The organism is Niabella beijingensis (assembly GCF_020034665.1).
GTDB lineage: Bacteria > Bacteroidota > Bacteroidia > Chitinophagales > Chitinophagaceae > Niabella > Niabella beijingensis.
The window spans coordinates 288,358-1,211,103 of sequence record NZ_JAIQDI010000002.1 but is presented as its reverse complement, the minus strand read 5'-3'; the positions used below and the strand labels follow the sequence as shown (position 1 = coordinate 1,211,103).

The window sequence follows — 922,746 nt, the reverse complement described above, 5'->3', positions numbered from 1 at the left end:
TCCTGAAATATAATAACGCACATGAAAGGTCAGCAACGCGATGGTGTTTAATGTACCGATCGGGGTAGTTGCCTGCTCCGGCGTTATGCCGGAGAGCAGCATTTTAAAATTGGTATTCGCGATCCAGGTCCCGTTCAGCATTACTTCCCGGAACCGGCCGGCGAGTTGAGAACCGTTTTCCATTCTGGGTCTGTTTTTTTATCCGCTAAAATACGCCGTTTTCTTCGTACCGGCTAAAGGCGCTGCTTTAAATACAACACAGTACGGTAGCGATCAGCAACGGATCATCATAATTTTCCGGAGGTGATTTCCTTACGCTCCCCGTTGATCCGTACCCATACTTTCTGTGGTATTTTAGAACGGATGCGGTAATGCGTAACCTTCCCTTCCTTCCAGTCGCAATCGACTTCATATCCCCCGCGGGCTCTAATTCCTTTAAAGGAGCCGTTGCTCCATACCCCCGGAATAGCCGGCAGCAGGCTGATCTCTCCGGCATGACTTTGCAGGAGCATCTCCGGAATCGCGGCGCTGATCCCGAAATTACCATCCAGCTGAAACGGCGGATGGTTGGCAAAAAAATTAGGTAGCAGGTTATAGGTGATCAGGCCGCGGATCATCATGGCTGCTTTTTCACCTTCGCCCAGCCGGGCCCAGAGCGCACACCGCCAGGGCCAGGTCCAGGAGCGGCGGCTGTCGCCGACAGTAGATGCCACCGTGAACGGCTTATTGATATTTTTACCATAGTTGCCGCTCCGGCTGCGCAACGTTACAATTGCGGCGGCTGCCAGCTCCGGCGTCTGTGTGGTGCTGATCTGTCGTCCCGGGTATACGGCAAAGAGGTGCGAGGTATGCCGGTGCTGATCATCCGGGTCATCCCGGTCGGTCTGCCATTCCTGCAACTGTCCCCATTTGCCGATCTTATTGGGTGCGAGGCGGCTTTGCAGTCCTGCTACTTTTCGCTGATAACCGGTATCCCGATTCAATGCTTTTGCAGCCTCCAGGTAATTCTGGAACAGGTCCCATACCAGCTGCTGATCGTGCATCACACCGTCTTCGCGTGGACCGTGCTCCGGCGACCAGCCATCCGGAACCACCAGACTTCCGTCCGGCTGCTGTTTGAGCCGGTCTTCCCAGAAATTGCAGAGCTCCTTCAGGATGGGATAAGCCGTTTCTTTCAGGTAGACCGGATCACGTGTAAAAGCCCAGTGTTCGTATACATGCTGTGCATACCAGGCGCTGGCGGGGATGTTCCATTCCCAGCCATTGCCTCCGAAAATACTCTGGCTGGTACGGGCCGTCCAGCCACGGGTCTTTTCCCCAAAAGCTTTTCGCGTGGCGATCCTGCAGGAAGGCGCCTGTGCTTTTATAAAATCGATCAGCGGCAGCTGGCACTCCGAAAGATTTGTGGTTTCAGCCGGCCAGTAGTTCATCTGGATATTGATATTGTTGTGATAGTCGCTGGCCCAGGGAGGATTGTTGCTGTTGTTCCAGAGCCCCTGCAAATTAGCCGGTAATCCGCCCGGGCGGGAACTGCTGATCAGCAGGTAGCGGCCATATTGGAACAGGAGTTCTTCGAGGTCGGGATCTGCAGTTCCTGAAGCGTACCGTTCCCTGCGCAGGTCTGCCGGCAGCCGGCGCAGCGAATCAGCCGAGGTCCCTATATCGATACGGGCCGCATCCGCCAGTTTGCCAAAATCGGCACTGTGCGCCCGTAATAATTGTGCATACCCTTTTTGTTGTGCCCGTAACAGCTCCTGTTCCAGGACCGGCAACGGGTCGGCGCCGCGCCAGCCTTTTTCATAATCGGGCTTATAATTTGTGCGGGCATTGATATAAAGTATCAGCACCCTGCAATTTTTAAATTGCAAGCTGCTGTCTTTTGCTGTAATGGAACCACCTTCATTCAGTGCTGTTACTTTTGCAGCATATTTCAGCTGATTGGGCATGATACCCGAAAACTGAACGCTATTGTTCTTTGCAACGGAATGCGCGCCCTGCGCAGCTTTCAGGGAAATACTTCCCGAGAGTTGTCCATTTTTTCCTGCTGTGTACCGGAATACCATGACCTGATCGGGATAGCTGGCAAAAGCTTCCAGTTGATACAGAACGCCTCTTGCCCGGAAAGAAGCATGGTACAGTCCTTTGTCGAGGTTCAGGCTTCGTTGATAGCCCTCTGCACCATCAGCCCGGTCAAATTCCAGGTTTAATTCTCCAAAATTCCGGTAAGCACCAAAACCATGATCACCGGTTTCATAGGCGCCGTCCCAGTTGTTATCGCCGCTCCAGAGACTCTGTTCATTAAACTGGATAACATCCGTGTTGATACCGTCCATCATCATGGCCCCCATCCTGCCGTTGCCGATGGGAAGCGCTTCCTGCTCCCATTTCCCTGCAGGCCGGTCATACCACAGCAGGTGCTCCTGCGCGGGCAGCGTTTTTCCCAGCAACAGAACAAGTAATAAAAAGGCCCCTTTTACAAATCGCATCATAGCATTCATTTTTTATTCGCCAGGCGCCAGTCCGTATGGATCGCGTTCTCCGGCATCTGGTTTATGATTATTAATGCATCCGCCTGGTGCGGTAATTGATTACCGTTTACGGATACCTCCGCACATCCGTCCAGTTCAACAGCAGCGCCGGTCCATTTGACCTGTGCTGATACAGGCCGGATCTTATTATGTTCAAATATCAGCCTGTCTACACTGCGTGCCTGTAACACCGCAGCGTTCCATGTCCGGAACCGGTTGCCGGTGATCCGGATATTGTGGTGAACATAACTGCCCGGCACCCGTTGATGATTTTCGGGAGCGATAGCTATCGCTCCGCTGTTACTGTTATAGCCACAGGCATCAAACAGGTTATTGCGGATCGTAACATCCCGTACCGCACCGGATTCGAACCAGCTGCTGGCATCATCAGCAATTAAAACGGGGAACATCCCGGTATGTGAAAATACATTATGCTCGATCTGTACTTTCCGCGGTGTGGTGATCAGCACCCCCCGGGTATTGGTCCGTTCGAACCTGCAGTTACGGATACACACTTCCGGCGTCCAGGTAAGGTTTTCCACACAGTGTCCCGTTGAAACACCTGCCGGCAGCGGCTCTTTCAGCTCCAGCAACATCTCCCTGCTATTCATTAAAACCGCCGTCTGCAGCGTTGCACCCCCCAGGGTCAGCAATGTTTTCGGATCAATAAAAGCAATACTGTCTCCCGCAAAAAAAGCCGGGAATCCATAGGTCTGGTGATGCATAAAACGTACGGTAAGTTTACGTCCGTCCCTGATCGCTGTTACCTGCAAATGGGTACCATGCACATTTACCGGATCGTCATGAGATCCCGAGCTGCGGCAGCTATCCAGCAGGATGCGGCCGCGGCAGCCTGAAAAATGAAAACAATCCGCAAAAGCGGCAATGATCCTGCCGGTCTCCGCCCGCGGCGCAACGGCCACCTTCCGGAAACGGAGGTCTTCTGAAAATTGCGAAACAATACCCAGCCCGTGCATATAGTGCATACCCACCTGGTACAGCTCCACATTCCTGCTTTGTTCTATAAATGCGCCGCAATTATCCCTGTAAGGATCCCGCACGGTGAGGATATCACCAACCTTGTAGGGAGGCTGTCCGAAATTGCCCTCAAAGAGAACCCGGCGGGAACCGGTCTGCCGTGCTTTGGCTTCCAGCAATGGTTGCAGGCTGCTGTACCGCAACTGTTCCGTTTTCGGATCGAAAAGGATGGTATGAAACGCATGCAGCACCCACCCTTCCCCGTAAAACCGCAGGCGTCCGCTATCGATGGAAAAACGGGAATCGGGATGCACTACGGCTTCTATACTTTTTTTACCCACCGACGCAATTGTCAGTTCACTCATGGTAGGACGTTCATAATCGAACCCGATGTTCCGGATGGTAATGTTCCGGCTGCGCAATACCACAAAGGAGATCATCTTGCCATGCAGCATTATGAGGCTGTTATTCCCCTCAATCACCAGATTACGGCAATCTTCAAGCAGGAAGGCAATGTTCTTTATTTTGCTGCTGGTATCATTTTCAGTACAATTTGATACATATAATTCCCGCCGGGCAGCCCCCTCCGGCCACACATCAATACGACCCGCAGGTAGTACCAACACGGATGCAGGGAGCCTGCGGCAAGCCTCCAGTGCGCGTCTGAGCCCCGGCGCTGCGTTCTGCCTGCTGTCTGCCACAACACCATAATCGGCAGCACGCACTATCACCGGATCCCGTGCCGGCAGCACGGAAACCGAACCTAAAAAGAACAGCAACAGCAGTCCGATGGAACGCATCCATGTATTTACTTCCCCTATCAAAATGCAGGTTCTTTCATAACAAACAATGCAACCGACAGAATCAATTATCTCCGTTTCAAACTTACTCTTATTTTACTGAATAACCATAGGCAGGTAATCACAGGTCTGTTTGTTTTACAGCAATGGCAGATTGCATGCTTTTTCTCAGCAGCGCTTCCCCCGTAAGAGAAGCACGGAATGATCATCATCCGGTCTGCTTACAAAATATAATAAGCATCACCCGACGGGGGCGCAGGGGGCCGCACCTCCTCCCCGATCTGCTGCCGGAGATTGACCTCGATGGTCTGACTGATGGTTGTCATCGGTGTATCCAGCGGACGGTTCTCAAAAGGATCCTGCATCAGGATGGCGGTCCGTTCGATCACGATAAAGATCATCGGGATACCTGCGGTAAGCAATGCTTTTATCATGGCATAATCATCGTCCAGGCTAAAAGGCAATAAGAGGGCGAAAACATAGATCAGAAAATGGATCAGCGTACCGTAGGAAGCGGGGAAAACGGTGTTCTTGATCCGCTCGCATTTTCCCATGGCATCGCACAGCCTTACCAGTGTCTGATCCAGTTGCACCTGCCGGAACTCGGTCAGCTTTCCTTCTTCCGATAACCGTCTCAGCTGGGCGCTGTGCCGCGACAAAAGACCATTGGGTACATTCGAATCGCGGATCTCCTGTTCAGTAGTATACTGCTGCACCCGCTCTGAAAATGGCAGTTTCCGGAGTGATTCACTCAGGGCATAGTTCCATATGATCTGGCGTTCCGCAAAGTTCCGGACCTCTGTTGCTTCGGCTGCCGGCAGGAATTGCTGCACCTGGCGGATCAGCGTTCTGGAGTCATTCACGATAGCCCCCCATACGATCCGGGCTTCCCACCAGCGGTCGTAGGACTGTGCGGTACGGAAAGCCAGCAGCAACGATATCGCCGTTCCTATGATCGCGATCAATGCCAGCGGGATTTCCAGTCCGTTGAAATAATGTCCGGTAGCAATAAGCCCTACAATAATGCTGAAAACGGTGATGGTCAGCAGATCCGATTTTATGGTTCGCACAAAATCCCAGATCGATATTCTTCCCTTGAGCAACATAAGATGGTTTTTAAAAATCTGCAACACAGCTTTACAAGCCTGCCGTAAATAAAATTAAATAAACCCGGTTTTATTTCAGCAGATTTTTTAAAAAATGTCACGCTTTTACCAGTCTTTTTTCAAGTTCCTCCAATGATACGCCCTTGGTCTCCGGCACGCTGGTATAGATCCATACCAGCTGCAACAACATCATAAATGCAAAGAAGGCAAAAATAGGCCAGGGATTGTCCCGGAAAATCCCGTGTTCCTCATCCAGGAATACGGGTGTAATGAGGGTAATGATGGCTGCAAATACCCAATGTACGCTGGCGCCGAAGGATTGGCCCATGGCCCGGATCCGGTTGGGAAAAACCTCTGCGATCAATACCCAGATCACGGCTCCCTGCCCGATGGCATGCGAAGCAATAAACAACAGCAGGAAAAACAACAGGAAGCCGGCGGATGCATGTGCGTAGAAGCCATAGGCCACCATTCCCAGGCTGATCACATAGCCCACCGAACCCAGCGCCAGTAAGGTTTTCCGGCCAACGCGGTCGATCAGGTACAGCCCTACAAATGTAAATACCAGGTTGGTACCCCCTATAGCAATGGAATTGTACAACGATTCCTTTGATGCCAGGCCGGCCCGCTCGAGAATTTCCGGCGCGTAATATAAAATAAAATTGATGCCCGACCATTGATTGAAGAAAGCCACAAAGAAGGCAAGGCCTATGATCCTGCGGTACCGGATATTGAAAAACCCTTTCCGGTCTGCCACCTGCGATCCGCCGGCAGCAGCTTTAATCGCTGCTATTTCTTCCGTCGCATCCGGTATGCCCAGCTGTTTCAGCACGTGCCGCGCGGCAGCATCATCCTTCCTGCGTATAATAAGCCAGCGCGGACTTTCAGGGATCATGAACACAAGAAGCGTATACAGCAGCGACGGTGCGGCCATCACCCCCAGCATCCAGCGCCAGTCATTAGCTCCCCCCACACCCTTTAGAAAATAATTGGAAAGGAATGCGAGCAGGATCCCGAAAACAATATTGAACTGATACATGGCCACCAGCCGGCCTCTTGTTTTGGGCGTGGAAATTTCTGAAACATAGGTGGGAGCTGCCACGGATGAAACACCGATACCGAGTCCGCCGATAAACCGGAAAAAAGAGAACGTATACGGATCCTGTGCCAGCGCAGAACCTACAGATGAAACGGTGAACAGGATACCGATCCATAGCAGTACCTTTTTCCGGCCATACCGTTCCGTTGGCAGGCCGCCAAAAACGGCACCGACAACGGTTCCCCACAATGCCATCGACATGATAAAAAAACCATGGAACCAGGGTGTGGTATGCCAAAGCTCTTTGATCGGGAGGTTGGCGCCGGATATCACTACCGTATCAAAGCCAAAAATAAAACCGGCAAGCGCTGCAATAAGCGAGATGCCAAAAAGATTTGCTTTTCCTTTTTCAGATACCGTTATTGTATCATTGTTCCTTGTTTGCATAAAAGGGCATTTATTTAAAATGGCTTGCGGACGGGTCCGGCTCAGTGGCTCAATGTTTCGTTATCGCCCTGAAGTTACAGGATTTATCCTGATTTCTGCCTCCCGTCGCAGCATTCAGCATCCGCATGTTCCGGTACCGCAATAACAGCGGCAACAAATACGCTTTTATACAAACAAATAGAGGTGTAACAGAAACGGGCATCAGCCGTCTCAATATTGCTTTAATGATGATATTGCAGGCCGGCATTGATCAGTATTCCGACATAAAGCGGCCCGTCTTTTCATCCAGGCGGATACAAAAAAGCAGGCCACGGATCTCCTCTTTCCCTGAAAGCGCAAAAGGCCAGTATTGCGAGTGCCGGAGGGCTTCGCTTTCGATCATGGCCGACACGCGGCGTTGCAACACGCCAATTGCCGCATCGCGTTTAGCAGCATCGGAGATCACCTCAAATGTTCCCCAGCACACAACACTTCTCCAATGCACCATGTCCCTGGCCACCTCTACCTGGAAACACACACGGGGATTGTTCCGGATCATGTGCAGTTTCATGCCTTCATAGGTGCGGCCGTAGATACAGCCGTCTTCATAGGCGTAACACATCGGAACCACATAGGTAACCCCATCAAAATGGCATCCGAGATGCCCCAGTATACCCTGATGCAATACATCATCAATTTCATTGCTGTTTAATGTATTCTCCATCTCATCTTTTTTAAAATGACTGCCTGGCCGCTCCGGAGGTATCCGCTGCACTACGCAGGGCTGTTTGCTTTTCCGGCTACGATAAAGTCCCCCGTTCTCCGAAGTCTTCTATTTCAGCAGAAAGGAGCATTACCGGCACCGGAGGAGCCGTTATGAACAGTCCCGAGATGCTTTTATGAAACAGACCATGCCGGCCCGCAAACAGCACCGGGAGATCCGGCTGATACAGCCTTACATATTCCTCCAGTCCGCCAACAGCACTGTCATTGGTTATGAAGCAGTAATCCCATTCAAAATCGCTCAATTGTCCGGCTGCTTCAACTGCCAGCGGTAATTCCTGCGAAACTCCGTCCGGATTGGAGGATATATATACCAGATCAAGCTTCGGGCCAAACAATTTCAGCCAGTTGCGAAGCAGTTTCCAGGGCATCGCTTCCGTGCCGAGCAGATCAATTGCGATGCCGGCCCGGTCCAGTCGATTCATTCCGCCTGCAGGAGGTATCACGATCACCGGTACCGGGCTGTGTTTTGCGATCGCAACCGCGTGTGTTCCGTACACCAGCCGCTCAAATGCCGTAACAAAATGGGAAGCAATGAATACGGCGACAGGTGCTTCATCGCTGCACTGCTTCAATCACGGTCCTGTTGTCAGTCCGCTTTTTCATTTCAGTCACAAGATCCTTTAGCAGCTCTTTGGACTGTTCTATCGAAACTTCATATACATCCGGCAGCAATTGGTATGCCGAAACGCCGGTATGTATGCTTACCGCATTGAAAATGAGCAGACGGGCTTTTATTTTTATAGCCAGGTCAACGGCAACGCCAACGGCATGGTTCGCCGCATCGGAGAAATCAGTAACTGCAATAAGAGTTCTTATTGTCGTCATTTTTTCAATTAAACTTCATTATTAATACTGGTTTTCAAAATTACAGATGCGGCATCGCCGCAAACAATGACGGAAACCGGTTGTACTGATGACACCGGTCATAAAACGCAGAACGCTTTTGCAACTGATTTGCAGGAGTTGCTTTTTATTTTAAAGCGGGATGTCTTGTCCCGGGGTCCCGGGTTGCCGGCGGCCGGCCCCATGGCAGAATGTTGGGGAGACCATTAGCCGTAGTGAACACCGCACTTTCATATACGGTGAAATCAGCACGGCTGCAAGATCCTTTTATATCGCCGCACAGAATAAGAGGAGTCGCTCTCAGAAGAGCCCCATAAGCCAGCATGTTGCCTGTGCGGATCGTTGCCTGCAAATGTTCTTATTGCCGGAAGAACTGTACCTGATCCATACTGCAGTAAGTATTGTTGCCATTGGTGCGCAATCCGATAGTGCATTGTCCGTTGCTGACCGCAATATCAGGAATAATGATCTTTTTCCAGGCAGATTCCAGGTTCAGTTGCTGTGTTTTCTCAGTACCTCCAAACCCCTTTGCATAAAGATAACTTCCTGTCATGGAAGTACTTCCTCTCACCCAGGCCGTAAATGTATAGGTACCGTTTGTTAGTCCGGTAATGGGTTGCTCGGTAAATACATTATAAGCGCTGTTCTTGTAATGTGTCAGCCGGTAATTGCCCGTGATACCGGATGATTCCGTATAATTGGCATCGGGATTGCTACCACCTGTCGTCCAGCCGTACGGAGCAGTGGCCGGCAGCGTATCCACCTCAAAACCCGGGTTCTTTGCCAGGGAAAAGCCATCCATCCCGACCGTAGGTCTTTTTGCAGCGGCATCAAAAATGCTTTTATTCACCGGCGGATGATCGTAGGCTTCCGGCTCCCAGTAAAAGACACCTAATCCGCAGCTTTCGGGCAATGCATCTACCTGCTGAATCAGGGTTTCTATCATCCTGCGGGCGCCCTCCGGTTTGTATTGGTAATAGCCGCATTCCGCTACCATGATATCTTTATGATAGGTTGCAGCCAGGGATTGCATAGTGGCATTGGAGTTGGCAAGCACGGTTTCAAAATTATCAAGACCCGGGTATACCGATAATCCCACAACATCAAAAACAGCTCCGTTCGCAAGCAGCCCGTTGAGCACGGAATCGCAGTTAGCATAATCGTAGCCTCTCGAAAAATGAACGATCACCTTTATCGTGGTATCAACTGCTTTAACCGCTTCATATCCCGCTTTGAACAGCCGGGCAAAGCCGGCCATATTACCGGAGGGAATCTTTCCGGCAGGCCAGAGCATGCCATAGTCCACTTCGTTGCCCACCTGCACATAGGCCGGAGTGACACCGTTTGCCTTTAATGTATTCAGGCAGGAAGTTGTATGTGCAGCAACAGCATCCTCCAGCTCACTGAGGGTATAGCTGCTCCAGGCCGCAGGGATATACTGCTGTTTGGGGTCTGCCCAGCTGTCGCTGTAATGAAAATCGATCATCAGTTTCATACCTGCATTTTTTGCCCGCACGGCCTTCAGCACTACATCATTGATGCCATTGTAATAATAGGGTCCGGCGGGATTTACCCAAACCCGCAACCGGATGGCATTTATTCCCCGTTCTTTCAGGAGCACAAACAAATCCTGGGAATCGGTCGCATTATAAAACATGCGCCCCTTGCGTTCCATCTCCGTCAGGAAGCCGACATCAGCACCTCTCAAAAAAGAGGAACGGTTATTGGTGGGCATTGCGATGGCCGTATTACCGACAGAGCTACCTTTTGAGATTCCGGCTGTATGCTGCAGCCGGTTGCTTTTATTACACGCCAAAAATAGTATCGGGAATAGGAACAGCAGCCCTGACTGCATCCGGGGTATGGTCTGAAGTATATTCATGACTTTATTGTTTTTAAGACTTCATCAAAAGATCATCCGTCACACCGGGCATGGGCCCGTCGTCTGTTTCTAAAAAGACGATCGTTCCCGCACATCATTTATTGCACTGTTATCCGTACGGGCCGGGTCACCAATTGTATCTGCTTTATATCTGCAAGACCTCCTTCAAAAACAGCATCGAACTGTCCCGTGGATTGATACTGATATCCGAACACCGAGCCGGATATATTCTCTGAAGCGTTCTTTAATGGCACACCCACATCCGGTGTCACTTTTGTTAAGTTCAAAGGGCCGATAAATACCCAGGCTTCCGCCGGGTCTGTTGCAAATGCCGCCGAGTTGGCTCCTGTTATCACCAGTTGGGTATTACTGATATTCCACCGGTAGTTGTTCAACGGCGTATAAGCTGCAAAGCCCGGACTGAACGTAGTTACACCATAGTTGGTAAAGGCCGTGGTGGCTGTATTCATATTGGCGATGATATAGCTGGTATTGTCCTCCAGCTCATTTGTAACTGTAAAAGCACTGATCGTCCATTTATTCTGAACCGAACCGGCTGCTGCCCGGTACTTAAACGCAAGGAACACCGGTTTGGCTGTATAATCCGACAGATCAATATCGCCCGAAGCGACCGGAGCACTGCCTCCCCCGGAAAGGGTGGCCCGGGAAGTGATATCCGTCCAGCTGGCTGCTGCCAGATTGGCCGTTGTAGCAGCAGTGTCGCCTTTTATTACTCCCCGAAAGTCTGAAGAGATCAGCAGTTGCAATGATTGTGGCTGGCTGCCATTCTCCCTTTTTGTACTGAAACGCAATAACGGTGTGCCCTCCGCACTGGTGCGTCCCTTGAAGGCATACCGGTGCCCTATCTCTCCTGAATAAAATACGAGTACATCCGGATTTTTATTAAAAACAAAGCGTGCGGTGTCATTAAGGGAAAGGACATTATTTTCCACCGTTACCGTAAAGTCCGTGTCCCCCGAACTCAATGTTTTTTTACAGGCCCACAAAAACAGCAGGCATACTAATGCGATCGGCAAACAAAACCTGTTCTTCATAACCATATTTTTTTACCAGCCGGGGTTTTGGCGGATGGCCTTGTTAATATTAATTTCCAGTGCGGGTATCGGCAACAGCAGGTATTTGGGAGAGGAAATGGCCGTAGTGTACCCCAATACCCAACGGGCCTTATTTGTGGCGGAGGCGTTGGAGGATTGTATTTCCGCCGCGGTAGCGGTAAGTACATCATAAAACACGCCCCAGCGGATCAAGTCCGGCTTCCGCAATCCTTCAAAGCAAAGCTCACGGGACCGTTCCTCCATGATAAACCGGCGAAAGTCTTGCTGCGAAAGGCCTCCGGGGGCATCGGCGGCGGCATCGGCTGCATGCACCGGAACCCCGTATCCCCTTCTCCTTACCTGGTTCAGCGCCTCATAACCTTCCGCAGTAGGGCCGCTGTTCACTTCATTGTCCGCCTCGGCCAGCATCAGTAATACATCTGCGTAGCGGACGATGGGAAAGTTCTGCCCCGTTCTGTATTGCTGCCGGATAAAGGATGTCGGCTCAAAATAACGGCGCCATTTTCCGCATTCGCGGTTGATGATATTAGCCGTGGTATAGGGTACCCGCGTAAGGGTGGAACCCGATGCCTGAAAGGTAAACGGCGCAATGGCCCAGTCCCTTCTCAGATCCCCGTTGCCATACAGGTTGTATAAGCTGATGGTGGTCCGCACACCTCCGGAGCCGTAGCCGGTATCAATATTGGTACAGGAGATCTGGTAAGTACCCAGGCGGCCGCCTTCAGCAAAAGCCGTATTCGCCTGGTTCATATTAAAATCAGCTTCCCACATACATTCCCCGATATCATAGATATCCTGGGCCTGGTTGATAAAGATCTGGCTGTATGCAGAGTTGGTGAGCCGTTCATCAAAATCCTCCAGCAGACGATGCTGCCCTGATACCACAACTTTCCTTGCCCATTCCAGTGCTTCCGCATACCTGGTTTTATCGTTCAGCGGATTGCCGGCCATGTACAAACAAACACGGGCCAGGGTGGCCTGTGCGGCGGTCTTCGACACATGACTGGAATTGCCAATGGTGGCGGCATCTTCCAGTTTTGCCTCCGCTTCGCGCATATCCTGGAGAACCTGCTCGTAGACCTGCTTTGCGGGAGTTGCCGGAAGGTCCACCGTGCTTACATTGGTAGTGGAATGCGTTTTTAATAAGACAGTACCGAAATTGGAGACCAGCAGGAAATGATAATACGCCCGCAGGAACAGGGCTTCCCCCAGGATGGCCTGCCGTTTGCTCTCATCCATCACCGGTTTCCCTATATTTTCGATCAGCAGGTTGGCACGTTCAATGCCTTTATAACAATCCTGCCACAAGCCGCTTATGTAGGGATTGGTATAATCAAACTGATAGAACATCGGTGCCGAAAAAGAATTGGAACTGTTGGGATAGAAAGACTCATCGGTACAGTTACCCAGCTGGAACCACAACGAACTGGCGTAAAGATATTCGGAACCCAGGGGGTCGTAAACGCCGGCCAGCGCAAATCTCAGGTCACTCTCACTATTATAGTAGTTCTGCGGCTCCACAAAGTCTGTAGGGGTCTTATCCAGGATCTTGCTGCAGGATGATAAAAACACACCTGCCAAACCAAGGAACAGTACCGGTAAAATTTTGTTGTTCATTTTTTTCGATTATAATGTTAGATCCAGTCCCAGAGTAATGGTCCTGGGGCGGGGATAAGCTGAATAATCCACACCCGGTGTAAGCACCGAATTAAAAATGCTCACCTCCGGATCCACGCCCGAATAGGAAGTCCAGGTAATCAGGTTCTGCGCGGCGCAATAAACCGTAAGTGATTTTATTCCAGCCCGGCTCAGAACCCGCACAGGAAGGGAGTAGCCCAGGCGCACCGTTTTCAGACGCAGATAAGATCCGTCTTCGATCACCCGCGAGTTGGTTCCTGTTGGCGTGGATGGCCCTGACCCGCCGAAGCCGCCGCGTGGGTTCAGCGAGCCGGTGTTCTCCGGGGACCAGCGGTCGGCATAACCGGCGAACTGGTTCAGGTTAGAACGGCCCAGTATATTTCCTTCAAATATGTACCGGTTGGCATTGATGATATCATTGCCATACGACCATTGAAAGAACAGGTTCAGATCAAAATTTTTATACGACAGCGTATTATTAAACCCGCCGGTATGTACAGGAAGCCCCCGGCCGATGACCGCATAGTCTTTGGCATCAACGACCAGGTCGCCGTTAATATCCTTAAACTTTATATCACCCGGCTGGATCGCCGTCCTGGTGTTTCCGTTGGTTGGCACATTATCCTTCAACACGTAATTCCCGGTAGTGGAGACGTCAAAATCACTGTACTGGTAAAGCCCGTCCCAGATGTACCCGTACATCATCCCCAGCTGGCCACCCACTCTTGAAATAAAGGCCGGGATGGCACTGAAATAACTATCGAAAGGTGCAGCCGAAAGAATGGATTCCTGGTTCTCAGTAAGACGAAGTATCTTACTCTGGTTGAACGAAATATTAAATGCAGACTCCCACTTAAAATCCTTCGTTTTTATATTAACGGTAGACAGGGTCAGCTCCAGTCCCTGGTTCTGTACGCTTCCTATATTACGGTTGGCAAAGCCATATCCCAGGGATAAGGGTACATTTGCATAGATAAGCAGGTCCCTGGTTTTTTTCCGGTACACCTCTGCTGTAAGCGAGATCCGGTTATTGAAAAATCCCAGGTCGACACCGAGATCGGTCTGTGCCGTGGTCTCCCATTTCAGTGAAGGATTGCCTACACTTTTCGGAATAGCCCCTGTAACCGTCTGGTTCCCGAAGGTATATCCTTGCGGATTGAAGGCCAGATCCATTACCGAGAGGTAATCAAATTCTCCTATACGGTTATTCCCCGTAAGTCCGTAGCTGGCGCGCAGCTTGCCTTCCGACAGGACCCGGCTGTCTTTCAGAAAGTCTTCATCCCTGAACCGCCATGCTATGGCACCGGAAGGAAAATAGCCCCAGCGGTGCTCCTTTGAAAATTTTGAGGAGCCGTCTGCTCTGTAAGAAAGCGTCAGCAGATAGCGGTCCCTGAATTTATAATCCGCACGGCCCAGGAACGATACCAGGCCCCACGCAGCCGAAAGCGCCCGTACAAATTGGGGCGTACCCTGGTCCAGTCCGCTCACGCCCAGCTGCGGATTTGGCAGATTGGTGGCGGCACTTCCGTGACTGGAAGACCGCCGCTCCGACTCGGTCATACCCGCCAGTATGGTCAACGCATGCTGCCGGTTAAAGTTCCGGGCATAGGTCAGGGTATTCTCATTGATCCAGGTGGTGTTTTGAGTATAATACACGCCACCGTTAACACCGTTCACCGACCCCAGCAGGCTGCGGGGATTGCCGTAAACCGTAAAGCTGTCGTTAAACTGATTGTTTCGTGTAAAAGTAGTATTGATACCTCCTGTTACTTTCAGTTTCAGCGAAGGCAGGATATTATAGGTAAGATACGCATTAAAAATACCATTCTGGCCCAGGTTCTCCCGAAGCATGTGTTGCTGGTTCAGCACCGGGTTGATGCGCAGGTCTATTGTAGGATCAATGAACTGGTCGAACAGTTCGCCGGTAAGATCGGTGGACCCGTCCAGTGAAAAATTCCGGTATCCGTAAACACTGAATAAGGTATAAGCCGTTGAACTGCTGCTCGACGGTCCGGATGGCGACATCCCGTTCTGATTGGTATAGGCATAATTAACATAAACGCCGCCGCTCAGCTTCCTGCTGAACTTCTGATCCACGGAAACCGATCCCTGGTAGCGCTTATAGCCCGAATTGATCATTACCCCCTGTTGCCCGAGAATGTTCCCGGAGATCGCATACTTTGTGGTGGTGTTGCCGCCTCTTACAGAAACCGAAGTATTGTGCATGCCTGCCGTCCGGAACAGTTCATCCTGCCAGTCGATTTCGGGTATCGTCCTGTAATCTTCCAGTTGTCTTCCGTTGGCCAGGTAGATACCGGCGGCATCTGAGGGGTTGCGTTCCAATTGATATTTTACAAACTCATAAGGGTCCATCAGCTGCATGCGGTTCACATCCTTTTGTATACCGTAGCTGGTACTCACCGATACAACCGGCGGGCCTGCAACACCTCTTTTTGTGGTGATGATGATCACCCCATTAGCGCCCCTTGATCCGTAGATGGCCGTGGCGGAAGCATCCTTTAACACCTCCAGGGAAACAATATCCTGAGGATTGATAACATTATTGTTCGGACCTTCGATCGGAAAGCCATCGATCACATAAAGCGGCGAGTTGTCCTGTGTAATGGAGTTGGCCCCCCTGATAGTGATATTGACCGCGGAGCCCGGCTGCCCGTCCACAGATGTTACATTCACACCCGCTACCCGCCCGGCAAGTGCTTCGTCAAATGACCGTACCGGTGCCTTGTTCATATCTTCGACAGAAGCCTTCCCCACAGAACCCGTCAGGTCTTTTTTTTCAACGGTCCCGTATCCGATCACCACAATATCCTTCATATCCGATACCTGCGGACGAAGCATGATATCCATCATCGTGCGGCCGCCGATACCCGTTTCACTCGTATTATACCCCACAAATGATACAACGAGCGTCCCCTTTCCATTGGTAATATCTTCCAGCTCAAAAGATCCCTGCTCATTGCTAGTTGTAACCCGGGCTGTGCCTTTCAGCTGTATGGTGGCGCCTCCCAGTGATGTCCCGGTGCTGTCTGTTACCCGGCCTTTAATGATGCGGCCCCGGCTGCTGTCCGGCACCGTCTGTGATCCTGAGGCAGCCGGGGTGGCTGGTCTTTTTTTCAGGGTGATCAGCTTCCCGCGGATCGTCCAGGTATAACCTGTGCCCAGCAGTTCTTTTAATACAGCGTCAACTGTAGCTTCTTTTATATTGACCGTTACGCGGGATTGATCATTTATCTGCTGATTGCTGTAAAAAAAATCAAATCCCGTTTTCGCGGTAATGCTATTGAGCACTGTCTTCAAAGAGGTATTCTTAAAATTTACTGATATGCGCCGGTCCGCATCCTGACCCGATGCCGTTCTTACAAAACAAATAACAGCAATAACAAACAGGAACCCCGGCAGTCTCAATCGTAAACAGGCGATCATTGGCAAACGTTTTATTCAGTTGTGCTTTAGACAATCATTTATAAAAAACGGGTGACAACACCCGCAGATTTTTTTTTAAAATATTTTTTACTTGTTGTGCTCCGTCATCACTATTTTTTGTAACATTGGTCCGGTTGCTGCGCCCTGCATACCCGTTCAAAAATAATACGCTGTGAACAGGAAAGAAATATTCAATGAAATATTCGCCCTTCATTACCGCACAATGGTAATGGAAGCATATTACCTGCTGAAAAATGAACAGGATGCAAAGGACGTAGTGCAGGAAGTATTTGTGGATCTGTGGGACCGGTACGATCTTTCACAGATCCAGTCGATAAGGTCTTACCTCAGCAAGGCCGTGCACAACCGCTGCCTCAACGTTATAAAGGCAGGTAAATCGCACCAGGAAAAATTTTTCGAATACGTATTCCACGCAAAAACAACAGGTCAGCCCGATTTACAGGAAAAGGAATACCTGGCCCTGGAGGAAGACCGCCTGCGTTCCTTAAAAAAGGTCATTGCCACGCTGCCGCCTAAAACGGCGACGATCTTTGACCTGTATTATATCCAGAGAAAAAGCCGGAAACAGGTAGCCTCAGAATTGGGGATAAGCATCAATACAGTAAAAACAGCATTAATAAGGGCATTAAAACAATTGAGAAAAAAAATACGCTGAAACTGTCAGCCGTTTCGGAAAAATATTGTCTAAATAAAAGCAATGGAATATAACATCAACGAAATAAAAAGCCTGATGATAGCGCGGCTGAACAACAGCATCGATCCGGATGATGATCTATTCCTGCAGCAACTGATCGAGCAGCAAAAGGATATCGGTAAATTATGGGATGAGCTCCGGCAGTTCTTTCAAAAAGAAGAAAGCCAGCAATTTCTCCGCAACATCAATACGGAAGCGGAATGGGAACAGCTTCAGCAGCGGATCAGGACCAGGAAAAAATCTGCCCTGGTGCGGTGGCTGCCTTATACCGCCGCCGCTGCTATTCTGCTTTTTATTTTTGTAAAATTTGTGTTTGTCAGCACCCCGCATCCGGACAGATCCGGACAGACAGCCGGCACACGGGCATCAAAAAAGATCCTGATGGAGTTCGACAATGGCGAAACCGTGAATCTTTCCGATCAGAAGAACGGCAGGGTTACTGCCAGCGGAACAGCACTGGATATCCGGGAGAACGGGCTGCAGATCAGTGGTGGGGCTTCGCAGCAATGGAGTAAAATAACCGTCCCCCCGGGACTCGACTACCAGGTAAGATTACCGGATAATACAACGGTATGGCTGAACGCAGCCAGTTCCCTGCGTTTTCCGGTAAAGTTCGAAGCCGGCCTGCGGGAAATAGAAATTGAAGGAGAAGCATATCTCGAAGTAGCCAAAGATGCCGCAAGACCGTTCGTAGTGCATACCGGCGGCGCCACGATACAGGTGCTGGGCACCGAATTCAATGTTAACAGCTATCACCCCGGCAGCCTGCGGGTAGCGCTGGTAACGGGAAAGGTCAGTTTACGTTCACCAAAAGAGACCCTGGAGCTGAAGCCCGGGTTTGAAGCCACGCTTTCCAACGGCTCCGGGTTCCGGATTGCAGCATTCGATGAGCGCCAGGTACTTTCCTGGATGAAAGGCCGGTATATTTTTTCCAACCTTCCCGTTTCAGAAATTGCGGACATCCTGCAACGCTGTTATGATATCCCGGTTGCTTTTGATAACAACACGGTAAAAGACAAACGGTTTACCGGACTTATCGATAAAAAAAAGCCCATCACCGTTTTTCTTGACAACCTTGCTTCCACCGGGGACCTGGGCTATTATTTCCAGGGCAGCACACTGCATTTTAAATGATCTTTCTGTAATGGTGTTTATAAAAAAGCCGCCGCACAGGCGCCTAATTCCGTGAAACAGATGAAGAATACGGATGTGCCGGAGCCGGATTATTCCGAACCACTGATATAGATTGTTACCAGATCAGGTCCGCGAGGGCTTCCGTACCGCTCAGATTCAGGATTGTAATGCTACAATACAGGCAGGAGAAGGATTCCAGCTTCTTTAAACCGCGGATGTCGACGGCCGTAAGCAGGTTATTGTCGGCTGAAAACTCCCGCAATGCCGGAAACCGGGTAAGATCCAGGCTACCGTTGAGCCTGTTTTTGCGGAGCAGCAGTGACTCAAGCTTTGGACAGTCACCGATCTTAAGATCTGAAATATTATTCTCTGCAAGGTTTATCACCTTTAGTTCCGGGTAATTTCGGATTTCCATCCGGGTTAGCTGGTTGTAACTGAGACTAAGTTCCGTAAGCTTCCGAAATGCTGTTATATCGATACCGGTCAGCTTATTGCCGATCAGCGACAGGTGTTCGAGATTGTGGCATCCCTGAATATTAAGTGTTTCTATGTCACTTCCTACAAGATACAGGCGTTTGAGGCTGGTCATTCCCTGCAGATCCACCTGCCGTATCTTGTTTTTATAGGTACCAAATTCTTCAAGATTCGTAAAATTCTTAATGCCCTCCATCGATGAAAAATCTGTTTCCTCCAGGTACAATCTGGTCACCTTCAATGCCTCTTCTTGCTGTATCTGGCCATCATTGTTGAGATCAACTTTCTTTTTAATAAGCGCCTGTTTGAAATCCGGATCCGGAAAGTCCAGGTTCTGCGCATTCATATGGAACGGGGTCAGCAAAAACAACAGACAGCCGGATAATATCTTGTATAATATAGTAGGATATTTTTAAAGCTTAACGTTTACGACCTGCCCCGCAGCGGTAATTTCAACAAAGGTCTTCGCCAGGTCATTGGTTTCATAAAACAACTTAAATTCCTCGTATATGGGCCGGGAATATGATGTAACGGCCTGTCCATATACATTATAACCAACAGAGGTCGAGGTTCCTACCTGGTTCCACATTTCCTTCATCCTGCCCTGGCGCACCATTGCCTGCAGGTAATACTTCCCGGGCTTCAGGTTTCGAAATTCAAAGCTGCCCTCCTTATCCGAAGCCTTTGAAAGCACCCGGCAGGAATAAGCTTCAGCCGTCATCATCGTCATCGTTTTTCCTTTCCTGTTCTTTTATCGCAGATCATACCATTCATTGAAATAAGGGGTGCAGGGAAAAAGGGTCACTACAATACCCAGATAGGTATTGTCCGGATTCTTTTTCTTCTTTGTTACCACGCCCTGTAATGTCGACGTTCCGTTATTGATCAGTCATGTGCCTGCCCTGCATTGAATGCAGCAGCCGGAAAAACGGGAGCGGGTCCTTCCTGAGCTTTTATAACAGTTCCCCGCAAAAGGATACAGGAAATCAGCAGCAACAGTGTTTTGCTTACCATAACGCTAAAGTTTCATGCAAAATTAAAACCTTCCATAGCCGGAGGTTCTGATGGGAAACCGGTATTTTTAGCCAACGAAGATTTTGGAATCCGGGAGGCTGCGGTATCGCCGGCTCCTGTATCCGAAAATAAATTTTCGCATTCCGGCAAAAAAATGCGTTATCGGGCAGGCGCTATCGGGATGCACTATCCGGGGTATAAACGGCAACACCCACCCTGCTGTCTGCACAGCCATAGTACAAAAACCATTTGTTCTTAAAATAGACAAGGCCTTCGATAAAAACGGTACCGGCCGGGTACTGGCCGCTTTTCTCGAAAGGTGCTTCAGGAATAAAGAACGGCTGATCCAGACGGCCGATCACCTTTGATGGATGGTTCAGGTCGAACAATACCTGTCCGGCCGCATAGGTGTTGGCCGTGTAATTGGTGTCCCGGTCATTGTTCCCTTTATTTTTACCGTTGTACAAAACTAAAATACCTTTTTCAGTAATAATTGCAGGTGGCCCGCATTCGGTCATGTCGCTGTCAAAATAACCTTTCCTGGGCTTTACCACCAGCTCCAGTCCTCCATTTTCACCCAGGGCAGGCTCCCAGTTGATCAGATCAGCAGATGTGGCAATATTTATAAACCGCTCGCCCCAGTACATCATATATTTACCATTCACCTTTGCGATTACCTGCCGGCCGTTTTCTATCCGGGTAACGATGGATGCTGATTTACTGAACAGGTCTTTAAACCGTCCATTGTGCGCTTTCAGGAACGCCGGGCCGTGCTTTGTCCAGGTGATCAGATCTTTGGAAGTGGCTACCGCAAGGCGCGCTACTTTCCTGTTCCATTGGGTATACAGCATTACATACAGGCCCTCTTTGGTAACCGCGATACGCGGATCTTCACAACCGCCCGGCCACTCATATTCCTTTTGTCCGTCTTCCGCGGGATAGAAAACCGGTACCGGTTCTTTCTTCATGCTGATACCATCACTGCTTTCTGCAATACCCAGGCGGGAGGTCCGCTTACCGATCCCTTTACCCGACCGGTCTTCTGCGCGATACAGCACATATATCTTATTATTTTTTACAGCAGCCGCCGGATTAAACACATCGCCTGCCTCCCAGGCCAGGTTTTGTTTGCTCATCGGATCAAAGAAAATGCTTTGCGTATCCGGTATTATAACAGGATTGATACCGGCCGGTCTCGCAAACGGACCCAGGGCCCAATCGGGAAGCGGAGGCTGCCCCGCCGAACCAATAGCAAAAGGGATACAAACGATCAGCAACAAAAAGCGTAAAATAATAGTTTGCATGCCCATGCTTTAAGAATTAAAAATTTCCGGGAACGGTATCGTTTAAAGATGAAACGGTCTTTACAGTCAGAATGCAAGTCCGTATCAGTGTCTCACGACCACCTCATTGGTGTTTAAAGCAGCTACCGAGAGTTGTTTCACCCTGTCCCATATTTTTTTCTGAACTTCAATCGTTATGATACGTGTTTCTTCAGGCAACAGGGAGAAGAAGTTATCTGAATAGTACACCGATGGCAATACCGCCCTTTTTCCATCCGTCAACCGGATCTGGGTGAAGAAGGAGATCTTATCGGAAGTGTTCTTTACACGCAGGTCTATGACTATGTTGTCATTGATCGCTCTTTTCTTTGCGCGGGCCGATAAAGATGCCCGGGGCAATTTGTTAATATCGGCAAATCCCGATACAGCCGGACCCGTCATTGTCCAAGCGCCTTTGTATTCATCTTTGGACCGCCAGTAAAAGGATGCTGCGATCTCCCTGCCGGAAGGAGACCTGAGTCGCAGCTTTATAAAATGCACCTGCGTGAGCGTGTCATCAAAATGCAGCTTCAGCGCATCCTTTACCAGGCCGTCTGCAGGAATATCCACTTTTTCAGAAAGGGAATAAACAAGTGCCGAATTTAAATCATAAACCGCCGCCTCCAGGGTACAACCGGGAAAGCTTTTCCTGTAATCATTATAAACAGAAACCGTATTCTTATAGTAATCAAATTGCGGATGCAGCGGAGCAAGGCCATTTTGAGCATAATAAAGGGCAGCAGTAGGACGAAGATACCAATCGTACATACGGCTCGCAGTCTGAGGCAACGGGCTGTTGTGATACCAAAACAGAAAACCGGAAGCAAACCGGTCGCCCCAGGAGAACTTATTGTAATTCCATACCTCGCAAATAGCCCTGTAATTCATAGCACCCACCAATTGGGCCTTCCGGGCATATTCATCAATAGAAGCGGATTTCCCAAACTGGTTTACCGCTTCGCGGTATTTTGTGTTCATATTATGGAATCCATTCCCGTCGAGATAATTCCATACCGAATCATTAACAGGCCACAGGTCTTTTTCGGGCATCATTTCCCGCAGGGATTCCGCCAGCGGCAGGCAGGGCGTTCCGTACTCGGGGTTGAAACCGTCTACCCGGCTACCTCTTGGAGATGCGGTATTTTCAAAATATTGCATCGGGTTCTCATACTTGTAAGGACTGCCGTCATGAATACCGCAACATTCTGATTGCTCCTGATAGCCGATCGTCGAATCCAGCTGGTGTATGATCGCTTTTGTTCCCGGCAGCTCTTTCGACTCATTAGAGGCTACGTAGTACGCTACCGAAGGATGGGAACGGATCCGGTTTATCGTAGCCTTCAGGTTTTTAAAATAAAGAGCGGTGTCCTGGGGGAAACGCGTGTCGCCTGTGATCCAGAACTCATTCCACACCAGCAATCCCAATTCATCACAAACATTATAGAATGCATCCGACTCTGCAATCCCCCCGGCCCAGAGCCGCACCAGGTTGAATCCTGCCTGTTTGGTGTAACGGAGCTCTGTCCGGGTCCGTTCTGCCGAACTGCGCAACATTGCTTCCGGCACCCAGTTTGTTCCTCTTATAAAAACGGGGTATCCGTTCACAATGAACCTTCGGGAGCTGTCCGGTGTATGTTGATCTGTCTGGATCTGCCGCACACCAAAACGGGTTGACAACCCGTGCGATATCGCTTTACCCTGTCTGAATTGCAATTGGATCGAATACAAATGCGGATCACCTTTATAAAGCGGCCACCATAATTTCGGATGTTTCATCCTGAGCTGAGGATAGTTTTCCGGCCGGAAAACAACCTGTCTGTTTTCCCCCGGCAGCAACTCAATATCGGTTTCAAACCTGATCGCGGTACCCGCTATAGCGCCGGTCAGCACGCCCTTCTGTTTCAGACCGGTCGTGTTCTTTACTTCCACGGATACCGTTTGCAGGGAATAACTGGTGTCCGGCAGCGGCAGCCGGGTCTGAACAAAAGGGTGCTGTAATTTTACATTTCCTGTAGCATATATTTCCACGTCCCTCCAGATACCGGTATTCCTGTCGCGGATCCCATCCGGAGCGGTAAAATCCCATCCTACAGCCATCAGCATGGTTACATTTTTTCCGATCGCACCATCCCCGCCGTTGTTATTCTCTCCCACGGCACCGGTCCGCGTTTTTCCATTCCGGTAAACGGCGCCTGGCACATCCACCGGCAATACATCTACTGCCAGTACATTCTTTCCTTTGCGGTTGACTATTTGTGTGATATCAAAGTCTCCTGCTTCAAACATACCGGCCATGGTTCCCAGCTTTTGTCCATTCATCCAGACATTGGCCCGGTAGTTAATGCCGTGTAGTTTCAGCCATATTTTTTTTTGACTGTATGCCTCCGGCAGCTCAAATTCCTTTCGGAACCAGTAGCGATAAAACCCGTTGCCCACATCCTGCAGATCGGGAATAAGATGGCGCGAACGCTTGTTGTTATCGCCAAAATAAGGATCAGGGTACACTTTATTATTCACAAGGCTGTTCAACACCGTTCCCGGAACGGTAGCCGGCAACCAGTTCTTCGCCTGAAAAGTAACAGAAGAAACAATCGCACCCGAAGGAACCGTATTTGTCTTTTGCATGTACCAGCCCGCTGCATTTTCATCATTCCTTAAGAAAAAAGACTGCGCGGCCGACGGCACCATTTCGAACTGAACATCCTGACCAGCACTGTACAGACAGTTCAATGCGGCAACGGCCGTTAATAATAAATAATTCACTTTAAACATCAGACAGATTGCATTCACTCAGACCGTGGTCAATAATTTATTCAGAAACCCGGGATAGCTGTTACGGTCATTCGAACCGTCCCCTCTTGTGATGCTGTCGCCAAAACAGACGATCTGCTCTCTGGGAAGATCATTGCAGACAATACAATCAAATACCGAAAGTGCTATAAACCGGTAGCCATTGGGCGTGGGATGGACCCCGTCGGTTTTGCCGGCATTCACTTCATTCTGGATCAAAGAGGCGGCGCTTGTTCCCACATTACCGATCGCCGTAAAGCGCTGCTCCATATCAAGAAGTACCGCTTTATGGTCGCCGGCCGTCTTTTTAATAATCGCATTCACTTGTTTTCTTCTGCCGGCGACGCCTTCCGGCTCATAAAACGATGCAGGATGCCGGGTGAGCAAATATGGTTCATACGCAGGTAAAATGGTCATTATTAGCAGCTGGCTTCCGGCGGATACGATACGACCGGCAATGACAGAAAGATTCCTTTCATATTCAGCGGCGGGTACATATTTAACGCTGTTCATATCATTCGTACCCGCCATTAAAATCGTAAGCTTCGGCCGGTGCGCCAGACAATCCTTCTCGATACGGTTGAGCAGATCGATCGTATTGTTTCCGCCGATACCGCTGTTAATGGCAGGTAAGGTTTCCGGTTTAGCAGTCCAATGTTCGCTTTCGTCCTGTTTTAATGCATTTGCATGCAAATAAGATCCGGCCATGATCCCTGTAACACAGGTAAGCCCCTTTCCTAAAAAACGCCTTCTGGAATTGACCATCTTAAAAACTATTTTAATGAATGAACGGGAGCCGATAATCCGGTACCGGCGGCCATTGCATCAGCTGAAGCCATTCTTAAAAGCGCCATTCATCCCCTTGAAATCCGAACGTTGATACCCGGATCGCACCAAAATATTGCACCATCTGACAGGCCCGCATGCCATGCACCATTTACTGCCCCAAAAAAGCGGCGGCACACCAAAGATAAGGAGCCTGTCCATGAAAATCACCCGCCATACGCGGCCGGTCATGATAATACTGCTTATCATTTTTCTTACCGGTACCTATGCACACTTCCGTTACGTTGTTGCGTTCATCAATATAAGGGATCATCGCCATCCATGCTTTTCGTGCAGCAGGGGCATACACATCGGCTGCCAGCCAGCCCTGCTGCACCCCGATTATAAACGCATAAGTGAACATCGCCGATCCGGACGTCTCCGGCCAGAAATCAGGTGCATCAATCAGCTGGTTCCACATGCCGTCGGATCGCTGATGTTTCTTCAGGCTTTCCATCATGGACAGATATCCTTCCAGGATACGCGGACGGTCTTTGTGGTCTTTAGGCAGGTCGCGCAGCAGGTCTGCCATGCCAACCGCCATCCAGCCGTCTCCCCGCGCCCAATAGTAAGGAACATCGGGAGCGTGATAGAAAAGACCGTTCGGACGTTGCAGCTCGTTTAAATAAAGCACCATTTCCTTTGCCGCCCGATCGATATATTTGGCATCACCGGTCACTTTATACGCCTGGCTCTGCACCACGGTGATCATATACATATCATCAATCCACATCCGTGTCTGCCAGGAATAGCCTTTGTCTGCCCAGGCTTTTTCTTCGCTGTTAGCGCCCGCAGGCAGCTCCCATTGTGTATCCGCATAAGCCAATCCCATATCGCGGTAGCGTTCATCCTTTGTTATCTGATACAATTGCAATGCAAGACTTCCGAACATATTGTAATCGACATGATTCATGGGAGGAAGCAATGCTTTTTCCTTTGTGAAAAAAGGTTCGAACCTGCGCTGCAAAAGCTGGATAAGCCGCTGGTCTTTTGTCGCCAGCGCATATTTAAGCGCACTATTCCAGGTACATACTTCCGCGTAGTGGATGTACCGCGCAGCATAGAGATCATGCCGGTCATCCACGAAATGATAGGCCAGGCGCTTGCCAGCCTCCCTCGGTGTAAATCCTTTAGGAAAATTTGTCAGAAGATTTTTTTGCGCGAACAACAACTGAAAAGAAAAAATGGTCAGCAACAATAAGAATACCTTTTTACACATACTACCTTTTTTTGTTTGACTATTTAAATATTAATTACCGGGTCATTACATCACTTAATGTGCATCCGCACCAGGATCATGTCTTACAATCTGAATAAAAACGATCGCAGACAAGCGCATCGGTTTGTACTACTACGGCATTCCTGTTACCAGGTTAAATAGCACAATCGTTCAAATTCTCTAAAATGCAAATTAAAAGAAGATCTCTTTTACCTTCTATTCAATCTTTTGTCGAATCATTCCATCTATTTACATTATTTCAGAGGATTCCCGTATAAATGTACCTTTAAATAAGCAGCCAGTATCCTGCCGCAGGACCTGGTTATAACGCCTGCGGCATTACCTCGATTCAGGGAAAAAGAGAGGAAATGTATGGATTCTTCTCCGGGGTGTCTCATAAGTACTTTATTGCAGGGAACAAAGTTAAAACAGGTATTCAGTAGCCCTCATAACGGATCGGATTTCGTTCTGATACCGATAACCGCCAGTGCCGCCAATATAATCAACACGGCCGCACTCCGGTAAATAATATCTAATGGGATCTGCGCGTCCCGCAACGCTCCTCCGAAATACAGTCCCAGGCCACCTACCAGCGTGCCGCAAAAATTCAGGATGCCGTACCCGGTAGCCCGATAACGGGCATCAACAATGATGCTTAAGATGGGCATTGTATTGGTATCGGTAAAGGATTTTGTAAACGCATAAATAACAAAACACCCCACCGCAACAGCCAGTACTGTTGTATAGCTCGCCAGAAATATTGCGGGCGCCGCAACAAAGAGTCCGATCGCCGGCACCCATATCCTGGCCCGCTTATTACGCCGGCTCCATTGATCCGCCAGTATACCACCTGTCAATACCCCAAATATCGCAGCGGTAAAAACGTAAGCGGTAGCATACAGACCGGCTTCCGTTTGAGACAGATGAAATTTTTCCTGAAAATAGGTGGGCAGCCACCCTACGACCAGCCATGCCATCACACTTACCAATGCGAAAAAAACGACTAAAAGCACATAGGATCGCTGCCGGAAAAGTGTTTTAAGGGTTTGCAGAAAGTTGTTCCGGGGTGCATCCCTGACCACCTCAGATTTTAATTCCCTCGGGGCATCCCTCAAAATAAAGAGCAGTAAAACGGTATACGCAACTCCGAAAATACCAAATGCAAAAAAGGCAGTATTCCAGCGATGATTTTCTGCGATCCAGCCGCCTAAAAAGCCCAGGCTCTGACCCGTCATAATCCCGGCCATGTGGATGCCCGTTGCCAGGGAACGGGTATTGCCCTTATGATAGTCCATTATCAGTGCCAGGGCTGCCGGGATATAACAGGCCTCGCTTAACCCCATTAATGCCCGTGTCAGCAGCAACTCATGAAATGAAGTAGCATAGGAAGTCATCCAGGTAACAAAAGACCAGATAAATAAACTTACAAGGATGACCTTACTCCGGCTAAACCGGTCTGCCAGGAACCCGGCAATGGGACTAAACAATCCATACACCCAAAGAAAGACGGCCGTCAGCAATCCAAACTCTGCATCCGTCATTGGTATTGCCGCCACGATGGAAGTACGCATCGTCGTGATCATCGTGCGGTCGATATAATTCAGCATCGCGATGATAAACAAAAGCCCAACAACCATCCAGGCTTTTCCCATATTATTCCGTATCTGTGTTGCCATTCTCTTATGAATCTGTTTATCCGGAGTGTTTCACATTCCCTGCAATTACAGGCCTGTCAATACTTCCGTTGCTGTCCCGATCGCTTGATCAATATCTTTTTCCGTATGCACCGCACTGATATACCAGAGCCCTCTTCCGATAATCCGGATATTGCGGTCATGCATCGCCGCTATAAAGCGGGATAATTTGGGCCGGTCCGTCTTTAGCGTATCCCGGTAATCCCGCATCCGTCCATCCCCGCCAAAAGCCGTTACAAACATAGGGCCCGGGCCGGCAACCACAAGGTTCTGTCCGGATTTCTCTGCAGCCTCCCTCAGGCCGGTCATCAGACGTTTCCCCAACGCAAACATTTTCGGATACGGGTCATCCCGCTCCAGGACCCGCAAGGTTGCCAGTGAAGCGGCTATCATAGGGCAGCTCGAGTTCATGGTACCGGCATGGATCACCATTGATTTTTCTATTTGTTCCATCCATTCGTATTTGCCTACAATAGCGCTTATGGGATAACCGCTGCCCATGGCCTTTGCAAAGACCGACAAGTCCGGAACCACATTATAATGCGACTGTGCTCCACCCAGCCCCAGCCGGAAGCCGGTGATCACTTCATCAAAAATCAATGCGATCCCATATTGATCACACAGGGCCCGCAGCCCTTCCAGAAAGCCGTTTATGGGTTCGATACAACCGTTATTACACATAACCGGTTCTGTTATAACAGCAGCGATCTCGTGGTGATGACGCCTGAGCTGCTCCGAAAGCAACTCCAGATCATTCCACGGACAAATAATAAATTCGTCCCTTGTATTCGGTGCCATCCCCTTTGACCACGGAAAAGCCACCGGCTCGTTCAAACTTCCCAAAGCATCCGGATCAGGTGCGGATATTCCCCAGGCCACATTATCCAGCCAGCCATGATAGTGCCCTTCAAATCGCAAAAATTTGTTTTTACCCGTCCTGGCCCTGGCTACCCGGAATGCAGTTTGTACCGCTTCGGATCCATCGAGGCAAAAACGGATCAGCCCGGCAGAAGGGATCAGCTCCGTTATTTTTTCCGCAAGTTCAATTTCCTGCAGGTGCTGGCCAGCATAAAGCTGCCCCTGAGCGGAATGGCGATTAACGGCTTCAAGGACTTCGGGGTGCGAATGTCCCAGGATCATAGGCCCCTGACTTAACGTAAAATCCAAATACTCATTATTATCTACATCTATAATGCGGCTGCCTTTGGCGGATGCATAGAACAATGCATGCGGATGATTGTATTTCCTGAATTCCGAAGAAACGCCGCCCGCGAGAACCTTTCCGGCGCGTTCCAATAGTTGTTTCGAATGCTGATATCGGGTCATTTTCTGGTTTTTACTGAACTATTAAAAAAAGCGAACAGGTTTATCATTCCTTACCTGAAATTTACCGTGAGCACCGTATTGGTACGTTTTCCCGGTTTGATTTCCCCGTTAATGATCCAAAATGATTTTTCATATTCAATAACGGGGGCCGTCAACCGCATTTCTGCTTTGGGAAGACGGCCGATCGTTTTCCATTTATCCTGTTTCGTATCATACAATAATATCTCTGAGATAAAGCCCGGATGTGTCAGCGGATCTTTGTGCTGAGCAGTAACATTATCCAGTCCGCCCGGGAAAATCACAAACCGGTTTTTAACCACCGGAGCCGGACCCGGTCCTGCAGCAAGCCCCCGGGGAAGTTTTTCAATTTTACTCCAATCACCTCCTGTCAGTTCGCCATTTTTAAAGACCGGTAAAAAACGGTAGCCGTCTTCCAGTACCTTTCGCTGAACCCCGCCCGCTGCGTCTATCAGTTGTATTCCGCTGAAAAGAAAAAAATCATTGCCAACACCGGCAGCCACTGCATTCATGCGTTCGGGTCCCGGCCAGGACGGCAATTGGATCCATTTATTCCGTTTCAGGTCCAGGGCCAAAAAAACAGCAACGGGACGTCCCTCCGGTGTAAGGGTTCCTCCTGCTACAAACAAAAAGTCTCCCGCAATGGCGCCGGCCATGTTTGCCAATGCAACCGGCATGGAGGCCATTGAGTCGAGATGGGCTGATCCATTTAAAACAGTGACCCTATACACTTCGCTGTAATGGGTTCCGGCATCGCTTCCCCCGATAAAAATCGCTTTTTGTTTGTAGGATACGGATACCCCATATGCCAGTTTCCGGGGAAGATGTACCGGGCTTTTTTCCCAGTGACCTGTCTTTTTGCTAAAGAGAAACAGCGCATCATACCAAACCTTGCGTCCTCCCTCCCAGGGCATTCCGTCCGGAAAATTTGCACCTCCTGCGGCCACTACAACATTGTTACTGACTCCTGCAAACATACCGGCAAATCCTTCTTTGTCCGGGACCGGGGGCCCCGGCCTGTATTCCGGTTTTACTTTTACCTGGGCCGGTACACTGCCTGTGCCCACTAACAGTACGGATAACATAAATATAAATCGTATTCTATTTTTCATATACCATCACCAGCTTGTCCAGCCGCCATCCACCAAAAGATTATGCCCGGTAATATAAGCGGCGGCATCGGAGGCCAGGAATACAACCGGTCCTTTGATATCCTCGTCATTGGCAAACCGCCCGAGCGGCGTCAGATTTTTATAATTCTTTACAAATGCTGTTTCTCCATAAGTTTCGCTAACACCCGGGCCATAACCGCCCGGACTGAGACAATTGCAACGGATATTAAATTTTCCGTAATAATTGGCGATCCATTTTGTGAAGCCCACCATGGCCCATTTATCGTACGTGTAATTAACCGGACTGCTCATTCCCGTTTCACCGTATACCGGGAAATTAGGTCCCACAGCCCCCTGTATCGATCCGATATTTATAATATTTCCGGAACGACGCTCACACATATGTGAAAGCACCGCTTTTGTTAACAACATAAGTCCGGTTGAATTTACGGCCTGGGCGTCTTCCCATTCAGCTTTTTGTACATCCTCCAGGTTCCTGAACCCCTCTCTTGAAACCGCGTTATTTACCAATACATCGATCTTTTTATAAACAGAGAGCAGCGTATCCACACACTCCTTTATGGAGCTTTCTTCTTTAAGATCCAGCGGTACGGCTCCTGCTTTCAGTCCCAGCTCTTTCAGCTGCTCCGCATAACGGATACATGCGTCAACATTTCTGGAGGCTATGATCACCTGTGCCCCGGCTTCCGCCAAAGCCCTTGACATTGGTTTTCCAAAAAGGCCGGTGCCGCCGGTAATGAGCACAACCTTACCTTCAAGACTAAACAACTGTTTCATTTTTATAATTTCCAGGTCCGGGGAATGAGTATATGTTCCGGAACATTCTTAAAAAAAATTTTCGCCTCATCCAAAATTTCATCAGGGATCCGCGGTGCATTCAGGAGCGCAATATTTTCCAGGAGTTGCTGCTTATTATCGGCACCCGCAACAATGCTCGTAACCGTTCTAAAATCCCGTACATAAGAAAAGCAAAACTGAGCCACACTCAATCCGCACCGCTTCGCATAAATGGCCAGCTGATCCAGGTAAAAAGCGGCCGGCCGCAGGTTTCCTGTGAGCGTTGCCGGGTGTTTAAGCAGCAATCCTTTTAAAAAGACACTCCGGGCAAATACCAATTTCCGTTCTTTTTCCAGCCGGCACCAAAACGGATCGTCTCCGGGCAGCCGCTGATCGAAAATATTAATGGGAATCTGCAGTACCTGTACTTCCGGAAGGAAGGCCAGCCACTGCAACTCGGGCAAATTATCAACAGAGATGCCGCCAAATCCGATCAGGTTCTCCTGCTTCAATGAAGCTAACAGCTGCGGGATCATTTCAGCCACAAGATCCCGGTCATAATCCGATACCATATGAAATAAGCAAAACGGCAACATGGGGAGGTTTAACTGAGCGCGCGATTCCAAAACACTGTTGCGTGCCTGTTCTTTGGCCAGGGAAAGATCGCCCAATGCTTCTTTTGTTATTTTGAACTTTGTTACAACCGCAGCCTGGCGTGGAAAAACTTCCGATAGCAGATCACCCAGCAGTGTTTCTGCCGTTCCGTATTCCCGGGCCGTATCAAAACAGGTGATCCCGTTTTCCAGTGCGGTATGGAGCAAGCTCAAGGCTATTCCTTCATCGGGCTGTTCCTGTCCGTTGAAAACACCATAGTTGAGCCCGAGTGAAACCGTACCAAGTGTCAGGCCGGGGATTTCATAATTACCGATTCGCTTAGGGATCATCTCCTGTGCATTTTTACAATTTTTATAATTCCGGGGCCCGGCTCCCCTGTTCCTCCGGTAACCAGCAAAAAATCATCATTCATAAAAACATTGGAGGTAAGGGTGATACCCGTATCATATTTACCGATACACTGGCCGCGGTCATTTAAAATCCATAAACAGGACATCCCGTAATGCGCGACCCAAAGATTGTGGAAGCAATCCAGCGCCAATCCATCCGGCAGGTTACCGTTCTTTTTCCCCGACGGGTTTGCCGGGAGGTCACAAAAGATCCCGGGACTATTCCAGGGCTTCCGCAGGTCGGTTACCAGGATGCGGTTCCGGTAGCTTTCCGCTATGTATAACCGGTGGGTGAAGGGATTGAGCGCTAAACCATTGGGATAGTCCAGGTTCCGGGCAATGATCCTCTTTGCTCCGAAACGATCGACATATCCCACAATCCCGCAATGCCGGACCGAGTCCGTAAAAAAGAACCCGCCATTATTGTCACTTACCAGGTCATTGGGGCAACAGATCTTATGATCGGAAATAAACCCGTTCATGACAACCTTATCCGGCCTCCCCTTTTTATCAAATCGCTTGATGCTTCCTTCCACACTGTCACAAACCAGATGTATCCCTTTCTCATTGATCATTTGCCCGTTCGGACAGGTTGTTTCAGCCCACACTGAAGTGTTGCCATTTTTGTCAATTCTCAGGAGCTGACCTCCTTTTAAATTTGTAACAAATAAATTACCTTCCTTATCTATTACCGGTCCTTCGGTATAAAAAGGCTGTGGAAGCACAAGCGTTCTTCCTTTAAACTCCTGGAAAATCTGATTTTTATACATCTCTGATCGCTTCAAATGGATATAGCGGTACACTCCTGTTTTTAAAACTAAACGTTGTGATGTCTGCGCAGGTTTCCCCAGGTGTATCCACCTGCAGGATCGTTGCACAGCTATCCTTAAAGGCTGCTATCGGGGCATTCACCCCTTTTGCGATAATCCAGTTCTGTTCTTCAAGTACAATACCCAAACTGGTTAACTGCCTGCTGCTAAAAGGGGGCACTTTAAGAGATGAAACAATAATTGTATTTTGATTCGCTGTTTTCAGGACCACCACCTTCCCCATGTTGAATGCCGACTGTCCTCCATGCCTTGGATCGGGTTCCGTAAAAAAGCCGTCCCCGCGGCTGATCAGCGTTACGGAATAAGGCGCTTCCCTGTTTAATGTATCTATATGCCCAAAAGAGAGCTCGAAACGGTCGCCCGTTTCAAACCGGGCAATAGCTTCCACTGTTGCAGCATGTGTAATGCAGATACAAGCCCGGGTTTGTCCCGCCGCTTCCAGCAGATCCATGAGGTACATACTTGTACCGGCAGCGCCCCCGCCAACATTATCCCCCATATCCAGCAGCAGTACCGGTTTCTTCAATGCACCGGCATCCGGCAAAACAGCCTGAAGCCGGAGCTTTTCACCCCGGAATTGCTGCAGGCGGCTAAAGAAACAGGATCTCAATTGTGTGATCAGTTGTTCCCAGTTACTATCTCCCTCCGTTATCAGTATTAATGACGTTCCCATCTCAGGAACATCCGCATAAGGGAAGCCCAGGATGATGCTTACATGCAATGCACCATGATCTGCGGCAGTTCGCTGCACTTCGCGGTAAAGGGAAAGGCAGGGCTCACAATTCGTATTTTGCTGTTCGATGCTTATTGAAAGCGGGAGCTGAATAAGACGTTGCCGGAATACGGTATTTTCAAAAAGCAGACGCTTCAGCAATTGAGCCGCCTTAATCCCTGTTGCCCGCTGATCCAGATGCGGGTTGGTGGCATAGGCAAAGAGTGCATTTGTTTTTTCGATCATTAAGAGGCTGACGTTGGCATGCGGATCCAGTGTTCCTACAATGGGCACTTCCGTACCCACCAACGCCCGCACGTAGGAAAGCCAGTCGCCATCCATATCCGGATAATCCTCGCAAACCCCTGCTCCGTGCGGCGCTACCAATACCCCGTCTACGGGCAGTACCTGTTGCAGCAATGCACCAAGTTCTGCTTTCAGACGCAGATAGGTTTCCGTTGTAACGGTTCCTCCCGGTGCGGCTTCCGCATACATAACCGGGATCAGCTCAATATGCGCATCATTCAATGCCTCAATAAACCCACCGATTTCGTGATGCGCATTCTTATAATGCGCAACAATATCCGCACCTTTTAATAAATGACCATTTACAAAATCGGCATAGACCGTGGGCCGTTTATTAAACGTATTGGATTCGTGATAAATACCTATTAAAGCGATCTTCTTCATTTTATTTATAGCGGGCTATCGCGTCTACTTCAAATTTTAACAAGGTTCCTAAACACCCGATCAATGTGGTTCTTGCGGGGAAAGGCGTTGTAAAATATTCCCGGTAAATCTTATTGAATTCGGTCAGATCCTTTTGGTCCGCTACATAGTTGCGCACCTGAATAACATCTTCCAGGGAAAGACCTGCCCCTTCAACAATACGTTTCAGATTATCAAAGGAACGCCGGCATTCGTCGCCGAAACTCCCGTTGATAATATTGCCCTCCAGATCCACGGAGGCCTGGCCCGAAATGAATAAAAAATCACCACTCCGGATGGCAGGCGAAAACGGCAAGTGACTTTGAGGAATCAGCTCCCCTGCTACAACTTCTTTCATTACTTAAAAATTTTAACTATCCAAAACACTGTTTTTAATATGCGAGATCGATTCAGCGGTCCTGTTAAAGTACTTACAGGTATCTCCTGAAAAGATGCGGTTTCCTGAAAGGGGATCTTTAAATCCATGTCCCGTAACCAAACAAACCACTTTGTCTGTCTGCCTGATGGTTCCGGAAATCAGCGCCTTTTTTAAGCCTGCCAGCGCCACAGCTCCCGCCGGTTCGCAATAAATACCCTCCAGCTGTGCCAGTTGTTTCTGACATTCATATACATCCGCGTCGGTAACCACTGCTCCTTTTATCTTTCCTGATCTGGCCTTTAAAATAATGCGGTTCCCGTCCAGTATATTGGGCACCTGCAGGCCGCTTATTGATGTGGTGCTCTTTGCCAGGCCTTGCGGCAACTGCAGGTCCGTTTCCAGCGCGCCGGCAATGGTGTCATTTCCTTCCGGCTGCACGCAAAAAACAGAAGGCCGGTAAAAGCCGGTATGCAGTTTTCTCCACTTTTCAAACCCCTTTATAACGGCAAGGGTAAGACCACCGCCTCCCGCAGGCACAAATACATGCTGCACCTGTGGAAGCGCTTCCGCTATTTCAAAAGCAATGGTTTCTACTCCCGACATACCAACGGGTGAATAACAATAGGCACTTATTTCAACATTGGTACGGAATTGCGTTGCCAGTTTCCGGAGCTGCTGCATTACATTCTCCGTTACCGACCGGGAGATCCCAAATTTTTTTATCATAAAGATATCCGCACCGTAAATGCCCATTTGCCTGATCTTGCCAGCCGGCGCGCCGTCTACAATGGACAAAAAGCACCGGATATCCGAAGCGGCCCCGTAAGCGGCCAAAGCAGCACCCGTATTGCCACTGGAGGTGGCGAGGAAGAAAGGCACTTTTCGCCGGTACAAATCAGAAACCGCCACGGCAGCGAACCGGTCTTTATAAGAACCCGTAGGGTTCAGTTGTTCCAGTTTAAAATAAAGTGCCTTCAGCCCCAGGAGATCACCAATATTGCGCGCCCTGATCAAAGGCGTATTCCCTTCGCCCAATGTGATCCGGTGCGCAGCGCCGATCTCCGGCAGCAAGGACTTATATTTCCAGATACCTTTCAAAACTCGTCTGGTTTTAAACGTTTTTTAACTGCATAAGAACTGAAATTCCGGGACAGTCCACCGTCCACCGTAACCGTGGTTCCGGTTAAATACGATGCAGCGGGCGTACTGATCAAAAAGATCAAATCGGCAATTTCCCCCGGTGCCGCAGGCCGGCCGAGTGGTGTTCGGTCGTTGATCTCTCTGCCGATCTCAGCACTTATATTTTGTTCCTGTTCATCTGTATAATCGTTACTCAGCGAAGTATTCACATTGCCCGGCCGGACCGCCACCACCCGGATCCCCCTGGAACCATATAACACCGCCAGTTCGTAAGTAAGACTTTCAAGTGCTCCTTTGCAGACCGTATAGGCCGGTGCATATCCCCCGGCCTGGCCGGCCATAATACTTGAAACGTTAATGATGACACAGCTTTTCCCGGAAGGGATAAGCGCATTGACTACAGTTCTCGACAGGAAGGCCGGGGCTGTAAGGTTGATCCGGATCGTTTTTTCCCAGTTCTCAAGAGTGATCGTATTCAGGGTTTCAATTGAACGCCAGGCGGCATTATTGACCAAAACATCTATCTGGCCCCATTTTAACATACAGGTAGTTACCACCTCCTGAATAAAACCCATATCCTGAAGATCGCCGGAAAATAAAACCAATTCGCGTCCGTACACCCGGATACAGGCAGCCGTTTCCTGTAATCCGTCACCATCCCAATCAACCAGTGCCAGGGCAAATCCCTCGCGGGCAAACTTTATCGCTGCTGCCCGGCCAATACCGCCCGCAGCTCCCGTTAATAATACAACACCAGCAACATCATTCATACCTGATCATTAAATTATTTTATTTTCAATATGCCTCCCAGGGACGCTCCCTTATTAACGCGTGGCTCCTTCCGGATAAACAGCACCAGTCCCGATGCATCCGCAAAAACAGGATGCACGGCCTGTTCCACCGGATCAAAGACAACACCCCATTCCTGTCCCTCCTCAACCATTGCACCTACCTTTACACCGGGAATGAAGATGCCGTCAAAGGCGCAGCGCATTTTCCCCTGTAAAAAACCACTATCCGGCTGATCATCCTCCACCCGGTACAACACTTCCCGATCGCCCCGCTTAAATACGCCCTCTTTGAGAACATTAAGGTGTGCTAACACACCCAGGCATCCTTTAACACAGGCATCAATAATCGAGCGGTCGACATTGTTTCCGCCTCCGTATTCCACATAGATGGCGGGTATGCCCTCATCTCTTGCAACAGATAATGTCCTGCCATCGGGTTGTGCATCTGTACCCCAGATCAGCGGAAGGTTAAATGCCGCCGCCATTAAACGCTGGGTTTCCAGGATCTCCTCATTCCGGTGAAGCATGTAACCACACAGGGGAAACAGTTCAAACAGGGCACCCCCGGTGTGCATATCAATAAGGTAATCACATTCCCGGATAGAGCCGGAAAGAACAAAGGCGGCAGCCTCGGTTTCGGAACCGTCCTGGTTTCCCGGACAGGTCCTTGCCAGGTCCAGTGAATCAATGCCTGTTCGCTTCCCCGCCTGGTAGGCGGATACATTGGCAATCGTGATAAGTGTCACCCTTCCCCTGCTTAAACTACCTTCGAGCAGCTTACGCAGTTCCATAACCGCGATCATGGGTTCATATTCATCACCATGAACGCCGGCCACGATCAATATATGGGGGCCTGCATGACCGCTTTGTATCTCGATGCTATGTTCACCAGTTTTTATTCTCATAATATTCCCCGCCACAGGTCGGGTCTTTTTCATTAAAAATTGAAAGCGACCGGAACAGCATCATTGCGATTTCACGGTGGCCCCGGCCATTGGGATGCAGCGGATCATTGAGCAGTTGATCCTCCTGCAGGCCCTTGTATTTTTTTGCCAGTTCCGTATTCCATTTGTCCCAGACATCCACCAACGTTACCGACGCTGACCCCGCTGTTTCCCGAAGGGCCTGAATATAGTTTCTAAGCGCCGCACGCTCCGGAGCTTTTGCTTCTACTATCGGATTGGGGCTCAGTAATACAGGCACTGCATTTATACCCCGTACCCTTTCCACCAGTGTTCTGATATTCCGTTGAAACAGTTCAACCGGTACATCTTTCTGTACCACGGCGTCATTCGTTCCCAGCATTATGAATACAGCCTGCGGTTTATACTGAAGCAGGCGCCATTCAATATCTTCGATCAGGTCCCTGCTGGTATTTCCGCTAACGGCAGTGTTGATAACGGCATCTCTTACCCTGCCCAATTCCCATCGTATCCTTTCGGAAAAGATCTCAACATAAGAACGCATCCCGTGCGTATGTTTTGCGCCCTGGGTAATGCTATCGCCCGTAAAGAGCCATTTATTAGGCGTGCCTGCTTTCAACAACAGCGCTATCTTTTCCTTGTCGTCTCCGCTTCCAAGCGCACTGTGCGGCATTGCCCCGCCTGTTTTCGCCAGCAGGGAAGCACCTGCAGTTACGGCACAAAGATTTCCAAGAAAGCGTCTGCGGTTCAACATATTTAAAACTTATATAAATCCGTCAGCGGGAAACGGGAAATATCAGTAACCGACAAATGTGTTTTTGTTTTCTGACTACCTGCGCAATAAGCCAGCAACACATTTTTTTTATAAAAGTGGATCGCCGTATAGCAATACCATCCGTCCGGATCTGCTTCCAGATTCTTAATATGAATCCAGGACTTTCCGTCGTCTTTTGAAACTGCTACGGTTAAAGGGGTCCGTTTCCCTTTAATAGCAGCCACTGACCCATCGTTGTTATTCCAAACCGCCAGCAGATCGCCTGTGGACGGGATCCGTTCAATCGTAGCCGGCGAAACGGGCGACTTCAGATTAAACGGAACAGCTGTGCTCCAGCCTGCCCCGCGGTCTTTTGAATAGGATACATATTGTGAACCTCCGCTGGCCCTTATATACATCATTACCCTCCCGTCCTTTAGCGCTACCAGCCCCGGTTCCTGGGTAATAATACCGGCCGGTGTCGGCACCTGCTGACCTGCCGTCCAGGTCCTGCCGTTATCATCGGAATAGTAGGCGAACAATGCTCCTTTTTCCAGCCATTTGGAATCAGACGGACTGGAATGTTTTGCCACCGCCAGCATCAGCCGGCCATCCGCCAACTGGATCACCCGGTCATTGTTCAGTACAAAATATCCCTGCTGATCTGTAATACAATCCACCGGTGCGCTCCATGTTTTGGCCTCATCATCCGAAAAGCGGACCACCGGTATACAATCAACTGTCGAGTTCTTTCTTAAATAAAATAAGGCGATCGTTCCGTTTTTCAAACGCAGCAGGGATACCGACATCACATTCATACCGCCTTCCCGGTCCACAATTTTTACATCCTGTGCGGTCCATGTTTTACCTCCGTCGGAAGAATACCTGCCCGCCAGGTAAGCGGGAGCATGATCACCGGAATTAATACCGGTATACCGGGAGTAAACAAATAAAATACGACCATCCTTCAGCGTCACAAAAGAGCCTTCGCTGTTCCGGGGATTGTCCTGTCCCGGAGGAAGTTTTAAAACAATATCATGAAGGGCACCGGTTGAGGAAGCGGACCTTTTACCGGAAGAACAGGCGGACAGCAGTATACAAAAAACCATTGCAGTTGCTGCAATCTGCCTGCCGGCGATAATGCCCTGTCCCGGTTTATTAAAAGAAAAACGGATCATATATTTTAGTTTGGTGAACAATTATTAATGACTGCACGATACCATGTTCTACACTGCGATTAAACCGGCAACCGAATCGATCCGGTCGGAAATAGCCCGTACCTCATCATCGCTCCATTCTTTTTGGTTGGTACCCAGGGGGGCTTTGGCAGGCCCGATATCAATTCCATACTTCAGCTGCATTGTTTTTCTGAAGAAGGTCCAGACATTTGGAAGAACATATAAAATGGCTTTTTGAAATTCAAGCATGAACGATTTGCCCAGCTCATAATCGCCATTCTTAAAGGACCGGAGTACTTTCTGACAGGCCGGTCCCCATAAATTATAAAAGGAGCCGATCGCCCCGGCCGCACCGCAAAGGCTTGCATGACACATCAGCTCGTCCGCCCCGCTGAATAATTGCAGACGGTCTCCGGCTTTCAGATGAATGGAGCTGATCTCCATCAATTGCCCCGTGGTCAGTTTCATCCCCGCAACATTCGGGATCGCTAATAACCGGTCGATAAAAAGTGAAATATCTCCCATCGTATTACTGCCCAACTGGTAGGGGAAAAAAGGCAGGTCCGTTGCGCCGGCAATTGCCCGGTAATGTTGTAATGCATTTTCAGCAGAACCAGTAAAATAGATAGGCCCTACGGAAGAAATGGCATCCGCCCCATGTGCTGCCGCATGCTGTGCCAGCCGTACCGACTCTGCAGTTGTAAGCGCACCCACCTGCACCATTACCGGCAGGCGGCCGGCAGTTATCCGGGTCACTTCCTTTAATACGGCCTTCCGTTGGTCCTCTGTAAACAACACGCCCTGTCCTGTAGAGCCCAGGATGTAAAGACCATCCTGTTCCTGCGCAATCAGTAATTCAGTTAATTTTCCCAGCTGCTCCATTTCGGGTGCGCCGGTTGCATCCGTCGGCGTAAACATTGCGGACCACAGGCCGCTAAATTGAAAATTCATACCTTATTTGTGTTATTAATTCAATACGAAGCGTATGGCAACGCCCTGTCATATCCATCCACAAGACCTTTCTGGTGCTGCAATCATTCTGTACGGCAATGGCATTAGAAAAAATATGTCGTACATATTTACAAACTTACTGTTCCCGTCCGAATCGCCCAAATAAATTTTTAAAATGTCTGACATATTTATTATTCCCTGTTTCTTTTTTATATTTGCCGCAAAAAAAGGAAGTGCCATGTCGCTGAATAAATTGAAACCGGTAGAAAATCTGACACAGGTAGACAAGATCGAAATGAGTTTGCAGGAGTTTCTGAGAGCCGAAAATTATCAACCCGGGGATGCGCTCCCGAAAGAAATCGAACTGGCAAAAGCAATGGGGGTAAGCCGGACCGCTATCCGCGAAGCGCTCTCCCGGTTCCGAACACTGGGGATCATCGAATCGCGAAAGAACCGGGGGATGATCATTGCCAAGCCCGACCTGTTCGTCAACATGGAGCGGGTACTGGATCCGCAGCTGCTGGACGACGAAACACTGAACGAGCTGTTTGAAATGCGGCTGGTTATTGAAGTGGGACTGGGAGACCTGTTATTCCAGCGGCGGCGTAATGCAGATTTCAAACAGCTGGAAGCCATTATCGAAAAAGAGAAAAAAGCTACATCAAAAATTGAGATCCTGAAATGTGATATTGAATTTCACTCTGCATTATACCGGCTTTCGGGCAATGATACGATATCGCGTTTTCAAAAAATATTATTGCCCATTTTTGACCATGTTTATTTAAAGCTGAAAGATGCTTCGATGCCCTATCCCAGTAACCTGGCAGGCGAGAAGAAACCGGTTACCCATCAGGACCTGCTTAAAACATTGAAGAAGGGAACCCTGGAACAATTCAGACGACAAATGCGGCAGCATTTGCTGGTGTACTTCAAAAAAGTAAGTTCTTAACAGCCGCGCCCTCACCGTTATCAGCGTGCGTACTTCGGAAGGTGTTGCTCCATCTGTTTTAAAAATAATGACTATCGCTGATTTTTAAAATACGCAGGGCCATTCACCTTCCTGATACGATATCCTTAAAAATGAATTAAAGCCCGGAAACAATGAAAGATATACGATTGCTCCCTTTCATATTCTTATGCCTGTGGATTCCATTCCGGTCGGCCGGACAACTACCAGCCGTGTTCGACAAAAATACCGGCAGCATTATTGAAAACGATACCTGGGTGCCCCCCGGAGCCCACCCCTTGAAAAACCTCCCGAATGCAGGTCCCTATATTCAACTACGCAACGGGGACCTGTTAACAGTCGACAGTAATTTCTGTTTGACAAGTGCTGATAAAGGGAAAACATGGAAGCATGCGGCCATCTTCACCACGCCTTCAGATTTTAAGATCGGTGGGGAGCATGTTCTACTGGAGACCCGCCGCGGCATCCTGATCCTGGCCTTCAGTAATTTACGGGAAGCATCACGTTTAGTATGGGATAGTGTTGCATTTGATTTTGATGAAGCTATTTTACCGACCTATGTAACCCGGAGTATGGACGGAGGGAACACCTAGGAAACGCCGCAAAAACTACACAACGCATGGACAGGTGCTAATCGTTCCATCATAGAAACGCAAAGCGGTAATATTGTATTCACCACCATGATGATGCGTCATAATCCCTGTCATCATACGGTACTGACCTATACGTCATTTAATGATGGGAAGGATTGGGTGCGCTCCAATATTATCGACCTGGGCGGGAAAGGTGATCACAGCGGTGTTACGGAATCCTGCATCGTTCAGCTAAAAGACGGCCGGCTCTGGCAGCTCATCCGCACCAACTAGGGTTGCTTATGGCAGGCATATTCAACAGATGAAGGACTGAACTGGACCGATATCGGAACCACTACAATTGATGCCAGTTCCGCTCCGCCACTGGTAAAACGCCTGGCCAGCGGGCGGCTGGTGCTTTTATGGAACAGAAGATTCCCCGCCGGCAAAAATACCTACCCGATGCGGGGAGGCAGCGGAAGCCGGTTTAGCGAAGCAGCGGTGGTCAATCACCGGGAGGAATTATCGATATGCTTTTCGGATGATGACGGGAAAAGCTGGACCGCCCCCCGGATCATTGCAAAAAACCTGCAATACCCCAATCAGGATAAAATGGCATCCTGGATTGCCTACCCGTTCGTTGTAGAACCAGCGCCGGGTCTCCTTTGGATCACCACCATGCAGGGAGGACTAAAAATCAGTATTAACGAGTCGGACTTTATCAACCAGGAAAAGGCGCCCTTTGGGAGATGAATGTTATACCTAAAAAGGACAACACAAATCCGCTAAAAACCGGAGGCTCGTATTGCGTTCAGGAACTCTCCTCCGGCACCCGCTGTTTTACCCGGAAATATCCCGCAGACCGGAACGGACCTAATCTATAAGCCGGTTAAAATGATTTTCCAGGTGACTGCGCATCCCGTTCCGGAATTCCTCTGGCGTGCCTTTTTCCAGAATTGAAATCAGTTGTTTATGGGAAACGAATTTCTTGGGACTTACATTCTGATTCACCAGGGAACTTTTCTGTACGTAATCAAAAACCGGAAGCAACAGGTTTTGAAAACGTTTCAGGGTATCGTTCTGGGAAATATCATAAAGCTTTCCATGAAATGCGATCTCATACGATGCATTAAACATAAAGCTTTTGGTGGATGAAGGCTCGTTCTTAACAATCTGCTTCAGGTCTTTGATATCATCCTCCGTTACCCTCCGGAACAACAGATCGGCCATACCAATCTCCAGTACCAGCCGGATCTCAAAGACTTCTTTCAACGTATCATCACTTAATACATAAGGATTCAGGCTCTTGGCAAGGTTGCTGAATATATCAGGACTCGTGATCACCGCTCCTTTTTTCTTTCTTGTATCGATCAGCCCCATTATCCGAAGGCGCATCAATGCCTCACGGATCACGGTACGGCTGACACCCAGACTGGTGGCTAAGTCCAGCTCCTTGGGGATACTGTCTCCTACTTTTAATTTCCGGTGATGCAGCAAATCGATAATATTGGCTTCCACCCGGTCTACCAGGCTGTAATTTTCAATTGATTTAAAAACGTTATCCACAGATACTTATTTGAATTAGCAAAATTATACTCTTGACGACAAAAACAAAATCTAAAAAAATTTGGCGGTTTAAAAATAAGCATTAATTTTATTATGTCTTACATAATACTAAAATAAAAATTTAAACCATCTATGCGTAGTGTTTGCCAGAAGACAATTTTATTGTTTTTAATTACGTTTACTGTTACCAGTGCCTTTGCGCAATCCCGCACTGTAAAAGGAAAAGTTGTAGATGAAACCAACGATGCCCCCCTGGAAGGAGCAACCATTTCTCTTAAAGGAACGGCCCGCACCGCCCTCACCAATGCAGAAGGCGACTTTGAGATCGCTGCAGATCAGGATCAGATCCTGGAAATAAGTTATGCCGGCTATGCCTCCACGGAATGGCGCGTTTCCGGAGCTATCCCTCCCGTTATTAAACTAAGCGCCGGGGCTGCATCGAAAATGGATGAAGTGGTAGTGGTAGGTTACGGTACACAAAGCAGGAGGAATGTTACCAGCGCCATTTCCAAACTGGATAATAAAGTACTGCAAACAGCACCCCGTTCAAACGTAGCCAGCGCACTTCAGGGAACCGTTCCCGGGCTGCAGGTGGTGAATGCTACCGGTCAGCCGGGCGCAACACCGATGGTGATGCTGAGAGGCGGTGCATCCATTAACAGCCCGGGCAGCCCTTTAGTGGTAGTGGATGGTGTGATCCGCGATTACAATGACATCCCGGCCCAGAATATCGAATCCATAGAATTACTGAAAGATGCCGCCGCAACAGCCATTTATGGAGCACGGGCAAATAATGGGGTTATCCTGGTTACCACCAAACAGGGCAAACAGGGCAAAGCAGAGGTTACTTACAAATATACCGGGGGATACAACAAACGCCGCGACCTGTACAATTATATGAATGCAAAAGATTTTATTTATTATAACAGGCTCGGCAACCTGAACTCCGGCAGGACCTTGACACAAACCAATCAAAGCAGGGGCTACGGGCTGTTTACCGACAGCGCCAATCTCTCGTCCTTCGACATACGCCAGTATAATTCCGGCACTGCCTATCTGCTCAGCAGGGGCTGGGATACCGTGGGAGATCCTTACGGAGGCACCATTATCTTTAAAGATCATTCAGGCGAAATAGAAGACATTGTTTTCCGCAATACGCACACCAACGACCATTACATCAATGTTATGGGCGGAAATGACCGCGGCAAATTCTTTGCGGCCTTCGATTATTACAATGAAGACGGCATCATCGTCGGATCGGATTATAAAAGATATTCGCTGGATCTGAACGGCTCTTACAAGATCAAACCCAACCTGGAGGTCACAGCGGGGTCTACTTTTTCAACATCGTCCCAGTACGGCGCTATTGCGGGTGATGTAAACACTCTCTACAGAAGTATGGCCATCTGGCCTACCTTCAACCCCTGGATCGACAGTGCCAAAACATTGCCGAATCCCGGCAACAGCGCGTCTGACGGAAATCCGCTTTACTGGCTGGAAAAAAACATCCGCAGCAATGAAGTGACCCGCATCACCGCCAATGCTTCGGTAAAGTGGGATATCATCAAAGACCTTTACCTGAAAGTAAGCGGATCCGGGTATTTATACCAGTCATTAAACGAAGGGTTTACCAAAGCCACCCAAACGTACGCAAACATTTTTCTTCCCCAGCCAACATACAGCAGCACGGCCCGGCCCTCCTACGCCACTCAAACCCGTTATTTTCAGCAACAATACAATGCCCTGCTCAACTATACCAAGAGCTTTGGAAAGCATACCATCAATCCCATGCTGGCCGCGGAATACTACGGGATCCGGAATTTTGATATGCAGGTTTCGGGAACAAAATCACCTACAGATGATATAACAACGGTAAATGCGGCCACCGCTTTTGCAGCCGGCGCCAATTATACCAACCGCTCCGAATACCGGATCATTTCCGCTTTCGGCCGCCTGAATTATGACTTTGACAACCGGTACCTGTTGCAACTGGTTTTTCGCCAGGACGGGGTTTCCAGTCTTGCAGCAGACCATCAGTTCGGTTTTTTCCCCGGTATGTCTGCCGGATGGAATGTTCATAATGAATCCTTCTTTGCGAACAGCGGCATCTCCAATGTCATCTCCACATTCAAGCCCCGCTTCAGTTATGGCGTCAACGGAAATGTTGCCGGTCTGGGCAGGTACGAGGTACAGGGTGTTTACAGCTCCCAGGGATTGTACAACGGCAATGCGGGGTTCTCTTACACCGGACTGGTAAACAGCAATCTTCGCTGGGAAAAAAGCAAGACCACGGATGTTGGGTTTGACCTGGGTCTTTTTAAAAACAGGGTCAATGTCTTATTTGACTATTATGTACGGAACACAAGCGACCTGCTGACACAGCTGGACCTGCCCAATTATACCGGCTTTAACAGTTTCAGAACCAACCTGGGTGAATTCCAGAACAAGGGATATGAGATTTCGGTTACTGCCAATATAGTGAACCGCCCCGGCGGATTGAAAGTAGATGTAGGTGCCAACGCATCATTTGTAAAAAACAAGATCACAAAATTACCTTACAATGGCAATGCCAACAACCGCCAGGGAGGCATGCAGGTGTATGACCCGACATCACAACAGGTGATCTGGGTGGGCGGCTACCAGGAAGGTGGTACCCTGGGAGAGATCTATGCCTTTAAACAGGTTTCCATCTTTAAGGATGAAGCGGAGATCGCGCAGGTGGCCAATAACAGGAAAGACCTGATCGCCGGCATCAGCGGACCGGGTGTTAACTACGGCACCGGCAAAATCACACCCGGCGATGTGAACTGGATGGATATTGACAGGAATGATACCATCGACTCCCGTGACCAGGTACGCGTCGGAAATATTTATCCGAAATGGACAGGCGGCTTCTGGGCATCCGCCAACTTCAAAGGATTTTCTGTTTATGGCAGATTTGAATTTGCGCTGGGACATACGATCTATAATGATCTGGTGGCACGTACCCTTGGAAATTACCAGGGAACGTTCAATTATTTCGATCTGCAAAAACAGGCATGGTCACCCACAAACACAGAAACAGACATTCCAAAAGTATATTATGCCGACCAGGTGGCTGCTCCGACCGGAAAGAAGAACTATACAAGAAGCAACAATGCCAACGTAGCATTGAACAGCAACAACTCCCGGTTTTATGAAAAAGGGGATTACCTGGCATTAAGAGAGATCACGCTCTCTTATGATTTTGACAGGGCCTTATTATCCAAAACACATTTTTTCACCGGTGCCCGGGTATTTTTATCAGGGAACAATCTTGTTTACTTTACAAAATTCACAGGACCATCACCCGAACCCCCGGTTACCCCCGGAACAAATACGATCACGGGTGTATACACTGGTACCTACCCCACTCCCAAATCTTATGCATTTGGTATTCAGTTAACATTTTAAATAAAGCGGCTATTTAATCTTTTGAATATGAAAAAAAATATTTTATCTGTAATAGGTGCCTGTTTTGTGCTGATTGCTTTCAACGCATGCAATAAAAAACTGGAGTTGTCGCCCGTAAGTTCCTATAGTGACGCCAGCTTCTGGAAATCGCCCGACCAGGTGGATGTATTCGTTTCCGGCATTCATATCAATCTGCGCGCCACCACCACCCAGCTGGTTACATTGGGTGAAATGAGAGCGGATATATTTGGAACGGACCCCGGCTCCGGAGCATCTTTTACCGGCGAATCCTCCCAGGGCCTGGAGCGGCTCTGGACCAATAACCTGGACCTGGACAACCCCGGTGTTTCGGGATATGGCAACTTCTATTTTAATATCAATCAGATCAATCTTTTGATCAGTAAGATCGAAACCGTTCCTTCTATGGTTCCGGCCACAAAGCAATACTACCTGGGGATCGCCTACGGCATGAGGGCCTTTTATTACTTCCATCTGCTGCGCTCCTGGGGCAAGGTAATCATTCAAACGGAGCCCACCGTGAATATAAATATCTCCGAGCTTGCGAAAGCAGCCTCCGGCGAGGATTCTGTAATGGCGTTGATCAAATCCGACATTGAAAGTTCGTTATCCAGTTACGGAACAGATTACTCCTTCAAAAATGATAAAGGGCTCTGGTCTAAGGCTGCCACCCTGATGTTAAAAGCAGAAGTCTATTTATGGACCAGCCATCGCGGAGGCGGAACTACCGATGCCACCACCGCAAAAAACGCACTTTCAGAGATCCAGACAAATATCCCCGCACTGGCGTTACTCCCCAATTATGCAAACGTATTTGCCTCTTCCAATAAGGCAAACAGTGAGATCATTTTTGCCTTAAAAAATAAACTGGATGAAGCACAGCTTCCTTTTGCCAACACCTTCTTTCCGCAATCAGGTCTGCTGGCCAATTTTTATGACTCACTGGGGAACCGGAAATTCAATGTAACCACGGACAATTGGGGCGGCCTTCTCCGGGCGCCTACCAAAATGGCGGCCTACCGGGCATTCAGCAACCAGGACTCCAGGAAATGGGCCAGCATACAGGGGGGCTATAATTTAGTGGGAGGCGTTTATCAGCTGGCCGGAGCATTCGCCAACAAATACCAGGGCGAACAAAATGCAGGGGTCCGCCAGTTCACCAATGATTTCCCCATTTATCGTTATGCGGATCTGCTGCTCTTGCTGGCTGAAGCCAAGGTGGCACTGGGGGAAAACCCGGCTACTGAAATCAATACGGTAAGAAGCAGGGCCTTTGGTGCCAACTATAATGCAGGTACGACCGGCTATCCCAATCAACCGGTTGATGCCGATCCCCGGGAGTCCATTCTTCAGGAGCGCTTCTATGAGTTTATCCTGGAGGGCAAAAGATGGTACGACCTCAGAAGAATGGGGGATGCATATGTTTATGCGTACACCAACATAGCGTCCACCGAATCTTATAAATTACTCTGGCCTGTAGACAGGAACACCCTGACCAACAACCGGCTCCTGACACAGACTCCCGGCTACAGCCAATATTAGAAGAATAAACCTATCTTACCAAACAAATGAATCATTCATACGAAAAACTTACGGGGCTGATAGCGGCCCCGTTTACACCGATGAAGGCATCGGGCGAACTAAACCTGGAACTGGTGCCCGCGTATTACCGGTTTCTCAAAAACAATGGTGTCTCCGGGGCCTTTATCAATGGCTCTACCGGCGAGGGTGCCTCTCAAAGTGTTGAAGAAAAAAAACAGGTCATGCAGGCCTGGGCCAACGCCACCAGGAACGATGCGGCATTCAAAGTGATCACGCTGGTAGGCGGCACTGCTCTCAATGATTGTGAGGAAATGGCCGCATATACCCAGCAGCTGGGCCTCTATGCCGTTTCATTCACCGCACCCTTCTATTTCAAACCGGCCGATGCAGCGGCCCTGGCGGCCTGCTGTAGAAGGGTAGCCGCGGCCGCACCGGCAACTGCATTTTATTACTATCATATTCCTGTGTTGACAGGTTGTAATATACCGATGTATGATCTGCTGCTTGCCGTGAACGGCTCCATCCCCAACTTTGCCGGCATCAAATACACCCACGAAGATTTTATGGACTTTCTTTCCTGTATGTATGTTGAGAACGGGCGGTATGATATGCTTTGGGGAAGAGATGAAAATATGCTTCCGGCACTGGCCCTGGGAAGCTCTGGTGCCGTGGGCAGTACCTATAATTATGCCGCGCCGCTCTACCACGATCTGATAGCCGCCTTTAAAAACGGGGCACTGGACAAAGCCAGGGAGCTGCAACAGAAAGCCATAGATATGATCCGGCTGCTGGGCAAATACGGAGGGATTGCCACCGGCAAAGCCTATATGAAACTGGCAGGGCTGGACTGTGGTGAATTCCGGTTACCCGTAAAGAATATGAGTGCCGCCTCATTTGAAGCCTTCCGGAAGGATGTGGATGCATTGGGATTTTCCGGTTTTTGTTCTAAATAATAATTTCCCGATGTATACATGACCAGGCTTTGTTTCTATATAATTTTTATCAGTTTATTTTCCTGTAAGCAACAACAACCCGAAGCCATCTGGAGTATAGCAGGAACCCTTCCCGCAACGGAGCAGGGGAAAAAGCCGCTGGGTTATGCCGGCCCTGTTACAGGAACAATCGGTGATCTGCTGATCGTTGGAGGTGGCGCTAATTTCCCCGACCGGATGCCCTGGCGGGGTGGTACCAAAAAATATTACAACCGGTTCTTTATTTTTAAAATAGCTCACAATCGCCTGGTTGATTCCGGTAATACTTCGCTGCTGCCTTTCAACCTGGCCTATGCGGCCTGCGTTACCATTCCGGAAGGTCTGTTTGCGGGAGGCGGCGAGAATGAAAACGGTCCCTCCGCAAAAACGTTCCTGATCAAAAATGTAAATGATACGCTTATCGTACAGCCCCTGCCCGATCTGCCTGTCGCTGTAACCAATGCGGCCGCCAGTGCTGTCGGACCGGTCATTTACCTGGCGGGAGGCGACAGGAGCAACGGGGTATCGGATCAATTTTACAAACTGGACCTTTCGGATACCACCGGGGGATGGAAAAAATTGCCTCCGCTCCCACACCCCGCCGCCAATGGCATTTTAGCAAGCGATCAGCAGGCTTTGTTCTATATCGGCGGAAGAAAAAAAGGGAGTGACGGGATCAGCCAATTATACAGGGAGGTCTATATGTTTCAGATCGCCGCCAACAAATGGACACCAAGAGCTCCTTTACCCTACGCACTTTCAGCAGGAACCGGTATGTTCACCGGCAAAAATGAGATCCTGCTGTTTGGCGGTGACAAGGGTGCGCGCTTTCATGAAACGGAAGAGATAATCCGGCAATCCGACAACGAGCACGACCCCCTAAAAAAGGATTCGCTGAACCAGCAAAAGATCAAACTCCAGGAAACGCATCCGGGGTTCAGCAATGAGCTGCTGGTCTATAATATTGAAAAAGATCAATGGGATAAAAGAGGAACAATTCCTTTTACAATACCTGTAACCACCACTGCCGTGCCTTATAAAAATACGGTCTTTATTCCTTCGGGAGAGATCCGGGCCGGAGTAAGAACGCCGGCGATTTTAAAATACAAATTTCCCAGCGCACTCTGAGACTATTAAAAAAACGAGCAATGTCTGAAAAAGTAACCGATATTCCGCAAAAACAGACAACCCCCGCATCCGGCAAAGCGGATCGTTACCGCTGGGTAGTTGTAGGGCTGCTGTGGTTCGTTGCTTTATTAAACTACCTCGACCGTCAAATGCTCTCCACCATGCGCGATTCCATGCAACACGATATAAAAGAACTGCAGAGCGCTGAAAACTTTGGGATACTCATGGCCGTATTTCTATGGATCTACGGTTTTATGAGTCCGGTATCCGGTATCATTGCCGATAAACTGAATAAAAAATGGCTGATCGTAGGGAGTCTGTTTGTCTGGTCTGCGGTCACCTATCTCATGGGACATGCCACCAGCTTTCATCAGCTTTATCTTCTGAGAGCCACCATGGGCGTAAGCGAAGCACTCTATATTCCGGCAGGCCTGGCGCTGATAACCGAGTATCATGAATCTAAAACAAGATCCCTTGCAATAGGCATTCACATGACCGGTTTATATATGGGGCAGGCGCTGGGAGGTTTCGGAGCTACCGTCGCAAGGAATTTTTCCTGGCAGCTGACCTTCCATTGGTTCGGCATCATCGGTATCGTTTATTCGGTCGTGCTGCTGATCTTTTTAAGATCAAAAAAGCAGTCGGCACAAGGAGACACAGCTTCCCTGTCAGGCAACAGGAAAAGACCTTCCTTATTAAAAGGACTAAACATCTTGTTCACCAATCTTGCTTTCTGGGTGGTCCTGTTTTATTTTGCGATCCCCAGTCTGCCGGGGTGGGCTGCAAAAAACTGGCTACCTACCTTATTTGCCCACAATCTTAACCTGGACATGCATACAGCAGGACCGCTGGCCACCATTACGATCGCGGTTTCTTCTTTTATCGGCGTGATCACAGGAGGCACCCTTTCCGACAGATGGGTCCAAAAAAATCTGAAAGGCCGTGTATATACCAGCGCCGCAGGTCTGAGCCTGACCATCCCGGCATTGTTATTACTCGGTTTCGGCAATTCGTTGTTCAGTATCCTTACCGCTACCTTTCTCTTTGGCGTAGGCTTTGGAATATTCGATGCCAACAACATGCCCATCCTTTGTCAGTTTGTTTCCGCCAAATACAGGGCCACTGCCTACGGGCTCATGAATATGACCGGTGTATTTGCCGGTGCTTTTGTTACCGACTTATTGGGAAAAGCAACGGATGCCGGCAATCTTGGAAAGGACTTCGCGCTCATGTCCGTAATCGTCCTGGTGGCGGTAGTAATACAACTGGCCGTCCTGAAACCACGAACAAATAATTTTTCCGATTCGTTTTATAACAGATGATCATGATCAAACAAAAATCCCCCGTACTTATCTTATGGGCTGCCCTGTTTTTCTGCGTTCCATTCTTTTGTTTTTCCCAGGAAATAAAAACAGGCGCTGAAGTTTTAAACTATACCATCCCTGTCCTGAAGCGGGCAAAGAACAACCCCATTCAAAGAATCAGGATTTACGTGCCGGACAAAGCGACCAGTACCAGACAACTGGTTATAACCACCGATCCCGCAAGTGCTGCCGCCATCGGGAAGATCGAAATCTTTACGACGGGCAGCGAACCCAAATTTTCTGACGAAATGCCGGTTACAGCCATTACCACTATTAAAGTAAAAAACACCATCCCGGTGCACATTTCATTAAAACCGGGGATCAATTATCTCTGGGTCAGTGTGCTGCTAAACGACAATACATTACCTGATAAAAAAATAGACCTGCAAACCGATGCGCTGTCGCTTTCAAACGGGAACACCCTGGCATTGCAACCCATCAACAGATCACAGCGGGGATGGTATACAGGTATCGCGCTCCGGCAACCGGGGGATGACAGCGTGCATACGTATCGCATACCCGGCATTACACAGACCGCCACCAACACGTTGATCGCTGTTTACGATATCCGTTACAAGCACAGCGGCGATCTTCCCGCGGATATTGATGTAGGCATGAGCAGGAGCACCGACAACGGCAAAACCTGGGAGCCCATGAAAGTGATCATGAAAATGGGCGGACCGGGCGATAACAGCGGCATCGGCGACCCTTCCATCCTTTTTGATCCCGTTACCAAAAAGATCTGGGTAGCTGCCTTATGGAGTAAAGGCAACCATTCCATTGCCGGCTCCGGGCCCGGGCTTTCCCCCGATGTTTCCGGTCAGTTTATTTTGGCATCCAGTGCTGATGACGGAAAAACATGGTCGGCCCCCATTAACATCACTGCCCAGGTCAAGAACCCCATCTGGCATCTTTATTTCCAGGGACCGGGGAACGGGATCGCGATGCAAAACGGAACACTGGTATTTCCTTCCCAGTATTGGGATGAAAGTAAAAACCCCGGTATGCCCCACGCTTCCATTATTTACAGCAACGACCATGGCAAAACCTGGAAATCCGGGATCGGTGCCAAATCCAATACCACAGAGGCCCAGGTGGTGGAAACAAAACCCGGCACACTAATGCTCAATATGCGCGACAACAGGGGCGGCTTCCGGAGCATTGCTACTACCAGGGACCTGGGCAGCAGCTGGCTGGAGCATCCCACTTCATTCAAAGCCCTGCAGGACCCTGTATGTATGGCATCCCTGATCAAAGCCCGGGTAAAAGTAAACGGGGCACTTAAAGAGGTATTGTTCTTCAGCAATATGAACAGCAGTGGTGTGCGCGACCATTTAACCATTAAAGCAAGCTTAGACCTGGGCGAAACCTGGCTCCCGGCCCATCAGTTACTTCTGGATGAAAGAAGGTCCTTTGGTTATTCTTCATTGGTAAAAGTGGATGAACATACTATTGGCATTTTATATGAAAGCACCGGAGGACTGAATTTTGTAACCGTTCCTGTTAAAGATATTATCAGGCAGTAAGACCGCACAGTATGAAGGCCAGGTACCACTTATTATGCGTTTTCCTATTCTTTGTTTGCGAAACCTTGCAGGCTCAGCCGGCAAAAGTGGCATGTATTGGCAATTCTGTAACCTTTGGCTGGGGCCTTGACAATCCGGATAAAGACTCCTACCCGGCACAGCTTCAGCAGCTGCTGGGTCACCATTATCAGGTGAAAAATTTCGGGCATAATGGTGCCACATTATTGAAGAAAGGCCACAACCCTTATTATAAAACACCCGCATTTCAACAGCTGCTTTTGTTCCGGCCGGACATCGCCATTATCCATCTGGGATTGAATGATACCGATCCCAGGAATTATCCCAGCTACCGTGACGAATTCATACCGGATTACAACTGGCTTATAGATACCTTGAAAAAACAAAATCCCCGGATGCAAATTTTCATTTGCAGGCTTACGCCCATTTTCACCGGGCATTCCCGGTTTCTTTCCAGCACCAGCGAATGGTATGCCGACCTGCAAAAAAGAATCGAACAAATAGCTGCAGTCAATCAACTGCCGTTAATCGATCTAAACGCTCCCCTTCATAACCGCCCGGACCTGTTCCCGGATGCGGCCACCCTGCATCCCAATGCGGCAGGTGCGGGCATTATCGCACAAACCGTTTACGACCATATCAGCGGGAACTTCGGAGGATTGAAATTACCGCTCTTATTTACAGACAATATGGTCCTGCAAAGGGATCGGTATGTAAAATTCTACGGAACCGCCAATGCCTTTCAAACAGTAAGCATCCGTTTCGGCAATCAGCAAAAAAACGCAAAGGCCGGATTTAATGGCAAATGGGAGATCACCTTTCCGGCAAGAACAGCCAGCGCTGTTCCCGAAACCATCCTGATCAAAAGTGAACACAATTCTATCCTATTAAAAAATGTATTGATAGGTGACGTATGGCTTTGTTCCGGTCAGTCGAATATGTATTTCTCCGTTAAAGAGTCCCTGGGCGGTGATAGTCTGGTGCGCGTTGCAGACAGCACCCGACCACTGCGTTTATTAAAGCTGAAGCCCTTTGCAGAAACCGATAATCGCTCCTGGACGGCAGCTGAACTCAGCAAAGCCAACCAGCTTGATTTTTTCTCCGGCAGCTGGCAACAGGACCGGTCAAAGGAAGCAGCCGCATTTTCAGCGATCGGTTATGTATTTGCACAAAAAATACAACAGGAAATGAATATTCCCATTGGCATTATTGAAATCGCCGTGGGCGGGTCACCACTGATTTCCTGGGTGAGCCGGAATACCCTTCAGGGCAATCCCTTGTTTGAGCCGGCATTTGATAACTGGCGGCGATCCGACTATATCATGCAGTGGTGCCGGGACCGGGCAGATATCAACCTCCGGAATACACAAAATAAATTGCAACGCCACCCCTACGAGCCTGCTTATAATTTTGAAGCCGCGATTGAAAAGCTGGCACCCTTTCCGGTAAAAGGCATATTGTGGTACCAGGGAGAAAGCGACGCAGACAACGCGGCACTATATGAAAAACTGTTTCCCGTATTTGTAGCCGACTGGCGGGCTGCCTGGAACCAAAACCTACCCTTTTACTATGTGCAGCTCTCCAGTATCAACCGGCCTTCCTGGAATTACTTCAGGGATGTTCAGCGAAAATTACTGAGTACGGTTCCCAATACCGGCATGGCGGTTTCCAGTGATCTGGGTGATCCTTCAGACGTTCATTATAAAAATAAAATCCCTGTGGGATTGCGTATGGCGAAGCTGGCACTGACCCGGACCTATCACCGCGCCGGATTGCCCGCGGGGCCACTCTTTCAATCCATGAAAAGAGTACACAACCAGGTGGAGATCCGTTTTCAGTATGCGGACGGTTTACAGACCAGCGACAACAGGGAAATTACCGGTTTTTGTATACTGACCAATAACGGTCATTTTGTACCGGCACACGCGCGTGTGCAGCAAAATAAGATCTGCATCAGACTCCCCGAACACCTGAAAGCAATAGCTATCGCTTACGGCTGGGAGCCTTTTACCCGGGCCAACCTGGTCAATAAGGACCAGCTGCCGGCCAGCACATTTTTGGAATATTTTAAATAGAACGATCATGAACACGCTGTACTTAAAAGAAATGGAGTCCTGGTATAAAAACCAGCTTTTAACCAATACCCTTCCGTTCTGGTTTCCCCGGTCGGTAGATATGGATTTTGGCGGATACCTGCTGATGCGCGACGCGGACGGATCACTTATAGATGATGACAAAGCCGTTTGGATCCAGGGGCGGGCTGCCTGGCTGCTCAGTACCCTGTATAATACCGTAGAAAAAAGAGAAGAATGGTTGCAGGGAGCGAAAGCCGGTATCGATTTTCTTTTAAACCATTGCTTTGACACCGACGGAAGAATGTTCTTTCATGTAACCCGTGAGGGACGGCCCCTTCGCAAGCGTCGCTATTTCTTTTCCGAGACCTTTGCAGTTATTGCCTTTGCAGCCTATGCAGCAGCCTCCGGCGATGAAACCATCGCAGCGAAAGCCCGCGAACTATTCGGCACCTGCATGCAATATGCATCCGGAGAAAAGCAACTGCCTTCCAAATTTACAGCTACGCGGCCTTCGAAAGGCATCGGAGTGCCCATGATCCTGATGAATACCGCACAGCAACTCAGGGAAATCATTGGGGACGAGCGTTGTGATACATATATTGATCAGTGCATCAAAGAAATTGAAGCCTGTTTTGTAAAGGATGGTATCCGTTGTGTAATGGAACAGGTGGCCCCCGATGGTTCCATTATCGATCATATCGACGGGAGGACCCTGAATCCCGGGCATGCCATTGAAGGAGCCTGGTTTATTTTACATGAGGCGGTCTACCGGAACAATGATCCGCAATTGATCCAACTGGGCTGCCGTATGCTGGATTATATGTGGGAACGGGGCTGGGATAAGGAATATGGCGGCATTTTCTATTTCAGGGATGTTTATGATAAGCCCGTACAGGAATACTGGCAGGACATGAAATTCTGGTGGCCGCACAATGAGGCCATCATTGCCACCTTGTTGGCATATATCATTACCGGCAATGAAAAATACCGGCAATGGCATGAGCTGGTGCATCGTTATGCCTATGATCATTTTTCAGACAAAGAGCATGGCGAATGGTTTGGTTATCTGCACCGGGACGGAAGCATCGCACAAACGGCCAAAGGCAATCTCTTTAAAGGGCCGTTCCACCTGCCCCGTCAGGAATGGTATTGCTATCGCTTACTCCATAACTATTTAAAAAAATGATACCCCGTTTGCTGTTCTTTTTCGTCATGACAGCCTTCGCTGCTGTGGTTGGGGCGCAGTCTTCTTTAGATATTATTCCCGGACCGCAGAAAGTCCGTATACATCAGGGAAGCCTGGAACCGCATCAGCTAAAATTCCTGCACGTTGGTACGGCAGATCGGAAGATGTTGCAGGCTTACATCCAAAAACAGTTTGCCAACAGGAACATAGTGTTGCACAATACAGGCTCCATGCAAAACGGAAAAGGGATCTACTTTATTGAAGACCGCACCCTTTTAAACAAAGAAGCATACCGGCTAAAGATTGACGCCGGGGGTGTAACCATTACTGCCGCATCAGCTCCCGGCTTTTTCTATGGAGTGCAAACACTTTTGCAACTGATGGACTTCAACCGCGCCCTTCCTTATTGTTCCATAGAGGATACACCGGCTTTCTCCTGGAGGGGTTACGTGGTGGACGTGGGCCGGAACTATCAGTCGGTGAACAAGCTAAAAGAACAGATCGATGTGATGGCCCGTTATAAACTGAATGTATTTCATTTCCACGCCACGGAGGATATTGCCTGGCGCTTTGAAAGTAAGAAATATCCGCAGTTGAACGCAGCTATTAATATGCTCCGCAATCCGGGAGCATTTTATGCTGAAGCTGATATAAAAGAGCTGATGCAGTATTGCAAAGAGCGGCAGATCCTGTTCCTCCCGGAAATAGACATGCCGGGCCACAGCGCTGCCTTTACGCGCGCATTCGGAACTACCATGCAGTCGGAAGCCGGAATAAAAATAGTAAAAGAGTTGCTGAGCGAATTTTTGGATACTTATCATCCCGAGTATTTTCATGTGGGCGGTGATGAAGTAAAGATCACCAACAACCATTTCCTGCCGGAGGTAACGACATTGCTGGAACAGAAAGGGGTTAAAACCGTAGGATGGAGCCCGGGCGGTAATATTGGCGACCATACCATTCGGCAGATGTGGATGCGTGAGCCATTGGATACCACAAAAGGATTTCAGTTTGTCGATTCCCGGCACCTGTACCTGAATCATATGGATCCGCTGGAAACGGTTACCACTATTTTTTACAGACAGATCGGAGATGTTCCCAGAGAAGACAAAAATATAAAAGGGGCACTACTTTGCCTTTGGCCAGACAGAAGACTGGAACAGGAAACGGATGCTTTTAAAATGAATGCTGTATACCCCGGATTGCTCTCCTTTGCAGAGCGCGTTTGGAAGGGAGGCGGAATTGAAAAATGGCAATCCAATATAGGTACACCCGGAGAAGAACGGGTAACCGCTTTCAGCAGGTTTGAGAATATTCTGCTTGCGCATAAACGGGTCTATTTCCCGGAAAAGGATTTTCCGTATGCAAAGCAACAGTCGATTGTCTGGGATCTTTACGGCCCCTACGATAACCGCGGCGATCTGTCAAAAAAATTCGAGCCGGAACTGTCCTCAGGCTGGTCATCAACACTTCATCCTGTTAAGCAAATTGTGGGCGGCACCATTATTTTAAGACATTGGTGGGCACCGTTAATAGAAGGAGCCATCGGGCACCCAAAGGATAGCACCACTATTTATGCCACCACTAAAATCTGGTGCGATAAAGCCGGGCCAAAAAAATTCTGGATCGGGTTCAATGATCTGTCCCGGTCACCCGCTACCGATAGTCCGCCTGTTGGTAAATGGGATGATAAGGAAAGCAGGGTTTGGGTAAACGGGCAACCCGTGGCACCACCACACTGGAAACGCGGCGGGGAAAAAGGCAACCCGGAAATACCCTTAATAGACGAAGGGTATTCCTACCGCCCGCCCACCGTCCTCTACTTAAAAAAAGGCTGGAACAAGGTATTAATTAAAGCCCCTGTAAGCACCCTTAGAGGAAAAAACTGGGAGAACCCGGTAAAATGGATGTTCACCTTTGTCCCTGCTCCTGCAAACCAATGAGCCGATCCATCTTTAAAAACACTTACCGGTATCCGCAGTAAACACACGGTTAGCTGTCTTCATCAATGCCTGGTATTGGAAGTATGCTGTTGTTCATCTTCGTTGACAGACAATCATTGCTCCTCTCCATTATTCTGATGCCGTCGTTTTCGAAGATACCGCCGGAAGTGCACCCTCTCAGTTTCGTGTCTTCTGCAAGTCGACCAGGGAAGGTGTTGCCGGGTACAATTGCAGCAGCAGTTTAGCGCCTGTACAACCTATCTGCTGGTGATCAGCCGCACGTATTGCTTTTATAAAGAAATAACAACGCGAACTCCTCTCTTTTCCGATTACAAAAATGTTCCATCCTATGTCGTCCCGGGCAGGATCCGGGCCGGTTTTTCCAGATTTCCGGGTTAACTCAACATTAAATAATCTTTAATTTTATTATTTTTTATTAATTTTTATTATTATAAAATGTTTAAAATCAATTTAATTAAATTACGAATAGTTTAAAAACATGACGGAACAGGATAGTTGGTGAGTCGTTTAAAGTAATTTTAGGATAAAGAACAACACAATTATGAGAAAACGATTCTACAATGCATGCCAAGGGCACAAGCTCTGCCACCTGGTTGTGACCCTCCTCCTGTTTACAAATTTTGCCTTCTCACAAGAGAAGACCAGTACTATCAAAGGGCGGATCACCGATCAGTCCGGGCCCCTGGCGGCAGCATCCGTTATCATTTCCGGTACGGGCGCCGGAACCAAAACAGATGCAAATGGTAATTATTCTTTCAATGTAGCTCCGGGCTCCTATAGCCTAAAAGTGTCATACACAGGTTTTCAGGATATGGAGCGAACAGTGACGGTAACGGCGGCTCAGTCGGTAACGATCGATTTCAATATGGCCGGCATTACCCAGATGGATGAAGTAGTGGTCAGTTATGGTAAGCAGTCGCGCCGGGAGATTACCGGCTCGGTGGCAACCGTGGAAGCAAAATCGCTGGAGGACATGCCGGTGATGCAGTTTGGCCAGCAGCTGCAGGGCAAGGTAGCAGGTGTGAACGTGATGCAGAGCAGCGGTCAGCCCGGCAGAGGGGTTTCCTTCCGGATACGGGGTGCCGCTTCGCTTACTACGGGCTATCAGCCCTTATTCGTGATCGATGGTATGCCGATCACAGGAAGTATCAACAATATTAACCCGGATGAAATCGAATCCTTCAGTATCCTGAAAGATGCTTCGGCAACAGCGTTGTATGGTTCGCGTGCAGCCAACGGCGTCGTCCTGATCACCACAAAGCATGCAAAAGCCGGCAGCAACAAGATCGACTTCAGCGCCAATTTTGGTTTGCAGAAACTGATGCAGAACCGCATTCCAAAGACCATGAACGGAACCGAATGGGCGCGGTTTATGCAGGAGCGTTTTGAGGATAAAGTAAAATATGAAAATTTCAATCCCGCCTTGATACCGGCGGAATACCAGGGCGATGTAACGCGTTATGGGAAAGGAACCGACTGGCACGACCTGCTGACAAGGACTGCACCCATCCAGAGCTACAGCGTGAGCCTGCTTTCAGCCAGGGAAAAATCATCGTCAGCAGTTATTGCGGGATACGAAGAACAGCAGGGCGTGGTGATTAATACCGGTTCCAAGCTGATTTCACTCCGGATAAACCACGATCTCACATTGAGCAATAATAAACTGAAGATCGGTTTCAACCTGGCACCCAGTTACCGGATGGACCACAACAACCGGCTTCCGTCGGATGGTATCGAAGGCTATTATGCAAAGATCCTGGAATCAAGTCCCATCTTAAGTCCTTATAACGACGACGGCAGTTACCGGATCGGCGCTTTTTCGCCCGGTATGACGTCCTATGTAAACCCCCTGGCCCGGGTAAAAGAAAGCCAGGATGATTACAAGACCACCCGCATCCTGGGTAATGCGTATGCGAATTATACCCTGTTACCGGGGCTGGTACTGAAGATGAACCTGGGTGTTGATAAAGGTGCGGAAACACGAAGCCAGTACCTGCCGCAGGTGGCGGTAAACACCTCCACTAACCTCCCCACACGGTCAACGGCGATCAGCTCATCCGTAGACAATTATTCCTATACCGGAGAGGCTTTTGTAAACTATCAGAAAACCTTTAAGGAAGATCATCATGTGGAAGCGCTGGCAGGTTACGCGGTACAGAAATTCAAGGAGGAAAGTAATTCCATTAATGCGACCGGCTTTCCTACAGACGAGGTCCGTTATATCAGCGCCGCCTCAGAGATCACTTCCGCTTCGAGTAATATGACGCAATACTCCATGCTGTCTGAAATCGGAAGACTGAATTATAATTATAAAAGAAAATACCTGTTGCAGGGATCGGTACGGCGCGACGGGTCTTCGCGATTTGGCACCGACCGCAAGTATGGCTGGTTTCCCGCGGTATCAGCCGGCTGGATCATCAGCGATGAGAAATTCATGGAACGCCTTCCGGTCATAAATTTCCTGAAGCTGCGGGCCAGCTATGGCATCACCGGCAATAATGATTTTGGGAACTTTACCGCCATCTCCTCGTTAAATAAGTACAACTATATCATTGACGGTGCACCGGTACAGGTACAAACGATCGGAACGCTCGGGAATCCGGAACTGGCCTGGGAGCGGAACAAACAACTGGATCTGGGCATCGACATTGAACTCCTGAATAACCGGATCGCATTTACCTATGGCTATTACCACAAGATGTCGGACGGTCTGATACAGAACAGAGCGATCCCAAGAGCTTCCGGGTTCGCCAATATCCAGTTCAATATCGGTCAGTTCGAATTCTGGGGACATGAATTAACGGTCACGACCCTGAATACCGTAGGCAAGCTGAAGTGGACAACCAATGCAAATGTTTCTTTCGAAAGAAACCTGATCAAAAATCTGGTCGATCCGGGCTATATCCGCAGAAATACGGGAATTTTATCCGATTACTACAGGAACCAGATCGGTCATCGTCTCGGAGAATTTTACGGATTTGTACACCTTGGTTTGTATAAAGACGAGGCGGACCTGGCCAATTCAGCGAAATACACCTCTGGCTCCAACTACTCCGCCGTGGGTACGCTGAAGATGAAGGACATCAACGGTGATGGCGTGATTGATGATGTGAACGACAGAACCTTCATCGGCGACCCTACCCCCGACTTTACTTTTGGTCTTACCAACAGCTTCAGCTATAAAAATTTTGACCTGAGCATTACGATGGCCGGACAAGTGGGCGGTGATATCCTGGCGGCAAGTAAATGGGCTTATTTAACCAATATGGATGGCTCCAGGGTGCCGCTGGCCGCTGTGGCGGACCGCTGGCGCTCACCGGAAAATCCCGGTTCAGGGGTGTATCCGCGAACCCTCATCAATACCACCGCGATCGGCCGCTCGGTAAACTCTCAATGGATCGAGGACGGCACCTACCTCACCGCAAAGAACATTGCCCTGGGATATCAGTTCAATCTTAAGAACAATATGGTGCTTAGAAATCTCCGGGTATATGCTTCCGTTCAGCAGGCATTTATCATCACGGGCTATTCCGGCTATAATCCTGAAATCTCCCTGTCGGGCGGCGATGCTGCCACCGGCCTTGGTGTGGATGAAAATGCCTACCCGGTACCAAGAACATTCTCCATTGGCTTCACCTCTACTTTTAAATAATACGAACATGAAAAAGACATATATATTACTTGTTTCCCTTACGCTGATCACAACCGCCTGCAAAAAAGATTTTATTTCTTTATTACCGGAAGACTCCTTACCCCAGGTAAACTTTTTTCAAACGGATGCGCAGTTGCAGTCGGCTGCAATTGCGGCCTATGTGCCCCTGCGCGATGTGCTGCTAAACGATTTTTTTGCATCGGAAATGCATGCGGACAATACCCACTACCAGCCCTCCCCCAATAACCGCGGATCGGCAAATGTATTCCGGGAAAGCGGGGCCGACTGGAACAACGACGGCACCAATGACTACATCAATGCCATCTATTTCCACAGCTATACCGGTATCTCCAGGGCCAATATTCTTATCGGGCGCATTCCGTTAGCAAAAAGCGCCACGGATGCCGGCAAACAAAAGGCAGATGGACAGGCCAAATTTATCCGGGCGCTCAATTACTACAAGCTGGTGCGCTTATTTGGTGACGTGCCCTTGTACCTTAAGGAAGTAACCAAGGCAGATGAAGCCTTTTTACCCCGTTCAGGTGCAGAGCAGGTATATACACAGATCATTGCGGACTGCAAGGATGCGATCGCAGAACTAAAGCCACCTTCGAAATTTCCGCAAACCGGGGAAGCCACCAAAGGCGCTGCAACGGTATTGCTGGCGGATGTATATGTCACCTTAAAAAGATACGAAGAGGCAGAAACCTTATTAAATACGCTGCCTGCAATGGGATATAAATTAACTGCCAGTTATGGCGATGCCTTCAAACCGGTCAATAAAAACAAAGAAGAATCCCTGTTTGATGTGCAGTATCAGACCCTCACCGGCAACGGCAGTCAGCCGAACACCTTCCCCAAATCCTTCCTTCCCAAAACGGCCAATACCACGCTGATCACAGGTGACCCCAAAACCTCTAGCAATACGGTCAGTACCGGCGGCTGGAACAAACCGGTACAGGACCTGATCGACAGCTATGAACCCGGCGACGCACGTCTTGAAGCCTCTATAGCTGTTGCGGAAGGCACTTATGATGACAGCTACGTGATGACATTGTCTGCGAATAAAAGCGTGGTAAACTACACGCCCGCTCCCGGAAAAGTGGGTCAGCCTTACATAAAAAAATACCTCGATCTTCCCTTCATTATAGAGGGCAGTTCCAGCTCCAACTGGCCGATCTACCGGTATGCAGAAGCGCTGCTATTACTGGCAGAGGCATTGAATGAACAGGGTAAGTCGCCCCTGGTTCCTTTAAATGCCGTAAGAAACCGGGCGGGGCTGGGCAATATTACAGAAACCGACAAAGAGGTATTGCGGGACATTATTTTTCATGAAAGAAGAGTGGAACTGGCTTTTGAAAACAAGCGTTTTAATGATTTGCAGCGCAATCCGAAAGGCCTGGCCATTATGCAGGCTTATGCCGCTAAGGCAAAAGCCACCTATCCTTTATTATCGCCAACTGCGTTCGATATTCAGTCTTATAAATTCCTGCTTCCGATTCCACAGCCGGAGCGCGGATTAAACCCTGATCTGACGCAAAACCCGGGATATCCCAATTAAACCGTTTTTTATTATCAGGGGTGCCATATCCCCTTTTTGCTCACCAGATATTTTTAAAATGTACAGAAAATTAAAGATTGCGTATTGCCTGGCGCTGGTATGTATTCCTTTTAAAAAACCTGCCGCCCAGGAAAAAGAGCTGACCATCAACTGGAATCAGGTCCTTACGGTTTCCAAAACCGTACCTACACTTCAGGTGGTCTACAACCCGATGTTGCGGGCCAATGCCCCGATACATAAAGCCGCCTTTGATGCTTTAAAAAATATGGGGGCCGATTATGTGCGTTATGTACCCTGGTTCCCCTACCCCAAAGCAGCCGTTGCAGCATTGAAAGCACCCACCACCACCGAGACCTTCTGGGATTTTCAATATGCAGATCCGCCCCTTGCTGATTTTATGGAGGCGACCAAAGGCCATCCACCTGTAATTAATTTCAGTACAATACCGGTATGGATGTTCAGAACACCTGCACCGGTGCAATACCCTGCCGATCCCGACCTCCCCTTTTGGGGATACAACCAGGGCAGGGAACTCCGTGATTCCACGGGCAAGGAAGTTGCCGGTTATTTTGCACGGATATTCAGCTGGTATACCAAAGGCGGTTTTACCGATGAGCTGGGCAGGTTTCATAAATCCGGGCACTATTATAAATTTCCTTACTGGGAAGTTTTAAACGAGCCCGACCTGGAGCACCGGATGTCGCCACAGTTGTACACCAGGATTTATGATGCGGTTGTTCTGGAACTAAAAAAAATAGCACCCGAAACAAAGTTCGTCGGCATTTCAGTCGCCCTGGAAACCGATCCGCAATGGTTCGAGTATTTCCTCAACCCGGCCAATCATCAACCAGGTGTTCCGCTGGATGGCATTTCCTATCATTTCTACGGACGTCCGGCTGCAGCTGATCAACGGATCGATAGCTACCAGTATTCTTTTTTTGATCAGGCCAATGGTTTTCTCGATCGGGTACGCTACATTGAAAATATCCGCAAGCGTCTGGCGCCAAATACGTTTACCCATATTAATGAAATCGGCACCATCCTGGAAAACAGGGATTATAAAGGCGTGATCCCCGACGAATACTGGAATCTGTCGGGCGCCCTGTTTGCCTATCTTTTTGTGGAGCTTAGTAAAATAGGTATTGATGTAGCCGGCGAATCACAGCTGGTAGGCTATCCCACCCAGTTTCCGGATGTAACGATGATCAACTGGAAAACCGGCAACCCCAATTCAAGATACTGGGTACTGAAGCTGATCAAAGATAATTTCGGACCGGGTGATACCCTTTGCGCCGCAAACGCGAATCATCCTGAAATTATGGCCCAGGCATTTATTACGGCAAGCGGTAAAAAACTGCTGCTCGTTAATAAAACGAATAAAGAGATCCACCTTAAACTTCCTGCAATGGAAGGTGCCACATTGCAAACGGTGGACGTGGATACCGGCGACCAGCCCATCGCTCATGCCACACTCAAGACCAATACCTTGCAGGTTAAACCTTTTGCTGTCACCGTAATTGAAATAAAAAAGTGACAGGGCAAGGCCGGCCTTAAGATGCACCTGCTGCCGGATGTAAAGCAGTGTATAACGATCTCATGTAATGCTTTTGCTTTTCGTATTAAAATTCATACTTAAACCACATCAACATGAACAAAACAAACTTAACGCTTAAACAGTTCCTGCTGTGTCTCGTTCTGACATGCATCTTTGCAGGATGCAAGAAGTATCAGTTGACAAGTCAGGAAGAAAAATCCCCTGCTCCCGGATCCGCATCAACCGGTAACCTGCCCTTGTCGCTGGCCAGCAACAATCCCTTCAAGGTCATGTCCTTTAACATCAAACACAATGGGGTGAATGATCCGCAGGATATTTTCCAGCGGCTCCCCTACATGGTCCAGATTATTCGAAGCAATTCGCCGGATATTTTTGGTCTGCAGGAATTTTCCGGCAATGCATTCCAACCGCGCTTCAGGGATTCTATCGCGCTGTTGGGTTACACCGGATATTTTGCCCGGAATGCTGCCGTAACCGTACCGAAGTCCATTTTCTTTAAGGTAAACCGTTTCAGTCTGCTCGACAGCGGTACGGTAATGCTGCCCAGCAATGAGGAGGTTGTCAACTCCGCTACCTGGGTGATCCTGCAGGACCAGATCACTTCCAAAAAATACTTTGTAACGAACAGCCACTGGTACTACAACGGCCAGGACATCCGGATCCAGGGGGCCAACACCTGGGTAGATGCCATTGAGCAGCACAACACACAAAATCTTCCGGAGATCGTATTTGGCGACTTAAATGCCGAACCCGGCTCCACCGAAATCGAAATCCTCAAAACCGGGCGCAGTGTGGTGGATGCGCTGAACGAGGAAGGCGACACCTACCATGGATGGGGCGATACCGGAATAAAAAAAATCGACTGGATAACCAGCACCAGGGACATGGCGTTTACGGGCTCCACCATTATCAAAACCAAGTTTGACGGTAACTGGGCCTCTGATCACTGGCCCATTATGACGACCTACATGCCTGCGCTGTTCGGCGCTGCCGTTACGGACAATGTTGGCATCAGCGGTAATGCAAGCACTGTATATTCCTTTGGAGACATTAACGGCGATGGCAAAAAGGATAAGATCTACTGGAACCCGACCTTCGACAGCGGCAATCCCCGGGTATATTTATCCAATGGGGATGGTACATTTGCCACACCGGTAGTTCCTCATTCTGCCGGTGCATCCACGCTGGCCACCACCAGATATTATTATGCCGATGTGAACGGTGACGGAAAGGATGACGAGATCGTCTGGGATCCCACTCAGAACTCCGGCCGCACAAAAGTATTCCTGGCTACTTCCAACGGGAATTTCAGTGCAACTGCCATAAACAACCCTGAAGGCACCAGTGGAAGCGCCGCCACGATATACAATTTTGCAGATGTGAACGGCGATGGAAAAGCGGATAAAATATACTGGAATGCCACATTTGACGGAGGCAATACCCGTGTTTACCTGGCTACATCCGGCGGTAATTTTAGTCCGACCGTGGTATCAGAAGCCACCGGCTCCAGTACAACAGCAGGCACTCAGTTCTGGTATGCCGATATAAACGGTGATGGCAAAGCGGATAAAGCGCTCTGGCATCCTTCGCTCAACTCCGGCAAGGTGATGGTATACCTTTCAGATGGCGATGGCAGCTTTACGGCCTCTCCGGCATTTAGCGACTCGGGAGCCTCCAGCGGCGTGGCTTCCACGGTATTTCATTTTGCGGATGTGAACGGCGACGGCAGGGCCGATAAAATATACTGGAGAAATAGCGCCTATTTAGGCAAGCCGAAAATCTACTATTCAGACACGGAATTTAAAGGTCCGATTTACTCGCTGAGGGGTACCTCCCAGAGTGTTAATACCGATCTGTTTTTCACGGATATCACAGGTGACGGAAAAGCGGATATGGTGCGCTGGAACTATGCAGAGTACAACGGGGAATTACGGAATTACCTTGCCAACTAAAATACGAAGGTTCTTCTGATAATAACGATGGGCCGGCGTTGAAACCGCACCGCTGTTTCAGCCGGTCCATTATTATTTATAGATAAATGCATATCTTTTATCCTGTCTTTGATAGCAACAAGGGGACGAGCTGAACACATTAACAATCAACAGCACATTTAAAAAATAAAAACGGAACAAATGAAACAATATTTTATAACGGGCTGTCTTATCGGGATCGCGGCAATCGGAAACCTCTCGGCCCAGTCCCCTGCTTTACGGGTATATAAAATGAATACCTTAAAACAGGCGCAGTCATTTTTTCATTATAAAGGAAAGAACAAACAGATCATCAGCGGTCACCGGGGTGGCATCACAAAAGGTTTTCCGGAGAACTCCATCGAGACATTTGAAAACACCCTGAAATATACGGAGGCCTTCTATGAAGTAGACCCGCGCATGACCAAAGACAGCGTGGTAGTGCTGTTGCATGATGCCACACTGGACCGGGTCACTACCGGCAAAGGGAACATCTCCGATCATACTTTTGCTGAATTGCAGCAGCTGCGTTTAAAAGACAGGGATGGGAATGTTACGGCTGCCCGGATCCCGACACTGATGGATGCCATTAAATGGAGTAAAGGCAAAACCATTCTCAACCTGGATAACAAGGGCGTGGCTTTTGAAACCATTGCTAAAATCATCCGGGAAAGCGGAAACCCGCTGGTGATGCTTACGATTCACAGTCCGGAACAGGCACGGTTCTACCTGGATCAGAACCCCGAAAGCATTTTCTCGGTACACATTCTTTCAAAAAAATCTTTTGATGCCTATGAAGCCGCAGGTATTCCCTGGAAAAATATGATCGCTTATATCGGTCCCAAATTCACTCCTGAAAACAGGGAGCTTTTGAAATTACTCCACGGCAAAGGCGTCATGTGTATGATCTCTGCTGCGCCCACAACAGATAAATTAACAGATGAAGCAGAACGTGCCGGCGGTTACCGTGCGATTTTTTCCGAAGGGGCTGATATCCTTGAATCGGACCTGCCGATAGAAGTAGCTGCTGCAATTAAGAAGAAATAGACGGTGTTGAGTGCCGGAACGGTCCTGTTCAACAGGCATCCGGCGGTTCTTCTTATCGCTATTGCTTTTGCAGTTCTTTTTGTTGTTTCTTTTCTTCTTTCCTCCGTTGTTTTTCCTGCCTTCTGAAATAACCCCGGAACAGGAAATTATGGCGTACCGCTTCCATATTTTCGTCCAGCTTGCCCGTACTGCTTTCCAGGTTCCGGATGGTCTGCTGCAATTGATGGGCTGTGGCGGAATCGCTGAGCAACACACCGGCAGGTGATTCATTGCTGCTGAGGCGTCCCTTTACATCCGTGCTTACCGACTGAAGATCGTGAGCCACCTGGCTTGCCTGGGTCGCTACTTCCTGTAATTGAGTGGCCGTATTTCTGAGTCTGCTGAATACGACAGTATCGCTTACCAGGTCGTTGGCCAGCACTCCGGGGGTTTGTAACCGGGCCGTATACCCGGTGAGGTCTTTTGTGAACTGCTGGGTATTGCCCGCCGTTTTGTTCAGGATGGCCAGGGTGCGGTCCAGCTGCTCGTAAACGGAAGAATCTTTCATCAACTTGCCCAGCGTGCCCCTTCCGGCGGCCAGGTTTTCCATAATAGATTTAAGATCGCCGGTGATCGTAACCAGGTTTTTATTGTTAACCTGAAGCGTATTCATGATCTCATCGGTACTGATGCTGGCTTCCACAAGGATCACATCGCCATCTTCAATGGGTGCGGTTTGGGCGGTTCCCCCATCCAGGGCAATGATCTTATTGCCCACCAGCCCGTCGGCGCTGATCCGGGCCTTTACATCTTTGTGAATAAACGGACGGGCATTCTTGTCAATATTCATCAGCACTTCGATCCGGCTGTGATCCACGAACGTGATCTTTTTGATCGTACCCACCTTTACACCTGAGTACCAGATATTATTGCCTTTTGAAAGGCCGCCCACATCATGAAAGATGGCTTTTACCTGTACGGACTGTATGAAGGCCTTCTTTTGCCCTCCTAAAAACAGGATGGCCGCGGCAAAAATGAGCAGTCCCAGGATGATAAAGATGCCTACGGTAGTCGCCCTTCTTGAATCAGTTGTTTTCATACATTATTGAATAAAGTTATACTCATAGAATTCGCGGATCAGCACTTCATCGGAGCTGAACACTTCATTAAAATTACCCTGCCGTATAAACCGTCCTTCTTTCAGTACGGCGATCGTATCGCCGGTCGCCTTGGCACAGGTGAGATCATGTGTGATAATAATGGAGCTGGTCCTGAACCGGTGCTGTACTTCATTGATCAGGTCATTGATCTCCGTGCAGGTAATAGGATCCAGACCGGCCGTGGGCTCATCATACAACATGATTGCGGGACGGAGTATGAGTGTGCGGCCGATGCCGATGCGCTTGCGTTGTCCGCCGGAAAGTTCCGCCGGCATCTGGTCGATGGTATGGGCGAGCCCGACCGCTTCCAGTACCATTTCGATGCGTTTATCACGCTCTTTACGGCCCATGCCCGGCTCATTCCGTTTCAGGGGAAAGGCCAGGTTTTCGCCCACCGTCATGCTGTCGTATAATGCCCCGTGCTGAAAGCAGAACCCTACTTTCAGCCGCAGGTCGCGCAATGCATGGGCGCCCAGTTCCGGCACTTCCTGCCCCAGCACACTTACCGTGCCGGCATCAGGGTACAGCAGCCCGACGATCACTTTTATCAGGACCGACTTGCCCGTTCCGGAACGGCCCAGCACCACGATATTCTCACCGCTGTGCAGATCCAGGTCCACCCCGCGCAACACCTGATTGCTGCCGAATGATTTATGCAATCCCCTGATGGAGATCACTGTTTCCTGCCTGTCGATATCGGGAATGAAAGATTTCATAGTTATCGTATCATATTCACCAGTTGAACAATAATCACCTCTTCTATAAAGATCAGGAACATGGAAATCACCACCGAAACATTGGCAGACTTACCAACGCCTTCCGTGCCCTGGGTGGCATGAAAGCCCTGGTAGCAGCTCACAATACCGATCGTAAACCCATACACCAGCGCTTTCACCAGCGAGGCGGCGAGGTCCAGGAACGAAATATTGGTAAACGCATTCTGTACAAACGTGTCCATGCTGGTCTGCTCGTTCAGGTGAATGTCTACAAAAGCACCAACAAGCGCAATAATCCCGTTATAACACATCAGCAGCGGCAGGCATACGGTGCAGGCCAGCACCCGTGTCATCACCAGGTACTTGAACGGGTTGATGGCCGAAACTTCCATGGCATCGATCTGCTCGGTAACTTTCATAGAAGCCAGCTCGGCGCCCATACTCGATCCTACACGACCGGCACAGATCAACGCCGTTACCAGCGGAGCCAGCGCCCGCACGATAGCGATCGATATCAGCGAAGGCAGCCAGGAAGTGGCCCCGAATTCAGCCAGGGAAGGACGCGATTGCTTGGTGAACACCAGCCCGGTGATAAAGCCGGTAAGACTGATCAGCGGCAGTGATCTGTTGCCGATATAAAAACACTGACGGATGAATTCCCTCGTTTCAAAAGGACGCCGGAACAGTTCCCGGAAAAACCGGCTGATGAAGCTGCATATTTCGTAAACAGTAATAAAGAAACTATCAATCGGTTTCGAAATAACTGGTTTATCTGATTGTTCAATAGGTTCCATTACCAGGTTTTAACTTTAACCAATTGCGGAACGCCTTCTCTCGTCAATACCATCATCCGGATATTTTTTTATCCGCTGCATCATTGGATACGAAATGGTAAAAGAACCAGACCATGGTACAGCCGTTTTCCGCTGAATAAATGCTGTTTTGGAGGTGAATTTAACATAACGAACGTCAAGAATAAAATTAATTCCCGGTTAATTTTTGCAGGTTTGTTAAAGTGTCGGGGATAAACGGTGGCATAAGGGTATTTTTGAGCTCCCCGTTCTACTTCCGATAGCACGATTGGATGTGGTTGTTTTCAGACGCGCTCAAAGCCGTTCTTAAACCAAATGACCGGAGGCATACGGATTCCGGAGGGGCGCAATCTTTTAAAAAGACGAACCGGCGCACAATAAATCCGTTACCGCAATGCAATTAAAACCCAACCTGCACCCCCACATTCATCACGCGCTGGTTCATATAGGCATCTCCTGCGGTATTGCTGGTTACTTCCGGGTCCTGCTGATACAGACTGTAATTGGTAAAGGTAAGCAGGTTATAGGCGCTCAGATATATTCTTGCATTATTGATCTTAAAAGGCAGCCATCTGCCGGGAAGCTGATACCCCATATCCACTGTTTTTAACCGGATATAATTTGCATCGATCAGCCAGAAATCAGACGGATATGCCGAGGGGCTGTTTACAGACGCCGAGTTGGTGGTCAGTCTTGGGAATTTTGCATCATCTGCACCGGGCGTCCACCTCAACTCATGTATCGGCTGAAATTGGCTCTGGAAGGGCTCTATACCGGTACCCGTAACGTAAAAGCTATAGTTGAACGAGCCCTGGAACAGGATATTCAAACTAAACCCTTTGTAGCTCCCTCCCAACGTCAGTCCCACCGTGGTATTCGGCAGATTGGGTTTACCAATAGGTCCCATGTCATTTTCATCGATTACATTATCCCCATTGAGATCTTTGTACTTCAGATCGCCCGGCTGCACGGGGATGAGCGGCCGGGGACTGTTATCAATGTCTGCCTGGTCCTTATAGAATCCAAGAAAGCTATAACCGAAGGTCTGCCCTATCGGGTGTCCTGTTTTCCGCAGCCAGGGAAATGCGGGAGTAGCTTCATCCTGGAAAAGGATCTTATTTTTTGCATAGGAGAACACACCTGTTACATTATATTGAAAATTCCCGATATGATTGCGATAGGCCAGCTGTCCGTCGAAGCCCGTGTTCTGCACTTTACCCATATTGAACCGTGCAGTTCCCACACCCAGGAGCTGGGATATGGATCCGCGTGAGATCAGCTGATCGTACCGTATATCCCGGAACCAGTCGACCGTCAGTGAAATCTTATCATCAAACATATTCAGGTCGATCCCAAAATCCAGTTTGCGGGCTTTTTCCCAGGTAACATTATCATTGCCCAGGTCACCCTCAAAAATGGAGGGATAGCCTATAGCGCTGCTTTCCCCGAAGGGATAGCCCCCGCCTTTCTCGTACTGCTGTACATACAGGTACCGGTTCCCCACCACAAAATCAGAACCTACCACCCCATAAGAGCCGCGGATCTTCAGCAGATTGATAAGATCTACATTAAAGAAGCGTTCTTTATTAATGTTCCAGCCCACACCAACCGCGGGGAAGAATCCATACCGCTTGCCCGATGTAAAGCGGTCGGAGCCATTATATCCCAGGTTGAAGTCCATCAGGTACTTCTGCCGGTAATCATACCCGATCTTAAAACTATATCCCTGGAATTTATTCGGGACCGCCGCATTTTTCTGATCGGTAGCACTCTGCCGGTTAAAAAGCAAGAGGGATGTAATGTGGTGGTCATTAATAATGCGATCGTAATTTAAGAAGGCCTGCAGGTTGAGGTTCTTGTTATAGTCGTTGGTCGTTCCCAAAAGGGTGTAACCCGACAACTGGTATTGCCCCCTGGGATCCAGGGTATAGCTGCCGTCTTCAGGATTATAATAATAGGACGGAGGAGAATACCCTTCCAGGAGCCCGCCCCGGAACAGATGACGGGAAGCCGATTCCGTACTGGCATAAGCCACACGTCCCGTAAAAGACAGTCCCCTGGTGATCATATCCAGTTTTTCCACTACACCGAAAAGTATATTCAGATCGGTCCTTTTATCCCTTGAGTAACCGCTGTTGGCCAAACGCGCGTTGAGCGTGGAGAGATTGCCCGGGTTGTACCGGTCGTAAGCATAACTGCCATTCGGGTTCAGGAAGGGTGCAGAGTAAGGTCTTATCTTTTTAAAATTATAGATCTCCCCTACGATATTCTGGGCATGGGGCTGGTTCAGATCACCAAACCGGGTGGTAACATCCAACCGCACGGATAAACTTTTCGAAGCCTTTATATCCAGGTTACTTCTGAAATTATACCTGCGGAAATAATAGTTATTATTCAGTTCATTCCGCGGATCGGAAAAATCTTTAAGTGCACCGTTTTGTACAAGTGCGCCGCCGGATACGAAATATTTCACGATGGCATTTCCGCCGGAGGCATCCACATTGGCGTTGGTTTGCAGGGAATAGGGTTTAAAAATGGCCTTATACCAATTCACATCGGGATGGCCATAAGGATCGTCCCCGGTCCTGAAATGCTCCAGGTCCGTCTGAGAGAAGGGGGGATTGAGCCCGTCGTTGGTATAGGCTTCGTTTTCGAGCAGCACACTATGATAGGCATCCAGGAATTTTAATTTTGTTACCGGGCTTTGCACACCGCCCTCCACCCTTGCATTTATTTTTGGTCTTCCCATAACGCCCCTTCTTGTTGTGACGATCAGCACGCCATTGGCGCCTTTGATACCATATACCGCCGTAGTGGAGGCATCCTTTAAAATGGTAATATTTTCTATTTCATTTACATTGATCTGCGCCAGCTGCTCATAGGTATATTCAATATCATCCACAATGATAAGCGGCTTATTGCCATCGGGGTTGAGCGAGCTGACACCCCTGATGAAAAAATCCGATGCATCCTTACCCGGCTGCCCGGAACGCTGCTGGGAAAAGAAGCCCGGCAGTTTCCCGGTAAGCGCATTCTGAACATTGGCTGTGGGAACGGTCCTGATCTCATCAGCCGATATGGCACTTGTGGCACCGGTATTGGTTACCCGCTTTTTGGTGCCGTACCCCACCACCACTACTTCATCCATCCCCTGGGATGTTGCCTGCATGGTAATTTCGAGCTCCTTCCCGCCTTCCGGCTTTATTTCGAGCGTTAAATAACCTACCAGACTAAAGACCAGTGTACGACTGCTATCTGCATTGATGGTGAACTTCCCGTCCTCATCGGTTGTGGTGCCGCCGGGAGCATCTTTTACGCCAACAGTAACCCCAACCAACGGCCCTGTATTGTCCCGCACCATTCCCGATATTTTTCTTTCCTGACCCCATAAAGCGGAACCAATAAACAAGAAGAAAATAAATATATATGTACGCTGCATAAAAAAGCTATTAACCAGTTTGTTCGATTTGTTTTTGCCGGCAGGTAGTTGTGCCATTTACCATCCCGGGTTTTGAATCATATTGGAATTTTTTACCACCTCATCATAAGGGATCGGATACAAATACTGCCGGTTTTTAAATACCGGTGTTAACACTTCCACCGTTGAGTAGGTCAGTCTTCCGGAAGAGCCCTTTACGATCGACAGTCCGTGCAGCGGTGTATTCGCCGCTGTTTCGGCGATCTTCCACCGTCGTATGTCCCAATACCGGTGCTCCTCAAAAGCAAGCTCTATCCTGCGTTCGTTCCGGATCGCCTGCCGCATCTCTTCTTTTGTCATACCGGCTTTCAATCCGTACCCGCTGTCCTCTCCGGCATCGATACCGGCACGCGCCCTTATATCTGTCAGCGCCTTATACACAGCAGCATCCGGACCGGAGAACTCGTTCTGTGCCTCCGCGAAATTCAGCAGTGCTTCCGCATAGCGGAAAAGGATAAAATCGTGAAACACATCCGAAAAGTTAGTTGTGGCTTCAAATGCCCCCATAAACTTTCGCATATAGTAACCCGTTCTTGTTTCAATGTTCAGGGTGCCCGGATGGCTTCTTCCTCCTTCGAATGTTTCAAGAACGGTATTCAGCCATTGATGACCGTTGTAAAAAATGCTCATTCCCAGTCGCGGATCCCTGCTGGCATAGGGATCACTTATATTGTAGCCCGAGCCCGCAGCATTGATAGCCATCCCGTTTTTCATGGGAAATGCGTCTACCAGTTCCTGGGTCGGACTGGTACGCCCGTTGGCCGTACCGGGTGAGTAACCCACCGGAGCATTATTTACCTCGATCCCTGTGCCCTTACTTTCTTCTTTTACAAATATGATCTCCCTGTTTGTTTTTCCTTCGGCGCCATCCACCGTAATAAAAATATCGGAGAACAAGCCGGGGAACAGTTCATATTCCTGCCGGTCAATCAATTCTTTTGCAGCAGCGGCAGCCAGCTTCCAGCGGTTGGCATCAAAGGCGGCATACCCGGTCTTGTCGTTGCCGGGTGCTGTATTCCCGCCGTTAAACAGCGGGCTTGCTGCGTATAATAACACGCGGGATTTTAATGCCAGGCAGGCGCCACGGGTAACCGAATGGTATTCTCCTGTTGCTTTGGTTTGAGCGATGGTACGCAAGCTGTCTTTTATCTGGTTGCATTCGTTCACAATATAGTTCACACAGTCCTCAAAAGAATTCCGGGGCAGTTCCACATCGTCGCCCAGCGCACCAACCCGGTTGCCCATCAGCGGTATACCACCATACCGTTTCAAAAGTTCAAAATACAGCAAGGCTCTTACAAAACGGGCCTCTGCTTTATAGGCACTTTTTTTAGGGAAACCCGGAGCCACCATTTTATTAAGCGGCACCACATCAATGTTATTAACAAAAATATTGGCCTTCCGGATACCGGCATAACAGTTAGCCCATACACTTTCGCTGGCAGGAAAGGAGGAGGACGTATATCCTCCCGTTGCCAGTTTGTACACATCACTGCTTCCTGTTTCCGATGAAATGGCATCATCTGTTGCCGCATCCAGCAGATCAGCGCTGATCCTGTTAAATCCTTTAGGCAGGGAACCGTAAATGCCGCTTAGATATTTTTCAGCATTCACACCCAGCGAATCGTCCTTATCAAAAATATATTCGATGGTATTGAGCTCCAGTGGCACTTTTTCAATATTCTTGGCACATGAACACAGCACCAGGATGCAGCCGGTCAATATTTTAGAGGAAATGCTCCTTATCATACAATTCTGTTTTAAAAGTGCCCTGATTTAAAATTTCACATTAATACCCATGTTATACACCCGCTGTATCGGGTACGCGCCATACAGTACTTCGGGATCTACCCGGTCATAAGCCGACCAGGTAAACAGATTTTGTGCGTTTACAAAAGCCGTGATACCTGCCACTTTAAACTTCGAGGTCCACTGGAAAGGGAATGTATATTGAAGGTTGATATTCCGGATGCGCCAGTAGTCTCCCGAATGCATCCAGAAGGTGCTGCTGCTTAGTGTGTAGGCATCTCCAGAGGAACCATTTGCTTTCAGCCGCGGATAGGTAGCTGTTGCGGCTGTTTCAGGTGTCCACCGGTTCAGCAGTTGTTCATAGATCTGACCGTACACCTGGCCATTGGCCCTTAGAATTTCCGTGTCCCAGCTGTCGATGTACAGGTTCCGGTTTTTTACTCCCTGGAACAGGATGCTGAAGCCGATCCCCTTATAATTGAACCCGGTAGTGAGTCCGTAATACAAAAGCGGTTTCGTGCTGCCAATTGCCGTTTCATCAAACTGATCGATCACGCCATCGCCGTTCAGGTCCCTGAACTTTATATCACCGGGATGTACTTCATAACCGGCGATCACGGCACCGGAGTTTACTTCGGCTTCTGTTTGAAACAATCCGTCGGCAATATAGCCGAACCGCTGGCCTACCGGCATTCCTGTTCTTACATTCCATGGATAGTCCCGTCGCTGCTCATCTGAAAACAGCACTTTTGTTTTTTCCAGGGAGCCGTTGGCCGTTACAAAATAATTGAAGGCCCTGATATGATTCTGAAAGGAAATGGCCAGTTCACCACCGGTATAAAGATTTTTCCCAATATTTTCAACCGGGTAACCGGCACCCAGTAATGCGATATTCTTCCCCCTGACCTGTAAAAGATCGGAATACACGTCCCTGTAATACTCCGCCGTAACAGACAGATGATTTTTAAACAATGCAATATCCAGCCCGGCATTCAGCTTATTGGCCTGCTCCCAGCTGATACGGGTGTTGGCCAGTCCGTTTTCGGCCAATGCCTGCTGTGCCCTTATATGATCAATTCCCGCAATACCGGTCTGGCTCTCGTTTGCCGCATAGGTCTGTCTCCAGATAAAGTATCCTGAATTGTCAATCCCGTTTCCTGTATGAGCAAACGTGGCTCTCAGTTTCAAAAGATCGATCCAGGCAGCACCATCTTTTATGAAACGTTCTTTAGCCATATTCCATCCCGCACCCGTCGCATAAAAAAGGCCGTACTGGTGACCCGGCGGATACCAGTCGTAGCCGCTGTAGTTAACCGCAGCTTCCAGCATATATTTTTGCTGGTAATCGTACTGGCCTTTTGCCATATAATTGGTTGCAGTGCCGGGCATATCAAAGTTGAGCGTGGTACGTCGTGTATCCGCCATCAGCGAACCGGTAAATGAATGACCGGACGGCAGCGCTTTTGAATAGCCGAGTTCTCCCTGCGCATACCAGTACCGGGCGTTTGAGATGGTATAAAAATCATTCCGCTGCGCATTCACATCACCGTAGCGGGCATAGGTGGTATCGCCGTTGTCGCTTACCTGCATCAGAAATACCGGCACCCGCATCCCCCTGTCGGTCAGGGTGGCTGATTGTACTGCGATATTGCCTTTTACCTTTGCCCACAATCCTTTTATCCATGCGTCAAAATTGTATTTCATATCCACATTGGCCATGATATCCCGGTCATTGTTCATCATATACCCGGATTCATCCAACATGGATTTCAGGTTGGTCTGAAAGGAATTATTCCCGCCATAGGATCCGTCCGGATTGTAAACAGGATAAGCATTGCCCGGAGTTCTCAATAAATTATCCAGGATAGCGCCCGTTGTTGCTCCCGGCTGATTCCCATCCTGTATGCGGCCAAACAACTGCACGCCGATACTGAAGTACCGGGTGACATCAATATCCACTTTCGAATTGATCAGATAGCGCTGAAGCTGCATTCTGGCGTCGGGGTTCTGTGTATTCAGCAATCCTTCCTGGTTGGTATAATTTAAGGAAACCATATACCTGGCCACTCCTCCTCCGCCGCCGAGGTTTAAATTATACCGGTACAGGGGAGCATTCTTTTTTAACACCAGGTCGTACCAGTTTACATCCGGGTATTGATAGGGATTGTTGCCATTTTTAAACCCTTCCAGATCGGTAACCGTATACAGGGTTTTCCTGCCCTCATTCGACAGGGCCTCATTCACCAGGTAGGCATAATCAAATGCACTTACCGGCTTCGGAAGTTTCAGGGGCTCCTGCGAGCCCACTTCAGCAGTAAAAGAAAGTTGGGGCGGTCCTGGTTTTGGTTTCTTTGTGGTTACCAGCAATACGCCGTTGGAGCTTCGCTGCCCCAGTGCAATGGCAGACAGGCCGTCTTTTAAAACCGAGATACTTTCGATGCTTTCGGGATCCAGTGAAAAAATATTCCGCTGGATGCCATCCACCACTACCACCGGGTTCTGGCCTCTCAATTTCAGCGACAGTTCATTATTATCACTAAAAGGCGCCAGTCCTGTTCTTGCCAGGGTTCCCGCCAGGTCTTTTGTAGAATTAGCGTCTGCAGTCCCCGAAAAGGTCCGGAACCCTCTTAGCTGTTCGGTATACAGTCCCGGTAATCTTCCGGTAAGCGCGTAGGGGTACAGTGTGGCAGGCGTTGTAGCTACCTGCGGGGTATAAACAGTGGCAACGGATGCAAGAGACAGATCCGCCTTCTTACTTTCATAGAGTACATCGATGCTGTCCGCGCGGGTTAAATAGCTTTTCCTTACCTGCATCACGATATTCATCTGACCGTGTTTTGGCTTATAATAAACCACATCGGTGCCTGCACCGGAAAAAACAAGCGAAGCCGCGGCTGCCGTTTTTATTTCAAACGATCCTTCCCCGTTACTCCATACAAAATTATCCGTTCCCTTTTCGCAGACCCTGATATCCGGAACAGGATGACCATATTCATCCACCACTTTACCTTTAAGCAGATGATCCGTTTGAGCAAAACCTATACAGCTTGTGATCAGGGCGATAAAAACAACAACAATTTTCTTTATAGAAGCATTGAACTGCCGCATAAATTTTTTCAGTTTATAGTGAGCACTTAAGATCAATTAAGACCAGCCGCTACTGGCACTTGAACGTAAACAGGAAGGGATCGGAAGGCAGTGTGCTTCCGCCATATCCCACTTTTTTTGTACCCGTGGCATCCGTTAAGAAATACTCCATGCGTTCCAGCGTCTGGTTTTCATTTAACCCAAAGAAAGAGCGGGGCCAGAAATCGAACCGGAACCGGTTAATACCGGGAGCAGGCTTAAATGCCGTTTTATCGCTGATCGCACACCGGTCTATTACCTGCCCGTCATTGGTATATCCTTTGGCGCAGATGTATATTTCAGATTCTGTGCTTAAGGGGGTTGTAATCAGATCCCCGTCGTAGGAAATGGTTTGTATATCATTGTCTGTGGCTTTGGCCAGCTCCATCATGGCCAGCTGCGGATTAACGAAATCCACCAGGTCGCCGGTACCATTAACCGTAAGGCGGGCATACCGGCCGTCGTGGAATTTATCGTTACCCGGCGGCTCCAGCCCGTTGTTTGTATTTCCAATAAAATACCCCAGGTTCACCAGCATGTTCTGCTCACCGGCCTTTGTAATAAACTTTACCGAATAATCGATACTGTTGTTAACATCGTATGTTTTTGTGGAGCGGAAAACAATCCATTCCATATCGTTCACAAGATTTCCCATCAGGGCATATCGTTTATCCTGCATCAACGCCACGGCCCAGGGCAATTGTGTTTTGGGCTCTTTTTCCGAAGCGGGCATCAGGCTCATTTTTTCATTATTAGCGCTCATCGCCGTGCAGGTATAAAATGCCGTTGTGTTTCGGGACGCATTCCAGGATTTGGGAACCAGTATGGCCACCACAAGGGTCTTGCCCGGGTTGGTTCCGGCTACATCCAGGTGCACATTTACAACCGTAGTCAGGTTGTCTCCGCCGTTTACGGTTTCCGGTTGCTCCACACTTGTGATATCCGCACTGCAGGCTACTATTAAGGCCAGCAGTACCAATACTGTCAGCAGCTTCCAGAAGTTCGCTTTTCCTAAAAATTTAATGTTCATATATACCAGCTTGAAAAGATTAGCGATTTATTGAACGGCCTCTAAAGAATACTGATAGGTGTTGGTAACACACCCCGGCGCGCCCTTTAAAATGATGCGCCGTACCCCATTCACTACCGGGTAATCAAATTCATTGGTAAAGGTTTCCGATGAGCCATTCTGTACAAAAGAAATATGTAAGGGATGGGCCACATCATCCAGCGACCAGGTACCGTTCTTAAACACCACAAAAGGAACCTGGTTTTCCATTGTATAGGTACCATCTTCATTGAACCGGATCGAAAACGGCGTAAAATCAAAATGCTCCGTTATATCCACTCCGTTTCTTACAACGCTTGCAATCTTCCAGGTTCCGACAACATTTTTACCGGCTTCCGGGTAGATCGCTGTTTGTTCCTTTTTACAGGAGTTGATAAAAAAGAACACCAGGATCAAACTCATTTTAAAAAAAAGCGATTTTGCAGATCTCATAGTAGTGCAATTGTTATTTACAGGAGATGAACAGACTTTTTTAGCGACCGGCCCGGTTATTGCCCGGAACTGCTCCAGTACGGGTTTTGTAATAATCGGGATGATTTTGCCACTTCGGCCTGGGGGATGGGGAACAGGTACATGGCATTCCTGAAATTCCGTTTGCGCACATCAAAGGTTTCAAAAACCGCAGGTACATTGGCGCGCCGGGTCACTTTCATGCCGTGCAGCTGCGTATTTTCAGTACTTCCGGCGATCAGCCACCTGCGCACATCCCAGAACCACTGCTCTTCAAATGCCAGCTCTATCCGCCGCTCATTGCGGATCACCGTCCTCATTTCGTCTTTGCTCATGCCCGCGGCCAGTCCGTACAGGTTGTCGTCCCCTGCTTCTATGCCGGCTCTTTTCCGCAGTTCCGTGATGGCGGTATATACTTCCTGGGTAGGACCATTAAATTCATTTTCCGCCTCGGCAAAATTCAAAAGCATTTCCGCAAAGCGGATCAGTGGCCAGCAGCGTTCCGTGCCGTGAATACAGTTGCCGGCGATGTCCGGTTTCAGCATCTTATTGACATAATAACCCGTTGTGGTACGTTTGAATACCGCATCGGCCCCTGCATCAACATAGAGCTTCAGCGCCTGCCCCATGATGGGCTGGATCCCGTCGGTGTATAAAACAATCAGGGAAGAATCATGCATGATCGTACCCTCCAGCCGCGGATCGCGGTTGTCGTAAGGCCGGTCCGGATTGTACCCCGACGAAGGACTGTTGATCATCTTTCCGTTTTTCATCGGGAACGCATCCACCAGTTCCTGGTAAGGGAATGCTCCTTTGCCGTCACCTCCCCGGGTAGGTGGCATCCAGCAGGTCTCGAACTCTTTAGCATCTTTTTGCATTTTTGCAAAAATGTATTCATTGTTTACCCGAAGGGTGAAGACGGTCCGGAACGGCGGTACCGTTAAACCGGATACCGTACTTGCAGTAGTATGCAATTGATAGGTCCCCAGCGATAACACGGTCTTTGCAGCATCGGCAGCCAGTTTCCACCGGTTCGCATCAGCGGTCCGATATCCCACCACGGTTCGCAACGGATCGGCCAGGGAAGTATTAAATGTATTCGCGCCATTAAACAACGGACTGGCCGCATAAAGCAATACGCGCGACTTTAATGCCAGACAGGCGCCTGCCCCGGCCCTGCCGTAATCAATCCCCTGTTGCCGCACCGGCAACACAGCTGCAGCAGCATCGCATTCAGCAACAATATAATTAACGCATTCCTCGAAGCTGTTCCGGTTGGCAGCTATATCGTCTTTATCTGTATAGATCGTGTCGCCCGCCAGGGGGACACCGCCATAATGCTTTAAAAGAATAAAATAATACCAGGCGCGCAAAAAGCGGGCCTCCGCGGCCGTTCTTTTTTGCAGATAGCTGTCAAAAGGCAGTGTTGGCGCGTGTTTTAAATACTGGTTAACAGCCCGTATCTGCTTGTAGCAGGTTTTCCAGGCGTCATCCGTAACCGTAGCAGGTGTTACTGAACCCGTGGCAAAGCCCACTGAGGTGGCAGCAACTCCCACCCGCGGAACGTCTGCTTCAGAAGAAGCGGCATCCAATCCTCCGTTATCCGAGAACCGGGTAGGACTGAAGCTAAACCCTACATCAGAATAGATATTATTCAGAAAACTCATCGCATAAGTGCTATCGCTAAAAACAGTCTGCTCATTCAGATTGGTTGTATTCGTTCCCTCCAGGAAACTGCTTCTTGAACAAGCTGCTGCCAGCATTACGGCAATCGCCGCAAGGCACAGTTTTGTCAATGGTTTTGTGTGATCATACCTTTCCATATAAAAGAATCGTTTATCTTTTCTTAATAATATAGTAACCCAACAATATTTCCACCCCCACCTCACCTCAATAATAATTTTGCTTTTTTAGGATTTCCGATAGCGGTGCTGTATAAGTAGCGTGACTACTAACAGGAACGGGCAGAGCGGCATCCGGCCCATATCCGTTCTGCTTATCACGGGCAAAACCCGCAGGCAGGTTGTTGTGAGCCGGAATAAATTTTATTTTCACGTTTTACCGAATAATTTTCAAGACCGTGTATCCTGATCTCTATTACCTGCTGCGCGATTTAACCGGCATAGAGTTGCAGTTCCTGCATCAGATCACTACATTCGGGCTATCCATCGCACTGTCCTTTCTCGCCGGCTCCCTGTTTTTAAGAAAAAGTTTCCGGGAAAAGGAAGCACTCGGGGTCTATAATCTTCCCGAAACACGGGTCAGGGCCGCTATTCCCGTCCGAATACGTCCGAGCGGCAACATCGGGAGCATTGCCTTACCAGCCACGGTGCTAGGGCTTATTTTTGGGAAACTGCTTTATATTCTTGAAAATTATGGCACCCGGGATATTCGTCCGGTGCTGTTTTCTTTTTCCGGGATCAATTTTTACGGCGCGCTGGCGGGCTGCGCGATTGCGGTCTGGATCTATTACCGGGGTAAGAACATCCGGCCCCTCTATGTTATTGATCCGATGGCTCCCGGGTTTATGATCGCTTATGCTATCGGGCGGTTGGGATGTCATGTTTCCGGTGATGGCGACTGGGGACTGATCAATACGGCTCCCAAACCTTTTGCCTGGCTGCCGGACGGGCTTTGGGCCTGTTATTATCCGCACAATCTTATTGGTAAAGGCGTGATCATGCGCCATTGCGACTGGGGAAATTATTGCTATCAGCTGCCTGATCCGGTATACCCCACTTCACTTTACGAAGCGCTTATCTGTTTCCTCTTGTTTCTGCTGCTCTGGGGCCTGAGAAACAGGATAACCGTACCAGGAAGCTTGATGGGGCTGTATCTTTTGCTGGCGGGGACGGAACGCTTCCTGATCGAAAGAATACGCATCAACCCCATTATACCGGGCCTGAACAGCACCCAGGCACAGCTTGTAAGTGGCGCACTGATAGTAATGGGCAGTATCCTGTTTATGCGCATCTTTTTCCGGAACGAAAAAACAAGCTGTTATTGACATTTTCCGTAACAGTTTTACAAGGTTGCACCAAGGATCAGGGCATCCTCTCCAAGCGCCGCCATATGCACGGGGATATCGATGCCCCTGCGCTTGAGTCCTGAAATGACACCCGGCATAAAATACCTGCCGGCCCTGGCAATATTACCGCCGACTACTATCATTTCAGGATGATCCATCATCACAAATTCGTATAAAAAAGAGACCAGATGCTCCGAAAACTCCTCAAAAACGGTCCTCACTTCAGCGGTTGAATCATGCAATGCTGCCAGCTCCTTTACATTAGCCACGTGCTGTCCGGTCCGCTCATGATACCGCTTTAAAAACCACCTGGTAGAAATATAATCTTCGGCAATGCTGTTCATAAAGGAGCGGCCCCAAAGATCCGCATCTGCCGCTTCACCGTTTTTATACCTGGAGGTTCCGAGGCCGGTTCCCAGCGTGATGCCAATTGCGAGCTTGCAGGCGTTCATGGTACCGGCAAGCACTTCACCTCTCAGAAAGCAGCCTGCATCATTTGCAATACGGATGCGCCGGGCGGGTATCCCTGTTGCATCATGCAGCAATTCTTTTATATTCAGTCCGTACAGCGATTCGTACTTATCATTCCCTTTCATAAGACAGACTCCTGCATCGTAATCGAACGGACCGGGCATGGCAATACCCAGTGTTTCAACCGGCTGAGCGGCCAGCTGCATCACATCTGAGAGTGCGTTCGTCCAGGCACCCACGATCTCCTCTGCCGATGCTTTTGAATCAACGCCTGTTCGTATAACGGAGCCTTCTATAATACGGGCTTTTTTTACATCCACCAGTGCCGCGGTTATATGAGAGCCGCCAATATCGGCACCCAATCTTATGCTGTCGTTCATACTGTTTAAAGTTCTGTATAAATCCCGTTTTATTTATAAGATAATTGCTGCGGTTTATCGCCCATGACCAGTTCCAGCCGGCCTCCTTTCATGATATCACGGTAATCGATATAACATTTATCATACGGGCGCCCATTGAGCCATATCTTTTGTATGTAGTGATTCCGTGCTGAATTATTTTTTGAAACGATCGAAAACAGCTTATGATCCGGCAGATGAATGTCCGATCGCGTGAACAGGGGGCTGGTTATTTCAAATCTTGTACTGCCGGGAGCTACCGGATGAATGCCGACAGCTGCCAGAACGTACCAGGCGCTCATCTGGCCTACGTCTTCATTGCCTACCAGTCCTTCAACCGCATTGTGATAAGCACTGTCACAAATGATACGCGTCCATTTCTGTGTAAGCCAGGGTGCCCCCAGCCGGTTAAACAGGAACGGAACATGATGCACCGGTTCATTTGCGTGATTATAATAACTGTTCCATCTAAAATCCGTTGGTGTTTTGTCAAAAAACTGCTCAAGATCGGCTATCACTTTTTTCCTGCCGCCCATTAGCGCCACCATGCCGTCCACATCATGCGGAACAAACCAGCCCTGTTGGTACGGATTGGTCTCAAACGTGCCGTACCAATCGGTGAGCCGGCCTTCTTCCGGCCAGGGCAGCCAGCTTCCGTCTGCATTACGCGGACGGAACCAGTGATGCGCCGTATCCCATATATTTTTATAGTTAAGCGACCGCTGATAATATTTTTGCGCGGCCTCCCGTTTGTTCAAACCGGTGGCCAGCTGCGCCAGGCACCAGTCAGCAAACGCATATTCCAGGGTCTTGGCAATACTGCCGGGATCATAGCCCCGCTGACCATTGCCAAATTTTTCGTTTGTGTTGACCGCATACTGATAGGCTTTCTGCACGTCGTAGTTACGGATACCTTTTACATACGCATCCGCCAGCACCACCACGGCCGGGTTCCCCAGCATACAGCCACTATAGGCATTCAGCAGCTCCCAACGCTCCAGGTAACTGCTGCCCGATTCATCAGCCAGTGTTACCAGCGAGTTGATCATATCATTCACCAGTCCGGGATTGATGATCGTTTGCAGCGGAAACTGGCTGCGGAACACATCCCAGCCGCTGAAAATACTGCGTTTTTTAAAACCGGCAGCCCGGTGCACCCTACCATCACCTCCGGTATAGTTTCCATCCACATCGGTCACAATACGGGGATCGATCATGGTATGATACAATGCCGTATAAAAAACGTGTTTTTGTTCTTCTGTAGCGCCACCGATCGCAACAACACTCAATGCATCGTTCCAGCGCCGCACCGCCTCCTGATGCAATTGATCAAAATTCCAGCCGCTGATCTCCGCTTCAAGATTTTTCCTTGCCCCATCCATACTCACAAAAGAGATACCGGCCTTCATAAGCACCTGCTCGCTGGCACTCGTTTCAAATTCCGTATAAAAGCCCAGGTGTTTCCCTTTCGCTTCCTGCCCCGTTGTACGCGGGGTTACTGCTGCCTGTGTCACCCATTGCTGATAGTGATCACTTTCAACAGCCTCCCGTCTGCGATCCGCAGTATCCGGGATATCGGCGCTCCATACACCAGCCTGCCTTAAGGGCTTGCTGAACTGTGCATAAAAATAAACGGTATAGTTTGCCTTGCCTTCACCATTGCCCCATCCGCCGCCGGCAGGCGTGCACTGCATCCAGCCGGCAATGGTATTTTCATTTACCATCTTTACATATTGCAAGGTGGAGGTTCCCCCTACTCTTCTTGCCAGGTCGATCTGTATCCGCGATTGTTTATGGGCCGGGAACGTGAACCGCAGCATCCCGCTGTGCGGGGCCGCCGTCATTTCGGCTTTAACAGCCGCATCGGTCAGCCGGACGGTATAGTATCCTGCCAAAGCCTGCTCACTTGTTTTATCAAAGCGGGAGCGGTAGCCGGTCCCGGGAGGGTCGCTTAATCGTCCGGCCGCTGTTTTTAACGGGCCGGTAGCCGGCATCACCAAAAAATTTCCCAGGTCGCCAAACCATCCGATGCCGCTCATTTGTGTAAATGCAAAGCCCTCTATACTTTCGTGCTCATAACTATACCCGGAACCATTATCGCCGCCGGTGATCGTATTCGGACTCACCTGAACCAGCCCATAAGGTGTCGTAGCTCCGGGAAACGTTTTACCCAGACCATGATAAATACCCGCCTTACCGGCACTGGTACTTGCACCGATGAACGGATTGACATAGGCTGCGGGTGATGTTGTCTGTGCGTAGCAGACGGACACCGCCAGAACAGCCAAAAACAAAGAATATATTTTCATCTATAGTTCGCGTATAAAGAAGCTATGTTTCTGAGGCTGGTTGATATGGTAGATTTCATCCACCAGCACATCCATCTGCTTCTGCCAGCCCTGCCGCACTTCGGGATACCGGGCTTTTAGATAGTTATCGAGATTGCCACGCACAAATCCTTCATTGAGGTGTGCATAAATAGTATCAAGGGTTGCCAGGTCATCTTTCATCAACAGCCCTCTGTCCATCAGGAAATCGTACTCCATCCACGCGTAATCCCTGAGCCGCCGCTCGATCTGCCAGCGTTCTTCATTCAGTTTTTTTACGGCCATCGCCTGCTCGTATTGCGGTGTCCTGCGCTGGGCTGCCAGGTTAATGCCGGCTTTCAGTTCCGCTCCGCTCCACTCGCCTATTTTCCGGCCGTCAATTTCCACCGCATACCGGTTGCCGGTCAAGCCGGTTATATGCAACATTTCCTGGTTGAGCTCCTTCATAAACGGGACCAGTTTCAATGCATCACTTTCCCTGCGCTGCATGGCGCCCCACTCTCCGGTGGCCACTGTATCTACCGGATAGGGTAAGGCCCTGGCCAGGTAATCGAAGGTGAACCCGCCCGGTTTTGATTGTATGTTTGTTATCTGACAATTGACCCCGTTTTCCACTTTTGATGCAGCAGCATTGATGGTAAAATCGGCCACTTCTTTACCTGCAAGACCCTGCGCTTTTAAAAACAGATAAGCCATCACCAGGTGGCCGTCCACTCCGGGATGGATCCGGTCGTTGCCGATGAGGGTATAGGTTGAATCTTTTTCCTGTTCGCGCAAATTGATCGCTGTCATTGGCCGGGTAAGGTCCAGGAATCCCCAACCACTCTTTTTCGCCACCGACTCCTGGAACCCGGCGATCCTGAGCATTGCATTGCTTTTACCAGGGAAGAGATTGTTTTTTCCGAATTTGCTCGTTTCATCGTACGGAGAACCGGCGATAAGGATCTTTTTAATATCCGGATGTTTTCTGAAAGAAGCATCCATCTGCAACAGGGCCTGGTAAGAGCGTTCTAATTTCTCCTTCGACTTGGTGGCGCTGTCCGATTGTAAAAATTCAAAATAGCCGGTATCATTCATACCAAATGTAAGGGCAATAACCGAAGGTTTTTTTGCATACACATCCGTCTCAAGGCGTTTGTTCATCTGCCCGGCAATTTCACCACCGATCCCCGCATTCAGGATGGTAATGGGCATGCCGGGAAAACGCGTCATATAATACAACCAGATATACTGGTGATAGCGCCCGCCATGGGTAATACTGTTTCCTACAAATACGACCCTGTCGCCTTTTTTAAAAACAGGGATGCCCTGGGCACCGGCGGAAAAACAACTAGCGGCAAAAAGTAAAAGCCATAAGTAATTCAGGAACTTCATCAAACTTTATTTTAAATGTATTATGCTACCGGATGATCTCTACAAGATACGTTATCATTTTAATGCGGCCGAAGTAAACGACGAAGCCGGCAGCCCGCTTCCGTTAAACAAGGTACCAGCAGAGGCCGCATAAAATGCATAGCGCACCCCTATCGGGTTTAAAACGGCATCGCTGCTCACCACCACCGTATTGCCTTCAACTACTGCTGTTGCCGGCTTCCATAAGCCATCAGCCCCCTGAAGTTCAAAGCCCTCCAGGGCTCCGGAACCCGCCTTAAGACCACTATCCGTATGAGTAAACGATACAACAACTTTATGCTCCTTCACTTCAAAATTTTTATAGAGCGGCCCGGAATAAACCGTTCCATTCATTTTATACGTTTCACCCAGCGCCCAAAGTGCCAGGCGTTTCCCCACTTCCGGTTTATCGGATGGATGGATATTATCGGTATTACCGATATCAAGTGTGACCGCCATACCCGTATGGGGCGACAGGGACAGTGTTCTCCGCTGTGCATCACGTAATTCAGCGGCCTGTGTGGTTTCGCCCCAGTATTTAAAGGGAGCGATCTGTACAAAATAAAAAGGGAAGTTACCCTGATCCCATTTCCGGCGCCAGTCGCCGATCATCAGCGGGAATAAAGTAGTATACTGTTTTGCCCTGCCCACATTGGATTCCCCCTGGTACCAGATGGCACCCTTTATGGCAAAAGGCACCAGCGGTGCGATCATGGCGTTATACAATACCGACGGTTGATTGGGCCAGGTATTTAATAACGGCTTTGGTTTTACAGCAGCCAGTTTATACTGCCATTCCCCGTTTAGTTTTATGCCGGATGCGGCAACCCCGCCGGCCGGGTACAATACCATTTGTTCCGCTTTTCCATACATACCACCGCTGCCCCCATCGTCGATGATTTTAACTGTAATCATATTATCTCCGGCCTTTACCAGTTTTCCGGGTATGGAATAATGCCTTTCGGCGGCCCAGGTAAAACCCTGCGTGGTACTGTCTACCGCCACTCCGTTAAAGTACATCACATCCCGGTCGTCAATCGGGCCCAGGTCCAGCCGGAGCGCTTTTCCGGCCCACTCACGGGGTATCATCACCCTGTGCTTAAACCATACAACACCATCGATATCCGGCAGCCCGGCATCTTCCCAAAACACCGGAAGTTTCATGGTCTTCCAGCCGGTCCCGTCTGCTGTGGTATACGCAGCCCCGTCATCATTCACTGCCTGCTGCCATTTAAGATCATTCCTACGATCCTGTTCTACGATAGCTGCCCTATTTTCACGAATAGAATCGATGGTGCCGAGCTCTTTATTAAAGTCGCCCATAGTGCGCAGTCCTGCCTCACTCGTCCAGGCTTCAGCCACCGTGCCGCCCCAACTGGTATGAATCAGCCCGACAGGCACTTTCAGTTTATTGTACAGCTCCTTTCCAAAAAAATAAGCGGTAGCACTAAAAGTGCGCACCGATGCCGGAGAACAGGCCGACCAGGTACCTTTCACATCTTCACGCGGAGCATAGGCAATGTCTTTTTCAACAGTGAACAACCGGATGGCAGGATAATTGGCCGCTGCTATCTCCTGTGCCGAATTCCTGACAGGGTCGGTAGTCCAGCCCTCCACGGGCATTTCCATATTCGACTGACCGGAGCAGATCCACACTTCGCCGATCAACACGCCCTGTAATCTTTTTTCCGTTCCGGCTTTAATACGTAATGTATAAGGGCCCCCGGCTCCGGGAGTGGGAAGCCGCAGCATCCATTTCCCGTCGTTACCGGCAACTGCCCGTATCACCTTATCCGACCAGCTTCCGCTCACTTCTACTTTTTGCCCGGGAGCTGCCCAGCCCCATACCGGCGCGCTGGTATTGCGCTGCAATACCATGCTGTCTGCAAACAACGCCGGCAGTTTTAACTGCGCCGCAATACGATTTCCCAATGACAGCAAAACAAAACAGAGCAAGAGTAGTCTTTTCATTAAAAAAATTTATACACCCACAGGATCGTTTTATAAAGACACCTGAAGGATCGTTTACCGCTATTATAAATTCTGAATTTCAATAGAGGTAGCGGCCTGCTGAACGTACTTATACCCGGTGGATCACATTTTCCGGTTCGCAGTACCGTATGGCAAATGCGATTCCCACCCGTTCTTTTTGCCAAGAGTCTTTAATAAAAACCGGATGAAACCAGTATTCAGATTCCTATTTACAGCGCTACTTATCATCACCACCGTTCTGCCGGTCCTGGCCGATGTAAAATTACCCGCTCTTTACCAAAGCAATATGGTATTGCAAAGAAATAAACCCTGTACCATTCGGGGAACCGCAGCCAACGGAGAAACCGTTTCCCTGGTATTCAACCATACCACCTACCGCACTAAAGCAACAAACGGGAAATGGGAAATAACCCTGCCAGCCCAACCGGCCGGCGGCCCCTACAACATCATAATCGAGGGTAACAACCGGATCGAGATGTCAAACCTGCTGTTTGGTGATATCTGGATCTGCAGCGGGCAAAGCAATATGCAGTTCAGCGTAAAAGAAGCCGATCCCCAGCCCGACACAGCAACCTATAACAATAATAACATACGGCTGTTTACCGTGGCAATCGGTGCTGATTTTGTGCCGCAGGACACCGTAAAGGGCGGTTCCTGGAAGATCGCCCGTGTAAAAGAGGTGCACGCTTTCAGTGCTGCAGGTTTTTTCTTTGGCAGCTACCTGCAACAGCACCTGGATGTCCCCATTGGTCTTATCAGTGTAAACCTTGGAGCTACGGCCATTGAGGAATGGATGAGCAATGAAGCGCTTCGCCCCTTTCCGCAATTTGCCGGCTTTTACGATACCTATCTTGCTCCGGGTAAAAGTATGAAAACAATAACCGCCGATTTCGAAAAAATAAGATCCTCCTGGGAGCAAGCTGGCTATCTGAAAGATGATCCCGGCCTGGTGCATCAATGGTATCTGCCGGATACCGATATCAGCGACTGGAAAACAATGAACCAGCCGTCTCACTGGGAAGACAATGAATTAAAAGATTATGACGGATCCGTATGGTTCCGAAAGAGCTACGATTCCTTCCCGAAGGATTTCCTGGGCAACACCACCATCAGCCTTGGGCAGGTAGACGATTATAACATCTGCTGGGTGAACGGAGTGAAAATCGGTGAAGGCTACGGCAATATGAATATGTATACCTATAAGATCCCGGACAGTTTACTTAAACCCAAAAACAACCTGGTGGTGGTTCGTGTATTTGATGCCGGGGGAAAAGGCGGTATGTATAATATGTTCTGGAACCCGTTTTTAGCGGGTGCCTGGAAGTATAAAAAGGGCGTACAGATCAGCCCATTAACATTTAAAAAACCGCTGGTCGCCAACCATTACATCTTTGGCACCCCCGCCATCCTGTACAATGCGAATATTGCCCCCCTTACACAATTCAACATCAAAGGATTTATATGGTACCAGGGGGAAGCCAATACGGGACGGGCCGCGGAATACAAACAGCTGTTACCAGCTATGATCACCGACTGGCGCAAACAATTCAATCAGGGGGACCTGCCTTTTTTACTCGTGCAACTACCCAATTTAGGCAAGGAGCCGGACCAGCCGGAAGAAAATGAATGGGCCGAACTGCGCGAGGCACAATCATCGGCCCTCACCCTGGCCCATACCGGTATGGCAGTGACCATTGATATCGGCGAGGCAGACAACCTGCATCCGCACAATAAACTGGAGGCAGGCCGGCGCCTGGGGATGACCGCCCTGAGTGAGGTTTATAATGCGGACAGTATCGCAACCAGCCCCCGCTATAAACACATGGAAATAACGGGCGACAGCATCGTGATCAGCTTTGATAAAAATATAGTTTGTAAAAACAAATACGGTTATATCCGGGGGTTTGCAATCGCCGGGGCCGACCGGATCTTTCACTGGGCAAAAGCCTGTTTAAAAGACGAACATTCCGTTGTTGTTTATCATCCCGCAGTAAAAGCACCCGAACAGGTAAGGTATCTATGGAGCGGTGAACCGGGGACCATCGATCTGTACAATAAAAACGGGCTGCCGGCAGCACCGTTCAGAACGGATCATTTCAAACTGACCACTGAAGGAAAAACGTATCGTTTTGAGCCATAGCATCGCTAAAGCCGGCTCATTATCTCAATAAGCAGGATGAGCACTCTCGATGGATGATCCGTACATTACGGGGCCTGGTTCCTGCCCCCGATCGAAAAACGCCTTAGCCCGAAGCCCTTCCCCCTCCAAGAGGAGGATAATGTAATTTTCTTCAATCCGTATAACGTTAGAACACTGTAAACTAGAGATGACTCATTATTCCGAGCGACCGGGGCGGCACCTTCAATGATAAGCATCCTACAATAAGATCAGAGCCTCCTCCCCGGTCGAAAAATCCCTTAGCCCGAAGCCCTTCCCCCTCCAAGAGGGGGATAATATAATTTCCTTCAATCCGTATAACATAAGAACGCTGCGAACTAAAAACCACTGCACTATCCCCCGCAGGCGGGGTGGAACCTTCATGATCAGAGTATCTCAAACCGAGATGGACAAACTACTGGTGCTTTTCGATCCACTCTACCAGAAAGGCATGCACATTGCTCATGTTGTTTAATACTTCATGATCTTCAAAACGCAATACCCTAAAGCCTGCTGCTTCCAGTTTTTGTTGACGAACAGCATCCCGCTCCAAAGCACCTTCCCAATGATGCGTAATGCCATCTACCTCAATGATCAGCATAAGTTCTATGCACATGAAATCAGCAACATAGTTAAGTACCGGCCGCTGCCGTCGAAAAGCATATCCGTTAAGCTGTCGGGCGCGTAGAATATACTTCCATAAGCAGGCTTCTGCCTTTGTCATACTTTTACGGAGCTTATTTGCATAGGGCTGCAGATACTTGTTGTAATGATGGTTGTCAAATTGGTGTTTCATATAACTATAAATATACTTAATCCAACCGGTTCATTAAAGTATTTCGGGTTGTTGATATACTTACTTTAAAAATACAAGAAGTATTCTCCAATATTATCTCCCGCTGGTGGGCTGAATAAACGACCTCAGTCGAAAAAAGCCAGGTCTGCGATCTTTCCATCCGCACAGATGATTGTGATCAGGAGCACCGGTACTGCCGCTAAAAATACCGGATCCGGAAAAAACCGAAGGCGGCGGGGGCGGTACCCTGCTGCTGCAATCCCGGCCTTGAGCTTCTGTCCCAGGGCGGCAAAAATCCGGAAATACCGGTACCATCCATGTCCACCGCTTTCCAGTTATGAGGATCATTGCTCCAATAAAAGCCGGATGGTTTTCCCTCCATTACGGTCATTTTAAGATAACAGGTAAGGGCGCCATTTATTTTAACGGTTCTTAAAACGCTGCGGACCTTATCTTTTACACACCAGACTTCCACGCTGTCATTTTTCACGCCGATACCTATGGCCTGGTCCGCATCGGCATAAACCGTTAACCCCTTCAGCGCGGGGTTACGGTTGAGAACAGCGGTTGTCATCTCATAGTCGGCATAAAAGGGCCTTATCGTCAATGCGGTACCCGTCCTGTTTTCCGGGCCGGGTGTTCCCGACAAATACAGCCACCCTTTTCCGGGCCGGCTCACAGGTTGCGTATGCCTGAAATCCCATTGCCACGCGGCATTCAGGGATGTACCGGAAAAATCATCCGAAAACCCTCTAACCGGCTCCCCTGGTACGGGATAAAAGGAAGGCCACCCCGTCTGTTCATCCCAACGCAACCGCGCCAGCATTCCCTGCCGGCCGGTATGCACATCCGTTATTTTATTGTACGCATGAAAAAGAAAATAGTCGGTTCCTTTCTTATCAGTCACAATCGTACCATGCCCCGTACATTTCCAGTCATCAAAAGCATCCAGCACAGGATTCCCTTCAAACGGGGTATAGGGTCCCTTCAGGGTTTTGGATCTTGCCACATTCACATGGTAACTGCAACGCAGGCCGCAACAATCACCTGCTGAGTAAAACAAATAGTAATAGTTATTACGCCGGACGATACACTGGCCCTCCATGCCCTTCTTCTTCTCACCCCGCAGCAGCATAAAAGGCGCGCCAACGGTCTTCAGACCGTCATCCGAAAGCTGATATCCCAGCAACTCGATCGGACGGTCATCCAGCCCATAGGCTTTAAAGGTAATATACCATTGTCCGTTTTCCTCCGCCACAAAGGCATCGATGGCCTCCTTACCAAATTCTACTACGATGCCCCTGTCCGTAAAACCTTTTTCAGGATCCTCAGACGTAGCCACACCGATACAGGAGATACCATCCGATTTTTTCCGTGCAGTATAATACACATAATAAATGCCGTTTCTGTACAATAATTCGGGCGCCCAGAAAGAAGACGAGGCCCAGTCCGGCGTTTTATTAAAAATATAGCCGGACTGTTTCCAGTGTATAAGATCCCCGGAAATGAACAGCGGGTAATGCGGTGCCCATTCCGATGAGGTACCTGTTGCATAATAGGTATTGCCAACCCGGATCACCGAGGGATCTGCAAAATCCCCGGGAATAACGGGATCAATGGTGTCTTTTGATGCCGGTAGCGGGCGCTCAGGAGGCTGTACCGGGCGGGCCGCAGCACAGGCCACAGCAAAAAAAACAACGAACAGAAAACAGGTAATACGCATAGCATAAAATTAAGGAACGGATGCCATAATTACGGTATCACTCAACTATTCTTCTGCTCCCAGGCAGTAATTGCCAGTTCCCGGCTTTCGCCTTCCGGCGGGCAGCGCTGATAACGACCGAATGTATAAACGGCACAACAGGAACCTGACTAATTGCCCAGCGACACCGAGTAAGGCCGGTCCGCTTTTGACACCCCTCTTTCCTTATTGGGTGTGGCGCCCATTTCGAGTTCTAAAATGCCGCCGTTCGTGATATCCGCATACCGGATCCAGTTTTTATGATAGGTTTTATTGTTCAGTTTTGCAGATTGGATGTATACGTTTTGTTCGCTGTTATTTTTTGCCTGTATCGTAAACTGTTTACCGTTTTCCAGGATAATGGTCGCCTTGCTGAAAACCGGGCTGCCGATAACATACTGATCTGTTCCGGGGCAAACCGCATACAATCCCAAGGCGCTCAGTACATACCAGGAAGAGGTCTCTCCCTGGTCTTCATCACCCGGGAACCCGCTGGGCGTCGCATTATATATTTTACGCATAATTTCCCGCAGCTGTTTTTGAGATTTCCAGGGCTGGCCCGAATAATTATAAAGGTAGGCGGCATGTTGCACGGGTTCATTGCCGTGCGCATACTGACCCAGCCCCTGTAACACCATTTCTTTCATTTCGTGTATCTCATGACCATAGGAACCATATTTTACGGTATTGGGAGCCGTGAAGAGGCTGTCCAGTTTTGCATTGAACCTGTCGGCACCGCCCATCAATTGAATAAGTCCGTTTATATCATGAAATACCGACCAGCTCCATTGCCAGGGATTTCCCTCGGTGAAGGGGTCACCCCACTCTACCGGGTCAAAATCCTTTGGCACCCAGTTGCCGTTTTTATCCCGGCCACGTACAAAGCCCACGGTTGTATCAAATACATTTTTGTAGTTGTACATCTGCCTTGCAAATACGTTCTCATAAAATTTGTTACCGGTAAGTTTTGCCAGCTGGTAAGCGCACCAATCATCATACGCGTACTCCAGGGATTTGGCGCCGCTTTCGGAAACCTCTTTATAGGGAATGTACCCCAGACTAAACCAATACGCGCTTCCCTCGCGGCCACTGGAACCACCCCAGGGTCCTTTGTTAGTTGCTTCGTGATAATAGGCGTCCAACGCTTTACCCGGGTCAAAATTCCGGATCCCTTTCACCCAGGCATCCGTTAATAATGATATGGCATGATTGCCGATCATAACACCCGACATACCGGGGTTCGACCAGGTAGGGAAAAATCCATACTGTTCCTGCGCATCCAGCAGCGATTGCATATAACGGCCCTGCATGGTCGGATGCAGAATATTGGTCAGCGGGAATTGCGCCCGGAAGGTATCCCAGAACCCGTTATCGGTATACATATATCCGTCATGAACTTTATCGTCATAAGGACTGAAATAATAGGGGGACCCATCTTCTTTTATATCATAAAATTTATGACTGAACAGGTTGGCGCGAAATACGCAGGAGTAAAAGGTCGCCTTATCCGCTTCACTGTCACCTTCCACCCGCACCCTTCCCAATAATTCGTTCCACACTTTATCCGCCGCCCGTTTTGTATCGTCAAACCCTGCATACCCGCCCAGCTCCTGCTTCAGGTTCAATGCCGCCTGTTCCTGGCTTATGTAAGAAGAAGACACCCTCACCTGTACCCGGGTACCCGGTCTGAATTGTACGAAGGCTCCTCCCTTTTGCCCGGAATCCAACAACGCCTTTTCCTGTATGTGCCGGCCTTCATCACTCCAGGTGCCATAGTTCACAAAAGGCTGGTCGAACTCAATAACAAAATGATTTTTAAAATTCCCGGGTATAAAAGTACCATTGGTCACATACCCGATCAGCTTCCGCTCCCCGGGAATGATCTTCACAAAGGAGAATTTGGTGTACCCGTCCAGAACAAGATAAGCCTCTCTTCCCTTTGGAAAAGAGAACCGCATGTGCGCGGCACGCTCGGTAGGCGTAATTTCCGTAACCACATTATTATCAAATTTCACTTTGTAATAGGACGGTTTCGCTGTTTCGTTTTCATGACGGAAAGCGGTTGCCCTTGCCTCCTCATTAACTTCCAGTTTGCCCGCCACCGGCATTAAGGAAAATACGCCATAGTCGCCCATCCAGGGACTGCATTGATGCACCTGCTGGAAACCGCGTATGGTAGTGGCCTTATAGGTATATTTCCAGCCATCGCCGTTTTTACCGGTCTGAGGTGACCAGGAATGAACGGGAAAAGGCAATGCAATAGTGGGATAAACATTCCCGTAAGACAAATCCCAGCTGGAGTTGGTTCCCTGAAGCGTGCTTACATAATCCACCAGCGGCCGCTGCGCGGGTGCCTGTAACGGAATACATATAATGAACAGCAAGCCCGGTATTATTTTTTTTATCATTTTTAATTAATTGAAAAATCGGCAACAGGTAAATTACTCTTTAAAAGGCGCAAGGCCTTGCTGATATGCTTCTCTACGGTGCTGATGGAAATTCCCATAAAGCCGGAAATATCTTTATAGGACAGTTCTTCGTTCCGGCTGAGCAGAAACGCTGTCCGGCATTTATCGGGCAGCATACTTATAGATAGTTCTATGTTTGATGTAAGATCTTTAAGTTCGCAATGGTAGTCGCAATGCTGCCCCGGGAACATGCTGCGGTGCGTATGTACCTGTTTGCGGTACGCATTGCGCACACCGGAAGAGCGAAACTCATTCAGGATCTTGAACTTCATCGATTTCATAAGGTAGGCCCGGAGGGATACCTGGATCTCGATCCGCAACCGCCGGTTGAACAGGCTGAGAAAAATTTCCTGAACAATATCCTCCGCCAATTGCCGGGATGTTACCATCCGTTCCGCCACCGAGATCAGGGGGTCCCGGTACCGGCGGTAAAGCTCGTCAAATGCACCGGTCTGGCCGTTCTGGAACATACGGAAAAGCGCTTCATCTGCCAAAACACTGTAAGTTTCTGATTTTATCATAGCAATCGTTATTTTTTGATATGCAATCGTTTCACAAAATGCTACTGCAATAATGAAAAACTTCTGACATAAAAAAGGTGATTTTTGTTCCATATATCTCCGTATTTGTACCACCCCGCAGTATTTGGCTGAAATGTCCCGTAAATTATTTATTTTGTCGTGTCACCGATCTGCGATCACCCCAATGAAAAAAAGGATACTGCTCATATTTGTTTTTATGCTTTTAAGAAGCACGGGCGGCTTTTCTCAATCCTTTTATTTTACCCACTACCAGGTAGACGACGGATTGTCGAACAATGCCGTTATCTGTATGATGCAGGATAAGCTGGGATTTATGTGGTTTGGCACGCGCGACGGATTGAACCGTTTTGACGGATTATCCTACAAGGTATTCCGGAATGATCCGCTGAACCCCAATACCATCGGGAGCAATGCGATCATGTGCCTGTCGGAAGATGCGCATAAAAAAATATGGGTAGGTACCGAGAAAGGGCTTTATATTTTTGATCAGCTTACTGAAAAATTCACACAGTTCCCGATGGCAGGCAACGGGGCCATACAGGCGCTCCGGGTAGCGGGCGACAAAGTATATTACATAACGCTTTATGTTCTTTACTGTTTTGATATCAAAACGAAAGCATTGAAAACCTATTCGTTTCCCAATGAGGTCACTGCGTTTACGCTGTTCAGGGACGGTAGCCTTTGGATAAGCTCCTCTGCCGGACAGGTAGCCCGGTACAATCCGGACGATGACCGGTTTGATAAGGTCTGTAATGTTTTTACCAGATCCCGGAACACCGTTTCCCAACGGATACAATCCATCTGCGAAGCCGGGGCAGGCAACATACTGGTAGGCACTTCCAACGAAGGCCTGAAACTGCTTGATACAAATAATGGCAGCTACAGGAACCTGCTCACTTATAATGCAGACAAAACAGATATTACGGTAATGGACATCCTGAACACGGAAAAAGACGAGTACTGGATCGCCACACAATCGGGCATTTATATCATGGATCTTAAAAGTAACAGATACAATTATATCAGCAAAAAACACGAGGATCCCTATTCGCTCTCCAACAATATCGTACAATCGCTGTTTAAAGACCGGCAGGGCGGTATCTGGGCCAGTACTTATTTCGGCGGGGTCAACTATTTTTCTACACGTCAAATGATCTTTAAAAAATATTTTCCTAAGAAAAGCGAAGCCTCTATCAGCGGATACGCGGTGGGGGAAATAAAAAGCGATAAAAACGGGAAGCTGTGGATCGCCACAGAGGACGCCGGGCTTAACCAGTTCAATCCTGCTACCGGGAGCTTTATCAACTTTAATCCGGCAGCAACAACAGGAAGCATCACCTACTCCAACGTCCAGTGCCTGCTGGTAAGCGGAGACTCGGTATGGGCCGGTACTTTTTTACATGGACTGGATCTTTTAAACCTGAAAGGGGAAAAGATACGGAACTACAATACGCTTAATTCTGATATCGGCAGCAATTTTTCAGATGCCCTGCTAAAAACCGCAACGGGCATTATTATCGCAGGTACTGATAAAGGCGTCTATACGTTTAACAGGACCCGGAATACTTTTGATCTTGTTAAAGCACTGCCCCAAACATTTTTCCGGGCATTGAGCGAAGACAGCACAGGAAATATATGGGCAGGCACCTACGGGAATGGTGTTTACAAATACGATTTCAAAACAAATAAAACGCAGCACTATCTGTTTTCACCGGGAACGAATAAAAGCGTGGCCAGCAATACGATCAATTATATTTTTTGCGGTGCGGATCATACCATCTGGTTTGCTACCGAAGGGGGCTTAGGCAAGCTCAATCCCCATACCGGTGCTTTGAATATTTATACCACGCAGCACAATCTTCCCGCCAATGTTATCTATGCGATCGTGGAGGATGACAAAAAAGATCTCTGGCTCAGCACCTCAAGAGGACTGGCCCGGTTTACCCCTTCCGGTAATAAGGTCAGGGTATTCTCCAAATCTGACGGCTTGCTGACAGACCAGTTCAACTACCGATCGGCTTATAAAGACAAGAGCGGCCATATCTATTTCGGAAGTATAAAGGGGATGATCAGCTTTCATCCCGATTCCATCCGGGATACCCGGTTGCCGGCCCCTGTATATATCACCGGGTTCCAGGTATACAACAAGGAGCTGCCCATTGATGCGCAGTCGCCGCTCCGCCAGTCTATTTTATTTACGCCGGGTATTACACTCGCATACAATCAGTCTTCTTTCAGCATTGATTTCGCTGCGCTGGATTACAGTTCGCCGCTTACCATGAAATATGCATACAAAATGGAAGGGCTGGATAAAACATGGAACATCCTGTCTACAAACCGGAAAGCCTACTTCACTGAACTGCTGCCCGGCAAATACACGTTTATTGTAAAAAACATCAGCGATACGGAACAGCAACCGGCCCATTACGCCCGGCTGAACATTGAAATACTGCCGCCACTCTGGCTGACCTGGGAGGCCTACCTGGTCTATATTGCGGGCATACTATTACTGACCTATTTCCTTATCATGTTTTTTATCAACAGATCTAGGGAACGCCATAAGAGAAGGATTGAAAAAATGGCCTTTGAAAAAGAAAAAGTGCACTATGAAGACAAAATAGATTTCTTTACCCATGTGGCGCACGAAATAAAAACACCGCTGACACTTATAAAAGGCCCGATGGAGAATATAATGGACGCAGTTGATACCCCCTCCTCCATTAAGCGGAACCTTGATCTGATGAACCGTAATACCGACCGGCTGATGCATCTTGCCAACCAGATCCTGGATTTCAGAAAGATCGAATTAAACGGGTTCCTTCTGAATTTTGTACAACTCAATATTTCGGAACTGCTTCAGGGAATTTATCAACGGTTCAAACCCATTGCAGACAGCAACCGTCTGCATTTCGGGCTGGATGCGGATGAGGGCATTTACGCATATGCCGACGAGGAAGCACTTATTAAAATATTCAGCAACCTGATCGACAATGCCGTAAAATACGCCGCAAGATCGGTAAGGATCACGTTAAAATACAGCGACCATAACCAGCGCTACAAAATGACGATAACAAATGACGGTTTTGTGATCCCGGCCGGAGACCGCGAAAAAATATTTGAAAGCTTCTACCGCGTCAAGGACACAGCGGCTCAATCCGGTACAGGGATCGGTCTTACCTTAAGCCGTACCCTTGCAGAAATGCACAATGGTACGCTGATACTGGATACGGAGGTACAGGAACAGAATCTGTTTATCCTTGAGTTACCGGTGAACCCCAATAATGGAAATTGATTTTTATGAAACCCGTAATATTATTAGTAGAAGACAACAGGGATATACTTGATTTTATCGAAAGCAACCTGGAAGACCAATATGAAGTAAAAAAGACGATCAACGGAAAAGACGCACTGGAGGTACTTCGCACAGAAATCGTGGATCTTATTGTCAGCGACGTTATGATGCCGGTAATGGACGGGTTCGAACTCTGCCGGATCATTAAGTCCGATGTAGAACTCAGCCACCTGCCCTGTGTACTGCTCACCGCGAAGAATACTTTACAGGCGCGCCTCCAGGGACTTGAGCTGGGCGCCGATGTATATATTGAAAAGCCCTTCTCACCCAAGCACCTGAAAATGCAGATATCCAGCCTGCTGGCCAACAGGGCTAAAATAAAAAACTACTTCGCCAACTCCCCCGTTGCACATCTCAAAACGATTGCGCACACAAAAGCCGACGAGCGTTTTCTGGAATCGGTAAATCTGATCATTGAAGAGCATTTACAGGAACCCGAACTGGACGTTGACCGGCTGGCCCGGTATATGAATATGAGCCGGACCACCTTCTACCGGAAAATAAATGCAATATCCAACCTTACACCCAACGATCTGATCAACCTGACCCGCCTGAAAAAAGCGGCCACTTTAATGAGCGACGGTTATAATATCAATGAGGTGTCGGATCGTGTGGGTTACAATTCGCCCAAGATATTCAGCAAGAATTTCGAAAAACAGTTTGGAATGATGCCTTCAGAATACATACAGGAGCACCTGAAAGGGAAAAAGTAACACTCTTTTTATGTACGGCTTCATTAATTTTTACGGATTATAAGGCACTGCTTTCAGAAAGTACTCCCCATCCGGCAGCAGCTTTTCATCAAATGTGATCCTGATATTCTTTGATTCCCCTTTAAGCAGGGTAAAGTAATTCTCATTCATTACGGCAGGCAGAATCCGCTCCCCGTCGCTTTTGCGGTAGGCCTGCACCTGTACCGAAAAAGCCACCGATCGTTTCGAATTACTGATGGAAGCGCTGATCACCGCCTTGCCCTCATTACGGGAAAGCGCCGAGCTTATTTTCAGTTTAGTTTTGGGCAGGCGGTTCAAAGCGGTATAATCATTGGGTTTGGTCCCCCTCCAGTAAAAGTTATCGCTGATCAGTTTCCCCGCAGTATCCGTTAACCGCAACTTAATAAAATGAACGGGCGACAAACCGGTCTCTGCTTTCTTATTGCTGTATACTTCCATTTCGTATAAAGAATATCCCCATTGCGTAGCCCGTTTGATGCCCTGCATTTTTACATACCGCGCTGTTACCGGTTTAAAACGAATGGTTTCCAGTCCGCCCTTTCCGTTTGTGGTGTGGTACACTTCCCGCCAGTCGGTGGTATCCGTAGCCACTAATAGCTTGTATGCCTTGCCATAAGCGGCCTCCCAGTTCAGCGTCACCGATGCCACTTCGGTAGGTGTTCCCAGGTCAATACAGATCCATTCATCATCATTGTATGCACTTGACCAGCGGCTGCCGGTGTTGTTATCGGCTACGCATAATGCCGGTTCAAACACACCAGGTGACGAGGATGCGGTTACTGCTTTCCGGTAGGCCAGGTTGTCCATCGTAAATTGAATGTTGAAAAAATGAGTGGAGGCATTCGATGGTGCATCCGACCGTAGACGTTCTGAATATTTTTTCTGCAGACTGCCGTCCATATTATATACTTCGGCAACGGCTGTAACATTACGGGCATCCGCAGATGAAGTATTGATAACATTTACAGCATTGTCTGCAGGATTCCATTGAATGTGCACCGGTTCGCAGGCCTTTTTCACCCCCCAGTACGCACCGTTCAGATCATAGTAATAATCATAGGTCTGCCATACAAAAGAAGGATAGGCCGACTGGCTCATCCAGGTCATCACACCGGAAGCATCATTCCACATGTGATGCTGCCAGCCTTCGTACAATGCCTTATTGGTTTCAATGTTCAGCAGCTGGGCCTTGCGGCAAAAGTCTTCAATACCCGTTGCAGTTCCGTAGTGCTCGTTGATACTTTTTTCATACCGGTCCGGACCGCCATTGGCCGCCGATTTTCCAAAAAAATGTTTATCCCACATATCGTTCCGCGGCCACCAGTCCTTTTCGGGCATAAATTTTTTAAAGCTTTCAAACGTGGTAAAAACGGCGGTACCGATCTCCGTACGGAATCCCCAACCGCTGTTGCCACCAAAACCACCAGGGTATTTTGTAAAATACCAATCCGGCTGAAAATTTGTCCAGGGGCCGCTTCCCGTCAATGCGCCGCTGTGCGAGTTGGGCTGATACCAGCGATCGCCCTTATCGAATGTATTGATATTCTCGCGCAGCCAGCCGTTCAACGGAGGCAACGGATCGCCTTCATTATCGCCGCACCAGACGGCAATACTTGCATGGTTGCGGAGGCGTTTGATTTTTTCCACGGCGTTTTTGTTAAATGCAAAAACATCTTCAGGGAGATTGGGATGTGAGTTCAGCCAGAAGTCATCCCAGACCATAATGCCATATTTATCACAGGCATCGTAAAACTCTTCATCGGTCACCGAACCGATCCAGTTGCGGATCATGTTCAGATGCATCTCTTTATGCAGTTTTACCTTCAGATCATATTCCGCTCCCCGGCAGCGCAGCAGGTATTCACTCATCCCCCAGTTCCCACCTTTTACAAAAACCCGTTCCCCGTTAACAGATAAATGAAATACGCCACCTGTCGTATCATAAGCATACTCGCGGATCCCGAACTTTATGTTCCTGCTGTCCAGCACAGTACCCTCCGAAATATATTTTATGGAACAGGTATACAAATGAGAGTCACCATAGCCATTCGGCCACCACAATTTTGGATCCTTAATGACCAGCTGTTTATACGCACCGGAATCAAAGGAAGCCATTATTGTGGCACCGGGAGCGACTTTAAAATCACGATGCAGCTCAATATTACCGGGCTGGATATTGATGATGCATTGTCCATTGATCTCTTTGGTACTTACGTTGCGAAGGGTTGTGGCCACAGACAGCACCCCCTGGTCTTTTGACGGTACCTGGGTCCTTATCCAGGGATCAACAATGGTAACACCACCCGTCACGGATAAAAATACATCATCGGTAATGCCGGACAGCAGGCCGGGTACCGAAGGCATCCAATCCCACCCATCGCTTGAAATATACGTTGGGCTTTGATGGTTGGGGATCGGCGTAGACGGATAGGTTACCAGTACGGCCAACACATTCTTTCCGCTCCGGTTCAGCAGTCGGGTGATATTAAAATGTCCGCGCTGCATAAACCCATCCAGCATACCCAGGCGATGCCCATTCAAAAACAGTTCTCCTTTGCGGTTAATTCCCTCAAAATTCAGCCATACCGTTTCTTCTTTGTTAAAGGACGGCGTATTGAATAGCGTGCGGTACCAGAAATTCCTGTTATATTTACGCTTGTCGACCTGGTAAATATTATCGCCGAAATTGGGATCTTTTTCTATTCCCGCTTCAACATAGGATGTAAAAACGGCTCCGGGAACAACGGCCGTTATCCAATCTTCAGCAGAATAATTTTCTGCAAAGAGCTGGATACTGTCCCGGCCGGTCTCATCCTGCGGCCGTAGTTTCCAGGATACAGCACCGCCATTGCTGTTTAGAGAAATTACCCGCTGAGCGGACAGGGTCCCAGTAACAACAACACAACAAACCATGAGTACAGTTCTCAACATTATTTTCCTGATTTGCTTAATAGTCACCCGAGCAAATATTTACCCCAACCATTATAGAGGAAAACTTTGGGAAAGGGTACTTAATAAACAACGGCAATCCTGTTGGGTCGTTGCCGGGTCATTAAAATCGTTGATATTTTGAGGTATTTATTGAAGTGTGCAATGGTTGTTTTAGCGGGTTTACTAGCCGTACAAAAGATCAGCGCCCAAACCAGTTATTTTGCGGACGGCTACCACGGAGGCATTTACGGTCATTACCCGCTCTGGGTCACCAAATTTATTGCAGACAATACAGACCGGGAGAAAGACTGGAGACTAAACCTGGAGATAGAGCCGGATACCTGGGATACAGTGGCATTAAAAGATCCGGAAAACTACGAACGCATAAAAAAAATAATCAATACCCCCTCGCAAAATGGCATCGCCGAATATGTAAACCCCACCTATGCGCAGAGTTATCTCTTTAACAGCTCCATTGAAAGCACGATCCGGCAATTTCAATATGGGATGGAAAAATTACGGCTGCACTTCCCCCTGATAACATTTACCACCTATTCTTCAGAAGAGCCCTGCTTCACCTCTGCCCTTCCCCAGATCCTGAAGTCGCTGGGCATCAAATACGCGGTGCTGAAAAATCCCAATACCTGCTGGGGTGGTTATGTAAAAGCTTATGGTGGACAATCACTGTACTGGACAGGACCGGATGGCTCCTCCATTCTTACCGTTCCGAGATACGGCTCAGAAGCGCTGGTGGAGAATTCGGCCTGGCAGACAACCGCCTGGAACCATTCCCTGGAATTCATCAACGCTGCCCGCAAACAGGGCATCACACACCCCGTGGGTATGTGCCTTCAGGACGCCGGATGGAGGAACGGCCCCTGGCTCAATCATCACAAATCCCCATCCACACACTATACCACCTGGCGCAATTATTTTAACCGAATAGCGCAACAACCTACCACAGAATACTGGCGTCTGAGCCAGGAAGACATCCGGGTAAGCCTGGTCTGGGGTGCACAGGTAGTACAGCGCATTGCACAACAGGTGCGTGCTGCCGAAAATAAAGTAACCGCAGCCGAAAAACAGGCAGCATTGGCCACCTTATACAACCAGGTACCCTACCCGCAAAAGGAATTGGACAACGCCTGGAAAAATATACTGCTGGCACAGCATCATGATTGCTGGATCGTTCCCTATAACCGGATGAACGGTATAACCTGGGCTGACCATGTAAAAGAATGGACCGGCCATGCAGGTGCTGTCGCCCAGGAGATCCTGCAACAATCGGTAACAAAAAAGGCATCGGGAAACACCCTCCCCGACTTCAATAGCCTGACCATTTATAATCCCACATCGTTTAACAGGGACGAAGTTGTTTCTTACTCGCTTCCTGATCCGCCTAAAGACGCTTTTATCATTGAAAGCGATGGAAAAAAGATCCCACACCAGCTCGTAAAAAATGATTCTGTCTGTACGCTCCTGTTCAGGGCCGCCGTTCCTGCATTGGGCAGCCGCGTTTATTCCCTTGCAGCTGCAAAAAAAGAAACCGTGCCTTCCAAAGGTGCATTCATCCGCCTTACACCGGATGGCGATTATTGTATGGAAACGGATCTGTACCGCCTGATCGTGGATGCAAAAAAGGGAAATATAAAGCAATTGACCGCAAAGCAGCTGAATGATAAAAACTTTATAACGGAAAGCGAAACCCGTTTTAATACCTTGCGGGGATTTTTCTTCAATGAAAATAAATTCGTCAGCAGCCTTGAGGAAAAGCCGGTAGTGACCCTGCTCGAAAACGGTCCCGTACAGATCCGGCTCCGGATCGAAGGAACCATTAACAACAACCGGTTTACCCAGATCGTGCAATTGCAGCAGGGTGAAAAAAAAATCGACCTGAGATTATATATCGACTACACAAAAAGAACGGGTATCGGGGATGATTACGGGCAGTACGGGGGGTATAAAGCCGAGGGAAAACAGAAGGCTTTTTACAACGACACCAGCAAACTGCTGGTGCGCTTTCCATTAAACCTGGAGCATCAGAAATTATACAAAGATGCACCGCTGGACGTTACAGAAAGCCGGCTATCCGGGACCTTTTATAACCGGTGGGATGAAATAAAAAACAATATCATTTTTAACTGGGTCGATATCACCGACACGATCAGCAATTATGGGATGGCATTACTCTCCGACCATGTGACCAGCTATTCCCACGGGCCCGGGTTTCCATTGTCGCTGACCGTGCAATATGCCGGTATTGGTTTATGGGGGAGAAATTATACGGTGAACGGGCCTACTGAAATACGGTATGCTTTATTGCCACACCGGGGCAACTGGCAGCATGCGCAGCTAAACAGGGAAACAGCAGTATGGAATGCGCCCCTGATCGTTCATAGCGGCCATAAGACCGGTGCAGCGCCTCCGTTCGTTAAACAGCTGGATCCGGGGCTCGAAATAACGGCATTGTATTATAAAGGTACCGACCTGTATGTAAGAATCACGAATACCGGTTCCCGGAAGCGCGATCACCAGGTCCGGCTGAACTGTCATGCAGACCAGTTGCATTTTGTTGAGCTAAATAACGAGATTACCGATTCAGTCAAACCCGACCCGGCAGCACCCGTCTCTTTTAATTGTACAATACCTTTGTTTGGATTTAAAACGATCCGGCTGACGGGGGCAAGGCCATAAAAAAATTTTGTATGATAACGAACAGATCCTTTTACCTAGTGCTGTTTTTATTATTTGCCTTTAACGCAGGCCGGGCGCAGGTAGCCGCTCCGCAGCGTCCCTGGAATGCCCGGTGGATCGCAGCCGGGAATGATGACGGTACGCAGTATGGTGTTTATTATTTCCGTAAAACCATTACCCTCGATCGGCAACCCCGTTCCTTTACCGTACACCTGTCGGCCGACAACCAGTATAAATTATACGTGAACGATTCGCTGGTTTCTGCAGGACCGGCAAGAGGTGATCTGGGCAACTGGTATTATGAGACCCTGGATCTTTCTCCCTACCTGAAAGCGGGCAAAAATATCATTGCAGCGATGGTGTATAACGAAGCCCAGTTCCGGCCTGAAGCCCAGGTAACACTAAGAACCGCTTTTATACTGCAGGGTGCCTCCGCCTCCGAAGAGGTGCTGAACACCGGCAAGACCTGGAAATGTACCAGGGACGCTGCTTTTATGCCGGTCCCGGGATTCTATTTTGCCGCAAGCAAGGGACAGCTGGTTGATATGAACAAAATAATCAGCGGTTGGACAACCATTCAGTACGATGATCATAAATGGGAGGCTGCTGCGGAGCTTTTTGAAGGGAAACCCAAAGGCCAGTCCGACGGATTTGCCTGGATGCTGATCCCTTCAGATATCCCCGCGCGGGAAAGAAGCTATCAACGGATCCCGGCACTAAGGAACGCCCAGGGAGTCACTGCTTCAAAGAATTTTCCGGCGGTCAAAAGCGACCAGGTGATCCCCGCCCACAGCACCGCTGTTTTCCTGCTTGACCAGTCGTTCCTGACCAATGCTTATCTGACCCTGATATTCAGCGGAGGGAAAAATGCCGGTATTTCCATCAGCTACGCCGAATCGCTATTCGATAATATCGCGAAGAACGGCATGCGTAAAAGTAACCGCAACGAAGTAACAGGGAAAGATTTCTCCGGCCGGAAAGACAGTATCCTTTCCAATGGTACCAACGGGCAAGTATTTACACCTCTTAATTTCAGAACCTTCCGTTATATACAATTGCTGGTCAGAACAGAAGCGGAGCCACTGGTGATCAACGATATTTATGGTCTATTTACCGGCTATCCGTTTAAACAGCACGCCACATTCAACAGCAGCAATAATGACTTTCAAAAGCTCCTGGACATTGGCTGGAGAACCTGCCGTTTAAATGCCTACGATACTTATACGGACTGTCCTTATTATGAACAACTGCAATATATCGGCGATACCCGGATACAGGCAATGGTATCTTATTATTACAGCGGGGATGACCGCCTGGCACGTCACGCGCTCAACCTGATAGACAATTCCCGTTTACCGGAGGGCGTTACCCTCAGCCGCTACCCCACGCACAGCACCCAGATCATTTCCACATTTTCGCTCTGGTACATCGGCATGTTGCATGATTACTGGTATTACCGCGATGACAGCATTTTTGTAAAAAACAAACTTGCCGGCACCAGGGCCATCCTTGATTTCTTCTCAAAATATCAAAGTACGGACGGATCCCTGACCAATACCCCCTACTGGACATTTGTGGACTGGGCCAATGGCAAAGACTGGTTTGTCGGCGCGCCACCCCGCGGACACGACGGCAGCTCATCGATCATCGATATGCAGCTTTTATGGGCCTATCAATGGGCGATGGAAATGGAAGCGCAGCTGGGGGCAAAATACTATGCCGATCTGTATCAGCAGAAAGCGGCCCGGTTAACGGCTGCCATTAAAGCCCGGTACTGGGATGCCGGGAAAGGCCTGTTCGCAGATACAAAGGATAAAAAACATTTTTCGCAACACGCGAATGCACTGGCCCTGCTAACGGGCATCGCAGAAAAAAAAGACATCCCGTCCATCTGCGATCAACTGTTGCACAACGATACGCTTACCCAATGCACCATTTATTTCAAATACTATCTCCACATGGCCCTGGTGAAAGGCGGGCAGGGGAATGACTATTTAAACTGGCTGGACGTTTGGTATAACAATATTAAAATGGGACTTACCACCTGGGCCGAAGTATCCGATCTTTCTACAACAAGATCCGACTGTCATGCCTGGGGCAGCAGTCCCAATATCGAGTTCTTCAGGACGATCCTTGGAATCGACAGTGACGGTCCCGGTTTCAACAAAATAAAAATACAACCCCACTTAGGCGACTTGAAGCATGTAAGCGGTGAAATACCTCATCCCAAAGGAAAAATAAAGGCCTCTTATCAGCTGGCCGGCAACAAGTGGACCATTACCATCACTATTCCTCCCGGTACCTCCGGCTCCTTCATCTGGAATGGGAAAACATATGCATTAAATAAAGAAACCACGAAGTTACAGCTGGACCAATAAAGAACAGATCCCTCAGAATGCCGCAATTATCCCGGGCCCTGGCGCTGCGATACAACCCTCAATCATGGGTCGTGCCGGACGCCTTCTGCTACCTTGAAAAGATGCAGCACCTGCGGAAATAAAGCATCCATGGTTTCTGCAGCTCCTCTGGCAGAGCCGGGAAGCGTTAGTACCAGCGTATTACCGATAAATCCGGCAATCCCCCGTGAAAGCATGGCATAAGGAGTACGTTGCTGACCGTAGCTACGGGCCGCCTCCATTATGCCGGGGATGGATCTTGTCAACAGCGGGGCGATGGCTTCGGGCGTTACATCTCTTGGTGAAAGTCCTGTACCTCCTGTAAACAAGATCAACCGGTATCCGTTGCCGGTATAATTTTTCGCGCATTCCTGTATGTGATCAAAATCATCCGGGATGATCTCATAGTCAACCAGGCCGGTCTTCCACTGCTTCAATTTTTCCACGATTACTTTCCCGCTGCGGTCCTCTTTTTTACCAGCAAATACAGAATCGGAGCAAACGATTACTGCCGTTCGGATCGTTTCGCCGGCAGTATCGGCAAAGTCAGTTTTACCCCCCCTTTTTTCTTCAAGCCGGATTGAGCTGATACTAATTGCTTTGTCGATGGGCTTCAGCATATCGTACATCGTCAATGCCGTAATTGAAGCCCCGTGCATGGCCTCTACTTCTACGCCGGTTTTATAGATGGTGTGCACCTCCACCTGTATATGAATATCCAGTCCTGAGATCCGGTAACCTATCGCCGCGAATTCTACGGGCAAAGGATGGCAATCTGGAATGACGTCACTGGTCTTTTTTATGGCCAGTAATCCCGCTGCGCGGGAAAATTCAAATACATCCCCTTTCGGAACTGCCCTGTTCCGGATCGCCCGGATGGTTTCCTCACCGGAGACAGTAAGTATTGCAATGGCAACTGCTTTTCTGAACGTACCGGATTTTTGAATAATATCGATCATTTGATTATTGATTTTGCTTCCACTGATGTGTCTCATCCCCGAACCATTCTTTTCCCCATACAGGAAGTTCCTTCTTGATACGTTCCACCATTTCATTACAGGCCGCAATAGCCGGTGCGCGGTGCTTTGAAGATGTAAAAACAAATAAACAGATTTCGCCTGCGGCCACATAGCCCAGGCTGTGGCAGACATGCATACAGATAAGATCGTATTTCTTAAAAAGATCTTCCCTGATCACGTGAATGGTATTTAAAGCCAGTTCTTCGTAAGCGGTATATTCAATACCGGTCACTGTTTTCTGCCCGACCGCATCACTTCTCACCTGTCCCAGAAAAATACCGTGCGCGCCGATATTCTTCCGGGTGCTGTGTTTCCGGATGCTTTCGCCAATAAAAGATGCCGGGATGGCCCCTTCTGTGAAAATATTTTTAACAATATGTCTATCCATTGATATTATTTTCCGGTTCCTGAAGCCAGGCCAGGATACCTCCTTTCAGGCTTCTGATCCGGCAGGCTGTCCCAAATTTCCTTTTGAGCAGACCGACAGCCGCGGTGCTGCGCTGACCCGATTGACAAAACACGACAACTTCACCTGCTTCCCGTATCATTACCTTGTTAATGCGGGAGACCGGTACGGACTGGTATTGAAACGCGGTGACTACCGGCGTTTCGCCGGGTTCCCTTACATCGATCACCTGTACATTTTCTGTCGCTAAAAGCTGATCAAACTCGAAAGGCGTTATTTCCTGCAGAGCGGGACAGGTAGCTTCGTAATGCCGTTGCTGAAAAGCAGCCGCATCCCGGGGTACCAGGTTCCGGGGTGCCTGCAGCGGCTCTATTGCTATTTCATGAAACTGTTGACTGAGGAACTGATAATTCAATATACAGTTCACCGATAAAACACCGATACCCGTTATCCATTTTATCGCTTCCCCGGCCATCATACATCCGATCATTGCCGGAAGAACGCCCAATACACCGGCCTCGTTGCAATTCGGAACGGCAAAAGCATCCGGCGGTTCGGGAAAGAGGTCGCGGTAATTGGCGCTGCGCGTGCCGCCGGAGACAGGGACATTCCAGACCGCCATCTGACCTTCATACTCCGATACGGCACCATAGATAAGAGGTTTATCCAACAACACGCAGGCATCATTTACAAGATACCGGGTCTCAAAATTATCGGAGCCATCAATAACAATATCAAATCGGCTGAATATATCGAGTGTGTTCAGCGCCGTTAACCGCTCTTCAAACGGTATCACGTGAATCAGCGGGTTTAATTTTTTCAGCCGTTCCGCAGCACAGATCGCTTTAGATTTTCCAATATCCTCAAAGCCATACAACACCTGCCGGTGCAGATTAGACAGGGAAACAACATCGTCGTCCACAATACCTATGCAACCCGCGCCTGCAGCACACAGGTATTGCAGCACAGGGCATCCGAGCCCTCCGCCCCCCACCACCAGCACACGTGCATCACACAGCCGTTGCTGGGCTTTTTCCCCAAAACCTTTTAAGATCAGCTGACGCTGATACCGTTCGTATACATTATTCCCTGACATGTTTATCCTCCTGAATACGGCGGCAGTAATGCTACAATGCTTCCATCCTGCAGGGTAGCATTATCCCGAATAATTTTTTTGTTAACGGCAATAACATATTTAAACTTTTTCAATGCAGGATACACGATATATAATTTTTCTTTCAGTGTATCTGTATCCGGCACAAAGTCCATCCGATCCGTTGCGCCGGCGATTTCAGAAAGCGGACCAAAAAAAAGCAACTGTATGGCCATTGGTTATATATGTTTAATAATGATCTTTTTAAGCCCTTTAACATAGCGTCTTCCTGAAGCTCGGTCCGACGGAGAGATCAATGCGATCCGGTCATTCAGCCGTTCGGGATCCTGTCCATCGTGGCGAATAATGAGCAGCACCTGATCACCGGTTGCTGTATTGAAGAGCTCGTTCCAGGAGAACACAACAGAGTACCCGTCTGAAGCCACACAAACAATATAATACCGGCTCAGTTCCTTCGGGGAAGGGCTGGTGATCATCATTGTACTCAGGATCCTTTTAAGAGGAACACCTGCAACCTTGTACAATACGGATTTACGAACCATTAAATGATTGTACACGGGGATACTGTCAACAAAAGAGAGCGGATATTTTTTCAAATCTGCCAGGGCCAGCACCTGCGATTGTTGTATATCACCCGATACGATTATCCTATCCGTCGGGACGATCCGGCCCTGCGCGCTGCAGAGCAGCCCTGCACAAAAAAGAATAAACAGCAAATAATATTTCATAACCTGTTGCTTATACAAACACGAGTTTAAGTGCCGCTACCGTCAATGCGGCCGACAAAATATATTTTAAAGTGGCCTGACCGAATTTAAGAGCGCCAAAATAGGCGCCGCAAAGCCCTCCAGCAAGGGCCGCTGCAATATATCCGTACAGAGCCGGCGTAACAGGCAGGCCGATGGTCATTTGCCCCGCCAGCCCCGAAACGGAGTTCACGAAAATAAACAAGGCGCTGACCGCCGCTGCCTGCTTCATATCGGCCCATCGTAGTAATAACAATAATGGCGAAAGCAGGATACCGCCGCCGATGCCGATCAGTCCGGAGAAAAAACCTATGGCTGCGCCGATCAGCAGCGCTAACGGTGTGCTGGCCCTTTTTTGTGCTGTTATCTGCACATTGCTGAAACAAAGGAACCGGATCACTGATACGACCAGCAATATTCCCAGTATACGCTTATACATACCTGCATCGATGGTGATCCTCCCTCCCAGGAAGGCCAGCGGAAACGACGTAAGGATAAAAGGCAGGAACAGCTTCCATCTGAAATGGCCTCCCCGGTAATATTGTATGAAGGAAGTAAGCGATACAAAAAGATTCAATATCAAGGCAGTTGGTTTCATTGTTTCAGGTGCAGCCCCCGAAATTGCCATCAATGCCAGGTAGCCGCTGGCGCCGCCATGTCCCACTGAGGCATATAAGAACGCTATACCAAAAAGCAAAAAGTAAAAATATTCCGTATGCATATAATTTTCAATTTATACTATAGCCCCGTTCACGAGGGCAATAAATGAATCTCCACCGGCTCACCTTTTTCACATTCATACTGGTCGGCTCCCAACACAATAAGACAGTTAGCTGTTGCAAAAGAACGCATCCTATAAGATTCCTGTGCCTCCAGGGACAACACAGTATGGCCGTTATAATATCCTTTTAAAAACTGAGTAAACGGGTGTGATTTGCAAATGCGTTCCGTTGCAGGCACCCGGATACTGTTTAACGATAAGGGCCGGCCTGTCTGGCCGGCGATCGCCGGCAGTACGTACTCATAAAAACAGGTTAGTGCCGCAGCGGGATTACCCGGCAGGCCGAACACAAGCCGCTCTTCTTTTTTACCAAAGAACAACGGCTTTCCCGGGCGCTGTTTTACTTTATGAAACAGCGTGATAACGTTACAGCTTTCAGCAGCCCTCAGTACAAAATCAAAATCGCCCACGCTTACTCCTCCGGTCAGCAGCACCAGGTCACCTGCAGCCAGCGCAGCACGGAGCAGCGCAGTCACCTCATCCAGCGTGTCATCAGCAAACCGTACCACCACACTCCTGATGCCTGCTGCCAGCAACGCTGCCGTCAACGCATAACTATTGGATTCATAAACCTGCCCCGGCTTTAACGGCTGCCCCGGCGGACAAAGCTCTTTTCCTGTAGCGATAATGATAACAGCCGGGTCGGGATATACCGGTATTTTATGACATCCTGCGGTTGCCAGAAAACCGGTAGCAGCAGGTGTAAGCAACACTCCTTTTTCCAGAACCGGCTGTCCGGATTGTATTTCAGCACCCAAGAGTCTGATATTAGCTCCCGGCTTTAACTGCAGATCTTCAATCCTTAACCGGTTCGCGCTCCTTATTGTTTTTTCCTGTGCCACAACGGTGTCGGCCCCTTTTGGAACAGCGGCACCTGTAAAAATCCGCGATGCCTGCCCCTGTTGCAATACCAGGCCTCCACCGCTTCCGGCCTGCAGCGTAGCAATAACCGTCAACCCTTCTTCATTCAGATCCCGGTAAGCGAACGCATATCCGTCCATAGCAGCTTGAGGAAAGCCGGGACTGTTCACGGATGCATAGAGTGTTTCCCCCAATACCTTCCCGGAAGCGTCTTTAAGATCGACTGTGACCGGAGGCAGGCGCGTCGTGTTCAGATGAATCGTATTCTTTGCTTCATTAACAGAGATCATAGTAAAAATTTATCCGCCTATGGCGATCATGCTTCTGTTGTGTAATGTTTCCGTTTTTAACTGGTGAAAATCATCAAACTGCCCGCCTAATGCCTTTGCTTTCTTATAAATGGTTTGTTCAATGAGCGGCACAATGGCCTCCCCATTGCGCAAAGGCGTTAAAAGATCCGTTTCGGATTGTGAGAATAAACAATTTTTCAACTTTCCATCCGCTGTCAGCCGTATGCGGTTGCAATCTCCGCAGAACGGTGCACTCATCGTGGTAATTACCGAAAAACTGCCCATATGTCCTGACACCTGGTAAGTTTCGGCCGTCTCATGTTTCGCGCGGGGTATTTTATCAAATACGAACTGCTTTGCAACAGTACCCAGGATCTCTTTAGAGGTAAATACCTTATCCCCGCTCCAGCGGTTCCCGTCAAAAGGCATGAATTCGATAAAACGTACCTGCACCGGTTCATCTTTCGTCCATGCCACAAAATCATTTATCTCCCCGTCATTCATCCCCTTAATGATCACCACATTTATTTTCACCTTCATGCCCCTGTGCAGCATCAGCCGTATATTACTCATCACCCGGTCAAAGACGTTCCTGCGCGTGATCATCCGGAATTTGTCGGCATCCAGTGTATCCAGGCTGATGTTCAGCGATGTAACACCTGCCTGCGGCAACGTATCCGCAAAATGATCCAGCAAAACACCATTCGTGGTGAGTGTAAGCGTAGCCGGCAAATCTCCCAGTGCCTGAATGATCAGGCCCGCATCTTTCCGCACCAGCGGCTCACCACCGGTAAGCCGCACTTTGTTAACACCCAGCTGCACAAAGAGCTGTGCCAGATGAATCACTTCGCCGGTCTGCATGATATTCTGTGCCGGCACAAAACCATCATACCCGTCGGGCATGCAATACACACAACGGAAATTACAATGATCCGTCAGGGAAATACGCAGGTAATTATGCACCCGGTTATATTGATCAGTAAGCATGCTTTTTATTTGTCGGTTCTTAAATGTATTTACACGAGTGGCCGGTATTATTTTGCAGGTTTTTCTTTCACCTGTACAAGTGCGGCTCTTTGGTCATCTTGTATTAAATTTGATTCATACACCAATAAAATCAGGTTTAAATGCTCGGAATTGTTTTATGCGGCGGCAAAAGCACGCGCATGGGCAGCGATAAAGGACTGCTGCAACTAAAAGCCCAGACATGGGCAAAGACTGCCGCCGCCAAATTTGAAGTAGTGCAGCTACCCGTTCGCATATCTGTAAATACCCGGCAACAGCCGGCATATGCCCGGCTATTTGAGCCGGGGATCTTAATTACGGACGATAGCCACCTTCCTGTAAAAGGGCCGCTGCTGGGCCTGCTGAGCGCACATCTTCGTTACCCGGACCATGACCTTTTTGTGCTGGCTTGCGATATGCCTCTGATAGACCCTTCATTACTCAAAGAACTTTATCAGGCTTTTGATCCACAAAAAGCCGATGCATTTATTTTTACTAATTCCGGCGCACCGGAACCGCTTTGCAGCATTTACACTGCACCGGCCCTGGGCCGGATACTGAACAAGGCACAAAAAAATGAGCTCCCTAAGTTCAGTCTGAAATACGTGCTGGAACAATTAAACACCTCCGCAATCCCCATCCGGGAAGACCAGAAATCCTGTTTCCGGAATTTCAACATATACACAGAACTAAACAACCTGTAACCCCAATGCCAGTTTGCTGACCAAAGTAAAATCCGATGGGCCCGATTCGCACAACGGACAGACAAAGGCCTCTGGCAATGCTTCAACAGTTGCGGCAACATTTCCGTCCCCGGTCGCGCTGCATGGGACATCACATACGGTAAGACAGTTTTTACACTGATATACCCACTCTTCTTTTTGTTCATACACCTCTTTTATCACATCCGGGGGATGAGACAGCATATGATTACTCCTGTTGCTTTTGTAGAAATTTAAAACCGAAACACGCAATGCCCTTCCCAACAGGAATTTCGGCCGGTTACGGCTGAACACAAACCCTGTCCGCTTGTTAGGATTATACTCATGTGCGCAAAGAATATCAAAAAGATAAAACAGGGCTTTTCCTTTCACCGAAAGGACCGGCCTGCGTTTCACCAGTATGCTGCTGAATACCTCGCTCTTATTCCTGGTTTTGATCCCGATGCAAAGTCCGAAAGTGCGGGTATCGCGATCATTCAGCTCTTTTACAAGATATTGTTTTAATCTTGTGGCAGCCGGGTTGTTGTCCTCAACCTGAAAATTCAATTCATTGGCAGCATGACGCATATTCAACGCGTGCACATTCAATAAGCCTGTCCAGCAGTGTTTATCCTTTTCTTCAATACCTTTTACAATGATCGTTTTCCAGGGCGTGGCGCAAAGCTGGCCAACTTTTGTCTCCAGGCAGATCCGGCACAGGTCCTTTAAGAAAAGGATCGGGAATAATTCATCCCGGCGGTACACGCCCAGCCAGTATTTATTATTATGCCGGTGCAACCCTTCATAATAAGGCAGGTTAAACTGCGGCAATAAGGCCGGATGATCGCTTTTTCTGGTGATATACGCTTCTTTTTTTATCCGGTCAAAAAGTGCTTCCCCACTGGCGTTGGGCTGATCGTAAAACAACCCTCCGTTGTTTAGAATCTGCTCCTCCAGCTCTTTCGACAATGCCGCAATATCATTGGTATAGACCAGCTCATCCCATTCGTACACGATATTTGTTTTGGGGAACCGGACAAACAAATGCCAGAAATGCGGGGAAGCTGCGGCGGCCACCCAGTTGATGTTACCCGTTAATGACGGGGTAAAACTCTGATTGCTGTCGCAGATGTTCACCTTGAGCCGCGGAACATGATCCATCTCATCAAAAATATCTTTGTACACCCCTTCGCTCAGCCAGGTTTGGGAAATAAAAATATCTTCCGCAGGATAGGAACTGATAATATTCGGAAAATCGTCCCGGTCAACTTCATAAATAAAACCGGTACTGCTCAATTGATCCGCAAGCATGGTGATCTGCTTTTTGGAACCGCTGATCAGGAGTTGCTGGCGCAGCCCGAAGCGTACCTGCCCGATGCCCGCCCTCCCGGCAACAGAGAGGATCTCATACAGATCACCCGGCGAAATGATACCACCGCGAAAATTAATTTTTATAGTAGCTGATGCGCTCATATAAGCTGGGGAGCTGGCAATACCGGCTGTTCTTTTTTAATGTTGATCGTCTTTTCCAGTATTTGTTTTACCTCCGGCCGGCAACTGCCGCAGCCCATGCCTGCACCCGTAAGCTGACAAAGCTGGAGATGCTCTTTACACCCCTCTTTAATCTTATTCACCAGATTGCCTTCGCCTACATTATTGCAGCTGCAAACCAGTTTACCAAGCACAGGGTCCTGCAACTTTCCGGATCTTAACAGCTGCAACCGTTTTTCGCTAAGCTCCGTTTTACTTTCAATCAAAGAGCGGTATTCCAAAAACTCGTTCTTATCGCCAATTAGAATGGCCCCCACCAGGCGGTCATTATGAATAATGCATTTTTTATAATAACGTTTTGCCTTATCAATAAACACCACTTCCTCATAAGCCGGATCATCCGGGCATTCCACCATCCCCAGTGAGCACAGATCGGTTCCGTGCATTTTCAGGATATTCATCAGCAGCGAGCCGGAATAATATTTTGCGATATCCCCGTTGAGATACCTTGCCACTGTTTCCGCCTGCTGCTCGGCAGCTGCGGTAATGCCGTAAAGCATTCCTTTAAATTCGGCTATTTCACCAATGGCAAAAATGTCCGGGTCATTGGTCTGCAAATAATCATCCACGATAACACCCCTGCTGCATAAAAGTCCGCATGCCCTGGCCAGCTCAATATTAGGCTGTGTGCCGATAGCGAATACAATGGCCTGGCATGAAATGGAACGCCCGCTTTTTAAACGGACCCCTGAGAGGGTATTACTGCCGGTAAAGCGCTCTATCTCGTCATTGAAATACAGTTCAACACCCTTGTCGGCAAGCTCTTCCTGCAGCAACTGGCTTCCCAGGGCATCCAGCTGGCGGTCCATTAAACGGGAGGAACGATGCAGCAGGATTACCTCCGCAGCTGCTTCGCGAAGAGCGGCCGCCAGTTCTACACCCAACAGACCACCCCCCACAATGATCACTTTTCCCCCGGAAGGATTTATATGATCCTTAAATGCATCGGCATCCGTTCTGCTGCGCATGGTAAAAATACCTTTCATAGCGGGAGCATCTTTCAGCAATGCCGCACGGCTCCCGGTAGCCAGGATAAGTATATCGTAGCGATGCAGCTGCCCGTTATTGTCGGTGACCGTTTTGGCTTCCCGGTCGATGGCCGCAATACCTGTCCCCCGGTGTAGTTTAACGCGATGCGCTTCTTCCTCTTTACCGGTCATTTTAACCAGGTTGTTCCATTGAAGCGCACCGGTAATATAATCGGGAAGCAATACGCGGTTGTAGAAGGGATGATCTTCTTTGCTGAACACCTCAATATCATCTCCGGTGTTGAACTGGCGGTAACTTTTTACAAAACCGCAGGCGCCTGCACCTGCACCGATGACAATGATCTTTTGCTTTGGCTTCCGGTAACGGTATACTTCTACCGCCGAAAATTTAAAATCGGGTTCTTTGCTTTTCGGATCTACCAGGTTATTTGTAAGGTTATTGGCCCTGTTGTTGTCTTTGCCCCGTATTTTGCCCCAATGCATTGGCAAAAAAACAACCCCTTTTTTGATCGCACCGGATAAGCGTGCCTTTACGCGCACATCACCGCGCCGGCTGATTATGCATACCAGGTCATCTTCTTCTATGCCACGCTGTGCTGCATCTTCGGGATGTATTTCCAGAAACGATTCGGAAATATGCTGTTTCAGCTTGTTCACCTTTCCTGTTTTGCTCATGGTATGCCATTGATCGCGAACACGGCCGGTGGTAAGGATAAGCGGATAGTTTGCTGATGGCATTTCCGACCGGTTGTCATCCGGGAACGAATGGATCACTGCACGCCGGGAGGTTGTATAAAATCTGCGGTCTTCAAAAAGCCGCGGGGTGCCTTGTTTTCCGGCCGCCGCTGCATGTACCGCAGTAAAGGGCCATTGCACACTGCGACGCTCTTTCAGCAGCTCATAATTCAAGGCGCTGATATCGATATGTGTTCCGGCAGTGAGCGCAACATGCTCATCGAAGATAGCAGCTGCATTGTCAAAATCAAAACCGGAAAATCCCATTTTACGCGCGAACCGGCAAAGTATCATAGCATCGGGCAGGGCCTCGCCCGGTGCTTCCATGATCTTGTTCAGATAACTGATGCGCCGTTCTGCATTCGTCATGGTACCTTCCTTCTCTGCCCAGGCTGCGGCTGGAAAAACAACATCTGCATATTGCAGTACCTCCGGTTTATTACTGATCTCCTGTACTACCACAAACTTCGCCTTTTTCAATGCGGCCTCCGCCCTGCGTGCATCCGGCAAACTAACGAGGGGATTGGTACAAAGGATCCAGATCGCTTTCAGGCGCCCGTCTTCAAGTGCATCAAACATTTCTGTAGCAGTAAGACCGGGTTTTCCGGAAATAAATCCGGGCGGAATATCCCAGAAATCTTCTACCTCCCGCCGGTGCTGCGCATTGAGCAGGTCACGGTGGGCAGGCAGCAGGTTACTCAATCCACCCACTTCGCGCCCTCCCATGGCATTGGGCTGTCCGGTAAGAGACAAAGGGCCGGAGCCGGATTTACCGATATGTCCGGTGATAAGGTGGAGATTGATAAGCGACAGATTCTTGTTCACACCCACCACGCTCTGATTGAGCCCCATTGTCCACATCGACATGAACCCGCGGGCGTTACCGATATGATCGGCTACCTGGCGGATCGCCTCTTGTTCGATGCCGCAGATCTGCGCCGCTTCGGCTATGGTCCTTGAAAAGACCTGCTCGCGATACCGTTCGTATCCCTCCGTATGGTTACAGACAAACCCCTGATCGATGTATTCTTTTTCAATCAGTGCCCTCCCAAGGGCGTGATGCAGCACAATATCCGTTCCGGGATTGAGCTGCAAATGTACGTCAGCAATAGAACAGGTTTGCGTTTGCCGGGGATCACTGACAATGATCCTGAGTCCGGGGTTCTTTTGTTTTGCAGCTTCCACTCTCCGCCATAAAACGGGATGACACCACGCGGGATTAGCACCTGCTACAAAAATAACATCGGCCAGCTCCAAATCTTCATAGCTCACCGGTACACTGTCTTCTCCCAGGCTCATTTTATATCCTGCTACCGCGCTGCTCATACACAAACGGGAATTTGTATCGATATTATTACTGCCGATATACCCTTTTACCAGTTTGTTTACAATGTAATACTCTTCTGTCAGACACTGACCGGATGCATAAAACCCTACCGAGTCCGGTCCGTATTTATGGATAAGAGTCTTAAATACCGCAGCGGTGCGCTCCAGGGCCGTATCCCAGGAAACCCGCTGCCGCTGATGGCCGCGATTGTATCGTATTTCCGGATATAATAACCGGTCGCTGTAATCATTTACCGTATACTGGAGGTTCATCCCCTTGCTGCAAAGCAAGCCTTTATTCACCGGATAATCTTTGTCTCCCTCCACCTGCAACCGCCCCAGCTTATCCTTATGCATCACAATGCCACATCCCACGCCGCAGTAGCAACAGGTACTCGTATTATTTTTAGGAATATTGATGGGAGGACGCATAGCAAACCCGGACTTATGAAACAACAGGATTTAAATTGGTGGCAGCGGATTCAGCCGTTTTCTGCTTGGCAAAACGCGTAAACAGAATAATGAACGATGCTGCTACGACCATAAACCCGATATAGCTGAATGCTGCCGTATAACTGATGGTTTTGCTTTTGAACAGGAAGCCGAACAACATACCGCCGACATTGCCTCCTGCACCCACAATGCCGCTGATCAGGCCAACATTTTTTACATTGATAAAAGGCGTCATGGCATAAGTAGCGCCGTTCACCATTTTCAGAAAAAGGGCAAAACCAATCATCGAAAGGATGGCCAGGGGCAGTGAACCAGCTTTGGCAAATAACACAAGCCCTATCCCCTCAAGAAACAGCATCGCAGCTAAAAAAAGGCCCTTTCCTCTCATGCCGTACTTACGGCCTATTCTATCCGCAAAAAGGCCACCCAGGGCCCGGGCAAAAAGGTTCATCATGCCAAATATACCCGCCCAGAAGCCGGCTGCAGACTGACTCAGGTTAAAATGCTGCGTAAAATGAAGTGCCGCTACATTATCAAAAGTGATCTCCATCCCAAAGCCCATCGCATAAGCCAGGCTGAGTGCCCAGATACGCCCGTCTTTTAACGCGCTGTAGTCAGTTTTACTACGCGGCACCGGCTGCCCCCGCTGCATTTCATCATAGTTACCCGCCGGGGTATCACTGGTAAAACGATAATACAAAAATGCCGCGATCAGCATCAGAACGCCGGGCAGGATCATAGCATAACGCCAGGCTTCCTGTTTGGTATAGCCCAAACCCACAATGACCGCAAATACCAGCGGCATCACCATATTGGTTACCCCGCCGCCGAGATTGCCCCAGCCACCTGCCACGGCATTGGCAGTGCCCTTGATATTAGGAGCAAACATAACGGAAGTATGAAACTGGGTGATCACAAAAGAAGCGCCTATAATGCTGATCGCCAGACGGAACAGCAGGAAGGAAGTATAGTCTTTTGCCAGGCCCACGCACATAACCGGAATGGCCCCAAGCAGCAATAGTGCGGTATAAGTTTTGCGGGGCCCCCAGGTATCACAAAGTTTGCCAATGACCAGACGGGCTATAATGGTTCCGGACACAGAAGCGATAACAATATTGCCGATCTGCGATTTGGTTAAATGCAGATCTTCCTTAATGGTAGGCATTAGCGGGGCCAGCCCGAACCATCCAAAAAAGCAGATAAAGAACGTAAACCAGGTGATATGGAACGTGCGCATTTGCACACCTTTCACGGAAAAGATATTCAGTTTGGTAAGCGGGGTCATAATTTATTGCATTCAACGGTTGGTGAATAAAAGAGGGCTGCAGTTTTTAAAGGAGAACCGTATCGGACCAACCGCCGTTTTTGCCGTGAATAACCGGAACCGGCGCACTGCCCGTTGTTAAACAGACATCCTGGTTTGCCGGAAATGCTGCGCTTACTTACTTTTAAAATTTGCATTATAAAGCATTTTATTTAAAAATAATGGCAGCGAAAGTTAATTTATATTTATATATAATATATATTTTTCAAGATTAAATATCTATAAAATTCATATAAAATATAAAATAATATAGTAAATATAATATTTTTATTCATTTTTTAATTATAAAAAGCAAGTATATATTACATATATTTTTTTATAATTTATTATTTTCCGTTACTTAATAAGACATAACCCTCTCCTCCTGTATATTGTCATAAGAATAATTTCGGCTATACCTGTGTTGGAAACAGGGGCGTATAGCAAGCAACTTTCCTGCGTGGCCACTTCAGCTTTTTATCCATGCCGGGGATTGGCTTGAACCATGATCTTCAGAAGTATCTTAAAGAGGCAGCATCATTACAGCACAGCACCATGTAAAACAGGTAAGACGGATCACTCCTTCCGCCGCTGAAATTTGTCAGGCAGCCACTCCCGGGGCCATTTGCAATGCCGTTCATTGATCTCCACGGATGAAAACAGAATTATTCCCGCTCTCTTTACAATCCTGACGCTCGGGTTCTGAAGGTTCATACAATTAATGCTGCATCTTGGTTTGTAAGAATGAAAGAAGGCCTTGCAAACATTGGTTTATTTCCTTAAAAGCCGGTGGGTATTCAAAAAAAGATTGCCTGCAACAACAGGCAATACCTATTAATCATTTCCGCCTATCATTCTCTGTTTGTGCGGTCCTGTGCTTTTTGATAAGGCCTGAATGGTGTCAAAAAATGCGCTGCCCCGGTGAAGGCACTTTTATTTTCGTTAAGCGCCGGTTTTCAATAAGACGGCATCGGCATCTTTACCCCAGTGTATTACTTCCTGATTGTATAAGGCCTGGTTCGCCAGGTGCACGCATATAGCTGTTTTTGCTCCCGTATAAACATTGGAGTCCGGTAATTTCCCGGAGCTTACGGCCTTGTAAAAATCCATTAATGCATACCAGGTACCATCCTTTGTAGGTGCCGGCAAAATGGGTGTCCCCCCTTCTTTATTCCATGCAATTTTTGAAGCGCCTGTTACCCCATCCACCACTTCGTTTTTGGAAACAGCATTTTTTTCCGGCAGAAAAACGCCCCGGTCGGTTAATAAAGAAATAGTGCCTTGGGTCCCCTTTATCTTAAACAGGTACCCATCAGAAGCGTTACCACAGGTTGCTCCAAAATTACCGATGATCCCTTCCTCCGGATAGCGGAACATCACCTGCACATTATCAAAGGTTTCACGGCCGTCTTTAAAAATATCAATGCCGCCCGCTGCCTGAACAGAGCTGGGATGCGTATCGAAAGCCCAGTTAATAAAATCGATCTGATGCGACAGGAGTTCCGCCACCAATCCACCGGAATATGCTTTGTACATCCGCCAGTTGATCTGACGCTCCAAAGAGGGATCAGGCACCGGCCGGCGCCAGTTTCCGTTCCTGTCCCACCGGCAGTCTATCTGGTTTACCCTGCCCAGTACTCCTTTACCGATCATCTCTTTTACTTTGTAGTAAAGCGGCGAATAGCGGTACTGGTGGCCGATTTGCACCACCTGCCGGGGCCGCTGTTTAGCTAATTCCACAAGCTGCAACGCCTGGGACATATCAAAGGTCATCGTTTTTTCGAGGTACAGGTGTTTGCCTGCCTGTAAACTGTCTGCCGCAACCGGATAGTGCAGATAAAGCGGCACAGCTATTACTACTGCGTCCACATTGTTATCTTCCAGCAGTTCCCGGTAATTTTTATATGCCCGGAATGTGCCGGTCTTTAACAGGCTGCGGGCACCCTCCAGCCGGAAATCAAGTATATCACATATTGCTGTAATGCGGAACTGATCCTTTAGTCCCTGGATGACGTGCATCATCCCCCTGCCCCTGTCGCCACAGCCGATAATGCCTATTTTTATAACAGCCCTCCGATTGCCGGCAAAAACATCCACATCACCAACCAGGGCGCTACCGGTCAACAAGCCTGCACCTTTTAAAAACGTCCTCCTTTTCATATAAACTCATTAATCTTTAAACCTGAAGGTTGACACTTCTGCCAGGCCCGGCTGTTTCTGACTGTCGTAGCCGGATTTTGGAACCAGCTTGAAGTAGCGGAATTGTTTGCGTTGCGGCAGATCAATAAACTGCCGCAGCAGGTTAACATCATTAAGCGTAAACAGCCCCAGGCTTTCCCAGTCGTTGTTGTCATTGCTAACGAGCAGCTCCAGTTCTTTTATTTTGCGGTCCCCGTCTTTCTGCGAAATGATAAACCCGTCCACGGCAGCGGTTTCTCCCATATCCACGGTTACCCAGTGATCGGGGTAATCCGTCGGATCCGCAGAATAGCGGGTGATCCATATCGTGGTCAGGTTATTGTCGATAATAGAAGGTGCGAGGCGGCCGTTAACGGGTTCTTCCGAGCTGACGCCGGCAATAGACCACTTGGCCTTGGAATGGATATAGCGCCACGGCTCTCCGGATGGCCGCTTTTGCAGCGTTGTCATACTTGTGGGAAGACCAAAATTGGGCGATCCGTCCGGGTTCCAGGTAAACCGCTGTATGCGCGGGCTGCGCCCGCCGGAAGCACCCTGATTGGCAACCGAACGCGCATGGTAGATGATCCAGTCTTCTTTACCGTCGGGCGATTTGAAAAAGCCGTTATGTCCCGGTCCGAAAACACCGCCTTCGGATCTCATGGAAAAAACAGGGTGTACTTTTTTTGACCAGTCCCCCGGGTTCATGGGATCACCATCCTCCTGCAATGTAAGCTGTCCGAGGCAATAGCCGTCCGACCAGTAACCGCTACCCGAATATATGAGGTATACGCGCCCCTGCGGGTTGATGAGTACCTGTGGTCCTTCATTGATGGGGTTGCCGTTTTTTTCCCATGCAAAATCGGGAGTTGAAATCATTACTTTTTCTCCGGCAATTGTCCAGGGATTGCTCATTTTTGCAATATAGATATTCTGTGGTGCCGCACCGGCATTTCCTCCGGACCAAATCATGTATCGTTGGCCCTGGTAATTGAGCAGCGTACCATCGATGGCCCACATATCGGTCGGATCAGACAGTTTTCCCTTAAATTCCCAATTGCCTTCCACCGGAGTTGCCGAAGTATTCTCCAGCACATACATGCGGTGATTGGCGTTGTCGCCGTCATCGGCTGCAAAGTAAAAATACCATTTGCCGTCGATCTCATGCAGCTCGGGGGCCCAGATATTTTTTGAGTACGACGTTCCGGCAGGCGGCGTCCATACCTCATACCTGCGCGCTGATGCCAGCTCCGATAAATTTTTAGTTTCCAGGATCACCAGTTTACTCCCCTGCGTGTATGTATAGTAGTAGGTGCCGTTTTTTTGTACCACCCAGGGATCGGGGCCGCCCGGCATCACCGGATTGCTGAACGTGCTGTCCAGGGTAAAATCCGACCACTCCCCTTTAGGCGCTTCCGGCTCCTGGGGCTTTTCGGGAATGGGGTCGTAATAAGGTTCTTTTGTTTTCTGGCAGGCGTTCGATAGTACTAAACAACCAAGCACATATACCATTATTATTGATCGTTTCATTTATGTATTTTTTCTGGATTTTAGTTTAACATCCGCCCTTACCAATCAATTGCCTGATCTTCATCCGGTATCAATATATTCCGTTGCCGCTCCATGGTCATCGTTCCCTCAGCCCTGTACCGCACCGGTATCCCAGGCATGGTGGTAATATCATCATATTTATACCGCAGGTTTACGGTGCAATATTGCTTCACCAGATATTTCTTGGTAGGGTCTACCGTTTGTGTAATCTTGTAGGTGGGCTGGCCCAGCATTTCAAAATGGATCGCATCGTTGGTCGCATATACATTTAAGGCGCCTACCTTATCGCCATTCGACTCTGTAACCGGTTCTAAAAATTCCATCACAATTTTATACTCGCCCCTTGCTTCTGATTTCTCTTCGGTTACACCCGCATAAAAAAATACCGATTTTTCATCTACCACCCATGAGGTGCGGGTGCTTGAAACCAGCGGATTCGTGGTTTGGCCGTCCAGATATACGTTCATTGAAGTAGCCGAGTAATTACCGGAATAATCGTTAAATGGTATCACGTTCAGCAACGCTTTCCGCCAGCCCTTGCGGTAGTTGGAAATATAGGAAGGATCATCTATTATGGTAAGCGGCAGCACATACCGTTCCACCAGGTCCAGGTTGTCAAATTTAAATTTTACCGGGTAGTTGACCGTACTCGATCCTTTGGGAATAAAACAGGTAGGCGAGGTCAGTTCAAAAAACTGGCCGGGCAGCTGCTTGAAATACAGATCGGTGCGGTGCTGGAATTTTTCCCGGTTGTAAATACCAAGCGTATCATTATCCACCCCTATTTTAACATTTATATCCTGGTGACTGGGCTGCGACCCGCTTATGATCACAGGCAGGTTATAGATCACTTCCCCGTTTTTGTTATACCTCAGGTATACCGGGGAGACGCCCTCGCTGTTCAACCGGGCTTTAAAAGAAATCATCTGTATATAAAGCTCATCTTTCCACTCATTATTACAGGCGCCGAACACAAGGCCCAATACCGCTATCATGATATATGTACGTAAACTTTTCATTCGTTTATTTTTTATGATCTGCTGCCCGTCTGGCCGGCAGCGCATCTTTTATAACAAAATCAAACCGTTTTTAAATTAATCAAATGACGGCCAGCCCGGTGCCTGGGTCAGACGTTTGTTTTTCTTCAGCTCATCCCAGTCAATGGGCCAGAAATACATTTTCTTTGAAAACGTGGTCTGCAAAAGCGGTACGCGTATCGGGGTATAAAAAAGGGTGGCCTGATCCTTGGTCATAAAAGTATTAAAGCCGTATATCTGCTCCGCTTCATCCACCGGCGCATCTTTCCAGCGCCGCAGGTCGTAGTAGCGCTGGTTTTCACCCAGCAGCTCCACCTGCCGCTCGCGCTTTATTTTTTTACGCAGTTCCTCTTTGCTGGCATATACGGAATTATCGTGGTTGGGTACACCTGCACGGATGCGTACCTGCCCGATTGCCTTTTTCATTTCATCGATGTTCCGGGATATAGCGTGGGTGGTACCACCGTTCCATGAAGGAATGTTGTAGGAGCTGCCCAGCTCGTTGAGTGCCTCGGCATACATAAGCAGGATGTCTGCGTAGCGAATAGCAAGATCCACTTTAGGGAAAATCTTGCCTCCATTGCCGCTGTTATTGTCTTTGGGATTCACAAATTTCATAATACCGATACCGGTAGGCAGCCAGGTATCACCGTTTATATAGCCATTAAATTCGCCGCGGTAATAAAAGATCTGCTGGTTGGTAACAGTCGGCAGGTTATTCACCGCGCTGGACATGGTCCAAAGCGCTCCGCTAAAAGCAACTGAAGCATAAAAACGCGGTTCGCGGTTGGCAAACTCTTTCCATACATTTACCAGCAGGGGTTTAAAATCATCTACTTCGCCGGCCTGTACAAACATGTCAGCGCCGTATTTGTTCCGTATTTCCTGCCGGTCAAAAGGCGTTCCGTCGTTCATGGAATAGGCATCGCTCTGCTTCAGGGTAAGACCGTGAGAATTGTAACCGCCCCCCGTCTTGGGCATCTGAAGTCTTGCTAACGCCATAACGCCCCCTTCGGAACTTATCTGGTTATCGCCCCTGGTAAATATCATTTCGGGATTTTCAGAAGCATAGAGTTCTCCGTTGAACAGGGACCTGTAGGATTCAAAAGGATCAATATCGGCCCAGCCATCAGGAAAATTTTTTTCGGAATAATCGGGATGGTAGGGAGGAACAATGGTGGCCGGATAATCCGTAGTTCCCCGGGTTTTAAGTGCAGCGGTGTACAGTTTGTAGGTGCCCAGGTCCATAACATCCTTACAGGCCGCTGCCGCTTTAGCCCATTTTCCCTCGTTGTATTGCTGGGAGATCAATGCTTCGCCCTTGTCATTGGTAAAATCCGCCATTTCTGCATTGCCGTTTGCCAGCGGGCTGGCCGCAAAGAGCAGCGCTTTGGCACGGGTAGCCAGCGCCGCACCACGTGTAGGACGGGCAATATTGCGGTTGTCGCGTTTTAATGGGAGGTCCTTCGCTGCCACTGCCATTTCATCGGCAATATAATTTGCCACTTCATCATACGTGTTGCGGGGATAGGACAGGTTATCATAGCTATCATCATAGTTTACTCCTTTATCAGGCATAATAGGCACGGGGCCATACTTGCGTAACAGCAGCCAGTACAGGTAAGCCCGTACAAACCGCGCCTGCGCCTTATAATCCGCTACCTCATTTGCAGTAAATGTGCCGCCATCGGCCATACTGTTAATCATTACCGATGCCTGGCGGATACCGCCATACGATTGCGACCAGGACTGCAGCCAGGTATAGTCGTACTCCCCGAATTTGAACCGCCGGTACCGGTCACCATTGCCGCCGCCGGATTCGTTAAAGTACATATCATCCGAATAATTGGTAATGTTATTACCTGTGTTCCCCATTTCGAGGTTATTATTCAGTAATGCGTTATAGGCATTGGCGAGCCACCGCTCGGTATAGTCTTTGCTGTTGAAGATACGCTCCTCACTCTGGCGGTCATCAAAGTAATGCTCCACGCTAAGGTACTTGCGGCAGGAGCCCAAACAAGCTATTACACCGGTCAGCAACAGGACTGTTATGATTTGTTTTTTCTTCATAGCCTTTATATTACAGGTTTAAGGTTAAACCAAATGTGAATGTTTTAGCCAGCGGGTAAGCCTGGCCGTTCGTGCTGTTCATTTCCGGATCCCACATCTTAAATTTGGAAAAAGTAAGCAGGTTGGTACCCAGGAAGTATACGCGCATTGTTTTTACCCCCATCCTGTTGGTGAAAACTTTGGGGAACGTGTACCCGGCATCTAACGTTTTTAGTCGCATGTACGAGCTTTCGCGCAGCCAGTAAGTGGAAGCCCGGTAATTGTTGGCACTGCCGCCATAACTCAGCCTGGGATAGGCAGCGTTGGGATTTTCGTTCTCACCCAGGATCCAGCGGTCGGATTCAACCACATCAGTAAGGATATTGCCCCAGTCGCCCTGACTGAAAGGGTACACGGTAAAGCCATTGATGAAGAACGAGGACTTGCCGGCTCCCTGAAACAGCACGCTGGCGTCAAAACCCTTCCAGCTGGCAGACAGACCAAAACCGTACACGAGGTTGGGATAACGGGTAGCGCCTACGGCCACGATGTCATTATCGTCAATCGTACCATCGCCGTTAATATCCTTGTATTTAATATCACCGGGTGCCACCCGTCCAAAATTTTGGGTAGGACTGTTCCGGATATCGTCGTAATCTTTAAAAAGTCCCAGTGCTACCAATCCCTTGTTCTGGTTTACCCTGAAACCTGCACGGGTCGTGTAGGGGTAGTTGCTGTACTGTTCGTCGGCTTCCAGTATTTCATTCTTGCTGTAGGTCATGGTACCGCGCGCGGTAAGATTGACTTTATTGATCTGCTGAGAAAATTTCAGTTGCCCGTCAAAGCCTTTGGATAAGGTAGAACCCACATTGGCGCGGGGATCCTGCCCCCTTAATCCCACAATGTCCGGGATGTACTGCCGTTCCATATAAATGCCGTCGCGTTGTTCATGAAAATAATCAAGAGCACCGCTGAACTTATCTCCAAAGAAAGAAAAGTCAAGTCCAAGATCATGCTTTGTAGACACTTCCCAGGTGATGGTGTTAGAAGCGATTCTGGAATAGGTAAGCCCGGAATAGGCGTTCCGGCTTTCGAGATCGCCCCAGTTGTACCCTCCGGCCGAATCGGTAAACGAAGCCAGATAGGGAAAGCGGATCGGCTGATTGTCGCTTCCTCCTATATAATCGTTCCCCACCCTTCCATAAGAATAGCGGATCTTGAACATGTCCATCCATTTCAGGTTATCCTGTATAAATTTTTCTTCGGCTACATTCCAGGCACCGGAAACAGCGGGAAACAACCCGAACTGATGTCCGGTGGCAAAGTTTTCGGAACCATTATAACCGAAGTTGATATCAAAGAAATAACGCGACTGGTAGCCATAGGTAAACCGGCCGGCCACACGCTGATTGCGGCGTTCTATACCCTGCATAATGTCGGTGCCATAGTTAGAGGTATTCACCTTTTTTTCCTGGGTATATTGCAATATCCCTCCCAGTGTGTGGCGTTGAATGGTTTTACTGTAGTGAAGTTCTCCCTGTAAGGTTTCAGCTCTGTCGCCGGAAGCGCTGGACCGCTGGGTAAGCAATTGCTCGTTAATGGTACGTTTTAACCGGAGATCCCCGTTCGATTCCCGCTGCCGTTCGGCGATCCAGCCTTCGGGCCATTTCATCCGGCGGATATAGTTTTTGTTGTTGTTATCATAACCAAACCGCCCTACAAAACGCAGGCCCGGGGCAATGAATTTAAGATTCTGTTCCAGTGTAACGTTCGTTTGTATTTTGTTCTCCCAGTTTTCAATATAACCCTGCTGGGTAATGAGCACCCAGGGATTTTGTTTTTCAGCACCGCCCCGCGAAGCCACTTTACCATTGGAATATTTAATGGGAATGGAGATCGGATTTTGCCCCATCAGCGAGGCCCATATCTCGTCATAGGTACCTCCGGGCAGGTTTTGCTTACCCAAAGAGCCACTCACGCCCACTCTTACAAGGGTTGTTTTGGTAAGGTTCATGTCTACATTGGCACGGTAATTCCATCGTTTATAGTTGGCATTGGTATTATAACTTCTCAGGTTCTCATCGGTTTCATACATACCACCCTCATTGATATAACTACCGGATACAAAGTAACGGGCCAGGGCACCGCCACCGTCAAAATTGAGCGAGGCACGTTGCGTAAAGGCTCCGGGCTTCAGGAACATATCCATCCAGCTGATGTCAGGAAACAGGTCCGGATCCAGCTGGTTCCGGATCAGGGTAAGGTCCTCAGGAGTATAAAAAGCTTCCTCGTTCCGGGTGATGCGCGCTTCATTCATAAGGCTGGCATAGGTATACCCGTCTACAAATTTGGGCGTAAATGTACGGGTATTGTAGGAGGCCTCGTACTTACCATTGATACTGACCTTATCCATTTTCCCTTTTTTGGTAGTGATCAGCACCACCCCGTTTGCCCCGCGGGAACCGTATATGGCTGTGGTGGAGGCATCTTTAAGCACGGTGAAGGTCTCAATGTCTTCGATGTTGATCTCGGTGAGACTTCTTTCAAAACCATCCACCAGCACAAGGGCCGATGTGCCTGCTCCAAAAGTAGAGATACCGCGTATCCAGAACTCGGAGGAGTTGCTGCCCGGCTGACCGCTCCCCTGCATCGCCAGCACCCCCGACACATTTCCCGCAAGTGCATTGGTAATGCTGGATGTGGGCGTTTTAAGCGTACTGAGGTCCACCGTGGTGATGGCACCGGTTACTGTTGCTTTTTTCTGAGCGCCCAATGCCGTTACCACTATTTCGTCCATCGCTTTTTGTTCCGAGGCCTTCAGCGTTACATCTATTTTCAAGGCATCGTTTATTAATACCTCCTGCTGTTCGTAGCCTACATACGAAAAAACAAGCCACTGGTATTTACTGGCCGCTATTGTGTATTCCCCTTTATTGTTGGTGCTGATACCCAGTCCGGGCTGGTCTTTTATGGCAACGGTTACACCCTGCATGGGCTCTTTCTGCTCATTAAGAACCGTACCGGTAACCGTAACAGCTATCCGGGTAGTATCCTGTGCATAGCTACCCGTAACGGCTCCGGCAATCGCTATCAGAATAAAAATAATTTTTCTCATTGATCGGTATTCAATAATCGCCTGGCCGAGCACCCAGGGCCTGATGTGCCTGGAGCAACAAAGCAATTGGTTAAAAATAAATGATGGTAAACAGTACTCTTTTATTCTACGGTTATGGTACGGATGCGCTTGTTGTCGCGCTCCGCGATGTAGAAAATTTTCCGCTCCGCGTCATAGTCGATCCCGGTGGGATCGGCAAAGCGGGCTTCCTTTCTCGGGTCGCCGTCTATATAGCCTTTTACGCTGCCGTCGGGCGTGGGACTGCCTTTGCCGGCAAAGGTGGTAACCACGCCGGCGGGCGAAAGTGTGCGAATGCTTTGGTTGTTCTGATCGCAGAAATAAAAATCGTATTCATCCGCCTGGCCGGCATAAGCCGGATTTTTTACAAACACCCCCTGGTATCCCCTGCCGATCCTTGCTGAAGTTCCGATGGCATCCACATCACCTCCTGTAGCGCTGCCGGCAAAGAGGATAGGCGGTTCCAGCTCCCGGGTCTCCCAATTGTAAATACTTTTGTAGATGCGGGTAAATGATACGATATAGGCATAGTTACCGGAGGGATGAAAGAAGATAAGCGAAGACTGGTTGGTACTGCCTCCTACCCTGAACAGTAATTTGGGAAGCAGCTCCCCGGTTGTCAGATCCGGGATGGCTTTCTTGATGCCGATACCCTGTAAGCCATTATAGAACATCTCATTCGTTACAGGATGGGGCGCAGCAGAGAAACAGGCGGGATCGTAAATATAAGGATGTACACGGCGATAGTTTTCCGAACGCAGCGTATACGCAATAGCTACCTTATTCCTGCTGGTAAGGTTTCCATTATCATCCGAAAGGAATAACGTGTCCTTATTGGAACTGAGCGTGGTGGTCTGCATTTTGGTGAAAGCTGCCTGCCCGTTGGTAATCAGGGTTGACACGGTTTGTCCGGTCAGATCCAGCCTCCTTACAGCACGATCCAGTTCGGTTACAAACAACACATTACTTTCCGGTTCGTAGGTTACCCATGCGGGGTAGGAAAACCGGGCATTTTCAAAATCGCCATCCACAATGGAAGAATTACCCAGCTCGTCTACATTACCTACCAGCGTACCCACGGTGGTGCTCTTGGTATAGGTGAACAGATCTGCGAATGTATGCTCCACGGGGGTGTTCCCATCTATGACCACCCGTACCTGCCCGGTACTGGTTTGGCCCGGAACCCAGCAGTAGATCTGCTTTCCATTGGCACCAACTACCTTAAGCTCCCGTTCACCGATATAAACATGTATTTTAGAAACATCGGTACCGAAATTGTCTCCATAAATATAAAGGCGTGTCCTTATCGCTCCCTGTTTCGGTGAAAAATCAGAAAATACCGTAGGCTTTCCGGGATCATAACTGTCCTTTCGGATCAGATCTTTGTCTTTACAGGCGTAAAAAAAACTGCCGAAAAACAGGAAAAAAATGAAAAGGCAGTCCGTTCTCTTTTGAAATCTCATAATGGCGTTATCTTGTTTTTATAAATTATTCTATGGCTGCCGCTGATCAGCAGCGACAATACGATATTTCTGAATCGTTCTCCCGTTCAGAGAAACAGTTCTTTCCCTCAGTAAGTCCTGAATAAAATTTAATTCACAAACAATGCGTCCGATGCGAAAAGCAAGCTATCTCAATTAATTTCATTACACCGGCAAAGGAATTAAATACACCCGATATATTTTGTTCAATGTTTTGTCGAATCGTACCAAAATAAGATGCCGTGCGCCTGGATGATTCTGCCGATACGGGCGTTCCCGTCACCGGCTTTACACACCAGCCCCATAGCCGCAGACCGTCAGCAACAATGGAAAGCGCCGGGAAATTGTTTAATTTTGAGATGCCATGTAATACGGATATAGGAAATGTAGCTATGTATTCGCGGATTTAGCAGAAAAATGAGTGGTCATGTAAGACCCCTGATTCCAAAAACAACAGACAATTAAAAAAGCAAATGATGAGAAAAGTAATTGCTGCAATCAATATGACCCTTGACGGATATTGCGATCATACGGCGATAACTCCAGATGAAGAGATTCACCAGCATTATGCCGATCTGTTAAGTAGCGGGGACATCATTCTCTATGGAAGGATCACTTACCAGCTTATGGAATACTGGCCAACGGTGGTAAAAGATCCTACCGGCAATAAGGCAATGGACGATTTTGCAGTGATCATGGACCGGCTTCCAAAAGTTGTTTTTTCCAAAACATTAAAAAGTATCGACTGGGAAAGTGCGGAACTGGCGGACCGGTCTCTCGAAGAAACGGTCTCCACACTCCGGCAACAGCCGGGCAGGAATATCCTGGTTGGCAGCCGGAGTGTGATCTTACAATTGCTGAAGTTGAACTTAGTTGATGAATTCCAGCTTTGTGTTCATCCGGTTGTAGCAGGAAGCGGCCTGCCGTTATTTGAAAATGTAACCGGCGGGCTGGCCTTTAAACTTTTAAAGACAAAATCCTTTGGTTCCGGCGCAGTGGTCTTCTATTATCTGCCTGTCCGCTAATAAGGAGACTTAACAGATCATGTCAATGTACAGCAAAGACACAGCATTTGCCGTTTTTACGAACACTGATTTTACGTTACAGGTAAAAAAAACAGGCCTGCCAAATTCATGATTTTACAAACACCTTTTCTTCTCTTAAGCGCTCCGGCAGATCCGGCCCGTTAACGAAAAAAAGAGTATTTTGCAGCATGGCCAGTCTTTATCTTACTTCTCTTAATTCCGGCAGCAATGGCAACTGTTATTATATCGGCAACGATGACGAAGCGGTATTGATAGATGCCGGCCTATCCTGCCGGGAAACAGAGAAAAGAATGTACCGGCTGGGACTGGCCATGAAGCATGTAAAAGCCATATTCATATCGCACGAACACAGCGACCATATCAAAGGCCTCGAAGTACTGTCCCGTAAACATCAGCTCCCCGTATACATCTCTCCGGGCACGCTGCGTCATACAGGCCTTAAGCTGGACCCCAACCTGGTACGGCCATTGTCAGCAGGAGTTCCCGTCCATATTGGCGCGCTCATGGTCAGTGCTTTCCTGAAACATCATGATGCTGCAGATCCGCATAGCTTTACCGTAGAGGATAATCATACCTGTATCGGCATTTTTACCGATATCGGGAAGGTCTGTGAGAATATCAGTACTCATTTTCAAAGATGCCATGCGGCTTTCCTGGAAGCCAACTACGATGAAGAGCTGTTGGAGAACGGCCGGTATCCCTATCACCTCAAAAAAAGAATCCGGGACGGCCGGGGACATTTATCCAATAAAGAAGCCCTTGATCTTTTTCTTTCCTGCAGGCCGGAACATATGAGCCACCTGCTGCTCTCCCACCTTTCTGCCGATAACAACAACCCAGACCTGGTCCGCGATCTTTTTCTGGATCAGGCAACAACCACTACTATTGTAATCGCCTCGCGGTACCGGGAAACGCCGGTTTATGCTGTTTCCGGAAATAAGGGAGCCTGTGCCAGTGTTCCACTCACTCCGGGACAGCTGACATTGTTTTAACAACGGTTCCGGATACAATCAGGAAAACATGTTACCGGTGATCGGAACCACCTTATTGGGATATTTGCATATAAATGAAATGATCAATTGCATGATATAGTGGGTGCCGGCATACCGGGTAAGACGATCCTTAATATCATCCGGCGAATAAATGTCCGCAGTATTATCGATATACCCCATCCCGTAAAAGTTCCCGTTTTCCACCCAAATACAGCTTTTTTCATCCCGGTTCCTTCCCTTGTCAACTATATAAAATGCCCCGGTATCTTCTCTCAGAAAAGAAAGCGCTTTTATCACTTTTTCATTATAAACTCCGGGAGGCTGATTGGCGGAGCAAAGCAAGTTATTTTTCTTATCAATAAGATGACACAGTTCACAATGCCGTAAACGGCATAAATCAGCGCATAATCCAAAACGCCTGCTCAGCTCGCTTAGTTTGTTCACCGCTCCCTGGCGCGTTGTAAATACCTGGACCGGCTGTTCGTTTTTCCCCAGCCCCGAAATCTTTAATCTGGTATAGCCCTCCGGGTCTTCCTGTACAAACAAGCCAAACTTTGGTTCATACTTTTTCAGTGCCTGGTTATACCTGGGGTAAATCCGTTTAATTTCCAGCGCTTCCAGTATGAAGGCCATCAGCTCGGTTCCGCAGGTTTCGTAGCTGATCGCCGTAATTTCTTTTATAAAATTCTGACGCTTCGGTCTTTGACCGCGCTGTTTAAAATGTTGTCCGACGCGCTTCTTTAAGTTCCTGGCCTTACCTACATAGACCGTCTCTCCCGCATCGTTGTGCAAATAATAAACGCCGGGGCCATCCGGCAGGGCATCGAAATCTTCCTTTATTCTATCCGGCACCGCTTGCTGCGCTTCGGCATCCCTTTCCAACATTATTAAAGCAACGTTGATTCCGTCCCATTGCAATAACTTTTGAAATAATGCTACAGTGGCATCTGCATCGCCGCCCGCCCTGTGTCTGTTATCCAGCTCAATACCCAGTGTGTTACATACGTTGCCAAGACTGTAAGAAGGCAAACCTGGCCTGATGGCTCTTGAAAGTTGTACCGTGCATAATTTGTTCGCCTTATAGCTGTACCCCGCACTTTCCAAATGATGTTTTACAAAAGAATAATCAAAGTTAACATTGTGCGCCACAAATATTCTGCCTTCAAGCATGGAAAAGACCTCTTTTGCAATGCCCTCAAAAACAGGACTGTCCTGCACCATCGCATCGTCAATACCGGTGAGCGATGTGATAAAGGCGGGTATCCGGTGCGCAGGCTTTACCAACGTTTCAAAGCAGTCAATAACCGTATTGCCGTCAAAAACGCGTATGGCAATTTCCGTGATGCTGCCCCCCGCCGTTGCCTTTCCCCCGGTGGTTTCTATATCAACTATTGCATATTCCATCTCCGTTTAGCCCTTTACTTTTGTAGCATCTTTTTTAATCCATGCATCCTTTTCCGCAATAGTTTGCAGTTAAGGCGCAGGAGGAATAAGCGATCCGCTAATTTACTTAGCAAATGTCGGCTAAACTTTTTAACATTCCCAAATCTGATCCGACTTTTAGATTCAACTCAGTTGAATTGATAGCTGACACCGGCGGCGGCATCAAATACTTTCGGGTATAAACCTACGGCGCAGTCTTGAAATTTAATCCGGATACCGGACGGTTGACATTGCTGAAAACGGGGCAGCTTACTTTGCTATTCTTTTTATCCGGTTAATCCCCGGGAACCATTCCATCGCCTTTCCAGCCCATGATATGCCCATCCTGTGCACTTACGCGGATGAGCCGGCCCTGCTTGTTATACACCAATTGAAGGCCATGCTCCTGTTCCCAGCCGCAGTCGCAGATTAATTGCAGATAAACCCCTTTATCTTCATAAGGTTCGCGACTTATATAAATTTCGGTGCATTCCACAAATTGCCATACTTCTTCCGGCGTTTTCATATTCCACAAGGCATCATCCTCCTCATCATAGCCAATCGCATCCAGAAAATCCATACAATTCCGGTATACATAACTGGTGGCCGATAAACGGTCGGTCGCGGTCTTTTTCAAAAAAACAGATAACAATTCATCTGCTTCTTCCAAAAAGGAAGCATCTTCATTTGGATTGAAATCCATGAACGTAATGGCTAACTGCCGGTTATCCCAAAAAGGAATTGCTACTTCTTCGGAGGTCCACCAGTCTTCAAAACCACCCTGCGCTAATGTGCCGATTATACCGGATTCCACGCTTGTCTGGGTAATCGGTACGCTTTTTTTCACTTCGGGCGGCTCGTTGGTGAGGCGTTCAAAGATTGCCGCTTTTTCGGGTTCGGTGCGTATTTCAAAATTATTGAGCTTTTTTGACAGTTCTGCAATATTCGTGGTGCGTGTCATTTCCCGGGCGCTGATGATAATAGCAAAGTTTGCAATGTTCTTGTCATAGGTCATGGAAATGTTCAGATAGTCAAATAACGGTAATTCAAAATAATTATAGCTATACATTGTATAATAGGCCAGGCATATCCTGTAATTGTCTGCAGGATGATTGGGATCATCCGGAGCGCAGTTAAGCTGCGGGTGGTATTTACGGATAATAAGCAAAACACTATCATCCCTGCTTATAGTTGCCAGGGGATATTCCTTCAAAAAAGAGCGTATCTTCTTAAACCTTTTAAATAAAAGATCCTCATTTGGTTTTTCAAGTTCCCATCCTGTCATGGCCTTCATTTTTAGTTTCGTTATTTTAATTACTGCCTCAAAACTGCCCGGCTCCTGCTATTATATCCAAAATCAACATACCGGCTAAAGTTTTATTGCTCATCGCAACATTGCATGCTCCAAAGATGAGCCGGAACAGGGCTTTTCTCCAAAAATCCGGCACCTACAAAGGGTCTACAAAATTGATTTATCCCGTCATACTATAGCTACAATGACAAGATACTGTATTATTCCCGGGGAGATAACGCACACTCCGCCCATTTCCCCGTACCTTCGCGACCTAATTTAAGAATGGAACATTTTTTTGAACTGCCCCTTACCTACCGGGGTGAGCCACTGACAGTGAAAGGACGCCTGGCAACCTTTGCCTACAGCTATAAAGTTTATATCATTGTGAATGGCCGGGAGCTCACCTTTGAAAAAGACGATGAAGGGCAATTCCGTGTTATAAGCGATCAGCAACAGCCGGAGATCGACCGGCAGTTACTCTCAACGATCATCGAGGCACTGAAAAATATTTCCGCCGGGTAAAACCAATAAACAGCCTTCAGCAATCCCCCAAAACCAGCACCCGGTATCCGGCAACCCGCTCCTTACCGGCGGCCATCGCCGTTATTCAGAGAATATGGGTACCAGGCCAGGATCGAATGTCCGGGATACACATTAAAATAAGACGGTACACTTTACAGATCCGTGTAGCAATTCCAAACGATAATTATAATTTTGACGTTTGTTGCGCCCGGGCTAATTTTACCGTTTTACTATATTGAACCTGCTTTATATAAAATTAATGACCATTAAACAACCGATTATGAAGTTGCCATCTCTGCTTGTTTTAAGCATCTTTTTACTGACTAGCTGCAGCAAACCCGCAACCCTGCCGGAGAAACCTAAATCAACAATCACCGTAAAAAAGAACGACATGGCCTGGGTGAGTGAAGGTGTTGCGGCAAATTATAATGTGGATGAGGACCGCGTCCATGTGATGTCCGGAAGGGATAATGAAACGTTTATGATTTCATTCAAAAAAGGCGGTATTCCTATTGATGGATTCATCCGGGATTTTTCAGCGAGTGTGTTCATTGCACCTTTTAAAGGAAGTGCGGCCATTTCCGAGTCGTACCGGCTTGATTCAACAAAACCCAATAAGCTCAAACTGCTTCTTTTTGAAAACCCGGAAAAACGTATTGCCTGTGATTTTGTTTTGTACTTTAAAAAAGAAGGCCCGGCATCAGAGGAAACGAATGTTTTCCAGGGACGGTTTGACGTCCGGTATGATATTTTTTCTTTAAAATAAATTCCACCCTCCGGCACCGGCAGGCCATGTACAACTTATAGCCTGCCGGAATCATCATGATTAAATACCAGAACAAAATCTTACCGGCCCAGGAGCAGCTCATCCAGATTTTGCATACACATTGTAAACCCTTCTTTAAAGCCCATTGCGATCATCGTTTCGATATCTTCAACACTATCATGCCGTAATACGACGCTTACTGTTGTAACGCCGTTTTCTTCTGTGAAACTGTTTGTCCAATGCGAGCGCGGCTTTAGCGTATTTTCCGTTCCATTTTCATCGCAGAATGCATCCAGCCAGGAAACGATTTTCTGCTGTTCTATTTTTTCGTAATCGGCCTTGCACCAAAGCGCTTCGTTTTCGGGGCTGATCATTGCATAGAGCCACATTCCCCCCTCTTTAAAGTCTAACGATTTGGTTTTGCTCCTGTAAGGCTTGGGGGCCCACCATTGATCAAGCAGCTCGGCAGTGGTCCAGGCCTGCCAAACCAGTTCAAGACCGGCATTAAATTCACGCTTTATCTGAATGGTCTTGTCTTCCCTGTTTACGGAAAAATCGAATAACAATGCTGTGTTCATTTTCGTTGTTTTTTAATTGTTGATAATACTTGGTCAAGTTGATTAAAACGGGTTTCCCAGATCTTCCGGTATTGATCTAACCACCGGTCAATTTCCTTCATTTTCTCAATTTCAAGAGAATAGTAAATCTCCCGGCCCTGGTGTTGCTGTTTTACCAGTTCACATTCCGTAAGAATGCGCAAATGTTTTGAAACTGCCTGCCGGGTAGCGTCAAAGTGTTCTGCAATGGCGTTGGGAGTCATTGCCTGCAATGCTATTAAGCCTATGATCGCCCGTCGTGTCGGGTCGGCTATGGCCTGAAAAATATCACGTCTCATTTTCTTCTCGTTAGTAAATTAAGAAACCAATTGGTTGCAAATATATACGCAACCTTTCGGTTTCACAAATTTTTAGCTGGCTTTTTTTTGCCGGCTGAAATCCACAACCGTTTCTTTCATTCAAACCAGCGGCCGGGCCCGGGCGTATTCAATGCAAAATGCGAAAACAGAGCAGGAAGCGGTTCCGGCTGGCGGTAATGAAAGATTCTCTTAATTTTTTGCAGAAGCGGTTGTCATTCTATTTATCGCCTGTTTTAAAAGCTGGTTAAACATATCCGGGTTTTCAAGCATCGGGTAATGTCCTGTTGAACCGATATTTAATAAATGATATTCAATTCCGTTTTTCCGAAAAGCCAGGGTGTCAGTGGGATGATAATCACTATTGATCAGGTACAGCGGTTTGTGAAGCTGTTTCAGTCTTTTCGAGAAGGGATATTTATCAAGATTTTCCAGGCAATTTACTGCAATTACCGGGTCGGCATCCATCATATCTTTCAACACCCTTTTTTGTATACCACTATCCGTAGAAGGTGAAAATAAATGCTTTCCTTCCCCGATCACACTCGGTTTAAAATTTTTTCTTATCTCCGCATACGCTTCCGTCCATTCTTTTTCCATTTGAGGCGTTAATATCAATCCCGTATTTTTTAAATTATCAACGCCAACGATACCGATAATCCGTTGGGGATAAGAAATAGCTGTTTCAACGATAATTGAGCCACTCATTGAATGGCCGATAAGAATTACATTTTTCAGATTCAATGCAGAGATGACCGCATTTACATCCTTTGCATAATCTTCAACGGTCCACGTGCTTCTGTTTTTACCTGATTGACCAAAACCAGGTAAGTCGATGGTGACTACCCGGTAATCTTCGGAGAACGCAGCAACCTGACTGGCCCAATAGCCCTGATTAATGCCCCACCCGTGAATAAAAAACAAAACGGTGTCCCCTGTTCCGTTATCACTGTAATCAATGTTTACGCCATTGTTGTATATCCGTTGGCTGGAACCGGGTCGCATTTTTGAATGGGGTTTATTATTTTCACAGGAATAGAGCAACATAAACAGCATACAATTGCCTGTCACTAAAAACCGAATGAATCGTTTCATTATAATAGCCGTTTATAAATTTTAACCGGCCGCATAGGACAACCGATAAAATATTCCTTTCAGATACAAAGTTATCCGGACTTTCGTAGACATCGACTTGTTCCGGGGAAAATAAAAAAGGGTTGCAAGTCTGTTACTTACAACCCTTTCGGTGTGCCCGGGACTGGATTCGAACCAGCACATCCTTGCGAACGCTGCCACCTGAAGACAGTGCGTCTACCAATTTCGCCACCCGGGCGGGGGTGCAAATATAGGTGAAAAATTGAAATACAAAGAAATAAATGCGGCACTTTTTTTAAAAAATCGAGATGGAATAAACGGCTGGGTGATCCCGGCGAGCTCCCCGCCACCGGCTCCGCCGCAAAAATATCGGTACGCTGCGATTGACGGGGATCACCGGGGCTGCTAATCCCTGTCATTGCAAATGCCCGCTGTTTCAATGTAGCTTGCCGTGAAAAGAACAAGTAAAAAAAGTTTAGAGCCGGCAATGCTTCCGCTGCCGGTGTTCAAAAGAAAATTGTATGAAAAAAATCCTTTTTGTTTGTAATACGCAGCATTACCCGCATGGCGCATTTGAATTTATAAAGCAGCTGCGGCAGCAGGAGTCCCTGTTTGTAAAAGGAATCTTTTTTACGCCTGCCACACCCTCCGGTACTGCTCCGCTGCCGGAAGACAACAGCCCTGAGCGTTTTGTGAACCAGTGTAAGAGTCATGATATCGATTACCGGGTGGTAGAGAAAAATGATGATGCATGGAGCAGGAGTTTTTGGGTGCGCGAAACGCATTATGCCGATCTCCTGGTATTCAGCCAGGAACTGCTGTATGCGGGCGCCGATAAGGTGCAACCGAATGCCTATATGCAGGAGCTGCTGCACTGGACCGGTTGTCCCGCGATTGCGGTCCGGGAAAACGGGCATCCACCGGAACAACTGATAGCGGCGTATGACGGAACCCGGCAGAGCATCGAAGCCCTGCGCAGTTTTTGTACTTTGTTTCCCCAATATAAAAAACTTCCGGCCCAGATCATCTATGTAAAAGATGAACCCAGCAACCGCATCCCGCACCGGCAACTGCTCGAAGAGTATGCAGCAGCACATTTTGCAACCCTGAAGATCCTGAAACTGCACTGGAGCTCCAAAAAGCATTTCACCACCTGGATCGAATGCTTTAAAAATCCGCTGCTGATCGCCGGTGCCTACGGCCGGCCGGCACTCTCTGTCGCATTCCGGAACAGTTTTGTGGAGACAACCATTCGCAATCAGCTGGCAACTGTCTTTATTGCACGCTGAATAAGCACCGGGTGATGACAATCAGGTAATCCGGTAATCCTTCTCATATGACCGGCCATTTAACATAGTTAATTTAGCCTCCGTATAAAAAATAAAACAATATGAATACAGATAAAACGGATAAAGCCGGCGGTATTGTGTACCCGGGTTGCTATGTCCCTGCCGTTCCGGTTGGGGAGCTTGCCGGTATTGCCGATACGGATTCCCGCGAAACCACCCTGCCCCGGGCGAACATTACTGAAATCCACAATGGTTATAAAGTGGAACTGGAAGCTCCCGGTATGGAAAAAGAACAATTCGTGATCCAGACCGACAAAAACATCCTGACCATTGCCGCCGTAAATACAACTGAGGTGCTTCCGGCTGATGCGCATTACTGCCTGCATGAGTTCGGCAGCCATTCTTTTCTCAGGAACATCGCGCTGCCACCGGATGCAAATACCACATTCATTCATGCGGCATACCATGCCGGCATCCTGACGATCCATTTGTGTAAAACCAAGGGAGAACAAGACCACACAAAAAACAGCATCCCGGTATACTAACGTTCTTATACCGGGCCGTGTCAGCGTTCACAGCCAAACCAATTGTTTCAGAACAAGCAGGATGCCCCTGTTTCATTAAGCCGTGTTCTCTCAGGAACAGGGCTTTTATTACTAAAAAAGAGGTTTTATAATGGAAGATCCGAAGTTGCAACAGATCCGGTATGAATATGACGCCTGGAAAAGGGCCGTGAGTTTTATCATGGAAGAATCGATCATAATGAAAAACCGTCTCGCCGAGGTGCTGAAAAAGGATTTTAACAGCAATTTGCTGGAAGGGATCGAGCTGCTTCAAAACAAACTCATACGAAACGATGAACGGATCGGCATCTTCAGGGATGATCTGAACCAGTTCGATGAACTGGCAACCGGTACACAGGGGAAACAAGATTTCCAGGAACTTGAAACAAGAGTGCGTCTCCTGCACGATCACCTGCTGCAGATCGAAAAACAATTTACCCGGTTAAAATCGGAATTCAATCATTATTTACTGGATCATATGGGGATGCCTCCCGTTTCAAACCGTCCGGGCTAAATCCCTTTTAGCGGACCGTTTCCCTGGGCAAAGAAAAATAAAATGTTGCCCCCGCACCATCGGCCGCAGTGGCCCATACCTTACCCCCGTAACGGGAGATGATCCGCTCCACCAGTGAAAGTCCGATGCCGTTGCCTTCAAACTCCTGATCGGAGTGCAGCCGCTGAAAAGCGCCAAACAATTTGTTGTAATACATCATATCAAAACCGCTGCCCTCGTCCTGGACAAAATAAGTCGTTTGTTGTGGTGTTTCCTCAAACCCTACCCGGATAACCGTCTTATCCTTTTTCCGGCTGTATTTGATGGCATTGCTCAGCAGATTGATCCATACATGTTTCATAAGCGTTGCATCCACGCCGGCATTCGGAAGTTCGTCCACTGAGAACTCAAAGACCCGTCCTTCCGGCTCCTGTTTGCGGAGCGCGTCAAAATATTCTTCCGCCATTTCTTTCATAGAGGTATCTCCCGGCCTCAGCTCTTTTTGAGATGTGGTAAAGAACACCAGCAGGTTATCGATCAGGTGGGTCATGTTCTTTACGCATTGCAGGATGAGGTCCGTCAGCTCCTGTCCTTCCCCATCCAGCCGATCCCGGTATTCCTCCTGCAGGATACCGGCCAATCCCTGGATCCCCGCCAGCGGCGACCGCAGATCGTGCGAAACCGAATACGCAAAAGCCTCCAGCTGTTTATTGGCCACTTCGAGTTCTGCAGTACGTAATTTTACCCGTTCCTCCAGTTCCGCGTAGATCTGTACATTCTCCATGGTCACCGCGGTGATATCGGCCAACGACTGCAGCAGCTGCGCTTCTTCCAGGGTGGCATGATGTGTATGCGCCCAGTAGTTCCCGATCGCACCGATCGGATCCATCGTGCGGATGGGAACCATTACAAGGCTCTTTACAAAAGTGGGACGGTAGGCTTCCGCCGGTATGCGGTCGTCCTGATAAATATCCGGAATGATCACGGCCTGTTTGTTGAGCATCGACCAGCCGCTGACACAGGTCTCGATAGGAAACCGGCTGCCTTTCCAGAGCGGACTGATGGCATCTTCATCCACATAAAAGCATTTGTCTTTATCCCGCAGCACAAAGGTGGCGCCATCGGCGCCTGTCAGCTCACGGGCGGCGGAACGTACAATACGCGTAACGGTTTCAAGATTGCGTGCCAGAGACAATTCCTGCACTGCATCCACCAACCGCTGCAGGCGTTTGTCGGGCGCTATTTCGGTGGCCGGCAAAGAAGGTGTCATTGGATGGATTTTATTAACGAATATAAATAAATAACCGGTTAACGGGATCATGAATTCCAAAGAACAGTTGTACGGAAAACTGTGGGGAAAACCCCTATTCATAATTAATCATTTACAACATATGCTTTCCATAGGCAGCAGCATACCGTTCTTCATTTTATGTTGCCAACCCGTCCTTTTTTACACAGGAGGGCTTAACTTTGACAGCATTCAACACTTAAATTTTATTCTATGCTTGCAGCTGATCAGACCGGTACCTGCTCCCGGCGTAATTTTTTACTTAAAGGCAGCATGGCCGCCCTGGGCGCTCTGGCAGCCCCTAAGATATTTGCCGGCAGCTATCTGCAGAAAAAGCCCGACTCAAAATTTTTTGGGGTGCAGATCGGGGTGATCACCTATTCCTTCCGTTCAATGCCCGGCACCCTTCAGGAGGTATTGCAGCATACCGTCAACTCCGGCATCAGTGCCGTGGAATTGATGGGTGATGCCGTAGAGCAATTTGCGGGATGTCCGGCAGATAAAAGCCAGATGGCTGCCTGGCGCGCCGCTGTTTCAATGGACAAGTTCAGCCAGGTAAAAAAAATGTTCCAGCAGGCCGGTATAAAAATATACGCGTACAAGCCCAATGCCCTGGGCGCCGGTAACACAGATGCCGAAATTGAGTACGCGATGCGTGCAGCAAAAGCATTAGGCGCCACTGCAGTAACAGTAGAGTTGCCCAAAGACCCGCAACAGACCGCACGACTGGGTAAACTGGGAGAAAAACACAAGATCTATGTCGGCTATCACGCGCATACCCAGGCCACAGACACCCTCTGGGATACAGCACTTGAGCAATCTCCTTATAACTCCATGAACCTGGACTGTGGACATTATATTGCTGTAGCAGGCCACAGCAGCGCCTCCTTACTGGCCCTGATGAAAAAGCGGCACGACCGCATCACCTCTATTCACCTGAAAGACCGGCAATCAGCAGCACATGGCGGGGAAAATCTTCCCTGGGGAGAAGGAGATACTCCAATCAGTGAAATCCTTACGCTGATCAAAGACAACAAATACAATATACCGGTGACCATTGAACTGGAATACAAAGTACCCGAAGGTTCGGATGCGGTACAGGAAGTAAAGAAATGCCTGGCCTTTGCCAAAAAAGCACTGGGCGCCTGATCTCTTGACTTTGCGGCAATTGCGGTCTTCAGCTATCAGATTATTGAGACTTGAGATTTGAGCCCCGATAGCTATCGGAATGAGATTTGAGAATCCTCATAGCTCAATATTCCACTTTGTAATCTTTTTTAACCGGCTGCCCGCTCCAGGCTTTTTTGCTGGTCCAGTCAGCAGCGGCATCCGTCCAGAAGCGGTTATCTGCCGGCAATCCCAAGGGCAGGAATCCCAGTGCGGCCATGTACAGGCTGCCGGTGGATGTATACTGATCTGCCATCGTGGGCTGATGCCCGTTAAAACCCAGCACCAGCCAGCCTTTTCCGTCAAAGTTCTGCGGACCATCATACATATCCTTTATAACAGCGGTAAGCGCGCAGCGTACCTGGGCCGGTGCTATGTGCTCCGGCAATTTTTCCATCAGTGCCACCTGGCCTAATGCCTGGAAGGCCGCAGTGCGGTAGGTAACGGAACGGCCAAATACCGGGTAGGTACCTTCGGGAGAAATGATGCGCTCCGAAAATTCAGAGTACCGGATCATCCGTTGTAAGGCCTGATCATAGTCCTCTTTCTGGGAGAATTTCTTTTCTGTGGTGATCGCCAGCAGGTCTACCAGCATCGGATGTATCACATAGGAATTGTAATAATCCATGCTGAACTTTTCTCCATCACTGTACCAGCTGTCGCCTACATACCATTCTTTCATTTTGTGCAGGGCATAATCAATACGGGACGGATCATACTGCTCTCCTATCTTCATCAGAAACCCTTCGGTCAGGCCGGCGAACAAGAGCCAGTTGTTATAGGCTCCTTTCCGGTTGCGCAGGGATTTGAATTCTTCGATGAACCGTTTTTTTGTCAGCGCATCCAGCGGCTCCCACAACGCTTTTGGCGCTCTTAAAAATGTTTGTGCCATATAGGCCGCATCCACAATCGGCTGGCCTTCCGTCCGGAAGTTCAGGTAATCCGGATTTCCGGGATCGACGGCATTTGCCAGCCCCTGCAGCAATTCCTTGCGCAGTTGTTTACGCAGTTTCCCTTCCGGCGTATCATCATCCGGCAAAGCCAGCCAGGGCGCCAGTCCCGCCGACAGCCGGCCCACTGCCTCCAGGTAGGTCACTTTTTTTACCGGCAGATAATATTCCGGTCCTGTCTCCAGCGGCATCTGTTGTTTTAATGTACCGGCTGCAAGATTGTGGACCACCGGGTAGGCGATCTTATACAGGGCCTTTACCCATTCTGCGCGGTCCTGCGCACCCGTGGTTGCCGCAGCTGCCAGTGTCAGTTTTGTGTTGCGGTTCTGCTGGGCATTAACTGGTAATATCACCACAATTGCCAGCAGCAGCAATCCGTATTTTCTGATCCGTTGTTTCATATTGTATCCTTATTTCTATTCTAAAAAATAGTTGCTTTACTATTATTCGCTGGTCAGCTTTTCGCCATGGGCCAGTTTCTTGTAGCGCAGCAGGGCTTCAAGAAAATAATAATCTGCATATACCAGCGGCACATCAATCTCTGCATTATGCGGAATGCTGCCTACACTGTGTTTTAAAATAAAATTACCATTGGTACCAGGTTCCGCCCTGTAAGCCGGACTGCCCAGAGAATGCAACGTGGCCTTCGCAAACTCCCGGTATCCGGCTGCTTTCCTGTCATTCACATACCCGCTAAGTTCCAGCAGGGCCGAAGCTGTAATGGCGGCAGCCGAGGCATCACGGTAAAGCGGTGTTACGTGCAGTGCATTCGACCGCACCCCGGGTGTATAACCGGTTTGTTTTACATTAAAATCCCAGTAGGGTATCTTATCTGCCGGCAGATTCTTATTATTGACGTAATAATCGGCCAGCCCTTCCGCTGTCTTTAAAAACTGCGGATCCTTTGTAAAACGATAGATCATCGTAAACCCGTAAATGGCCCAGGCCTGACCACGCGCCCAGGTAGAATTATCGGCATAGCCCTGTGCCGTTTCCCTTCCTTCCACCTTATCCGACGCCGTATCGTATGCGACCACATGATAGGTACTGTAATCCGGCCGTACCTGGTTCTTCATTGCATTTGTGGCATGCGCTACCGCAATATTTTTAAAGGAAGGATCCCCTGATGCTTCGGAGGCAAAGAATAATAATTCCAGGTTCATGAGGTTATCTACAATAACCGGGTAATAGTAGGTCTTATTCCCGTGCCAGGAAACAAAACGGTTCCAGGATTTGATGCTGCCCACCCTCGGGTCAAAGCGGGTGCATAACGAACGTGCCGCCTGTACCAGGATCTCCTTATAGGCATTGTTATGCGTCAGCCGGTAAGCATTCCCATAACTGCAGTACATCATAAAGCCCAGGTCGTGATGTTCGGTAAATTTTTTGAGCGGTTCCAGTTTTTCCGTCCAGCGGATCGCTTCATTTTTCAGCACCTCATTTTTTGAGTATTCATAGGCGTACCAGAGGCTGCCCGGGAAAAAACCAGGGGTCCAGTCGTACATGGATGTTGTTACCAGCGCGCCCTTCTTATCGATGGTACGGGGATAAGCACCTTTGGGTGCTGAAAAACCGATGTCTGCTTTATCCAGCAGGCGATTGAGCAGACCAGCTGCATGTGTCATGTTTTCATCCACGAACTGGTCGGGAGTTTCCGGAGCTGTGGTACGATGCTGTTTGCCTGCGGAGCAGGCGGTCAGCATCAGGAATAAAACCGCTGTGAGAATTTTTTGTTGATACATAGTTAAATAAAACAATTATTATTTGTTGAGAACAACGACCTCCCTGTTCCGCAAGCTAAGAAAGATAAGATAAAAATGAAAAAGCAATGGCTGCCCCCTCCACACTGAGCACCGGCAGCCATTGCCTGGCACATTTATTTAATAATAGCTTACCAATTGGGGTTCTGGGTAAGCGTATTGTTGCTGAGTCCGATCTGAGCGGTTGGTATCGGCCAGAGATAATCCCGGGCCGCATCGAATCTCCGCGTGGGGTTCCCTTTCTGATAAAGTACATAGCCATTCTCCAGGGGCGGTTTGGTGCTGCCGCCATAATTCACATTCTCAAAATATTTACGTTCCAGCAATGGTTTCGGAAGCTCGGTCTCTGCTGTTTTCCACCGGATCAGATCCCAGTAGCGGAAGCCTTCATAAGCCAGCTCTACAGACCGTTCCCTGCGGATCTCTTCCCGCATATTCAATCCATTGGTGGTTACAAAAGCATTTGTCAGCAATGGCAGCTTCGCCGGATTATTATTTGCGGCACGTTTACGCAACAGGTTGATCGAAAGGTTCAGATCAACGTCCGAAATGCTTCCGCCTAACTCATAAGTAGCTTCTGCATAATTAAGCAGTACTTCCGCATACCGGATTGCTATAAAGTCCAGGAACAGGTTCGGGCTTGCCAGGAAGTCGGCCTGACCCGTCCAGTATTTTTGCTGATGATAATAATAGGTATTACCATAGGTAGGGTTTCCTCCGGATATTGACGCATAGGGATCGCCAACTTTAAAAAGGGTCTGCACCAGCCGGGGATCCCTGTTCCGGTAATCCGTAAGCAAACCGGTTTCTATTCCATTGGAGTCCAGCGGTGATTTACCGGCAGGCAATCCGTCGGAATACAATGCCAGTGTTACAAAAGCCCGTGTAGCTGCGTTTCCGCCATCCGTAAGGAATGGCCGCATATAGCCTCCATTATTCGCAACAACATTGGAGATATCTTTACCATATAAACGTACCAATATATTCTCTTTATTGTTTGCATACGTTTCCCCCGGGTACCTGAATAGGTTCTGGAAACTCAGGTCCCCGTCTTTTGTGTACAGGCTGTGCCGGCCTTCCGACATCACGGTTTGTGCCGCTTCCTTGGCAATGGTAAAATGCCTTACGGGATCCTTGGCTCCTTTCAATTCCGGTTCGTCATGATATTTCTCCCAGCTGCCCTCATACAAAGCTACCCTTGATTTAAAAGCCAATACAGCGCTGCGCGTGATGCGGCCATATTCCATCCCGGCTTTTCCCTGTACCGAAGTACTTCCCGGAAGCTGATCTGCCTGCGGGCAAATCGCCATTGCAAAATCGAGATCGGCATAAACAGAGTCAATAACCGCCCGTCTGTCTGTTCGCGGAGTATATAGTACCTCATCCTCCCTTCCGGCAATGGTTCTACCGACATAGGGCACATCACCATATGCTCGCACCAAACGATAATAGGCCAGGGCCCTAAAAAACCGTGCCTGGGCTATACAGTAGGTTTTCATTGAACCATCAGGAACGTTTACCGCTTTTTCCAGGACATTATTGGCTGCACGGATAAATGCATAAGAATTGGTCCATTGTGCGTCATTGGCAGGAGCGGTACGCGAGCCTTCACTAATTGCATTGATCGTGGGTGTCCGGATATCCAGGGCAAAATCACTGTATAATTCTTCAGTTGCACTGTTGAAATCGGGTACGCTACTATAAAGATAATTTACCGCCATGATCAGATGACTGGAATCTTTCCAAAAGATATCATCGCTAATCCTGTAAGACGAATATTTATCTAGCTGTTTAACACAGCTGCTGATCATCACTCCAATGCTAAAAATAAATATGATGATCAGGTTGTTATTATTAAATAATGATTTCATTATTCCGTTCTTTTATTTTTTAAATTATTTCCCAGACCTTGGGTCCGAATTTTTAAAATCCGATATTCAGCCCGATAGCGTAACTGCGCCATAACGGATAACCAAAAGACACACGATCGGTGTTTTCAGGATCATAATAGTTGAACCACATCCCGGTTTTTTCCCAGAGATCCTGACCGGAAAAATAAATACGCACATCCCCCAGGTAGTTAAGCTTATGTACCGATTTATTCAGTGTATAGCCCACCTGCAGGTTTTTCAGACGGATATAGCTGGCGTCCTGTACCCAGTGTGAGGAGATCTGATCATTGATCCGGTCACCGAAACGTAATTTGGGAAATTTGGCATTGGGATTCTCCGGTGTCCAGTAATCCTGGTGAATGGCCCAGGGCATCCTCCAGCCATCGTAGTAGGCCATGGTGGCATAAGGATCCAACAAAATGCTTCGCTTTCCTACACCATTAAACAGGATCGATAAATCGAACCCTTTCCAATTAACTCCTGCATTAAAGCCAAAAACGTAACGAGAATTAGTATTACCCAGATAAGTAAGGTCACCATGATCCGCAGCTGTATTATTACCCGTGTTGATCTTTCCATCCCCATTCACATCTATCAATTTGATATCACCCACACCTGTGCCGGGGGTACGGACCGGATATCCTGTCAGTTCCTGATCATTATCAAAATATCCGTCTGCTTTATATCCAAAGATGGAATTGGTGGGCATTCCCAAAAGACTTTTATTGATCCCTGCAACGTAAGCGATCGATCCGTCATAACGGGTTACTTTATTTTTATCATCGCTCAGGTTGGCGGATATAAAGTAGCTCCCGTTCCGGAACTGGTCGCTCCAGTTCACCGAAACGCCCCATCCTTTCACCTTAATGGCAGCCAGGTTGGCCGCATTGGGAATAACACCCAAAAGGGCGGGAAGCTGCTGATCAACAAATACGTTGTTATTAGTTTTAATAAAGTAGTCGTAATGAATACGCAGTCTTCTTTTTAAAACCTCGAGATCAATACCCACATTCGCAGTTTGAATCACCTCCCATGCCTTGCCTTCGGCGGGCAAGTAGTTTTGATAAAAATAAGCAGAACGGGAATCGTTGAAAGGATAGTAACCCAGAGTCAGGAACGACTGAAAATCGTAATTATTGTCATTAGGATTAGCTGTTTGTGCGCCACCCGTCGTACCATAGGAAACGCCAAGTTTCAACTCATTGATCCAGGGCAATGCATTTTTAAACCACTCCTCTTCCGCTGCTCTCCAAAAAACATTGCCCGCATAAAAGGTCTGGAACTTATGACCTGGCGAAAGGCGGGAACTTCCATCGCGCCGGACTGTTCCTTCAAAATAATATTTATTATTAAAGTTATAAGAAAGTCGACCAAAATAAGATAACCAAGCATTTCCTGGGATACTATCCCCAACATTCCCGATATCAGCATTAGCCAGGCTGGTATAATTCAGCGTGGGAAAATCATTGAGCATTAAAGCACGTTGTATGGCCTGCAACCAATCAAATTGATGCGATTTGAACTCATAGCCTGCTAAGAGGTGAAAATTGTGATCATTGATCTTATATTCATAGTCTGCTGTGGTGTAAAAACTTTGATCAATGGTATAGGGTCTGCTTTTCTGATACGAATTCACCTGATTGATCGGAGTTCCAGCAATGGGCACCATGTTCTGATCTATAGACCACCGCGGAATGGTTTTATTGAATCGTACACGATCAGAAAGCACCAACCCCGGACTGTACACGGCTTTCAGGTCCAACCCTTTCAGGATTTGTTTAGCAGACAAACTGAATACTCCATTCACATTATACCTGTCTTCCATATCGTATCCACCGTCCTTAAGAATTGGATAAGCAGTGGATATCGTCCCGATACTCATATACTTTGTCTCATTTGTTCCGGGTGTAAATATAGGATTGCGCGACGCCCGGATAGAGTATACCTGGTACATTAACCCGCCATCACCAGTAATACCTAAGGAAGGTGCATCAATATTCTCTTTTGTTAGTGATAAACGGGTATCTAAACTAAATACATTGGAAAGCTTTGTATTATAATTGATCCGCGCATTAAATTTATCATATTTATCTGGTCCGAATTTAAATACACCCTGCTGATCAAGATACCCTATAGAAAACAGGTATGTTGATTTGTCCCCTCCGCCGCTTGCTGTAAGATTTATATTACGTTGCGGGCTTTGCTTGCGCATCAGCAGATCTTCCAGGTTATAATCATAATAAAAATCCCAGGCGTTGGTATTAGTATTCCATACGTCATTTATGTTCGGATCGTCAAACCATCCCAACTGCTCATCGGTAAAATCCCTGTTCTGGTTGCCGTTTAATTTAGCAATATTTTGCAACTCTGCCTGTTTTCGGGAGCTAATCAGCTCAGGTCTTGCGTAGGGCTTTCTCCAGGTATACATCATGTTCAGATCCACCTTGGCTTTTTGGTTGAGTCGGCCTCCCTTAGTAGTTACGAGGATCACACCGCCTCCTGCTTTGGCTCCATAAATAGATGCCGAAGCAGCATCCTCAAGCACTGAAATACTCTGAATGTCATTGGGGTTTAGTGCATTCAGGTCTCCCTCGATCCCGTCTATAATCACTAATGGGGCATTTTGTCCGCCCAGCGAAGTGATACCCCTGATCTGAGCCGTCCACCCTTCCCTTCCCGGTTGTCCGTTGGAACGGGTAATCACCAATCCTGGTGCAGCGCCCTGTAAAGCGCCCAGGGTATTGGTTACCGGACGGTCCTTCAGCACCCGCTGATCCACCGATAATACGGCTCCGCCCACATCGCGTCTGCTCCGGGAACCATACCCCACAACGACCACATCCGCCAGACTTGCAGTACTCGCATTCAGCTTGACGGCAAGGGGTGTTTGCGATCCGGCAGTAACCGTGGTGGTTTCATAATTAACAGCGGAGATCTCCAGCACGTCATCCGGCGAAGCGCTGAGCCGGAACCGGCCTTCGGCGTTGGTGGCCGTTCCCGCCCCGGAAGTCTTGTTAACAACAGATGCATTGGGTACAGGGGCATTGTTCGCATCGGTTACTGTACCCTGGATTTGTTTTGGCTGGGCACGCAGCAGCGATGGCGCCAGCAGGAGCAATAGAATGATCACCCAATAACTGCGGTGATGAAGCCGGCGGCTTGAATCCTTTAATGGCATAAGCACAAACTTTTTTAAATGATAAATGATGGCAGATGTAATGATTAATGGCAAGTACGCAAGCATTGTTCTCTCATATACATTTTCCCGGATGCAATATGTTGCACCCGGCTGGTAGCAGGGGATGAAAATCCTAAATGAATGGGGGTGTTTTTTTAAACACAGGCCCAACCAGTTGATAGTCAATAAAATATTTTTATTGATCAGAAGTCATTTCTATACTTATCTTTAAACCGTTTTTTCGAAACCGGACGTGAGAAATAAAAAGACTGTTGTGATCGGCAAGATTTATTCAAGGGAAATGAATGCCTCCGGCATATGGGCAAACGCATTGGCAGGTGTCATCTTCCTGTTTCTTGCCTCAGTCTGCCGGGCTCAGGCCCCGGCGTTCAGCCATCTTACATCAGAAAACGGACTGTCCAATAATTCCGTGCTGTCCATCGCACAGGACGGGCAGGGATTTATATGGCTGGGGACCTCCAACGGACTGAACCGCTATGACGGCTCACAGATAAAAATATACCTGGCCGAAGAAAATCAGCCAACCGGTCTTTATGCCAATAATATTATCGCGCTCTACCGCGACGCTGAAAAAGTGCTTTGGGTGGGTACCAGCAGCGGACTTAACCGGTACAATGATGAAACGGATAATTTCGAAAAGATCGTCCTGCCGGTCAGCTCCCCGGTTGCCATCAACTGCATTTTTGAAGACCGTCAGGGCCTGCTGTGGATCGGAACTTCAAAAGGGGTTTTCGCCCTCTCCCGGGGAGAACGGCAACAGGTGACCTGTTTTATTACTCCGGAAAAGCAGGATGTAGCAGGAACAATGGTCAAAACCATTTTTGAAGACCACGAAGGGACGATCTGGATCGGCTCCGCCAACCGGCTGGTCCGGATGTGGAAGACCGCGGGTCGCTATTTTTATGAGTCGTTCTTTCATAATAACACGGATCCGGGATCCCTGAGCAGCGACAATATTTCTACCATCTGCGAAGATGCGATGCATCATCTTTGGGTGGGCACGCAGAACTCCGGGGTAAATCTCTTTGAACCCGTGGCAAGAACATTTAAACGGTTCTCAAAAAACAACACTTCCCAGGGACTCATCCACAACAACGTGCGGACCCTTATGGTCAAAAATGACAGCACCCTTTGGATCGGAACACAGGAAGGATTGAGCATCCTGAACACTCACACCCAAAAAGTCATCTCCTTTCAAAATGAAGGCTCAAATCCTAAAAGCCTCAGTCAGAATTCAATATACAGTTTATATAAAGACGATAATGGTTCTGTATGGATCGGAACCTATTTTGGGGGCGCCAACCGCGCAGATGCATTTACAACCGGGTTCAGCGTCATTCAAAATGACGGCAGCCGGAATGCAATTGTCAATAATGTGGTAAGCAGTATACTGGAGGATCGTAATACCAACCTCTGGATCGGTACCGAAGGCGGTGGGCTGGTACTGTATAACCGGCAGAGCGGACAGTTCAGCGTTTTTAAAAACGACATCAATAATCCGGGAAGCATCGCCTCCAACCTGGTAAAAGTCGTTTATATTGATCAGCAGGGAACAGTCTGGTGCGGTACACACGGAGGCGGACTGAATGCACTGGACCCGGCAACCGGCACCTTCCGGCACTATTTGTACAAACCTGAGGATGTGGAAAGTTCGGGGCTGGAGATCATGTCGGTGCAGGAAGACGACCTGGGCCGGTTCTGGCTGGCTACCAACGCGGGGATCCGCCTTTTTAAAAAATCCGGGATCGACCTGGAGCCCATTCCGGTTGCAGGCATCGATGAAAAATTAAACCGGTTATCCCCAAATAAGGTCTATAAAGACCGGGACGGAACCATCTGGATGGGTGGTCTTTCCGGCCTTTTTACCGTAAAGGGCAACCAATTCAGCACCGTAAGCACCAGCCTGCCGGTGAATACCTTCCTGGAAGATGCTTCCGGCAATATCTGGGCAGGAGCCAGGAACGGAACCCTGATCTTCTACGACAAAAAAAAGCGGACACTGACCCCGTACAATATCCTCCCCGGACAATCCAGGAATATTGTCGGCATCCTGCAGGATAACCGCGGGTTGCTCTGGCTGAGCACCGACGAGGGACTGATAAGATTTGACCCTGCAACAAAAGCGGTACTGTCCTATAATGTTGCCGACGGACTGGCCGGCCGGGAATTCAATTACAATTCCTACCTCAAAGACAGCAGGGGTGAATTTTATTTTGGAGGATACCGGGGGATCACGCATTTCTTTCCGGACCGGATCGAAGTGAACCAGCATAAGGCTCCGCTGGTCTTTACCAATCTGCGGCTGAACAATAACGAAGTACGGATCGGTGCTTCTGACGGGCTGCTGCAGCGCAATATCAGTCATACCCGCCAGCTTATTTTCAACCACAACCAGAATCTCTTTACGATCAACTTTGCCCTGCTCAATTTTATAAAAAGTAATAAGAACCGGTATTCCTACAAACTTTCGGGGTTTGACAATGACTGGAAACAGGTACGCAATCCGGCTGCCACCTACACCAATCTGCCTCCGGGCGATTATACATTTTCTGTGCGCGGAGCTAATAATGACGGGTTGTGGACCGAACCGATCAACATGAAGATCACGGTGCTCCCTCCTTTCTGGCGTACCTGGTGGGCCTATCTTATTTATATAATGTGTCTGGCGGGTGTATTGTTCCTGGTGGCCCGTTTTTTCTTTCTCCGGGCCCTGCTGAAAAAAGAGGATGAACTCCACCGGATAAAACTTAATTTTTTCACCAATGTTTCCCATGAACTCCGGACCCATTTATCCCTGATCATGGCGCCGGTTGAAAAGCTTCTGGACATCAACCATCCCGACCCGTTCACCACACAACAGCTGACACAAATAAAGAAAAATTCCAACCGGCTGCTGAAACTGGTCAGCGAACTGATGGATTTCCGGAAAGCCGAATCCGAGCACCTCCGGCTACAGGTAAAACAACAGGACCTCCTGCCCTTTCTCCGGGAAATCTACTCCAGTTTTAATGAACTGTCACTGACCAAGAGCATTCATACCTCCTTTACACATGATACGGATACCGCCAACCTGTACTTTGATGAAAAGCAACTGGAAAAAGTATTCTTCAACCTGCTGGCTAATGCCTTTAAGTTTACTCCTGAAGGCGGGCGTATCACTCTGTCCGTTCGCCGTGGGGAAAATACTACGGAGATAGCCATAGCCGACACCGGAAGGGGCATTGCTTCCAGTTATTTAAGCAAACTGTTCACCAATTATTTCCAGGTAGCCGATCATGGAATGCAGAATACCGGGTACGGACTGGGACTGGCGCTTTCAAAAAAGATCACAGAACTGCACCACGGTACCATCCGTGTGGAAAGCACACCGGCAACACCAGACCGTGAAGGACATACCTGCTTTTTTGTAACATTGTTACACGGCAAAAAACATTTTGAAAAAGATTCCCATGTTACCATAGTTCATCAACAGCAGTCAAGCATCCCTGTTGACGAGTCACCTGTTGCAAAAGAAACCGCTGAGGCGGTTCCGTCATCCCTGCCGGCCAACAGACAGCATACCATTCTTATAATAGAGGATAACCCGGAACTGCGCGGGCTCATCCGGCAACACCTCGAAACCGGATATTTTATAGAGCAGGCGGCAGACGGGCTACAGGGATGGGAACTGGCTACAGAAAATATCCCGGACCTGATCATCAGTGATGTGATGATGCCCCATATCAGCGGTACCGAGCTCTGTACCCGGCTGAAGACCGATCCTCGCACCAGTCATATCCCTGTGATACTGCTTACGGCAAAAAGCACGCAGGCCGACCAGATCACCGGGCTGGAGCAGGGGGCAGATAGTTATATTACCAAACCTTTCAGTACAAAGATCCTGGAGCTGAATATCCGCAACCTGCTGGAAGCGCGCAGACGGCTGCAGCAGCGGACCATCAGGGAGTTTACATTGCGTTCTGCCCAGCCTCAGCCGGAGGAAACAGATGCGGTAAGGAGCAGGATCGATTCCGGTTTTTTAAACACCGTCATTGAGCTGATCGACGGCCACCTCGAAGATGCCGGTTTTGGGGTTGAAAAATTATCAAGGAAAGTGGGCATGAGCCCGCCTATTCTTTACAAGAAGCTAAGGGCACTCACCAATATGTCCGTAAATGAATTTATTAAAACACGCCGGTTTAAAAAAGCAGCGGAGCTGATCCTTCAAAAAGAGCTGACCATTAACGAAGTCTCTTTTGCTGTAGGATATGAGGACCGTAAATACTTCAGCCGTGAATTTAAAAAATACTTTGGAGTGGCTCCAAGTGATTTTAATCAACAGTCGCTGGAGCAGTACCCGGCCGGTAAAAAAGAACAGGACAACAGCAACGGACCTGACGGATTTAATACATAATCTTCTTTTGAATCCTGACAGTATAAATGATGTTAAAACAACCGGTGCAATCCCGCTGTTTTTAAGTATTTTTCCGGGAACCATTTTTCTTAATAAATGAGCCGTTTTAAAATACACCTGCTGACCACCTGTTTGCTTCTTACAGGCATCGCTTCCAGGGCGCAGCTGCTGCCGGAAATGTATTACAGTGACTCCGGCGTAATCGCAAAGCCGGTGGCCAAAGACCCCAAAGTGATTTATTTTAAGGGGAAATACCTGATGTATTATTCTGTGCCTGGCCGTGATAATAAGAACTGGAGTATTGGTATAGCCATTAGTGACGACCTGACACACTGGAAGAAAACCGGCAGTCTGGAACCAGGGGCCAGCTATGAAAAAAACGGACTTTGCGCTCCCGGAGCCCTTGTGAAGGATGGAAAAGTAAACCTGTTCTACCAGACCTATGGCAATGGGAAAAATGACGCGATCTGCCATGCGGTGTCGGAAGACGGCATTCATTTTACCCGGAACAGTACCAACCCTATTTTCAGGCCATCCGGAAACTGGACCTGCGGAAGGGCCATTGATGCGGAGGTGGTGGCATTTAAAAACAGGTACTTCCTGTATTTCGCTACCCGCGATCCTGATTATAAAATACAGATGCAGGGAGTTGCCGCAACCGCCTCGCTGAATACCAGTTTCAACAGAAACGAATGGACACAACTCACCGACAGCGCAATATTGAAACCAGAACTTCCCTGGGAGAAAAACTGCATAGAAGCAGCGTCCTGCGTGCAGCAGGGAAAATACCTGTATATGTTTTATGCGGGCGGCTATAATAACGAGCCCCAACAGATCGGCATCGCCCGCAGCGCCGACGGGATCCGCTGGCAGCGTTTATCCGACCGGCCTTTTTTACCTAATGGTGCACCGGGCTCCTGGAATGAAAGCGAATCGGGGCACCCGGATATTTTTAAAACAAAAGACCAACGTTATTATTTATTCTTCCAGGGCAACAATGATAAAGGACGCACCTGGCACCTGTCAAAAAAAGAAGTGCGATACCGCAATGGTTGGATACTGGATAAAGAATAAATAACGTTTTACAGTTTAATGGACCGGAAAGTACGCAAAAGGCCAACGGAAAACGGACAGTCCTAATACTACCCTTCCCTTGCGCCCCTTAGCGCCCTTGCGGTTAAACACTTCTCCTTTTATGTGTTTTCGGGACAGCGATACGTTGGGCTCCGTAAATGCCGGAGTGCCCGCTAAAATAGTAGGCCGTAAAACAAGCCACTGCAAAATACAGGACATTCTCTCCGCCAAATAATTCCACGCCCATTACCATACAGGCGATGGGCGTATTGGTAGCAGCAGCAAAGACAGCAATAAAACCAAGACCTGCAAAAAGATCCGGCGGTGCCCCGGTCAGTACGGCGATGGTATTTCCTAATGCTGCGCCAATGAAGAACAACGGCGTTACTTCACCACCTTTAAAGCCCGCGCTCAATGTAACAGCTGTGAACAACAGCTTCCACAGCCAGCTCCAGGTATCCACTCCACCCGCAGAAAAAGCGCTTACAATGCTGTTGTGCCCCCGGGGATTCACCACTCCCAGGCCCAGGTAATCAAAATTACCAAGTGCATAACTGCCGCCTATAATGAGCACCGCTCCTGCTACAGGGATCAGCCATTTCACGGGGACCAGTTTTACCCAGGCCTGTTTTAATAAATGCGTACAACGGGCAAATGCCATACCCGCCAGTCCGAAGGCAATACCAGCAGCGATTACCTTTAATAAAAGGAACAGGTCAAAGGAAAAACCGGGGATCCAGGTGGTTACTGTTTGGGAAAGCTGTGTACTGATGGTGTAATGCGTATGACTGATGCCATAACTGGTACAAACAATATGGGCCAGGACACTGGAAATAAGACAGGGAATAAGTGCATTGTATCTCATGCTGCCGATGAACAGCACTTCCATGGCAAATAACGCACCGGCTACCGGGGTACCAAACACAGCCCCAAAGCCCGCAGCCATTCCGCACATCAGTAGTATGCTGCGCTCCTCCCTGCTGATCCGGTACCATTTTGCAAAAAGATCGGCAATACTGCCCCCCATCTGCACTGCGGTGCCCTCTCTGCCGGCGGAGCCTCCAAACAGATGGGTAATGATCGTGCCGGCCAGCACCAGCGGGGTCATCCGGGCAGGCACACCTCCTCCCGGCTCATGGATCTCATCCATGATAAGATTATTGCCGGCTTCTGCATCTTTTCCAAAATAACGGTACAACAGCCAGATAAAGATCCCGGCCAGGGGCAACAGGAAAAGCAGCCATAAATGCTGCCACCGGGTATGCGTGGCCCAATCCAGCAGCCATAAGAACAATGCCACCAGTGATCCTACAACAAAAGAAAGGGGTACAAGACGAATGGTCCAGTGGGAGAGCTGGTAAAAGATTTTTCCCTGTTCTGTTTTAAACTGATACATCCTACAAATAGATTACTGGTGTAATAAAATATTACTATTTGTAGGCGCCATCAGATCCCGCCGGAGACGTGAACGGTTGGTTCAGGAAGACACCATTTCCTGTTTTATATACTGCAAATATAGGATTTATAGCGGAATTGAGATTTGAGGCTCTCACCCCGATAGCTATCGGGGTGAGATTTGAGATTCAGGACTTCGGCAATTGGCCGCCAGTTCTCGATATTCAGATGGAAGAGCTATTCACTATTCCTGCTCAATTATGGCTACTCCGTCGCAGCCACAGCCTCCTGTCCATACATCTGGTCTTTGTATTTTAACGAAGGCGAAGGAATAAAAGCCCCGATCCCCAGCGATTTCCATTTTTCATCGATCGCTTTAATAGTGGCATCATCTGCCACAATGATATTGGGCCAGTCCCGCTGAAAATTATCAAAGGCTTTGGTTTTGATGGTGCCATCCAGCCCGAGACAGCTATAGCCTTCTTTTGAAGTGGGCGCCAGTACATGATCGCGTACCGGGTCCAGGTTATTGCAAAAGCGCCATAACGCCAGGGCCAGGTCGGAAGCATTAACGGTATGCTCCACATAAAGGATCATTTTTATTTGTTCCATACCCGGCAATATTGCAATTTCCCGGTGCAGTTCTTTAATATGCCCCTTCCGGTTCTTTTTAACCGAAAGGATCAAAACAGGGATCTGTTCTTTTGTCAATCGATCATTAATACCCGTAATATCAGTAAAGCGCCCGGAGAGCAGACCGGCAAAATCAATTCCCGTTTGCAGCGTTGTCATTTTATAATCATCCTGTATTTCTTCTTCAAATTTCAAGGTGCCATCGATGCACATCTTTCCGCCAAAGCCCATTTTACTGCAACTGTGATCCAGCACATCCATCGGTCCCTGGCTGAATGATACGTCAGTAGCGGGATTCAGGTTCCTGAAGAGTTCACGGGCACCGGCTTTATAATCGCTTAGTTTCAGCGCACCTCCGTCAGCAGTTTGCGAAACCAGCACCAGGATCTTGTTAAACATCATCTGTCCTGCACCCCACATGGCATTCATCACTTTTTGTCCCTGCCCTGCATAGTCCTTATGAATTTTTGTAATCACCAGGTTATGAAATACTCCCTCCACAGGCATTTCCATGTCTTCGATTTCCGGCACCAGTGTCATTTTGATGGGCGCCAGGAAAATACGTTCGGTAGCCTTACCCAGCCAGGCATCTTCCTGCGGAGGAATACCCACGATGGTGGCAGGATATACCGGGTTCTTTTTATGCGTGATGGCAGTAATATGAAATTTGGGATACCAGTCCGGAAGTGAATAATAACCGGTATGATCACCAAAAGGCCCTTCCCACAACAACTCATCGGAAGGATCTACATAGCCTTCGATCACAAAATCCGCATCGGCGGGTACCTCTATCTCGGGTTGGGTGATACACTTTACCAGTTCCACCTTCTTCTTCCGCAGAAAACCGGCGAGCATATATTCGTCCACATTTTCGGGCAACGGTGCAGTTGCCGAATAAGCATAGGCCGGGTCCCCCCCCAGTGCTACTGCCACCGGCATTCTTTTATTCAGCTTTTTATATTCGTTAAAATGTTTTGCCGATACTTTATGCTTGTGCCAGTGCATGGCTGTAAGTTGAGGTCCGAATACCTGCATGCGATACATGCCCACATTGCGGATATGATTATTGGGGTCCTTTGTATTGATGACCGGAAGGGTAATAAAAGGTCCTCCATCCTGGGGCCAGCAGGTGATCACCGGTAATTTTGTAATATCCGGGTTGTCCGTAATGACCACTTCCTGGCAGGCGCCTCTGCCCTTTTTTACTTTTGGCATCCAGGATGCGAAGGCGCTCAGTTTGGGCAATAATCTGAGTTTATCGATAAGCCCTTCTTTTGGAGCAGACAACAATTTAAACAGGTGCTCGATATCGCGGGCCACATCATCCAGCTGATCCACACCCAGTGCCAGGCACATTCTTTTTTCGCTGCCATACGCGTTCATTAAAACCGGGAACTCATACCCGGTATTTTCAAACAGAATGGCCTTTCCACCTCCGGGTTCTTTGCTCATCCGGTCGGTGATCTCGGCCATTTCCAGTTTCGGGTCCACATAGCTTTTTATGCGAACCAGCTCTCCCGCTTTTTCAATTGCTTCAATAAATTCCTGTTGATTTTTATATGCCATTTGAGATTTCAGATTTGAGCCCCGATAGCCATCGGGGTGAGATTTGAGACTGCAGAACTTTTCACCACCCGCTATTCACTTTTCACCTGAAACAATCCTTTATATTCAATCCCCAGTCCCGGTTCATTATTATAAATAAGCCGGCCGTAATCATATTCCAGGCCGGTGGCCACATCTTCTTCCAGCAGCAGGGGTCCGTCCACATCCACATGGTCGATAAAGGGCGCCAGGTGTGCGATGGCCGCCGAGCCCACCGTACTTTCGTTCATACACCCCGTCATGATCTTCAGTCCTTTTTTCCTGGCATCCTGTATCATGCGTAATGCCGGTGTGATACCGCTGCATTTGGTGAGTTTAATATTGATCCCATGAAAATGGCCAACACATTTTTCAACATCCTGCTCAAACACACAGGATTCATCAGCATACAACGGCAGGGAGGACCGCTCATACAAAATACGCATGTCTTCCCAGTTGTCTTTTGCCAGCGGCTGTTCCACATACTCCACTCCCAGGGCTTCCAGCTCCGGTATCAGCTTCAGCGCAGTATCCAGGTCCCAGCCGGCATTGGCATCCACCCGCAACGGCACTTCGGTTGCGTCCCGCAGTGCCTTAACAATAGCAAGGTCATCTGCTGTACCTACCTTCACCTTATATACCGGCCAGGGCCGCTCTTTTAATTTGGCCACCATCTTCTCGGGCGTATCAATACCAATTGTAAAATCCGTCAGTGGGCTATTGGCCGGGTCTCCTTTCCAGATCTTATAAAGCGGCTTGCCAGACAGCTTCCCCCACAGATCCCAGGCGGCCATATCCAGTGCACATACCAGGAACGGATTCTTTGGCAGCAGGTGATGTAAAAAATGCCAGTACCGTTCCGGCTCTGTGAAAGCGAACCGTTCGATCATCTGTTTTTTTGCTTCCAGGTCCCGTATCATGTCCTCGACAGTTATATGATAATAGCTGATCGCCGGCGCCTCCCCATAGCCTTTGAGACCAAAATGCTCCAGCTCCACGATCAACGTAGGCTGGTGGGTTTTTGTTCCTTTTGAAATGGTAAAAGGATGTCTGAATTTTAAATCAAACGGGTAATACGTACACTTCACGCTTCAATTACCGGCATCCCCCGGCAGGGTTTTGGCAAATGTAAGACAAAGGAACTGAATCACTGCTTACCACAGGGCGCAAAGGGCCTCCCCTGCAGAGTTACTGCCACAGATGGCGGGCTGTTTCCTGATTTCAAACAGCTCGCAGCTGACACCTGCACCGTACTTGTTGTTTTGCGGGAAAAGCGGAAAGAAATCCGCGGCATATGGCACAAAATCACCGCTTTTTTTGTAAATTTAAAGAACTAAAAACGGTAGATTATGAAACGATTTTTGGTGGTCACCGATTTTTCTGATGCCGCAGGTCATGCAGTCGATTATGCCTGTAACCTTGCCAACCGGCTAAACGCAGCACACCTGTTCATATTGAACACCTACGAAAGCGTGCCGATCTATGATTCGGGCGAGGCCGGCTCACTTGCGCTGAGCATGCAGGAAGCCGATGCGCTGGAGGAAGGGCGGAATGAAGAACTGCAATTGCTCAAAGACCGGATCCGCAACCGGTTAAAGCCATCAACAGGGCTCACCACGATGATCATCAATGATGCACTGGCGCCTGCCGTCAACCAGGTTTGTGAAGACGAGGACGTTGATATCGTGATCATGGGTTTTAAACCAAAGGACGACCTGGAAACCTTTCTTGTAGGAGATAATGTACAAAGAGGCGTGGATAAGATCCGCTACCCGGTATTGCTGGTACCCAGGGATGCCTCCATTTCGATACCGGACAATATAATACTGGCCTCCGATTTTAAGGAGCCGCTCAGCAAATCGATACAGGTAAAGCTTCATAAATTTCTTGAGCGATTCAATGCGCGGGTAACAGCGGTACACCGGTGTCTGAAGAATGAGCTCAATGAAAAAGAAAGCAGACTGGCAAATGAACTGCAACTGGAACTACAGGATTATCATTTCCGGCTGCACCTGGCAAATAATGCAGAGGATCTGCCAACGATTGTAAATGATTATGCTAAAAAGGACAATGCATCCCTGATCATCTCCATTCATAAAATGCGCAGCTTCCTGGCCGGTTTGTTTCATAAAAGCGTCACCAAAAGCCTGGCATGGCGCAGTGAGGTTCCGGTACTGGTGCTGCATATGGAGTAAGCTGCAGGGCTTTTTGCCTGCTGATCTGCACCGATCTTTTCCATACCATATCCGCGTCATATGCGGGAATCCTGGTCTGACGCTTCTGCATCCTTTTGAGAACCGGGGTTCTGTCCTCCATCATCATCCGGTAACAGTTCCAGCCCGGTCAGGTATTTTCCGGGGATCTGCTTGCTCACCTTTGCCTCCAGGTTCCGGATGCGTTCGAAACGGCCGATGATCGTATTGCCTTTTTTTGTCCCCTCCTTTAAATGATTCATGGCATCGCGATGGGCTCTGGAAGCCTGTGTCAGCGCACCCTCCACCCGGTCCATTTCCTCCAGGAACAGCACAAATTTATTATAGAGTTCCCCGCACTGACGAAAGATCTCTTCCACGTTCTTCACCTGGTTCTCTTTCTGCCAGAGCAGTTTCACCACTTTCAGCGTTGCCACCAGCGTTGTGGGAGTGATCAGTACGATCTTCCTCTTCAATGCCTGTTCAAAAAGGTCGGGATGCTGGTTGAGGGCCAGTGTTAATGCGGATTCTACCGGCATAAAAAGAAACACATAATCCGGTGTGTTCAGTCCTGCCAACGTCTGGTAATTCTTATCCGCCAGCTTTTCGATATGATCCGTCACACTCCGGATATGCAGCCGGAGCTGCTCCTGTTTTGTTTTCAGATCTGCTGCATTAAAATAATTCACATAGGCAGTGAGCGACACCTTACTGTCGATGATGATATGTTTGCCATTAGGCAGTTTCAGTACAAAATCAGGACGCCGTATGTTTTCCTCTGCCGCATCCCGGTATACTTCCTCCCGGGTATAATCAATGTATTGCTGCAGCCCTTCTGCCTCCAGTATCATATTGAGCCGGTCCTCTCCCCAGTTGCCCTGCATCTTTACTTCCGACTTCAGCGCTGTAGCAAGATTTTTGGCGTCATCACTGAGCTGTACATTCAGCTGTTGTAATAACTCGATCTCTTTTTTCAGAGAGGTCAGTTCCTGTATATCTTCCTTACGGGTTGCTTCCACTTTTTCGCGGAACTGGTCGAGGTTTGTTCTCAGCGGCTCCAGGATGGTGCTCAGTTCCTTTTTATTTTCATCAAGAAATGTTTTCTTCTTTTCTTCCAGTACATCGGCAGCCAGTGTTTTAAACCGCTCATGTGAGAACTGGTGCAGTTTTTCGAGTTCTGTAGCAAACAGTTCCAGCTTTTCCTTCAGTCCTGCCTCTTTTTCTTTTAGCGTCACCAGCTCGCTGTTCAGCTGCAGGATCTGCCGGTCGCGTTCCTCTACTTCTCCTTTGGAAAATTTCTGTTCTGCCTCCCGGGTCAGGTTCAGCAATTCCTTCTGGTGTTGGTGCACAGCCCATTTTTCATCTTTCAGCTCTTCCTGCAATACACGTATATTTTCCTGCAACAGCTCCGCAGCCTCACGGGAGACATACTGCTGCTGTATTTCCTCCCGCGATAAGCGGGATGCGTTGGATTGCTCCAGCAGGCCGATCTTTTTTTGTAATTCTTCCGCAACTGATCGCGGTATTAAAGCCGCAGCAAGCAGCTTCCGCGCTACCAGGTAACCGATAGCAGCTCCAATGATGATTCCAGAGAGCAGGTATAAACTTTCCATAGCCAGATCCGTTCCTTTAATAAATCCTGTCGTATAAATTCAGGTACAAAAGTTCACCTTTTTTCTGAGATTCCGGCATCTAAAAACAGAATTTGCCTCCTGGCCTGCATCCGTACCCGGAACAGTGGCGGCGATCAGGACTTCAGCGGGTGACGTAAATAGATAATGACCAGGTTGAGCAGCAGAAAGGGCAGTTCGATCAATGCCCCTTTAACATTACTGTTGGTAAGCTGAATGCAGGTGATCAGCAATATTCCGGCCGCCATAATAAAATTGCCCCATACAAATGTTCGGGGAAAAAGGATCAGCAGCGCCGCCAGCAGGGTGATGATGCCGTTGATCTTTACACCCACCGGGCCAAAGCCGCCTTTACCAAAAAGCTCCAGCATTTCCGGTTTGCCGGAGTACATGGCATAGCCCTGCTTCAGTCCCATATACACGGCTGCCAGGATCAGGCATCCGTTTATCCATTTCCCTATCATATACTTGGTTTTAAAAACGACACGGTATATTAAATTTAAAGCAAATGCATTGAGGATCCAAAAATGATGCGGGTATATTATTCAGGGGAACCCGTGGCTTCCCCTGAACATTCATTGTATCCTGTACCAACGGAACCGGCATCAGCGCGTGGTATATCCGCCATTTGCAAAAATGGTCTGCCCTGTGATCCACCATCCGTCCGTTACAAGAAACTCCACCAGCGGTGCAATATCTTTGATATCGGTTAAACCTCCTAGTGCGGAAGCGGATTTATGATAGGCCACGGCATCCGGTGATTCCTGGCCATAGAAGAACGGTGTGTCCATCGGTCCGGGTGCAACGGCCGTAACAGAGATCCCGCGCCCGCCAAATTCTTTTGAAGCCATACGGGTAAAATGTTCTACCGGCGCCTTTGCTCCGGCATAAGTGGAATACAAGCCGGTATAAGCCGCCAGCAGCGAGGTTACAATGGTGCAGATCTTCCCGTGGTCATTCAGCTTCTTTCCGGCTTCCTGGATAAAGAAATAAGCGACTTTCGAATTAATATTGAACATGGTGTCGTACTCCGCTTCCGTGGTTTCGACGAATGGTTTTTTCAGTACCATACCCACGGTATTAACAGCAATATCAATACCACCAAACTGCTCTATCGTTGCATCAAACAAGCGGGTGATCTCGCCCACTTTTGTAAGATCGGCCTGGAACAGAAACCCCTCAGCCCCTGCCGCCTGCACGGCTTCCAGCGTTTTTTCACTGTCGGCTTTTGAAGCTTCACTGTTATAATGGATCGCCAGACGGGCGCCCGTTTTTGCAAAATCACGACTGAGCAGTCCTCCCAGGTTTTTTCCGCCACCAGCGATCAGCACTACTTTCCCTTTTAAATCTTTTTGTGTCATACGGTTGTTTTTTGTTTTTAAAATCAATCAACAACCAAAGGTCTGCCGCTTCCGGGGATCTGTTATGGTGAACTTTTCGGTTTTTTATCCTGATGTTGCCCACGGTAGGCGCCCGGGGTCATACCGGTAAATTTCCGGAAGAATTTTGAAAAATTAGAAGGGTCATAGGTAAGTTTCAGTGCAATGGCGGCCACGGACAGTTCCGTCTCGCGCAGCATTTTTTGTGCCTGCTCTACGATCTTTAAGTCATAAAAATGACAGGGGTGATTGCCGGTTGTTTTCTGAACCGTATCCGTAAGATGCCGGTGCGATACAAAAAGCAGGGCAGCGATCTCTGAAAGCTGCAGCATCGCCGGAGCATCTCCGTTTATTACCTGCTGCAGGTGTTCATCCAGCAGCCGGAAATATCGTTCTGTAATTTCATCTCCACGTTTTACAGTTGTTTGTTTCGTTCTCATTGTATTGTTATAACAAAGGTCTGCATTAAAAACGTATTACCGGCAGTTTTAGTATGTAATGACCGGGTTGGTCCCATTTTTATGCGGATTGATCCCATTTATGTAACCCCGTTGATCAATTGTTCTAATATTGTTCTTCAGGAATCAAAACCAATCATTCAATGCGTACAACAATTATCGGGCTACTGATTGCAGGCTGTCTTTCCTGCGGTGGTCATAACAGAGAGGAAGTAACAGTAAGCGAACGCAATGGAATGCTCCGTATCCGGATGCATATTGTCAAAAGCGGACGCACATTGGTCAATTATGATAAAAGCTTCCCGGCAGCAGCAATGCGTCAGACAGAGCGGAACGAACTGGTCAGTCATATCCTGGATTCTCTAAAACAGCGATACTAGCAGCATGTGACGGGGATTGTCAAAGTCCCATCCAGCGAAAAAAAGCCTCTTTGTAATGTGTTCCGATGGGCACCTCTTTCTTTTGCAGCAGAATGCGGTTGCCTTCAATACCGGTCACCTTGCTTTTATTGACGATATAGGAACGGTGCACCCGCATAAACAATACAGCAGGCAGCATGTTCTCCAGCAGTTTCAGATGGAGGCCTGCCAGCAGGGTTTTATCCTGCAAAAAGATCTTTGTAAAATCGCGCTGTGCTTCAAGATACAGCAAGGCATCAAAGTCCAGCCGCATATGCCGGTTGTCTACCTTTAAAAACAGGTGATCTGACACCATCGGTGCAGTGGCAGCAGGTTGCTCCTGTATGGTAACCACCGGTGCAGACAATAGTTCCTGCGCCCTGGCAACGGCCTGGGTAAAGCGCCCGAATGTGACCGGCTTCAGCAGATAATCCGCCACCCGGAGTTCAAAACCCTCCACAGCATAATGGCTGTAGGCAGTGGTCATGATGACTACCGGCGGCTGTTTCAGGGATCGCAGCAGTTCCAGTCCGCTAACACCCGGCATTTGTATATCCAGGAAGAGTACCTCAACGGACTCCTCCTGTAATGCCTTCCAGGCTTCCGTGGCATTGATGCATTCGCGCACCAACTTCCAGTCGGGGAAACGGGACAGGTGCTGTACCAGAATGTTCCTGGCCAGCGGTTCATCATCTACTACGATACAATGGATCATGTGCATTATTAATTTCGATCACAACGGTGTACATGTCTTTTTCATTATGGGTCACAAATGTATGATTCCAGCCGTAATAATGCTGCAACCGCCTGCGTATATTGTCTTGCCCGATACCGCCGCCCACCGCGGGCATCCGCATTTCACCGGTGGAGTTGGCAACAGAAATATACAAATAGTCCTGACGGAGCACCAGCTGCACCCAGATCCAGTTACCCGAGCCGGGTGTGTCCGGGCAGAATTTAAACGCATTTTCAAGAACAGGCATCAGTAATAACGGCGGGAAAAACAGCGAAGGATCATCTGCTTCAAAAGTAAAGTTGACCAGCGTATGATTCCGTCTTATTTTTTCCAGTTCGATATAATCCTGCAACAGGTGGATCTCTTTGCCCAGCGTGTTATCGGCAGTGTCACTATAAAGTGAATAGCGAAGGAAGCTCGCCATCTGCGCCACTGTGGCAGCAGACTTTTCCCTGTCCCCCTTCAGGATAAGACCATAGATATTGTTCAGCGTATTAAACAGGAAGTGCGGGGCGATCTGTGACCGGAGAAAATGCAGTTCCAGCTCTTTGTTTTCTTTTTCCAGTTTAACGGTGGTCAGCCGTTGCTTAAAGTAAGCCATTCCTATTTTTAGTCCGATGGGTATGGCTTGCTGCACAAGCAACTGGTACAAAAACCCCAGACTGATCAGGCGGGTAAGCACCATATGGAGCAGCCCCCGGTGGAGATAGTTATAATAATCCGGTTGCTTTACGCGCAGCTCTTCCCAGCAGGCCGGGCAAAGATTCAGAATACGAAGTTCCCAGATCGCATCCCCAAAAACAAAACATCCAAATAAAAGTAATGTCCATAAAACGCCCCGCCCGTATTTTTTTCGTGCAAAAAAGCGCGGCACGATCCAGTACATCATCGGATAAAAAACAAATGCCGCCCCTGCGATTATGCGCAAGGGATTTAAAAACATTGCAGGTGCTATTTTCAGGCCTGAGATCGATACCAGGTCATAGTAGAACTGTACCACATAAAATACCACCCAGAAAAGCAGATGTGCTGCTGTGCGCCGCAAGATTGTTTTTAAGAAAGGGGCAGGCAAAGTCCGGAATTTCATCTCATAAAATTCGCGATTAAAGTCCAGCAGTCAAACTTTATCGATCAACAGCTTCTTTGCGGCAACAAACCATCCTTTTAGGGCGACAAATAATCCGGCACCTGCTTTTTCTTTTTTATCCGGTGTTATCTGCCGTTGGCAGGCCGGTGGAGATCACCTGTCGATTTCGTTTTTATATACCCTGTTGTCCTTTCTATTTTACAGAAAAATTAAAGCTATGTTTACTTTTTTCAGAGCAGCTTACGAGAATCTTTCCCAAACAGGCTCCATCGTTGAAAGTTCCCCGCGGCTTGCCAGCCGTATGACACGGGTCATTGATTTCAGCCGGAAGGTGCATGTGGTTGAGCTGGGTGCCGGAACAGGCAGCATCACCCGGCACCTCCTGTCCCAAATCAATCCGGCATCGCGGCTAACTTCATTTGAGATCAATGCCCGGCTCTTTTACAAACTGCAACAGCTGCACCACCGGCAGTTTGTTGCTGTCAACGATGATGTGTGCTCCCTGCGGGAATATGTGTACAGCGGTACTGTGGACTATATCATCTCCGGGCTGCCGCTGGCCAATTTATCTCCGGAAGTAAAAGAACATATTCTTGATACCGTCTGTACGGTACTGAAGCCCGGGGGCTATTATATCCAGTTCCAGTATTCGCTTAATGACCGGGCGCTGCTGCGCCGTAAGTTCCCACTTGTGCAACTCGGTTTTGAGCCCATTAATATACCTCCTGCATTTATTTACTATGCACAGAAACAGTAACCGGGGGGTGCAATGGGCCAGGCAATTGCTCCGGTTTGGCTGGCTGGCCCTGATCATCGCCGGGTTCTTTTTTTATTTATTCAACCGGGAACTGTTCACACGGGAAACGATTGCCGCGCTCCTGCTTCAATACCGGCAGCAGGTCTGGCTCGTCTATTTTGGTATCTGTATCCTGCGGGGATTACTGCTGTTGCCCTCCACCCCTTTTCTTCTTGCCGGTATGCTGCTGTTTAAGGATACGCCCCTCCTGCTGTTCCTTGTATTTTTACTGACGGTCTTTATAGTATCCACGTTTATTTATTATGCCGCGGGTTATCTGAAAGGCAGCTTTTTTTCCGGAAAGAACACAGCAGCAAGACTGGAACGGATCAAAGAACAGCTGAACGGGAAACGGGGTTTCTGGCTGATCCTGGGCTGGGCCTTTACGCCATTTACTCCTACCGACCTGGTTTGTTATGCAGCCGGCCTGCTGCGGTTGCGGTTCTGGCAGTTTATACTGCCCCTTTTACTGGGTGAGGCCATCATCTGCGGGATCTATATTTACAATGGTGTGTTGCTGTTACCCTGAACCGCCTCAGATCGTCTCCTGTTTATTGATGCCCCCGGTAAGGTTCTCATTTCCTCCGTCAGTAAGCAGGATATTATCTTCGATCCGTACCCCACCGATTTCCATCCAGTATTCCAGCTCCTGCCAGTTGATATTATTTTTGTAACGGTTGCGAAGCTCCGCATCGTTAAGCAGGGCCGGGATAAAATAAAGCCCGGGCTCAACTGTAATGAGATGACCGGGCTCCAGCGCCAGGTCTACACGCAACCGGCTGCCGTAATAAGACCGGTTATCCCTGCGTTCTTCCTGGCCCGTATCTCTTACCCCCAACCCCACCAGGTGACCCACTCCATGCGGGAAAAACAGGCGGATCACTTCGGAGGACAGCAGCTCTTCCATTCCGCCTTTCAGGATGCCCAGTTCCAGCAATCCCGTGGTGAACGATTCAGCGGCATGCATATGTACCGCATGCCAGGGTGCCCCCGGCAGTGTCATTCCGATGCAGGACAGCTGTACTTTTAACACCAGCTCATATAACATTTTATGGCGACTGTCCATGCTATGTGATGACCCGAAAGTGCGGGTGATATCCACGCAGTAATCAAAAACAGCAGCACCTGCGTCGATCAGTACAAATTCGTTTTCGCCAATGGTACGCTGTGTAGGAAGCGCATGCAGGATGGCACTGTTTGAGCCGGCGCCCACGATCGTTTCATAGGGAACGGTATGCGCTCCGTTGCGAACAATCTCTGTTTCAAATAACAATTGCAATTCTTTTTCACAGATACCCGGCATCAATACCTGTTCCAGCTTCTCGTACCCCCGCTCTGCAATAGCTGCCACCTGCCGTATCAATGCGATCTCTGCAGCATCCTTTACCCTTTTTGTCTGATCCAGCAGCGTGCGGAGCTCGATGGTTTTGCCGGGAGCCAACGGTCTTCCGGTTTGTCCCAATTCGTATATCGCTGAATATTGCTGTGTCTGAAGATACCCTTCCAATTCCTGTAAGGGACGGCCCGGACTGATCACCAGCAGATCATTGCGCACTCCTTCCCAAACCGCCTCCTCTTTTGCCGGCTGTTTTTGAAATCCGGTCCATCCGGTATTTTTATTGTAACATAATACTTCGCCTTCCCGTCTCCTGCCCGTAAGCCAGTAGTAAGCGGGATGCGGAAGGAACGGATAGGTCTGGTCCAGACCTCCGGGCTTCTGTACAGGATCACCGGAGTATATCAAAACTGCTTCATCGTCATTAAGCACTGCATCCCATTTCAATGTCAGCCGCGCTCTTCGTTTTTCAATATCCTGTTGGGTAAAATACATATTACATAAATTTCGTTATCGGATAGTGTTTTTAACTGCATTCTGCACCGGCATTTGTTCAAAAAGGTTAGTACCGGCGAAGGCCCACCGGCCGCACTATTGCTAAGATACTGATTTTATCCGGGTCTCCGGCCCCGGATAAGGCAAACCTCTATTCCTGCAGCAGCTTATTTTGTTTATAAAAAAGATAAAATATTTGAACAGGCATGCTGCTCTTTTTTATTACTTTACAGGTATTAATACGCTGTACGCATTAGTTAAGATCAATCGGACCGGCTTTTTCCAGAGCTGGTATTTTATATATCCGGAAAACCCTGCTTATGAAACCCATACACTCATTTCATCTGCAGCACAACTGCCGGGGTTTATCCTGCCGGATACGGGAATCAAAAATACATCTAACGATTTATACATATGAACAGAACGACAACCATATTTTTTTTCTGCCTGCTGCTATCCGGGTCATTCCGGACAGTAAGCGCTCAAACCGATTTCTTTGTATCTCCCGCCGGCAATGACAATAACAGCGGTACCAGGCAGGCACCTTTTAAAACCCTCCACAAGGCAGTAGCACAGGCCGCAAACCAGAAAAAAGCAGCAACCGTTTTCCTGAACGGCGGCACCTATTATCTTGATTCCACCATCACGCTCCGTTCAGAAGCGGTTCAGGCGGCTTCACTTACCATTACCGCCTATAATAACGAGCCTGTAAACATCAGCGCCGGCCGGCAATTGGCACTGCACTGGGAACCCTACCGCAACGGGATCTACCGGGCAGCAGTTCCTGCAGGAGTTGTTTTCGAGCGGCTCTATGTAAATAACCAGCTGCAGGTACTGGCCCGGTATCCCAACTATGACAGTACGGCAAGGGTTTTTCATGGTACTGCTGCCGACGCCATCAGTCCGCAAAAAATAAAGCAATGGAAAAACCCCGTTGGTGGTTATGTACATGCATTGCATGGCCATGAATGGGGCGGTTTCCACTACCGGATTTCAGGAGTAAGATCAGACAATAGCCTGGAACTCGAGGGCGGATGGCAGAACAACCGTCCTGCACCGATGCACGGGCAATACCGTTTTGTCGAAAATATTTTTGAGGAACTGGATGCGCCCGGGGAATGGTTTCTTGATCGCGCAGGGCACCAGCTGTATTATTATCCGCCCCGGGGTATCCACCTGGCAACCGCCCGCATTGAAGTAGCACATTTAAAAAACAGCATTGAGCTCAAAGGCAGCGCTTCCCGCCCGGTGCGGAATATCCGGCTGGCGGGGCTGAATTTCCTTCATAATGAACGCAGCTTTATGGATACGCGCGAGCCCCTGGTACGCAGCGACTGGACCCTGTACCGGGGTGCTGCCGTGCTATTGGAAGGAACGGAATCCTGTTCAATAACAAATTGCAATTTTACGGGCATCGGCGGCAACGCCATTATGGTAAGCCGATATAATAAGAACGATACCATCAGCGGCTGTCATATCGCCGCTATCGGCGCCAGCGCGGTAAGCTTTATCGGCGATCCGGATGCATTGCGATCCCCCTCCTTTCGTTATGAAGATTTTGTCGGCTACGAACAGCTCGATAAGACACCCGGACCACGATCAGAAAACTATCCGCGCCAATGCCTGGTTACGGATAATTTGTTACATGACCTGGGCCAGATCGAAAAACAGGCCACCGGTGTTCAGATAGAAATGGCAGCCGCTATTACCGTAAGCCATAACAGCATCTACAATACCCCGCGCGCAGGCCTGAACATCGGGGACGGCGCCTTTGGCGGTCATGTACTGGAATACAATGATGTGTTCAACACGGTACTGGAAACGGGTGATCATGGTGCTTTTAATTCCTGGGGGCGCGATCGCTACTGGGCAGCCAACAGGAAGTATATGGACAGTCTTGTGGCGCTTCATCCGGAACTGATCCTGCTGGACGCACAGCAGCCGACCATCATCCGCAACAACCGCTTCCGCTGTGATCATGGATGGGATATCGACCTGGACGATGGTTCCTCTAATTATCATATTTACAATAATGTTTGTCTGAACGGGGGTATCAAACTCCGGGAAGGTTTTTACCGCACCGTGGAGAACAATATCTTGGTCAATAATTCTTTTCATCCGCATGTTTGGTTTAAGAACAGCGGGGATGCGTTTAAACACAATATCATTCTGAAAAAATATTTCCCGATACAGATCCGGTGGTGGGGCGATGCCATCGATTCGAACCTGTTCCCCGACAGTACTGCATTACGGCTGGCACAGCAAAACGGAACAGACAAGAACAGTATTTACGGACAGCCGATGTTTACAAACACGTCGGAAGGCAATTATACGGTGGCAACGGGCTCTCCGGCTTTCCGTATCGGGTTCAAAAATTTCCCGATGGAATTCGGGGTACAACAACCTGCGCTTCGAAAGCTGGCACTGCAACCTGCGATTCCTGTTTTAACAAACCCCGCAGCACCCGACAGCAAAGAAAGCAGTGTAACATTCCTTGGAGGGAAGATCAAATCAGTGGAAGGAATCGGCGACCGGTCGGCATATGGTCTTCCGGATGAGAGTGGTGTCATCGTGCTTGCTGCTGACCGCACCAGTCTGCTGGGCCGTTCCGGCATCCTGGAAAAAGATGTGATCCGCAGCGCAGCCGGTATGCCCGTTAAAGATGTACGACAACTGCTGGAAATCCTGGACAGCAATAACTGGAAAGGCCATTTCCCGGTATCCATCATCCGGAACCAGCAGTCACTCACAATGGAGCTAAAAACCCGGTAAGTTGTACCCGGTACACAATAAACGGTTATTTTGTTTATAAAATGGTTAAGATATTTGATCAAATACCCGCAGAACCTTTATTACTTTACAGTATTACAACAAGCAATTCGTTATCAAAAAGACCCATACCAGCTTTTTCCAAAGTCCGTATCGGGTTTTTTTAATATTTCCAGCCAGGCGATTCCCGGATCACCCAATGTTACAATTCTTCAATCCCCTCCGTGACCCGTTCGCCACTAAGACACTAAAACACGAAGAATCACAAAGATAAACCGGCGTACTGGTCGCGCAGCACAGAAAAACCTGGCGCTGCCACGTATACATTTATCTGTGACAATCCGTGTAATCGGTGAGAACAATCCTCAATCCACCCACCACCTGTTCGCCACTAAGACACTAAAACACGAAGAATCACAAGGATAAACCGGCGCACTGATCGCGCAGCACAGCAACACTGGCGCTGCCGCACATACATTTATCTGCGACAATCCGTGTAATCGGTGAGAACAATCCTCAATCCATCCACCACCTGTTCGCCACTAAGACACTAAAACACGAAGATTCACAAAGATAAACCGGCGCACTGATCGCGCGGCACAGCAACACTGACGTTGTTATATATACATTTATCTGTGACAATCCGTGTAACCGGTGAGCACTATACTCTATCTCCTCCACGATTCATGTTGATCTCCGGAGCCTTGGTGTTACCGGGTCCAAAGACACAAAGTCACTAAGCCACACAAAAACATTTCATACACCCCCTTTGTGGTTCTTTGAGCCTTAGAGCCTTCGTGGCATTTCGCCACCAGGACTGAGCAATAAGAAGCTCCAACAGTAAGCAGGAATTTTTAAAACCATTAAGCCATTAAGAATTTTCAGACGGCCTCTTAAATGCGCCTTAACTTTTTAATGGTTACTACCCGGCAGGTACACCACCGGGGCACTAAGCCACACAAAAACATTTCATACACCCCCTTCGTGGTTCTTTGAGCCTTAGAGCCTTCGTGGCATTTCGCCATCCATCTTATTTCACTACACCCGGCAGTTTCAGCACCAGCAGCTCCCCGGGTAATTCGCCCGGCCTGAATGCGGACAGATCGATCACACAATCCTTTCCGGTGTTCTTTACCGGAACCGGTTGATTATTGGCGAGCAGCACTGCATTTCCGTTTGCCGGCATGTTCAGCCCTTTTATCACCACCTTGCTCCTGTAATCCGGCAGGATACAAAACAGGTCCTTTCCTTTCTGTGTAAAAAAGAGCTCGATATGCGCCGCATCTGTCTTTGGTTTTACCAGCTGCGCTACACTGTATCCGGCCATATAACTCTTGTCACTTTTCTTGGGGATGTTGCTGCTGCTCCATTGATAAGGCTGACGAAAGGCTTTGGTGCCGTAGATCGCATCCCCATTCACTTTAAGCCAGTCACCGATCGCTGTAAGCCGCTGCTGCATGATCACAGGAATACGGCCATCTGCCGTTGGCCCGATATCCAGCAACAGGTTCCCCCCTCTTGACACAATGTCCACAAGCATCAGGATCAGCTCCCGGTCCGTTTTATAATCCGCCAGCTTTTCATTACGGTTGTACCCGTAAGAGTGACCGATCCCCTGGCTCTCTTCCCATACCCGGCTGGCATCCATTCCGCCGCCATATTCCGATGTGGTATAAGTAGCGCCGGTATTGTGTTCGCGGGTATTGCTGCCCCAGCGGTCATTGACCACCACATCCTTTGCCACCGGTGATTCGTTAAACAACCAGGCCAGGAATTCCGGACTGTGCCAGGCCGTATCCGGCATATCCCACTCCCCGTCTGCGAATATGAGTGAGGGCTTATACTTATTAACCAGGTCCTTTATTTGCGGAAGCATGTGCTCCGTTACATACCGTTTCCGGTCTTTCTGCCAGAGCGGGTTGAACCATTCGTACAAAGAATAATAATACCCCATTTTCAGACCCGCTTCCTTCACAGCACTGGTCAGGTCGCCCAGCAGATCGCGCTTAGGAGCGCCTGTAACTGCGTTCCAGGGCCGGCCCCAGTCGCGATCGGCTTCAGGACTGTTCCATAAACAATACCCCTCATGATGCTTTGAAGTAAGCACCACATAACGCGCTCCGGAGGCCTTAAAAACCGAAGCCCACTGCTGCGGGTCAAACAGCTCGGCTTTAAACATCGGTTCAAATTGTTCGTATTTAAAATCAGCACCGTAATTCTTATTATGAAAAGCAATAAAATCCTTTTTCTTCTCCGGCAGGCGGTACCAGTACCACTCTGCATAACTTTCACCGCTGTTGGGGATCACCGGTGCATAGGAAGGCACGGCATACAGTCCCCAATGAATAAAGATCCCGAATTTATCCTGCTGGAACCAGGCAGGAATCCCGCGTTTATTCAATGAGGCCCAGTTGGGCTCATAGTGCTGCGCGGGCAGGACATTGCTGATGATGATCAGCAGCAGTAATAAACTTATTTTTTTCATGCAATCAAATTTTAAAATGACAGAACCGGGAAATCAGCCGGAAGCCGGGTCTTTATCCCTGTTGAATTTTTTTCCGGTACCCTGCCGGTGTCGTCTGCTGGATCTGCCGGAAAAACTTATGAAAATTGGCCGTGGTATTATAACCACATTCATAACAGATCGTGGAAACGGCGTACTTTTCATCGTGCAGCAGCTCACAGGCATAGCCGATCCGGAGCTCGTTGAGAAATCGTGTGAACGACTTATTGGTGCGGCTTTTGAAAAAACGGCAAAAGGAATTGGTGGTCATATGACAAAGATCTGCCACTTCCTTGAGACTGATGTTCCGCTTAAAATTCTTGAGCAGGTACTGGTATACATTGTAGATCCGTCCCGCATCCTTTTCATCATACCGGTTATTGTAAAGTGTTGTCGCCAGCGGGTTCAGCTCGTCTGATGTGATCAGCAGGTCAATCACCTTTAAGAAACCGATGATCCTGGGAATGCCTTCTGTTTCCGCTATACCCGATAATATCCTTACCACTTTTTTACAGGTTTCCCCGTAAAACAAAATCCCTCTTCCCGATCTGGCGATCAGTTGCCTGAACCGGTCAAGGGTGCCTTCTTCGTCGGTAAGATGCGCCAGGAATCCCGGGTCAAAATAAATGGTCGTGGATTTCACAAAATCGTTCCGCGCATCGCTTCTCCAGATATGCGGAAGATTGGGTGCCATCAGTACCAGGTCGTTCTTTTTAAAATTGGATACGGAATCCCCGATGATCCGCGTTCCGAATCCTTTCTCCACCCAAACCAGTTCGCATAAATGATGAAAATGGAAGGGCGCGTCAAACTTTGACTTGGCCGTTTTCTTTACCTGGATCTTTCCGGACTTTGAAAAAATAATATCAACAAACTGTGGTTTCACCTGTAAACGGGAATTCTATTTAAATCAGTACCTACAAAAGCAAACCGTCTTCTGAACAAACGCAATCCATAACCCGGCAGCACTCCGTACCCTTCACTGCACATCAGCATCTTCATTTTCTACCGGCTCCGGGCGCTCCTCCTGAAATACGCATGCTCTCTTCAAAAATAGCCTACCGGCTCTTTTTATCCAACATTAATTCTTATCAATTATATAAACTATATTACCCTAATCAATCAATTACATTATCAATTCCTGTTTTCCGGACCTATAGCTGCCCCGGGAAAGCTGTGGGCGTCTTTAAAAGAATTGCCGTAAATTTAAATGGCAGATCGCTTCTGCCGGGAGTGCCGCGCCCCTAACAACCGGCTGCTATAAACACTGAATTATGGATTTGAGCAAGATCACCAACGAAAATGTACGCAATGCCATTGCCGCTTTACAGGCCGGAGATCCGTCCTGGTATTCCTTTTTCACCGGCAATCCGGTGATGACGGATGATGGAAATGCAGTAGACTTCAGGTCCTTTTTTTCCGGGGCACTGGGCAATGAAAAATTTCTCAGTATTGATACAGTGGAAAACGAAGGCAGGGATGTATATGGAAATTTTGAGGCGGGTCGGTGGGGCCGCTTCAGGGTCTTCTTTAAATTCCATCAGGATGCTGCCGGTAAATTCGACCGTCTGGATATTGGTCAGGCAAGATAAAACTCCCGACACCAGCTTTAACAGCAGACATATTATAAACAACTAAAAATGAAAAAAAACCTCCCGATCATTGCCCTGCACGGTATCATCCTGCTGGCGGCCTGTAATACCGGCAGCGCACCTGCAAAAACCGAAACCGCCCCGCAAACCACTGTGGCGGCAAAGGAAAGCACACCTGTTCCGTTTACAGTAGCATCCCATTATTTTGTAAAAAATGATTATACCGATGGCACACTGAGCAATGCCAGGATCAGCAGCCAGAAAGACTTTGATGCCATTTTTGGCCAGGCTGCGGTGATGGGTAAAGACGGTAGCCCCACGCCTGTCGATTTTACAAAACAATATGTAATTGCGGTTATCAACCCGGTATCCGACAGTGCAGTACTACTGGAAAATCCGGTACTGCAGGCAGACAACGGGCGGATCATTTTTTCCTACGAAGAAAAAAAGGGTGCAAAGCAAAGCTTCAGCACCCGTCCTTTTTTGCTGCTGATCGTGGATAACCAGTATAAAGGGGATGTGCTCACCATAAAAAGATAAAAAACCCGGAAACGGCAATTCCGCTTCCGGGCTGTACTGCCGTAAAGGCCCTTTTTTAGGGTACCAGCTTTTTATCGTATAACTGCTGGTGCAGCCGGAACATACGCTCCAAAGGATATTTGAGCACTTTACGGTCGTAGGTATACAATCCGTTTGTTTCCACCTCCACATCAGTGGTTTGTGTGTAAACAGCTGCTGAAAGTCCTCTTTTTATCAGATCCGGCAGCCGGTTGATGAATTCTTCATATTTATCGTAAAGCGCTGTCTGATCTTTAAAGCTCTGGTAGCCCCAGTTGCCGCTCGACACCCAGGTATGTCCTTCCACCGGCAGGCCGAGACCTCCGAACTCACCCAATACAAGGGCTTGTTTATCTCCATAGATGTCCGGGTCCGGCATCATGGGCGCGGGATAACGGTGCAGGTCCATGATATGACCGGGCAGCCCTTTTACATAATTACCACCACTTGCAGCGTTTACCAGGCGCGACGGATCATAGGCCATGGTCCACTCCACGATCTCTTTTGTTTTAAATTGTCCCCAGGCCTCATTAAAAGGCACCCAACAAACAATACTGGGATAATTGTGCAGGTGATCCATAATGGCCTTCCATTCTTTTTTATGAATGGCCTCCGATGCGGCCGTCCGTTCCTTGTCGAGCGGAAGCCCTGAAATAAATCCGGGATACTGATCCCATACGTTCCCGCCTCTGTCGCCACTCGGCATGTCCTGCCAAACAAGCACGCCCAGCTTATCGCAGTAATAATACCAACGTGCGGGTTCTACTTTGATGTGTTTGCGGATCATATTAAAACCGAGGGCGCGGGTCTGTTCGATGTCAAATTTCAACGCCGCATCGGTGGGAGCCGTATACAACCCATCGGGCCACCAACCCTGATCCAGCGGACCATATTGAAAAACAAATTCGTTATTGAGCAGCATCCGGAAGATGCCGTTCTTATCCTTTGCCACGGAAGATTTGCGCATGCCGAAATAGGAACCTGCCTGGTCGATGACCTTACCTTTCCGCAACACTGCGATCTTCAGATCATACAGAAACGGATGCTGTGGCGACCACAGTTTGGCATTGGGGACCGGCAGCCGGATCGTGTTTCCGTCCGTACCGGTTTGTGTGGCTACCTGGCTGGCCCCATCCCAAACTGAAACACGGATCTGATCTCCCGGCTGCAGCTGCTCCGTAACTACGGAAACAGCCAGTTCCTGTTTATCGATATCCGGCGTATGTTTTACCGAAGTGATATATGTTTCCGGAACATGCTCCAGCCATACGGTCTGCCAGATACCGGTAACAGGTGTATACCAGATACCATGCGGATTTTTCACCTGCTTTCCCGCAGGCTGGGGGCCCTCATCCGTAGGATCCCAGACACGTACAGCCACGGACTGTTTGGCTCCTTTCTTTAAAGCTTTTGTAATATCTACTGAAAAAGGATCATAACCACCTTCATGAGTGGCTACCTGTACTCCATTTATGTAAATCTGCGCTGCCCAGTCTACCGCGCCAAAATGCAGCAGCAGTCTTCCTTTGCGCATGGACGACGGTATGTCGATGATGCGGTTGTACCACAGCACACTGTCTTTTCCCACCGTTTTTCCAACACCGCTCAGCGACGATTCAACCGCATAGGGAACAAGGATCGAGCCTTCATAGCTAGCAGGAAGCTGGTCGGCGGCCGCTTTGGGAAGAATGGTATATTGCCAGAGCCCGTTCAGATTCTTCCAGTTATTCTCCCTTGTAAGCTGGGGACGCGGATATTCGGGCAGCGGATTTTCCGGATTAATTTTCTCAGACCACGGGCTGGCGATCTTTCCGCTAACAGGCTTCCACTGTGCATTTGCGCCTGCCGTCCCGAGGACCGCAGCAAACAAAAAGTACAAAATTCTCTTTTTCACTTGATTGTTGGTTGTTGTTTAAAATTATCGTTAATGTAATTGATATAGCTTCATCGCATCCCGGCAAACCGGTACCTTCAAAAATACGATTCCGGGATCAAAAAACACAGACAATCAGCGGCTTCCTGCTAATTTGTACAAGCAGGAGCATTTTAACAACACCGGGAATAAACAGTACTGCTTTTGTAAATGCATCCGGAACCGGATCCGGGTCATACCTGTTCTGTCCAGGTCAGCCGGTCAACATCAAACCCGAGTTCCCGGGCCCTCCGCAGGTAACGTTCCTCAATATGCCGGGGCAGGGTCTTCTTTCTTGACAGCAGCCAGAGATAATTCCTGTTCTTACCACAAACCAGCGCATACCGGTAATCCTCATCAATTGCAATAACATTATAGCCCGTGTAAAAAGGCCCAAAGAAAGAAACGGAGAGCTGGCCGGTACGCTCATTGTTAACAAACTTAGCTCTGCCTATGGACTGTTGCCATCTATGCCTGCGGTGATCAAAGCCGCGGTTCACCACCCGTAATGTTCCATCGTAGCGGAGGCTGTACTCGGCTCTCACATAGCTCAGATCTTCTTCATAGCGGAAATCAAGACGTGCAATTTCGTACCAGATCCCAAGATAGCGGTCTTTATCAAAATCCGTTACGGCTGTAACTCCTTTTGGTATGGTCCGGCGTCTGGCGATTGCAATCACGGCTGCTCCTGCGGTGAGCAGTCCAACGCCTCTTATTAGTTGTTTTTTTCGCATAGCTGTTGCCATTAAAGGATAGGAATAACGGGATGGGGCGTTCCCGGCGTTAATACCACTTCGCCTCAAAAGTTATGCCCGGAATCTTTAATAAAAAAGGACCGGTCATAAAAGATGATCCGGTCCTGATAAAATGAGTATCGTTAAAACGCCTGATTTAACTTTTTAATGCCCGTGTAGTGGTGGTGGCGCCCTCCAGTGAAAGATTGACCTGCTTGTTGGTTTTCCAGTTCCCCCTGGTAAAGTCAGGCACATTTATGGGCGAGGACCTTTTTGCAACAGAATGTTCGCTTACGATACCGGCGGCACTCCAGAGTGCAGCATCATATACATCCTGATCAAGCGGCAGCCCGTTGCGCAGGCAATCGATCAGTCGCCAGTCCATAATAAAATCCATCCCGCCATGACCGCCTACTTTTTTTGCCATTTCACCAATATGTTTTACCAATGCCGGTGTATATTTTTCTTCCAGTTTTTTCATTTCATCTTCCTTTACCCACTCATGCCCGAAAGCGATCTTTGCCGGCTCGGGCCATTTTTGTGCTACGCCCTTTGTACCGCTCAGCACATGAATACGTGAATACGGCCGGGGTGAAGTAACATCATGTTGCAGCATGATCGTCTTTCCCTTAGTGGTCCGGATGATGGAGGTATTCATATTGCCCCGAAAGTTCTTGTTGGTATATTTATTATAAAAGCTGTCCTCCCCTGCTTTCTTTACTGCCAGGTCGTGCATCTGAAAATCATTGGTACTCATTGAAATGAGGTAATCCATTTTATCCCCCCGGTTGATATTGAGACATTGGGCTATCGGTCCCAGACCATGGGTCGGATACAGATTGCCATTGCGCTTTGCGTTTTCTTCCAGGCGCCACATCTGATCGTACGAATTCTTTTCAAAGTTCATACTCAGCAAATCATGGATATATGCCCCTTCTGCATGCAGCAACTCGCCAAAAACACCTTGCTGTGCCATATTGAGGGTCATCATTTCAAAAAAATCATAGCAACAGTTCTCAAGCATCATACAATGCTTCTTGGTTTTCTCCGATGTTTCAACCAGTTGCCAGCACTGATCCAGCGTCACTGCTGCAGGCACCTCCACCGCCACATGCTTCCCCTGCTGCATGCCATATACCGCCATGGGTGTGTGAAGCGACCAGGGGGTGCAGATATAGAGCAGGTCTACATCATTGCTCCCGGCAAGTGCTTTCCAGCCTTCCTCTCCCGTATACTCCTTGGCCCTGGGCAATCCTGCCTTCTGCAATGTTTCCTGGGATCTTGCAATACGCTCGGGGCGGTGGTCACAGATCGCAACGATCTCCACTTCCGCGATATTTCTCATACGGGCGACAGCTCCGCTGCCTCTGTTGCCTACCCCGATAAAACCGATCCGGACCTTATCCAGTTTGGTGGCCCCGAAGCCGCTCATGTTAAAGGCAGCGGTGGTTTTCTCCAACGCATGCGCGTGTTGCATAGATGCATCGTCAACGGCAAATGCAGGGTCAATGGCAAGGGCTCCTGCTCCCACAGCAATGTTTTTAAGGAAACTCCTTCGGTTACTCATAATGGAAGTATTTTGTTATACTTATAAAAATACTCATTATAATACTATAACCCTTGTGCAAACGGTTGTTCAGCGGGCCTTACAGCGGCGTTTCCTGATTGAAAAACTCCTCCGGTAACCGTTGCTTTCAAACAATTGCTATTGTTTTTTCTTCCTGGTTCGTTTTTTTGATTCAGACACATCAAACAGTTTTTCCAGTTCCTGCATGGGTGTGGAAACGGGGCCTTTCATTTCCTCCTGCGGGTCCGTTTTATGCAATGTTTCTGCATCCGGTTTGATCGTTGACTGTTTTTTCCTTTCTTTCTTGCTTTTCATATCCTAAAATTAAAATGGAACGGTCAGGGCAGGGAAGGTACGCCATTTATCCGCTGACGCTCCAGGATGCTGTCCACGCCTCTGGCATATCCCAGGTGCTGTTTCAAGGCCGGCAGCTTCAATATAGCCCACCTCAGCAAGTCTGAATCTTTTCCCGCGCTGATGTATCTGTTAAAAACCTCAATGTTCTGCCGTTGCGAACGGATCATGGTTTTGATATAATCCTTGTCAAACCGATCTCCTGTTAAAGATTTCAATTGCTGATACCGTGCACCGGCAACAGCTGTATCCGGTAATGTAATTTGTTTGGAAGCGGCCATTCTCCTTAATTCGTTATTCGCAGTCTGTTGAGCTGCAGCCATACTGTTTCCAAACGCTTTTACCCGTGGTTCGCTGCCGTTCTTTTGCGCCAGTTCGCTCCACTTTATTTCCATCAGGCCTGATGCTATAGCATCCACAGCAAAACGGGCATCACGCTCCAGTGTAGCCGACACCACATCCGGGTTTCTTTTTTTAAACTTTGCTTCATTTGCCGCCACCGCTTTTTCTTTCTGATCATTGCGATGCGGCCCGCATGCCGGAATGACCAGTGTACAAATCATGCTTATCAAAACAATACCGGTAACGCTTCTGATCATTTTTCCCCGTATTTAGTATATTAACACATCTTTTAAAAGAGGAGCACTCAATCAGCGCTCCCCGTAGTTCCCGGTTCTTTAATGACTTAACTTTTAAACGTATGTATTACCGAAAACCGCTTCTGTCTATTCAGCGCAATCGCTGGGCCAAAAATGCATAACCGCGCTGCTCCGGATATTGAAAGCAGCATCAGAAAAAACAACCTCAAACTGTGGAATCTGTACCCCATCAAGGGTGCAGCAGGCGCTCTGTTTTATCCCTGCTTATCAACCCGAAACTATACCGGGTCCTCTCCTTGTTTCTCCTTGTTCTTGCGCAACCGGCGCATCGCCATCTTACATTTCAAAAGCGCGGAACAGACCGGGGAAAAGAACAGCATTCCCTGAGATCAGATTTTATATTTCCGGGAGAGATATTTGTTTGCCGTACTCACATAAAAAAATCCCGGCAATTGCTTGCCGGGATCACTTCTTGCTATCAAATGATTTATTTCACTTCTTCAAACGGAACGTCGGTCACATCATCCGCACCGCCTGCGTTACCACCGGCTGCCTGATCGCCTCCGGGCTGACCTGCGTTGGCCTGTGCACCTTCAGCGCCTTGTCCAGATTTATAGATATCCTCGCTGGCTGCGGTCCAGGCGGCATTCAGTTCTTCCATGGATTTATCAATACCAGCAATATCCTGTTGTTTATGCGCTTCTTTTAATTTTTCAACGGCGCCTTCAATCACGGATTTTTTATCTGCAGGGATCTTATCACCATATTCTTTCAGCTGCTTCTCGGTCTGGAACACCAGGCTGTCGGCCGCATTCAGCTTATCGATCTTTTCACGCTCTGCCTTATCCGTTGCTTCATTGGCTTTTGCCTCTGCTTTCATTTTTTCTACTTCATCCTTGCTTAAGCCGCTTCCCGCTTCGATATGGATCTTCTGTTCTTTACCGGTTCCTTTATCTTTTGCTGTTACATGCATGATACCGTTGGCATCGATGTCAAAGATCACTTCGATCTGCGGCACACCTCTCGGAGCCGGCGGAATCCCATCCAGGTTAAAGATCCCCAGGCTCTTGTTATCTTTTGCCATGGAGCGTTCACCCTGTAATACATGGATCTGTACCCCTGGCTGATTATCGCTTGCAGTAGAAAACACTTCTGATTTCTTTGTTGGGATCGTGGTGTTGGAAGGGATCAGTGTGGTCATTACACCGCCCATGGTTTCGATACCCAGGGAAAGCGGGGTAACATCCAGCAGCAGTACATCCTTTACCTCACCGGTCAGTACTGCACCCTGGATCGCTGCACCAACAGCTACCACTTCATCGGGGTTTACACCACGGTTCGGTTTTTTGCCAAAGAACTTTTCTACAATTTCCTGTACTTTAGGAATACGGGTGCTACCACCTACCAGGATCACTTCGTCGATCTCTGAAGGGTTCATACCGGCATCTTTCAACGCCGCTTCGCAGGGTTTTAAACAACGAGAGAAAAGGTTATCTGCCAGCTGCTCAAATTTAGCACGCGTCAGTTTTTTTACCAGGTGTTTCGGTACCCCATCCACTGCAGTAATATACGGCAGGTTGATCTCGGTTTCGCTGGAGGAAGATAATTCGATCTTTGCTTTCTCAGCAGCTTCCTTTAAGCGCTGTAATGCCATCGGGTCTTTTCTCAGGTCGATGGCTTCTTCGGATTTAAATTCTTCAGCCAGCCAGTCCATGATCACTTTATCAAAATCATCCCCCCCCAGGTGTGTGTCCCCGTTGGTGGATTTTACTTCGAATACCCCGTCGCCCAGCTCCAGGATGGAAATATCAAATGTACCACCACCCAGGTCAAATACGGCGATCTTATGATCTTTACCGCCTTTATCAAGGCCATATGCCAATGCGGCGGCGGTAGGCTCGTTCACAATACGGCGTACGTTCAGACCGGCAATTTCACCGGCTTCTTTGGTAGCCTGACGCTGTGCGTCGTTAAAATAAGCCGGCACGGTAATCACCGCTTCGTTTACTTCCTGGCCCAGGTAATCCTCGGCCGTTTTTTTCATTTTTTGTAATACCATCGCGGAAATCTCCTGCGGGGTATATAAACGTCCATCTATATCGATACGAACGGTATTATTGTCACCCTGTGCCACTTTGTAGCTCCAGTGGCTGATCTCTTCGGAAACCTCATCAAAACGGCGGCCCATAAAACGCTTTACAGACATGATTGTATTCTGGGGGTTGGTGATCGCCTGTCTTTTGGCAGGATCCCCCACTTTACGCTCGCCGTTCTTCAAAAATGCAACAACGGATGGGGTTGTACGGCGCCCTTCATCGTTGGCAATCACCACCGGCTCGTTACCTTCCATTACCGCAACGCAGCTGTTGGTAGTTCCTAAGTCAATACCAATAATTTTACCCATAATATTTAAATTTCTCCTTTTATTAAAAATTACCACAATTTGTGGCAGAAAATAGCTTTCAATGATTATGCCGCAGTAAATAAATATGCAAAAATGTCAGAAATCCCTGCAAAAAGCTGCCGGATGGCACCACTCTGCCATTTTACACATTCAGCTGCAAAAGTTTATAGAATAAACACCGGCGCGCACAGTTTAGGCCCTGCCGGTATTTTCATGCCGCCGATTTGCCTATTTTAGCACTTTATTTCTGGATATGAAGTCTATTTTTTTCCTTTTGTCGGCCTTCCTGCTAACCGCTACCGGTCAGGGACAAACGATCAATACCCCCGCACCGGTTCTATCGGCGCCGGAATATCCGTCGGCAACCATACCGGAGTCTGAATTAAATATCCCCGTGCGGATCGACCTGGCCCCTTTTTTTGCAATGGCCAACAAAAAAGTGGATACACTTTTTACCTCCCCCCGCTTTCCGGACGGCTGGGTGCAGCAGGGCTGCGATACCCGTTACAAATACAGCTTCCGGAGAGGCCCCCTGGAATTTACACTCCGGAATACCAACCTGGATATTTCCTTTACCGGTTATTACAAGATCGTAGGTTCCACAAGGGCCTGCGTAAACGGAAAGGCGATGACCCCATGGACGCCGGCCTGTCAGTGTGGCTTTGACGAGGGGGAGCGGAAAGTGAAGGTTGGGTTTTCCATTGCCATTTCCCTGTTGACCAATTATACCGTGAAAATGCAGGTCACCCGTAAAGAACCGGAACCCGTTGATAAATGTACCGTCTGCTTCTGGGGGCAGGATATTACCACCGTGATCATGGATGCCCTGAAAAAGGAGCTGGACGCATCAAAAGCCGACCTGGAAAAAAGCTACGGGCGGATCGATCTAAAACCGCGTTTTCAGACACTCTGGAACCAGCTGAACACGCCTTATAATGTAAATAATATGGGCTGGCTGCAGATCAATCCCCAAAAGATCCGCATCAACAGTTTACAAACCCTCAGCAATAACCAGTTGCAGATCAATGTAGGGCTGGCGGCCAAACCTGTGGTGCGGTTTGAAAAACCGGCCGCAGCAGTGACTCCGGTTCCGCATATCAGCAATTTCAGCCGGAACCGGGGCTTCCAGGTGTATGCAGACCTGGTAATGAATTATGACTCACTCAGCCGGATTCTTACCAGCCAGATCGCAGGAAAAGAATTCACCTTCAGCAAGGCCTTTATAAAAAAGCGGTTCATTTTCACGGAATGTAAACTCCTGGGCAGCCGGGACAACCGTCTGGTAATGCAGGTACGGTTCACAGGCACCAATGACGGTTATTTTTATGTGACGGGCAAACCCCTGTATTATGCAGACTCCAGGACACTGCAGGTAGCCGATGTCAGCTTTGATATCCGCTCGCGGGATGCCCTGTTAAAAACAGCAGACTGGCTGTTCTCTAAAAAGATCACCACGGAGATCGAAAAGATGGCGAAGTATGACCTGGGCGCGCTGCTGACAACTGCAACAAGCAATATGAATCAGCAGCTCAACCAGCAGTTCATGAAAGGCGTCAGTGGGACGGGAACCGTGAAAGACATCACCGTCGCCGGCATTTTTCCGCAATCCGACTGGCTGGCGGTACGCGCTTATTGCAGCGGGGATTTCCTGTTAAATGTAGCGGGACTGGAACTGAGCCTGTAAATTAATAGTAACTGAACACCGTGGTTGATCTGTACGTTGACGAAGGATTTACAACCACGCTCTTTATGGGCCAGCCTCTTTCGTTGAACTGATAGGTTATATCGTTCCAGGCGGGCATGGAAGAAGACTGCTGATCCGCAGAGTTCCTGTATTTCGATAAATAATTCCTGGAAGGAATATAATTCATCGGAAAAGGAAGAATCGTCAGTTCCTTATAAATCCTGAAGAGCGGATCAGAAATACTGCTATGGAGCGATTCCGTTACAAAAACAAAGTGCATCTCGTTGGGGGAAACAGGGCTGCTCAGGTAGTTTATTGCTTTGCTGACATTATCGCCTTCATATAAAAGACGTATAGCGGAAAGCATGGAACTCCCGTCATTAAACTGGTTTAAATAAACCACAGAGTCTACCCGGTTAACGCCGGACCTGAAAAACCTGGCATAGCGTACACCTGTCTGCAATCCTTCGCTTACGATCTGCCCATTGCTGTTCAGGGATTTGTCGTAAGAGCTGTCAAGATAAATTTCATCCACGGCATTATTTTTCCATTTATAGGAAAATCTCCTTATCCGCTGGTTGTATAAGGGGCCTCCCGATGGTGCGGCAGTAGAATCCCTCCATTCCATTCGTGACCAGCTCAGCCTGTTATTACCGTCATAAAAAAGATGATGGTCGTTCACCGCAATAAGCCGCTTATCGTCATACCGGAAGTTATAATCCGTGGTAACGGTGAATTCCTCCGGAGGACCATTCGGCAGTATGTCTGTGGTGGTAGTGTGTATGGACCTGATCAATGGGTCATCCGCAAAAGCATGTTCTTTGTTCTTATTACATGAAATTGACAGGAGCATTAAAAGCAGCGCGTAATAAAAAAAATTCTTCACAGTCATTAGTTTGGGGCAAAAATAGAACAACTTTCCTATTTATGCTTTTCTTCCAGGTAGGTAGGCTCCGGTACCTTTTTAAAGCTGAAATGCCGTTGTGCCAGATAACTTACCAATACCACCACAACGGTAGTACCGATCTGCGCAAAAACGGGATAGATGCCCCAGACCTCTACCATTATTTTAAGCAGTACATAATTGATGGTGAGATTAAATACACAGACCAGGAGGTAGCGGAACAACTGTACCCGGCCCCGGATCCTGCTGTCGTCAAATACCACATATTTCATCAGGAAAAAACCAACCAGGAAACTTACTATAAACGAGACCACGAGCGCTGCCACGTGCGACTTCAGCGCATAAAAACCAAAGTGGAAGTCCAGGCCCTTTAAAACGAACTTGTAAGTAATATAATACGATAGCAGTCCCAGAAAGGTATTGCCCGCTCCGGAAACCGCATACCGGAAGGTTTGCAGGGGCATGATCCGTTTAAAGGGAGGATAAAAAAAGTCGATCAGCGGGAGAATCCGGTCCCTTACACTATGTAGATGCTGCCTCATCGGCGGCGAAGATATTCTTTATTCCCATGATTTCTGCGCCTGTGTTCCTTATTTTTGCAGCAAATTTGTTAAGAATGAGCATTGTAGATACATTGAGGCCGATAGTTGCGGATGCATTAAAAGAATTGTATCAAAGGGATCTTGCACCTTCGTCGATCGCAATCAACAGCACCAAACCTGAGTTTGAGGGCGATTATACGGTTGTTTTGTTTTCTTTTATAAAAGAGCTGAAGAAGAAACCGGAAGAACTGGGTGCCGAGATCGGACAGCATCTGGCAAACCATCATCCGGACCTGATCCGTTCTTTCAATGTGATCAAGGGTTTTCTGAATCTGACCATTTCAGCCAACTTCTGGACCGGTTTTCTGAATAAAAATTATAATAATCCTTCACTGGGTAAGGAAGCGCAACAGCCTTCAAAGGTAATGGTGGAATACTCCTCTCCCAATACCAACAAACCGCTGCACCTGGGGCACCTGCGGAATAATTTCCTGGGCTGGTCGATTGCCGAGATCCTCAAAGCTACCGGCAGTGAGATCCAAAAGTGCTGCATCTCCAACGACCGCGGTATCCATATTTCAAAATCAATGGTGGCCTGGCAGCTCTATGGCAACGGCGCCACACCGGAGTCTACCGGCATCAAGGGCGATCACCTGGTGGGTGACTATTATGTATTGTTTGGCGTCAAACACAAAGAGCAGGTGGCGGAGCTCATGGAAAAAGGTATGAGCAAGGATGAGGCAGAAAAGAATGCGCCGGTTATGAAAGCGGCGCAACAGATGCTGGTGGACTGGGAGAAAGGAGATCCGGAAGTGATCGCACTCTGGAAAAAAATGAACGGCTGGGTATATGCGGGCTTTGACCAGACCTACAAACGCATCGGGACCGATTTCGACAAGATCTATTATGAAAGCGATACCTACCTGTTAGGAAAGCAATTTGTGGAAGAAGGATTGAAACAGGGCGTATTCTTCAAAAAGGAGGATGGCAGTGTGTGGATCGATCTTACCGCCGAAGGACTGGATGAGAAGCTGGTATTGCGCAAGGACGGAACGGCAGTTTATATTACCCAGGATCTCGGGCTGGCGGATGAAAAATACAAAGACTTTCCATACGATCAAAGCATCTATGTGATTGCCGATGAGCAGAACTATCATATGAAAGTACTGCAACTGATCCTGCAAAAACTCAATAAACCCTATGCCGGTGGTATCTACCATATGAGCTATGGCATGGTAGAGTTGCCCAGCGGGCGTATGAAGACCCGGGAAGGCACAGTAGTGGACGCCGATGACCTGCTGGATGAGCTGGTAAAGGTAGCCGCTGCAAAGACAGAAGAGCTGGGCAAGGTAAAAGACTTTACAGAAGAGGAATTAAAGGAATTGTATGATACGATTGCACTTGGTGCTTTGAAATTTTTCCTACTCCGGGTTGATCCGAAAAAAAGGATGGTCTTTAATCCCGAAGAAAGCATCGACTTCCAGGGGTTCACCGGCCCGTTCATTCAGTACACCCATGCGCGCATCCGCTCGATCCTGCGGAATGAGCCGCTGATGGCGGATGTAGCCGATCCGGACCAGCTGGAACCTCTGGAGAAAGAGCTGATCATCCTGCTGGAACAATTTCATACCCAGGTATTGCAGGCGGCCGGAGAACACAACCCTTCCCTGCTGGCCATCTACGCCTTTGGAGTTGCCAAATTATTCAACAGCTTTTATACGGCTCATTCCGTACGCAATGCCGAAACCCCGGAAAAGAAAAACCTGCGGTTAAAGATCTGTACGCTCACGGCCGCCACTATTGCCGCTTCCATGGCATTGCTGGGCATCCGGGTACCGGAAAGAATGTAAAAACGGGAAGCACCACCGGGGGCACTGAGATGCATAAAGAAAGGTCCTTTGCACCTTTGCGGTAAAAGGTCCGGCAAAGAACGATAAATTTGAGTGGTTCTCTTCAAAAGCCTTGCGACCCATTGCGTCTTTGCGGTAAAAAACCCAGCCGCCTGGAGTGCCAAAAACGCAAAGGGCGACGGTTAATTGTTAAAACTATTTAACGCCGCATTACAGCAATATTTTTTTGTAAACGGAGTCTCACAGGAAAAATATTCCCTATGCGCAATCAGCTGCTCCTTGCTACCCTGCCGGTGCTGTTTCTATGCTCCTGCTCCGGCAGCAAACTGCTTCCCGCAGAAGCCATTCATATGGATGCTGCTACCAGCCGTGATTATCCCTCCCGGTTTTATGATGACAATACCCAGATCCGCTATGACTTCCGGAATGATGAGCAGTACCTCTATGTGATCCTGGAAACGGACAACCCGGCAGCCAGGATGCGGATGCTGCGGGAAGGTGTGAAAGTCTATTTTCCCGCAACAGGATCAAAATCTGAAACCCGTTTTGTGGAATATCCCTTTCATCCGGATAATGAGAAAGCCGCCGTCGCATCCCGGGACCGGCCATCCCAGCCCGGTGCAGATGGACCTCCGGAAGCGCAGCGCCAGCGTACCGACGAACGGGACTATACTTCCTTTTACAAACAGGCCCGGATCAGCGATAACGGAAAAGCAAGACTGATTGATGTAGCCGGTAACCAACTTGATGTTATTCATTTTAAAGCGACGAATGATGCAGACGGTTTTTTCAGATACATTGTGTCGATCCCCAAAAACCAGCTGCTGATCAATAAAGACCATACCGTCATTGGTATCCGGATCCCTGAGATAAAACAACCCCGGGGTGCTTATGCCGGTCATGGTGAACCAACAACCCGTATGAGCGGCGGCGGCGGACGCGGTGGTATGCGGGGCGGAGGAATGCGCGGACAAGGCGGCATGCATGGTGGCCGTATGCACAACGGGGATGGTGATGCAAACAGGATCAATCACAGCAAGGAAGATGTAAGCGGAAAGGTAGACTGGTGGTATAAGATCGCACTCGCTTCCTGAAAGCTCCTGTGATCCTATAAAGCATCCGGTAGCTGAAGGCGGCTGCGGTTGTTATTACACATCATCTTTTTTATTTTCCTTTTAGGTGTACAGAGCTGCAATACCAGTAATAAAAGAAAAAGAACAAGGCACACTATACCAAAATACTTAAACCAAGAACCCACATTATTTTTATAATGAGCAGAAAGCACTGCATGGCCCGTTTTTATACTTTCAGCAATTGCATCAGCTCCTTTACACCTTCGGTAGCCGGCTTTTCAATGGTGTGCAGATTGGGAAGCTTTCGCACGGCAGGAATGGTTTTATCAATAATATATTTGGGCGCCTCATCGGGCACATAGTCGATCAACCCGGCTGCGGGATACACCAGCATGGACGTGCCGATGACCACAAAAATATCCGCAGCAGCAGCAAGTTGTGATGCGGGCGCGATCATCGGCACCGCTTCACCAAACCAAACAATATCCGGCCGCAGCTGGCCGCCATCGGGTGCTTTATCCCCCGGTCGGATGTCGCCCCGGATCTCATAAGAGGGCTTGTGTGAACGGTCGCTGCGCATTTTAAAGATCTCCCCGTGCAGGTGCAGCACATGAGTGGAGCCGCCCCGCTCATGCAGGTCATCAATGTTCTGTGTGATGATGTGCACTTCATAATCCGCTTCAAGTGCTGCCAGTCCGCAGTGCGCTGCATTGGGTTGTACCTCCGCTACATTCTTACGACGCATGTTGTAAAAATCCAGCACCAGTTCCGGGTTCTTTGCCCACCCTTCCGGCGATGCCACTTCCGCCACATCATACCCCTCCCACAGTCCGTCACTGTCGCGAAATGTTTTGATCCCGCTTTCCGCACTGATTCCCGCGCCGGTCAATACCACTAATTTCTTTTTTACCATATGTCAATTTTTCCCCTGCAAAATAACACCTCTTTCGGGAAAATTAAAAACGGTGAGGCCGGTACCTCACCGTTGTGATCCAAGCTCAGAGAACCGTATATTCAATCATTCAACGCGGTTTCATCACCGGGTAATGCTGCACTCTTTTTTACCAGTGTTATAAATTCCCCGCGGTAGCCGTTCTTGTCCCTCCCTGTTGCCCCTGAAGCCAGTGCGAGAACCTCTTTGTAGCTGGAATTTTGTTTGAACCCGGAGTTCCTCAGCAACAATCCGAATTCTGCCACGGCTGCAGCGAAACGGAAATTATCGGAGGTTTCATCGATCCCGGCTGCCCGGTCTGCAACCGGAACCGTAATGAGTTTGCTACGCGTTGCGTCCACATCTTTATACCGGAGCTTTACTGTAAACATTTCATCGGTGGCCGACATCCCTGCGCGTTTGGCCACAGGCTGGTATTTCAGTTCATCCACCGTTTTTTCAAATTCATTTTTCACGCCCGGAGGTATTACTTCGTAAAGAGCGGTAACCGTATGGCCGCTGCCTATTTCACCTGCATCTTTTTTATCATCATTAAAATCCTCCTTATTCAACATACGGTTTTCATAACCGATCAGCCGGTAGGCCTGTACCTTGGCCGGATTGAACTCCACCTGTATTTTTACATCCTTTGCTATTGCGAACAGTGTTCCTCCAAATTCATTTACGAGTACTTTTTGCGCTTCGCTGATATTATCAATGTAGGAGTGGTTCCCGTTTCCCTTATCTGCCAGTTGCTGCATTTTGCTATCCTGGTAATTTCCGGTCCCGAATCCAAGTACCGAAAGGAAAACGCCCGTCTTGCGCTTTTCTTCAATTAAGCGCACCAGTGCATCCTCGCTGCTTGTTCCAACATTAAAATCGCCGTCCGTTGCCAGCAGTATCCGGTTATTGCCTTTCTCAATAAAATTTTCTCTTGCTACCTGATAAGCCAGTTGTATCCCTTCCCCTCCCGCTGTGGATCCGCCTGCTTCCAGTTCCGCGATCGCTTCCCGTATCCGGGATTTGTTTTCCCCACTGGTCGAAGGCAACACCAGACCGGCATTCCCTGCATAAGCAACAATTGCTACCCGGTCATCCGGCCGCAGCTTATCCGTAAGCAGCAGCATCGATTTCTTCAGCAGCGGCAGTTTATCTTCATCCTGCATCGAGCCCGACACGTCGATGAGGAAAACAAGATTGGACGCCGGCAACGCTTCTTCAGGGATCTCCTTTCCCTTGACTCCAATATGAACGAGACGGTGCCGGGTATTCCAGGGGCATTCTGCAATTTCCGTGATCACATTGAAGGGCTCCCCGCTCTGAGGGGATGCATAATCATAATCAAAATAATTGACCAGTTCTTCTATCCGAACTGCACCCGCTGGCGGACGCGCTCCGCTATTAATAAACCGCCGTACGTTGCTGTAGGCAGCCTTGTCCACATCAACAGAAAAAGTTGATAACGGGTGTTCCTTTGCGGTTTGAAACTCATTCTCTGTAATAGCCACGTATCCTTCCGTATCAAATTTATTCTCTGCCGCAGTTACAGGTATCGTACTTATTTCCATCGCCGCAGTTTGACTCTCAGCAGGCCGGTTACGGGTGCTCTCACAGGCAAACAGTATCCAGGGCAATATTGCTATTGCAAAAAAAAGGCGTTTCATAAAAAATGTTTTAAATGTTTTTGGAGATCGCTTGTTGTTAATTTTTTATTATGACGTACGTGTTAATCCGATTCCATATGCAGCCAAATATTTGTGCTTTTAAACCTTAATACATAAAGCCATTAAAGGTAACCATCAGTCCTTTGTTAATTAATAGCAAAAGCCCCTGATCTACCAGGGGCTTTATTCCTGTTGCCCGCGTAACAGGAACACCGCATATCATGCGGTCATCAAGAGTCTGTTCTATACCGCTACCGTGGTGCCGGAAACCGGGGTACGTCTATTAAAATAATGCCGGTATTTTTCGCTTGTTTTCTGGGATTGCCGTTCGCCATTGATATAAAGTTCCCCCTCTCTGAACTGGATCCGGTTATTGGGTCCTCTTTCGATCAGTCCGTCCCGCTCCATTTCCTGGTAAGCGTCTTTCAACCGCTGCAATTGTCTGCGGGTATCTCTCAATTCATTATTGATGCCGGGACCCAGTTGCCGCATTTCAAGGTTCAGGTCCCGCTGCTGCAGCCGCAGGTCCCTGCAGGCTGCTTCCAGTTGTACTTTTAACTGATCCAGCTTTACATCCTTCAGTGCCATGTTGATCTCACATTTTAATTTCCCTGCATCTATATTTTTAACGGCTGCCATTGCACGGGATACATCATGGTCTATTTTTGCCCGGTCGATGCCGGCCATTGCCTTTTCAAGATCCCGGTTCAGTTGATCAAAATCGATCTTTTTTACCGCCGCCCTTGCCGCTGACTGGATCTTTACAAGATCAATCTTTGACAATGCGTCGCTTACCTGTTGCTGAATACGATCTGTATTTATTGTACATTCCGCATCGCCATGATTCCGGATCTGCTGATCCACATAGTTCAGGGCCTGGTCCAGCCGTCCGGTCTCAAATTCGGTGATTGCCGGCAAGGTATCTGTATCAAACGGAAAATTCGGGCTGGAAGTAACTGTTGAATGCGGCGCAAAGGACAACGCTGCAAAGCAGGCCGCGGGCAGCAGGGTCCACAAGGCTGCTTTTAAAATAAATCTCTTTTTCATTAGTTGGGTTTTAAGACAAGAAATTTTTAACGAAGTTCTTCGTAGCTAAAATACGAACAGATACGTAACAAGCGGTGTTAACGAAATGGTAATTTATTTAGGGAAGCTGTTTCCGTAAACGCCCAGCGGCAGCCGGAGAACAGGTGCCACTCCATAGCGGGCTGCCTCAGAGCAGGGTCAGTAATACCTGCCAGGCTTTCCCGGTCTCTCCCGACCGGATCAGCTGTTGTGCATATTGATGAACAGCCAGCCTGCGCTCCTCATTATTTTCCGGGTACGGCAGGGCCGCCAGCACGGCATCATTAAAATCCGGATCGCGGGCGGGCATCCCGGTACCGTTTGCCAGTATCCCGAGATCATTCCCGGTAAGTACGGTACTGTTCCGGATAACGCCCGGCAACGCGTCCATACCCATACCCAGCTGCGTATTGGGTTTTTCCACCTCAAAAAGATTGGTGGTATCCACCCGGCAGTACCAGTTACCACCCAGGCGCGCTACATGTTGCAGCTTCCGCTGATCAATCTTATTATTTCCGTCCAGCAGTGTCTCGTTAATGTGCAGCAGCAACACCTCACAGATCACCAGGTTGCCAGCCCCTCCCCCGCTGCCCAATGGCTTTACCTCCAGTACCCGGCATTCCATTTTGGCTTTGCTTTCTTTTACCAGGGGTGGCCGGATCAGCTGCGACTGCTCCGTGGTAAAGCCCGCTTTTATAAATTCATTGGCGTCCTTCGGGTATTCACAACTGGCAAGGGAAACCTGCTGTACCATATCATAATCGACGATATTAATCGCTACTTCCGGAACTTCCAGTACGTTCTGCAAGGTATGCTTGGTGGTATTGTCACGCACCCTTCGGGAAGGGCTGAAGATGACCACCGGTGGATTGGTAGAGAAAAGATTAAAAAAGCTGAAGGGACTCAGGTTTATATGACCCGCATGATCCATGGTACTTGCAAAACAAATGGGTCGCGGTGCGATGATATGCTGCAGGTAATGCTGTTTGTCGGGCCCGTTAAGTGTATTCGGATCGATGATCATTTTCCCGGCTGTTTTTTCTTCAATGCTAAGATACTGTATCCGGAAGCATCCCGTTCAAATGTATTTTCAAGAATGCCCAGTCCCTCCACTTCCATCCGCACCCTGTCACCGGGCTGCAGCCATTGTGCCTTGTATTCCGGGTCCTGCAGCTTCCCTGTTCCGTTCAGTTCCAGGAAGCAACCGGTACCCACGGTACCACTGCCGATCACATCGCCGGGATAGAGATCCGTTCCATAAGAAGCCCGCTCGATCAGCTCCGCAAAGGTCCAGTCCATATCGCCCAGGTTCCCCCGGCTTACCGGTGTCTCATTTACAAAACATTTCATTTCCAAATTCCAGTTTTTGCCCGTATGCCCGGGTTTTGGATCGGTCTCATAAGATGCCAGTTCATCCGGTGTTACGAGCCAGGGCCCGATCACGGTTGAAAAATCCTTACCCTTTGCCGGTCCGAGATTCAGCAACATCTCTTCCAGTTGCAGCGTCCGGGCGCTGACATCATTCATGATCATCAGCCCTCCGATAAAAGCATCCGCTTCCGATGCTTTTATGTTCCTTCCCTTTTTGCAGATCACGATCGCCACTTCCAGCTCAAAGTCCAGCTTTTCAAAATGATCCGGCATACATTGTACCATCCCCGGTCCCTGAATGCTGCGATGATTGGTAAAATAAAAAACGGGGTACTGGTCAAACTCGGGGATCATTGCCACACCGCGGTTCCTGCGCGCCGTGGCCACGTGCTGCCGGAAAGCATATCCGTCGCGACAGGAGACCGGGCGCGGTACGGGCGCAATGAGCTGTACTGCTGAAACAGGGACAGGGTTGTTGTTTCCGGGAGTTCCGGATAGGATAGCCGCTTCTTTTTTCTCCAGTTCCGGCCGGCAGGACTCCCAGTTATTCAACAGGTCATCCATTATGCCGGCATCATCCCAGCCCGGGAATGACAGCGGGTAGACCTGGTCGGCGATCAACAGACCTGCCTGTTCCTTCTGATGCCGGATGTATGAGATCAGTTTCATGATTGTTTTTATTTGTAGCTCCTATTATTATGCCAGTTCCATTTTCTTCCGCAACACCTCTTTTAAACGCTGCAAAAACGGTGCAATATCTTCCATGCGACAGGTGCCCACACTAAGGCGGTACCAGTTGTGTGCATGAGCGGTACCAAACACCCGGAACGGCAACAAGGCAATGCCGGCTTCATCCAGGAGGAAGGTCGTTACGTCCTGCGGGAGGTCAATGTTGACCGTGAGATAAATGGAGGCCTGTGGTGCGATGGCATCTATGGGTAGTCCTTCTTTTTTCAGCTCCTGTATGCCGTGGTAGATCCGATCCAGCCGTTGCTGAAGTGCTGTTTTAAATCCACTTAAATAAGCGGCAACCGCTGCTCCGTTATTTAAAAAAGCAGTAACGGCCTGTTGTTCGGCCATCGGCGCCCAGGCCCCCACATGATTCAGCATTGTTTTTATTTTGCTGATCACCGGTTCCGGTCCGTAGCACCAGCCCACACGCACACCCGTTGCCGCAAAGGCCTTGCTGATGGCATCGATATAAATGGTATAGGGCCGCAGTTGCGGGCAAACACTTACCGGACTTACATGTGGTTGTCTGCCATAATTGAGCAGGTAATAGATCTGGTCGTACAGGATGTACAATTTTTTTTCATCCGCACCCCGACGGGCGTTTTCTTCCACCACCATGGCTCCGATGGCCTTTAACTGCGCTGCAGAAAAGCCGGTACCCGTTGGATTCTGGGGCGAACAAAGCGCCAGCAGCGTGGCATCCTTTATATGAGGCCGTATTTCTTCAGCCGTAGGCATAAAGTTATTTTCCGGCTTTGTTTCTATAATACAGGGTACGGCTCCTGTCAGCTGTACATAAAAATGATTGTTCCAGGAGGGCACGGGATAGATCACCTTATCCCCGGGATCCACGATCATATTATAGGCAGCAAATAATAAGGGCCTGCCGCCGCTCCCGATCATGATCTCTGAGGGCGTATAGGAAAGTTCCTGCTGTTTTTCTACAAACGCTGCGATGGCCTTCCGCAGATCCTCATTGCCATCCGCTGCCGGGTAGTTGGTTTGTTTGTTCCGGTACGCTTTTACAATTTCATCTTCCAGCAACTGAGGTATGGGGAACAGCTGCGGGTCAAAATCACCTACCGTATAATTGAGCAGTTGTTCTCCTGCAGCCGCTCTTTTTTTTACAGCATTGCTGATGGCCAGAATGCCCGAAGGCGGCGTATGTGCTGCTAACCGCGATAACTTCATTGAAAATAAAATATAAGATTAAAAAATAAATGCATCAGCGCGGCATCTTACAAACCACGTCTCATTGCCTGCTTCTTACTGACACACCTTCCTGCCGCTTCTACAAATTCCCCCGCGCCTCCTGTTCCCGTTCCAGCGCCTCAAACAATGCTTTGAAATTCCCTTTGCCAAAACTCTTTGCCCCCTTACGTTGAATGATCTCAAAGAACAATGTCGGCCGGTCTTCCACCGGTTTTGAAAATATCTGCAGCAGGTATCCTTCTTCATCACGATCGATAAGGATCCCCAGTTCTTTCAGCGGCAGGAGGTCCTCATCGATCGTGCCAACCCGGTCTAAAACCGTATCGTAATAACTCGAAGGTATTTTCAGGAACTCCACACCCCGTTGTTGCAGGGCACTTACCGTTTCAATGATATTATTGGTAGCCAGTGCCACATGCTGCACTCCTTCCCCGTTATAAAAATCCAGGTATTCCTCTACCTGTGATTTCTTCTTGCCTTCGGCCGGCTCATTGATGGGAAATTTTACATACCCGTTGCCATTGCTCATCACCTTGCTCATAAGGGCGGAATATTCTGTGGAGATATCCTTATCATCAAATGAGAGGATATTGCAGAAACCCATTACCTCTTCATAAAATGCCACCCATTTATTCATCTGGTTCCACCCTACATTGCCTACACAGTGATCTACATAAAGCAGCCCGGTCTCGGAGGGATTGTATACTGTTTCCCATTTCTGGTAACCCGGCAAAAAAGCACCCTTATAATTGTTCCGTTCAATAAACAGGTGTATGGTATCTCCGTAGGTATGGATGCCACTCATGATCACCTCCCCCTGTGCGTCCTCCAGTTTTACGGGCTCCATATAACTTTCGCCCCCCTTTTTGTCGTTTGTATCCAGGCATCGGTGGCATCATCTACCCGGAGCGCCAGCATGCGCACCCCATCTCCGTGTTTGGCGATATGTGCTCCGATTGCATCACTGTTCTTTATGGGTGTGGTAAATACGAAAGTGAGTTTGTTCTGGCGGATGGCATAACTCGCTTTTTCCTTAACGCCGGTTTCCGGTCCGGCATACGCCAGCGACTGGAAGCCAAAGGCCGTTTTATAAAAATGGGCGGCCTGTTTGGCATTTCCCACATAAAACTCGATATAGTCGGTACCCTGCAAGGGAAGAAAATCAGCTGTAGCAGGCGCTGCAGCCACATTGCTTGTGTCAGGCATGATCAATTATTTTAAGGGTAAATAAAAAAGAAAAAGGGAACGGATCAGATGTCGCTTCGGTCGGTAGCCAATGCTTCTATCAACAAGACATAATTCACACGCTTGTCGGAAAAGATCTTATATGGGTAATCAGGTCTCAATCTTGAAAATAATAACAAATGTACGTTATTTTATAAATTGTGGTACCTTTATCCGGAATTATTTTTATGCCCTACTTCAGAAATTTCACCTACTGGAAGGATAAACGCCGGTGGAAATATTGTTTCCTGCTGGCCGCTCTTGCCATGGGCGCGGCCGTTTAGAATGTATCGCTTTTTGTTTATCGTTTGAAAGTACCCATTTTCAAATTCAGCATTCTAAATTCCAAATTCTAAATCCAGATTCACATGCCTCATTATTATACCCTGGGAAAAATTCCCCATAAGCGTCATACCCAGTTCCGCAAGCCGGATGGCGGACTGTACAGCGAACAGCTTTTTTCCACCGAGGGATTCAGCAATGACTATTCCCTTTTATATCATTGCCATCCGCCGACCCAGATCATCAAAACAGAACCGCAGCGGGATCTGAGTCCGCATATAGCCGAAGAAAAAATGCTGCAGCACAGAAGCTTCGAAGGATTTCATATAAGACCCGCAGCCGACTTTCTGGAAAGCCGCGTTCCCATTCTTGTGAACAACGACTGTCACCTGGTACTGGCAGCACCACAGCAGAGTATGGAAAATTATTTTTACAAAAACACCGATGGGGATGAACTGATCTTTGTGCATGAAGGCTCCGGTGTTGTAATGACCCAGTATGGCGCACTCCCTTTTGGTTACGGCGATTACATTGTTCTGCCAAGAGGAACCATTTACCAGATCCGTTTTAATGACGAACACAACCGGCTTTTTATCGTAGAATCCTTTACCCCGCTCCGCTTTCCGAAGCGCTATCTCAGCAAATACGGGCAGCTGATGGAACATGCACCCTATTGCGAGCGCGACATCCGTCCGCCGCAGCAACTGGAGACGATTGATGAGCAGGGTGACTTCCTGATCAGGGCCAAGAAAAGAGGGGTATTGTACGGACTGCATTACGGAACACATCCCTTTGATGTGATCGGCTGGGATGGCTGCTGTTATCCGTTTATTTTTTCCATCCACGATTTTGAACCCATTACCGGGAGGGTGCACCAGCCGCCGCCGGTGCACCAGACATTCGAGACCAGTGCCTTTGTGGTCTGCTCCTTTGTACCGCGGTTGTTCGATTATCATCCGCAGTCCATTCCGGCCCCTTATAACCATAGCAATATCGACAGCGATGAGGTTATTTACTACGTGGACGGCGACTTTATGAGCCGCAAAAATGTTACCCGGGGGATGATCACCCTGCACCCTGCCGGCATCCCGCATGGACCCCATCCAGGCGCTGTTGAAAAAAGTATCGGCGCAAAAGAAACAAGGGAACTGGCTGTAATGGTGGACACCTTTCATCCGCTGATGCTGACACAGGAAGCACTTCAAATCGAAAATCCGGGGTACATCATGAGCTGGGCGGAATAAATTGGCAGGTTAAAAGTAAATAGTGAAATGTGAGGGATGAAAACCAGTGGCTCATAAAATCCGCAATGGCCCTGATAAATTTTGAATAAAGATATCAACAGCTTTGCTAATACTACAAAATGCCTCACTTATTACCACTCACTTACCAAAGATCAAAACGGCCTGCTGTCTGCCGAAGGACCATAAATGGAAGGAACGGCAATGTCATTCAGCCGCAGGTAAACGGTGAGCTGGCCACGGTGATGTACGAGGTGGTTGATCGTGGATTCCAGACTTTCTTTTTTTGAAGATTGAAAAACGACCTGTCCATTGTTCTTCAGGTAAAAGGGTGCTTCCAGGTCGCCGTCCTTTACTTCCGCCAGCGCGGTTTTGGCACCTGCGATGTTCTCATCAAAGTGGGCCACCAACTCTTCATTATTCGTGGGATGGATGTGGGAAAATGTCGCAAAGTCGATCTCATTACTGCGGATCATGGTGGTGATCCATAATGGTATTTCCGCAACAAGCACCGCCAGATACCCCAGCTGCATCGACTTTTCATGCGGTTTCCAATCCGACAGGTTCATGGGAATGCGTTCCAGACATTCACGGGTAGCCCGCACTTCCATATCCAGCTCCCGGCTGAATGCCTGGGCAAATGTTGAATCGTTCATAGTAAATTGTATTTAAGATTTAAAAAGGCGCTTAAAGTTACTGTTTTCAGTTTATGATCCCGGAACCGTTCCCGGTAAAATTTCTATCTGCTTCAAAGTATGCAGTCCGTCATCGATCAGTTTTTTAAATCCGGGATGCTCTTCCTGACGCTGCAACAGCAGCTGCCTGATATGTTCCTGCAAAAGCGGGGTCTCCTTACGGTCTTTCAGGATCTCCAGTACCTCCAGCAAACAAAGCCAGTCTTCGGGGTATTGGTCTTCCAGTATCTTAACAAGATCCGCCAGCGGCGCCGTTCCGGTTTTTTCTTCCCGGATATTCCGCACCTGCTGATACAGTTCATGCAGCGTGCGCGTTTTCCCGCTGTAGACCGAACGCGGCATTTCCCTTGGCACTGTAGTGATCTGCTCATATGCATCCTTATCCGAAGCACCCGAAAATACAGATACGATCTCTGCGCCCACTGCCATATCATAGAACCCCCATTCGGGCTGGAACAACTGCCGGGCGGTGATCCTGTCGATGACCATACATGCTGAAAAACGGATCAACATTATTTTATTATTCCTGATCAGGATATCTTCAACCGTTCCGCGTACCTGTATACCGTTGCGAAACAGCAATTCGGCTGTGCTGCCGGTCTCGATGCCTGCATTCTTCAGGTCACCGGCTGTAAAATCTTCCAGCGGCAGATCATAATCGCGCAGTTTTCCTACAGGCGATCCAAACCCCTGCCCGTGCACGTTCTTATCATGCCCTTCCAATTGCCGGCCTTCAATGGCCAGTGCCGTAGGCCCGGCAGTGGTGATATAAGCGCCGTCGCCCACCCCGGATTCAACAAAAATACCGGACACCTGTAGTCCGGAACTATACACAGCAGTACACAACAACCCGCATGCAATGGCTTTCTCCAACCCGTACACACCTCCTTTCCTGTAAGCGAGTGTAGCTGCAAATGCATCCAGCACCTGCACCAGGTTTTGAAAATCGGGAGTTACAAACAGCTGCGGCTGCGGCTTTGTAATGTCGTAGGCATAATTAACGGCATCCAGCGTGTAGGCGATCTTTTTTACCTCCGGGCGCATACAGGAAACACTTTCCCCGATGGACGACAGCAGGCCGGCCCCGTAAATTTTATACGCTTCCGGTGTACCGATCAGACCATATTCCACCGTCCACCAGTGCAGCCGCGCCAGCAGCGCCATTTCTGAAGGTGCGCCCATATTCTGCTGAATGTATGCCAGCTCTTCTTCCGCCTGCTGAATGTCTTTTTCGGGCGTGCCTGCTAACTCTTTTAATACGGCCAGCCGACGGATCGCTTCAAACAGCTCCTGGTCTTTTTTTGTGAGCATTGCCTTTGTTCCTACTTCACCTGTGAATTGCAGGTAGGCCGCATATTCCGGTTCGCCGATGATCGGGGCATGACCCGCAGATTCATGAATGATATCGGGTGCCGGTGTATATTCGATATGTTCGATCTGCCGGATGTCTGCCGCAATGATCAGTACCCGGTAAGCCTGGAATTCCATAAATGCCTGCGAAGGAATAAACCCGTTTACTGTAACAGCCCCCCATCCGATCTTCTTGAGATGATCATTCATGGTTTGCAGGTCGGGAATATGTTCTATCGTAAGTCCCGCCTTCTTTAATCCCGGGATATAGGGATAATAGGCCACATCCTTCAGGTAATTGTAATTCTGCCGCATCACATACCGCCATACAGCATGATCCACCGCAGTATAATGCTCATAATGTTGCGCAACAATATATTGTTTTAAATGGTTGGGAAGCCGGTCTATGATGGGATTATTATAGTTGTTCATATTCCAAAGACACGCAATTTAAACAAACGAACGTAAGTTAACAAAAAATTACATGTTCTTTCTTCCAATGCTTCCGGCTGTGCGGACAGGATGTTTAGATCTTCTCCCCGCTCATTTTAAGGATGAGCTCCCATTCTTCGGGTTTTACGGTCTGTACCGACAATCGGCCCAGCCGCACCAGGTCCATATCCTTTAGCTGTGGTATTTCTTTTATTTCCGCCAGTGTTACCGGTTTTTTTAACGGTTTATGAGGTGCTACTTCCACAGCCACCCAGCGCTCATCCGTAGTAGTGGGATCCTGGAAGGCCTCTTTTACAATTTTTGCAATAGCCACAATCTCAACCCCTTCATTGCTGTGATAAAAAAAAGCAAGGTCGCCTTTCTTCATGGCGCGCAGGTTCAGTCTTGCAGCATAATTACGCACACCGTCCCAGACCGTTTTTTTGTCTTTTACCAATTGATCATAACTATATTTAAACGGTTCCGATTTTATCAGCCAGTATGCCATAAGAATAAGATTGAAAATTGAGATTTGAGATTTCTTAGTTGTATTTTTATTTTTATAAAAATAAAGAACAATCAGGAAACCGCAACATCAAATAAGCATCTGGGAACAGGAAGCATTTTATGCCTCCCAGGATATCGTTATCATTGGAGCGGGGTTCACAGGGATATGGACGGCGCTTTACCTGCAGCAAAAGTTTCCGTCAAAAAAAGTATTGGTTGTGGAACGCGGAGCTACCTCCGCCGGTGCCTCCCTTCGTAATGCCGGTTTTGCTTGTTTTGGAAGTCCTACCGAGATCCTCTCCGATATTGCACTGATGGGCAATGAGAAAGCAGTGCAGTTGCTCGCCATGCGTTTTGAAGGATTACGGATCATTCAAAAACTCTTTGCCAATGGCGCGATCGATTTTAACATCTGCAAGGGATATGAACTGCTGGATAATGAGCAGTGCCTTGACCGGCTCCGGACCCTCAACGAATGGCTGTATGAGATCACCGGTTCCCCTGAAACCTTTTCGCTTCAGGATGATCTGATTGCCCGCTTTGGTTTTGCCGGCATATCACATCTTGTTGAAAACCGTTTCGAGGGTAGCCTGCATCCGGGCAAGCTGTTAACCGAACTGCACCGGATGGCGGTTAAAGCAGGTGTGCGTTTTTTGTTCTGCACTGAAGTTCGTGAAGTAAAAGAAACCCCTTCCGGTATAAAGCTCACCATGACCAGCGGTCCCGCTCTCCTTACCGACCGGCTGGTATATTGTACCAACGCCTTCAGCAGCCGCTTGCTTCCAAAAATAGACCTGGTACCGGCAAGAGGCCAGGTATTATTGACCGCTCCCGTGTCGGGTCTGCAGTTCAACGGCACCTTTCACTACCAGGAAGGCTATTATTATTTCAGAAACCTTGATGACCGCATCCTGCTGGGTGGTGCACGCCATACATCGCTTCAGACGGAATATACACTGGATGAATTTACCACACTTCCGATACAGCAGGCATTGGAACACTTTTTATCAACCGTCGTCCTTCCCGGGCAGCGCCCGGAGATCACGCACCGCTGGGCGGGTATCATGGCAATGGGAACAGAAAAGATGCCCGTCATCGAGCAGCTGACCGACCGGAGTTTCTGTGCCCTCCGTATGAGCGGCATGGGTGTAGCCCTGGCACCGGTTGCCGGAAAAAAGATCGCGGAACTGATGTGACATACAATCATTATTAAACCATAAAACAGATCACAGGAATACACCATGCAATTTGGAAAAGTGAACAACCCCGGAGCCATTGATTTTTCATTGCCTGAAGATCATCCGGGAACCGCGAAAGTACTGGCAGCAAAAAAAAACAAAAAAGAATTTGAGGTATATGTAGGCTGTGCCAAATGGAACCGTACCGATCTCAAAGGCTTCTATCCGCCGGGAACAAAAGATGAACTGAAATATTATGCCACACAATTCAATGCCATTGAGCTCAATGCTACTTTTTATAAAATGCCCGACTGGAAACAGGTGGATACCTGGAAGAATAAAACACCACAGGGGTTCCGGTTCTTTCCCAAACTGACCAACACCATCACCCATTATAAACGGCTGATCGATGTAAAACAGGAGGTATCCGTTTTCTGCGATGCCGTCAGCAATTTTGAAGACCGGCTGGGAATGGCGTTCCTGCAATTGCACGACAACTTTAAACCGGTTCATTTCGACCGGCTGAAACAGGTACTGGAGGATTTTCCCAAAGGGATCCCCCTGGGTGTGGAGGTAAGAAATGAAGAATGGTTCTCCAGCAAGGCGGTCAACGATCAGTACTGCGCGCTGCTGGAAAAGCAGGGCATGACCAATATCCTTGTGGATACTGCCGGCAGACGGGATATGCTGCACATGCGGCTGACAGGCACTACTGCGTTCATACGTTATGTCGGGGCCAATCATCCCACCGACGTGGCCCGCCTGGATGCCTGGGTGCAGCGGATAAAAAAATGGAGAACAGAAGGATTGCAGCAATTGTACTTTTTTGTGCATCAGAATGTAGAGCTTGAATCGCCATTGCTGGCCGCACATTTTATCCGTTCGATGAACAGTACTTTCGGACTCAACCTGAAAATACCGGATAAAGCCGGAGAGCAGGGGGCGCTGTTTTAGCGCACTTCGAAGTAGAATACAACCGCAAGGGACCAGGGAACGCAAAGGCAGCTATAACCCCATCAAATCTTTGCGCCACTTTGCGCACTTCGCGGTAAAATATAACCGCAAAGAACGCCAGGGAACGCAAAAAACACACAACACATTCTTGCAATCATTGCACCGTAAATACTTATTCTGCCGGATCAAAAAGGACCAGCCGGTCGTTTGGAAGATCATATTCATACAGCCTGCCCTCCTCCTGGTCATAATACAACCATTGCAGGATATTGGAATGCCCCCCGGAAGTACTCGATATTCCTAAAACAATGTAGTTTTTATCATCCCGTTCCCGTTCCTCGATTGAATAGCTGAGGTCCTCATTGCTTTCAACAGCCAGGCGTACCAGTTTGTTCCCGGAACAGGCCAGGTAATATTCTGCTTCCAGGTAAAGCCGGCGCAGATAATCATTCGTGTACTCTTTGTCTCTGGGCCACCAGTATTTAAGCTCCTTTTTGTATTTTTTACGGAACAGGGCTACGGGTCCGTCTTTTGTCTTCTTTACCGCAAGCACCCATTTTGCCAGCTCCGGGCGCTCCCCGTCACCTGCAATATAGATCGTATCATTTTTCCAGGAAACCGCAATACTGTCACCCCGCAGCAGGTTCCGGCCGGTATTCCGGATTTTTCTCCCTGCAGGAGGATAACATTAAAACAATCAGGCAGGCGCCATAATAATTTTTCCTATTCATCTAAAAGAAATGCAGTATACACAACATTTTTGAAAGTACCAGAAACATAAAAGACCGGCCGCGTAGTGCCGGTCTTCTTTTATAACAATAGCCCTTACTGCGGTTGCAGCGCTTCAATATCCTTGAGCGCCCCGGTAAGTTCTTCGTCGGTAAACGAATGATTCACCAGCTTTCCGTCAAAATAATCCTGGTAAGCGGCCATATCCACAAATCCATGCCCGCACAAATTGAACAGGATATTCTTTTTCACCCCTTCTTCCTTTGCCCTGTTCACTTCTCGGATTACCTGGGCAATGCCGTGATTGGCCTCCGGCGCCGGCACGATGCCTTCTGCTTTTGCAAACAGCACACCGGCTTCAAAACATTCCAGCTGCTGGATGGCACTGGCTTCTATCAGACCGTCCTTCAATAGCTGGCTGCACAGTACGCTTGCTCCGTGATAACGCAGGCCCCCGGCATGTATGGCAGCAGGTGTAAAGGTATGTCCCAGTGTGAACATGGGCAGCAGCGGCGTATAGCCCTGTGTATCTCCAAAATCATACATAAATTTTCCTTTTGTCAGCTTCGGACAGGAAGCGGGTTCCACAGCAATGCAACGTACTTCCCTGCCTTCGATCTTATCCTTTATGAACGGGAACGACAGGCCGGCAAAATTAGAACCACCACCCAGCGGGGCAATGATCACATCCGGATAGTCACCGGTATATTCCAGCTGCTTTTTAGCCTCCTGGCCGATGATCGTCTGGTGCAGCAACACGTGGTTCAGTACCGACCCCAATGAATATTTTGTTTGCTCATCTCCTGCGGCGATCTCAATGGCCTCGGATATGGCAAGCCCCAGGCTTCCCGGTGTATCCGGGTTTGCTTCCAGCGCATTCCTTCCCGCCTGCGTATTGGTGCTGGGCGAAGGATATACCTTTGCGCCAAACGTGTTCATCAGAATTTTCCGATAGGGTTTCTGATTGAAACTGATACGCACCATATATACTTCACAATCGATCCCGAAGTGGCTGCAGGCAAAGCTTAGCGCCGTTCCCCATTGGCCCGCCCCGGTTTCGGTGATGATCCTTTTTACACCGGCCTTTTTATTATAGTAAGCCTGTGGGATCGCCGTATTGGGCTTATGCGATCCGCTGGGACTGGTGCCTTCGTATTTATAATAAATCCTGCAAGCCGTGTTCAATGCCTTTTCCAGCGCTGTGGCCCGTATCAACGGTGTTGGGCGCCAGATGCGGTACGCTTCCTGCACTTCCTCCGGGATATCGATATAGCGTTCTGCCGATACCTCCTGCAGGATCAGGTCCATCGGGAACAGCGGTGCCAGGTCTTCACCACTGATGGGCTGTTTGGTTCCGGGATGCAGTGGTGGTAATGGTTTGTTGGGCATGTCGGCCACAATATTATACCATTGGGTGGGCATGTCCTTTTCGTTCAAAAGAATCTTCTTTTCCATTGATCGTATTATTTTTTCGGTTGAATTAAGAAAGACTAATATAAGTCAGTTCGGCTATATAAACAATCGGATCCCGTACATAATATTGGGAACTTACGAGACCAGGACCGGGCGCCTCTTGCGTTAGGCTTTACTGCTTTCCCTGCCGGCGCGAAAATGCCACTCCTTCCATTCCATCAGTAGCCTTTACAGCAACCTGGAAGTAACATGTTCCGTGTCCGTGTCAAAAATCAAAAGGCCTTCCTCGTTATCCAGCTGCCCCGCCAGGCGCCCCTCTTTCGTCCAAACCGAACTTTTCCCGGCACTATTAAAATTGTCGCAATAACCAACACAGTTGGCCATTAGAACAGGTATGGAATAGTTCTTTGCCACTACGGGATAATGGAGCATCGCTTTATCAACTCCCTTTTGCGATTTTGCCACACTCGCCAGGTAAAGGTCAGCGCCAAGCGCTTTTGCAGTTGTTGCATGGTGCATCTGTAAACTTTCGAAACAAATTGCCGGAGCAATTTTTTGGTTGCCGGCTTCCAGAATCAGCTGGCCATCGCCATTTACAAAATAGGGCAATTCGTCTGTATGTAATTCCTGTTTAGAATAGACCTGTCTTGGTACATGGGGTTGGAAAATGATCATGCTGATGTGTATGCCTGCTCTTGCAACCGTTGGCATACCAATACCAATGGTTATTTTATTATTGTCACTTAGCAGCTGAAAATCATTGAACCGCTGGTCCTCCCGGTTTGTCGCCAGCTGTTCCGCCAGTTCAGGCTCGTACCCCGTAACAGAAAGCTCAGGAAAAAAAACGGCCGCTGCCTTATAATCTGCAGCAACCGCTATCGTCCTTTTATGTATTTCAATGTTTGCGGGGATATTCCCTTTAACGGATCTTACTTGTGCAACTGAGATATTCATTAAGGCGTTCCGTTGAATTACAATAATCCGGACAGGCAGTGTATCCTCAACTACCAGCCACTGGCCAGTACATCCGCCAGGTGCATGGTTTTTATGGAATATTTTTTATGATCGATGTACCCCTGTAAATGCATCAGGCAGGACAGGTCCGTACTGATCAGGTATTCCGCTCCTGTGGCTATGGCATTCTCCACTTTTTGTTCTCCCATATTAATGGATATGGAAGGAAATTTCACCGCAAAGGTTCCGCCAAAACCGCAGCAGGTCTCCACATCCTTCAGCTCGTTCAGCACCAATCCTTTTACATTGGACAATAGCGCCCGGGGCTCCGATTTGATCTTGCATTCACGAAGTCCCGCGCAGCTGTCATGATAAGTAGCATTGCCCCTGAGCATGGCACCGGTATCGGTTACTTTCAACACATGAATAAGAAATTCTGAAAACTCATAGATCCTTGCCCCCAATGCTTTTACTTCGTTATGCACGGAGGAGTTATCAAAAAGCGCCGGGTAATAATTCCGTACAAAGCCCACGCAGCTTGCGCTGGGGGCCACAATATAATCACTGCCTTTGAAATCGTTCAGGAATTTTGTACAGACCGCTTTCGACTCTTCCCGGAAACCGGCATTAAATGCTGGCTGCCCGCAACAGGTCTGACCGGCATTGTAGGATACGGTACAGCCAAATTTTTCCAGCACTTTTACCATATTGAATCCCGTTTCAGGATACAGCTGGTCCACAAAGCAAGGTATAAAAATCTGTACGTTCATTTTATTTTGTTTGAGCCGCCTCATAGGCATCTACCGTCATCTTATCCCCACTGATGGGCTCCGTTATTTTTATATCAAAGTTCTGCGGGTTCACGGTAAACAGGTAATAGGTCTCAAAACGGAATTCACCATTGTACCCTGCCCTAAAGTTAACTTCTTTATCAGAAACCGTATCGATCAAAAAAGCAATACCGTGTTTATGATCCGTAAGCGAATCGATATAGCGGTGGCTCTCCGCCACAAAAGGAATGTGTTTCAGACTGTCCACCACCTGTTCTTCTGTGGCAGCCTTTGGCACGGGAGCAACCGCAAGGGTATCCCGGCCGTCGCTGTTCGCAGTACTGTCGGCACCGGTGACCGGCTCAGCAACCGGTCCGTTACAGGAAACGGTCAGCAGCAGGACCAGCGCACCATATAAAAGACAATTTCTTTTCATCAGGAATGGATCATTTTGAGGGCCGTAATGGCTGCTTCGGCTCCCTTGTGCCCGTGTATACCGCCGATCCGCTCCCGGGCCTGCTCTTCCGTATTAACGGTCAGCACACCGAAAATGGTCGGCACCGGCAACAGCAGGTTCAGCTGCAATACCCCCTGGGTTACGGAATCGCATACATACTCGAAATGTGGTGTATCGCCTTTGATCACACAACCCAGCGCAATAAAGGCATCCGGGGCCGCCGCGGTCTCTTTATTCCGCTCCCAGTGCCGTTTTATGGCAAAGGGCAATTCTACAGCACCGGGAACCACAAGGGTCTGGTACCGGATCTTATACGTATCAAAGATCTTTTTGCAACCGGCTTCCAGCGCATCCACGATCGCTGCATTCCACTCTGTTTTCACTAAAATAACACAGGCATTCTCTTTCAGAATGCCCGTATCAATATTGTATAAAGAACTGTTTCCTGGTGTTGCCATTTTTAATTCACATTATAAACGCCCAGCTGCGCCAGGTACTTATCGGCGTCAAAGCCCGGCTGTGTACGCGGAAATTTTTCCTTTAATTCTTTGTAAAGACTGATCGCTTCATTTTTGTTATTCAGCACATGCTGTGCCAGGTAGGCCGCACTGAACAAGGCATCGGCAGAAGCCATCTGATCGGATTCAAATTCGTGTGCCGCTTTTTTATAGTTATCCAGCGCCTCAGCACCTTTTCCCATATCACCATAGGCATCTCCCAGCAATTTATAGGCACGCTGCTGGATCTGTTTTGAATCGGTCTTGAAATCTTTCAGATAACTGATGGCCTTGTCATTCTGATTTAATTTGACATAACAAACGCCGGCATAAAACTTAGCCAGGTTACCGGTAGGGGTACCGCTGTATTTTTTTGCAATCGTAATGAAACCCGGACTAACACCATCGCCATTCAATGCCAGGTTGAACGAATCCTTCCTGAAAAAGGATTCTGCTTTAAAACTCTTATCCAGCGCCTCTTCTATTTTCGGCTTTTGTACAAAAGCCTTATACAGCATATAACCTCCGCCCAGTACTACGATCAGGCCCAGAACGGCCGCTATTTTTTTACTGTGCTTTAACCAGAATACTCTTAAACCATCAACAGCGTTCGAATCTGCAATATGCTCGTTTACAGCTTCTTCATTTCGCTTATCTGCCATTTTTTTATATTGTTTTGTTAGTTTTAATCTACAATGAACGGATAATTCTGGTCCACGTACACATCTTTCAGCACTTCATCATCCGATGGGAAGGGGCTTTCTTCGGCAAAGGTTACAGAAGCAGCCACTACCTCGTCGCAGCGGGTATCGATCTCTTTCAGCTGTGGTTCCGTTGCCAGCTTGCTGTCCAGGATATTTTTGCGGAGCAGGTTGATCGGGTCTTTTGATTTGTACTCATCCACCTCTTCTTTGGTGCGGTATTTCTGGGGATCGCTGATGGAGTGCCCTTTATACCGGTAGGTCTTAATTTCCAGCAGGGTGGGTCCGCCTTTTTCGCGGGCGCGTTTTACCGCTTTAGCCACTGCATCATGAACAGTTTCAGGGTTCATTCCATCCACCACTTCCGAAGGCATTTCATAAGCGGCACCCAGTTTATAGATATCATGAATGTTGGAGGTCCGTTCAACGGATGTACCCATCGCGTAATTATTGTTCTCGCAGATATAGATCACCGGCAGTTTCCACAGCATGGCCAGGTTAAAGGACTCGTGTAAAATACCCTGGCGTGCGGCTCCATCGCCGAAGAAGCACAGCACTACATTTTCAGTCCCTTTATAGTTTTCTGCAAAGGCCAGCCCGGTACCGGTGCCGATCTGCGCACCCACAATACCGTGTCCGCCATAAAAATGCTGTTCTTTACCAAAAAAGTGCATGCTGCCACCCTTACCCTTGGCACAACCGGTGGCCTTGCCATAAAGCTCCGCCATACAGCTGTCCAGGGATACTCCTTTGGCAATAGCCAGCCCGTGATCCCGGTAAGCTGTAATAAAGATATCTTCGGGTTTGGTGGCGGTCATACAACCCGCAGCAATCGCTTCCTGCCCTACATAGGCATGGAAAAAACCACGGATCTTTCCCTCCATCTTATATTTCTCCTCGGCTGTAAGCTCAAATGTGCGAATCAGCTGCATCAATTCATACCAGTACAGGTAGGTCTCTTTTGAAAATTTTGTTGCCACGGCTAAAAATTTGAGTAGCAAAAGTAAGGGAAAATTTCTGATTTCTACCCTCTTACAGATACCACTCCGTCCTTTTTTGCCTTTTTTTTACACCCGTGGCAACGGTTTTTATTTTCCCGGCTGAAATGCAGGTGGCATCGGCCTTGCGTCGCACTCTTGTGCTGCAGTGCACGGGTCAGCAATTATCCTGTTCCCGCAGGTATCACCCGTTGAAGATCAGCCCCTCAGCCGCTCACCGGGGCAGTTCGGGCCTCCGCATCCGGTAAGGCACGCCATTAAGTGTATTTAGAAAGGCTACCAGTTGTGTTTTTTCCTCATCGGTCAGGTTCAGCGGCTTCACGAGGCGGTCCGTTTTGGGAAATAGGGGATCCGCCTTCTGCGCTTCCGTTTTCGGCAATTGCGGCATACCGCTGTTATAGATATTCACAATGCCCTCCAGACTGTGAAATAGTCCGTTGTGCATCCAGGGACGGGTATGATCCAGTTCCCGGAGCGATGGTGTCCGGAATTTACCCACATCTGCCCGGTCTTTGGTAATGTTGTAGCGTCCCAGGTCCTCATATTTTCGTTTGTAATAGGTAAGACCGATATTATGAAAACTGAAATCGGTAAGATAAGTTCCATTATGACAGTTCATGCAACGGGCCTTGGTGCGGAACAGGTGCAGCCCGGCGATCTCCTGGTCGTTCAGTTTTTTATAATTTCCCCGCATGAACGCATCAAAACGGGTGGAACGGCTTTTGATGGTTTGCTGAAAAGCGGCCAGGGCTTCCGAGATTTTTTTAAAACTTACGGCACCTTTTCCGAATGCCTTTTCAAACAGCGGCGGATAGCCGGGGATCTTTTCCAGTTTATCCGGCAGGGCGGGCACATCCATATTCATTTCGTGATGTGCACTCAGGGGCTCTACCATCTGTGCCTCAAAATCCTTGGCGCGTCCGTCCCAGAACAGTTTCGGCCAGATGGCCACATTCAGCAGACTCTGTGTATTGCGGTTGCCCTGCAGGTGGTCGTTACCCAGTGCCACAACCCTCCCATCCTGCCAGGAAAGATCGGGATCGTGACAGCTGCTGCAGGAGATCTGGCTGGAACCGGAGAGGCGGGGATCAAAAAACAACAGCATACCCAGCCGCGTTTTCGGGTCGGTCTCCACCAGCTGCCAGCTGCTGTCTCCGGGTATCGGCTCCAGCTCCTTCCACACCACACCGGAATCGATGGTAGGGTGAGGCCATTGGGAGACGGGTCGTTCATACAATAATCTTAATGAATCAGCAGGCGCACCGGCAGCCGCCTTTCCGGCGTGATTTTTATTCAGCCAGGAGCTGAGTCCCAGCCAGGTAAAAAAGATCGCGATCCCAAAAACAAAACGCATCGTAAATAAATTAAATAACAAACTAAAAACTAACCCCTGCCGTCAGCCAGAACTCATATGCCTGTCCTGAAAAAGTCTTAAACCGGTTCCGCTCTGCAGCTGTTTTAAAATATATCCCCAGCTTTGGCGCCACCGGGATATCATAACGTATAAAGCCCTTTAAACTCAATCCGTCTGCAGCATAGGACCTGTACATGTCGGTTAACATGGCATAAACCATGCTTTCCTCATTGACATCGGGCCAGCTATACCGGGCTTCCGTATTGTGCGTATACCTTCCCTGGATATTGATGGCAAAAGAACTTTTCCGAACAGATCTGAAATAATTCAGCCCGGCCCCCGGGATGATCTGACTGATCATTATTTTCCGCAAAGGTATTGCGTATTGATATTCATCATCCACCCAGTCGATCTGGCCGGTCACCGACCAGACAGCATTTGCTACTGCTCTTTCCAGTATGGCTTTTGCTCCCAGCCGGGTATAACCGCTGGAATACCGGGACGCCCGCCCGATCTCAACATAGCCGGTGCTGGTGTTTCTGTTGTCATAGATCCCTTCGTCGGCTCTGCGCCTTTTTGATGCACCGCTCACCTGAAATAAATAGTTGGAAGAACCTTTCCGCAGGATATATCCCACCGAGCCATCCAGCATGTATTCCGATACGGTGTTAATGGGCGTAAAAAAGATCCTTGTATTTAACCGCTTGTCGAGGTTCAACTGATGATAGGAGGCCGTCACCAAAAAACCCTTCTCCGTCTTTGTTACCCAGTTGATCGCCGCACCATATTGTGTTGCATTAAAAAATGCCTGCGTATTGGCACCCGTAAGCAACAGGTTATAAATACCCATACCAGCATCATGATAAATGGTAGCGCTGCCCAGTTCACTGCTAAAACCTACGGCGTTGTTCTGACGGTACGTAAAACCACCGATATCCAGCCCCAGCTGATAGTGGGTTGAAACCGGCATGGAAGCGGAAACCGTCAGGTCGATCTTTGATGTCAGGTCCTTTGTTCGGGGGTCCCGTGCCCGGAAAGCCTGTTCACCCCTGTACCCTGCGGAAACACCGAGTTCCATCCCCGAAAGCTGCCCGGCGAAACCACCGGAAAAAAAATAGGTCTCGGATTTAAGATCGCCGCCCGCCGTATCCACCATCGCAAGGGGATAGATCAGGTCGTAATCCAGGGTTTCATTATATTTTACATCCCGGAGGGTCTGATTATTGTAAAAAGCCCTACCCCACAAGGTCCTGTTTTTTTGGTTGGTGGTATAGCTGGCTGTGTGTACAAGAAAACCATTTCTGCCGCTGCCTTTCTGTGGCAGAAACTGGTCGTTCGCCGAATTGTGATAGGACACATCCAGTTGTGCAGCATTTTGCGTCCACTGCCATTTTTTCAGCGCCGGACCGGTATAATAACGAGACCTCGCTTCACTCCACTCCGAGTAGCGCTCCTTTACCGCATTTTGGATACTGTCGGTATTTTGAGCACGGCCATAGACCATGCTCAAAACAAATGCCGACAGCAGTACATATTGTATACCCGGGCGCATCTTATTTGAGTAATGACGCACGCGCATCTGCGGTAAAATCTTCTGTTGAATTATTATCATCCTTTAAAATAACACGGCCACCTTCGCCGGTTGACAATACTTTCCGGATAACGCTTTTTCCATACCGCTGCGGGTCCCCGTCAATCGCGCCGCAGTGCGACCATCCCATATCTATTGAAGGTGCCGTAACAATCCAGTTAAATTCAGCGGCCACACTAAGATTTACAGCATCCAAAATGGTATTGTTGTTGATGCGGTATACCTGCGCTGCCGTTTGTCCGCCTGCGGAATTGGTGTAAGATGCCGTGTACAGGTTATTTTGCTTAAACGCATCCAGCGATACATCCAGCTTTGCCAGTACATAGGATTTAAATCCGCGGTTGTGCATAGGTGTGCCATTTCCGAAAACGCGGATGGTATTGGGTACAGCAGGATTGTCTACATTCAGCGTAGGAATCAGATCCACTTCGAATTTTGCGTTGCTCAGATCCATCGAATTGCTGTTAAATTCCAAATGATTAATAGCATTTTCTGCAATAGTGAAGGAAGCACCCGGTTCAATGGGATAGGTCTTGCCGTTACCTGGTATCATATAAATACTGCTGCTGGTAAACGCATCCTTCATAACATCCGGAGTGTAATCCCTTTTTGTGGTTGTAAGAAAGTGAGATTCCGCAACGATAAGACTGTCTGCATACAACACTTTATCCGAATTATTGTGAATGATGATATACTTGTCTCCGTTATAAGTTTTGTCCTCCGGTGTCCGGGTGCCGGTGAAGAATATCTCCTGTATCACAAATCCTTCGGATGCATTTACCAGGAACAGGTCAAGGGCAACCGCCGCTTCAGTCGCCTCACGGATGACCACCTGGTCTTTAAATGCTTTTACATGCGCAGTAAGCGAGCTTCCGTCTTTATCATATTTAATAGCGCCGGTAAAGCTGAATTCATAAGAGCCGGGTGTAAGGTCCGCCGACATTTTCCCCTGGCTGAATGTGGAGATGACCGACTCCCTCCCTGAATTGATTTCTCTTATCTTAAGACTGCCGGAAGTAATCTCTGCATTTGTTACCCCTTCCGGATTGTTAAACGAGATGGCCGTTGGTGCTAATGGATTATAATTGGTGTCATCTTTTTTACATCCTGCTACCCATATACTGAAGAGGGAAAAGATAAACAGCCATTTTAAACTTTGTCGTTTCATCATTATTGTTTTTGATATTATTGATTTATAAGTTCAGATTCAATTCCATACCGAAGTAGGGCGAATTATCGATGCCCTTTCTTATGATGTACACCCCGTTCTCATTATAATAATTAGGCGTATACACAAACATCTTGTTTACAAACATGGAAAGCATTGCTTTTCCGTTCTTCAGCCCCTTGGAAACCTTGATGTTCGACTGCAGGTCGATGGGCACGGTATTTTTTTTGAAAATTTCCGGGCTATACTGCCTGTCCAGGAATTTTATATCGGGATCCCGCCGGATGCTTTCCTCGTTATAAACGTACTCCGTGCCGTTGATATCCAGGTAAGTGACCGGTGTACTTGACTTGTAGGCCATTTGTGAGCTGATGAACCACCGGGACTGAAAAGAGGCTGCAATGTACATATTCAATGTTTTTATGTACACGTCTGCGGTCAGGTTGGTATTAAACTGTTCATAGAACGTGCCGTTATCCTCTTCATACCGGCCCACATATTGCCGTATATTGCCATTGGTAATAACGCTGGTGCTGATGACATTATAGGAGGTCTGACTGTTGGAATAATTGGTCCGGAACCAGGCACCGTTCAGGGTAAAGCGTGTATTGATACCTCTGAAGCGCTTCGTGTTCAGCTGGTATTCTACGCCCTCTTTAACCAGTCCGCTTCCGTTAGAAGGTATCGTATATCCGTGGTATTCCTTTACATCCCTATAAGCAAAATCGCCTACTCCCGGCCTTGTAGTTAGGGTATCAGGGTTAATGGATGCGTTATCGTATTTTCTGTAGGCAAGCGCCTGGTATACGGAAGTCCCCCGGAAACCAGAGTTCATTTTCTCTTTAAAATAAGTTACCGATAACCGGTAGTGATCATAGTTCAGATCGGCATTCAACTCCCATTTATGGTTAATGGCAGGCTGAAGCTGATAATTGGTTGCATCAAAAATATAAGTAACAGCATTTGCCGTTCTGAAAGCGGGATTATTGTGATAGTAATTTAACTGGATCAGGTCTATATAGTTCTTAACAGGATACAGGTCATCAGTTGTCGGCAATTTTGTTAAAACGCCATAACCCGTGCCCAGTGTAATATACAGGCTCTTATCATTTACCAGGAGTGCCGGGAGCGTCCATTTGAAATTGATCCGGGGATCAAAAAATAATTTACCTGAAATCGCATACCGGCGGTTTATTCCGGGACTGCTGAATCCGCGCAGTCCTGCCGACAACATAAAATGATGGTTTTGCAAATTAACATCAGACACATTCTCAACATATGCAGATAACTGCTGCAGCGCCGGGATGTCCTTAAAGGCCCTGGGACGATCTGCCGACCCGGTCAATGGCCTGCTGACAACGTCAAGGGGGAAATTCAGATCATATACCTGCCCCCTCCCGAAATTTTTACTGTAGCGGTACTCACTGCCTATTTTAAGCCGGTGAAAAATACTTCCGGTATGATAATTCCCATTTATAATTAATTTTCCGGAACCGGTAACAGGCTTTCCTTCTACGATCAAATGACCAGCATAACCCGTTGTAAGAAATCCCGCATCATGCACCCCGGGTGCTGTAGTGTTTACCAGTACGGTTGCTGTCCGGGGCTGTATCCATTTTGTAAGATCGATCAGGTTATCGCTGTAACTTACATTGGCAGACAGTTCGGCCGATTTAATAAAACGTCTTTCTTTATAACGCAGCGAAAGCTTATTGTTGAATGCATACCTGTTATTGGTTGACTTGTATTTATCAATACCGGCCAGTGAATTATCCGGATCAGGCTTTTCATCATCTATATTATGAGAAAGATCAAACGCAGCGGCCCAGTTCAGCAGCCGGGTGCCCTTCTCCCAGTTTTTATCCGTCCGTATGGAAGCTGTGAGGCGTTTATAGTTCACAAAATTCTTTGTCGGATCTGAGACTGCATCCAGGAAATCAATATCGGTATTCAGGGACAATTTTCTGCGGGAAAAATAAAACCCCTTCCCTGCAGAAAATAATTTACCAAATCCATCCGCCTTTATTCTTGCGGTTAGAGGTTTTTCACCCTTTTTACGGGTGATCAGTACCGCGCCGCTGGTAAGATCACTGTATTCTACCGAAGGTATCCCCCGGATGACCTCTACTTTCTCGATCTGGTCGGTAGGAATGGTACGCATATCCACTCCTTTTCCCGTAATGTTTCTTGGCCCGTTGGCATCTGCGGTAGAGAACCCTTCTGTGGATTGCATGTCCGCATCAGTAATCAAAGGTGCTCCGTCAATATAAAATCCGGTACCCAGCGAGCTGATATCGGAAGCGTTGCTGTAGTTGCCATTCCTATCAATCGGGCTTTCCCGCAGCCGGATAGGATTTACTTCGGTAAGCCGGGGCGCTCTGGAACGACCGCCCGGTAACAGCTCCATGAGGTCTGCAAAACTGGAAGGCTGCAATACCCGCATCGCATCACGATCAATGATAGAGGCACTCGTAAGCCCCCTGGACTCCTGTGCGGTTACAAAAACCTCCTCCAGCTGCTTGGGATCACGTAAAAGCGTAATTGTTATATTCAGCCGCTCATTTGCGGCCACCTGGATCTTTTTCTTTTGAGTGACATAACCCGAATGCTGAAAGCTTATTTCATAGCTCCCCGGGGCAACCGTCAGGTTATAAGATCCGTTTTCCGCCGATAATACGGTCGGCTTCCTGTCACCCTTCAACTCTATAACAACATTTTGCAGCGCACCGCCGGAAGAATCCGTGATCATTCCGGTAATAGCGGCCGGAGCAGTTTGCTGGGCGTGTAAGAAGGTTGCAAAAAAAAGAAAACAGATTATACTAAAAAGTCCCTTACTCATTCGTTCATGCGCCTTGATCGCGTAGTTATTTTGCCGGGCAAAGCTATCATCCGTTTAATCAAATGATTTACGAAATCGGGAAATACCTGCAAAAAACAGAAAGATGCCGCAGTATTCAAAAAGCGTTAAAACACTTAACTTAGTGCCCGTTGTATCAATAAGATCGGAATAAATTTTCTTTTAGTTAATTATCAACCCATTAAGGCATATTGTTCCAGCTCAATTCCATAGCGCTCCTGCAGTTTAAAAACTATACCAACCGGAATTTTGTGTTCCCGGAAAAAGTGGTGGCCATCTGCGGGAAGAACGGTGTGGGCAAGACCAATATCCTGGATGCCATCCATTACCTCTGCTTTACTAAAAGCTATTTCAGCAGCAGCGATGCCGTAAATGTGCAGCAGGGTGCAAAAGGATTCCGCATCGACGGCAACTTTACACGCAACGGCAATGATGAAAACCTGGTCTGCATCCTGCGTGAAAATGGCAAAAAAGAGTTCTCTGTGAACGGGGAGCTCTATGACAAATTCTCCAAACACATCGGGCTTTATCCCTGTGTGGTGATCGCTCCGGATGATGCAGTGCTCATTACCGGGGGCAGCGAGGAGCGGCGCAGTTTTATCGATGCCCTGATCTCCCAGCTGGATCCGGAATATTTAAAACAGCTCATCCTTTATAACAAGCTGCTGCAGCAACGCAACAGTTTTCTGAAAACAGCAGCAGAACGCGGTGCCCTGGATGAATCCCTGCTGGCGGTACTGGATGAACAGCTGATCCCCGCAGGCAACTTTCTTTTCAACAAACGGAGGGATGCGATGGTAGCCTTTCTGCCAAAAGTAAAGCGTCTTTATACCGATATCGCCCGGCGCGAAGAGCCGCTCTCCCTTCTGTATGAGAGCCGTTTGCTGGAGGCTTCTTTTGAAGAACTGCTGCAGGCATCAAGGCAAAAGGATATTGCATTGCAACGCACCACGCTGGGCGTTCACCGGGATGATATTACCCTGCAACTGGGCAGCCAGCCGTTTAAAAACATTGCTTCCCAGGGCCAGCGGAAAAGCCTGCTCTTTGCCCTGAAATTAACCGAGCTGGAGGTATTGACCCAGGAGAAAAAATTCCCGCCATTATTATTGCTGGACGATGTTTTTGAAAAACTGGATGAGGACCGCATCAGCAACCTGCTGGCACAGGTATGCGGCGAAAAGGGCGGCCAGGTGTTCATCACCGATACCAACCGCGACCGCATCACACAACATATGGAAGCGATCCATACCCCCTTCCATCTTATTGAACTGTAAATATTAAAATTGGAAACACCAGGTTTTCCTTTTAATTTAGGACACGTGAACAAGGTTTCCCATTCAATCAGTTTAACATGACCGCTACAGCGCCGCTCCGTTTCCGCGCCCTTGATATTTTCCGGGGACTCACCATTTGTTTTATGATCATTGTGAATACAGGAGGGGCCAATCCCTTTTCCGAACTGCGGCATGCAAAATGGAACGGGTTCACGCTGACAGACCTGGTATTCCCCTCCTTCTTATTTGCCGTGGGCAACGCCATCAGTTTTTCAAAATCAAAATGGGATCAGCAATCCAACCGCGAAGTGCTTCCCCGGATACTCAAACGTACCCTGCTGCTGTTCCTGATCGGTTACCTCATGTACTGGCTTCCGTTTGTAAAAGTGGACCCGCAAAATAATATCCACTCCTTCCCCATCGGTGAAACCCGCATCTTTGGCGTATTACAGCGTATCGCACTCTGCTATGGCATCGGTGCGCTGATGATCCGTTTTCTTTCCACGCGTGGCATCTGGATCGCGGCGATCGGGCTGCTCCTCGGGTACTGGATCATCCTGCTCCTGTTCGGCGACTATACGGTCAGCGGTGCCGCCGGCACCCGGCTGGATGTACTCCTGCTTACCAATCATCATTTATACATCAAGGAACCGGGTCGTGCCTTTGACCCGGAAGGGATCCTGAGCACTCTTCCAGCAGTGGTGAACGTGCTCATCGGCTACCTGGCCGGCAGGCACATCAAAAAAGATCCTAAAAGCTATGAAATGCTGGCCCGGCTGGCTATTGAGGGTTTCCTGCTGTTGGCTGCCGGTTATTTATGGAACCTTGTTTTTCCTGTCAATAAAAAACTATGGACCAGCAGTTTTGTTTGTCTTACCACCGGTCTTGACTGTCTGATACTTGCCACCATACTGTATATAGTCGATTTTAAGGGGAAACAGACCGGGGCGAGATTCTTCGAAGTGTTCGGTATGAATGCGCTTTTTATTTACCTGTTCAGCGAGGTCGTTCCCATCCTGCTGTCGAGTTACCATACCCATGATGGCCGCACGCTTTTCAGCGCCTTGTTTGACGGAACCTTTGGCATGCTGGGATCCGGCCACCTCCCCTCACTTTTGTGGGCAGTAACATTTATGCTGATCTGCTGGCTGGTAGGATACCTGCTCTATCGCAGAAGGTTTTTTATCAAGCTCTGACCCTGCCCTCATCTGTAAAAAGGCTACCTTTGTACAAACAGATCTGTTGTGGCACAATATTCACTGGGAGAAGCATTAAATGAATTTCTGAACAAAAGCCGTATCAAAGGAGATATCCAGGCACTGCGCATCGACGGCGTGTGGGAAGAGATCATGGGCAAGACCGTGGCACGGTACACGGATAAGCTGCAGATCATTGGTGATAAACTGATCATATCCACAACGGTGGGACCCTTAAAAAATGAGCTGATCTATCAGCGGGAGAAGATCATACAACGCGTCAATGAGGCACTCGGACAAAAAGTGATCCGGGAAGTGCTTGTTAAATAAGGGGAAATCCTAAAATCTAAATACCAGACGCTAAATACTAAATTCTAAGCACTAAACTCTAACCCTCGGATCAAATACACCATACAGGATATCGGCAATGATGTTCATGACCACAAAGAAAGCGGCTGAGATCAGTACCGAGCCCATAACCACCGGATAATCGAGTTTTTCAAGTGCATCGACTGTCACCTTCCCGATCCCCTGCCAGCCAAAGATGTATTCCACAAAAAAAGCGCCTGCCAGCAATTCGGCAAACCAGCCGGTGACGGCAGTGATCACGGGGTTCAGCGCATTCTTCAGACCATGTTTCCATACCACTACTCTTTTGCTTAACCCCTTGGCATAGGCGGTCCGGATATAATCCTGATCCAGCACATCCAGCATTGCGCTTCTTGTTAACTGGGTGATGATCGCCAGGGGACGGATGCCCAATGTAATGGCCGGAAGGATGATGTTCTTTAACGAAAGCGTACGCTTTCCTGTTACTGCATCGATATCAAACCAGTTGCCCGTAATATGCAATCCCGTATAGGAAGTAAGCACAAATCCGAAAACATAGGCAATAACGATTCCCATAAAAAAAGAAGGTGCAGATATGCCGATGATACTCGAAAAAATAGCAGAAGTATCCAGCCAGGAGTTTTGCCGCACAGCAGCCGCCACCCCCAGGGGTATTCCCACAGCAATAGCCAGCGCCATTGCCGCAACCGCAAGCATGAGTGTGCCGGGCAGCGCTTCCATCAGCACAGCCCCCACTTCCCTTTTTGTCTGGTACGAACGGCGCAGGTAAGGCAGTTTTAACGCCAGTTTTTTTTCCCCGCCGATAAAAATGCCTTTCAGTTTTTTGGTCCGGATCTCTTCCCGGCTATGGAGCGCTATCGGCGAAACATCATTTACATATAACAGGAACTGCTTCCACCGGGGCTGATCAAGGTATAGCTCCTTCCGGATGTTCTCCTGTGTTTTTTTATCCCCCGTCTGCCCCATCACCAGGCGCGAGGGATCGCCGAAGCCCTGGAACAAAAAAAAGACAAGCATAACCACACCGGCCATCACCAGTATACCATAACCTGTTTTTTTTAGGATGAATTGTAACAATTACGCTATTTTAGGTGATCCGGATCAGCCGTTGCCGTATCCTGTTGTACCTGCGGTGCTACTGCAGGAAATGCAGACAACACCTTATTTGCGGTACCAAACTGTTTATAACTCCATTTGCCGGCCACGGTTCCCTTTTTCAGCAGATACAATGTAGGGTTGGTTCTTGCTGCCATACGGATCATCACCCGGTCGCCGCCCAGCACTTCCACATCTTTAAACGCAGTACCGGCGATTGCCTGCTTTACAGGATGCGCCATACTGCTGATGACGTAAACGGGCCATTGCCGTTGCCGTGCAGCGGCATAAACCGGTTCAAAGCCGGCTTTCCAGTCGGCTACCGGTCTTGATAAATCTTCAGCAAACAACAATAATATATGATCCGCATCCAGCAGTGCCTGGGTAACATTCGTGCCCATACCATTGATAAAATCAAACCCGCGGATCTCAGGAATATTGTTGGATCCCTCCTTCAGGATCTTATCATACCGGTTGATGAATTTATAAGTACTGTCGTTAAAATCATCCGGAAAATGATCGGAATTGAATTCGACCTGCTTGCCTTCCTTTTCATATACAAAGGTAATCTCCGTACTGTCGGGAATCGCATTCGCCGGTATCTTCAGTTTGTCCGGAATAAAACTTCCTTTTTTAAAAGGCAGGCAATCCAGTACCGGAAGGTATTTCAGCGTGTACCACTGAAAGCCAAAAGAAAGCACGGTTGCCAGAAGCATCAGGATGCCCGTTGCTTTTTTTGAAAACACCGGCCGGATGAAACGCTGGTTAAAAAACAAAAACAGGATCAGCACCAACAGCACAAGATCCTTTATAAAGGAGGTCTTTGAAGTGATCGGAATACAATCCCCGAAACAACCGCAGTTGGTAAACTTACCCGACAGGTAGGCATAGCCGGTAAGGAAGGTGAAAAACAGGATCAGCAATAACAGCAGCCACTGGATCAGCTTTCGCTGCCACCCCAGCAGCAAGGCTACGCCTGCAATGATCTCAAAAGCGATCATCAGCACAGACAGGGTCAATGTGATGCCGTTCAAAGCACTCATGCTCCATAGCTCGAAGAATTCCTGCATTTTATAACTGAGCCCGATAGGATCATTGGCCTTGATGAGGCCGGAGAAAATGAACAGTATGCCTACCAGGATTCTTGCGATGGTGACCAGTAGTTTCATATGGCATCTGGTTTACTGCTCTTCTTTTCGCCTTCCAGGATCAGCGCAAAAACAGCATAGTTAACAATATCATTGTAATTGGCATCAATCCCTTCACTGATCAGCGTTTTCTGATCATTCGCCAGTATCTGGCGGATCCGCTGCAGTTTCATCAGGATCAGGTCCACAAAGCTTTCCTGGCTCATACTGCGCCAGGCTTCGCCGTAGTCGTGATTTTTATCCAGCATGAGTTTTTTTGTGGTATCGATACACTGACTGTAGGCGGCTGCCACAGTGTTTTCCGGTAATTCTTCCGGTGCATCGGCAGGCAGTTCCAGTTGGATCAGGCCGATAACGGCATAGTTGATGATCCCCTTGAATTCGCCGGCGATATCATCGGCAACCTTCTGTACCTTCAGCTCCTGTATCGTACGGATACGTTGCGCTTTAATATAGATCTGGTCCACTATGGAAATCGTACGCAATACCCTCCAGGCCGTGCCATAGTCTTTGGTCTTTTTTAAAAACACGTCCTTACATTCGTTAATAACAGCGTCGTATTGTTCGTTTGTCTTACTCATATTCATTACATATAAACAGGCTGTTTAACCCGTTGATGACCGGAGCTGCCGCTTACCGTTTTTGTTTTCCTGTAAAGCTGCAGCAACATCTTATCTTTACGCTCAAAAATAACAAACAAATCGGGATGTTTACGCTTAATTGCAGGGGAAAGTTACTTTCGCTTCAAAGGCCGCTGGTAATGGGCATTTTGAATATTACCGGTGATTCATTTTATACAGCCAGTCGGCACCGGACCGGTGAAGGGCTGCTGCAAACGGCAGCAGCTATGCTGGATGCCGGGGCAGCCATCCTGGATATCGGTGGTCAAAGTACAAGACCCGGCGCCGGGATGCTTTCTGCGGAGGAAGAGGCTGCTGCCGTTATTCCCGCTATCAGTTCCATTCACCGGGCATTTCCTGAGGCCGTATTGTCTGTGGATACTTTTTATGCTTCAGTAGCTGCAAAGGCTGTGGCCGCCGGTGCTTCGATCGTTAATGACATCAGTGCAGGAGCAATAGACCCCGGGATGTTTGCAGTTGTTGCGGAGCTGAAAATACCCTATGTACTGATGCACATGCAGGGTCGGCCGGATACCATGCAGCACCATCCCGTTTATTCCGATCTGATACTGGAAATACTCGATTTCTTTATTGAAAAGATGGCGGCATTAAGAGCCGCCGGCGTCACCGATATCATCATTGATCCGGGGTTTGGTTTCGGCAAGACCCATCCGCATAATTTTGCGCTGTTAAAGGAGCTCCACCGGTTCTCTGTTCTGGATTGCCCGCTGCTCCTGGGGTTGAGCCGTAAAGGAACGATCTACAGGACACTGGGCATTACTGCTGAGCAGGCATTAAATGGCACCACGGTGTTGAATACCATCGGACTTATGAACGGTGCCGGCATACTGCGGGTGCATGATGTAAAAGAGGCAGCAGAAGCGGTATTGCTGACGGAGCAATGCCGTTAGCCGGAACTACGCATTTGTTTCGAGGATACCGGTAAGCTGTGCCGCCGGAATCACGCCGCTTTGCCGCCATACGATCTGGCCTTTCTTAAAGAGTATCAACGTGGGGACGCTCTGTACCTGATAAAAAGAAGCCGCACCCGGACTTTCATCGATATCCACTTTTATGATGGTTACTTTTTCACCGATCGTTGATTTTACTTCTTCGAGGATGGGTTTCATCATTTTGCAGGGCCCGCACCAGGATGCTGTAAAATCGACCAGGACCGGCTTATCGCCGTTAATAAGTGTTTGAAATGTAGCCGCCATATGCCTGTTGTTTATACAAAAATATCAACAATCCTGCCATTCCCCGTATAAAAAAGCTGTATCAGAAGTCTTCATTAATGATGATTCAACTTTTGATACAGCTTCCTGCGCATCACGCAATGCCTGTGTTTATTTCTTTCCTTTCGCTTTTGCAGAGTCTGCTGCAGGTGCTTCCTGTGGCATTACCACCGGGCCCTGCTGCTGTTGCGGAGTGTTACCCACATGGGTAATTTCAACCTCAAAATACAATGCATCATATGCTTTAAAAGGCGCATTGGGAGGCACACCCTGTGTGTATGCCAGGAAACCGGGAATATAGATCACACCCTTTCCGCCTTCCTTAAATTGTTTTAATCCATCCTCAAATCCCGGGATCGCACCTCCTGACCCCACCTCAGCGGTCATTGTATTCGCATCAAATACCTTATTATCTTTCACCGTTTTGCCGGTATACTTCAGTGTTACCGACTTTCCGTCCGTTACCTGTGTACCTGTTCCCGGAGTTTCAATTTTTACAAATGTTCCCAGGGGTGATTTTACGGCAGTGATGTTCTTGTTTTTCAGATATGCTTCCATATCCCTGATCTGCTTATCCTTGCCGCCGCCCTTTTCAAACGCGTCGACTATCGCTTTCTGTTCTGCGTCCTTTCTTTTCCGGAAAGCTTCCTCCTCTTTCTGATAGTCCAGCTGTGCCAGGCTGTCCTTTTTAAACACATTCAGCACTTTAAAAGTGAACAGGAGCTTGTCGCCTCTTTTAAAGAACGGCGGCAACTGGGCCTCCTGGGCAATCCCCTTTTTTATCAGGGAATCCACAAACATTACCACTATGGCACTGTCTCCTTTCCGGAGGAACCGGTATATCTCATCCGGTGCATACACCTGCTGACCGGGCATCGACTGTATCTCCTGGACCTTTGTAAAAAAGGGCATCTCCCCATAGCTCTGTCCCAGAAGGGTGTCCTTCGAGCCCATAAGACGAATGGACTGCTCCATTTTCAGCACATCTCCTATTGCGGTGGAATCCTTGCTTCCCGCCTCATAGATCTTATACTTAAGTCCGCTGGAAGTTGTTTTGTAATCCGCATTCTTACAGGCGGCGAAGGCTGCTGCTGCAAACAACAAAAGCCCCATTGTTTTTAATTGTTTCATTTTTAACTGTTTCCTGATTTAATTTTTATCCTGCTTTGCATGCAGCCGGGGAGCTGCATGCATTCCAAGCGCTGTTTAAAAACAACGAATTTATCTTATGTGACGTATACTTCCAAATGCAGCTTGTTATTTTCAAAAATAAGCATCCGGACCAATTTCTTCCGGAAGCCGCCACAGGCGGAGATCCGGCGCCCCGGAAGAAGTACCTTACAGGTTCCGGCGTTCAAAGGCATTGACCGATATTCATAAAAAATGGCCGTCCTGCTGGGGACGGCCATCCGATATTTTAGATTACCGGTTATTTCTTTGTATCTTTTTGAGGCTGTTCCTGGGGCATAACAGGAGGTGCCTGTGGCTGCGGCATGTTGTCGCTTACATCAGTAATTTCCACTTCAAAATACAATGGCTCATACTCTTTGAACGGAGAACCCGGAGGAGGTGTTTTGCCATACGCCAGAAAACCTGGGATATAGATCACGCCTTTCCCGCCTTTTTTAAATTGCTTCAGACCATCTTCAAAACCGGGAATGCTTCCCTGCTGGCCAATGGGCACTGTAAAACTGCTTGACTGGAATGTGCTGTCTGTTAATAAATGTTTGCCATTATATTTTACAGTAACGAACTTGCCATTTGCAATAGGTGCTCCGTCGCCCGGGGCATCGATTTTTACAAATGTTCCCAGCGCTGTTTTCGTAGCCGTGATATTCTTCTTCTTCAGGTACTCTTCAACTGCTGCAATTTGTTTTTGTTTGCCGCCTGACTTTTCAAAAGCGATGGAATCTGCTTTTTGCTTTGCCTCTTCCCGCTTCTGATATGCTTCCATTTCTTTTTGACGGTCGAGCATGGCCAGACTGTCATTTTTAAATACCTCCAGCACTTTAAAGGTGAAAATGAATTTATCGCCTTTTTTCATAAACGGCGGCAGCTGGGCTTCCTGGGCCAGTCCTTTTTTAATCAGGGAATCCACGAACATGATGATCACTGCGCTGTCGCCTTTTTTTAATTTTGGCAATATTTCAATCGGGCTATAATCCCCCTGCCCCGGCGGAACCGTTTGCAGCGGCATATATTCCGGCATTGTTTCATAAGAATTATACAGTGTGGTATCCTTTGTTCCGGACACTTTCTGGGTAACATTAAATTTCAACACCTCGCCGATTTTTACGGAGTCCTTACTACCGCCTTCATAAATCTTATACTTAAGCCCGCTGGCTGTTGTCTTAAATTCGGTATTGTTGCAAGCTGTAAAAGCCGCGGCTGCAAATACAACCAGGCCCAACGTTTTTAATTGTTTCATTTTTATTTTTTGTATTATTTTTTTATCGTAATAAATGCTCGTTCTCCTTCAGGACAATTTTGAATTGATTCACTGTTTCCTGCAAGGAGTTTTTGGAACCGCCACCTGAGGCATTAAAATGCCCGCCGCCGTTAAAATATTTCCGTGCAAATGTATTACAGTCAAAATCATCTTTGCTGCGGAAGCTCCATTTACGTTCCTCATCCCGGTCGATCACCAGTGCCGCCAGTTTAATTCCCTGAACCGAAAGCGGGAAATTAACCAGCCCTTCAGTATCACCTGTTTTGATTTCATATTTTAACAGGTCATATTTCGGAATGGCAATAAGCGCCGTATTATATTCATAAAAGAACTCCAGCCGGTGCAAGAACACATGGCCCATAAAACGCAACCGGTTTTCCAGGAAATTATCAAACAACAGACTGTGGATCGTGGTATGCCGGATCCCCAGCTCCATCAAATGCGCCGCCATCCGGTGCACGGCCGGTGTTGTAGCGTCAAACCGGAAGGATCCCGTATCGGCGATGACACCTGCATAAAGACAGGCCCCGATGGCAGTATCAAGCATGCTTTCATCTCCTGCGGCTACAATAAAATCGTAAACCATTTCACAGGTAGAGCTTTTAAGCATATTGCTGACCCCATAGTCAAAAGACGCCACATCGGGTTCCCGGTGGTGATCGATCAGCACCTTCACACATTTCGCCTGGTACAGGTCCTGCTCAAAATGTTTGGTCCGGTGAAAAATATTAAAGTCCAGGCAAAACAGGATCGCCGCATCAGTAAGGAGCTGTTGTACCCGTTCTTTCTCCTTATCGTAATTCAATACATCTTCCGCTCCCGGCATCCAGTTCAGCCAGGGAGCCCAGTTGGTGGGTGACACCACGGTAACAGTATGCCCCAGTTTTTTCAGGTATCCGCAGAGGGCCAATGAGGACCCCATAGCATCTGCATCCGGCTTCTGATGCATGGTAATCATCACTTTAGCCGGCTGTTTGAGCAACGGGAATATGTCTGTTACGGGTTTCAACGAGGCGCAAAAATAGGTAAATCTGTCATTTGGAGTCGATTAATTTTCCTAAATTTGCCGGCCAAATTAAATTAAAATCTAAAATGAGTAATCGTACTTTCACCATGATCAAGCCTGATGCAATGAAAAACGGGCATGCCGGCCTTATCATCGACCGTTTTATCAAAGAAGGCTATAAAATTGTTGCATTAAAACTCACCCGCCTTTCAGCAGAAAAAGCCGGGGAATTCTATGCAGTTCATAAAGAGCGCCCTTTTTACGGAGAGCTTGTACAGTTTATGAGCAGTGGCCCCATTGTAGCGGCGATTCTTGAAAAAGACAACGCGGTGGCTGCCTTCCGGGAACTTATCGGCGCTACAGATCCTTCAAAAGCGGCTGAAGGCACCATTCGTAAGCTGTATGCCACCTCTCTGGGTGAAAATGCGGTTCATGGAAGCGACAGCGACGAAAATGCAGCGATTGAGGGAGCTTTCTTCTTCAGCGGCCTGGAAAGGGTTTTGTAGTTTTGAACGCACAGAATATAGAAATAATAAAGCCGGTTTCAGAAACCGGCTTTATTATTTTAGATCATTGTTCTTACCGCGTCTCTCCTCTCCAATTCACACTGGAAGAAAAGGAGGCATTCTGTGACAATGTTCTGTGCTGCACAGGACGGTAAACGGCTGTTTGCTCTTCCTCCTGTGCCTGATGATTTGCTAAAAATAGCAAGGACGGCACCGAGGTGAGGAAAATCAGCATCAAGATAGATAAGAAACGTTTCATAAAACCGGTTTTTAATATAGTTAACGTGGACTAAGAGGGCTCGACAACAAAGTAATTAAAAAATTCATTCTTGTCAGGGGTTTGCTTTATTATTCTTTTATTAAGTTCTTTAAACGTGATCTCGCTTTATTAAATACATTACGGCCGAGATCCACACCTTTCCGTAATTCTTTCTGCTGCTCTCCCGGGAGATGGATAAAATCCTGACACTCCGTACTGCAACAGCCATCAAACCGGGTCTTACATGCTTCACACTGGATGAACAACAGGTGACAGGCATCATTGGCACAGTTTGCATGTGTGTCCGCCGGTTTGCCGCATTGATGACAATGAGCAATGACCTCATCCGTCACCCGTTCTCCGAGGCGCTGATCAAATACAAAATTCTTGCCATGAAATTTATTAGACAGGTTTTCTGTCTTTACCTCGTTCACATAATTAATGATCCCGCCTTCCAGGTGGTATACATTTTTGAAACCTCTATGCAACATATAAGCAGAAGCCTTTTCGCACCGGATACCTCCTGTACAGTACATAATGATATTTTTATCGATATGTTCCTGCATCATATCCACCGCCATGGGCAGCTGATCCCGGAAGGTATCGCTGGGTATCTCCAGGGCATTTTCAAAATGCCCCACTTCATATTCATAATGATTCCTCATGTCGATTACGATCGTATCCGGATCATTTGTTAATCTGTTAAATTCACTGGCATTAACATATCTTCCTTTCCGCGACATATCAAAATCAGCATCATCAATGCCATCGGCAACGATCTTCTCCCGCACTTTTACATCCAGCACATAAAACGATTTGCCGTCATCATCCACTGCAATGTTCAGCCTCAGGTTCTTTAATGCCGGCGTATCGTCCAAGACGCCCCGCAGCAGTTCAAGGTTGTCTGAGGGTACACTTATCTGGGCATTGATCCCCTCCGCAGCAATATAAATACGTCCCAGCACTCCTACAGCAGATAAGCTTTTATAAAGGCCGTTCCTGTAAGAAACAGGATCGTCAATTTTGAAATAGCAGTAAAAAGAAACCGTTGTACGCGGTGTTTCATCCATTAAAATGCGTTCTTTCAGTTCTTTGCGAGATATACGGTTGTGTAATGCCATTGCCTTTTGAAATTTGAATCATGCTATCCATGATAATTAACATTTTATTAATTGGGCAGTTGCAGGCTGCACCAAATTTCAGCGCGAAAATACACTTTTTAATACAAACTGCCAAGTAATTGGATCTCATCGCATTACCAATCCACAATTTTATAATTACAGGAGGCGGCCCAGACCCGGGGAAAATAAAACTAAAAAAATAGTTGTTAAACTAAGATATTAGTTTTAAATTGCTTTAAACTCAGTTTTCATGAAACAACTTACAAAAGCCGAAGAACAGATCATGCAGGCCCTGTGGCAGCAGGGACCTATGTTTTTAAGAGAGATCCTGGAGCTGTTGCCGTTGCCCAAACCCCATCAAAACACCGTTGCCACTATTTTAAAGATCCTGGTAGAAAAAGAATTTGTAACTGTAAATGTATTTGGCAGACAACATCAGTATGTGCCCGCAGTCAGCAAGGAAGAATACTCAAAAAAAACCATGAAGCAAATGGTAAAAGGGTACTTCGATGGCTCGTTCAGCAACGTGGTGTCATTTATGGTAAAAGAAAACAACCTGAGCATTGAAGAACTGGAAGCCCTGCTGCAGCAGATCAAAAACAAGCAACAATCAAAAAAATAATATCATGGTAACCTATCTGCTTCAGGTGATCTGTTGTTCCGGTATCCTGTATGGTTATTATCATTTCTTTTTAAGGAATGAGCGGTTTCATCAGTATAACCGCTTCTATTTACTGGCCGCAGTGCTGTTAAGTATCACTCTTCCCCTGCTCAGGATCCGGCTCTCGCTGGAAGGAAATAATGTTATAACACAAAGCCTGGGAAAAATATACCTGTCAGAAGAACCGGCCGCAGCGGCGACCACACCAGTAAGGCAGATCGACTGGGCATTGCTTTCAGGCTGGGTGGCCCTCACTATAGGTGCGTTCTTCTTCATCCGCTTTGTAGCAGGCATTATCAAAGTGGTTCAAATCAAACGGCAGGGACAACAGGAGCAACTGGGACGGATCACCTTTATAAAAACCATTCACCCTTACGCTCCATTTTCCTTTTTCAACTGGCTGTTCTGGAACAAAAATCATAACCCCGGGTCTGATGAAGGGAAACAGATCCTGCGGCATGAAATGTATCATATTCATAAGCGGCATACGCTTGACCTCTTATTTGTAGAACTGCTGCTGTGCCTCTATTGGATCAACCCGTTTTTTTACCTGTACCGGAAAGAGGTAAAAATGATCCAGGAGTTCCTGGCAGACCGGTATGCAGCGAAGGAAACCGATCCATTGAATTACGCAGGCATCCTTGTTACCAGCGCCATTCAACAAAAACAATTACTGCTTACCAATCCGTTTTTTAATAACCAACTAAAAAGAAGAATTGCTATGCTTACAAAAAACAACAAAACCGCTTACCAGTACCTGCGGAAAATAATGGTATTACCACTTTCTGTTCTTGTATTTTGTTTGTTTGCATTTACCTATCATGCTGCAGGTTCCTTACCCGAAGCCATGAATGATATCCGGTCAACACTTTTTCCGGCTCCTTCCGAAACCATCAGGTATTCCCCCGGTAACGATTCCCTGTATGTTTTTAATGGCACTCCTATATCAAAAGAAAAATTCTTCGATATTCCAACATCCGATATAAAACAGGTGATCGTACTTGATGAAAAAAAAGCAGCAAAAATTTATGGCGAAAAGGGCAGCAATGGAGCAGTCATCGTTATTGGAAAAAATTACAAAGATGTCAAATCGGACCCGGCATTGGAATTAATAAAAAGGAAGAACAATCTTCCTGATTCCAAAGTTCCCGCTTCCGAAATTGCAGTGGTGGCTTATACAAGCGGGCCTTCAGCCCGGCAACCGGTAAAAGTGGACCCGGAATTAAGCGCATTAAAAATCGGTGGGAACAACTATTTTACTACAACCGAACAGCCTGCAACCTATAATGGGAACTGGGCACGCTTCCTTGCCAGTAATGTTCGCGGGGATGTGCCCGTTATCAACAATGCCGCCCCCGGCAGCTACAGAACGGCCTACCAATTTGTTGTGGAAGCCGATGGCAGCACCAGCAATATCCGGCCACTGACGGCGATTGGATACGGAATGGAAGAAGAAGGTGTAAGGATCCTGAAGAAGTCTGGCGCCTGGACTGCGGCGATCCAGAATGGCCGGAAAGTAAGAACCGCCCACATACAGTATATCCATTTTCAGGTTGTACCCGCTGCCGCCGCTCCGGCGATCACCCCGGCTCCGGATACGATCCCAAAAAATGTACCGCGCGAGCCGGAGATCTTTACAAAGGTGGAACAGGAAGCGAAGTATACCGGCGACTGGGTTCACTTTCTCAGTACCAATCTCCGGGGTGATGTTCCCGTTAAGAACGGCGCAAAACCCGGAAATTATCAGGCGTTGATTCAGTTTATAGTGGATACGGAAGGAAATGTGAGCAATGTAAAAGTTATAAAAGAACCCGGATATGGAATGGGCGAAGAAGCGGCACGGGTAATCAGCTCCTCGGGAAAATGGATACCCGCCAGGCAAAATAAACGCGTGGTAAAAGCTTACCGGAAGCAACCGATCACTTTTCAGGTTGCAGCAAATTAAACAAGCAGCCGGATGTCAATATCCGCAACCGGTCGTTTCATCATGGCTTATTATTATTATTAACATAATACTATTTCCAATTATGCACACCTTTATAATCTACCTGTTCCAAATGGTTCTTTGCTCCGGTTTACTTTATCTGTTCTATGCATTGTTCTTAAAGAACAGGAAGACATATCAGTTTAACCGGTTTTATCTACTGGGAGCCCTCCTGCTTAGCCTGCTGGTACCTTTTATTAAAATCCCCTATTATGTTTCGCTTACAAATAATTCAGGGATCGGGATGCAAACACTGGTTAGGTACAATGCATTGATGCTTGCGGAAATAGCAGTACCGGCCCGTTCTGGCGCCTTGAATTGGGAACGCATTTTACTTTTTCTTATAGCAGGCATTTCCCTTTTACTCGTTGCAAAAACGCTCTTTGCCATCAGAAACCTGGTACGGATGCGCCTGCAAAATATTTCCGAAAAAAAATATGGCGTAACGTTCATTGCCACACCAGATAAAACGGCTCCCTTTTCTTTCTTTCGCTGGCTCTTCTGGAATCCTCAGAAACAACAGAACCCGGTAACTGCTGAAAGTATTTTACAGCATGAACTCTGTCATATCCGGCAACTGCACAGTATGGATGTGCTGATCGCTGAATTTATTGCTGCCGCCGCCTGGATGAATCCTTTTTACTGGATCATGAAGAATGAATTAAAGGCGGTACATGAGTTTGCTGCCGACGATTATGCCGCAAAGCAGGCAGGTAACCTCACCTATACAGAGCACCTGATAACGGAGGCTATCTTTCAAAAACAACTGCAACTTGTAAACCCATTTTTTAACGATCAATTCAAAAGAAGACTTGCTATGTTAACTCAAAAAACCAACTCATCAAAAGGCCGCTACAACAAATGGATCGCGATCCCGCTTTTTATTGCCACCGCTATTTTCTTTGTTATCAGCTGCCAGAAGAAAGATGTATTCAACGAACAGGGGAACAACTCCCCTTCACCCTCCCTGCAACAAACCGTAAAGAATCCTGAAATCGACGCCCGTTATTCCGGCGACTGGGCACGGTTTCTTCAAACAAATTTAAGAGGAGATATACCCGTAGAAAATGGAGCGGGACCGGGCAATTACCAGGTGATCGCCCAGTTTGTTGTGGATGTTGACGGAACAGTAAGTAATGTAAAGATACTCAAAGACCCGGGCTATGGCATGGGTTCCGAAACCGTAAGAGTGATTGCCGCCTCCGGCAGGTGGACCCCGGCAATGCAGAACGGAAAACCGGTTAAAGCTTACCGGAAACAACCGATCACCTTCCAGGTTACAGAGGGCTGATGGTAAAAGACCCCGTCTCAGGTTGGGCCTGCAGTAGTCTTTTAGCGCTGGCTTCTGTTATAACACTATTTTGCGGCTGCAGCTCTTCCAATTTCATCCGGCACAAGCGCAGAATCGCTATTCAACAAGAATTCCCTAAAAGATTCTTTTTTGATACCATTACAAATACAGCATTTAATAAAGTATACGGGTTCAAATACATTAGCAAAAAATCTTTGACCGAGTTGAAAAAGACGGCTTTTTTTCAACAATTAAGTATCCATAAAGATAATTTAATACCGGTATATGCCGCAACAAAATGCAGTGAGGAAAGACTTCCGGAATATATATTAGTGTTTAGAATCAAACACAACCTTCCAATTATCGACTATCTTTCAACGCACTTTCAAAAAATTGATTTATACAGGCAGCTGGGGGGTTTTAAGCGCAACTCAAAACGGTCCATTCAAACATATTACGCACACGATTCAATAAATAAGTGGATCGCATCAGCTGCATTGGTTCGACCTAATACAAATGACATATCCTTTCTTGTGCTCGGATTTTTACCTTATTCAAATAATTCTGTGATCATAAAAGAACAGATAGAATACGCCAGGAATCTCCATAGGAAAGGTTTGGATTATTATGCTATATATGGGTCGAATAAGCACGGATTGGATACGCTGCTGCAAAATAGGGGGTTTGAAAAAATAACCTATATCATAAATTCAATTAATAACACTGACCAATTTGTTTACCATGACTATTTTGAGATTGCCGACAAAGCATTTAAAAAAAACGGAGGCCTTTTTTATTATGAACCCGTGAATGTTTTAAAAAACTGGGATAACAATGAACTGGAAACCAGTGAAGATGTTTATTCACATAGTTATTATAAACGAAGCCTATCAACCTATTTATCTTTTTTAGGTTTACACAAAGAAGCTGCAGAAGACACGTCTATTAAAAAAATGTCATGCCCGGAAGGGTATTCTGTTACTCCAGCGGGTAAATATGTTCTTGATAAAATAGGCGATAGCAGGATTATTGTATTCAATGAACTTGGTTTTGATGTAAGAAATCGCGCCTTCCTTTTTCACTTATTAGACTCACTGAAAAAAAGAGGGTTTACACATCTAGCTGTTGAAGATCTGAATAAAAAATTCCGGGCCAGCCGGATGCACACAGCATCCGGCTTTTATATCCGGGAACCGGTTTTCCATAGCCTGGTTAAATATGCGAACAATATCGGGTTAAAAGTGATCAGCTATGATTTTTGCAGCGATTGCCTTTTTGGCGAACGAAATAAAGCGGCGGCTAAAGAACTTTTAAATAGGGTTAACTTAAAAAGAAGACATAAGCTAATTGTACTTTGCGAAATTGGGAATATCAGAAAATCGAAAAAAGAAGCAGCCCCAAATACGTTGGTAGATTATCTTCAATATTATTCGCGCTATGAACCTTTTACTGTTGCCCAAGCTATAGAAAGATGGTTCTATTTAAAAGACACCACCATCAGCTACTACTATGTTTTACGTTCTGGTATAAATAACGATAGTTATCATCCTATAAATTCGTCGGCAAATGTGAGCGTCTTTGCGCCGACTACAGTACAATATTTCGATTACGACTTCTATTATCAAAACAGATTACTACCATTCAATAAATTTACTTTTCCATATGTTTCTGTAGATTCAGCGACAAAAAAAGAGGTCATCTTGTATCTATATAAAAACAAGAAAAGAAATGGTCCTAATACACCTTTACCCTTGTTTGTTAAACAACTGGAAAATAAATCTCAGGATGTAACCCTGTATTCCATATATAAAGGAAAATTTTACATTGAAATCCGGGACAACACGAATCGTCTTTTACTGACCAAAGAGTTCATTCCAAAACCGGAATAATCCGGCTTATAGTGTGCTTTGAAAGGTTGATGCTGTTGAAATTCATTTATTGGCGTCCTTATGATTTTTTTTGCCGCGTTCTTGTTTAATTCCTCGTCATAGTGCCGGTTGTAATTGCAAACCCGCCTCATTTTGCCCAAAACCGTTGTATAGTTAACCCCCGCAATAAAATTTGAATAGACTTTTAAAATGATTCGGTATAGAAAAACTTTTTATTGCTCCATAAGCTTATTACAGACAGAGCGTCCGCTTCTATATTTGACACCTATCCGATAACAGAGGAGCAATATTCTTCATTTTATCAACCTTGCCTTCGGTTGTCTTAAATAACAGGCGCTGAGCGCAGCCAGCCCGGTAACGAGTCCTCCGATAAGTCCGGTGATTACGGCCAGCAGCACCGGACTTTTCTCGATACCCAGCAACAACCCGATCCTGCCGGCCAGGATGCCGTCATTTGCCGCATTGATCCGCAGAGCGAGCACCAGCCAAAGCAGGAAAACGGCAACGAATCCCGACCAAAAAGCAGCAGCTGCCCGTTGGGGGATCAATAATGCTATTACAAATCCGACAACGGCGATCATCCACCAGGGGAAATAGCTGCCGCAGACATAGGACAGTAACACGATAGCAATAACAGTGATAAAGAATTTCATATAGGCGATTACTTTTGAGCAAAACTCATTTTCCATTTAACACGGGCATCCGCTTCTTCCCCGCTGTTCATCAACCACAGCTGGTAGTATTTTCCGGAGGCCCAGGTGTCGATAGCATTATCATAAAAACGGCTGCCGGGGTTCCCGCTTTGTCCGCCCGGGTACACGCCGTACGCTTCCGTAGGTGTACTCAGCTGCACTACCATACGCCAGCTGGGACCATGACTTTTTTTAACCGCATTGATGATATTGCCCCAGCCCCCCACATTTAATCCTGTATGGGCAAAAGGCAGTAAGGCTTCTTTCAGCAGGTGGTATACACTTACATCCTTAAACTTTGCCCATCCTGCTTTTTCTTCTTTTTCCAGTTGTGTTATCAGGTTTGCTGTTTTATTCAATGCATCCGTCACCTGCATCCGTATGGTTTCCTTTCCGGGTGTGCGTATGTCATCCACATAGCCCATGACGGTCGAGTCCTTCTTCAGCAATTCCATAAGGGTCTGTTCAGCCGGCAGTTCTACCTTGAAGCCAGCGCGGACCAGCTCGTCCCCCCAGATGTTCACAGACAGTGAATCCATCCACACCTGGTATATCGTCTGCCCTACAGATTCCGGACCGGCAAAACGGTTCCAGCTTTTTACCTGCTCAAAACATTTTCTTGCAGGGGCAGACAATCCCGTCTCATCTGTATATTTTAAAAGCAACGGTACCATATCACTGGCCATAATATTAAAATAATTGTTTTGCAGCTCCATCATGTTCTGTGTGGTGATATTATTCATGGAGCTCAGGTAATGATCGATCGCACTTGCCCTGGGATTGATATAGGCGCCGGGTATATAATACGGGTATGAGGCATCCGCAGGCCGCTGGTTGGCGCTGAAAAGATATCCCCTGTCCGGATTTACTGCATGCGGATTTTCGGCCTGCGGAATAAACGCCTGCCAGTCGTAACTGCTGTCGGTACCGGGCATTACATACATGCCCTGATTCTCCCACCGGTTGGGGAATTTTCCCTGCTGCCAGAGCGCGATGGTTCCGGCTTTTGAGGCAAATGCAAAGTTTTGTCCGGGACATTCAAAGAAGCGGATAGCAGTTACATAATCGTCGTAGTTCTTTGCCCGGTTAAGCAGGTAAAAGGTATTCCCATCATCACCGGTATGATGCGCAGCCCATTTAACGGCAAGCCCGTTATTTTTTGTAAGAGTATCCCGGAATGACTCATCGTACATCACTGGTCCGAACACCGTATAGGATACCGTGTCGTATACTACCGGCGCGCCTTTTACCTTAATGGTCTCTATCCGCAGTTGTGCGGGCTTCCACTGGTTATTGAACCAGTATTCACTTCGCTGGCGGTCCTTGAACCGGATCGAATAATAATCCTTTACATCCCGCTGGGCATTGGTAACGCCCCAGGCGATACTGTCATTAAAACCAATGATCACATACGGGCTTCCCGGCAGAGTGGCCCCATAGGTTTTACCCTGGGGGGTGCTCAGTTGCATCTCGTACCAGATAGAAGGCAGCGAGAGCTCAAGATGCGGATCATTGGCCAGGATCGGAACTTTATTCACCGTTTTATTTCCGGCCACCACCCAGTTATTACTCCCGTTATCCCGGTCGGGCGTGTATTGTTCAAAAGCTGTCACCGGGGGTGTATCCCTGAAATAAGCGGCAGCTGCTCCGGCGGGTATTTTTGCTGTAAACCCCGGTTTTACAAAAGCAGTTCCCGGCGGAACGATGGGCTTTAACGAGTCCGGCACCTGGGGGTACAGCGCGTTGAGTTGCGTGGTGGAAAACAGCTGGTGCAACCGCGTAGTGGCCAGGTCCTTTTCTGTTCCCGAAGCCAGCATCTTTGCCATCATTTTTAACAGCAAAGCGGTCCTCAGGTTGGTCCATTCTTCCGGCTCAAAATTCAGGATCTTATATTCAAGCGGCAGGCTGCTTTGTGTAAGCGTATGGATATAGGCATTGATCCCTGCGGTATACGCAGCATACACGGCGCGGGCACGGGCATCTTTTTCCATTGCCTGAAGCGAATACTCGGCGGCAAACTTCATTCCCAGTCGCCGCTGCTCGCGGTCGTAGCCGATCGCTTTCGGACCAGCGATTTCACTCACCCGCCCTTCGGCAGCCCGGGTCTGAAGGTCCATCTGGAACAACCGGAACTTTGCATGGAGGTATCCCTGTACAAAATAGAGGTCCTCATCGTTCTCTGCGAACACATGAGGCACCAGCCGCTCATCAAAATAGACCTCGGCCCTGCCCTTCAGTTCGGGAAAAGACAGCATACCGTTAAAGCTGGCAGCTGTATCCTCCGCATTTTGCCAGAAGCCGGTCTGCGGACTCAGGAATTTTCCTACCGGCATCGGCACTTTATCGCCCAATGGCCGGTTCAGCAAGAATACCAGCAATATCGTGGCAGCAGCAGTTACTAAAAAAGGAATCACTCTCATAAATTAGACCTTGTACCAGCAAGTTAACGATTAAACGGCAATCTGAAAACTGCAGATCAAAAAACCCGCAGGGCATTGCTCCGGGTATCCGGTCTCAGCCGTTGCGGCCCTTGTTCTTTCCGGATGGTTGTTCATCCATCTTTGTTTTTTTTCTTCCCGATTCGATAAGGGCCTTTTGCAACAGGTATTCGATCTGTCCGTTAACACTCCGGAACTCGTCCGCTGCCCATTTTTCCATCAGGCTGTAGACGGCCTGGTCCATACGTAATATAAAACTCTTCTTCTCCTTCAATGTTTCTTTTTTACTGGTACAGGGTACCGGCATTTAAAACGGGGGTGGCCGCCTTTTCTCCGCACAATACCACCATCAGGTTACTCACCATTGCCGCCTTCCGTTCATCATCCAGCTCCACGATATTTTCGGCCGACAGCTTTTTTAATGCGAGATCCACCATCCCCACAGCGCCCTCAACAATTTTGATCCGTGCTGCCACAATTGCAGCGGCCTGCTGGCGCTGTAACATTGCACCCGCTATTTCCGGTGCATAGGCCAGGTGGCTGATCCGCGCCTCCTGGATAAGGATACCCGCAGGTTCCAGCCGATCCGCCAGTTCCTGTTCCAGGATCTTGTTCACCCGCTCGCCCCCGTCCCGCAGGGTGATCTCCGCCTGTTCATCTTCCATACTGTCGTAAGAAAAACTTACGGCAAGATGGCGGATGGCCGCTTCGCTTTGGGTGCGCACATAATCGATGTAATTTGCCACCTGGTAGGCCGCCTTATAGGTGTCGCCTACCCGCCACACGATCACCGCTCCGATCTCGATCGGATTTCCCATTTTATCATTCACCTTCAGGGTTTGTCCCTGGAAGTTCTGATACCGCAGGCTGATCTGGTAGCTGCTGTAAAGCGGGTTTACAAAGAACAACCCGTTCTCTTTAACGGAGCCTACATATTTTCCGAAAAAATTCAATACCCTTGAGTGGTTCGGCTGGATGATCATCAACCCTTTAAAAAAGAACACACCGAGCAATACCAGCAAAACACCCCCAATGATATAGGGTATCTGATGACCGGAAGTTGCAAAAAGATAGATGCCACCCCCGATGACTGCAATCGCAATGACCAGTGCCACATAACCGGACATAGGTCTTAAAATTTTTTCCATGGTATTAATTTGATATTAAAATGATATCATAAATATACAAAGAAAAAACAGCTCCTGCCAAATTTATTTCCGGCAGCTCGTTTACCGCTTTTTCAGCAGGGGAACAAGACGGCCGGCAATGATCCGGTTGCCCTTGTCGGAAGGATGCAGTCCGTCGTAGGTAAGATCCGCAGCTTCCGGCGGATAGGGATAATCATCGGTTTCCGGGTTGAACGGTATTCCGTGGAAATAGGGATAGGTATAGTTTTGATAGCGGCCGGTAGCCGGGTTGCGGAGGCGTTTGAAGTGAACCAGCTCTTTTTGTCCCAGTTCCGGATCGTTGTAAAGGTCAACTACATCGAGTTTTGCCGTATGACCGATGGTGGCCACTGCGGCCGCAACCTGTGCCAGGGACTGATCGTTTTTCTCCCGGTAAGAACCCCAGGCATTATTGTGCATATTGCCGATGTACACAAAGTCGGTGCGGCGCAGAGGCGTGATGAGTAGGATGCGCGCATGATTGCTGGTTTTCCGGAGTTTGTCGATAATGATCCGGAAGGATCCGAAAACCGTCCGGTTACCAGTATTCTTTTTATAGTCTGCCAATGTTCCTACCGGCCGGCCCTGCCACCAGTCGTTGGTGCCGAGGAATACGGTGTACACATCCGCCGGCGGAATGTGCAGGGAGTCAAATGCTCCGGCGATCTGCGCTGCGGTCCAGCCGTTATATCCCTTATTGACGTACTGTACATCGGGCAGCAGTTCCGTTACCTGTGTAAGATATCCTTTGGTAACACGGTTGCCCGTCTCCGGCAGGTGATCATTGAGATAGGTGATGCTGTCTCCGATGGCTACCCAGGTCAGCTTTTTTTTATTATAGCTGAAGAGCAGGGGCAACAGTAATAAGGCAACAAGTACGCGTTTCATCGTCATTAAGGTATGGCTTCAAATAAAAAGACCTGTGTTTTTTCCTCCCTGCTGAAATTATTGTCTGCAATAAGGATGACGGAATAATGGCCGTTTGCCAGTTTCGGGCCAAAAGTGATGCCCTCCACATTGTCAATATAACGGTTCAGATCGTTCATATTCAACAGCAGCTTTTTGGAAGCGGGGCGGTAATTCCGGTCCAGGTGCAGGCCGCTCCTGCCGGATACATCCGTGGCATCCTTCAGGGTCGCTTCGTAGATCTTGATCGTGCAATAGGAATTGCCCATAGAAAATGAACGCTCCATTACCAGCAGGCGGTGGTCATCCAGTGGCAGGATCTCAGAGATACCATTTACCCGGAAAGCGCTGTCGGGATGCGGCTTACGTGCCACGGCATCCAGCAGGTAAGCATACTGGGCCACCGGCTTTCCCGTAGCTACGTTGTATTTTAAAATACGGACGGGAGCGCCGGGATAATCCACGTCTGCCCTTGGCCCGTCTTCGTAAAGGGGCTCTTCCACACTGGCAAAAAGGATCCGGTAATCCGCTGCAAAACCCAGGCCTTCGAAAACACCGTTCACCCGCGGCCCCTGCTCACTGGTTTGTACATGCAGATTCGAAGGCAGGGAAAAGCTATCGAGATAATTACCATTAAGATCCATTTTCCAGATCCAGGGGTCCTTGATATTGATCCCTCCATTCCGTTGTGCCCGGTCGCCTTCGCTCGACCAGATGAGGCTGTTCGTCGCTGCATTAAAACGGATCGACTCCGGATCGGCGGCTTCCTGCGCGCCTTCTTTCAGGGAGGGGAAGCGTTTTCCGCCCGGCATTTTTAATGACTGTACACCGGTAAAAATAACGGTATCGATCCTGTTTTCCGCAATGCGGATCCGGGCAGTATAAAACCGCGACGGTGAAGTGGCCGACCGTTCGTCACTGATGATAAAGTACCGGTCATTCCGCCGGTCGTAGTCAATTCCGGATAAGCCTCCCACCCAGGTATTTTCATATTTCAGGTCAAAGGGGATCTCGTATTCATCCAGGAATTTCAGCTGGGAAACCGTTGCCGGACCGGCACCTGTTGCCGCCGGGGAAACACTTTTCTGCTGCACTGCGCAGCCAAAAGCCCCAAAAAGGAGCAATGACAGAATTTTAAACTTCATATCTTTAAACACGCTGCAAAGCTAAAGTTTTTGATCACGCAAAACCACTGTATGAAGTTAAACAATCTCCGCCCGGTGATCTATGTCCCCGAAATAAAAACAACACTTGATTATTACCGGGAGCACCTTGGATTTGAGACCCGTTGTAATGAAACCGCCAGCTGGGGATATGCCTTTAAAGATGCTGTGGAGATTATGTTCAGCATTCCCAATGCGCACCTGCCTTTTACAGCTACTGCATTCACCGGCTCACTTTATATCAATACCGATGATGTAAACGCCTGGTGGGCACTGCTGAAAGAAAAATGTACGATCGTGTATCCGGTGGAAACATTCAGTTATGGCATGCGTGAATTTGCGGTACGGGATCTTAATGGCATCATCCTGCAGTTCGGGCAGGAGACCTAATAAAAGCCTGGTCCGGAACAACCGGAATGGTTTTATAAAAATGTTACAAGCCTGTAAGCCGGATTCTGTCCCCTGCAGAAGCAGGGTGGTTATCATTTATCTGTTCAAAGAGTTACCTCAATGAATCCATCTACCTACCCTTCCTGCCATTCCGCCAAAGGCGGGATAGTAAACGAGCCGCTCACCTTTTAAAACAATTGTTTTAAAAAGCAGGATTTACATGGTATTTCAGCATACAAGGTTTACCCGTATTTAACATTACTGCCAAATACCGTGAGCTCTTACCTCACGTTTTCACCCTCATCCCGCTTTTGGCAGGACAGTTATTTTCTGTGGCACTATCTATTTCCGCGGAGCGGAATCCGGCTGTTCACCGGTGTATTGCTCTGTGCTGTCCAGACTTTCCTCCTTCAAAATGAAGGCGATAACCCGGCTTGTAACGCAGCAAAGGTACACAAATCATTCGTTCCGGGTTTCAAAACTGCTGTGATCGGGAATGAGGATCAAGATTTGAGAATTGAGATTTGTGTCTTAATGAGACTCAATATTTAAAATGCACTTCCGTTGCACCATATCCATAAGAGGGATGGTACTGGTTTACAAAATAATTCACTTCTTTTTTCAGCCGCAGGGCATCGTGTATCTCATCACGCAGCTTGCCGGTTCCCACACCATGGATAATGGTAAGCGTGGGCTGCATATGCGTCACGGCGAGATTATAAAATTTCTCAAAGGTGTCCAGCTGCAGGGTAAGCATCTCAAAATTGCTCATGTGGGAAGCATCATCCGTCAGCTTCTCAATATGAAGGTCTACCACGCTCCGTGCGGGCTCCAGGTGCTTGCGGGCTTCTTTGGCATTATAAACTTTGAATTTATTGCTCAGCTTATTCAAGGAGAGCTCCATCGGGTCTTCCTCCGGGGCTTTATCGGGGTAAACATCAAATAATTTATAGGAAAAGGTTGCCAGATTTTTCTGGCGCAGCTCCTCGATCCTGGCAAAAAGCTGTTTGGGCTTGATCTTTATCGTCGTTTCAAAATGTGTCGCCTTTGTTTTTTGTGGTTGTACCAGCGAAAATTCAAATTCAAAAGAAGGGCTGTCGCTCATATCCGCAAAAGGAACATCATGAATATAAAAATTCTGAAATGACTGAACCGTATTTTTTAATTCAAATTCGGGCGCACCAAAAAAGCCGAGACCATACTTAAATTCATAGGCGGTTCGTGTATTGTTGACCAGGTGCACCTTCAACAGTTCTACCACTTCATCACCAAACTCATCGGTATCCGAAACCGGCAGGAAATTGAGCCATACCCCATCCTCCTTTTTGGGCACCGGCGCAGGTTTTTCCTTACGCAGGTCGTCCACATGCTGGCGGGGCCTGGGTTGTGCTGTTTTCTTTTTCTGACTGAAATTACGGAAATAGGGAAAATCGATCTGATCCAGGTAAACCGGAAATTTAACACCCCTTACATCCACCATCACCATTTTATCATTTATAAAATCAACGATGGTACCTTCTTCGTCCGAATGAAGGATCAATACTTTATCACCTAACTGATATTTCACAAGCAAATATACAACGCCGCCGGGTAATGCGCCACGGTACGGGTACAATTATATCATACGGATCTGCTGCCGGACGGCACGCCGCGGCCCTGCCTTGCCAGATTGCTGTTCCGGTAACCGTATAAGAAGTAAATCACCAGTCCTATTGCCATCCAGACAAAGAACCAGAGCCAGCTGATTGCAGGGATCTCGATGAGCAGATACAGACAGGATAATACCCCCATTACAGGAATAAAGGAATACTTGTGGATGACCGTTTTTACGGTGATGACCGTAGCAATTACAAGAAACAGCAGGAACAGGATCTCCTGGTACCCCTCATTACCGATATTCGCAAAGGATTGAACGGCACGGTCGCGGAACAGGTAGATGAATAAGACCAGCAACAGGGGAATAATATACCGGCCGCTGATATAAGGAATTTTAAACTTGCCGGGCTCCTTACGGATCGGTGGCAGGATCAGCAGTCCCCCGCAAACCAGGATGAAAGCGAACAGGGTTCCGATGCTTGTCAGATCCGTCATCAGGCTGCTCTCCAGGAACAAAGCGCCCAGTCCTACGATAACACCGGTGAGTAACGTTGAAAAAGAAGGTGTTTTGTACCGGGGATGGATCTTCTGAAAGACCTTTGGCAACAAGCCGTCACGGCTCATGCTCATCCAGATTCTTGGCTGTCCGATCTGGAAGACCAATAATACCGAAGTGGTAGCGACCACTGCACTTATGGATACGATCTTTTCCACCCATGGAGCTCTTTTTTCAAACACGAAGGCCAGGGGATCCGAAACATTTTTAAAGGATGAATAATTTTCGATACCGGTCAGTATCAAAGCGATCGCGATATACAGCACAGTACAGATCAGCAGGGAATAGATCATACTTCGAGGAAGATCCCGCTGCGGATTCCTGCATTCCTCTGCTGTTGTAGATATCGCATCAAATCCGATATAGGCATAGAACACAGCGGAAACACCCTTCAGCACTCCCTCAAAACGATTGGGGAGAAAGGGCGTCCAGTTATTGGTATCGACAAAAAATGCGCCCACAATGATAATGAAGATGATCACACCTATCTTGAACATCACCATAAAATTGGCGGACTGCTTGCTTTCTTTTATGCCGATATAAGCCAGCCAGGTAATCAGTGCTGTAATGATAAATGCGGGCAGGTTCAGGAACACCGGCATGCTGCCGATCCGGGGAGCCTCCCTGTAGGCGTCGATAGCGAACTGGTAGTTTTTCAACTGATCGGTTGTCAGCTGCCCTGCATTTTCAGCCAGGGCTTTCGTTGCCGTATTATAGGCATTTATTGCTGTCTCCGGATCCACCAGCAACCAGTCGGGCAGATGAATATGGAACACGTGCACCAGCAGGTTATTAAAATACCCGCTCCAGGAGATGGCGACCACAATATTGCCGATCGCATATTCCAGGATAAGCGCCCATCCGATCACCCAGGCTACAATTTCCCCGAAACTTACGTAGGAATAGGTATAGGCACTACCGGACACCGGCACCCTGCTGGCAAATTCAGCATAACACAATGCCGAAAAACCGCAGGTGATCGCAGTGATAACAAATAAAAGGGATACACCCGGACCTCCATGATAAGCTGCACTACCAATAGTAGAAAAAATACCCGCTCCAACCACTGCAGCAATTCCCAGAAAGGTGAGGTCTTTTACAGTCAGTATCTTATTAAGGCCGTGCTCCTGTTCTTTTGGCTCAGCAATAATATTTTCTATCTTTTTTTTCCGAAAGATTGAGCCCCCCATCGAAGATGAATTTTAGTGAAAATATTATAAAATGGCGGATTTTTGTAATTTATTCAACTAATTCTCCCGTTTTACCAATTTCTCGGCCAGTTCTTTCAGCGGCGTTTTTCTTTTGGAAACGACGGCCATGTCATCAAAATGCTGCAACGCTTCATTGAGGAACTGGTGTTTCAGTTCAATTGCCCAGCCATCGATCCTGCAGTCGCGGTAAATCTGAAGCACGCGGTCCACCTTATCGGGTGCATTACCCGCCAGCAGCTGATCCAGTTCTGTTCTCTGCGCGCCTTTTGCTTCCTGCAGGGTCTTGATCAGTAAAAAGGTCTTTTTGTTGGCCAGGATATCACCGCCTGCCTGTTTACCGAATTTTTTTGGATCTCCAAAAGCGTCCAGGTAATCATCCTGTACCTGGAATGCCAGTCCGATCTTCTTTCCGGCCTGGTACAAAAGATCAAGATTCCCGTAGCTGCCGCCACCCAGGATCCCGCCCATCTGCAGGCTTGCAGCCAGCAGTACGGACGTTTTACTCGTGATCATGTTTAAATATTCGTCCAGCGTCACTTCATTCCGTTGTTCATAATCCATATCCAGTTGCTGGCCTTCGCACACTTCCACTGCTGTATGGTTAAATAATTCCAGGATCCGCTGTACCAGGGAAAGATCGATCTGCGATATATACTCATATGCCCGGATCATCATCACATCCCCTGCAAGGATCGCGGTACTTTCATTATATTTTGTATGTACGGTCTGTTTGCCGCGACGCAGTGGTGCCTTGTCCATGATATCATCATGGATCAATGTAAAATTATGAAACAGCTCGATAGCGGTGGCCACATTCCAGGCATCCGGATGAATTTCTCCGAACAATTCATTTGCCATCAGACAAAGTACGGGGCGTAACCGTTTTCCACCCATTGATAAAAAATAGTTATTGGGTTCATACAAGGTGTGCGGTTCCTGCGGAAAATGTGTTTTTTCAAATGTCTCGGAAAACAATGCCGATAGTTCTTCGAATGTATGCATGGCTCAAAAATAATGGTTCTTCTTCAAAAAAGCAGCTTTTAAGCGTCCGCAATGAAGGAACGATCGCCTTTCCGAAATCAGCACACCGCCGGAACCGGGTGGTATGCATCCGGTACAGCAGCCGCCGCCGCATTAGCCACAGGATCAAACAGCATAGCCGTGCAAAAACAATTTTTAAACTGTGCCTTCCTGAGGTCTTTATAGTGCACACAACTTTTACATTTACCCCAGAAAACCAAATCCTGTACAATTTCCGAATACGCAACCGGCGACAGCCCCAATCGCGTATTGATCTTCATGGTAGCCAGCGTGCTGGTAATTCCAAAGATCTTCGCCATTGGATATTTTAGTCTTGTGAGCTCAAATATTTTTTCCTTCATAAGGGTTGCGATCCCTTTTCTTCTCCATGATGGCGGTACGATGAGGCCATTGTGCGAAACGAATGAGCCGTTTGCCCATGGTTCCATATAAATAAACCCGGCCCATTTGCCATCGCCGGTAACAGCAACAACCGCCTTTCCTTCCACTATCTTTTCTTTTATTAACCCGGGACTTCTTTTTGAGATGCCCGTGCCTCTTGCTTTTGCCGAGGCCTCCATTTCATTCGCAATAGCCGTGGCAAATGAAAGATCCTTTTCTGTCGCTAACCTTACGACAACATTACTATTTTCCATTATAACTGGTTTAAATTGATGAATCCTGCTCTAAAGATCAGGAAGATCCAAAGGGTACCGTTTTTATATTCCCGGTTTATAGTGTTGCTGTATGTATAAAGAATATAAGGTGATCGGCATTTTGGCGCTAAGAAGATTCCATTCCATGGTATCGCATTTATTCCGCATACCGGAAAAGGACAGGACAAAAACATTTTCAATTGCATTTTTTACAAGGGTATCGCCTTTCTCATAGATCTTCTCTACCATCCGCATGCATTTTATTACAACCGGCAGCTGGTGCATGGAAAGCATCCTGCTTGCAAAAGCCGACAGGATTTGCATGATCTGGATCGCGTCCCCGAATTTCCGGGTGGTTTCCAGCTCATGACATATTGCAGGTAATTCATCTTCGATGATTGCGGGAATTTCGTATTGATTCATAATTGATGTATTTATGGGGAATATCGGCCAAAATCTGTTCCACCCTTCACCAATTGATACAACCAGCTAACAAACAAAATATTACGGCTGGCCGGGGCATTTTCGATACCGCACAAACCACCTCAAAATGAAAAAACCATTTCATTTTGAAATGGTTTTTTAAGGCGCTTGTCCGATGGTCCGGAAGCCGAATGCGTCAGCTTTTATTTTTTCGTTTTTTTACGATTTTCGTTTTTGCCGGTTCAGTCGCTGCAGCAGGCTTTACCCAATGATAATCGAGGTACCGCTTTTCCAGGTTAGCGGCCACTACCTGTATACGCACTTTATCACCCATTGTGAACCGCGTGCCGGTACGCATGCCAATGATGGCATAATCCGCTTCGGAATGTTTGAAGGTATCATATTCTGCCAGACTGGTCATACCTACCATACCTTCACACAGATGATCGACCGTCTCCGCCCAGAATCCGAATTTTGAAACTCCACTGATGATCGCATCAAACTCTTCCCCTACAAACTGCTGCATGTACTCTACCTGTTTGTATTTATTGGCACTGCGCTCCGCTTCCATGGCGGCACGCTCCCGCTCACTGCAGTGTTTGCATTTCTCCTCAAGTTTCTTATCAATTTTTGCCTTATCCTCCAGTATCTCCAGCAGGATCCGGTGCACCATAATATCCGGATAACGGCGTATCGGTGATGTAAAATGACAGTAGTTCTCAAACCCCAGTCCGTAATGCCCGATATTGGAGGAGGTATATTTTGCTTTTGCCATGGTGCGGATCCCCAGTTGCTGCAGTACCGCCTCTTCGGGGCGTCCTTTAATATCCTTTAATAGTTTGTCAAAGGATGCGGCGATCGTCTCCGCACTTGAAATATCGAACCGGTACCCGAACTTATTTGCAAAGGCAACAAAGGGCAGCAGTTTTTCTTCATCCGGCGTATCGTGTATCCGGTAAGGGAAAGGCAGCGTTTTATTATTGATCTTCACTTTTGATGCGGCTTCCGCTACATATTTGTTAGCCAGCAGCATCAGTTCTTCGATCAGCTGATGGGCTTCCTTGCTTACTTTCAGCATGATGCCCGTGGGCACGCCGTTCTCATCCAGTTTGAAACGCACTTCTGTGGAATTGAAATTAATGGCCCCTTCATCAAAACGGCCCTGGCGCAGGCGCTGCGAAAGCTTGTTCACAATCGAAATCACCTCGGCATGATCGCCCTGTCCTGTTTCAATGATCGCCTGGGCTTCCTCATAAGTAAACCTTCTTTTGGAACGAATCACCGTTTTTCCCAGCCAGTATTGTTTTACTTCGGCTTTTTCATTCAATTGAAAGATGGCGGAGAATGTAAGTTTATCTTCATCGGGCCGTAATGAGCAAAGGACATTGGAAATATGTTCGGGCAGCATCGGGTTCACCCGGTCTGGCAGGTAAACCGATGTGGCCCGCAGATAAGCCTCTTCATCCAGTGCGGTTCCCGGAACTACGTAATGACTCACATCTGCGATGTGGACACCCACTTCATAGTTGCCGTTCTTGAGCACCCGGAAGGAAATGGCATCATCAAAATCTTTGGCATCTTCCGGGTCGATTGTGAATGTAAGGATGTTGCGGATATCTTTCCGCATGGCCAGGTCTTCTTTTGTGATCGCATTGGGGATACGGTTGGCCACCTCCATGGCTTCATCCGGGAAAAAAAGCGGAAACCCTTTTTCAAGCAGGGTCTCTTTCATGGCAATATCGCCGCTGCGGGCTTCATCCAGTATTGAAACGATGGATCCCACGGGTCGTTTGTCTTCTTTTTCCCATTGCAGCATCTTGGCCACTACCTTTTGTCCGTTCTGCGCCCCGTTCAGTTCTTCTTCCGGGATATAAATATCCGGCAGTCCTTTTTCTTTATCGCCCAGTACAAAACCAAATCCCCGGTTCAGCTGAAGCGTGCCGATAAACTCGGTACGGCTGCGCTGCACCACTTCCATGATCTTGCCTTTCAGCTTTGCATCATAACCGGAGGTAAGCTTTACCCGCACCACATCGCCGTCCATGGCATTGCGCAGGTCTTCCGGCCGTATCATCACATCTTCTTCCAGCCCCGGAACGATCACAAACCCCCTTCCCGATTTTGTTACTTCAAGTGTTCCTTTCAATAATTGTTCATTACCGGAAGAGGATTTGCTTTTTTTCTTCTTAATTTTTTTTACCATAGGAAACCCTATTGTTTTTCAATGTTTTGAATATAATCTTTGATCAAGGTATCAAATTTTTTGCTCCCGTCCAATAAAAAGAGGTGCTGCACCGGCAGGGCATAAAGCGCCACAGCGGTCAGCTGTTCTTTAAATTTCATCAGCCGGGTACTGTCTTTTTCTGTTGTAATAACTGCAGCGGTTCCCGGCGGAAAAGCCGTATAGGCCCGGATCAGCCGGTTGATGTCTTCCTGTTTGAAATCATGATGATCGTCAAAATAAAATTCACGGATCGGCTTGCGGTATAGTTCCAGTGCAGCTTTTAACGGCCGGGGGTTGGCAATGCCGGTTACCAGGAACAACCTTTGGATCCCCTCGGAAGACCAGGCTTTATTATCAAAAACGGGATACAGGTTGCCGTATTCCAGTGCAGCAAAAAAAACGGATTGCGTCCTCAGCGGGTTGATCTGTTCTTCGATCGCACGGGCCTCTGCCGGTGTAAGTGCCGGCGGGCACTTGGTGACAACGATACAATCCGCTTTCTTATAATGTGATTTCAGATCCCTTAACTGGCCGGCGGGCAGGTAATAGTCCCCGGGGAACAGGTTGTAATGTGCCGTAAGTAAAATATTGAAGCCCGCCCGTACCGCCCGGTGCTGAAAGGCATCGTCCAGCAGGATAACCTCCGGCCGTTCTGCCTGGAGCAGTGTTTCGATCGCAGTGGTCCGTTCTTCCCCAACCGCCACTGTTATGTCGGGAAACTTTGTGTGGAACTGCATGGGCTCGTCCCCGATCGTTGCTGCCGTATCACTACCGGCTGCGATCCTTACTCCACGGGTCTTCCGGCCGTATCCCCTGCTTACTGTAGCGATCCTGTATTCTTTTTTTAACAGCCGCACCAGGTATTCCACCATCGGGGATTTACCGGTGCCTCCAACAGCGAGGTTGCCTACACAAATGACAGGAAGCGGATAAGCCGTGCTTTTCTTTAACCCGGAATCATACAAAAAGCTGAAAATACGAACGCCTGCAACATAAAGCCATGAGATGGGTACCAGTAATTTGTTCTTTTTTGTGATGACGTTCTTAAAACTCATAAATCCTTTGCGGCGTGATACAATAATTTAAAGGTACATCAAATTTATCGGTATCTGTGATCCGGTCCACCGGTTCAAAATAACTTAATCCGATGATCGCTGCGTCCGGCCGCAGTTCTTTCAGGTATCGGTCGTATACGCCTTTTCCGTATCCGACCCGGTACCCGTGCGTGTCAAAGCACAACAGAGGCACCAGTACAAGGTCCAGTTCCCGCGGCGGTATTACCGTGCCGTTCTGCGGTTCGCTGATCCCGAATTCATTCACCTGAAACACGGTCGTTTCATTTGTCAGGAAGGCTTCCATGAGAGAAGTTGCGGGGTCATAGACCGGGTAGGCCACAGCGATACCCGGATTCCGGAATTCAAGATATCCCAGCAGCGCATCCGTGCTGATCTCTTTCCGGCGCTCAATGGCCGCATAACTGAATGCTGTATGCACAGGCGGTAATGCCAGTTGTTGAAACTGGATCAGCAGCAGATCATCCCATATGGTTTGCTGCTTTACGGTTATTTCGGCCCGTTTTTGCAGAAAGGCCGCCCTGGCTTCCGATTTTAGCATTGGTAAAATTACTAAAATCCGTTGAGGCAACCATCCCCTCCTCCTGCCGGGAGGTCATTGATTGATAAAAACAGAGAAAATAGTGGTGCCGTAGTTTTTTTCAAAGCTGTATTTTTCGAACTGCTTATAATCATTCCGGGGCGTGTGTTCCAGCACAAACCAGCCGTTCGGGTTCAGCAGTTGTTTTCCGACAATGATCTTAGGCAGTTCATCAATGGAGGTAAGCGCATAAGGCGGGCCTGCAAAAATAAAATCATAGGTAGTGCTGCAGGTCTCCAGATACCGGAAGACATCCATTTTGATGCACTTTATATTATCGATGTTCAGACCAGCTGCGGTCTTCTTTATAAAATCAAACATCGCATTGTCCTTCTCTACGATCGTCAGATCTGCAGCGCCCCGGCTTGCCAGCTCATAGCTGATGCTTCCTGTTCCGCCAAACAGGTCCAGGGTCTTTATCTCCTCAAAATCAATACGGTGCTGTAATACATTGAACAGGCCTTCCTTTGCAACATCCGTTGTGGGTCTTGTATAGGGCATTTTAGCAGGTGGGTTGATCTTTCTTCCTCCCAGCATGCCGGCTATAATTCGCATAGTGCCACCTGTTTTAGGGTCGTAAAATAATGCGCCGGAAAATCCATAGCCGCCTCATCCGTCCAGCCGGCATTCATCAGCCGGATGTTGAGGAAATAATCATACAGCATCTTATAAAGGCGGGAATCCGCATCTACCAGGCCGGAAACATTCAACTGCACCTCTGTTTGTGCCAACTGGTATACTTCCGCGATCTTCAACAGATAAAACAATACATCTTCCGGTGCCCTGTAGGTATAGTGCTGTGCCAGTATCAGGCTGCCGTCTTTTACTGCAACCACTGAAAAACTGTTATCCACGATATTTACCTCTAGAACCGCAGCAACTTTATCGGCCAGCGCTTCCGTGATGCGGATCTTTTGAAGGTGCCAGTAAGAAGCTCCGGGGATATACTGGATGCATTGATTCAGCAATGTAAAAGGAACGGAATAATTCAGTGCGATATCGCTCCCTATCCATTCATTCAGAATATGATCCTGCGGGTCTCCGCCGGCCAGGTGCAGCAGGGCGCTGTTATCACCCTGGTTCAGTTCTCCGGGCAGTAACGTGTACGCCGGAAAATCAAAAGCAATGATCTTTTTCTGGAACGGATGTCCGATCTCCGGGATACCGGCCAGCAGCTCCCGCAATCCGGACCCCGTTGTATTGAACCATTTCAATGTGCTCAGCTTTGCACCCAGTGCATCACAGATCGCGTAAGCAAAATAGCCCGGTCCGGTCTGAACCGCAAGCACACTGTTTGCTTCATCTACAAAATAGGTTCCGTTTATTTCAAATCTTGCCTGCACTTACTTTCTTATTAGGGAAGCAAACGTACATAAAATTTTTCATTCGCGTCCGGTGTTGCGGTGCATGGGGTGCCTAACATTTTAAGCGGATCACCGGTAATGCAGCACCGGGTATCTGTTTTTTCGCAGATACCACAGAGCGACACAAAAAAATCCAGGCATCAGCAAACAGGCCCGTGCGATTCCCCTCACGAGTTACCGCTGCGCCACCGGATCAGGGATAGAGCAGGTATTTTTTACGCAATGCTTTGTACTGCGACAATCCGGGCTCCCAGCTCTTGCGGATCGTTGCTTCCGAGGCACCTGCAATGATCTGTTCTTTAAAGTCATATACACCGGCCAGCTTATTGATATCTCCCATCTGGTTGCTTTGTGCCCGGTCAAAGAACCTTGCCGGCGCCGGGTAGGCCTTGTATAGATCGATCATCCACTGAATATTGATTTCCCGTTTGCGGATCAGTTCCGACATATCATATGTTCTCAGATCCAATCCGTAACAGGGCTGATCCTTATGCAGCGGCGTAGCGCTCATCCCTTTAATACTCACAGGAGTAAAAGAGAAATCGTATTTCCCTTTCAGCGCAGGCGCACCCAGTACGGTAAAGGGATAACGGGTGCCACGTCCCTGGCTGATGATGGTGCCTTCAAATAAACAAAGCGAAGGATACAGCAGGATGCTTTGCTGCGTATTCAGGTTGGGCGATGGAGCAACCGGCAACTCATAAGGCATATCGTGCGTGTAATTGGCCACCGGAATGATCCTGATCTTTGCTTTTATTTTGCCCGGCAGCCAGCCTTCGCCATTGATCATCTGTGCCAGTTCACCGATGGTAAGGCCATGGGCGATGGGGATGGGATAGGCGCCGATACCGGATTTGAGCCGCATATCCAGCACCGGTCCATCCACCAGGTAGCCGTTGGGATTGGGGCGGTCGAGGATCAGCAACTCTTTATTATTCTCGGCACAGGCTTCCATAATGCGCCCCATTACATTGATATACGTATAAAAACGGGTGCCCACATCCTGTACATCAAAAATCATGATATCCACATCTGCCAGGTCTTCTTTTGAAGGCTTGCTTTTTTTGCCATAGAGGGAAATAACAGGGATGCCGGTTTTCGCATCCACTGCATCGCCTACAGCAGCGCCGGCATCCGCATCGCCGCGGAAGCCATGCTCGGGTCCAAATGCTTTTACGATCTTCACGCCACGCTCCAGCAAACTGTCCACAAGATGTTTATTGCCGATCCGGGTGGTCGGGTTTGCCAGTATCCCCACACGTTTTCCTTCCAGGTAAGGGAGGTATTTTTCCGTTTGATCAGCACCCGTACGGATGGTGGCTTCCCGGTTTGCAGGTTCCGGTTTCGCGGGTACGCGCGCTGTGGCACAGGAACAACATACGATAACCAGCAGCAGGTTCAATAAAATAAGTTTCATGCTTTAATTTTTTTAAACGGACAACAGCTAAAATACGGTGAAATTAAGAACCTGCTGCTCCGGCGGGCCGGATTTATATTTTATAGAATACATTACAGACCGGTATAGCCGCGTCCCATATGGCATCGCCAGGGTAGCTCAAACCCGCAATACTAACACCCGTTATCATGACAGAAAAATCCCCTACATTTGTTGAAAACAAAGAAACATGTTACCCAAGGAAGTATATATCATTGCCGCGGTCCGTACCCCTCTGAGCAGTTTTGGGGGCTCCCTGAAGGAGCTGACAGCAACACAACTCGGCGCTATTGCCATAAAAAACGCACTCGCAAAAGCGGGGGTGGATGCCGGACAGGTGGATGATGTCATTATGGGATCCGTATTACAGGCCAACCTGGGACAGGCGCCCGCCCGGCAGGCCGCAAAATTTGCCGGTTTGCCGGATAAGGTTAATTGTACCACTATCAATAAGGTTTGTGCCAGCGGTATGAAAGCCATTGCCGGCGCGGTTCAATCCATAGCGCTGGGTGATGCGGATATAGTTGTTGCAGGCGGCATGGAGAGCATGAGCAATGTTCCTTTTTACCTGGATAAAATGCGCTGGGGAAATAAGTACGGGGATATCAATGCCATTGACGGACTGGCAAAGGATGGACTTACGGATGTATATGATGGACAGGCGATGGGCATGGCTGCCGAGCTCTGTGCTGCTGAATGTCATATCTCCCGGGAAGAACAGGACGCTTTTGCCATTGAAAGCTATCATCGCAGCCAGGCCGCCTGGGAATCAGGGAAATTCAATGATGAGGTGGTACCCGTAGAGATCCCTTCAAAAAAAGGCGATCCGGTTATCGTTTCAAAAGACGAAGAACCGTTCAATGTTAAGTTTGATAAGATCGCTTCACTGAAACCCGCTTTCAAAAAAGAGGGCACCGTTACAGCGGCCAATGCCAGTACCATGAATGACGGCGCTGCTGCACTGGTTTTAATGAGCAGGGAAAAAGCCGATGCCCTGGGCCTTCGCCCGGTTGCAAAAGTGCTGGCCTATGCCGATGCCGAACAGGCTCCGGAATGGTTTACCACTACCCCTTCACTTGCCGTTCCCAGGGCGGTGGAAAAAGCCGGGTTAAAGATGACGGATATTAACTTCTGGGAATTAAATGAAGCATTCAGCGTTGTTGGTATTGAAAATACAAAGCGTATGAAACTTGACCCTGCTACGGTAAATGTAAACGGCGGCGCCGTTTCCATAGGCCATCCGCTGGGAGCGAGCGGTGCGCGCATTATTGTTACCCTTATTCATGTACTGAAACAACAGAACGCCCGCTACGGCGCCGCAGGTATCTGCAATGGCGGCGGTGGGGCCAGTGCTATGGTGATCGAAAACTGCTGACCGGTTATGACAGCTCCAACCCTTCCCACAGGTATCAGTATCCGGACCAGGTTTGCGGATACCGATCCTGAAGCCATTCTGAAACTGCATCAGGAGGTTTATGCCAGCGAATATGGCTATGGTCCTGCTTTTTTTCATTATGTGGAAGAAGGGCTGGAAGAATTCAGCCGGCGTTTTGATCCGGCCTCGGACGGATGCTGGCTCTGTGAGCACAACGGTACTATTGTTGGTTCGCTTATCCTGATGCACCGGGAGCCGCATGTTTATCAATTGCGTTTTTTTGTTTTGTCGCCGGCATTCCGCGGCAAAGGACTGGGTCATGTCCTCCTCCGGCAGGGTTTTGATTTTTTAAGCGCACAAAATGCCCGCGCTGTTTTTTTATGGACCACTGCTGAACAGCATACCGCAGCAGCGCTGTACAGAAAATACGGATTTATATTAACCGCCGAAAAGGAGACGGTCAGCATGGGGAAAACACTGAAAGAACAGAAATATGAACGCCGGCTTTCCTGAGTTAGTGCTGCGCCCGCCGGATCGCTTTAATGATCTTTACAGCATGCTCCCTTGAGTTCTCGATAAAAAGCCGGTGGGTATTCATGCCGCCGCAGATCACCCCCGCCAGGTAAATCCCTTTCACACTGGATTCGTGGGTATCCGGATCCAGTACCGGGCATTGCACTTCATCATCACTCAGCTTAATACCGGTCTGTTTTAAAAACTGAAGATTGGGCTGGTAGCCGGTGGCGGCAATCACAAAATCATTTTTTATTGTTACTGTTCCCTCCGGGGTATCAATATCCACCGCATCGGTTCTGATTTCTCTTATGGTGGAATTGAAGTATGCTTTTATAGCCCCTTCTTTGATCCGGTTTTCAATATCCGGCCGTACCCAGTATTTTACGCGGGTACCAATTTCCGGGCCGCGCACTACCATCGTCACCCGCGCTCCTTTCCGCCAGGTTTCAAGGGCCGCGTCCACACCGGAGTTCATGGCTCCGACGACGATCACATCCTGGAAGGCATAAAAATGCGGATCCTTATAATAATGGGTCACTTTCGGCAATTCTTCCCCCGGCACATTAAGCAGGTAAGGAATGTCGTAAAAACCGGTAGCAATAATAATATGATCAGCGGTATAGGTCTCCCGCGTTGTTACCACTTCAAAAAGATCCACGGTCCGGGTCACCTGCTGCACGGTCTCAAACAGCCGTATGTTAAGATGGAACGAGCTGGTTACCCTCCGGTAATATTCCAGGGCTTCGTTCCGGGTCGGTTTGGGATTATTGGAAACAAAAGGCACCCCTCCTATTTCCAGCCGCTCGGATGTGGAAAAAAAAGTCATATTCACCGGGTAGTTGTAAAGGGAATTCACCAGACTGCCCTTTTCCAAAATCACATAATCCATTCCCGCCTTTTGGGCTTCAAGAGCGCAGGCCAGTCCAATGGGGCCACCGCCTATAATAATGATCGAAAAATGCTGCATCCTGCAAATTTCCAGTATCGGGTTTCAAATCCCAAATTTATATCGGCGAAGAAAGCCCCCGCTGCAGCGTTGTCTTATTGATGGATGCCTTCCTCCTTCAGTGCAATGCCCTCCCGCTCTGTTTGTATCGTGGTATGCCGTATCCCGTACTGCCCGCCCAGTAAGCGTTGCGCCTCCTGTAATACTTCCATGGCGTCTGCATCTTTTTGATATACCAGGTGAACGGTCAGCACGGGCATCCCGGAAGTGATGGTCCACACATGCAGATCATGCACGGCAATCACGCCCGCCAACTGCAACAGATCGCTCCGCAATTGTTCGATCTTTATATCTTTCGGAGTGCCTTCCAGCAAAACCCCTACCGATTCTTTTAATAACCCCCAGGTACGCGGCAGGATAAACAACCCGATACCTGCAGAGAGGATCGGATCAATATAATACCACCCGGTAAACAACATGATGGCACCGCCGGCAATCACTGCAACAGAAGTGAGCATGTCTGACAACACCTCAAAATACGCACCTTTCATATTCAGGCTCTCCTTCGAATCTTTCCGGAGGATATAGAGTCCCGCAAGGTTTACTATTAATCCCACCACGGCGATCAGCATCATCATTCCGCCTTCCACTTTGGGCGGATCCTGAAACCGCTGGTAGGCTTCGTAAAGGATATACAGGGATATCCCGATCAGTACCACGGCATTGGTCAGCGCTGCCAGGATCTCGGCCCGGTAATAGCCATAAGTGCGTCCGGGTGTTGGTGAACGTTCTCCGTAACGGATGGCCAGCAGCGCCAGCACAAGGCCGCCGGCATCTGTGAGCATATGACCGGCATCTGCCCAAAGGGCCAGGCTTTTGGTGAGAATACCACCGATCACCTCGGCTGCAAGATAAACGCCGGTGATGATCAAAACCAGTATCAGCTTTTTCTTATGCCTGCTTCCGGCAGACCGCTCCACTTCATGCACATGTGCCATCGGGAAACCTTTTTATGATTGAAAATTAACAAATTCTTCCGGGCCGGCAATCGGCCGTCTGAAAGAACTTTAAACCATCAGGCGAAACAATCCTTCTTTGGTATTCTGGCACTTCTCACTTAAATTTGCCACTCTTAAAATGACAATTTACTAAATATGGCAAGGAGTATAGCTTTCAGGGAAGCCCTCAGAGAGGCAATGAACGAAGAAATGAGAAGAGACGACCGTGTGTTTCTCATGGGTGAGGAAGTGGCCGAGTACAATGGTGCTTACAAAGTGAGCCAGGGAATGCTGGCCGAATTTGGTGAAAAAAGGGTGATCGACACCCCTATTTCCGAATTGGGTTTTGCAGCCGTTGGCGTAGGTGCTGCTCAAAGCGGCCTCCGTCCGATCGTGGAATTCATGACCTGGAACTTTGCGGTTCTTGCCTTAGATCAAATTTTAAATACTGCCTCTAAAATGCTGGCAATGAGTGGCGGACAGTTATCATGTCCTATTGTTTTCAGAGGTGGGAACGGCTCTGCCGGACAATTGGGTGCACAACACTCTACCGCTTTTGAATCGCTGTATGCAAATATCCCCGGTATTAAAGTAGTTTCTCCAAGTAACCCATACGACGCTAAAGGGCTTTTAAAGCAAGCCATCCGCTACGAAGAAGACCCGGTGATGTTTATGGAAAGTGAAACCATGTATGGTGATAAAATGGAGGTTCCGGAAGAAGAATACTACATTGAGCTGGGCAAGGCGGATATAAAAAAAGCAGGAACGGATGTAACCATTATTTCGTTTAATAAAATGATGAAAGTGGCACTCGGTGCTGCTGCAGAGCTGGAAAAAGAAGGGATCAGTGCCGAGGTGATCGACCTGAGGACCATCCGCCCGCTGGATATGGATACCATCCTCGCCAGTGTGCGTAAAACAAACCGGCTGGTGATCGTGGAAGAACAATGGCCGTTCGCTTCCGTATCTTCCGAGATCTCTTACCGGGTACAAAAGGATGCGTTCGACTTCCTGGATGCTCCGATCCGCAGGATCACCGCAGCCGATGCACCGCTGCACTATGCGCCGAACCTGGTTGCTGCCGCTTTACCCGATGTGCCCAGGACCGTAAAACTGGTGAAAGAAGTAATGTACCTGAAGAAATAGGATCCGGGTCTTCCGAATAGTATTTTTGAAGAGCCGCTCATTTTATTTCTCAACATAAACTAAAATAACTCCGTGCCGAAAAGTAAAACCAACGATAATCAACAGGAGATCCTGATTATTGATGATGAAGCGTCCATCAGAAAAACGCTTTCAGAGATCCTTTCGTTTGAGGGATATAGGGTAACTGAGGCCGTTGACGGAGAGGAAGGACTCAAACTGTTTTCAGAAAAGGCCTTCAATGCAGTTCTCTGCGATATCAAAATGCCGAAGATGGACGGCATCGAGTTCCTGGAAAAAGCAAGTGCTGCTGCCCCCGACATCCCCGTTATTATGATCTCCGGACATGGCAACATCGAAACAGCGGTGGAAGCGGTTAAAAAGGGCGCTTATGATTTCATTTCAAAACCCCCGGACCTGAACCGCCTGCTGATCACCATCCGTAATGCACTGGAACGCACGACCCTGGTTACCGAAACCAAAGTGCTGCGGAAAAAAGTATCCAAGGTCCAGGAAATTGTGGGTACTTCTGCTCCTATCCAGAAGATAAAAGAGACCATCAACAAAGTGGCACCCACCGAGGCAAGAGTGCTGGTAACCGGTGCCAACGGTGTGGGTAAAGAACTGGTGGCACGATGGATCCATGAATTAAGCAACCGCTCCAACAGTCCCCTGGTAGAGGTGAACTGCGCTGCAATACCAACCGAACTGATTGAATCTGAATTATTCGGACACGAAAAGGGATCTTTTACTTCAGCTATAAAACAACGTATCGGGAAATTTGAACAGGCCAATGGCGGTACGCTGTTCCTGGACGAGATCGGGGATATGAGCCTGAATGCCCAGGCAAAAGTTCTAAGGGCCCTACAGGAAGGAAAGATCACCCGGGTAGGCGCAGACAAGGATATCAATGTAGATGTACGGGTGATTGCTGCAACCAATAAAGACCTGCTGCAGGAAGTGGAAGATAAAAATTTCCGGCTGGATCTGTACCACCGGCTTAGCGTGATCCTTATCAACGTGCCTTCACTGAACGACCGCAGGGATGATATCCCGCTCCTTGTTGACCAGTTCCTGGATGATATCTGTAAAGACTACGGTATTGCCAAAAAAGGCATCGACGGCGGTGCTATCGAGCTGCTGCAGCAATACAACTGGACGGGCAACATCCGTGAGCTCCGGAACGTAGTAGAGCGCCTGGTAATTCTGAGCGGCAAAACCATCTCAGCGCCGGACGTGCAGAATTACGTATCGATAAATTAATTCATACAGTATACCCTTCTTCCCGATTCCTGTTATTGCGGGCTAAGTGATATCCGGTACCATTCGTCAAATTGTTTACCAATTGCCTGGTAGGAATAACGTTCCGCGGCCTTTTCAGCCAGCTGATCGGGGAAATACATATAATCCGCGTACATACGCTCAATTGCAGCCACCAGCCCTTCCTCATCGCCGGCGGTTACCAGGATCCCGTCTGAGGCATCGACAAGCTCGGCAATCCCCCCCACATCCGTTGCAATTACCGGCACTCCGCAGCAAAGGGCTTCGCCGATCACACAGGGTGAATTCTCAGCATGACTGAAAATGAGCAATGCATTGCTTTTCCGCAGTTCTTCCCCTACCTGTTCATAGGAAACGGTCCCTTCCGACAGCACCTGCGGATATTCGCGCCGCAGCTGTGCTTTAAGCGCCTCGGTCAGGCCGAGTAATTTAAGAGAATACACCAGCGGATCCAGCTTCAGGAAGGCGTTAATGATCCCCTGTACATTCTTAACAGAAGCCCCTGTTGAAATATGCAGCAGGTCAAAGCTGTTTCCTGTTTTTGGAGGTCCTGCAAAAAATAACCGGGTATTTACTACGTTGGGAATAACTGTATATTCTACGGGCCATACCCATTCCCGAAGCCGGACACCAAGGTACCGGCTTACGGAATGTACTGCAGCAGCGTTCTTCAGTGTATCCCTGATCACCTGCCGGAACCAAAACGGCCGCTGCCGGTAATTGTTTTCTACCTGTGTGTTATATCCGCCCCAATGCTCTGTTACTACATACGGGATCCCATACTTTTTTTTGATCCACTGCGCAATTAATCCTGATTTAAACGGAATATGCACATGAACCAGGTCCGGTTTTCCGTTGGTGCTGATGTAGCGCGTGACCGCTTTTTTATAAAGATGGTACCAGTAAAAATAGGACCGCAGTTTCCCGGCAATACCCGGCCTTTTAGGATAATAGATGTGTTCCTCGATAAGGTGCGGGTATCCGGGATTTTCCCGTAATACAGAAGTGACGCCCTTCCCTTCCGGATCGGGCGTCACTTTAATAACATGAATCTGATTGTATAAAGAAGCTGCCTGCGCATGGCGCTGTACAAAATCCCCTTCAAAAGGAGCTACTTTATTGGGGTACCAGCTGCAAAGCCAAAGCACCTTCAGCATTTGTTCCCTGCTTATTTTAAGGATTTGATGATCTCCACAAAATCCACGGCAACCAGTGATGCGCCGCCTACCAGGCCACCATCCACATCCGGACAGCTGAACAGCTCTTTTGCATTACCGGCTTTTACACTGCCTCCGTAAAGAATGGAAATATCCTCTGCTGCTTCCTGGCCATATTGTTTTGCGATTACAGAACGCAGGTAAGCATGTATTTCCTGTGCCTGCTCTGTAGTTGCGGTCTTCCCGGTACCGATCGCCCAGATGGGTTCATAAGCGATCACCACATTCTTCAGGTCTTCGGCTGATAAATGGAACAATGATTCCCGGAGCTGTTTTTCCACATATTCATTTTGCGTACCGGCTTCGCGTACACTCAGTGGTTCACCACAGCAGAAAATGGGCTTCAAGCCTGCACCCAGCAAGAGATCCAGCTTTTCGGAAATTTCCAGGTTGGTCTCGTTAAAATATTCCCGGCGCTCGCTGTGACCAATGATGCAATACTTGATGTTCAGCGACTGCAGCATGTCTACAGAAACCTCCCCGGTATAAGCTCCCGATTTTTTATTGGAGCAGTTCTGTGCGGCCACATAAAAGTTCTTTAACGTATTTACTTTTTCATTTGCCGTCATCAGGTAAGGAAACGGAATACCAAAGATCACTACCTGGTTTTCGGTTGTTTCGATGTTCTCGTCCAGAATATCTTTTAGCAATTGCTGCCCTTCTACATACGTTAAATTCATCTTCCAGTTAGCCGCTGCTATTTGCTGTCTCATGATTTCTTTGTTTTTGTTGATTATAAATATGGGTAATTAAATTTCGTTCGGTATCCGTAAGTACCTGCTTCTTTGTCTGCATCCACCGCTCCAGGTGGGCAAGCGCGTTTTCCAGGTCGTAGGCAATCGCTGTATCATAGCCCCAGGAAAAGGAAGGGATCCATTTCGGGGTCAATCCGTTTCCAAAAATATTGGAGCAGATCCCCGTAACCGTTCCGGTATTAAAAGAGCTGTTGATCGCTGCGCGGGAATAATCGCCCATCAGCACGCCGCACTTGGTTCCTGCTTTCACCGCCCCGGTGGGAAGTTCGATGCGGATGCGACCTGCGGTATTCTTCATATTGCTGGTAGTGGTTCCCCCGCCAAGGTTGCACCAGTGACCGATCACCGAGTCCCCCACATATCCGTCGTGCCCTTTGTTCGAGAAGGGGAAGAACACGCTGTTCTTGATCTCTCCGCCCACCGTACAATCATGGCCGATGGTGGTTCCCCCGTAGATCTTCGAGCCCATTTTTACCACGGCATTTTCACCGATAAAAACCGGTCCCCGGATGCAGGTACCTTCCATAACGAGTGCGTTCTTTGAAATATACACCGGGCCTTCTTCGGCATTGATGATGGAAAAACGCACATCCGCCCCTTCCTCAATAAACACCGCTGCTTCATTGGTACAACGGTTGCCCTCACGCAGTGGCGCCGAGCGGCGCCCCGCTGTAAGCAGGGAAAAATCAAACTGGAGGAGGGCCACATTTCTTTCAAAGATATCCCAGCTGTATTCCAGGAAGGAGGCCGTCCCTGCCGGTACCGCCGCACCGCCGTCGAATACCGTATCCATGGAGCCATAACCCGCTACGGCCCCGTTCTCAAACTGCAACGACGCTCCCGGGGAAAGGGTATTGAGAAGGGACACCACGGCTTCTGATGGTACGAGATGGGCGGGAATGTGCCAGCAGGCATTGGGGTCACTTTTTAAAGCGGTTGCCGCAATCAGCTCCCAGCGCCGCCGGTTGGTGAGCATGCCGGCGGGCATTTCCTCTACCGCAGTAGTAAGACTAAAAGGGAAAAGAAGCTCCGCCCTGTACTGCTTATGGGTGAAAATGACTGCACGCATAAATTGAGGTGTCTAAGATAAACAGAAACAAGGGTAAAACAAAACCCCGGATGACCGGGGTTTATAAAAATCGTAGAAAAGCACCAGATTATTTCTTCGCGTATTTTCTTTTGAATTTATCAATACGGCCCGCAGTATCCACCAGCATGTTTTTACCGGTAAAGAAGGGGTGAGAAGTGCTTGAAATTTCCAGTTTTATTACAGGATATTCGTTGCCGTCTTCCCACTGGACCGTTTCCTTTGAATTTGCTGTAGAGCGGCTTAAAAAGGTATCGCCGTTACTCATGTCTTTAAAAACCACCAGACGGTAATTTTCAGGATGGAGACCTTGTTTCATAACTATATGATTTTTAAGGTTGTACGGATTTTGCCGTACAGTTATTAATAATTTTGAGGTGCGAAGGTACAAAAAATAATCAATCAACGGCAAAAACCAGGATAAAGACATCTGATTGATGCGAATCAGGGGCCAAAAAATAACAATTATGCATAACCAGGTATTCCTGACCCATTAAGATCATTAAAAACAGCGCCTCGATCATTCTCAGGGTTTTATCCGGTATAAAAAAGCCAGAGTGGATGCACAGCACCGTTGGCTCAGCACATAATGGGCCCTGCTGATGACACGCGCTGCTCAATTTATACAACAAAATCGAGGCGATACCGCTTACTGCAATCCAGGTGCGGCTGCCCGGAAGATCTGCCGGCAGGTTTAGTTCCGCATATTTTCCACCTGCAGGGGCACACCCAGCTCCCAGCCTTTTGAGGCCTGGATAACGGCCTGCAGGTCGTCGATCTTTTTGCCCGTAACCCGCACCACATCCTCATGGATCGACACCTGTACCTTTAACCCCGCATCCTTGATCAGTTTTACTATTTTTTTGGCATCTTCCTGGCGGATCCCGTTACGTACTTCGATGTCTTTTTTCCAGGCCTTTCCTACCTGGCTACCCTCCTTGCCCAGGTCGAACGCTTCCGGCGCGATCCCCTGCTTGTGTGCCCGGCTCACCAGCACATCCAGCAATTGTTTCATCTTCATATCATCATCGGTTTCCACCTGGATTTTGAAGTTCTTCTTATCGAGTTCGATTACAACGTGTGACCCTTTAAAGTCAAAACGGTTGGTGATTTCTTTTTTAACCACATTCACTGCATTATCCAGTGCCTGCGCATCTACTTTACTGGCAAAATCAAATGAAGGCATATTAAATTCTGTTATAGATTCTGATGATTAAATAAATGATCCCTCTAAAGTTACTAAGAAAATAATGATCCGGTTCTTTTTACATTATCCCTGCGGCAGTTCCCAATCCGTGCGGAGCTGTCTGTGATAGTCGGTATCCGCCGGGCCATTGTACAAACCTGCATCCGCCCGTTGCCGGAAAGCTTCATAAATACTGACCGCGCAGGCCACGCTGATGTTTAGCGACTGAATGATTCCCACCTGGGGAATTACAAAATTTCCGTCTGCAAGCGCGCGGATCTCATCGCTTACACCCTCGCGCTCATTCCCAAAAACCAATGCTACCCGCCGGGTAAGATCCAGCTGATACAGATTTGCCGCATCAGAGCTGAGGTGTGTGGTAAATACGCAATCGTACCTGCTTTTCAAATCCGAAAAACAGGCTACGGCATTATCATACTGATGGATCGACAGCCATTTGGCAGCACTGGAGCTGCTTTTTGCACCCCATTTTTTGTGCCGCGGGATCTTTGTATTCAAAATATACACATCCTGTATACCCACCGCATCGCAACTGCGCATTACAGCCGATATATTGTGCGGGTCAAAAACATTTTCCAGCACAACGGCCAGTCCTTCCTGGCGTTTACGGATCACCTGTTCCAGTTTTTCCTTTCGCTCGTTGGTCATTTGAACAGCTTTTGTGAACGGCAAATGTAACCACAAATTGCGGACACAATGGTGACATTCTGTTATAAACCGGGTCCCGCAACAAAACAAAACATCGAATTTCTTAATAATAATTTAAAGCCGGCGGTTATTGAAACTCCGATTATTCCCCGTAATTCTGCCGATAAAGTATTATTATTGTGGATATTCACTCAAAAGTTATGCAGAAGGTTATACCCAGAGACATCAGCTGGCTGGCGTTTAACGGCCGTGTGCTCCAGGAAGCTGCGGATCCCACCGTACCGCTGAATGAACGCATTAAGTTTCTGGGGATCTTTTCCAATAACCGTGATGAGTTCTTCCGTGTCCGGATCGCTTCGCTGAAACGCATGCTGCGGATTGAATCAAAGCTGAACATGCACCCGGAAAAGAACCCTCAAAAGATCCTCGACCAGATCCACCGCCTGATGACCGACCAGCAGGAAGAATTTGAAAGGGTATGGAAAAACGTTCAGCGCAGTCTTAACCGGAATAAGATCTACCTGAGGACGGAGACCCAGCTTACTGTTACCCAGAAAAAATTCATCCGGGATTTTTATGAAACGGAGATCAGTCCGAATATCATTCCCCTGATGATCGAGAATATCAAAAAATTTCCGGCGCTGCGGGATAAATCCATTTTCCTGGGTGTGGTGATGCGCAAGAGTTTTAACCGGCAGGACCGCAAATATGCCATCATTGAAGTTCCGGTTACTGCGGTGGGCCGTTTTATTGAGCTTCCCTCCCGCGCCAGTCAGCACGATATCATGCTGCTGGAGGATGCCATTATTTTTAACCTCCCGCATATTTTCCGGTTTCTCGGGTATGATGAGTTCAGTGCTCATATTTTTAAATTCACTAGGGATGCGGAGCTGGATATTGATACCGCAGACAATACATCCATCATCCAGAAACTGGAAACCGGACTTAAGAACCGGAAGAAAGGCATTCCGGTCCGCTTTACCTACGATGAGCGCATGGATGCCGATCTGCTGCAGTATCTTATTACGCGTATGGGTTTTGGAAAGCTGGATGCCATCAGTCCTGCGGGCGCCATTCATAACTTCCGGCATTTTATCGATTTCCCGTCAAAAGTATTCAAACATGTAAGCCGGCGGAAAGAACCATTCGACCATCCGCTGCTGCTGGACCAGCGCATTTCGGACGTGATCATGCACCGGGATGTATTGCTGAGTTATCCCTATCATAATTTTACGCCCATCATCGACCTCATCCGGGAAGCGGCTTTCGATCCGGATGTGGTTTCCATAAAGATCACCTGTTACCGTCTGGCCGCCCAGTCAAAGATCATCAATGCGCTGATCAACGCCGTACGCAACGGCAAGGAAGTAACCGTCATGCTGGAGCTGAAGGCCCGGTTTGATGAAGAAGCAAACCTTGAATGGAAGCAGCGCCTGGAAGATGTAGGTGCTACTGTGCTCACAGGATTTCAGAATATGAAGGTGCATGCAAAATTGTGCATCATCAAAAAAAAGAAGGGCCCCAGAACGGAATATTACGGATTTGTAAGTACCGGCAACCTGAATGAAAAAACAGCCCGCATCTATGCCGATCATTGCCTGCTGACCTCCAATAAAAAAATAATGGCCGATGTGAACCGGATCTTTGCATACCTGGAAAAGCCAAAGACCAATGAGCTTTCATTACAGCAATGCACTACCATTATTCCCAGCCCGCACCTTATCCGCAGCTTCCTCGTAAAGCTGATCGGCCATGAGATCCTGATGGCCCGCAAAGGCAAAAAAGCGGAGATCATCATCAAAATGAATTCGCTTTCAGATATCGATATGATCCAGAAGCTCTATGAAGCCGCACGGGCAGGCGTGGTGGTAAAGCTGATCGTACGGGGTATCTTCTGCATGCTCTCACAAAATAAGAAATTCAAACATAAGGTAACAGCCATCAGTATTGTGGACGAATACCTGGAGCATGCGCGCGTCTTTGTTTTCCACAACGGCGGCAAGCCCCGCGTATTCCTGTCTTCCGCCGACTGGATGCTGCGGAACATCGAGCACCGGATCGAAGCCACCTGCCCTGTTACTGATCCCCAGCTGAAAAATGAACTCATCGATATCTTAAACATCCAGCTCAGTGATAATGTAAAAGCGCGGGTACTCGACAATGAACTTAAAAATAAATATGTACATTCGGCGTCTAAAAAGATACGATCCCAGGAAGAGATCTATCATTACCTGATCAATAAAAAATATTCATAGTTGAAATTAGCGGCTATAGATATAGGCAGTAACGCGGCCCGCTTACTGATTACGGATGTCCGGGTGATAAAAAAGAACAGGCCTGAGTTCATAAAGTCCAACCTCATCCGTGTACCGCTGCGACTGGGATTTGATGTTTTTGAAAGCGGCGCGATCTCCCCTCAAAAAGAAATACACGTCATCAGCACGATGAAAGCTTACCGGTACCTGCTCGACGTTTATGAGGTAGCGCATGTGAAAGCCTGTGCCACTTCCGCTATGCGGGACGCCCGGAACGGACAGCAGATCATACAACAGATAAAGGCAGAAACAGGACTGGAAATAGAGATCATTTCGGGCGACCGCGAAGCGGCCCTGATCTATGAAAGTCATGTCGCGGAAAACCTTACGGCCGGAGGCGCTTACCTGTACATTGATGTAGGTGGCGGCAGCACGGAACTGACCTGTTTTATAGATGGCGCAATGACCTTTAAGCGTTCGTTTAACATCGGCACCATACGGCTGCTCAAGCAACAGGTGGACGAGCCCCAATGGGAAGAAATGAAGACCTATATCCGGAGCAATACCAAGAACATAAAAAACATTTCCGGTATCGGCTCGGGGGGCAATATCAACAAGGTCTTTTCCCTTTCAAAACGCAAAGAGGGACGTCCGCTTTCACTTGACCTGCTCCGCGATTATTATAAGGAGTTCAACAGCATGACACTCAGCGAACGGATGAGTTATTACAAACTACGGGAAGACCGGGCGGATGTAATTGTACCGGCCTTACTGATCTATATCAATGTGCTGAAATGGGCGGGCGCAGAAGAGATCCTCGTGCCAAAAATAGGACTGGCCGACGGGCTGATCCAGAGTTTATATGCGGACATCAGTCAGGAACTATAAGCCGTCAGCCGGCAGCGGTCAGCACAATAAAAGTTTTATCTTTACTACAAGGTTCATCACCATCAACCAATAAGTTATGTCCATCAATAAAGAAGTAAAAAGAGTTACTACCAATACCCTTGCAAAAATGAAGGCAGCGGGAGAAAAAATCAGTATGCTCACTGCCTATGATTTTTCGTTTGCCCGTATCATCGACGGTGCCGGCATTGATGTGATCCTGGTTGGAGATTCCGCATCGAACGTCATGGCCGGTCACGAAACAACCTTGCCCATCACACTGGACCAGATGGTCTATCATGCACAATCCGTTATCAGAGGAGCAAAGCGCTGCCTGGTAGTGGTAGACCTTCCCTTTGGTGCTTATCAATCCAATTCTGAAATAGCCCTGGCTTCAGCCATTCGGATCATGAAGGAAACAGGTGCCCATGCAGTAAAGCTGGAAGGCGGAGCGGAAGTAGTCGATTCGGTTAAGAAAATCGTTTCGGCCGGCATTCCTGTGATGGGGCACCTGGGTCTTACCCCCCAGTCCATTTATAAATTCGGCACCTATGCCGTGCGGGCCAAGGAAGATGAAGAAGCCAATAAATTAAGGGAGGATGTACAGCTGTTGCAGGAAGCAGGCTGCTTCTCAATTGTGCTGGAAAAGATCCCGGCGCTGCTGGCAAAAGAGGTCACAGAAAGTCTTTATATCCCTACCATAGGCATTGGAGCCGGAAAATACTGCGATGGCCAGGTATTGGTAATGCACGATATGCTGGGCATCAACACCGAATTCAAGCCAAAATTCCTGCGGCAATACCTGAATGTTTTTGAACAGGCTACAACTGCCGTTCAGCATTATATTTCTGATGTACAGTCGGGTAATTTTCCGAACGAGCAGGAGCAGTATTAAAAATGCAACCTGTAGCAGATGAAATTTTCAATGCTACAGGTTACATTCCTTCTTTCCGCCTTCACCGCTAAAACTTATACCGCAGCGATGCTCTGAAACTCCGCCCTACCAAAGGGCGTGCGATAAAGGAAGTAGCACCGGCATCATTGCTTTGAAACTCTCCCTGGCGGGGATTTCCCTCCGTAAGTCCCAGGGAATTGCCCAGGTTATCGATAAGTCCGAAAAGCGAGATCCTGTTGTTCAGTTTCACCTCAGCATTGATATCGATCTTTGTATAGCTTGGCAGGGATACCGAATTGGCTACATCCACATAGCGTTGTCCTACATATTCGATAACGGTTTGCAAACGCACTTTGTCTCCAAAAAAATTAAACCCGGGGATGACCCGCAGTGCTGCTGCAGGTACCCGGATAAGCTGATTGTCATTATAATTGATCAGCTTTCCGGAATTATCCGTGTACACATATCCCTTGTACCGGCCGCGCTGTAAAGTGGCCGTTGCAGAAATATCGAACCACTTTACCGGAAAATAGCCGCCTTCCAGCTCCAGGCCAAAGGTCTGGGTATTCGCATACAGGTTTTCCTGGGTCTGGTTTCCATCCGGATTAAACACATAATTGGTAAAACCCACATTATTGTACTTGGTCCAAAATCCCGTAGCATACAACGAAAGCACCGGGCTGCTGTACTTATACCCCACTTCTCCCAGCTGCATGGTTTGGGTAACGGGCTTTGCAGTGGCATTGGTTACATAAGCGCCCAGGCCGGGGATGCGCGCTGCTGAGGTGTACCGGGCAAAGGCGCCCATATTATTTGAAAACTGATAATTGGCCCCTGCAGTCCAGGTAGTAAAATTAAAGCCATGATCATAACTTTGGAAGATCCCGTTGCCGGTTAACACATTCGACGTTGCGAAGGTTCCCAGATTGACGCTCTTGCTTTGCTCCACTACTCCTTTGGTTTGTGCGTTTTCCCAGCGCAATCCGGCATCAATACGAAAAGCGGGAGTGATCTGCCATTCATCACTGACATAAACGGCATTGGTGGTCTGCTCTCCGTGTGCGTCGGCCCATTCATACCCATACCGGTAAATGCCATTATCTGTAAATGTCCGCAGCACTTTTCCATTGGCGTCCATGGCTACCAGGTTCAGCAGCCTTGCGTTATTCTGAACATCCAGCAATGCCACGGAAGAATACCGGGTAAAATCTTCGTCGAAGTGAGAATAGTAGTACCCAAAATTGAAATCGTGTTTTGACGATCCTGTAATAAATACGCGCGAAAGATGCAGATCGTTTGCGACTTCGGTCAGCGGCAGCGTAAGCCCCCGGATGCCGCCAAGAATTACGAGGCCATTGCCGTTCTCATTTGCATTATTAAAGGATGCACCGGTACTTACGTACTGTAGTCCCAGGCGCTGCGCACCCGGAACAGTAGCGAGCAGTGCCGACTGGCCCGACAGCATCGAATCCGCCGTGAGTAATGTATTTGGGTACACCCCGTTGCGCTGGGTATGTGTATTGTCGTAGCGAAGGGTATTTTTTAAGATCCACTTGTCAAAAATTTCGGTTTTAAACTTCGCCGTAACCTGGCTTCTTTGCACGGAAGTTCCCACGGTATTATCAAAGCGGTACAGGCTCCCGTCGCCCTGGATCATATTGACCCGTTGTGTTTCCGGGCCGGCAATGGTACCATAGTTGCCGTTAATTCCCGGAACGGCCACTATTTTGCCGTTCTGACGCGTCATCGGAATTCCGAGATAAAAAATCACATTATCATCCAGCCGTTTAAAATCAACATCGAAAGATGATTTTTCCCATTTTTTACCGATGGAAACCCTGAATTGTCCGCCATGGTTGCCACTGAAGCCCGGATCGCGCACACCCGCGCCCGCCCGGTAAAAGCCACCGGCTGAAAGCTTCCACCCATCACCAATGGGGGCTCCTACCCAAAAATCACCCCGGTAAAAATTCTGGCTTCCCAGCGCCAGTTTAAAACTACCCTCAGTTTTATCGCCAACGGCGCGTGGAATATAGTTGACCGCACCCGCCGGTGCATTGGAATAGAACACAGAAGAAGGTCCGCCCCGAACGACTTCGATAGACTGAATGGTCTCATCCAGCCGGAAGACCTGGTCGGCATTTAAATAACCAAGGGACGGATCGTGTTGCACAGGTACTCCGTCTTCGAGCAATTGTATGGATCCATAACCATCTACCGGAACACCTCTTGCACGTACATTACCACTTCCCTCACCACCCGATGATTCCACCCAAAAACCCGGCACTGATTTCAACGCCTCGGTGACGCTTGTAGGGGCCTGCAGGCTCAGCGCGTTGTACCCTATGGAGGTAACAGAATAGCTCGTCTCCAGTTTGGTACGGTTCTGGGCACCGGCACGTCCGGTTACGATCACCTCCTTCAGATCATTCGTGGTTGATCGTAATTGAATCACCAAAGGCTCATTGGAGCCGGCATTGATGTCATACCTGGAAATTGTCTGGGTCTGAAAGCCCACATGAGAAACAACAAATGAATATGTATTCCCCACGGCCAGGTTGTCGTATGTAAAAACACCAGCGGTATCGGTTTGTGTGGTAACCGTCTGGGAAGTGCTTTTATTCTTTGCCAAAACAGTAGCATTGGCTACCGGGTTGCCGTTTTCATCCATTACCCGGCCTTTTATTTCTTTGTTATTCTGTGCAGCTCCGGCAACGTGAATGTGAGCACATACTACCAATAATAAAAAATGCAGGAATTGCCTGATTTTGATAGCTGATCGAATCATAAGTTCGGTTTAAAGTGAATGATAACGTTTAGACCCCTGTTAAAGTATCGGGTACTGCGGTTTATCCGGATCCATTTACGAAACGCAAATATCCAAAAACTTCAAAACAGTAATATTTCCTTATTATTAATTTTCCCGGGAAGACCGTCGTTACACCGCTGCATTTTTTTATTACCCCTCAGGGAGCAATAACTTATACGCTTTTCAGAACAACACTTTAAAGAACCAGATGCCCACTTGATCTTCGATTTGGCAAACTGCCTGCAACCGTATTTTTTTCACCGGCAATTTATTATCTAAAAATAACCATACTTAATCGAAAAAGCAAATTTGCCGGAGACAAAGAAAGGATGGCTGTCATTATTATTTTCTCCCGCAGATGGGCAGGATTTTCACAGTGCTTTACCGGGATATTCCGGAGAAAAACAGCAGCCATAAACCCAGTAACCCATCATGGATCAGCAAATGCCGGGCCTTTATTTTAGGAAAGAAGACCAATTAAAATGGAGGCATCTAAATGCCTCCATTGCTTCTTTACTATTTTATATTTCTCATTTTACCACAACGCCTTCCAGGTCATAATCGTATGCCTTTTCAATTTTCACATTATAAAATTCTCCGATTTTCAACGGAGCAGTTCCGGTAATGATCACTTCATTGTCCACTTCAACACTGTCAAATTCGGTACGGCCGATATAACGCCCTGCCTCTTTTTTATCGATCAGGGTCTTAAAGGTTTTTCCAATCTTTTCCTGGTTCAGTTCATAGGAGATCTCCTGCTGAAATTCCATAACCTCCTGCGCCCGGCGCTCCTTTTCTTCCTGGGATATCGTGTCTGCCAGTTTAAACGCCGAAGTATCTTCTTCATGAGAATAGGTAAAAATACCCACCCGATCGAAGCGCTCTTTCGCCAGGAACTGTTTCAGTTCTTCTATATCATCCGGTGTTTCTCCCGGGAAACCGGCGATCAGTGTGGTACGCAAACAAATACCGGGAACCTTTTCCCGGATCGCGCTTACCAGCTCTTCCATTTCGGTACGGGTGATCTGCCGCTTCATCGCCTGGAGCATATTGTCAGCCGCATGTTGCAACGGCATATCCAGGTAATTACAGATATTATCGCGCTGCCGCATTACGTCCAGGATCTCCAGCGGGAATTTGGTGGGATACGCATAGTGCAGCCGGATCCATTCCAGTCCGGGGATATCCGCCAGCCGGTTGAGCAGATCCGGCAACGTGCGCTTTTTATAGATGTCCAGCCCGTAATAGGTAAGCTCCTGTGCAATAAGCATGATCTCCTTCACACCTTTTTTCACCAGCCCTTCTGCTTCGGCTACCACCTGTTCTATGGTTTTACTTACATGTTTACCCCGCATAAGCGGAATGGCACAAAAAGAACAGGTACGGTTGCATCCCTCGGATATTTTAAGGTAAGCATAATGTTTGGGGGTGGCCAGCAGGCGCTCACCCAGCAGCTCTGTTTTATAATCGGCTTCAAATTGTTTAAGGATCAGCGGCAGCTCCATTGTTCCAAAGAACGCATCCACTTCGGGGATCTCCGTTTCAAGATTGTTCCTGTAGCGTTCGCTCAAACAACCGGTAACATATACCTTATCCAGCCGGCCGCGTTTTTTAAATTCCACCTGCTCCAGGATTGTATTGATGCTTTCTTCCTTTGCCTTGTCAATAAAGCCACAGGTATTTACCACCACGATATTGTGATCAAATTTTTTATTCTCGTGCACCACATCAATAGCATTGGCCTGTAACTGACCGCTCAGCACTTCGCTGTCCACCATGTTCTTACTGCAGCCCAGGGTGATGATGTTTACTTTATCTTTCTTTAATGTTCTTGCTTTCAAACCGGAATTTTGATTTTAGAAGCTGCAAAGGTACAACATGCTGCTGAAATGGGCCGATAATCCCCTTGCAGCAACCCGGGCCGCTGCCGGGTGCTGAAAAAACAACCTAAAAGCCGGGATTTCAACCTCCTGGATCAGATTACCGTTCCCAAATCGGCCGGGGCAACGGCCGGAACTGCTTCAGCGGCAACGGGTCTTTCCTTATATCTTTGCACACATGAAATGGAAACCGGTCCTCTTTTTTTTGTTAGCCTGCTGTGCGGTTGCCTGTAAAACCAGGCCGGAACCGGCTGTAAGCTCCGGAGTATCCGATTCGCTGGCTGCTTCCCGGAAAGCGGTGCTGCATGCCATCCATTATGATCTTGAATTTAATATCCCGGCACAAAAACAAGCGCCGATCGCTGCAAAAGAAACCATCTCTTTTAATTATACCGGAACTAAAACACAAACCCTTTATCTCGATTTTAAAGAGAATGCAGGCGCATTGAAAAAGCTTGCCGTCAATGGCAAAGAGGTGCCGCTCCGTTTCCGCAATGAGCACCTCCTTATCGGCCCCGGCGATCTGAAAAAAGGCCGGAACAGCATCCGGATCGAGTTTACGGCGGGCAACAGCGCGTTGAACCGGCGCGATGATTTTCTGTATACACTTTTTGTACCGGACAGGGCACGGACGGTCTTCCCCTGCTTTGACCAGCCGGATCTGAAGGCTGTTTTTAATCTGACCCTCACTGTTCCTGCAGACTGGGTAGCTATTGCCAATGGCAGGTTGCAGGACTCCGCCATTTCCGGCACGGGTAAGACCCTGCGTTTTGCCCCATCGGATACCATCAGCACCTATCTTTTTTCTTTTGCTGCGGGCAGGTTCCAGGTTGCTAAAGAAAAATGGCGGAATGATTCCATTGAATTTTTCTACCGCGAGACCGACCGGGAAAAAGTTGCCGCCAGCAGGGATGCGATCTTTGATCTGTATAAAAAGATGGTGGTCTTTAATGAACAGTGGATCGGTATTGCCTACCCTTTTCAGAAGCATGGCTTTGTTGCCATTCCCGATTTCCAGTTTGGCGGGATGGAGCATCCGGGGGCGATATTACTCCAGGCTTCCACGCTGTTCCTGACAAAAGATGCCACCGAAGGGCAGCTCAACAGCCGTGCACAGCTGCTGGCCCACGAAGTGGCGCATATGTGGTTTGGAGACCTGGTGACCATGGATTGGTTCTCTGATGTATGGATGAAAGAGGTCTTTGCCAACTTTATGGCCGACAAGGCGAACTCCGTTCCGGGTCATGAAGAGGGATTCGCTCTTAAATTCCTGACGGATCATCTGCCTCCGGCCTATGCGGTCGACCGTACCACCGGTGCCAATCCCATCCGGCAGCCGCTGGATAATCTTGAAAATGCGGGAACATTATACGGCAGCATCATTTATCATAAGTCACCGGTGATGATGCGGCAGCTTGAGGAAGTGATGGGCACGGCCGATTTTCAGAAAGGAGTACGGGAATATTTAAAAACGTATGCGTATAAGAATGCTTCCTGGCCGGATCTGATCCGGATCCTGGACCGCCATACACCAACTGATCTGCAGGCCTGGAATGCCGTTTGGGTAAACGAGCCGGGAAGACCGGTATTCGATTATAAAACAGATTATGATACCGCGACCAGCCAGATTACCGGCTTTACTGTTTTTCAAAAGCCCGAATCCGGCACCAGCCGGGTCTGGCCGCAGCGTTTTGACATCAGCTTTTATTATAAAGGGCTGGTACGTACCATAACGCTCCAGGACAGCCTGGCAGCGCAGCAGGTGCCTCGTGCGGCCGAACGTAAACGTCCGTTGTTCATCCAGTTCAATGCCTCCGGGAAGGGCTACGGTGTGTGGCCGGTAGACACTGCCATGCAGGCACATCTTTTTTCCATCGATAATTATGTAAGCCGCGCCTCCGCCTATATTTCACTGTATGAGAACATGCTGAACGGCCGCTACAATACGCCTGAACAGCTGCTCCGGCTTTTTGCATCCGGTCTGAACAAGGAAACAGTGGAGCTGAACCTGCGGCTGCTGACGGCCTACACCGGATCCATCTACTGGAACTTTATGTCGCGGCAGCAGCGCGGACAGTGGACCACTCAACTCGAGAACAGCATATGGGATGCCCTTCAGCAGCAAAAGAATCCCAACAATAAAAAGATCCTCTTCGGGTGTTATCAGAACGTATTCGGAACGGAAGCGGCCACCTCCAGGCTTTACGGGATCTGGTACAGCCAGGATCCACCATCATCCGTGGTATTAAAAGAAGAAGACTATACCGGTCTGGCGTTTGCACTCGCCTTAAGAAGCAGGAACGGAGACCATATACTGAACCAGCAGTTGCAGCGTATCAAGGATCCCGACCGCATCAAACGGTTCCGCATCATCCTGCCCGCCTTGTCGTGGAACGCGGCAGTCCGCGACCAGTTCTTCAACGGCCTGCAGAAAAAGGAAAACCGTTCCAACGAATCTGCGGCAGGAATGGCGCTCTCCTATCTGCATCATCCGCTCCGGCAGCCCTCTGCCGAAAAGTACCTCCAAAAAACACTGGAATTGCTGCCGGAGATCCAGCAGACCGGCGACATCTTTTTCCCGGGGAACTGGCTGCAGTCGAGCTTTGGCAGTTATCAGTCGGCATCGGCCTATCACATCGTCACCACCTTTTTAAAGCAGCAATCCCTATCGCCCAGTCTGAAAGCAAAAGTGCTGCAAAGCACCGATCAGCTGAGAAGGGCGCAATCGCTCATTCGTTAAAATCAGCAGTGTCTTTCTGATTCCGGCTGATAAGTAGTACCTTTAATCCCCCCTGAGGGAAGCGGTTAAACAAGAATGGATATGAAGGAAAAGAAGTTTCAGTTCTCATATAAGGTAGTAGCAGACGCCACCGGACTGGCGGAAGCCGATGCCGCATTATTGCAGCTGGCCCGTAAAACCACCAAAAAGGCCTATGCCCCTTATTCAAAATTTAATGTGGCCTGTGCGGCAAAACTGGCCAATGGAAAAACGGTGGTGGGTTCCAACCAGGAGAACGCTTCCTATCCCGTCGGCATCTGCGCAGAACGGGCCTTACTGGCCACTGTCGGCACCCAATATACGGATGAACCGATCCTGACACTGGCAGTCACCTATCATTCGCTCAACGGCGATAGCAGCCATCCTATCTCTCCCTGTGGCATGTGCCGCCAGGCCTTATCTGAATATGAAAAACGGTCCGGCACACCCATCCGTCTTTTATTATCCGGCATGGAAGGGCCGGTCTATATCATCAGCACGATCAAAGACCTGCTGCCACTGGCGTTCAGTGAAGAAGACCTGGGCTGAAAGCAGGATCGGGGAAATAATTCCAAACAGACCGGTTTGCAAACTACTAGAAATCGCGCTCCAGCGCCACACCGATCTTTCCGGTAAATCCTTCTATGGGAACCGTAAGTTTGTATAAGCTCATTCTGATCCGAGAGATCTCCGGGAAAGTCTCTTTTAATGTCTCAGCCAGTTCGGTAAGAAATGTTTCCAGCAGTTCCCGGGGGCGTTGCATCTCATCCTTTACCAGTGCATACACGGAAGCATAGTTGAGGGTTTCATTAAGGTGTGCAATAATGCCTTCGTTTTTTGGAAAGGAAATTTCCACGTTCATTTCAAATGCATTCCCTGTTTTTCGTTCCTCCTTGTATAAGCCATGGTAGGCAAAAAAACGGAGCTGTTCCAGGTGGATCGTGATCAGTTGCGCCATCAGAAAACCTTAAACGGGTTTGGAAATAAAATATTTAATGCCGGGAAGCCGTTATTCAGAACAGCAGCCCGGCACTATTTTTAAAACTATCAGCGGTTAATGGATCCCTTTTTCTCCCAGGTAGCGTTCTGCATCCAGTGCGGCCATACAACCGCTGCCGGCAGCTGTAACCGCCTGCCGGTAGATCTTATCCTGTACATCACCTGAAGCAAAAACCCCTTCTACATTGGTTTTGGAGGTACCCGGGATGGTCTTTATATAGCCGGCTTCATCCATATCCAGAAAATCTTTAAAGATCGCAGAATTGGGCTCATGCCCGATCGCCACAAAAAACCCGCTCACCGGAATTTCCTGCGTGGCACCGGTCTGGTTATTCTTTACCCGTACCCCGCTCACCGTCTTATCCCCCAGCACTTCTTCGGTTTCTGTATTAAAGTACACGATGATATTGGGCGTTTTAAAAACCCGGTCCTGCATTACTTTTGAGGCCCGCATCTCGCTTTTGCGCACCAGCATGTGCACGGTGGTACAAAGCTTTGAGAGGTACAGGGCTTCTTCAGCAGCCGTATCCCCGGCGCCTACAATCGCCACCTCCTTACCACGGAAGAAGAAGCCATCACAAACGGCACAGGCACTCACCCCAAAGCCATTCAGGCGCTCTTCGCTGGACAGGCCCAGCCATTTGGCCGAGGCCCCGGTTGAGATGATAACGGCATCGGCCTCGATCAGTTTTTCATCGTCGATCCAGACCTTATGCGGAAGACCTGAAAAATCAACTTTAGTAGCGATCCCGAAACGGATATCCGCTCCCATTCTTTTTGCCTGTTTTTCAAAGTCGATCATCATTTCCGGCCCCTGGATCCCGTCCGGATAACCGGGGTAGTTTTCCACTTCAGTAGTAATGGTCAGCTGTCCTCCCGGTTGGATCCCCTGGTATAAAACGGGACTGAGATTAGCGCGGGAGGCATAAACTGCCGCCGTATACCCCGCCGGTCCCGAACCTATAATTAAACATTTAACTCTTTCTGCTCCTGTTTCCTGTGTCATATAAACGATTTGAATAATTACAAAAATAGCGGGAAAAGGTTTACCCGGATAAACGGCTTCCCCACATTCCGCGGGCGGGATGTGGATATTTCGGCAGGGCCGGATTCGTTCGCCGGCGAAGCTGCCGGAACAGGTGCAACCACCTGCGCCGGGTCCCGGTCATTGCCGGCATTAAGGGTTCAGAAAAGGAAGGAACATCATGTAAAAGGTCTTTTTATATGCCACCATTGCTTTTTTTTCCGACAGCCGTTCCGTCAGTTCGTTATTTGAAAGCCAGAAGTCGGCCACGATAAAAAGCTGCTTCACCAGGGCCGGCCAGATCTTATCCGGAAGATCCTGCCGGAACACCCCGCTCCGGATCATCCGCCGGAAGATCCGGATAAACTCCCGGGTCCTGCGTTGGGTCAGGCCATGGTAATGCTCCCGGATCCATGGAATACGCCAGGCGATCTCCACAAAATGCAGGAACAGGAACCGGTAGCGGAACACCAGCCGGAAGGAACGGACCGACAGTTCCCCGATCGTATCCATATCCACCGTTTCCAGGGCTGCTGTTTTTTGCAGCTCGGCATCAAATGCTTCCGCCAGTTTCCCGTAAAGCGACCGGATGATATCATCCGTATGCTTGAAATGATAATGGAGGTTGCCCGGACTTATGTTAAGATGTGCCGCTATATGCCGTGTCGTAATGGTGCGGATGCCCTGCTGGTTGTACAATGCAAGGGCAGCCTGCAATATTTTTTCCCTGGTATCCATAGTCAAAAATAGAACATTTGTTCTAAACAGAGATAAATTAGTACATTTGTTCTAAATTTTCATCTACTTATGGAGCAGACAACCCGGCCGGAAGAACAAAAATCGTTTTACAGAAAGCTACGGGAAAGCATTCTCCCGGTGAAGCCGGCAGACAATACACTGATAAAACTGGGGAAGAACGCGGGCTTTATCGTATTTTTTGCGCTATTGCTGATCGTATCTGCAGCGATGCTGATCGCAGTTGCATTTGCATTATAAATGTACGTCTATGAATAGCGTATGGTACTGCTACGGACTGCTTTGGCTGCTGGTGCATCTTTTCAGGAGCCGGGGCCATCCGCTTCCTTTTGTAAATGGTCAGCTCACTGATTTTCTATTTATACCGGTCGTTGCCCCGGTGGCGCTCAGCATCATCCGGCGATATGTAGTGCATAACGGTAGTTACAATTTTCCTTTGTGGCAGCTGCTGATCACAGCAGGCTATGTTTCGGTGGTCTTTGAGGGCATCCTGCCGCATTACCTCCCCGCTTATACTGCCGATGCCGGCGATGTGGCGGCCTATTTCCTGGGCAGCCTGTACTACTATTATGTGCACCAGCGCTGTTTTTTATCCGGCAGAAAGTTTTCTGTTATTTAACCGGGGACCGCTCCTCTTTCATCTTTTTCTCATAGGCACGGGTCAGTTCCTCCAGTGCCTGGTCAAAGCCCGCCTTGTCGGCAAAAGCAGCCGGGTTGTAGTTACCGTGTGGCGGATGCTTTTTTTCCAGGTCGAACTGACTGGCATGCGCAGCCACCCAGAGATCAAAACGGCAATCCTTTAATGCCTTCAGTGTATGCGCATAGTCGGCCGCTATCCCGGGGTAAGCAGGGATATCAGCAAACTTTTTTTCCGTAACGATCGATGGCATATTGGCGATCAGTACCCGGTACCTTTTCCCCTTGTCTTTTACATCCAGGAGAAAGCTGCTCGATCCCTTTGTATGCCCCGGATGATGCAGCAGCTGCAACCGGGCATCCCCCAGCACAATGGAATCGCCGTCATACAACAGCCGGTTGGGTTTTACGGGTTCAAAGAGCGCTGTGTCGCTGCCAAACGCATAATCCGACCTGCCGCCGTCAGCAAGTACCGGGGCATCTGCTGCATTCACCATCAGTTGCGCGCCCGTCAGGCGCTTCAGGGCCGCCATGGCACCCACATGATCGTAATGGACCTGCGAGGTCAATAATATTTTTGTATCCTGCAACCGGAAGCCCAATGTTTCGATGCTCTTTTTGATCAGGGCAACAGATCCGCGCAGCCCGGTATTGATCAGGATATTTCCTTTGCAGGTGGTGACCAGGTAGCAGGCCAGATCGCGCGTACCTACATAATACAGGTTGCCGGCGATCCGGAACGGCGGGTAAGGCTCCGACCAGTTTGCCGGAACATCGTCAGGCTCCCGCACCTGTTGTGCACCGACAGGTACCCTTGCGATCAACAGTACTAAGAATAGAATGCCGGTCTGTAATAAAGCCGCTTTTTTGTTTTTCATATTTTCATACCAGGATTTGTCCTAAACGATCAAAAAGCAGGCCGTTAATCAAATGTCGTTTCAGCCTGCTTTCTGTTGTATTATTTCCGCGCGATCAGTGCAGCCGGTCAGTCCGCAAATTTTTTCCGGAGGGCATCCAGGCTTGACTGAAAGCTGTTCTTCGCTGCAGATGCCTTTGGCTGCTGTTGCCGGGCTCCGGATGTTCTTGTTCTTCCTTCTCCGGAATTTTCATCCTTCATGCTCAGGGAGATCCGCTTGCGGGCCTCATCCACCTCCAGTACTGTTACCATTACCTTCTGATTGAGCTTCACAACGGTATTCGGATCGCTGACAAATTTGTTGGCCAGGTGCGACACATGCACCAGTCCATCCTGTTTTACCCCCACATCCACAAAGGCGCCGAAGTTGGTAATATTGGTTACGATACCTGGTACTTTCATGCCTGGTTTCAGATCCCCGATAGCCGCCAGTCCTTCCGCAAAGCGGAATTCTTCGATCCCTTCCCGCGGATCACGCCCGGGCTTCTCCAGCTCCTTCAAAATATCCTCGATCGTATATTGTCCCGCTGTTTCCGTAACAAAGTCCCGTGCCTTTATGGTTTTGCGCAGCTCTGGTTTTGAGATCAGCTCCTGAACGGAGCAATGCAGGTTACCGGCCATCGTTTCCACTACTGCATAACTTTCCGGGTGCACTGCTGAATTATCCAGCGGATTGATCGCATTGGGTATCCGCAGGAACCCCGCACATTGCTCATAGGCTTTGGGCCCCAGCATCGAAACCTTCAGCAGCTCTGCCCTGCTTTTAAAAGCACCATTCTTCGTACGGTATTCCACAATGTTCTTCGCTGTGGTAGCAGTCAATCCCGAAACATACATCAGCAAATGCTTACTGGCGGTATTCACATCCACACCCACATAGTTCACACAGCTTTGCACCACCTGGTCCAGACTGTCTTTTAAACGGTTCTGATTGACATCATGCTGATACTGGCCCACGCCGATGCTTTTGGCATCGATCTTAACGAGCTCACTCAGCGGGTCCAGCAGGCGGCGACCGATGCTGATGGCGCCGCGCACCGTAACATCCTCATCCGGGAATTCTTCACGTGCCACTTCGCTGGCGGAGTAGATGGAAGCGCCGCTTTCATTTACCATAAACACGGAAACCGGCTTTCCGAAATCAATCCCCCGCACCAGCTTTTCCGTTTCCTTACTGGCCGTTCCGTTTCCGTAACCGATGGCTTCAATATCATACTGGCGTACCAGCCGCTTCAGCGCTTCTGCAGCTCCCTGCCAGTCATTCTGGGGCGCATGCGGAAATATGGTCTCGTACTTCAGAAAAACGCCGCTTTCATCCAGGCATACCACTTTACAGCCTGTACGGAAACCGGGATCAATGGCCAGCACACGTTTATGTCCGAGCGGCGATGCCAGTAAGAGCTGCCGCAGGTTTTCGGCAAAAACATGGATGGCCTCCTCGTCGGCACTGGTCTTACTGTTCATCCGGAACTCCGTTTCAATAGCCGGCTTCAGCAAACGGACATAAGCGTCTTCGATCGCCAGGGCCACCTGGTCGGCAGCCGGACCGGAAGCCGTAATGATCTCTTTTTTCAGTCCTCCGATCGCCGAGTCCTTTTCAATGGAAATATCCATGATCAGGAAACCTTCTTTTTCACCACGGCGGATCGCGAGGATCCGGTGGGAGGGACATTTGGAAAGTGGTTCTTTAAAATCAAAATAATCACGGTATTTCTGGGCGTCTGCCTCTTCTTTTTTTGATGTAAGTACTCTTGCGGATACCCCGGCGGAGTCTGCGAACATCGAACGGACAAGCGTACGGGCCTGTTCACTTTCGGCAACGCGCTCCGCAATGATATCTCTTGCGCCCTGCAGGGCGGCAGCGGTATCGTTTACCTGGTCGTTGAGGTAGGACGCGGCCACTTCTTCCGGTATCACCGCTCCCTGGGCGAACAACAGATCGGCCAGGGGTTCCAGTCCTTTTTCAATAGCCACCGAAGCCTTTGTTTTACGTTTCGGTTTGTAAGGCAGATAGATGTCTTCCAGCTCTGTGGCGCTGATACCGTCCTCGATCCTTTTCTTCAGCTCCGGTGTTAATTTACCGGCCGCTTCAATGGTTTTCAGCACGGTTTCCTTGCGCTTCTCCAGTTCATCATAATACCGGATCTTGTCGATCACCTGCCCTACCTGCACTTCATCCATATTACCTGTTGCCTCTTTCCGGTAGCGGCTGATAAAAGGTATGGTGGCGCCTTCGGCATGCAATTGTTCCACGTTGCCGACCTGTTTTACCGGAAGATTCAGGTCTATGGCAATCTGTTGTATATATTTTACTTCCATTTTTTAATCTGTTGGGGTGCAAATGTAAGCGGCGGCGCGGTAGAAACAAAGCATGTGCATAACAATTCCCTTTCGGAAAGAGCAGCCCTTATCATCGCTCCTTCCAAACGCCGTTTCGCTGAAACTGTTAAGAAAGCGTAAATAAAAAACATTCGCTTTAAAATAGTTTGGCGGTTCCATAGCCGTGCAATATATTTGTCTACAAATTTAGTAGACTATTTATAACGCCTTTGCCACAGCCGGCGAAGTGGCTGTCCCGGGGCAGCCGGTGTTTTTACTCTGTTTGAGGTGAGTCAAATTAAAAACACTTAAAGTAAATGAAAATGGCTACATATACCATTGCGATCAATGTGCCCAAAGCAGCGGACATTCTCCTTGCCCAATTGGTAAGGCTGCTGAAAGAAGCAGCATATACGCGGGAGGTTGACCGCTCTTCCGGTGAGATATCAGCCGATCATAAAAGCATCCGCTGGAATATAGAAGGAACGGTGAGCTTCCACGACATCCACAGTTTTGTCGATAACATCACCAAACACATACAACAGGCCTACAGTTATTCGATCACTCATCAGGGAGCCTCCCGATACCTGAACTAAACGGGATACATCATGCAGCTGAATTTTATTGCACTGGCCGTGCCTCTATTCCTGTTTTTTATGGCCCTGGAATACCGGTATGCGCTGAAAAAGAACAAAGAAGTATTTCACTGGAAAGAGTCCATTGCCAATTTAAACGTGGGTATCGCAGAACGCCTTTGTGACCTGCTTACCTCGGGTTCTTTTTATATTGTCTTTTCCTGGATCCACAGCAATTTCGGGCTTTTTGATATTAAGCCCACCCTGCTGAACTGGATCCTGCTTTTTCTTGCCACAGACCTGGTATGGTACTGGTACCACCGCTTCGGGCATGTGGTCAATTTATTCTGGAGTGCACATGTAGTACATCATCAGAGTGATGATTTTAACTACACGGTATCGGCCCGCATTACGGTGTTCCAATCCGTACTGCGCGGGCTTTTCTGGAGCATTCTGCCGCTGATCGGTTTTCCCCCGGACATGACCACCATCCTGTTACTGATCCATGGGGCTTATCCTTTTTTTACGCATACGCAGATGATCGGCAAACTCGGCTGGATCGAATATGTATTTGTAACGCCCTCCCATCATCGCGTTCATCACAGCAGCAACCCGGAGTACCTCGATAAAAATTACGGGGATGTACTGATCATATGGGACAAATTTTTCGGCACCTTTAAAGCGGAAGCTGCAACGCCGGTTTATGGTCTTACAAAACCCCTCAACAGCCATAGCTTTCTCTGGCAGCATTTTCATTTTTTACTGGAACTGTCTGTTGCCGTAAAAAGAGAAAAAGGATGGCGGCGTAAACTGAAACTGCTTTTTGGGAAACCCAATGCTGTGGATGCATCCATACGTCCAGTGCTGGAACGCAAGCTGCAGCGTAAAAGCATACCGATGGAGCCTTCGGTGCGGCTGCTGCGGACCATTTCCCTGCAAACCACTTTTACATTGACGATCCTGTTCTTTACCATCCTGTTCTCCCATTACCTGCAGCCCCTGCAACTGGGCATTACGGCAATATTTATCTTTCTCAGTGTGATCGCCACGGGTGCCATGCTGGAACAAAAGCAATGGGTATTCCCGCTTGAATATTTCCGTATCGTACTACTTTGTCTTTTTCTATACATTACCTTTCCCAATAAATATGTGGCCGCCGGCTGTACCAACCTGCTGCTGATCCTGCTGCTGTTTTACCAGAGTTTAAAAGCCCGTTATTATTCGCTGTACCCGGCGCACTGATTTTTTGATCCGGATCATCATTCTGATCTTATACAACCTTTGCACGATGCTGCCGGTCTGCATTGCAGGTATTCGTTGATTTATGTAAAAGCAATCTTTTGCGCATCCTGTTGTTGCAAAAGCAGTATCAACTCCGTATAACCATTAAAATCAGAGTTATGAAAAGAATTCAATTGGCAGGTTTTGTATGTTTCATGATGGCATTCGTGTCCTGCAGCACTACCAAAAAATCAGTAAGTTCCATGAAAACCAACGAAGAAGCGCATCAGCAGTTACAGCATTTCCCGAAGGAAAAAAAGGGATACAAACGGTATGTGATTGAGCTTCCGGCACAAAAAGAGGAAGCCGCTGATCTGAAACTGGAGCTCATCGCCGGTAAAGTGATGCCGGCAGATTGCAATACCCGCTCCCTGAACGGACGCATGGAAGAAAAAGAACTGAAAGGATGGGGCTATAATTATTACGAATTTTCAACGAACGGGACGGTTGTATCAACTATGATGGCCTGTCCGGACAGCAAAAAAACCGAAAAATTTATCGCAGCCCGCTCTGAACTCATCCGCTACAACAGCAAGTTGCCGGTAGTGGTCTTTGTTCCGGAGGGGTATACCCTGAAATACCGGATCTGGAATGCCGGCAATGCCGCAGAAGCACCGGTGAATTAAATGAATATCCAATAACGATAAAAAAGGACCCTGCGGCACGGTCCTTTTTTATCGTGCAGGTAAGATCTTTCATCAAAACAAGCCTCTTAAACAGGCGCAGTGCGGCACTGATCTTCTACAAAGTACCTGATACTATTCCCGGTGCGCAGCACCTTTATTGTTTGTCACTGTTACTTACTTTAATGATCAGCGCTGCGTTGCAGCTTTTAATAGCCTCTTAAACAGGCGCAGCGCGCCGCTCATCCGTGTAACCCCGGGTACAGGACTCCCTTTCCAGCCGCAGCGCGGCGCTGATCTCCTGCAAAGCACCTGATACTATTCCCGGTGCGCAGCACCTTTATTGTTTGTCACTGTTACTTACTTTAATGATCAGCGCTGCGTTGCAGCTTTTAATAGCAAAATAAACAGGCGCAGCGCGCCGCTCATCCGTGTAATCCCGGGTACAGGACTCCCTTTCCAGCCGCAGCGCGGCGCTGATCTCCTGCAAAGCACCTGACGCTATTTCCGGTACGCAGCACCTTTACTGTTTGTCACTGTTACTTACTTTAATGACCAGTGCTGCGCTGCAGCTTTTAATAGCAAATGAACAGGCGCAGTGCGCCGCTCATCCGTGTAACCCCGGGTACAGAACTCCCTTTCCAGCCGCAGCGTGGTGCTGATCTCCAACAAAGCACCTGACGCTATTTCCGGTACGCAGCACCTTTACTGTTTGTCGCTGTTACTTACTTTAATGATCAGTGCTGCGTTGCAGCTTTTAATAGCAAATGAACGTCAGGCTTTCTGTAACACCCGGTTTTCAATAATCATGATCTATTGCGGAAAGCGGATGATACCGCTACCGGTATGGATCTCCAGGCTTTGCTGGTCAGCTGCTTCCACCCTTCCGATCACCTGCGCCTCCACACCGAAGGACTGCGCCACTCCGATCAGGGTCCCGGCATCCTTCTCATTTGTATAAATTTCCATACGGGTACCCATATTGAACACCTGGTACATTTCCCCGGCATCCGCCCCGCTGGCCTTTTGGATGATATCAAAAATTGCCGGTGACGCAAACAGGTTGTCTTTGATAATTTTCACCTGGTCCGGTACATATTTCAGGCATTTGGTCTGCCCGCCGCCGCTGCAATGAATAAGCCCGTTGATCGACTCAAAATGCTCCTGCAGCAATACCTTCAGCACCGGGGCAAAAGTGCGGGTGGGACTCAGCAATAATTTCCCGATGGTAGTGCCAGTTCCGTTTATTTCGATCGGATCGGTGATACCATGCGGTCCGATGTAGACCACTTCATCCTGCAATCCGGGTTCAAAGGTCTCGGGATATTTTTTTGCATAGTCTTTTTTCAATACATCATGCCGCGCACTGGTGAGCCCGTTACTGGCCAGTCCGCTGTTGTATTCTGTTTCGTATCGGGCCTGCCCGGATGATGCCAGGCCTACTATTACATTGCCGGCTTGTATTTTCTCGTTGGTGATCAGTTTATTCTTCGGCCAGCGGGCGGTCATGGTGCCGTTTACGGCAATGGTGCGTACCACATCCCCCACATCTGCTGTTTCACCGCCCATATAGGTAATATGAATACCAAAGTCCCGCATGGTATCAAAAAAGGCCTGGCTGCCATTGATCACTTCTACCAGCACTTCAGCAGGGATAACGGTCTTATTACGGTCGATCGTGGAGGAAAAGGCCAGTTGATCATAAATCCCCACACATAGAAGATCATCCAGGTTCATTACAATGGCATCCTGTGCAATACCGCTCCAGATGCTGGCATCACCGGTCTCTTTCCAGTACAGGTAGGCCAGGATGCTCTTTGTTCCGGCCCCGTCCGCATGCATTACATTCACCCAATCCGGGTCTCCCACCAGCACATCCGGGTAAATTTTACAAAAAGCTTTCTCATAAAGGCCTTTATCCAGCTTTTCGGTGGCGGCATGTACCTCCTCCTTCTGCGCAGAAACACCTCTTTTGGAATACAACGACATTGCTTAATCCTGTTTGATAGGCCGCTAAGATAGGCAGGATTTTAGATTTGGGATTTCGGATTTCGGATTTATTTTTGTGCTTTATGCAAATTCACAGGAATATTGAGGCGTTACCGGGTTTTAGGAACGCCGTCATTACCATCGGCACCTTCGATGGTGTGCACGAGGGGCACCGGAAAGTGATCCGCCAGCTGACCACACAGGCCAGGGCCGTAGACGGGGAATCTGTCATCATTACCTTCCACCCCCATCCGAGAAAGGTGGTCAACTCGTCCATACTGGGACTGCGCCTGATCAATACCCTTGCAGAACGCATCGAACTGCTGGAAGCGCTGGGCATCGATCACTTGGTGATCATTCCGTTCACCGAAGTGTTTGCCAACCAGCTTCCGGAAGACTATCTCTGCGATTTTCTGATCGAGAAATTCAAACCGCACACCATCATTATCGGATACGATCACCGCTTTGGCCGTGACCGGACGGGCGATTATAAACTACTTGAATCCCTGCAGCAGAAGTACGGGTACGCCCTGCAGGAAATACCCAAGCACATCCTGGACAATATTTCGATCAGCTCCACTAAAATAAGAGCGGCCATATTAAAAGGCGATACCGCCACTACCAATCACCTGCTGGGGTATGAATTCTTTTTTGAAGGAGAAGTGGTACATGGCGACAAACTGGGGCGGGAATTGGGTTATCCTACTGCCAATTTAAAGATCCTGGATGAAGAAAAGATCATACCCGGGAATGGCATCTATGCGGTGTATACTTCCCTTCCGGGATATCCCCGCCGTTTCAAAGGCATGATGAGCATCGGGCTGCGCCCCACTGTTAACGGCACCAAACGCACGGTGGAGGTGAATATCTTTGATTTCGACAGCTCGATCTACGGACAAACGCTGCGGGTATATGTAAAACAATTCCTGCGTGAAGAAGTAAAATTTGATTCCCTGGAAGCGTTGGTAAAACAAATTGACCAGGACAAAACAGACAGTCTTGCTATATTGTAAAATCGCCTCAAATTGAAACACGCCGCTTTTTTCTGCATGGGTCTGTTCTTGTTGCTGTCGCTTGCCGGCACCGCCCAGGACACACCTGCTGCTATTGCACAACGCCTTAAACCGAAGGGTTCCGGGATCGTACATGATGTGATCCGCCAGGAAAATCTCTGGGGTTTTAAAAATGTGCTCATCGCTTTTTATGAAACACGTTATACCGATAGCAGCACTAACCCGCCGGGGCAGCACCGGCAATATGTGGAAGCCTTCTTGCTGATCCCCGTCAACGGAAGCTATAAGAAAATACGGATTGATAAATACGAGGACGATAATGTGGATACCCGGATCGAGAGCGTTTTTTTGCCAATGCAGATAAGGACGAAGCGAAGGAACTCCTGATCATTTCCAGTGTAACACACCAGTTACGTTATCTCTATGAAGGAACGGAATACACTACCTCCGTATACGACGATATCAAGCGCCCTGCTATCCCTGAAACGCTGCGGCAGATGAAGATCGGCTCCCGGCTGAGTGGCGGCTTTGAGGGCTTTTCCGATGCGGACGGCCGTTCCAAAGCCAGGTTTAAAACAGCCGCCGATATAAAAAAAGAACTGAAGCGGCTGGGGTACTGATCACCGCGTTGAAGGCTTTTGATAGTTCCTCATTTTTATTTCCGCAGTGCTCCGTTTCTATTTCCAGTCTTCAAGCGGCAATACCGTGTTGCTGATCTTTTTTCTGTTTTTTACCGGCACCAGGTTTACTGCAAACCGGCTGCTGCTGTTGGCTGGCAGGGTCGTTTCAAAACCCACCAGTACCGTTCCCGGGTTGGGTGCGTCGTAATCATTAACAGGAGCCGTGCTCCAGGTTTTAATAACAACAGGACTGTCTGATACGATCTTCAGCAGCAACTCCTTTCCTTCCTTTTTCAGCAACACTTCCGATGCCGAACGTACCGTTACAGTAGCCGGTGTCAACATACGCCATTGCATTTTAGCCGCTTTGTTCCCCGTGGTCACTTCATCCTGTATCAGGGCGTATGCCTGATCCTTCAATGCCACACCCCGTACTGTTTTCTTCACCTGCCCGCTATACACAGCAGACAGATCGGAGATGGCAAAACTGAATCCCGGCCGGTTCGAATAACGGTCGATCGTGGTAACGCCCTCCATCTGTTGCAGGCTGTCATCAAACGTAAGCGTGCTGTGCGCAAAATTGGTATACCGAAAAACCTTCCAGCGTTCTGAATTTTGCGTGCGTTGCCAGATGTTCAGCCCTTTTGATTCCAGCGATTCATAGTTTTGCATACCCAGGTCCATGGCCCAGCGGATACCATCCGCTTCAAATAGAAATGATCCTTCATCCATATGCGCATGGTTCGCAAACGGAGTGCCCGCCTTAAACCCGAGGAACAATGCATCCGGATCCGTCCAGCTGGTGCGCATCATCACTACCGGACTTACGCCTTTTCCTTCCCAGAACAACTGCGTTGGCGCGCTGATACCGGTTTGCGAAAGCGTTCTGCCCCATACCAGCATCGCTGGCAGAAAACGGTTATAGGCCAATCCTTTGGCGCTCCTGTGCAGGTATTGGAACTCATTCCAGGCCAGTGACGGCCGTTGCAGTTTCTGTGCGAACCAGAACATGGCTCCGTTGGGTTCAGCGCCCGGGCCGGAATCAGCATAATTAAACGGCAATCCACCGGGTGTGATCATCTGCTGAAAATAATCCGCCGTTTTCATAAACCCCGGCGAGCGGCTCAGGCCCGCATCAGTTCCGGTTAAACGCTCCAGCGCATCCAGGAAAAAGACATTATAGGTTGTTCCGTAACTCCAGTATCCGTATCCCTCCGGGTAAGCGCCGTCCGGGGCATATTGTTTCATGGGGATCTTAATGGATGCGATCGCACGGCTGATAATCGGAGCGCATTGTTCAGGCGCCGACTCAAAAATGGCAAAAGCTCCGTAAGAGATCCCGGCATTGCAGACCTGGTTCCAGTTGTTTTCCACTTTCAGCCAGTAGTTATACCGGGTATCCGTAGAGGTGCGGATGCCTTTATCAAGGATCGCCGTACTTATTTTTTTTCTTGTATCAGCATCCAGTACATCGTACAGCCAGTCGTACCCGATCGCCGCCGCCATGGTCATCTCTGCCACATCCAGGTAATGCGTGGGGTTCCAGTCGTCAAAAGCAGCAATAGTCCGCAACTGTTGTTGGGCCGCATCCAGGTATTTCCGGTCGCCGGTCATCCGCCACGAATAAGACAGGAAAAAGATCCGGCGGATCGCCTCCCGCGATACCGAAAGCAGCCGCTTCCCGATCTTTTTGTGCTCCAGCGGCGCTGCCGTGCAGAGTGCGTCCGATGTCTGCAGTATGAGCCGGTGCAGTTTTTCAAAGTCGGCATTTTGCCGGATGGTATTCTTTAGTTGTCCCTCCTCTTCTTTTGAAAGCAGCAGGCGCGGATGCGGTTTTGCAGCCACGGCCTCAAAGGGCGCCTGGGAAAAAGCCGTCGTATTTAATAATAATAATAACAGGAAGTACATACTACGCGCCATCGTTTTCATAACTCAAGTTTATGAAATAAAAATACTTAAGTAATTATGATTATTGCCGGAACTTTTTATTTTTCTTATTTTGCCGGCTGATCTTTAATTCTTTAAACTTCTGTAATGAACTATTCCTTTAAACTGGCCGCCATTGCCGTGCTGATCGCCTGCTCCTTAAGCGCCGCTGCGCAAAAAGACATGCGAATGTTAATAAAAAATGACGAAGCCTTCGCGGCAAGCCAGTACAAGCTTCTTATGAAAAATGTTCCGGCCGGTAAAATGCCCCAGAACTACGATCCCGCCAAAGACCAGTTGGTTGTTTCCGGCACGGACTGGTGGACGAGTGGTTTTTACCCGGGGGCATTGTGGCTCATTTATAAAGCGACCAACGACACTGCAATACTTGCAGAGGCAAAACGAAAACTGATTGTTGAGGAAAAGATAAAATACTATACCGGCAATCATGATATTGGTTTTATGATCTTCTGCAGTTTTGGAAATGCGTATGCCATAACCAAAGATCCCGGATACAAAGAAGTGATCCTGACAGCAGCCGAAACCGCTACCAAGCGGTACCGGCCGGGAATGCAGGCGATACAATCCTGGAATAAAAGCACCAAATTCAATGCACCGGTGATCATTGATAATATGATGAACCTGGAATTACTGGAATGGGCTTCCCGCAACGGGGGCAGTAAGCGGCTGGCCGGGATTGCGGAAAACCATGCCAACACTACTTTAAAAAACCATTTCCGCCCGGATGGCAGCAGCTATCACGCGGTAGATTACGACACGGCAACAGGTGCAGTAATAAAGAAAGTGACCCACCAGGGTTATGCGGATGAATCGGCATGGGCGCGTGGTCAGGCCTGGGGACTGTACGGCTATACAATGATGTACCGTTTTACAAAAAAAACGGAATACCTGGCACAAGCTCATAAGATCGCAGGCTTTATCCTTACACATCCCAATCTGCCTGCCGACAAAGTGCCCTATTGGGATTTCAATGCTCCGGATATCCCGGCTGCCCCGCGTGATGTATCCGCCGGCGCGGTCATTGCCTCCGCGTTGCTGGAGCTGGCACAGTACAGCAACAAAGAACAGAAAGCTGTTTATACTTCAAATGCAGCAGATATGATCCGGTCAATGTCTACTACCTATAAATCGCAGCCTGGCGGCAGCAAAGGCTTTATCCTTACGCAAAGTGTAGGACACCTGCCCGGCAAATCGGAGGTGAACGTATCCCTTTCCTATGCCGATTACTACTACCTGGAGGCACTGGACCGCTATAAGTCCTGGGTATTGAAATAGCGGTATAACGCATCCGGTATCCCAAACAGAAAGGAGCCCGTACGATGCGGGTCTCAATGAATACCGCGCCGCAGTGCGGCGGTAATTTCGTACACCGGCCTGTATAAATCCGGCGCGTCGACCGGTGCGCTGCACCTTCTTTGTCTGTTCTTATTTCTTACTCAACGGTCAGCGCAGTGCCGCAGCCTTTAATAATAAAGATCAACCTGACGCTTAGCGGGCGGTGCCGAAGATCCGGTCAGGATAACTATAAAAATATTTGTCATCGCCGCATTGATCTGGCATTACAAATAAGAAGACCGGCGCCATCAAAGCGTGTCTGATGCTGCCGGTCTTCCTTACAGGTTTAATCCATTATGTCTAAACGAGCTTGCGCACGCCTTCCGCAATTACAGAAGAGAAGACCCCGGGCTTATACCCGATCTTTTCTTCATACGCTGCCGTAACTTTTTCTGCAAAATCATCGAACTGATCCTGCTTGATTAATGCAATGGCGCAGCCGCCAAAACCGGCACCGGTCATGCGCGCGCCGATACAACCATCATAGGTTCTGCAAAAATCAACAATGGCATCCAGCTCCGGCCCCGACACTTCATACAGCTGCTGCAATGAATCATGCGAAGCATACATCAGCTGACCGAAACCTGCAATATCACCGGTTGTCAGCGCTTCCCGGGCTTTTTTAACCCGGTCGTTCTCGGAGATCACATGCAGTGCCCTTTTCCGCAGCACAGGATCCGCTACCAGCGCTTCTTCCTGCTGAAAGGTTTCCAGCGGTATATCGCAGAGGTGCTGCGCCTGTATTTTTTCCTGCAGTTGTTTTAATACCGTCCGGCATTCATTGAACCGTTCGTTGTACTTGGATTCTACCAGTTTCCTGGGCTTATTGCTGTTGATGATGGCCAGTACATAATCTCCTATTTCAAAAGGCAGGTACTCATAGTCCAATGTATCCGTATTCAGCAATACGGCATGCGCTTCCTTACCCATCGCCACAGCAAACTGATCCATGATACCACTGTTCAGTCCCATAAAATCATTCTCCACACGTTTTCCCAGCACGGCAAGGTCCACGCGGGAAAGGCCTCCGTTAAACAGTTCATTCAACGCAAATGCCGTCAGTACCTCAATGGATGCACTGGAAGACAACCCAGACCCGATGGGGAGGTTACCCGAAAAAAGAAAATCCAGGCCGGTAAGTGTTATATCTTTTTTCTGAAACTCCTGTATAACGCCCAGGGGATAATTAAACCACTCCGGTCCTGTTTTCTGATAGCCTTCAGGATTTAAAGCGATGTCGGCTGATTCAGGAAAATCCAGCGCCCTGAAGCGGAACACGCCCTCATCATTCGCTGTAACCAGTAAGGTTGTTCCCAGTGAAATGGCACAGGGCATTACCTGCCCGCCATTATAATCAATGTGCTCTCCGATCAGATTCACCCTTCCCGGGCAGAAGAAAACATGGCTTGCCTGCTTGTTGTAATTTTTTTCAAATTCTTTTTGTAAATCCCCAATGGTCATAACAATTACATTATTTTTATCAAAAATTGAACCCCTCATGATTGAAATAACTGAGCAGCTTGCCACACAGCATCCCAATGGAAAAGATGTCTATATATTTACGCTGAAAAACGGTTCCGGTACAGAAGTTATCCTTACGAATTACGGCGCCATTATCATGTCGATAAAAGTACGGAAATCGGATGGAACTTTTAATGATATTGTTTTAGGATTTGATACACCACAGGAATACTGGTCGGAACGATACCTTCAGAATTATCCTTATTATGGCGCCGCTATCGGCCGTTATGCCAACCGCATCAGCCCGGAATTGATCACGATCGGTGCAGCCGACTACACCTTAAATACGGTGGCTCCGGGTTATCAGCTGCATGGCGGCAAAGAAGGCTTTGACAAAAAAGTATGGGATAAAATTTCTGCCGGGGATGGCCGCGTGGTATTGCAATACATCAGTCCGGATGGTGAGGAAGGTTTTCCGGGCAACCTGACTGTCCAGATCATTTTTTCGCTGAATGAAGAAAATGAATTCAGCTATGAATACAAGGCCACCACCGATCAGCCCACTGCGGTGAACCTTACCCATCACAGTTATTTTAATCTGAACAATGGCAAGGGACGTATCGATAATCAGCATTTGTGCATACATGCCTCGCATTACCTGGAGCAGGACGCCAATTATTGCACCACGGGAAAACTGCTGCCTGTGACGGGTACCCGCAATGATTTCAGCACTTACCAGGAAACCGGGAATATCAGCGATCCGGAACAGGGCATCGATATCAGCTACCCGCTGGACCATCCCGGCATCGAGCAGGTTGCGGCTGAAGCCTGGTGCGATGAGGAAGATGTTAAACTGGAAGTGTATACCACCGCACCGCTGGTACACCTGTACAACAGTTACGGCTCACCGGAAATCAAAGGAAAAGGCGGACAGCAGTATACTGCTTTTTCCGGGTTCTGCTTTGAAACACAGGTACACCCCAATGCAATTAACATAGCATCCTTTCCCAATACGATTTTGGAGCCCGGTGCCGTTTCTTATACTAAAACGATCTATAAGCTGACAACGAAATAAAAAAGCGGTCCCGGCTCCCATAGAGGAACCAGGACCGCTTTCTTTTTACAGCCCTTTTACAGGGTCGCCATGTCAATTACAAAACGGTACTTCACATCGCTTTTTAACACACGCTCGTAAGCGGTATTTACATCTTTGATATCGATCAGTTCGATATCACTGACGATATCATGTGCGGCACAATAGTCCAGCATTTCCTGTGTTTCCGGGATCCCTCCGATGGAAGACGCGGTCAGCACCCGGTTCCCCCGCATTAAGCTGTTGCCGGTGATCCGGAGGGGTTCCGGCGGCAATCCCACACAAATATGCGCTCCGTCTGTTTTCAGCATCTGCAGGTACATATCATAATCGTGGGGGGCGGAAACCGTATCAATGATAAAGTCGAAATAACGATCCAGGCTTTTGACCTGTTCCGGATCCTTCGTCAGCACGAATTTGTGGGCCCCAAGGCGTTTGGCATCCGCTTCTTTTGAAGGCGATGTGCTCAGCATCGTCACCTCGGCACCAAAAGAAACGGCAAATTTCACTGCCATATGCCCGAGACCTCCCAGCCCCAGTACGCCCACTTTATGTCCTTTTCCTATTTTCCATTTACGCAGGGGTGAATAGGTGGTAATGCCGGCACAAAGCAAAGGCGCCACCGCTTTAAGATCCAGTTTATCGGAGACGTGCAATACAAAATGCTGATCACACACGATCTTATCGGAGTATCCTCCGTAAGTCACCGTTTTTTTATCCTTCTCCAGTGAGTTATAGGTCCACACCGTTTGTTTGTTATCGCAGAATTGCTCTTTCCCGCTCTGGCAGCTGTCGCAATGCTGGCAGGAATTCACCATGCAGCCGATACCGGCGAGGTCGCCTGCTTTGAAACGCGAAACATTTGTACCAACCGCAGTAATACGTCCCACGATCTCATGACCGGGAACGATGGGGTAAATAGCCGGCCCCCATTCGCTTCTTACCTGGTGGATGTCCGAATGGCAAATGCCACAATATAAAATATCAAACAATACATCATCGGCGCCCAGCTCCCGGCGCTCAAAATCCCAGGGCTTCAGCGCATCTGTTTTGCTGTGGGCCGCATATCCTTTTGCATTTATCATGTTTTTAAAATTTATCAGAAGTGAATATCTTGTTTTACATCTGTTAAGGTCTGCCCGCCGTAGCAGGTCCTGGTCTCAGGGTTTATAAAACATAAAGGTAACAGGAATTCAGATTCCGGTAGCCGGTGCCGGAAAATTCGTAAGCCGCTGAACTGCTGAAAAATTTTCCCGGGCGATATGTCTACCGGCTGAAATAATCCATTTCTTCCTTCAGGTCGAGGAACGGGTATTGCTCCATCAGGCGTTTCGCTTTTTCATACTGGGCCTGCAGGAACTGCTGATGCGCCTTTGTTTGAGGATGAAAGGGTTTATGTCTTCTTGCGATCATCAGTGGCCGCAGTTCTTTCATCAACTGGCGGGAGGCCGTATCAATACAGCTTTCTGTAAACTTTTCCAGTACAAACTCCGTGGCTGGATAGTTGGGATGCGCCAGGTCCACATCGTAGAACCGGTAGTCCCTTAATACATCGATCACCAATTCGTAAGCAGGAAAATAAAACAACCCTTCAAATTTCTGCACCATATGATGCACCGCCTCGATCAGCCGGGCCTTGCTCCGGTTATTGGCCACCACACCATCCCGGAGGTGCCTTACAGGACTGATGGTAAACAGGATCCCTGCCCGGGGATTAAAGATCCGCAACCGGTGGTAAAGATTATCCAGCAATGCCACCGTCTCCTCGATCTCCAGCATTTTTTTATCAAACCACTGCCCGGGCGCGCGGTGACAGTTCGCCACCCTTAATCCTGAAAGTGCTGCCTGCGGGTTATTCCCGTTGAGCCGGTACGAAAAGGAAGACCCCAGTGTAATGATCACCCAGTTTGTATGTTTCAGGAAAACATGCGCCGCTTCCAGCGACCGGTTCATCTGCTCCAGTACCACATCGCTGTCGGTTCCGGAAAAACGGGAGTGATGATGCCAGGATTGCCACACTTCATTCAGATAAAACAGGTCATCTGTTGTATAGGGCTTATTCTCGATGTACCGCACCAGGCTGTGATAGACACTGGCAGGATCGAACAGGATACCGTGCGGGTTCTGAAGCACCTCAAACTTGTGTTCTGCCAGCGCATTCCCGATATGTTCCGTAAAACAGGAACCGATCAGCAACAACTTATTCCCATACCGGATCGGCGGCAACAGGGTTTCCATTTGTATGGGAGCTATAAAATCCATTCCGCAAATATCCGGAATTTACAGTTATGGTTACCGGCGTGGTTGGCCGCATTGTTGTCGGTTTTCTCCCTGTTTTCCGCCCCCCGGTTGCGCCGGGAGGTGCTGTATCTTTTGGGAACCGGAAGAAAGGCCGTTTTATTGCCGGGCTTTAGCTAATTTTATCACATGTCGTATCACAAACACCTTTCAAAGGACAAAATATTAAAGAAGCTCATCAAAGACCAGGGGCTGCATACCCTCCAGCTGCAGCAGAATATCCTGCTCCATCTGTGCGGGTCCATTATGGGACAGCAGCTGAGTACCAAGGTTGCGGCCGTTCTGCGCAGCAGGTTTCTTGAGTTGTTCAAAGGCAAAAAGCCGACGGCAAAAACCATTCTTCTTATCCCTCATGATACATTGCGTTCGATCGGATTATCAAACGCAAAAGCGGAATATATAAAAAACGTTTGCCGCTTTTTTCTGGAGCACAAGCTCACTGATGCCAGGATCCACCGTATGCCGGATGAAGCCTTTATCGCGCTTATCACTCAAATAAAAGGTGTGGGTAAGTGGACTGCAGAAATGCTGCTGATGTTTTCGCTGGGCCGTGAGGATGTATTTTCCATTGGAGACCTGGGCCTGCAAAAGGCCATCAGCGAACTCTATGCATTGCCCAATACCAATAAAAAAGAATTCGAAAGCCGGGTACTGGCCATCACGCAACAATGGAGCCCGTACAGGACCTATGCGTGTATCCATCTCTGGCGTTACCTGGATGCCACACCCGGTTAACAGATCAGCGTGACAGGTTGTGCTGTACTACGCCTTTATACTGCCCTTCTGATGATCCCACCGGAGGGCTTTCTGTTTCAGGTAACTTTCATAACAAAGCAGCGAAGCAGCCGATGCCTGTACCCCGAAACGTGTATCCGCAACGGTCTTCCCGCCATTCTGTACAGTGGTTAAAAAATTAACGAAATGATCATGATGGGCACCTTTGGAGCCTTTCGGCACATTGAATTCATACTCGTTATCCGATAGTCTGACCGGCACACCACTCCATTCCTTCACCGCATCCAGCTTTGATGGGTCGGTCTTTCCAGTTGTCTTCAGCACCACTTTATCCCAGCCTACCGTCAATACCCCTTCCGCACCTTTGATCGTAAAATCGGTACTGCCCCATTTTTTGGATACGCCATCTGCAAGATTCGCAGATAGCGAAAGGGTGAATGCCCCTTTTTTATCGCGACCGGGATAGTCGAGGTATCCCAGTAATACATCCGGTGTATCCCGCGACCCGTTGGTATAATAACGGATGCCACCGGTGCCATACACTTTTTCCGGGCCTTCCGCATTCATGATAAAATGAGCGCTGGCAATGACATGAACAAAAAGATCCCCTGCCACACCCGTGCCGTAATCGCTCCAGTTCCGCCATTGTAAAAAGCGCTGCGCATCAAATGCCCGTTTGGGCGCATTGCCCAGGAAACGGTTCCACCAGATGGATTGTTCATTGGCCTCAGGAGGCGTTACAAAGGGCCGCAACGCCTGAGGCGCGGCGGTAAACTGCCCTTCTATGGTATTCACCGTTCCTGTAAGTCCGGCTTCCACCATTGCTTTTGCCAGCTTATTGCCCCAGGATGACATGCCCTGGCTTCCCATTTGAAAGACACGGCCTGCTTGCTGCTGTGCTTCCGTCAATGCCCGGCCTTCCTGCAGCGAATGGATCACCGGTTTTTCGCAATACACATCTTTACCGGCCTTCATTGCCTCTATTGCGATCCGCTGATGCCAGTGATCCGGCGTTCCGATGATCACCGCATCAATGTCTTTACGGTCGAGGATCTCCCGGTATTCTTTTGTAAACACCACGTCCTTTCCGGACTGCTGCCGCAGGGCATCCAGATTGCGGTCGTAAATATCACATATACCCGCAAGTGTTGCCATGCCAGTAGATAATGCTGTGCGCAGATCACTTGAACCCATCCTTCCCTTACCAATAACGGCAAGCCGTACCTGGTCTTTTTGGGGATTGATTCCTGTTACATTTTTTCCAAAGGAAAATTTCGGAACTGCGGATACGGCTATGGCTCCCATAAAAGCATCCCGGATAAACTTTTTGCGGCTGGGCATAAGATGAAGAGGGTTTAATAGATGAAAAATTGCAGATCGAAAAAAAGCTGTCTCCCATGTTTCTGCAAACACAGGAGACAGCTCCCTGTATAAAATTATCCCTTGGGTTCTGCGGGCAGATCTGTTACGGGCAGGTCCTTATTCTTCGGATCTTCCCCTTTCAGATAGCTGGGCAGGTTCAGTCCCGCCATATTAAAAAGATCGTTCAGCGGTGGTACCGATTTCATCAGTCCCTGAACGAAATTAGCAGTAGAGCCATTTCCGTTCTCACTGTTGCCGCCATCCCAAACGGTCACCTTATCGATCTTGATATTCTTCACGGCTTCCACCTGTGTGCGCACCAGGTCCGGTAATTTCTCCAGCAGCAGCAACTGGAAGGCATTGGTAGAATCACCGCCTGCGGCCCGCACTACCTTATCATATCCTTCTGCCTGTTTGGTAAGGATCTCCAGCAACCCTTTTGCTTCTGCTTCCATTTTTGCAAAGATCGCATCCGCCTCTCCCTTTGCGTTCAGACGGATCCGTTCTGCATCCGCCTCTGCATCAATGATGACCTTTTGTTTTGCGATCTGCGCCGGTATCACCACGTTCGCATTCTGGGTGGAGCGCTCTCTTTCCGCACGCGCCTGTTCCGCCTTTTGTTCGGCCAGGTACGATTCTTCCAGCGCCTTTGCCGACTGCACTTTTTCTGCGGTCACCGCGATCTTCAGCGCTTCGGCTTCTTTTTCGCGACGCAGCGCGTCGGAATTGGCAATGGTGATCTTTGCGTCGTTCTCCCCTTTTACCGCCAGGGAGTTGGCCATGGAAGTCGCGATCCGGGCATCCCGTTCTGCTTCAGCCTTCCCAATGGCTTCGTCCTTTCCGGCTGAAGCGATACTGATCTCTTTATCTTTTTGTGTAATGGCAATTTTTACATCACGATCGCGGGTAGTTTCCGCGATCTGGGTGTCCTTTTCCCGGTCGGCGATGGCCTTACCGGTTTCCCCGATCTTTGTTTGCTCTGCCACGCTAACAATGGCTTCATTGATCGCTTTCGCTGCGGCTTCCTTACCCAGCGCTTCGATATAACCGGATTCATCACGGATATCCGTAACGTTTACGTTGATCAGTTTGAGGCCGATCTTCTTCAGCTCTGTATCTACGTTCTTCGAAATGTTGTCAAGGAATTTATCCCGGTCGGAGTTGATCTCCTCGATGGTCATTGTAGCGATCACCAGGCGCAGCTGTCCGAAAAGGATATCTTTGGAAAGTTCCTGTATCTGGTCAGGGCTCAGTCCCAGCAGGCGTTCTGCCGCATTACCCATACTGTCGGGTTCTGTGGAGATCGCGATCGTGAACCGGCAGGGTACATCCACGCGGATGTTCTGGCGCGACAGTGCATTGGTAAGGTTGGCTTCGATGGAAATGGGTTTCAGATCCAGGTAAGCAAAATCCTGTATCACCGGCCAGATAAAGGCCCCGCCTCCGTGTACACAGCGTGCCGAGCTGCCGCCTGTTTTACCGTAAATCACAAGGATCTTGTCGGAAGGGCAGCGCTTATACCGGGAAATAAGTGAGACGATCGTAACAAAGAGAATCAGTGCTCCTACAAGGATCAGAATAAAAGGTCCGTCAAAATTCATGAGTGGTTGTTTTTTTATTAGATTTTAGTTACAATTAATATACGGTCTTCGATATCCAGCACCTTTACCCGCGTACCTGACAACAGGCGTTCTCCATCCGTAACAGCAGCTAATTCATGACTGGTATTGTTATAGCTGATCTGGATCTTTCCCACGCCGCTCCGGTTTTCAGGGATGGGCAGATATACGGCGCCGGACTTACCGATGAGGCTTTCTGCCTTAAATGTATTGTCTTCCGTAAGTTTGAGCAACTGGCGGATGACAAAGAAAAACAGCAGCACAAAAAACAGACCCACTATCACAGCAAGGGCGATCAGCAATCCCTTACTATCGATCGACCGGAAAAAGGCCACGCCGGTCCAGCCGAAGCCCATCAGGAAATTGATCAGGTTTCTCAGGGAAAACATCTGAAACGGCGCATCGGCACCGGTAAGATCCCCGTCGAAATCCGCGTTGATACCATCAGCTCCATGCCCTCCAGCAAAGGTCAGAATGGTCTGTATCAGAAAAATAATACTGGTAATTATGGCTACCCACCAGAAACCCTGGAGCAGGCCAGGCATTCCTTCAAAAAATGCATTCATATTTTAAATAGATTAGGTACAGCGTTGTAATATATTATCATCATCAGCAGTAAACTATTCCCTACAAATATATTAAACTGCAGCCTTTTTTCCAACTTCCGGAAGCGGAAACATCAGGCGACGGAACAAGCGCCGTCAGGAGCCGCTATGGCCGGTTGAAACAGATAGGACGGTTCATCCTTCCAGTTTCAGCAGCCGCCGGATATTGCCCGAACGCAGTAACTCCTTATCGGCCGCTGTAGCTTCAGAAGCACTAAGACTTTCGATCCGCAATAAGCCCGTCAGATAATCCAGAATGGGGGCATGAGTGCCAAAAGCAAATTTTTCCGGTCCGAAATTCTTCAGCAGCACATCCATGTACTGCAGACTTCTTCCAGAGGTATCAAAAATAAAATCAGCCGCTTTTAAAACAGTCATTTCCTCGGGACCGAGTGCCATTCCCGTTGCAATATTTAAAAACAGATAACGGGCATCGGGTACCCGTTTTACAATGGGAATAAATTCCTTTAATGTCCATTCTTTTTCCAGGTCCATCCACGACCGTTGCCGGGAGTCTACCATCCGCAGGGGAAAGGCTACCGGCACTCCCAGGTCTCTTGCCCGTTGCACCAGCTCGATCACGGGTGGCTCTGTGATATCATAATCATGATAGTGCGGATATAAGCGCACCCCCCGCATGCCCATTTTCTTTACGCAGATCTCAAGGTCCTCTTTCCAGGTCGCATATACCGGATTAATGATGGCAAACGGAAGCAGCCGTTTGCCAAAACGATGGTCCGACCGGATCTCATCATACAACTCTTCATTGGCCACCTGTGTATTTTTATAAAAGATACCGTTAAGATTGCTCACCAGTGACAGCGCTACGCCGAACTGATCCATCCGTTGCAGCAAAGCCTTACAGGTATTGTGTTGCAGTTGTTTAAAGGGCCAGTGCCCTATATAGGCATTACAGTCGATCAACATGATATCCTCCTTTTTTCAGTATCGTATTGTAGTTTTCAAAAAACAGTTTCCGTTTCTGCGCATCTGTCAGGCCGGAACACAGGACCTTGCCAATGCTCTGGTAAAACATATTATCCGACCCGAACAGCAGCCGGTCGATGCCCACTTCCTTCACGGCAAAATCGATCATATGTTCTTCATTGTTGCTTCCTGAGGTATCCAGGTATACATTCGGACTGTGCCGTAATATTTTGCAGGCATATTCCCAGTCGGTACCGCCGCCGATATGGGCATACTGGAACAGGGCCTCCGGGTATCTTTTTGCAACATCCGCAAAATCTTCCGGAAGCGAGGCCTGTGGTCGTATGCCTTTATCATATTTCATCCGGTAACCGGCGACCCCCAATGTGGCTTCTGCATGCATGAGAATGATCATCTTCAGATCGATCATCTTTTCGATCACCGGATAAAAAAGCGGGTTGTTGATCTTTACCTGGTGATAGACCTTTAATCCCACCATACCCCGGTCCACACTTCTCTTTATCTCCTCCAGCGACTCTTTTGCGTGTTCCGGGTTGAGGGTGAACATTCCGGTCAGTTTATCCGGATATTTTTTTACACACTGATATACAATATCGTTGGAGCGGCGGAACTCGTCGGGCGTCCCTTTTCCCGAATCGATACCTGCAGTTACCGGCCGGGAAATGAACATCCGGGTAAATCCCAGTCGCTCAAAAAAACGCACGTTGTCCTCGGGGCCGGCCTTTCCCAGGTAAACATGTACATGTGCATCCAGCTTGGGGTACTTCATCACCTCCTGCATCAGGTCGAATCCTTTGCTGACGCCGGCGGGCGTACCCGGCCCGTCTCCCACTGCCGCCGGAGACCCGAACGGCAGGACAATCCCGGCCATGGACGCGGCAGTCGTTTTCATGAATTTTCTTCTGTTGAAATATTCCATAGTACTGTTTTAAAACACATTTAAAAGATCCGGTCTGCCTCCCCATAATGCCCCGTTGCCGGAAACCTTGAGCTGCTGCCCGTTATTTATCTGGTTCCCGGGCAGGACCGGGCCAGGATTTCATTGTTGCTTTATTTTACTCCCAGCCGGCGCAGTACCTGCCGGAGCGCTGAAACAATCGTTTCCTCCACATCTTCACGGAAGGGGCCCGGCATTCCGTAATAGATCAGGTTTTCATTGGCCTCATAGCCCCCTTCCTTCAATATCTTTTTGGTAGGGATATATCCCATTACATGATTGCAGTAACCGGATACAAACAGGTTTTCGCGCGGATACATTTCCTTTAGCCTCAGCGCATAGTCTACCACCACCTCACCACCCAATGAAATAAAGGTCAGGTCTTTTCCAAACCGCAATACCTGCACAGGATACCAGTAGCGGGTCACCTCCCATCCTCTGTTATAGGCCTGAAGCATCAGCCGGGCGCGGCGTTGTTCAAAAATGGTCCCCTTTTCCAATTCTTCCTTGTACTTCCGTACATCAAAGGGCACAAATGAGAGCGGAATGGTACGCATCGCCGATTTCACGGTATTGCCCACCGGCCGCATGGTGTGCGCCAGCACCGCTTTAACAGCACCGGATAATTCGCGTCCGTGTTGTTCTGCAAGCGCAACCGTACCTCTCGGCTGCGGATTCTGGTCCCCCGCACACCCGGTAAAAAAAAGCGCCGTAGCCCCCGGATACGCCTGTTCCAGGTCCAGCTGGGCAAACCCGGCATAATCGCCGCTGATCCGGTAGTTGTCTCCGCCCATTGTGGTATTATGACAGGCATAGCCGAATAAGATCGCCCGCACAACACCTGATGTATTTGTTACTTTCAGCACCGGTACATCGTGGTCCTTATTTCCTCCGGGATTTTTGCCGTTGATTATTTTCCCGTTCACCGGCTGTCTTCTGTTCATTGCAAACGCTGCCGTACCGTGTCCCGTACTTAACCGGGCAGGGAGCAGGTTGTCCATCGCCATTTCCACGGCGCCCGTGATCTGCCGGATGAGGAATTTTTTATAGGCTGCAAATGCCCCGATGGCGGAGGAATCAAAATCGCCGATCATTTCCAGGGACGGCCATATCATGGGCCCTGAATGCGTATGAGACGCATTGAACACCAGATCCGATTCCCTGAATCCATAGCGCTCGCCAAGTGTGCTTACCAGCATGGTATGTATCTCCGGCGTAAGCCCTAAAACATCTGTGGTCACAAACGCCACTTTATTCCCGGTATCCGTTTCAATCACCAGTGCCTTTGTCCACAGATCGTGAATTTTTTCCACAGCAGGTTTGCTGCGTGCCGCATAACCGGTAAGCCAGTAGGGCATTTCGGGCGTAATGACCTTACGTCCCACGCCGGCTTTTACTGTTTGTGCAGCAACACCGGTATTGGTAACTACCTGCAGCAATAGCACCAGGAAAAACGTTCTCATCGCTGTTTATTTTATTGTTGTTCCAGCCCTTCCGGGATAAATACCGGTTTTTAATCCATCTGTCCCGGCTTCAGGTTCCTGCAAACAGGGGATTGCGAAAGCGGATCAGGTCGGTCACCTGTTTGCCATTGCGGTTGATACGCGCCAGGGTATAGATATTCCCGTCCCCGGCCACAGCAATCGAATTCACGTACAACGGACGTTCTCCGTTCTCATAAAATACCGGCCCATGATCGGTGTAATGACCCGATAAAAGATGATAGGTAACCAGGTGCAGGTTCTCCACCCCCCGCGCAGCGCCCTTGGTAACCGATGCCGCACCCCGCAACAGCCGGCCGTTCTCATACACCGGTCCTCCTGTTAAATAATAGATGGTTTCTTGATCGGGTCCGAGTGTAAACCCCAGGTAGCCATAGCTGAACTGATCGAACATGCCGCTGCGCTGCGATGGTACTGAGGTCAGGCGGTCGTGCAGCTGTACCTGTTTAAGCGCCGGATCAAATGAAAAAAGGTATCCCGAGTTTCCATGGATCCCGTATGCTACCTGATGCTCCGGATGCCAGAATATCTTGCGCCAGTTATAGGACATGCTGCCGGGTTGCCGGTAATCATACTGCCCGAAATAATCTTTTTTCAGGTCCGCCTCCCCGACAGACCACATACGATCTGCAACTGCATCATAACAGCAGATATCGCCCTCCGCAGTGGAGTAATAGACCCTGCCATCGCGCGGATCTATAAACAATGACCGGCATAAAGAACGGAAATCATCACCGGGCATACCTTTCTCACCGGATGCATTCACCCGTCCCTTGTTGAGCAGCCTGCCCGTTTTTACCCGATAGAAAATAAAATTACCGGCAGGCCAGGTAATGCAAAAGATGTGCTCCCGCAGCGGATCCATTACCATCGATACGACGCCCTCCCCATCCGGCATTGTTGCCAGTACCGTTGTTTCATTACTGCTCATATCATAAGCCAGTATATGCCCGCCGGGGTACCGCTCGTAGCCGGGAGGCGGATGCTGTGGCAGCCGGTCCATTCCGTCTATTAGTTCATAATAACCCACATGCGTTGAAAAATAAAGTTTGTCTCCGGATTCATAGAACGCTACATGGCTTTTGCCCTGAGCAATGGCCTGGCCTTGTCCTTCCCCGCATAATTCCGTCAGGTCACCGATCAGCCGGATATCGTCTTCCCTGGGATTGTATACATAGAACCGTCCCCCGGCATCATATTGCTGCGACGATAATACGTAATAAATATTTCCGTCACTGCCTTCAGAAAGGGCATTATACGTATCGTGTGCATCTTCAAATCCGGAATCATAGATCCTTGCTGTAATGGGCGCGCTGCTGGTTGCCCCACTCCTTTCCTCACGATCTGCCGCTGCTGTTGTCTTTCTCATTTCCGCTGGTTGATTGTTCCTGTTGTTACTGGGTTTGAATAAATATCAGTGTCCTTTGCTGCACCCGGAGGGCATTCCCGGCCCGGGCTGCAATGAGCTTATGATGGTGTAAAAGCAGTTGTCAGCAGCAAAGTACAGGCGGGTTCTGATGCTTACACTATTGCCGGCCGGCAGGAGCTGCCGGTGCCGCTGTTGCTGCATCCGTTAAAAAAAGCCCGCGGACGGACGTCGCATCCCGTTCTTTCCGCTGAAAAAAGCTCTGTGTCGCATCATTTACGTGTACGTACACAAATTGAAATTAAAGAAATCTGAATAAAATAAAAAATAATAAACCTAACTCCATTGGTCTTGCACCGGACCGAAGCAAAGCACACTGCTGCATGGTATTCAAATAAGGATACGTAACCGGAACTACTCCGTAAGAAGAGAAGAGCATATGCCCGTCCCCGGCGGCAGTCACCTCACATACCCCCTTGGCCGCGCCACACAGGGCGGAACAGCAACAGGTGACGCAAAACGGGTCGGCTAATTGAAACTACCTGAAAACAGGTATTTTTTAAGTGATTGATTCTGTTAGCTTTGCAAAAAAATTGAATTATGAAATTGAAACTGACATTCGTTGCAGTCAGCGTTTTTGCCGCCACTGCGATCTTTGCCCAAAGCGACTACAAACAATCGATCGGACTACGTCTTGGAAGTGGTTATTACGATATCGCCTCAGCTGCTTACAAAACGTTCCTTACCGATGCGGCCGCACTCGAAATCGACCTGGGCATCCGTCCTTACAGTGCCGGATCGTACAAATGGACCAATGTGTCCGCTTCTGCTGCCTATCAGCATCACTTCGATATAAAACCTGTTGCGGGATTGAAATGGTTTGTGGGCGGCGGTCTTGTGGCTTCCAATTCCTTTTCCAATTTCGACGACCGGAAGGGATTTAACCTGGGGCTTTATCCTACTGCGGGGGCCGATTATAAATTCAAAAATATACCGCTTGCGGTTTCCGCCGATGTGCGTCCCACATTTCATGTTGTGGAAGCCTACGATTACTACAACGGTTTTTATCCGAACGCCGGTATTTCGGCCCGGTATACATTCTGACAGATCTAATACGTGTTCAACCAGGCCATACCTGCAGGATCAGGTATGGCTTATTTTTTACCCTGCCGCTGCTTCCGGAACCAATGATTTTAACAGCCGCATCCCATATTTATCCCGCATCCATACTTTTTTGTACAAATAAAAACCTACCTTTGCAGGATGAGTATGGAAACAGATCAATTATTGCACAACAATGTAGACACAGAACCAGATGTTATTGAAAATCATGTAAATAGCGAGTACAAATATGGTTTTGTTACAGATATTGAAATGGAGGCCGCGCCCAAAGGGCTGGATGAAAATACCATTCGCTTTATCTCTGCTAAAAAAAATGAACCGGAATGGATGCTGGAATGGCGTCTGAAAGCCTTTGCCCAATGGCAGAAAATGAAACCCCCGCATTGGGCCAACCTTACCTACCCTACCATCGATTTTCAGGACATTATCTACTATGCCGCACCCAAACAAAAGATAAAACCCAACAGTCTGGATGAAGTAGACCCGGAACTGATCAAAACTTTTGAAAAGCTGGGGATTTCCCTTGAAGAACAGAAACGTCTTACCGGGGTAGCGGTAGATGCCGTGATCGACAGTGTGTCGATCGGTACTTCATTTAAAGAACAGCTGGCCGAGCTGGGTATTATTTTTTGCTCCATCAGTGAAGCCATCCAGGAACATCCGGAACTGGTACGCCAATACCTGGCCTCTGTAGTGCCTGTTACCGATAATTTCTATGCAGCGCTGAATTCCGCAGTATTCAGCGACGGATCCTTCTGCTATATTCCGAAAGGTGTACGCTGTCCTATGGAGCTCTCCACTTATTTCCGTATCAATGCGGAAAACACCGGGCAGTTTGAACGGACCCTTATCGTGGCAGAAGAAGGCGCCTATGTGAGCTACCTTGAAGGATGTACCGCTCCCATGCGTGACGAGAACCAGTTGCACGCCGCTATTGTGGAGATCGTGGCAATGGATCATGCCGAAGTAAAATATTCCACCGTACAGAACTGGTACCCGGGTGATAAGGAGGGAAAAGGCGGGATCTACAATTTCGTAACCAAACGCGGCATCTGCAAAGGTGCGCATTCAAAAATATCGTGGACGCAGGTAGAGACCGGCTCTTCGATCACCTGGAAATACCCCAGCGTTATTTTGCAGGGAGATCACTCGGTGGGCGAATTTTATTCCGTGGCCGTTACCAATAATTTTCAGCAGGCGGATACAGGTACCAAGATGCTTCACATCGGCAAGAATACAAAAAGCAGGATCGTATCCAAAGGGATTTCCGCGGGTCAGAGCCAGAACAGCTACCGTGGCCTGGTGCGTGTCGGAAAAAATGCCTCCAATGCCCGTAATTTTTCCCAGTGCGACTCACTGCTGCTGGGCGACAAATGCGGTGCACATACGTTTCCCTATATTGAAGTAAAAAACAATACAGGTGTTGTTGAGCATGAAGCCACTACCTCCAAGATCGGCGAAGACCAGATCTTCTATTGCAACCAGCGGGGTATCGACACCGAAAAGGCTGTGGCACTTATCATCAACGGTTTTGCAAAAGAAGTCATGAACCAGCTTCCGATGGAATTTGCGGTAGAGGCGCAAAAGCTGCTGGCCATTAGTCTGGAAGGTAGCGTGGGGTAGACAGTTCAAGGTTTAAGGTTTAAAGTTTAAGGTTGATCGGCCGTATAATGTGATCAGTTCCTCAGTTAAACTTCTATACGCTTTGTTATATCACGCATTTGATCTGTAAGATATAACCGCGGTTTTTTAAACGAAGCAGGAATAGACACCAAACTTTAAACATAAAAACAAGAACATGCCTACCGTAAAACACTTTGAAGATCTTGAAATCTGGCAGGAAGCACGCAGGCTCGCAAAAGAGATCCACACGATTTCAGTTGAAACGGATCTCAAAAATGAATACCGGCTGAAAGATCAGATTAAGGCAGCGATCGGATCCTTAATGGATAATGTGGCGGAGGGGTTTGAGAGAAACGGAAACGGAGAATTTCGCCATTTTCTATCAATAGCAGAGGGATCGCTGGGTGAAACACGGTCACAGCTCTATCGAATATTTGATTTTGGATATATCAATGAAGGAAAATTTCTTCAACTGAAATCAGCGCTTGAAAGCTTAAGCGGTAGAATAAATGCTTTTATTAATTATTTAAATAAAACCACATTTAAGGGAACAAAGTATCAATAAAGGTCTAAGCCTTGAACATTGAACCTTAAACGTTAAACAAGTTGACATGTTAGAGATAAAAGGCCTGCGCGCAGGCATTGAAGGAAGAGAAATTTTAAAAGGGATTGACCTGAATATTCAACCGGGCGAAGTACATGCCATTATGGGGCCCAATGGTTCCGGGAAAAGTACCCTGGCATCCGTACTCGCAGGGAAAGAAGACTACGAAGTAACCGGAGGTGCTGTAACCTTTGAGGGAAAAGACCTCCTGGAACTGGCTCCGGAAGAAAGAGCCGGTGAAGGCATTTTCCTGAGCTTCCAGTACCCGGTGGAAATACCGGGTCTGAGCACCACTAATTTTATGAAGACCGCCGTCAACGAGGTCAGGAAATACCGCGGACAGGGAGAACTGGATGCCGTTTCCTTCCTCAAAAAAATGAAAGAAAAAATGGCCCTTGTTGAGATCGACCAGTCGATGCTGAGCCGTTCACTCAACGAAGGATTCTCCGGTGGCGAGAAAAAAAGAAATGAGATCTTCCAGATGGCCATGCTGGAACCCCGGCTGGCGATCCTTGATGAGACAGACTCCGGGCTGGATATCGATGCCATCCGCATTGTGGCTAATGGCGTGAACAAGCTCCGCACTCCGAAAAACGGCATCCTCGTAATTACCCACTACCAGCGCCTGCTGGATTATATCGTTCCTGATTTTGTACACGTACTGTATAACGGACGTATCGTAAAGTCGGGCACCAAGGAACTGGCCTACGAACTGGAAGAAAGAGGATACGATTTTATCAAAAGTGAATTAGCATAAATAATGCTGATGCGGAAATCTGGAATTTGAAAATGGGCACGGAGTATTCCTTTATTGATAATTGGATACCATCCGTACATTTTTAAATTCCCAGGTTCTCAAATTCTCAAATTAAACAATGGATACAATAACATATTTTAAAGAGCGTTTTGAACATTTACAGCAGGAGCAACCTGATTCCCGGCTGAAGTCCTTGCGGGACGGGGCTTTTGGCGAGTTTCAGCAAAAAGGGATTCCTACTGTAAAACACGAAGAGTGGAAATACACCAGGATCAACGATTTCTTTAATAAGGATTATCATTTTACAACAGACCTGAAAGAACAGCAGTTCCGCGCTGCTGAGCTTCAGCCGTTCCTGTTGCCGGGTCATGAGAACGCGAACGTGATCATTTTTATCAACGGACATTATCACGCAGAACACTCGGTACTGCGCTCGGAAGAACTGGAGATCATTCCGCTGAACGAAGCGGCACATAACAACTATGCACCTATTGTAGAGAAACACCTGGGGCATAGTGCCGATTACCACCGGGACGGCATCAATGCCCTGAATACCGCCTTCATACAGGAAGGCGTGTTTGTTCACATCCGGAAAGGAAAGACCGTAAATCATCCGGTATATATTTATAACATAACGGATGCACGAAGCGGCAATATCTTCGCACAACCCAGGGCCCTGGTGCATATCGGGGAGAACGCGCAGGTGGAGATCCTCGAAACGTTTGTCACCCTTGGTGCAGACGAAAGTTTTACCAACCAGGTCTTCGAGATCGCGGTGGAAGAAGATGCGGTGCTGAACCTGTACAAGATCCAGAATGATGCGGCCAATTCTACGATTGTAAGCACTACCCATGTGCACCAGGTGGGAAAAAGCGTCACCAACGTGGTGACGATCTCCCTGAGCGGCGGGCTGGTACGCAACAACCTGAATATGGTGATGTCGGCACCTTATTGTGAAGCGAATCTCTCCGGGCTGTACCTCCAGAACGGACAGACACATGTAGACAATCATACCGTGGTGGACAACCGGCAGCCCAACTGTCTGAGCAACGAATTATACAAGGGGATCATGAACGGGCATTCGACCGGTGTATTCAACGGTAAGATATTTGTGCGTCAGATCGCCCAGAAAACCAATGCCTATCAGACAAACAGGAACATCCTGCTGTCTGAAAATGCTTCGGTAAATACAAAACCGCAGCTGGAAATATTTGCAGATGATGTAAAATGCTCCCATGGCTGTACGGTGGGCCGCCTGGACGAAGAGGCACTCTTCTACCTGAAAGCCCGCGGCATCTCCGATGCCACGGCACGTGCTCTTTTATTGCATGGATTTGCACTCGACGTACTGGAAAAAATAGGATCGGAACCCGTACGCAATTATGTAAATGCGCTGGTGACAGCTAACCTGAAGCTGGGCTAAACAGCGCATCCGCCGGGCCCCTGTTATTTTTCCCGCCCGGTAATCACATTAAAAACACAGGGTAATGAGTAATGAAACAATGACAGCAGCTAAAGATAACAAGACACTGGATATCGCAGCCATCCGGGAGGATTTCCCTATCCTCCGGCGGCAGGTAAAAGGGCATCCGCTGGTGTATTTCGACAACGCAGCAACATCACAGAAACCACGTGAGGTCATCGATGCACTGGTCTATTATTACACCCATCTCAATGCCAATGTACATCGCGGTATCCATTCGCTGGCGGAAGAAGCTACAGCTGCTTTTGAAGCCACGCGCGATGCGATCCGTGCTTTTATAAATGCGGCGCACCGCGAAGAGATCATTTATACAAAAGGTACTACCGAAGGGATCAACCTGGTAGCCTATACCTGGGGAAGAAAAAACCTGAAAGCGGGCGATGAAGTGATCATATCCGGCATGGAGCACCATTCCAACATCGTTCCCTGGCAGATCGTTTGTGAAGAGCAAAAAGCTGTTTTAAAAGTGATCCCGGTCAACGACCAGGGAGAGCTGATACTGGATGAATATGCAAAACTGCTTTCTGAAAAAACAAAGATGGTGGCAGTGGTGCATGTTTCCAATGCGCTCGGAACGGTAAATCCTGTAAAGGAGATCATCCGCCAGGCACATGACAAAGGCGCGCTGACACTGATCGACGGAGCCCAGTCCTCCCTGCACCTCGATATCGATGTACAGGACCTGGATTGTGATTTTTTTGTACTGTCCGCACATAAGATGCTGGGACCTACCGGAGCCGGTGCGCTGTATGGTAAAAAAGAGTTGCTGGAAGCCATGCCGGTATTTCTTGGCGGCGGAGAGATGATCAAAGAAGTGACGTTTGAAAAAACGACCTATAATGAACTTCCCTACAAGTTTGAAGCCGGTACACCGAATATCGCTGATTTTGTGGCATTCAAACCTGCGATCGATTATATCAACCGCCTGGGAAAAGCAAACATCCGCAGACATGAAGAAGAATTGCTGGATTATGCAACCTGGAACATAAAAGAGATCCCCGGTGTAAAGATCATCGGAGAAGCACGGGAGAAAGCCAGCGTGCTGTCATTTGTGATTGACGGTGTACACCCGCAGGATGTTGGGATTTTATTGGACAACAAAGGGATCGCAGTGCGTACCGGACATCACTGTGCCGAACCGCTGATGAACCGTTTTTGTATACCCGGGACGATCCGCGCTTCGTTTGCCGTTTACAATACAACCGAAGAGATCGACCGGCTGATGGATGGATTAAAAAAAGCCATCAAATTATTAGCTTAACTGATAACCGTGTATTAGATGAGTGAAACAAGACCCATATCTGAAATCGAAGAAGAAATTATAGAAGAGTTCGCGCTCTTTGATTCCTGGGATGATAAGTACGAATACATTATCGACCTTGGGAAAAAATTGCAGCCGCTGGATGCTGTTCATAAAAAAGACGCGAATAAAGTAAAAGGGTGCCAGTCTACCGTATGGCTGGTAGCCGATTATAAGAACGGCAAAGTGACCTACCAGGCGGAAAGTGATGCAGTTATCGTAAAGGGGCTGATCAGCATGCTGATCCGTGTTCTTTCCGGTCACACGCCGGATGAGATACTGGACGCCGACATGGACTTTATCAATAAGATCGGCATGACCAGTCACCTGGCTCAAACCCGCTCCAACGGCCTGCGGGCAATGGTAAAACAGATGAAGCACTATGCCCTGGCGTTTAAAAGTTTAAAGTTCGATGTTTAAAATCCAATGGTGAAGATGAAGCTTCAACTATTAAACCTCAAACAAAAATATGGAACCCGATACAATTGAAGAAAAAGTAATTAAGGAGCTCCAAACAGTGTTTGATCCCGAGCTGCCGGTCAATATTTACGAGCTGGGCCTGATCTATAAGATCGAAGTACTGGAAAATAATTATGTGAAAGTACTGATGACACTTACAGCGCCCTCCTGCCCTGCGGCCCAGACATTGCCCGTGGAAGTAGATCAAAAGATCCGCTCCATAGATGGTGTAAGCGATGTGGAGGTTACCATAACCTGGGACCCGGCCTGGGATAAGAGCATGATGAGCGAAGCCGCCCAGCTGGAACTCGGCTTTTTATAAACAAACAGAAAATCCTGAACAATACAGTATAATGAAAATTACCGCACAGGAAGAATATGGTTTAAGAATCCTGATCCGCCTGGCCTCCTGCAAGGATGAGGAAGGATTAAGTATACCACAGCTCAGCGAAGCTGAGGGCCTCACCACCCATTATGCCGCCAAGATCGCGCGTACCCTTCGTATGGCAAACTTTATCCGCAGTACCCCGGGCAATAAGGGCGGATATATCCTGGCCCGCCCGGCCGGCGAAGTGGTTATTAAGGAGGTGCTGGAAGCCCTGGGTGGGGTACTTTTTGATACCAGCTTTTGTGGTGCGCACAAGGGAAATATGCGTTTTTGTACCAATTCCGTCGATTGCTCAGCCCGGTCGCTGTGGCAGATATTGCAGCTGACCATCGATAAACTGCTGGTGCAGATCACCCTGAGCGACCTGATTGCAAAAGAAGAAGAATCCGCAGTAAAATTCAATACGCTTGTCCGTCAGAACCCTGTTTTATGATTTTTTAAATATTTTTTCAATAATAATAAATAAAATATTTATAATCAAACAATTGAATGAATTTTATTTTTTCATGAATACGGTTACCTTTTTAAAATTCCGGTATTAATACCAAATTATAATTTTAAATTAAAAAAACAAACAATGAAAAAATTATTTGCAATTGCTTTGATCGCGGTTTCTTTTGCAGCTTGTAACAGCTCTGAAACAAAAACTGAAGAAACTACAACGGCTCCTGATACAGCAACAGTAACTCCGGCTCCGACTCCTGACACAGCAACTGTTCCTCCTGCAGTAGACACAGCATCTAAAACACCTGCAGTTGATACTGCAACTAAGAAATAATTTAGTTATTCTTTTTTAGCAAAAAGGTTATTAATAACGCCGTCCCGATTTGATCGGGACGGTTTTTTTATTTACAATCCTGGGGGAATCTATATAATAAAAAAGCGGCTGAAAATTCAGCCGCTTTTGAAAAGACCCTCTTTATTAATTATTTCAGGCTTTTGTAAAGTGTATCGTATTTTTTCTCCAGGGCGCTGTATTTTGTTTTATTGGCACCTGTAGCATCCTGCCCAACAAAGAAATAATATTGGGCCAGGTTTCCGGAAATTACGCGGTACTGGCGTTTCTGCACGTTATCCAGCTGTCCGACCTTGCCCAGCATATCCGCAGCTTTTTCAAAATTTTCCGCAGCCAGGGCGTATTCCGCTACATAGGCCTTTTTGGCATCTGCATATTTTTGCTTGTCGGCTGCTGTAGCTTTCGCACCTTTATTGTCCATTTCCTTCTCAGCATTCCGCATTCCTTCTTCCAGTAAGCTTGCCTTCGACATAAAATGATCGCCCATTAATAAGGTCGGCTGCAGCTCATTCGGGTTGATGGAACCCGCCTTCTTTAAGGCATTCAGCATCTTTGTTTCCAGTTCTGCTGCATTTGCAGGCTGAGCCTCGCCTTCTTTCGGGCGGTTCAGCTTTTCAAAAATTGCTTCTCCCAGTGCCAGGTTGGCCTTATAATCTTCCGGAGAAGCCGCAACGATCTTTTCCAGGTTGGCTACCTTTTCTTCAAAGCTGTTGCTGCCGCCGATCGCAAAATCCAGTTTATTATAGTTGAAGAATTCGCTTTGCGGGTAAAGTTCTTTTCCCAGCTTGCGGTACTTTTCGAAATTTGCATCATCATTTTTACCGGCGTAATAGCGTACCAGGCTTTGATACACCTGCTCATAATTCTGACCGGTGATCTTCAGGTCCGCCAGGCGGGTATTGTATTTCACTGCTTCATCCACATGCTTATTGGTTTCTGCAAGCACACCCGCGTAATAATTGGCATTGGTATCAATAGGACCGGGCAGGTTGATCTTTTTCTCGATCAGGAGGTCCGACAGGTCCACTACATTCTTAAATTTTGCATAGGCTGCTTCATAATTCTTGGCATTGATATCTGCCACCCCGCTGTTAAAGTACGCAGCATACAGCTGGAAGGGCGTGTTTTTGTATACGGGGTCTTCCAGCAACTTCATGGTCGGGTCCTGCTCTTTAAACTTATTGAAGGCGGCGAACCCCTCATCCCGGTTCTTTTCGGCTTCCGCAACTTTTGAAGTATCTACTGCATTGTTAGCCAGAAGTGTGGATTGTATAAGATACCCTTCCGGCTTGGTATAAAACTTTTCATTGGTCGACTCTTTGTCAAAAGCTTTCTGGGCATCCGCTATTTTACCAATCGCCAATGAGGTCTTGATCGCTTCGTATTTTTGGGCATGTGCTGCTGTTCCCAACAGTACAATAGAAGCAAAAAGCGTAATTTTCTTCATCATATTCTTTTTTAAGTTTTTTTTGAGGTTCTGAATGGTTAAAAATGCTACCGTTCTTTGTAAACAATAAACACGGCAATTTTCGTTCCGAAATGATAACGCGGCACCATTAATTTTCTGATGGCGCTTCCCCATTATTTTTTTCTTCCTCCGGTGGTGCAGGCAAATCGTCCCCTGAAGTTACATCTTTTTCCGCGATCTGCTCACCGTTCGCTTCAGCAGCAGGGTCTCCCTCCTCGTCATTTCCTTCCGTAATTTCCTGCTCATCCACCTGACTGATGGCCGCGATCTGGTCGTCTTCCTCCAGACGGATCAGTTTAACCCCCTGGGTAGCCCTTCCCAGCTCGCTGATATCGCGTACCCGCATCCGGATGGTAATACCGCTTTTACAGGTGATCAGCAGATCCTGTGTCTCATCCACATCCAGCAAGCCTACCAGCGATCCTGTCTTCTCTGTTACATTAATGGTTTTAACCCCCTTGCCGCCGCGATTGGTAAAGCGGTATTCATCCACCTTGGTACGTTTTCCATAACCGTTTTCGCTTACTACCAGTACCGATTTGGGGTTTTCCGCCTCCAGGCAGATCATTCCCACCACTTCGTCGTTTTCATCATCTACTTCAATACCGGCCACACCGATAGCACCCCGCCCGGTAGCACGCACTTTCTCTTCCGAAAAACGGATGGCACGACCGCTTTTTACAGCCATCATGATCTCCGACTTTCCGTTGGTGAGACGGGCCTCCAGCAGGCGATCTCCTTCATTGATGGTAATGGCATTTACACCGGTCTGGCGCGGACGGCTGAAATCTTCAAGCGCCGTTTTCTTAATGATCCCTTTCTGTGTACACAGAACAATATTATGCGCATTTATAAATTCCTCGTTCTTGAGGTCCTTTACATCTATGATCGCCCGGATCTTGTCATCCGGAGGCAACTGCATCAGGTTCTGGATCGCACGCCCTTTCCCTGTTTTTTCTCCTTCGGGGATCTCATATACATTCAGCCAGTAGCACCTTCCCTTCTCCGTAAAGAACAGCAGGGTATGATGCGTGGATGCTACAAACAGGTGCTCGATAAAGTCCTCATCCCGGGTCTTTCCGCCCATTACGCCTCTTCCGCCCCGGCGCTGTGCCCGGAACTCATCTACAGGAGTCCGTTTGATATATCCCAGATGCGAGATCGTGATAACCACATCTTCTTCCTTTATAAGGTCTTTTATAGACACCTCGTCGTTCAGATAGGTGATCTCCGTTTTACGGGCATCCCCATACTTTTCTTTTATTTCAAGCAGTTCGGTAGTGATAATACTGTAACGGAGCGGTTCGTTTGCGAGTATATCCTTCAGATGTGTGATCAGCTTCATCAGCTCATCGTATTCCTCTTTGATCTTCTCCCGTTCCATTCCTGTAAGCCGCTGCAAACGCAGTTCCAGTATGGCCTTGGCCTGGATCTCGTCGATACCCCAACCCGCGTTGATCAGGTTGTCCTTGGCCACTTCCGGTGTGGGTGAATTCCGGATCAGGCGGATCACTTCATCCAGGTGGTCCAGCGCGATCAGGTACCCCTGTAAGATATGTGCCCGTTTTTCGGCCTCCTTCAGCTCAAATTTGGTACGCCGTACCACCACTTCATGACGGAAGGCCACAAACTCACTGATCAGGTCTTTCAGGTTCAGGATCTTTGGCCGGCCGTGCGCAATAGCTACGTTATTGATACCGTAGGAAGTTTGCAGGTCGGTATTTTTATACAGTTGGTTGATCACCACATTGGCGATCGCATCCCGCTTCAGATCAACAACGATCCGGGTCCCTTCTTTTTTATTGGATTCATTGTTCACATGAGCAATACCGTCGATGATCTTATTGTTCACCAGGTCACCAATGCGACTGGTAAGCGCATCACGGTTTACCTGATACGGAACTTCTGAGATCACCAGTTGTTCACGGCCGCTGGGCTTGGTATCTACACGTACTTTTCCCCGCAGTACCACCCTTCCCCGGCCGGTATGCATCCCTGCTTTAATCCCTTCCATGCCATAGATGATGCCGCCGGTCGGAAAATCCGGAGCCTTTACATGCTGCATCAGTTCATCAATGGTAATTTCCCTGTTTTCGATATAAGCAATACAGCCATCAATCACCTCGGAAAGATTGTGCGGCATCACGTTAGTGGCCATCCCAACGGCAATACCGCTGGAGCCGTTTACCAGCAATTGCGGGATCCGCGTAGGCAGCACAACAGGCTCCTCCCTGGAGTCATCATAGTTGGGCTGAAAGTCGACCGTTTCCTTTTCAATATCATCCAGCATGTGCTCGGCAATGCTTTCCAGTTTTACCTCGGTATAACGCATCGCCGCCGGACCATCACCATCCTGTGTACCAAAGTTACCCTGTCCGTTTACCATTGTATAGCGCATGCTCCATTCCTGTGCCATACGCACCATTGCATCATACACGGAACTGTCACCATGCGGGTGGTACTTACCCAGTACTTCCCCCACCACCAATGCCGATTTTCTGTGAGGCCGGTTGGATCTCAGGTTCAGCTCATTCATTGCGTACAGGATGCGCCGGTGTACCGGCTTCAAACCATCTCTTACATCCGGTAAGGCACGGCCCACGATCACCGACATCGAATAATCGATATAGGCCGTTTTCATTTGCTCTTCGATATTTACGGGGATAATGCGGTTGCTGTCCTGTGTCGCTTGCGGGTCTAAATTTTCTTCCATCTAATAGATTCTAAATCATTCTGAATAATGCAAAATGCACTATATGCAAATTTAACTTTTCCCCTCCGTATTTACGACTCCTGACCCCTGTTTTTTAGGAGAGTTTTCCACTATTTTCCGGGTTGATACGTGTATAAAAAAACGGATGCGCAACACCTCAAATGTTCAATGATCTGCAGGTGAAAAACAGGGTGTTCCGGAAGGGCAGGCATTAAAAAAGCTGCCTGGTATACAGACAGCTTTTTTAATGCATTGTTCCTGCTTTATTTCAGGCCAAAGGCTTTTTTTACTTTGGGTACATAGTCCAGTTTTTCCCAGGTAAAAAGCTCCACTTTTTTGGTCACTTTCTTCCCGTCCGGGGCAACAAAAACTTTTTCCACCACCTGGTTCTCTCTTCCCATATGCCCGTAGGCGGCTGTTTCGCTGTAGATGGGATTTCTCAGCTTTAAGCGCTGCTCGATAAAATAAGGCCGCATGTCAAAAAGCTTTTCCACGGCCTGGCTGATCTGACCATCGGTAAGATCCACTTTTGCTGTGCCATAGGTATTCACATTGATGCTGGTGGGCTGGGCCACACCGATAGCATAGGAAACCTGAACCAGTACCTCATCACACAATCCGGCTGCTACCAGGTTTTTTGCGATATGACGGGTGGCATATGCTGCCGAGCGGTCTACCTTGCTGGGGTCCTTTCCGCTGAATGCGCCCCCGCCATGCGCACCTTTACCGCCATAGGTATCCACGATGATCTTACGCCCGGTAAGACCGGTATCTCCATGCGGACCACCGATCACAAAATTACCGGTGGGATTGATATGATATTTGATCTTATTATTAAACAGGTGCTTGTACTGGGGGTATTTCTTGATCACACGGGGGATCAGGATCTCTTTCATATCCTTTGCGATCCGGGCCTGCATCTTCGCTTCTGTATCAAAATCATCATGCTGGGTGGAAATAACGATCGCATCAATACGAACGGGTTTGTTGTTATCATCGTATTCCAGTGTTACCTGGCTTTTAGAGTCCGGACGCAGATACTGTACCTTTTTATTCTCGCGACGGAGGGCCGCCAGTTCGATCAGCAATGTATGCGCCAGGTCCAGCGCCAGCGGCATGTAATTGGCGGTCTCATTGGTAGCATACCCAAACATCATCCCCTGATCTCCGGCTCCCTGGTCTTCCTTTTTTTTACGTTCCACTCCCTGGTTAATATCGGAGGATTGTTCATGAATGGCGGATAACACGCCACAGGAGCGGGCTTCAAACATGTATTCACTCTTGGTATACCCGATCTTGCTCACTACCCCACGGGCGATCTCCTGTACATCCAGGTATGCTTTGGATTTTACTTCTCCCGCCAGAACCACCTGTCCTGTTGTTACAAGGGTTTCACAGGCTACCTTCGACTGCGGATCAAATGCGAGAAAATTATCAATGAGTGCATCAGAAATCTGGTCTGCTACTTTATCCGGGTGTCCCTCAGAAACACTTTCAGAAGTAAATAAATAAGGCATAAACGATTTGGGTTATTAAGAAATAATTAAAATTTACGGGTGCAAATATAGCACCCGTTCGTATTTAAATAAAATATAAACTGCCGATCAGGGCTTTGAGTAAACAATCCGCAGTTTCATCTTTTGAGAAGAATTATTCCCTCCTGCGATCCTGGCCCGGCCTACGCCTGCCAGTCCGAAAAAGGTGCTCGACTGCGGAACACGGAACAGACTGGTTCCGGTTATAGCATCCCGGTCGCCCAGCGGAAGCCATACTCCTGCCGGAGCATACAACCTGAAGTTGTATAAAGGCACCACTTTGTTTACCGTCTTGCCATCCCACCCGATATTTTCCAGGCTTTGTACATAGCTGGTAAGGTTAAAACGCCATTGGCGAACGATATTCTGGGACGGATCCTTTTTAAAGTAATAGGTCTGGTCGGTATTTGCATTGTTCACACTATAAAAACTGGGGAAGTTGGTGATCGCATACCCTCCGGAATAAGTGATCCCGAATACATAGGGAACCATTTTAAACTGCTTGGTGGCGGTGTCCATCACATCCAGGAATACGTTACGCGGAGCACCAAACATGGAGTCGGATACATCATAAACCGATTCCATCTGCAATTCCGCTAAATGAATAACGGACCGGGGGAAGGTGGCCAGCCCCGGTATCTTTAAGGTAGCAAAGGTTCCGGGGGTATTATCAATGTAAACGAATGCATCCTCTGTTTCATCCCCGCTTGTAGTTTGGATTTCAGTGCCGTTGTAATCTCTTACAATATTGTTTGCACTGGCATTCGCATTTCCCACGGTCGTCTGCGAAACAAAATTAAAAATGCTGGTGGAAGTGTCGATATCGCCGGCAGTGGTCTTGTTCTCGTAGCGATAATAGACCTGCAGCTGTGCATTGTTCAATGTAAGTCCCAGCAACCCGTTACCGGCGCCGGCCGATTCCAGTGCAAAACCTTTGAACCGGGTGCGGAATACCGAATCAGTCGAATACCCGTCATTGGCCCCTGTAGAGTCGTATTCCATCAGACGCTGTCCAAAAGCCGCATCCAGCCTGATCCGCAGCTGGTGGGCCACTTTCAGGGTATCCGGTGTTCCGTTCTGAAAATCAATCACGGATATCGAGTCGCTCAACGTACGCGGAACCAGGGTTTTAGACCCCAGCAGCCCCGTCGTGGTAAGATTTTTTGAAAGCAGGTAAGATGTATCTCCTTTAAAGTCGTTCGATTGTTCGATCTCTGAAACATTGATGGTCTGGGCCGTGAGGGTGTCCCCGTAGTTAAAGGCATGGTTGATCACCAGCACCACAGAATCCAGTGTCAGTTTTGATGGCACATTCTTAAAGGGGGTCTTCGTTCCAGGGCTCACCTGAAAATAAAGCCTGGCATTGGTCTTTCCGAAAATAGGATCACTATTGATCACACCCAGCAGCTGCGGGTAGGTAAAGCCGGAGCGGAAACTGTCGTTTGCTGCTGTGAACATACCGTTGTACGCATGCACTTCAAGCGTGGTATCAAATGTATGGATATTGTCCACTTCGGGGATCAGCCCCTGCCCCAATTCTGTAGCCATGTTGATCTTACTGCAGGAAACAATAAATCCGATGGCCAGGACCAGAAAACAGCATGCAAGAAAATGCCTTTTTTTCACAAAAAATATTGAATTTAATAAGCGTGATAGATTCATTAGCTCGCAAGATCGTGATAGAGTTGTAAATACTCTGTTAAATCAGAATCTTCCTTGAACAATAAGGTCTTTTTACCCCGCACTTTCGAGAATTCCGTCACCAGCTTTTTGTCCACATCCGGAGAGCCGAAAGTGATGGCATCCGAAAATGTGGCTCCGCCTCTCATGAGTGCTGTATTGGTGCCGTCCTTGTAAACCTCCAGGTCCTTTTCCTTCAGTGACGGGTGGATGAGCGCCTTTTGTATAAAGCCTTTGCCCAGCTTTTCTTTAAAAGTGGTCTCCCCTATTGTATACACGATTTTGCTGTGGGCAAAAACAGGTTCTTTTTTATAAACGGTCTTCAGATAGGCCGGGATCAGCCCGGTCATCCAGCCGCTGCAATGAATGATATCAGGCGACCAGCCGAATTTCTTTACGGTTTCCAGGGCACCTTTACAATAAAACACCGTCCTCAGGTCATTGTCCTCAAACCACTGGTCGTTTTCATCATGGAAAAGCGTTTTCCGTTTGAATAATTCTTCGTTTTCCAGAAAATATACCTGTAAACGTGCACTGGGAAGCGATGCCACCTTTATCTGCAAAGGCATATCATCATTATCCACAGTAACATTGATACCGGAAAGCCGTACCACTTCATGCAGACGGTGCCGGCGTTCATTAATACTGCCAAAACGGGGCATGATGCAACGGACTTCAAAAGAATTATCGTTGGCCTTTATCGCAAGTTTGTTAACTGTTTCAGAGAATTCTGTCAATTCAAGATAGGGTGACATTTCATTGGCTATAAATAAAATTCTTTTCTTTGTTGACATGTTTTACAAACTTTAAAGGGTGCAAAGGTACATTATTATGCGGAAACAGGCCTATAAATTGGTGCGAATATTCTATTTTGCACTATGATATTGTTTAAAAAGAAGCGTGATATTCAGGAGTTTATTGCCGGTTATCACCAGAAAAATCAGCAGGTTGGCTTTGTGCCCACCATGGGTGCTTTGCACCAGGGACACCTCCAGCTGCTGCAGGCAGCACGCCGGCATTCAGACCTCACGGTCTGCAGCATCTTTGTCAATCCCACACAGTTTAATGATAAAAAAGACCTCGAAAAATATCCCCGCACCATTGAAAAAGACCTGGAGCTGCTGGAGCACCAGGGATGTGATGTGGTCTTTTACCCGGAGGTGGAGGAGATCTATCCCGAAGGGACGGGACAGGGTTCCCCTTATGATCTTGGAGAACTGGAATTCATCCTGGAAGGCCGGTACCGCCCCGGGCATTTCCAGGGAGTGGCGGATGTGGTCAGCCGTTTGTTTGATTGCGTCCGTCCGGATCAGGTTTTTTTCGGACAAAAGGACCTGCAGCAATGCAGCGTTATTGCACACCTGATCGCAACAACTCCCGACTTCCGTCATATCCGGATGCACCAGGTGCCTACCCTCCGGGAGGCCAGCGGACTGGCAATGAGCAGCCGCAATGCCCGGTTAACGCCGGAGCAACTGCAAGCGGCCCCCGCCATTTATCATACCCTGTTGCATCTTAAAGAACATCTGGTGCCGGGTGACCTCACCGGATTGTTGCAACAGGCTGCGGAACGCCTGGCACATGCGGGTTTCAGGACCGACTATGTTACGATCGCTGAAACAGATACGCTTAAAGAATGCACCCGGTGGGACGGGCAAACGCCTGTATCCGGATTAATTGCTGCCTATCTCGGGGAAGTACGACTGATCGATAATATGCCGCTGAACTGAGCTGTCAGCCATCAGCAGGCAACTTTTCACGCGATTTCATCTTGAGAATTGAGATTTGAGCATTCAGCCGTCAGCAGAAACCTTTTCACTATTCACTTTTCACCATTCCCTCAAAACAATCAAACATTCGTAAGCATGCCCTTTCAGAATTAGGTCAGCTGGTAAATTTCGGATAATTTTGCCGCTTAAACAGAGAGAACATGGCGAAAGTTGTATTAAAAAGAGTGAAGGGCGATTATGGTTTTGATACCGTTAATGAGAATGGAACTGTTATTAAGCTGGACTCCAATCCTGAAATGGGCGGAACCGAGTACGGTGCGCGCCCCATGCAGGTTTTGCTAAATGCCCTGGCCGGCTGTGCAAGCATTGATGTGATCAGTATACTGAAGAAGCAGCGCCAGGAGATCAAAAACTATACGGTAACCGTAACCGGTGAAAGAGAAGCAGGTGTGGAGCCTTCGTTGTGGAAGGATATTGAGCTGGTGTTTGAAATAACCGGTAATGTGGATGAAGGCAAGGCGCAGCGGGCAGTTGAAATCTCCATGAATAAATACTGTTCCGTTGCAATAACCCTTACCAGGGCCGGTGCAGCCATTCATACAAAAGTGATCATTCACAACGCATAATTTTTTTACATTTCTTAGTTTTGCAATCCCGTTCACACCTCCCCTTCTGACCGGGCAGGGAGCAACAGGCTTTATATTTTAGAATCCGATTCATGAGCAACAGAAAATTACATCCGTCCACCCTGGCGGTACGCGCACAAATGGAGCGCAGTCAGCAAATGGAACATTCCGCACCACTGTACCTTACCAGCAGCTTTGCTTTTAACACAGCAGAAGATATGCGGGCGGCCTTTGCCGACGAAACCGATGCCAATATCTATAGCCGCTACAGTAATCCCAATGTGGATGAGTTTGCCGGCAAGATGGCATTGCTGGAAAAAGCAGAAGCGGGGTTTGCCGTAGCAAGTGGTATGGCGGCCGTGTCGATGTCGTTTTTTGCCTTGCTGAAATCGGGAGATCACCTGCTTTGCTGCCGCTCGATGTTTGGCGGTACCAATACCGTTGTTACAAAATTCCTGTCGCGTTTTGGCATCGAATACACACTTGTTCCGGCCAACGATATAGCAGCCTGGGAAGCCGCTATACGTCCGAATACAAAGATGATCTATCTCGAAACACCTACCAATCCCCAGCTGGAGCTGATAGACCTGGAAGCCGTGGGCCAACTGGCACGCAGGCACGGCATCATTTACAGCGTGGATAACTGTTTTGCCACCCCCGTATTGCAGACCCCGGTCGACTTTGGAGCCGACCTCGTGATCCATTCCGCCACCAAATGGCTGGATGGCCAGGGACGCGTACTTGGAGGTGTGGTAGTAGGCAAAAAAGAGCTCATCCAGGATATTTACCTTTTCTGTCGCAATATGGGGCCGGCGCTGTCGCCCTTTAATGCCTGGGTACTTTCCAAAAGCCTGGAAACCCTTGAAGTGCGCATTCAGCGGCATTGTGAAAATGCACTGGCTGTTGCCAGCCATTTTGAGAACCATCCCAAACTGAAATGGGTCAAATACCCTTTCCTGCCTTCACATCCGCAATATGAGATCGCCAAAAAACAGATGACGGCCGGCGGTGGCATTGTTTGTTTTGAACTGAGCGGAGGACTGGAAAGCGGACGCAAATTCATGGACGCGCTTGAAATACTGTCGCTGACACCGAATCTGGGAGATGCCCGGAGCATTGCCTCGCATCCCGCCAGCACCACGCATTCCAAGGTTCCCCCGGAAGATCAGCTGGCCGTGGGCATTACCCCGGGATTAATAAGGATCTCAGTAGGACTTGAGCATGTGGACGATATTATTTATGATATTGAACAGGCACTGGAGAAAGCGTAAGACGAACTGAAATTGAGAATCGAGACCCGAGATTTCGGCAATCAGCTGTCAGCGTTCAGCCGTTAGCTGAGACCTTTTGCTACTCACTTTTTACCTGATCGGATCCTGAGAACTGGAATTGAGAATTCAGCGATCAGCACCTACATCATTATCTTCACCACCATCTCTTTTAACAGTGCTGCATCGTCGATCCTGGATGCATTGATCCCTATACTTTTCAGATTGTATTGATGCAGCAGCAGCAGGATCCTTTCCACACCTTCATAGCCATAGGTCTTTGAGGCCTGTGCATATCCCTTAAAAAAGAAGCTGTTCACACCAATTTGTTTTGCGATGGCATCATCCGCCCCGGAGGCGCCGAAGATCATAAAAACCTTGCTGAAGAAGGAATACAGGGAAGGCAATATCAGCTGGATGGGTGCCGCTTTGGGATTATCCCCAAAATACTGGATCACGCGTACGGCCCTCGCAAGATCCCGGGCGGCTATGGCCGTCTGCAGCTCAAAGATGTTAAAATCCTTACTGATCCCTACAAAGTTCTCTACGTCTTCTTCTGTAATAGCGGTGCGTGTTTTTAGGTTGATCAGTATCTTCTGGATCTCGTTCTCGATCCTTGCCAGATCATTTCCAATATGATCCACCAGCAGCATGGTGGCTTTGGGCGAAATCGTGTAGCCCAGTTTTGTTACATAGCTGTTCACCCATTCGGGCAGGGCACTGTCGTATATTTTTTTTGTGGTCAGGAACTCGGAGCGTTCCTTTACCAGTTTTGCAAACTTTGTACGGGCGTCCAGCTTTTTTTCCTTATAGGCCACGATAAAGATCGTTGAAGTGAGGGGCTGGTTAAAATAAGCTTCCAGTTTCTCAATCTCCTTCAGCTGTTGTGCTTCCTTAAGGATCACCACCTGTTTATCAGAGAACATCGGGTACTTTCTGCAGGCATTTACAATGTCCGCCCATGCAGCGTCCCGTCCGTAAAATATCGCCAGGTTAAAAGAGGCCTCGCTTTCAGTCAGTATATGCTGTTCTGCATAACCTACCAGCTGGTCGATGTAATAGTCCTCCTCCCCTTCCAGCCAATAAATTGGTTTATATGTTTTTTTCTTCCACTCCCCGATAATTTTTTCCACGCTCATAATCCGCAAGATAGGATTTTTAACAATTTGTAAATATTATATAAATACGCATATGTCCCGGGCAAAAAAGTCGTTTGGCATAATTTGTGTTTAGATTCGTAATTGATACGAAACACATACCTATATTTTTTATATATAAGTGCCGATAAAATTTGATTCATACACTAAAAAAACTATTTAAATTTTGATGATTATGGCAAATACGAATTACCCTTCCGCTTCTTCTCAAACAACTGGTTCCCCTTCACGCAACCCGAATAATAACACAGGCAGGAATGTGTTGATCGGCTTATTGGTTGCCGCACTGCTGGGCACCTGGGGATATATCCTCTGGAGCAAAAATGCGCCCGGCGGATCAGGCACTGCAGAACCCAGCAACACAGAGGTTGCCACTGCAATGTCGGAATCTGATTCCTTAAGACAAATGTTCAACCTTGCTGAAATGCGCCTGGATTCCATTACAGGGGCCAATAACAGTCTGCAGGGTGAAAAGACCGCATTACAGAAAGAAATTGATGACCGTAAATCTGAAATCAGCCGGATCCTCAATGACAAGAAAGCTACCGCTTCTGATCTTCAGAGAGCGCGCCACCTGATCGGTGAATTAAATGGTCAGATCGGTCGCCTGGAATCACAGGTAGCACAGCTGAAAGGAGAAAATATGGAGCTTACAGCAAAGAATACCCATCTTACAGCAGAGAAGGATATTCTCAGCCAGAACCTGGACACCAGATCCAAGGAAAATGATGAGCTCGCCAGCACCGTAGACGTTGGAAGTACGCTCTCTGCATCTGGCATGTCCATCACTCCTCTGAAAGAAAAGAAAAACGGAAAGGAAAAACAAACGGCTTTTGCACGCCGGGTAGATATGCTGCGGGTAGCCTTTAATGTGGAAAACAGGATCACTACTTCCGGACCCGCTGATCTTTATGTAGTGGTAACCGATCCCAAGGGCCAGGTAGTTCAGAACACACAGCTGTCTTCCGGCTCCATGACCACCCGTCAGGATGGTGACCGTAATTTCACCGCCAAAGTACCGGTTGAGTACGAGCAGGGAACACGCAAGGGTGTATCTTTCCCGATCCGCAACCCTGATGGATTTACGCATGGCGACTATAAAATTGAAGTATACCATAACGGATTTAAAATCGGCGAAGGTATCCGCAATCTAAGAAAAGGAATATTCGGATAGTCCGTTCTCTTAAAAGTCAAGTTAAAATTGTCAAAAGCTGTTCATTAAATGAACAGCTTTTGTTTTATCCGCCTGTGCTGTTTACGTCCGGTTAATCCCGCAATCCAGACAGGATACTGCTTCCCCCTGCCTCCGGTATGGTACAAATCATTAAAAGTGTTAGGTTATTTCTAATTATCATTTCCCGGTCTAAAATATACATTCATAAAGCGGTTAGTTTTGTCTGCCAGTAGCAGCAGGGACGCAGGCAGGCAACCTGCATAAGGCGGGTGGTCGCTCCGCAACCGGGATTTCTCCCTTCCAATGCGAAATGGTTAATTTTTAAACGATTAAGCTATGGGAAGGGACCAGGGCAGACCACCGCAGCTCCGCTCCGTTACCGGTCATCGGGAAGCTCCGGCAGGCTTCGTTTCTGTTGCGGTTTCCCCGGCCTTGCGGACGCTTATACTGTTAAACGGCGAGCCTGTTTTTTAGTAAGCTTTGGCACGATAATAGCAAAGCTTAGTGTAGGACAACTGGTTGTAAATTGGAGCACGGTTACACAAACGAACAACGACCATTTTGATAGTAAGTTTTAAAAGATGGAACGTATTTGTAAATACAGATACTGTGCAACCAAAGGCTGAAACGGAAATTCCGACGGCACACTAAACTGCAGTTTTAGTAAAATGCAGACAGCATTGCTTTGCTGGTTGGTTTTTCCCTGTTAGCCGCTGTTATTGGGTATTCATTTTTAATCACCGTATCAGGCTGCTGCCGGCATTCCCTTTTATCTGGACCTGGACACTTCTTTGTGTTCTGCCAGTAATGAAATGCCGGGGCTACGGGGCCAATCAATTGGCAGGCCATTCATTCAGCATTGTACAGATCGGGATCAGACGTAAACGACGTGATCAGAGACCGTATGGGCTGTTTAGGGATAATTGTGCCTGGCAAAGCATTAAAATTGGAGCGGTTCACCAGACAACAACCATTTTTATCGCAAGCAATTTTAAATCTATCGGGTACCTCCGAGGTAGCCCGAAATAGAAAACGCGTCAAAAAATATGAAATCCAAAGGTCTGTACCCCAAACTGGAATTGAATACGTTTCAGGAAACCCCTGAAATGAAGGATAGTGTTATTTATCACCGGTTTGACGGGGCAAGCAGCATCGAAAAACCGCATTCCCACGATTTTTTTGTACTCCTGCTTTTTGAAAAAGGCAGCGGCATTCATTCCATCGATTTTATTGATCATAAAGTAAACAGTTCGCAGATCCATATTCTTTTCCCGGGGCAGATCCATAAATGGGATCTGGGAACGGAAACGCTTGGTCATAAGCTGATCATCGGAAAACACCTGTTCGAACGGGCCGCCGCATCCGTTTCCTTTTCAGTTGCCCGGTACAACCAGCATTCAGTCATCAACCTGGAGCCGGAGGTATTCCGGAAAGTGGTGGCAGAATTCCTGCTGATCCAGAAAGAGCTTGGTGCCCAACCGGTCTTCTGGGATGTGATCAGCCTCCGGTGCAGCCTGATCGCCACGATGGTCCATCACCAGGCAGAACGGGTTTTTGAAGATATGATCCAGTTGCGCAATAACCCGGTGCTGTATCATTTTCACAATCTTGTAGAACAGCATTTCAGGGAACACAAATCGGTCTCTTTTTATGCCGAACAATTAAACGTGACCCCCAATTATCTGTCCATCCTCTGTAAGAAAAAATTCAGGATGCCGGCAATCGCGCTGATCCAGCAGCGGGTCATCCTGGAAGCAAAAAAGCTCATTCATGCCTCCGATATATCAGTTAAAGAGATCGCTTTTGAGCTGGGATTCCGCGAACTGGCACATTTCTCGTTCTTTTTCAAATCAAAAACCGGGCTGTCGCCGCGGCAATACCAGAACCAGCTGCAATAACAACTCCACTGCCGGCCTGAAGAGGTCTTGTTCTTCCATTTTTCAGCGTCTGTTCCCAAAAACTGCTCCGGGAAATGTCTTTACCAGAATGGTATGAAAACAAAAAAGTCCCAAAAGGGACTTCTTTTCCATCTACCTCTTAACTTAAATGGAGGGTTTTCCTGGTTAGTATTTGTGTTTGTGATGTGCGTAATTATTCGTTTAAGCCTGCCAGTCAGCAGTTTTTAAACGGCTTCAAAAATAATGCAGTGCGCAGCAAAGAAGTTACAAATATCCACCAAACACTTATAATAATCGAAACAACTCAGCGGGATACATGTTCATTCCGGTTATTACCCGGCAATTTTCCTGCCAGGAGGGCGATCGTTAAAAAAAAAATTTGGATTAAAAGAAAAATAGACTAATTTAGTCTATAAATTTAGTAGACTAATAAACTTCATGGTTCATCCTCATAAACATAACAATCCCGGTCTTTTCCTGTATTCCCGCAGAAAGCTCCTGTCTGTTGCCGGTTGTTGTTGTTGACCCCTCCTGTTGCCTGCCACCGGAATACTCCGGTATTGCTCCCCGCATCTGTTGCATTTGCATCACTATTATCATATAAAATAAAAAACAAATGAATATACCAATACAATCCTTTGTCTTTACAGGTCAGATCCATTCACTGCACCGCGCCTATTTTGCAAAAACCGGTGTACTCCATTTCAAAAACTTTGTTTCCAACAGTACTGTCACCCAGTTTTTACAGGAAGTGCGGGAAGTGGAGAACTACCTTATCCGACATCATATCACCAGGGTAAACGGGATTCCGCTTAAATACGGCACTGATACCGACGGCCGCCCGATCATCCAGCGGATCGCTTTTGCCTCTCAATTCAGCCCGGTGCTGAGTAATTTTCTGAAAAGTGATGCCCTTGGTGCCCTAACCACATTGCTGGCGCCCTATGAAGCCCGCATCGGCGAAACAGAAAAAGACGGCCTGGTAGTGAACCATTATGTTAATGCTGAAGACAGCAACTTTTCAAAACTGGGTTGGCATACAGATAGTCCCCGGGACCTGTTCCTGGGCTCGCGTATACGGCCGATGCTCAATGTAGGGCTGCACCTGGACGACTGCCCTTATGAAAATGGAGGGTTACGCGTGCTGCCCGGTACGCATAATAAAGGATTGTGGACATTGCTGTTCCGGAAAAGATACTTTATAGATCATACTCCCGACAAAAGAGAAGCAGGTTTTGCCATCGACGCCGGCGACCTTACCATTCATGACGGCCGGCTCTGGCACCGGGTACAACAAGCGCCTTTTACCGGAGAGAAAAGCCGGAGACGGGTCATGTACATACCCGTCATCACAGGCGCCTACCGGCCCAAGCACGCGGCAAGTGCCACGCCCTTTTATCACCAGATCGCCGGGATAAAGCTGTTCACAAAAAGAAAACAAAAAAAAGTATCCACACCGGCTTTGCCGCTGGTACCGGAAATAAACGGGTAACCTGTGATCGGGATCCCGCATTATTCCTGAAAAACCGTTTTTTAAACCCTGCAAATAACCAGATATTTATGGCATATGCATTAATAACCGGAGCTGCAAAAGGCATCGGACGCGCACTCGCGGAAGAACTGGCCTCAAGAGGATACCAGCTGATCCTGGCAGACCGTGACAAAGAACAGCTGGAAGCCACTACCGCCCGGCTGATAAGAGATTATGAGATCGTGGTAAGAGCGATCACCCTTGACCTTTCAGATAGGAACGCCGCTGAATACATTTACCGGCAAACCACTTATTATCATCCCCATCTGCAGATCGTGATCAATAATGCCGGCTATGGCCTGAACGGGGATTTTGAAAAACTGGGACTGGAGCAACAGCTGAACATTATTGATGTGAACGTAAAAGCCCAGCTGCGCATCGCACATTGGTTCCTGCCGGTTTTAAAAGCCCGGCCCAGCGCCTACCTGTTAAATGTTGGAAGTACTACCAGTTATCAGTCGGTACCTTATCTTTCAATTTACGCGGCTTCCAAGGCCTTTGTGTTATCGTTTACGCGCAGTCTGCGGCAGGAGCTGAAAGGGTCTCCGGTCTCTGTAAGCTGCCTCAGCCCCGGCAGCACGGATACAGATTTTGTGAACCGGGCGGGCATGCAGCTTCACACCCGGAAGATCGCCGACCGTTTTAACATGAGCCCGCAGCGGGTAGCACGGATCGCTGTACGGGGATTGTTTAAAAAACGGGCGGAGATCATCCCCGGCTTTATCAACCAGCTCAATGCAGTACTGCCAAAATTCTTTCCGAAGACCGTTACGGAGCGGATCGCCGCAAACATCTACCGGCCAAGGGTTTCACCGGATCCTGCTCCTGTTTCCACACCTGTACTAACTTCCCCATAAATACCTGTCGAGGTTCAATGCAACAGGGGGCATCAATAAGACACCCCCTGTTTTCATATCGGGAATATTGTTGATTAAAAGCTCAAGGGCAGTAATATCTGGTCGATCTTATGCAATGTTCCATTCAAATAGTACTGGTCGCTTGATCCGTTGGGCTCCGGTGTGGGGTTATACATAACATGGGCGGCTGTTGGATTAACCGCTCCTTTCACCGTGAGGGCGGTGGCCACCCCTCCGTTAAAGGTGGCTTTAACTTTTAGTTTGGGCGCCGCTGCCCCCAGGGCAAGACTCAGCAATGTGGGTATTTCTGTTTCTGCAGCCGGAAAATGACTCAGGAACACCGTGCTTCCCAGTATATGATAAGCCAGCAGTCCTTTTACCTTTTCGGCAGTAAGTACAGGGTATAAAAGCGGGTTACTGAATACCGCTGCAGATCCCACCAGCTCCTGTGTTTTCCCCGGAGCCTGGGTGTCTGCTATAACCTTAGCCACCGCGTCCGGGGCTCCCTGCGATTTGGCCTCTGCATAAATAGCGGCATGTACCGCCGGGTAGGCCAGCACATACAACGTAGCTTTAAATACATCATCCGTTGGTGCAAACAGGGTGATGCTGGGGCCGAAAGAAGACAACAAGGTAACCATCGACTTTGCGGGGTTCTTTTTATCGTCGGCCGTAAGTCCGCTGTCGGCGCGTTCCACTGCGGCTTTTAAGTAGGTCAGATCCGGTGCCTCGCTGATGCGCTGCCACAATAGCCGTGTAGGAGGCATTACCACTGCTGCCGTGCCGTAATAGCCGCCATTTCCGGCAGCCACCCGGGCGGATGCTACCGGCACATTATTAACATAATTGACGCCATTGTTCTTTGCCAGGAAAACAGACAGCCGCGCCAGAGCGCTCAGATTGGGAGCCGGGTTGATCATGGATGGATATTGCAGATTGAACGATCCTCCGGCCAGTGCCGACAAATCCAAACTCTGTGGAATGGTATTGTATTTCACCAGTCCATTGGCCGTGGCTACCGGGAAAGCAGCGCTTTGAATGAAACCGGCCACCACAGCATCCGGGGCGTTTGACGGAACCTGTCCGCCGGTTAGGAAACTCACTGCTGTTTTCACCGCCGGATTGGTTGGTACAAACAGGGTAAGCATGCGTTTTTTATCATTCAGCGTGTCGGCATAGCCCGATTTCTTAATTACTTCACTGAACAGGCTGTAATTCGCATCGGCTGCAATAGCGGCCGCCAGTCCGGGCTGGCTGCTTGTATCTGCCGGCTCCGGCTCGGGAAACTGCTGCACATCTTTATTACAGGAAAAAGTTACTATCATCACCAAAAGCACCAGAAAGCTATAGATCGTTTTTGATTTTATGTATTTCATAAACCGGTTTTTAATAATTAAAACACGTTATACCCAAAGCTGATGTAGTACAATCCGCCTACGCGTGCATTGCCGATGGCATTCACATAATATTCATTCAGCAGGTTGTTGGCACCGATCTTGATCATCGATTTGGTTTCGGGGAGTTTGAAGCTCACCTGTGCATCCACTACATTGATTCCGGGCACCTGCCCGTTGGCAAAGTCACCGTTGTAATAGAATGTGTCCTGCCAGCGATAAGTAATGCTGAATCCAAACCGGTTTTTAGGTCCGAACCCCGTGTTGGCCACACCGATATTGAAACGGTATTTCGGTGCGTTGAAGAACGATACAAATCCCGCCGGCAGGTCGCTCAGATTATCGGAGGAAACATTTGCATTCGCCGTAAAATTGCCATAGAAGCGGTAATCCAGTCCCAGCCCGAAGCCATAGGTCTTTACCCCTTCATCGATATTTGTAGGCACCGAATAAATATTTCCGTTTGCAGTATCTGATTGTGTTACCGGGGCCCCGGTTTTATTCTGAACCAGTAAACTGCGGGTGAGAAAATCCTTATACTGACCGTAGTAACCATATACATCGATCATGAGGCGATTATCCGCCAGTAATCCTTTATACCCCAATTCAAATGTAGACACACTTTCCGGTTTATATTTTACATAGTCATACTCCACCAGCTGGTTATCATCCCTCAGGTTATTCAGGTAATACACTTTATTTTCCCTGAACTTATAAAAATCCCAGAACTCGCTCTGTCCGCCAATGAGCCGGGTATTGCCGCCCACATTCAGGTTGATCCATTGCTGCTGTGTGGATGGAAAGCGGTAGGCCGTCTGAAAGCTCAGGCGGATGTTGTTGTTCTCGGCAACTTTGACCACTGCCGTGGCCCTCGGGGTAAAACGACCCTTGAAGTTCTCATTCTTATCATAACGCCCGGCAAGGGTTAGCTTTACAATATCCCCCAGGTTACGGCTGGCCTGGATATAAGCCCCCATTTCATTAATGGGAATGGTTCCGGTCGAATCCGCGAACAAGGTCCCTTCGGAATTCAATACATACCGTTTATAATTACCGCCCACCAGCAGATCCACCACTTTTCCGGTAATATGCGAAAAATTATACTGGCCTTCCAGACTGTACAGATCCGTTTTATCAACAAAAAGTCCGCCTCCTTTTGAAATAGGAATTGCTCTTACACTATCAAACATCCTTTTCCATTCTGCACTGCCCGCTTCCGGCCGGCCCTGGTCGGCAAATGCACGGGCAGCGGCATGCGCGTCATTATCAGACATACCGGCCATCTTACTGGCAAGGAATGTCTGCGAATACTGCGAATACCAACCCGTGGCCCCGCCACTGGCTTTCCAGGCCTCATTCGTCAGCCTTGTGGTTACTGTGGCATTAAACGATTCGCCGGCGTTCTCCTGTGTTGTCCAGCCGCGTAAAAACCAGTTCTTATTTACCAGTTCCAGTTTGTACTGACCCATTTTGAGGTTCTTCAGCGAGTAGCGGTCGCTGCCGGTATATACGGTATTACCAGTTCCGAAATTACCGGCGAGGATCGCTTCCGTGTTAGGTGTGATCTTATAATGCAATGCAGCGCTCACCTTAAAATTCTTTGTGGTCGGATCAATAATATCAGCCTCCTGGTACCCTGTTCTGGAAACCCAGATCGGGCTTCCGGATAAGGAATTGATCAATCCCTGAAGAAAAGGTGCCTGCTGGCCAATTCCCGGAAATACATCTTTAACCAAGTTCACTGTTGTTTCATCTCCATATACATTGATGCCATCGTAGTTGGGATCTGAGGCCCTGGTTCCCGCTTTCGGAACACCATCCGTCCCGATCCGCGCATAGTTCCTGTCATCCTGCGCTACCCAGTCTTTGGCCGAAGTGTATTCCGCAGCGATCTTATAGGCGAACTTATCCGACACTTTGTGTCCCCAGCGGAGGGCATAGTTATTAAAGATCGATGCATCACGGGCCGCATCGTCCAGGTGCATCACACCTTCTTTTATTTCTGCTGAAAGTCCCTGGTATTTAAACGGGTTTTTGCTGTTGATCACCAGTGTTCCGTTCATCCCGCCAGGGCCGTATAAAACAGAAGAGGCGCCGGGCAGCAGTTCCATACTTTCCACGTCCAGCTGTGTGGTCCCGATCACCGAGCCTACTGAAAAATTCAGACCGGGCGCCTGGTTGTCCATACCATCCACGATCTGGTTAAAGCGCAGGTTACCGCTTCCCATAAACCCCCGGGTGGTGGGCGTTTTAAACGTAAGCGAAGCGGTTACCACATCCACTCCTTTCAGATTGGCTACAATATCATAATAGCTAGCAGCAGGTGCATTTGTGATCGCGGCACTGTTTACCCGCTCTACGGTAACGGGCGACTCGATAAGCCGTTCCGCCACACGGCTCGCAGAGACCACTACCTCCTGCCCCAGTTCAGTTTTTGGCACCAGGGACAGGGTCACGGGTTCCGGCCCGGTTACGGTGATCTCCTGTGTTTCATAGCCCACAGAAGAAATCACCAGTTTTACAGGATAGCTGGCTGCTTTTATTTCAAAGCTGCCGCTGGGTCTGGAATAAGCGCCTGTTGTACTTCCCGCAACAACAACCGAGGCCGCGTTCACGCCCTCCCCGGTTTCGCTGTTCTTTACGGTTCCTGTAACGGTGACCGTCGTTTGGGCATCGCCCTCCGCCGCGGTAAATAAAAGGAGGAATAGAGTGGCTAATAAGCAAATCGCAGGTCTCATAAATTTCTAAGGTTTTGTGATTTGAATGTTAAAATAACACTTGTTAGTGGGAAATAAAAATTTAATTATTAACAGATTCGGTCGTAATGGATTTTTTTTCAGCCCGTTGGTGGTTAATACCTAAACCCTGATTATTTTCGCAGCATGTCAACGTTTAATTTTCCGGGTCAGACCGCTTTCTATAAGGGTAAAGTAAGGGATGTTTATACCATCCAGGACGAATTGCTGGTAATGATCGCATCCGACCGCATTTCTGCTTTTGATGTCATCCTTCCCCGCCCCATTCCCTTTAAGGGTCAGGTATTGAACCAGATCGCTGCCTTTATGCTCAATGCCACAAAAGATATCTGTGCCAACTGGCTGCAAAAAAAGCCGGCGCCCAATGCCTCTATCGGTATTAAATGTATCCCGTTTAAAATTGAAATGGTGGTACGGGGCCATCTCACTGGTCATGCCTGGCGTACTTATCAGTCCGGAAAAAGAACACTTTGCGGCATACCGTTACCCGAGGGTATGAAGGAAAATGAAGCCTTCCCTGCGCCCATCATTACGCCCAGTACAAAAGCGGATGAAGGACATGATGAGGATATCAGTAAAGAAGAGATCATCCGGCAGGGACTGACCACCCGGGACGAATGGGAGGAGCTGGAGCGGCTGGCACTCCTGTTGTTCAAACGGGGACAGGAACTGGCAGCAAAACAGGGACTGATCCTGGTAGATACCAAATACGAATTCGGGAAAAAAGAGAACAAGATCATCCTGATGGATGAGATCCATACACCGGACAGTTCGCGCTATTTTTATGCCGATGGTTTTGAAGAGCGGCTGGCTGCCGGTGAAAAACAAAAGCAACTGAGTAAGGAATTTGTAAGAGAATGGCTGATCGCCAATAATTTTATGGGCAAGGAAGGACAGGCCGTGCCCGAAATGAGCGACGAATGGATCCAGACCATCTCCAACCGGTATATTGAATTGTATGAAAAAGTGATCGGGGAAGCGTTTAAACCGGAAGTGCTCGGGGATGAGGAATTGTATGAGCGGATTGTAAAAGCATTAAATCTCTAGCGAAATAAAACTGTCTATATTCTATTACAACTGAGAAAATAATGAACAGCACAGAGCTTCTCACTGAGAACTCTGCGCTGTTATATCAAAAAACCATTTTCTCCTTTGCTGCCGCTAATAAGGAGGAGTTCCCAGATCTGCTCCTGCTACTATTCCTTCCCTAGAAAAAAAGCTCGGGTCCCTGGTAGTTGGAACAAAAATTCTTATTTTAGTTTCATCAAATCTATAAAAACTGATTGTTGCCGGGCTACGAATCCACCTTGCTGTAATAGTAGCAGATTGATCTTCCATTAAATAGACTCTTCCGTTAAATTCATCCCGTTCTAAATAAAATACGTGCCGTCTGGAGACCATACCAATATCAGCTCCTAAAGGAGAAAAAGACGCATTTGAATTTGTATGATATAATGACTGATCCACAGCAGGTTTTGAAAAAAGCGCATAGTCATCTGTCAGATTAGTCGTATTATTTCTGGCAATAATCCTCCTGTAAACACTATCAATCCCAACAAAAATCTCCCCAGTTATGTCATTCCTAATGAAGGCCCCTTCTGTGTAAGTCGCTGGAGGTGGGCCATTATTACCATCCGGAGGTGTTACCCCAGGAATATAGGTAATAAAAGCCCCGCCAGCTTCAATTGGCGCTGCGGTAACATTATTACTATGCCAACATGCATAATACATACGTAAAATAATATGCCCACCGACCTTTCCTGCAGGTATTGAAAAAGTTTTATTAATCTGAGTAAGATAATTGTCAAATTGCGAAGTTTGAATGTTTTCGACTTGCGATAAAGCAAGCTCTCCACTACCATCTTTGTAAAATATCTGATAGTTCAGGACTCCAAAAGTCTCATATTCCCTTCCATTCGAATTAAATTGCCGCGTAACATTTAAACTATAGTTTACCGTGGTTGCAACACTATTAGAAACAGGTATCTTATAGTCAGGAGTCGACGGAGTTATCGTAAATTTCGTTATTGTTGGAAATGCAAAAGCAAAAGAGGTAGAAAATAGCAGCACTATTAATAATAAGGTATTCTTTTTCATACAGATATTAGTTTTCATGAGTTAGTTTATAAATATTTGCTTCGTCATACTGTTCTTGAATTTTCTCAATCTTCATTCTAAAAATTGTACCGGGGACATAAAATTCATTCGTAGTTTGATCAATCTCAATTGAAGATTGTGCAACTCCCAAAACATCTGACAGATATTTTGTTAATTGAACAGTATCTGCAGGCGCTTCACCGGCTAACGCATCTCTGTGGGTGTTAGATTTAGTACAATTCGAAAAAGCAGAAATAGCTACAATCAGAAGCAGCTTAGTAATTGTTTTTTTCATAAATGATTCTTTTAGGTTAAATAATCTGCTAAAAGAGGTCTGTACCTGATGGTGCTTTTAATATTTGATAGAACATTCTTTGGGCTTGTAATATTTCAGTCATTCATATCATTAGCATCATACAGCCTTTAGCTCAACAAATATATACATTTATTTTACAATTTAACCAACAAAAAACCGCCCTCGCGGGCGGCTCATGTATAGGGAACGGACTAAAAAAATCTATTTAGTTATTTGAACGTCCAATTTTCTTGGTGTATTTTGTTTTGATGAAATAAATACCTTGTTTTGCTTTGTTGCGCTTGATGCATTAGAACCAAAACAATAGTAATCCAGGGCATCTGTTGCGTCAGTGGCAGTCTGTATCCCATCTTCAATAACTCTTATTGAAATCTTGTTGGGAGCACGAGAATTATTACGCACTATTCTATATTGATTGCTACGATAGAAGTCCCCATATAATTCATCTCCATTCTCCGGTAATTCATCATTATACCTGCTTTCAATAATGGCATAAGTATTATCGTTCGAAAACTGGACAATGCTATAAGGATATCCTTTGTTATATCCTGTAACGTAAGCATACTCATCATTCGTATTATTGTCATCGCGCCAGTGGTCCCGTTTTGAACAACTCGCCAATACAACGGTAGCTAATACTGCTACGATTGAAAATGTAAGAATCCGTTTCATGGTAGTTCGATTTAATTGTTTTTAAATTTTCTGATCGCTTGTTCCTTTGATATATAGAAGATTTATTGCGCGCTAAAATTGCACCGCGATTGTTAAAAAACAGATAAAACAAAAGGAACGCTGCTTCCGATTTATACCGTTCAAACCTTTAACTTGTTGTACCTTTGCTTTTTAAATTCAAGCATGAAAACAATCCTGGCATCCCTGTTCCTCTTAAGCCTTACAGGTACCGCCCGCACCAGCTGGGGTCAGTACCTGGTAGCCGGCACTTATACCAATAACAATAGTTCCAGCAAGGGTATTTATATTTATGATTTCGATCAACAAAACGGAACACTGACCGAAGTAAGTATGACCCCGGCTGTGAACCCTTCCTACCAGGTGGTTTCAAAAAACCAGCGTTTTGTTTATTCCGTAAATGAAACGGCCAACGGCGGCATCAGTGCTTTTTCATTCGATAAAAAAACCGGAAAGCTGACCCTGTTGAATACCGTGGAAAGCAAGGGCGATGATCCCTGTTACCTGGAAATTGACCGTAGCGGCAAATGGCTGTTTGCCTCTAATTATTCCAGCGGCAGCTTTTCCATTTACCGCATCAATAAAGACGGATCACTGGGCGGCCTGTCACAGGTTGTGACTCACGAAGGCAGCGGGCCGGACACTGCCCGCCAGCAGGCACCACATGTGCACAGCACCACGGTTTCTCCCAACAACCGTTTTGTATTTGTATGCGACCTCGGAACGGATAAAATTGTCACCTACCCTTTTAAGGCAACAACGGGTAAGGTGGATACGGCCAACGCATTCTTCACCAGCACTGCGCCAGGCGCGGGTCCCCGTCATATGGTCATCGCCCGGAGTAAAAAATTTGTTTACAATGTGGATGAAATGGGCGGCACGGTGAATACCTATACGCTAAAAAACGGAAGGCTGCAGCACCTGCATACAACAGATGCCCTGAAAGCAGAAAAAGGAAAAGCCGCCGGTGCGGATATCCATCTTTCGCCCGACAATAAATTCCTGTATGTCTCACAACGCAGCAACAGTACCATTGAAGTCTACCAGATCGATCCCGCAACCGGCATCCCGGCATTTGTGGGCAGTCAGTCCACCAACGGAGACTTTCCCCGGAATTTCACCATCGACCCTTCCGGGCGCTGGCTGATCGCTGCCAACCAGAAAAGCGACAACATCACTGTTTTCAAACTCAACCCTGCTACCGGGTTGCCGGAACCCTCCGGGCATGAAGTAAAAACAGGCATCCCCGTATCATTAAAATGGATCTTAAAATAACAGCATGAAATACGCATTTTTATTCCTGTCTGCCGTTCTCCTGTTCGTCACTTCCCGGGCCCAGACAACGGTGCTGCCGGTTCAGCAATTCAGCAAGGCACTCTCCGCACCGGCTGAAAAAACAATACTGGATGTACGCACCCCTGATGAATATACTTCCGGTCATATTGCCGGTTCGGTGAACATCAACTGGAACGACAGCAGTTTTGGTGAAAAAGCACAGCTGCTGCCAACGAACCTGCCGGTATATGTATATTGCCTCAGCGGGGGCCGTAGCGCCAAAGCTGCCGCTTATTTACGCGGGCAGGGCTTTAAACAGGTTTATGAAATGGAAGGTGGTATGATGAAATGGCGCGCCGCAAAATTGCCGGAAGAAAAAGCAGCAGCGGGCAAAGAAGGACTTACCAAAGCTAACTTTGAAAAAGCGTTGAATACCGATAAGATCGTACTGGTTGATTTTTATGCCGAGTGGTGTGGTCCCTGCAAAAAAATGGAGCCCTACCTTAAAGAAATCGCCCGTGAAAAACAAGCTACGGTAACAGTGCTGCGGATCGATGTCGATAAGAACCAGGAACTGGCTGATGCACTGAAAATAGATGCATTGCCGGTGCTCCACATTTATAAAAAGGGCGCACTGCAATGGTCGCACCTGGGCTATATTACAAAAGACAATGTAGTGGCTAATTTGAAATAACGGCTGGTTCCGTCAGTACCAGGTTCCGGATATCCCCGAACCGCATCAGCGATTCCGTAAAGCGGTGTTTGGGTATACCGATATCCATCACACAAAACAATTGCAGTTCCTGTTTGATGATGGTGCAGTCGAATTGTTTTATCACGTTCATTACTTCATTAAGCTGGGTATAATCAAACTGAAGGTGACAGGTCTTCAACACCGGTTTACGCACTACAGGCGTCACCTGCAACGCCATGGCTGCAGCTGATTTGTAAGCATTGATCAGTCCCGGCACTCCCAATAGTGTGCCTCCGAAATAACGGACCACCACCACCAGCACATTTGTGACCTGCCGGCTGTCGATCTGTCCAAGTATCGGTCTTCCTGCTGTACCCGAAGGTTCTCCGGCATCGCTCACCCGGAAGGTATTGCCGTCTGTTCCCAGGCGGTAAGCAAAACAGTGATGGTTGGCTTTGGGATGTTCTTTTTTCACAGCAGCCAGTATCTTTTTAAAATCGTCGGCATCCTTAAGCGGATAAGCGATCGCGATAAAGCGGCTTCCCCTGTCTTTAAATTCTGCCTGTCCGCTTGCTTCAATGGTCTGATAGTAATTTCCCTGATCCATTTTAAATTATAAACTGGTTACTCATATTCTTATAAATCGCTATTTCATCGGATCCGGAAACGGTGGTTTGCAGCAGTGCCTGGCGCTGCAACCGGGGTGCCTGAAGCCCGCTGCCGGCAATCATCCCGGTATTGGTGATCACCCGCGCCTCATCCCAAAGGTCGCTGTCGATAAAGGATTGAAGCAGGCGACGGCCGCCCTCCACAAAAACACTCTGAACCTGCCGTTCAAACAACAGGTCCAGCATTCCCCCGATGAGGTCCGGGTCTTCCACGCGGATCCATTCCGCCTGCGCTTCTTTTTTTGCCTGTTCCCGGTTAAAGACCCATACAGGATCCCCGGAATGAAAGAGTTGCAGTTCTCCCGGCAGCTTACCTGAAGCCGATACAATGATCTTCAGCGGCGGGTTTCCAAACCAGTAGCGGTTATCCAGCAACGGATCATCTTTTACCGCCGTGGCCGCCCCTACCAGGATCGCCGCTTCCTCCGAGCGCCACCGGTGCACCAGCCGGTCGGTCACCGGGTTGGTGATCTTCAACCGTTCCGCTCCTTCCGAAGCCATTATCCCGTCCCTGGTCTGCGCCCATTTCAGAATAATATACGGCCGTTTCAGTCCGTGAAAAGTAAAGAACCGTTTGTTCAGCGCTATGGCTTTCCCGTCAGCGATCTGCTCTATGACCTCCACACCGGCGTTCCGCAGTTTTTCAATTCCCTTGCCATTGACCGCTTCAAAACTATCGCGGCAGCCTATCACCACCCGCGGGATCTTATGCCGGATGATCAGGTCAGCACAGGGCGGCGTTTTACCATAATGCGCACAGGGCTCCAGCGATACATAAAGGGTCGCCTTTGCGATCAGCTCCGGATGGAGCCGGAGTGCATTATTAATGCAATGTACTTCCGCATGCGCTTCCCCGTACCGCTGATGATACCCTTCCCCTATGATGGCATCTTCATGAACGAGTATGGCACCCACCATCGGGTTAGGCGCTACATGGCCCGCTCCCAGCTGTGCCAGCTGAAAACAACGTTCCATATAAATACCCTGTATCCCTGTACCCATTTTTGCAAAAGTAAAAGAATTAAGTTTGCAGCATGTCTTTAAAAAATACAGAAAAAAGCTTTGTACAGGATCTCGGGGAGCTTTACCCTGAGAGTGAAGCACGGCAGATCTGGTACATGACCGTGGAAAACCTTACGGGCATTGATTTACGGGCAGGTGGCAGGCAACCGTTCAACCCCGACCCCTGTATGCTGAAGATGCTGCAGGATATAAAAAAAAGACTGCTAAAGGCCGAACCCATCCAGTATATTCTCAATGAGGCCTGGTTTTACGATATCTCGTTTTTTGTGAACCGGCACGTACTCATCCCCAGGCCGGAAACAGAAGAGCTGGTTGCCCTGATCATCCGCGACCACCAGGACAGACCGGAGGTCCGTATACTGGATGTGGGCACCGGAAGCGGCTGTATCCCGGTTATTTTAAAGCGGAAGCTGCCGGCCGCAACGGTTACCGCCTGCGATATCAGTGCTGATGCCTTAGCCGTTGCCCATAGGAATGCGGCAAAATACCGGCAGGAGATCGATTTTATTGAACTGGATTTTTTAAACACCGGCAACCGCTCGCGCCTGCCGCAGGTGGATGTGCTGGTCAGCAATCCGCCTTATATCCCGCTTGCAGACAAAGCGGCCATGCATAAGAATGTAGTGGAATACGAACCTTCCCTTGCGCTGTTTGTTCCGGATGCAGATCCCTTATTATTTTACCGGGAAATAGCGGAAGCAGCAAAAACCCTTTTGGCGCCGGATGGCAGGATCTACCTGGAGGTACATGAGCGCCTGGCAGCAGATACGCTTCAGCTTTTTGAGACAAACGGATACCGGTCTTCAATCAAAACAGATATGCAGGGCAAGCAGCGGTTTGTGCTGGCCGGGTTCGCAGGCAATGGATCCTGACTTTATCCCGCACAATCTAGTTTTCTTTTTTAAGCGCGTCTGTTCCCGAAGGCCGCATCATCATCCCTTGAAATTGCTTCATGGTATGCTCCATGCCCTCGGTGCTTCCGTCCAGGAAAATAACGTTCCCCTTTCCGTATTCGGCGAAGTTTTTGATCGCTTCGGTCCACATGCTGAATAAAATAAAATTGGTATCCAGGTTGGCCTGGCGCAGTTCCACTGCGGCCGACGACACCCCTTTTGCCACCTCTTCCCGGAACAGGGCGATCCCCTGTCCTCTCAGCCGGGCTGCTTCCCGCTCTGCTTCCGCGCTGATCTTGATCGCATTTCCCTCGGCCTCGGCCGATTTGGTCTTGGTGATCAGCAATGCCTGGCCCTCATTCTCCGCAGCAGCTTTCAGGTTATTACTGGCCACCACCTTGCTCATGGAATCCAGGATCATTTTATCAAAGGTGATGTCGTTGATCTGCAGATCCAGGAGGTGATAGCCCCACTCTTCTTCCAGGGTATGATCAATTTCTACTTTCACGTACTGTACGATCTCGCGGCGCAGCCCCAGCACCTCGGCCTGTTTTTTGGTCGCAACAAAAGCACGGATATTGCCTTCAATGGTCCGCACCAATGCCTGCATCAGGTTCCGCTCATCAATGAATTTAAACGCCACCTTTTTCACGGTTTCCTCCAATTCGTTCTGCACCGCGTATAACAACATACTTTTGAAATACACATTCGCCTGATCCTGGGTCACTGCCTGGAACTCCAGCTCCACCGACCGGTTCTGTACAGACACCTTCCGGTATACCCTTTCAATAAATGGGATCTTTATATTCAAGCCCGGTCTTACCACACGGCGGTATTTTCCAAACATGGTGATCACCCCTATATAGCCCTGGTTGATGGTAAACAATCCGCTGAGCACTACCAGCAAAAGCACCAGCACCCACCAAAAGTTTGCAATGATTTCCATAACAATAATTATTTTTATAAAGGTAAGGATTAACCTATATGTGAGATAATGCTTTTTGCCTCCCCGGTCCGGGAGGAAACCTTTTAAAAGCCCGGCATTATGCGTACAAGGAACAGTTTAAAATTCAGACAACTCTTCATCATCACCTGCGGGTGGCTGATCGTTGGCTTTTTTATCACGCTTTACGACTACCTTATCCTTCATTCGGCCCTTTCAGCGGGACCCGCGGCGCACTATACATTTACCACAGCGCTCGTCCGGAATCTGATCGGCGGTTTTGTAGGCGCTTTGCTCGGAGGCAGTCTGCTGGTGTTCTTTATTAATGTCAGGTACCAGGACAAACCTTACGGCTATACACTGGCGGCGGTTTGTATTTCTTTTCCTGTTATCATCATGCTGGTTACGGTTGTTGTTGCCGTTATACAGGTACCGTTACAGACGGGCCAACCGCTGGGTCATCCGGAAAGCAGGCTTGCCCTCCGGCAATTTTTCAACGACCCCACGCCGTTGAAAAATGCGTTGGTATGGTCTTTTATTGTAGGCATTACCCAGCTGCTGCTGCAGATCAATTATAAGTTCGGACAAAATAATTTCTGGAACATCATCCGTGGCAAATACAATACACCGAAGAAAGAGCAGCGTATTTTCATGTTTCTCGATATCAATGCATCCACTACTATTGCCGAACAGCTGGGCAATGAGCGCTATCATGCGCTGCTGAAGGATTTCTTTGCCGATCTTACCCCACCCATTCTCGACAGTCAGGGCATGATCTATCAGTATGTGGGCGATGAAATCGTGATCGCCTGGAATTATGAAGAGGGATTAAAAAATGCCCGGTGTCTGAAATGCTTTTATGACATGAAAAATCACCTGCGGAAAAAGGAACCGCACTACCTGAAAAAATATGGCCTGCTGCCCTCGTTTAAAGCCGGTATACACTGCGGCAATGTTATTGCCGGGGAAGTTGGGGTTTATAAACGGGACATCACTTACTCGGGTGATGTACTGAATACCACCTCACGGATCCTGAATAAATGCAGCGAGCTGCAGGAAGAATTTATAGCATCCGCTGACGTGTTGCTTCGGATACCCGCAGCTGCCCAGTTTATTACCAAACCACTGGGGGCACTGTTGCTGAGAGGAAAGGAGCAACGGCTTTTATTAAATGCACTGATGCATCCTTAATGCGCCGTTTTCTCTTCCCATACCTGCACCAGATTGATTAAGGTTTCCACCGATTTTTGCATATCCTGGATGCTGACATATTCCTGTTTGCCGTGGAAGGCCATTTCCCCGGTAAAAATATCCGGAAAAGGCACTCCCATAAAAGACAGCCGCGAACCGTCTGTGCCTCCGCGTGCACTGCTCTTTTTAAACGCAACTCCACTCCGCTCCATCGCAATTTTCACATACTCCCCTACCTCCGGATGCTGATCCACGATCTCCTTCATATTCCGGTATTGCTCCCTGCTCTCAAATTCATATCGGCTGCCGGAGTACCTGCCTGCAGCCTGCTTTGCGAATTGCTCCAGCCGGGCTTCATGCAGTTTCAGCCGGGAGGTATCAAAATCCCTGATGATAAAGCTGACTGTGGCTTTTTCAGCAGTGCCCTCCATATGAACCGGGTGCACAAAGCCTTCCCGGTCTTCCGTGGTCTCGGGACTAAAGCCATCCCGCGGCAAAAGATCCAGGAAAGTTCCCGCGATCTTGATCGCATTGATCAGTTTATCCTTGGCATAGCCCGGGTGGATGCTGTTTCCCAAAAAAGTAACGGTTACGCCATTCGCGCTGAATGTTTCATCGGTATAGCTGCCCCGTTCTCCGCCATCCAGTGTGTACCCGAAATCCGCGCCCAGCTTTTTCAGATCCACATGATCCACGCCCCGTCCGATCTCTTCATCCGGGGTGAACAGGATGCGGATGGTGCCGTGCTTTACTTCCGGATGTGTTACCAGGTAGTTGGCCAGGTCCATAATGATGGCGACGCCCGCTTTGTCATCGGCTCCGAGAAGTGTGGTACCGGAAGCCGTAATGATATCTTCCCCTTTTTTGGTTTTCAGGTAAGGATGGTCACCGGGCCGTATGATCTGTTCCGGATCATCCGGCAGCACCATATCCTTTCCATCGTAATTGTAGTGCACAACAGGTTTTACTCCGGTTCCCGGGCAATCTGATGATGTATCCACATGACTGCAAAAGCAGATCACCGGTACCTTTTTTTGTGAATTGGCCGGTATCGTGGCATACACATAACCAAATTTATCCAGTTCAACATATTCTATCCCAATCTTCTTAAGCTCTTTTACCAGAATTTTACTTAATGTTTTTTGCTTGCTTGTGGAAGGCACAGTATCCGACAGGGGATCGCTTTGGGTATCAACAGTGACATAGCGCAGAAAGCGTTCGGCAACGGTAAAATCATAAGTTGTGTCCATCTTTTTTATCTTTATTTTAAAATATCATACCGGCTCACAATTGCAGCAGTAGTAATATTTTACAAAGTATCATCAAAATAAAAACTTAACTATAAAAGCAGCTCCTGAAAGCTGCTTTTTACAAAATTTATTTACCAGACAAAATTAAGGCATAATGATCAGCGGACTGCCGCCTTCGATCTCAACCAGCTCCAGGTCGAATACCAGGTCCTTGCCCGCCAGGGGATGGTTGGCATCCAGAACGATCTTATCATCTGTAATTTCTTTTACAGTAACCTGGAATTGCTGTCCCTGCGGATCGCTCATCACCAATGGCATGCCCACTTCAACTTCCATATCCTGCGGCAGGCGGTCTTTCGGCATCTCAATGATCATGTCAGGGTTCACCGGGCCATAGGCTTCTTCAGCCGGTATGGTAATGGTCTTTTTATCCCCAACAGCCATCCCGGTAACACCATCATCAAACCCTTTGATAACCATGCCGCTTCCGATCTCAAACGGCAGCGGATCCCGGCCTTCTGAAGAATCGAAGGTTTCTCCGGTAGTCAGTTTGCCGTGATAGTGCACTTTTACCTTATCGCCTTTTTTTGCTTGTTGCATTGAATGAATTTAATAATGAATAATCTTATTTGCGGGCAAGGTAACCATTTTTAGGCAGACCCCACAATTTGAAATCCTTCCCAAATCCGGGCAAATGCGTTACCGGGAAGGAAAGCCGGGGCTTTTCATCACCTCTTCTATCTGCAGTGTGTGCCGTTCGCTGTGTGCTGCCAGCAGCAGCAAGCCCTGGAAGACATCAATCGTTCCGGCGGGTGTTGGCATAAAATGCTCCTTTAGCGGATCAGTTGTGCCTTTCAGGTATTGTATGGTGGAGTCTCTTCTTTCAACAAAAGCTTTCAGCGCAGCCGCTGCATCCGGGAACTGGTCTTTGGGTTGCAGCATTTCGGGGGCCTGTGCTTTTTTTGTCCGGTCGGTAACACCGGCGATCAGCTGTTCATTCGTAGGCGCTGTTTCCGGCTTTTTCAGGGTATCGCTCTTTAAAGAAAGCATGCACCACTGCCACAGGCCATCCTCCGCCAAAGCGATGTGTTCGATGCACTGCGTGATCGACCAGCGGGAGCTGTCCGGTTTAAAGGCCAGTTGTGCCGAGGTCAGTTGCCCCACATCTTTCAATAGCCGCTCTTTTGTTTTTATATAATAATCTACAGCAAATTTCCTGTCCTTGGGAGAAAGGTCCGTTGTTACGGGAGTAAGAAAGCTGCTCGCCATTACTACGAGCAGACAAAGTACCAGCTGTTTCATAAAATAGAATTTTAGTTGGTTAAAATTACACCGATATTTTTATTATCGGGATGAAATATCCGGATCCCGGGCCGGCGCCTGTTACCTTCTGTAAATAGCACAGGGATCCGTTTTTAAAAACAGGTTATTCCGCAAACAAGCTACCATGTTCGATTACATCATTATTTTTGCGGGATGATATTTAATGAACAGGCAAGAAATTTACGTATCGTGTTTATGGGAACACCGGAGTTCGCGGTGGCCAGTCTGGATGCCCTTGCCCGGGCCGGGGCTACCATTGCAGGGGTTATTACTGCTCCGGACAAGCCCGCAGGCCGGGGGATGGAATTGCAGCAAAGTGCGGTAAAAAAATATGCGCTGGATAAAGGCTGGAAGATCCTACAGCCGGAAAAGCTGAAACACCCTGATTTCCTGCAGGAGCTCGGGGAACTGAAGGCCGATCTTCAGATCTGCGTCGCATTCCGGATGCTTCCCGAGATCGTGTGGAATATGCCGCCCATGGGCACCATCAACCTGCATGGTTCATTGCTGCCCCAGTACCGGGGTGCCGCGCCCATCAACTGGGCAGTGATCAATGGCGAAAAGGAAACGGGGGTCACTACCTTCAAACTACAGCACGAGATCGATACCGGCAATATCCTGCTGCAGGCCCGCTTCCCGGTTTCGGAAACCGATACTGCGGGTACCGTTCATGATACCATGAAAGCAATCGGTGCAGACCTGCTCGTAGAAACGGTGCAGCGCCTGGCGGATGGATCAATTACAGAAATACCCCAGCAGCTCCCCGAAGGAAGCGCGATACACCATGCGCCAAAGATCTTCACCGAAACCTGTCTGATCGATTTTAACCGGCCGGTAACGGCCATCTACAACCTGGTACGCGGTCTTTCCCCTTATCCGGGTGCGTTCACCTATCTGAATGGTAAAAAACTAAAGGTCTTCACTGCTATCAAACATATGGAGGATCCGGATATCAGGCCCGGCAGCTATCATACAGATGGAAAAACATTCCTGCGTTTTGCCTGCACGGATGGTTATCTTGAAATAAAGGAGCTGCAACTGGAAGGGAAAAAACGCATGCAGATCGCCGATTTCCTTAGAGGGTATCAGTTCGTATGAAATTTGAAGCGCGATACCCGAACCATCCATTACTGAAAAAATACATTCAGTATTATTATTTTGTAAAAACGGACAGCCCGGCACACTACAGTCGTTATTATTCTTTTCCGAATACCACAATGCCGGTTAACATTCACAGGAATGTGACGGTATCAATTGAAAAAGAAAAAGTACAGATCAGGGAAAGCGCTGCAGCGGGTATTACTGCTATTGTTAACGGTATGCGGGAGGCCCCGCTGCAGGTGGAGTGGAACGGGAATATTGACAAACTGACTATTGCTTTTAAACCCGCCGGCCTCAACGCATTTATAAATGAACCACTGCAGCATGCCGTACGGGGCTTTACGAATATTTTTACCGGATGGGATTCATTACCGGAATACCAGGTTTTTCTTCAAAAATTGTATACCACCGCAGACATAAACAAACGCACTCAGACCACAGAAGATTTTTTGCTGGATATCTGTCGTCCATATGAGAAAGAGCCGTTGTTGTATACCGCCATTGATATACTGGGTGACTTCACTAATGAAAAAACCATCAGTGAAACAGCGGCTGTTTTAAATATCGCAGAACGAAGCTTTAACCGTCTGTTCAAAAACTATGTGGGCATTGCACCTGTAGGATACAGAAAAATAGCCCGTTTCCGTCAATCATTGGAAAATAAAGTAATAAAGGAAAAATTCAAACGGCTTACCGACATCAGTTATGAAAGCAACTACTATGATCAGGCCTATTATATAAAAATGTACAAAAAACTGACCGGTAAAAGTCCCAAAAACCTTTATAAAGCCATCGCCAAACTGGCCGATGACAATGTCATCTTTGAATTCCTTGAAAAGACTATCGATTTTGGCTGAAAAGTACAATTTAAAAATACGAAAACATACGTATTTTGTTGTTAAAATCGCCAGAATGAAAATATTATCTGCATTGCTGCTGGTACTCATGACCGGAAGCAGCCCGGCCCAAGCAACAGTAAACTCTGCAACGGACAGTATCGTTATTGCTTACCGGAAAGATACCCTGCATTCATCACTTCTTAACGAAGACCGGACGATCAAAGTGTATTTGCCCCCCAACTTTAAGAAGAATGAAAAATATCCCGTCCTCTATGTGCTGGATGAAAGCTGGATGTTTGAACCAACAGTACAGGAGGTAAGAAAACTGACAAGCTTTAATATCATACCTCCATCCATAGTGGTAGGGATCAGCAGTCCGGACCGCGGAAAAGATGTCAGTCTTAATTTTAAGATCGGTGCGTTCAGCGAGACCAGTAAAAAATTTTCAGCATACATTGTTACTGAATTACGGGAGTTTATAACACAGCATTATGCGGCCTCCGGCTTCAATATACTGGTGGGCCATTCTGACGGTGCCAGCTTTGCCCAAAAAGTACTCACCACCTATCCTGCTGCTTTCCGCGGCGTCATTTGCCTGAGTCAAAATCTGTTTGGAGATCAGTTGGGCGAATTCAGGGACTTCATGAACCAGCAATTTACCAGTAATATTTATTATTATGTTGCTTCAGGAACCCGGGATGCTACATCCAGGATCCGGTCGGGGCAGGCGCTGGACAGCCTGTTCCGCCTGAATCACAACGCCCATTTAAAAACAAAACAGGAATTGTTTGAGGCGGAACATTTTGGTGTGGGAGGTATTGGCCTTTCGGGCGGCATTACATTCGTATTTTCGGATTATTATCAGCCAAACGACTGGAACCGGCCATTGATCGATTCATTAAAAAAGACCGGGGCTGATCCTGAAAAAATCATCGAACTTTATACTTCGGCGGTGGCCGATATTTATAATGTGGATGTGAAACCCTCCCGCTCCGGAGTACTCAGCCTTGCCTTTGCGATCATCACTAATAAGGAACAGGCTGCAAATTATCTGAACTATATGTCAAAATTGCCGCCAGAGAATGACCAGTTCAACTCATCAGCCGCCCAGTTGTATGAAAGGATCCATGAATACAACATCGCCCTTGAATACTGGGTAAAATACCTGACCGATCCCCATACCTATAAGGGGCATTTCTTTTATTTCAGAAGACCGATTGAGTTACTGGCTTACAAAATGAACGATGGTACACGGGCCATTGATTTTGCAAAAAAATGGGAAAAACAGGCACCTGTACTACAACTTTCATTCAGTTATTTTATTGCAAAAATTGCCGCAGACAAAAATATCCGGAAAAAAGAGGGGCTCAATGCCATAGAATATTTTATTAACAACTATGATCCATCCCGCACGCAATATTCGTTGGAGGAAGGTAAAAAACTGCTGGAACAGCTGAAGCAATAGACAGATTGGCCGAAAACTACAATTTCAAACTGTACGAAAACAGGTATTTCGTTGTTCAAACCTACACATGAAACCGATCCTGTTTTTAACCGCCTTTTTTGCAACATCATTTGTAAAAGCGCAGACCATTGTTACCAGAAGCATTTATGCCTCTGAACTGAACGATAGCATCCGTTACCGCGTATGGCTTCCGGAACGTTTTGATAAGAATGCAAAACATACCGCCATTTACACCGTTGAGGACACAGAAGACGGCATCCTGTTTGGCTGTGCCTCTTTTGCAATGAAACAAAAAAGCATCCCCGGCACCATCGTTGTTGGCATCATCAGCGGAAGAAAACTTATCGATTTTAATTTTTTAACCGGCAAACCCAATCCAAAAGGGATGACCTTTTTAAAGGAATGGACCACCCGGATCATTCCCGACGTGGAAAAAGAATTCGGGGCATCGGTATACAAAGCCTTTATGGGCCATTCCTACAGCGCCGTTTACGGGAATTACCTGATGCTTCACCATCCCGGACTGTTTAAGGGTTATATATTGTTCGCTCCCGAACGGTACTGGAACGACGAGACCAAACCGGTTTATTCCATCTCCGATTCCATTGCCCGGTACTATAACAACAATAAGGCTTTTGTATATCTGGCCGTGGGAGCAGAGGATATAAAAAGAAGAAAGGACTATGTAAGTGAAATCGCCGATAAAGTAAAGATACTGGACAGTACCCGGTTTATTTTTAAATCAGAGATAGCAGCAGGTTCGCACCACATGAGCATCGTACCGAACAAAATGGAGGCGGCGCTCTGGCATATTTTCAACTCTGTCACCAATTTCCAGGACAGGGACAGTGTGGTAAATGCGCTCGAATATTTTAACGAAGTGCAGAAAGACCTGAATGATGTATTCGGTATTGACATCCCGAAATACCCCGAAACCTCGTGGTATTTTTATAAACTGGCTGCAAAAAACCGCGACGAAAAAGCGTTCAACACATTCAGCAATTATTTCCCGTTTCAAAAAATGCTGGGCGGTGCCGGTCTGGATTATTGCAATATCGCGTCTGTTTGTCTTGCCGAGGGATGGAAAAGCAAGGCAGAAGCCCTGTATCAGCAAGCGATCAAACAAGCTGCTGAAGATGAACAAACAAAACCGGCCGTACAAAACCAGTACAATATTGAAATGGCCTCCCGTAACCTGGCGTTCAAGATCTATACCGCCGACCCGGATAAAGCATGGAACATACTGCTTCATGCCGCGAAAACAATAAAATACATCGGTAATTATTTCAATGCAGGTAGATTCGGGGTCGAAAAAAAGCTGCATTTGGAAGCAGGCATCTCCTACCTGAAAAAATGCCTTGACATGAAAGACAGCGAAGAATTTATACAATACGAAGAACGAATCTATCAATACCTGGCACAGGGCTATTTTCTTCAGGATAATAAAAAGAAAGCCCTTGAGTTTGCAGAAAAGACAGTGGCATTGAATCCTGGCAACGATCCGGCCAGATATATTTTATTCAAATACGGTAAGGCTCCCGGCTAACACTGGCCAAAAGAAATGCAATTTCAGGAGATTATTTTAATTTACAGGACGTCCAATAATAATTATAAATATGAAAAAACGGTACTGTTTCATTGCCACATTGTTGATCTGCATTTCCACCGCTGCTCAGGAAAAAACATACAATGCCGCATTGGCAAACGAATTAGCGGCAATGGTAAAAACCGACCAGATAGCCGCTAAGCCTCCGGCAGGCGCTTACAAGGATCTGGATAAGGCAGACTGGCAGCATTTTAAAGACAGTGTTTTCCAAACCCACAAAAAGCGGTTGGCGGTAATCTACCGCGATCACGGCTATCCGGGCTATGATCTTGTCGGCAAAGAGGGCGCATTCAATTTTTGGCTTATGGTACAACATTGTGATTTTGATCCGGCCTTTCAGCAACAGGTACTGGAGGGAATGCGGCAGCAGGTAGATAAAAAGAACGCGCCGGCTGATAAATACGGCTGGCTGACAGACCGCGTAAATCTCAATACCGGGAAGCCCCAAATCTACGGATCCCAGGTAACGTATAACACGGACAGTTGCCAGGCTTATCCTAAAAATTTATACGACAGCGTTCATGTTAACAAACGAAGGGCCCTACTGGGCATGGAGCCATTGGAAGCCTATCTCAATGCTATGTCTGAAATACACTTTGAAATGAACCGGGAATCCTATATGAAACAAGGCATTACCGGTCCAAAACGATATCCGCAAAACAAACAATAAAACCACAACTGAAACAATATGTTCCCTCATACTCCGGATTTTTAAGCTTTTATAAATTCCGGCTGATATTTTTAGCACAAAGTTTGTGTCATTAGGGAAATAAAGCCCTGATATGAAAAAGACATATACCCTCCTCCTCTCATTTTATATTGTTGCAGCGCTTATTGTTTTTGCGTTTGTAAGACTGAGCCCTGATCATCCCGACGGAACACCCGGCCTGGGCAGTACCACCCTCATTTTCTTTATGGTCTTTATCGGACTTCTTGTGCTGATCAATATCATCAAAGGGTTTACCGTCGGGAAAAATTTTTTCCTGGTTGCCCTCATCCACAGCATTGTACTCTTTATTACTTACTGGATCTTTCTGCGGCCCTGATGCCCTTACTGCAACAGTTCCGAAGCACAAACGCCCCGCAAAGCAGGGCGTTCATGAATTATTTAATGTGACGTTCTTTAATGGGTTACCACCACATCAAAATCGCCGGCATTGATGCGTAATGCTGTTGCAGCCGCATCGCTGATACGTGCCGCCGGTCCTTTTTTCTGTTTCAGGCTTTTTATATCACCCAGCACTTTGGCATACACGGAAGTGTTGGCATTGGGATTGGACAGCTTTACAATTGTGCCGGAGGGGATCCCGTCGATCAGCATGTAGTATTTCCCGTCATCCCAGCCTTTGTCTGTTTTAAACACCCCTGCATGTACCGACCGGTCTTTTGTAGCAGCCGCCCCCGTTTGTGTATCATATGCGGTTTTAAAATAGCCGCTCTCATCAAAACCTACAGCAGGCGGCGCTGTTTCAGCAACCGGGGCAGAAGAGACCGGCGCTTCAGTTTTTGTGCGGGGTTGTTTTTTGGATTCCGTTTTGGCAACAGCAGTTTCTTCAGGCGCGGCTTCCGCAACATTGTTGCTGCCTACCGGCCCTAAAAAGCGGGAAGCGATATACCCCGTAACACCTTCACCGGTGCGGACTGCAGCCCATTCGCTATTTACATCACGGGTTACCGTAACGATTTCATTGCTTTCTGCCCTGCCCACTACCGGTTCATTGGTTCCCGGACCTTTGCGGATGTTGATGCCGGTTCCTGTAATCGCCATTTGTTTTTCTGCCCGGGCTGCAGGCTGTTCTTTTTTAGCCACCGGCGGCGCCGGTTCAACGGAAGGATCAACAAGATACTGGCTGGCAGCATAGCCTTCGGTACCATCGCCTGTACGTACAACGGACCATTCGTCATTTACCCGGCGGATCAAAGTAAGCAGTTCATCCTTCTGTGCCTGCCCTACCACCGGCTGATCCGTGCCCGGACCTTTGCGGATATTTATATAGGTATCTGTTGCTGCCTTTACTTTTTTACCGGAGTTTTTTGCTGCTGCCGTTTTTGGAACTTCGCGCGTTTCAGTTACTGCACGATCTGCTGTTTCAAGAAACTGGGAAGCCATATAGCCCTTTTTTCCATCAGCAGTGCGGATCGCAGTCCATTCATCATTTATCCGGCGCGTTACAGTAACCACTTCATCTTTTTCCAGCCGGCCCACCACCGGCTGGTCGGTGCCCGGTCCCTTACGGATATTTACAGCTGAAGATACAGTTACTTTCGTGCCCGCCTTCAGATCGCTACCGCTTTTAGCAGTACTTTTCTCTTCTTCGGGCTGGGAAGCTGCCGGCTCAAGGAACTGAGCAGCCATATAGCCTTTTTTTCCGTCAGCTGTGCGGATCTCGGCCCACTCGCTGTTTACACGGCGTGTAACGGTAACCACTTCGTCCTTCTGAACCGTGCCTACTACCGCCTTATCGGTACCGGCACCCTTGCGGATGTTCACGGCCGAGGTTGCGGTAACTTTTTTACCGGCTTTAATATCAGCTCCTGAATTTGTGGCAGCGGTCTCTTTTTTATCCTCTTCTTTTTTTGCTGCATTATCGGTCATATAACCCACCAGCAGGTCCTGTCCCTTTGAAACCACGTCTTTCCGCAGTTTATTCCAGGACTTCAGGGTTTTGATGTCAACCCGGTTAAATTTCCTGCTGATCGTGGTCAGGTTATCCTTTGCACCGGCTTCATAATACACCGGAATCCCTTTTCTTGATTTTGTATTCAGGTTGGCAGCGGTAACCGGCACCCGGATCAGCTGGCCAATCCGTATATCCTGATTGGTTTTCAATCCGTTGGCCCTGGCAAGTGTTGAAAGGGAAATGCCGTACTTATTGCTTAGATACAATAACGACTCCCCGGAGGTAACTTTATGCTCAACAACAGTACCTTTGGAAGTAACTACTGCAGTCAGTCTTTTTTGCGCCTGGGCGGTTCCCAGTAGTAGAATTAATCCTGCCGTAACAATAAACGATTTCATGAGTTTCAAATATATCTTATAAAAAATCCTTACTAATTCACGAATTTACAATAATATTTAGAACTAAACAGCTTTAGAATTTGTTAACTAAATCATTGTACAGGATGAGTGTATATTTTGAAAACTGTACTTTTGCACCCCTATGTTTATTGAAGTTTTTAAATCCAAGATCCACAGAGCCGTGGTCACAGAGGCCTTTCTCAATTATATGGGCAGCATCACCATCGATGAAGCGCTGATGGAAGCGGCCAATCTCCTTGAGAATGAAAAGGTTCAGGTAGTAAATGTCAATAATGGCGAACGTCTGGAAACCTATGTGATCAAGGGCAAAAGAGGCTCCGGCACCATTTGCCTCAACGGACCTGCTGCACGCAAGGCCCAGGTAGGTGACCCGGTCATCATTATCTCCTATGCCATGATGAGCGTTGAAGAAGCCAAAAAACACCAGCCAACCATTGTTTTCCCCAAAGAAGGGAATAAACTGTAAACAAGGCCGTTATTCGCCAGGGCTGCTGCGTGTGCGCGACGGTAATTGTTGCAGGGCTTAGCCCTGATGAAAGATGAGTTTTGTATTTCCCAACCAGAAATAGTCGCCGTCCTTTAATGCCACTTCCGTTCTGTCGGAAAGACGTATGGAATTCTTTTCTGTATTGAAAAAGGTCCCGTTCTTACTCGGAGCCTTGTCCTGGAGAAAATAGGTATACTCCCCGTCGGTGTTGCGCCGGCGTAAAACCTGGCAATGATTTTTAGAGATGAACCGGTCGGATGTCCGGATGCTGAAATCGGCCGGCATGCCCGGCTGATCATTCCATCTGCCAACGGTAACCAGGTCCTTATTCAGAAAAAAGTGCTGTCCTTCGGTAAGGATATTGGGGGCTACTTCCAGGTAGGCTCCGGCGTTCTTTACCGGACCCGCGGGGTCAATATCGATCACTTCCGCTTCTTCCTCCGGGATCTCGATCTTACCATCCAGTCCGTCGTAAAAGAACCGGGCCAGCTCCCTGCCTGTTCTGAAACGCTTCAACGGATCCTTTTCCAGGCACCGGAGCACCAGCAGCTCCAGCCACGCAGGAATGTCGCAGCTATCCGGCCGCTGTCCCTCTCTCTGCTCCAGGGCTTCGATCCGTTTTTCACAGATATCCGGCACCGGAGCGCTTTTATGTTTTTCTTCCAGCGCGATCATTTCATTGGCCTGCTTATAATCCTTTACCGGAAACGGGACGCCGCCGGTCAGCAATTCATAAATCACGATCCCCAGACTGTAAATATCCGACGGCGTATCCACCAGTTGACCACGCCATTTCTCCGGGGCCTTGTACTCGGCCATGCCGTCTTCCTTCTTACTGTGCCTAACGGCATCAGGATCCACAAAAGACAAACCGAAATCGATAAGCACGTAGCGGTAGGATCCGTCCTCAATTTTGGAGCGGATGATATTCTTGGGGTTGATATCGTTATGGATAATGGCATTGCGGTTGATGATCACCGAATCGGAAACCCGGTGCCGGGGCGATGCGCCATAAGTATGGTAATGGTGGCAATAGCTGAGTGCAGCAGCCATCTGGGCGATCACATCCAGCGCGTCATCCACAGAAAAAGGGCCTTCGCGTTGCAGTACGGTTTCCAGTGTTTCGCCGTCCACAAACTCCATCTCAAGCGAGGGTTTATTATCCAGTATGTATTCTTCGTAGATCTTTACAATATGCGGATGATCCAGCCGCTTCAGGATCTCTACCTCATTCTTAAAATCCCGGTATTCTTTGGCGTCCTCGTTTTCCAGCACAAAATCCAGCTGTTTCAGCGCCACCACGTGTTCCGGGTCATCTTTGCTCCGCGCCTTGAATACGGCAGAAAAACCTCCGTGACCGATCACCTTCAGAATATCATATTTCGATGCCAGTTCCAGCATGTTCCTTTTTATTGGGTTAACAGAAAAAATTCCAGTACGATCTTATCATTAAAGCAAATGCTGTCTCCGTCCTTCAAAACATGCGGCACCGCTGCATTGCCCAGACTGATCCCCGAAAAATCATCCAGCGATGCATTAAAGATCTTGATCTTATGCGAGGGGTTGTTCAGGAATTTTGAGCGGTAAATCTTATAGGCCCCGATCTCTTTGTCGAAGACGATCATGGCATGCGAGCGGCTGATAAAATTGTTGATCTTGTATTGTTCTTCGTTTTGCTCTTCGATCCCCACAAATGCGATGTCGTTGTGAATTTTAGGACCGTTCTCAATTTTGGGATCCTTACCCCTCCCGATAAAATAATGCTTGCCCGAGGGTTCCAGGATATACTCCTGCTCCCAGGTGATGCCTTCAGTGGCCACTACGCGGGCTTTCAGTTTCCTCAGTGATTCCCCCGGTGTCAGCACTTCCACCCCTATCCCTTCTGTAATGGCCGTAACACGGGCGGTGTCGGGCGATTCATGGATCACTTCCACGCTCAGGGGCTCCAGGTACTGGATGCCCCGTGACCGGAATTCGCGCTTGATGCGGCTGATGAACTGCGGGTCTTTAACGAGGCTCATCAGGCCCACATTCTCAATCGCATTGTCCTTATACGCAGAATGAAATACCAGGCCGGAAATTTTTGTAGCGCTGTAACCCAGCATCCGCACCGTATTGCTGATGGCACCCAGGGTGATCTCCTTTAACGCTTCGATATTATCCACCCGTGGCGACGACGGCGCAGCAGGCGGTACCACCGGTACCACTTTTTTTCCGGAAGCCTCTTCCGCGGCCCTTGCCTTTTTTTCCACCTCACCAAAAGAAGGATCATCGGCGTTCAGCTTTTCCGAAAACTGTTCAAATTTTTTCTTAAACCAATTCATATTACTGGATTCAATGTTAATTATTATTTCAGCTACCGGCGGATAACTAAGGGCTGACAGCTAATTGCTGACAGCTAAAAATACCCGGCCGATTTTAATTGTTTCAATAGTTCAACCGCCAGTGTTTTTGCGTATTCCGAATTTCCGATCTCTTCGATCCGTATGGTAAAAGCCACCGGGGCCCTTAGCTTCGGCGAAGCTACAAAAAATGTATACCAGGAGTCCGTGACCCGTTTCAGCGCGGTTTTCCCGTCTGCCTTCCGGATCAGTTTATCGCGTTCGGGACTACCCGTTTTCCCATGTACCGTCAACCCCGAAGCGGCAGATACCTTAGCGGATTGCTCTTTCATAAATTCACCGATGAGTGGCGCGATCCGGGGCTCACTGGTAATGGACTGTTCCTTTTGCAGTGACAATTTGTTATTCCAGCTTTGAAACAGGAAACGGGAGGGTTGCAGCACGCCGCTATCGGCTATTACACCAGACATACGCGCCAGGTGCAGCGGTGTTGCAGCCAGCTCGCCCTGCCCCCAGGCCAGGTCGGAATACGGCGACTGCAGCCGTCTCCGTGTATTCATCAGCCGCTGGCTGTTAAAAATACTCTTACCTTTTGCAACAAATGTTCCCCACTCTTTGAAATAACGCTCGCTGTCGTAATCCTCCGGCCGCTGAAAATGAAAGCCACCCCGGTTCAGGATATTCATCCCCAAAGCATCATACAGGTTAAAAAGGGAAGTCTGCAAATTCTTATCGTTGGCCAGTTTGATAAAATAAACATTGCTGGAGCGGACGATGGCCGTACGCATATCCACATTCATGTTCACCGGCTCACCCTGATGGATCACCTCTGCGGGATAAATAAAATAACTGAACTGTGAGGCTGCAGTGCCATACTGGTTCATGGCAGCAGTGGCATCAATGATTTTCACCGTTGATCCCGGCCTGGAATTGAAAGTGATCCCCAGGTCCTGGGGCACGACCACCCGGTCCTGGAACAGTTGCCGGAAGATCGTACGGTAATCGGAAGGGTCGATATTGCTGATCAGCTTCAGATCCTTGTAGGAAGGTGCCGGATTGGACGCTGAGGCGAGCACATCACCGGTTGCTGCATTCAGCGCAACCACAGAAGTCCGGAACGGACCGGATGCCGCGGTATTCTGGATCACCGCATTGATCTTCTGGTTCAGCACCACGTCCAGCGACAGGCGGATGTCCTTATCCTTATTATTCTGCAGCTCTACCCATTTGCCATTTTTACCCTCCTTCAGAATCGGCGCCAATGCGCTGTAATCATATTTCACCAGCTCCGATTCCTTTTCGGTAACCGGCAGGAACCGGGCTTCCCGGTAGCGGTCGGATGTTTTCTGCGATGTGGTATAGGTAACATCAAATCCTTTCAGCAGGGTGTAATGGCGGTATTCGGCCGCATAACCCGCTTCTTCTTCGTTTGCGATCTCTTTATTGTAGTCGCCCAGCCAGAACAGCAGGTCCGCCCCGAACGGATAATACCGGTGCTGCTCCCGTTTCAGTTGTTCGGCATACAGAACCGGGTTGGCCCCCAGAGGAATGAGCTTGTTCTTAAACTGGTCAAAAGTCGCTTTGCTGGAAGTGGCCAGCAATACCCCGTTCTTATCATAAATATTGCCCGAGCGGATCTCGCGTAGGAAGATACCGATGCGTGGATTATAACTGTATTGCCAGGCACCTTTACGGTTCAGCACCAGGGACGGTTTTGTAATATATTCATCCGATTTATACTGGTACCAGAACAGGGTGCCGGTATAAAAAATCAGCACGGCAAAAAAGCTCAGGATCGCATAGGCATTCACATTATCAAAGTTCTTTTTCACGTATTCCATTTCCAGCGCATCCCCCCTTTCATGCGACAGTATCAGCACCAGAATAAAAGCAGCCAGCGTTATGATGATACCCGCATTCCCCTTACTGAGGAACGGAACTGAGATCCCTGTAAGCGGGATCAATCCCAGGGTACCTGCCGTGATCAGGAAAAACTGCAGCACAGTGGCAATAGCGATACCCGCCACAAGGTAGAAAAGAAACGGCTTTCCCGTTCTGCGCGCTGCGAGCAGGGAGCGATAGGTCAGTAATCCGAATGCCAGGAAAAGGGCGATCAGTGCTGTGATCCCCAACTCCTCCCCGATGCTTTCCAGGATCATATCCGTATGATAAGCGGGCATTACACTGGAATAACCCTGCCCCAGGCCCTGTCCGAAAAATCCTCCGGCATTCAGCGACCAGATCCCGTGCGCCACCTGATCCCCGCCAATGAGCTTATTCTCCCAGATATTCCGGAACATTCCGTTACGGTCGGCCAGCCGCTGTGTAAACTCAAATGGCAGGGTGGCCAGCAGGATAAAGGAAGAGATGATCAGAATGATAAAAAACACCGATTCGTACCGCTTTTTGAAAAAGGCGAATGCCAGTGTTCCCACGCAGGCTAGTGTGGCCAGGCCGGGAAGAAAATCATGCCGGGCATCATTGATGAACCGGGAAGTGATCGTCAGCAGCACCACATAGCTAACAGCAGCCAGCACCATTGCAAAGAATTCTTCTTTTGCAAATGAATAGAAGAACAGAAAGGTGAGACAAAGCACGATCGCAGGCCCCAGATCCCCCAGGGCCGCATAAACCGCCAGCAGGAAAACGAACAGCAGCAGCATCTTCAGGTTATTGCGCGTCAGCCAGCGGTTGTCCGGGATATTCCTGAAGTAATCGGAATTCACCGCGAAGTAAGCCGCAAAAAAAACGATCATTAAGAATTTGGACAATTCGCTTACCTGGAACCCGAACAGGTTCACTTTCACACCACTCCCTTCCGGACCGGTACCGATAAAGGCCAGCAGCAACATCAGTGCGATAGACAACAGCATCCAGGAATAGCCGCGGGGCGCTTTTAACCCGCCCGCCCCGGGCAGTAACGCATACACGGGATCGAACCACCGGGAATGATAAAAACGCATCACGGCCCTGTCCTTTAAAAAGAACAATACAACCGCTGCAAACAATAATACACCGGCTGCACATTTTGCCATACCGCTTCCGTGGATAATATCGCGCAGCGGGTCCTGCATGCTGTAAAGTGCCATGATCCCCGTACCCGAAAGGAAAAACAGCAACGGCAGGATGAACTGATCGCTCCGGTAATTCTTTAGCCACAGAATAAAGTGAAAGGCCCAGAACGCCAGCACGAATAATACCAGATTGGTGATGTATTCTTTCTTAAAATCGGCTGGCGTACGCACGGTAAAGATCTTGTCATTTTTGATCTGCCGGAACTCCGTCCGGTCCAGCAGCCTTATCAGATGCGGCTTTCCCGAAAAGTTGAAGGTCTGATCATTATCCATTGCTGCGATGCCTTTGGCGCCACCGAAATCATATCCGGGCTTCATGGCCGTTACCCGGTAGTTGCTGTGTTCTTTCAGGTTATAGAATTCATAGGCGCCGTTCTCATTTGTCCGGGCCAGGAACTCTGCCGGTGCATCAGCGGCTTTTGTACTCAGGGTATCATAATAATTGGAAGGAAAGATCTCCGTAAGTTTTACCAGCACTCCTTTTGCGGCACCTCCTTCGCTGCTGTCGGAGACGCCCAGGCGGACCTTGCCATGAATGGACAGTCTTGTTTTTGTGTTCTGAACGGCCACTTCATCCGGATAGGCTACCGGGTTTTTCAATTCCTGATCATACAGGGCACTGTCCATATCCAGTTGCGTAATGGCATTTAAAAAACGGAGTTTACCCGAAGGACTGGAAGTATTCAGAAAATCCGTTGCAGGGATCATCAGGCTGTTTTTGTTCAATGCCCCCAGGTTGGGCAGCACCCTTTCCTTTTCAACAAGCGTTTTGATCTTTCCCGCAATAAAACGGATATACGCCTCATCCGTAAAATAGCCACCTTTTGCAAAGAGCTGCTGCAGGGTAGCCGCCTGAACCGGCGCAGCCAGGTTGATCACTTTACCGCTTTCATACCCATAGTCCGTATTGATAAAATCCGCCTTCCTGTTCTGGTAATATTGAAATGCCATAATGCCCAGCAGCAGGGTGGCACCGAGTAAAAGAATACGTTCGGTTCTCCGGGGATATAAAACTATTTTTTTCTTCATGTGCTAGTAGCCTTGCAATGCATTCCGCCGGATACTGTCGCGATAGATCGTATCCGTTGCATTGATTAAAGTATCCAGATGTTGTAAATGGGCGCTGTCCGTCAGGGGCAGACTGTCCGGCCGTATCCCGGTAGTGTCCGGTAGTACCGCAGGCGGTGTCTCCTGCCCGCTAAAGAACGACCCTGTTCCCGGCCAGTTAGCCAGAAATCCAACGACGAACGCGATGATAACCGGAAGCACCGCTATTTTTTTTTTGGAGGAGCGCGTATTTATTTCAGTCATAATTTCATCAGATGAAGGTGGGGCTTCAGTAATCGGAACTTCGATCGCTGTTTTTGATCCTTTCTTACGCCCCGGCTTTTTCGGGGCAGCATAGGAAGCCAGTACTACGGTAATATTATCTTTTCCTCCCAGTTCATTGGCGGCATCGATCAGCTGCTGCGTTTTTTGCTGTAAGGTACCGGGGGCTGACAGCAACTGTACCATCTGTGCCTGTGTAACCAGGTCTGTTAATCCGTCGGAACAAAACAGCGCAATATCTCCGGGCAGAAAACTGTGTTCAATGCTGTCGAAATAATTATCAGAGTCATCCGCATCAAGGAAAAGTTCCCCGGCCATTTTGCTGATCTCATTTCTGCGCGGATGTTGCATCGCCTCTGCCTCGGTAAGATATCCGCTGTCTTCTTTCATTCCCACAGCAGAATGATCGCGGGTTATTTTCAGCATGTTCCCGTTACGGAATACATACCCCCGGCTGTCGCCCACATGCGCCACATACATCATTTCCTTATCGGCATCCAGCACAGCAACCGACATCACACAACTCATACGGTTCAGTGCTTCATTGGTTCTTCGTTGCTCAACGATCCGGTTGTTGGCGGCAATAGCTGCTTCTTTCAGCAGCTGCAGCGGTGCGCCAAAACTGAAATTCTGCAAATAATGTTCGATGGTCTCTTTTGCGATCGCTGCTGCTTCCGCCCCGCCCTCGTAGCCGCCCACACCGTCAATGGCGCCGATGAGCGCACGCGCGGGTGCATTCCAGAGCGCCGAAAGCGCAATGAAGTTATCTTCATTCTCCTCCCGTCTGCGTCCTACATCTGTTTGCCCGTATAAAACGATCTTCCTGCTCATGATTTCGTTTTAGATTGTAACAGAAATACCAGGACAATAAATACCAGCATTGCACTACCCAGCATACGCTATTTATTTTTGTTGCGCCATGATTTAAACCGTCCCTTTAAAATCCAGCTGAAAAATTCCACAGACAATGGTGGATTCATTCTTCAGCGGGTGCCATACGGGATTTTCACCTACCCTGCTCAGCTCCAGCTTTTGCTCGTTTACAAATGCGTCGGCAAACAGCGCGATGTAGAATGCCCGGGCAGCTTCTTCATATTTGATCATCACATGTTCTTTCTGCAGGCTTCCGCTCGGTTCATTGATACACAGCAAGGTTGCCGTACTGGTCATCCCGTCGATCTCCTTGGTGATCTTCAGTTGTTTTTCACGCATGGGGAAACTGTACCGTTGTTTGTTCAGCACAAACTGGATCGTAGCCAGCTTATCCGCCGGCGCACTGTTCCGCGAACCCGCGGGAGCCGCCTGCTGCGTGGTAAAATCGCCCAGGAATTCCCGGCGGAACTTTACCCGGAAATGTCCTTTGGAAAGGATATCAATGTTTGCAAAAGTGGTGGGGTTCAGATCATATTTTGAATACTTGGAATGTTTGCTGCTTACCGATACCTTAATGTGTTCGGATGAGAGCTCCGACCAGGATTTCTCAGAAGTCGGTGTGCTCACTACCTGGATCGTCCCCGGTTCAATTTCACTGTTATCAACCCCCCGTTCTGCGGGACAATACTGGAAATCCCAGAAGCTGCCGATCGGTTCATAGCGGGGATACTGCTCTTTGCGCTGATTGATATAATCATAAAATTCGTCGAGGATCCCCTCGGTAATGCCCGCCAGTCGCAGCTCTGCGTGCCGGTAATCCTCCGGCCGCATGAGGATGAGGTAGCTGCAGTCGTACATCATCCGCCGGTTAAAGGATTCCCGCTCCACCGTCTCTTTAAAGGAAACCAGTACCTGATCTACCAGCGCCTGATTGGTCAGCCGCAGTTCCTCTTCTTCTTCCTCATCCGGCAATAACCACTTTTTTAATCTGTCAAACATATTTTCAATTTGAAATTTATTATTTTAACCCTCTCTTCCCCCGGTACGTTCATCCGGCTGTTCCTTTTATAATTTTTCGATCCTGCGCTCCACAATCCGGGTAATCTTCATATCGCTATCAAAAACCATTGAAACATCAATATTGTAGGGGATCCAGTCATCTCCTTCATTCTGTTTTATCTTGTACAGCATGCTAAAGTCTACATAAGTATTCCCGTTCGGATTAAAGGTGAACACATAGGAAGAGCTGGTGATATCCGCTTCTGTGAAGCGCCATTTTCCATGATAGGCCGCACATTCTTTTTGTATCCGGGTCAGCACTTCATTCGACCGGTTATAGTATTGCTGCACGGTATCCCGGAAGAAACGCGACAAACTGCCGCAATCCTGCCGCATCCGGTAGTAATCGTTGATCTGGTTTTTAAGCGTTGCTTTCTTCATCCCAAGGTCTTCGCTGGTGACCACCTGCGTTGAGGTCATGGTGTCATTTTTTGCGTCCGTGGTATCCGCCGGCATTTCTTCAGCCGGTTGTTTGGGCGCCTGTTTACGGGAAGACGGACGGGTTACCGGCTTCTCCACCGGAGGCTTCTTCTCCCCGTTAACACCGAAAAGGGACAGGATCTCTTCTTTGTTCAATGCAAAAACGACGAGCCCCGCAACGATAAAAAACACCAGGAAAATATATCCGAAACGATTGGATCCTGTCCGTTGGGCAGGATGTGTCGATAACGGCGGGTAGATGGTCTCGATGGGTTGCGGCGGCACAGGGGTAAAGACGATCGTTTCATCTGCTTTTGTAGCCTGTGCATCGATCCGGCGCAGCTCCTTGCGGTCTTCAGGGTTCTTTGCCAGGTACAGCGCCAGCAACCCCTTCCAGGGCTCCGGAAGCACGCTGGTATCAATATTTTTACGTACGATGTTCTCCTGGATCTCAAAATCCGATATCCTGGAAGCATCATAAGGAGCATTACCGCTGACAAGATGATAGAAGGTAACGGCCAGTGAGTAGATATCCGTTTTATAGGTAAGCGTCTTTACGTCATATACCTGCTCCGGGCTCATATACATCAGTGTTCCCATGCGGGAGCCGGTTTGTGTTACCGTCACATTATCCCGGAGCTTGGCAATTCCAAAATCAAGTATTTTGATTTTACCCTCTTCTGTAAGAAAAAGATTGGACGGTTTGATATCCCGGTGAATGATATTTTTCCGGTGCGTGTACTGGAGCGCATCCACCAGATCGTTCCACCACTGGACCAGTTGCAGGTTGGAAAATTTTTCCCCGTCTTTCATCCGTTGCGAGAGGTCCTTCCCTTCGAGGTATTCCATGAGCATACAGGGGCACCCGTCCACCGTGGAATAATCATAGATATTGCGGATATGCGGATGATTCAGGTGTACCATCAGCTTCGCCTCGTTTTCAAAGCGGCTTACGATCTCCGGCATTTCGCAAAAACGTTGTTGCAGCACTTTTACCGCTGCTGGCTTTTGCAGGTAATTTTCTGCATACCAGATAGCGGCCATGCCTCCTTCCCCTAATTTGTACTTTAGTTTATAGCCGTTAATGGTCGTATTCTCCATTCCTTATATACTTGCTTGATCTGCCAACAATTTTTCTCCGGATATGCTTTCTGTCTTCTGTATCCAAACTTACTCCAAATATTTGGAACTGCCATACCCCTGATTAATACCCTTTTGGCTGTATTGTAACCTGTAAAGTAACAGCTCCCGGAGCCGGAATCTCTTAAAATTGGGATAAAACCGGCGAACGGCGGTTTAAAAACGGTCAATGCCGGTTCTGGTGCATTCACAGATCTGTGTTAATTTGCACTGACATGATTTCAAAGCCCTTACTCGATCAGCTGAAATTCCCGGTAACGGAGCAGGAGGTCATTCAAAGCGGACCGGTCAATCGGTGTCACCGCATTGCATCCGGCACCTCCAGCTATTTCCTCAAAGTGAACAACGCTTCCGGCTGTCCGATGCTGTTTGAAAAGGAATACAACGCGCTGAAAGCGCTCTCCGGCCGGAATGCCCTCAGGGTCCCGGAGCCACTGAAATGGGGCATTGCCGGTGAAGAGCAATACCTGCTTCTTGAGTGGATGGACACCGCTGCTCCCTTACCAAAAAGCTGGGAATTACTGGGCAGTGGTCTTGCACGTATCCACCGGGAAGGGGCGCCATATTTTGGTTTTTTTGAAGACAATTACCTGTCGGTGTGGCCGCAGGAAAACACAGTGACAGTCACATGGCCGGAGTTTTACGGCAACCACCGCATCCTGCCGCTCATCCGGGAGCTTTATCACTCCGGGATACTGACAAAAGCAGACAGTACCCTGGCAGAACGCTTTTGCAGGCGACTGCCGGAGCTGTTTCCTGATGAGCAGCCGGCGCTGTTGCACGGCGATCTGTGGAGCGGAAATATTCTCTTTACGATGCGTGGCGAGCCGGTTGTTGTTGACCCCGCCGTTTATTACGGGCACCGCGAAATGGATATTGGTATGACGCTCCTGTTCGGCGGATTTACGCAGGACTTCTACAGCTCTTATGAAGCGGTCTATCCGTTATCGTCCGGCTGGCGGCAGCGTTTGCCCTTCAGTCAGCTTTATCCCCTGCTGATCCATGCCTTCCTGTTCGGCGGAAATTATGTATCGTCGGTCCGGGCGGTGCTAAATCGATTTAGGTAATTCGTAAGATCAGCTGTTATTCCGCTGCAAATGGCAACTTCTTTTTGATATTTTTATACAAACAACTGTTATAGTTTAATAATCTTTAAATAACAGCAAACAGAACAGAATAAAAATCAATTTCACTTATATTTGCGCACTTAAGTTTAATAATAATTGTATATGGAGAAAAGTATCGTAATTCTGGCCGGCGGTGGTCCTGCCCCTGGTATTAACACAGTGATCGGCTCTGTAGCCAAAATCTTTTTAAAAGACGGCTACCGGGTCATTGGTCTGCACGACGGGTACAAAAACCTTTTCAATGGTAAAGGCCTGACCACTGATATTGATTTTAAGCTGGCAGACGACATTTTCAGCCGCGGAGGTTCTTTTCTCCGTATGAGCCGTTATAAACCAAAAGACGATGAATTCACCAGTGAATTTTTCGAAAAGAACAATATTAAATTACTGGTAACCATTGGTGGTGACGATACGGCATCTACAGCCAACCGTATCGCAAACTTCCTCACCAGCAAAAACGTGCCGGTTAAAAATATCCACGTTCCCAAAACCATTGACAACGACCTTCCGCTGCCTTACGGCCAGCCTACCTTTGGCTACCAGAGCGCAAGAGAAGAAGGTGTAAAACTGGGTAAGACCATTTATGAAGATGCCCGCACCTCCGGTAACTGGTTTGTGGTATCCGCAATGGGACGTGAGGCCGGTCACCTGGCCTTCGGTATTGGGGTAGCCTGTCATTATCCCATGATCGTGATCCCGGAAATGTTCAACAAAACAAAGCTCACGCTGGATAAGATCACCAAACTGATCGTGTCTTCCATTGTAAAAAGAAATATCCTGGGCATCCCGTATGGTGTTGCCGTGGTGAGTGAGGGGGTTTTCCACTTTATGAGCGATGATGATATCAAAGCCTCCGGCATCCAGTTCACGTATGATGACCACGGACATCCGGAGCTGGGCAATGTAAGTAAAGCACATATTTACAATATCCTGTTGCAGAATGAACTGAAAAAACTGAATATAGCGGTAAAAAGCCGTCCGGTGGAACTGGGCTACGAACTGCGTTGCCTGGCGCCTACCGCTTATGACCTGGAATATTGCACGTTCCTGGGTATTGGTGTTAAAAAGCTGTTTGACCAGGATATCACCGGCGCTGTTGTTACAGCAGATGCCACCGGTACTGTTAAACCGCTTTACCTGAAGGATGTAGCAGATGAGAAAGGGAAAGTGAAGCCCCGCCTGATCGACATGCAAAGCGCTGATGCGCAGACCGTATTTGCCGATGCACTTCACTACCTGACGGATGCCGACAAAGAAGCGGCGAAGCAGTACCTGCAGCACCCGGATGAATACCTGTTCAATAATATCCTGGAGTGGAACTAAAATAAAACCGGATTGATATTAAAACCGCCTTTAGTGTGCGGTTTTTTGTTTTAATTTGTAGATTCCGGTTTTGTTTGCCTGCTCCCGTTTTGAAATAATTGTCGGATATTTGCAGGTTTAATTTAACGCAAGCGTATTAATAAAGTTAAAATGACAGAAACTCAAAAAGTTCGAAAGAAAACATTGGTGGCTGCAGTTCCCAAGGACACTGATCACAGCTTTAACCGTACAAAAATAGTAGCGACCGTAGGTCCGGCATGCAATACTTACGAAAAACTGCTGGACCTGGTAAACGCCGGTGTAAACGTTTTCCGTTTAAATTTCTCCCATGGCGTACATGAGGAGAAGATACAGATCATCAATTACATCCGGGAGATCAACCGGAAAGAGAAAACAACGGTGGCCATCCTGGGTGATTTACAGGGCCCCAAGCTCCGTGTGGGTGAGATGGAAGGCGGCGGCGTGATTGTTGAGCCGGGCGACACCTTCATTTTTACCAATAAAAAAATGGTGGGCACCAAGGAAAAAATCTATATCTCCTACCCCAATTTCCACAAGGATGTAAAAGTGGGAAACAAAATAATGATCGATGACGGGAAACTGGAAGTGATCGTTCGAAAAATACTGTCCAACAATGATGTGAAAGTGGAGGTAATACTGGGCGGCTTTTTATCATCCAAAAAAGGAGTAAACCTGCCTGATACAAAAATTTCGCTCCCCGCTTTAACACCCAAAGATCTGGAAGATCTCAACCTGATCATCAAGGAACAGCTGGGCTGGGTGGCGCTTTCCTTCGTGCGCCAGGTGGAGGACATTAAACAGCTCCGCAAAATACTGGACAAACACAAGAGCAAGACCAAGATCATCGCGAAAATCGAAATGCCGGAAGCAATTCCCAATATCCGGGAGATCATCCATGCATCCGATGGTATCATGATCGCCCGCGGCGACCTGGGTGTGGAACTTCCCGTTGAGAAAGTTCCCCTGATCCAGAAAAGCATCATCCGCAAGTGCATTCACCGTGCCAAACCCGTGATCGTTGCCACACAGATGATGGAAAGCATGATCGACCGTTCAAAGCCCAACCGCAGCGAAATCACCGATGTGGCCAATGCGGTGCTTGAAGGTACCGATGCGGTAATGCTGAGTGCCGAAACCGCAAGCGGAAAACATCCGACACTGGTAGTGCAGACCATGCGCAAGATCATCCTGGAGATCGAAAAAACAGAATACCATTACGATCTCTCCAACGAGCTGCAGCCACAACCGCATTCTCCTTCCCTTTCCAGCGATGCGATCTGTTACAATGCCTGTAACCTGGCCAAGGATACAAGGGCCGATGCATTGATCGGGATGACGCAGAGTGGTTATACCGGCTTTATGCTGAGCAGCTACCGTCCGAAAGTTCCGCTGTATGTATTTACAAAAAATCATGCCCTCATCAATCAGCTCAGCCTGAGCTGGGGCATCCGTGCCTTTTTCTATGATGACGACCAGCACGATCTGGATACCATTTTCGCAGACCAGATCAATATCCTGAAAAAGAACGGCTTCCTGAAACGGGGTGATACGGCTGTAAGTACGGGCAGTACGCCGGTGCATCTGAAGCTGCATACCAATACGATAAAAGTTACAGAAGTACCATAAATAAAAAAGCCTCCGGATGGAGGCTTTTTTATTTTCTTCATCTATACAGTAACCCACTAGTAAACCAACCGGGTCTTAATCGTATGCTTGACATCATTGAGAATAGATGCGGCCTTTTTCGAAACACCTTTTTCCACATCCAGCACCACATAGCCGATCTCGTCGTTTGTTTTCAGGTACTGACCGGTGATATTGATATTGTTGTTGGACAACAGGGTATTGATCTCGGAAAGTACCCCCGGTTTGTTATAATGGATGTGCAGGATCCGGTGTACGCCTTCCTGCGAGGGCAGTGCCAGTGCAGGAACGGTATGTGATCCGTTTGAAATCCCCTTTTCAACAAAATTGAACAGCTTTGTGCTTACATCCACGCCAATATTCTCCTGCGCCTCTTCGGTGCTTCCCCCGATATGCGGCGTTAAAATAACATTGGGAAGGTGCTGCATCGGGCTGGTGAATTGATCCCCGTTCTTCTCCGGTTCCCAGGGAAATACATCCAGTGCCGCTCCGCTGATATGCCCTTCTTTAATAGCCTTGCTCAGGTCATCCAGGTCTACCACCTCGCCGCGTGCATAATTGATAAGGATGGCATTCTTTTTAAAATATTTCAGGTTATTTTTTGTGATCAGGTTTTTCGTCTGGGGCGTATCCGGCACGTGCAGCGTCACCACATCCGATTTCTGCAACAGGTCTTTCAGCGTTTTGGCATCTTTTGCATTTCCCAGCGGGAGTTTTATTTCTATATCATAGAACAGCACTTTCATACCCATGGCCTCCGCCAGCACGCTTACCTGGGAGCCGATATTTCCGTAACCGATAATACCCAGCGTTTTTCCGCGCAGCTCATAGCTGTTCTTTGAATCTTTCATCCACACCCCTTCATGCGCCGCCATGATCTTGTCCGGCAACCGGCGGATCAGCATCACCGCATTTGCGATCACCAGCTCCGCAACCGAACGGGTATTGCTGTAAGGCGCATTAAATACCACTACTCCTTTTTCGGTAGCTGCTGCCAGGTCCACCTGGTTCACTCCGATACAAAAACACCCGATGGCCTGCAGCTTTTCTGCGGCATCCAGTACTTTTTTGGTAATATGTGTTTTGGAACGGATTCCAAGAATATGAACGTTCTTGATCTCTTTGATCAGCTCTTCTTCCGAAAGAGCTTTTGTTAATTTCTCTACTTTCGAATACCCCTCATCCTTAAACCGTTGTACCGCGAGGTCGCTTATATTTTCCAGGAACAATATCCGGATCTTCTCTTTGGGATAGCTCGTCTCTTTTTTATTTGTCATACGGGCAAATATCCAAATAAGTTAACAAAAATTAAAATTTTATAGTGATTAGTTTCGGTCAGGTGCAGATAAGGTTAAATTTGCCACTTTAAAAATCTTTGTACCTTGAGAAGAGCTATAGTTATCATCGCATGGATATCATTAACGATTGGTTGTAAGTCGAAAACGCAGGCCCAGAAAGAAAAAGCAGCTGCCGAAGCATCGGATCCGGCTGCTTACAACGCCGCGCAAATGACGGCTGAAGAAAAAGAACGGTATCAAAAAATACTCAGTGCCTTCTTTGATTCTGCATTGATCCGTCGCGGGTTTAACGGAGGGATCCTTGTAGCAAAAGGAGGTAATATATTGTATGAATCCTACCACGGATATAAAGACCCGAATAAAAAAGCGGATACGATTGACGCTGGCACCCAGTTTCATCTTGCATCTACCAGCAAGCCTTTCACTGCGGTGACCGTGTTGCGGTTAATACAGGATTCAAAAATAGGACTACAGGACCCTGTGACCCGGTATTTCCCCGCTTTTCCCTATCCTGCTGTTACGGTAGAACAATTGCTCTCCCATAGAAGTGGACTGCCCAATTATCTTTCCGTAATGGAGGATAAGACCAAATGGGACCCGAAGCAGATGGTCTCCAATGATGATGTGCTGCAGTTCCTCGAACAATACAAACCGGTACCTATGTTCAAAGCCGGCACCCGCTTTGCCTACTGCAATACCAATTTTGTAATGCTGGCACTGATCGTGGAAAAAGTTACCGGTAAAAAGTTTCCCCAGTATGTAAAGGAAACCATTTTTGATCCGCTGCAGATGACGCACACCTTTATTTATACGCCGGCAGACAGCGGCAAAGTGGTCATGTCTTATAAACCTTCCGGTGCCTTATGGGTGAACGACCAGTTTGACAACACCTATGGTGATAAGAATGTGTACAGCACACCGGAAGATATGTTTAAATGGGACCGGGCACTGTACAACCCGGCTTTTATACGCCAGTCGCTGCTGGATTCCGCGTATCAGCCGCACAGTCATGAAAAGCCCTCTATTCACAATTACGGCCTGGGCTGGCGCATGCTGAACCTGCCCAACGGCAAAAATGTGATCTATCACAATGGCAAGTGGCACGGGTTCACTCCGGCTTTTGGCCGGCTGCTTGATGAGCAGGCAGTGATCGTCATCCTGGGCAATAAAATGAATTCCAACATGTACAATATGGCCCGGAAAGCCTATGATTTTTTTGGCGACTATATGCAAAACAAGGTAGGCGGCAGTGAAGAAGAAGGCGATGCCAGAACCGCAGCAGCGGCGGCGGCTGCTGCTCCGGCACGGGAAGTACGGCCCGCGCCCAAAACAGCCCCAAGGGCCCCTGTAAGATCCGGCCGGACCGCGACTAAAACCACTTTAAAGAAACCGGTAGCAAAGACGCCTGTTAAAAAGACCACAGCATCAAAAAAAACAACCCCACCGGCCAAAAAGAAGACAAAAAAATAAGGCCCCCACGCTTCAGGAGCTCAGCGGCAAAAACCTGAACAGGAAAACGGAAACCTTCCTATCTTCGCGCCCTTATGAAGTATCACGATGAGATCATGCACCGGCGCACCTTTGCGATCATCAGTCACCCGGATGCCGGTAAGACCACGCTTACAGAAAAATTTCTTTTATTCGGCGGCGCCATCCAGGTGGCCGGAGCTGTTAAAAGCAATAAAATAAAAAAATCAGCCACTTCCGATTTTATGGAAATCGAGCGGCAGCGGGGTATCTCTGTAGCTACCTCCGTAATGAGTTTTGAATACAATGATATCCTGATCAACCTGCTGGATACACCGGGTCACAAAGACTTTGCCGAAGATACGTTCCGGACCCTCACCGCGGTGGACAGTGTGATCCTCGTGGTTGACAGTGTGAATGGCGTGGAAGAGCAAACACGTCGCCTGATGGAGGTTTGCCGCATGCGCGACACACCGGTGATCGTGTTCATCAATAAAATGGACCGTGACGGAAAGAACCGGTTTGATCTTCTTGAAGAAATTGAAAAAGAGCTGAATATTTCCCTGCACCCCATGACCTGGCCCATCAACAGCGGTAAGGACTTTAAAGGGGTGTATAATCTTTATGACAAAAACATCCGCTTGTTCACCGCCAATACAAAGGCTGACGAAGAAGATACGCTGGCCATTTCCGACATCAACGATCCCATACTGGATACCCGGCTGGGCGCTACCGATGCGGCTGTTTTAAGGGAAGATGTGGAACTGGTGGACGGAGTGAACGGGGAATTGAATGTAGCCGATTATCTGGCAGCAAAAGTATCGCCGGTATTCTTCGGAAGTGCCATCAACAATTTCGGTGTAAAGGAAATGCTGGATACATTTATCCGGATAGCGCCGCCGCCCCAGAGCCGGGAAACGACCGCACGTAAGATAGATGTGGAAGAAGATAAACTGAGCGGTTTTATTTTTAAGATCCACGCCAACCTGGATCCCAAGCACCGCGACCGTATCGCCTTCTTCCGGGTTTGTTCCGGCCGGTTCGAACGCAACAAATACTTTCATCATGTGCGCCTGGATAAGGATGTCCGCTTCAGCAACCCCTACTCTTTTATGGCGCGGGATAAAAGCATCATCCAGGATGCCTATGCCGGTGATGTGGTGGGCCTGTTCGACACCGGTAACTTTAAGATCGGCGATACCCTGACCGAGGGCGAGGACTTTTACTTTACAGGTATCCCCTCTTTCTCTCCCGAGATTTTCAAAGAGGTCATCAACAAAGACCCGATGAAAACCAAACAACTGGAAAAAGGATTGTTACAACTGACCGACGAGGGTGTGGCCCAGCTCTTTACCCAGTTTGGCGGCACAAAAAAAATCGTGGGTTGTGTGGGCGAGCTCCAGTTTGAAGTGATCCAGTACCGTCTTTTACACGAATACGGTGCCTCTGTGGAGTTTCGTGCGCTGCCTTTTTATAAAGCCTGCTGGCTTACAAGCAAGGATCCTCAAAAGCTGGATGACTTCGGCAAATTCAAACTGGCCAATACCGGCGAAGATAAAGACGGGAACATGGTTTATCTGGCACAAAGCGAGTGGTTCCTGAACACGGAAATCAACAACAACCCGGATATCGAGTTCCATTTCAGCAGTGAGATCCACCAGTGATCCATGTATTGTGCGGGTTATATTTCTCCTGCTGATTGGCACTGACCGGTTTCTTTGATTGGTGCTGCTGATTTCCTTTCCGTATTTTATCTGTGCCGCCTGCGGATTTTTCCTGCTGATGCATCTGTTGCGTTGCCAGCAAGCGTTTTTTTTATTATCTTTCTTCTAAAAATCATACGCATGCGCATTTTCAGATTTCTGATTCCGGCATTGATCCCGGTTTTACATATATCCGCTCAGAACACCAGCGTCTTCAATACGGCAACTGTTGAAAAAACGATCCGTTTTCTGGCTTCGGACGAGATGAAAGGCCGGGCGGTCTTTTCGCCCGAGATTGATAAAGCAGCCGGTTTTATTGCTGCCTCCTTTAAGAAAAGCGGGCTGCAACCATTGCAGGACGATTCCTTTTTACAATCCTTTGCCGTTTATAGCGCCGCGTTCAGAGGACTTTCCGCGCGCATCGACCAGAAAGATATTTCCAAAGACAATGTGATCGTCATCACAGGGGAGCCGGAACTGGCAGTAACAGAAAAATCCGGTTACAGCATCAGCACCATCGCCGCAGGCAGTTCCCTTTTCCGGGAAGCTTCCGAAGCGGTCGGCAAGGGCACCAACACCATTGTATTGGTAGACGAAAGTTTCGCAGCAGACTTTAAACGGCTGGTATTCTTTAAAAGGAACTTCTTTAAGCGCACCGGATCTGTCATTTTTATCCTGGGAAAGCCGGCAATGCAGACCTATTCCATAAAAGCATCGCATAGCATCAAAGAACATAAGCTTGCAAATGTAGCGGGCATTCTGCCGGGCAAATCAAAAAAAGACGAATACGTGATCTTTTCCGCGCACTATGATCACATTGGTACCGGCAAACCGGAGAACGGTGACTCCATTTATAATGGTGCCAATGACGACGCCTCCGGAACAACAGCAGTAATGATGCTGGCCGATTATTTTGCTTCTTTAAAAAACAATGAGCGTTCGATCATTTTTGTAACCTTCACTGCTGAAGAATCCGGCGGCTTCGGGTCACAGCACTTCAGCAGGCAGCTGGACCCCTCCAAAATAGCAGCGATGCTGAACATAGAAATGATCGGCACCGACAGTAAATGGGGCAAGAACTCCGCTTACATTACCGGTTTCGAGAAATCATCCCTGGGCACCATCCTTCAGAAAAATCTGGCGGGGAGTGGCTTTGAATTCCATCCGGACCCCTATCCTGACCAGCAATTATTCTATCGCTCTGATAACGCCACCCTGGCCAAACTGGGTGTTCCGGCGCATACCATCTCCACTTCAAAAATGGACAATGAGCCGCATTATCACCAACCCAGCGACGCCGTGGAAACACTGGACCTGACCAATATGACAGAAATTATCCGGTCCATTGGAATCAGCGCGCAATCCGTTATTGCGGGTGAGGACACACCCAGCCGGGTTACGGAAAATTAAATCAGCCAATAGTTTCAGCCACTAACATGCTCTGATATGAGAACGATCCTGTGCGCCATGGCGCTTTTTATCCTCCTTCCCGTTTGCAGTACCGGCCAAAGCAGGCAATTTGAAGATCTTTTACAAAAAGCATCGATCCGTTTTACAAGACCCAATGGGTTTGACACTACTGCTGTTTTATCCAAAACGGGCGTGGCTTATCAATATGCATTGAAACACAAAACAAAACAGATAGAAATAAGATACTACGTCAACCTGTTAAAAGAACGGGCAGAAACGTACCGGAAGATCAGGATCAGCACACCCCCCGGGAAAAACCCCGCTACCCCGGATCCCAATGAGGAATACCGCCTGACATTCTCGCTGCTGAACCTCAATACTGCTGCCGACCCGGTACGGCCCTATTTCAATAAGGTTTACTCAAAAGAAAAAGTCACCAGAGAATTTAATGCAGACTGGGGCGCAACCATGGGCTATGCACCTGCTCCGGACTTTGCCAAAGCATATTCTTTTTGTATCCTTATCGGTTTGCATAAAGCCGACTGCGCGGATGTCTATATTTTCTATCTGTTCAATAAAACGGAAGTTTTTGATGACCTGCCCATGGCCGATCTTTATGCATTGCGGTTCAGCGATTAAAAAAATTTATGCAATCGGATCCCTAACTGCATCTTTATTCAAACAGCAGTTATGAAAATACAAATACCCGTTCCCTGCCACGAAAACTGGGACACCATGGTACCCCAGGAAAAAGGCCGTTACTGCAGCAGTTGTTGCAAAACCGTGGTTGATTTCACCCATATGACAACCGATGACATAGCTGCCTATCTCATTCGGCATCAGTCACAAAAAATATGCGGGAGGCTTACCGAAGCGCAACTGGCAAAAGAATATGATACCGACATTTATCGCGCGGCAACACATATAGCCCATTCGGAATGGTCCTTAATGAAAAAAATCGCTGCTGTTTTTGTATTGTTCTTTGCGTTATCATACACCGGAAATGCGCAGATCGGCGAAAAAGATTCATCGCAGGTTGCGGTTATCACCGGTACCAAATTGGAGGGAAAAATAACTTTGAAAAAAGATTCAATTGTACTCTCCGAACCCATCCCGCCTCAGAACCAGGAGCAATGCCTTGAAGGATTCGTGGGCGGATTGGTTATAACAGAACAAAAAAAGACAACAAAAAGAAAATTAAAACAGATCCAAAAACAGCAACGGAAACAACAGCGTGCCGCGGGCAGGCTGGCCGGAGAAGTCGTTATCTTGGGCGGAGCCTTTCAGACAGAATGACCTCCTTGGTGCCTATTTTTTCATTCTGAAGAATAGTAACCTTTATTTTAATACTTTGCCACGATCCCCGTATAATTATGCGGAGTGATCTGGCGAAGCTCTTTTTTAAGACCGGCCGATATTTTTAATCCCTTTATGAATTCATGGATCGCATTCTTTGTAATGCCTTCCTTGCCTCTTGTAAGCGCTTTCAGAGCCTCATAAGGGTTCGGATACTTTTCCCGGCGGAGGATGGTCTGGATGGCTTCCGCCACCACCGCCCAGTTGTCTTCCAGATCCTGTTTCAGTTTAGCTTCATTGAGCACCAGTTTGCCCAGTCCTTTCTCAATGCTCTTTATGGCGATGATAGTGTGGGCCACGGGTACGCCGATATTGCGCAGCACCGTACTGTCGGTAAGGTCGCGCTGCAGACGGCTCACCGGCAATTTGGCAGAAAGGTGCTCCAGCAGTGCATTTGCAATACCCAGGTTCCCTTCCGCATTTTCAAAGTCGATCGGGTTCACTTTATGGGGCATCGCCGATGAACCAACCTCGCCGGCTTTGGTACGCTGCTTAAAATAATCCATACTGATATAGGTCCAGATATCACGGCAAAGATCCAGCAGAATGGTGTTCAGGCGTTTGATCGCATCAAAATGAGCAGCCAGGTTATCATAGTGCTCGATCTGGGTGGTATACTGCATCCGCTGCAGTCCCAGCACTTCATCCACGAATTCGTTCCCGAACTTCACCCAGTCAGTTTTCGGATAAGCCACATGATGCGCATTGAAGTTACCGGTAGCACCACCAAACTTAGCGGCAAAAGGAATATAGGAAAACAGCTGTACCTGGTGATCGAGGCGTTCCACAAAAACCATAAACTCCTTACCCAATTTAGTGGGAGATGCCGGCTGCCCGTGGGTCTTGGCCAACATGGAAATATCCTTCCACTGTTTTGCCAGTTCCCGCAGCTGCAGCTGAAGGTTTGCATATGCCGGCACCAGCTCCTGCTCCAGGCTGCTTTTCCACAGCATCGGAATCGCGGTATTGTTTACATCCTGTGAGGTCAGACCAAAATGGATCCACTCTTTTGCCTCCCGTGCATCGGTCTTGTCCAGTTCTGCTTTCAGGAAATATTCCACTGCCTTTACATCATGGTTGGTGGTTCTTTCGATCTCTTTTATGGCCTTTGCCTCATCTGTCCCGAAATTTTCGATCACGGATCGCAGGTGCTTTTTAGCGGAGGCTGATAATTTCAGGAACTTTTTTTCCGCCAGAAAAAAAAGATATTCGATCTCCACGATCACACGGTATTTAATAAGGGCATACTCACTGTAATATTCCTGCAACTGCTGCACTTGTTTATGATAACGGCCGTCCACCGGCGAAATTGCTGTTAAAGACATACTTAAAGTTTAAAGTTCAAGGTTTAAGGTTTATTGTTGAAGTTTAAACCCTAAACAAACTAAATTTGCACAAAAATAAAGGATTCAGCGTGGAAGAAAAGATAAGAGTCGGAATAATTAATTACCTGAATACAAGACCTCTTTTATACGGTTTACAATTCCCTCCGATAACTGAAAAAATTGAGCTTATTGAAGATGTACCCGCGAAACTGGCGGAGTTGTTGATTAACGGGCAGATCGATGTGGGACTGGTCCCTGTAGCCATCACACAGAAACTGTCGCACTATTCTATTAATGGCAATTATTGCATCGGAGCTATCGGCGATGTGGCTTCGGTTTGTGTATTCAGCCAGGTTCCCCTGGAAAAAGTGGAGAAGATCTACCTCGATTATCAAAGCCGGTCTTCAGTGGCCCTGTGCCGGTGGCTCATTAAGAACCACTGGAAGATAACACCCGAAATCGTGGATGCACGCAATGAATCTTATCTTGAAGAGATAAAGGGTACTACCGCCGGTCTGGTGATCGGCGATCGTGCCCTGCAGCAACGGCCGCGGTTCGAATATATTTATGATCTTGCCGGTGAATGGAAGCAGGCTACCGGGCTACCGTTTGTATTTGCGGCATGGGTAAGTACCCGGAAGCTGCCGGATGCTTTTATTACTGAATTTGATAAAGCCAATGCCTACGGACTCGCCCACCTGGATGAGGTGATCGCAAAAATTCCGGAAGGGATCTATGATCTTAAAAAATATTACTCGCAGGATCTGAGCTATACGCTTGATGAGGAAAAACGCAAGGGCCTGGCGCTATTTTTAAAGATCCTTTCCGATATTTCTTAGGTTTCTGGAACTATCAGAACAAAAGGTCTAATATAAACAGATACAGTAATCATTCCGGTATTATGCTAATATTCTCGGGGGTTCTGGCTGGTATGTCTTATCCTTGCAATAATTATCACATCTTCCATTATCAGGTATGCTATGCGATAATGGCGTAGTTCAAAAGCGCGGTAGTTTCCCATATTATTGTTTTTATATTTATCCGGGGCGTGTATTTCAGGCCGTACAGACAATTCACTGATCTTTTGAAGTATTTCTCTTTTTACCTTGGTTGCATTTTGTACAGAATCCCGGCGGATAGAGCGGATTGCTTCACTAAAATACAGGATTGCTTATCCCATTTGATCTCCCGCTTTTTCATCACCATTCCTTTGCCATCTTTTCTACTTCTTCCTGTGTATCAAAAGCCCCGGATTTGACACGGGCAACAGCTTCATCTATTTCCTTATTATATTCTTCGATGCTAATATGGTCATCGGTGACCTGACGCCCCTTTAAAAAAGTTTTTAGCATTTGCACTACAGACCTTTTTTCCGCCTCATTCAACTGGGTGAAATAATTGAACATTGCCTGATCTAATACATTTGCCATAACAACTATTTTCTACAAATTTAACTTAAAAAATGAAAATACCTTTACGACTCAAAATCAGCCCCTTACAACAACGCAACAAGATTATTTTTATCCTGGCAGAATCCCTGCAACAATCATTACTTCTCTGGGAAGCTGTTTTATACAAAGAGCATAGCAATCCTACCGGACCAGCTCCAGCTGTACCGGCCCCAGCAATCCGGAAGACATGTACGAAGATTCCGGTTTAAACGTATTTACATTGCTCCAGGTGCGGCGTTCGGCTTCCGGTAATTTACTGTCGCCGATCATCCGGTTCACCCATGTATTTACTACTTCGATCTCCAGTTTATTTTCGCCTGTTATTACGGCTTCCGTAGCATCCACGGTGTAAGGTGCGGTCCATACCGTTCCCAGGTCTTTACCATTCAGCCGCACCCTTGCCATAGCCACCACTTTATTCAGATTCAGGAATACTTTTTTACCGGCAAGGGGCTTCAGCTGAAAACTCGTCTTATACACCGCCGTTCCGGAATAATTCCGGATCCGGTCATCCGGATGCATGCTCCAATCCTGCAACTGTTCAAACACCACCGGTTCAACCGGTCCGCGGCCGGCCGTATCAAACGAAACCACCCAGGAACTTTTTACCGGTATTGTTTCGTAAGGCCGGGGGAAATTCTCACCGGTTGCTGGCGGCAATGTCTCGTTCTTATGAAACACCACAAACCCGCTCTGGAACCGGTCCAGCCGCAGCGGTATTTTTATGCCGCCGGGTTGTTGTGTATGATCCGTTAATTTAAGTTTTCTGCCGGTTACCGCATCATAAAAATAGGGCTGGCCTTTGCCGTCACGGAAGAGCGGTGCAAAATCAACCAGCGTATCGGTCTGGTTGGAAATAAAATAAAGTTCCTTATCCGCCAGGGAGCGGTGTGTATAGGCGATCTGGCCGGGTCTGCCGCTCACAAAATCCGGTGCTGTCCGGATCTGACCGAGCGCCTCCTCCATGGTAAGACCATTCATGATCTTTCCTTTTCCGAATGCGGCCACTTTGCGGTGTACCCCGTCAGCATTGGCCCAGAGCGCTGCAGCCAAGGCCTGTACACGCTGATCGGCAGCAGGAAAGTTTTGCAGACTGGGGGATCGCAACGGACGGGGACCCAGCACCACGGCTCCGGCTTTCACCAGTTCGGTAATCTTCTGGAGCAACTCCGGGCGCATGGTTTCAAGATGCGGCAATACCAGCATCCGGTAGCTCATACCATCCGGCAACACCAGCTTTCCATCTTTTACACTGAGTCTTTGTTCGATTACTTCCGCATTGATGTAATCGAACTGAAACCCATCGGGCAATTTCGGATCAGTAATACCGGTCATCTTTGGTGCATCTTCGCCTATAAAATAAGCCACATCATTCACCGGTTTTCCCTGCTGCAACATGTAGTTACAACGGTGAATGTATTTTATAAATGCCTGCCCCTGTCCGAACCAGGTATTGTGCCGGTTAAACTCCGTGCCAAACCAGGCGTTGATGCCCGGAAGCCGTTCATCCGGCTGTTGTATATATACATGAAAGATCGTGTTGTTGATCCCTTCGGTGAAGGACCAGTCGCCGCGCCGCTTGAGCAATGCCGGATAACGTGCATAGGGCTGGCCCGCCGCTGTAAAAGATTCTCCGGAAACACTTGTTTTACCATAGATATGAGCCGCCGAAGAAGCCGCCCTGCATTCTATTCCTCCCAGATCACCTTCTGCCCAGAACTCACCGCCTACTTCATCGCTTTGTCCGCCATACATAAGAAACTCGGAAGGGAACCCCCAATGTCCGTAGTTCTCCAGCCACAGGCTTAATCCCTGGCCATGGCAGGCATCTCGCAATCCGCCCACATAATCGTACGCCACCTTGTCCGCTACCAGCCGGCGCATATCCCAGAGAAACCGGTCGCTTTGCTCCCTGCTGCCAACAACCCTTCCGGTAAGTACCGGCAACCATTTCAACGGGTCATAACCATATTTTTTTCTGAAGGAGGCTGCAAAATCATCCGTCCAGTTTTGCGAGCCGGTCTCATAACTGTCGGCCACCACATACTTAAATGCTTTCTGATCTTTTTGGGGAATGCGACTCCGGATCTTCCCGATAAATGCATTAAAGTGTTCCGCAATTGCAGTACGGCTCATTTTATCAACGTCGTATCCCCTGCCCTCCGGTGTGGCAGGCGCATTGGTAACACCGGTGGGCACCATCCCAAAACGCACGATCACCCATTTGCCCGGAGGGACTTTCCAGCTCAATTTTCCTGAAGGGCTCGTCATCGCGGTAAGGTCTATCACTTTGGAAGGCGCGATCCGTGCGGCAGCATCCGTTACAGGCGCCTGGGATGCCCACTGGTATTCGTTCCATAGCGGCAGTGGTGTCTGAAACATCTTTGCCAGCTGTTTTTCCTCAATACGCTCCATAGCCGCAGCGCCGGTTAGCCGGATCTCCGAAAATCCGGCCTTACCCCTTATATGATCCAGCACGATCCGGTAGTCCTTCGCCTGCTGTTCCGGGAAAGTGATCACCACCGGGGCCCAGGGCCGGAAGCCTACATTTAATGCCGGGTTTGTCCGGTTATAAGAAAATGATTTCACCGTCCTGTATCCCGCTGCTGTTCTGACCTGCAAGGTAATGTCAGCAGCAAAAGCGCTTCCCTGTCCGCAGAGGATCAGCGACCGTGCCGTAAATACCTTATCCCCACTGATATCAATATGAACCGGCTGTTCCACTTTATCCGGGAAACCGGCAACAGTTGCGGTATCCCCGTCAAATGCTCGGCGGATCTCCACACTGTCGATATTGACCGTTACACTCTTTAATACCTTCGACAACTCCTGCCCCTCATAAGCCGGCTGTGGAAAAGCCATTACAGCCACCTGTTGAAAAAGCGGTACCGGAGAAAAGGATTTTGTCACGGTTCCCGGTCCTTCAACCAGCAGTTCCTGAGCATCCAGGTAGCGCATGCTTTGCTGCTCTTTGATCCAGGGTCCGCCGCTCTGGCTCCAGCCGGGACTGTTAAAAAAACCAATATCAACGCCGTGTTCGGCGCCGGCTTTTACTGCGGCCAGCGTGGCATTCCACCAGCCATCCGAGAACAGCCGCGCGCTTCCCTGTTTTAATGATAATTCACTCTCCGGGAATCCGACATTCCCGACAAAGGCCCTGCCAATGCCGGCAGCCGCCATTGCCTGAATGTCCTTCTTAATTCCTTCTTCAGAAATGTTGTCACTGATCCAGTAATAATAACATCCCGGCCGGTAAACAAGGGGCGGTTCTTTAAACGCAAGCGCAGCAGTCTGCTGTGCTATACCGGATCCGGCAATTAATAAAACAAGTCCGCTTAAAAATAATTTTCGCAACATGGGCAAAGCATTGTAATCATTAAGACCAACTGTATGTTCGGCAAACAGCTTTGTATAAAGGGCGAATATAGGTCTTCGTTTCAGATCAGCTGTCATGTACCGTCATGGCGAAAGTGGTCATGCATGACAGTACATGATAGTGGATTCTTTCTGATATGCTATCTTGTCGATTCATTCTGACCCCGAGTTCTAAAACGATTGATATGTGCCGGAATATTTACGCGATACTTTTCCTGACCGTTGCAGTTTGTTTTTGTTGCACCCTGAATGCACAGCAAAAGAACAATGTGCTGGAACAACTAAAAACACAATTCATCACGCCGCCGGATTCTGCAAAGCCGGGTGTGTACTGGTATTTTATGGATGGGAACCTGTCGGCGAGCGGGATCCGGGAAGATCTGAAGGCCATGAAAGAAGCCGGTATCGGGCATGTGATATTCCTTGAGGTAAACGTAGGTGTGCCCAGGGGCAGGATCGATTTTCTCAGCAAGGAATGGTTATTACTTTTTAAACAGATCGAACAGGAGGCAGAAAAACAGGGCATTGCCATCACACTCGGTATCGGACCGGGCTGGGCAGGAAGCGGCGGTCCCTGGGTGGCACCGGAATATTCTATGCAGCACCTGGTAAGCAGCAGTACTACTGTTACTGCACACGATAAAGATCCGGTAACATTGCCCGTGCCGGCGCCCAAAGCTCCGTTTTTTGGTGAGGGTGCTTTGACACCCGAGCTGACCAGGATACGCAATGATTTTTACAGGGACGTAGCTGTACTCGCATTTCCGGCTCCATCTCAGGAAGACAGTATCAAAGACGTGGATTACCGTGCGCTTTACTACCGGGCACCCTTTAGCTCGGCCAAAGGTGTTCCCGCTTTTTATCCGCCGGTAACAGGCGAACCGGGTGTTAAAAAAAATGCCATTCAAAAAACAGCGGTCGTTGACATTACAGACCACCTGGCAGCCGATGGAAAACTCAACTGGAAACCGCAATCCGGCGTCTGGACCGTCATGCGTTTTGGAGTACGGAATAACGGTGCCGGAACAAGACCTGCACCCCGCCCCGGGCTGGGCTTTGAGGCGGATAAATTTGATACCACTGCCATTAACCAACACCTGGACTTTTATGTGGGCAAGATCCTGGAACAGATCGGCCACTCCGGCAAACAAAAGAAAGGCGGGCTAAAATTTCTTCATATCGACAGCTGGGAAATGGGTGCACAGAACTGGACCAAAAATTTCCGGCAGGAATTCATTAACCGCAGAGGATATGATCCCCTCCCCTATTACCCCGTATACGCCGGCAGGATCGTTGGCAGCAAAGAGATCAGTGACCGCTTCATGTGGGATCTTCGGAAAACCGCCATGGACCTGGTTTTGGAGCATCACGCACAGCAGGTAAAAAAGTATGCCTATCGCAACGGACTTCGTTTGTCCATAGAGCCGTATGATATGAACCCTACTGCAGATCTTGAACTGGGGGCCGTTGCCGATATTCCTATGTGTGAATTCTGGAGTAAAGGTTTTGGATTCAATACCCAATTCAGTTGTGTGGAGGCCTCCTCACTTGGTCATGTACAGGGAAAGCCGGTGATCGGGGCCGAGGCATTTACAGCACAGAACAATGAAGGCTGGAAACAATATCCGGGGTCAATGAAAAACCAGGGTGATTGGGCCTTCGCGGCGGGCGTTAATAAATTCTTCTACCATACCTATCAGAGTCAACCTCTTCCGGACTCTTTAAAACCGGGTATGACCATGGGACCCTATGGGATCCAATGGAACCGTAACCAGACCTGGTGGCCCATGGCAGGCGGCTATCATCAGTATATTGCGCGTTGTTCTTACCTGCTGCAACAGGGCAATACGGTAGCCGATATCCTGTACCTTACCCCGGAAGAAGCACCTTTTGTATTTACAGCACCTGCCTCGGCATTGAGAGGCGATGCTGATCTCCTGGACCGTCGGGAATATAACTTCGACGCCTGCCCTCCGGGACTGATCGGAAAAGCAAGTGTCAAAAACGGAAAGATCTGCTTTCCCGGTGGTGCCTCTTACCAGTTGCTGGTGCTGCCCCGCTATCCGGCCATGTCAGCAGCATTGCTTCAAAAAATAGCTGAGCTTGTGGCCCAGGGTGCAACTGTTGTAGGGCCGCCTCCGCAAAAAGCCCCGGGCCTTTCAGGCTATCCGGAAAGCGATGCGGCCATCCGCAAAATGGCGGCAACCCTCTGGGGCCCTTCGCTTCAGCAGGAAACCGTTACAACACACCCCTACGGAAAAGGTTATATCATATGGGGTAAAGCGCTTGAAGACCAGATGGATCAGTTGTACTGCAATTACAATGCACTGGCCGGTATCCTGAAGTCAAAAAAGGTTAGTGAGAATTTCAGCAGCGACCAGCCCCTGCGTTATACCCAGCGGCAGCTCCCCGGAACAGATCTGTTTTTTATCTCCAATACAACGACCGACACGCTTACGGCCGGATGCCGGTTCCGGACCACAAAGAAGTACGCAGAGCTTTGGGAACCGCTGAGCGGAACCTTCAGATCTCTTGGACCACTTCGCAGGGAAGGGCAGCAGGTCATGCTGAATATAACATTCGCTTCATTTCAAAGTTATTTCGTGGTATTCTCCGATACTCCTTCCGGTCAGCGGCCGGAAGGCAGCGGCAGGAGTATACAACAGACAGATACCCTTTCGGGAAGCTGGACCGTGACCTTTGATCCGAAATGGGGAGGCCCCGCCCGGACCGCATTCAGCCAGCTTTCCGATTGGAAAGACAATAACGACCCCGGCATCAGGTATTATTCCGGCATTGCTGTGTACCGGAAAACATTCGATGCCCCAATGGCATCAGATAAAAATGCGCAGATAAGTCTTGACCTCGGAAATGTAAAACAACTGGCAAGGGTGCGCCTGAACGGGCATGACCTTGGCATATTGTGGACCGCACCCTGGCGGGTTTCAGTCGGTCCATGGCTTAGGGAAACCAACAACCAGCTTGAGATCACCGTTGCCAACCTGTGGATCAACCGGTTGATCGGGGATCAGCAATTTGCAGACGATGGCGTCAAAGACAGCAAATGGCCATCATGGCTGCTTGAAGGCAAGCCCCGGACCAGCAAACGGTATACATTCACCACTTTTAATCCTTATAAAAAAGACGACCCGCTGATCAGTTCCGGCCTCCTGGGCCCTGTAACCCTGATAAGGGAACAGTAAATAAAGCGGGGCTATAAAAGAAATTTTTTCTTGAAGTGATTGGGAGAATAGCCCGTCTTTGCCTTAAAGATCTTGGAAAAGGAATAGGCCGATTCAAAGCCCAGCTCATCTGCAATTTGTTTGACAGAATCGCCGGAGTTCAGCAGCAAAGCCTTGGCCTTGTTCAGCTTCAGCTGCAAAAAATATTGATGCGGAGACATGCCGGTATATAATTTAAACGCCTTGCGAAACAGGGAATAACTGATACAAAAATCACCGGACAGTTTTTCAAACGACAGGTAAGAATTAATATTCGAATGCATAATAGACATTGCCTGGTTGATCACCTCTTCGTGTTTATTCTTTTTATCAAAACTCAGTTGTTTGGACAGAGAAAATATTTTTCCAAACAAATGCAGCAGCATTCCCGATACCAGTTGCTGATAACCGGTCTTCTCCGACCGCGTATGTTCAATCATATCGGTGAATAAATTAATGACCGACTCATTGGTTCCCAGATAATAAGCAGGTGTTTCCTTCGGAAAAAAATGATGATTGTATATATTCTGAAGGATATTCCCTTTACATCCGATCCAGTATTCTTCCCAGCCCGTGTCCTCATTGGGTTTGAACCGATGCCATTCATAAGGATACAATATCAGCAATGTACCTGATTTCACCGGCATAAGCGGGCAACTCTTTGATTCAAAGACCCCTTCCCCGTTCAATATATAGATCAACTGGAACTCATCAAAAATGCGCCCGTCCTCCCATTTAAAATAATGATGTGAAGGGTGATCGCCTGGGGGATAAAGCTGGGACTTTGAGATCTTTGTACATCCTACATTCACTACATACAACCCCCAGCTTTTATCCACTTTACTAATCGGCAGGTATTTATAATAGTTGTTCATGCGTTCTCAAATTTATCAAAAAATACACGTCAAAGATCATTTTTGATATTGACTTTAGTTGCCGTGCAGCTGATTTTTGTACTGCATTCTTCAATGCCTTGCCGTTCATTCATCTTTTAAACCTACCAGGATTATGAATCACTTTTTCAAACTCAGACCAACTATGTGGTTGCGTGCCCTCCTGCTGACCTGTTCTTTTATTACCGGTGCCTTCAGTTGCCTTCAGGCGCAGAACAACACTTTGTCAGGAACTGTTGTCAATGCCGCTACCAAGCAACCTGTTGAAGGTGCTTCAGTAAGTATAAAAAATTCTTCAACAGGCGTGCTTACAAATGCACAGGGCGCTTTTAGCATCAGTGCTGCTCCGGGCACTGTACTGGAGATTTCCTATATCGGATATGAAACACAGACCATAACTGCAGAAAACAACATCACGGTAGCGCTGAAACCTTCCGCAGCAAAGGATCTGGGCGAAGTAGTGGTAGTTGGATACGGCACGCAGCGGCGAAGGGATATTACCGGGTCGGTAGCAACCGTTAACCTCGCGGCTACAAAGGATGTGCCCGCAACAAACCCGGGAAGGTTGCTGGTGGGACAGGTGCCCGGTGTAACAGCAAAACAGCTCACCGGCCGGCCGGGACAACAATTTGAAGTGGTGGTACGGGGCCTCAGCAGCCTGGGCGCCGGCAGTCAGCCGCTTTATGTGATCGACGGATTCCCTATCGGAAATTCAATGGACTACGGCATCAGCGCCAATGATATCGGGAACATCACCATCTTAAAAGATGCCGTGTCTTCCGCCATTTACGGAGCACGCGGCTCCAACGGTGTTGTGCTGATCACCACCAAAGCCGCCAAAACAGGTACAAAATCAATGGATTTTTCCGCCACCTACGGCATACAATCTGTCCCGGAATCCTGGCGGACCAAGGTGCTCAACGGTCAGCAATTTGCTCAATTCAAAAAAGACATTTTTGTAGACAACCAACGTTATTTTAATAATCACGATCCCTCCATCGATGAGATACCCGCAGACTTCCGGTATCCCGAACAGACAAAAATCTCCACGAACTGGTTCAACGAAATATTACATAACAATGCACCTTTTAAAAACTTTAACCTGACTTACAGCGACGGACAGGGTGATACCAAATCGTTGCTGTCAGTGGGATATTTTAAACAGGATGGTGTATTAAAGAATACGGACTTTGAACAATTTTCCGCTCATACCAATATCGAAGGAAAACTCAATGACTTTATAAGAACAGGGCTGAATATAACCGGTTTTTATGCCATCAACAATGTAGGCCCTGTTACAGAAGGGCGTTCCAGTCTCGTGGGAAGCACCCTCTTACTGGATCCACGCGAGCCCGTTTACAATGAGGACGGCAGCTATAATGCCTATATCGGAGGGCACGATGGCATCTTTGGCTACCCTAATCCGGTTCAGCTGCTGCAGGAACAATTGAACGTAGTTCGGGTGGGTCAGGTGCTTACCAATGCATTTGCAGAAGCAAAATTTTTAAAACATTTTACTTTTAAAACCTCTTTAAATGCACTGCTACGCTACTCCGAACAGAAACAATTCCGGCCATCCACACTCGCAGCTGAAAACGCCGCGCCTCCCCGCCCCGCTACCGAAAGCGACAATGCGTTCAGTACGGTAAACTATTCTGCCGATCAGCTCCTTTCCTATGATAATAATTTTGGCTCCAGCCGGCTGAATGTGCTGGCCGGTTACACGGCACAAACCGAAACAGTGAGGGGACTGTCAGGCACCGGATCCGATTTTCCTAATGATCTGACACCATTTTTAGACGCCGCTGCAATCAAATCAGCATCATCTTCAGAATACGGATGGGGACTAAATGCTTTTTTTGGCCGCGTAAACTATGTTTTTAATGAGAAATATCTGTTATCAGCCACCTTCCGGAGGGAAGGCAGCTCCCGCTTTGGAGCGGACAATCGCTATGGTAATTTCCCTGCCGTATCCGTGGGCTGGCGGCTGTTCAACGAGAACTTTATACCCAAACCCACCTGGCTGGATGACCTGAAATTAAGGGCCAGCTGGGGTGTCACCGGAAATAACAATATCGGCAATTATAACAGCCTTTCCTTCATGACAAAAAATGATTATATACTCGGCAACAGTCTTGCCCGCGGGTATACTGTTAGCGGACTTCCCAACCCCGACCTTGGCTGGGAGACTTCTAAACAACTGGATATCGGTCTGGACCTGCTTACATTTGGAAACAAGTTTTCATTTACTGCCGAATACTATAGAAAAATAACATCCGATATGCTGTTACCGGTACAGGTTCCCGCTATTTCAGGATTTATCTCTTATCTCGCAAACGTTGGCAAGGTACAAAATACCGGATTAGAATTTATTGCTTCGTACAATTCAAATATCGGTGCAGTCGGCTTCCGGTCGAATCTTAATGTTTCTATGAACCGGAATAAAGTATTGGAGATACGCGGGGAAAATGACCAGATACTCAACGGCACATTTTACGGAGCCTATAGCATTTCAAGAGTGGGCCGCCCCATTGGTATGTTCTACGGCTACCAGGTACTGGGCATCTTTAATAACCAGGCAGAGATCGATGCCGCACCCAAGCAGGACGGGGCAGTACCCGGTGTGTACCGCTATTATGATGGTGATGGTGATGGCACCATCTCTTACGATACCAAGGACATGGTGGAGATCGGCAATCCCTGGCCCAAAATGAATTATGGTCTGACTCTTGGAGCAGATTACAAAAATTTTGATTTTACTGTTCTGCTCAACGGTGCTACCGGTTTCAATGTGTACCGGGAAATTGAAAAATCCATCATGAATATGGACGGTGTATTCAACGTTTCTGACGGGGCCCTGCAACGCTGGCGTTCCGAACAGAACCCGGGTAACGGGAAATACGCCGGTACGCTAAACTATAAGTGGCAGCGGGAATCCAACTCCCGGTACATTTACAAGGGAGATTATCTCTGGATCAAAAACATCAGCCTTGGCTACACATTTAACAAACCGGATTTCTTTTTTAAGACACTGAGGCTCTACGGAAGTATTGACAATTTCCTGCTTTTCACAAAATATCCGGGGGCTAATCCGGAAGCCTCTGTAACCGGGGGCGGTATTTACCCGGGGGTGGATGATGAGACCTACCCGCTTTCAAGAACCTTCACTTTCGGATTAAGATTCAACTTTTAAAACTCTGTACAATGAAAAACGAAATGGCAAGATTATTCATCGCCGGGCTGATCATTTTATCCGTTTGCTCCTGCAGGAAGAATTACCTGGAAAAAACCGATCCGACTAAAATCAATCAGGAATTATTCTACACAGATCATACGCAGGTAGAACAGGCCATCAACGGATGTTACAGCCTTTTGCAATCGATAGGCAATACGCAATGGCTGTTCAACGAAATGGTTTCAGATAATACTACTTTTGATTTCAATCCGGATGACCGCGGGCAGGCCGACAAAATTGAATCTTATGAAACCTGGACCTATACAGCGGTAAATGGCAATATCACTGACTGGTACAATTTGCATTACAACGCTATCTACAATATAAACAACACCCTGTTCCGGATGCAAAAGGCGGAGCTTACCGACTCACTGAAGAACGTGGATGAAGGGCAGCTGAAATTCCTCCGGGCCTATCTTTATTTTGAACTGGTGCAATATTTTGGCGATGTTGTCCTGATTACCCAACCCCTGGCCAAACCATCTGAGGCCTGGAATTATTCCCGTAAGCCACAAGACAGTATTTACGCACAGATCGAAAGCGACCTGAAGGCGGCCGCAAACGGGCTTCCGATAAGTTACGCCGCGTCCCATCTGGGCAGGGCAACAAAAGGCGCTGCGTTAACCCTGCTGGGAAAGATGTTTCTTACCCGTAAAAAATATGCTGAGGCCGTCAGCACCCTGAACCAGGTGCTTGCACTGGGCTATGAACTGGTACCGGAATATGCCGACGTATTTGATCCCGTTAAAAAAAATGGTCCTGAATCTGTCTTTGAGATCCAGTACAAAGGAGGCACCGACGACAACGGGGAATGGAGCAGTTTTATTTATACCTTCGGACCCCGGCTTTCGAAAGGGGCCGTAACAGGATTTGATCAAAGCAATCCCTCCGGATGGAATATTCCTACCAATGATCTCATTCAGGCATACGAAGGCAATGACAAGCGGAAGGGCGCATCTGTGGGTCTTGATTTCAAAAGCCCGAAAACGGGACTGGTAGTGCCCTATATCAAAAAATATCAGCATGCACATTCGGTAATAGGTCGTACGGAAGATAACTGGCCGGTGCTGCGTTATGCCGATGTATTGCTGATGCTGGCGGAAGCCATCAATGAGCAGGAGGGTCCGACCGCCGATGCCTACAAATACCTGAACCAGGTACGGCAGCGGGCCGGACTGGCCAATGCTTCCGGACTGGGGCAGACCGCTTTCCGGGAAAAAGTACTGCATGAACGGCGTATGGAACTGGCTTTTGAAAACTGGCGCTGGTTTGATCTGAAACGTACGATGACGGTACCGGAACTGACGGCCTTCCTGAATGCCTACGGAGCAAAGGAAAAAGCCAACCCTACGATACCCCGCCAGGGCATCCCCTCCTCCGCCAGCGACTATAAATTTGAATCCTTCAGGGCACTCTACCCCATACCCAACAATGAGCTGATCATTAATAAGGACCTTGGACAAAATCCCGGTTACTAAGTAAAACTAAAATCATGTATCGGATCTTCTCTTGTATTGCCTGTATAAGTCTTTCTCTTGCCGCGATAAACGGCATCGCCCAGGAAGCGGACACGCTTGAAGTCGACTGGAATCAATCGTTCATGACTTCAAAGACCACGCCGACCCTGCAGGTGGTGGAAAACCCGATGGTACGGCCGGGCTCTCCCATTCATCAGCAAACATTCAAAGCCCTTAAAGATCTCGGAGCCGATTATGTCCGTTATGTGCCCTGGTTCCCTTATCCCAAAATGGCCGTTGCCGCATTAAAACCACCGGACAGTCAGCGAACATACTGGGACTTCACCTATCTCGACAGTACCATGAAAGCCATCATGGAGGCGACAGATGGGCATTCAGTGGTCATTAACTTCAGTACCACTCCTGCATGGATGTGGAAAACGCCACAGCCCGTAGTTTATCCCGAAGATCCCTACAGCGTTTCATGGGATTATAATCAGGGACGGGAGTTGCGCGACAGCACCGGGCAGGAACTGGCCGGTTATTATGCGCGGCTGCTGAGCTGGTACACAAAAGGCGGCTTCACAGATGAGCGCGGAACGTTTCATAAATCGGGACACTTCTATAAGATCCCCTACTGGGAAGTACTGAACGAACCGGACCTGGAGCATGCGATCTCACCTGAACTGTATACAAAGATCTATGACAGAATCGTTGTTGAACTGAAGAAGATCTCCCCTCATACCAAATTCATCGGACTTTCTCTTGCCCATGTCACCAACCCCGCATACTTTGAATATTTTCTGAACCGCGACAATCACCGGTTCGGCATTGTACCCGAAGGGATCTCTTATCATCATTACTCCACTCCTTCTTTTCCCGATCAGGATCTTGACGGTTATCAGTATGCTTTTTTTGAAAAAGCTGATGCCTTTATGGACAAAGTCCGTTATATCGAAAATATACGGAAAAGGCTGGCGCCGCAGGTATTTACCACCATTAATGAGATCGGCAGCATCCTGCGTTCGCCACAGGTGATCAAGCCCATCCCTGCCGCTTACTGGAATCTCTCCGGAGCGGTCTATGCCTACCTGTTCCTGCAGCTTACCAAAACCGGTATCGATGTGGCCGGGGAATCGCAGCTGGTGGGTTACCCCACACAGTTTCCGGATGTAAGCATGATGAACTGGGAAACAGGAAACCCGAACGCAAGGTATTGGGTGTTGAAAATGATCCATGATCACCTGGGGAGCGGAGACCAGCTGATGACTACAGGGTTTAAAAACAACCGATCCGATGGTATAGCGGCACAGGCTTATCAAACCGCAAAAGGCCGGCGCATCCTGTTGATCAATACCCGCAACACGACCACAATGGTGCGGCTTCCGGATGTTGCAAAAAATCAAACATGTAATACCGTTGATGGCCGGAGCGCCGACCAGCCACCCTTTCAGACAAAACTAAACAGCCCCGTAATAACAATGGCCCCCTTTGCCGTTTGTATCGTTCAGCTGGAGTAGACCAAAAGCAGGTGTGATCCGCTGCTCCGGAAATAATTACCCCGAACTCCTGTAAACTCTGAATTAATTTGTATTTTCAACACTCATTGTTTAACAGGATTTCCTCAACACTGCTACCGGGATGCTTAACTGTACGGATTGCCTTCCTGCAGTGTTTAAATCTCTTAACCAGGCAATCAATAGTAACGTTTAAAAGAAAAAATGATCATAAAAATACTGGCCCTTGTTTTTAACAGGCATCAACAATCAAACAGCCCTTTTTCGATCTTCCGGCTTGCATTTTTCCTGCTCCTCTTACCGGCCGGCGCTCCTGCCCAATCGCTGATGAAACCGGCGCCCCCTGTCCCTTTCTCCACTGTCAGCCGCAACTTTTCCAATCCGGGGAAGGAATTCCGGACAGCACCATTATGGGTGTGGAATACGAAGGTTACCACAGGAATCATCGATTCCATGTTGCAGGAGTTCAAAGCCAATGCCTTTGGTGGTGTATTCATACATCCCCGCCCCGGTCTGATAACTGAATACCTCAGCGACGAATGGCTGTCACTGTATAAACATGCTGTTCAGAAAGCGGCCGAGCTGGACATGCATGTATGGATCTATGATGAGAATTCTTACCCGACGGGGTTCGCAGGAGGTCTTGTTCCTGACCAGATGCCGGAGTCTTACAACCAGGGGCAAATGCTCCAGTTATTTCAATCCGATACCATTCCGCAGGACAGGAACTCCTATTTTATCTGTTTAAAAAAAGAAGGAAACCGGTTTACCGATATTACGGCGCAGGCGCCGCAGTCCGCCGGCAAAAAAGGAAATTATTACCTGTTCCGCAAACAGAGCTACTCCAACCAGGCCGGTATGGTAGGGCCTCCCAATTACCCACTCGTAGACCTGATGGTAAAAGGGGTTACCGAAAAATTTATCGACGTTACCTTCACAAAATATAAAAAAGCTTTTGGTGATGCCTTTGGCAAAACGGTTCCCGGAACCTTCTCGGATGAGCCCAGCATTCCCACGCATGGCAGCATGACCACGCGTTGGACACCTGATCTTTTTTCCGCTTTCAAAGAAAAATGGGGATATGATCTTATTCCGTATCTGCCGGCACTCTTTGAAGAAACCGGCGATTGGCAGAAGATACGGCATAATTACCAGGAAACCCTGCTGCAGTTATTTATCGACCGCTGGTCGAAACCCATGCAGGCTTTTACTCAAAAAAATAAATTAAAATGGACTGGGCACTACTGGGAACACGGCTGGCCCGATCCGGGGGAAGGGCCTGATAATATGGCCATGTATGCCTGGCATGATCAGCCGGGTATTGATATGTTGTTCAACCAGTTCAATGAATCCAGTCCCAATGCACAGTTTGGGAATATCCGTTCTGTAAAAGAGCTTTCCAGCGTAGCCAACCAGCTGGGTAAGGAACGCACGCTTTGCGAAACTTATGGCGGAGCCGGGTGGGATCTCACTTTTAAAGACATGAAACGGTTGGGTGACTGGCAGGCCGCGCTGGGTGTGAATTTCATGAATCAGCATCTTTCCTGGATGAGCATGGCAGGAGCCCGTAAATATGATTATCCGACAACCTTCTCTTATCAGAATTCCTGGTGGCCTTATTACAAACCACTCAATGAATATTTTGCGCGACTTTCCTACGCACTTTCGCGCGGCATTCAAAAAAATACAGTGCTGATACTTGAACCGACCTCTACCGCCTGGATGTATCACAGCCGCGTTAAAAGCAATGAGCGTTTTTTCGCGACCGGCAACCGGTTCCAGGCCTTCATTACCCAGCTGGAAAAAGCGCAGGCCGAATATGACCTTGGTTCTGAAAACATCATCAAAGATCATGGTTCTGTTGACAAGAACCTGTTCCGGATCGGGAATGCGGCCTATACGACCGTAGTCGTTCCTCCCGGTATGGAAAATATAAATAAGCAGACCTATCTCCTGCTGAAACAATTTGTTGCCAATGGCGGAAAGCTGGTGTTGTTTAACCCGCTGAACCGCCTGGACGGAGCGGAAATGAAACCCGACGGGCATCTTGCCGGTAAGCAGGGAGTGATTTCCTATACAGCACTTGATCCCGCCACAATGGAGCAGGTGTTCCGGTCTGCAGATTTCCGCATCCGTATGACGACTCCCGTTACGGCGGACGGCAGTCTTCTGCATCACCGGCGTGTGATCAGTGATGGGCAGCTCCTGTTCTTATCCAATGCCAACCTTGCAAAAACCGCGGCAGGCGATGTGGAGGTCAAAGGCAATAAGCAGGTACTCATCATGGACCTGAGTACAGGTAGTATTTTAAAATACCCTCAAACCCGGCAACAGGGGAATACCCGTTTTGCATTTGATATCCCGCCCGCCGGCAGTGCGTTATTCTTTATTGCAGACAGGGAACAAAATATAAAAGGCACTTATTACAGTCCGCAGAGATCCAATGAGATTACCGGCAGTGCCATAGCAGTGCAGCGCCCGGCTGAAAATACCTGGATGATCGATTTTTGTGATCTGCAGATCAACGGGAACAAAAAAAAGGACATCCACGTAAAAGATGCCACCCAGCTGGCCTTCCAGGGAAATGGATTTCCCCGTGATCCCTGGGATCACCAGATGCAGTTCAAAACTGACTTTGTGCAACGGGATACTTTTTCCCGGGGCTCCGGTTTTACGGTATCCTATCATTTTTCTGTTGACGATAATGTAGCCACCCGCAGTTTCAGGGCAGCGATCGAGCAGGGGCACTTATGGAGCGACATCCGCATCAACGGTCAGCAGATAACACCAGGCAACGATTGGTGGCTCGACCGGTCGTTCTCGGTTCTGCAGATCGGCCCCTATCTCAAACCGGGCGAAAACGCCCTGTCCCTTACTATCGACCCCATGAGCATTTATGCAGAAATCGGTCCGCTCTTCCTGCTGGGGGATTTCAATCTGGCAGCAGCGGCCAAAGGATGGAAGATTGTTGCGCCACAAGCGCTTACCACCGGAAGCTGGCGGCAACAGGGATTGCCGATGTACGGGCATACGGTCGTTTATAAAAAAGAATACCTTATTGATGCACCGAAAGGCCGTTACACGCTGCAGCTCGATTCATTAAAAGGTTCGCTGGCGGCCATTACAGTAAACGGAAAGAATGCCGGTATCATATATGCCGCGCCCTACTTGCTCGACATTTCCGCATTGGTAAAAAAAGGGAAGAATACCATCGGCGTAAAAGTAGTGGGCAGTTTGCGCAACCTTATGGGGCCGCACTATAAATCCTATCGCCCGGGATATACCGGGCCCGACAGCTGGAATGGCGTTACCGAATACCCTGCAGGTAATAACTACATCCTGTTTGATTACGGGCTCAATGACATTCAATTATTCCGTGATGGACCACATTAAACTGGAATTCATTTTAACCGATTATAATTAAAAGCACATGCAACCAACTGTTTTAAAAATTGGATTATTTGGTATCGGCCTCGATGCATACTGGGAGCAGTTCGAAGGGCTGCAGCAACGACTGGAAAGTTACCTGGGTATTGTTGAAACACGCATAGCCGCGATCCACGGGGAGGTGGTCAATGCCGGGCTGGTGGATACCGTTGATAAAGCCTTTGCAGCAGGCAGTCTTTTCCGCAGAGAGGAAGTAGATCTTATCTTTCTTTATGTAACCACCTATGCCCTTTCATCCACCGTGTTGCCGGCCGTGCAGCGGACAAAGGTGCCGGTGATCATTTTAAATCTTGCTCCGGGGTCGCATATCGACTACACGACGTTTAACGCGATGGATGACCGTACCAGGATGACCGGCGAATGGCTGGCCTGGTGTTCCGCCTGCCCGGTGCCGGAAATCGCCAATGTATTTAAACGTACCGGTATTCCCTTTCACCAGATAACAGGCAGGTTACAGGAGGAAGATCCTTGCTGGAATGAGATACGGGAATGGGTACAGGCCGCAAAAGTGGCACATACGATGGCCAATAACCGTCTCGGCTGCCTGGGACATTATTACAGCGGCATGCTGGATATCTACACCGACCTTACCCAGCAGTACGCCGCTTTTGGCGGGCATATGGAATTACTGGAAGTGGATGAGCTTTCAGCCCTGCGGAAAGACGTTTCTGAAAAAGAGATCTCGGAACGGGTTGCTTTATTCAAGGAGCTGTTTGAAGTGCAGGCAGACTGCCTTGAAACCGAATTGCAGCGTGCTGCCCGGACATCGGTAGCCCTGGACCGGTTAGTGGCCCGGTATAAGCTCGGATCCATGGCCTATTATTATAAAGGGACCGGCAATATGGATAATGAAGACACCATGAGCTCCATCATCCTGGGCAATTCCCTGCTCACGGCCAATGGAGTTCCCGTAGCAGGGGAATATGAGATCAAAAATGCCCAGGCCATGAAGATCATGGACAGCTTTGATGCGGGAGGATCTTTTACTGAATACTATGCAATGGATTTTGAAGACGACGTGGTATTAATGGGGCATGATGGTCCCGGTCACCTCGCAATCGCCGAAGGTAAAACAAAGGTCCGTCCGCTGGTGGTCTATCACGGAAAAGTAGGTAAAGGGCTTTCTGTTGAGATGAGTGTAAAACACGGCCCGGTCACCTTGCTGTCCGTGGTTGAAACAAAGGAAGGCCGGCTGCTGCTGCTGGTAGCAGAAGCGGAATCAGTGCCCGGCCCTATTTTACAGATCGGTAATACCAACAGCCGCTATCGTTTTCCTTCCGGAGCAAGAAACTTTATCAATAGCTGGAATTCCTACGGACCCGCACACCATTGCGCCATAGGTATCGGACATATTGCATCAAAAATTGAAAAGCTGGGGAAACTGCTGGATGTTAAAGTTGTGCTTGTGGCCACTTAGAGCAGGGCCTCTGGTTATAAGTTCTATTGTAACGATGTAATAGGTTGTTTACCCATTCTGTCCGATAAAAAATCTTTCCGTGCCCTTAAAACAGCATTCAAAACTTTTAATTTTTGCGATCCATACAGAAAATTATTTTTGAGCCGGTTATATAGATCTTTTTTAAGGAATGCTACCTCCCGGGGAAAGTCCTTCTTATATATTTTCGAGATGTACAAAAAATTCCGGTACATATAATAAAGCCGGAAAGGAGGATGTAATGCCCTATTGGTTTGACGCATATTTTTCAATGACCGGACGGAGTGTGTTGTCCCCAGATTATGATTCAGATAGATGGCTGTAAACCGGATCGATTCAAATCCTTGTCTACCGGCCCGAAAACAATATTCATGATCCACATCATCGATAAACAGTCGCTCATCAAATCCTCCTATAGACTTTACCAATCCCAAATTAATCATACTACCGGATGTAATCAGCAATCTTGATCGTTCAAATTCTGTTGATGGGGTCTGTGGCGTCTTCCCCGTTTCAATCCCGAACATGGCAACAGTTTCCCGTTGTTTAAAATTTAAAATATTGGAAATATATTGCTGAAACTGATCCTCATCAAAACAGGAATCCTGGTCCATTGTAAGCAGCCATTCAAACCCCTCATTCACTACTATGTCCAGCACCTGGTTAAGCCTTGTAGCGATACCTCTATTAACTCCGTCAGCAATAAGGGTAATCCTGGAGTCTTTTACGATTTCGGAATCAAAAGAAAATGAAGGTTCGCTGTTATCAACAATATAAAGTCGGTCTACATAATTCAAATAAGAACTAATATTACTTAAAAATTCTTTTCCGGGAAAGTAGGTTATCACAACTGCAACAAGTTTCATATTCTTTTGTTATTCGTCAAAAATATCAATTCATTTCAACTTAATGACATTATTTTGCAGCTATGAATTTCACAGAATCGCTCATCACCAAGGTCTCCTATCTAAAAAACCCCTTCAAAAGGGGAACAATTAACTATGCAAAAACCTTTAAAAATCAAATTGGTATAGAAATAGGCGGACCAAGCAGTTCCTTTGGATTAAAATCATTCTTTCCGGTTTACTTATATGCAAAGCGGATTGACGGAGTGAACTTTAGCAGCAATACGATTTGGGAGGGTCAAATAAAAGAGGGCCAAACCTATAAATATGAGCAAAACAAACCAGCCGCCCATCAATACATTGATGAAGCTGCGGAACTATCTTCCGTCCCTAATGAATCCTATGATTTTTTACTTTCCTGTCACAGCTTGGAACATGTAGCCAATCCTATTAAGGCAGTTAAAAGATGGAATGAGGTGTTAAAAACGAAAGGCCGGCTATGTCTGGTATTGCCCGACAAGCGATATACGTTTGATCATAACCGCCCCTATACAACTTTTGAACATCTGCTTGCGGATTTCGGGCAAAGGATAACGGAACGAGATGACACGCACTTTGAAGAAGTGATTCGGCTACATGATCTATCAATGGATCAGGCGCAATCAAAAGAAGAACTAATCGACCGTATCCAGAACAATTATATTAATCGCTGTATGCATCATCACGTTTTTTCCTTTGAATCGGTAACCCAAATGCTTGAATATTGCGGTTTTAAAACGGTTCTTAATAAGGAATTTAAACCATTTCATCTATTTATACTTGCAGAAAAAACAAGCTGAGACCATGTATTGAAAAGACGGTAAAATACAGATCGGTGTACCCAAAAATAACTGTTGTAAATATAGCTTTTAAATAGATCCCCCCGCTCCTGTTAAAACACTGTTCTTTTTCATGATCGTTTCCTGAAACGAAGCATCAGTCTTTTTAGCTGACCGGTAATGGATTTTTTTTGTCCAAACACCGCATAATTACCAATAGTTATTGTTTCATAACCTTTAAAAAGATTACGAGGTTCCTTAACTGTCTTTTTCAAATAGACCACCACAGCATTGTGATAATGAATACCCCAAACAGATGATGTGATTTTATTGAACATCTCCTGCTGTTGTCCTTTTTTAGCAAACCATCCATGAAGATTATCAATATGTCGTTTACTAAACTCAATAAATGTGCCGGCACGCCTTAAACCACCCCCGAAGTTCTTATAATAAGAGGTTTGCAGGTCTTCGCACATATAAATTCCATCACTTTTTACATGATCGAAAAGTACATTAAAAGTTGTAACCTGTTGCTTCATGGTATGCCCGCCATCATCTAACAGAATGTCGATAGGAGGAATGGATTTTTTTACAGACTCCAAAAAAACCGGATCTTCCTGCGAACCAATAAATATCTTCACATTCTCACTTTCGAATTTTTTACATTCGGGATTTACATCAATACCATATATTTTAATCTTATCCCCAAAATATTGCTGCCAGAACTGAAGAGAGCCGCCGTGTGCAACGCCGATCTCAAGAAACACCAATTCCTTATTTCTATAGGGAGAAAAATAATAATCGTAAATGTCGATATAACTATCCCACTTATTTAAAAGAGGGCCTGAGTAATTTTCAAATATTTGCTGAATACTTTCCATAAACTTTTAAGAGGGTTTATCTATTACAAATATAGGTTTAATGGTGTAATTAATAAGAATCCAGAGGCCGCTCTTATTTGCACCGGCGATACAAAGCCAAAAGCTTTTTGATAAAAAAAGAATACATTTGCTCATTTACAATAAGCATGCGACCTCTGATTTCTATTTGCATACCATCATACGAAAATGTGGCGCTTGTTAAAAGACTGCTTGACAGCATCGTGTCCCAAACATTTAAGGACTACGAGGTTATTATTACGGATGATAGCCGCTCCAATGCAGTAGAAATACTCAGCCATACCTATAAATCCTCGATTCCAGGCCTGACATATTTCAAAAATGCCGAACCGTTGGGGTCTCCCGCCAACTGGAACAAAGCAATCAGACAGGCCAACGGACAATGGATTAAACTCATGCATCACGACGACTTCTTTACAAGACCGGATGCATTAGCCCTTTTCGCACAAAAGACCCAGGAACCGCTGTCGGGCGACTTCATATTCAGCAACTACATCTCTTTCTCGGCGTATGCTGAAACACCTCACCGGGTAACATCCCTGGAAACAATCTTACTCCGCAAATCCCCCTTAAACCTCTTCAAGCGGAACTTTATCGGCCCACCCAGCACCACGCTGATCCGGAACAATAATACCAGCTGGTATGATGAGCGGGTAAAATGGGTGGTTGATTTTGAATTTTATATCAACTATTTGTCTACGACAACATTTACATATATCGCCGAAAGCCTTATTGGTATAGGCGTACATGAAGCACAAATCACAGCCAGCGTATTTCGCAAAAAAGGAACAGAAATCCCAGAAAACTTCTACCTGTTGGAAAAATTAGGTGCCCGAATATTGAGCAATATCTTCGTATATGATTATTACTGGAGGTCATTCAGAAATCTCAAGATACGATCGATAGCCGATCTTGCACCATACACAACAATAGAAACCATTCCTAAAAAAATGTTGCGGCTGATGAAATTCCAGTTTGCAATCCCCTTATCTGTATTAAAAATCGGGCCAATATCAAAGTGTCTTATGGCGTTTTCCTATTGTTTCCGTTAGCCGGCTCCGGCGCTACAACAGTAACTTTTTATACGCCGCATCAAATACCTCTTTGCTAAAATGTTTCCGCGTATAATCATATGCATTCTCTCCTATTCTTCTTCTTTCTTCCGGATGGCGGCTCAACCACTCCAATAACCGGGCACCTTCTGCAACAATACCTGTCTCGGTTACTTCGGTAATCAATAATCCGTTTTCTTTATCATTGATGTAATCCGGAATGCCATCCACATTTGTAGATAATACCACCTTTCCCCTGGCCATCATATCCATAACCACCAATGGAAGTCCTTCATAGGCCGAGGTCAGGATCAGCACATCAGCCTGCTGGTATACTTTGTGCAACGCAGCAGGATCGGTGATCTGTCCATACAAAGTGCTATACGTCTTCACGTCCTGGGGAACGATCGTTTCCACATCTCCCGCAAACGAAAAATGGACTGCTTCTTCTTTCTCATGCATGACCTTTGCGATGGCCGCAATGAGGTGTACCCGTTTTTGAGGTGCGCCCCGTCCTACAAATAATACCTGCAGGGGAAGTGCTGTATTCATCGGCTGTAATAGCGGTATGTCAATTTTGTTATCAATAAAAAGTAGCCGGTCATAATATTTTTGAGGCAAATTGCTTTCGGCGTATTGCCGTTCTGCATCCCGCCTGATCTTAGGCGTACTGAAGATCCGTTGATCTATATCGTCAATAAAACCCAGCGAAAAGGGAAACCAGGTATTTAAATGGCAAAGCTCTATCCGCCGCGTTCCCTGCTTTACATGCGGTATGATCTTATAAAAAAAAAGCGACTCTCCTCCAAATACAACGGGTTGCTCCGCTTTGTTGATCCAGGTGGCCAGCACGCCCCTGAAAAAAAAGTTTACAAAATGATACCCTTTATAATCAATATAGCGGTGCAGGTCAAGAATGCGTACCCCCTCCTGCTGAAACATCGGCAGGAACTTATTATTTTTAGGCTTCTTGCTAAAAATGATTAAAGGTTTTTCTTTAGCAATACATTCGGTGATCTCTGCATTCACTTTTATAGACCCCCCGATATCGGCACTGGGGAAAAATAAAAAATGCCGGTGCTTTGTTTTCAACTTAAAAACATAACCGGCTACCCTGCCCAGCAATACAAACGGGAACATGAGTGCCAGCTCAATATATTTCTTTCGTACTGCTGCCTGATACTTGCTCATCCAAAATATTTTTGTAACAGCCGGGGCAGATAATCCGGCCCAAAATCGATCTGAAGCTGCTCGATGACAGGTGCAATTGCAGATACATCAATATTAAATGATGTACCTCTTTCCACCAGGGTATAATTTCCTTCCTGTTGCAAAAAACGCTCGATCTCCTTTACAATAGTTAATACATTGTAATTTTCTTTGTTCGCAATAGCTATGATCTGATTCGGATGCCATCCCCCTTTCAGGATCTGCTCAACAAGTGCAAAAACATCATCAATATCGATCAGGTTACGGAAAGCATGCATCCAAACATCAAAATTGGTATTACTGCGTATATGATTGATGTAATAGTTAACGATAGTGTTTGGATTATCAGAGCGGCCCACTACGTTTGAAACACGGAAAACAGTATACCGTTCCGTCATTTTGCTGATATAATCCTCTACCTGTAATTTATGCCGGACGTAACGACCGTTCTGCTCCGAAGGATCAAAAATGCTGCAGGTACTAAAGTAAACAAAATGTTTTTCTTTATTATCGGTAATGGTTTTTTGCAATAGTTCCATTTCTCTTAAATAGTCCGCCTCACGCTGGCTTTTTGAGTTGGAGACTCCCGATGCAAACACCAGAAAATCATCCTGTTGCCGGTAAACAGAAAAACGTTTTGCGATCATACCAGTTCCTACAATCATATCTTCATTTTTTCAATTGAATCCATCGCCCGCTGTGCAATTTTATCCCAGCGAAAATAATCATAAAAGGCCTCCGGCATTGTTTCCATCCTGCCGTTTAAAACAGCAACCATTTCCGCAACAAATTCCTGGTCATTTCTGTCCGGAACCACCCGGAGGTGCGTGCCGGTAAGTGCTTCAGGCACCCCAAAAGCACCTTTTTTATAAGACACCGCAGGTGTGTTGCTCCCTAACGCTTCAACCAATTTGGTTTTTATACCTCCGCCTTCTGCCACCGGGTTAATAAACAAATCCGCCGCTGAAAAATAAAGCTGAATGTCTTCCACAAATCCCCGGAACAGGATATCATTTTCCTCCTGTTCGCTTATTTCCTGTAAAAGAGACGCAGGGAGCCCCTTTCCGCAGATCAGAATCTTATAAGGCTTCCGGAACTGTTGTCGCAGTAGAGGATTTATAGATCTCAAAATAGTGATCACAGCTTCCAGATTTGGCGGGTAGCTGAGGGTGCCATTGAAGAGCACCAGATTGGTAGCTGTGTCAATGCCTAGCTCATTGCATAAAAAATGCTTGGCCTCCCGCTTTGTTTCGGGAGCTACAGGAGCAAGTTCTATGCCATAAGGAACAACGGTACATTTTTCCGGCAGTAGCAGATAATTCTGCAATGCAAAACTGCGATCTTCCGGGGTGATAAAAAAACTCAGGTCAGCCAGCTGGTGTATCTTTCTTTCATAATAAAACAACAACTTCCACCACCACTTTTTAAGATCCCGGAAACGAAAGGCCTCAATATTATGGGAATGAACAATCAACTTTATGCCTGCAAACCGCTGCAACAGTATGCCCAGCCAACCATAATACGGATGTTCCAGAATAAGATAGCGGATTCCCTGCTTTTTTAACAGCCGGCGAAGTTGAAAAAAAAGTAGCAGATTTACATACCGGAATCGGTTTTTACTACTCCCCAAAACGGGAATCGTTTTGTAAATAGTATTTAATTTCCAGTTCTCTGTAACGGTAAAACAGGTCAGCTCCCCATATGCGGCCAGGTGGCTGGAAAAATAATAAACCCCTTTTTCCCCACCCGTTACCGGGGGAACGATCTTATAAGGAACCAAAGAAGCTATCTTTATCAAACCGTTACCTTATTTTTCGTTTTACGGTCCAGCCACCATTGCATTCCAAAACCACCCAGCACCAGGATTACGATCAGGACAGAGCTTACATAAGAAATGGTAATCCCCTTTTTAACAGTGGCCGGTTCAAAATCGAAATTCACTGTATGTTTTCCTGCAGGCACCAATAATCCGCGCATAAAATAGTTCGCTTTAATTATGGGAGTTTCCTTACCATCAACGGTAGCTCTCCATCCTGCCGGATAATACACTTCGCTAAATACTGCAAACTGGGGTGTATTGCTTGTGCTGGTATACTCAATAGCGTCATTGGTGTATTTAACCAGTGTAATTTTAGCAGTTGTATCTGTTTGAACTGTACCGATAGAAGATACTGCGGCTTGTGGTACTATTGCAGTATCTTTCAACTGTGTGTTGCCCACTGCCTGCAGTTCCCTCGCCGCATCCGCCTCCGGCTTTAACCCTTTCACAAACCAGGCAGCGCCATAGGCTCCGGGGTTGGGGATCGTTGCAACCTGTCCTTGTTGATTCTGGGTAATGATATAGCGCGTATCCAGTGCATTCAGCAACTCCTGCGGCGGTTGTCCGGTACCAAAATACCGTTCAATAATATCCTGGTAGATACGCAGTTTTGCAGGGTGATACCCGAGGATGGAGCGGTGGAAATAGGCAGCATGATTGCTGTTGAATCCATTGGCCACGTCAAACACCCTGAAATGCGGGTCCTTATCCTTAAGGATCTGTTCATCGGCAGCTGTCTTTACAAAATTTTCTGCTTCCGCAGTTTCTTTCGGGACATAGTTCTCATCTGTAAGATATTTTTTATCAACTGCCCAAAGATCGATAAAAACAACCAGCAACAATATTCCTGTGGCCAATGCCGGCTTCAGGGTACCTTTTACAAACAGGTACAGTATTCCCGCCAATACCCCGGCAAATAAAACGGTTCTGAACAACTGCCCCAGGAACAGGGATTGCCGGGCTGATTTAAGACCGCCGATTAAAATCATCTTGATCTGATCGGGCAATTCCCCTGTCAGCAGTTCATCATATCCGGATGTGTAGGATTGTCCGATATAAACAAGCCCGATCACTACGATAAGTCCGCCCAGCACATACAGGACCCTTTTAAAATTCTGCTGCAGCAATTGTTTACCATCAGCTGAAAAGAAAAGCTGTTGTACTGTAACCACAGCCATCACTACCAGGGTGAGCTGCGGGATGACCAATGCCATCGATGGTGCGCGAAATTTATTATAAAGTGGCAGGTTGTGCAATAATATCAGGTTAAAATCGCTGAAATAACTACCCCAGCTCATAACTATGCCCAGTACTGTGGCTACCAGCAGCCCCCATTTCAATGGTCCTTTTACTATTGCAAAACCGATCAAAGCCAGCAAACAGATAATGGCGCCCACATAAGGAGGCCCGGAGTTGGATTCCCCGGGTTTAGCCATGCCACCCCAATAGCCGGGAAGCTGGCCCACCATCTGGGGAGCTGCGGAATTAAGCTGCGGAATATTCAGGGCTGTAAGGCGTTCAATAATGCTTTCCTGAGCCTTCTCTTTTAAAGGTTCCGCACTGCTTCCCCCGTATGCATTCGGCATTAGCATTACAAGCGGCTCGGGCATTTTCATACTGTAGGAAAATGCGTAATCTTCATCCAGCCCTTTTGTATTGGCGGCTGTCACCTGGTCGCCTTTTATCTCCACCGATTTTCCTCCGCGCATCGTAAACTCCGTATATTCTTTTGTTGCAGCATAACTCTGATAGTACGATCCAAGTCCGGCCAGCGCGGCAACGGTACTCAACACAAAGACAAATATGATATGCTTAAAGTCCTTTTCCCTGACCCATCGTACCAGATAAAACAGGATAATAAAGGCCGCAATGATGAAAAAATAATAATTAATCTGCGGGTGGTTCGACATCAGCTCCTGGTAAGCTCCCAACGTCGCCACCGCCAGCCCGATCCAGTAGCGTTTGTTAAAGATCAGCAGCAATCCTGCCAGCAGCAACGGCATAAACCCGATGGCATACATTTTTGTTTCATGACCGGCCGAGAGGATCACGGGATTATAGGTAGAAAATCCATAAGCCAGCGCCCCAAAAACAGCCACCACCGGGTTCAATCCCATCGCCAGCGCCAGTATATAAAAACAGATGCAGGCAATAAAAAAGAAATTTGCGGGATTGGGTAATCCCAATCCAAAAACCTTGATCAGATTCGGCAGTACCGATTTCCCTTCCATATAGATCTGATAATTGGGCATACCACTGAAAAGACCGGTATTCCAAAGCGGAGCTGTCCCCGTTTTTGCTTTTACATCCAAAGCATTCTGCGCGGCGCCCTTCCACCCTACAATATCATGTTGATTCAACACATTTCCTTCCAGCACCGGCTTGCAGAATATAAGTGATACCACTACAAAAACGACAACAGCGATCACATGCGGCACCAGCTGCTTTACCCAATTATTTTTCATGCGTTCCATTTAATTGTTTAGGGTTTACTGCTTATCATTCATCGCACAACCGGTAAGGCTTTCCAGCCGGAAAACCAGGGAAGTGCTGAACTTCAAACATTAAACCCTTTAAGTTTGGGCAAAATAATGCTATTTTACAAGAAATTAGCTTATGCGTTGGTTAATATTTTTGTCCCGGGTGGCCTTTATTTGCGGCATTATGGTCATTTTGGCGTTCACCCTGTTGTTTGTTGAGTGGAACAAGGGAGAAACCGTGAGCTCCACCATTATTACGTCCGGATATGCACTCGGACTGGTCTTTATACCGCTTATCAACCTGATCTACCTGGTCTGCTGGATCACCGGTAAGAAGCCCGGCAGCGTGGTACCGCGGTGGCTCCTGCTTTTCAATATCGCCTGCCTCTTTCTTATTTTTGCATACATTTTTTATATTAATGATCCATACTATCACCAAAAATAAACCAACCCGCCTCTACATCCTGCTGGGTTGCTTTTTTGTAGCCAATGCCATTGTTGCCGAAGTAGTGGGGGTAAAGATCTTCTCCCTGGAGAAAACGATCGGTATAACGCCATTTAACCTCAACCTTTTCGGTAATTCCTTTTCCTTTAATCTTACGGCGGGGGTGCTTCTGTGGCCCGTGGTATTTATTATGACCGATATCATCAACGAATACTACGGGATGAAAGGCGTCCGTTTCCTCTCCTATCTGGCGGCAGCATTGATCGGATATACCTTTATTATGTTCCAGGGGGCTATTTTCTTAACACCCGCCGACTTCTGGGTGTCCAATTTCACTCAAAACAATGTTCCCAATGCGGATCATGCGTACCGGGTGGTGCTCGGACAGGGATCCTGGATCATTATCGGGTCGCTTGGCGCCTTTTTGCTGGGGCAGATCCTCGATGTGGCCGTTTTTCACCGGATCAAAAAAGCCACAGGCGAAAAGGCCATCTGGCTGAGAGCCACCGGTTCCACGCTGATCTCGCAGCTTGTAGACAGCTTCCTGGTGCTTTTTATCGCCTTTTATGTCGGCCCCAGGGTATCCGCCAACCAGGGGGCGCCCTGGAGCCTGGTACTGGTGCTCAGCATTTGTGTGGGCAACTACATTTATAAGTTCATTGTAGCAGTGATTATGACCCCCGTGATCTATTGGGTGCACAACGCCATCGAAAAATACCTGGGACATGAAACAGCAGCCGAAATGAAGCGACAGGCAATGAGCGATTAGCAGGAAAAGCCTCCGTTAATATTTTACGGCTATTTCTTTCATCTATTCAACTTTTCAACTTAACTTTGCGTGATTTTTTAATTCCCAAAAAAGATAAATGACAGCTACTCCTGCGATTTTACTGCTAGAAGACGGAACCGTATGTACCGGCAAAGCTTTTGGTGCCATCGGCACCACCACCGGTGAAATTTGTTTCAATACCGGTATGACCGGATACCAGGAAGTTTTTACCGATCCCAGCTATTACGGTCAGATCGTGATCATGAATGCCGTACATGTCGGGAATTATGGGGTGATTGATGAAGATGTGGAGTCGGACAGTGTAAAAATTCTGGGGGTCATTGCCAAAAACCTGAACGAGAATTATTCCCGCAGACGGGCAGTTGGTTCACTTGATGAGTACCTGAAAAAGAACAATATCGTCTCCATCCATGATGTGGATACCCGGGCACTGGTGACCCATATCCGCACAAAAGGCGCGATGAACTGTATCATTTCTTCTGAGATCTTTGATATTGACGCGCTGAAAAAACGCCTGGCGGAGGTACCGTCGATGGACGGACTGGAGCTGGCCTCCAAAGTAAGCACCCAAGAGGTCTATGAATCCGGTGACCCGCAGGCAGGCATCCGCATTGCGGTAATGGATTACGGAATTAAACGCAATATCGTTAAATGCATGACCGATCGCGGCGCTTTTGTAAAAGTATTCCCTGCCAAAACACCCCTGGAAGAAGTAAAAGCCTTTAACCCCGATGGCTATTTTATTTCCAATGGCCCCGGCGATCCCGCTGCTATGAACTATGCGGTGGAACAGTTGAAACAGATACTGGAGGAAGGCAAGCCGATGTTCGGCATCTGCCTGGGACACCAGCTGCTGGCACTGGCCAATGGTATTTCTACTTTTAAAATGCACCACGGCCACCGCGGATTGAATCATCCGGTAAAAAATTTAATTACAGGCAGATCAGAAATAACCACTCAGAATCATGGATTTGGCGTAGATCCCGAATCGGTCAAACAGTCGGAACTGGTGGAGATCACACATGTGAACCTGAACGACCGGTCTATTGAAGGCATACGGGTCAAAGGAAAGCCTGCGTTCTCAGTACAATACCACCCCGAAAGCACACCCGGCCCCTACGACTCGAGATACCTGTTTGACGAATTTATCAATCTCATCAAGCAATCAATAAATAATTAAACAGAGCGCTCCGGAAACGGAGCGTTTTTATTGTGCGGTGGCACCCGTCAGTGTATTACCATCCGTCGCCTTCAGCCGGAAGAAGATCAGTCCCGCAACTGCGGTTATGGCACCCATTGTCAGGAAAGAATACCGGAATACCGTCACCGGATCGCCGGACCTGATCCACGAAGCACTGCTGTATTTTGATAAGAGATAGGCGCTCACCGATACTCCAAGGCTCATGGAAAGCTGCTGCATTACCAGCAGCAGACTGTTGCCCGTGCTGGCGTTTTCATTATTGAGATCAGACAGGGCCAGCGTGTTCATTGTAGCCATCTGGATAGAGTTTACCGCACCAAAAAGCACCAGGTAAGGGATCAGCAATGGCAGGGGCGTATGCGCATCCGGGATCGAAAAAAGCGCGATGACCGCAGCGATGAGCATGGTATTAACAATAAGGGTTTTCTTGTAACCAAACCGTCTTACAACAGGCACCACCCAGGGTTTTACCATAATGGTGGTAATGGCGGACGGGATCAGCATCATACCGGAGACCATCGCCGTGTGCCCGAACCCTACCTGGAAAAGCAGCGGCAGCAGCAACGGCATTCCTCCGATCCCCAGCCGGGTGAGCAGGTTTCCGAAAACACCGATGCGCAGGGTGCGGATGCGGATCAGGTGCAGGTCGATCAACGGATACCGCAGTTTTTTGAAATGCCGGTAATAAGCATGCATTAAAACGATCCCTAACACGGCGACGCCTATGAGGTACCAACCCTCCACGATCTTTTCGGAACCCAGCTCGATGGCCACCGTGATACAGATCAGCGAGCCGCCAAATAAAATCATCCCCACCGTATCAAAAGGTTTGCCCCTGTAAATATAATTGGGCATCACTTTCCAGGCGAAGGTCATCCCCAGGATCCCCACAGGGATATTAATCAGAAAGATCCAGTGCCAGCTCGCTACATCCACCAGCCATCCTCCCAGTGTAGGACCGATAATAGGCCCTACCAGACCGGGGATCGTAATGAAATTGATCACCCCCAGCAGTTTGTCTTTTGAATAGGTATAAAGTATGGCCAGCCGGGCCACCGGCACCATCATGGAAGCCCCAACCGCCTGTACCACCCGGGAGAGGATCAATACGGTCAGACTGGTGGAAAGCGCACTGAACAATGAGCCGAGGGTGAACAGTCCCACCGCCCAGATAAAGATCTTCCGGGAGCCAAAATGATCCGACATCCAGCCGCTCAGCGGGATCAGCAGCGCCAGGATCAGCACATAGCTTACAATGATGGACTGCATGGTTAACGGCGAACGGTGCAGGTCTGCGGCAATCGAAGGCAAGGCTGTATTGAGAATGGTTCCGTCCAGCGACTGCATAAAAATAGCCAGCGCTGCGATCCAGGGCAGGTATCGGTAAACCACCGGTGAATTTTCAATTGCCAAAATATACCAGTTTTAAATACAATAAGAAACGCTCAGGGCTGCAATTGCTGCTGCACCCACTGACCGTCCTTTTGTTCATAAAGGTTACGGTGGTGCAAACGGGTTTCTGAAAAACGCATCAGCTCTATCCGTGCCGGTGTTATGGCATAACCACCCCATCCTTCAGGACGTGCCACCTGTCTGTGTTTGCCGGCTGCCAGCGCTTCCCGAAGTGCTTCGTGCATTTTATCGTAATCCCCCAGCGGTGCGCCCTGCCTGCTGATCACGGATACAAGCTGGGCCGCTGTATCCCGTTCAGCAAAATAAACTGCGGCCTCCTCCGGATCTATGGGTACGGCAACACCCTGCACCCGCACCTGCTTTGCACTGCAGGGCCACCAGAATGCCAGCGCCACTTTATTATCAACCGCGATCTCCTGTCCTTTCCGGGAGTCTGTCAGACCGGTAATAATAAAAGCTCCGTTCTTTATTTCTTTCAGTGAAACAAACCGGCTGTTCGGAAAGTTATCCAAACCTAAGGTGGTCAAACAACAGGCCCCCGGTAATGCTGCCCCGGACAGCGTTTTTTCTTCCAGGTACCATTCCTTAAAAAGTTCCAGCGGATCCATGATTTTTTTTTATCAAATCTTTAATTCTCCCAGCCGCTGCAAGGCATACAACATGCAGGTCACATGCATCGACTGGATGAACGTATTCTTACGAAACATTTCCTTAAACTGCTCCATCGGCACCAGCGTTACGCGGATCTCCTCATTTTCGTCCAACTCCTGCTCACTGGTCTTCCTTCCTCCTGTTGCCAGGAACATATGCATCCAGTTATTATTGGTGGATGGATTGGCGCAGGTCTTCCCCAGGTATTCAAGCCCGGCAAATTCGTAGCCGGTCTCTTCTTTTAGCTCCCGTTTTATAGCCGCCTCCAGGCTTGCATCCGAATCATCCACACAACCGCCGGGAATTTCATAATGGGTCTCCCCGATACCGTGACGGTACTGGGCTTCCAGTATTACCTGGCCGTCTTCTGTAAGTGCAAAGGCGGTCACCCATGTCGGAAATTCATATACATAATAAGGATCCACTATTTTCCCAAGGGGCGTTTCGCACCGGTCCTTGCGTACGGTAAACCAAAGGTCCTTGAATAAATATTCGGAAGACAGGGTCTTCCAGTTCATTGCTGCCATTTTTGTTGCTCCCTTAAATAATTGATTTGTGCCACATGGTGTTTGCCATGCCAGGCATATTGTTGTAAATAGTAGGCCAGCGACTGTGGTTGCGGTGCATCCGGACGAACGACTTTCCGGGCCCACTGTGCTTCACCAAGGTCCCGGATGGTAGCATACCATCTTGCATGCAGGGCATACAGAAGCGTAATGGATGTATTGACCGGCAGATTTTTTACATCATCCAGCAGGGCCCAGGCCTGTTCATCGTAAGGCCGGATCACCGGTTGGACTTCGGTCAGGCCCAATTTAAACCGGGTGTAGGCGTTTATATGACTGTCTGCAACATGATGCACCAGCTGATGCACGGTCCATCCCCCTTCCCGGTACGGCGTCTGAAGCTGCGCCTCATCCAGGTTGGTGATGGCGGCTTCCAGCATATTTGGTAAAAAGCGGATAGCACCGAGGCATTCCTGCTTTACCGCATCGGAAAAAACACGTTCCTTAAAAGGGCCTATTGGGTATTGGTTCTCGATCATCTGCCGGCTTCTGTTAAATGTTTATAAGAAACAATTAATGTACCTGTAACAGTTCCACTTCAAAAAGCAGTGTGGCGCCGCCGGGAATATCACCGCCTGCCCCCCTGTCGCCGTAAGCCAGGTCTGAAGGGATCCACAGCCGCCAGTGACTTCCTTCTTTCATCAGCGGAATAGTAAGCTGCCATCCTTTGATCAGGGCTTTGAGCGGCGCGGTGAATGGCTGGTTTCTTTTAAAAGAACTGTCAAACTCTGTTCCGTCGAGCAGGGCACCCCGGTAATGCGCCGTCACAGTTTGCTCCACTGCAGGCTGCTTTCCGGTGCCCTCCTTGAGTACTTCGTACTGGATACCTTCCGGAAGTGTCTGTACACCTTCCCTGTTCCCATTTTCTTCCAAAAACTTTTTTCCGGCCTCTTTCTGGGCCTCGATTTTGTTGCTCATAAATGCTTTTAATTTATCCTGTAAACCCATAATATATTTCGTGCTGTTTGAAAATAAATAGTGTCAAAGTTAACCAATCCGGCATAAAACATACCGCACAAAAGACGGGTGGTCTTTTCCTTTATCCTTCTCGGAGGTGTTTGCCGGTAAGATGAATAAACACATCTTCGAGATTGGCCTTCTTCACTTCTTTGGGGCGTTCGAACCCGGTAGCCACCAGGTTATCGATCAGCTGATCGGGTGTATCAAGGGCCACAATCTGCCCGGAGTCAATGATGGCGATCCGGTCACAGAGGTACTCGGCTTCATCCATATAATGTGTGGTAATGATAACCGTAGTACCGGCCCTGTTGATCTCACGGATCAGCTCCCATAAATTTCTTCGTGCCTGCGGATCAAGACCTGTGGTCGGTTCATCCAGGAATACTACCCGCGGCTTATTGATCAGCGTAGTGGCTACCGAGAACCGCTGTTTTTGTCCGCCGCTAAGGTCTTTGAACTTCGCCCTTGCCTTGTCCTCAAGATTCACGGTTTTCAGCAACTCCAGTGCCTGTACCTTTTCGTTGTACAATCCTGCAAACAGGTCCACCAGTTGTACCAGGTTCAGACCGGGATAATAGCCGCTGGCCTGAAGCTGTACACCGATAATGCCCTTGATCTGGTCGGGCTCCCGGTCCAGGTCGTAGCCCGCCACCGTTACCGTGCCGCTTGTCTTCGGGCGCAACGTTTCAATGATCTCCAGGGTGGTGGATTTTCCGGCGCCATTCGGGCCCAGCAATCCGAAGATCTCTCCCTCCCGTACCTCAAATGAAATACCTTTTACTGCCCGGAACTGGTCATAATCCTTTATCAGGTTCTCAACGGAAATAATGGGGATTGTCATGCGCTAAAACTACAAATAAGTTATCAATTGCCCTGCGGGATTATTTTTCAGGAGGCTCCTGTGTTTATAAAAAAAGGGCGACCTTCGCCGCAAAACAAAAAGCGATGAAGGTTTATAAATTCGGGGGAGCTTCGGTAAACAGTGCGGAACGGGTCTCCAATGTAGCAACGATTCTGGAACGGTTCCCGGATGACGACCTTGTGATCGTGATCTCCGCAATGGGCAAAACCACCAATGCCCTGGAGAAAGTCGCCCACGCTTATTATGAAGAAAAAAAAGAAGAAGCTCTCGGACTTTTCGATGAAATAAAAAAACAACATCTTACTATAGCAAAATACCTGCTGGTAACCCATTACCTGGCCTGCGAAGCACGGCTAAAAGATTTTTTTACAGAGGTGGAATGGATGCTGCATGATGCACCGGTGCGGGAATTCGACTACTACTATGACCAGATCGTGAGTGTGGGCGAGCTGCTGGCCACCTGTATTGTAAGCTTTTACCTTTCCGAGCGCGGTATCCGGAACCAGTGGATGGATGTACGCGACATTTTCCGCACCGATGATAATTTCAGGGACGCAAATATCAATTGGGAATTTACACAACAGCAGGTAGACCGCCAGATCCTTCCGCTGATCAAAGAAAAAAAATGGGTGGTCACCCAGGGATTTATCGGCGCTACGGACGAGAACGAAAGCACTACGCTCGGGCGTGAAGGCAGCGATTATTCGGCAGCCCTTTTTGCGAGCATGCTCCATGCAGAAAGCCTTACGATATGGAAGGACGTTGAAAGCGTGATGAGCGCTGATCCCAAAATGATACCGGATGCACTTCCCATCCATTCGCTCAGCTATAACGAAGTGATCGAAATGGCCTACTATGGCGCGCAGGTGATCCACCCCAAAACGATCAAACCCCTGCAGAATAAAAACATCCCGTTATATGTAAAATGTTTCCTGGACGCAGATCTCCCGGGAACGGTTATCCATGACAACATCAGCAAGGATCTGCCGCCTATTATTGTTATCAAAGAGAACCAGGTAATGATGGAATTAAAAACAAAGGATTTTTCATTTGTGGGGGATGCACATGCCTACCAGCTCTATCAGTGGTTCAATGAGCATTCACTGCGTCCCACTCTGACACAGAACGGAGCCATCAGTCTGATTTTTGCTTTTGATAACTGGGAGGAAAAGATCAGCAGGTTCTCATCCGCAGCTGCTGAAGTATTCGATGTGCACGTTACGCCCGGGCTGACGCTTACCACGATCCGTCATTACAATAAAAATGCGTTGGATCAATATGTCGGGGAGAAAGAGGTGCTGGTCAAACAACAGACCCTTAAAAATTTCCGGGCCCTGCACCGATAAAAGGCACCCACCGGCTATTCACCATTGACGCTGATGGTCTGGACCATTTTCTTTGCAACCGGTTTTTCCCTTAAAATGGCCGGCGACCAGGCAGGCATTTTTTCCAGCTTTGACAAGAGCACCTTATCAAAATAGTCGTCAACGCCTCCTTTCAGTATTTTAAAGTTCACCGGGCTGCCATCCTTGTCTACAATGAATTCCAGCTGCACGTAGGCATGGGTAACGCTATCGGGCAGCTCTTTTACCATCTCCGAACCTACCTGTTTCAGATAGCCGGCAAATGCAGCAGCACCACCGGGATATTCCGGCCATTTGGCAACTGCGTCCGCCACAAAATCGACATTCCGGTGACTGGGAACAAAATTGGATTTGGGCCGCTGTTTCGGCAGGAAGCGCGGCGACAGGGCTGGTGCGTCATTCACCACATATTCACCATTGTCCTTCGTCATGATCACCGGCAGCTGCTTGTGTTGTTCAAAATACTCAAAGGCCTCTTCCAGTTTTATGTTCAGTGTCTTGTAGGAAGGATCGCTCTCCAGCATTTTATTAAGGTATTCATAACTTCTTTTAACGCTGTAGTTGATCGGGAAAATATGTACCGGTATATAATCAAGCCCGGAGCTTTTGGCACTGGCCGTAAGGATATAGAGCTCGTCGATCTGGTCATTTTTAATGGGGATACACCCCACTGTTGCACAGCCGCCGTGAATAAAAATATCACCACCGGGTTTTGCCTGGTCCGCAAGGATGCGGTCGGATGCATTCGGATAATTCAATCCCAGTGATAAATAATAATTGCTGTTGGGGTTGAACTCATTGATATAATAGAATCCCTCAGGCACCTGGTAATCCCCTTCAAACCGCTTCGGCCCCAGGGAGCCGGCTAATGCGCATACTTTATAGATCTTAAAAAGCTTGTATTCCTCCTGTACTGAGTTTTTTACCCAAACTTCCAGCTGGCTGTCGTATTTGAAAGAACGGAGGTAAACATATTTTGCCGGCCAGGTCAGCCCTTTTAATTTGAACAGATTTTTAAGATACTCCCCTTTTCGCTGGAACGACTCTTTGGGGCGCGGGAAGCTCGTTTGCGCATCAAAAAAAGCCCCGTAGGATACTGCGGGTGTGTACGAATTCTGTGCGGAACTGAATATAGAGAATGCAAAAATGCCTGCTATTACAAAGTACCCCTTTTTTCCTGTCAGTTTTAAAGCCATTTTAAATCAATAATAATTCGCCGGATGAATAAATTGCCGTTTGAACCGGCTGTATTAAAACACCCGTACAAACTTCTGATAAAAACGAAAAAGGACGACGGATATTTCAATAAAGCCTTACAAATTATCTACAAATTTAGCTTTTATATGTTAAAAAATATGTAATACATGAATCACTATTGAATTTCATTCACTTGGAGCGTTCATAAATTTACCTGCCTGGATTATTTGCGGGTTATTCCAAAATCTTAATTTTGAAACCCAAATGATTGATCTACGCTCAGATACGGTAACCCGCCCTTCCCCCGGCATGTTGCAGGCCATGCTGCAGGCTGAAACAGGCGATGATGTATTTAGAGAAGACCCCACTGTAAATGAACTGGAGGCCCGTTGTGCAGCACTGTTTGGAATGGAGGCCGCACTTTTTTGCTCCAGCGGTACCCAGACCAACCAGATCGCTATTAAATGTCATACCCAGCCGGGAGATGAAGTGATCTGTGAGGCCAACGCACATATCTACCTTTATGAAGCCGGGGGCATTTCTTTTAACTCCGGTGCTTCGGTGCGGTTACTTCCGGGCGACAGGGGCCGTATCAACGCCACACAGGTAGCGGCAGCCATAAATCCGGATGATGTGCATAAAGCCGTGAGCCGGCTGGTATGTATCGAGAACACCAGCAACCGGGGTGGAGGAAGCTGTTACAGCTTTGAAGCGCTGCTAGCCATAAGAGCGGTCTGTGATGCCAATGCACTGGGCTTTCACCTGGATGGCGCCCGGTTATTTAATGCGCTGGTTGCCCGGGACGAGACCCCGCAGCAGTATGGAAATTTATTCGACAGTATTTCCGTTTGTTTTTCAAAAAGCCTGGGATGCCCGGTTGGCAGTGTGCTGCTGGGAACACGGCCATTCATCGCAAAGGCCCGCCGTATCAGAAAGCTACTCGGTGGTGGTATGCGCCAGGCCGGTATCCTGGCGGCGGCAGGGCTCTATGCCCTGGAGCACCATATTAACAAACTGAAAACGGACCATATCCACGCGGCAGTAATTGCCGGAGCCCTGCAGCATTGCTCCTTTGTGGAAAACATCCTGCCTGTAGAAACAAATATCATTATTTTTGAAACCAGGGGAATTTCAGCCCCGGACCTGGCAGCCCGGCTCCGGAAAGAAAACATCCTTTGCAATGCGACCGGTCCCGACAGCATACGTTTTGTGCTGCACCTCGATATCACGGAAGCAATGGTGCATCAGGTTGTAAAAGCCCTTCACTCCATTAAAAAAAACGACTAAAGAACTTTATATGTTACCAACCCAAAATCCCGTAAAAACAAAGGCCTGGAAAAAACTGGCGGCGCATGCCGCAACATTGCAACAGCTACACCTGCGCGATCTGTTTGCTGCAGATGAAAACCGTTTTGAAAAATATTCCCTCCGGCAGGGCGATATTCTTTTTGATTATTCCAAGAACCGGATCAATGACAAGACCCTGCAACTACTGATGGAGCTTGCAAAGGAGACCCGGGTCAAGGAGGGTATCAACGCGCTCTTCTCCGGGGAAGCTATCAATCAGACAGAACAACGTTCGGTGCTACATATTGCACTCCGTTATTTTGGGAAAGCAGCCATCAACAGCAACGGGAAAAACGTACTGCCGCAGGTACGCAAGGTTCAGCAGAAAATGAAACGCTTCTGCGAAGCGGTGCATACCGGAAGCCATTTGGGATACACCGGCAAAAAGATCAGATCGATCGTAAACATCGGTATCGGAGGAAGCGACCTCGGCCCCTTTATGGTTACGGAGGCACTGAAGCCTTATACCGTTAAAGGAATGGAGGCGTATTTTGTTTCCAATGTGGATGGCACACAGATCACGGAAGTACTGAAAAAAGTAAACCCGGAAACAACCCTCTTCCTGATCGCATCAAAAACATTCACTACCCAGGAAACCATGACCAATGCTCATACTGCCCGGGATTGGTTTTTGAAAAAGGCAAAGGATGAAAAACAGGTGTCTAAACATTTTGCAGCCCTCAGCACCAATGCAACCGCTGTAAAGCAATTCGGTATCGACACCAATAATATGTTTGAATTCTGGGACTGGGTCGGCGGCCGCTACTCGCTTTGGTCTGCCATTGGCCTGTCCATTGCATTAACCATCGGGTATGATAACTTTGAAACGCTTCTGAAAGGGGCCTATAATATCGATGAGCATTTTAAAAGCGCGCCCTTCGAAAAAAACATCCCGGTGATCATGGCACTGGCAGGACTGTGGTACACCAACTTCTTCGGGGCGCAAACCGAAGCCATCCTCCCCTACGACCAGTACCTGCACCGGTTTCCCGCCTATTTTCAGCAGGGTAATATGGAAAGCAACGGAAAGAGTGTGGACCGCAAGGGGAAAAGGGTCACTTATGCCACAGGACCGGTGATATGGGGCGAACCCGGCACCAATGGCCAGCATGCATTTTACCAGTTGCTGCATCAGGGTACACCGCTGATCCCCTGCGATTTTATTGCACCGGCCCAAACACATAATCCGGTAGGCGATCACCATCTCAAATTATTGAGCAACTTCTTTGCACAGACGGAAGCCCTGATGAACGGAAAGACCCTTAAGGAAGTAAAGGAAGAATTAAAAAGATTAGGACTGTCAAAGGCCGAAACCGACCGGCTGGCGCCCTTCAAGGTTTTTGAAGGCAACAAGCCCACCAATTCATTCCTGGTGAAAAAAATAACACCGTTCACCCTGGGGCAACTCATCGCACTGTATGAACACAAGATCTTTGTACAGGGCGTGATCTGGGATATTTACAGCTTTGACCAATGGGGCGTGGAACTGGGTAAACAGCTGGCCAATAAGATCCTGCCGGCACTTGAAAACAACGATCCGGTTTCGGGGCACGACAGCAGTACATCAGGTCTGATCAACGCCTACAAAGAAATGCGCAGCTGATTGACACACAATCCTGTTTAATGAATATGCGACCCGGCTTCCGAGGCAGTTTTATGCCCAAAACCGGCTGGCTGACCATAAAAAAAGGTTATATTTGTCGGTTAAATACCCTGTATTTAAGAATTGGTGATATATGAAAAAAATTGAGTTAGAAATTGTGGCCTTATCACACAGCATCACGCAAACCCATTCCTATGCCGTGGTGCTGGGCGAAGTGAATGGCCTGCGGCGGCTGCCGATCGTTATCGGCGGATTTGAAGCCCAGGCCATTGCAGTAGCACTGGAAAAGATGAACCCCAGCAGACCCCTGACTCATGACCTGATGAAAAACTTCCTGGTAGCCTTCAACATCGACCTGCATGAGATCATTATTTCAGACCTGCAGGAAGGCATTTTCTTCAGCAAGCTCATTTGTTCTTCCGAACACGATACGGTGGAGATCGACAGCCGTACTTCAGATGCCATTGCACTGGCGGTCCGGTTCGGCTGTCCGATCTACACCTACGAGCATATCCTGGAAACAGCAGGGATTGTAATGGATGAAAAAGGCGAACCGAAACCCACCCGTGAAGAAGCAGTGGGCGCCACCACCAGTGAGCCCGGCAGGGACGACCTGAAAAGTCTGAGCCTGGAAGAGCTGAATACCCTGCTCAATGAGGTGCTCGAGAATGAGGACTATATCCGGGCCATTGCCATACGGGACGAAATCAACAGCCGAACAAAAAAATAACCGCCCTCTTACCGTGGTATTCTTTTCCAATTGCAAAGTTAATCTGGGGCTGCACATCACTTCCAAAAGGCCGGATGGATTTCATGATCTTGAAACCGTATTTTATCCACTTCCGCTTTTTGATGTGCTTGAATTACTTCCCTCCGGAAAAGAAACGACGCTCACGCTTTACGGGCTGCCCATCCCCGGCAACCCTGAAAGTAATATTGTTTTAAAGGCCTGGCAATTGCTGAAGAACGAGCGGCCGGATCTTCCCCCTGTGCAATTCCATCTTTTAAAGAACATACCCGCAGGTGCCGGTCTTGGTGCCGGAAGCGCCAACGGAGCAACCACCCTGCTGGCATTGAACCGGTTCTTCGACCTGCAATTATCGCAAAAACAATTACTAAAATATGCCCTGCAACTGGGCAGCGACTGTCCTTTTTTTATTATCAACCAGCCCTGCCATGCCACCGGCCGCGGGGAGGAACTAAGCCCTGTATCACTTGACCTCTCTGCATATACAATGGTCATTGTAAACCCGAAACAACATATCAGCACCCCATGGGCGTTCAGCCGGGTCCGTCCCGCCCCTCCGGCACGCTCATTGAAAGAGCTGCCGGCAACCCCGCTTTCAGAATGGGAGGATCTTGTTACAAACGATTTTGAGCCCGTGGTTTTTGAGGCATACCCCGAAGTCAGTGCGATCAAACAACAGCTAAAAACCCTGGGTGCCGCCTTTGCCGCCATGACAGGCACCGGCAGCACGGTCTTTGCACTCTTTCAGGAAGCCCCGGCGGCCCTCCCCTTTCCGGAACATTATTTTATAAAGACGCTTTCATTGAAATAGTCCGCTCTTTTATCGGAGGCGGTTTGATTGTTTTTTTGTATCTTGCGGCTATGCTTATAGCTGGTATCCGACAAATTTCTTTTTTGCGACAGCATCTTGATCTGTTGAACCACTGACATTTCTGTCGTGCCTGAACAGGCCTATCCCGGATATAACTTTAATCTTACCACTCTTACGTTTCACTTTTCATTTCTTACTTTTTAATTTTCTGTCTATGTCTGCAATTGCCCAAAATACAGCCAGCTATTTTATGGAGCTTGAAGAAGCTTATGGTGCCCACAATTATCATCCGCTTCCCGTGGTACTATCAAAAGGGGAGGGTGTTTTTGTATGGGATGTTGAAGGAAAGAGGTATTATGATTTCTTAAGCGGCTACTCGGCCGTAAACCAGGGACATTGCCATCCGCGCATCGTTGCTGCCTTTACAGAGCAGGCGCAGCGCCTTACGCTCACCAGCCGTGCATTCTATAATGACAAGCTGGGTGATTTTGAACAATACATCACCAATTTATTGGGATACGACAAGGTACTCCCCATGAATACCGGTGTAGAAGCTGTGGAAACCGGCATCAAACTTTGCAGGAAATGGGCTTATGAAGTAAAAGGTATTCCTGAAAATGAGGCGGTCATCATTGTATGCGAGCAGAACTTTCATGGCAGAACCACTACGGTGATCTCCTTCAGCAGCGATCCGTCGTCTACCAAAAATTTTGGTCCGTTCACCGGTGGTTTCTTAAGGATCCCGTACAATGATCTTTCAGCTTTGAAAGAAGCATTGAAGCAGAAAAATATTGCGGGCTTCCTGGTAGAACCCATACAGGGCGAAGCCGGTGTTATTGTTCCGGATGAAGGATACCTTGCTGCTGCCAAGCAGCTTTGTGAAGCGGCTCACGTATTGTTCATTGCCGATGAGATCCAGACAGGGCTTTGCAGGACCGGTCATCTGCTGGCCTGCGATGCCGAAAATGTGAGACCCGACATCGTGCTGCTGGGTAAGGCCCTCAGCGGGGGCATGATGCCCGTAAGCGCCGTGCTGGCCGATGATGAGATCATGCTTACCATCAAACCCGGGGAGCATGGCTCTACTTATGGCGGGAACCCGCTGGCAGCAGTAACGGCCATCGCTTCGCTGCAGGTACTCATTGATGAAGACATGGCAGCAAATGCGCTGGAACTGGGCGCTTATTTCCGCGAAGCCCTTCTTAAAACAGCTTCCCCGCTGATCCGAACGGTGCGTGGGAAAGGCTTGCTGAACGCGATCGAGATCATTTCAAAAGACCCCGATGCCGCCTGGAAACTTTGCCTCGACATGAAGGAGAAAGGCCTCCTGGCCAAACCAACACATGGAGATAAGATCCGTTTCGCCCCGCCGCTCTGCATCACAAAGGAACAACTGGACGAATGTATCGGTATTATCAGCAATTCATTAAATTGCCTGAATGAATAAAACAGCAGCAACTTATTTTTCCGCTTTTTTGATCGGGCTTATAGATGGTATGATCATTCCGCTTACCATCTTCTGTTTTCTTTCCGGCCTGGGAAAACCCGCTGATCTTGTCTGGAATTATACAGGGTATGCCGCGCTCCTTACAGCAACCTTACTGGCGGTGGGCGGTTTTTTTACGCGGCGGGAAGAATTATCGCATACGCATGATAAACGCATTTTAAACGTGTACCGGGGTCTGGATGTGGCCGACCATATAAAGGAAGACCTCATAAAAGATGCGCAACGGGAAAGTGATGAATGGAAAAGCGACTGGAAGCAAAATGCCGCGCCTGTAGAGCCGTTGCGTCCCTTTGGCTATGCAGCCACCATTTTTACAGGATATATTGCAGGTGGTATACTGGTACTGGCAAACGCAAACAGGTTTGTGCTTCCGCACTACAGCTTTTTCTTGGTCCCGGCTGGTCTGCTGATCATTGCCGGCTTTATAAAATACCGGTTATTCGGCCGTCCTGTATGGGGAGGGGTTATTCTTACCGCCGGTGCCGGTATCCTGGCCGCTGCCGGTGCCTACTGGATAGGTGCGCTCATCTGAATTCAGGAATCGGTTTCCGCGTTTTCTTCCTTTAGTTCCATTTTTGGAAACAGGATGGTAAGCATCAGTATGATCGAAGCCAGCAAAACAAGGTAGAGTCCCAGCTGCCGCTCCGGGCAGTCGCCTGCCTCACAGCGGCCAAAAAGAATAAAATTCCGGATCGCCCAGGCCAGGTTCAGCACACCAAACAAGAGATTCAGCCGCTTTGCCCACAAACGCGCGATAAATGTAAGCACCAGGACCGCACCGGTTACAATAAAATGATTATAGGCAGGTTTGCCATAACGGGTACCAGTGGTATCCACTCCTGACAATGTAAGCCCCATGGAGGGAATCTGCGACCAGGGCATAAAACAGGCGATCGTTAACACAATTGCAGCTATTAAGGCCAGCCATTGGGAGCGACTTAAGATTTTCATCCTGCAAATAAAAAACAATCATACCTATAAAACAAGAGCGCTCCCTGAAAAGGAGCACTCTTAAAATTTTATAGGATAGATCACAAATGGTCGGTATAATAATCAGATCAGAACTACGCTAAACTGTTGGAATCCTTCAACCGGTTGCCATCTGTATAATTGTTTGTAAATATTATGCCAAAGTTTTGCCAAAAAGGAAAAAAGGGCATAAACAACTCATTTTCAGCATATAAAAATAATCCCACCTCACCCCTTCCGGCTGACAGTCCTGTTAAAAATAAGAAGTCTCGTCCTAACAGCTAAATCTGGCCGGAAAACGTACAAAAAAAATCTATCTTGCAGGTATAAAACGATGTCATTCTTTATCATAGAACCTGTTGAGTAAAATCGTTGGCATACCTGCTGCCGCTGAAATAAGCGATGCGGAGCTCCTGGATCAGTTCAAGCGGAACGACGACCAGGAAGCGCTGGCGCGTTTATACCTGAGATACAGCGATCTGCTGTATGGAGTGTGCCTGAAATACCTGGAAGATGCTGAAAATGCGCGGGATGCAGTGATGAATATCTATCATGAACTGCGGGAAAAGCTGCCCCGCCATGAGGTACAGAACTTTAAAAGCTGGGTGTATGTACTGGCCAAAAATCATTGCCTGATGATTCTCCGGGCTGCCAAAAAAAATATAACGGTAAATTTGGATACCCAGGTTGTGCAATCGGGCGATTTTTCGCATCTGGATGATATCATCGAAAAAGAAGAAGCCTTCAAAAAGCTTGAAAAGTGTATGGAAGCACTGCCGGATGAACAGGAAAAGACCATCCGGCTGTTCTACTATGAGAACAGGTGCTACAATGAAATAGCGGAAAGTACCGGGCTGGAATGGAACAAAGTGCGCAGCCTTATCCAGAATGGCCGGAGAAATTTAAAAAATTGTATGGACAAAAATGCTAACTGATCCTACATATCAGTATACAGTTGAAGACATTCAGCGTTATCACAGCGGAAGCATGTCCGCTGCGGAAATGCATGAGATGGAAAAAGCGGCGCTCAGTGACCCGATGCTTGCGGATGCGCTGGACGGTTACCGCAATGTAAGACCGGCTGTAGCAGCAACACATTTAAATGAGATCCGCAGCCTTGTCAGCGGGCAACAGAACACTCCTGCTGCAACTGCTCCGGTAGTTCCGCTGCGTCCGGCAGCCACGAAATGGTGGAGAGGACTTGCGGCAGCAGCCGTGATTGGCGTAATGGCGGTAAGCGCCTGGCTCTTTATGAAACCGGGTAAACAGGAAGGGCTCGCCCCCGTGGCCTTTACACCCCAGCCTTCCGTTACTACCCAATCAGTACCGCCTGCCGGGGATACTGCCCCCACCTCTTTATCGCCGGATAACAGGGATATCGCCGTACTGAATAAAAAAGAAGTAAGGACCGGCACGGCCCGTGTTCCGGCTCCTGTTGTTGCGGAGCCACAGGTACCTGCTGAACAAATGACACTGGCCCTGGATTCTTCCGTCACCGCTGATGCCCGCGACCAGCAGCAGACTGTAATTGCGGCTGCACCAGTGGCTGCAGAGGTTATGCCCGGGCCAAAAACAGAAAAACAGCGGCTGATGATCCGGGGTGTAACCACCCTCCCTGCCACACAAGCTGCGCCAGAAGCCAACGGCTTTTTGATGACCCGCACTACTGAAAACTACTTTATCGGGAAAGTGGTTGATTCCAGTGGTGCTCCCATCCAGGGAGTAACCATCACTACACCCGCCAACTACTCCACACTCTCTAATGTCGATGGCAGCTTCCGCTTACCGGCGAAGGACTCTGTAGGTTCTGCAGAATTTGCAGCCGTCGGGTACGAGAAAAAAATAACGCAACTGCTCGCTGGTAAAGTAGCCGGTATACAGCTCAGCCCTTCCGGCGACCATGTGAATGATGTAGTGGTGGTGGGTTACGGTACCCGGAAGAAAAAGGCGCTTACCGGTACGGTAAGCAGTTATAAAGTAGATACCCTTCCCTACAAGGAGTCGCCTTATCCACAGGGCGGATGGGACAGTTTTTACAGCAACCTGAACACGGAAATGGGTGTAAACAGAAGCAATGCCACAAAAGACCTGCACCTCCGGTTCACGGTGGAAAACGGGTTACCCGAAAAATTCACGGTCATAAAAGCACCGGATGAAGCTACAGCGCAAAAAGCCATCTCCATCATTAAGAAAGGACCAAAATGGAAGACCAGCAAACGGAAAAAGAAGGTGGATGTAAAGATGAAAGTGGATTAATAAAACTGGGAAGAGATGCTGCAGCTGTTTCAGATTCCGGTATAAAGAAATGCCTTTCACATGAACATCCACACCCTGCACGTCTTCTTTTTATCAATAACGCTCCTCTTTATTCAAACAGGGATCGGGGCACAACAACCGGCAGCTTTGCAACCGCCCAACATTATTTTTATCATCGGCGATGATATCAACTGGGATGACCTGGGAAGCTATGGCAACAAACAGATCAGGACACCGAACCTCGACCGGATGGCAGCCGATGGTATGCGCTTTGACAATTTCTTTGTAACCGCCAGCTCCTGCAGCCCCAGCCGGACCAGCATCCTGACCGGAAGATACCCGCATAATACAGGCGCGGCAGAATTGCATACACCACTCCCGGCTGGCCTGACCTATTTTCCGGAGCAATTGCGCAGCGCAGGATACTACACGGCCCTGCTGGGCAAATGGCATGAAGGCCCCGCTACCGCACGCGCATACGACAGTGTTATCAGCGGTGCACGCCGCAACGGTTCCGGCGGCGAACAACAATGGCTGAAGATGATCAGCACCTGTAAGTCGACCGGCAAACCCTTCTTCCTTTGGCTGGCCACCTTTGATGCCCACCGCGAATGGTCGCCGGACTCCGAATTTACCATAACCCATGATCCCCGGAAAGACATCCGGGTACCACCCACACTTATTGATGACAGCGCCACCCGCCGCGACCTTGCTTCCTACTATAATGAGATCGGAAGGATCGATGCGTACCTGGGCAAGCTCCGGGCAACGCTGGAACGGGAAGGACTGGCACAGAATACCATCATCATTTTTACCGCCGATAACGGCCGTCCTTTCCCGGGCAGCAAAACCCGGTTACAGGACAGGGGACTAAAGGAGCCTTTCCTTCTTTACTGGCCGGGCCACGCTCAACGGGGGGCCGTCAGCGATGCCCTTATCAGCAGCATTGACATTGCACCCACCCTGCTCGAGATTGCAGGTATCCAACCGGCGCCCTCCATACAGGGAACGAGTTTCCTGCCCTTGCTCAAACAGCCCGGAAGTCCGTTCAGGAGCTATATCTTCGGTGAGCACAACTGGCACGACTATGAAGCCTATGAGCGGTCGGTACGGACGAAGGATTTTCTTTACATCTACAACGCCCGCCCGCAGTTCGACAATGGCGGTCCTATTGATGCCAATCAAAGCCCCTCCGCCTACTCCCTTAAACAACATTCAGACAAGCTGACCCTGCTCCAGCAGGATGCCTTACAAAAGCCACGTCCCCGGGAGGAGTTCTTTGTAATGGCAGGGGATCCGCTCCAGATAAAGAATGAGATCGGCAACCCCGCATACCAACGGGAAATTGATTCCTTACGGAATAAATTAAAACAATGGCAGAAAGAAACCGGTGACACGGAACCGGCGCAGCTTACACCCGACTGGTATCACCGCGCAACAGGCCAAGCATTGCCGCAAAAGAACAAGCGGGGGGAAATGCCCGGTGCTGCTGCCAATGCTATACAGAACAATAATAAAGGGCCCTTTTAAAGGCCCTTTGCAATTTTTTTTTAAAAATAACAGGTTTAATTCGCAGGAGTGATCACGATCTTCCTGAACTCGATGGGTCCGTGATCGCCCTGGATATAAATAGGTCCGGGTGCACCTTCATCACTGTCCAGTGCTCCTCCGGTTATGCCGGGTATCTCCTGGTTGCTGATCACTGTTTTACCATTCACTACTACTGTAACCATTCTTCCGATCAGTGTTACATCATAGCTCTGCCATTGATCAGGCCCCTTTGCATTGATCTCGCTTGGCGTTAAAAATCCGTAGATCCCGCTGAACAGCACGCTGGACGGATGTGCGTCTTTTGGACTGTCTTCTATCTGGGTTTCATAGCGGCCTCTCAGGTAAACACCACTGTTGCTGCCTTTATGATAGCGGAATTCCACATGCAGTTTGAAATCAGTGAATTTCTGATCGGAGATCAGATTGGCACCGGAATGCGGACTCGTCAGCACACCACTCTTTACTATCCACTGATTCTCTGCTCCCACAGCTTTCCAGCCGGTCAGATCCTTTCCGTTGAACAGGTTAATGGATTTACCCCAAACCGGTGCTGCGGTTCTTTTCAAAAGCGGCGCCTTTACCCCTTTCCAGTTGTATTTTTTTCCTTCACTGGTAACCACTGTGCCTTCGATCCCTCCGTTATTCAATGTTCCCTCGATCACAAAATCCTGATCCCCCTCTTCCCATTGCGGCGGGATCGTAAAGCTGAATTTACCATTATCAAAATTAACCTTGGCCACCGGACGGGCACTTCCTGTTATCCCGACAAAATACCCTACCAGCGTTCTGGTGCCGGAAAGTTTTACTTCCAGCCAGGACGGCGAAGGTTTTCCGTCTACGTCTACCGTAATATCCCACCGGCCGATCAGGTCTTTCGCATCTGCCACATGGGCCTGCACAGCGGATAATGGTTTCCCGGAAACCGGACTGCCATAAACGGAGGCCGCAGCCAGCAAACAATTCACTCCAAAAACAAGAAAACGTTTACGCATAAAACTGATTTATGATTTAATAATGCTTTTTTACAACCGGCACCACCCAATAGCGATTCACACGGCTCAACAAGACCGGAAGATAAGATTTATTTTGTTCCCGGCCATTTCCATTCCATAAACGGCAAGGACCGCTTCTATTTCCCGTTTCCCGGATAGGCCGCAAAACTGTCGAAGATCTTTTTCAGCGCGGCAGCCTTTTCCTGCTGCACTTCAATAAGATTCACCCGCTCGGAGGGGTCTTCTTCCAGGTCGAACAATTCCTTTACCGCCGGAATGGTTTGACCGGTAACCGGATGTTCCCAGGACGGGGCTTCCCGGTACTTCCAACGCCCCTGCTTCACGGCTTCCGGTCTACCATGGTTCACAATAAATATCGGGCGATGTTCAAAATGTCCTGAAGCTGTTTGTTCCTGCAACAGCCCGCTGATGTCCTGGCCATCCAGCTCCCGGCCCTCCGGCAATGCAGCGCCCGTCCACCGGGCAAGTGTCGGCAGTACATCTACATTGCTGATTGCATCCTGCAGCCGGTAGCCGGCGGGGATCCTGTTCTTCCAGTAGACGATAAACGGAACACGCGCGCCGCCTTCATACGATTGGGCTTTGGAGCCTCTGAAGATCCCGGCTGCGCCGGCATGGGAACGACGGGTCACCCCGTCTTTTTCCATCCGTGCGGGGTATTCGCTCCAGGGCCCGTTGTCACTTGAGAAAATAAAGATGGTATTGTCTGCCATATTCATTTTTTCCAGCGTCTTCCAAACAGCCGCCAGTCCTTCATCCACCTCCGCTATTACTTTTCCAAGCGGGCCACCCGTCTTATCCTTTAGCGAAGCGGACGCCGCCGCAAAGGCAACCGGCAAATGCGGCAGGTTATGTGCCAGGTATAAAAAGAAGGGCCTTCCCTGCTGCTGCTGTTCTATAAAATGAATGGCTTCCTTTGTGTACAGGCCTGTCAGCAGTGAATCCGCAGGGCGCTCCAGTTCGGACCGGGTGTTCCTGAATAATTTAATCACGGTATCCGTTTTTACATATGGCGCCCGGTAATCATGACTGTAAAGGATCCCGTAGAATGAATCAAATCCCTGGCCATTGGGCTTATTGTAATCCTTCTGATCCCCGAGATGCCACTTGCCTACCATTCCCGTGTTGTACCCTGCCTTTTTAAGCATCTCGGCAAGGGTCACCTCATCTGCAGGCAACCCCAGGCGGGATCCCGGTGCGATGGGATCCGGAAGGTTGTACCGCGAAGCATAGCGACCCGTCAGCAGTGATGCACGTGAAGGGGTACAGGACGGGCTGGTAACAACATAATTGGTAGCCAGCAAGCCACCCGCGGCCATTTTATCCAGGAACGGCGTTTGTATCACCGGGTTGCCGTAACAACCCAGATCGGAATATCCGAGATCATCTGCCAATACAAAAATGATATTGGGACGTTGCTGTGCCCGCACCGCAAAAGCAGCGAGCCATAAGAACAGGAAAAGATATAAGCGTTTCATTTTATTTAATTCTCAATAATACAAGAGGGATTCAAGTTGGCTTCCGCCGATGGTTCAGGCACGGAACGATTCGCTGTCATTCAGTCTGAGCACTGCATCCAGCACGGCACTTTCGATTCGTTTATGACGCCGGTTACTCGAATCAATCGCATAAAGATCGATCTTATATTTCACAAAATCCTTTCCTACTTCGGCGATCCGGATCACAACTTCGCCACCGGGACTCAGGTCCTGTATCTCTTTCAGCGATGGGGCAAGCCGGCTGCTCAATACCTCCACATTCATTCGTTCAGCAAGCGGCAGTTCAAAACGTACAGTGATCTTATTGGATAACTGTGCCGATTTATTAATCACCGTAGCAGTAATCACCAGATTATTGGGCACCAGTACAATGTCTTCTTCATCATTCAGTACGACGATGTTCGCAAAAGTAATGTCGATGATCTTGCCCGAATGCTCGCCAATGCGGATGTGATCACCGATGGAATACTGCTCCGAGAACATAACGATCAGTCCGCTGATCATATTGGTGATGTATTCCCTGAAAATAACAGCGATCGCCATCGCCACGATCGTCATACTGGTAATAAACTCCAGGGGATTGATGCCAAACGCGATCAGCAATGCGATCACCGCAAATATGGCATTCAATATTGCCGCCAGACGATTGATACCCAAAACAAAATTGCCGCGTACTTTCTGCGAGGCATGACGCCGGTTGTAAAAGGAAACGATAGTAAAACGTCCGATGGAAATGATCACACTGGCAGTAAGAAACGTGTTCAAACCATAAGCCAGTTGCTGCAGGTATGCATGCTTTTTATAAAAGTCCTCAAAGAGCGGAAATGAAAAACTCAGCAGGACCCATGCGATCGCCCTTAAAATAAAAGATACCGGCACTGCTTTTTTACGTTGCTCCATCCAGAGGCATTTTTGTGGCAAACTAAACATTTTACCGGAATTTAAAAACTGTTTCAGAAACATATGTTTCCTGCTGCTTATTGCCCCATGATTACTGCTTCATGTTATTCACCGGTGTGGATTTAATTTTTTGTCCTGAAGCAAACAGGTAATTATCTTTGAGCGAATGGATGATAGAAAAGAAGTCAATGCATTGCTCAATCTGATTGACGATCCTGACAACGAGATTTACGAAGCGGTCAGCAATCGCATCATCACCTATGGGCTTCCGATGATCCCCAACCTGGAACATCTCTGGGAAACAACGGAAGACAAGGAGGTGCAGGAACGTATCGAATTACTGATACACCGCCTGTACTTTTCAGGATTGGAGGCAGACTTCAGACAGTGGGATGAAGCGGGCCATCATGAACTGATGCCGGCATTGCTGCTGATCGCCAAATTCCTGTATCCTGAATTGCAGGCCGCCAAAGTGCTGCACCATGTGGAGCGGCTTCGCAGAAACATCTGGCTGGAGATTAACAACTACCTCACGCCCCTGGAACAGGTGCATATCATTAACAGCATCATCTATAACTATATCGGCATTAAAGGCAATACCAACAATACAGACCGTCCCAACGAATACCTGCTTCCGCAGGTGCTGGAATCAAAAAAAGGCAACCAGACAGGCATCGGCTCGCTTTATCTGTTACTTGTTGAAATGCTGGACATACCGGTGCGCCTTATGCGGATCCCCCATCAGTTTGTGCTGGGGTATTGTAAACCCGGCCTGGGCGATGCCACGGGGAATCATGATGTTGATTTTTTTATAGAGCCTTCTCTGGGACAGGTTTTTACACATACAGACCTTCAGCACTACCTCACAAAGATCTCCGTGGAAAGCGGCCCGGAATTGTTGCGGCCCCAGTCGAACCGCGAAGTGATCAAAAGGATACTGATGGATTTCAGGGAATGTTTTAACAATACTGATGAAAAAATCCGGTATACGGAACTGGGTGCCCTGATCCGGCTATTGGATTAGTATTCAAAAAGATAGTAACCCCCCTTTTTACCCCGCCCCTTTTTTTCATTTTCCGGAGGCAACTTCTGCCTTTATTTTCGGGTCTATCCTGTTCAGGAAATCCGTATCATGAAAAAATATTCAAAATATCTTGTACTCCTGTTGCTGACAACAGGTATTCTTTTCACGGGTGCTTTACAGGCCCAGACAGATTCTGCTGCACAAAAAAACAGGGTTGGCGCAACAAATGCTGTTGCAGACAGCAGTAAGACACAGCAGGAGCTGGAAGAAAGTCTGGCAAAAGCCGCCGCGGCAGCAGAAAAAGCGGCAGGAAAGATCAGGGTCATTGTAGAGAATAAAGCAGACAAGCTGGCAAAGACCAGCCAGCCCTACATTGAAAGCCTCGCCACATCCACCGCACGCCTGATCGAAAAGCTCGCCGGCGAACTCGAAAAAATGGTCGGCGACAGTACTTCCCAAAAGCATTGACGGCTATCTCGCCGGGTGACATTCCATTATTTCGAGTCCTGCTGTTTCTCCGGAAAATGCAGGGCTTATGTAGGGGACACCCAGGTTCAGACCGCGCAATACCATAAGGATGGCCACCCCGGCAATAAAAAAAGGAACCGCTTTTTTCAGACGGCTTCTAAGGGGAAGGGAAAGCCGATGCCCGGTAAGCATCAGTAACGCCATCAAAGGAAGGGTCCCCAGTCCGAAGGCCGTCATCAGCAACCCCGCCTGTACCGGCCCCCCGGAGAGTAAGGCAGTGGTAACAGCCATGTATACCAGCCCGCAAGGCAACAGTCCGTTCAGCATACCGATCACCAAAAACATTGCAGTATGATTTTTACGCATCAGGAAACGGGCGAGCGTCTGTTTTATATACAACTGCACTCCGCTGAAAAATGTAACCTGCGGCAGATAACGGCTGCAAAGGAGCAGCACTAACAGCAGCACTCCCAGCGCAATGGAAAAGAATTGCTGATAGCCCGTAAACAGCAGCCGGCGGCCCGCCCAGCCCAGCACCAGTCCCATGGTAAAATAAGTCACTGTTCTTCCCAGGTTATAAAACAGGATAGAAAGTAACCGGGCTGCACGCGTACCGCCCTGTAATGGCAGCGACAGCGCCAATGGTCCGCACATGCCCACGCAGTGCAAACTACCGGCCATCCCGATGCCCCACCCCGCAAGTAGCGCTTCCCACATCTTTATGGTATTTTAAAAGATTGTTCGTGATAATAAGCATTCCCATTGTCTTCCCAGGCCATCCGTACCTTATACCATCCCGGCACAAACAGGGTCCGGGGCAAAGTATACAGTTGCTTTCCTCCCTGTTCCATTACAATGCTGCGATCTGCCGCACTTCCGGAAAGCCGTAAAAACTCGATCTTCCCCGAATCCAGCTTCCGCACCGCATCTTCGGGGAAATAAATCCAGATACCTCCCGAAGAATCCCTGATCTGTACCTGCCCCTGCAACGCCGCCAGGCGCTTTTTGCCGTCGATCACCTGCTGATATTTTAATTCCTTATTGTAATAGTCCGCATCAATGGTTTCGTTGGTCTGCCGCATGGCCAGCTGCACCATGAAGATCATGCCTGCAAGAAAAAGTACGAGCGCGATAATAATTCTGTATCCCCAATTCATAATGTGTTAAATAAAAGGTCCTAAAAATTTCGATTTTATAGTACTGATCCTTTTCCCGTTTACGTACACTCCGATAAGAATCGTGGTTGACCGCGCCTTGACCGCTGCTGCCGGAAGGGTAATAAAAAAAGTGCTGTGGGTCAGGCTTTCCGGTTTTAAAAACGGGTGCTGCACATCCACCATCCGCACGCTTCCGGGCATTCCGCCTTCCACTTTAAACAGGAAGGACACCTCCTTCCGTGTTTTGTTGATCAGCTTAGCCTGAAAAAGATTCGACAAGGAATCCGTTCCTACCTCCTGATACAATTGCCCTTTCACCCTTGAGATGGAAGTGTCGATCGGCTTCCTGGAAAAGACCAGTATTGCCATGATCACCGTCAGCACCAGCAATGCGGCAGTATAGAACCGCATCCTACTGTTGAACCGGAACGGACGCTTTTTTGAGATCTGGTGCTCCGAAGCCATGCGGATCAGTCCTTCCTGCCGGCCGATCTTCAGCATTACCGAGTTGCAGGCATCGATGCAGGCCGTACACCCCACACATTCCATTTGCACCCCGTTGCGGATATCAATACCCGTGGGGCAAACATGCACACATAATTTACAGTCGACACAGTCCCCGCCGGAGGCCGCTGCTTTTTTATTGAGTTTCCCCCTGGGCTCTCCGCGATTATAATCATAGGATACCTGCATGGTGTCTTTGTCAAACAATACCCCCTGAAGCCGCCCGTAAGGGCAAACCGTGGTACAAACGATATCCCGTACAAATGCAAAAACAAAATAAAAGAGACCGGTAAAGAAGAGAAGGCCGGCAAAGAGCGGAAGGTTTTCTGTAACCGGGGCGTTTACCAGCTGCCACACTTTTTCCACACCAATGATATAGGAAAGAAAGGTATGTGCAATAAGGAATGATACCAGCAAAAAGATACTGTGCTTGACGGCCTTCCTGAAAACTACCGCACGGCCCAGAGGCGCTGCATTCCGTTTCCGCTGCTGCGATGGTGAGCCCTCGATCCACCATTCGATCCTGCGGAAAACGAATTCCATAAATACGGTTTGCGGACAGACCCAGCCACAGAAAACGCGTCCGTATATCACCGTGAACAACGCAATAAAGACAATGGCCAGGATCATAGCCACGGCAAATATGAAAAAATCATCCGGCCAGAATATTTTCCCAAACAGGATAAAACGCGCCTCGGGGAAATTCAGTTCCACTGCCGGCATGCCATTCAGTTTAATAAAGGGCAGGGCAAAAAACAAAACCAGGTAAGCCGCAGACAACCATTTCCGGCAGCGGTACAGGCGCCCTTCCGGCTGAAGCGCATATACCCAGTTGCGCTTTCCCTTTTCATTTACATTGCTGTGCCGGTCCCGGAAATCATTACTCACTTTCTGCGGACCAACAATACCTGTTTCCATCTTCGTTGTTTTACATGATCTGTTACTGTTGGGCATCAGCTGCGACAGGCGGTTGCTTTACCGCCGAACTGTCTGCTGTTGCCGGCACTTCTTTATATAATTCGCCCTGCGGTTCTTTGGCCCCGGCCGGATTGGTGCCATGGATCGACTTTATATAACTGGCGATCTCCGCTATCTGTGTGGCGGAAAAAACATCCTTCCAGCTCATCATCCCCTTTTCCACCACCCCCAGTTTAATGGTCTTAAATACATCACCGATAGCACCTCCGTGCAACCAGTAATCATCGGTAAGGTTGGGCCCAACGCCCCCCTGGCCGGCGGTGCCATGACAGGCCGTGCAATTATTTACAAACAGCTGTTTCCCCGCCTCGATACCGGCCGCATCGGCCATTACCACATTGTTTTCATTTACGGCATCGCCTTTTGATTTAAGGTAGGCCGCTACTTTCAGATTGCCCTTTGTTACGGCGATCTCATATTCCTGATACTGGTTGGGTGCTGCATGAAGCACATGATACCGCCACAGGTAACCGATACCGAATACAATCGATGCGAGAAAGGCGATGGTAAACCACGGAGGGGTTGCATTGTCCAGCTCCCGGATGCCATCATAGCTGTGGCCCACATCCAGCTGCGCCTCTTCTTCAACCGGCTTAAATTTATTCGCCCGGCTCCACCAGGTACGCAGTCCCTTATGTTTCTCCTTACGCACTGCCGTCCTGTTCCGCCGCAACTCCTCAATGCCCGTAAAAAACCGGATCCAGTAGATAAATGCAAAGATCACCAGCAGCTCCAGCCCGGTCACCCCCAGCAGGATATAACGCAGGATGTGAGCCTCTGTAAAAGGATGCGGGATCGCAGGCATTGCATCTTCCTGTGCAAAGGCCCGCATGCCACCCAGCACCGCCAGCAGTAAAAGCAGCGACTTTAAATTATTCCCGGTGCGTTCCTTTTCCTTTTTCCGTTCTTTATATACATCCATGGACGCCCGTAATGTAAAACCCAACATACCGATGATCAGCAGTAAAAAAACGATCACTACGATCAGTACCGTATTTACATCCAGCACCAGGCGTGGTGTTTGTGCCGCCTGTTCCCGGGCACCTGCTAAAAGGGAGCTCCCGGCACCCGGTATAACGAGGGCCATCTTTTTTTTGATCTGTTTTATCTCTTTCATTGCGGCGTTATTAATTTTCATCCAGGGGTAACTTTTCCATTTCACTGATGCGTTCCTTGCTGGTCTTCATTGCATACAGCACCACTATTACAAACATCGAGGTAAACAGTATCAGCGATACAACGGGATAAATGCTTACCCCGCTTATTTTTTCCAGGTAGTTGATAAACTTCATAGCAAAAAATTATTCGGTTTTTTGTTCTCCTTTAATATCTTTTCCCAACCGCTGCAGGTAAGCGATCAGTGCCACAACCTGTTTATCGCTGCCGATACTGATCTTTTCTTTTTTCAGCCGGGCGGTGATCTCGGCAGCCTGTTGCTTCAGGTCATTTACTGCGTTAGCCTCATACCCTTCCGGGTAAGGAACACCCAGTTTGCGCATCGCATGGATCTTTGAGTTGGTAGTACCAATATCGATCGGCTTCTCAAACAGCCAGGGATAGGGAGGCATCACGGATCCGGGAGCCATGGAAGCCGGCTCCAGCATATGATTGAAATGCCAGCTGTCGGGATATTTTCCGCCTACCCGTGCCAGGTCTGGTCCGGTGCGCTTACTGCCCCATAGATGTGGATGATCATAAACCGATTCTCCGGCTTTTGAATATTCTCCGTACCGGGCCACTTCGTACCGGAACGGCCGGATCATCTGTGTATGACAGTTGTTACACCCTTCCTGGATATAGACATCCCGTCCCTGCAATTCCAGTGGTGTGTAGGGTTTTACGCTGGAGATCGTCGGCACATTTTCCTTAACGAGGAAGGTGGGCACCATTTCTATTAATCCGCCGATGGCCACCACGATAAAACTCAGCACGAGCAGCATTACCGGTTTCCGTTCGATCCGGGAATGCCAGTGTGCGGCAGCGGGTGCCCTATACCGTTTGGTGAGCGGAGGAGCGCTGGTTTCCTCGCTTTTTACAAAGCGCCCCTGTCTGGCCGTTTTAATGAGGTTATACACCATCAGCAATACACCGATCAGGTATACCGATCCTCCGATCGCCCGTAATGCATAGAAAGGCACCATTGATTGCACCACATCGATAAACTGGTACTGCAGCTGCCCTTCCGGGGTAAAGGCGGTCATCATAAAATAAGTTCTGAAAGCAGCCCAGTACATGGGTATGGCATACAGAACGATGCCAAAAGTTCCGATCAGGAAATGCGTACCGGCCAGCCGGGTGGAGTAAAGTTTTGTATTGAACAGTTTCGGGATCAGCCAGTACATCATCCCGAATGTCAGGAAGCCGTTCCAGCCCAGGGCACCGATGTGTACATGTGCTACCGTCCAGTCGCTGTAATGGGAGATCGCATTTACATTCTTCAGGGAAAGCATGGGTCCTTCAAACGTGGCCATCCCGTAACAGATCACCGCCACTACCATAAATTTCAGCACCGGGTCTTCCCGCACTTTATCCCAGGCGCCTCTCAGCGTAAACAAACCGTTCAGCATTCCTCCCCAGCTGGGCAGGAGCAGCATCAAAGAAAGCGCCGTACCCAATGACTGTGCCCATTCCGGAAGGGCCGTATACAATAAATGGTGCGGGCCGGCCCAGATATAAATAAAGATCAGGCTCCAGAAATGGATAATGCTCAGCCGGTAGGAATAAATCGGGCGGTTAGCAGCTTTGGGAAGAAAATAATACATCATGCCCAGAAACGGAGTGGTCAGAAAAAAGGCAACGGCATTATGCCCGTACCACCACTGCACCAGGGCATCCTGTACCCCCGCATACCAGGAATAACTTTTAAAAAACGAAACGGGCAGCTCAAATGAATTAACGATATGCAGCATCGCTACCGTAACCCAGGATGCCAGGTAGAACCAGATAGCCACATACAAATGGCGCTCCCGGCGTGTAAGAATGGTACCCATCATATTGATCCCGAACATCACCCAGATCACCGTAATGGCAATATCCAGCTGCCACTCCAGCTCCGCATATTCCTTACTGGTGGTGTATCCCATCAGCAGTGATACCGCCGCTGCCACAATGATCAGCTGCCATCCCCAGAAATGGATGCGGCTGAGCGCGTTGCTCCACATGGGCGTTTTCAGCAACCGCGGCATGGAATAATACACAGCAGTAAAAATAGCGTTCCCCACAAAAGCGAAAATCACCGCATTGGTATGTACCGGCCGCACTCTTCCGAATGTCGTATACTCCATATTAAAATTCATCACCGGGAAAGCTAGCTGAAATGCAGCCAGTACGCCCATCAGCATTCCGATCACCCCCCAGCTGATCGTTGCGACGGCAAACAACCGGGGGATCCGGTTATCATAACTAAACTTCTGAACTTCCATACATTTTGGTTATTTATTATGTTGATTGTTTTTTTCGTCGAACAAGATCCGGTTGGGTGGCGCATACGCATCATCAAACTGTCCGTCCTTTATACTCCAGATCAGCGCGACCAGGAAAAGGGCCGCTATAAAAAGACTGATGACCGCTGTGATAATAAGAATGTTCATTAACGCTGTAAAGATCTGATCAACGGTGCTGGTGAACGTTGATCCGGCGCAGGTCATTACATGATATTAATCAGTATCCTGCCGTTTTAGTTTTCGTCCATACCATTCCGTCATAAAAAATGTGAGCAGGATGATACTTACAGAGCTTGCCGGCATAAGAATGGCGGCCACTACGGGTGTCAGCTTTCCCTGAAGGGCAAAGAACAGCCCGATGACATTATAGATAACGGAATACATAAAACTGATCCGGATCACCATTCCCGCTTTAGCGGCAAACCGGAGCAGGGCATCCAGCTGTGTAAGCGCCGGTGCCCGGATGATGGCATCGGAGGCCGGGGTAAAGCTGTTTCCGCCTTCCATCACCGCTATGCCCATATCTGCCCGGCGGAGTGCAGCACCGTCGTTTAATCCGTCTCCGGCCATCAGTACTTTTTGCTGCCGTTCTTCCTGCAGCATTTTTATATACCGGTATTTGTCCTCCGGCGACTGATCGAAACACAATACGGCCGAAGGTCCTGTTATTTCCCGCAGGCGGTGATAGCTTGCATTGTTGTCACCGCTGAGGACGGACAGGAGCTTATCCTTCTGGATCCGTTTTGCAAATGACCGGAACCCGCTCCTGTACCTGTTCTCCAGCTCATAAAATCCGGGGATGCTATGATCGATCTTTATATATACACGCGCATTTTCCGTACCCGTTTGTGTTCCCGCTGCACCAACAAACAGGTAACTGCCGATCTTTACATGATGATCATCCAGCCATCCTTCGATCCCCAGCCCCGGCAGATTCTTAAAGCTGTCCACAGCAATGGATCCCTCCACATCTGTTTCAGCAAGAACTGCCCTGCTCAGCGGGTGTGTTGAGTGTTTCAGCAGCGAAGCCATCAGCAGTTTTTCACCGGCATTCAGACTGCTGCCCTGGTAAATCACCTTAAAGTTCTTATTCAGGGTGATGGTTCCCGTCTTGTCCAGTACCACATGGTCTACTGCCGCCATCTTATCGATAACGGCAGCATTCTTCAGGAACAATCCTGACCGTTTCAGGATACGGATCACATTGCCGTTGGTAAATGTGGCCGCCAGCAGCAGGGCACAGGGACAGGCCACGATCAGTGTTGTTGTAAGCGTATTCCACATCAATACGGTTTCGCCCTTCAGCAGCCAGAACAGCGCTCCGGCCAGGGTAAGCAGCAGCACGCATAATGTAAATCCATTGGCCGCCCTGTATAAAAAACGGTGCTCCCCCTCCCGTTCTTCTGTTTCATCCCGGTTCCAGAGATGGGTAAGATAGCCCTGGTCCGACCTTTTCATTACCATAAGTTCCAGGCGCTCCCCGATCTGTTTTCCCCCCGCATAAATAAGCGCCCCCGGGTCAACAGGCCGGGGCAGGCTCTCACCCGTTACAAAACTGTAATCGATCAGGGCCTTTCCTTTTATGAGAAGGGAATCCGCCGGTATGATCTCCTGGTCATAGACCTCAATAATATCTTTTTCCTTCAGCGCGCTGATCAGTACGGAGTCCATACCATCCGCGTGTTTTACGTTCACTGCAACCGGAAAAAAGGAACGGTAATCCCTGTCAAACACCAGGAACTGCTGACTCTTATCCTGTGCCCACCGGCCAATAAGCATAAAGAAAACGATCCCGCTCATGCTATCGAAATAGGTGTTGCCATTCAGGAAAAACAGGTTGTATAAACTTCGTAAAAATGTGAGCAGGATGGCCAGGACAATAGAAGTATCGATCGTCAGACGCCTGTTCCGGATGCCTTGCCAGGCATTGACAAAAAACTCACGTGCACTATAAAAGAACACGGGAAGTGCCAGCAGCAATCCGATATACCGGAACGCTGTTCCTACCTGATCGTGGAGGAATCCTGCTACTGAAAAATACTCGGGGAGACTCAGCATCATGATATTGGCAAAACAAAATCCGGCGATGCTCATTTGCATGATACGACCGGACGGCTGTCGCTGCGGCCTGCTGCTGCCTTCCGGCGAGAGGTAGGGTTCATAGCCGATATCGGTAAGCGTTTCCACGATCTGCCTCAGGGAAACCTGTGATGGATCAAATACCACGGATACTTCTTTTGCCGGAAAATTCACCCGTGCAGACAGCACCCCATCTTGCAGCTGGTGCAGGTTTTCCAGCAGCCATAAACAGCTGCTGCAATGCATCTGAGGCACGGATAAGGTAAGGTGGGTCTGTTTTCCGTCCGAAAAAGAGACCATCGCTTCAATCATTTCTGTTTTATCCAAAAATGCAAACCGCTCCTTTCCCGCACGACATGCCTGCGGCTGCCCCGGATGCCGGTTCAGCTCATAATAGGTACACAGCTGGTGCTGATTCAATATCTCATAAACCATTTTACAGCCCGGGCAGCAGAAGCTCTTGTCTTCTATTGTTTGTTGTGTATCCGGACAGGGGTCCCCGCAATGATAACAGGTTGTTTTTGTTTCGATCATTTCCGGTGCTGTTTTCCTTATTCACCGGCAAAGGTCACTACACGGCCGCTTCCGGGGCATGCGCGTCATCAGGCACAGGAATGATCTTTATCATATCAACGCGGTATTACAACTGCAGATTGGCGGTACGGGTCAGCTTTTCTTCATTCAGCAGTTTTATTTTTTTACCGCTGAGGCAGATCAGTTTATCGTGATTGAATTCAGAAAGGATCCGGATCGCACTTTCGGTAGAGGTACCTACATAGTCCGCCAGCTCGGTCCGGGATAATTGTATGTTTAATGTGGTGCCATCACTTTCCAGTCCATAGGTCGCTTTGAGAAAAAGCAGTGCTTCAGCCATCCGCTCCCGGACATTCTTCTGCGACATTGAAACAATAAGTTCTTCAGCATTTCGCAGGTCCGCACTGATCTTTTGAAATACGGCGCTGCAAAAATCAGGATTGGAATGTACAAAATGTAAAAAACACTCTTTTTCAATATAGCAATATTCCACATCCTCCAGCGCAGTGGCGGTACAATGATAACGGTCATTGGAAAGCAGTGAGCGGTACCCTATGATATCACCGGTATTTGCAAGCCGGAGGATCTGTTCTTTTCCATCCAACCCGGTTGCGCTCAGTTTTATCTTGCCCCGGCCGATACAAAATAAACCACGGGGCGTACCACTTTCGGCAAAGATCACCTGCCCTTTTTTTGCGAAACTGCAGGTTTTATTCTTTTCCAGGTCGGTCAGCTCCTCCTCTTTCAGTCTGGAAAAAAAGGAGTGCTGATGCATGGTGCATGCCTGGCAGCTATGGGGGGTAAAACGGGCCATTGCGCCGCAAAGATATCCAATACCGGTGGAACAAATGAAATCCATTGTAAAAAGAAACCGGCTGGCGGTTCAAGAAATTGTTAAAATCGATTCGAGGAGGAGTTTCATACGAAAAAAATCGTAAATTGCCTGTAAATCGGATGTTATATGCTTGAGAATAAGTCAATAAAGCCTACGGAAAGTGAATTGGAAATTTTGCAGGTACTTTGGGAAAAAGGAAATGCAACAGTAAGGGAAGTGCACGAAAGCCTGCTTACCTTTAAAGATGTGGGGTATACCACCACGCTTAAGCTGATGCAGATCATGAATGAGAAAGGCCTGGTGAAACGGAACGACTCCTTCCGGACCCATATCTATAAGGCGGCTGTTAATAAAGAAGTGACACAGCAGTATATGCTCAACAAGTTTGTGAGCAACCTGTTTGGCGGCTCTTCATCACAGCTGGTGATGCAGGCGCTGGGTAACGGAAAGGTGACACCTGAAGAATTGAATGAAATCCAGCTGATGATCGACCAACTCAAACAGAAAGACTAAATCATGCAAGGAGAATTATACCATTTATTTACTGCTTTGGGAAACGCGTTGTTCAGCAGCGTGTGGCAGCTGGGAATTATCTGGCTGCTGATAACCCTGTACACTTTTCTCCGCCCTTCCTCTGACGCCACCAATGGAATGATCCGGTTCGCGGGCCTGTTGGCCGGGTTTGTACTGTTCATTATCACGTTTGTGCTGTCGCTGAGTACTCCCCAATCCGAAAGCAGTGTTTTAAAATGGATGCTGAACCGGGAATGGATACAACCCCTGTTAAATTATGGGGCCATGCTCTACCTGGTGCTGTTCCTTTTTCCGCTGCGCAATATTATCCGGAGCTCATTACAACTCCGGCAGCTTCGCAACAGCGATACCGGAAGGGTTCCCGGCGCGCTGAAACTTTTTATGCTGGATGCTGCGGGCTATCTGAATATCAAAAGAAAAGTGCGGTTATTTACTTCGGCGCTGGTGGCCTCCCCCCTGACCATCGGCTTTTTAAAACCCGTGATCCTGCTGCCGGCAGCTATTGTAAACCAGCTCACGCCCCAGCAGCTGGAAGCGATTATTTTACACGAGCTGGCACATATTAAACGCAATGATTACCTGATCAATCTTATCACACAGATCATCCTGACACTTCTTTATTTCAATCCGTTTGCGCGGCTGCTCGTAAAGGCCCAGGAGCTCGACCGGGAAAAGTCTGCAGACCGGTGGGTATTGCGCTTTGAATACGGACAATACATGTACGCGTCCACCCTGCTGCAGCTGGCCAAAAACCAGCTGCCCGGAAATGGCTTTGCCCTTCAGGCATTGGGAAAGGAAAGCCAGCTGGGCAACCGGGTACAGGCAATTATGGGAGCCCCTGTTAAAAATGCCCTGTCTTTTAAAAAGATCGGCATGCTCGCCGGGGCCCTGCTGCTTTCGCTGGGGGTTTGTCTTACCCATCGTACGGCACCGCTGCCTGAGGCCGCATCCGGAAGTTTCAGCTATGCAACCGCCATCAATGAACCTGGTGTTCCACGTCCGGTATTTGCCGCAGCTCGGGAGACCGACAGTGAACAACTGAAATATGAGATCACTCCCATCCCGGCCATCGAAAAACCGGATAGTAAACAGGGTGACGATATCGTTTACCTGAAGATCTGCGAAGATGCCAATGGTAAAATCAAACCACCGGCACCTCCGGCAGCGCCTTCACCTTCTGCCAAAGTTGATGCCGCTCCTGCACCATCGTCAATGATGTTGTTCGCCGACCATCCGACGATCGTTATTCCGGTATTGGATAATGCGGCGGAGGAAAAGATCCGGCGTTCTATCGATGCGTTCAAAAAACTGGTGACAGCACTCAGCTGGAAGCAGCTGGAGAACAGTCTTGCTGAAACCGTTACTGAAGAACAGAAAAAAGCATTGAAGAATAAATTAAGCGCGTTGGTAGACCGGATCAACTGGGAAGAAAATGCCAATATGCTCCGCAGCTCTTACGAGGACATCGACTGGGATAAAACTACAGACCAGCTGAAGGCAGGAATGAATGCCCTGTTCGCCAGTGCCGACCAGTATAATAAAGCGGTAGCACAACAAAAAGCCGAACAGCAGTATCATAAAATTACCGATAGTGCCGCTGTGGCTGCAAAAGCAAATGCGCTACCCACAGCACCCCTGCGGACAGCACCAAACGACAGCGCCCGTAAAAAAGTAGTTGACCTGTAATCCCCCTTTTTTTACTTCATTTTATTGGTTATCTTTATCTTCAATTCATGTAGCAATATGAGGATAACCGCTGATAACCGTTTCAGAAAATTAATCGTAATAGGCGACCGCCTGCTCATCCAGCCCATAAAGGGGAATGAACGTACAGAAAGCGGATTGTACCTGCCACCCGGTGTTCAGGAAAAAGAGAAAGTGCAGCAGGGATATGTTATCAAGGCTGGTCCGGGGTATGCCATTCCCGTCCCTGTAGAAGAGGAGCCCTGGAAATCGGAAGAAGACCAGGTGAAGTATGTACCCCTCCAGGCACGCGAAGGTGATCTTGCAATTTTTCTTGTGAGTGGTGCCACAGAGGTAATGTACGAAGGTGAAAGGTATTTTATCGTTCCGCAAGGCGCCATTTTAATGCTGGAGCGCGAAGAAGAGCTCTAATCTAAAACACGCGATATGAAAGGATTTCACACGAATATCGAAAATGACACAAGGGCCAATGCCGCCTTCAGAAAAGTCTTGTACACCGGCAGGCAGCTGCAGCTTGTGCTGATGACCCTGCAACCTGGTGAAGAGATCGGTGCTGAGGTGCATCCGGAAAATGATCAGTTCTTCCGTTTTGAGGAAGGTTCCGGCCGCTGCCTCATCGACGACACCGAGTACACTGTAAGCGATGGCAGTGCTGTTGTGATCCCCGCTGGCTCCCGGCATAACGTGATCAACACCGGCAGCACGGAGCTCAAGATGTATACCATCTATGCACCGCCTCATCATAAGGACGGCATTGTAAGAAACACCAAAAAAGAAGCCGAAGAAAACGAGGAGGAATATGATGGCAACCCGACCGAGCAGTCCTGAACAGCGCCGGGGCCTTAAGGCTGTGATCGTTTCACCATTTTAGCCCTGATTATCTTCACATTCCGGATCGGACGATCCCTGTCCTTTCCTTTGCTGGTAGCCACCGCAGCTATTTTATCCAGTACATCATACCCCCTGATCAGCTGGCCAAAGACCGTGTAATTCTGGTCCAGATGCGGGGTTCCTCCTGCTGTTGTGTAAACCTGGCGGTAAAGTGCCGGTATCTTCCTGCCGTTTAACCGTTTTTGTTCCAGTGTATCCAGTCCGCCGCTGGTCCATACTTTTCCCTGTACAATATAGAACTGGCTGCCGCTGCTGGCTTTCTCCGGATTTACATCATCGCCTTCCCTTGCTGCGGCCAGCGCGCCCTTCCTGTGGAAAAGTGTGGTATCAAACTCTGCGGGTATCATATAATCCGGACCGCCCTCGCCCAGTGGCAATCCACCCGGAGCATTCCGGCTGTCGGGATCCCCGGACTGAATCATAAAACCGCGTATCACACGATGAAACAAAACGCCTTTGTAATAACCTGTTTTCACAAGCTTTATAAAGTTATCCCGGTGACGGGGTGTCTGGTCACTCAGCCGCAGCTGCATGTTTCCATAGCTGGTGATCAGCAGCACATCTTTCCGGTGATCTGCTTTTGTAACCCTTCCGGGAGAACAGGCGCAAAGTAATATAAAGAAAGCGAGTACCGTAAACACGACCGGTCCGCTTATTTTCCCGGTGTGCGGGAATGCGGTGCGGCCCCATCCGGGAACCAGTCGTATGCTACCGGCATTGTTGCGGAACAGCTGCACGTATATTATTTTGCGCGTTTCTTCAGATCTTCCACCTTGATCGACATTTGCCGTCCCACTTCCTGCTTCCCCTTATAGCTTATAATACGGAGCTGCTGGGCATCTTTGGGGATCTCCAGGGGCTCGTTGTATTTCGGATAAAAACGGTCCGGTGCCGAATTATCAAAGCTGGTATAGAGATCCAGTCCGTCTATTTCCGGGGTCAGTGTTACAAAATAATCGGTGCCCTTTTTGGTAACAGTAACAGCAGGGTCATAGATCGCCGGGGAATATTTGATCTCCGCAGCATCAAACCGTTTGAAGAAGGATTCGGTCTTGGCAGCAAATTTTTTCCAGTCTTTTTTCGCAAGGGGCGACCAAACAGATTCTGCGATCGCCAGTCCGCGGGGCCAGGTCATGTATTCCGCCTGGCGCATGGTATATACATTCTCGGTCCATAAGTTGGCCTGCCCGCCCAGGATGTATTTAGCATTGGCTCCTTCAGGTATGGGATTGAATTTGTAGGTCTGCGACAGGCGCAACGATGCATAAATAGGTACTTCAGTGCTTACATCGCCCTGCATATAATCGATATAAGCATATTGGGTGGGGCTCATTACCACATAATGTTTCGATTTTGAAGCTTCGATACCATACTGCTCTCCGCGCCAGCTCATCAGTGCGGCAGTGGGAGAAATACCTCCTTCCAGGATCTCATCCCAGCCCATCATTTTTTTCCCTTTGGACTTAACGATCTTTTCAAGACGCTTTTCAAAGTATGCCTGTACCTGCGGGATGGTCTTTAATTTTTCCCGTTTCATCAAAGCCTGCACCTGGGCACTTTTCTCCCAGAAATTATGCGGAGCCTCATCTCCGCCCACATGAATGTACGGGAAGGGGAAAAGCTGCGCCACTTCCGTCATTACCTTATCCATAAACCCATACACTTTTTCATTGGCCGGACAAAGGGTATTATCAATCAGCGCTATGGGCGGTGCGCCGTGCGACCAGTCCATTATGGGTTCGCCGGACCGCACCTGGTATTTGTCGGCCCCTTCGGTACACGAAAGCTCCGGATAGGAAGCGATCGCTGCCAGACTGTGCCCCGGAACATCGATCTCCGGCACAATGTTTATAAAACGCTCTTTTGCATATTGCACCAGGTCCCGGATATCCTCATGTGTGTAATAGCCTCCGTATGTTTTAGGCTCATCGGGTGTGGGAGGCGTAAAGGTATTGAATGCCCCTACCTTATTCACGCGCCATGCGCCCACCTCCGTCAGCCTGGGCAGGCTCTTTATCTGCAAGCGCCAGCCTTCATCATCTGTAAGATGAAAATGAAACATGTTGTATTTAAACCGGGACATGTTGTCGATATACTTTTTTACTTCCGCTACTGTAAAAAAATGCCGTGACACATCCAGCATCAATCCCCGCCATCCTACTTTCGGATAGTCGATGATCTCAACCGCAGGTGCCTGGATGCGGACATCATGAACCTGTTCCACGCTCTCGATTTCCGGAGGCAATAATTGCAGAAAGGTTTGCACGCCATAAAACAGGCCGGCAGGTTTGTTGGCACTGATGACTACTTTCTCCGGTGTAACAGATAAAGCATATCCTTCATCGCCCAGCCGGCTCTCTGTTCTTTTATTAAGTACCAGGTTCAGCACAGCACCCGAGCTGCCCCGCTGCTCCTGAACAGTAGCACCCGTGTTGGCTATTTTATCCTTCAGCAACGAAACAGTGGATCCGAGCGCTGCTTTCTCAGGAATACCGATGGTTACATACTGTGGTAACACAAAAACACCCTGCTTTACCGTCAGGGAAACCGGTTCCGGTATCAGTGCAGGAGCCGTAACCGTTTCCTGTGCAGTAGCGGAAAGAAAAAGGAATGCGGCAAAAATCGCCAGGATCCGTTTCGTCATATTGGTCGTATTATTAGGGATGGTTAAAATGCTAATATAAAAAATAAGGAAGACAACAGCATCAAAAATAATCAGTTTCTGTTCTGCATCGCCTCAAATCCGGCGGACGCTGTATCTGCCACTGTTCCGTCCTTTTTTAAATAAATGAAATAACATTCCAGTCCTTGGTGTTTTTCTAAAAAATCAAATGCTCTTTTTAGCGGCAGCCCCATAAACACGTTGTCATAGGCATCCGCTGTGATGCCATCTTTTGCCCACACGGTTACACTGATCATTTCGTTATTCAGCGTATAACCGGTACGCGGGTCAATAAGATGTGATATTTTTTTATTACCGCTCTGGTAAAAATTACGGTATTTACCGGAGGTGGTAACCGCCCCTTCTTTTACAAAAACTGTTTTTATCAGCACAGGAGTTTCTTCATTTTCTTTTTCCGACGGGCTTTCCACGCCTATTTTCATTACCTCTCCCGAAGGCTGCTTCCTGCCTTTTACGCGGATCTCGCCACCTACCTCAACAAGGTAATTTTCAACGCCCCTTGCATCCAGAAAACCGGCGATCACATCCACCGTATAGCCTTGCGCGATGCCATTGACATCAATTGTCAGCCGCGGATCTTTTTTCAGCAGGCTGTCGCCTTGAAAATAAAGTTTTTTATATCCTACGTATTTCAGCACTTCCTTTACCTCTTCCGCCCGCGGCTCCGGCTTCGTTCTGCCCGCAGGGCCAAATCCCCAAAGTTTTACCAGCGGCATCACGGTAATATCAAAGATCCCTCCGGAGGTGGCCGACACCTCCTGCGCCTTCAGCACCACTTTCTTTAAATGCAGATCCGGGACCAGTCCTCTTTGTTCCTGGTTAAACCGGGTAATCAGTGAGTACGGTTTATAAACCGACAACGAACTGTCCAGTGAATGAAAGATGCTGTCTGCCTGCTCCCTTGTCAGGCTGCTGTCTGTCGCATAATAGGTGATATGGTAAGTAGTTCCCTGGGCAAACCCGTTGACATGAAACGGTTTGAGGGAAGGCTGTTTTCCAAAATTCGCAAGCCCGAAAATCAGCAAACCGCCACCCAGCAAGCAACCGCTTTTTTGTAAAAATCTCCGCATAACGCTCAAAGATACGGCAGAAAGCGGAAGAGTAGTCCATTTTAAGTGATGCATTCAGGGCAAACGCATCAACTGATCCGGCCACTAATTGTTGTGGTGATGGGCGTAAGCCCCAAAGTCGCGAAAGCACAAAGATGCGCGAAAGTTGTTCTTTGAATTGCTTGGTACCTCAGGCGCCGGTTCACGCATTTATGAAATGCTGACTACAAAAACATGGGGGCGCTGAAAAACGGATTGATGTTGTACGGCTCAATATCTCGCATTTTTCAACGCATCACATGCCGCGGTTATTCAACAATGGCCACTTTAATAACAGTGCTGAGTCCGTGGTACGTTGCATGAAGTTCCGTGTACCCTGCACTGGTTCCAGCTGTAAAGGTCGTTCCGGCAATGGTTCCCGAACCATTCGCTTCTGTTAGCGTTACGCCGCTGATATCGGACGCAACGATATGTCCGTATTGATTCAGTCCGTAGAACCGGGGGGTAACTGTGCCATTTGGTTTTACGCGTACGGAGTACAGATCGGCAACCAGTTTCACCACCGCCGCATCAGCAGGTGCATTGGATACCGCGAACAGGCCATTGCCGGCATTGGGAGCCGTGGTGGTATTGTCCGGGAGATTCATCAATCCGGTATTGTTATATCCCGCACCTTTCGCATACATGGTGCTGTAACTTCCTCCGTTAAAGTTTACTGCATTATAAGCTCCTGCCAGTTTCATAATATCGGCCAGATCGGTACGCGAAGCGCCTACAGAAACGTCGGCTATAGCACCTTCGACCACACAATAGATAATTTTTGATTTATCCTGCGAAGCTCCGACAGCCGTTCTTGCTGATCTTGTGGCATCCCCGTTCAATGGCATACCATCCCGCAGCACCTGAAAGTCTCCTGAAATCAGCTGCTCCGCCTTCACTCCGTCAACATTACTTATAAAAGCCGTGATCTTTAAAATATCACCAATCTCTCCGTTGCGCAGGTATAAGGTATCCTGTATATCGTGTCCTGAAAGTACTGCGCCTCCTGCGGGGATTACCATTGAACCCATATTGCTGGCCCTTGTTGTTTTTGACAGCACCTTAACGGGCACATCTACATAATCGCCCCAGTTGCCATTTACCGGCACCACTCCCAATTCCGTTCCGAACACATTGGTACCGGTATTCTTTCCCCGGTAGCTATTATAGAAAACAAGATCATCTGCTCCTCTTCCGTTATTTATCACCCGGAAACTTTGCCTTTTCCCATCCGCCATTGTAACCCAGTTATTGAACATGATCCGGTCAAAGTAAATGGTATTGTCATTGAAAAATACAGGAGCATAGGTTTGAATCGAGCTATTGCTATTGGTGATCACACCATCCACCACGCTGGCATTGGTGATGCGTCCGAAATTGACATTGCCAGCTGTATTATTAAACAGATCGCCATTGATACCTGCAAAATAGTTTTTTCCCGCTACCGACTTGCGGTTGGCCATCGCAATAACTGTTTCCACATCCAGCACCGAATCTTTTGCCAATACGGTTTTAAAAGAAAGATTAGGGTTATTCGCATCAATGATCATTAAATGAACTCTCAGCGGATTTATGCTATCCTTATCCCGAAGATCAAGCCGCATGTAGTCGGTGCCCGGTCCTACTCTATAAAAGGAAGTAGTATCAATATCATAATAACTGGCTCCTATTTTATACCCTTCTCTTTCCGATGGTATTGCATAGGTGAATAATAATTTATTGGATTGCAGTTCACCGCCCCGCACCACCATTACAAAAGCACTTCCTGTACCATCGGGAACAACAAAGCTCATTTCCGTTCCGGATTTTGTCAGCGGAGCCACAGAAGTATTTCCAAAAAAAAGATTATCGGCAGCTGTAAAACTACCGGTGACCACAACAGTGTCTCCGGCATTTGCGATCGGCTTGCTAAGGACCGTCAACCGGGGGGCTTCTCCGTCAACGATATCCGTGTTTGTTGACACAAAATCCTTATTGCAGGACAGAAGCCAAATGAAAGCAATCACTAAAACTGGTTGTATCTTAAATTTCCTCATTGGTCGTTATTTTGAACTATAAAGCCGTGTAGAATCCGTTTACATCAAAGTCCCGGTACTGTATGATATCCCCGTTGGGTTTTACCCCGATCATATCCTTAAAGTTTACTGAAAACAATCTCAGGTAACTGAAGAACCCTTCTCCTACCACCCATCTGTTTGCTTCAACGGCAGAACTTGTCGCATTCATTGTATATACTTTAAGCCCGGTATTGGAATTGGTTATGATATCTTTCCCGATAATCAATTGCTGTTTATATAAGTCGGGATTCCAGCCTCCGTTAATATTCGTCCGGGCAGGATTCACACCACTGGCATTTAAACCGTTGAACCAATACAGGCCGTTATTTGTCCAGACGCCATACCAGTACCCGTTGGGTCCGCTCCAGAATGACTCCCTGAAGCCGGGAGTGGAATAGTCGGTGGATTTATAGACCAGCCAGGGCGCACCAATTTCCACATTAGGTGGCTCTGTTACCGTCCAGCTCACAATGTGATTTACAAAAGGCCCGCTGTTATAGATCCCGATCAGTTTAGAATAATACCTGTTAAAGATCAGTGATATTACATTTGAGAAACCAGAACCGATTTTAACCGGCGTTCCCAGTACGTCCCTTTCGCCAAGCGGATAGCGCCATAAGTTCCCCTCCGCATCGCGTACCAGTATATCATCAAAGAAATCTACAATCCTGGTACGGGGATCTGCAGCCTGGCGAATATTACCAATCACCCGTCCTACCGGTTGTACCGTTGCCTTGAATATAAAATAAGCGATCTGGCGTTCCCCATCGATCTCAAAATCACTTTCCCCCGTGTTAAAACGAACCGGAAGCAAATATTGGTCTCCCTTGGTCAGGTTCGGCAGATAGACCCGTATCGGTAAGGTGCCTGTGGAGCTGTTCCCTTTCTTTATAACAGTATCTGTTACCAGCTGATAACTGACAGCTGGTAACAGTTTATAGCTGGTACCTTTGTTCTTGTTATATGCATCAACATAATCCTGTCCCAGTGCTTCAAACCTGACAGCGATATCCTGTGAAGCAAGGACATTTCCGCCGATAGCTACATTGTAAATGGCAAAGCTGGTATCGGTTTTTTTTGCATTTACATATAACTGATAGTTGATATTGCCATTACCAGTAAGCGACGACTGTACCAGATAGAGCTTGTTGTATGTCTGAAGCGCGCCTTTGTCTTCGGGCAGGTTTTCCTTTGTACAGGAGGATCCCAGACCTGCAAGCATCAAGATTACAAATGATAGTTTCAAACCTGATTTTATCTTCAACATAAGTATCTATTATTAAGATGATAGTGGATTATTTTGTTAAAAACTCCAGTTCAAAACGATCCAGCCACGATGATCCGTTCGACAAGGTTGAGGGTTTGGCAACAGACAGCCAATACAGTAAAATGGCGGCAACATCTTCATTCCTCGGTATTATAACAGGATTCAGTTTTGTTATATCCTGACTGGAAAATCCTGCATAATGCGCGATAAAAAATCCGGGTATCTTTACCGCAGCACTGTCCCAGTTCTTTGTTGTAAGCAACGTGTCGCTTACCTGGGTAGTTGTGATCAGTGTCAGCCATTTTTCATCTTTATACCCCGGCCTGCTTTTAAGTGCTGTCATAATATCCCCCACATAGCTGTCCACGTTTTTAATTGCCGCCTCATATGCTGTTCCCGGGGCATAGCCAAATGCAGCCCCGGCTTGCTGTACAGAAGAAAACCGCGCACAAACAACATCTGCATTATCAGACTTCAACAGGTTTGCCACCTTTGTCTTTGTATCCGCATCATTCGTAGCGATCAGCTTTTTGTCGGCATCGGCAAACAGGGTATTTACCAGGTTAGGCCAATCAGCAACTGCTGCTATTTTTTTACCCGGGTACACATCATGAACATATCGGAAAGCCGTGAGGTTTAATGGCACCGGGATGGTATTGGTTGTATCCACCGGTACTGCATAGAAGGTACTGTCCCACATCCTTGTTTCAAAATTACCGGTATACATCGATCCCCAGGCGGAGGTATTGTTTATCGGCAGATTCACATTTGTGGTAAAGGAGTACTTTGCATTGGCAAGAAGCCCCTGGATCGACGGTGGCTTTACCGCCTGTAGTACTTCTGCGTTAAGTCCGTCTATATTTATCAGCAGCAACTTCCGCTGATTGGACACTCCACGTATCGTCGAATCCTTTTTATATTCCTCTATCAACAGACCGGGATCCGGAAATTTTTTACAACTATACAGCCCCCCCATACATAGCATAATGACGGCGGCACCAACGATATAAGATTTCATGAGCATTTTTATCATCATAGTCAATTAATTATTGTCCTTCTCCTGATCCATCCTCCGGCGGCGGCGGCGGATACGTAGGTGTTTGAGTGGGCAGGCCACTGAGCACCCCGAACTCTGCGGTTGAAATAGTATTGGTGGCAGAGGTCACAAACGGTTCTTTTACTTCAAACCGCACATACCGCGCTCCTATATATCGTTTATTGGAAGCAAAGTCCGCCTTATTGATTGTAGCGCCTCCGACATCCCACCCGGTGCTGCTATAGGCTTCGACCCAGGTGGCATTATCCCAACTCACGTAGACCTTGATATTCTTGGGGCGGAGAGTCGAAGGTCCGTTTACATAATAGAAGCCGCCGATATCCGCAATACTTCCCAAATCAAATGTAACCGTATGTGGTGTATGGTTTTCCCTGGTCTGCCATAATGTGTTAATATCCCCGTCTATCAGTTTTGAAGCATACAGCGGCCCGGTAGTCGATTCCTGGCAGCAGAAGCCGATTACCGACCATCCCGCACGCTCCAGTTCACGCGGTTTCGGCATGGCCGAATCCCTGATTCCTGTTTTTGTAATGGGATTATAGTCGAAGATCGTCTTTGTCAGGTAAGGAAATCTTTTTTCTATAGAATCCTTGATATTGGTAGAGACGGGAATGGCCCAGGCCCTGAAAAACGCAGACAGATCTGTTTGTGCATATTCACTGGCCAGGGTAAAGAAATAATTCATTTTTTGCTGTTCCGACAATCCACCCAGGTTATAATGGCGGGCGTTGTACTCAATATAGCCCATCATTCCGTATCCATAGTACTCAAATAACTGGATAAAAGGAAGTAATTTGATCAGATCACCATTTGTTCTTGCAGTAACATCCTTGCTGAAGTTGGAAGTAAAAAGCTTGTTCTGCCGGGTATACAGGAGCCCTGTATCTACCGCCAGCCGCATTCCGGGATGCAAATTGGCAATGCTGAATCCCCGTCGGTTCGCCATTTTTGCGGAGAATAAATTCCCGGCTGTCGCATTTAAGGTACTGAATAGCCAAAAATAAGTACTGTTGTTTCTCCCGATCTCGGATATTGTTCTCCATGCCCCCTTTGTAATCAGGTTTTCATAATTGGCGATCTCATTGGTGAATAAATTTTCATCCATTTGCACCACAACAGGAAAAGCATTGTGCGCATAGGCAAGACGTGGCTGTGCATCCATGATCACCCGGATCGGATGGTTGGGCATCCTGTTCAATGAATCAATGGAATGATCTTCCAGTCCTTTCCATTTGTAAATGTCTTCTTCTATAATTCGGTCCCATTCCTCCATCAGCGCGGTCGGGCTCTCAATGGGATGCTTATCCAAGAATAGTTTGGGCAATTCAAAAATGATCCGCTTCCCTCGCAGCTGGAACCAGGGAACACTCGAATTTTTAACCTGTGCCTTCCAATCTGCATCATTCGATACACCTAAAATAAAATCGGGGGATTTCACGGCTCCGGATACTTTTACCGATAGGGTACCCAATTCCTTTACGGTACCATTTGTCCGCAGATACAGCATACCGCCATAAAGATTCCGGATCACATTCTTTCCCGGCTGCAGCGCCAGCTGGTTAAAAATAACGGGATCTCTTTTGGTTGCCGGTACTCCGTCCAGGTTGTCGGTCCAACCGCCGATTACCGCTACAATTCCATTCACGCCCTGGGGAACTTCAATCGTAACAGGCTCGCCGGTGGGAGCATACAACCCGGTACTATACCAGGGTTGCGGAGCAGAACTGATCCGGATATCTGAAGCCGGTACATACCGTTCCGAAAAGTCGACGGTCACATTTACATTGTTCAAGCGCGGCTCTGCGTCTCCAACGAGTCCGGGAAAATTACGGGCAGCATAGATCTTTGAAAGATTTATGCCCATTGAGTCCGATTGCCCTCCCGGCATATTGGCTTTTTCCTGTCCGCCCTCATAGCCATCGGCAAAATTGTACCCGTATTTGTTACAGGCGGCCAACCCCGTTAAAATCAGTACCGCAAAAAGTGACAAATATTTATATCCTTTTTTCATAATTGCTGGTTTTTATTTTGGCTCTATTCCGATCCGGATAATATTCCCCACTGTTTCATTATCAAACAAACTAAAACGTCCCACCAGAAGCAACGCTTTTTTCGTTCCGGATTTGGTTTCAAGCATATCAGTAATTGTCCCGTTCAACGCGCCCGTGTTATTCATATTCTCCGCCATTGTTCCATCGGCATTCAGGATCATAAAGTTCTGCCGGGTGATAAAAGCGCTTCCCCCGGGGTTTTTATATTTGGCAAAGTTTCCGCCGATCACGACCCTTCCGTCGTTTAACTGCCCCGCATAGGTTACCAGGTTACCGGCTGAGGCGGAGTTGGGCAATAATTCGCCCATTGTAAAGGAATTATAAGTGGTGCCATCTTCATTGAGCATAACCAACCCATTCGGGGTCGACTGCCCGTTAAATTGTGTGAAGATACCCACCACCAACAGCTTTCTTGTTGTGGCATTATAGGTAATCCTGTTGATCGCGCCATTAGCCTGGGCCTTGAAACCGGGATCGGGCTGGCCATTGCGATCCAGCATAAAAATGCGCTGCACCGGTACATTGTTGAATGCTGTAAAGCCTCCTACAACAATGATCTTGCCGCTGGGACCATTTCCATCTCTTATCTGCACCGCATCGGTAACGATATTATTAGCGCCCGTATACAACTGTCCTCTGGTGATATCATAGTTAAAAGTGGTATCCAGATTACCATCCTGATCCGTTGCAACAATATTCGGTACATAGGTATTTTGACGGGTCACATTGAAATAGGTAGACAGATCATATAAATTTTTCCGGTGGTACTTGAAATTACCGATACTGATAATTCGCTGGTCTTTATCCAGGAATGCCTTTATAACCCCAATATCCGTTCCTCCGATAAAAGCAGGCAATGTATCCACATTATACTGTGTTTCCAGCGGGTTGGGATTATAGACATTTTGAATGACAGAGTCCATCCCGCCATTGGGATACATCCTTGTCATATTATTTACGCCGTCCCGGTTATTATACAGACTGAATCCTCCGTATACCAGGTATCCCGGAAATCGCGTCAACGGCAGCAGGCCCATAACACTTCCGTCGGTACCCGCCCCTTTTGCAAAATCATTTTTAATGGTACCGGTCCTGGGATCCAGTTTCAGCAGAAAGCTTCTGCTGGAAGTAATATTTGCGCCCCCCGAGATAGACGTATAGCCGGTTTCACCATTGAAACTGGTGAACGACCCCATTATATAGATGCTTTCTGCAGCACCAATGGATTCCAGATAAACCCGGTTTATCGTACTGTTGGCGTTGGTTCCGGAACCCATAATAGGTTTGCCCTGCTGATCAGTGCCCAAATTATTAAAGGTGGAATCGATCCAGACATCACCCCTGACTTTAAATTGCGGGCCATAGAACATCCGGTCCTTTACAACGATGGCGGCGGCTCCCGAGGATGCGTTGTCCGGAACAACAATGGTGATCGTACTGTCGGACGGCGACATCTTCTCGATCTTTGCCTCTATCCCATTCAATAAAAACTGGACATCCCCCGGCTGGAGCAACAAAAGTGAATCGACCCCCGCGATCTTGAAGGTCACTAAAGTACCAGCTGTTCCTGAAGACGGAACCGGAATACTTCCGGAGAATTTCACAAATGTCTTTACCGCCGGTTTATAGGCGCCGGAGAAACTCTGATCATTTTTCCGGGTACAATACGCGCAAAGCAGCATCACTGATACCAGGCTACATATCAGACCTGTTTTATTTGTCTTTAAATTCATGTCCTTATTCTCAATTAGATTTAGTTAAAGCCATAATATCTTGCAAGCTGCCATGCATCTCCCGGATCAAAGCCAAAATAATGAGACGCATATTGGAGCACATGAACCATTCCGTTCCTGGGTTTTATATTACAGGTGGCCACCCGGCCCAGTATCCAGGAATTATAGGGCGCCGCTTCATTCGGCACGTAAGATATATTCAGATAACGCAGCCCCTGGTACTTGATCCCCCTTGCATCTGTAAAAACAGCGCCGATATTCATTACCCGTCCTCCCATGGAACGCGAAAACTCACCGGGAAAAGCCTGTTTGTTATCTAAGTCCAGTTGCGGGTAATCTTCCAGTCCCTTTATGCTTTTGAACATATAGCTTTTCAATAGCGCACCCCAGACTTCCTTTTTTACATCGGAGAGGACTTCTATCGTATCCTGTCCAAATCCTTTCAGATTGGCATTAAAATAATCAATGGTAAGATGGATACTTGAATCCGCGGGAGCGAAAAAAGTAAGACTGCTGTCCCTGAAATAGGATTCCATCCCTGCCAGTTTTATGACCTGCACCAGCGTATCAAATATTACCGGGTTGGATTCCAGGTACTCCATCACAGTGCCATTGAACTCGGATTTGCTTAAACCAGAGTCATAGTAATATTTTTTCTGACAGGCTGTGGCCATTAGCAGCAGCAGCAGAAAAGCGCTGATCAATGTATAGTTTAATTTTCTTTTCATAGTCTTTAATTTACATCCAGAATAAATTCGGTTTTACTTTGGGGTTGCTTAACATTACATTCTGATGAATCGGATAGGTCCAGGCTCCGCTCAAAAACTCCTCATAAGTAATCGGGAACGGCGTGTATTGCCCGCTCAGGATCCGTTTGGTGCGTACCAGATCATAGAAGGTGGAGCTTTCTCCCATTAATTCCCGCTCGCGCTCCCACCAGATCGCATCACTCAGCAGCTGACCAAACTGGTTGGTCTCCATTCCGGTAAACAATTCAGCACCTGCTCTTGTCCGGATCACGTTTACATCAGCTACCGCTTCTGCGTAACGTCCCAGGCGTTCCAATGCCTCAGCTCTGAGCAGATAGGCATCCACATAACGGAAAAGGATCTTTGCATCATTGGGGTTCTCCGTTTCCTGCTGCGTAGCGAAGGTGTTCAGGAATTTTTTAAATACAAACTGGCCGGTGGCATTGTACATCGTCGGTTGCTCAAACCAAAGATCAATGCGTTTATCATTTTGTCCGTTATTTTCGGAAGCGTATAATTGCTGCAGGTAAGGCGTTGAGTAGTACAGATAGGTGGAGGTCACATTCTTCTTGTATGGCGTCCGCAATACGATATCGGCAATGGTCGCCATCAGGCCGAAGGTTTCTCCATAGTTATAGTCCTGCCCTATTTCAAAAAGACTTTCTTTGGATGTTCCCTTGAAAATCTCTTTATAATTATCCAGTGGCAGCAATTCATAGGCACCGCCGTTCTGACCGATCAATTCATCCCCCAGGTTCACCGTTTCCTGGAAATAGGCTTTTTCATTGGCCTCATCGAAACCGGCCATCCACATGTTCATTTCCATCATCAGCGCCAGTGCCCCGCCCCTCATCGCTCTTACACCACGCATGGTAGGATCCGCATATGTCCAGGGCAGATCGTTCTTGGTCTCCTTCAACAGGGCAATGCAATTTTTAAACACTTCGATCTGGTTCATCCGCTCATGCGGTGTTTCATCAGAAGGATCCGTAATATACGGCACATCGCCCCAATGACGGACCATCAAAAAGTAAGTCAGGCTTCTTATAAAGATGGCTTCGGCCTTGTAGCGTTTCCGCTCTTCTTCAGTAATATCCGTTATATCCTTGCTGTCAATGTTCGCCAGTATGGTATTGGTACTGGTGATGATCCGGTACATATAGCCCCAGTCCGACATATTCTTAAATCCAAACTGATTGATGCTCTGGTCGAAATTACCATAATCCCCCGCCCAGCCGGCCGTTTCAGTCAGGAGGTTTTTAATGCGGTTATTATTCAGGTTGGAGATATAGGTCCTTGCCGTTCCCAGCGAGGACGGGATCCATGCACTGCAACGATAGTCTGCAAGGGCCAGCAGGGAATAGCCATCCATGCAGGTATAATTCCTCAGCAATATGTAAGAACCTGTAATAAATTTTTCCACATCATCCCTGCTTTTCCAGAAATTATTTCCGGACATGGAATCTACGGGGTTTACATTGAGAAATTTTTTACAACCTGTGCCGGTAATCAGACCTGCAACTACTGCAATGATCAATAAATACTTTCTATAGCGCATGCGTTGAATTTTATAATGTAACATTTAAACCAATTGAAAACTTTTTGGGATTGGGATAGCCGTCGGGATGATCCCTTCCAAGATCTGATACATTCTCCGGGTTGGGACCCGAATAGTTGGAAAGTATCAGCACATTGTACCCGGTGAAATATACCCGTGCTGTTTTAACGCTGATCCGGGAAAGCAGCTCTTTTGGAAATGCATAGCTCAGCGTAACCACATTGAACTTAAAATAAGACCCGTCTTCCATAAACAAGGTTTGATTATAGCGGTACGCATCTATCCTTGAATTATGGATATAAGAGTAGGGATTCGGGTAAGTGGCGATATCTCCGGGCTGCTGCCAGTAGTCGTATGCTTCGATCGGGGGCAGTGAATTGGCGTTGCTGGTGGGCGTATAAAAGTAACGGAACCGTTTTGCCAGCGGCGTATTCAACACATCCCTGAAGAATGTATAAGAACATTGAATAGACAGGGACCAGTTCTTATAAGACAGGTTGTTGATCACCCCCCCGGTCAGTTTTGGCTGCGGATCACCCACAGCTACCCGGTCATTATTATCGATCACGTAATCCCCGTTCAGATCAGCAAAAATGGGATCTCCGCCCTTCAAATATTCCGATCCCACCCGCTGCGGCAGGCCGGTGAGCGGATCCACCGGAACGTCTGCATCGGTAGCATAAACGCCCTTCGTATTGAATACGAGATTTGTTAACGCATTTCTTCCCAGCCGGTATAAGATAGGCAGGTTCAAGAGATCGTTGGGGTTTACAACAATTTGCCGGGAATCTTTCGGCAAATGCGTAAGCACATTCTTATTATACGCACCGTTAACCATCAGGTTCCAGGTAAAATTTTTGGTTTGAACGGGTTTAAAACGCAGCGACAGTTCGTGTCCGTAGTTCACCATACTTACATCATTCGTAGGTTTTGTTGAATACCCGGACTCTTTTACTATAGAGATGCTTCTCCGGATATTTTCCACGGTCCGGTAGTAGGCATCATATTCAAGTGATACCCTTCCTTTGAAGAAACTTGCTTCCAGCCCTCCGTTCCAGCTGATCGATGTATTGGGCAGGAAGTAGGCATTGGGGGCCGATTCGAAATTCAGCCCAACAGATGGCTGCCCCATATAGGTTCCGCCGGGATAGTATTTCCCATAAATATCGAAGACGCTTCCCTGAGGAACGATGTTCCGGCCCCAGCTGCCGCGAAGCGAGGCAAAATCCACCCAGTTAACATCCTGCATAAAACCCTCTTTATAAAGGTTCCATTTCAATCCGATGGAAGGATTGTGCCGATACCCGGAAAGCGGTCCGTTTGTCGAGGTCCCGTCAATCCGGTAGTTAAGATCCACCACATATTTTTGTTCATAGGCATAAGTAAACGCCGCACCATACCCGAATGTCCTCCTGTTATACGGTGTTCCGTTTGCACCAAACCTTGAGTTGGAAAGATTGTACCCGATCGGACCGGAGATCACATCACTCGGAGCACCGTAAAGCGCCATTCCATTGCTCCGGATCATATCCGCGATCAGGTCCGTGAAAGCATAGGTTTGAATATAATGCTTCTCTTCATTAAATGCCTTGGTATAGGTCAGCACGTTACGGTTGTAATAATTATTGGTGATCCTTGAAAATGTATTGTATTGCGCCAGCGGATTAGCCCCCGTTGTCAGATAATAACTGCTTCCGCTGTTTAACCACGACGGATAAAAAGTATTGCTGTTGGAATGCGAATAGGAATGGCTTCCTTCTGTGTGGAACCGTAAATTTTTATGCATCATTACATCCATCTGAACATTTGAAAGGATGGTGCTGGCCTTATTGTCCTCTTCAATCTGAAAGGCTGCCAGGGCCGCATTATTTTCCGTATAGATGTCCGGCGGTGGTAAATTGGTAGAAGCCATTCCACTGGTAGCCACACCGGTTTGGAGCAGTCCTATCCCGCTTCCGTTATTACGTACCGTGTTGTTCGCATTGATATTTGCCACCAGCTTTATCTTTTTTGACTTGGGTTCATAGATCGTATTCATACCCAGCGTATACCTCGACATCCCGGTATTCTCTATGATCCCTTTTTCGTTATAATAGCCGAGGTTGATCTTGTAATTAAAGCTCGGATCTCCCCCTCTTATACTCATATTATGATTCTGGTTGAAGCTGTTCCTGAAGAAATAGGATTGCCAGTTCGTCGAGTTATTTATATACGGATTCAGACTGTCTGAAAGATACGGAAGGCCGTTCACCATTGCCCATCCCGCATGTTCAGAGAGGTATTCATTGTACCGGATGATCTGGTCGATCTTTGTTTCCCGTTCGATACGGCCCCCATAAATATCCCTTAACGAAGGCACCGTACTCAGAAAGAAATTCGTGGTGTAATTGATCTCCGGTTTACCCGAGCGTCCCTTTTTTGTATTGATGATCCACACACCATAGGCGCCACGCGAACCGTAAACGGATATTGCTGCAGCATCTTTTAAGATCTGTATATCCTCAATATCTTCCGCAGGTATCAGGGTTAAGGGACTTACCCCCGCACCCGCCGTAGCAAAACCATATTCATAGTCAGTGTTGGGATCGATGGGGACACCGTCAATAATGATCAGGGGCTGGGTGGAAGCCAGATAGGCATCGTTACCGGAACCGGAAACCTCAACAGAGCTCAGCCCTCTTTGAAATATGGAACTCCGTGCACCGGGCATACCACTTGTCGTCTGGATATTTACCCCCGGCACCTTCCCCTGCAAGAGGTCGGCGAGGTTGGCAGCCGGCACATCCTTAATATCATCGGAGGTGATCACAACAGATGATCCGGTTGACAACACCTTGCTTTTTTTTGCGAATCCCACAACAACCACATCATTCATGGAACTTTTTGCATCGTCCGAAACCAGGTAAATCACCAGGTCATTTTCGTCTCCTCCCGGTTTATACGTTTGCTTTTTATAATCCACATAGGAGAAGTTCAGGGTCTCCGTCCGGGCCATTATTATCGCAAATTGCCCCAGTGAATCGGTATGGGTGCCTCTGTTGCCCACCACTACAGATACGCCCTCTATGGGTTGCTGCGTTTTATCATCAAATACCTTTCCCCGTATTTCAACCTGCTGTGCATGCAGCACCTGCATTGAAAAACAAAAAAACATAAGAAAGAACCCCGTCAGTATCCTCATAACATTTCGTTTATAATTCTATATAAGCAGATTAATCGTTGGTAAATTTGGGTGATGTATTCTTAAAGTGAAAAGCGATCTCCCAGTCTCCTTTCTGATAAATGGCGAAATTAAATCCGAGGGTCGCCGTTACCCCAAAGCCCCCGGGCCCGAGCCGGTAATAGGAAAACTGAACATTCGCCCGGTTACCCGCACTGTTCGTATAGGTTGTGGGAATCTGAACCAGCGGTATCGGGTAGGCAACAGTGTACTTCACCTCGGTATCCGTCAGTTTCATATCAAACCCGTGTACCAGTTTATCCCATTTTGTCTGGTTGAACAGCTTGGGATTGATGGGTGAATAGGAAGAATCGAGAAATTTGAAGGTGAGCGAATTGCCGCTGCCACCGGTCAGTTTATTAAAATAGACGTCCACTTCCCCTACAGACATGCTTACATTGTCCCTGCTCCTCACAAAATTAGTCAGTGAAATACCGCTGGTACCGGAGGTCAGCGCAGGGCTGGAGGCCATGCCGGTATTCAGGTTATAATTATGCGGATCGTGTGGTACCGGTTTGTAAGGCATAAAACGCAGGTTATAAAAATACCGGGTAGCGCCGCTGTTGGAAACCTTCACATCAAACACATAGCCAGAGTCCGGCCGTGTTATCAGTTTGGAGGAATTCACATCTCCCCAAACAACGATATCGCCGGAACTTTTCCGCACTTCAAGAATGCGATGGTTCTCAATCGTGCGTTTTGCTTCTATTTCGGCAATGGATTTTTCAAAGCCGGTGTATGCACCTGCCCCGGTCGTCTTCCAGACGGTTACCGGATAGATATCCTGGGTGAGCTCGGGGGCTGGTTCCCCGTTAAATCTGCGAAGATTGAGTACCTCAAATTCCATCGGCAGGGTCGACTCTCCAAAACTAAACGCGCCTCTTGCGATATAATTTCTTCCTAATATCGGAGAAAAGTTCGTTGTAAGGTAGGTTGCAGCAGGGTCGATCGCATTCCGGTCATCAGGAAGCAGCTTTTTACACGACTCTGCTGACACCAGACCCAGCACCAATAAACCTGCTAAAAAAAATCTATTCATAATTTATTGCATAATTAATAGTTCATCCAAATCTCATCCAGGTTGGAATAAGGCCGGTCCGTATAAAGCCTTCCTGAAAACACCTGATTTACTGTAAAGCGGAAATAACGCGCGGTGATCTTTCGATCTAAATTGAAGCGTTTAGGAATCATGATCGTTGAGGCATCCGGCGGGTAAAAAAAGCGGAACCTGGTCCAGCTCGAAGAATCCGACAGGTTCGCCCCATCCGGCGCAAATTCTATATTAAAGTCAACCGGAGAACCGTCATGCCCGCCATCACCCCTGCACTTTATTGTAAGCCCTCCGATGGTGGTCATGCTCTTCATATCCACCGTGAAAAATATCGGCAATGGCGGAGGATTAGAAGTAAGCGTATGCCAGCGGGTATCGTAGTCGTTATCCAGGGCATGAAAAACAGTGCCGCCCCAGGTGCCCAGGTATTGCGAATGCCAGGCAATAGGAACCCAGCCGCCCCGGTCGATGGTGGGATCCAGCAGTTTCTGTGTAAAGCTGGCAAAGCCAAACTCATGATTCTGGGTTAACACATGCACCAGTGCATTGCTGGTTTGAACAGCGGCTATAGTGCTGGTTAAAGCCGATTTCCAATAGCGGCGAAAAATAGAATTATTCATATCGCTCAACTCTATTACTTTGGGGCCGTCTTTTGTTGCGCCCACCGCATTTTGTTGCACCGCCATCAAATTCATCTGGTAGCCCAGCAGGGAATGGGTCGGAAACCCGCTGGTCGATTTTGCCAGCTCATCATAGTTATATACGCTGTCAAAAATGTAACGGGTGATCAGATCTTCGAGCGCCTCATAATGATACATACCGGAATCCGGTCGGTTCAGATTATAAGCTGCAGGTTTAAAATAAAGCGGAACGCTGTCCTGTTTTGCACGCTCCCGGTTAAAATTCTTCTGCGCCAGTTCAAATGCAGTATTAGGTATTGCAAATAGGGTCATTGCTCCGGGCGAAGAGAGCTTTTGAACCAGGTCGGGATAACGGCGGATCACAATCACCATTGAATCATAAATCCCTTTCTGGCTTTCCAGATATTCCAACACCGTGCCATTGAATTGAACAGTGGCTGTAATCGTTGCATTATAATAAGGACCTTTTGCCTTGTTGCAGGAAGAGACCGCTGCTATCAGCAACAACAGGGTACCTAAGAAAAATAACTGTCTTTTCATAATATCTACAATTATCGCTTCCAATAAGAATTTTGTTCAATCAATGGATTTTTGCTGATGATCTCTTCATCAATGGGCCAGTAAATGCCCCCTTCATCTATCAGTTTGTTAAACGCAGGGTTGTTCCTTGCAATACGGTTATACCGTACCTGGTCGTACCACCATCCGCCTTCACCGGCCAGTTCAATACGCCGTTCGCGGAAAATATTATATAAAAGGCCGCCTTCCATACTGGCTTCTGTCGGCTTAAGCTTATACCCTGGTCTTGTCTGGCTGTTGGTATCTTCCCAGTATCCGGGAGTGTTCCGGATCTCACGCACAGAGTTCAATGTTTTATAGGCATCCGCAAATTGCCCGAGCATCAGCTGTGCCTCGGCCATCAGCAGACGGTTATCTTCAAAGCGGAAAATAGGAATGGCGGAGCCAAAGATGGAAAAGGTGTTTGAGCCGGTGGCGATATTCTTAAACTTCGCAAAAATGGGGATCGTTCCGTAATAGTTGGTAAAGTAAATATCTTCATAGTTACTAAACTCCGGCTGATAGGGATGCCGGAAATCCCCGTTATAGTAAAACCATCGGGCAATCGTGTCCCGCGGTACATAGATATCAGGCTTGGCCCTAACCACATAAGGACTGGCAAGGGTCAGTGATTCCAGATGTCCTACCCCGCTCGGACCGGACTCCCTGTTGGCCATGTTATAAGGGAATGAGATGATCTGGTAGCAGAGTGAGCCCTTCACCCCGTTGCTGTAAAAGATGCTGTTTCTTCCGGCGAGATAGGCCCGGGCGTTTGAAGAGCTCACATATCCTGTACGGGCGGCAGCGGGATTAGAATTGATCTCCGTTGTAACAGCCAGACAGGATTGATAGTCTCCCTTCCACGCATACATATGAGCAAGTAATCCCAGACACTGGTAGTATCCCCAGAAAGCGTTCCCCCAGCTGCTCCAGCTCTGTCCGTAATAACTCCCGTCATAATTCAGTTTGGATTTATCATCGCCGCCATATTCAGTGGGCAAACTATCCCGGTACAACCTCAGTTCATTGATACAAAAATCCATTACCTGGTCTTGCGGGGTACGGGCCACCTGGTTGGTTTCCCCGTTCTTCGAAGCAGCGGTGATCAGGGGCACATCTCCCCAGATCCGCACCATATAAAAATAAAGGAAGGAACGCAGCATATGGGCCTGTGCAACATCCACAGTGCAGTTCAGATCGGAATACCGGAGGTCCTGTTTGCAGCTCTCTGCATTTTCAATAAAGGTATTACAGGCATCAACAGCTGCATAAAAGCGGCGCCAGTTGGTGAGCTGTTTGATCTGCGGGAACCCTTTGTTCAGTTCGTTCTTAATAATCGCATCCAGGTAGTTCCCGCTGGAGGTGGCTACGAAATCCCCTTTCCGGAGATCACCGTACATCCAGTGCGCATTATTTTCAGCCAGTGCAGCACGGGAAAGTCCGTATATCGCAACAAGGCCGTTCCGGGCATCATCATACGATTTCCACATAACCTCCGAAGATTGAGCAGACGAAGATTGTGTGTCCAGCTTCTTGTTGCAACCAAGCGCAACAAGCAATACTGCCAGGGAGAAACAAAAGACGGAATATTTAAAATAGTTCTTACGCATAACTTAAACCTTGTTTATTTAAAAGTCCAGTTTCAAACCAATAATGAAAGATTTCGGAATGGGCAGCGCCCTTCCATTATAATACCCCATATAATCCACCTGCTCCGGATCGCCTCCGGAAAAAGAAGAAATGGTAAACAGATTGGAAGCGGTTACATATAAAAGCGCTTTATTAAACTTTGCCTTATCCAGGAAGTTGAGCCCTGCCAGATCATATCCAAGTGATACATTCCGCAATTTCAGGTAGCCGGCATTTTCCAGAAACAGATCCTGATCCACGCGGTAAGGGATCGTACTACTCCAGGGGTTGTATAGCGGATAGTCATTATAATCAAAGGTCTTTTGCCAGAAAGTCACTTCCTTTACATAACTGATATCCCTGGAATTTTCGTTGTTTACAAAATCCAGTTTATTAGAGGTAGAACGGTTCAGCAGCTGCTGCCCCAATGCCAGGTAGAACTGAAAATCAAGCGTGAATCTTTTATAGGTCACATTACTTCCCAATCCGCCGATATATACCGGCAGCGCATTTCCTTTAAGCACCTTATCATTTACATCAATATTGCCGTCGCCGTTATTATCCGCCCACAAGGCATCGCCGGGAGAGAAACTGATCAGACCGCTAAAAGTTAACGGATTATAACTTCCATCCGGATTCAGCTTTCCCCTGGGAATATCTGCTTCGGAATTGATGATCCCTTTATTCTCATATACCCAGTAGGCATCCACCGGCTTACCGATCTCGATCTTTTTGCTGCCATAAACCAGTGAAGTAAGCCCATAAGGCAATTGCAGCAATTTATTTTTATTCCAGCTGAAATTACCGAACAGGTTCCAGCCGAAATCTTTCCTGTCCTTTACTAATGCCGCATTGAATGTCAGGTTCAGACCACTGTTCTGCACCGTCATCCCCTGTACATACTTATAGGAAAAACCGTTTTCAGCAGGCATGCTTGTGGGCACCAGCAGATTCTTATTCTTATTATTATAGTAATCCAGTCCCAACAAAATCCGGTTCTGGTATAACCCGATCTCTGTTCCGATGTTGGTACGCACACTGAACGGCCAGTTGTAATATTCGTTTACCCAGCCAAAGGAATAGGGTTGTGAAAGGCCCGCCAGCCCGGCGTAGCTACCCAGGGTGGGTTCATCCGAGTAACCCAGGTCCACGCGGTACTGAGGCCCGATCTTGAAGCGGTTATCGGCCAGCAGGTTACCAAACTGTCCCCAGGATCCTTTCAATACGAACGTACTCAATACATCACTTTTCAACAGTTCGTGCACATTGAAGCGGGCACTTGCTACCGGGGTAAACAGCCAGCGGGAATATTCGGAAAAATTAGAATAGCCGTCATAACGTCCTACAAAGTCAAGGTCAAGCAGCTTTTTATACGAGTACCCGATGCGCCCGTACATGGAAGAAAGATTCGCTTTGGTCTTATCGGTAAACGGATATCCGAAAATATCATTACGGTTTAAAAACTTCGTATTATCATCCAGATAGATCTCCTTGATCTTAATAAAATCATTCGGACTGTTATAGGCAAGAACATAATCATACTTTACAAAATCAGATATGAAGCTTTGTCCGGCTTCCAGGCGGATCTTCTGGGCGTTATTATTAAACGGCAGTGTATATTTGATCGTATTGAGTACGGAAAACCGCTGGTTAAACCCGGTATACGTCGACAGGAAATTGTTGTTATCCATCAGTTCCTTACCATAGAATACATCCCGCAGCGATTCCTCGTAGTCAACCGCCAGGCGGGTATTCAGTTCCAGCTCATCAAATTTTGCGCGCACCCCGAAAGATCCGAAAAAGGAGTTATTGATATTGTCATCTACTGAGCCCTCGTATTTCCTCAGGAAGCTGTTATAGGAAGCTGCGTTGGGCGCCAGTGGGTTGGCCAGATCCGGAACAAATCTTGTTTCGGCGAAACGGTCTCTTAAACTCCGGTTACGGTCCCGGTCCATCCGCGTGGCGTTTACGTTCCCGCTGATGGTCAGCCATTTTGCGGGCAACATGTTAATACCAAAAACAATATTGTAGCGGTTGAGTGAAGTAGCGTCAAAATTCTGATCCTTTGTTTTGCTGATGTTAAACATAAAGTTGGCCCTGTCCATACCCCCCAGCAGCCCTACACCGATATAGTGTACCGGTTTTGACTTGTAATACACATCCGTCCAGTCGGAAGGACCGTAAAAATTCGGATCCAGTGTATTGGCCACATACAATGGTTTGTTCTGTATCTGATCCAGGGTGGCATACTTCTGATAGTACCGGTCGCGGAATTCATTTTCATACTGGCTGTTTACATTATATACCGCCGGTCGTTTCAGCACTCCGAAATACGTATCCACATTTATTTTCCGGTAGCCTGACTGCGCATTTTTGGTGGTGATCCAGATCGCACCGTTCGCTGCGAGTGGTCCCAGTACAGCCAGATCGGAGGGCGTTTTCAATACTTCGATTCTTTCGATATTGTTCACATCAATGGTCGATAAAAAGTTGGTACCGGAACCGATCCTGTTAAAATCGTAACGCTGGATATTATAGGTCAGCGCATTTTCCTGTACCAGCGGCACACCGTTCACAAAAACAGCCGGCTGCTGTGCGATCAGATCCTGCTTATTAAACACGGGCATGTTAAGCCCTCTGATAAACATAAATTGCTCGGCACCCGGTTCACCGCTTTCTTCATTCACGTATAAACCGGCAGCATTTCCTTTCAGGTATTGTTGCACACTGATGAACGGCGTCTTTTTTATCCCGTCCAAATGCACCAGGGTCAATACGGAAGAGGTATCGCTCAGGCCCGGATGATTGGACCGTTCCAATTCCTCATTGAATTGCCGGCTGGCATCCGCCTTTAAAATTGAATCCTGCTTATCAGCGTCGGAAAGTGAGTCAACCTGGGCCATACCATTGAAAGTGGAAGTGGCTCCCAAAAGCAAAAAAACAATCAATTGCCACCTGCAATGCATAAACAGCTTTTTTAATTGCATACTAAACAGTTAATCAATTCTGAAAAATTTCTATTATATGAATTCTCTTTTATACATACTCCGGCCTCCCCCGGCAGGAAGCACTCCTCCGGGAAAGATTACAACAAAGCCGGCCATTCGTATTTAAGGTTTTTGCAAATGCAGTACGAACCGTTGCCCAATACACCAAAGAAAACTATCTCAAGAACAACCAACGAAGTCCGTACACGGAAAGCAATTTGTCAATAATCTCGGGTTCTGTCTGTTAATTCCAGTCTTTTCCTTCATAAATTTCCTTTTTAAAACATTTAAAAAGGTTTATTTTATTTAATGGATTCCAAATATATAAGACAACATCGGATATAACAAAACTTATTTAAAGTTTTTTATAATATTTTTTTTGTTAAAACAGAATTAATAAATCCTTAATGTTTAATTAAAACAACAATGTATTCAATAAGTTATTTGCAAAAAATATAACATAACAATCTGATACTTTTTTAAAAAAATAAAATAACAAAACAGGTATAAATTTCTTGAGCCGGGGAATCCGGTTGCTCAATCGTTTTTCATTGCAACAGGTAGCGCCCATTCCGGTACGATTGTACGGCCGGCAATAAAAAAAGGAGCGCTGCTGGCGCCCCTTTGCATATTACAACAATTGTATGATCCTTATTTCGCGGAAAATTTATAATACGAAACTGTATGATACGCTGCACCCGGCTTTAATTCCACGCTCGGAAAAGCAGGCTGATTGGGAGAATCCGGAAAATGTTGGGTCTCCGCACAGAAGGCACCCCGGTGGATGTCCTTTGCACCGGATTTCAATGTATTTTTTCCTTCATTAAAATTACCGCTGTAGAACTGCAGCCCGGGCTCCTGTGTATAGATGTCCATTACAATGCCGGACAGGTCACCGGTAAAAGTAGCCGCATGGGTCAGCCCGTAATCGCCCTTGGTACCATTGAGCACATAGTTATGATCATACCCCTTTCCATATTTCAACTGGGTATTGTCTTCACCGATACGGGCGCCGATGGCCACCGGTTTTGTAAAATCAAAGGGCGTTCCGGTCACGGGGTCCAGTTTACCGGTCGGGATCAGGGTTGCATCTACCGGTGTGTATTTATCGGCATAGATCTGCGCGGTGTGTTTCAGGATATCCCCACTGCCTTCACCATTAAGATTAAAATAAGCATGGTTGGTAAGGTTCACCACCGTGTTCTTGCTGGTCTGTGCACTGTAGTCCATCTTTAACGCATTGTCCGCTGTGATGCTGTAGATCACTTTTACTTTCAGTTCCCCCGGAAAACCTTCTTCCATATCCGGACTGGTATAACTTAATTCCAGCGTGCTGTCGTTGGGCTGCGCGGCATCCCATACCACGTACTGGAAGCCCTTTTTACCGCCATGCAGACTGTTGGGGCCGTTATTGGCCGCCAGCGTATATTCCTTGCCATCGAGCTTGAAACGCGCATGGGCGATCCGGTTGCCGTACCGGCCGATGGTTGCGCCCAGATAAGCTTCTGTTGCTTTCTGATAGCCTTCCACGCTGCCCATGCCGATCACCACATCTGTTGGTTTCCCGGATTTATCCGGAACCCAAAGCCCTACAATGCGGCCGCCAAAGCTGGTGATGGCCACCCGCATGCCGTTATTATTTTTTAGCGTATACAAACCGGTTTTCTTTCCATCGATGGTCGCTTCAAAGTTTGCCGGATTCAGGGCAGATATACTGTCTGCACCCGCTACTGCTGTTGAATCCGGAGCACCTTGTTCCCCAGCCTTGTTTTCGGGGCTTTTGCAGGAAAACATTCCTGCGGCCAAAAGTGAAAAAGTTGCCACTTTAAAAGTCTGATTCATGTTTATCATTTTTCAATTTTAATGTTTAATCTCGTTAAAATTACAACGCTTTATGTTTACGGAACCACGGGAAAAGCTACGATCCTCAGGCGGGTAAAACCATAAGGGATCAGGGTGAGCGGATACGCTCCTGCTGCTACCGTTCCTTTATAAATGCCTTCGCGGTCGGATACCGGCTGATCGGCAACCCTTCCTTTTTCCGCGTGCCATGCAGGAATGCGTTTGCCCGTGGCGGTGATGGTAACCGGCGCCTGGTCCTGCACCCATCTAAAATTATGCTTCAGCGGTTCTACGGTCACTTTCAGTCCGGAAGGATCATCAACGATCTTTTTTAGTAATCCATAATTCCAGGGATCCGTAGTGGTGAGCGTCTCGTACATACCTTCGGAAGCTTCTGTGCCCGTAGCAGCTTTTTCATTTAATTTAAGTGCATATACCAGCGGACCGCGTTCTATGGCTCTTGAATTACGTCCCCAGTTGCTGACCTGAACCGTCATTGGCAGCCGGAGCCGGACCACATCCCCTTCTTTCCAGGTCCGGTGCAGGGTAACCAACCCCTGTTGTGTCACCGGGGTTTGTATTTCGTTGTTCACCCATAGTTCGGGCTTTTGACACCAGGAGGGAATGCGTAGTAAAAAAGGGAATACCACCGCGGTGCCGGTCTTTATTTCAAAAAGGATCTCGTCATTAAATGGGTAGGTTGTTCTCTCTGCAATCGTTACGGGAATGGATCCGATGGTTGTTGTCAGTTCACTGGGACCATATACGAGTGCCGCAATGCCGTTGCTGCCGGACCGGTGCCAGAGGTTCCTTACAAATTTGGGCCAGCCCTGATGCATATTTGCCAGGCAGCAGCTGTATCCGCTGCGGGCACCAAATACATTGTTCATTTGCCGGTCGAAAGGCAGCGAGAAATCGTACACGCCACGATCTACTTCCACCTGGTTGGCGATCTGGAAATATTGCTTCCTGTTAAAATCAGCAGTTGTCTGTGGCGGAAAAGCATTAAAGGTCATGCGTTCCAGTGCATCCGCAAACTGCAGCTCACCGGTAATGGACAATGCTTCTTCCATCGAGAACATTGTTTCCACTATTGCGCACAGCTCCGTTCCCTGCGTGGGCAGGTTCCCATGAAGATCTTCATCCGCCGAAAAAATGCCGTTCGGCAATCCGTGCAGCAGCATAATATCTTTCCAGCCGGTATTCAGTATATCTATATATTTTCTATTACCGGTCCGCTCATAATTCAGCGCAGGTTCTTTGATCGCCATTCCCACATTTACGCCGTGCCGCGTCATCCAGCTTTTATTATTCTGAAATGCGGCCGCATTCATTACCCAGTCGCGCCCGCCGAACATAGAGCTCCACGGCAACGACTGATCGCGGACCATCGCCGCCAATTTTAACAGGAAGGGTTCTTTGGTAATGCTGTAAAGCCATTGCACCACCAGCATATTTTCAGAACCCCGGGAAACCGCCCATTCGGTCCATTTGGAAAGCGGTGCCTTTTTCAGTGCGGCTTCCTGGTAACGGAAATAACGCAACATAAATGGCACTACCCGTTTATCTTTTGTAGCACTGTAATATTGCTGCAGCACCTTAAGCATGACCATCTTCGGCCACCAGTCTTCTCCTTTATCAGCAACCGCAACCGTTACCGGTTTTCCCGTCTCCCGTTCGTATTTTGTAAGCGGGCCAAAATATCCCGAAGGCCGCTGATGGTCTAAGGTCCAGTTGATATACTTTACTACTTTTTCTTTCAATGGAGCATCGTTCAGCAGATAGGCTGCAGGGACCGCTCCATCCAGCCAGTACGGCGTCTCTTCCCATCCGTCTCCTTTACCACCCAGCCAGCCATTGTCATTTTTGATTTTATCGTGGGTTTCGTCTAAATGCCCCGTCGAATTCGCTGCAACGGTCTTCAGCTGATCCATCAGCCATCCTTCGGGCTTTACGGCACCGATGTCAAACGGTGTGAACACCCGGGGCACATACCGGATCGCTTCCGTAAGATGGGGCTGTTCCTGGGCAGCAGCCGCCGGGGCTAAAAACAATAATAAGATGCTGTAAGATTTAAGCAGGCGCATGAACAATCATTAAGAATCAAATATACAATACATCACCATTGTAGCAGACCTACAAAATACCGCTTTTTTCGATTCGTCCAAAGCGGATTTTTATATCATGCCCTCCTCCTGCTCTTTTTCTTGATGTTACAATACCGACCGTATGTTCGTCAAACTGGTACATTCCCTGCCAAAGTGTTTGGGTCCAGTCGGTTTCAAAAGGCACCTGAAGTACCCAGGGCATGGGTTGTTTTTTCCAGGTAAGTCCGTAATCATTGCTTACCGTGACCACTCCCAGGTTAGAGGACAACAGCAGGTTCCCATCCGCAAGAGACAGTACATAGGGGGCAGCCTTTTGTTCGGGGGCTTTTGTACCCAGTCCTTCCGCCCAATGCAGGCCATCAGCACTTGTTTTATAATAGATGCCGCAATCTTCCGGTCCGCACACTTCGTAAACAGCAATGTACTTCCCGTTCTGCATGCGGTCTACTACCGGCATACCGGGTCTCGATTTCGGATGTCCCGGTGTATGTGCCACCCAGATCTCTTTTCCCCAGGTCTTTCCAGAATCCTCCGATACTTTCTGCGCAATGGTCTGACTATAAGAAGGCGACTCCGTTACATGTTTTTCATTGGCATACATGACCGCCAGCCGGCCATCTTTTAAAAAATAAAAATGGGGTTCATAAATGCCCTTATCCGGTTTTCCGAGCGTGCCGGGTGCTCCCTCGTTTGCATCGATGATGCTTAACCGCTGCCAGTTCCTTCCGTCGTCGCTGCTTTTATATACGGGCAGCCGGTACGATTCCTGCCAGCGGACGGAGCGCCCGGCCAGCAATACTGATCCATCAGGCAACTGGATCATTTGTGCATTATCCAGGTCCCTTCCCGGATCGGTGATCCAGCTGACCGACTTCCATGTTCTTCCGTTATCCCTGCTTTCCGCAACTTCCAGTTCCAGCCCGCCTCCGGACTCCTGGCGGTAACCTTTATTCCGCAATACGGTGTACGCCGCCAGCCAATTGCCATTCGCAAGTTTTAAAAGACGCGGGTACTGGGCGCCATAACCCGGCAGCTGGTCCGCCGCCGCATTCTTAGTATACCCGGTACTGATGGTCACACTATCTGTCCAGCGGATGGAAATAGCCGGTGGTTGTTCTTTTACAACAACCGGCCATCCATCCCTGTATATTATACGGTCGATATACATCACCCTGCCGTATCTTTTTTTATCAAACGCTTCCCTGGGAATGGCATGATAGGCGATCCATTTTTTCCCGTTGTTGTCTTTGATAACCGAGTTGTGCCCGGGTGCGACGATATGTGCATCGCTTTCCAGGATCACGCTGCTTTTATTGGCGGCCACTTCGGCCAGCCGGGTGTAGGGGCCGGTGATATTTTTTGAGCGTGCCACCATTACGGCATAATGGGCTTCAATACCGCAACAGTTATCCCCGGAATAATAGATATAATAGTAACCATCGTTGTAGTCAATCCAGGCACCTTCCACCAGCCTCCCGTAATCCTTATCGGCGCCCGCCTGAATCACTGCTTTTGCAGCCGACCCCTTTTTAAATGCTGTCATGGATGGATCCATTTCACGGATCTGGAGCGGCTGGAAACCGGACCCCCAGATCATATAAAACTTTCCTGAGCGCGGATCTTTGATCACCATCGGATCAATGGCTTCAAATTCCGGACGCACGATCAATGGCTTGCCGGAATCTTTAAAAGGCCCCTCGGGATGGTCTGAAAAAGCAATGCCGATGGCCTTTCCGGCTGTCGTATCCACGGTTTCTGCGGAATAGAATAACGCATATTTTTTGAGTTGCGCATTGTACAACACATGGGGAGCCCAAAAATCCTTGTATCCCCATACGGGCTGCCCGGGCAGCGCATCACCAATGATCTTCCACTCCTTCAGGTCGTCCGAAACAGCCACCTGGATGTGAAGAAATTTTCCGGCAGGATCTGAATTCGTGGCATAGGCATAATACTTACCGTTGGCTGCAATGACCGTGGGATCCGGAAAATCCGTATGGATCACGGCCGGGGACTGGGCGCTGGCCTGTAGCTGAAGCAGGGCTGCAAAAAGATAAAGGGCTTTTTTCATCTTATTTTTTTTTCGATGGAGCGGATAAAGGATTGCCGGTAGGCAGCGGGCGGCCAAAATCAGGAGTGCCGTCCTTCCGCCAAGTGAACCGCTGTGCCCGGGGCGAGCGGTGTCCGCCACATCCCTGTCCCGGCTGAGGGTTGGCATGATAAAGGATCCAGTCCTCCTTTCCATCCGGGGATTTAAAAAAGGAATTGTGACCAGCCGCATACACACCGTTCTCGGGAGCTGCTTTAAATACCGGTTCCGGGCTCTTCACCCAGTTATCCTGGTTCAGCAGGTTTTTATTGTCTTTCAGTGTCAGCATACCCAGCGTATAGTTTTCCGTCCAGCAACCGCTTGCGGAATATACAATAAAGATCCGGTCGTTCCGGATCAGGAACTGGGGGCCTTCGTTTACAAATACATGATCCGGCGTCTCGCCTTTAAGGTATCCGTATTTTTCCCATTTATATTCGGGCTCTGAGATCAGTACGCGCTCGCCTTCGATCGTCCAGGGGTCGCTCATTTTTGCAATGTAGATGTTCTGCTGACCATTCGCATCACCGGCCCAGCCTGACCAGATCATATACAGCTGTCCTTTATACTCAAACACATCCCCGTCAATGGCCCATTTATCGGAAGGATCTGCTACTTTTCCTTTAAATACCCATTCGCCCTGCATCGGGTCGGGAGAACTGTTCTCGATCACGTACATCCGGTGGTTATGGTTATTGCCATTATCCGCAGCAAAATACATATACCATTTTCCCCTCAGAAAGAGGATCTCAGGGGCCCATAATTCTTTGGAGTAAGCGGTATTGCGGGGCGGTGTCCAGACGATCTTTTGTTCCGCGTCCTTCAGATCGGAAAGATCTTTTGTTTTCCATAACACCAGCTTATTCTGAGCTGTATGTGTATAATAGTAGTACCCATCTTTATAAAAGCTATACGGATCTGCCCCCGAGGGCAGCAACGGATTGGTAAACGAGCTTACGGCAGAAGTAGTTTTGGAACCGGAGCACCCGGCAAATACCATCGCAAAAAATAAAAAATAAAAAAGTCGGATCATTTCTGAAGATTTAAAAATCGGAATGTTTTGGGATCGGCAGTTATCATCGAATTATTTTTTCCGGGAAGCGTCAGCTGTATGATCGCTGTTTTCCGGGGTCCCACCTGTGATGCGGAAGCATGGGTATGCAACACATATTGCCAGTTGCCCTTTTTATCTTTAAAAAGATCTCCGTGACCGGTACCATTAAAGCCCGTAAGGGATCTTGAAATAAGCGGATTGCCGGCCTCTTTTTTCCAGGGCCCTGTGGGTGCGGCACTGGTGGCAACTCCTATCGCATAGTCGGGGTTACGAAAATCATTTGCAGCATACAGCATATAATAACGGTTCTTTATTTTAAACACCGTCGGGCCTTCCGTAACACCCCATTTGGCACTGGCGGTATTTTCCCAGGAGGCTGCAGCATGCAGGCATTCCTGCGCTGTTTCTTCTTTAATACTGCTCAATGTTTCGTCCATTTCTGCAACAAAGATCCGGTTGCCTTCCTGCAACCGCACATGGTACAGATAGATCTTACCCTTATCAAAGAAGACAAAGGGATCGATCATCCGCACGGGTGCCTGGAGCGGCTTTAATTCCTTTTGCCTGAACGGACCCAGGGGATTATCGGCTACTGCAATTGCAATATGTTCATTTGCCGTATACGCCATATAGAACCGGCCTTTATACATAAATACCTGCGGCGCCCAGAAGCCGCGATCGCCAAATGCCTGGCCGGGGCTAAGTACTTGCCCGGCATTTTTCCACGACATCAGGTCCGCGGAAGTATAGGCCGTAAACCCTTTATCGGCATTATGTCCGTTTGTTCCATATAAGTAATAGATTCCCTTGTAATAAAAAATCGTGGGATCCGCTACCAGCGGGTTCTTTGCTTCGGCTGCCTGGGCTTCGGCTTTTAAAGCGAACCCCAGTGATAAGATCAATATGCTCAAAAAAAACCGGTACACGTCGTTGCAGGTTTAATGGTTAAAATAAGGAGCGGACATTTATGACCATCAGCTTTCCGTCCTGTTCTTTCACAGCCCGGATCCCCGTTCATGATAAACACAAACGGGGATCCTTTCTGTCTGTTTTTTCAACAATATAAATCTAATTTTATTGTTTGCCGGTCATGGTTTTTATGAAATCAACCTCTTCCTGTTTATAGGGAGTACCATCTTTCCGGAAAATATCATGGAACCAAAGCGGCGGCTCGCCGGTATATGTTTTTGTCCAGCTATCCCAGGGATAAATGGTCTGGGACTTACCATCCACAAAACCCCAGTTGATCATGGCCACCTTATTTTCCTTGCCGATCGGCAGGGAGCTCTGGAAGGTGCTCTTATTGGGGCGCGCCATGTATTCGGTACACCAGAGTGGCTTGTTATAGCGCTTTAACTCATTGATCTTTTTACGAAGCGTTACCGAGTCATCATAGCAATGGAAGGATACGATGTCCGATTCTTCGAGTTGTAACCGTTCGATGGGTTTCAGGGTACTGTCCGACTCCCAGTTGCCGGCCCATACACCCGAGGTCAGCGGCTGTGAAGGATTGGCACTTCTCGCCCATTCAAATGTTTTTTTCAGCAATGGTAGCACCAGTTCTACTTTATTAGGTATCTCCACCTTCTGATAGGAAGACCCTGTCATATTATCCGGTTCGTTCCATACATCCCAGGCAATGATGCGCTGATCGTTGGCGAATTTACCTACAATTGATTTTACATAATGCTCCAATGCGGGGTATTGCGTCGAATCCTTCAGCACGGCCTGACCGGGGCTCTGTGCCCAGCCGGAATTATGTGTAAAGGGCTTCGGGTCCCGTTGCTTTCCTGCTTTGGGAAAGGGATCCCAGCAGGAATCAAAAATGGTGAACAGTATTTTTATTTTATGCCGGTCGGCTATTTCAAGGAATTTATTTATCCGGTCATAAAAACCCTGTTCGTCATTTTTAAAAACCAGGTCGTGCAGGTACACCCGCATCACATTCATACCGATAGACGCCGCAAGCGCCAGCTCTTTGTCGATTGTAGCCGTATCAAAGGTTTCAGCCTGCCACATTTCCAGCTGGTTAATGGCGGTACTGGGCAAAAAATTGGCCCCTACATACCAGGGTTGTTTTGCATTCCAGTCGTTGGCCTGCTGCGCCGTCCATATTTCCCGGGTGGTGTTGGTGGCGGTAGCCGAGTCCCCGCCTTCGCTTTTCCCAGCACCGGGTGTGTTGCAGGAAGTTGCTAACAATGCCGCGACGGCCAGCACCATTGTGCCTTTCATAAAATTCCTAATGTTCAACTTTTTCATTATGCGTTATGTTTTTTTATACTTGTTTATCGGGCAAATCCGGGTGATGTATTAATAACCCGGGTTCTGTTTTAAATTGGGATTATTCAGTACTTCTGTTTGCGGCAATGGCAAACGGATATGCTTTCCAATGGTAAAGTTTTTAAAATCCGGATCCCGCTGTGCTACCACATCCAGCTTTTGCTGTGTTTCCAGGTCACCCCAGCGTTTCAGATCTGCCCAGCGCACACTCTCTCCGCAAAGTTCCAGTGCCCGCTCCATTTTCAGCCGGTCGCGGAAATTATCTTTGTTTAACACTGCGGTAGGATGGGCTGTTGCCAGCGGTGCCATTTTTGAACGTTCCCTTACCTGGTTCACATACTGGACTGCATCGGATGTTTGTCCCAGCTCATTCAGCACTTCCGCATACATCAGTAAAATATCGGCATAACGTACCAGCCGGTTGTTCACTTCTGAATAATAATCTTCATTGGTCCGGTAATAATCCCTGGAATATTTCTTAAACCAGGCTTCGTCCTGCCCCCACTCTCCCTGCTCCCAGGTTTTACCATATACCTTATCCCCAAAATCCTTCTCCAGGTCGGGATAAAACAGTGAATAGCGCAGCCGGGGATCGATTTTGCCGTCTGTTGTTTTTTCTTTCTTAAATTCCTGCACCAGCCAGAACCGGGCCTGCCCGTCCGACCAGCCGATACCACGGGGTGCAAAGAACTGTGTACGGTTGCTTCCCATATTGGCGTTCACCCCATCGCCTTCTCCTGTTTTATTGGCATCGGAGAACTGGATCTCAAAAACAGACTCTTCATTGTTCTCATCGGTGGCCCTGAAGTTCTCTTTAAAATCAACCAAACTATACTTTCCCTGACCTGCTCCCGTAAAAAAATAATCCAGTGCTGTTTTGGCTTCGGTCCATTTATGCTGCTGCATATAAGCACGTGCCAGGAAGGCATTTACGGCGCCTTTGGTGGGCCGCCCTACATTGGCGTCATCCCAGATTACCGGGAGATCCGGCAAGGCTTCTGTCAGGTCTTTCTCCACCAGGGCCCACACTTCGGCCAGTGTACCCGCAGGGGGCGTGTAGCCCGGGTCATCCACGTGCGGATCAGTCATAATCGGCATATTTTCCCAGAGGAGCGCGCCATAATAATAATAGAGTGCACGGAAAAATTTTGCCTGGGCAAGAATGGTTTTTTTCTTTGCTTCATCGGCAAACGGGATATCCGGAACAAATTTCAGTACCTGGTTGGCGCGGAAAATAGCTTTGTAGGTATCCTTCCAGGTATTGCCATTGCCTTCAAAAAAATTATAATTCACATAATTAAAACGTGTCCAGTCCGCCAGCTCCACCCAGGGACTTTTGCTCATGCCTTCATCAGAGGTAAGGTCGAGCCGGAAATAGATCCAGCGGTTCCAGCCACCGTTCTGATAGAACATCGCATAAATGGCATTTACTGCCTTTTGTGCATCATCTTCCGTTTTCCAGAACTGGGTAACCGGCATGGCATTGGGATTTAACTGATCCAATACAGACTTGCTGCAGGAGCTTAGTAAAAGGGCCATCGATATAAACAAGAAACTCTTTTTCATCGGAATATTTTTAAGTTGTTGCCGGCATGCGGTGCGGCCGGATTTTCACTTTAACTAAATTGCCTAAAAACCAAAATTTAATCCAACAGTATACATTTTCAGATTCGGGTAGGCTCCGAAATCATAGCCTCTCTCATAAATGTTGGTATTATTAAACTCAGGATCCAATCCTGTATATTTTGTAATAGTGATCAGGTTCTGTCCGGAAACAGATATCTGGGCATTGGCAAACCCGATCTTTGACAACCATTCCTTGGGTAGATCATAAGAAAGGCTGATCAGTTTCAATCGCACAAAAGAGCCATTCTCCAGCCAGCGGTCAATATCCCCTCTTGAGTTCAGTGAGGAAGCATATAAGGCTCTCGGCACATCGGTGTTGGGGTTTTCGGGGGTCCAGGGCTGTATCCCTTTCCGATAGTTGGCATTATCGGAGAATCCATCCATTGCGATACGCGGCCCGTTCACCACCTTGGCCCCAAATGATCCAAACCAGTCCATGTTTACAGAAAATCCTTTATACGCCCCGTTGAGGTTCAGTCCGGTTTCAAATTTTGGCCAGGCATGTCCCATAACCACTTTATCGCTGTTGGTGATCTGGCCGTCATCGTCCATATCCACAAAACGCAGATCGCCCGGCTTTGAATTCGGCTGGATTACTTTACCCTCCGAATTCTTATGATTGTTCACTTCCTCCTGGGTCTGGAAGATCCCGTCTGTTTTCAGCAGGTACCATAAGCCCAGCGGCTGTCCCACTGTAGTACGGGTCATTCCTGTAAACAGATCATTGCCCTGGTAACCCAGTTTCAGCACCTTATTACGTACGCTTGTAAAATTCAGTGTACCTCCGTATTTAAATTCATGTGTCTGATCCTGGTAAGAGACCGAAAGTTCAATACCACTGTTTTGCAGTGAAAGTGCATTCACCAGCGGGTTACCGCCATCATTCCCTGTTGTCATTAAGATGGGAGCTCCATAAAGCACATCTCTTGTTTTTGCTACGAAGTAGTCTCCTGTTAATGACAATTTATTATTCAGGAAAGAAACATCAAATCCATAGTTCTGCTGTTCCAGGGTTTCCCAGCGAAGATCAGGATTGGTCAGCTGCACCTGGGTGCCGACATGTTCCACATGCTGGTCTTTCCCCATAGCGATGGTGGGGAAAGTATTGATCACTGCGAAGGGATCATAATATCCGATATTGGAACTACCCAGTGTACCATAGTTAGCTCTTATTTTCAGATCGCTGATCCAGGGCACCTGGAAGAACTTCTCCCCGCTAACGCGCCATGCTGCGGATACAGAGGGGAAATAACCTGTTTTATAACCAGTCCCTAATCTCGATGTTCCGTCATAACGCAATACTCCATTGATAAGGTAGCGGTTATCATACGCATATTCCACCCGTCCGAAATAAGAGATCAGATCGGCTTCCTGGCGGTAACCGCCCAATTGTCCGCCATCTCCCTGATCGAGTACGTCATAATAGCGGCCGGACGCGTCCCGAACTATATTCCGCTTTGAACCCCATATCTGCGCATAGGTTTGTTTTTGGAACGACTGTCCTAAAATAGCAGAGATATCATGCTTTCCGAATTGCTTTTTAAAGCTCAGTGTATTTTCTATCAATTTATTTTCATAAGAGGCCCTGTTCTCATTGGCAATGGAAGGATCATAGGATTGGTTCAATGTCCAGAACCCGTCCTTCTTCAGGTATTTATAATGATCGCGGCTGGTTTCATAACCCAGGTTCAGCCTGTATTTCAGGAAGGAGGTAAATTTCAATTCGCTCCAGAGGTTGCCTCTTACACGGAAATTTTCAACACCTGAGTTCACTATATTTGCAATGGCCAGCGGATTGGTACCAAAGGTCCTGGCTTTCCGCTCATCACCATAACCATATCCGCCCGGGTGACTGTCATCATATACCGGTATAGTGGGCAGGAGGCGGTAAACATCTACTACCGGGTTGCCCTGCATATCGGATACATCTGCGTTGCTGATGGCCAGGTTTTCGCCGATACTAAAGATCCCTTTTGTACCCTGTGTATTGACCCGCAGGTTATAACGATTGAAGTCAGTACCGATCACCGTTCCTTTATTTCCGAAATAGCCTCCGGAAACATAATAAGAGCCATTGTTTCCGCCGCCGGAGAAGCTCATGTTCAGGTCCTTTACAGCGCCGGGGCGGAATGCCACATCCTGCCAGTCGGTATTTACGCTGCTGTCCAGCTGCTGCCGGGCAACACCGGCATTGTCATACGCCTGATAATTCAGCTTCATAAAGTCCGGCGTTTCCATCAGGTCGTACTGTGGCATCTTCTGCACTGTATAGCGTGCTGAAGCCTGTATCTTCATCGGTCCGTCCTTCCCCTGTTTCGTGGTAATGATGATCACCCCATTCGCTGCCCTCGAACCATAAATGGCCGCCGCAGAGGCATCTTTTAAGATCTGGATCGACTGGATGTCAAAACTGTTAAAATCGCGGTTGGCATCTGTGATCAATCCGTCGATTACATACAAAGGATTTGTTCCCGTAAGGTTCTTTGCGCCACGGATCTGTATAAGTGCTTCAGAACCCGGACGACCACCACCTCTTACACGGATACCTGTAGCCAGTCCCTGCAGGGCTTCTGCTACTGTGGTGGACTGGCGTCTTAATACATCGGCGGATTTTACAACAGAAACCGCTCCCGTCAGGTCTTTCTTTAACTGGGTACCATACCCCACCACCACTACTTCATTCAGGTCGGTGGCAGATGCTTTTAATACCACGTCAACGGAAGGCTGGTCTCTTACAGCTACCTCCTGCGTCGCATAGCCTACGCTGGTGATCACCAGCACGGCATTTGCAGGCACTCCTATCTGGTAGGTTCCGTTTTCCCCGGTTACCGTTGCAGTGGTGGTGCCTTTAACAGATACACTGGCACCCACCAGCGCCGTTCCCCGCTCGTCCGTTACCGTACCCGAAACGGTCTTCTGCTCCTGGGCGTACACCGTACTCAGCAGGGAAAACAGAAAGATGAAAAAGGGCACACAACGTCCATAACGGAACAGGCCCAATGGCTTTTTGAATCGATCATTCATATAGCATAAAATTTAACAATCAGCGTTCTTCCAAAAATAGTATTCCACACACCTGATTCCTTAATATTTTGTCTCATTCTTTCATCAAATTGTATCAATTCACTTCACTGGGTATCTACCGTACTGATCGCAATCATAAAGAAATGCATGCTGCTTAAAAAATGTACCCGTACTGATTCCGCTGTTACATTTACTTATATTTGACTATAAAAACCGGTTGCATTTGAAGGGTTGGATCATACATGTTTTTTCAGCTGTTGCATTTATATTCTGTGTACAGAGCGTTTGTGCGCAACAATACTATTTTGAACGCTTCCAGGTAGAGAAAGGATTATCCAATAATACAGCCACCTGCGTGATCCAGGATAAAAAGGGATTTATCTGGGCTGGTACCAAAGACGGACTGAACCGCTTTGACGGCTACAGTTTTAAGGTATTCCGCAACACACCGGGAGACAGCAGCAGTCTCGGAAATAATTCGGTATGGCAATTGCACGAAGGACGCGAAGGAACCATCTGGGTCGGCACCGAACATGGCATCTATGCGTATCACCCGGAAGATGAGACTTTTACTTTCCTGCAACATACCCCCAAACAACTGGTGCGGGCCATTGATGAAGATGCTGCAGGCAACCTGTGGTTTATCATCAATTTTAAATTATACCGGTACTCCCGGCAAACCGGAAGAATCACCCGTTTTCTGAACAATGAACTGGATCTCTGCACCACCCTCACTATTTCAAAGGCCAATGAATTATGGGTAGGCCTGTTATCGGGTTCTGTCGGCCGCTACGACAGCGCCAGCGGGCGATTCTCTTTTTTTTCCCTTTTTCAACACTCGCCCCCGCCGGTCTCTCCCTGGCTGGAACGGATCTATGATACAGGCGAAGGATATTTTCTTGTAGGAACAGCAACCCAGGGCATCAAGAAATTTTATACAGCGTCGCATACTTATGAAGACCTGCTGACCTACAATACCGACAACACACAGATCTATGCGCGTGATTTTGTGCAATCGAAAGAAGGCGAATACTGGGTTGCAACAGAAAGCGGCATCTATATTTACAACGCCCGCACCGGCAGGTTTACCAACCTGAAGAAACATTACCAGAATCCCTATGCACTTACCGATAATGCCGTGTACTCCTTTTGTAAAGACCGGGAAGGCGGCATCTGGATCGGGACCTATTTCGGCGGGCTGAATTACTACCCTAAAGAAAACCCGCCGTTTGAAAAATATTTCCCCGGCGCCGGTGCAGGATCGATCCGGGGCAATGCGGTACGGGAGATCACCGCCGATGATTCGGGTCATCTCTGGATCGGCACAGAAGATGCCGGGCTCAACAAATTCGATCCGGCAACCGGAACATTCATTAATTTCAAACCTACCGGAAAACCTTCGGGCATCGCCCACACCAATATTCACGGGCTGCTGCATGATGGCAACCGGCTCTGGATCGGAACATTTGAACATGGTCTGGATGTTATGGATCTCCGCACCGGCAACGTGATTCATCACTTTACGGCCGGACCCGGTCCCAATGATCTGAAAAGTAATTTCATACACAGTCTTTATAAGACCTCCGACAACCGGATATGGGCCGGTACTTCCAACGGGATCTACATCTATAATGAAAAAAAAGGCAATTTTACTGCGCCCGGCTATTTTCCCCGGGGAGGCTTTTACTCCGGTATCCTTGAGGCAAGCGACGGAACGATCTGGGCGGGCACCTTCCAGGACGGACTGCACTACTATAATCCGCGGAAAAAGATTTACGGTCAGCTGCAACTGCTGTATCAGAACAAGGACCGCCTGTCCGAGAACAGGGTCACCTATATTCATGAGGCCTCCGATCATACATTATGGATCGCCACTGAAGATGGCTTATTCAATATTGATCCTGTTACACGAAAGGTGGTCACGTATTCAACTGCTACAGGTTTTCCGAGCAATCTTATTTATACGGTTGCAGAAGACCCGCTGCGCCGGCATTGGGTCACCACATCAAGAGGCCTGGTGCTGCTGGATCCGGAAGGCGGGGTATTAAGGACCTTTACAAAAACGAGCGGACTCCTGGGAGACCAGTTCAATTATTCTTCGGCATTCAAAGACCGGAACGGACGGCTCTATTACGGAAGCGTAAAAGGAATGATCAGCTTTGATCCGGCGAAGCTCACTACAGATACATATACGCCTCCTGTATATATCACCAACTTCTCGGTATTCAACGCGCCGCTATCCATTGCGCCAAAGAAAGGCCCGTTGTTCCGGTCATTGCTCATCACGCCGCGGATCACGCTCGCCTATCCGCAGTCAACCTTCAATATCGATTTTGCAGCAATCAATTTTACCGCACCGGATAATGTGGAGTACGCCTATAAACTGGAAGGGCTGGATGAAGAATGGAACTATATCAAAACCAACAGAAGCGTTTACTTTACCAACCTGCCTCCGGGTTCATATGTTTTTAAAGTACGTTCCACCAACAGCAGCGGCCGTTGGCAGAATAATGAGCGCAGTCTCCGCATCCTGATCCGTCCCCCGTTATGGAGAACCCCGCTGGCGTATATGATCTATCTTTTATTGCTGATCATTATTGCGTACATTTCCGTCCGGACCTATCGCAGCAATATAGCCGCCAAACAAAAAAGAAAAATGCAGTTGTACGCCGTACAAAAAGAAAAGGAACTCATCGAATCAAAGATCGATTTCTTTACCAAAGTGGCACACGAGATCCGCACGCCACTGACACTGATCAAAGCGCCGCTGGAAAAAATCACCAAACTGCTAACCCCCACCCCGCAGACAGAAAAATACCTCCGCAGTATGAACAGGAATACGGAACGCCTGCTGGAACTGAGCAACCAGCTGCTCGATTTCCGGAAAGCGGAATCCGAGCAGGTTTCATTAAATTTTGTGAACACCGATATTACCGAGCTGCTGGCGGCCATCTGGAGCAATTTTCAACCCACGGCAGAAGAGCATGCTATTTCTTTTGAACTGGATATCCCTTCTGAAACATTCGAAGCCGCTATTGATCCGGAGGCTTTTAAAAAGATCGTCAGCAACCTGCTGGATAATGCACTCAAGTATTGCAACAGCAAGGTCAGCGTCAGTCTTTTACATCTGAAGGAGGCACAGCAATTCCTGATCCAGATCAGCAATGACGGCCCCCCGATACCGGAAAAGGACCGGCCCCGGATCTTTGACCTGTTCTTCCGTTCGCAGTTTACCGAAAGCATCTCCGGCGCAGGGATCGGCCTGGCGCTCGCCAAATCACTTATCGACCTTCATGGAGGTCTTATCCGTTTGGCCCCGATGGAAAATTTGGTTACTTTCGAAGTCCTGTTCCCTATCCGTCCGGCACAGGCATAAACCAATGTTTTTATCTTGAACAGCAAAGAGCTATTTACAGAAGACCTGTCGAAATTTACAATACTGATTGTAGATGACAATGAAGATATTCTTGACTTTCTACGGGACGATCTGGAAGAGCGGTATACCGTACTTACAGCAACCAGCGGTAATGAAGCACTGCTGCAACTTGAAGAGCAGATCGTTCACCTGATCATCAGTGATATTATGATGCCGGGCATGGATGGCCTGGAATTTTGTGATTATATAAAATCAAATTTCGAGCTTAGCCATATCCCCATTGTATTGCTGACGGCAAAAAATTCTTTGCAGTCAAAGATCGAGGGGCTTGACGCCGGCGCAGACGCCTATATTGAAAAACCATTCTCTCCCGAACACCTGAATGCACAGGTTGCCAGCTTGCTCAATAACCGGATGAAACTGAAAGATTATTTTGCGAACTCACCGCTCACGCATATCAGAACGATGGCGCATACCAGGATGGACGAGCAATTCCTGGAAAAACTGCAGCAGCTGATCGAATCCAATCTCTCCAACACCCTTCTGGACGTAGAGTTTCTGGCACAGCAGCTGAATATGAGCCGCCCTACCCTGTACCGCAAGATCAAATCGATCTCTGATCTCTCGCCTAATGAAATGATCAACCTTACCCGGCTGAAAAAAGCAGCTGCCATGATCAGCGAGGGCCACCACCGGATGAATGAGATTGCAGAAACCGTCGGCTACAGCTCGCTGACCCAGTTTGGAAGGAATTTTCATAAACAGTTCGGAATGACCCCAACCGACTATATTAAAAAGATGGGGCACTAGCCAGCTGTCCTGCGGATCGTGCCGCTATGAAGCCCGTGCTCCAGGCATTCTGAAAATTGTAGCCGCCGGTGATACCGTCCACATCGATCACTTCTCCTGTAAAGAACAGACCCGGTATTTTCCGGCTCATCATTGTTTGTGGTTCCACTTCCGCCAGCGTAATTCCTCCCGCCGTTACAAATTCTTCTTTATAGGTGGTCTTCCCTTTTACCGGCAACTCAAAAGCCAGCAGGTTCCGGATCAGCAGGTTTTGATTTTTTGAAGGCAGGTCTGCCCAGCGCCGGTGCTCATCGATTCCGGACCGGGTCAGCAGAAACAGCCAGAGACGGCCGGGAAGCTCCAGCGGATTTTTATTCCCTATTTTTTGTGCAGCTTTTTCCGAACGCCATGTTACGAACCGTTCCCTCAGCTCCGTTTCCGAAAGCTCCGGCAGCCAGTTGATGATTGCGGTGAACGTCCATTCCTGCCCCGCAAGGTCCCTGGCGGCCCAGGCGCTCAAACGTAATACGGCAGGGCCGCTGATCCCCCAATGTGTTACCAGCAACGCTCCGCGCTGGTGGAGCTTTGTACCTGCAACAGCAACCCGCGCCTCCGTAACGCTTACCCCCATCAACTCCGTTAACGGATGTTGCGGACTGTTAAAGGTGAACAACGAAGGTACCGGAACAGCAATAGTATGTCCCAGATTACGCAGCCATTCAAATTGCTCTGCCTTCGGAAAACCGCCGCAGGCCACACATACATAATCACTATGAAAAACCGTTCCTTTTGCTGTTTCAATTTCAAATCCTGCCGCTGTTTTCCGGATGCCGGTCACGGCTTCCTGCATGCGGATCGTTACACCGTAGCGGCCGGCTTCGTTTAGCAGGCAGTCAATAATCGTTTGTGACGAATCGGATACCGGGAACATACGTCCATCGGCCTCGGTCTTCAGCTGCACGCCACGTTCCTCAAACCAGTTGATCGTATCGCTGGTAAAAAATTCATGAAATATCTTTTTTACAAAATTGCCGCCCCGCGGGTAGCGCCGTGCCATCTCAGCAATATCGAAACAGGCATGGGTAACGTTACAACGCCCGCCGCCGCTCACTTTCACCTTCGACAGCAGCTTCGCGCTCTTTTCAAGGATCACTACACGTAAATCCGGGTACAACCGTGCCGCATTTACCGCACAAAAAAATCCGGATGCACCACCTCCGATTATATACAACGTTTTTGCCAACCGTCTTTTTATTTTTTTACGGATGCTAAAATAATATATTATCTTTACCTGCTCCGATCTATTTCCTCCTCCCCTTCTATCTTATTTTATAACACCATCCGCTTAAAATTTTATATGAGCCTGTTAAAGAAAATACTGTTACTACAGCTCCTGTTTGCCGGTATGCAGCTGAGCAGCCAACCGGTTTCGTTCCCGGTACTGCGCTCCATCCGCGTATATAAAAAAAGTATCCGGGAAAAACCGGACAATGAAATGACCGAGCTCAGAACACTTGCACCCGGTCTGGTGTATGACCTCAGGTATGCGACCACCAATAATTTTATGCACCGGCTGATGTATCCTTCCCATACCCGCAGCACCTTTATGAGAAAACCTGCGGCGGTGGCGCTGGCCGCGGTTGAAGCAACATTGAAACAGGAAGGTCTGGGATTGAAGATATTTGATGCCTACCGCCCGTTTGCTGTCACCAAAAAATTCTGGGAGCTGGTGCCCGATGAGCGCTATGCTGCCAATCCCGCAAAGGGAAGCAATCACAACCGTGGTACGGCGGTGGACCTTACGCTTATCGATCTGAAAACCGGGAAGGAATTACCGATGGGCACCGGCTTCGATAATTTTACGGACAGCGCACATCATAGTTTCACCAACCTGCCGCAGCAGGTGTTGCAGAACCGGGTCCGTCTGCGGTCAGTTATGGAACAGAACGGATTCAAACCGCTGAGTTCAGAATGGTGGCACTATACCTATGGCAATGGTTCATTTGATGTGCTCGACCTTTCATTTGATCAGCTTAATAAAATGGGAAAATGAACAGCGACCGTTTTTTTGTGATCACCGGCGGACCTGGTTCAGGAAAGACCACATTACTGAATGCATTGCAGACAGCCGGCTTTACCGTTGTTCCGGAAGTGGCGAGAGCCATCATACAGGAGCAGGTTGATGCCGGCGGAACGGCGCTTCCCTGGGGCAACCGGCCGCTATATATACAGCTGATGCTGGACCGCTCCGTGAAAAGTTATCAGGAAACCGTTGAAAAGGCAGCGGCCGTTCCCGGCTCGGTTTTTCTTTTCGACCGGGGCATTCCCGATGCGCTCTGCTACGCCCGAATGACCGGTACGGAACTACCCGGGGATCTGGAACAAACGGGCCGGACCTACCGGTATAACCGTTCGGTTTTTATACTCCCTCCATGGAAAGCGATCTACAGAACTGATGAGGAACGTAAACAGGATTGGGAAGAAGCGGTATACACTTATACCTGTCTCGAACAGACCTACAGGCATCAGGGCTACCATATCATTGTGGTTCCCGAAGGCTCCATACCCCGACGGCTGGAATTTATGCTGCAGCAACTCCGGTCATTCAGCTGACCGTCGTTTTACCAGGGATAACCCATTGCAGGAAGCTGCTGATTCCCCATACCAGCAAGGCGCCGATAGCATTGAGCCACAGAAAACCCAGTGAAATGACCTTATATTCATTCAGAAAAAACAGCACCACTACAATGGCTTCTGCGATCAGCGCCGCCCAGAACACGGCATTCCCTTTCACCCGCCGGGAATAAAATGCCACCAGGAAAATACCGAGTATCGTACCATAAAAAAGCGAACCGAGTACATTCACCACTTCAATCAGACTATTGCCCCAGTTGGAGACGAACATGGCAACGGCAATACAGAAGATGCCCCATAAAAGCGTATACAATTTTGAAACACGGTACTCTTTCTCCTGTGCTGTATGTTTTATGCGGAACCTTTTATGAAAATCGATCATCGTACTCGACGCCAGCGAATTCAGCGCCGCTGCAATACTTCCCCAACTGGCCAGGAAAATGATCGCGATGATCAGGCCCACCAGTCCGGCCGGTAAATAATCTACTACAAAATGCAGGAAAATATAATTGGTATCATTGTCTGCGCCGCCGTTCTTTTTCACCAGTCCTTTGATCTGTGAACGCACGGTCTCTGTTTCCTTCTGCAACTCCTGCAACTGGCCGAAGGCTGTTTCGCGCTGACCGGGATAGAGTGCCAGTGCCGCGTCCTTCCGCTGCTGGATCGATTGCAGCTCCTGCTGCAACTGGTGTAGGGAGTCCTTATAAACCGACTGTTCCAGCCGGTTCAATTCAAACTCATTGAAGAAAGCCGGGGCTTTGTTGAACTGGTAAAACGCAAATACAAGTACTCCGAGCAGCAGGATAAAGAACTGCATCGGGATCTTTACGATGCCGTTCATCAGCAGCCCCAGCCTGCTTTCGGTCAGACTCCGGGCAGTAAGGTAGCGCCCTACCTGCGACTGATCGGTACCAAAATAAGAAAGCAGCAGGAAAAAGCCCCCGATCATTCCGCTGAAGATATTATAACGGTCGCCCCAGTCAAACTTACCATCGGTGATACCGGAGGTCACTATATTCATTTTCCCCAGCTTACCGCCTACCCGAAGGGCATCCGTAAACCCGATACCCGGGGGCAGGTCCTTTACAATAAAATACCCCGCCACAGCCATAGCGCCCATAATGATCAGGAACTGGAAGGTTTGTGTATATGCCACTGCACGTGCACCACCGGTTACGGTATAAATGATCAGCAGTCCGCCCATGAACAGGTTGGTGAGATAAATATTCCAGCCCAACAATACGGAAAGAATGATCGATGGCGCATAAATACTGATGCCGGTTGATAAGCCACGTTGCAAAAGAAAAAGGAAGGAGGTAAACGTACGTGTTTTCAGATCAAACCGGTGTTCCAGGTATTCGTAGGCTGTAAACACCTTCAGCCGGCTGAACACCGGAACAAAAGAGATACAGATAACAATGGCTGCCAGCGGTAGTCCGAAATAATACTGGATAAAACGCATCCCGTCCGTATAGGCCTGGCCCGGGGCTGCAAGGAATGTGATGGCACTGGCCTGCGTACCCATGATACTTAAGAGAATCAGGTACCAGGGCATGCTGCGGTTGGAAAGAAAATAGCCATCCAGATCGCGCGTAGTACGGCTTTTATAGATCCCGTAAAGGATGATACCCGTCAATGTTACAATCAGTACAACCCAATCCAGTGACTTCATGAGAAGGTTTTAGTGATCTGGTAAAAACAGGCAATCAAAATAAAAAGCACGGCAATCACAAGAATATACCAGCGGGACCAGGATCCCAGCAGCGGTGCCCGTTCTGTTTCCTGTATGTTGTTTTTTTCACTCATCTTTCACAGGGTTTGCCGGCAGCAGCGCTCAGCACCTGCGTTTCCGGCAAATGTTACAGAGAACAATCAACTAAAAATACCAGGACTCCTCCTGTTTTCAACAACTTATCGTTTTGCCCGCAGGCTGTTCATAAATACGATCCCGAGCCCAATGATCAATCCGAGCATAAGACCCAGCCGTATCTTCTTTATAAGGGTTCCAACCACCAATCCGATCACAATGGCAACAATAAAGGCCATTTCTCCCCTGCGGACCCCCATAAATTCTTTTTTCTTATCTGTCATTTGCACTTGTTGAAAGCTGCGAATTTAATGCAATAATATTTGCAAATAAACGGATCGCTCCCGGAACCGCTGCCGGCAGTTGCCGGAAAAAGGCGATACCGCAATACGTAAAATATCCTTTCCCGTATTTACCGGTAACCAGGGCTCCGGTATCTTCCTGTTCACCCGGATCCTTCATGGCAAATACCGGCTTCAGCTGTGCATCCCAGTCCGCTGCATGATACGTGCTCCGCTCCTGCACCCATCCTTCAAAATCTTCCTGTGTAATCTTATTCGGATAATTGAGCACCGGCATGACAGGATCGGTGAAACGGACGCGGGCTTTTTCATCTGTGATCCGGTTTCTCGAAATAGCGAAACTGTAGGGGCCGATCTTCGCTTTTACAGGACCGATATTGTTATTGGTATTGTATTGTACGATCAGGTTTCCCCCGTTACGAATATAAGCCATTAATTTATCATAGGACTCGTTCAGCCATTCATGGATATTATAAGCACGTACACCGCTGATGATCGCATCAAAACCGGAAAGGTCGGACCCCGTCAGCCTGCTGCGGTCGAGTAATACCACCTCGTATCCCATAGCGGTCAGTACTTCCGGCACTTTATCACCGGCACCCGGGATGTACCCGATCCTTTTACCCGCCGTTTTCAGGTCGATGTTCAGCAGTTTTACCGAATCGGTAAAGAAATAATTAATGTAAGGAATGTGATCGTAGTGGATCGATTTCAGCGCCTGCGCATATTTCTTCTCCGGTTTTGTCTGATCCCAGACGGTTCCGTACACCGAAGTTACGGGCTGCGTCAGCTGCTGGTTGGTAACGGGTATCTGTACCCCCGCACCGGTATCCGCCACGGCAGCGGCGGCTGTTCCGGGAAGCCCTGCCAGACCAACACCCAGCTGCCCCGGGAGCGGTTTATTGATAACCGGTTGCAGTTTTAATTGCTTTGTCCCTGTTGTTCCTTTCTGAAACAATACCAGCTTGGGTGATAGCTGTACCGTAACTTTTGGTGCAATGACAACCGGTTCATAAAGTTCTCCTTTTACCGGGTCGGTAAAATTATAACGTACCGGCTCTGTAAGAGTAAATGGCATACCCTCTATCGTAACAGCTATTTCCGCAGTGTAGGCGGGCAACGCATCCGGGATGCCTATCTGCTGCTGATCCGGCACAGTATAGTTGGCCGCAGCCATTGTTTCGCGCAGCCAGTAGGGCTGGCTCAATGGCACATCATCGGGGATGGCTACCGTTACGGTCTGGTTTACATTGCGGTTCTTTTCCAGCGGCAGGTCCAGGGATACATGATCATTTCCCACCTTGATGCCCTTGAGCTGTACCCGGGCAGCCGAGCGGTTGATAATAGCGGTAGTGAATTTTACCGTTTCTCCCGGGAACAACATCTGTACAGCGCTGGTGGCTTTTATAAACAACCCACAGCACTGGCGGATCAGCTCCTGCACTTCCTCCAGCTTTTTACGTTTCCAGTAAGAATCCGGAAGTTTCCCGATCTGCTGATAAAGGGCTGCCAGCGGTTTCACAGCAGCGGCAGGATTTACAACAGAAAACTGCGTTTCGATCTTTTTGATCGCTTCGCTGATCGTCGTTCCCTCCGGCCCTACGCGGGCCCAGGTAAGATCAACATCATCCATAAGGTCCGTTGCAGGTGCATCGCCGCCGGTCGTTTTAAAATACTCCCAGCTTTCCCCGCGGGTTCCCGCGGAACCGAAGCCCTGGCTTTTATGCTGACTTCTGCTCAGTGCCGCGATCTCTCCATAGCTTTTTCCAAGCGGTGCATTATAGGCCCCTGCATCCATCTTGAACTGAGAGGGAGCCGTTGTGTTATTTCCACCAAAATTAAAGGTGTTCCAAAGAATGCGTTTCGCCTGCCAGGGCTTTACATATTTTAACTGCTCCGGGAACTGACCGGGGTCGGCAGCCAGTTTGAACGCCTCGTTGGCCAGGATGGCCGACGCGGTATGATGCCCATGACCGCCCTCTCCCGTTGTCGGGAACCGGGTAATGATCACATCCGGCTGAAATTTACGGATCACCCACACCACATCGCTCAGAACCAGTGCGCGGTTCCAGATCGTAAAGGTTTCTTCGGGGTTTTTTGAAAATCCGAAGTCAAAAGCACGTGTAAAAAACTGTTCCCCGCCGTCGATACGCCGGGCCGCCAGCAGTTCCTGGGTGCGGATCAGCCCCAGCTCAATGCCCTGCTCCTCACCGATCAGGTTCTGTCCGCCGTCTCCTCTTGTGAGCGAGAGATAACCCGTGCGGTAAAATTTCTCATTGGCCAGGTAGGTGATCAGCCGGGTGTTCTCATCATCCGGATGAGCAGCCAGGTACAGCACACTTCCCAGCACATTCAGCTTGCGGATGCCCTGCAATATTTCTGCACCGGACCAGCTCCGGGGGGCCTGCGCCATCGCACTGCTGCCAAGGCAGGCAATAAAAAAAAGATACAGAAAACGCTTCATCGTACGAATATACAATTCATCGATCATAGTTGTGAACCATGCATCACATTCCTCCAACAACACGCCGTCGGGAAACCGGAAACTTTTTTTACCTTCCGCTAAATTTTAAGCATGAACTACCGTAAACTGATTTGGGCGCTCTTTTTGTTTTTATCCGGAAGCAGGATAACTGCTGCCCAGAACGGCTTCGATTACAGTATCCGGAAAACGGCCACTGCTTCCAAAGGCGCTGTCGTATCTGCCCATCCGCTCGCCAGCGAGGCCGGACTGGAAATGCTGAAAAAAGGAGGCAACGCGGTGGATGCTGCTATTGCCACGCAATGGGCGCTGGCCGTAGTATACCCCGGAGCCGGCAATATCGGCGGCGGCGGCTTTATGGTAGCCCGCATGGCGGATAATAAAAAAATTGCACTGGACTATCGCGAAATGGCTCCTGCTGCGGCACACCGGGATATGTACCTCGACAGTGCTGGCAATGCCATTGCGGAAAAAAGTCTGAACGGACATCTTGCCGGCGGTGTTCCGGGAACAGTGGCCGGGCTTTTTGCTGCACATAAATACGCGCGGCTGCCGATGAAGGTACTGATACAACCCGCAATCCTGCTTGCCGAGCAGGGCTTTAAGATCACTGCGGGTGAGGCAAGAGGACTGAACAACAACCAGGATGACTTTAAAAGATACAGTAGCCTTCCTTCGGCTTTTGTAAAAGAAACATCCTGGAAGGAGGGCGATACCCTGGTACAAAAGGAGCTTGCAGCTACATTAATGCGGATCCGCGATGAGGGCCAGAAAGGATTTTATGAAGGCGAAACGGCCCGACTGATCGTGGAGGAAATGAAACGGGGGAACGGCATCATTACAAAAGAAGACCTTAAAAATTATACCGCCCGCTTCCGCACCCCTCTGGAGTTCGATTACCGTGGTCATCATATCATCAGCATGCCCATGCCCAGCAGCGGAGGTCTCCTGCTCAACCAGATGCTCAAAATGACAGAACCCTTCAATATCGGTGCCATGGGCTTTTCAACGCCGGCATCCGTACAGCTGATGACAGAGGTGGAACGGCGTGCCTTTGCAGACCGTGCCCGGTATATGGGCGATGATGACTTTTTTAAGGTACCGGTGGAGCAGCTCAGAAGCGCGGCATACCTGAAACAGCGCATGAGCGATTACAGACCCGGTAAGGCAGGCAGCAGCAGTGTTACAAAGCCCGGAATGATCCCCGGGTACGAAAGCGAGGAGACCACGCATCTCAGTGTGCTGGACGGCGAGGGCAATGCCGTTGCCGTAACCACCACCCTGAATAATAGTTATGGCAGCCGGACGGTGATCGGTGGTGCCGGCTTTATCCTCAATGATGAAATGGACGACTTCAGCGCCAAACCCGGCTCCCCCAATATGTTTGGTGCAGTGGGGGGCAAAGCCAATGCTATTGCACCGGGAAAGCGGATGCTGAGTGCCATGTCTCCCACAGTTGTATTAAAGAACAATAAACCTTTTCTTGTACTGGGCACACCCGGCGGCACCACCATCCCTACCTCCGTTTTTCAAACGATCATCGATATACTGGACTTTAACCTGTCTGTCACTGATGCTGTAAACCGGCCCAAATTCCACCACCAGTGGTTGCCGGACCGTATCGATATTGAAAGCGGCTTCCCCGATACTACCGCAAAAGCACTTGAAAAAATGGGATATAAATTATACGAGCGTAAACAAATCGGGCGCACAGAGGTTATTAAAGTACGCCCCGACGGAAAAATGGAAGCTGTAGCCGACCGGAGAGGCGACGACTCAGCAGCAGGATTCTGATATAATTGCAGGCATCAAATTCTAAATCTCAAGTCTGAAATCTCAACTCTCAAAAAAGCCAAACCATTCCCGATGAAGGATCGGGCTGTTTTTGTCTGCTTAATTACTGATGCTTATGATCTTACCTATTATACCCTTTCGCAAAAGTTATCATATAGAAAAAAATGTCGCGTATTTTTTTGGCAACAACAAGATGGAGGATATTTTATTTGGTTCTATTCAATTTGATAAACTAAACCTATGCACAGATGTAAAAGAACAGGATCCACTTACAGTGGAATTCAGAAATATAAAAAACTGGTTGAATGAGGTACCCGCGACAACATACTCAATAACAATAGATGCCACATTTCTAAAAACCACTCCCGGCACAAAAATAAATATCGTATTAAAAACAAATCCATTCCTCTATTATTTTTATTCGATATTCGGAGCCGGACTCATTTATCTATCGATTACAGAAAAGCCCTATTTGTTTTCAGTACTATTGCTTTTCGCTGTGGCTATGTACGATATTTTTTCGAAGAAAATGTTTCTCAGTCGGTTCGAAGAGATAGTAAATGCCGCCGCTTAATTTTTTCTTTTATAAATTTGAAGACCCATTCAATAAACTATGAAAGAAGATCTCTTTATAAAAAGCGCTATTCAGCAGTTTAAGGATTATAAAGCCCTTGCTGAAAGAACATTTGCACAATTAAACGAAGCCGATTTCCATTTCCAGCCGGACACGGCCAATAATAACCTGGCGGTGAACATCACCCATCTGCATGGCAACATGCGCAGCCGCTGGACCAACTTCCTCACCGAAGACGGTGAAAAGGAATGGCGCAGCCGGGATGCAGAGTTTGAAGAACAGCACCTGGACCATACAGCGCTGCTGCGGCTTTGGGAGGAAGGCTGGAAATGCCTGCTGGGCGCGCTGGAATCACTGCGGCCGGAGGACCTTGAAAAAACCGTCACCATCCGTACAAAGCCATTGACAGTTATTGAAGCGATACACCGGCAGCTGGCGCACTACTCCTATCACGTAGGCCAGATCGTATTTATCGGTAAACACATCCGGAAAGACCAATGGCAGGACCTGTCAATAGCAAAAGGACAATCGGCAGCATACAACGATCAAATGAAAACGGAAATAAAATAAAATGGCAGAAGATCTTATCATCAGTAAAGGCTCAAAAGAAGCACAGTACCAATCATTGATCCCGCAGATCCGCGCACTGACCGAAGGAGAACCGGACCTGATCGCCAATCTTTCCAATATTGCCGCCGCGTTGAAAGAACAGTTCAGCTGGTGGTGGGTCGGCTTCTATCTTGTAAAGAACGAAGAGCTGGTGCTGGGGCCGTTCCAGGGACCGGTAGCCTGCACCCGTATTAAAAAAGGACGCGGCGTCTGTGGTACCGCCTGGCAGCAGGCTGCAACGGTCATCGTGCCGGACGTGGAACAGTTTCCGGGCCATATCGCCTGCAGCAGCGCTTCAAGATCAGAGATCGTTGTGCCGGTGATCCGCAACGGAGCAGTTGTGGCGGTGCTGGATGCCGACAGCGAGCAGCAGGGTCATTTTGACACCATTGATCAGCAACACCTCGAAACAATAGTGCAGCAACTGCATTTTTAATAACAGGTACCTCATGAAAAAAATTGTTGTCACCGGAAAAGTACAGGGTGTATTCTTCAGAAAAACGGCAAAGCAAGAGGCGGACCGGCTACATCTTTACGGTTCCGTGGAGAACCAGGACGACGGCTCGGTACTGATCCATGTCACGGGCAACTCCGGTGCCCTGCAGCAATTCATCAACTGGTGCGGCAAAGGCCCCCGGGATGCAGTAATAACAAATATTAATATAACCGATATCCCTGAAACAGAGACGTATACAAGCTTTGAGGTCCTTCGTTGATCAATATTAACAAAAAACGCGTTGTCCGCCCCGGTTATTTTCCCTATATTTGAACTGGCCTATCAGTTCATCAAATGCATACCTTCTGGTGTGTTCAATCGTTTAGCAAACCGTTCCGTTAACTACAAAGGTCATAACGGTTTACTGAAAACATCAAATTTCAAACAATGAATACAAAGAAGCTCATCATCAAAGGCAAAACCCTTCATCCGGCATTTCAAAAAACACTTCAGCTGAAAGCAGAGGAACTGGATATTACCGGCATACTTAAAGCCAACGACAACACAGCAACCCTGGTTACCACCGGTGTCAAAGATCATCTTGAAGATTATATCACCTGGTGTGAAGCAGCGGTGAAGGAGCAGGGAGCAGAACTTATTGAAACCAGCGACCTGGCCTTCAAGGCATACTATAATTTTTCGCTCACATAATTTTTTCACAGTTCGGACGATATTGTGTAAGTTGCTTGTTATTTAATTCAATGTTCATATACATGAAAAAGCAACTTTATCTTGCGTTTGCGGCCCTCTATGCAAGCAATCTTTTATGCGCCCAGGATGGCGACCCGAAAATTACCGAAGTATGGAACCCCGAGCCCCGTATAGTAACGCCGGGTGCAACAAGCGCCGATCCCCCCTCTGATGCGGTCGTTTTATTCGATGGCTCCGGTTTATCTGCATGGGAACGTGCAGACGGCAGCGGACCTGCAACATGGAAAGTAGGTGATAAAGCACTCACCGTAGTAAAAGGAGCCGGTGCTATCCGTACCAAACAATCCTTCGGCGACTGCCAGCTGCATGTGGAATGGCGCGCTCCTGCTGAAGTAAAAGGAGATGGACAGGGACGCGGAAACAGCGGTATCTTTTTAATGAGTAATTATGAACTGCAGGTGCTCGACAGTTACAAGAACCGCACTTACAGCAATGGCCAGGCCGGAAGCATTTACAAGCAACTGATGCCGCTTGCCAATGCATCACGCAAACCGGGAGAATGGCAGACCTATGATATCATTTTTACAGCACCCCGGTTTAACAAGGACAGCACAGTAAAATCACAGGGACGCATCACGGTAATCCATAATGGTGTGCTGGTACAGAATAACGCAGCCATTTTAGGTGCCACCCAATACATCGGCATTCCCCAGAATATTTTTCATAAAGAAAAAGAGCCCATCATACTCCAGGATCATGGTAATCCCGTAAGCTTCCGGAACATCTGGATCCGCGAACTGGAATAACTATTTTGCCGCAGCATCACAGGCAATCAATAAAAGGGCTGATCCGGATCAGCCCTTTTATTTTTGGACGTAAATGCGATGTGCTGTAATAACAGATCGGTTGTAAATAAGATTGTCAGTCGTTTAATGAGGCGTATACTTCTGCCGGAAGGAACGGACTTGCATCCCCATTGTTCTTGATGATATCCCGGACAATGGTGGACGCCACAGACGTGTATTTGGGTTCTCCCGTAAGGAAGATCGTTTCAATCGTATGATCCAGCGCGCGGTTGGCATCGGCGATTGTTTTTTCATATTCAAAATCGCTCACATAACGGATGCCTCTTAATATAAAACGGGCACCGATCTCCCTGCAGAAATTTACGGTAAGCCCTTCATAGATCGCGCCTTCGATACGTGTATTATCCGGGTAGATCGCCCGGATCCAGCTCAGTCTTTTTTCTGCGCTGAACATCGGGCTTTTGGAAGTATTGATACCAATGCCCACAATGATCTTGTCGAACAGCGGCAACGCCCTGTTAATAATGTCCACATGCCCCAGGGTAATGGGATCAAAGGTTCCGGGGAATAAGCAGATCTTTGACATAGCGCCAGGTTAAGTACTACAAAATGTTTATTGATTTTTATTTGAAAGCAGATAGAGCACCGCCATTCTCACCGCCACGCCGTTTTCCACCTGCTGCAGGATGATCGATTGTCCGCTGTCGGCCACATCACTATCCAGCTCCACGCCCCTGTTGATCGGGCCGGGGTGCATGATCACGATGTCTTTCTTCAGACTTGCCAGTAATTTTCTGCTGATACCATAAGACAGGTTATATTCCCGCAGCGAGGAGAACAACACCTGGTTCTGCCGCTCCAGCTGGATGCGCAGCACATTGGCCACATCGCACCAGTTCAGTGTTTCCTGTAAATTATAATTCACCGTTACTCCAAAAGCCTCCTCAATATATTTCGGCACCAATGTGGGCGGACCGCACACGGTTACCTTTGCGCCCATTTTGGTAAGCAGGTACATATTGCTCATAGCTACCCGGCTGTGCATGATATCCCCGATGATGGCCACCTTCGTCCCGCTGAGCGTTCCGATCTTTTCACGGATGGAAAACGCGTCCAGCAGTCCCTGGGTAGGATGTTCATTGATGCCATCACCGGCGTTGACGATCGCTGCCGGTATATGCCGGGCGAGGAAATGAGGCGCGCCCGTGGCACTGTGCCGCATGACCACCATATCCACTTTCATGGAGAGGATATTATTCACGGTGTCCAGCAGGGTCTCTCCCTTGGATACGGATGAGCCCGATGCTGTAAAATTGATCGTATCCGCCGAAAGACGCTTCTCCGCCAGCTCAAAGGAGATGCGGGTCCTTGTAGAGTTTTCGTAAAACAGGTTTACGATCGTAACATCCCTCAGGGACGGTACCTTTTTCACCGGCCGCTGTAAAACTTCTTTGAACTGAACTGCTGTATCTAGGAAAAGGGAAATATCACCTTTAGTAAGATCTTTAATACCCAATAAATGTTTGGTGGAAAGCTTCATTAAAGGACAAAGATAAGGGGAATCTGCAGAATATTAAAAACACAACCAGACCCATCCGCGGATCCCGCAACCGGGATAAAATAAAAGAGCGGAAGACCGGACTCGAACCGGCTACCTGCAGCTTGGGAAGCTGCCGCTCTACCAGGTGAGCTACTTCCGCTTTTAATGGCGGCTATAAATATACGCTGTATCCTGATAAAATAAAAAACACCGGGCTATTTTTTATACCGAATGGAACAGGAACCGCGCAGTGTGGCGCCGTTCTGTTTCATTCAGAAAAAAGTGGTGAAAGACAGTTTCAACAGTTGTTTTACTGTTTATTCTCCGGACGGGTCCCTGTCTGCATTGCAAAATCAATGAGCCATGGACAAACAGTTTTACCGTCTTCCGGCCAGATACCTGTCCGCTGTACGGTTATCCCCAGAGGTTGGTGGTATAAGCACCCTGAGCTATAAGGTCATTCAGCTGTTTCTGAACCGCAGGAGCATCTTCCTTATAAGTAACCCCAAACCAGGGTGCGTCTGTTTTAATGACCTTCACCACTCCGCCTTCTTTAATAAAATGATCCACTACGGCGGGGATCAGGAATTCGGACTTCGGTACATTGATATTTTCTTTGATGAAAAGTTTAAATTGCTCTTCATACCATTTATAAATGGAAGGATGGAAACACCAGAAATTCATGGACACCGTTGTATCTTTTGAAAGTTCCCGGGGCTCCTGGCCGTCATCGGCGATCACCACAGCACCCTGCTCCGCAATATTGTAACGTTCCACCACGCTCTCGAGGTTGCCGTTCGCATCCAGTCCGCAAACACCGCGGTTTACGGTTCCATGATCCGACAGCGTGTTCATCAGGTTATACCCTACCACTGCGTAGGTCTTTTCATCGGCACCGGCCGTTAAAAATCCGAACGCCTTTTTAAAGGAGTCCGCTCCGTAAAAATCATCCGCGTTGATCACCGCAAAGGGTTCCTTCACCACATTCTGTGTGCTTAAAACCGCGTGGCCTGTTCCCCAGGGTTTGGTACGCTCAGCGGGTATTTCCGCACCATCCAGGTACATATCCAGTTCCTGGAAGGCAAACTCATAATTTACTTTCCCATCGAGTTTGGAAGCAAACAATTCGCGGAAATTGGACTCGAACTGCTTACGGATCAAAAACACAATTTTTCCAAATCCGGCGCTGATGGCATCAGCAATGGAATAATCCATAATGGTTTCTCCGGAAGGCCCGAACGCCTCCACCTGTTTCATGCTTCCGTAACGGGATGCCATACCGGCTGCTAAGATCACTAACGTTGGTTTCATTCAATTTTTTTTTACGACTTCTGCCTGATTGATATATTTTACTTAACGAGATTTCAAAAATAGGTAAATTAGCCAACTCATAAAAGCGATGGAACCGATCCGTGAAGATTTAGCTGTTTTGGAAGCCGTGCCCTGGATGGGGAACGGAAACACTTCGGTAGATGTGCTCCGGCTCGACAGGATCCATCCGCAGGTGAGCGGTAATAAGTGGTACAAACTGCGCTATTACCTGGAAGCTGCCCAACAGGAAGGAAAGGCCATTGTTACTTTCGGGGGGGCCTATTCCAACCACATCCTCGCAACCGCTGCTGCCTGCAACTTAACAGGCCTGCGCTGCGCCGGTATTATCCGCGGCGAAGCGCCTTCCGGATACGCGCCAACCCTTGCAGATGCTGCATCCCTGGGCATGGAACTGCATTTTATCTCACGGCAGGATTATAAAGAAAAGATCCTGCCCCAGGCAGTAAACAACGCCGGATGGCTGGTAATACCTGAAGGTGGTTATGGCACAACGGGCATGCAGGGCGCCGCCACCATTCCCGTTCCTGCCGGTATGTACGACCAGATCTGCTGTGCCACAGGAACGGGCACCATGCTGGCCGGGCTGATGCAGCGGGCCGTTGCCCCGGCAGGCATTTCCGGGTTCAGTGTGCTGAAAAATCATAAAAGCTTAACACAGGAGATTGCGGCACTCTATCCCCGGTATCCCGGAAAATGCAGGATCTACCCTGATTTTCATTTTGGCGGCTATGCAAAATATAATGCCACCCTCCTTCGTTTTATGAATGAATTATATGACCGGACGGGCATCCCTACCGACTTTGTATATACCGCCAAATTGTTCTACGGCGTAAAAGCAGTACTGGAAAAGGATTTCAGTGATTGCAGAAAACTGCTGGTCATTCACAGCGGGGGGCTGCAGGGAAACCGGTCGCTGCCAAAAGGAACGTTAATTTTTTAACGGATATGCAGGGCAGCATTATCTTTGTTTGAATCAACAACAGCAGATACAGCGCACAGGATATGAAAAAAATAGCTTTGTTACTCTTGATCGGACTTGCAGTCGGTAATTTCTCTTACAGCCAGGAAGACCTCCCCAAAGATTTTTCGGTATTCAAGGTGGGGAAACGCGTAGTGGTTTCCTGGACCCACAACTTTCCTTCCGTAAAGATGATCTCCGTTCAGCGGTCGTACGACAGCAGCAGGTATTTTCAATCCATCGGCTCCCCTCCGGATCCGAATCTTAAGGATAACGGGGTTTCCGACCCCAACCCGCCCGGCGACAGCATGTACTACCGCGTATATGTGCTCCTGGACGGCGGAAAATACGCCATGACAAAAGCCAAACGTCCAATGGTTGATACTTCCGGCGTAGCCGGCGCTTACAGCGATGTGAATACCAACAACAATCCTGCCGCCCAGACCAATGATTTTCTTCCTGCGGGATTTGTACAGTCGAAATATATTTTTACCACCCCGGACCGGTATGTGCGGGTAGAACTTCCGATGGACTCCCGGAAATACGACATTAAATTTTTTAGTGAGACCAATCAGCCGCTGTTTGAATTGAAAAACGTAAAGGAGAAACGGTTTAAGCTGGATCGCTCTTATTTTTACAAAGCCGGCTATATCAATTTTGAGCTGTATGCAGACGGAAAGGTTCTGGAAAAATACCGGCTGTACCTTCCAAAAGATTTTTAGCGGGCGCCCGTTTAAAACTGACCCGGCTGCTGAACCGGTGATCCGTGGTATGCAGGGCCGGAATTAACATTTCCCTACTGCCATACTGTCATACAAACAGGAGATTTACCTATCTTTGCGATTTTATAATAATGAGCAGTATGTTAGATGTAGCAACAACAAAGGTGCTTGATGAGACGCGTCAGGGAGAGCAGTTTGCGCCCTTTACGAATGACCCTAACAGCTATGCAAAGCGTTTTTACATAGAAAGTTATGGCTGCCAGATGAACTTTGCCGACAGTGAAGTGGTGGCAGCTATTTTAAATAAGGAAGGATTTGGCGCCACCCGGAATGTGGAGGAAGCAGATCTTATTTTTATCAACACCTGTTCCATTCGGGAAAAAGCGGAACAGACGGTTCGTAAACGGCTCTCCGATTTTAAAAGGCTGAAAGCCGGCCGGCCCGGCACCCTTATCGGTGTGCTGGGCTGCATGGCGGAACGCCTCAAATCCAAATTCCTGGAAGAAGAGAAACTGGTGGATATTGTTGTAGGACCCGATGCCTACCGCAGTTTACCCCGCCTGGTGGATGAAGCCAACGACGGACAAAAAAGTGTGAATGTGCTTTTGAGCCGTGAAGAGACTTATGCGGATATTGCGCCCGTACGGCTCAACAGCAATGGTGTCAGCGCTTTTGTAAGCATTATGCGGGGGTGTAACAATATGTGTTCTTTCTGTGTGGTGCCGTTCACGAGAGGAAGAGAGCGCAGCCGGGATGCGGAAAGCATCATCAATGAATGTAAAGATCTTTTTGAAAAAGGATATAAAGAGGTGACCCTGCTGGGACAGAACGTGGATTCTTACCACTACATCCCCAAAGACGGGACCGAAGCCGATGCGATCAGTTTTGCCAGCCTGCTGGAACAGGTCGCACTGATTTCCCCCGAATTGAGAGTACGGTTTTCCACCTCCCACCCTAAAGACATTACCGATGACGTATTGCATACGATGGCAGCACATGAAAATATCTGCAAATGCATCCACCTGCCCGTTCAAAGCGGCTCCACGCGCATATTACAGCTGATGAACCGTACCTATACCCGTGAATGGTATATGAAAAAGGTGGACCGGATCCGCGAGATCCTGCCCGATTGCAGCATCACCTCCGATATCATTGCAGGTTTTTGTACGGAAACCGATCAGGATCACCAGGACACGCTATCCATTATGGATTACAGCAACTATGTGTACGGGTATATGTTCTATTACAGCGAGCGCCCGGGCACACTGGCCCAGCGCCGTTACCAGGACGATATTCCCCTGGAAATAAAAAAGCAGCGGCTGCAGGAGATCATTGAAAAACAAAATCAGCTGTCGCTGGCGGACTATAAAAAAGATATCGGGGCCACCTATAAAGTGCTGATCGATGGCGACAGCAAGCGCAGCAGTGCGCAGTGGGTGGGCCGGACCTCTCAGAACAAAGTAGTGATCTTTCCCAAACCGGAGGAAAGCACCCATCAAAAGGGCGATTATGTTTTTGTGCAGATCAATGACTGTACACAGGCCACGCTGTTTGGTACGATCGTATAACCAGCCGGCCGGTATCCGGCATGGCCCCAAATTATTAAACCCGGCAGGTTCCGGAAAATGCAGCAGCATCTCCTCTGGAACAATACGCCGGGAGTGCTGACAATAAAAAAGAATTGTAAATAAATGGAGCTACAATCAATAAAAAACCGCTTTAACATCATTGGCAATTCACCCGAATTGAACTATGCCTTGCAGGTAGCGGTGCAGGTGGCCAACACCGACCTTACCGTGCTGATCATCGGGGACAGCGGTGTGGGAAAAGAGGCCTTTTCCTCTATCATACACTCCCTTTCGGCCCGTAAGCACAACCCGTTTATCGCGGTGAACTGTGGCGCCATACCGGAAGGCACGATTGATTCCGAACTGTTCGGACATGAAAAAGGCTCCTTTACCGGCGCAGTGGATGCCCGGAAAGGTTATTTTGAAACGGTGAACGGCGGTACGATCTTTCTCGATGAGATCGGCGAAATGCCGCTGGGCACGCAGGCCCGTTTGCTGCGGGTGCTGGAAGCGGGGGAATACATCCGCGTGGGATCCAGCAAAGTTCAGAAAACAGATGTCCGGGTGATCGCTGCCACAAACAAGGACCTGCTCAAACTGGTAGAACAAAATAAATTCAGGGAAGATCTTTATTACCGGTTAAGCACCGTGCCCATACGGGTGCCTTCCCTTTCCGCCCGGAAGGAAGATATCGTATTATTGTTCCGGAAATTCGCAGCAGACTTTGCGGATAAGTACAAGACCCAGTCGGTGCAGCTGGATGAGGAGGCAAAAAACCTGTTGCTGGAATATCCCTGGCCGGGAAATATCCGGGAACTGAAAAATATTGCCGAACAGATCTCTGTCTTATCCGAAAACAAGCAGATCTCTGCAAAGGCGCTCAGCCGGTATCTTCAGCCCTATTCCAATAACCGGCTGCCGGCACTTAGTTCCACCCAGAAACAGAGCGAATTTCAGAACGAAAGGGAGATTCTTTACAAGCTTTTCTTTGACATGAAGAAAGATGTCAATGAGCTCAAGCGCATGTTCCTGGAAGTGCTGCAGAATCCTTCGGTGGCCGCCCAGAATCCTGCATTGATCAATGAGCTCAAGGACCTGAATAATGGTCATGACTCCAGCTACCTGCCGGCACCCGTGGCCAGCTACCAGCCGGTTCAGCTAAGCATGCCGCAGCCGTCCGCAGCATCGGTGATCGTTGACAATGCCATTGACGAACACGAGGAAGTGGATGAAAGCCTGAACATCATGGAAAAAGAAAAAGAGCTGATCATTAAAGCGCTGAAAAAGCACAAAGGAAAACGCAAGGACGCATCGCTTGATCTGGGCATCAGCGAGCGCACGCTTTACAGAAAACTTAAGGAATATGATATTGAAGAACTATAAAGGCTTTTTTGCATCGCTGGTAGTGGCCGCAATAGTTGTACTGGCTTTTGCACAAAGCGGCTGCGGTGTTTACAAATTTAAAGATGTAAGCATCCCGGATTCCATCAGCGTGGTCCGCATAGGGATCATCCAGAACAAGGCATCCTATGTAAACCCGCAACTGGCACCGGAGCTGACCGAGCGCCTGAAACAAAAGGTGGTCAGCCAGACCCGGCTGAAACAAACCAATGGAGATGATGGCGACTGGGATATCAACTGTACCATTACCTCCTACTCCTTTGCTACTTCAGGGGTTTCCAACCAGCGGGCCAATACCAACCGTCTGAATGTGGGTGTTCATATCGAAGTAAGGGACAATCATTCCCAGAAAACAAATAAATATGATGTAACACGCAGCTTCGACTACGATGGCACACTGGCCCTGCAACAGGCGGAACAGGGGCTTAAGTCGGAGATGCTGCGAAGCCTTTCTGATGATATCTTTAACCGGATCTTCTCCAACTGGTAGCGCCGGAAGCATAAAAAACAGAACCGGGGTAGCGCAATTATTCTCCGGTAACAACGATCAGTACGATGCCCGCCCTTATCGGTTACGGGGCGGCCCGCAACAAGAAACAAACGTATGAATCATTTTATCAACAACATCGCTTATGCGGTGTTTCCCCACCAGCAGTCCCTGCCGGAAGCCGATCTGGAGGCCCTGGCGCAAAAATATCCCTATGCCCCTGCCCTTCAGTTATTACTGGCAGCGCGGCTGAAAGAAAACGGCGACAGCCGCTTTGACGCACAATGGCAAAAGACCCTGCTTTATTTCCAGGATCCGCTGTTGCTCCAATACCAGTTCTTCGCCGGCAGTAAACCTTCCTCCGCTGTTGTGAAGGCACCGGAAGCTATGGAAACCCCGGAGGAAGCGGTTGCCGCAACGGAATCAGCAGAAGTGCCTGTAATTCCCGGGCTGAAGCTGGAACCAATGGACCCGGCAAAAGCCGACCTGCTGTTTACGCCTTACTACACCGTAGATTATTTTGCTTCCCAGGGCATTAACCTGCAGGACGAAGCAGCCGCGGGCGAGGGCGACCGGTTTGGAAATCAGCTAAAAAGCTTTACCTCCTGGCTCAGGGAAATGCGCCGGCTGCCGGATGCAACGGCGGGTATCCGGCTCAGCGCCAATAACGAGGCGGTGATCGAAAAAATGGCGGAAAAATCATTGGATGGCGAGAACGAAGAAACCGCGGCCATGGCTGAAGTATGGGCCAAACAGGGCAATAAGGCCAAGGCCATTGAGATCTACCAAAAATTAAGTTTGCTAAATCCCTCTAAAAGAGCTTATTTTGCAGCGAAAATCGAACATTTAAAGAAATAGATTCCATGTTAACAACACTTTTTGTAATACTCATTATACTGGCTTGTGTGATCTTAAGCTTTATCGTATTGATCCAGAACCCCAAAGGAGGCGGTCTTGCCGGTACTTTCGGTGGTGTAAGTAGCCAGTTCATGGGCGTGAAACAAACCAATGACGTGCTGGAAAAAGGCACCTGGATCTTTGCGGCCATTATCGGTCTTTTATGCCTGTTTTCCACGTTCTTTATATCCGGTACCAAATCCGGCGGTACTAACAACGGAAGATTACAGGATGTAGGCACACAACCGGTACAGCAGGCACAACCCCAGGCAGCACCCGCCGTTCCTTTTAACAACGGCGCGCAACAACCGGGCACACAAACAGCACCGGTTCAGACAGCTCCCCTGCCAAAAGCAGATTCAGGAAAATAAGAACAGAATTCTGATAATAATAAGATCCCGGAACGGCAATGCGATTCCGGGATTTTTTAATGCCCCGGGTGGTGCAACAGAAGGACATCTGTCTGGTTGCGCAGGGGCATTAACAGAGGTCTTATGTCGTATTCGGGACACTAAATATAACCGCCTGCAGGCAGGATGTATTCATGTTTTATAGTCTGTCAGATAACAGGCGGCACTCAACGGCCAAACAACAGATAGGCGATCACCAGGGTGATCAGTACATTAAACAGTTGTGCAATTAAAAAGGCCCACAACGGTTTGCGGCTGTTATTCCGGAAAAGATCAGCAAACCTCGTTTCGAGCCCGATACTGGTGAACGCCAGTGCGAACCACAGGCCCTGCAAACTTTTAAGACCATTCTTTACGGCCGCATTGGTTTCAGGTGTCACCATAAAGGAAAAGAGCAGGGAGGCTCCCATAAAACCAAGGATGAATTTTGGAAAACGTTGCCAGATCACCCCCAGGGTAGGCTTTTCCTGTTTTCCTGCCGCGGGGCTTTTGGAATAGGTCCAGTAAACCGAAATGGCGAAGGCCGCCAGCCCCAGCAATACATTCTGCGAAAATTTGACAATGGTACTTATCTTAAGTGCTTCCTCTCCTACCAGCGAACCGGAGGCAACCACCGCTCCGGAGGTATCAATGCTGCCTCCGAGCCAGGCACCGGTTACCTGCTCCGGAAAATTAAAATAATTAGCGATGACCGGCATAAAGATCATCATCGGCACTGCGGTCACCAACACCATGGAGATCACATAGGATAATTTCTTCGAATCTCCTTTGATAGCCCCTGAAGTGGCGATAGCAGCAGAGACCCCGCAAATGGAAACCGCACTGGAGATCATCATTGTCAGATCATCATCCACTTTCAGTTTGCGGCACAGCCAGAAAGCAAAATACCAGACCGACAATACGACAACGAGTGCCTGCACCAGCCCCAGTCCTCCTGCTTTCATCACATCCGAAAAAATAACGGAACATCCCAGCAGGACCAGCCCGATTTTTACATACAACTCCGCATTGAGTACCTCCCGGAACCACTCCGGAAGTTTAAAGCAGTTACCGATGATCAATCCCAGGGCAAGACTGAAGATCACCGCTTCCAGATTAAGATCTTTCATCACCTTATTGCCCGCCAGCACCAGCGCCAGTTGTGTAATCACAAAAACGACGATAAATACGGGTATTGTTGTTTTCACCGGTTTTCCCGTAAGCCATGCGGCCAGGACTGCCACAGGGAACACGATCAGCAATTGCGTTCCTATAGCCAGCAGGTTCCCTGCTGAAAAGACAGATGTGGTCAGCTCGGTGCCGTTGTTCCAGGAATAGGCCGGAACAGGAATGATCAAACCGGAAAGCGCCAGCGCAATAAGTGCTCCGCCCAGCATCACGATCGCCCAGTCTTCCTGCATCAGCGGTTGTTTTGTTTTCTCCATCATGTAATATCTATTGATCTTTAAACTTCATTCCGAGGTTGTACATAACAAAGGCCCATATGTCGGCAGCCTCATCAATCACCTTGCTGGTGGGTTTTCCCGCACCATGTCCCGCATTGGTCTCCACCCGGATCAATACCGGGTTGCTGCCCTTATGGTATTCCTGCAGCCGTGCCGCATACTTGAAAGAATGTGCCGGTACCACGCGGTCATCATGATCACCGGTGGTGATCAGTGTAGCGGGATAGCTGACTCCTTTTTTCAGGTTATGATACGGGGAATATTTGTACAGGTAAGGAAAATACTGTGCAGAATCAGCGCTGCCGTATTCTACCGTCCATCCCCATCCCACCGTAAATTTCTGAAAGCGCAGCATGTCCAGTACTCCTACCTGGGGGATGGCTACTTTAAACAGATCGGGGCGCTGGGTCATTACCGCGCCTACCAGCAGTCCGCCGTTGCTTCCGCCGCGTACCGCAATTTTATTTTTGCCGGTATATTTTGCTGCGATCAGGTGTTCGGCCGCTCCAATGAAATCATTGAATACATTTTGTTTGTTAAGCAGCATTCCTGCTTTATGCCAGGCCTCGCCATATTCGCTTCCACCCCTGAGGTTCACTACTACATAAATCCCCCCCTGCTCTACAAAAAAAGCATTGCTGACGCTGAAACCGGGTGTCATGGGAATATTAAACCCTCCGTAACCATAGAGCAGTACGGGGTTATTACCGTCCTTTTTCAATCCTTTTTTATACGTAAGAAACATGGGCACCTGTGCGCCATCCTTGCTTTTAAAAAACACCTGTTCTGTTACAATATCATCTGTTTTCAGGTTCAGCTCGGTCTTCTTATACAGCGTTGATCTTCCGGTGGCGATGTCGTATTCATATATAGCGGGGGGGGTGGCAAATGAAGTATACGTGTAGTAAAAGGTCTTATCCTCCTTATCGGCCCCAAAGCCGCCCGCGGTACCGATTCCCGGCAGTTCCACGTCGCGGATACGGTTTCCTTCAAAATCATACTGCACAATTTTCGACGCGGCATCTTTCAGATAACTGGCAAACAGACTGCCTCCTGCGGTGCCAACACCCTGTAAGGCTTCCTTCTGTTCCGGTATCACCGTTTTCCAGTTCTGGCGTCCGGGTTGTTTCGGATCCACCGCCACTACACGGTAGTTGGGTGCCTCGTAATTGGTATTCAGCAACAGCAGGTCGCCTTTATTTTCAATAACCGAGGATTCGGTATCAAATCCTAGTACCAGTAAGGAAAAGTTTTGCTGGCCGGCGTCGTTAAGATCCCGGTACCAGAGCTCGCTGCCGCTTGTGCCTTCTGTTACATACAGGATAAGGAACCGCTCGTCTTCTGTGAGTCCCACTCCGAAATAACGCAGCGGGTGTTCTTTATCCTGATAGATGATCACATCTTCCTTCTGGCTGGTACCCAGCTTGTGATAAAAGACTTTCTGGAATTCATTTTTCTTACTCAGCTTTGATTGTTCATCCGGTTCGTCATAAGCGCTGTAATAAAAACCTTCATTGCCTTTCCAGGCAACACCACCGAATTTGGTCCAGTTGATCTTATCCGGCAGCAATGCTTTTGTTTCGGTATTCATTACAAAGATCTCACTCCAGTCGCTGCCCGCTTTTGAAACGGAATAGGTACACAGCTTTCCATCCTTTGTGAACGACAGTCCGCTCAGAGCGGCAATACCTTCGCTGCTCAATGTATTGGGATCGATAAAAACCTCCGGGGTGGCCGCAAGTGACGGCGTCCGGTACAGTACCGACTGGTTCTGCAGCCCGTCATTTTTATAAAAATAATAGTAGTCGCCTTTTTTAAACGGGGCGCCGTATTTCGGGTAATTCCAAAGGGATTCCAGCCGGCTTTTGATCTTCGAACGATACGGTATGGTTGCGAGATACCCGTTGGTCACTTTATTCTGCTCGGCCACCCACGCCTTGGTTGCCGCGCTGTTGTCGTCTTCCAGCCAGCGGTACGGATCTGCTACTTTGGTTCCGAAATAATCATCCGTAACCACTTCCTTATGGGTTACCGGGTAGTTTAGCTGTGCCGCACTGTTCATAGCAATTAATACAAATGATACACAAAAAGCCTTCTTCATATAAGCTCATTTGCATAAAGATAACATTTAGAGGTAATAGTCGCTTAGTTTTTAGCTCAGGCTGAGGAACGGAGATCAGGCAAATGACAAACGTCCCTTTAATATTGATTTACATGTTAATATATATTTCTTCCTTCTCCGGCTCCATTTTTAATGATTTTGCAGTAACTTCAAAAGATCATCTGTTTGTTTTTTGTTATTCCGATCATTATCAAAGACATTCTTTATGGCGCAACTCACCGAACCCATGTTTAGCATCAATGGCAACCTCATTAAACAATTCACCTCTTTTTCGCTTAACCAATGCATATCCGACCATCACTATTTTTCGCTGGTAGTGCCAGCAACTTCCATTGACGGCACGGGAGGACTTTTTACTTCATCGCAGGATATGATTGGCAGCACCTTTGGTGCCCGGATCTCCGGCCTTGGATTAGGGGGAAATGTCCTGTTCAACGGCATCATTACCAGTGTGGAAACATCCCGGTTTGCCGGTCATCATGGAGACGTGATTATTATGGGTTATAGTCCCACAATTGTACTGGACAGTGGTCCTCATTGCAAAAGCTGGGAGAAAAAGACCATTAAAAGTATTTCTGAAGACGTGTTGAAATTTTTCCCGCAAAACCTGCTGGAAGCCAAAGTACAGCCGCTTTACAGCGAGGAGCTGGGTTATACGGTACAATATAGAGAGTCTGCATGGAAGTTCCTGCAGCGGATCACCGGCAGCTATGGCGAGTGGCTGTTCTGGGACGGGCGTAACCTGGTGGTGGGTCCTCCGCAAACCAACACTAAAGTGGCATTGGTCTATGGCAGCACGTTAAGCCGCTTCAATGTAACGCTGCAGGCAAGACCCACAGCAATGCAATACATAAGCTGGGACTATCAGAACAGCCAGGTATATACCAGCCAGCCACAGGGTGTTGAACAAAAAGCCGGGCTGAACCCCTGGGGCGAAAAGGTATTTCAAAGAGCCCGGTCCGTTTACGGTACCCAACCCAAACAATGGAATTACCGGCATGCTAATAATAAAAAACAGCAGGACGATCTGGCTACAATGCGCAGTGCCGTGGAAAGCAGCAAAATGGTCCGTTTTACAGGACAGAGTGGTCATCCGGGCATTGTACTGGGCGGAACGATCGAAGTAAGTGGTAATAATGTATACAGTGCTGGTACGGAGGGCTACGGCGAGTACCTGGTCACTGCAGTGAACCATCATGTAGATGCCATGGGAAATTACGAAAACGATTTTACAGCTATCCCCGCCAGCATCAATGTACCACCGGTAACCATCCCTGACGATCCCGTGTGCGAAACACAGAGTGCTATTGTTACGAACAATCACGATCCGCAGGGTCTGGGACGGGTGCAGGTAAAAATGCACTGGATGAACGGGGCTGAAAAAACCCCCTGGATCCGGGTAACCACGCCACATGCCGGTGGCGGAAAAGGGCATTTTTTTATTCCGGAAATTGGTGAAGAAGTAGTGGTAGGTTTTGAAGGTGACAGCGCTACCAAACCATATGTGATAGGTGCCGTTTATCATCAGCAGGCGGATAATAATTTCAGCAATGCAGGCAATGATGTAAAAGCGATACAGACACGCTGCGGAACAAAAATTATTATGAACGATGCAGAGGGTTCCGTATTTGTTGAGGATCCCAGTGGCAATACCTGGTTTATGGATGGTAAAGGAAATATTAAAGTAAATGCACCGAATGATATGGAAATAGCCGTTGGTAAAAACTTTAATATTACTGTGGGTGAAAATATGACCACCTCAATCGGTAAAAATGAACAGCTGTCTGTTGGCAATGATAAGAATGTGACCATCTCAAAAAACTATACGCAGTTTTCAGAAAATAAAAATGTAACGGTCAGTAAAAACAAAACAGAACACACCGGGGATACCTACCACCATGTAGCCGGCACATCGGACATACAAACTTCAAAAGGTGATTTGAAATTGCGTGGTTCCGGCCTGGCGGTATTCCAGGGAGGAAAGGACGTAAAAATAAGTAAAGGCTGATTTTTATTGAATATCTATGGCAGAAAAGAACTTAAATACGCCTGTTGTTACCGGAAGCCCGTCACCCGCCGCTACAGATGGCATACCCGGCAGTGCCCACCAGGAAAAGCTTGCGCAAAAACGCGCAGCAAAACAGCAGCAGCAACAAACAGACAGCCCCAATGAACAGCGGGAAATGGTGATCCACGGTGCGGAACTAAAATGCCCTTATGCTCAGGGAGCGGGTAAAATAAAAGTAACCTCCAACGAAATTTTATTGCAGGATCAGTTATTTGCCACAGAAGGTGATCATAACAACATGGTGAACCTGCAGTTTGAAGGTATCTGCGGGCATCCCAAGTTTAACGGGCAGACAAAACCGCCCTGCAAAACTGTTATCAGGCTCTCCTCCTGGTATAATTTGGGGACCTCACTTGTACAGGAACAAAAAGTGCTTATCAAAGCATCCTGTATTGATTGTGACCCCGTGCCCAATGCGGCTACCGCCGGTGCTATTCCCAAAGCCCAGCCACTAAATACAGCTGATGACTGTACTACCATTGTGAGTGCTTACTGGGCGGCGGATCAAACCGGCACACTCCGTACAACGGTACTGCCCTATAAGGAAGATGACCGCACATTTATTTTTATCAATTTTGTACCCTCCGCTATTGGGAAAAATTATCACCTAAAGATTGTTGCCAGTCATACCTTATCCGATGAGGTCATTTTTGAAACTACGAAGCCGGTGCTCTATGAAAAGACCTCCTTTTCTTTTTCCCTGACCGGTGAGCTGTTTGCGAAAGGCGGTGACCCGGTGGTGGAATTGTATTTTAAAATAAAAGTTGCTGATTGCACAGAAAAGGAGTACTGTAAAGAGACCGGGCTGCGCTTAAAAGTTCATTTGGTTCGCTACATTCCCCGCATTATGAAAGCAAAAAAATGGGAAAAGGGATTTTTATTACAGGAAAAATGGTTTAATGGTATTGCAAGTGACCGGCCGGGAAATAAAGCAGATTCAGGAAAGATTATTTCAATGGACTGGGTACTGGGCTTTCCAAGAGCAAGGGCTGTTTATGATCAGATGATCAATGGAAAAATATGGATGAACCCAGCAGGGAAAAAGGCGCTGACCGCAGAAATACGGCGAATGGAGCTAAAACTGCCAACAGCAATGGTTTATACAGTACCTTTTGGAACACTTGCTTTAAATCCTGAATCAACAAATAAGAAGGGGCAAAAATGTCCGGCCATTGATCTGCATCATTTTCAGGAGCGGGCATTTCATGAAAACTACAATGTGCCCGATACGGCGTTGGATGACATGTATGCAGCACTTGCAAATTTTGTGTTCCGGATGGCAGCAACAGGCGTCATACTCATGAACGCGAATGGATACACGATTCAGATTAAAGAGGTAGGTATTTACGTAAGAGACTCCTTTGATTTTATTGATGCCGCTGCAGAAATCCTAAGTCCTTCTACATGGAGAAGTCAGCCCTTGGGATACTGGAGCACCTCAAAAAATGATGTTTCTGTAAATGCTAAGGACAGCTCGTACAAATACATTACCAACAGCAGTTATCAGCAATACAGGAAGGATGTAAAAAAAGGCAGCGATTTTTTAGTTTACAGTGATGTAAAAAGAATAGCAGTTGACGACCGCTTTGACGTTTCTGCCGGGGAATTAACCAATCTTTTTTCAATCCCTGCTTTGATTAAGTAGTATGAAAGCATTATTTATAACCATCATTTTAGCAGTACTGGCCGTATTTTATTTTGCTGTGGCAGATGAGGCGTTTCGTTTCCACGGTGCCGACCTTTTTTTATGGGGTGGTGCTGAACAGTCCTTTCTGTACTTAACAGGAGCACTGATTATCCTGGCGACCCTGCTTGTCGCTGGCGATTCGATTATAAAAAAGCGAAGGGTAAGACAAGCCATGGGGGTAATGCTTGTGCTGTTTTTGCTATTTTCCCTTTATCAGTATATCCGGGCAGTCAAGATACTCTCCCTGGCTCCTGAGCTAATAGCAGTGGAACACCCGGACATCTATGATAAACAATTTCCTCCGGTACTGTATCAAATGGCTTCCTGGGGGATTTCACTGGCATTATTGATTTATTTTCTGGTAAAGACTGCAGGCAGGAAATAGGTTCCGGGTACAAAATGTAAATGTATGGGCGAAATTATAAAAGATGTGGTACAACAGGCAGCGGATCAAAACATACCCGTGTCCGACTCCGGGAAGGACGCTTATGCAGCCAATCCCAATCAGAAAACCTATGATCAGGTACACCAGACCGATCATTTGATCGATGTGGTGGATGTTTTTTTTGGCGATCGTAACCCACGGATGAAAACCGAAAAAAAGCAGGAAACCTACCCAGTAAAAAGTGGAGGTAAAATACCCGATGTTTTAAAGAACTTTAAGAAAGAAGGGCGCTCAAATTTCACCACGGTACCCGATCACCAGAACCCATTAAAACCGGGAGAAAAAGTGCAGGTTTTCTGGGAAGAAACCACGCAGGAAAAAGACGAAAGTGGTCAGCCGGCCTTTGACTATATTAAAAAGACAAGCGGAGATCTTGGTTGCGAAACCTGGCTGGTGGCCAAGGTCAACGGCGATAAGGGCGTTTTAAAAGTAACCATTCATGAAGACAACGGCACCGCTACAGATGCAGTACTGGCAAGCCCCGCTCCTTTTCTGGAGGCCGGCAAAGAAAAGACAACGGCACTCTTTAAAATAAACGGCACGGTTACATACGCGGTAAAAATAGCAGTGCGCCCCAAAGAAGACAACGACTTTTTAGAACTCGAAAAAAAAATTGCAGAACGGAAAGACAAGCTGGTACCGCTCTACTTAAAAGCCGAGGTAACGGATACGGATTACGAGATAAAATTTCCAGACAACAACCCGGAGTTTTACACAGCAGCCTCCGGAAGATATAAAGCCAAATATTGCCAGTGCTGTATCTATAAAATTGAAAACAATTTATTACAGGGACCAAACGTCATTCATACAAAAACAGGCAGCAAAGTCGTTTCCGCCGGGACCATGCAGAAGGTGATTGCCATTATAATGCATCGTACTTCCGGGTGGAGTACAGAGGGAGCCGTACAATCCAGCAAAGGCACCACGTTTTATGTAGATGGTGCTAAAGGCAATGATGGAGAAATATACCAGTCCATGAGCCTGGACAAAGCGCCCTCCCATATCTTAAGCTCAAAATCGAGACTGGCCCACCTGGAAGTACAGTCCGAGAACTCGGTTGGCATTGAAGTGGCCGGCTGGCCTTATATCTATAATGAAAAAAAGGAACTGGTAAATACGCTCAATAATAAAGTATCGGATGGGAGTACCGTATACATGGATAAAGGATATGCTTATGAAGGTAAGGGTGAGGCCACCTATTATTGGGAGAAACTTACGGATAAACAAGTAACATCACTGGTGTGCCTCGTAAAAGCTTTGTTGAAAAAATACGATTTAACGGTTAATGACATTTATCCCCACGATGAGATCCAGAGTAAAAACAGAGGAGAAGGGCGTTATGTTATGGATATAATTTTACCTCACTTAAATCAATAATGTAGGAATGCGGAATTATTTGTTTCTAATCTTCATGCTCTGCGCAATTAATGCAGGCGGGCAAACCAATAAAGAAGCAGCCTTCAAACGGGCGGCATTGAAGATCATTACGCTTTATAATAAAAAAGACACAAAAGCGATTAATCAATACATCCATAAGAGCACCGGAGTTTTTATATTGGGTTCTTTAGGAGCAACATCGGTATTTCAATTGCAGGACAGCCTGTGTTTAAGTGCGGCCTGTACCAATACAGAACAGGAACGGTATGTGTATCAAAAAATGATGCGGGAGCAAAAATATAAAAAACTGCCTTCAGCAATCAGCAATTCAGAAAAACCTGTTTTTGAGTGCGAAACCATTTACCGGCAGGGATTGTTCCGGATGCTAAAGACCGCACCGGTTATTTCTTCCACGATCGAAACCTCTATCCGGGTTAATAAAAATGTTCCGGGTGAGTCACTTGAAGAACAGGAATTGCAAAAGCTAAAAACGCAGCTCCGGCTGGCAAAAGATCTTGAAAAAAAAATGCGTGTTGTGGTCTTTACTACTAAGGAAAAGACCTTTTGGGGAGGCACTTTTATATTTGGTATGAATTATATTGACGGAAAATGGTGCCTAACCCTGCTGGATTTTCTATCAAACGACTGTAGTGTCTAATATATTTTGGTATGGAGCTGAAATTATATCCTGAACTGGTTGAGCTGGCATTAAACTTTTCAGAACGGAATCAGTTCTATGTATTGCGCATTGATGAAAGGGCAGTGTTAAACGACGTATTGCATCGCAATGAAAAGCTCAGCTATTTTCATGCAACCATCCAGGGAAGCCCGTATGGGGATTTCCGCTATCATATCGAGTTTTTTGACAGAAGTTTAAAGAACAGGGACTGGTCAGCCTCCGAAAAAGAATTTCTTCTGCAAATAGACCAGATACAGGATGAGTTATGGATCAATACCACTCGCTTTGCAGAAGTATTGGAAATAGAAAATCTCAAAAGCCTGGATTCCCGTGCCCGGCAAATCGTTAATAAACTGGCAAAGAATTATATTGGCGAAACTGCAGCACGTACCTTTAACCACCTGAAAATCTTTTACAGGCAGCCGCAGTGGGTTATTACAGACATAAACAGGTATGAGCAGCTGGGCCTTTTATTCTCCAAATTTTACGGGAACATCCTGGAAGAGGTCAATAAAAAACATCTTGTACGGTTTATCAATCTTATGCCGAATACGTTAATCCAGGTGCAGGAATCGGTACAGTCCTTCAGGGTGCAGTATGAGGCGGGTTGTACAGAGGTATTGTTCAAGGGCATTTTGGATGCGGCTTTTTTACAGCGTGCACAGCTGGAACGGCAGATGAAAGCAACTGCACTTGCATTTGAGCCTACGGATCAGCCGTTGCTGGATCAGTATACCGGTAACATCTGGTATCACAATCAAACAGGAATGGTGCAAAAAGCAGCATTACAAATTCAGTTCTCTTTTGGAAAAAATTATCAAAAGCAAATAGTTTACACGCTGGATGCTATTTGTGCAGATGAGGTTCCATAAAATAGCAATCTATGGCAGGAGCAACAATTACAATTACCAATACAGGGCAAACAGCATCGCCGAATACCCTTACACCACATGCGGGAGTGACCAGGCGGATCAAAGATGCCTATTTTGCAGTAAAGAAAGTTACAGAGGATGGGGCTACCCTGACTTTTTCACGGATAGATGAAAGCCATCCTCAGACAATTCATGACAATACAAACCTCCCCTACGACCTGCCATTGGGAAAAACGGTTTATTTGGTAATAGAAACAGAAAATATAAGGACTGCAACCGTGAATGTCCAAATAAAGCCAACTGACCAGAACCTCAGCGGGGCTACGGAGGCGCTTGGATTGATGCAGGGCCGGGCTGATGGAAGTTTTGCCGCCACTACCACCCTTTCTGCCACCGTTGGCAATTTTGATATTTTAAACAACCGGGACGGAAGTCACGCCCATTATACGAACCTGGAATCAGCACATGCAGATAAAGCGATCATAAAAGTACAGATACGACCTTCTACCCGGCGGGAGTTTGACGAATGGAGCAACCGCTTGGGAACAGCAACTGCCGGTGTACAGTTACATATTGAATGCGCCAATAAACAACCCTGTGCCATTAAAAACGAAGGCACAGAGCAATCGGAGCCTGGTGTATTTTTAAACGAGACAGGGAAGGCAATACGCATTGCCAACCGGAATATTTTCGAGAGCTATCACGGTGATAATCAGTACAATTTTTTACCGGTGCAGCAGGATGTGCGGAAACGCGTTGCCCAGGTGAAAAATCATAACACCGATAACGCCATTTTTTATTATTATGATCAGAATGACAGTCAGCATACGATTGCCGAACGTACGATTACAAATGCAGCGCCCAAACACCGGGATCGCGGGAGAATACCCGCCGAAGCACAACGGGGCGCACTAACAAGGACCATCTCTTACACAGCAAATCGTACCGCCGGGGAAAATATTGATGCAACGGAACTATTAATATATGAGAACGGAACCTTGGGTAAGGGTACCGCAGGCGACATCTGGTATTCCGGACAGGGCGATACAATACGACTTTTGGATATGGATATCCTGGCAACTGCGGGCACGGGCGCCCAGATCTTTGAAGCTTTAAATTATAACCGGGAGGGTACACTAATACGGTTTGGCTTTCAGCATACCCGCAGACGGTATATTAAGCCGGAACTCTTTGCCGGCTTCTTAGGTGCTTTAGCAGAGTTTCGTCAAAAAGGGCATACGCATTATATCGTTTCACAAGGTTTTTCTTATGAAGATGGTTCCTGCTATCCCAGTGCTGAACACGTAAACGGCCTTGCCGGTGATCTGAACCTGCTCACTTATACGGGCGACGGGAATAATACCAGATTGCAAAATGCAGATTTCGACTATGACAAAATGGTCATACTACGGAACATACTATATGATTTTGGCTTTACACGCGCACGATCTGAGAGTTTTTCAAACAGATTAAATCAATCGGAACAGGACAACATCCCGGTTATCCTGCCCCATTCTACAAATACAACCACTCCCCGGCACAACAATCATTTGCATATCTTTGATTTTGTAATTATCAACGATATTTATGAATAAGCTCCTCTGCCTCTTTATTGCAATCATTGGCCTGGTGCGTTGCATATATGCGCAGCAATCTGTTAAGGAACGATCCCTGGAGCAGGAACTGGAAATCCATTCCAAAAAGGTACAACTTCCTTATGGAACAGCCGCACTTAAAAAGGTTCATTTTCCAGTTCAATGGTATTGCGGGGGAGGCTATTTGGAAACGTCCTTACGAAAAGCCGGTTTATCCGATAAAGACAGCATCCGTTTCAGCAAACCCTATTTTGACATGATTGCTTTTAATAAAGATGCAGATCAGGATACGACTCTCTCTACCTTAACGATTCCGCAGGTGTTGGATAGCATTCCCGGAAAAGGCCGGGCGTACGGGTTCATACAGCTGCCCAGAATAAATGGTTTTAGTATTTTTGGAATATTGGTGCGCCAGGATGATCGTTTTTTCAATCCATACTATATTACGGTAAAGGGGGATAAGATCTGTGATACGCTAACGGCATATGAAAGCTCGGCCACGGCTGTTCAAAGCAATAAAATTATTTTTGTAGACAAAGACGGCAGCTTTTATACACGCACATTTACAAACATTGATGGCTACGAGGTGCACAACGGGCCTCTGGAACGCTATACGATTAACAATTCAGGGAAATTTCAGCGCCGCCGGTGACCGGCTATAACTCATTAGGTCTCCGGGATACTTCAGCAACCGGATGCTCTTTTTTTACCCAGAATTCCACAAGCACTCCCTGACCAGGGGTTGTGGTGATCTTGATCTCCGCGTTCATTTTCTGTGCTCGCGCTTTTATATTCTTTACCCCATTCCGGTCCGTCAATTTATCCGGATCAAACCCGATCCCGTTATCTTTTATAGCAAAAGAGATCACCGTTTCCTCATCCCGGGCAATAACGGAAGCCTCCGTGCATTGTGAATATTTGACCAGGTTATTGACCGATTCCTTTACGATCAGGAACACATTCCTCCTGGTATCCATCGGCAGGGGAATCTCGGAGATCGCATCCGGAAAATCGACCACGAACCGGATACCTTTTGATTCGAACATCGGCACCGCATATTCTCTTATATGCTGGCAAAGATTGCTGAACTTATCATTGGAAGGCTTCACCAGCCAGATGATATCATCCAGCGCATCCAGTGTGTCCTTGGCATTGGCTTCTATCTTGGACAGCAATGCTTCCTTATCGGTACCTGATTTCCGCAGCAATTCGCTGAAGATATGAATGCTGCTGAGACTGGATCCCATATCGTCATGCAGGTCGGAGGCGATCTGGGAGCGGATCTCCAGCTCCTGGCTGAGGCGCTTGTTGCGTTCCAGCAGGCGGTACCGCAGGTAGTAAAGGATCCCCGATGTTAAGATGAGCAGGAAAAGGATCAGGGCGCCAAACAGAAAGATCCGGTCATTCTTCCGCGTCGTTTCCAGAAAAGTGATCCGTGACTGTTCTTTCTCGGTATCATAAATAGCTTCCATCTGCCGTACATGCCGGTTATTGCTTTCCGTTACAATACTATCGCTGTATTGCTTAAACAATTTACTGTACAGAAGTGCAGAATCCATATGGCCGGTGGTCTCATTAAGTTTCATCAATCCTTCATAAGCACTTTTGATCTCGGTCATTGTGCCGATCCCACGGGCGATCTCCAGCGCTTTAAAAAACATTTCCCGGGAGTTGCCGTAGCGTTGCAGCGAGAGGTAGGCGTTCCCCAGGTTATTGTAGTTATTGGCGCTGTACAATCCGTCTCCCAGGGTATCGGTGATGTGCTTGGCACGTTCAAACAATACCAGGGCATCCGCAATCCTGTTTTGTTTCCGCAGTACATTCCCGATAGAATTATAACAGATGGCGATCCCTTTATGATTGCTGATCTTTTCGTTATAGAATAAGGACTCTTTATAATATTTGTCGGCCGAGTCCAGTCTGCCAATAAACTCATAAGCCTCCCCTATGTTGTTATAGTTCATGGCCATGCCCAGCATGTTGTTGGCCTTCTGCGCGATGGGCAGGCTTTTCCGGAAATACGTGATCGCATCGTTATAGTTTCCCAGCACAATATGAATGTTACCGATACTGTTCAGGGAAACGCTGGCACTGTAATCATCCCCCACTTTCTCCGCAAGCCGCAGAGCCTCCATATGATAAGTGAGGGCCTTGCCGTTTTCATCCAGTCTTCTGTAAACAACCCCTATATTATTGGTCGCGTGGATCTCAGTTTTAATATCCCCCAGTTTGCGCGCCAGGCTTCTGCTGTCTCTATGATTCGCCAGTGCCAGCGCATACCTTGAGAAATCACGGTTATAAACGCCATAGGCATCCAGCAGGCGGGCCTCTGCCTCCGGATAGCTGATCCTTTTTATCAGTTCAAATCCTGCTTTGAAGAGCGTGTCCATCAGGTTGTTCTTCCGGTTGCGCAGGGTAAAAGCGATAATGGAATCCATTTTTGCCTTACCATCCGGAAGACGCAGTACTGCCGCAGCCTCCATCCGTACCGGCTGGCCGGATTGCGGAAATACCTTACCTGCCGGCACAAACAACAGCCCGGCTACTAAAAGCAAACCATAGGAAAGGACGATTTTCATAAAATAGTAATGGGAATGCAGACCAACTTTTTCTCAAATCCGGCACTTAAAATTACTAAAATACAGAGAGAATCCCGGCAAAAATCATAAGCTGCAACGGCCGTCTGCTAATAACAGAATCGCGGGCGGTTTAATCTTATAAAAAAAGGACGCATTCATAGCGTCCTTTTTAATAGGGTTATACCAGCTCTTTTATTTCAGTAATGCCAGTGCCTTCTTAATGCGGCTCCAGCCTTCCTCGATCTTCTCCAGGCTGTTCGCAAATGAGAAGCGCACGCAGTTAGGCTCTCCGAAAGCAGCACCCATTACCGAAGATACATGCGCCTTGTTGAGGAGGTACATACAAAGGTCTGCTGAGTCCTTAATGGTAGTTTCTCCGTCAGATGTTCCATAGTAGGCTGTCATATCCGGGAAAATATAGAAGGCGCCATCAGGTTCCGTACAGGTGATGCCCGGTATATCGCTGATCAGTTCCATTACGCGTTGTTTCCGGCGTGTAAACTCTTTTGTCATCTCAATGGATGGTGCCAGATCTGCAGTGAGGGCGGTTACCGTTGCTTTTTGTGCGATCGTGTTCGTTCCGCTGGTGATCTGTCCCTGCAGTTTCTCCATTCCTTTTGCGATCTCAACCGTAGAAGCAGTGTACCCGATACGCCAGCCGGTCATCGCAAATCCTTTTGCCAGTCCGTTCACCACAATTACGCGGTCTTTGATGGCATCAAACTGGGCAATGCTCTCATGCTTTCCCACATAGTTGATATATTCATAGATCTCATCAGAAATGATATAGATCTGCGGATGCTTTTTAAACACTTCTACCAGGCTGGCCAGTTCTTCCTTACTGTACACCGCGCCGGAAGGATTGCAGGGGGAAGAGAACAGGAAGGCCTTTGTATTGGGTGTGACCGCCTTTTCCAGGTCGGCTGCAGTTATCTTCAGTTTCTGTTCCACCGTGGTACGGATCTCCACTACCTTGCCGCGGGCGATTTTTACGAGCTCGGAATAGGTTACCCAGTAGGGTGTCGGGATGATCACTTCCTCACCATCGTCTACCAAAGCCAGGATCACATTGGCCAGGCTTTGTTTGGCACCGGTGGAGATAACGATCTGCTCCGGCTTGTAATCCAGGTTATTGTCTCTCTTCAGCTTGGTACAAACTGCTTCGCGGGCATCCGGGAAGCCGGCTACGGGAGAATAGTGGCTCCAGTTATCATTGATGGCCTTTATTGCGGCGTCCTTGATATGCTGGGGCGTATCAAAATCAGGTTCACCCAGGCTCAGGTCGATCACATCGATTCCCTGGGCCCTCAGTTCGCGGCCTAATTTGGCCATTTTCAGCGTTTCCGGTTCACTAAAACGCTGTAAAAGAGAAGATAAAGACATTTTAAACGTTTATGGATTAATTTTAAACAAATTCACGCAAATTTAGGGGTTACAAAGACAGCTTCGAACTCAAAATCTCAAAAAATCGAAATATTCTATAAAAACAGCCATTAAGCAAAAATTTCTACAGCAGAAAAACCGTTTATAAAACCAAATCCACTATATGTCTATAAACCTTATCTTTGCCCCCTTTAAATTTAAAGAGGAACCAAAGATTAAATAACAAATACGTATGCAACTCAAAGGACTGGTTAGATTTTTTACAATCTTACTTATTATCTACTCACTCTACCAGCTGTCATTTACATGGTTTGTCCGCAACCACGAAAAGAAATTGGAGAAAATTGCGCACAATTATGTAAATGCAAATTACCAGACCGCTGCCCAAAAATACCCCTCCAATAAGGATTCTCAGGAGGTGTACCAGGAAAAGCTGACCCAGTTTTACAACGATCGCCTGACCCGCTTAAAAGACAGCACCAAAGATGAAACCATCACCTACGGGATTACCGGTGCCATCAGCTATCAGAAAGCGAAAGAAGAAGAGCTGAACCTGGGTCTTGACCTGCAGGGTGGTATGAACGTTACGATGGAAGTAGAGATGAGCGGATTGCTGCAAACGCTTGCCAACAATTCAAAAGAGCCCAACTTTTTAAAGGCATTGGAAAATGCCGATAAACGCAAAGGAAACAGCGATGCCAACTTTATTACCCTCTTTGTTGAAGAATTTAAAAAGCTGAGTCCGAATACCCCGCTGGCTTCCCTGTTCGCTACGGCCAACCGCGAAAGCCTGAAAGTGACCGACAACGACGCCAAGGTAACACGGTTCCTTCAGGACCAGGCCAAGGCTGCCTTTGACAATACTGCCCGGCTGATCACTACGCGTATTGACAAATTTGGTGTGGCCCAGCCCAGCATTAACCCCGACCCTGCCAAACAGATCATCTCTGTTGAATTGCCCGGTGTTCAGGATAAAGAGCGGGTGCGCAAGAACCTTCAGGCCTCTGCCAACCTGCAGTTCTGGGAAGTATACAATATTTCAGAGTTATGGCCCAATCTTCAGAAAGCAGATGAGATCTATTTTGCACAGCAATCCGGCAAAGCTGCCAAAGACAGCAGTGCCCAAAAGGATTCTGCGGCTGTAGCCGCTGCTCCAAAGGCAGATTCAGCCGCTGTGGCCACTACAGATACCGCTAAAAAATTACAGGACCAGTTAAAAGAACTGGCCAGCAAGGACAAGAACACCCCTAAAGCAGATGCTGCCAACAATCAGCAGGAAGAACTGAAGAAACACATATGGGGTTTACTGGTACCAGCTGTTGACCAGCAGGGAAATCTTGCTGACTATGGAATTATCGGACAGGTAAATATTAAAGATACCGCCGAAGTACGCGCCATGCTTACCGCGCCGGCACTGAAATCGCAGTTCCCTTCAGAGATCGCATGGATGTACGGCACTCCTGAAAAAGTAGGCAATAAGAAAAGCAATATGGTGGCGCTTTATGCGATCAAAACCTATGGACGCGACAAGGCCAAACTGGAAGGCGAGCACGTGACCAATGCCGGTGCTGATTACGACCAGGCCGGTAAGACCAATGTATCACTTGAGATGGATGCCATAGGAAGCCGCATCTGGGCAGATATGACCCGGGCCAATAAAGGCCGTCACATCGCCATTGTGGTAGATAACCAGGTCTATTCCGCGCCGGTGGTGAATGATGCTATTGAAGGCGGCCGGTCCAGTATCTCCGGCAGCTTCAGCGCAGAAGAAGCAAAGGACCTTGCCAATATTCTTAAGATCGGTAAACTCCCGGCACCTGCCAAGATCGTATCCGATGAGACCGTTGGTCCCACCCTTGGGGAAGCAGCGATTAAAGGTGGATTGATGTCCTTTACCATCTCCTTTGCAGTGATATTCATCTTAATGCTCATCTACTATAATACCAGCGGATGGGTAGCAAATATTGCATTGATCCTGAACCTGCTGTTTACGGTGGGGGTACTGGCCGGTCTGGGAGCCACACTGACCGCACCGGGTATCGCCGGTCTGGTGCTTACCATCGGTATGGCCGTGGACAGTAACGTAATCATTTACGAACGGATCAAGGAAGAGCTTACCAAGGGCAAGAGTTATATATCGGCGATCAATGACGGTTATAACCGGTCGCTGGCACCCGTGCTGGATGGCCACGTAACCACGCTGATCACCGCGTTCATACTTTATTACTTCGGGTTAGGACCGGTGAAAGGTTTTGCGACCACACAGATCCTCGGTCTGCTGCTGTCTCTGTTCTGCGGGATCCTGGTAAGCCGCTGGGTAACCGACTGGTTCACCAACAAGAATCATCACCTGAAATACTTTACAAGCCTCAGCCGCAGTATTTTCAAACACAGTGCGTTTAAGTTCATCGAATTCAGAAAAGTGGCCTATGCCATCTCAGTAGTGATCCTGCTGTTATCGATCGGCACCATCTTCCATGGTTTTGACTATGGTGTGGAATTCAACGGGGGACGCTCTTACCGGGTTGACTTTGGTAAAAAAGTGGATGTAGAAAAAGTACGGGATGATGTACAGGCGGCTTTTGATAATGAGAATCCCTTTATCAAAACAGTAGGTGATGCCAGCGCGCTGGATATTACGACCTCCTACCTCATTACCGACCCGAATACAACAAAGGCAGACTCTGTTGTAGTGCACAAGCTGTACAGCGGATTAAAGAACCATCTGCCGCAGGGCACTACATTTGAACAGTTCGATACGCAGTACAAACTAGGGACCAAGAAAGTGCTGCCCACGATCTCTGATGATTTAAAGAGAGGTGCTGTTACAGCAACCGTGCTGGCAATACTGGCCATCTTTGTTTATATCTTCCTGCGTTTCCGCGACTGGAGGTATTCACTGGGTACCATCTTCTCCCTGCTGCACGATGCACTGGTAACGCTGATCGTATTCTCTTATGCAAGGGATTGGGTACCCTTCCCGCTGGAGATCGACCAGCACTTTATCGCTGCCATCCTTACGGTGATCGGTTTCTCCATGAACGATACCGTGGTGGTGTTTGACCGGATCCGTGAAGACGGAAAACTGTATCCGAACCTGGATCAGAAGACCCTGGTGAACAAAGCGATCAATGATACCCTCAGCCGTACCATTATGACCTCGTTCACTGTATTCGTTACCGTCCTGATCCTTTTCATATTTGGCGGAGAAGCAGTAAGGGGCTTTGCCTTCGCAATGCTGATCGGGGTGGTTACCGGGGTATACTCCTCCATCTTTGTGGCGGCGCCGGTACTGGTAGATCTGAGAGGCGGTTTGAAAAGAAGCAAATCGGCTGCCGTTAAAGTTCAGCCGGAATCGCACTAGAACAATAAGATCATTTATATTAAAAGCCGTATCAGTAACTGATGCGGCTTTTTTCATGCCCGGTGTGCCGATGCGTACACGTTTCTATTGTAACCACATTGTAATAAAAACCAAACTGTGTTTTTTTTCCCGATCCCGTAAATGATTCCCTGCTTTGTAAAATAGATTTGCGCCGTTTAAAACAAGTCTACAATGAAGCAAAAACATTCCCTGTTATTTTTTTGTTCGCTTTTTATTACCACCTTGCTCGCCGCACAATCCGGAAAGGTAAAAGGCACTATTACCACTTCAGACGGTAAGCCGGCACAATATATAACGATAGCCATCGAAGGCACCCAATCCCGTTCAATGAGTGATGAGGACGGGCATTATGAAATAAGAAATATCAGGCCCGGTACCTGGACCCTGGAAGTATCAGCTGTTGAAACTGCCACCCAGCGCAGGACCGTTACCATTGCAACAAATGAAACATACACAGAAGATTTTATCATCAATGAAACCGCCCAGCAACTGGATGCCGTATTTGTTAACGCGCACAAAGGTACCGAACATGCTTCGGTAAGCCTGCGTTTGAAAACGCCGTTGCTGGAAACGCCTCAAAACATACAGGTGGTAGATCAGCCGGCCCTGATTCAGCAGCAGGTGATCAGCATGAGCGACGGACTGGTAAGGAATGTGAGCGGTGCCACACGCGTGGAGCACTGGGGCGATCTTTATGCCAATATCACCGCACGTGGTTCGCAGATACAGGCATTCCGGAACGGCTTTAATGTGGTAGCCTCCTACTGGGGTCCGCTTACGGAAGATATGAGCTTTGTGGACCGGGTCGAATTTGTAAAAGGCCCCGCCGGGTTTATGCTGGCCAACGGCGATCCCAGCGGCCTGTATAATATCGTTACCAAAAAACCAACCGGCGTTACAAAAGGAGCAGTCAACCTCACCCTCGGAAGCTTTGATCTGTACCGGGGCAGCCTGGACCTGGACGGGGCCCTGAGCAAGGACAAAAAATTACTATACCGCCTCAATATCGCTGCACAGAATAAAGGCTCGCACCGCGATTTTGAATACAACAACCGGTATGTCATTGCCCCCGTACTCTCCTACCAGCTGGATGACAAAACCAAACTGACCCTGGAGTATAACGGGCAGTTTGCAAAAATGACGGAGGTCGGCTCCTACTATGTATTCTCAAAGTTTGGATACGGAACCTATCCCATCAACTTCACCCTTACCAACCCCGGCCTGCCGCCAACGAAGATCAACGACCAGAGCGGTTACCTCACCTTCGAACATGCCTTTAATACCAACTGGAAGATCACTGCACAGGGCGCCTATTTCAACTACAACCAGGCGGGGATGAGTTCCTGGCCCTCCATGATGGACTCCGCTACGGGTCACCTGATCCGCAACATCGGCCTCTGGGATGCCAAAAGCAATATGGTCCTCGGCCAGGTATTCCTGAACGGGGAATTCCGCACCGGTTCTGTCCGCCACCGGATCCTTGCAGGCGTGGATGCCGCCAATAAAAAGTATTATGCAGACTGGGGGCAGTCGCACGACCTGGATTCTGTGGGCGCCCTGTTTGACCCCGAAAATCCCGACTATGGCGTTCCGGTAAACGGGTACCCGGTCTTCGACCGCAGCAAACCCATCGAAGAACGGGCCATCGCTGCCGGAGGCATCCAGACACAGCGCTATTCCAGCGTTTATGTGCAGGATGAGCTGGCTTTTTTCAGCGACCGCTTAAGGCTCACGCTTGCCGGCCGTTATACGGATGTAAGCCAGATCTATGGCACCGGTACCGACTTCTCAACGGCCAAACATTTCACCCCCAGGATTGGCCTGAGCTATTCGATCGATAAAACCCTCTCCGTATATGGTTTATACGATCAGGCCTTTATTCCCCAGACCGGAACACTTACCGGCGGAGGGGAAATAAAACCGGTTACCGGTAACAATATCGAACTCGGCATCAAGAAGAACTGGTTCCATAACCGCTGGCTGACCACGCTGTCCGTATACCGCATACTAAAACAAAACGAGCTTACTGCGGACCCGGATAACCCCAATCCCAACCAGCCCACCAGCATTGTGCTGGGAGAAAAAGTGGCCAGGGGTGTCGAATTTGATGTAAGGGGCACGATCCTTCCCGGCTTTACGGCCACCGCCAACTACGCCTTTACCGAAGGCCTGATCACGGAGGTAGCACCCGGCGCCGCGAGCGCGTATACCGTAGGCGAGATCGTTCCCGGTTATGCAAAACACACTTCCAATGCCTGGCTTTCTTATGAATTACAGAAAGGAGCATTACAGGGATTAGGGATATCAGGAGGGTTTACCTCGCTTATCGACCGGCACACCGGGTGGTCTACCCAGGGGCAACAGCTGCCGGACTATTTTAAACTGGATGGGGGATTGTTTTACACCCGGAACCGGTACCGTTTTACACTCAATGTATTTAATATTCTTAACAGTTACCTGTACACCGGTTCCTATTATGATCTGCCTTCCGTTTATGGCGACTGGAGCTCGGTAAAACCCGCCTATTATTACCAGACCGAACCGCCCCGCAATGTCCGGTTCAGTGTCAGCTACCGCTTTTAGCACATTAGTTTGCCACAGCAACTGCCGCCCTTGCCCCTGAGGTGCAGGCGGCAGTTTTATATTTATGCTTCCCGCTCCTTTCCTATCTTTGACCTTCTTAACGGTTCTTCAAAACAAATGATATGAAAAAAAGCCTTCTTGCCCTGCTCATTTTTTTTAGCCTTTCCGCCGCGGCCCAGTCCGGAAAAGGACTGCAACTGATCGACCGGCCGGAACAGAAACAGGTAGACATTGTATACAACGGCCGGTTGCTCACAGCCTACTGTTATACAGACAGCATCGCCAAGCCTTTCCTCTATCCTGTAAACACACCCGGAGGGATCACCGTAACAAGAGGATTCCCGGTAAAACCGCTGCCCGGTGAGCCTACAGACCATCCGCATCATGTCGGCATCTGGATGAACTATGAATCGGTGAACGGTATTGATTTCTGGAACAATTCTTCTGCCATACCCGCATCCCGGAAAGATCATTATGGCACCATCCTTCACAAAAAAATCCTGAGCCAGAGCGCCGCAAAAAACAAGGCCACACTGGCGGTTACAGCCACCTGGGTCAATCATTCAGGAGAAGCCTTCCTGGATGAAACCACCGGTTATTCTTTTGAGGTCATCCACAACCGGTTCTACATTACCCGTACCACTACCCTTACCGCACTGGATAAGCCGGTAGTGTTTAAAGATGTAAAGGATGGCTTCTTTGCCATCCGGCTTGCCAAAGAACTCGAGATGCCTTCGGCCGAAGCAAAGTCCTTTACCGACAACCAGGGGCAGGTAACAAAAGTGGAAGCTTCCGGATCCGGCATCCCAACGGGGATGTACTATGCCTCCAATGGCAAAAAAGGTGATTCCGTATGGAGCAGCCAGGGTACCTGGGCGATGCTTAAAGGCAAAAAGGAAGGCGCCCCCATCACCATTGCGCTATTTGATCACCCTTCCAACACGGGCTACCCTACCTACTGGCATGCGCGTGGCTATGGCCTCTTCGCCCTCAATCCCCTGGGCCGTTCGGTCTTCAGCAATGGTACAGACTCACTGAACCTGGTATTGCAACCCGGTCAGTCCAGGAAATTCACCTACCGCATTGTCATTACGCAGGAGGATCTGTCGGTCTCCGATGCGGCACAGATGGAAGCAGCATTTAAGCGCATGCATTATTAAGATCAGGGAGCCGGCTCAAACTGGAAGAGCTGTGCGTCGCTGCCGTTCCAGGACCAGGACCTGATATCCGCACCCGGCGTGGGATCGCCGTTGGCCAGGTCCATCACATTACCGCTGGCTTTCGCTACAATACGATACCAGCCGCCGCCGGCATCCTCGATCCGCCAAAGCTGACAATCATTATTCAGCTGATCCCATACCTGTATATTGGTGCCAACTGCCAGTTTGCAGGCATCTAGATCCAGCGACTTGTGAGCAGGTTGTTGGGAAATGATCTTATAAAAGCCGTTACCCTGGTAGGTCAGTGCCCAGCGCTGCCCGTTGCAGTTGGTCCGGGTCCAGGTCCTTACATCACCATTCCCCGTGCCACAGGCCGGAATATCCAGGTAAAGCCCCTGTCCTGAAGTAGTGGTCACTTTCGATTTGATGGCATAAGTGCCATTCGCAACGGGATTGGGACTGGTGCAGGGAGCCGCGCCTGTAATGCCGATAACGCCCGATGTGGTAATGTTCACCGGCATGATATTTCCCGCAGCGTCAAAGAACATCCGGTCGATCGCCACCTGGCGCTCATCCACATTGGAACTGGTTCTGCGGTGATAAATAAAATAGTATTCACTGCTGCAGCCGGGCCGCGTAAGAACGGCATTATGACCAGGCCCCAGGATATTACCGCTGGGTGCTGTAATGCGTCCTTTAACCGTCCAGGGCCCCATTGGTGAGGCAGATGTGGCATATTCCACGTGATAATCGCTGTTGCGGTAATCATTTACCGAATACATCATATAATAAGTTCCGTTGCGTTTGATGACATAGGGCGCTTCAAAATAGTTGGAAGGTTTGGTATTGCTCCGGGTACCGGTCAATGATATCATGTCGCTGTTCAGCTTCTGGATATTCAACGTGGTATTTCCCCAGTAGAGGTAGGCCTGCCCGTCGGTATCAATAAAGGCCATCGGGTCGATGGGATCGGTACCCAGGCCTGTGGCCAGCGGTGCGCCGATATCCGTAAAGGGCCCGGTAGGACTGGATCCCACTGCTACGCCGATCTTTTTGCTGGCCGTAAAATAAAAATAGTACTGACCATTCCGGGCCACCACGCAGGGCGCCCATCCGTCGGCATGCGACCAGCTGACGGTGTTCAGGTTAAAGACCACTCCTTCATCCATCCAATTGAGCAGGTCTGCAGACGACCAGGCGTGGAACTCATTCACCGTTGGACCACTGGCCGTGGTATAAATATAATAGCGTCCGTTGGCATACAGGATATCCGGGTCCGCCGTAAAGGGCGGCAATATGGGGTTGCCGCTCATCAGGTCCAGGGCGGCCAACGCAACGCTGCCGGATAAAGCCCGCTCGGCTGCAGGGTCGGAACCGGTGCTTCCTGCATCCGTATGCTGACGCGAGCAGGAATAAAAAAACAGGGAGGCGATCAGCAGGGCTGACAAGACGGGGCGTGTCTGTTTTTTCATATATGGTGATTTAATCGTTTAAGCAAATCTGCTAATACAAGATACAACTAAAATAGGATAGTTGCATGTTCCCGGAGCGGTGATTCTCTTTTATTTTTGACCGGTACGGTATACACCGCAGCGGACCCGGCTGCCGAAAATACCCCCAACGGCTCTTTGCCTATGAATAAAATGTGATATCTTCGGCCTGGAAAATTGTCAATTTAAACTGTGCTGTTTAACACGCTAATCGGTTTCCGTTTTTATTAAAAAAAAATACGCAAATGAAAAAAAGGTTGATGACTGCCTGTCTGACGACAGGATTACTGGTTGCTTCCGGCGCGGTCAGCGCGCAGAAAGTGGAATTCACGGAATACAAGCTGGACAACGGGCTCCATGTGATCCTGCACCAGGATAAGTCGGCGCCTGTTGTGGCGGTCTCGGTCATGTATCATGTCGGTTCAAAAAATGAAGTAAAGGGACGCACCGGCTTTGCCCATTTCTTTGAGCATCTTTTATTTGAAGGTTCTCCCAATATCCGGCGCGGGGAATTCATGAAATATGTGTCCGCAAACGGCGGACAAAATAATGCCAATACCTCGTTTGACCGCACATTTTATTACGAGGTATTCCCTTCGAACCAGCTGGAACTGGGACTCTGGCTGGAAAGCGAGCGCATGCTGCATCCCATCATCAATGACACCGGCGTGAATATACAACGGGAAGTGGTAAAGGAAGAACGGCGGCTGCGTTATGATAATACGCCCTATGGAGGCCTGCTGGCCGAAGTAGCCAAGCGGTTGTTCAAAAACACGGTATACGAATGGATGCCCATCGGGTCTATGGAAGACCTGAACCAGGCGAAGCTGGATGAATTCATTGCCTTCTTCAAAAAGAACTATATTCCCGGCAATGCGGCGCTGGTCATTTCCGGCGATATCGACATTCCAAAAACCAAAAGTCTTGTGCAGGCTTATTTCGGAGAAGTTCCCAAAGGCACACCGGTGGTGCAGCCGGGTGAAATGATCCAGCCACTGACAGCTTCTGTTGTCGATACAGCCTACGACGCCAATATCCAGATCCCCGCATTGCTGGTGGGCTACCGTTCGGCACCGCTGAAATCAAAAGAAGCAAAAACATTCAGCCTCATCTCCTCCATCCTTTCGGGTGGCGGCAGCTCCCGCCTGCGCAAAAAAATGGTGGATGAAAAGAAGGAAGCCCTGGAGATCGAAGCCTTCAACCTCTCGCTGGAGAACGGCGGTGGTTATATTGTATTTGCCCTTCCGAATGGCGCAACACCCCTGAATACGCTGCTACAGGATATTGATTCGGAGATCAAAGACCTTCAAACCAATCTGATCAGCGAGAAGGAATACCAGAAACTGATCAACCAGGCCGAAAATGATTTTGTAGGACAGAATACCACCAACCTGGGGGTCGTTAATAACCTGGCCGATGCCTATACCTTCCAGGGAAATACCAATGCGATCAATACAGAGCTGGACGAGATAAAAGCCATTACCCGGGAGGACATCCGCGAAGTAGCCCGGAAATACCTGGGAGAAAATCAACGGCTGATCCTGTATTATCTGCCTAAAAAATAAATGTAGGATCATCTCTATCTCATTCACTATTGATTTTTCACCTGACCTCTCACAATCTACAACAAATGAAAAAATATATACTGATAGCAGCCGTCGCACTTACTGCCCAAGCTGCCGTCGCACAAAAAATAGACCGGACCCATGCCCCGAAAGCCGGGCCGGCACCCGTTATTAAGATAAATGATCCGGCTACTTTTACGTTACCCAACGGCATTACGGTGCTGGTAGTGGAAAACAAAAAAGTGCCTAAAATATCAGCCACCTACTCCATCGATGCCGGCCCTATTACCGAAGGCAGCCAGGCCGGTGTAACAGAGCTGATGGGAGCCATGCTGAATGAAGGAACGCAAAAACAGACAAAGGCGCAGTTTGATGAAGCGGTGGATCAGATGGGTGCTGATGTTTCACTGAATGCAGCTGGCGGCAGTGTCTCCGCCCTGAACCGGTATTTTGAAAAAGCCTTTGAGCTCTTTGCAGAAGCGTTACAGCAACCGGCCTTCCCCCAGGAGTCCTTTGATAAATTAAAATCACAGACCATTACGGGCTTAAAGGCCCAGGAAAAGGATGCCAAGGCAATTGCAGGCCGGGTGACCAATGCGCTGTTATACGGCAGGACCCACCCGAAAGGAGAGTTTGAAACGGAAGCAAGTGTAAATGCACTTTCCCTTGAAGATGTAAAGAACGCCTATAAAAAATACATCACGCCCTCCCGTGGTTACCTGGTATTTGTAGGCGATATAACACCGGCAAAAGCCAGAACCCTTGCGGAGAAAGCATTTGGCAGCTGGAAAGGCGCACCGCTTTCCTGGCCGGAGCTTGCCCTGGTGAACAATCCTGCCAAAACAGAGATCAACCTGGTAGATGTTCCTAATGCCGTGCAATCTGTGATCACCGTTACCAACCTGATCTCATTGCCCCTGAGTAACCCCGATTATTTTCCGGTCATCCTAGCCAACAACATCCTGGGTGGTGGCGCCGAGGCCCGGCTCTTTAAAAACCTCCGCGAAAAACGCGGCTTTACCTACGGCGCTTATTCCCGTGTTGGCAACGGGCGCACACAGGCCGCCTTTTCGGAAAGTGCCTCCGTACGCAATGCCGTAACCGACAGCGCGGTTACCGAGTTCCTGAATGAGATCAAACACATCCGTACCGAGAAGGTATCGGATGAGGAACTGAAAAATGCCAAGGCGCTCTACAACGGACAGTTCGCCCTGGGTACCGAAAACCCTGCCACCATTGCCACTTACGCCCTGAATGTTCTTACCAATAAACTACCAAAAGATTTCTACCGGACCTACCTGCAAAAGATCAACGCGGTAACCGCCGACGATATCCTGCGTGTGGCCAAAAAATATTTCAATTATGACAATACCCGTATCATTGTAACAGGAAAGGCCGGTGAGGTGAAAGCGGGTCTTTTAAAACTGGGCTACCCCGTAAAGGAATACGACCGTTTTGCCGATCCTGCTGCCAGCACGTCAACAGCGCCGGTTACAGGAGTTAAAGCGGAGGATGTTATCAACCACTATATTACCGCAACCGGCGGAGCGGAAGAATGGAAAAAGATCACTTCGATCCTGGCCACCGGTACCATGAGCATCCAGGGAATGAACCTGGACGTTACATTAAAAAGCATGGCGCCGAACCTTTCACTGATGCAAATGAATATGGGCGGCAATACCGTGATGAAACGGGTGTTTGACGGTAAGGCAGGATACAGCATGCAGATGGGACAAAAAAAAGAACTGAGCGCTGATGAAGTGGCAGAAGCAGATGAGAACAGCATCATCCCGCAGCTGCAATACACCGGTGCAAACTATAAACTGGAATTGCTGGGAATGGAAAAAACAGAGGGAAAGGATGCCTACAAAATAAAAGTGACCAAACCCACGGGGAAGTCCGCACTGGAATTTTATGACGTCACCTCCGGCTTGCTGTTAAAACAGGACAACACCGTTACAACGGATGGCCAGGAGATCAGTCAGTCTGTGGTCACTTCCGATTACAAAAAGGTGGGCCAGATCCTTTATCCATCCACACTCGCCACAACCGTGCAAACACCGGCGGGCAACCAGGAATTTACGATCAGCCTGAAAGAGGTAAAACTCAATGAGGGGGTTGCCTCGGACGATTTTAAATAACCATTGTATTCATAATAAAAGCGGTCCTGTATGGTACAGGACCGCTTTTTATACCTGTTACCGGGTAACCCCGCGCTCCTGTTTATTATTCCTGCCGGGCGGTGGTTTTCTTCTTCTCTTTTTTCTTTGGATATTCTCCATTAAAAGAACATTGCAGCGCCCCAAGCCGGGATCCGCAGCCTTCCACTTCTTCCAGCGCAACACCATTATTTGAAAAGGTGAACTTGATCACACAGGGATCTCCTCCCTGGCGGTATTCCGCTACTGTAGGGGATACAAATACACCATCCCCTTTCAGTTCTCCCACGCATTCCTTATTGTTTTTCTCCAGGTGGATAAAAAACCGGAAACGTCCCTCCCGCTGCCCATCCCGTATGGAGATCAGGTTCATCTTCCGGTCGCTGTAATCGGCAGCATACTTTTGCTTGCGCGGAAGGGTATCGATCGGGTTGATCAGCTCGGTAAACCCGTCTCCAAGGCTATCCGTCATAATCAGCGAAAAATTCTTTGCCGCCTGATTGAACACAAATACATCATGACCGCTGATTTCGATACCATTGGGCAGCCGCTGGGTAAGGTCCTTGCTGATATTCAGCCGCTGATCGATCGTCATGGAGATCGAAACATCTGTATTACGGGTAAGTTTTATCACCGGCAGTCCGGCAATAAACTGTTTCTGCTTATCATGGGCCGTAATGAGTAACACTTTGCGTTCCTTGCTCACCCCTCTTGTGAGCAGGTAGAACTCCCCTCCCTTACCTGCCTGAACAGCGCCTACGGGATAATAGCCGGGTTGGACGCCAGGGCCAAAAACCTTTTGGGTGACAGAGTCCGGAATGAACTGGTGCAGGATCTCCGGGGCGATACGCGCCGAATCGTTTTCAGTTGCGGGGAAAGAAGTGTCGGCATAGGTAAAGGGGAGCTGCAGTGCCGGGTAAACCTCTATAAACTCCTCCACATTTACCGCATCGCCGCCGGTCATCTTCTTCTTTTTCTTCTGTCCGCACGCAACCAGGACAACCGCAGCCAATAGCAGTAACCAGTAACAAGATTTACACATACATAGAATTATTTCAACAAAATAAACAAAATCCGGGGCATATTTATAAAAATAAATTCCGATTGTTCTATTATTTTTTTTAGATTTGTCTAAATTTTTATTTAGATGACATTAAATCTTTCGCCCACGGAAGAGAATTATATAAAGGCCGTTTACCACCTCGAACGGGAGGGGCAGACGGTTACCACCAATCATCTTTCTGAATTCCTGAAAACGGCGGCAGCATCGGTTACTGATATGCTCAAAAAACTGAAGCAGAAGAAACTGGTTCATTACAGGGCCTATTACGGCTGTAATCTTACAGACAACGGGCGCAAGCAGGCGCTGATGATCATCCGGCGGCACCGGCTCTGGGAATATTTTCTTTCAAAAAAACTCGGGTTCAGCTGGAACGAGGTGCACGATATTGCAGAGGAACTGGAGCATGTAGGCAGCACCAGCCTGATCAACAAACTGGATGCCTTCCTCGGGTACCCCCGTTTTGATCCGCATGGCGATCCGATCCCAGACGAGGAAGGGCATATTATCAAAACGCAGCACCGGCTGCTGTCGGAAGTGCCCGCGCATACGCCGGTGGAGGTGGTACAGATCGGAGATCAGTCGGCCACCATCCTGGAGATCCTGAGCGAAAAGAACATACGGATCGGCACACTTATCGAGATCCGCAAACGTTTCAGCTATGACCAGTCGCTGGAGATCAGGGCGGGCAGCAAACACATCACTCAAATTTCAAAAGAATTATCCCGGAACATTTTAGTAAAGGATCATGAATAAGCATCATTCTGACATATCGCTGAGCGAAGTACATCAATCTGTTGATACTACTGTTGCCAACAAACCCAAATGGCGGCGCATCCTCTCCTTCTTCGGTCCGGCCTACCTTGTAAGTGTGGGCTATATGGACCCCGGCAACTGGGCCACAGATCTGGCAGGCGGCAGCCAGTTCGGCTATAGCCTGCTGTGGGTGCTGCTGATGAGCAACCTCATGGCCCTGCTGCTTCAGAGCCTCTCTGCCCGGCTGGGTATTGTACGGCATAAAGACCTGGCGCAGGCCAACCGGGAGACCTACCCGCGGGGGGTTAATTTCATCCTTTACCTGCTGGCGGAAATTGCCATCGCAGCAACGGATCTTGCCGAAGTGCTGGGTATGGCGATCGGTCTTCAGCTATTAACCGGTATGCCCCTGATGTATGGTGTGCTCATTACCGTGCTGGACACCTTCCTGCTGATGTTGTTGCAACGGTTTGGAATGCGGAAACTGGAAGCATTTGTTATTGGCCTGATCTTTATCATCGGTATGTCGTTCCTGGTACAGATCATCATTGCGGCCCCCGATGCCCGGGAAATGGCCACGGGTTTTGTGCCCCGCATTCAGAACGATGCTGCATTGTATATCGCTATCGGTATCATCGGAGCCACGGTAATGCCCCACAATCTTTACCTGCACTCAGCCCTGGTACAGACCCGGAAATTCAAGAATACGGATGATGGTATAAAAAAAGCATTGAAATACAATTTCTGGGACAGTGCCATAGCCCTCAATTTGGCGTTCCTCGTAAATGCCGCTATCCTGGTACTGGCAGCAACCATTTTCTTTAAAACCGGCAGAACCGATGTTGCCGAGATCCGCCAGGCATACGAGCTGCTGCCCAGTCACCTGGGCAGCGAGTTTGCCTCCAAGCTGTTTGCAGTGGCATTGATCGCAGCCGGGCAAAGCAGTACCGTAACCGGTACACTCGCCGGTCAGATCATCATGGAAGGGTATTTGAAATTACGGATCAATCCGCTGGTACGCCGGCTGCTCACCCGGCTGATCGCCATTGTTCCCGCCATACTGGTGATCGGTATTTATGGAGAAGATGAAGTGGATCAGTTGCTCATTTTCAGCCAGGTGGTGCTAAGCATGCAGCTGGGCTTTGCCATCATCCCCCTTATCCATTTTGTCAGCGACCGGGCAACAATGGGGAAGTTTACCATCCGGCCCCTTACCAAATTCTTTGCATGGCTGATCACCGCCGTACTTATTTATCTGAACGGGCGCATGGTCACCGATTCAATCTTTGGTTATTTTGCCTCTACCTCTTCCTGGGGATGGAAACTGCTGATCCTTCTTGCAGGCACAGGGATCCTGATCCTGCTGGGCTACACCATTTTTTACCCGCTCAGCCAAAGAAAACAAAAGAGCAGTTCCTCCCCCGTGCACCCGGAACTTGCCCCGCTTGATCTTACCGGAAAAAGCAATGACCACCGTACAATTGCCGTTGCCGTGGACTTTGGTAAAACCGACAGCGCCCTTATTACACAGGCATTACAACAGGGAAGCATGCATACGAAATTTGTTCTGATCCATGTGGTGGAAAGTGTGGCGGCACGGTTTAATAACAAAGAGATCAAGGACAGTGAATCTCAAACGGACAAAGCCTATCTGGAAGGGTATGCGCAACAGATCCGCAAAAAAGGTTATACCGTGGTTTGGGAACTGGGATATGGCATCCCCTCAAGAGAGATCCCGAAGATCGTGACCGGCCAGGAAGCAGACCTGCTGGTAATGGGAGCGCACGGACACAAGGGATTGAAGGATTTTATCTATGGCAGTACCATCAATAATGTGCGGCACCGGCTGCAGATACCTATTCTGATCATCGGAAAGGAGAATGCCTGACGGTTACCGCTATCCGCGTATCTGGTTGATAAAATTTTCGAAAACGTTCAGTTGTCCCTTCAGGCTGACAAATACGATAATAAAAACGATACCGAAAATAGCGCCCCATAAGTGTGCACCGTGATTGATGCGGCCTCCGCCCTGGCGATCCAGGTAAGCAGATATGATGAGGTACAATCCGCCAAAGATCCACCCGGGAATATCCACCGGGAAAAAGATAAACCGGATGGGCATTGCCGGGTACAATAAGATGCCGGCAAAGATCACGGAAGAAACAGCACCGGAAGCACCCAGGCTTCTGAAATGATAGTCATCCTTATGTTTGAAATAATCCGGTATGCTGGCGATAATAAGTCCACCGATATACAGGCCCGCAAAGTACAAAGGGGCATCCGCTCCAAAGACACGTTGATCAGGGAAAAAATAGGTTTCCAATGCCATCCCAAAAGAATAGAGTGCGATCATATTAAATGCCAGGTGCATCAGATCGGCATGGATCAGTCCATGCGTAATAAAGCGGTAGTATTGATTGTTCCTGGAAATGGCAGGACCAAAAAAAATAAAATTGTCGATCACTTTTGAATTGCTGAATCCCCAAAGGGAAACGGCTACAGTAATAATGGTAATGATAAGCGTAACGGTAATTTCCATTGGCTAAAAATAGCGACTATTTCTGATTTGCGATGAATGATCCGGCATTTATTCAGGAATGGTGGTATTTTTCATTCCGGATGATGGTACAGGCACGGTACACCTGCTCTGCCAGGATCAGTCGCACCAGCTGATGCGGGAACACCAGCTGGGACAGGCTCCACAAGGTATTGGCCCTCCGCTGTACCGTTTCATCCAATCCGTAAGCGCCCCCGATCAGAAAGATAATGCGCCGAGTGCCGGCATTGGCGCGGCTTTGCAGAAAACCAGCCAGCCCTTCGGAAGTCATCTGCCGGCCGCCTTCGTCGAGTGCTACCAGGTAATCTTCCTTTGCGATCTTTGGCAGGATCACCGTGGCCTCCTTTTTCTTTTGTTCCTGGGCACTGAGATGTGCCGCTTCTTTGGGTACCGGTATCAGCTCCCACTCGAGTTTAAAATAATTTTCGATACGGCCGGAAAACCCTTCCACCCCTTCCTTCACATAGGTATCGTGTTGCTTTCCCAACGCCCAAAAAACGATTTTCATGTAAAACGTGTTTTATAAATGAGGATGCCCGTTAAAAAATTCTACCAGATTTCCCAAGGATCATACCAAATTATCTGCATACAAAAAAAGGAATTACAAAAAAATGTAACTCCTTGATTTTAAGTGACCCCGTCAGGATTCAAACCTGAAACCTTTTGATCCGTAGTCAAATGCTCTATTCAGTTGAGCTACGGGGCCGTTTTGTGGGTGGCAAAGATAGGTTTTTCTTTCATTTCAGCCAAAAGACCTCAAAAAAACTTTACAAACCCGGTACTGGCGGCTTTGCCCGTAAAAAAACAAAGACCCTGCATAGCCAATACCGTAACCGCTACAATCTGTCCAGAAACCGGCAGATAATACCCGCAGCAAGCTCCGGCACCGGACTGCCCGGCTCATTGGTAAGCGCCTCACCGATAAATGAACCATGATTGCCGGGAAGCAGTGCCAGTCGGGCGCCGGGGATCATCCGGCTCATCTGGACAAGATGTTCATTCGTGATCACGTCCTGATCTCCGGCCATCAACAAAGCCGGTGCTTTTATCGACTTCAGCTCTTCCTCCGGCCGGTCGGTAAACGCCAGGCGACGCGCACGGTCTTTATGAAACATGTTCAGCAGACCTGCACTATCGGGATTAACATCCAGGTACGCTTGCTTCAACGCAGCCGGCATGTCATCAAATGTTGCACCTTCCAGTCCCTCGAAAAAACCGGGGATCATTCCGTCTCTTTTATAATTACCGGAAATGACCACGATCTTATTCACCAGGTCCGGATAGCGGATGGCCAGCTCCAATGTGGTACAGGCCCCATCGCTAAACCCGGCAATATTGGCACAGTTAACACCCAAAGATCGCAGCAACCCGGCCACATCCGCTGCGTCCTGTTCAAATGATTCCGGTGTGTCACGGTCGCCCGTTCGCCCATGTGCCTGCAGTTCCATTGCAATGGTTTGATAACGGCCTTCAAACAGTGGCAATAACCTGCCCCAGTTCGATGGAATAGTTGAGCCCCCGCCATGGATCAGTACCAGGGGAATACCCTGGGGATCTCCGGCTGTTTCAACATATATCCGGATCCCGTTTATCTGCACATACCTGCCGTTTCCGTTTTGTTGTACCTGTTGCGCTGTGGTCATTATTTATTATTTGAGATTTATCATGTGCTGAGCAAAACATTGCTGCTGTAAAAATAAATAGCGGGCTGTTGTTGTTAAAGATACAAACACGACAATTATAGCTGCGAAAGCGGCAATATTCCCGGAAAACAGTACCGTCGTCATCTGCCTGTTCTCCGCTACACCCACGCATCGGACAAGGACCGTTTTCCAGCACCTTACTGTCTCCTGTTATTGCCCCCTGCCCTCTTTTTTTTACAGAAATCTTTATAACTGTTATAATATTTCTAACTATCCTCCCGGAGTTAAAAATTATTATACTGAAAGTGGTTACTTTCGTCAACATAGAAAAATCAAAAAAAATCTTGCTGACTCTGCTCCGGGCAGGCTTTCCGTTGCAAAGCTCCCGGACGAAAAGGCCTGATAACTGAATTAATGAACGTGTTAAGACTGTTACGGACTAGTACCTTCTGTTTCATTAAACAGCTAACTAGTAAAGTGTAACAAGTGCAGCATCTTTTTGGGAATGGTCTACTATTGAAAATAACGTTTGGTGAACCATCGCTGCCATAACAGTCCATGACCTGTAAATAACTCTGAGTATTCTTGTTGTCTGAAGTTGGGGCTACCTGAGAGCGCCCGGGGGATCTTATGCATGCCCAACTGGTAACTTACAATAAAGCAAGGAGCTTTCTCCGGGTAAATAGTTCTGGGCATACTGCAAAATGCTTAAGGCTATTGGATCTCTGTTGAAGTCAGTAAGCAGCCCGGCCGCCCGTGGCCCATTCAACTTTGTCGCAACAAACGTATATAAAAAATGAAGTCGAACAATCAGTATCCGCTGGTACGGTTTAATGATCTAAAAACTGATTCAGAGATAAACAATCATGTCATTTACCGGTTGCTGGCGGGTATCAATCATCTCGACCATCCACATACACATGATTTTTTTGTATTTCTGTTATTCGAAGATGGCAGCGGAACGCATACAATCGACTTTTCCGATCACCCTGTACGCCCTTTTCAGATCCACATGCTTTTTCCGCATCAGGTTCACGGTTGGGACCTTGGAATAAATACCCGCTGTCACAAGCTGATCATTTCCCGAAGTCTTTTTGAAACCTTTTCTTCCTCTATACAATTTGCTTTCTCAAGATACAATCGTTATCCGGTGATCGATCTCGACCCGGTCATATTCAAAAAAATCGCTGCAGAGTTTTCGCTTATCTGCAAAGACCTGGACACCATTCCTATGTTCTGGGATGTTATCAGTCTGCGCTGCAGCCTGATCGCAACACTTATCAACCGGCATGTAAAAAGCACGTCTGAGCGCACAGAGTTAAGGGCCAATTCTGTATTGTCCAGGTTTCACCTGCTAATCGAAAAACATTTTCAAAGTCATAAATCAGTATCCTTTTATGCGGAGCAACTGAATGTGACTCCGAACTATCTTACAATTTTATGCAAGAAAAATTTTAAAGAGTCCGCCTTATCGATGATTCAGCAGCGGGTGGTACTTGAAGCAAAACGCCTGATGCATTCTTCCGAGTTATCAATAAAAGAAATCGCATTTGAACTGGGTTTTCAGGAGATCGCGCATTTCTCTTTTTTCTTTAAATCCAAGACAGGGCTCTCCCCCCGCCAGTACAGGACCTGGCTGTAGAGCCTGTTTTCAGGGTATAAAAAAAAGTCCCCCAAAAGGGGGTCTTTTTTTCTGTTTACCTTCTGCTGTAAACAGAACGCCTTCTTAAGTATCAGCATCATTTGTGAGTCTGCTGACCCTGTTACCTATAGCATTCACCATAGTATCCTGCAAATGTAGTGGTGCTGCAATTATCTTAATTACTCTTTTCCTTACAATACTTGCAAAAATCATCACACAAAATTGAAATGGCGGTGACTCCTGCGCCGGCCATATACAAAAACAGTCTACACCTTCTAGCCTTCTGAAGAATCCGGTACCGCAACACTTGTATGCACCTGTGGTTTATAGCCTGCTTTAAAAGTATTTACCGTTGAACGTGGTGTAAGCAAAGTCATGATTTGCTCATCAGCCACCCCGCCTCCGTTTTCATATCCCGAAGAAGTCCATTTATAAAGTCGTTTTTTCCAAAGCAAAAAAGGAACATTATCCAGTAGTATAAAGGTTCCATCCGGCAGAGAGGCCGCTTTTTCTTTAAAGGTAATTTTCGAGCCACGCGGATCCATCCGTTCTTCATGAAGGATAAAATCGATTTGCTGTATTGATGTCCGTTCGGTAAATCCATAACCCGGGTTACCTTTCAGCCAGTATCGTCTGAACCGTATATGATCCTGCCGCCGGCATTCAAAGCAGGGACGGTGTCCGGCAGCAAAAGCGGTAGCCTCATCCAGGAAAAAGAGTTCGGTATACTGCCCTTCCGTCATCACATTCCGTTTTCTTCCCTTGAATTCCAGCAGGCAGATCAGCCATGCTTTTAACCTGAATGGCCGCACAATTTGCTGATGCGCATCATGGATGCATCCCCGATTCCCCATCCATTGCCCCCGCGCTTCTGTACGGATCAGGTGGCCCAGGGGATCAACACGATTCTGTAACATTATGAATTATTTAAGTGATCACAGATGGTTGTCTGTAAAAAAATATGACTTTTCTAAAGTAAAATTTCCTGGTCACCGTCTACTATAGAAACAACAGTTTTAAAATTATAAAAAAAGAAAAAATGAAACACAAATTCTTATTTATTCTTCCGCGTCTGGCAGGGCTTACCTTGTTGGTGGGAGTTGCAGCACTGGTGCTTTTCCTTCTTTTCAAACTACTGATCCTTGCGGTCGTGATTGGCGTAGTGGTTGCCATTGCAGGTAAGATCCTGTCAAAGGCAAGGCAGCGCTGGGCTGCAGAGCACCAGCTGTCCTGGGCGGAACAGCCTCATTTCAAACCACTGAATGGTCCGGCCCCGTTCCAGGCAAATGAAAAAGATCAGCAGGCCGGGCTTGCGATCATACCAATCAGTTAATCTTCATTTTATCAAACACAAAAACAACAACTATGTTTACCAGTCAATCCATTGGTGGCAATACACCACACACAAACTTTGATGCACGTTTCAGACAGCAAGGCTGTTCCTTTGGCAAAAAATTCGGCGGACGTTTTGGGGGCAGGCATCCCTGGATGCACAAACTGCAGCAATTCATGAATGATTCAAGGCCTGCAAATATTGAAGAAACAGATAACACCTTTATCATTTCCCTGTATGCGGCCGGTCTTCAAAAGGAGCAGTTTAAAATTTCCCTGAACGAAGAAGTGCTTACCATCCGGTACGCCGCTCCGGAAGACACTGCAGCATCCCGGTACATTTACCAGGAATACCAGCCCGCTTCATTTGAACGCTCCTTCCAGCTAAGCAATAAGGTGCTGACAAATGAGATCCAGGCAATCTATACCGACGGCGTTTTAAAGGTAACCCTGCAGAAAAACCCGGAGACCAACAAACCCGCACAGGAAGTGCCGATCAGTTAACGGTTATTTCTTTATAGCAGGTGGCTGTTTCAAAACTTTTTGAAGCAGCCACCTTTTTTTATGTTGATGTGAACAAAGTGATCACAAGCCGGCGTATTGCCATACGGCGGTCATCACTTCCGTTCAAAACGCATCACCGCAATATCACCCATGATGAAATGAAGTGTACCATCCACCACATCAAACCGGTTCACTGTTTTTAATGTATTAAAGAACGTAGCTTCACCGGTACCTTCGCATGCCATTTTTGTACTGGCCGGATCCTTGAATTGTATTGAATTACCATCTATAGTGAAAGCAATATTATAATTATTGCAGCTACTGTTCCCGCTTGCACTTGTTTGTGGCAGCTGAAAAGTGATGGTCGGCCGTTTACGGGGATAAAGGCCCTCAAAGGCAATCCTGGGACCGGAGATATAATTCAGTTCCCAGGTACCGTTCAGTGCATTATTTTCTGTTCCTCCCCCGGCATAACGGAAACGCGCAAGTGGCGCCATACGGGCCTTATTCAGCGAAAGCGTATCACCACTTATTGTATAATTATCGGCAGCTTCGAGGGCTTTTGTCAACCCTTGTTCCATCTCCATGTGGTCACAGGCCATCAGGGTGGACATACCCATTTTAAAGCGAACCCTGCCGTTATCCCGCAGCTCGTAAGTTCCCCCCAGGCCATTGCATCCGGCCGATGCGGAAAAACGCTGATCTGCTTCCGCCAGTTGTAAGAACGGTTCTTTATCATTTATTTTATCCTGCACCGGTTTTCCCGCCAGTTCTATCAGCTTCCATTTTTTTTCAGTGATCCTGGGCGCAGCAGCGGTGCTGTCTTCCGGCTGATTGCCCGAAGATGACTGCTTTGGAGAATTGCAGGCCCACAACAGCAATGCGTTGCACAGTAGCGGAAGGAAGAAATGCTTTCTCATGGTAATTGGTTTAAGGAAGTGAAGAATCATAAATACAGCACAAAGATAAATCAATTCTGTTCCCAGAATGACAGGTTTTATAACCGGCATCCGGGCAGGTGTATAAACAAGAAAAGGCCGCCCGTATTGAGGCAGCCTGCCGGTTAGCAACGGCGTTTTTAACAGGTTTAGTCCAGAGCGCCACGATGGCTGCCGGACAGTAGCAATAATTCCTGCACCTGTATTTCGGTAATGTATCTTTTTTGCCCGTTCTTATCATCGTATTGGCGGTTGACCAGTTTTCCCTCTATAGCGATTTCCTTTCCTTTTTCCAGGTACCGCGCAGCTATATCTGCCAGCTTTCCCCAAACAACCAGGTTGTGCCATTGGGTTTCGGTGATCTTTTCTCCTTTTGTGTTCTTATAACTTTCATTGGTGGCGATACTGAAGCGGACCATCCGTCTTCCTGCAGTGGTTGCTTTTACCTCCGGTGCATTGCCCAAATGCCCGATCAGCTGCACTTTGTTTCTTAATGTGTACATGATTGTTGTTTTGTGCCTTGCGGCGATGATCAATGTTTGGAATTCCGGTTGAACCAACAGCGCTATCGGATCAACATCTCAAAAATGCAGCTTTCGAAAAGCGATACCCGGTTTATAAGCGTTTACTTACGTAAGTAAACGCTTATAAGTACTTATAAACACTTATAACGATATTTTTTTGTATATTGTAATGGGAAAATCAACAAAATATGCCAACCGCCAACGTTTCTGAGAAACACTGTCTTTCCTGCCGGAAACCCATAAAAGGGCGATCCGATAAAAAATTCTGCGACGATTTTTGCAGGAACCATTACAATAATTCAATAAAAGACGGACCGGAACAGCTGATCCGGAATATCAATGCAGCACTCCGAAGGAACCGCAGGATCCTTCTACAGCAACTGGATGCTTCCAAAAGAACGATCACCGTAGACCGGGATGATTTACGGCTGGCAGGGTTCCAGTTCAAATACTTTACCGATCAGCACAAGACAGAAAAAGGGAAAACCTATTATTACTGTTATGATTATGGTTATCTGATACTGGAAAACGGCCGGTTTCTTGTGGTAAGAAAACAACGGGATTGATGTTCCGGATTCCGGCAGCGGGATTGATGCTGTATAACTGATCGCTAAAATTTACGGCTGCCTTTTACCTGCATCTGCAGGGTATAAATGCTGGTACCGGCCGTCATAAAAAGCAGGTTGTGGTTTTTACCGCCGAAACAGACATTGGCGGTCCATTTTTCGGGGATCGGAATGTGCGCGATACAGTTTCCTTCAGGATCGAATACCGTAATGCCATTGCCGCTCAGGTACAGGTTCCCCCGGTCATCCAGCGTGATGCCGTCTGCTCCCCGGGGTACAAAAACGGTCTTGTCCGATAAACTGCCATCCTTATTAATGGAAAACCGGTAGGTCTTGTTATCTTTTATATCCGCAACAAACAGCAACCTGCCGTCAGGGGAACCGACGATCCCGTTGGGTTTTACCAGTTCGTCCGAAGCCACAACCGGTTGTCTTGCTCCTTTTGGCAGGTAGTATACCTTCTGCTCCTGAATTTCCTGTCCTGTCCGGGTCCAGTACTTCCGCTGATAATACGGATCCGTAAAATAAATACCTCCTTTAGGATCCAGCCACAGATCGTTGGGGCCATTCAATTTCTTCCCACCTACATCTTTTAAAAGTACTGTTACTTTTTTTCCCGGTGTAATGGACCAGAGCTCGTTCTGTTCATCCGCACAGGCAATAAGATTTCCCCGGGCGTCCATATCCAGGCCATTGGCACGGCCGGCGGCCGAAAGGAATTCGGTGAATGTCCCGTCCAGGTTATAGCGCCATATTTTGTTATTGGGCTGATCCGTAAAGTAAATAGTTCCTTTGCGGTCTGCAACGGGGCCTTCCGTAAAAGAAAACTGTGTACTTATCTTTACAGGAACAGCAGCTTTCTGAATGATACCCAGTGAATCAAACGGGGCATCAGCAACCTGCTGTGCATGCGCCATTTCCGCCACAAAAAGCAGCACTCCAAACAATAAATAGTTCATATTTTTTTATTCCCCGGTCCCGGGCCGGCCTGTATACTACTGATATTCTTTTTATCAAAAACCCTCCTTAACGATCCTTGCCGGATCTACATGCAGCCGGTTCAGCTGTTGCTCCACGGCATCCATCATAGGCGGAGGGCCACACAAATAGATATAGGTCTCCGCTCCGGGCAGCAGGCGTTTCAGCAATGTTTCAGAAATAACACCCTGTTCATAGCCCGGGAGCTGTTCTTCCGAAAGCACATTAATAAACTGCGCTCCCAGGAGTCCGCGCAACTCGGCTTCATGAATAATATCTTTTTTGCCTTTATTGGCAAAGACCAGGCGGTTTGCTCCCACGCGGCCTTCTTTTTTTAATTGCCTCAGAATTGCCAGGAAAGGCGTAATGCCCGCGCCACCTGCGATAAAGACGCCTTCTCCTTTATAAGCGATCTCGCCGAATATATCGTTCAGCAACAATCCGTCCCCTGGTTGCAGCTCCAGTAACTGTGCCGTAACCCCTTTCCGCTCGGGATAGGTCTTTATCGTAAACTCCAGATGACCCTCATCGGGTAACGAGGTAAACGTAAACGGGCGGCCTTCCTCCCGCCACCCATCTTTGTCAATGAACACTTCGGTAGCCTGTCCGGGGCTGTACACCAGGCCCTCCGGCTTATCTACCTGTATACCCAGTACATTATGGGTCACCTGCTCGATCGATCTTATTTTGACGGGATATTTCATGGCAAAAGTTTAAACGGTTGCATAAAAGTTGCACTTCTAAGTTACAACAATTTGCGCATCCCTTACAGATCAGCTGCACCCCCACACACAGACCCATCTTCTAAAGCAGGTGCTGTTGCTGCATCCATTCTTTCAGCGCAGCCATCCAGTTCTGATCCGAGGTTTTGTTATGCATGCCGAACCCGTGACCCCCTTTATCATAGTAAAAGATGCGTGCCTGCACCTTATTGTTCAGCAGGGCATCATAGTATTGCTGACTGTTCTGCCAGGGAACGGTTTTATCATCCTTGGCGTGTACAAGAAAGGCAGGAGGTGTTTTCTTATCCACCTGCAGTTCATTAGAATATTTCTGAATGGTGGCAGCGGCAGGCGTCTTCCCGATAAGCCGCTCCCTGCTCCCCCGGTGCCCCAGGCTGTCGCTGAAGCTGATCACCGGATAGATCAGTACTGAAAAGTCCGGCCGCAGTGAAACCTTCCCCGGATTACTGATCACAACATCCTTGTAGTGGGTAGAAAGCGTGGAGGCCAGATGTCCGCCGGCAGAGAACCCCATGATTCCTACTTTATGCGGGTTTATATCATATTCTTTTGCATGTTCGCGTACCCATTGCATCGCGCGCTCGGCATCCTGTAAAGGCCCTATCGATTTATCCGTCATGGTACGATCGTCCGGTAAACGGTATTTCAGCACAAAAGCAGTTACCCCCCATTCATTAAAGGCTTTGGCCACATCCACGCCTTCATGACTGATGGCGAGGATCGAATACCCCCCTCCGGGACATATGACCACAGCCGGCCCGTTCTTCTGCTTTCCCGCTGCCGGCTGGTATACGGTAATGGTAGGAACCGATACGTTATTGATACGGGTGATACCATCTGTCCCGGTTACCGACTGCTCCAGGTTCTCCGCCTGCCTGCTGTTCGGAACTGACTGGTACAAGGGAAATATTTCCTGTGCATGTGTTGTTGTACTCATCATAAAAAATGCAGCTAAACCAATCGTTAATCGTTTCATATGTATTCTTTAAAAATTGATGTCATCACATATATCTGATTAAAAACCAAATCAATATCATTTTTTTTATCTAAATATTATTCTTCAAAATAATCCCTTGCAACAGACCAGAAAGCATCGAGCGCGGTTAAGTGTTGTTTGAAAAAGGAAATGATCTCCGGCCAATCCTTCCTGTCAAAAATAGTAACATTTTCCAGCTGAATCAGGATCCTTGATAAGGGCAGTCCTGTTTCATCATATACTTCCCGCTGCCATTGCCATACCTCCGGCATCATATCATTGAAGACCGGTTTTAAAGAAACCAGCTTTTCAAATGCAGCGCTTCTTTCTTCGGTATCGGAGTGGGTGAGTTCGATGGCAATGGTTGCAGCTTTTTTTGTTACATCCGTTCTGAAATAAATGCTCTTAACACCGGTTTTATAATTGATCCAGTTGATCTTCCGGCCTTCCGCATTCAGTACCGGTTTCAGGTAGGTACCCAATGAGGTCCAGAATTCCTTTTTTATCAGCGCTGCCTCATTTTTACTATACATACCGCTTACAATCTTAAGGCATTCAATTATTTGAAACCCTGTTTCTGTAATTTTTAAACAGACTTTGCCACCGCAGGTTCAGTACTCCCAGGATACCTTCTTTTAAGATCCCCTTACTCATTTTCGACTGGCCTTCTGTACGGTCCTGGAAAATGATCGGCACCTCTTTGATCTTAAAGCCCAGCTTCCAAGTGGCATATTTCATTTCGATCTGGAAGGCATATCCTACAAAACTGATGTTATCAAAATTGATCGCCCGCAGCACTTTTGCGGTATAGCACATAAAACCGGCCGTAGGGTCTTTTACCGGCATCCAGGTGATGATGCGTGTGTACAATGATCCTCCTTTGGAAATGAATACCCGGTCTGCCGGCCAGTTCACAATGCCGCCACCTTTTACATACCGGCTCCCGATCGCCAGGTCGGCACCCGCAACGCATGCCTGGTGCAGCCGGATCAGGTCATTCGGGTTATGGGAAAAATCAGCATCCATTTCAAATATGAATGCATAACCCCGGGCCAGGCCCCATTTAAACCCATGTATATAGGCGGTCCCCAGCCCCAGTTTCCCCCTCCGTTCTTCCAGGAAGAGCCGGCCTTCATATTGCTCCTGCAGGGTTTTAACAATAGCAGCTGTTCCATCCGGTGATCCGTCGTCCACTATAAGCACATGAAAATCACCTTCCAGGTCCATAACGGCCTTTATGATCCTGGCGACGTTCTCCTTTTCATTGTAAGTGGGTATAATGACTACTTTATCCACTGTATCCATTCATTCAGTAAATAACGCTTCTTGATTAAAGAGCTTAGCGTTTAATTTTTTTTCAGCTTGCTGCGCGTAAAGATCTCAGTCAGCTTCTGTTTGGTATGTTGCGGAAAGTCGCCCTTCATCATCCAGTCGTAATACTGGGGTTCGGCCCTTAACACATCCGCAACTGCTTTTCCTTTGTATTTCCCGAAATTGAAAACCTCCACGCCGTTGTCCATAATAAAGCGACGTGCAAAATCCACAATAACTTCTTCACCGATGGCTTTATTGATAGATTCTATTGTAACTCCCAGTTCCGGATAACGCGTGATCTGCGCCAGCAATACCTCATGTGTGGCAGAAGCATCCGCTTCGGCCGAATGGGCTCCCTCCAGTATCTTATCGCAATAAAAACGATAAGCAGCTGAAAGGGTGCGCTGTTCCATTTTATGAAAAATATTCTGTACATCCACCAGCTTACGGCCCCGCATATCAAAATCAACACCCACCCGTAAAAATTCTTCAACCAGCAGTGGTACGTCAAAACGATTGGAATTATACCCCGCCAGGTCGCAGCCATCCAGTACCTGTTTCAGTTCCTGGGCTACCTGTGCAAAGGTCGGTGCGTCCTTCACCATCTCATCGGTGATCCCGTGTATATCGGAATTGGCCTGAGGGATTGGCATTTCCGGATTGATCAGTTTTCTTTTGACATTCCGCGTTCCATCCGGCAAAATTTTTACAATGGCGATTTCTACGATCCGGTCGGTGCCCAGGTTCACACCTGTGGTTTCCAGGTCAATAAAAGCAAGGGGCTTGGTAAGTTGTAACATGTATCCTTTTTAAAACTTTAAAGATAGGGCATTTTCCCCTGTAGGTGCGATTCTCCGCTCAAAAATTTCTATCAAAAAAATGGGAAATCATAAAATTCGTATATATTTGCACCGCAAAGAAACAAAGCGGTTTGTTTTGAATGTATGCAAAACCAATACAGCAGTGTTTCTCCGGCAACAACAACGAGAACAGTACGAATGAAAGTTTTAGCACATATCCATCATCATGTAACAGACTTACCCGTGTAGGCCCGGTGGTGATATGTATCAATTTATAGAAAAAGGCTTACAAATTTTGTAAGCCTTTTTTATTTAAAAAATAAAAACATGCAGGAAAAATTAAGAATTGCGGTCCAGAAATCAGGCCGGCTCAGCGAAGATTCCCTAAAGCTCTTGAAAGAATGCGGTATCGGTGTGCCCAACGGTAACAATCAGTTAAAGATCAATGCAGAAAATTTTGAAGCCGAGATCTTATTCCTCCGGGACGATGATATCCCTGAATACGTGCAGGATGGCGTGGCCGATATCGGGTTTGTAGGCGAAAATGTGGTACTGGAGAAAAACAAGGCCACGGACATTGTGGAGCGGCTGGGATATGGCAAATGCCGTCTTTCCATTGCCCTGCCAAAGACCCGGAAGAAATTGGCGATAAAGGATCTCGACGGCATGAAGATCGCCACCAGCTACCCGTTCATCTTAAATAAATGGCTCCGCCAGAATAAACTAAAAGCCGATATCCATGTCATCAGCGGATCGGTCGAGATCGCTCCGCGCATCGGGCTTGCAGATGCCATCTGCGACCTGGTAAGCTCCGGCAGCACCCTGTTCAGCAATGAGCTTTACGAATTTGAGACCATCCTGAAATCAGAAGCTGTTCTTATTTCCGGTAAGAAACTGAGCCCCGCCCGCAAAGAGCTGCTGGACAAATTATTGTTCCGGATCCGTTCGGTACGGAAAGCAAAATTCAATAAATATGTTATGCTGAACGCGCCTAATAAAAGTATTGAAAAGATCTGCGCCTACCTGCCCGGCATCAACAGCCCTACCATTGTGCCGCTGGCCAAAAAAGACTGGAGTTCCATTCATTCTGTTATCAGTGAATCCGATTTCTGGAATGTGATCGAGAACCTGAAAGCTGCAGGTGCCGAAGGGATCCTGATCATCCCGATCGAGAAAATGATTGAATAAGCTTTGAATGGTGGCAAGGGAAAGTAAAAAGGGAAAAAGAATGAAGTATTAAATATATTTCAGCCGGTTCTTTGCATCTCACTTCTCAACGCAACATAAAACCACAAACAGTGAAACTTTATAAATATCCTCATCGCGACCTCTGGTCAGAAATCTGCGCACGGCCGGTCCAGGACGACAGGAAGATCATTCCGGCGGTGACCGGCATATTGTCTGCGGTGCAAAAACAGGGCGATGCTGCGCTCCGCAGCTTTAGCAGGAAATTTGATGGTGTCGAGCTCGGGTCCATCGAAATGACCGCCACAGAAATAAAGGCGGCCGCCCAACAACTCTCTCCGCAGCTAAAAGCGGCATTGAAGCAGGCAAAAAATAATATCGAAGCCTTTCATCGCTCCCAGAAAGAAGCGTCAAAAAAGATCACCCCGATGCAGGGCATCACCTGCTGGCGCGAAAGCAGGCCGATAGAGAAGATTGGTCTTTACATCCCGGGAGGATCCGCTCCCTTGTTCTCCACGGTACTGATGCTGGGGCTTCCCGCCCGCATCGCCGGATGTAAAGAGGTGGTGCTGTGTACTCCCTGCAACAAAGAACAACAGGTACACCCGGCCATCCGCTACGCCGCTGCCTTATGCGGTATTCAAAAAATATTCAAGATCGGAGGCGCGCAGGCCATCGCCGCCATGGCCTATGGCACGGAAAGCGTACCGCAGGTCTTCAAGATCTTCGGACCGGGCAACCAGTATGTGACCACGGCCAAACAGCTGGTGCAGAACCGGGTAGCCATCGATATGCCCGCCGGGCCATCCGAAGTACTGGTGATCGCAGACGGAACAGCGGATCCCCACTTTGTGGCAGCCGACCTGCTGGCGCAGGCAGAGCACGGTCCGGATTCCCAGGTGGTCTGCATTACAACGCAGGCCCGTATGGTAAAAAAGATCGAAGCAGCGGTAGCAGCCCAGCTGAAGGTATTGCCCCGGAAAGACATTGCCGCAAAAGCGCTGGAGCACTCGCGCATCGTGGTGACAAAAAACCTCAATGAAGCAATTGCGCTATCCAATTTCTATGCCCCGGAGCACCTGATCCTGGCCTGCAAAACCGGCAACGCGTTATTAAAAAGCATCACGGCAGCCGGGTCGGTCTTTATCGGCAATCATTCACCGGAAAGCGTGGGCGACTATGCCAGCGGTACCAATCACACATTGCCGACCAACGGCTATGCAACAGCATACAGCGGTGTATCGCTGGACAGTTTCTATAAAAAGATCACCTTCCAGCAACTTACGGCAAAGGGGTTAAAAACTATTGCCGCCACCGTAACCACGATGGCGGAGGCCGAGGGGCTGCAGGCCCACAGCAATGCCGTCAAAATAAGAATGACGAAATAACTGGCGGCCATCAGCCATCAGCAATAAGAAACAAGAAAGCAATATGGAGTTTAATTTAGACTATTTGGTACGGGAGAACATCAGGAACCTTGCCCCCTACTCCACCGCCCGTCACGAGTTCAGCGGTGCGGCCAGCGTGATGCTGGATGCCAATGAAAATGCGATCGGTTCGCCGGTGACGCTCGACATCAACGAACAGCACGAACTGCTCAACCGCTATCCCGACCCGGTGCAAACAAAACTGAAAAACCGCATCAGCGAAATCAAAGGCCTTCCGGTTGAGAACATCTTTACCGGTAATGGCAGCGATGAGGCCATCGATGTATTGATCCGCATTTTTTGTGAGCCGGGCTTCGATAACATCATCACCCTGCCGCCCACCTATGGCATGTACAGTGTTGCGGCTGCCATCAACAATGTAAAAGTAAAAGAAGTCCCCCTGAACGCCGACTTCCAGATGGATATACAGGCCATTGCCGATGCCGTGGATGAATATACCAAAATCATTTTCATTTGTTCGCCGAACAATCCCAGCGGCAACAGCATTATCCGCCAGGACATCGAGGTGATCCTGAATAATTTTGACGGCATAGTAGTGGTGGACGAAGCCTATATTAATTATGCCCGCCAGAAAACGCTTTCGCTTCAGCTGGCCGATCACCCCAACCTGGTAGTGCTGCAAACCCTTTCCAAAGCATGGGGACTGGCCGCATTGCGCCTGGGATTGGCATTTGCCGGGAAGGAGATCATCCGGTTAATGAACAACGTAAAGTATCCCTACAATATTAATATTGCCACGCAGGAACTCGCCTTGCAGGGATTACAGAACATCGACAAAGTAAATGCCTGGATCCGCGATTGCATTGAGCAGCGCAGCTGGCTGGAAAATGAATTGAACCAGTTACCTTGCACACAAAAAATATATCCCTCGGATGCCAACTTTTTACTGGTGAAAATGACGGGCGCCGATGCTATTTTTAAATACCTGCAACAAAATGGGATCATCGTGCGTAACCGCAGCAGTGTTCCGGGATGTGCAGACTGCCTTCGGATCACCGTTGGCACCGAAAACGAGAATCGTATTTTAATTGATACCTTAAAGGCCTATGAAGTTTTAAAAACCTCATAAGTCTGCAAACAAACAAGAATGAAAAAAGTATTATTCATAGACCGGGACGGAACATTGATTTACGAAGCGCCCCCCACTTACCAGCTGGATTCTATCGATAAGGTAACCTTTTATCCCGGGATGTTCACCTGGCTGGGAAAGATCGCAAAGGAAATGGATTTTGAACTGGTGATGGTCACCAACCAGGATGGCCTGGGCACGGAACAATTTCCCGAAGCGACCTTCTGGCCTACCCAGCACCTGGTCATGCGCAACCTGGAGGCAGATGGCATCCGGTTCAGCGAAGTATTCATTGATAAAACCTATCCGGAAGAAAATGCACCCACCCGCAAACCAGGCACCGGTATGCTTACAAAATACATCAGCAACCCGGATTATGATCTTGCCGGCTCCTATGTGATCGGTGACCGGATCACTGACATTCAGCTCGCAAAGAACCTGGGTTGTAAAGGGATCTGGCTGGCGCAGGATGAGGCGCTCGGCGCAGCAGAGATCTCTGATACGGTAAAGGACCTGGAATCCACCATTGCGTTGAAGACCACGAGCTGGCAGGACATTTATGCGCTGCTGCAGCTCAAGACCCGTGTGGTGGAACATGAACGCAATACTAACGAAACAAAAATAAAGATCAGCATCAACCTGGATGGTACAGGGCAATGTTCCATTAACACCGGACTGGGCTTTTTTGATCATATGCTCCATCAGCTGGGCCGGCATAGCGGTATGGACCTTGGTATTGTCACCAACGGCGATCTGCATATCGACGAACACCATACCATCGAAGACACGGCGATTGCGCTGGGGGAAGCGCTGGGACTTGCATTGGGCAATAAGGCCGGCATTGAACGTTATGGATTCTGTCTTCCGATGGATGATGCCCTGGTGCAGGTGGCGCTGGATTTTGGCGGCCGTCCCTGGCTGGTATGGGATGCCTCGTTCAAACGGGAACGGATCGGCGAAATGCCCACCGAAATGTTCTATCACTTTTTCAAATCGCTGAGCGACGCGGCAAAAATGAATCTGAACATAAAGGCGGAGGGCGAGAACGAGCATCATAAAATTGAGGCCATTTTTAAAGCGCTGGCAAAGGCCGTTAAAATGGCGATAAAACGAACCCCGGGCAATGACCAGCTGCCCAGCACCAAAGGAATGTTGTAATGCTGTTCAAGGCTGAACTTAAAACCTTATACAGCAAACTTTAAGCCTTGAACTTTAGAACCTGAAACAAAAAATGGACACTGTTATCATAAAATACAACGCCGGTAATATTCAATCGGTATTATTTGCGCTTGAGCGGATTGGTGTGGCGGCAACCGTTACCGACGATCCGGAAGCCATCCGTTCGGCGGATAAGCTCATCTTCCCCGGGGTAGGCGAAGCCAGCACCGCGATGAGCTATCTGAAGGAACGGAAACTGGACCAGCTGATCCGGGAAGCCCGTCAGCCGTTGCTGGGGATTTGTCTGGGGATGCAGTTGCTGTGTGCGCATAGTGAAGAGAACGATACTCCCTGCCTGGGGATCTTCGATGTGGCAGTGAAAAAATTCATCAGTTCCGATCTGAAGATCCCGCAGATGGGCTGGAACCGCATCAGCACAATAGAAAATCCGTTATTTAAAAATATTCCGGAGGATGCATGGTGCTATTTTGTACATAGCTATTATGCCGTGGTAAACCCTGCCACCATTGCTACTACGCGTTATGCTACTGATTTTAGCAGTGCCATTCACCGGGATAATTTTTATGGGGTGCAGTTCCACCCGGAAAAAAGCGCGGAGGCAGGAGAACAAATTTTAAAAAATTTTTTAGCAGTATAAATGGAAATCATACCCGCAATAGACATCATTGAAGGAAAGGCCGTACGATTAAGTAAAGGCGATTACAACCAGAAAAAAGTGTACAATGAACACCCGCTGGAAGTGGCGGCGCAGTTTGAAGATGCCGGTCTCAAACGCCTTCACCTGGTAGACCTCGACGGCGCAAAAGCAGGCGCTGTGCGAAACTGGAAGGTACTGGAGACCATTGCCGGAAAGACAAAGCTCACCATCGATTTCAGCGGAGGCATCTCCAGCGAAAAGGATGTCCGGATCACTTTTGACTCCGGGGCAGCTTATGCGGCCATCGGCAGCATGGCCGTTAAGAAGCCGGTGGTATTCCAGGATTGGCTGACCGCCTTTGGTGTGGAGCGGTTCATACTGGGCGCAGATGTACTGGATGAAAAAATAATGATCAAAGGCTGGACGGAAGCCACCGATATCAACATCCTGAATTTCCTGAAACATTACCGGACAAAAGGTATTCAGCAATTCTTCTGTACCGATATCAGCAGGGACGGTCTTCTGCAGGGCAGCTCCAATGATCTTTATAAAAAAATACTGGATGAAGTAAATGACCTGAAACTGATCGCCAGTGGTGGTGTCAGCAGCGTACAGGACCTGGAAACCTTACAGGCCATCGGCTGCCATGGAGCTATTGTAGGAAAGGCGATTTATGAAAACAGGATCAGCTTAAAGGAACTGGCGCAATTCAGTGATTAATTATTTCCGGGACCGGTCTTATTGCCGGAGATCTCAACTCTCAATTCTCAAATCTAAACTCTCGCCCCCAATCATGCTCGCAAAAAGAATCATACCCTGCCTCGACATAAAAGACGGACGTACGGTAAAAGGCACCAACTTCATACAGTTAAGAGATGCCGGAGATCCCGTGGAACTGGCCATGCGTTATTGTACGGAAGGAGCCGATGAACTGGTGTTTCTCGACATTACGGCAACCGTTGATAAACGAAAGACCTTATCAGAACTGGTGCGTAAAATTGCCACACACATCAATATTCCCTTCACCGTTGGTGGCGGTATCAATACCGTGGAAGACGTATCTGTTCTCATGGAAAATGGTGCCGATAAGATTTCCGTTAATACATCAGCGGTAAGGAACCCGCAGCTCGTAAGCGACCTCGCCCGGAACTTCGGCAGTCAGTGTGTGGTGGTGGCTATCGATATAAAATTATTTGATGGCGTCTGGAAAGTGGTCACCCACGGCGGAAGAAATGCGACGGATCTGATCGCCACAGAATGGGCCAAAACGGTAACCGGCCTCGGCGCGGGTGAGATCCTCCTCACCTCGATGGAAAACGATGGCACAAAGAACGGATTTGCGATCGATATTACCCGGGAGATCAGCCAGGCCCTGCCGATACCCGTTATTGCTTCCGGAGGAGCCGGTACCATGCCGCATTTTAAGGAGGTATTTGAAGAAGGCGCTGCAGACGCCGCACTGGCCGCCAGTATTTTTCATTTCCGCGAGATCGGGATCGGTACACTAAAAAATTATTTACGGGAAAACGACATCCCCGTCCGGCTGTAACATTCATCGGACCAGTTTTGCTTATCTTTTCACAACAACTTTTCACTATAAACTTTTCACTAATGACCCCCGATTTTTCAAAATACACCGATGGGCTGATGCCAACGATCATCCAGGATGCTTCCACGAAGCAGGTATTAATGCTGGGATTTATGAACGCCGCAGCACTGGAAAAAACCCGGCAGGAAGGAAAGGTAACCTTCTATTCCCGCAGTAAGCAACGGCTGTGGACCAAAGGTGAAACCTCCGCCAACTTTCTCCTGGTAAAGGAGATCCTGGTAGATTGTGATGCAGACACCCTGCTTATCAAGGCCGATCCGCAGGGTCCTACCTGCCATACAGGCACCATCAGCTGTTTTGGTACGGCGAATGATGTTTTTTCGCTGCAGGTGCTGGAGAATATTATCCGGGACAGAAAAAACAACCCCACGGAAAAATCCTATACCGCATCACTTTTTGCAAAAGGCATCAATAAGATCGCACAAAAAGTAGGTGAAGAAGCCGTGGAGATCGTGATCGAGGCCAAGGATGATAACCGTGAATTGTTCCTGGGAGAAGCCGCCGATCTGATGTTCCACTACCTGGTATTATTACAGGTAAAGGGATACGGATTAGAGGATGTGCTGGAAGTACTGGAGGCAAGACATAAAAAATGAGACCGGAGAATTGAGATCCGGGATCGAAATTTACCTTTCAGCCATGAAATAACTCTTTCTCAATGCGACTGCATAAATTAAGTAAATATTAACAAGTAAAATAACAACTGTTACCGGTTACTTTACGAAGTTCAGTGTACCAATATTAAATTTGTGTATTGAATAAGCGCTATCGATACCTGGTTATACTAGCAGTATCCTTGTTAATGCCATTTGCTTTTGAGATCACTGCACTTGCGCAGACAACAGATACGGTACGCATTCCCCCGATGCCTTCCATGCAGGAGATCATGAAGGACTGGGGGCCGCGGGATTCTACAAAGATCGCTGCGATCTGGTACGGCACGGATTACAATTCATTTAAGATGATGCCCTATGCCGAAGAGGAGAATATCTGGATCTCGAAGCTCCCGCCTGCACAACTGGAAAAGGTAAAAAAAGAATGGAGCCGGCTGCGGAACGCCGTCTATGTATGTTACCCTTACGCCAGGATCGCCGGTGCTACCATCAACCAGATCAGCCAGCAGCTACAGGAAGTTAAAGATAAAAAAGCCCGTAAAGCCATTATCAAATCCCGCGAAAAGGAGTTAAAAAAACAGTTTTCCGACCCCCTTTCCAACCTCTCCGTATACCAGGGCAAAGTGTTGATGAAACTGATCTACCGCCAGACCGGCGATGATTGCTATGAGATCATCAAAGAGTATAAAGGTGGAGTGAACGCACGTGTGTACCAGACAGTTGCCTTTTTTTATGGCAGTAACCTGAAACAGGACTATGATATCCGGAATGATCAGTTCGACCGCCAGATCGAGGATTTTGTACAGGAGATCAATGCCACCTGGTATAATAATCCTTACCGTTAACTCCCGCGCCGTGTACAACCCAACAGCCATCTCAAAAGCACCTGCTCCCGCTAACCGGTTGATACGCCGGGCACGCAGCAGAGTGCTTAAAACAGGGCCGGATACCCCCATTCCGGCAGCCGATAAAATATCTGTAATACTGACTGGCAATCAACCAAAAATGACGGGTTTATCCCTATTTTTGTCATCATTGAAAAAAAGACGCTTTTTAACATGAATTTCAGAAAAGTAAACAACCTTACCGGATGGGTGGTTTTTGCCATTGCTACCCTTACTTATTCACTGACCAGGGAAGCCCGCGGCTCGCTTTGGGATTGTGGTGAATTTGTTGCTACGGCCTATAAATTACAGATGGCCCACCCTCCCGGCGCTCCGATGTTCAGCCTCCTGGGCCGGTTGTTTATCTTATTCTTTGGTGATAAACCACAAACAGCAGCCAATGCGGTGAACTTTATGAGCGCACTGGTAAGTGCCGCCACTATTTTGTTCCTGTTCTGGACCATCACCCATTTTGCACGGAAGATGTTTGTAAGATCCGGAGAAGCACTGACAGGTCAGCAGATCTTTACCGTTATGGCCGCGGGAGCCGTTGGTGCCTTAGCCTATACCTTTACCGATTCTTTCTGGTACAGCGCCGTGGAAGGTGAAGTGTATGCCCTCTCGTCTTTTTTCACCGGTCTTGTTTTCTGGGCAATGCTGAAATGGGAACATGCCGATGAGCTGGCAGGAACTGATGAAAACGCAAGGGCACGCAGCGACCGGTGGATCGTTTTCCTGTTCTTTATGATGGGACTGTCGATCGGTGTGCACCTGCTCAACCTCCTTACCATACCAGCAATTGTAATGATCTATTATTACCGGCGGTATACCCCTTCTGTAAAAGGAGCCATCGGGGCATTCCTCATCGGTTGTATCATTACGGGTATCATACAGGTGGCCATCATCCAGTACAGTATGAAAGCGGCCGGGTTGTTTGATATTATGTTTGTGAACAGCTTTGGAATGCCTTTCTTCTCCGGGTTTACCGTCTACTTCTTGCTGATCGCCCTGCTGGTAATTGTTGGTCTGCGTTTCAAAACAGGAGTATCCAAAACGGTGATCATCGTCTGGACTACCGCCTTCTTCCTGCTGGCATTTTTACCCTTTGCCTTTGGCAGTACGCTGGCTGCACTGAAGATCATCCTGCTGCTTATCGTAGGCGCTGTGCTCGGATATTTCATCCGGCCTACGGCACTGAAGATTATTAAACTGTTCCTCTGGTGTTTTGCCTTTATGATGCTGGGATACTTCATGTATTTTACCAACATTATCCGCAGCAGTGCCAACCCGGCCATCGATATGAACAATGTCGACAATCCGATCAACCTTGTTTATTACCTCAGCCGTGAGCAATACGGTACCCAGCCCCTGTTTTACGGGGCGCACTATGCAGCCCAGGTTCCGGAAGATATCAACCAGGAAGACCCCTATGTTCTGGGCGAAGAAACCTATGTAAAAGGCAGCGACAAATACATCCCTATCGGACGTAAAAGAGAGTACAATTACAATGGAAATGTGAAGCAGCTCTTTGTGCGGGTATGGGATTCGAGCAACGATCAGCAACATGCTGATTTTTATGCCGACTGGCTGGGACTTGCCAAACCGGATCCCAACACCGGCCAGGGTTCCTATGGGGCACCCAGTTACGCAGACAACATCAACTGGTTTATGAGTTACCAGACCAGCTTTATGTACCTGCGCTATTTTATGTGGAACTTTTCCGGTAAACAAAATGACCTGCAGGGTTATGGCAATAAAAGGGACGGAAACTGGATCTCCGGTATTTCTTTAATGGATAATGCCCGTCTCGGTGATCAGAACCAGATGCCGGAAAGCATTAAACACAACAAGGCACACAACGTCTTCTTTATGCTGCCTTTTGTTTTGGGGATCATCGGTTTTGTATACCAGTTCCTGAAAAACCGGAAAGACTGGGTGGTGACCTTCCTCCTGTTCTTCTTTACGGGTATGGCCATTGTGCTGTACCTCAATCAGCCGGGTAATCAGCCGCGTGAACGGGATTACGCCTATGTGGGCTCCTTTTACGCCTTTGCCGTCTGGATCGGTCTTTCGGTGGTGGCATTGCTGCGATCCGCACTGGAAAAAGAAGATAAAGAGGCGTTTCAGAAGCTGCTTGTTTATGGTGCTTCCGGAACCTTCCTGATTACCGCGCTGAGTACGATTGTTAATACCACCTTTAGCGGTATCATTATCGCCGGTCTTACGGCAGCAGTGATCTATGCTGCGGTATTGTATATCGTCACCTTTGCGGCAAGGGCCCTCTCTTCCGGGGGTTCCAATATCCGGCCGGCCAATATCCTTGTAACCCTGCTTTGCCTCGCCGTTCCGGGCCTTATGGCACAGCAGGAATGGAACGACCACGACAGAAGCGAAAAGACCATGGCTCCGGACCTTGCAAAGGATTACCTGGAAAGTTGTGCGCCCAATGCGATCTTATTCACCTTTGGTGATAATGACACGTATCCCCTCTGGTATGCGCAGGAGGTGGAAAACGTACGGCCGGATATACGGATCATCAATACCAGCCTGCTGGGCATCGACTGGTACATCAACCAGCTCCGGTATAAAATAAATGATGCCGATTCTGTAGATGTGATCCTGAGCCCGGAGCAGATAGAAGGACACAACCGGGAATACCTCCGGTTTGCTGCGCCCCAGCCCGGCCAGAACATCGACGTCAATAACTTTTATCCTTTATACGATGTGATCAAAACCTTTATCGGCGCCCGTGCAGAAGACCCGGACACGAAACGGGATGTTGGTTCTACCAACCTGCCGTTCCGTAAATTCTTCGTACCGGTAAACAAGGACCTGGTCCGCAAAAACGGAACCGCCAACCCGGCCGACAGTGTAATGGATCAGATCGCTATCGAGATCCCTCCTTCGAGAGGCGGTATCCAGCGCAATGACCTGATGATCCTCAGCATCATTGCCTCCAACCAATGGAACCGCCCGATCTATTTTACTGCCCCCTACGGAGAGCTGGGTTTTGGACAGTACCTGAGAAAAGACGGACTGACCTATCGTCTCGTGCCTTTTAATGTAAAAACGCCACAGGCGAACTGGGTAGTAGACCAGGCCTACCGCCAGATGCGGGCAGGTGGTACCTCCATCCGCGACAACAACCAGGATGTGATGGCAAAGAACCTCCTGACCAAATTTGAGTTCGGCGGAGCCAATAAGAAAGGAGTCTATTTTGATGAAGTAAACCGGCAATACCTCCTCAATATCCGCAGCATCTTTGCAGAGGCCGCCGGTAACCTGGCAGACGCCGGCAAAAAAGAGGAAGCTGTTAAATTACTGGATAAGGCGGAGGCGGGCATCCTGCCGGAAAACCTGCCCTATGCCATGACCAGCCGCTACAATCAGCACAACCAGACCGGGTTGATGTACGCAGAAGCTTATTACAAAGCCGGGAAACTGGATATGGCGCGCAAAGTGATCGCCGCTGTCAAAAAAGATGTTGCCGATCAGCGGAAATATTACAATTACCTCAAAACAGACAAACCTGAATATTACCAGGGAATGGCGAATATTGAAGAACCGCTCAATGAGATCACAGAAGCGGCTGCAGAAGCAATTGAGGCCCATTACGATCCTTTGAAGAAAGGAGAAAAAAGCCCTGTTCAGGAACTGCCGGCCGGCGATGCGGCCAAAGCCGCCGACAGCAGCGGAAAAAATCCGGACACATCAAAAAAATAAACGATCTGTATACCTGTTATCCCCTCCCTGCGGAGGGGATTTTTTTGCCGCAACATTTTGCAGCCCGGAGTGTTATTAATACGGCAAGTCAATAAACCAGCCCTTTTCCCGGGCTTCCGGCAGCACCGTATTGTTTTTAGAAAAATAGTTTTACATTTAGTATATGAGAGGTATCCAATTCTCCGGGTTTACCGCTGATGATCAGGGTAAATCCCCGTTTGAAAAAATGCTCGGCCTTTTCATGCAGTTACTTACTTATACCAGTGGGGATGCCGCAGAGGCGCTTCAGTGGCTGAATGAACTTGATAAAGAGTACCAGCTGGGTAACGATGACTACGGAATGGGCGATTTTATCGAAGACCTGAAACAAAAGGGATATATAACAGAAGACCATCAAAAAGGTGAAATAAAGATCACTCCGAAAACAGAACAGGGCATCCGGAAAAAGAGCCTGGAAGAGATCTTCGGAAAGTTGAAAAAAGCCGGGACAGGCGATCACAAAACATTCAAGCCGGGACAGGGTGATGAGCTCAATCCCGAAACCCGGCCCTTCCGTTTCGGGGATCTCCTGGAGCAGATCGATTTTACAGCGTCCATCCGTAATGCACAGATCAATCACGGCATCGATGCCTTTCACATCCGGGAAGATGACCTGAGCATCCGTGAAACCGATTTCAAAACACAGACCTCCACCGTGTTGATGATCGATATCTCCCATTCCATGATCCTTTATGGGGAAGACCGGATCACACCTGCAAAAAAAGTAGCGATGGCGCTGAGTGAACTGATCACGACCCGCTATCCGAAAGACACGCTGGATATTGTTGTGTTTGGCAACGACGCCTGGCCGGTAGAAATAAAGGACCTCCCCTATTTACAGGTGGGCCCTTATCATACCAATACCGTAGCAGGACTGGAACTGGCCATGGACCTGCTGCGCAGAAGAAAAAACCCCAACAAGCAAATCTTTATGATCACGGATGGCAAGCCTACCTGTCTGAAGGTGGGGAAACGGTATTATAAAAACAGTTTTGGGTTAGACCGGAAAGTGGTCAACCGCTGTATGAACCTGGCCGCCGCTTGTAAAAAATTAAAGATCCCGATCACCACTTTTATGATCGCAACAGACCCCTACCTGCAACGCTTTGTTCAGGAATTTACAGAGATGAATCACGGCAAAGCATATTTTGCCTCCCTCGATAATCTCGGGAGCTTTATCTTTAAAGATTTTGAAAGCGGCAGGTCCAAGACCGTATTCTGACACCAACAGCCGCACCTGTCTTCCCGGCCTGTATGTCATTCCATCATTCACGCAATATATTTTACTTAAGATATTTCACTAAATACATCTCACCAGAAACATTTCACTCAAAACCTTCCACTCGTGATTAAAACTTTAGGCGAATTAAAAGCATCCGGATATCAACCAAAATCCATCAAAGAAGAGATCAGACAAAATTTAATAAAAAAACTAAAAACAGGCGAACGCTCCTTTCCCGGCATCGTTGGCTATGAAGACTCGGTTATACCTGAAACAGAGCGTGCCCTGCTGAGCAAGCATAACATCCTTTTCCTGGGATTGCGCGGACAGGCCAAGACACGGATGGCCCGCCAGATGATCTCCCTGCTGGATGAATACATCCCCGTGGTGGAAGGAAGCGATCTGAACGACGACCCCCTCAATCCCATCTCCAAGTATGCACGGGACCTGATCGCTGAACAAGGAGGTGCCACACCTATTGCATGGCTGGGCAGGGACCAGCGCTATGGTGAAAAGCTGGCCACCCCGGATGTAAGTGTGGCGGATCTTATCGGCGATATCGACCCCATAAAAGCAGCCAATCTCAAGCTGAGTTTTGATGACGAGCGGGTACTGCATTACGGCATCATACCCCGAAGCAACCGGGGTATCTTTGTGATCAACGAGTTGCCCGACCTCCAGGCCCGCATCCAGGTTTCGCTGTTCAACATTCTTGAAGAAGGCGATATACAGATCCGGGGATTTAAACTGCGGCTCCCCCTGGATATCTTATTCGTCTTTACCGCAAATCCCGAAGATTATACCAACCGGGGATCGATCGTAACGCCGTTAAAGGACCGTATACAAAGCCAGATCCTCACCCACTACCCCAAAACGCTGGAGCATGCGCTGGAAATCACCGAACAGGAAGCCGCGATCCATGAAATGCAAAAAGATACTGTAAAGATCAGTGATCTTGTAAAAAGACTGATCGAGCAGGTAGCTTTTGAAGCCCGCAACAGCGAACTGGTGGATAAAAAAAGCGGTGTCAGTGCGCGCCTTACCATCTCCGCCTTCGAAAATGCTGTCAGCACGGCTGAACGCCGCGCACTTGTCAACAATGAACCGGTTACACTGATCTGGATATCGGATCTCGCCGGCATCATCCCCTCCATTACAGGCAAGGTGGAACTGGTCTATGAAGGCGAACAGGAAGGTCCTTTCCAGGTGGCGATGAACCTCGTGGACAAAGCCATCCGGTCGCAGTTCATACAATATTTCCCCAATCCCGAGCAGTTGAACAAAAGAAGGAATACGGGCAAGCCTTCGGCACAACAGAAAGCCGAAGAAAATCCCTACAAACCTGTCATCAACTGGTTCGACAGCGGCAACCAGCTGCACATCGACTTCAATACAACAGATGCCGGTAAGATACAGCAGCTCTACCAGGTAGACGGTCTGTATCCGTTGGTTAAAAAACAGTTCCCCGGTGCCAACGAAACACAGGCGGCACTGTTAATGGAATTTGTCCTGCACGGTCTGTCGTCCTACTCCCTGATCAGCAAAAAACTTTTTGAGACCCGGGTGGAATTTAAAGATCTGTTCGGCAGTATGCTGGGCGCATCGGCAGCAGACGAGTATGAAGACTACGGCTTCGAAGAAGATGAATAAGAGATCCGGTTGCCTGCAGACAGCAGCACCGGCCCCGCCGGAAAATAAGCCCGTGTTTATTTCGGTGCAAACAGCTTTGCAATATCGTGGCACTGTATTGCGGATGGTTCTCCGTTCTGCCCAACTCAGGACGGTTCCTGCCACCTGAAATCAGCAGCAAGGGGCATCGCGGCGTAGGCATCTGCCACTTCGGGCGGAGGAGCTGTCAGCTTGCGTTTATTCGTATCCATCCAGGCGCCTTCCAGGTGGAGCACAGCAGCCAGTACCTGGTCTCCCTTGTAGATGCGGTGCTGTACGGCCCAGCGGCTGAAATCACGCCGGGAGGCTGTTAGTTCCAGATCAATAAAAACGGCATCTTCAAGGCGGATCTCCTTTTTAAAAACGGCTTCTTCCCTGAAGAGTACAGGACCGACCTGCAATTCCATCATACGCGTGGCCGTTAACCCCTGCCCGGAAAGAAAAAGGATCCGGCAATAAGCACCCCAATCATAATAAACACTGTGCCTTAAATGACCATTCTGATCCAGGTCCGACCAGCGGATCTGTAATTCTTTGATAAATCGTTCCATAGTTGATGGGATAACCCCTTTTTAGCATTATTAACAAACTTACACCATCCCGATAACCAAATTTATAAAAAGGGGCATTATATTTACCGTTTCAACGCAAAGGAAACAATTACAGCGATAAATTAAAAATGATGAAGTACATTCTTACAATCGGCATTCTGGGTGTGGGCAGCATGTCTCTTTTTGGCCAGGCAAAAGCAAAGCCCAAGCCCCTTCCCGCAAAAAAGCCGGTAACCACTGCAACCACTACCACTGCCCCCGTTTTAAAAACGCTGGCCGACTCTGCCAGCTATGCCATTGGTGTAAATGTGGCACAGTCCATGAAAAAAGACCTGGGCGACCTGAACACGGCCATTCTTATGGATGCCATGAAACAGACCTTTGACGGAAAAAAACCGCTGATGCCGGAAGATACGCTGATGCGTGTAATGATGTCCTATTCAGAAAAAGCCAAAGAAGCGCAATCGCAGGAGGTAATAAAAAAAGGGACCGACTTCCTCGAAAAGAACAAGACCCAGCAGGGGGTTACAACAACGGCCAGCGGGTTACAATACCTTGTATTGAAAGAAGGCACGGGTGAAAAACCTGCCGCAAATGATACCGCTATCTGCCATTACAAAGGCGCGTTGCTTGACGGAACCGAGTTTGACAACTCCTACGACCGCGGCGAACCGCTTACCATACCTGTTTCAGCCGTTATCAAAGGATGGACCGAAGGCCTCCAGTTAATGAGCAAAGGCTCCAAATACAAATTTTTTATCCCTTACGAGCTGGGATATGGCCTGCGGGGCGCACCGCCTACCATCCCCGGCGGAAGTGTACTCGTTTTTGAAGTGGAACTGCTCGATGTAAAAAAAGGCAGCTAGTCCGTAAAGATCGTTTATTAAATAAGCCGCTCCAAAGAGCGGCTTTATCATAGAAAACCAAAACCCTCCGGTTTTCAGTTAAGAGGAGATATATTGTTTTGCCGGTCCGCTGCCTTACAACACATTACAACAATCGTGAACAGCGTTCCTATCATTACATACCGTTTAAAATAAGGATCCCAGTCATCAGCCTTCCCGCGGGAGCCTGTTATCCGCATCATAAGATCCTGATACAGTTCGTATCATTTCCGCGAACCATTACTTCTTTTTCAAAACACATGGAATCAACCCCAAAAACAGCGAGCTGGCATGTCAGTTTCAGGCATCCCCGCTTTCTCATTTATAATTCAATTCGAATGACGTTACTTGTTAACGACATATTAAAGTTAACATTTTAAACGAATAAAATAAAAATTATAAATTGCCTTCGGGATACTTAATCAAAAAATAACCGGAAACAGCCACCGTATACCCCAAAAAAGAGCGCCCTCTTCTTTTTTATCGGTCCGGGGAGCCATAAATGCAGGCTGCAGGGCTAAAAAATGATCTGGTGCGTTTCCTTGATCACGCCCATTACAAACACACTCTGCACATGACCCAGGTTCTCCACCTGACTCAGCCGGTTCACATGAAAATCGTAAAACCCCGCCATATCCTTTGCCATTACTTTCAGCATAAAGTCATACTCTCCTGAAATGCTGTAGCATTCCACCACTTCATTCAACCCGTTAATGGCCTGGATGAACTTCAAGCCGGCCTTTTTATCGTGTTGCTTCAGCGAAACATAACAGATCACCATCAAGCCCTTATTCAGCTTTTGGGCATCCAGGAGGGTCGCATATTGCTTGATGATACCGCTCTCTTCCAGTCGCCGGATCCGCTCGTGTACCGGCGTGGGACTTAAATGGATCTTTGCGGCGATGTCCTTTACCGACATCCGGGCATTGCCCTGTAACAGCTTCAGGATCTCCAGATCCTTCTGATCAAGATCTGCAGGCAATACAGGGATAGCCGATTCTGCTGTTTGAATGGTACGTTTCATTTCTTTATGGTATATAATACTATAAATCTAGCATTAAATAGTGAAAAAGACTTATTATATAGGATTTTACGTAGTATTTTTTACTAAATCCTACCTTTGGGCATTAAAAAAACATATACATATGTCCGCTGAAACAAAATCCCAGATCGACTTTGATCTGAAATACAAAGTTGCCGACATCAGCCTGGCTGATTGGGGACGTAAAGAAATAAGACTGGCAGAAGCAGAAATGCCGGGTCTGATGAGCATCCGTAAAGAGTATGCAGGTGCACAGCCGTTAAAAGGTGCACGTGTTGCCGGCTGTTTACACATGACCATCCAAACGGCTGTACTCATTGAAACACTGGTGGCCCTGGGTGCCGAAGTAAAATGGAGCTCCTGTAATATCTTCTCCACACAGGATCATGCGGCTGCGGCTATTGCTGCTGCAGGGATCGGTGTATTTGCCTGGAAGGGACAGAGCCAGCAGGAAGCAGACTGGTGTATTGAGCAGACCCTCTTTTTTGGTGGTGCCGACCGTCCGCTGAATATGATCCTCGACGATGGTGGCGACCTTACCAATATGGTACTGGACACCTATCCGGAACTGGTGCAGCATGTAAAAGGAATCAGTGAAGAAACCACAACCGGCGTTCACCGCTTGTATGAAAGGGTAACAAAAGGCACCCTTCCCATGCCCGCCATCAATGTGAATGACTCTGTTACCAAATCCAAATTTGATAATAAATATGGTTGTAAAGAATCACTGGTGGATGCGATCCGCCGTGCCACAGATGTAATGCTGGCCGGTAAGGTAGCAGTAGTAGGTGGCTATGGTGATGTGGGTAAAGGATCTGCAGCATCCCTCAGCGGAGCCGGTTGCCGGGTGATCGTTACGGAGATTGATCCGATCTGTGCACTTCAGGCTGCAATGGACGGCTATGAGGTGAAAAAAATGATCGATGCCGTTAAAGAAGCGGATATTGTTGTTACAGCAAGCGGATGCCGCGACCTGATCACAGGCGAGCACTTCAAAGCCATGAAAGATAAAGCCATCGTTTGTAACATCGGGCATTTCGATATTGAGATCGATGTGGCCTGGCTGAATGAGAACTATGGTCAGACCAAAGACACCATCAAACCCCAGGTGGATCTTTACAATATCGATGGAAAAGACATCATCCTCCTGGCTGAAGGACGCCTGGTGAACCTGGGATGTGCTACCGGCCACCCCAGCTTTGTGATGAGCAACTCTTTCTCCAACCAGACGCTGGCACAGATCGAACTGTGGACCAATCACGATCAGTACGAGAACAACGTATACGTACTTCCGAAGCACCTGGATGAGAAGGTTGCAAGACTTCACCTGGCCAAGATCGGAGTAGAACTGGATACACTGACTCCTGCGCAGTCTGCCTATCTCGGCATTCCTGCTGAGGGACCGTTCAAACCCGAACTGTACCGGTATTAATCAGCATATAACTATTTTTCAAAAACGCATCCTATCCGGATGCGTTTTTTTATTTCCGTTGCCGGCCGCAGCCTATCACAATTAACATTTGTTTGTGCCCGCCATTTGCCACAAGACATTGCGCCTGCCATAAAAAACTGTAATTTTCAATTGAAATAAAGCAACCATCATTCCGTCTACTTATGAAACTGAAAATACAACTCATTGCTTTGTTGGCCGTCACCTGTTTCTGCAGCCGTCCGCTCTTTCAGCGTCATTATAAACCCGTTAACATTACAGGAAAGAATATCTCATTTATGCTTTCCTGTTCAGGAACACAAATAGCTTTCATCAACTAAATCCTTTATTATGCTCAAAACAACAACAGCCCTGCTCTTCCTGCTTGCAGTATCTGCCTGCAGCAAGGATGCCTTTAAACGGTATGAGAAACGGATCATCGGCGACTGGCAGGTGGAAGAGATCAAAAGCTATGGGTTCGGCTCCCTCCGCATCGATTTCGGAGAAGGTGACTATCGTTTTTCCGAGGACCGTTCGTTCTCTTTTACAGGAAGAACCGGAACCGAATACCGGGGAAAATGGGAGATACGGAAATACTGGGAAGGCGGTAACTGTGATGATTGCAGTTCCGACCGCATCCGCACACTGATGATCAGTGCTGTGAACGATCAATCAGGCGAGTTAAAGTCAGATTACTTCAACGACATTCAATTCACCGGCACCGATCGCTTCAACGCCACAATGGCCAATGGTTCGCGCACCAGGGTTTTCAAGTTCCGGCGGAAGTAATCCTTTACTTCCCTGCGATCATTGTCCCCTATTCCCGCGATCCCTCTGCCCCGTCGTCCGGTTTATCCATTGCACAATTCCGGCTTCCGGAACAACTGCTTCCGTATCAGCAAAAAGCGGTCTTCCAAAGCAGGAACGGGGGTCACCAAATGATCCGCCTCAGACCGGCGTTGGAATACCGTTTCTTTTCCGGTGTTAAAATAAGGATGCCCAGCCAGAAAACCTGTCTTTTATACCAATACTGCATGGTTTTTGTTTTTATTTTGTATACTTTTTTAAATGGTAAACAGCAGCGAAGCCGGTTACCGGTTAAAGAAACGGCTCCGTCATAAACGCTGATTTACAAAAACGAAATCATATGAGAGCAATATGGACAGGAGCCATTGGCTTTGGCCTCGTAAACATTCCCATCAAACTTTATACGGCTACCGAAGAAAGCAGTCTGGACCTTGATATGCTGGACAAAAAGGATCTCAGCAATATCCGGTTCAAAAGAATTAATGAAAAAAGCGGAAAAGAAGTTGCCTGGGAGAACATTGTAAAAGGATACAATTACGATGGTAAATACATCGTACTGGAGAGCGCTGATTTTGAAAAGGCCAGCCCGGAAAAATCGCAGCTACTCTCGATTGACCAGTTTGTAAAGAGCGAAGAGATCGACAGTATCTATTTTGAAGCCCCTTATTATACCGAACCACAGAAAGGCGGTGAATCAGCCTACAGCCTGTTAAGAGATGCCTTAAAAAAAACGGCGATGGCTGGGGTGGGTACCTTTGTTATGCGGAACAAAGAAGTGCTGGGCATCCTGCGTCCTTATGAAGACCTGTTGTTGTTTCAGCGGATCCGCTATGAACAGGATATCAGGAGCCCCGAAGACCTGAAGCTCCCTAAAAGAACGGTAAAGCCGGCAGAAATGAAAATGGCTGTGGCTTTGATCACACAGCTATCCCAATCATTTGACATTTCGGCGTATAAAGACAACTACAGGGCAGCGCTGATGAAGATCATTGAAGCCAAGGCCAAAGGCAAAAAGACCGCACCGGCAAAAATGCATGTGGCTTACAGTAAAACAAGAGACCTCATGGAACAGCTGAAAGCCAGTCTTTCCGCTACCAAAAAGAAAAAAGCATCCTGATCACTATATGTCAACATTAAAACGCTATAAGGAAAAACGGGATTTTAAACAGACCAGGGAGCCATCCGGGAAGGTAAAAAAAGATAGCCGGACGCGGCTGCGTTTTGTGGTGCAACGGCATTCGGCCCGGCGGCTGCATTATGATTTCCGGCTGGAACTGGAAGGTGTGCTAAAGAGCTGGGCAGTACCTAAAGGGCCGTCCCTCAATCCGGAAGATAAACGGCTGGCCTTGATGGTAGAGGATCATCCGTTTGAATACCGGGACTTCGAAGGCATCATCCCCAAAGGCAATTATGGGGCGGGCACGGTGGAGATCTGGGACCAGGGATATTATGAAGCAGATGATCTTCCTTCCGGCAAAAAAGAAACCGCTGTGTTGCTGGCCGGATTAAAGTCGGGCACCTTAAAATTCACCCTCCACGGGCGCAAACTGAAGGGCTCTTTTGCATTGGTGAAGATGAAAAACAACCCGGAAGAAAACAACTGGCTGTTGATCAAACATAAGGATGCGCAGGCCGTTTCCGGGCCTTATAATGCGGAGGATTACGTAAAAAAAAAGCCCGCTCCTGAAGCGATAGTAAAGGAACGCAGGCCGTCCAAAGCATCCACCGGCATCAACGGGCATAAGCAGGCTTTGCCGGAGCAGGGAAAAAAATTCACGCATTATGTAAAACCAATGCTGGCCACTCCTTTTTCAAAACCATTCACGGATCCCGGCTGGGTCTTTGAAATTAAATGGGATGGCTACCGGGCAATTGCTGAAACGGGGAAAACATTCCGGTTCTATTCCCGCAACGGGCTCAATTTCGCGGCTACCTACCCGCAGATCACTGCCGGTCTGCAACAACAGGGAGAAAATATGATCCTGGATGGAGAAATAGTGGCTTTTAATGAAAAAGGTATACCCGACTTTCAGACACTGCAGCACTTCCGGGACAAACCCGGTGTACCGCTGGTGTACCAGGTATTTGATCTGTTGTATCTCAACGGGCACAGTACCCGCTCTCTCCCTCTTTTGCAACGCAAGGAATTACTAAAGGACGCTCTGACCGAAACGCCTTTTATACAGTACTGCGACCATGTAACAAAGGAGGGTACCGCTTTTTTCAAGGTGATCCAAAAACGTAATATGGAGGGTATTATCGCAAAGCTTGCAGACAGTACGTACACCGAGGGAAAAAGAACCAGGAACTGGCTCAAAATAAAACACCACAATACGGAAGAAGCCATCATTACGGGTTACACAGAACCCCGGGGTTCCAGAAAAAAGCTGGGCGCGCTTATTCTCGGCCGGTATCAGAAAAACAAGCTGGTATACTCCGGGCATACAGGTACCGGCTTTGATGATAAGACCCTGCAGGAAGTGTACAGCAGGCTGCAGCCCCTGATCACGAAGAAGGCCCCGTTTGAAATTCCTCCCAAAACAAATATGCCCGCCACCTGGGTACGGCCGGTACTCGTTTGCCAGATCAGGTATTCGGAGCGGACCAAGGATCATATATTCCGTCATCCGGTATTTCTGGGACTGCGGGAAGACAAGGCCGCTGCAGAAGTCGTTATTTCTCAAAATGAAGAAACCATGGCAAAGACAACAACAGTAACGAAGAAACGCCCGGCTCGCCGTGCAGCAACAACGGCCGCGCCGGAAAAAGAAAAACTGGTAAAAATAAACGGGCAGGAAGTAAAGCTTACCAATCAGCAAAAGATCTACTGGCCGGAGGAAGGCTATACAAAAGGCGACCTGATCGATTATTACAATAAAATATCCCGTGTGATCCTGCCTTATCTCAAAAACCGCCCGGAAAGTATGAACCGTTTTCCCAACGGAATAGAAGGCGAAAGCTTTTATCAAAAAGAGGCCGGGGAAGCCATTCCCGACTGGATAGCCACCACGAAGGTATTTTCCGAGAGCAACCGGAAAAACATCAATTATGTGGTTTGTAACGACCGGGCTTCGCTGCTGTACCTTGCCAACCTGGGCTGTATCGAGCTCAATCCCTGGAACAGCACGATACAGCAACCGGATGCCCCCTCCTACATGATCATCGACATCGATCCTTCAGAAGGCAACAGTTTCGAACAGGTTATCGATACCGCACTGGCCACCAAACAGGTACTGGATGAATGTGGTGCGGCTGCCTATTGCAAAACATCCGGTGCATCAGGGTTGCATGTTTATATTCCGATGAATGGTAAATACAGCTATGAAGAGGTCAGGGAATTTGCACACCTGGTCGCATTGCATGTGGTGGACCTGTTGCCCGGCAGTACCACGCTGGAACGGAACCTGAAGAAGCGGGGTTCTAAAAAGATCTATGTGGATTATCTGCAGAACCGGAAAGGACAAACCATTGCCAGTGCCTATAGTGTACGCCCTAAAAAAGGAGCAACGGTATCCACGCCCCTGGAGTGGACGGAGGTAAAAAAAGGACTGCATCCATCCCAGTTCACCCTGCAAACCCTGCCTAAACGCCTGGAAAAAACCGGGGATCTTTTTAAACCGGTACTGGGAAAAGGAGTGGATATACTCCGGTGCATTAAAAAATTGGGTTAGCCGGCTGTAGTTCCCAGAACAGTAATAAATGAAACAGAAAATCATGAACGATCAAATCTCCATCGAAGTACTTAATGACCTCATCGAAATCAACAATGACCGTATGGCTGACTATGAAAAGGCCATTGCGTTGCTGGATGAGGACAGCAGCAGCGACCTGAAGCTGCTGTTCCGCACCATGGTCAATAACAGCCGCGATTACAATACGGAACTCCAGCGGGAGATCACCCTGATGGGCGGCGCACCGGACTATGGCACCAGCGGAAAAGGGAATTTATACCGCCTCTGGCTCAGCATCAAAGCGGCCTTTGGCGATGACGACCGGAAGGCCATCCTGAGCTATTGTGAAAAAAGCGAGGATCATACGCAGCAGGTTTATGAAAAAGCACTGGAGGTACCCGGTCTTACGGTAATGGCGCATACCCTGATTACCAAACAACAGGCCGCACTGGCAGAATCGCACAGCCAGATAGAAGCGCTAAGGAATATCCAGCAACATTAAGCAGCCGGGCAGCAGGCATAGATCTCCCTTCGCAGATGATACGATGCCTTCTGCGCAGCCTGCTGAAACATTCCGCCTATTCGTCTACACGAAAGGAGACCTTACAGATCAGGCCATAACTACTTACAGCGCCTTCTTTCACGTGCACTTTCATTTCCTTGATATAAACCGAGTCGATATTTCTTATGGTTTTCGACACTTCGGTTACGGCGCTTTGCACGGCATCTTCAAAACTTTTGGGAGACGCCGCGATCACTTCGATCACTTTTACGATTGGCATAAAAAAAAATTTAATTCAGCAATCCGTGTGTTGCAGTTGAACCCCATCTCCGGGTTGATCCGGCAACACCTCTGAAAAACTATTGAAAAAGAATGCCACATTTTCCGGCAGGCGACACTAACACTGCCGCAGGCAGTGGGGATGTTTTACTACAAACCGGTGGAAAAACCGCAACAACCAGGATCCCGTTTGTATGGCAGTACCTGCTGTAAAAACCGCTGTATCCTAAAACCCGCCTGACGGGGCGCCTGCTGTGATCCTGACAGAAGGTTGGCACAAATTTTTAACCTTATTAAGAAAAGCAGCGTTCCTGTATGTTTTATACCGGATCCTGTTCAACGATCCCTGTGATCTTAAAAATTAAAAATGATGAAAACAATTTATATCAGTTTTATAGCGCTCCTGTTTATTGCCGCATGCACGGGTACTCCCAAAAATCCCGTCGCCCGGGCAGACTCTATTAATAAGGTCAAACAGGACAGTAATGCCGCAGGTATTATCAGCACCGCAGACAGTACCAGCGCCGCTTTCCTGGTGCGGATCGCCAACGCAGCACTGAAAGGAATGGACCAGTCCGTATTGGCCGAAGGCAAGGCTACCATTCCCACAATAAAAGAATTTTCGGGGACCGAGCAGAAGGTCTGTGAAGAACTGAACCTGGCTGCCACACAGCTGGCAGCACAAAAGAATGTAGCCATCCCTACAGTGAGCAATGACAGGAAACCCGGAAATTTAGCGGCATTACAGGGCAGCAGTTTTGACAAGGCTTATATCAATGCATCCATTGACGGATACAAAAATATACTTGATGAATTTGAAGCAGCAGTAAAAATGGCTGACGATACGGACATAAGAGAATTCGCGGACAGGAGGATCCCGATGCTCCGGCAACACCTGGATAGTGCGAAAAGTATAAAAACAAAATACTGGAAGTAGTTCGGCAGCCATCCGCAAACAGCCCGTTGTGTGGAATAATATCCACATAACGGGTAACAGATACCCCTTACCGGGATATTATTTTTTAAACCATGAAGCGGCAGGGCTTCGCAAACCTTAGTATCATTTATGCGCAGTAGCGGAAATTCCATTAAGAACAGGGGGTTGCTCAGCGATCTGATAAAAATCAATGCCGACCGGATCAGGATCTATGAAAATATAAAGGAACTCTGCACCGGTAATTATCTCGCCGAATTTTTTGAGGAGCTGATCGCTGAAGGTTGTTCCTTCATTACCGTCTTAAGGCGATGCATTGAGCAGGAGGCCCCGGAGCATGCCAGTGCTTTTGTAAAAGGCTATTTATACAATATCTGGACAAGTCTCAGGTATACCTATCGCTGCAGTGGCGCACTGACCCTGCTGGCCGCCTGTGAGTATAGTGAAAATGCCGCACTGCGGGCATACGAGATCGTTCTTACAGAATATGAGATCAGCGAAGAACTGGAAACATTGTTACAGCAGCAACAGGAAAAGATCCAGAATACCCGTGACCGGATCAAACGGATCCGCAGTTTTATCGGCGAGCAGCCGCCCTGTTAAGCAGGCCCCCACTTCTTATTCATAGGGTTTTAGTTTATTATAAAGGGTCTTGCGGTCGATATTTAAAACCTCTGCCGCCTTCTTTTTATTGAAATTCACTTTTTGCAGTACCGACATGATCGTCTGGTATTCCGCCCGTCCGGCGGCCTTCTTTAAAAGATCAGTGGTTGCCCCCTGTTCACCCGCTACTTCCGGCTCTGTTTCCCTGATCTCATGTGGCAGAACCGTGCGATCCACGGTAGCGCGCTCCGGTGTCAGCAGGATCGCCCGCCGGATCATATTTTTCAGTTCCCGGAGGTTACCCGGCCATGCATAGTTCTGGAATAATTCATATACTTCTTCATTAAATCCGTCAACAGTCTTTTCATTCTCCTCACAGCATTTTTGCAGAAAAAAATCGGCCAGCGGGCGGATGTCTTCCCTGCGCTCCCGCAACGGAGGCAGGTCTATGGAGAATTCGTTGAGCCGGTGATAGAGATCTTCCCGGAATTTCCCGTTCTGACAGGCCTGCCGGAGGTCTTCATTGGAGGCCACAATGATCCGGACATCGGTCAGCAACTCTTTGTTACTGCCGATCCGCTTAAACTTCCGCTCCTGGATCACGCGCAACAATGCGGCCTGTATCTCCGGTGACAGGTTGCCGATCTCGTCCAGGAACAAAGTCCCTCCGTTCGCCAGTTCAAAATGTCCTTCCTTATCCTGTATGGCCCCGGTAAAAGAACCTTTTATATGACCAAACAATTCGCTGCCGGCCAGCTCCCGCGAAAGCGTACCGCAATCCAGCGCCACAAAAGGTCCGGATGCACGCTGGCTGCGCCGGTGAATGGACCGGGCAATCACTTCTTTACCGGTACCGCTTTCCCCGTAAAGGATCACACTGTACCTCGTGGCAGCCACCACTTCCACCTGGCGGTACAACTGAAGGGTAGGCAGCGATTTCCCGATGTAACAATCCTCACCATCGTCCGTAACAGCCGTTCTTCCGGTGGTCGGCGCATCATCGGGATCCCGCTCCGGCCGGTTTACGATCCTGTTCAAAATACTGAGCACCTCTTCCGGAATAAGCGGTTTCGAGATATAGTCAAAGGCTCCCAGCTTAATGACTTCCACAGCCGGTTTCACTTCTGAATAACCGGTAATAACCAATATAGCGGCCTGATCATCGTACTGCCTCAACGCTCTTACCAGATCTACCCCATCCATATCACCCAGGCGATAATCAGCAATGACCGCATCATATTTGTCTGCCTTATATTTAGTCAGACCCTTATTTCCTGAATATGCGGTCTCCACCTCATATCCGTTTTTTGAAAGAAAGCGTGACAATAAATGACACAGGTCGATATCGTCATCAATAATGAGGAGTTTAGTGGACATAATGAATGTAATTAACCAGTACGTTTAATAATTATCTTACAGCGCAAATCGTGCCGGTTTTTACCTGAACTTTTTTAAGCCGGGAAATTTGCTGTTTGGCAAAATAATTGTCGCGATTTTTTAGTGACCCGTAACAATGCTTTACATACACAGGCTCCGTACCTTTCCGACCGGATATCAAAGGCTTTAGTCGTTGATGACGAAGCGGATATCTACTTCCTTATCGGAAATATACTAAAACAACGGGATATTCAGACTGTTTCAGCGGCATCGATATCAGAAGCCTTCGATGTCCTGAAAAAAAACCCTGATATCGATCTTATTTTCCTGGACAACCGGCTTCCGGACGGACTGGGGTATCAATTTATTGGCAGTTTTAAAAAGCTCACGGCGGCCCCTATCATAATGATAACCGCTTATGACACCAGTTACGACCGGAAAATGGCAGTCAGCAATGGTGCCGATGATTTTATAGGAAAACCCTTTACCCGAAAGGAGATCCTTGCGATCATCGATAAAAGACAACATTCCCCACGCTGAACATTACAGGACATTCAATGAAATAACAAACAAACTACCCTTGCCGGGCTCACTGCTCACCTTGATATTGCCCTTATGATTTAATACAATGTTCTGCGAGTTCGTCAGACCAAGCCCGTTTCCTTTCTTCTTCATTGTAAAATAAGGTTCAAACAAATTCTGCAGGGTAGCCTCATCCATCCCGCTTCCATTGTCGCGGACTTCCACAATGCAGCGGTCGCCGTCGCGTTTTGTGGTCAGCTCCAGTATCCCCGCTCCTTCGCGCATGGCCTCAATGGCGTTTACGATAATATTCAGGAATGCCAGCCTGATACGTTCCTTATCCACCATTACATCACATACTTTATCCGAATAATTTTTTACCACTTCGATCTTCCGCAGCACCAGCCGGTCCCGCGCCATTGCCAGGCTTTCATCCAGCAATTGGTTGAGGTCCGCCTGCTGTTTATCCAGCTGCATGAATTTTGTGGCATTCAGCAGATCAGATACCATCTGTCCGATGCGGGTAGAGTTACGTTCTATCATACCCAGCAGGAGCTGGCCATCCGGGTCCTGCCGGATACAGGCAAGGTCCTGTAGCTGTTCTGTGGCCAGCGAAATATTGGTGAGCGGGTTCCTTACCTCATGCGCTACCACGCGCGCCACCCGCCCGATGGTCGCCAGTTTTTCCATTCCTTTTAATTCCTTGAGCGTGGTGTTCTTATCCTGTAATTGTTTTACATTCTCCTCCAGTTCATTCCGGTAAACATCTGCGGTTTTGTCGGCCTTTCTCTTCTGCCGGTACTGGCTGTTAAACGTCAGTACCGCATAAACCACCGCTATAGCCGCCATAAAAAGGGAGAGTATCGTCAGCGTTTCTGTGCTGTTGTAAAACCTGTCGAGCCGGGTCATGCGTTTCCGCATCAGTGGTTCTTCCCTCGCGGTCATATCCTGGATCTGCGTATATATATTGTTCGCCTGTCCGAGAACAGAAGCCCTCCCCTTAATAAGCGCTGTCGCCAGTTGCGCCATCCGCTCTTCGGTCATTGTCTGCAGGACGGATTCACTTTGTGCCTGCTGGCTGTTATATTGTGTCTGCCGGCGCACCTCCTGATGTAATTGATGCAGGTTTGCCCTTGTGGTATGGAAAGTGGCCAATGCCTTTTCGTTTTTATTCAGCAGGTATTCCCGTACGTTGGTTTCGGCCTCGCTTACAGCCATTTTGATCGCTCCCAGCTTGTTGATAAGGATATAGCTGTTTACCACGCGTTCCTTCTCGGTCTGCAGCCGGCGGTTGGTAGATAAAATAAGGATATAAGAAGTTAGCAGCAGCAGGGAAGACAATACATAGCCGATCCGGATTTTATTTAAGGATTTAATCATACCTTTTGGGCTTTTGTTGTCAGGAAATGCTGTCATTTGCTTTCACAGACACAGAAAATAACGGCCCGGGACCCGTAAAACCGGAATAATACTTCGAGCCGGTCAATTACACCTGTGCGCTATCCATTCCTGTGCTTTGACAGCACGCGAAACAAGAACACAAGAATTACGCCAACAAGGATAAAAAGACCTGTGGTAAAGAGCCCGGGCCGCACACTGGCAAAAAATGTTTGTCATTGAAGCGGGAATCAGGGCTACACCCGGGAAAATAAACCTCAAAAAAGTCGTCCCCCTGTTTTTAAATTGCCCATTCTTTTTGCTATCAATCCCTTATTTATTTGTCACCCGCATTCGATCCACATCCAATGCAGCAACTTGCAGGGAAACAGCAAAATGGGCCACCGCCTGTACAAAAGCCTTATGCGTAATTGTCGTCTTAAATTTCCTGACCGGGAAAACGGCGTCCGGCTCCGGTGCTTCGTCTTCCCTGCCATGATCGGCATAAAGGGTAACGCCCCAGCCCTCTTCTTCAAGAAAAAAACGGAGACTTACGGGCAGATACAACTTCCGGATCGTAATTAGCAAAAAGAGCCGTCAGAAATGCAGCAGCGTTGTTTACAAAGTCTATCGCAACAAGGCCTGTAAGCTCATGTGCCGCGGTTTCAAAAGATTGTGTTTTCATTTTACAGGGCCGTTTAAGGGGATTACAAAAAGCCCCCGGCATTGCCGGGGACAAAATTCCTTCTTCCTCCGCTGGCATTATCCAGTTCAGGTACAACGGGTTTTTATTCTCGGCGTATATCTTTCGATATGTAACACTCCCCGGAAGAAAACTTTTATTTATAAAATGAAATTATGATGCCAACGAACAGCACCGGTACTCATCAGCGGTAAAGGCGTTCACCTGTTAATCGTTACAAAACAACATCAAAAACAGCAATTTAAAGAAAGAAGAAATTTAAACCACGGAACAATCCTGATCCGGAAAGCCTTTGCCCGCCGCCGTTCCTGTTCCATCCATCTACATGAAGCGGGCATAATTTCCACACGCTGCCCATTTGACCGGCCTGTTGTTTTATGAAAAAGCCTGCCGTAACCGGGAAGGAATTTTTTCTGATTTACGAAGGTACCACAGCATGAAAAACAATGCTGTAAGCGCGCCCATTGCAACCATAACCTTCCGGCGTATATGTGGCGCTGCAGACGGAAGTTGTTTCCGGGTACGGCCGATATTCTTTACAAAGGCCGAAATTCCCTTATCAGAATACACTCCGTAAGCATCCAGCAGGGTACCCTTTGTACCGTCTTCCGTCTGCAGCAGGTAAAGAATAGAACTATCGCCGGGATCACTCTCCCCTTCAAACCGGTAGAAATTACGGATCATTACTTCCTCCGGCTGATAATAACGTTCGGCATCCTTAAAAAAAAGCCCTCCGCTGCTTACAAAAAAATCTTTGCTGTACCCCGAATGGACTGCTTTGTTCAGACACTCCGAAATCGTATTCATCTTTTCTGATGAGGTTTCTTTTTCCATTGTTTAACGCTTTTTAATACCCGTACAAAAATGCTGCCGCAACTATCTGCGGATCAGCTGCTGTTGAAGGCCGCTGCGGATCAGCGTTTTAACAATTCTGTCAGCTTCAGTGCGTTTTTCACGGCATATCCTTCCTGATCGTTATCAAAATATACATAAACATCCAACCCGTTGTTTCATCCAGCTTCTGCAGCTGTGTGTCCATTTTTTTAACATTGCTGTAGCATAGCATAACTTCCTTCATATCCGCCGCCTGGGCCATGTAAACAAATGTAGATAAAATCTGCTGTAGGAACCAGCGGCGAAAGATGACCGTTGAGGTGGTAAAAGCTGTTGTTGATCTCCACCATTCTGAACCATTGCTGGTAAAAAGCAAGAAATTCCGGTTCCTTAACCGCTTCGGGATAGAAACGATGTTTCCAGTGTTTGTAATGCCCGCCGGAAGTGCCAATATAACTTTGTCCTTTACGCATGTATTTTTAGAGCCAGCCGCAAATATCCGACCAGGACAAAAAGGGTGCGGATCAGCCCCGACAATTCCGGGCAGGGTTGTTACTGTAATGTCTTACGGCAAACAGGAAAAACAAATTGCAACAGATACCTGACGACTGAGTTTATCACAAACTGCAGCAATAGGGATATACAATCGCCGGAAAGCAATGGTTCCTCTGCCCTAAAATATGCGACAGGATATTTCCCGGTGCTTTGCCCAAATCACAACCGCTTTACACTGCCGGATCCGGTTACGGACGCATTCACCTCAGGAGTGCCGGCATACCGTATGTCGCCGCTGCCGGTTATGGTCGCATCCAGTTTACGCCGCACCCATACCCTGGCATCCCCGGACCCTGTTAGCTTAACAATGGCATCCTCCGTTTCCAGCTGTTGTGCATTATAATCTCCGCTGCCGGTAACGGATACCTCCTGGCGTCCGCTGTTGCCACTGTTTATCGTAATATTTCCGTTTCCGCTGATGCGCGCTTTAAGAGAGGAGGTACCGAGTTCTGAAATGGTGATATCCCCGGAGCCGGAAAGATCAAGTGTCAGGGCATCAGCATCGATCGGATCAACAGCCGTAAAATTACCGGATCCTGTAAGTGTTATACCGTCCAGCTCCGGTGCCGTCACATAAACCGTTACACTGCCTCTTTTCAGGCTGATATTGGAAGGCGTTCGTAATATGAGCCGGTCGCCAATCACTTCAGCAATGACATACTGCTGTATATTTTCGGCTGCCAGTACTTCTACTTTAATATCAGGACTTTTCCGGTATTCCACATGGGCGCTGAAAGTGGTTTCGATTTTTCTGAATCGGGATACATTCCGGTTTTCCCGTATGGCCGGACCATCTGGATATACTTTTTTACAACCTGATGTCAGGATCATGACCAGGAGAGAGAAGATCAAAATAAAAAATGGTTTCATGTGCATTGATTATAGAATTAGTTGAACAAAAAATTTACAGACGGACGTTCAGTCCTGCTATTGCTCCGGGCGTAATAACAAAGGAGGAGCCCTGGCGGTGCGATTTCCAGATATAGCTTCCGGAGAACAGTTTTGAATCGCCGTACGCATTGGCATACAGCGCTGGCCCTGCCGTTAGTTCCAGTGCCTTCGTGAGTTTCCATCCCAGCAGGGTCCGCAGTGATTCTGTGTGTTTAAAGTAGGTAAAGTCGGTCCTTCCCAGCATTACCAGTTCCGCGTTCACCCGTACCCTCCGGGCAATGGGTATGTGATAGCCCAATCCGGCTTCGCCCTGGGGTATTGTTCGTTTGTTTTCCCTGGCAAGACCGATCCCGACAATACCATAGGTTTTATTACTGCCGGTACGCAGTACCACGCTCACAGAAGCATCATCATACACCTGAATGCCGAGTTGCTTTTCACCCTGCCTGATGATATTGACGATTCCTATGGGATAAGCTGAACTGTCCGCGATGTTCACCAGTCCTGCCAACTGTATCCCTTTAACCGTGCCTGCCTTGTTTATCAGGCCGGCGATCTGGCTGCCGCCATTCCGTGTTATATTTATCAGTCCTGCCAGCTGCAATTCACTATAACGGTTCGAATTACCGATACCTGCGATCTGTGCAAAACCATTCCCTGAATTATGATTGTACAAGCCTGCCAGCTGCAGCCCCCTGCCGTTACGTGCGATATTTACCAGGCCTGCAACAGCCAGACCTTTATCCGAACCCTGTACTTCATTTACCAGACCACTTATCATAACGCCCCGGTTACTTCCAAAGAGTTTGGTATAAAGTCCTGCAACAGCCAGGCCTTTGTTGTCGCGGTTTACACCCTGTAACGCATGCAGGGCAAAAACCGGACTTGCGTTCCGCGCCTGGGCCCCTTGCGTGCTCAGCGGTGTAACCAGTCCCAGGTGAATGCGTTCCCCGATCCCATCCTGTGCGGTGCTCTTCAGTGCCGCCAGCAACAGCAATGCACATAGTAGTTGTTTCTTTTTCATGTCTTTAATGTATACCTGTAATACACATTAAAGCGGCGTCCCCCCTATACGCTCAGAAAATATTTATGCCTACCGTCCAGCCCAGGTACAATACGTCTTTACTACCCGGATTAATGGCAAGCATATTCCGGTTCAACGCATCCTGAACAGATGCTGCATCCTCCTTACCCGGCATCGGGTACTGCAATCTTGGTCCCGCAAACAACTGCAGCTTCGGGCGCAGCTGGTACAGCAGCAATGGCTGGAAAGAAAGATTGGTATAATTAAGATCGATGCGGTCGGCGGATGTATAGAAAAGGTTAACCAGCTCGGCGGCCATTTTGATTTTCTTTTTTAGCACCCATTCGCTTCCCAGTCCATATCCAAATGAATAATAATGTTCGCCGCCCGGTGCAAAGGTCACTCCACCCTGGACAACATTATACAGGGTATAACTACCCGACCGGTAGGCCACATTCAGCTGATTGTTCTCCTGCCAGGAAACGGACAATGCATGCTTACCGTTCCGGTGATAGTTTACCGGTCCGATGGCCACGCCCCTAAGCGTGTCAGCGAGGTTTACCAGCCCCAGCTGCAATCCCTTTATTTTCGATGCCCGGTTCACCAGCCCGGAAAGCTGAACTCCTTCGGAAACCGTGCCCGCCACATTCACCAATCCGGCGAGTTGCAGACCGGTGCTGCTGTCGCGTACCCTGTTCATCAAACCTGCAATCTGAAGCCCGTTAAAAGCAGATGTACCATTGTACCAGCCGGCGACCTGCACACCGCCTGTATGCTGTTGCGCCGTGTTCACCAGTCCTCCGATCTGCACGCCCTGCATGCTGTCACCCACATAATTATACATACCCCCAACCTGCACGCCGTTCACACCACCCCCGACAATATTGGCCAGTCCTCCGATCTGTACAGAATGGACATGTTTTTGCACGATATTGAACAATCCTCCTATTTCCACGGCATCCACCTGGGCGGCATAGCCTCCCAGCACATTAAACGAAAAATTATTTTCCTGCTGGCCCTTGAGGACATTCTTTGTAGCAATGCCCGGAAGCACCCCCAGCTGGAACTTCCGCTGATAAAAATAATTTTTCAGGTTGATGCTGCTTAATTTTTGCCGGGAGCCGATCAGCCGGCGGGCCAGCCAGTGCCGCTGCACCGTATTCAGGCGGATCTCAGGAGCTTCTGTAATGTGCGGGGTGAGTGCTATATTCAATTCCCGGTCGCTGTTGTTGTCTGCGCTGAAAACAGTATCCTCGTATGAAATACGGCTGGCCGTAATAAGCAGTTGATCGGACCGGGGCACTTTTAAGGAGAAGAAGCCTTCCTGGTCAGACATGGTACCGATCTGAAGTTCCGGCACATAAACGCTTACATAAGCCACTGGTGTCTGATCACTGTTGTCAACAAAACGGCCACGCACTTCAACAGCTGCCTGTTCTTTTTTCCGGATGATCACCTTATTGTTCTGAACAATGTATTGATACTCGTTGTCCAGGATCTGGTTCAGGATCTCTTTTACCGGTTTGTCTGCTGCGGTAAAAGAGATCTTTTTCTGATTCCGGATGAACTGGTTATCATAGGAGAAATAGAATCCGGCCCGGGCCTCGATCTGCCTCAGGGCATCGTACATCGTTATATTCCGGAAATCGACAGAGATCACCTTTTGAAGGCCATCGGTTTGCGCGCATACGCCGGTAGCAAAAAAGAATACAAGAAAAATAAAAAAAAAGGGCTTCAAAAAAAATTATTTGGTGATGATATAATGGTTTCCGTTCCTGCTCCAGGAGGCATTGATGGTCAGCGCTATATTCTGTACCACCTGTTCCGGGGTCTCATAGGAAAGGTAGGTACTGGTGATCCTTTTCCCTGCAATGCCCGCACCCAGCTGCAGGTCGATGTAATACACTTCCTTCAGGATCCTGGCGAGGCTGTCGATACGCATGTCCTTACATTGTATCGTTTGTGATTTCAATACTGCATCAATATCCGCTTCCATATCTTCAAGCAGCAACCGCCGGCTGTGCAGATCCCTTATGATCTTCTGATGCGCGGTTGCCGTAACCGTTTGCCCGCCATAACGGGCCTCTACCCTGCCGGTGTGAACAAATACCGTATACCTGTCCGCCCGTTGCTGAATGGTGAACGAGGTCCCCAGTACCTGCACTTCCATATCATCATTATGGATAATAAATGGCTTCTCCGGGTTTCGGGCTATGTCAAAATAGGCGTCCCCTTTTAAGGTTACCGTCCTGGAATCCTTATTGAAGTCTTTTTCCACCTGTAAACCACCCTGCGGATAAAGCGCCACCCGGCTGCCGTCTTTCAAAGTAATTGTTTCCAGGTTATCCTTCGCTATGTACGCTGCCGGTTCCGGGCGGCTGATGCGCAACAGCAGCAGACCCAATATGAGCACCAGGGCCGCTGCCGCACTTATCTGTGCCCAGTGCAGCCGCAGCAACCGGGGTTTAGAGGCCCGTCCGGTCATTTGCGCCCCGGCGATCTGCTGCTGAAGCCGTTCCCAGGCCTGTTCTTTATTGTAATAAAGGTACTGCCGGTCCGTTTTTGCGGCCTGCCACACGCGGATCACTTCTTCATACATCTTCTCATTTCGGATATCTGCGCGAAGCCATTGTTCCACTGCCTTGATCCGGGAAGCATCCAGCCGCTGCTCATAATAGGCGATCAATTGATGTTCCATGTTCTATAAATTAAAGAGTGGATAAATAATCAGCAGGATCAGGCTCACCAGGTATCCTGCCAGCCCGCTCCGCAAAAACTTCAATGCCTTTGTCATCTGGTTCTCCACGGTCTTTACGGAGATCTCCAGTTTTTCCGCCACTTCTTTGTAACTGAGCCCCAGTTGCCGGCACATATAAAAGACCATGGCGCATTTTTCAGGAAGCCGGCTCACCAGCTCCTGTATCTTATTCTGCAACTCTTTTTCTTCTGCCCGGAAGTGGTGCGTCGTTCCCTCACCTGCGGCCAGAACGGATTGTGCATGGGCCACCCGTACATTCTTATGTTTTAAATGATTAAAGCATTCATTGCGCACCGCTGTGTACAGATAGGCCCTCACAGACCCCATCCGAACAGTATCCCGTGTCTGCCATAACCGGATAAAAATATTCTGCACAATGTCCTCCACATATACCTCCGACCGCAGGATCGAACAGGCATAGCCATACAATTCCTCATAATGAAGATCAAAAACACGTTTGTATTGCGCACTGTCAAAGGCCATCCGGGCGTAAATATAGTATTGCTTTTAACAATACAACTCAAAAAAGCGTTACCCCTACGCCTCCGTAAAAAAAATCCGGAATAATGTATACCGGCTTAACCGGCAGTCATGAAAACAGCAGCGCCTCCGGCGGATCGCCTTACAGAAAGGCCGGTACCGCGGTACGATCAGGCAGAAAGCAGATCTGCTTTATCTCCGAGGCATTCGAAGCCGCAGACAGACTTGTCTTTTACAGCTACTTTTACCCGGACATAAAAATCATCCAGTTTGTATAAAGAATACGTATATGCTTCTTCCTTTGTTTCTGCAACAAGCTCCGCCCTCCAGAGCGCATTCAGCTGCTCCAGCTCGTCACAGGATAAAAATTCATTCAGGGTCATAAGTACAGATTTGAGTTAGTTTACAAAAAGCAGTATTGCCCAACGCCTCCTAACCATCGCCTGCAAACTTACATTTCCCTGAAGAACCAACGAATATAATTTATCATAATACAACATATATTGCTGTTCTTTATGCCCGAACAGGCTTAAAAACAACAATAACAGGGCATGGGGATACACTGGATCGATCCATTTACGATCCCCCGCTCATTGGCCGGAAGGCGGGAATACAAGCCTGTCCCGGCCGGAAAGCCAGGCAATCACACCGGTGGTTAAAAGCAGAAAGCTCAAAATACCCGTGCAGGTCCGGTAAAAGTGGAACCGGGCCCATTTTGCCCGCAACACCGTCCAGTCATCTGGAACGGTGGTGTTTGTCCATGTTTTTATCCGGTTATCGATCGGCACTTCCACCATCACAGTGATCAGTAACGTGCACACCATAAAAATGAGTGCCCCGGTAAACAGTAGAAGGGGGCCGCGGGTTTTCAGGGTTGCGAGGCACAGCAAGAGCAGCATAAGCAACGCAAGCGGCATCAGTACACGCATCGGTATGCCAACATTGGCAATGATGGCCTTACCTATATTTATGAAATTATCTGCGGGAAAACTGTCAATACTGCGCGTTAAAGTAAACCAGGTTCCCCAGAAGACGCCGGTCACCAGCATTACCAGGAGGAGACTGATACCGCACAGGAGCTTCTTTTTCATGAATTATCTTTTAGGGTCCTTCATTGCAAAGTGGGGATTTTTTTCCGCACTCCGGTTTGATATAATACTGCCGGCATGCGGAAGCCGTCCGCCGGCCGGTTAGTGGTGCTGCTTGAAATACTGGATCTCCCGTTCGTGGTTTTTGGCCGCCGCCAGTGTATCAAAAGTACCCAGGTTCCGTCGCCGGTTTGTTTTTTTATCCGGCATCCGGGAGTACAGGCGGTATTTTCCGGATTTTAATTTGCGTATCATCTTCTTTATTTTTCAGATCATGTATTCATTGCTGTTCTTTTCCGCGTGCGCGCCGCCTTTTTTGCAGCCCGCGAACGGTCCGCAGCCGTCCGCTTCCGTGCGGCAGCCTTTGCCTGCCGGGACAACGCTTCATGTGAGGCTGCGGTCTCCGGCTCTTTTTTCAGCGCTTTTTCACGCGCTGCTGATCGGGTGGCAGAAACCGGCTCATGTGCCTGTCCTTTTTTATAGGACCCTTCGGCGCTCTTTCTTGTTTTTTCAGCAACTGTGCCTTTTTCCGGTGGCTTCAGGTCTACTCCTGCCCGCCGGGCCTTCGACAAACCGATGGCGATGGCCTGCCTGGCAGATCGGGCACCATGCCTTCCCTTACGGATGCTTTTGATCTCTTCCTCTACAAACGCACCAGCCTGGGTGGATGGCGATTTCCCCTGTTTTTTTGCCATCCCTGCTTTTGTAATTGTACTCTTTAACGGCATAAAAAATCATTTTGTTGATATCATTAAGCGCCGCAATAAACAAGCCGGAATTACCGATAGGCCGGGGCGATCCTCATTGCATGGATCAAAAGTCAACACCGGACAGTCGCGATTGGCCTGATCTTGGCTGTTTGTAAGCGGAAGGCCCGCTGCAGACGTTTCAAAAGATCTGCGGGAAAAGGATCAGTACCGGGTTGTTGTATCATCCGGTTTTTTAACAAAGAGATCCTGCCATTTGACATTACTTCGTAAATGCAATTTTTATGACTACCACTATCGATGGTGAAGTATTGAATGACCTGCTTCACATCAACAAAGATCGCATCGCCGGCTATGAACGGGCGATCGCTGAGTTAAAAGAGGGTACTGAAGATGCTGACTTAATACGCCTGTTTCAAAACTATATTGACAACAGCAACATTTTTGTTGCCGAACTGGCAGATGCCCTCAAAAAAATGGAAGCGCCCGTCACCGAAAGGACCACTGGAATGGGCAAGATCTATGTTGCGTGGATGGAGATCAAAGCGTTCTTTACCGGCAACGACCGACAGACCATCCTGAACAGTTGTGAAGCGGTTGAAGATGCTGTGAAAAAAGCATATGAGAGTGCATTGAACCAGCCGGGATTATTCCCCGACAATTTTTCATTAATCAAAGATCAGAACAGTAAATTACTAACTGCTCATCATCAGATAAAAAGGCTGCGGGATGCTTAGAAAGGACATTCCTGTGACAAACGATGTTGGCCGTTCTGATAATACTCCATAAAACGCGGTCCTGCAGGCCTTTTCAGTCATTCGCAAAACAAAAAACCTGGCTTCCGTGCAATTGTCTGATACAGCAGCACCGGCTTCTTTCTTTTACATACAACCGCCGCTGCACCTAACCCTTAACCGCCATTTTTTGCGCTTCAACATCCGTTAAAAATAAAAAAATGCGATAACGTTTTCGACTGTTGCAGTCTGCGTTTGCGTGCCCTGCCAGGCATTGCAAAAGAATAATGCCCCTTTATTTTTAATTCAGTTATCTATATTTGATCCCGATAACGATTGCATTAAGCCAGCATCTATCTGTTTTAGTGCTCACATATTTTTCTGAAAACTAAATGTATGGAGAAAGTACATTGTTCTGCCGTATACCGGAGTTATATCCCTATGCGTAAGCGGATCACCCCATTCCTCTTAACTGCGGTACTCATTGCCGGTAAACCTGCCACAGTCGCAGCAATTACCAAAGTAAGCGCCCCCATCACAGCATCGAGACCAGCGCTTCACTCCGGCCACCGGATGACAGCCCTGCCGGTAACCGGGAAGATCGTTGATGCCGAAGGTAAACCCCTGGCAAATGTAAATGTGACGGAAAAAGGCACCAACAACGGTACCATTACCAATGCTGAAGGAAATTTTTCACTGAACGTGAAGGATGAAACAGCAGTACTGGTGGTATCAAGTGTCGGATACATCACACAGGAGCTTCCGGTAAAAGACGGAAATTTTTCCAATATCATGTTGCAGGTAAGCGACAGCTCTATGGATGATGTAGTGGTAGTGGCCTTCGGCAAGCAGAAGAAACGAGAAGTGGTAGGTTCCGTAACTACTATCAACCCTTCTGAATTGAAGATCCCTTCCAGTAACCTGACTACCGCACTCGCAGGCCGTGTAGCAGGCATCATTGCCTATCAGCGCAGCGGTGAACCGGGACAGGACAATGCCGATTTCTTCATCCGCGGTGTTACCACTTTCGGATACAAAAGAGATCCTTTGATACTGATCGACGGACTGGAAGTATCAACAACCGATCTGGCCCGCCTACAGCCGGACGATATCGCCAGCTTTAGTGTAATGAAAGATGCTACTGCTACCTCCCTGTACGGAAGCCGGGCTGCGAACGGAGTGATCCTGATCAGCACAAAGGAAGGAAAGGAAGGAAAGGCCTCGGTCACCATCCGGGTTGAAAACTCTTTTTCCCAGCCCACCAAAAATGTAGAACTGGCAGATCCGATCACGTATATGCAGTTGCATAATGAGGCCGTACTTACGCGGGACCCGCTAGGCAAAGTACCTTACTCGCAACAGAAGATTGACAATACCATCGCAGGCACCAATCCGCTAATGTTCCCTACTACGGACTGGAGATCTGCACTCTTCAAAGACTATGCGATGAACCAGCGGGCCAATCTGAATGTAAATGGGGGCGGAAAAATTGCGCGGTATTTTGTGGCAGGCTCTGTCAATCGCGATAACGGTGTGTTGCGCGTGGATCCTAAAAATAACTTTAATAACAACATCAAATTAACCAGTTATTATCTGCGTTCCAACGTCAATGTAAACCTTACTAAAAGCACCGAGCTCATTGTCCGTATGTCGGGCAACTTTGATGATTACACGGGACCGCTCACAGAAGGTACCGGGTTATACCGACAGGTGATGCGTACGAATCCTGTTTATTTTCCGGCCTACTATCCCGCAGACGCAGATCACCTTCATACCAAGCACATTCTTTTTGGTAACTATGACGATGGAAGCGGCAGTTATTTGTTAAACCCATACGCGGAGATGGTACGGGGATACAAGAACTACTCCCGTTCTATGATGTCCGCCCAAATGGAACTCAAGCAGCAACTCTCTTTTATTACGCCCGGGCTCCAGGCGCGCTTACTGATGAACGTAACAAGAAATACTTTTTTTGAAGTACGCAGGGCCTATAAGCCTTTCTGGTACCAGGCAAACTCCTATGATAATACAACCAATGAGTACAAACTGACCTTGCTGAATGAGGACGATGGTACCGAATATCTTGACTACAATCCAAGCGACCGCACTGTTAATTCAAAGTTTTACATGGAAGGAGCGATGAGTTATAACCGCACTTTTTCCAATGTACACAACCTGAGTGGTATGATGGTATTTATGCTGCGTAATGAATTGACCGGGCAGATCTCATCCCTCCAGGCCTCCCTGCCGTTCAGGAACATTGGTCTTGCCGGGCGCGCCACCTATGGTTATGATAACCGGTATTTCGCCGAACTGAATTTTGGATACAATGCATCGGAACGCTTCCACATCAATAACCGCTGGGGATTCTTCCCTTCTGCAGGGGTAGCATGGTCCGTATCGAATGAAGCGTTCTGGGCGCCTTTGAAAGAAGCCATCTCCAATCTGAAACTGAGGGGTACTTATGGTCTTACCGGGAACGATGCCATCGGCGCCCCGCAGGACCGTTTTCTTTACCTGTCGGAAGTAAATATGACGGATGCCGGCCATGGTGCTGTTTTCGGTACCAATAACGGTTACCGCAGAGACGGTATATCATTGGTGCGGTATGCCGATCCCAACATCACCTGGGAGACCGCCACCAAAACAAATTTAGGTCTGGAAATGACCTTATTCAGAAAATGGAATTTACAGGTTGACGTATTTAAAGAACACCGTACGGGCATATTAATGACACGCACGGCAACTCCCGCCACAATGGGGCTTACAGCGCAACCCAAAGCCAATATAGGCCAGGCTACCGGAAGAGGGATCGATGGATCGCTGGACTATAACCAGTCTTTTAGTAACAGCCTTTGGATACAGGGAAGGGTAAACTTTACCTATGCTACCAGCAAGTTTCTCCGTTACGAAGAACCATTCTATGACGAAGCCCCCTGGAAACGGCATGTAGGCTATCCGATCAGCCAGCAATGGGGTTACATTGCAGAGCGGTTGTTCGTAGATGATTATGAAGCCGCCAAGTCGCCCCGCCAGTTTGGCGAATACGGCGGCGGAGACATCAAGTATTATGATGTCAACAAAGACGGAGTCATTACCAGCCTGGACCAGGTACCCATCGGTTACCCCACTACTCCGGAGATCACTTATGGATTTGGAGCTTCAGCCGGTTATAAAGGCTTCGACTTTTCTCTCTTTTTCCAGGGACTGGGACGGGAATCATTCTGGATCGATTACAATGCCACGGCGCCTTTCATGCAATACACTTATGACGGAGAAACGCTGCTGGGACAACCGACCAATCAGTTACTGAAAGCCTATGCAGACAGTTACTGGTCGGAAAGCAATCAGAACCTGTATGCCACCTGGCCGCGGTTAACCACTACTGCCACCGGAACCGATAACAACAATGAGCGGAACACCTGGTTCATGCGTAATGGTGCTTTCCTGAGGTTAAAACAGGTAGAGCTGGGATATACGCTGAGCGCGCCGCTTGCGAGAAAAATGCATTTAAAGAATCTTCGCTGTTACCTTACCGGAACCAACCTGTTTTCTTTCAGTTCCTTTAAGATGTGGGATGTGGAAATGGCAGGAAACGGGCTGGGATATCCCATCCAGCGGGTGCTGAACATCGGGTTGCAGGCTTCTTTTTAAAAAATGAATTCTAAATATTAAAACAATGAAACTGTTCTACCGGGCTGTTATTCTGGCCCTGATCATTTCATCCGCAGGTTGCAAAAAATTCCTGGATATCGTACCGGATAATGTGGCCACTATCGATTATGCGTTTCAGTTGCGCACCACTGCGGAACGTTATCTGTTTACCTGTTACTCCTATCTTCCCGCATTGGGTGCGTTTGAGTCTAATCCTGCAAATGGCGCGGGCGATGAATTCTGGCTGGTGCCTACCAGTGGTTCCAACGCCTGGAAGATTGCCCGGGGCGGACAAAACAAGACCAATTCTTACATGAATTTCTGGCAGGGCAACAATGGAGGAAAAGATCTTTTTGAAGGCATCCGGGTCTGTAATATTTTCCTGGACAATGTTGGCAACGTCCCCGATCTGCGTCCGGGAGAGCTGGAACGCTGGACCGCTGAAGCGAAATTCCTGAAAGCGTATTTTCATTATTATCTTTTTCGCATGTACGGTCCTATTGCTTTGATAAAGGAGAATGTGCCTGTTGATGCGCCTGCATCTGAAGTCTACCCCGCAAGGGCTCCCGTGGATTCCTGTATCAACTATATGGTTCAGCTGCTGGATGAATCCATCCCCGATCTTCCGCAGCGCATCGATAACGAAGTAGCTGAGCTGGGTCGTATCACCAAAGCGATCGGTTTAAGTGTAAAAGCGGAAGTACTGGTTACCGCTGCCAGTCCTTTATTCAACGGCAATTCTGATTACAACGGATTTAAGGATCCGGAGGGAACAGTGCTGTTCAACAGTACTGCAGACAACGGAAAATGGCAGCGCGCTTTGACCGCCTGCCAGGAAGCTGTTGACTATTGCGAATCACTGGGGCATAAACTTTATACGTTTGCCCCCGATTTCTTTCAGTATAAAATTTCTGATGAAACGCGGATCGGCATGAATATCCGCAACGCCGTCGCCGAAAAATGGAATGCCGAGATCATCTGGGGAAACACCAACAGTATGGCCGGATCCATCCAGGCACAGGCTACCCCCCGGGGTCTTGATCCCTCCAAAAGCGCCAACTCCGGAACCCAGGGCAATATTGCGCCACCACTGAAAATAGCGGAAATGTTCTATACTAAAAACGGGATACCCATCGATGAGGACGCCAGCTATGATTATGCTTCACGGTTTAAATTACGTTTGGGCACATCCGCGACACGTTACTATATACAGGAAGGTTATGTCACGGCCCAATTGAATTTCGACCGCGAGCCGCGTTTTTATGCTTCACTCGGATTTGATGGCGGCGTATGGTATGGTCAGGGATTCTTCGATGATGCGAAGGACATGCTTTTTGTTTCCTCGAAGAAAGGACAACCTGCGGCTGCACAAAACCAAGCCTCTTATTCGGTCACCGGATACTGGCCTAAAAAACTCGTAAATTTCAATAATGTGATCGGAACCGGGAATACCTACACCGTCGAATCCTACCCCTGGCCGATGATCCGCCTGGCCAGTCTTTATCTGTACCTGGCCGAAGCCCTGAACGAGGTCAACGGTCCCACAGACCAGGTATACCATTATCTGAACCTGGTGCGTGAGCGCGCCGGTGTACCTGATGTGCAGGATGCCTGGGCCAACTATGCAAAAAATCCAACCAAATACACGCAGAAGGACGGGCTTCGGGAAATTATCCAGCGCGAACGCCTGATCGAAATGGCTTTTGAAGGGCAACGTTTTTGGGATCTGCGGCGCTGGAAGCTGGCTACCCAATACCTGAACCAACCGGTTACCGGCTGGGATCTGGAGCAGGAAGATGCAACTGCTTACTACCGGGAGAAAGTGATTTTTAATCAGACATTCACCACCCGTGATTATCTGTGGCCGCTGCCTGAAGGGGAACTGTTAAGCAATAAACGCATCAACCAAAACCCCGGATGGTAATTCAAGAATACTATTTTAATACAAATAACCATGCAGCAACGAATACATTTACTTTTCTTAATAGTGGCATTCACCATCCTGGGCTGTGAGCGGGATGCGTTGAAGGACCCATTGGATGCAGGCGATGGCGCACCTGCAAGAGTAACCAATGTTAAAGTGGAGAATGTTCCGGGAGGAGCCGTGATCTCTTATGATGTTCCGGACGACAGCCGGTTATTGTACGTAAAAGCGGTGTACGATATCCGCGAAGGCGTTACCCAGGAAATCAAGTCTTCCTACTACAACAAAACACTGAAAGTGGAAGGGTTCCCTGACACAAAAGAGTATGCGGTAAAGCTGTATTCGGTAAGTCGCGGAGAGCAGGTTTCCGAACCCGTGGAGACGGTGATCCATCCTTTGGAACCGCCGATTAAAAACACGTTCCGTTCTCTAAAAATGGAAGAAACATTTGGCGGCGTTCGGTTGACATTTGATAACCCCGTATCCGCCAATCTGGTAATGACGGTCATTGCCGAAGATTCGGTAGGGCAAATGAAAGAGGCCCTCACCTATTATACAAAAAGCATCGGAGGGTCTTTTGCTGTACGCGGGTTTGATCCTGTAAAACGGCGTTTTGGAGTATACATCCGCGACCGGTGGAACAACCGGTCGGATACTTTATTCGGGGAATACACTCCCTGGCTGGAGAAGCTGCTCGATCGTACAAAAATAAAAGCACTGAACCTTATAACCGATCAGAATGCACAACACTGCTGCGGTGTGGGGTTGAGTGATCTGTGGGACGGCGTATTCAATGGCGGAAATGTTTTCCATACCAAACCGGGAACCGGCCTGCCCCAGTGGTTCAGTTTTGACCTGGGTGTTAAGGCCAAGATCAGCCGTTTTAAATTCTATCACAGGAGAAGCACCGGCCAGGGTGCCTCCGATGGTGCTTACAACGGTGGTGATCCAAAAGTGTTTGAACTGTGGGGTTCTGACCAACCGGTAAATGACGGTACCTGGGATTCCTGGTTTAAGATCGGGGACTTTACCTCGCTTAAGCCTTCCGGTTTGCCGCTTGGAACGGTTACCGAAGAAGATTTCAACTATGCGGTCGTAAACGGGGAAGAATTCGATTTTCCGCCGGATGCACCGCCGGTGCGTTATCTCCGCTGGAAAACCAACAGAGTGTGGGGTGCACTGGATCATATATATATGGCGGAGCTTACTTTTTGGGGTGATTATTAACCCGCTTTTAATCCATGTAAAAATTGAAGTAAATGAAACTTTTAAGAATTGGAATAGCAGTATGCAGTGTGTTATTGCTTTGCACCTGCGATAAGATGGATGCCACCTACAAAGACTTTATTAAAGACGGATCAATCGTATATACCGGCAGTCCCGATTCCATTGAAGTGCTCCCCGGAAGAAATCGGATCAGTCTCCGTATTCATCAATCCGACCTGAGCGCTAACCGCGCGGTCGTATATTGGGATAACATGACCGACTCAGCGGCATTTCAGACCGGCAAACCGGTGGAAGAGCTCTATTTCCCGTCCATGACCGAAGGCATTTATTCTTTTGACCTGTATCTGTACGACAAAGCAGGTAATAAATCCGTGAAGTCATCAGTGGTGGGCCGCGTTTACGGAGCAGCCTATGAAAAGGGACTGCTTCCTACTGCCATAACCAGTGCAGTATACCTGAACGAAGAAGTTACACTTGCATGGGGAAGCCGGGAAGAGACCGTATTGGGCAACGAACTGGAATATACCGACAGTGCCGGTACCGGGCATCAGCTGTACATCGATAACACAACAGACACAACGGTATTGAGTGATTTCGGGGGGAACAAAACCTTCCGCTACCGGACCCTGTACAAACCCGATTCGCTGTCGCTGGACACCTTTAAAACCGATTATACTCCGCTGCTGGCACAAGGACCACCGGTTGAATATCCTAAAAACGGATGGGTACCCACCATGGAAGACTATGATGTACCAACAAACCGGTCTCCCGCTAACGCCATCGACAACAGTACATCAACCATCTGGCATATGAGTAAAGCCACCGGCTATCCGCATCAAATCACAGTTGACATGGGCGCGGTACAAGAAGTACATGGTTTCACCTATAATCAGCGTACTCCGCTGGATGGAGCGGTAAAACTGGTGGAAATATTCGTAAGCGATGACGGAGCGGTATGGCGGTCGCTGGGACCTTATACCTTCGCCAACAACGCCGCAAAGCAATACCTCGATCTGATCGCACCTGCAACATTCCGTCATTTCCGTATTGTAATAAAATCTGATTATAAAAGCGGCACAGCTACTGCATTGGCGGAGCTTGGAGTATATAAAAGATAAGCTCCGGCAGGAAAGACCGTCCATCAAGGAAAGCTGTAGTAAGAACTACAGCTTTCCTTTTTTTTATACTTGCAGGTATTTTCCCGGGGCCGGTCATCCATCTTCAAAAAGAATATGATATTTTTACAGGAACAACGATCCCGGAGGTGACACTATTCAAAAGCCTTCATTCAGCACCTGCGGTGCCCGGCCGGAATGGCGGCATCGCAGACATAACACAATTCAGTCACTTACAGGGAAGCGCGATGACATATTTAAAAACAACGGTATCATATGATAAAAAGATGGCTCCAACCCTGCTTGTTTCTTTTAGTATTCCTGTCAGCCAATGGCCAGGAGCAGCCGCAAACCAAAAATATCAGCACCTATTTTACCGCCGATAAAAAATACCTGGTGCTGCCGGTAAAAAATGATGCCCCCAAACGGAACCTGGAGCTCTGGATAGACGGCGTTAACACGCGGTTCTGGGATATGGAATTGGCTGAAGGGCTGCCGGACTGGTATGCATATATGCGCATTGACCAATGGAAAGGCAAAGCCATCGAACTGCGGGTGGATAAAGTAGCCGCCTCTTCAACTATATTTAACCCCGTACTGCAAAGTGATAAAGACAGCAATACAAATGAATACCGGGAAAAGCTGCGGCCCCAGTTTCATTTTTCGCCCAAACGCGGCTGGACCAATGATCCCAACGGAATGGTTTACTTCAACGGGGAGTACCACCTCTTTTTTCAGCACAACCCCTACGGACGCAACTGGGGCAATATGACCTGGGGACACGCCGTAAGCAAAGACCTGATCCACTGGAACGAACTGGACGATGCCATTCATCCCGACCAGGGCGGGCCGGTGTTCAGTGGCGGCGCCGTAGTGGATAAAAACAATACCAGCGGATTGGGGGAAAACGGGAAGCCCGCAATGGTTCTCTTTCATACAGGTGCCCGGGGCTGGGGACAATACATGAGCTGGAGCACCGATGGGCGCAGGTTCCGGAATTATGGCAAGGCTGTGGTACCGCGCATTAACAAGGACAACCGCGATCCCAAAGTGATCTGGTATGAGCCGACAAAGAAATGGATCATGGTTGTGTGGGTGGAACGTGGCAACAACGAACAACACAGCATGCAGTTCCTCACTTCACCGGATCTGAAGAACTGGACGCCCGCCAGCATCACCTATGGCGGTGCGGGCAATGACCGGTATCTTTTTGAATGCCCCGAGTTCTATGAATTGCCGGTACAGGGCATGAACGGTGTAAAAAAATGGGTGCTTACGGGCGCCAATACCCAATATGCCATCGGCAGTTTTGACGGCACCCGTTTCACTGAAGAAGAAAAAAGGCTGCAAAACCAATACGGGCGCGACTTCTATGCACCGCAAACCTTTAGCGATGAACCTTCCGGCCGCCGGATCGAGATCGGCTGGTGGCGTACGAATACTGTAAAAGATCAGATGCCGTTCAACCAGTCGATGAGCCTGCCCATGGAGCACCGGCTGGTAAAAACACCGGACGGGATCCGGCTGACCCGGATGCCGGTAAAGGAACTGGAACAATTGAGAATAAAAGCATACAAGCAGGGCAACAGTACCCTGAAAGAAATGGGCCCCGATCCCTTAAAAGACATTGCTGTTGAACTGGCGGAGATCCGGATGGAACTGGCACCCGGCAAGGCAAAAGAGATCCGCCTGAATGTCCGCGGCGTACCTCTGATCTATGATGTGACCCGGCAGGAGCTAGTAGCCGACGGTGTAAAAGCCCCGGCAGCACTGCAAAACGGAAAACTCAGCCTGCTGGTTTATGCCGACCGGACAGGACTGGAAGTATTTGTTAATAACGGACTCGTATTTATGCCGGTCAACATAAACATCGACGGCAGTAACCGTTCGCTTTCATTATCCGCAAAAGGAGGATCCGCTAAGGTTTCGGGGCTGGAAGTATATGAACTGAAAAGCATCTGGGAGTAAGGTTTTCGGCCTTCAGCTGTCAGCGGCTCATCATGTAAAATAGTACGGCCAGCCAATGGGCAAACTTTCCCGTTTTTTATCCTGTATTGCCGGTTCAGATTCCCGATCGGTAAGAATAATTTTATTGATCTTTTTTGCCTTTTTTATAAATTCGGGGCATAAACCAAAGCCGGGGCACCGAAAGCAGGTACCGAGAATCAACCGTCATAGCCGGCGGAATGCGTTACTCAACGGACCGGTAGAAGATCATTGGTGATAAAATATTAAACAACGCCTTAATGCATAGTATCCTCCCCTTTCTGCTGGCCATGGTAGTAGCAGTGGTCCTTTTGGAAATGCTGGCAACAAAGCTCCGGATTGCTTATCCGATCTTACTGGTTGTAGCGGGCCTGCTGGTGAGCTTTATCCCGGGATTACCGGTTGTGAAAGTCAACCCGGATCTGATCTTTTTCATTTTGCTTCCGCCCTTGCTTTGTGAAGCAGCATGGTCCGTTTCTTTCAAGGAAATGAAAAAGTGGTGGCGCATCATCAGCAGTTTTGCTTTCCTGGTGGTATTTTTTACTGCATTGTCGGTAGCAGTAGTGGCCAACTATTTTATACCCGGCTTTACGATCGCATTGGGTTTTTTACTGGGCGGCATCGTGTCGCCTCCCGATGCCGTCAGCATAGGAGCCATCACCAAATTTGTAAAGATCCCCAAATCCACCGCGGCCATCCTGGAAGGCGAAAGCCTGCTGAATGACGCCTCTTCACTGATCATCTTCCGTTTTGCGCTCGTTGCCGTGGGCACCGGCCAGTTCATCTGGCATGAAGCGGCTTTCAGCTTTTTATGGATGATCACAGGAGGCATCGGCATCGGGCTGGCGCTGGGATGGGTCTTCATGCAGGCGCACAAGCGGCTGCCTACGGATGCTCCTTCCGATATTGCCTTTACACTTATTGAACCTTATTTTCTGTATTGGGTGGCAGAGCAGGTGCACAGTTCCGGGGTTTTGGCCGTCGTAAGCGGCGGTCTGCTGATGTCTACCCACCGCTTCTCGTTTCTCAACAGCACCAGCCGGATAAAAGGGTACAGCGTGTGGGAAAGCTTTATTTTCATACTCAACGGGATTGTATTCCTCATCATCGGACTTGAGCTTCCGGAGATCGTGCAAGGATTGCGTTCAAAAGGTATTTCGCTGCATACAGCCATCGGTTATGGCGTACTGGTGACCGCCGTACTGATACTTGCCCGGGTCATCAGCTCCTATGCGGCTCTGATAGCAACGCTTATCTTCCGGCCGAGCGTGGCGCCCCGTGTATCCTCCAGGAACAGGCGCTGGCTGATCCCCGTTTTCCTGGGGTGGACCGGCATGCGCGGTGTTGTATCGCTGGCAGCTGCCCTGGCCATACCGGTAACATTGAACAACGGCATGGCCTTTCCTCACCGCGATCTTATCCTCTTCATCACTTTTGTTGTGATACTGCTTACACTCGTGGTGCAGGGGTTAACGCTGCCTTATGTGATAAAACACGGGCGCATGTTTGAAAACTTTCCGGAAGAACCGCGGGAAACGGCCAAGCAGCAATTAAAACACGGATTACGGCAGCATACCTATCAATTCCTTCAGGGCAAATACGACCAGGACCAGCAGGAACTGGCGGGAACGAGAAACATGCTGCAGCACTGGGAAGCCAAACTGAAGGCATCCGATGATGAACGCATGAGTCACCCTGCAAGGATCATCTTCCTGGAAATGCTCGAAAGTCAGCGCCGGTACCTGACGGAATTAAACAAAGATCCGGCCTTTGATGAAGCCATCATCCGTGAACAGCTCTTCCTGATCGACCTGGAGGAAGAACGGATAAAGATGTTGTACCAGTAAGCGGATTGCGGTCAAGATTGTTTGCACGATCATCAGGACCCAAAGCCCCGTAAGCCACAGATTATGCAACTTACTTAAATGATATTTCTTTTATCCTGTCGCAAAACACCTGCATTTTGACTTTTTTATACAGCTTCTCCGGAAGCAGCAGGTGTTATTTTTGTATTGCAAACAAGAAATAATTTCATCTTTAAAAACAAAATAAAATGAGCAAGCAGATCTTTATCAATCTTCCGGTACAGGACCTTCAGAAATCAATGGACTTCTATACTGCTATCGGCTTTACCAACAACCCGCAGTTCACAGATGACAAAGGAGCCTGTATGGTGCTGACAGATGCTATTTTTGTGATGCTGCTGACACATGAGCATTTCAGGGATTTTTCGTCCAAAGAGATCGCAGACACACGGAAAACCGTTGCTGCCATTAATGCCATTACCGTCGAAAGCGCAGCGGCCGTTAACGAGATAGCCGACAAGGCTATTGCCGCAGGAGGCAATCAATATGCCGATCCCAAGGACTACGGGTTCATGCAGCAACGGTGCTTTGAAGACCTGGACGGTCACAACTGGGAAGTGATCTACATGGACATGACCAAATTTCCCCAGGGATAATACCACCGCTGAGACGCCGGCAATAAAGCCAGCGTTCTGCACCAGTTTTCTCCCCCTCACGAAGAAACAGGATGCATGTCCTGCTCTTCAGCTCCAGCACTGTCATTTATTTGTACCTGGCAGTGCCGTTGTAATTATTATTTTCTTTAGTTGTATTACTTGTGCTCTGCTATATCCAATGCATTAAAAATCATTAAGAAGTTAAGAACTATTAAGTTCCTCAATGTCCCTTAATCCCTTGATGGTTCAACAACTATTCCCGCGAACTACCTGTCATGATCCATGCTTTAAAAACCATTAAGGAGTTAAGAACTATTAAGCCCCTCAATGACCCTTAACTCCTTAATGGTTCAACAACTATTCCTGCGGACTGCCGGTCATGATCCACGCATTCTAGAACATTAAGAAGTTAAGAACTATTAAGTTCCTCAATATCCCTTAATCCCTTAATGGTTCAACAACTATTCCCACGGACTGCCGGTCATGATCCATGCTTTAAAAACCATTAAGGAGTTAAGAACTATTAAGTTCCTCAATGTCCCTTAATCCCTTAATGGTTCAACAACTATTCCTGCGAACTGCCGGTCATGATCCATGCATTCAAAACCTTTGAAAAGTTAAGAAATAGTAAACCCTCAATGTTCCTTAGGCCCTTAATGGTTCCCCATCATTTCAAACACACTGACCAAATAACACGTAACAAAAAAATCTTTGCCTCCGGGCCGTCTGTATCAAATAAATACTCCAATTTTGCCCGCAACCATCAACTCAAAGTTATCATGAAAGCGAACGCATTAAGAGAGAACAGACGCTCCTTTTTAAAAGGAGGCCTGGCCATTGGCGGAATGGCCATTCTAAATCCTCAAAAAGCCATTGCGGCGGCTACAACATCCGAAGAATCATTCCGGATCATTGCAGGGCCCTATCTTCAGACAAATTTCGGCAACAGCATCTCCATTCTCTGGATCACGAATAAGGAAGCTGCGAGCTGGGTGGAGTATGGTCCGGCAGCAGATCAGCTTACATCAAAGGTTCTTGGTAAAAGCGAACTGGGTTTTAAACCCGCAGGACGACTCAACTGTATCACACTCACCGGTCTGAAACCCGGTGCTACCTATCATTACCGGATCGTTTCAAAAGAGATAAAAGATTTTCAGCCTTACAAACTTACCTATGGCGAAGAGGTACAGGGAGCCACCGAACAATTCGTAAACCCCGACCCCGATAAGGACACGGTTTCTTTTGTAATGCTCAACGATATCCACGACCGCCCCAAATCCATTCCGCACCTGCTGAACCTGGACAAGGGCGCCTCCCGTGATTTTGTATTTTTCAACGGGGATGTTTTTGATTATCAAACAGACGAACAGCAGATCATCGAGCATATGCTGCAACCCTGTATCGATCTTTTTGCAAAACAGCTGCCTTTTGTTTATGTAAGAGGCAATCATGAAACAAGGGGAAAATTTGCACGTGAATTTTCTTCTTATTTTCATCATGTAGCTTACACGGCCTTTTCACTGGGACCGGTGCGCTTTGTGATACTGGATACCGGTGAAGACAAGGAAGACACACACCCTGTATATGCCGGTATTGTTGACTTTGACGGCTACCGCGAAGAACAGGCCCGTTGGCTGGAACAGGAGGTCAGCAGTAAAGCTTTTAAAAGCGCGCCGTTCCGCGTAGTGATGATGCACATTCCGCCCCGCTATTCCGGCGACTGGCATGGCGCCACACATTGTACCAAACTTTTTGAACCGCTGTTTAACAAAGGGAAGGTAGACCTGGTGCTGAGCGGACATACCCACCGGTATAAAGTACACGGGCCCGACAAACAGGCCAACCATTACCCCATTATCATCGGTGGCGGCCCCAAAGAAGGTACCCGTACCATCACGCGTGTCAACGCCACAAAAAAACAACTCAATGTAAGTATGCTCGATGATTCCGGCAAGGAAGTGGGCCGCTACCAGGTGAACAGGAAATAATCTTTAAACGACTATAAAGACCCGAAGCCATATGAAGGTGTTTGCCTTGTGCTGTCTGCGTATTCATTGCCTCCGATGATCCTTTGAAAAAAGGCTCGCAGATGACGCAGATTTACACAGAAAACATGCTACTGACACTAACGGTCTGTAGTAATTCCGTAGTACGTGAGAACTGATCGCTGCCGTAATGATATATCCTGTCAATAACGATGCACGGCGTATTCATTGACCCTTTACCGATATACAACTTCAGGATCGCATAACCGGTGGTGTTCAGGCAGAAAGTTCTTTCCGGTACCGCTTTTTGTATTCAAACGGGGTAAGTCCGGTAACCTTTTTAAAATGCCGGTAAAAATTAGATACGTTATTAAAGCCGCATTCATAGCAGATCATGGCTATGGGGTGGCGGTCTTCAATGATCATCCTGCAGGTATGACTGATCCGTACTTCGGTCAGAAAATCCAGGTAGGTCTTGCTGGTTACGGTTTTAAAATAACGGCAGAAGGAGGTCACACTGAGATTACTGACCGCTGCAGCCTCTTCCAGTGAGATCTCCCGTTTAAAATTGGCAAGTGTGAATACCAGTACATTGTTCAGCCGGGCCGATTCATGTTCATTGGGCTTGTAGAAGGCATGCGCCGAAGCAATAGTGGTAAACTCCTCCTGCTCGCTGATCACCTGTAAGATCTGCAGGAGGATCAGTACCCGTTCAAACCGCGTGGCTTTTACAGAGCGGTACATCAGGTCTTTGATCTGTTCGGCCGAATCGCCGTGAAAAAGCAATCCCTTTTTTGCCAGCTCAAAAACCCGGGGCACCAGGTATGCTTCGGGCAATTCAAAGAATTCCCGGCCGAGGCATTTTGCAGAGAACTGGATCACGATGGCTTCCACCCAGGAATCATCCATTATTTCACCTGCTCCGTTCTCTTTCCCGCGCCATGCATGCGGCAGGTTCTCTCCCAAAAGGATCACCTCCCCTTCTTTAAAGTGCGAAACATTATCTCCGATCAGCCGGATGCCTTCCCCCCTGATGGTAAAATGCAGTTCCAGCTCAGGATGATAGTGCAACGGTCTGCCGAAATTAGGAGCCCGGTCGTGTCGTATCGAAAAAGAATCCTGTATAGGAACCGGTACTTTGTGAAAATGAAGCTTCATAAACTGCTATCGTTAAGTATAAAAAAACAGTCACCCACCCTACAGCTCTTTTATACAAAATTGTCCCGGTAAAACAGCTGTACCTTTCATACGCACTGTAACGAATTTATGCCTAGTTTCCTAAAAAGACAAGTTTTCAGCCATAAAAAAGAAATATCTTTTATCGCTTTATCTTCCTAAATGAAATGATAAGATCGTATAACAAAATGACAATAAAATGGAAAAAACAACGCGCCGTATGACCGAAATTTGCAGCTTGCAACTACGGAACGGTATCACTGCAATATTCCAATTGTACAGGCACTGCTTCCCATCCATCACCTGGTCCGTGTATCATTCTTAAGATAGTAGAGAAATCCGTCTTCCGCTCCCACCAGCAGATCGCGCACCCCGTCTTTGTCCCAGTCGACCGTAGTGGGACTGGTATCATGACCTGCCAGCACCAGTTTTGCCACGGGGCCTTTATCCGCAAAGCGGACCATCCCCTGCCGGGTTCCTTCATTTTTTAAGAAAGAGACATTAACGCTGTTCACCAGCAGGTCCGGCCTGCCATCCCCATCCCAGTCGGCGATGGTAAATTTGCGCCGGCCGCTTTGTCCGAACCGGCCTTTGTTCAGCTGCAGCAGCCCCATACGGGCGGCGTTACTATCGAGGACATGATTATGGTTGAAAACCGCGCCGTTGGTTCCCTCAAAAATATGCCGGCCGGGTTTTAACAGCAGTTGATGGCCTTTTTTAAACCGTTCGAAATACGCCAGGTAACCGGCAGTATCCAGCATAACCAGGTCTGCAAGTCCGTCTCCGTTCCAGTCGGTAACAAATGGTGTGGTACGCCACTGGGTCACCAGCATCTCTTTCTGTGGTGTCCACCAGATCCATGATGGTTTGGGTACACCGGAAGACAGCGGCCATTGTACCTGCACGGGCTGTTCCTTTGCCAGCCGCGGCTGTGTTGCGGTTCCGACATTTTTATACCAGACCACCTTGCCCCATATAGAATTTACGATGATATCCTTCAGCCCGTCCCCGTCCCAATCCGCTACGGACAGGGTCGTGTATCCCCATTTGGCTTCGGCAGGTCCCTGTATGGAACCATTATTACCGGCCTGTATCCGGATCGTCTTTCCTTCGCTTTTTAAGTGTACAGGTCTTGCCCAGCGTGGCATTCCGTCAAACCGGCCCAGGTTTTCGATAAAACCAATATAACCGGCGGAGTTACCGCAGATCAGGTCCTCATCTCCATCACCATCCCAGTCTACACTAAAGGGGGTTACCAGTGCGCCGAATTTTACATCCCCTGCCTCCTGCTGAAAATAATATGGCGATTTGAACACCGGCATCCCGTTCTTTACCCTGCCCGTGTGCTCCACGAGCGCTACACGGCCGTCTTCATCACCGATCACCAGGTCGGTGAATCCATCCTTGTTCCAGTCCACCGCCACCGGCACGATCATCTCAAGGTCCATAGCGATAAAACCGGATTCATTCTTCAGATACCGGCCCGCGGCATATACCGGATGTGCTCTTGTGCCTGTATTTTCAAAATAGGTGAGCTTATCGAGGAACTCCCCGCAAATAAGATCAAGGTCCCCGTCACCATCAAAGTCGGCCATATTTGGAGTGGGAGCGCCGTACACATCCAAGTCGCTACCGTTCACCTGTAAGCGTCCTTTGTTTATATAATCACCATTTACATTCTCTATGAGGTACACAAAGCCGTGCAGGGGCCCTCTCGTCCATTCTCCTTTGCTGTTAAATGCATTGTCCCAGCCGTAATCGCCCCAGTCATCCACACCAATCAAAATATCGTCATCTCCATCGTTATCATAATCCACCAGCTTCCACTGATTGAAACGGTTGTTTCCCGTGTTTGCCTTCAGCACTTCTTTTGCGGAAAACAGGGGTTTCTTATCTCTTTCAAACCGGTTTAAAAAACCGGTCAGTTCCGCTCCGGGAATCAGGAACCTTGGCGTACCGTTTACATAAGAAACCTGTATATCTTTAATGGATTTATTCAGCCATTTCGGTGGTGCGAACACGGGTATGGCAGCCCCGCTGGTATTTTCAAACAGGTAGATCCCGTTGTAGGGCTTGCCCTGACTGGATACCAGCAGGTCCATATCGCCGTCCCCATCGTAATCCACCGGCAGCGGCCATCCCCAGAGCCCCACACCCAGGTCTGTGACCAGCCCGGGGTTGTTATACTTCAGCAACTGAAGGTCGGTATTGCTGTTTTGCTGAGCTGCGGCACTGCCTGTCATCATGCTCATGACCATCGCAAAAAAACAGCGCACCTGTTTTCTCCATACCTGTACTGATCTTGTTTTTTTATTCATTTTATCTTATTGAAAGACGCCCCTCTTTACTCCCGCCCGATGGCTCTAAATGCAAAATACACTCCTTATTGTTTTTTCCGGCCGATATCTTTTGTTGTCAGGGCAACCGCATCTGAATTAACAAAAAGAAGCTTTGTCCCGATCCTGTTATGCCTTTACAGGAAACCGTCCGGTAACCGGAATGTGAGAACGGCATAAGCACTGCCACAGGCCTGACCAGAAGATTATCTTCTCATACAATTTTATTGTGCGCGGACGAGCACACCCGGGATCTTTTCTGCCAGGTCCCGGAACCGGAGTTCCAGCTTTTCCACGTCCTCTTTTATAGCATAAGACACCTGGCTGTTTCCCGATTCCCTGGTATAAACAGAAATATTCATTCCATTTTTCCACAGATAATATTTAGCCGCCTTGGGATAATTCCGGTGCATCACATCCATTTCATCAATAAAAAACTGCTGCACCAGTTGTACTTCCTTTTTTAATGAAGCGTTGTCATAGTGTTTACACAACCATACCACTAGCTCCGGGAAAAAATTTCCCTGGATACAGGAAAGCCCTGCAGATCCGGATCTCAAGGATGCTACCGCGTGTACCATATAAGCGTCGTACAATCCGAAGGAAGGCTTCCCGGCACAAAGCCGGTTCTTTTCCCGCACCTGTTCAATGTTCAGGCAGGTATCTTTATGATAAATGACCCTGCCGGTATTCACCAGCTTTCCCAATAGTTGTGGCGATATGATCCTTTTATAGGGGACAGGGCATTCATAAAAGCCCAGAGGGATATTACCGGTCAGTGAAAGCAGCCGGCCGATCGCATCTTCCAGTACTGTATCGGAGGCCGCTTCTTCGGCCAGCAATCCGGTAAGCACAATCACCGCCTGTACGCCGGTATCATATACCCGTTTTATAAAATCCGCCTGCTCTTTTAACGTGCGTCCGAAATTACCTGCGGCTACCACCGGAACCTGTCCCCCGGCGGCTTTCATTACCCGGCTGATCACCTTCAGCTTTTCGGCATCCGTAAGTTCAAACAGTTCACTGGAAAGACAATTGGCAAACAGGCCTTTTGCTCCTGAACGCAGGTAAAATTCGGTGATACGGTCCAACCCTTCAAAATCAACAGCCCCGTTCTCCTTAAAGGGGGTGAGCATTACGGGCACAAACCCCTTTTCTTTCTTTGTCATTATGATTCGTTTTATTATTATCAACAGTTGCAACAGACAGCCTGTAACGGCTGCTTGTAAACACCGGTTCTTCCGGCTTTGTACGGCAATAGCTCATCCGTCCTGCCCTCCGGATCGGGATGGCAGGTAATAATATCCATGCGATTTATATTATGTTACAGGCAGCCTTTTTTTCTGAAACCTGGTGAACAGCAGGCCGGCGAGGAAGATCACCAATGTTCCCACTACAATGATCATATTGGCATGCAGCGTGCTCTTCACATAATGGTATTCCTCCGGGATCCAGGCAGAAAAGGTCATCCAAAGGATCACAATAATACCGGTGAGCGTAGCAGCCAGCGCCGCGGTGTTGCCGGTCTTTTTGCTGATGATCCCCAGCAGGAACAACCCCAGCATCCCCCCGGCAAAAATGCCCGAAAGCTGCCACCAGATATCCAGCACACTTTTTACTCCGATCATCAGTACCCCGGCGATCATTCCGAGGAGTCCGAATACCACCGTTGCGATATGAAGCAGACGCAGCCCCTGTTTTTCATTCACGGTTCTTTTAAAATATCGTTTGTAAATATCTTCAGCAAACACCGTAGCAGAAGCATTCATGCCTGAACTGATCGTGCTCATACCGGCCGACAGGATCGCAGAAATGATCAGCCCAACAAGCCCGGTGGGTATCATCGTCACCATAAAATGCGGCATTACCTTATCGCCGTAATCGCCGGGAGCCAGCTGCGTCGCCATGGAATTGATCTCTGCCGCTGAGGCGCTTTGTCCCAGCCGCTCCGCCGCCACCTGCAACTTCACTGCACTCAGCAATTCCGGGTTCAGCTGGTAATAGGCATACAGACAGGTACCGATAATAAAGAACAGCAATGATGCGGGAATATAGATCCACACACAAAGCCATATCGACTTTGCCGCTTCTTTTTTTGAAGTGGCTGTGTGGTAACGTTGCACATAGTTCTGATCCATTCCGAAATTGTTCAGATTGATAAAGAACCCGTATAACAGTACCACCAGGAAGCCGGAACTGGTGAAGTCAAGATCCAGCTTGCCCATACTGAATTTGTGCTCCGTTTTTCCGATGTCCAGGATCGCTGCTGCACCGCCGTCTACATTTGAGATCACCAGGTATACAATAAGTAACGCGCCCAGTGTTTTCAGGATCCCCTGCACCACTTCGGTCCAGATCACGGCCTCTATACCCCCCATCACGGTATACAGGATGATACAACTACCGGTAATGAGCATGATGATCTGCATATTAAACCCGGTAAGCGCCTGAAGTGTGAGTGACAATCCAAAAAATATCGATCCCATCCGGGCGATCTGCGTCAGTAAAAAACAGATGACCGCATAAGTGCGTGCCCAGGGACCAAAGCGTTTCTCAAGATTGGTATAGGCCGATACCTCTCCTATGTTCCGGTAGAACGGTACAAAATATTTTGCGGCTACCCAGGCAGCAAGCGGCATGGACAGGCTGAATGCAAAGGCATTCCAGTTGCTCCCGAACGCTTTTCCCGGAACTCCAAGGAATGTATTGCTGCTTAAAAAGGTGGCATAAATCGAAAGCCCGACCGCCCAGCCGGGAATACGGCCGGAGGCTGTTGTGAACTGATCGGCATTTTTGTTCTTTCTTGAAAACAGGTATCCCACCACCACCATGGCAACCAGGTAAAGCAGGATCACACTAAGATCAATCAAAGGCAATTTCTTCATCTGTAAATTTTATCATTCATTGGGAAGCGTTTCCGTTCTGGGTGTAAAAATATCACTGAGGGAGCAGGAAACAATTTAAATATTTGCCCATTTTTTGTACGATCCTATCCCTCTTTTGGGGCTTACAGTTTCCGGATGCCTGCTTCCTGCACAGAGCGGCCTGGACAGTCACAGAACAATTCATACCTCCGCCAACATTATAGCTGCCGGCAACTATAACAGCCGGTGCTCCCATATAAGCAGATGAACAACAATAAAAGCTTTTGAAAATTGCATGCAGCCTGGTATTGAACGCAGCAGGCCATCCGCATTTTAGCGGGAGACCTCTATGATCCCATTAGAAACAAGGTCCTCAACAAAACAGTCGACGGATTCAAACCGGATGGTTGTATTTGCATACAGGGCTTTACGCTCTGAATAACTCTTCATGAAAAGGTCCACATTCTTAAGATAAGTTGTGTCATAGTCATGTTTCATCATCCATTTTACAATATCCGAATTTGTCCGCGCATTCATAAGAACCGTGTTCCGGTTCACAAATCTCACTTTCATGCATACTAGAATTTAAGAAGGCGTTACAAATTTAATGCAAGATTCTGATCTGTTATTAAAGAATCTATTAAATAAATTGAAATTTTTTCAAAAAAAAACGTCTCCCTTTAGAGGAGACGTTGTATAAACGATTCATTGTTCTGTGTTTCTTAGTTTTAAATATTATCAGTGGCTTTTGTTTATAATCCGCTTAAAAATACCGGTTGCATGGCTTATTCCCACCCGGGATTCTCTGTTACCAGGGGTTCCAGGCTGCGGATTGTTTGTCCGACCGGGAACAGCAGCAGGTATTTATCCCCCTCTTTGCCCTGCAATGAAGGCACCATATTGAATACCTGATTGAAACGTATCAGGTCCCACCAGCGCTTACCTTCCGTACAAAATTCTAACAAACGTTCTTTAAGTATGGCAGCGTCATTGGCTTCTTTAGATCCGTTTACGAACAGATGTGTGGCCGCGTCCGCGCCATAGGCGCGCTGCCGCACCTGGTTGATCTCGGCGGAAGGATCCTGTCCCAGCGCATTCTTTGCTTCTGCAATAAGAAGCAGTACATCAGCCAGGCGGTATAAGATCACATCTGTTAAAAAATACCGGGTCCCTCCGTCCACCACACCCCGACCTTTCATGGTAAGCGCACTGATGAACTTATTGGAGTTATCATACAACTCATAGAACGTGGCATTCCGGCGCTGGTCGTCAGAGGTGAACAGATTCCGCACCGGTTCCCGTATCTGCATCACACTGCCGTTTCCGCCCTGGGCCCCGATCACCGTTTGCGCCGCGGCCGGCAGATTGGAAAAGTTGATCAGGTACATATTGGTAAAGTAATTATTGGGGGCCTGGTCCAGCAGCTGAAACCGCACCGCCATCAATACTTCTTTATTTGTTTTATTGGTATAACTGAAAATATCTCCATAATTCGGCAATAGCTGTACATCACTGCTCTTTGCATCAGTGAGCGCCGTTAAAGCCGTATTAAAATCGGCGGCACCTCCACTTCTCAGTTTACCGGTCCACAGGTATACTTCTCCCTTCAGTGCATTGGCTGCAGCTTTGTTCCAGTAAGACCGGGTCGCATCAATCGTATTATCCGGATACAATGCCAGGGCCTTTTCAAGATCATCTTTAATAAGCTGAAAAACCTCGTCCTCTCCGGATCGCGCCACCTGTATCGTTTGGGGATCATATTTTTCTGTAGGTTCCGTACGGATGGGCACACCGCCCCAGGTACGCACGAGTGAGAAATAAATAAAGGCACGCATGGTATAGGCCTGTGCCAGCACATTGTTTTTGGCCGCATCCGAAGAGAACGTGATATCCGGTGTATATTTCAACAGGAGATTCGCCGTATTCACCACGGTATAAAGACTCATCCAGTTCGGCCCGGGGTTGGTCACATTCAGGGTATTATTATAATACCGGTCGAAGGTCAGCGTGCCTGCCGCCGCTGATGTAAGGATATCGCTGCGGCCCTCGCCCATAAAATACAGATCACCGGAAGCCGGTATCCGGAGCTGAAAATACATCCCACGGAGCACGCCCAAAACATCATCCTGTGTTTTGAAAAAAGTGGCGGTGGTTATAATGCTCACCGGCTCCGTTTCGATTCCCTTTCGACAGGAATTGAATAAAAGGATACAGCCCATTATTAAAAAGAGGATTTTTTTATTGTTCATCATACTGTTTTTTAAATTAAAAGGTAGCGCTGATTCCAAGGGTATAGGTCCTGGTAACGGGATAGTGGCCGTTGTCCTGTCCCCCGTCCTCCGGATTGATGCCCGTAAAGGCAGTGAAGTAATACAGGTTGTTACCGGAGAAGAACACCTTCAGATTGCTCAGATGGATCTTATTGATATACCTGGGGAAGGTATAGCTGACCGCTATCTGCCGCAGGCAAAGAAAGTCGCCTTTTTCATAATAGAAGTTATTCCCTCGGAAAATATTCGACGGCTGATCCTGCCATACATAACGCGGCGTCATGGTCACATCACCCGGCTTCTTCCACATATTATCGATATAGCTTTGCAGCGGCAATGCGTCACCCTGGGCCTGTGCATTGGCAAATGCTGCAGGATAATTATAAATGGTATTGCCGGTGGTAAAGTCCGTGCGGATGTTTAGCCCGATACCCTTATAGGTAAAGTAATTATTAAATCCACCGGTCCAGGAAGGATACGGGTTACCGATATAAACGCGGTCCCGGCTGTCAATGACCCCATTCCCATCCGTGTCCTGCCAGATCGCATCACCGCCGCGTTTGAATTTATTGGCATTGGTGGGCACATTATCAGGTATCGCTTTTGCCGCTTCTTCATCGGTTGCATAGACTCCAATCTGTTTATAGGTAAACATATCCCCGATGCGTCCCCCTTCCTGCAGCCCGCCCAGATAGGCATAATCACCGATGGAAGGATCCCAAACATATTCGCCTCCTACCCGGTTGCGGGGAATACCGTTATCCGGTAATTTCAGGATCTTCCTTGTTGTATGCGCTGCATTGAATGAAACATTCCATCTGAATTCAGAGGAAGGCGGGAGCACGTTTCCGTTCAGTTCTATTTCAAATCCTTTATTCTGAAGGCTTCCCAAATTGGTGAAGATACTGGCGAACCCGGTAGATGCCGGCAGGCTTACCGTCGTCAGCAGGTTGTCGGTTTTCCGGTTATAATAATCAACAATAATACTGGCCCGGCCGTTAAAGAAACCGATATCGGCACCGATATCGACGGTCTTGGAACGCTCCCACTGCAGGTCCTGGTTGGGAAGATCCGCGGCCCTGATGATGGACTGACCGCCATACAGACCGCCGGTAGTGATATAGCTTCCATAGGGCTGAAAATCGCCCAGGCCGGAGATATTACCGTTCACTCCATAGCTGGCGCGCAATTTCAACTGCAGTACTTTGGCGATACCCTCAAAGAATTTTTCACGGTCTACATTCCAGCCCGCGGATACGCCGGGGAAAAAACCGAACTTATTATTTTCGCCGAGATTGGAAGCTCCGTCGTACCGCGCATTGATCGACAGCAGGTATTTGCCTTCATAGTCATAATTGATCCGTGAGAACAGACTCTGGATGGCAAGATCAGAGATCGTACTGTTCACTGCTGTTGGCAATGCCGCACTATTCAGCGTTGGGATCAGGTCTGTGGCTGCATTCTGACCGGTTGCCGAAAAAAATGTATTTCTTCTGAAGTAGTGAGAAAATCCTCCTTTTACTTCCAGGTTATGTTTTCCACCGAAGATATGTTTGTAGGTCAACACCCCGTCGGCCTGGTATTGTGTATTCCTTGTAATGCTGGAGGAAGTGTTCCTTGTGGTCACCATCGGACCGATCCCGTTCAGCAATGCTGCCGGTTGAAAACTATAGCTGGGTGCGATATCTTTATTTAAAGAAAGCAAGGGTTCAAAGGATAATTCCCTGGTGATGTCCCATTTCGCTCCCAGCAGATAGGTGGATGTTTCAAACTCCGAATTACCCTTCGGTGCATAAGCTCCTTTGAAAAAATAATCGGGATTACCGATGGACTGGTTTTGTCCGGGTGCAATCGTTCCGTCTTCAAACTGGTATTTTGCCGTACCGGGAAGTGAGGCGGAACGGTAAAAAACATTGGCCAGACTCGATATGGTCTTGCTGTTGCGGTTGATGTACTGTACGCCGCCGTTGATCCGCAGGTTATCAAAGATGCGGTAGCTGCCATTGAAATTAAAACTAAGCCGGTTGTAGTCGGTAATCGTTGCCGTTCCTTCCGAACGTGTATACCCCAGTCCTGTGTAGAAACTGCCCCTGTCGTTGCCACCCGACGCTTCGAGGTAGTGATCGTAAGTATACGCGTTCCGGTAGATCAGGTCCTGGTAATTGGTATCATCATAGATCAGTGTCTTTGTAGGGTCGATCGGGTCCGGCATACTCTTCCATCCTTGTTTCAGTTTGTATTCATTCTCGGGTGTCAGGTACATGACGGTATACGGCGTTTTATCGGTAAGATCGTTCCCTGTACCCGAGGCATTTGCCAGTCCGAGCCGGGTAATGAGACTGGGCGTATATGCTGCCGCGGCCTGTGTACCCAACCGGTTATAATAAATGTAATCCTCCGCATTTGCGTATTTCAGCAAACGGGTGGGCTCTCCGAAGGATCCGTTAAAGGAATAGCCGATCGATGTACGGTTGGCCTTACCTGTTTTGGTAGTTACAATGATCACACCATTTGATCCGCGCGCACCATAGATGGCCGTTGATGCTGCGTCCTTCAGTACCTGTACCGATTCGATCGAAAGCGCATTGACATCGTTCAGTCCGTTCGGACGTATCACGCCGTCCACGATGTACAGCGGGGCTGCTCCGTTGGGGTTATTGATGGAGGTGCCTCCCCTCAAAATGATCCGCGGCGCCGCTCCCGGTTGGCCTCCTCCGGTGGATTGTACCTGGAGCCCCGGTATATTTCCTTCAAGTGCCGCGCCCACATTGGTAAACGTGGCATTCTGCAGTACTTTATTGTCCAGCTTGGCCACTGCGGTGGTAAGCTTTTCCCGCGACTGGGAACCGTATCCGATCACCACCACTTCTTCCAACCGGGATACCTGTTCCTCCATCGTTACATCAATGATACTTCTGCCGGCCACAGGAACTTCCTGTGCCATATATCCTGTACCGGTGAACAGCAGCGTATCTTCTTTACCGGATACCGTTATGGAATACTTTCCATTGCTGCCGCTCATCGCAGAACGCGTTGTCCCTTTTTCCGTTACCGTGATCCCGGGAAGGGAGATACCTCTCCCATCCTTTACAGTACCTGTTACCTGCGAAAAAGCCGTCCCGGAAAACGCAAATGCAACGATTCCCAGCAGTACGGAGATCCTCCATTTTTTTCCGGTACCAACCCGCCGGTACACCATTCGATAAAATACAGTCATAATGCACTTTTTTTTAAACCGTTATTGATAGTGAAAATTACAGTTTAAACATCCTGCATTATGATACGATCCTGTTGCTTTTTTGTATTTTCTTTTAAGGGGTCATTAACAGCGGATCCTAATTGCTCCGCACCTGAATTACCATCCGGTTGTTTTACTTATAAACCGGATGAGGCTTTGCGCCATCGCTTCATGCTCTTTTATCAGTGGATGGCCCGGAGTGCCTTTATAGGGAAAGAAATGGGTGTATATTTTCTTATCTGCAAGTGTGGCAACCGCCTCCTGCACATACCCGGGCCAGGGTGAACCGGGACGGGTAATGCCCATATTACCCAGCACACAAACAATATGCGCAGCGGGATAATGTCTTCGTAAACTGCGGATAAAACCGGCATAGGCGCGGATGATCGCATCAGCTGACGGCGGGTTGTTTCCAAACCAGCGGCGAAACGCTTCGCTTTCCGGGTTGCCGATCACGGCTTCATCGTTCTGCAATAAATTCACCACCACCACATCCGGCTGGTACAATGAAAAATCCCAGCGGACCGCCGGCTCAAAAGGATTGATCCGGTTATAAATCTCCGGCATCCGCTCCTTCCGGAACCCAGATAGCAGCCCGATGCCGCTCTCTGCGATACAACGGTATCTTGCATTAAAATGCCTAGCCGTGACGGCAGCATAGGACCGGTAATTGTTTTCGTAAATACCGGCACCCGAATCGCTGCCGGAGCTGTCTTCCACCGCATGGCCACAAGTAACGGAGTTCCCATAAAACTCCATCTTCCGCTTTGAGCGCGGCGGATTCTTTAGCAGCATCCCGCCCGGTGCCAACTGTACCGCATAAAATTTTGTATACCCGCGGTTGTATTCCCTGTTGATCTGCGTACGTTTAAAAAGTAGTATATGATGTTTTCCCGGTGCCAGGTCTTTCGCCAGTATATAGTTTTTTTTTACGCTATCAATCCGGATCTTTTTGATGGCAGCAGTGTCACCATCCACGATTATATTAAAATAATTCTGACCACTGTAGTCCTTTAATACAGCGCTGATACCCGTACCGGTGAAGGTCATCTCCATGCTGGTACCCGACCAGCAAAGCGTGGCGGCCTGCGGATCACTTTCATCAATGCGGCCTTCATACCGGATGCGCGGATCATTAAAGGGCACAACAACGGCGCCGGCTTCTTTTTTTACCTGAATTTTATTATTCATAGTACAACCGGAAAACAGGAACACCGCAGGCAGCAACAGAACTGTGCGAAAATAACAGCGCTCCCGGTTATCCTGATCCCTCATCGGTTGCCGTTTCATTTTAAATCAGGCGGTTACCGTTTCGAAAAACTCCGGAAGCAGGTCGCGGCAATGATCCCGTACCCTCAGCGCCTCTTCTTCTGTAACGCTGCTGTAGGGCCACCGCAGCCGCAAAGGCATTGCAGCCCAGCCGGTGATCCAGGCCAGTAATTTATCAACAGCCTGGTTGGAATATTTTTCTTCTTTGATCAGCGGAACGATATGCTTTTCCATAAACTGCCGGATGCGCACTTCAAACAACAAGGCTTTTTCCATATCTGTTTTCATGTCTTCATACCAGCTCCGGGCTATGGCCGGGTGCAGACATGCAACATTTGAATAGGACCCGTGAGCACCCTGCCGGATGCCGGTGGCAAGATGATGTCCCGGTATAAACACAGAGAAATCCTGAAGGGCACTCATGGCCGTATACCATTGCGCATCACCGCCGGCTGTTTTACAACCTACCAGCGGGATCCCCTCCTTTAAGATCGCAGCGTAATCCGAAGGACTCAGTATCACTTTTGCATGTGGCGGGTTATACAATACTATCCCGATATCTTCCGCAGCATTGCAAACCCCTTCCAGGAATTTAAGTATCTCCCGGCGGGATGGCGGAAACCAATCGGAGAGGATCACCTGTATGGCACCGGGTTTCAGCGGCCGTATCCGCTTAATGCGTTCCAGGGTTTGTTTGGGTCCTGTGTGGCTGCATCCGATCTGAAAAGGCATTTCTGCTGCGTTGCACGCATCGGCAAGCAGTTGGCTGATCAGCTCAAATTCTTCCTCTGTCTGGTTATAAAATTCGCCCGCCGTTCCATTGGAGTAAATGCCATTTACTTTTGCGGCGATCAACGTTTGTATTTCAGACGACAGCAGTTCCTGATCAATGCTGTCATCGTTCCCTATCGGTAGCAACAGCGTACCCCAGGTTCCTACGATTTCATTTGCTTTTAATGGTTGCATCTGTTTATGATTAATTATACCCGCTCCAAAAGAATGGGATAGGTTTGTCCTGAATTCCACTGGCACACATACACATTTTCATTTTCATCCACACATACATCATGCGGGTGAATAAATACCGCTTCTTCTTTATATTGCGGTTCCAGTTTTCCGTTCCTGTATACCGGCAGTGATCCTCCCGGCGTAGACACCACGCGGTCATTTACATCAAGGATGGTAATATAGCCGGAGCCAAAGAAGGTGTTGGATCCGGACCGGAACACCGCTGCATACAGGAACTGTTCTTTTATAACCGGTCTGCAAACAAAAGATCCCGGCAAGTAAATCGTTTCCCGGTATTGTCCGTCCAAGGTAAACCGTTTAAAGGCATTGTGATTTCTCGAAGTGATCAGCAGGCTGGAACCACCCTTCCGGGTATCAATGGTGATCCCGTGCGCACAATCGAACTGGTCTTCCTGATGTCCCCGCCCGCCCCAGTGCCGGATATAGTTTCCCCTGCTGTCGTACTGGATAACATACTGCAAGCCGTACCCGTCCGTAATGTAAATATCGCCATTGGGTGCTACCGCAGATTCTGTGGGTAAGAACTCCGCGGCCTGCCGGTACACGCCCGCTTCCTCCGGATAACCGATTACCAACAGCACGCGTCCGTTCAGATCCGTTTTTATCACCTGGTGCCGCTCAATATCGCAGATATAAAGCCGCTGCGTGCCATTTTCATCATGGATCGTAAGACCGTGGGCACCGGGATACTCCTGCCCCCAGTAACCGAGGATGTTCCCGTCTTTGTTATAGATAAGTATGTTATTGGCGGTATCGTTGGTGAGCAGGAAGATGCGCCCCCTGGCATCTATAACCATTTCATGACAATCCTTTACGGGACAGGTTCCCGTGGCCGGTGTTCCCCAGTTTTCCCGTACCTGATAGCGGTGATAGTAATGCCCGGTAATCATCGTTGAAATACCTTTTAGTTTATTGCTTCTGCCAGGAGCACCTGACTTTCAAAAGAATTCTTTACCGGCCACTGGATGCCCGCATCCATTAAAAAGCTGCCGGAGTACACGGCTCCGTCGTCATCTGTTATTCCCAGCTTGCGGATGCGGTACTGTTTGGCGGGGTCCAGCCCTTTTAATTTTAACACGGTCGATCCGTTGTCGATGTACTGCGCTCCTTTCAGATCAGCCGTCTTTGAATAACCTCCGGATACATACACCGCGAGATTATAACAGAACACGGCAGCCGCATTTTTGTCCCCGCTGTTGTATTGTAATGCACAGCGGTTGTGCACATACGGTGATACCAGCCGGTACAAAATACCCTGCTGTACCAGCGGACGGATGCGCTTATACGTTTCAATTTTGCGCTTCGCCAGTGCGCGTTCTGCTGCCGTCCATTTCCGGATATCGTACCCGATGCCCAGCACACCACTCATCGCCACATCGAATTTATACGATAAGGGCGGATTCAGCTGCACCTGGTTGGCGATGCCTTCGATCACCCAGGACACCATAGTGTTGGCAGGCAATGCGGCCAGGTATCCATATTGAATGAATAGCCGGTCTACTGCCGTACTGTTGTCGCTGGTCCAGGCCTGATCCATCCGCGACAGCATTCCCAGATCCACACGTCCGCCGCCGCTGGCACAACTTTCAAACAGCACATCCGGGAACTCCTTCCGCAATGCATCCACCAGCCGGTAAACATTACGGATGAAGCGGATCCGCACTTCAAGCTGCATTTCGGGCGCAGCCGCCGCCCAGCCCGGATCCGAAAGATACGTATTCTGATCCCATTTTATAAAATCGATCTTGTTTTCACGAAGCAGTTTGCTCAGCGACCGGTACAAATACTGGTATACATCTTCTCGCGCCAGGTTCAGGAATACACGTCCCGGCACCTGCCTGCGGCCGGGGAATTGCAGGACCCAGTCCGGGTGTTTTTTATACAGCGCGGTTTTCAACACCACGCTTTCCGGCTCTACCCAGATCCCGAATTTCATGCCCAGGGCATGTACTTTATCGATCATCGGCTGTAACCCGTTCGGAAATTTCTGAGGGTCCACTTCCCAGTCGCCCAATCCTTCATCGCCTTTATTCCGGTTCATAAACCAGCCGTCATCCATACAAAACAGTTCCACTCCCATATCCGCGGCGATCTTCGCCATTGCCACCTGCTCTTCTTCTTTCAAATGATACGTAGTGGCATACCAGCTGTTGAACAATACGGGTCGCAGTAATTTCCGGTGGGTTTCGGGCAGAATGGTTTCTCTGATATAGGCCGCATTTTGCCGGGCAGCACCCTCTTCACCCCCTACAGTAAACCCCATTGAAAATTTCGGGGTGGCAAAAGATGTTCCCGGTTTTAATGTCCACTCAGTATCCCAGAAATTGATCCCCCCCAGTATCTGCAACGCCGAGTTATAGGTGCGTTCCACCTGGTTGTCGAAGATCAGTTTCCAGTTACCGCTGTAATGTACAGCGCCAAACCAGGCCGGCCCCAGATCTGCCGCTGCAGCCGTTTTGGGGCGTACCAGGAACCAGGGCATATTCCGGTTTGATTTGAACAATTTGTTCTCGATGATCTTTACGCCCGGTGTAAGCGTGGAGCGGAAGGGTTTGAACTCTGCCAGCTCCATTCCTGAGAGCTGGGTCAGCTCATATTCATCCGGAGGAAGGAACAGGCTTCCGGATAACAGGTTCTGTATTCTTATATCCCCTTTCTTTGCGGTGTTGGTCACTTCGATCCATTTTTCCAGGATATCATATTCTTCCAGCACCCGTATATATTCCGTCACCTGCAGGGGATACCTGCGGTCTTTTTCAACGAGTTTCAATACCGGCCGGCCTTCCAGGGTGATCGCTTCCCCCGATACATATTCCAGATCGGCATCCCGCACATGATCATTAAAGACCACTTCCAGCAGCGGTGTCTTTGTGGGATAACCGCCCCGTACCGGCAGTTCCTCCACTCCCTGGGTCCAGACCGCCGATCTTTTTTTATAACCGGCCTGCGCCAGCGGTCCGTAATAAACAGGATAGATTCTTTTATCGGCAGTTATCAGCAGCTGATAGGCCGAAGACCTCGTACGCAGGAGCCATCCCCCGTCGGGACCATCGATCTTTTCGATCGCCTGTTGTCCTGCAGCAGCAAGTGTGACGCAGGATACGGTCATCCAGAGCAGGCATTCGTACATTCGCTTACGGATCTGTTTCCGATTCATTAACGCATTATTTTTTGTTTCAACTATTTTTTATACCACGCGGATCCACACCGGTTCAGGAAAATTACCGGCCGGTAAATACAATCCGGTGCTGCTGCAAATCAGATCACCGCTACAACCGGTTATTGCTTCCGGATGGTTACCGTGCGGCCATAGGTATAACGCCCTCCCTTGTATCCCCACCAGCCCCAGTCGTACACCACAAATAGTTTATTCTCTTCTTTGGTTTCCTCTACCGCCATATAATGCGTGGTGGGAATGCCTGAGGTAAGCTGTTGTACATTACTCCAGGTATCGCCTCCGTCGCTGCTTACAGCAATGTAATTTCCGTTCCAGGGATGATCAAACTTCTGCCAGCAGGCTTTTGCCGGTATGCGTATCCCAAATGCGGCCACCAGTAGTCCGCTGCGCAATACACAGAGATCCGGGTCCACTACTGCCCCGATGATCTCGATCGCATTCTCCGGAACCGGAATGCCTTTTCGCTTTATGTCCTTAAACAGATCCCGCCATTTTTCAGTAGCATATACATCCCGGTCTGCAAACATAATGGGCTCCGGCCGGCTCCAGGTTTTCCCTTCATTATCGGAATAGGCTTTAAACAGTTCCCTGCCCGTACGCATAAAACAGATCAGGCGGCCCGCATATTTCCCCTTGTTCACCCGGTTAAGTACCGGTTCGCCAAAACCTTCGGTTTGCGCCTGGGGCATAGTGGTGATCGCTGAAACATATTTCCAGTGCCTTCCTTTGTTGGACGACCGGAAGATCATTACTCTTGTTTTTATCATGCGCACCTCATAATCAGATGGGCTTTTATCTCCTTTCTGCCATCCGTAAATAGTGGTCATCAGGTCCCCGTTGGGCAGCTCAATGATCCTCCGGTGCAGCCGCATGGCTATGTGCGGACGGCCGCCATCATCAGAAGATGCATAAAAATTGGCGTCCGGTATATCAAACGTAACGGTTACCGGCCCCTTGATGGTCTTCATATCATCTGTAGAATAAAACAGCAGTGATTCTCCTGTATCCGGCTTGCTGCCCGGTGTTACATAGGTTTCCAGCCCCAGGATGGTTCCGTCTTTCAGCTGGATGATCCCGCCCTCGATATTGATATCATTTTTACCAGGAAGCAGGGGAACTTTCTCCCAGGTAGCGCCCATATCCCTCGACACCACGGTATCCACTGCAAAAGGATAATAGATCCGCTTCTGCGGCAACGGTTTGTTATGATTCTGGGATTGCACCACAATGGTATTCCTCTGCGTGATCAGCATGGAAGGTTGCAGTCCGTCATCGAGCACCATCCGTTCCTCCCCGTATTCAAATTTCAGGCGGTTATCACTAAGGACGGTAAGCGGCGTATTACGCGCCAGTTCCCAATGCTCCCGTGCCACCTGTTGCTTACCCGGAAACAGGCTGGTATTGACAAAAGGAATCCCGGCCATTATGACTCCTGTCTGTCTTAAAAATCTTCTTCTGGATGGATGCTGATTCATGTTTTTGATCTTGTTTGTATGTATAATGATATTTCAACCGATAATTTTTTATCATCTGTGCCACCTTATATTTTCTGCAACTCCAGGATTTCCTGCCCGTATACCGGCAGCACCAGCCGGAGTGCTCCGCTGATCAGTTGCCGGCCGGAGAACCGCCCCAGCGTATTTATCTGTTTTCATTTTTTACGGGCGTCACTGGTTTTGTTATAGAGATATTCCGGGTAGTGCCAACGCATTTCGGTTGCAACCTTCATTGTATCATTTTCCTGCGTTAACTTCGCTAGCTTATCCGGAAACCGGAGCGGATCATCCGTATCCTGCTGCCACCGGAAAAGAGCCGCTGTCAGTCGCTCTTTAATCGCAGTATAGCGTACATCTGCGGAAAGATCATGAAACTCAAAGGGATCCTTTTCCAGGTCGTATAGCTGGAACTTTGACGGCCGGATCCAATCATGGTATGCCTGCCGGATGGAATCGGGCGCGCTTTTCAGCTCCTCCCGTGTCGGCGAGCCGGCCACGGCGTCGGTGCGCGGCTTTTTACTATTGCGTGTGTATTGCACCGCCACTTCATTTTCACGGCCATCATCAAGCAACGAACAGATCAGCTTATAGCGCCTGTCCCTAACTGCCCTGCGGGGATAATACATCCCGATCTGGTCTGCATTCTTTTCCGTGAAAAGATATTCCCTGTAAGGCCCGGCCGGCCGGGCAAATAAGGGCACCAGGCTTTTTCCTGTAAGATTTTCAGCAGCAGGCAACCCTGCCAGTTCAAGAATTGTCGGCACGATGTCTACAGATGATACCAGGGCCTTTGATTCAATGCCCTTCTTTATCCGCCCGGGCCACACCGCCATAAGCGGCACTTTATTGGAGGCTTCATAAATATCAAATTTTCCGCGGGCCATTTCATCACCATGATCCGAAAGGAAGATGATCAGTGTGTTTGCCGCTTTTCCCGAAGTGTTTAATTTTTCCATCAGTTCCCCTACGCATTCATCCAGCCGCAACATACAATTATAAATGCTCTTTGTATAGTTCCGGATCCGTTCGTTGTCAAAACCGATATAGGGAAAGGAACGCACCTGATCTGCAGTAACCGGCTGCTGCGGACGGCCTTCCACCACATCCTGGTACGGCCAGTGGGTATCCGGAAAATTCACCATCAGAAAGAACGGAGTATCCGCCGCCTGCATGAACCGCTCTGCATATGCAGCGTAGCGTTCCAGGCCTTTCTTATTGTAGTTCGGATCGGAGATCGGATGATCATCAATAGGAAAAAGCGATGCCGGTTCCAGATGCAGCTTGCCGATCATACCCGTACGGTACCCCGCCTGCTTTAACAATGCGTAGACCGTCTGAACCGGCCCTACAAAATGAAAGCCATGTGTGGTCAGCCCCAGGTGTCCGCTCTGATGGGGATACAAACCGGTAAGGATACTGCTGCGTGAAGGACTGCATACGGATTCGGTAACATAAGCATTCCGGAACAGGATACCCTGCTGCGCCACCCGGTCGAGGTTCGGAGTGCGGATATTGGTGTCGCCGTAACAGGATAAATGCGGACCATGGTCTTCCGACACGATCAGCAGGATATTGGGACGCGTAGAATATTGCCCGCTTCCGGAAAACGGACAGCACACTGCCAGCATTAATGCCATGCCCGGCAGATAATACCGCTCCTTTATTGCTTGTATGTACCGGCTGATGATCACGGGTTCTGTTATTGTTTAGGGTTCAGCAGATACCGGTCTAAAAACACCCAGGTACGTGCATAGGAATCCATACAACTGGTATGGGGCAGCTCCGGATAGAACTGGTATTCTTTTTTGCTTTTTATTTTATCATACACGTCTTTGACCGTTGATGCCGGGCACAACAGATCTTTACCCCCTGCACTTATGAACGCCGGCACCTGAATGGCATCCGCCAGTACATAGGGATCAAAATAATCCAGCGTGCGGAATGCTTTTTCGTTATTGGCGCCCGCGCGGTCCAGCAGGGTCTTTGCCAGCGACGGAAGGGTTGCCGCCTTTCTCAGATGGCATAAGAACGGCACATGCGCCACCACGGTTTTTATACGCGGATCCAACGCCGTTACCGCGAGGGAGATACCCCCGGCCTGACTGGTACCTACCATCGCGATCCGGGTGGTATCAATATCCGGCCGGGTTACCACATAGTCGATCATCCGGATGATGTCCATATAAGCGCCCTGGTAATAATAGCCCCGGGGCGTGGCAAGAGCGGTACTCAGCTTATCGCTGTTTATGGTGAAGTAATTACCCGAAATGCCCTGCCCCCTGGGGTATACCTGCAGTACCGCATATCCCCGCTGGCATTCGCTCAGCTGCACCCCCTGTCCGTTGCCGCTGTACCCGCAGGTGGTCACCAGAACGGGCCAGGGCCGGGCGCTGGCTTCTCCCCGGACCGGTATGGATAAATATCCTGCAACCGTCACATTGTCCAGGCTTTTTACGGTAATAAAAAACTTTTTATAGGGCAATGCTTCGTTCACAGGCACCACGGCTGCTTCCTGCGGAATGGCGGCCAGTTGCTCCCTTGTCTTTTTCCAGAACAGCTGCACATCCGCAGGGATGCTGTTTTCGTACGGGAGCGCCGGCTGCGCGTAGCCGCTGTTTCCTCCTGTAACAATGCAAAGCAGGAAATAACCCCGTATGATGATCAGGAACGGTTTCATAAATCTGTATTTTCTATCAGTTTCCCTGAAGCGCATCTGCGGAAAGTTCATTTAATAATGGCCGCCGGTCACGGAAGCGCTGTACATTCTCAAAGAAGATATTCCATACGCGTTCCAGGAAATGCGGACTGGCGCTGGATCCTGAGATATGAGGTGTAAGGATCACATTGTCCATCTCCCACAAAGGATGCTCCGGCGGAAGCGGATAATAGTAATGCGTGTCCAGGGCCGCCCCCGCAAACCATTGTTCCCGGAGCGCGCGGATAAGTGCCGCTTCCCGGATCAGCGGTCCCCGGGCAGGGTTCAATAAAAAAGCCGAAGGCTTTAATAATCGCAGTTCCGCTTCGCCTACAATTCCTTCGGTACCGGCCGTTTGAGGAATGGCCATGATCAAAAAATCAATGGCGCTCAAAAACAGATCCTTTTCCTCCATAGTAAACGTGCGGTCGGGCAGCAGGCCTTCTGGGTCGCCGGTGCCCGGAACATGCCAGGTGTTGATCCTGGGTTTCAGTCCTCCCCGGGTTAATACGAACACCGAGAGTCCCATTGCTTTCGCCAGGCGCGCCGTTTCGCGGCCGATACCGCCATAGCCCCACAAGCCTATCACTTTCCCCCGGATCTCTTCCTGAAAACGGGCCGAGCGGTTCCAGATCTTTTGCCGCTGGTTTTGCTGCATGCCTTTCATATTTCTTGCCAGCTGCACCATCATGGCGATATTCCATTCTGCAATGGGCACATCAAATACGCCGAGTGCATTGCAACAGCGCACACCGCGCGGCACAAAACCCTGGCCAATAAGTTGAGTATAACCTGCAGATGCGATCTGTATCAGCTGCAGCTGTTTCATTTCCGCATGGTTGGAAGGCGGCACGGTGCAAAGCAGCAGGTCAACGTCCCGGATCATATCCACAGGAAGCTCCCGCGCTTCTGTTGCCGGGTCAAGCACCACTACCTCCACTCCTTCCAGCGCGTGCAACCGGTTCAGCAGCGGTTCATATACGGGCAGATCGATCAGAATTTTCATATATCGGTCCAGTTAAGTGGTGAGTATTTTTCCCGGTACACTATTAAATTCCCCACTCCCCGGAACGAACGGAAAACGTGCAATGGTTGCATCCGTCAGTTCTATTCCCAGGCCGGGCTTTTCGGGGGGAAGCACATAGCCCTCTTTTATACAGAGACTATCCCGGATCAGCTCGCTGTGCAACGGACCATAAGCAGGAGCTACTTCCAGCATTACGGTATTGGAACAGGCGAAACCGCAATGAATGTTCTGCATTTGCGCAGCCCCGGCGCCCCAGGCATGGGGCGCAATACTTTTATTCTTTGCAGAAAGACGCGCTGCAATTTCCATGAACGGCCCCAACCCGGATACAAAGGCGGCATCCGGCTGCCCGATATGGAAGCAATCCATATCGGTAAACGTCTGCCATTCGCTGGCGGCAGTAAGGCATTCGCCTCCGGCAATACGTGTTTTTGTATTGCGGCACAGTTCCGCATACCAGTCGGGCCGCGTATAATGCAACGGTTCTTCCAGAAAGAACAGCTCCTCCGGCTCCACGGCCTTCGCCACTGCCAAGGCGGTCTCCAGGTTCCAGGTAGCCGCCGTATGATTACCCATATGTGCGTCCAGCATCAGCCACAGCTCTTTTCCAAACCGTTCACGTATAAAACGGAGTTTGGCGGCTTCAAACGCTGCCGCGGCTTCGGGCTCACCGGAAATTTCGGAACCGCGGTCCTTGTAATACGCGCCGGCTCCCACTTTCACTCCTTTAAATCCCAGCGAGCAATAGTAGTCAATTTTCCCTGCGAGTTTATCCAACGGATAATTGCTGGGGCCTCCTGTTGCATAACAGGGAAGCTTTTCATGTTGTTTTGTCTCCCGGAAATCTTTTTTATATTCTTCCTGCAGCAACCGGTATACCGGCACACCGGCCTCCTTGCCTTTGAGATCCCAAAGCGCCGCCTCTATACCGGTAAGAGCAATAGCGCCCAACCCCACCCTGCACCAGAAATTGCCGCAATGATACATCCGCTGCCACAGCGTGCGGATATCGCCGGCATCTGCACCGATCAAAATGGGTTTAAAAAAATCCACCATGGCCGGTATCGATTCCGGGAAAAAATAACCGCCATACGTTTCACCAATACCAACGAGTCCTTCCGTTGTTTCTATTTTTATAAATGCAGCACTGCGCAGTTTGCGTGCTTCGGACAGGTAGGGATCCAGGGTACAGGGCCCCGTAAGCAAAACAGTGGTAACCTCTTTTATTTTCATGCAACTACTTAATCTCGTTAAACGGCATTATCGTCATCTTCAAAAGTACTTCAACCGGCTTCAGCATGCTGATACTTTTTGATATTGTAATAGTATTTTCTTTTAGCGGAGTTCCGGAAAAAACAGCCTTTCTTACGGGTCATCATAACAAAAACGAGCATGATCCTTATAAAGCCAGCTACACATCTTCCAAAAAATTCATACCCAGCTTTATACAGTTTCCGCACGCATCCCTCCGTAAATGCGTCAGGGTTTCATTTATCAGCAGCCGCCTTCTTATCGTATGAATTTGGCAATTTTACAACAGGATGCCGTACCTTCGGATCTATTAACGAGACAGCCATTGATAGCGCATCAGCGTTACCATCAAGACGATAGAAATTATTGATTCAGCGTTGCCTGAAATAAGGAAAAATGGGCTCAGAAATCAATACGGATATGGGGTTCAGAAAAAAGATCCGCCTAAAATCATGGTGCAACTGTCCATTGGCGTTTTGTAGTTTAAAGAAGCCTTAATATTGAGTTAACAGGAGGATTTTACCTTCATCAATGAATGAATAAGTTGAGATGCCATCCAAACTGATATATCAAATTAACATACGACTGAGCAATGGTGACCACGAGGCTTTTTTGGAAATCTATGAACGTTACTCGACGCTGCTCTATAATTTTATCAAGAAGTATATCCAGGACCAGGACACTGTTGCCGATATGGTCCACGACACCTTTTACAATCTGTGGAGATCAAGGGAACGCGTCAAACCTGAATATCCTGTAAAAAACTACTTATATCGCATTGCCCGTAATGTGGTGTTCAAAGAATTAAAGAAACAGGCAAGAACGGCGGATGCGCTGGCCGATTTACAGCGCCGGGAGACCTTACGTGTTGCCGCCGCGCCGACCGAGCAACCGGCGGGCATCTACAACGCCCTGTACGAGCAGGCATTGGCGCAGCTTCCGCCTCAACGTAAACGGATCTTTCAACTTTGCAGGGAAGAAGGATTAAGTCATAAGGAAATCGCCCGGTTCCTGGAAATCTCACCGAATACGGTAAAAGAACACATGTCCCTGGCCATGAAATCGATGAAAGATTACCTGGCCAGGGAGCATGATATTGTTATGAAACTCCTTGTTCTTTCTGTGTGCATGGGTGTCTAACCCGTCAGCGTCCCGCCTGCTAAAAGTAAAACGGGCTATTTAACGGTAAAAGTTGCCTGCACCGGGAAATGATCCGATTCTTTATTCGCCCAATCGTAAACACTGTATAATTTGACGGTGAACGCGTTCAGCGGGGCATAGATCAGATAATCGATCGTCCGGTTGGGATTCGTAGTGGAAAAGGTAGGCTGCGTACAGTCCCCGTTCAGACAGCCCAATGAGAAATAGCCGCGGAGCATTCCGATCGTATTGGAAGCGGGTAAAGCATTGAAATCGGCCCCCACAATAACCGGCTTGTCAAAAGTCCTGACAAGTGCCACAAAATCCTGTGCCTGCCGGAGACGGTTGCGTTCGTCGCTCAGATGGTCAAAATGGGTGCTGATAAAATAGAACGGTTTGCCATCCTTTTCCACCAGGATCCGGGCAACAGATCTCCGTTCTCCCCCAAGGGCAGGATCGACCTCCAGGTTGTAGGCTTTTTTTTCTTTCACCGGCAGTTTAGACAACACCGCATCACCATACTCTCCACCATACGTATCGATTGCCTTGGCAAAAAAATAGTCCATATCCGTAAGCCGGGCCAGCTCCCTGGCGATATCGCCGTTCTTCGCATTGCGTGTGGTGAATTTATCCACCTCCTGCAATGCAACCAGTTCCGGGTTTGCCCGTTTAATGACATCGGCAATGGCCTGCAGATCGGGGATACCGCCGCTGCGCGCGCCGTAAATATTATAGGTCATTGTCTTTACAGTAACTTCTTTTTGCTCCGGCGGATCCACTTCCGGAGCTTCCTTTTTTTCTTTGCTGCAGGCGCATAAAAAGAAAAAAAGGACATACATATATTTTTTTCCAGTCATAGTCATTGTTCGATCATTCCATCCAGGGCATCATGCCCCCCGTTTATCAAAATGCTTCTATTTCCGCAACAGCCGTGGTTTCGCCGCCGGTGGCGCTGCTTAAGACCGTCACCTTCGTATAACGACCGGTGACACTTTTCTCAAAATACATCGTTGCCGCCGTTTCATCAGAAGACGCCGCTATTGTAAAAATACCGGCCGTGCTCCAGCTGGTGCCATCTTCACTTGTTTCGATCTGTACATTCTTTGGGAACAGATACGCAAAAGAAGCACCCCGGCGTCCGTAAAGCTTAATGCCATGCAGGGTATGGTTTGTTTGCATATCGATTGTTACATAATGAGGGTGCCCCGGGCGCCAGCCATTGACCCGCCGGTAGGTAGACAGCCAGCAGGTGTTCACATCACCGTCGATGCAATAAGGAGCACGGCCGCCAATGGCATCGTAGTCATCATCCGAATAATCCGCTATTTCCCAGTCAGTAACCGGATAAGGTGTAAAGGGATTGGTTTCATAAAATCCGTTCACAATAAAATAAGCGGTTTTCATCCCCGGTGCTACTGAAAGATCGGCACTGACCGTTTTAATACTGACAGGAATGAGATAGGACCGGGTGCCGCCAAGCTTCAGCGGGTTGATCTCCAATGCTACCGAATTACTCCCGTTTTTTCCCGAAGGGATCTGTACCTGGTCACCACTCAGCCGGTAGCTTCCTGCCGGCGGCAGCTCGTAGCTGGTATTGTTTTGCTCATTGTATGCAGCAATCACTGTTTCATCGATCGTCAGGGTGATATCGATGGCGGCATCCAGCTCCGCAGGACCTCCATACCCTACTCCAAGAGGGGAACGAACCCATTCATCTTTGATCGGGAGGCTTTTTGTTACCGCCCCGTTGCCCGCAAGCGGCATAAACACGTGCGCATAGGTGGCGGGGTCACCCACCTCAAACGCGGGTTTCTTACAATATTGCAGCAACAGGCATATTGCCAATAAACCAACGGCGGTTAAGAACCGGGGCGTTGTTATGATTTTATTTGTCATTGTATCATTTCATTAAATGGATAATAAAGATTACCAGCCGGGATTCTGCACCAGGTTGGGATTTCGCTGAACTTCAGTTTGCGGAATGGGAAAAAAATAGAAACTTTTCCTGAAAACCCTTGTTTCAAACCGGGTCCTCTTAAAAAAGTTAAGGTCCGAATTTGAAGTACCTCCTTCTACGTTCATTCCATAGAAAGCTCCTGCATCGGTTTGTTCCGCAATTTTCCAGCGTCGCGTATCGAAGTACCGAAGTTGTTCCATGGTTAGTTCAATACGCCGTTCTGTACGGATCTGCCGGCGCAACTCCGCCTGATCCAAACCCGCCAATGCCGGCAACCCGCCACGTTCACGCACCTGGTTCAGATATTTCAGCACATCGGGATGAGACGGCTGCGCTTCGTTGAGCGCTTCCACGTAGTTCAGCAGTATTTCTGCATACCGCATCATCACAAAAGGCCGGGCAACATTGTTCTGCGTGGGATGGTAGGTTGGTGAAATATTTTTCCGGAAAATATAACCGGTTTCCGAATAATCATGTGAGCCTCCTTTGCCCGATTCCCCGGTATAGTACAGTTCTATTTCCCGTACCCCCAGGCTGGAAGTGGTGTTGATCCAGTCGCTGCCGCTATAGGTAACAGTGGCGTAAAAGCGGGGTTCCCGGTTGATATACATATTGAACGTATTTTTAGAGCGTGTTGATCCCGGGGCGCGGTAACTGGAAAAACCTGTCTCCGAATAACCGCTGGCGCTGTTGATAACCGGGCTGCCATCACTGTTGTACCGCAGGACCGGGCTCTCGCCGTTTGCCATCCTGTAGGCATCAATCAATTGCTGTGTGGGCCCCATCGATGCATAACCATTGGCTAACCGGGGCGTGGACGACCGCTGGTAACTGCTCAGGTTATTCTTGTCCCGGGCCAGGATCCATTCAATGTTCCAGGAGTCGAGGAACGCATCCCTGTAAGAAAGATAGGGATCCAGCACCCCATTGGTATATTTTTTATAAAGTCCCAACTTCCCCGATGTTTCGGCATAGTCGATGACCGCTTTTGCCGCTTCTGCAGCCCTCGCCCATTTGCTCACATCATACGTGGTATTGATGAGGGCCTTGCCATCATGGTTCTTAAAGCCGGCATACTCGGTATTTCCGTTTACCAACGGACTGGCGGCATACAGCAGCAGTTTGCTTTTTATTGCCTTGCAAAGCAGTTTGCTGGCACGGCCCATATCATTTTCCAGTACGGCATCGCCATTGTAATAATGTTCAACATCCAGATCCGTTTCCGCCTGATTCAATTCCGCGATAATATACTCCACACATTCATCATAGGATGACCGGGCCATTTGCATAGCAGGATCGGTCAGGGGCAGATCCGGGTCAATTTCTTCGTCACCCAGAATAATGAACGGGCCATATTGTTTCAGGAGCTCGGAATAAAAGAAGGCTCTCAGAAACCGGGCCTCTGCCTTTCTTCGTTTGATCAGCGCAGCACCCTCACGCTCTTTCAGTATTTCCTGGTTGCCATCAATGTGATTGATGAAGGTAGTGGCCGTACGAATGCCTTTATAATAGTGATCCCAAAAATTCCAGTAGTTGGAAGAAGCATTCCAGTTGCCCAGGTTTACCCGGTAGGGTGCGTTCCGCTGCGACACATCGCAATCATCTGACAAAACATCCCAGGGCGTATCATTGGTACGGTGTGCTTCATCCCGTATATAATTATAGGTATTGGCCAGCCATGCCTCGGAAAGATCGCGTCGGTTAAAGACCTCTTCTACGGTCAACATGTCGTCAGGTACCTGGTCCAGGAATTTTTTTGAGCAGCCGGCGCTCAATGCAGCGATACCTGCTATCATCAGGATTTTTAAAAGATAATTATATAGTGAGCTCATATTTGTAATGCTTAAAAATTAACGTTGATGCCAACAGAATAGGTTTTTAAATTGGGGTACCGTGTGCCGCGGCCGTCGCCCAGCTCCACGTCCCAGAACCGGAACGGACTCCAGGTAACCAGGTTGTATCCGGCAAAGAAGATGCTGGCGCCGGACAGGCCAGCCGGTTTAATGAGCCGCTCCGGCAGCTTATACGACGCCTGCAGGTCCTTTAAACGCAGGTAACGGCCATTCTTCAGCCACCAGGTGCTGGTATTATAATTCCCGTTAGGGCTGCCGTCGGACAAACGGGGATAAAAAGCATCCTGCCGGGGATTGTCGATGGTCCAGCGGTCTTCAATATTACTCAGCAGGTTTCCCCTGCTCATAGAAACCGAGAAGGGCATCAGTCCTTCGCCATTCATCAGGATGTCTACATTGCCCACACCCTGGAAAAGGGAGGATACTGAAAAATTTCCGTAGGAAACCGAAAGGCCAAATCCATAAACGAGTTCGGGAATAGTGCCGTATCCGATGGGTATTTTATCGAAGTCATCTATTTTCCCGTCGCCGTTCACATCCTGGAACCGGATGTCTCCGGGCTTCACCAGGCCCGGGTGCAGCGGGCCATTGGCGATCTCATCTTCCGATTCGAACAGGCCGAGCGCATTCAGTCCCCAGCGTTGTCCTACTTTATGCCCGCGCTGGTCCAGCCAGGGATATAACGGAGCGGGTTGGTCATTTTCAATAATATTATTCCGGTTATAGGTCAGGTTGCCCAGCACCTGGAAAGAGAAATCACCGATCTTTTTTGAATAGGTAAGCGAACCGTCGAATCCTTTATTTTCGATGATACCCAGGTTCCCGTAAGGTGCTTTTTGCAGTCCTACGTAGCCGGGAACATTGCCCCGCCGGAGGAAGATCCCTTCGCGGCGTTCCTTAAATAAATCAAACTGGAAAATGAGGGCATTGTTCCTTGTTTGGAGATCGATACCCAGGTTGGTTTTAATGGCCGTTTCCCAGGTAACATTAACGCCATATTCTCCTATATTGTAACCCGGGAACGTATTGTTTCTGCCCTTTCCGAATTCGTACCCCGTGGTACCTTCAACTGTCGAGATATAGGCAAAGCGGCGGTCGCCCTCAATATTACTGTTGCCTACCTTACCATGCGAGAACCGAATCTTGGCCAGGGGCAGGTGCTCCTTCAGATCACCAAAAAAGGGCTCTTCGCTGACAACCCAGGCCAGGCCCACAGAGGGAAAGAAGCCGAACCGGCTTTCAGGCGCAAAGTTTTCGGATCCGTTATAGCCGAAATTGAATTCCCCGAAATAACGGCTGTCGTAGTTATAGGTAGCACGGCCGGAAAGCCCCAGGTAGCGGTAAGGAAGCGAGTTGATAAAATTAGTTGCCTGTGCATCCAGCCGGTCGCTTTTATTAAACAACAACATCCCTGTTGTATTATGTTTGCTGAAAGAGCGGTTATAGTTCAGGGCTGCTTCAACATACATGGTCCGTTCCCCGATGCTGTTGCGGCTGAAACTTAAGAAGCGCTCTCCCACATAGGTTTGTTCGTATTGCATTTCTCCGTTCTCATCCCTTCCCGTGGCGAGAAATGTATCGGGCCGTTTTGTTCTCCGCATGCTGGTGTAGTTGTACACATCAAACGAAAACATCGCTGTGGCAGACAATCCTTTTGTGATAAACGGCAGGTCATGGGTTGCCCGTAAATTTGAAAAAAGCTGGTTGCGCCACTGGTTGGCATAACCCGTCTGGGTAAGCATGGCATACGGATTTTGCAGCGACCCGGCCCGTTGATCGGGTACTGTGCCATTTTCAAACATCGGGGGATGCACAACCGGTGTCATAAACCAGGCCCCTTCAAAAATATCGGCCTGTGCGGTTGCGGGGTAGTTGGCGTTGGCAAGATACCCCTGGATCCCCAATTCTATCTTTGCAAGCTGAGATGGCTTAACAGTAAGGTTGGAGGTAAGATTATAACGTTTGTAACCCACCTGCTGATTGTACTTTACCAGGTCATCCTGTTTGTACAATCCCTTTTCATCAAAATAGCTGATCCCTACATAATAGGTTGTCAGGTCGGATCCTCCATTGATATTGAGGTTACCGCGCCGCTGGTACCCGTGTCTGTTGAACAGGGTGGCCATCCAATCAACATTCGGGTAAAGATAAGGATCTTCCCCACCGGCTGTTTTCTGAATCCGCTCTTCACTGTAGAGGGGGTTCGCACCACGGTTGGTCAATGCTTCGTTGGACATCTGCATATAAGTGATCCCATCTGCGAACTCCGGAAGTTTGGTGAACTCGGTAATGCCTTCATAATACCGGAAGTTAAATTTCGGACGCCCGGTACGCCCGCTTTTTGTTTTGATGATCACCACCCCATTAGCACCCCGTACCCCGTAAACCGCGGTTGCGGAGGCGTCTTTCAGGACGGTGAAACTCTCAATATCTTCCGGATCAACATTCGCCATTTTGCGTGGTGTGCCGTCTACCAGCACCAGTGGTGCGCTCAGTCCCTGGCTGAAGGTGGAGATACCGCGGATCCAGATGCTGGCATCATCAAACCCCGGCTCCCCGGTACGTTGTACGGAAACCACACCTGCAATACGTCCGGATAACGCATTGGAAAGGTTGGCGACCGGGATCTGAAGATCTTTTGCTTTTACAGTCGACTGCGCCCCTACAAGGCTTATCTTTTTCTGTGTTCCGAAACCTACTACCACTACTTCATCCAGGCCCTTTTCTGTAAGCTCCATTGTTACCTGTAACGAGCGCTGGGCGCCCACCACCACTTCTACCGGTTTGTAGGATACGATCTGGAATACGAGCGTTGCTGAAGAAGGCACCACCAGTACAAACTTCCCGTTGATATCGGTGGTGGTTCCGGTGCCCGGTTTATCTTTTACAAAAACAGAAACACCGGCCAGGGGCTCTCCCGCCCTGTTAACGACGGTACCGGTGATTTCGCGATCCTGTGAAAAGGCCGGCCGGCCCGGCGTTTGGCGGCGTATGATACGGACAAAGTCGTGTCGCAACTCAAAAGTCATGTTGTGGTTTTTTAACAGGTCGGCCAGTATAACTTTTGCCGGCTTTGTGGCCGTATAGTTCACCCGGGCTTTCAGAAAAACTTCATTGTTATTGTAAGCCAGCGGTATCTGGTAGTCGGTCTGTAATTTCTCAAGCGCCTGCTGCAGACTGATATTACTGAAATTAACATGAATGGTCCGCTCCAGCTCCTTTTGTCCGTAGCTGCTATTGCTGGCAAGAACGATACAGGTGGTAAAAAGAAACGCCCATAGCATAAACGAAATGCGCATAATCTGTTTGAGGTTTTGGATAGAGTAAGTAAGTCTTTTTTTTCGCATCTTTGCATTGTTAATAAAGGTGATACTTTGTTAATACGTCAGCGTGTCTCAGGAAGTTTCTCAGGCCGACTGAAGACACGATCAAACATCGCCGGAAGTGCCTTGGCACTTCTGGTTTTTTTTGGGGGATGGTTTATTCATTCAGGATCTTCCATACATTGCTTTTTTTATCTTTTATCAATTTTCCGTTGGTTATTTCGCTTAGTGTTTTTACTACCTGCTCTGCATCCTTATTTCTGAAAGTAATGGTGATCCGGGCATTGGAAAGCCCGGGACTTACATAAATGGAATCGCCATAAAAACGATAGGCTTTTTCAGCAACCTGACGCAGCGGTTCATTCAGGTATACCAGCTCATTGTCGTGCCAGTTTTTGGTATTAAAACTGAAGACGGTCCAGGTGTTTCCTGTTAGCCGGGCCTTTTGCCCCTTTTCAAGGATCGCCTTATTAAAACTGATCTGATCAATTTGTTGCTGGAAACCCTGCTGGTTTGTACGGATATGCTCCAGCCGGGATTGGAACTGAACCCCATCAAGCGCGAACACATTCACCTTCCCTGTATTCACCTCTACGGTCTTTTCGATCCTGGAATCAATATTGAACGATGTGCCTACAACCCGCGTTACAAAATCTGAAGCGGCTACGTAAAACGGCCGGGTGGTATCCTTTGCTATTTCAAAAAAGCCTTCACCTTGCAGCTTCACAACCCGCATATTCTCCAGATCTTCCAGGGGATATTGAAGTATTGAATTTCCATTCAGTAGAATCGAGCTTCCGTCGCTCAATGTTACCTTTTTACGTTCTCCATGCTTTGTTTCAACTGTTTGCCAGGTGATACCGGGAGAAGCAGCCTCCCGTTTTTTATAAAGCAGCAGAACACCGGCCATTATAAGAGCCGCGGCCACGACAGCAACAGCCGGCCATAATCTTCTCCGTTTCTCCGACGAAGGCTTTACGGTTTGCAGCTCATGCAGCAGGCGCGCTTTTACCTGCTCCTGCCGGGGAAATACCGGCAACTCCTCCTGCTGCAGTTCCAGCTCCCTGAAGACCTGCTGCATATCCGACAATAGTTCTTTCGCAGCGTCGGTTTCTGACAACAGCTGTTTTAACCTGGAAAGCTCCCCTGCATCGATCCGTTTTGCCTTTAACTTTTCGATCAGCCGTAACAGTTCTTTATTTTCCATCTATCATAGTATATCCGCAAAATGACCGATGGTAGGGGTCGGCTAAATTATTTTTTTAACAAACAGGCATATATCAGGCGGGGTGTAGCCCGAAAAGCAAAATCCCTGTCATCATAAAAGACAAGGGCGCTCCTGTTCCCGCCGCTCAGAATCGCGGGCAGCATACTAAAGATCAGCACATTAAATAATAAGACTGAAAATCATATAAACAAACAGCAATTTTGAGGCAAGGATCCGGTAAACCCAGGCAGTATCATTCCTGCTGCAGTGCTTTGGTAATGTATTGAGGTACTTTTACCGGAGCTTTCAGACCATAGCCCATCAGTTTCCATGTATTTCGTGCGTACATATTACCCATATAGAGGGGCTGTGGCAGCCAGACCCGGTAAAAGTTCGAATCGTTCCATTGATTGCCGGCAGAAGCATAGTCGCACATAATGATCTTTTTTTCCCGGTGAATATGAAACACCGGGCGATCTGTAAAGGGCACTTCAAAGGCCATCCGGATATTTTTATCCGGCACCGCTACTGCTTTCAGATCAATATATACGTCCCTTTTACGGCTGTCAAAATCATGTACGGGACCTATGAACCGGTATTTCGGATTATTGGGGAATAGTTCAAAATGGCGGGAGTCGGGGATCAGCCATATGGCAGTATCCTGTTCCTGTACCAGGCGGTTGTCCAAAGCCAGTACCACCGGACCACGTACCACGGCCTGTTCTGTGCCGCCCGGGGCATGTACAATGCGGCCGCGGATGTCCAGTTCCAGTTCAACCTGATCCCCTGCTTCCAGGTACGGTTGAGAACAGCATATGCGCCAGCTTCGACGTGAACGGCCCGGCCATTTATTTTTAGTTTTGTCTTTTTGCTCCAGGCTGGTATACGCAGTGCCAACTGTAAGGTGGCCGGTTGTGACGTATGAACCGTAAACCGTACAAGACCCGATACCGGATAATCCGTCTCTTCTTTGATTTGTATCAACTGTCCGTTCGGCATACGATGGTCAATGGAGCCAGCATTGTAGAGGTTGATCGTAAGTCCGCCGCCGGGGGTTTTCATCGCGGCCCATTCCGGTGTGATCAGCAGGCCTCTGGGCCCGCTGGAGACACAGCAGCTGATATCGCAACCCTGTACACGGCTGGGCATCCGTTGTCCGTTCAGCTGGGAATGATAGGCCCACCATTCGCCCCTGGGCATCATGGCACCCAGCAGCCCGTTGTACAACGACGTTTCCATGTTATTGGCCCAGTGCGGATCGCCGGTAAGACGCAGCAGCTGATAACAAAGTTTCATCCAGGTAACTGTTGCGCAGGTTTCGTTAGGCTGCTCCAGCGTACCTGTTTGCGATAACGCGCCATTGTACCACATTTCATGATTGGATACCGTTCCGGTGATCATCAGTTCATAACGCTCAACCGCACGGGCAAACCGGATACAGGCTTCCAGATAGCGCCGGTGACCGGTGGCCCGGTAAAGCTCGCATAATCCTTCGAAGTCGGACATGAGTGTGTACGCATGGCGTACCTCGTACTGCACCGGCAGCAAACCGGCTTCCGCATTTTCGATCAACCGCAGCCCTTTCGGGGAATATTTTCCGGGCCTGCTCCAGGATGCCACAATATATTTACTGTATTGCAGGTATTTGCTGTCGCCCGTATATTCATACAACAGCACCATTGGTTCCAGGATAGAAAAGTTCACCCCTCCTTTATGAAAAGGCGGGCCATATGCTTCGAGGCTAATTTTCCCCGGTCCGGTTTTATTCAGCAGATAGCCGGCACTTTTCTGCGCCGCCCCGAGATACTGCCGGTTACCGGTTACTTCATACTGAGCGATCAGTCCGAGCAGCACATATTTCTGTATCCAGATGTCCCATACTGTAAATGCGTCTCCGGCATTATAGGTAGAAATATATCCGTTCTCAGAAGGTGTCCGGATCAACTCATCCATCGCCACACGGGCTTTCTCTTTTAATGCAGGATTGGACTGGTACCGGCAGGCCAGCGCTGCTGCTGCCGCCCACTTGCCAATGAACTCACCCCAATAGCCACCCGGATCAAGGTTCCTGGTTTTAAATATCCGGAGGAAAGGGCCTGCAGGCTGCAGCTGAACGCGGTTCCGGATGCACAATTCAATTTTCTCACCGAGATACCCGCGGATATTCACTGCTTCCGCAGTCAATGGCTGAAGCCGGTTTTTAACAGCAGTCACACGATGGACCTGCTGTGCACCTGCACCAAAAACAGTCAGTAAAAAAACAACCATTATAGCGAAAGCTGCAAAAAGATCATTACTGAGATACCGCGTGGTACCCCGCAACAGCTGCAACAGGCGAAAATTATTTTTCATTTTTTTCAAACCGTTCTTCATGCAATCGTTGCTGGTAGGCTGCTTTAGCCTCCAGGTCTTCTTTTGCAGAGGCTCCGAAATAAATAAACCCCAGTGCCTTCCTGGAGCGGGCACTTCCATTCGGATCGGTACGGTGAATGGTCATGGCATCATGAACCAGCAAATCTCCCGCCTTTGCCGGGAAAAACACTTCTTCTGTTTTATCCTGTTCCGAATAATCGGTGATGCCCTGGGAAAACCCCAGTGTTTGTGTACGTCCGTGCGGGCGCATGGGTTTTAAATGCGATCCTTTTATATAGCGTACGCAACCATTGGTTTCATCGGCAGGTTCCAGCGCCAGCCACATTGTAATGGCCTTTACCGGCTTCAGCATAAAATAATATCCATCCTGGTGCGGTGGTGTTGCCTTGCCGATGTGCGCAGGCTTATTGAAGTATTCGATATTTTTCGGAACCGCCGTATCGTCCAGCAATACGGCAGCCAGTTCCTCAAACCGGCTCCCTTCCAGCATTTTTTCAAAAAAAGGACTGTAGCGGTGCATATCCTGGAGTTGTTTCAGTGTGGCAGGGTCGCTCTTATCTTCGTAAAAAACATAACCGGGCGGCATTCCGGGAACCTGCTGTGCGATAAAGGTGTTGAGCTCCTCTCTGATCCTGGTGATCTCCTCCTCGCTCAAAAAGGCAGGAAGGAAGGCATATCCGTCGTGGTCATACGCTTTTTTTACAGAGGCATAATCTGTTGTATTCATAATGCAATTTTTTGATATCAGATAAATTCAAATTTAGACCAGCCTGAACGGTATATGCAGTACTATTTTTTGTACTATTAATATTTTTATACTTTGAGGGAGCGGTGAGATTTGAGAATTGAGATCTCAGATTTGAGAGTTGAGACGGTACCTGCTGCTTCACTGTCAAATCCCGGCTTTCAGCTGGCAGCGGTCAGCTATCAGACCTGAGGCAGCACTGCAGGTCTCGACGCCCGGCTCCCGGTTCTCAGATCTTAACTTCCAACTATCAGACTCCGGCATTGAGAGTCCTGTCCGGTTTTTTCAGGACACGGCAATTAAAGCAGACTGCTGCCATCTCAAATCTCAGTTCCCAATTCCGGAGTCTCTCACATCCATTCCTTTGAAATATAATACCACAATCGAAAAAAAAAGTAACAAGATTGTTATCTTGTAGGAACTATCTTCGGTCCGATGATTATCAATAACGATCTAAAGCAGCATATCAAACCCCTGCGTGGCGCCTGGCTTACTGTTCTTCTTTTATTTGTCGTCGGCTTTTTGAATTATCTCGACCGCATCATGCTGACCACCATGCGCGGCTCCATCGTTGAAGCCATTCCCATGACCGATGCACAGTTCGGATTGCTGACCTCTGTTTTTTTATGGGTATACGGATTGCTGAGTCCTTATGCAGGATACCTTGCCGACCGGTTCAGCCGCAGCAGGGTAATCATTGTCAGTCTTTTTATCTGGTCGGCTGTAACCTGGCTCACTGCTCATGCACAAAATTTTGAACAATTGCTGGCCACCCGCGCATTGATGGGGATCAGCGAGGCCTGTTATATCCCCGCTGCACTGGCGCTGATCTCCGACTATCACCGCGGCAATACCCGCTCACTGGCCACCGGTGTTCATAACGGCGGCATCATGATCGGCCAGTCGATGGGATTCCTGGGGGGATGGATCGCAGAGAATCATCACTGGAGCGATGCCTTCACCGTTTTTGGCGCATTCGGGATCCTCTACGCAGTGGTTATGTTTTTTACATTAAAAGATACTCCCGACCGCAGAAGCACGACACCTGACGATCGGGGGAGCGCCGCGCAGAAGATCAGCTTCCTCGATGGCATCAACGTGCTTTTTAAAGGCCGCAATTTTATCCTGCTGGTCATTTTCTGGGGACTGCTGGGCGTTGTGGGATGGATGATCGTAGGCTGGCTGCCCACTTATTATAAAGAGCACTTCAATCTTTCGCAAACCATGGCAGGCGTCTATGCCACCTGGTATGTCTACCCTTTTAGCTTTGTCGGAGTTATTTTAGGCGGTATCCTGGCAGACCGCTGGCACCGGAAAAACAACTATGCGCGCATCCTGCTTCCTGCCGTGGGTTTACTGATCGCAGCGCCTGCAGCATTTATAGCTGGCTCCACCAGCATAATGGCCCTTGCCATCGGAGGCTTTATGGTATACGCACTTACCCGTACGTTTACGGATACCAACCTCATGCCCATTCTTTGTATGGTCTCGGACGAAAAATACCGGGCTACGGGCTATGGCATACTGAATATGTTCGCCTGTATTGTAGGCGGACTGGGCATTTACGCCGGAGGTATTCTAAGGGATGCTTCGGTAAACACCCAGGTATTATTTAAAATAGCAGGTATCACTATGATCCTTTGTGCCCTGCTGCTGTTTATGATCAAAGGTTTCTACGCACGTACCCGTTCCTCATCAAATTAAAGTCAATGAAGGTTTTTATTACTATTTGCCTGCTTGCCATTCTTAATAATTCCTGTATGCCATCCTGTACCATCGACCAACCATTAAAAGACCAGGCGCTGCATGAACTGCGCGCCGTATTAAAAAACAATACCCTGTGGGTGAAGGTCCACGCGGCTGAATACCTTATCTGGCTGCAGCAGGACATTCGCGAAGTGGAACAGGCCTACCAGGCAGAATACGCGTCGTATCAGCAGGAGCCGAAATACCGCATCGGTATTTCAAGAGTACTGTATCAGACAGCCTCGGATCCGGAAAAGAAAAAACAATGGCTGAACAACGTGCTCAGCATTTTCGGGGATACCACGGCCCCCGACCGCATCCACGCAGCAGAAACACTTGCCAAGCTGAAGACCTCCCCGGTGCAGCAGTACCCGGATGCCACCGATGCTGCACTGGAAGATACCAGCCGCATCCTTCAGACCTATACGTTATGGGCCACTTCTTATACTTCAAAAGAACTGGAGGAAAAGAACAAGCGCCGGTTTATCGAAATGGCATTTAGTGACGAAGATTCCATCATCCGGAAAATAAGTGCGTATGTATTGCTAAAATCAAAGGACCTGAACCCGGGCGAATGGCATTCATTTGCAGAAAGGGCCATGAAAGAACCCGTTTCCGGCGGATTACGCAACAACCTGCTGTATACGGCTTTTGTAACGTATACCGGAGGCAATGAAGAACTGTTCAAAAAAATAAAAACGAAAATGCAGGATCACTGGGAGCAATTCAACGCCAGTCAGCGGATCGAACTGGCACAGGCACTGGCAGAACAGGGCACCTGCGAGCACCTTCTCATTCTTTCTGCATACCTGAACAATGAACACAATAATGGTCTTTATGACGCACAAAGCCCCGCCGGCGCTGATGTACGCGCTGCCGCCGCTTATGCGATCCTTAGAATCGCGGCGCGCGAGGCAGAATAATGATTACCTTAATAGCCGGGATTACCCCGGCGCTGTACAAGTAGTCTCTTCTAGGATAGAGTGGAGACAACCGGAAGGCGTAGCAGTCACCGACGCCGTTAACAACAATATCAATTCAGTATAAAATACAGATACGCAATGAGAGCAAGCAGGGTATTACAAAAACTAAGAAGCGGCGGTTTTGCCAGCTGTATCAAGATAAACATCTCAAACGCGCAGGTGGCTGAAATAGCCGCGCGCTGCGGGTTTGACTGTATCTGGGTAGATCAGGAACATTGTACTCCGGGATGGGACGTACTCAACAGTCAGGTATGGGCCACCAAGGCATATGATGCCGACCTGATGGTACGGGTGCCGCGGGGCAGCTACAGCGATCTCATCAAGCCCCTTGAGATGGATGCCACCGGCATCATGGTGCCGCATATTATGAACCTTGAAGATGCAAAAAATGTAGTGTACATGACCCGCTTTCACCCACTGGGCCGCCGGCCGATCGATGGAGGAAATGCAGATGGCGCCTATACCAATATGGACTTTGGCACTTACCTGGAAACAGCAAACCGGGAACGGTTCGTGGTCCTGCAGATCGAAGACCCCGAACCACTGGAGGAACTGGAAGCCATTGCCGCACTTGAAGGCTACGACATGCTGTTCTTTGGTCCGGGTGATTTCAGTCAGGGCATTGGTGCTCCCGGCGATTTCAATCATCCGGAATTACTGAAAGCAAGAACGCGTGTGGCCGAACTGGCACGGAAACACGGAAAATTTGCGGGCACTACGGGCGGCATCGACCATGTTGATAAATTCCGCAAGATGGGTTACCAGTTTGTAAGTGTGGGCGCAGATGTGGTAGGGCTCTCCTCCTATTTCAAAACACTTGCCGGTAAATTCAACGCCACTGCTGTAAGCGAAGAAAAAGGAAACGAAGCCTATAAGTAACAGAAGCCGTTTTTACACTTACAATTGTTCAGACCATCGAGAAGTGCGGCCGCGTTCGATCCTTTATCACTATGCTTCTATTTTTTATCCACTGTCACCTCGCGTACTTTGATGGCTTTGCGGACAGCCCCTCCGGTTGCCTGATAATGAAAATCGGAATAAATGATCAGGAACTTGTCTGGTCCCGTGGGCAGCAATCCCGTATACCCGCAGGAAACCTGCGCGGAACCACCATTCAGTTCTTTTCTGAAATCATTATCATGCGGCAGCATTTCAAAGGCCCGCGACCACTGCATGCCCCTGGCATCGGTTGAAAACCGCAGCTGTACTCCGGGGCGGCCGGAAGCCAGTACCAGCACACCATTCGAAAGTTTCAGCAGTCGCGGCAACACACCTGCCGGGGTGATGACGCGGGGCTTCGACCAGGTTTTTCCCTGATCTTTTGAATAACTGCCATACATCGGACCAATACCCGCACCATCCGTGGTACGGAGCACGCACAGGAAGGTACCATCCCTCAATATCTCAAAAGCAGGCTCTGTAAAACCCATCCTTTTTGCGGAAACCGAATCACCCGCAGCATCCAGCCGGAACGGGATCCTCCCCAGGATGCTCCAGTGATGGCCGTTGTCTGTGGAGCGGTAGAAGAACGCTCCGGAACGGGGATCGGTCACTCCGTTTTCATCAATCAAAAAGCCGGGATAGATGCCGGCAACCAGCGCACCATCTTTTGCCACTTTTATATCGCCCCACCAGACAATCGGCACCAGTCCTGCCAGACTGTAACGTGCTGCCTGCGGGTCATCCAGGGTCGCTTTTTCCACTTCCCATTTTGATCCTCCTTTTTTCAATCGTTTAAAACAAACACCCTGTCTGCTTTCCGGAAGTTCGTGCAACCGATAAAAAGTAAGATTTGATTTGCGGTAATTCTCATGGCCGATCCCCACCGGTTCCAGCAGCTGCAGCTCTTTTACGGGAACCGGTTTGGGTGTGTAGATGGCAAGGCGGTCTCCATTCGGCAGCAGCACTGCATTACCCGGCTCTTCCGTCGGTTCACTCCGCCAGCTCATTCCACCATCGGTAGAAACTGCCGTGCCCTGCGTATCTGTGCCGTAAGCCTCTATTGCATCATTAGCGAGGTTCCATTTAGCAACAATGGCACCTCCGGCGGTACGATCGATATTGGGGAACTGAAAAAAGCCCCATTTCTCCGGCTTTGATGCCACGGAAATTACTACCGGTGCTTTCATACGGATATTGAGTACTGTTTTTCCCGGCTGAAGATAGCGGAATGCCGCAGCATCATAAGCTGCAATACCTTCCTGTAATCCCCTTCCGGATCGGAAAGAGGGATCTTTAATAGTGATGAGCGCAGCCGGCTGCTGTGCCCGGCCCGAAAGGGCAAGCCCTGACAGGAATAAAAAAAGAAAGATTTGCATGTTAACTGTTTTCAGGATCATTCTGTTTTATTTTACACCGGTACCGGTTTTATTGTAATTCGGCTGTAATGGTCTGCGCCAGCGACAGAATCATATTATTGTCTTTATCCGCGTTGCTTTTATCAACGGGTTTCCGTGCATCCGCTATCCATGCCAGCACACGGGTCTGGGTACGTGCCTTCATCACTACTCCAGTGGCAGCATTTACCCATTGTTCCCTTTTAAACAACAGCTTTCCTCCGCGTTCATTGTAATACCGGTAGGCGGTTAACCGTTTTTTATCCACGGCGGTTGAGGTCAGCAGGTCGGGCACACCGATATCCAGATCTTTCAGCCACAGTTCCTCCGCCGTACGCAGCAGCCTGCATCTGATACCGTTCACCATTTCATCCTGCACATAAGTAACCGGTAGCTCCAGTTGCCGCACGGGAGGGAGATCCGTTCCCTGGAAAGCAGGTATACGCAGCGTTTCCAGGCTTTCCCATCGATCACCGGGCTGTAACCCATCCACCGGCAGTAACGCGATCAGTGAAGCAATATCAGGTGCCAGCCAGCCGGCAGTTGTACCGTTTGTTTTAATATCTGTTGCTTTTCCCTGTCTGCTGGCTATAAAGCGCACCGATTCTCCGGCAGCGGCCACAGTGCTGTCGAACCAGCTGAACTTCCCGATACGGGCTTCAAGCGCTGCCGCCTTTTGCCCGTTAAGCCCATTGCTTATCAACGAAACGGTTGCCGTTCCTTCCAGGTAAGGCATACCCGTTTTTTCACGCGGATGGAACAGCCGGTAAACTGGTTTAGGCAATGCCGAAAGTGAGTTGGCTACCGGTATGGCCTGCAATCCGGCAACCGTTATCTTATAGTTAAATGCCGCATCTTTGTTATACCGTGCCGGGTGTACCTCACGATCCGGTTTTAGGTAGCGGAACAACTGCTTTAATATCCGCTCATTCTCCGCCCAGGGGCGCGACATATTTCCGGTCCAGGAGCCAATGTCCCCTACCAGGATCACTTTCCCCTTTCCCGGTCGTACCTGCACGATGCCCGCACCGCGCACATGACGGTCGGGATAACCGGCATCAGAAGCCACTTCCATAAGCACTTCCGGCTTAACAGCCCCCGGCAGTATTTTCAGGGTACAGCCCGCGCCATAATGAAATACCGGTACATCATAAAAATAGGGATGGGCATTTCCAATGGGCACATCGGAATAATGCGTGTCATCAAAATTCCAGGCCAGGCCAAAAGCATTCACCAGTTTTTTGAGCTGTATGCTTTCGAAATCCTCGGCAGATCTGTCGGGCGTAGTGGCGTTGATCATAATCATCAGGCTTCCGCCACGGTTTACAAAATCAATAAGCGTTGCGATCTCTTTATCTGAAACGGCCGGTACTTCCGGTACTACTTTGGGATTATCGGGATTGAGGATCAGCACCGCCTCCTGATCAGCCAATACTTCCTGGGTAAAGGGCTGCCGCCCGATCGTAATCTGGTGCTCATCGCCCAGTGCTGTAAACACCGGGTCAAAAGTATTGGAGTGTACAAAATCATTCCAGGCATACCGCCCTGCTCCGGCGATCCAGCTGCCGGTAACGAGGTGATTGCCTACCCTGGTATTGGGCAATGAATGATGATAATAATCAAACCAGATCCGCAGGGGTTTATGAGGCGCTGCACTGTAAACAAAAGTGCCCGTGTTATCCGCAGGCTGTGCGAAAACACCCGTTGCGCCAAGGACAGCAGCAAGCGTCAGCAACCAGTAAAGAGAATAATTAGCGTTATAAAAAGGTTTTATCATATTTCAGTTTTAAGGATTGATGGCAACCATGGCTAAGGAAGCAGCATCTGTCCGATAATATTTACGATACCGTTGGTAGTAACGATATTCCGGGAAAGCACATTGATGCCGTTGCTGTTGGAGCCACCCTGAACAGCATAGCCCGTACTGCTTACACCGGTGCCGCTATAAAATACGGTGACCGGCGTATAACGCAAATTCCCGTCGGCGGGGTTTACGGCGGAGAGTAATGTAGGTACTGTACTGTTACTGGATACGGAGATATTATTAATACGGCCGTTCACAAAACTATAGCGCAATATCCGCGAAAGTGTTTCAGGAGTTGCCGCTTTTAACGATTCGGTTGTAGGATACCCGGCCAGGCGAAAGCCGTTGTTGTTAAGCGCAAAAACTGTATAACTGCTGTCGTTCTGTGTCAGCAGTCCGCTGAAGTTGATCCCTCCGGTAGTTCCTGCCGCCTCCACGGCAGCATAAAAATAACTGAGGCTTGTATCCGATTGAATGCGTTGCAGGGAATTCATGACGATCGGTTTGGGAAGCAGCCGGCCCACGCTATGGATTACTCCCCTGCCGGCCGTCATATTTGAAGCGCCGCCTCCCAGAAGAACGCCTTCTGCATATCCCATACTTCCCAGCCAGGGGTTGGTCCGGTACACATCGAAATAAACCGGAACGCCGTTCAATGCAGCAAGCGGCGTCCTTATTGCAAAGTCCGGCATCAGCTTCCGGTGCTCCAGCAGGTGATAACTCAGTATCTTCGACAAGCTGTCTGCGCTCAATGCCTGTACCGCTGCTACATTTGCCAGCCCTGCATCTGTAAATGCGGCGTTGGTAGGTGCAAACAACGTATAGGCAGCTTCCGGATCGCTCAGCAATACTCGGTAGTTGGTACTGCCTTCGCTGGCCTTTATAATAGCGGCTATTAAAACTGAAAACGGCGCGCCGTTATAGGCATTCAGCCGTTCAAAGATCGAGGACCTGCTGAATAAAAGTGTATTGATCACATTCAGACTGCCGTTCGTTACTTTTATATTACTCCGCATTACATCCCCTCCGTTCAGGTACACATTATCCCCCGTCTTTTGCACCAGCAGCGGAAACCCGCTGGCCGCATTAAGGATCTGCCCGTTATTCTGTACCATAATATCGGTGTTACCGGGCAGCAGGTGATTTTTGACCAGCCATACCACCGAATCCCTGGGCATGTTATACAGCATGGCAGTTGTGATCCCCGCTCCGGAGAAGGCAGCATTTGTGGGAGCGAACAATGCATAGTTACCGCTTTTCAGTTCTTCCGCCATACCGGCCTGATCCACGGCATATTTAAATACCGAAAAGCTGGCTTTATCGTCTGTTATTACCTGATAAAGGTTTACGGCACCGGGTACTGTTTCGTAGCTTCCCTTTTTTGTACAGGACGTAAAAAAAACAGCAATGAGGCATAAATAAAGAAACTGTTTTACAGGAACAGGATTCATGATATGGAGTTTAAATAATCAGGCACAGGCCAAAAAATATGTTTACTGAACAGTTATTTTAATACGTTTCACAATGTTCTTTTCATCCCAGCGGTTTACATTCGTTGCCACAAATACCACCTCATAGATGCCGGGCCTTGCATATCCGGGGAAGGTATATTCTTTCTGAATCGTAGTATTGCTCAATTTCACATTTGTCCCCAGGTCCGGTTTGATACGATCCAGGAAAACAGGCTGTGAAATAAGCCAGTCCTCGGTTTCAGGAAAATCAGCATTACCACCCCACATCAGTGAGGAGGTGGCATAAATAAACCAGGTACGCAGCGAATCCTTTACCATTACAGTACCCCACGACATATTACCGGCCGCTACATTTACTCTCGAGCCGTCTGGCAGCAGGTTGTCCACGGAATAATTCCGCAGGTACCAGGCGCGTCTTGTGGCCTCATTTTGTGCCTCATGATACCGGAATGCCAGGTAAATGGCCGAATCCCGTCCCTCTGCATTTTTTGAAGCGATACCTGAAAGATCTACAAAACCCGAAGCCGTATATTCTGAATTGATACCGGTAGACCACTGTGCTTTGTCAGTGAGATTGATCCAGGTAGCGGCGGCTACGTCCTTTACCGATAAAATGCCGTTATAATCCCTGGATGCAAAAAGCTGCATGGTGCTGTCGGCCACTCCCGGGTTATTTCCAAACTGACGCAGCGACTCGAAGGAGAACTGCGGTGTGCCATTGCTTATAGTGATCCGCTGCCGGTTCTCATAAATACGTGAAGAGTCCCCCGCCCAAAAAGTGATGGCATCGGCACCTCCCGTAAAAGTGAACGTGATGGAATCGCCTACACCAACCGTTGTATTGCTTGCAACCACATCAAAAACCGGTGGCGGCACATCCACTCCTTTCTTACAGGACGCACATACCAGCAATAAAATAGCAGCCTGCAGGTATCGTTGTTTTCTTTTCATTGTAATCTTTTTTAGAATCCGGGGTTTTGTGTACACAATGAATTTTGCTGTAGTTCTATTACCGGCACCGGCCACAGTGTGTCTCTCGGCTGATAATTATTCACAATCGTTGTTATAAAATTCTTCCTTGTCGCATTTACTGCGGGTTGTGATGCATCGTTTACATCATTCTTCATTTTTTGCAGGGTCTGCTCATACAATCCCCAGCGTATCAGGTCATGCCGGCGCAATCCCTGATAAGCAAGCTCCATCAGGCGTTCGTTCTGTACGGCCTGTAAGAATGCCGCCTGGTCCAGGTTAGCGGCCAGGTCTGCTTCCTCCGGATCACCGGCCCCTGCCTGAAGTTTTCCCCAGGCGCGCCTCCGTACCTGGTTGATGCAGGAATAGGCCAGTGGTGTAGGGCCTCCACTGACGGCATTCTCTGCCTCGGCAATCATTAATAAAACATCCGAGTACCTCAGAAAGGGCCAGTTGACCGGTGTTGATTGAGTGATATGCGGAGGCAGGGAATAATTCAACCGGTACAGTCCCATATTCCGTTCATAGATCTGGGTAGCGGACCAGTTCGTACGCGCACCATTGCCGGAGTTATTCCCGTAAGAATACGGGCAGATCACCCAATCACGCCGCTGATCTTTTGCCTGGTACATATTATACAGGATCCTCGTCGGGAAAACCTGGCCAACCATTACACCTGTATCCGGCACGTTGCTTACAGGACCATCCAGGTAGCCCAGATGACATCCCAGCGGTGTTCCGGCAGTTGCAACATTATTATCCAGTTCCCACAGACTTTCTTTGGGATCGTATTTGTCAGCGATATAATTGATAAAGACCTGCTGAAAGCTGGGATTCAGTTCATGCAGACCGGAGTTCATTACCTTTTGCGCCCATTTGTTCGCCTCCTGGTATTTTGAGGCATCATGCAGCGGCGCCCCGGCCATGGTAAGGCATACCCTTGCCAGCATTCCCTGAACCGTGGATCTGGAGGGATAACCAGCCCCGCCATAACCCGGTACATCAGCAGCCGGAACCATTTTTTCCGCGGTCTCCATATCTTTCAGGATCTGCGCGTACACGGCCGCAACGGGGCTTCGTGCAAGTGCTTTATCCGCAGGACCTGCGGTAGGTGCCAGACGGAGCGGCACCGCCCCCCATTCGTCTGCCAGTATAAAATAATAAAAACCGCGCAGGAACAGGGCCACCCCGATGATGGGTGCTTTGCTTGCCGAATCCAGTGAGGATTTCTGCATCTGGTCCAGCAGGAAATTACACCGCTGAATGGCCTGATAACAGTTGGTCCATCTGCTGGCAAGATTTACATCAGTAGCATCGCTCAGCAAGGTAGCCGGTGAATACACCACATTTACAATAGTGGTAACGCCGTCCTCCGTATTCGCAATGCCCCGGGCCTGCCACCAGCCGCTGAACATCCATTGTGACCGGAGATTGAGCATACAACCGTTCAACGCCTGCCGGGCCAGTTGTACAGAAGAGTAATCCATATTAGGCGTCAGAAAATCATTCGACCGGGTGTCAAGGAATTTCTTACATCCTGTCATAAAGAACTGCAGTATTACCAGGACAACGATTATTATTTTTTTCATGTTCTTAATTAATCAGGTTATTAAGCCTACTGTTTTTCCGCTAGAATGAAAGGTCTATGCCCGCAACAGCTGTAAATGGCCGGGGATAGGTAGAGTAATCAAAACCGGGAGTAAGTGCGGATGAAAAAGCCGACACTTCCGGATCATATCCCTTGTATCCAGTCAGCGTAAAAATGTTGTTTGTTGCAATGTAGATCCTGAGATTGCTGATCTTATACCGCGACAACATTTTCTGAGGCAGGGAATAGCCGAGGTTCACCGTTTTCAACCGCACAAAGGAGGCATCCTCCACGAACTGGGAGACATAATATTTATTGGTAGCCTGTCCCAGGGCCGGGATATCGGTGTCCTGGTTCGTCGGGCTCCAACGGTCCATGAATTCCCGGAATACATTCTGATAGGGCATGATACTGCCCCGGTTCTGGATTCCCAGACCGGTAGAGAACCACATACGGTTGGCGTTGATAACATTGGTGCCGTATGACCACTGGAAGAACAGGTTGAGGTCAAAATTCTTCCAGCGCAGATTATTGCTCCATCCGCCATAGTTTCCCGGATAGCCATTACCGATAATGGTCTGGTCATTTTCATTGATGATCCCATCGTGATTGATATCCACGAATTTCATTCCGCCGGGCGCCGCGCTCCCCAGCGTATTTCTTGCCACTCCGGGCTTTAGTACATAGGAGCCGTTCGGCATCCGGTCAAAATCGCTGTATTGATAAAGGCCATCGGAAACCAGTCCGTATATCTGCCCAAGCGGTCCGCCGATCTTGGCAATATAGGCCGGAATGGGGCTGTAGTTGGCGTCCCAGTTAATGGTGCTGGTAATGCCGTCCTGTGTGGGGTCGCTCAGTTTGTTCAACCGGTTGCGGTTAAAACTGATATTAAAATTGGAGCTGTAAGAAAATTGTGCTGTTTTAATAAGCTGCGCATTAAGTGTTACTTCCAATCCGCGGTTGGAGATACTTGCAATATTGACAATAGAGCTGGTAAAGCCCATATTGGGCGGTAAAAGGGTTTGATAGAGTAGATTGTCCGTTCGCCGGTTATACAGATCCACGGTCAGGTTGAGTTTGTTTTCAAAAAAACCGAGGTCCAGACCCAGGTCCATTTGCTTGTTCACCTCCCATTTCAGATCCGGATTGGAGAGTGTCGTCTGAAGGATGCTCGAAGGCTGGTTGGAACCATTCAGGGAAAGGGGGCCACCTGTAACGCTGATCTGTGAATACGTTGCAAAATCGCTTACACGGTTGTTGCCTGTGGTTCCATAGGAAAAACGGATATTGCCATCGGAAAGAATCTTGTTCTTCGGAATAAATTTCTCATTGGTAAATTTCCATTTCACTGCTCCCGATGGGAAATAACCCCAGCGATTGGCTCCTACAAATTTGGAAGATCCGTCGGTACGGAAATTGAATGTAAGATAATATTTACTGCCATAATTATAAGCGCCGCTGACAATGCCGGATGCCATGGTATTATAGCTTACTGAAGCTACCGGCGGCAGGCGTACCTGTCCTGCATCGATGCCGCTTACACCCAGCAGATCGGTTGATAACTGTATACCCGTATACCCTGCCCCCCGGGACTCCACACGCTGGATATCCGTACCCAGTACTATATTGACACGATGCAGTTTATTAAAGGTCTTATCAAATGTAAGCAGATTGGTATTATTATAATAATCATACCGGTAGTTCACCACGCTTCCGTTTATCCCATTGGTATTACTGGGGATCTGCACCCCGGCCTGGGTATTGGGTCCGTTAAACTGATCTGCCCTTACAAAACGGTTATTGGCACTTCCTCTTAAGGTCAGTTTTAAAAACGGTGCAATCTTATAGTCCAGGAAAAGATTGGTAATGATATTATTGCTGATATTATTACGCACCTGGTTTTTCAGGTTGAGCAGCGGGTTGATCCGGTAGTCGGTTAGACTTCCATCCGGATCCTGGATCAACCCCAGCAACTGCTCGCTGCCCACCGTGGAAATGGGCGGATAAGAATATACATTGTAAAAAACAGCGTTCACCTGGCCACTCTGGGGATCGGTGCCTTTGATCAGGTTATTGGTGTAAGTAACAGTACCGCCCACTTTAAGACGTTTACCCACCTGCTGTTCCAATGATATTTTGCCCTGGTACCGGCGGAAAGAAGAGCCGATCATAACGCCATCCTGTGTAAAATAGTTGCCGGAAATGGAATACAATGTTCCGTTGGTGCCTCCCGTAAGACTGAGGGAATGATTTTGCTGCGCGCCGGTGCGAAATAGCTCTTTTTGCCAGTCGACACCCTGCACATGCCGGTAATCTTCCAGAACCTTGCCTCCTGATAAAAAAGCATTTCCCTGGTTATTGTAAGTGCTTACATCGGCCTGCAGTTGTACAAACTCAAACGCGTTCAGCAGTTTCATGTATTTTAGCACCTCACTGACCCCGTAGCTGCCGTTGTAAGTAATTTTCGGAAGTCCGCGTACGCCTTTTTTTGTTGTGATAACAATAACGCCGTTGGATCCTTTGGCGCCGTACAAAGCAGTGGCAGAAGCGTCTTTTAACACGGAGATGCTTTCGATGTTCTGCGGATCAATCATATTATTATCGGGGCTTTCTATCGCAAAGCCGTCGATCACGAATAGCGGAGCATTGGCCTGACTGATGGAGCTGACCCCGCGAATGATGATATCAATACCTGAACCCGGACGCCCGCTTTGGGAAGATACCTGTACTCCTGCAACCCGGCCTGCAAGAGCCTGTTCAAAAGAAGGCACCGGCGCCTTCTGAAGCTCTTCCATATTTACAGTACCAATAGCGCTGGTGAGGTCCTTCCGCAAGGTTGCCGTATACCCCGTTACCACCACTTCATTCATATTCGAAGAGTCCGGCTGCAGCAACACATTAATTGCATTACGGTTATTGATCTGCTGCACCTGACTTTTATACCCTACTGAAGAAAACTCCAGCACACCTGATCCGTCCGGAACGGTCAGCTGATACCGGCCGTCCTGATCGGAGACGGTACCGCGGTTCCCGCCCTTCAGCTGAACACTAACACCTGAAACGGTAAGCCCTTCCGTATTGGTGATCACCCCGGTGATCTTCTGCGCCTGCGCAATCCCATTAAGTGATGAGACTATCAAAATCAGCAATACAATACACCGGCCTGCCGCAACAAGGCAGCATCGATTAAAAACCATAAGCATTATTTTATTTTTACAGACAACCAATTATTGTTGCCATAAGGATGCACTTTGCATTCCTTTCTCACGCATTTTTGAAAATTGCTGCGGACCTGATGCGCCTGCAGACAGCAGTTATCTTTTCTCGTATTCACCGCACATGCTGAAGCATTACAGTATTACAGGCACTTTCACACGCTCATCGGGCAGATAAAAACAATTTTTTCACCGACGCGACTTCTTCAAATGGCAGTATCAAAGCTACTCCGTCCGGAGCTACATCATTAGTACTATTTTACAGGATCTGCTAAATTTTATGCGTTCTGCTGATGCAGCCGGCTACGTGGTATGATCTATTTCGCATCCGGTTTCCAAAAGGTGCCTCCTATAAAGTACTTACCAAAAAGATTGAAATAATATACGGTAAGTACTTTTCCGTCCTTCAGCTCTAGCGATTCAGGATAACCAACATCCCAGTTGATAAAATCGTTCCGGATCTGAACTTCCGTTGCGATATCCCAGGTGCGGCCGTTATCACTGCTGAAGCAGGCCCGGATACCGCCGGGCTGTGTATGACGCCCCTCGCGGATCCCATAGGTTGCCATAATGCGGCCATCCTTCAGTTCCACCAGGTCTACCGGGTGTCCGATCATATCCGTCTTCCACACCGGCACCCAGGTTTTACCGTTATCATCCGAATAGGTCATGTAGATCGCGCCTTCCGTTGCACCGTTCCGCAACGCCGCAATGATCCTTCCAGATCGGGTACGTACGATACCCGGTTCTACAAAACCTTTATGCGTACCACCGGGATCACCGGCAATCGTACTTACATATTTCCAGTGCTTTCCTTTGTCAGCTGACCGTATCAATACCGATCCGATATTTTTACTGTCTCCGTCAATACCGTATCCGATCACTCCCATTACCATAGAACCATCCGGCAGCTCCACCGGTGCATCCGTGGGTCCTTCCAATCCTTTAAAAGGCATATCTTTCAGATCAATAAAATGCGGTGCCGACCAGGTATTCCCGTTATCTGTGGACGTAATGATGTGCGCTCCCAGCCGCGGCCGGTTCAATTCGGGCAGTTTTTCTTTACCGTCCCAGTTGTAGATCCCGTCTGCTTTATAGAGATCATTGTAAAAAACACCCAGTACAATGGTGCCGTCTTTTAACTGGATGCCGCACCCTTCCCGCTCGTCAAGATCTTTAACAGCGCTTACTACCTGCCGGCCACCCCAGGTTTTTCCGTCATCTTTGGAACGCAGCATTACAATATCACCATCATTGGCAAAATGCTCGGTGGCTTCGCGTGTAAACAACAGGAGCTCCCCGTTCTGAAGCCGGATCAGATCGGCAGGATGCTCGTGCCGGTAACCGTTGGTATAAATGATTTGGTGTTCAAACCCGCTGCGTCCCAGCATTTCACTGTAGAGCTGGGTGGCCAGTATATGTGTTTGTTCGTTCAGCAGGTTCACATCCTTACGCAGTACTTCAACCTGGGAGGACAAGGAGGCTACAGTGGGTTTTTCCAGCACGTTCCGGTATTTTTTTATCATGAACCACCCATGCTCCCATGTCTTGAACGGCTGCTGCTGTACCTCAAGCACGACGGACTTCCCGGCTTCAACCGCCGAAGCCGGAACTGTTAACTGATAGATCCCGCTGTTTCCGTTCAGCTCAAATTGCCGGTGGGCGCTGGTATAAGGGAACTCTGTTCTCCGGGAAAGGTATTTTAATTCGTAGCCTCCTTCTTCCCATATAAAATCGCGTGTGGCGCCAATAAAAAATGTAAGGGCATAATGGCCGTTCACCAGCAGCTTTAACCGCGGCCCTTCTGAAAATGCTGCGGGTACCACCGCACTCGCTCCGATAAATGAAAAAGTGGTTCTTTTCTTTTCCGGAACGACCGCTGTACGCCAGGAAAGCCGGTTATCGCGCAGCTGACTTTCCGACCACCATCCCGCCGTCATATAGCCGGGGGTGGTTCCGCGAAAATCTCTTACAGGACGCGCACGGTTGGCGTCATAATGAAATACCACTGTATCAAATCCCTCTACCTGTTGCAGATCACTTTGTGCAGCTGAAGGCGGCACCAGGTAAAGCATCGCTGCAATAAGCAGCCCTTTTTTAGTCAACAATCGTTTCATCGCCGGGTTACTATTTGGTTTGTATTAAAAAAGTAAATCTAACCCGGTATTTTTTTTATTGCTGATATTATCGTATCGATTAATACTATTTTATTATGAAAGTAAATGACCGTGCAGGTGCTTTAACCGGTGGGCACGGCATTAGCGCCAGACCGTTTTAATATTCACAAACTCTTTGATACCAAAGCTGCCCAGCTCGCGCCCATAGCCGGATTGATTGATCCCCCCAAAGGGCACCCGCGGATCTGATTTGACAAACGTATTTACAAAACAGGCGCCGGCCTGTAAGGCTTCACGCGCAATGCGTTCGCCTTTTTTTATATCCTTTGTGAATACAGCGGCGCCTAACCCGAAACTGGTGTCATTGGCAATTTCTATAGCATGTGCTTCGTTACGTGCGGTGATCACACAGGCAACGGGACCAAAGAGTTCTTCCTGATAGCCGGTCATTCCTTTTTTGACACCTGTTAAGATCGTTGGCGTATAAAAAGCATGCCGCCCTTTGAATGCAGGAATCGTTCCGCCCAGGATGCAAACAGCACCTTCTTCTACATTTCTCAATACCTGCTGGTGCAATTCATCCCTCAGATCGGCACGGGACATCGGCCCCAGGGCTGTAGCGGGGTCCATAGGATCACCCAGCTGCCTGTTGCTCATTTTTTCTTTAAACAACCGGATGAATTCTTTTTCCACCTTCCTTACAACAATAAATCGCTTGGCAGCAATACAACTTTGCCCGTTATTGATCAGCCGGCTCTGTGCGCAAATGGTTGCCGCCAGCTCCAGGTCGGCATCTTCCAGGATCACATACGGATCACTGCCCCCGAGTTCAAGTACGGTCTTCTTTATCTGCCCACCAGCCTGCGCTGCCACCTGTTTTCCGGCTTCCGTGCTGCCCGTAAGCGTTACCGCTTTTACCAGCGGATGTTCAATAATTCCTTTTACAGACCTGCTGCCCACCAGCAGGGTCTGGAATACCCCTTTCGGAAAACCCGCCTTCAGCAGCACCTGCTCTATCGACAGCGCACAACCGGGTACGTTTGAAGCATGCTTCAGTAAACCGGTATTACCTGCCATCAGCGCCGGAGCGATAAAGCGGAAACACTGCCAGTAAGGAAAATTCCAGGGCATTACCGCCAGCACCACCCCTACCGGTTGATACGTAACAAAACTATTACGGGCGTCGGTCTTTATTTTTTCATCTTTTAAGAAGGCAGCACCATTTTTCGCATAATACTCACATACAGATGCACATTTTTCGATTTCCGCCACGCCATCTTTCAACGGCTTTCCCATTTCCTGTGCCATTAATACGGCCAGCGTTTTCTTTTGCTGCTGTAATACAGCAGCAGCTTTCAGTAGCAACCGTCCGCGTTCTTCAAAAGACGTGTTGCGCCATTTCAGCCATGCTTGGTGGCCTGCTTTAATTTTTCCGGCCACTGCAGCTGCCGTTTCTTCTTTATATTTCTTGATGATTTTCCCGTTCAGGGGATTGATCGATTGTATAGACATGTGCTGTTTTTTTTATGCATTGAGGCCGCCATCCATCAGGATATTTTCACCGTTGATATAGGCCCCGGCTTCGGAGGCCAGTAACACCATCAGGCCTTTTATATCATCATTGTTGGCCATCCTTCCCAAAGGTACTTTTTTTGTATAATTTTTCAGGAACTGTTCCGGCTGGTGATTAAACAATCCCCCGGGACTTACACAATTTACCCTTACATTTTTCCCGGCCATCATACGTGCCCAGTAACGCGTAAGATTGATCAGTCCGGCATTATGAAAATAATAATCCGGTGGCGGGCTTTGTGTCATCGACGTTCCTTCATAATTGGACAGATCCGGTCCGAACATCCCCATCATGGAAGCAATATTAACAATACTCCCGCCGCCGCTGGCGACAATAAGTGCTGTCATTTCCCGCATCAGGTCCACCATACCGGTAGCATTCACACGCATGGATTCCGCAAAGGTTTCCATAGGCGCGTCGTAAGTCGCCATGGGTCGGGCTACTGCATTGTTTACAAACACATGTAAAGCACCAAATTGTTTTTCAATCGCAATTTTCAGTGCCTTTATGGATGCCGGATCTCCCTGATCAAGCGGCAGCGCATGTACATCCAGTCCTCTTTCCTTTAGTTCCTGTACAAACGCTTCGTTGGTACTGAGATTGCGTGAAGCTGTGATGACCTTTCCGTCCGCTTCTGCCAGTCCTTCCACAATACATCGGCCATAGTTGCCGGCACCCCCGGTAACCAGAATGATCTTTTTCTTTAAGCTGAACAATTCTTTTATATGCATAATCAGTCCGTCATTATTTTAATACCGCCGCCGGCACGACTTTCCTGCGCGGCGATCAATATGTTCATAATCCGTTTTGTTTCTTCAAACGCGATCCGCGGGCGGCCCTCTTCAACAGACCGCACAAACTCGATGATATTATCGCGGAACATGGCATAGGAGTTTTTTATCTCCGCCATGCGCCAACCATTCTTACCAAATACCGATACCTGGAACGTTGGCGCAATATCCATAAATAAGTGCAGGGTGGCTTTGGATCCGTTTACGAATTCCAGGGTCACGATCTCCCTGCCTGCATCTCCTGTGTTGAGGACGGAACGGACACGGATTTCACCAATAACAGCAAACACGGCTTCCAGCATGTGCACCCCATACTTTATCCAGTCCTTTTTGCCAACAGCCGTGATCAGTTGTACCGGACCAAGATGGGGAAGTTCCTGGCGCAGCGCCCTGCATTCCCCCGCATAGCGCATAGAGGAGCACGACATAAAAAAACGCCCTTTTCCGGCCTGGGTGGCAAACCAATCCAGATCGGCGGCTGTAGCCGCCAGGGGCTTATCAATAAATAAAGGCACTCCCGCCTCAAGGAAGGGTGCCGCCATTGCCACATGCTGCTCCGGATCATCCCGGCAAAGAAGCACTGCATCTACCTTACCGGCCATCTCCTCCAGGGAACCTGCAATGTGTTCGATACCTGCCGCCTGTGCAATACTGGTGGCAATTTCCCGCTCCTGGGCCCATACATGGGTAACACGTGCCTGCGGAAGTCCGAGTGTTTCTTTATTGGCCTGCAGATAAGCCGCCACTGCGGGATAACCGATCCTTGTGATTTCAGCTGCATCAAACTGTCCGTTCACAATGGCAGACCAGGAATAAGGGTGTGCATTCCCTTCACTCATTCCGATCATTCCTAATTTAATCATCGTTTTATAATTTAAAGCGGCGTTCTTACAGAGCACACCGGTCATTTTATCCCGGTTATTTTAACCATCCCTGAACACTCCAGTGATGCAGGTTCAAAAAAGCAGGGTCTTTAAATGCTGCCCGCTGCGCCCGTTCAACCAGCTCCGGCTTCAGCGCATTTCCGGCTACTGCATCCAGGGCTTCCCGAAGGTATTCCGTCCTGTCGATCCCCACAAGTACAGAAGATATCTGGGGAAAAGACAACACAAATTTAGTGGCCAGCTGTGCCAGGCTTAATCCGGCAGCACGGGTCAGCGATCCATAGGAGTCAATATGCTCCTCCACGGCCTTCAGTGCGGGATGCAGCTGCGGCCTCCTGTTACTTAATAACCCTTTTAATAAAACAGAACGGATGACAATCCCCATCCCCTGCTGTTCCAGCCGTTCAAACAAAACAGACTGCCGTTGATCCATTAAATTAAAGGGCACCTGTACCACATCCCAGCCGCCGCTGTTGATCACGGCTGCCGTTTCCTGTGGAGTATAGGTGGATACCCCTGTGGCGCGGATCATCCCTTCCTTCTTATACTGTTCAAATAGTTTCTTTATCCCGGCATGCCGGATGATCTCGGTATCACTATCGTGCAGCATCAGCACATCCACATAGCCGGTTTGCAACGCTTCAAGACTGCCCATCAGCGATTGTTCGATGGCTGCTGTCAGTGCAGATTCACCCGGCAATGTGCCATCCTTCAGTCTCAGATGGGCGCATTTTGTTGCAATCACCACTTCCTCACGCCGCTCCCGGAATGCGTGCCCCAGCAATGCTTCGCTTTTTCCATACTCCCGGGCCGTATCAAAAAAATTAATCCCCCGATCCAGCGCATCCCTTAACAGCCGGATGGCTACCTCTTCCGGGAGCAGCTGCGATTCATCCTCAACCCCTATCCCGTAAGGAAGTCCCAGTGCTACCGTTCCGAAAGCTACCTCAGCCACCTCGATACCGGTATTGCCTAATTTTCGTTTTTTCATTTTCTGAAAGATACTTCATTCATCTGTCAACCAGGATCCCTGCACATCAAAAACTGATGCAAACATCCCGGCTCCCGCCGCTGCCACCATTGCAGCGCCCCTGCAGGCGGCCTCATTATTTTTATTCCGGTAAAAGCGGCGCCGGATCACCATTTCCTTAATCGTGCCCCACAGTGCGCTCTTCGCACCTCCCCCGGTTGAAAACACCGCACTGCTTTCCTGGGCTGTGTCTACTTTAGCAATGAGCTTTTTCAAACTGACTGCGGCCGATTCCATAATAGCCCGTATATAATACCCGTGATGAAAATGTTCCTGCGGGTTTAAGAACCCCTTTTTATCAGGATACAGGTTCGCACAGGGCAAAGCCTTAAGTCCTTCGCATCCTGCAGGAACGGTTGCTGCCAGTTCCAAGAGCTCTTCCAAGCTGTATGACGCGGCATAGGTCTCCCGGTACCATTCCAGCGCACCCGCCCCGTTTCGGTCGAAACACATTTTGAAATAAGCCCCTTGTTCCAGTGCCGGTGCCATGCACACTTCCTTTAACCGTTTTTTATTACGACTGTACAATACCGCGGCGATAACGGTTCCAGTTGATTCGCTGAGTTGAGCTTTTGTGCCGGTCCCGATACCAACAGCAGCCATATGATGATCCAAGCCGCCTGCAATGATACGAACACCGGATGGGAGCAGCAGCGGATTCCCCGGCCGGAGTGAGCCGCTATCCGTACCTACAGGACAAAGTGAAGAAAGTTGCGTCTCCTGGATCCCGGATGCAGCAAGGGCTTCCGGCCACCAGGTTTGTTGCTCCAGGTCCATCAATCCCAGTAACGATGCGGTACTCGTATCTATCAGCCGGCTCCCCGTTAAACAAAACATAAAATAATCCGGGAGGGTGAATAACATTGCTGCTTTACTCCACAGTTCAGGAGCATTTTCCTGGAACCATCTGCATTTACTGATACAGAAGCCGGATCCAAAGGGTATGCCGATACCGGTGACCTCCTGCCATTTTTCTTCTTTTGCAAATCGGGCCAGCGATCCATCCGCCGGTACCCGTTCGTCGGTCCAGAGGATCAGTGGCGTGAGTGGTTTCCCGCCGCTATCGGACAATAAAAAAGTATTGGCCTGCGAAGAATAAGCGATCGCCGCCAGTGTACTGCGACCGGCACCTGCCTCTTCAAAGGCACTGTTGATGCACTGGCGCAGCGATCGCCAGAAATCCGCGACCGTTAATTCCACCTGTGCACCCTGTATATATTTGGGTACCGTTGTTCTGCCTGAACCTACCAGTATGCCTTTTTCATCAAAAAGGCCGGCTTTAAAATAACTGGTTCCCATATCAATTCCCAGGAGTAACATATTATTCCAATGTCTTGATCAGTTCTTTTGTCCTTGTCACCAGCAATGCACCGCTGGATGCATCAAAAATGGCATTGGAGGCTTCATATACCCCCGCCGCTGCCGCATCCGCAGTAACAATATAACCCTGCAGTTCTCCGTTCACCAGAGTTATAACTGCAGCGTTCGGAAAATCTTCTTTTATTTCAAGGCCATATTCCACAAAGATCTCTCCCGGCCAGCCAATGAGCAGCAACGGCCCGATCTTAAAAATGAGAATTTCCGCTACCTCATTTTTCTGGTAGGACGACTCCAGTTTTCCTCCGGCGGCCAGCAGGGATAAATGCGCCATTTCTTTTGCACCGAACCAGTTTACTTCGGCAGAACGCACCTCCTGTACAGGCCTTCCTTCGGCAATGGCAGTATCCAGCACCTTCCTGCAAACCGTTACATATAATGCGGCATCCTCCTGCGAAGGGAACCGCTTGCGTATCAAAGTCACTTTATCCTGCAGCAACTTCAGTCCGATGGCTTCTTCGTACCGGGCCGTACGGGCACTTCTTGAGATGGCAGCCGCCAGGATGCCAGCCAGCCGCGCCGCTTCATCAAACGAATTAGAGCTGGTTACATGCCGCGGACTCTGATTTCCCGCTGTTCCCAGCTGAAACAGGAATACCGTTTCCGGGGAAAAATACTGCTGCTGTAACAACATCCGGGTGAGGCCGGGAAAATCGCCGCTGATCAGTGTCGAATCTTCATGCAGTACTGTTGGGTGCATACTGCAAACGACCATACAGGCAGTTACGAAGTCATCGGTTTTCCTGCGCACCAGCAGCACCGGTGCATTCAGATCAGCAGCAGCTTTCGGGTGGTGCCGGTTGGTACCGATGCCGGTTACATCCGCAATCCCAAACCCCACAACTGCGGCTTCCGCCGTCCGGATGGCCTGTCCTGCTGCCACGGGCAACTGCTTTTCTAAAAATGCAAGGTACTCCCGGTCGACAGGCTCTAACAACGCGTCGTGCGACCCCGCAATAAAAGTAACGGTGGCCGGACCGGAGTGCGTATGCGTGGCCGTTAGCATAATATGGCTTTGCGGTATGCCATATTGCTCCTGAAGGATGTTGCGTATCCGCGCCGCCGTTTCTTTTCCAATATAGATCAGGTCACAGGAAATAAAAAGCAGGGCAGTTCCTCCGGTTTCAATATAAAGCGCACTTGCCAGCAACTGATCATGCACACCGCTGCTTTTTCTTTCAACAAAAGGATAACCCGCCAGCTGCACTGATTGTTGCGGAGTAATATCTATGGCAAACGCCCCGGCTTTTATCATTGGAGAGTGGGGATTTGAGATTTGAGATTCGAGATTCGAGATTCGAGAATTGAGAATTGAGAAACGGGATTTGAGACTTGAGCCGTCTGCTTTTGCATGGGGTCAGCCCCTGTTTCACTGCTGATTGCTAATATCCCTTATTCCAGTCGGGTTCAATATCCATGGCGGCGGTCTCTGATACCAGCACATCGGTTCTGAGGGTTTGTAAGATGGATTCGGGGATCAGGGGTGTTACCGGACCGTGTAGTACAAGCCGGGTCATCAGTCGCTGCCAGGAGGTGGTAGTACCATGTACGGTGATGGAGTGGGTATCTACACGGTGTTTGGCCCGGATCACTTCTTTAGGACCGATAGTGGCGGCCTTTGGCGGTACAGCGGAAAGATCACCGCTTTTACCAAAGCTGCCGTGGAGGGAATTTTGCGCCAGTGTAAAAGGACTCAGGGTTACAATACGGGCACTCATCTCTTTCCAATCTTCCGGACTTCCGGCAAACTCAGGCGCATCGGGTTCTATAAATGCAAGGTGCCCCGTCCATCCTGGTCCGCTGTAGCACACATCTGCCCCGCCCAGATCTTCGATCATCTTTCCGTAATCACTGATGTTTTTATCTGTGAATCCCACAAACTGCTCCTTCGGAGGACGCAGCGCCGGGTCGATGCGATCGTAAAAATAATGGAACATTGCATGCGTGAATCCGTATTCCCATCCGGCTGGTGCGATCCTTCCATTTTCATCCGCGTATTCGTCCATTGCAAAGGCATAAATATTTTTACAGCTGACCTTGTTTGCATTGATCAGTCGTACCACATGCCGGTAAGAAGGACAGGGATTGGGTAGTATCAGTACCAGTTTCTGATTTTGCTGTGCCGCCTGCCAGATCCGTGTAAACAGGTCCGTCACCCACACAAATTCGACATCCGCATCGGGATAAACATGAATGCGGAAATCAGGATTGGAATGTTTTTCCATATCGGCTCTTTTAATAGCCCGTACCTTTTCGATCACCGCCTTATCTTTAAAGGGCACCCATTGCGATGCTTCAAACTGAAAGTCGTTCATAACTATATCATTTTACGTTTCACTTTTTACTTTTCACCTTTAGCTCTTCACTGTCTTTTAAAAACCGCTGTTGTCCCGAAACCCAGGACTGCAGCACATTGTATTCCGGATCCAGTACTACCAGATCGGCATCATAACCTGCAGTGATTTTTCCTTTTCGATCTGCCACACCCAATACCTTTGCGGGATTGCTGCTGGCCATCTTAACCGCCTGATGTAATTCAATGCCAAGATACCGCATCGCATTCCGCACAGCCTGATCCATGGTCAGTCCGCTGCCTGCAAGGGTATTGTCGGCCGTTTTACGCACCGGAGCTCCTTTATAAGCGATCTCCACTTCCCCGTTCTCACCAAAAATAAACCGGCCTGCATGCAAACCGGCTCCTATATTGGAGTCCGTGATCAGACAAACGGATCCCGGGCCATTGGATTTGCAGGCCAATGCCATTTTTACCGCGATCGGATCGACATGGACACCGTCCAGTATAAAGTCAACGCTGATCTGTTCATCAGCAAGGATGGCCTCAACGATCCCGCAGGGACGTACCCCCGGCTCCGTAACAGGCGGACAGGGAAACACGTCGTAAAAATGGGTGGCATGAGATGCCCCTAAAGCAATAGCGGCTTTTGTCTGCTCTACATTTGCCGCCGTGTGCGTCATAAACACCGGTGTATTATCCGCTGCCATTAACGGAATGATGTCCGCGATATCATCGAGGTCCGGAGAGATACTGAATACCGGACGGTAAGGTTTTGCCGCCTCAATCAATGCCTTAACCCGCCGGGGATCTGCCTTTGCTACCGTGTTCGCTACCAGGGAGCCCGTCAGCTTTATAAACGGTCCTTCAAGATGAAACCCCAGGATATTCGCCCCTGCAGATTGAACCGCAGCAAGTGTTTTCAGAAATGCGGTATCCTCTCCTTCCCTGCGGGGACATACCGTTGGTAAAAAACTTGTAATGCCATATTGAAGGATGAGCTGCGCAATCTGTTGCAGATCGCCCGGACCATTATCGATCAGGTATTCATGGATCCCGTGCATATGAAGGTCGATAAAACCGGGTACAACAAATGCGTCGCCCACATCGATCAGCGCTCCTGTTTCCTGTTCCCCATCCATCTGCGTATCTACCGAAAGGATTACACCGTTTTCAAACCGTACCACTGCTTTCTGAAAGCCGGTATCGGTCATTATATTTCCCTTCAGGCAGATCGTTTTTTTTGTTTGTAGTCCGGATATGGCTTGCATCTGTTATATTTTTACACGTATCCAAATTGTTTTTCAACGGCATATATGGCATCTTCGATCATATCGATGCCTTTCATGGCATAGGCTTCATCCATAATAAGCGGTGGCGACATTCTGAGGATATGCCCGGCCGGTATCCAGGCCAGGCCGCGCTGAAAGGCCTTCTGATACACCAGCGTGCCGGCTTCGGCAAAAGGCTCTTTTGTTGTTTTGTCTTTAACCAGTTCTATTCCCAGCAGGAACCCCTTGCCCTTCACATCGCCAATGATCGGATGCGCTGCTTTCATTTTTTCCAGCCGCTTCATAATGGCAGCCCCTACTGTTCGTACATTTTCCAGTAATCCTTCTTCCTCTATTACTTCAATGGATGCCAGTGCTGCTGCGCAGGCCATAGGATTACCACCATAACTGGAAGAAGCCGAAATACTTTCCAGCGCTTCGCCATACTCCTCTTTTAATACCATCGCTGTCACAGGGAATCCGTTCCCAAAAGATTTGCCCAGGGTAACGATATCCGGCTGCACGTTCCAGTGGTTCATACAGAGGTATTCACCGGTTCTTCCCATGCCGGCCAGCACTTCATCATCAAACAAAAGGATCTTCTTCTTTTCACAAAATGCTTTTAGCTTCGGGAAAAAATCATCCGGCGGAAATATAGAACCCGCCCAGCCCTGGGCCGGTTCCAGTACGAAGGCCGCTACATTGCCAACGGTGCTTTCAGTAATAAACTGATCATAGAACTCAATATATTTATCGGTATCGATCGTGCCGTCCGGTTTTGTCCATAACGGGCGATAGGGATCGGGACGCGGCACCATATAAAAACCGGGCGCGCGCGTGGGACCATAACTGAACACATCTCCCCGTATCATCTGGGCACAGCTTACCGCCGCCATACTTTTTCCATGAAAGTCGCGATATCCCGAAACAAACTCATGTTTGCCGGTAATAGCACGGGCAGCACGGATGGCCGCTTCTACCGCAGAGGCGCCATCGCTGTACAGCTGAATGGCATTCAAATTGCCGGGTAATACATCCGCCATTTTTTCCAGCAGCTTCTCCTTAACGGGTGTGGTAAAATCGTGTGCATTCATCAGTTTTTTTGCCCAGTAGGCGATTGCTTCTGATATCTTTGGATGACAGTGCCCCAGTGAGGTAACATAGATACCGGAAGAAAAATCAAGGTACCGGTTCCCGTCCACATCTGTTAGCGTAACGCCATACCCTTCTTCAAAACACACAGGAAAAAGTTTCACCTGGCTGCTGAGGCCTTTCATATAGCGGGCAGCGCGTGTATGCATTTCTTTTGACCGCGGCCCCGGTGTTTCAGTAATCAGCTGCGGAACACCCGCAGCGCTCTCTTTCCACCAGTCTTTGTTTACTGTTAATTGTTGCTGATCTAATTGTTCCATAAAGTTGTTATTTCCAGATCCGGTAACCGGATATTTCCGGTTTCAAATTTGCCCCATAAATTCCGGTTTGATGCCACAGGTTCTACCGAATCATGATACTAATTTTTATTTTTCATTTTCTGTCTGCTGCAAATAAAAAAGCAATGGAGGCCGTCTTCCGGCTGAGTGTTAACTGATGCCGCAGACCGGGCAACATAACAACGATAGTGCCTGTGAAAAGATCATTCAAATGGTTTCAGCCATTGCAAAAAAACCGTATCATCAAAGGCCGCCGCCCGCAGTGCCTGGTCCAGGTGCATCACCGTACGGGCACCAACCAGTACCCGGTCGGTATGCGGGTGCTGCAATGCCCATGCCAGCGCCCATTGTATCTGCCGGTATCTTTGTCCGCCTGCCGCGTTATACAGTTTTTGGAACTGCGCCCTGCTTTCATCTGTAAAATAAACAGCCTGGTGCCCGGGCACGAGATTAAAACGCGACCCTTCTTCAACCGAGCTGCTGTGTTTTCCCGTAAGAAAACCTGCACCCAGCGGACTATAGGTAATGATTGCAAGCTGATGGTTCCGGCATACGGAAAGCAAGGGTGCATCCAGATCTGACACTGCAAGATTATGGTTGTTTTGTATTGCTGTTATTTTAGGCAACTGCAGGGTTTCCTGCGTGGTGAGCAGCCGGTCCAGCTGGGCTCCGTTAAAGTTACTGGCGCCAGTGGCCTTAACAGTCCCCTGCTGCATCAGGTCCGCCAGCGCGGTTAAAGTGTCCACATATAATACAGACGGATGCCAGTTGTGAAAAAAAAGCAGATCGATGGATTCCCGCTGCAGACGCCGGAGACTTTCGGCAACGCGCTGCCGGAGTGTAGCAGCATCATAAGGTGGTAATAATTTTGTAGCAATCGTTACCTGCTGCGCACGGGAGGGATGCGCCTGCAGCCAATCGCCGATAATGGTTTCGGAAGCACCCTGCCCGTATGCAGCCGCCGTGTCAAAGAAAAAGATCCCGGCAGCTGTTGCATGATCCATGATCCGGAACGATTGTGCCGCATCGATTTCCCTTCCAAAGGTAACCGTACCCAACCCGATCTTTTGCTGCGAAATGATATTCATGATTTACCAGGCAGTCCACCCCCCGTCCACCAATATGTTCTGCCCTGTAATATAGGAGGCGGCCTCTGAAATTAAGAAAGCAACAGTTCCTGCAATCTCATGTCCTTTGCCTACGCGGCCCATAGGCGTTTTTTCCGACAGGCGTTTGATGAATTCCGGATGCGCTTCCTGCACCCGGGGATTGGGGAACGGACCGGGAGAGATACAATTACAACGTACATTTCTTCTTCCCCAATGCACAGCCAGATAGCGGGTCATCTGGATAATAGCCGCTTTGCCCGCTCCGTATTCAACCGGGTTCTTATTCATCCCCAGCTCTTCATATACCGCAGGATAGGGCGCCACATTGCCATACATACTGGAAAAAAGAACAATGCTTCCCCTTTGCTGCGCTGCCATATGCGTACCTGCCGCCCGCGCCAGCAGAAAAGTATTGGTAATGGCTTTATTAACATTATTGAAATCGGCTGCAGTGAGGTCTTCCATTATTTTGGAGGTCGATGCGAAGGACAGATCCACCAGTCCGTGAGGTGTTCCTCTTTCTGCCACCTGTTTTTCAACAAAGGCTTTTACGGCGGCTTCTTCGCCGGTATTGATATCAGCAGGAGTGACGGTTGCTTCCATTCCGCTGGCAGCTGCAAGCTGCGCGGCACGCCCGTTCAGGTCACAACAAAGTACGGTTGCACCTGCCTTACTCAGCAAGGTCACTGTGGGCTGGCCCAGGTATCCTGCACCACCGATCACCCAGATATCTTTCCCTTTCAGGCTTAAAATAGTTTCCGGTAATTCCATTTTTATTATTTTATGCACTTTTTAAAACAGCCATACATGCTTCGACTGTATAATTTTCGTGCACCATACCCATCAGGGCCCTGGTAATGCGATCGGGGAATGCATGCTGAATGATATTGCGGCCATATACGATACCTGCGATTCCCTGATCCAGTAATATCCTCGTGCGCTTCAGGATGGTTTCATCAGCAGCCTTTCCGCCGCCGCGTACCAGTACCGGTACCCGGCCCGCTGTTTCAATTACCTTGTGATATTGCTCCAGGTCATCACAGGGATCCGCTTTAATGATATCGGCACCCAGCTCCACTGCCTGCCGCACCAGCGGCACAATTTTATCCAGATCGCCATCGACCATATATCCCCCGGCCTCACTGTTGGGGCGGAACACCAGCGGCTCCACCATCATGGGCATTGCATAATGGTCTGCGGCTACTTTCAGTTTCAGGATATTGTCAATACACTGCGCCGTCACTTCCGGTGCACCGGGGATGCTGAACAGATTTACACACATACAAACCGCATCGGCCCGCACCGCCTGCAATACCGGTTCTTCGATCATTTTACTGAATGCCGTTGCCGGCAGTTCCCTGCCATATACATTGGCCACATCTGTCCGCAACACCAGTGCCGGCTTGCCTTTCCCGGGGATCTGCTGCAGGTGATGCAGTTGTCCGGCAGTAAGCTGTATGGCATCCGGTGCCGCTGCCACCACCGTTTCAACGGCCTCCTGCATCCGTTCTATTCCTTTCAGAAATCCTGCTTCATTAAAAAAACCATGATCGATCGCTACATCAAAACATTTTCCCGAGGCGGGGTTCATCAGGCGATTCAGGCGATATTGTTTCATCTGTTTTATAAGTTTAAAACCGCACGGCATCCCGGTCTGTTTTTAGAAACTATAAGGGTTGCCGCTGAATGCTTATTTTAAAAGATCCTTCAATGGGATACGGACAAAATAGATCTTTGTTTTTCCCGTGTGCGAAGAATAATAACTGGTCCAGAGTTCATTCCCTTTTATCAGCATCCCCGGGTAGCTGCAATCACCGCCACTCTCCAGTACCTGTGTCTTCAGCAGCCGGCCCTCAAGATCGGTAACAAGTATCCCTGTTTTTGCCCCTCCGGGCAGGTACAACCGGGTTCCCACGATCAGTTTTTTCTGATCCGGTGTAAAAATAAATTCCGGCCCTCCCAAACGATAATCCAGCTTCCGGTATTTAAAAGAAGTAAAAGGAGCTGTGCCGGTAGCCAGTATGCCCATTTTATCATCCTGTTCCCTCCGGATCAGGATGTACATCGTTCCTTTTTTATCAAACCGGATCGTGGATTCATTGGGCATTCCATCCACATCCAGGCTGGCTACCCGGGTAAATGTTTTCCCGTCTGTTGTTTTCACCAGTACAGCCGCTCTTCCGCTGCCATAATCGATTCCATAACCGGTTCCCTTGTACCAGGTAAGCCGCCAGATCCAGTTATGACCGCTGTTCTCCAATATGGCCTTTTCCGGTGTGGTGAATTTCATATCCGGTCCCATAAAGGCCACATGCGGATACATCCCCAGCAACTGTGAGGGCTTTTTTGTGGTATCATATACAGAACCGCCCATCAGGCACAACATACGCCCATCGGGCATTACCGATATCTTCTGATCCCTGAGATCGATGCCTTCTTTCTGAATCAGTACAAAGGATTCCCAGTTCTTTCCATCCCTGGTGCGGATGATACGGCCTACTCCGTTGGAACCGGGAACATGTGCTGATCCTTCACGGAAACTACAGTATACATATCCTTTGTAGGACAGCAGATCCGTAAACGCATTGTGCGGAGCCCCGTCCCATATCTCCGTTCCGGGCAATGCAGAAGCGGGAACCTCCGCAGGAAACTGCGCCGGACAAAGCTGCGCTGAAAATAAAAATCCGGCAAGTGCAATCAATTTCTTCATTTGTTGTTGTTTTAAGATCCAATAGTATCATTTTATGTCGTCCAGATAATGGTGTTGCTTCATCAGCTGTATCCAGCGGTCGTAACCCTTTTTGGTCAGATGTACACCATCAAAACTCAGCTCTTTTATCAGCTGCCCCGTTCCGTCATCGAAGAGCGCATACAGATCGATCAGCGTGGCACCTGATGCCGCTGCCAGGCGGCGGAGGGCCTTATTGACAAAACGGATGTGTTCCTCTTTATTGTAATGGCTGGATAACTTTTTGAAAGAACTGTTTGTCGGTAACAGGGTTTGCAGAAAAATTTTTGTCCGGGGCGACTGCTCCCGGATCCGCGCCAGTATCCGTTGCTGGTTACGGATCACGATGCTGTCCGGGATCCCGCGCGCAATATCATTGATACCGATCAGTATAAAAATTTTTACAGGCCGCCCTTCCAGGATATCATCCAGACGTTCCAGCACTCCATTGGTAATATCACCTGGGATACCCCTGTTTTTAATGCCCGGCACCCCCAGTGTCTCGTTAAACAGCCCCCAGAAGGTAATACTATTCCCCAGGAACACGATATCAGTTGTATCTGCTTTTTCAGAACGGTAAAGATCCCGGAGCAACGGATAGATCTCCGGCCGGTAGGTGGTATCCCAGCTTTGCCCCTGACCATACGCGCGGTATCCCAGGAGGAGCAGTAAAATAAAGGAACCCGGCGTAAAATACTTCCGTATTGCTGGCATCAGTCAAAAGTACTGGACCATTCAGGGATTACATAATATTATCTGATTGACTACTGATACTTTTTTTTACCAATTAAAATGAACTGGTACTATTTTACTTAAATTTATAATAGAATAATATCAGCCTTAATTCTTCAAGTATGAAAGCGATTGAACAACGTCTGCCACAGGACTATGACAAATCATTTATTGTATTCAGGGAAAGCGGCCAGTTCTTTCCCTGTCCCTGGCATTACCATCCCGAATTTGAACTGGTGCTGATCACCAGCAGTACTGGCCGGCGGATGGTGGGCGACCATATCGGCTATTTTGATAAGGATGACCTTGTTTTTATGGGACCGGGGCTTCAGCATGTATGGCTGAACGACGAGACCTATGTAAAGGGAGAAGCCAGAGAGCCTGCCGATGGGATCGTGATCCAGTTTGTGGAAAAATTCCTGGGAGAAAAATTTATGGAGATCCCGGAAATGGAGAACCTGAAAAAAATGTTCCAGCTGGCTGCCCATGGGATGGTCATTCACGGTGTGACCCGGAACCGGATCAATATCATTATGAAGCGAATGCCGGAAATGACCGGCCTGGAGCGGTTGTCCGCGCTCTTCAATATCTTTCACCTGTTGGCCAACACCCGGGAATACGAATTACTGGCCAGTCCGGGATATGTACAAAAAGGATGCTGGAACGGATCTGACCGTTCGGCAAAGATCACCGAATATATCATGCGCAATTTCGACAGTGATATTTCGCTTCCGGAGATTGCGGCAAGGTCGAATATGGCCATTACCACTTTCTGTAATTTTTTTAAAGAGAATTACCGGACCACATTTGTCGAATACCTCAATACGGTAAGAGTAGGATATGCCTGCAAGCTGATCGCTGAAAAAAATAAGAATGTGGTGGAGATCGCCTACGAATGCGGCTTTAAGAACCTGGCCAATTTTAACCGGCAGTTTAAGAAGATCAAAAAAATGACACCCACCGATTACCGCAGAACGGTTGATGCAACAGCGTAACCGCTGGTCCCAGTTCCCGGTCCGTTTATATTTTTTTGTACAACTGTTCCAGCCGGGTTCTGATTTCCGGCTCCGCCCCCGCTTCAAGTTTACTGGTGCGGCAGCGCCAGGTTTCATACCCGCCTGCTTCCATTTCATGCGGAGGCGGCACATATCCAATATTGCCGTTTGCCAGGCAAATCGTAAAATAGGGAGTGGATGAAAACCGTTCCTTCAGCCATAATCCTGTTTCTGCAAAAAACTCCCCGGGCAGCGCGCTGATCCGTCCGCTGCCAATACGGATGGCCTGAAGATACACCGGGCAATGATCGGGCTCAGCTGCTAAAAGCAGTTGCTCCCGCGCATAGATTTGTTTTACCTGTTGCGGCCCAGGATGTTTATCGGTGTCGAACTGTGCTTCCCGAAGCCATTCCTGTGCCATCTCCAGTTCCGCGGCTGCCGGTTTGCGTACCGGCCACTCAAACAGGGTGGTTTCAATTGCCAGGGCCGCCGCTGTTTCCCACTCCAGCTGCGGGATACATTCGGTGATGCGGGTGGCCAGTGCCGTTCCGATCAGTTTGCTTTTTTCAAAGGCCCCGCCGGGATAACGCCCCGGGCTTAAAAAATCCCAGATATTTACATTACCGCTGGTACCGTTAGACATGAGCGCTACAAAATCGGAACCCGCACCCAGCTGTTCTTTCAGACAGCGGGCAAAATGACCGAAATAGTCTGCTGAGATCAGCTCGCGCGAAAAATCGCCTACATAATGTAATGAATAATTCGCCAATACGGCCAGCCATGTTCCTTCCAGGGATCGAATCGCAAGGAAAGCCAGTTCCGGATCTGTAGCGCCCGCACGTGCTGTGATCTTGTCTTCATTTCCGAAAGGATTGGTAACTACGGTATCGCTTCCGTTTCCAAAAGGATCAAAAGGTACAAAACCACTTTTCATATGATACCGTCTGCAAACTACATGCTCCGGTACCATTGCCGATCCATAAGCCACCTGGCAGGGTGTGAGGTGTGCACAGGCGGCTGTTACCACCTGAACCAGCGCAGCGGCAAGTGCGGCGCTATAAGTTGCATCAACCTCAGACAGGAAAATACCGGTAACCGTTCCTCCTGAATGAATATGTGTGGCGGCGATCAGCTGGTGCCGGGCCTCAATGCCGGTTGCGGCTTCGATCTGCTGTTTTACAGGATCCAGGAATTCATAGGTAAGTGAACAGATATCTACCATCACCAACGCCAGCCGAATACTACCGGATTGCAATACGATCGCTTTGGCATACAGCGGATCCATAACAGCCTGCGCACGGTGCGGGAAAAAATCTCCGTTAATTACAGAACCAATTGGCGGAGTGATATCTGTTGTTGCGGTACCGGCCGATAGTATCTTGTCGTTCATTATTTATTAAACACCTGATTTATTAAAACAAGTTAGTGGCGTTCCCCTTATCTTTCTCAGATGAAAAGCAGCTTGCTGCCGGTGCTATTTTTCTACGCAATCATAATACAATCTTGCAACAGCACCTGCTGTGAGGCGGCTTTTTTTAATTTTACGCCAAGCATTGCTTCCCCCTTCAATAGCGACTAAGATAATCGAATTTAAGTGGTGATTCAAAAAAATATTTCAGCTTTTTATGACCGCGTCTTTTAATGAGATCCTCCTGAAATCCCCCGCCGGGGCAACAACTGTAAAGCCCGTGCCCCTGACAGCAATCGGATGGGATGCCATCCAACAATTGCCCGCCCTGCTGCAGCAATTTGGTAACGGTCCCGCCCTCATCATCGCCGATCCGGCGCTGGTTACCCTTCCTATCATCCGCCCGGTACTGCAGCTCCTGGATCAACAGCAGATCGCCTATACGATTTACAGCGATCTTGTTCCGGAGCCCACTGTGGAAACAGGACAAAAGGCGATCGACTTTGGCAGAAGTGGTAATTTCAAACTCGTTATCGGATTCGGCGGCGGCAGTGCGCTGGACATGGCAAAGCTTGTGGCCGTGTTCATTCAGAATCCCGGACCGGTAAGCGCCTACCTGAATCTTACCGGAACAAAAAAAATTGAACACCGCGGATTACCCAAGATACTTATACCCACTACCTCCGGCACCGGAACCGAGGTTACCAATATTTCCGTGCTGGCACTGGAGCGTACTAAAGATGTGGTGGTGCACGATTACCTGCTGGCGGATGCTGCTATCGTTGACCCCGTTTTCACGCTCTCAGTTCCGCCCAGGGTTACCGCCGCCACCGGCGCAGATGCCTTAACACATGCCATAGAAGCTTTTATTTCTGTAAATGCAACGCCTTATTCGGATGGACTGGCATTGCAGGCCATCCGTTTGATCGGCAGTACGCTCCGGCAGGCTGTTACAGACGGCAGCAACCGTGAGGCCCGCACCGCAATGGCCTATGGCAGCTATCTTGCCGGCATGGCATTTTTTAATGCCGGTGTGGGTGCGATCCACGCACTGGCCTATCCGCTTGGCGGACAGTTCCATCTGGCACACGGGGAATCCAATGCGGTACTGATCCCTTATGTGCTGGGGTATATTCTTCCTTCCTGTGCAGCACGCCTGGCCGTGGTATATGAGGCACTGGGATTTTCTGAAGCAACGATCAGCATGCAGGAGGCCGCCGAAAAATGCATCCGTGTGCTGGCCGCATTAACCAGGGATATCGGGATCCCGGAAACGCTGGCGGGTTTTCAGATCCCCGAAGCAGCAACAGCTGCACTTGCAGCGGATGGCATCCTCCAAAAAAGACTGCTGGCAAGATGTCCCATGGAGCTTTCAGAAGAACAGGTGCACGAAATTTATGCCCGTGCCTTTACGGGTATTTATCTGCACTGACCGTTCCTGCATCTCACGCAGTTTTCCGTCCCGCTTTTTCCTGCTTCAGCCGCAGTTTATTGCCCCAGCCGGAGATGCCCAGCAACATGGCTTCAGCAGAGCGGCCCAAAGCGGTCAGTTCGTATTCCACACGGGGCGGCACTTCTGCATAAACGATCCGGTTTACCAGACCGTGCGCTTCCAGCTCGCGCAGCTGGGCCACCAGCATCCGCTCGGATACACCGGGAATGGATTTCAGCAATTCATTATACCGCATCTTTCCCTCCAGCAGACTGAAAAGGATGGCCGGTTTCCAGCGGCCGCCGATCATCGAAAGCGCATATACCACGCCGCAGTTGCGCACGAGGTTATCTTCATTGATGGAATTGGTTGAATTTGCTTTTCGCATCCTTACTTACTATTTTGTTAGTACTTAATAATTAAGTCAGTACTGGCAAAAATAAACATTCACTTTTAGTTTTGCTGCATAAAATTGAATCCAATGAGTAAACTGAAGAACAAAGTAGCCCTTGTTACCGGCGGCAGCCGTGGCATCGGGGCCGCAATTGCAAAAAAGCTGGCGCATGAAGGGGCTCTTGTAGTCATCACTTATCATGCCGCTGCAGCGAAGGCTGCGGAAGTGGTTCGGGATATTGAAGCAGCGGGCGGCCGGGCCATGGCGGTACAGGCCGATAACGCCGACCCGCTGGCCGTACAGGAAGCAGTAAAGAAAATCGCAGCACAGCACGGCCAACTGGATATCCTGGTAAACAATGCGGGCATTGCATTTTATGATGCCTTTACCAATTTCACCATCGCTGATTTTGACCGGATCACAGCGGTAAATATCCGCGCCGTATTTGCGGCCTCACAGGCGGTCGTTTCCTGTTTTAAAAACGGCGGCCGTATCATTACCATCGGCTCCTGCCAGGCCGAACGGATGCCGGTGCCCGGCGGGGCACTCTACGCCATGAGCAAGAGTGCATTGATCGGGCTTACAAAGGGAATGGCCCGGGACCTGGGGCCGCAGGGCATCACCGTAAATTTGGTTCATCCCGGACCGATCGATACCGACATGAATCCGGCAGCTGGTCCGCATGCAGACGGGCAGCGTGCGCTGATGGCCTTATCCCAATTTGGGAGCGCCGCTGATGTAGCGGCCCTGGTGGCCCACCTCGCCGGACCGGAAGGAGGCTATATTACCGGGGCAGGATTTACCATTGACGGCGGCACGAACTGTTGATGGTCATAATAAAAAAGCGGGTGCGCAAATGACACCCGCTTTTATGACTTCCTCTGGTTGATGTGACCTGATCCCGGTTACTTTCGACCTACTCCTGCACCGGAACATCATCTATAAAAACTTCAAAATCGTCGAACCAGGCCTTGCCTGGTACCGGTCATTTTGCATCCGAATGCAACCGACTGCACGTTCCCGGTAATGGGAAGCTCAATTGAGTATTTCTTCCATTCCGAATTTCCTTTCGGACTCTGATCGTCGCTGTTCTTATCAGAAATAATGGTACCGACCCCATTGAGCTGCATCCAGATACTGGCCACCCCATTTCCAAGATTCTCTGTTTTAATATGGGCGGTGATGCGTATTGTCTTTTTTCCGCTCACCATGTTTTGCGTCAGCAAGGTGTTGCACAAGCCACTCCCCCTGTCGGCGGGTGCTTCGGGCCGGGGTGTAATAAGCACGGATCCGAATCCGGAATGTCCGGTCAGACTGGGAAGCACCAGGTACTGGCCTTTTGTGTTCTGTGGTCCCCAGCTGATCAGCCTGCCTCCGACATCAAACAATTCAAAACCATAGTTACGAATGATTTTTTGCGACCAGCCCTGTAACGCAAGGCTCCCGCAGAAGACAAGAAGCAGCAGTTCCTTTTTTTTCATAAGAGGTTTAATTTTCAGTTCAGAATGATAAAGACAGCTAATATAAATAATAAATATATAAATGCGTCTTGATCCCGTTTATCACTCAATAGCGCCTGTCATTCAAAACCGCCCTCTAAGCCCCTCATTTCGAAGGATATAATTTAGTTCACCTAAAGATGTATTTTTTGCTGCCGCTTTTGTATCTTCGCCGCTATGCCTTTCCGGATAAATTAAAAAAAACTGAAGGGTATTGAAGTTTAATGAAATTGTAGACGCTTTTTCTGAAAAGAAAAGTAAAAAATGAAATTTAATGAATTCCGAAATATTTTTTTATATCCTGGGCGGCCTGGTGGTGGGCGTCCTCATCGGTAAATTGATCTTTGCAAAAAATACAAAGCAAAAAATCGAAGAAGCGGAGTTACACTCCAAAAACATCATAAAAGAAGCCGAGTTAAAGGCAGAAACCATCCGCAAGGAAAAGGAACTGGAAGCCAAGGAACGCTTTGTTTCCCTGAAATCTGCACACGACAAAGAAGTAAATGACCGTAACCGGAAACTGGCGGAATCAGAAAACCGTATTAAACAGAAAGAGCAATCGCTCAGCCAGAAAGAGGCCAATACGGATAAACAGGTTAAAGAAAATGATGCCATCAAGGATAACCTGAACCGCCAGATCGAAGTGGTGAATAAAAAACGTACCGAGCTGGAAAAACACCAGGAAGAGCACATCCGCCGCCTGGAGAAAATTGCCGCACTGTCTGCTGAAGAAGCGAAAAGCCAGCTGGTGGAAAGTCTGAAAAACGAAGCCCAGACCCAGGCGATCGGTCTCCAGCAGGAAATCATTGATGAGGCAAAGCAAAAAGCCAACAAGGAAGCCCGCAAAATCATTATACAAACCATCCAGCGTACCGCTGCCGAACAGGCCATAGAAAATTCCATCACCGTATTCAACCTGGAAAGTGATGAAGTAAAAGGCCAGATCATCGGACGTGAGGGAAGAAATATCCGTGCCCTAGAAGCCGCTACCGGCGTAGATCTTATTGTAGACGATACGCCTGAAGCCATCCTGCTTTCCTGCTTCGACCCCCTGCGTCGTGAAATTGCGCGGTTGAGCTTGCAACGCCTGGTTACCGACGGGCGGATCCACCCTGCGCGTATTGAAGAAGTGGTGGAAAAAACCCGGAAACAGATCGAAGAACAGGTAATGGAGATTGGTGAGCGCACCGTGATCGACCTGGGCATTCATGGATTACATAAAGAACTCGTAAGAATGGTCGGCCGTATGCGTTACCGCTCTTCTTACGGACAAAACCTGCTGATGCACAGCCGCGAAACAGCCAACCTTTGCGCCATCATGGCTTCTGAACTGGGACTGAATCCCAAACTGGCAAAACGCGCGGGATTGCTGCACGATATCGGTAAAGTACCTGATGAGGAATCAGAACTCAGCCACGCATTGCTGGGTGCAAAACTGGCGGAAAAATATGGTGAGAACCCTGCTGTGGTAAATGCCATTGCAGCCCACCACGATGAGGTGGAAATGCAGTATGTGATCTCCCCCATTGTACAGGCCTGCGATGCCATCAGCGGCGCCCGTCCCGGTGCCCGCAGGGAGATCATGCAGCAGTACCTGCAACGCATCAAAGACCTGGAAAACCTGGCTACCAGCTACCCGGGTGTGGAGAAAGCCTATGCAATACAGGCCGGTCGTGAATTGCGTGTGATTGTAGAGTCCGATAAGGTTTCCGATCAGGACAGTGATAAGCTTTCTTTTGAGATCGCGCAAAAGATCCAGACCGAAATGACCTTCCCCGGTCAGATCAAGGTAACGGTGATCCGCGAAAAACGCGCGGTGAACGTGGCACGGTAATTACAAAAAAAAGATTTATAAAGCCTCCCGGCGGGAGGCTTTTTTTATTCCATCAGCTGCGCTCAGGGAATATCCAGCTGACTGTTTAATGTGCTCGCAATCTTCCGGCCCGTCTTTTCCAGGTTCGTGCGGGTAAGCCGGATGGCTTCCTCCAATGGCAGCGGTTGTTCGTTAATCGGTAATAGCCAGTCAAAATATTCATTTAAAGCAGTGTCTTCTTCTTCCGGCACCTTCCCCGCCACACCAATCACAGGGATGCCATACCGTTTTGCCATCCTCGCCACGCCATAAGGCGCTTTTCCTTCCAGGGTCTGGTGGTCAATCGCGCCCTCTCCGGTAATCACCCACCCGGCATCTTTGAGCAAGGCTTCAAAACCGGTCCTGCTTAAGAAGTAATCGATTCCATTTACTGCTTTAGCATTAAAGAACGCCATACATGTAGCAGCTACGCCTCCTGCTGCACCACTATAGGTCAGCTGGTTTATATCAGTTCCTGTAACCCGTTCTGTGATCCGTCGCAACTGTTTGAGTCCCGACTCCAGTAACCGGACCTCATCTGGTCCTGCTCCTTTTTGTGGTCCAAATACAGCAGCAGCGCCCTTTGCACCCAATAAATGATTTTTAACATCACAGAGTATGGTGAAGGTTGTGGCATTCAATCGCGGGTCACTGTGCTGCCTGTCAATACCCCGGAGTGACACCAAGTCCGCAGGAAGCTGCTGCAGGGGTTCTTTCTTTTCATTCAAAAAAACAACTCCGAGCTCTTTTAAAAGTCCGGAGCCGCCATCCACAGTTGCACTTCCGCCGATGCAAAATAAAATTTCTGCTGCCCCCCTGTCGAGCGCCGCTTTGATCAATTGTCCGCAACCCGCCGTGGTAGCGCGCAACGGATCATATTCTTTTGGATCCAGCAGGCGCAGACCGGAAGCATCGGCCAGCTCGATCACCGCGGTCTTTGTTGCGGCGATCCATCCGAAAGACGCTGTAATGCTTCTTCCCAATGGATCGGCAACCGTGGCTGCGATCACTTCCGCTCCCAGGCAATGATTCAGCAGGGCGCCTGTGCCATCCCCGCCGTCGCCTACCGGATGACAAACACAATCTCCTTTATAGCCGCCCTGCAACAATCCCTGTCTGATAGCAGCGGCCACTTCATCTGCCGGGAGGCTGTTCTTAAACGCATTTGGCGCTATAACCACTTTCATTTATAAAATGATTAAAGACAATAAATACACAAACAATAAACCCACAACCGCCATGCAAACCGTAGCCGTACTGTATACCTGCAGCACCGGTTTCAATTCCTGGCCTGAAAAATTAGTGATCACCCAGAAATAGGCGTCATTTACATGCGAAACTGCCATAGAACCCGCGCCCATGGCCAGTACGGCGATCACCCGACCGTTTTCGGAGTCCAGCTGCAGCCCCGGCAGAAACGGCAGCACAATGGATGCAGCGGTAAGAATGGCCACTGTGGACGAACCCTGTGCCGTTTTAAGCACAAGCGCTACCAGGAATGGGAAAAGCAGTCCCAATGTGTTGATATGCTCCAACCCGGAAAGATAGTCCTGTAGTTTCAGTGCCTGGATCACCATGCCAAAGGCGCCACCGGCACCGATAATAACCAATATACCACCCGCCTTTTCCAGCCCGTGCTGTACCAGCTGATGCAGTTGGCCTTTATTCCACTTTGATGGAATCATCAGCGCCAGGACCAATCCGATGGAAAGCGCTATCGCCGGGTCCCCGACGATCAGCACCTGCTCAAGCGTTCCGTTCCCGGTATGCATCAGGCTAAACACAACAGCCCGCAGGGCGATCAGCAGTACCGGTACTACAACCGGAACAAAGGAAAGCAGGGCAGCCGGCAGCTGTGCCGGCTCCTCTGAGATCAACGGTTCATTATCGGCAGCAGGTCCGGCCGGAAACTTTCTGCCCCGCCATACCGCCCAGTAATAACCGGCCAGCATGGCGGGAACGGCGGCCAGCAAGCCGTATAAAATAACCCGGCCCGGGTCTGCATTCAGAGCACCAACCGCAGCCGTAACACCCGGATGCGGCGGTATAAAACAATGCACGGCATAAAGCCCGGTGGCCATCGCCGTGCTCATAACGGCTACGGGCACCGCCGTCTTGCGTATCATGGATTGATTCAATCCGTTCAAAACGATATAACCCGAATCACAAAAAATCGGAAGTCCTACGATAAAGCCGGTCAGACTTATCGCAAAAACAGACCGCCTGCTTCCCACCCATTTTATGATCGCATTGGCCATTGCTGTTGTGGCCCCGTTCGCCTGCAACACCATTCCCAGCACGGTTCCGATGGCAATGATAAATCCGAGTGAGCTCATGATCTTACCAAAGCCTTCCTTCATCGTTGTAAGAATCATCATGGCATCCAGTCCTCCGACAGCACCGGTTACAAAACAGGCTGCGGACAGGGAAAAGAAAGGATGAACCTTATACTTCGTACTCAAAATAATGATCAGCCCGATACCGGACAGGATCGCCAGCAATAATAGAAAAGCGGAAGTGGCATGCATCGCTCAATTTACAATTAAAAGATAATATAGCATGCAGAATATCGGAACCGGGGGTTGAGAAGTGAGATTTGGAAATTGAGATTTGAGAATTCAGTCATCAGCTTTCGGCCCGTATCAACCGGAATGTGAAACCCGTAATTTAAAACTTAAGATCACATTTTATTTCTCACTTTTCACTTCTCAAATCTCACATCTCATATTTTACATTTCCTTGTAATAAACAATCGTTAAACCGGTTTGCTGTTTAAATGTCTCCATTTACTTTTGAGTCCTTATTAAAAATTGACAATAACCTTTTAAAAACTGAATTATGAAGACAAAACTGCTCATGGTAACACTGTTGCTGGCCGGTCACTTTTGCGCAACTGCTCAAATTAAAAAAGGATCCACATTGATCGGAGGGAACCTGTCGTTTAATACCATAAAAAACGATACTGCCGGAAAAATGAACGGAGGGACTTTTAGTATAAAAGCAGGCCGTGCTTTTTCTGAAAATGTGGTGTGGGGCGTTTTTGGAATTCTCGGATATTCCAATATCAAAGCTTCCGGCAGCACTTCCTACAGCAAAAGCCACACCTACGGCGGGGGTTTATTTAACCGGCTGTACAAGCCCCTGGGAAAGGACTTTTACCTTTATGGAGAGACCTCTTTGTTTTATGCACATATGGCCACTTCGCCTGATTTTGTAGGCGCCAGACCTACATCGGACCAGACGAGCCTCGGATTTACTCCCGGCATTTCTTATCAGGTGCTTGACTGGGCACATTTAGAACTCTCACTCCCCAACATTGTTACGGCAAACTATATGGTAAACCGGATGGTTATAGGAGACTCCCGGCAAAGGAATACCAATTTTGGCGCAAGCACCAGTCTGAACGGAAGCACTGCTGATCTTTTAGCGCTTGGCTTCAACATCCTGTTCTGATGCCAGATCGGCTATGCCGGCACAAGGCACCTATTTGTGCATCTCATTACTTATCCCATTTAAAAAACTGAATTATGAAAAAAGAATTATTCATTACCGCCCTTGCACTTTTTTGTTTCCATATCATTTCAACAGCACAGGCCGACAAAGGCACGAACCTGATCGGCGGAAATATTTACTTTAACAACAACCAGTACGAGTCCTCCGGCAGCGGACGTATCGGAACATTTCAGCTTAAAGCGGGTCACGCATTCACCTCCGGGGTAATATGGGGAGTGCAGGGAGGCTACTTATTTTTAAAACAAAAAAACCGGGATGGTGAAGCAACTTCGGAGCAATCGGGTTTCTCTGCTGGTGTATTCAACCGGCTTTATAAATCCTTGGGTAACGACTTCTCTTTATTTGGAGAATCCTCACTGGGTTATAGCAGCTCCGATTTAAAGATGCCGTCAAATAGTGCCCATACCCGTCAGAATGTTGTGGGTCTGGGCTTTACTCCCGGACTGTCTTACAAAGTCCTCGACTGGGCAAATATCGAACTGATGCTGCCCAATATCCTTGCAGTGAGCTATGCAAAAAACAGTACAAAAAATAACGATACCTCAACAAAAACAGAAGAAACCTTTTCAGCAAAAACCAGTTTAAGCGGCAGCCCGCTCAACACACTCGGTGTCGGATTCAGTGTTATGTTTTAGCAGGACAGCAGTTGGTTTACTATAACTTAATCTTCCATTTCCATAACCTTAGCCTTACCTTTGCTCCTGATTTATGAAGGAGCAAAGGTTTATCCGTTTATTGATTCTAGGTTTACTGTCTGCTATCGGCCCTTTTTCCATCGACATGTACCTTCCCGGCTTTCCGGATATAGCAAAAGACCTGCATACAGATGTCAGCAAGGTGTCACTCACCCTCTCCGGTTTTTTTGTTGGTATCTCTGTAGGGCAATTATTATATGGTCCGTTGCTGGACAAATACGGCCGTAAACGACCATTATACATCGGCATGGCACTGTACATACTGGCTTCGTTCGGCTGTGTGTTTGCCACTTCCATTGAAATGCTGATCGGGCTGCGTTTTCTGCAGGCGATCGGCGGTTGTGTAGGTATGGTGGCTTCCCGGGCCATCGTGAGGGACCTCTTTGATGTAACTGAAAATGCCAAAATATTTTCCCTGCTTATGCTGGTAGTAGGCGTCTCTCCTATCATTGCCCCCACGCTCGGCGGCTATCTGGCAGCTGCCTTTGGATGGCAGTCCATATTTATGGTATTGGGAACCATAGGTGCGGTTATTCTTGGTATGGTCATTTTTCTGTTGCCGGAATCGAAAAAGCCCGACCCGCATTATTCGTTGTATCCAAGATCCATCCTGGGTAAGTTCGGAACCGTGTTTAAGGAGCAGCAGTTTGTTACCTACGCCCTTGCGGGATCCTTTACGGCCGCTGGGCTGTATGCTTATATCGCAGGATCCCCGCATGTATTTATGGAGCTCTTCGGCGTAAGCGAGCAGGTGTACGGCTGGATCTTTACCATTGTTGCGGCCGGGCTGGTGGCTGCCACACAGATCAATGCCCGCATTTTGCGTGTCCGCACAAGTGAATACATCATTCCACGGGCGGTCAGTTTCCAGACCCTGGCCGGTCTGCTGCTTTTTGCGGGGTTTGCCCTGAACTGGTGGGGACTATACAGCAGTATCATACTTTGCTGCATCTTCCTGGCCTGCCAGGGATTTACGTTTCCGAATGCATCTGCCCTGGCCATCGCACCGTTCCGGGAAAACGCCGGCAGCGCCTCAGCCCTGCTGGGCTGTATTCAGATGGCGGTGGGCGCCCTGAGCACCGTATTGGTCAGTATTTTCCATAATGAAACTGCCGTACCCATGGGCGGCATTATGGCATTCTGTGCATTTACAGCGCTCTGCATCCTTCTTTTTGGCAGAAAGGCGATAAAGAAGCGGAAGGATTCTATTGAAAGTCAGACAGTTGACATGTTAAAGCGGCTGTAAACCGCGGCAATAGCAATATCCTGTCTTTTTTTTGGAAAATAGTGATTTCCTTGCTACCTTTGCATCCCGGTAATAAAAAATCGGGATTTAAAATTCAGAGTTATGAGCAGCGCTATAGATTTCGTACACGAACAACTGACTTCCAAAAAGACGTTCCCTGCTTTCAAAGCCGGTGATAATATCACTGTCAACTATAAGATCATTGAAGGAAACAAAGAGCGGATCCAGTCTTTTAAAGGAGATGTGATAAAAAAACAGGGAAAAGGCAGCACTGCTACTTTTACTGTAAGAAAGATCTCCGATGGTATCGGTGTTGAGCGGTTGTTCCCCTTCACCTCTCCCAATATTGACTCTATCGTTTTAAACAAAGTAGGCCAGGTGCGCCGTGCCAAGCTGTTCTATCAGAGAGAGCGTTTTGGTAAAAGTGCCCGCATCCGTGAAAAACGTATGGCCGTTGCTACTGAAGGCAAAAAGAAACAAGCACAGGCATAATACTGCTGCTGTACTGATATTTTCAGGGAAGTCCCGCAAATGCGGGACTTTTCTTTTGAAACAGAAAATACGCTCCATCCGGCGGATTACACGATTGTTTATCATGGACATAGACCTGCGATTGCCGCGCCGGCTTTATCTCGACAGCCCGATCAGATTCCCATAAGCGTCTTTTAACCAGATAAACCGAATTTGCGCCACCGATAAAAATTATCAAAAATCTCCTGCCATTTTCAAAACAATTGTGGTTTTTTGGCGTAATAATTTTAGGAATTCTTCAATCTTATATTTCACCGTTCAGATTACGATACAAAGTGTATATTTGAACTTTAATTTTTACAAATCATGGCAAATTTTCAATTATTGGGTGCGTTGGGTACAAACGAGATCATTATCATAATGGTTATTGTGCTGTTGTTATTCGGAGGCCGTAAAATCCCTGAATTAATGAGAGGACTGGGTAAAGGGGTGCGTGAATTTAACGATGCGAAGGATAATGTAAAGCGGGAGATCGAGGAAAGCGCCAATACCATTTCATCCGAGCCTAAAAGACCCGCTTCCACTCAGGAATAAGACCCGGTTTATTTTTATTTTTTACATCTGACTACAAAAGCTGTTTTCTTTTGCAGGATTTTATTTCTATTGCCCGGTACCAAACCCAGCTGCTGAACGGGGAAACTACCTGTAAGGCCACGGTTGCGCACTACCTGGAAAAGATCGAAGCCCATCAACATCTCAACGCATTTATTGAGGTATATGCCGCAGAGGCACTGCAACGTGCAGAAGAACTGGATGCAATGACTGCCCCCCAGGGAAAGCTGCATGGTGTTATCGTAGCCCTGAAGGACGTGATCTGCCATAAAGACCATGCAGTAACAGCCGCTTCAAAGATCCTGGAAGGATTTACCGCCGTTTTTTCTGCAACTGCCGTGGAACGGCTGCTGGAAGCAGGTGCCATTATCATCGGCCGTGTCAACTGTGATGAATTTGCCATGGGTTCCACCAATGAGCATTCTGTTTATGGCAAAGTGCTGAATGCTGCCGACGAAACCCGTATCCCGGGGGGCTCCTCCGGCGGCTCCGCAGTGGCAGTACAGGCCGGCCTTAGTATGGTATCACTGGGCAGTGACACCGGCGGATCGGTACGTCAGCCTGCTGACTTCTGTGGTATCATCGGGTTAAAACCTACCTACGGGCGTGTATCCCGTTACGGGCTGATTGCCTATGCTTCTTCTTTTGATCAGATCGGCATCTTTGCACGCACCATACCCGACACAGCGCTGGTGCTGGAAGTAATTGCCGGTGCAGATGATTTCGACAGCACCGTGTCGCAACAGCCGGTACCCGCTTATTCGGCAGCGCTGAAAAAGGATGCGACCTACAGGATCGCTTATTTTCCTGAAGCGCTGGAGCACGAAAGCCTGGATCCGGAAATAAGTGCAGCCCTCAAAGACCAGCTGGGAAAATGGGAAGCTGCCGGGCATACCGTCACCCCAGTTCATTTTGATCTGCTGGATTATATCGTTCCCACCTACTATGTCCTCACCACAGCCGAAGCCTCTTCTAACCTGTCGCGCTTTGATGGTGTCAAATATGGCTACCGTTCCCCCGAAGCCGCCCGCGAAGAACTGGATGGTTTTTATAAAAAGAACCGTTCAGAAGGGTTTGGCAAGGAAGTAAAACGAAGGATCCTTCTTGGCAACTTTGTCCTCAGCTCCGGTTACTATGATGCCTACTTTACCCAGGCCCAAAAGGTAAGAAGAATTTTAACAAATAATTTACAACTGATTTTCAAGGAGTTCGACTTTATCTGCCTGCCAACGGCTCCTTCTGTGGCTTTTAAGATCGGTGAAAAGGCCCAGGATCCGATCGCCATGTATATTGCTGATATCTACACCGTTATGGCTAACCTTACGGGTATCCCCGCCATTTCACTTCCTCTTTTCACCCATCCAACCCACCAGATGCCTTTCGGCGTCCAGTTAATGGCAGCTCCTTTTAATGAGCTATCTTTGCTCTCTTTTAGCAACAATAATTTAGCTACGGAATCGTTATTTTAAAGCTTACACTCCAGACTGCGTTTTTTATAAACTATTAATTATTAAAACACGACAGAAAAATAATGACCAGAAATAAGTTGACTGTTTTCATCGGCAGCACCCTGGTGTCCCTGTGTACCCTTACGGCTGCACATGCACAGCTGAGCCCTGTAAAAGAAACAGCCGCTGCACCGGCTGCTCCCGAAGAGCAACTGGTTAAAGCTGATCCGAAAGCAGGCTTTAAAGATCTTTTTGAAAAAGCGGAGCTCAAAACGGCTACATTCAAAGGCATCAAAACCGAACATTTAAATCCCAAAGCGATCAGCTTTGTTAAAGACTATATCGACCGGAATGCACGGGAACTGAATGAACTCAAAACATGGGCCCGCCCCTATTTTGACATGATGGATGATGTACTTTCCCAGAACGGTATTCCCAAAGAATTAAAATACCTGGCGGTGATCGAATCACACCTGCGTGCCAACCTGGTTTCCTGGGCCGGAGCCGTGGGGCCCTGGCAATTTATGCCGGGAACAGCACGCGGACTGGGACTGAACGTTTCACGCGGAAGGGATGAGCGGACCGATTATCTGAAAAGCACCAGGGCTGCCAGCAAATACCTGAATTATCTCTTTAATATCTATAACGACTGGCTGCTGGTTGTAGCAGCGTATAACTGCGGACCGGGCCGTGTAAATTCGGCAATCAACAAAGCGGGAAGCAATGATTTCTGGGACCTCCAGTATTACCTGCCTGCGGAAAGCCGCAACCATGTAAAAAAATTCATTGCCACCCATTACATCATGGAAGGCCAGGGTGGCGTAACCACCGTTTCACGCGAGCAGGCGCTGGCAATGATGAAGACGGTTAAGGACGAGTCCACGCAGCAGAATGTGAAGGTACAGACCATCAGCGGACGCTTTAATTCCAAAGCCATTGCCAAATACCTCGACATGAGCGTAACAGACTTCAATAAGCTGAACCCCAGTCTCGACAAAGTACTGGCATCCAACTCCACTTATCAGTTGAAACTTCCGGAAGAAAAAGTAGATCTTTTCCTGGAAAAGAAAAATGAAATGCTGAATGAGTCCATCCAGATGCTGATCAACCCGGAATACAGAAATTAAAAATAAAAACGGTTCGATAAAAAAGACTGTCCGGACAGGGCGGTCTTTTTTTATGAAAAAACATTAACATTCCTTAGCAACAGAATTCGATAATTTCGGTGGCACTTGAATGATAACTGCATGCTGGAATGTACACATATTGTAAAGCGCTATCACCGGCAGCTTATACTCGACAGCTCCTCCCTTCAGCTCACAAAGGGTATCTACTGGATACAGGGAGCGAACGGTACGGGTAAAACAACCTTTTTAAAAATGGCGGCGGCGCTGATCCCCTTCGACGGCGATATCCGGCTGAACGGCATTTCGCAAAAAGCTGCGCCCTTCGCCTACCGGCAACAGGTCAGCTGGGCCGAGGCGGAACCGTTGTATCCGGATTTTTTAACCGGGTCGGAACTGATCGCATTATACCGGAAGGTCCGGAAAGCAACGCCTGCCGATACAGAAGCGCTTGTTCACCTTTTTGATGCCGGCACTTATCTTCCCGGTAAAGTGGGCACCTATTCCGCAGGAATGCTAAAAAAGCTGTCTTTAATACTGGCCTTCACAGGCCCGGCAGACCTGGTTTTGCTGGATGAGCCTTTTATCACTTTAGATACAGCTGCCTGCCGGCGGCTGGAGCAACTGATCCTTGAACGGCACCGGGAAACCGGCACCACATTTATCCTGAGCTCGCACCAGGAACCGGGGCAGCTGCTGTTGCCCCGGATGCGCATTTTAACGGTACAGAACAAAACCATAACCCATTGAAGCCCGTGTTCCGTATATTTTATAAGTCGTTCGTAAAACCCTTTTACAGGGAGAACGCAGCTACTTTTGTTTTCGTTTTCACCCTGTTCTTTTTCATTATCGGAACCGTAGATGGCGCCGGGCTTTTCCGTTATCATTACGGGCTTATAAAAGCGCTCTTAAGCATCAAACCGTTCTTTGCTGCGGCATTGGTACTGTGGACCCTTTATGCCCGCAAATGTGCTGTTTTTATAAGCCAGCACCTGCAGCAGCCCGCCTATCAGTTTATGACCATTTTCAAAAACCGGTCGTGGTACAGCCGCTATTCCCTTTTCTTTTTTACCAACTTTATCCTGCTGCTGCCTATGACCTTTTATATTCTTTTGGTCATAACGGAAGGGGTTTTCCTGCACCTGTACCCAGCCACCTTTATTGTCATTCTTTTTATTACAGCACTGTGCCTGCTGCTGCCGGCCTGGCATGTCTGGCTGCTGGAGCACCCGGAGCGAAAGGTCTTCCTGCTCCATACGCGACTGACGGATAAGCTCCCCGGCACCGCTTTCCGGTACGCAGCGATCCTTATCCGATCGGTTTTCAAGACCCAAAAATTAGCATGGACGGGTGTCAAGCTATATACATGTACCTTTCTGTACTTTGTATTGAAGAATAACGAGACCGGTCAGGACGATCTCCGGTTTACTTTTTTGCTTTTCAGCTTTGGTGTACTGGCTAATGGTGTATTTATCAACCGTCTCAGAAGATATGAAGATCAGTATTTATCCTTCTACAGAGGGTTGCCTGTGCGGCTCACGGAACGCTTTCTCGTATATGCAGGCTGCTGTATGGTACTCCTGATGCCGGACCTCGTATTGTTGCAGCTGCTTTCCCCGGTCTTTATCAGCCATAGTAATGCCGTTGCATTCGGGCTGTATGCGGTTTCGGCGCCACTGCTGCTGGTGAGTATCAGTTTTATAAAACAAATGGCACTCCGGCATTTCATAAAAATACTGCTGCTGCTTTTCTTTGCCGGCTATGCCCTGATGATGACCGCGGGCATGCTGTCTGTGAGCCTCCTGTTTATCTTACTCGCCATCCCTCTTTTTGCAGCCGCTTATTACAGATCCGAACCGTCGGCGTCCTGATGTTCTTTTCCTCAGCACCTTTTTCGTCGCAACAATTCCGGACTTGGTCTACACAGCAATATTATCGCAGCCCGGGCGGTCTACTTTTGTTTTGCAATGCTACTTGAACGCTTACTGTGAGAGTAGTTTTTACGAACCCCTAAAAACAAAAGTTATGTTTATTACACTTTTCATCATCAGCCGTTTGCTCCTGATCGCCTGTTTTGTACTGGTCATCGGATATATTTTCGGATCCTTTGCCACCAATAAAACGCTTTCCACCCTTGCCCGGGTAGCTGCAATACTGTTACTGGTCGGCTTTATTGCGTCAAACATTTTCTTTTTCCGGTTCAGGAACGGCAATGCCGGTTTCCACAACAGGCATTGCTGGCAGCAGCACCAAACCGATTCGGTTACCTATAAAGGAAACCCGCTCCCCTAACCCGTACCAGTGATCCGTTTCCGGACCGGAAGCTCCGACAGCTTCCGGTCCGGGAAAAAGAACAGGGGCTCCAGAATAAGGGTATCCTGCAGGATCTATAAAAGTCATCCCGTGAAGTACCTGATCCGCCTGGCAAACCGGTTGTATCACCGCCACCTGATCCGGCAGTTCCGGATGCGCTTCCGGAACTGTCATAAGCGGCTCCGTTCGCAACACTGGTAGCGGGAGGGGTAACCTTTCATTTGAAGGCCGGCGACAGTCCGGGATACAACCAGGGGAAAGTCATTTAAAAATTTGTAGCTTTAATCGTTGTCTGCAGACGGCTCTTCCGGCATGATCATCAAAAAACAACATATCAACGGGGCACTTCATGTGCTGATCTGGAGCGCTCTTTTACTGCTCCCCTATTTCATTGGTGATGCCGGTAACGGATACCAGGTAGGGCTTTTGCCCGGGGTGCTTTTTACCGCATTTGGTGTCATTCACCTGCTGTTGTTTTATACAAATGCGTTCTACCTGGTTCCGTCATTTCTCACAAAAAGGCGCTGGCCGCTTTATATCCTTTTTGCGATATGCCTTACCGGGATGTCCTTTGCATTGAAGTTCTGTATCCTGCGCACCTGGTACCCGGAGTTATTACAGAACCCCAGCATCTACCGCTTTTCTTTTGCACCTTCTGTGGGCATATTGTTCATCAGTATCGTTTTCCGGAAAGTTATTGACCGGATCCGGTTTGAACGGAAGCAACGGGAAAAGGAAGCGACCATGCTTATGACCGAACTGAAATTCCTCCGTTCCCAGATCAGTCCGCATTTTCTTTTTAATGTAATGACCAACCTGGTAGCACTGGCAAGGAAACGGTCCGAACAGCTGGAACCGGCACTGATCACACTTGCCGAGTTTATGCGCTACATCGTATACGATACACAAGGCCAGAAAGTAAAACTGGAAAGCGAAACGGAACACCTGAAAAGCTATATCTCATTACAACGGATGCGCTTTGGCGCTGATCTGCAGATCGACGACCATATTGAAGCCGCAGACGGACACCACGTGATCGAGCCCATGCTGCTGATCCCGTTTGTTGAAAATGCATTTAAACACAGCGCCGTGCAGGAAGCCGCTGCATTTATAAAGATCCGGCTCGAGCTTATAAAGAACATCCTGTATTTTGAAGTGTGGAACAGTATTCCGGTACAGCAGGCCGGCACAAACGATGCGCATTCCGGGGTAGGATTAAAAAATGTAATTTCCCGGCTGGAGCTGTTGTATCCCGGAAAGCACGAATTAAAGATCAACCGGGAGGATAATATATTTCATGTTTGTTTAAAACTTGACCTGGTATGATCCGAACCATAATTGTAGACGATGAGCCCCTCATCCGCGAACTGTTGCTGGATAATCTGAACCAGATCCCTTTTATTGAAGTAGTGCGCACGTGTAAGAATGCACTGGAGCTGTCGCAGTACCTGCAGACCGATTCCATTGATCTATTGTTTATGGATATCCAGATGCCCGGGATCAGCGGCATCCAGTTCCTCAGCGCCCTGGAGCATCCCCCGATGGTCATTATGGTTACGGCATATGAAAAATATGCGCTGCAGGGATTTGAGCTGAATGTGGTCGACTATATTCTGAAACCTTTCAGCTTCGAGCGGATCTTAAAGGCCTGTAACCGCGCACTGGAACTGCACCAGTTAAAAAAAACAAAATCTCCCGGCGGGGAACCACCCGCACAGCACCTGTTTGTAAATGTGGAATACACACTGGTAAAAGTAACGATCGCGGCCATTACCTATATCGAAGGACTGAAGGACTATATAAAGATCCATCTGGATACTGATCCCAAACCGGTCCTTACAAGAATGACCATAAAATCAATGGAAGAAAAACTGCCCGGCGGGGCTTTTGCCCGGACACATAAATCCTACCTGGTTGCCCTCGATAAAATAACCGTCATAAAAAGAGACCTGATCTACATCGGCTCCACAGAGCTTCCGCTCAGCGAATCTTACCGGGAAGCTTTTCTGCAGGCGGTAAAGCGGCTTGAAGGAAATCGTTACTAAAAGAAATATCATTCAATAATGACTGCAGGCTGTACGGCAGGTCGCTCATTTAGCCCTTGCCTTCCAGCACCGCCCGGATAGCGGCAGCTTTTAACAGGCACTCTTCCCATTCCTGTTCCGGATCGCTGTAGATGGTGATCCCCGATCCTACCTTATAGGAAAGGTACCCGGAGGAGGCATTGTACATGATACTCCGGATGACCACATTAAAATCAAAATCGCCGTCGGGCCGGATATATCCGACGGCCCCGGAAAAAATGCCCCGGGCCGATTTCTCATACTGATCGATCAGCTGCTGCACACGCACCTTGGGAGCACCGGTCATGGAGCCCATGGGGAATGTAGCCGCCAAGATCCCGCTCATGTCAACCGATGCGTTCACTTTTCCCGAAATCGTGGAGATCATCTGATGTACCTGCGGAAAACTGTAAATACCAAATAACTCATCTACTTTAACGCTGCTTTCCTCACAAATACGCGAAAGATCATTACGAACCAGGTCCACGATCATTACATTTTCCGCCCGGTCCTTCTTGCTTTCAAAAAGCTGCCGTTGTTCCGCTTCCAGGTCGCCGGCGGTTACTGCGTTTCTTTTAAGTGTACCCTTGATCGGCTGACTGATGAGCAAAGGGCCTTCTTTTTTTAAAAACCGTTCAGGGCTGGCACAGATCAGCCACTGATCTTTTAGCCGGTATAAGCCGGAGAAGGGGTTGGGAGAGTAACGGGAGAGCCGCCGGTACACGTCGAACGGATCAATAGCCGCTGCTTCCGCAAAAAAGCCGATGCAATAATTGATCTCATAGCAATCACCACGATGCAGGTGCTCCTGAAGCCGTCGTATGGTTTCCAGGTATTCCTCCCGGCTGACTTCCGAACGGACAGGCTGCTGCAGCTGTGTCCGCTCCGGATCCGGCACCTCCGTATTCATCAGTGCAGCATATAACTGTTCCGGCCGGGGGCCCTGTATCCAAAGACGGTCCTTCCGGGCAATGATCAGCCATTCGGGTTCAAAGAAAAAAGCCTCCGGAAACAAACGCTTTCCGGGATCCTGTTCTTTTTGTCCGCTGCCGCCCCCGGGCAGTTCATAATTCCAGTGCCCGAAGAGCCATCTTCCGCCATCTTTTAAAAACCGGTCGAATACCGTAAGCGGATCCGATGCTGTAAGCTGCAGGGCATTGCGGATGCCGGCGCCTGCAAGAAATTCGATATCCTGCCCCGGCATACTGCAGGAATCCAGAAAACAAAAAGTGTTAAACTGTTTCAACCAGTTTAACACTTTTGCCTTTACTAAGACGGTGTCATATAACGGAAAATCGACCCCTGCTGTCAGTTCATTATCCAATGCGTTGTATTAAAATCACGTTGACCTTATCTGAAGTCATCGTCGTCGTCAAAATCATCATCGTTATTCCCAAACAGGTCATCAAATTCTTCATCCGGCTTAAAATCCTCCTCGTCCTCATCATAGGATTTCTTACCCTTGCCATCACTGGATTTTGACTTGGACTTCGGAATATCGAATTCTTCAAAATCCTTATCCCAGTCTTCCTCTTCTTCAACTTTTTCCCATTCGTCATCCTCTTCAAAATCGTCATCATCCTCATCATCATCGTCCTTTGAAGCCTTTCCTTTTTTACTCTTCGGAGCTTCGTCATCTTCTTCGTAAAGATCATCATCTTCTTCTAATTCGTCCTCTTTCTTTTTCGCCTTTGAGGAAGCCTTGTCTGCAGGCGCATTCCCTGCGCTTGTCTTCTTGTCTGTTCCCGTTGACTTATTTGATTTTGCCATAACCTAAATAAAAACTATAATTGAAAGTGTAAATTTTAATCGAAGTTTTTAATTCTCCAAATTTTTAAACTGATTTTTTACGAATCAAACAGTGATCAGCTGCTCCCGCTCCGGACCATTGGAAATGTACTTTACCGGCACGCCGAGATATTCATTGATAAAGTTAATATAGTTTTTCATTTTCTCCGGCAGGGTATCAAAAGACGACGCTTTTGAGATGTCGGTATGCCAGCCATCAAATGCTTCAAATTTAGGCTGGAACGGTACCAGGTCCAGGCGCAGCGGCACTTCCCTTATCTCTTTTCCGTCAACAGTATAGGCGCTGCAGACTTCCAGTTTTTCAAAATGATCCAGTACATCCGCCTTGGTCATTACCAGCTGGGTAACCCCATTGATCATACAGGCGAAATTCAGTGCCACCAGGTCGATCCAGCCACAGCGGCGGGGACGGCCGGTAACAGCGCCGTATTCCTTACCGATATCGCGCAGCCGCTGACCGTCTTCATTTTCAAGCTCCGACGGGAACGGACCACTTCCCACGCGGGTACAGTACGCCTTGGTGATACCGATCACTTCTTTTATATATTGCGGTGCTACGCCCAATCCGCTGCACACGCCGGCAGATATGGTATTGGAAGAGGTTACAAACGGGAAGGTGCCGAAATCCACATCCAGCATGCTGCCCTGGGCACCTTCTGCCAGTACTTTTTTGCCTTCCTTCAGCAGTTTGTTGATAAAATATTCCCCATTTACAATGTTCAGTGTTTTCAGAAAATCGATGGCCCTGAAAAAGTCGGCCTCATCCTGGCTGATGTCTTCATCAAAGCCGTAAGAGTTCAGCATCACATAATGCTTCTCTTTTAACGCTTCATACATGTTCCTGAAATCGGGATTCAGGATATCGCCTACCCGTAATGCGTTCCTTCCGGTTTTATCCATATAGGCAGGACTGATCCCTTTTAAAGTGGAGCCGATCTTGCTGTTTCCCTTTGCCTGCTCGGAAGCCTTGTCCAGCGCACGGTGTGTGGGAATGATCAGATTCGTCCGCTCGGAGACATAAAGGTTCTTTTTAAGATCTCCTTCAAATTTTGTAAGCTGCTCGCATTCTTTTTCCAATGAGATCGGATCCAGGACCACACCGTTCCCGATCAGGTTGATCTTCCCTTCATTAAAGATCCCGGAAGGGATCTGGCGGAGCACCAGCTTTTCACCATTCCTGTAAAGCGTGTGGCCGGCATTGGGCCCGCCCTGAAAACGTGCAACGACATCATAGTCCTTTGCAAAAAAATCTACAATTTTGCCTTTACCTTCATCGCCCCATTGCAGACCCAGAATAACATCTATCATTATGAACTTTTTATTAACGATTCTTAAAGCTACAAAAATAGAGGATTGGAGGATGAAAAATTGAAAAGTTTGAAAGTTTAAAACCTCGTTATTCTTTTCGTTCCGCTTGCCTGCTTCCGGCAGACCCTGTCATGGATAACAGGGGATCCCTTCCGGTGTTCGGCCCTCAGGAAAAGCTAATAGCTGTTAGCGGCAGTTACTTTTGCGCGGCGGCATTTCCGGGGAGATCCTCCGTGTCATAGCGCTCTACCGATTCAATCCCGCTGAGGTCCTTCAGCCGGTTCACCAGCTCATCCAGCTCTTCCTTATCGTGCACATATACTTTGATATTCCCCTCGAACAGGCCTTCAGATGCTTCGATGGTAAGTGCCGCAATATTTATTTTCAGCTCTGCGGAGATGAGGCTGGTGATCTTGCTTACCACGCCCACGTCATCCATACCGATGATCCGAACACCGGTGAGGAAGGAGATCTCCTTGTTCTTGGCCCACTTGGTTTTTACGATCCGGTGGCCGTAGTTGGCCAGCAGCTTGGGCGCGTTCGGGCAGTTGGTGCGGTGTATCGCCAGTCCTTTCCCCGTGGTGATAAAACCAAAAACGTCATCCCCCGGAATGGGTTTGCAGCAATTGGCCAGGTGGTACATGATCTTATCACTGCTCTCGCCAAAGATGATCAGTTCGGTATCCTGTTTATTACTGCTGGATGCCGGTGTATGACTTTCGATCTTGTTTTCCTGTACGATCTTGACGGGCCGCGGATATTCGATCCGGTCCCCGATCACCTTGAACTCTTTTAATTCCCGGAGGTCGATATTCTTGATGGCTACCTGGTAGAACAGTTCCAGGTTGGAATGCAGTTTATAAAACTGAACCAGCTCATCGAGGTTGGCCTGTTGCATGGACACTCCCATGCCTTCCAGCTTCCGCTGGATGGTATAGCGGCCCTCATCCGCCACTTTTTTCTTTTCCTCTTTCAGCGCTTCTTTTACCTTGGCTTTGGCCTTGGCCGTAACAACAAATGACAGCCAGTCTTCGGAGGGGGTTTGCTTGTTACTGGTGATGATCTCCACCTGGTCACCACTCCGCAGTTTATAGCTGATGGGGACCAGTTTATGATTGACCTTTGCCCCGATGGTTTTGGCCCCGATGGCGGTATGGATGGCAAAGGCAAAATCCAGCGCCGTACTGCCTACCGGCAGCATTTTAATATCGCCTTTAGGAGTGTAAATATAGATCTCTTCCGTAAGGAAGCTCATTTTGAAATCCTGCAGGAAATCGACACTATCGGCATCCTGGTTGTACAGCACTTCGCGGATCTGCTGGAACCATTTGTCGAACCGGTTCTCATTAGCGCTGCCCTCCTTGTATTTCCAGTGAGCCGCCAGTCCTTTCTCGGCAATCTCGTTCATCCGTTTTGTACGGATCTGCACTTCCACCCATTTTCCGCGGGGGCCCATTACCGTAGTGTGCAGCGCCTCATATCCGTTCGACTTCGGATTGCTTACCCAGTCGCGCAGCCGTTCGATCGAAGGGGTATATTCATCGGTGATCAGGGAATACACCTTCCAGCAATCCTCTTTCTCCCGCTCGGGCGGCGAGTTCAGGATGATTCGGATGGCAAAAAGATCATACACTTCCTCAAACGTCACGCCCTTTTTTTTCATTTTGTTCCAGATGGAATGGATGTTTTTCGGGCGGCCGTATATTTCAAAATCAAATGTATTTTTCTCCAGCTTTTCCTTGATGGGCTTTATAAACTCATTGATATAACGGGTCCGGTCGCGTCTGGTTTCGGCCAGCTTCTTGGCAATCTCTTTATAGGTATCCGGCTCCAGGTATTTCATGGCCAGATCTTCCAGCTCCGTTTTAATGCTGTACAATCCCATCCGGTGGGCCAGCGGCGCAAAAATATAAACGGTCTCCGAAGCGATCTTCAGTTGCTTTTCCCGCTTCATGCTGTCCAGCGTCCGCATGTTGTTCAGGCGGTCGGCGAGCTTTATCAGGATCACCCTCGGGTCATCCGTAAGGGTAAGAAGGATCTTCTTAAAATTTTCCGCCTGTTGTGAGGCAGAAGAGTCAATAACATTGGATATTTTGGTCAGTCCGTCCACAATGCGCGCGATCTCCGATCCGAACTCCCGTTCAATATCCTGCAACGTTATATCCGTATCTTCCACCGTATCGTGCAGCAGCGCACAAACCGTGGAGCGCACGCCGAGGCCGATCTCTTCCACACAGATCTTTGCCACTGCAATCGGATGCAGAATATAAGGTTCACCGCTTTTGCGGCGCATACTGCTGTGCGCATCCGCGGCCATTTCAAAAGCCCGGCGGAGAATGTCCTTATCTCCCGGCTTTATTTTATCTTTAAGGGCACGCAGTAAGGAACGGTATTCCCTTAAAATCAGTTTTTTCTCCTGCTCTTCGTTAAGACTATATTTAGGTTTTTGCTCTACGGTTTTCATGTAATATTAGGCACACTCCTCTTCCTTTTATTGCTTTGAACATGCATTCCTCCCGCTAAAATTACAGATTTTTCCATCGGGCACCTTTTTTATGTGATAAAGTGCTGGTTCTTACAGGGTTTCAATGGCCGGTAACTCCTGTTATAAACCGGCTTTTACAACGCCGACAAAAAATCCGGATTGTTGCCGGAAAATCTGATTTTTTAAGCGAGAATGTACTACATTTGCAGCCCGAAATAAAGTTCTTATCCGGATGTGGTGAAATTGGTAGACACGTCAGACTTAGGATCTGATGCCGCAAGGTGTGGGGGTTCGAGTCCCTTCATCCGGACTTCACAAGTTTGAGGTTTGAGGTTTAAAGTTTAAAGTTGATAACCTTAGACTTTGGGCTTTTAAACATTAAACAAACAAATGGCTACGATTACACAAGAAAAAATTGGCCCTCTTCACGAAAAACTCAGCGTAAAGCTGGAAAAAGCCGACTATTTGCCCGGATTTGAGAAATCACTGAAAGAGTACAGCAAGAAAGCCAATATCCCCGGCTTCCGCCCCGGAAAAGTCCCCGCAGGTTTAATAAAGAAAATGTACGGACCTTCTCTTTTTATGGATGAGGTGTTGCGTTCCATTGATAAAGAGGTACTGGGTTACCTGGACACGAACAAAGTGAACATCTTCGCCCAGCCGCTGCCGCTGGAAAACGATATGTCCAGACTGGATGCCAACAATCCCGGTGATTACGACTTTCATTTTGAGATCGGTTTAAAGCCGGATTTTAAAATGCTGGATCTGGCGAAAACCGATATCACCGGCTATAACATCGATATCACCGATGAGATGATAAACGAAGAAGTAGAGCGGCTTCAGAACCGGTATGGCAACATGACCGACAAGGAAACCGTTGAGGCGGACGACAATGTAGTGAACGTAACATTTACCGAAACCGATGCCGAAGGCAATGAGATCGAGAACGGTATCAAAAAGGACAATTCCTTACTGGTAAAATATTTCGCACCGGCGGTACGCAAGGAACTGAACGGCAAAAAAACCGGAGACAGCATCCAGATCCAGCTGGGAACGGCTTTTGAAGAGAAGGAACTGGATTTTATTGCCCAGGACCTGGGATTGAATAAAGAGGAAGCTGCCACAAAAGACAAGACCTTTAAACTGGAGATCACAAAAGTTGGTCTGCTGGAAAAAAGAGCACTGGATGAAGCTTTCTTTACCCAGCTCTATCCCGCCGGAGATGTAACTACAGAAGAAGCATTCAGAACCAAGGTAAAAGATGAGATCTATAACTACTGGGCAGCGCAAAGCCGCAACCAGATCCACGACCAGCTGTTTCACAAACTGGTGGATGATACCAAGATCGAATTCCCTGAGGCCTTCCTTAAGAATTGGCTGACAACACAGAACAACCAGCCCCAGGAAGGCGGCGAGCCACAGCCGGCCAAAACCCCGGAACAGATCGAAGCAGAGATGCCTTCTTTCCTGAACCAGCTGAAATGGACCCTTATCACCGAAAAAATCGTTACCGACAACGGGATCCAGGTGGCACCGGATGAGATCAGGGATTTTGCCCGTCAGCAACTCTTCCAGTACATGGGAGGTGCAATGGGCATGACCGACGACCAGCCCTGGGTAAATGATTATATCGGCCGTATGATGAAGGACCGGAAATATGTAGAGGATGCTTACAACCGCCTGCAATCGCAGAAGGTATTTGAATGGGCAGAAACAAAAATAAAACCCAAGGCAACCACCATCAGTGTTGAAGATTTTTCTAAAATGGTAAGTGAGCACCAGCATCACCACCATTAATCGAAATAGATCTGTGTATCAGAACCGCCCCATCCGGGCGGTTTTTTTGTTTATTGTATATTTTGAGGCTGCCGGGAAGTCACCCGTCCCGATGATTCCTGGCGCGGACCACATTAAGATCCGGCGGACCCGCCGTGGCAGCAAGGATCCCCTTTCTGACCTTGCTTACTTTATCATTTATCTTCAGGATATTGACGACATCGATACTGCCCCGGGAACTGGCAACCGGCCGGCATCAGCCGTTACAGGGTTGCGTTGTTTATTTTCGAATCCGGGTTCAGTACATAGGTCAGCACCGTTTCATCTTCCAGCAGTTCCACCACCCGGAACCCCCGGTAGGCCGTACCCCAGTCGCCCCCCACATGCGCATCAAAAACAAAAGGGATCTCCCCTTTTTTCTTGATGCCGTCCTCGTCATGATCATGTCCGTTAAAAACAGCCCGCACATTCTTATACCGCTTTAGCAACGCCAGGAATTCGGGGCAGTCGATCCCGTGTGTGGTCAGTTTGGCAGGGTTGATATGAACGATCACAAAAATATTCTTTGCCCGTTTGTGCGCTTCCAGCCGCTCCTCCATCCATTTCAGATCGGGGCAGATGTATTCCCCTTTTTCGTTGGAAGTGGTGCCGGCAAGGAATGCCGTTCCGTTTACCGTAAAGTCATAGTTTACCGGCCGGTTCCAGATGCGTTCCCAATGCTCCGGGGTCACCATATCATGGTTTCCGGGCGTTACATAATACTTCATCTTCAATTGCCCGATGCGATCTTTAACGGCCGGATAATGTACGGGGTCATTGTGCACGATATCACCATTGAGCATACAGAAATCAAAGGGGTTGCCGGCATGCTCTTCATTGATGCGTGCAACAGCCTTCTTTATATAATTGTCATAATCGGTGCCGGGCTGTCCGTAATGAATGTCGGAGGCAATGGCAAACCGGACCCGTTTTTTCTTTTTCATCAGTGCATCCATCTGCTCTCCTGCGCGGGCGATATTCCCGTTTGCCAGTAATAAAAAGGCCGGAGTGGCCCATTTCAAAAACTCCTTGCGTTTCATGCTTTATTGTTTTATAGCCGCTTGTATAAAGATATTATTATTTACCGTCAAAATAAAAACGGGCTTCCGTTCAAAGCTATCCGTTCCATATTACCTGGAGCTTAAGCCTGCGTTAAGAAATGTACTGTTGTCCTGTTGCGTCCTCCACAAGGAGGATCCTTTCAGTGTTCTGGCAGCATTTCCCGGGTCTTAAAAATGTCCGACTGACGTTTTCGCCCTCCAAACCGGTCAAACTGACATTAAAAATCACTATTTTGTAAATGGAGAAATATTTGATTACTTTTAAAACCGGTACCGTGATCCTGAATCACTGTACGGACAACAGATAATTTGAACAGTTAACCAGTAACTTAAATAAATTATGACTTATAACTCGGAATTTGAAAAATATGCGGTGAAGCACAGGGGCCTTTCCAGCAACACCCTGCACAGCTACGGCAATCACCTCGTGACTGCATTAACGCCGAATATTATTGAAGAGCGGCCCATGAATGTGGCCGTAATGGATGTGTACAGCCGGTTGATGATGGACCGTATCATTTTTCTGGGCTACCCTATCAATGATGAAGTAGCCAATATCGTAACGGCACAGCTGCTGTTCCTGGACAGTACCGACCGGGTGCGCGACATCAATATGTACATCAACAGCCCCGGCGGCAGCGTTTATGCCGGACTGGGCGTTTATGATACCATGCAGTATGTAACTCCTGATGTGGCTACCATCTGTATCGGTATGGCAGCTTCTATGTCCTGCGTATTGCTGGGCGCCGGCACACATGGGAAACGGGCCGCCTTAAAACACGCCCGGATCATGATGCACCAGCCCAGCGGTGGCATCGGGGGACAGGCCAGTGATATCGAGATCACCGTAAACGAGATCCGCAAATTGAAAAAAGAGCTGTACGAGATCGTAAATAACCATACAGAGAAACCGATCGACCAGATCGAAAAGGACTTTGAGCGCGACAAATGGATGACCGCAACAGAAGCCAAGGATTATGGTTTTATTGACGAAGTATTGCTGGTAAATAAGAAAAAGAAAAGAGCATAACGATTCCCTCTCCGTTTAAACTTATATTATGATATCAAATTTAAATTCAGATAAATGGCTCGATCCTGTCCGCTTCGATGGCGAGGAAGAGGAGCCGAAAGAAAATGCAGATAAAAGAGACGACCTGATGATGCTGAACAAACGCCTGGAGCAATTGTTCTTCGAAAAAAGGGCTGTATACCTCTGGGGTGTGGTGGATGACAAAAGCGCCCGTGAAGTAACTACAAAGTTGTTGCTGCTGGAGGCCGACAAGCCGGGAGAAGAGATCAAATTTTACATCAACAGTCCCGGCGGTGTGGTAACAAGCGGGATGGTGATCTATGATACCATGAAGATGATCAAAAGTCCGGTAAGTACCATTTGTATGGGCTTGGCAGCTTCCATGGGCAGTATCCTGCTGAGCGGCGGGAAAAAAGGCAGGCGGTTTATCTATCCGCATGGAGAGGTGATGATCCACCAGCCTTCGCTCGGTGGCTTTATACGCGGTGTAAGTTCCGATCTTGAGATACAGGCCCGGCAAACGCAACGGGTGAAGCTTATCGGGGCCCAGATACTGGCAGACAACTGCGGCAAGACCGTTGAGGAGATCATGCGTGATTTTGACCGCGATTACTGGATGGATGCAAAAGAGGCCATTACCTACGGAATTGCAGATAAAATTGTAGATCAGCTGTAAACAAATACACTAAACTACTAATACAATCTTAAAAAACGGAAAATCGCTGTGATTGCAGCGATTTTTTTTAACTTTGTGGTTTAATTCTTAATATTTTCGACTATGCCGGATAATGTGTTAAAATGTTCATTTTGCGGAAGAAGCCGGGACGAAGTAGAGATACTGATTGCCGGACAGGATGGGCATATCTGCGAGAACTGCGTGGAACACGCGCAGGAAATCATTAACCAGGAGCTTCATTTCCGTGAAGACACGCGGAGTGTCAGCGGATTCAACCAGTCCATACGGAAGCCGGTAGAAATAAAGGCCTTCCTGGACGAATATGTGATCGGTCAGAACGATGCCAAAAAAGTACTGGCAGTGGCGGTTTACAATCACTATAAACGGTTAAAACAAAAGAACAGGGAGATCGATGGTCACAATGATGTTGAAATTGAAAAAAGCAATATCATCATGGTGGGTGAAACCGGTACCGGGAAAACCCTCCTAGCCAGAAGCATTGCCAAAATGCTGAATGTTCCGTTCGCTATTGTGGATGCTACCGTATTTACAGAAGCAGGTTATGTGGGTGAAGATGTGGAAAGCATCCTGACCCGTTTATTACAGGTATGTAATTATGATGTGGAAGCCGCAGAACGCGGTATCGTTTACATCGATGAGCTGGATAAAGTGGCGCGTAAAAGCGATAATCCCAGCATTACCCGTGATGTAAGCGGCGAGGGTGTGCAGCAGGGCCTGCTGAAGCTGCTGGAAGGCACCGATGTGCTGGTACCACCACAGGGCGGCCGTAAGCATCCGGATCAGAAACTGATAAAAGTAAACACCCAGAATATTCTCTTTATCTGCGGCGGGGCTTTTGATGGCGTGGATAAGATCATTGCCCGCAGGGTGCAGACCAATACCATCGGGTTTAATGTAGATAAGGAAGAACAGGAGGATATGAAAAAGAACCTGCTGCGTTTTGTAAATGCGCAGGACCTGAAAACCTTCGGACTGATCCCCGAATTACTGGGGCGTTTACCGGTGGTGACCCATCTTGATCCCCTGGATGCCACCACGTTGCGGGCGATCCTTACCGAGCCGAAAAATGCGCTGATGAAACAGTATAAAAAACTGTTTGAACTGGAGGGCATTGAACTGGAAGTAGAGCCGGCCGTTCTGGATTTTATGGTAGACAAGGCGGTTGAGTACAAGCTGGGTGCCCGTGGTCTGCGGAGCATCTGCGAAAGCATCCTTACCGACGCCATGTATGAACTGCCATCGGCCACTGAAACCCGGTTCGTACTTACAAGGGATTATGCACGGCGTAAATTTGAAAAGAGCAAAATGGGGCTGGTAAAGGCGGCGTGACAGCCTGACGGTTCCGGATCCTATCACAACATCTAAAAACTATTATATGCAGGAATTAATCGACAAACTGAAAGCCGAGGTGAACCTCAGCGATGAACAGGCCCATAAAGCACTGGAGGCTGTTAAGAATTACATCGTGGAAAAATTCCCGATGCTGGAAGGCGCTGTGGCCAATCTTTTCGGCAAAGAATAATATTTCATTACCTGATTGATAAAACAGGCTACGGCCTGTTTTTTTATTGCCGGAAACGTTCTGCCCGTCAATCAGTTCTTATAAAATTTGTAGTTCTCACGGGTAATGATATCAATAGGCATAAACAGCTGCTTTTCCACCGGCTCCCTTCTTATCAGTTTATTATACAAAGCCAGGATCCCGCGATAGGCCTGCTCCCGGGGCTTCTGGGAGATCAGGAAATCGATGGTGCCGCTTTCGAGATAACTGATATTTTTATCGATCAGGTCATAGCCGATCAGGCGAATGTTCTTTATGTTTTCTTCCTCAAGAAAGCGGGCCACATAAAATACACGGGAATTGGTAACAAAGATCAGGTTGATCTTCTCCTTCTTCAATACAGCGCCGAGCACTTTTTTTATCGAAGCATAATCGGTCTTCTGGATATCCGTTTTCAGGATCTTCTCCTTTTTACGCCCGTTGAAGTAGGACCTGAAGCCGTCCTCTTTGTTCAAAAGGTAGTAATAGCTGTCCGGGCTCCTGGAAATATTGATCACCAGGTAATTGTTTCCTTCCTTGCAAAGAAAGTCCGCCAGCTGGCCACCGAGATAACCGCTCTGAAAAAGATGAGGTCCGATATAACTTAAGTTTCCCTGTCCCGGTACATCGGAGTTGATGTATACATAAGGGATGTTCTTTGCACTCAGTTGCTGCGAGAATGTTTCGGCATCCTTTACGAAATGCGGCGCCATCAGCACACCATCTGCTTTGTTCCGGAGGATCTTTTTTGCCTGATCCAGGAAGCTCCGGTTATCATTCAGATCAAAAAAATAACGATCTACCGTAATACCAAACTGACGTACTTCATTTTCGCCCTGTTCAATCCCATCCAGCGGCCCCTGCCAGTACGTGGTTTCTTTTGAAACATACGGTATGAGTGTGGCCAGTTTCAGCGTCTTCCGGGAAGCCAGTGTACGCGCCAGTATATTCGGCTGGTAATTGTATTTTTTAATGATCGCTTTTATCTTCTTTTCGGTAGCAGGCGATACGCCGGGCCGGTTATGCAATACGCGGTCTACCGTGGCAATAGACACGTTGGTCATTCGTGCAATTTCTTTAACACCTATACGTCCTGCTGGCTTCATCCGACTTAGATTTTACCTTCAAATATAGTGTTAATTTATATTACAAAAAGTCTTCCTCCTGTTGTTCTTATCCGTTTTTAGCGGGCCTTGCAGCGCCGTTCTTTTACGCTTTTTTTATCTGGTCGGCATTTTTATAAATACGTTCGATGGCACCGGCAATCAGTTCCATATCTGCTGCAGATCCCAGCAGCATGTTCTGGGTGATCCATACCGCCTCTTTGCACAGCGCTTCATTTTGAGGGCATTGGTTCTGAGCCATGTAGGTCTTATACGCAACCAGGTTCCCGGCATACATGCTCCGGAAGTTCTTCGACTCCAGCGCATCCCTGATAAAGGGCTGGGTATTCAGCGGTGTATAGCCGGAAGAAACCGGAACACCCTCCGCACTCAGCGCTTTTATAAAAGCGTCCCGCGACAGTCCTTTAAACTGATCCTGCTGGTAACGGAATGCAAAAAGCAGGTAAGCCGCCTGTGTTACATTGTCGTACAACCGGTGCGGAACAATGCCCGGGATATTCCCCAGCCGCTTTCTGAGATAAACGGCATTTTCATTGCGGATACGGGTCTGCGCTTCCAGCCGTTTCAGCTGTACCAGCCCGATGGCGGCCTGGTACTCCGCCATCCGCGTTTTCCCGCCGATGCGTACGCTTCCGCTGGCCACTGCGCCGGGTGCCACGCCATAAGGGAAGCCCAGATTATGATAGGAAAAACAACGGTCCATCAGATCGTCATCGTCGGAAACAATGGCGCCGCCCTCTCCTATGGCCAGGTTCTTTGATGTCTGAAAACTAAAGCATCCTGCATGTCCGATGGTACCGGCCTTTTTGCCGCCGATCTCAGCCAGGTGTGCCTGGCAGGCATCTTCCAGCACCAGCAGGTTGCGTTTTTTGGCAATCGCCATGATCCGGTCCATGTCGGCCGGCATCCCCAATATGTGTACCGGGAGGATCAGTTTGGTGCGTGGTGTGATCTTTTCCTCGATCTTAACCGGATCGATCTGGTAGGTGTGCGGATCAATATCAGCAAACACCGGGATCGCTCCGTTTACGAGTACGGCCTGTATGGTGGCCACAAATGTATAGGGCGGTACAATCACTTCATCACCTGCGCCAACACCAAGCTGGTTCAATGCCACGATCAGGGCGTTGGTGCCGTTCACGGTGGACAAACAACGTTTGGCACCAAGCAACCGGGCATACTCTTCCTCAAACCGGGCCACCAGTTTGGCCCTCGACCACACTCCGCTGCGCAGCGCCTCCAGCACCAGCGGTTCATCGGTCTCCGGGATCCATACCGGCCATTTCACCCAATTATCCTTTGTCATTAACGGCGTGCCGCCCAACAGGGCAGGTGTACCTGACAGCTGTAGTGCAGGTGCCGCCCCTGTAGCCAGGGCTTCCATTCCGATGAACGCACCTGCTGCGCCCAGGGATGTCTTTTTTATAAAAGCTCTCCGCGAAAAGTTTGAACTCATATGCTGGTATTTATTTGTGCAAAGAAGTGCGGACCACAGATTGTTTACGTACCCGAAAATACAACATCCGCAACAGAAACGAAAACAATTTTGCGGCCGGGTACCGCCATTGAGGCCGGCTGCTGCACCGAACCTGGTAACGTCTGAAGGACTGCCGGCAACGCCCGCTGCTTTCCTTTTCGCAGTATCCGCACGCGCCCGGGCGGGGTTAATACAGCGCTCCGCGATTTCATTCCGGAGAAGCCGGTCTGCTCCGGTGACTCCATATACCGGGTTTAACGTGTACGTACACATAAATCCGGTATACTTGAAAAACAACCGATCACTTCATCAGCATCCACGATGGCGGCACTCGTCCTGGAGCAGGAGCAGCACTGACCGAAAAAAAGTTTGCAACACATTGAAGCTGCAACAACCGTAAGGGAACCGTTTCCTTTTTATAAAATACCGCGCGCATCATTTTTTAGTTCAGCAGTTTTTTAATCGCGTTCAGCATCACCTGCTCCACATCTGCGGTCACTGCCGAGGCCATACCCGGCTCATAACCTCCTTCGGTATAGGCCGCCGCCGTGCAGATGTATCCGGGGGCATAATCGCCATAACCCGCCACTGTAACAAAAAGATCGGTCCGCATTTTTTTGGCGGCCAGCTGGTACTCCACAAAAGGTTCTCCCGGTAAATGAACAATACGTGCCTTGCCAATGACCAGACAGCTGAAATCGATCTTCCTTCCGGCTTTTAACCGCTGACTCCACACCAGTTTTGAGGCGTTATTGGCGATAAAAACAGCCGGCTGTGTGTGAAGCAGCGTCCGGATGCTGTCAAGTCCCGGTTTTGCAGGCAGCGTTACAGGGAACACTTTCCATTGTATCTCTTTTGCAGTCACCGGTATTTTTACGGTTTGCTCCCAGGCCTGCTTCATTCCTTCCTCCAGCCGCTGGGCCAGCAGGTAGCGGTTCTCGTGACGGCCGTCGTTGTATTTTCCTGCGGTGATATTGCCTCCCGCTCCGTTGAAATGCAGCAGTAAGGCGTCGGGCAGTGCCAACTGGCGGAAAAACCGTGCCACCCCGGGGATATCCGGGTTAGCGATCCCTGTCCGGTAATAACTTTGCGGGTGCGTGGCGTAGTAGGAAAGTACTGCCAGCGGCAGGTCATTATGCCAAAAACTGATCAGCGACAGTTCGGGATCGATCAGTCCCTGCGGCGCAGCACGCGCAACCGGATCTTTTGTAGCTGAGGTACGCGTAAACAGTACCTTACCATCATTTCCCAGCACGCGCCGGTTCGATGCCACATCCCTTACTTCCGCCTTTCCCAGGCCGTAATGTGTCACCACCCGTGCTTTTCCCAGGGCATTCCTTATTGCAGTGGTCAGCCGCTCCAGTACCTGCCGCTGAAAACTGCTTTCAAAGCCATACAGTTTCAATCCTTCTTTTTTAAGCAGCAGTTCTGCACCAAAATCACAGGCAGGCGCATCATGCTGATGCAGGGTATGTACCGCTACGCGCTCCCTGGTGGTACCTGCAGCGGCAGCCAGGGTCTCCCGGAAGGCATCATTCCCCTCATTTGCGATGCCGATCCAATCCACCGCGCAGAGAACGATCGGTTCGCCGGCACCCAGCAATACAATACCTTTCGCCCGTAAACCCAGCTCCCAGGTATTCACCAGCGAATCGTAGGCCAGCCAGGATCCCTCCGGAGGAGTTGCATCCACATCAAATACGGCGATCCGCAGTTCCTCCCCCCGGCAGGGGATCCCGCGTTCTGCATGCAGTTGCCCAACGGGCGTACAGAAAAACAACAGCAGCCATCCATACCTGCAAAAAGAACGGATCATACTTTTATTGATTTCAGCTGATCGCGATGCTCCCACACCTTTGCCAGCGCATTGATGATATTGTCCATTGATGACTGATCCGCCGTTAACGGCCCTGAACCCGGTATCAGCAACATCCGGTCGGCAACCGCATCACAGGCCGGCAGGTGTTTTGTTTGCTCTTTGTATTCTTTCAATCGTTTTTCACCATACATTTTTTTATACACCTCCAGCCCGCAGATAAAATTCACCCAGTCGTATTTATGCAGCCCGCTCTGGATGTACGGACCAATCGGAATTCCTTCGGCCTGAACGGCCTTTATAAACTGCGCGCGGGATGCACCCTTCCACTCTTCCGGTCGGAACGCCATGGCATAGAGATAGTAAGAACATTCCTCGGTACCGGGATAGAGCTTTTGAGGGGCTACTCCGCTATACCCTTTTAATTTTTCGGTGAGGTATTTCCCGTTCCTGTTGCGTGTTTCATGCCGTTGTAAGTGGGTACGCATCTGGGAAAGCAGCAACGATGCGGCAAATTCATTCATCCGGTATTTGGGACCGATCCGCGGATGTGTTCCCCGTTTATCACTTCCGTGATTCATTACCGTATAGAGTGTATCGGCAAGCGCTTCATTGTCCGTCAGACAGGCACCGCCCTCACCACTGGCCATCACTTTCGACGACTGAAAACTCAGACATCCCACATCACCAAAGGTGCCGATGCGTTTTCCATCGATTTTTGCCAGGTGCGCCTGGCAGGCATCTTCGATCAGCAGCAGTTTGTGCTGCCGTGCCATCTGAACAAAGGCGCGGATATCCGCCGGTGCTCCCATCATGTGTACCGGCAGCAATGCCCTGGTATTATTGTTGATCTTTTTCTCCACATCTTTAGCATCCAGCTGGAATGAATCCGGATCCAGGTCTGCCAGTACCGGAAGTGCCCTGCTGGTAATAACGCCGGAGATGGTCCCCATATCTGTATAAGGCGAAGTGATCACTTCATCGCCGCACTCGATATTCAGCGCATGTACCGCTGTGGAGATCGCCTGGGTACCCGAACCTGTGGCCACTACATATTTAATATCGTGAAAAGGGGCGAACTCCCGCTCGAACCGGGCCACCTTGCTGCTGTTGCGGTTGTCGATCCGGCTCCACCAGCCGCTTTTAGCGGTTTCCGTCATTGATTGTACCAGCTCTTCATCGGTGTATGGCCATGCCGGCCAGGGACGTTTATCGCGCACAGGAGCACCGCCGAGAGCAGCCAGTGTTCCGCTGTTTTTTGTTTGTGCCAGCACCGGGAATGACCCGGCCAAAACACCGGCAACAGAAGCAGCCGCTGTATTTCCGATAAAGCGGCGCCTGTTCATTTTCTTTTTATTCATGGCTTATACGTTTTACATTGTTGACACAACCGTAATCCTCTTCCCGCTTCACGATCTTCCGCCGCGCCGGCACAAATTATACCACCTGCTTCTTTTTTATTACCGCATCACAGCCCGGTTCCGTCGCTGCACACCCGGTACAGCGCAGCGCTACTGTTTTTTGAAATCGATCTTTACCAGGTCTTCTATTTCCTTTCCGTTATGAAGAAAACGGGCCAGGGTATAAATATTCCCGTCGTTTCCCACCGCAATTGAATTGACATAGGTAGGACGTCCGCCATCTTTATAAAATACAGGTCCGTGATCTTTGTATACGCCCTCCTTAATATTGTAGGTCACCACATGCAGGTTCTCCAGCCCTTTAGCTGCTCCCATATTGATCTTGTCCGCACCGGCAACGCGGCGCCCGTTTTCATATACCGGTCCGCCGGTAAGATAGTAAATGACGCCATCCTTTATTTTAAAACCCAGGTATCCATAGCTGAACTGATCGAACATCCCGCTCTTCCGGGAAGGCATGGAATTGATCCGCTCCACCAGCTCCACCTTTTTTTCCCTGGGATCAAATGTGAACAGATAGCCGGAATTTCCATGCACTCCGTAAGCCTTATGCTCCGGTCCGTACCAGTAGATCTTTCGCCAGTTGTATCCCATGCTGCCCGCATCTTTGGGATCGTATTTACCAAAATAATCGAGACGCAGGTTCACATCCTCCAGTTTGCGGGGCTTGCCTCCCTCAGGATGATAGGCATAGATATCCCCTTCGGCAGTGGAGTAGTAGACATTGCCGTCATCCGGATCCACAAAAATCGAACGGCAGATCACGCGGAAGTCATCGCCCACCTGCGACTCTCCCTTTCCGGTTACCGGCCCCAGGTTCTTAAGTACTTTATGGTTGAGGTCATAATCGATCAGCAGTCCCTTTGGCCACGTAAGGCCATACAGATGCCCACGTTTTTCATCCATTGTCATGGTTAAGATCCCGTCCCCTTCCGGGGCCAGCGCCATGCTTTCAATAGCACCGGTTTTCATATCATAAGAAACAAAATGCCCGCCGGGGTATCGTTTATATCCGTCGGGGGCATGCACCGGCATTTGTTCAGAGCCGTTGATCATTTCATAGTACCCGGCATGGGTTGCAAAATAAAGTTTGTTGTTGTGCTCGTAAAACTCCACATGACTCTTACCCTGAGCCACATAATGCTGCTCTTTTTCCCCCAGTGCCTGGGAAAGGTCTGCGATAAACCGGGTGGAATCCGTTGCCGGATCATATACATAGAACTGTCCTCCCACGTCATAACGGGTGGAAGACAATACGTAATAGATCCGGCCATCGCTTGCAACAGATATTGCATTGTAGGTATCATGTGCATCGGGAAACCCCGAATAATAATGACGGGCCGTAAGTGAATCGCCAACCTTCGTGTCCTGTTGTTTTCCGGATACGGGGGTCCGGTCTTCTCCGGGCCTGCAGCAGGCAAATGACCACAATAAAGCTGTTGCGATTCCCAGGCCAAGTTTTGTTTTTAAAGCATGCATTGTTAATTCTTTTCTCATTTTTCAAGCATCACCAGGCCACCATCCCTGTAAATATAAAAAAGCTTTTATTAAAAACGTGTACGTTACCGTAAATTATTCAAAAAGAGCTCCGGGTCATCCCTGCCTGCGCTTCGTCTCCATTCTGAATTTGTAATTCATCAATCATCCGCACGCTGCTTTCCGGTTCTCTTTCCCGGAAACGATAACAGCAACAATTCCACAGTGTCCTGGCTAAAGCAAAAAACAGCCGGAAATCGTTTTTTCCGGTTACGTTACCGAAATTACCGAATCAGCGCCAAAAGATCAAAACTAATCACCGGGACTGGCGGAACACCCCTTCCCCAAGAAGCTTCCGGCCATTGAACCTGCAGGGACAGCCCTGTATCACCGCAGTATTTCCCCTGCCTGGTGGGCAGTTCTCCTGCTTTTATTTGCAGGACTTTTTTATTATCTTTCAATAAAGAAACAGCACAGGAAAAAACTCATCCTGTTGAAAAGACAACAAAGAGGGACGCAGGGTAAAAGACAGGAACACCTGCAATGATATACAGGAAGCTTTTGCCGGCAGTAACGACAACGGTGCTGGTACTGTACGTATTATAAAAAAGGGCTTATGGCAACCACAATACCTGAAGTGGACACTTATATTTCTGCGGCACCGCTTTTTGCACAGCCCGTTCTGTTGCATATCCGGAGGATCGTTCACAAGGCCGGAAAAGATATACAGGAAACGATCAAATGGTCCTGCCCTCACTTTGATTATAAAGGCAGGATCCTCTGCAGCATGGCCGCTTTTAAGCAGCATGCCTCGTTTAATTTCCGGCTGGGCAAAGAGATCTTGGTGCTGAAACCCTATCTCGTATTGGAGGGCACTCATAAAGCAATGGGGCAGCTGGGGCGGCTTACCAAAGTAAAAGATCTTCCGCCGGACAAGGTATTGCTACAGGCATTAAAAGAGGCCATGGTATTGATTGATGCGGGTACTTCCCTGAAGCAAACACCTGCAGGGAAAGCAGCAGCAATAGCTGTGCCCGGTTATTTTCAAAAAGCCCTGGCAAAAAATAAAACGGCAAAGGCTGTTTTTGAAAAGTTTGCGCCTTCCCACCGGAATGAATACCTGCAATGGATCATCGACGCCAAAACGGAAGCCACCCGTGAAAAGCGCATTGCTACCGCCCTGGAATGGATCGCCGAAGGCAAAAGCCGTAACTGGAAATACGAGCGCAGATAACTCTACAGAGCCGGTCAGCGGTCTTCGATCTTTATCCTCCGCAGTTCCAGCAGGTTCAGCGCGTTAGGCTGATAGCCTTTAATATTGGGCTGTACCAGCTGGATCACTTTATCATACCAAAGTGGTACCACGGGGGCATCATCTATGGCCAGCTGGTCGGCCTTCCTGTACAGGATATAGCGCAGGGAATCATTGGTCTCTTTTATTGCTGCTTCAAAAGCCGCATCAAAAGCCGGGTTCTTATAACGGGTATAATTGGGCGGTGCCGGGTTTTTTGAATAGAACACCGACAGATAATTTTCCGCATCCGGATAGTCAGCGATCCACCCACCGCGGAAAAAGGCAGCGCGGGAGCTTGCCGTCATTTCAAACAAAAGCGCTTTCTGCACCACCTCCACCTGTATCTTCATCCCGATCCCTTCCAGCTGCTTTGCAATAAAATTGGCGAAATCCGCATAAACGGAAATGGTGAGCAGCTTTATAACAGGCATTCCCCTTCCATTGGGAAACCCTGCTTCCTTTAATAAAACGGCCGCCTTCTCCGGATCATACCGGTATCCCTTTACGATCGAATCATTAAAGGAAGGAAGGCCTTTCGGAACAAAACCCGATTCTGCAGGTGTCCCCAATGAATTGCGCAGGTACAGGATCATCTTGTGCCGGTCGAAGCCGTAATTGATCGCCTGCCGTACTTTTTTAAACCGGAGCGGAGAATGTTTTACCAGTTCGTTTGAAGAATTCACCAGTATACCCAGGTATTCGATATTGAGATAAGGATTTGTTTTTAATACCAGCTTCCCCTCCCACTCTTTTTTCAGCGTGCCTTTTTTTGTAAGTACCTCATCTTTAAAACTCGGATCCAGTTCGTTTACAAAATCCAGGTGCCCCTGGCGCAGCAGCAGGAACTCTGTGGCACGGCTGTCTTTAAAACTGATCTTTATTCCGTCGATATACGGCAGCCGGTTGCCCGCGCTGTCGGTTTCAAAATAGTCGGGGTTCTTTTTAAACACCAGTCCCTGTCCTTCTTCCCAGGCAACGAACTGGAAAGGACCCGTACCCACCGGATGACTTCTGAAATCCACCCCATAGTGCTTCACCGCTTCCGGTGCCACCACAGAGCAATACTGCATGGACAGGATCCCCAGAACCGGCTGGTACGGACGTAATAGTTTTAGCCGGAATACAGAATCATTCAAGGCAGTAAACGGCCGCAGGGTATCTGCCTTTCCGTTAAAGATCCATGCCCCGGGACTTGCCACTGCCGGATCCAGTATGCGGTTCAGACTGAAGACCACATCCGATGCTATCATTTTCCGGCCCCGGGACCCGGGAAAAACGGGATCGTCGTGAAAACGCACATCCTGTCTTAAATAAAAAGTATAGGTAAGTTTATCATCCGAGATTTCCCAGTGTGTTGCCAGTGAAGGTTTGATATTGAGACTGTCATCCACTTCCACCAGGGTATTGAACAACTGGTGGGCCGGCCACATGGTAGACTGGTTTTTTGCAAAGGCGGGATCCAGCGAAGCAATACCGGTGTACTCATTGTACCGGAATATTTTCCGCTGGTCACCGGTCTTATCACTGCAGCCTGCTACACAAATACAAAGAAATAGTAAAAAGGATAACCGGTAATGATATTGTCGCGTCATTTTCATCTTGAACGTTTAAATTTACAATTCAAACCAGTTCGGTAATGATTTTTGCGAAAAATATTATTAAAACAGCCTGCTGCCTGTTGCTGATCACCGGTAACTTACAGGCACAGCTTTTAAATCATCAGGAAAAAACAACCCGGCAGGACAGTCTCAGGGGCAGCTACGGAGCCGGCAGGGACTGGTGGAATGTGCTCCGTTATGAGATTCAGCTCAAGGTAAATATAGCGCAGCAGTCGGTCAGCGGATACAATGATATCACTTATACCGTTATAAAAAATTCGGGAGGTCCGTTACAGATCGATCTCCAGCAGCCGATGGAGATCGAAAAGGTGGAGGACCGGGATACCCGCAGGTCCATTCCTTTTAAAAGAGAGGGCAATGTATTCTGGCTGAACACCGGCAAGGCCGTTGTCAATAAAACAAAGACGCTGCGGGTGTATTTCCGGGGGAATCCCATTGTTGCCCAAACGCCCCCCTGGGATGGGGGCTGGATCTTCACAAAGGATTCCCTGAACCGCCCCTGGATCAGCACGGCCACCCAGGGTATCGGTGCCAGCACCTGGCTCCCCTGTAAAGATCACCAGGCCGATGAGCCGGACAAAGGCATAACCGTTACCATCAACGTGCCGGATGAGCTTACAGCGGTAAGCAATGGGCGCCTGACCTCCAAAACAGCGAACGGAGATGGCACCACTGCCTGGAAATGGACGGTGACCCAGCCCATTAACACCTACCTGATCACGCCTTATATCGGTCACTACGTAAACTTTAATGATACCCTGCAGGGAGAAAAAGGAACGCTGGATATCGGCTACTGGGTGCTGGATTATAACCTGCCCAGGGCCCGGAAACATTTTGAGATTGTAAAACCCATGCTGCATTGTTTCGAGTACTGGATGGGGCCTTACCCGTTTTATGAGGACAGTTATAAACTGGTGGATGCGCCTCATCTTGGAATGGAGCACCAGAGCGGAGTTGCATATGGCAACAGATACCTGAATGGTTACCTGGGCAACGACCGGTCCGGAACCGGATGGGGCAGCGACTGGGATTTTATCATTGTACATGAAAGCGGGCATGAATGGTTTGCCAATAATATTACCACCAGGGATATTGCCGATATGTGGGTACACGAGGCCTTTACCACCTATTCGGAGACCCTCTTTGTACAATGCCGCCACGGGCTGCAAGCCGCAAATGCTTATGTTGCCGGCCAGCGGAAAAACATCCGTAACGACAAACCGATCACCGGCCCCTATGGAGTAAATAAGGAAGGCAGCAGTGATATGTATGATAAAGGTGCCAGCATGATCCACATCATCCGGCAACTGATAAACGACGACAGCAAGTTCCGCAACCTGCTGCGGGGCCTCAACAGGGATTTTTACCACCAGACAGTAACAGGAAAGCAGATCGAAAATTACATCCTGCAAAAAACCGGAAAGCCCCTTCAAAAGATCTTTGATCAGTACCTGCGCAGCACTTCCATTCCCGTGCTTACCTATTCGCTCAGCAGCGGCAAGGTGCGGTATAAATGGACCAATTGCGTACCGGGCTTTAATATGCCGGTGCAGCTGGCAAACGGACAATGGCTTAACCCCGGAATGCAATACCGGGAAGCGCCGCTGAATATTCTAAAAAACGACACGCTTGATATAAGTCCCAATTTCTATATCAGGGTGGAAAAAGCTTCTTAATCCGGTTCCATGAGTGTACAAATCAGGAAACACAGTATTATTTCGTCTGTTGTCATTTATTTTGGCTTTCTTATTGGCGCGCTTAATAATTTCTTTTTTACAAAAGACGGTTTTTTCACAGGTACAGAATACGGACTGACAAGCGGTTTCTTTGTACCGGCCGCTACCTTTATGATGTCGTTTGCCTGTTTGGGAATGCCTTCCTACATCTATAAATTCTATCCCTACTATAACGACCGGCTTCCTCCCAAAAAAAATGATATGCTGACGATCAGCCTGATTGCCGGTGCTATCGGGTTTCTGATGGTACTTGCTATTGGAATCGGTTTTAAATGGCTGTTTGAGCAGAAGTTTTCCTCGGAGTCTCCGATGGCAGTCGATTTTTATTACTGGATGTTCCCTTTCGGGTTTGGTCTTACGATCTTTTCCATACTGGAAGCCTACACCTGGAACCTTAGAAAGTCGATTCTTACCAATTTCTTGAGGGAAGTATTATTCCGGCTGGTTACCACCGCCCTTATCTGCCTTTTTATTTTTAAGATCATCCCGAGCTTTGCCAGCTTTATAAAACTGTACTCTTTCGGCTATATTTTTATTGCACTGGTGCTGTTGATTTATCTCATTATAAAAAAGAAAATTTTCCTCACGTTTAAAATCAGCTCGGTTACAAAAAAATTTTCAAAAAACATTCTTCGTTTCCTGCTCTTTGTTTATCCCGGATCCCTGATCCTTAACCTTTCCATGGTTTTTGACTCATTTGTCATTTCCTCTGTTTCCAAACAAGGATTGCAGGGACTGGCCATTTATACCTTTGCACAATACCTTACCAGTCTCATACAGGCGCCCCAGCGCGGCATCCAGGCTTCTGCAACGCCTTTTATTGCACAGGCGTGGAAAGACAAAAATATCCGTCAGATACAAAGTATCTATCAGCGTTCCTCTATCAATATGCTGATTTTTGCCTGCCTCCTTTTTGTGCTGGTGTGGGCAAATTTCAGTGAAGCTATAAAAACATTGGGACTGCAAGCGGAACTGATAAGTGGCGTAAACGTATTCCTGCTGCTGGGAATTACCAAGATCATCGACCTTGGCACCGGGGTGAATGCCTCTATCATCGGAACATCTAAGTACTGGAAATTTGAACTCACCAGCGGCATCATATTGTTATTGCTGATGCTTCCGCTAAACTATTATCTGGCAAAAAAAATGGACATCTTCGGCCCGGCACTGGCCAACCTGATCTCAGTGATGATTTACAACGGAGTCCGGATCCTGTTCCTCTGGAGGAAATTCCGGTTGTTCCCGTTTACGATAAGATCCTTATACACCATTATTTTGAGCGCAACTGTTTACATTATTTCCTGGCTGTTGTTCCGGAACCTGCACGGCTTTGCCGGGTTATTTGCGCGCAGCATTTTTATACTGGCAGCGGTGATAGGTGGTGTTTACTGGCTGAAACTCACACCGGACCTGCAACCGGTGCTGGAGTCGCTCCGGAAACGGATCAAGCGGCGTTAAGCGGGATACCGGAATTGAGCTGCGGTTGTTTTATAGAAAATGCCCCCTTTCCCGAAGAACCGTATGCGTCAGGATAAGAAGCCTTTATCCGGCAGCGGCTCCTTTACAATTTATTAAATAAAAACGGGTGCAGCGCTCTAACTGCAAACATTAGCTTGATGCACATGCAGTCACCGGGCCTGCCTAACAAAGGAACTTTTTGATCAATCCCATACTGAAAATGGAGCACCGGGTATTCACGGGCTGTTGGGACAATCTTCCCTCCAGGCAGCCACAATAAAAAAGTGCCTCCCGCGGGGGAAGCACTTCTTAGTTATTGAAAGTAGCCGATATTAATTACTTGCACCGGAAGAGCCATCGTTGTTATGCGCCAGGTACTCGCTGTTACCGGCTTCAACACGGCCTGCGCCGATAAAACGCGATATATAATACGTCTCATACAGATCACTGATCGTTACCCCCTTGCTGGTGGAAGCATGAACAAATTTGTTATTGCCCAGGTACATTCCCACATGAGAAACACCGCCTGTTGTATTAAAGAACACCAGGTCCCCCTCTTTCAGTTCCGTCGCTGAAATCTTACGGGCCTTTCCATACTGTTCCCGCGCTGTCCTGGGAAGTTCAATGCCGTAAGCTCCCCGGTACATTTCCCGGGTAAAGGCGCTGCAGTCAATACCATATTTACTGGTTCCGCCATACTGGTAACGCGTACCATACCAGTCATCCATGGTTTCCAGCAGGTCGTTATTGATAATTGAATTGGGTAATACATTTAAGATCGCGGCATATTTTTTCTGCAGTTCAGAAGCTGGTGCTGTCCGCGGCAGCAGGATCGCTGCATGCACGGCCTTTACATCCTTAACCTCGCTGGAAGCGATCGTTTTTTCAATACGCTCCATGCGTGTATCGGATTTCGAATTCCTGGGAGAGATCGTTACCTGCTCCATATAAGCATTTGAGGGAGCTGGTTCTTTTTGAGCAGCGTTTTGTTCCTTGCCGGATTCATTCCTGTTTGAAGCAAAAAATTTAGAAGCGGTCGAGCAGCTAGCCATCAGAACCATCACACTAAATCCAGTCAATATATGTCTCAAAATGCTGTTTTTAAACTTTTTACCAAATACAAGAATCTAAACTATGATGTTCTTAAATTCCAGTTTACAATTATAGTTAAACGCGGATAAAACCGGTTTATTGCCCGTAATACACATTTTTTAAAAATATATTTATAAAACTTTCATTATAAATAAAATTTAATACATACAGCAAACCGTTGCAGCCTTGCAAACAATCACTTGTTAGTTTTAAAACCAAACCCTGAGCCTGATTGTTTTAGTGACAGGGTGTGCATAAATTTATCCCTGTTCTTTTACTGTTTTTATGCATTTTAGCAGCCGGAAGCCACACACTACGTTGTGGGCCTGACCCGGTATACCTGTTAAACCTGTTTGGCGGAAGGTAAAAAGATACAACATGAAATTCTCGCATTTACACGTACATACACAATATTCCCTGCTGGATGGAGCGGCCCCCATCGGCTCCCTTTATAAAAAAGCCATTGCAGACGGTATGCCCGCCCTGGCGATCAGTGATCACGGAAATATGTTCGGGGTATTCCAGTTTGTGGCGGAAGCATACAAGCACCTGGATGAAAACGGGAAACCAAAAGTAAAACCCGTTGTCGGTTGTGAATTCTACCTCGTAGAAAACCGGCATGAAAAGACCTTTACAAAGGAAAAGAAGGATAAACGCTATCATCAGATCCTCCTGGCCAAGAACGAGCAGGGATACCGGAATCTTACCAAACTTACTTCTCTCGGGTTTATAGAAGGATTATATGGTAAATATCCGCGTATCGATAAGGAACTGATCCTGCAATACCACGAAGGACTGATCGCCACCACCTGTTGTCTGGGGGCCTCCGTTCCCCAGGCGATCCTGCGCAAAGGAGAAGCAGAAGCGGAACAGGAATTTAAATGGTGGCTGGATCTTTTCGGAGAGGACTTTTATGTGGAGCTCCAGCGTCATGGCATCGGTGACCAGGAAAAGGTAAACGAGGTTCTGATCCGCTTTGCGGCAAAATATAAGGTACCCATCATTGCCAGCAACGATTCTCATTATGTAGAGCAGGACGATTTTAATGCGCACGATATCCTGCTTTGTATCAATACGGGTGAAAAGCAGTCCACACCAGCATTCCGGGGCGACTTTGCCGACGATGATGTAAACATGAAAAACATGCGCTTCGCCTTTGCCAACGATCAGTTCTATTTTAAGAACACGGAGGAAATGAGCAAGCTGTTCCATGATATCCCGGAAGCCATTGACAATACCAACGCTATTGTTGATAAAATTGAGCTGCTGGACCTGAAGCGCAGTATCCTGCTGCCCAACTTCCCCATACCCGGTGATTTCCGGCTTCATACCGAAGATGAAAAAACGGACAAAGGGGTCGTTTCTGCCGATTCACTCAACCAGTGGGAATACCTCCGGCACCTGACCTACGAAGGAGCACAACAACGGTATGGAGTGATGCCCGACAGTACCAAAGAACGCATCGACTTTGAATTGTTCACCATCAAAACCATGGGGTTTGCCGGGTACTTCCTGATCGTAAGTGATTTTATCAAAGCAGGCCGCGACAGCGGTGTGTTCATCGGACCCGGCCGGGGCTCCGCCGCGGGTTCTGTGGTGGCATATTGTATCGGTATCACCAATATCGATCCCATAAAGTACAATCTCCTGTTTGAGCGTTTCCTCAACCCCGACCGTAAATCGATGCCGGATATCGATACCGACTTCGATGATGAAGGCCGCCAGCGGGTGATCGACTATGTGGTTCAAAAATATGGCAAGAACCAGGTGGCACAGATCATTACCTATGGTACCATGGCCGCCAAAATGAGTATCAAAGATGTGGCACGGGTAATGGATCTCCCGCTACCGGACTCCAACGCCCTGGCAAAACTGGTTCCGGAAAAGCCCGGCATCTCGTTAAAACGGGTATTGCATGCGCCTCTTTCGCCAAAAGCCGGTGAAAAATCGCTGATCGAAAAAGAAGGGCTGGGTGCCGATGATATTGAGAATGTAAAACGCATCCGCGATATCTATAACGGCGATGACCTTCAGGCCAAGGTATTGCATGAAGCAGAGATCCTGGAAGGATCGGTACGTAATACCGGCATCCACGCGGCGGGGATCATCATTGCCCCCAGGGACCTTACCGAACTGATACCAGTGAGCACCGCCAGGGACTCCGATCTCTGGGTGACCCAGATCGAAGGCAGTGTGATCGAAGAAGCCGGTGTTATCAAAATGGACTTCCTGGGGTTAAAGACCCTTACCATCATAAAGGATGCGCTAAAACTCATCAGGCAAAACCACAATCTTGACATTGTCATTGACGATATACCGCTGGATGATGAAAAGACCTATGAGCTTTATCAGAAAGGCGAAACCAATGCCACCTTCCAATTTGAAAGTGCGGGTATGCAAAAATACCTGCGGGAACTGAAACCCGACCGCTTTGATGACCTCATTGCCATGAACGCCCTGTACCGGCCGGGTCCGCTGGCTTATATCCCCGATTATATCGAACGGAAGCACGGCCGCCAGGAAGTAGCCTTTGACCTTCCGGAAATGGAAGACGATCTGAAGGATACCTATGGTATTACCGTATACCAGGAGCAGGTGATGCTGCTGAGCCAGAAACTGGCGGGCTTTAGCAAGGGGGATGCCGACGTACTGCGGAAGGCCATGGGTAAAAAGCAAAAAGCGGTGCTGGATAAAATGAAAAAACAGTTTGTGGACGGAGCCGTACAGAAGGGGCATCCGCAGGACAAACTGGATAAGATATGGACCGACTGGGAGGCTTTTGCGCAATACGCGTTCAACAAATCGCATGCTACCTGTTACGCTTTCGTGGCCTACCAGACCGCCTATCTCAAAGCCCACTACCCCAGCGAGTACATGGCGGGCGTACTGAACAACGCCGGTTCACTGGAAAAGATCACTTTCTTTATGGAAGAGTGTAAACGTATGGGACTGCCGGTACTTGGTCCGGATATCAATGAATCCCAGAAAGGATTTGCGGTAAACAAAAAGGGCGAGATCCGCTTTGGTCTGGGTGGATTAAAAGGCGTGGGTGAAGCCGCAGTGGAAAGTCTGATCCTGGAACGGGATGAGAACGGGGCGTATACCTCTATCTTCGATATGATCAAGCGCGTGAACCAGCGCACCGTAAATAAGAAAACACTGGAAAGCCTGGCCTATGCCGGCGCCTTTGATTGTTTTACAGACCTGCACCGTGCCCAGTATTTTTATGTTCCCCAGGGGGATATGACCAATGGTCTAGAAAAGATCGTCAAATACGGGCAGGTGTGCCAGGCCCAGGCACAAACCTCTACCAATACCCTCTTTGGTGATCTTGCAGAAGTGATGGAGGTCCAGGTACCGAAAATACCGGACTGTACACCCTGGCCGCTGGTTGTACAACTCGATCATGAAAAACTGGTAACGGGTATCTTTATCAGCGGGCATCCGCTGGATGACTACCGGTTTGAAATGGAACATTACGGTATCTCCAAGATCTCTTATATCAACGAATACAAAACACAGGAAAAAGAAAAGATCAGTTCGGCCGCTAATTTTAAGATCATGGGACTGGTATCGGATGCACAGCACCGGATCTCCAGGACGGGAAATAAATTCGGAAGTTTTATTATTGAAGACTACAGCGGAAAGCTGGACCTGGTGCTATTTTCAGAGGATTATATGAAATACGCCCCGATGCTGCAACTGGGCGCCACCGTATATATGACCGGTTACTTCAAGCAACGCTTCAACGGGGATTTTGATTTCAAAATTTCATCGATCTGTCTGGCAGAGAGCGTAATGAAGAACCAGACCAAAAATCTGAAAATAGAATTGCCCGTGGAAGAGGTCACAAAGGAGGCCGTGGAATTCATTCATACCAATCTGAAAGAACATAAAGGGCCCAGTACCTTAAAGCTTTCCATAAAAGACCCTGCAGAGGACATTACGGTTGATCTGCTGACGCGGGGCAAGGGCTTTGAAATGAACCAGGAACTGATCGCATACCTGGCACAGCAACCCAACTGGAATGTGGCAGTGGAACTGAATTAGGATTATAGGAACCGCCACCATACAGACATAAAAAACATTAAGGCATTAAGGATTCATTAAGCATTAAAAAACTTAACGACCCTTAACTCCTTAATGGTTCAACTACAGGGTAACCCCATCATACAAATGCAAAAAACCATTAAGGCATTAAGGATTCATTAAGCATCAAAAACTTAACGACCCTTAACTCCTTAATGGTTAAAACTACCGGGTAACCCCATCATACAAATACTAAAAACATTAAGGCATTCAGGAGCCATTAAGCATTAAAAAACTTAACGACCCTTAACTCCTTAATGGTTCAAACTACCGGGTAACCCCATCATACAAATACAAAAAACATTAAGGCATTCAGGAGCCATTAAGCACCAAAAAACTTAACGTCCCTTCACTCCTTAATGGTTCAACTACCGGGTAACCCCATCATACAAATACTAAAAACATTAAGGCATTCAGGAGCCATTAAGCATTAAAAAAACTTAACGACCCTTAACTCCTTAATGGTTAAAAAAAACCATTACAGTTCCCCCTTAAGGTAATACCCTGTATAACTTTCTTTGCATTTCACCAGCGCTTCCGGTGTTCCTTCAAACAGGATCTCTCCACCACCATCCCCTCCTTCAGGTCCCAGGTCGATGATATGGTCCGCTACCTTGATCACATCCATATTGTGTTCGATTACCAGCACCGTGTTGCCCTTATCCACCAGCTTGTTCAGCACCTGCAACAGATGTTTGATGTCTTCAAAATGCAAACCCGTGGTGGGTTCATCCAGGATATAAAATGTTTTACCGGTATCTTTTTTGGACAGCTCCGTGCTCAGCTTCACCCGCTGGGCCTCGCCCCCGCTGAGGGTTACAGCGCTTTGCCCCAGGGTGATATAGCCCAGACCCACATCCTGCAGGGTCTTTATTTTCCGGTAAATGGACGGCACTGCCTGAAAAAATTCCACGGCATCATCCACGGTCATATCCAGCACATCCGAAATGGATTTTCCCTTATACCGGATCTCCAGGGTTTCACGGTTGTACCGTTTGCCATTGCATTTCTCGCAGGGCACATACACATCGGGCAGAAAGTTCATTTCGATCACCCGCATTCCGCCGCCTTCACACACATCACAGCGGCCGGTCTTTACGTTAAACGAGAACCGTCCGGCATTATATCCGCGGATCTTTGCTTCCGGAACAGCTGCAAACAGCGTGCGGATATCTGTAAAGAAACCACAGTAGGTGGCCGGGTTGCTTCGCGGTGTACGTCCGATGGGTGACTGATCGATCTCCACTACTTTGTCAACATGCTCCAATCCCTTTATCGATTTGTATTCCATGGGCGCTTTCTTGGAATGATAAGCATGCTGCGACAGGATCGGATACAATGTTTCATTGATCAGGGTCGATTTGCCGCTGCCGCTTACACCCGTTACCACGATCATCTTCCCCAGGGGAAATACCACGCTCACATTTTTAAGGTTATTACCTGCAGCACCTTTCAGCTCCAGCTTTTTCCCGTTGCCCTTGCGACGCTCAGCGGGTGTTTCGATCTTCAAATGACCATTAAGGTACCCGGCAGTGATCGTGTCCAGTTTCAGGATCTCTTTAGGAGCACCCTTGGCCACCACACGGCCGCCATGATAGCCCGCCTTGGGACCGATATCGATCAGGTAATCCGCCGCCAGCATAATGTCTTTATCATGCTCCACCACCAGCACGCTGTTGCCGATATCGCGCAGGTTCTGCAATGAGGTGATAAGACGGTGATTGTCCCGCTGGTGCAGCCCGATGGACGGTTCATCCAGGATATAGGTGATCCCCTGCAGTTGTGAGCCGATCTGGGTTGCCAGGCGGATACGCTGCGATTCGCCCCCGCTCAGCGTACGCGAAGGCCGGTACAGCGTCAGGTAGGTAAGACCCACATCCAGCAGGAATTGCAGCCGTTCCCGGATCTCTTTTAAAATATCCTTTGCGATCGCATTTTGTTTTTTTGACAACCGTGTTTCGATCCCTTTCAGCCAGTCGCCCAGTTTATCCAGGTTCAGATTGCTCAGCTCGGCAATATTTTTCTTATCTACTTTAAACCACAGGCTTTCTTTTTTCAGCCGTGCTCCATCACAGGAAGGACAGGCTTTCAGCATCATAAACTGTTCCACCCATTCCCGCAACCACTCTGAGGTTTGTGTTGAAAAGAACCAGCGTTTCAGCATGGGAATAATACCTTCATAACTCCCCGTATAAAGATCCGGGATCGAGTCGTCTGAGCCATCGAGATCGAGCGCGCGGTTAGCATCGCCGTCTCCGTAAAGCAACAGGTCCAGCTGTGCCGCAGGCAGCTCGCTGATCGGCTTGGCCAGACTGATCTTATGTTTTTTTGCAAAGCCTACCACCTGCTGGTACACACTGGCATTGCGTTCTTCACCCAGAGGTGCGATTCCGCCTTCACTGATGCTCCGCTTCCGGTCGGGCAGCACTGCATCCATATCGATGGCATAAGCGGTCCCGATCCCCTTGCAATAGGGACAGGCTCCGTAAGGCGAGTTAAAGGAGAATGAATTCGGAGAAGGTTCTTCATAGCTGATGCCGGTGTCCTCACACATCAGCTGTTTGCTGTATTGTACCGGTGTAGCGGTCTGGTCTACCAGCAGGAACATCAGTTCTTTTCCCAGCTTCAGCGCAGCCTGCACGCTCTGACTGAGCCTTGCCCTGGATGCCGGGTTTACCTCCAGCCGGTCCACCACTATTTCGATATCGTGTATCTTATAACGGTCTACCTGCATCTTGGCAGTAATATCTTTTATTTCACCGTCCACCCGCACTTTCAGGAATCCTTTTTTACGGATATCCTCGAACAATTCCCGGTAATGCCCCTTACGTCCGCGTACTACCGGGGCAAGGAGGTTTATCTTCTGATTCCGGAACCGCCCGTAGATATTTTCAACGATCTCCTCCTCACTCCATTTCACCATCCGTTTCCCGGTATTATAGGAATAGGCCTCTCCCACCCGTGCAAACAGCAGGCGGAAAAAATCATACACTTCCGTGATGGTTCCCACCGTAGAGCGGGGATTCTTATTGGTGGTCTTCTGTTCAATGGAAATAACGGGCGATAAACCCGTGATCTTATCCACATCCGGCCGCTCCATATCGCCGATAAACTGACGGGCATAGGCCCCGAAGGTTTCCATATAACGGCGTTGCCCCTCGGAATAGATGGTATCAAAGGCGAGGGAGGATTTTCCGCTGCCGCTGATCCCTGTAATCACTACCAATTCGTTTTTGGGAATGTCGATGTCAATATTCTTCAAATTGTGCACCCGGGCCCCGGACACTTCAATTACTTCATTTTCAGGTTTCAATTGTATATGATATTTGGAATGATGCTAAAAATAGACTACAAATATACTAACCCGTTGCCCAGCCTCAAAACACCTTATAAATCATAAGCAAAAATTAAAATATATATTTTTCGGGGCAAACACCCGGTTTGGCATAATAATTTCAGTAGACAGGGTAATTTGAATCACTTTTTAAATTAAACGTATTTATGAAAAAGAGGTCGTTCTTTACATTCTTCCTGGCAATTGCTATCACTATGGTAACATTTGCCCAAACAGCATCTACTCCTGAAGTACCTAAAAACTATAAACCACAGCCCAAAGAATTATTACCCATGCCGGATTCCATGACCGAAAATGAGATCTTTCCGGTGCTGGGAACATTTGACGTAACCGATCCAAAAGGTACCACATCCCATTTAACAATAACCAGGGATACAGAAAATAAAGGAATTGTATGGGTTAGCGGACTTCTCCAGGGCAAATTTAAAGCGCTGATCAAGGATGCACCTGCAACTTATAAGATCCCTGTGCAAAAGACCCTGGCCAATGATGATGCAGCTGATGCAGCAATGGAAGTAACCGATGAGGCTACAGACAAAAAGACCAAAAGCAAAGTGGTAAGCGGCCGTTCCATCCAGGAAGGTACCCTGATATATGATAAAGATGCCAATGCCATCTACATCAACATCGGAAACAAGTACAACGAGGAGGAGCCGACGGCTGTATTTCCTGAAATGACCGCACCGGCCGAAGACGTGGCTATGGCGGCAGATAGCACCGCTGTGATCGCTGATGCGGCTCAGAAACCCAAAAAAGCCCCTAAAAAACCGGTGATCAAAGGCACCACCTACACCGGAACAAAAACAGATGTGGCGGCTCAGCCTGCCGAAGCGGCACCTGCTGAACCTGCACCTACGGAAGCAGCACCGGAACAAAATTAATCCGGATCAATTAAAAATGTTAAAATCAAAGGGTTGTCCTGTTTCAGGCAACCCTTTTTCGTGTAAACAGGTCTTTAACTGCGTACTGCCAGATTTTCAAAATACGTTTTGGCATATTATTTGGCAAAGCATGAATATCAAAAGAATATAAAATGAAACAACTGAGAAATTTATCAATGGCAATCGCATTAACCGGTTTAACCCTTGCTGGTTGCGACTCCATGAACCGGACTCAAAAAGGGGCGATCATCGGTACAGGTGGTGGCGCTGCAATGGGAGCTGTAATCGGTAAGGCCGCGGGTAACGCAGGTCTTGGTGCCATTATCGGTGCTGCCGTGGGCGGCGTAACAGGTACCATCATCGGAAAGAAAATGGACAAACAGGCGGAGGAAATCAAACAACAGGTACCAGGCGCAAAAGTGGAGCGTGTGGGTGAAGGTATCACTGTCGAATTCAACAGTGCAGTGTTGTTCGGTTTCGACCAGTCGTCCCTGTCAGGTGCTGCCCAGAACACATTAAATGATCTGATCACCATTTTAAATAAGTACCCGGATACGGACCTGGAGATCCAGGGACACACCGACAATACCGGTACGGCCAAATACAACCAGGCCCTGTCTGAAAGAAGAGCCTCAAGCGTTGCCAATTATCTGGGATCCCACAGTATCTCGCTGGAGCGTATGACCACCAAAGGTTATGGTTTTAGTGTTCCGAAATATTCCAACGATACCCCGGATGGCCGGGCACAGAACCGTCGTGTGGAATTCATTATTTCTGCAAACGAAAAAATGAAAGCCGACGCAGAAACAGAAGCAAAGAAAGGATAATAATATCCTCGTATAAATTCATTCATTAAACCTCTATTTTTTATGAAAAAAATAACGACAAAAAGTAAAAATAAGCAAAACGGCGAAGTTCGCTAAAAAACAGTGGTTTATAACACGTGGGTCTAAAATTGGAAGTCTCTGTACTTAGGTTTTTGGGCTTGAAAAGACAAGGTTAGGTTACTAAATCGTTACTGGTTACACCCTAACCAACCCTAATATAACTGATTATATTTCAGTCTTTTGCACTTCTTTTCATCTTTCCTTGTAACTCATTGAAATTTAATTTTAAACATTAAACAATTGAGTTATGGAACAGGCGAAAAGGTCAACGTTTAAGCTGCTTTTCTATCTAAAGAAAAACGAGCCGAAGAAGAACGGCGCAGTTGCAATTATGGGGCGCATCACCATTGATGGAACCCCTGCATCATTCAGCACCAAGCTGGAAATTCACCCCGACCATTGGGATTTGAAGTATGGACGTGTGTTAGGCAGGAGCAATCAGGCTGTAACCCTGAATGGCAAGCTGGATAAAATACGGACACGTATAGATAAGATTTACGAGGACATGATGAAAGACGAGGGCTTTGCTACCGCCGATAAGGTAAAGCTAACGTTTCTCGGTGTCGGGGTAATGGATGACGCTATCCTAAAGGTCTTCAAACAAGAGAACAAGGATTTTGAAAAAATGGTGGAGAAAGGCGAAAGGTCGGCAAGCACATACGCCAAGTACAAAAAAGTTTACGAACACCTTACGGAGTTCATCAAACTACGCTACCATCGGGAGGATATGGCTTTCCGGGAATTGAAGTCTGACTTTATCCGTGAGTTTGACTTCTTTTTGAGGATAGACAAGGAATGTACCCATAATACGGTTTGGGTTTATACAATGCCAGTTATCGCATTGGCTAAACTGGCGGTCAAATGTAAGCTGATACGTGATAATCCTTTTGAGGATTACGAAATCAGCATGGAGGAAACCGACCGTAGCTATCTCTTAAAAGAGGATGTAGAAAAGCTCATGCTTTTAAAGCCGTCTAAAAGTAAATATGAACTTGTAAAAGACCTCTTTATTTTCAGTTGCTTCACAGGACTTTCCTATATTGATATTAAAAAGCTGAAATGGAGTAATATTCAAAATTTCTTTGACGGGCATCAATGGATTATTAGCCGGAGGAAAAAATCCGACGTTGCTTCCAATGTCCGGCTTATGGAAATCCCTAAACGCATCATTGAAAAGTACAGAGGTGTTACCCGTAACGATTTTATATTTCCCGTTCCATCCAATTCAACCTGTAATGTCCACGTAAGAAAACTTATGGAGGAAGCAGGTATTGTTACCGAACAAAAAATATCGTTCCACACAGCCCGTCATACATTTGCTACGATGTTCTTAACCGAGGGTGTACCTCTTGAAAGCCTTAGCAAAATGATGGGACACAAGCATATTACCACCACGCAGATTTACGCTAAAATCACCAGCCAAAAAATCAGTAAGGATATGGATTTGGTTTCTCCAAAATTTGCAGCTATGGAAAACGCATTTGTTGCCATGCAAGCGGAGGCTGCTACGCAGGAGGAAACAGTTACCAATGTCAAAGTAATTGTTGATGAACAGGAGTTGGAATATGCCGTGTAACGTTTGCAGCTTTATCATTTAACCAAGAGCAGGATTTAATAATCCTGCTTTTTTTATGCCCTTTGTTTTGGGTTTATCTCCGCTATTATTTTCCAAAATCCAAGTGGCTTCCAAAGCCACGCACATCTAAAAATGGAGTTTAGAAATCCAATGTGATGGGAATGAAATTTCAATCCCATTTAGAACCTTTTACCAATGCAATCTTCATTACTTCCACGCATTTTTTTTACCCAATGAGCCTGTATGCGTTTTGTCCCGTTGTCAAGAGCAAAGGTTGGACGTGTTCTTAACGGAGGCAAAAGGTCATGCAAGTTTGAAAAAAAATCTCCACCCGTTGGGTAAGTATTTTTTCCCAAAACCTTGTGCCTCCTAAACACTAACCTCAACTGCTCGTGAAACGAAACATAGCATACTCCGGCTCCTTAAACGAATAAAAAAAATGTCAGGTATGAAGATTAACAGCATTGGAAAAGGTAACGAAACGAAACAGCACCTCCCCACCATACCGAATAAATCTCAAAAAAATTCAATTCAAACAATCACTAAAAAAGTAAAAAATCATGGCACACAATCTTAATTTCAACAGCAGAACCGGACGTTATTCATTCTTTAGCGTAAAGGAAAAAGCATGGCACAACTTAGGGCAAATCATCGAGGAATACCCAACAAGTGCGGAAGCCATCAAACATGCAGGGCTTGACTATGAGGTCGTAAAAAGTCCGTTGTTTACCACAGGCTCAAACATCATCGAAACCGCACAGGGCATCGAGATAGCAGACAGCCAGTTACACGTACCTAACTACTTCGCCAATATCAGAACCGATAACAATGCAGTATTAGGCGTAGTGGGCAAAGACTACCATATCGTACAGAACCGGGAAGCCTTTAATTTCTTTGATGCAATCGTAGGCGGTGGTGATGGTATCTTATACGAGACAGCAGGAGCATTAGGACAGGGCGAACGTATTTTCATTACTGCAAAGCTGCCTGACTATATCCGTGTAGGCAACGGGGATGATGTAACCGAAAAATACATTTTCTTGACTACTTCGCATGACGGTAGCGGAAGTATTACCGCAGCGTTTACACCTATTCGCATCGTTTGCCAAAACACCTTAAACGCATCACTCCGCACCATGAGCAATGTGGTACGCATTAAGCACACAGCAGGCGCAAAACAACGCCTTGACAACGCTCACAAGGTAATGGGATTAGCGAACACCCTAAGCAATCAGTTAGAGGGCATTTTCAACCAATGGGCAAAAGTTCAGGTATCGGACAGGGAAGTTAGAAAGCTGATACAGCTTGCGCTTTGCCCAAATAAGGAAACGCTTGACCTAATTAAAAAGGGTGCTGAAGATGATGTTTCTACCGTGTTTAAAAATATCGTAGATGATGCCTTGGCATACGCTATGACCAGCGACACGCAACAGATGAACACCACTAAAGGCACATTGTTCGGGGCGTACAATGCTGTTACAGGCTACTTTCAGAATGTAAGAAACTACAAAGACGATGAAGCCAAATTACAAAGCATTGTAATGGGTGGTACTGCACAGCTAAAGACCCAAAAAGCCTTTGACCTGTGTACCTCATTCGAGAAAATCGGAGCAGACGTATTTCAACTTAATTAATTAACCAAAGGCGACTGCCTGCAATGGTGGTCGCCTTTAAAAAAATCAATACAATGAGAGCATTAAAAGAAATGAACAACGTAGAACGGGCGTATTTGCTGGCAAAGCTATTCCCCGACACCCTAAAAGAATTGACCGTTTTTGTACAAGAGGAAACGGAACGTTTCAGAGCGCAGGAGGAATATATGCGCAGTATTTGGGCAGACAAGACCCTGATAACCGCAGATTTTTGGTTTGGCTTAGTAGGCAATACCGAACAGATATTAAAGCGGTACAACGTAATGCTACACCGCAGCTTGCGGGTATTTTCCGACCAGCTTTTTGACGGCTACAATGCGATATTCCTTACAAACTGCCTGATAGAATATGCAGAGAGGGAAAATTGCGGCAGCAAGTTAAAAGAGGCAATACACCTGCTTTTTGGACATGAAAAAATGATTGTAACAGACATAAACAAATAAGACATGAAAAATAAAATCTCATTCAGCATTGAAACCCTGCTATTTGGTATAGAAAACCCTAAAGGTGCTATTGAGCAGGTATTGTTTGCCAAAATGATGGCAGAACACGAGGGTATGCCCTATTGCAACCGCCTTGCAAAGTTGACTTTTACAGACCCTACCGTTAACAAGGCTTTACCCGGTGCGGTTCCTTTAGATGAAACGCTTATAATCGGCTATGAGGGTTGGAGCGATAACACACTGCATCTATGTATAAGAAGCGGGAGAAGCGCATGTAAAATTGCAACAGGCAGTTTTCCAAATCGTGAAATAGAAATATATAACGATTACCGACACGCAATCATATTGCAAAAACTTTCCGACAAGGATATAAAGGAAATTTTCAACCATGTATGGGATAACATGGAGTTGATACAACCAAACCCAAAACCCCTTAAAGAAGATTGGGAATAAAAACCACAGACGACCGTCTGCAATGACGGTTGCCTTAATAATCCAAAAGCAATGGGAAAACCGTACACACCTGAAAGACTGGCTTCTATTCGCAGGATGCGAAAGGCAAGACGGCTATACAAGAAAGAGCCGCTATTTGCCTACGATATTCTTAGCAAGGAACACCCAAGTTATACTCCTGATGATTTTTGGGAAGACCTACGGTATCGTACAAAGCCGAAGCGCAGAAAAGCCAAATCGCCGCTAATCAGATATGGGAGGTTTAGGCGCATGGAACAGCTTAACGAAATGTACAGGGCAACCGAAAATACCGACTACGCTTTAAAGGCTCAACAGTTGCGTAGAAATATGACGAAACCATATAGGATGCTACTAAAAGTTGAGGGTAAGGTATGGGAGTACAGTTTTTCGGCATTGATACGGATTGAAGAAATAGAACGGTTATCAAAAGAATTGTCCGGGTGTAAGACTTTAAACGATGTTGAGGCACATATAGAACAATTCAGGAAGACCGCTCATATAGGTTAAACAAATAATAATAAAACGATGAAACGTAGAAACGACAAATACAACAATCATTTATTGAAGTCCTATGAGACGGTTATGGACTTCGCTTTCAGGAAAATGGTATATGCCACCAGCGTGTACAGTGCCATTGAAAAAGGTAAAATCATTCCTGACGTGGTAGGTACTTCTAAAACGGTAATGATTGACCTAAGAAAGTACGGAGCCTATAAATTTCAGGTACGCAATCCTGATAAATCGGCGATGATACGCTGGTATCTAAGCGTAGGCTATGAAATAAAAGAGAAGAAAGCACAACGAAAAGCACAAGCAATACTTAATCAAAAAATCAAAGACAATGAAAATAAGAAATAACAAAGGGCAATGGATTGAGGTTACAGACCTTAATAAAGCCATTCGGCAGGCAGGTTGGTACAAAACATACCAGCACAACCCGCCCGTAGAAAGCGACAAAGAACGGCAGGCATATTGGGCAGATATGCACGAGAAATTAAAAGCATTAAAAACAAAAAAGTTTACCCAAGTTGGGTAGTTTTCTTCATGCACCCGATATTTATAAATTGTATTTTTGTTTATAGCGGAGCGGATATTGTACTAAATTTTAAACGGTAGAATTATGGCATCATCATTAGTTATAGGAATAATATTTTTGGTAGCAGGCTTAGGTTTGCGTTATTGGATTAACCGCAGGAGATTTTACAGGCGTAGCCCCACCGGAGCAGAGGGGTTTTCCAGTTATGAAAAAAAAGTAGCCATTAAATTTGTCGAAAAAGTTGGCAAATGGGTGGCGTATGCCTTAATTATTTTCGGGCTGTTATCCTTATGGGTGTATTCCCGTGAGAAAAAGGAAATAGCTGCCAAAAACATAGAGGTTCAGAAACCACAATAAAGAAATAAACATACAATCTTATAACGGTACAGGTCTATACAGGCTTGTACCGTTTTCTTTTGCGCCAAACCTTACCACTCAAAGCCAAACACACACCCAAATAAGATACGCCTTAATACCTTTCCTAATTTCCATTTCTGACGTGAAAAAAGTGAGGAAAGGAATATGGAAGTAATTGCGATACCGAAGTCTGTTCTAAAGGAAATGACCGCAGAACTGGACGAACTGTTACAGCTTGCCACCAACGCAAGCGAAGCCTATATAGGCATTTTTAATGAAGAACGTTGGCTCGATAATCAGGAGGTGTGCCTAATGCTCGGCATTTCCAAACGCACCCTGCAATCCTATAAAGACAAAGGGCTATTGCCTTTTTCAAAATTGAACCGGAAGAATTATTACAAATTCTCGGACGTACAGCATTTGCTTGCTTCCGATGCTGAAACCGAAAACAAATGAGTATGGAACTTTTTGATAGCGATGCAGAGGAAATCGCCTACTATAAAAGCAAGTTTGAGGAATTGCGCAACCGCTTGGAACTGATACTAAAAAACTACCGTCCTGTAATGAACGGAGAAGTTTATTTATCGGGCGAAGACCTGTGCAAGCTGTTACATATCAGCAAGCGCACATTGCAACAATACCGGGATGACAATATCCTACCATTCATTCAGATAGGTGGTAAGATAATTTATAAGGAAAGTGATATTCTGGCGATTTTGGAGCAGAACTATACCAGCACTAAAGTTTAAACACTTCGTGGGTCGGGTTTGATTGGCATCATGGCACAACGATGTACCTCTATTGCCGGACATCCGTAATCAACAACAACTTTGCCCTCGATAAGATATAACCCTTTCCCACGGAGCGGGGATTTATGCAGGCTTTGCGGAAAGTGTATCGTGTCTATAAAGTCTCCGTCTATATCTATGAAAGTACCGAATTTCATAATTGTTCCGGTCTTTGTCCGCACCGTTTTGTGTGTTACCAAATGGGCAACAACCCTGACAACCTGCCCACGAAAGGAAGCTAATGTTTTTGCCGAAGCATTCCCCCGATAATCGGACTTGGCAAGGTCAAAAATACTACCCGAAACAGGAAACCCCATTAGCTCAATTTCATCATACAGATTTTCTAAGTCATCCGTTACGAACACGGGCAATTGCGGCTTTTCGGCACTATTAAAAAACAGTTGACCAACCTGCGTATTATGGGCAGCCCTGCTTTTGTTCAGTAGCAAATGAGCCTCCCAAAGCAATTCTTTTTTACCTGCTCCCAAAAAGCGGAACGCACCGCAACGTATAAGGATTATAATCTGCTCCAATCCTGCACCCGTTCGCAAATTAAAGTTTTCCAAACTCAAATATTCCCCGTTACGTTTCCGTTCTTCGGGGATAAGCTGCGCCAGTTCGCTTTCGAGGTTCAACAGGCAGTCAAATCCCAAATAAATATCGCTCCCCACAATGGAGGTATCAAACGCACTTTTGTTCACACAGGGCAAACAGATATTTCCCCCTGCTTTCTTTACCTCATTGATATAAACCTCCCGTGAATAAAAACCGCCGTAATTATTCAACACGCTTACCATAAATTCAAGCGGGTAGTAAGTCTTCAGGAACAAACTTTGATAGCTTTCTACCGCAAAGGATGCACTATGAGCCTTGTTGAAGCTGTACCCGGCGAAAGACTGCATCTGCCGCCAAACCTCTTTGGCAACGTGTTCGGGATAGCCTTTCTCCCGGCAATTGCTATTGTATTTATCTTCAATTTCTGCCAAATGGTTTACGTTACGGTATTTCCCGCTCATCATCCTGCGAAGTACATCGGCATCCGCTAAATCCAAACCACCGAAGTGATGACCAATTTTCATTACGTCCTCCTGGTACACCATAATGCCGTAAGTGTCCTCTAATTGTTCCTTGAATGCCGGGTGGATGTAGTCAACCTTTTCAGGGTTCAAATGCCTGTCAATGTATGCCTGCATCATTCCTGAACTTGCTACACCGGGGCGAATAATGGAACTCGCAGCCACCAACGTCAAATAATTATCACATTGCAGTTTGCTGATAAGCTGCCGCATTGCCGGACTTTCGATGTAGAAGCAGCCAACGGTATTTGCAGACCGCAATTGCGCCGCAATTACCGGGTCATTAAAAAAGCGTTTGGGGTCGGACGTATCTACCGTTTCGCCCTTATTCAATCGAATAATTTCCCGGCAATCTTTGATATGCCCGATACCTCTTTGTGATAGTATATCAAACTTCTCAAAGCCAATATCTTCTGCCACATACATATCATACTGTACCGTAGGCAATCCCTTTGGTGGGTAATCCAGTGCGGAATAACACGTGAGTGGCTTGTCAGAAATCAAAACCCCCGAAGCGTGTATCGTCCGTTGGTTAGGGAAATCTGCCATCTGATTGTAAACGGACAGGATTGTATTGGTTACCTCATTTTTATTGAGCATACTTTCAGGCTCATTTACAAGGCGGTCAATTTCGCTTTTTGGCAGTCCGTAAACCTTGCCTAACTCCCTGATGATGGAACGGTCACGGAACGTACTCATTGCTCCCATAAGGGCTGTATATTCGCTTTGATACCGCTTAAAAATGTAGTCGTACATTTCGTCCCGGTCACGCCATGAAAAATCTATATCAAAATCCGGTGGGCTTTTCCTTTTCGGGTTTAAGAAGCGTTCAAAATAAAGGTTCAGTTCAATGGGGCAAACGTCCGTAATTCCCAAACAGTACGCAACGATACTGTTTGCACCGCTACCTCTACCCACGTAATGAAAGTTACGGTTTCTCGCATAGCGGCATATATCATCCGTGATTAAGAAATAACTGGAAAAGTTAAGGTTGTCTATTATATCCAGTTCCTTTAATACACGCTCTTTAGCCTGTTTATTATCCGCACCGTATCGTTTGGCAAAACCATCAACAGCATATTTGTACAATAGCTGTTTATCATCGTACCTATTCCCTGTAAATGTTTTCCGGTTCTTACTGCCTTCAAAGTCAAAATCAAAGCTGCAATCCGCTAATAAATGTCCCGTGTTTTCTATCAGCTTTGGTACAGGATTGTAAGCGTTTAAGAGTTCTGTCCTGCTAATGAAAAATTCGGTTTCCTTTCCGATTTGCGCCGCCGATAATTGAGAGATAAGGATATTGTTGTCAATAGCACGTAACTGTTTATGCAATTGAAAATCTGCCTGTCTGAATGAAACAGGCTGTAAAATTACGTAGCGTTCCCAACGCTGTTTAGGTGCAACAATAAACCTGTTTACTTCCTGCGGACGAATGCCGATGTATTCGTTATCCTTTAATTCGCTTTCTTTGACCGCACCAAAAGGATAAACGATAGATACGTGCCGAAATTCGGGCGCAATATTTGGCAATGCTGACTTGGAACGGTTGGCATGGGTCATTAAGTCGTTCAGTTCTTTAAAACCCTTTTCGTTTTTGGCAATCCCTACATACAACAATTGGTTGTCGTTCCTGAACTCCATTCCAGCCAGTCCATTTATCCCTGCTTCACGGCATTGCTTTATAAAATCGAGTGTTGCCGATGAATTGTTAATGTCCGTTAATACCGCCGTATCATAACCATAGGTACGGAGGTTTTCAACGAGCGTCCCAATGCTCATTGTCCCATACCTCAAACTAAAATAGCTGTGCAAATTAATTAACATACCGAACACGAATTTTAAAGGGCAAAGCCACGTACTACCGACTGATGCCCGTAACGCATCCTGATTTTATCCATTGCCCTCGAAAGGTTCATATCTTCCAGTGTGTCATCAAACAAATCTGCCTGATACGAACCCGTGATAAGGTTGCTGAATTTTACACCTATCAACCTGATGAGCATCCGGCGACTGTACAGCTTGTCAAAAAGCTGGAGAACTGTTTGCGAGATAACACGCTCCGAAGCGGTAAAGGGAAGTTTAACCTGCTTAGATTGGGTATCGAAGTTGCTGTAACGGATTTTGACCGTTACGCAAGAGGTCAGTTTACCGTCTTTCCGCAGGTCAAATGCCAATTCGTCCACCATCGAGAGCATTATTTTGCGCAATAAAACCATATCAATCGTGTCCTGCTCAAAGGTGTGTTCCTTGCTCATGCTTTTCTGCTGGTGGAACGGCACTACATCACTATTGTCAACTCCATTGGCTTTGTTCCAAATGCTTACTCCGTTTTCTCCCAACACTTGCCTCATTGTAAAAACATTCATCTGTTGTAAGGCATAAATATGGGATATGCCCATATTACGGAGCAATGGATAGGTTTTTTCACCGATGCCCGGTATTTTGCGGATGGATAGCGGAGCTAAAAACGGCTTTTCCATACCCCCATCCACTTTTCGTTCGCCGCAGGGTTTGGCTTCTCCGGTGGCAATCTTGCTCACGGTCTTATTGACCGAAAGCCCAAACGAAATAGGCAATCCGGTTTCCCGGATGATACGCTGGCGTAGTTCCTGCGTTAGCTTCCACGTTCCGAAAAACTTATCCATTCCGCTCATATCCAAATAGTGTTCGTCTATGGATGCCTTTTCAACTACGGGTATCTTTTCTTCAATGATTTCTGTTACAATATTGGAATACTTTGAATACAGGTCATGGTCGCCACGAACCAAAACAGCTTCGGGGCAAAGCTGTCTTGCCAATCGCATCGGCATAGCCGAGTGTACACCGAACCTGCGTGCTTCATAGGAACACGAAGCCACAACGCCACGGTCGGAACTACCCCCAATCAGCACGGGTTTTCCAATCAGGTCGCTATTCAATAACCTTTCTACGGACACGAAAAAAGTGTCTAAATCGCAATGTACAATGGTACGTTCCATAACTCACAAAATCTTCTGTTCAAAATTACTAAGGTTTTTAGCAAGAATGTTTATATTTGTTGCTACAAATCTTCGCAATGTCATTACTGTCTGAAAATATAAGGTATTTACGGGGTCAGCTTGGTTATTCCCAGCAGCGGGTAGCCGATGACCTTATCATTACCCGTGGACGTTACGGAAAATATGAGGATGGTGTAGCAGAACCACCAATCGAAATACTCCTTAAAATTTCAAAATATTACAATGTCAGTATAGATTTATTGGTTTCGATAGATTTGAGAAAGTACAACTTAAAAGATGTTTTGGAACTGCCGGACAATAGAATATTGCTGCCCGTAAAAGTGGATAGCCGGGGCGAAAACAAAATAGAGATTATCCCACATAAAGCATCAATGGGTTATCTGAACGGGTACACTGACCCGGAGTATATCGAAAGCCTGCAAACCATTTCTTTACCCTTTCTTACCGTAGGTAAATACAGGGCATTCCCTGCCGAGGGTGGCTCCATGCCTCCGCACCCTGACGGCTCATATATAATCGGCAAATATATTGAACGGCGTACCGATTTAAAAGCGGGCAAAACCTATGTGTTTATTACCCGGAGCGAGGGCATTACTTATAAAAGGCTTTCCAAAATCTTCGCCGAAGAATTGGAGGTATGCCCCGATAATGATTTTTATAAATCTTATCATATCCACCTGTCAGATATTTTTGAAATTTGGGAATTTGCTTGCAGCATTGCAACAAAGGAATTTTCAAAAGATGATTTTCAATTAGAGAATATTGTTATTCTTCAAATGCTTCATGAACTGAAAGAAGAAATCAGACATTTAAGAGAGATGAAAATATAAAGCATTTGCTGAATGATATTTACAATTATAGAGTAAATAAGTGTTGCTGAACGTTTTTAGCTTCACTATATTTGTGTTTGAAAATATAGAAAAATCTTAAAGTGTTTTTGCTTTAAGTCTCGACATTAGAAACTGGTAATTTTTATATCTCCGAGGCAATAAGTAAGAACGCTCATGCTATGGCGTGGGCGCTCGCTTATTCGGAGAGAGGCGTACCAGTGCCTTAATGTCGGTAAGTGTAGTTGCCTGCGCTTTTTTTGTTGCAGGCATCCACTAAAAAAACGGATATTATGGACACTGCAAACAATACCTATCCTGCCTTAGAATTTTCTGCTTCCGAGCTATCGGCGTTTGCAGTAACTATTGACTGCTTTATTATTTCCCTCAAAAATGGCAAAATCGTAAATTTCACACCTGACAATGTAGGTGACTTTTATAATTGGCTTACTACGCACAACATAAGGGATATACAAAAGACAGAAACTAAAAAGGAAGAACCACCCGTTACTAATTCAGGTAAAGGCTGGAAAGGATTGTTTAAAAAATAAAAAATGTAATAGCAATTATGAGTAATAAAAATGTAATTCAGGTAGCGATAGTAGATAACAATGAGCAGCTTCGTGATTTAGCTGTAAAACAGCTTACAGGCTCCGGTTTTGAGATACTATTTCAAGCAGGCAACGCACAACAAGCCCTCGAAAAAATAGCAGGTAATGATTTACCCGATGTCTGTATCGTAGAAGAAGATTTTAAAGCAGCAAAATTGTTGCTCGAAGAATACCCCCATTTAAAAGTATTGGTTTCAAGCACAGACGATGGCGAAAAGAGAGTTACGGATATGTTGAATGCAGGCGTTTCGGGCTATGTGCTGAAATACGCCGACCCCGATGAGATTGTAACCGCCGTAAAAACGTTAGCCGATAACGGGAGATATTTCAGTTTGGGAATAGGTGGAATAGCAACGGAATATTTTACCTAACAATCCCAACTCATTTTGCAAAATGCAAAAAAAGTCGCCCGACTATTGAGGTCAGACGACTTTTTATTTTTCACTGATACAACCGCTTTCTTAATCAGTACTGTTAAACTGAAAACTTACCTGCTTTTCATTCCCGAAATTGTCGCTTATCCATATATCAAATGACTGCGATACGGTGGACTGCGAAGTGTAATACAACCTGAACTGTGTAGCAGGCAACTGATACAAATCATTGGGCATATACGGCGGTTCATTATAATACCGCAATGTACCCTGTCCGTCAAACTGGAAATAGCGGATAAAGTAACCCGCATCGCTGAAATTGCCGCTCCGCTCAATCGTAATCCTTATTTCAACGGTCTGTCCGCTTGTCACGTCTCCCGGAACAGGCATCACTTTGACCTCAAACGGGTAATTCTGCTGTATTTCCAATTCTTCCTTATCACATGATGATAATGTAGTGGCACTTGCAAAGACCAGGAGAAGCAGCCACACAAATTTGTTTCTATTCAAAAATCGTTTCATCGTTATTATTTTTAAAAGTTAAACCTTAGCCCAACGCCTGCCGATGGACGGAACTGTTTTAAATCCGTACCCCATAATACTTTGGTACGACCTTGCAGGAGCAGCACAAACCTGTCGGACAAATATGTCTCAAAAGACAACCGCCCCCCGGCTCCGTAAACAAAATTGTCTTTGTCGAGGATTTTAGAGCCGTCATACAGCGTTGCTTCGCTCCGGTTAATGGTTTCATACCCGGCAACGGCAGTAAGCCCCGCATTGAGCGTTATTGTCTTTCTCGCATCCCCCAAAAGCTGGAGACTGTACCCCACTTCGCCCGTATAGGTTTCAAGGGGTATCTGTACAGTCCTGTAATCGGCAAATTGGTGGGTATATTCTGCACCCCAAATCCAGTAATTACCATTCCTGCTATTTACGGTAAGGGTCAAATTCAGATAGTAGTTATCCTTTACCTCTTTGGACAACAAACCTGCGTTTACTTCCAGCCCTTTCTGTCCGGGTGTCATCCTTTGCGCCTGTGCTGCCGTCATGCCTAACACGGCAAGCATCACGGAAAAAATGTATTTTATCATTGTTCTTTCTGTTTTGGATTAATTAATCTTCAGGTGCATATCGTTGATTTGCCTTGCGTTTACGAGGTCGGAATTTTCCACCTCTAAGGTCTGCTGCCTGCCGCCGTTCTTCTCAAAGATTTCAATGACCAGCACCTTATCATCGGTAATCGTAAATTGGTCGAGCAGGAACACGTTTTGTTCGGTCGAGTTTCCGGCAATCTCCGTAAGCGGTTTATACATACGCAATGGTGTCATCGGCTTTTCCTGCACTACGGTACGTTTTGCTACTTTCTTATCCACTACTTTGAAATTCACAAAGTCAATGTTAAACGGCACATTGCTTTTATTACGCAGTTCTGTATGGAAATAGAATTTCCCGTTATGCACGTAAATGCCTTTGAGCAGAAATTGAATACCGTAACTTTTGGATGCGATATGCTTTACAATCCTTTTATCCTTTTTGTAAATCGTTTCTAAAAGCAATCCGGCCAGCGATGGCGAATTGCTTCCCAGTTCCTCAAAAAGCACATCATTACCGTTATCCCGGTCAGATGCTTTTTGCATTGTAAGCAGGTCATAATTGAGCGTAGCAGGATAGGCACTATAATAAACGTTGAAGTTGTAGAAACGCCCGTCATCGGTAATCACGGAAAAGTTGGTTTCTTCGGTAAAGTCTCTAACGGTAGCCTTTATACGCAGTACGTTTTCGGCATCATCTGCCTTGCCAGCGATAAGGTACTCGCTGCCCAAATCGACATAACGGATAGCTGCCGGGAATATCAGGTGTGAGGTCTTATTATATGTTACCTGCATTTCGTAAGGTTCAACCTTACCCATGCTTAATTTGCTTGTATTGGATGCAATCTGCTGTGCATTCACGCCCACATTAAAGGCTATCAAACAAACCATTGCCAAAAGGCTTTTAAATATTGCTTTCATTTTAATTCTGATTTTTAGTGTTGAACATTAGTTTTTTGAGACGAGGAAAATCTGATGACCGGCTTTGACGGTAACTTTCGGCGTTCTTACTTTTTTGGAGAAGTAACCCGATATACCTTGCACCACGCCACGGGATAGGTCGCCTGCTGCCTGCTGTCCTGCGGAGCGGGTCATCATAATGGACGTGCCGGAGGTTTGGCTCATATTGGAGGCTATCTCGGTAAGGGCGTTCATTTCGGGAGAATATGGCACATATAATCCCTGCTGTCCGTCCAAATCGTACACCGTTATTTCCACGGGGATAATATTGCCCTCAAATTCGATAGACGTTACTTTTAACTGTAACCTACCACCTGAAAACTTGGCGTTTGCCGTTAGCACCGTTCCAGCCGGAATAGTAAGGCTTGGCGTTTTTGCCATTTCCAGCAAGCGCAAGCGCACACCGCTTTCATCGGTTATGGTCTGCGTTTCCTGAACTATTGCCCTGATGCTGTTTTTTGGCTGTACGACCTGCTCCTTTGTTCCGGCGGTATAAAATCCCCTGTTGCGGGTTTCGTTCCAGCTTGCCAAAAACGCACTGTCGGTTGGCTCACGGTATAGGGCTGATACCGCATTTTTCCTTACGGGCGTGAACGCTACAAAATGTTCCTTTTGTGTACCGCCTTTCACTGAAACAGTGGTATCAGTTTTGCCAGCCTGTCCCTGATTGTTCGAGGGCAGGTATTTCGCCGCCATTTCGTATGACTTTTCCATCAAAGCCATTTGGTCTTGAACGGTCGTTGTTGCGGGTACGTCCTTTTCTGCCAGCTTTTCTTTTAGTTCGTCAACCTGCCTACGCAGTTCCTGCGTTTGGTAATCGCTGTTATCGTAGAACGAGCCTAACGTACTTTGGGCATTTTTATAACTGTTCAAAGCCGGATTGCCGCCCCTGCGTGTACCGCCTCCGTAAGCAGATCCGTCTTCGTAATCCTCATCCGGAGCAACTGCTTCTTTGTCGACGGTACTGTCCTCACTCCAATAATCGGAAAGGGAAGTGAGTGCGTTACGCTCTTTTTCTGTTTTTTCTTCGAGCATCTCCTGCTCATACGCTTTTTGCTTATCCGATTGCAAACCCGCATCGGTCGCCTGTGGTACGGCATCGTTCAAACCTATTTCTTCGGGTTTTTTCTTATCGGAAGACGGTTTGAAGATTAAATACATGCAGCCGAGAAATACCACAGCCATAAGCACAAAAATGATTGGCTTTTTCAGCTTTTCGGCTTTGTTCTGCGCACGGTCTTTGGGCGCATCCATTACGCTTTTTGGGTCGTCATCTTCGACCAAAATGCTTACTCTTTTGTTTTCGCTATCTTTCATACAATTGATTTTTTAAAATTGTTGTTATACTGTCCTGCGGAGATACCGGGGACTTGTTTTGTTTAATAAGCGGGTTTTCGATATGCTCTATTTTGAGCCTGCTATCGCTTGCGCCAACATCGTAGCATATTTTTGCTATTACGATAATGGATAGCAAAACATAGCCAGCAAAAAGTAACAGCGTATAGCGGTGCTGTTTCTTTACAGGTAACTCCCGCCACCTGTCATCCAGCCTGTCAATCCACCTATTGATTTCTGTTCGTAACTTTTTCATTCCTTAACTATTTTCCGTTATTACATCCTGGTACTTTTTTTTGATAGGCAATTTTCCGTTTAGGCTCATCACTGACCAAGGCAATAGCTTCCCTTGCCTTGGGCGCAGTAATCACGGACAGGTTTATCAGTTGCGACTGTTTCAGTAACTGTCCGTATTGGTCTTTTCGTGCAACCTCCATTTTGGAAAGGAAAAATTTTCCGCTCACGCACTTGACCCACATACTGCATTCCACACGGGGTTTGTCTTCACCAGCCCATTGCAGATAGCCCGTAACCAGCAATACAGGCTTCGCTGCGCCCTCCGTACCTTTCCGGCAGCTTTCGAGGTATTCGCTTATGCTGTCTTTGAGTTTTCCGGCATACGCACCCTGCGTATGGAAATAGCCGTTATATCCTTTGTCGGTAAGGATTTTGGCAAACGTGTTTAAATCTGATAATGCTTCCATAAAATTGATTTTAGCGTTCTATGACCTCCACGTCTTTATTTTCCAGCACGGCAAATTTTTCGATGTTAAAGCCCTGTGGGTTATTGTCCGAACGAACGGAGTTCACGAGATAGCAGGAGGTTATCAGGCTACGCCTTGTAACATTGCTTGAGCGGATAATGAATTGCTTGGCGTAGGTACGCACCGCATAGGGATAGTTATCAAAATTGCAAACCACGCTATCTACCTCAATGCGCTGTTGCACGTTGCCCGAAATGATACGGTTGTAATAGCCCTTTTCCGATAAGTCTTTGTAATAATCAAAAGCCGATTTATCAGCAAGGTTAAAAGCCCGCTTCATATTGCTTTCAATGGCGTTCTTATCCGGTGCGAGGGTGAAAAACAACTCATGGAAACGCCTTACGTGTTCACGGGCTTCCACAGGTCTGTTAATGCTGGCATCTTGTGCTAAGGCGAGCATTAATGATTTGCCATTGTCCAGTACATAAACCTTTTGCCTTTGTAACTCCGCAAAGCGGTAGGACTGCCATACGGCATATCCCACCACGCTAATGCAGAGAACGGCAAAGACAATAGCATACAGTCTTATCTGTCTAAAACTGTTTTCGATGTTTCTTAAAGTCTTAAATTCCATTTTTACGATGATTATTTTTTGTTCAATAGTCTGCCGCCGATATTGCCTACTGCGGCTCCCGTTCCGGCTCCGGCAAGGTTTCCGGTTTTTGATGCCGTAGAGTTTACGTTGCGCATGAAGTTTCCTGCACCGCCCGCCTGTATTACCCATCCTGCTACCGTTGGGACAGTGAAATAGCCCACTATGCCGATAATCATGAAAATGATGTACACGGTATTGGAGGTATCAGGGATATACGTTGGGTCTGACAACATGGAAATATCCCGTTCCAGTATGAGCGACTGTATTTTTGCCAGTATGGAGCTGAACATATCCGATATGGGCAGCCACAGGTAAACGCTGATATATCGGGTCAGCCATTGCGTAAGCGTAGACTGAAATCCGTCCCAAACGCTTATGGCAAAGGCTATCGGCCCCAATATGGACAGCACGATAAGGAAGAATGTCCGTATCGTATCTATGACCAATGCCGCCGCCTGAAAGAGAATTTCCAACAGGTTGCGAAACCACTCCTTTATGGCTTTCTCTATCTTGTAGGCTTGCCTGTCGAGGTACATTCCCGACATGGTTGCCAAATCTGACGGCGACCATCCCAATTCGTCCAGCTTCTTATCAAATTCCTCATCGCTTACGAGGTAAGCCGTTTCGGGATTGCGTATCATGGCTTCGTATTCCAGCTTGTCTTTTTGCTCTTGCAGCTTGTTCAGGTCAAGCACCTGGTCTTCGAGCATCCCGTGCGTACCTTTCACAACGGGCGACATTACCGCATTGATAGTACCCAAAACCATTGTCGGAAAAAACATGATACAAAGCCCGATGGCGAACGGACGGAGCAAAGGAAATACGTCTATCGGTTCCGCACGGCTCAACGCCTGCCAGACCTTTAGGGCAACATAAAACAGTGCGCCCAATCCGGCGATGCCTTTTGCTATCGCAGCCATATCTGCCGTTAAAGGCATCATTTCGTCATACAGGCTGCGCAGCATTTCATGAAGATTATTCCATTCCATAGCTTACCAATATTTTTGTTCTGCGGTTCCGTACAACTCCAATACTCTTTTGCTGTCGTTCTTCTTTTTAGCCCTCAAAATGCTCACAGAGATATTTTTATTGGTATAGTAGCGCACAAGGTTGTGATATTCCTTTACCTCGTTGTACACCTTGTCTATCACATCCATACGCTCTTTGTCGTTCAGCGAAAGCCCGGTGTTGGTAACAATTTGTTTGAGTTCTTTCAATAGCTCGGTGCTTTCGTTCAGGAGCGTTGAATAACCGTTGGCAATCGCCGAGAGTTCCTGCGGCGAGAAATTGGGGTCGTTCATCATCTTGCCGAAATTCTTTACATACATTTCGGACACATCGCCCACCAGCAAAACGGTCTGCTGTACCTTACGGGCATCTTTGACAAGGTTGCTTACGGCTTTCAGTTTGTCGTAATATTCCTTGCCCTGTTCGTACACCTTTTTTACCTCGTTGAAATTTTTGACCACATTCGATACGGTGTTCGAGGTCTGTACAATTTCATTTGCGGAGTTGATGATACCGGAGGCAAGATTGGCAGGGTCGGTAACTACCCATTGCGCCTTAGCGGATGGTGCTACGGCGAGCATAAATGCCGTTAGCGCCAGTAACATTGCTTTTTTCATTGTTTCTGATTTTTAAATGATTAATAACTATTCGATTTTTCACGCCTTTGGAGTGCGATGCGCTTAATGGCTTGCTCCACGTTGCCGCCCAACTCGTGGGCAAGCTGCATCACTTCCAGTTTTTCGGTTTCTTCGGTGGTATAGGCTAAATATTCTTCGAGAGAAACTTCGGTAGCATATACGGCGGAGTGCGTGCCACCCAACCCAATCCAAACTTCTTTATAAAGGCGGCTTGGGTCATTGTTCATGTTGATGGAAAGTACCTGCCCTTTTTCTTTGTCCGTAAGCCCCAACATCGCTTGGATGTCGTCAAACTTATTCATGTACTTACGCTGGTCTAAGAGGATTTTACAATCGCTGTTGTTGATGATACTTTCTTTGACGATGGGCGACTGGATAATGTCGTCCACCTCCTGTGTTACGACTATCGCCTCGCCGAAGAATTTGCGGACGGTTTTGAACAAATACTTAATGTATTCTGCCATGCCCTCTTTCGCTATCGCCTTCCACGCTTCTTCAATCAGTATGAGTTTACGCACGCCTTTGAGCCTGCGCATCTTGTTGATGAAGACCTCCATAATGATAATCGTGACTATGGGAAATAAAATTTTGTGGTCTTTTATCGCATCAATTTCAAAGACTATAAAGCGTTTGGAAAGTAGGTCTAACTGCTTGTTGGAGTTCAACAAATAATCGTATTCCCCGCCCTTGTAATAGGGTTCAAGCACGTTCAGGAAATTGGCAATGTCAAAGTCTTTTTCCCTTACCTGCTTTTCTTCCAATACCTTGCGGTAATTGCCTTGCACGTAGTCATAAAAACCATTGAACGAGGGATAGGCATCATCCTTTTTGATGTGTTCGATATAGCCGGAAACAGCATTGGATAATGCTACTTCTTCGGAGCGTTTGGGCGGCTCATCGTCCCGTTTCCAAAGGGTAAGGATAAGCGTTTTGATACTTTCCCTTTTTTCAATATCAAATACGCCATCGTCTGTGTAAAACGGGTTAAAGGCAATGGGGTTGTCTTCGGTATAGGTGAAGTAAACCCCGTCTGCTCCTTTGGTCTTACCCTTAATCAGTTCGCACAATCCCTGATACGAATTACCTGTATCTACGAGCAGTACGTGTGCGCCCTGCTCATAATATTGTCTAACCATGTGATTGGTGAAAAAAGATTTACCCGAACCTGATGGTCCCAAGATGAACTTGTTGCGGTTCGTGATAATGCCTTTTTTCATGGGCAAATCCGATATGTCCAAATGAATGGGCTTGCCCGTAAGCCTGTCCGCCATTTTGATACCGAACGGTGAGGGCGAACTTTGATAGTTGGTTTCCTCCGTAAAGAAGCATAATGCAGGTTCTATAAACGTGTAAAAACTTTCTTCACTCGGAAAGTCGCCCGCATTGCCCGGCATAGCTGCCCAATACAGCGTGGCAACGTCCACAGTATTGTGGCGTGGCTTGCATTCCATCAAAGCCAGCGCACTACCTGTATCGTTCTTTAGCTGTTTTAACTCGTGCGGGTCATCCGACCACGCCATGACGTTGAAGTGCGCACGGATAGAAGATAGCCCGAAACTATGCGCTTCGTTCAGGTAGTTTTCTATCCATTCTTTGTTAATCTGATTAGCCCGGCTGTACCGTGCCAGCGAGTGCATATTACGTGCGGACTTTTCAAACTTGCGCAGGTTCTCATCGCTGTTATCCAAAAACAAATACTGATTGTAAATGTGATTGCAGCTAAGGAGCAGACCCACCGGAGCAGCAAAGGACAAAAGGCAATCGCTTCTATCGGTAGATAGCTTTTCATACCTCGTATTTGCCGATACCGTTCCGGGCAAATCGTCTGTGTCCGAAAGCGTATGCAGGCACAGCCGTTTGTTGCCGATACGCACGTCCTCACTTCCCAATGCTATATCCTGCATCGGAGTTCCCATTTCTCTTGAAAGGGTTAGGTATTGTTCCAGCAAACCCTGCGTGTCGCCTGTGCCGATAATGTCATCTTCGGTAAGGCGTTCCAGCTTCACAAATCCGCTATCGTTCATTATCCGCTCAAACTGCGCTACCGCCTCCATGAACCTGCGGACGGCTTCTTTATCCCTTATCTCTTTCGGGATAAGCACGCCCTTACAAAGCGAACTAAAGTTGCTTTGCATCCGCATCCGGTCTTTGGTGGTCTTGGTAAGGAACAGGTAACAGTAATGATTTAAGAAAGGTCGCTCATTGAAATGCTGCTGATAGGACTTCGCAAGAAAACTCAATCCGTCCTGCGCAATATCAGGTGCGTAACTTTCTTTGATAAACCAATCCTGTTTGTGGATAATGGAATAATCCGGTAAGGTTTTGATTGCCTTATGCCACGCCGAATGAATGGCATCATATTCAGGCGATGCTACCGTGAATAGTTCCGGCAGGTGTACACGAAAGCAAGCAGTAATGTCTGCATCTTTTGAAATGATGCAGTTGTGTTCCACCGCCAATAATGGAAACTTGCTTTCCAGCGTTGTGGCTTTTCCTGTGTTTCTCATAGGGCGCTGGATTTAGGGGTGAACTTCAAATAGCGGTGTACAGACCTGCGGCAGATGATATACTTCGGATGCCTTTTTCTTGCCCCGACTTTCATCAATCCGTGTTCGCCGTACTTGCCATTCAATGCGAATGTTTTCCACACGATGAGCGATGCCCCACCAGCCCCGATGAACAGGCACACGTAAGAGTTTACGCCTGCCATGTACATCACCATTACGAGGATAAGCACGCCGAGCAAGCCACCCGCAAAAATGAACAGGTATTGCGCCTTTAGCCCTTTGAACTCGACCGTTCTTCCAATGCCTTTGTTAATGTTGTAACTACTCATAGGGCATCGGTTTACAGGAAGAATGAACGGAGAATAGTTGCGGCAACAATTAAGAAGATACAAGCACCAAACCACGATGCCGCCGTTTTGCTTGTGTCAGGGTCGCCGGAACTGAATTTGTTGTAAACCTTTACACCCCCTATCAAGCCCACGACCGCACCAATCGCATAGATTAATTTGGTTGCGGGGTCGAAATAAGAAGTTACCATTTGCGTAGCTTCGGTAATACCAGCCGAGCCGTTCCCTTGTGCGAACACACCAAATGCCGACAGCAGCAGGGCGCCTGTCAGCAACACTTTTTTGCTTTGTTTTTCCATAATCTGAATGAATTATTTTGTTACATTTTCCCGCCTCGTTGCGGGCTTTCGGAACAAAAGTCTCACGGAAATCAAGGCGCAATAACGATGTGTCTTTCAGTGGAATTAGTTGGCGTTGAGTGGCGTTATAGTCAGGTTCAGGGCAATAAAAAAACGCCAAAACAAAACCGTTTTGACGTTTCCAAAATTTGATTAGAGTATTACATCTTTCGCCCTTTTCGTTGCGGCGGTTTGGGTATTTCAGTCTTGGCTTTCACGGTCTTTTCTTCACGCACTTTAACTGCCCAATCAATGTAAGCCTTTGCATCTTCCATATTATGCGGGACTGATTTTCTTCGTCCTGACAGTTTGCTGTCATCCAGTCCAATAATAAACCCGTGATTGGGAAACTCGTCTGAACGGTAGACGATAGTTAGGTTGTCAATATCTTTTCCCACAACGTTGTTTTTGTGGCTGGCGATTGTATATCCTTTGTATTCCTCGAATATATAATTGGGGTCATTCTTACTAATCATGCTTGTTTTATTGAAGTAATTAACTATTTGGTTTTTTTGGTACTGCTTCTGCCATCTTTCTTCAATCATCTTTGAGGCATCCTGTCTTGATGGAATATCATCCAGTGATTTCAACTTCAATTCCAAATGAGTTCTTAATCCCCCATCGTAGCATTCATACATCGAAATTGCCATTGTATCAATCCGTAAACCTTTTTCGGCATCATCCACAATTTTAAATGTTGCCCAGGTATAAGGATTGTCGGGTGAGGTAGCAGCTACCGCCGAGCCTGCATAAACCGGAAATATTAGGGGTTCTGTTTTGCTGAAACCTGCGTAATGCAAATAAGAACCAAGAGCTGTCTTAAAATCGGTTCCAGTTGCTCCCCGCTTGATATTAAAATACTCATATCCCTTTTCTTTCATTTTTTTAGCTATCTCGTCAGCCGTTTTTATTAAATCTTTCATGGTAACCATTTTGGAACACGTTTAAAAAACAAAGGGAAGCTGTCTTTTCAGACAAACTCCCCGATGTCAAAATCACCCACATCACTTTTCCGCACATCGGAAGAACTGAAATCCGCTCTGGCAGGGAGGCTCTTATCCAGCAGCTCCGCAATCTTTCGTGAAGCCCCCTCTATGGAGTTTTCGAGCAGACTAAACAATTCGGTTCCCTGCATTCGCTGAACTATATCCACCGCTTTTTGTTGAGAGGCAGGCTCTAATGTATCTTTCTGAAGCAATGCCCCCACGGTTGTCAGTTCCTCGTAGGTAACCCCTGTGGCAAACCCATTGTCGCTGTTCGGCAATCCCTGTTCTTCCCATTCCTCGTCCTCATTCTCAAAATCGGATACAGGTTCACTCCCAAAAACTTCATCCAATTCCTCCGGCGGAATTTCCCTCGCAAAACCTGTCTCGTGGGTTTCTGTTTCAAAATTATCAGCTATTTCTGCCTGTTCTTCTTTTTGGCGTTGAGTGGCAGCAGTTGGCACTACGTGTCGTTCTACGGGCTTTGGTCTGCCCACGATTTCCGGCAAATCAGGATTTACCCTTGATTGTTCAGGTTTACCTTTCACCACTTTTTTAATGATGATTTTGTCTTTGGCTAACAGCACAATGACAATGAGCAAACAGATAACGATTATAATTTCCATGACTAAAAAAGTGGTTTGTTCATTTTATAAAAATCTTCTACAATATCCTCGCTAAATAACTCAAAATGATGTTTGAGTATATTGTCCAGGTATGCATACAAAGGGATATTGCCACCGCCAATAACCTGTACAATACGGGATAAGCGTTCGTGGTATTCTTTGCGGACGTAGATAGCTTTATCGCCCCTGCGGTTCATTGAGTGCTTTTTTAAAAACTGGCTCCCGTAGCTGCGTTTGCCTGTCTGCTTTTTATTGTTCTTTTCCATGACTATGATTATATAATAGGTTTATACTTGTCGTTAAAACTTTTGATAATGTCCTCGCCAAATTCCTGAAAGTGGTATTCCAGCAGGTTATCGAGGTAGGCGTATATCGTTATCTTATCCTCACCGATGACCTGCACGATACGGGTGAGCCTTTCGTGAAAATCAGGACGTATGTACACCGATTTTCCGTAACGGGCATTAGTTTCCGCTCGTTTGAAAAATAGCTGCTCGTAGTCCGCTTCGCTGGATTTTTTAGAGCGGTTCCTTTCCCTGCTCACAGGCTTGTCCGGCTCTTTGTCCGCTTTCTCCGGCTCCTGCTTTTGGGGCGGTTCAGGCGTTACGGTTAAGCCCTCTTTTTTCACACCATCGGCGATAATGTTCATTAAAAATTCTTCGTCTATCTCCGGTTGGTTTTTCTTTTTATTCTGATTTTCCATAGGGCTACAATTTCACGGTTCTTAAAAATTCATCCATAAATAAATCCAGTCGGCAGGCTTTCATCAACCGCTCATCGGCAGGGAGCAAGGTGGAGCGAAAGACGGTTTTTGCATTGGCTTCGCCCTCTTTGCGAAAACGCTTGCTATCCGTGATACGGGTACGCATAAGGTGAATGCCTAACTTCTTAATCAAGTCCTCATAAACGCCGTACAAGGTGGACTTTTCCCTGCCGTCCACCTGGTTCCAAAAAAGGCTGATGCTTTGGATAGTCGTTGCGCCCTGCTTCCTGACAACATCGTTCAGGACTTGCGTAAAAATCAACGTGCTTTCCATCACTACACGGTCGGCAATGATGGGCGTAAAGATGTGGTGCATACCCGCCAGCGTTTTCAATATCCCTGCGGAATTGACCGTACCCGGCAGGTCGAAAAAAACCACGTCCACCGAAACGGTAGCCGATTGCAGGAATTGCGTTACGGCATCCAGTACACCGTCTGCCCGGTGCTGCATAACGGGATAGGCTTTTTTGTTGATGCTCGTAAATTGTTTATGAGCCAGTTTTTTGTACACCTCATTGCCCATTATGCTGCTCATATCCCTTGCCCTCATTTGCATAAGGCTGTGTTGCGGAAAATCGCAGTCGAATACGGCAACATTATAGCCGAGCCGATAATGAAGCAGGCTTGCCACCAGCGTGGTAAAGGTGCTTTTGCCTACACCTCCCTTTTGGGAGGAAAAGGCGATAAACAAAGGTTGTTTGTTCGTGTCCATGTGCATAATTGTTTTTAATTATCTACCTATTTATGTATAGCTATACGCTTATAGCTGCTTATCCATTTATGCGCATCGGTGCAATGGCACATCCGCACATTTTTATTTGCAGGCTTTTGTATGCAGGTGCTTAAAAGCACACATCCTTATGCCTGTGATTTTATCCGTATGCGGGTGGATGCAACTGCATGTTTTCATTTGCTTACCTGCATGGCTGCTTACATCATTTCATACAGGCTTACCCCTTCGCATACATGGCTATTTGCCTGATTACCTGCCTGCGTATTTGCGTAGCTACGCAGCTACGTCCATACGTACATATACAGGCAATCGCAAATGCCTACACAAAAGAATGCAGATATATACCTGCTTTATTCAACCTGTCCTGTATTGGCGTTCTGTGGCAGTGTTTGGCAGTGTGTAACAGGGCAATGCTTCGGGAAAGCTGCGCTTATTTTGTATTGGCTTCAATACGAAAGGTGAATGGAGAAATCATTACAGATAGTACACGGGGATTGGAACGGCTCAAAGCCGTTTTTTTCTGCTTTATCTAATCCGTCCCGCAGGGCGGATTTTCCTTTCACCCGAAAGGAGCAAGTTATGTTTTTAGCTGCTCGAAATAAATTCCGCATCTAAAAACAACTTGCCCTTAGCAGGGGGCTGGAAAACGCACTCCGAAGTCGTGGTTTATGGTAATTATAATGGAATGAGATATGGAAGACAACAAAAGAAATCAAATAAGCAAAGTAGGTCGCAAGCCTAAGAAAGACCCAGCGACCCACCGTTATTCGATTAGTCTGAACGACATGGAAAATGCACAGTTCCTTGCGTTGTTTGAGCAATCGGGTATGAAAGTAATGGCGCATTTTATTACCGCCTGCATCTTTCAGAAGACAGTAAAGACCGTAAAAATTGATATGGATGCCGTGGATTTTCATACAAGGCTCACCAATTTTTACAGCCAGTTCAGAGCCGTTGGTGTGAACTATAACCAAATCGTGAAGATACTTTACCGCAATTTCTCGGAAAAAAAGGCATCGGCGTACCTCTTTAAATTGGAAAAACAGACGGCAGAAATGGCTGCATTGTGCCGCCAAGTGATTGAGCTAACAGCCGAATTTGAAAAAACACACATGCAAAAAGACCGATAAAATGATAGCGAAGATTGGTAAAGGGGAGAATTTGTACGGTGCTATTTCCTATAATCAGAAAAAGATTGACAGCGAAAACGGGCAGGTTTTGTTACTGAACAAGATACCCGAAACGCTGGATAATACCTATTCAGCCAGTTATCTGCACCAGCGTTTTGAGCCTTATTTATCTGCCAATATCCGAACGGAGAAACCTGTGCGCCATATATCGTTGAACCCAGATCCTGCGGATAAGGTCAGCGATGCGCAGTTTATGGAAATGGCACAGGAGTATATGGAGCGTATGGGATATGGCAAGCAACCCTATATTGTATATAAGCATAACGATATTGAGCGTACCCATATCCATATCGTCACGATTTGTGTAGGTATAGACGGCAAGAAGATAAGCGATAGCTACGACCACCCGCAATCAATGGCAATTTGCAGGGATTTGGAACAGAAGTACAAACTGATACCCGCCACCGAAAAACAGCGCACCGGAAATGAGCAGGCATTCCGTCCGGTAGATTACATAGCCGGGGACGTAAAGAGCCAAATTGCATCGGTAGTGAGATACCTGCCGAAGTATTACCAATACCAAAGCATCGGGGCTTACAACGCTTTGCTTTCCCTGTTCAATATTACGGCAGAAGAAGTAAAGGGGGAATTGCACGGGCAACCTAAAAACGGGCTGGTGTATTTTGCCCTGAATGAGCCGGGCGAGAAAGCCAGCAATCCTTTTAAGTCATCCCTTTTCGGCAAACACGCAGGACTGGACGAACTGCAAAACCACTTTGCGGAAGCTAAGAAAAAAATGAAGACCGACCCCGCAAGAGCCATCCTCAAAAATACCATTGAGGCAGCGATGCACACCGCTACCAATGAAGCCGATTTTAAAAAGCAACTGATTGAGCAGGGCATCAATACCGTTGTACGCCGCAATGACGGGGGGCGTATTTACGGAATGACCTTTGTTGACCACGAAAGCCGTACCGTTTGGAACGGTTCAGCTTTGGACAAAAACCTATCTGCGAATGTCTTTAATGATTGGTGGAAAGATGCAGCAGTAGAACAACGCCAAACCATAGAGCAGAGCAGCACCACAGATTTACCAACAGCAGGCAAAAGCAATGCTGATGAAAAGGAAGAAACGCACGGGCTTTTTGACTTCCTGAATAAAGAACAGCCGACCGATGATTTCGGATTGATAGACGGATTGGGCGGGTTACTGCCGGAAGCGCAGGGTGAGGATTACGAGGAACAGGCATTTGCTAACCGTATGAAGAAAAAGAAACGCAGAAAAGAAAGATAACTAATAGCCGACAATAAAAAAACTTAAATATCATAGGTCTTATCGTTTTTTACCTCAGTTAATACAAAAACACTTTGTATGGCTCCCAATCCGGGAAGTTCTGAAAGTTTTTTCAGCATAACATCCGAATATTCTTCCATTGAAGATACAGCAATCTTTAGTAAAAAGTCGAATGCTCCGGTCATGTGGTAACACTCTCGAACTTCTTTTAATTTGGCTGATTGTTCCATAAAGGTTTTGAGAGCAATTCCGCTATGGTCTTTCAATTGTATTTGGGCGAAAACGGTCAGGTTTTTGTCTATCAATTTGGGGTTCAAAACAGCTACGTAATTCTGAATGTACCCCTCGTCCTGAAGACGTTTGACCCTTATATGTATGGGTGTAATACTTTTGTTTAATCTGTCCGCTATTTCCTTATTAGTCATCCGGGCATTCTGTTGTAGTAATCTTAAAATGCCTTTGTCTGTATCGTCTAATTTATAATCGCTGCTCATTCCAATCCAAATTAAAAAAATTTTTTTTCTATACCTTTTCAGTTTATTAGACCAAAAAATAATAATAGACCAAAAGTAATTAAAATAATAGAAATATTTTTTAAAGTTGTTTGGACTTATGGTTTTTAAATGTATTATTTTAGAAATTTGTAAAAAAATAATAGATATGAATACAATTATCAACACATCTAATGCGCCTGCGCCGATAGGTCCGTATAACCAAGCTGTTCTTGCAGGTAACTTTTTATACATATCAGGTCAAATACCAGTTAATGCAACAACCGGAGAAATGGTTACAGAAAATATAGAATTGGAAACAAAGCAGGTTATGAATAATCTTGCTTTCATACTTGAAGAAGCAGGCTTTCAGTTTTCTGATGTAGTAAAAACCTCTATTTTCTTATCTGATATGAAACTGTTTGCCCAGGTTAACGATATTTATGCCACATACTTTAATGATAATTTTCCGGCACGGGAAACAATCGCTGTAAAAGGTCTTCCAAAAGAATGTAACGTTGAAATATCTATGATAGCACACAAAAACCAATAATGCAGATAAGTTGGTCTAAAATAAATAATATGAAGTACAATTTTGATGAAATTATAGACCGGGAGGGAACTAATAGTCTAAGCTACGATGGCTGGCGGCAATATATTTTCAATTTAGACAATGATACAAAGTTTCCTTTTGAAAATAAGGATTACATAAGGATGTGGGTTGCGGATATGGACTTTTCAACCCCGCCCGAAATTCTTGAAGCCATAAAAAGACGTTTGGACAGAAAGATACTCGGTTACACTTATGTTTATGACGAAACCTATTTTAAGGTATTGTATGATTGGTTCCTGAAAAGATACCAATGGGAAATAAATGCTGATGAAATGGTTATTTCTCCCGGCATTATTCCGGCTCTTAACAGGCTTATCGGTTTGCTGACAGATAAAGACGATGCTATTTTAATCAATACACCATCTTACACACCTTTCAAAAAAGCAGGCGACTACAATAATCGGAAAGTGTTTTATAGTGATTTGGAGGAAAAAGATGGCTACTATATAATGTCGTTTGAGGATATAGAACAAAAGTTAAGCAACCCTGCCAACAAGATTAAGGTTTTCATACTTTGCAACCCGCACAATCCTACCGGACGTGTATGGACGGAAGAAGAATTATTAAAGATTGGGAAGCTGTGCTTAGAATGGGATATTTGGATAATTTCGGACGAGATACATTGCGACCTTTTGCGCAATGGTCAGCAACATATCCCACTGGCAAGGCTATTTCCCGATAGCGACAGGATTATTACCTGTACCGCACCGAGTAAAACTTTCAACCTTGCTGGCAACCTGATGTCACACATCTTTATTCCGAACAAAGAGATAAGGGAAGAATGGGAACTTTACTACACGGAGTTTCTTTCGCCGTTGAGCGTAGCGGCTACGCAGGCTGCCTATCAGGACTGTGAAGATTGGCTGGAGCAACTGAAAGTCTATTTGGATGAAAACTTTGCCTTTCTAAAAGTAAGGTTAAAAGAACTACTGCCCAACGCCCGTTTTTCCATTCCCGAAGCTACTTATCTGGCTTGGATTAATATTGAGGATTACCTGCCGCAGATTGCCGACAAAAATAACCTGACAATGCTTTTTGCCAACAATGGGGTTTTAATAGAAGATGGTAAAATGTTTGTATCCAATGGTGATGGCTATATCCGTATCAATGTAGCGTGTCCACGTTCTGTATTGGATGAGGGTATTGGCAGGATTGCCAAATTGCTGAATAACCTATAAATCATTAAACAAATAAACCCCGCAAATGCGGGGTTTAAAATGTATGGGTTTGGTTGCTACCATTAAAGGCTACACCCGTCTGCCGAACAAGATTTATCATTGCCACCAAGATTTTCTAAGGGCTTAACGGTTTCTTTATAGGTTTGCGTTAATGCACTTACAAAGGCTTCTACTGGCTGCGCTCCTGAAACGGAATACTTGTCATTGAGTACAAAGAATGGGACACCTGATATTCCCATGTTTCTCGCTTCCATAAAATCCTGCTTTACTTCGTACTCAAATTTATCTGAAGAAAGAACGTCTTTTGCCATTTCTCGTTCAATGCCAAGCTGTTCTGCCAACGACACTAAGAGTTCTGTATCAGCTATGTTCTTTCCGTCCTCAAACAATGCACGGAACAACAGTTCTTCCATTTCATTATCCTTTCCGGCTTTTTTGGCAAGATGCAGTAGTTTATGCGCCGGAAAAGTGTTAGCAACAAATGTTCTGTCATGGTTAAAATTCACGCCTGAATTTTGACCCATATCTGTCAGTTGCTGGAGAAACTGTTTTGTTTGTGGGGCTGAAAATCCTTTTCTTTCCATTAAATACTGACCAAAAGTTTTACTGCCGGAATTTTCTTTTAGTTCCGGGTCCAACTGATAACTTTTCCATTCGACCTGAATATCGTTAGCAAATGGAAGTTGCTCTATAGCCTTTTCAAAATTGTTTTTTGCGATATAGCAAAACGGACACATCACGTCCGACCATATTTGTACTTTCATTGTATTATCGTTATTTGAATTGAGGGCTTTTACACTTTGTCAAATTTACCAGCGTAATGGTCTATTTGCGGTTACATGCCTCGGACATACTCTTATAAAAAAACCGGAAAGATTTTTCAATATCGGCAGAAAGGCTTTGCCCTACATGGCACTTTGTTTTAGCTGCCGTCTGCAATACGTTTGCCTGCTCCGGTTCAAAGTCATTGGCAAAAAACAGATTGATAGTGTAAGATTTCACTTTGGAACCATCCTCATTCATCTCATACGATATTTCGCATCTTGAAACGGTGCTTTCAAAGCCCTTTTTCCTTGCTTCGTAGTCCACTGTTCCCATTAAACAGGAGGCATAAGCACTCGCCAATAAGTCCATCGGTGTAAAGTCAACGGCATTTACTTTAATGGCGGCTTCATTTAAAGGTGTATTTACGCTGGAGGTATATTTACCAACATAATCTACATTAATTATTTTACTCATTCCCTGATTTTTAATATTCTATTGGACAAATACTATATCTCTTTATTGATAGAGATTTTGACAGGTTTCAGGATGGTTTGATAACCAGGAGAAACCTTGCGCACGTGCTCTATGATTTCATCGTACTGCTCTTGTGTTCCGCTGCCCTCAACTTTAAAATTGAATTGCAGTTCTTCAAAACCTACAGTAACATTCGGGTCTAAATCTAAAAAGCCTCTTAGGTCTAATTCGCCAACAATATCCAATTGCACGCTTTTTAATTCTATTCCTTTTCCTGATGCTCCGGCAACAAATCCAACCATCATACAGCCAGCCATACCGCCAAGAATATAATCCTGTGGGTTAGGGTTCTTATCATCACCCAATAATTCAGCTGGTTCGCCAATAGAATATTTAAACTGTGTAGCAACTCTTTTTGAACCTACATTTTTACTATGGGTAGTGATTTCTGTATTGACACCATTTTGCCAGTTTGCAGTAACACCAAAAGTAGCAATACCCTCGGCAGGGTTACTTTTTACAAGGTCTATGTAGCCTTGCAATGCTTCTAAATTCAGATTGTTCAACATAACTTAAAATTTTATTTACAAAGTTACCTTGAACCCGAAAAGAAACGGGTGGACAAAACTGAAAATAAACTGTACTTATCTGACTGTTTTACGGAAGTTGGTTGGAGACAATGCAGTATGCTTTTTGAAATAACGGACAAAATAAGCCGGGTCTTCAAACCCGATGCGGTCAGCTATCTCCTTAACCGAAAGCTCCGAATGTAAAAGCAGTCTTTTCGCTTCTAAGATTATCCGCTCCTGTATAACCTGTATAGGTCGCTTTTGCAACAGTTGCAGGGTTAGATTAGATAACGTTCGTGAAGAAATATGTAATAATTCCGCATACTGGCTCACCGTCAGGTTACGGTTAAAATTCTCATCTACCGCATTGACGAACTGCACTAATAAATTCCTTTTTTCATCAACGGGAAAAGGGTTAATACCGCTTTCTATTTCTTCAAGCTGGTGTTTTCTGCGCTGCACCTGTATTAGAAACGCCTTTAAGTACAATCTTAATAATTCCTCTTTCCCGTAGGACTTCTTTTCCGAAAGTTCTACACGCATTTGAGCAATGTACTCATCCAGCTTGTATTCCCAGCCACTACCCACGCAGCATGATGGCATTTGATAAGGATTGTTAAACAGGTTGCATTTTAGGAAAAAATCGACATCCCCATCTTTCTGTACCAAAAAAGCCTCATCGAAATTGATAACAAAGCCCTCACTTTTGTTCAAAGAAGAAAAACAATGCACCTGATTTTTGGCTATGAAAAATATTGCGTTTTCAAACACTTCATATTCGTTGAAATCAACGGTATGCACACCGCTACCAGACTTAAACCATATTATTTGATAAAAATCCTGCGTATGGGGTAGCGTAACCCTTTCTCTTTGTTGTTCGAGATATTCAGCTAATGGAATTACCTCAAAGGGCAAATCTTCACTTATGTTTCCAATAGAGCGGTATTCCTGCATCGTAATCAATTCTAAACAAGGCTAAATTACTAAAAACATATTCAACAGTGTTTATTATGGAGAGAAAACCTGTACAAGCCTGACAATTACCTGCACTTAAAAGCCAAATAATGCCTCCAAAAGCCATCCGACACCGCTTTAGGTGAGCCACCATACAGAGCCTCTAAATTCACTTGCATCACAAAAAATTTCAATTATGCAAGGAGAAGACGATTTAAGAGGACTTGCCAAAATAATGGCATTTATGAGAGCAGTAAGCATCATCATCGTATTGATGCATTTCTATTGGTTCTGTTTCGGGTTCTTTGCCCAACGTGGCTGGACACTCGAAATTATAGCCAAGATACTGACCAATTTCAACCGCACCGCCGGGCTATTTTCAAATACCCTGTACACCAAAATTTTTGCTTTAGTCCTGCTGGCGTTAAGCTGCCTCGGAACAAAGGGCGTAAAGAATGAGAAGATAACATGGGGCAAAATCTATGTTGCTTTAGTTATCGGCTTTGTGCTGTTCTTCCTGAACACACCACTTTTAAAATTATCCGCTGGCATTGCCACTTCGCTATACATCCTGACGACCTCATTAGGTTATATCGCCCTGATGATGGCAGGTGTATGGATGAGCAGGCTATTGAGAAATAACCTGATGGATGACGTATTTAATAATGAAAATGAAAGTTTCCAGCAGGAAACCAAGTTGATGGAAAATGAATACTCCGTCAACCTGCCGACCAAGTTCTACTATAAGGGAAAATGGAATGACGGGTGGGTGAACGTAGTCAACCCTTTTCGAGCCTCGATTGTGTTGGGTACTCCGGGCAGTGGAAAATCGTTTGCTATCGTAAACAGCTACATTAAGCAGCACATCGAGAAAGGGTTCAGCATGTACATCTACGATTTCAAGTTTGATGACCTTTCTACCATTGCCTACAATCACTTACTAAAACATTCCGATAAGTATAAGGTTAAGCCCAAATTCTATGTTATCAACTTTGACGACCCACGCCGGAGCCACCGATGCAATCCGCTTAATCCTGCTTTCATGACGGATATATCCGATGCTTACGAGGCGGCTTATACCATCATGCTGAACCTTAACAAAAGCTGGATTTTGAAACAAGGGGATTTCTTTGTGGATAGCCCAATTATCTTATTAGCTGCCATCATTTGGTATTTGAGAATTTACCAAGATGGCAAGTATTGTACATTCCCCCATGCGATAGAACTGCTGAATAAAAAATACGCAGACGTATTCACCATATTGACTTCATACCCGGAACTGGAAAATTATTTGTCGCCCTTCATGGATGCGTGGCAAGGCGGGGCGCAAGACCAATTACAGGGACAAATTGCTTCTGCTAAAATTCCTTTGTCAAGAATGATAAGCCCGCAACTGTATTGGGTGATGACGGGTGACGATTTTTCTTTAGATATTAATAATCCAAAAGAACCAAAAATTTTATGTGTAGGCAACAACCCCGACCGACAAAATATTTACTCCGCAGCTTTGGGTTTGTACAATTCGAGGATTGTAAAACTAATCAACAAGAAAGGGCAATTAAAGAGTTCGGTTATCATAGATGAGCTGCCCACAATTTATTTTAGGGGCTTGGACACCCTTATCGCAACTGCGAGAAGTAATAAGGTGGCTGTATGCTTAGGCTTTCAGGATTTTAGTCAATTAACCCGTGATTACGGCGACAAGGAAAGCAAAGTAATACAGAATACGGTAGGTAATATTTTCAGTGGTCAGGTGGTTGGCGAAACCGCCAAGAGCCTAAGCGAGCGTTTCGGAAAAGTGTTACAGAAGCGGCAGAGCATGACCATTAACCGCAATGATAAATCCACTTCTATTTCAACCCAAATGGATAGCCTGATACCAGCATCTAAAATCTCAACGCTTACACAGGGTATGTTTGTCGGGGCAGTATCTGACAACTTCGATGAACGTATCGAGCAAAAAATCTTTCATGCTGAAATTGTTGTGGATACAGATAAAGTAGCTGCCGAAACCAAAAGTTACAAAAAGATACCGCAGATACTTTCTTTTACCGATGAAAGCGGAACCGACAATATGAAAAAGGAAATCGAGAATAACTACAAACAGATAAAACTGGACGTCATAAAAATCGTTGAGAATGAAATGGAACGTATCAAAAACGACCCCGATTTACAGCATTTGATACAACAGGGATAGTACACCCCGTTTGTTTTGAGTAACTTTGTGTTATATTATAACATAAAAAAACGATGACAAAAATCTTAATAGTTGGCATTGGCGGGGTCGGTGGTTATTTTGGTGGCATGCTCGCTAAAAATTTCAAAGACAAGGATAATATATCCATGTGCTTTATGGCGAGAGGTGAAAATCTAAAAATAATAAAAGATACAGGATTAAAAATAACTACGCCCGAAAGACAATTCATAGCGTATCCCGATATAATTTCCGATAATCCGGCGGATTTTGGAAAGGTGGATTACATTATCCTTTGCACCAAAAGTTACGATATAAAGGAAACAGTTAGCAAGATTGCCTCCTGCATTAAGGAAGAAACAGTATTTCTGCCATTGCTCAATGGTGTAGACAGTGCTAATAAGATAAAAACATTGTATCAAAACAACCTTGTTGCAGGCGGGTGTGCCTATATTATTTCGAGGTTGGTTGCACCTGGTCATGTCCGTGATTACGGACACAAGCCTACTATTACTTTTGGTGTTCAGGATTGCGAAGACGAGCGCTTAAACTTACTGTACCGTTTGTTTAAACAGTCCGGGATTGATGCCACCCTTACCAAAGATATTGCCGTTAAGATTTGGGAAAAATTCGTTTTTATTTCATCGACAGCTACCATAACATCCTATTACAATAAAACTTTTGGCGAAATAAAGCAAGACGAAAAGGCTTGTGCCGATTTGCGCCATCTTATTGACGAATGTTGCGCTATTGCTGATTGTAAAAACATTCAACTGCCCGCCAATATAAAAGAAAGTGTATGGGACAAATTTTTAAACCTATTGCCTGATGCCACAACATCTATGCACTCCGATTATTTATCGGGAAAGAAAGAAACGGAAGTACATTCATTAACAGGATATATAGTAGAGCAAGCTAAGGAATATCACCTCGAAGTACCTACCTATCAGGAAATGTATCACCATCTTATCAATCGGTAAACCCTAAAAAATGTGTAAATGGAACCATTAGAACAAATAACTGAATTTAAGTCTTCTCCCGAATTAATCGGGAAATTGTATGAATACAGCATACGAAAAGAATATGGAGCCGGGAGTATTATCGTAAATGAGAACTCTTGCATACGTTCAATTCCTATTGTCGTACAAGGAACATTGAAAGTTATACGAACAGAAGAAGACGGAAGGGAAATTTTATTGTATTATATCAAAGCCGGGGAAAGCTGCATAATGTCTTTTTTGGGTGGTATGCACAATGAAACCAGCAAAGTCAAAGCAGAAGTAGAAGAAGATGCAGAAATCCTTTTCCTGCCAATGGACAAAGTAGCCTTGTTTATCAAAGAATATCCGCAATGGCTGGAATATATATTCCGCCTATACCACAAGCGTTTTGAAGAACTACTGGAGATTGTCAATGCCATCACTTTTAAAAAGATAGATGAACGCCTGTTATCCTTACTGCACAAAAAACAAGAACTTACAGGCAATAATATCCTGAACATCACCCATGAGCAGTTAGCCAATGAATTAGGCACTGCCCGTGTTGTGGTTTCACGGCTCCTGAAGCAGTTGGAAGAAAACGGAGCGGTTCGCTTAGGCAGGAACAAAATCACCCTTATGTAACAAATGTAACTGAACGGTTTTTTGAATTGATGCAAATTTGTAGTATCAATTCAGAAAACTATGGATTTAGCGGGTTATTCGGCATCAATTTTTATTGGTATTTCTTTAGGACTAATCGGCGGAGGTGGCAGTATTCTTACAGTTCCGGTGCTGGTGTACCTATTTAACCTCGATGCCGTATTAGCTACTGCTTATTCTCTTTTTATCGTTGGTGCAACAAGTGTTGTCGGTTCCTTTTCTTATTTCAGAAAAGGATTGGTTCATATCAAAACAGCCATTGTTTTCGGTATCCCATCTATTGCCGCCATTTTTCTGACCAGACAATACCTACTTCCTGCTATTCCGCAGGATATCTTCACGTTCGCTAATTTCACGCTATCCAAGAATATCCTACTTATGTTGCTTTTTGCTGTATTGATGATTGCAGCTTCTTACAGCATGATTAAGAATGACAGGCTTGCCATTGGTGAACCACGGCAAGATCTGCCACTTGATTTTTTTCAAATTTTTACACAGGGCATTTTCATAGGAGTTGTAACCGGGCTGATTGGCGCAGGTGGCGGCTTCCTGATTATCCCTGCTTTGGTAAACCTGCTGAAATTGCCGATGAAAACCGCCGTAGGGACATCATTGGTAATTATCTCTATTAATTCTCTAATGGGATTTCTGTTTTCCCTGTCTCATACATCGGTACAATGGGGATTTTTATTGAGCATAGCATCTATTGCCATCATCGGCATTTTGATAGGCAGTTACCTTTCTACCAAAATTAAAGCAGACAAGCTAAAACCCGCTTTCGGCTGGTTTGTACTCGTCATGGGTATATATATCATCATTAAGGAAACATGGTTACACTAAAATCATAGTAATATGGAAAAGCATTTTCAAATCTTGATTATCGGCGGAGGAACCGCAGGAATTATGGTTGCTGCTCAATTAAAGAAAAAACAATCCAGTTTGACTATTGGCATTATTGAACCCTCCGAAAAGCATTACTATCAACCCGCCTTTACATTAGTAGGTGCAGGCACATACAAGATGGAGAATACCGTAAGGCAGGAAGCATCGCTCATACCTCCGGGCGTGGAATGGATGAAAGATAAGGCTACTGGATTTCTACCCAAAGAAAACAAAATAGAAACCGAAAAAAGCGGAAGTATCGGATATGATTATTTGGTAGTTGCTCCGGGGCTGGTGTATGACCTATCAATGATTGCAGGTTTGGAAGAAGCCTTAAATAAAGGTGTAGTTTGCAGCAACTACATAGACCCTGAATATACATGGAAATGTTTACAGGAGTTCAAAGGTGGCAATGCCATTTTCACCCAGCCCACCACACCGATTAAATGCGGCGGCGCACCACAGAAGATTATGTACCTCGCAGCCGACTATTTTAAGAGAAAAGGGCTGGATAAAAAAACGAATTTGGTCTTTGCTACGCCGGGTTCTGTCATTTTCGGCGTAAAGGTAATCGCCGATACCCTGATGAAAGTTATTCATCGGTATAACGTCCATTTTAAACCTTTTTATGCGCCTGTTCGGATTGACCCGGATAAGAAGATTGCTTACTTCCAAAATATAGCACCCGATGAAAACAAATGTGTGGTAAATGAGGGTAACGTTTTAGGCGAACGGATACAAGGGCAATCGGTTATTGAGATACCTTTTGATTTTCTCCACTTGGCTCCGCCACAGGTTGCGCCTGAATTTGTGCGAACATCCGGCTTATGCAACGAAGCAGGTTGGCTCAATGTCGATATTAACAGCATGCAGCACAAAACGTACCCCAACATTTTCGGCTTAGGAGATGTAGCAGCATTGCCAACAGCAAAGACGGGTGCAGCCATTCGCAAACAGGCTCCGGTGGTGGTGGATAATATTTTAAAATTACTTGCCCATAAGCCAGCAGATAATAAGTCTTACGATGGCTATTCTTCATGCCCATTGGTTACGGGGTATGGTAAAATGACATTGGCTGAATTTAATTATAAGAATGAGTTTACGCCCGACCCGATGCTAAAGTATATGTTAGTATTCAATAGTGCTAAAGAGCATTGGCGTTTGTGGCTACTCAAAAAATATATGCTGTCATATATGTACTGGAATAAGATGATGAAAGGCAAAATGTAATCTTCCGGTTCTTGTGTAACTAAAGTAGCTGTTCAGGAATAATATATAGAGGAAATTTGTAGTAACAAAAAGAATGATAACGATAAAATAAAGCAGTATGTTTTTTCAACACGTTTATGATAAGAGTTTAGCACAGGGCAGTTATGTAATAGGCTGTCAGGCTACGGGCGAAGCAATCGTAATAGATGCCCAAAGAGATACAGATATATATATCGACATCGCAAAGCAGAACAATCTACGTATTACCCATATCGCCGAAACCCATATACACGCAGATTTTCTTTGCGGGTCAAGGGAACTGGCGGCAGTAACCGGGGCAACAATGTACCTCTCGGACGAGGGCGGCGAAGATTGGCAATATCAGTTCCCGCACAATGGACTGAAAGACGGTGATATTATCAGGGTCGGTAACCTCACATTGGAAATAATGCACACACCTGGTCACACGCCGGAAAGCATCAGCTTTTTACTGACTGACCACCCGGCTACGGATAAACCCGTAATGGTGTTCACAGGTGATTTTGTTTTTGTCGGCGATATAGGTCGCCCCGATTTACTGGAAAAAGCCGCAGGGCTTATCGGAACAAAAGAAGCCGGGGCAGAACAGATGTTCCGGTCACTGAAAAAGTTTGCTGCGCTTCCCGAATACGTTCAGGTATGGTCGGCACATGGTGCAGGCTCTGCCTGTGGCAAGGCTTTGGGTGCTGTCCCAAGTTCTACCGTGGGCTATGAAAAAATCCGCAATTGGGCATTGCAGTACGGGGACGATGAAAAGGGGTTTATCGAAAACCTTTTGGCAGACCAGCCCGAACCACCGAAATATTTTGCGATGATGAAGCATCTGAACAAAGTGAACCGTCCATTGCTGATTGAAGTTCCGAAACATCCGAAGCTATCCAAAGTGCAGTTTATATCTGCCTACGAAAAAGGTATCAAGGTTATTGACACCCGTAATAAAGCGGATTTTGCCAAAGGCTTTATCCCCGGCAGCCTCAACATACAGGGCAATAACGCCTTTTCTACGTGGTGCGGCTGGCTGCTCAACTATCGGGAGCAGTTTATCCTAATAGCCGATGAAAACCAAATGGAAGATTTGACCCGTAAACTGATGCGTATTGGGATGGATAATATGTATGGTTTCATTTCCGATATAGACGATTTAGGCATGGAGCTTCAGACCGCAGATGTCATTTCATTAGACGAGTTTAAAACTTACATTGGCAAAGACAATACACAGATAGTTGATGTCCGTGGAGCGACAGAATACGAGGCAGGACATATTGAGGGAGCGGATAATGTTTTTGTAGGAACCTTGCCGGACAACTTGGATAAAATAAGTAAAGACAAACAAGTAGTTATTCATTGTCAGTCGGGCGACCGTTCATCCATAGCTTATTCTATACTTGCCAAAAACGGGTTTGAAAACGTAAAGAATTTTTCAGGCGGCATGAAAGCATGGTTGGCAGCAGAGGGTAAAACAATTAGGTGCAATGGAGCATCTTGCACAAACGCTTAAAATTTAATGTTATGGGATTTTTTTCAGCCTTATTCGGAAGCACAGACAACAGCCAGCTCACGGAAGCAATTAAAAACGGTGCATTCTTAGTTGATGTACGCACACCTTCTGAATTTGCGGGTGGTAGCGTAAAAGGAGCAGTAAATATTCCGTTGGATAAATTGCCGGAACAGTTATCAAAGTTCATAGCAAGGAAGAACATTGTGGTATTTTGCCGTAGTGGAAACAGAAGCGGTCAGGCAAAGAATATTTTAGAGCAAAACGGCTTTGAACAGGTTATCAACGGTGGAACTTGGCAAAATGTAAATCAGGTGGTAAATCAAGAAAGCGAGCAATCATGAAAGGATATTTAAGAAACTGGAACTTTATGCGTGTACTACGCTTCGCATTAGGTATTATTGTTATTGTACAGGGCATTATGGATAATGAATGGCTGCTCGTGGGGTTAGGCGCTTTATTCTCTTTGATGCCATTAATGAATATCGGTTGCTGTGGCGTATCGGGTTGTAAAACAACTGCTCCGAGAGGTGCTAAAAAAATAGAAGATATATCGTATGAAGAAGTTCGCTAAAAAACATTTTCTCACCTTAATAGGAATAGCTATCGGCGCAATTGCAGGCTATTTATACTGGTGCTTTATAGGGTGCAGTACAGGTAGTTGTGCCATTACATCCAATCCCATTAACAGTACACTTTATGGGGCTGCAATGGCTGGGTTACTCTTATCAACCTTTAAAAAAGACAAAAAAGAATATGACGTTTCAGGAAATAATAAATAGCGAAAAACCTGTATTGGTTGATTTTTTTGCGGAATGGTGCGGACCCTGCAAAATGATGGCTCCTGTACTGGAGGAATTAAAGCAACGCATAGGTGAAAATGCGAGTATTATTAAAATTGATGTGGACAAGAACCCGCAGGCGGCAGCCGCTTATCAGGTTCGGGGCGTACCTACCCTTATTATATTTAAAAAGGGAGAAATACGCTGGCGGCAATCCGGCGTTTTTCCAGCAAATGAATTAGAAAGATTGATTAACGAAAACATATAAAACAGAAAATGTTAGAATTTTTGAAACAACCCTGGGCTTGGTACGTTGCTGGCCCGTTGGTCGGGCTGACCGTACCATTGCTTTTAATAATTGGTAACAAATCCTTTGGTATCAGTTCTTCGTTAAGACATATATGCGCCTCATGTATGCCCGCAAATATTTCATTCTTTAAATACGACTGGAAAAAAGAAGCGTGGAACCTGTTTTTTGTATTCGGGATATTTTTAGGTGGGGTAATTGCCATTAACCTGCTGTCAGATCCCGCGCCCATCGAGGTCAACCCAAAGTTAGCGCAGGAGTTGTCAGGGTACGGCATTACAAACTATAACAACCTAATTCCTCAAGATATTATCAACTGGCAATCCTTATTAACCCCAAAGGGTTTTATTCTAATGGTTGTCGGTGGTTTTTTAGTCGGTTTTGGCACACGTTACGCAGGTGGCTGCACAAGCGGACATGCCATCATGGGCTTATCGAATTTACAGTTGCCCTCGTTAATTGCTACCATTTGTTTTATGGTTGGTGGCTTCATTATGGCGAACCTCATATTACCGCTTATACTTTCATTATAACCTGACAAATTATGCAATTACATAGAGATACAGAAAAAGATTTACAGCTTCGTGAAACGGATGCAATGTGCGTCAACGAAAGCCGTTTAGAACATAAATGGTATCATAACCTCAAATATCTGATAGTAGGCGTGCTTTTCGGTATCGTATTCGTAAAATCAGAGGTAATAAGCTGGTTCCGCATACAGGAAATGTTTCGCCTGCAATCATTTCACATGTACGGCATTATCGGAAGTGCGGTTATTACAGGAATGATTTCCGTTTTCCTGATAAAAAAGTTCAACATCAAAACCATATACGGGGAGCCTATTAAAATTGCACCTAAAAAATTCAATAAAGGGCAAATCATTGGAGGCTTAATTTTTGGCTTTGGATGGGCTATGACCGGAGCCTGTCCGGGTCCGCTTTTTGCTCAAATTGGAACAGGGGCTACCGTTGTCGCCGTTACCTTGTTGAGCGCCATTGCTGGCACATGGGTTTACGGCTTGTTAAGGGAGAAACTACCTCATTAAAGCAACGAGTATTAAATGGTCAAAAACCCTGTTTAAATACTTATAAGTCATCTTATGTAACAAAAGTTACAGTACGTGGCATACAGATAGGCTAAATTTGTGGGTTACAAATTTAAAAAGAATGATGACTTATGTTGCACACAATAAGATTAACAACGATTATTTTTCTGTTTACGTTGTTAGGACAAGTTAATAAATTGCATGCCCAAAGCTATTTTTTCGAGCGTGTATATGATGAAACACTGTCACAGGCAAGTTTTGTGATAGGCGATTTAAAAACCAAAGAAGCTATTGTGGTTGACCCCAAACGGGATATAGATACCTATTTGGAAATTGCTAAAACCAACAATCTCACCATTACTAAAGTAACTGAAACCCACATTCATGCCGATTTTTTAAGCGGTTCCCGTGAGTTGGCAGCCGCCACCAAAGCCGAATTGTTACTTTCTGATGAGGGTGGAACAGACTGGCAATATCAGTTTCAGCACACAGGACTAAAAGACGGTAGCATTATCTCAATCGGTCAGGTAGAACTGAAAGTAATGCACACACCTGGTCATACGCCTGAAAGTATTACTTTTTTGGTAAGCGATACAAAAGTACCCGCTACGCCTCAAAGAGCCATTACAGGTGATTTCATTTTCGTGGGTAACGTTGGACGTCCCGACTTATTGGAAAAGGCAGCAGGTCAAATCGGGTCACAAGAGCAAGGAGCCAGGCAGCTTTATGCTTCCATTCAAAAATTTTCCAAATTACCGGATGAGTTGGAAATATGGGCTGGACACGGAGCAGGTTCATTTTGTGGAAAGAGCCTAAGTACTATTCCGCATTCTACATTAAAGGAAGAAAAGCAGAATAGCAAAGCCTTTCAGTTTAAAAATGATGAAAATGGCTTTGTAAAATATATTTTAGACGGGCAACCAGCACCGCCGAAATATTTTGCGGTAATGAAGCAATTAAACAAGGCAGAACGTCCGTTGCTGATACAAGTTCCGATATATCCGAAATTGGATGCTAAGGCATTTAGGCAATCAATAGATGATAACCTGCTCATTATTGATACACGCAATAAAGAAGTGGTAGCGAAAGGGAATATCCCGAATAGCCTGCATATAGAAAATGGCAAATCAATCAGCACTTGGCTGGGTTCTTTAGCCGATTATCAGCAGCAGCTGGTATTGATAACAGAGGAAAGCAAAACAGAAGATTTAACCCGGAAACTAATGCGTATCGGAATGGATAATATCTATGGTTTTGTCACCGACTTAGATAACATGAATATCAAGCTGGAGCAATCTGACCTCGTGAGTGCGGAAGAACTCGAAAAGCATATAGGTAAAAACGATATTCAAATCATAGACGTAAGAAGCGATAGCGAATATGAAAGCGGGCATATCAAAGGGGTCAATCATATAGTACTAACCTCGTTGGAAAATAACTTGGATAAAATCAATACTGACAAACCTGTTATTGTACATTGTCAAAGCGGATTACGTGCTGCGATGGCTTACTCTTTACTGAAAAGAAAAGGCATAAAAAACCTACGCATGTACTTAGGAGGGATTAATGAATGGTCGGAAAAAAATAAAGAATTGGTTAAGTAGTGAATGACGAGCAGTTGCATACTTTCATTGCAAGGAAATTATCAGCGTAAGTCTTTTCTGAAAATCTGAAAAGCCCAGATAATTAAGAAAAAGCCTATCCCTGTTACTGTTGGCGGTAATATTCCTGCGGATATCCCTAAATATATCATTACCACTGCTGTAATAGCTAATAAAATACAAATAATATCAATGGTTCGCTTACGTCTCATAGCTAAAAGAATTAAGAAATGTTCCTCTAAAGTTGGCGCAAAGTTTATGCCATACGATTTTATACATAATTTCATCGACACCTATGGCGCAGGAATAATAATAAAAACGTGCAGCTTTATTGGCATACTTAAACGTATTTCACCAATTTTCGTGTTAAAAAAGCATAAAATGGACAGAATTGTTTGTACCCTTAATTAAATAAAACTATTTTTGTGAATTGATGGATAAGAATATATCAAATATTTTAGCAAGTTGTAAGCGATACTTTTTTGTGTTCGCTGCAATGCTTTTGGTATTACTTACGTCCTGTGCGGTCAAGACAAGTCTCAAAAATTTGGCTGGTATTCCTACCAAGACCGAACGGAGCATACCTAAAGGCAGCCAATCCTATTCTTCAAATACATTTGAAAACTGTACCCAGCTTAATACTGCTGATATTTCAATCGTTCAAAAGGTTTCATTTCATGCGAACGATTTATTGCCAGCCGTTATTCTCACGGCTGCATTCCTATTTATTTTCGGTTTACGTCCAGTAAACAAAGAAAACAAACACCCCCTTTACAGTGGCAGTGGTAAAATCCGCAGTTCAATTCCTATCTTCTTGGAATACCGGAAACTCATTATCCATTACGCCAGCTAATTCCTTTTTTCCCTGTTGACCGTACCTGTTCAATGGGTCGAATTTCTATTGATTTCATTTTAAAATAATTTAAGGTCGTGCTTTACGACCTATCCAAAATTTGTAAAGTAATATGATAAAACATATTATGGCGACCACATTATTGTGGATTGCCGTTGTTGCTGCATTTCCAATCTATGCGCAGCAGCAAAAGGAAAATACGTTAGGCAGCTTATGGTCTAAGGTAGAAGAAAATTATCCGGGCATTGGCGCAAAAACATCTGCCATTGATGCCGCAAAACTCAATCAAGAGGCGGTTAAGGGCAAAATGCTCCCACAGGTAAAAGCACAAGCACAGAATACCTACGGAACCTACGAGGGAAGCGCAGGCGCATTTTTTCCGCAGGCAGGTTTTTTCAATGTCAGTGGTTCAGCAGTCCCATTGGATGGTAGTTCTACCGCCGCCAATACTTTTGGTTCTGCTACTGTGGAATGGGAATTATTCTCTTTCGGAAAACTCCGTAAGCAGAACGAAGCTGCTGGAGCTTTATATAATAAATCGGTAAGCGATAAGGATGCTTACCTGCTCAATCTGAAAAAGACTTTATCCGAAAGGTACATTGCGCTTTTGTACAACGAAGCCAAACTGCAATGGACGGAAAAGAATGCGGAACGTCTTGACGACATTCGCAAAATAACGTCCGGCTTATCTGCATCGGGTTTACGCCCTGCTGCAGACAGCCTCCTTGCATCATCATCCTATGTACAGGCAATGGGCGAACACGATAAATGGAACGGTTTTAAAAGTGCCTCTTACATTAAACTATTGGAACTGTACGGCAATGACACGGTTAATTATACGGCATCTGCCGACCGTTTTGGCAATCCTGCCCAAAACAATTTAAACAAATTAAATACCATCAATCCCTCACATCCCATTTTAGATGCTTTAGATAAGCAATCCGAGTACTATACATTGAGTGGTGAGGCACAAAAAAGGTCTTCTTTGCCCTCAATAAATCTATTAGGTGGCTATGCGTACCGTGGTACGGGTATAGGAACTAACGGTAGGGTATCAGGTGCATGGAAAGACGGGTTTAATAATACCACCAATAACGTTTTGGCGGGTATCGGTATCACCTGGAATTTAACAAGTCTGTACACCAATCGTAAAAAAGGAGAACAGCTTTTTAAAGAAGCGGAAAGCACTAAGTATCTGCATTCGCAATACGAACAGGCGATGCAGGCAGATTTGTCCGCTTCGCAGGCAAAAATCATGCAGCAGTATGAGCAACTTAGGAAAACAAAACTTGCGGTTCAGCAATCGCAGGATGCTTACAATATGTACCTCGCAAGGTACAAAAGCGGTTTAATCACGTTGAGCGAACTTTTACAGATACGCATTTTGCTGGAACAGGCAGAGAACGCCCACATCGAGGCTTCCCGTGAGTATTGGGTACTGCTCGCTTACGAAGCAGAGCTAACTGCTGATTTTGACTTTTTGTTTAACAACCTTTAAATAATCGTATATGAACATTATAAGATTTGCGTTAAGAAAGCCCATTGCGATTATGGTTGTCGTACTGGCGATAGCATTCTTTTCGTATAATACCATAAAAAAAATTAACGTAGATATATTTCCTGAAGTGGAATTGCCTGCGATGTATGTTGCCATGCCTTATGGCGGTTTATCGCCAGCATATATGGATGGCTTTATGGCAAACGAGTTCCAAAAGGTACTCCTGTTTGTCAGTGGCGTAAAAAATATTGATTTTAAAAGCGTACAGGGTTTGACCCTGATGAAGCTGACCTTTTATCCCGGAACCGATATGTCGCAGGCTGCCGGAGAGGTATCAACATCCGTTTCACGGGCAATGGGCTTCCTGCCGCCCGGAGCCGTCCCCCCGATGGTGGTACGCTTTGACGGTAGTTCGCTCCCTGTGGGTAACCTCGTGTTTGAAAGCGACCAGCGTTCCGTAAATGAAATACAGACATTGGCACTGACCAAAATAAGACCGATGTTCGTACAAATTCCCGGTATTACTTCTCCTGCGCCTTTTGGCGGGAACATCCGTTCCATTGTCATTAACATTGACCCCGAAGCGATGCAGGCGAACGGATTAAGCCCCGAAGATATTACGGTAGCCATTACCAAGAACAGTCTTCCGTCACCTGCCGGAAATATCCGCATTGATAATGAGAACCTGATGGCTCCCATTAACTCCATTGCCAAAGGACCCGAAGAATTGTTGAAAACCCCTGTAAGAACAAGCGATAACCGTACTGTATATGTGGGCGATGTTGCTCGTGTGGAGGACGGAGCCGACCAAACCGTGGGCTACGCTTTGGTAAATGGTAAACGTTCGGTTTACTTGCCTATTATCAAAAAAGCGGATGCCTCTACTTTGGATGCAGTGGAAAACCTAAAGGCAGCTATCCCGATGCTGAAAGACCAGCTACCGGAAGATGTAAAGGTCAGCTATGAGTTTGACCAATCCAATTATATCGAGCGTTCCCTTTCCAATCTGATACACGAGGGAATTTTGGGAGCGGTATTTACAGGGTTGATGATATTATTGTTCTTAGGCGATACCCGTGGGGCTATCATTGTGGTACTGACCATACCGATTGCCATTCTTGCAGCCGTGACCACATTGTACCTTTTCGGGCAGACCATTAATATTATGACATTGAGCGGGCTTGCCCTGTCCATCGGTATCCTGGTCGATGAAGCCACGGTAACGATAGAGAACATTCACCAGCACATGGAAATGGGTAAAAAGAAACAGCGAGCCATTATAGATGCTTTGCTTGAAATCTCTATCCCCAAATTGCTGATATTGCTGTGTATCCTTGCGGTATTGACCCCTGCATTTATTATGGCAGGTATTCCGAAAGATATGTTTATGCCTTTGTCTATGGCGGTTGCCTTTGCGATGATTGCATCCTTTTTGGCGTCACAGACCTTTGTCCCGATACTGGCAAACTGGATGATGAAAAACAAGCACAACACGGAAGCCAACACACCGAGAAAGCGGGCTTTTTTCGATAAGTTCCGGGTAAACTATTCGTTTAAAATGCGTAAATGGTCAACCAAAGCCATACCGCTTTTCGTGGTCTATGTATTGGTTGCTGGTGCAATTTCAGGCTTATTATTGACTGTTGTAGGCACGGACGTAATGCCCGTTTCCAATAACGGCGATTTTCAGATACGAATAGATGCTCCGTCAGGAAGCAGGCTCGAAAAGACCGAGCAGATTGTCAAAGATATTACGGAGGATATTAAGGCTGAACTCCCTGAAAACGGATTGAACATTACCTCCGCATTTGTAGGGATGCACCCCGCAGGTTCACCTATCAACCCGATATTCCTTTTTAGTAATGCTTCTCACGAAGCCGTGCTGCAAATTTCGGTCAATAAAGAGGTGTACGGCGGTTCGATGGAAGATTTTAAAGAGAAAGTCCGTCAAAAGATTATCAAGAAGCATCCCGAAGTTGCTTTCAATTTTGAGCCGATGGAACTGACCGAAAAAATCATGGGTCAGGGAGCGATGACACCTATTGAGGTTAAAGTCGGAGCAGGTCAGGTAAAAGGTGCTTATGCCCACGCATCAAAGATTGAGGCAAACCTCAAAAAAGTTCCTTATCTGCGTGATGTACGCATTGCGGAACCTGTTGCCTATCCGAGTATGGAAATCGAGGTAAACCGTGACCTTGCCGGGCAGTTCGGGCTGACGATGCAGGATATTACCCGCAGTCTTGTTACGGCTACCTCATCTACCCGCTTTACCGATAAAAACCTTTGGATAGACCCGAAATCGGGATTAGTATTCCAAACACAGGTACAGATACCGGAGGGTATTATGTCGGAGGAAAGATTGCGCTCACTTCCGTTGAAAGCGGGAAGTCTTCGCCCGGTACTGGAAGATGTGGCAACTATCCGCAGGGTAACGGCTCCGGCACAGGTCAACCGTAAGGGTCCGAACCGATACGTGACCATTGTAGCCAATCTGTATGATAAGGATTTGGGTACGGCTTCAAGGGCAGTAAAGCAGGCGATTAAAGATGCAGGCGAAGCACCCCGTGGCACGGTTGTATGGACAGAGGGAACGTTACAATTGTTGGATGATACATTAGGGAGTTTATTGGCAGGTTTAGGAGTGGCGATTATCGCTATATTCCTGATGCTATCGGCTTACTACCAATCGTTCAAAGTGCCTTTGATTATCCTATCGGTATTACCTGCTGTGATTGCGGGAAGCCTTATTATTCTATTCCTGACAGGTAGCACGCTTAACCTCCAGTCCTATATGGGTATTATTATGTCGCTTGGGGTATCGGTTTCCAATGCGGTTTTATTGGTTAATCAAGCTGAATATTACCGTACAAAAATGGCGTTAAGACCTATTAATGCCGCAAGGCTGGCAGCTTCGTCAAGGTTAAGACCTGTATTGATGACTGCCGCAGCGATGCTTGCCGGGATGCTGCCGATGGCATTGGGCTTAGGCGATGGCGCAGAGCAGGTAGCACCATTGGGCAGGGCTGTTATTGGTGGACTGATTGCCTCTACCGTAACCATCCTGTTATTGGTTCCGCATTTCTTTTCATCTATGATGTCAAGAACGAAAGTAATTAGCCCGTCATTAGACCCTGACGATTGTGAGAGCAGGTATTATGCAGAACAATCCGGTAAACAAACGATATAATAAACTTTAAAATAATCATCACAATGTATCATAGCATTTCAATCAATAGAAAATCGACAGTAGTATTGGCACTGACTGCATCGCTGGTATTACTGCTTTCGGCTTGCTCCCACAAAGAAAAGGAAAAAGAACAAGTTAAAACCGAACAGCCCAGGGCGGTAAATTATAAAACGGCTCCGGTACAGTTTATCAATCCCGAATATGAAATTTCTGTACCGGCAGAACTGAAACCCTACGAGCAGGTAGCCGTATTTGCTAAGGTTACGGGCTTTGTTCAAAAAATGTACGTTGACCGTGGTGACCGGGTGCGCAAAGGGCAGCTTTTAGCGGTATTGGAAGCACCGGAAATGCAACAGGAATACCTGTCAAGTAAATCATCGGAGCAAAAAGTATATAGTGATTACCTCTATGCTAAACAAGCGTATGACCGATTGGTTACCGCTTCCAAAACAACGGGAGCCGTTGCGGATATTGAACTGGACAGGGCAAAAAGTGCAATGGAAAGTGCCAAATCTTCTTATGATGCCTCAAAAGCAGGTACAGCACATTCTTCACAGTTGCAACAGTACCTGCGCATCACAGCACCATTTGATGGGATTATTACAGAGCGTAATGTTTCGGTTGGTGCTTTGGCAGGAACAGGGGGCAACATGCCTTTATTCATGATGGCACAGGGCAATAAGCTACGCTTAACCTTATCACTGCCGGAAAAACACGCAGCATCTGTAAAACAGGGAATGCCCGCAACATTTACAGTCAGTTCACAACCGGGTAAAACATTCGATGCCAAACTTTCCCGTACATCAGGATTGCTCGACCAGAAAGACCGTTCCCTTACACTGGAGTTTGACGTGAGCAATCCAGTAGGCGAATTACAGGGGGGCGATTACGCACAGGTCAAATTGAAATTGCAGCGTAAAAGTCCATCCTATTGGGTAAACAATAAATCCGTTTTGAATACCCAATCGGGAATGTATGTATTAACAATGAACAACGATGAAGTAAAACGTATAGCTGTAAAAGAGGGCATCCGTTTAGATACGCTGACAGAGGTTTACGGCAATCTTGCGCCGGAGGATAAAATCATCTTGAAACCATCGGAAGAAATCAAAGAGGGTAAAATAAAAAAATAAGAGCATGAAAATGAATATCAAAAAATTAGCCTTACTTCCCCTGATAGTCATTACGGGATTAGCATACGCATCAATGAATGGAAATAGTATTGATAGAAAATTGAACGCAAATCAGAACACTAATGGCGGACGGCCATTAGTGTCCGAGGCGCAGGAAACGCCTGACTTAAAGTTTAAGGACGAGAATGGTAAATCCGTTTCGTTGCATTCCTTAAAAGGAAAAGTGGTCTTTATCAATCTTTGGGCTACATGGTGTCCGCCCTGCATACACGAAATGCCATCCATCAACGAACTGCGGAAGAACTTTAAGGATAACAAAGATTTAGTATTCCTTATGGTGGATGTAGATGGAAATATAGAAAAGTCCAAAAAATGGATGCAAGGTAAAAAGTTTGACTTACCTGTTTATATTCCCGATGGCGATATACCCCGTGACTTATTCACAGGTTCTATCCCCACAACTATAATAGTAGACAAGAAAAATAATATCATCGGCAGGCAGGTCGGCGGTGCAGACTACATGTCGCAGGAAGTGCTTGACCTGATGAAGAAACTGCTGGATGAAAAATAATAATGAACCCTAAAATGTAATACAATGAAAAAGATAATATTTTTTGTGGCATTTGTATTCCTAAGTGCCACATCTTTCGGACAGATATTAAAGCCTGTCAAATGGTCTTATGCTGCAAAACGTACCAGCGATAAAGAAGCCGTACTGCTTTTAAAAGCAACAATTGAAAACGGTTGGCACATCTATTCACTTTCGGTTCCTAAAGATGGTCCGCAGCCCACAAGTTTTTCGTTCCAGTCATCCAAAAGCTACCAATTGAACGGAAAAGTACTGGCGGCAAAACCGATTGTTAAACACGACCCGACTTTTGATATGCAAGTAGGTTATTACGAAAAATCTGTCGTGTTCCAGCAAAAGGTCAAACTAACAGACCAATCACCTACGGTAAAAGGTACGCTTACCTACATGGTCTGTAATGATAAGCAATGCTTACCGCCTGAAGAAGTGGCGTTCAGCATTCCTGTAAAATAAAGAATGAACTATGAGATTAATAACAAAAATACTTACGATACTAATCCTTACCGGATTGATGGCTGTTACTGCCCATGCGCAGACTGACAGCCTTGTATCGTTTGATGATGTGGAGTTTACGGACATTACGGAGCAGCCACCTGACCAGCAGGACAGTCTTGCAGCATCCGCAGATCCGCAAACTTCGGTTGTAAATGAAGATGGGGCAGCAATACAAAAAAAGGATGCCCCAGCCGATAAGAGTTCATTATGGGCAATATTCATTGCGGGTTTCATCGGCGGGTTTGCAGCATTGCTAATGCCTTGCATTTTCCCGATGCTGCCCTTGACTGTAAGTTTCTTTACCAAAAGCGCACACACCAAAGGTAAAGCGGTCATGCAGGCTATGATATACGGGTTGTCCATTATACTTATTTATGTATTATTGGGCATCCTGATTACAGTAATTTTCGGCGCTGATGCGCTCAATAGCCTGTCCACAAACGGAATATTTAATTTCGCTTTCTTCCTGCTTTTAGTCGTATTCGCCTTTTCATTTTTCGGTGCTTTTGAAATCTCATTACCTGCCTCACTTGCCAATAAATTAGACAGTAAGGCAGACCGTGGCGGATTGTTGGGGCTATTCTTTATGGCAGCAACATTAGCGGTCGTGTCGTTTTCCTGCACGGGTCCGATTATCGGAACCTTGCTGGTGCAGGCTGCTACAATGGGTGAGCTTTTAGGTCCCGCTATTGGGATGCTCGGATTTGCGCTGGCATTGGCAATCCCGTTTACGCTCTTTGCTATGTTCCCAAGCCTTTTAAAAAGTCTGCCGTCTTCGGGTGGCTGGCTCAACAGCGTAAAGATTACGCTCGGCTTTTTGGAACTGGCTCTTGCATTAAAGTTTTTAAGTAATGTTGACCTTGCCTATCATTGGAATTGGTTTGACAGGGAGGTATTTTTAGCACTGTGGATTATCATTTTCGGTTATTTAGGCTTTTACTTATTGGGTAAGCTGCGCTTTCCCGGCGACAGCCCTGCGATAAATATAAGCCTGCCAAGAATGGTGCTGTCAATGGTGGTACTCGCCTTTACCCTATACATGGTTCCGGGGCTGTGGGGCGCACCCCTCAAATCCATTTCAGCGTTTTTGCCTCCGCAGGCAACGCAGGATTTTGATTTGTACACATCTTCTTTGGGCGGCACGCTGGCAAAGCAATCCACGCACAACGAACCACGAAAATATGGCGACATATTCCATGCTCCACTAAACCTCAATGTATTCTTTGATTATGACCAGGGGTTGGAATATGCGAAAGAAGCAGGTAAGCCCGTGATGCTCGATTTTACAGGACACGCCTGTGTGAACTGCCGCAAGATGGAAGCCTCGGTATGGTCTGATAAAGACGTGCTAAGACTATTGAACGAAGAACTCGTCATTATACAGCTATATGTTGACGACAAAACAGCCTTGCCACAATCAGAACAATTTGTATCGGCATTCAGTGGCAAAAATATCCGCAGTATAGGTAATAAATGGAGCGATTTTCAGGCAAGTAAATACAACTCCAATTCACAGCCTTACTATGTGCTTTTAGACCCTGCCAGCGAAGAAATATTGGTAAATCCCATCGGAGCGGATTACGACCCGAAAAGCTATTACAGCTTTCTTCAATCGGCGATAGACAAATACAAGAATAAAAAGATTAGATAACAGTAAAATTATTCAATATGAAAATGCAATTTAAAAATTTGGCGGTTCGCTCCGGGATTTTCATTATCACAGCCCTATCATTGGCAGCGTGTGGTAACACGGATAGGAACAAGGAAAACACGGCAGCGGACGTAAATGCTCCGACTGGAGAAGTGGCAGAAAAGGAAGCTCTTGTTGCAACAACAGCGGGCATCACCTTTAAGGATGAAGCCGGGAAAACCGTAGCATTAAGTTCCTTAAAAGGCAAGGTGGTTTTCATCAACTTTTGGGCGACATGGTGTCCGCCCTGCATTCACGAAATGCCTTCTATCAACGAGCTGAAAAAATCGTACAAAGGCAATGACGATATCGTGTTCCTGATGGTGGACGTGGATAACGACATCCAAAAGTCCACCGCCTTTATGAAAGAAAAGAAATACGATTTGCCAGTGTATGTTCCTGCAAGTGAAATACCATCCGACTATTTAGGTGGTTCTATTCCCACTACGGTAATTCTTGACAAGAGCGGAGATATGATAGCCCGTATGGAGGGCGGCAGGGATTATAATAGCCCTGATATAATCAAAGCCCTGAATGAATTGGTCGAAAGCAATTAATCCATAAAAACGGCAATTATGTTAAACAATAAAGAGGTTTCAAAGAATAAACCACCTGCCAATAAATATTGGCGGTATATAAAAAAGAATGCGTTTACCATAATCATGGTAGCTATTTTGGGAATACTCATTATCAGCCCGGATGCTAAATCATTTATGCTGCGGCAGTTAATGGCAACAGGACTTTTTAATGCAAGTATGGATAAAAAAGATGCCGGAGCAGCGAACCAGGTTAACACAGATTTTGATTTTTCAGACGGTAAAGGAAGTGCTCAAAATACTTCATCATTAAGAGGCAAGGTCGTATTTATCAATTTTTGGGCTTCGTGGTGTCCGCCATGCCGGGCTGAATTTCCATCTATTGAAGCACTTTATGCTAAGTTCAAAGACAATCCGAACGTATTTTTCCTGACTATCAATCAGGATAACGACCCAGCTACCGGAAAGGCGTATTTAGATAAAGAAAAGTTTTCAGTTCCCATGTATCAGTCCAGTGGCTTCATCCCGGAAGAAATTTATTCCGGCGCACTGCCCACTACCGTTGTGTTGGATAAAAACGGGAAAGTAAGATTGCATCATACCGGATTTGCCAATTACGCATCGGAAAAATTTGTACAGCAAATGGAAGAATTAATAAATGAATAACAATTTAAAACCTTAAACATGAAAAAATTAAACAGCTTGCTCCTTATGCTATTGTGCCTAACCTCCTTTAGCGTATTGGCTCAACAACAGAAAACAGAGATAATTTTTGAACCTGCAAAAGCCCATAAGAAACATTACGATGCGCTTTATATCCTTAATGAAGCAGATGATAAAAAAATAAGAGGCATACTACGCAATATCAATAATGTATTGAGTGACGAACGGCTCAAAGGCAAACTGCATATAGAAGTAATTGCATTTTCGGACGGTGTGGAAATGTACAAGAAAAAAAATGCCTATTACGAGTTACTTGCTGCGCTAAAAGATAAGGGGGTAGTATTTGCCCAATGCTCAAAAACACTGGAGGAACGAAAAATAGAAAAGAAAGAATTGTTTGATTTTGTGCATTACGTTCCGAGCGGTAACGGAGAAATTATTTTAAGACAATACGAGGGCTGGGCGGTAGTTCATCCTTAATTCAATAAGTACAAACTTTTAAATTTTCATAATATGGAATTATCAATCGGATTTATAAATGACGTACACGGTTACCTCGAACCCCATCCCGAATTATTTTACGGTAAGGATGGAGAATATATAAAAGCGGCTGGAGGATATGCTAAGATTGCTTCTATTTTCGAGCAAATAAAAAACGAGAGTGAAAACACCCTGTTTTTTGACGGTGGCGATACCTTTCACGGCACACTGCCCGTAGTATCTTCTAAGGGTGAGATTTTACTTCCCATTTTAAACAAATTGGGTTTAAGCGCAATGGTCGGGCATTGGGACTTTGCCTATACGCCCCAACACCTGTTGGCTTTGGATAAGCATTTGAATTACCCTGTATTAGCCATCAACGTGTTTAAAGAAAACGGTACGCTTTTTCTTGAACCTTACACCATGATAGAAGTTGGCGGGCAGAAAGTAGCTGTAATTGGCATCTGCGCCAATATCATTGATAAAACAATGGGTAAACCATTCACCGAGGGTATTTACGTGACCGATGGTTTAAAGGAAATAGACCGCTATGTAAGGGAAGTCAAAGACCTGGGCGCATCGCTTGTTATCCTGCTTTCGCACAATGGGTATCCGCAGGATTTAGAATTGCTGAAGCAGACCAACGGCATAGACGTTTGCCTTAGCGCACACACGCACAATAGAATTTATGAACCCGTAAAAGTAAATGACACCATCGTCATCCAGTGCGGTTGCCACGGGTCCTTTGTCGGTCATCTGAAACTGACCATCGAGGGCGGAAAAATTGCTCACCAATATAAACTTATAGAAGTTACCGAAGATATTGACAGCAATCCGGAAATGGAGCAGTTGGTAAATGGGGCTATGGCTTCGTACCGAACTCTGCAAAAGCAGATTGTAGGCACAACTGATAAAATATTACACAGGTATTCTACCTTTTCATCTTCGATGGACGACCTCTTACTGGCTGCTATCAGCAAAGCTGCTGGGGTTGAGATAGCCTTTTCAAATGGCTGGCGTTATGGCAGCCCGATTGATAAAGGCAACATTTCCATCATGGATTTATACAATATGGTTCCGATGAACCCTGTCATTTCTATGGCAGATATGACCGGACAGGAAATTATCGACATGCTTGAAGAAAACTTTGAGCGCACCTTTTCTGCTAACCCGATGCAGCAAATGGGCGGCTATTGCAAGAGACATATCGGGTTAGAGGTCAAATATCATATTGAAAATCCTTGTGGTCACCGAATAGAGGAAATCTACCATAAAGGCGTCCGATTGGATAAAAAGAAAATGTACAAGACAGCTTACATCACCCAACAAGGTGTTCCCGACAAGTACGGCAGCAATAAAAGTGATTTGGAAACTACTACGGTACAGGCTCTGATTAATTATTTGAGCGATACCAACAACGGTGCAAAAGCCTTTTCTAAAGAAGAATAGCATTTGTCCAGGTGAGCATATAGTAATAGTGAAATGGGACTTTACTCATATTGGTTTTTAACGTTAATCTAAATGCTATGGAAAAATATTATAACGAAGCGTTGCTTAAACTGGAGACAGCAATCATCGAATTGGAAAATAAGACCGATTGTTCAGTAGAACTTATGGAGGCTATAATACACCTCATCATTAGTTCCTTATCAGAACTTAGGGAACAGGTCTTACAAAAGGGGTTTAGAACCCAAAGTGACGAAATACGTTTTTTCAAATTTCAGAAGCCAGTTATCGTTGCAAAACTGATTTACTACAATGCCATCTACAAAATCGAAACTAAAAAGCCTTACGGAGCAAAGCCAATCAGGAAGCACCTTAATAAAGAGCTGAAAAAGCTAAAAAGGTTTTTTGATGAAAATCTTGATTTTTACAAGTACTACCGTAGCAACAATACCTATCTTGACGACAAGCTGTTCTTACGGGGAAAGCACGATATTAAGCTGTGGTTAGATACGTACTATCTCCAATCAGACCAAACATTTTCTACCTCCCACGATTACAAGGTAGCCAAGATAATGGCAAACGATTTGGTACAGTGCTATATCGAAGACCAGCTTCATTCTGTAAATAAACTGCTATTGATAAAACAGCCTTTTGCTGACGGGCTTAATTGGACAGGCAGCAAAGCTGCGCTTATTGAACTTATTTATTCGCTGCATTCTCATGGTGATTTTGACAATGGCAATACCGATATTCGGCTGATAGCCGAATATTTCGAGACTGTTTTTAATGTGGATTTGGGCAACTTTTACCATACCTATCTCGAAATAAGAAACCGGAAGATTAACCGCACCAAGTTTCTTGACGCCCTCCGGGATGCCCTTATGAAAAAGATGGACGAACAAGATGATAAACAGCCTTAAAAGTAAAAAGCGGACTTTGCAGATCCGCTTTTACTTTTTAACAACCATCGCCCTATTTAGCCTACCCAATAATTAAAATTCATCGTCACCCGGCTCTTTAAGTAGCCTATAAAATTGGCGTTAATTCAATTCCATTTTATCAATCCGTTTCATATCATCAATCCCAAAAAAGGTATCTTCTTCGGGGTCGCTCCCAAAAACACTTCCATATACTAAACCCTCATCCAACATCTTTTGTATCTCCGGTGTGATTTTGATAGTAGGCGCACCCAAGTTCTCCAGTCCGTAACGGGCAAAGGCTTTTGCACGGGCAAGGTCGGTATTTTCGTAGTACATTGCCAGCATCCATGCGGTACGGCTCGGCATACCAGCCGGGTGCATCCCGTACAGCTTTTCGTGCATCATATTTTTGTCGCTAAGGTCTGATGGCTCTATCGCATCAAACAGGTCAGGGTCATTTGCGTAGATATTTATAATTGGTACAACTTCTCTTTCTAAGAATGCAAATATATCAAGGGCTACTTTTTTATTCGCCGCACTACCTTTTGCTACATTCCAAAACGGTTGTTTAAGGGATGGTATAAGCATTATTGTCAATTCGCAATCCTGTGGAGCAATTTTTTTAAAGTTGTGTGTCTTAAACGTCCCCATTTTGGTAATCGCTTTGGGCTGTATGCCAAAGAATGGGCTTATTTGGTTGTGCTTATTTACTTCAACGGTAATTACAAATACAAAGTTTTCGCTTTCCATAGCGTACCGGGTACTCGCTTCAGCCTTAAAGTCTATTCGATTATCCGGCTCGCCGAATGGCGTATTTTGTAAACCGTTGAATTGCTCGTTTGCCATTTTACTTTAGTTATTTATTGCCTTGTGCATTTTGAAAATGCTGTCGCTCCATTTTCAATAATTCCTCAAACAACTTTGTTGCCTGCTCTATTGAAAATTGATGATTGTGTTCAATTGTTACAGTACCAACCATAGCACCATTTGTCGGTTCAACTTTCTCATAAAAATTGTTAGTGTGGTAAAGCACCTGTCCAACGTCAAATTTCTTTAAACCCTCAATGCTCACACCAAGTGCAATAGCCACTTTTTCCAATCGCTCATCGTCTACATTTTCGGTTTGTTCCAGTTTAGAAACTGCCTGTTTGGTTACGCCCATGCGGTCTGCCAAATCCTTTTGCGTAATACCAACCAATCGCCTTGCACTGCCGATTTTTATACCCATGTGCTTATTACCCTCCATATACACGGTATCTTTCTCTTTTTCCATATTTTATTTTGTTACTGTTGATTTTTGTGGCTCAAAAATAATTCTAATTTCTCACGCTCACTTTGCAATAAGCGTTCGTATAATTCAACCACTTTATCTAATGGGTTGATGCTTTGATGAGCAGTACCACTACCATTATTATTGCCGTTAATTGTTGTGTCTTTATAGCTATTGATATTGTAGATTGCTCTTTCAACATCAAACTTTTTAATCAGGTCAGGCGTAACGCCCAAGACAATGGCTATCCTGTTTAAAACCTCCGGTTCAATAACAGCTTGCCGCTCAATTTCTGATACCTGCGGTTGAGATAACCCCAATTCGCTGGCAAGAACCTCCTGTTTGATACCCAAATAAATGCGTATGCGCTGCGCATTTCTACCCTGATGGTTCTCTTCCAATGTTTCGAGAACCTCTACATTTTCTTTCTCTTCCATATTTCTACTGCATTTGATAGCGTAAATGTAATAAAAGACAACCAAAAATACATAAAAGACAACTAAAAATTCTTTTGTAGGCCGTGCTATCTAACGATATTGAGCGGAAAATCCATTACCTCATTATGAGAAGATTTACAAACAATGATAATAAATATTTTCTCCAATCTTTAATAAAATTGGCAGAATGTATCGTGTTGTTCTTCTCAAAAAAGTTTAGCCTACGTGTCATTATAAAAAAGCCCGTGTAGCAATTCAGCAATCATACACGAAGCATTTTACTTTTTCCATAACCTTAACGTAAATGACCAATGGCGAATAAACCAATTCGTAACAGGATAATATCTTTTATAGCCTGCCAATGCCCGATACTGGTAACGGGCGGCAGGTGTTTTATAATTCTTTTTTGTTTCATAGGTTTAGTAGCCGGGCAACGGGTGTTGGCACAGACACCTGCCCCGGCATCTTTATCCCAACAATCAAAAGCACTTGCCATAGGCGACCAAATTCCCGATGCGCTTTGGAATGCCCCTTTGCAGGTAGTAAACCACCCGCAGGGCAAGCAGACCGTTACCCTTGCCGATTACAAAGGCAAGCTGATAATACTGGATTTTTGGAGTACGTGGTGCGGAACCTGTGTCGCAGCTTTGCCAAGACTGCACCAATTAGAAAAGGAGATAAAAAAAGATGCAGTCATATTGCCAATTACCGACCAAAAAACAAAAGACATCTTAGGCTTTTTGAAAAGGAACAGCATATTATCATCACTCAACCTTTTTTCCGTTGTTGAAGACACGGTTTATAAATCCATCTTTCCTTATACCATGCTGCCGCATGAGGTATGGATTGACCAATCAGGAAAGGTATATGCCTTTACGTATTCGTCCGATGTTACAAAGGAAAATATAACATTGGCTTTGGCTGGACAGCAAAGCACTATAAAACAAAAGCAAGATAACCTAACATACGACAGAACTCAACCGCTATTGCTAAATAACAACGGTGCTAATGAGAGTTTTTTTCTTAATCGCAGCATCATTACAACAAGTATAGACGGCATATCTTCAAATGTTACCAAGCCAAGAGTTAATGAAGCAGATAGCACCTTTCGGACAATCGCTACGAATGCCACAATTCAAACTATCTATTCACTTGCTTTTAAAGCCTTAGACACTTTGCCCAACAACAGGGTGAAATTAGAAACACAAGAAGCCCCATACATAGCAGAGAAAAGATTTTTGCATGATTTGTATTGCTACGAATGGATTGCACCATTATCCGCATTAAAATACGCATCGCAAAAAATACAGGCAGACCTTAATTTTTATTTCGGTATAAACGGGCGCATGGAAAAGCGTAATACAAAATGCCATGCCATTAAGATTATTGGGAAAACAACACTTGTTTCCGACAAGCCCGAAAACGGATTGCAATACCTTTCTGCATGGGTAAACAAAACCAATAGAGACATACATCAACCGCCATTTATAAATGATTTTGCGGGACAGAAAATAGCAATCCCGAACATTCCCCCAAATACCAACGACATTAAATCCATCAACGAAAAACTAAAACCATTTGGTGTAGCCGTAGTGGAAGACGAAAGATTGCTGGACTTATTTGTCATTTCTGAACTATAAACCATAATAACATCCATGAACAGAACAATTACTATTATACTATTACTGTTTTCAGCGTTAACCACTTTAGCGCAAAACTCAACGAATGTTCAGGGCAAGGTCATTCACAATGATAATGGGCTGCCAATAGCAGGCGCAACGATTAGATTATCCAATAACGGGCAGGAAAAGGTCGTGTACAGCGATGATGAGGGAAATTTTCAGGCGTTAAATGTCAGCTTTCCATTAATCGTTGGTATTAGCTATGTTGGATTAAAAGATACAACTTTTACACTCAATACGGCGCCACGACAACCGTTAACAATTTACCTGCATTCAGCAAGTAATACGTTAAGCGAAGTAGTGGTTTCTACGGGTATTCAGAAAATACCCAAAGAAAGAGCCACAGGGTCATTTGACCATATAGACAACCAACTTTTTAACCGTCAAATTTCTACCGATGTATTGAGCAGATTAGATGGTATAGCCAGTTCGGTCATGTTTGATAACAGGGCACTCGGAGGTACACGAGAAATAAGCATTCGTGGGTTAAGCACAATCTTTTCTGACAGGCAACCACTAATCATATTAAACAACTTTCCTTATGAGGGAGATATTAATAACATCAATCCAAACGATATAGAAGATATTACCATTCTAAAAGATGCTACGGCAGCATCTATATGGGGCGTAAGAGCAGGAAATGGTGTAATTGTAATTACCACCAAGAAAGCCAAACGTAACCAGCCGACTACCATATCTTTTAACAGCAATATGACCTTAGTCCAAAAGCCGGATATGATGCAACTGCCTTATATGTCTTCTGCGGATTATATTGGGGTAGAAAAAATGCTATTTGGGAATAACTTTTACGATGCCAATGAGCAGTTAGGTTACGTTCCTTTATCCCCCGCAGTGGAGTTGATGTACCAGCATAAGAACGGACTTATTAGTGATGCTGATTTGCAACAAGGTCTAAACCAATTGGAACAATATGATATTCGCCGTGAGTTGAATAAATACGTTTATCGGAAAGGAATAAACCAACAGTATTCGTTAAATGTTAGCGGACAGAATGATAGAACAAGCTATTACCTATCGGGTGGCTACGATGATAACATTAGTACCACAGATGGAAAATATAAACGGTATAGTCTCCGCTCCGATAATAACATCAAACTTTCCCAAAAATTAAGTTTGGATGCTGCGCTATTATTTACCCACACTTTAAATGAAGCCGGAAGAACTACAAATTTTTCATCCATATATCCTTATGCCCGCTTTGCGGACGACAACGGAAATGCGTTACCGATAGATAGATACTTTCGCTCCCAATATTTACAGGAAACAGAGCAAAAGGGCTTGTTAGATTGGACGTACCGCCCATTGGACGAGATAAACCTTGTCAATAATAAGCAAACAACAAACAGCATCCTTATAAATACAGGGCTTAATTACAACATTGGCAAGGGACTGAATGCAGAACTAAAATATCAGTATGAAAATGCGCAGGGAACGGGTAAGGACTTACATAGCATGGCTTCTTATTATACCCGTAACATGATAAACACCTATACGCAAATAGGTACTAATGAGGAATTGTACCGCCCTGTACCATTGGGAGATATTTTAGACGAAACAGCAAGTAGCCTTACGTCGCAATCCCTGCGCTTGCAGTTAAATTATTCCAAAACTTGGAATAAACATCAACTAACAGGACTTGCAGGAGCAGAAGCACGACAAGCTACTACCACTTCAACACTATCACAGCAATTTGGTTACAATGCGGATATTTTAACAGTAGCGGGCGTAAATTATGATGTAGAATATCCTTTATACAGTCCCAACGGAGGAATTTCTAAAATACCGTACATCAATTCCCCTTCCGAATTAAACGATAGGTTTGTGTCTCTTTATACCAATTGGGCTTATACTTTTGACAACCGATATAATTTAAACGTTAGCGCAAGGCAAGATGGTTCTAATTTGTTCGGCGTAAGGAGCAATCAAAAATTTACCCCGCTTTGGTCTGTTGGCGGTAGTTGGTTTCTTACCAACGAGCGGTTTTTAAATATTAGCTGGCTTGACCTGTTAAAGCTACGGGCAACCTATGGCTTTAGTGGCAACCTGAATAGGAACGTTTCTGCGCTTCCAATAATGCGATACAATAGCAGCGTTAATAACCCAATCATTAATATCCCTTTTGGGGATTTACGCAATCCACCAAATGAAAATCTTAGGTGGGAGAAAAACGGGCAATTTAACGTAGGGCTTGACTTTGCTCTAAAAGGACAAAGGTTGAGCGGAACGTTGGAATATTATCGTAAGAAAAACACTGACCTTATCGGGTATATGCCCATTGACCAAACAACCGGAGCGATAAATCCAGTCACAAGCACGTTCAATTATCTTGGAAATTCAGCATCTATGACGGGTAAGGGTTTAGATATACAATTGCATAGTATTAATATCCAAAAAGCCCTCCAATGGCGAACTGATTTTCTATACAGTTTCGTAAAGACCAAAGTGACTGAATACTTATCACAAACTAATGACCTTAACAACTATCTTAACGGAGGTCAAATAATTTCGCCCATTATTGGAAAACCTGTGTACTCCATTTTTGCGCTTCAATGGGCTGGTCTTGACCCCGAAACGGGTGACCCTATGGGATATTTGCATGGCAATGTAAGCAAAGATTACGCTGCCATACGCAATGAAACCACACCCGAAGAACTAATTTATTACGGTTCGGCTACACCTACTCATTTTGGTTCCCTAAGAAATACGTTTTCATGGAAAGGGTTAAGCCTGTCATTCAATATCAGCTATAAGTTGGGTTTCTTCTTTAAAAGAAATAGTGTGTTTTATACTGCACTTTATAATGGTACAGGCTTCAATTCGGATTACAATTTAAGATGGCAAAAGCCGGGCGATGAAAAAACAACCCAAGTGCCATCAATGGTATATCCGCTCAATACCAATCGAGACGGCTTTTTCTATCCACAGTCCGAAGTACTGATTTCAAAGGGGGATAACATACGTTTACAGGACATCAATCTTAGTTATCAAATAAAGTCATTAGAAAACAAGTGGCATCTAAAAAGACTGGAGGTTATAATGTATGCCACTAATTTGGGCGTACTGTGGAAAGCGGACAAACATAATGTTGACCCGGAATTTGGGAATTTGTCACCATTAAAAACATTTTCATTTGGTCTAAGAGCGGGCTTATAAAATTTAAAACCATGACACGATATATATTTATACTATTGTTTTTCATAATTACATTAACAGGCTGTGAAAAATACTTAGACGTAAAGCCCGATAAAGCACTTGTTGTGCCAGCCACGGTTGCTGATTTACGTGCTTTACTGAACAATACAGAACGGATGAATAGCTGGTATCCATCACTTCAGGATGCGGCTACAGATAATCAATTTGTACAAACGATCAATTGGAACACTTTTGTATCGCTAACTGCAAAGAACATTTACATTTTTAATGATGATGTTTTTAATGATAGCGAGGTCAACGAATGGTCAATGATGTATTCCACTATCTACTATTGCAATCTAATATTGGAGCAATTGGAAAAAATTGCGCCTGTACCAGCAGAAAAAAGTCAGATTGAGGGCGAGACTTTGTTTTTCCGTTCTTTTGCTTTTTATAATGTGGCGCAGCTATGGGCAAAGCCTTATGATAAGAACACTTCCCATACAGATTTGGGTATTCCGCTCCGTTTAAAACCGGATATTAATGAGAAATCTAAACGTTCAACCGTTGAGGAAACTTATTCAAAAATTATTGCAGACTTAAACCGGGCAGCTTCCGTTTTGTCCGTAAAAGGCGACTATAAAACAACACCTACAAAACAGGCTGCTTATGCGCTATTGGCACGTATCTATTTGTCAATGGAAGATTATGAGAAAGCGTTGTCCTATGCAGATAGCTGTTTAAGCTACTCAAATTCATTGCTCGATTACAACACCTTAACAATGGGGTCTGCTACTTCATTCCCGATACCCCGATTTAATGTAGAGGTTATTTTTCATGCAAATGACCAAGGGCGGCAGGTTATGAACATAACCAACGGAAGAATTGATAACGAGTTGTACAATTCTTATGCAGCAAATGACCTTAGAAAGACAGCATTTTTTAGAAGTAGAGCAGGCTACTATTCTTTCAGAGGAAATTATGACGGCAATTCGGGTATGTGGTTTGCCGGAATTTCTACCAACGAAATCTATCTGATAAAAGCTGAATGTGAAGCAAGAGCAGGGCATATAGCCACTGCTTTGCAGACGATAAACGAACTATTAAAAAACCGTTATAACAGTACGTTCGTCCCTTTTAGTTCAGATAATGATGAAGCTGTATTAAGGTTTGTATTAGATGAGCGCAGAAAGGAATTGATATGGCGGGGGCTACGATGGTCTGATTTAAGAAGATTAAACAAAGACAGCCGTTTCGCAAAAACGATAACAAGGGATATAGATGGAAAGATATATACTTTGGAGCCAAATAGCCCAAAATATGTTTTGCCTATACCAAATAGTGTAATATTAAACAATGGTATGCAACAAAATGAACGCTAAAGAGTTAAGCCCTTTAGCGTTCTGAAATCATTGCTTTTTACTTTTTACTGCTGCTTTCTCAACTTAGTATCTACAATAGTACTTAAATTGGGGTGGTCAGTATCTCCTGTTTGTGGTTGAGCCTGAACAGCGCACCTTTCTTCATCGCCAGTGGGACATGGTGGCTGCGAGTTGCCATTTCCATTGGCAAGCACGTAGTTGTCGGGATTGTTGATGTTTCCGTCTCCGGTTTCATCGGTGTACTCAAACCATTTCTCACCTGCTAAGGTGGAGTTATCTGCCATTTTAAATGACATAGTTACTGCGGCAATTGCTAACGCTACGATAGCAAAAAGGTTCATTTTTAATCTTTTCATTGCTTCAAAATTTTGATGTTAAAGAATACTTTTTTATATGTCTTTTGGCAGACGCGCCCTCGATAGCTTCGCCTCCGGCGTTGCTACTTCGTAATTTGTACCATAAGTAAAGCCCCCAAATGCTTAAAGACAGAAAAAGGAGGTTAAAGAAAAAATGCTGTGTCCAGTTCATGCCGCTAATCACCGAGCCACATCCGCAGGGCAATTCTTCCCATGCACCCAACAGAGCCGCAGCGATGTAGCCTGTAAAGGCAGTCATTAATAAAGTGGATAGTATTAAACCCGCTTTGCGGAATTTTTCAGTAACCAATGCAATAGCAATTAATATTTCCAAACCCGGAAGCGTGTAAATAAGAATGTACCCTAAATCGTCAGAAAAAGGCTGATTAAGTATATTGTTTTTAAAAGCTGCAAAGTCTGATACTTTATCTATACTTACAGGTATCCATAGAAGCAGCAAGAGAACAATAACGATGTGAAGCGTTATCCGGTTTCTCTTTTGTTTGGTCTGATGTGTAGCTGTCGTTTCCATTGCCTTTTCCGTTACGAGGGTTTTATCCCATCCTTTGATACAAAGTTCATCAAAGCGGAAAGCGTGGGAAAGACAAAATCGGTAAAAATCGAGCAAATTTGTGTAAGAAATTTTCCGATTTTATCAATTTATGGGAAATTCTCTTACTTCCGTTTAAGGTATCGCTCCAAAGCCGTACGGAATGGTCTTTCATTAGTGTAGCCAACTGCCATATATACGTCTTTTATGCCCGTTCCCTGTTCCATTAATAACAGGGCATGGGTCATGCGGAGGTCGGTAATAAAATCCTGTACGCTCATACGATACTGACGTTTAAAGATGTTGAGCAAGGTACGTTCCGTAACAAAAAAGTATTCTGAAAGGGATTTTACAGTTAGGGCATTATCGGTATAATGTTCCTGAATATGGGTTTTGATTTTATAGGCAAGGTCAGATTTTTGTTGTTCCAATACGCTATCGTAATATTCCAGCAGATAACTGATGTACTTGCGGAGGTTGCCATCCAAAGCACCGATATTATTTTGCGAGTAGCTGTATATCTTATACAGCCATCGGTGTATTTTTCTATCCATCCGGCATTGATACATGGTATCATAAGGACGGGTATCATTTTTAAAGCGGTGCAGGATATATTGCAGGTTAGGGTAATTGTGGTACATGCTTTCTATCCATTCGGGCAGGATGCTTACCACAAGGCAAATATGCACCCCTTTCTCGGCATAGGCAAAATACCTGCCCGTATCGTAATAAGACATCAAGAAAGTGTTAGCCTGCGTCCTTATAATCGGCTTGTGTTCTTCCGTCATATACAGTAGGCTCCCTTTGAGCATAAAGTACAGGTATAATTGCCGCTCGCTAATATCAAAGGGAATATAAGCGGGTTCGGTTACGTTAAGCTGAACCAAATCTATAAAGAAAGGAACGTTTTTAAGTTGCTGGCTTAACAACTCAAATTGTGGCAAAGTAAAGACTTGTCTTTCACTGGCAAAGGGCAACGGAAATTTACTCCACTCCGGTAGATTGTTGAGGCTTAGTTTCTGCTTTCTAAACCCGGTTACTAATTTTAGGATATAAGGTATTTCCATAGGTGGCTTTTATTTTCATATCGGACACCCTTTAAATCCCTTGCTCCTTATGTCAAAACGACCATTTTTATATAATAATCTCTATTTCCGAAAGGATGGGATTTAATTTGGTAATACAAATCTTACCCATATAAATGAATAAAAAACCCAAGTTGGGGGAAACTTGGGTAAAATTTATTTAATCATTGGTGAGTTAAAAGTATAATTATAGTACTCCACGGGGTAAGTGGATGCCCTTAACACGTACTATCGCTTCCGAATTGTTCTGCGCCTGCTTTTCGACCTGCTCCGGCTGCTCCGCTTCGGTATCGGTTTCCGGCTTTATGGATAATTGTATTTTCCTTTCAACCGCCGCCAGTTCCGTTTTAAGGTCGCTCAAAGTCTGCTCTTTCTTCCATGTGCCGTTCACTACTTCCTGAAGAATGGGGAGGTCTTTTTGCAGCCCGTCAATTTTCTTCTGTTCCTGCTCTAAGATACCCGGTATCTTTTGGAGCGCATTCAGAAAATTGAGCGATGCCGTTTTTGCTTCGCCCGCCATCTTACCGTTATTGAACGTGTACTTGATATTACCCTCGCCCTGAACAAAGAAACGGTTATCCCTTTCCAGCGTAGTGCTGTCCTTTTCCGAAAGTTCGGTTTTGACCAGTAGCGTAAAGCCGTACAGCGTACCGATTTCCTCATACTGCCCTGCGGTACGGGCTTTTTCGGAAAGCTGGTTAAGTTTCGCCCCAATCTGTTTTACATCGGCATTGGGTGGCAACCCGGTAAGCTGCACTGGATTGAGTATTTCCCCGTCTTTGTTTTTCTGTATGCGCTGTTGCAGGTTTTGCCAATCGAGGCTCATACGGTCAAACCGTGCCTGCGTACTTTCCAGTGAGACAATGGTATCTTCCAGCTTGTATTTGGAAGATGATTTGGAACGGTTGTGCGCCTGCCGTTCGCTTTCCAGTCCGGCAATCTGCTTTTCGAGCTTTGCTTTTTCCAAAAGGTCTGTATTGCCCGATAGTATCGCCACATATTCCGAAAAGTTCATGCCTGTTTTTTCGTCCATGCCGCCCTCGTCAATGGTGCGTTTGCCGAGGCTGTTGCTCTTTAATTGTTCGATAAATACCTGCTTATTGTACAGGGTATTGAATTTGTAGCTATCCAGCGATTTTTCTACGGCGTAGATGAAAATATCTACTTTGTTATCGGCAAAGAATTTGGCAATCTCATTGCCTTTCCGGATAGCCCTGCCGTCCCGTTGGGCAAGGTCGCTTGGTCGCCACGGTATATCCAAATGGTGAACGGCAACCGCCCGCTTTTGCGCATTTACACCCGTACCGAGCATTTCGGTAGAGCCGAACAGCACCCGTATTTTTCCCTCGTTTACATCCCTGATAAGTTCCTTGCGCTGCTTCTCATTTTTAGCCTCCTGAATAAACCGTATTTCGTGCGCAGGGATGCCGTGGTCTTCCACCAGCTTGCGCTTGATTTCAGAGTATATGTTCCATTCTCCGGGCTTGTAAGTACCGAGGTCGGAGAAAACGAACTGCGTTCCTTTCTGCGCATCATATTTGTTGTAGTATTTGGCAATATTAGCCGCACAGTGCGAGGCTTTATTGTCCGGGTGGTCTTCGTAAGCCCGGCTAATCATCCGCATATCCAGCGACATCTTTCGGGCGTAGTCTGTCGCAATCAGCATCTTTGCTTTTTCTTCACTTTCGCTTAGTGGAGGTCTGCCCAAAAGTTCCGCATTTCCCGTTTTGGCAAACTCCATCAACTTTTGAATAAAAACCTCCTGCTCCGGCGTGGGCGGGATATGATACAGTATTTCGTTTTTTTCGGGGCGGTCTATACCTATATCCTTTGCCGTCCGGTAGTCCGTAATTTCCGAATAGAACTGCGCCAGTTCCGGCACTTTGATAAAGAAGCGGAAACGCTCTTTTGAAACGATATTGTTCGCTACCGAAAATTCATAATCGGTAGTCTTACGGGCGTATATGGCTGCCCACGCATCAAAACAGTTGATGCCCTGTTTTTCCATTGCTTTAGGGCGCAGGTATTTAAAGAGCAAATACAGTTCTGTAAGTGAGTTGCTAATGGTCGTACCCGAAAGGAACGTTGCGCCCAGGTCTTTGCCTGTGCGCTCCTGAATGGTGCGCAGGGCAAACAGCAGGTTTAACGCCTTTTGGCTACCTGCCATATTGCCCAAACCCGCTACACGCTCATGCCTTGTGTTGAACATGAGGTTTTTAAAACGGTGGCTTTCGTCCACAAAAATATGGTCAATGCCCATCATTTTGAAGTCCACAACATCGTCCTTACGGTTTTCGATGTCATGCTCCAGTGTTTTTAGCTTAACCTCTAAATTCTGTTTACGGACAATGACCCCTTTGAGCATCCCCCTTGAAACTTCTTTGCCCTGCGCTTTCAAAGCGGCAAGGTTATCTTCCACGCTTTCCAGTTCCGCTTCTAAAATCTGCTTTTGCATTTCGGGAGATTGTGGTATCATCCCGAATTGGTCATGTGTTAAGATGATGCAATCCCAATCGTTGTTTTTAATATCCCCGAAAATGCGCAGGCGTTTCTTCGGGGTAAAATCTTCCTTGCCGGGATATAATATTTTGGCATGGGGATAGGCTTTGCGGTAGGTTTCCGCTATCTCATGCACATTGGCTTTTAACCCGATGATTATCGGTTTATGTGCCAGCCCCAAACGCTTCATTTCTTGCGCTGCCGTACACATGATGAGCGTTTTACCTGCACCGACTTCGTGGTCGCAGATAGCACCGCCGTTCATCTTAATCATCCAAACGGCATCCTTTTGGCTTGGGTACAGGTCTTCAATGCCCAAAGCCTTGCGGTCAAGCCCCGGAAAGTCCTGATGGCTGCCGTCATACTGCGGACGGACAAAACAGTTAAAAGTATCGTTGTATTTGTCGGTTAACCTTTGCTTAAACTCATCGTTCTGCGCAAAGAGCCAATCCGTAAATTCCCTGCGTATCTCGTCAATTTTGCTATTAGCCATTTGTATGGCTTCCATGTCCCGCACCTTTACTTCCCTGTCATCTATGATTACTTTTTTGGTGATGTCAGGCGTGGTATTGACAAGGGCATGTTTCAGCAGGGTAACGCCGTCAAACGTTCGGCTTTCCGATTTGATAGCATACTTTTCGGTGATATGGATATTCTTACGGTCGCAATGGATGGAAAAGTCATCGGAACTTTCAGAGTAATGGATGCGTATATCCGTATCAAACAGGTGCGAAGCAAAGCGGTTATAAATGCCCGTAGGTATCCAGCGTTCGCCGAGGTTAAAATCAAGTTCGTCAAACTCTATCCTGCGGGGTTTGGCTTCTTCGAGGGCTTTGAGGCTTGCGGCAGCTTCCTTGTCTTCCGGTTGCCCGGAAATGTACGCCCGCACATCTTCGGCTTTCTCAATTACGTTGCCCGAAACCCATTTTTCGGCTATCTCGTATTCCTTTTGTACAGGATTGTAAAAGATGCGGCCATGCAGCGCATCTTTTAAATCTTCGGCAGACATCCCGCTTATTTCTGACATATAGCCCAAATCCACCGTGCCGTACTTGTTGAGCGATGCCGCTAACGCTTCGTCCGGGTTATCCGTTGCAAGTGTGGTCGTTGAAAAACTTACAGGCTTGTGGAATATATCTGCCTTATGTACCACACCGCCCACAACACGCTCTAAATAGGGTACTTCTTTGCCAGCGGTGTCGGTCTTAATCAATTTGATATTGTCGGCACTGTTCAGGTTGCCGTATTTCTTTAGAAAATCATCATAGAGGCGGTTCAGCGTTTCCCGTTCCTGCTTGTATTCGGTATGGTGCTGCGCTTCCTCATTGTATAACTGCTGATAGGCATCCCGCAATCCTATATACGCTTCGGTTCTTGCTTTCTGATTGGCTGGCAGGGATAGCGGGTGAAAAACCGCTTTACCATCAGATATATCCACATCCCTCAAATGCCCTACAAAACCATTATCCATCACAAGGCAATCATCCCGGTGGAATGATTGCAGTTCGCCGGAGTACGGGGCAGGTTCAGGGATTACGTTATCATTTGCCGGAGCAGGTTCTTTTTTCGGTCTTTCCTCTATTTCCCCTTTACTGTTGATACCGATAGGCGAAAACAAATCGCCAATCCCGGTTGCTTGTCCGGTTGTTCGTGGCGTTGTCGGAGGCTTTGGCGTTTCCTCCTTTGGCGTGCGCAGGGGTATATAATCAAATAGCCCCGGCTGATGCGGACCGTTGCCCGTTTTTTTCTTGGTAACGGTCGTTCTTCTCTTAGCCCTTTTCGGTCGGGAAATAACGGTAGCCTGTGGCGCACCTCCAAAAAGGTCGAATAAATTCAATTGTACTTCTTCCGGCTTGGATGGCAGATCTGCTACCGCAGTCATGCCATCCTGCGCATTGTTCATTGCGGGTTGAGCCGCCACCGGAGGTGTAAAATTGAATAAAGAGGGTTGCGGCACTTCATCCCTTACGATGCCGGTAGCAGGCTGTATGGGTGTCGGTGTTTGCGGCGGGGTAATATCCGGCTGTATGTTAGGCTCATCGGGCGAAAGCCCTTTGTAAAGATTTATATTCAGATACTCTTTAAAATCTCCATCCAGTATTTTCTTTGCTTCATTTGCAATTTCTTCCACGCCGCCATTATGAACATATACAGTATAGGGTTTTCCGTACAGGTCGGTAGATTGTATAATTTCATTGAAAACGACCGTACCATTGTAATGCATATAGGCGTTTACATGGTCATTGTGTTTTGTTAACAGCGTATCGCAAAAGTCTTTTTCCCTTTCGGAAAGACCTTGCTTGTCCGTATTCTTTTGCAGTACGATAAGGTCGCTTCCTACTTCCGTTCCGGCGTAATCCATAAACAGATTGTTCGGTAGTCGTACCACCGAAACAAGGTTATGCTCTTTCATCAATGCCTCCCGTATAGGCTTATTGCTTGGGCTATCCAAAACGCCCTGTGAGGTGATGAAAGCGAGCATACCGCCATCCCGTAGCGTGTCCGTTCCCTTTAAGAAAAAGTAATTGTGGATGCCCCTTGCTGCCTGCGCTCTTGCCGGGTCACTGCCGCGTGAATACGAAAGGTCAAAGACCGAACTTGTACCAAACGGGATATTACTGGCGACCACATCATAGCTGTTCAGCTCCCTTTCGGGTATTTCTTCAAAACCGCTTATGCGCACATTCCTGTCGGGGTATAGCTGTTTGAGGATTTTACCTGTAAGCAGGTCTTTTTCATAAGCCGTAACCTGCGATACGCCCTTATCTGTAAAAGACCGGATAAACCCACCAACACCCGCCGATGGTTCTAAAAACTTCTGTATTTCTATACCGTTTTCTTTGAGCGCATCGGATAGGGTATTAATTATTTCGGGCGGGGTATAGAATGCCGTAAGCACCGAACTACGCATACTGTCCACGTAATGTTTGTATTGTCTTTCGTCTCCGGCATTTTCTTTCAGCACACGGTGCAGTTCCTGCGTTTCCTCAAAGTACGTCCGCTCATAATCTTTCCATTGCTTTATATCTGTTGGATTGTCTGCGGGGTTTAAGATGAATTTTAGCCCACCGAAACCACTATATAGCAAAAGCTGCTGCCGTTCGGCTTCGGTAGCTTGGCGTTTTTCCTTTTCCAACCTGAACATGACCCGTAACGCCTCGATATTCTGTTTCAGGTGTTCACGTTGATTAAATGCCATAGTCCTCGATATGAATGGCTATGGTTCCCGTAATTTCCGTATAGAGCAGGTCGTGGTCAGTAGTGTAGGCGAAGTCATCCGTAAGCACGTATTTGGCAAATACGGGTTCGCAGATGGGCAGCATCTTTAGTGCGAACGGGCGCAGTTCCTCGTCCAGCATGATGCTGCTAAACTCATTGCAGACCACTTGAAAAACGGTGTCGAATTTGGAATAGTGAAGCCCCTCAAAGAGTATATAATCTGCGATGTGGTCGCACTGGCTGGCGGGGTTTCCCGAACGAAATGCGCCCTCATAGGCGTTCGCCGCCCACTTGGAGCGTTGCTCGATAAATTTCTTGTCGTGTGCTTTTTCCGGGAAGCTGGTGTTTAGTAATTCCTGTAACCTTAGCGTAAAATAAGAGAGGTCTTTTTGCTGTGTACTCATATTGATTTTGTTTAAAATTTTCAATGAGTAGCTAAAATATTATGGTTGCAGGCTGCCATACCCAAAGCGGTAGGAGTTGGCTTTGGGTGGCAGGATTTGGCAGATTTATGAACAATCCCCAAAGAATATATTTCTAAATTTGCTAAATGAAAGAATTAGTAGAAAGAGAATTTCCGCTAACGGAAATATTGGTTAAAACAACCTATCAGATAGTTATATCTAAAGAACCCTCATTTCAAAGTAACCCTTTGGCATTTGGTGCTGGGTTCTTTATAAATTATAAAGAGAAGCTGTTTTTTTTGACCGCCGACCACAATATTCATATTGAAGACCATAGAATAAACGAGAGAACAGGAGTTGATAATTATGTAGGCATATTCAATAATATTAGCAATAGAGATAATTTCTCCACAGTTATCACGCCAGTTGGAGGATTTTACTATATGAGCAGTTTTGATATTTCAAAAGAAGACCTGAATATGCAGTTATTGGATGTTGCTATTAGCATGGTCGATAGTACGAAGTTTGTAGCTCCATTTGTTACTGACGAGGAGATACCAGACCAAGAGGGCAAACCGCTTGTTTCAAAAAATCAACCAAAATTTGAGTTTCTCGAAGAACATATGATTGAGCCAAGTGAAATAGATACCTATTATATTTTTGGCAAGATTAGACCTCACTTTAAAGGATTATTTCTCCACAGAGATACAACGTTTAAGAACGAGTTAAAATACATAAATTCCTATGGCGACTATTTATTGTTGAATACTGATAAGGAGATTTCTGATTATGAGGATTGGGCAGGATTAAGCGGTTCTCCAGTATTAAATCAGGACGGAAAATGTTTAGGAGTTTTATGTTCCGTGAATGAGGGAACAAAATCAATTTTTGTTAAGCCTTTTAGTAAAATAGTACCATTCATGGACACAATTATTTTGCAGGAAGAACATCTAAATAAGAAAAATAATGAGAATATTTGACGTAGAGCTTTTGGTATATGGTAGTGTAACGGTTAAAAGAGCAATCCAATTCAGTACCGAAAAAGAACTTGATTTGGGAAATATTTTTCGCAGCGATATTTCAATTAAACCACATAAGCAGGGTTTTATAATCTCTACTACTGTATTTACGGCAGACCAAGACCGAGCCTACAAAGTAGCTTTGCTTTTTATTGGTAAAATGCTGGACATTTTAGCAATTAGAACCAACTCTCCGCTTAATGTAAGTCTAAATCAATATAGACAACTTGAAAATGGAAATAATGTCCGGGCTGTAATAAATCGTGAAGAATTTATCTATTGCTTTAGGGTTGCCCGTGATTTAAACCTCAATGAGAATAAGTTATTAAGAGCATTTAGCTGGTATAGAAAGGGTTTATATACTGAAGACCCTTTTGATAAATTTTTAGCTTTTTGGAATGCCATTAGCGTAGTATCCGATGGTTATTGTAACGATAACGCACGAACACGACAAGGGATAATAAATAAAATATGGGATTGCTTTATAACCCTTTGGGGTGAATGCGCCGATTGGGAATATATTAATGGGAACGATAGATGGGTAAATGACAATAACGACATACGGAATAAAATTGCGCACGGTGGTGTTACAGTGGATATACAATATGTGGAAGCCGTAATTAGCCAGCTACCCATTGTGCAAAACGTGGCTTACAAGTTCTTACGACAATGGGCAGAAAGATTAGGCAATAATGTAGCTTTGGAAATCCACTAATTAAATTATCCTAAGTCTGACTAAGCACTTGAAGCATTTTGCTTACTTCAATATCCATTCTCGAAAAGGCAAACCATTTCTTGCCCAAATCCTTTAATGATGCCCCGATGTGGTACAGTTCCGTACCGTCAATAATGAGGAAACGGTCATGGGCATGGGTAAAAGCGTGAACGGTTATAGCCGGGTATTGGCTGTTGTAGCGTTGCACATCGAGTTGTAACTGATTGCTGATGCTTTTGGTGTAAATAGTGGCAGATACGGTTTGCCCACGCTTTCCGAGTAGCGTAAGCACCGTATCGTCCACATAGTTGTCAATTAGGATAATTGACCTTTTGGCGCTCCGTATAATATCCGAAACAAAGGCATAGGCATCGAATATTTGCCCGTCATAAAATACGCCCTTTTCGCTGTGCAGCTTCCCGCTATCCAATGCTTTAAATATTTCCTCAAACTTGCTGTCTGCTTCAATCTGTTTGAGTTCGATTTTATCCATGCGGTAGAACAATGCTGCATTATCCAGTAACAGTTTTCGCATTTCCACAAAGGCATTCATTATCTCAATGCTCACCTTTACGGCTGTATCGCTGCGCAATACTGCGGACAGCATGGCGACCCCTTGTTCCGTAAACACGTAGGCTAAATAACGCCGTCCACCACGTCCGGCGTTTGAGGTTCCAGTTTGGAACCTCAAAGTTTCGCTTTCCTCATCATTCAATTGGAAGCAGAATGTTTCGGGAAAACGCTCGATATTCCTTTTTACGGCTTTGTTCAGTATTTTGGTTTCCACCTGATAGAGCGCAGCCAGGTCTTTGTCAACCATGACCTGTTTGCCCCGTACCGTATAGATAAGGTTTTCTATATCCTTTTGACTTATGATTGCGCTGTTCATTTCTTTTTGCGGGTGTTGTTGTCAAATTCAAAAGAGCTTTCGCAGTTTTCTTTCAATACGATATAGGCATCGAATTTTTTACCTGCTTTGCTTTTCATGCCTTTGATTAGGCTGGTTTTGCCTTTATTTACGAGGTTCTCTATTTCGGCAAGGCTCAACTGTACCCGGCACACATTGCGGAATTGAAGCCAGCTGCAAGCCTCATCGGGACATTTGACAATCTTGTCCCGAATGAGCAGCTTTTGTGCCTTGCATTTGGGGCAGGTCAATTCGGGCTGATTTTCGCCAGCAATGCTAATGCTCAAAAGTTCCTGCGTAACGGACGAGGTATAGGCTTCCATAGATTGATGAAAGCCCATTGCATCCGCTTCGTTGTTCTCAATCTTTTGCAAAGCCACTTCCCATTCGGCAGTCATGGCAACATCGGCAATCCTTTTGTCCTTTACGGCTTCATATACCTGCAATCCCTTTTCAGTGGGAACGAGGGATTTTTTTTCACGCTTGATATAATCCCTTTTAAAAAGGGTTTCAATAATGGCGGCTCTTGTGGCTGGTGTACCGATGCCGATACCTTGCAAGGCTTTACGCTCATCTTCGTTCGCTATTTCCTTTCCGGCATTTTCCATTGCAGACAACAAGTCCGCTTCCGTGTAAAGTACGGGCGGCTTGGTCTTCTTCTCCAGCACCCCGGCACTCTTTATTTTCAATTCATCGCCTGTTTTTAATTGCGGCAATTCCTGTACTGGCTCACTGTCATCCTCATTAAAGTGTTTTTTGATACCACGCCAGCCCGCATCGAGAATTTTAGTCCCTTTCAGGACAAAATCATAATGCAAAGCCTGTAAGGTAACGTCCGTTATTTCTTTGGTACAGGCTTGTGAGAGGGCTTCCAGCAAGCGCAGGGCAATCATATCGTATATAGCTTCTTCATTTGAGGGCAATGCGGAGGGGATGGTTTCAGTAATGAGCAGACCGTGATGGTCTGTTACCTTTACATCGTTAACGATACGTTTATTGAAACGACCCCATTTCAGTTTCCCAACCGCCTCTTTACAAGATGCCCTTGCTTCCAACGACCTTACCAAAGCGGGGATTTCTGCCCAAATATCTTCGGGGATATATTTGCTCCCGGTGCGTGGATAGGTAATCAATTTCTTTTCGTACAGGCTTTGGGCAATGTTCAGCGTTTCTTCGGCTGTTAGAAATAGCCTTTTGTTCGCTTCCTTTTGCAAGCCTGTCAGGTCAAAAAGTAATGGCGGTTGTTCTGTAACCGTCTTGGTTTCTACTGCCGTAACGGTAGCGGTTCCGGCACGTTCAATGGATTTGAGCGTATCGTCTGCCAGCTTTTTATCTTCCCATTTGGTTTTGGAAAGGCTTTTGAAATCCACAAATTCTTTGCGGTGTTCTAACTGCACCTGCCAATATTTTTTGACGGTAAAGTTTTTGTTTTCCAAATACCGTTTGCAGATAAGGGCAAGCGTGGGCGTTTGTACACGTCCGAGCGAGTACACGCCACGCCCTGCAATGCTCAATGCCTGCGAAGCATTGATGCCGACAAGCCAATCGGCTTGGCTCCGTCCTTGTCCGGCTCGATACAGACCGTCAAAATCACTTCCGGGTTTCAGGTTATCAAACCCCTGTTTTATGGCTTTTTCGGTCAGTGAACTTATCCATAAGCGTTGGAAGGGCTTGCTGCATTTCAGGTATTCATAAATGTACCTGAAAATGAGTTCACCCTCACGTCCGGCATCGGTAGCAACGATAATGCTATCGCAGCGACCGATAACCTGCTCAATGGTTTTCAACTGTTTTACCGCTCCGCTATCGGGAACATAAGACTTTTCCTTTCTTACTTTCCGTACCGTCAGTAAAAAAGGGTTGGGCAATATGGGCAGGGCTTCCCTTTGGAAACCCGATAACCCATAATCTTCCGGCATAGCCAATCCTACCAAATGCCCGAATGCCCACGTAACCTGATAGCCGTTGCCTTTTATATAGCCATCCTTTTTATCGGTGGCTCCCAACAAGGCGGCTATCTCACGGGCTACGCTTGGTTTTTCTGCAATAATTGCTTTCATGTCTTTTCCTTTTTAGTGATTATCTTCTTACGCCTCTTGATTTATTTTCTTTCGGTGGCTGCTGCCTTTCCTGCTGCTGTTTGTTGATAGGGGCGTTTTGTTGGGGCTTTAAAGGCTCGTTTATATTCTTGGTTGCCTCATTGGTTTTTCCCTCGGAATTGACGGCAACCTGCGTTTTATGGGTTTCTGTCGGAACAATTTTGTCTTTCAGTTTGTCGGGGTTCCTGAAACTGAAATTATAATTGCCTGTGTCGGCATTCAAAGTGACGTACCCCTTATAAGGCTGTCCTTTCCCGTCCTTAAAATCCGCCACATAAATCGTCTTGCCCTCGGTGAGCTTTTTATATTGCTCATCGTTAAATTCCTTACCCCTGAATAATCTTGGATTTTCCTGCGATTGACCTTGTGATTGTTGGTGGTTTTGGGATTGTTTGTAGTTTTCGCCTCTGTCAAAAAGGTATTCCGGGTAACGTTTGTCGGCATTGTATTGAACATCACTGCTGAATGTTTTCCCTTTCTGCGAAACCATATTCTCTAAATAAATTTGCTTACCCTCGTATAAATCAATTTTTTGCTGGTCAGTGAGCTTCACTTTGTTAATTTCGTCCGGTACTTTTATCCAATCCTGTCGTAAGGCTATAACCTCATTTGTCAGCTTGTCAATACTGATAATAGACGGAACTACTTCGCCAGTCTTGGGATAGGTCAAATCCACGACACGCCCCATATTTCCCGTTTTGAGCAGGTTATCCCTGTCCTCTTTGGTAAACTCGTGACCGAAGAAAGGTGTATGTAGGTTGGGTTCGTGCCGGACACCATACATTACAAATACGGGCTTTCCATCTTCTCCGGCTTGCAATCCTAACCTTGCTTCCGAACGGATTACGGCAGTACCAAAATTGATAGCTACCGGATAAACCTTATTGGTCTTATAGCCCTTTAACAGCATTTCCATCGTACCGTCTTTTACAAGCCGCTCTTTGGTTATGCCTATTTGTTCCATCGTTTTCCAATCAATATCATTTTCTTTAAAACGATAGTCGTTTGCTTGGGGCGTTGCCTGTGCTGTTTCAGGCTTTGCCTGTGTTTCTTGTGCTGTTTCCATATCTTTTTTATTTTCTTGTTGTTGTTCCTTTGGCTCTTTGACCTCATGTTTAGCCATAACAGCTTCGCCCTCTTTGGTGGGGGCGTTAACCTGTTGTTGCATTTTTTCGGCTGTTTCAACGGCATCCTTTGCAGGAACTTTGAAGAATGTAAAGCGGGTGGGGTCTTTGAGTTGCCTCCAAAAGTTGGAAAAGAAGTTGGAGAATATATCCCCACTTTTATCCACCCGCATAAACTCGTTTTGGTTCTTCTTATTGGCATCTGTGGTTTTCAGGTTGCCGTTTTCGTCAATGCCCGTAACCGCTTGGATAGTTTTCTTTTCTTTATCCATGACCAGCAAAACATCCGAAAGCTGTTCAGGGGCTTGCGGCTGGTTTTGCTGTGTGTTTTGTTGCGGCTCTTGCTGCGCTGTTTCTGTTGTTTGCTCGCTCATAATATTGATATTTTAAATTGTTACCGTCCGAAAATAGTTGAAGTGGATACGGCATAGCCGTACCTGTCCTTACGTGGCATTGTTTGTCACTGATTGTCCTTTGTGCGTTGCAGGGGAACGTTGAAACTATCCCTTATGAATTGGTGTACATCTGATAATTTGTAGTACAGCTTGCCGCTAATGGTGTAATACGGTAGCTTACCGGACGAACGGTAACGCTGTAATGAGCGGTGGCTGATTTTCAGCATTTGCAAGAGGTCTTGATTATCCAATAGTTCTTCGCCGTCTATGGTATTGCGTTGCCTCTGTATGTCCAAGATGTGTTGTTTCAGAACATCGAAACGCTCCATTATCCGCTCCATCCACGCAAAAAATTCCATTCTATCTATATTCATAGCAATACGTTTTTATTTATTTCCCGATTTTATGGTTCTTCCTTTTTCGATATAGCTTTTGCCCTTAGCCATGAGTTCCTGCATATATTCCTCACTGGTCTGTACGGCATGGGCATTGAGCATGTCCTTAATGGCTCCTATGGTGTAGTAATATTGTCCGTACATTTTGGAATAGGCTATTTCCCCTTTGGAGCGCATACGCCAAAGCGTTTTTTCGCTGATGTGGAGGTATTGACAGACTTCGTGGTTATTGAGCCAAAGACTATCGTAGCTGGTATTATCCAATTTGAGGATGTACTCGTTAATGGATTTAATGCGCTCGTTAAGCTGCTTCCATACTTCTTCTTCAATGGTTATTATATTCATTGCACAGTATCTTAATGTCCTGTACAAAATTGAAGTGTTTGGCGGGGGTTGTCGTCCGATAGGTGTCTATCAAAAAGGCACTTTTTTCATTTTTTTTGCAATTCGTTTAAAGTGCTGTCTTATAGCGTTTTTTCATTTTTTAAGTTCATAATCGGTGTTCATAACAATGGATTTGTCTATACACACATATAGGCAAACGGGCAAAAAAAGGACAGCACCAAATGATGCTGTCCTTTAACACTTATTTGAAAGAAGATTAGTAACTATCTTCTTTATCCATGTATTCTTCTAAACTATATTTAAGCTGGTCTAAAAACAAAGTCCGTGAGCCAGCACGGGTTTTCATACGATGGAAGCTGTTATGAATGTCTTTGAGTGAAATACGGAACAGGATTTGAAAGACCATGCTAATTTTGCGGATGCCCAATTTTCCGTGTGAAATGGCATCCACGGCATGAAGTGCATAAATCAATTCAATAAGGGCATTTTTTGTTTGTGTCCAAAAAATATCTTTCGTTTCTTCATTTTGCAGTAAAACATCGGGATTTTGTTCGGGACTTAATTTTGTAGTGAGGTAATTATAGGTAAGTTCATTGGCGATGATTTTTGCCACCTTATAATCGTAGTAAGTGGAGAAGTTTGGGTCAATCTCAAAAACGTAGCTACTCAACCCATCATAATAATTGATATTACCAAGCATGTAATACTGTTTGTCCTTGTCGGTTCTACCGGAACGGAAATATCTATAAAATTCGGAATTGCAAATATGCTCCTGATACTCCTGTTTTAGTTCCCGTAGCTGTAAAGCGAAGTAGCTCTGGTGCAGGTGTCCGTTTTCTGCCGGGCAAGCCGTTTCAATACGATACACTTTGTTATAGTAAATGAGCTTGCCGAGAATATTAGGCTTTACCAGCTTGAAAAAGTGTATTTCCTCCGCTTCATTGGAAAACCCCTCTTTCGCTATATCTTCTTTAACTGTGTGTAATAGTTCCTGAAGATAAATCGTCATTTTATACGCCTCATCAATAAAGCTGGACGCTTCGGACGATAATTTTCTTTCCTGCTTTTGAATTTCAGCAACGATGCTTTGTAATGGATGTCTCATAGTTACGGTCTTTTTTAATCAGGCAATATCTATCTGCATACAAAGATTAGCCTTAACTATGAAGTTCAATCACGATACAATCCCACCTTTGGAAAGATTTTTTTAAATAGGGGCTGTTAAATGAAATAGGAAGCCAATATAAAAAGATTGAAAAAATGGTCAAACCAACCTATAAATTTTTTATATTTGCTATTGATTTACAAGGAAATTGAGTGAAGATGAATGCAATAAGCACCATTACTAAATCGTTACCGACAACGATAGACCGTCTCGTAAACTACTCATTGTAAGCTATTTTTAGCATTCCCGTTATTTTTTATAAAAAATAAATTTGGGAGACTTAGAGCCTATTTTGCGTTCTATACTTCTAACCAAAGACCCCAAAACAGCTGGTCTGTTTCGCATTTCAGTCATTGGACTAAAACAGCTAAATGGCAGCTTAATTAACTTTATTTCTGAGCCAGACATGCGGATGACTGGCAAAAGTCATTTTGCTCACTTCATCATCAACGGACTTATTTATTGTATTGAATTAGATAGCCGCAATGAACTGAGTCTATTTCAGGATTACCCTTTATTTGTTGGTGAAGAAATGCAAATTCCATTTATTTCTGGTAACACCGCTTCAAAACTTCTAGTGGCATTCGGCCTTCCTGTGACATTCGTAGACTCATTTACTAGGTAAATCAACTAAGAATGAAAAAACGATTTACATAAAAAATATATTCTTTATCTATTTCTTAAACCTTGTACAATTCGAATTATTATGGAAAGATCCGGAACTTAAGAATATTTTAATTACCAATCAATAAAGCCCATAAATAATGAGTTACAAAAAGTATTTAAGATTAAATCATTCCTCTTTTAAACATTTGACAGAAAGTTTAGATATCATAGAAAAGGAATCCAATGAAAATTTTTCATCAAAACATACAGGCGAGTTGCTAATAATCGAAATCCTTAATTTATTTCACAGCACATTTGAGGCTAACAAGCATTCTTTTCTCACTGAAATATTTTTTAAAAATCAAAAGGCCTTACGGCTTACATATGATCATCAGGAATACATTTTCAATCAAATAGATGAAATAATACGTGATCGCGCGCCAGTAAACCGAACTCGGCAAATCCAAATAGTCAACTTGTACCGAAACATAGTGTCCGACCTTTACGATCCTTATCTTTCAATAATTGTCGCTTGCTTGAAATTGAAGGAAGCTACCTTCAATAATTTCGTTGAGACAAACTTATCTACAACCGAATTTCAAAAGTTTGAATATGCTAAGTCGAGATTGCAGGGAACTAAAATGTTTGCAGGCTATCATTCGTTGATCAGAAATGCAGTTTCACATACTGGCACACACTCTATTTCATATGATACCCAAGGTGTAACTTTTAAAAAAATAAAAAGGTCATCCAATCCAGAAGTCACCGCCGTTCTGCAACTTACTAATGAGGAATTATTATCAAATCTCAGATCGATGATTGATTTTATTACCGCTGTAAACGCCAGTATTAATATCTTTGGATTAGATGCAAAAGAATTTATTCTGGAGAATAGAGAAATTGGGGAATCTTTCATAAGCGAATTTGCCACGACAGAACTTTGCCAAGCCTGGAGAGAAGACGCAAACAAACAATATTTAAAAATTTGGAGTAACGCTTCTCTTTCCGAAAGCGCGAAACATGATTATTTTGCAGAGCAATTTACCAAAGGCTGCGTAGATCGAGAATTAAAAGCAAAAAAACTTTCTTTCAGAAAAAAGGATAAAATAGTACTTATTGAAGTTCCATCAAAGCGAGTTGACATGAACAACAAAGGCGAAGTAATTTATAGAATTATCGAGCTCATAAAGTACTGTTTGGTTGCCGAACCCCTATTCCACTTTCAATATGAATCATATGTATCTTTTGAGACAGAAGAAATGATGGCCGATACCCTACAGGTTCAAATAGAAGGCAAATATCTTAAGGACCACGCTCTGCTAAAATCAAACATGTACAATTTACTTGATGAAGGTCAGTTTTTTAAAAACAAAATATTATTGAATCTCTCAATAGATTTTAAAGGTCTCCAAGAAATTGAAAGCAGGTCGCTTACCTCAAAAAAGTTAACAAAGCAAAAGGGTAGAAATTAGTTAGACGACTTATCAATTGGCAAAATTGATCAAAAATCACTATATATAAAATGTAAAAATTCATGAGCCGCCCCTTACAATTGGACACTTTTTCTCAATGGAGAAGCTCAAAAATTGACCACCTTTCACACATATCACATATTACATACAATGATATTAAATTAACTTAATTCATCTAAAGTTAAAAGACTTATTTACTAAATTCCGATTTGTTAAATATTTTTTTCACAACGCCGACAGTTTTTGCTTTTTGATTTTTTAATATTTTCTCCAATTCCCGATTAGCAATTGCTGGAAAATTCTCCAAAAACGCAAAGAGATAGCGCTGAAACTCGACTTGCAAGTCCACTTCAAATTGTTGAAAATCCAGCTTGGAATTTGTCTTATTATATGCTGGATCACTGATTTGTTTTTTAAGAGATGATACAAGCGTAGTTGAGAGATCACTAATTTCAGACGTAAACTTAATGATTACACTTTCTTTATCAGAAGAGGATTCATTATAAATTTTGAGTTGGTGATCATTAGGTTTTGAAGGTTTCACAATCTCGGGTGTATCATGACTTCTTTCAAAAATCAACTGACTTAGCTCATGTAAATTCTCAGCAATTTCAATCTTTTGCCTGTTTGTCTCAATTAAAGTTTGAATCCCTGAATATTCTGGAAGTTGCGATTGATCCGCTGTAGGCCGAAGAACACAAACCTTCCGTTTCTGATTAAATGCAAATTGAATCGTATGCATTGTTCCAGAGGCGATTCCCATTTCAATAGGAATTACGAAATCCGACAAGCCAGATTGAATTCGATTTCGTTGAACAAATCCTCTTTTACCCAAATTAATTCCAATTGGCAATTCAGCAATAAGCGCTCCCCCAGAATCCAAGATTTGATTGGCCATAGGAAGGTGTTCTTTGGGATATATATGGTTTAGGGCATTAGGTAAAACTGCTATTGTTTTAACCTTATATTTCAAGGAATATTTGTGGGCCAAGAAATCTATGCCGTAGGCTAGCCCCGACACAATACATACCTTTCGTTCGGAAATCTGTGAAATAAACTCTTTTATACTTTCCTCTGCATATTTAGAAACATTACGAGAGCCTACAATAGCGATGTTCTTACTATGATCATCTTTCAGTTCGCCTTTCAGATAAATCATAGGGGGGGGAGCTGGTATGCGCTTAAGTTCTTTCGGGTATAATTCAGAATTGAAAGGAATAAATTTAATTCCAAAGTACATCATTTCCTGGTACTTCTCTTCTGCGTTCTTTCGGCAATTAAAAATTTGAATGTCAGATATTTTTATACCAGACGCATCTTTCGATTTTACGTATTCCTCTACCCCACCTTCCCCGAGTCGAATAATTTTATTTATTTCTCCGACATTGTATCCGGTTAAAAAAGAATAAAATAATATGTCATTAACTGAAATCATGGAATCAAGTGACTAATAGATTCTATAAACGCTGCATTTGCTTCCCGTTTAAAACTGCCAGATAGCGCCATTCTGTTTTTTTTCTTATATGAATATTTACCAAAGATATCTCCTGTAAGCTCATAATCATACTTGTAATACTCTCTCCCGAATTTCCCCATACAAATAAAAACAATTTTTTTTACTCCTGCCTGCTCCAATAAAATGCGCGCCGTTTCTGCGGAGGTTCCGTATGTAGTAAAGTCGTCTATCACACAGATAACTTTTCCCTTCAACTTGTATCTATAATATGGGTTTAAAATAATCGTATCGAACTGAACATCACATCCCTCTTTAATTCTAGTGTCCCTAGACTTTAAATGTCTTTTCCTTGATTCTTTCGTGCGAACTAATATAGGCTCCTTAACGGTACCTTTAAATAATTGAGAAGCTTTGGTTTTAAAAAAATCAAGGTCCTCGTTTTCTCCCAACCCAGAACTCGGGTAAATTGACCAATAACTCACAAGATTCAAATCCTTGATAATTAAATACATTGAGACCAAAAAGTACACCACGTAAGCGCCTCTATTTTTTCGATCCCCCTCTTTCAAACATCTTTTGAACTTATTTACAGCTAAGACTTCGTCGATTTTCTTATTTATTGTGCCTGCATCAGTCAAAGCGTAAATTGTCATTTTGGGGCTTACGACTAATTCATAATACCAGCTACCCAAAAAGTCCGCAAATAAGGTAAAAAACAATTCTAACTTTTCCGCATTTTTTATACCGATTCCATACCTCTTTGAGTAAATCTTAGAATCTGCATTATTTGGTTTCGCATACAAGGCTCTTAAAAGTAATAATTTAGAGTTTGCTGCTTGATGTACATCCTCGTCCTTGCAGCCCAATATGATAATATCTTGAGGCTCCAACTCCAATTCTTCGGTTAATAATTCGATCAATTTAGGGCTGCCTCTTAATTGTCCCCTTATGTTATATGGATTAAACTTGTTGGGTATAAGTTCCAACCTGTCTTGGTGAACCGACACAACAACAACGACATTTTCATCATTTTCAATAAAGCGATCAAGACAATCTTCTATTCCTGCAAAAAACTTTCCTGTGGCCTGATTAATTAAGGCATCCGGCGAAGTAAGCAATAATTTCATAAGCTTTAGTTGATAGGCTAAAATAACTCTTGTAAGTTGTATTTCAAAAATTTTATATCAATAGTACCTATAAAGTTTTACTACCTTCAACTGTTATCTCCTGACGATTCAAAACTATCAATATTTATATGGGGAATAATTTGCTCAGATCTGCATAGCGTTCTTTATTTAAGAATTCATCATCCCGATAGTGTGACCTTCCGTATTTTTGAATATATAACTCTTCGCTTCTATCTCTAATATCACATTCGTACAACTTCAAGATCTTAATAATCTTGACAAATTGCCGGACCTTATTTAGATATTTTCCCATTTCAATGCCTTCTATAATTTTTTCCGGCACCTTTGTTGAACGACAGAGATCGGCAATTGAAATACCTTTTTTTTGACGCTCATCCTTTAAAATTTCGCCGCATATCACCCCCATTCGTTTTACAATTATTTCATGCATATTGCACAGTTTATATAAAGTTAATTACATTAATTAGATGAAACGCTAAATGAGCACTGAATAAAGACACAAAAATCTACTAACTTGCTTGCCTTAATATCACTTGTTGCCCATTAAATCCGATCGTTAAAAGTCTAGCCCTAAGCATCCTCATATCTTCGCTTATTTGAATTGGCAGTACCCTTGCATAGTGCAAAGTCTGTTTAAGCGTTTTATGCCCCAGCATATCCTTTACGCTGGTAATTGGAACACCGTTTGCCAAAGTTACTGCTGTGGCAAATGTGTGCCGTGCAACGTGAGAGGTCAATTCCTTTTCAATATTGCAAATTGCCGCAATCTCTTTCAGGTATTCGTTATACTTTTGATTACTTAAAACAGGTAGGAGCATTTCTTTTGCGAGACAAACAGGATCATTTTCATATTTCTTCAACAGATCCACGCAAATTGGCAACAGCGGAATCTGAGACAAAACCCCTTCCTTTTGCCGATCTTTACTGATCCAAAACTCACCATCAAAACCCTGAACGATCTCATTACGCTTTAATTGTTTTACATCTATAAAGGCTAACCCTGTAAAACAGCAGAATACAAAAACATCTCTTACGCGTCTAAGACGTTCGTTGGCGATCTCTTTTTCAGCAATCCTACCCAATTCCACCATTGTAAGGAAAGTAGGATTTACCTCGTCCCGGCTATTATCGAATTTCGCAAATGGATCGGACAAAAGCCACCCTCTATCTTTAGCATCCAAAACGATCTTTTTCATATTAGCAATGTTTTTCAAGGCCGAATTACGACATAATTGCTTCTCCCCCAGGAACCAATTATAGAAATCTTTGATAAAATCCATATCCAATGCAAGGATATTGATATCATTCACCTTGTATTTGAATTTAATAAATTCCTCCGTGTGATTATATGAGGCATTAAAATTGGTCCAGGTTCCCTTTGCAACACCATTACCAATCATTTTTTTCATTTCATCATTGTGCTTTTTAAAAAGAACCAGCAGTTTTCGACTGTGTTCTTCCGCACCACTAATTTTGTTTCGAATAGCACCAGCCGTTACCATTTTGCCCCTGTCCAAAAGCTGCCGTTTGGCTTCGTAAGCCATCGTTCTAAGGGTATCCAGATAATTATTTAGTTCTTTTGCATCTTCTTTCGCCCCTATTGCTTTATTCGCTTTGGGACTCCAACGGTGGGGGTCCCATTTGCGTTTACAGGAAAGTTCCCGTGGAATACCATCTACAGTAACTTTTAAATAAAGGTCTTTGGGAGATCCTTTTTTGTAATTTTTGGGCTTTTTCAAAAAGAAAAGCAGTCCGATACTTTTTTCTAACATAATTGCTCATTTTCGGGTTAACAAATTTCGAAATGAGCTCTTTTCAAAACAAGATGTCCATCCGCTGAACCCCTTACTGGGAGCGGGTTTTAGCCGAATTCGTAGAGTACTTTTTGAGATTTACGAGTACTCTACGAATGACGCACTTTAAAACAGAGATTTTTTATGCAATTTTGGTAGGGCTGACAACGAAAAAGGCCCGGAAACATTGCATTTCCGAGCCTTTTTATAAGATTTGATAATCTATTTGCGGTGAGGGCGGGATTCGAACCCGCGGTACAGTTTAACCCGTACGGCAGTTTAGCAAACTACTGATTTCAGCCACTCATCCACCTCACCGGCTGATTCCCTTACAGGGGTTGCAAAAATAGAGAAACTCAACTAAATAAACTAAAAATTATACGCAATTTCATTAAAAAACACAGGAAAAAGATGCAGTTATATTACATGGCAGCCAGTTGCACTTTCTGATGCAGCTCCAGTACGTTTTCCCTAAAGACAGCATCCGTATCCATCAGGTCCTTGACCGTCTGGCAGGAGTGGATCACCGTGGTATGATCCCGGCCACCGAAATGTTCCCCTATCGTTTTGAGACTGTTCTTGGTAAAGGATTTGGCCAGGTACATGGTGATCTGACGGGCCTGAACGATCTCCCGCTTACGGGTCTTCTGCAGCAGCTTGTCGTAGGGCACATTGAAATAATCGCAGACCATTTTCTGGATCGTATCGATGGTGATTTCTTTGCTGGAAGATTTGATAAAATTCCGCAGCACTTTTTTGGCCAGGTCCAGATCGATCTCACGCCGGTTAAGGGAGGACTGTGCCAACAATGAAATCAGCGCTCCTTCCAGCTCCCGTACATTGCTGTTGATATTATAGGCGATGTATTTAACCACCTCTTTGGGCATTTCCAGACCATCCGTCTTCATTTTCCGCTCCAGTATCTCGATACGGGTCTCATAATCGGGGATCTGAAGGTCGGCACTCAGCCCCCATCTGAAGCGGCTCAGCAGGCGTTCCTGCACACCTTCCAGGTCTTTGGGCGACTTGTCGGAAGTAAGGATCAGCTGCTTGCCCGACTGGTGCAGGTGGTTGAAGATGGCAAAAAACGCATCCTGGGATTTCTCCGCCTTGCTGAAGAATTGCACATCATCCACGATCAGCACATCGATGAGCTGGTAAAAATGGATAAAATCATTGATGGCATTGTTCCGGCTGTGATCCATGAACTGGTTGATGAACTTTTCGGAACTTACATAAAGCACTATTTTATTCGGATGTGTTTTCTTTACCTCATTCCCAATAGCTTGTACCAGGTGTGTCTTTCCCAGACCCACCCCGCCATACACTACCAGCGGGTTAAAGGAATTGGCGCCGGGTTTTTCCGCCACGGTTTTGCCGGCACGGCGGGCCACACGGTTGCAATCACCCTCAATATATGCATCAAATGTATAATTGATGTTCAGCTGCGGGTCGATCTGCATCTTTTTGATGCCGGGGATAACAAAAGGGTTCTTAACAGGATTATTGATCACGAGCGGAAAATCCATTTCGTTATTGGAGTAGGTCTTGTACCCCGTTCCTGTAACATCCATGGTCAGCGGTTTGTTCTTACTGTTACCACTGTCTACCATAATGCGGTACTCGAGGCGGGCTTCTTTTCCCAACTCACGCTTCAATGTCTTTGCCAATAAATTTACGTAATGTTCTTCAAGATACTCAAAAAAGAATTGGCTGGGGACCTGGATCACCAACACATTATTTTTTAATGAGATTGCCTTTATCGGTTCAAACCAGGTTTTATAATGCTGCCATTCAACAATGTCTTTAATAATCTTTAAACAATTAGACCAGATTTTTTCGACATTTTTCTCCATCAGAAGTTACCAAGTTTATTGATGCATTTACGATAATGTTTCTCCTAAAAGTCCAGCAAAAAACCATCTTCTCATAACGATAAAAAAAGTTTCGCGGGACAGCGAATATCCACATTTATTCAACATAAAAAAAATTTAATCGGCTGTTTTTTTTGCGTACAGCACAAAAAAAATTTTTTCTGATTATTTCTTGAATTTTTTTCAAACAAACCAGAAGATAAATGAACAACAAGACCGCCTCAAGCCGCTGCTTTGCGTTAATCTGCTGCTTAACAATTAAGCGGTGTCACTCTTAGCCAAAAAGGCTGAAACCCTTTACTGCAAAGGATTTCAGCCTTTTGATGTTTTATTTCACTATTCGATTCCCTCCGGGAGACCTGGTCCGGAAAACCGGAGCAGCGACAGCGGGAAGGTGCGGAATATATTAAAAAATCACTTTGATTTTGCCTTTGTTTTTGCAGGTGCTTTAGCGGCGGCCTTAGGTTTTGCCTTGGCCTTATCAGCCGTTTTTTTCTTCACCTCTTTCAGGGCTTCTTCAATGGCCTGGCTTAACAAGGCATAGGTGGTTTTTCCCTTCACCACTTTTCCATTCACAAAGAAAGTGGGCACCTCTTTTACTCCCAGGTCAAGACCATATTTCAGATCATCCTGAACCTGCCATCCGTAAGTACCGTTTACCAGCTCCTCCAGAAAATTTTTATTGTTGACCCCGGCTTCCTTTGAATGTAATTTTAAACTTGTAGTACCAAGGTTTCTTCGGTTTTGAAACAACACATTATGCATTTCCCAGAATTTACCTTCCTGCGCAGCGGCAATGGCAGACTCTGCAGCCTTTAAGCTGCGCTGATGAATTCTTGTTTGAGGGAAATGACGAAAATTAAGTTTTACCTTGCCTTCGTAATTTTCAAGAATCTGCTTTACGATCTCATTGGCCTTGGCACAGTCCTCGCTTTCATATTCCCCGAATTCCATTAAAACTACGGGCGCGTCTTTCTTACCTACAAATATGTCCTTAGGCTCAATAATTTCCTCAGCTTCTTTCTTCAGACTCATACAATTAAAAAATTTATCTGGTTTAGATGGGCGGTTCGATTTTTAAACTTTTAAAAATCAATACATAAATACAACAAATATCTCAAAAAAGCGGTTGAAGATAATTTTTTTTTTCATCTTACAAATTTTTTCTTTTCACCGGAGCTACTTTTTACACAATTCACTGGGTACCAGCCAACAACATCTTATCGGTGCCATCCGGCAAAAAAAATCCCCGCTGGGTGCGGGGATCGTTTTTTCTTTATTTTTTAAGCGGGTTTATTATCATTTCTAAAGACCACCGTATTATCAAAAACATCCACCAAAACAGGCCGCGACCGGTCGAGGTCTCCCTGCAGGATCCGTTTGCTCAGCTGGTTCACGATCTCCTTTTGGATCAGCCTTTTCAGCGGCCGGGCCCCGAACTGGGGATCATACCCCTGCTCTGCCAGAAACTCCAGGGCATAATCGCTGAACTCCAGCTGGATACCGTTCTGGGCTACCAGTTTCTTCAATGCTTCCAGCTGTATCTTTACAATATCCACAATATCTTTCTTCAGCAGGGGATGGAACATGATGATCTCATCCACACGATTGAGGAATTCCGGCCGGATGGTCTCCCGCAGCAAACTCATCACTTCTGTCCGGGCCTTTTCGGTTGCCGCATCCATCGTCTTTTCACTCACATCCTCAAAGGCATTCTGAATAATATGACTGCCGATATTGCTGGTCATTATTATAATCGTATTCTTAAAATTAACCACCCGCCCTTTATTATCCGTCAGACGGCCGTCGTCCAACACCTGCAGGAGTACGTTCCATACATCGGGATGGGCCTTTTCGATCTCATCCAGTAATACCACACTGTAAGGCTTCCGGCGCACGGCTTCGGTCAGCTGTCCGCCTTCCTCGTAGCCCACATATCCCGGAGGGGCACCTACAAGACGGCTTACGGTATGTTTTTCCTGGTACTCACTCATATCGATACGCGTCATCATACCCTCATCATCAAAGAGGAATTCCGCCAGGGCCTTTGCCAGCTCTGTTTTACCCACACCGGTCGTTCCCAGGAAAATGAAGGAACCGATGGGCTTGCGCGGATCCTGTAACCCCGCACGGCTTCTGCGCACGGCATCCGCCACTGCGGTAATGGCTTCGTCCTGTCCTACCACACGCTGGTGCAGATGCGCTTCCAGGTGCAGCAGCCGCTCCTTATCGCTTTGCAGCATCTTTGTTACCGGGATACCGGTGGCCTTTGCCACGCTTTCCGCAATATCTTCCGCATCCACTTCTTCTTTTAATAAACGGCTCTCTGCCGTGTCATTGAGCTCTTTGGTAAATTGAAGGATATTTTGCTCTTCTTCTTTTATCTTACCATAGCGGATCTCGGCTACCTTTCCGTAATCCCCGTTCCGTTCCGCCTTTTCCGCCTCCACTTTGTAATCCTCGATCTTTGCTTTACCGGCCTGGATCTTTTCCACCAGTTCTTTCTCCTCCTGCCATTTCGCCTTGAGCGTATCACGCTCTACCGAAAGATTGGCAATATCCGTATTCAGCTGTTTTAATTTATCATCATCATTTTCCCGCTTAATGGCCTCGCGTTCGATCTCCAGCTGCCGGATATGCCGGTTCAGCCGGTCGAGCTCTTCCGGCATAGAGTTCATTTCAAGCCGCAGCTTGGCGGCGCTTTCATCCACCAGGTCGATGGCTTTATCCGGCAGGTACCGGTCTGTGATATACCGGTGCGAAAGCTCCACCGCGGCTATGATGGCCTCATCCTTTATACGGACATGATGGTGCGTTTCATACTTATCTTTCAGCCCTCTCAGGATCGATATTGCGTCTTCCACACTTGGCTCATCCACCACTACTTTCTGGAAACGACGTTCCAGAGCCTTATCTTTTTCAAAGAATTTCTGGTATTCATTCAGCGTGGTAGCCCCCACGGCCCTCAGCTCACCGCGGGCCAGTGCGGGTTTCAGGATATTGGCGGCATCCATGGCGCCCTCACCACCACCGGCTCCCACAAGGGTATGGATCTCATCGATAAACAGAATGATCTCCCCGTCGCTGCCGCTCACCTCTTTTACCACCGATTTCAGGCGCTCTTCGAACTCTCCTTTATACTTTGCCCCCGCTATAAGTAATCCCATATCGAGTGCATAGATCACTTTTGATTTCAGATTCTCCGGCACATCCCCGTTAATAATCCGGTGGGCCAGTCCTTCCACAATAGCGGTTTTACCTACCCCCGGCTCTCCCACCAGGATGGGATTGTTCTTGGTCCGGCGACTCAGGATGTGCAGGGTCCGGCGGATCTCTTCATCACGGCCGATCACCGGATCCAGTTTTCCCTGCCGGGCCAGTTCATTCAGGTTCTTTGCGTATTTATTCAACGCATTGAACTCCTGCGATTGCGTTTGAGAAGAAACGGTATCTCCCTTCCGCAGGTCCCTGATCGCCGTGATCAGTCCCTTTTGGGTAAGACCGGCGTCTTTAAGCAGTTTGGCAACCGCATCGCCCCCCTCCACAATTGCCAGCAACAAATGCTCGGGGGTAATAAATTCATCATTGAATTGTTTTAAGGCCGCGCCGGCCCTTAAGACCACGTTATTGGCATCCCTGCTGATCTGCTGGGCGGGCTCCCCGTTAGTGGTGGGCAACTTGGCCAATAGCTCATCGAGCTTGGTATGTACCAGGTTGATGGTTACATTGTTTTTCTTGAGGAGGAAGTCAACCGGCGAATCCTCCTGGTCCAGGATCGCCTTTAAAATATGCTCCACCTCTATGTTCGGATTTTTAGCATTAAAGGCCAATTGCTGGGCCTGTTGAAACGCCTCCGCTGCTTTAATTGTAAAATTTCCTAAGTTCATAATTTGTAATTGTTAGTGGTTACAGGTTACCCGGCTTTGCCCCCAAACTTCGGGGCTGAATGCATTCCTGTATCCAGGATCAGGTGCCTGCAACCTGTATCACAATAGCAAATCAAAATCCAAGCCGGTTTAAGAGGAAATTTTGTCAGGATCTACGCTATTAAACTGACTATAATTCAGTCAAAATAAACGATTTATGCAATTATTGCAGGAAATCTGTGATAAAGGAGATACTGCTCAATCCGCATCGGGGTCAAAGACCCAGGGCACCGCATTCCGGTTCAGCTGCTGCGCTCCCTCCAGCGGGATCACGGTGAACATCAATTTCGGCGGCACCTGCCAGTCCTTTAATGGATCGAATGCATCCACCGGGAGCTTTACCAATACCGTATTCCATCCTTTGCTGACGGTTATTTTATGAGGTGGGCGGATATAGTACATTTCATCAACAAGCGGATCCTCGAGCAATCCGCTTTTCCTCCCGGCAAATTTAAATGCGGGCGGGGTTATGAGCTGCCCGTTGATCCAGATCCTGCTTTTGTTGTAATCCCAGCTACCTTTCGGAGGTGTCGCATCTGCGCCGGATTTCGACTGGTCCTTTGTATCGATCCAGAAATCGAATGTTCCGGAAACCGGGCTGCGGAAGCGGGTGCTGGCATACCAGGTCGTATACTCCTGCGGATGCGGCAGCCAGGCAGCAGTAACCGGAAAATGCGTATGCCAGAGCCAGACGGTACCACCGGTGGCGGAGATGCCGCGAACCTGTTGAATCGAATCAGGCCGCTCCTCCGGCCAGAAAGATTGCTCCAGGTTGCCGGAGTTCGGAAACGGCCCCAGCAACTTCCAGCGTATCTGCGTTTGTTTTACATACTGAAAAGGCAGGAGCGAAAAATATTTCTGCTTATGCACCAGGAGGCGCTGCTCAAACGCTTTAAACGCTGTTGCCCGTTCCGACCCTGCTGCCCCTATAAAGAAGTTATATCCGTCATACCCCCCGCCTTTCCAGCTCCGTTCCGCAAAAGCAAGCAGAGAGGGGTACACTGCATTGTACCGCAACAGATCATCCTGATGCGTCACCCGCCGGTCGCTCCACAAACAAAACTCTGCACCCAGCAGGCGTTGATCCCCCCGGTCCTTTTCGAAGAACTTACGGTTAAAAATGGTGACCACCGCATTCTCCGGGTCCATGTCGCTGATATAAAGGAACCGGGAGTCGATATAACGGCCTCCCGTATCGGTTTTGTAATGCTGATCCTCTGCTTTCCATAAATGCTGGATGGTCTGCGGGTTCTTACTTTCCCCGGGATTCCATGCGATCACTTTTTTTCCAAGGGAATCCAGCAGTGCTTCTACCTGGGGAACAAATTGCTTATTCGTGATCGCTACTTCGTCGGCTCCGATATGAATATAAGGTACATCATATTCCGTCCCCACTTCCCTTAATATGTTTTTGACAATCTCCAGTCCCTCCGGGGTCTGCATATTGTACCCGGTGGCCCGGGTAAATGCGTCACTATGACCAGGCATATCTATTTCCGGCACCAGTGTTATAAACCGCTGCCGGCAGTAAGTGATCAGTTCTTTTATGGCTTCCACAGTATAAAACCGGCCCTTATCCCGCGTCATGTGTGCCGCGCTCGTCAGCTGCGGATAGCGTTTTACCTGAAGTCGCCAGGCAGCATGTTCGGTGAGATGAAAGTGAAAGACATTCATCTTATACCGGGCCATCATGTCGATCTGCTGTTTTAGCTGGTCTACCGACTGGAAGTTACGTCCCACATCCACCATATATCCCCGCCAGGAGAAGGCCGGATAATCGCTGACATCGCAGCCGGCGATTTTGTTTCCTTTCAGCAATTGAACGAGGGTCTGCAACCCGTTAAAGATACCATGCAGTGTATTGGCTTTAAGCAATATGTTTGCAGCCGATACGGTCAACCGGTACCCCTCTTCCGGGCAAGCAGGCTCCTGCACGTTCTCCAGCGCTATATAAACAGACCGGTCTGCAAGCCTGCCCGGAACCGTCTTTTTTACAGGAAGCTGTTTCAGTCCGGCGGGTAAAAATTGAGCCAGCAACGGCTCCAGGCTGTCGGACGATATATAAACAGCTGCGGCCCGTGAAATATCAAACGCTTCATTTTTCCAGCTCAGCTCACGGGGTAGCGGGATCAGCGCAGCTCGTTCCGTTTGCGCTGCAGCACATGGAAAAAGAAAGCAACTAACCAATAACAGTGCAATGCCTTTTTTCCTGATCGGTTCCAATCGTTTTTTCCGGTTCATTTGTAAAGGGTTCAGCCCGGGCGGCTGTAATAATTACCTGGGTATTACACCGAAGTTATCCGAAAGGCAGCTTCTGCCTGTCCTGTACCATCATGCACCGATGAACAAACAAGGAAGTTATTCCGGCGTTTAAGGCTCTGTGCACATAGTGCCACCGGTATTTGCACTAAATGTATTGCCCCATTGGCCAAAGTTCGTTACCAGTGCCGGATGCCGGATGCTGATGGCACACCCGCTGTTATTGGTGATCTGATTGTTATACACCTGACAGCCATCATCCGGCTGGTTTAAATTATTCTGAAAGCGTATGGCATGCCCATAGGTCCTGTCGATGGTGCAATTAAAAATATTGGCACCATTTGCCTGATCGATACCAATAGCACCTACCCCCCTGTTGTTTTTATTATTTTTATAAAACCATACATTGTTTACAAAACAATTGTGTGAGCCGCCATCGATCGTGAGCCCCTCTCCTCCGTTTTCGTAGCATTGTGAGTTCTTGATCGTATTATCCGAGCTGGCCCACTGCGAAATGCCGACAATGTAATTATAGTAGGCTTTCACACCTTCGATCCACAGGTTGTTTGCGTTATGTATGAGCAGACCCGAGTGGCCACTGTTACGGAAATGACTGTTGTAGATCTTTGTCTGGTTGCCGAAAACCCGCATATTGGGTTCCGGAAGATTCCCCCCGTCGATATAGATCCAGTCTATTACGGTGTTCAGCATGCCGGCATCCACATCAATTACTGAAACGCCCTGCCCGGGTGCTGCCGGCGCTTTGCGCAGGTAATTGGTAGGATCCGTACCGTTGTTTTCCCCTCTTATGGTCAGCCCGCTTTTATTCACATGCACGGTTCCCGTGAAATAATGATTCCCGGCCCGGATGACAATGATGTCGCCGGAAGTGGACTGATTGATCAGGGTTTGAAAAGCAGCGGTCTCGTCCGGTCCGTTCTGTGCATCCAGATACCGTGTAACAGCCAGCAGCGTATTTGCGGAGGTTTTTGCAGCAATGGCCTGTTGCAGGGAATCGGCGCTCCGCCGACCGGGGTCTCCGGATTTACTGCAGGATAAAACAAGCAATAGGGCACCCAGCAGGTTGATACAAACAAAATACGTCTTTTTCATTTTTTGTTTTTTTAAGGTTTATAAAAAGGATCGGCTGCAAAACCTATGGTGTTATCCGTTTACCACGGCCAGCAGCGTGAGGTAATTGTCTACCAGGAACCCTTCATACCCCCAGCATTCGCCCTTCCAGGTTTTCCAGTCTTTGGTCATGGTACTGCCCGGACAGTTTCCTTCAAAATCGCCGTTTCTGAAACTTTCCAGCATCGGATTCAGTATAGCATCCGCCTGCGCCTGCATGCCCAGCAGCTTCAGTGCCTGGATGGTAAAGTAGGCATAGCAGCCGGTCGCTCCGCCGTTTTCATAGATCTGGAAACCATCCCGGCCTTCTTCGTCCTTACCATACCCCCATCTCCGGTCAAAATGAATATAATCTTCCCGGCGGACCGGGATAAGATTGCCCGGCAGTCCCAGCCGGAAATTGGTATATCCTACCTCATTCATTTTTTTCAGCAGTGCCGTCATGATGGCTTTCCCCTGTTGTATCCCGATCAGTCCATAACAAATCGCTACGCTGTTTACAAATACGAAATAATAATCGTGCAGTTTTCCGTCCGCGCTTTTCCATCCGGCCAGTACGTCCGTCTTTGTATTAAAAAAATTGGCGTAATAGTTCGACTTCAGCTTCTGTGCGAAATCCCGGTAACGCCCGGCGCCAGCCGTTTCCCCGATGCGATCGCTTACCTGAACCAACAGGGAGCAAGCCCGGTAGGCCAGTGCATTGGAATAGGCATCATCGTGTCCGAACCCAATGGTGTCCCACCAGTTGGCCGGTCTTGTATCTCCATCCCAGGAGCCGGCGTTGCCGGAATATCCGTATTCGATGATGCCGTCGCCATTCCGGTCGGTAGCAATCATCGCATCTGCCCATTTACAGATACCTGCATAATTCTTTTTTGCCCATTCCTGATCCTTTGTTTCCAGTATATAGTAGCAGGCCGCCATGATCAGCGAAGGAAAACTATCCGACGAATTGTACTTGCTGTGCCAGTTGGGCTTACCAACCATGCCATATCCCAGGAACCCATCCAGGTACCGGTCCAGTGTAGTACGTACCAGGTCAAACGCGTGCAGTCCTTCTGCCAGCAGCGGGGTCTTCCGGGCCATTTCGGCATAAAGGAATACTGTAAAAGCACAGGCGTCACTGGTGGTGTTGTTGGCCAGCAATTTAAAGCCCGGGCTCAATTGAAAAATATTTATAAAGTTCTTTTTAAATCCGTCGTACCGTTCATTATTGGCTGCAGGGGCATAATCCGGATAGATAGCCACTGATTCCAGCGTATAGGTAATGTCCGGATTTTTTCCATCCGCCGCAGGAAAGGTAATATTGACAAACGGTTTATCGGTAAGCTGCCCGTCATATCCCAGACGGCCGGCAGGATCGGAACAATGGACACGAAAAGTGCCCATACCCGGAAAATGCAGGATACAGGGGAACCACAACTGTTTTTCACCGGAAAAATGACCGAGTGCAGTACAATGATTTAATTTTTGTGAAAAAGGCAACAGCAGCGGTTCTGATCTCTCACCGGGTACGAATCGCGTGCGCATCTTTATTTCCTTACCGGAAAAAACAAGCTCCCATGCCGGAACGGCACCCGCTCCCACATAATAAGCAATGCTCTTCCCGGTTTGCCGGGTGATATAGATCAGGGCATTTTCCGTTGCGGTTTCCGTTAACGGACTTACGGGAAAATGCGACTTACCCAAACTATCCGTAGAAAAATGTACAAACCGCAAAAAACGCTTGTCCAGGCCCATTTTCAGGAACGGCGACTGGTATAAAAACGGGCTGTTGCTTTTGAGCACACCACTATAAGGATGACTCATTCCGCATGCCAGCCCTGCCAGTGAAATATTTCTGATAAATTTTCTTCTGTTTTGCATTGCTGTTGTGTTCTAGCGTTTTTTTGCCAAAAAAGAATAACTGCCCGAACCCAGTCTGATAACCGTTCCGGTACTGGTTGTTTCCTCGACAGGGAAGTTGCTGTCGTTTGTTATTATTTTCCCGTCTTCAAGAATAGTATCTGCTGCGGTAGCGGGAAGATATACCAAAGCGGTGGTATTTGCCGGTATCTTTATCTGCAATTGAAAACCCGCTGTTTCTTTTTTCCATGCCGATTTGATTTCACCCCGTACGGATTGGTAGGTTGCAGACACCCAGGTGAGTCCTTCGACCGGTTGTGGTTTGATTATAAACTTTTTAAATGCCGGTGTGCCGGGCAGGGTACGAATTCCCGCCAGCGAATGAAAAAACCAATATCCAACAGGACCGGCAAGAGAAGGCATTTGTACCAGGCCCCCATCCCAGCTTTCTTTCATTACTGTATTGCCTTTATTAAAAATCATATCAATCCAGCCGGGATAGTCTTCTTTTGTTGCCATTTGATACGCTTCGTTCGCCAGTCCCAGGTCACACAATGTGGTCAGCAGCACCGGTGTGGCCACAAACCCGGTTGACAAATGCCCGTTTTTCCGGGCAATCGCCTCTTTCAATTTTTGAAGCACGAGTTCTCTTTTATCATCGGGAACCAGTCCAAAATGAAGCGACATTAATTGTGCTGCCTGGCTCCCCAGCGCGTATTGGCCGGTCTGGGCATTGAGAAAACGCCGGTTATAGCTTTTCTTAATAGAAAGTGCCTGCTTTTCAAAATACAATGAATCGGAAGATTGATGCAATAATCCGGCAAACACAGCCATTTTTTTTGTAAAATGATAAAACGCTATGGTGGAGGTTAACGGAACCGGGGTGGAGGTAGGCCGTCCCCCTTCGCTGGAAGGTTCCATCCAGTCGCCCAGCCCCCACTCAACGATATGATCTTTGGAGATGGATTGTAAATATCCCAGATAGCGTTTCATTCCATCATAGCTATCACGAACGATATCCAGGTCCTGGTAGTATTCATACAGTTTTTCTGTATTATAAATAATCATGCCGCCCCACCAGGGACCGTTGATCGTAGGGCCGTCAAACCGGCTGGGTACAACGGGAGGAACATAGCCGTTTGAATGTACAATATCATTAAAGTCATATTGCCATTTCCGGTACATCCCGGCCACATTAAAATTATAGGCATTGACATCAAAACCGCCCTGTATATCCTGAACCCATCCCGATTTTTCACGTGTGGGATCATTGGGAAGATGTACAATATAATTATTGATTGTATTGATGAAGATATCCTGTATACTATTGAGCCGCTCATTCGAGCAGGAAAATGTTCCTGCTTTTTCCAGGCGTGTAGCTACCAGAACGCCAACAACATCATCGACTGCGGGGGTGTAGTCGATCCCCTCCACGGTGATGTAACGGAACCCGTTATAACTAAATCGTGGTTCAACTACTTTTTCGCCTTTCCCGTCCAGGATAATATAATGTGTTTGGTAACGGCCCAGCGTATGGCTGCCGGCACCCAGGTATTGGATTTTTATACGCTGCCCTTCGCGGCCTTTTAATTTTATTTTCACCCAGCCGCACAATTCCCTGCCCAGGTCGAACCGGTAACCGCTTTCTGTTTTTTCCACCCCTGTTGCAGGATGATAGCTGAGCCGTGTTACTGGCGATAACTGCTGGGCCACTGTTTTTCCCTGGGGTTTGTCAACAGGGAGGCACTGGTTCCACCCTGCATCCTGGAAACCCGTTGCGCTCCATCCGGGCATCTCCTGCCGGGCATCATAGGTTTCACCACCCAGAATATCATTATACCGGACAGGACCTTTTGTAGTAAATTTCCAATGCCTGTCAGAGGTTATAACAGCTGAGGAGCCATCCGTATATTCCAGGAAGAGCTGAAACAATAACCGGGGAGTGTTAATATAATCTGCCGTATAAAACCGCAAGCCATGAGGTACGATGGGATTGTACCAGCCGTTCCCCAGGATCACTCCAATGGCATTTTGACCCTGTCTGACCAATGATGTTACGTTATATGTGTTATACAGCACTCTTTTCTGATAATCGGTATAAGCAGGGTTCAGCAGCTCATCTGATACCCGCTGTCCGTTTAAATACAACTCATGATATCCCAGCCCGCACATATAAGCCGTAGCTCTTTTAACAGTTTTTCTATGGGTAAATTCCCTGCGCATATACACTGCCGGAGCTTCTTCATCAAAACGCACGTGTTTCCTGATAGAGTCGGCTCTCTGCCACATGCTATTTTCCGTTTCCATATCAAAATCGGGTAACGCCTTCAGGCCGCGCTGGTAGCCGGTAAGCTCCATATCGGAGCCAATCCATCCGCCCTTCCAGTCACCTTCCCGGAGCAGCCCCATTTTCCAATAGGCGATGGCACTCCATGCCGATACATTGCCCTTTTTATCCCATACCCTCACTTTCCACCAGCAGTTGTTTGCTGACTTCAGATGCACGCCGTTATAAAGCACCCCTATGTTCTGATCTGATGTTATTTTACCGCTGCTCCATAGATCATGCGATCCGTTTAACAGCTCCACTGAATCGGAAGCCACGACAATTTCATATGCGGCCTGGTACCAGTTTCTTTCCGGCGTTTCGATATGCCAGCTGAGCCGCGGTTGCGGCTTATCGATACCTAACGGGTTTATATCGTATTCGCATCTTAAATGAACCGGAACGGTCGCTGCTGTTTCCTGCGCGGCAGGCGGCTGCACACTTAGCATCAGAAAAAGAAGGCTCAGATAATACTGTTTCATCCGTATATTTTTTCCCGGTACACCGGGATTCATGATTTACAAGATGGGTCCGGGGCCGGCTCCTGGTTAAAGACCGTAAGCGCTTATCTCACCCAATACCATATAAGGCCCTTCACCGGTAAGTCCTGTAAATTTAAAATACCTGCCCGTAGCGGTTGACGTAATGGGAAAAAATTGTTCCCCATCTGCCAGCCTGTTAAAATTAAATATGCCCAGATCCGTCCAGGTAATATTGTCTTTACTGATCTGTACCTGAAACGTATTGGGCCCCCGGGGATCGCCTGCTGGTGCGTCTTTATTCGTCCGCTCAACGCCAAACCGTGTAAAGCTGTGCTCAGATTTCATATCGACAATCACCCAATGCGGATAGGGTGCGGCAGTGGGATTAGCCTGTGTGTGCCACCGGGTAGTAAAAGTGCCGTCAATCACGGCAGCGGCGCCACCGCCGGGCTCATCATGCTGGTCAGAAAATGCGACAACGCTCCATTTTGTTTTATCAAGTTTTATATCGCTGACCAAACTATACGCCTTATAAATCGTATCAACAGCATTGGAATCTGCCAGAAACAAAGAACGATACTCAAATCTGGTATCTGCCGCAAAATCACTGATCACACTTGCCGTTTGTGTATTGCTGATGAAAAGTTTTTGCTGAACACCGGTGGTATCTTTATAGATCAGCTGCAACCCTACTTCTCCGTTATAAACAGCAGCAGCCCCCCAGTTAATGGTTAAGATGCCTGCCCACACTGCGGCCGATGATATAAAACGGTTTGTCAATGCCGCCAGGTAAGTATCCCCGTAGGCACGCCCGTTCACTTCCACCGGTACGGAACTGTTACCGTTTTTGTCAAAGGTTTTAACGATAAATGTGTAAAACTGTTCCTGTAATCCGGTAACCGGCACATGAACCGTATCTTCTCCGGGCGAGATATTTATTGAAACAGAATCGCTGTAATTGTTCCAGTATACTTTCGCGCTGCTTACATTAGGATCGGAGGCACGTGGCCATACAATCTCTACTTTTTTATAGCCGGGTCGTACTACCGCCTTTGCTTTTTCTACGTACACCCTGCCTCCCGGTTCTATAAGGTTTTTATAGCTGTCGTCCATTTTTGAACAACCCAATGCGATGAGCAGGATATATAAAAATGATTGCTTCATGAATCCGTTTTTTGATGATACTAATTATTGCTCTATTTTCCCCCAGAAACTGATCTCGGGAACGACTATCTGACCGATAGGCCCCGAGCTGGAATAGGTGGCAATGGTTTTGAACCGGATGTACCGGAAAGCGCCCTGATCGCCGGTAAATTCAAAATCGCCGCCATTTACTACGGAATAGCTCCGGTCTTCTTCCGTAATCTGGCCCTGCGGCAACCCGGAAGGTTTGATAAACTCAAAACTACCCAGCAGCTTCCAGTCGTCCCAGCTGCCGTTGGCCGGCGGGTTATTGGATCCCCAGATCTCAAACTGTTTAACGCTGGCGCCGGCATAAGGCGATTCATGATAATGCATCACTTTCATACGGCTGGCGGTAACGGTTTTACCCAGGTCGATCGTGAACCATTGCGGTATCTGCAAAGTATGTACGGTAGCGAAAATATTATAGTTCCCGATTCCCCAGAGGCCATCGTATACATGCGGAAGGTCAAAGGACTCCACATACTGGTAGGTATCCGTAGGCAGGTACATCGCCTTCCAGGTATTCTTGGGAATAAACTGTTCAAACAAAGGCTTTATAACCTCCTCCACCTGCGGCGACCGGTTATTCCACCTGTCCCGGACATATACTGCAAACCTTTTTGAAACCGTATCAAATCCCCTTGCCGAAAAGGTCCCCGAATCAAGTGCGCTGTAATAGGAACTGATTTCTTTATAGGCCCCGCTTCCTGTAGTGTCATACAATAAGGTAAAGGCAAGATTCGCACGGGTGGGATTTTTAAATCTCAACCGCACACCGCCGAAAGTGGGCTCCAGGCTAAGGGATTGCTGCACCAGCATTACCGGAGGTGTAAGGGGCACCAGATCAACGGTCAGGGGAGCCGACTCTTTCTCATTTTTTCCAACGCTGTAGATCGCTATCTGCCGCGGGCTTACATCCCCAAAACCCGAAACAACAAGCGTGTCTTTAAAAACGGATGATTTCGTTTCTGCTTTTATGCCCGGCTGTATTTCGTATACAGCTTTTATATAAGAAAGACTGGCATCCACCGGCAGCTTGTAGGTAATAATACCGCCCCCCGGTGTGGGCTTCACCTTTATATCGGTAACCTGTGCAGGAGGTGGCGCATTGCCATCGGTATAATTATAAATGGGTTCTTTGCCACAGCGGGAAAACAGGAGGACGGGCATTACCATTAAACCAATTTTCAGCAAATTTTTCATTTCAATACTTTTGTAATTTTTTACCACCCGATATTTTGTTTGAGGTTTGTATTGCGTGTGAGTTCCTCTTCTGATATAGGCCAGAAATAATCTTTCAGACTGAATCGTTGATTATATAAGGTAACCGGGTTGTAATAAGCAGCAGCCACGCTCTGGCTTATGTCCCAGCCGCGTAAAGGTGCATTATACTCCTGTATACCTTCCTTCCAGCGCCTGAGGTCCCAGAAACGATGCCCTTCAAACATAAGCTCCAGGTTGCGCTCTTTATGAATGATGCTGCGCAGACCGTCCTTTGTTGTATATTTTGCAGCATTTTTTGAAAAATTTGTCCATGCCGTTTCAATTGTGGGTAGGCCCGCCCGTTCACGTATCAGGTTTACGTACTGATAGGCTTCGGCGCCGGGTCCGTTTGCTTCGTTTAAGGCTTCAGCATATAACAGGTAAAGATCCGCCAGGCGGATGAGCGGCCAGGGATAATTTACGTAGGAGTACCGGGTGGTATGATCCATCGTATTTTCAAAATGGACCACTTTTTTAATGGCATACCCGGTAACAGGGCCATAGGCGGGGCTGCTGAGCCCGTGCACCTGGCCGCGTTTTGAAGAAATGTAATAAAGATCCAGCGGCTTACTGTCGTCAAACCGGCCCTGTCCGTACCAGATGCCGCCGTCAAAGCCCAGGCTGGCATAGAAGCGCTGTTCCCGATCGAAATTAAGCGTTGCCGTGGTATAACCCTGCCGTACCATCAGCCCTTCGGCAGCCGTGGCGGTTCTTAACGTATAACGCTGGTCATAGTTGTAGGTTTTATCTTCCTCAATAGGCACCCCGTTCTTCGTATAAAACTGTTCTGCAATTTTAATGGGCGCATCCAGTGCATTCAACATCACTGTATTATCGGGAAAGGCGGGATCCCACTTGGGCGGTGTATAAAATTGGATACCGTTTGCCCAGCTTTGCGTATTGCCCCATATGATTTCGTCGTTCCATCTTTCGGTAAGCGCTGTTCTGATGCCCAATTGAATGCGCATGGTATTTGTAAGGGTTACATTTTTATAAACAGCCGGCACGGTATGTAAGGTATATCCCAGTTCCGTACAAATATCAATCGCCTCTTTGCAGGCTGCAACAGCAGCGGTCCATTTCGCAGGATCTGTTGTTTGATTAAAAAGCTGGGTGCCATCGTTATTCTTAAGTGTGGACGCATCCGTGTTGCCATTGTATAAAGGACTGGCAGCCGTTACCATCACTTTGGCTTTTACCGCATAGGCGATCGGCTTGGAAATACGACCCAGCTGATCCTGGTTGGTAATGGCATCGGGCAGCGAATCCTTGGCCTCATCCAGTAAGGATACAATATAGCTGAAACATTCCTCTACAGTGTTCCTCTCTGCTTTTACCTGCTCAATCGGAGCGTCTACCGGAAGGTTTTGTTTAATAAGGGGCACGGGGCCATACATGCGCACCAAACAGAAATGATACCAGGCTTTCAGGAATTTCACTTCCGCGATCCAGTAGGTTTTCATATTGGGAGGTACGCTGGGCACTTTCCGGGCATTTTCCAAAAAAATATTACAGTCCCTGATGGCCTTGTAATAGGACTCCCAATACTCCTGCCCTATGGGTGATACAAAGTTCTGGTTGCCGCGCGTAATATTGAACATCCGCCCGAACTGACTCCAGCGGCTTTGCAGTGGGATCATCTCATCGCCCCCTGTTAAGGCGGGGTTTAAATTCGGTTCTGCATCTTTTAACAGGTATGAATAGCAGGTCCCCAGGTATTTTTCGGCCTGTGTGCGGGTCGCAAAAGCATTGTCTATTGTTGCGATATTGTCCGGCACTATGTCAAGGTATTGTTTACAGGAAGAAAGTACCACCGATGCAATACCTATCGTCCAGTATAATTGCTTTATATTTTTTATGCTGCAGAATTTCATGCTATCAGTTTTTAAAAAGAGTTAGTGAAACGTAACGTTCAGCCCCACATTAAATACTTTTTGCAGAGGGTATCCCAACCCGTTGCCTGCCATTTCCGGATCCCACATTTTAAACTTACTGAAGGTCAGCAGGTTCAGTGCATTTACATAAATCCTCAAATTATTGGCCTTCAATTTATCCTGGATGCTTTTAGGAAAGGTATAACCCAGCTCCACCTGTTTGAGCCTCAGAAAAGCGCCATTGCGCATCCACCAGGTACTGGGTTGTGTATTGTTTCCCTGCTCAATAGAAGTACGGTCATCTTTTTCGCTCAGCCGGGGCATCACCGCGTATACATCCTGATTGGCTTCCGACCAATAGCTGTCTGCATAGGCTTTTAGCAATTGGGTTTGCCTGAAAAAAGGCATGGTACCGGTATACTGGCCGTTGCTGTTGAAACCCGCCACATTGATCCAGAATGATTCCCGGGCAATACCGTTAAAGAAAAAGGATACATCAAAATTTTTAAAGCCCGAGGAAAGCCCGAAGCCGTAATTGATTTCGGGGGTTGTAGGATAGCCGATCGGCGCTTTATCGGCTTCCGAGATCTGCCCGTCATTATTAATGTCGAGATATTTAATATCGCCGCCCATGGCACCATCAATAAAGTTTTGCCTGGGAGCGTTGGCAGCCTCGGCATCGTCTGTGAACAACTTTTCGGCAATATAACCGTACATCCGGCCGATAGGCTGACCTATATGCGAGCGGTATTTATCCTTGTACGCCGGTTCTTCATACACATCATACCGGCTGGTGGCATAAGTAAAATTACCAAGCGCGGATACCCATAAGTCATTACCGAATGTTTTCTTATAATCCATCGAAGCATCGATCCCTTTGGAAGAAGCCTCACCCACATTGGCCCTGTTCACCGCCGAAAGTCCCATTGTAGCCGGCACATATGCCCTGTCCATCAGGATATTTTTTCTTTTCTGAATAAAATAATCCGCTTTAAAATTCAAACTGTTGAACAGCTCCAGTTCAACCCCGTAGTTTTGCTGTACCGAAGTTTCCCAGCTAATGTTGGGGTTGGCATACCGGTTTACCAGAATACCATTGAAGGGCACATATTCCAAAAGGCCAAAGCGGTAAGCTCTTTGCGCGCTGTTCATGTTTACTTCCGATAAATAGAAAAACCGGTCGTCGGGACTGCCGATGGCATCGTTTCCTACAAGGCCATAGGTTCCCCTAAATTTCAGGTTCGACACCACATTCTTCAGCCGTTCAAAAAATTTCTCATTGGAAACCGTCCATGCAAGACCTGCGGATGGGAAAAAACCAAACCGTTTAGCCTGCGAAAAACGTTCGGAACCGTTATAACCGAAATTGAACTCGGCATAATACCTGCTGTCATAGCCATAAGTGGCCCGGCCCGATACTCCGACATTTCTGAACGGCAGCGATTTCTGAAGACTTCCGGCATTGGCATTTAAACGCTGGTTCAACATATACACCAGCAGCCCGCTGATATTGTGTTTTGTGTTAAAAGTCCGGTTATAATCCAGCTGCGACTGCATATAGAAAAACGTTTCAATCGTTTTGGGACCTTCCGTATAACCCAGGTACTCTGTCCCTTCCGCTTCATTAAGCGGCATCAGAATATATTTATCCGTTGTCCGGTCGTAGCTGGCTACCTGATAGAAATAGGGATTATAAAAGCGGTTCACATCAAAAAAAGAAGTCCGGTTCGTATTCATCATGGTGTTCCAGGTGAGCCCCTTAACGATGGAATTAAGATTTTGTTTTAGCTCCAGCTGTGCCAGCATTAAGGATCTCGAATAATCCCTGTAACCTTTTACCATATCTGCATAAGGGTTAATGAAAGGTCCATTCTGATCCGTGCCCCCAAACAGGATGTGCCGGGTTTCCATGTTGGCGGAATCCGGGGGGAAGAAGGCCGGATAGGCCACCGGGTTGGCATGCATGGCGCTGTAATACATCTGGTCACCACCAGGCACAGGGCCTGTATAATCATCAAAGTTCCCGTTGAGCCGCACCGTCAGCATGGTGGATTTGGTAATATCGATATCTACATTGGAGCGGAGCGTATAACTTTTCAGATTGATATTATTATTAAAGTTGTTGCGCCCGTCCACCTTCAGCACGCCGTTATCTTTATTAAAAGCACCGGATACAAAATACCTGGCTACGCCCCCGCCTCCGCTCACGTTAAGGTTATAGCGCTGGTTTACTGCGTATTTCTTAAACAGCATATTGATCCAGTCATTCTGCGGGTAGACATAAGGATTGGCACCGGCTGCGGCGGTTCGTTCTATTTTTTCCTGTGAATACAACAATTGTATATTACCTCTTGTAGCCCGGGCCTCATTCGCCAGCTTCATATAGGTGACCGGGTCAGCCAGCTCAACCGTTTTAGTGGGGGCAGAGACCGAATTTTCCACCCGCAGGGAGATCTTCGCTGTTCCCACAACTCCTTTTTTGGTGGTTACCAGTATTACGCCATTGGCTCCGCGTGCGCCATACACCGCGGTAGAGGTCGCATCTTTTAATATGGAGAAGGTGGCGATGTCGTCGGGTTGCAGCCGTGCCAGGTCGGTGGGGGTAAGCTCAATCCCATCGATCAGGATCAGCGGATCCCGCTTATATCCGAAAGTGGTGACGCCCCGTATAAAAAACTCGGCATTGTCCCTGCCGGGCTCTCCCGTACGCTGAAAAGCGATCATACCGGCTACCCGCCCCGCCAGCGCGGTTGTAAGGTTACTGGCCGGTATCTTCAGATCCGATGGATTTACGGAAGTAACGGCTCCTACCACATCTTTCTTCTTTTGTGTACCAAAGCCTACCACCACTACTTCATTCATTTTTTGCTGTTCAACATCCGGCGCCAGCGTAATAGTTATATCACGTGCACTGCCTACTGCAATCGTTTTTCCCTTATACCCAACGGAAGTAATCACCAGCGAATCGGTTGCTGCGTCCACTTCGATCATGAATTTCCCGCCGAGATCCGTGGAAGCACCACGGCTGGTACCCATAACGGAAACGGATGCACCGGCGATCGGCTCTCCTTTGTCATTGATCACTTTCCCGTTCAATACCCAGGAAAGCGCTGCCGCCTGTTGCTTCCTGCTGGTAATAAGGATGGCCCGGTCCATTAACTGGTAAGTAAAGGGCTGATCCGCAAAGCACAGGTCCAACGCCTCTTTTAGGGGCATCTTTTTCAGATTAACCGACAGGTTCCTGGCATTCCGGATCTCCCGTACATCTGCTAAAATGGAATAGCCGCTTTGCCGGCCGATCCATTCGATGACCGTCTTAAACGGCTCATTCCGGGCCTTCAGGGTGATCTCCTGCGACCATGCCGATGCATTCACCTTTAAACAAGCGACGACCACCAGCAAAACGGTTAATTTCATTGCCAAGAAAATTTTAGATTCTGTTCCGATACAAGCAAGAATGAGACGGGCGATCCGATGCAAAGCCCTGCCCATGTAATGAATCTTAAAATTCATACATTTGTAATTGTTATGGTTTTAGATAATATGACTCCTGTTCCGTTATCTTGACCTGACATCACCGGAAGTGTTGGAGCACTTCCGGATCTGTTTTATATGGTCCTTAGTTATTCTGTTACATATATTTTTCTCCCTTCTGTTTTAAAATGAATATTGCCTACGATCTCCAGCATCTGCAGCACCCGGGAAAGTGGTACATTTCTTTCGATCTTGCCATAAAAAAGATTATCGGGTAACTTGTCGTACACAAACTCCACATCGTACCATTTGCGGATCTGCTCTTCCATGGTTTTAAAGTCTGCAGAATCAAATTCAAAATAGCCATCCTTCCAGGCTACACTGGACTCCGGATTGTTCTTATGGGCAACGGTAATAGCCCCCTTCCCTTTTACAAATGCCGACTCCTGACCGGGTTTCAGTACACGGGTCATACCGGCGCCGGATAGCCGGATGCTCCCCTCCAGCAGCGTTGTCCGGATCACCGAAGCATCTGCTCCGGTATTGACCACGAAATGCGTTCCCAATACTTCCACCAACTGATTGCCGGAACGCACACGGAACGGCCTGGTGGCATCTTTTGCCACTTCAAAATAGACCTCACCGGCAGACTGCACCACCCGTTCTTTTTCCGGGAACAACACCGGGAACCGTACTGTAGAGCCCGCATTGAGCCAGAGCTTTGAGCCATCCGGCAATACTACCCTCGATTCACCGCCAACAGGTGTGGTAAACGTAGTAAATAGCTGCTGCAGGGACGCAGGATCCTTTATGGCCGAAACATGAAATTCTACCAGGCCATCTGCTGCCCGGGAAATAACAAGCCCTTCCTTATTGTACAAAACACCCCTGGAGGAACTATCGACCTGAACAGCCGATCCATCGGAAAAACCGATCACCGCCCGTTCGGTTCCCGGCAGTATTTCTTTTTTTACTGCAACGGTTCCCGCAGCGGGCGCAAACGTTGATTGGTACAACAAATACCCTCCCAGCCCTATCAGGAAAACAGCTGCTGCAGCCAGCAGGTACCGTCTTATAGTTCCTTTCCTTTTCGCGGTGTTCCCCGCTTTGGCGGTTTCCAGCAGCAACTCCCGGATCCGGCTGCTTTGCTGTTCGGAGATCACCGTTTCCTTTAGTACTTCCGGATGATGGTATTGCCGGTATATTTCAGCCAGCAATGTCCGGTTGGAGCGCCGGCTCCCGATAAATGTCATCAGCTCTCCGATTTCCTCGGGAGAGCATTCGTCATTTACATACCGCTTCATCAGTTCCTCGTAGTAACGGATATCCTTTTCCATGGGCAATACACTTTAGCCGTTAATAATATAATATCCTCCGGATTAAAAACCGGGTGGATACCTGTTTACTTTTTTTTAAAAAAATGCTGGTATCAGAAAAATGATAAGAATACAAACAAGATCAGGGGCTGAAAATCGACATACTTGCTCATATGCAGTTTAATGGCCCGGGTGGCCAGTACCATATGTTCCTTTACCGTATTCCGGGAGATGCCCAGCTCGCGGGCCACGCCATCATAGGTTTTTCCTTCGTCACGGCAAAGCCGGAACACCTTCTTGCGTTGCACCGGAAGACAATCGATCGCATCGGAGAGAAGGGCTTCATATTCCTTCCACCGCAACTGTTCTTCATTGGAACAGGTAAGCGGGTCGGTCATTGTTTTAATGCGTTCTGTGATCTCCTGCTGCCGTGCATTTTTTTTCAATGCCTTGAATACGCAATTGCGTGCTATTTTATAGAGGTAAGCCTGCAGCGACCGGGCACTGTCGATCCGCTCTTTTACCCTCCAGAGGGTAAGAAACACTTCCTGAAGCACATCCTCGGCAAGTTCCGGCAATTTTACAAACCGGATCACAAAAGCATAAAGGCGTCCGTGATACAGATCATATATCCTTGTATAAGCCGATGTATCACCATTCCGTAAACCTTCGATGATTGCTATTTCTTCCTCTTTCATATGACTTACAGTATAACAGCTTTGGCAAGCTTCCGGGTACAGCAAGAGCTGACATCCTGTTAAAGGTATACAAAACGTGCAGGCCATCCATCCTGTACTGTCATGGTTTCAATCCCCTTATTTTTGGGGATTATCCGCCTGGTGCTACGCCGGTTTCAGAAGAAATTTCAACGACTATATTACCGGAAGCGAGTAATTTTACCCCTGTGGATCCGCTTCTTCAACATACACGGCTGGTAAAGGACTGCAGCAAAGAGCTGGGATTTGACTATTGCGGTATTGCAAAAGCGGCGCCGCTGGATGAGGACGCCCGCCGGCTGGAAGCCTGGCTGTCGAAAGGAATGCATGGCAACATGCACTATATGGAGCACCATTTCGACCTGAGGGTTGATCCTACCAAACTCGTTCCGGGTGCCCGGTCGGTCATCACATTGCTGATGAATTATTTCCCCTCCCGGCAACAACAAACGGATGGTCCGAAAATATCCAAATATGCCTATGGCGACGATTATCATGAAGTGATACGGGCGCGGCTCAACACGTTGCTGCAGCGGCTCCGGGAGCAGGTCGGCGAAATCAACGGACGCGGCTTTGTCGATTCCGCACCGGTATTGGAGCGTTCCTGGGCCCGGAAGAGCGGTCTGGGATGGGTTGGCAAAAACGGTAACCTGCTGGTTCGCGGGGCCGGATCTTTTTATTTTATCGCCACACTGATCACGGACCTGCCGCTGCTGTATGATGATCCCTACACCGCCGATTTTTGCGGAACCTGTACCCGGTGCCTCGACGCCTGCCCCACAGGTGCCATCCTGCCCGGTAAGGTGGTGGACGGCAGCCGGTGCATTTCTTATTTTACTATTGAATTGAAAGAGGCGCTGATCCCGGACGAAATGAAAGGGCAGTTCCAGGACTGGATCTTTGGCTGTGATACCTGCCAGGATGTTTGCCCCTGGAACCGGTTCAGCAAACCCCATCAGCAGGAGGCCTTTACCCCGCTTCCCGAGATCCTGAATTTATCCACCCGGGAATGGGAACATTTTTCGGAAGAACAGTTCCGCCAGGTTTTTAAACACTCGCCGCTAAAGCGCACCAAGCTAAAAGGTGTACAACGCAACCTGAAATTCATCAGGGAATAATATCACTGACTTATCCTTTGCGCAGCATTGCCACAAAGACTCAAAGTAACACAAAGAAAACATCCTTTGTGTATGGTAACTTCGTGGCTTATTAAAAAAACTTGAAAAATGGCTCACTGATTGCACAGATATACACAGAATATCTCAGCAGCACACAATATTTGTCTGCGGCAATCCGTGTGATCTGTGAGAACAAAAAGAACAACCTTCGTGTAGCTTAGTGACTTCGTGGCTCATTAAAATCTTTGAAAAACAGCCCACTGATTGCACAGATGCACATATCTCAATACCAGTACACAATACTTGTCTGTGGCAATCCGTGTAGTCTGTGAGAACAAAAAAATGTCCTTCGTGTATCTTAGAGACTCCGCGCCTTCGTGGCTCATTAAAAATCTTTGAAAAACAGCTCACTGATTGCACAGATATACACAGAGCATCTCAGCAACAGTACACAATATTTGTCTGTGGCAATCCGCGTAGTCTATGAGAACAAACTCCCGCTATAAAGAATAAAAACCGCCGGGGATCCCGTTAGTTTCCTGTATTCGCAACATTTTCCGCCTATTGCGTCCGCTCTTTCAACCGCTTCAATCCCTCTTCCATGACCCGCCCGTAGGACCGGTCCAGCAACAATCCTGAAAACCGCTCCCAGGGATACCACTTGAAATCAAAATCCATATAGTTCTGCACGGTCAGCGAGTCGGAGTTGGCATAACGGATCAGTTTCCAGTTATTGGATACCGGTTGTTCCCCCTTTTTCATCAGTACCGTCACCAATGTGTCGGTAGCCACGGTTACCTGCAGCTGTATATTCTTTACCGTCGCCTTTACCACCTTTCCCTCCCTGGTCTCAGCGTCTTTTAGTTCCAGACTGTCAAAGCCGGGATACCAGTTTTTCCATTTTGAAAGATCGCTGACCTCATTAAGTACTGAATCCGCACCCGCATAGAGGTTCGCCGCCCGCGATACCCGCACGTGCGACGGCAACAGCAAAGTAACACCCGTCACCACTACCAGCAATGTTATCGCACTGAAAACAAAAAACCGTATATATTTCATATTATTGTTTCGCTTTATTTCAAGATCAGCCTATTCCCACCGCATCAGTTTTGAAACACCAAAATAAACCAGCAGGATCCACAGTCCCAGATAGCCCAGCTCCCTCCAGCAGTCATAAAGATGCAATCCTTCAAAAGAGATCTTCCGCATGGCATCGTTGAACTGGGTGAGCGGCAGCAGCTCACAAAGCTGTTGCAGCCATTTAGGGAATACATCGATCGGAAAGAACGTACCGGAAAGCAGGAGCTGCGGAAAGCCCACCACATTGATCATTAACGGGATCACCGTATCATTGCGGGCAATGCTGCTGATGATCAGGCCAACACCCATCAGCAGGAATAGCATCACTATAGAAAGCAGCAGCATTTCCACAAATGTGAGCGCACCGTGAACCAGGGTGAAATTCAGGAAGAAATGACCCACAAGGATCAGCACCACCACATTCATCAGCTGAAAGAACAAACGACTGGTACCGATACCGATCAGTATATTCAGTTTCTTTACAGGAGAGGCATAAAAGCGTTTAAGCACCAGTTGCTCCCGGAGGTTAAAGAAAACAAACGCGATCCCGAACAGCGTGGAAAAAAGTATGGAAAAACCCAGCTGCCCCGGCAGCACAAAATCAATGGAGCGGTATTTTTTCCCCGGAACGATCTGCGTTTGAATCGTATACGCCCTTTTTATATGCGACTGATCCAGCTGAATGCGAAGCGTTGCATAATCAACAGACCGCACCAATCCGGGCAGCGCACCGGCACTGGCTTCACTTGACCTTAATACGATGTGCGCGGCAGCTGTGGTATCGGACGCTTTTTTTATCAGGAGTACGGCATCCAGTTTTCCCTTTGCCAGGTCTTCGTTCCGTTGCAATGTATCCTCATAACGGACGATATTTATCAATCCGCTTTTAACAAGACTGTCATAAAGAACACCCGTGGTATCCCCCGCAGGATCGATGGCAACTTTCCGGATGGCCGGAGGTTTATCCGTAAAGGCGCCAAAAATCAGGATAAATACGATGGGGAAAAGCAGGCTGAAAAAAATTGATGACGGCTGACTGAATATGGCCTTAAAACTTGCTTTTGTGATCGCCCAGAGCGCTTTTGACTGACTGTACTTCATGCTTCTATTTGATTACCTGGTTGCTGTAACGTCCGGCTTCACTAGAGCAAAGCGCAATACGCAATCACCGATATACTGCCGGTTCAATAATTTACCGGATGTTCCGCTGTGGATCCTTTTTATTCTTCTTTCCACTCCCCTTTGTTAGTTGATAACGAACTCAAACGGCAACCTTGCCTGGATGCTGTTGGTCATTTGCTGCACCGATTTTAATTGCTGGTACACGCCGGCATAATCCGGCCCCAGCTCTTTCTCTATCATTGTTGCGGCACTGCTGTTTTTATTATAGCCCAGGATACGCTCCAGGAGGTTTCCGTACTTCGGGTATTCTTTAACCGCAAATTCCTTCAGGCCCGCTTTTTTTGCCGCCGCATTGATGGCATCCTGCAAACCACCATGCTGATCGATCAGCCCGATCTCCTTGGCACGCAATCCGGTCCATACCCTTCCCTGGGCAATGGTCTCCACGTAGGCGGTATCTCTTTTACGTCCTTCTGCCACGCGGCTTTTGAACTGATCGTAAATACGCTCAATGCTGCCCTGCACGATCTTCCGTTCCTGTTCGGTCATCGGATGATCGATGGAGCCCGCATTGGCCAGCGGACCGGTGCTCACGCCATCAAAAGTAACACCCAGCTTGTTTTTCAGGAAAGCGCTCATATCCGGTATCACCCCAAATACACCTATCGATCCGGTGAGGGTGGCCGGCGATGCAAAAATACTGTCTGCTGCGCAGGACATATAATAGCCTCCCGAGGCCGCCACATCTCCAAAGCTTACGATCAGGGGTTTGGCTGCCTTAGCCATTTTCATCTCCCGCCAGATATTATCACTGGCCAGCGCGCTGCCGCCGCCGGAGTTTACCCGCACTACGATCGCTTTAATCGAATTATCCAGCCGGGCCTTTCGCAGCAGATCCACATACTCCCCATCACTGATCACGCCTTCCTCGCCCTTTCCGTCCACGATCGACCCTGCGGCATAGATCAGCGCGATCTTTTCCCCGTTGCCTCCCAGATCCGTGTTCACCTGTGCATACTGCCCGATGGAAACAAAATTGATCCGGTCCGAGCTGTCTATTTTCAGCTGCTGCTTGATCTCAGACTGTAATTCATCATCATACCGCACACCATCGATGAGCTTGCGCTCTGTGGCGATCTGAGGGGTAACAATAACACCCTCATTGGCCCACTGATGCAATGTCGCTGTATCCAGCTGCCGCATGGTAGCCGTCTTCTGTAAAAAATCACTGTAAAGATCATTCAGCCACACGCTGGTTTGCAGCTGGTTGGCTTCGGTCATTTTTTCTGCACGCAAGGGTTCTGTGGCACTTTTGAATTTACCCGCATAAAAGATCTGCGGATTGATCTGGAGCTTGTCCAGCGCGCCTTTCAGAAAGAAATAACTGACACGGTAACCTACCCATTCAAAATCACCGGCCGGACTCACATATACTTTATTAGCAATATTGGCAATACTGTAGGCCTTCTGCGTCATCGAATTCCCGAAAGCAATGATCTGTTTCCCGGAGCTCTTAAAATCGGCCAGGGCATTCCGGATCTCATCACTGGAGGCAAACCCGTTGGCATTCCCGTCCGCCACCAGGTAGATCGCCCGGATCCGGTCATCCGTTTTTGCTTTCCGTATCAGGCGGATCACATTGTACAGCGAAGGGATCTCCTCCAGCTGTTTTCCCTGAATGATATCCTGGACATCCTTCTGAGGCAATTCCACATAGGCCTGTGCCAAGTCGATTTTCAGCACGGACTTATCCGAAATTACCGGGATGGAACTGGATACCGTACTGCTCACCATCCCGATCAAAAAAAAGAATCCGATGGTGCAAAAAACAAGGATAGCCAGAAAAACGGCCAGGAATACTTTTAAAAAAGAACGCATACCGATATTTTAAATTTTGATTGTTCTTTGATGAGATGCCAAAATTAAAGATATTTGGCTTGTAGCAGCGTATTATAAATGAATGAGGTATTTTTATTGATCGGCGGAAATCTCGGCGACAGGGCCGGAAACCTGGCCACAGCACGCGCGCTGATCCGGGAACGCATCGGCACCATTGGAAAAACATCGGCGATCTACGAAACGGCCGCGTGGGGCCTCACCGATCAGCCCGACTTTTACAACCAGGCAGTACAGGTGTTCACCCTCCTGGATCCGGAAGGGCTCATGCAGGCCATCCTGACCATTGAAGCCGCAATGGGGCGTGTGCGAAAAGAACGGTATGGCCCGCGGCTGATCGACATCGATATTTTATTATTCAACAACAGCAGCTATCATTCCGTCGCCGTAACCATCCCCCATCCACGGATGCAGGAGCGGCGGTTTGTACTGGTTCCCCTTGATGAGATCGCCCCGGAATACCGCCATCCGCAGCTTGGGCAAACCATCGGGCAATTGCTGGCAGCGGTAACAGACGAGGCTTCCGTAAAAAAGATATAAGGTCTCGAAATTGTGCTTACTTTGCAGCCAGTTACATGCAGTACGATTTTATTACCATCGAAGGCAATATCGGCGCGGGAAAAACGACCCTGGCCACGGCACTGAGCAGGATCTACAACGCCCGGCTGGTACTGGAGGCTTTTGCAGACAACCCCTTCCTTCCCCGGTTCTATGAAAACCCGCAACAGTTCGCCTTTCCGCTGGAGCTGTTCTTTATGGCGGAACGGTACAAACAGTTGCAGGAGCTGCTGGTGCAGAAGAGCATGTTCCAGCAGCTGACCATCAGTGATTATCTTTTTACAAAATCCCTGCTGTTTGCACGGGTCACCCTGTCGGAAGATGAGTTCAAACTCTACCAGCGGCTCTTCGATATTATCCAGCAACAGCTGATCCAGCCGCAGCTCCTCATCTACCTGCATGCTCCTGTAAAAAAGCTGCAGGAGAACATCAGGAAACGGCAACGCTCTTATGAGCAGCAGATCCCCGATGAATACCTCCTCAACATCCAGGACACCTATCTACAGTATATCCGGCAGCTGCCGCTTCCCGTGCTCTTTGTAGATGCTTCCAATGCCGACTTTATCACCAACGACCGGCATCTGAACCGTATTATGACCGCACTGGACAAAGCCTATGCGCCCGGGCTGCACCCGCTTGCACTGGAGGATTGAGTTATTAAATAATCGTATCCAAATGATTCGTATTCAGACAAGGTCCGTAACTTGTAATTTGCACTCCGAAACACTACCTTTGCCACCTCAATGGAAGACGAGCAACAACCTGTTGTGCAGGTTACCGATGACCCGCTTGCGGCGGTACGCATTCCCGAATACAGGAACTTGATGACCGGCCGTTTTTTGTTTGTTTGTGCGATGCGCATGATCACCACCGTTGTAGGCTGGTGGATCTACCAGCTTACTAAGGATCCCCTGGCCATCGGGCTGGTCGGACTTTCAGAAGTGATTCCCGCCCTGTCCCTGGCGCTCTATTCGGGGCACAAGGTCGATATCAGTGATAAAAAAAAGCTGCTGCTGGTCTCCATCTGTGGTTACTTCCTGGCGGCCTGTTTCCTGTTGTTCCTGTCCACAGACATGGCCCGCAGCACCCTCCACCTCCGGCACATCACCTGGGGTATTTACGGCACGTTCTTTTTCACAGGTATTTTACGCTCCTTTGCAGGCCCTTCGCTCAATTCCATGATCGCTACCATTGTACCGCGGCAATTATTGCAGAACGCCACTACCTGGAACCAGGGCACCTGGCTCTCCGCCTCGGTTACCGGCCATGCACTGGGCGGGTTCCTGATCGCGCTTTACGGCATCACCAATACCCTCACGGTCATCGCCACCTTCATCTTTGTAGCGCTCATTGTTCTTACACAGCTGAAACCCAAACCACCGCTTAAAAATAATTTTGAAAAAAAGACCTTTGAAAGTGTAAAGGAAGGGCTGCGTTTTGTATTCCGTACCAAAGCGCTGCTGGCAGCCATGGCGCTGGATATGTTTGCTGTGCTCTTTGGCGGTGCCGTTGCGCTGATCCCCGTTTTTGCATCCGACATCTTAAAGATCGGCCCCCTGGGATATGGGTGGCTGAATGCCGCTTCAGATATCGGTTCCATCATCATTGTCGTTATCCTCACCCTCTCCCCGATGAAAAAGGCACAGGGCAAAAAAATGCTGATCGCGGTTGCCGGCTACGGCACCTGTATCATTCTCTTCGGCCTGTCGAAATGGTTCCTTCTGTCATTTGTAGCACTGCTCGTTTCCGGTATGCTGGATGGCATCAGCGTGGTGGTACGGGGAACGGTAATGCAGCTGCTGACACCGGACCACATGCGCGGCAGGGTAAGCAGCGTAAGCGGTATGTTCGTTACCAGCAGCAACGAATTGGGGCAGTTTGAAAGTGGTGTCATGTCAAGAGCGCTCGGTGTCATCCCCTCCGTACTCTTCGGTGGAAGCATGACCCTGATCGTGGTGATCGTCACCTGGATGAAGGCACCTACATTGCGTAAGTTTGAATACTGATGCGGGGACGGGCCACAGCACTTCTGTCAGCTTTACTTGTGTCACTCACTGCAACTGCAGTACAAAGCCCGGCTCCGGCCCCTGTATTCAGTACTCCGGTTCCTACACAATTCCCTATCTTTATCCAAAGCATTTTATGTTCCGCAGCTACTCTTTATCCGCACTCTTTTTTTGTATCCTGGTTTTGGCCGTTTCTGGTTGTACTTCATCCCGCTCGCGTACCGCGTCAACGGATGGCTGGACGGATCTGTTTAACGGGAAGGACCTGGACAACTGGATGGTCAAGATCCATCATCATGAAACCGGCGACAACTATGCCCGGACCTTCCGTGCAGAGGAGGGCATGATCAAAGTACGGTACGATGGCTACGATCATTTTAATGAACGGTACGGGCACCTGTATTACAAAACCCCGTTGTCGCATTACCATCTGAAATTTGAATACCGTTTCCTGCCGCAATCCGAATGGAGAACGGACGCCCCCGAGTACACTATTGAAAACAGCGGTATTATGTACCACTCGCAGGATCCACGTACCATGCCCAAAGAGCAGGACTGGCCGATCTCGATAGAGATGCAGCTGCTGGCCGGCCTGGAAGACGGGAAGCCCAGAACCACCGGCAATATGTGCTCACCGGGCACCCATATTTTTTATCAGGGCAAACTCGATACCCGGCACTGCATCAACTCCACCTCCAAAACCTATCCGCCCGGGGAATGGATCCATGCCGAGCTCATCGTCCATGGCGATTCGCTGATCACCCATATCATCGAAGGCGACACGGTGATGCAGTACTCAAAACCGCAGATCGGCGGCCCCGTGGTGAACCGCTTTGCACCGGATCAGAAAACGGATGGCAAGGCGCTCACCTCCGGTTATATTGCCCTCCAAAGCGAGGGCCAGCCCATCGACTTCCGCAACCTCCGGCTGAAGATTCTGAAATAAGCTATCACCGGTGCGCTGTACCTTTAATGCCTTTTCATTGCCGCTTTCTTATGAAACCGGCGCTGCTATGCAGCTTTTCTTAGAGAGAGCCGCTTCTTACTGAGCTGGTTATTCAAACAGGATCTGAACGTTTAAACGGCACAGGCACAGCGCGCCGTAAACCATTGTACCAGCACAACGTCACCTCTCTTCCAGCCGCAGCGCGGCGGTAATCTTTTTCCGGGAATCATGCCCTGTATGCTGTGCTTTTTTGGAAACCGCACAGGACCCTTTAGGGCGCAACCTGGCACAGCGGCCTCTTTCAGGGCAGCGCTGCCGGCGCACCTGGACTGTTTTATTTTATTATTGTATAAATAAGGATATTTGCAGATCAAAAAACGCAGCGTTAATTATGAATGCATCCATTATTACGATCGGGGATGAACTATTGATCGGACAGACCATCGACACCAACAGCGCCTTTATTGCGCAGGAGTTTAACAAGCTGGGCATCTGGGTAAAACGGCGTGTGGCCGTAGGTGATGTGGCGGCAGATATTGAAGCCGCCCTGGATGAAGAGTCCCGGCAATCACAGCTCGTCATCCTTACTGGCGGACTCGGACCCACTGCAGATGACATTACCAAGCCGCTTTTAAACAATTATTTTGGCGGCAAAATGGTGGTGGATCCCAATGTGGCACTGCATATTGAATACCTGTTCAAAAAAGTCTATAACCGGCCTAGCCCCATTGCAGAACGCAACCGGAAACAGGCCGAAGTACCCGATGTGGCAAAGGTCCTGCACAATGCAAGAGGATCCGCTCCCGGTATGTGGTTCGAAAAAAATACAGGCGGCAAAAATGTGATCTTTGTCTCGTTGCCCGGCGTTCCTTATGAAATGAAAGGACTGCTGACCGAGGAAGTGATCCCGCGGCTGCTGAAGCATTTTAAATTCCCGTTTATCGTGCACCGCACCGCTTTCACCGCCGGCATGGGAGAATCCATGGTAGCAGAACGCCTGCTGGACTTTGAAGCGGCACTGCCCCGGAACATCAGCCTGGCCTACCTGCCCAGCTTTGGTATGGTAAAACTGCGCCTGACCGGCCAGGGGCACAAAGAACAACAACTAACCGACACCATCAACCTGCTGTTCGGCCAGATGACGGCATTACTGGAAGACATTGTTGTTTCCAAAGAAGATGAGCCCATAGAAAAAGTGATTGGCCGCTTGTTAACACAGCAGCAAAAAACAGTGGCAACAGCCGAAAGTTGCACCGGCGGCAACGTGGCGCACTGGATCACAAGGATACCCGGCTCTTCTGATTATTTTAAAGGCAGTATCGTTGCCTATTCCAATCACATTAAAGAGCAGCTGCTTGCGGTGTCGCCCGAAACACTGCGCTTACAGGGTGCGGTTAGCAGCGAAACAGTGGAAGCCATGGTAAAAGGCGCGCTTCAGCAACTGGATACCGATTATGCAGTAGCCACTTCGGGCATTGCAGGACCCGGAGGAGGCTCGGCGCTCAAACCGGTAGGCACGATCTGGATCGCTGCCGGCAACCGGGATAAAATCGTGACCAAACTGCTGCAACTGCGGTTCGATCGTGAGCAGAACATCGAGGTCACTACCATGCAGGCGCTGCTATTACTGCGTCGTGTTATGCTGGGACTGGAAGACAACCGGTTATAACAATACCCGGTCCACCTCCTGCCAATCCGCCACGCGGATATGCTTCCCGGGGTCTTTCATCATATTGTGCGGTTGGGAAAACAATAGTGTTTTACCATTAAAATGGTCCAGGTTCTTAAAATGATCGTCCAGCATGATGTCGCCATACACCACTTTCTTTGAACCGCAGAGTACCATTTGTTCCCAGGTCAGGAACGAAAAATATTGTTGCAGCCACTGGTATTTCTCGTACAAACTCAATGGAAATTCCATAGCCGAGGAAACAATATATAAATCATACTGCTGGTTCAGGCGCTGCATCACCTCCACACTCCCCGGTATCACCGGGGCCTCCAGGAAAAAACCCGGTGTATTTACATAGGTTCTTGCATTTCTGAATGCTTCCCGTTCTGTTTTTCCAACGATGGCGGTGTCCTCCTGTTCAATACCCAATTCTGTTTTTTCATACTTTTTAAACTGGCTGTATACGTCGGCCAGCACACCATCCATATCAACAATTAAACGTTCCATATCAATTTTTTCTGCAAGCGGTGCGGCGCCCCTCCCGCTACACCGCTTCAAACTCTTTGGCATACATCACGATGCCCGATACATTTTTCAATCCGAAATCAACCAGCTCCACTGCCATGAAGGCTTCGTCCGGCACATCAAAGGGGGCTTTAATATTCCAGAGCGAGGCCGGTTGAAAACCAAACTTAGGGTAATACGTCTCGTGCCCCAGAACAATCACAGAAAGGTACCCGATCTCACGGGCTTTCTTCAAACCCGTTTCGATCAATGCCGCGCCGATCCCCTGCCGCTGATAGGCGGTTCTTACCGCTATCGGTGCCAGTGCCAGGCTTTCATAACAATGATTAAAGCTGTCGATGATCTTTATTTTGGTAAACAGCACATGCCCGATCACATCCCGGTCCTTTTCTGCCACCAGGGATAAATCGGGAACAAAGGCTTCGCTGTTCCTGAGAAGGTCCACCAGGTTCGCTTCATCTGCTCTTCCAAAAGCTTCTTCGTTTACACTGGAAATAGCCTCAATATCCTCACCGCGTTCTTTTCGAATCAATAGGTCCATTGATCTGAAATTTTATCAAATTTAAGAAAGGAAGTCCTGAAACAGGCCTGATTTCAAAATCTTTGCGAAATTTTAAAACTACGAAGGCATTCAGGGAACCATTTCAAAACCAACAGCATCCCGGCTGGCGGCCTCACCGGCTGATCCGGTTCCTCAGATCGCGTCTTTCCCATGTTTTTTATACCAGCCGATCAGCCAGAAGACCACTTCATCGTAAGAACGCTGTCCCGAAGGCTGATTATTGGCTTTAAGATAGCTTCCGTATATCCAGTCGGTCAGCGCTTCCACACGGCTCTCATATTTTTTATAAAATGCCCTGTAATCGGCGATATCCTGCAGTACCTGGGGGTGCAGGGTACTGTTGTAGTGCTTTGCCCTGACAGAGTCCTCCCAAAATAATAGATTGACCGCATAGGCGTACATTACAAAATCGGTAGCATATTGAAAATGTACAGAAGGGTGTTTACGACTGGTAAGAAAGCTAATAAAATTGGCCTCGCTTTCCATGCCATAGCCTGCCTGGTGGGCGATCTCATGTGTTACCACCGAGGGCAGTAAGAATACCGGTATGGTGGTATTTACCTGCGCTTCGCCGGAAAAAGGATTATAATACCCCTGAACACCGGTATAGTTCATCCATGTTCCGAACAAGGAAGATTTAACAGAAGCCGGCCGGCTGTCCAGGAACGGATACTCGTTCCGCGCCATCCGGTACGCTTCGGCCGCCTGCTTAAAAAGATAAGAGCGGCTCTTCAGGGAGTCCCGGTCTCTTGTCCGCACCGCCAGTATATCCTTATTGATCCGGGAATGCAGCAACTGTACCAGTATATCAAGGTCCTGCACCGCGGGCTTCACAGCAGGAAGCGCAAACTGTGTGGCGATCCCCTGCCGGCTGTAATTCAGTCCCCATAATCCGTAAAAGATCACATAGAGATACAATACGGTCAGCAATATCCTGCGGAGCTTCTTTTTCCATTGCAGGGGTGCACGGTGCTTCCGGAAAAGCCAGGCTGCCCCCTGCACTGCTTTTATAATGATATAGAGGAGCAGCAATGCGTACAACAGATCCCCGATGCTGAAGGGGATCCAGCCCAGCAGGAAGCGTTGGATCTTCGAAAGAAGCACATACAGGCCCCTTGTGTAATACATTTCAACGAACCCCGGGAAAAAAGACACCGTTTTTATTACCGCCGCAAGGAGGGCCGGCACCAGCCATATTCTATTATTGCGCATCCATATCCATCCCTTCATGTAAACAAATGTATTAATTAAACGCATGTCCGTTCAATAAGCGTTTATTAATTTTGAGTATGAAATTTAACCCCGTAACCGTAACACTCAGGAACCAGGTCACTGTCACGCTGAGGGCCGCAGTAAAAACGGATGCCCGGGCCTTGCTGGAATCCGGTCAGCGCTGTCTGCTCGAAAGCCCATACCTGATCACCACGCCGGAAGAATTCAACTTTACGATACCCCAGGAGCGGGACTGGATCCGCTCGGTGAATGAAAGCGACAACAGCCTGTTGCTCGTTGCTGTATACAGCAATCAGATCATTGGTAACCTGTTGCTCCGCGGAGAACCCCGCAGCAAAATAAAACACAATGCACTCCTGGGTATTATGATACGGAAACAGTGGCAGGCTATAGGGCTTGGAACAGCGCTGATCCGCACTGCCCAGGAATGGGCAAGGGCAACAGGCATTCTTAAATCGGTATGGCTTAGCGTGCATGCCACCAACCTACACGCGATTGCGCTGTACCGGAAAACCGGATTTGAACAGGCCGGAACACAAACCGCATACATCCAAGAGCCCGACGGTACATTTACCGACAACCTGCTGATGGGGTTCCGGCTATAAGAGGCCTAGCCATGCCCCAGCCAGCGCAGCGTTGCATAGGCCATAAGGCCGGCACCCAGCTCCAGCGCGCGTTCGTCCACATTAAAAGTGGGCGTATGCAGCGAAGAAGTGATCTGCTGCGCTTCGTTACGTACGCCCAGCAGATAGAAGAAGGACGGCCGCTCCCGGGTGTAATAGGCAAAATCCTCTGAAGCCATCCATATATCCTGTGGCATCACATGCGCTGCCCCTATATATTCTTCAAAAAAAGCGATCATACCGGCCCCGAACACCTCGTCATTCTTAAGATGGGGATAGCCTTTCCGGATCTCTACCCTGCATTGCCCGCCCATCCCTGTCACCAGGTCTTCCGCCAGTTGCTGTATCTGCAGATGCGCCGTATCCCGCCAGGCTTCATCCAGTGTCCGGAACGTGCCTTCTATCAATACCTTATCCGGAATAATATTGATGGCACCGTCCGCCTGCAGCTTTCCGAACGATAATACCGAAGGCATAAACGGGGACGTATTGCGACTTACCAGCTGCTGCAGGGCCTGGAGCAGCGTGCAGGTGATCACTACCGGATCAATGCCTTTGTGGGGTTCTGCCCCATGTCCGCCTTTTCCATATACTTCGATCTTTATCTCATCCATAGATGCCATGAACAAGCCCGTACGCACGCCTATTTTGCCCACAGGGATGGCCGGCATTACATGCTGGCCCAGCACTACATCGGCCCGCGGGTTGTTCAGCCCCCCGGCTTCAATGATCTGCTGCGCGCCACCGGGCAACAGTTCCTCACCCGGCTGAAAGATCAGCTTCACCGTACCGGAAAACTGTGTTCTCAATCCGTTCAGTATATGAGCCACTCCCAGCAGTGACGCCGTATGTACATCATGCCCGCAGGCGTGCATCACCCCTTCGTTTACCGATTTATAAGTAATATTATTTGCTTCAGCAATCGGCAATGCATCGATATCCGCCCGCAGCGCGATCACTTTATCTGAAGGACCTGCGCCCTGTATTACTGCAATAACACCGGTTCCGGCAATCGCCTCCCAGTGAATATCCCACTGATCCAGCTGCTGTTTTATAAATGCAGAAGTACGTACTTCTTTAAAAGAAAGCTCCGGATGCTGATGCAGCTGCCTCCGGTTTGCGGTCATTTCATCCTTTAATGCCGCCGCCGCGGCCTGTATTCGTTCCCGCAGGTCCGTTATTGTATGTGGTGTTGCATTCGTCATTTAAGATAAAATTAGCACACCCCGTTTAATTTACTGCGCTTATCGTGAAATAAATATCTTTGCTCCGGAATTGTTTTACAGCACATGGTTACACACAGGGAGATAATTGAAAAGACGTTTGTTTTTGTACAGCAGCAACTGCTGCATGCCGAAGCCGGTCACGACTGGTTTCATATAGAACGGGTCTGGAATACCGCAAAACATATCGCAGCGCAGGAAACAGCCGATCTGCTGATCGTTGAATTGGGTGCATTACTGCATGATATTGCCGACTCGAAATTCCACAACGGCGATGAGACCATTGGTCCCCGTATTGCAAGGGAGTTCCTGGAAGCGCAGCAGGCAGATGAAGCCGTAATTACCGCAGTAGAAAATATTATCCGGCATATTTCCTTTAAGGGCAGTTACCAGGATGCCGGATACAAATCGATCGAGCTGGACATTGTTCAGGATGCCGACCGGCTCGATGCCTTAGGTGCCATCGGCATTGCGCGGGCATTCAATTATGGCGGTTTCAGGAACCGTAAGCTCTATGATCCTGCGATCCCACCGGTGTTATATGCTACTAAAGAGGCTTATAAGCACAACGAAGCACCTACCATCAATCACTTTTATGAAAAACTGTTCCTGCTGAAAGACAAGATGAATACCGCCACCGGTAAACAAATGGCGGAAGACCGGCACCGGTTCATGGAACAGTTTGTAGAACAGTTTTACAGGGAATGGAACGGCACCAACTGATCCGTTTTATAAAAACATCGCATGGCTTTAGCTCCCAAACATTCAGCAGCAGCGCTCAATATCTTTACCACCATGTCATCACTTGCGCGGAAAGAGAACGCATACAATCTTTCCCAGGGCCTGCCCGACTTCCCGGTATTTCCGGCGTTAAGTGATCTGCTGAAAGCAGCTACTGTGGAAGGTTATAATCAGTATGCTCCCATGCCCGGGCTATCAGAGCTCCGGGAAAACATTGCTGCTGGCTTTAATAAACGCTATACTTCCGGCTCTTGCTCACCGGATACCATAACCATTACACCCGGCGCTACCTATGGCATTTTTACCGCACTTACAACGGTGATCAGCAAAGGAGATGAAGTGATCTACCTGGAACCGGCCTTCGACTGTTATGTACCGGCTATAGAGATCAATGGCGGCGTCCCTGTGTGCATCCGGCTCGACGAGCAGAAAGATTTTGAGATCGACTGGCAGCAGATCCGGGATGCCATTACCGGGAAAACAAGAGCCATCATCATCAACACGCCCCATAACCCCACCGGAAGGGTATGGACGCAGGCCGACTGGGACCAGCTTGCCTCCGTTATCGGTCAGCGGGAGATCTATGTGATCTCCGATGAAGTGTATGACAGCATTGTATATGATGAAGCGCAACACCTTCCGGGGTTTCTTCAAAAAGAACTGGAAGGCCGGGTACTGTCTGTTTACTCCTTTGGAAAGATGTACCATATCACCGGCTGGAAAGTGGGTTTCGTCATTGCAGCACCTGCTCTTACAGCAGCCTTCCGTTCCATTCATCAGTACCTTGGTTTCAGCGTGAACACCCCGGCCCAGTACGCACTGGCAAAATACCTGTTGCTTCCGGACCAGGAACCGGCATCCGTGATGCTGCAGGCAAAACGGAATCTCCTGGTAAGCAGGATGCAGTCTTCAAAATTCCGGCTCAATGCCCTGTCGGAAGGCACTTATTTCCAGCTGTTCGATTACAGCGCCGTCAGTGATATGGAAGATGTGGTTTTTGCCCGCTGGCTGGCCATGGAACATAAAGTAGCTACCATTCCCCTCAGTGCTTTTTACCGGATCCCACCGGGAATAAAGCAGGTCCGGCTGAGCTTTGCAAAAAATGATGAAACCCTGGAGGCAGCGGCGGCCATACTTTGCAGCCTCTGAGTCTCAGAAACTGTTATAGCTGATCCCATTTGTTTTGCAGAAGGTTTCAAAATCCGTCAGGATGTTCTTCCATTGTTTTTGGGTAAACTTACAAACGACTTTATTCTCCCTGTCGAATACCAATGTATACCGGAATCCCATTTGCCTGAGTGTTTTTACCTGGACGCCTTCGATACGGGTCAGCACCTTATCTTCATTTCCATACTTCTCTGAGAAAGCGTCAATTTCCCGCAACAGCTGATACATGGCAGCAGCACTTCCTTTAAAGTATTCGACTTCATAAGCCCCGCTTGCCCAGCTGTCGTGGTAAAGCTGGTAACCCCAAAGTGAAAAGGTATCTTTTCTTTCCTTTAAAGACTCCTTATCCAGCTGCTTCCAGTAAGAAAGAAAGGTGGTCTGCCCCCTCTCAGAAAATACGGTTTCCAGTTTATATACCTGGGAAAATAACGAAGAACAAAAACAAACAAATAAAACAGAAAGTATCAATCTTTTCATACGCCTTGGTCGTGCGCTGCTTTTAAACAGGCACCAAACAAAAATATCATAAGGAGCCGCTAAAACGGTCACTACAAAAAACGAATTAAGAAAAGATTAACCCCGGTCCCTCCGGGGAATTTAAACGATCCAGTGAAAAAGTGAAAATCACGTTGTAACCCGATAAATTTTCTCTGAATAAAAGCTGCATCCTTGTTATGAATACCAGGATGGAAGCACCCGGCATCAGGTATCAAGTAAAATCTATCTTAAACGTTAAACCTAACCCGTTTGTACTCCGAACAAATAACCCACCAACGCTGATGCGCCCATAGCAACGGTGCCCCAGAAACAAACCCTCATAATCCCTTTGAGCACACTGGAACCACCGGCCCGCGCTGCTACCATGCCGGCAAAAGCCAGGAAAAGGATCGCGCATACATATTCACTCAGCACCATGTACCGGACCGGCGCCAGCAGGGCCACCAGCAGAGGAAGTATACCGCCCGCAATAAAAGAAGCTCCTGAGGCCAGCGCCGCCTGAAAGGGTTTGGCCTGGGTAATCTCATTGATCCCCAGTTCATCCTTTGCATGTGCCTCCAGTGCATTGTGCGCGGTAAGTGCACCAGCTACTTCCATTGCGAGCTCCGGCGCTAACCCACGACGCTCATAGATCTTTGCCAGTTCTTTTAATTCAATATCCGGCATCGTGGCCAGCTCCCGTTCCTCCCGTTTCAGATCGGCCGTTTCAATATCGGATTGCGAACTTACTGATACGTATTCACCTGCCGCCATGGAAAAGGCACCTGCCACAATGCCGGCAAGCGCGGCCAGTATAATGGGGTTCCGGAGCTCTGTTGCAGCGGCCACACCGATCACCAGGCTTGATGTGGACAGGATCCCGTCATTGGCGCCCAATACAGCAGCGCGCAACCAGCCGCTCCGGTTGATATAATGTACTTCCAGTAACGGTTCGTTCTCCATACTAAGATCTTAATTCATTTTTACACAAACAGCTGCAGCCATTACAATTGCAGCTATGCTAAATTAATCATTTCTCCGCCGCGGGGAAAGGTTTCAGGTGAAAAGTTAATAGTGAAAAGGTTATTGGTAAACCGTTATCAGTGAAAAGCGGCAATGCAATGCGGATCGATTTCAAAGAAAGCAATTAACTTTGGAGGAACTGCACCCGGAAACGGACAGCCCTGATTTTTATTAACTAATATTTGCTACTGTGTATATCCCGTCGATCAATAAAATGACCGGTCAGGACGAGATCCGTTCTTTTATCGAACGCTTTTCATTCGGAACCATCATCACTGCTGCACCGGATGGCCTTCCCGTAGCCACGCATCTTCCTTTTCTTGTGGAACAGGATGCGGGGGAACTTGTTTTAATCTCGCATTTTGCCCGGGCGAACCCCCAGTGGAAACAGGTTGAAAATAATGAAAGCGTGCTGGTCATTTTCCAGGAACCTCATGCTTATATTTCCCCCACTCATTATGAAAAGGAGTTAAATGTGCCTACCTGGAACTATATTGCCGTTCATGTTTACGGAAAGGGTACCCTGATTACAAAACAGGAGGAAGTCTTCGGTATACTGGACCAGACAGTGGCGCATTATGAAGAAGCCTACAAAGCACAATACGAGCGGCTTCCGGAGGATTTCAAATACAAAATGAGCCAGGGCATCACCGCCTTTAAGATCCGGGCAACGGAAATACAGGGAAAGAAAAAACTCAGCCAGAATAAAACGGCGAATGAACAGGAAAAGATCATCCATACCCTTTCAAAAAGCGAGGACAGCAGCGAGCGGCATATTGCAGCTTATATGCAGCAAAACGCAAAGCCGCTATGACCCGTTTTATTCCGGGCAGAAGAGAAGGCCTGCTGTTGCTGATCGTTTTTGTTTTTTTTGACTATTGCTGCTCCGGTCCGCGCTCAGGAGCGGCACGCCAGGGCTATGCTCCCTGCCGGGAAACACAGCCGGCAGCAGAGCAGGCGACACTTTTTTCAAAGACCAACTCCTGTAAAGCCGCATTAACAGCCATCGCTATCGCAGCTGCCGATGGCAGGGAACACGCGCTGTCGTTTGGAAGGGATCCCCGGGGCACCATCATCCGGTCTGCTGTCAGCAACGGCACATCAAACAGCACAATTGCGCCGGCCATCAGCAACCGCTTTGCAGACCTGCACAACCACCCGGAAAACCGCCCGCCTTCAAGTGGTGATCTTTATCATTTCATCGACCAGGCAACAGCAACCAGCGGAACCTATCAAAAATTCATCCTGCTGCCCGATGGCACGGTTTACGCACTGGTTCTTGCGTGTTTACAGGATGCCGCCGACTTTAACAAGCACTTTCCAAGACGCGCCGGCATTCATGATACTGCTGCAGGCAGGCGCTACCAGCCTACATTTCCCGGTACACTGACTGAGGAGATCAATCAGCTGAAAGGCTGGGGTGGTGCGTCTGAAGAAGCAGCGCTGGCTTTCATACTTCAGAAATATAAAGCGGGGATTGCCCTGCTAAAAAAGAATCCTGACGGACATTTCAGAAGGATCTATACCATTGAGCAATTGCAAAAGGATGGCACCCGCAGCTATCAGACCCGCAGTTGTCCTGATTGATATCCAGTTTACTTCTTTTAACAGGAAGGCCGTTCCGGTTAATGCCGCTTGTACTTCAGATAGATATCCAAAGCATTGGCCTGCCGCGCGCCACCATTCCGGATGGCCTTTTCCCGGAATTCCGGCCGCTTCATTTTCCCTTCCAGCCAGCGCAGGCGCCATAAGAACAGGTGGGCAATATTCCCGACCACCGGTTTGGGGATCTGCAACAGCCGGCAGGAGTATGTGCCTAAAAAGTAATAATTGTAAAACAGGTGCAGCTGCTGCATCAGTTTCCGCAATAACACCTGGCGGGGAAAACCGGAGTCCACCGTTTCGCTGATCAGCGCTTTTGCCAGCGCAACAGAGTCCGCATCGCCCTTCGACTGCGTCATCGTCCAGTAATACAACGCTTCTATGGCCTCCTGTTCGTTCTCCGGCAGCAGTTCCAACGGAATGCCTAACAGGTATCCGATGTATTTCCACAAATGAAAGAGCCCTGCTGTTTCTTCGGCCGAGGGCCGGAAGCCCATCCGCCGCAGGCCGGTAAGAAAGACCAGCGAAAACCCCAGCTGGGTGGCCAGCATGTCCCAGGTATTCAGCGGTATACCCCACTGCGCCGTGTCCCAGTCTGTTTTGTCTAAAATGCTTACTCTTGAATACGAGTGGATCAGGCGTGTGCTGATCACATGAAACAGCCCGTTACCGTTTTTCTTAAAAGCTCCGGTACGGGTAATGTTCACCCAGAATAGTGTGGTTTCGGTAAGCCGCTTGGCAGCACCTTTCTTCAATGCTCCGGTATAGATCAGTGGCTTATTGATGGCAGCGGATTCATAGCCGCCCATTAAACAATAGTTGCGCAATACCAGCAGGCCGGGTATGCCCGAACGCTGGCTCAATTCTATTCCTTTGTCAATTTTATCATGATCCAGCCAGGAAGGTGTGGTTTCAAATGTTCCGAAAAAATCATCCAGTACCTGCTTCGCTTCATCAGCAACCGGCCGGTTACCGGTATAGTCCTCCAATGCTTTGTGCGCCTTTATAAATCCGATCTTATTGTATAGCTGCTCTATTACCGCATCTCCTTCCCGGTCCCATTCAAACAGGTAGTGCCGGAAACGATCGGCATTGCTGAGTTCCGGCGTGCGGCCAAGCTGTTGCAATAATGCCACGCCGGCACCTTTTTTCCAGTAATAATCAAAGGAGGTTGTATTGATCGTATAGCGGGCTGGAGCGTCCACCACCTATTAACAAGTTTATAAACGGGAAGTTTAAGTAAAGAATAAATAACTGATACCGATCGCCGTCAGTACACCGGCCAGATCCGCCAGCAGCATGGTACCGATGGAATACCGGGTATTTTTAATACCTACTGCGCCAAAATAAACGGCCACCACATAAAAAGTGGTATCCGCCGCACCCTGGAAAACCCCGGAAAGCTTGCTGGCAAAGGAATCCGGACCAAAGGTTGTCATGGTGCTCACCATCATTCCCCGCGCAGCACCACCGCTGAGCGGCCGGATCAGCGCCGTGGGCAGGGCATCCACAAACCGGGTATCCGCACCCATCGCATGAAACACATACTTGATCCCGTTGATCACCATATCAAAAGTACCGCTGGTACGCAGCATGCTTACGGCCACCAGCACCCCCAGTATATAGGGGATGATCCTGATCGCCGTATCAAATCCGCCCCTGGCGCCATCGATAAAGGCACTGAACACATCGATCTTTTTATAAACGCCCCCTAGGATGATCAGGATAAATACCAGCAGTATCAGTCCGCTGCTCAGCATACCCGAAAAGGATTGAATGGAAGTGGCATTCAGCGAGGATACATAGAGTACAAGCGCCACCACCACAGCGGAGATCCCCAGCAGCCATACCAGGATGACCGGCTGGAACAGGTTGACCTTTTGCCGGAGCGATACGATAATGAGCGCCACCAGTGTGCCCACAAAAGTGACGATCATACAGGGGATGAATACATCCGTAGGATCGGATGCATTCTGAGCGGCCCGGATGGCGATCACACTTACGGGGATCAGGTTAAACCCTGCCGCATGCAGGCAAAGGAACATGATCTGCGCATTGGAAGCTACATCCTTATTGGGATTGAGCTCCTGAAGGCTTTCCATCGCCTTTAGTCCGAAGGGTGTTGCGGCATTGTCCAGCCCAAGAAAATTGGCGGAGAAATTCATCACCATATGTCCCATAGCCGGGTGATCCTTTGGCACATCCGGAAATATTTTAGAAAAAAAGGGGCCAATGATCTTCGATAAAAAGCGGATGCCTCCTGCTTTCTCTGCAATACTCATAAAACCCATGAAAAGGCAAAGCACCCCGATGAGCTTCAGACAGATCTCTACGGCTACCCAGCAGGTCTCGATAACTCCGTCCAGTTTTAAAGGATTGGCCGGGTCGCTGGCCTTGCCGCTGATCATATAGCTGAAAAGCTGTGTTTCTCCCAGAAAAAAGCATTTGAACGCTGCCACCAGAATGGCTACAATGATAAATGCCGACCAGATCCTGCTCAATGCCATAGTGAAATCAAGAATTTATGTCCAAAGCGGGAAGTTAGGCTTTATTTGAGAATTGCGCTGGATAATTTGTACCTTTGCGGCCGGAAAATCAGGATTTGAGATTTGAGATTTGAGATTTGAGATTTGAGATTTGAGATTTGAGATTTGAGATTTGAGATTTGAGATTTGAGATTTGAGATTTGAGATTTGAGATTTGAGATTTAGAATTTAGTATTTGTAATTTATCACATAATGGCATTACAGGCAGGCATCGTAGGATTACCCAATGTAGGAAAATCGACCTTATTCAACGCAGTAAGCAACAGCGCAAAAGCGCAGGCAAGCAACTACCGTTTTTGTACCATAGAACCCAACGTGGGACTGGTAAATGTACCCGATGAGCGGCTTACCGTTCTTACCACACTTGTACAGCCCGAACGCGTGGTACCCACACAGATCGAGATCGTGGACATTGCCGGCCTGGTGCGTGGTGCCAGTAAGGGAGAAGGACTGGGCAACAAATTCCTGGCCAATATCCGCGAAGTGGATGCCATCATCCACGTGATCCGCTGTTTTGAAGATGAGAACATCCTGCGTGATGAAGGTGCGATCAACCCTGTAGGTGATAAAGAGATCATTGATACGGAACTGCAGCTGAAGGACCTGGACAGTGTGGAGAAACAGGTACAGAAAAAAGAAAAGCAGGCCAAAACAGATCCCAAGATCAAAACGGAAGTAGAAATTCTGCAGCGCTGCAAACAGCACCTGGAGCAGGGAAAAAGCATTCGCTCTTTAGACCTGAGCAAAGAGGAAAAAGAAGCGATCGCCGATCTTTTCCTGCTTACCGATAAACCGGTTCTGTACGTAGCAAATGTGGATGAGCCGTCCATGCATACCGGCAATCAGTTCTCCGAAGCACTGAAAGAAGCCATTAAAAGCGAGAATGCAGAAATGATCATCATGAACAACTCCATTGAGGCACAGATATCAGAAATGGAAGACCCGGATGATAAAGCGCTGTTTATGGAAGAATACAAAATGACGGAACCGGCGCTGGACCGGCTGATCCGTTCTGCCTATAAACTATTGGGATTAAACACCTACTTCACAGCAGGGGTTCAGGAAGTACGCGCCTGGACCTTCCACAACGGCTGGAAAGCGCCACAATGTGCCGGTGTGATCCATACCGATTTTGAAAAAGGCTTTATCAAAGCAGAGGTGATCGCCTATAGTGATTTTGTACAGTATAAATCCGAAGCCAGTGCACGCGAAGCCGGCAAGCTGCGCATCGAAGGGAAGGAATACCTGGTAAAGGATGGCGACATTATGCACTTCCGGTTCAATGTATAAGGCTTGACCGCAACAGGGGCCTGGAGTGCCCGGATCTGCGGCCTGCACGATTTAATATTACATTTGTGGTATCTCCGCCACCAAGACGCCAAGGCATTAAGAAGCACCAGGATTTCCGGTTCGGTCCAACCTTTTCATACTGTTTTGGCTTCGCATAATTGTAACATTCCCTCTACAAAACATCAGGGCTCAAACCTGCACGAGGTCTCCAAAATGCTCAATGGCCCTTAATGACTTAATGGTTTTAAGGGCCGGCCCCAAGTTCCAATCAATATAAAATCATCCTTCGTTTTCTTTGCGGCTTCTCGGCTTCGTAACCCCATTTATCCCACCACCAGGATGCCAGGAATCCAGGATACACAAAGTTGTTGGAAACGGTTTAATCCCTTTGTGGCTCTTTGTGCCTTGGTGTATTTGTGGCATTGCCGTCGCGAAGTCGACGAGATTCCCGGAACCATAAGGACCTATATAAATGCTTTATGTTTTGGGGGTTCTACCGCCTTAGTGGTATCTTCAATGGCCCTTAATGACTTAATGGTTTCAAGCCTCCAAAGCAGCCGGGCGGCATAAAATTGTTCTGGCAGCAACCGCCTACCACCCGCTTACAAGCAGGTTCCTGGCCGCTTTTTCGGAGCATTTCTGATAATGACTGTATGCCCTGGCTGCGTGAACTCTTATTTTTTCGGCAGGTTCATTTTGAATGTACCCGCTCAGCGCATCATGCAGTGTATATGCTTCCGGCGCCATTAGTCCGGTTGTCCAGAGTAAGGGATTGGTTCCGGTCGGTTTTAAATGAGGCTTAAAATAATTCCTGCTGTAACAGGCCAGTACAATACAATCCCGCTGTTCCCGGTCCGTACGCCTGAACGCCTCATCCAGCTTAAAATCCATCAGTCCGTCATGTCCTATATAAGCAATCAGTTTTGCATTTCCATATAACCCGATGACGGTATGATCCACCTCTAAGGTATCTTTTATCTGTCCGCTGCTGCTTTTAAAAAAATCGACCGTAGCATTTTTTATAAACCGACCGTCATAAGCATCAGCAACCAGGTAATAGTTTTTATTTACATGTTTAAAAACAACACGTTCCAGCACAAAACCTTCCCTTTTTTCTTTGTATAAGAACTTCCATTCCCTGCTCTTTTTGAAATAGGTACGTATACCATAGCTGGTTCCCCAGTACAGGTTATTATCGGGATCCTGCCCGTTGCCGATCCGTGCAGGTACGGGTACAATTCCCTGGTATTGATTATCGCACAATGCGACGAATACATGAATGGTTTTGGCAGCACCGGAATAAGAAGGTGGCTGTATTTTTACAGGATCTGGGTCATTCCCTTTCCCGTCGTTATTACCGGCAAAAGAATTTTCATTACAGGAACCGACAACCAGCAGCCATAATAACAAAAAGCCCGAATAGTTCATAAAGCATCTTTATTCCTATTAAAGACCGCTTTTCTTCGGGTTTCCATAGTCACCGGCATTGTTTATTTCAGATCCACTTCCACCTGATTGCGGATCAGATCCTCGAAGACATCTCTTTTGCGGATCAGCTGTGCCTTTCCGTTCCGCACGATCACTTCGGCGGGCCGGAACCGTGAATTGAATGTGGAGGCCATTTCATAGCCGTAGGCACCGGCATTGTAAAATACCAGCAAGTCTCCCTCTCTTACTTCCGGCAACGGACGATCCCAGGCAAACGTATCGGTTTCACAAATATTACCCACTACCGAATAGGTATTAACCGCCCCTTCCGGATTGGTAATGTTCTCGATCCGGTGGTACGCATCATAGAACATAGGACGGATCAGGTGATTGAATCCGCTGTTGATGTTTACAAAAGTGGTGGCAGCCGTTTCTTTAAGCAGGTTTACCGAAGTGATCAGGCAGCCCGACTCGCTCACGATAAACTTACCAGGTTCGAACCATATCTCCAGGTGGCGCGCCGCCTCATGTGCATCAAATGCCGCCAGCACTTTTTGAGAAAGTTCTTCTATATTGATCACCGGATCATCTTCCTTATAGCCCACTTTAAAGCCGCCTCCCAGGTCGATCGATTTCAGATCAGGAAAATGAGGGATAATGTCAAACAATACATCGATCCCTTTTATAAATACATCCGCATCTTTAATATCACTTCCGGTATGAATATGCAGGTTGTGGATCACAATATTACTGCTCTTTACAATATCCATTAACTGCGGCAGCTGTTCCACAGGAATGCCAAACTTGCTCCGGTCGTGACCGGTTGATATTTTCAGGTTTCCCCCGGCCATGATGTTCGGGCGCAGCCGCACTCCTACCGGGTATTGATTTCCATATTTTTCTCCCAGCTTTTTAAGATTGGAAAGACTGTCGATATTCACAAAAACACCCAGCTTCAGGGCCTCCTCAATTTCTGTAAAATGGATCCCGTTGCTGGTATACAGCACTCTTGATGGCTCAAAACCCGCCCGTAGCGCCAGTTTTACTTCGTTGATGGAACTGCAGTCTACATTGGCACCGAGATGGTGAATAAAACGAAGCACGCTCAGATTCGTCAATGCTTTTGCCGCATAGAATATCTTTACCCGTTCCGCGCCAAACGCATTACTTAACCGCTGGTATTGCGTTTCGATCTTATCAGCGTTGTATACATATACGGGGGTTCCGAATTCATTCGCAATCTGAATCAGTTGTTCGTTTGTTAATTGTTCGCTCATAATAGTATTTACAAAAAAAGCAGTAAAATTACTGCTACATAAAAATAATATGTCGGGCAGCAGCTATTCTTCTTCCGGCTTCTTTGAGTCGTCCTCCGTTTCATCCTGCGCATCTTCCTCATTATCCCCATCCGGATCCATTTCGGCTGCTTCGTCCTCTTTTGGCGCTTCCTCATCAGCATGCACTTCCTCCTCTTCTGCTCCGGCAGCGGGCGTCTCTTCTGCCATAGCTACATCCTCCGTTTCTTCCGCTTCCTCCCCGGTTTCAGCGGTTTCGATCAGTTCGCCGTTTTCAGCTACGGCCAGCAGCGGATCTGTTTCATCCGCCGGTGTTTCCGGAACTACTGCATTCCCCTCTTCATCCACCGGTGTGGGAAGGATCTCCTGTTCCGCCAGTACCTCTTTTATCCTGGGCAACTCATCAGCTGAATTGATCCCAAAATAATCCATAAATGTTTTTGATGTGGAGTATACCAGCGGGTGACCCGGCAGTTTTTCATTGCGTCCGCTGATGATGACCAGTTCTTTTTCCAGTAATTTCTGAATGGCATAATCTGCACTCACGCCGCGGATGGCTTCGATCTCGCCTTTGGTAACCGGTTGTTTGTATGCAATGATCGATAAGGTTTCCAGTGCGGCAGGCGACAGCCGTTTCATAAATTTATCCCCATTGATCTGGGCAACGGTCTTGTGATAATCCTTTTTGGTAAGGAACTGCCAGCCACCGCCGCTTTCGCGCACTTCAAACGGATAAAACTCTGCATCATATTTTTCAATGATACCGCTGATAGCCGCTTCTACCTGGTCCAGCGTGATCTTATCCTCCATAAACCCAAAGGCATTATTCAGCAGGTCCGTCAATTCCAGCGGGGTCAGTGGCTTATCACTTGCAAAGATTAATGCTTCAATATGTGGGATCAATCCGGTGATGTCCATGATGAAGGTTCAAAGTTTAAGCGTTCAAGGTTTAAAGTTAAGGGCAAAACAACATTGAACCTTAAACCTGAAACCCCGAACAAATATTTTATCCCTGTAATGCCGCAGCACCGCTCACGATCTCCGTCAATTCGGTGGTAATTGCAGCCTGCCGCGCCCTGTTGTAAGAAAGTTTCAGGTTACGCAGCATTTCATTTGCATTTTCTGATGCCTTATCCATGGAGGTCATCCGCGCCCCGTGTTCCGATGCATTCGAATCCAGTACGGCTTTGAACAGCTGGGTGTTCAAAATTTTGGGCATCAGTTCAGCAATCAATTCTTCCTTATTGGGATCAAAAATAAAATCGGCTTTTGTAGTGCCCGCCTTCTTCTCCACCTTGGGAATCGGCAGGAAGGGCTCTGCTGTAAACAGCTGTGTGGCGGCATTTTTAAACTGGCTGTATACAATCTCCACCGCATCAAACTGTTTTTCTTCGAAGGCCTTCATTGCTTCCGTGGCAATTTTCTGCACATTTTCAAATGAAAGCCGGAGGAAAATATCCTTATAGGTATCATCTGTTTTGTACCCCGCCTTACTCAGGGCTTCATATCCTTTTTTACCCAGGTTCCAGATCGTTATATTTCCTTTTTCAAACTGGCTTTGGTATTTTTCACGGATCAGGGCTTTGGCCAGCTTTACTACATTGGCATTAAAGGCTCCGGCCAGTCCGCGGTCGCTCGTGATCACAATAAGCAACACCTTTTCAACAGGCCGTTCCGCAGCCAGTGCGATCTCGGTATCCCCATCGTTATTGCTGACAATATTGCTCAGCATTTCCTGTAATTTCTGAGCATAAGGCCGCATTTGAACGATGGCATCCTGTGCCCGGCGGAATTTGGCAGCACTCACCATTTTCATAGCCTTCGTGATCTGCTGCATGCTTTGTACCGAACTGATGCGATTCCGAACCTCTTTTAACTGACCTGCCATATGATTTAAAGATTTGAAATTTAAGAACTCCGCATGCAAATTTCATATCCTGATGACTGCACGCTGCCCTCCATTTTTAAGGCGCAAAAGTACGCGCTAATTATCAGATTTCCATATCTGAACCAAGTAAATTAAGGCCTTTGTGGAAAAAGGTCGGATAAGTCGACTATTTCGTATCTTTATCGTTTGTAGTACAACACGTTAGCTACCGACCGAACCCCTTCGTGATCCCATTTTTTGTTGTCTGAAGGATGATTGATCACTCCTTTTTTCCGGGTCCATAAGGTGGAGGAACCACCGCCATCGAAGTTGATCGCCGACACACACCCCAGCCATTGCATAATTTTACGCAATTCCTCAAGACGAAGACCCGCCGCATTGGTGTTGCGGCCGTCTGCTACCAGAAGGATCACCCGTCCCCCGGCGGTTACTCCCACCGCTGTGCGTGGGTGCCGGGTTTCTGAAAATGAGCTGGCTTCAACCGGCACCGATGCCCCCTCCAGGCAAAGCAGGGGGCCATTTGCCAGAACGGATCCGGCTGCTATAGAATCCGGCCACCGGGGCGAATCGCCCTTCAGTATCACCAGCTTTCCCCCCTGCACGGCAACGGCCGCCTTCTGATGCACCTTCAGCGTTCCGTCCGCACCGGTAAGGTTTTCACTGATCACCTGGCCGTTGACTTTTACATAATCCACCGAACCGCCTTCTTTTACATTGAAAAAATTTCCGTTCAGCGCTACCAGCGCACCGGTCTCTTCTCCAAAAACGGGCACGGGTTTCAATAATTTTGCTTCTGCCGCGATATTAAACCCCTTTCGTCTTTTTTTATTTTTGATAATGGCATAGGAGATATACTGATTAGAGGCAAACAGGGCATTGTTATCAAACTGATGCGTGACCAGGCGTACACCGGGGCCCAGGCGCTCCTTTTTCCACGCGGCCGTTACAAAACGGGCAGAATCCGTTTGCTGGGAGTAAGCGAAAAACCAGCACCAGCTGAACAAAAACAGAAAGAAGAACTTTTTAACGGGATGTGTAGCGGTCATTTGTGATTATTTAGACCGCAAAAATGCAATCTTTCCCCGGCATTTTTTTGATTCAAGAAAACTATAATGTAATTTTAATCAGGCGTTTCTTTTGCGGCAACAGCTGTATGGGAATAAGTGACAACCGGCCGGATAAGAACTGCTTCGATACCCGCAGGGGATCGGGATCATTTATTCCAGCTGAACAATAGCTCAGCATCCTTCTTCATTATCCGTAAACCATTTATCATGCAATACTTCCGCCTGCTGCTCCTTTCCCTGCTTCTGGCACCGGCTATAACTGTAACCGGACAACAGTTAAAGACCAAACAGGAGAACGGTTATTTTAATATCACCAATCCGGCAGAGATACAGGTCGTTCAATCCATCGATTCTGCAATGCTGGCGAGCGGTAACGCGCGGTTCCGGCCTGGCTTTGAATTTCATACCATCAACGGCTTTTTTGTAAACCCTTCTTTTTCCCTCGGACTTGGTATTGGCCTCCAGTTTTCCAACTATAAATACTATCCCGCCACTACGGATGAAACGGTTAAGACCAGCGGCGCTGAGATCACCAGTCTTCCCATTTTTGCCGACTTCCGGTATTACCCGAGGAACAGCATCAGCGGCACCCTCTTTATTATCGATGCCGGTTATGCACCTACCCTCAGCGTCCGTAATGAGGCGCACAAACCCTTTTTAGGTGGCGGTGCTTTTATGAAGCTGGGAGCTGCCTACAAATTCTACCTCAGTGAATTTATTTCTTTTGTACCTTCTTTGAATTTCAAGGCACAACGATACGGCGAACATACGGTAGTAGGCGGCACCCTTGGTATTGGCTTTATGTTTTAGCCGGGAGGATCAATAAGCTACCCGGTAAACCGCCGGCGCATCTGCTCCGTTTTACGGCCGATCAGCCAGAATGAAAGCGCCAGTATGGCAAAAAAGATCCCTTTATTGGTCTTATCCCAGAAATACTCAAAGTACCGGGTATAAATGTTGAGCAGGAAGAACAGCAGTACCAGGTCCCGGAACAGTTCGTCCTTACGTTTGTATGCGTATACTACCAGGGCTGCCAGTATCAGGGTATATCCCAGCGCCCAGAGAAAGAGTTTCCCCTGGCGGATATTGCTCCACACATCGTAGCTCAGGTTACCGGAAACAGAAAGGAAAAGTCCGGAAAGCAGGATAAAAAAACAAAGAAAATAAAATGTAATCCGGTAAAACGGTTCCAGCTGCTGTTTCAGCGCTACTGCTGCTCCCAGCAACAACAGCCCTAAAAACGTCATCCGCAACGGATAATTCATACCCAGGAAATAGTCGTGCTGTGCTCCGGACCAGATCCATGTCTGGATCCCCCAGGCAACGATCACTGCCAGCAAGCAGCACACCCAGATCAGTTTTGACTTCAGATAGCTGGCAACAAAGCCATAGCCGATAGCCAGCACAAGAACAACAAGACCATAAAAGCGGTAGCCGTCTCCAAAACCACGGGTAAGATAGGTAATGGCCACACCCAGGCTCAGCACTACCAGGATATTGAAGCTCTCGTTGGTCAGCTGCGCATCCGGGTGTTTTTGTTTTCTTCTTTTTGCCCACCAGATAAAAGCAAGGGTCAGGGCCAGGAAGATCACCCCGATCAACAATTCAGAAAAGGCAAAGAAACGGCGCATCCGTTCGATCCATTTTTCATCCAGCACAATGGCCCCGAATGCAAGAATGGCACAGGAAACCGCTGCCACAAAAGCATAAAAAGTAAATGAGCCCAGGTCATCTTTATATACGGCAACCGACTTTCTCAACGATGCAGCCTGTTGCCCGTCGATCACCTGCTCCTTTTCCCATTCGTTAATTGCATTGTGAAGGATCTCAGCGTCTTTCTTTGTTACCTGCATATTCCAAAGTTCGTGATAATTCTCAAATGAAACAGCTTTTGGGTGCTTATTTCAGTTCTGCTGGATTTCCTGTGGATAAAACCCTTATTATTGTACTGCCCGGGCCGGTTGGGCCCAGGGGCAATTTAAGCACCGATCATGACAAAAGACCTTTTTCAGCTCATCGACGAAAATAACAGCGTACAAACAGAGGCCGCGCTGCTGGCGGGAACCATTCCGGAAGCTACCAATCCCGAAGGGCAAACCCCGTTGTTATATGCGTTGTACAAGAAAAATATTCCCATTGCTTTATTGTTGATCCGGCATGGTGCAAATGTGAACGCGCAGGACCAGGTGCTGAATACCCCTTTCCTGTATGCAGGTGCCCAGGGTTTTACGGACGTGGTGGCCGCCTGTTTAAAGGCCGGCGCCGATTTTACCATCCTGAACCGCTACGGTGGTACAGCGCTGATCCCAGCTGCCGAAAAAGCGCATCTTGAAACCGTAAAATTACTGGCCGGAACTCCGGGTTTTCCGATAGACCATGTCAACAACCTTGGCTGGACCGCCCTGCTGGAAGCCATTATACTGGGAGAAGGAGATGAAACGCACAGCACTGTTGTAGCCACCCTTATTGAGGCAGGCTGCAATGTGAATATTGCTGACAAAAAGGGAATAACACCATTAACACATGCCCGACAGCTGGACTACCGGGAAATTGCAGCCTTGCTGGAAGCAGCGGGGGCCCGGTAACAGTCAACAACCTTTTGGAATCCGGTATCGTCATTAGAGCGAATCGAATACCCTGGAATGAAAAAGATCTGTATACTTATTTTATTACTGGCAGCCGTTTCCGGTGCTAAAGCGCAGCGGGTGGAAAGTATCCATTTAAATCTCTATACGGACAGCCTCAAAAAAGGTACGCACAACTACATCAATATAGATGGAAAAATGAGCGATGGCAGCTGGAAGCCACTGACTAACAAGGAATTAAAATTCACTTCCGACTATGGAAAGTTTGATGGCAACAGCCTGGTGCTTCCCGATGAACCTACGGTGAAAAAAGTGGTGGTAACAGCTACACTGAAAGATAATCCTAAAATGGTTCAGCAGGCAACGATCTGGATCAAACAGCAACCTGACCCTCCCCTTCCTGCCGCGGACGCCGATGCAGGACGTAACCGCAGGGGCAGACGCTGATCTTCAGGATATACCTGGCTATAAAAATTCTCCTGCTCAGGCCTGCGCAGCAGGTCCGCCAAAATTCACCGGTAATTGCATTTCATCAAGGTCTTTGATCACACCCTGGGTTGCTTCAAACTTTTCAATGTTCTCCACCAGGGCCTTCATAAAGCGTTTGGCATGTTGTGGCGTAAATATGATCCTCGATTTCACTTTGCTTTTTGGTGTTCCCGGCATCACATTTACAAAATCGATCACAAATTCCGCCATGGAATGCGTGATAATAGCAAGGTTGGCATATGTACCTTCGGCCACTTCTTCCGAGATCTCTATATTCAACTGATTGGGTTGTTGTTCGCTCATTTCGTTGTATTTGAAACGAAGGTAACAAAAGAAGCGGTACTACAGGTATCTGTTGCATCCGGGTCCGGCGTATTTATCGCAGCTGTAATGCGTTGTAATGGCTGAATATGCCGTAAGCCCGGCTGCTCCGGACTGCAAAAAATCGGGTGAAACCATCAAAGAAGATTACGCTGTTACGGCTCTTCTTTTTTAGTTCCACCCGAAAATACTGGTGCTTCGCACCAATTGCTTACGGGGTCTTTAGCATACCCTTATTACTGTTTATCCCAAAACAGTTTGGTTGTAACTTCATCCCCTCCAATGGCGGCAGCGGCAGCATTGTAATTCTCCGTATTATAATTCTGCTCGAGCACCGGATAGGTATAACGGATCGGGATATCCGACAATGCCCGGTATGCCGGCTTTAGCTCCGGGTAGTCAAAGATCCGCCATTCGATCCAGGCTTCGAAGGGACGGTTATAGAGTGCCAGCCACTTTTGCACACCGATCTTTCTTTTATAGTTCCCGGGGGCAGTAAGATAATTTATATTCGGTCTTGCCAGATAAGTTGCCGCTTCAGCAGGCGTTCCTCCCCAATCCTCAATGGAAGCGGTTATCGCTTTGCTGTAATGTGTCATTGCGGTTCCGCCCACATTGTATCCACGCTCCCGTGCTTCAGCAAGCATGAATTCCACTTCCGCGTAGTCTATTAGTGCAGTTGGATAGTTGGCAGCAGTAATGGCCTTGGCCGGTTTGGAGAGTGCCGGATAACTGCTGGCCCTTCCGGCTTCGCCGCCTGAATAATCGCTGCCCGTTCCATCCAATGTAAAATAGGTTGAAAGACGGGGGTCCTGGAATTTTTTAAGTGTATCGATAATTGTTTGACAGGCCACAAAATCCTGACGGCCGCTTTGCACCAGGTCTTCCCATACAGGGTTGGTATTGGGCGGCGTTGCAGAAAATTGCAGCTTGGCATTATCGTCATTTGAGGTAAATACCCCCCCTGACACGGCCGCTTCCACCAGTGTTTTTGCCTGTGCAGGGTCTGAATCTGCCAGCAACATTCCCAGTTTAAGCTTTAATGTGTTTCCGAATTTTTTCCAGGCAGTCATATCTCCGTCGTAAATGGCATCAGCACTGCCAAAGCCTTCCGCGCTGGTATTGATAGCATTGATGGCTGCATCCAAACGGCTGATCAGGTCCGCATAAACGGTCTTGCCATCATCGTATTTCGGATGAATGTTCTCAATGTTTCCCGCATCCGTATAAGGAACATTTCCAAATGTCGTGATGAGGTAATAATAGGCCAGCACCACATGGATATCGGCCACTGCCAGCTGGTTTTTCTGTACATCCGGATCAGGGGTATCTGTTGGTATCAGCTTTTTAGACCTTTCAATATCACCCAGTACATCTTCATAGATCCCTGACCAGAAATTTCCGGGAATATCTCTTGTGTTCAGGTTATACCGGCTTTCTGCGGTGTAAGTGGTCTCCTGCCATTGCTGCACGATGAGCCGGTTGATGCCCACGTTTACATTGGATGAGGCAAGGTATCTTGCCAGGAACCGCTGCCCGGTGGTAAAGAGCGAAACGGCGGATACTTCCTGGGGGTTTTTAGGGTCCACATTCAGTTTTGTGATGTCTTTGGTGCAAGACGACAGGATGACCGTTACTATAAGTAGGATGTTAAATATTTTTTTCATAGCCCGTTCTTTAAAATTTAAATTTAAAATTCAATGTGATCGTTCTTACCGTAGGATATGCGCCTCCCTGGTATCCCTGAAGGTTACCGGAACTGATCCCTTCTTCCGGGTCTGCATAAGGTACGTTTTTATGAATGATCCATAAATTCCTGCCGATCAGCGATACATCAATTCCTTTAAAGAATTTGCCGCTATTGAACAGTTGATTGGGAAAGGAATAGGATAACAGGGCTTCTCTTAACTTCACATAGCTGGCATCGTAAATAAATGCAGCCTGCGGAAAATAAGCTCCGTACAGGTCGTTGTCATTGAGCACCCTTGTGGTATTGGGCTTGCCGTCTTCGGTTACCCCGGGTAAAACCACACCACCTCCTTCTTCCAGACTGTTGCGCAGTGGTTTTCCCTGATCGTTCAAACCAGCGGTTTCAGGATACAACCCGGTCTGCAACCCATACGACATATCCAGCGAGTACACATCCCCTCCTTTCCGTACGTCTATAAGAAAACTGAGTGATAAATTCTTATACCGGAAGCTATTGCGCAGTCCTCCGATCCAGTCGGGATTCGGGTTACCGATCACTTCGTTGGAGGTGGGGGAGAAAAGATAATACCCGTCTTCGCCCACTGTCTTCTGGCCATTCGTATACACGAAATTATCTCCCCGGATGGTACCGAAGGGCTGACCAACCGTTGCATTTAAAGAGACGCCCCCCTGAAAGCTCGCCAGCACGAAATTGTCGTTATCACCGTATAGTTTCTCAACGTTGTTTTTGTTTTTAGACCAGTTCAGCACCACATCCCAGGTAAAATCAGATGTTCTTACGGGCCGTCCATTAACAGAAAGTTCGATCCCTTTATTACTGATCGTTCCGGCATTCATGTATTTAAATCCGTAAAAGGTAGCGGAGCTAACTGGCAAGGGAATGATCTGGTTAATTGATTTTGCGTTATAATAAGCCAGGTCAAAGCCCACGCGGTTTTGCAAAAATGACATTTCCAATCCGAGCTCTGTACTCTTTGTCCGCTCCGGCAGCAGGTCGCTAAAATTTTTCCTTGGCGGAAGTGTTGACTGCGGGCGGCCGTCAAAAGGAGGCAGGATATTATATACATCATAAATGATCTGCATAGGCGCATCATTACCTACCTCGGCATAGTTGGCACGGAATTTACCATAGGAAAGCCATGTTGCATCCTTTAATAACTCTGAAAATGCAAAGCCCAGGGATGCAGAAGGGTAGTAATAAACATTATTCCCTTTTTTCAATGTGGAAGAGGCATCTCTTCTGATGGATCCGTCCAGGGTCAGCATATTCCGCCAGGTCAGTGTTGCATTGGCAAATACCCCGTCCACTTCTCTTTTTCCGTCGAATTCTACCGGGGCCACCAGGGGATTTAAAGAATTGCTCAGCGAATAAATGCCGGGAATGGCCAGCCCGCCGTTTGTAACTGCATTGATCGATGTCTGGTGTTCGCGGCGGATATTGGTGCCCAGCAATCCTTTCAGATCAAAATCTGTCGACAGTTCTTTATTAAAGTTTGCCAGGAAATCAAAATTGGTCTCGGTCCGGCCCCTGTTGATCCGTCGGTAGGAAGGGATACCGATACTTCCCACCGCCTGCCGTTCTTCCTGCAGCTCGCTATAGGAATCCAGTCCCACCCTTCCTATGAGGTTCAGCCAGTCGGTTACCTTATAAGAGAGCTGTACATTTCCAAAAATGCGGTTGCGGCTGTCTGATTCATAATTCTGATACCTTGTAAAGTAAGGGTTATCCCAGAAAATAGGGACCAGTCCGCTTTCGGTACTGGGATCTGCCCAGTTCCAGGTCGTATTCTTATGCGTGCGGTCGTATGCTGCTTTGAGTTCTTTCACATCGACGTTGGTTTCCCACCACTGCCGGAAGTTTGTCATAAGGTTTTTATCATCGTATCCCGTTCCATATCTTCCTTTACCTTCAACATTGGAAAAGTTTCCGTCTATGGAGGCGGTAAGTTTATCATTAATATTATAGGATCCCCCAAAGCTCAGCAGATTTTTTGCCAGGCGGCCATTGGGTAAAATCCCTTTATCATCGTTGCGGGTATACCCGAGTTTAAAGCCTCCCCTGTCGGATCCGCCGTTTAAGAGAATGCTCTGGTTGGACGAAAAAGCTTTCTCAAAAAAAGAAGAGGGGTCGTTCTGTGCCCCTACCCAGGGTGTGGCCTTTTTGTAATAGGGAGATGTTTTGTCAAAGGCGTTCCATTGGTATACCAGCAGGTTGGGATCAAACGGGGCGCCGTAGGAAGCATCTTCCGTTGTAGGCACAACCAGGTCATTCACGCCATCGCCGTTTACGTCAAATTCATTAAAGTAGGTCTCCCCGTCCGGACCGTAATACGAACCGTATCCGGCACCATACTCTTTCTGGTATTTTGCAAAAGTGCTTTTATCAACGATCCCGATCCCAAAGCCGGTATTTAATGTGATCCCCAGTCCCTTTTTGGCCTTCTTTGTAGTGATCATGATCACACCATTTGCTCCCCGGGAGCCATACAGTGCGCTGGAAGCAGCACCCTTCAGTACAGTGATGGTTTCGATATCATCCGGGTTCAGATCCGACGCACCGTTCCCGTAATCATATCCCCCACGGCCGGTGGTTTGGTCGGAGCTGTTATCATTACTATTGCTGTATGGAACCCCGTCCACCACAAATAACGCCTGGTTGTTGCCGGTAATGGACTTCATTCCGCGCAGGATGATGTTGGAAGAACCACCCATCGAGTTATTCTGGCGGATTTCCAGACCGGCCACTTTGCCCGACAGATTGTTGACAAAGTTATTGGTACGGGTGGCGCTCACCTGTTCTCCGCTGATCTGTTGTGCGGCGAAGGGTACCTGGTTCCGGGTACGGGTCTGTCCCATTGCGGTAACTACCACTTCCTGTATGGTCTGCCCCTGTCCTGCTGTAAGAACAATATTTACAGGAGTCGTGGTCACCTCCTGGCTGCGGGTCTGAAATCCCGTGGCGGATACTTCGAGTACGGTGCCTGGTTTACCAGTAATGGTAAAATTTCCCTGATCATCCGCTGATACTGCATTTTTAGTACCTTTTTCTGAAACAGTAGCAAAGGGTATGACATTTCCCGATTCATCCTTTACCGTACCTGTAATTGTTTTTGTTTGCGCCCAGAGCAAAAAGTTGCCCACAAGCAGCAGTGTGCTTAAAAGTAAAATCCTTCTCATGTATTGTGTTTTTGTTAACGAAATAATTAGATCGAAATGGGACCGATTAATTTTTTTTCAAAAAAAACACCTTTAAGTTATGTATAATAAGATTATTTTCAAAAAATATAATCAATTGATATATAACTTTTAATACACAATGCTAACAATTGTTTGTTTAACAATATTTTATGAATATTTATTTTTATCAACTGGGGATAAAAAAATGCCGGTTACAGCATTTTTTTTGAACTTTTTGAAGGCCTAAGTGTATGAGTTCGCAGAATATTTTCTTCCATTTTCGCAAGGTTTTACAGGTTGCCGGCTTTACTGACAGCCATAGTCAATAAACTCAATTTTTGTTTGGTAGAATCTTGCTTCCGGTCGGGATTCGTAATCCGGGATAAAGGAATTTCATAACTACTCTTAGAAAAGTCAGACACAATGCTATCCTAAAATGAATTGCTTAGGAATAACTGACGCACAGTTTTCCTCACTATGGTTTGAGGTATTATCTTATATCAGCGATTGGAAACTCATCGGGTAAGATATAGTCAACTGGCCCCAACTGATTTTTCTATTATAAACGCTATCTAAAAACCATCCTGCAAAGTGTGGATCGATCCACATTCAAATAAAAAGGGAGCCGTTTTTGAAACAGCTCCCTTTTATAGGTTATAAACAGCTTATATTAATTCTGCATATATTCGTCGTAAGAGGTTGTCCGGTGACCGGCTACTGTAAAGATCGTTCCCGGATCATCCGAAAACTCTACTTTAAAGGAAAGACTATCATTGTTAATGACCTTTCCATCTGTTACTTTCACATCGATATCGTATCCGGATATAGCATTTTTAGACCCCCCTGTTTGAAATGTCAGATTCGACATATCCACTTTTGCCTTGAATTTTATCTGGTAGAAGTTGCCGTTATAATCGTCGATCCAGATGGAATCCTGACCAAAGGAAGAATTATAAATTTTCACCTCAAAAGGTCCTGCTACTTCATCGGTACCCACATGAGCCTTTAGTGTCCAATCACCAGCCACCGGGTAAGCCCAACTATATTCCTTTTCAATTTTTTTCTGGCAGGAGAAAAAGACAAGGGACAGAATAAGTAAGCTGCCTGATAAATATATTTTACTCTTTTTCATAATTTCAAATTTTAACTATTGATTTATAGATCCGGAATTAACCATGGTTACCGCAAACAAATAGTCTGGTGTGTCTGCCATCATACTGGTAAAAGCAATGGTCTTTGTTTGTGGGTTGTAAGTAGCCGGTGTTGTAAAAATGGGAGCTGATCCTTCGGAGAATCCCAAAGCTTCTGAAGATATCAATTCGAATGTATTATTATTTTTTAACTCAACGATTGCCGCACCCGCATATGCCGGACCGTATGCGCTTCCTATATCATACCAGCCTCCTAATAGATCCTGAACATGGTACCGGTTATTTCCGATCCCGTAAATCAACTGGGCAAACGGCCCGCGCTTGGTAGAACCGTTCCGGACGATGGAGGACTGGTAAAAGCCGTTTAATGGCGCTGCTGTTTCGCAAACGACCACTGCCCTGGTTACGGTTGAAGGAAATCCATCGCTGTTTGAAACCGTATAGGACACCGAGTATACACCAGGTTTTGAAACATCCACATTAGACTTTACGGTCACAGATTGAGTAAGATCAGTTTCTCCTTCATTTGCCGTGAATCCCGGGTCTACAAATGGCTCACCTATTTGCCATGCTATTGTACTGGTGCTTTTCAGTACTATATCAGCATAAGTTGTTACAAAAGATACACCTTTAGAATCTTTTTTGCACGAGGATATCATGGTAACGCACACTGCCAACAGAATCAGTATATTTCGTATTTTCTTATTCATGTCTTTGTTTTTTATTTTTTAGCCCACCATACCGGTACATTCAGGTCGACTCTGCTTGGTGTATTGGAATTAGATTTACGTTCGCTTGCCGGAAAAAAGAACCGCTTGGGCCGATCATCGTTTGTCCAGATGGATGTCTTTGACTTGGTAAAGGTATTTGCCGGGTATCCGGTCCTGTTATAGTCAAAAAATGCTTCCAATGCTCTTTTATTGGCAGCTGCTACCCACTTTTGCTCAATAATCGATGGTATACCGTTGTATGGGTATACAATCGCGTCTCCTGCCAGGCCAAAACTTTTAAACGAAGCTTCTACACCTGCATCGAAGGCTGCTTTTGCCTTGGCAGCAGTACCGTAACGGGCTTCTGCTTCGGCAACCAGGAATAATACCTCTTCTTTTGTAAAAAAGTACACCGGATAAGTACTATTGATATTAGGTGTTGCATAGTTTTTAATGGTTGCCCCGGGGGTTGTCTGAAAGTCACCTGTATTTAAAGAGGTCCAGGCATTGCCGGTTTCGGAAGCTTTATATATCCCCCCCCTTCTGGCATCGTCATGCTCGGTCAGCCAGCTCATTAAGGTTGTATTTGCAATCACATTACCAGCCAAACGGCTCACAAATGTGTTATAGAAGGGGTTGTAACCGGTTTCCTGGTCCTTAAAGGAAGTAAATGCAGCGTCTTCTGCCAGGAAGTTGTTTTCGTCCAGCAATGCCTTGATCTGGGTGGCGTATTTATTAGCGTCCACATTTACATAACGGAGATAGATCTTCAGTTTCAGGGTATTGGCAAACTGCTGCCATTTGGCCATATTCCCCCCAAAGATCACATCTGTGGTCCCCGGATCCTTTACCGTTGATGCTGTAAAATCTTTAGACAGTGCGTCATCGATCAACGCTAATATTCCTTCATAAACAGCCGGTCCGTCATCATATTTGGGCTGTAAGTTTCCTTCACCATTCAGTGCATCAGAAAAAGGGATCTTATCATATACATCTGCCAGCACCTGAAAGGTATAGGCCTGCATTAAGCCGGCGATCGCGTAGAACTTCCAGTTTCCTGCAGCACTCGCCATAGTTTTTACGTATTTGTAATCATAAAGCGCACCAGCATAAAGGAGTGTGAACTGCCGGTCAAAATCATTGTCCGTCAGATTATAAGACTCCCAGCTGGCCCATTGCGAGGCTCCTGGCGCCTGAGTATATTGCTGCGTCCAGTAAGCTCCTACCGCCTGGTAATATCCGCCAAAAACAAATGCGGAGCCGGCTACCCCACTCGGCAGCACCAGGGCAGGTGTGGCTTCCTCCGGGCTGTTCGGGCTTACATTAATATCAAAAAAACCCTTTTTACAACCGCTTCCAAGCACTCCGGCGGTTATAAAGATTAGTATATAATTCTTAATATTCATTATTTTCCTTTTTAGTGTTTAGTAATGTTCTAAAACCCGAGTTTTAAGTTAAAACCGATACTCCGGGTAGTTGGAGCTGCACCAAAATCTCCGTAATCAGCCGCCATATCAGTACCAAATGTTGTTTGCTCGGGGTCGGTGAATGGATTAGATTTCGGAGTCCACAACAGCAAATTCGTACCAATAAGGCCCAGATCAACGGACCGGATAAAGGATCTGGAAATCCACTCTTTGGGGAATGAATAGTATAAACTGAATTCTCTTAATTTGAAAAAGGTTTTTGACATCAACACATAGGCAGATCCAACACCCGCATTGTAATCCTGATTGAAATACAAATTGAGATTATGATCGAACCCAGCAATGGGTGTTGTATTTTCTACATACGTGTCACCCACTTTTTGTACCGAGTTGGGTACAATGAACGGCTGCCGATCATTATATGTAGTCTGGATCGCATTTCCGGTAAAATACATCATCTCTGCTGTGCGGGAGTACATGACACCACCTTTGCGATAATCACCCACCAGTCGCATGCTCCAGTTCTTATAACTTAATGTCGTTCCTCCGCCGATCCTGAAATTGTTCTGAGATGTGCCCAATGCTTGTTTCTCCGCCTTCATAATCGGTAAGCCCTTGGCATCTACCACAACTCTTCCCTGTGGGTCGGTTTCCACCACCGTTCCTTCAAATAAACCGAGTGGATTTCCAGGACGGGCAACAAAGCCGATTGATCCGGTACCACCCAGAGGAATTTGATCCAGTCCTTCTACCAGCTCTACAAGCAGGTTACGGTTGCGCGAGTAGTTGGAAAACACTTCCCAATTCCAGTCCTGATTTTGTACCGGGATAACGCTCAACGCAATTTCAACTCCTTTGTTGGTTATTTTACCAAGGTTTTGCGTCTGGGCTGTAAATCCGGTACTTGAAGGAATTGTGGAGGTCCAGATAAGGTTTGTTACGATCTTGTTATAAGCTGTAAAATTCAATCCGATCCTGTTTCTGAAAAATTTCAGATCGGTACCGATCTCATAGTCGGTTGAGATCTCAGGTTTCAAACTTTGGTTACCTATTAAGTTAGATACACTAAAACCATTAACGCCGCCCTCAAGCGGGAAATCGAAGTTGCGGTATCCATCTGTAAAAGAGGCTTGATTTAACACCGAATAGATCTGGTAGGGGTCTGCGTCTTTACCAGTCCTTGCAGCTCCCATCCGGATCTTACCAAATGACAATACGTCTTTATTGGTGAGCAATTCGGAGAACACAAAGCTCAGGCTCGCTCCCGGATAGAAGAAGGACCTGTTTGAAGCAGGCAGTGTGGAGGACCAGTCATTCCGGCCGGTAAGATTCAGGAACAGCATATTCTTAAATCCGAGGTTGGCACTGGCATACAATCCCACCAACCTGCGTTTTGACAGGGTAGCGGTAACCGAAGGAGTCGAGGAGCTGTTTGCCAGGTTATAATACCCGGGAATATCCAGTCCTCTTACCTCTGAAGTTTGTGTGCGGCCATCCCGCTGGTTGAAGTTATGCCCCACAATCGCATCCAATGTAAAATCCTGGCTGATCTGTGGTTTAATATTCAGGAAAAAATCCGTATTAAACTCAGAGGAAGAATAAGAAGATTCCGTCACTCGTCCCAACTCCTCATTACTTTTTGTTCTGGCTGATTGTGTTATCGCCCTCCAGCTCTTTGCAGTGCTGCTGGAGGCGTCATTACCTGCTTTAAAAGTAGCCGTTAACCAGGGGGTCACTTTAGCATCAACAGACAAATTTCCGAATATCCGGTTTTCCTCGAACCGGTTCCCGTGTTCTTTCAGTACATAATACGGGTTCTGAGCGTATAATGTATAATAGTTGTCAACGTTATAAAATTTATTATGATAGTCTTCCTGGTCTACAAAACTAATATCCCTTGGAGCCTGCCATAAACCATCGAGCACAGACTGATCCTGCCCTGTCAATACATATTTTGAAGATTTATTGATATAATTTACGGAGGCGCTTACATTAAATATCTTTAAAAATTTAGTGTTCCCCCTCAATGCCACATTATGTCTTTTATAAGAATCTGCATCTGTGGGCATAATACCATCGGCCAGAATATTTCCGTAAGAGACATAATAGCTTTTATTTTCATCCCCATTTTTTACTGATACTGAATTATTTAATGTCTTTCCAACATCAAAAAAGTCCCTCACATTGGATTTAAGCGCAGAATAAGGTTTAACAAGCTGCTGATTATCTACCACAAATCCCCAGGGACGATTTACGCCGTCAAAGCGCGGTCCCCAGCTACCGTTTTCCTGCAAATCACCCCCTTCAGCCGTTGTCCGATTATACCATCCCTGTCCGAATTCATTCTGCATAAAGGGCAGCCGGAGCGGCGTTTCAAAAGTTGTTGCAGAAGCGATATCAACACTGGCCTTGCCATTTGATTTCGACCCGTTCTTTGTTGTGATAAGCACCACACCGGATGCTGCCCGGGATCCGTAAAGAGCTGTTGCTGAACCACCCTGAAGGATATTTATCGATTCGATGTCATTCGGGTTAATATCGTTTCCGCGGTTACCAAAATCCAGGCCGCCATTCAGATCGGTTTCACCTACCTGCCCATTACTTACGGGTACCCCATCCACTACATAAAGTGGCTGGTTTGAACCACCGAGAGAGCTAAAACCACGCATAATGATACGGGTAGATGCACCCGGTGCACCGGAAGCAGAAGTAATTTCCACCCCGGGGACCTTTCCCTGTAATGCATTTAATGCACTTCTGTTACCGTTGGCAGTCAACTCGTCGGCATTTACCTGTGTGGAAGCATAACCCAACGAACGTTCAGACCGTTTTACACCAACGGCTGTAACGACCACCTCTTCGATCGTCTCTTTACCTTCTTTGTTTAAAATAATTTCTTTCAGGTTTTCCATTGTGCTTTTATCAATGGAATTAAACCCTGCTGCCGAAATCGTAAGCGTTGCGCCTTCTTTGACGCTTATGCTAAAATTTCCATCGGCATTAGCAGAAATGGCGTTTTTCGTTCCTTTTTCCGCGACAGTGGCAAAGGGAATCGCATTCCCTGCTTCATCCTTAATAGCACCTGTTATCGTTTTTGTCTGGGCAAAAACCAACATGGAGCAGGCAAGGAGTGCTAATAGCAATACAAGTCTTCTCATGGATTTTTTTTTGTTAATAGAAAATAGTCAGTCATAAAGTCAACTTCACAACAAAACAGTTTGTCAAGAAATGTATCGCAAAGTACAATGTTTTAACAAAATGTTGATGTTTTTTTAACCTTCCCCAAACACTAACAACCGTTAATTCAAGATAGAAATAGTTGCATAGCGAACATTTCAAGCTGATTTACAATCGCTTGTACAGATCCGGTATTTATTGGAAAAAATCAAAAAATTTGATTTAAATCAATGCATTTTTTGGAAATTTTCCATCCCCATCCCTTTCGGGACGACTGCATTGAATCAAAAAAATGACTTCCCCTTCCGCATTTAGAGAAAATGCAGATCTCCCGGTTTATATGTTAGGGTGTTACACAGGTTGCTTGACTATTTATATTAACATTACGATTTAGGATTGACATTTCTTATCCGACGGTAAAATCAAGAAAAAATTCCTCTATAGACGTCCTTAAACTGTCTCCTAATTGAGTTTAACAAGAGCGTAATCGTTAGAGCTACAAGCTTCTTCTCATGTATGCCGTCAACCCTAATTTATTTACAATCATACAGAACAATCAGGTTATAAGCGCCTTCGATATTTCACTATAAAATGATAATAACTCATCAGTAAAGTCTTATATACTTTGATCATGCACTGTAAAAAAATAAAGCGGCTTATCAAATTATACCTTTGGGCCGCCCTATCCACATCCTCATGTACAAATACTTTTAAATTTATCTAGGTCCTTGATAAGTAATTGTCTCTTCATAAAACCTTGCCCCTCCATCTGAAGTCCACTTAAGATAAAATGTTTTAGTACCTGGATCATATCTACTTTCCGGAAAGTTATTTCCAATTGGTAATAAAGTCGTCATTTCTGTCGTCACGCGATTTGTAATTGGATCAATATTATAATATACTTCATTAGAATAATTAGCGACTAAACCAGGTATTAGTCTTACACGATTGGGTCCGGCTGTTCTCAGCTCCACGTTTGCATTTCTGTTAGGCAATAATGTTTGAGCTGCAGACGATTTATAGTTATATTTACCATCATATTTGTTCTTAGGACCAATGCTAACTAAAATCTTACTGAAATTTGCACCTATGGTTTCTCCTGAAGCACTTGTAATTTTCAAAGGCAGCACATAGGATGCATCAAAATCAATTTGATCAATTTTAGCAGGAATTATCAAATTTGCAATCCTAGAGCCTTTCTTAATAACTACAGTAGCCGGAAGCGTATAAATATTAGAATTCAGTATTTCGTACGCCTCATCATGTGCTTCATTATAATCATCAACTAGTGTTGGTTCCAATGCAATATCAACTGTAATATCTTTGCCAGCATCTCTTGGCCCCGAATAGGTAATTGGTATTACAATTGTATCTAATGGTGAAATATCAAAACTTAGTATGTAAAATCGTAAAGGATCGGTAGTATTTGAGCTCAACCCACTGGGGTTACCAAATTCGACAACACTGTTGCTACCCTCTGGTTTAATTATAGTGCTGTCATCCTTCAGACAGGAATAAAGCCCAGTAAGAGTAAATAAAAACAAAAAAAATGCAATTATTTTCATATAAGTAGTATTATTAATAAATAAAGTATTTTAGTTTTACTTTGCCCAGAAAATCTTATCTGCCAATACGTTAATACCACCATTCGGTGCAGTGCCTTTTTGAGCGTTAACATTAACTGTATTATATTGAAACTCATTTGTAGGGTACTGGATTCTTGTGGGAAGCTTATCTGGGGTGGTGGCTAAAGATTGCAAAGAAGCAAAACTGGTGTATTTATTTGCGACGCTGGGTTGTGTTGTTTTGGGATATCCGGTTCTACGGTATTCATTCCAGGCTTCTCCTCCAAACAGAAGATTTAACGCGATATACTTCTGGGTAATGATCGCCTCTAACTTTTGCTCACTGGTCGTTGCAAGATCAAAATCAACGAGATAATTACCACTATTATCTGCTTTATAAGTTTCAACCTCTGATGCGGGGTTAATGGCCACGTAATTGGGATCATTAGCTGGTTTGTCCTTCACCAGTTCCCCTGTCGTCTTATTCACTGAAATGGTGGTAGACACTGCATTATTTTTATCCTTATTCAGATACGTAAAAGAAGCCAGGATCCCTTTTTCGAATGCCTCTTTTGCTGTGATGGTAGTAACAAGTCCCTTTAACGCCCCTTCTGCCTGCAGGAAATAACTCTCAGCAGCCAACACAATGGGTTGAAACGCATCCGGACCTTTAAATACACCGATGCCCAAAAAGTTAGATGCAGAAGGCGTTCCTTTTGCTAAAAACCAATCATTGGGAGCTTTAACCCTTGCAGCGGCATCTGTACCCGGATCGAATCCAAGCTGGTTGACACCCGGATTTGGAAATGAACGATACATCAGATATCCCCTGAATTTGTCGTTCAATTTATTGTTATTGTAAAAACCCAAAATATAAAATGAAGGTACTCTTTGCTGCAATCCGCCCCCCTGTTGTGATCCTGCTACATTGTATGCTCTTGTCCAAGTGGGATTCACTTTGCCATCAACATTTGTATAACCCGGTTGCACAATAGCGTCCTCTGTTAAGAAACCATCGGAAGAAAACGTTGTATTTTCAAACGCAATTTTCTCCTTCGCCCTTAATATGATCCGGAGTTTTACTGTATTTGCTAGCTTTTTCCAGTTGGTTATATTGCCCTGAAAGAGAGGATCCCTTGCATTGGTCAATGCCAGCGAAGTAGGATTAACAGCACCATCTGTAAAATCTTTCATTGCACCATCAACAAGGCTCGCCAGTGATTTATAAATATCTTCTGCTTTGTCATACTCCGGGGTCAGGTTATTACCACCCTGGTTTGCTGCCGAATAAGGCACATTATTATACGTATCCACCAGTTGCTGATAGCTTAACGCCTTTAATACTTTTGCAGCACCGGAGTAATAAAGGAACGAAGGGTCGGTCTCTCCTCTTTTTATAATTTCATTCAGGTCCTGTATATTATCATAAATATTCCAAAAAGCTGCAAAATCGCCCGGCCCGTAATTATACGTAATTACCGAGCCAAAGCCGGACACGCCGCCAGGATTCACTAAGTAGCCCACCATTCCTGCGCCATAAAGATCAGCAGCCGGACCGCCGTTTGCATATTCCACGATGGTTTTTGGCATTAGTACCTCTTCATCGATCTTTCCTGTAGCTGCATTTGGGTTATCATTAATATCTACAAATTTTTTGCAACCTCCAAAGGCAAGTATGGAAAATATATATATTGAAATCTTTTTCATATTCATGTTTTAGTTTATTAGAATTTAAGCGTGAGTGTACCACCATAATACCGGGATGGTGGTATCTGACCTAAATCATTCAACCCGATACTATTTCCGGTTCCGTTTGCATTTGCGGTAAATTCCGGGTCAGTGTATACGTTTGACTTAGGAGTCCACACAAACAGATTACGTCCGATGGCTGCAATTTCTACGCCTTTAATAAAGCCGGTTTTATTCAATATCGTTTGTGGAAGACGGTAACTCAGGGACACTTCACGAAGTTTCCAGAATGCCCCTGATGTAACATAGTTCATCGTCACTGCGCGCCTGGTATCGTTTTGAGTCCAAAAGTTTGGTCCTCCGTCCGCCACTGTAATATTTGTGTTATCCACATATTTTCCTGTTGCCGGGTCCTTGTATACGGAGTTAGGAAACACGAACCGTTCTCTGTTATACATCGCAGTATTGATCCCGGCACCTGAAAAGTCAAGAGTGCCTCCCAAACCGTTATACATCACATAGCCCCCCCGGTATTCAAATACTGTCCTCAAAGCAATCCCCTTGTAGTCCGCATCCAGATTTAAACCTAAACGATGAAGGGGTTGTGTATTTCCGGCATACGTAATATTAGGATTTAAAGTAGGATATCCGGTCACCGCATCTACAATTACTTTGCCTGTAGCTGAGTCCCTTAAATAATCGGTCACATAAAGTGCAGGAAAAGCTTTGCCTGTTGCAGCGTAAACACCAGTTCCGTCACCAAAGAATAACATTCGGAATAGTTGCAGATCACCTAATCCCAGGTCAACAACTTTATTATTGTTGTAGGTGTAGTTTGCTCCGACCGTCAGTGAAAAATCTTCTTTTTGTATAGGTGTTACGGACAGGCTGGTTTCTATCCCACTTCCCTTAGTATTCCCCGTATTCGTTATATATGTTGTAAATCCGGTCGATTGGGTAACACTCGCTGGCATTGTCTGGTTTTTTGTCTCTTGCCCATAAATCGTAAAAGATGCTGAAATCCTGCTGTTCCAAAGATCGATATCAAATCCTGCTTCTTTGGAAAAAGTAAATTCGGGTTTTAAGCCTTCCTGAACGATTGTATTACCAATAGAATAACCAACATTGCCAGAATAGGGGTAACCTGCACCTTGGCCAAAAGTAGGTTTGGTTCTGTATGGGCCCAGGTTTACATTTCCCACATTACTCATTGCTGCTCTGATCTTCAAAGCATTTATAACCCTGCTACTGGCGATCGCCGGAATTGCTTTGTGTAAGAGCAAAGAAATGTCGCCTGCAGGATAATAGAATACATTATAACCCGGATCCAGTACAGAAACTTCATCTCGTCTGCCCGTCAGGTGTAATGTGAGCATATTCTTCCATGTTCCATAAAAATCCGCATAGAAACCTACTGTGCGGGTTCTAAAATTGCTTTCCCCTGCTGTTGGGGGAGCTATCTGATTTGAAATATTAAATAAATCGGGAACGCCCAATCCAGTAATGCCGGCATTTAAAGCTTTACCTTCCTCCTGGATTAACTGGCCGGCCAATGTCAACTGCAAGTCAAAATCTGAGACCTTCTTTTTAAATGTAGCAAGAAAATCGCCGATCAAACTAATTTCATTTCCCATTGCATCATTCACACTACCTGTGATATCGGATTTTTTATAGGAGCCGTTTGTATGATCTTTTGCATACTGACTATACCGGTAAATATTTGTCCAGTTTTTTACATTGTAATTCCTCGATGTAATACCCAGCCGACCCGTCAGATCCAGCCAGCTAAGCGGAGAATACTTCAGAGATACATTGCCGAGCAGGTATTCATTTTTTGTTCTCGAACGATTATTATCCTTTATAAAGTAAGGATTGTTATAAAATGCGTTATAGTAAAAATCCGGCATGGCAAATGAGTCCACCTGCCAGTTTTTATACCTCGTAACCGGAATATGCCCTGGTGTATTTAATATCTGATCATAAAGGGCAGCAAGCACGCCAGTTTGAACAATATCATAGGCATTTTGATTATAACGCATTGAATAATCCAGGCTAAGATTCGGATATATTTTTTCGGTACCACCAAGACTAAAAGTTGTACGTTTAAAATTATCATTCTCTACAACACCGTTGGCATTCAGATACTGCGCTCCAAAATAGATTCTCCCTTTTCCTGTGGGAGTAGACACCGACAAATCAGTTTGCGAGGAAAGAGCCGGTTTCCAGAAATTCAGCTTTCCTTCTTTGCTGTTCCAGGCATAAGGAACAGTTTGGGTTTTCCCGCTTGGTAACGGGAAATCACCTATTTCAACATTGGATCCATCGTATGCCGGTCCATACTGCTGGTTCTCGTAGGGCAGATATTCCTGAATGTATGCAGTAGATCCTGACCCGAACTGTTTCTGAAGCTTTGGATAAAAAGAAACACTTTGTGCTGAAATCGTTTGGGAAATAGTTACTTCTGTTTTGAGGTAAGAGCCCTTCTTTGTGGTAATAATCAGCGCACCGTTCGATGCACGCGATCCATATAAGGCCGCAGCTGATGCTCCATTTAATACTGAAATATTTTCAATATCATTCGGATTCAAATTTCCTACAACCTCATTGGGCACAATGACATTATCCAATACAATCAATGCCTGATTATTTCCTGTTATAGACCTGTAGCCTCTCAGCACAACACTAAAACTGGGATTTACCCCTCCATTTACAGCATTAATCTGCAAACCCGGAACTTTACCAGCCAAGGCGGAAGTGACATTTTGAGGAGAAGCCTGCACCAGTTTATCAGACGTAAGTACGGTGCTACCATAACCAACCTTATTTTTTGACATTGTTAAACCAGAAGCAGTAACTATCACTTCCTCGATTGTTTCTTTACCACTTTTGACAAGCATTATTGCTTTTAAATTTTCAGCGCTGTTCTTTTGAATAGTATTGAATCCTGTAGCAGAAATTTCAAGAATCGCCCCAGTGGTGACATTGATGGAAAAATGCCCTTCATCGTCCGCTGCAACTCCCAGGTTTGCTCCAATTACGGTTATTGTGGCGAAGGGAATTGGCCGCCCGGTTTCATCCACAACAGAGCCGGTTACTGTCTTTGTTTGCGAATAGCCCGTTATACAAATGGCCATAAGCATTGTAAGCAATGGTACAATTTTTCTCATGTATTTTTTTTTGTTAAAAGAATAAATAACAGCAGTATTGATCAACCTTCAGGTACGGGTTGTCAAACATTTCTCAGTTTGAAAATACATTTTTTTAACAAAAAATTTATCTCTTTTTAACTTTTTATTATCAACAAAATCAATAAAAGTGTTATAATTTATTGCTATAAATTGATTTTCATCAAGTTGAAATGATTTAAAAAGTTTAGAAAATATCTAAAAAATTGATTTAAGTCAATTAGTTTTTTGAAAAATAATTAATTCATCAGTCAGTTTTGCTCCATTATACCGTCCACATAAAATTTTTACCCCTCCTCCTAAACTTTATGTAGGTTTGCAGCCTATGCAACTACTGAACGGAAAAGAAACAGCAAAAGTGATCCTGGATACACTGGAAATCGACGTGGCACAACGGGCCGCCACCGGCAAAAAAATCCCCCACCTCGCAGCCATCCTGGTAGGCACCAATGGCGCCAGCGAAACCTATGTGGCCTCCAAGGTAAAGACCTGTAACGAGATCGGTTTTATCTCCACACTTATTCATTTTGAGGAAGATGTGACGGAATTGAAGCTGCTGGAAAAGATAGAGGAACTGAACGAGGATATGGATGTGGACGGCATCCTGGTACAGCTGCCGCTTCCTGAGCATATTTCTGAGAAAAAAGTAATCGAAACCATCGATCCCTCCAAGGATGTGGACGGTTTTCACCCCATAAATATTGGCAAAATGACCCTGGGAGAGAAAGATGCGTTTGTTTCTGCAACTCCCTACGGCATTATGTTGCTGCTGGAGCATTATAAGATCGAAACCAAGGGAAAACACGCTGTTGTGATCGGCAGAAGTCATATCGTGGGCCGGCCCATGAGCATCTTATTAAGTAACAATACCAATCCCGGTAACTGTACCGTGACCCTTTGTCATTCCAAAACCAACGATCTTAAAGCGATCTGCCTGCAGGCAGATATCATTGTGGCGGCTATCGGCATTCCCGAATTTGTGACCGCAGACATGGTGAAAGAGGGTGCCGTTGTTATTGATGTGGGCATTACAAGAATAAAAGATGCTTCAAAAAAATCGGGACATCGCCTGGTGGGTGACGTCGATTTTAAGAATGTAGCGCCGAAAACCAGCTTTATCACACCTGTTCCCGGAGGTGTAGGCCCCATGACCATCGCGGCACTGATGAAGAATACATTTAAATCCTGTGATAACAGGAATTAGCTTTCAGCTTTTTGATCACCAGTCCTGTATCACCGGTGGTGGGCAATTGACCTGAAACCGCCTGCCCCTGGGCATGCGCTTATTTCCGTAGCTTTGTACATTATAATCCGAACGTATCAAACAGCAAACAGCATATAACATCCTGTCCGCCGGTACCGGTACAACCCTTCCGGTAATGGAGCATTTTTATACCATCCAGGGAGAAGGGTTCTACCAGGGAAAAGCAGCTTATTTTATCCGTTTGGGCGGCTGCGATGTGGGCTGTACCTGGTGCGACGTAAAGGAAAGCTGGTCATTCGATGCACACCCCCATCTGACAATAGAAGACATCGCCGCTGCAGTGAAAAACACCCCTGCTCCCATTGCGGTGGTCACCGGGGGAGAGCCACTGCTCCATAACCTGGACCGGTTAACCGCCGTGCTTCATGAAAACGGCATCGCTACCAATATTGAAACCTCCGGATCTTCCCCCCTTTCCGGCAACTGGGACTGGATCTGCCTTTCGCCAAAAAAATTCAAACAACCCCTGCCGGAGCTCCTTCCAAAGGCAAATGAGCTGAAGGTCATCGTCTATAACAAAACGGACTTTGCCTGGGGCGAGCAATTTGCTGCACAGGTTGCACCCGGATGCCGGCTTTATTTACAACCGGAATGGAGCAAGGCAGCACAGATGACACCGCTTATTGTCGATTACATCAAAGAACATCCGGAATGGGAGCTGAGTCTGCAGCTCCATAAATACATTAATGTTCCTTAGAAGGAAGCTGTCAGCTATCAGCCTTGAGCCCTACCGAAAGATCCCGTTTTTTGCTTCCTGTCTTTTGAGATTTGAGCATTGAGATTTCAGCGATCAGCTTTAAGCCTTCAGCTATCAGCTGTCAGAGTTCTGCTCACTCACTTTTCATCATCCAATCTTGATAAATTTATGTACGTTTGATGCTGTTAAATTCTTATTATGGCAAAAGCAAATACGACGAAAAAAGAAAAAAAAGGGAAAGCAGTAAAACCGGTCTTAACAACAGAGGCACTTGGGTTTCTGAAGAATTACATCAACAATGCATCTCCTGTGGGATTTGAATCCTGGGGACAAAAATTATGGCTGGATTACCTGCGCCCTTATATTGATACCGAATTTGTAGACCCCTACGGCACTGCTGTGGGGATTGTTAACCCGGATCAGCCCTTTAAAGTAGTGATCGAAGCACATGCGGATGAGATCGGCTGGTTTGTAAATTATATCACCGATAAGGGACTGATCTATGTAAAACGCAACGGCGGGGCCGACCACCAGATCGCTCCGGCGCAGCGTGTTTTTATACATGGTAAAAAAGGACCGGTAAAAGCCGTATTCGGCTGGCCGGCCATCCATACACGTATCGGAAAAGAAAATGAAACACAGCCTAAAACAGAAAACATCTGGCTGGATTGCGGCGCCCGCAGCAAGAAAGAGATCGAAGCACTCGGCATTCATGTAGGCGCTGTGGTTACCTACCAGGATGGTTTTGATGAACTGGCAGGGGACCATTTTGTGGGCCGGGCATTTGATAACCGTATTGGCGGCTTTATGATCGCAGAAGTGGCTCGCCTGCTGAAAGAAAACAAGAAAAAACTGCCTTACAGTCTTTACGTTGTCAATGCCGTCCAGGAAGAGATCGGGTTGCGCGGTGCCGAGATGATCGCACGCCGGATCAAACCCGATATTGCTATTGTAACCGATGTGACACATGACACCAACACGCCGATGATCAATAAAAATATTGAAGGCGATGTGCTCTGCGGCAACGGGCCTTCACTGGCTTATGCCCCCGCTGTACACAACAAACTGTTGGGTTTTGTGGAGAACATTGCAGAAAAGCACAAGATCCCTGTACAATGGCGGGCATTGAGCCGCAGTACGGGAACCGACACGGACTCTTTTGCCTATGCCAATGACGGCTGTCCTTCTGTGCTGATATCAATGCCGTTGCGGTATATGCATACAACGGTGGAGATGATCCATAAAAGAGACATCGAAAATACCATCCGGCTGATGTATGAGACCCTGCTGGCGCTTACGCCACAGACAAAGCTGAATTACCTGTAATCATCTTTTCCAAAATAAAAGGGTCTGGTATTGCCAGACCCTTTTTTATTTTTAAACCCTGTTGCAAATTAAAATCCCTGGTTATTGGGTAGCAGGTTGGGGTTCACATCAATTTCCTGTTTCGGAACGGGGAATAATAATTGCTTTTCCGAAAACGTAGCGTTGAACACGGTTTTATGCCCCACGAAATTATCCCAGTTGCCGGTAACATCGTTGTGCACCTTTCTGGTGCGCAGCATATCAAACCACATTTTGTTTTCAAAGCACAGTTCAAAATAACGTTGCAGCCATACCTCTTTTTCAAAGGCATCTTTGCCCGTATTTGAAAAAGGCGCCAGTTGTGCTCTCGCACGAACGGCATTCAGGCTCTGCAGTGCCCGCGCATTGGGTGCTCCTTCAGCCCGGTTGGAAGCTTCCGCATACAGCAGCAATACATCGGCATAGCGATACAGGGTATAGTTTAAATTGGACTTGAGCGTATTAGTAACAGCATTTACATCAAACCACTTATACAGGTACGGATGTGAAAAAGTGACCAGCTTACCGTCCTTGGCACTGGGGTAACTGCTGTAAAAAAACTGACGCTCTTTCGCGCGTTTATCGCCGGCCGGGAAGGATGCAATGAACTGCTTGGTCGGATACACCGACCCGTATTCATCCGAATACTTGGAGATCCCGGAATAGTTTGGAATGGTCAGCGGGGTCAATGGATTGTTCTGATTGGCTGCAGCTGAATATTGTACCTGCAAAATAAATTCCTTTGTGTTCTTATTCGCAGGGTTGATCATATCGGTATATTCAGGAAAAAGGCTGTACGCCCCATTATTAATCACATCGAGGGAACGTTTTGCAGACTCCGTATAATATTCATTTCCACCATTGATTGCCGCGCCGGCATAGGTTAGATAGACGTCTGCCAGAATAGCTTTTACCGCTCCCATGGAAATCGTATTACTCCTCCAGGGCAGGCCGGATTTTTCCGCAATCAACAAATCAGGGATAATCACACTGTCATAGATCGCTTTGGCAGGTGTCCTTGGCACTTTCAGCTCTTCAAAATCGGTGGCCAGTTCCGTAACTTTAGGAACAGCACCATACATACGCACCAGGTAAAAATAGTAAAGTGCCCTCAATGTACGGGCTTCCGCTACCATATTCGTTTTTTCTCCATCACCTATTCCATCAATCTTAGGGATAGAAACAATGGCCTGATTGCAGGCGCCAATTCCTTTATATAAGTATTGCCACCAGGTATCGAAATAAAACGAGGTGCTGTTGTAACTGAGGCTTTGAAACATAGTGTAATTTGTCTGGCCCAGATCACTTCCGGATTTTCCGGTCATATATTCCATCAGGTTCCAGGTATTACCACCGTAAGAGGAGGGCTGTCCTCCAAGAACTGCTTTGCTCAGGTTCTGATAACAGCCGTCCGCAAAAGCCCTTGCCACTTTACTGCTGGTAAGTTTAGAATCGGGTGTTATAAAGGAAGTGGGCTCTTCTTCCAGGAACTTTGTACAGGATGCCAGCAATAAGATCAGCGCAGCACCCAATAAATATTTTCTATTTTTCATTTTGTTCATATTTTATTGTTAGAATACGAGGCTGACACCCAGGTTCCATACACGTGGGCGCGGGTAGGAAAAGAAATCGAGGTTTTGTGAAAACGTTCCGTTACTTCCTACTCTTGTGTTGTACGTATCGACTTCGGGATCATATCCGGTGTATTTGGTACTCAGGAACAGGTTTTGAACACTCGCATAAATCCTTAACTTTTGAATGTTCCAGCGATCAACGGTAGTTTTGGGAATAGAATAGCCCAATATAAAATTCTGTCCGCGGATAAAAGAACCATCTTCCACCCACCAGGTATCAAACTTAGAATCCTGCGCATATTTATAAGGACGTACCTGGGAGATCATCGTATTCTGGTTATCCGGGGTCCAGGCGTTCAGTACGGTTGCCAGACTGTTGGCAATTGTCTGACGGTCTTCTGTAGAGTGCTTAAAAGTGGCCGCAGTGTTCATACCCTGAACAAAGCGGATATCAAAGGAAAAATCAAAATTTTTATAATTCAGTGTGCTGGAAAAGGTCCCCGTCCATTTAGGATTTGCTCTTCCGATCACCCCATAATGTTCGCTGCCATCCTCATTTAACAGGTATTTCCGGTCGCCTGGCTTCAGATTCTGTGTTGCAGCCAAAGCTGCTTCATCTTCACTATAGGTACCCAAACGGGTTCTCCCCCAGAACGTGCCGATGGCTTCCCCTACACGCAGGATATTGGTCTGACCCAAAAAGTTGGGTCCAGGAAAAATATCCGCATTACCATCGTTCAATTGCAGGATACGGTTGCGGTTAGTAGCAAAAATAAAATTCGTCGACCATTTAAAATCTGGATGATCAATATTCACTGTATTCAGGCTGATCTCCAATCCTGTATTTCTCACAGATCCGACATTGCGGTATACATAGGCCTGATCAAATCCTGCAGACCAGGGAATCGGTGTCTGCAAGAGCAGGTCTTTTGTGGTGCGCGAATACGCATCGGCTGTCAGGTATACCCGGTTGTTCCAGAGTCCCAATTCAACTCCTACATCGCCCTGCCAGGACACTTCCCATTTCAGATCCGGATTTCCCATATTGGTAGGTACCAGGGTGGTGGACTGATTTTCCCCCAGTATGGTAGAGCCCGGCTGGATCTTCTGTAAAGAGGTATAAGGATCAATTTCCTGGTTACCGGCAGCTCCATAGCTTGCCCTTATTTTCAGATCGCTGACAACGGTACTGTTTTTCAGGAAATCTTCTTCAGATGCCCGCCAGGCTACACCCAGAGAGGGAAAGAAGGCGTATTTATTGTTCTTACCAAATTTGGAAGAACCGTCATAACGGCCGGTAGCAGTAAATAAATACTTGTTCTGGATATTATAGGTCACCCTTGCATAATAGGAGTTCATTGCCCAGCGGTAGTCTTCCGATTCGGAAGCATTCCTTACCGCACCCGCCTGCAAATAGTGCCATTGAAAAATATCATCAATGAATTGCTGGTTATCTGCACGGAGACGCTCCTGATTGTACTCCTGCCAGGAGGCACCCAGCATGGCCGTCATCCGGTGTCCGTTTGAGAAATCCTTATTCCAGGTCAGGTAATTCTCCGACTGCCAGTATACATTCTGATAGGTATTTAAATTTGCTTCACCGCCCTGGTCCCAGGAAAGGTTGTGCAGATCCATTGCTGAGTAGAAATTATTTTTCAGATTATTGAGGTTATAACCGAAGTCAGACTTGAATTCTAATCCTTTGGCGATCCGGAATAACAGGTAAGTATTACCCAGGGTCTGGATCGTATTATTCAGCGAATAGCGGTTGTTTGCAATATGAACCGGGTTGGGACCACCCTCCATACCTGCAATGTCACTATTGCCGGCCCATTTGCCATTCGGGTATTTTACAGGAAGGATGGGCAATGCTTCCCCCACCATCCGCGGAACATTCAGCCCACCATTACCATCGGAAACCATCCGTTGCAGTCCTTTTACAACACCGATGCTTCCTCCGACCTTCAACCACTTGTTTACTTCATTATCCAACGTGAACCGGGCAGAATACCGTTTGAACCAGGATTCGGCCATGATCCCATTCTGATCCAGGTAACCCAGTGAAAGGCCAAAAGTCGTTTTTTCATTTCCGCCCTGGAAATTCAGCTGATGACTGGTAGAAACAGCAGGTTTATAAACTTCCGATTCCCAGTTGGTGTTGTAAAGGGGCTGATCATTTGCATCAAACAGATCGGGGTAATTTGCATGATTCAATGCCGGCGGTGGTGTATAGGGGCTATTTACCGGATCAGGGTTAAACTTTTCTGCATTGGCCATGGCGTCGTTATAGACCTTCATAAATTCGGTCGCATTTAACGAACGCAGATGCCGGGATAGTTGCGCCACATTCACATTACCCTCATAGGAAACCTGCGTTCCTCCCCTGCGTCCTCTCTTCGTCGTTATCATCACCACACCATTGGCACCACGGGCACCGTAAATGGCAGTAGATGATGCATCTTTAAGAACTTCCATAGATGCGATATCGTTAGGGTTTAAGGTGTTCGCATCTACTCCAACCACACCATCCACCACATATAGGGGATCCAGACTGGAGTTGATAGAACCCAAGCCCCTAATGCGTACTTTGGCACCGGCACCCGGTGCATTATTGTTCACGCTTACTTCCACCCCCGCAACCTTTCCCTGTAATGCCTGTGTTACATTGGGCACCGGCGCGTCCATTAGTTTATCTGATTTTAAAGTGGTTACGGCTCCCGTCAGGTCCGACTTCCGGGCCGTACCATAACCGATTACCACCACCTCTTCCAGTTTCGAACTGGAAGCATCTTTCAGTACAATGGTACCCAGGTCCGTCCTTCCATTCACTGCTTCTTCTGCCCCGGCATATCCCACAGCGCTGAAGACCAGCGTGGCATTGGCATTCGTTAAATTAATGGAGAACGTTCCCGACTCATCGGTTACCACTGCAACTGATGCGCCTTTTACCTGCACGGTCACCCCGGGAAGTGGTTCCCCTTTTTCATTGGTGACCTTCCCGGTAACAGTAGTCTTTGTTTGCTGAAAAGCAATGGCAGGTGCTGCGCGTCCTTCCGTTGCCGGAACGACCCCCCATCCGAAAACGGCGGCAATAAAACAGTACCTCGCTTTTGAATAACAGCCCGGAAAAAACCCGGGCAGGAGTTTACGATTTCTCATATATATTAAAATTAATTAAACGGTCTAAAGGCCTTTAAACAGCCAAACAAACAATACGGTTTTCAACAGGCAGCCTGCAAAAACGTTATTGCAGCTCTAAAGTAACATCAATTCCTAAAACAAAAAAGAATTCTTCCTGCTTCTTTTAAGAATGAAGTACCGGTCACCTACAGATCGCCGCAAAACAACAACACTCCTTCTCGGGAAAAAGAGTTGATGCAACACATCTCCAATATTCTTATTTACTATTAAAAAAGGCACTCATATGATCCAATCATATGCTTCTACCCGGCAACTTTTATGCCGGACTGTCATTAACTAACGATTTATAAATATAAATAGTGTGCGCTTCAAAAAATAAGTCAGCTTTTTTGTTTTAGCTGGCTTTGAAAATAGATACAGGCCTGCTGCAAACCACATTCCCTGCATTTGGGATTTCTTGCCAGACAGGTATACCGTCCGTGCAGGATCAGCCAGTGATGGGCTTTATGAATCAGACCGGGAGCAATATTCCGGACCAGTTCTTTTTCCACGGCAAGCGGTGTCGTCAGTTTCGGGGATACAAGCCCTATGCGTTTGCTCACGCGGAATACATGGGTATCCACCGCCATATTAGGTTGTTGTTCCACTACAGAAGTAATAACATTGGCTGTTTTCCGTCCCACACCCGGCAGGGTGATCAGCTCATTTACGGTCATCGGTATCTGCCCGCTATAATCCTCCATGACCTTTTGCGCCATGCCGATCAGGTGTTTTGTTTTATTGTTCGGATAAGAAATGCTTTTGATAAGCGGGAATAATTCATCAAAAGTGGCATGACTCAGCGCTGAAAGATCAGGGTATTTTTCAAAAATAAAGGGAGTGGTCATGTTCACCCGCTTGTCCGTACACTGTGCGGAAAGAATTACCGCCACCAGCAGCTGGTAGGGGTTGTCATATACCAGCTCTGTTTCCGGATTGGGCATATGCTCCTGGAAATAATCAACAACAAATTGATACCGTTCTTTCTTAGTCATAAACAAACGTACAAAAATACGTTTAAATATGTTAGCCATAAATGCAGCCGCTAAAACACCATAAAAATGTATCTTACAATTATTCCGCCACAGCGCGGTATCATACTTTAAAATAAAAGCGTTCAGTATATGGGGACGGTTGAATACAACAACGATACCATCCGGATCATTTCTCATATCATCACTTATGGAAATGCTGCAAACGACAGCATTACGGAACAGATAAGAGCAGAGATCGAACAGATGTGGAACGAGCCCGGTGGAACGGTGTACCTGAAAGGTATTCCCGGTCGCGTGGAATTCCGGATCACGGCAGTATACCGGCCGGATATTGCCCCTGAAGAAATTCTGGGAAATGATGATCCCCGCAATAATTATTTCAGGATTGAAGAATATGCAGCCGGCAATATCTCCTTTGTTGATGGCCTGGGCTGTAATACCGGGTATTTTAAACTGGAAAACCTGTACAAGGGCTCCACTACCGCCGCTCATGAGTATGGGCACACCCTGGGCCTGGAGCACCCCTCAGATATTGATTTCAGAGGGAAAGGCCTGCCCGGCATTATGTATCCCCGCGGAACGCTGGTAGATCCGCAGTACCAGTACGAACCGGATAAGGCAGCCGGTACCAAAGGCGGTACCCTGCATCCCATGTACCGGAAAGTGCGGAAAGAAGATATTGCTTTACTGAATATAGAGCGCCTGGATTTCCGGAATAATAGAGCTATCATCGGTGATTTCAGCAGTGTATGGCATCCCGATCATCAGACATTGCTTTAATTCTTTATAAGCACATAGTGCCCTGCCAGCGCTCCTTTTATTTCCTTCCCATCCATATCCAGCTGGGTAAGTGCATTGGGCGTGATGGTGTACATCACCGGCCGCTCTATCCCGGCACCATCCATTTTCAGGTACAGGATATTGCCGCGCACATCGTATTTACCTTTGTTGATAAAAGAATCGGGTTGCTCCCCTTTGTACATTTCTTTCATAGCAAAAGACCGGTCATCAAACAGGGTGATGCTGGTTTCGATCCCCTCACAACTGGCGCAGGGCAGTATCCCGGAATAAGTACCTTCAAACCGGATCGTATCCGTACCTGCTTTCACCGAATCCGGTATTGGAGCAGATGAATAACTGTAAACTGTTGTGTCTTTTTGTGATCGATTGTCTGCCCCTTCCCCGGCACAACCCGCCATTCCGAGCAACAGGACAAAATAATACCACCGTTTCATGTCTATTCAGTTTTTGTCAGATAAAACGTATCGGAAGGCCATTACTGAACCTGCCCGGTCAGTCCCGGGTATCCGGATCCAGCGGGAACTCCAGCGTAAATACACTTCCCTTACCCAATGCGCTTTCCACCTTGATCGATCCGTTATGCGATTGCGTAACGGATTTCACATAGTTCAATCCCAGTCCAAAACCCTTTACATTATGCAGGTTTCCGGTATGCGCCCGGTAGAATTTTTCAAATACCCGCTTCTGGGTTTCTTTGGTCATGCCAATACCATTGTCCTCAAATTTCAGTACCAGTTTCCCCCCTGAATTATAAGAGGCGATCTTCAGATGGATCGGAACATTGTCCTTGGAATATTTTACCGCGTTGTCGATGAGGTTATTTACCAGGTTGGTAAAATGCACTTCATCACCTTTTATAAGATCATTCGAGGCATTCAGGTTCAGCTCAGCCTTGCCGTTCTTTTCCTGCAGCTGCAACAGGAATTTATCCGCTACCAGTTTTACGATCTCATGTACATGCACCGGTGTTTTATCCAGCACCACCTCCTGTTTTTCAAACTGCGACGCTTTTAAAATGGCCTCCACCTGTTTGTTCATGCGCTGGTTCTCTTCTTTGATAATGCCACTGAAATAAGACATCCGATCCCTGCTGGACATGACCTTTTCGTTTTTTAACGCATCAACAGCAAGCGAAATAGTGGCAATAGGTGTCTTAAATTCATGCGTCATATTATTGATAAAGTCATTCTTTATCTCACCCAGTTTTTTCTGCCGCAGCATCGTGTAGATCGTTACAAAGAACGCGGCCACGATAACCAGCGTAAACAATATCGCCAGGATAATGCTTTCCGTCAGGGAGCGCATCACCAGCCGCTTGTAATTGAGGGCCACCACCCACAAGGCTTCATCCGGGTTTTCAAATGCCGAGCCGCTTGACACCACGATCCCCACTCCTTTTGCAGAATAATTGTGTACCGTGTCTGCATTGGCCCGTGCGTAATTAGGTGTCTGTTTTTCCACAGGATCAAACGGCTGATCGCTGCTCAGCGTCAGCAGGAATTCAAAGCCCAGATCTTCCAGGCCGGCGTTGTCAAATGACTTCCTCACCCGGTTGTACAGCTGCTGATAGCTCATTTTAGCATGAATGGTGTTCCGCTTAAAAAAATCATGGGCAGACCTGGGGAAAAGGGGAATATCGTTGTTGTAAGGGGTGCTGTACTGGGTTTTGTACTGGATCAGTTCGGCACCAACCTCCTTCACCGCATTATCTATTTTCTGACGTACCTGGTCCTCCTTGAGAATGGCCATGTTCTTTAGCCAGGAAACCTGGATAAGAATGATCCCTAACAGGGAAAGCAGGATCAATACGGTAATAAGTACAAATAATTTTTTCACAGACGTTAAAAACTGGGTAACAGCAAATATAATCATCGATCCGCATCTGTAAAAACCGTAAATCTGATTACCTTTATACTTTAACTTGCTTTTATAGAAGCAATTCAGGTAATTTACTTCTTAACTGAGGCGGAAAATGGAACCAGCAAACGGCACTTTTTTAATTGCAAATCCCCATCTGAACGACCCGAACTTTGTACGTACGGTCGTATTTCTGTGTGAGCATGACGCTGCGGGAAGCGTCGGGTTTGTCATGAACCGGAAAACGATCCACACCCTCGGAGACCTGGTTCCGGACCTGGAAGGGCATGATTTCCCGGTTTATGAGGGCGGTCCGGTGGGTCTGGATAATCTTTATTTCCTGCACCAGTACCCTGAAGAGATCCCCGGCGGGAAAGAGGTACTGAACGGTGTGTACTGGGGAGGAGATTTCGACACGCTGGCCGCGCAGCTTTCAGCAGGCAGGATCGATCCCGGTAAAGTACGCTTTTTCCTTGGCTACAGCGGCTGGGGTGAAGGCCAGCTGGATTTTGAGATGGAGGAAAAGACCTGGATCGTAGCCCGGGCTACCCCGGAGTTCCTGTTCAGTAACGACGAAAAGGAACTCTGGAAAAATATTCTGAACCATATGGGAGGCGATTACAAGCTGATTGTCAATGCGCCGATTGATCCAAGGCTGAATTAAAAAGCCATTGTACCTGCATTTTTTTCATTAACATAATCACGATCCATGAAACGTTTATTATTCTCACTCACACTCGGCGTGTCCGTGCTTTTTTCTGGCTGCGACACCTTACAATCTGTAGCCGGCGGACTTTCCCAACTGGAAATGGCCAACGGGCTGCGCGCGGCCCTTACACAGGGCTTATTCAGCGGTTTTGATGCCTTTGCCAATCCCAACCAGGGGAACCCGTTGGTGCGCTTTGCCTTCCCGGGGGATGCTGCCAAAATCGAAAAAACACTGCGCGACCTCGGGCTCAGCTCGCTGGTGAACCAGATGACCTCAAAATTTACCAATGCCATGGGGCAGGCGGTAACAGAAGCAAAACCCGTTTTCCTCAATGCCGTTAAAAATATGAGCATTGCAGATGCCGCATCCATCCTGCTGACCAACAACCGGCGTGCGGCAACCGATTTTTTTAAAGCGCAGATGTCACCGGAACTGATGTCCAAATTCCGGCCGATCGTGGACAATACCGTACGTACCAGCGGTGCCGACAAAGACTATCAGACGCTGGCAAAAGCCTATAATGCGATCCCCTTCACCAGCAAAAAACTGGAGACCAGTCTGAATGATTTTATAGCCGCGCGCGCTATCGACGGTATGTTCCTTTATGTGGCCAGCGAAGAGGAAAAGATCCGGACCAACCTTTCCTTCCGAAAAACCGATCTTTTAAAACGCGTATTCGGCTATGCCGACCAGCAAATGCGGCTGAGAGGCGGACAATAAATTGCATCAGTGCCACGCAATTACCCCCCCCAGGATTTTTTATTGTCATGCTGCTCCGGCAGATAGGAACAGCATGACAATACATTATAAACCTGCTTCGGGGCTGCTTTAATCATTTAGAGCGCCAGCGCTTTGTCGATTTGATTCCTGCCTTCGCCGATCAGTTCCCCCATGCTGGGGGCATTTGTTTCAACGATTGTTCCGTCCTTCCCAATAATGAAATAATGCGGGATGCCGGTAACATTGTAAGATTTAATAACCGGATGCTGCTCCCAGCCTTCTGCGATCAGGTTTACCTGATCCTCTATCCGGTATTTTTTTAACGCGTCTTTCCATTCCTTGTCATCAGCGTCTACACAAACAGACACAAACAAAACTTCTTTCTCCTTGTACTTTGTATGAAGTTTCTGACTGTAATTTTGTATATCATAGATACAGGGGCCACAGCCCACCCCCCAAAAATCAAGGTAGACAACCTTTCCCTTAAAATCAGTCAGCGACACCTGCCTGCCGGAAGCGTCCTTCAACGTAAATACCGGAGCCGGTTTACCAGGTTTAAGTGTTGCAGCCACGGCATAGCCCTGTGCAAGGATCTCCTGTAACTCAACATCCTTTAATTCGGTCCGGAACCGGTTACAGATCGCTTCCACTTTATTGAATTCATACAAATTGAAGCCGCTTAGTATGCACCGGGTAATGAACCAGTCCCGGATCTTTGGTATTTTGAAAACAGCTTGTGCCAGGTGATAATTATCAGCAACGGGATCAAACTCTATGGCGGGTCCTGAAAAGGAATTAAAGATCATCTGGGGGGCAAATCTTGGAAAGCTGTAAAGAAAATCCCGGTATCTTTCACAGCTCCAGAACAGCGAGAGGTCCAGATTAGAATACCGGTAATAGCTGATCAGTTGCTCCAGGTGTCCGTTGCTTACAGGTATATTCGGACGCAATTCGTATTGAAGCAATAATTTCTGGTTCCAAAGTACCAATGCATATTTGTAAAACAGATCTGGAAATACTGTTTTAAACAAAACCCCGCTGCTGTCAGTTCTTTCAAGCAGGGCACGGAGTTCTTTATTATAAAGATCATTGATCAATGTGAATTTTTCTTCATTGCCCGGAGGGCTGCTCCGGTTACGGAGTGCTTTTTGCATTTCGGAGAAAGGCTCCCGGAAATTCAGGAACTGGTACCATTGAAAGGTCCACAGGGTATGTTGTTGCTGGCCGGTTCCCGTGACCCGGAAGCTATTCCTGAAATCCTTTTCATCCCAGTTCAGCAGCAGGCTGTCACCATCCTGTACCGTAAACACAACAACATCCTTATTCAGGTTAAGATAGATATCCTGCCGGCGGCCTTCAATCTCCAGTTTGTGTTTAAAGCTACCATCCTTATTAAAAAGAACAGAAGACATACGGTTATCGAAAAAACCGGTACTATAAAACTCAAAAAAACCGGCCTGCACATTTTTTACATTCCCTATAAGCCACACGGTTCCTTTGTCACTAAATCCCTGAGCAGTTACTGTTGTGGTGAGCAGAGCAAGTATGGCAGTTATAGTATATTTCATATTGCAGTTTTCATAAAGTTATAAAAAAAACCGGGGCTTTTGAGAGCCCCGGCAATAAGAAATCAGACAGTATCTGTTACCACAACTGGTTATTCTTTTGCAGCGAATAGGAAAATCCAAGCGCCAGCGAGTAGTATTTATTCGGGTTATTCACTGTCTCTCCATCGTGGTTATCCAGGTTTTTAGACAGGAACCGTACATTCCCTTCCAGGAAGATACGCCCGCGGTTGCTTACCCGGTATTTCACCCCGCCGCCTACAGGAAGGATAAACCCGATCTTGTCGGCACGCTCTTTCTGCCCGGTAGAAGAACTGTAGTTAAAGAGACCATAGGCACCAACACCTGCCAGCACATAAGGCGACCAGCGGGTTACGGCATCATTCAGAAAATCGTACTGGGCTTTAACGGTTGCTTCTCCCACATTTGCTTTAAACTCCCCCTTGGCAGCATTTACATTTTCTTCCAGGTTGTTGCCTTTTATCTGACCCAACAGCAATTCTCCTCTTACAAATAACTGCGAAGGCAGGATCATGCTGTGGTCATAAAAAGCGGACACGGCATATGACGTATGCGACCCCAGCGGTGTCTTAACGGCATACCGGCCGGAATATCCCAGGGCTCCTGCCGTAATACCGATATTGCTTTTGCGCGCCACATAATCTCTTTTTGTACTGTTCCCGTTATTGTCCTGAGCGGTTGCAACCAGACTCAGCACCGTAATTCCTGTTAATAGAAGGCTTCTTTTAAAATTCATAATTATATTATTTGCTCCACATACGTTTGCTCAAACTGTTCAGCTGCTGCTGGATATCGGTGGCATGTGCATCCGTAAGCGGGTTTTCATTAAATCCATTCTCTGCATCCAGTGATGATTTGATCACCTTACTGTCGAACAGCCGGTTCTCAAACACTTCTTCCCAGGTGATCCGTCCTCCCATATCCAGCGGGTTTACGATATTACTGCGCACCAGCGTTTTCCTCAGGTCAGGGTAATAAACCCAGAACAGGGCATGCTCACTGTTTGCAACGGTATAGCCGTCCGATGTGGTATAGGCAGAGAGCGGCGCAAGACCCAGGATGCGGATATACGTTTTACCATCCCTTTTGTTAAAGACCCATTCTTCTTTGATCCGGAATTTATATACCGAATCACCGGACACCATCCGGCTTCTTACCTGGTATCCCACAATATTTCCTTCCATATCGTACTTGGCCGCGGTGTCTTTACCGCCGCCGAAACTGGCCACTACCTCATCATAGCTGATGGGAGTGGTAAAGCGGTCGTCGATATTGCTGAACGCTTGTACTCCATTCTCTTTTATTGCTTTAAGCATGATATTGATCAGCCGGGAATTATCCTCACCGTCGATCGCTTTGTTAAAAAAGTAACGGGCATTCTTGGTGGTACGCGCATCAATCGTGCGCCATACCCGCACCCGGTACAGGGCATCAGAAGCATACAATGCCGTATAAGGCAACGGGGTAGCAGTGCTGTCGGACATATCATCTTCCAGGATATTATCCTTACGCAGTGATTTCGCCTCTGCTCCAAACAATCCGCCGGTAGGCGCTTCATCCATCACTTCAATTGGCAGGTCGGCCTGCATGGTATCCACTACCGGGCTTTTATCGGGATCCGGCTGGTCAGACTGTGCGGGTTCCTTAGCGGGCGTGTCGGATTTGGGTGCCGCCGTCTTCTTCGAAGGCGAGATCGGTGTATCGTATGCGCTTCGCTGGCAAAAACTGTATTCCGGAACGGTAAGTATTCCCGTCATCAGACAAACAGCTATAAGCATTTTCAATTTCATCAGTAGTATAATTTACTTCCGGGCAAATTTCCCGGAAAACGATCAATTAATATAAATTAAATGCAATAGGTGGTAAGGATCTTGTACCTCCGGGCCCTGTTGCTCTTATTTCGTCAATGGTAATGGTACTTCCCGGCTGCGCCTTTTCAATGAGTGAACGGGCTGCATTAAAGGAATTTCCACTCACCGCTTTGTGCATGAACTCGGGGTATCCCGCTCCTGCAAAGGTCATGGTATAACCGGTAACGGTAAACTTCACCCCTTCAAACACAAAGTTCTCCAGCTCTGCCCTTACCCCTGCCTGCGCCTTGAAATCGTTTACGCGCATACGGCCGCCTTTACTGGCGCCCACCATTGCAGTAGGAGACGGCACGGATTTTACACGGAACTCAAAGCTGGTGGCATGCTTGCCATCATTTACAGTAACGGTAGCCGTACCCGGTGTGGATACCCTTGCAGTATATTTACCACGGGACCCCGAAATACTGCCCTGGCTGATGGAAACCCGCAGCTGATCGGCACTGGTGCCGCTGCCACCGCCCACCGAAATGGGATTCTCCAGCCCTACATACAATACCTTTACTGCATCCGCGCTCACGGTCAGGCCCGTTGGGGAAGCCACCGTATAAGTGATATCCCTTGTGATAACCGAAGTGGTTCCATCGGGTTTCACAAAGGAGATGTTCACGCGTTTTGTATAGGTACCGGGGCCACCGGCCACTGTTTTATATTCTGCAAGGCCATTGGCATTCAGCGGAACGGCCGCACCATCAATGGTTACCGTAGGACGGGCATTTTTACTGAAGGCTCCGATACCTGCGGTGATATTGAACTCCTGTCCCGGCAGCAGGTACTGCGCATTGGCGGTGGCCAGGGCCTGGAACTCATCATACACTACTTTTACTGCTCCGATCTTGTTATGGCAGAACTCCACGATCTGCGATTCTGCGTTCTTGATATCGTTCTGAAATTTAGAAAGGATGGTAATGGCCGCTACCGAAGGCGTGCTCCGGAAATAAGCAGCGGACCAGGTTCTGTTATTGCTGTTCTTTACTTCCGGCATGGACAGGTCCAGCGGCAATGAATGCTGGAATTCTGTGGTGATTTCCGGATCGATCGACAACACCGCTGTTTTGTAACCGGTAAGTTTTTTCAGCAACTCCTCTCCCTGTTTTTTATCTACCAGCAGCCTGGTGGGCACATCCAGGTTACTTTCTTTATATGCTCCGGTCTTTGCATTCAATCCCGATTCGGTTTTGATCTGGGTCTTTAAAGATTCGATATAATTAACCAGGTCGTCTGAAAGCTGCCGGGTCTTCTCCGCCCGGGGCATCCATAAATGTGCCAGCTCCTGGGTTTTAGGATCGTTTGCTTTTTCTTCGAGTGAGACAAATATTGTTTTGTTCTTTTTATCGATGGTCTCGTTGGCATTTGTCAAACTTTTATCGATCGTTTTAAATGCGTTCAATACCTCCGATGATACATTCAGTGCCAGCAATGCGGTAAGCACCAAATACATCAGGTTAATCATCTTCTGCCTCGGCTCCCGTGGTAAAGCCATAATAGAATTCCTTTACGTTATTTGATAAATTACTGTAATGCCGGATTATACGTTCTTCACTTGCATAGCGGCGATCATGCCACTATACATCTGGTTCAGTTTGGCCAGATTTTTTGACAGGTCCGCGATCTCCTTCTGCGTATTCTTTGCATCGTCTGCACTGTTCACCAGTGCGTCGGAGGTTTCCGCCAGCTTTTTATAATACATGTTCATCTGGCTGATAGAAGCGCTGGCCTGTTTGATCTGCCGCGCGTATTCTTCCGTATCCACAATGCTTTCAGAGGCATGGCTGATCCGGGTAATGTTGGCCTCCAGGCTTTTGAAACCGGCACTCAGCCGGCCAAGGTTTTCGGGGGTTATGTCGGCTGCTTTCAGCATCTCATCCACCGAGACCAGTGCGCTGTCCTTTGCCATTGTTTTTTTAACCACCACTTCATCATCTGTTCCGGTAGGATTTCCCATTTCATCCACTTTCTGCGGAGGATTAAACAGGTACATCAAACCAAAGCTCAGGAACACCAGCACCTCGGTGTACAAACCGATCTGCAGCCATACATTGGGATCACCAAACGGAGAAGTTCCTGTAAGCTTAAACAACACTCCCAATAACACGGGAACAGCACCTAAGGAATAGAAGATCTCCAGGTACCGGTCAATCGGGCGAACTTTTTCAACAGCCATACATGCTAAATTTTATAAGTAAATGTTTTATGTGATTGATTATTCAGGCAGGTTTACAACAATACGGAACCCGAGATAGGAATGAGAAGCATCAAGGTCCTCAAACGAGCGGTTTTCCGTGGTCATAAATGTAGGCGTATCTTTCCAGCTGCCGCCCCGTATCACCTTCCTTCTCTGTG

The 922,746-nt window shown here is 47.6% G+C and carries 769 protein-coding genes, 5 tRNA genes, 1 other RNA gene, 1 pseudogene and 2 riboswitches (2 of these 778 cut by a window edge); of the genes and pseudogenes, 316 read left to right on the top strand and 460 right to left on the bottom strand.

The window, feature by feature from the left end; genetic code table 11:
- The 12 genes from K7B07_RS21120 to K7B07_RS21065 form a co-directional block, all read right to left on the bottom strand.
- A protein-coding gene (locus K7B07_RS21120) for a DinB family protein (protein ID WP_223712528.1) crosses the window boundary here: on the bottom strand, positions 1–183 show its 5' portion. Its footprint begins 288 nt before the window's first position; 183 of the gene's 471 nt are visible here — the first part of the coding sequence; its start codon is at positions 181–183; its stop codon lies off the left edge, out of view.
- Positions 184–287: 104 nt separating this feature from the next.
- Entirely contained in the window at positions 288–2,489 is a 2,202-nt protein-coding gene (locus K7B07_RS21115) for a glycoside hydrolase family 95 protein (RefSeq protein ID WP_223712527.1), read from the bottom strand.
- 5 nt (positions 2,490–2,494) lie between these two features.
- A complete protein-coding gene (locus K7B07_RS21110) occupies positions 2,495–4,330 on the bottom strand; it encodes a right-handed parallel beta-helix repeat-containing protein (protein WP_223712526.1) in 1,836 nt (611 codons plus the stop codon).
- A 197-nt stretch (positions 4,331–4,527) separates the two neighbouring features.
- Positions 4,528–5,412: a bestrophin family protein gene (locus K7B07_RS21105; RefSeq protein ID WP_223712525.1), complete on the bottom strand. Its 885-nt coding sequence runs from the start codon at positions 5,410–5,412 to the stop codon at positions 4,528–4,530.
- A 97-nt stretch (positions 5,413–5,509) separates the two neighbouring features.
- Positions 5,510–6,898, bottom strand: coding sequence for a sugar porter family MFS transporter (locus K7B07_RS21100; protein ID WP_223712524.1), 1,389 nt, complete (start codon positions 6,896–6,898; stop codon positions 5,510–5,512).
- 250 nt (positions 6,899–7,148) lie between these two features.
- A complete protein-coding gene (locus tag K7B07_RS21095; RefSeq protein WP_223712523.1) occupies positions 7,149–7,601 on the bottom strand; it encodes a pyridoxamine 5'-phosphate oxidase family protein in 453 nt (150 codons plus the stop codon).
- 76 nt (positions 7,602–7,677) lie between these two features.
- Positions 7,678–8,235, bottom strand: coding sequence for a hypothetical protein (locus tag K7B07_RS21090; RefSeq protein WP_223712522.1), 558 nt, complete (start codon positions 8,233–8,235; stop codon positions 7,678–7,680).
- Positions 8,216–8,488 carry a universal stress protein gene (locus K7B07_RS21085; RefSeq protein ID WP_223712521.1) on the bottom strand — a complete coding sequence of 91 codons (273 nt, stop codon included), beginning with the start codon at positions 8,486–8,488 and terminating at the stop codon, positions 8,216–8,218. Before K7B07_RS21085 ends, K7B07_RS21090 begins: the two co-directional genes overlap by 20 nt.
- 376 nt (positions 8,489–8,864) lie before the next feature.
- The gene (locus K7B07_RS21080; protein ID WP_223712520.1) at positions 8,865–10,388 is read right to left on the bottom strand and encodes a glycosyl hydrolase 53 family protein; all 1,524 of its coding nucleotides are present in this window, start codon (positions 10,386–10,388) and stop codon (positions 8,865–8,867) included.
- Positions 10,389–10,486: 98 nt separating this feature from the next.
- Positions 10,487–11,443 carry a DUF5017 domain-containing protein gene (locus tag K7B07_RS21075; protein WP_223712519.1) on the bottom strand — a complete coding sequence of 319 codons (957 nt, stop codon included), beginning with the start codon at positions 11,441–11,443 and terminating at the stop codon, positions 10,487–10,489.
- Between the two features lie 12 nt (positions 11,444–11,455).
- Complete coding sequence (locus K7B07_RS21070; protein WP_223712518.1) at positions 11,456–13,081, bottom strand: RagB/SusD family nutrient uptake outer membrane protein; 1,626 nt, start codon at positions 13,079–13,081, stop codon at positions 11,456–11,458.
- Between the two features lie 9 nt (positions 13,082–13,090).
- Positions 13,091–16,546, bottom strand: coding sequence for a TonB-dependent receptor (locus K7B07_RS21065; RefSeq protein ID WP_223712517.1), 3,456 nt, complete (start codon positions 16,544–16,546; stop codon positions 13,091–13,093).
- 172 nt (positions 16,547–16,718) lie between these two features.
- Here K7B07_RS21065 and K7B07_RS21060 point away from each other — a divergent pair, with 172 nt between their 5' ends.
- Positions 16,719–17,222: a sigma-70 family RNA polymerase sigma factor gene (locus K7B07_RS21060; protein ID WP_223712516.1), complete on the top strand. Its 504-nt coding sequence runs from the start codon at positions 16,719–16,721 to the stop codon at positions 17,220–17,222.
- Between the two features lie 42 nt (positions 17,223–17,264).
- Positions 17,265–18,395, top strand: coding sequence for a FecR family protein (locus tag K7B07_RS21055; protein ID WP_223712515.1), 1,131 nt, complete (start codon positions 17,265–17,267; stop codon positions 18,393–18,395).
- Positions 18,396–18,510: 115 nt separating this feature from the next.
- Here K7B07_RS21055 and K7B07_RS21050 read toward each other — a convergent pair whose 3' ends face one another.
- The 20 genes from K7B07_RS21050 to K7B07_RS20955 all read right to left on the bottom strand — a co-directional run bounded on the left by K7B07_RS21050 (position 18,511) and on the right by K7B07_RS20955 (position 40,357).
- Entirely contained in the window at positions 18,511–19,215 is a 705-nt protein-coding gene (locus K7B07_RS21050) for a leucine-rich repeat domain-containing protein (protein ID WP_223712514.1), read from the bottom strand.
- Positions 19,216–19,281: 66 nt separating this feature from the next.
- A complete protein-coding gene (locus tag K7B07_RS21045) occupies positions 19,282–19,593 on the bottom strand; it encodes a prealbumin-like fold domain-containing protein (protein ID WP_223712513.1) in 312 nt (103 codons plus the stop codon).
- 463 nt (positions 19,594–20,056) lie between these two features.
- Positions 20,057–21,187 carry a glycoside hydrolase family 130 protein gene (locus tag K7B07_RS21040; protein WP_223712512.1) on the bottom strand — a complete coding sequence of 377 codons (1,131 nt, stop codon included), beginning with the start codon at positions 21,185–21,187 and terminating at the stop codon, positions 20,057–20,059.
- An 84-nt stretch (positions 21,188–21,271) separates the two neighbouring features.
- Positions 21,272–23,977: a glycoside hydrolase family 2 protein gene (locus K7B07_RS21035; RefSeq protein ID WP_276225283.1), complete on the bottom strand. Its 2,706-nt coding sequence runs from the start codon at positions 23,975–23,977 to the stop codon at positions 21,272–21,274.
- Between the two features lie 18 nt (positions 23,978–23,995).
- Positions 23,996–24,760, bottom strand: a complete 765-nt coding sequence (locus K7B07_RS21030) for an SGNH/GDSL hydrolase family protein (protein WP_223712510.1) — start codon at positions 24,758–24,760, stop codon at positions 23,996–23,998.
- A 172-nt stretch (positions 24,761–24,932) separates the two neighbouring features.
- Entirely contained in the window at positions 24,933–26,039 is a 1,107-nt protein-coding gene (locus K7B07_RS21025) for a glycoside hydrolase family 88/105 protein (RefSeq protein WP_223712509.1), read from the bottom strand.
- A 446-nt stretch (positions 26,040–26,485) separates the two neighbouring features.
- Positions 26,486–27,715, bottom strand: a complete 1,230-nt coding sequence (locus K7B07_RS21020; protein WP_223712508.1) for a spinster family MFS transporter — start codon at positions 27,713–27,715, stop codon at positions 26,486–26,488.
- 45 nt (positions 27,716–27,760) lie between these two features.
- On the bottom strand, positions 27,761–29,059 hold the full coding sequence (locus K7B07_RS21015) for an aspartate aminotransferase family protein (RefSeq protein ID WP_223712507.1): 1,299 nt from the start codon (positions 29,057–29,059) through the stop codon (positions 27,761–27,763).
- A gap of 50 nt (positions 29,060–29,109) precedes the next feature.
- On the bottom strand, positions 29,110–30,162 hold the full coding sequence (locus K7B07_RS21010; RefSeq protein WP_223712506.1) for a hypothetical protein: 1,053 nt from the start codon (positions 30,160–30,162) through the stop codon (positions 29,110–29,112).
- Between the two features lie 33 nt (positions 30,163–30,195).
- The gene (locus K7B07_RS21005; protein ID WP_223712505.1) at positions 30,196–30,987 is read right to left on the bottom strand and encodes an SDR family oxidoreductase; all 792 of its coding nucleotides are present in this window, start codon (positions 30,985–30,987) and stop codon (positions 30,196–30,198) included.
- Between the two features lie 2 nt (positions 30,988–30,989).
- A complete protein-coding gene (locus K7B07_RS21000) occupies positions 30,990–31,931 on the bottom strand; it encodes an aldo/keto reductase (protein WP_223712504.1) in 942 nt (313 codons plus the stop codon).
- Positions 31,928–32,761 carry an SMP-30/gluconolactonase/LRE family protein gene (locus tag K7B07_RS20995; RefSeq protein ID WP_223712503.1) on the bottom strand — a complete coding sequence of 278 codons (834 nt, stop codon included), beginning with the start codon at positions 32,759–32,761 and terminating at the stop codon, positions 31,928–31,930. The genes K7B07_RS21000 and K7B07_RS20995 overlap by 4 nt, the downstream gene beginning before the upstream one ends.
- Positions 32,754–34,223, bottom strand: coding sequence for a M81 family metallopeptidase (locus K7B07_RS20990; RefSeq protein WP_223712502.1), 1,470 nt, complete (start codon positions 34,221–34,223; stop codon positions 32,754–32,756). Before K7B07_RS20990 ends, K7B07_RS20995 begins: the two co-directional genes overlap by 8 nt.
- Before the next feature lies 1 nt (position 34,224).
- Positions 34,225–34,599, bottom strand: a complete 375-nt coding sequence (locus K7B07_RS20985) for a RidA family protein (RefSeq protein ID WP_223712501.1) — start codon at positions 34,597–34,599, stop codon at positions 34,225–34,227.
- 12 nt (positions 34,600–34,611) lie between these two features.
- Positions 34,612–35,718 (bottom strand): pyridoxal-phosphate dependent enzyme, encoded by a 1,107-nt coding sequence (locus K7B07_RS20980; RefSeq protein ID WP_223712500.1) that lies wholly within the window; start codon positions 35,716–35,718, stop codon positions 34,612–34,614.
- On the bottom strand, positions 35,715–36,530 hold the full coding sequence (locus K7B07_RS20975) for an SDR family NAD(P)-dependent oxidoreductase (RefSeq protein WP_223712499.1): 816 nt from the start codon (positions 36,528–36,530) through the stop codon (positions 35,715–35,717). The genes K7B07_RS20980 and K7B07_RS20975 overlap by 4 nt, the downstream gene beginning before the upstream one ends.
- A 14-nt stretch (positions 36,531–36,544) precedes the next feature.
- Complete coding sequence (locus K7B07_RS20970) at positions 36,545–37,456, bottom strand: succinylglutamate desuccinylase/aspartoacylase family protein (protein WP_223712498.1); 912 nt, start codon at positions 37,454–37,456, stop codon at positions 36,545–36,547.
- Positions 37,437–38,228, bottom strand: a complete 792-nt coding sequence (locus K7B07_RS20965) for an SGNH/GDSL hydrolase family protein (RefSeq protein ID WP_223712497.1) — start codon at positions 38,226–38,228, stop codon at positions 37,437–37,439. Before K7B07_RS20965 ends, K7B07_RS20970 begins: the two co-directional genes overlap by 20 nt.
- Positions 38,229–38,230: 2 nt before the next feature.
- Positions 38,231–39,406 carry a sialidase family protein gene (locus K7B07_RS20960; protein ID WP_223712496.1) on the bottom strand — a complete coding sequence of 392 codons (1,176 nt, stop codon included), beginning with the start codon at positions 39,404–39,406 and terminating at the stop codon, positions 38,231–38,233.
- 48 nt (positions 39,407–39,454) lie between these two features.
- Complete coding sequence (locus K7B07_RS20955) at positions 39,455–40,357, bottom strand: dihydrodipicolinate synthase family protein (protein WP_223712495.1); 903 nt, start codon at positions 40,355–40,357, stop codon at positions 39,455–39,457.
- 175 nt (positions 40,358–40,532) lie between these two features.
- Here K7B07_RS20955 and K7B07_RS20950 point away from each other — a divergent pair, with 175 nt between their 5' ends.
- The 4 genes and pseudogenes from K7B07_RS20950 to K7B07_RS20935 all read left to right on the top strand — a co-directional run.
- Positions 40,533–41,306 carry a FadR/GntR family transcriptional regulator gene (locus tag K7B07_RS20950; RefSeq protein WP_223712494.1) on the top strand — a complete coding sequence of 258 codons (774 nt, stop codon included), beginning with the start codon at positions 40,533–40,535 and terminating at the stop codon, positions 41,304–41,306.
- Positions 41,307–41,458: 152 nt separating this feature from the next.
- Positions 41,459–41,917 (top strand): sialidase family protein, encoded by a 459-nt coding sequence (locus tag K7B07_RS20945; protein ID WP_223712493.1) that lies wholly within the window; start codon positions 41,459–41,461, stop codon positions 41,915–41,917.
- An 87-nt stretch (positions 41,918–42,004) separates the two neighbouring features.
- The gene (locus K7B07_RS20940) at positions 42,005–42,190 is read left to right on the top strand and encodes a sialidase family protein (protein WP_223712492.1); all 186 of its coding nucleotides are present in this window, start codon (positions 42,005–42,007) and stop codon (positions 42,188–42,190) included.
- 15 nt (positions 42,191–42,205) lie between these two features.
- Positions 42,206–42,649, top strand: a pseudogene (locus tag K7B07_RS20935) (exo-alpha-sialidase); the annotation flags it as partial.
- A 120-nt stretch (positions 42,650–42,769) separates the two neighbouring features.
- Here the strand turns inward: K7B07_RS20935 and K7B07_RS20930 are convergent.
- Positions 42,770–43,462, bottom strand: coding sequence for a FadR/GntR family transcriptional regulator (locus K7B07_RS20930; RefSeq protein ID WP_223712491.1), 693 nt, complete (start codon positions 43,460–43,462; stop codon positions 42,770–42,772).
- Positions 43,463–43,594: 132 nt separating this feature from the next.
- Here K7B07_RS20930 and K7B07_RS20925 point away from each other — a divergent pair, with 132 nt between their 5' ends.
- From K7B07_RS20925 to K7B07_RS20860, 14 genes are all read left to right on the top strand, one after another.
- Complete coding sequence (locus tag K7B07_RS20925) at positions 43,595–46,894, top strand: SusC/RagA family TonB-linked outer membrane protein (protein ID WP_223712490.1); 3,300 nt, start codon at positions 43,595–43,597, stop codon at positions 46,892–46,894.
- Positions 46,895–46,921: 27 nt separating this feature from the next.
- Positions 46,922–48,454 (top strand): SusD family outer membrane lipoprotein NanU, encoded by a 1,533-nt coding sequence (nanU, locus tag K7B07_RS20920; RefSeq protein WP_223712489.1) that lies wholly within the window; start codon positions 46,922–46,924, stop codon positions 48,452–48,454.
- Positions 48,455–48,480: 26 nt separating this feature from the next.
- Entirely contained in the window at positions 48,481–49,407 is a 927-nt protein-coding gene (locus K7B07_RS20915; RefSeq protein WP_223712488.1) for a dihydrodipicolinate synthase family protein, read from the top strand.
- An 18-nt stretch (positions 49,408–49,425) separates the two neighbouring features.
- Complete coding sequence (locus tag K7B07_RS20910; protein ID WP_223712487.1) at positions 49,426–50,553, top strand: hypothetical protein; 1,128 nt, start codon at positions 49,426–49,428, stop codon at positions 50,551–50,553.
- 20 nt (positions 50,554–50,573) lie between these two features.
- Positions 50,574–51,875, top strand: coding sequence for an MFS transporter (locus tag K7B07_RS20905; RefSeq protein WP_223712486.1), 1,302 nt, complete (start codon positions 50,574–50,576; stop codon positions 51,873–51,875).
- 2 nt (positions 51,876–51,877) lie between these two features.
- Positions 51,878–53,443: a sialidase family protein gene (locus K7B07_RS20900; RefSeq protein ID WP_223712485.1), complete on the top strand. Its 1,566-nt coding sequence runs from the start codon at positions 51,878–51,880 to the stop codon at positions 53,441–53,443.
- A gap of 86 nt (positions 53,444–53,529) precedes the next feature.
- Complete coding sequence (locus tag K7B07_RS20895; RefSeq protein WP_223712484.1) at positions 53,530–55,536, top strand: GDSL-type esterase/lipase family protein; 2,007 nt, start codon at positions 53,530–53,532, stop codon at positions 55,534–55,536.
- Between the two features lie 7 nt (positions 55,537–55,543).
- A complete protein-coding gene (locus K7B07_RS20890) occupies positions 55,544–56,722 on the top strand; it encodes an AGE family epimerase/isomerase (RefSeq protein WP_223712483.1) in 1,179 nt (392 codons plus the stop codon).
- Positions 56,719–58,665, top strand: coding sequence for a family 20 glycosylhydrolase (locus tag K7B07_RS20885; protein ID WP_223712482.1), 1,947 nt, complete (start codon positions 56,719–56,721; stop codon positions 58,663–58,665). Before K7B07_RS20890 ends, K7B07_RS20885 begins: the two co-directional genes overlap by 4 nt.
- A 562-nt stretch (positions 58,666–59,227) precedes the next feature.
- On the top strand, positions 59,228–62,338 hold the full coding sequence (locus tag K7B07_RS20880; protein WP_223712481.1) for a SusC/RagA family TonB-linked outer membrane protein: 3,111 nt from the start codon (positions 59,228–59,230) through the stop codon (positions 62,336–62,338).
- Positions 62,339–62,345: 7 nt separating this feature from the next.
- Positions 62,346–63,899 (top strand): RagB/SusD family nutrient uptake outer membrane protein, encoded by a 1,554-nt coding sequence (locus K7B07_RS20875; RefSeq protein ID WP_223712480.1) that lies wholly within the window; start codon positions 62,346–62,348, stop codon positions 63,897–63,899.
- A 58-nt stretch (positions 63,900–63,957) separates the two neighbouring features.
- Positions 63,958–65,433, top strand: a complete 1,476-nt coding sequence (locus K7B07_RS20870) for a glycoside hydrolase family protein (RefSeq protein ID WP_223712479.1) — start codon at positions 63,958–63,960, stop codon at positions 65,431–65,433.
- A gap of 113 nt (positions 65,434–65,546) precedes the next feature.
- A complete protein-coding gene (locus K7B07_RS20865; protein WP_223712478.1) occupies positions 65,547–67,406 on the top strand; it encodes an FG-GAP-like repeat-containing protein in 1,860 nt (619 codons plus the stop codon).
- A 180-nt stretch (positions 67,407–67,586) separates the two neighbouring features.
- A complete protein-coding gene (locus tag K7B07_RS20860) occupies positions 67,587–68,471 on the top strand; it encodes a glycerophosphodiester phosphodiesterase family protein (protein ID WP_223712477.1) in 885 nt (294 codons plus the stop codon).
- A gap of 58 nt (positions 68,472–68,529) precedes the next feature.
- Here K7B07_RS20860 and K7B07_RS20855 read toward each other — a convergent pair whose 3' ends face one another.
- From K7B07_RS20855 to K7B07_RS20815, 9 genes are all read right to left on the bottom strand, one after another.
- Entirely contained in the window at positions 68,530–69,549 is a 1,020-nt protein-coding gene (locus K7B07_RS20855; protein WP_223712476.1) for an MlaD family protein, read from the bottom strand.
- A 3-nt stretch (positions 69,550–69,552) separates the two neighbouring features.
- Complete coding sequence (locus K7B07_RS20850; RefSeq protein WP_223712475.1) at positions 69,553–70,326, bottom strand: ABC transporter ATP-binding protein; 774 nt, start codon at positions 70,324–70,326, stop codon at positions 69,553–69,555.
- 2 nt (positions 70,327–70,328) lie between these two features.
- Positions 70,329–71,120: an MlaE family ABC transporter permease gene (locus K7B07_RS20845; protein WP_223712474.1), complete on the bottom strand. Its 792-nt coding sequence runs from the start codon at positions 71,118–71,120 to the stop codon at positions 70,329–70,331.
- 418 nt (positions 71,121–71,538) lie between these two features.
- A complete protein-coding gene (locus K7B07_RS20840) occupies positions 71,539–74,577 on the bottom strand; it encodes a SusC/RagA family TonB-linked outer membrane protein (protein ID WP_223712473.1) in 3,039 nt (1,012 codons plus the stop codon).
- Between the two features lie 57 nt (positions 74,578–74,634).
- A complete protein-coding gene (locus K7B07_RS20835) occupies positions 74,635–76,365 on the bottom strand; it encodes a RagB/SusD family nutrient uptake outer membrane protein (RefSeq protein ID WP_223712472.1) in 1,731 nt (576 codons plus the stop codon).
- 27 nt (positions 76,366–76,392) lie between these two features.
- Positions 76,393–79,473 (bottom strand): SusC/RagA family TonB-linked outer membrane protein, encoded by a 3,081-nt coding sequence (locus tag K7B07_RS20830; RefSeq protein ID WP_223712471.1) that lies wholly within the window; start codon positions 79,471–79,473, stop codon positions 76,393–76,395.
- 49 nt (positions 79,474–79,522) lie between these two features.
- Complete coding sequence (locus K7B07_RS20825; protein WP_223712470.1) at positions 79,523–80,521, bottom strand: DUF4961 domain-containing protein; 999 nt, start codon at positions 80,519–80,521, stop codon at positions 79,523–79,525.
- A gap of 27 nt (positions 80,522–80,548) precedes the next feature.
- Positions 80,549–80,992, bottom strand: a complete 444-nt coding sequence (locus tag K7B07_RS20820; protein WP_223712469.1) for a DUF5004 domain-containing protein — start codon at positions 80,990–80,992, stop codon at positions 80,549–80,551.
- A 56-nt stretch (positions 80,993–81,048) separates the two neighbouring features.
- On the bottom strand, positions 81,049–82,833 hold the full coding sequence (locus K7B07_RS20815; protein ID WP_223712468.1) for a RagB/SusD family nutrient uptake outer membrane protein: 1,785 nt from the start codon (positions 82,831–82,833) through the stop codon (positions 81,049–81,051).
- A 257-nt stretch (positions 82,834–83,090) separates the two neighbouring features.
- Here K7B07_RS20815 and K7B07_RS20810 point away from each other — a divergent pair, with 257 nt between their 5' ends.
- Positions 83,091–84,017 (top strand): prolipoprotein diacylglyceryl transferase, encoded by a 927-nt coding sequence (locus K7B07_RS20810; RefSeq protein WP_223712467.1) that lies wholly within the window; start codon positions 83,091–83,093, stop codon positions 84,015–84,017.
- A gap of 17 nt (positions 84,018–84,034) precedes the next feature.
- Here the strand turns inward: K7B07_RS20810 and K7B07_RS20805 are convergent, their stop codons facing one another.
- The 4 genes from K7B07_RS20805 to K7B07_RS20790 are packed head-to-tail and all read right to left on the bottom strand — an operon-like array spanning position 84,035 to position 90,597.
- Positions 84,035–84,889, bottom strand: coding sequence for an ROK family protein (locus K7B07_RS20805; protein ID WP_223712466.1), 855 nt, complete (start codon positions 84,887–84,889; stop codon positions 84,035–84,037).
- A 29-nt stretch (positions 84,890–84,918) separates the two neighbouring features.
- Positions 84,919–87,216 carry a GH92 family glycosyl hydrolase gene (locus tag K7B07_RS20800; RefSeq protein ID WP_223712465.1) on the bottom strand — a complete coding sequence of 766 codons (2,298 nt, stop codon included), beginning with the start codon at positions 87,214–87,216 and terminating at the stop codon, positions 84,919–84,921.
- The gene (locus tag K7B07_RS20795) at positions 87,217–88,608 is read right to left on the bottom strand and encodes an SGNH/GDSL hydrolase family protein (RefSeq protein WP_223712464.1); all 1,392 of its coding nucleotides are present in this window, start codon (positions 88,606–88,608) and stop codon (positions 87,217–87,219) included.
- Positions 88,609–88,662: 54 nt separating this feature from the next.
- On the bottom strand, positions 88,663–90,597 hold the full coding sequence (locus tag K7B07_RS20790) for a sialate O-acetylesterase (protein ID WP_223712463.1): 1,935 nt from the start codon (positions 90,595–90,597) through the stop codon (positions 88,663–88,665).
- 205 nt (positions 90,598–90,802) lie between these two features.
- Here K7B07_RS20790 and K7B07_RS20785 point away from each other — a divergent pair, with 205 nt between their 5' ends.
- Positions 90,803–92,758 carry a sialate O-acetylesterase gene (locus tag K7B07_RS20785; protein ID WP_223712462.1) on the top strand — a complete coding sequence of 652 codons (1,956 nt, stop codon included), beginning with the start codon at positions 90,803–90,805 and terminating at the stop codon, positions 92,756–92,758.
- A 433-nt stretch (positions 92,759–93,191) separates the two neighbouring features.
- On the opposite strand, the gene K7B07_RS20780 is transcribed toward K7B07_RS20785, so the two are convergent.
- The 4 genes from K7B07_RS20780 to K7B07_RS20765 all read right to left on the bottom strand — a co-directional run bounded on the left by K7B07_RS20780 (position 93,192) and on the right by K7B07_RS20765 (position 98,302).
- Positions 93,192–93,572, bottom strand: a complete 381-nt coding sequence (locus K7B07_RS20780; RefSeq protein ID WP_223712461.1) for an endonuclease domain-containing protein — start codon at positions 93,570–93,572, stop codon at positions 93,192–93,194.
- Positions 93,573–93,771: 199 nt separating this feature from the next.
- Complete coding sequence (locus tag K7B07_RS20775; RefSeq protein ID WP_223712460.1) at positions 93,772–95,295, bottom strand: family 43 glycosylhydrolase; 1,524 nt, start codon at positions 95,293–95,295, stop codon at positions 93,772–93,774.
- A gap of 149 nt (positions 95,296–95,444) precedes the next feature.
- Complete coding sequence (locus tag K7B07_RS20770; RefSeq protein ID WP_223712459.1) at positions 95,445–97,721, bottom strand: GH92 family glycosyl hydrolase; 2,277 nt, start codon at positions 97,719–97,721, stop codon at positions 95,445–95,447.
- A gap of 2 nt (positions 97,722–97,723) precedes the next feature.
- Positions 97,724–98,302 (bottom strand): RNA polymerase sigma factor, encoded by a 579-nt coding sequence (locus K7B07_RS20765; RefSeq protein ID WP_223712458.1) that lies wholly within the window; start codon positions 98,300–98,302, stop codon positions 97,724–97,726.
- Between the two features lie 217 nt (positions 98,303–98,519).
- On the opposite strand from K7B07_RS20765, the gene K7B07_RS20760 reads away from it, so the two are divergent.
- Both K7B07_RS20760 and K7B07_RS20755 read left to right on the top strand, forming a co-directional pair.
- Positions 98,520–101,615: a ligand-binding sensor domain-containing protein gene (locus tag K7B07_RS20760; protein WP_223712457.1), complete on the top strand. Its 3,096-nt coding sequence runs from the start codon at positions 98,520–98,522 to the stop codon at positions 101,613–101,615.
- Between the two features lie 5 nt (positions 101,616–101,620).
- Positions 101,621–102,388, top strand: a complete 768-nt coding sequence (locus K7B07_RS20755; RefSeq protein WP_223712456.1) for a response regulator transcription factor — start codon at positions 101,621–101,623, stop codon at positions 102,386–102,388.
- 30 nt (positions 102,389–102,418) lie between these two features.
- Here the strand turns inward: K7B07_RS20755 and K7B07_RS20750 are convergent, their stop codons facing one another.
- Complete coding sequence (locus tag K7B07_RS20750; RefSeq protein WP_223712455.1) at positions 102,419–105,340, bottom strand: discoidin domain-containing protein; 2,922 nt, start codon at positions 105,338–105,340, stop codon at positions 102,419–102,421.
- Positions 105,341–105,502: 162 nt separating this feature from the next.
- On the opposite strand from K7B07_RS20750, the gene K7B07_RS20745 reads away from it, so the two are divergent.
- Together K7B07_RS20745 and K7B07_RS20740 are read left to right on the top strand one after the other, a co-directional pair.
- Entirely contained in the window at positions 105,503–108,034 is a 2,532-nt protein-coding gene (locus tag K7B07_RS20745; RefSeq protein WP_223712454.1) for a glycoside hydrolase family 38 C-terminal domain-containing protein, read from the top strand.
- A gap of 11 nt (positions 108,035–108,045) precedes the next feature.
- On the top strand, positions 108,046–110,412 hold the full coding sequence (locus K7B07_RS20740; protein ID WP_223712453.1) for an alpha-L-rhamnosidase-related protein: 2,367 nt from the start codon (positions 108,046–108,048) through the stop codon (positions 110,410–110,412).
- Positions 110,413–110,474: 62 nt separating this feature from the next.
- Here the strand turns inward: K7B07_RS20740 and moaCB are convergent, their stop codons facing one another.
- The 8 genes from moaCB to moaA are packed head-to-tail and all read right to left on the bottom strand — an operon-like array spanning position 110,475 to position 116,634.
- Positions 110,475–111,389, bottom strand: a complete 915-nt coding sequence (gene moaCB / locus K7B07_RS20735) for a bifunctional molybdenum cofactor biosynthesis protein MoaC/MoaB (RefSeq protein WP_223712452.1) — start codon at positions 111,387–111,389, stop codon at positions 110,475–110,477.
- Between the two features lie 4 nt (positions 111,390–111,393).
- Positions 111,394–111,837 carry a molybdenum cofactor biosynthesis protein MoaE gene (locus K7B07_RS20730; protein WP_223712451.1) on the bottom strand — a complete coding sequence of 148 codons (444 nt, stop codon included), beginning with the start codon at positions 111,835–111,837 and terminating at the stop codon, positions 111,394–111,396.
- Positions 111,830–112,951 (bottom strand): HesA/MoeB/ThiF family protein, encoded by a 1,122-nt coding sequence (locus tag K7B07_RS20725; protein WP_223712450.1) that lies wholly within the window; start codon positions 112,949–112,951, stop codon positions 111,830–111,832. Before K7B07_RS20725 ends, K7B07_RS20730 begins: the two co-directional genes overlap by 8 nt.
- A 2-nt stretch (positions 112,952–112,953) precedes the next feature.
- A complete protein-coding gene (locus K7B07_RS20720) occupies positions 112,954–113,184 on the bottom strand; it encodes a MoaD/ThiS family protein (RefSeq protein WP_223712449.1) in 231 nt (76 codons plus the stop codon).
- A gap of 3 nt (positions 113,185–113,187) precedes the next feature.
- Complete coding sequence (locus tag K7B07_RS20715; protein ID WP_223712448.1) at positions 113,188–113,697, bottom strand: molybdopterin-binding protein; 510 nt, start codon at positions 113,695–113,697, stop codon at positions 113,188–113,190.
- Between the two features lie 10 nt (positions 113,698–113,707).
- On the bottom strand, positions 113,708–114,436 hold the full coding sequence (locus K7B07_RS20710; protein WP_223712447.1) for a sulfite exporter TauE/SafE family protein: 729 nt from the start codon (positions 114,434–114,436) through the stop codon (positions 113,708–113,710).
- Between the two features lie 29 nt (positions 114,437–114,465).
- Positions 114,466–115,647: a molybdopterin molybdotransferase MoeA gene (locus tag K7B07_RS20705; protein ID WP_223712446.1), complete on the bottom strand. Its 1,182-nt coding sequence runs from the start codon at positions 115,645–115,647 to the stop codon at positions 114,466–114,468.
- A 9-nt stretch (positions 115,648–115,656) separates the two neighbouring features.
- Positions 115,657–116,634 carry a GTP 3',8-cyclase MoaA gene (moaA, locus tag K7B07_RS20700; RefSeq protein WP_223712445.1) on the bottom strand — a complete coding sequence of 326 codons (978 nt, stop codon included), beginning with the start codon at positions 116,632–116,634 and terminating at the stop codon, positions 115,657–115,659.
- A gap of 140 nt (positions 116,635–116,774) precedes the next feature.
- Here moaA and mobA (K7B07_RS20695) point away from each other — a divergent pair, with 140 nt between their 5' ends.
- Positions 116,775–117,356: a molybdenum cofactor guanylyltransferase gene (mobA, locus tag K7B07_RS20695; protein ID WP_223712444.1), complete on the top strand. Its 582-nt coding sequence runs from the start codon at positions 116,775–116,777 to the stop codon at positions 117,354–117,356.
- Here the strand turns inward: mobA (K7B07_RS20695) and K7B07_RS20690 are convergent.
- From K7B07_RS20690 to K7B07_RS20650, 9 genes are all read right to left on the bottom strand, one after another.
- Positions 117,342–118,826: a rubredoxin gene (locus K7B07_RS20690; protein WP_223712443.1), complete on the bottom strand. Its 1,485-nt coding sequence runs from the start codon at positions 118,824–118,826 to the stop codon at positions 117,342–117,344. The two genes, mobA (K7B07_RS20695) and K7B07_RS20690, sit on opposite strands and share 15 nt — an antisense overlap.
- Positions 118,823–122,386, bottom strand: a complete 3,564-nt coding sequence (locus tag K7B07_RS20685; protein ID WP_223712442.1) for a nitrate reductase — start codon at positions 122,384–122,386, stop codon at positions 118,823–118,825. Before K7B07_RS20685 ends, K7B07_RS20690 begins: the two co-directional genes overlap by 4 nt.
- A 13-nt stretch (positions 122,387–122,399) precedes the next feature.
- The gene (locus tag K7B07_RS20680; RefSeq protein ID WP_223712441.1) at positions 122,400–123,692 is read right to left on the bottom strand and encodes a NarK family nitrate/nitrite MFS transporter; all 1,293 of its coding nucleotides are present in this window, start codon (positions 123,690–123,692) and stop codon (positions 122,400–122,402) included.
- A gap of 960 nt (positions 123,693–124,652) precedes the next feature.
- On the bottom strand, positions 124,653–125,870 hold the full coding sequence (locus K7B07_RS20675; protein WP_223712440.1) for a Gfo/Idh/MocA family protein: 1,218 nt from the start codon (positions 125,868–125,870) through the stop codon (positions 124,653–124,655).
- 9 nt (positions 125,871–125,879) lie between these two features.
- Entirely contained in the window at positions 125,880–127,418 is a 1,539-nt protein-coding gene (locus K7B07_RS20670) for a family 43 glycosylhydrolase (RefSeq protein WP_223712439.1), read from the bottom strand.
- A 38-nt stretch (positions 127,419–127,456) separates the two neighbouring features.
- Positions 127,457–128,458 carry a DUF4973 domain-containing protein gene (locus tag K7B07_RS20665; RefSeq protein ID WP_223712438.1) on the bottom strand — a complete coding sequence of 334 codons (1,002 nt, stop codon included), beginning with the start codon at positions 128,456–128,458 and terminating at the stop codon, positions 127,457–127,459.
- A 75-nt stretch (positions 128,459–128,533) separates the two neighbouring features.
- Positions 128,534–130,546 (bottom strand): RagB/SusD family nutrient uptake outer membrane protein, encoded by a 2,013-nt coding sequence (locus K7B07_RS20660; RefSeq protein WP_223712437.1) that lies wholly within the window; start codon positions 130,544–130,546, stop codon positions 128,534–128,536.
- Positions 130,547–130,556: 10 nt separating this feature from the next.
- Positions 130,557–133,640, bottom strand: a complete 3,084-nt coding sequence (locus K7B07_RS20655; protein WP_223712436.1) for a SusC/RagA family TonB-linked outer membrane protein — start codon at positions 133,638–133,640, stop codon at positions 130,557–130,559.
- Between the two features lie 101 nt (positions 133,641–133,741).
- A complete protein-coding gene (locus tag K7B07_RS20650) occupies positions 133,742–135,121 on the bottom strand; it encodes an IPT/TIG domain-containing protein (protein ID WP_223712435.1) in 1,380 nt (459 codons plus the stop codon).
- Between the two features lie 491 nt (positions 135,122–135,612).
- Here K7B07_RS20650 and K7B07_RS20645 point away from each other — a divergent pair, with 491 nt between their 5' ends.
- Both K7B07_RS20645 and K7B07_RS20640 read left to right on the top strand, forming a co-directional pair.
- Positions 135,613–136,164 (top strand): dihydrofolate reductase family protein, encoded by a 552-nt coding sequence (locus K7B07_RS20645; protein WP_223712434.1) that lies wholly within the window; start codon positions 135,613–135,615, stop codon positions 136,162–136,164.
- A 188-nt stretch (positions 136,165–136,352) separates the two neighbouring features.
- Positions 136,353–137,177 carry an MBL fold metallo-hydrolase gene (locus tag K7B07_RS20640; protein ID WP_223712433.1) on the top strand — a complete coding sequence of 275 codons (825 nt, stop codon included), beginning with the start codon at positions 136,353–136,355 and terminating at the stop codon, positions 137,175–137,177.
- A gap of 18 nt (positions 137,178–137,195) precedes the next feature.
- Here K7B07_RS20640 and K7B07_RS20635 read toward each other — a convergent pair whose 3' ends face one another.
- The gene (locus tag K7B07_RS20635; protein ID WP_223712432.1) at positions 137,196–138,581 is read right to left on the bottom strand and encodes an exonuclease domain-containing protein; all 1,386 of its coding nucleotides are present in this window, start codon (positions 138,579–138,581) and stop codon (positions 137,196–137,198) included.
- A gap of 313 nt (positions 138,582–138,894) precedes the next feature.
- Entirely contained in the window at positions 138,895–139,884 is a 990-nt protein-coding gene (locus tag K7B07_RS20630) for a DUF6985 domain-containing protein (RefSeq protein WP_223712431.1), read from the bottom strand.
- 291 nt (positions 139,885–140,175) lie between these two features.
- Between K7B07_RS20630 and K7B07_RS20625 the strand changes: the two genes are divergently transcribed.
- A complete protein-coding gene (locus tag K7B07_RS20625; protein WP_223712430.1) occupies positions 140,176–140,415 on the top strand; it encodes a hypothetical protein in 240 nt (79 codons plus the stop codon).
- 280 nt (positions 140,416–140,695) lie between these two features.
- Complete coding sequence (locus K7B07_RS20620; protein WP_223712429.1) at positions 140,696–141,181, top strand: hypothetical protein; 486 nt, start codon at positions 140,696–140,698, stop codon at positions 141,179–141,181.
- Between the two features lie 80 nt (positions 141,182–141,261).
- Here the strand turns inward: K7B07_RS20620 and K7B07_RS20615 are convergent, their stop codons facing one another.
- The 4 genes from K7B07_RS20615 to K7B07_RS20600 form a co-directional block, all read right to left on the bottom strand.
- Positions 141,262–141,759 (bottom strand): SRPBCC family protein, encoded by a 498-nt coding sequence (locus tag K7B07_RS20615; RefSeq protein WP_223712428.1) that lies wholly within the window; start codon positions 141,757–141,759, stop codon positions 141,262–141,264.
- On the bottom strand, positions 141,756–142,076 hold the full coding sequence (locus K7B07_RS20610; RefSeq protein ID WP_223712427.1) for an ArsR/SmtB family transcription factor: 321 nt from the start codon (positions 142,074–142,076) through the stop codon (positions 141,756–141,758). Before K7B07_RS20610 ends, K7B07_RS20615 begins: the two co-directional genes overlap by 4 nt.
- 210 nt (positions 142,077–142,286) lie before the next feature.
- The gene (locus K7B07_RS20605) at positions 142,287–143,099 is read right to left on the bottom strand and encodes an alpha/beta fold hydrolase (protein ID WP_223713931.1); all 813 of its coding nucleotides are present in this window, start codon (positions 143,097–143,099) and stop codon (positions 142,287–142,289) included.
- Positions 143,100–143,343: 244 nt separating this feature from the next.
- Positions 143,344–143,427: transfer RNA gene (locus K7B07_RS20600), tRNA-Leu, on the bottom strand.
- Positions 143,428–143,710: 283 nt separating this feature from the next.
- Between K7B07_RS20600 and K7B07_RS20595 the strand changes: the two genes are divergently transcribed.
- The 3 genes from K7B07_RS20595 (at position 143,711) to K7B07_RS20585 (ending at position 145,555) form a co-directional block, all read left to right on the top strand.
- Complete coding sequence (locus tag K7B07_RS20595; RefSeq protein ID WP_223712426.1) at positions 143,711–144,478, top strand: hypothetical protein; 768 nt, start codon at positions 143,711–143,713, stop codon at positions 144,476–144,478.
- Between the two features lie 101 nt (positions 144,479–144,579).
- Entirely contained in the window at positions 144,580–145,023 is a 444-nt protein-coding gene (locus K7B07_RS20590; protein ID WP_223712425.1) for an Hsp20/alpha crystallin family protein, read from the top strand.
- 130 nt (positions 145,024–145,153) lie between these two features.
- Positions 145,154–145,555: a hypothetical protein gene (locus tag K7B07_RS20585; protein ID WP_223712424.1), complete on the top strand. Its 402-nt coding sequence runs from the start codon at positions 145,154–145,156 to the stop codon at positions 145,553–145,555.
- 7 nt (positions 145,556–145,562) lie between these two features.
- On the opposite strand, the gene K7B07_RS20580 is transcribed toward K7B07_RS20585, so the two are convergent.
- Positions 145,563–146,804 carry a sensor histidine kinase gene (locus K7B07_RS20580; RefSeq protein WP_223712423.1) on the bottom strand — a complete coding sequence of 414 codons (1,242 nt, stop codon included), beginning with the start codon at positions 146,802–146,804 and terminating at the stop codon, positions 145,563–145,565.
- A 231-nt stretch (positions 146,805–147,035) separates the two neighbouring features.
- Here K7B07_RS20580 and K7B07_RS20575 point away from each other — a divergent pair, with 231 nt between their 5' ends.
- Positions 147,036–147,971 (top strand): sugar phosphate isomerase/epimerase family protein, encoded by a 936-nt coding sequence (locus K7B07_RS20575; RefSeq protein ID WP_223712422.1) that lies wholly within the window; start codon positions 147,036–147,038, stop codon positions 147,969–147,971.
- Between the two features lie 103 nt (positions 147,972–148,074).
- On the opposite strand, the gene K7B07_RS20570 is transcribed toward K7B07_RS20575, so the two are convergent.
- The 4 genes from K7B07_RS20570 to K7B07_RS20555 all read right to left on the bottom strand — a co-directional run bounded on the left by K7B07_RS20570 (position 148,075) and on the right by K7B07_RS20555 (position 155,769).
- Entirely contained in the window at positions 148,075–149,340 is a 1,266-nt protein-coding gene (locus tag K7B07_RS20570) for a DUF2264 domain-containing protein (RefSeq protein ID WP_223712421.1), read from the bottom strand.
- 42 nt (positions 149,341–149,382) lie between these two features.
- On the bottom strand, positions 149,383–150,681 hold the full coding sequence (locus K7B07_RS20565; RefSeq protein WP_223712420.1) for a glycoside hydrolase family 88 protein: 1,299 nt from the start codon (positions 150,679–150,681) through the stop codon (positions 149,383–149,385).
- 149 nt (positions 150,682–150,830) lie between these two features.
- Positions 150,831–152,570, bottom strand: coding sequence for a RagB/SusD family nutrient uptake outer membrane protein (locus tag K7B07_RS20560; protein WP_223712419.1), 1,740 nt, complete (start codon positions 152,568–152,570; stop codon positions 150,831–150,833).
- Positions 152,571–152,622: 52 nt separating this feature from the next.
- On the bottom strand, positions 152,623–155,769 hold the full coding sequence (locus tag K7B07_RS20555; protein ID WP_223712418.1) for a SusC/RagA family TonB-linked outer membrane protein: 3,147 nt from the start codon (positions 155,767–155,769) through the stop codon (positions 152,623–152,625).
- 274 nt (positions 155,770–156,043) lie between these two features.
- Between K7B07_RS20555 and K7B07_RS20550 the strand changes: the two genes are divergently transcribed.
- Both K7B07_RS20550 and K7B07_RS20545 read left to right on the top strand, forming a co-directional pair.
- The gene (locus K7B07_RS20550) at positions 156,044–160,183 is read left to right on the top strand and encodes a hybrid sensor histidine kinase/response regulator transcription factor (protein WP_223712417.1); all 4,140 of its coding nucleotides are present in this window, start codon (positions 156,044–156,046) and stop codon (positions 160,181–160,183) included.
- 96 nt (positions 160,184–160,279) lie between these two features.
- Complete coding sequence (locus K7B07_RS20545; RefSeq protein WP_223712416.1) at positions 160,280–161,257, top strand: family 43 glycosylhydrolase; 978 nt, start codon at positions 160,280–160,282, stop codon at positions 161,255–161,257.
- Positions 161,258–161,360: 103 nt separating this feature from the next.
- On the opposite strand, the gene K7B07_RS20540 is transcribed toward K7B07_RS20545, so the two are convergent.
- The 3 genes from K7B07_RS20540 to K7B07_RS27825 all read right to left on the bottom strand — a co-directional run bounded on the left by K7B07_RS20540 (position 161,361) and on the right by K7B07_RS27825 (position 165,957).
- A complete protein-coding gene (locus tag K7B07_RS20540; RefSeq protein WP_223712415.1) occupies positions 161,361–162,653 on the bottom strand; it encodes a voltage-gated chloride channel family protein in 1,293 nt (430 codons plus the stop codon).
- 34 nt (positions 162,654–162,687) lie between these two features.
- Positions 162,688–162,762: riboswitch (Fluoride riboswitch) on the bottom strand.
- 154 nt (positions 162,763–162,916) lie between these two features.
- Entirely contained in the window at positions 162,917–164,851 is a 1,935-nt protein-coding gene (locus K7B07_RS20535; RefSeq protein ID WP_223712414.1) for a menaquinone biosynthesis decarboxylase, read from the bottom strand.
- Between the two features lie 71 nt (positions 164,852–164,922).
- Positions 164,923–165,957 (bottom strand): dipeptide epimerase, encoded by a 1,035-nt coding sequence (locus K7B07_RS27825; protein WP_223712413.1) that lies wholly within the window; start codon positions 165,955–165,957, stop codon positions 164,923–164,925.
- A gap of 261 nt (positions 165,958–166,218) precedes the next feature.
- Here K7B07_RS27825 and K7B07_RS20525 point away from each other — a divergent pair, with 261 nt between their 5' ends.
- The gene (locus K7B07_RS20525) at positions 166,219–167,064 is read left to right on the top strand and encodes a universal stress protein (RefSeq protein WP_223712412.1); all 846 of its coding nucleotides are present in this window, start codon (positions 166,219–166,221) and stop codon (positions 167,062–167,064) included.
- 56 nt (positions 167,065–167,120) lie between these two features.
- Here K7B07_RS20525 and K7B07_RS20520 read toward each other — a convergent pair whose 3' ends face one another.
- The 4 genes from K7B07_RS20520 to K7B07_RS20505 all read right to left on the bottom strand — a co-directional run bounded on the left by K7B07_RS20520 (position 167,121) and on the right by K7B07_RS20505 (position 170,511).
- A complete protein-coding gene (locus K7B07_RS20520; RefSeq protein ID WP_223712411.1) occupies positions 167,121–168,674 on the bottom strand; it encodes a DNA recombination protein RmuC in 1,554 nt (517 codons plus the stop codon).
- Positions 168,675–168,808: 134 nt separating this feature from the next.
- A complete protein-coding gene (locus tag K7B07_RS20515) occupies positions 168,809–169,156 on the bottom strand; it encodes a hypothetical protein (RefSeq protein WP_223712410.1) in 348 nt (115 codons plus the stop codon).
- A 141-nt stretch (positions 169,157–169,297) separates the two neighbouring features.
- Positions 169,298–170,053, bottom strand: a complete 756-nt coding sequence (locus K7B07_RS20510; RefSeq protein WP_223712409.1) for an SDR family oxidoreductase — start codon at positions 170,051–170,053, stop codon at positions 169,298–169,300.
- Positions 170,054–170,115: 62 nt separating this feature from the next.
- Positions 170,116–170,511, bottom strand: a complete 396-nt coding sequence (locus K7B07_RS20505) for a helix-turn-helix domain-containing protein (protein ID WP_223712408.1) — start codon at positions 170,509–170,511, stop codon at positions 170,116–170,118.
- A gap of 161 nt (positions 170,512–170,672) precedes the next feature.
- On the opposite strand from K7B07_RS20505, the gene K7B07_RS20500 reads away from it, so the two are divergent.
- Positions 170,673–170,909 carry a hypothetical protein gene (locus K7B07_RS20500; RefSeq protein ID WP_223712407.1) on the top strand — a complete coding sequence of 79 codons (237 nt, stop codon included), beginning with the start codon at positions 170,673–170,675 and terminating at the stop codon, positions 170,907–170,909.
- A gap of 19 nt (positions 170,910–170,928) precedes the next feature.
- On the opposite strand, the gene K7B07_RS20495 is transcribed toward K7B07_RS20500, so the two are convergent.
- The gene (locus tag K7B07_RS20495; RefSeq protein WP_223712406.1) at positions 170,929–171,642 is read right to left on the bottom strand and encodes a LytR/AlgR family response regulator transcription factor; all 714 of its coding nucleotides are present in this window, start codon (positions 171,640–171,642) and stop codon (positions 170,929–170,931) included.
- Positions 171,617–172,708, bottom strand: a complete 1,092-nt coding sequence (locus tag K7B07_RS20490; protein WP_223712405.1) for a sensor histidine kinase — start codon at positions 172,706–172,708, stop codon at positions 171,617–171,619. Before K7B07_RS20490 ends, K7B07_RS20495 begins: the two co-directional genes overlap by 26 nt.
- Positions 172,709–172,967: 259 nt before the next feature.
- Here K7B07_RS20490 and K7B07_RS20485 point away from each other — a divergent pair, with 259 nt between their 5' ends.
- Together K7B07_RS20485 and K7B07_RS20480 are read left to right on the top strand one after the other, a co-directional pair.
- The gene (locus K7B07_RS20485) at positions 172,968–173,507 is read left to right on the top strand and encodes a class I SAM-dependent methyltransferase (protein ID WP_223712404.1); all 540 of its coding nucleotides are present in this window, start codon (positions 172,968–172,970) and stop codon (positions 173,505–173,507) included.
- Complete coding sequence (locus tag K7B07_RS20480) at positions 173,491–174,075, top strand: TVP38/TMEM64 family protein (RefSeq protein ID WP_223712403.1); 585 nt, start codon at positions 173,491–173,493, stop codon at positions 174,073–174,075. The genes K7B07_RS20485 and K7B07_RS20480 overlap by 17 nt, the downstream gene beginning before the upstream one ends.
- Positions 174,076–174,081: 6 nt before the next feature.
- On the opposite strand, the gene K7B07_RS20475 is transcribed toward K7B07_RS20480, so the two are convergent.
- On the bottom strand, positions 174,082–175,377 hold the full coding sequence (locus tag K7B07_RS20475) for an aminopeptidase P N-terminal domain-containing protein (protein WP_223712402.1): 1,296 nt from the start codon (positions 175,375–175,377) through the stop codon (positions 174,082–174,084).
- A gap of 414 nt (positions 175,378–175,791) precedes the next feature.
- Between K7B07_RS20475 and K7B07_RS20470 the strand changes: the two genes are divergently transcribed.
- Positions 175,792–178,149 (top strand): PDZ domain-containing protein, encoded by a 2,358-nt coding sequence (locus tag K7B07_RS20470; protein WP_223712401.1) that lies wholly within the window; start codon positions 175,792–175,794, stop codon positions 178,147–178,149.
- 1,027 nt (positions 178,150–179,176) lie between these two features.
- On the opposite strand, the gene K7B07_RS20465 is transcribed toward K7B07_RS20470, so the two are convergent.
- The gene (locus K7B07_RS20465; RefSeq protein ID WP_223712400.1) at positions 179,177–180,631 is read right to left on the bottom strand and encodes an alpha-L-fucosidase; all 1,455 of its coding nucleotides are present in this window, start codon (positions 180,629–180,631) and stop codon (positions 179,177–179,179) included.
- Between the two features lie 52 nt (positions 180,632–180,683).
- The gene (locus tag K7B07_RS27820) at positions 180,684–181,535 is read right to left on the bottom strand and encodes an AraC family transcriptional regulator (RefSeq protein ID WP_223712399.1); all 852 of its coding nucleotides are present in this window, start codon (positions 181,533–181,535) and stop codon (positions 180,684–180,686) included.
- Between the two features lie 388 nt (positions 181,536–181,923).
- Here K7B07_RS27820 and K7B07_RS20455 point away from each other — a divergent pair, with 388 nt between their 5' ends.
- Positions 181,924–182,241: a hypothetical protein gene (locus K7B07_RS20455; RefSeq protein WP_223712398.1), complete on the top strand. Its 318-nt coding sequence runs from the start codon at positions 181,924–181,926 to the stop codon at positions 182,239–182,241.
- 48 nt (positions 182,242–182,289) lie between these two features.
- On the top strand, positions 182,290–182,781 hold the full coding sequence (locus tag K7B07_RS20450; RefSeq protein ID WP_223712397.1) for a hypothetical protein: 492 nt from the start codon (positions 182,290–182,292) through the stop codon (positions 182,779–182,781).
- A gap of 55 nt (positions 182,782–182,836) precedes the next feature.
- On the opposite strand, the gene K7B07_RS20445 is transcribed toward K7B07_RS20450, so the two are convergent.
- From K7B07_RS20445 to dnaK, 6 genes are all read right to left on the bottom strand, one after another.
- Positions 182,837–184,693: a glycoside hydrolase family 2 protein gene (locus K7B07_RS20445; RefSeq protein ID WP_223712396.1), complete on the bottom strand. Its 1,857-nt coding sequence runs from the start codon at positions 184,691–184,693 to the stop codon at positions 182,837–182,839.
- 212 nt (positions 184,694–184,905) lie between these two features.
- On the bottom strand, positions 184,906–185,445 hold the full coding sequence (locus K7B07_RS20440; RefSeq protein ID WP_223712395.1) for a lipocalin family protein: 540 nt from the start codon (positions 185,443–185,445) through the stop codon (positions 184,906–184,908).
- 157 nt (positions 185,446–185,602) lie between these two features.
- The gene (locus K7B07_RS20435; RefSeq protein ID WP_223712394.1) at positions 185,603–187,012 is read right to left on the bottom strand and encodes a Gfo/Idh/MocA family protein; all 1,410 of its coding nucleotides are present in this window, start codon (positions 187,010–187,012) and stop codon (positions 185,603–185,605) included.
- 138 nt (positions 187,013–187,150) lie between these two features.
- Positions 187,151–187,327 (bottom strand): hypothetical protein, encoded by a 177-nt coding sequence (locus tag K7B07_RS20430; protein ID WP_223712393.1) that lies wholly within the window; start codon positions 187,325–187,327, stop codon positions 187,151–187,153.
- Between the two features lie 23 nt (positions 187,328–187,350).
- Positions 187,351–187,965, bottom strand: coding sequence for a DUF4142 domain-containing protein (locus K7B07_RS20425; protein ID WP_223712392.1), 615 nt, complete (start codon positions 187,963–187,965; stop codon positions 187,351–187,353).
- A 487-nt stretch (positions 187,966–188,452) separates the two neighbouring features.
- Entirely contained in the window at positions 188,453–190,369 is a 1,917-nt protein-coding gene (gene dnaK / locus K7B07_RS20420; RefSeq protein WP_223712391.1) for a molecular chaperone DnaK, read from the bottom strand.
- Between the two features lie 39 nt (positions 190,370–190,408).
- Between dnaK and K7B07_RS20415 the strand changes: the two genes are divergently transcribed.
- Complete coding sequence (locus K7B07_RS20415) at positions 190,409–190,606, top strand: hypothetical protein (RefSeq protein WP_223712390.1); 198 nt, start codon at positions 190,409–190,411, stop codon at positions 190,604–190,606.
- A 16-nt stretch (positions 190,607–190,622) separates the two neighbouring features.
- Positions 190,623–192,053 carry a DUF4403 family protein gene (locus tag K7B07_RS20410; protein ID WP_223712389.1) on the top strand — a complete coding sequence of 477 codons (1,431 nt, stop codon included), beginning with the start codon at positions 190,623–190,625 and terminating at the stop codon, positions 192,051–192,053.
- A 1-nt stretch (position 192,054) separates the two neighbouring features.
- Here the strand turns inward: K7B07_RS20410 and K7B07_RS20405 are convergent, their stop codons facing one another.
- Both K7B07_RS20405 and K7B07_RS20400 read right to left on the bottom strand, forming a co-directional pair.
- The gene (locus K7B07_RS20405) at positions 192,055–192,939 is read right to left on the bottom strand and encodes a hypothetical protein (RefSeq protein ID WP_223712388.1); all 885 of its coding nucleotides are present in this window, start codon (positions 192,937–192,939) and stop codon (positions 192,055–192,057) included.
- Between the two features lie 35 nt (positions 192,940–192,974).
- On the bottom strand, positions 192,975–193,499 hold the full coding sequence (locus tag K7B07_RS20400; RefSeq protein WP_223712387.1) for a GtrA family protein: 525 nt from the start codon (positions 193,497–193,499) through the stop codon (positions 192,975–192,977).
- Positions 193,500–193,573: 74 nt separating this feature from the next.
- On the opposite strand from K7B07_RS20400, the gene argS reads away from it, so the two are divergent.
- Positions 193,574–195,349: an arginine--tRNA ligase gene (gene argS / locus K7B07_RS20395; RefSeq protein WP_223712386.1), complete on the top strand. Its 1,776-nt coding sequence runs from the start codon at positions 193,574–193,576 to the stop codon at positions 195,347–195,349.
- A gap of 260 nt (positions 195,350–195,609) precedes the next feature.
- Positions 195,610–196,443 (top strand): hypothetical protein, encoded by an 834-nt coding sequence (locus tag K7B07_RS20390; RefSeq protein WP_223712385.1) that lies wholly within the window; start codon positions 195,610–195,612, stop codon positions 196,441–196,443.
- A 205-nt stretch (positions 196,444–196,648) separates the two neighbouring features.
- Here K7B07_RS20390 and K7B07_RS20385 read toward each other — a convergent pair whose 3' ends face one another.
- From K7B07_RS20385 to K7B07_RS20350, 8 genes are all read right to left on the bottom strand, one after another.
- Positions 196,649–197,335, bottom strand: a complete 687-nt coding sequence (locus K7B07_RS20385) for an SIR2 family NAD-dependent protein deacylase (RefSeq protein WP_223712384.1) — start codon at positions 197,333–197,335, stop codon at positions 196,649–196,651.
- Between the two features lie 101 nt (positions 197,336–197,436).
- Positions 197,437–199,017, bottom strand: a complete 1,581-nt coding sequence (locus tag K7B07_RS20380) for a vWA domain-containing protein (RefSeq protein ID WP_223712383.1) — start codon at positions 199,015–199,017, stop codon at positions 197,437–197,439.
- A 243-nt stretch (positions 199,018–199,260) separates the two neighbouring features.
- Entirely contained in the window at positions 199,261–200,064 is an 804-nt protein-coding gene (locus K7B07_RS20375; RefSeq protein WP_223712382.1) for a hypothetical protein, read from the bottom strand.
- A gap of 166 nt (positions 200,065–200,230) precedes the next feature.
- On the bottom strand, positions 200,231–201,106 hold the full coding sequence (locus K7B07_RS20370) for a flavin reductase family protein (protein ID WP_223712381.1): 876 nt from the start codon (positions 201,104–201,106) through the stop codon (positions 200,231–200,233).
- Complete coding sequence (locus K7B07_RS20365) at positions 201,103–202,122, bottom strand: fumarylacetoacetate hydrolase family protein (RefSeq protein WP_223712380.1); 1,020 nt, start codon at positions 202,120–202,122, stop codon at positions 201,103–201,105. Before K7B07_RS20365 ends, K7B07_RS20370 begins: the two co-directional genes overlap by 4 nt.
- A gap of 27 nt (positions 202,123–202,149) precedes the next feature.
- Positions 202,150–203,376 carry a pyridoxal phosphate-dependent aminotransferase gene (locus K7B07_RS20360; RefSeq protein WP_223712379.1) on the bottom strand — a complete coding sequence of 409 codons (1,227 nt, stop codon included), beginning with the start codon at positions 203,374–203,376 and terminating at the stop codon, positions 202,150–202,152.
- Between the two features lie 100 nt (positions 203,377–203,476).
- Positions 203,477–204,244 carry a 4-hydroxyphenylpyruvate dioxygenase gene (hppD, locus tag K7B07_RS20355; protein WP_223712378.1) on the bottom strand — a complete coding sequence of 256 codons (768 nt, stop codon included), beginning with the start codon at positions 204,242–204,244 and terminating at the stop codon, positions 203,477–203,479.
- Positions 204,232–204,603, bottom strand: coding sequence for a VOC family protein (locus K7B07_RS20350; RefSeq protein WP_223712377.1), 372 nt, complete (start codon positions 204,601–204,603; stop codon positions 204,232–204,234). The genes hppD and K7B07_RS20350 overlap by 13 nt, the downstream gene beginning before the upstream one ends.
- A gap of 386 nt (positions 204,604–204,989) precedes the next feature.
- Between K7B07_RS20350 and K7B07_RS20345 the strand changes: the two genes are divergently transcribed.
- Entirely contained in the window at positions 204,990–206,147 is a 1,158-nt protein-coding gene (locus K7B07_RS20345; protein ID WP_223712376.1) for a homogentisate 1,2-dioxygenase, read from the top strand.
- A 152-nt stretch (positions 206,148–206,299) separates the two neighbouring features.
- On the opposite strand, the gene K7B07_RS20340 is transcribed toward K7B07_RS20345, so the two are convergent.
- From K7B07_RS20340 to K7B07_RS20330, 3 genes are all read right to left on the bottom strand, one after another.
- Positions 206,300–206,800: a DinB family protein gene (locus K7B07_RS20340; protein ID WP_223712375.1), complete on the bottom strand. Its 501-nt coding sequence runs from the start codon at positions 206,798–206,800 to the stop codon at positions 206,300–206,302.
- 51 nt (positions 206,801–206,851) lie between these two features.
- Positions 206,852–208,621: an aromatic amino acid hydroxylase gene (locus K7B07_RS20335; protein WP_223712374.1), complete on the bottom strand. Its 1,770-nt coding sequence runs from the start codon at positions 208,619–208,621 to the stop codon at positions 206,852–206,854.
- Between the two features lie 94 nt (positions 208,622–208,715).
- Positions 208,716–209,129, bottom strand: coding sequence for an EVE domain-containing protein (locus K7B07_RS20330; RefSeq protein WP_223712373.1), 414 nt, complete (start codon positions 209,127–209,129; stop codon positions 208,716–208,718).
- Positions 209,130–209,199: 70 nt separating this feature from the next.
- Here K7B07_RS20330 and K7B07_RS20325 point away from each other — a divergent pair, with 70 nt between their 5' ends.
- Positions 209,200–210,324, top strand: coding sequence for an NAD(P)/FAD-dependent oxidoreductase (locus K7B07_RS20325; protein ID WP_338041414.1), 1,125 nt, complete (start codon positions 209,200–209,202; stop codon positions 210,322–210,324).
- Positions 210,325–210,369: 45 nt separating this feature from the next.
- Positions 210,370–211,260, top strand: coding sequence for a DUF72 domain-containing protein (locus K7B07_RS20320; protein WP_223712372.1), 891 nt, complete (start codon positions 210,370–210,372; stop codon positions 211,258–211,260).
- A gap of 172 nt (positions 211,261–211,432) precedes the next feature.
- Here K7B07_RS20320 and K7B07_RS20315 read toward each other — a convergent pair whose 3' ends face one another.
- From K7B07_RS20315 to K7B07_RS20260, 12 genes are all read right to left on the bottom strand, one after another.
- Positions 211,433–211,813 (bottom strand): hypothetical protein, encoded by a 381-nt coding sequence (locus K7B07_RS20315; protein ID WP_223712371.1) that lies wholly within the window; start codon positions 211,811–211,813, stop codon positions 211,433–211,435.
- Positions 211,814–212,085: 272 nt separating this feature from the next.
- Entirely contained in the window at positions 212,086–213,444 is a 1,359-nt protein-coding gene (locus K7B07_RS20310; RefSeq protein WP_223712370.1) for a TrpB-like pyridoxal phosphate-dependent enzyme, read from the bottom strand.
- A 186-nt stretch (positions 213,445–213,630) separates the two neighbouring features.
- Positions 213,631–214,356: a carbon-nitrogen hydrolase family protein gene (locus K7B07_RS20305; protein ID WP_223712369.1), complete on the bottom strand. Its 726-nt coding sequence runs from the start codon at positions 214,354–214,356 to the stop codon at positions 213,631–213,633.
- A 50-nt stretch (positions 214,357–214,406) separates the two neighbouring features.
- Positions 214,407–215,126, bottom strand: coding sequence for a (Fe-S)-binding protein (locus K7B07_RS20300; RefSeq protein WP_223712368.1), 720 nt, complete (start codon positions 215,124–215,126; stop codon positions 214,407–214,409).
- A 1-nt stretch (position 215,127) separates the two neighbouring features.
- Entirely contained in the window at positions 215,128–215,562 is a 435-nt protein-coding gene (locus K7B07_RS20295) for a hypothetical protein (RefSeq protein ID WP_223712367.1), read from the bottom strand.
- Positions 215,562–216,041, bottom strand: coding sequence for a 6,7-dimethyl-8-ribityllumazine synthase (ribH, locus tag K7B07_RS20290; protein WP_223712366.1), 480 nt, complete (start codon positions 216,039–216,041; stop codon positions 215,562–215,564). Before ribH ends, K7B07_RS20295 begins: the two co-directional genes overlap by 1 nt.
- 2 nt (positions 216,042–216,043) lie before the next feature.
- Entirely contained in the window at positions 216,044–216,742 is a 699-nt protein-coding gene (locus tag K7B07_RS20285; RefSeq protein WP_223712365.1) for a tetratricopeptide repeat protein, read from the bottom strand.
- Between the two features lie 23 nt (positions 216,743–216,765).
- Entirely contained in the window at positions 216,766–217,761 is a 996-nt protein-coding gene (gene pdhA / locus K7B07_RS20280) for a pyruvate dehydrogenase (acetyl-transferring) E1 component subunit alpha (RefSeq protein ID WP_223712364.1), read from the bottom strand.
- Between the two features lie 232 nt (positions 217,762–217,993).
- The gene (locus tag K7B07_RS20275) at positions 217,994–219,133 is read right to left on the bottom strand and encodes a cytochrome-c peroxidase (protein WP_223712363.1); all 1,140 of its coding nucleotides are present in this window, start codon (positions 219,131–219,133) and stop codon (positions 217,994–217,996) included.
- A 22-nt stretch (positions 219,134–219,155) separates the two neighbouring features.
- On the bottom strand, positions 219,156–220,685 hold the full coding sequence (locus K7B07_RS20270; protein ID WP_223712362.1) for a DUF6850 family outer membrane beta-barrel protein: 1,530 nt from the start codon (positions 220,683–220,685) through the stop codon (positions 219,156–219,158).
- Position 220,686: 1 nt separating this feature from the next.
- Complete coding sequence (locus K7B07_RS20265; RefSeq protein ID WP_223712361.1) at positions 220,687–221,892, bottom strand: DUF4876 domain-containing protein; 1,206 nt, start codon at positions 221,890–221,892, stop codon at positions 220,687–220,689.
- Positions 221,893–221,917: 25 nt separating this feature from the next.
- Positions 221,918–224,641 carry a TonB-dependent receptor gene (locus tag K7B07_RS20260; protein WP_223712360.1) on the bottom strand — a complete coding sequence of 908 codons (2,724 nt, stop codon included), beginning with the start codon at positions 224,639–224,641 and terminating at the stop codon, positions 221,918–221,920.
- Between the two features lie 299 nt (positions 224,642–224,940).
- Here K7B07_RS20260 and recF point away from each other — a divergent pair, with 299 nt between their 5' ends.
- The 3 genes from recF (at position 224,941) to K7B07_RS20245 (ending at position 227,549) form a co-directional block, all read left to right on the top strand.
- Entirely contained in the window at positions 224,941–226,023 is a 1,083-nt protein-coding gene (gene recF, locus K7B07_RS20255; protein ID WP_223712359.1) for a DNA replication/repair protein RecF, read from the top strand.
- 77 nt (positions 226,024–226,100) lie between these two features.
- The gene (locus K7B07_RS20250) at positions 226,101–227,219 is read left to right on the top strand and encodes an acyltransferase family protein (RefSeq protein WP_223712358.1); all 1,119 of its coding nucleotides are present in this window, start codon (positions 226,101–226,103) and stop codon (positions 227,217–227,219) included.
- Between the two features lie 48 nt (positions 227,220–227,267).
- Positions 227,268–227,549: a DciA family protein gene (locus K7B07_RS20245; RefSeq protein ID WP_223712357.1), complete on the top strand. Its 282-nt coding sequence runs from the start codon at positions 227,268–227,270 to the stop codon at positions 227,547–227,549.
- A 51-nt stretch (positions 227,550–227,600) separates the two neighbouring features.
- Here the strand turns inward: K7B07_RS20245 and K7B07_RS20240 are convergent, their stop codons facing one another.
- From K7B07_RS20240 to K7B07_RS20230, 3 genes are read right to left on the bottom strand one after another with little or no spacing between them, the layout of a single operon-like run.
- Positions 227,601–228,647 carry an ABC transporter permease gene (locus tag K7B07_RS20240; protein WP_223712356.1) on the bottom strand — a complete coding sequence of 349 codons (1,047 nt, stop codon included), beginning with the start codon at positions 228,645–228,647 and terminating at the stop codon, positions 227,601–227,603.
- Positions 228,648–228,652: 5 nt separating this feature from the next.
- The gene (locus K7B07_RS20235; protein WP_223712355.1) at positions 228,653–229,834 is read right to left on the bottom strand and encodes a BT_3928 family protein; all 1,182 of its coding nucleotides are present in this window, start codon (positions 229,832–229,834) and stop codon (positions 228,653–228,655) included.
- Complete coding sequence (locus K7B07_RS20230) at positions 229,831–230,394, bottom strand: DUF1599 domain-containing protein (protein ID WP_223712354.1); 564 nt, start codon at positions 230,392–230,394, stop codon at positions 229,831–229,833. The genes K7B07_RS20235 and K7B07_RS20230 overlap by 4 nt, the downstream gene beginning before the upstream one ends.
- Before the next feature lie 125 nt (positions 230,395–230,519).
- Here K7B07_RS20230 and folP point away from each other — a divergent pair, with 125 nt between their 5' ends.
- Positions 230,520–231,344 carry a dihydropteroate synthase gene (folP, locus tag K7B07_RS20225; RefSeq protein ID WP_223712353.1) on the top strand — a complete coding sequence of 275 codons (825 nt, stop codon included), beginning with the start codon at positions 230,520–230,522 and terminating at the stop codon, positions 231,342–231,344.
- 6 nt (positions 231,345–231,350) lie between these two features.
- On the opposite strand, the gene trxA (K7B07_RS20220) is transcribed toward folP, so the two are convergent.
- From trxA (K7B07_RS20220) to K7B07_RS20205, 4 genes are all read right to left on the bottom strand, one after another.
- Positions 231,351–231,650, bottom strand: a complete 300-nt coding sequence (gene trxA / locus K7B07_RS20220; RefSeq protein WP_223712352.1) for a thioredoxin — start codon at positions 231,648–231,650, stop codon at positions 231,351–231,353.
- A 129-nt stretch (positions 231,651–231,779) separates the two neighbouring features.
- On the bottom strand, positions 231,780–232,799 hold the full coding sequence (locus tag K7B07_RS20215) for an FKBP-type peptidyl-prolyl cis-trans isomerase (RefSeq protein ID WP_223712351.1): 1,020 nt from the start codon (positions 232,797–232,799) through the stop codon (positions 231,780–231,782).
- A gap of 298 nt (positions 232,800–233,097) precedes the next feature.
- On the bottom strand, positions 233,098–234,096 hold the full coding sequence (locus K7B07_RS20210; protein ID WP_223712350.1) for an FKBP-type peptidyl-prolyl cis-trans isomerase: 999 nt from the start codon (positions 234,094–234,096) through the stop codon (positions 233,098–233,100).
- Between the two features lie 22 nt (positions 234,097–234,118).
- A complete protein-coding gene (locus tag K7B07_RS20205; RefSeq protein WP_223712349.1) occupies positions 234,119–235,126 on the bottom strand; it encodes a DHH family phosphoesterase in 1,008 nt (335 codons plus the stop codon).
- A gap of 83 nt (positions 235,127–235,209) precedes the next feature.
- Between K7B07_RS20205 and K7B07_RS20200 the strand changes: the two genes are divergently transcribed.
- Complete coding sequence (locus tag K7B07_RS20200) at positions 235,210–235,629, top strand: nucleoside-diphosphate kinase (RefSeq protein WP_223712348.1); 420 nt, start codon at positions 235,210–235,212, stop codon at positions 235,627–235,629.
- A gap of 73 nt (positions 235,630–235,702) precedes the next feature.
- Here the strand turns inward: K7B07_RS20200 and K7B07_RS20195 are convergent, their stop codons facing one another.
- The gene (locus K7B07_RS20195; RefSeq protein ID WP_223712347.1) at positions 235,703–235,888 is read right to left on the bottom strand and encodes a hypothetical protein; all 186 of its coding nucleotides are present in this window, start codon (positions 235,886–235,888) and stop codon (positions 235,703–235,705) included.
- An 89-nt stretch (positions 235,889–235,977) separates the two neighbouring features.
- Positions 235,978–237,009 carry an oxygen-dependent tRNA uridine(34) hydroxylase TrhO gene (gene trhO, locus K7B07_RS20190; RefSeq protein WP_223712346.1) on the bottom strand — a complete coding sequence of 344 codons (1,032 nt, stop codon included), beginning with the start codon at positions 237,007–237,009 and terminating at the stop codon, positions 235,978–235,980.
- Between the two features lie 250 nt (positions 237,010–237,259).
- On the opposite strand from trhO, the gene K7B07_RS20185 reads away from it, so the two are divergent.
- From K7B07_RS20185 to K7B07_RS20170, 4 genes are all read left to right on the top strand, one after another.
- On the top strand, positions 237,260–237,631 hold the full coding sequence (locus K7B07_RS20185; protein WP_223712345.1) for a BlaI/MecI/CopY family transcriptional regulator: 372 nt from the start codon (positions 237,260–237,262) through the stop codon (positions 237,629–237,631).
- 4 nt (positions 237,632–237,635) lie between these two features.
- The gene (locus K7B07_RS20180) at positions 237,636–239,615 is read left to right on the top strand and encodes an energy transducer TonB (protein ID WP_223712344.1); all 1,980 of its coding nucleotides are present in this window, start codon (positions 237,636–237,638) and stop codon (positions 239,613–239,615) included.
- A gap of 82 nt (positions 239,616–239,697) precedes the next feature.
- On the top strand, positions 239,698–240,945 hold the full coding sequence (locus K7B07_RS20175; RefSeq protein ID WP_223712343.1) for a M56 family metallopeptidase: 1,248 nt from the start codon (positions 239,698–239,700) through the stop codon (positions 240,943–240,945).
- Positions 240,945–242,834: a hypothetical protein gene (locus K7B07_RS20170; RefSeq protein ID WP_223712342.1), complete on the top strand. Its 1,890-nt coding sequence runs from the start codon at positions 240,945–240,947 to the stop codon at positions 242,832–242,834. The genes K7B07_RS20175 and K7B07_RS20170 overlap by 1 nt, the downstream gene beginning before the upstream one ends.
- Positions 242,835–243,127: 293 nt before the next feature.
- Here the strand turns inward: K7B07_RS20170 and K7B07_RS20165 are convergent, their stop codons facing one another.
- The 6 genes from K7B07_RS20165 to K7B07_RS20140 form a co-directional block, all read right to left on the bottom strand.
- Positions 243,128–243,487, bottom strand: coding sequence for a hypothetical protein (locus K7B07_RS20165; RefSeq protein ID WP_223712341.1), 360 nt, complete (start codon positions 243,485–243,487; stop codon positions 243,128–243,130).
- Positions 243,488–243,495: 8 nt separating this feature from the next.
- Positions 243,496–245,946 carry a penicillin acylase family protein gene (locus K7B07_RS20160; protein WP_223712340.1) on the bottom strand — a complete coding sequence of 817 codons (2,451 nt, stop codon included), beginning with the start codon at positions 245,944–245,946 and terminating at the stop codon, positions 243,496–243,498.
- 94 nt (positions 245,947–246,040) lie between these two features.
- Positions 246,041–246,238, bottom strand: a complete 198-nt coding sequence (locus tag K7B07_RS20155) for a type II toxin-antitoxin system antitoxin (RefSeq protein WP_223712339.1) — start codon at positions 246,236–246,238, stop codon at positions 246,041–246,043.
- A gap of 10 nt (positions 246,239–246,248) precedes the next feature.
- Positions 246,249–247,112, bottom strand: a complete 864-nt coding sequence (locus K7B07_RS20150) for an SPFH domain-containing protein (protein ID WP_223712338.1) — start codon at positions 247,110–247,112, stop codon at positions 246,249–246,251.
- 81 nt (positions 247,113–247,193) lie between these two features.
- Entirely contained in the window at positions 247,194–248,018 is an 825-nt protein-coding gene (locus K7B07_RS20145; protein ID WP_223712337.1) for an SGNH/GDSL hydrolase family protein, read from the bottom strand.
- A gap of 5 nt (positions 248,019–248,023) precedes the next feature.
- Positions 248,024–249,181 (bottom strand): esterase-like activity of phytase family protein, encoded by a 1,158-nt coding sequence (locus K7B07_RS20140; RefSeq protein WP_223712336.1) that lies wholly within the window; start codon positions 249,179–249,181, stop codon positions 248,024–248,026.
- A gap of 51 nt (positions 249,182–249,232) precedes the next feature.
- Between K7B07_RS20140 and K7B07_RS20135 the strand changes: the two genes are divergently transcribed.
- Complete coding sequence (locus K7B07_RS20135) at positions 249,233–249,589, top strand: VOC family protein (RefSeq protein WP_223712335.1); 357 nt, start codon at positions 249,233–249,235, stop codon at positions 249,587–249,589.
- Between the two features lie 38 nt (positions 249,590–249,627).
- On the opposite strand, the gene rnpB is transcribed toward K7B07_RS20135, so the two are convergent.
- From rnpB to K7B07_RS20075, 12 genes are all read right to left on the bottom strand, one after another.
- Positions 249,628–250,030, bottom strand: an RNA gene (gene rnpB / locus K7B07_RS20130) — RNase P RNA component class A.
- A gap of 100 nt (positions 250,031–250,130) precedes the next feature.
- The gene (locus K7B07_RS20125) at positions 250,131–251,156 is read right to left on the bottom strand and encodes a Smr/MutS family protein (RefSeq protein ID WP_223712334.1); all 1,026 of its coding nucleotides are present in this window, start codon (positions 251,154–251,156) and stop codon (positions 250,131–250,133) included.
- 53 nt (positions 251,157–251,209) lie between these two features.
- Complete coding sequence (locus K7B07_RS20120; RefSeq protein ID WP_223712333.1) at positions 251,210–252,931, bottom strand: amino acid permease; 1,722 nt, start codon at positions 252,929–252,931, stop codon at positions 251,210–251,212.
- A 57-nt stretch (positions 252,932–252,988) separates the two neighbouring features.
- Entirely contained in the window at positions 252,989–253,954 is a 966-nt protein-coding gene (locus tag K7B07_RS20115; RefSeq protein ID WP_223712332.1) for a polyprenyl synthetase family protein, read from the bottom strand.
- 77 nt (positions 253,955–254,031) lie between these two features.
- Positions 254,032–254,628 carry a GNAT family N-acetyltransferase gene (locus K7B07_RS20110; RefSeq protein WP_223712331.1) on the bottom strand — a complete coding sequence of 199 codons (597 nt, stop codon included), beginning with the start codon at positions 254,626–254,628 and terminating at the stop codon, positions 254,032–254,034.
- 63 nt (positions 254,629–254,691) lie between these two features.
- Positions 254,692–255,051, bottom strand: a complete 360-nt coding sequence (locus K7B07_RS20105; protein WP_223712330.1) for a DUF7674 family protein — start codon at positions 255,049–255,051, stop codon at positions 254,692–254,694.
- A 196-nt stretch (positions 255,052–255,247) separates the two neighbouring features.
- Complete coding sequence (gene rnr, locus K7B07_RS20100) at positions 255,248–257,254, bottom strand: ribonuclease R (protein WP_223712329.1); 2,007 nt, start codon at positions 257,252–257,254, stop codon at positions 255,248–255,250.
- 8 nt (positions 257,255–257,262) lie between these two features.
- The gene (gene lpxK, locus K7B07_RS20095; protein ID WP_223712328.1) at positions 257,263–258,330 is read right to left on the bottom strand and encodes a tetraacyldisaccharide 4'-kinase; all 1,068 of its coding nucleotides are present in this window, start codon (positions 258,328–258,330) and stop codon (positions 257,263–257,265) included.
- A complete protein-coding gene (locus tag K7B07_RS20090; RefSeq protein ID WP_223712327.1) occupies positions 258,320–258,889 on the bottom strand; it encodes a 5-formyltetrahydrofolate cyclo-ligase in 570 nt (189 codons plus the stop codon). The genes lpxK and K7B07_RS20090 overlap by 11 nt, the downstream gene beginning before the upstream one ends.
- 54 nt (positions 258,890–258,943) lie before the next feature.
- Positions 258,944–259,483, bottom strand: a complete 540-nt coding sequence (locus K7B07_RS20085; protein ID WP_223712326.1) for an RsmD family RNA methyltransferase — start codon at positions 259,481–259,483, stop codon at positions 258,944–258,946.
- A complete protein-coding gene (locus K7B07_RS20080; RefSeq protein WP_223712325.1) occupies positions 259,471–260,271 on the bottom strand; it encodes a DUF3822 family protein in 801 nt (266 codons plus the stop codon). The genes K7B07_RS20085 and K7B07_RS20080 overlap by 13 nt, the downstream gene beginning before the upstream one ends.
- Positions 260,272–260,485: 214 nt before the next feature.
- On the bottom strand, positions 260,486–261,709 hold the full coding sequence (locus K7B07_RS20075) for an exo-beta-N-acetylmuramidase NamZ family protein (RefSeq protein ID WP_223712324.1): 1,224 nt from the start codon (positions 261,707–261,709) through the stop codon (positions 260,486–260,488).
- Between the two features lie 208 nt (positions 261,710–261,917).
- On the opposite strand from K7B07_RS20075, the gene K7B07_RS20070 reads away from it, so the two are divergent.
- Both K7B07_RS20070 and K7B07_RS20065 read left to right on the top strand, forming a co-directional pair.
- Positions 261,918–263,102, top strand: coding sequence for an acetyl-CoA C-acyltransferase (locus tag K7B07_RS20070; RefSeq protein ID WP_223712323.1), 1,185 nt, complete (start codon positions 261,918–261,920; stop codon positions 263,100–263,102).
- A 6-nt stretch (positions 263,103–263,108) separates the two neighbouring features.
- Positions 263,109–263,615 (top strand): GNAT family N-acetyltransferase, encoded by a 507-nt coding sequence (locus K7B07_RS20065; protein ID WP_223712322.1) that lies wholly within the window; start codon positions 263,109–263,111, stop codon positions 263,613–263,615.
- Position 263,616: 1 nt separating this feature from the next.
- Here K7B07_RS20065 and K7B07_RS20060 read toward each other — a convergent pair whose 3' ends face one another.
- Complete coding sequence (locus K7B07_RS20060; RefSeq protein ID WP_223712321.1) at positions 263,617–264,585, bottom strand: YpdA family putative bacillithiol disulfide reductase; 969 nt, start codon at positions 264,583–264,585, stop codon at positions 263,617–263,619.
- Positions 264,586–264,659: 74 nt separating this feature from the next.
- Entirely contained in the window at positions 264,660–265,562 is a 903-nt protein-coding gene (locus tag K7B07_RS20055; protein WP_223712320.1) for a cation diffusion facilitator family transporter, read from the bottom strand.
- Between the two features lie 156 nt (positions 265,563–265,718).
- Here K7B07_RS20055 and K7B07_RS20050 point away from each other — a divergent pair, with 156 nt between their 5' ends.
- Together K7B07_RS20050 and K7B07_RS20045 are read left to right on the top strand one after the other, a co-directional pair.
- Complete coding sequence (locus K7B07_RS20050) at positions 265,719–266,708, top strand: pyruvate dehydrogenase complex E1 component subunit beta (RefSeq protein WP_223712319.1); 990 nt, start codon at positions 265,719–265,721, stop codon at positions 266,706–266,708.
- 72 nt (positions 266,709–266,780) lie between these two features.
- Positions 266,781–267,968: a sigma-54-dependent transcriptional regulator gene (locus tag K7B07_RS20045; RefSeq protein WP_223712318.1), complete on the top strand. Its 1,188-nt coding sequence runs from the start codon at positions 266,781–266,783 to the stop codon at positions 267,966–267,968.
- Between the two features lie 32 nt (positions 267,969–268,000).
- Here K7B07_RS20045 and K7B07_RS20040 read toward each other — a convergent pair whose 3' ends face one another.
- From K7B07_RS20040 to K7B07_RS20015, 6 genes are all read right to left on the bottom strand, one after another.
- Positions 268,001–269,143 (bottom strand): glycosyltransferase, encoded by a 1,143-nt coding sequence (locus K7B07_RS20040; protein WP_223712317.1) that lies wholly within the window; start codon positions 269,141–269,143, stop codon positions 268,001–268,003.
- 11 nt (positions 269,144–269,154) lie between these two features.
- Positions 269,155–269,916, bottom strand: a complete 762-nt coding sequence (gene tpiA / locus K7B07_RS20035; protein ID WP_223712316.1) for a triose-phosphate isomerase — start codon at positions 269,914–269,916, stop codon at positions 269,155–269,157.
- Positions 269,891–271,027 (bottom strand): putative sugar nucleotidyl transferase, encoded by a 1,137-nt coding sequence (locus tag K7B07_RS20030; RefSeq protein WP_223712315.1) that lies wholly within the window; start codon positions 271,025–271,027, stop codon positions 269,891–269,893. The genes tpiA and K7B07_RS20030 overlap by 26 nt, the downstream gene beginning before the upstream one ends.
- A gap of 88 nt (positions 271,028–271,115) precedes the next feature.
- The gene (locus K7B07_RS20025) at positions 271,116–271,364 is read right to left on the bottom strand and encodes a type B 50S ribosomal protein L31 (protein WP_223712314.1); all 249 of its coding nucleotides are present in this window, start codon (positions 271,362–271,364) and stop codon (positions 271,116–271,118) included.
- Positions 271,365–271,739: 375 nt separating this feature from the next.
- Positions 271,740–272,231 carry a YajQ family cyclic di-GMP-binding protein gene (locus K7B07_RS20020; RefSeq protein ID WP_223712313.1) on the bottom strand — a complete coding sequence of 164 codons (492 nt, stop codon included), beginning with the start codon at positions 272,229–272,231 and terminating at the stop codon, positions 271,740–271,742.
- Positions 272,232–272,315: 84 nt separating this feature from the next.
- Positions 272,316–272,900, bottom strand: coding sequence for a TrmH family RNA methyltransferase (locus K7B07_RS20015; protein ID WP_223712312.1), 585 nt, complete (start codon positions 272,898–272,900; stop codon positions 272,316–272,318).
- A 200-nt stretch (positions 272,901–273,100) separates the two neighbouring features.
- On the opposite strand from K7B07_RS20015, the gene ppk1 reads away from it, so the two are divergent.
- The 3 genes from ppk1 (at position 273,101) to panB (ending at position 276,935) form a co-directional block, all read left to right on the top strand.
- Complete coding sequence (gene ppk1, locus K7B07_RS20010; RefSeq protein ID WP_223712311.1) at positions 273,101–275,155, top strand: polyphosphate kinase 1; 2,055 nt, start codon at positions 273,101–273,103, stop codon at positions 275,153–275,155.
- Positions 275,156–276,043, top strand: a complete 888-nt coding sequence (locus K7B07_RS20005; RefSeq protein ID WP_223712310.1) for a Ppx/GppA phosphatase family protein — start codon at positions 275,156–275,158, stop codon at positions 276,041–276,043.
- A 76-nt stretch (positions 276,044–276,119) separates the two neighbouring features.
- Positions 276,120–276,935, top strand: coding sequence for a 3-methyl-2-oxobutanoate hydroxymethyltransferase (panB, locus tag K7B07_RS20000; protein ID WP_223712309.1), 816 nt, complete (start codon positions 276,120–276,122; stop codon positions 276,933–276,935).
- 67 nt (positions 276,936–277,002) lie between these two features.
- Here panB and K7B07_RS19995 read toward each other — a convergent pair whose 3' ends face one another.
- Together K7B07_RS19995 and rimO are read right to left on the bottom strand one after the other, a co-directional pair.
- Positions 277,003–279,723, bottom strand: coding sequence for a TonB-dependent receptor (locus K7B07_RS19995; RefSeq protein ID WP_223712308.1), 2,721 nt, complete (start codon positions 279,721–279,723; stop codon positions 277,003–277,005).
- Between the two features lie 551 nt (positions 279,724–280,274).
- Entirely contained in the window at positions 280,275–281,585 is a 1,311-nt protein-coding gene (rimO, locus tag K7B07_RS19990) for a 30S ribosomal protein S12 methylthiotransferase RimO (RefSeq protein WP_223712307.1), read from the bottom strand.
- Positions 281,586–281,802: 217 nt separating this feature from the next.
- Between rimO and K7B07_RS19985 the strand changes: the two genes are divergently transcribed.
- Both K7B07_RS19985 and K7B07_RS19980 read left to right on the top strand, forming a co-directional pair.
- Positions 281,803–284,364 carry a M1 family metallopeptidase gene (locus K7B07_RS19985; RefSeq protein ID WP_223712306.1) on the top strand — a complete coding sequence of 854 codons (2,562 nt, stop codon included), beginning with the start codon at positions 281,803–281,805 and terminating at the stop codon, positions 284,362–284,364.
- Positions 284,365–284,445: 81 nt separating this feature from the next.
- Positions 284,446–284,931 (top strand): cytidine deaminase, encoded by a 486-nt coding sequence (locus K7B07_RS19980; RefSeq protein ID WP_223712305.1) that lies wholly within the window; start codon positions 284,446–284,448, stop codon positions 284,929–284,931.
- A 46-nt stretch (positions 284,932–284,977) separates the two neighbouring features.
- Here the strand turns inward: K7B07_RS19980 and folB are convergent, their stop codons facing one another.
- The 3 genes from folB to K7B07_RS19965 form a co-directional block, all read right to left on the bottom strand.
- Positions 284,978–285,340 (bottom strand): dihydroneopterin aldolase, encoded by a 363-nt coding sequence (gene folB, locus K7B07_RS19975; RefSeq protein ID WP_223712304.1) that lies wholly within the window; start codon positions 285,338–285,340, stop codon positions 284,978–284,980.
- 96 nt (positions 285,341–285,436) lie between these two features.
- Complete coding sequence (trxB, locus tag K7B07_RS19970; protein WP_223712303.1) at positions 285,437–286,387, bottom strand: thioredoxin-disulfide reductase; 951 nt, start codon at positions 286,385–286,387, stop codon at positions 285,437–285,439.
- A 171-nt stretch (positions 286,388–286,558) separates the two neighbouring features.
- Entirely contained in the window at positions 286,559–287,143 is a 585-nt protein-coding gene (locus K7B07_RS19965; RefSeq protein ID WP_223712302.1) for a TetR/AcrR family transcriptional regulator, read from the bottom strand.
- A 69-nt stretch (positions 287,144–287,212) separates the two neighbouring features.
- On the opposite strand from K7B07_RS19965, the gene K7B07_RS19960 reads away from it, so the two are divergent.
- Positions 287,213–287,401, top strand: a complete 189-nt coding sequence (locus tag K7B07_RS19960) for a hypothetical protein (RefSeq protein WP_223712301.1) — start codon at positions 287,213–287,215, stop codon at positions 287,399–287,401.
- A gap of 10 nt (positions 287,402–287,411) precedes the next feature.
- Positions 287,412–287,780, top strand: a complete 369-nt coding sequence (locus tag K7B07_RS19955) for a hypothetical protein (RefSeq protein WP_223712300.1) — start codon at positions 287,412–287,414, stop codon at positions 287,778–287,780.
- Here the strand turns inward: K7B07_RS19955 and bla are convergent.
- Together bla and K7B07_RS19945 are read right to left on the bottom strand one after the other, a co-directional pair.
- Entirely contained in the window at positions 287,773–288,675 is a 903-nt protein-coding gene (bla, locus tag K7B07_RS19950) for a subclass B3 metallo-beta-lactamase (protein WP_223712299.1), read from the bottom strand. The two genes, K7B07_RS19955 and bla, sit on opposite strands and share 8 nt — an antisense overlap.
- A gap of 107 nt (positions 288,676–288,782) precedes the next feature.
- Positions 288,783–291,032, bottom strand: a complete 2,250-nt coding sequence (locus tag K7B07_RS19945) for a Tex family protein (protein WP_223712298.1) — start codon at positions 291,030–291,032, stop codon at positions 288,783–288,785.
- A 317-nt stretch (positions 291,033–291,349) separates the two neighbouring features.
- On the opposite strand from K7B07_RS19945, the gene K7B07_RS19940 reads away from it, so the two are divergent.
- From K7B07_RS19940 to eco, 3 genes are all read left to right on the top strand, one after another.
- Positions 291,350–291,628, top strand: a complete 279-nt coding sequence (locus K7B07_RS19940; protein WP_223712297.1) for a hypothetical protein — start codon at positions 291,350–291,352, stop codon at positions 291,626–291,628.
- A 12-nt stretch (positions 291,629–291,640) separates the two neighbouring features.
- On the top strand, positions 291,641–292,849 hold the full coding sequence (locus tag K7B07_RS19935) for a sterol desaturase family protein (RefSeq protein WP_223712296.1): 1,209 nt from the start codon (positions 291,641–291,643) through the stop codon (positions 292,847–292,849).
- A 158-nt stretch (positions 292,850–293,007) separates the two neighbouring features.
- On the top strand, positions 293,008–293,514 hold the full coding sequence (gene eco / locus K7B07_RS19930; RefSeq protein ID WP_223712295.1) for a serine protease inhibitor ecotin: 507 nt from the start codon (positions 293,008–293,010) through the stop codon (positions 293,512–293,514).
- A gap of 810 nt (positions 293,515–294,324) precedes the next feature.
- Here the strand turns inward: eco and K7B07_RS19925 are convergent.
- A complete protein-coding gene (locus K7B07_RS19925; RefSeq protein ID WP_223712294.1) occupies positions 294,325–295,500 on the bottom strand; it encodes an AIR synthase related protein in 1,176 nt (391 codons plus the stop codon).
- 83 nt (positions 295,501–295,583) lie between these two features.
- Between K7B07_RS19925 and K7B07_RS19920 the strand changes: the two genes are divergently transcribed.
- The 3 genes from K7B07_RS19920 to K7B07_RS27685 all read left to right on the top strand — a co-directional run bounded on the left by K7B07_RS19920 (position 295,584) and on the right by K7B07_RS27685 (position 297,133).
- Positions 295,584–296,513 carry a bifunctional riboflavin kinase/FAD synthetase gene (locus K7B07_RS19920; protein WP_223712293.1) on the top strand — a complete coding sequence of 310 codons (930 nt, stop codon included), beginning with the start codon at positions 295,584–295,586 and terminating at the stop codon, positions 296,511–296,513.
- Positions 296,514–296,525: 12 nt separating this feature from the next.
- Positions 296,526–296,900, top strand: a complete 375-nt coding sequence (locus K7B07_RS19915; protein ID WP_223712292.1) for a hypothetical protein — start codon at positions 296,526–296,528, stop codon at positions 296,898–296,900.
- 110 nt (positions 296,901–297,010) lie between these two features.
- Positions 297,011–297,133: a hypothetical protein gene (locus K7B07_RS27685; protein ID WP_262903586.1), complete on the top strand. Its 123-nt coding sequence runs from the start codon at positions 297,011–297,013 to the stop codon at positions 297,131–297,133.
- A gap of 57 nt (positions 297,134–297,190) precedes the next feature.
- Here K7B07_RS27685 and K7B07_RS19910 read toward each other — a convergent pair whose 3' ends face one another.
- Positions 297,191–299,062 carry a heparinase II/III domain-containing protein gene (locus K7B07_RS19910; protein ID WP_223712291.1) on the bottom strand — a complete coding sequence of 624 codons (1,872 nt, stop codon included), beginning with the start codon at positions 299,060–299,062 and terminating at the stop codon, positions 297,191–297,193.
- Between the two features lie 105 nt (positions 299,063–299,167).
- Between K7B07_RS19910 and K7B07_RS19905 the strand changes: the two genes are divergently transcribed.
- Positions 299,168–300,355 (top strand): glycoside hydrolase family protein, encoded by a 1,188-nt coding sequence (locus K7B07_RS19905; protein ID WP_223712290.1) that lies wholly within the window; start codon positions 299,168–299,170, stop codon positions 300,353–300,355.
- A gap of 360 nt (positions 300,356–300,715) precedes the next feature.
- On the opposite strand, the gene K7B07_RS19900 is transcribed toward K7B07_RS19905, so the two are convergent.
- Positions 300,716–301,876, bottom strand: coding sequence for a galactokinase (locus K7B07_RS19900; RefSeq protein WP_223712289.1), 1,161 nt, complete (start codon positions 301,874–301,876; stop codon positions 300,716–300,718).
- 37 nt (positions 301,877–301,913) lie between these two features.
- Between K7B07_RS19900 and K7B07_RS19895 the strand changes: the two genes are divergently transcribed.
- On the top strand, positions 301,914–302,951 hold the full coding sequence (locus tag K7B07_RS19895; protein ID WP_223712288.1) for an aldose epimerase family protein: 1,038 nt from the start codon (positions 301,914–301,916) through the stop codon (positions 302,949–302,951).
- Between the two features lie 56 nt (positions 302,952–303,007).
- On the opposite strand, the gene K7B07_RS19890 is transcribed toward K7B07_RS19895, so the two are convergent.
- Entirely contained in the window at positions 303,008–304,054 is a 1,047-nt protein-coding gene (locus K7B07_RS19890) for an NAD(P)-dependent alcohol dehydrogenase (RefSeq protein ID WP_223712287.1), read from the bottom strand.
- 181 nt (positions 304,055–304,235) lie between these two features.
- Positions 304,236–305,231, bottom strand: coding sequence for a GSCFA domain-containing protein (locus K7B07_RS19885; RefSeq protein ID WP_223712286.1), 996 nt, complete (start codon positions 305,229–305,231; stop codon positions 304,236–304,238).
- Positions 305,232–305,396: 165 nt separating this feature from the next.
- Here K7B07_RS19885 and K7B07_RS19880 point away from each other — a divergent pair, with 165 nt between their 5' ends.
- A complete protein-coding gene (locus K7B07_RS19880; protein WP_223712285.1) occupies positions 305,397–306,002 on the top strand; it encodes a DNA-3-methyladenine glycosylase family protein in 606 nt (201 codons plus the stop codon).
- A gap of 27 nt (positions 306,003–306,029) precedes the next feature.
- On the opposite strand, the gene K7B07_RS19875 is transcribed toward K7B07_RS19880, so the two are convergent.
- The 7 genes from K7B07_RS19875 to K7B07_RS19845 form a co-directional block, all read right to left on the bottom strand.
- Positions 306,030–307,343: a Gfo/Idh/MocA family protein gene (locus K7B07_RS19875; RefSeq protein WP_223712284.1), complete on the bottom strand. Its 1,314-nt coding sequence runs from the start codon at positions 307,341–307,343 to the stop codon at positions 306,030–306,032.
- Positions 307,344–307,438: 95 nt separating this feature from the next.
- Positions 307,439–308,965, bottom strand: coding sequence for a flotillin family protein (locus tag K7B07_RS19870; protein WP_223712283.1), 1,527 nt, complete (start codon positions 308,963–308,965; stop codon positions 307,439–307,441).
- A 17-nt stretch (positions 308,966–308,982) separates the two neighbouring features.
- The gene (locus K7B07_RS19865) at positions 308,983–309,549 is read right to left on the bottom strand and encodes an NfeD family protein (RefSeq protein ID WP_223712282.1); all 567 of its coding nucleotides are present in this window, start codon (positions 309,547–309,549) and stop codon (positions 308,983–308,985) included.
- A gap of 174 nt (positions 309,550–309,723) precedes the next feature.
- Positions 309,724–310,515: an amidohydrolase family protein gene (locus K7B07_RS19860; protein ID WP_223712281.1), complete on the bottom strand. Its 792-nt coding sequence runs from the start codon at positions 310,513–310,515 to the stop codon at positions 309,724–309,726.
- Positions 310,499–311,455: an amidohydrolase family protein gene (locus K7B07_RS19855; RefSeq protein WP_223712280.1), complete on the bottom strand. Its 957-nt coding sequence runs from the start codon at positions 311,453–311,455 to the stop codon at positions 310,499–310,501. Before K7B07_RS19855 ends, K7B07_RS19860 begins: the two co-directional genes overlap by 17 nt.
- Positions 311,456–311,586: 131 nt before the next feature.
- The gene (locus K7B07_RS19850) at positions 311,587–312,936 is read right to left on the bottom strand and encodes a neutral/alkaline non-lysosomal ceramidase N-terminal domain-containing protein (RefSeq protein ID WP_223712279.1); all 1,350 of its coding nucleotides are present in this window, start codon (positions 312,934–312,936) and stop codon (positions 311,587–311,589) included.
- A gap of 70 nt (positions 312,937–313,006) precedes the next feature.
- Positions 313,007–314,344 carry a hypothetical protein gene (locus K7B07_RS19845; protein WP_223712278.1) on the bottom strand — a complete coding sequence of 446 codons (1,338 nt, stop codon included), beginning with the start codon at positions 314,342–314,344 and terminating at the stop codon, positions 313,007–313,009.
- 597 nt (positions 314,345–314,941) lie between these two features.
- Here K7B07_RS19845 and K7B07_RS19840 point away from each other — a divergent pair.
- The 10 genes from K7B07_RS19840 to K7B07_RS19795 all read left to right on the top strand — a co-directional run bounded on the left by K7B07_RS19840 (position 314,942) and on the right by K7B07_RS19795 (position 322,855).
- Positions 314,942–315,445 (top strand): hypothetical protein, encoded by a 504-nt coding sequence (locus K7B07_RS19840; protein WP_223712277.1) that lies wholly within the window; start codon positions 314,942–314,944, stop codon positions 315,443–315,445.
- Between the two features lie 159 nt (positions 315,446–315,604).
- Entirely contained in the window at positions 315,605–317,086 is a 1,482-nt protein-coding gene (gene sufB, locus K7B07_RS19835) for a Fe-S cluster assembly protein SufB (RefSeq protein WP_223712276.1), read from the top strand.
- A gap of 175 nt (positions 317,087–317,261) precedes the next feature.
- A complete protein-coding gene (locus K7B07_RS19830) occupies positions 317,262–317,651 on the top strand; it encodes a four helix bundle protein (protein ID WP_223712275.1) in 390 nt (129 codons plus the stop codon).
- Positions 317,652–317,697: 46 nt separating this feature from the next.
- On the top strand, positions 317,698–318,447 hold the full coding sequence (gene sufC / locus K7B07_RS19825) for a Fe-S cluster assembly ATPase SufC (RefSeq protein WP_223712274.1): 750 nt from the start codon (positions 317,698–317,700) through the stop codon (positions 318,445–318,447).
- Between the two features lie 118 nt (positions 318,448–318,565).
- Positions 318,566–319,870 (top strand): Fe-S cluster assembly protein SufD, encoded by a 1,305-nt coding sequence (sufD, locus tag K7B07_RS19820; RefSeq protein ID WP_223712273.1) that lies wholly within the window; start codon positions 318,566–318,568, stop codon positions 319,868–319,870.
- Positions 319,871–319,934: 64 nt separating this feature from the next.
- Positions 319,935–321,191: a cysteine desulfurase gene (locus tag K7B07_RS19815; protein ID WP_276225280.1), complete on the top strand. Its 1,257-nt coding sequence runs from the start codon at positions 319,935–319,937 to the stop codon at positions 321,189–321,191.
- An 18-nt stretch (positions 321,192–321,209) separates the two neighbouring features.
- Complete coding sequence (locus K7B07_RS19810; protein WP_223712272.1) at positions 321,210–321,650, top strand: SufE family protein; 441 nt, start codon at positions 321,210–321,212, stop codon at positions 321,648–321,650.
- 49 nt (positions 321,651–321,699) lie between these two features.
- Entirely contained in the window at positions 321,700–322,011 is a 312-nt protein-coding gene (locus K7B07_RS19805) for an SUF system Fe-S cluster assembly protein (protein ID WP_223712271.1), read from the top strand.
- A gap of 31 nt (positions 322,012–322,042) precedes the next feature.
- A complete protein-coding gene (locus K7B07_RS19800; protein WP_223712270.1) occupies positions 322,043–322,510 on the top strand; it encodes an RrF2 family transcriptional regulator in 468 nt (155 codons plus the stop codon).
- Between the two features lie 144 nt (positions 322,511–322,654).
- Positions 322,655–322,855, top strand: a complete 201-nt coding sequence (locus tag K7B07_RS19795) for a hypothetical protein (RefSeq protein ID WP_223712269.1) — start codon at positions 322,655–322,657, stop codon at positions 322,853–322,855.
- Between the two features lie 148 nt (positions 322,856–323,003).
- Here K7B07_RS19795 and K7B07_RS19790 read toward each other — a convergent pair whose 3' ends face one another.
- The 5 genes from K7B07_RS19790 to K7B07_RS19770 all read right to left on the bottom strand — a co-directional run bounded on the left by K7B07_RS19790 (position 323,004) and on the right by K7B07_RS19770 (position 331,063).
- On the bottom strand, positions 323,004–324,323 hold the full coding sequence (locus K7B07_RS19790; RefSeq protein ID WP_223712268.1) for a hypothetical protein: 1,320 nt from the start codon (positions 324,321–324,323) through the stop codon (positions 323,004–323,006).
- Positions 324,324–324,429: 106 nt separating this feature from the next.
- Positions 324,430–327,054 (bottom strand): DNA gyrase subunit A, encoded by a 2,625-nt coding sequence (gene gyrA / locus K7B07_RS19785; RefSeq protein ID WP_223712267.1) that lies wholly within the window; start codon positions 327,052–327,054, stop codon positions 324,430–324,432.
- 263 nt (positions 327,055–327,317) lie between these two features.
- Positions 327,318–328,571 carry a methionine adenosyltransferase gene (metK, locus tag K7B07_RS19780; protein WP_223712266.1) on the bottom strand — a complete coding sequence of 418 codons (1,254 nt, stop codon included), beginning with the start codon at positions 328,569–328,571 and terminating at the stop codon, positions 327,318–327,320.
- An 87-nt stretch (positions 328,572–328,658) separates the two neighbouring features.
- The gene (locus K7B07_RS19775; RefSeq protein WP_223712265.1) at positions 328,659–330,215 is read right to left on the bottom strand and encodes a DUF4270 domain-containing protein; all 1,557 of its coding nucleotides are present in this window, start codon (positions 330,213–330,215) and stop codon (positions 328,659–328,661) included.
- Positions 330,216–330,250: 35 nt separating this feature from the next.
- Complete coding sequence (locus tag K7B07_RS19770) at positions 330,251–331,063, bottom strand: glycogen/starch synthase (protein ID WP_223712264.1); 813 nt, start codon at positions 331,061–331,063, stop codon at positions 330,251–330,253.
- 84 nt (positions 331,064–331,147) lie between these two features.
- Here K7B07_RS19770 and panC point away from each other — a divergent pair, with 84 nt between their 5' ends.
- The 3 genes from panC (at position 331,148) to K7B07_RS19755 (ending at position 333,896) form a co-directional block, all read left to right on the top strand.
- Positions 331,148–331,999, top strand: a complete 852-nt coding sequence (gene panC / locus K7B07_RS19765; protein WP_223712263.1) for a pantoate--beta-alanine ligase — start codon at positions 331,148–331,150, stop codon at positions 331,997–331,999.
- A gap of 200 nt (positions 332,000–332,199) precedes the next feature.
- Positions 332,200–332,625, top strand: coding sequence for an OsmC family protein (locus K7B07_RS19760; RefSeq protein WP_223712262.1), 426 nt, complete (start codon positions 332,200–332,202; stop codon positions 332,623–332,625).
- A gap of 92 nt (positions 332,626–332,717) precedes the next feature.
- The gene (locus K7B07_RS19755) at positions 332,718–333,896 is read left to right on the top strand and encodes a trans-sulfuration enzyme family protein (protein WP_223712261.1); all 1,179 of its coding nucleotides are present in this window, start codon (positions 332,718–332,720) and stop codon (positions 333,894–333,896) included.
- 140 nt (positions 333,897–334,036) lie between these two features.
- Here the strand turns inward: K7B07_RS19755 and holA are convergent, their stop codons facing one another.
- On the bottom strand, positions 334,037–335,032 hold the full coding sequence (gene holA, locus K7B07_RS19750) for a DNA polymerase III subunit delta (RefSeq protein WP_223712260.1): 996 nt from the start codon (positions 335,030–335,032) through the stop codon (positions 334,037–334,039).
- Between the two features lie 193 nt (positions 335,033–335,225).
- On the opposite strand from holA, the gene K7B07_RS19745 reads away from it, so the two are divergent.
- From K7B07_RS19745 to K7B07_RS19730, 4 genes are all read left to right on the top strand, one after another.
- Entirely contained in the window at positions 335,226–336,224 is a 999-nt protein-coding gene (locus tag K7B07_RS19745) for a hypothetical protein (protein WP_223712259.1), read from the top strand.
- Between the two features lie 1,046 nt (positions 336,225–337,270).
- Positions 337,271–338,122, top strand: coding sequence for a helix-turn-helix domain-containing protein (locus K7B07_RS19740; protein WP_223712258.1), 852 nt, complete (start codon positions 337,271–337,273; stop codon positions 338,120–338,122).
- Positions 338,123–338,738: 616 nt separating this feature from the next.
- On the top strand, positions 338,739–339,614 hold the full coding sequence (locus K7B07_RS19735; RefSeq protein ID WP_223712257.1) for a phytanoyl-CoA dioxygenase family protein: 876 nt from the start codon (positions 338,739–338,741) through the stop codon (positions 339,612–339,614).
- Positions 339,615–339,682: 68 nt separating this feature from the next.
- Complete coding sequence (locus tag K7B07_RS19730; protein WP_223712256.1) at positions 339,683–340,510, top strand: SDR family NAD(P)-dependent oxidoreductase; 828 nt, start codon at positions 339,683–339,685, stop codon at positions 340,508–340,510.
- Positions 340,511–340,584: 74 nt separating this feature from the next.
- Here the strand turns inward: K7B07_RS19730 and K7B07_RS19725 are convergent, their stop codons facing one another.
- On the bottom strand, positions 340,585–341,886 hold the full coding sequence (locus tag K7B07_RS19725; RefSeq protein WP_223712255.1) for a fasciclin domain-containing protein: 1,302 nt from the start codon (positions 341,884–341,886) through the stop codon (positions 340,585–340,587).
- A 17-nt stretch (positions 341,887–341,903) separates the two neighbouring features.
- Positions 341,904–344,642 (bottom strand): TonB-dependent receptor, encoded by a 2,739-nt coding sequence (locus K7B07_RS19720; protein ID WP_223712254.1) that lies wholly within the window; start codon positions 344,640–344,642, stop codon positions 341,904–341,906.
- Between the two features lie 144 nt (positions 344,643–344,786).
- Here K7B07_RS19720 and K7B07_RS19715 point away from each other — a divergent pair, with 144 nt between their 5' ends.
- Complete coding sequence (locus K7B07_RS19715) at positions 344,787–345,707, top strand: phosphoribosylaminoimidazolesuccinocarboxamide synthase (RefSeq protein ID WP_223712253.1); 921 nt, start codon at positions 344,787–344,789, stop codon at positions 345,705–345,707.
- A gap of 114 nt (positions 345,708–345,821) precedes the next feature.
- Here K7B07_RS19715 and K7B07_RS19710 read toward each other — a convergent pair whose 3' ends face one another.
- From K7B07_RS19710 to K7B07_RS19700, 3 genes are all read right to left on the bottom strand, one after another.
- Entirely contained in the window at positions 345,822–346,757 is a 936-nt protein-coding gene (locus tag K7B07_RS19710; RefSeq protein ID WP_223712252.1) for a hypothetical protein, read from the bottom strand.
- Positions 346,758–346,764: 7 nt separating this feature from the next.
- A complete protein-coding gene (locus tag K7B07_RS19705) occupies positions 346,765–347,052 on the bottom strand; it encodes a hypothetical protein (protein ID WP_223712251.1) in 288 nt (95 codons plus the stop codon).
- A gap of 222 nt (positions 347,053–347,274) precedes the next feature.
- Positions 347,275–347,745 carry a hypothetical protein gene (locus K7B07_RS19700; protein ID WP_223712250.1) on the bottom strand — a complete coding sequence of 157 codons (471 nt, stop codon included), beginning with the start codon at positions 347,743–347,745 and terminating at the stop codon, positions 347,275–347,277.
- 183 nt (positions 347,746–347,928) lie between these two features.
- Here K7B07_RS19700 and K7B07_RS19695 point away from each other — a divergent pair, with 183 nt between their 5' ends.
- Positions 347,929–349,038, top strand: a complete 1,110-nt coding sequence (locus K7B07_RS19695) for a lactonase family protein (RefSeq protein WP_223712249.1) — start codon at positions 347,929–347,931, stop codon at positions 349,036–349,038.
- Between the two features lie 4 nt (positions 349,039–349,042).
- On the top strand, positions 349,043–349,732 hold the full coding sequence (locus tag K7B07_RS19690) for a thioredoxin domain-containing protein (RefSeq protein ID WP_223712248.1): 690 nt from the start codon (positions 349,043–349,045) through the stop codon (positions 349,730–349,732).
- Here the strand turns inward: K7B07_RS19690 and K7B07_RS19685 are convergent.
- Both K7B07_RS19685 and ribD read right to left on the bottom strand, forming a co-directional pair.
- Complete coding sequence (locus tag K7B07_RS19685; protein ID WP_223712247.1) at positions 349,719–350,339, bottom strand: IMPACT family protein; 621 nt, start codon at positions 350,337–350,339, stop codon at positions 349,719–349,721. The two genes, K7B07_RS19690 and K7B07_RS19685, sit on opposite strands and share 14 nt — an antisense overlap.
- Position 350,340: 1 nt before the next feature.
- Positions 350,341–351,402, bottom strand: a complete 1,062-nt coding sequence (gene ribD / locus K7B07_RS19680) for a bifunctional diaminohydroxyphosphoribosylaminopyrimidine deaminase/5-amino-6-(5-phosphoribosylamino)uracil reductase RibD (protein WP_223712246.1) — start codon at positions 351,400–351,402, stop codon at positions 350,341–350,343.
- A 32-nt stretch (positions 351,403–351,434) separates the two neighbouring features.
- Between ribD and prmC the strand changes: the two genes are divergently transcribed.
- Positions 351,435–352,295, top strand: a complete 861-nt coding sequence (prmC, locus tag K7B07_RS19675) for a peptide chain release factor N(5)-glutamine methyltransferase (RefSeq protein ID WP_223712245.1) — start codon at positions 351,435–351,437, stop codon at positions 352,293–352,295.
- 16 nt (positions 352,296–352,311) lie between these two features.
- On the opposite strand, the gene K7B07_RS19670 is transcribed toward prmC, so the two are convergent.
- Positions 352,312–353,262, bottom strand: a complete 951-nt coding sequence (locus K7B07_RS19670; RefSeq protein ID WP_223712244.1) for an SPFH domain-containing protein — start codon at positions 353,260–353,262, stop codon at positions 352,312–352,314.
- A gap of 99 nt (positions 353,263–353,361) precedes the next feature.
- On the opposite strand from K7B07_RS19670, the gene K7B07_RS19665 reads away from it, so the two are divergent.
- Positions 353,362–354,450 (top strand): adenylate/guanylate cyclase domain-containing protein, encoded by a 1,089-nt coding sequence (locus K7B07_RS19665; RefSeq protein ID WP_223712243.1) that lies wholly within the window; start codon positions 353,362–353,364, stop codon positions 354,448–354,450.
- Here the strand turns inward: K7B07_RS19665 and pepT are convergent.
- The 3 genes from pepT to K7B07_RS19650 form a co-directional block, all read right to left on the bottom strand.
- On the bottom strand, positions 354,447–355,700 hold the full coding sequence (pepT, locus tag K7B07_RS19660; RefSeq protein WP_223712242.1) for a peptidase T: 1,254 nt from the start codon (positions 355,698–355,700) through the stop codon (positions 354,447–354,449). The genes K7B07_RS19665 and pepT overlap by 4 nt on opposite strands.
- A 144-nt stretch (positions 355,701–355,844) precedes the next feature.
- Positions 355,845–356,300 carry an FKBP-type peptidyl-prolyl cis-trans isomerase gene (locus K7B07_RS19655; protein ID WP_223712241.1) on the bottom strand — a complete coding sequence of 152 codons (456 nt, stop codon included), beginning with the start codon at positions 356,298–356,300 and terminating at the stop codon, positions 355,845–355,847.
- A gap of 99 nt (positions 356,301–356,399) precedes the next feature.
- A complete protein-coding gene (locus K7B07_RS19650; protein ID WP_223712240.1) occupies positions 356,400–357,002 on the bottom strand; it encodes a DinB family protein in 603 nt (200 codons plus the stop codon).
- Positions 357,003–357,176: 174 nt separating this feature from the next.
- Between K7B07_RS19650 and fmt the strand changes: the two genes are divergently transcribed.
- The 6 genes from fmt (at position 357,177) to K7B07_RS19620 (ending at position 363,080) form a co-directional block, all read left to right on the top strand.
- Positions 357,177–358,121 carry a methionyl-tRNA formyltransferase gene (fmt, locus tag K7B07_RS19645; protein WP_223712239.1) on the top strand — a complete coding sequence of 315 codons (945 nt, stop codon included), beginning with the start codon at positions 357,177–357,179 and terminating at the stop codon, positions 358,119–358,121.
- Entirely contained in the window at positions 358,118–358,981 is an 864-nt protein-coding gene (locus tag K7B07_RS19640) for a helix-turn-helix domain-containing protein (protein ID WP_223712238.1), read from the top strand. The genes fmt and K7B07_RS19640 overlap by 4 nt, the downstream gene beginning before the upstream one ends.
- 55 nt (positions 358,982–359,036) lie before the next feature.
- The gene (locus K7B07_RS19635; RefSeq protein WP_223712237.1) at positions 359,037–360,428 is read left to right on the top strand and encodes an alpha/beta hydrolase; all 1,392 of its coding nucleotides are present in this window, start codon (positions 359,037–359,039) and stop codon (positions 360,426–360,428) included.
- Between the two features lie 67 nt (positions 360,429–360,495).
- Positions 360,496–361,974 carry an alpha/beta hydrolase-fold protein gene (locus K7B07_RS19630; RefSeq protein WP_223712236.1) on the top strand — a complete coding sequence of 493 codons (1,479 nt, stop codon included), beginning with the start codon at positions 360,496–360,498 and terminating at the stop codon, positions 361,972–361,974.
- A gap of 70 nt (positions 361,975–362,044) precedes the next feature.
- Positions 362,045–362,704: a DUF6624 domain-containing protein gene (locus K7B07_RS19625; RefSeq protein WP_223712235.1), complete on the top strand. Its 660-nt coding sequence runs from the start codon at positions 362,045–362,047 to the stop codon at positions 362,702–362,704.
- Between the two features lie 112 nt (positions 362,705–362,816).
- Positions 362,817–363,080, top strand: coding sequence for a hypothetical protein (locus tag K7B07_RS19620; protein WP_223712234.1), 264 nt, complete (start codon positions 362,817–362,819; stop codon positions 363,078–363,080).
- Between the two features lie 77 nt (positions 363,081–363,157).
- Here K7B07_RS19620 and K7B07_RS19615 read toward each other — a convergent pair whose 3' ends face one another.
- Positions 363,158–365,053 carry an SH3 domain-containing protein gene (locus K7B07_RS19615; RefSeq protein ID WP_223712233.1) on the bottom strand — a complete coding sequence of 632 codons (1,896 nt, stop codon included), beginning with the start codon at positions 365,051–365,053 and terminating at the stop codon, positions 363,158–363,160.
- A gap of 142 nt (positions 365,054–365,195) precedes the next feature.
- Between K7B07_RS19615 and panD the strand changes: the two genes are divergently transcribed.
- Positions 365,196–365,540: an aspartate 1-decarboxylase gene (gene panD, locus K7B07_RS19610; RefSeq protein ID WP_223712232.1), complete on the top strand. Its 345-nt coding sequence runs from the start codon at positions 365,196–365,198 to the stop codon at positions 365,538–365,540.
- A 57-nt stretch (positions 365,541–365,597) separates the two neighbouring features.
- Here panD and K7B07_RS19605 read toward each other — a convergent pair whose 3' ends face one another.
- The 6 genes from K7B07_RS19605 to K7B07_RS19580 all read right to left on the bottom strand — a co-directional run bounded on the left by K7B07_RS19605 (position 365,598) and on the right by K7B07_RS19580 (position 375,759).
- Entirely contained in the window at positions 365,598–366,962 is a 1,365-nt protein-coding gene (locus tag K7B07_RS19605; RefSeq protein ID WP_223712231.1) for an FHA domain-containing serine/threonine-protein kinase, read from the bottom strand.
- Positions 366,963–366,970: 8 nt separating this feature from the next.
- Entirely contained in the window at positions 366,971–367,885 is a 915-nt protein-coding gene (locus K7B07_RS19600) for a hypothetical protein (RefSeq protein ID WP_223712230.1), read from the bottom strand.
- A gap of 74 nt (positions 367,886–367,959) precedes the next feature.
- Positions 367,960–372,006: an FtsW/RodA/SpoVE family cell cycle protein gene (locus tag K7B07_RS19595; protein WP_223712229.1), complete on the bottom strand. Its 4,047-nt coding sequence runs from the start codon at positions 372,004–372,006 to the stop codon at positions 367,960–367,962.
- 3 nt (positions 372,007–372,009) lie between these two features.
- Positions 372,010–373,137, bottom strand: coding sequence for a PP2C family protein-serine/threonine phosphatase (locus K7B07_RS19590; RefSeq protein WP_223712228.1), 1,128 nt, complete (start codon positions 373,135–373,137; stop codon positions 372,010–372,012).
- Between the two features lie 93 nt (positions 373,138–373,230).
- Positions 373,231–374,178, bottom strand: a complete 948-nt coding sequence (locus K7B07_RS19585; RefSeq protein WP_223712227.1) for a hypothetical protein — start codon at positions 374,176–374,178, stop codon at positions 373,231–373,233.
- A 66-nt stretch (positions 374,179–374,244) separates the two neighbouring features.
- The gene (locus tag K7B07_RS19580; RefSeq protein WP_223712226.1) at positions 374,245–375,759 is read right to left on the bottom strand and encodes a serine/threonine protein kinase; all 1,515 of its coding nucleotides are present in this window, start codon (positions 375,757–375,759) and stop codon (positions 374,245–374,247) included.
- Positions 375,760–376,013: 254 nt separating this feature from the next.
- On the opposite strand from K7B07_RS19580, the gene K7B07_RS19575 reads away from it, so the two are divergent.
- From K7B07_RS19575 to pyk, 3 genes are all read left to right on the top strand, one after another.
- Complete coding sequence (locus K7B07_RS19575; protein ID WP_223712225.1) at positions 376,014–376,865, top strand: fructosamine kinase family protein; 852 nt, start codon at positions 376,014–376,016, stop codon at positions 376,863–376,865.
- Positions 376,866–377,027: 162 nt separating this feature from the next.
- Positions 377,028–378,248, top strand: coding sequence for a 6-phosphofructokinase (locus K7B07_RS19570; protein WP_223712224.1), 1,221 nt, complete (start codon positions 377,028–377,030; stop codon positions 378,246–378,248).
- Between the two features lie 150 nt (positions 378,249–378,398).
- Positions 378,399–379,895, top strand: coding sequence for a pyruvate kinase (pyk, locus tag K7B07_RS19565; RefSeq protein ID WP_223712223.1), 1,497 nt, complete (start codon positions 378,399–378,401; stop codon positions 379,893–379,895).
- Between the two features lie 56 nt (positions 379,896–379,951).
- Here pyk and serA read toward each other — a convergent pair whose 3' ends face one another.
- Positions 379,952–381,190: a phosphoglycerate dehydrogenase gene (gene serA, locus K7B07_RS19560; protein ID WP_223712222.1), complete on the bottom strand. Its 1,239-nt coding sequence runs from the start codon at positions 381,188–381,190 to the stop codon at positions 379,952–379,954.
- Between the two features lie 105 nt (positions 381,191–381,295).
- Here serA and K7B07_RS19555 point away from each other — a divergent pair, with 105 nt between their 5' ends.
- The 5 genes from K7B07_RS19555 to K7B07_RS19535 all read left to right on the top strand — a co-directional run bounded on the left by K7B07_RS19555 (position 381,296) and on the right by K7B07_RS19535 (position 387,087).
- Positions 381,296–382,681, top strand: a complete 1,386-nt coding sequence (locus K7B07_RS19555) for a serine hydrolase domain-containing protein (RefSeq protein ID WP_223712221.1) — start codon at positions 381,296–381,298, stop codon at positions 382,679–382,681.
- 74 nt (positions 382,682–382,755) lie between these two features.
- Positions 382,756–384,342, top strand: coding sequence for a peptide chain release factor 3 (locus K7B07_RS19550; RefSeq protein WP_223712220.1), 1,587 nt, complete (start codon positions 382,756–382,758; stop codon positions 384,340–384,342).
- A gap of 180 nt (positions 384,343–384,522) precedes the next feature.
- Complete coding sequence (locus tag K7B07_RS19545; protein ID WP_223712219.1) at positions 384,523–385,791, top strand: M28 family peptidase; 1,269 nt, start codon at positions 384,523–384,525, stop codon at positions 385,789–385,791.
- Positions 385,792–385,827: 36 nt separating this feature from the next.
- Entirely contained in the window at positions 385,828–386,430 is a 603-nt protein-coding gene (locus tag K7B07_RS19540) for a hypothetical protein (RefSeq protein ID WP_223712218.1), read from the top strand.
- 51 nt (positions 386,431–386,481) lie between these two features.
- A complete protein-coding gene (locus K7B07_RS19535) occupies positions 386,482–387,087 on the top strand; it encodes a hypothetical protein (RefSeq protein WP_223712217.1) in 606 nt (201 codons plus the stop codon).
- A gap of 47 nt (positions 387,088–387,134) precedes the next feature.
- Here the strand turns inward: K7B07_RS19535 and purB are convergent, their stop codons facing one another.
- On the bottom strand, positions 387,135–388,472 hold the full coding sequence (gene purB / locus K7B07_RS19530; protein ID WP_223712216.1) for an adenylosuccinate lyase: 1,338 nt from the start codon (positions 388,470–388,472) through the stop codon (positions 387,135–387,137).
- 65 nt (positions 388,473–388,537) lie between these two features.
- On the opposite strand from purB, the gene K7B07_RS19525 reads away from it, so the two are divergent.
- Positions 388,538–389,311, top strand: a complete 774-nt coding sequence (locus tag K7B07_RS19525; RefSeq protein WP_223712215.1) for a menaquinone biosynthetic enzyme MqnA/MqnD family protein — start codon at positions 388,538–388,540, stop codon at positions 389,309–389,311.
- 65 nt (positions 389,312–389,376) lie between these two features.
- Here the strand turns inward: K7B07_RS19525 and K7B07_RS19520 are convergent, their stop codons facing one another.
- The 3 genes from K7B07_RS19520 to K7B07_RS19510 all read right to left on the bottom strand — a co-directional run bounded on the left by K7B07_RS19520 (position 389,377) and on the right by K7B07_RS19510 (position 393,280).
- Positions 389,377–389,610 (bottom strand): type II toxin-antitoxin system RelE/ParE family toxin, encoded by a 234-nt coding sequence (locus K7B07_RS19520; RefSeq protein ID WP_223713926.1) that lies wholly within the window; start codon positions 389,608–389,610, stop codon positions 389,377–389,379.
- Positions 389,611–389,671: 61 nt separating this feature from the next.
- The gene (locus K7B07_RS19515) at positions 389,672–389,902 is read right to left on the bottom strand and encodes a hypothetical protein (protein WP_223712214.1); all 231 of its coding nucleotides are present in this window, start codon (positions 389,900–389,902) and stop codon (positions 389,672–389,674) included.
- A gap of 162 nt (positions 389,903–390,064) precedes the next feature.
- Positions 390,065–393,280, bottom strand: coding sequence for a glycosyl hydrolase (locus K7B07_RS19510; RefSeq protein WP_223712213.1), 3,216 nt, complete (start codon positions 393,278–393,280; stop codon positions 390,065–390,067).
- Positions 393,281–393,483: 203 nt separating this feature from the next.
- Here K7B07_RS19510 and K7B07_RS19505 point away from each other — a divergent pair, with 203 nt between their 5' ends.
- Positions 393,484–396,501 carry a glycosyl hydrolase gene (locus tag K7B07_RS19505; RefSeq protein ID WP_223712212.1) on the top strand — a complete coding sequence of 1,006 codons (3,018 nt, stop codon included), beginning with the start codon at positions 393,484–393,486 and terminating at the stop codon, positions 396,499–396,501.
- A gap of 11 nt (positions 396,502–396,512) precedes the next feature.
- Here the strand turns inward: K7B07_RS19505 and K7B07_RS19500 are convergent, their stop codons facing one another.
- Positions 396,513–397,394 carry an AraC family transcriptional regulator gene (locus tag K7B07_RS19500; protein WP_223712211.1) on the bottom strand — a complete coding sequence of 294 codons (882 nt, stop codon included), beginning with the start codon at positions 397,392–397,394 and terminating at the stop codon, positions 396,513–396,515.
- A gap of 133 nt (positions 397,395–397,527) precedes the next feature.
- Between K7B07_RS19500 and K7B07_RS19495 the strand changes: the two genes are divergently transcribed.
- The 5 genes from K7B07_RS19495 (at position 397,528) to K7B07_RS19475 (ending at position 408,485) form a co-directional block, all read left to right on the top strand.
- Positions 397,528–400,605, top strand: coding sequence for a SusC/RagA family TonB-linked outer membrane protein (locus K7B07_RS19495; RefSeq protein ID WP_223712210.1), 3,078 nt, complete (start codon positions 397,528–397,530; stop codon positions 400,603–400,605).
- An 11-nt stretch (positions 400,606–400,616) separates the two neighbouring features.
- The gene (locus K7B07_RS19490) at positions 400,617–402,125 is read left to right on the top strand and encodes a RagB/SusD family nutrient uptake outer membrane protein (protein WP_223712209.1); all 1,509 of its coding nucleotides are present in this window, start codon (positions 400,617–400,619) and stop codon (positions 402,123–402,125) included.
- A gap of 14 nt (positions 402,126–402,139) precedes the next feature.
- The gene (locus tag K7B07_RS19485) at positions 402,140–403,624 is read left to right on the top strand and encodes a glycosyl hydrolase family 39 (protein WP_223712208.1); all 1,485 of its coding nucleotides are present in this window, start codon (positions 402,140–402,142) and stop codon (positions 403,622–403,624) included.
- Positions 403,625–403,825: 201 nt separating this feature from the next.
- Complete coding sequence (locus K7B07_RS19480; RefSeq protein WP_223712207.1) at positions 403,826–407,014, top strand: glycosyl hydrolase; 3,189 nt, start codon at positions 403,826–403,828, stop codon at positions 407,012–407,014.
- A 37-nt stretch (positions 407,015–407,051) separates the two neighbouring features.
- Positions 407,052–408,485 carry an arabinose isomerase gene (locus K7B07_RS19475; protein WP_223712206.1) on the top strand — a complete coding sequence of 478 codons (1,434 nt, stop codon included), beginning with the start codon at positions 407,052–407,054 and terminating at the stop codon, positions 408,483–408,485.
- 23 nt (positions 408,486–408,508) lie between these two features.
- Here the strand turns inward: K7B07_RS19475 and K7B07_RS19470 are convergent, their stop codons facing one another.
- The gene (locus K7B07_RS19470) at positions 408,509–409,369 is read right to left on the bottom strand and encodes a glycosyltransferase family protein (protein WP_223712205.1); all 861 of its coding nucleotides are present in this window, start codon (positions 409,367–409,369) and stop codon (positions 408,509–408,511) included.
- Between the two features lie 62 nt (positions 409,370–409,431).
- On the opposite strand from K7B07_RS19470, the gene K7B07_RS19465 reads away from it, so the two are divergent.
- Positions 409,432–410,187: a class I SAM-dependent methyltransferase gene (locus K7B07_RS19465; RefSeq protein WP_223712204.1), complete on the top strand. Its 756-nt coding sequence runs from the start codon at positions 409,432–409,434 to the stop codon at positions 410,185–410,187.
- A gap of 110 nt (positions 410,188–410,297) precedes the next feature.
- On the opposite strand, the gene K7B07_RS19460 is transcribed toward K7B07_RS19465, so the two are convergent.
- Positions 410,298–411,047 (bottom strand): class I SAM-dependent methyltransferase, encoded by a 750-nt coding sequence (locus K7B07_RS19460; protein WP_223712203.1) that lies wholly within the window; start codon positions 411,045–411,047, stop codon positions 410,298–410,300.
- Between the two features lie 107 nt (positions 411,048–411,154).
- On the opposite strand from K7B07_RS19460, the gene K7B07_RS19455 reads away from it, so the two are divergent.
- Complete coding sequence (locus K7B07_RS19455; RefSeq protein ID WP_223712202.1) at positions 411,155–412,117, top strand: glycosyltransferase family 2 protein; 963 nt, start codon at positions 411,155–411,157, stop codon at positions 412,115–412,117.
- A gap of 12 nt (positions 412,118–412,129) precedes the next feature.
- Here the strand turns inward: K7B07_RS19455 and K7B07_RS19450 are convergent, their stop codons facing one another.
- The 4 genes from K7B07_RS19450 to K7B07_RS19435 are packed head-to-tail and all read right to left on the bottom strand — an operon-like array spanning position 412,130 to position 417,610.
- Complete coding sequence (locus K7B07_RS19450) at positions 412,130–413,308, bottom strand: glycosyltransferase family 4 protein (RefSeq protein ID WP_223712201.1); 1,179 nt, start codon at positions 413,306–413,308, stop codon at positions 412,130–412,132.
- Positions 413,305–413,991, bottom strand: a complete 687-nt coding sequence (locus tag K7B07_RS19445; protein ID WP_223712200.1) for an NAD-dependent epimerase/dehydratase family protein — start codon at positions 413,989–413,991, stop codon at positions 413,305–413,307. The genes K7B07_RS19450 and K7B07_RS19445 overlap by 4 nt, the downstream gene beginning before the upstream one ends.
- Positions 413,988–415,124 carry a glycosyltransferase family 4 protein gene (locus K7B07_RS19440; RefSeq protein WP_223712199.1) on the bottom strand — a complete coding sequence of 379 codons (1,137 nt, stop codon included), beginning with the start codon at positions 415,122–415,124 and terminating at the stop codon, positions 413,988–413,990. Before K7B07_RS19440 ends, K7B07_RS19445 begins: the two co-directional genes overlap by 4 nt.
- Entirely contained in the window at positions 415,121–417,610 is a 2,490-nt protein-coding gene (locus K7B07_RS19435; RefSeq protein WP_223712198.1) for a YfhO family protein, read from the bottom strand. The genes K7B07_RS19440 and K7B07_RS19435 overlap by 4 nt, the downstream gene beginning before the upstream one ends.
- 151 nt (positions 417,611–417,761) lie before the next feature.
- Between K7B07_RS19435 and K7B07_RS19430 the strand changes: the two genes are divergently transcribed.
- The 3 genes from K7B07_RS19430 to carA all read left to right on the top strand — a co-directional run bounded on the left by K7B07_RS19430 (position 417,762) and on the right by carA (position 420,040).
- Positions 417,762–418,070, top strand: coding sequence for a hypothetical protein (locus K7B07_RS19430; protein WP_223712197.1), 309 nt, complete (start codon positions 417,762–417,764; stop codon positions 418,068–418,070).
- Positions 418,045–418,839, top strand: a complete 795-nt coding sequence (locus K7B07_RS19425) for a queuosine precursor transporter (RefSeq protein WP_223712196.1) — start codon at positions 418,045–418,047, stop codon at positions 418,837–418,839. The genes K7B07_RS19430 and K7B07_RS19425 overlap by 26 nt, the downstream gene beginning before the upstream one ends.
- 97 nt (positions 418,840–418,936) lie before the next feature.
- The gene (carA, locus tag K7B07_RS19420) at positions 418,937–420,040 is read left to right on the top strand and encodes a glutamine-hydrolyzing carbamoyl-phosphate synthase small subunit (RefSeq protein ID WP_223712195.1); all 1,104 of its coding nucleotides are present in this window, start codon (positions 418,937–418,939) and stop codon (positions 420,038–420,040) included.
- Positions 420,041–420,067: 27 nt separating this feature from the next.
- Here carA and K7B07_RS19415 read toward each other — a convergent pair whose 3' ends face one another.
- From K7B07_RS19415 to K7B07_RS19390, 6 genes are all read right to left on the bottom strand, one after another.
- Entirely contained in the window at positions 420,068–421,474 is a 1,407-nt protein-coding gene (locus K7B07_RS19415) for a DHA2 family efflux MFS transporter permease subunit (RefSeq protein WP_223712194.1), read from the bottom strand.
- 32 nt (positions 421,475–421,506) lie between these two features.
- A complete protein-coding gene (locus K7B07_RS19410) occupies positions 421,507–422,082 on the bottom strand; it encodes a pyridoxine/pyridoxamine 5'-phosphate oxidase (RefSeq protein ID WP_223712193.1) in 576 nt (191 codons plus the stop codon).
- Positions 422,083–422,094: 12 nt separating this feature from the next.
- On the bottom strand, positions 422,095–422,643 hold the full coding sequence (locus tag K7B07_RS19405) for an NUDIX hydrolase (protein ID WP_223712192.1): 549 nt from the start codon (positions 422,641–422,643) through the stop codon (positions 422,095–422,097).
- Positions 422,640–423,170 carry a YfiT family bacillithiol transferase gene (locus tag K7B07_RS19400; protein ID WP_223712191.1) on the bottom strand — a complete coding sequence of 177 codons (531 nt, stop codon included), beginning with the start codon at positions 423,168–423,170 and terminating at the stop codon, positions 422,640–422,642. The genes K7B07_RS19405 and K7B07_RS19400 overlap by 4 nt, the downstream gene beginning before the upstream one ends.
- Positions 423,171–423,204: 34 nt before the next feature.
- A complete protein-coding gene (locus K7B07_RS19395) occupies positions 423,205–423,639 on the bottom strand; it encodes a BamJ family beta-barrel-assembly machinery protein (protein WP_223712190.1) in 435 nt (144 codons plus the stop codon).
- Between the two features lie 91 nt (positions 423,640–423,730).
- On the bottom strand, positions 423,731–424,492 hold the full coding sequence (locus tag K7B07_RS19390) for an ABC transporter ATP-binding protein (RefSeq protein WP_223712189.1): 762 nt from the start codon (positions 424,490–424,492) through the stop codon (positions 423,731–423,733).
- A gap of 104 nt (positions 424,493–424,596) precedes the next feature.
- Between K7B07_RS19390 and K7B07_RS19385 the strand changes: the two genes are divergently transcribed.
- Positions 424,597–425,859, top strand: a complete 1,263-nt coding sequence (locus K7B07_RS19385; protein WP_223712188.1) for an aspartate kinase — start codon at positions 424,597–424,599, stop codon at positions 425,857–425,859.
- Between the two features lie 14 nt (positions 425,860–425,873).
- On the opposite strand, the gene K7B07_RS19380 is transcribed toward K7B07_RS19385, so the two are convergent.
- Positions 425,874–427,073, bottom strand: a complete 1,200-nt coding sequence (locus K7B07_RS19380; RefSeq protein WP_223712187.1) for a L,D-transpeptidase family protein — start codon at positions 427,071–427,073, stop codon at positions 425,874–425,876.
- Positions 427,074–427,338: 265 nt separating this feature from the next.
- Between K7B07_RS19380 and K7B07_RS19375 the strand changes: the two genes are divergently transcribed.
- The 6 genes from K7B07_RS19375 to K7B07_RS19350 all read left to right on the top strand — a co-directional run bounded on the left by K7B07_RS19375 (position 427,339) and on the right by K7B07_RS19350 (position 433,622).
- Positions 427,339–428,361, top strand: coding sequence for a threonine aldolase family protein (locus K7B07_RS19375; RefSeq protein ID WP_223712186.1), 1,023 nt, complete (start codon positions 427,339–427,341; stop codon positions 428,359–428,361).
- Positions 428,362–428,371: 10 nt separating this feature from the next.
- Positions 428,372–430,024: a glucose-6-phosphate isomerase gene (gene pgi, locus K7B07_RS19370; protein WP_223712185.1), complete on the top strand. Its 1,653-nt coding sequence runs from the start codon at positions 428,372–428,374 to the stop codon at positions 430,022–430,024.
- 133 nt (positions 430,025–430,157) lie between these two features.
- Entirely contained in the window at positions 430,158–430,754 is a 597-nt protein-coding gene (locus tag K7B07_RS19365; RefSeq protein WP_223712184.1) for a bifunctional nuclease family protein, read from the top strand.
- On the top strand, positions 430,693–431,583 hold the full coding sequence (ispE, locus tag K7B07_RS19360; protein ID WP_223712183.1) for a 4-(cytidine 5'-diphospho)-2-C-methyl-D-erythritol kinase: 891 nt from the start codon (positions 430,693–430,695) through the stop codon (positions 431,581–431,583). Before K7B07_RS19365 ends, ispE begins: the two co-directional genes overlap by 62 nt.
- A gap of 214 nt (positions 431,584–431,797) precedes the next feature.
- A complete protein-coding gene (gene rocD / locus K7B07_RS19355; RefSeq protein ID WP_223712182.1) occupies positions 431,798–433,030 on the top strand; it encodes an ornithine--oxo-acid transaminase in 1,233 nt (410 codons plus the stop codon).
- A complete protein-coding gene (locus tag K7B07_RS19350; protein ID WP_223712181.1) occupies positions 433,023–433,622 on the top strand; it encodes a VIT1/CCC1 transporter family protein in 600 nt (199 codons plus the stop codon). Before rocD ends, K7B07_RS19350 begins: the two co-directional genes overlap by 8 nt.
- A gap of 2 nt (positions 433,623–433,624) precedes the next feature.
- Here the strand turns inward: K7B07_RS19350 and K7B07_RS19345 are convergent, their stop codons facing one another.
- Positions 433,625–434,041 carry a hypothetical protein gene (locus K7B07_RS19345; protein ID WP_223712180.1) on the bottom strand — a complete coding sequence of 139 codons (417 nt, stop codon included), beginning with the start codon at positions 434,039–434,041 and terminating at the stop codon, positions 433,625–433,627.
- A 377-nt stretch (positions 434,042–434,418) separates the two neighbouring features.
- Between K7B07_RS19345 and K7B07_RS19340 the strand changes: the two genes are divergently transcribed.
- The 3 genes from K7B07_RS19340 to K7B07_RS19330 are packed head-to-tail and all read left to right on the top strand — an operon-like array spanning position 434,419 to position 437,845.
- Positions 434,419–434,994 carry an RNA polymerase sigma factor gene (locus K7B07_RS19340; protein WP_223712179.1) on the top strand — a complete coding sequence of 192 codons (576 nt, stop codon included), beginning with the start codon at positions 434,419–434,421 and terminating at the stop codon, positions 434,992–434,994.
- A complete protein-coding gene (locus K7B07_RS19335; RefSeq protein WP_223712178.1) occupies positions 434,984–436,315 on the top strand; it encodes an anti-sigma factor family protein in 1,332 nt (443 codons plus the stop codon). Before K7B07_RS19340 ends, K7B07_RS19335 begins: the two co-directional genes overlap by 11 nt.
- A 60-nt stretch (positions 436,316–436,375) precedes the next feature.
- Positions 436,376–437,845 carry a sulfatase family protein gene (locus tag K7B07_RS19330; protein ID WP_223712177.1) on the top strand — a complete coding sequence of 490 codons (1,470 nt, stop codon included), beginning with the start codon at positions 436,376–436,378 and terminating at the stop codon, positions 437,843–437,845.
- Between the two features lie 35 nt (positions 437,846–437,880).
- Here K7B07_RS19330 and K7B07_RS19325 read toward each other — a convergent pair whose 3' ends face one another.
- From K7B07_RS19325 to K7B07_RS19315, 3 genes are all read right to left on the bottom strand, one after another.
- Positions 437,881–438,858 carry a 3-keto-disaccharide hydrolase gene (locus K7B07_RS19325; RefSeq protein ID WP_223712176.1) on the bottom strand — a complete coding sequence of 326 codons (978 nt, stop codon included), beginning with the start codon at positions 438,856–438,858 and terminating at the stop codon, positions 437,881–437,883.
- Between the two features lie 137 nt (positions 438,859–438,995).
- Entirely contained in the window at positions 438,996–440,357 is a 1,362-nt protein-coding gene (locus tag K7B07_RS19320; protein ID WP_223712175.1) for a sulfatase-like hydrolase/transferase, read from the bottom strand.
- Positions 440,358–440,411: 54 nt separating this feature from the next.
- Positions 440,412–441,278 (bottom strand): mechanosensitive ion channel family protein, encoded by an 867-nt coding sequence (locus K7B07_RS19315; RefSeq protein ID WP_223712174.1) that lies wholly within the window; start codon positions 441,276–441,278, stop codon positions 440,412–440,414.
- Between the two features lie 166 nt (positions 441,279–441,444).
- Here K7B07_RS19315 and K7B07_RS19310 point away from each other — a divergent pair, with 166 nt between their 5' ends.
- Both K7B07_RS19310 and K7B07_RS19305 read left to right on the top strand, forming a co-directional pair.
- On the top strand, positions 441,445–442,302 hold the full coding sequence (locus K7B07_RS19310) for a transglutaminase-like domain-containing protein (RefSeq protein ID WP_223712173.1): 858 nt from the start codon (positions 441,445–441,447) through the stop codon (positions 442,300–442,302).
- A gap of 108 nt (positions 442,303–442,410) precedes the next feature.
- Positions 442,411–442,770, top strand: coding sequence for a hypothetical protein (locus K7B07_RS19305; protein ID WP_223712172.1), 360 nt, complete (start codon positions 442,411–442,413; stop codon positions 442,768–442,770).
- 3 nt (positions 442,771–442,773) lie between these two features.
- Here the strand turns inward: K7B07_RS19305 and K7B07_RS19300 are convergent, their stop codons facing one another.
- The 9 genes from K7B07_RS19300 to K7B07_RS19260 form a co-directional block, all read right to left on the bottom strand.
- A complete protein-coding gene (locus K7B07_RS19300) occupies positions 442,774–443,487 on the bottom strand; it encodes a sulfite exporter TauE/SafE family protein (protein ID WP_223712171.1) in 714 nt (237 codons plus the stop codon).
- A gap of 2 nt (positions 443,488–443,489) precedes the next feature.
- Complete coding sequence (locus K7B07_RS19295; RefSeq protein ID WP_223712170.1) at positions 443,490–443,927, bottom strand: FixH family protein; 438 nt, start codon at positions 443,925–443,927, stop codon at positions 443,490–443,492.
- A 6-nt stretch (positions 443,928–443,933) separates the two neighbouring features.
- Complete coding sequence (gene ccoG, locus K7B07_RS19290; protein ID WP_223712169.1) at positions 443,934–445,349, bottom strand: cytochrome c oxidase accessory protein CcoG; 1,416 nt, start codon at positions 445,347–445,349, stop codon at positions 443,934–443,936.
- A 22-nt stretch (positions 445,350–445,371) separates the two neighbouring features.
- Positions 445,372–446,526: a cbb3-type cytochrome c oxidase N-terminal domain-containing protein gene (locus K7B07_RS19285; protein WP_223712168.1), complete on the bottom strand. Its 1,155-nt coding sequence runs from the start codon at positions 446,524–446,526 to the stop codon at positions 445,372–445,374.
- 10 nt (positions 446,527–446,536) lie between these two features.
- Entirely contained in the window at positions 446,537–446,701 is a 165-nt protein-coding gene (locus K7B07_RS19280; RefSeq protein WP_223712167.1) for a CcoQ/FixQ family Cbb3-type cytochrome c oxidase assembly chaperone, read from the bottom strand.
- Positions 446,702–446,710: 9 nt separating this feature from the next.
- The gene (gene ccoN / locus K7B07_RS19275) at positions 446,711–448,831 is read right to left on the bottom strand and encodes a cytochrome-c oxidase, cbb3-type subunit I (RefSeq protein ID WP_223712166.1); all 2,121 of its coding nucleotides are present in this window, start codon (positions 448,829–448,831) and stop codon (positions 446,711–446,713) included.
- Positions 448,832–448,840: 9 nt separating this feature from the next.
- A complete protein-coding gene (gene ccoS, locus K7B07_RS19270) occupies positions 448,841–449,056 on the bottom strand; it encodes a cbb3-type cytochrome oxidase assembly protein CcoS (protein WP_223712165.1) in 216 nt (71 codons plus the stop codon).
- A 9-nt stretch (positions 449,057–449,065) separates the two neighbouring features.
- Complete coding sequence (locus K7B07_RS19265; protein WP_223712164.1) at positions 449,066–451,465, bottom strand: heavy metal translocating P-type ATPase; 2,400 nt, start codon at positions 451,463–451,465, stop codon at positions 449,066–449,068.
- A 106-nt stretch (positions 451,466–451,571) separates the two neighbouring features.
- Positions 451,572–452,324 (bottom strand): Crp/Fnr family transcriptional regulator, encoded by a 753-nt coding sequence (locus K7B07_RS19260; protein WP_223712163.1) that lies wholly within the window; start codon positions 452,322–452,324, stop codon positions 451,572–451,574.
- A gap of 102 nt (positions 452,325–452,426) precedes the next feature.
- Here K7B07_RS19260 and K7B07_RS19255 point away from each other — a divergent pair, with 102 nt between their 5' ends.
- Genes K7B07_RS19255 through K7B07_RS19240 form a run of 4 tightly spaced genes read left to right on the top strand, consistent with a single transcriptional unit; the run spans position 452,427 to position 455,366 of the window.
- Complete coding sequence (locus tag K7B07_RS19255; protein ID WP_223712162.1) at positions 452,427–452,813, top strand: BlaI/MecI/CopY family transcriptional regulator; 387 nt, start codon at positions 452,427–452,429, stop codon at positions 452,811–452,813.
- A 3-nt stretch (positions 452,814–452,816) separates the two neighbouring features.
- The gene (locus K7B07_RS19250; RefSeq protein WP_223712161.1) at positions 452,817–454,520 is read left to right on the top strand and encodes a M56 family metallopeptidase; all 1,704 of its coding nucleotides are present in this window, start codon (positions 452,817–452,819) and stop codon (positions 454,518–454,520) included.
- A 57-nt stretch (positions 454,521–454,577) separates the two neighbouring features.
- On the top strand, positions 454,578–454,949 hold the full coding sequence (locus K7B07_RS19245; protein ID WP_223712160.1) for a co-chaperone GroES: 372 nt from the start codon (positions 454,578–454,580) through the stop codon (positions 454,947–454,949).
- Positions 454,950–454,964: 15 nt separating this feature from the next.
- Positions 454,965–455,366 (top strand): cupin domain-containing protein, encoded by a 402-nt coding sequence (locus tag K7B07_RS19240; RefSeq protein WP_223712159.1) that lies wholly within the window; start codon positions 454,965–454,967, stop codon positions 455,364–455,366.
- A gap of 14 nt (positions 455,367–455,380) precedes the next feature.
- Here K7B07_RS19240 and K7B07_RS19235 read toward each other — a convergent pair whose 3' ends face one another.
- The 23 genes from K7B07_RS19235 to K7B07_RS19125 all read right to left on the bottom strand — a co-directional run bounded on the left by K7B07_RS19235 (position 455,381) and on the right by K7B07_RS19125 (position 493,781).
- Positions 455,381–456,166: a peptidylprolyl isomerase gene (locus K7B07_RS19235; RefSeq protein WP_223712158.1), complete on the bottom strand. Its 786-nt coding sequence runs from the start codon at positions 456,164–456,166 to the stop codon at positions 455,381–455,383.
- Between the two features lie 5 nt (positions 456,167–456,171).
- Positions 456,172–458,073, bottom strand: coding sequence for a beta-N-acetylhexosaminidase (locus K7B07_RS19230; RefSeq protein ID WP_223712157.1), 1,902 nt, complete (start codon positions 458,071–458,073; stop codon positions 456,172–456,174).
- A 71-nt stretch (positions 458,074–458,144) separates the two neighbouring features.
- Positions 458,145–459,182, bottom strand: coding sequence for an FAD:protein FMN transferase (locus tag K7B07_RS19225; protein ID WP_223712156.1), 1,038 nt, complete (start codon positions 459,180–459,182; stop codon positions 458,145–458,147).
- A gap of 287 nt (positions 459,183–459,469) precedes the next feature.
- Positions 459,470–461,164 carry a phosphodiester glycosidase family protein gene (locus tag K7B07_RS27815; protein WP_223712155.1) on the bottom strand — a complete coding sequence of 565 codons (1,695 nt, stop codon included), beginning with the start codon at positions 461,162–461,164 and terminating at the stop codon, positions 459,470–459,472.
- An 88-nt stretch (positions 461,165–461,252) separates the two neighbouring features.
- Positions 461,253–462,524, bottom strand: a complete 1,272-nt coding sequence (locus K7B07_RS19215) for a DUF1735 domain-containing protein (RefSeq protein ID WP_223712154.1) — start codon at positions 462,522–462,524, stop codon at positions 461,253–461,255.
- 28 nt (positions 462,525–462,552) lie between these two features.
- Positions 462,553–463,542, bottom strand: a complete 990-nt coding sequence (locus tag K7B07_RS19210) for an alkaline phosphatase family protein (protein ID WP_223712153.1) — start codon at positions 463,540–463,542, stop codon at positions 462,553–462,555.
- Positions 463,543–463,570: 28 nt separating this feature from the next.
- Positions 463,571–465,592 carry a M60 family metallopeptidase gene (locus K7B07_RS19205; protein ID WP_223712152.1) on the bottom strand — a complete coding sequence of 674 codons (2,022 nt, stop codon included), beginning with the start codon at positions 465,590–465,592 and terminating at the stop codon, positions 463,571–463,573.
- 12 nt (positions 465,593–465,604) lie between these two features.
- Entirely contained in the window at positions 465,605–467,365 is a 1,761-nt protein-coding gene (locus K7B07_RS19200; protein ID WP_223712151.1) for a DUF5008 domain-containing protein, read from the bottom strand.
- A 20-nt stretch (positions 467,366–467,385) separates the two neighbouring features.
- Positions 467,386–468,093 (bottom strand): hypothetical protein, encoded by a 708-nt coding sequence (locus tag K7B07_RS19195; protein ID WP_223712150.1) that lies wholly within the window; start codon positions 468,091–468,093, stop codon positions 467,386–467,388.
- 10 nt (positions 468,094–468,103) lie between these two features.
- Positions 468,104–469,672 (bottom strand): RagB/SusD family nutrient uptake outer membrane protein, encoded by a 1,569-nt coding sequence (locus tag K7B07_RS19190; protein WP_223712149.1) that lies wholly within the window; start codon positions 469,670–469,672, stop codon positions 468,104–468,106.
- Between the two features lie 10 nt (positions 469,673–469,682).
- Complete coding sequence (locus K7B07_RS19185) at positions 469,683–472,853, bottom strand: SusC/RagA family TonB-linked outer membrane protein (protein WP_223712148.1); 3,171 nt, start codon at positions 472,851–472,853, stop codon at positions 469,683–469,685.
- Positions 472,854–472,884: 31 nt separating this feature from the next.
- Entirely contained in the window at positions 472,885–473,931 is a 1,047-nt protein-coding gene (locus K7B07_RS19180; protein ID WP_223712147.1) for a DUF5007 domain-containing protein, read from the bottom strand.
- Positions 473,932–473,945: 14 nt separating this feature from the next.
- Positions 473,946–475,124, bottom strand: coding sequence for a discoidin domain-containing protein (locus K7B07_RS19175; protein WP_223712146.1), 1,179 nt, complete (start codon positions 475,122–475,124; stop codon positions 473,946–473,948).
- Positions 475,125–475,135: 11 nt separating this feature from the next.
- Positions 475,136–476,752: a RagB/SusD family nutrient uptake outer membrane protein gene (locus K7B07_RS19170; RefSeq protein WP_223712145.1), complete on the bottom strand. Its 1,617-nt coding sequence runs from the start codon at positions 476,750–476,752 to the stop codon at positions 475,136–475,138.
- Positions 476,753–476,770: 18 nt separating this feature from the next.
- On the bottom strand, positions 476,771–479,758 hold the full coding sequence (locus K7B07_RS19165) for a SusC/RagA family TonB-linked outer membrane protein (protein WP_223712144.1): 2,988 nt from the start codon (positions 479,756–479,758) through the stop codon (positions 476,771–476,773).
- A gap of 651 nt (positions 479,759–480,409) precedes the next feature.
- Positions 480,410–481,600, bottom strand: a complete 1,191-nt coding sequence (locus K7B07_RS19160; RefSeq protein ID WP_223712143.1) for an aldose epimerase family protein — start codon at positions 481,598–481,600, stop codon at positions 480,410–480,412.
- A gap of 56 nt (positions 481,601–481,656) precedes the next feature.
- Entirely contained in the window at positions 481,657–483,687 is a 2,031-nt protein-coding gene (locus K7B07_RS19155) for a beta-L-arabinofuranosidase domain-containing protein (RefSeq protein ID WP_223712142.1), read from the bottom strand.
- Between the two features lie 49 nt (positions 483,688–483,736).
- Positions 483,737–485,779, bottom strand: coding sequence for a family 43 glycosylhydrolase (locus K7B07_RS19150; protein ID WP_223712141.1), 2,043 nt, complete (start codon positions 485,777–485,779; stop codon positions 483,737–483,739).
- Position 485,780: 1 nt separating this feature from the next.
- On the bottom strand, positions 485,781–486,830 hold the full coding sequence (locus K7B07_RS19145; protein WP_223712140.1) for a glycoside hydrolase family 43 protein: 1,050 nt from the start codon (positions 486,828–486,830) through the stop codon (positions 485,781–485,783).
- Positions 486,827–487,762 (bottom strand): glycoside hydrolase family 43 protein, encoded by a 936-nt coding sequence (locus tag K7B07_RS19140; protein WP_223712139.1) that lies wholly within the window; start codon positions 487,760–487,762, stop codon positions 486,827–486,829. Before K7B07_RS19140 ends, K7B07_RS19145 begins: the two co-directional genes overlap by 4 nt.
- A 163-nt stretch (positions 487,763–487,925) precedes the next feature.
- Positions 487,926–489,110 carry a glycosyl hydrolase gene (locus K7B07_RS19135; RefSeq protein ID WP_223712138.1) on the bottom strand — a complete coding sequence of 395 codons (1,185 nt, stop codon included), beginning with the start codon at positions 489,108–489,110 and terminating at the stop codon, positions 487,926–487,928.
- Between the two features lie 51 nt (positions 489,111–489,161).
- Positions 489,162–490,697 (bottom strand): RagB/SusD family nutrient uptake outer membrane protein, encoded by a 1,536-nt coding sequence (locus tag K7B07_RS19130; protein WP_223712137.1) that lies wholly within the window; start codon positions 490,695–490,697, stop codon positions 489,162–489,164.
- A 63-nt stretch (positions 490,698–490,760) separates the two neighbouring features.
- On the bottom strand, positions 490,761–493,781 hold the full coding sequence (locus tag K7B07_RS19125; RefSeq protein WP_223712136.1) for a SusC/RagA family TonB-linked outer membrane protein: 3,021 nt from the start codon (positions 493,779–493,781) through the stop codon (positions 490,761–490,763).
- 223 nt (positions 493,782–494,004) lie between these two features.
- On the opposite strand from K7B07_RS19125, the gene K7B07_RS19120 reads away from it, so the two are divergent.
- Both K7B07_RS19120 and K7B07_RS19115 read left to right on the top strand, forming a co-directional pair.
- Entirely contained in the window at positions 494,005–497,157 is a 3,153-nt protein-coding gene (locus K7B07_RS19120; protein WP_223712135.1) for a ligand-binding sensor domain-containing protein, read from the top strand.
- Between the two features lie 15 nt (positions 497,158–497,172).
- The gene (locus K7B07_RS19115) at positions 497,173–497,967 is read left to right on the top strand and encodes a response regulator (RefSeq protein ID WP_223712134.1); all 795 of its coding nucleotides are present in this window, start codon (positions 497,173–497,175) and stop codon (positions 497,965–497,967) included.
- Here K7B07_RS19115 and K7B07_RS19110 read toward each other — a convergent pair.
- Positions 497,948–499,189 (bottom strand): BaiN/RdsA family NAD(P)/FAD-dependent oxidoreductase, encoded by a 1,242-nt coding sequence (locus K7B07_RS19110; protein ID WP_223712133.1) that lies wholly within the window; start codon positions 499,187–499,189, stop codon positions 497,948–497,950. The two genes, K7B07_RS19115 and K7B07_RS19110, sit on opposite strands and share 20 nt — an antisense overlap.
- Before the next feature lie 114 nt (positions 499,190–499,303).
- Between K7B07_RS19110 and K7B07_RS19105 the strand changes: the two genes are divergently transcribed.
- Together K7B07_RS19105 and K7B07_RS19100 are read left to right on the top strand one after the other, a co-directional pair.
- Positions 499,304–499,999 carry a M15 family metallopeptidase gene (locus K7B07_RS19105; protein ID WP_223712132.1) on the top strand — a complete coding sequence of 232 codons (696 nt, stop codon included), beginning with the start codon at positions 499,304–499,306 and terminating at the stop codon, positions 499,997–499,999.
- Positions 499,996–500,559: an AAA family ATPase gene (locus K7B07_RS19100; protein ID WP_223712131.1), complete on the top strand. Its 564-nt coding sequence runs from the start codon at positions 499,996–499,998 to the stop codon at positions 500,557–500,559. Before K7B07_RS19105 ends, K7B07_RS19100 begins: the two co-directional genes overlap by 4 nt.
- Here K7B07_RS19100 and K7B07_RS19095 read toward each other — a convergent pair.
- The 4 genes from K7B07_RS19095 to K7B07_RS19080 form a co-directional block, all read right to left on the bottom strand.
- Complete coding sequence (locus K7B07_RS19095; protein WP_223712130.1) at positions 500,552–502,252, bottom strand: sodium:solute symporter family protein; 1,701 nt, start codon at positions 502,250–502,252, stop codon at positions 500,552–500,554. The two genes, K7B07_RS19100 and K7B07_RS19095, sit on opposite strands and share 8 nt — an antisense overlap.
- Positions 502,249–502,386: a hypothetical protein gene (locus tag K7B07_RS19090; protein ID WP_223712129.1), complete on the bottom strand. Its 138-nt coding sequence runs from the start codon at positions 502,384–502,386 to the stop codon at positions 502,249–502,251. Before K7B07_RS19090 ends, K7B07_RS19095 begins: the two co-directional genes overlap by 4 nt.
- A 105-nt stretch (positions 502,387–502,491) precedes the next feature.
- A complete protein-coding gene (locus K7B07_RS19085; protein ID WP_223712128.1) occupies positions 502,492–502,671 on the bottom strand; it encodes a hypothetical protein in 180 nt (59 codons plus the stop codon).
- A complete protein-coding gene (locus K7B07_RS19080; RefSeq protein ID WP_223712127.1) occupies positions 502,661–505,153 on the bottom strand; it encodes a PIG-L family deacetylase in 2,493 nt (830 codons plus the stop codon). The genes K7B07_RS19085 and K7B07_RS19080 overlap by 11 nt, the downstream gene beginning before the upstream one ends.
- A 111-nt stretch (positions 505,154–505,264) precedes the next feature.
- Between K7B07_RS19080 and ggt the strand changes: the two genes are divergently transcribed.
- From ggt to K7B07_RS19045, 7 genes are all read left to right on the top strand, one after another.
- Complete coding sequence (gene ggt / locus K7B07_RS19075; RefSeq protein ID WP_223712126.1) at positions 505,265–506,965, top strand: gamma-glutamyltransferase; 1,701 nt, start codon at positions 505,265–505,267, stop codon at positions 506,963–506,965.
- A 115-nt stretch (positions 506,966–507,080) separates the two neighbouring features.
- The gene (locus tag K7B07_RS19070; RefSeq protein WP_223712125.1) at positions 507,081–507,539 is read left to right on the top strand and encodes a hypothetical protein; all 459 of its coding nucleotides are present in this window, start codon (positions 507,081–507,083) and stop codon (positions 507,537–507,539) included.
- 39 nt (positions 507,540–507,578) lie between these two features.
- A complete protein-coding gene (locus K7B07_RS19065; RefSeq protein WP_223712124.1) occupies positions 507,579–508,109 on the top strand; it encodes a DUF1572 family protein in 531 nt (176 codons plus the stop codon).
- A gap of 1 nt (position 508,110) precedes the next feature.
- Positions 508,111–508,584: a GAF domain-containing protein gene (locus tag K7B07_RS19060; RefSeq protein ID WP_223712123.1), complete on the top strand. Its 474-nt coding sequence runs from the start codon at positions 508,111–508,113 to the stop codon at positions 508,582–508,584.
- A 13-nt stretch (positions 508,585–508,597) separates the two neighbouring features.
- On the top strand, positions 508,598–508,864 hold the full coding sequence (locus K7B07_RS19055; RefSeq protein ID WP_223712122.1) for an acylphosphatase: 267 nt from the start codon (positions 508,598–508,600) through the stop codon (positions 508,862–508,864).
- 167 nt (positions 508,865–509,031) lie between these two features.
- Positions 509,032–509,295 carry an acylphosphatase gene (locus K7B07_RS19050; RefSeq protein ID WP_223712121.1) on the top strand — a complete coding sequence of 88 codons (264 nt, stop codon included), beginning with the start codon at positions 509,032–509,034 and terminating at the stop codon, positions 509,293–509,295.
- 62 nt (positions 509,296–509,357) lie between these two features.
- A complete protein-coding gene (locus K7B07_RS19045) occupies positions 509,358–510,101 on the top strand; it encodes a 3-keto-disaccharide hydrolase (protein WP_223712120.1) in 744 nt (247 codons plus the stop codon).
- Positions 510,102–510,216: 115 nt separating this feature from the next.
- On the opposite strand, the gene coaD is transcribed toward K7B07_RS19045, so the two are convergent.
- The 4 genes from coaD to K7B07_RS19025 all read right to left on the bottom strand — a co-directional run bounded on the left by coaD (position 510,217) and on the right by K7B07_RS19025 (position 512,952).
- The gene (coaD, locus tag K7B07_RS19040; protein WP_223712119.1) at positions 510,217–510,687 is read right to left on the bottom strand and encodes a pantetheine-phosphate adenylyltransferase; all 471 of its coding nucleotides are present in this window, start codon (positions 510,685–510,687) and stop codon (positions 510,217–510,219) included.
- A gap of 27 nt (positions 510,688–510,714) precedes the next feature.
- Complete coding sequence (locus tag K7B07_RS19035) at positions 510,715–511,641, bottom strand: aspartate carbamoyltransferase catalytic subunit (protein ID WP_223712118.1); 927 nt, start codon at positions 511,639–511,641, stop codon at positions 510,715–510,717.
- 87 nt (positions 511,642–511,728) lie between these two features.
- Positions 511,729–511,801, bottom strand: a tRNA-Gly gene (locus K7B07_RS19030).
- Between the two features lie 254 nt (positions 511,802–512,055).
- On the bottom strand, positions 512,056–512,952 hold the full coding sequence (locus K7B07_RS19025) for a sugar phosphate nucleotidyltransferase (RefSeq protein WP_223712117.1): 897 nt from the start codon (positions 512,950–512,952) through the stop codon (positions 512,056–512,058).
- A gap of 88 nt (positions 512,953–513,040) precedes the next feature.
- Between K7B07_RS19025 and K7B07_RS19020 the strand changes: the two genes are divergently transcribed.
- The 7 genes from K7B07_RS19020 (at position 513,041) to secG (ending at position 519,377) form a co-directional block, all read left to right on the top strand.
- Positions 513,041–513,913 (top strand): 1-aminocyclopropane-1-carboxylate deaminase/D-cysteine desulfhydrase, encoded by an 873-nt coding sequence (locus tag K7B07_RS19020; RefSeq protein ID WP_223712116.1) that lies wholly within the window; start codon positions 513,041–513,043, stop codon positions 513,911–513,913.
- A 77-nt stretch (positions 513,914–513,990) separates the two neighbouring features.
- Entirely contained in the window at positions 513,991–514,653 is a 663-nt protein-coding gene (locus tag K7B07_RS19015) for a hypothetical protein (protein WP_223712115.1), read from the top strand.
- A gap of 140 nt (positions 514,654–514,793) precedes the next feature.
- A complete protein-coding gene (miaB, locus tag K7B07_RS19010) occupies positions 514,794–516,221 on the top strand; it encodes a tRNA (N6-isopentenyl adenosine(37)-C2)-methylthiotransferase MiaB (protein ID WP_223712114.1) in 1,428 nt (475 codons plus the stop codon).
- A 123-nt stretch (positions 516,222–516,344) separates the two neighbouring features.
- Positions 516,345–517,604: a sigma-54 interaction domain-containing protein gene (locus K7B07_RS19005; RefSeq protein WP_223712113.1), complete on the top strand. Its 1,260-nt coding sequence runs from the start codon at positions 516,345–516,347 to the stop codon at positions 517,602–517,604.
- The gene (lptE, locus tag K7B07_RS19000; RefSeq protein ID WP_223712112.1) at positions 517,585–518,112 is read left to right on the top strand and encodes an LPS assembly lipoprotein LptE; all 528 of its coding nucleotides are present in this window, start codon (positions 517,585–517,587) and stop codon (positions 518,110–518,112) included. Before K7B07_RS19005 ends, lptE begins: the two co-directional genes overlap by 20 nt.
- Before the next feature lie 114 nt (positions 518,113–518,226).
- Complete coding sequence (locus K7B07_RS18995; protein ID WP_223712111.1) at positions 518,227–518,967, top strand: hypothetical protein; 741 nt, start codon at positions 518,227–518,229, stop codon at positions 518,965–518,967.
- A 5-nt stretch (positions 518,968–518,972) separates the two neighbouring features.
- On the top strand, positions 518,973–519,377 hold the full coding sequence (gene secG / locus K7B07_RS18990) for a preprotein translocase subunit SecG (RefSeq protein ID WP_223712110.1): 405 nt from the start codon (positions 518,973–518,975) through the stop codon (positions 519,375–519,377).
- Positions 519,378–519,583: 206 nt separating this feature from the next.
- Here secG and K7B07_RS18985 read toward each other — a convergent pair whose 3' ends face one another.
- Together K7B07_RS18985 and K7B07_RS18980 are read right to left on the bottom strand one after the other, a co-directional pair.
- Positions 519,584–520,843 carry a YeiH family protein gene (locus K7B07_RS18985; RefSeq protein ID WP_223712109.1) on the bottom strand — a complete coding sequence of 420 codons (1,260 nt, stop codon included), beginning with the start codon at positions 520,841–520,843 and terminating at the stop codon, positions 519,584–519,586.
- A 7-nt stretch (positions 520,844–520,850) separates the two neighbouring features.
- Complete coding sequence (locus K7B07_RS18980) at positions 520,851–522,962, bottom strand: prolyl oligopeptidase family serine peptidase (protein WP_223712108.1); 2,112 nt, start codon at positions 522,960–522,962, stop codon at positions 520,851–520,853.
- A 226-nt stretch (positions 522,963–523,188) separates the two neighbouring features.
- Between K7B07_RS18980 and K7B07_RS18975 the strand changes: the two genes are divergently transcribed.
- The 8 genes from K7B07_RS18975 to K7B07_RS18940 are packed head-to-tail and all read left to right on the top strand — an operon-like array spanning position 523,189 to position 532,358.
- Positions 523,189–524,991 carry a type VI secretion system Vgr family protein gene (locus K7B07_RS18975; protein ID WP_223712107.1) on the top strand — a complete coding sequence of 601 codons (1,803 nt, stop codon included), beginning with the start codon at positions 523,189–523,191 and terminating at the stop codon, positions 524,989–524,991.
- A gap of 16 nt (positions 524,992–525,007) precedes the next feature.
- A complete protein-coding gene (locus K7B07_RS18970; protein ID WP_223712106.1) occupies positions 525,008–526,696 on the top strand; it encodes a DUF6402 family protein in 1,689 nt (562 codons plus the stop codon).
- Position 526,697: 1 nt separating this feature from the next.
- Positions 526,698–527,123, top strand: a complete 426-nt coding sequence (locus K7B07_RS18965) for a hypothetical protein (RefSeq protein ID WP_223712105.1) — start codon at positions 526,698–526,700, stop codon at positions 527,121–527,123.
- Positions 527,124–527,147: 24 nt separating this feature from the next.
- Positions 527,148–528,560, top strand: a complete 1,413-nt coding sequence (locus K7B07_RS18960; protein WP_223712104.1) for a peptidoglycan recognition protein family protein — start codon at positions 527,148–527,150, stop codon at positions 528,558–528,560.
- Between the two features lie 34 nt (positions 528,561–528,594).
- Entirely contained in the window at positions 528,595–529,218 is a 624-nt protein-coding gene (locus K7B07_RS18955) for a hypothetical protein (RefSeq protein WP_223712103.1), read from the top strand.
- Positions 529,219–529,229: 11 nt separating this feature from the next.
- Positions 529,230–530,111 carry a hypothetical protein gene (locus K7B07_RS18950; RefSeq protein WP_223712102.1) on the top strand — a complete coding sequence of 294 codons (882 nt, stop codon included), beginning with the start codon at positions 529,230–529,232 and terminating at the stop codon, positions 530,109–530,111.
- Between the two features lie 11 nt (positions 530,112–530,122).
- Positions 530,123–531,706, top strand: coding sequence for a hypothetical protein (locus tag K7B07_RS18945; protein ID WP_223712101.1), 1,584 nt, complete (start codon positions 530,123–530,125; stop codon positions 531,704–531,706).
- The gene (locus K7B07_RS18940; protein ID WP_223712100.1) at positions 531,699–532,358 is read left to right on the top strand and encodes a hypothetical protein; all 660 of its coding nucleotides are present in this window, start codon (positions 531,699–531,701) and stop codon (positions 532,356–532,358) included. Before K7B07_RS18945 ends, K7B07_RS18940 begins: the two co-directional genes overlap by 8 nt.
- Before the next feature lie 4 nt (positions 532,359–532,362).
- Here K7B07_RS18940 and K7B07_RS18935 read toward each other — a convergent pair whose 3' ends face one another.
- Complete coding sequence (locus tag K7B07_RS18935) at positions 532,363–534,285, bottom strand: tetratricopeptide repeat-containing sensor histidine kinase (protein ID WP_223712099.1); 1,923 nt, start codon at positions 534,283–534,285, stop codon at positions 532,363–532,365.
- 192 nt (positions 534,286–534,477) lie between these two features.
- Positions 534,478–535,668, bottom strand: coding sequence for a pyridoxal phosphate-dependent aminotransferase (locus tag K7B07_RS18930; protein WP_223712098.1), 1,191 nt, complete (start codon positions 535,666–535,668; stop codon positions 534,478–534,480).
- A 232-nt stretch (positions 535,669–535,900) separates the two neighbouring features.
- On the opposite strand from K7B07_RS18930, the gene secDF reads away from it, so the two are divergent.
- The 3 genes from secDF (at position 535,901) to K7B07_RS18915 (ending at position 542,796) form a co-directional block, all read left to right on the top strand.
- On the top strand, positions 535,901–539,032 hold the full coding sequence (gene secDF, locus K7B07_RS18925) for a protein translocase subunit SecDF (protein WP_223712097.1): 3,132 nt from the start codon (positions 535,901–535,903) through the stop codon (positions 539,030–539,032).
- Between the two features lie 192 nt (positions 539,033–539,224).
- Positions 539,225–541,636, top strand: coding sequence for a TonB-dependent receptor (locus tag K7B07_RS18920; protein WP_223712096.1), 2,412 nt, complete (start codon positions 539,225–539,227; stop codon positions 541,634–541,636).
- Between the two features lie 122 nt (positions 541,637–541,758).
- The gene (locus K7B07_RS18915; protein WP_223712095.1) at positions 541,759–542,796 is read left to right on the top strand and encodes a DUF6807 domain-containing protein; all 1,038 of its coding nucleotides are present in this window, start codon (positions 541,759–541,761) and stop codon (positions 542,794–542,796) included.
- 2 nt (positions 542,797–542,798) lie between these two features.
- Here the strand turns inward: K7B07_RS18915 and K7B07_RS18910 are convergent, their stop codons facing one another.
- On the bottom strand, positions 542,799–544,268 hold the full coding sequence (locus K7B07_RS18910) for a family 43 glycosylhydrolase (protein WP_223712094.1): 1,470 nt from the start codon (positions 544,266–544,268) through the stop codon (positions 542,799–542,801).
- Between the two features lie 263 nt (positions 544,269–544,531).
- On the opposite strand from K7B07_RS18910, the gene K7B07_RS18905 reads away from it, so the two are divergent.
- Both K7B07_RS18905 and K7B07_RS18900 read left to right on the top strand, forming a co-directional pair.
- Complete coding sequence (locus K7B07_RS18905; RefSeq protein ID WP_223712093.1) at positions 544,532–545,851, top strand: M16 family metallopeptidase; 1,320 nt, start codon at positions 544,532–544,534, stop codon at positions 545,849–545,851.
- Positions 545,852–545,916: 65 nt separating this feature from the next.
- Positions 545,917–547,992, top strand: coding sequence for an insulinase family protein (locus K7B07_RS18900; RefSeq protein ID WP_223712092.1), 2,076 nt, complete (start codon positions 545,917–545,919; stop codon positions 547,990–547,992).
- Between the two features lie 85 nt (positions 547,993–548,077).
- Here the strand turns inward: K7B07_RS18900 and K7B07_RS18895 are convergent, their stop codons facing one another.
- A complete protein-coding gene (locus K7B07_RS18895; protein ID WP_223712091.1) occupies positions 548,078–549,052 on the bottom strand; it encodes a hypothetical protein in 975 nt (324 codons plus the stop codon).
- 105 nt (positions 549,053–549,157) lie between these two features.
- On the opposite strand from K7B07_RS18895, the gene K7B07_RS18890 reads away from it, so the two are divergent.
- Together K7B07_RS18890 and K7B07_RS18885 are read left to right on the top strand one after the other, a co-directional pair.
- Positions 549,158–549,826: a metal-dependent transcriptional regulator gene (locus K7B07_RS18890; RefSeq protein ID WP_223712090.1), complete on the top strand. Its 669-nt coding sequence runs from the start codon at positions 549,158–549,160 to the stop codon at positions 549,824–549,826.
- Entirely contained in the window at positions 549,819–551,714 is a 1,896-nt protein-coding gene (locus K7B07_RS18885) for an Nramp family divalent metal transporter (protein ID WP_223712089.1), read from the top strand. The genes K7B07_RS18890 and K7B07_RS18885 overlap by 8 nt, the downstream gene beginning before the upstream one ends.
- Before the next feature lie 9 nt (positions 551,715–551,723).
- Here K7B07_RS18885 and K7B07_RS18880 read toward each other — a convergent pair whose 3' ends face one another.
- The 4 genes from K7B07_RS18880 to K7B07_RS18865 all read right to left on the bottom strand — a co-directional run bounded on the left by K7B07_RS18880 (position 551,724) and on the right by K7B07_RS18865 (position 554,026).
- Positions 551,724–552,365, bottom strand: coding sequence for a rhomboid family intramembrane serine protease (locus K7B07_RS18880; RefSeq protein WP_223712088.1), 642 nt, complete (start codon positions 552,363–552,365; stop codon positions 551,724–551,726).
- Positions 552,366–552,417: 52 nt separating this feature from the next.
- Positions 552,418–552,891 (bottom strand): 23S rRNA (pseudouridine(1915)-N(3))-methyltransferase RlmH, encoded by a 474-nt coding sequence (locus K7B07_RS18875; protein WP_223712087.1) that lies wholly within the window; start codon positions 552,889–552,891, stop codon positions 552,418–552,420.
- A gap of 124 nt (positions 552,892–553,015) precedes the next feature.
- A tRNA-Arg gene (locus K7B07_RS18870) sits at positions 553,016–553,089 on the bottom strand.
- Positions 553,090–553,219: 130 nt separating this feature from the next.
- On the bottom strand, positions 553,220–554,026 hold the full coding sequence (locus tag K7B07_RS18865; protein WP_223712086.1) for an alpha/beta fold hydrolase: 807 nt from the start codon (positions 554,024–554,026) through the stop codon (positions 553,220–553,222).
- Between the two features lie 796 nt (positions 554,027–554,822).
- Between K7B07_RS18865 and K7B07_RS18860 the strand changes: the two genes are divergently transcribed.
- Positions 554,823–555,668 (top strand): helix-turn-helix domain-containing protein, encoded by an 846-nt coding sequence (locus tag K7B07_RS18860; protein ID WP_223712085.1) that lies wholly within the window; start codon positions 554,823–554,825, stop codon positions 555,666–555,668.
- Between the two features lie 275 nt (positions 555,669–555,943).
- Here the strand turns inward: K7B07_RS18860 and K7B07_RS18855 are convergent, their stop codons facing one another.
- Positions 555,944–556,585 carry a hypothetical protein gene (locus K7B07_RS18855; RefSeq protein ID WP_223712084.1) on the bottom strand — a complete coding sequence of 214 codons (642 nt, stop codon included), beginning with the start codon at positions 556,583–556,585 and terminating at the stop codon, positions 555,944–555,946.
- 122 nt (positions 556,586–556,707) lie between these two features.
- Here K7B07_RS18855 and K7B07_RS18850 point away from each other — a divergent pair, with 122 nt between their 5' ends.
- Together K7B07_RS18850 and K7B07_RS18845 are read left to right on the top strand one after the other, a co-directional pair.
- Positions 556,708–557,001: a hypothetical protein gene (locus K7B07_RS18850; RefSeq protein ID WP_223712083.1), complete on the top strand. Its 294-nt coding sequence runs from the start codon at positions 556,708–556,710 to the stop codon at positions 556,999–557,001.
- A 32-nt stretch (positions 557,002–557,033) separates the two neighbouring features.
- Positions 557,034–557,504 carry an Hsp20/alpha crystallin family protein gene (locus K7B07_RS18845; protein ID WP_223712082.1) on the top strand — a complete coding sequence of 157 codons (471 nt, stop codon included), beginning with the start codon at positions 557,034–557,036 and terminating at the stop codon, positions 557,502–557,504.
- 113 nt (positions 557,505–557,617) lie between these two features.
- Here K7B07_RS18845 and K7B07_RS18840 read toward each other — a convergent pair whose 3' ends face one another.
- A complete protein-coding gene (locus K7B07_RS18840; RefSeq protein WP_223712081.1) occupies positions 557,618–558,424 on the bottom strand; it encodes an META domain-containing protein in 807 nt (268 codons plus the stop codon).
- Between the two features lie 167 nt (positions 558,425–558,591).
- Entirely contained in the window at positions 558,592–558,945 is a 354-nt protein-coding gene (locus K7B07_RS18835) for a single-stranded DNA-binding protein (protein ID WP_223712080.1), read from the bottom strand.
- A gap of 209 nt (positions 558,946–559,154) precedes the next feature.
- On the opposite strand from K7B07_RS18835, the gene K7B07_RS18830 reads away from it, so the two are divergent.
- Positions 559,155–559,532, top strand: a complete 378-nt coding sequence (locus tag K7B07_RS18830) for a DUF2116 family Zn-ribbon domain-containing protein (RefSeq protein ID WP_223712079.1) — start codon at positions 559,155–559,157, stop codon at positions 559,530–559,532.
- 44 nt (positions 559,533–559,576) lie between these two features.
- Here the strand turns inward: K7B07_RS18830 and K7B07_RS18825 are convergent, their stop codons facing one another.
- The 6 genes from K7B07_RS18825 to K7B07_RS18800 form a co-directional block, all read right to left on the bottom strand.
- On the bottom strand, positions 559,577–560,491 hold the full coding sequence (locus K7B07_RS18825; protein WP_223712078.1) for an SMP-30/gluconolactonase/LRE family protein: 915 nt from the start codon (positions 560,489–560,491) through the stop codon (positions 559,577–559,579).
- A gap of 54 nt (positions 560,492–560,545) precedes the next feature.
- Positions 560,546–561,214 (bottom strand): ferredoxin reductase domain-containing protein, encoded by a 669-nt coding sequence (locus K7B07_RS18820; protein ID WP_223712077.1) that lies wholly within the window; start codon positions 561,212–561,214, stop codon positions 560,546–560,548.
- Between the two features lie 100 nt (positions 561,215–561,314).
- Positions 561,315–562,229 carry an alpha/beta hydrolase gene (locus K7B07_RS18815; protein ID WP_223712076.1) on the bottom strand — a complete coding sequence of 305 codons (915 nt, stop codon included), beginning with the start codon at positions 562,227–562,229 and terminating at the stop codon, positions 561,315–561,317.
- A gap of 77 nt (positions 562,230–562,306) precedes the next feature.
- Positions 562,307–562,762, bottom strand: coding sequence for a DUF4268 domain-containing protein (locus K7B07_RS18810; protein ID WP_223712075.1), 456 nt, complete (start codon positions 562,760–562,762; stop codon positions 562,307–562,309).
- Between the two features lie 22 nt (positions 562,763–562,784).
- Positions 562,785–563,534 (bottom strand): polyprenol monophosphomannose synthase, encoded by a 750-nt coding sequence (locus tag K7B07_RS18805; RefSeq protein ID WP_223712074.1) that lies wholly within the window; start codon positions 563,532–563,534, stop codon positions 562,785–562,787.
- A gap of 41 nt (positions 563,535–563,575) precedes the next feature.
- Positions 563,576–564,343, bottom strand: coding sequence for a 3'-5' exonuclease (locus tag K7B07_RS18800; RefSeq protein WP_223712073.1), 768 nt, complete (start codon positions 564,341–564,343; stop codon positions 563,576–563,578).
- Positions 564,344–564,670: 327 nt separating this feature from the next.
- Here K7B07_RS18800 and hisG point away from each other — a divergent pair, with 327 nt between their 5' ends.
- The 11 genes from hisG to K7B07_RS18745 all read left to right on the top strand — a co-directional run bounded on the left by hisG (position 564,671) and on the right by K7B07_RS18745 (position 577,952).
- On the top strand, positions 564,671–565,531 hold the full coding sequence (gene hisG, locus K7B07_RS18795) for an ATP phosphoribosyltransferase (protein ID WP_223712072.1): 861 nt from the start codon (positions 564,671–564,673) through the stop codon (positions 565,529–565,531).
- Positions 565,532–565,641: 110 nt separating this feature from the next.
- Entirely contained in the window at positions 565,642–566,916 is a 1,275-nt protein-coding gene (gene hisD, locus K7B07_RS18790; protein ID WP_223712071.1) for a histidinol dehydrogenase, read from the top strand.
- A 43-nt stretch (positions 566,917–566,959) separates the two neighbouring features.
- Positions 566,960–568,045 (top strand): histidinol-phosphate transaminase, encoded by a 1,086-nt coding sequence (gene hisC / locus K7B07_RS18785; RefSeq protein ID WP_223712070.1) that lies wholly within the window; start codon positions 566,960–566,962, stop codon positions 568,043–568,045.
- 18 nt (positions 568,046–568,063) lie between these two features.
- The gene (hisB, locus tag K7B07_RS18780) at positions 568,064–569,203 is read left to right on the top strand and encodes a bifunctional histidinol-phosphatase/imidazoleglycerol-phosphate dehydratase HisB (protein ID WP_223712069.1); all 1,140 of its coding nucleotides are present in this window, start codon (positions 568,064–568,066) and stop codon (positions 569,201–569,203) included.
- 73 nt (positions 569,204–569,276) lie between these two features.
- Entirely contained in the window at positions 569,277–569,861 is a 585-nt protein-coding gene (gene hisH, locus K7B07_RS18775; protein ID WP_223712068.1) for an imidazole glycerol phosphate synthase subunit HisH, read from the top strand.
- Positions 569,862–570,581, top strand: coding sequence for a 1-(5-phosphoribosyl)-5-[(5-phosphoribosylamino)methylideneamino]imidazole-4-carboxamide isomerase (hisA, locus tag K7B07_RS18770; protein ID WP_223712067.1), 720 nt, complete (start codon positions 569,862–569,864; stop codon positions 570,579–570,581).
- Positions 570,582–570,654: 73 nt separating this feature from the next.
- The gene (hisF, locus tag K7B07_RS18765; RefSeq protein WP_223712066.1) at positions 570,655–571,410 is read left to right on the top strand and encodes an imidazole glycerol phosphate synthase subunit HisF; all 756 of its coding nucleotides are present in this window, start codon (positions 570,655–570,657) and stop codon (positions 571,408–571,410) included.
- 62 nt (positions 571,411–571,472) lie between these two features.
- Positions 571,473–572,066: a bifunctional phosphoribosyl-AMP cyclohydrolase/phosphoribosyl-ATP diphosphatase HisIE gene (gene hisIE, locus K7B07_RS18760; RefSeq protein WP_223712065.1), complete on the top strand. Its 594-nt coding sequence runs from the start codon at positions 571,473–571,475 to the stop codon at positions 572,064–572,066.
- Positions 572,067–572,272: 206 nt separating this feature from the next.
- Positions 572,273–572,929 carry a DUF4294 domain-containing protein gene (locus K7B07_RS18755; RefSeq protein ID WP_223712064.1) on the top strand — a complete coding sequence of 219 codons (657 nt, stop codon included), beginning with the start codon at positions 572,273–572,275 and terminating at the stop codon, positions 572,927–572,929.
- A 213-nt stretch (positions 572,930–573,142) separates the two neighbouring features.
- The gene (locus K7B07_RS18750; protein WP_223712063.1) at positions 573,143–576,691 is read left to right on the top strand and encodes a glycosyltransferase family 117 protein; all 3,549 of its coding nucleotides are present in this window, start codon (positions 573,143–573,145) and stop codon (positions 576,689–576,691) included.
- Positions 576,692–576,932: 241 nt separating this feature from the next.
- Positions 576,933–577,952, top strand: a complete 1,020-nt coding sequence (locus tag K7B07_RS18745) for a vWA domain-containing protein (RefSeq protein WP_223712062.1) — start codon at positions 576,933–576,935, stop codon at positions 577,950–577,952.
- Positions 577,953–578,162: 210 nt separating this feature from the next.
- On the opposite strand, the gene K7B07_RS27910 is transcribed toward K7B07_RS18745, so the two are convergent.
- The gene (locus tag K7B07_RS27910) at positions 578,163–578,570 is read right to left on the bottom strand and encodes a YgiT-type zinc finger protein (RefSeq protein WP_223712061.1); all 408 of its coding nucleotides are present in this window, start codon (positions 578,568–578,570) and stop codon (positions 578,163–578,165) included.
- 36 nt (positions 578,571–578,606) lie between these two features.
- Here K7B07_RS27910 and K7B07_RS18735 point away from each other — a divergent pair, with 36 nt between their 5' ends.
- Complete coding sequence (locus tag K7B07_RS18735) at positions 578,607–579,602, top strand: hypothetical protein (protein ID WP_223712060.1); 996 nt, start codon at positions 578,607–578,609, stop codon at positions 579,600–579,602.
- A gap of 125 nt (positions 579,603–579,727) precedes the next feature.
- Here the strand turns inward: K7B07_RS18735 and K7B07_RS18730 are convergent, their stop codons facing one another.
- Positions 579,728–580,171, bottom strand: coding sequence for an acyl-CoA thioesterase (locus tag K7B07_RS18730; RefSeq protein ID WP_223712059.1), 444 nt, complete (start codon positions 580,169–580,171; stop codon positions 579,728–579,730).
- 128 nt (positions 580,172–580,299) lie between these two features.
- Here K7B07_RS18730 and K7B07_RS18725 point away from each other — a divergent pair, with 128 nt between their 5' ends.
- Positions 580,300–581,037 carry an FKBP-type peptidyl-prolyl cis-trans isomerase gene (locus K7B07_RS18725; protein ID WP_223712058.1) on the top strand — a complete coding sequence of 246 codons (738 nt, stop codon included), beginning with the start codon at positions 580,300–580,302 and terminating at the stop codon, positions 581,035–581,037.
- A gap of 535 nt (positions 581,038–581,572) precedes the next feature.
- On the opposite strand, the gene K7B07_RS18720 is transcribed toward K7B07_RS18725, so the two are convergent.
- Positions 581,573–582,079, bottom strand: coding sequence for an Lrp/AsnC family transcriptional regulator (locus tag K7B07_RS18720; RefSeq protein WP_223712057.1), 507 nt, complete (start codon positions 582,077–582,079; stop codon positions 581,573–581,575).
- A 121-nt stretch (positions 582,080–582,200) separates the two neighbouring features.
- Between K7B07_RS18720 and ahcY the strand changes: the two genes are divergently transcribed.
- The 5 genes from ahcY (at position 582,201) to K7B07_RS18695 (ending at position 588,506) form a co-directional block, all read left to right on the top strand.
- The gene (gene ahcY / locus K7B07_RS18715; protein ID WP_223712056.1) at positions 582,201–583,529 is read left to right on the top strand and encodes an adenosylhomocysteinase; all 1,329 of its coding nucleotides are present in this window, start codon (positions 582,201–582,203) and stop codon (positions 583,527–583,529) included.
- A 348-nt stretch (positions 583,530–583,877) separates the two neighbouring features.
- A complete protein-coding gene (locus K7B07_RS18710; RefSeq protein ID WP_223712055.1) occupies positions 583,878–584,315 on the top strand; it encodes a hypothetical protein in 438 nt (145 codons plus the stop codon).
- Positions 584,316–584,673: 358 nt separating this feature from the next.
- Positions 584,674–585,450, top strand: a complete 777-nt coding sequence (gene ku, locus K7B07_RS18705) for a non-homologous end joining protein Ku (RefSeq protein WP_223712054.1) — start codon at positions 584,674–584,676, stop codon at positions 585,448–585,450.
- 7 nt (positions 585,451–585,457) lie between these two features.
- Positions 585,458–588,004, top strand: coding sequence for a DNA ligase D (gene ligD / locus K7B07_RS18700; RefSeq protein WP_223712053.1), 2,547 nt, complete (start codon positions 585,458–585,460; stop codon positions 588,002–588,004).
- Positions 588,005–588,047: 43 nt separating this feature from the next.
- A complete protein-coding gene (locus K7B07_RS18695; RefSeq protein ID WP_223712052.1) occupies positions 588,048–588,506 on the top strand; it encodes a ferritin-like domain-containing protein in 459 nt (152 codons plus the stop codon).
- A 76-nt stretch (positions 588,507–588,582) separates the two neighbouring features.
- On the opposite strand, the gene K7B07_RS18690 is transcribed toward K7B07_RS18695, so the two are convergent.
- Positions 588,583–588,786, bottom strand: coding sequence for a dodecin family protein (locus K7B07_RS18690; RefSeq protein ID WP_223712051.1), 204 nt, complete (start codon positions 588,784–588,786; stop codon positions 588,583–588,585).
- 366 nt (positions 588,787–589,152) lie between these two features.
- Here K7B07_RS18690 and K7B07_RS18685 point away from each other — a divergent pair, with 366 nt between their 5' ends.
- Both K7B07_RS18685 and K7B07_RS18680 read left to right on the top strand, forming a co-directional pair.
- The gene (locus K7B07_RS18685) at positions 589,153–589,722 is read left to right on the top strand and encodes a DUF4142 domain-containing protein (RefSeq protein ID WP_223712050.1); all 570 of its coding nucleotides are present in this window, start codon (positions 589,153–589,155) and stop codon (positions 589,720–589,722) included.
- A gap of 129 nt (positions 589,723–589,851) precedes the next feature.
- Positions 589,852–590,322: a PA2169 family four-helix-bundle protein gene (locus tag K7B07_RS18680; protein WP_223712049.1), complete on the top strand. Its 471-nt coding sequence runs from the start codon at positions 589,852–589,854 to the stop codon at positions 590,320–590,322.
- A gap of 15 nt (positions 590,323–590,337) precedes the next feature.
- Here the strand turns inward: K7B07_RS18680 and K7B07_RS18675 are convergent, their stop codons facing one another.
- The gene (locus K7B07_RS18675) at positions 590,338–591,699 is read right to left on the bottom strand and encodes a sigma-54-dependent transcriptional regulator (RefSeq protein ID WP_223712048.1); all 1,362 of its coding nucleotides are present in this window, start codon (positions 591,697–591,699) and stop codon (positions 590,338–590,340) included.
- A 123-nt stretch (positions 591,700–591,822) separates the two neighbouring features.
- Between K7B07_RS18675 and K7B07_RS18670 the strand changes: the two genes are divergently transcribed.
- Entirely contained in the window at positions 591,823–592,239 is a 417-nt protein-coding gene (locus K7B07_RS18670) for a response regulator (protein ID WP_223712047.1), read from the top strand.
- Between the two features lie 3 nt (positions 592,240–592,242).
- Here K7B07_RS18670 and K7B07_RS18665 read toward each other — a convergent pair whose 3' ends face one another.
- From K7B07_RS18665 to K7B07_RS18600, 14 genes are all read right to left on the bottom strand, one after another.
- Complete coding sequence (locus K7B07_RS18665; RefSeq protein WP_223712046.1) at positions 592,243–593,601, bottom strand: sensor histidine kinase; 1,359 nt, start codon at positions 593,599–593,601, stop codon at positions 592,243–592,245.
- A 330-nt stretch (positions 593,602–593,931) separates the two neighbouring features.
- A complete protein-coding gene (locus K7B07_RS18660) occupies positions 593,932–594,165 on the bottom strand; it encodes a hypothetical protein (protein ID WP_223712045.1) in 234 nt (77 codons plus the stop codon).
- Complete coding sequence (locus K7B07_RS18655) at positions 594,131–594,283, bottom strand: hypothetical protein (protein ID WP_223712044.1); 153 nt, start codon at positions 594,281–594,283, stop codon at positions 594,131–594,133. Before K7B07_RS18655 ends, K7B07_RS18660 begins: the two co-directional genes overlap by 35 nt.
- A 46-nt stretch (positions 594,284–594,329) precedes the next feature.
- Positions 594,330–594,436, bottom strand: a riboswitch (TPP riboswitch).
- 240 nt (positions 594,437–594,676) lie between these two features.
- On the bottom strand, positions 594,677–595,135 hold the full coding sequence (locus K7B07_RS18650) for a hypothetical protein (protein ID WP_223712043.1): 459 nt from the start codon (positions 595,133–595,135) through the stop codon (positions 594,677–594,679).
- 209 nt (positions 595,136–595,344) lie between these two features.
- Positions 595,345–595,608, bottom strand: coding sequence for a DUF72 domain-containing protein (locus tag K7B07_RS18645; protein ID WP_223712042.1), 264 nt, complete (start codon positions 595,606–595,608; stop codon positions 595,345–595,347).
- 241 nt (positions 595,609–595,849) lie between these two features.
- Positions 595,850–596,560 carry a head GIN domain-containing protein gene (locus K7B07_RS18640; RefSeq protein WP_223712041.1) on the bottom strand — a complete coding sequence of 237 codons (711 nt, stop codon included), beginning with the start codon at positions 596,558–596,560 and terminating at the stop codon, positions 595,850–595,852.
- Between the two features lie 34 nt (positions 596,561–596,594).
- Positions 596,595–597,605, bottom strand: a complete 1,011-nt coding sequence (locus K7B07_RS18635; protein ID WP_223712040.1) for a hypothetical protein — start codon at positions 597,603–597,605, stop codon at positions 596,595–596,597.
- Positions 597,606–597,657: 52 nt separating this feature from the next.
- Positions 597,658–599,343, bottom strand: a complete 1,686-nt coding sequence (locus K7B07_RS18630; RefSeq protein WP_223712039.1) for an STN and carboxypeptidase regulatory-like domain-containing protein — start codon at positions 599,341–599,343, stop codon at positions 597,658–597,660.
- 6 nt (positions 599,344–599,349) lie between these two features.
- Entirely contained in the window at positions 599,350–600,303 is a 954-nt protein-coding gene (locus K7B07_RS18625) for a FecR family protein (protein WP_223712038.1), read from the bottom strand.
- A 3-nt stretch (positions 600,304–600,306) separates the two neighbouring features.
- Positions 600,307–600,846 (bottom strand): RNA polymerase sigma-70 factor, encoded by a 540-nt coding sequence (locus K7B07_RS18620; RefSeq protein ID WP_223712037.1) that lies wholly within the window; start codon positions 600,844–600,846, stop codon positions 600,307–600,309.
- 167 nt (positions 600,847–601,013) lie between these two features.
- On the bottom strand, positions 601,014–601,226 hold the full coding sequence (locus K7B07_RS18615) for a hypothetical protein (protein ID WP_223712036.1): 213 nt from the start codon (positions 601,224–601,226) through the stop codon (positions 601,014–601,016).
- Positions 601,227–601,433: 207 nt separating this feature from the next.
- Positions 601,434–601,934 (bottom strand): anthrone oxygenase family protein, encoded by a 501-nt coding sequence (locus K7B07_RS18610; protein ID WP_223712035.1) that lies wholly within the window; start codon positions 601,932–601,934, stop codon positions 601,434–601,436.
- A gap of 99 nt (positions 601,935–602,033) precedes the next feature.
- Positions 602,034–602,186, bottom strand: a complete 153-nt coding sequence (locus K7B07_RS18605; protein ID WP_223712034.1) for a hypothetical protein — start codon at positions 602,184–602,186, stop codon at positions 602,034–602,036.
- Positions 602,187–602,203: 17 nt separating this feature from the next.
- Positions 602,204–602,659, bottom strand: a complete 456-nt coding sequence (locus K7B07_RS18600) for a DNA-binding protein (RefSeq protein WP_223712033.1) — start codon at positions 602,657–602,659, stop codon at positions 602,204–602,206.
- A gap of 263 nt (positions 602,660–602,922) precedes the next feature.
- Between K7B07_RS18600 and K7B07_RS18595 the strand changes: the two genes are divergently transcribed.
- The 9 genes from K7B07_RS18595 (at position 602,923) to K7B07_RS18555 (ending at position 617,727) form a co-directional block, all read left to right on the top strand.
- Entirely contained in the window at positions 602,923–603,375 is a 453-nt protein-coding gene (locus K7B07_RS18595) for a PA2169 family four-helix-bundle protein (protein WP_223712032.1), read from the top strand.
- A 393-nt stretch (positions 603,376–603,768) separates the two neighbouring features.
- Positions 603,769–607,026, top strand: coding sequence for a SusC/RagA family TonB-linked outer membrane protein (locus K7B07_RS18590; RefSeq protein WP_223712031.1), 3,258 nt, complete (start codon positions 603,769–603,771; stop codon positions 607,024–607,026).
- Between the two features lie 25 nt (positions 607,027–607,051).
- The gene (locus K7B07_RS18585) at positions 607,052–608,950 is read left to right on the top strand and encodes a RagB/SusD family nutrient uptake outer membrane protein (RefSeq protein ID WP_223712030.1); all 1,899 of its coding nucleotides are present in this window, start codon (positions 607,052–607,054) and stop codon (positions 608,948–608,950) included.
- 30 nt (positions 608,951–608,980) lie between these two features.
- Positions 608,981–610,177 (top strand): DUF5000 domain-containing lipoprotein, encoded by a 1,197-nt coding sequence (locus K7B07_RS18580; protein WP_223712029.1) that lies wholly within the window; start codon positions 608,981–608,983, stop codon positions 610,175–610,177.
- Between the two features lie 32 nt (positions 610,178–610,209).
- Positions 610,210–611,295: a DUF4998 domain-containing protein gene (locus tag K7B07_RS18575; RefSeq protein ID WP_223712028.1), complete on the top strand. Its 1,086-nt coding sequence runs from the start codon at positions 610,210–610,212 to the stop codon at positions 611,293–611,295.
- Positions 611,296–611,568: 273 nt separating this feature from the next.
- A complete protein-coding gene (locus tag K7B07_RS18570) occupies positions 611,569–613,260 on the top strand; it encodes a glycoside hydrolase family 32 protein (protein ID WP_223712027.1) in 1,692 nt (563 codons plus the stop codon).
- Between the two features lie 278 nt (positions 613,261–613,538).
- Positions 613,539–615,125, top strand: coding sequence for a Na+/H+ antiporter (locus K7B07_RS18565; protein ID WP_223712026.1), 1,587 nt, complete (start codon positions 613,539–613,541; stop codon positions 615,123–615,125).
- A 206-nt stretch (positions 615,126–615,331) separates the two neighbouring features.
- Positions 615,332–615,739 carry a VOC family protein gene (locus K7B07_RS18560; RefSeq protein WP_223712025.1) on the top strand — a complete coding sequence of 136 codons (408 nt, stop codon included), beginning with the start codon at positions 615,332–615,334 and terminating at the stop codon, positions 615,737–615,739.
- Positions 615,740–616,518: 779 nt separating this feature from the next.
- A complete protein-coding gene (locus K7B07_RS18555; RefSeq protein ID WP_223712024.1) occupies positions 616,519–617,727 on the top strand; it encodes a purple acid phosphatase family protein in 1,209 nt (402 codons plus the stop codon).
- Positions 617,728–618,000: 273 nt separating this feature from the next.
- Here K7B07_RS18555 and K7B07_RS18550 read toward each other — a convergent pair whose 3' ends face one another.
- The 16 genes from K7B07_RS18550 to K7B07_RS18475 all read right to left on the bottom strand — a co-directional run bounded on the left by K7B07_RS18550 (position 618,001) and on the right by K7B07_RS18475 (position 641,535).
- A complete protein-coding gene (locus K7B07_RS18550; RefSeq protein ID WP_223712023.1) occupies positions 618,001–618,882 on the bottom strand; it encodes an AraC family transcriptional regulator in 882 nt (293 codons plus the stop codon).
- Positions 618,883–619,199: 317 nt separating this feature from the next.
- Positions 619,200–621,218: an FG-GAP repeat domain-containing protein gene (locus K7B07_RS18545; protein WP_223712022.1), complete on the bottom strand. Its 2,019-nt coding sequence runs from the start codon at positions 621,216–621,218 to the stop codon at positions 619,200–619,202.
- Positions 621,219–621,460: 242 nt separating this feature from the next.
- On the bottom strand, positions 621,461–622,405 hold the full coding sequence (locus K7B07_RS18540) for a dihydrodipicolinate synthase family protein (protein WP_223712021.1): 945 nt from the start codon (positions 622,403–622,405) through the stop codon (positions 621,461–621,463).
- 150 nt (positions 622,406–622,555) lie between these two features.
- Complete coding sequence (locus K7B07_RS18535) at positions 622,556–624,121, bottom strand: sodium:solute symporter family protein (protein WP_223712020.1); 1,566 nt, start codon at positions 624,119–624,121, stop codon at positions 622,556–622,558.
- Positions 624,122–624,433: 312 nt separating this feature from the next.
- Positions 624,434–624,673, bottom strand: coding sequence for a hypothetical protein (locus K7B07_RS18530; RefSeq protein ID WP_223712019.1), 240 nt, complete (start codon positions 624,671–624,673; stop codon positions 624,434–624,436).
- 212 nt (positions 624,674–624,885) lie between these two features.
- Positions 624,886–626,349: a RagB/SusD family nutrient uptake outer membrane protein gene (locus K7B07_RS18525; RefSeq protein WP_223712018.1), complete on the bottom strand. Its 1,464-nt coding sequence runs from the start codon at positions 626,347–626,349 to the stop codon at positions 624,886–624,888.
- Between the two features lie 16 nt (positions 626,350–626,365).
- Positions 626,366–629,587, bottom strand: coding sequence for a SusC/RagA family TonB-linked outer membrane protein (locus K7B07_RS18520; protein ID WP_223712017.1), 3,222 nt, complete (start codon positions 629,585–629,587; stop codon positions 626,366–626,368).
- A 138-nt stretch (positions 629,588–629,725) separates the two neighbouring features.
- Positions 629,726–630,799: an SGNH/GDSL hydrolase family protein gene (locus K7B07_RS18515; RefSeq protein WP_223712016.1), complete on the bottom strand. Its 1,074-nt coding sequence runs from the start codon at positions 630,797–630,799 to the stop codon at positions 629,726–629,728.
- Positions 630,800–630,904: 105 nt separating this feature from the next.
- Positions 630,905–631,843: a dihydrodipicolinate synthase family protein gene (locus K7B07_RS18510; RefSeq protein ID WP_223712015.1), complete on the bottom strand. Its 939-nt coding sequence runs from the start codon at positions 631,841–631,843 to the stop codon at positions 630,905–630,907.
- Between the two features lie 14 nt (positions 631,844–631,857).
- Positions 631,858–632,796 carry an NHL repeat-containing protein gene (locus K7B07_RS18505; protein WP_223712014.1) on the bottom strand — a complete coding sequence of 313 codons (939 nt, stop codon included), beginning with the start codon at positions 632,794–632,796 and terminating at the stop codon, positions 631,858–631,860.
- A 14-nt stretch (positions 632,797–632,810) separates the two neighbouring features.
- The gene (locus tag K7B07_RS18500; protein WP_223712013.1) at positions 632,811–635,063 is read right to left on the bottom strand and encodes an alpha-galactosidase; all 2,253 of its coding nucleotides are present in this window, start codon (positions 635,061–635,063) and stop codon (positions 632,811–632,813) included.
- A gap of 122 nt (positions 635,064–635,185) precedes the next feature.
- Positions 635,186–636,559, bottom strand: coding sequence for a sialidase family protein (locus tag K7B07_RS18495; RefSeq protein WP_223712012.1), 1,374 nt, complete (start codon positions 636,557–636,559; stop codon positions 635,186–635,188).
- Positions 636,560–636,735: 176 nt separating this feature from the next.
- Positions 636,736–638,271, bottom strand: a complete 1,536-nt coding sequence (locus K7B07_RS18490; RefSeq protein ID WP_223712011.1) for a sulfatase family protein — start codon at positions 638,269–638,271, stop codon at positions 636,736–636,738.
- Between the two features lie 8 nt (positions 638,272–638,279).
- Entirely contained in the window at positions 638,280–639,257 is a 978-nt protein-coding gene (locus K7B07_RS18485) for an acetylxylan esterase (RefSeq protein ID WP_223712010.1), read from the bottom strand.
- 16 nt (positions 639,258–639,273) lie between these two features.
- On the bottom strand, positions 639,274–640,281 hold the full coding sequence (locus K7B07_RS18480) for a D-2-hydroxyacid dehydrogenase (protein WP_223712009.1): 1,008 nt from the start codon (positions 640,279–640,281) through the stop codon (positions 639,274–639,276).
- A 12-nt stretch (positions 640,282–640,293) separates the two neighbouring features.
- Positions 640,294–641,535, bottom strand: coding sequence for a mandelate racemase/muconate lactonizing enzyme family protein (locus tag K7B07_RS18475; RefSeq protein ID WP_223712008.1), 1,242 nt, complete (start codon positions 641,533–641,535; stop codon positions 640,294–640,296).
- Positions 641,536–642,102: 567 nt separating this feature from the next.
- Between K7B07_RS18475 and K7B07_RS18470 the strand changes: the two genes are divergently transcribed.
- The gene (locus K7B07_RS18470; protein ID WP_223712007.1) at positions 642,103–642,693 is read left to right on the top strand and encodes an RNA polymerase sigma factor; all 591 of its coding nucleotides are present in this window, start codon (positions 642,103–642,105) and stop codon (positions 642,691–642,693) included.
- 35 nt (positions 642,694–642,728) lie between these two features.
- Here the strand turns inward: K7B07_RS18470 and K7B07_RS18465 are convergent, their stop codons facing one another.
- From K7B07_RS18465 to K7B07_RS18430, 8 genes are all read right to left on the bottom strand, one after another.
- A complete protein-coding gene (locus K7B07_RS18465) occupies positions 642,729–643,532 on the bottom strand; it encodes an endonuclease/exonuclease/phosphatase family protein (RefSeq protein WP_223712006.1) in 804 nt (267 codons plus the stop codon).
- Positions 643,533–643,596: 64 nt separating this feature from the next.
- Entirely contained in the window at positions 643,597–644,589 is a 993-nt protein-coding gene (locus K7B07_RS18460; protein WP_223712005.1) for a BT_3987 domain-containing protein, read from the bottom strand.
- A gap of 30 nt (positions 644,590–644,619) precedes the next feature.
- Positions 644,620–646,482, bottom strand: a complete 1,863-nt coding sequence (locus K7B07_RS18455; protein ID WP_223712004.1) for a RagB/SusD family nutrient uptake outer membrane protein — start codon at positions 646,480–646,482, stop codon at positions 644,620–644,622.
- A gap of 11 nt (positions 646,483–646,493) precedes the next feature.
- Positions 646,494–649,802: a SusC/RagA family TonB-linked outer membrane protein gene (locus K7B07_RS18450; protein ID WP_223712003.1), complete on the bottom strand. Its 3,309-nt coding sequence runs from the start codon at positions 649,800–649,802 to the stop codon at positions 646,494–646,496.
- A gap of 181 nt (positions 649,803–649,983) precedes the next feature.
- Positions 649,984–651,033 carry a FecR family protein gene (locus K7B07_RS18445; RefSeq protein WP_223712002.1) on the bottom strand — a complete coding sequence of 350 codons (1,050 nt, stop codon included), beginning with the start codon at positions 651,031–651,033 and terminating at the stop codon, positions 649,984–649,986.
- Between the two features lie 253 nt (positions 651,034–651,286).
- Positions 651,287–651,733, bottom strand: coding sequence for a hypothetical protein (locus K7B07_RS18440; protein ID WP_223712001.1), 447 nt, complete (start codon positions 651,731–651,733; stop codon positions 651,287–651,289).
- Positions 651,676–653,385, bottom strand: a complete 1,710-nt coding sequence (locus K7B07_RS18435; RefSeq protein WP_223712000.1) for a beta-L-arabinofuranosidase domain-containing protein — start codon at positions 653,383–653,385, stop codon at positions 651,676–651,678. Before K7B07_RS18435 ends, K7B07_RS18440 begins: the two co-directional genes overlap by 58 nt.
- On the bottom strand, positions 653,375–654,133 hold the full coding sequence (locus K7B07_RS18430; protein WP_223711999.1) for a phytanoyl-CoA dioxygenase family protein: 759 nt from the start codon (positions 654,131–654,133) through the stop codon (positions 653,375–653,377). The genes K7B07_RS18435 and K7B07_RS18430 overlap by 11 nt, the downstream gene beginning before the upstream one ends.
- A 453-nt stretch (positions 654,134–654,586) precedes the next feature.
- Between K7B07_RS18430 and K7B07_RS18425 the strand changes: the two genes are divergently transcribed.
- From K7B07_RS18425 to K7B07_RS18415, 3 genes are all read left to right on the top strand, one after another.
- Positions 654,587–655,855 carry an MFS transporter gene (locus tag K7B07_RS18425; protein WP_223711998.1) on the top strand — a complete coding sequence of 423 codons (1,269 nt, stop codon included), beginning with the start codon at positions 654,587–654,589 and terminating at the stop codon, positions 655,853–655,855.
- Positions 655,856–655,860: 5 nt separating this feature from the next.
- Positions 655,861–656,820, top strand: a complete 960-nt coding sequence (locus K7B07_RS18420) for a hypothetical protein (RefSeq protein ID WP_223711997.1) — start codon at positions 655,861–655,863, stop codon at positions 656,818–656,820.
- Positions 656,821–656,958: 138 nt separating this feature from the next.
- Positions 656,959–657,759 carry an HpcH/HpaI aldolase family protein gene (locus tag K7B07_RS18415; protein ID WP_223711996.1) on the top strand — a complete coding sequence of 267 codons (801 nt, stop codon included), beginning with the start codon at positions 656,959–656,961 and terminating at the stop codon, positions 657,757–657,759.
- Positions 657,760–657,836: 77 nt separating this feature from the next.
- On the opposite strand, the gene K7B07_RS27960 is transcribed toward K7B07_RS18415, so the two are convergent.
- The 21 genes from K7B07_RS27960 to K7B07_RS18305 all read right to left on the bottom strand — a co-directional run bounded on the left by K7B07_RS27960 (position 657,837) and on the right by K7B07_RS18305 (position 685,581).
- Positions 657,837–659,198, bottom strand: coding sequence for a sialidase family protein (locus K7B07_RS27960; RefSeq protein WP_262903583.1), 1,362 nt, complete (start codon positions 659,196–659,198; stop codon positions 657,837–657,839).
- Between the two features lie 49 nt (positions 659,199–659,247).
- Positions 659,248–660,993 (bottom strand): hypothetical protein, encoded by a 1,746-nt coding sequence (locus K7B07_RS18400; protein ID WP_223711995.1) that lies wholly within the window; start codon positions 660,991–660,993, stop codon positions 659,248–659,250.
- A gap of 32 nt (positions 660,994–661,025) precedes the next feature.
- Entirely contained in the window at positions 661,026–662,471 is a 1,446-nt protein-coding gene (locus K7B07_RS18395; protein ID WP_223711994.1) for a fasciclin domain-containing protein, read from the bottom strand.
- Positions 662,472–662,513: 42 nt separating this feature from the next.
- Positions 662,514–663,443, bottom strand: coding sequence for a DUF5017 domain-containing protein (locus K7B07_RS18390; protein ID WP_223711993.1), 930 nt, complete (start codon positions 663,441–663,443; stop codon positions 662,514–662,516).
- A gap of 11 nt (positions 663,444–663,454) precedes the next feature.
- Positions 663,455–665,050: a RagB/SusD family nutrient uptake outer membrane protein gene (locus K7B07_RS18385; RefSeq protein ID WP_223711992.1), complete on the bottom strand. Its 1,596-nt coding sequence runs from the start codon at positions 665,048–665,050 to the stop codon at positions 663,455–663,457.
- A gap of 40 nt (positions 665,051–665,090) precedes the next feature.
- Positions 665,091–668,246 carry a SusC/RagA family TonB-linked outer membrane protein gene (locus K7B07_RS18380; RefSeq protein WP_223711991.1) on the bottom strand — a complete coding sequence of 1,052 codons (3,156 nt, stop codon included), beginning with the start codon at positions 668,244–668,246 and terminating at the stop codon, positions 665,091–665,093.
- Between the two features lie 335 nt (positions 668,247–668,581).
- Positions 668,582–670,381 carry a sialidase family protein gene (locus K7B07_RS18375; protein WP_223711990.1) on the bottom strand — a complete coding sequence of 600 codons (1,800 nt, stop codon included), beginning with the start codon at positions 670,379–670,381 and terminating at the stop codon, positions 668,582–668,584.
- Between the two features lie 141 nt (positions 670,382–670,522).
- Positions 670,523–671,893, bottom strand: a complete 1,371-nt coding sequence (locus K7B07_RS18370; RefSeq protein ID WP_223711989.1) for an NAD-dependent succinate-semialdehyde dehydrogenase — start codon at positions 671,891–671,893, stop codon at positions 670,523–670,525.
- 12 nt (positions 671,894–671,905) lie between these two features.
- On the bottom strand, positions 671,906–672,685 hold the full coding sequence (locus K7B07_RS18365) for an SDR family oxidoreductase (RefSeq protein ID WP_223711988.1): 780 nt from the start codon (positions 672,683–672,685) through the stop codon (positions 671,906–671,908).
- Between the two features lie 2 nt (positions 672,686–672,687).
- Positions 672,688–673,608 carry a Gfo/Idh/MocA family protein gene (locus tag K7B07_RS18360; protein ID WP_223711987.1) on the bottom strand — a complete coding sequence of 307 codons (921 nt, stop codon included), beginning with the start codon at positions 673,606–673,608 and terminating at the stop codon, positions 672,688–672,690.
- Positions 673,609–673,663: 55 nt separating this feature from the next.
- On the bottom strand, positions 673,664–674,620 hold the full coding sequence (locus K7B07_RS18355) for an aldo/keto reductase (protein WP_223711986.1): 957 nt from the start codon (positions 674,618–674,620) through the stop codon (positions 673,664–673,666).
- A gap of 15 nt (positions 674,621–674,635) precedes the next feature.
- Complete coding sequence (locus K7B07_RS18350; protein ID WP_223711985.1) at positions 674,636–675,979, bottom strand: FGGY-family carbohydrate kinase; 1,344 nt, start codon at positions 675,977–675,979, stop codon at positions 674,636–674,638.
- A gap of 1 nt (position 675,980) precedes the next feature.
- Complete coding sequence (locus K7B07_RS18345) at positions 675,981–677,291, bottom strand: neutral/alkaline non-lysosomal ceramidase N-terminal domain-containing protein (protein WP_223711984.1); 1,311 nt, start codon at positions 677,289–677,291, stop codon at positions 675,981–675,983.
- A gap of 127 nt (positions 677,292–677,418) precedes the next feature.
- Positions 677,419–678,351 (bottom strand): 6-phosphogluconolactonase, encoded by a 933-nt coding sequence (locus tag K7B07_RS18340; RefSeq protein WP_223711983.1) that lies wholly within the window; start codon positions 678,349–678,351, stop codon positions 677,419–677,421.
- Positions 678,352–678,370: 19 nt separating this feature from the next.
- Complete coding sequence (gene nagA / locus K7B07_RS18335; RefSeq protein WP_223711982.1) at positions 678,371–679,600, bottom strand: N-acetylglucosamine-6-phosphate deacetylase; 1,230 nt, start codon at positions 679,598–679,600, stop codon at positions 678,371–678,373.
- An 11-nt stretch (positions 679,601–679,611) separates the two neighbouring features.
- Positions 679,612–681,012 (bottom strand): aspartate aminotransferase family protein, encoded by a 1,401-nt coding sequence (locus K7B07_RS18330; protein WP_223711981.1) that lies wholly within the window; start codon positions 681,010–681,012, stop codon positions 679,612–679,614.
- Between the two features lie 221 nt (positions 681,013–681,233).
- Positions 681,234–682,118, bottom strand: coding sequence for an aldo/keto reductase (locus K7B07_RS18325; protein ID WP_223711980.1), 885 nt, complete (start codon positions 682,116–682,118; stop codon positions 681,234–681,236).
- A gap of 3 nt (positions 682,119–682,121) precedes the next feature.
- A complete protein-coding gene (locus K7B07_RS18320; protein ID WP_223711979.1) occupies positions 682,122–682,910 on the bottom strand; it encodes an SDR family oxidoreductase in 789 nt (262 codons plus the stop codon).
- A gap of 10 nt (positions 682,911–682,920) precedes the next feature.
- Positions 682,921–683,757 carry a class I fructose-bisphosphate aldolase gene (locus K7B07_RS18315; protein WP_223711978.1) on the bottom strand — a complete coding sequence of 279 codons (837 nt, stop codon included), beginning with the start codon at positions 683,755–683,757 and terminating at the stop codon, positions 682,921–682,923.
- 72 nt (positions 683,758–683,829) lie between these two features.
- Positions 683,830–684,849 (bottom strand): hypothetical protein, encoded by a 1,020-nt coding sequence (locus K7B07_RS18310; protein WP_223711977.1) that lies wholly within the window; start codon positions 684,847–684,849, stop codon positions 683,830–683,832.
- A gap of 27 nt (positions 684,850–684,876) precedes the next feature.
- Positions 684,877–685,581 (bottom strand): GDSL-type esterase/lipase family protein, encoded by a 705-nt coding sequence (locus K7B07_RS18305; protein WP_223711976.1) that lies wholly within the window; start codon positions 685,579–685,581, stop codon positions 684,877–684,879.
- Positions 685,582–685,721: 140 nt separating this feature from the next.
- Here K7B07_RS18305 and K7B07_RS18300 point away from each other — a divergent pair, with 140 nt between their 5' ends.
- On the top strand, positions 685,722–686,594 hold the full coding sequence (locus K7B07_RS18300) for an AraC family transcriptional regulator (protein WP_223711975.1): 873 nt from the start codon (positions 685,722–685,724) through the stop codon (positions 686,592–686,594).
- Between the two features lie 25 nt (positions 686,595–686,619).
- Here the strand turns inward: K7B07_RS18300 and K7B07_RS18295 are convergent, their stop codons facing one another.
- On the bottom strand, positions 686,620–687,984 hold the full coding sequence (locus K7B07_RS18295) for a hypothetical protein (protein ID WP_223711974.1): 1,365 nt from the start codon (positions 687,982–687,984) through the stop codon (positions 686,620–686,622).
- A 235-nt stretch (positions 687,985–688,219) separates the two neighbouring features.
- On the opposite strand from K7B07_RS18295, the gene K7B07_RS18290 reads away from it, so the two are divergent.
- Positions 688,220–689,434: an iron-containing alcohol dehydrogenase gene (locus K7B07_RS18290; RefSeq protein ID WP_223711973.1), complete on the top strand. Its 1,215-nt coding sequence runs from the start codon at positions 688,220–688,222 to the stop codon at positions 689,432–689,434.
- 13 nt (positions 689,435–689,447) lie between these two features.
- On the opposite strand, the gene K7B07_RS18285 is transcribed toward K7B07_RS18290, so the two are convergent.
- Positions 689,448–689,822: a winged helix-turn-helix transcriptional regulator gene (locus K7B07_RS18285; RefSeq protein ID WP_223711972.1), complete on the bottom strand. Its 375-nt coding sequence runs from the start codon at positions 689,820–689,822 to the stop codon at positions 689,448–689,450.
- Between the two features lie 93 nt (positions 689,823–689,915).
- Between K7B07_RS18285 and K7B07_RS18280 the strand changes: the two genes are divergently transcribed.
- Positions 689,916–690,656: a 3-oxoacyl-ACP reductase family protein gene (locus K7B07_RS18280; protein ID WP_223711971.1), complete on the top strand. Its 741-nt coding sequence runs from the start codon at positions 689,916–689,918 to the stop codon at positions 690,654–690,656.
- Positions 690,657–690,778: 122 nt separating this feature from the next.
- Here K7B07_RS18280 and K7B07_RS18275 read toward each other — a convergent pair whose 3' ends face one another.
- A complete protein-coding gene (locus K7B07_RS18275; RefSeq protein WP_223711970.1) occupies positions 690,779–691,309 on the bottom strand; it encodes a hypothetical protein in 531 nt (176 codons plus the stop codon).
- Positions 691,310–691,601: 292 nt separating this feature from the next.
- On the opposite strand from K7B07_RS18275, the gene rny reads away from it, so the two are divergent.
- On the top strand, positions 691,602–693,161 hold the full coding sequence (gene rny, locus K7B07_RS18270; RefSeq protein ID WP_223711969.1) for a ribonuclease Y: 1,560 nt from the start codon (positions 691,602–691,604) through the stop codon (positions 693,159–693,161).
- Between the two features lie 62 nt (positions 693,162–693,223).
- On the opposite strand, the gene K7B07_RS18265 is transcribed toward rny, so the two are convergent.
- On the bottom strand, positions 693,224–694,366 hold the full coding sequence (locus K7B07_RS18265) for a glycerate kinase (RefSeq protein ID WP_223711968.1): 1,143 nt from the start codon (positions 694,364–694,366) through the stop codon (positions 693,224–693,226).
- On the bottom strand, positions 694,367–695,707 hold the full coding sequence (locus K7B07_RS18260; protein WP_223711967.1) for a GntP family permease: 1,341 nt from the start codon (positions 695,705–695,707) through the stop codon (positions 694,367–694,369).
- Between the two features lie 310 nt (positions 695,708–696,017).
- On the opposite strand from K7B07_RS18260, the gene K7B07_RS18255 reads away from it, so the two are divergent.
- From K7B07_RS18255 to K7B07_RS18195, 13 genes are all read left to right on the top strand, one after another.
- On the top strand, positions 696,018–696,632 hold the full coding sequence (locus K7B07_RS18255; protein ID WP_223711966.1) for a porin family protein: 615 nt from the start codon (positions 696,018–696,020) through the stop codon (positions 696,630–696,632).
- 74 nt (positions 696,633–696,706) lie between these two features.
- The gene (locus tag K7B07_RS18250; protein ID WP_223711965.1) at positions 696,707–697,327 is read left to right on the top strand and encodes a porin family protein; all 621 of its coding nucleotides are present in this window, start codon (positions 696,707–696,709) and stop codon (positions 697,325–697,327) included.
- A 73-nt stretch (positions 697,328–697,400) separates the two neighbouring features.
- Positions 697,401–698,633, top strand: a complete 1,233-nt coding sequence (locus K7B07_RS18245; RefSeq protein WP_223711964.1) for a multidrug effflux MFS transporter — start codon at positions 697,401–697,403, stop codon at positions 698,631–698,633.
- Positions 698,634–698,735: 102 nt separating this feature from the next.
- Positions 698,736–699,125 (top strand): 50S ribosomal protein L19, encoded by a 390-nt coding sequence (gene rplS, locus K7B07_RS18240; RefSeq protein WP_223711963.1) that lies wholly within the window; start codon positions 698,736–698,738, stop codon positions 699,123–699,125.
- A gap of 345 nt (positions 699,126–699,470) precedes the next feature.
- On the top strand, positions 699,471–699,698 hold the full coding sequence (locus tag K7B07_RS18235; protein WP_223711962.1) for a Sec-independent protein translocase subunit TatA/TatB: 228 nt from the start codon (positions 699,471–699,473) through the stop codon (positions 699,696–699,698).
- Positions 699,699–699,748: 50 nt separating this feature from the next.
- Positions 699,749–701,185: an Asp-tRNA(Asn)/Glu-tRNA(Gln) amidotransferase subunit GatA gene (gene gatA, locus K7B07_RS18230; protein WP_223711961.1), complete on the top strand. Its 1,437-nt coding sequence runs from the start codon at positions 699,749–699,751 to the stop codon at positions 701,183–701,185.
- A gap of 62 nt (positions 701,186–701,247) precedes the next feature.
- Positions 701,248–702,291, top strand: coding sequence for a lytic transglycosylase domain-containing protein (locus tag K7B07_RS18225; RefSeq protein ID WP_223711960.1), 1,044 nt, complete (start codon positions 701,248–701,250; stop codon positions 702,289–702,291).
- A gap of 120 nt (positions 702,292–702,411) precedes the next feature.
- Complete coding sequence (locus K7B07_RS18220; protein ID WP_223711959.1) at positions 702,412–703,038, top strand: ABC transporter ATP-binding protein; 627 nt, start codon at positions 702,412–702,414, stop codon at positions 703,036–703,038.
- A gap of 5 nt (positions 703,039–703,043) precedes the next feature.
- Positions 703,044–704,159 (top strand): hypothetical protein, encoded by a 1,116-nt coding sequence (locus tag K7B07_RS18215; RefSeq protein ID WP_223713920.1) that lies wholly within the window; start codon positions 703,044–703,046, stop codon positions 704,157–704,159.
- 154 nt (positions 704,160–704,313) lie between these two features.
- Positions 704,314–704,580 carry a hypothetical protein gene (locus tag K7B07_RS18210; RefSeq protein ID WP_223711958.1) on the top strand — a complete coding sequence of 89 codons (267 nt, stop codon included), beginning with the start codon at positions 704,314–704,316 and terminating at the stop codon, positions 704,578–704,580.
- 9 nt (positions 704,581–704,589) lie between these two features.
- A complete protein-coding gene (locus K7B07_RS18205) occupies positions 704,590–704,802 on the top strand; it encodes a hypothetical protein (RefSeq protein WP_223711957.1) in 213 nt (70 codons plus the stop codon).
- 87 nt (positions 704,803–704,889) lie between these two features.
- On the top strand, positions 704,890–705,927 hold the full coding sequence (locus tag K7B07_RS18200) for a sensor histidine kinase (protein ID WP_223711956.1): 1,038 nt from the start codon (positions 704,890–704,892) through the stop codon (positions 705,925–705,927).
- Positions 705,924–706,646, top strand: a complete 723-nt coding sequence (locus tag K7B07_RS18195) for a LytR/AlgR family response regulator transcription factor (protein WP_223711955.1) — start codon at positions 705,924–705,926, stop codon at positions 706,644–706,646. The genes K7B07_RS18200 and K7B07_RS18195 overlap by 4 nt, the downstream gene beginning before the upstream one ends.
- Positions 706,647–706,695: 49 nt before the next feature.
- Here the strand turns inward: K7B07_RS18195 and K7B07_RS18190 are convergent, their stop codons facing one another.
- The 4 genes from K7B07_RS18190 to K7B07_RS18175 form a co-directional block, all read right to left on the bottom strand.
- Positions 706,696–707,988 carry an anthranilate synthase component I family protein gene (locus tag K7B07_RS18190; protein ID WP_223711954.1) on the bottom strand — a complete coding sequence of 431 codons (1,293 nt, stop codon included), beginning with the start codon at positions 707,986–707,988 and terminating at the stop codon, positions 706,696–706,698.
- 26 nt (positions 707,989–708,014) lie between these two features.
- Positions 708,015–708,434 (bottom strand): hypothetical protein, encoded by a 420-nt coding sequence (locus K7B07_RS18185; RefSeq protein ID WP_223711953.1) that lies wholly within the window; start codon positions 708,432–708,434, stop codon positions 708,015–708,017.
- A gap of 84 nt (positions 708,435–708,518) precedes the next feature.
- Entirely contained in the window at positions 708,519–709,781 is a 1,263-nt protein-coding gene (locus tag K7B07_RS18180; RefSeq protein WP_223711952.1) for an adenylosuccinate synthase, read from the bottom strand.
- Positions 709,782–709,977: 196 nt separating this feature from the next.
- The gene (locus tag K7B07_RS18175) at positions 709,978–712,245 is read right to left on the bottom strand and encodes a RelA/SpoT family protein (protein ID WP_223711951.1); all 2,268 of its coding nucleotides are present in this window, start codon (positions 712,243–712,245) and stop codon (positions 709,978–709,980) included.
- 249 nt (positions 712,246–712,494) lie between these two features.
- On the opposite strand from K7B07_RS18175, the gene K7B07_RS18170 reads away from it, so the two are divergent.
- Positions 712,495–712,576, top strand: a tRNA-Leu gene (locus K7B07_RS18170).
- Between the two features lie 80 nt (positions 712,577–712,656).
- Positions 712,657–714,063: a trigger factor gene (gene tig, locus K7B07_RS18165; RefSeq protein ID WP_223711950.1), complete on the top strand. Its 1,407-nt coding sequence runs from the start codon at positions 712,657–712,659 to the stop codon at positions 714,061–714,063.
- A gap of 242 nt (positions 714,064–714,305) precedes the next feature.
- Here the strand turns inward: tig and K7B07_RS18160 are convergent, their stop codons facing one another.
- Positions 714,306–715,121: a metallophosphoesterase family protein gene (locus tag K7B07_RS18160; protein ID WP_223711949.1), complete on the bottom strand. Its 816-nt coding sequence runs from the start codon at positions 715,119–715,121 to the stop codon at positions 714,306–714,308.
- A 361-nt stretch (positions 715,122–715,482) separates the two neighbouring features.
- Between K7B07_RS18160 and K7B07_RS18155 the strand changes: the two genes are divergently transcribed.
- The 4 genes from K7B07_RS18155 to K7B07_RS18140 all read left to right on the top strand — a co-directional run bounded on the left by K7B07_RS18155 (position 715,483) and on the right by K7B07_RS18140 (position 718,391).
- Positions 715,483–716,172 (top strand): ClpP family protease, encoded by a 690-nt coding sequence (locus K7B07_RS18155; protein ID WP_223711948.1) that lies wholly within the window; start codon positions 715,483–715,485, stop codon positions 716,170–716,172.
- 28 nt (positions 716,173–716,200) lie between these two features.
- A complete protein-coding gene (locus K7B07_RS18150; RefSeq protein WP_223711947.1) occupies positions 716,201–716,848 on the top strand; it encodes a ClpP family protease in 648 nt (215 codons plus the stop codon).
- 102 nt (positions 716,849–716,950) lie between these two features.
- Positions 716,951–718,198 carry an ATP-dependent Clp protease ATP-binding subunit ClpX gene (gene clpX, locus K7B07_RS18145; RefSeq protein WP_223711946.1) on the top strand — a complete coding sequence of 416 codons (1,248 nt, stop codon included), beginning with the start codon at positions 716,951–716,953 and terminating at the stop codon, positions 718,196–718,198.
- Positions 718,199–718,244: 46 nt separating this feature from the next.
- Positions 718,245–718,391 carry a hypothetical protein gene (locus K7B07_RS18140; protein ID WP_223711945.1) on the top strand — a complete coding sequence of 49 codons (147 nt, stop codon included), beginning with the start codon at positions 718,245–718,247 and terminating at the stop codon, positions 718,389–718,391.
- A 71-nt stretch (positions 718,392–718,462) separates the two neighbouring features.
- On the opposite strand, the gene K7B07_RS18135 is transcribed toward K7B07_RS18140, so the two are convergent.
- The 5 genes from K7B07_RS18135 to K7B07_RS18115 all read right to left on the bottom strand — a co-directional run bounded on the left by K7B07_RS18135 (position 718,463) and on the right by K7B07_RS18115 (position 725,744).
- Positions 718,463–719,515 carry a LacI family DNA-binding transcriptional regulator gene (locus K7B07_RS18135; protein WP_223711944.1) on the bottom strand — a complete coding sequence of 351 codons (1,053 nt, stop codon included), beginning with the start codon at positions 719,513–719,515 and terminating at the stop codon, positions 718,463–718,465.
- Between the two features lie 103 nt (positions 719,516–719,618).
- On the bottom strand, positions 719,619–720,989 hold the full coding sequence (locus tag K7B07_RS18130; protein WP_223711943.1) for a DegT/DnrJ/EryC1/StrS family aminotransferase: 1,371 nt from the start codon (positions 720,987–720,989) through the stop codon (positions 719,619–719,621).
- A 463-nt stretch (positions 720,990–721,452) separates the two neighbouring features.
- Complete coding sequence (locus K7B07_RS18125) at positions 721,453–722,826, bottom strand: hypothetical protein (protein ID WP_223711942.1); 1,374 nt, start codon at positions 722,824–722,826, stop codon at positions 721,453–721,455.
- Entirely contained in the window at positions 722,823–724,187 is a 1,365-nt protein-coding gene (locus tag K7B07_RS18120) for a DegT/DnrJ/EryC1/StrS family aminotransferase (protein WP_223711941.1), read from the bottom strand. Before K7B07_RS18120 ends, K7B07_RS18125 begins: the two co-directional genes overlap by 4 nt.
- Positions 724,188–724,337: 150 nt before the next feature.
- Complete coding sequence (locus K7B07_RS18115) at positions 724,338–725,744, bottom strand: ligand-binding sensor domain-containing protein (protein WP_223711940.1); 1,407 nt, start codon at positions 725,742–725,744, stop codon at positions 724,338–724,340.
- Between the two features lie 595 nt (positions 725,745–726,339).
- Here K7B07_RS18115 and K7B07_RS18110 point away from each other — a divergent pair.
- On the top strand, positions 726,340–726,957 hold the full coding sequence (locus K7B07_RS18110) for a YdeI/OmpD-associated family protein (RefSeq protein WP_223711939.1): 618 nt from the start codon (positions 726,340–726,342) through the stop codon (positions 726,955–726,957).
- A 14-nt stretch (positions 726,958–726,971) separates the two neighbouring features.
- Here K7B07_RS18110 and K7B07_RS18105 read toward each other — a convergent pair whose 3' ends face one another.
- On the bottom strand, positions 726,972–728,615 hold the full coding sequence (locus tag K7B07_RS18105) for an ABC transporter substrate-binding protein (RefSeq protein ID WP_223711938.1): 1,644 nt from the start codon (positions 728,613–728,615) through the stop codon (positions 726,972–726,974).
- Positions 728,616–728,653: 38 nt separating this feature from the next.
- Here K7B07_RS18105 and K7B07_RS18100 point away from each other — a divergent pair, with 38 nt between their 5' ends.
- Positions 728,654–730,312 carry a M1 family metallopeptidase gene (locus K7B07_RS18100; protein WP_223711937.1) on the top strand — a complete coding sequence of 553 codons (1,659 nt, stop codon included), beginning with the start codon at positions 728,654–728,656 and terminating at the stop codon, positions 730,310–730,312.
- A 9-nt stretch (positions 730,313–730,321) separates the two neighbouring features.
- Positions 730,322–731,830, top strand: coding sequence for a lipopolysaccharide biosynthesis protein (locus K7B07_RS18095; RefSeq protein ID WP_223711936.1), 1,509 nt, complete (start codon positions 730,322–730,324; stop codon positions 731,828–731,830).
- Positions 731,831–732,162: 332 nt separating this feature from the next.
- Here the strand turns inward: K7B07_RS18095 and K7B07_RS18090 are convergent, their stop codons facing one another.
- On the bottom strand, positions 732,163–732,921 hold the full coding sequence (locus K7B07_RS18090) for a C40 family peptidase (protein WP_223711935.1): 759 nt from the start codon (positions 732,919–732,921) through the stop codon (positions 732,163–732,165).
- Between the two features lie 379 nt (positions 732,922–733,300).
- Between K7B07_RS18090 and dnaE the strand changes: the two genes are divergently transcribed.
- Positions 733,301–736,972: a DNA polymerase III subunit alpha gene (gene dnaE / locus K7B07_RS18085; protein WP_223711934.1), complete on the top strand. Its 3,672-nt coding sequence runs from the start codon at positions 733,301–733,303 to the stop codon at positions 736,970–736,972.
- Positions 736,973–737,489: 517 nt separating this feature from the next.
- On the opposite strand, the gene uvrA is transcribed toward dnaE, so the two are convergent.
- On the bottom strand, positions 737,490–740,324 hold the full coding sequence (gene uvrA, locus K7B07_RS18080; protein WP_223711933.1) for an excinuclease ABC subunit UvrA: 2,835 nt from the start codon (positions 740,322–740,324) through the stop codon (positions 737,490–737,492).
- A 188-nt stretch (positions 740,325–740,512) separates the two neighbouring features.
- Between uvrA and K7B07_RS18075 the strand changes: the two genes are divergently transcribed.
- From K7B07_RS18075 to K7B07_RS18020, 12 genes are all read left to right on the top strand, one after another.
- The gene (locus K7B07_RS18075) at positions 740,513–741,247 is read left to right on the top strand and encodes a hypothetical protein (RefSeq protein WP_223711932.1); all 735 of its coding nucleotides are present in this window, start codon (positions 740,513–740,515) and stop codon (positions 741,245–741,247) included.
- A gap of 152 nt (positions 741,248–741,399) precedes the next feature.
- A complete protein-coding gene (locus K7B07_RS18070) occupies positions 741,400–742,074 on the top strand; it encodes a YiaD family glycine zipper/OmpA-like lipoprotein (RefSeq protein ID WP_223711931.1) in 675 nt (224 codons plus the stop codon).
- A 307-nt stretch (positions 742,075–742,381) separates the two neighbouring features.
- Positions 742,382–743,710, top strand: coding sequence for a site-specific integrase (locus K7B07_RS18065; RefSeq protein WP_223711930.1), 1,329 nt, complete (start codon positions 742,382–742,384; stop codon positions 743,708–743,710).
- 560 nt (positions 743,711–744,270) lie between these two features.
- Entirely contained in the window at positions 744,271–745,344 is a 1,074-nt protein-coding gene (locus K7B07_RS18060) for a DUF932 domain-containing protein (protein ID WP_223711929.1), read from the top strand.
- A gap of 53 nt (positions 745,345–745,397) precedes the next feature.
- Positions 745,398–745,805: a hypothetical protein gene (locus K7B07_RS18055; protein WP_223711928.1), complete on the top strand. Its 408-nt coding sequence runs from the start codon at positions 745,398–745,400 to the stop codon at positions 745,803–745,805.
- 3 nt (positions 745,806–745,808) lie between these two features.
- Entirely contained in the window at positions 745,809–746,258 is a 450-nt protein-coding gene (locus tag K7B07_RS18050; protein WP_223711927.1) for a hypothetical protein, read from the top strand.
- A gap of 51 nt (positions 746,259–746,309) precedes the next feature.
- The gene (locus K7B07_RS18045) at positions 746,310–746,786 is read left to right on the top strand and encodes a hypothetical protein (RefSeq protein WP_223711926.1); all 477 of its coding nucleotides are present in this window, start codon (positions 746,310–746,312) and stop codon (positions 746,784–746,786) included.
- Between the two features lie 18 nt (positions 746,787–746,804).
- Positions 746,805–747,137: a hypothetical protein gene (locus tag K7B07_RS18040; protein ID WP_223711925.1), complete on the top strand. Its 333-nt coding sequence runs from the start codon at positions 746,805–746,807 to the stop codon at positions 747,135–747,137.
- Positions 747,121–747,315 (top strand): 3-isopropylmalate dehydratase, encoded by a 195-nt coding sequence (locus K7B07_RS18035; protein WP_223711924.1) that lies wholly within the window; start codon positions 747,121–747,123, stop codon positions 747,313–747,315. Before K7B07_RS18040 ends, K7B07_RS18035 begins: the two co-directional genes overlap by 17 nt.
- Before the next feature lie 84 nt (positions 747,316–747,399).
- Complete coding sequence (locus tag K7B07_RS18030) at positions 747,400–747,672, top strand: molybdenum ABC transporter permease (RefSeq protein WP_223711923.1); 273 nt, start codon at positions 747,400–747,402, stop codon at positions 747,670–747,672.
- A 165-nt stretch (positions 747,673–747,837) separates the two neighbouring features.
- Complete coding sequence (locus K7B07_RS18025) at positions 747,838–748,128, top strand: helix-turn-helix domain-containing protein (protein WP_223711922.1); 291 nt, start codon at positions 747,838–747,840, stop codon at positions 748,126–748,128.
- Positions 748,125–748,421 carry a helix-turn-helix domain-containing protein gene (locus tag K7B07_RS18020; protein WP_223711921.1) on the top strand — a complete coding sequence of 99 codons (297 nt, stop codon included), beginning with the start codon at positions 748,125–748,127 and terminating at the stop codon, positions 748,419–748,421. The genes K7B07_RS18025 and K7B07_RS18020 overlap by 4 nt, the downstream gene beginning before the upstream one ends.
- Here K7B07_RS18020 and K7B07_RS18015 read toward each other — a convergent pair.
- Together K7B07_RS18015 and dinB are read right to left on the bottom strand one after the other, a co-directional pair.
- Positions 748,418–751,360, bottom strand: a complete 2,943-nt coding sequence (locus K7B07_RS18015; RefSeq protein ID WP_223711920.1) for a DNA polymerase III subunit alpha — start codon at positions 751,358–751,360, stop codon at positions 748,418–748,420. The two genes, K7B07_RS18020 and K7B07_RS18015, sit on opposite strands and share 4 nt — an antisense overlap.
- A gap of 14 nt (positions 751,361–751,374) precedes the next feature.
- Positions 751,375–752,514 (bottom strand): DNA polymerase IV, encoded by a 1,140-nt coding sequence (gene dinB, locus K7B07_RS18010; protein WP_223711919.1) that lies wholly within the window; start codon positions 752,512–752,514, stop codon positions 751,375–751,377.
- A gap of 77 nt (positions 752,515–752,591) precedes the next feature.
- On the opposite strand from dinB, the gene K7B07_RS18005 reads away from it, so the two are divergent.
- From K7B07_RS18005 to K7B07_RS17995, 3 genes are all read left to right on the top strand, one after another.
- Complete coding sequence (locus K7B07_RS18005; RefSeq protein ID WP_223711918.1) at positions 752,592–753,365, top strand: XRE family transcriptional regulator; 774 nt, start codon at positions 752,592–752,594, stop codon at positions 753,363–753,365.
- Positions 753,366–753,655: 290 nt separating this feature from the next.
- Complete coding sequence (locus K7B07_RS18000) at positions 753,656–753,913, top strand: hypothetical protein (protein WP_223711917.1); 258 nt, start codon at positions 753,656–753,658, stop codon at positions 753,911–753,913.
- Positions 753,914–753,930: 17 nt separating this feature from the next.
- Complete coding sequence (locus tag K7B07_RS17995) at positions 753,931–754,344, top strand: response regulator (protein ID WP_223711916.1); 414 nt, start codon at positions 753,931–753,933, stop codon at positions 754,342–754,344.
- 90 nt (positions 754,345–754,434) lie between these two features.
- Here the strand turns inward: K7B07_RS17995 and K7B07_RS17990 are convergent, their stop codons facing one another.
- From K7B07_RS17990 to K7B07_RS17910, 17 genes are all read right to left on the bottom strand, one after another.
- Positions 754,435–754,869, bottom strand: coding sequence for a DUF3872 domain-containing protein (locus K7B07_RS17990; protein WP_223711915.1), 435 nt, complete (start codon positions 754,867–754,869; stop codon positions 754,435–754,437).
- An 11-nt stretch (positions 754,870–754,880) separates the two neighbouring features.
- The gene (locus K7B07_RS17985; RefSeq protein WP_223711914.1) at positions 754,881–755,438 is read right to left on the bottom strand and encodes a conjugal transfer protein TraO; all 558 of its coding nucleotides are present in this window, start codon (positions 755,436–755,438) and stop codon (positions 754,881–754,883) included.
- Between the two features lie 18 nt (positions 755,439–755,456).
- Positions 755,457–756,359 carry a conjugative transposon protein TraN gene (traN, locus tag K7B07_RS17980; protein WP_223711913.1) on the bottom strand — a complete coding sequence of 301 codons (903 nt, stop codon included), beginning with the start codon at positions 756,357–756,359 and terminating at the stop codon, positions 755,457–755,459.
- Between the two features lie 27 nt (positions 756,360–756,386).
- Positions 756,387–757,715 (bottom strand): conjugative transposon protein TraM, encoded by a 1,329-nt coding sequence (gene traM, locus K7B07_RS17975; RefSeq protein ID WP_223711912.1) that lies wholly within the window; start codon positions 757,713–757,715, stop codon positions 756,387–756,389.
- Positions 757,705–757,989: a nitrogen regulatory IIA protein gene (locus tag K7B07_RS17970; protein ID WP_223711911.1), complete on the bottom strand. Its 285-nt coding sequence runs from the start codon at positions 757,987–757,989 to the stop codon at positions 757,705–757,707. The genes traM and K7B07_RS17970 overlap by 11 nt, the downstream gene beginning before the upstream one ends.
- A 7-nt stretch (positions 757,990–757,996) precedes the next feature.
- A complete protein-coding gene (locus tag K7B07_RS17965; protein ID WP_223711910.1) occupies positions 757,997–758,437 on the bottom strand; it encodes a hypothetical protein in 441 nt (146 codons plus the stop codon).
- A 10-nt stretch (positions 758,438–758,447) separates the two neighbouring features.
- Entirely contained in the window at positions 758,448–759,071 is a 624-nt protein-coding gene (gene traK, locus K7B07_RS17960; protein WP_223711909.1) for a conjugative transposon protein TraK, read from the bottom strand.
- Positions 759,072–759,082: 11 nt separating this feature from the next.
- The gene (traJ, locus tag K7B07_RS17955; protein ID WP_223711908.1) at positions 759,083–760,081 is read right to left on the bottom strand and encodes a conjugative transposon protein TraJ; all 999 of its coding nucleotides are present in this window, start codon (positions 760,079–760,081) and stop codon (positions 759,083–759,085) included.
- Positions 760,082–760,084: 3 nt separating this feature from the next.
- Entirely contained in the window at positions 760,085–760,717 is a 633-nt protein-coding gene (locus tag K7B07_RS17950; protein WP_223711907.1) for a DUF4141 domain-containing protein, read from the bottom strand.
- Between the two features lie 20 nt (positions 760,718–760,737).
- Complete coding sequence (locus K7B07_RS17945; RefSeq protein WP_223711906.1) at positions 760,738–763,245, bottom strand: TraG family conjugative transposon ATPase; 2,508 nt, start codon at positions 763,243–763,245, stop codon at positions 760,738–760,740.
- On the bottom strand, positions 763,242–763,574 hold the full coding sequence (locus tag K7B07_RS17940; RefSeq protein WP_223711905.1) for a DUF4133 domain-containing protein: 333 nt from the start codon (positions 763,572–763,574) through the stop codon (positions 763,242–763,244). The genes K7B07_RS17945 and K7B07_RS17940 overlap by 4 nt, the downstream gene beginning before the upstream one ends.
- 11 nt (positions 763,575–763,585) lie before the next feature.
- Complete coding sequence (locus K7B07_RS17935; protein ID WP_223711904.1) at positions 763,586–763,891, bottom strand: DUF4134 domain-containing protein; 306 nt, start codon at positions 763,889–763,891, stop codon at positions 763,586–763,588.
- Between the two features lie 200 nt (positions 763,892–764,091).
- Positions 764,092–764,853 carry a hypothetical protein gene (locus K7B07_RS17930; protein ID WP_223711903.1) on the bottom strand — a complete coding sequence of 254 codons (762 nt, stop codon included), beginning with the start codon at positions 764,851–764,853 and terminating at the stop codon, positions 764,092–764,094.
- Positions 764,854–764,900: 47 nt separating this feature from the next.
- The gene (locus K7B07_RS17925) at positions 764,901–765,539 is read right to left on the bottom strand and encodes a conjugal transfer protein TraD (protein ID WP_223711902.1); all 639 of its coding nucleotides are present in this window, start codon (positions 765,537–765,539) and stop codon (positions 764,901–764,903) included.
- A 2-nt stretch (positions 765,540–765,541) separates the two neighbouring features.
- Positions 765,542–765,805 carry a DUF3408 domain-containing protein gene (locus K7B07_RS17920; protein ID WP_223711901.1) on the bottom strand — a complete coding sequence of 88 codons (264 nt, stop codon included), beginning with the start codon at positions 765,803–765,805 and terminating at the stop codon, positions 765,542–765,544.
- A gap of 8 nt (positions 765,806–765,813) precedes the next feature.
- Positions 765,814–766,242 carry a DUF3408 domain-containing protein gene (locus K7B07_RS17915; protein ID WP_223711900.1) on the bottom strand — a complete coding sequence of 143 codons (429 nt, stop codon included), beginning with the start codon at positions 766,240–766,242 and terminating at the stop codon, positions 765,814–765,816.
- A gap of 4 nt (positions 766,243–766,246) precedes the next feature.
- Positions 766,247–767,014, bottom strand: a complete 768-nt coding sequence (locus tag K7B07_RS17910; RefSeq protein ID WP_223711899.1) for a ParA family protein — start codon at positions 767,012–767,014, stop codon at positions 766,247–766,249.
- 713 nt (positions 767,015–767,727) lie between these two features.
- Between K7B07_RS17910 and mobA (K7B07_RS17905) the strand changes: the two genes are divergently transcribed.
- Positions 767,728–768,165, top strand: coding sequence for a conjugal transfer protein MobA (gene mobA / locus K7B07_RS17905; RefSeq protein WP_223711898.1), 438 nt, complete (start codon positions 767,728–767,730; stop codon positions 768,163–768,165).
- Between the two features lies 1 nt (position 768,166).
- On the top strand, positions 768,167–769,459 hold the full coding sequence (gene mobB / locus K7B07_RS17900; protein WP_223711897.1) for a conjugal transfer protein MobB: 1,293 nt from the start codon (positions 768,167–768,169) through the stop codon (positions 769,457–769,459).
- A gap of 23 nt (positions 769,460–769,482) precedes the next feature.
- Here mobB and K7B07_RS17895 read toward each other — a convergent pair whose 3' ends face one another.
- Complete coding sequence (locus tag K7B07_RS17895; protein ID WP_223711896.1) at positions 769,483–769,953, bottom strand: Lrp/AsnC family transcriptional regulator; 471 nt, start codon at positions 769,951–769,953, stop codon at positions 769,483–769,485.
- Between the two features lie 166 nt (positions 769,954–770,119).
- Between K7B07_RS17895 and K7B07_RS17890 the strand changes: the two genes are divergently transcribed.
- Both K7B07_RS17890 and K7B07_RS17885 read left to right on the top strand, forming a co-directional pair.
- Positions 770,120–770,503 carry a Rid family detoxifying hydrolase gene (locus tag K7B07_RS17890; protein WP_223711895.1) on the top strand — a complete coding sequence of 128 codons (384 nt, stop codon included), beginning with the start codon at positions 770,120–770,122 and terminating at the stop codon, positions 770,501–770,503.
- Positions 770,504–770,532: 29 nt separating this feature from the next.
- On the top strand, positions 770,533–771,741 hold the full coding sequence (locus K7B07_RS17885; RefSeq protein WP_223711894.1) for a MalY/PatB family protein: 1,209 nt from the start codon (positions 770,533–770,535) through the stop codon (positions 771,739–771,741).
- A gap of 62 nt (positions 771,742–771,803) precedes the next feature.
- Here the strand turns inward: K7B07_RS17885 and K7B07_RS17880 are convergent, their stop codons facing one another.
- From K7B07_RS17880 to K7B07_RS17865, 4 genes are all read right to left on the bottom strand, one after another.
- Positions 771,804–772,505: a DsbA family oxidoreductase gene (locus K7B07_RS17880; RefSeq protein ID WP_223711893.1), complete on the bottom strand. Its 702-nt coding sequence runs from the start codon at positions 772,503–772,505 to the stop codon at positions 771,804–771,806.
- Positions 772,506–772,566: 61 nt separating this feature from the next.
- A complete protein-coding gene (locus K7B07_RS17875) occupies positions 772,567–772,980 on the bottom strand; it encodes an OsmC family protein (protein WP_223711892.1) in 414 nt (137 codons plus the stop codon).
- 32 nt (positions 772,981–773,012) lie between these two features.
- Positions 773,013–773,549 carry an OsmC family protein gene (locus K7B07_RS17870; RefSeq protein WP_223711891.1) on the bottom strand — a complete coding sequence of 179 codons (537 nt, stop codon included), beginning with the start codon at positions 773,547–773,549 and terminating at the stop codon, positions 773,013–773,015.
- Positions 773,550–773,624: 75 nt separating this feature from the next.
- On the bottom strand, positions 773,625–774,503 hold the full coding sequence (locus K7B07_RS17865; protein ID WP_223711890.1) for an AraC family transcriptional regulator: 879 nt from the start codon (positions 774,501–774,503) through the stop codon (positions 773,625–773,627).
- A gap of 196 nt (positions 774,504–774,699) precedes the next feature.
- On the opposite strand from K7B07_RS17865, the gene mobC reads away from it, so the two are divergent.
- The 13 genes from mobC to K7B07_RS17800 all read left to right on the top strand — a co-directional run bounded on the left by mobC (position 774,700) and on the right by K7B07_RS17800 (position 785,700).
- A complete protein-coding gene (gene mobC, locus K7B07_RS17860; RefSeq protein ID WP_240580397.1) occupies positions 774,700–776,700 on the top strand; it encodes a conjugal transfer protein MobC in 2,001 nt (666 codons plus the stop codon).
- A 53-nt stretch (positions 776,701–776,753) separates the two neighbouring features.
- The gene (locus K7B07_RS17855) at positions 776,754–777,677 is read left to right on the top strand and encodes a ketopantoate reductase family protein (protein ID WP_223711889.1); all 924 of its coding nucleotides are present in this window, start codon (positions 776,754–776,756) and stop codon (positions 777,675–777,677) included.
- A gap of 18 nt (positions 777,678–777,695) precedes the next feature.
- Entirely contained in the window at positions 777,696–778,319 is a 624-nt protein-coding gene (locus K7B07_RS17850; protein WP_223711888.1) for a Crp/Fnr family transcriptional regulator, read from the top strand.
- Between the two features lie 60 nt (positions 778,320–778,379).
- Entirely contained in the window at positions 778,380–779,177 is a 798-nt protein-coding gene (locus K7B07_RS17845) for a sulfite exporter TauE/SafE family protein (protein ID WP_223711887.1), read from the top strand.
- Positions 779,178–779,189: 12 nt separating this feature from the next.
- Complete coding sequence (locus K7B07_RS17840; protein WP_223711886.1) at positions 779,190–780,449, top strand: NAD(P)/FAD-dependent oxidoreductase; 1,260 nt, start codon at positions 779,190–779,192, stop codon at positions 780,447–780,449.
- Positions 780,450–780,546: 97 nt separating this feature from the next.
- Complete coding sequence (locus K7B07_RS17835) at positions 780,547–781,965, top strand: MBL fold metallo-hydrolase (RefSeq protein ID WP_223711885.1); 1,419 nt, start codon at positions 780,547–780,549, stop codon at positions 781,963–781,965.
- An 11-nt stretch (positions 781,966–781,976) separates the two neighbouring features.
- Positions 781,977–782,306 (top strand): rhodanese-like domain-containing protein, encoded by a 330-nt coding sequence (locus K7B07_RS17830; RefSeq protein ID WP_223711884.1) that lies wholly within the window; start codon positions 781,977–781,979, stop codon positions 782,304–782,306.
- A complete protein-coding gene (locus tag K7B07_RS17825; protein WP_223711883.1) occupies positions 782,303–782,536 on the top strand; it encodes a hypothetical protein in 234 nt (77 codons plus the stop codon). The genes K7B07_RS17830 and K7B07_RS17825 overlap by 4 nt, the downstream gene beginning before the upstream one ends.
- Positions 782,520–782,744, top strand: coding sequence for a DUF6132 family protein (locus tag K7B07_RS17820; RefSeq protein ID WP_223711882.1), 225 nt, complete (start codon positions 782,520–782,522; stop codon positions 782,742–782,744). Before K7B07_RS17825 ends, K7B07_RS17820 begins: the two co-directional genes overlap by 17 nt.
- Positions 782,719–783,012: a thioredoxin gene (gene trxA / locus K7B07_RS17815; protein WP_223711881.1), complete on the top strand. Its 294-nt coding sequence runs from the start codon at positions 782,719–782,721 to the stop codon at positions 783,010–783,012. The genes K7B07_RS17820 and trxA (K7B07_RS17815) overlap by 26 nt, the downstream gene beginning before the upstream one ends.
- 8 nt (positions 783,013–783,020) lie before the next feature.
- Complete coding sequence (locus tag K7B07_RS17810; protein WP_223711880.1) at positions 783,021–783,584, top strand: YeeE/YedE family protein; 564 nt, start codon at positions 783,021–783,023, stop codon at positions 783,582–783,584.
- Positions 783,585–783,595: 11 nt separating this feature from the next.
- Complete coding sequence (locus K7B07_RS17805; protein WP_223711879.1) at positions 783,596–784,096, top strand: DUF6691 family protein; 501 nt, start codon at positions 783,596–783,598, stop codon at positions 784,094–784,096.
- A 131-nt stretch (positions 784,097–784,227) separates the two neighbouring features.
- Positions 784,228–785,700 carry an MBL fold metallo-hydrolase gene (locus K7B07_RS17800; protein WP_223711878.1) on the top strand — a complete coding sequence of 491 codons (1,473 nt, stop codon included), beginning with the start codon at positions 784,228–784,230 and terminating at the stop codon, positions 785,698–785,700.
- 41 nt (positions 785,701–785,741) lie between these two features.
- Here the strand turns inward: K7B07_RS17800 and K7B07_RS17795 are convergent, their stop codons facing one another.
- Complete coding sequence (locus K7B07_RS17795; RefSeq protein WP_223711877.1) at positions 785,742–785,909, bottom strand: hypothetical protein; 168 nt, start codon at positions 785,907–785,909, stop codon at positions 785,742–785,744.
- A gap of 221 nt (positions 785,910–786,130) precedes the next feature.
- Here K7B07_RS17795 and K7B07_RS17790 point away from each other — a divergent pair, with 221 nt between their 5' ends.
- The 12 genes from K7B07_RS17790 to K7B07_RS17735 all read left to right on the top strand — a co-directional run bounded on the left by K7B07_RS17790 (position 786,131) and on the right by K7B07_RS17735 (position 799,187).
- Positions 786,131–786,550, top strand: a complete 420-nt coding sequence (locus K7B07_RS17790; protein WP_223711876.1) for a hypothetical protein — start codon at positions 786,131–786,133, stop codon at positions 786,548–786,550.
- Between the two features lie 112 nt (positions 786,551–786,662).
- Positions 786,663–788,048, top strand: coding sequence for a TolC family protein (locus K7B07_RS17785; RefSeq protein WP_223711875.1), 1,386 nt, complete (start codon positions 786,663–786,665; stop codon positions 788,046–788,048).
- Between the two features lie 10 nt (positions 788,049–788,058).
- Positions 788,059–791,235 (top strand): efflux RND transporter permease subunit, encoded by a 3,177-nt coding sequence (locus K7B07_RS17780; protein WP_223711874.1) that lies wholly within the window; start codon positions 788,059–788,061, stop codon positions 791,233–791,235.
- A 23-nt stretch (positions 791,236–791,258) separates the two neighbouring features.
- Positions 791,259–792,368 carry an efflux RND transporter periplasmic adaptor subunit gene (locus K7B07_RS17775; RefSeq protein ID WP_223711873.1) on the top strand — a complete coding sequence of 370 codons (1,110 nt, stop codon included), beginning with the start codon at positions 791,259–791,261 and terminating at the stop codon, positions 792,366–792,368.
- 4 nt (positions 792,369–792,372) lie between these two features.
- Complete coding sequence (locus K7B07_RS17770; protein WP_223711872.1) at positions 792,373–792,939, top strand: TlpA family protein disulfide reductase; 567 nt, start codon at positions 792,373–792,375, stop codon at positions 792,937–792,939.
- Positions 792,940–792,963: 24 nt separating this feature from the next.
- Complete coding sequence (locus tag K7B07_RS17765) at positions 792,964–793,410, top strand: protein-disulfide reductase DsbD N-terminal domain-containing protein (protein WP_223711871.1); 447 nt, start codon at positions 792,964–792,966, stop codon at positions 793,408–793,410.
- A gap of 10 nt (positions 793,411–793,420) precedes the next feature.
- A complete protein-coding gene (locus K7B07_RS17760; RefSeq protein WP_223711870.1) occupies positions 793,421–795,103 on the top strand; it encodes a protein-disulfide reductase DsbD family protein in 1,683 nt (560 codons plus the stop codon).
- Positions 795,104–795,120: 17 nt separating this feature from the next.
- Positions 795,121–795,699 carry a TlpA family protein disulfide reductase gene (locus K7B07_RS17755; protein WP_223711869.1) on the top strand — a complete coding sequence of 193 codons (579 nt, stop codon included), beginning with the start codon at positions 795,121–795,123 and terminating at the stop codon, positions 795,697–795,699.
- Positions 795,700–795,717: 18 nt separating this feature from the next.
- Positions 795,718–796,344 (top strand): TlpA family protein disulfide reductase, encoded by a 627-nt coding sequence (locus K7B07_RS17750; RefSeq protein ID WP_223711868.1) that lies wholly within the window; start codon positions 795,718–795,720, stop codon positions 796,342–796,344.
- Positions 796,345–796,362: 18 nt separating this feature from the next.
- Entirely contained in the window at positions 796,363–796,821 is a 459-nt protein-coding gene (locus tag K7B07_RS17745) for a DsrE family protein (protein WP_223711867.1), read from the top strand.
- Positions 796,822–796,854: 33 nt separating this feature from the next.
- Complete coding sequence (locus K7B07_RS17740) at positions 796,855–798,270, top strand: bifunctional metallophosphatase/5'-nucleotidase (RefSeq protein WP_223711866.1); 1,416 nt, start codon at positions 796,855–796,857, stop codon at positions 798,268–798,270.
- Between the two features lie 77 nt (positions 798,271–798,347).
- Entirely contained in the window at positions 798,348–799,187 is an 840-nt protein-coding gene (locus K7B07_RS17735; RefSeq protein ID WP_223711865.1) for an RteC domain-containing protein, read from the top strand.
- Between the two features lie 120 nt (positions 799,188–799,307).
- Here K7B07_RS17735 and K7B07_RS17730 read toward each other — a convergent pair whose 3' ends face one another.
- Genes K7B07_RS17730 through K7B07_RS17720 form a run of 3 tightly spaced genes read right to left on the bottom strand, consistent with a single transcriptional unit; the run spans position 799,308 to position 800,894 of the window.
- On the bottom strand, positions 799,308–800,033 hold the full coding sequence (locus tag K7B07_RS17730) for a hypothetical protein (protein ID WP_223711864.1): 726 nt from the start codon (positions 800,031–800,033) through the stop codon (positions 799,308–799,310).
- Positions 800,034–800,043: 10 nt separating this feature from the next.
- Entirely contained in the window at positions 800,044–800,460 is a 417-nt protein-coding gene (locus K7B07_RS17725; RefSeq protein ID WP_223711863.1) for a helix-turn-helix domain-containing protein, read from the bottom strand.
- A gap of 11 nt (positions 800,461–800,471) precedes the next feature.
- The gene (locus K7B07_RS17720) at positions 800,472–800,894 is read right to left on the bottom strand and encodes a helix-turn-helix domain-containing protein (RefSeq protein WP_223711862.1); all 423 of its coding nucleotides are present in this window, start codon (positions 800,892–800,894) and stop codon (positions 800,472–800,474) included.
- Between the two features lie 311 nt (positions 800,895–801,205).
- Here K7B07_RS17720 and K7B07_RS17715 point away from each other — a divergent pair, with 311 nt between their 5' ends.
- From K7B07_RS17715 to K7B07_RS17705, 3 genes are read left to right on the top strand one after another with little or no spacing between them, the layout of a single operon-like run.
- Positions 801,206–802,534, top strand: coding sequence for a TlpA family protein disulfide reductase (locus K7B07_RS17715; protein ID WP_223711861.1), 1,329 nt, complete (start codon positions 801,206–801,208; stop codon positions 802,532–802,534).
- 15 nt (positions 802,535–802,549) lie between these two features.
- The gene (locus tag K7B07_RS17710; RefSeq protein WP_223711860.1) at positions 802,550–805,750 is read left to right on the top strand and encodes a SusC/RagA family TonB-linked outer membrane protein; all 3,201 of its coding nucleotides are present in this window, start codon (positions 802,550–802,552) and stop codon (positions 805,748–805,750) included.
- 11 nt (positions 805,751–805,761) lie between these two features.
- On the top strand, positions 805,762–807,111 hold the full coding sequence (locus tag K7B07_RS17705) for a RagB/SusD family nutrient uptake outer membrane protein (RefSeq protein WP_223711859.1): 1,350 nt from the start codon (positions 805,762–805,764) through the stop codon (positions 807,109–807,111).
- Positions 807,112–807,155: 44 nt separating this feature from the next.
- Here K7B07_RS17705 and K7B07_RS17700 read toward each other — a convergent pair whose 3' ends face one another.
- From K7B07_RS17700 to K7B07_RS17680, 5 genes are all read right to left on the bottom strand, one after another.
- Complete coding sequence (locus K7B07_RS17700; protein WP_223711858.1) at positions 807,156–807,467, bottom strand: hypothetical protein; 312 nt, start codon at positions 807,465–807,467, stop codon at positions 807,156–807,158.
- A 4-nt stretch (positions 807,468–807,471) separates the two neighbouring features.
- Entirely contained in the window at positions 807,472–807,999 is a 528-nt protein-coding gene (locus K7B07_RS17695; protein WP_223711857.1) for a MauE/DoxX family redox-associated membrane protein, read from the bottom strand.
- Between the two features lie 143 nt (positions 808,000–808,142).
- A complete protein-coding gene (locus K7B07_RS17690; RefSeq protein WP_223711856.1) occupies positions 808,143–809,084 on the bottom strand; it encodes an AraC family transcriptional regulator in 942 nt (313 codons plus the stop codon).
- Between the two features lie 205 nt (positions 809,085–809,289).
- Positions 809,290–814,800: an N-6 DNA methylase gene (locus K7B07_RS17685; protein WP_223711855.1), complete on the bottom strand. Its 5,511-nt coding sequence runs from the start codon at positions 814,798–814,800 to the stop codon at positions 809,290–809,292.
- Entirely contained in the window at positions 814,790–815,224 is a 435-nt protein-coding gene (locus tag K7B07_RS17680; RefSeq protein WP_223711854.1) for a DUF1896 domain-containing protein, read from the bottom strand. Before K7B07_RS17680 ends, K7B07_RS17685 begins: the two co-directional genes overlap by 11 nt.
- Before the next feature lie 146 nt (positions 815,225–815,370).
- On the opposite strand from K7B07_RS17680, the gene K7B07_RS17675 reads away from it, so the two are divergent.
- A complete protein-coding gene (locus K7B07_RS17675; RefSeq protein WP_223711853.1) occupies positions 815,371–816,204 on the top strand; it encodes a hypothetical protein in 834 nt (277 codons plus the stop codon).
- Complete coding sequence (gene mauJ, locus K7B07_RS17670; RefSeq protein WP_223711852.1) at positions 816,191–816,958, top strand: methylamine utilization protein MauJ; 768 nt, start codon at positions 816,191–816,193, stop codon at positions 816,956–816,958. The genes K7B07_RS17675 and mauJ overlap by 14 nt, the downstream gene beginning before the upstream one ends.
- Positions 816,959–816,968: 10 nt before the next feature.
- Here mauJ and K7B07_RS17665 read toward each other — a convergent pair whose 3' ends face one another.
- The 6 genes from K7B07_RS17665 to K7B07_RS17640 form a co-directional block, all read right to left on the bottom strand.
- On the bottom strand, positions 816,969–817,847 hold the full coding sequence (locus K7B07_RS17665; protein ID WP_223711851.1) for an ORF6N domain-containing protein: 879 nt from the start codon (positions 817,845–817,847) through the stop codon (positions 816,969–816,971).
- Positions 817,844–819,925, bottom strand: a complete 2,082-nt coding sequence (locus K7B07_RS17660) for a type IA DNA topoisomerase (RefSeq protein ID WP_223711850.1) — start codon at positions 819,923–819,925, stop codon at positions 817,844–817,846. Before K7B07_RS17660 ends, K7B07_RS17665 begins: the two co-directional genes overlap by 4 nt.
- Before the next feature lie 19 nt (positions 819,926–819,944).
- Positions 819,945–821,462, bottom strand: a complete 1,518-nt coding sequence (locus K7B07_RS17655; protein WP_223711849.1) for a DUF3945 domain-containing protein — start codon at positions 821,460–821,462, stop codon at positions 819,945–819,947.
- An 86-nt stretch (positions 821,463–821,548) separates the two neighbouring features.
- Entirely contained in the window at positions 821,549–821,857 is a 309-nt protein-coding gene (locus K7B07_RS17650) for a helix-turn-helix domain-containing protein (protein WP_223711848.1), read from the bottom strand.
- Between the two features lie 12 nt (positions 821,858–821,869).
- The gene (locus K7B07_RS17645) at positions 821,870–822,223 is read right to left on the bottom strand and encodes a helix-turn-helix domain-containing protein (RefSeq protein WP_223711847.1); all 354 of its coding nucleotides are present in this window, start codon (positions 822,221–822,223) and stop codon (positions 821,870–821,872) included.
- A 256-nt stretch (positions 822,224–822,479) separates the two neighbouring features.
- Positions 822,480–823,328, bottom strand: a complete 849-nt coding sequence (locus K7B07_RS17640) for an RteC domain-containing protein (RefSeq protein ID WP_223711846.1) — start codon at positions 823,326–823,328, stop codon at positions 822,480–822,482.
- 331 nt (positions 823,329–823,659) lie between these two features.
- Between K7B07_RS17640 and K7B07_RS17635 the strand changes: the two genes are divergently transcribed.
- Entirely contained in the window at positions 823,660–824,013 is a 354-nt protein-coding gene (locus K7B07_RS17635; protein ID WP_223711845.1) for a hypothetical protein, read from the top strand.
- Between the two features lie 139 nt (positions 824,014–824,152).
- Positions 824,153–825,466 carry a hypothetical protein gene (locus K7B07_RS17630; RefSeq protein WP_223711844.1) on the top strand — a complete coding sequence of 438 codons (1,314 nt, stop codon included), beginning with the start codon at positions 824,153–824,155 and terminating at the stop codon, positions 825,464–825,466.
- A gap of 190 nt (positions 825,467–825,656) precedes the next feature.
- Here the strand turns inward: K7B07_RS17630 and K7B07_RS17625 are convergent, their stop codons facing one another.
- The 18 genes from K7B07_RS17625 to K7B07_RS17540 all read right to left on the bottom strand — a co-directional run bounded on the left by K7B07_RS17625 (position 825,657) and on the right by K7B07_RS17540 (position 853,516).
- Entirely contained in the window at positions 825,657–826,901 is a 1,245-nt protein-coding gene (locus K7B07_RS17625; RefSeq protein ID WP_223711843.1) for a DNA-processing protein DprA, read from the bottom strand.
- Positions 826,898–828,049 (bottom strand): phosphoribosyltransferase, encoded by a 1,152-nt coding sequence (locus tag K7B07_RS17620; protein WP_223711842.1) that lies wholly within the window; start codon positions 828,047–828,049, stop codon positions 826,898–826,900. The genes K7B07_RS17625 and K7B07_RS17620 overlap by 4 nt, the downstream gene beginning before the upstream one ends.
- 124 nt (positions 828,050–828,173) lie before the next feature.
- Positions 828,174–828,500: a helix-turn-helix domain-containing protein gene (locus K7B07_RS17615; protein ID WP_223711841.1), complete on the bottom strand. Its 327-nt coding sequence runs from the start codon at positions 828,498–828,500 to the stop codon at positions 828,174–828,176.
- A gap of 79 nt (positions 828,501–828,579) precedes the next feature.
- Positions 828,580–829,842, bottom strand: coding sequence for a site-specific integrase (locus K7B07_RS17610; RefSeq protein ID WP_223711840.1), 1,263 nt, complete (start codon positions 829,840–829,842; stop codon positions 828,580–828,582).
- A 250-nt stretch (positions 829,843–830,092) separates the two neighbouring features.
- Positions 830,093–830,181, bottom strand: a tRNA-Ser gene (locus tag K7B07_RS17605).
- Positions 830,182–830,285: 104 nt separating this feature from the next.
- A complete protein-coding gene (gene dnaA, locus K7B07_RS17600) occupies positions 830,286–831,719 on the bottom strand; it encodes a chromosomal replication initiator protein DnaA (protein WP_223711839.1) in 1,434 nt (477 codons plus the stop codon).
- Between the two features lie 432 nt (positions 831,720–832,151).
- Positions 832,152–832,772 carry a DsbA family protein gene (locus K7B07_RS17595; protein WP_223711838.1) on the bottom strand — a complete coding sequence of 207 codons (621 nt, stop codon included), beginning with the start codon at positions 832,770–832,772 and terminating at the stop codon, positions 832,152–832,154.
- A gap of 248 nt (positions 832,773–833,020) precedes the next feature.
- A complete protein-coding gene (clpB, locus tag K7B07_RS17590) occupies positions 833,021–835,624 on the bottom strand; it encodes an ATP-dependent chaperone ClpB (RefSeq protein ID WP_223711837.1) in 2,604 nt (867 codons plus the stop codon).
- A gap of 237 nt (positions 835,625–835,861) precedes the next feature.
- A complete protein-coding gene (locus tag K7B07_RS17585) occupies positions 835,862–837,904 on the bottom strand; it encodes a family 20 glycosylhydrolase (RefSeq protein WP_223711836.1) in 2,043 nt (680 codons plus the stop codon).
- 129 nt (positions 837,905–838,033) lie between these two features.
- Complete coding sequence (locus K7B07_RS17580) at positions 838,034–839,035, bottom strand: right-handed parallel beta-helix repeat-containing protein (RefSeq protein WP_223711835.1); 1,002 nt, start codon at positions 839,033–839,035, stop codon at positions 838,034–838,036.
- 51 nt (positions 839,036–839,086) lie between these two features.
- Positions 839,087–840,919 carry a glucosidase family protein gene (locus K7B07_RS17575; protein WP_223711834.1) on the bottom strand — a complete coding sequence of 611 codons (1,833 nt, stop codon included), beginning with the start codon at positions 840,917–840,919 and terminating at the stop codon, positions 839,087–839,089.
- 12 nt (positions 840,920–840,931) lie between these two features.
- Positions 840,932–843,706, bottom strand: coding sequence for a family 78 glycoside hydrolase catalytic domain (locus K7B07_RS17570; RefSeq protein WP_223711833.1), 2,775 nt, complete (start codon positions 843,704–843,706; stop codon positions 840,932–840,934).
- A 66-nt stretch (positions 843,707–843,772) separates the two neighbouring features.
- Entirely contained in the window at positions 843,773–844,870 is a 1,098-nt protein-coding gene (locus tag K7B07_RS17565; RefSeq protein WP_223711832.1) for a DUF4998 domain-containing protein, read from the bottom strand.
- Between the two features lie 24 nt (positions 844,871–844,894).
- On the bottom strand, positions 844,895–846,094 hold the full coding sequence (locus tag K7B07_RS17560) for a DUF5000 domain-containing lipoprotein (protein ID WP_223711831.1): 1,200 nt from the start codon (positions 846,092–846,094) through the stop codon (positions 844,895–844,897).
- 20 nt (positions 846,095–846,114) lie between these two features.
- A complete protein-coding gene (locus K7B07_RS17555) occupies positions 846,115–848,028 on the bottom strand; it encodes a RagB/SusD family nutrient uptake outer membrane protein (protein WP_223711830.1) in 1,914 nt (637 codons plus the stop codon).
- 21 nt (positions 848,029–848,049) lie between these two features.
- On the bottom strand, positions 848,050–851,445 hold the full coding sequence (locus K7B07_RS17550; protein WP_223711829.1) for a TonB-dependent receptor: 3,396 nt from the start codon (positions 851,443–851,445) through the stop codon (positions 848,050–848,052).
- A 206-nt stretch (positions 851,446–851,651) separates the two neighbouring features.
- Positions 851,652–852,839, bottom strand: a complete 1,188-nt coding sequence (locus K7B07_RS17545) for a FecR family protein (protein ID WP_223711828.1) — start codon at positions 852,837–852,839, stop codon at positions 851,652–851,654.
- A 92-nt stretch (positions 852,840–852,931) separates the two neighbouring features.
- Positions 852,932–853,516: an RNA polymerase sigma factor gene (locus K7B07_RS17540; RefSeq protein ID WP_223711827.1), complete on the bottom strand. Its 585-nt coding sequence runs from the start codon at positions 853,514–853,516 to the stop codon at positions 852,932–852,934.
- 206 nt (positions 853,517–853,722) lie between these two features.
- On the opposite strand from K7B07_RS17540, the gene queG reads away from it, so the two are divergent.
- Positions 853,723–854,652, top strand: a complete 930-nt coding sequence (gene queG / locus K7B07_RS17535; protein ID WP_223711826.1) for a tRNA epoxyqueuosine(34) reductase QueG — start codon at positions 853,723–853,725, stop codon at positions 854,650–854,652.
- A gap of 561 nt (positions 854,653–855,213) precedes the next feature.
- On the opposite strand, the gene K7B07_RS17530 is transcribed toward queG, so the two are convergent.
- The 3 genes from K7B07_RS17530 to sppA all read right to left on the bottom strand — a co-directional run bounded on the left by K7B07_RS17530 (position 855,214) and on the right by sppA (position 858,732).
- Positions 855,214–855,711, bottom strand: a complete 498-nt coding sequence (locus K7B07_RS17530; RefSeq protein WP_223711825.1) for an SRPBCC family protein — start codon at positions 855,709–855,711, stop codon at positions 855,214–855,216.
- 30 nt (positions 855,712–855,741) lie between these two features.
- Positions 855,742–856,833: an ABC transporter permease gene (locus K7B07_RS17525; RefSeq protein WP_223711824.1), complete on the bottom strand. Its 1,092-nt coding sequence runs from the start codon at positions 856,831–856,833 to the stop codon at positions 855,742–855,744.
- Between the two features lie 144 nt (positions 856,834–856,977).
- Positions 856,978–858,732 carry a signal peptide peptidase SppA gene (gene sppA, locus K7B07_RS17520; protein ID WP_223711823.1) on the bottom strand — a complete coding sequence of 585 codons (1,755 nt, stop codon included), beginning with the start codon at positions 858,730–858,732 and terminating at the stop codon, positions 856,978–856,980.
- 78 nt (positions 858,733–858,810) lie between these two features.
- Between sppA and folK the strand changes: the two genes are divergently transcribed.
- The 5 genes from folK (at position 858,811) to K7B07_RS17495 (ending at position 863,929) form a co-directional block, all read left to right on the top strand.
- A complete protein-coding gene (folK, locus tag K7B07_RS17515; protein ID WP_223711822.1) occupies positions 858,811–859,290 on the top strand; it encodes a 2-amino-4-hydroxy-6-hydroxymethyldihydropteridine diphosphokinase in 480 nt (159 codons plus the stop codon).
- 35 nt (positions 859,291–859,325) lie between these two features.
- Complete coding sequence (locus K7B07_RS17510; protein ID WP_223711821.1) at positions 859,326–859,961, top strand: deoxynucleoside kinase; 636 nt, start codon at positions 859,326–859,328, stop codon at positions 859,959–859,961.
- A 90-nt stretch (positions 859,962–860,051) separates the two neighbouring features.
- Positions 860,052–861,314 carry an MFS transporter gene (locus K7B07_RS17505; RefSeq protein WP_223711820.1) on the top strand — a complete coding sequence of 421 codons (1,263 nt, stop codon included), beginning with the start codon at positions 860,052–860,054 and terminating at the stop codon, positions 861,312–861,314.
- A 136-nt stretch (positions 861,315–861,450) separates the two neighbouring features.
- Positions 861,451–862,260 (top strand): 3-keto-disaccharide hydrolase, encoded by an 810-nt coding sequence (locus tag K7B07_RS17500; RefSeq protein WP_223711819.1) that lies wholly within the window; start codon positions 861,451–861,453, stop codon positions 862,258–862,260.
- A gap of 391 nt (positions 862,261–862,651) precedes the next feature.
- Positions 862,652–863,929 carry a CinA family nicotinamide mononucleotide deamidase-related protein gene (locus K7B07_RS17495; protein WP_223711818.1) on the top strand — a complete coding sequence of 426 codons (1,278 nt, stop codon included), beginning with the start codon at positions 862,652–862,654 and terminating at the stop codon, positions 863,927–863,929.
- Here K7B07_RS17495 and K7B07_RS17490 read toward each other — a convergent pair.
- From K7B07_RS17490 to K7B07_RS17480, 3 genes are all read right to left on the bottom strand, one after another.
- Positions 863,924–864,439, bottom strand: a complete 516-nt coding sequence (locus K7B07_RS17490) for a 5' nucleotidase, NT5C type (protein ID WP_223711817.1) — start codon at positions 864,437–864,439, stop codon at positions 863,924–863,926. The genes K7B07_RS17495 and K7B07_RS17490 overlap by 6 nt on opposite strands.
- Before the next feature lie 37 nt (positions 864,440–864,476).
- On the bottom strand, positions 864,477–864,998 hold the full coding sequence (locus tag K7B07_RS17485; protein WP_223711816.1) for a GNAT family N-acetyltransferase: 522 nt from the start codon (positions 864,996–864,998) through the stop codon (positions 864,477–864,479).
- Between the two features lie 153 nt (positions 864,999–865,151).
- On the bottom strand, positions 865,152–866,249 hold the full coding sequence (locus K7B07_RS17480) for a DUF3810 domain-containing protein (RefSeq protein WP_223711815.1): 1,098 nt from the start codon (positions 866,247–866,249) through the stop codon (positions 865,152–865,154).
- Positions 866,250–866,308: 59 nt separating this feature from the next.
- Here K7B07_RS17480 and K7B07_RS17475 point away from each other — a divergent pair, with 59 nt between their 5' ends.
- Complete coding sequence (locus K7B07_RS17475; RefSeq protein ID WP_223711814.1) at positions 866,309–866,857, top strand: GNAT family N-acetyltransferase; 549 nt, start codon at positions 866,309–866,311, stop codon at positions 866,855–866,857.
- A 5-nt stretch (positions 866,858–866,862) separates the two neighbouring features.
- Here the strand turns inward: K7B07_RS17475 and K7B07_RS17470 are convergent, their stop codons facing one another.
- On the bottom strand, positions 866,863–868,080 hold the full coding sequence (locus K7B07_RS17470) for a M20 metallopeptidase family protein (protein ID WP_223711813.1): 1,218 nt from the start codon (positions 868,078–868,080) through the stop codon (positions 866,863–866,865).
- Positions 868,081–868,164: 84 nt separating this feature from the next.
- On the opposite strand from K7B07_RS17470, the gene K7B07_RS17465 reads away from it, so the two are divergent.
- Both K7B07_RS17465 and K7B07_RS17460 read left to right on the top strand, forming a co-directional pair.
- Positions 868,165–868,821 (top strand): HD domain-containing protein, encoded by a 657-nt coding sequence (locus K7B07_RS17465; protein WP_223711812.1) that lies wholly within the window; start codon positions 868,165–868,167, stop codon positions 868,819–868,821.
- A 21-nt stretch (positions 868,822–868,842) separates the two neighbouring features.
- Positions 868,843–869,988, top strand: coding sequence for a methionine aminotransferase (locus K7B07_RS17460; protein ID WP_223711811.1), 1,146 nt, complete (start codon positions 868,843–868,845; stop codon positions 869,986–869,988).
- A 3-nt stretch (positions 869,989–869,991) separates the two neighbouring features.
- Here K7B07_RS17460 and K7B07_RS17455 read toward each other — a convergent pair whose 3' ends face one another.
- Both K7B07_RS17455 and K7B07_RS17450 read right to left on the bottom strand, forming a co-directional pair.
- Complete coding sequence (locus K7B07_RS17455; RefSeq protein WP_223711810.1) at positions 869,992–870,483, bottom strand: hypothetical protein; 492 nt, start codon at positions 870,481–870,483, stop codon at positions 869,992–869,994.
- 261 nt (positions 870,484–870,744) lie between these two features.
- Positions 870,745–871,446 carry a VIT1/CCC1 transporter family protein gene (locus K7B07_RS17450; RefSeq protein ID WP_223711809.1) on the bottom strand — a complete coding sequence of 234 codons (702 nt, stop codon included), beginning with the start codon at positions 871,444–871,446 and terminating at the stop codon, positions 870,745–870,747.
- Positions 871,447–871,696: 250 nt separating this feature from the next.
- Here K7B07_RS17450 and K7B07_RS17445 point away from each other — a divergent pair, with 250 nt between their 5' ends.
- On the top strand, positions 871,697–872,320 hold the full coding sequence (locus tag K7B07_RS17445; RefSeq protein WP_223711808.1) for an FMN-binding negative transcriptional regulator: 624 nt from the start codon (positions 871,697–871,699) through the stop codon (positions 872,318–872,320).
- Positions 872,317–873,093, top strand: coding sequence for a hypothetical protein (locus tag K7B07_RS17440; protein WP_223711807.1), 777 nt, complete (start codon positions 872,317–872,319; stop codon positions 873,091–873,093). The genes K7B07_RS17445 and K7B07_RS17440 overlap by 4 nt, the downstream gene beginning before the upstream one ends.
- Before the next feature lie 38 nt (positions 873,094–873,131).
- Here K7B07_RS17440 and K7B07_RS17435 read toward each other — a convergent pair whose 3' ends face one another.
- Both K7B07_RS17435 and K7B07_RS17430 read right to left on the bottom strand, forming a co-directional pair.
- The gene (locus K7B07_RS17435; RefSeq protein WP_223711806.1) at positions 873,132–874,316 is read right to left on the bottom strand and encodes an oxygenase MpaB family protein; all 1,185 of its coding nucleotides are present in this window, start codon (positions 874,314–874,316) and stop codon (positions 873,132–873,134) included.
- A gap of 27 nt (positions 874,317–874,343) precedes the next feature.
- A complete protein-coding gene (locus K7B07_RS17430; RefSeq protein ID WP_223711805.1) occupies positions 874,344–875,615 on the bottom strand; it encodes a nucleoside recognition domain-containing protein in 1,272 nt (423 codons plus the stop codon).
- Positions 875,616–875,846: 231 nt separating this feature from the next.
- Here K7B07_RS17430 and ychF point away from each other — a divergent pair, with 231 nt between their 5' ends.
- Positions 875,847–876,944 (top strand): redox-regulated ATPase YchF, encoded by a 1,098-nt coding sequence (ychF, locus tag K7B07_RS17425; RefSeq protein WP_223711804.1) that lies wholly within the window; start codon positions 875,847–875,849, stop codon positions 876,942–876,944.
- Between the two features lie 591 nt (positions 876,945–877,535).
- Here the strand turns inward: ychF and K7B07_RS17420 are convergent.
- The 5 genes from K7B07_RS17420 to K7B07_RS17400 form a co-directional block, all read right to left on the bottom strand.
- Positions 877,536–878,372, bottom strand: coding sequence for a hypothetical protein (locus tag K7B07_RS17420; RefSeq protein ID WP_223711803.1), 837 nt, complete (start codon positions 878,370–878,372; stop codon positions 877,536–877,538).
- Positions 878,373–878,434: 62 nt separating this feature from the next.
- Positions 878,435–879,649 (bottom strand): diaminopimelate decarboxylase, encoded by a 1,215-nt coding sequence (gene lysA, locus K7B07_RS17415; RefSeq protein WP_223711802.1) that lies wholly within the window; start codon positions 879,647–879,649, stop codon positions 878,435–878,437.
- 63 nt (positions 879,650–879,712) lie between these two features.
- Positions 879,713–880,585 (bottom strand): SMC-Scp complex subunit ScpB, encoded by an 873-nt coding sequence (scpB, locus tag K7B07_RS17410; RefSeq protein ID WP_223711801.1) that lies wholly within the window; start codon positions 880,583–880,585, stop codon positions 879,713–879,715.
- Between the two features lie 88 nt (positions 880,586–880,673).
- Positions 880,674–881,555 carry an ATP synthase F1 subunit gamma gene (gene atpG / locus K7B07_RS17405; protein WP_223711800.1) on the bottom strand — a complete coding sequence of 294 codons (882 nt, stop codon included), beginning with the start codon at positions 881,553–881,555 and terminating at the stop codon, positions 880,674–880,676.
- Between the two features lie 179 nt (positions 881,556–881,734).
- On the bottom strand, positions 881,735–882,601 hold the full coding sequence (locus tag K7B07_RS17400) for a phosphodiester glycosidase family protein (protein WP_223711799.1): 867 nt from the start codon (positions 882,599–882,601) through the stop codon (positions 881,735–881,737).
- A gap of 228 nt (positions 882,602–882,829) precedes the next feature.
- Between K7B07_RS17400 and K7B07_RS17395 the strand changes: the two genes are divergently transcribed.
- Positions 882,830–883,432, top strand: a complete 603-nt coding sequence (locus tag K7B07_RS17395; RefSeq protein WP_223711798.1) for a hypothetical protein — start codon at positions 882,830–882,832, stop codon at positions 883,430–883,432.
- A gap of 17 nt (positions 883,433–883,449) precedes the next feature.
- Here the strand turns inward: K7B07_RS17395 and K7B07_RS17390 are convergent, their stop codons facing one another.
- The gene (locus tag K7B07_RS17390; protein WP_223711797.1) at positions 883,450–884,475 is read right to left on the bottom strand and encodes a hypothetical protein; all 1,026 of its coding nucleotides are present in this window, start codon (positions 884,473–884,475) and stop codon (positions 883,450–883,452) included.
- A gap of 138 nt (positions 884,476–884,613) precedes the next feature.
- On the opposite strand from K7B07_RS17390, the gene K7B07_RS17385 reads away from it, so the two are divergent.
- Together K7B07_RS17385 and K7B07_RS17380 are read left to right on the top strand one after the other, a co-directional pair.
- Entirely contained in the window at positions 884,614–885,207 is a 594-nt protein-coding gene (locus K7B07_RS17385) for an ankyrin repeat domain-containing protein (protein ID WP_223711796.1), read from the top strand.
- A 57-nt stretch (positions 885,208–885,264) separates the two neighbouring features.
- Complete coding sequence (locus K7B07_RS17380; RefSeq protein ID WP_223711795.1) at positions 885,265–885,654, top strand: hypothetical protein; 390 nt, start codon at positions 885,265–885,267, stop codon at positions 885,652–885,654.
- A gap of 36 nt (positions 885,655–885,690) precedes the next feature.
- On the opposite strand, the gene K7B07_RS17375 is transcribed toward K7B07_RS17380, so the two are convergent.
- The 10 genes from K7B07_RS17375 to K7B07_RS17330 form a co-directional block, all read right to left on the bottom strand.
- Complete coding sequence (locus K7B07_RS17375) at positions 885,691–885,999, bottom strand: DUF3467 domain-containing protein (protein ID WP_223711794.1); 309 nt, start codon at positions 885,997–885,999, stop codon at positions 885,691–885,693.
- Between the two features lie 254 nt (positions 886,000–886,253).
- A complete protein-coding gene (locus tag K7B07_RS17370; protein WP_223711793.1) occupies positions 886,254–887,684 on the bottom strand; it encodes a SusD/RagB family nutrient-binding outer membrane lipoprotein in 1,431 nt (476 codons plus the stop codon).
- A 10-nt stretch (positions 887,685–887,694) separates the two neighbouring features.
- On the bottom strand, positions 887,695–890,904 hold the full coding sequence (locus K7B07_RS17365) for a SusC/RagA family TonB-linked outer membrane protein (protein WP_223711792.1): 3,210 nt from the start codon (positions 890,902–890,904) through the stop codon (positions 887,695–887,697).
- A 670-nt stretch (positions 890,905–891,574) separates the two neighbouring features.
- On the bottom strand, positions 891,575–892,036 hold the full coding sequence (locus tag K7B07_RS17360; RefSeq protein ID WP_223711791.1) for a lipid-binding protein: 462 nt from the start codon (positions 892,034–892,036) through the stop codon (positions 891,575–891,577).
- A 15-nt stretch (positions 892,037–892,051) separates the two neighbouring features.
- Complete coding sequence (locus K7B07_RS17355) at positions 892,052–892,765, bottom strand: BT_2262 family domain-containing protein (protein ID WP_223711790.1); 714 nt, start codon at positions 892,763–892,765, stop codon at positions 892,052–892,054.
- An 11-nt stretch (positions 892,766–892,776) separates the two neighbouring features.
- A complete protein-coding gene (locus K7B07_RS17350; RefSeq protein ID WP_223711789.1) occupies positions 892,777–894,171 on the bottom strand; it encodes a SusD/RagB family nutrient-binding outer membrane lipoprotein in 1,395 nt (464 codons plus the stop codon).
- 29 nt (positions 894,172–894,200) lie between these two features.
- Positions 894,201–897,350, bottom strand: coding sequence for a SusC/RagA family TonB-linked outer membrane protein (locus tag K7B07_RS17345; protein WP_223711788.1), 3,150 nt, complete (start codon positions 897,348–897,350; stop codon positions 894,201–894,203).
- Between the two features lie 735 nt (positions 897,351–898,085).
- The gene (locus K7B07_RS17340; protein WP_223711787.1) at positions 898,086–898,934 is read right to left on the bottom strand and encodes a DUF7015 domain-containing protein; all 849 of its coding nucleotides are present in this window, start codon (positions 898,932–898,934) and stop codon (positions 898,086–898,088) included.
- Between the two features lie 36 nt (positions 898,935–898,970).
- On the bottom strand, positions 898,971–900,641 hold the full coding sequence (locus K7B07_RS17335; RefSeq protein WP_223711786.1) for a SusD/RagB family nutrient-binding outer membrane lipoprotein: 1,671 nt from the start codon (positions 900,639–900,641) through the stop codon (positions 898,971–898,973).
- A 17-nt stretch (positions 900,642–900,658) separates the two neighbouring features.
- Positions 900,659–903,790 (bottom strand): SusC/RagA family TonB-linked outer membrane protein, encoded by a 3,132-nt coding sequence (locus tag K7B07_RS17330; protein ID WP_223711785.1) that lies wholly within the window; start codon positions 903,788–903,790, stop codon positions 900,659–900,661.
- Positions 903,791–904,133: 343 nt separating this feature from the next.
- Between K7B07_RS17330 and folD the strand changes: the two genes are divergently transcribed.
- From folD to K7B07_RS17315, 3 genes are all read left to right on the top strand, one after another.
- On the top strand, positions 904,134–905,012 hold the full coding sequence (gene folD, locus K7B07_RS17325) for a bifunctional methylenetetrahydrofolate dehydrogenase/methenyltetrahydrofolate cyclohydrolase FolD (protein ID WP_223711784.1): 879 nt from the start codon (positions 904,134–904,136) through the stop codon (positions 905,010–905,012).
- Between the two features lie 175 nt (positions 905,013–905,187).
- Entirely contained in the window at positions 905,188–905,769 is a 582-nt protein-coding gene (locus tag K7B07_RS17320) for a 7-carboxy-7-deazaguanine synthase QueE (RefSeq protein WP_223711783.1), read from the top strand.
- A gap of 198 nt (positions 905,770–905,967) precedes the next feature.
- Positions 905,968–907,095, top strand: coding sequence for a M42 family metallopeptidase (locus K7B07_RS17315; RefSeq protein WP_223711782.1), 1,128 nt, complete (start codon positions 905,968–905,970; stop codon positions 907,093–907,095).
- A 68-nt stretch (positions 907,096–907,163) separates the two neighbouring features.
- Here the strand turns inward: K7B07_RS17315 and K7B07_RS17310 are convergent, their stop codons facing one another.
- The 3 genes from K7B07_RS17310 to nth form a co-directional block, all read right to left on the bottom strand.
- Complete coding sequence (locus tag K7B07_RS17310) at positions 907,164–908,666, bottom strand: RagB/SusD family nutrient uptake outer membrane protein (RefSeq protein ID WP_223711781.1); 1,503 nt, start codon at positions 908,664–908,666, stop codon at positions 907,164–907,166.
- Between the two features lie 18 nt (positions 908,667–908,684).
- Positions 908,685–911,846: a SusC/RagA family TonB-linked outer membrane protein gene (locus K7B07_RS17305; protein ID WP_223711780.1), complete on the bottom strand. Its 3,162-nt coding sequence runs from the start codon at positions 911,844–911,846 to the stop codon at positions 908,685–908,687.
- A 362-nt stretch (positions 911,847–912,208) separates the two neighbouring features.
- Positions 912,209–912,862 (bottom strand): endonuclease III, encoded by a 654-nt coding sequence (gene nth, locus K7B07_RS17300; protein ID WP_223711779.1) that lies wholly within the window; start codon positions 912,860–912,862, stop codon positions 912,209–912,211.
- A gap of 129 nt (positions 912,863–912,991) precedes the next feature.
- On the opposite strand from nth, the gene K7B07_RS17295 reads away from it, so the two are divergent.
- Positions 912,992–913,642, top strand: coding sequence for a peptidase M10 (locus K7B07_RS17295; RefSeq protein ID WP_223711778.1), 651 nt, complete (start codon positions 912,992–912,994; stop codon positions 913,640–913,642).
- Here the strand turns inward: K7B07_RS17295 and K7B07_RS17290 are convergent.
- Both K7B07_RS17290 and K7B07_RS17285 read right to left on the bottom strand, forming a co-directional pair.
- The gene (locus K7B07_RS17290) at positions 913,639–914,097 is read right to left on the bottom strand and encodes a copper resistance protein NlpE (RefSeq protein ID WP_223711777.1); all 459 of its coding nucleotides are present in this window, start codon (positions 914,095–914,097) and stop codon (positions 913,639–913,641) included. The genes K7B07_RS17295 and K7B07_RS17290 overlap by 4 nt on opposite strands.
- Before the next feature lie 58 nt (positions 914,098–914,155).
- On the bottom strand, positions 914,156–915,499 hold the full coding sequence (locus K7B07_RS17285) for a sensor histidine kinase (protein ID WP_223711776.1): 1,344 nt from the start codon (positions 915,497–915,499) through the stop codon (positions 914,156–914,158).
- A gap of 136 nt (positions 915,500–915,635) precedes the next feature.
- On the opposite strand from K7B07_RS17285, the gene K7B07_RS17280 reads away from it, so the two are divergent.
- Both K7B07_RS17280 and K7B07_RS17275 read left to right on the top strand, forming a co-directional pair.
- Positions 915,636–916,184 carry a YqgE/AlgH family protein gene (locus K7B07_RS17280; RefSeq protein ID WP_223711775.1) on the top strand — a complete coding sequence of 183 codons (549 nt, stop codon included), beginning with the start codon at positions 915,636–915,638 and terminating at the stop codon, positions 916,182–916,184.
- Positions 916,185–916,229: 45 nt separating this feature from the next.
- Positions 916,230–916,949, top strand: coding sequence for a DUF4197 domain-containing protein (locus K7B07_RS17275; RefSeq protein ID WP_223711774.1), 720 nt, complete (start codon positions 916,230–916,232; stop codon positions 916,947–916,949).
- A gap of 116 nt (positions 916,950–917,065) precedes the next feature.
- On the opposite strand, the gene K7B07_RS17270 is transcribed toward K7B07_RS17275, so the two are convergent.
- The 6 genes from K7B07_RS17270 to porK all read right to left on the bottom strand — a co-directional run.
- Positions 917,066–918,517: a TlpA family protein disulfide reductase gene (locus K7B07_RS17270; RefSeq protein ID WP_223711773.1), complete on the bottom strand. Its 1,452-nt coding sequence runs from the start codon at positions 918,515–918,517 to the stop codon at positions 917,066–917,068.
- Between the two features lie 76 nt (positions 918,518–918,593).
- Positions 918,594–919,271, bottom strand: coding sequence for an outer membrane protein (locus tag K7B07_RS17265; RefSeq protein ID WP_223711772.1), 678 nt, complete (start codon positions 919,269–919,271; stop codon positions 918,594–918,596).
- 7 nt (positions 919,272–919,278) lie between these two features.
- On the bottom strand, positions 919,279–920,325 hold the full coding sequence (gene porN, locus K7B07_RS17260) for a type IX secretion system ring subunit PorN/GldN (protein ID WP_223711771.1): 1,047 nt from the start codon (positions 920,323–920,325) through the stop codon (positions 919,279–919,281).
- A gap of 46 nt (positions 920,326–920,371) precedes the next feature.
- The gene (gene porM / locus K7B07_RS17255; RefSeq protein WP_223711770.1) at positions 920,372–921,886 is read right to left on the bottom strand and encodes a type IX secretion system motor protein PorM/GldM; all 1,515 of its coding nucleotides are present in this window, start codon (positions 921,884–921,886) and stop codon (positions 920,372–920,374) included.
- A gap of 45 nt (positions 921,887–921,931) precedes the next feature.
- Positions 921,932–922,567, bottom strand: a complete 636-nt coding sequence (locus K7B07_RS17250) for a GldL-related protein (protein WP_223711769.1) — start codon at positions 922,565–922,567, stop codon at positions 921,932–921,934.
- A 39-nt stretch (positions 922,568–922,606) separates the two neighbouring features.
- Positions 922,607–922,746, bottom strand: the final stretch of a protein-coding gene (gene porK, locus K7B07_RS17245) for a T9SS ring complex lipoprotein PorK/GldK (RefSeq protein WP_223711768.1). 1,093 nt of this gene lie beyond the right edge of the window; the window shows 140 of its 1,233 coding nt (coding positions 1,094–1,233); its start codon lies beyond the right edge, outside the window — the gene reads right to left on this strand; its stop codon occupies positions 922,607–922,609.

Excerpts from the sequence above, each read along its gene's own strand:
- K7B07_RS21115 (WP_223712527.1), bottom strand. The coding sequence starts at position 2,489 with ATGATGCGATTTGTAAAAGGGGCCTTTTTATTACTTGTTCTGTTGCTG.
- K7B07_RS21105 (WP_223712525.1), bottom strand. The coding sequence starts at position 5,412 with ATGTTGCTCAAGGGAAGAATATCGATCTGGGATTTTGTGCGAACCATA.
- K7B07_RS21100 (WP_223712524.1), bottom strand. The coding sequence starts at position 6,898 with ATGCAAACAAGGAACAATGATACAATAACGGTATCTGAAAAAGGAAAA.
- K7B07_RS21095 (WP_223712523.1), bottom strand. The coding sequence starts at position 7,601 with ATGGAGAATACATTAAACAGCAATGAAATTGATGATGTATTGCATCAG.
- K7B07_RS21085 (WP_223712521.1), bottom strand. The coding sequence starts at position 8,488 with ATGACGACAATAAGAACTCTTATTGCAGTTACTGATTTCTCCGATGCG.
- K7B07_RS21080 (WP_223712520.1), bottom strand. The coding sequence starts at position 10,388 with ATGAATATACTTCAGACCATACCCCGGATGCAGTCAGGGCTGCTGTTC.
- K7B07_RS21075 (WP_223712519.1), bottom strand. The coding sequence starts at position 11,443 with ATGAAGAACAGGTTTTGTTTGCCGATCGCATTAGTATGCCTGCTGTTT.
- K7B07_RS21070 (WP_223712518.1), bottom strand. The coding sequence starts at position 13,081 with ATGAACAACAAAATTTTACCGGTACTGTTCCTTGGTTTGGCAGGTGTG.
- K7B07_RS21065 (WP_223712517.1), bottom strand. The coding sequence starts at position 16,546 with ATGATCGCCTGTTTACGATTGAGACTGCCGGGGTTCCTGTTTGTTATT.
- K7B07_RS21055 (WP_223712515.1), top strand. The coding sequence starts at position 17,265 with ATGGAATATAACATCAACGAAATAAAAAGCCTGATGATAGCGCGGCTG.
- K7B07_RS21050 (WP_223712514.1), bottom strand. The coding sequence starts at position 19,215 with ATGAATGCGCAGAACCTGGACTTTCCGGATCCGGATTTCAAACAGGCG.
- K7B07_RS21045 (WP_223712513.1), bottom strand. The coding sequence starts at position 19,593 with ATGATGACGGCTGAAGCTTATTCCTGCCGGGTGCTTTCAAAGGCTTCG.
- K7B07_RS21040 (WP_223712512.1), bottom strand. The coding sequence starts at position 21,187 with ATGCAAACTATTATTTTACGCTTTTTGTTGCTGATCGTTTGTATCCCT.
- K7B07_RS21035 (WP_276225283.1), bottom strand. The coding sequence starts at position 23,977 with ATGTTTAAAGTGAATTATTTATTATTAACGGCCGTTGCCGCATTGAAC.
- K7B07_RS21030 (WP_223712510.1), bottom strand. The coding sequence starts at position 24,760 with ATGGTCAATTCCAGAAGGCGTTTTTTAGGAAAGGGGCTTACCTGTGTT.
- K7B07_RS21025 (WP_223712509.1), bottom strand. The coding sequence starts at position 26,039 with ATGTGTAAAAAGGTATTCTTATTGTTGCTGACCATTTTTTCTTTTCAG.
- K7B07_RS21020 (WP_223712508.1), bottom strand. The coding sequence starts at position 27,715 with ATGGCAACACAGATACGGAATAATATGGGAAAAGCCTGGATGGTTGTT.
- K7B07_RS21015 (WP_223712507.1), bottom strand. The coding sequence starts at position 29,059 with ATGACCCGATATCAGCATTCGAAACAACTATTGGAACGCGCCGGAAAG.
- K7B07_RS21010 (WP_223712506.1), bottom strand. The coding sequence starts at position 30,162 with ATGTTATCCGTACTGTTAGTGGGCACAGGCAGTGTACCGGCCCAGGTA.
- K7B07_RS21005 (WP_223712505.1), bottom strand. The coding sequence starts at position 30,987 with ATGAAACAGTTGTTTAGTCTTGAAGGTAAGGTTGTGCTCATTACCGGC.
- K7B07_RS21000 (WP_223712504.1), bottom strand. The coding sequence starts at position 31,931 with ATGATCCCTAAGCGAATCGGTAATTATGAAATCCCCGGCCTGACACTT.
- K7B07_RS20995 (WP_223712503.1), bottom strand. The coding sequence starts at position 32,761 with ATGTATAAAAATCAGATTTTCCAGGAGTTTAAAGGAAGAACGCTTGTG.
- K7B07_RS20990 (WP_223712502.1), bottom strand. The coding sequence starts at position 34,223 with ATGAAGAAGATCGCTTTAATAGGTATTTATCACGAATCCAATACGTTT.
- K7B07_RS20985 (WP_223712501.1), bottom strand. The coding sequence starts at position 34,599 with ATGAAAGAAGTTGTAGCAGGGGAGCTGATTCCTCAAAGTCACTTGCCG.
- K7B07_RS20975 (WP_223712499.1), bottom strand. The coding sequence starts at position 36,530 with ATGAATGATGTTGCTGGTGTTGTATTATTAACGGGAGCTGCGGGCGGT.
- K7B07_RS20970 (WP_223712498.1), bottom strand. The coding sequence starts at position 37,456 with ATGAGAATAAAAACTGGTGAACATAGCATCGAGATACAAAGCGGTCAT.
- K7B07_RS20965 (WP_223712497.1), bottom strand. The coding sequence starts at position 38,228 with ATGTTGAACCGCAGACGCTTTCTTGGAAATCTTTGTGCCGTAACTGCA.
- K7B07_RS20960 (WP_223712496.1), bottom strand. The coding sequence starts at position 39,406 with ATGATCCGTTTTTCTTTTAATAAACCGGGACAGGGCATTATCGCCGGC.
- K7B07_RS20955 (WP_223712495.1), bottom strand. The coding sequence starts at position 40,357 with ATGAATTTTCAATTTAGCGGCCTGTGGTCCGCAATGTTTACGCCGACG.
- K7B07_RS20950 (WP_223712494.1), top strand. The coding sequence starts at position 40,533 with ATGTCTGACATATTTATTATTCCCTGTTTCTTTTTTATATTTGCCGCA.
- K7B07_RS20945 (WP_223712493.1), top strand. The coding sequence starts at position 41,459 with ATGAAAGATATACGATTGCTCCCTTTCATATTCTTATGCCTGTGGATT.
- K7B07_RS20940 (WP_223712492.1), top strand. The coding sequence starts at position 42,005 with ATGATGATGCGTCATAATCCCTGTCATCATACGGTACTGACCTATACG.
- K7B07_RS20925 (WP_223712490.1), top strand. The coding sequence starts at position 43,595 with ATGCGTAGTGTTTGCCAGAAGACAATTTTATTGTTTTTAATTACGTTT.
- nanU (WP_223712489.1), top strand. The coding sequence starts at position 46,922 with ATGAAAAAAAATATTTTATCTGTAATAGGTGCCTGTTTTGTGCTGATT.
- K7B07_RS20915 (WP_223712488.1), top strand. The coding sequence starts at position 48,481 with ATGAATCATTCATACGAAAAACTTACGGGGCTGATAGCGGCCCCGTTT.
- K7B07_RS20910 (WP_223712487.1), top strand. The coding sequence starts at position 49,426 with ATGACCAGGCTTTGTTTCTATATAATTTTTATCAGTTTATTTTCCTGT.
- K7B07_RS20905 (WP_223712486.1), top strand. The coding sequence starts at position 50,574 with ATGTCTGAAAAAGTAACCGATATTCCGCAAAAACAGACAACCCCCGCA.
- K7B07_RS20900 (WP_223712485.1), top strand. The coding sequence starts at position 51,878 with ATGATCAAACAAAAATCCCCCGTACTTATCTTATGGGCTGCCCTGTTT.
- K7B07_RS20890 (WP_223712483.1), top strand. The coding sequence starts at position 55,544 with ATGAACACGCTGTACTTAAAAGAAATGGAGTCCTGGTATAAAAACCAG.
- K7B07_RS20885 (WP_223712482.1), top strand. The coding sequence starts at position 56,719 with ATGATACCCCGTTTGCTGTTCTTTTTCGTCATGACAGCCTTCGCTGCT.
- K7B07_RS20880 (WP_223712481.1), top strand. The coding sequence starts at position 59,228 with ATGAGAAAACGATTCTACAATGCATGCCAAGGGCACAAGCTCTGCCAC.
- K7B07_RS20875 (WP_223712480.1), top strand. The coding sequence starts at position 62,346 with ATGAAAAAGACATATATATTACTTGTTTCCCTTACGCTGATCACAACC.
- K7B07_RS20870 (WP_223712479.1), top strand. The coding sequence starts at position 63,958 with ATGTACAGAAAATTAAAGATTGCGTATTGCCTGGCGCTGGTATGTATT.
- K7B07_RS20865 (WP_223712478.1), top strand. The coding sequence starts at position 65,547 with ATGAACAAAACAAACTTAACGCTTAAACAGTTCCTGCTGTGTCTCGTT.
- K7B07_RS20860 (WP_223712477.1), top strand. The coding sequence starts at position 67,587 with ATGAAACAATATTTTATAACGGGCTGTCTTATCGGGATCGCGGCAATC.
- K7B07_RS20855 (WP_223712476.1), bottom strand. The coding sequence starts at position 69,549 with ATGAAAACAACTGATTCAAGAAGGGCGACTACCGTAGGCATCTTTATC.
- K7B07_RS20850 (WP_223712475.1), bottom strand. The coding sequence starts at position 70,326 with ATGAAATCTTTCATTCCCGATATCGACAGGCAGGAAACAGTGATCTCC.
- K7B07_RS20845 (WP_223712474.1), bottom strand. The coding sequence starts at position 71,120 with ATGGAACCTATTGAACAATCAGATAAACCAGTTATTTCGAAACCGATT.
- K7B07_RS20840 (WP_223712473.1), bottom strand. The coding sequence starts at position 74,577 with ATGCAGCGTACATATATATTTATTTTCTTCTTGTTTATTGGTTCCGCT.
- K7B07_RS20835 (WP_223712472.1), bottom strand. The coding sequence starts at position 76,365 with ATGATAAGGAGCATTTCCTCTAAAATATTGACCGGCTGCATCCTGGTG.
- K7B07_RS20830 (WP_223712471.1), bottom strand. The coding sequence starts at position 79,473 with ATGCGGCAGTTCAATGCTTCTATAAAGAAAATTGTTGTTGTTTTTATC.
- K7B07_RS20825 (WP_223712470.1), bottom strand. The coding sequence starts at position 80,521 with ATGAACATTAAATTTTTAGGAAAAGCGAACTTCTGGAAGCTGCTGACA.
- K7B07_RS20820 (WP_223712469.1), bottom strand. The coding sequence starts at position 80,992 with ATGAGATCTGCAAAATCGCTTTTTTTTAAAATGAGTTTGATCCTGGTG.
- K7B07_RS20815 (WP_223712468.1), bottom strand. The coding sequence starts at position 82,833 with ATGGAAAGGTATGATCACACAAAACCATTGACAAAACTGTGCCTTGCG.
- K7B07_RS20805 (WP_223712466.1), bottom strand. The coding sequence starts at position 84,889 with ATGAACGACAGCATAAGATTGGGTGCCGATATTGGCGGCTCTCATATA.
- K7B07_RS20800 (WP_223712465.1), bottom strand. The coding sequence starts at position 87,216 with ATGAAAATATATTCTTTGTTTTTGGCTGTTCTGGCGGTGTCCGTCTGC.
- K7B07_RS20795 (WP_223712464.1), bottom strand. The coding sequence starts at position 88,608 with ATGAAGTTCCTGAATTACTTATGGCTTTTACTTTTTGCCGCTAGTTGT.
- K7B07_RS20790 (WP_223712463.1), bottom strand. The coding sequence starts at position 90,597 with ATGAAAAGACTACTCTTGCTCTGTTTTGTTTTGCTGTCATTGGGAAAT.
- K7B07_RS20785 (WP_223712462.1), top strand. The coding sequence starts at position 90,803 with ATGAAACCAGTATTCAGATTCCTATTTACAGCGCTACTTATCATCACC.
- K7B07_RS20780 (WP_223712461.1), bottom strand. The coding sequence starts at position 93,572 with ATGAAACACCAATTTGACAACCATCATTACAACAAGTATCTGCAGCCC.
- K7B07_RS20775 (WP_223712460.1), bottom strand. The coding sequence starts at position 95,295 with ATGCGTATTACCTGTTTTCTGTTCGTTGTTTTTTTTGCTGTGGCCTGT.
- K7B07_RS20770 (WP_223712459.1), bottom strand. The coding sequence starts at position 97,721 with ATGATAAAAAAAATAATACCGGGCTTGCTGTTCATTATATGTATTCCG.
- K7B07_RS20765 (WP_223712458.1), bottom strand. The coding sequence starts at position 98,302 with ATGATAAAATCAGAAACTTACAGTGTTTTGGCAGATGAAGCGCTTTTC.
- K7B07_RS20760 (WP_223712457.1), top strand. The coding sequence starts at position 98,520 with ATGCTTTTAAGAAGCACGGGCGGCTTTTCTCAATCCTTTTATTTTACC.
- K7B07_RS20755 (WP_223712456.1), top strand. The coding sequence starts at position 101,621 with ATGAAACCCGTAATATTATTAGTAGAAGACAACAGGGATATACTTGAT.
- K7B07_RS20750 (WP_223712455.1), bottom strand. The coding sequence starts at position 105,340 with ATGTTGAGAACTGTACTCATGGTTTGTTGTGTTGTTGTTACTGGGACC.
- K7B07_RS20745 (WP_223712454.1), top strand. The coding sequence starts at position 105,503 with ATGGTTGTTTTAGCGGGTTTACTAGCCGTACAAAAGATCAGCGCCCAA.
- K7B07_RS20740 (WP_223712453.1), top strand. The coding sequence starts at position 108,046 with ATGATAACGAACAGATCCTTTTACCTAGTGCTGTTTTTATTATTTGCC.
- moaCB (WP_223712452.1), bottom strand. The coding sequence starts at position 111,389 with ATGATCGATATTATTCAAAAATCCGGTACGTTCAGAAAAGCAGTTGCC.
- K7B07_RS20730 (WP_223712451.1), bottom strand. The coding sequence starts at position 111,837 with ATGGATAGACATATTGTTAAAAATATTTTCACAGAAGGGGCCATCCCG.
- K7B07_RS20725 (WP_223712450.1), bottom strand. The coding sequence starts at position 112,951 with ATGTCAGGGAATAATGTATACGAACGGTATCAGCGTCAGCTGATCTTA.
- K7B07_RS20720 (WP_223712449.1), bottom strand. The coding sequence starts at position 113,184 with ATGGCCATACAGTTGCTTTTTTTTGGTCCGCTTTCTGAAATCGCCGGC.
- K7B07_RS20715 (WP_223712448.1), bottom strand. The coding sequence starts at position 113,697 with ATGAAATATTATTTGCTGTTTATTCTTTTTTGTGCAGGGCTGCTCTGC.
- K7B07_RS20710 (WP_223712447.1), bottom strand. The coding sequence starts at position 114,436 with ATGCATACGGAATATTTTTACTTTTTGCTTTTTGGTATAGCGTTCTTA.
- K7B07_RS20705 (WP_223712446.1), bottom strand. The coding sequence starts at position 115,647 with ATGATCTCTGTTAATGAAGCAAAGAATACGATTCATCTGAACACGACG.
- moaA (WP_223712445.1), bottom strand. The coding sequence starts at position 116,634 with ATGCTTACTGATCAATATAACCGGGTGCATAATTACCTGCGTATTTCC.
- mobA (WP_223712444.1), top strand. The coding sequence starts at position 116,775 with ATGCTCGGAATTGTTTTATGCGGCGGCAAAAGCACGCGCATGGGCAGC.
- K7B07_RS20690 (WP_223712443.1), bottom strand. The coding sequence starts at position 118,826 with ATGAGCGCATCAGCTACTATAAAAATTAATTTTCGCGGTGGTATCATT.
- K7B07_RS20685 (WP_223712442.1), bottom strand. The coding sequence starts at position 122,386 with ATGCGTCCTCCCATCAATATTCCTAAAAATAATACGAGTACCTGTTGC.
- K7B07_RS20680 (WP_223712441.1), bottom strand. The coding sequence starts at position 123,692 with ATGACCCCGCTTACCAAACTGAATATCTTTTCCGTGAAAGGTGTGCAA.
- K7B07_RS20675 (WP_223712440.1), bottom strand. The coding sequence starts at position 125,870 with ATGAAAAGGAGGACGTTTTTAAAAGGTGCAGGCTTGTTGACCGGTAGC.
- K7B07_RS20670 (WP_223712439.1), bottom strand. The coding sequence starts at position 127,418 with ATGAAACGATCAATAATAATGGTATATGTGCTTGGTTGTTTAGTACTA.
- K7B07_RS20665 (WP_223712438.1), bottom strand. The coding sequence starts at position 128,458 with ATGAAAAGTTTACGTACATATATCATGATAGCGGTATTGGGCCTTGTG.
- K7B07_RS20660 (WP_223712437.1), bottom strand. The coding sequence starts at position 130,546 with ATGAAGAAAAAACAAATCATAACAGTCCTGTTGCTGACCGGTGTAATA.
- K7B07_RS20655 (WP_223712436.1), bottom strand. The coding sequence starts at position 133,640 with ATGAGAAAAATTATTTTTATTCTGATAGCGATTGCCGGAGCCGTTACG.
- K7B07_RS20650 (WP_223712435.1), bottom strand. The coding sequence starts at position 135,121 with ATGAGATTTCAAAAGAGAACGGACTGCCTTTTCATTTTTTTCCTGTTT.
- K7B07_RS20645 (WP_223712434.1), top strand. The coding sequence starts at position 135,613 with ATGATGAGAAAAGTAATTGCTGCAATCAATATGACCCTTGACGGATAT.
- K7B07_RS20640 (WP_223712433.1), top strand. The coding sequence starts at position 136,353 with ATGGCCAGTCTTTATCTTACTTCTCTTAATTCCGGCAGCAATGGCAAC.
- K7B07_RS20635 (WP_223712432.1), bottom strand. The coding sequence starts at position 138,581 with ATGGAATATGCAATAGTTGATATAGAAACCACCGGGGGAAAGGCAACG.
- K7B07_RS20630 (WP_223712431.1), bottom strand. The coding sequence starts at position 139,884 with ATGACAGGATGGGAACTTGAAAAACCAAATGAGGATCTTTTATTTAAA.
- K7B07_RS20625 (WP_223712430.1), top strand. The coding sequence starts at position 140,176 with ATGGAACATTTTTTTGAACTGCCCCTTACCTACCGGGGTGAGCCACTG.
- K7B07_RS20620 (WP_223712429.1), top strand. The coding sequence starts at position 140,696 with ATGAAGTTGCCATCTCTGCTTGTTTTAAGCATCTTTTTACTGACTAGC.
- K7B07_RS20615 (WP_223712428.1), bottom strand. The coding sequence starts at position 141,759 with ATGAACACAGCATTGTTATTCGATTTTTCCGTAAACAGGGAAGACAAG.
- K7B07_RS20610 (WP_223712427.1), bottom strand. The coding sequence starts at position 142,076 with ATGAGACGTGATATTTTTCAGGCCATAGCCGACCCGACACGACGGGCG.
- K7B07_RS20605 (WP_223713931.1), bottom strand. The coding sequence starts at position 143,099 with ATGCGACCCGGTTCCAGCCAACGGATATACAACAATGGCGTAAACATT.
- K7B07_RS20595 (WP_223712426.1), top strand. The coding sequence starts at position 143,711 with ATGAAAAAAATCCTTTTTGTTTGTAATACGCAGCATTACCCGCATGGC.
- K7B07_RS20590 (WP_223712425.1), top strand. The coding sequence starts at position 144,580 with ATGAATACAGATAAAACGGATAAAGCCGGCGGTATTGTGTACCCGGGT.
- K7B07_RS20585 (WP_223712424.1), top strand. The coding sequence starts at position 145,154 with ATGGAAGATCCGAAGTTGCAACAGATCCGGTATGAATATGACGCCTGG.
- K7B07_RS20580 (WP_223712423.1), bottom strand. The coding sequence starts at position 146,804 with ATGACACCTTCTTTGCCGGCCACCGAAATAGCGCCCGACAAACGCCTG.
- K7B07_RS20575 (WP_223712422.1), top strand. The coding sequence starts at position 147,036 with ATGCTTGCAGCTGATCAGACCGGTACCTGCTCCCGGCGTAATTTTTTA.
- K7B07_RS20570 (WP_223712421.1), bottom strand. The coding sequence starts at position 149,340 with ATGAAACAACGGATCAGAAAATACGGATTGCTGCTGCTGGCAATTGTG.
- K7B07_RS20565 (WP_223712420.1), bottom strand. The coding sequence starts at position 150,681 with ATGTATCAACAAAAAATTCTCACAGCGGTTTTATTCCTGATGCTGACC.
- K7B07_RS20560 (WP_223712419.1), bottom strand. The coding sequence starts at position 152,570 with ATGAAATCATTATTTAATAATAACAACCTGATCATCATATTTATTTTT.
- K7B07_RS20555 (WP_223712418.1), bottom strand. The coding sequence starts at position 155,769 with ATGCCATTAAAGGATTCAAGCCGCCGGCTTCATCACCGCAGTTATTGG.
- K7B07_RS20545 (WP_223712416.1), top strand. The coding sequence starts at position 160,280 with ATGAGCCGTTTTAAAATACACCTGCTGACCACCTGTTTGCTTCTTACA.
- K7B07_RS20540 (WP_223712415.1), bottom strand. The coding sequence starts at position 162,653 with ATGTATCAGTTTAAAACAGAACAGGGAAAAATCTTTTACCAGCTCTCC.
- K7B07_RS20535 (WP_223712414.1), bottom strand. The coding sequence starts at position 164,851 with ATGGCATATAAAAATCAACAGGAATTTATTGAAGCAATTGAAAAAGCG.
- K7B07_RS20525 (WP_223712412.1), top strand. The coding sequence starts at position 166,219 with ATGAAACGATTTTTGGTGGTCACCGATTTTTCTGATGCCGCAGGTCAT.
- K7B07_RS20520 (WP_223712411.1), bottom strand. The coding sequence starts at position 168,674 with ATGGAAAGTTTATACCTGCTCTCTGGAATCATCATTGGAGCTGCTATC.
- K7B07_RS20515 (WP_223712410.1), bottom strand. The coding sequence starts at position 169,156 with ATGATAGGGAAATGGATAAACGGATGCCTGATCCTGGCAGCCGTGTAT.
- K7B07_RS20510 (WP_223712409.1), bottom strand. The coding sequence starts at position 170,053 with ATGACACAAAAAGATTTAAAAGGGAAAGTAGTGCTGATCGCTGGTGGC.
- K7B07_RS20505 (WP_223712408.1), bottom strand. The coding sequence starts at position 170,511 with ATGAGAACGAAACAAACAACTGTAAAACGTGGAGATGAAATTACAGAA.
- K7B07_RS20500 (WP_223712407.1), top strand. The coding sequence starts at position 170,673 with ATGCGTACAACAATTATCGGGCTACTGATTGCAGGCTGTCTTTCCTGC.
- K7B07_RS20495 (WP_223712406.1), bottom strand. The coding sequence starts at position 171,642 with ATGATCCATTGTATCGTAGTAGATGATGAACCGCTGGCCAGGAACATT.
- K7B07_RS20485 (WP_223712404.1), top strand. The coding sequence starts at position 172,968 with ATGTTTACTTTTTTCAGAGCAGCTTACGAGAATCTTTCCCAAACAGGC.
- K7B07_RS20480 (WP_223712403.1), top strand. The coding sequence starts at position 173,491 with ATGCACAGAAACAGTAACCGGGGGGTGCAATGGGCCAGGCAATTGCTC.
- K7B07_RS20475 (WP_223712402.1), bottom strand. The coding sequence starts at position 175,377 with ATGTATTTTACCCAACAGGATATTGAAAAACGAAGAGCGCGGCTGACA.
- K7B07_RS20470 (WP_223712401.1), top strand. The coding sequence starts at position 175,792 with ATGAACAGAACGACAACCATATTTTTTTTCTGCCTGCTGCTATCCGGG.
- K7B07_RS20465 (WP_223712400.1), bottom strand. The coding sequence starts at position 180,631 with ATGAAAAAAATAAGTTTATTACTGCTGCTGATCATCATCAGCAATGTC.
- K7B07_RS20455 (WP_223712398.1), top strand. The coding sequence starts at position 181,924 with ATGGATTTGAGCAAGATCACCAACGAAAATGTACGCAATGCCATTGCC.
- K7B07_RS20450 (WP_223712397.1), top strand. The coding sequence starts at position 182,290 with ATGAAAAAAAACCTCCCGATCATTGCCCTGCACGGTATCATCCTGCTG.
- K7B07_RS20440 (WP_223712395.1), bottom strand. The coding sequence starts at position 185,445 with ATGCGAAAAAAACAACTAATAAGAGGCGTTGGACTGCTCACCGCAGGA.
- K7B07_RS20435 (WP_223712394.1), bottom strand. The coding sequence starts at position 187,012 with ATGAGTAACCGAAGGAGTTTCCTTAAAAACATTGCTGTGGGAGCAGGA.
- K7B07_RS20430 (WP_223712393.1), bottom strand. The coding sequence starts at position 187,327 with ATGAAAAGCAAGAAAGAAAGGAAAAAACAGTCAACGATCAAACCGGAT.
- K7B07_RS20425 (WP_223712392.1), bottom strand. The coding sequence starts at position 187,965 with ATGATCAGAAGCGTTACCGGTATTGTTTTGATAAGCATGATTTGTACA.
- dnaK (WP_223712391.1), bottom strand. The coding sequence starts at position 190,369 with ATGGGTAAAATTATTGGTATTGACTTAGGAACTACCAACAGCTGCGTT.
- K7B07_RS20410 (WP_223712389.1), top strand. The coding sequence starts at position 190,623 with ATGAAGTCTATTTTTTTCCTTTTGTCGGCCTTCCTGCTAACCGCTACC.
- K7B07_RS20400 (WP_223712387.1), bottom strand. The coding sequence starts at position 193,499 with ATGAGGCAGCATCTACATAGTGTAAGGGACCGGATTCTCCCGCTGATC.
- argS (WP_223712386.1), top strand. The coding sequence starts at position 193,574 with ATGAGCATTGTAGATACATTGAGGCCGATAGTTGCGGATGCATTAAAA.
- K7B07_RS20390 (WP_223712385.1), top strand. The coding sequence starts at position 195,610 with ATGCGCAATCAGCTGCTCCTTGCTACCCTGCCGGTGCTGTTTCTATGC.
- K7B07_RS20385 (WP_223712384.1), bottom strand. The coding sequence starts at position 197,335 with ATGGTAAAAAAGAAATTAGTGGTATTGACCGGCGCGGGAATCAGTGCG.
- K7B07_RS20380 (WP_223712383.1), bottom strand. The coding sequence starts at position 199,017 with ATGAAACGCCTTTTTTTTGCAATAGCAATATTGCCCTGGATACTGTTT.
- K7B07_RS20375 (WP_223712382.1), bottom strand. The coding sequence starts at position 200,064 with ATGAAAAAGAGATTTATTTTAAAAGCAGCCTTGTGGACCCTGCTGCCC.
- K7B07_RS20370 (WP_223712381.1), bottom strand. The coding sequence starts at position 201,106 with ATGATCATCGATCCGAATACACTTAACGGGCCCGACAAACAGCATTAC.
- K7B07_RS20365 (WP_223712380.1), bottom strand. The coding sequence starts at position 202,122 with ATGAAACTGATCTCATACATCCGGCATCAGAAGGAACAGGCAGGTCTG.
- K7B07_RS20360 (WP_223712379.1), bottom strand. The coding sequence starts at position 203,376 with ATGAAGTTATCGCGGTTAGCAGCACATACGCCGCCTTCGGGCATTCTG.
- hppD (WP_223712378.1), bottom strand. The coding sequence starts at position 204,244 with ATGGAGCCCGTAAAACTGGAGGACGCACAGGGGGAGGTGATCATGAGT.
- K7B07_RS20350 (WP_223712377.1), bottom strand. The coding sequence starts at position 204,603 with ATGCCTGACACAAGCAATGTGGCTGCAGCGCCTGCTACAGCTGATTTT.
- K7B07_RS20345 (WP_223712376.1), top strand. The coding sequence starts at position 204,990 with ATGCCTCATTATTATACCCTGGGAAAAATTCCCCATAAGCGTCATACC.
- K7B07_RS20340 (WP_223712375.1), bottom strand. The coding sequence starts at position 206,800 with ATGAACGATTCAACATTTGCCCAGGCATTCAGCCGGGAGCTGGATATG.
- K7B07_RS20335 (WP_223712374.1), bottom strand. The coding sequence starts at position 208,621 with ATGAACAACTATAATAATCCCATCATAGACCGGCTTCCCAACCATTTA.
- K7B07_RS20330 (WP_223712373.1), bottom strand. The coding sequence starts at position 209,129 with ATGGCATACTGGCTGATAAAATCGGAACCGTTTAAATATAGTTATGAT.
- K7B07_RS20320 (WP_223712372.1), top strand. The coding sequence starts at position 210,370 with ATGCAATTTGGAAAAGTGAACAACCCCGGAGCCATTGATTTTTCATTG.
- K7B07_RS20310 (WP_223712370.1), bottom strand. The coding sequence starts at position 213,444 with ATGGAAAAGAAGATTCTTTTGAACGAAAAGGACATGCCCACCCAATGG.
- K7B07_RS20305 (WP_223712369.1), bottom strand. The coding sequence starts at position 214,356 with ATGAATATCTCAGTTGCACAAGTAAGATCCGTTAAAGGGAATATCCCC.
- K7B07_RS20300 (WP_223712368.1), bottom strand. The coding sequence starts at position 215,126 with ATGAACGTACAGATTTTTATACCTTGCTTTGTGGACCAGCTGTATCCT.
- K7B07_RS20295 (WP_223712367.1), bottom strand. The coding sequence starts at position 215,562 with ATGAAAAGAAATTGTCTTTTATATGGTGCGCTGGTCCTGCTGCTGACC.
- ribH (WP_223712366.1), bottom strand. The coding sequence starts at position 216,041 with ATGGCAACACCAGGAAACAGTTCTTTATACAATATTGATACGGGCATT.
- K7B07_RS20285 (WP_223712365.1), bottom strand. The coding sequence starts at position 216,742 with ATGGCAGATAAGCGAAATGAAGAAGCTGTAAACGAGCATATTGCAGAT.
- K7B07_RS20275 (WP_223712363.1), bottom strand. The coding sequence starts at position 219,133 with ATGCGTTTTGTTTTTGGGATCGCGATCTTTTTTACCTGGCTGGGACTC.
- K7B07_RS20270 (WP_223712362.1), bottom strand. The coding sequence starts at position 220,685 with ATGCGCCCGGGTATACAATATGTACTGCTGTCGGCATTTGTTTTGAGC.
- K7B07_RS20265 (WP_223712361.1), bottom strand. The coding sequence starts at position 221,892 with ATGAAACGACAAAGTTTAAAATGGCTGTTTATCTTTTCCCTCTTCAGT.
- K7B07_RS20260 (WP_223712360.1), bottom strand. The coding sequence starts at position 224,641 with ATGATCACGGATTCTTCCGGCGGTGCGCTGCAAAATGTTGTTATAGAG.
- K7B07_RS20250 (WP_223712358.1), top strand. The coding sequence starts at position 226,101 with ATGACCGCTACAGCGCCGCTCCGTTTCCGCGCCCTTGATATTTTCCGG.
- K7B07_RS20235 (WP_223712355.1), bottom strand. The coding sequence starts at position 229,834 with ATGAAACTACTGGTCACCATCGCAAGAATCCTGGTAGGCATACTGTTC.
- K7B07_RS20230 (WP_223712354.1), bottom strand. The coding sequence starts at position 230,394 with ATGAGTAAGACAAACGAACAATACGACGCTGTTATTAACGAATGTAAG.
- folP (WP_223712353.1), top strand. The coding sequence starts at position 230,520 with ATGTTTACGCTTAATTGCAGGGGAAAGTTACTTTCGCTTCAAAGGCCG.
- trxA (WP_223712352.1), bottom strand. The coding sequence starts at position 231,650 with ATGGCGGCTACATTTCAAACACTTATTAACGGCGATAAGCCGGTCCTG.
- K7B07_RS20215 (WP_223712351.1), bottom strand. The coding sequence starts at position 232,799 with ATGAAACAATTAAAAACAATGGGGCTTTTGTTGTTTGCAGCAGCAGCC.
- K7B07_RS20210 (WP_223712350.1), bottom strand. The coding sequence starts at position 234,096 with ATGAAACAATTAAAAACGTTGGGCCTGGTTGTATTTGCAGCCGCGGCT.
- K7B07_RS20200 (WP_223712348.1), top strand. The coding sequence starts at position 235,210 with ATGAGTAATCGTACTTTCACCATGATCAAGCCTGATGCAATGAAAAAC.
- K7B07_RS20195 (WP_223712347.1), bottom strand. The coding sequence starts at position 235,888 with ATGAAACGTTTCTTATCTATCTTGATGCTGATTTTCCTCACCTCGGTG.
- trhO (WP_223712346.1), bottom strand. The coding sequence starts at position 237,009 with ATGGCATTACACAACCGTATATCTCGCAAAGAACTGAAAGAACGCATT.
- K7B07_RS20185 (WP_223712345.1), top strand. The coding sequence starts at position 237,260 with ATGAAACAACTTACAAAAGCCGAAGAACAGATCATGCAGGCCCTGTGG.
- K7B07_RS20180 (WP_223712344.1), top strand. The coding sequence starts at position 237,636 with ATGGTAACCTATCTGCTTCAGGTGATCTGTTGTTCCGGTATCCTGTAT.
- K7B07_RS20175 (WP_223712343.1), top strand. The coding sequence starts at position 239,698 with ATGCACACCTTTATAATCTACCTGTTCCAAATGGTTCTTTGCTCCGGT.
- K7B07_RS20170 (WP_223712342.1), top strand. The coding sequence starts at position 240,945 with ATGGTAAAAGACCCCGTCTCAGGTTGGGCCTGCAGTAGTCTTTTAGCG.
- K7B07_RS20165 (WP_223712341.1), bottom strand. The coding sequence starts at position 243,487 with ATGAAATTCTTTATCACTGTTATTGCTATCGTGTTACTGTCCTATGTC.
- K7B07_RS20160 (WP_223712340.1), bottom strand. The coding sequence starts at position 245,946 with ATGAGAGTGATTCCTTTTTTAGTAACTGCTGCTGCCACGATATTGCTG.
- K7B07_RS20150 (WP_223712338.1), bottom strand. The coding sequence starts at position 247,112 with ATGGAAAAAATTTTAAGACCTATGTCCGGTTATGTGGCACTGGTCATT.
- K7B07_RS20145 (WP_223712337.1), bottom strand. The coding sequence starts at position 248,018 with ATGAAACGCGTACTTGTTGCCTTATTACTGTTGCCCCTGCTCTTCAGC.
- K7B07_RS20140 (WP_223712336.1), bottom strand. The coding sequence starts at position 249,181 with ATGAAGTTTAAAATTCTGTCATTGCTCCTTTTTGGGGCTTTTGGCTGC.
- K7B07_RS20135 (WP_223712335.1), top strand. The coding sequence starts at position 249,233 with ATGAAGTTAAACAATCTCCGCCCGGTGATCTATGTCCCCGAAATAAAA.
- K7B07_RS20120 (WP_223712333.1), bottom strand. The coding sequence starts at position 252,931 with ATGGGGGGCTCAATCTTTCGGAAAAAAAAGATAGAAAATATTATTGCT.
- K7B07_RS20115 (WP_223712332.1), bottom strand. The coding sequence starts at position 253,954 with ATGCATACATTCGAAGAACTATCGGCATTGTTTTCCGAGACATTTGAA.
- K7B07_RS20110 (WP_223712331.1), bottom strand. The coding sequence starts at position 254,628 with ATGGAAAATAGTAATGTTGTCGTAAGGTTAGCGACAGAAAAGGATCTT.
- K7B07_RS20105 (WP_223712330.1), bottom strand. The coding sequence starts at position 255,051 with ATGAATCAATACGAAATTCCCGCAATCATCGAAGATGAATTACCTGCA.
- rnr (WP_223712329.1), bottom strand. The coding sequence starts at position 257,254 with ATGGTAAAAAAAATTAAGAAGAAAAAAAGCAAATCCTCTTCCGGTAAT.
- lpxK (WP_223712328.1), bottom strand. The coding sequence starts at position 258,330 with ATGAGTTTTAAGAACGTCATCACAAAAAAGAACAAATTACTGGTACCC.
- K7B07_RS20090 (WP_223712327.1), bottom strand. The coding sequence starts at position 258,889 with ATGCTAAAATCGGAAGCCAGGGCGGCCTTTCTGCAAAAACGGGCCGAA.
- K7B07_RS20085 (WP_223712326.1), bottom strand. The coding sequence starts at position 259,483 with ATGCGAATTATAGCCGGCATGCTGGGAGGAAGAAAGATCAACCCACCT.
- K7B07_RS20075 (WP_223712324.1), bottom strand. The coding sequence starts at position 261,709 with ATGAAACTTATTTTATTGAACCTGCTGCTGGTTATCGTATGTTGTTCC.
- K7B07_RS20070 (WP_223712323.1), top strand. The coding sequence starts at position 261,918 with ATGTTACCCAAGGAAGTATATATCATTGCCGCGGTCCGTACCCCTCTG.
- K7B07_RS20065 (WP_223712322.1), top strand. The coding sequence starts at position 263,109 with ATGACAGCTCCAACCCTTCCCACAGGTATCAGTATCCGGACCAGGTTT.
- K7B07_RS20060 (WP_223712321.1), bottom strand. The coding sequence starts at position 264,585 with ATGCAGCATTTTTCGATCATTATTATAGGCGGTGGCCCCATTGGACTG.
- K7B07_RS20055 (WP_223712320.1), bottom strand. The coding sequence starts at position 265,562 with ATGGCACATGTGCATGAAGTGGAGCGGTCTGCCGGAAGCAGGCATAAG.
- K7B07_RS20050 (WP_223712319.1), top strand. The coding sequence starts at position 265,719 with ATGGCAAGGAGTATAGCTTTCAGGGAAGCCCTCAGAGAGGCAATGAAC.
- K7B07_RS20040 (WP_223712317.1), bottom strand. The coding sequence starts at position 269,143 with ATGCTGAAGGTGCTTTGGCTTTGCAGCTGGTACCCCAATAAAGTAGCT.
- tpiA (WP_223712316.1), bottom strand. The coding sequence starts at position 269,916 with ATGAGACAGCAAATAGCAGCGGCTAACTGGAAGATGAATTTAACGTAT.
- K7B07_RS20030 (WP_223712315.1), bottom strand. The coding sequence starts at position 271,027 with ATGCGTGCAGTCATTTTCACCCATAAGCAGTACAGGGCGGAGCTTCTT.
- K7B07_RS20025 (WP_223712314.1), bottom strand. The coding sequence starts at position 271,364 with ATGAAACAAGGTCTCCATCCTGAAAATTACCGTCTGGTGGTTTTTAAA.
- K7B07_RS20020 (WP_223712313.1), bottom strand. The coding sequence starts at position 272,231 with ATGCCTTCATTTGATTTTGCCAGTAAAGTAGATGCGCAGGCACTGGAT.
- K7B07_RS20015 (WP_223712312.1), bottom strand. The coding sequence starts at position 272,900 with ATGACCAACGAGCGAAAGGAAAAACTGGAACAGGTGATCCGTAAACGC.
- ppk1 (WP_223712311.1), top strand. The coding sequence starts at position 273,101 with ATGCAGAAGGTTATACCCAGAGACATCAGCTGGCTGGCGTTTAACGGC.
- panB (WP_223712309.1), top strand. The coding sequence starts at position 276,120 with ATGTCCATCAATAAAGAAGTAAAAAGAGTTACTACCAATACCCTTGCA.
- K7B07_RS19995 (WP_223712308.1), bottom strand. The coding sequence starts at position 279,723 with ATGATTCGATCAGCTATCAAAATCAGGCAATTCCTGCATTTTTTATTA.
- K7B07_RS19985 (WP_223712306.1), top strand. The coding sequence starts at position 281,803 with ATGAAATGGAAACCGGTCCTCTTTTTTTTGTTAGCCTGCTGTGCGGTT.
- K7B07_RS19980 (WP_223712305.1), top strand. The coding sequence starts at position 284,446 with ATGAAGGAAAAGAAGTTTCAGTTCTCATATAAGGTAGTAGCAGACGCC.
- folB (WP_223712304.1), bottom strand. The coding sequence starts at position 285,340 with ATGGCGCAACTGATCACGATCCACCTGGAACAGCTCCGTTTTTTTGCC.
- trxB (WP_223712303.1), bottom strand. The coding sequence starts at position 286,387 with ATGACACAGGAAACAGGAGCAGAAAGAGTTAAATGTTTAATTATAGGT.
- K7B07_RS19965 (WP_223712302.1), bottom strand. The coding sequence starts at position 287,143 with ATGGATACCAGGGAAAAAATATTGCAGGCTGCCCTTGCATTGTACAAC.
- K7B07_RS19960 (WP_223712301.1), top strand. The coding sequence starts at position 287,213 with ATGGAGCAGACAACCCGGCCGGAAGAACAAAAATCGTTTTACAGAAAG.
- K7B07_RS19955 (WP_223712300.1), top strand. The coding sequence starts at position 287,412 with ATGAATAGCGTATGGTACTGCTACGGACTGCTTTGGCTGCTGGTGCAT.
- bla (WP_223712299.1), bottom strand. The coding sequence starts at position 288,675 with ATGAAAAACAAAAAAGCGGCTTTATTACAGACCGGCATTCTATTCTTA.
- K7B07_RS19945 (WP_223712298.1), bottom strand. The coding sequence starts at position 291,032 with ATGGAAGTAAAATATATACAACAGATTGCCATAGACCTGAATCTTCCG.
- K7B07_RS19940 (WP_223712297.1), top strand. The coding sequence starts at position 291,350 with ATGAAAATGGCTACATATACCATTGCGATCAATGTGCCCAAAGCAGCG.
- K7B07_RS19935 (WP_223712296.1), top strand. The coding sequence starts at position 291,641 with ATGCAGCTGAATTTTATTGCACTGGCCGTGCCTCTATTCCTGTTTTTT.
- eco (WP_223712295.1), top strand. The coding sequence starts at position 293,008 with ATGAAAAGAATTCAATTGGCAGGTTTTGTATGTTTCATGATGGCATTC.
- K7B07_RS19925 (WP_223712294.1), bottom strand. The coding sequence starts at position 295,500 with ATGTCGTTGTATTCCAAAAGAGGTGTTTCTGCGCAGAAGGAGGAGGTA.
- K7B07_RS19920 (WP_223712293.1), top strand. The coding sequence starts at position 295,584 with ATGCAAATTCACAGGAATATTGAGGCGTTACCGGGTTTTAGGAACGCC.
- K7B07_RS27685 (WP_262903586.1), top strand. The coding sequence starts at position 297,011 with ATGAAGATCGGCTCCCGGCTGAGTGGCGGCTTTGAGGGCTTTTCCGAT.
- K7B07_RS19910 (WP_223712291.1), bottom strand. The coding sequence starts at position 299,062 with ATGAAAACGATGGCGCGTAGTATGTACTTCCTGTTATTATTATTATTA.
- K7B07_RS19905 (WP_223712290.1), top strand. The coding sequence starts at position 299,168 with ATGAACTATTCCTTTAAACTGGCCGCCATTGCCGTGCTGATCGCCTGC.
- K7B07_RS19900 (WP_223712289.1), bottom strand. The coding sequence starts at position 301,876 with ATGACCATTGGGGATTTACAAAAAGAATTTGAAAAAAATTACAACAAG.
- K7B07_RS19895 (WP_223712288.1), top strand. The coding sequence starts at position 301,914 with ATGATTGAAATAACTGAGCAGCTTGCCACACAGCATCCCAATGGAAAA.
- K7B07_RS19890 (WP_223712287.1), bottom strand. The coding sequence starts at position 304,054 with ATGATAAATGCAAAAGGATATGCGGCCCACAGCAAAACAGATGCGCTG.
- K7B07_RS19885 (WP_223712286.1), bottom strand. The coding sequence starts at position 305,231 with ATGGATTTTATAGCTCCCATACAAATGGAAACCCTGTTGCCGCCGATC.
- K7B07_RS19880 (WP_223712285.1), top strand. The coding sequence starts at position 305,397 with ATGTCGTATCACAAACACCTTTCAAAGGACAAAATATTAAAGAAGCTC.
- K7B07_RS19875 (WP_223712284.1), bottom strand. The coding sequence starts at position 307,343 with ATGCCCAGCCGCAAAAAGTTTATCCGGGATGCTTTTATGGGAGCCATA.
- K7B07_RS19870 (WP_223712283.1), bottom strand. The coding sequence starts at position 308,965 with ATGAATTTTGACGGACCTTTTATTCTGATCCTTGTAGGAGCACTGATT.
- K7B07_RS19865 (WP_223712282.1), bottom strand. The coding sequence starts at position 309,549 with ATGAATGCATTTTTTGAAGGAATGCCTGGCCTGCTCCAGGGTTTCTGG.
- K7B07_RS19860 (WP_223712281.1), bottom strand. The coding sequence starts at position 310,515 with ATGTTGATCGACTGTAATGCCTATATAGGGCACTGGCCCTTTAAACAA.
- K7B07_RS19855 (WP_223712280.1), bottom strand. The coding sequence starts at position 311,455 with ATGGAATATTTCAACAGAAGAAAATTCATGAAAACGACTGCCGCGTCC.
- K7B07_RS19850 (WP_223712279.1), bottom strand. The coding sequence starts at position 312,936 with ATGAGAACGTTTTTCCTGGTGCTATTGCTGCAGGTAGTTACCAATACC.
- K7B07_RS19845 (WP_223712278.1), bottom strand. The coding sequence starts at position 314,344 with ATGAGAAAGACAACAGCAGCGGCAGATCGTGAGGAAAGGAGTGGGGCA.
- K7B07_RS19840 (WP_223712277.1), top strand. The coding sequence starts at position 314,942 with ATGAAATTGAAACTGACATTCGTTGCAGTCAGCGTTTTTGCCGCCACT.
- sufB (WP_223712276.1), top strand. The coding sequence starts at position 315,605 with ATGAGTATGGAAACAGATCAATTATTGCACAACAATGTAGACACAGAA.
- K7B07_RS19830 (WP_223712275.1), top strand. The coding sequence starts at position 317,262 with ATGCCTACCGTAAAACACTTTGAAGATCTTGAAATCTGGCAGGAAGCA.
- sufC (WP_223712274.1), top strand. The coding sequence starts at position 317,698 with ATGTTAGAGATAAAAGGCCTGCGCGCAGGCATTGAAGGAAGAGAAATT.
- sufD (WP_223712273.1), top strand. The coding sequence starts at position 318,566 with ATGGATACAATAACATATTTTAAAGAGCGTTTTGAACATTTACAGCAG.
- K7B07_RS19815 (WP_276225280.1), top strand. The coding sequence starts at position 319,935 with ATGAGTAATGAAACAATGACAGCAGCTAAAGATAACAAGACACTGGAT.
- K7B07_RS19810 (WP_223712272.1), top strand. The coding sequence starts at position 321,210 with ATGAGTGAAACAAGACCCATATCTGAAATCGAAGAAGAAATTATAGAA.
- K7B07_RS19805 (WP_223712271.1), top strand. The coding sequence starts at position 321,700 with ATGGAACCCGATACAATTGAAGAAAAAGTAATTAAGGAGCTCCAAACA.
- K7B07_RS19800 (WP_223712270.1), top strand. The coding sequence starts at position 322,043 with ATGAAAATTACCGCACAGGAAGAATATGGTTTAAGAATCCTGATCCGC.
- K7B07_RS19795 (WP_223712269.1), top strand. The coding sequence starts at position 322,655 with ATGAAAAAATTATTTGCAATTGCTTTGATCGCGGTTTCTTTTGCAGCT.
- K7B07_RS19790 (WP_223712268.1), bottom strand. The coding sequence starts at position 324,323 with ATGATGAAGAAAATTACGCTTTTTGCTTCTATTGTACTGTTGGGAACA.
- gyrA (WP_223712267.1), bottom strand. The coding sequence starts at position 327,054 with ATGGAAGAAAATTTAGACCCGCAAGCGACACAGGACAGCAACCGCATT.
- metK (WP_223712266.1), bottom strand. The coding sequence starts at position 328,571 with ATGCCTTATTTATTTACTTCTGAAAGTGTTTCTGAGGGACACCCGGAT.
- K7B07_RS19770 (WP_223712264.1), bottom strand. The coding sequence starts at position 331,063 with ATGTCAACAAAGAAAAGAATTTTATTTATAGCCAATGAAATGTCACCC.
- panC (WP_223712263.1), top strand. The coding sequence starts at position 331,148 with ATGATATTGTTTAAAAAGAAGCGTGATATTCAGGAGTTTATTGCCGGT.
- K7B07_RS19760 (WP_223712262.1), top strand. The coding sequence starts at position 332,200 with ATGGCGAAAGTTGTATTAAAAAGAGTGAAGGGCGATTATGGTTTTGAT.
- K7B07_RS19755 (WP_223712261.1), top strand. The coding sequence starts at position 332,718 with ATGAGCAACAGAAAATTACATCCGTCCACCCTGGCGGTACGCGCACAA.
- holA (WP_223712260.1), bottom strand. The coding sequence starts at position 335,032 with ATGAGCGTGGAAAAAATTATCGGGGAGTGGAAGAAAAAAACATATAAA.
- K7B07_RS19745 (WP_223712259.1), top strand. The coding sequence starts at position 335,226 with ATGGCAAATACGAATTACCCTTCCGCTTCTTCTCAAACAACTGGTTCC.
- K7B07_RS19740 (WP_223712258.1), top strand. The coding sequence starts at position 337,271 with ATGAAATCCAAAGGTCTGTACCCCAAACTGGAATTGAATACGTTTCAG.
- K7B07_RS19735 (WP_223712257.1), top strand. The coding sequence starts at position 338,739 with ATGAATATACCAATACAATCCTTTGTCTTTACAGGTCAGATCCATTCA.
- K7B07_RS19730 (WP_223712256.1), top strand. The coding sequence starts at position 339,683 with ATGGCATATGCATTAATAACCGGAGCTGCAAAAGGCATCGGACGCGCA.
- K7B07_RS19725 (WP_223712255.1), bottom strand. The coding sequence starts at position 341,886 with ATGAAATACATAAAATCAAAAACGATCTATAGCTTTCTGGTGCTTTTG.
- K7B07_RS19720 (WP_223712254.1), bottom strand. The coding sequence starts at position 344,642 with ATGAGACCTGCGATTTGCTTATTAGCCACTCTATTCCTCCTTTTATTT.
- K7B07_RS19715 (WP_223712253.1), top strand. The coding sequence starts at position 344,787 with ATGTCAACGTTTAATTTTCCGGGTCAGACCGCTTTCTATAAGGGTAAA.
- K7B07_RS19710 (WP_223712252.1), bottom strand. The coding sequence starts at position 346,757 with ATGAAAAAGAATACCTTATTATTAATAGTGCTGCTATTTTCTACCTCT.
- K7B07_RS19705 (WP_223712251.1), bottom strand. The coding sequence starts at position 347,052 with ATGAAAAAAACAATTACTAAGCTGCTTCTGATTGTAGCTATTTCTGCT.
- K7B07_RS19700 (WP_223712250.1), bottom strand. The coding sequence starts at position 347,745 with ATGAAACGGATTCTTACATTTTCAATCGTAGCAGTATTAGCTACCGTT.
- K7B07_RS19695 (WP_223712249.1), top strand. The coding sequence starts at position 347,929 with ATGAAAACAATCCTGGCATCCCTGTTCCTCTTAAGCCTTACAGGTACC.
- K7B07_RS19690 (WP_223712248.1), top strand. The coding sequence starts at position 349,043 with ATGAAATACGCATTTTTATTCCTGTCTGCCGTTCTCCTGTTCGTCACT.
- K7B07_RS19685 (WP_223712247.1), bottom strand. The coding sequence starts at position 350,339 with ATGGATCAGGGAAATTACTATCAGACCATTGAAGCAAGCGGACAGGCA.
- ribD (WP_223712246.1), bottom strand. The coding sequence starts at position 351,402 with ATGGGTACAGGGATACAGGGTATTTATATGGAACGTTGTTTTCAGCTG.
- prmC (WP_223712245.1), top strand. The coding sequence starts at position 351,435 with ATGTCTTTAAAAAATACAGAAAAAAGCTTTGTACAGGATCTCGGGGAG.
- K7B07_RS19670 (WP_223712244.1), bottom strand. The coding sequence starts at position 353,262 with ATGGAAATCATTGCAAACTTTTGGTGGGTGCTGGTGCTTTTGCTGGTA.
- K7B07_RS19665 (WP_223712243.1), top strand. The coding sequence starts at position 353,362 with ATGCGTACAAGGAACAGTTTAAAATTCAGACAACTCTTCATCATCACC.
- pepT (WP_223712242.1), bottom strand. The coding sequence starts at position 355,700 with ATGGACACAACTTATGATTTTACCGTTGCCGAACGCTTTCTGCGCTAT.
- K7B07_RS19655 (WP_223712241.1), bottom strand. The coding sequence starts at position 356,300 with ATGCAACAAGCAAAAAAAGGCGATAAGGTAAAAGTGCACTATCACGGC.
- K7B07_RS19650 (WP_223712240.1), bottom strand. The coding sequence starts at position 357,002 with ATGAAACAGCTGGTACTTTGTCTGCTCGTAGTAATGGCGAGCAGCTTT.
- fmt (WP_223712239.1), top strand. The coding sequence starts at position 357,177 with ATGATATTTAATGAACAGGCAAGAAATTTACGTATCGTGTTTATGGGA.
- K7B07_RS19640 (WP_223712238.1), top strand. The coding sequence starts at position 358,118 with ATGAAATTTGAAGCGCGATACCCGAACCATCCATTACTGAAAAAATAC.
- K7B07_RS19635 (WP_223712237.1), top strand. The coding sequence starts at position 359,037 with ATGAAAATATTATCTGCATTGCTGCTGGTACTCATGACCGGAAGCAGC.
- K7B07_RS19630 (WP_223712236.1), top strand. The coding sequence starts at position 360,496 with ATGAAACCGATCCTGTTTTTAACCGCCTTTTTTGCAACATCATTTGTA.
- K7B07_RS19625 (WP_223712235.1), top strand. The coding sequence starts at position 362,045 with ATGAAAAAACGGTACTGTTTCATTGCCACATTGTTGATCTGCATTTCC.
- K7B07_RS19620 (WP_223712234.1), top strand. The coding sequence starts at position 362,817 with ATGAAAAAGACATATACCCTCCTCCTCTCATTTTATATTGTTGCAGCG.
- K7B07_RS19615 (WP_223712233.1), bottom strand. The coding sequence starts at position 365,053 with ATGAAATCGTTTATTGTTACGGCAGGATTAATTCTACTACTGGGAACC.
- panD (WP_223712232.1), top strand. The coding sequence starts at position 365,196 with ATGTTTATTGAAGTTTTTAAATCCAAGATCCACAGAGCCGTGGTCACA.
- K7B07_RS19605 (WP_223712231.1), bottom strand. The coding sequence starts at position 366,962 with ATGCTGGAACTGGCATCGAAATATGATATTCTGAAGGTGATCGGTCAC.
- K7B07_RS19600 (WP_223712230.1), bottom strand. The coding sequence starts at position 367,885 with ATGAATTGGTTTAAGAAAAAATTTGAACAGTTTTCGGAAAAGCTGAAC.
- K7B07_RS19595 (WP_223712229.1), bottom strand. The coding sequence starts at position 372,006 with ATGAAGAAAAAAATAGTTTTATATCCCCGGAGAACCGAACGTATTCTT.
- K7B07_RS19590 (WP_223712228.1), bottom strand. The coding sequence starts at position 373,137 with ATGAGCAGGAAGATCGTTTTATACGGGCAAACAGATGTAGGACGCAGA.
- K7B07_RS19585 (WP_223712227.1), bottom strand. The coding sequence starts at position 374,178 with ATGTTTGACAGATTAAAAAAGTGGTTATTGCCGGATGAGGAAGAAGAA.
- K7B07_RS19580 (WP_223712226.1), bottom strand. The coding sequence starts at position 375,759 with ATGGAGAATACGACCATTAACGGCTATAAACTAAAGTACAAATTAGGG.
- K7B07_RS19575 (WP_223712225.1), top strand. The coding sequence starts at position 376,014 with ATGATTTCAAAGCCCTTACTCGATCAGCTGAAATTCCCGGTAACGGAG.
- K7B07_RS19570 (WP_223712224.1), top strand. The coding sequence starts at position 377,028 with ATGGAGAAAAGTATCGTAATTCTGGCCGGCGGTGGTCCTGCCCCTGGT.
- pyk (WP_223712223.1), top strand. The coding sequence starts at position 378,399 with ATGACAGAAACTCAAAAAGTTCGAAAGAAAACATTGGTGGCTGCAGTT.
- serA (WP_223712222.1), bottom strand. The coding sequence starts at position 381,190 with ATGACAAATAAAAAAGAGACGAGCTATCCCAAAGAGAAGATCCGGATA.
- K7B07_RS19550 (WP_223712220.1), top strand. The coding sequence starts at position 382,756 with ATGAAGTATCACGATGAGATCATGCACCGGCGCACCTTTGCGATCATC.
- K7B07_RS19545 (WP_223712219.1), top strand. The coding sequence starts at position 384,523 with ATGCGCATTTTCAGATTTCTGATTCCGGCATTGATCCCGGTTTTACAT.
- K7B07_RS19540 (WP_223712218.1), top strand. The coding sequence starts at position 385,828 with ATGAGAACGATCCTGTGCGCCATGGCGCTTTTTATCCTCCTTCCCGTT.
- K7B07_RS19535 (WP_223712217.1), top strand. The coding sequence starts at position 386,482 with ATGAAAATACAAATACCCGTTCCCTGCCACGAAAACTGGGACACCATG.
- purB (WP_223712216.1), bottom strand. The coding sequence starts at position 388,472 with ATGTCTTTAACAGCAATTTCGCCGGTGGACGGCCGTTATCATAAACAA.
- K7B07_RS19515 (WP_223712214.1), bottom strand. The coding sequence starts at position 389,902 with ATGGCAAATGTATTAGATCAGGCAATGTTCAATTATTTCACCCAGTTG.
- K7B07_RS19510 (WP_223712213.1), bottom strand. The coding sequence starts at position 393,280 with ATGTTGCGAAAATTATTTTTAAGCGGACTTGTTTTATTAATTGCCGGA.
- K7B07_RS19505 (WP_223712212.1), top strand. The coding sequence starts at position 393,484 with ATGTGCCGGAATATTTACGCGATACTTTTCCTGACCGTTGCAGTTTGT.
- K7B07_RS19500 (WP_223712211.1), bottom strand. The coding sequence starts at position 397,394 with ATGAACAACTATTATAAATACCTGCCGATTAGTAAAGTGGATAAAAGC.
- K7B07_RS19495 (WP_223712210.1), top strand. The coding sequence starts at position 397,528 with ATGAATCACTTTTTCAAACTCAGACCAACTATGTGGTTGCGTGCCCTC.
- K7B07_RS19490 (WP_223712209.1), top strand. The coding sequence starts at position 400,617 with ATGAAAAACGAAATGGCAAGATTATTCATCGCCGGGCTGATCATTTTA.
- K7B07_RS19485 (WP_223712208.1), top strand. The coding sequence starts at position 402,140 with ATGTATCGGATCTTCTCTTGTATTGCCTGTATAAGTCTTTCTCTTGCC.
- K7B07_RS19480 (WP_223712207.1), top strand. The coding sequence starts at position 403,826 with ATGATCATAAAAATACTGGCCCTTGTTTTTAACAGGCATCAACAATCA.
- K7B07_RS19475 (WP_223712206.1), top strand. The coding sequence starts at position 407,052 with ATGCAACCAACTGTTTTAAAAATTGGATTATTTGGTATCGGCCTCGAT.
- K7B07_RS19470 (WP_223712205.1), bottom strand. The coding sequence starts at position 409,369 with ATGAAACTTGTTGCAGTTGTGATAACCTACTTTCCCGGAAAAGAATTT.
- K7B07_RS19465 (WP_223712204.1), top strand. The coding sequence starts at position 409,432 with ATGAATTTCACAGAATCGCTCATCACCAAGGTCTCCTATCTAAAAAAC.
- K7B07_RS19460 (WP_223712203.1), bottom strand. The coding sequence starts at position 411,047 with ATGGAAAGTATTCAGCAAATATTTGAAAATTACTCAGGCCCTCTTTTA.
- K7B07_RS19450 (WP_223712201.1), bottom strand. The coding sequence starts at position 413,308 with ATGAGCAAGTATCAGGCAGCAGTACGAAAGAAATATATTGAGCTGGCA.
- K7B07_RS19445 (WP_223712200.1), bottom strand. The coding sequence starts at position 413,991 with ATGATTGTAGGAACTGGTATGATCGCAAAACGTTTTTCTGTTTACCGG.
- K7B07_RS19435 (WP_223712198.1), bottom strand. The coding sequence starts at position 417,610 with ATGAAAAATAATTGGGTAAAGCAGCTGGTGCCGCATGTGATCGCTGTT.
- K7B07_RS19430 (WP_223712197.1), top strand. The coding sequence starts at position 417,762 with ATGCGTTGGTTAATATTTTTGTCCCGGGTGGCCTTTATTTGCGGCATT.
- K7B07_RS19425 (WP_223712196.1), top strand. The coding sequence starts at position 418,045 with ATGATCCATACTATCACCAAAAATAAACCAACCCGCCTCTACATCCTG.
- carA (WP_223712195.1), top strand. The coding sequence starts at position 418,937 with ATGACAGCTACTCCTGCGATTTTACTGCTAGAAGACGGAACCGTATGT.
- K7B07_RS19410 (WP_223712193.1), bottom strand. The coding sequence starts at position 422,082 with ATGGATCCGCTGGAACTTTTTAAGGAATGGTACCTGGAAGAAAAAACG.
- K7B07_RS19405 (WP_223712192.1), bottom strand. The coding sequence starts at position 422,643 with ATGAACTGGAAGACCCTGTCTTCCGAATATTTATTCAAGGACCTTTGG.
- K7B07_RS19400 (WP_223712191.1), bottom strand. The coding sequence starts at position 423,170 with ATGATCGAGAACCAATACCCAATAGGCCCTTTTAAGGAACGTGTTTTT.
- K7B07_RS19395 (WP_223712190.1), bottom strand. The coding sequence starts at position 423,639 with ATGGGTTTACAGGATAAATTAAAAGCATTTATGAGCAACAAAATCGAG.
- K7B07_RS19390 (WP_223712189.1), bottom strand. The coding sequence starts at position 424,492 with ATGACAATCCCCATTATTTCCGTTGAGAACCTGATAAAGGATTATGAC.
- K7B07_RS19385 (WP_223712188.1), top strand. The coding sequence starts at position 424,597 with ATGAAGGTTTATAAATTCGGGGGAGCTTCGGTAAACAGTGCGGAACGG.
- K7B07_RS19380 (WP_223712187.1), bottom strand. The coding sequence starts at position 427,073 with ATGGCTTTAAAACTGACAGGAAAAAAGGGGTACTTTGTAATAGCAGGC.
- K7B07_RS19375 (WP_223712186.1), top strand. The coding sequence starts at position 427,339 with ATGATTGATCTACGCTCAGATACGGTAACCCGCCCTTCCCCCGGCATG.
- pgi (WP_223712185.1), top strand. The coding sequence starts at position 428,372 with ATGTTACCAACCCAAAATCCCGTAAAAACAAAGGCCTGGAAAAAACTG.
- K7B07_RS19365 (WP_223712184.1), top strand. The coding sequence starts at position 430,158 with ATGAAAAAAATTGAGTTAGAAATTGTGGCCTTATCACACAGCATCACG.
- ispE (WP_223712183.1), top strand. The coding sequence starts at position 430,693 with ATGAGGACTATATCCGGGCCATTGCCATACGGGACGAAATCAACAGCC.
- rocD (WP_223712182.1), top strand. The coding sequence starts at position 431,798 with ATGTCTGCAATTGCCCAAAATACAGCCAGCTATTTTATGGAGCTTGAA.
- K7B07_RS19350 (WP_223712181.1), top strand. The coding sequence starts at position 433,023 with ATGAATAAAACAGCAGCAACTTATTTTTCCGCTTTTTTGATCGGGCTT.
- K7B07_RS19345 (WP_223712180.1), bottom strand. The coding sequence starts at position 434,041 with ATGAAAATCTTAAGTCGCTCCCAATGGCTGGCCTTAATAGCTGCAATT.
- K7B07_RS19335 (WP_223712178.1), top strand. The coding sequence starts at position 434,984 with ATGCTAACTGATCCTACATATCAGTATACAGTTGAAGACATTCAGCGT.
- K7B07_RS19330 (WP_223712177.1), top strand. The coding sequence starts at position 436,376 with ATGAACATCCACACCCTGCACGTCTTCTTTTTATCAATAACGCTCCTC.
- K7B07_RS19325 (WP_223712176.1), bottom strand. The coding sequence starts at position 438,858 with ATGCGTAAACGTTTTCTTGTTTTTGGAGTGAATTGTTTGCTGGCTGCG.
- K7B07_RS19320 (WP_223712175.1), bottom strand. The coding sequence starts at position 440,357 with ATGAAACGCTTATATCTTTTCCTGTTCTTATGGCTCGCTGCTTTTGCG.
- K7B07_RS19315 (WP_223712174.1), bottom strand. The coding sequence starts at position 441,278 with ATGGAGCAACGTAAAAAAGCAGTGCCGGTATCTTTTATTTTAAGGGCG.
- K7B07_RS19310 (WP_223712173.1), top strand. The coding sequence starts at position 441,445 with ATGGATGATAGAAAAGAAGTCAATGCATTGCTCAATCTGATTGACGAT.
- K7B07_RS19305 (WP_223712172.1), top strand. The coding sequence starts at position 442,411 with ATGAAAAAATATTCAAAATATCTTGTACTCCTGTTGCTGACAACAGGT.
- K7B07_RS19300 (WP_223712171.1), bottom strand. The coding sequence starts at position 443,487 with ATGTGGGAAGCGCTACTTGCGGGGTGGGGCATCGGGATGGCCGGTAGT.
- K7B07_RS19295 (WP_223712170.1), bottom strand. The coding sequence starts at position 443,927 with ATGAATTGGGGATACAGAATTATTATCGCGCTCGTACTTTTTCTTGCA.
- ccoG (WP_223712169.1), bottom strand. The coding sequence starts at position 445,349 with ATGGAAACAGGTATTGTTGGTCCGCAGAAAGTGAGTAATGATTTCCGG.
- K7B07_RS19285 (WP_223712168.1), bottom strand. The coding sequence starts at position 446,526 with ATGAAAGAGATAAAACAGATCAAAAAAAAGATGGCCCTCGTTATACCG.
- K7B07_RS19280 (WP_223712167.1), bottom strand. The coding sequence starts at position 446,701 with ATGAAGTTTATCAACTACCTGGAAAAAATAAGCGGGGTAAGCATTTAT.
- ccoN (WP_223712166.1), bottom strand. The coding sequence starts at position 448,831 with ATGGAAGTTCAGAAGTTTAGTTATGATAACCGGATCCCCCGGTTGTTT.
- ccoS (WP_223712165.1), bottom strand. The coding sequence starts at position 449,056 with ATGACCTGCGCCGGATCAACGTTCACCAGCACCGTTGATCAGATCTTT.
- K7B07_RS19265 (WP_223712164.1), bottom strand. The coding sequence starts at position 451,465 with ATGATCGAAACAAAAACAACCTGTTATCATTGCGGGGACCCCTGTCCG.
- K7B07_RS19260 (WP_223712163.1), bottom strand. The coding sequence starts at position 452,324 with ATGGATTTCATTTGTTCCACCGGTATTGGATATCTTTGCGGCGCAATG.
- K7B07_RS19255 (WP_223712162.1), top strand. The coding sequence starts at position 452,427 with ATGCTTGAGAATAAGTCAATAAAGCCTACGGAAAGTGAATTGGAAATT.
- K7B07_RS19250 (WP_223712161.1), top strand. The coding sequence starts at position 452,817 with ATGCAAGGAGAATTATACCATTTATTTACTGCTTTGGGAAACGCGTTG.
- K7B07_RS19245 (WP_223712160.1), top strand. The coding sequence starts at position 454,578 with ATGAGGATAACCGCTGATAACCGTTTCAGAAAATTAATCGTAATAGGC.
- K7B07_RS19240 (WP_223712159.1), top strand. The coding sequence starts at position 454,965 with ATGAAAGGATTTCACACGAATATCGAAAATGACACAAGGGCCAATGCC.
- K7B07_RS19230 (WP_223712157.1), bottom strand. The coding sequence starts at position 458,073 with ATGACGAAACGGATCCTGGCGATTTTTGCCGCATTCCTTTTTCTTTCC.
- K7B07_RS19225 (WP_223712156.1), bottom strand. The coding sequence starts at position 459,182 with ATGCGGAGATTTTTACAAAAAAGCGGTTGCTTGCTGGGTGGCGGTTTG.
- K7B07_RS19215 (WP_223712154.1), bottom strand. The coding sequence starts at position 462,524 with ATGTTGAAGATAAAATCAGGTTTGAAACTATCATTTGTAATCTTGATG.
- K7B07_RS19210 (WP_223712153.1), bottom strand. The coding sequence starts at position 463,542 with ATGAAATCTTATATCGTTGGTGCCGCCGTCATTATGCTATGTATGGGG.
- K7B07_RS19205 (WP_223712152.1), bottom strand. The coding sequence starts at position 465,592 with ATGAAAAAAGGATATAAATATTTGTCACTTTTTGCGGTACTGATTTTA.
- K7B07_RS19200 (WP_223712151.1), bottom strand. The coding sequence starts at position 467,365 with ATGAATTTAAAGACAAATAAAACAGGTCTGATATGTAGCCTGGTATCA.
- K7B07_RS19195 (WP_223712150.1), bottom strand. The coding sequence starts at position 468,093 with ATGAAAAGAAAATTAAACTATACATTGATCAGCGCTTTTCTGCTGCTG.
- K7B07_RS19190 (WP_223712149.1), bottom strand. The coding sequence starts at position 469,672 with ATGCGCTATAGAAAGTATTTATTGATCATTGCAGTAGTTGCAGGTCTG.
- K7B07_RS19185 (WP_223712148.1), bottom strand. The coding sequence starts at position 472,853 with ATGAGGATACTGACGGGGTTCTTTCTTATGTTTTTTTGTTTTTCAATG.
- K7B07_RS19180 (WP_223712147.1), bottom strand. The coding sequence starts at position 473,931 with ATGAATAGATTTTTTTTAGCAGGTTTATTGGTGCTGGGTCTGGTGTCA.
- K7B07_RS19175 (WP_223712146.1), bottom strand. The coding sequence starts at position 475,124 with ATGAAAAGACAGTTATTTTTCTTAGGTACCCTGTTGTTGCTGATAGCA.
- K7B07_RS19170 (WP_223712145.1), bottom strand. The coding sequence starts at position 476,752 with ATGCGTAAGAACTATTTTAAATATTCCGTCTTTTGTTTCTCCCTGGCA.
- K7B07_RS19165 (WP_223712144.1), bottom strand. The coding sequence starts at position 479,758 with ATGCAATTAAAAAAGCTGTTTATGCATTGCAGGTGGCAATTGATTGTT.
- K7B07_RS19160 (WP_223712143.1), bottom strand. The coding sequence starts at position 481,600 with ATGAATCAGACTTTTAAAGTGGCAACTTTTTCACTTTTGGCCGCAGGA.
- K7B07_RS19155 (WP_223712142.1), bottom strand. The coding sequence starts at position 483,687 with ATGCGCCTGCTTAAATCTTACAGCATCTTATTATTGTTTTTAGCCCCG.
- K7B07_RS19150 (WP_223712141.1), bottom strand. The coding sequence starts at position 485,779 with ATGAAAAAAGCCCTTTATCTTTTTGCAGCCCTGCTTCAGCTACAGGCC.
- K7B07_RS19145 (WP_223712140.1), bottom strand. The coding sequence starts at position 486,830 with ATGATCCGACTTTTTTATTTTTTATTTTTTGCGATGGTATTTGCCGGG.
- K7B07_RS19135 (WP_223712138.1), bottom strand. The coding sequence starts at position 489,110 with ATGAAAAAGTTGAACATTAGGAATTTTATGAAAGGCACAATGGTGCTG.
- K7B07_RS19130 (WP_223712137.1), bottom strand. The coding sequence starts at position 490,697 with ATGAAAAAGAGTTTCTTGTTTATATCGATGGCCCTTTTACTAAGCTCC.
- K7B07_RS19125 (WP_223712136.1), bottom strand. The coding sequence starts at position 493,781 with ATGAATGATCGATTCAAAAAGCCATTGGGCCTGTTCCGTTATGGACGT.
- K7B07_RS19105 (WP_223712132.1), top strand. The coding sequence starts at position 499,304 with ATGAGCCTGTTAAAGAAAATACTGTTACTACAGCTCCTGTTTGCCGGT.
- K7B07_RS19100 (WP_223712131.1), top strand. The coding sequence starts at position 499,996 with ATGAACAGCGACCGTTTTTTTGTGATCACCGGCGGACCTGGTTCAGGA.
- K7B07_RS19095 (WP_223712130.1), bottom strand. The coding sequence starts at position 502,252 with ATGAAGTCACTGGATTGGGTTGTACTGATTGTAACATTGACGGGTATC.
- K7B07_RS19090 (WP_223712129.1), bottom strand. The coding sequence starts at position 502,386 with ATGAGTGAAAAAAACAACATACAGGAAACAGAACGGGCACCGCTGCTG.
- K7B07_RS19085 (WP_223712128.1), bottom strand. The coding sequence starts at position 502,671 with ATGACAGATAAGAAAAAAGAATTTATGGGGGTCCGCAGGGGAGAAATG.
- K7B07_RS19080 (WP_223712127.1), bottom strand. The coding sequence starts at position 505,153 with ATGAAGCGTTTTCTGTATCTTTTTTTTATTGCCTGCCTTGGCAGCAGT.
- ggt (WP_223712126.1), top strand. The coding sequence starts at position 505,265 with ATGAACTACCGTAAACTGATTTGGGCGCTCTTTTTGTTTTTATCCGGA.
- K7B07_RS19070 (WP_223712125.1), top strand. The coding sequence starts at position 507,081 with ATGATCTTACCTATTATACCCTTTCGCAAAAGTTATCATATAGAAAAA.
- K7B07_RS19065 (WP_223712124.1), top strand. The coding sequence starts at position 507,579 with ATGAAAGAAGATCTCTTTATAAAAAGCGCTATTCAGCAGTTTAAGGAT.
- K7B07_RS19060 (WP_223712123.1), top strand. The coding sequence starts at position 508,111 with ATGGCAGAAGATCTTATCATCAGTAAAGGCTCAAAAGAAGCACAGTAC.
- K7B07_RS19055 (WP_223712122.1), top strand. The coding sequence starts at position 508,598 with ATGAAAAAAATTGTTGTCACCGGAAAAGTACAGGGTGTATTCTTCAGA.
- K7B07_RS19050 (WP_223712121.1), top strand. The coding sequence starts at position 509,032 with ATGAATACAAAGAAGCTCATCATCAAAGGCAAAACCCTTCATCCGGCA.
- K7B07_RS19045 (WP_223712120.1), top strand. The coding sequence starts at position 509,358 with ATGAAAAAGCAACTTTATCTTGCGTTTGCGGCCCTCTATGCAAGCAAT.
- coaD (WP_223712119.1), bottom strand. The coding sequence starts at position 510,687 with ATGTCAAAGATCTGCTTATTCCCCGGAACCTTTGATCCCATTACCCTG.
- K7B07_RS19035 (WP_223712118.1), bottom strand. The coding sequence starts at position 511,641 with ATGAAGCTTTCCACCAAACATTTATTGGGTATTAAAGATCTTACTAAA.
- K7B07_RS19025 (WP_223712117.1), bottom strand. The coding sequence starts at position 512,952 with ATGAAACCAACGTTAGTGATCTTAGCAGCCGGTATGGCATCCCGTTAC.
- K7B07_RS19020 (WP_223712116.1), top strand. The coding sequence starts at position 513,041 with ATGGAACCGATCCGTGAAGATTTAGCTGTTTTGGAAGCCGTGCCCTGG.
- miaB (WP_223712114.1), top strand. The coding sequence starts at position 514,794 with ATGTTAGATGTAGCAACAACAAAGGTGCTTGATGAGACGCGTCAGGGA.
- K7B07_RS19005 (WP_223712113.1), top strand. The coding sequence starts at position 516,345 with ATGGAGCTACAATCAATAAAAAACCGCTTTAACATCATTGGCAATTCA.
- lptE (WP_223712112.1), top strand. The coding sequence starts at position 517,585 with ATGATATTGAAGAACTATAAAGGCTTTTTTGCATCGCTGGTAGTGGCC.
- K7B07_RS18995 (WP_223712111.1), top strand. The coding sequence starts at position 518,227 with ATGAATCATTTTATCAACAACATCGCTTATGCGGTGTTTCCCCACCAG.
- secG (WP_223712110.1), top strand. The coding sequence starts at position 518,973 with ATGTTAACAACACTTTTTGTAATACTCATTATACTGGCTTGTGTGATC.
- K7B07_RS18985 (WP_223712109.1), bottom strand. The coding sequence starts at position 520,843 with ATGATGGAGAAAACAAAACAACCGCTGATGCAGGAAGACTGGGCGATC.
- K7B07_RS18980 (WP_223712108.1), bottom strand. The coding sequence starts at position 522,962 with ATGAAGAAGGCTTTTTGTGTATCATTTGTATTAATTGCTATGAACAGT.
- K7B07_RS18975 (WP_223712107.1), top strand. The coding sequence starts at position 523,189 with ATGGCGCAACTCACCGAACCCATGTTTAGCATCAATGGCAACCTCATT.
- K7B07_RS18970 (WP_223712106.1), top strand. The coding sequence starts at position 525,008 with ATGGCAGAAAAGAACTTAAATACGCCTGTTGTTACCGGAAGCCCGTCA.
- K7B07_RS18965 (WP_223712105.1), top strand. The coding sequence starts at position 526,698 with ATGAAAGCATTATTTATAACCATCATTTTAGCAGTACTGGCCGTATTT.
- K7B07_RS18960 (WP_223712104.1), top strand. The coding sequence starts at position 527,148 with ATGGGCGAAATTATAAAAGATGTGGTACAACAGGCAGCGGATCAAAAC.
- K7B07_RS18955 (WP_223712103.1), top strand. The coding sequence starts at position 528,595 with ATGCTCTGCGCAATTAATGCAGGCGGGCAAACCAATAAAGAAGCAGCC.
- K7B07_RS18950 (WP_223712102.1), top strand. The coding sequence starts at position 529,230 with ATGGAGCTGAAATTATATCCTGAACTGGTTGAGCTGGCATTAAACTTT.
- K7B07_RS18945 (WP_223712101.1), top strand. The coding sequence starts at position 530,123 with ATGGCAGGAGCAACAATTACAATTACCAATACAGGGCAAACAGCATCG.
- K7B07_RS18940 (WP_223712100.1), top strand. The coding sequence starts at position 531,699 with ATGAATAAGCTCCTCTGCCTCTTTATTGCAATCATTGGCCTGGTGCGT.
- K7B07_RS18935 (WP_223712099.1), bottom strand. The coding sequence starts at position 534,285 with ATGAAAATCGTCCTTTCCTATGGTTTGCTTTTAGTAGCCGGGCTGTTG.
- K7B07_RS18930 (WP_223712098.1), bottom strand. The coding sequence starts at position 535,668 with ATGTCTTTATCTTCTCTTTTACAGCGTTTTAGTGAACCGGAAACGCTG.
- secDF (WP_223712097.1), top strand. The coding sequence starts at position 535,901 with ATGCAACTCAAAGGACTGGTTAGATTTTTTACAATCTTACTTATTATC.
- K7B07_RS18920 (WP_223712096.1), top strand. The coding sequence starts at position 539,225 with ATGAAGCAAAAACATTCCCTGTTATTTTTTTGTTCGCTTTTTATTACC.
- K7B07_RS18915 (WP_223712095.1), top strand. The coding sequence starts at position 541,759 with ATGAAAAAAAGCCTTCTTGCCCTGCTCATTTTTTTTAGCCTTTCCGCC.
- K7B07_RS18910 (WP_223712094.1), bottom strand. The coding sequence starts at position 544,268 with ATGAAAAAACAGACACGCCCCGTCTTGTCAGCCCTGCTGATCGCCTCC.
- K7B07_RS18905 (WP_223712093.1), top strand. The coding sequence starts at position 544,532 with ATGAAAAAAAGGTTGATGACTGCCTGTCTGACGACAGGATTACTGGTT.
- K7B07_RS18900 (WP_223712092.1), top strand. The coding sequence starts at position 545,917 with ATGAAAAAATATATACTGATAGCAGCCGTCGCACTTACTGCCCAAGCT.
- K7B07_RS18895 (WP_223712091.1), bottom strand. The coding sequence starts at position 549,052 with ATGTGTAAATCTTGTTACTGGTTACTGCTATTGGCTGCGGTTGTCCTG.
- K7B07_RS18890 (WP_223712090.1), top strand. The coding sequence starts at position 549,158 with ATGACATTAAATCTTTCGCCCACGGAAGAGAATTATATAAAGGCCGTT.
- K7B07_RS18885 (WP_223712089.1), top strand. The coding sequence starts at position 549,819 with ATGAATAAGCATCATTCTGACATATCGCTGAGCGAAGTACATCAATCT.
- K7B07_RS18880 (WP_223712088.1), bottom strand. The coding sequence starts at position 552,365 with ATGGAAATTACCGTTACGCTTATCATTACCATTATTACTGTAGCCGTT.
- K7B07_RS18875 (WP_223712087.1), bottom strand. The coding sequence starts at position 552,891 with ATGAAAATCGTTTTTTGGGCGTTGGGAAAGCAACACGATACCTATGTG.
- K7B07_RS18865 (WP_223712086.1), bottom strand. The coding sequence starts at position 554,026 with ATGACCACAGCGCAACAGGTACAACAAAACGGAAACGGCAGGTATGTG.
- K7B07_RS18860 (WP_223712085.1), top strand. The coding sequence starts at position 554,823 with ATGAAGTCGAACAATCAGTATCCGCTGGTACGGTTTAATGATCTAAAA.
- K7B07_RS18855 (WP_223712084.1), bottom strand. The coding sequence starts at position 556,585 with ATGTTACAGAATCGTGTTGATCCCCTGGGCCACCTGATCCGTACAGAA.
- K7B07_RS18850 (WP_223712083.1), top strand. The coding sequence starts at position 556,708 with ATGAAACACAAATTCTTATTTATTCTTCCGCGTCTGGCAGGGCTTACC.
- K7B07_RS18845 (WP_223712082.1), top strand. The coding sequence starts at position 557,034 with ATGTTTACCAGTCAATCCATTGGTGGCAATACACCACACACAAACTTT.
- K7B07_RS18840 (WP_223712081.1), bottom strand. The coding sequence starts at position 558,424 with ATGAGAAAGCATTTCTTCCTTCCGCTACTGTGCAACGCATTGCTGTTG.
- K7B07_RS18835 (WP_223712080.1), bottom strand. The coding sequence starts at position 558,945 with ATGTACACATTAAGAAACAAAGTGCAGCTGATCGGGCATTTGGGCAAT.
- K7B07_RS18830 (WP_223712079.1), top strand. The coding sequence starts at position 559,155 with ATGCCAACCGCCAACGTTTCTGAGAAACACTGTCTTTCCTGCCGGAAA.
- K7B07_RS18825 (WP_223712078.1), bottom strand. The coding sequence starts at position 560,491 with ATGAACTATTTATTGTTTGGAGTGCTGCTTTTTGTGGCGGAAATGGCG.
- K7B07_RS18820 (WP_223712077.1), bottom strand. The coding sequence starts at position 561,214 with ATGAAATATCCCGTCAAAATAAGATCGATCGAGCAGGTGACCCATAAT.
- K7B07_RS18815 (WP_223712076.1), bottom strand. The coding sequence starts at position 562,229 with ATGAAACGATTAACGATTGGTTTAGCTGCATTTTTTATGATGAGTACA.
- K7B07_RS18810 (WP_223712075.1), bottom strand. The coding sequence starts at position 562,762 with ATGTATAGTAAAAATGAGGCAGCGCTGATAAAAAAGGAATTCTGGACC.
- K7B07_RS18805 (WP_223712074.1), bottom strand. The coding sequence starts at position 563,534 with ATGGATACAGTGGATAAAGTAGTCATTATACCCACTTACAATGAAAAG.
- K7B07_RS18800 (WP_223712073.1), bottom strand. The coding sequence starts at position 564,343 with ATGTTACAACTTACCAAGCCCCTTGCTTTTATTGACCTGGAAACCACA.
- hisG (WP_223712072.1), top strand. The coding sequence starts at position 564,671 with ATGCAGGAAAAATTAAGAATTGCGGTCCAGAAATCAGGCCGGCTCAGC.
- hisC (WP_223712070.1), top strand. The coding sequence starts at position 566,960 with ATGGAGTTTAATTTAGACTATTTGGTACGGGAGAACATCAGGAACCTT.
- hisB (WP_223712069.1), top strand. The coding sequence starts at position 568,064 with ATGAAAAAAGTATTATTCATAGACCGGGACGGAACATTGATTTACGAA.
- hisH (WP_223712068.1), top strand. The coding sequence starts at position 569,277 with ATGGACACTGTTATCATAAAATACAACGCCGGTAATATTCAATCGGTA.
- hisA (WP_223712067.1), top strand. The coding sequence starts at position 569,862 with ATGGAAATCATACCCGCAATAGACATCATTGAAGGAAAGGCCGTACGA.
- hisF (WP_223712066.1), top strand. The coding sequence starts at position 570,655 with ATGCTCGCAAAAAGAATCATACCCTGCCTCGACATAAAAGACGGACGT.
- hisIE (WP_223712065.1), top strand. The coding sequence starts at position 571,473 with ATGACCCCCGATTTTTCAAAATACACCGATGGGCTGATGCCAACGATC.
- K7B07_RS18755 (WP_223712064.1), top strand. The coding sequence starts at position 572,273 with ATGCCATTTGCTTTTGAGATCACTGCACTTGCGCAGACAACAGATACG.
- K7B07_RS18750 (WP_223712063.1), top strand. The coding sequence starts at position 573,143 with ATGAATTTCAGAAAAGTAAACAACCTTACCGGATGGGTGGTTTTTGCC.
- K7B07_RS18745 (WP_223712062.1), top strand. The coding sequence starts at position 576,933 with ATGCAGTTACTTACTTATACCAGTGGGGATGCCGCAGAGGCGCTTCAG.
- K7B07_RS27910 (WP_223712061.1), bottom strand. The coding sequence starts at position 578,570 with ATGCAGTACCCGCTCGTCATCAAAACTCAGCTTGAGATTGGCTGCTTT.
- K7B07_RS18730 (WP_223712059.1), bottom strand. The coding sequence starts at position 580,171 with ATGGAACGATTTATCAAAGAATTACAGATCCGCTGGTCGGACCTGGAT.
- K7B07_RS18725 (WP_223712058.1), top strand. The coding sequence starts at position 580,300 with ATGATGAAGTACATTCTTACAATCGGCATTCTGGGTGTGGGCAGCATG.
- K7B07_RS18720 (WP_223712057.1), bottom strand. The coding sequence starts at position 582,079 with ATGAAACGTACCATTCAAACAGCAGAATCGGCTATCCCTGTATTGCCT.
- ahcY (WP_223712056.1), top strand. The coding sequence starts at position 582,201 with ATGTCCGCTGAAACAAAATCCCAGATCGACTTTGATCTGAAATACAAA.
- K7B07_RS18710 (WP_223712055.1), top strand. The coding sequence starts at position 583,878 with ATGCTCAAAACAACAACAGCCCTGCTCTTCCTGCTTGCAGTATCTGCC.
- ku (WP_223712054.1), top strand. The coding sequence starts at position 584,674 with ATGAGAGCAATATGGACAGGAGCCATTGGCTTTGGCCTCGTAAACATT.
- ligD (WP_223712053.1), top strand. The coding sequence starts at position 585,458 with ATGTCAACATTAAAACGCTATAAGGAAAAACGGGATTTTAAACAGACC.
- K7B07_RS18695 (WP_223712052.1), top strand. The coding sequence starts at position 588,048 with ATGAACGATCAAATCTCCATCGAAGTACTTAATGACCTCATCGAAATC.
- K7B07_RS18690 (WP_223712051.1), bottom strand. The coding sequence starts at position 588,786 with ATGCCAATCGTAAAAGTGATCGAAGTGATCGCGGCGTCTCCCAAAAGT.
- K7B07_RS18685 (WP_223712050.1), top strand. The coding sequence starts at position 589,153 with ATGATGAAAACAATTTATATCAGTTTTATAGCGCTCCTGTTTATTGCC.
- K7B07_RS18680 (WP_223712049.1), top strand. The coding sequence starts at position 589,852 with ATGCGCAGTAGCGGAAATTCCATTAAGAACAGGGGGTTGCTCAGCGAT.
- K7B07_RS18675 (WP_223712048.1), bottom strand. The coding sequence starts at position 591,699 with ATGTCCACTAAACTCCTCATTATTGATGACGATATCGACCTGTGTCAT.
- K7B07_RS18665 (WP_223712046.1), bottom strand. The coding sequence starts at position 593,601 with ATGATTAAATCCTTAAATAAAATCCGGATCGGCTATGTATTGTCTTCC.
- K7B07_RS18655 (WP_223712044.1), bottom strand. The coding sequence starts at position 594,283 with ATGAAAACACAATCTTTTGAAACCGCGGCACATGAGCTTACAGGCCTT.
- K7B07_RS18650 (WP_223712043.1), bottom strand. The coding sequence starts at position 595,135 with ATGGAAAAAGAAACCTCATCAGAAAAGATGAATACGATTTCGGAGTGT.
- K7B07_RS18645 (WP_223712042.1), bottom strand. The coding sequence starts at position 595,608 with ATGCGTAAAGGACAAAGTTATATTGGCACTTCCGGCGGGCATTACAAA.
- K7B07_RS18640 (WP_223712041.1), bottom strand. The coding sequence starts at position 596,560 with ATGAAACCATTTTTTATTTTGATCTTCTCTCTCCTGGTCATGATCCTG.
- K7B07_RS18635 (WP_223712040.1), bottom strand. The coding sequence starts at position 597,605 with ATGAAAAAGAAACAACTACTATGTGCATTGCTGTTGCTGGCGGCACTG.
- K7B07_RS18625 (WP_223712038.1), bottom strand. The coding sequence starts at position 600,303 with ATGGAACATCAATTGATCGCCTATTATGAGCAGCGGCTGGATGCTTCC.
- K7B07_RS18620 (WP_223712037.1), bottom strand. The coding sequence starts at position 600,846 with ATGGCCTTTGACAGTGCGCAATACAAACGTGTTTTTGATCTTCATTAT.
- K7B07_RS18615 (WP_223712036.1), bottom strand. The coding sequence starts at position 601,226 with ATGACCCTGAATGAATTTTTATCCTGTGACGAGCTGGAGCAGCTGAAT.
- K7B07_RS18610 (WP_223712035.1), bottom strand. The coding sequence starts at position 601,934 with ATGAAAAAGAAGCTCCTGTGCGGTATCAGTCTCCTCCTGGTAATGCTG.
- K7B07_RS18605 (WP_223712034.1), bottom strand. The coding sequence starts at position 602,186 with ATGATACGCAAATTAAAATCCGGAAAATACCGCCTGTACTCCCGGATG.
- K7B07_RS18600 (WP_223712033.1), bottom strand. The coding sequence starts at position 602,659 with ATGCCGTTAAAGAGTACAATTACAAAAGCAGGGATGGCAAAAAAACAG.
- K7B07_RS18595 (WP_223712032.1), top strand. The coding sequence starts at position 602,923 with ATGACTACCACTATCGATGGTGAAGTATTGAATGACCTGCTTCACATC.
- K7B07_RS18590 (WP_223712031.1), top strand. The coding sequence starts at position 603,769 with ATGGAGAAAGTACATTGTTCTGCCGTATACCGGAGTTATATCCCTATG.
- K7B07_RS18585 (WP_223712030.1), top strand. The coding sequence starts at position 607,052 with ATGAAACTGTTCTACCGGGCTGTTATTCTGGCCCTGATCATTTCATCC.
- K7B07_RS18580 (WP_223712029.1), top strand. The coding sequence starts at position 608,981 with ATGCAGCAACGAATACATTTACTTTTCTTAATAGTGGCATTCACCATC.
- K7B07_RS18575 (WP_223712028.1), top strand. The coding sequence starts at position 610,210 with ATGAAACTTTTAAGAATTGGAATAGCAGTATGCAGTGTGTTATTGCTT.
- K7B07_RS18570 (WP_223712027.1), top strand. The coding sequence starts at position 611,569 with ATGATAAAAAGATGGCTCCAACCCTGCTTGTTTCTTTTAGTATTCCTG.
- K7B07_RS18565 (WP_223712026.1), top strand. The coding sequence starts at position 613,539 with ATGCATAGTATCCTCCCCTTTCTGCTGGCCATGGTAGTAGCAGTGGTC.
- K7B07_RS18560 (WP_223712025.1), top strand. The coding sequence starts at position 615,332 with ATGAGCAAGCAGATCTTTATCAATCTTCCGGTACAGGACCTTCAGAAA.
- K7B07_RS18555 (WP_223712024.1), top strand. The coding sequence starts at position 616,519 with ATGAAAGCGAACGCATTAAGAGAGAACAGACGCTCCTTTTTAAAAGGA.
- K7B07_RS18550 (WP_223712023.1), bottom strand. The coding sequence starts at position 618,882 with ATGAAGCTTCATTTTCACAAAGTACCGGTTCCTATACAGGATTCTTTT.
- K7B07_RS18545 (WP_223712022.1), bottom strand. The coding sequence starts at position 621,218 with ATGAATAAAAAAACAAGATCAGTACAGGTATGGAGAAAACAGGTGCGC.
- K7B07_RS18540 (WP_223712021.1), bottom strand. The coding sequence starts at position 622,405 with ATGACAAAGAAAGAAAAGGGGTTTGTGCCCGTAATGCTCACCCCCTTT.
- K7B07_RS18535 (WP_223712020.1), bottom strand. The coding sequence starts at position 624,121 with ATGAAGAAATTGCCTTTGATTGATCTTAGTGTGATCCTGCTTTACCTG.
- K7B07_RS18530 (WP_223712019.1), bottom strand. The coding sequence starts at position 624,673 with ATGAAAGTGAGATTTGTGAACCGGAACACGGTTCTTATGAATGCGCGG.
- K7B07_RS18525 (WP_223712018.1), bottom strand. The coding sequence starts at position 626,349 with ATGAACAATAAAAAAATCCTCTTTTTAATAATGGGCTGTATCCTTTTA.
- K7B07_RS18520 (WP_223712017.1), bottom strand. The coding sequence starts at position 629,587 with ATGACTGTATTTTATCGAATGGTGTACCGGCGGGTTGGTACCGGAAAA.
- K7B07_RS18515 (WP_223712016.1), bottom strand. The coding sequence starts at position 630,799 with ATGAATAATAAAATTCAGGTAAAAAAAGAAGCCGGCGCCGTTGTTGTG.
- K7B07_RS18510 (WP_223712015.1), bottom strand. The coding sequence starts at position 631,843 with ATGCAACCATTAAAAGCAAATGAAATCGTAGGAACCTGGGGTACGCTG.
- K7B07_RS18505 (WP_223712014.1), bottom strand. The coding sequence starts at position 632,796 with ATGATTACCGGGCATTACTATCACCGCTATCAGGTACGGGAAAACTGG.
- K7B07_RS18500 (WP_223712013.1), bottom strand. The coding sequence starts at position 635,063 with ATGAATCGGAAACAGATCCGTAAGCGAATGTACGAATGCCTGCTCTGG.
- K7B07_RS18495 (WP_223712012.1), bottom strand. The coding sequence starts at position 636,559 with ATGAATCAGCATCCATCCAGAAGAAGATTTTTAAGACAGACAGGAGTC.
- K7B07_RS18485 (WP_223712010.1), bottom strand. The coding sequence starts at position 639,257 with ATGAAACCGTTCCTGATCATCATACGGGGTTATTTCCTGCTTTGCATT.
- K7B07_RS18480 (WP_223712009.1), bottom strand. The coding sequence starts at position 640,281 with ATGAAAATTCTGATCGATCTGCCCGTATATGAACCGCTGCTGAACCGG.
- K7B07_RS18475 (WP_223712008.1), bottom strand. The coding sequence starts at position 641,535 with ATGAAAATAAAAGAGGTTACCACTGTTTTGCTTACGGGGCCCTGTACC.
- K7B07_RS18470 (WP_223712007.1), top strand. The coding sequence starts at position 642,103 with ATGCCATCCAAACTGATATATCAAATTAACATACGACTGAGCAATGGT.
- K7B07_RS18465 (WP_223712006.1), bottom strand. The coding sequence starts at position 643,532 with ATGTATGTCCTTTTTTTCTTTTTATGCGCCTGCAGCAAAGAAAAAAAG.
- K7B07_RS18460 (WP_223712005.1), bottom strand. The coding sequence starts at position 644,589 with ATGACAAATAAAATCATAACAACGCCCCGGTTCTTAACCGCCGTTGGT.
- K7B07_RS18455 (WP_223712004.1), bottom strand. The coding sequence starts at position 646,482 with ATGAGCTCACTATATAATTATCTTTTAAAAATCCTGATGATAGCAGGT.
- K7B07_RS18450 (WP_223712003.1), bottom strand. The coding sequence starts at position 649,802 with ATGCGCATTTCGTTTATGCTATGGGCGTTTCTTTTTACCACCTGTATC.
- K7B07_RS18445 (WP_223712002.1), bottom strand. The coding sequence starts at position 651,033 with ATGGAAAATAAAGAACTGTTACGGCTGATCGAAAAGTTAAAGGCAAAA.
- K7B07_RS18435 (WP_223712000.1), bottom strand. The coding sequence starts at position 653,385 with ATGAAAAATAATTTTCGCCTGTTGCAGCTGTTGCGGGGTACCACGCGG.
- K7B07_RS18430 (WP_223711999.1), bottom strand. The coding sequence starts at position 654,133 with ATGAATACAACAGATTATGCCTCTGTAAAAAAAGCGTATGACCACGAC.
- K7B07_RS18425 (WP_223711998.1), top strand. The coding sequence starts at position 654,587 with ATGATTATCAATAACGATCTAAAGCAGCATATCAAACCCCTGCGTGGC.
- K7B07_RS18420 (WP_223711997.1), top strand. The coding sequence starts at position 655,861 with ATGAAGGTTTTTATTACTATTTGCCTGCTTGCCATTCTTAATAATTCC.
- K7B07_RS18415 (WP_223711996.1), top strand. The coding sequence starts at position 656,959 with ATGAGAGCAAGCAGGGTATTACAAAAACTAAGAAGCGGCGGTTTTGCC.
- K7B07_RS27960 (WP_262903583.1), bottom strand. The coding sequence starts at position 659,198 with ATGCAAATCTTTCTTTTTTTATTCCTGTCAGGGCTTGCCCTTTCGGGC.
- K7B07_RS18400 (WP_223711995.1), bottom strand. The coding sequence starts at position 660,993 with ATGATAAAACCTTTTTATAACGCTAATTATTCTCTTTACTGGTTGCTG.
- K7B07_RS18395 (WP_223711994.1), bottom strand. The coding sequence starts at position 662,471 with ATGAATCCTGTTCCTGTAAAACAGTTTCTTTATTTATGCCTCATTGCT.
- K7B07_RS18390 (WP_223711993.1), bottom strand. The coding sequence starts at position 663,443 with ATGAAAAGAAAACAACGATACCTGCAGGCTGCTATTTTATTGCTGGTA.
- K7B07_RS18385 (WP_223711992.1), bottom strand. The coding sequence starts at position 665,050 with ATGAAAAAAATAATAATCGTTGTCCTGGTAATACTGCAGTTCTTTATG.
- K7B07_RS18380 (WP_223711991.1), bottom strand. The coding sequence starts at position 668,246 with ATGGTTTTTAATCGATGCTGCCTTGTTGCGGCAGGCCGGTGTATTGTA.
- K7B07_RS18375 (WP_223711990.1), bottom strand. The coding sequence starts at position 670,381 with ATGAAACGATTGTTGACTAAAAAAGGGCTGCTTATTGCAGCGATGCTT.
- K7B07_RS18370 (WP_223711989.1), bottom strand. The coding sequence starts at position 671,893 with ATGTCTATACAATCGATCAATCCCCTGAACGGGAAAATCATCAAGAAA.
- K7B07_RS18365 (WP_223711988.1), bottom strand. The coding sequence starts at position 672,685 with ATGCATATAAAAGAATTGTTCAGCTTAAAGAAAAAGATCATTCTGGTT.
- K7B07_RS18360 (WP_223711987.1), bottom strand. The coding sequence starts at position 673,608 with ATGATTAAATTAGGAATGATCGGAATGAGTGAAGGGAATGCACACCCT.
- K7B07_RS18355 (WP_223711986.1), bottom strand. The coding sequence starts at position 674,620 with ATGAAAAAACGAAAATTAGGCAATACCGGTATCGAGGTGGCTGAGGTA.
- K7B07_RS18350 (WP_223711985.1), bottom strand. The coding sequence starts at position 675,979 with ATGTTACTCCTGGGAATTGATATGGGAACCAGTTATTTTAAAGCCGGC.
- K7B07_RS18345 (WP_223711984.1), bottom strand. The coding sequence starts at position 677,291 with ATGATAAAAGCCGGGGCGTTTGCCATAGATATTACTCCGCAACAATCA.
- K7B07_RS18340 (WP_223711983.1), bottom strand. The coding sequence starts at position 678,351 with ATGAACGACTTTCAGTTTGAAGCATCGCAATGGGTGCCCTTTAAAGAT.
- nagA (WP_223711982.1), bottom strand. The coding sequence starts at position 679,600 with ATGCAAGCCATATCCGGACTACAAACAAAAAAAACGATCTGCCTGAAG.
- K7B07_RS18330 (WP_223711981.1), bottom strand. The coding sequence starts at position 681,012 with ATGGAACAATTAGATCAGCAACAATTAACAGTAAACAAAGACTGGTGG.
- K7B07_RS18325 (WP_223711980.1), bottom strand. The coding sequence starts at position 682,118 with ATGAATATCATTTCGCAGCAAAAGATCGGGTTGGGTACGGTTACCTTT.
- K7B07_RS18320 (WP_223711979.1), bottom strand. The coding sequence starts at position 682,910 with ATGGAATTACCGGAAACTATTTTAAGCCTGAAAGGGAAAGATATCTGG.
- K7B07_RS18315 (WP_223711978.1), bottom strand. The coding sequence starts at position 683,757 with ATGAAACAATATCGCCTGAATCGCCTGATGAACCCCGCCTCGGGAAAA.
- K7B07_RS18310 (WP_223711977.1), bottom strand. The coding sequence starts at position 684,849 with ATGAAGAAATTGATTGCACTTGCCGGATTTTTATTTTCAGCGCAGCTT.
- K7B07_RS18305 (WP_223711976.1), bottom strand. The coding sequence starts at position 685,581 with ATGCCAGCAATACGGAAGTATTTTACGCCGGGTTCCTTTATTTTACTG.
- K7B07_RS18300 (WP_223711975.1), top strand. The coding sequence starts at position 685,722 with ATGAAAGCGATTGAACAACGTCTGCCACAGGACTATGACAAATCATTT.
- K7B07_RS18295 (WP_223711974.1), bottom strand. The coding sequence starts at position 687,984 with ATGAACGACAAGATACTATCGGCCGGTACCGCAACAACAGATATCACT.
- K7B07_RS18290 (WP_223711973.1), top strand. The coding sequence starts at position 688,220 with ATGACCGCGTCTTTTAATGAGATCCTCCTGAAATCCCCCGCCGGGGCA.
- K7B07_RS18285 (WP_223711972.1), bottom strand. The coding sequence starts at position 689,822 with ATGCGAAAAGCAAATTCAACCAATTCCATCAATGAAGATAACCTCGTG.
- K7B07_RS18280 (WP_223711971.1), top strand. The coding sequence starts at position 689,916 with ATGAGTAAACTGAAGAACAAAGTAGCCCTTGTTACCGGCGGCAGCCGT.
- K7B07_RS18275 (WP_223711970.1), bottom strand. The coding sequence starts at position 691,309 with ATGAAAAAAAAGGAACTGCTGCTTCTTGTCTTCTGCGGGAGCCTTGCG.
- rny (WP_223711969.1), top strand. The coding sequence starts at position 691,602 with ATGAATTCCGAAATATTTTTTTATATCCTGGGCGGCCTGGTGGTGGGC.
- K7B07_RS18265 (WP_223711968.1), bottom strand. The coding sequence starts at position 694,366 with ATGAAAGTGGTTATAGCGCCAAATGCGTTTAAGAACAGCCTCCCGGCA.
- K7B07_RS18260 (WP_223711967.1), bottom strand. The coding sequence starts at position 695,707 with ATGCATGCCACTTCCGCTTTTCTATTATTGCTGGCGATCCTGTCCGGT.
- K7B07_RS18255 (WP_223711966.1), top strand. The coding sequence starts at position 696,018 with ATGAAGACAAAACTGCTCATGGTAACACTGTTGCTGGCCGGTCACTTT.
- K7B07_RS18250 (WP_223711965.1), top strand. The coding sequence starts at position 696,707 with ATGAAAAAAGAATTATTCATTACCGCCCTTGCACTTTTTTGTTTCCAT.
- K7B07_RS18245 (WP_223711964.1), top strand. The coding sequence starts at position 697,401 with ATGAAGGAGCAAAGGTTTATCCGTTTATTGATTCTAGGTTTACTGTCT.
- rplS (WP_223711963.1), top strand. The coding sequence starts at position 698,736 with ATGAGCAGCGCTATAGATTTCGTACACGAACAACTGACTTCCAAAAAG.
- K7B07_RS18235 (WP_223711962.1), top strand. The coding sequence starts at position 699,471 with ATGGCAAATTTTCAATTATTGGGTGCGTTGGGTACAAACGAGATCATT.
- K7B07_RS18225 (WP_223711960.1), top strand. The coding sequence starts at position 701,248 with ATGACCAGAAATAAGTTGACTGTTTTCATCGGCAGCACCCTGGTGTCC.
- K7B07_RS18220 (WP_223711959.1), top strand. The coding sequence starts at position 702,412 with ATGCTGGAATGTACACATATTGTAAAGCGCTATCACCGGCAGCTTATA.
- K7B07_RS18210 (WP_223711958.1), top strand. The coding sequence starts at position 704,314 with ATGTTTATTACACTTTTCATCATCAGCCGTTTGCTCCTGATCGCCTGT.
- K7B07_RS18195 (WP_223711955.1), top strand. The coding sequence starts at position 705,924 with ATGATCCGAACCATAATTGTAGACGATGAGCCCCTCATCCGCGAACTG.
- K7B07_RS18185 (WP_223711953.1), bottom strand. The coding sequence starts at position 708,434 with ATGGCAAAATCAAATAAGTCAACGGGAACAGACAAGAAGACAAGCGCA.
- K7B07_RS18180 (WP_223711952.1), bottom strand. The coding sequence starts at position 709,781 with ATGATAGATGTTATTCTGGGTCTGCAATGGGGCGATGAAGGTAAAGGC.
- K7B07_RS18175 (WP_223711951.1), bottom strand. The coding sequence starts at position 712,245 with ATGAAAACCGTAGAGCAAAAACCTAAATATAGTCTTAACGAAGAGCAG.
- tig (WP_223711950.1), top strand. The coding sequence starts at position 712,657 with ATGGCTACGATTACACAAGAAAAAATTGGCCCTCTTCACGAAAAACTC.
- K7B07_RS18160 (WP_223711949.1), bottom strand. The coding sequence starts at position 715,121 with ATGAAACGCAAGGAGTTTTTGAAATGGGCCACTCCGGCCTTTTTATTA.
- K7B07_RS18155 (WP_223711948.1), top strand. The coding sequence starts at position 715,483 with ATGACTTATAACTCGGAATTTGAAAAATATGCGGTGAAGCACAGGGGC.
- K7B07_RS18150 (WP_223711947.1), top strand. The coding sequence starts at position 716,201 with ATGATATCAAATTTAAATTCAGATAAATGGCTCGATCCTGTCCGCTTC.
- clpX (WP_223711946.1), top strand. The coding sequence starts at position 716,951 with ATGCCGGATAATGTGTTAAAATGTTCATTTTGCGGAAGAAGCCGGGAC.
- K7B07_RS18140 (WP_223711945.1), top strand. The coding sequence starts at position 718,245 with ATGCAGGAATTAATCGACAAACTGAAAGCCGAGGTGAACCTCAGCGAT.
- K7B07_RS18135 (WP_223711944.1), bottom strand. The coding sequence starts at position 719,515 with ATGAAGCCAGCAGGACGTATAGGTGTTAAAGAAATTGCACGAATGACC.
- K7B07_RS18130 (WP_223711943.1), bottom strand. The coding sequence starts at position 720,989 with ATGAGTTCAAACTTTTCGCGGAGAGCTTTTATAAAAAAGACATCCCTG.
- K7B07_RS18125 (WP_223711942.1), bottom strand. The coding sequence starts at position 722,826 with ATGATCCGTTCTTTTTGCAGGTATGGATGGCTGCTGTTGTTTTTCTGT.
- K7B07_RS18120 (WP_223711941.1), bottom strand. The coding sequence starts at position 724,187 with ATGAATAAAAAGAAAATGAACAGGCGCCGCTTTATCGGAAATACAGCG.
- K7B07_RS18115 (WP_223711940.1), bottom strand. The coding sequence starts at position 725,744 with ATGAGAAAAGAATTAACAATGCATGCTTTAAAAACAAAACTTGGCCTG.
- K7B07_RS18110 (WP_223711939.1), top strand. The coding sequence starts at position 726,340 with ATGGCAACCACAATACCTGAAGTGGACACTTATATTTCTGCGGCACCG.
- K7B07_RS18105 (WP_223711938.1), bottom strand. The coding sequence starts at position 728,615 with ATGAAAATGACGCGACAATATCATTACCGGTTATCCTTTTTACTATTT.
- K7B07_RS18100 (WP_223711937.1), top strand. The coding sequence starts at position 728,654 with ATGATTTTTGCGAAAAATATTATTAAAACAGCCTGCTGCCTGTTGCTG.
- K7B07_RS18095 (WP_223711936.1), top strand. The coding sequence starts at position 730,322 with ATGAGTGTACAAATCAGGAAACACAGTATTATTTCGTCTGTTGTCATT.
- dnaE (WP_223711934.1), top strand. The coding sequence starts at position 733,301 with ATGAAATTCTCGCATTTACACGTACATACACAATATTCCCTGCTGGAT.
- K7B07_RS18075 (WP_223711932.1), top strand. The coding sequence starts at position 740,513 with ATGAAAAAGAGGTCGTTCTTTACATTCTTCCTGGCAATTGCTATCACT.
- K7B07_RS18070 (WP_223711931.1), top strand. The coding sequence starts at position 741,400 with ATGAAACAACTGAGAAATTTATCAATGGCAATCGCATTAACCGGTTTA.
- K7B07_RS18065 (WP_223711930.1), top strand. The coding sequence starts at position 742,382 with ATGGAACAGGCGAAAAGGTCAACGTTTAAGCTGCTTTTCTATCTAAAG.
- K7B07_RS18060 (WP_223711929.1), top strand. The coding sequence starts at position 744,271 with ATGGCACACAATCTTAATTTCAACAGCAGAACCGGACGTTATTCATTC.
- K7B07_RS18055 (WP_223711928.1), top strand. The coding sequence starts at position 745,398 with ATGAGAGCATTAAAAGAAATGAACAACGTAGAACGGGCGTATTTGCTG.
- K7B07_RS18050 (WP_223711927.1), top strand. The coding sequence starts at position 745,809 with ATGAAAAATAAAATCTCATTCAGCATTGAAACCCTGCTATTTGGTATA.
- K7B07_RS18045 (WP_223711926.1), top strand. The coding sequence starts at position 746,310 with ATGGGAAAACCGTACACACCTGAAAGACTGGCTTCTATTCGCAGGATG.
- K7B07_RS18040 (WP_223711925.1), top strand. The coding sequence starts at position 746,805 with ATGAAACGTAGAAACGACAAATACAACAATCATTTATTGAAGTCCTAT.
- K7B07_RS18035 (WP_223711924.1), top strand. The coding sequence starts at position 747,121 with ATGAAAATAAGAAATAACAAAGGGCAATGGATTGAGGTTACAGACCTT.
- K7B07_RS18030 (WP_223711923.1), top strand. The coding sequence starts at position 747,400 with ATGGCATCATCATTAGTTATAGGAATAATATTTTTGGTAGCAGGCTTA.
- K7B07_RS18025 (WP_223711922.1), top strand. The coding sequence starts at position 747,838 with ATGGAAGTAATTGCGATACCGAAGTCTGTTCTAAAGGAAATGACCGCA.
- K7B07_RS18020 (WP_223711921.1), top strand. The coding sequence starts at position 748,125 with ATGAGTATGGAACTTTTTGATAGCGATGCAGAGGAAATCGCCTACTAT.
- K7B07_RS18015 (WP_223711920.1), bottom strand. The coding sequence starts at position 751,360 with ATGTTAATTAATTTGCACAGCTATTTTAGTTTGAGGTATGGGACAATG.
- dinB (WP_223711919.1), bottom strand. The coding sequence starts at position 752,514 with ATGGAACGTACCATTGTACATTGCGATTTAGACACTTTTTTCGTGTCC.
- K7B07_RS18005 (WP_223711918.1), top strand. The coding sequence starts at position 752,592 with ATGTCATTACTGTCTGAAAATATAAGGTATTTACGGGGTCAGCTTGGT.
- K7B07_RS18000 (WP_223711917.1), top strand. The coding sequence starts at position 753,656 with ATGGACACTGCAAACAATACCTATCCTGCCTTAGAATTTTCTGCTTCC.
- K7B07_RS17995 (WP_223711916.1), top strand. The coding sequence starts at position 753,931 with ATGAGTAATAAAAATGTAATTCAGGTAGCGATAGTAGATAACAATGAG.
- K7B07_RS17990 (WP_223711915.1), bottom strand. The coding sequence starts at position 754,869 with ATGAAACGATTTTTGAATAGAAACAAATTTGTGTGGCTGCTTCTCCTG.
- K7B07_RS17985 (WP_223711914.1), bottom strand. The coding sequence starts at position 755,438 with ATGATAAAATACATTTTTTCCGTGATGCTTGCCGTGTTAGGCATGACG.
- traN (WP_223711913.1), bottom strand. The coding sequence starts at position 756,359 with ATGAAAGCAATATTTAAAAGCCTTTTGGCAATGGTTTGTTTGATAGCC.
- traM (WP_223711912.1), bottom strand. The coding sequence starts at position 757,715 with ATGAAAGATAGCGAAAACAAAAGAGTAAGCATTTTGGTCGAAGATGAC.
- K7B07_RS17970 (WP_223711911.1), bottom strand. The coding sequence starts at position 757,989 with ATGAAAAAGTTACGAACAGAAATCAATAGGTGGATTGACAGGCTGGAT.
- K7B07_RS17965 (WP_223711910.1), bottom strand. The coding sequence starts at position 758,437 with ATGGAAGCATTATCAGATTTAAACACGTTTGCCAAAATCCTTACCGAC.
- traK (WP_223711909.1), bottom strand. The coding sequence starts at position 759,071 with ATGGAATTTAAGACTTTAAGAAACATCGAAAACAGTTTTAGACAGATA.
- traJ (WP_223711908.1), bottom strand. The coding sequence starts at position 760,081 with ATGGAATGGAATAATCTTCATGAAATGCTGCGCAGCCTGTATGACGAA.
- K7B07_RS17950 (WP_223711907.1), bottom strand. The coding sequence starts at position 760,717 with ATGAAAAAAGCAATGTTACTGGCGCTAACGGCATTTATGCTCGCCGTA.
- K7B07_RS17945 (WP_223711906.1), bottom strand. The coding sequence starts at position 763,245 with ATGAGAAACACAGGAAAAGCCACAACGCTGGAAAGCAAGTTTCCATTA.
- K7B07_RS17940 (WP_223711905.1), bottom strand. The coding sequence starts at position 763,574 with ATGAGTAGTTACAACATTAACAAAGGCATTGGAAGAACGGTCGAGTTC.
- K7B07_RS17935 (WP_223711904.1), bottom strand. The coding sequence starts at position 763,891 with ATGGAAAAACAAAGCAAAAAAGTGTTGCTGACAGGCGCCCTGCTGCTG.
- K7B07_RS17930 (WP_223711903.1), bottom strand. The coding sequence starts at position 764,853 with ATGAAAGATTTAATAAAAACGGCTGACGAGATAGCTAAAAAAATGAAA.
- K7B07_RS17925 (WP_223711902.1), bottom strand. The coding sequence starts at position 765,539 with ATGGAAATTATAATCGTTATCTGTTTGCTCATTGTCATTGTGCTGTTA.
- K7B07_RS17920 (WP_223711901.1), bottom strand. The coding sequence starts at position 765,805 with ATGGAAAAGAACAATAAAAAGCAGACAGGCAAACGCAGCTACGGGAGC.
- K7B07_RS17915 (WP_223711900.1), bottom strand. The coding sequence starts at position 766,242 with ATGGAAAATCAGAATAAAAAGAAAAACCAACCGGAGATAGACGAAGAA.
- K7B07_RS17910 (WP_223711899.1), bottom strand. The coding sequence starts at position 767,014 with ATGGACACGAACAAACAACCTTTGTTTATCGCCTTTTCCTCCCAAAAG.
- mobA (WP_223711898.1), top strand. The coding sequence starts at position 767,728 with ATGGAAGACAACAAAAGAAATCAAATAAGCAAAGTAGGTCGCAAGCCT.
- mobB (WP_223711897.1), top strand. The coding sequence starts at position 768,167 with ATGATAGCGAAGATTGGTAAAGGGGAGAATTTGTACGGTGCTATTTCC.
- K7B07_RS17895 (WP_223711896.1), bottom strand. The coding sequence starts at position 769,953 with ATGAGCAGCGATTATAAATTAGACGATACAGACAAAGGCATTTTAAGA.
- K7B07_RS17890 (WP_223711895.1), top strand. The coding sequence starts at position 770,120 with ATGAATACAATTATCAACACATCTAATGCGCCTGCGCCGATAGGTCCG.
- K7B07_RS17885 (WP_223711894.1), top strand. The coding sequence starts at position 770,533 with ATGAAGTACAATTTTGATGAAATTATAGACCGGGAGGGAACTAATAGT.
- K7B07_RS17880 (WP_223711893.1), bottom strand. The coding sequence starts at position 772,505 with ATGAAAGTACAAATATGGTCGGACGTGATGTGTCCGTTTTGCTATATC.
- K7B07_RS17875 (WP_223711892.1), bottom strand. The coding sequence starts at position 772,980 with ATGAGTAAAATAATTAATGTAGATTATGTTGGTAAATATACCTCCAGC.
- K7B07_RS17870 (WP_223711891.1), bottom strand. The coding sequence starts at position 773,549 with ATGTTGAACAATCTGAATTTAGAAGCATTGCAAGGCTACATAGACCTT.
- K7B07_RS17865 (WP_223711890.1), bottom strand. The coding sequence starts at position 774,503 with ATGCAGGAATACCGCTCTATTGGAAACATAAGTGAAGATTTGCCCTTT.
- mobC (WP_240580397.1), top strand. The coding sequence starts at position 774,700 with ATGCAAGGAGAAGACGATTTAAGAGGACTTGCCAAAATAATGGCATTT.
- K7B07_RS17855 (WP_223711889.1), top strand. The coding sequence starts at position 776,754 with ATGACAAAAATCTTAATAGTTGGCATTGGCGGGGTCGGTGGTTATTTT.
- K7B07_RS17850 (WP_223711888.1), top strand. The coding sequence starts at position 777,696 with ATGGAACCATTAGAACAAATAACTGAATTTAAGTCTTCTCCCGAATTA.
- K7B07_RS17845 (WP_223711887.1), top strand. The coding sequence starts at position 778,380 with ATGGATTTAGCGGGTTATTCGGCATCAATTTTTATTGGTATTTCTTTA.
- K7B07_RS17840 (WP_223711886.1), top strand. The coding sequence starts at position 779,190 with ATGGAAAAGCATTTTCAAATCTTGATTATCGGCGGAGGAACCGCAGGA.
- K7B07_RS17835 (WP_223711885.1), top strand. The coding sequence starts at position 780,547 with ATGTTTTTTCAACACGTTTATGATAAGAGTTTAGCACAGGGCAGTTAT.
- K7B07_RS17830 (WP_223711884.1), top strand. The coding sequence starts at position 781,977 with ATGGGATTTTTTTCAGCCTTATTCGGAAGCACAGACAACAGCCAGCTC.
- K7B07_RS17825 (WP_223711883.1), top strand. The coding sequence starts at position 782,303 with ATGAAAGGATATTTAAGAAACTGGAACTTTATGCGTGTACTACGCTTC.
- K7B07_RS17820 (WP_223711882.1), top strand. The coding sequence starts at position 782,520 with ATGAAGAAGTTCGCTAAAAAACATTTTCTCACCTTAATAGGAATAGCT.
- trxA (WP_223711881.1), top strand. The coding sequence starts at position 782,719 with ATGACGTTTCAGGAAATAATAAATAGCGAAAAACCTGTATTGGTTGAT.
- K7B07_RS17810 (WP_223711880.1), top strand. The coding sequence starts at position 783,021 with ATGTTAGAATTTTTGAAACAACCCTGGGCTTGGTACGTTGCTGGCCCG.
- K7B07_RS17805 (WP_223711879.1), top strand. The coding sequence starts at position 783,596 with ATGCAATTACATAGAGATACAGAAAAAGATTTACAGCTTCGTGAAACG.
- K7B07_RS17800 (WP_223711878.1), top strand. The coding sequence starts at position 784,228 with ATGTTGCACACAATAAGATTAACAACGATTATTTTTCTGTTTACGTTG.
- K7B07_RS17795 (WP_223711877.1), bottom strand. The coding sequence starts at position 785,909 with ATGAGACGTAAGCGAACCATTGATATTATTTGTATTTTATTAGCTATT.
- K7B07_RS17790 (WP_223711876.1), top strand. The coding sequence starts at position 786,131 with ATGGATAAGAATATATCAAATATTTTAGCAAGTTGTAAGCGATACTTT.
- K7B07_RS17785 (WP_223711875.1), top strand. The coding sequence starts at position 786,663 with ATGATAAAACATATTATGGCGACCACATTATTGTGGATTGCCGTTGTT.
- K7B07_RS17780 (WP_223711874.1), top strand. The coding sequence starts at position 788,059 with ATGAACATTATAAGATTTGCGTTAAGAAAGCCCATTGCGATTATGGTT.
- K7B07_RS17775 (WP_223711873.1), top strand. The coding sequence starts at position 791,259 with ATGTATCATAGCATTTCAATCAATAGAAAATCGACAGTAGTATTGGCA.
- K7B07_RS17770 (WP_223711872.1), top strand. The coding sequence starts at position 792,373 with ATGAAAATGAATATCAAAAAATTAGCCTTACTTCCCCTGATAGTCATT.
- K7B07_RS17765 (WP_223711871.1), top strand. The coding sequence starts at position 792,964 with ATGAAAAAGATAATATTTTTTGTGGCATTTGTATTCCTAAGTGCCACA.
- K7B07_RS17760 (WP_223711870.1), top strand. The coding sequence starts at position 793,421 with ATGAGATTAATAACAAAAATACTTACGATACTAATCCTTACCGGATTG.
- K7B07_RS17755 (WP_223711869.1), top strand. The coding sequence starts at position 795,121 with ATGAAAATGCAATTTAAAAATTTGGCGGTTCGCTCCGGGATTTTCATT.
- K7B07_RS17750 (WP_223711868.1), top strand. The coding sequence starts at position 795,718 with ATGTTAAACAATAAAGAGGTTTCAAAGAATAAACCACCTGCCAATAAA.
- K7B07_RS17745 (WP_223711867.1), top strand. The coding sequence starts at position 796,363 with ATGAAAAAATTAAACAGCTTGCTCCTTATGCTATTGTGCCTAACCTCC.
- K7B07_RS17740 (WP_223711866.1), top strand. The coding sequence starts at position 796,855 with ATGGAATTATCAATCGGATTTATAAATGACGTACACGGTTACCTCGAA.
- K7B07_RS17735 (WP_223711865.1), top strand. The coding sequence starts at position 798,348 with ATGGAAAAATATTATAACGAAGCGTTGCTTAAACTGGAGACAGCAATC.
- K7B07_RS17730 (WP_223711864.1), bottom strand. The coding sequence starts at position 800,033 with ATGGCAAACGAGCAATTCAACGGTTTACAAAATACGCCATTCGGCGAG.
- K7B07_RS17725 (WP_223711863.1), bottom strand. The coding sequence starts at position 800,460 with ATGGAAAAAGAGAAAGATACCGTGTATATGGAGGGTAATAAGCACATG.
- K7B07_RS17720 (WP_223711862.1), bottom strand. The coding sequence starts at position 800,894 with ATGGAAGAGAAAGAAAATGTAGAGGTTCTCGAAACATTGGAAGAGAAC.
- K7B07_RS17715 (WP_223711861.1), top strand. The coding sequence starts at position 801,206 with ATGGCGAATAAACCAATTCGTAACAGGATAATATCTTTTATAGCCTGC.
- K7B07_RS17710 (WP_223711860.1), top strand. The coding sequence starts at position 802,550 with ATGAACAGAACAATTACTATTATACTATTACTGTTTTCAGCGTTAACC.
- K7B07_RS17705 (WP_223711859.1), top strand. The coding sequence starts at position 805,762 with ATGACACGATATATATTTATACTATTGTTTTTCATAATTACATTAACA.
- K7B07_RS17700 (WP_223711858.1), bottom strand. The coding sequence starts at position 807,467 with ATGAAAAGATTAAAAATGAACCTTTTTGCTATCGTAGCGTTAGCAATT.
- K7B07_RS17695 (WP_223711857.1), bottom strand. The coding sequence starts at position 807,999 with ATGGAAACGACAGCTACACATCAGACCAAACAAAAGAGAAACCGGATA.
- K7B07_RS17690 (WP_223711856.1), bottom strand. The coding sequence starts at position 809,084 with ATGGAAATACCTTATATCCTAAAATTAGTAACCGGGTTTAGAAAGCAG.
- K7B07_RS17685 (WP_223711855.1), bottom strand. The coding sequence starts at position 814,800 with ATGGCATTTAATCAACGTGAACACCTGAAACAGAATATCGAGGCGTTA.
- K7B07_RS17680 (WP_223711854.1), bottom strand. The coding sequence starts at position 815,224 with ATGAGTACACAGCAAAAAGACCTCTCTTATTTTACGCTAAGGTTACAG.
- K7B07_RS17675 (WP_223711853.1), top strand. The coding sequence starts at position 815,371 with ATGAAAGAATTAGTAGAAAGAGAATTTCCGCTAACGGAAATATTGGTT.
- mauJ (WP_223711852.1), top strand. The coding sequence starts at position 816,191 with ATGAGAATATTTGACGTAGAGCTTTTGGTATATGGTAGTGTAACGGTT.
- K7B07_RS17665 (WP_223711851.1), bottom strand. The coding sequence starts at position 817,847 with ATGAACAGCGCAATCATAAGTCAAAAGGATATAGAAAACCTTATCTAT.
- K7B07_RS17660 (WP_223711850.1), bottom strand. The coding sequence starts at position 819,925 with ATGAAAGCAATTATTGCAGAAAAACCAAGCGTAGCCCGTGAGATAGCC.
- K7B07_RS17655 (WP_223711849.1), bottom strand. The coding sequence starts at position 821,462 with ATGAGCGAGCAAACAACAGAAACAGCGCAGCAAGAGCCGCAACAAAAC.
- K7B07_RS17650 (WP_223711848.1), bottom strand. The coding sequence starts at position 821,857 with ATGAATATAGATAGAATGGAATTTTTTGCGTGGATGGAGCGGATAATG.
- K7B07_RS17645 (WP_223711847.1), bottom strand. The coding sequence starts at position 822,223 with ATGAATATAATAACCATTGAAGAAGAAGTATGGAAGCAGCTTAACGAG.
- K7B07_RS17640 (WP_223711846.1), bottom strand. The coding sequence starts at position 823,328 with ATGAGACATCCATTACAAAGCATCGTTGCTGAAATTCAAAAGCAGGAA.
- K7B07_RS17630 (WP_223711844.1), top strand. The coding sequence starts at position 824,153 with ATGAGTTACAAAAAGTATTTAAGATTAAATCATTCCTCTTTTAAACAT.
- K7B07_RS17625 (WP_223711843.1), bottom strand. The coding sequence starts at position 826,901 with ATGATTTCAGTTAATGACATATTATTTTATTCTTTTTTAACCGGATAC.
- K7B07_RS17620 (WP_223711842.1), bottom strand. The coding sequence starts at position 828,049 with ATGAAATTATTGCTTACTTCGCCGGATGCCTTAATTAATCAGGCCACA.
- K7B07_RS17615 (WP_223711841.1), bottom strand. The coding sequence starts at position 828,500 with ATGCATGAAATAATTGTAAAACGAATGGGGGTGATATGCGGCGAAATT.
- K7B07_RS17610 (WP_223711840.1), bottom strand. The coding sequence starts at position 829,842 with ATGTTAGAAAAAAGTATCGGACTGCTTTTCTTTTTGAAAAAGCCCAAA.
- dnaA (WP_223711839.1), bottom strand. The coding sequence starts at position 831,719 with ATGGAGAAAAATGTCGAAAAAATCTGGTCTAATTGTTTAAAGATTATT.
- K7B07_RS17595 (WP_223711838.1), bottom strand. The coding sequence starts at position 832,772 with ATGAGTCTGAAGAAAGAAGCTGAGGAAATTATTGAGCCTAAGGACATA.
- clpB (WP_223711837.1), bottom strand. The coding sequence starts at position 835,624 with ATGAACTTAGGAAATTTTACAATTAAAGCAGCGGAGGCGTTTCAACAG.
- K7B07_RS17585 (WP_223711836.1), bottom strand. The coding sequence starts at position 837,904 with ATGAACCGGAAAAAACGATTGGAACCGATCAGGAAAAAAGGCATTGCA.
- K7B07_RS17580 (WP_223711835.1), bottom strand. The coding sequence starts at position 839,035 with ATGAAAAAGACGTATTTTGTTTGTATCAACCTGCTGGGTGCCCTATTG.
- K7B07_RS17575 (WP_223711834.1), bottom strand. The coding sequence starts at position 840,919 with ATGCAAAACAGAAGAAAATTTATCAGAAATATTTCACTGGCAGGGCTG.
- K7B07_RS17570 (WP_223711833.1), bottom strand. The coding sequence starts at position 843,706 with ATGAAACAGTATTATCTGAGCCTTCTTTTTCTGATGCTAAGTGTGCAG.
- K7B07_RS17565 (WP_223711832.1), bottom strand. The coding sequence starts at position 844,870 with ATGAAGCAATCATTTTTATATATCCTGCTCATCGCATTGGGTTGTTCA.
- K7B07_RS17560 (WP_223711831.1), bottom strand. The coding sequence starts at position 846,094 with ATGAAAAATTTGCTGAAAATTGGTTTAATGGTAATGCCCGTCCTCCTG.
- K7B07_RS17555 (WP_223711830.1), bottom strand. The coding sequence starts at position 848,028 with ATGAAATTCTGCAGCATAAAAAATATAAAGCAATTATACTGGACGATA.
- K7B07_RS17550 (WP_223711829.1), bottom strand. The coding sequence starts at position 851,445 with ATGAAATTAACCGTTTTGCTGGTGGTCGTCGCTTGTTTAAAGGTGAAT.
- K7B07_RS17545 (WP_223711828.1), bottom strand. The coding sequence starts at position 852,839 with ATGGAAAAGGATATCCGTTACTACGAGGAACTGATGAAGCGGTATGTA.
- K7B07_RS17540 (WP_223711827.1), bottom strand. The coding sequence starts at position 853,516 with ATGAAAGAGGAAGAAATAGCAATCATCGAAGGTTTACGGAATGGTGAT.
- K7B07_RS17530 (WP_223711825.1), bottom strand. The coding sequence starts at position 855,711 with ATGAAATATATACGGTTTTTTGTTTTCAGTGCGATAACATTGCTGGTA.
- K7B07_RS17525 (WP_223711824.1), bottom strand. The coding sequence starts at position 856,833 with ATGAAGTACAGTCAGTCAAAAGCGCTCTGGGCGATCACAAAAGCAAGT.
- sppA (WP_223711823.1), bottom strand. The coding sequence starts at position 858,732 with ATGCGTTCTTTTTTAAAAGTATTCCTGGCCGTTTTTCTGGCTATCCTT.
- folK (WP_223711822.1), top strand. The coding sequence starts at position 858,811 with ATGAATGAGGTATTTTTATTGATCGGCGGAAATCTCGGCGACAGGGCC.
- K7B07_RS17510 (WP_223711821.1), top strand. The coding sequence starts at position 859,326 with ATGCAGTACGATTTTATTACCATCGAAGGCAATATCGGCGCGGGAAAA.
- K7B07_RS17505 (WP_223711820.1), top strand. The coding sequence starts at position 860,052 with ATGGAAGACGAGCAACAACCTGTTGTGCAGGTTACCGATGACCCGCTT.
- K7B07_RS17500 (WP_223711819.1), top strand. The coding sequence starts at position 861,451 with ATGTTCCGCAGCTACTCTTTATCCGCACTCTTTTTTTGTATCCTGGTT.
- K7B07_RS17495 (WP_223711818.1), top strand. The coding sequence starts at position 862,652 with ATGAATGCATCCATTATTACGATCGGGGATGAACTATTGATCGGACAG.
- K7B07_RS17490 (WP_223711817.1), bottom strand. The coding sequence starts at position 864,439 with ATGGAACGTTTAATTGTTGATATGGATGGTGTGCTGGCCGACGTATAC.
- K7B07_RS17485 (WP_223711816.1), bottom strand. The coding sequence starts at position 864,998 with ATGGACCTATTGATTCGAAAAGAACGCGGTGAGGATATTGAGGCTATT.
- K7B07_RS17480 (WP_223711815.1), bottom strand. The coding sequence starts at position 866,249 with ATGAAGGGATGGATATGGATGCGCAATAATAGAATATGGCTGGTGCCG.
- K7B07_RS17475 (WP_223711814.1), top strand. The coding sequence starts at position 866,309 with ATGAAATTTAACCCCGTAACCGTAACACTCAGGAACCAGGTCACTGTC.
- K7B07_RS17470 (WP_223711813.1), bottom strand. The coding sequence starts at position 868,080 with ATGACGAATGCAACACCACATACAATAACGGACCTGCGGGAACGAATA.
- K7B07_RS17465 (WP_223711812.1), top strand. The coding sequence starts at position 868,165 with ATGGTTACACACAGGGAGATAATTGAAAAGACGTTTGTTTTTGTACAG.
- K7B07_RS17460 (WP_223711811.1), top strand. The coding sequence starts at position 868,843 with ATGGCTTTAGCTCCCAAACATTCAGCAGCAGCGCTCAATATCTTTACC.
- K7B07_RS17455 (WP_223711810.1), bottom strand. The coding sequence starts at position 870,483 with ATGAAAAGATTGATACTTTCTGTTTTATTTGTTTGTTTTTGTTCTTCG.
- K7B07_RS17450 (WP_223711809.1), bottom strand. The coding sequence starts at position 871,446 with ATGGAGAACGAACCGTTACTGGAAGTACATTATATCAACCGGAGCGGC.
- K7B07_RS17440 (WP_223711807.1), top strand. The coding sequence starts at position 872,317 with ATGACCCGTTTTATTCCGGGCAGAAGAGAAGGCCTGCTGTTGCTGATC.
- K7B07_RS17430 (WP_223711805.1), bottom strand. The coding sequence starts at position 875,615 with ATGGCATTGAGCAGGATCTGGTCGGCATTTATCATTGTAGCCATTCTG.
- ychF (WP_223711804.1), top strand. The coding sequence starts at position 875,847 with ATGGCATTACAGGCAGGCATCGTAGGATTACCCAATGTAGGAAAATCG.
- K7B07_RS17420 (WP_223711803.1), bottom strand. The coding sequence starts at position 878,372 with ATGAACTATTCGGGCTTTTTGTTATTATGGCTGCTGGTTGTCGGTTCC.
- lysA (WP_223711802.1), bottom strand. The coding sequence starts at position 879,649 with ATGAGCGAACAATTAACAAACGAACAACTGATTCAGATTGCGAATGAA.
- scpB (WP_223711801.1), bottom strand. The coding sequence starts at position 880,585 with ATGGACATCACCGGATTGATCCCACATATTGAAGCATTAATCTTTGCA.
- atpG (WP_223711800.1), bottom strand. The coding sequence starts at position 881,555 with ATGGCAGGTCAGTTAAAAGAGGTTCGGAATCGCATCAGTTCGGTACAA.
- K7B07_RS17400 (WP_223711799.1), bottom strand. The coding sequence starts at position 882,601 with ATGACCGCTACACATCCCGTTAAAAAGTTCTTCTTTCTGTTTTTGTTC.
- K7B07_RS17395 (WP_223711798.1), top strand. The coding sequence starts at position 882,830 with ATGCAATACTTCCGCCTGCTGCTCCTTTCCCTGCTTCTGGCACCGGCT.
- K7B07_RS17390 (WP_223711797.1), bottom strand. The coding sequence starts at position 884,475 with ATGCAGGTAACAAAGAAAGACGCTGAGATCCTTCACAATGCAATTAAC.
- K7B07_RS17385 (WP_223711796.1), top strand. The coding sequence starts at position 884,614 with ATGACAAAAGACCTTTTTCAGCTCATCGACGAAAATAACAGCGTACAA.
- K7B07_RS17380 (WP_223711795.1), top strand. The coding sequence starts at position 885,265 with ATGAAAAAGATCTGTATACTTATTTTATTACTGGCAGCCGTTTCCGGT.
- K7B07_RS17375 (WP_223711794.1), bottom strand. The coding sequence starts at position 885,999 with ATGAGCGAACAACAACCCAATCAGTTGAATATAGAGATCTCGGAAGAA.
- K7B07_RS17370 (WP_223711793.1), bottom strand. The coding sequence starts at position 887,684 with ATGAAAAAAATATTTAACATCCTACTTATAGTAACGGTCATCCTGTCG.
- K7B07_RS17365 (WP_223711792.1), bottom strand. The coding sequence starts at position 890,904 with ATGAGAAGGATTTTACTTTTAAGCACACTGCTGCTTGTGGGCAACTTT.
- K7B07_RS17360 (WP_223711791.1), bottom strand. The coding sequence starts at position 892,036 with ATGAAAAAGAGTAAAATATATTTATCAGGCAGCTTACTTATTCTGTCC.
- K7B07_RS17355 (WP_223711790.1), bottom strand. The coding sequence starts at position 892,765 with ATGAATAAGAAAATACGAAATATACTGATTCTGTTGGCAGTGTGCGTT.
- K7B07_RS17350 (WP_223711789.1), bottom strand. The coding sequence starts at position 894,171 with ATGAATATTAAGAATTATATACTAATCTTTATAACCGCCGGAGTGCTT.
- K7B07_RS17345 (WP_223711788.1), bottom strand. The coding sequence starts at position 897,350 with ATGAGAAGACTTGTATTGCTATTAGCACTCCTTGCCTGCTCCATGTTG.
- K7B07_RS17340 (WP_223711787.1), bottom strand. The coding sequence starts at position 898,934 with ATGAAAATAATTGCATTTTTTTTGTTTTTATTTACTCTTACTGGGCTT.
- K7B07_RS17335 (WP_223711786.1), bottom strand. The coding sequence starts at position 900,641 with ATGAAAAAGATTTCAATATATATATTTTCCATACTTGCCTTTGGAGGT.
- K7B07_RS17330 (WP_223711785.1), bottom strand. The coding sequence starts at position 903,790 with ATGAGAAAAATTGTACCATTGCTTACAATGCTTATGGCCATTTGTATA.
- folD (WP_223711784.1), top strand. The coding sequence starts at position 904,134 with ATGCAACTACTGAACGGAAAAGAAACAGCAAAAGTGATCCTGGATACA.
- K7B07_RS17320 (WP_223711783.1), top strand. The coding sequence starts at position 905,188 with ATGGAGCATTTTTATACCATCCAGGGAGAAGGGTTCTACCAGGGAAAA.
- K7B07_RS17315 (WP_223711782.1), top strand. The coding sequence starts at position 905,968 with ATGGCAAAAGCAAATACGACGAAAAAAGAAAAAAAAGGGAAAGCAGTA.
- K7B07_RS17310 (WP_223711781.1), bottom strand. The coding sequence starts at position 908,666 with ATGAAAAATAGAAAATATTTATTGGGTGCTGCGCTGATCTTATTGCTG.
- K7B07_RS17305 (WP_223711780.1), bottom strand. The coding sequence starts at position 911,846 with ATGAGAAATCGTAAACTCCTGCCCGGGTTTTTTCCGGGCTGTTATTCA.
- nth (WP_223711779.1), bottom strand. The coding sequence starts at position 912,862 with ATGACTAAGAAAGAACGGTATCAATTTGTTGTTGATTATTTCCAGGAG.
- K7B07_RS17295 (WP_223711778.1), top strand. The coding sequence starts at position 912,992 with ATGGGGACGGTTGAATACAACAACGATACCATCCGGATCATTTCTCAT.
- K7B07_RS17290 (WP_223711777.1), bottom strand. The coding sequence starts at position 914,097 with ATGAAACGGTGGTATTATTTTGTCCTGTTGCTCGGAATGGCGGGTTGT.
- K7B07_RS17280 (WP_223711775.1), top strand. The coding sequence starts at position 915,636 with ATGGAACCAGCAAACGGCACTTTTTTAATTGCAAATCCCCATCTGAAC.
- K7B07_RS17275 (WP_223711774.1), top strand. The coding sequence starts at position 916,230 with ATGAAACGTTTATTATTCTCACTCACACTCGGCGTGTCCGTGCTTTTT.
- K7B07_RS17270 (WP_223711773.1), bottom strand. The coding sequence starts at position 918,517 with ATGAAATATACTATAACTGCCATACTTGCTCTGCTCACCACAACAGTA.
- K7B07_RS17265 (WP_223711772.1), bottom strand. The coding sequence starts at position 919,271 with ATGAATTTTAAAAGAAGCCTTCTATTAACAGGAATTACGGTGCTGAGT.
- porN (WP_223711771.1), bottom strand. The coding sequence starts at position 920,325 with ATGAAATTGAAAATGCTTATAGCTGTTTGTCTGATGACGGGAATACTT.
- porM (WP_223711770.1), bottom strand. The coding sequence starts at position 921,886 with ATGGCTTTACCACGGGAGCCGAGGCAGAAGATGATTAACCTGATGTAT.
- K7B07_RS17250 (WP_223711769.1), bottom strand. The coding sequence starts at position 922,567 with ATGGCTGTTGAAAAAGTTCGCCCGATTGACCGGTACCTGGAGATCTTC.